Source organism: Sorangium sp. So ce363, assembly GCF_051520435.1.
Lineage (GTDB): Bacteria > Myxococcota_A > Polyangia > Polyangiales > Polyangiaceae > Sorangium > Sorangium cellulosum_B.
The window spans coordinates 12147081-12906217 of the sequence record NZ_CP150333.1 but is presented as its reverse complement, the minus strand read 5'-3'; the positions used below and the strand labels follow the sequence as shown (position 1 = coordinate 12906217).

Sequence of the window (759137 nt, the reverse complement as noted above, 5' to 3'; positions counted from 1 at the left end):
CGCTGCTCTGAAGTCCGCTCCACGAAAATAGGTTTCGGGGGCGACCGAAAGAACCGTCGCCCCCAACTTATCCACAGGTCTCACAGCGAGGACTCGCCTCTAACTCCTGGAGATCTCTATGTTATTCTGAATGTAATCGAAGGGCGTGTCGACTTTTCAACAGTCCGCCCACGGCCGCTTCGTCCTCGGGGAATCGTCCGCATGCTCCCGCCAACTGCGGGTGAACAGTACAGCCCTCCTGTACCAGGGCCCGGCCCGGCTGCAGCCGAGCACGCCGATCGAGGTGGGGGTACAGCCGTCGCGTCGAGGTCCATCGCATTGAAAGACAGATCGGCACAGCCGTCCCCCATACCGCCTCACAGAGCTCGGTAACCCGCAGCGCCCCTTTCGAGGCCACCCTTTGGAGGACCCGGTGCGGCACGGAACCGCCCCGAGGACGAATCGGAGGTAGCACCGGGTGAGTCCGGGCGTCTATCCCCAACTGCGAAACTTGGCTCAAGTATCCGATAATATTGTTATAAATTCAGTCCCTGACACACTGCGAAGCCGGCTTCGCGTCGACCGAGCTCTGGCTGCCGGACACGAGGCGCCAAAACTCCCGACGCGGGGCGGTGATTTTTACGACGCGCTCACGATTGCAGAGCAAAACCCGCTCATCTCGTCGTCAAGAGCCTCGACGTGGCGGGTTTTCCAGCTTTTTGAGGAAGACGGAGTTCGTCCAGCACAGAGCGACCGAGGTTCGCCGGTTTTCAGGAGCCGAGAATTTGCCCCCGGGGTCCAGGTGTGCGGTATGGCGAGGCGATGTCGTCAGGGATCCGGTTGACAAGGGGGGCACTCCTGGCGCAGCGGCCGGAGGGGGCGTCGCGCCGGGCGGCGGCCGCCTGGCGGGCCGGGGCCTTCTCGGTGGCAGGCGCGCTCCTGACGGCGTCGGCCGCGGGGCCGGCGGCGGCCGACGAGCTGCCGCCCCAGCTCGCCTACGCCTACGGAGAGAATGAGACGCCCCGCGCCGCGGCCTTCGGGGGCGCGCTGCGCGCCCTCGGGAACGGGACGTCGGCCGTCTTCCTCAACCCGTCCGCCATGGTGGAGACCCGCGTCTACCACCTCCAGGCGCTCTTCCAGGGGAGCCCCGAGGCCGGCCGGCACGCTTACGGCGGCGTCGTCGTCGACTCGGTCACCGGCAAGCTCGCCGGGGCGCTCTCCTTCGTGGGTGGCTTCGTCGACATGGACGACGGCGGCATCAAGCGCTCCTACCTCGACGCGCGCGCAGGCCTCGCCTACCCCCTCACCGAGCGCGTCTTCGTCGGGCTCACCGGCCGCTACGCCAAGATCACGCAGGACGGGACCCTGCTCGAGGGCGGCCTCGGCGACAGCTCCGTCTCGGGCGGGCTCCGCGAGTGGGAGAACGGGAAGCTCGTCGGCCGGCACTCCTTCGTCGACGAGTTCACGTTCGACGCCGCGCTCACCGTCAAGGCGACCGACAGCCTGTACATCGCGGTCGTCGGACAGAACCTCACCTACCCGGACCACGGGCTGCTCCCCACGACGGTCGGCGGCGGCATGGGGCTCGGCACCGCTGACTTCTCGATCGAGGTCGACGGGCTCGCCGACTTCAACTCTTACCGCGACACCACCTTCCGCTTCATGGCCGGCGGCGAGTACCTCGTCGCCGATCACTTCCCGCTCCGCGCCGGCTACCGCTTCGACCAGGGCGCCGACCAGCACGCGCTGTCGCTCGGGCTCGCCTATGTGGGGACCCAGTTCGCTGTCGAGGGCACCGTGCGGCGAGCCCTCGCCGGCGGAGGACCCACCACGTTCGTGGTCGGGCTCGCGTACCACCTCGAGTCGAGCGGGCTGACCCGCGGGTCGTCCGACAGCTTCTAATCGACGGACGCTCCAGAGCGACACCGCGCCGCGGCGCGGCGTCGGCGATCCGTCGTCGCGCCCGCGCCGACCTCGAAGCCCGCCTCCCCCTTCTCGCCGCGCCGCGCCTGCTCTAGGTCGGCCCTACGTGCTGTGCCTGACCCTACCGACCGACCCACGCTGGGCTGACGTGGCGCTCGCCGATCTGCCGGCGCTCCTGACCGATCACGCGCACTGCGAGATGAAGGCGGCGTCGAACGCCCTGTCCCTCGCCGCGCGCTGGCCGTCGCTCCCGCGCCTCGCGCGGGCGCTCGTCGACCTCGCCGAGGAGGAGCTCCGGCACTTCCGCGCGCTGCTCGACGTGATCGAGCAGCGCGGCCTCGCGCTCGGCAAGCCGGAGACCGACGTCTACGCGAGCGAGCTGCGCAAGGCGGCCTCGAGCACCTGCGCGCGCAACGCGAAGGCCGCGCTCATCGATCGGCTGCTCGTCGGCGCGATCATCGAGGCCCGCTCCTGCGAGCGCTTCAGGCTGCTCGCCGACGGGCTCGCGGCGCGCGAGCACGAGCTCGCGCCGCTGTACGAGGAGCTCTTCGCGTCGGAGGCCCGGCACTATCGGACCCTCGTCGACCTCGCCGTCGAGGTCGCCGGCGACGAGGGCGCCACCCGAGTGCGGCTGGCCGAGCTCGCGCGCGCCGAGGGCGAGATCGCCGGGCGGCTCGGGACGGCACCCGCGGTGCACGGATAGGTGACATGGAGATCGATCTGATACGCCTCGACCGGGACGTCGCCCGCGCGGAGCGCGCGTGGCGCGCGGCGCACAGCGACCTCGCCCGGCGCGGTCCGGCCCCTCCCGCTGCAGACGAGGACGGCCCGAGCGCCGCCGAGGCGAGGGCCAGGCTCGAGAACCCGCTCGATCCCTTCCGGCGCGTCAGCTCGCGGACGACCTACCTCGAGCTCACCGGCAAGACCCCGGGCCTCGGCGCGGAGCTCGGGCTCGCGAGCCCGACGTCGCCCGCCGCGCCGGATCCGACCGGCCTCGCGGCCCCCCTCGCCGACTGGGTCTACGCGCTCACGCTGGAGCGCGTCGTCTGGGCCGACCGCGTCCGGCTCGCCGCGGCCTGGCACGCGCCGCTGGTCACGATCGACCTGCCCGAGCCGGCGCGGATGTCGCCCCACGAGGCGCGGCTCAGGCTGCTCGCCGACCCGACGAGCGCCGGACGGCAGATCTTCGCCGAGGCGCTCGCCCGAGGCTCCGGCGCGGTCGCCGACGCCGCCCGCGTCCTCGTCGAGCGGAGGCACGAGGCGGCGCGGCAGCTCGCGGAGGAGGGCCTCCGCGCGATCGAGATCCCCTGCGACCCTCCCGGCGCGGCGATCGGCGCCGCGGAGGCGCTGCTGCGCCGGACCGAGTCGGTGGTCGAGCTCGATCCGACCTGGCACGCCGCGCTCGGGCGCGCCGTCGGCCGCGACGCGTCGTCGGGGTGGCCAGCGCGGCTCGGCCCGCGGTGGATCGAGGAGCTGTTCCGCGCGACGAAGCTGACCGAGGGCGTCGCGATCGATCTCGGACCGTTGCCGCGGCCGCTCGGCGCGGCGTCGTTCGCGCGCGCGCTCGCCCGCTTCGGCGCGGCGCTCGCGCGTGGTGATGGAGCGCGCGGGCCGTTCGCGCTCTCCCACGCGCCGTTCGATCTCCGGCAGGCGCGCCGCGCCGCGCTCTTCGGCGGCCTCGTCGCCGATCCCGTCTTCTGCGCCCGCGCGCTCGGGCTCGGCCGGGGCCGCGCGCTCGATCAGGCGCGTGCCACCGCGCGCAGCCTCCTCCTCTCGCTGCGCCTCGAAGCCGCGACCGTGGCGCTCGTGTTCGGCGCCGGCCAGGACGGAGGCGGGCACGTGCTGCTCCGGGCCTCGCGCGATCGGAGCGACCGCTTCGAGGAGACCACCGCGCGCGCGCTCGGCGCGCCGATCCCGGGCGCGCTCGCCGGGGTCGTCCCGGCGCTCGATCCCGGTGCGGCGGTCCGGCTCGCCGGGGCGCTCCTCGCCGCGCGCGATCGGCGCGGCCTGATCGAGCGCTTCGACGAGGACTGGTTCCGCAATCCGCGCGCCGCCGAGGCCATCCGCGACGAGGACGGCGCGCGCGCGCAGGCGCCGCGCGCCACCGAGGGCGATCTCGAGGCCGGCCTCGGCGAGATGATGCGCGCGCTCGCGAGCCTGTAGCGCGGGCGCGTCGTCAGGAGACGTGATGTTAAAGAGGGGCTCGTCCGCTCTGCGAGAACCCTTCCAGCTTTGACTGACACGTGCTAGTGCCGGCTCGCGAAATCGCCCCCTCGGGGGGCGTGGGGCAGCGAGCGGCTCGCGCTGCGCCGCCCTCGTCGCCGAACAAGCACCCGTGAACCCGAACGCAATGCACCCTCTCCTCGCGTCCGGCGCCAGCGCCATCGCCGTCGACTTCGATCTGACGTTCCTGGCGCAGGTCGTCCTGTTCTCGACGTTCGTCGTCGTGCTCAAGCCGCTCCTGTTCGATCCGCTGCTCCGCGTCTTCGAAGAGCGCGAGCGGCGCACCGACGGCGCCAAGCGGGAAGCGCGCGAGATGGACGAGCGCGCCGGCGAGCTGCTCACCCGCTACGAGGCCGAGATCGAGAAGGTCCGGCGCGAGGCCGGGATCGAGCGAGAGCGGCTCCGCGCCGAGACGGCGAAGATCGAGGCGCAGATCATGGCCGAGGCCCGGGCCGAGACGGCGCGCATCCTCGAGGACAGCAAGGCGAAGATCGCGGCCGAGGTCGCCCGCATGCGCGGCGAGCTCTCCGCCGCCCAGCCCGCGCTCGCCGCGGAGATCGCCGCCAGCATGCTCGGCCGCGAGGTGCGCCAGTGAAGAAGCCGCTCCGCCGCTCCTCGCTCGCGCTCGGCCTGGCCGCGGCGCTCGCCGCCGGCACGGCGCTGGCTCAGACGCAGCCGCCGGGCTCCGAGCCGGCGCTGCCCCCCGGGCACCCGCCCATCCCGTCGCCTGCCCAGGCGCAGCCGGGCTCGCCGCCAATGCCGCAGCGCCCGCGCGACGCGCAGCCCGGCCGGCCGCTCGGGCCGGGCGGCCGCCAGCTCCCGCCGGGCCATGGGCTCCGGCCGCCGGGCATGCAGCCCGGCCGCGCGCGCCCCACGCCGCCGCCCGCGCAGCCCGAGCACGCCTCCCACGGGGAGGGGCACTGCCCCGGGCACGGCCCGACGGATCCGCCGCCGCACGTCAACTGGTGGCACGGCCTCATCGGCGTGAACAACGAGGCGGCCGCGAAGGGCGGGATCAACGCGCTGCTCTGGCGCTACCACAACGAGCAGAACCCCTGCGATCCGAAGAACGAGCCGCCGCCGTTCCTCGCGTCGGTCCTGAACTTCGGGCTGCTCGCGCTCATCGTCGTCCGCTTCGGGAGGAAGCCCATCGCGGAGGCGCTCAAGAAGCGCAAGCAGACGATCACGCAGGAGCTCGACAACGCGTCGCGCCTCAAGCAGGAGGCCGAGCAGCGGCTCGAGGAGTACGAGGACAAGCTCACGCGGCTCGAGGAGACGCTCGCCGAGCTCAAGGCCGAGCACGCGGCGCAGGCGGAGGTCGAGAAGGCCCACGTGCTCGCCGAGGCGGAGCAGCGGCGCGTCCGGATGCGGCGCGACGCCGAGTTCCGCGCCGAGCAGGAGCTCAAGGCGGCGCGCGCCATGCTCCTCCAGGAGGCGGTGCAGAACGCCGTCGCCGCGGCCGAGGAGCTGCTCCGGCAGCGCATCGGCCAGCAGGACCTCGACCGGGTCAACGAAGAGTACCTGAAGGCCATCCCCGCGGCCGTCTCCGCCGGCGCGCGCCGCGGAGCCCAGACCACCGGAGCAGCGACATGAGCTACGAGTCCGTCGCCCGACGCTACGGGCGCGCGATCTTCGAGATCGGCAAGGAGACCGGGACCCTCGCGGCCCTCGCCAGGGAGATCGGGGACGCCAGCGCGATGTACTCGGCGAGCGAGGAGCTCCGCCTCGTCCTCGACAACCCGCTCATCCCGGAGGCCTCGCGCGAGGAGCTGCTCCGCGAGCTCGGCGGCCGCGCCGCCTTCTCGGACGTGACGAAGAACACCCTCCTCCTGCTGGCGCGGCGCCGGCGGCTCGCGGCGCTGCCCGAGATCGCGCGGCAGCTCGCGCTCCTCGTCGATCAGGACCAGAACGTCGCCCGGGCCGTGGTGACGAGCGCGGGCCCGCTGAGCGACGGCTACCTCGACCGGCTCCGGGCCGAGCTCGAGAAGGCGACCGGCAGGAAGATCTCGGTCACCCACAGGCAGGATCCCTCGCTCATCGCGGGCGTGGTCACCCAGATCGACGATCAAGTGATCGACGGCAGCCTCCGGACCCGGCTGTCGAGCTTCCGTGACAACCTGCTCAGGACCTGAGGGGACGCGAGCAAGCCCCCGTGTTTCATGATGGGTCGTGGCCCGGCGCTCAGCGCCCCCTCGACCTTGACGACGTTGACTCCGCAGCCCAAGCGTCTCCCGACAGAGGACTCCGCATGCAGCTCCGCGCCGAAGAGATCTCCCAGATCATCAAGAAGCAAATCCAGAATATCGACAAGGCCGCTCAGGTCACCGAGACGGGCACCGTGCTCACGGTGGGCGACGGCATCGCCCGCGTGCACGGCCTGAGCCGCGCGATGGCCGGCGAGCTCGTCGAGTTCACCGGCTCGGAGGGCGGCAGCCTGATGGGGCTCGTGCTGAACCTCGAGCAGGACAACGTGGGCGCCGCCATCTTCGGCGACACGAGCGCCATCAAGGAGGGCGACGCCGTCAAGCGGACCGGGCGCATCATGGAGGTGCCCGTCGGCGAGGCGACCCTCGGGCGCGTCGTCAACGCGCTCGGCATGCCGATCGACGGCAAGGGGCCGATCGACACGAAGGAGCGCCGCCGCGTCGAGGTGAAGGCCCCCGGCATCATCCAGCGCCAGCCGGTCACCGAGCCGATGCAGACCGGCATCAAGGCGATCGACGCGATGATCCCGGTCGGCCGCGGGCAGCGCGAGCTCATCATCGGCGACCGGCAGACGGGCAAGACCGCCGTCGCCGTCGACGCGATCCTCAACCAGAAGGGCAAGGGCGTCATCTGCGTCTACGTCGCGATCGGCCAGAAGCTGTCGACGGTGCGCCAGGTCGTTGACCGGCTCGATGCGCACGGCGCGCTGGAGTACACGATCATCGTCGCCGCGACCGCGAGCGAGACCGCGCCGCTCCAGTTCATCGCGCCGTACACCGGCGTGACGATCGGCGAGTACTTCCGTGACAGCGGGCGCCACGCGCTGTGCATCTACGACGATCTGTCGAAGCAGGCGGTCGCGTACCGCCAGCTCTCGCTCCTGCTCCGCCGCCCGCCGGGCCGCGAGGCGTACCCGGGCGACGTCTTCTACCTCCACTCACGGCTCCTCGAGCGCGCCGCGAAGATGGCCGACATCTTCTACGTCGTCTCGAAGGGGACGAAGATCGAGGGCGGCGACGCCTCGTACCGCGGCGTCGACGGCAAGGCGCACGTCGGGGCGCACGGGATGCACTCGGCGAAGGACTCGCTCTGGAAGACGATCGACGGGGCCCTCTTCGAGAAGCTCGAGCAGGCCCGCAAGGACGAGAAGAAGGACGAGATCAAGAAGCTCGAGCAGCAGCTCTCGGACAAGGCGAAGGCGAGCGACTACGAGATCGTCCGCGATCCGAAGTCGGGCGGCTCGCTCACGGCGCTGCCGGTCATCGAGACGCAGGCGGGTGACGTGTCGGCGTACATCCCGACGAACGTCATCAGCATCACGGACGGGCAGATCTTCCTCGAGGCCGACCTCTTCTACTCCGGCGTCCGCCCGGCCATCAACGTCGGCATCTCGGTCAGCCGGGTCGGCGGCAACGCGCAGATCAAGGCGATGAAGTCGATCGCCGGCACGCTCCGCCTCGACCTCGCGCAGTACCGCGCCATGGCGGCGTTCTCCCAGTTCGCCTCGGACCTGGACGCGAAGACCCGCGCGCAGCTCGAGCGCGGCGCGCGCCTCACCGAGATCCTGAAGCAGGGCCAGTACGTGCCGCTGGCGGTCGAGAAGCAGATCCTCATCATCTACGCCGGCACGCAGGGCCTGCTCGACAGCCTGCCGGTGAGCTCGCTCTCGCGCTTCGAGGAAGAGCTCTACAAGTTCATCGAGGCGAAGCACCCCCAGATCTTCGTGGACATCCGCGAGAAGAAGGTCCTCGACGACGACCTCAAGTCCCGGATGACGAAGGCGATCGACACCTTCAAGAAGCGGTTCGCGGTGGAAGCGAGCGGCGCCTCGACCGCGGCCGACGAGGACGGTGCGGGCGACGAGGAGGAGGAGGCGCCGGCGCCGAAGGCCAAGTCGAAGAACGGGAAGAGCGCCTCGAAGGCAAAGGAAAAGTAGGCAGCCGTGCCCAGCCTCAAGTCCATTCGCAAGCGGATCTCCAGCGTCAAGTCGACGCAGAAGATCACCCGCGCCATGAAGATGGTCGCGGGCGCCAAGCTCAACAAGGCGCAGCAGCGCATCACCGAGCTGCGCCCCTACGCCGTGAAGGTGCAGGAGGTGCTCTCGGCGATCACGCGCGACGCGGCTCCCGCGGCCGAGGCGCTCGCGGCGGAGGGGCACGGGGCGGAGGGCGAGGCGGGCGCGCCCGCCGGGGGCGAGCAGGCGCTGCACCCGCTGCTCGTGACCCGCCCGGAGCGGCGCGTGCTGCTTGTGGTGCTCACGAGCGACCGCGGACTTTGCGGCGCCTTCAACACCAACATCAACAAGCGCGCCGAGCGCGAGTGGAAGAGCCGGACGGAGGCGGGCCAGGAGGTCCAGCTCGCGATCATCGGCCGCAAGGGTCGGGACTACTTCAACCGCCGCGGCGCGCCGATCCTCGAGTACCTGGCCGGGGTCTGGGACAAGCTCAACCTCGAGACGGCCCAGGCCGTCGGCGCGAAGCTCCTGGCCCCGTTCAACAAGGGCGAGATCGACGCGATCTACCTCGTCTACAACGAGTTCAAGAGCGCCATCACGCAGACGGTCGTCGTCGAGCGGCTCCTGCCGCCCGCCGGCGGTCCGGCGAAGGAGCAGGAGCAGGGGGACGAGGGCGGCCACGGCGCGCCTTCGGCGGCGTCGGAGTTCCTCTACGAGCCGGACAAGGGCGCGCTCCTGGAGCGGCTCGTGCCGATGTACGTGGACATCTCGATCCTGCGCGCGCTCTACGAGTCGATGGCGAGCGAGCTCGGCGCGAAGCTCACGGCGATGGACGCCGCGAACAAGAACGCCAAGGAAGTGATCGACAACCTGACGCTCGAGTACAACAAGGCGCGTCAGGCGGCGATCACCAAGGAGCTCATGGAGATCATCGGCGGCAGCGAGGCGCTCAAGGAGTAGCCAGCAGCGCTGCACGCCGGGATCTTCGATCTCCGCCTTAAGCCGGTCGCGCGTGCGACCGGCTTGCGTCTCGGGGCTTCGCCCCGCCTCTCTTCACCCGCAGCGCCCGCACCCGGCTGCCCGTCGCTGGTCGTACATCCAGGCAGCCAGCACTGGCGGAACCGACCGGGCGGCCCCATGGTTGCGTTCCCGTGCTCCAGCCCATCAACCCCGATCACCCGGAACCCCGCAAGATCGCGCGAGCGATCGATCTCATTCAGAAGGGGGAGGTCATCGGCTACCCGACCGATACCGTGTACGGGTTCGGGTGCGACCTGATGAACAAGGCGGCTATCGAGCGGGTGTATCAGATCAAGGGGATGCGCCAGAACAAGAACCTGGCGTTCATCTGCCCGGATCTGAGCGACATCGCGCGCTATGCGATCGTCGAGAACCAGGCGTACCGCATCCTGAAGCGCTACCTGCCCGGGCCGTACACCTTCATCCTCCCCGCGACGCGCGAGGTGCCGAAGTATGTGCACCTCAAGCAGAAGACGGTCGGCATCCGCGTGCCGAACCACCCGGTCGCGCTCGCGCTGGTCCGCGCGCTCGGGCGGCCGCTCATCAGCACGACCGCGGCGCCTCCCGGGGAGGATCCGATCATCGATCCGGGGGAGATCGACGACCGGTTTCCGGGGCTCGCCCTCGTCCTCGACGCTGGGACCGGCGGGTCGGTACCGACGACCGTGATCGACCTGAGCCAGGGCGAGGTGCAGATCGTCCGCGAGGGCGCGGGGCCGATCGACGAGCTCGTCTGAGCCGGGGTGAGAGGAGGAGAGGGGCATCCGAGCTGCCCAGCCCGAGGAGAGGGAGCTCGCCAGGGTCCAGTCAGGGGCGCTCCGGCTCGCTCTCCGCGGCTGGAACGGACTCGTACGCCGTGTACACGATCCCCTCGCGGTCGAGCCGCTCCCGCGCCGTCGCGAACGCGAGCGGGCTCCGGTCGCCGCCGACGAAGCGGCGGCCGAGGCGCGCGGCCGCGACGAGCGTGGTGCCGCTGCCGCACATGAGGTCGGCGACGGTCGCGCCGGGCGCGGAGGACGCGCGGACGATGCGCTCCAGCAGCCGCTCCGGCTTCTGCGTGGGGTAGCCGGTGGCCTCGCGGCGCAGCGGGGTGTTGGCGACCATCCCGGGAATGTCGCTCCACACGCTCCCGAGCCGGCGGCCCTCGTCGGCGTAGTACCGGTACGCCTTGCCGCCGAGGATCCGCTCGCGGTACAGGCGGCCGTCCTCGTCGCGGTGCTTGAAATGCATCGCCAGGCTGGTCTCGGCGTACGGCTCGCGGAGCGTCGGATCCGCGGCGTTGTAGACCACCTGGCCGCGCTCGCTCGCGGCGCGCGCGTAAAGGAGGATCGTCTGGTGCGTGACGGAGAAGCCGCGCGCGCCCCGGCCGCCGTTGCCGGGCGCCCAGATGATCTCGCCGAGGAAGGCGCCGCGGCCGAACAGGCGATCACACGCGACCTTCGCGTCGTGGACCGCGCGGTGATCGAGGTGCAGGTACAGCGTCGCGCCCTCGGTCATGCGATCGCGGATGGCCGCGAGGCGCGGCGCGAGCATCGCCACGAGCGCGTCGGCGCTCGCGCGATCGTCGTACGCGTCGGGCCCGCTCTCCGGCCTGCGCCGGCCGCGCGCCTGGCCGCGCGCCGCCCGCGCGGTCATCGTCGTCCCGACGCCGAAGGGAGGATCGAGGTAGACGAGATCGAACCGCACGTCCGCGGGGAGCGCCGCGCAGACGTCGGCCGCGTCGCCGTGCGCCAGGAGGTGGCTCACAGCGCGCTGTCGGGAGCCGCCACGCGAGATCCCGCGGCGGCGCTTCCAGGCAGGAGGTCGTCGAGCAACGCAGCGGCGAGGTCGCCGTCCGACGGCGCGATGAGCTGCGGCACCGCCGGGAGCCACGGCCACTGCGGGCCGCCGCCGAGGCAGCCGGAGAGGGTTTCGTCCGGCGTACACGCGACGCGGAGGTGGATGTGATCAGCGTGCGCCGTGCTGTCGCCCGGCTGGAGCAGCACGCTCTCGGCATACCAGATGAGCTCCGGGTCCTCGCCGAGCGCGCGCGCGTACTCGATGAGCAGCGCCTCGAGCCAGCGGGCCAGGAAGAGCCACTGGACGTGCGCGTCGGGCGAGCGGACGAGCGACTTCACGAGCAGCCATTCCCGCTCGACGTCGAAGCGGACGTACTGCGGCGCGCCGGCGCGCGGCGACGCGGGCTCCTCGGCGCCATCGCTGATCCGCCCGAGCCCGTCCGGCCCGAAGGCGACGAAGCCCGGTGATCGCACAGGGCGGCCGTCCGGGGTCAGGGAGTAAAGCAAGAGGTCGGCGTCGCGCCCGGTGCGGTGGGACCGGTGCCCCCGCGTCGCGCCGCCGTAGCGCGCGGAGAGGTCGCCGACGACGAGCGGCTCGCCGCCCGGCCGCGCCAGCGCCACCTCCGCCGCGGCGCGCTGGACCGCGGCGACCAGGCGCGCCGTCCCCCACCGGATGCCGTTGCTGCGAAGCAGCCGGTAGCCCGGGCCCTGCCTCGGGAGCTCGACGGCGTCGGTGATGACGCCGTGGTGCGGGACGCCGATCGAGCCGCGGAGCGCAGGGGCGAGCGGCGTGGGCGAGGAGCCGACGCAGGCCGCGCAGCAGAGCGTGACGAGCCCGAGGAGGAAGGTGGCGAGGAGAGGACGGCTGGGCATCACGACGAAAGAGAGGAGGGCCGCGGCGCCAGGCACCGGACGGACGAAGCTGACAGCCGCTCGTTAGCCTCGCCGGCGGCGGAGGGGAAGTTCTCGGCTCACCCGGGTGCCCGGAGCGCGGCGCGCGCCGCGAACGTGGGTCCAGCCGGCAATGCAGATGAGCTCGCCTGCGCGCGTGCGCTCCCCATGGTTGTTCAGGTCGTTGATGATCCATGGAGGGGCCGTGTCGGGAGGCCCGTCGTGGACAAGATCGGCCTGGTTCAAACGCACACCGGGATCGGGAACAAGATGGCTGTTTCGGTGATCGCTCGTCCTCCTGGCGGAGGTGATATCGCAGGGTCCTGCGTCCCGAAATGGTCGCTCGATGGCTTATATCGAGCATCGATGGATATCCGCACGACTCAACGCGTGCGGACCGGCGTCGCGCCACGCAGAGGCGGCCAAACTGCCACATAGATCTGGCGCCGCGACAAGGCCCCTGGAAAGGGCGCCACCGGACACACGTGAGAGGGGACAGGCCGCGGGGATGCGTTCCGGCACGTCCAGCGCGCACGGCACCGTTCGACGCGGGCACCTCCATCGTCCCACGGTGCCGCCACGCAACATGCCTGTGCGCGCGCCCCAGCGATTCCACCCGACGAGGTCGCGTCCCATCGCGAGCTCGCGCGCAGCGGCCGCGCTCGCGGCGCTGCGGGGCTTACGCTCCCCCTGCCCTCGCGGAGCGATCAGCGCTAACACCCACGCCCCATGGATCCCGAGCAGCGCGCCACCCAGCGGAGCACCAGCCAGGGGAGCACGGGCGCAGATCGACAGCCGCCGCCAGCGGACGAGCCCGAGGGTGTCGCCTGGAAGGGCGCGCTGGCCGTCGCCCTCGTCGTCGGCGGCCTCGTGGTGTGGCGCGCCTGCTCCACACCGGGAGGCGCCACGAGCGACGCGCCCGCGCCGCCCAGCGCGACCCCCGCGGCGTCCGCGCCGAGCGACGCCGACGATGCCGGCGCGGCGCCGCAGCCGACGCCCCCGCGCTGCACTCCGGCGAGCCCGCCGCCGTTCGTCATCGGCGACGCACCGCCGGCCGCGCGCGGGGCCGAGGAAGGCGCGGGGGGCGGCGACGCGGACAGCGCCGAGGACATCGCGCCGTTCGCCGTCAAGGTCGGCCGCGGGACGACGTTCTCCGGCGGGTTCGCCGTGGGCGCCCAGCGAGAAGCCGAGGGCGGGACCGTCGCGATGGTGGCCACGCTCTCGGCCGACGGCGCCCAGGGGAAGCTCGTCCGCCTCGCGCGATCGCGCGGGGACATGGATCCTCCGGTCGTCGCAGGCGCCGGGGGCGCGATCCTCGCCGCGATGCTCGAGCCGAACGCAGGCGGGCGCGCGATCAAGGTCGCCAGGGTCGAAGGGGACCACGTGACGTGGGGGGCCGAGCTCGCCGAGGGGCGCGACGAGTCGCTCGCGCTCGACATCGCCGCGTCCGGCGAGCGCGCGGTCATCGTCTGGGACGACGTGACCCGCGACGGCAAGCGATCGCGGATCATGCTCGCCTCCGCCGACGTGGGCACGCTGCGCTCCGTGACGTCGGCCCGCCCGGTCTCCCAGCCGAGCACCGACGCCGAGATGCCGCGCGTGCTCGGCCGGCCGGGCGGCTACTGGCTCGCGTACATCGCGCGCGCCGAGGAGCCGGCGCGAAAGGCCGCAGCGAAGAAGGACGACGGCGACGAGGACACCGCCGCGGCAGGCGAGACGATCACCCACCAGTGGATCGAGGTGGTCCCCCTCGACGAGGCGGGCGCGCTCACCGCGACGCCCCGCGCGGTCACCCCCAAGAACGGACACGTGCTGGCGTATGACCTGACGCTCGGCGACGACGACGGGCTCATCCTCGCCTTCCGGGACGACGACACCCCGAGCGGCTCGATCGGAGGGCGCATCAGCGCCGTGCTGGTGCGGCTCGGCGGCGCCGGCGAGCCGCGCGTGCTCGTCGGCGGCGATCTCGAGCAGGACGCCCCGCCCGAGGCCGGCCTGGGCCTGGGCGCCGGGGTGCCGGCGCTCCTCCCCGGCGCTCGAGGCCCGGGCGGGCAGGACCCGGCGAAGGCCGCAGGCGCAGCGGCATGGCTCGCGATCGCGAACGCGTCCGGCCCGACGCAGCTCGCGGCGCTCACCGCGAGAGGCGAGCTCGAAGGCGGGCTGCAAGCCGAGCCGGCCCTCGGGCGCGGCGAGCCGATCGCCGCCTCCGCAGAGGCGCTGCTCGTGGCACACCCGGCCGGAAAAGCGATGAAGCTCGCCTTGCTGCGCTGCGCATCGACAGCACCGTTCAACAAGTAGGTCGCCCCTGTATCGGTAAGCGCGCGACGCCAGCGAGCAGACGCATCGACTGTAGATTGAAGGCGCGTGGATGTGTAGCATCCGCGGCGGTGGCCCACGGGGACGATCCGCAACACGAAGCGTCGCGCCGGCCTGGTTTGCCGAGCCTGTCCGGATCGCCGGACGAAGGTGGCTGGGAAGCCAACGCCGACAACGCTCAAATGACGCGCGCGAGCGCGCAACCTCAGCCCGGCGCGAAGACGCTGCTCGTCGGCACGAGCACGTCGATGCCCGGCGCGCCGTCGAGCGCGAGCGCGCCGACAGGCGGCGAACCGCTGCCGGCGGCCGCGAGCGCGCCGACAGGCGGCGAACCGCTGCCGGCGGCCGCGAGCGCGCCGACAGGCGACGAACCGCCGCCGGCGGCTGCTAGCACGCCGACAGACGGTGAACCGCTGCCGGCGACCGCAAGCCCGCTGCCACCGCTGAACCCGCCGCCGCTGCCGAGCGCGCCGCTGGCCTCGAGCCCGCCGCTGCCGCCGAGCGCGCCGCCGCCAGGGCCGAACAAGACGCCGGCCCCGAGCGTACCGCCGCCAGTACCGAGCAGGCCACCGCCGCTGATCCGCCGCAAAGACGGCAGCGTCGCGAGCGGGCCGCCACCGGCGCCGCCGTCGCTTGCGCCGCCGTCGAGGCCACCGCCGCCGATGCCTCCGGGAGGCGCGTCCAAGACGACGGCAGCGCCCCCTGGACCCAGCCCCGCCCGCCCTCCGGCGCGCGGCCCAGGCCAGCGCCCGCAGATCCCGAACCGCGCCGCAACGCAGCCCGCTCCAGGCTCCGCCGCGAGCGCGGGCAAGCCGGCGCCTGGCTCCCAGCCGGGCGGCGCGGCCCAGGCGATCGCCGCCTTCGACGCAAGCACGACGCCGATGCCCATCTCGGTCGAGCCGACCGCGACGCCGCTGCCCATCTCGGTCGAGCCGACCGCGACGCCGCTGCCCATCTCGGTCGAGCCGAGCTCGTCGCCGACGCCCATCTCGGTCGACTCGCTCGAACCGGCGCCCGCGCAGAGCGCCACGCCGGCGCCCGCGCAGAGCGCCACGCCGGCGCCCGCGCAGAGCGCCACGCCGGCGCCCGCGCAGAGCTCCGCGCCAACCGCGACGCGCACGCCGTTGCCGGGCGGCGCGCACGCACCGAGCGCCACGCGCACGCCGATGCCGGGCGGCGCGCCCACGCCAGGCGCCCCACGCGCGCCGCTGCCGGGCGGCGCGCCCACGCCGAGCGCCACGCGCACGCCGATACCGGGCGTCACGCCGAACGCCGCGCATGCGCCGGGCGCCACGCCCGCGCCGAGCACGGCGGCGCCCGCGCAGAGCGCCGCGCATGCGGCGACCGTCCTGCACGCGCCGAACGCCGCGCATGCGGCGACCGTTCTGCATGCGCCCGCGCCGAGCGCCGCGCACGCGCCCGCCCAGCCACCTCCGGCGCCCCGCTCGCAGCCGAACGCGCCCGAGGCGCCCGCGCAGAGCCCGCAGCTCGCCGCTCCGGACCTCGCCACCGAGCTCCAGCAGCGCGCCGAGCGGCTCAAGGGCAGCGATCCGGTCGGCGCGGCGCGCGCCCTCGTCGAGCTCGGCATCCATGAAGAGCGGGTGCTCAAGAACCCCGCCGCCGCGCGCCGCTCGTACGAGCGCGCTCGACAGCTGTCCCGCACGCTCGAGCCGGCGCTCTCGCGGGTCCACCGCGTGCTCGACGCGCGCACCGAGCTCGCCCTCGCGCTCGAGGTCGTCGAGGACAAGCTCCGCGTCGCCGAGACCGACGCGCTCCGGGCCGACCTCCTCGCCGAGCGGGCGCGCCTGCTCCAGGCGCTCGGGCGGACGCCCGAGAGCTGCGAGGCCTTCACCGAGGCGCTGCGGCTCGTCCCGCTCCACGCCGCGTCGCTGCGCGGGCTCGAGATCGCCCTCCGGCGCGAGAGCGCCCGCGGCGCCGAGCAGGCGGCCAAGGACCTCGCCGCTCACCTCGACCGGCTCTCCGCCGCCTACGCCCCAGGGCGCGGGCGGCCGGACGGCGACGGCCAGCTCACCGCCTGGGTCCACGTCGAGCGCGCCGCCGTGCTCGATCGGAAGCTCTACAAGCCGGAGCTCGCCCTCGCGTCCCTCGAGGGCGCGATCGCGTTCGATCCAGGGCCTGGGCCCGTGCGGGAGGCGCTCCGCCGCCACCTCGTGCACCACGACGGCATCGTCGGCCTCGTCAGCGCGCTCTCCCTGGAGGCCGATCACGAGAGCGACGACGACCGCGCGGCGCGGCTGCTCTACACGGCGGCGCGGCTGCTCATCGACAAGATCCGCTCCCCGGCGGACGCGGTGCCCCTCCTCCGGCGCGCGTCGACGCGGGCCCCGGCCGGCTCGCCGACCGCGCGGCGCGTGGTCGGCGAGCTGATCCGCCTGCTCGAGGCGAACGGCATGCTCGAGCTCGCCGCCAACGTGCGCCAGAAGGAGCTCGCGCTCCTCACCGACAGAGAGGCGATCATCCACGAGCACGTCCGCCTCGCGGAGATCTACGACACCCTCGGGGACGCAGAGCAGGCCGCGCTCCACGCGACGCGCGCGCTCGACCTCGATCCCGAGGACAGCTCGACGCGGGAGCGGCTCGACCGCGCCCTCCAGCGCCTCGGCCACCACGCCGAGCGCGTGGAGGTGTGGACCGCCGTCGCCAACGCCGACCGGCCCGCGCCCGTCCGGGTCGCGGCGCTCCTCCGCGCCGCGGACATCTCCGAGCGCCACCTGAAGCGGCGCGACGAGGCGCTCGCCATCCTGCGCGCCGCGTGGGCGATCGAGCCGGGCAACAGCTCGGTCTTCGACGCGCTCTCCGCCCTGCTCACGCCGGACGCCCTGGCCGTCGAGGAAGATCCGCGCGGCGTGCAGGCGCGGCTCGACCTGTACACGCAGGCCGCGAGCGCGACGGAGGACCCCACGCGCAAGATCGGGCTGCTCGAGAAGCTCGTCTCCATCTGGGAGGACGAGCTCGCCCAGCCCGCCCGCGCCGTGGAGGAGATCGAGAAGATCCTCGCGATCGACCCGGAGCGGCGCGCCGCGATCCTCGCGCTCCAGCGCAACGCCGCGCGCGCGGGCGACGCGCAGCGGCTCGCGCGCGCGCTCTGCGCCGAGGCCGAGCTCACGAGCAGCCCGCGCGAGCAGCGCAGGCTCCTCCTGCGCGCCGCCGACGTCACCGAGCTCCGGCTCGGCGATCGCGACCGGGCCTCGTCGCTGGTCGATCGCGCGCTCGCGATCGATCCGGCCGACCCCGACGCGCTGCGCGCGCGCGTCCGCCTCGACGAGCGCGCCGGCCGGTACGAGGAGGCGCGGCGCGCGCTGCTCAAGCTCATCCAGCGCGACCCCGCGGGAGACGCGGCGTTCAGCCTCTGGATCGAGGTCGCGGGGCTCGACGAGCGGCGCCTCAAGCGGCCGCACAGCGCGGTGGAGTCGTACCGCGAGGCGGCGCGGAAGAAGCCCGCTCACCCGCTGCCCCGGATCGAGATCGCGCGGCTCCTCCGCGAGACCGGCAACTACGAGAAGCTCGTCGAGGTGCTCAGCTCGCTCGCCGACGAGGCGCAGCGGCCCGACGACCACGCGCGGCTGCTCTTCCAGGCGGCCGAGGTGCAGGAGCTCGCCCTCGGGCGCGATCAGGACGCCCTCCGCCTCCTCGCCCGCGCCGACGCGGCGCTCGCCTCGGGCCAGCACGATCCGGCGATCCTCGACGCGATGGAGCGCATCTACGTCCGCGCCGGCGGCGCAGGCGTCGGCGTCGGCCTCGGCGCGCCCGTCGCGCAGCGGCCCGCGACCGGCGCCCGCGCGTCCAGCCTGCCGGGGATGTCCGCCTCCATGATCGCCAGCGAGCTCGCGGGGCTGTACGCGCGCTGGCTCGAGCGCAAGCCGCCGGCGCTCGTCGATCACGCGCTCCGGATCTCCCTTGCGCTGGTCCTCGCGGACAGCAGCCCGCGCCAGGCCGTCGAGATCCTGGAGGGGCTCGTCGGGGTGGTGCCGAACCACGTCCCGGCGCTCCGCATGCTGGAGCAGCTCTACCGGCACCTCGAGGCGCCGACGTCGCTCGCGACCGTCCTGCGCGCGGAGGCCGACGTGTTCACCTCCGCCACCGCGCGCGGCGGCGCCCTCTGGGAGATCGCGTCGCTCGAGGAGCAGCTCGGGCCGGGCGCCGCGCTCGAGGCGCTCGCGCGCATCGTGAAGGAGGCGCCCGACGACGCGGCCGCCCACATGGCGATCCTCCGCATCGCCGCCAAGGCGAGCCCCGCGGATCCGATCGCGCCGCGGGCGCAGGCCCTCTTCGCCAGCGCCATCCGCGACAGCCGGGAGCTGACGCCCGATCCCATCGCGCGCGCCCTCTACAGCGTCGAGGAGGCGCTCCTCGCGGAGGCGCAGGCCGACGCGGACCCCGCCGCCGCCCGCGCGGCGCTCGCCGGCTTCCGCAACGCGCTCGGGCTGTGGCCGGAGAGCGTCATCGCGGCGCGCGGGCTCGATCGGCTCGCGCAGCGCCTCGGCGACCGCGCGAGCGTGATCGCGGCCCAGCTGGCGCTCGCCGACCTCGTCCTCGGAGCGCCCGCGCGCGCCATGCACCTCGTGCGCGCGGCGGAGCTCACCGCCGAGGACGCGTCCCCCGAGGGCCGCGCGCGCGCGCTCGAGCTGTACGAGAGCGCGCTCCGCGCGGATCCGGGCTGCGTGGCCGCGGCGCGCGCGCTCGCCCGGGAGCTCGCGGGCGATCCCCAGCGGCTCACCGACCGGCTCGGCGAGGCGCTCGGCAAGGCCGCGAGCCGCGAGGCGATCTCGCTGCTCGGCACGGAGATCGCCCGGTCGGTGCTGCAGCACCACGGGCGCCCGGGCGCGATAGACGCCGGCGTGGGCATCGCGGCCGTCCGGCGGGTCATCGAGACGCTCCCGAACGACGCGGCCGCGCTGCTCCTGCTCGCGCGGCTGCTCACCGCGCAGCGCGTCTGGCTCGAGGCGCGCGACGCCCTGAAGCGCGCCGTGGCCGCGGCGACGGACGCCGAGACCAAGATCGCGGCGCAGTTCCTGATGGCCGACCTGTACGAGGGGCCGCTCGCGAACCCGGCGCTCGCCCAGGACGCGCTCCAGGCGGTCCTGTCGCTCGACGCGCAGAACCGTCCCGCGCTCGAGCGGCTGCACAAGCTCGGCGTCACGCGCGGCGACCACGCGCTCGCGCTGCGCGCGCTGGGGCGCCTGGTCGAGCTGTCGCCCGACCCGGGCTCCCGCGTCGAGGCCGCCCTGCGCCTCGCGGACGCCTACCGCGACGCCGGCGACACGGCCGGCATGGTCCGCACGCTGTGCGACGCGATCGTGAGCGCGCCCGGCGGCGACACGCGCGGGTGGGTGGCGCTCGCCCGCCTGTACCGCGTCGACACGAGCGAGGGCGCCGCGGCCTACGCCAAGGCGCTCGCGCAGCTGCTCGAGGTCGCCGAGTCGCGCCGCATCCCGGCCGATCCGCGCTGGCTGACCACGCTCGGCCTGCTCGAGTCGACCCTGCTCGTGCGGCCTCGCGACGGGCTCGCGCGCCTCCAGCAGGCCGTCGCGCTCCCGGGCGCGCCGCCCGAGTCGCGCACCGCGCTCGGCCGCGGGCTCGAGGCCGCGGGGCGCAACGCGGAGGCGGTCCAGGTGCTGCGGGACGTCCTGACGCCCGATCCGGAGGTCTTCACGCGGCTCCCGGACCTCGGCCCGGCGCTCGCCGCGCTCGAGGCCGCGCTCGCCAAGGACGGGCGCGCGGAGGAGCGGATCACCGTGGAGGAGGTCCGCGCCTGCCTCGGCGAGGTGTCGCTGGACCGCATGGCCCGGCTCAGGGGCCGGCGCGTCCCGTCGGAGGCGCCGTACGCCGGGGCCTTCGCGGGCCCCGAGATGGGCCGGCTGCTCCTCCCGGAGGCCCGGAGCCCGTGGATCGACGTGGCGCTGGCGATCGCGCCGATCGCCGCGAAGGCGATCCGCTTCGAGCTGAGCAACTTCGGCATCAGCTCGCGCGAGCGGATCAGCCCGCGCGACAACCACCCGACGCGGCAGCTCGCCGAGCGGGTGGGCCGCGCGCTCGGCATCGAGGCGTTCGAGCTCTACCTCGTCCCCTCGTGGCAGGGAGCCGCCCGCGTCTTCCCGGGTGATCCCCCTGCCCTCGTCGCGCCGACGTCGTTCATGGAGCTCCCGGAGCTCGAGCAGACGTTCGCGCTCGCCCGCCTCTTCGCCCGCGTCGCGGTCGGCTTCACGTTCCTCGACGAGATCCCGGCCGAGGCCACCGACGGCCTGCTGCTGGCGTCGATCCGCACGATCGATCCCGGCTTCGGGTCGGGCGCCATCTCGCCCCCGCGCGAGCACGCCACGCAGCAGATGCTCCCCGGCGTGCAGCGGGCGATCGGGCGCCGCCAGCGCAAGATGCTCGAGGAGCTCGCGCCGACCGTCGCGGTGTCGTACGACGCGCGCGCCTTCGTCCTCGGCCTGCGCCGGAGCGAGCACCGCACTGGCTACCTGCTCTGCGGCGACGCGCTCGCCGCGATCGACTACCTCCGCCGGTACGATCGCGACATGGCCCGCTCGACCGAGGAGCCCCGCCTGCTCCTTCAACATCCGGTGTCGAACGAGCTCCTGCGCTACGCGCTCTCGGCCGAGGCCTACGCCGAGCGCCGGCGCGCCGGCTCCATCTGGCCCGCCGTTTGAGCGGCACGCGCCCGCTGCGGATACGGGCCCATCTCGACGTTTTCGGTGCTCGGCGTACGTGAGTACGCCTGCGCGCCGAAAACGCCGATCTGGGCCCGTCTCCTGTGCGGGCGCGCGCCGCTCGGCGGGGCGCGGTCCGGGGCGGATGAGCTCGGTGGCGAGGGTGCTTCACCAAGGATGAGCTCGGTGGGGGGCGCCACGATGAATGAGCGGTGGTGACGCGGCTTGGCATGGTGTGTTTCATGACCGGTGAAGTTCGATGTCGAGAAGATATCGGTGCTTCTGCGGTAACAGGGACGTACAGGGGGCCGGTGATGTTATGTGGCTACCGGGGTCGCGGTGGGCAGCCGAACATCGTGTTGAAAAGATCACTGCGCTTTTGCGGCGACAGGGACGTACACACGAGCACCTATGTCGTATGGCGCGCCGGGGTGCGCGGTGCTGCGTCGAACACGTAATTGTCCGACCGGAGCGGTGTTTGAGCGTCTGAGGCGCGCGGAGAAGGTCGGGAGGACGGCGCGTGGTATCCTGATCTCCGCGTGAGCAATCCGCTGATCCCGGGCGCCCTGGTGGCAAGTCGCTATCGGGTCGATCGCCAGCTGGCCGAGGGAGGCATGGGGGTCATCTGGGCCGCCACCCACCTCGCGAACGGCGAACGTGTGGCGCTGAAGCTGCTGCGCCCCGGCACGGCGGAGGACGCGTCGACTCGGCGGCGCCTTGTCCGGGAAGCGCGCGCGGCGGCGGCGGTCGATCACCCGAACGTGCCATCCATCCACGACGTGCTCGAGCTCGACAACGGGACGCCGTTCCTCGTCATGGATCTGCTCGAGGGGGAGTCGCTCCGCGACAAGCTGCTGCGCGAGGCGCAGATCCCGCTCCCCGAGCTGTCGCGCATCCTGCTGCCGGTCATCTCGGCCGTCGGCACCGCGCACGCGCTGGGGATCGTCCACCGCGACCTCAAGCCCGACAACATCTTCCTGCTCACGCCCGCCGCGGCCGCGCCACGTGGTTCGCCCGGCGCAGCCGCTCACGCCGCCGCGGTGCCCCCGAGCGGCGCGCCGGCGCCCGGCTCCGCGGACTCCGCGGATGCGCCGGAGGCCGCGCAGCACGACGCCCGCGTCAGGGTGCTCGATTTTGGCATCGCCAAGGTCACCGCGGCGCCCGGCGAGACCAGCTGGTCCTGGGGACGCACCGGGAGCGGCGAGATGCTCGGGACCCCGTACTACATGTCGCCCGAGCAGATCCTCGGCGAGCACGACGTGGATCACCGCGCCGACATCTGGTCGCTCGGCGTCATCCTCTACGAGTGCCTCACCTCGGTGCGGCCCACCGAGGCCGAGAACATGGGCAAGGTGATGAAGCGCATCCTGACCGGCTCCATCCAGCCGATCGGGGAGAGCGCGCCGACGCTGCCCGCCGACGTCGCGGCCATGATCGATCGCATGCTCAGCCCGGACCGCGCGCAGCGCCCGGCCGATCTCCGCGAGGTCGGCGCGCTCCTCGAGCGCTACGCGGCCGTCGCCCTCCGCCCCTTCGGCCCCCCGGCGGCGCCCAGGGTTCCGGAGAGCGACTCGCTCGTGCCCAGCGCCCGCGCCAGCGACCCGCTCGTGCCCAGCGCCCGCGTGAGCGGCTCGCTCGCGCCCGACGCCCGCATCAGCGACGCGTTCCCGGCCAGCGCCGCCGATCTGGACGGCGAAGCGTCGACCGCGACGCTGCGCGCAGGCAGCCTCCTGCCAGCGCCCCCCTCGAGCAACCGGCCGCGCGCGCGCGGCGCCGGAGCGGCCTCCCTGGAGGCGCCGCCCGACGCCGCGGCGCTCTCCTCGCCGGAGACGGCCGACGCCACCGCCGCGCTCGCCGAAGAGGGAGCGGTCGCCTCGTCGGCAGGGGCGCGCCGCGCGAAGCGCGCAGGGATCAAGCTCGTCGCCGCCGGCGTGCTCATCGCCGCCGGCGCAGGCTTCTCCCTGCTTCGCTGCTCCGCCTCGTCAGCGCAAGAGTCGCCCCGCCACCCCGTCATCGCGCCAGCGACGCGCGCTCCATCGAACGAGGAGTGATCTGGTCGACTCCGGATCTGCCGGAGAGCCATTGAGGGAGCTGCCTGAACGAGCCAGTGTCGAGCTCGCCCTGATCCGGTTGTGACGCGATACGCCGGCGTTCTGCCGGGTCGGATTCCTGTTGCGCCGGGATCTTGAACGCGGCGACGCTCCCTCACCTCAGGAGAGCGTCATGCCCAGCGATGTCATCGTCCGGATCCGTTCGCCCCGAGGGTTCGTCGACCTGCCTGGCACCGTGGATGCCGTCGGGCCAGCCGCGTCGTCCGCCTTCGAACAGCGAAAGTCCGCGCCAGGCATTCACCTGCTCGCGGTCGCGGTGAGCGACAGCGATTATGCCATCTCGCTCTCGGCGCCTGTCCCCGGGGACAGCCTTGCGGCGCTCCGGGAGGGCGAGGGCAAGGCAGTGCTCATCGTGTTTCCCGGCCACTCGCCCGTGCGCCGACGGCTGCGCGCCGTCGCCGTCTCCAACGTCGAGGTCGTACCGGATCCGGGCGTGGCGTCGCAGGCGGCGCCGATCGACCTGAACGCGGGGCGCGAGGGCGCCGCGCCGCTCTGGCTCCTGCCCGCCGGGGTGTTCAGCGCGAGCCCGACGCTCGGCCCCGACGGGCCCGCCGCCCGCGATGCCCTCGTCACCGCGGCCCGGTGGATCTCGTCGCGCCGGACGAGCACCCTCACGCAGCTCTTCCCGCCGAGCGCGTTCCACCCGGAGGAGCCGGTGCGCAAGGAGCGGCTCTCGGCGCGCCGGGGCGCGGCGCTGCTGGATCAGGCGCGCGCGGCGCTCGAGATCGCGGCCGTGGGCGGCGAGGAGGCGAGGCGCGATCCGACCGCCGCCGCGACCCTCCGCTCGGCGGCGACGACCATCCTCTCGCACCTCATCGCGACGTCGCTGGACGACCGCGGCTTCGCGCCGGTCGCGGAGCGCGCCGCCGAGGAGATCCTCGCGCTCATCGAGAGGGAGGCGGGCGACGAGACGGCCCGGCCGGCGCTGCGCGCGCACGCGATCCACCTGCTCCAGCTGCGCGCCCCGGGGCTCACGGCGGCCCAGCAGGAGCGAGCGCGGGGGCTCGTCCGCGGGCTGCTCCGCGAGGCGCCGCCGTACGACGAGCTCACGGGACCGTGGAACCTCGCGATGTGCGGCGCCTCGGAGTTCCACGAGGGCGAGTGCAACATCCTCGTGTCGACCCACGGCTTCAAGGAGATCGCCCTCCCGCCCGAGGCGCCCCCGTCGCCGAACGGCTGGAGCCCTTACCGCGCCTTCGAGGCCCCCTTCAAGACGCCCGCCGGCGAGCCCATCCGCGTCTTCGCCCGCGCCGCGACCCCGCGCGACGAGAACCTCGAGATGGGGATGGCGTTCTTCATCGGGGTGCTCATCAACCGGCACGCCCAGCTCGGCGCCTTCGACCTCCGTGCGGCCGCGGTGCAGGTGAAACAGGAAGGGTACAAGCTGATGATGAACTCGCAGTGCGCGGGGCTCACCACGCGCTTTGCCGTCTCCCAGATGTTCCCGGACGCGGACATCTACTCTTCGTGGGACTCGACGTATTTCAGGACCGGATCGGACGGGGTGGTCACCGCGTCCGAGGGGGTCGACTGCTTCGTCGCCGCGCTGCGCGGGATGAGCAAGCGCGCGTCGCACGCCGAGCTCGACGCGCGCCTCCGGAAGGCGCAGTGGCCCCACCCGCAGGCGCAGATCGCCGGGTTCTCGCAGTTCGTCGGGCCCTCGCACCCGCTCGTCGTCGCCCGCTACTCCGACGTGAACCGGGACGGGCGCGCGGATTACTACGACGGCTTCCTCGACTTCCAGCTCGCGGACATCGCCGAGGACATCGAGGCCTCGATGACGCCGCGCGACCCGGGGGTGAGCGCGTCGCAGATCGGCGGCGACGGCGCGGCGGGCCTCAACTGGGCGGCGGGCAGCCTCAATCGCGTCGCGCAGTACTCGGACATCTGGGCGGGGCTCGCGGGCCAGAGCGAGCTCTACTATGCCTTCCAGTCGGGGGGCTTCTTCAGCCACCGCGAGCCGCCCCACGACGTGCCCACGGGCGGCGCCGTGCAGCAGGATCTCGGGCGGCTCCCGGCCGTCACCCGCTTTCAGCAGAGCAACGAGACGCTCGGCGGCCTCTCGGTCGAGGTCATGTTCCACAGCCACCTGAGCCACGCGGCAAAGGAGCTGAAGCGCCTGCTCTGCGCGGCCGACGCCATGCGCCGCGCCCTCGATCTCGGCCACCTCTCCGGCGGCGATGCGCTGTCCACGCCGAGGGGGCAGCGCTGCGCCATGCTCCTCACGATGGCCGGCCTGCTGGAGTTCCCCGCGGACCAGAACCGCATCGACGGCCTGTGGTCGATGGCGCTCAAGGCGCTGCGGCTCCCGCAGATCTCCCGCAGCGCAGTGCGCGCCTGCATCACGGACGAGGATCACGAGATGTCGAACTACTACGGGTCGCGGCGCGGGCTGGCGCAGCTCTTGGCGGCGCTCGAGAGGAGCGATCCGGGCGCGTTTCAGCAGCTCGGGAGCGAGGATCCATTCGTGGGGAGGCTGGCGGAGATCGACCTTTCGGCCGAGGGGAAGCCGGAGGACTGAGCTCGAGAGGGCAGGTCGGGGGCTGAGGCGGTCGTCGCGCGCGTCGTGCTGGCGCAGCTCGTGACCGCCGGACGGAGACAGGGCGAGGGCAGCACACGCCGGAGCGACCGCGCCCTGTCAGTGAGCCCACATCTACACCTCGACTACATCGCGCCCCCCCGAGCGCTTGACCGCGGCTTGAGGCCACCCTGCTCAACGTCGTACAATCGACAAGAATGAAGTTTTTCCAGGCCATCTCTCGGATAGGGCTGAAGTCGGGCGACGATCCGAAGGTGCGCCAGCACAAGAAGATCCTCACGCTCACCGCGGCGCTCAAGGCGTGCGCGTGCCCCGTCTGGGTGATCGCCTATGGGGCAGCCGGGGACCACCGCTCGGCGGCGATCCCGCTCGGCTACATGGTGTGTACCGGCCTGAGCCTCGCCCACTTCGCCAGGACGAAGGAGTTTGCCGGGTTCCGCTTCCGTCAGGCGCTGCTCATCTTCGCCCTGCCGTTTCTCATGCACGCGAGCCGGGGAGGGTTCGTCGGATCGAGCGGCGTCGTCCTGTGGGCGCTCCTCGCGCCGCTGACGTTGCTGCTGTTCCACGGATCGCGGGCGTCCATCCCCTGGTTCATCGCGTATACGCTGCTCGTGATGGCCGCCGGCGTTGCCGACCCGCTCCTCTCCGGCGTCGCGCCGGAGGCGCCTCCGAGCCTCCTCGCCGGCTTCTTCGCGATGAACCTCCTCACGGTGTCGGCCATCGCGTACGCAGCGGTGCATTATTTCGCGCGCCAGCTCGCGGAGGAGCAGGAGAAGCTCGCGGAGCTCGTCGTCTCCTCGGCGCAGGCGCTCGACGACATCGCGAGGTGGTCGTCCGCCGCGGCGGCCCAGATCGCGGAGGCGATCGGCGCTCGCGAGGTCGCGGTGTGGAAGGCCGAGGAGCAGGCGATGGTCAGCCTCACCGCGACCACCACCGAGGCGCCGCACGTCGACGCTCTGCGGCACGCCGCGCTGACCCAACACTCCTTTCCGAGATCCGCGGATGTCGTGGTCCCCGTCCTCGGCATGTCGGGCGACGTCCACGGCGCGCTGGTCATCGTCGGCAGCGGCGTCGTGTGGAGCGATACGACCCGACGGCTCGTCCGCTCGTTCGCGCACCACCTCGGCAGCGCGCTCGAGCTCTCGCGGCTGCGCAAGGATCTCGCGAGCGCGGCGGAGCGGCGGGCAGCGACGCTCGAAGACATGGTGCGCCGCGGTATCGATATCCTGCAGATATGCCCGAGCTGCCAGCGCTGTTACGATCAGCGTGTAGAGCGATGCCTCGATGACGGCGCCGCGCTGAAGAGGCCGCGGCCGTTCCCCTATCGCGTGGCGGGGCGGTATCGCCTGACCCGGGCCGTCGCGGAAGGCGGCATGGGCAGGGTGTTCAAGGCCCACGACGAGCGGCTCGGGCGCGAGGTCGCGATCAAGACCATCAGGACAGAGCACTTCAACAACGAGGATGTGCGCGAGCGGTTCGCGAGAGAGGCGCGCCTCGTCGCGCGAATCCGTCATTCGTCCGTCGTCGAGGTGTACGACTCGGGCGAGCTCGAGGACGGGACGCTCTTCATCGTGATGGAGTGGCTGGACGGCTTCACCCTCGCTCATGCCATGAGGTCGCACGGGCCCGGGACGCCAGCCCAGGTGGCGGTGCTGCTGCGCGAGGGTGCCTCGGCGCTCGGCGCTGCGCACGCGGCGGGGCTCGTGCACCGCGACGTCAAGCCGGAGAACATCTTCCTGCTCCCGTCGACGGGGCCGGGCGACTTTCACGTCAAGATCCTCGACTTCGGTATCGCCAAGGAGCTCTCCGCCGACGTGAGCGCGACCTCGACGGGCATCTTCCTGGGGACTCCGCTCTACATGGCCCCGGAACAGGCGCGCGGCAGGTCGGTGGATACGCGCAGCGATCTCTACTCCTTCGCGGCCGTCGCTTACCAGGCGCTCACCGGACGGCGCATCGCCGCCGGAGAGGACCTCGCCACCATCCTGTCGAGCCTCTCGCGCGCCCCTCCGCCGCCCGTCTCGTCGCTGCTCCCGGGGACGCCGCCGGACGTCGACCGCGCCTTCGCGCGGGCGCTCGCGCTGTCGCCCGACGAGCGGCCTCAGGACATCGAGGAGTGGGTGAGCTCGTTCGCCGGCCTGCTCGACAGCCTGCCCAAGCGGAGCCCGGGCTGGCGCATGTCAGGCGACGCGCCCGACATGGAGGAGCTCTCCAGCGCCGAGACGGTCCTGATCCACGAGCCCAGAGCGCGGATGCCGTCGGACATGTCCCGCGCGTCGTGATCGCCCCGCGCGCGCCTTCGCGAGGCGCGATCACGACGCGCACGTCGGGTCTTGCAAAAGGGGCGGGGGAAGGGCTATCCCCGAGAACGGGACCTCATGCTGTGCCCTCGTTGCCACCGGCGGTACGCGGATGACCACCGCTTCTGCCCGCACGACGGAGAGAAGCTGGTCGCGAGCCACGACATCCGGCGGATCCGGTCCCAGCCCACCGAGCACGTGGGCGCGATCGTCGCCGAGCGGTACCGGGTGCGGGGCCTGATCGGCAGCGGCGCCATGGCGCAGGTGTTCCTGGCGGAGGACACGAAGAGCGGCGCGCCCGTCGCGCTGAAGCTCCTGGAGGCGAGGCTCCGCCGCGAGCCCAAGGTGAAGGCGCGGTTCCTCCTGGAGGCCAAGGCCGCGGCCACGGTCGTTCACCCGAACATCGTCGAGGTCCTCGACATCGGCCTCCATGAAGGGTCGCCTTACCTCGTGCTGGAGTTCCTCTTCGGCGAGTCGCTGAGCTCGCTGCTCCTGCGCGAGAAGCGGCTGTCCCCGGAGGCCGGCGTGCCCTTCCTCCTGCAGGCCGCGGCCGGGCTCGGCGCGGCCCACCGCGCGGGGATCGTCCACCGCGACGTGAAGCCCGCCAACGTGTTCCTCGTGGGGGAGAAGGGCGACGCCTGGGCGGCCAAGGTCGTCGATTTCGGGTTCGCGAAGCTGTACGAGCACTCGGGGCTCACGCAGGCCGGGGTGACCGTCGGCACCCTGGAGTACATGGCGCCGGAGCAGACCGTCAGCGACCCTCCCGACGGGCGCACGGACGTCTACGGCTTCGGCATGCTCATGTACCGGATGTTCACCGGCCGGCTCCCCTTCAGCGTCGCGCGGAGCTCGTCCCCCGCCCTGGCGCCCGCCATGGACGAGGCCGTGGTGCTGGCCAACCAGCTCGTCACGCCGCCCCCGCCGCCCAACCTGGGTGAGAGCCCGGCGTCGCGGGCGCTCGAGGCGGTGATCGCGAAGTGCCTGCGCAAGCGGCCGGAGAACCGGTATGCCTCGATGGAGGCGCTCAGCGAGGATCTCGCCCGGCTCGGGCGGCCAGGCGCGCTGGCGGCGCACGCGCCGATCGCCTCGCCCGACGTGTACGCGGCGCAGACGCCCTATGGAGAGCACGCGGCGCGGTTCCTCTACAAGCAGCTCGGCAGGGTGTACGGCGACGCGCCGTAGCCGCGGCATGCCCGGAGCGCGCTCCCTCGCGCGACGACGCGCTCCCGCGCTGGCCGCTTGCGCCGCCGCGCTCGGCTGGCTGCTCTGGCCGCTCGCCGCGGGCGCGTCGCCCGAGGAGCCGCGGCAGGCGGCGCCGGCGGCCGCCGCCACGGAGCCCGACATCCGCCCCACGCTGGCGTGGCTCCTCGTCCAGCTCGTGCCGAGCCCCGAGCTGTGGCTCGAACCGGGCGGGGCGCGCTTCGGGTTCCGCTGGCAGGTGACGCCGCTGCTCTACTCGTTCGGGATCAACCGCAAGCTCTCGCCGTGGCGCGCCTTCATCGCGGAGCCGCTCACGCGTCACGCCGGCTCGATCGAGCTCTTCGGCTCGCCCGGGTACGTCGCCCGTCCGGGCGCGTTCGCCGATCGCTGGCTGATCCGGGGCGGCGTTCGCGCTTATTTCCCGCTCCTCGATGGCGGCGACTACCTGTCCTGCTCGCTCGGCGGATCAGCCCTCTATGCTCGAGGGCAGGTGGCGGCCTCGTACGAGGCGGGGGTCTATATCCTGTTCGGCGCCCTGGGCGCGCAGGTGGCGGCCACGCCGACAGCCGCCTTGCGATCGACCACGATCACGCTCAGCATCCGCTACTTCTGACGCCGCGCATGGCCACGCGCCCCTCCTCGTCGCCAGCTCGCCTGTCCGCCGCGGCGCTCCTCGCGCTCGCGGGCGTGTCGTGCGGCGTGCCCGCGCGCATCCTGGAGAGCAACGTGGCGAGGCTGTTCGCGAGCCCGCTGCCCGTGCCGGACAAGGTGCGCGCGCCGTACCGCCCCGAGGCGAGGCTCGCCGCGCTCTGGGTCGGGCACGCGACCGTGCTCGTGCAGATCGACGACCGATGGATCCTGACCGACCCCGTCTTCACGTCGACGGTGGGCCTCATGGTGAAGCGGCTCGTCGAGCCGGGGCTCGCCCCGGAGGATCTGCCGCCCATCGACGCCGTGTTGATCTCGCACATGCACCTCGACCACCTCTCGCTCGGCTCGCTGTCGATGATCGAGCCGAAGGTCCGCGCGCTGCTCGTGCCTCGGGGCGGGCTCGTCTACGTGCCCAACCATAGCTTCGCGTCGTTCGAGGTCCCGACCTGGACGACATGGCGGCAGGGCGATCTGAAGATCACGGCCGTCCCGGTGCGGCACTCCGGCTATCGCTACGGGCTGGACCGGGACTGGATGACGGAGAGCTTCACGGGTTATGTCGTCGAGTACCATGGAATCACGGTCTACTTCGGCGGCGATACAGCCTACGACCGCGATGACTTCGTGAAGACGCGCGCGCGATTCCCCTCGATCGATCTGGCCCTCTTGCCGATCGCGCCGGTGGGGCCGCGCGAGTTCATGGAGAGCAAGCACCTCGATCCGGCGGAGGCGGTGCAGGCCTTCCTCGACCTCGGGGCGCGGCGGATGATGGCTATCCATTTCGACACCTTCATCAACAGCACCGATACGTTCGGAGAGGCGCCCCGCGAGCTCCGGCGCGTCATGGCCGCGCGCGGGCTGGGGCCGGATCGCGTGATCCTGCCCAGGCACGGAGAGCAGCGGATCCTCATCACGAGGGGCGAGCCCGGGGGCGCGGCGGCGACGAGCGCGCCGGCGGCGCGCGGCGAATAGGCCGGGTCAGTCGAGCTCGCGGAGCGCCGCCGCGTAGTCCTCGGGCGTGTTCAGGTTGCGCAGCGATCGCAGCGCCGGATCCGCGGCGCGGAGCCGCGGATCCGCGAGCAGGAGCTCCGGCTCCGCGACAAGGGTGCGCGCCCGCTCGAACAGGGTGGAGAGCCGCAGCCTGCCCTCGGCGAGCAACGCCGCCACCTCGCCGCGCACGGAGCACGCGTACACCGCGGCGAGCGGGTGATGGTGCCCCTCCGCCCGCGGCACCGCGATGGCGTGGCCGCCCGCCTGGAGATCCGCGAGGCGCCGCGCGAAGGCGGGGTGCAGGAAGGGCGCGTCGGTCGAGGCGACGTAGGCCCGCTCGGCGAGCGGCGCGATCGCATCGAGCCCGGCCGCGATGCCCTGCAGCGGCCCGCGGCCCTCCACCGGATCGCGCACGAGCAGCACCCCCTCCGGCAGCGGCGGCAGCTCCTGCCCCGGCGCCGCGACCACCACGATCGGCCAGGCCGCCTCGCCGAGGCGCCGCACCACCCGCTGGAGCAGCGCCTCGCCCCCGAACGGCAGCCATGCCTTGGGGCGCCCCATCCGGCGGCTCTGCCCGCCGCACAGCACGACGCCCGCGAGGCCGGCCACGCGGCCCGCCCCGTCGCCGTCCTCCGAGGGCGCCGTCATGAGCTGCACGCCGTCCTGCATACCACCCCCGCCAGGAACATGCGCCCGCGGCGCGCGCCGAGCGCCGCCGCCGGTGCGCTCGTGCCAAGCCTCAAGGCGCCGGCAGGAGGACCCGCGCGCCGCGGGCGAGCGTCACGCCGTCCACGTGGCCCATCAGCGGTCGCTCCGGCAGGACGACGTGAAAGTGCGTGTTCGACCCCATGTGCGTGAAGACGCCGTGGTGGCGCTTCGAGAAGAAGCCCACCAGCACCCCCTCGGCGGCGGGGAGCGCTCCGTTCACCGACGCCCGGACATGGTCCGCGTGACCGCCGCCGGGGGCGAGCTTTCTCCCGTCGATGACGTGCCAGCGGAGATCGCGGAAGCCGCCGCGCACCTGGACCGGGACAGCGCCCTCCGCGTCGAGCCCGCGCTCCCGCAGCAAGGCCTCGATGCGCGCGTCGATCTGCCCGTCAGGCACGTCGGCGTCGAGCGTCGCCTCCTGCCACCGCGCGACGTTCGCCACCACGAAGAGCGTCGCCTGCTCCTCCGCCCCGGCGGGGCGCACGTCGAGGGTCCCGTCGTCGCGCGCGTAGGAGGTCCAGATCGCGTCGTCGACGACCGTCACCTCCCCGCGCAGCTCGCTGAGCGCCCCGATCCCGAACGCGCGCGGGCCCGGCACCACATCGCCGATGCGCACGGCGGGCCCCGTCTGCCCCTCGTGCATGATCGCGCGCAGCGCGCCGAACGAGCGGACCTGCACCGCCGCCGGCGCGCCCGGCGCGGGTCCCGCAGCGGTCTCGCTGGAAGGCGTGCAGGAGGCGATCGGAGGCATCAGGAGAGCTCCGAGGAGCCCGAGAAGAACGCTAGGGAGAGTCGCTCGCATCGCTCGCATGGGGTTGCTCCTCTGTCGCGCGCGTCACGCGCGAGAGCGCGCGATTCAGGACGTGCAGCGCGCGCACCACCGCGGCGCGCTCCTCGCAGGGGATGGCGTCCACGATCGACTGGAACCGCAGCAGGCTTTGCCCCTCGAGTCGCCCCGCCATGCGGCGCCCGGTCGAGGTGAGCCGCAGGCGGCGGACCCGCCCGTCTTCCCCGCTGACGTCCTGCTCCACCCGGCCATCCTCGCGAAGGCGCTGTATCAGCCGGGTGACATTGCTCTTGTCGATGCCGAGCGCCCGCCGCAGGTCGCTCTGGGAGAGCTGCTCGCCCGCCCGCTCGGCGTCCGCCAGGACCGTCAGGGCGTGCGCCTCGCGCGGCGCCACCCGGACACCGCACGGCGTGCGCTCCTCGTCCAGGAGACCGAAACCGCGCACGAAGGCGCGGACCTCCGAGCGGAGCTCTCTCGTGGTCACCCTTCGAGGAGACCACGGATGGTTGCGCTGCGCAACCAATCTGGGGCAGGGGCGTTCCGCGCCGCGGCTACCTCCGGCAACACGGCCGGCGACTGCCGAGTTGTTATGTTTCTGCGGCATGAGGCCGCGCCGCTCGGCGGCTCTAGATAGCCGACGAGGCGGTCAACCACGAGGATCGACGCCATGGTGCTGCCCTCGACGGGGAGCACGACGTAGGGATCTCAGCGGCTGGCGCGGCGCTTCCAGCAGCGCCGCGCCCCGCCGGCGGCCGCGCCGCCCAGGTCAAGGCGAGGGCGCTCGCCCCTGCTCCTCCGCGCTCGTGAGCGCGACCTCGCCGAGCACGCCGTGGTTCGCCGCGCCGAACAGGTTGTCCGGATCGACGGCCTGCTTCACCTGCTGCATGAAGGCGCGCGCGCCGTCCGAGTAGATGTCCTTCACGAAGTCCTGCCGGATCTTGCCGATTCCATGATGGTGGGACAGCGACCCTCCGGCGGCGAGGATCTCCTCTCGCGCGGCGTGCTCCATCTCGGCGTAATGGCGCACGGGATCGTCGACGCCCTTCGCGTAGAAGCCGAGATAGAAATAGATGCAGACGCCCGTGGGGTAGACCTGGGTGATGCGGCCGGTGAAGAACGGCTTGCCAGGCAGGCGCCGCTGCTCGTGCTCACGCAGGATGCGCTGGCGCACCCGGTCGTAGAGCTCGAGCGCCCGGCTCCACGGGACGCTCGTCTCGAAGCTCTCCGCGATCGCCCAGTGCTCGAACGTGAGATCGCGGATGTACGCGATGCCGAAGGTGAGCTGATAGCCGCGCTCGCCGTTCGCCGCGCCCGCCTTCATCCCGCCGTGCTGCGCCGCGATGCGGTAGAGCGTCTTCTCCTGGAAGTCGACCTCCTCCTTCGTCCCCTCGAACACGAGGGTGGCGACGGCGAGCTGGTGCGGATCGAAGCCCTTGATCCGGGTCACCACGAGCTTCTCCGCCTGGCTCTTCACCCGGGCGAGCAGCCCGGACTTCCTCGGCTTGAGCGCCTGACCGAAATGGAACTGCGTGTTGTCCATGACGCGCACGCTCGCGGGCAGCGCGCCGGCGCCCTGCAGGTCGTAGAGGAACGCGAGCCCGCGCGCGAGGTCGGGGAAGATGACGCTGCCGTAGCGCTGGACCTCGGGCAGGGGGAACAGCTTGACGACAGCGCTGGTGACGATTCCATAGTTGCCCTCGCTGCCGAACATGCAGTTCTTCGGGTTGGCGCCGACGCTCTCGCGCGGGGCCACGTGCGGCCGCTCGACCACGCCGCGCGCGGTCACGACCTGCATGTCGAGGACGAGATCCTCGATGTTGCCATAACGGTTCTTCTTCATCCCGCTCGCGTTCGTCGCGATCCACCCCCCGAGCGTCGAGAACTCGAGGCTGTCGGGCTCGTGCCCCATGGTGAGCCCGTGCTTCTCGAGCTCCGCGACGATGTGCCGCCCTGTCGCGCCCGCCTCGATGCAGGCCATGCGGTTCACGGGATCGAGCCAGAGGATCCTGTTCATGCGCCGCATGTCGACAGCGATCACCGTCCGCTCCTCGTGGATCGACAGGCGCAGGGCGTCCGTGACGTTGGTGCCGCCGCCGAACGGGACGAGGCACGCGCCGTGCTGCTTGGCGACCTCGGTGAGGCGCACGACGTCGTCGTGCGACGCGGGGAACACGACGAGATCCGGGACGCGCTCCAGGCGCTCGTAGCGGATCGCCCAGATCTCGGCGCCGGTGTGGCCGTGGCCGCGCCTGAGGCGCACGAGCGGGTCCTGCGAGATCTGATCGTCCGCCAGGAAGCCGCGGAGCGCGGCGAGCAGCTCGCTCGCGACCCTGGCGTCGGGGATCTTAGGCGGGTAGTGCGGCTCGTTGCGGTTCTCGTAGGAGAGCGGCGCGGAGAGCGTGGCCGACATCCACGGGAGCAGCGACGGCAGCTCGACGTTGCTGATGCTGTACCGCGTGCCGGTCAGCACGACGCTGCCGCTCGGCTTGACGACGAACCGGGTGTCGGCAAAGCCCCAGCCGTCCTTGCGCTCCTCGTCGCGCGCCTCGTCGCGCGCCGCGGGGCCCGGCACGATGCGCGTGCTCGACGGCGTCGCGCCGCGCGAAGAGAGCAGCGTCGAGCCCGAGGGAGTCTCACGTCTTCGATTCACCATGGAGATAAGGCCTTCCAAGCAACCCGCGCACGAGCGCGCGTCCAATCCCGAGTAGGTCGCGCTGGAGCGGGCCGGACGTCCATCGAGAGCGCGCGGCGGCCGATCGGCGCCGCGGCTCCTCTGGGCCTGCTCAACGCGCGGCGATGGTGGCACGAACGTCGGCGGGCGTACCACCGGATACTTGGGCGCGGCCGCGGGCCCGTGGATAATGCGCGCCGAGACGCCGCTCGCGATGCGCCCTGCCCCTTTCTTTCTCGCGATGTGCGCAGCGGCCGCGCAGATCGGCTGCGAGCGGTCCGCCAACGTGGGCGCCGGGCTCGCGCCGCCGCCCGTCGTCGCGCCGGCCGCGCCCCGCGACGTCGCGGAAGCGACCCGGGAAGCCCGCGCCGCGCCGGCTGCCGCCACCGCCGCGCCCAACGCTGCCCCCGCCGCGCCGGCGGCCACCGCCGCGCCGGCAGACGCGATCACGTTCCTCGCCGGCGGCGACGTCTGCCTCGGCAAGGCGCTCGGCCAGGAGCTGCTCCGCGATCCGGCGTACGATCCGTTCGCCTCCGTCGCGGCGCTGTTCGCGTCCGCCGACGTGCGCTTCGTCAACCTCGAGAACCAGCTCAGCGACCAGGGCGGAGAGACCCAGCACGCGCGCCAGCCGCTCGTGTTCACGGGCCCCCCGGCCGGCGCGGACGCGCTCGCGCGCGCCGGCATCGGCGTGGTGTCGCTCGCGAACAACCACATGTGGGACTACGGCAAGGGCGCGTTCCTCGAGACGCTCGGCCACCTGGAGCGCGCGGGTGTCGCCTACGTGGGCGCCGGCCGGACGCGGCTCGAGGCATACGCGCCGGCCGTCATCGAGCACCGCGGCTTCCGCGTGGCGCTGCTCGCCGTGACCGGCATCTGGAACCAGGGCTCGCTCTGGCAGCACCCGGCGCGGGAGTTCGTCGCGGGCGCGGAGCGGGACGGGCTCGCCGCCGCGGTGCGCGCCGCGCGCAAGCGGCCCGGCGTGGACGCGGTCGTCGTGAGCTACCACGGCGGCACCGAGTACCTGGACACCCCGCTGCCCCAGGCGCGCGCGCTCGCCGGCGCCGCCATCGACGCGGGCGCCGACGCCTTCCTCGGCCACCACCCGCACGTGCTCCAGGGCATCGAGCTCCGCCGCGGCCGGCCCATCTTCTACAGCCTGGGCAACTTCCTCATGAAGGTGAAGAGGACCGGCCCCGCGGCCGAGCTCGCGATGCTCGCGCGCCTGCGCCTGCGGCGGGGCGCGCCGCCCCTCGCCGAGATCTGCCCGGTGCGCAGCGAGGGCCTCGGGACCGTCCCGCTCGCGGCCGACCCGCGGCGGGCCGAGACCGAGGCGGCGTTCGCCGAGCGGATGCGCCGCGTCTCGGCGTTCGTCAAGGGCGAGCCGGCGATCGGCCCCTTCGCCGCCGACGGCTGCGCGCCGCTCGATCCCGCCGCGGAGGCGGCCCCCGCCTCGCCGCCGAGGGTCGCCGGCCCGATCCGCTGAGCGACGCTTCGCGGCCTCGCGGCGGGCACGCGCGCGAATCGCTCGGCACCGTCGATCGGCGCCGGCTGTTGGGCGGAGGCCGCCCGAAAGGGCGCCCGCGAAGCGGATCGGAGCGAAGCGGGGAGCCTCGATGGCGTCGAGCACGGCGCCATCGAGGCATTCGACGGGCGTTCGCGCCGTACACCCACGAAGCGCTCAGGAGCGCCACATTTTCTTTGGATCAGGGCGTCGCGTTCCAGACGCGACCAGCGGCAGTTCCATTGCTACCGGGGTTGAACACCTCGACGGCCAGGACCTGATAGGTGGGGTCGTCGCTCGCATCCAGGTTGTTCATGTTCGGGACAATCCAGCCGGTGTCGGCCCATGCCTTCACGTGATCGGCGAATATGATCTTGTGGTCCTGCCCGAGGGCCTGCGGCCGAGCAGGCTTGCTCCAGTATTGGTAGAAGGTGGAGCGACCATTGATAGAGGGCTGCTGCTGCCGCGTCGAGCGGTAAGTGGAATACTCAACCCCATCGCTCACGAAGGTCTTGCCAGCGGTAGCACCCTGGCTGGGATCATAACTCCATCGTTGCAGGATGTAATACTCCACCAGGTGTGCCGCGTTTGAAGTGGGCATGCTCTTGTCGTACCCCCAGCCGTACAGAGCGATGTAGCTCGCGCCGCTGTCGTTATTGAGGCGGTAGCCGATCACCCTCTTCTCATCTCCGTAATGCCATCCGGGACCACCGACATAGTTATAGCCACCGCCCTGCCAGGTCACGCTGAACTCACCATTCGGGTCCACAGTCAAAGATGTCGAACCGCCATCTTTCCAGTGAGTGAAGAAGAAATCACCGACGTGACCCGTCGCGTGATTCGAATTGATCACAGTCTTCTCAGTGTATCTCTGAGTGTAGGCTGAGTACTTGGAGAAATCGGGGAGGGGCGTGACCGTTGTATCCAGCTCTCCATCGTTGGAGAAAATAGCAAATCCTGCGATGGTGGGGTTATCTACACCCTTGATCAGCTCAATGGTGACGCTGCCGTCATTCACCGCAATATCCGCGAAGGTCTCCGTGTGGCCCACGTCATGACCAACTTCGGTATAGATATCCAGATCACTGATAACGGTGTTACCTTCGATCGCAACGCCAAAACTGCGCGAGCCAGCGCTGGTCTTATCGATTTCCGCAAAATGCAACTTCACGGTGTATTTGCCGTTGGCGGTGACCGGAATTTCATAACTGAATGAGCCATACCGCTCTGTTTGGTAAAGCTGCCCACCGACGACAGCGTCTTGCGTGCTGTTGGGCGTACCACCGCTAGCGTATTTGTCCGCCTGGTACTCCACGCCGTCGACCATTGCGCTCGAAGTACCACCGGAGTTGATGGCGACCACCAATGCGAGATCGCCACCAGACGAACTGGAGCTGCTCGAAGATGAGCTGGAGCTGCTCGAAGACGAGCTGGAGCTGCTCGAAGACGAGCTAGAGCTGCTCGAAGATGAGCTAGAGCTGGAGCTGGAGGATGAAGAGCTGCTAGAAGACGATGAGCTGCTCGAGGGCCCTGTGGTATCGTCATCACCGCCACAGCCTGCCAGCGCGACTGACGCGAACGCCAGTATGAACCAACGAGAGAACTGATTCTGCTTTAAATTTTTCATAGATGTTTCCAATGTTTCCCGAAGATGCACACGAAGCGACTCGCCTGTCAGGGACTCTCTGTCGCGCATCGAGACCAGGGGAGACAACGACATTCGCATATGATCACACAGGATCATGTAGTGCCATTCGCAGAGTCCGAAACCTTATCCGGACACCCATGCTCTCTCTGGAAGATCATGTGGTCCTTCGACTGGATTTATACGCCATGGAGCGACCGCGACACAACGCCATTTTGCGCGGTTTCATTGCTCGTGTTTCTCACCTAACGTTGGCACAGAGGGGGCGGAAAATGCCAACAGGATTGAGACAGGCCGGACGAGAATCCTATGAGTGGCTCGCGCAGAGAGGCGCGTTCCGGCTCCAGTCAACGGTCATGCGACTCAACAGGTCGAGGACGACGTACAGGCAGTAGAAGACCCCAGGCAGCGGCCCGCGCAGCTTGGTGATGTCCCACGTCCAGATCTGGTTGGGGCCGTGGCGGTGAGCGTCGGCTTGGCGTGCTTCATCGGCGCACGCTGGGCGCGCCGCTCGCCGCGCTCGCCGGAGGCGCGAGCAGCCGGTACATCGCGCGGATGGAGGCGAGATGGACGCCGCGCGACAGCAGCGTCGCGCAGACCTCCGGCGGGGGCTGGTCGACCTCAGGCCCGCCCGCGCCGCGCGCCGTCCACCTCGTCGACCGCCTCGAGCGCGCTCTCGATCTCGCGGACGAGCTCGTCCGCCGCCTGCTGCTCCCTGTCGGCGCGCGCCTCCACGACCGACGCGTCGAGGCGCAGCTCCACCCGCCGCAGCACCTCCGCGACCCGCTTGCCCTCCGTTGAGGCGGCGTCCACACGCCGCCGCTTCAGCGCGCCTAGCGCGGCCTCCACGGCCGGCGCGAGCGGCGCGGCCACGACGGGGTCGGCGGCCTTCAGCTTGGCCCGCGCGCGGTTCGCCAGCCCGATCAGCTGGCCGAACGGCGATCGGGCGCGCCGGCGCTGCACCGCCCACCCGACCGAGGCGAGTACGCCGAGGCCGAGGAGCACCGCGGCGCCCTGCACATACGGCGCGACCGACGGCGGCACGGGGGGCACCAGCGCGTCCGGCACCTCGACCGTGATGCCCCCGTGAAGGCAGCTGCCCAGCTCCTGCGCCGTCTGGAGCCGCGAGCGCGCGAGCGGCAGGAGCCGGAGCGGGAGGCACGGGGCTTCCACGCCCGCGAGCGCGCACGCGGGGGCCGGATCCCCTGTCGCGATGGCGTGGACCTCGTGGGTCGCGGGGTCGCGGCTCGTCATGTGAAAGCCGCCCTGCTCGAGGTCGACGAGCCCGCCGCTGTCGACCGACGCGCCGCCCGGCGCGCCCGCGGGCCAGGTCGTCGTCGCCGCGTCGATGACCGAGGCGTCGGTCGAGCAGACCAGCTTGCCGCGGAGGACGATCTCGCCGCCCGGCGCGACGTCGACGTGCTGCGCCGCCACATCGCGCCGGAGTGTGAATGTCTGGGTCATGTCCGCCCCTCGGCTCCGCCGGTGCATCGCCCCTGCGCCATCGTGCCCCGAGCCCCGCCCTCAGTGAAGGTGCGTCCGCGAGGCCGTCTCGAGCAGCATCGCCAGCACGAGCGGATCACCCAGGCCGCCCGCGGCCCCGGCGTGGCCGCGGAGGCGCGCGAGGCGGGCCGCGTCCTTCAGGAAGAGCGGCTCCCCGAGCGCCTCGGCCGCGGCATGCAGGATCCCCTCCCGCTCGGAGAGCAGCGCGGCGGCGCGGGCGCGATCGCCGAGCGCGATCTGGCGGGCGGCCTCGGCCAGCGTCTCGCCGGCGGCGAAGCCCTGGATCGTGCGGGCGACCGACGGGTCGGCGCTCGCCGCGCTGTCCGCGTCGCCGGTCGCGTACGCGACCCGGAGCGGCGCCTCGTCCACGACGTTCTTCTTGGCGACGCGGTCCTTGTACTTGAGCTCGATCGCCGCGATCGCCCGCGTGTCCGCGCCCGCCGGGAGGCCCAGCTTGAAGAGCATCGCGTGGCTGTCGTCGCGCGAGAACGCCGGGATGAAGAACCGCATCCCGCCCTCGGCGTCGTCCTGCCGGTCCCGCTCGATGCCGTCGCGCCGCGCGGACTGCGCGTCCGCCGCGGCCTCGATCGTCCGCACGCGCGCCGCCTCCACGTCGTTCAGCCGGCGCGACCCGTAGACCTGGAGCAGCTTCACGTCCGGCTTCAGCCGCACCCGCAGCTCGACCGCGGTCGCGACCGGATCGAGCCGCCTGTCGAGCTCCGTCGCGAGGGCCGGGGCGATCTGATCCGGATCGCGCAGGTAGTAGTATCCGCCCGCGCCGTCGCTCGCGATGGCGCTCATCAGCGCGCCGTCGTAGTCGGCGCCGAGCCCGAACGTGCTCGTCTGGACGCCGCCCTGGAAGGCGTCGAGCGCGAGGCGCGAGAGCCGCTCCGAGCTCGTGATCCCGGAGTTCGCGCGCCCGTCGGAGAGCAGCAGCACGACCTTCACCGCGCCCTCCGGGATGCCCGGCCGGGCGGCCTGCGCGTAGCCGAGCGCGAGGCCCTGGCCGATGTTGGTGCCGCCGCCCTCGCGGATGCCGTCGATCGTCGCCTTGATCGCCGCCCGCCGCGGCCCGACGGGCCCATCGTCGATCCTGACGTCGGCGCCGCTCGAGAAGGTGACGAGGGAGAAGTCGTCGTTCGCGTCGAGCTTGTCGACGAGCGCCCGCGCCGCGTCGCGCGCGCGCGCCATGGGCTCGCCCTGCATCGATCCGCTCACGTCGAGCACGAGGTGCACCGACAGGTGCGGCCGCGCCGCGGGCGCCTGCGCCGTCGAGCGTAGCGCGACGCGCACGTGCACCGGGCCGCCGCCGGGCGGGACCCGCGTGCGCTCGAGGTCCGTGCGCAGGGCGAGCGCCGAGCCCTTCGGGACGTCGATCGACGGGGCGTAGCGGGCGCCGACGTCGCTGACGAGCTCGCGCCCGTCGGGCGGGACGATGCCGCGCGCGACCGCGGACTCGAACGCGGCGAGGTGGCCGCCGCCGGGGCGGTACGTGGTGGCGAAGCGGCCGTTCGGGTCGAGGCCCGCGGCCTCGGGCGCCGCGGCGCGGGCCGCGCCCTCGCCCGGCGCCGCGGTGGCCGCCGGGGCGGGGACCACCAGACCGCCGGCGCCTGCGCGCCCCTTCCCGCCCGCCATGTCGAGCCTGGGGGCGGCGGGCTCACGCGCCACCAGGAGGGGTTCGGCGGCCGACGCCACGGCCTCGCGCTTCGCCTCGGCGGCGTTCCCGAGCGGCATCGACGCCGGGGACGCCTCCGACGTCGCTGGGGCTTCCTTCGTGCTGCACGCGATCCCCGCCCCCGAGAGCCCCAGCGCGAGCGATCCGCCGAGGAGCGCTCGCTTCACCCACACGATTCCGAGTTCGTTCATGGTCTTCCCCTCCCGCGGACAGAGCGGGTGCTCGGTCTGACGGGTGAGCGCCGCATCTGTTCTGTCGCTCCGCTCCGGAGCGACGGCGCCGGCTGCCGCCGGGCGCTCCAGCCAGAGAGACAGCGGCGATCGCGCATTGTTCGGCAGGAGTCGCCCGTGCGCCGGCGGAAGGCCTCCGCGTCGGCCGCCGCCCGGCCGCCGCCGCCCGCGGGTGCGACAAGGCCGGGGGCGCCCGGCGTCCTGCGCGGAGCGCGGCTGCCGGCCGGGCCCGCCTCCTCGCCTCAGCGGATGTTGACCCTGAGCCTCGTCGGGCGGCCGTCGCGCTCGACGACGACGGAAAGGCTCTTGTCGGAGCGCATGCGCGAGTAGGCCAGCATGGCCTTCTGTGGGTCCGTCAGGTCGATGCCGTTGATTGACTTCACGATATCGCCGCTCTGCACCCCGAACGACTCGAGCACCGAGCCTGGCTTGACCATCATCTTCAGCCCGACCACCTTGTTGTCCCGCATCTCCGGTATCGCGGCCGAGGTCTGCGTCACGAGCTCGGGCTGCGCGAAGATCTTCTCGGCCGCCGAGCGGTCGATGTCGATCTCCGTGTCGCTCACCCGCTGCATCCGCGAGGCGATCTCGGGCGGGACATCGCTCCTGCTGCTCGGACGGTACGTGGCGCGGGGCGGCGCCGGCGCTGCCGCCTGCGGCTCGGGCTCCTTCTTGCCGCCCTCTCCGCCCTTCTTGCCGAGCTGCATCTGGCAGCGCGCGCCCCCCGAGGTCGAGGTCATCCACACCCGATCCCAGGCGATGTCCTCGACCTTGCGGCCGGCGATCTCTCCGCCTCGCCGCCCGAGCGCCGTGTGTCCGCCGTCGCTCTCGACGGCGGCGAACGACCATTCGGGGTCCTCGGACATCGCGATCAGCACGACGCGGCCCGTGTCGCAGGGTGGAGCGAGGTAGGGGTCGAGCTGCGAGAGGTCCGCCGGGCCGGCGGGCGCGGCGCTCGGCGGGGGTACGAGCGGCCCTGTCGTCGAGTCGAACGGATTGCGCTCCAGGATCGGCGCCGCGCTCGGCGGGGGATCGTCGGAGGGCGGCACGTCGACCGGATCCATGACGAGGGGGGCGGAGGCCTCGCCGTCCCGCGTGATCTGGTGAGCGACGAGCTGAGATACCCCGGAGGCCTGAAAATACGCGGAGACCGCGACCATTCCTCCCAGGATGAATGCGAATCGGCGCTTGACGAACGCGTCCGGGTTCATGAGTAACGCTCCTCCTGGCCGGAGCGCGCCGGGGCTCGCTGCGCGAGTGTCCCTTGCCGCCGCGGCGTTCGCGGCAGTGCACGCCCTCGCCACCGGCGAGACCGCGCCTCAGGGCGAGCACCGAGCGTGCCTGCGCGAGAGCGAGCGCGACGCGCGTCCGCATGGAGCAGGGACTGCCGCTCTGACTGGACCGCTCAGCGCCGGTCGTGGCTCGTCCGATACGGACGCGGAGCGCGCCCCGCGCGCATCACGCGCGTCGCCCGGTGGAACAACCGGAAGATCCGTCGATCAGGGGAGAGCTGGCGGGCAACGGGGACGGCGCCACGAACGAGCTCGCGCGCTCGCCCTGGGGAACGGGGCCGTGAAGGGCGCGCTCGGGGATTGAGGAGCGCCCTTCGCGCGGCTCAGCGGAGCGTGTACTCCAGGCCCCAGATGTCCACGGAGCTCCGCGCTGGGTAGTACACGGTGAGCTCGTCCGAGGTCTCGAGTCGGGCGGCGTCGATCAGAGGATCGGAGAAGAACCGGCCCGAGTCGGCGGCGTCGAGGAGCGTCCAGGTCGCGTAACCGTCGCTCGGGGAGGCGCCGGCGATGCGGAGATCGGGGAGGATCGCATAGACGTTCTCGGTGGAGGAGATCGCGAGCTTGCCCCGGAAGTTCTGGACCACCCTCAGGCCGATGCCGTGGCGCGCCCAGGTCCCGTCGGTGTCGCGGAGATAATGGAAGAACTCGCTGCGCGTCCGGGCGCTGGTGAAGTTCGAATTGTCGGTCTCGGCGTCGGGGAGGTGCGAGAGCAGCACATGGACGCGGCCGCTCGCGTCGACCGTCATGTGTTCCTGGTTGATGAGCCCTCGGTTCTGGCCGATGGGCCACACGGAGAGGCCCGTCGTGCTCCGTGTCACGAAGGAGGCTCCGGTCGTCGCGACCGTGGCGCCTGCGTTGTTCTTCCATGTGCGCCCGTGATCGTCGCTGTAGACGTACAGGAGATCGTGGTTGGTCGTCGCGTCGGGCGTGTCCCGCCAGCACCACGCCGCGTGCAGGCGCGAGCCGCCGCGCGTGTACGACAGGCCGTGCAGGTAGGCGTTCATGCTGGCGTCGGTGCCCTCGATGTACTCGCCGAGCGCGCTCCAGGCGTGCGTCGTGGCGTCGTACTCCCACAGGTGCTCGTCGCCGCTCCCGCTCTCGCCGATCCGGGCGCTCAGGAGCATCTTGTCCCCGCCGGGCTCGGTGACGAACCGCGGGTACGTCACGAGGGACACGCGGGTCGATCCGACGAGCGCGCTCGAGACGGCGCCGAAGCTCGAGGCGGCCCAGGCCGCGCCTTCCGGGTCCGTCAGGAGACCCGTGGCCGAGCGGCGGTAGTGCAGGTTGCTGCCGTGGTGATCGAACGCGAGGTGCAGCGTGCCGTCGCCTGGCGCGATCCCGAGAGAGATCGTGTTGTGGGCGTCGTCGGCGCTCAGCCGATAATCCTTGAAGTCGAACTTCTCCCAGGCGCCTGCCGCTCCGCCGGGGCTCGCCGGCAGCCGGCGGCGCGCGAGGACGACGTTGCGGTTGGTGTTCCAGAAGGCGGTGTACTGGAAGCCGCCGAACGACACGATCGCGTCCTGCTGGAACGACTCGCCGTTCAGGTAGCCGCCGTAGGACACCACGGTGAGCCCCGACTCCGCGAGCTTTCCCTCGCCGAGCTTGACGATCCCCGGCGCGACGGGCTCCGCCCCTCCGCCGCCGGTCGTCGTGCTGCTGACGGTCGTGCTGCCGATCGTCGCGCCGCTGGTCGTCGTCGTGCCGCCCCCCGCGCCGGTGGCCTCGGAGGTCGTCGCCACCGCGCCGCCGCCGCCCGGGTTCGCGCCGCCTGAGCCTGAGGACGTCGACGATTCGGGCGTCGAGGGGCGCTCGCCGTCGCTGCAGCTCGTCAGCCAGGCGACCGGCGCAAGGACGGGCAGGAGGGAGAAGATAAGTCGGAGCGTCATGCGTTTGCCCGAGGATACTGCCGTACCGCGGCGGTACCAAGCGAGGCAAGCGGTGGTCGTTGAAGGATTCGCGGCAAACAGCGCTCCAGCAATCGCATTGCGCTGTCATCGCCCACCGACCAGAGCGGTCCGAAGTGGACGCTCCACAGGAAGACCTGGCAGCGCAACGTGCTGTTCGAGCCGGTGAGGGGAAAGTGAGCGGTCGTTCGGCGTAGATCATGGCAGAAGCTGGCGGTCGTCCTCCGGAACACCCCGATCCGACGAGAGCGATCCGATCGACCGGTTCCCCGGGAAGCCCATCAAGACGCCGGCGCGAGCGCCGCTTACACAAAAAACTCACATGATTTCGATCACTTTGCAGACGCGCTCTGCGGCGCATCGCCCCGCGCTGGCCCTCGCTGAGCGGCCCCTCCGCGGCGCGGCGATGCGCTTCCTCCGGCGATCCACGGCAGCCGCAGCGCTGCTCGCGAGCGCGCTCGCGCCGTGCCTCGCCGCCGCCGCGCCCGACACGCCGCTGCCCCATGCAAAGCCGCCTGCGGAGCCGTCCGGCGATGCGCCGCCTGCAAAGCCGTCCGGCGATGCGCCGCCTGCAAAGCCGTCCGGCGATGCGCCGCCCCCCGATGCGCCGCCGGCAGCCCTCGTACCACCATCGCCGCTCACGCCGCTCGGCGCCGACTACCCTGCTGGGGCGCATGGTGACGCGACGGTCCACCTCGTCCTCACGGTCAACGCGGAGGGGACCGTCCGCTCCGCGGTTGCCGAGGATGGCGTGGAGCCGTTCGCATCGGCCGCCGTGGCCGCCGCAACGTCGTTCCGCTTTGCGCCGGCCACCAGGAACGGCGCGCCGGTCGCCGCCAGGATCCGCGTCGAGGTCCGCTTCACCGAAGCCGCGTCGCCCGCGCCGCCCGGCGCCTCCGCAGCCGCGCCGCCCGGCGCCTCCGCGCCCGCGCCGGAGCGCCCGGCGACGGCAGCCGGGCCGGCGCCGAGCGCGCCGCGCGCGATCGAGGTCACCGTGCGCGGCGAGCAACCGGCGCCCGGCGTCTCCAGCTTGAGCCGCGGCGAGGTCAGGATCGTCCCTGGCGCGTTCGGCGACCCCTTCCGCGCCCTCGAGGTGCTCCCCGGGGTGACCCCCATCGTCTCGGGGCTGCCGTTCTTCTACGTTCGCGGCTCACCGCCGGGCAACGTCGGCTATTTCCTCGATGGCATCCGCGTCCCCTACCTCTATCACCTCGGGCTCGGGCCCTCCGTGGTCCATCCCGGCATCGTCGATCGCGTCGACCTCTACCCTGGCGGCTACCCCGCGCGTCACGGTCGGTACGCCGGCGGCATCGTCGCGGGCGAGACGACGCCGCCGCTCCCGTACTGGCACGGTGAGGGCATGCTGCGGCTCGTCGACGTGGGCGGGCTCGTCGAGGGCCCCTTCGCCGGAAACCGAGGGGTCGCGCTCGTGGGCGGCCGCTACTCGTACACGGCGTTGCTCCTCTCGCTCGCCGCCCCCGAGGTCGCGCTCGATTACTGGGATTACCAGGCCCGGCTGTCCTACGAGGTCGTCCCGGAAGGCCGGGTGAGCCTCTTCGCGTTCGGCGCCCACGACTTCCTCGGGAGCGAGGAAGACGGCGAGGAGACGACCCTCTTCGACACGACATTTCACCGGCTCGATCTCCGGTACGACCAGGCCTATGGCCAGGGCAGCGCGCTGCGCGGCGCGCTGACGCTCGGCCACGACGAGACGGGGATCGGGGACGGCCAGAAAGCGCTGACTCGGAGCCTCGGCGCGCGCCTCTCGCTCGCTCACCGGCTGCGCGACGAGACGATGATCCGCGCCGGCATCGACGCCGTGGTCGACGACAACGAGCTCGATCTCGCGACCGGCGCCGACGACCCGGGCGACGTCGCGCCGGACGATGACGACGACGTCCCCGTCGACGATCTCCTCTTGAGCCGCGTCGACCTCACGGTGGGCGGCTACATCGAGTCGGACATCGCGATCACCCCGCGCCTGCGCATCACCCCCGGGCTCCGGCTCGATCTCTACCACTCCGACGGCACGGTCGCGCTCGCCGTCGATCCGCGGCTCTCGGCTCGGCTCTCGCTCGGGCGCGGGGTGACGTTCGTGCAGGCGCACGGCATCGCCTCCCAGCTGCCGAGCTTCGTCGTCCCGATCCCCGGCTTCCGCCCGCGCCTCGAGGACGGCCTCCAGCGGAGCTTCCAGTCGAGCGCCGGCGTCGAGCTCGCGCTGCCGGCGGACATCACGGCCACGGTCTCGGTGTTCCACAACGCGTTCTTCAACATGACCGACGCGCTCGGCTCGCTGGGCCTCGAGTCGGTCGAGGACGCCTTCACGCTCCGCGCGCTCGGCGCCGCGACCGGCGTGGAGCTGTCGGCCCACCGGCGGCTCACGCGGCGCGTCGGCGGGTTCGCGTCGTACACGCTGTCGCGCTCCACGCGGAGCATCGGCCGAAGCCGGCAAGTGAGCTCGTTCGACCGGACCCACGTGGCGAACGTCGCGCTGACCTACGACCTCGGTCGCGGGTACAGGGCTGGCGGGCGCTTCGTGTTCTACTCCGGGCTCCCCCAGAGGATCGGCGGCGCGACGCTCCCGCCGATCAGCGGCGTCCCCGGAGGCTCCGGATCCCTCGCCGGCGGAGCGCCGCGGTGGGAGCGGCTGCCGCCGTTCTTCCGCCTCGATGTCCGCCTGGAGAAGCGCTGGTCGATCGGGAAGGCGGGCTGGCTGGCGGTCGTCCTCGACGTGCTCAACACCACGTTATCGAAGGAGACCATGCCGGGGATGTGCGATGCGTTCTCGTCGTGCGAGCCGACGACGTTCGGGCCTGTCACCGTCCCGAACTTCGGCTTGGAGGGCGGGTTCTGACGCCCCGGAGGCGCGGCGCCCCAGGCTGGCGACGGCCCGCGCCCGCTCCGGCGGGAGAAGAGGATGCTTCAGGGTCAACCGACCACGGCAGGCGCAGTCACCGCAGTTCTCCTCGGCGAGGTAAAAATGCGGGGATGCCTCAGGTTACCACTTCAAGGCTTCGATCATCTTCTCACCATAACGCGTGCCCATGAGAACGACGGACGCATGATCGAAGTGGTACTGATCCATGACCTTGGTCCCATCCTGAGAGACCCAGTATCCATCAGGCAACATATCGGCCGCTTGGTGCACGAGGCTGTTGTGACCGCTGCAACACCCGCCCGCGGGGAGCTCTCCAAGGATGAAGGGAACGTCGTAGTCGACACCCCAGGCCTCTTTCACCTCGTTGTAGAGCTGAACGACCTTGCCGGGCCATGAGCTCTGGCCGCTGTCGGACTCACCCTGGTGGAAGATGATGCCCGCGAAGCGCGCATTCTCAGCCGTCTTCGCCTTGGCGATCTTGTTCAAGATCATCTGGTGATGCGAGCCGCCAGAGATGAACGTGTTGATCGATTCACCGCTCTCGGCCGTGGCGACCAACCCGATCGTGTCCCCCTCGCGCAGCTTTCCGAGAAGGGTCTTGCCGAACCAGATGCCTGGGTCGACCGCCGTCGACAGGTTCCATCCCTTTTCACCAGGGCAATCGCTGAGCGGCGGATTGGCCACGTTCCACTGTCCGGCCGGCTGGTTGCATCCGCCGAGGACCTTGAGCCGCTGGTCAGAGTTCTGGTCACTGGCCTGTTTGTCCGCGACGCCAGCCATGTTCGACTGACCCATGAGCATGAAGACGTGGAACGTCGGACCTGAGTTCGGCGCGCCGCCGGTGCCTGCCCCGCTGCTATCCGATCCGGTCCCTACCGTGGCGCCGCCTCCGGTCCCCGCGGTCGTGCTGCCCGTGGCGCCGCCTCCGGTCCCCGCGGTCGTGCTGCCCGTGGCGCCGCCTCCGGTCCCCGCGGTCGTGCTGCCTGTGGCGCCGCCTCCGGTTCCCGGACCGGCCCCTCCGGTGTTGTCGACCTCACCGGTCGCGCCGGGCGAAGAGGACTCGCCACAACCCGACGCGGCGATGATGGCGAGAAATGGGAGGAGTAGGAATCTGGCAGTGCCTCGGAGTGTGCGGTTCATCTGGGTCATGGTCGTTACCTCGTCGCGCCGAGGCGCGAGCAGAACGGAAGGGCCGAATTGGTGGGCCAGCCGTGCGATGTCGGCAGGACGAACCTCGCCCGCAAAGAGCTCAGCGCCGAGGCCCAATCTATCGCAACTTGGGAGCCTGGCATCCAGGATTCGGCTTGGGACGACGCGAGGAGAAGGCCACCATCGATGGATTCTTCCATCATCGGCGGAGTTCGTCCTTCGGTGCGCCTCGAGCGCCGACCGGTCCTTTCGAAGCGAAGCGGTTTCACGGTCCGGGACCGCGGAAATTTGAAACGGACGCGCCGCGTCCCAGGTTGGGTCCCGCGGCGCGCCGCCGCGCGGACGCCACCGGCCGAGCCGCTTCGCTTCAGCCACCCGCCTGATTTGCGAGCAGGACCAAGGCGAGGCCGATGGCCGACGGGACGGTCTGCACGAACAGGATGGAGCGCTTTGCCGTCGCGGCGCCGTAGACACCGGCGACGGCCACGCAGAGGAGGAAGAAGGTCTGGATTTGCCACGCAAAGGCCCTGTTCGGATGGATGACGCCCCAGAGCAGGCCCGCGGCGAGGAATCCGTTGTAGAGCCCCTGGTTGGCCGCCAGCGGCGCGGTGATCGCGGCGACCTCGGGGGTCGTACCGAACGCTTTGTACGCTCGTTCCGAGCGCCACAAGAACATCTCCAGGATGAGAATGTAGATGTGAAGGACTCCGATCAACGTGACGACGATCCGAGAAGCGATCAGCATGCGGCGCACCTTACCACGCGTGCCGTGGCGCCACCGGATGCGCCCGAAGCGTGCTCCAAGCGCGGCGCCCCTCCTCCGCCTCACGCGTCGTAGAGCAGCACCTCGACCTCGGCGCCCTCGCCGATCACCGCCTCCTCGGCCTGCACGATGACCACGCCGTCCGCGCGCGTCGTCGACGACAGGATGGACGCGCCGCTCGTCGCGATCGGAAACACCCGATCTCCCTCGACACGCACCCTCACGTAATCGACGCGCCCGGGCTGGGAGGCGATCTCGCTCGCCACCACGCACCGCCGCCGCCGGTGCGGCCACGCGCGCGGCAGCCCGCCGAGGGCGCGGATCGACGGGCCGGCGAAGAACTCGTAGGCGCAGAGGCACGACACCGGGTTGCCCGGCAGCAGGAACACCGCCCGCCCCCCGGGCAAGAAGCCGAACCCGGCGGGCTTCGCGGGGCGCATCGCGACGCCGTGGACCACGACCTCACCCAGCTCCGCGAGCACGAGCGGCGCATGGTCCTCCGAGCCGACCGACGACCCGCCGGAGACCAGCACCACGTCCCCGCCCGCTGCCTCGAGGGCAGCCCGCACCGCCTCGCGCCGGTCGGGGACGTACGCGACGGCCACGTCCTCCGCGCCGTCACGGCGCGCGAGCGCCGAGAGCACCAGGCTGTTCGTGTCGACGATGCACGCCCCGCTCGGCGCGCTCCCCGGTGGCAGGAGCTCGTCGCCCGTGATCAGGATCCGCACCGACGGCCTGCGCACCACGCGCACCTCGGCGACCCCGGTCGAGGCGAGCACGCCGACGTCCTGCGGGCGCAGCCGGCGCCCCGCCGGCACGACCTCCGCGCCCTCCAGCACGTCCTCGCCGATCGCCGCGACGTGCTTGCCGGACGGCACCGGCTCGCGCGCCCGCACGACCGCCGCCCCGTCGCGGCCCGCGCCCTCTTCCGCGCGCTCCGCCACCAGCACCGCGTCCGCCCCCTCCGGCACCGGCGCCCCGGTCGTGATCCGCACCGCCTCGCCCCGGCGGATCGCGCCCGCGTGCGGGCGCCCGGGGAACGACGCGCCCACGAGCGCGAGCTCCACCGGCGCGAGAGCAGCCGCGCCGGCGGTCGCCTCGCCGAGCAGCGCATAACCGTCCATCGCCGCGCGGACGAAGTGGGGCACGCTGATCCGCGCGCGCACGGGCTCCGCCGCCACCCGCCCGACCGCCTCGCCGATCGGGACCAGCTCGTCACCGAGCCGCTGGATCCGCCGCTCCAGGACCTCGAGCGCGCGCTCGACCGCCGCGTGCTCGCGAAAACCCCGCATCCGGACGTCGCGCATCGGCTCTCCGTGGAACGACGGCCGCTCAGACCGCCGCGGAGGCCTCGAGCGCGCCCCGGTACACCTCGTCCACATCGAGCAGGGCGTCGATCGACGCGAGCCGCGCGCGCTCGCCGGGCCCGGCCTCGTAGAGCGTCCACGTGCCGTCCTCGTTGCGCCGGAAGACCTCGATCCTCCGGTGCGCCAGGGAGACCAGGACGTACTCCCTCAGCGAGGGGATCCGGCGGTAATGCGCGAATTTCTCTCCCCGATCGTAGGCCTCCGAGGAGTCCGACAGCACCTCGACCAGCACCAGCGGGTTGACCACCGCGTCCTTGTCCTCGGGATCGCGCGCGATCTGGCCGCAGACGACGCTCACGTCGGGGTAGGTGACGAGGCCCGTCGCGAGCACGCGCACGCGGAGGTCGGACGAGAACACCTCGCAGGGGCGCCGGCCGAGCTGCGCGCCGAGCGCCACGGTCACCCGCGCAGCGAGCCGCGCGTGCTCCGGCGTGCCGCCGGCCATGTCGAAGATCTCGCCCCCGAGGAACTCGTGTTTGGTCGGGCTCGCCCGCTCCTGCTCGAGGTACTCGGCGTAGGTGAAGGAGAGCCGGCGGGCGGGCGCGTTCACGTCATGACCTCACCCGGGAGTATGCCACGGGAACCGCCCCGCCGGTGCGCCCCCCTCCCGGAACGCCGCCGCGCGGCCTACCGCCCGCCGCGCCCGCCGCTCCTCCGGGGCCGGCTCGCGCGCCGGAGGGGCGCGATCAGCGCAAACATCCCGAGCGCCATCACCGACAGCTTCGGCCCCCGCTTCTTCCGGGCGCTCGACTGCCGCTCGCCCGCGATCGAGCAGTCCTCCGACTCAGCAGAGTCGTCGGTGTCCCCGCTGCAGCCATCGTCCTCCGCGTAGTACTCGTCCTCGGACTCACTCGTATCGCCGCTGCAGCCGTCGTCCTCCGCGTAGTACTCGTCCTCGGACTCGCTCGTGTCCCCGCTGCAGCCGTCGTCCTCCGCGTAGTACTCGTCCTCGGGCGCCGGCTCGCTCGTATCGCCGCTGCAGCCGTCGTCCTCCGCGTAGTACTCGTCGTCTTCGACGTCCTGCGGATCGACGTCGTCCACGACCACCGTATCGGCGGTGCCGGAGCAGCCGCAGCCCACGTCGGCGGCCGGCTCGTCGTAGTAATCGTCCGGCGGCGGGTTCCCGGCGCCCGACGAGCCGCTGGTCGGGCTCGATCCGCCGCTGCCCGGCCCGCCGCCCAGGCCGTCGGGCCCGCCCACGCCCGACGAGCCGCCCGCGCCGCCAGCGCCGGCCTCGCCGGAACACTCGTCCACGAGGACGCGCCCGGCCCTCACGACGGGCGAGATCGCGGAGCCCTCCCCGAAGGTCAGCGGCCAGTCCGCGCCGGGCTGCCCGGCCGCGAGCCGGAGCGAGACGCGGGTCAGCCACACGGACGAGGGCGCGAGCCCGGAGAGCCCCACCGCGAGATCGTCGGCGGCCGGACCGCAGCGCAGGAGGTCGGGATCGGTCTCGTCCCTCCGGGGCGACTCCGCGCAGTCCAGCGCGCCGTCGACAACGCCGTGCGCGGCGCGCGGGCAGCTCGCGGCGACCTTGAGGCTCGACTCCAGCGCGGCCGCGGCGACCGCGGCGCACGTGCCCGGCGCATCGCCGATGTCGCCGTACGCGCTCGCGCGCGCGAAATAGGCCTCGATCACGCTGTCCACGCTGTCGCTGCCGAGGGAGATGCGGCGGCTCAGCGCCTCGTGGCCCGCGCCCTCGACGAGCGCCCCGTGGAGCCCCGCCTGGCCGAGGGCCCCGGCGCGGAGCTCCGCATAATCGCTGCGCTGCGCGCTCGCGTCCCAGCGCAGCGAGGCCGGCGGGAGCGTCACCGGCGCCGCGCCCGAGAGCGCGCCCCGGCCGTCGCCGAGCAGCCACGCCGTCACCTGCACGTCGCCTGCGCCCGCCCCGGCCAGCGACAGCGGCAGGATCGGCTCGCCGCCGCCCATGGCGATGCGCAGCGTCCTCGTGACCGCCGCGCCACCGGGAGCGTCGAAGCGGGCCGCCGCGAACCGCATCCCTTGCAGACCCCCGAGCTGCGCGGCCGCCTCGGAGGACAGCGCGAGCCCGGCCGACGCCGCCCAGCGCGCGACCGCGTCGGCGTCCTCGAGCACCGTCACCTCGACCGGCTCGAGCGTGGCCTCGTGGGCGAGCCGCCCGACCGTCTCGAAGGGGTTCGGCGCGCCCGCCTCCCCCGGGCAGTACGGGTCGACGCCCTGGGGCGGGAGCACCCGGGGCGCCGTCGCCGCCTCGAGCGCCTCGAACCACGCGTCCGAGCTCGTGTCGAGCGCGGCGAGCGGCGGCACCGGAACGACGAGGGCCACGGGCCCGCTCGCGCCCTGGAACCGCAGGCTCGTCCAGAGCGTCGTGCGCTCCGGCCCGGCCGCGACGGCGACGCGCTGCTCGACCGACGCCTGTCCGGCGCCGGGCAGCCACGCCCCCGTGGCGAGGGCGTCGCCGGAGAGCGAGAGAAGGACCGATGAAGAAAGAGCGACCGCAAGCGACCGTCGGGGCATGCGAGGCCGATTGGCAAGCAGCATGCCCTGCAGAGTACGCCTTGTTCGAGGCCAACTTCGACGCGGCCGCGTCCGGCTGAGAACGGCGGTTCACGACGCCCCGGCGCCACACGGGCGCGACGGCCGACCGGCGAGGATCACCCCTCGTGGACGATCACGATGTCGTCGGGGTGGAGGTGGCAGAACACCCGGTCTCCGACGTGCAGCGCCGCCTGGCCGGAGCTCTCGTTGGCGACCACCGCCGTGAGCACGAGGCCGGCGTCGGTCCGGAGGCGCAGCTGGTCGGTGGCGCCCTTGAACAGCTCGTCCTCGACGCGCGCCTCGAAGCGGTTCTCCGGCGCGCCCTGCGGCTCCCTGCGGAGCGCGATCTTCTCCGGCCGGATGGAGACAAGGGTGCTCCCGGCCCCGCCCGCCAGGTGCTCGGCGTTGACGAGGAGCTCGAGCCCCCCGTCGAGCTGGACCCGCGCCCGCTCGCCGCTCCGCGAGAGGACGGTCGCGCGGAGGATGTTGGCCTGGCCGATGAAGCTCGCGACGAACGTCGTCTTGGGGCGGTGGTAGATCTGCGATGCGTCGCCGAGCTGCTCGATCCGGCCCTTGTTGATCACCGCGATGCGGTCGCTCATGGTGAGCGCCTCTTCCTGGTCGTGGGTCACGAACACGAAGGTGATCCCCAGCTTCTTTTGCAGCTCCTTGAGCTCCACCTGCATGGCGTGCCGGAGCTTCGCGTCCAGCGCCGAGAGGGGCTCGTCGAGCAGCAGGACCTTGGGGCGGCACACGATGGCCCGCGCGAGCGCGACCCGCTGCCGCTGCCCGCCGGACAGCTGCGACGGCTTGCGCTGCTCCATGCCCCCGAGCGACACCATCGCGACCGCGGCCCGGACCCGCTCGTCGATCTCCGCCCGGGGCACCTTCTTCATCCGCAGCCCGAAGCCGATGTTCTCCTGCACGGTCATGTGAGGGAACAGCGCGTAGCTCTGGAACACCTGGTTCACGTCCCGGCGGTACGGCGGCTCGTGGGTGACGTCCTTGCCCTCCAGCAAGACGGCGCCGCTCGACGGCGTCTCGAAGCCCGAGATCATCCGGAGCAGCGTCGTCTTGCCGCACCCCGAGGGGCCGAGGAGGGTGATGAACTCGCCCGCCCTGATCTGGAGGTCGACCTCGCTCACGGCGTGGAAGGCGCCGAATCGCTTGGTGACCGCGCGGAGCTCGACCATCACATCCATCGATTCACCTCGGAGGGCCGGCAAAGCGCGCGGGGGAGGCGGAAGAGGCGGAAGAGGCGGAGACGAGCGGCGCTGCGCCACCCCGCGCGACGGCGCCGCATCAGGCCTCCGGCTCCTTGCGCAGGCCGAGCAGGAAGAAGAGCGAGAACAGGAGCAGGAGCGCCATGCCGAGCGCGGCGCCGAAGGGCCAGTCGCGCGCCTGACCGAACTGGTTCTGGATGACGTTGCCGATCATCGGCACGCGCGATCCCCCCATGAGATCCGTGATCGCGAACATCCCGAGCGCCGGGATGAACACGAGCAGGACGCCCGCGAGGATGCCCGGGCGGGTGAGCGGGACGATGACGTGCGAGAACGCGGACACGGGCCCCGCGCCGAGATCGAACGCCGCCTCGATCAGGGCGTTGTCGAGCTTCTCGACGCTCCCGTAAATGGGCAGGATCATGAACGGCAAATACGAGTAGACGAGGCCGATGACCACCGCCGTCGGCGTGTACATGATGTCGAGGGGGGTCGAGATGATCCGCAGGTAGAGAAGGAGCCCGTTGAGGAGCCCCTCCGACTTGAGGATCGACATCCACGCATAGGTCCGGATGAGGAAGCTCGTCCAGAACGGCACCATCACCAGCATGAGCAGCCGGTTCCGGACGCCCTCCCTCGCCCGCCCGATGAAGTACGCCACCGGATAGCCCGCGACGAGGCAGATCGCCGTGGTGATGGCGGCGTACTTGATCGAGCTCAGCAGGATCTTGAGGTAGGTCGGGTCGAAGACCCGGGCGTAGCTCGACAGCGAGAGCTCGAAGACCACCTGCCCGAGCTCGTCCCGCTCGCAGAAGCTGTAGACGAGCATGATCGCGGTGGGCGCCACGACGAAGGCGAAGAGCCAGAGCAGGAGCGGGGCGAGCAGCAGCCACCCGCGGACGCCCGGCCTCCGCCGGGCGCCCTGGAGCTCGACGACCTGCCCGGTGGCCGTGTTCATGACGCCCCGCCGCTCACTGCGACGCCTTGAGGTCGGTCACCAGCTTGTCCACGTCCGCGGCCACCTTGCCGATGTCGTGGAACGTTTCCATCCCCGCGAGCGGCGGGTAGCTCGCCGGGTTCGCGAGCTGCTCCGGCGTGAGCAGCTTGCGCGCCTCCGCGTTGGGGTTCGTGTAAGGGAACTTGTCCGAGATGATCTTGCTGACCTCCGGACGGAGGATGTAGTTCATGAACATCTCCGCGCCGATCTTGTTCTGTGCGCTGTCGGGGATCACCAGGCTGTCGATCGCCTTGTGTGTCCCCTCCAGCGGCAGGACGAACTGGAACTTGTCCTTGTCCTCCTGGTAGAGCAGGGCCGCCTCCCCGCTCCAGACGACGCCGATGTCGACGTCGCCGTTGAGCAGCGCCGTCTTCGGGCTGTCGGAGTCGAACACCTTCACGAGCTTGATCCACTCCGCCAGGGTCGGCTTGATCTTCGCGAGGCTCTCGGGCGTGACGTCGTTGGGGTTCATCCCCATCGTCACCATGACCCAGGAGACCATCTCCCGGTTGTCGTTCAGGGCCACGATGCGCCCCTTGTACTTCGGCTGGAACACGTCCTTGAAGCCCTTCACGGGCTCCTTCACCTTCTGGGTGTTGACGACGATGCCCACGACCGTGCCCATCCACGGGACCGAGTACTTGAGCTCCGGGTCGTGCGGCTGGTTCCTGAACGCGGGCGCGATGTTCTTCAGGTTCGGGATGCGCGATGGATCGAGCAGCTGCAGCTTCTTCTGCCGGATGAGCGCCTCGACCGCGTACTCCGACGGCTGGATGAGGTCGTACCGGGTGCTCCCCGCGAGGAGCTTCGACAGCATCTCCTCGTTCGAGGCGAAGGTCTCGTAGTTGACCTTGATCCCCGTCTCCTTCGTGAAGCCGTCCAGGACCTCCTGCGGGACGTACTCGGACCACCCGAAGAGGTTGAGCTCGTCGCCGGGCTTCGGCTCGGGCGCCGGGGCGCTGCCCGAGGCGGCCGCCTGCTGCGGCGCCGGGCTCTCCTTCTTCCCGCAGCCGAGGAGGCAGAGGAGCGGGACGAACATCAGTATCAAGAGCGCTGAGATGCGTTTCATTGGCCTTTTCCTTGTCTCGCCTGCGCCGGCGCAGGCCCCCGCGTTCGCGCCGCGCGCCGCTCCCCTTCAGCCCTCGTCGGGGAGCCGCCTCGCGGTGCCCTTCAGCGACTCGGCGATCACGACGAGCATCGCGGTCGCTGCGATGAACACCGTCGAGATCGTGTTCAGCATCGGGTTCAGACCGACCTTCGCCATGCCGAACACCTTGATCGGCAAGGTCTCGGACTTGGGCCCACGGGTGAAGTAGGTGACGATGAGCTCGTCCATCGACAGCGTGAACGACATCAGCGCACCGGAGATGATCGCGGGCAGAAGGTAAGGCACCATGATCAGGAAGAACGCCTTGAGCGGCGTCGCCCCGAGGTCCAGGGCGGCCTCCTCGAGCGACGGATCGAGCCCCGCGAGCCGCGCCTGGACGGCGATCAGCACGAACGGGAAACAGAAGGTGACGTGCGAGATGATGACCGTCGTGAAGCCGAGATCGAGCTCCACCGTCTTGAAGAAGATGAGCAGGCTGATCCCCATGATGATCTCCGGGATGATCATGGGAATGAAGATCAGCGTCGTGATCGACCGGAGCGCGGGGAACCTGTACCTGTAGAGCAGGAAGGCGCCCGCCGTGCCGAGGGCGACCGAGAACGCCGTCGTGATCGCGGCGATGATCACGCTGTTGCTCAGCGACTCGATGAGCGGCGACCGCCGCTCGTCGCCCAGGTGGGCGACGAGCTCATCGAAGAGCTGCCGATACCATTTGAAGGTGAACCCCTCCCACACCACGCTCATCCGCGAGTCGTTGAACGAGTAGGCGACGAGGAGCAGGATCGGCAGATACAGGTAGAGGAGGACGAGCCCGCTCCAGCCGCCAAGGAGCCAATTCGACAGCTTGATGCCCGACATCGTCCGGAGTCGCATGCGGCGGCCTCGCGATCCGACAGGATCGCCGCGCGAGCTTATCGCTTGCAGAACGCCGCGCGCAACACATTGCCGAGTGGAGAGGAAGGGCGCGACGCAGGTGATCGCGGCCACGCTGGCTGTCGTTCGCGAGGACGCGCCGGCGCCGGCCGCACGCCCGCACGCAGACCCCACGCCCCACCGAGCGCGCCCTCGCCGCGCGCGCTGCTCGCGCGCTGCATGCGGCGGGCGCGCGCTGCATGCGGCGCGCGCGGCGGCTCCTTCCGTAGAAGCCCTTGACACCGCACTCTCCTCCGCTTACCGGCCCTGCATGACCGGGTCGTCGCGCCGCCCTTCAGGTGAGGTCCCGTGAGCACCTCCCGCATCTGGACGATCGAAGAAGCGAACGCGCTCGTCCCGCGGCTCTCGTCGATGATCGGCCGGCAGCTCGCCCTGGCGAGCGACGTCGAGCGCTGCTGGCAGGAGCTCGTGCAGGCCGTGCAGAGCCCGGCCGCGACGCCGGATCAGCTCATCGAGATGGCGCGCAACGGCAGCGAGCAGGCGCGGGCCCGCGAGCGCGAGCTCTCGGAGAAGATCGCCGCGTACGAGTCCGGGTGGCAGGAGATCGAGGAGCTCGGGGTCGTCGTGAAGGACCAGCGGATCGGCCTCTGCGACTTCTACGGGCGCCTCGACGGCGCCCTCGTCTGGCTCTGCTGGCGCTACGGCGAGCCGGCCGTGGAGCACTACCACGGGCTCGAGGCCGGCTACGCCGGGCGCAAGCCGATCACCGCCGAGAGGCGCCGGCAGCTGCTCAACTGACGAGGCCCCTGGTGATCGATCGGAAGAGAGCGGCGTGGGCGATCGAGGAGTTCCTCCGCGCCCTCGGGCGCGACGTCGAGGGAGACCTCGCGGGCACGGGCGAGCGGGTCGCCGACGCGTGGGCCGACGACCTCATCGAAGGCGAGGCCATCGACGCGGCCGCGGTGCTCCGCGAGGGCGCCATGGAGACAGGCCCCTTCGAGCGCGGCCTCGTCGTCGCTCGCGATCTCGCCGTGACCACGATGTGCCCGCACCACCTGCTGCCGGGGCACGGCACCGGCACCATCGTCTACCTGCCGGGCGCGCGGGTCGCCGGCATCGGCACGCTCGCGCACGTCCTCGACGCGCTCGCGCGGCGGCTGACCCTGCAGGAGCGCATCGGCGGGCAGCTCGTCGAGCTCCTGGTCCGCGAGCTCGGCGCGCGCGGCGCGCTGTGCAAGCTCACGCTGACGCACACGTGCCTCATCGCCCGCGGCGAGCGCAAGGCGGGCGCCCTCATCGAGACCCTCGCCGTCGCCGGTGAGCTCGCCGAGCCAGGCCCCGAGCGCGATCTCGCCCTCGCCGCGCTCTCCGGGGGGAGGGCGTGACCGACGTCGCGGTCGTCACCGGGCCGAGCCGCGGGATCGGCCGGGCGACGGCGCTCGCGCTCGCGCGCCGCGGCCTCTCCATCGCGCTGCTCGGCCCGCCGAGCCCGCGCCTCGACGAGGTCACCGACGAGGTCCGCCGCCTCGACGTCGCCGCGCTCCCGGTCCCCTGCGACGTCGCCTCCGAGGAGCAGGTGGCGCGCGCCTCCGCCGAGGTGGTGGCGTGGCTCGGCGCGCCCCGCGTCGTCGTGAACAACGCCGGCATCGTGAGCCGCGGCGCGAAGGTCCACGAGACCGCGCCCGCCGCCTGGGACGAGGTGATCGCGGTCAACCTCCGCGGCCCCTTCCTCATCTCGCGCGCGTTCCTCCCGGCCATGCTGAAGCAGGGGCGCGGCCGCCTCGTCCACGTCGGCAGCATCTCCTCGACCCTCGCGTGCCCCGGCAACGCCTCGTACGCCGCGTCCAAGTGGGGCCTCATCGGCCTCTCGAAGAGCCTGGCCGAGGAGCTGCGCGGGACAGGGCTCCAGTCCGTCGCCGTGCTCCCCGGCTCGGTCGACACCGACATGCTCGTCGGGAGCGGGTTCCCCCCGCAGATGAGCGCCGACGAGGTGGCGCGGCTCCTCGTATACGCCGCGCTCGACGCCCCCGACGCCGTCACCGGCTCGGCCATCGAGATGTTCGGCTGACGGCGCGCCGCGCTCGCCTCCGCGGAAAGCGCGAAGGGGACGGCGGACCGCCGAGCCCGATGTGCATGTACGTGGCGCCGCCACACCCGACCCCCCGCGTGCTACCCTGCGGCCCGTGGACACGACGCCTCCGCGCCCGGGCAACCTCAGTGCGGCATTGCCCGAGCTGCCGCTGTTCCCGCTGCCGCAGACGGTGCTCTTCCCCGGCGCCCTGCTGCCGCTCCACATCTTCGAACCGCGCTACCGGGCGCTCGTGCGCGACGCCCTCGGGACGCACCGCATCCTCTCCGTCGTCCTCATCACGGACCCCCGCGCGATCGACGCGCACGGCCACCCGGCCATCGCGCAGGTGGCCGGCGCCGGCGAGATCATCGATCACGCCGAGCTGCCCGGGGGCCGCTACAACATCATGCTGCGGGGCCGCGCCCGGGTCCGCCTGGCGGAGCGCCCGTTCGTGCCGCCGTACCGCACGGCCGCGGCGACGGTCCTCGAGGACGAGCCCGGGGAGGTCTCGGCCCAGGATCACGCCGCGCTCATCTCCACCGCGGCCTCGTTCGCGGCGCTCGTCCGGGATCGGGACAGCAATTTCGAGTTCCGGCTGCCGCGCGACGCGGCCACGTCGCTCGTCGCGGATCTCTGCGCCCACCACCTCATCCTCGACGCGCGGGAGCGGCAGACGGTGCTGGAGACCCTCGACGTCGTCGCGCGGGTGCGCCGCGTGACCGAGGCGCTCGCGCTCCAGCAGCTCGCGCTCGCCTCGGCGACGCGCGACGTCAACTGAGACCCGAAGCGCCGGCCTGCCCGCATGGGCCGGCGCGGCGCACCTGAACACGGGTCCAGAAGGGGCTCCGGGGCGGGTGCGGTCGTCCCAAGATCGAGTAGGCTGCGCCGCCTATGGCGACCTCTCGTTCAACGGAACCCTCGGCCCCGATCATCGTCAAGCACCCGGGGTGTCCCCAATGGGGACTCGGATACCTCGTCGAGGAGCGCGACGAAAAGCGCTTCTACGATTTCGAGGATGGCCTCAATCACTCCATCGCCAAGGCTTTCTGGTCGAAGCTCGAGCCGGTGCAGCTCGGCGACGACGAGGCGAGCGCGCTCGAGGCCAGGATCCGCGGTCTCCGTGACCGGCCGTCGGCCGCCGCCAAGAAGCAGCGCGCCCGCGTCGTCGCGCCGCCGGTCACGAGCTTCGACGAGCAGGTCGCGAGCTTCGAGTCGCAGTTCGAGGGTGGGTTCGGGGGTCCGCAGTTCATCGCCGAGGAACGAGGCGCCGCCGGGGGCGAGGGGGCCGAGGGCCCGGCGAGCGGGGCGAAGAAGAAGAGCAAGGCCTTCAAGCAGGGCGCCATCGAGACCGCGCGCGCGCTCCTCGCCAAGGGCGAGCTCGAGGCGCTGCTCGCAGCGGGCAACCTGAACGATTTCATGGAGCGGATCACCAAGGTCCACAAGGCCGCGACCGGCCTCCTGCACCCCCTCGGCGATCTCATCCCCTTCAACAAGATGCCGGCCGAGCACCACCGCGCCTACGCCGAGGCGGTCGTGGATCTCCTCTATGGCGCGGGCGACTACGCCGCGCGCTTCGACCGGCTGGCCGGCGTGCTCGCCGCGGCCAAGGTCGTCACGTGGCCGCTCGTCACGATCCTCGGCGCGCTCGTCTACCCGGGCGAGCACGTCTTCGTGAAGCCCTCCTTTTTCGAGAAGCAGGCCGCCGTGCTCGGCTTCAATCTCGCCTACGATCGCGCGCCGAGCGCCGAGGGGTATGCCCGGATGCAATCGCTGGCGCGCGAGCTCGAGCGGCGCCTGCGCGAGCGCGGCCTCGCCCCGCGCGATCTGATGGACGTCTACGCGTTCCTCTGGCGCACGATCTCCCCGTCCAAGCCGGCCACGAAGTCCTGACATCCCGCGTCAGGCCGCCCTGCGCGACGTCGTGCGACGCCGCGTTGGGCGGTCCCCGGCGCTGCGCGAGGCGGCGCGGGCGCAGCCGGCGGCCCTCGACCCTCGACGCGCGGCGCTGGCCCGCCTATGCGACCTTCCCAAGGAGGGTCTCGCATGAAGGCTGCCGTGCTCGAAGCCGTGAAGAAGATCGCCGTTCGCCATGACGTCGCCCCGCCGCAGATCGGCCCGCGCGACGTCCTCGTCCGCGCGAAGGCGTGCGGCATCTGCGGGACCGACGTGCACATCTGGGAGGGCGATTTCTTCCCGACCTTCCCGCTGATCCCCGGGCACGAGCTCGCCGGCGAGGTGGCGGCGGTGGGCGACGAGGTCGAGGGCCTCCGGCCCGGCGATCGGGTGATGGTCGACCCGACGGTGACCTGCGAAGAGTGCCACTTCTGCATGATCAACCGGCAGAACCACTGCCTGAAGTGGAACGCGGTGGGCGTGACGCGCGACGGCGGCTTCGCCGAGCTCGTCCGGGTCCCCGCGAAGAACTGTTATCGCTTCGAGCGCGTCTCGTTCAGCGAGGCCGCCTTCTGCGAGCCGCTCGCGTGCGTCGTCTTCGGGCAGGATCGCGCGCGCATCGAGATCGGCTCGGAGGTCCTTGTCCTCGGCGCCGGCCCGATCGGCCAGCTCCACCTCCAGGCGAGCCTCGCGAACGGCGCCGCCGCGGTCACCGTGGTCGACGTCGTCGAGTCGAAGCTCGACCTCGCCCGCCAGCACGGCGCCACCGAGGTGGTGCTCGCCGACAACGCGCTCCAGGCGAAGCTCAAGAAGATCGCGCCCTACGGCTTCGACGTCGTGATCGACGCGACGGGCATCGCCCGGGTGCTCGGCGACTCGGTCCAGTACGTCAAGAACGGCGGCCGGTACCTCGTGTTCGGCGTGTGTGGGCCGCAGGACAAGGTCGAGGTCTCGCCGTTCGAGATCTACCGGCGCGATCTCGAGATCATCGGCAGCTTCGCGATCAGGCGGACGTACGACCGGGCATTCAAGCTGATGGAGCGCGGCGCGATCGACGTGAGGAAGCTCCTCTCCGAGGCGATGCCGGTCGAGGAGCTCCCGCGCGGCCTCGAGATGATGAAGAAGGGCACCGCGCCCATGAAGCTCCAGGTCGTGTTCTAGCCGCGCGGCCTTCACGCTTACAAAGCTTACGATTTTCTCAATTAGTTAAGAGTCGTTACGAAGATCACCGAAGTAGACGAAACTGCAAAAAGGACGCTTTCCATGGCCATCGTGATCGGAATCGACGTCGGGACCAGCGGCCTCAAGGCCATCGCAGTCGAAACGGAGCGCGGCGCGGCGGTCGCGTCGGCGCACCGCGAATACCCGCTCTCCACGCCGCACGCCGGGTGGGCCGAGCAGGATCCCGAGGACTTCGCCGCGGCGGCGCTGAGCGCCCTCGGCGAGCTCGCCCGCTCCCTCGGCCCGCGCCGCGACGACGTGCGCGCGATCGGGCTGACGGGGCAGATGCACTCGGCGGTCTTGCTGGACGAGGCGCAGGCGGTCATCCGGCCCGCGATCCTGTGGTGCGACACGCGCACCACGGCCGAGTGTGAGGCCATCCGCGCGAACCCGAAGGTCGGCGACGCGGGGCTCGCGCGCCTGGTCGGCAACCGCGCGCTCGAGGGGTTCACGCTGCCGAAGCTGCTCTGGCTGCGGGCGAACGAGCCCGAGGCGTTCGCCCGCGTCCGCGCGGTGCTCATGCCGAAGGATTTCGTGGGCTTGAAGCTGACGGGCGAGCTCGGGACGGACGACAGCGACGCGAGCGGCACGCTGGCGTTCTCGCCCGGGGATCGCTCCTTCAGCGCCGAGCTCCTCTCGGCGGTCGGCGTCCCGCGCGCGGTGTTCCCGCGGTCGGCGCCCTCGAACGCGCCGCTCGGCCAGCTGAAGGCCGAGGTCGCCGCCGCGACGGGGCTGCCGGCGGGCATCCCCGTCGTGCGGGGCGCCGCGGACAACGCGGCGGGCGCGGTGGGGCTCGGCATCGTGCGCCCCGGCCGGGCGATGGCGTCGGTCGGCACGAGCGGCGTGATCCTGGCGCACACCGACTCGTGGATCGTGGAGCCCGAGATGCGGCTCCACAGCTTCTGTCACGCGGTCCCGGGCCGCTTCTACCTGATGGGGGTGATGCTCGCCGCCGGCGGCGCGCTGCGCTGGTACCGCGACGTCCTCGGCGACGGGGAGCGCATGGCGGCCGAGCTCCGCAAGGTCGATCCGTACGAGATCATCTCGGACACGGCGTCGACGGCGCGCCCGGGCGCGGGCGGCGTCGTCTTCCTGCCGTACCTGATGGGCGAGCGCACGCCGCACAACGACGCGGCGGCGCGCGGCGCGTTCGTGGGGCTGAGCGCCCGCACGACGAAGGCCGATCTCTCGCGCGCGGTGCTGGAGGGCATCACGTTCGGGCTCGCGGACTCGCTGGATCTGATGCGCGGCGTGGGCCAGACGAACGGCGCGTCGGCGGTCTCGATCGACGAGATCCGCCTGACCGGCGGCGGGGCGCGGAGCCCGTTCTGGCGCCAGCTGATGGCCGATGTCTTCGAGGCGCCGGTAGCGATCACGACGTCGACCGAGGGCCCGGCCTACGGCGCGGCGCTGCTCGGCGCGGCGGGCGCGGGGCTGTTCTCGTCGGTCGAGGAGGCCGCGGACGCGTTCGTCCATGTCGTGTCCCGGGTCACGCCGGACGCGGCGCGCTCGGCGCGGTACCGGGAGATCCACGCGGTGTACCGGGGGCTCTACAACGACCTGCGCGGGCGGTTCCGGGAGCTCGGAAGGCTGGCGTGATGGGGTGACAGGATCCGGGCGGCTACGGTAAGGCGAGCGTTGTCCCGGTGGGCGTGAGGTCTTGCCGGGTCGCCCGGCGCCCAGAGAGGGGGTTCTCCGCGCGGGGTGGGGGCCCCGCCGAACTCGCCTGAGCCATCTCTCCTCCGGCTCCGCCGGAGGAGAGATGGCTCAGGCTCAAACATCGGCCCATCCCCCACCCCGCGCGGAGAACCCCCTCTCCGGGCGCCTACCGCTCACTTGACTGATCCACCAGTCAGACATCGGCCCATCCCCCACCCCGCGCGCGGAGAACTCCCTCTCTGGGCGCCTGCCGTGGGCGGTGGGGCCTTGGACGAGCGCGGACGACGCGGCGTTAAGGCGGCTCAGGCAGGTAGCAGAGGTCCATCCACGGCCGTCTCCGACCCGATGGGAGATCGCTGGCGAAGAGCTGGATCTGCTCGCGGTCGTCCGAGCGGAGCAGGATGCCGTAATTCTCCGTCTTGCCGCGAAGCCAATCCAGGACGAGCCCAGTCACGTCGAACGAGAGGACGTTACCATCCTTTACAATGGTCTTCGCGTTGCCGGTGACCGCGATCGGGGTGGGATCAAACCCACCCTTTGCGAAGGAAGTCCAGGACTCGCCCTCGTCCCAGTCCCTCACCACGCGGTGCACGGAGATCGCTCCCGGCCCGCTCGTGCTCGCGACCCGCAGCCCGACGCGAGCCATGAGGAGCATCGCCCGCCGGGGAAAGACCGAGGAGATCTCGAAGCGGAGCAGGGCGCGGCGAGTCGCATCGGTACCACGCGGCGTGCCCACGAGGAGATCGACCCGCTCGCCGAAGCGCTGATCGGGCTGGTCGCTCGCGATGTACGTATCGCGGACCTGGCCGGGGGTAACGCCGCCGCGCATGATCATGCGGCTCTCGAGCGTGGATTTCTCGCCAGCGAGCACCTTCTCCAGGAACTCGTTGAGGACGCCAGCAAAGGCCACGCGCGCGAGCGCACCCGAGGCGTCGCAAAAATCGGATCTGGCGACGAATGAGCTCACGCCCGCGACGACCTCGACGCCATTCTGCAGGATCAGCGCTGGACCGCCGCTGTCGCCGTAGCACACGCCGCCTTGTGCGTTCGCTTGATCGACCACGATCGTGAGCGGCTCGACCTCGCTGACGCGCGCTTCGACCCTCCGGCGAATGGAGTTCTGCGCCGGGGTGCCGCCGTACCCCACGACGGTCACGGCGCTTCCGACCGTGACATCGTCCGGCGCCGACGCAACCGGGATCGGCGTGACATTGAGATCGCCCGCGCCTCTGGCAGTCACGACACAGACATCATAGTCGTTGTTGAACACGTTGTAACATGGGTGAAGCCTGGCCGAATCAACATCGACATCAAGCATCGTCGACGGTTCCAAGAAGTCGGGGCCGACCAGAACCTTCTTGGGAGGGGACGGCAAGCAGCAGTGCGCGGCGGTGAGCACGTAGACCTTGTCGCCATCGGCGCTCCGGCGAACGATGGTGCCGCTGCAGCCTCCGTCGAGGGACACCACCGCCGTGTGCGTGTTGTCCGCCCGGGCGTCGGCGCCGACGATCGCTGACCGCTCCTCCCCGCTCTCCTCGCGCGAACCGTTCTCGGTCGGTTGCGCGCAGGCCGCCGGCAAGAGCGCGGAGATGACCAGCCGGGCCACCGTGAGCGTTCTCATGATTTGACCTCCCCTCAGACCACCAGACACTCGGCCGGCGCGCGCGACGCCATCACGCGTTCTCGACCGCTCCCGATGTTCATCTGTCCGAGAGGAATCTTGCTGGCGGTCCAGGCGCTGTCAATCGATCGTGCAGCGCTCCCGCGCTCGCGCTGCACCCAGCCCAAACGGCGGTCCCGATCAGCTTGAAAAGCTCATTTCCACCCATCTCGCGAAGAACGAGACGACGCGCATTCTCCAGAGATCGCCCATTTCGCATCGTGAGCGCACGGATTGAGTCGGCACCACGCATAACGTGTCTGTCGGATCGCAGCGCGCGTCGTTCTCGTGCGCGACCGCGAGCGGGACGCGCCTGGCGGGTCGCGGGCTACCGGGGCCTCGGGCCCGTGCCGAGGATGTAGCGAATCCAGATCGGGAGCGCGGTGTCAAAGTCCGGCGAGAAGGAGTGCTGTTGCTGCTCCGCGTAGGGCTTGTGGAAGACCTCGGCGCCGAGCGCGCGCAGCCGCGTGGCGTCGCGCTCGGCGAGCCGGACGTTGCCCGGCGACTCGCCGGCGCCGACCACCACGACACAGCGGCGCTGGGCGAGCGCGGGCGAGCGCGGCACGCCGCCGAGCGAGAGCTCGGTGACGGACCCGGGAGACATGACGACGGCACCGGCGTAGTGGCGCGGATCCCGGGCCGCTATCTCGGCGGCCATCTGGCCGCCCTGCGAGAAGCCGATCAGGATCACCTGGCCGGGGGCAATGGTCACCCGGTCGCGCACCTCGGCGAGCGCCTCGTCCAGCCGCGCGCGGTCGCGCGCGGGCGACTCGGACCACACGAACTTGCGTGGTCCGCGCGGCAGGGTGCCGCTCACCGAGACGAAAGCGACCGAGAGCGCGTCGGCGGCGCGCTGGACGCTCCCGTCCATGAAATCCTCCGGCTGCGACCCCAGGCCGTGCATGCCCATCACGACCGGGATCGGCTTGCCGGTGCGATAGCCCTTCGGGAGCACCAGGAGCGTCTTCTTGATCCCGGACTGCCCCCAGTAGCGCCCGGCGCGCGCCAGGTAGGGATAGACCGTCGCCCATCGCGCATCGCTGCGCAGCGCCTCCAGATCGGAGTCCCGGGCCGCCCAGTCCGGGTCGACGCCCTCCTCGACCGCAGCGCGCTCCAGCCAGTGGAAGGAGGCGTCGAGCTGCCCGGTGCGGGCATAATAGCACGCCAGGTCGTATTTCCCGTCCACCCCGCCAGCCACGGCCCAGTGCTGGATCTGCGCCGCGGCCTGGTAATCGCCGTGCGCGGCAGCCCTCCGCGCTTCCATGAAGAGCCGCACGGCCTCGATCTTGCGGAGATCGTGGCCATCGCGCTGCGCGGGCGGCTCGGGCGGAGCCGGGAGCGCGAGGGGGCGCTCGGGGAGCGCGCGCTGGGGAGGCTCGGGCGGCGGCGGCTCGAAGGAGCGAAGCATGGCCTCGAGGTCCGGGCGCACCTTGGCCATCGCCTCCGCGGGGACGATGCCGGCCAGGTGATAGCCGATCTGGTCCTGGACGAAGACGCCCGTCATCAGCTCGACGCGGTGCGCGTCCTTCTGATCGCGCGCGTGGACGACCACCCCGCCCGCGGCGCGGCCAGGGAACGGCTCGCGGCGGGTCTCGTCCAGACCGGACATCCCATCCCGCATCCTCTGCACGAAGGTGTTCGCGACGTCATCCGCGGTGAGCGCCTCGTTGGCGACGGGAAGCACCTTCACCGAGAGCGAGGCGGAGGTAGGCTCGTGAAGGAACGCGAGATCCACGCTCCCGTCCTGCGCGGACGGCCCCCGCTCGAGGTGAATCCTCTTCCACGCAGGGCTCGCCGGCGTGATGCGGTAGCGCGCGGCGATGCCCTCGACGGCCGCGACCGGGCGCGCTCCGGGTTCGACGGCGCCGCTGTGCGCGGTCGGGCTGGGCGGCGAGCCCTCGGGGCCGCCCGCAGGCCGCGCGGTCCACCAGGACGTCAGACCGACTGCTCCCGCGACGACGAGGGCGATCAGCGCGATCCTGGCATTCCCTGGGCGCGGCAGCGCTACGGGCGGCATGCCAGAGCGTTCACGGGACGAGCTCTTCATGCGGGGCGGGGCCAACGTGACCCCATGCTACGCCCACCGCGGCGCGCAGTGCGCGAGATTCCAGCGCGCGGCGCGCCGAGCGGCGTGGCGGCCGCGTTGTCTAGCCTCCTGCGGAAGCTCACGACGGCGAATGGGCCCGTGCCCCCTACGCCGCCCGCACCCAGCCGCGCGACGTCTCCTCGAAATGCTCGGTGCTCGCGACCCCGAAGAGGCCGCCTTCCGGCTGCCAGAAATACCGCTCGATATGGATCTTCTTCCCATCGACGCGGATCACATTGAAGGCGTTCTGCTCGCCCCGGCCACGCGTGGAGGTCGCGGTCCCGGCCTGGACGATCAGCGAGGAGTGGCCGCCGACCTCGAAGCGCTCCGCGGAGTGCCCCGTGTGGCTGAGGTGCAGGTGCCCCGACAAGATGACGTCGACGCCGCAGCCCGCGAGCGCCGCCATCGCCTGCCTCGCGCGCCCGACGATCGCATGCGGCGAGTTCTCCGGCAGATCGAACGGGTGGTGCGTGACCACGATCTTCGTGATCTCGGGCCCGAGCTCGCACATCCTCGCCTTGATCCCCTCGACCTGCCGCGCGTTGATGCGCCCCTCCTTGATGGTCAGCGAGCGCGCGGTGTTGATGCCCAGGATGGCGATCTCCGCGTCGAGGTGGAACGGCGAGAGGTCGTCCGTGATGTGGCTCCGGTACCTGTCGAGCGGGCGGAAGAACCGGTCGAACAGGTTGTAGAGCGGGACATCGTGGTTGCCAGGCACCACGATCTGCGGCGAGGGCAGCGCGTCGAGGAAGGCGCGCGCCTCGGCGAACTCGGCGTCGCGCGCCCGCTGGGTCAGATCGCCGGAGATCACGACCACGTGCGGCTCGAGCCCCCCTATCCTGTCGATCAGCGGGCGGAGGATGGCCTTGTCGACGCGGCCGAAGTGCAGATCCGACAGGTGTACGAGCGTGCGCACGGCGCCTCATCCCCCCAGCGCCGCGACCGGGCGAGGTGGGTCCTCCTGCCGCCGCGAGCCCGCGCGGAGCTCGGACGACAGCGGCACGATGACGCGCAGCGCTGCAGGCCGCACGCGATAGCAGAGCGGCGGCGTCATCCTGAGGACCTCGCCGTCCGCGGCCACATGGAGGCGGCGGTGGGGCGCCTCCACCCGGAGCTCCGTCGTTCGTAGGATACTGAAATCGTTCGATTGATGAATGCGCCCGACGGCCGCGCTGGCGATGAGCTTGATCGTGGAGAGGCGGCTCTCCGCGTGCGCCACGCACACACCGAGCTCACCCGAGCACGGCGGGCGCTGGCGGCCGATGTCCACGTCACCAAGCTTGAAATCGTTGTTCGCGACGAACACGAACGGCGTCTCCAGCTCGACCTCCTGCCCATCCAGGACGAGCCGGAGACGGACGCTCTCGTGCCGCCGGATCCCGGAGATGGTCGACAGCGCCAGGGCTATCCACTTGTTGAGCCCACGCCGCTTCCGGAGCGCCTCGCGGGCGCGCACGATGCCCGGGTAGATGCCCAGCGTCGAGTTGTTCACGAAGACCCGGCCGTTGACCTCGCCGACATCGACCCGGACGCGCCGCCCCTCGACGAGCGTGCGCACGGCGGCCTCGAGGGACAGCGGAACGCCGAGGTGCTTGGCGAAATGGTTCACCGTGCCGAGCGGAAGGACACCCATCGTCTTGTCCGTGCCGGCGATCGCGGCGGCGACGGTGTTCACCGTCCCGTCGCCGCCGCCGGCCACGACGAGGTCGCAAGGCCCCCGCGCCACACGGCGGGCGAGCTCCCCGAGCTGCTGCCCCTTCTCGGCGCACAGCACCTCCGCCGTGAGGCCGCTCTCTTTCAGGAGCTCCCCGAGCCGCGCGCGCTGCGCCGCCGCGCGGTTCGACCGGGAGGAGCAGTTCAGGAGGACCACCATGGATCGATGCTTCACCGTCGCGCTCCCGGCATGGGGCAAGGGCCCATGCCCACCCGACAGCGAGAAAGCAGATCGCGCGCCACCGCCCCGCGGCGAGCGGCCGCGACGCTCCGGCTCCGTCAGGCGGCGCGGAGCGTGGCGGATTGCCACGCTCGCCTCGCGCCGCGCGCGCCGCGCCACAGCCGGCGCTCCTCAGCGCATGCCGAGCCCGCCCTCCGTCTCCATCCGAGGCCAGGTGAAGAAGAACGTGGCGCCGGCGCCCTGCTCGGACTCGACCCACACACGCCCCCCCTTGCTGAGCACGATCTTCTGGACGATCGCGAGCCCGATGCCCGTCCCCTCGATGTTGTCGCGCGCGTGCAGGGTCTGGAAGATCTCCCATACCTTCCCGTGGTATCGCGGGTCGATCCCGGGCCCGTTGTCCTTCACCGAGAACTCCCAGAGATCGCCCAGCGCCCGCCCCCGCACATCGACGCGCGCGTCGGGGCGTTCGGCATACTTCAGCGCATTACCGATCAGGTTCAGGAACACCTGCTCCAGCGGGCTCCGCTCGGCGAGGAGCGTCGGCATGCCCGTCGCGACCTCGATCGACGCGCCCGCAGGGACCGTGAGCAGGGCGACGACGTCCTCGAGGAGCTTCTGGACGTCCACGATCTCGGGCTTGTCGCGGAGGCGTCCAGCGCGCGAGTAGCGCAGGATCCCGTCGATGAGCGCCTCCAGCCGGACCACCCGCGAGCGGAGGAGCTCCATGTACTGGCGCGTCTCCGGCGTCGCCTTGTCCACGAGATCGTCCTCGATCCACTGCGAGAGGTTCGCGATGGCGCGGAGCGGCGCCTTCAGGTCGTGGCTCGCCACGTAGGCGAAGCGGTCGAGCTCGTTGTTGCTCCGCTCGAGCGCCTGGATGAGCTGCTGCGCCTTCCGGAACAGGTGCGCGTTATCCATCGCGATGGCGGCCTGAGCCGCGAGGCCGACCACCAGCTTCTCCGCCCGCTCGGTGAAGACACCCCGCTCGGAGTGCCCGAAGAACAGCCCGCCGATGACATGCCCCGAACGGGAGACCACCGGCACGGCAAGGTAGCTGACGACAGGCAAGTGGCCCTTCGGCATCCCGTGGTAAGGGGCGTTGTTCCCGTAGCGCGGGTCCTTCGTGACATCATCGAGCCGCACCACGCCCTCTCCATTGAAGGTCGGCGCGAACACGGCCGTGTTGCGCGGCATCGGGAACCCGGAGAAGTGCTCTCGGGGCACGCCAGAGATGGTGTAGAGCATGTAGCTCTTCCCCTCGGCGTTCGTGACATTGTAAAAGAACGCGCCGAACTGGGCGCCGCTCAGGCGGGTGGCCGCGTCGGTCACCGCCTGCACGAGCTTCTCCAGATCCAGCTCGGCGGCGAGCTGCTTGCCGGCGCGATTGAGCAGCTCGAGCGTCTCCCCTTCTTCCTGGAGCCTGTCCTCCGTCTGCTTGCGCTCGGTGATGTCGAGGACGATCGTCCCCACACCCATGACGGGCCCGCCCTTCGCCCGCACAGGCGCGTAATTGACCAGCCAGGAGCGCGGTCGCTCCGACGCCCGCGTCGTCCCCATCACCTCGGCGGTGAACGCCTCGCCCGTCTCCAGGACGCGCCGGAGATTGGCAACGATCACGTCGCTCATCTCCGGGAGCAGCTCGGGGATCGTCCTGCCGAGGTGCGCCTCGAGGGGGATCCCGTTGATGTCTGCCAGCGCCTGGTTGAGCCGCACCACGCGGAGATCGCGGTCGATCACCGCTAGCCCCGCGGTCGTGGCCTGGAAGAAGGCGTCGACCAGCGCGCGGTCCGCGGGGGACTCGTGCAGCGCAGGGCGCTCCTGATCGAGCCGCGCAGCCCCCGCCTCGCCGCACTGCAGGGGCGCCGCAGCGGGCTCTGCCGCCGCGGGCGAGGCCGCTTCGGAGAGCTCCGCCATTTCTTGACGCGAATCCGTGTTCTCCATGGACCTCGTGGACACAGGCTGTCCCCACGACCTTAGCGCTCGAGTGCAAACGCGACATCCGCCGTCTGTCGCCGTCTGTCGCCGTCTGATACCAGGCCGTTCCCCGGCGCCAGCGCTGCGATGCGGGCTCAGCAGCCAAACACGGCCGGTCGCCGCGTCCGACCGCATCCCCCTGCGCGCCGGCGACCGCCGGCTACCCGCCAGCGACGACTGGCCGGGCGAGACGGAAGCCCACGGCGCTGAAGCGATCCTCCGGGCGCGCGGCGAAGCGACCTGCCGCGCGGCACACCGCGGGGGGCCCGGAGCTCCACGCGCCCCCGCGGATCGAGCGGAGCCCCGGAGCCGCCGCGTCCGCTGGCTGGAGGCGCGCGATGCGGTCGACCACCGTGGGGCCGTCGGGCATCCACAGCTCGGCGCACCAGTCGCGGATGTTGCCCGCGAGGCCCCGGGCGCCGTGGGGGCCCTCGTCCGTCGGATGGTCGTCCACCGGCGCCGGGCTCGCGGGGCCGGGGCGGCCGCCCACCATGCAAGCCCACGTTGGCTCGGGCTCGTCCCCCCAGGGGAAGAAGCGCCCGTCGACGCCGCGCGCGGCCTTCTCGCGCTCGAGCTCGCCGACGAGGCGCCACGGCGCGCCGGTGCGCGCCTCCAGCCAGGACGCGTAGGCGACGGCGCTGCGCCAGTCCACCGAGGCGACCGGGTGCCGCGCCTGCTCCGCGCGCGCCTGCGGGCCGAGCACGAAGCGCCCGTCCCCGTCGCGCGCGAACAGCGGGATGTCCACGTTGCCGGCGATCGCGCGGGCCGCGCGCGGGCACGCCGCCGCGGCCTCCGCCTCGCGCCCGCGCGCGAGCAGATCGTTCAGGAAGGCGAGGTACTCGGCCTGCGTCACCGGGTGCCGCCGCACCACGAAGCCGTCGACCCAGATCCGGCACGCCGGCAAGCCGTCGCCGGCCTGCGGGTCTCCGCCGGCCGAGAAGAAGCCCGCCGGCACGTAGACGTCCTCTTCGCCGAGCGCCTCCGAGGGCAGGAGGGGCACGACGAACGGCTCCGCGCCGCCCGGACGCACGCCGTCCCAGTGCTCGCCGCGGCCGATCTTCACGGGGTACGACGCCTCGCGGTACCCGGGCGCGCGGATCGAGAGCAGGTAGCTGCCGCGCGCGAGCGGGACCTCGCAGAGCGGCGTGTGACCGAGGAGGCCCTGAGGCTCGGCGCGAAGCCGGCGCTCCTGCTCGACATAGCGGAGCAGCCAGACCTGCGCCCCCTCGGGGTCGGTCCGCAGCGAGAGGGCCCCGGTGCCGCGGAGCAAGACCGCGTGCCGCTCGCGCGCGTGCGCCCTGAGGAACGCCTCGGCGCGCGCCGCGGCCTCGGCGTCGCGGGCCTCCTCGGCGGCCCGCAGATCGGCCAGGTGGGCGTCGGCGAGCGCCGCGTGCGCTTCGTCGAAGTCCGGGGCCTCGTTGAGCGCGGCGCGGAGCTTCTGGTGCCAGGTCGCCTCGTCCAGGGCGGCGGCGCGGTCGAGCGCGCGCGCCTCGTCCTCGAGCGCCCACCCCTGCGCCTTCTCGGCGGCGGGCGCGAACGAGTCGAGGCGCCCGAGCACCGCCTTCGCCTCGGCCCGGAGGGCCCGGGCGCGCGCGCGCAGGCCCTCGATCTGCGGCGCCAGCGCGCGCGACTCCTCGACCAGGGCGCGCGCCCGCTCGCGGCGGCGGGCGCCGTCGAGGAAGCCGCGGATCTCCGCGGCGAGCACCTCGGCGCTCGCGTAACGCGAAGGCGGCTCGCGCGCCATCGCCCGCTCGCAGATCGCGATGAGATCCCGAGGGATCTGGTCAGGGCACCGGACGGCGAGCCGCTCGGGCGACCGCTGGACCACCTGCGCCAGGACGGCCAGCGCCGGCCCCCGGAACGGAGGCTCGCCGCAGAGGAGCTCGTACAGGACGGCCCCGAGGGCGTACACGTCGCTGGGGGGCCCGAGCTGCTCGGCCTCGCCGCGCGCCTGCTCCGGGGGCATGTAGACCGGCGTCCCCAGGACCAGGCCCACGTGCGTGTGGTGGCCGCTGTCCGGGAGCGCGTCCGCCAGCGCGCCGCGCGCGGTCGCACGGGCGATGCCCCAGTCCATCACGAGGACCTCGCCGAACTCGCCGATCATGACGTTGTCCGGCTTGAGATCGCGGTGGAGGACGCCCTGGCCGTGCGCGTACGCGACGGCCTCGCAGACGCGGACGAAGACGTCGAGCACGCGGCGCAGCGCCTCGGGCGAGGGGCCCGCCTCGCCCGAGGCGTGGAGCGCGCGGATCAGCGCGCTCAACGTGCGGCCGCGGACCTCCTTCATCGTGAACCAGAGCTGGCCGTTCGGGAGCATCCCGCAGTCGTGGACGGGGACGATCCCTGGGTGCTGAAGGCACGCCGTGAGGCGCGCCTCGTCGAGGAAGCGCGCCCGGCCGTCCGCGTCGTCTTGCCCCTCGATGCGCAGCAGCTTCATGGCGAGCACGCGGCCCATCACGCGATCGCGCACGCGCCGCACCTCGCCCATGCCCCCGCGGCCGATGAGCCCGAGATCCTCGTAACGGTCCCAGGGCCACGCGGCGACCGGCGCGTGGACCGCCGGAGGCGCGGCGCTCGGGCGGCGCTCGGCCGCCGCCGATGCGTCCCCGGTCAGCCCGGGCGCGCCCCCGGCCGCCGCCGGCGCCTCCCCGTTGGGCCCCGGCGCGCCTCTCGGCGCCGCCGGCGCGTCCCGGACCACGGTCGCCGGCAGCTCTTCCGTGAGGCTGCGCGCGGCGTGCTCGGCGAGCGCCCGCTGGATCTCCGCGCATGCCGAGGGAGACAGGTGCAGCTCACCCGCCAGCTTCCTGAGGAGTGCCGCGGGATCGCTCATGGGGGCCTTGCCTTCGACGCCGTTGATGTGGTCGGCGGCAGCATCTTACGCTGCATCCATGGCGGTCTTGAAGCATGAAGCCCACGGCGTTCGCGTGACGCTCCCGGCGCGCGCGCGGGTCGGCCGAGCGCGCGACTGCGCCGTGCGCCTCCGGGACCGCTGCGCCTCCGGCGAGCACGCCGTCCTGTTCTGGGACGGGGCTCGCTGGTGGATCCGCGACCTCGGCAGCACGAACGGCACGCACGTCAGCGGCCGGCGGCTCACGTCCGCCGAGCGGGTCGCGCTCGACGCGGGGACGGAGCTCGTGTTCGGCGGCGACGCCGAGCGCTGGACCGTGGAGGAGGCCGGAGCGCCCGTCACGAGCGCGCGGGCCGAGCTCACCGGCGAGGTGCGCCCGGCGGAGGAGGGCCTGCTCGCGCTGCCGGACGCCGCCGACCCCCGGGTGACGCTCTTCGAGGATCAGCACGGCGTCTGGCAGATCGAGATCGACGGGAGCACGCGCCCGGCCGTGGATCAGGAGCGCATCGAGGCCGGCGGCGCCTGGGTCCTGCGCGTCCCGCCGCAGGCGCTCGACGCCGTCGTGCCGACGACCGCGTCGAGCGCGGCGAGCCCCAAGCTCCTCGGCCTCACCGTCCTGCGCTTCGAGGTGAGCCACGACGAGGAGCACATCACCGTCGCCCTGGTGCAGGGGGAAAAGGTCATCCAGCTCGCCGCGCGCGCCCACCACGAGCTGCTCCTCATGCTGGCGCGCTCCCGGCTGCGCGACCGGGAGACCGGGCTGCCCCCGGCCGAGCGCGGGTGGCGCTACGTCGATGACCTGCTCGGCAAGCTGCGGCTCGACCTCCATCACCTCAACGTCAACGTCTTCCGCGCCCGCCAGCAGCTCGCGCGCGCGGGCGTGCTCGACGCCGGCTCGCTCGTCGAGCGCCGGACGACGTCGCGGCAGATCCGGCTCGGCACCGAGGCGGTCGAGGTGGTCCGGTACTGAACATCGGGCCGCGGACGGAGCGCGCCGGCCCTCGCGCGTGACCGCCTGTCATCGACGCCGCGGCCGGGAGGATCCAGGTTTCCTTTCGTCGACGCCGGGTGAGGCCGCGCGGGTCGCGCGTCGTGAACACGCACGCGCGACCGCGCCGCCGCCGGAGCGCGGGCTGGGCAGGGCCTGCGCGCTGCGATCGATGCTGTCGTGATCGTCATCCCAGGAGAGAGCGCAACCATGAGCAACGATGCAGACTCAACGTTCGGTGCGCCCGCCGCCGGCGCTTCCATCTCGACGCGCAGCCCGGCGAAGGCCAAACCGGGCTCCGGTGTGACCGACCAGATCCCGCCGGACGTGAGGCTCAGGATCTTTTCGAACGCGGATCTCGTCCGGATCGTGGCCCTCGGGAGCAACGGTGTTTCCAATGGCCAGCTCACCTTCCAGGCGCAGACGGAGTACTGGCGGTGGGCGAACACGCTCACCTTCTCGAACACATTGACCTTCACGTCCGAGGTGATCCCGAGCTTCACGGCGCCGGCGCTCGACGCGTTCCTGGACGTCGTGAGCCCGAGCAACCAGTTCACGGCCCCCCGGAACCCGACCCAGGGCGACTGGACGCAGGGGACGCGCTCCGTCCCGGGGACCCGCACCGGGTACCTTTACCGGTTGCCGAGCCCCGACGACAGCCAGATGAAGATGGGAGTCCTGTTCGAGAAGGACAACCAGACATCGGCCCTGATGGCGGCCGCCTGGTACGTGAATACGCAGGCGCCGAGCAACGGCCTTGCGTTCAACAAGAAGATCTTCACGCGCACGCTGACCCGGGTGAGCGGGACGCACCCGAACGCCATCGAGGTGGGCACCTGGTATTATCTCCTGATGGGCACGCCCTGACCTGGCGCAGGGGCGAGAGGCGGCGCGGCGGGGTCGCCTCCGGGCCCTCTCGAACGCGCGCGCCGCCTCAGAGGAACGGGGTAGAGCGCCGCTCCGGCTCGCGAAGGGGGATATGCAGCTCGCGCTGGGGAATCGGGACGACGATCCCCTCGGCGTCGAGCCGCTCCTTGAAGTGGCGCGTGAGCTCGAGCCGCGCCGGGAAGAAGTCGGCGGGGAGGGTCCAGGCGCGGACGAGCAGGTTGACCTTCTCGTCCGCGAGCTCGACAACGTCGACCGACGGCGCCGGCTCCGGCAGCACGCGCGGCTCGTTCGAGAGGACGTCCCGCAGCGTGGCGATGGCGTGAGCGATGTCGGCGGTGGCGCTGACGCCGATCGTGAGGTCCATGCGCCGGCGCTGCGCCCGGGTGAAGTTCTGGATCTTGGCGGACCGGACCTTGGAGTTCGGCAGCGTGATCGGGACGCCATCGAAGCTCGTCAGCTTGGTCTGGAACACGTCGATGGCGTCGACGACGCCGGAGGTCCCGTCGACCTCGATCGCGTCGCCGACATCGAACGGACGGAGCACGAGCAAGACCAGCCCGGCGGCCACGTCCGACAGCGTGTCCTTGAGGGCGAGGCCGATGGTCAGACCCGCGGCGCCGAGCACGGCGAACAGGCTCTTCGTGTCCACGCCGAAGCGCTCGAGCACGGCCATGGCGGTGACCGTCAAGATGGTGAGTCGACTTACGCTGGCCAGCAGGGGAATGAGGGTCGCGTCGACCTGCGTCCATTTCTTGCCGAGCGACCGCACGCTCCGCGCGGCCCAGGCCGCGGCCGTCCACCCGACGACCGCGATGAACAGCGCGCCCGAGACGCCGGGCCCGTGGCTCTCCAGGAGCTCGATAGGCGTGCCCCACGTCGGAATCCCCTGCTCCACTGCGCATCCTCCTCGGCTTCGACGCAGCGCGCGACGCCGCGCGCGGCCCAGCGCCGGGGTGTCTCCGCGCGCGGCCGGCGGGAGTCAACCCGCGAACGTGACGAGACGGCGGAGCCGCTGCGCCGCGAGCTCCATGCCGTTCACGAGGCCCCGGAGGAGGTGGGCGGCGACGTCGTCCTTCGCCGCCCGCGTCGCGCGCATCGGGCGCGCCGCGAACCACGCGAGCTCGTCGGCGACCGCCTCGACCAGAGGCCTGCGCATCGACAGCCAGCGCGCGCACCACGCGGCGAGGGGCGTGTCGCCCTCCACGGTCGCGACGTACTGGAGCAGCTCGACGAGGTCGACGCCGTGCCGCATCCCGAGGAGCGTGCCGCGGTAGGACCTCTCGGTGCTGAGCAGGTGATCGGCGAGGTGATCGCGCAAGGCCGAGAAGGCCTCTCCCACCATGCTGCCGCCCGCGCTGACGGGCAGCCCGCGCTCGCGGAGGAGCGGGCGGACCTCCGACAGCGCGGCCTCCGCGTGGGTCGAGACCGCCCGCATGGCGTGCGCCGGCGGCACATCGCCGAGGCGCTCCGCCTCGATCCGCGGGTGGATCATCGCCGAGCGCTCCGTCTGAAACAGCTCCCGGACAAGGGTCGTGAGGAACGCGCGCCCTCTCCGGCTCTCTACCTGCGGCCCGGACTCGTCGCCCAGCAGGCCGCCCTCGCCATTCGTCGCTCCGTTGCTCTGAAGTTCCTGCATGGTCGCCCCCTCTCCTCTTCTCGCCGGGGCGTCAGGACCCGCTCGCGGCGCGCCGCGCTCCGGTCTTCGCCCCCGAGGTCGTCTTGCGTGAGGCCCCCACCCCGCCGCGGCGGGCCGTGCCCTGCGCGGCGCGGGAGCGGCCGCTCGTCGACGTGGCCGAGGAGCTGCGCGAGCGAGCGCTGGACGCGGCGCTCTTCCTCGCCCTCGCCGGCGCCTTCTTCGCGGCCGTGGTCCGTCCGGCGCTCGCCGCGGCGTTCCGCTTGCGGGTCGCCGCCGCCTTCTTCGCCGCCGCGCTCCTCGCGGCGGCCGGCCGCGCCCTGGACGCGGCGCCTCCCTTGCGGCCCCCCTTCTTCGCCGGCTCCTTGTTCACTGGCTTGCCCACCCCCGATCCCGACTTCTTCCCCCCGCCGGTCATCTTGTTGACGGTCGCCCAGGCCCGCCGCTCGGCCTCTTCCTCGGAGACCCCGCGCTTCTCGTACCCCTCTTCGATGTGCTCGGCCTGCCGCTTCTGCTTGGTCGTGTAGCTGGATTTGTCGCCTCTAGGCATGGTGCCCTCCTTGCGCCCGCTCCACCTCGCGGGTCGGCAGCTTCGTCGGAAACGCCGGCTCGCCCCGTCGTGAGAGCGTGAGAATCGCGAGATCGTGCGAACGTGCGAACGTGCGGGAACGTGCGGAAACATGCGGGGAAGACAGACCGTGCGTGTGGCCCGGGTCCATCGAGCCGCGATGTCTGTTGCGTTGGTTGCGTCTGTTTCGATGGACGAGCAACGGCTGTGCCGTCGGAGAGCGCGGCGCCAGCCGCTGGCGCGTCCGGGCCGGGCGCCCCGTCACACGCGGTTTCCCCGCTCCGCGGGCGGCCGGGTGATGGGGGCTCGTAGCGTGGCAATCGGCCCCGGATGTCGAGGAACGCCTCGGTCGTACCGCGCGAGGAGCGCGGCGCGCCGGAGGCTCAGAGGGACTCGAGATAGGCGACCAGATCGTCCAGCTGCGCGGGGGTCAGGCCGGAGATGTCGCCGTGATCGTCGCCTCCGCACAGCGGATCGAAGCGATCGTGGAGCGTCGCCGCGCAGCCGTCGTGCATGAACGGGGCGCGCCCGGAGATGCCGAGGAGCGAGGGCACCTGCAACCGCTCGCCCTTGCCCACGTCCTCGTTCCGGTTGTTGGTGAGCATCGGGCCACCGTGGCACTCCGCGCAGCCCACCTGCTTGTCATGGAAGAGCACCTCGCCCCGCGCCACGGCGGCGTCGTCCTCGGGCGGCGACGCCGGGAAGGCGGGCAGGCTGTCGATGTAACGGGCCATCAGGTCGAGCCGCCGGGCGCCGGGCTGCTGGCCGCCCATGCGGGAGACGAACACCTCCCCCATCAGGCCCTCGAGATCCTGCAGATCCCCGCTCCAGTGGAGGGGCGCCGTCTTCAGGATGCCGCCGCCCAGCGCCTGCGTCCGCCGCAGGCCCACCGGATCGAAGTCCCACGTCCGCCCGTCCTCGTGCCCTTCGGGGTGGCACGACGCGCACGCCACGGCGCTCACGCCGTTCGGCGGGCGGTGGAACATCTCGTGGCCGGTGTCTTTCACGCTCGCTCCCGGAAGCGCGATGATGCGCCGGCCGACCAACTCCAGGGCTGCCGGCTCCCGCAGCTGCACGACGATCCCGCCCTGGCCATCGAAGGCCACGGCGACCGGCTGCCCGCTCAGCGCGTTTGCGGTGACCTCCGGGCTGCAGCTGGCCGTCTCGGCGTCGCGCTCCAGATTGTCGACGGTCGCGCTCACGACGGTGCGTCTGCCGGCCGCCACGATGGCCATCCGCGCGCCGTCGGGCGCGACCGCGATGTCGACCGGCAGCGAGACATTCGGGATCGCGGCCGCGGGCAGCGAGGGGATCGATGTGTCAGGAACGTCCGCCGGGTCGATCCTGCTGACCGCGGCGTGCACGATGTTCCCGTCGCAGTCGGCAGACTGGTAATAGCCGCCCGGGCTGAGGGTGACCTTCGACGACATCGCGCGCTGGTGCACCATCAGCGCACCTCCGCCGGCGAGCGGCGCCATGCGCCAGGCCACGGACGGCGCATACTCCGAGTTGGCGAACCCGTTCGAGTAGAAGACGGGGAGCGTGCGGCGCGAGAGCACCGCGCCGTCGGGGCCCACGACCAGCGTCTCCGCGGACCTGAAGCGGCTGACCAGGAGCCGGTCGCCCTCGACCACGACGTCGCGCAGGTCGGGGGCGAGGCGGAGCTTCCGGACGGCGGGGCCGCCGGAGGCCGGGAGCGTCACGAGCTCGCCGCCGGCGCAGGCGACGTGGAGGGCGTCGCGCGAGGCGTCGTAGGCGACCCCGCGCGGCGCGCGGCAGACGTCTCTGCGCGCGATGACCGACCGCGCCTCGACATCGAGGGTCACCACCGCGCCGGCGCGCCGGAGCGCCACGTGAACCCGGCCGCTCGCGTCCTCGACGAGGCGCCCGGGCTCGTCGCCGCGCTCCAGCAGGACCGCCGTCGGCTCGCCGCCCTCGAGATCGACGATCCAGACGCGATCGCGGTCGGCGTCCGCCGCCACCGCCGTGCGACCGTCGCCGGCGACGATCAGCGTTCCGCCGCTGATGGCCGGCGGGGGCACGTCCGCCACCGTGATCTCCTGATCAGGGTCGCCGACAGGGGCCCCGGCCACCGGGGATGGATCCCCCGGGCCGCACGCCGTGAGAGCTGACGAGAAAACGCCCGTGGACAAGAGCCCTGCCACGACAAGAGAACGAGAAAGGCGCAGACGCATGGGTTCCTCCGTTCGCCGCGCGCGCGAGCTCAGCAAGAAGGATTCCAGCCAGATGTCGAGATTTGGACGGCGGCGATCCCCGCGGGCGGCGCGCCGTCCGGAGGTGGGAGCGGGAACGCGTGTTCTCGTGCGAGGCGCGAAGGGCGTCACGCGCCGCGCACGCCGGGGCGGGCGCTCGACCCTGGGGTCGCGACGGCGCCACGGAGGGCGCCGAGCAGCCGGCTGGATGGATGGAGGCCCGAGCTCGCGAGGCCCGAGCTCGGGAGGAAGGCTGTCAGCGATAGGCGCCGTATCCCAGCTCGTGCTCGATCTTGACCAGCTTGTTGTACAGGCCGATCACGAGCAGCGATGGCACCCACTGGCCGATGAAGTTCGCGATCTGCTTCTTGCCGGCCAGCATGAAGCTGGCCGAGAGCGCCATCGAGCCGATCGCCAACCCGAGATAAGCGCCGGACGGAATCCTGCCGGTCCTCTCCTCGATCTTCGTCGTGATCTTGCCCTCTTCCTTCTGGACCATCTGCTTCTGCATCATTGGCTCGGTGGTGGTCATCGTGGCTCTCCTTCCGCAGCGCCTGGCCGGCGCTGCCCTGGCCGGCGCTGCCGCGGCCGGCGGGAGCCGGTGCGACGACCGGGCCAGAAAAAGGGGCGTCCGGACGAGAACAAACCGCGCAGCGCTCTCTTCTGCCGCCGACGCTGCGGCGCGCTGTACCCTCCAGTCGACCCCCGCCGGAGCGAAGCGCAGGGGGCAGCGACAGCGACGATGGCAGGGCTCGATCGCGCCCGACGCTCACTGCCACGTCGATGCACACGCCGGCTGGTAGGCCGCTCGATCGCCGGCCTCCGGCGCCGGGCCTGCCCGGGCGCCCGCGCCGCTCAGATCCGCGCCGTCACCGCGCGCAGGATCTGCCGCTGGGCCGCCGCGAACACGAGGAGCACAGGCAGGCTCAGGATCACGTTGCCGGCCATCACGAGGTGCCAGCGGACCCCTGTCCCCTGCTCCCGGAGGAGGGCGATCGCGAGCGGCAGCGTGCGCACCTGGTCGTCGGTCGTCATGACGAGCGGCCAGAAGTAATCGTTGTAGTGAAAGACGAAGCTGAACAGGAACAGCGCCGAGAGCGTCGGCCGCAGCATCGGGCCGAGGATCAGGTAGACGATCCTGAGCTCGCCAGCTCCATCCATCCTCGCCGCCTCGATGATCTCGTCAGGGACCGAGAGCAGCGCCTGGCGCACGAGGAACGTGCCGAGCGCGCTCACCCCGAAGGGCAGGATCAGCGCCCCGAACGTGTTCACGAGGCCGACCGAGCCGAGCATCGTGAAGACCGGAACGAACGTCACCTGCGCCGGGATGAGGAGGCACGAGAGCACCAGGACGAACGCGGCGCTCCGCCCCACGAACCTCAGCTTCGCGAGCGCATAACCGGCCGGGAGCGCGAGGGCGATCTGCAAGAGCGCGATGGCCGTCGCCATGAGCACGGTGTTGACGAAATACCGCATCACCGGCACCGCCTGGAGCACCTCGCGGTACGCGCCGAGCTGGAGGGCCTGCGGCAAGGGGTAAGCCGGAGCGCGGGTGATCTCGGGCAGCGTCTTCAGCGAGGTGATCGTCATCCACGCATACGGCCCGAGCCACACGATGGCCACCACGACGAGCACGGCGTCCGAGACGAGGCGGCGCGAGCGCGAGTTGAAGAGCCCCGCGCCGGCGCCGCCGCTCTGCCCCGCCGTCACGACGGCCGCCTCGCCTGGCGCGGCGCGCCCGCGCGGAGCGCCCAGAGCTGCAGGACCGTCAACAGGAGCAAAAAGACGAAGAAGATCACGATCATGGCGCTGGCCCGGCCGACCCGCAGGTTCACGAAGACGTGCTCGTAGATCGCGTAGACGAAGAGGGTCGTCGCTTTGACCGGCCCTCCCTGCGTCATCACGCGGATCACGTCGAACGCTTGAAAGGAGAGGATGAGGCTCGTCGTCGCCACGAAGGCGGCGCTCGGACGGAGCAGCGGCCATGTCACGTGGCGGAACCGCCGCCACGGGCCGGCGCCGTCGAGCGCGGCCGCCTCGTGGAGCGCGCGGGGGATGTCCTGGAGGCCGGCCAGGAAGATGACCATGGCATAGCCGGTGATCTTCCAGACGCTCACCGCGGCCAGCGCGAGCAGCGCCGAGCGGGGATCGCCGAGCCAGCTCATCGTCGGCAGGCCGAGCCAGCGGAGCGCGACGGTGAAGAGCCCCTCGGCGTCGAGGATCCACATCCAGAGGAGCGCCACCGCGACCCACGACACGACATAGGCGCTGAACACCGCGCCCCGCACGAAGGCATAGACCGGCCCAGGGCGATCGAGCGCCACCGCCAGCGCGAGCCCCAGGGCGCCGGAGAGCGCCACCACGACGGCGCTGTAGCCGAGCGTGCGGAGCAGGGTGCCGGCGAGCTCGCCGCTCTCGACGAGGACCTCGTAGTTCCGGAGCCCGACGTACCGCGGGGGCGTGAGCAGGTCCCACGCAAAGAAGCTGTTCTTGGCCGCGAGCAGGAGCGGGAACAGGAAGAACACCGCCAGGAAGGCCGCGGTGGGCAGGAGGAGCAGGTAGGGCGAGAGGGGGTGTTTGGGCTTCATCGCTCGCGCGCCGCGCGGACGGCCTCGGAGAGGGTCTCGGCGGCGTCGCGCGGGGCGAGCACCGCCTCTTCGAGCCGGGGCTGCACCGCCTCGCGCTGGACGCGGAACAGGTCCGGAGACCAGGGCCAGGGCGCGGCGTGCGCGAGCTGGTCCACGGCGACGCGGTCGTTCGGGTGCGCGGCGTAGTAGCCGCCCTGCCTGAGCACCTCGAGGCCGCGGCGCGAGACGGGGATGTAGCCCGTCCGCGTCGCGAACGAGTTCGCCTGCTCCGGCTGCATCATCCAGCGCAGGAACGCGAACGCCGCCTCCTGCGCCGCCGGCGCGGCGCCCCGCGGCATCACGAACATCGTCCCGCCCGTGGGCACCGAGGCGCGCACGTCGCGCGGCAGCGGGGCGGCGCCGACCTCGAACTTCCCCGCGCCCGCCTGGCTCGCGTTGTCCTCCAGGTATCGAAGGAACGCGGTCGACGTCCAGATCATCGCGACCCGGCCTGCCAGGAAGTCGGTGTTCGTCACCTGCCACGCGTTGTAATCGCGCCCAGGCGGCGGCTTCATCGTGCGGTCCTCGTGCACGAGGGTCTGCCAGAACCGGAGGGCGCGCACGCCCGCCTCCCCGCCGAGCGTGGGCGTGCCGTCCGGGGCCACGACGTCGCCGCCCGCTTGCCCGACGAGCGCGGCCCAGAACCACCAGTCGACCGGGCACTCGAAGCCCCACCGCCGCGTGCTCTCGCCGTCGCGCACGACGAGCCGCGCGGCCGTCGCGCGGAGCTCCTCCCAGGTCGTCGGCGGCGACAGCCCGAGCTCGCGAAACACATCCCGGTTGTAGTAGGCGATCGGCGTCGATCGGTTGAACGGCAGGCACACGAGCGGGCGCTCGCCGCCGCCCACGAACGTCCCCGACTGGCCGAGGGCCTCGACCACGTCGAGGTCGCCGCCCGGCGCGTCGGCGAGGAATCGATCGAGCGGCTCGAGCACGTCCGCCTCGGCCAGGTAGGGCACCACCTCGCCGACCACGTGCGTCAGGGCGGGCGCCGCGCCCGCCGCGAGCGCGGTCCGCAGCTTGGCGAGCGCCTCGAAGTAGTCGCCCTGGTACACGGCGTCGATGCGGTAGCGGCCCTGCTCGCGGTGGAACTGGTCGACGAGCGACAGGAGCACCTCGCGGTTCTTGCCGCCGTACGCGAACCACAGCGAGGCCTCGGCGCGCGCGTCGACGACGCGCGCGCGCCGCGCGCAGCCGATGGATCCCGCCGCGGCCGCGGCGAGCGACGCGGCGAGCGCCCGGAGCGCGTCGCGCCGCGAGCGCACGGCGCGGCCTTCCCCGTTCATGACGCCGCCCGCGGCGGGGCGATCCGCGCGCCGGAGCCCGCGTCGAACCAGAGCACGTCGCGCGGATCGAGCCGCGCGCGCACCGCCTCGCCCGGCGCGGGCGTCGCGAAGCCGTGCGCCCGCGCCCGCAGCCGCGTCCCGCCCGCGTCGAGGTACAGGAACGTCTCGGCGCCGAGCGGCTCGGCCACGACGACGCGCGCCTCGACCTCCACCTCGCCCTGCGCCCCCGCGTCGCCGTGCGATCCGCGCCCCGGCGCGACGCGCAGGTGCTCGGGCCGCACGCCGGCGATGGCCCGGTCGGGGAGCGCCACCCCCGGCGGAGCGGGCAGCGAGAGCGCCGCGCCCTCGTAGCGCTCGCCGGAGCGCTCGAGCGGGAGGAGGTTGATCGCCGGCGTGCCCAGGAACCCGGCCACGAAGGTGTTCGCCGGCGCCTCGTAGATGGCGCGCGGCGGGCCGACCTGCTGGAGCTCGCCGGCGCGGAGCACGGCGATGCGGTCGCCCATGGTCATGGCCTCGACCTGATCGTGGGTCACGTAGACCGACGTCGTGCCGAGGCGGCGCACGAGCGCCGCGAGCTCGACGCGGAGCTCGGCGCGCAGCGCGGCGTCGAGGTTCGAGAGCGGCTCGTCGAAGAGGAACGCCGCGGGGGCGCGCACGATCGCGCGCCCCATGGCGACGCGCTGGCGCTCGCCTCCGGAGAGCTCGCCGGGGCGCCGCTCTAACAAGTGGCCGATGGCGAGCAGCGCCGCCGCCTCCTCGACGCGGCGCGCCCGCTCCTCCCGCGCGACCCCGCGCATCCTGAGCGGGAAGCCCATGATGTCGCGCGCGGTCATGTGCGGGTAGAGCGCGTAGCCCTGGAAGACCATGGCCACGTCGCGGTCCTCCGGCGCGACGCGGCTCACGTCGCGCCCGCCGATCGAGACCGTGCCGCCGTCGGGGCTGTCGAGGCCCGCGATCAGCCGGAGCGCCGTCGATTTGCCGCAGCCCGAGGGGCCGACGAGGACGAGCAGCTCGCCGTCGTCGACGTCGAGATCCAGGCCGGCGAGCGCGGGGCGCTCGGCGCTCGGGAACCTTCGGGTCAGGCCTCGGAGCGAGAGGGTGGCCATGGCAAGAGCTCAGGTGGCGAGCAGGACGAGCCCGGGGATCGTATCGGCGACCGCGAGCAGCTTGGGGCTCGGGGAGACCGCGACGGGCACCCAGGCCGTCCGGAGCAGGGCGGCGTCGTAGGCGCTGTCGCCGAAGGCCGCGAGCACCGCGAGCTCGGGGAAGATGCGCTCGAGGGCGCGGATCTTCCCCTCGCCGTAGGTCGCGGGCGCGCCGAGCTCGGGGGCGAGCCGGCCCTCGCGGACGGCCGGGGTCATCGCGGCGATGCGCTCGGGCGCGACGCCGAGGCGCGCGACGGCGCGCACGATCACGGCGCGCGGCGACGCCGAGACGACATAGACCGGGACGCCGCGCGAGCGCGCCCAGTCGAGGATCGGCAGCAGCGCGGGCCGGATCCGCCCGGCGTGGCCCCTCTCCTCGAGCACGCGGTCGACGAGCGCCGCGAGCTCGTCCTCGCGCCACCCCGCGAAGGCCCAGGCCATCATCGCGAAGGCCCTGTCCTCCGGGTAGCGCTCGGCGTTGAACGCCGCGTAGAGCGCGCTCGCGATCTCGTGCGCGCCGCCCTCCGCGGCGACGCCGAACGCCTCGGCCTCGCGGCGCAGCGCCGCCTCCGCCTCGGGCCGCGCGCAGCGCCCCGCGAGGAACGCCTCGAAGAGGTCGACGCCCACGTCCCCTTCCCAGAGGGTGCCGTCCGCGTCGAACGCGAGCGCGGGGGGCGTGGCGTACGTGCCGTGCGCGGCCTCGATCCGCCGCAGGATGTCCGTCGTGCTCTCGCGCGGGATCGTCGCGCTGCCGTCGAGGTGTGCCGCCGTCATGGTCTCCCCGGGGCCGGACGCCTGGTCCGACCGAGGCCTACGCCTACTGCGGCGCCCGCGTCGCGTCACGCCTGTCAACGTCGCGTCACCCGGCAGGAACACCGATCACGTCGAGGATCCGGGAGAAAACAACAGGGAGACGGGGAGGCGAGGAGGAAGAGAAAGAAGATAAAAATCTCCCCGTCTCCCCGCCTCCCTGTGAAATCTCTCCTGTTTCTCGAGGTTCAGTCGGTTCGCCGCGCCAGGGGACGTCACCGCGCCTTCTCGAAGAGGGAGTGGTGCAGGACGCCGACCGCGGAGGCGACGTGCGCGTCCTCGATGACCATCGACAGGTTGACGCTGCCCGTGGCGTAGCTGAGCATCTCGACGTTGACGCCGGCCTGGGCCATCGCGTCGAGCACCTGCGCGGCGACGCCCTTCTGCCTGGGCATGCCCTGGCCGACGATCACGAGGGTCGTCCGGTTGGGCAGGACCTCGCAGGCGCCGAACTGCTCGAGCTCGGGGAGCGCGCGGCTGAGCTTCCCGAGGTCGTCGGTGGTCATCGAGATCGAGACCTCGGACGTGGTGATCACGTCGATCACGACCTCGTGCCGGGCCAGCACGGCGAGCACCTGCGCGAGGAAGCCGACCTCGCCGAACATCCGGGTCGAGCTGATCTTGAGCACGACCTGCCGCTCGCGGTAGGCGATGCAGGTCACGGCCGGGGACGCGGCGTCGGTGTCGAAGTCGATGACCGTGCCGGGGTGGTCCGGCCGGTTCGTGTTGAGCACCCGCACCGGGATGCCCCTCTCCATGGCGGGCAGGAGCGTGGAGGGGTGCAGGACGCGGGAGCCGAAGAACGCGAGCTCCGCGGCCTCTTCGAAGCGCATCGTGGGGATGTTCCGGGCCGTCTTCACGACGCTCGGGTCGGCGGTCATCACGCCGTCGGTGTCGCTCCAGATCTGCGCCTCCTCGGCGCCGAGCCCCGCCGCGACCAGCGTGGCCGTGAGGTCGCTCCCGTTGCGGCCGACGGTCGTGATCTCGCCGGCCTCGTTGCGGCCGACGAAGCCGGTGACGATCGGCACGATCCCCTCGGGGACGCGCTCGGCGAACATGGCCTTGATCCGGGCGTCGAAGCCGGGCAGCGGGCGCGCGCGGCCGAAGTTCGCGTCGGTGATGAAGCCGAGGTCCCAGACGTCGTAGGCGCGGGCCGGCACGCCGCTCCTCGCGAAGAAGTCCGCGATGCACCGCACGGCCATGCGCTCCCCGAAGCTCGCGATGTAGTCGAGGCTCCTCGGGCTGAGCTCCTTGACGAGGCTGATGCCGCGCAGGAGATCGGCGATCTCCTCGTAGAAGGGCGCGAGGAGGTCGGGCGCGCAGCCGAGCGACTCGGAGACCGCGCGCTGCTTGTTCACCGGGACGGAGGGATCGAACCGCCCCGTGGCGGCGGCCTTGGCGGCGTTGATCAGCGCGTCGGTCATGCCCTTGTGAGCGGAGCTCACCACGACGGGGCGGCGGGCCAGGCGAGCTCTGACGATGTGAAGAACCTTCTCGATCTGCGCGCGGCTCTCGACCGAGCTGCCGCCGAACTTCATGACGATCATGCGCGTGCCTCCATGGGCCAGCTGGCCCGGTGGGCGCGAGAATAGTCGCGGTCGGCGGTGAAGCGAGCCCGGCCTGACGTTGACGCGAGGTGCTAAGAGCCTGTCTCGGTAGCCGACCCAACCAGGCGGGCGATGGGCCTATGCCTCGGTCGCCAGGAGGGCCCGGAAGCTCTCGCGCTTCGTGAGCAGGAGCCAGCGCAGGTTCTTCATGAGCGTGCCTTGCTCCGAGAGGGCCGCGTGGCTCAGGAGGACGAGCTCGGCGACGCTGATGCCCTCCCGCACGTCCTCCAGGGAGACCTTGACCCTGCCATCCGCCGCGGCGCGGCAGCGGGCGAAGCGGGAGATCACGACGGTGGCCAGCGAGAGGTCGAGCACGGCCGCCAGGAGGTGCCTCGGCGCCGAGAAGATGTGCCGGCGCTGGAGCACGAGGCGCAGGTAGTCCTTCACGGCGGCCCCCTCGTCGCCGGCGAGGAAGCGATCGACCGTGCTCACCCGCTGGAGCTTGAACGGCCTGGGGACGAACATCATATCGACGGTGCCTCTCCCGAGCATCCAGGCGGCCTTGTTCCCGAAGCTGCGCAGCGCCTGGAGCTCCGTCCACGAGGCCTTCTCGACCCGGTGGGGCTCGCGGACCCGCGACGGATAGCAGAGGTTGCCGAGGAGATAGGCGAACAGCACCCGCGCATAGAAAGAGGGCTTCTTGCGGGGCGCGAGCGGCTCGGGCTCCTCCTTGCCGGCCTGCCCGAGGGCGGCGTCGGCCGAGGCGTCCGTCGCGCGCCCTTGGCCCTGGGGGAGAGCGCGCTCGAAGGCCGCCGTCCAGTCGTAGAGCCGCGCCAGCGTCGACGCCGGCGACGCGCCGGTCGCGAGCTGCTCTTCCCAGTGCCTCGCGGCGCGCAGATACAGCGGCTGGGGGAGGATCACGCCGCTCAGCGTCGCCAGCGCCGTCGACATCCGCTCCGTGTCGCCTCGCTGCTGGAGCTTCGCCTTGAGCTGGCGATCCACGGGCTTGCCGTAGTTGTCGCGGATCGACGGGCACAGCTGGGAGAGCTGCGCGACGACGACATCCTTCTCGTCGCGGACGAACCCGAACGGGAACGCCTGGCACGACTTCGGGATGTACTCGTGGCCGAACCGCTTCTGCATGCTGCAGAGCATGTCGTCGTCGAGGAAGACGCACTGGAGCTGGCGATCCCGCTCCCGCACGGGCAACACGCCGCGCCCGATGACGAGGGCCCCCTCTTCCCCGACGCGCTCCCGCACCCAGGGCTCGGCGAGGTACCGCCTGGCTTCGTCGCCGCTGAAGCGGATGTTCCACGGCATCCGGCAGCACCGAGCTGGGCAGTCGCGGCACTCGAACTTCTGATTCGGGGGGTGGCTCGAGGGAGCGATGAGCTTCGTCGCCATGGGGCGGCGGGACCATACAACGCCACGGAGATCGGCGCTCGATCCGGCGCTCGATCACCGCGTGCCGCGTGTCCATCGCGCCCGGCGTGGCGCAGCGAGCCAGTGGGCTCAGGCGTGGCGACGGCGATCGGCGAGACGACGATCGACAAAAAGACAGCGCCGCCGGGGCCTCAGGGGGGCGAAGGCCACGCCGGCGGCGCTGCCTCCCATGAAGCACTGACCGTGCCATCCGGACGACCCCTAGGTAGCACCCCGAATTGCGGCCATGCGTCAGGGACATCCCCTACAGGTTTCGTTTTTGAAACGTCACGGTCTCAGCATTGAACGATTGTAAGGGTTCTTTTCTTACCACCGCATTTCGTTCCGGACGTAACAATTCCAGTCAATCCAGGCTCTTTTTGCTGTTGTCGCAAGTTTTGCTGCGTTCCGTGGTCGAGCGCTGTACCTCTCTTTCAGGAGAACGACATGCGACTTGCTCTTCCCCTGTCAGCGGTCACAGCGATGTCTCTCGCGCTCGCCGCCTGCGGCGACGACGACGAGATCTCTCCGTTGGGAGCGGCGTCCAGCGCAGGCGGCCAGGGCGGCCAGGGCGGTGACGGCGGCGAGGGCATCGCGCCGGACGGGAAGGCGGACGGCGCGGCCTGCGCGGTCAACGAGGACTGCCTCGGCGGGCTCTGCTTGACCGAGGAGGAGTTCGGCTGGGCGGGCGGCTACTGCACAAGGCTCTGCGACACGGCGCTCTTGCCCTGCGGTGAGGGCTCCGAGTGCCTGCCGCAGGGCAGCTTCTCGCTCTGTCTCAAGTCCTGTGAAGAGACGTCCGACTGCGGGAGGGCGGGGCATACGTGCGTCGACGTGACCGACGACGGGTGGACGATGTGCTTTGGCGGCTGCGACGACGACGCGCAGTGCAAGAGCGCCTGCGACGAGGACTCCGCGTTCTGCGTCTCGACGGGTGAGATCTGCGACAGCGCCGAGGACGAGGACAAGGACGGCCTGCAGGACTGCGAGGAGCGCGACTGCTCGACGAAGGCAGCGTGCGTCGAGGGCGTCGCCGCGGCGTGCGCGGAGGCCACCGACGTCTCGGAGGGCGGGAGGTACACCGGCACGACGGAGGCCGGCACCAACCTGTTCGCGGCGCTCTGCCCTGGTATCACCACGTCCGTCACGGGCACGGGCATGCGAGAGCGGGTCTTCCGGTTCGTCGCGCCGGCGAAGGGCGCGGTCCAGATCGCCGCGACGGCGACGGCGCCGGAAGCCGACTTCGACTGGTACATCCGGGAGAGCTGCGACGACGAGGCGACGCTGCTCGGCTGCGTCCCTGCGTTCGCACCGGAAGACGCCCCGCTGGAGCTCCTCACCGAGGCCGGTCAGACCTATTTCATCTTCATCGAGGGCAAGAACGGGATGGACGCGTCGTATACGCTCGACGTGTCCTTCGCGGAGGAGATCTGCGGGGACGGAGCGCGCGTCGGCACGGAGGAGTGCGACGACGGAGACGCCGTGGATGACAACGTGTGCAGCGGCGAGTGCAAGGTGAACCTGGAGCCCCTGTGCGCGGCCGCGGCGACGCTCACGGAGGCAACGACGGTGGGCGACACCTCCGAGGGCACGCAGGGCGTCACGGCGTCGTGCGGCGGCGAAGGCGGGGAGCGCGTGTACCGGTATACCCCGGAGGAGAGCGGCGACCTGACGATCACCGCGACGCCGGAGGGCCACGCCGATGTCGTCCTCTACGCGCGCAGCGACTGCGCAGACCAGGGCAGCGAGCTCGCCTGCGTGGATGATCCCTTCGAGTCCGGGTGGCCCGAGTCGATCACGGTGAAGGCGACGGCAGGCCAGCCGATCGACATCTTCGTCGACAGCTACAACGCCGCCTCCTCGGGGCCGTTCACGCTGACCATCACCCCGGCGGAGTGACCTGAAAACGCGGACCGGCCGTCCAGGAGGCTCCGCCTCCGGACAGCCGGGAGATCGCCGCTGGCGCTGCCCTCGCTACCGCAGCGGGAGATCGGCCTCCTTGCCCTTCATGCTGGGCAGGTCGATCACCTGGAGATCCGCCGTCATGACCTCGCCCGGCTTCACTTGCACGCCGGTCCCGATGCTCGTCGACTCGACGTTGATGATGTAGCCGCCGGTCGGGAGCCCGGACGCGCGGAACGAGCCGTCCTCCGCGGTGACGGGGTAGAACATGCCGATCGCGCCGTCGTCCCCGATCTGGGTGGCCATCATGAGGCGAGCCCCCGGGAGCGGCTTGCCGCCCACCGTGACGCGGCCGCGGATCTCCCCGGTGCCCCGGGGCGCAAAGGAGATGTCATGCTGCGTGGTCTTCCCCTCCTCGATGCCGACCGCCGCGAGCATCACCTCCTCGCCTCGCCGCATCATGATGCGGAGCTCGCCGGGCGGGACCTGGTCGAAATTGAAGCTGCCATCCTCGTCGCTCACCGTGTTCACGAAGCCGATCGGGCGGTGCATGAGCGTGAGCCGGGCGCCGGCGACGGGCTTGCCCTCGGCGTCTCGCGCCACCCCGGAGAGGCTGCCGCCGGGCGACATCACGAGCTTCACCGGCTTCAGGCCGTCGCAGCCCGCGATCTCGATCTCGGTCGAGCTCACGGCGTTGCTGCCGTCATAGCCGCGGACGACGATCGTGCCCTTCGGCACGTGCGGCAGGCTGAAGGAGCCGTCGTCCTCGGTCTGCGCCTGCGCGGCGGCCTCCATGGACAGGCTGCTCAGCTCGCCGACGGCGAAGAGCGACTCGGCGTCCACGTACACCCCGGGCAGCGGAGCGCCGGACGAGTCCACCGCCTGCCCGCTCAAGGTACATCCCTTCGAGAGGGTCAGATCCATCTTCTCGACGTCTCCGGCGCGCACATTGACGTTCGTGGAGAACGCGGGCGCGAACTCCGCCGCCGTCGCCCTGACGACGACGTCCCACGAGGGCAGCTGATCGACGCGGAACGAGCCGTCCGGGCTCTCGAACGTGCGAGAGAACAGGGGCGGCGTCGCCGGCGTCTCCGCCGTCACGGCCGAGAGGATGTCGATCGAGAAGCGGCGCACGGGCTCGCCCCGCTCGTCCAGCACGCGCCCCTCGATGACGCCGCTCTTCGGCAGCACGAGGCTCACCGCCTCGCCGGGGCGCGCCGTGGTCGACGTGGTCCCGTACCCATCGACGCTCGCGCTCAGCTGATAGGTGCCGTCCGGGAGCGTGAGCTCGAACCGCCCTCCATCGTCGCTCTTCACGGAGCCCGCGGTCGAGAGCACGTTGCCGGCGACCTCGAAGGTCATGGCGACGACGGTCGCTCCGGCGAGGGTGTTCCCGTCCGTGCCATAGACGAGGCCGCTGATCGTGGGCCGCGCCTCCTCCTTCGCCGCCGGCGCCGGGCCGCGCACGAGCGCCCTGTTGCGGTAACGGACGTGCTTCTCGGCCCCGGCGGCCGGGCCACTCACCCCGGCGGTCTGCTCGTCCCCGGAGCGGAAGGCGAGGAAGAGGGCGACGCCGGCGAGGGCGGCCAGGAGCAATCCGGCGGCGATCCACAAGGGCCGGCGCGAGGGGTTCCGTTGCGACGAACTCGGTTGCATCATTGTTCCTCCAGACAAGTTGACCTGGCTAGAGCCCCGCGGCCGGGAGCTCGGCAGAGGCGGAGAAGAGAAAGGGGCCGCCGGCGTTCCGCCGGCGCCCCCTCCCCAATCCGCACGACGCGATCGACGAGCGCCTCCCCGACCTGCCCGGGGCCGTTACTATGGGCTTTCTGCAGGGAGGCTCTCGCCGATCGGTCGGACGCCGGGCGCCGTCTCAGAGCCCAGTGAAGACCGGTCTCAAAGGCACGCCGTCAGTAGCAGTGCGGGGCGTACGTGACCGGCACGGGCATCGACAGCGCGGAGTAGAACTGAATCGTGGCCTTGATCGTGCCGGTGAAGTCGTCCTCCATTCCCACGAAGTTGCAGATAGGCGCCTTCTGGAGCCGTGAGGTGATGCCGGTGCTGGGCGGGAACGCCACGGTGCTGGGCGGGATCGGCACAGAGGGCAGGAGCGAGATGCTCCCGTCCGTGAAATAGAAGGAGTTCCAGTCGCAGTCGTTGCTCCCGATCGTCGTCTGCTGGCGAAGGAAGATGTTGGCGGCAACGGCGGCGCCCGGGGCCGCCACGACTCCCCACTTGCACACGTAGCCGCACTCATCGTTGAACGGGGTGCCCGCCTGCTCGGCCAGCTGGCAGACGGTCGTACCGACCGGCACCTTCCTCAGGCCGGTCTTCATCGACACGTTATAGATACAGTCGTTCCGGATGGCCAAGGCGCTGCCCGAGATCGACGTGACGGTTGCGAAAGCGAGCACCCAACGAGCGAAATTCTTCATGAGAAATACCTCCGAGGAATCGAATCTGTGGTGAAGTTTGATGCAGATACCTATCCAGATCGTCACCCAAGGGATGCAATCCCCCGGGGCCAGCGCCAGGAGAGCGGTGCCCCGACGGGAGCGACGCACGTCGTCGTCGTCCCGTCACGGTCACGCTCCCGGAGGAACCCGCCCCGAGGTCATGACGCGAACAACAGGAGACTATTCTCCCCGCGGTCTCACGCAAGCACTTTTGACTGGCATCTTTCCGGTCAAAAACAGGACGGAGTTAGAACCAGGGAGAATACCGGCACTCCTCGACAATAAACTCATGTCCTCTGCCTCGAACGCACCCCGCGGGCTCCTACATCCAGCCGAAGTATCACGCACCCGCGCGATAGAGGCGATGTACGGCGGCGCCGCGAGGCGCGGCCGAGGGCGGGAATCGCCGGGCAACGCCAGGGCGGGCGCGCGGCGCGCGGCGTCGGACGCGCGGGCGAGGCACAAGGCAGCTCCGTGCCGCCCGCGGCGCTCGATCTACCTACCTACCGACGCTTGTGGGTATGGCCCCCCCATGCGGCTCCGATGAGCACCGCGGAGCCACACCGCGCGGCAGCGCGACGGAGCGCGGCAGTCTCGCGATGATGGGATATCGAGACATCGAATCAAATCATCGCGCGGCGGCGGGTGCGTCCCGGCCTCCCGGCGGCGCGCGGCGCGCGGCGGCGGACACGCCCCGTCCCGGCCGGACGGGGCCACCGGTGATCCCGGACGTCCGGCGGCGTCCGCGCTCGTCAGCGGAGCGTGACGGCCAGCCGGTACTCGAAGAGGGCCGCGGTGCCCGAGGCGCCAGACGCGGCGCGGACGCGGAGGAAGTACCGCCCCGCCGGTAGCGCGTGAGCCCCGGGGTGGCGCGGGGCGTCCCCGGCTCCGTCGAGGAGCGAGCAGTTGCCCCGGCCGCCGTCGTCATCGTCCGCGATGAGCGAGCCCGCGGCGTCGAGCAGCGACAGCCGGCTGTCGATCTCGAGCGACTCGCACGCCTCCTCGCCGCCCTCGATGATCTCCGCGCGGATCGACCGGCCCTCCGGGACATCCACGGCGTAAAAGTCGAAATCGTCGGTCGTCCGCGCGCCGGCGATGAACCCGTCGGATCCGACGGATTTGCTCGCGATGGCGATGGTGCCATTCGGCTCTTCCTCGGCGCCCGCCGGCGCGAGGATCTTGGCCTGGAGGAGGTAGAGCGGAAATTCCGCGCCGCCCTCGCGCGCCGCGACCTCGACGTCGTGGTCGCCGGAAGGCAACGCCACGACGAGCGCCGAGCATCCGCCGATGCCGCCCGCGTACGCTGCGTCGGAGAGCCCCTCGTCCGTCGCGACCGTCCCGCCCGCCGCGTCGAGCACGCGGAGCGTCGTGAGGAGGCCTCCCTCGCAGCCCGCCGCGGTGCCGTCGAAGACCTCGAGGCGCACGACCGAGGCGACAGGCAAGCTCAGGCGGAACACGTCCCTGTCGCCGCCCGCTGCGAGGCTCGCCGCGAGGAGCGCGTCGCCCGAGATCACGAGATCGCTCGCCCCGGCCTGCGCGGGGGTGTCGTTCGGCTCGATCTCGGCGGTCACCGCCTCGAGCTGGCAGGCGGGGCTGCACCCGTCGCCGCCCGCGGCATTGCCGTCGTCGCACCCCTCCGGCGCGTCGAGCAGGCCGTCGCCGCAGACCGGGAGCCTCTCGCAGCGGGCGCTGCACCCCGCGCCGCCGTCGCACTCCTCCGCGCCCTCCCTCACGCCGTCGCCGCACGAGGCGTCGAGCGAGATCCGCAGCGTGTAGCGGGCCCCCGGCTGCTCCGGGAAGCCGCTGACCCGGACATGGTATGTCCCGGGATCCAGGCGGCGCGCCGCGGCCCCGCCGGGGCTCCTCGAGTCGATGAGCGAGCAGGCGCCGATCCCGCCGTCGTCGTCGGAGGCGAGCACGGTCGCCCCCTCCGGGGAGAGGAGGGAGAGGACCGTATCGACGCCCTCGGCGCACCGCGCTGGGCCGCTCGAGTCGAAGGTCTCGAGCCGGAGATCGGATACGGTCGTGACCTGCAGGGCGAACAGGTCGACATCGCTGTCCGGCTCGATCGCGCCGGACACGAGCGCTCCCGGCGCAACAGCGCCGTTCGCCTCGGCCTCGGCAGGGGTCGAGTTGGGCTCGATCTCGGCGATCGCCCCCTCGATCCGACATGCGGCGTCGCAGCCATCCCCGCCTCCGGTGTTGCCGTCATCGCAGACCTCGGGCTCGTCGATGAAGCCGTCGCCGCACACCGGGACGCGCTGGCACGTCGCCCCGCACGCGGCGCCGCCGTCGCACTCCTCCAGGCCCTCGACCACGCCGTCGCCGCAGACGGCCGTTGTCCGCGCGCGCACGGTATATCCAGCGATGGAGTCTCCTCCATAGTCCTGGACGCGCACGTAGTAGACGCCCGGCGTGGTGACGGCGGCGCGGATACGGGAGCACCTGGCTTCGCCGCCGTCGTTGTCCTCGGCGATCACGGCGCCGTCGGGCCCGAGGAGCTGCACCGCTGTGTCGATACCGCGGCACGACGTCGGGCCGGTCGCGTCGAAGGTCTCCACCTCCAGCTCGGCCAGGCCGGGGACGTCGACGGCGAAGAAGTCGGCCTCTCCCGGCGGAGAGATCGACGCGGTGAACAGCGCCCCCGCCGCGGTCGCCCGACCCGCGGTGGCCTGGCCTCGCGCGTCGTTCGGCTCGATCTCCGGGACGGTCCCCTCGAGCTGGCACGCGGCGCTGCAGCCATCTCCGCCCTCGGTCCCGCCGTCGTCGCACGCCTCGCCGCCGTCGATGGCTCCGTCGCCGCACACGGGGTTCCGCGCGCACTCCGAGGAACACCGCTCCCCGCCGTCGCACGCCTCGCCTTCCTCGATCACCCCGTTGCCGCAGAGCGAGGTGAAGGCGACGAGGAGGTCGTACCCGGGGATGGAGGCGTCGTTGTTGAACTCCTCGACGGTCACGTAATACGTGCCCGGCTGGAGCCGTGTCGCCCTGTCGTCGACGCTCGAATCGATGAGCGAACAAGCCTCGGGGCCGCTGTCGTCGTCGCTCGCCAGCGCCGTCGCGCCGTCCACGTCGAGCAGCTGGAGGAAGGTGTCGACTCCCTCGACGCACTCGTTCAGCCGCCCGGGGCTGAACGTCGCGAGCTGGACGTCCGCGAGGCCCGGCACCTCGAAGGCGAAGACGTCGATATCGCCGAGGGGCTCGATCGCCGCCGAGACGAGCACGTTCGGCCGGAGCACGGCGCGCCCCTCCGCCTCCGCCGCGGTGTCGTTCGGCTCGACCTCGGGAGAGCGGAGCTCCAGCTCGCACGCCGCGCTGCAACCGTCACCGCCGGTCGTATCGCCGTCGTCGCAGAGCTCCGGATCCTCCAGCACGCCGTCGCCGCACACCGAGGTATCCAGCGTGAGGGAGAGCGTGTAGTCGAACGTCGCGGGCTCCGCTTCAGGGGAGATCTGCACGCGGACGAAATACTCGCCAGGGCTCAGCTTGCGCAGCGCCAGGAAAGAACAGGTATCGTCGTCGGCGACATCGTCGTTGTCCTCGATGCTCGCCAGGCCCGCGTCGAAGATCGTCACATGGGTATCGACGCCGAGCGAGCTGCACGTCGTGCCCAGCGGGCCATCGAGCGTCTCTGCCTTGATGCGCCCTACCGACCCCTCGGGGACGGTCACCGAGAACACGTCCACGTCGAATTCGGGGTCGATGAACGCGCGGATCCGACCGCCGGGCGCGATGGCGAAGGCGTCGTTGGCCGACGCGAATCCGTCGTTCGGCTCGACCTCACAGCCGGACTCGATCTGACACGCGCGCGAGCAGCAATCGCCGTCCTTGTCGCCGCCGTCATCGCAGGTCTCCGCGCCGCCCAGCGCGCCGTCGCCGCACCCGCTCGTACACACGCTCGGCGCCCCGGCGCACGCGAACCCAGGCTCGATCGCGCAACCCGGATCGCACCCGTCGCCGGCCGTCCGATTCCCATCGTCGCACGCCTCGGCAGGAGCGCTGACCGCCCCATCGCCGCACACCGGGCCGGCCGCGCCGCCCTGCCCACCGCTGCCGCCTTCTCCGCCGTTACCGCTCTCTCCACCGCTGCCGCCTTCTCCGCCGCTACCGCTCTCTACACCGCTGCCGCCCTCTCCGCCGTTGCCTCCGGCTGCGGGTGCATCGATCTTGCTGCGGTCCGCTGAGACGAGCAGCTCGCACCCGCTCAGGGCAATCAGCGCCAGACCGAGGAACCATGGGAGAGCGGTCCTGGGGGAGAAAATCATGGTTTATGAGGCCTCTGCTCGGCAGCATCGCGAGGATCACGGCGATCGCGGCATTCGTGGCGATCACCGCGGGCGCGCCGCAGGCTGGCCACGACGGCGGGGGCGGCAGCAGACCGATGCTCCGCGGCTGCGTCAAGAGATGACGACCGCGCCGCGACCTCAGTACGTCACGACGATCGCCTTGCGGAGGTACTCTTCGCTCTCCAGCTGGGAGAGCATGAAATACGCCAGATCCTCGCGCGAGATCGTGGGGCCGCCAAAGAGGTAGCCCTCCGGCGGCGAGGGGTCGACTTCGGCGCGGCACTCCTTGGTGAGCCGCCCGTCGGTGAGCTTGGGGACGCGCACGACGGTCCAGGCCACATCGCTCCGGCGGAGGGCCTCTTCCATGCGCAGCATGTCGGAATACCTGTTGCGGAGCATCGGCTTGACCAGGAGCCGGAACCAGAGCGCAGGCTGCTGCTCCTCGCCGATGCCCGCGGCGGTGACGGCGATCAGGCGGCGGACGCCATGCTCCTTCATCGCGCGCAGGACGTGGACGATGCCGTCCGAGTAGACGCGCGTCGGACCCAGGCCGCGCGACCCCAGGGCCGAGAGGACGGCGTCGTGGCCGGACACGGCGCGCGACACCTGCTCGGCATCCATGATGTCGCCGCGGAGCGCGCGCAGCCGCTCATGGTGCGGGACAGGGATGGTGGCGGGCGTGCGCGCGAATGCCGAGACCTCGTGTCCAGCCTCCAGCGCCTGACGGATCAACGCGGCGCCCGTGCCGCCGGTCGCCCCCAAGATCAGCAGCCTGCTCATGTGCCGCCAGCCTACCCGGTCCGCCGCAGCGGGTACAGTTTGCGCGCGAATGCCTCATCCATCGAGATCTGCTGGAGATCCGGGCGAGCGGGGCCCGCCCTTCAGGCGCCGAGCCGCAGCCACGCGGCCACGCCGTGGTGATCCGAGCCGGAGAACGGCGCCCGCTCGCAGCGCGTGATTGCCCACCCCTCGCCCGGTTGAACGAAGACATAATCGATGCGGCGCAGCGGCAGGCCCGCGGGCCAGGTGCCGCCCGCTTTGCCGGGGTGCGCCTGCGTCCAGGCGTCGAGCCAGGAGCCGTTTCCGGCGCTCGCCTGGAGATAACAGACCGCCTCTTCGCTGGGGAGCGCGTTGAAGTCGCCCATCAGCACGGCGCCGTGGCTCCCCGACTTCTGACGCTCGCGCGCGGCGAAGCTCACGAGCTCGCGCACGGTGCGCGCCCGCGCGCGCTTCGACAGCGAGAGGTGCGTGACGAGCACGTCGACCACCGCGCCGGCGTGCCGGATCGCGGCGCGCAGGACGACGCGCTGGCTGTCGCGCTCGAACGGGTCGTCGCGATCGAGCGTGAGCGCCTCCACGGAGTGATCGAGCACCTCGATGTCCTCCCGGCAGAGCAGCGCGACCCCCTCGCACTCGCCGCTCGCGGCGACCCTGCCCGGCGCGAACCAGGCCCGGTATCCGCCCGCGAGCCGCGAGAGCTCCCCGGCCTGGCCGAGGTCGCCGCTCGCCGCCGGCGCGTGCACCTCCTGGAGCCCGAGGAGGCCAGGGCGCAGATCGCCGATGAGCCTGGCAAGCATCGTCCGGCGCCGCTCCCAGAGGGCGACTCCCCCCCAGATGTTCTGCGTCAGGACGACGAGATCGCGATCGTGGCTCAAATGCCTCCTCCTCGGGCGTCAGTCCGGGGATGTCTTAACCAGCTTGTCGAGGAGGCTCAAGGCCCCGTGAGCGAGCCAGTCCGCGGCCTTGCCCCGGAGCGACCGCGCCGCGAGCGTGCCCCGGGTCACCGGCCGCGAGTCCGCCCTGTCCCGCGAGAACAGGTCCGCCACCTGCGCGACGAACGCCGGATCGAACACGAAGAGATTCACCTCGTTGACGGCGCTCAGGCTGCTCGGGTTCGCGTTGAACGTGCCTATCGTGCACCAGTCGCCGTCGACCAGCGCGAACTTCGAGTGCAGGACATCCCGCTGGTACTCGAAGATCGTGAAGCCGCGATCGAGCCACGCGGCGTGCTCGGCGCGCGCGGCGCGCTTGATGATCGGCAGATCGGTCTCGCCGGGGAGGATGATCTGGACGTCGACGCCGCGCGCGGCCGCGTCGACGAGATCCTTGAGCATCCCGGCGGGCGGGAAGAAATAGGCGTTCTCGATCCAGATGCGCTCCCGCGATCGCCGGATCGCCTCGCGGTAGCGGGCATAGACGCGCGCGTTGTCGTCCGGCGTGTCCGCGACGAGCTCGAGATCCGGGTACTTGCGCCCCGTCGCGTAGTCGCGCACCCCCTCGGATCCGCCGTCGGCCTCGCGCCAGCGCTGCTCGAAGAGGAAGGCGAAGTCTTCGACGCAGGGGCCCTCGAGGCGCATACAGACGTCGTGCCACCCCCTGCCCCCGCGCCGCTCCGGGAGCCACTCGTCTCCCCACGCGGCGCCGCCGGTGTAGGCGTGATCGTCGATCACGATGACGCGCGAGTGATCCCGCGGCAGGAGCCCGCCGTGGCCGAGCCCGGGCGCCATGGGGCGGTAGGCGCGGACCTCGATGTCGCGGCGCCGGAGCTCGTCGAAGAACGGGGCGTCGGTCTCGTGCGAGCCGAGCGGATCGTAGAGGAGCCGCGCGCGCACCCCGCGCGCCGCGGCCCGCCCCATGACGTCGGCGAACGCGCTCCCGAGCAGGTCGTCGCGGTAGATGTACGTCTCGATGTCGACGCGCCGCTCTGCGCGCTCGACGTCGCGGAAGATCGAGCGCAGCACCGCCTCCATGCCGGGCAGGAGGGTGAGCGCGTGCTGCGCCGTCAGAATGGGGCCGATCGGCTTCGACTCGCCGCCGCCGGAGCGGCCCGCGGGCGGATCGCCCGGAACAGGCGAGCTGCGTCCGTCGCCCACGGGGCTCAGCAACCGGCGGTCACGGGAGATCATCGCCGAAGTGTGGAGGATGCGCGGGGGAAGACGAGCGCTACCCGACCCGCCGGCGCTGCGCCGCGCGCGGGCGGGCGCGTTCGCTCACTTGAGGGAGAGCGGGCCCTCGCCGGGCTGGGCGCCGCCCTTCATCTCGTGCGAGTTGGGATCGTACTTCGAGGTGCACTTGGCCATCACGAGGCTCGCCTCGAAGTCGCCGCCCTGCGAGAGCGCGCCCTCGACGGTCACCTGGACGCCGCCGCTCGGGACGTCGCGGAAGGTGTCGGGGATGACGCACTGGGCGTAGCGCACGGGCAGCGCCGCCTGCGTGCCGTGGATCTGGAAGCGGTACTCGCAGGGCGAATCGCGCTTGACCAGCGTGCCGGGCACGAGCTCGCCCTCGACCCGGACCTTGCGGCCGGCGAGCTTGTCCTTCGACGCGAGCAGCTGATCGACGGGCGTCGCGTAGACGGCCGCTTCCTTGAAGCCGACAAGGAACAGGGCGACGAGCGCGCCCACCATGACGAGCAGCGTCGCCAGCAGGCCGAGGCTGCGCGACGGGCGCGGCTTCGGCGCCGGGCTCGCCGCGGCCGGCTTCACCACCGCCGGCGTATCCTGCTGCTCTGCGAGAGACAGCGCCTGGGCCAACTCGTCGTCCAGCTTCTTGCTCATCGGGGATAGGTACAGGCTAGCCCGCGCCCCGCGGACGGTCGAGCACCACCTGCACGGCCTCGGGCCCGGCCGGCGGCGTCCTCGGGCCGCGGCGGACAGCCGTACCGGAGTTCTCCCTCGCGAGCGGACCCGACGAACCCGCGCGCCCGCTCGCGGAGGGCCGAAGCGCGGGCCGAGTCCTCGGACGCGAAAGCAACACCGAGGCCGCGCGGCCCCTCGACGCCCCTGCCGCGCGCGCCCGTGCGGGCCAATGCCTGGGCCCTCATGGGCTGTTGATGGCCGCCTCGATGGCGGGGAGAAACACGGCGTGAGGGAACGCCGCGCGGAGCCGCTCGGCGCGCGCGCGGGCGTCGGCGCGCCGCCCGGCCTGGACGAGGGCCTGGATGGCCAGCGCATCGCGCAGCTGGGCTCTCGGGCTGCGCGGGTAACTCCGCTCGTGCAAAGCCAGCACGTCGAGCGCCTCTGTCGCCTTCCCTTCGCTGAGCGCAATTCCGGCGCTGCTGAGCAACGCGCTCTCCTCGGTCGTGTGGTGCTCGCTGGGCGGAGCCGCCTTGCGGGAGGGGGCGCGTGACGGCCCTGCTGCCGCGATCTCGACAGCCGCCGGGGATCCAGCGCTCCCGACGGTCGCGGCCACGGCGCGCCCGTCCGCGGCGCCCCCGCTGCGCCGGGCCCCGGCGCGCTCTGCTCGCTCGGGCGCGGCGCCGTCGGCCTCGGCGCGGACGGACACCACCGGCGCCGCAGCAGGCGGCGGGAGCATGGCATAGACCAGGCCGGCGCCGGCCCCGGCGCCCCAGACAAACAGCGCCGCCCCGGCCTTGATGAGCCTGGATCGCGCGATCGTGACGACCGGCGGCGTGCGCTTCTCCCCGGTGGCACCGGCGGCCTCCACCGCGTTCCCGGGGCGGCGCCGGTGGGACGACGTAGCGCCTGCGTCGGGCTGTGTTGCAGGGGCGCCGGCGAGGCTGTCCGCGCCGCGGGCCAGCCCTCCTGTCAAAGCGAGCGACCGCTGGAGCCGCGCCCAGAGCGGCCCGGCGAGGTCCTGCGAGAGGCCGAGCCGGACCCCGCCTGCGTCGAGCAGCAGGGGTCTGTCGGCCAGGGCGAACGGCGCCAGGGCGAAGCGCAGGCGGCGAAGGCCGAGCGCGTCCGGGTCCCGCGCGGAGAGTCGTTTGACCGCGGCCGTGAACTCGCTGCGAGCGCGTCTCAGCCGATCCCATGCGGTGTTCACGGGGATCTGGAGGGCCTGCGCGATGTCGCGCATGTCGCTGCCCTCGAGGTCGTAGAGCACGAACACCGCTCGTCGTTCCCTCTCGATGCGCTGGATGAGCTCGCGGACGATACGCTGGGTTTCGACCTGTGCGACCCGGCGCTCGGCGTCGAGCCCGGGGTCTGCGAGCTCGATGGGCTCGCCATCGTCGAGCGCGAGCAGCTCCCGCTGGTTCCGGGCGAGCTCCCGGTGGCGAAGGGCGACATGCGCGCTGATGCCCGCGACCCACGACTTGAGCGACAGGCAAGGATCGTGGTCCTCGAGGCGCCGGTGAACGACGAGAAACACCTCGTGAGCCACGTCGTGAAGATCCCGAGACGCGACGCCGAGCCGCCAGAGCACCGCCAGGACGTATGGAAGCAAGGTCTGATAGACCTCCTCGAACGAGGGCCGCGGGGACGACCCGATGGCGGACGCAGGCTCCCGATCGGGGACGGCGAGCTCGGAGTCGGGCGCCGGCGCCGCCTCCAGGGCGGGTGCAGGCGCCGCCTCCTGGGCGGGTGCAGGCGCCGCCTCCTGGGCGGGTGCAGGCGCTAGCGCCGGGTCGGGCGCAGGAGGGGGCGCTGGGCGTGCTCGGGGCTCTTTCATGGATAGGTAGTCCGGCGACGCCGCCCGGCTCGTTGCGAAATCGTACACGGGCTCGGCGCGGCCGGCCGAGCGGGTGCCGAGCGAAGGCCTCACCCCGGCAGCAGCGTCACCGAACGGCGCCCTCACCGAACGGCGCGCTCACCGAACGGCCACCTCGGTGAGGCGAGCCTTTCAGCCAGCGCCCTCCTGGCGCGACGCAACCGGCTGGCGGCCGAATTGGGGTTCATGCGGCGCGTCCGTGCCCAGGCGACGAGGCTGAGGGGCCCGGCCGCCGCGAGGAGGACCTCGCGATGGCCCGCGGGGAGCGCGGCGACCTCGCGGAGCGCGGCGCGGGCGAGGAGCTCTCCCTCGATGTCGACATGCGCCTGGCCGGCGGGTTCGGGCGGCGCGCCGCACAGGATCTCGCGGCGGACGGAGGCGCGCTCCCGGTAATGGGACACCTGGCGCCAGACGACGCCGTGCAACCATGCGCGCAGCGCGGCGCGCGGGTGCCGCCGTGGGTCCGGGCGGTACCTGCGCGCTCGGATGGCTTCCCAGGCGCCGAGGAGCACCGTTTGGCGGAGATCCTCCAGGTCGCGTGCGGGGACGCGGAGGGCGCGGAGCAGGAGGGCGACGAACGGTCGCTCGGCCCAGAGGACCTCGATCGAGGGCGACACCACCGGGTGGAGCGCCTCGTTCGGCGCGCTGCGCGCGCGGTGGCGCGCCCGGGGTTCCAGCGCATCGGAGGACAGGCGGCGGCCTTCCCGCCGGCGGGGGATCGGCAACGGGATCTTCATGGGAGCGGAGTCCGGGACCGCCCCGCTTCTCGCTGCACAATCGACAGGCCCGCGTATCCGTGGGGCGCCGGAGCGCTCGTTCTGGCGGCAGGCGGGGGACCGGCGCACGACGGGGACAGCTCGGGTCCTCGTGAAGGGCGACTTCCCTTGCGGCGGCCCCGAGGCTCACGCGATCTCGTTCGTTGCCCCTACTGGGTGGGACGGGACATGAACCTCCGTGAATGCCGTCGAGGGGTCGCGGAAATCATCGCCGGCTTCCGTGCTGCGCGGCGAGCTCTTCGCCGATGCACGCCCTCCGAACGATGTTCACTCCTGCGGATTCTCGTCGTCCTCCAACCTCAGAATGGACACCAGATGCCCCTGCCGCATGGCACCGTCCCACTCGGCGGACGCGGGCCCGCTGGTTGCCTCGGTCGCCGGTGCCATGCGAATCGTTCCAACGGTTGCCGCCCTCGTTTCTCTCCATGGAGTCGCTCTATGCGTTGCATCTTGTATCGTGCACCCATCAGAAAATGCCGATGAGAGGGAGACCGACACACCAACCAGCGAGCCAGAAGCTGACAATCTGACACTTGACGACGAAACGGAGGACGTTTCCACGACCGAGCCGGAGGCGATCGGCAGCTTCAAGATCATCCACTGCAAGAGATATGAGCACGGCGCTGACTGCATGATGAAGTGCGCCGATGCAGGAATATCTTGTCAGGCCGGACGAAAACACCCGTACAAATCCAACGTCAAAACTGGACTACTGATGCAATGCAGAGGCCTCGGCGTGGTCACCAGCTGCTGGTACTATTACGAAAACGGAGATATCTGTCGGTTCGTCCTCGGGGTTCCTATTCTGTGCCGCTACGAGGGTGGAACTCCTGATTGAGAGCGCGCGCGTAGAACGCGGCTTTCCGCGCGGCGCGCTGCCAGTCCGGTCCGAACAGAGACTCCATGCACCGGAGAGCGAGCGCGCCGAGCTCGGGCGACCGCTCACCGCCCAAGAGGGCAGCGGAACCTAGTCCGCGGAGTCGCCGCACCCGCTCGACGTCTTCCACGGTGATGGCCGTAGGCCCGTGCAGGCGACCGCGAATGTGCTCCCACATCGCCCCCTCGGCAGCGGTCAGGGTGTTTTCCCACGCCACGGGATCCACCTGGAGATCGGCATCGCCGCGCTCGATCGCGTCGGCGAGGATGCGGATGTAGCCGACGGCGTAGAGCTCGGCCATGGACGCCCAGTCGAGGAGATCCTCTTCGTCTTCGTCGAGCAGAGGCTCTTCGTCGTCGTCGTTGGTGAGGGGCTGATCCGGGTGAGGCATGCCCGGAGTCTAGTGCAGTCTTACGATGCGGAAAGGCGCGGCGGCGTCGCCTCGTCCGAGGACGGTCTGGAGCGCGATAAAAGAAGGTTACCGAGCACCAGACCGCGCCTGGCTCCCCTCGTCTGCTGGTGGGGGCGCACGGCCAGGCGGACTCCTGGCGCCGCACCTCGCTCGGTCCGCTCGCCCCTCGTGCGGGGCAGGCGGAGCAGACACCCTGGTATGACGTTCGCGCTGTAACTCCCGCGCAACGCTCACCGTTGCGCCGGAGGTGGCTCCGCGCAGCAGGCTCGCCCTGGCCGTGGCTGCCCTCCTGGGAGCGCCAGCTTACGGGGCGGCGGACGAAGCGAGTGATGCAGATCGGAGCGACGTGGAAGACGTCGATCGGCGCGCTGCATGTGCGGCGGCGCGTCCGGGATCCGGGCGCATCGGAGGACGGGCGGCAGCCCTCCCGCCTGGGAGGGATCGGCGACGGGGTCTTCATGGGAGCGGCTTCCGGGACTGCCCCGCTTCTCGCTGCACAATCGACGGGCCAGCGTAACCGTAGGGTGCCAGAGCGCTCGTTCTGGCGGCAGGTGGGGGACGGGCGCACGACGGGGACAGTTCGGGCCCTCGTGATGGGCGACGCGGGCTGTCGCCCGGAGAAAGATGAGAAAAGGACCTCGCTCTTCGTAATGCGATCGCACGGGGGTGGTCTACCCCGGGGTTGGTCTGGCGGCGTCCTGGGGTCCCCTGGTAACGTGGCCGCACTTACGGCGGCGCGCCGTCAACGGCGCCGCAGATCATGAGGAGCGGCGATGGCGGCGCGGGCGCGACGTTGGCAGCGTGGAATCGTGGCGGTTTGCTGTGCGAGCGCGCTCGGGCTCGGACTCGGGGTCGCGTCCGGCGGATGCGGGAACCCGACCACGTATCTGTGCCCGTGGGATGAGAACCAAGGACCCAAGGGAACGCCTTGTGAGGTGCTCGAGCCCCCCGACGCCGGCGGAGCTGGCGGATGCGGCGGTGCTGGCGGTGGCGGCGATGGCGGCGATGACTGCGCGGCCGAGGACGACACGGACGTCGCCATCGCGCCCGATTTCGGCGACCTGATCCCGGCGGCAGAGGTCTGCGCAGGCCAGTGCGTACCGAAGGAGCCGCTCGGGTGGTCCGAGCCTGCGCTGCTCTGGATCGGCTCCCCCGACGGCGTGCCGAGCTGCCCTGCGACCGCGCCGATCGTCGGCTACGAGGGCTACGCGGATTTCGCCGCTCCGGCCCCGCACCCGTGCCCCGCCTGCGCGTGCGACCCGCCCGAGGCGACGTGCGAGGTGCCGACGGAATGGAGGGCCTACGCCAGCTTCCCGTGCGGCGGCCCCGAGGCTCCCGCGACCTCGTTCGCTGCCCCGGAGGGGTGGGACGGGACCTGCACCTCGGTGAATGCCGTCGAAACCGGACGGACCTGCGATGGCGCCCCGTGCGTGCAGTCGCTCGCGATCCAGGCGCCTCGCGTCGTGTCCGCAGGTTGCGCACCGAGGGTCGCGGAGGCGCCGGAAAACCCCGACGAGCCCGCGACGGCGGGGAGCTTCGCGATCGTCGCCCGAGCGTGTACTGGAAACGCGTCCCCCCCGTGCGCGGATCCGGGCATGACCTGCACGCCGGCACCGCCGATCGGCGACGCCGCGCCGCCGGAAGGGTTTCTCACGTGCATCCACCGCGAGGGAGAGCATGAATGCCCCTCCACGTACCCGGATCGGCACGTCTTCTACGCCGGCGTGGAGGACACGCGCGGCTGCGCTCCTTGCGGCTGCACCGAGCCCACCGGAGCGACCTGCAGCGTCCTGGCCTCCGCCTTCAGCGACGAAGGGTGCTCGCAGCTCGTTGCGGGCCAGGTGATCACCTCCGACGCCCCCGACTGCGGGACGGTCGCGACCGGCACGGCGCTCGGAAGCAAGTCGGTGAGCGTCGTCAGCCTCGATCCCGGATGGTGCGAACCGTTCGGCGGCGAGCCGGTCGGCAACATCGCGCCGACCGCAGCGGCGACGTTCTGCTGTCACCGCACCAGCGCTGTACCGGCCTGAGTCGGCGGCTCGTTCCGGGCGCAACAGCGGCCTCGCCGGGAGGAGGCAGGCCGCGAGGGGCGCGCTCGCAACCCCCCCGGCCGCACGCGCTCGCAACCGCCTCATGGGAATCGCTCCCGCAGGCGTGTCTGATGCTTCGCGAAACCACACGGAGGTTCAGAAGAAAGCGACCAGGCGGAGAGCCACCGCCTCCGAGACGGGCGCCGCGGACCAGCCTTCGCCATGGAGCGGTCGAACGTGCGGCCGAAGTGTGTTGAGCAAGAGGTCGCCGGTGAGCTGCCCGGCGAGGCGGGCCGAAAGCGGCACCTCCAGCCCCGCACGAAGCCCGAGCGCTGCGTAGGGCAGCGCGTCCTCAATGCCGGTGCTGTCCCTGACGTGCCACACCCCGCCTGCCGTGGCGACGGCGCAGCCGAAGAACCAGTCCGCGTGACCGCAGGGAACGAGCGAGCCGCTCAACCCCGACACGCCGATGGTCCAGCCGCGGTAGGGCTCGGCATCGATCGGAAGATCCCCGCGGGCCTCCAGCGAGAGCGAGAACCTCTCCCAGCGGGCGCCGGCGAACCCCGAGAAACCGACCGCCACCGACGGCACCACGCCGGCGCCGAGCAGCACCCCGGCGCCCACCTGAAGGCGCGGGCGCTCCGGCGGCTGCCCCGGGCGCGGAACGGGTCGGACCGGCGCGGCGACCGGGTTGGGCGGCTTCGAGGCCGGCGCCTTGGGCGGCGCGTCCGGCGAGACGGATGGAGCGGCATCCCCCGGCGTCGACGGGGGCGGCGGCTCTGATGGCGGCGAGGTGGGAGCGCTCCCCGGTACAGGCCGTGATGGCAGCAACGGGCGCATGACGGCGCTGAGGGCGAGGCCGATGTCCCCCACGAGCACGCCACAGATCGGGCTTGAATGCTCCTGGCGCCCGAGCGCCCGGCCATCGCGGTCATGAAGCGCGATCTCTCCCTGGAACGCCGTCCCCTTGCGCCGGATGACCACTTCGATGTGCCACGCGCCGTCGCTCACGAACGGGTCGACCCCGCCGAGCTGGCTCGCGATGATCTGCCGGAGGCTCGGCTCCTCGGGGCACCCCTCGGTGCCAGGCCCCCGCGTGTAGGACAGGCGCGCGCCGCGCGGCGCGACCTGCGCGAGCGCCACGGGCGCCGCCAGGAAGAGCGCCGCGGCGAGCGACAGCGCGGCGCGGTTCATCCTCCGGATCCGGCCGCGGGCGAGGAGCGAGCCGGACATGAGCGGAGCTCCCTCATCCGTCATCCGTCGTCATCCGTCGTCATCCGTACGACTTCCGGAAAGGTCCCCCGGCTTGTTGCGAAATCGTGCTCCGGCGCCGAAAAAGAATGCACGAGGTTTACCGGCGACATTTCCCCCGAACCTGAGAGAGATGTCACCTGGAATTGGGACTGGAGCGGCGCTGCGAGGTGACCGGCGAACGACACCGTCCTCGCGCGATGGGTGGGATGGCCCGTCGCCTGCCGGCGGGCATGCGAGGAGTAGCGCTATGCGATCGGCTCGGGCTCGGCCTCGGTCTTCTTCCTGGCGCTGGCGGCGCGGGCCCGCTGGTCGGCGCGCCGCTCTTCCTCCGCCGCGTCTTCGTATGGCGAGAGCAGCCGGTCGCGCAGGAGCGCGTGAGTCTCGTCCTTGTCGTCATCGTACTCGGCATGGGCCTGGACCAGGAGCGTGCCGTAGGCCTCGTGCCACGCCTCGACCGCCTTGACGGCCGGATCCGCGGTCTTCGCCTCCGTGACGCCGAGCTCCTTGCCGTACAGCTCCGTCCAGCGCTGGAGGCGGCCTACCTCGGCCGAGAGTCCGAGACGCTCGACCGCCGCCTTCACGTCCTTGCCCTCGATCGCCTTGATCATCGCGCTCATGCGCACCCACTGCTGGGAGTAGACGAGGCGGATGAAGTCGGTGCCCGACGACAGCACCTCCGAGCGCACCAGGAGCGCATCGCGACGGCGCGCCGCCTCGTCATCCGTCAGCGGCAGGATGTCGTCGTGATCGAACGCGCGCTCTATGCTGGCGAGCTGGCCGCTGAACGCTCCGATGCACCGGTCGGTGCCGCGATCGATCTCCATCATCGTGGCGTCGATGCTCCCGAGCGCCTCGAGGGCCTCGGTAGACGCGATGACCGCATATGTCGTGGAGGACCAACGACGGAGGAGCGCTGCACTCAATCTTATGAATCGTGCAAGCTTCGGTCCGTCGAGAGGCTCATGTTCCGGAATCAGGGAGGTAGCGCGTCACAAGCGACGCGAACGCGGTTCCCTTTCCTCTTGATGCCCAGGACTCGTATAACGGAGATCTCGGACAGAGCTCACACGTGGGTTCCACCGCAAGGTATCGGAGGGAAGTCCCCGATCTGGATCGCTCGCGAGCTGTACGGATCACCCGTCACCTTGACCTCGATGGGTTTCGAGAGGAGCTCTCCCAGGTGTCTCGAGAGCTCTGTGGCAAGCCCATCAAAGCTGCAATCTTCCGCCTGCCCTTCGAACTCGACGCGCGCTTCTCCTGGCCACTGATGACCGGCCACGGCGGTCAGTCCATGCTGAAGACTTTCCACCAGCCCGGCGATCAGGTGCCCGGACGAATGGTAGACCGAATTCAGCCTCCGCCAGGCGGAGTCGACTGCGAAGCCGTAGGTTCCCCCGACGGACAGGCCCGCGAGCGAGTCCACGAAGTGGTCCACCATGCCGCCATTGTGAGCCACATGCAGCACGCGCGCCGGACCAAGGGTCCCTCGATCGGACCTTTGACCGCCCCCCTGAGGGTGGAACCAGGTCTCGACCACTCGAACGACGGGGCTCTCACCTGCGATGAGCTCTGCCACGACAACGTTCCCTGTCGCATCGGCCCGCTCTAGATAGACCCTCTTTGTACTGGACTCCATCTCCCCTGCACCTCGCCCCCCTTGGCGTCCTCTCTGCCATTTCCGAACCAACCGCGAGCGTGCGGACGGCGCCCGCGCTAGGCTCGGCCGCCGCGCCGGGCAGCCACGCGGACAAGGAGACCCGAGCGCGAGCGAAGGATGCGTCGTCCCCGATCCCCCCTCTCCCCCCGATCCGTGATCCCTGCCCTGCTCGTACCGCTCGCCTGCGGCACGAGCGCGTGCTCCGGCGGCTCCCTGCGGGACGCGCCCGCACAGACCGGCACCGCGGCGCACGCGCCCGGCGCGAGCCCGGCCCCGGCCCCCGCCTCGGAGGGCGCGCCCTCGATCGGCGCTGCCGCGACCTCCCTGGCGAGCGTGGCTCCCCCCGGCCGCACGCCGCTCGGCACCGCGACGGTGCAGCCGCTCCCGTTCACGATCGAGCCGTCGCTCGACCGCCGCTCGGTGCTGCTCCTCTCCAAGCTGTCGTCGGATCGCGCCGGCTGGGTCAGGCGGCTCGACGCTGCCACCGGCGAGCTCGGACCGCCGCACCTGCTCCTCGACGAGGACCTCGCCGGCGCCCACGCCTCCCCGGACGGGACCACCACGCTGCTCACCTCGCAAGGCGGCGAGCTCTGCGTGACGGCCATCCTCCCCGGCGAGGCCTCGGCCGCATCGCGCACGTGCGCCCCGATCCGCGCGCACGCCCTGGCCGCCGTGGGCGAGCGCGTCGCGCTGCTCGAGCTCGCCGAGACCGCGCCGCGCGGCAGCTCCACGACGCCGGCCCAGCGCGCCGCGCGCGAGCGCTCCGCCGCGGCGAAACCCGCGCGCAAGGCCCCCGGCCGCAAGGCGACGGTGGCGAAGCCGAAGCAGCCGGCAAAGACTTCCGGCGTGAGCGGCAAGGCCACGCGGAAGAAGCGCGGCGAGCACCGCGGGCGCGACGGTCGGCCCACGAAGACCGCGCGCCCCGCGCCCCGGCCGAAGCGGCCGGACCCGTTGCCCGAGGTCGAGGTGCGGCTCCGCTGGGTCTCGCCGTCCGAAGGGATCGCGGCCACGTCGTCCCCCACCGGGCTGCGCTTCCGGCCGCCGCTCGACGGCATGGGGCTCATCGACGCAGGCGGGCGGCCAGGCGCGATCGATCTCCTGTTTTACGCGGCGAGCTCGAAGAAGACGAGCACGTCGTGGCTCGGGAGCGCGCAGATCGCCTTCGCCTCGCTCGGCGAGGACGGCAAGCTCGATCCGGGGCGGCGCGCCGTCGTGGTCGAGGGCGATCTCGAGTACGGCGCGCTGCGCGGCCACCAGGATCCGCGCCTCGTGACGGCGACCGCAGGCGCCGTGGTCGTCGACATCACCGGCCGCAACGGGGCCTGCCAGGCGACGCGCGTCGCGCCCTCGCTCCAGCGGCTGGTCGCCGGCGCCGCGCCCAGGGCGGTCTGCGCCGTGGATCCGGCGCGCCTCGCGGACGCGACCCCGGTCACGCCGGCCGAGATCGGCGCGCTCGAGCGCATCGCCGCGAGCGGCGCCCGGCGCGCCCCGGGGCAGCCGGGGTACGATCCGGGGCTCGCCGCGTGGGCGGGAGATCGCGCGTACTTCCAGACGATCTCCGGCGGGCTCTTCTCGGCCTCGCGCGCCGACGGGCAGGCGCGCCGCGAGCCGGACCCATTCCCGGCGCGGCGCGCGCGCATCGCGTGGGGCGCGCTCGCGACGGACGGCGAGGGGCTCGCCTTCGCCGCGGGGCAGCTCCACCGGCTCGACGCGCGCGCCCTGGTCACCGCGGCGGCGGCGCCGGAGAGCCTCGGCGCAGCGCCGGCAGGCGCCGCCGGCGGCGCGCCGGCCACGCCGATCGGCGAGCCGGAGCGCCCCACCGACAGGCGGCGCGCCGCGCGCATCGGGTCGTCCTGGTGGCTCGCGAGGACCGACGTGGCGCGGCTCCTGCCCGAACCGCTCGTGGTGCCCGCGCTGCGGGGGCGCGCGCACGAGGACAGCACGGCGCTCGTCGGCGGGCACGAGCGCGGGCTCTTCCTCGAGGTGCTCGGCGACAGGCTCCAGATCACCGGGATCGACGCCTCGGGCGCGCTCACCGGGCTCGGCGCTCAGGGCGGGCTCGCGCCCGGCGCGCCCGGCGCGCCCGACCGCGACGCCGCACGCCGCGCGCCGCCCGCCCTCGCCATCGCGTCACCGGTGCGCGCGGGGTTCGACGCATGCGAGCGCCGCGGCGGCGGGGCCATCGTCGCCGGCGTGAGCGCCGCGGATCCGCGCAAGGTCGTGGCGCTCTCGATCGACGCGCTCGGCCGGCCCGGCGCGGCGCGCGTGACCTCGCTGCCGATCGCCGAGGGCGACCTCGCGGTGCGGCTCGTCGCCCTGCCCGAGGGGGGCGCGCTGCTCAGCGACGCGGCCCGGCGCCACGTGGTGTGGCTGGACGACGAAGGCGCCGAGCTCGCGTCGCAGCCCTGGCCGGCCGACGACACCGGCGCGCTCTGCGTCGACGGGCAGCCCGCGCGGCGCGCGGTCCCGGCCCCGGCGCCCGGCGCCTTCGTGACCGTCCCGGAGCTCGCGGCGCCCGGCGCCTGCGTGGTGGGCGATGCGGTCTGGGCCTCCGACGGCAGCCTGCGGTGGTTCGGGAGCGCCGTGAGCGGCCTCGACGCGCAGGCCGAAGCCGGCGTCGCGCGCGTCGCTCGCCCCGCGCTGCCCGCGAGCGCGGGCGCGGCGCGCTCGGCCGCAGGAGAGCCCGCGGAGGCGCCCGCCGCCGCGCTGCCGGGCGCGCCCGCGTGTCCGGCGGACATGGTGGCCATCGACGGCGGCCGCTTCTGCGTCGATCGCTTCGAGGCGATGCTCGTCGACGGCGCCACCGGACAGGCGCTCTCGCCCGACTACCCGTCGACCCCGAACCTGCTCGAGCTCACCCTCGCCGACTGGTCGACCGGCCTGCGGCGGATCGGCGACGTCCACGCGCGCGCCTTCCCCCTGCCGCTTCTCGCCGCCTGGCAGCGCGGCCGGGCGATCGCCGCCCTTGCCCGCTCGCGGTCCGGGGTGCGGCCGAGCGGCTACGTGACCGGCCTCGTGGCCGAGAGCGCCTGCGCCGCGGCCGGCAAGCGGCTCTGCTCGGTCGAGGAGTTCGTCACGGCGTGCCGGGGCGAGGACGACACGCTCTACCCGTACGGCGACACGTTCGAGGAGGGCGCGTGCAATGTCTACCGGCCGGCGCACCCCGCCGCGCTGCTCCACGGCAATGCGTCGATTGGCCACCTGGATCCCCGGCTGAACCGCGTGCGCAGCGCCCGGGAGCCGCTGCTCCGGGAGACGGGCGGGAGCCCGCGGTGCAGGAGCCGCTGGGGCAGCGACGCGGTCTACGATCTCGTGGGCAACCTCGACGAGTGGGTGAACGAGCCGGGCGGTGCGTTCGCCGGCGGCTTCTACGCGCGCTCGACCCGCGCAGGCTGCGAGGCGCTCATCACGGCCCACCCGAGGAGCTACCTCGATTACTCGACCGGCGTCCGGTGCTGCCAGGACGGGCCCTCGCCCCCGGCGACAGCGACGGACGCGCCGCCGGGCGCCCCGGCCGCTCCCGCCGGCTCAGAGCCGCGGCCGCCCGGGCATCTGCCGTAACATCCCCGTCACGGCGAAGGCGGCGGAGATCACGAGGAGCGCGGGGGTCCACGGGTGCACGGTCAGCACACCGACCATGGCGAGCAGCCAGGTCAGCAGCGAGACCAGCACCACGCTCCAGAGCACCACATCGGTCCAGCTTCTCATTCGTGCCCCTTTCGATGAGGTCCGTCCGGGGACGAGGCGAACGGCGTGCCACCCCATCGCTGATGCGCGGCCGCGCGTGCTACGTTGGGCCGCGATGAGCGCGTCATCCTCCGCAATGGCAGGCGATCTGGAAAACCCGACGGAAGAGCACCGGATGCTGCGGCAGATGGTGAGGGATTTCGCCCGTGAGGTCGTCGAGCCGCAGGCCGACGAGCACGACCGGAGCGCCACCCTGAACGTCCCCCTGATGCGGCGGCTCGGCGAGCTCGGCCTGCTCGGCGTGACCGTGCCCTCGGAGCACGGGGGCGCGGGCATGGACGCGGTCGCCGCGGTGATCGTCCACCACGAGCTCGCGAAGAGCGATCCCGGGTTCACGCTCGCGTATCTCGCCCACGCGATGTTGTTCGTGAACAACCTCTTCCACGCCGGCAATGACGAGCAGCGCGCGCGGTACCTGCCGAAGGTGCTCTCCGGCGAGTGGATCGGCGCGATGGGCATGACCGAGCCGACGAGCGGGACAGACGTCCTCGGCATGAAGACGTTCGCCCGGCGCGACGGGGATCGGTACATCCTGAAGGGGCGCAAAGCGCTCATCACGAACGCCCCGGAGGCCCAGATCTTCCTGGTCTATGCGACCATCGAGGGCCGGGTCACGACCTTCGTGGTGGAGCGGGGGTTCCCCGGGTTCTCGACCGACGAGAAGACCCCGAAGATGGGAATGCGGGGGAGCACGATGAGCGAGCTCCTCTTCGACGACTGCGTCGTGCCCGCCTGGAACGTCCTGGGCCCGGAGGGGGGCGGCATTCGCAACATGATGAGGAACCTGGAGCTGGAGCGCCTCACGCTCGCGGCCATGAGCCTCGGAATCGCGGACCGCTGTCTGGAGATCATGATCCAGTACGCCGGAGAGCGGAGGAGCTTCGGCAAGCCCATCGCCGAGCACGGGCAGATCCAGCGCTACATCGCGGAGAGCTACGCCAAGACCGAGGCGGCGCGCGCCCTCATCTACGCGGTGGCGCGCAACGTCAGCCCCGAGCGGAGAAACCGGCTCGGGACGGACGCGGCAAAGCTCTTCGCCGCGCCGGTGGGCAAGGAGGTGGCCGACAACGCCATGCAGGTGCTCGGCGGCTGGGGCTACTGCACCGAGTACAAGGTGGAGCGGTTCTTCCGTGACGCCAAGCTGCTCGAGATCGGCGGCGGCACGCTCGAGTCGCACCAGAAGAACATCACGCGCGAGCTGATAGGCCGCATCAGCTGACGCTGCCCGGCCGCGCCGATGGGCTCGCGTGGCCTCGGCGCGCGTGTGTCGGCGACGGATCTCACGTAACACCCCGAGCTCGTACCGGCCATCACGGTGTGTCGTGGGCGATGAGGGGCTGTCACGCCTCGGTTGCGAAAAGTCAGCGCTGGGTTTGCGGTCCGGCCATCGAGACGCCACGCGATTCGATCAGCATGGCCATCCATGGATTGGGGAGATCTGGCGACGGTCGCGCCGACGGCGCTGTCATCCATCATCTACGCGACGATCCAAACCTCCTTCCTCTGGAGGATGGCGCGGCACCGGCTCGTGGCGCCGGTCCAAGCGTCGCGGCCGTGCGGGGCGACCCCGTTCGTCAGCATCCTCAAGCCCGTCGCGGGCGTCGACGACGGGCTCGCCGACAACCTCGAATCCTTCGCCCGGCTCGATTACCCCTGTTACGAGATCGTCTTCGGCGTGGCCTCGCGAGAAGACCGGGCGGTGCCGGTGATCCAGGCCTTCATCGCGGCGCACCCCGAGCTGAAGGCGCGGCTCTGCCTGACGGATCCGAGCGAGGCGTTGAACCCGAAGGTGGCGCAGCTCCTCGAGCTCGAGCGCAGGGCCGAGGGCAGCGTCCTCGTCATCTCGGACGCGAACGTGTGTGTCCGTCCGGACTACCTCCGCTCGCTGCTATCGATCTTGATGCGGCCGGGCGTTGGGCTCGTCTCGAGCGTCGTCGTGGGCACGGGGGAGCGGACGCTCGGCGCGGTGGTCGAGAACGCGCAGCTCGGGGCGTTCATCGCGCCCGGGGTCGTCGCCGCCGCCGAGCTCGCGGGGCGGTCGATCAGCGTGGGCAAATCGATGGCGATGCGGCGGGTCGATCTCGCGCGGGTGGGAGGGTTCGAGAGCGTGGCCCACGTGCTGGCGGAGGACGACATGCTCGGACAGCGCTTCAGCGCATACGGGTTCGTGGTCGATCTCTGCCTGGATCCGATCGAGAACCGCAACACGAGCTGCTCTCTCACGCGCATGCTGGATCGACACACCCGCTGGGCGAAGATGCGGCGCACGCTCGTTCCGCGCTGCTTCGCGGCGGAGCCGTTCAACTCGCCGCTGCTCATCGCGTGGCTCACGTTGCTTCTCAACCCGACGGGCCTCGCGCTGGAGATGTGGCTGTTCGCCTGGACGCTCCAGAGCCTGGGGACGTTCCTGGCCCTGAAGATGCTGCGCCCGGCGCGCTCCAACCTGGCGCTGGTGGCGGTGGAGCCGCTCCGGACGCTGTGCTGGTTCTTCTGCTGGCTGAACGCGTATTCGAACCGGCGGGTCGCCTGGCGGGGCAACGCGTTCCACATCGGGCCCGGGACGGCGCTGGTGGCCGCGGAGGAGCCGTCTTCCTTGCGATCACCCGCCAGGTAGCGGGGGCGAGGGATCCCGGGCTGCTCCCCGGGCGCGGGCACGGCGAGGAGGGGCCGGAGCAGCGAGGAGCGCCGGCTCAGACGTGAAGCGACGCGACGCCGATGACGGCGCCGGCCAGGATGAGCCAGAGCGAGCTCACGCGGTACCGGATGAGCAGGAGCGCTGCCGCGATGGCCAGAGCGCCCGTGAGCCAATCGACCACCGCCGCGCGGGCGAGGCGGAACGAGACGACCGCCATCAGGGCGAGCGACGCCGCGTTCACGCCGTCGAGGAAGGCCGAGGCCACGGGGGAACGGCGGACGCGGGGGATCAGGGGTCCGCTCAGCGCGACGAAGAAGAACGCAGGAAGGAAGATGCCCGCCGTGGCGACCAGCGCACCCGGGACGCGGCCCAGGAGATAACCGATGAAGGTGGCCGCCGTGAAGACGGGGCCGGGCGTCACCTGGCCGACCGCCACCGCGTCGAGCAGCTGCGCCTCCGTCATCCACCGGTATCGCTCGACGAGATCCGCGCGGAGAAACGCGAGGAGCACATACCCACTCCCGAAGAGGACCGAGCCCACCTTGGCGAAGAACAGGAACAGCGGCAGGAGCCCGAACGGCACGCTCACCGCCGCCGCGGCCGTCGCGGCGGCGCCGCTGGCGAGCGGGACGGCGAGCGGGACGGCGACGGCGGCCGCGCCGGGAGGCGGACCCGCGGGGCGCCCGGCCGCCAGCCGGTGCGACACGGCGAGCGCGCCCGCGCCGGCCAGGACCGCGAGCTCGTGGATCCCGAAGAGGCTCGCGCCCGTGCAGAGCGCCGCGAGGCCGAGCGAGCGCCGCGAGCGCAGCCCGGCGCGGCCGAGGCCCCAGAGCGCCTGGGCCACGACCGCGATGATCACCGGCTTCACCCCGTAGAGGAGCGCCGACATCTCCGGCACCGCGCCGAACCGGACATAGGCCCACGCGAACCCGAGCGTGATGAGCGCCGCCGGCACGATGAAGCACCCTCCGGCCACGAGCAGGCCCGCCCAGCCGGCCCGGCGATGCCCGATGTGGATCGCTAGCTCGGTCGAGCTGGGTCCCGGGATGAGGTTCGTGGCACCATAGAGATCGAGGAAGTCCTCGCGCGTCATCCAGCCGCGCCGGCGGACCACCTCGTCCTCCATCATGGCGACATGGGCCGCGGGGCCGCCGAAGGCCGTGGCGCCCAGCCGGAAGAAGAGCCGCGCGAGCTCCCAGAGCGCCGCGCCGCGGGCCTCCCCGGACGTCGGCGCTCCCTCGATGCCAGATTCTTTGCCCATGATATGTGCCGTGTGGAACAGGCCTTGCCGGGCTCCAGGGAGCCGCGAGCGCCGGATGCTCATCAGTCGATGGGGGGCACCGGGATCTCCGGCGGGACGAGGAAGAAGACCTTGCGGGTGCTGAGCGTGGTCACGCTGTCGCCGGTGACGACGATGTTCGCCGTGAACACCTGCGGCTCCGTCGTCGGAGGCACCGAGACGTTGGTCTTCGGAATCACGTCGAAGCAGACCGTGGGCCCGGGGAACACGTTGGTATAGGTATCCGCGACGCCATCGACGTTCTTGTCGATGACCCTGAAGCCGGTGGTGCAGGGCTCAGGAGCGCTGTTGTTCGCGATGATCCTGTCGATGAACGCGCTCGCGGCGTCGACCGCGTCGGTCTCGTCCGCCACCGCCGCCGCCGAGATGTCGAGCGTGACATAGGTCGTGAGCACCTTGATCGCCTGCACGACGGCCAGGTTCAGCCCGGCGCCGCTGCTGGCGACCCGGAACACGAGCGGGCACTTGCCGTTCTCCATCGTCACGCCGCTCCCGTTCTCGCCGACGCAGCACTGTCCCACCGCGCACCGCGGCGGGCGCATGCCCTCCGGTCCCCATGCCGCCGGCGGGACCACCGAGCCCGTCGCCACCGCGCCGGCCGTCAGGTCGGCTTGCGCCTCGGCCGAGCTGGAGGCGACCATGCCGATGAGCCGGCCTCCCACGCCGGTCACCGCCTGCAGCGCCTGCGAATGGGTCGGCGACTCCACCTTGGACCTGGCGTAGTCGTGCTGCACGAACGTCCCGTTGTGGCTCGGCGTGTCGGTGATCATCACCACGATGGGCAGCGAGCCGAAGCGGAAGCCCACGCCGCCGATGGTCCCGACCGTCTCGCCCGCCGGGGTCATGCCCGGCGGAGCGCTCAGCGGATTGAACATGGGCACGTCGGCGCCGCCCTCGTTCGTGCCCGCCCCGGTCGCGATCTGATAAAGAGCCTCCCAGCCGCTCTCCGGGATATCGCCGCCGGCCTCGGCCTTGAGGTAGTTCACCGCGTCCTGCACCGACTCGCGCCCTGCCGGCGTGAGGACGCTCATCACCCGGTGCTCCAGGTAGAACGGCTGGTCTTTGGGGCCCCCGTAGGAGTTGATCGGGAAGTCCTTGTACTGAGTCACCCCGATGCCGATGTTCGGGATCTCCTCGGCGAGCTGATCGATCATCTCCTGGAGCGCGCCCTTCAGATTGTTGATCTGGCCGCCCATGGTCGCGGTGGTATCCATCGCGAACACCACGTCGGCCTGAGAGATGTTGGTCGAGAAATCCAGCGTGTCCTGCGCGGGATCCGGGCGGCTCTGATAAGGCACGATGAACACGAAATCCCCGCTGGCCCGCGGGTTGTCCAGGTCGTCGTTCGGGTCCGTGCCGGCGGCCTGCTCGATGAGATCGTTCACGCCGTCCTCGTCCGTGTCCTCGCTCGCGGTGCTGGACTCGCCCGGGTCGAGCACGCCGTCGCAATTGAGGTCCTCGAGCTCGTCGAGCAGGCTGTCGTTGTCGCTGTCCAGGTCGAGGAAATCGCCCCCGCCGTCCATGTCGCTGTCGCTGGGCGGCTGCTCGGGCTCGCCGTCGCCGCGCTCGTTCGAATCGGGCCGGCAGTCACCGTCCGAGTCGAGATCTCGAAACGCCGGGATCCCGTCGCCGTCGGCGTCGAACTCTCTCTCGAACCGATCCAGGATATCGTCGTCGTCGGAGTCCCTGTCACGGAAATCAGGCCAGCTGTCGCCGTCGGTGTTCACCGGATCGAGCGGGTCCGACCCGAGCTCGACCACATCCAGGAGGCCGTCGCCGTCATCGTCGAGATCCACATAATCGGCGGTTCCATCGCGGTCGCGGTCGCTGTCGCCGTCGTCCTCGTCGGGTAGCCCATTGTTGTCGGAGTCCTCGTCGCGGTAATCCGGCACCCCGTCGCCGTCGCTGTCACGCGGCTCCGCTTCGCCTGGGAAGGGAGCGCCCTCGATCTTGTCGGACAACCCGTCGCCGTCGGAGTCGGTGTCCTCGAAATCCGGCTGACTGTCGCGATCCGTATCGACCGCATCGCCGCGCCCCTCCTCCGCATCGCTGATCCCGTCGCCATCCGTGTCCGCGCTCGGCAGCCCCGCCGGCGTCTCGTCGGGCGGCGGCCTGTTCGCCGACGTGGCGTCGCAGCCGATCGGCACGGAGAGCAGGAGGCAGCAGAGCAGAGGGTGAAGACTGCGACGCATAGGAGCTCCCGCGCGAATGTGGGCGCGAAATCCTAGACGCTCCACGCAATCCGGATCAACCGACATTCCATGGTGCGCCGGGGCTCTCCGCCCGTCATCAACCGCAGACGGATTGCCGCCCGCGGCCACCGCGGAACGCCGGCGCGCGCGTGCGCAGCAGCTTCTGCGATACCGTCACAGCGGCGCGTTGCATGGCGCCGCTCGCCGCGATCCGCCGCGGAGGCTCGACCGCTGCACCGGGGTCAGGGGAGCTTCAGCCGAGGCAGCGCGACGGTGATCGACTCTGCCGGCGCCTTCTCCCGGTAAGGGCAGTGGCGGCACTTGGAATTACAGCAGTATCCCCGTTTCAGGTGATACGCCTCTGTAAAAACCACCCGGCCTCCCTCGAGGTAATAGTCTTCGCCTTCGACGGCCCTGGGAGGCTTCGGCCCGCTCATCTACGCTCGATCAAGCTACGCCGAAAGGCGCACCGGCGCCATCCGGCGCGCGGGCGGTTGGATGGCGCGCCGGCTCCACGACGCCCGCCCGCCGCCCGTGCTACTCCTGCGCCGCCCGCCGCACACCGGTGCGCCGCCGGGTCCGCCCGCGATGCCCGATCGATCCTGCTCGAAGCTCCTCCGCGCCCTGCTCCCGCTCCTCGCCGCCGCCGGCTGCGATGGCTGCCCGAGCTCCAGGCCCTACACGCCCTACACGCTCGGCTCGGCGGCGCCCTCCGGCTCCCCGCCCCCGCTGAGCGGCGTCGGCCCTGGCGCGGCGACCGCCGGCCCCGAGGCCGACGCCGGCGCTCCGGACGCCGCCGCGCCTCGGTTCGCGGTCGTGCCGAGCGTCCCGGCGCCAGAAGGCGGCAAGCGATGGCCCCTCGAGGGCGGCCCCGTGGCCGCGGCGCCGACCGGGCGCACGTTCGAGACCGGGCTCCTCCTCGACGTCGACGGGGACGGCGCGCGCGATCTCGTCGCCTGGGCGCGGTCGCCCGACGGCCTGCGCGGCGAGCTCCTGCTCGCGCCCGCCGCGCGGCCGCAGGCGCTGCGCACGCTCGCCGCGCTCCCCGGCGATCTCGACGCGCAGGGGTGCACTCCGCGCGTCGGCCTCAGCCAGATCGGGCCCTCCGCGCTCGCCTTCGATTTCGCCCCGCAGTGCGGCGGCGCTCACCGCGGCGCCGCGGGTACGGGCCCCACGCGCTGGATCGCCGTGATCCGCCTCCCCGGGCCCGCCGCGGGCGCGGGCGCGCCGCCGGAGCTCGCCCTGGAGCTCCGCCTCCGCGCGCCGCCTGCGGAGGAAGCGCTCTCCGCCTCCCTCGAGGTCGCCGACCGCGACGCGGACGGCCGCGACGATCTCATCGTCTCGGTCGGAATCGAAGGCGCCCTGCGCCCGTTCCCTGCCCCGGCGAGCCCAGCGTCCGAGGTCCGCGCCCCGCTCGTCTTCCTGGATCGCCCCGCCGGCCTCTCGCGCGACGCGGCCCAGCCCGGCGAGGCGCTGCGCGCCCTCGCCGCCTCCCTGCTCCGGGACGCGCGCGGCAAGTCGACGGCGCCGGCCGTGGCCGCCTCCGCCCAGCGGCTGCGCCGGTTCCACGCCGCCCTCTGCGCCGACGCCGAAAGCGGCGCCGGAGCGACCGCCGGCCGCGACGCCGCGCGCGCCGGCGAGGCCCTCGTCTGGACGGGCCCAGGCCCGGTGCGCTGCGGCGAGCCGGGGCTCGCGGCCGCCATCGGCCACGCGGAGGCGGTCGCGGCGTCCACGCGGGGCGCGCCGATCGCGGCCATCGCGGCGCTCGACCGGGGCGGCGCCGAGGCGCGCACCAAGGAGGACGGCAAGCTCCTCGCGAAGCTCGCGCCGCCGGCGACCGCCGCCGCCGTGTACCGCACCGCCGCTGCCCCGCAGCCGACCAGGACCGGCGCCTTCGGCCCGCTCGCGTTCGAGGCGAGCGGCGCCCTGCTCGTCAGGACCGCGCAGGGCGTCGTCCGCGTCGACCCGGCCACGTCCACCGAGTCCGCGACGGACATCCCTCCCTGGCCCGCCGCCGTCCACGCCGGGCCCGCGGAGCTCGTCGCCGTCGAGCGGCGCTGCGACGCGCCCACCTTGCTCGCGCTCTTCCGCAGCTCGCCCGATGCCGTCGGCGAGATGCAGGTCCCGCTCCCGCTGCTCCGCGGCCAGGGGCCTCGCTCCCGGCCCGGCGCGGCCGCGCCCGAGCGCTGCGCCGGGACGGAGCGCCTGCCGTTCGTTCCGCTCGCCGCGTCCGAGCGCGGCTTCGACATCGCCCTCGGCGCCGCGCTGATCTCGATCGACCTGCGGGCGGCCGCGCCGGCCTCGTCCGCGCTGTCGTTCCCGCTCACGACGCCCGCGCCTCAGGGCGCGGCGCGGTCGCCGGACGGCGCCACGCTGGCGATCCCCGCCGCCGGCGGGCTCCTCGTGGCGACCGCGGGCGGCGCCGCGCGCCTCTGGACGGGCGGCGACCTCGCGCAGGCGACGGCGTGCGCGCCGGCCAACGGAGGAGCCCGCGTCGCGTGCGTCGCCGGCGCGGCCGCCGTGATCTTCGAGGCGAAGTGACCCCCGACGGCCCGTGGGCGCGCCCCGCCCCCGGAGGGTCAGCCGAGCGTCAGCCGAGGGTCAGCCGTGGCTCAGCCCTTGTTGACGCGCTCCAGGTACTTGCCGTCGGTCGTGTCGATCTTGATCCACTCGCCCTCCTTCACGAAGAGCGGGACGTTGACGGTCGCGCCGGTCGACACCGTGGCGGGCTTGGTGGCGCCGCTCGCCGTGTCGCCCTTGACGCCCGGCTCGCTGCTCACGATCTGGAGCACCACGTGCGGGGGCATGCTGACGCCGATCGGTAGCCCGTTGAACAGGGTCACGTCGATCGACATCCCGTCGCTCAGCCACTTGGAGTCATCGCCGATCTTGTCGCCGGGGACCGTGAGCTGCTCGCCGGTCGCCGCGTCCATGAACACGAAGTCGGTGCCCTCCGGATAGATGTACTGGAGGCTGCGCTCCTCCACGTCCGCCGGCTCCAGCTTCTCGCCCGATTTGTACGTGCGCTCGAGCACCGCGCCCGTCGCCATGTTCCGGATCTTGACGCGGGTGAACGCCTGCCCCTTTCCCGGCTTGACGAACTGGAAGTCGATGACCGAGTAGGGCTGGCCGTCGACCATAAACTTGAGGCCTTTTCGGATGTCGCTTGTGTCCATGGGGAGAGCTTCCTGGTAGCGTAAGGGCGGCCTGTCGGCGAGGCCGGGGATCCGCGTCCGCGGCACCCTGGCGCGGCTCGGGGGTCCGCGTTCGCGGCCCCCTTAGCACGAGCACGGCCTCCTGCACAGGACACGGTTTCAGGACCTGAAAATGCACGACTTCGACGACGAGCTCAGGGAGATCAAGCGTGAGATCGTGGAATCCCGTGGGCTCATCATCAAGACGAACAACCTCACGAACGCCCTCGCCGCGGATCTGAAGAGCATCTCCAAGCGCCAGATGGCGTACGAGCGGCGCGCCTTCTGGAACAGCGCGAGCGCGAACCTGCTCTTCGTGATCGTGGTGATCGGCGTGGTCAAGCTCGCCTGGGACGCACGCGTGGACGCCGTCCAGGCCGAGACCAAGGGCGCGCGCGACCGCATCGCGAAGCATGAGGCCGATCTCAAGGAGATGCAGCAGCGGAGCGACGCGCGCGCCAAGGCCGAGAGCGACGCCGCGGCGTTCTACGAGCTCATCCGTGCCGAGCGGCGACAGGAGGTGATCGAGGGCTTCGAGGCGCTGCGCAAGGCGCCGCTCACCCGCGCCGAGCTCGCGTTCTTCTCCGACTCGGTCGACAAGTCGCGCTCGGAGCTCTCGATCAAATCGTACCAGACGGGCCTCGATCACATGCGGACGGGCCGCTGGCACGAGGCCGCGGTCGCCTTCGAGGACGCCATCCGGCAGAAGGAGACGGCGTCGCACACCCCGTCGGCCCGCCTCAACCTGGCGCGCGCCTACCGCAGGTTGAACCGGCAGCGCGACGCGATTCCGCTGCTCATGACGCTCTCCGAGGCGTCGCCCGATCGGGAGGTCATGGATGACGCGACCTTCCTCCTCGCCGAGTGCCTCCTCGACATCCAGGCCTGGAACGACGCGAAGACGACGTTGCGGTCGTTCATCCGCCGCTTCCCGGACAGCGCGTACATCAACGACGCGCGCCTCGCGCTGGCCGACGTCTCGCTCCGGCACTGACGCGCGCCGCCACGACCGGCCGGCGCCCCCCACGCGGCGCCGCGGCGGCGGGACGACGTCAGGACCCGCGCCGCACGTCGATCCGGCGCGGCTCGTCCTTCTTCTTGAACCAGCTGGATCGGAGCTGCCGGCGGAGGCCTGACGCGAACAGGCAGTCGCGGAACGCGTTCTGCTCGAAGGTCACCGCGCTGTGCGCGAGCGGGACCTGGATGAAGATGGCGCGGCCGTCCAGGAGCTGCTTGCGCGTGAGCTCGCCCGGGCGCCGCTCGTGAAGGCAGGCGACGCCCTGCGCCTCGAGCGCACGCTCGAGCTCGAGGTTGAGCCGCCGCACGTCGCCCGCGACGAAGTGGCTGATGAGCTTGTGCCTGTCCCGCCCCGTTCGGCCCTTCCGCTCGAGCACCCAGTCGCGGAACGCGTCGACCTCGCCGTACAGCGCGTCGAACAGGTACACCTCGTTCACCTCGCAGCCGCCGTGGCGCAGGCACGCGGCCGCGACGCGGTATCCGCCCGAGTGCGCCGACAGGCAGAGCGTCCCGAGCCTCGCCTGCCGCGGGATGGCACGATCGCCGAGCGCCCGCCGCGCCGAGGGGCTCGCGAGCACCGACGCGAGCTCGCCGCACAGCCGCCGGAGGCCGCCCTTCTGCCCCAGCTTGCCCGGGGGCGACTCCGCCGCGTTCACCGCGCACTGCGGCACCACGAGCACCGCGTTCTGCTTGCTCTCGTGGAGCTGCTCGCGGAGCTTGTGCGCCGCGATGGCCCGCTCCGCGGTCGTGACGTGGCCGTGGAAGTGGATCACGAGGTCGAGCTCATCGCTCTCCGGCGCGCGGTAATGGGCCGGCACGAAGACCATCGCGGTGGCGTCCTGGTAGGGAGCCCCGTCGCAGGGAAACGGCGCGTTCGACAGCTCGATCTTCAGCGTCACGCCGATGTCCGACGCCTCGACGGCCCTCACCCTGGAGGCCGCCCTGGCGAGCGCCGGCGCCGGCGCCCAGAGCCCCGGCGCGGCCAGGGCGCCGCCCGCCGCGCCGAGCGCTCGGAGAAAGGCCCGGCGGCCGAGCGCCGGTGTTGCGATTCGGGACATCCTGGCGACCTCGTCCCGCGCCTATCACCGGCGCTCGACCCCGGCCAAGAAACCGCGGCTCGTCAGGGCTGGCTGACGGCCGCGGAGCTGACCTGCGCGAGCAGATCCTGGATGCGCCGGACGAGCTTCGCCGGCTCCTGCACCACGCCCTCGACGAGGAGGGCCTGGTCGAGGAGGAGCTCGGACCACTGCTTCACCCGCTCCGAGCCGGCCTCGCGCCCCGCCAGGATATTGAGGTTCTTCACCACCGGGTGGCCCGGGTTGAGCTCCAGGATCCGCTTGGATTCCCCGGTATTCTGGTCGATGAGCTTCATGATCCGCTCGAAGTTCGCCCCTGGGTCCCCCTCGGCGGCGACGAGGCAGCTCGCGCTGTCGGTCAGGCGCCGCGAGACGCGCACGTCCTTCACCCGGTCGCCCAGCGCCGCCTTGACCGCCGCCACGGCCGCGTCCACCGACGCCTCCGGCTCGTCCTTCTTCTCCGGTTCGGCGCCGAGGTCGACATCGCCGTGCATCACGCTCTTGAGGCGGCGCTTGTCGAACTCGTTCAGCGACTGCACGAACCACTCGTCGACCGGATCCACGAGGAACAGCACGTCGTAGCCGCGCTTCCGGAACGCCTCGAGGTGCGGGCTCTGCTCGACCGCGTGGCGGCCGAGCCCCGTCACGTAATAGATCTCCTTCTGCGCCTCCGGCATCTTCGCCACGTAGTCGCGGAGCGAGATGACCTTGCCGGCCTCCGTGTTCATCGACTCGAACCGGCAGAGCTCGGCGATCGCGTCCTTGTTCTTCCAGTCGTTGGTGACCCCCTCCTTGATGACCCGGCCGAACTCCTTCCAGAAAGCCGCGTAGCGCTCGGGCTCCGACTCGGAGAGGTCCTTGAGCGACTTGAGCACCTGCTTGACGATCTGCTGCTCGATCTGGGAGAGCGTGCGGTTCTCCTGGAGCATCTCGCGAGAGACGTTCAGCGAGAGGTCCTCGGAGTCGACGACGCCGCGCAGGAAGCGCAGGTACATCGGCGTCAGCTTGTCGCAGTCCTCGACGATGAGGACCCGCTTCGCGTAGAGGCGCACGCCACGGCGGTCCTTGTGGAACATGTCCGCCGGCGCCTTCTCGGGCACGTAGAGCAGGGCGTGGAACTGCACGGGCGCGTCGATCGACAGGTGCACGGTGAGCAGCGGCTTCTCCCCCTCGTAGCCGCCGGTCACGTGCCGGAAGAACTCCGCGTGCTGCTCCTCGGTGATCTGCGACTTGGGCAGCGTCCAGAGCGCGGCCGAGCGGTTCGCGACCTCGTCGTTCACCTTGATGGGGAAATGAACGAAATCCGAGTACTTGCGGATGATCTCCTTGATCCGCCACACCTTCGTGTACTCGCGCGCGTCGTCCTTGAGGTGGAGGACGATCTTCGTGCCCGGGTGCTCGCGATCGCCGGGGGCCACGGTGAAGGAGCCCGCGCCGGACGAGCGCCACAGGACGGGCTCCGCGCCCGGCAGCATCGAGCGGGTCTGCACGTCGACGCGCGAGGCGACCATGAACGCGGCGTAGAAGCCGACGCCGAACTGGCCGATGAGCTGGAGCTTGCCGCCGTCCTTCTTCTGCTTGGCGGCCTCAGCGTTGGCCTTCAGGAATTCCAGCGACCCAGAGCGGGCGATGGTGCCGAGGTTCTGCACCACCTCGTCCCGGGTCATCCCGATGCCGTTGTCCTCGATGGTGAGGGTGTGGGCGGCGTCGTCGAGCGTGATGAGGATCGCGGGCTCGCCGGCTTGTTCAGCGACGCCTTCGCGCGTGAGGGCCAGGAAGCGGGCCTTGTCGAGCGCGTCCGACGCGTTCGAGATGAGCTCGCGGAGGAAGACCTCCTGGTTTGCGTAGAGCGAGTTGATGACCAGCGCGAGGACCTGCTGCACCTCGGCCTGGAAGGGGAGCTCGACCGCGCCGGCGGCCTTGGCCTCCTCGGACGGGGTCGACGCGGGCGTCTCCGGGCCCGGGGCCGCACCCGAAGGCTCGGCAGAGGGCGTGGAACCGCTGGTTTCGGGGTTCGGGCTTTCCGTGTTCATGTCGGCGACCAAATGGATCCGATTTTCGAAAGGGCAATCCCCCGGCGCGCCGCGGGGCGTCCCCAAGACGCGCCGCGGTGTGTCGCCTCGCTCCGAGCGCGCTCCGCGGCCAGCTCGAAGCCTCACCGCCGCGGCGCCCCCCGGCCGAGGTAAGGGGCTCACCAGGCCGCGGGCCAACGCCTGCGTCGAGGTCGGGATCTGCGCGCCGGGTCGTCACGTTCAGGTCGCTGTGCGCGATCCCCGCATCCCTGCCCGGCTTTTCCGGTGGGTAAGGGTTTCTTCATCAGGTCGCCGGAGCTAGATTCACCGGCGTTGCACCCTCGCCGTCGTGGAGATCTGTTGTGGTAGCACTTCTCCGTGCAGTCCTCCGTGTTCTCCCGGCAATCGGCGTGCTGGCCGGGGTGCTGGCGCTCGCGGGGTGCGGCGATCGGGGAAAGACGGCCGATCGGGACGTGAAGCGTCCGCCCGCTGTGCTCCAGTTCGACGGCTATGTCTACGTCCCGACCGGGACGAGCGATTTCAAGATCCTCGAGCGCGTGCGGACGCAGACGCGATCGGTGTTCACGGGGCTGCGGAAGTCCCGGGTGATGGTGAGCCGGCGCGAGGTCCAGGGCGCGACCACGGACAGCTTCGCCAAGGAGGCCGTGACCGTCGTCGACGCCGCGGGGCACCGCACCCTCGCGCTCCGCGTGCGGTACCGCTTCGTGGCCCGGCCGGAGGTCGCGAACGGCATCGACGATCGCAAGGAGCTCCCGCTCGGCCTCCTGCACCGGGAGGATGACGAAGTCGCGGAGCGCATCCACGAGGAGTGCACGCCGCCCCAGGAGCGGAGGAAGGGGGGCGCCAGCGCCGTCGGCCTCGACTTCGATCCGTCCCTTCCGAGCTGCAAGGCCGCGATGGCCGCGGAGCAGGCGGCGATCGACGCGGCGCGCGCGAAGGTGCCCGAGCTCGCGGGCGGGCCGCCGGCCTCCGTTAAGGACACCGTGGTCCCGATCGAGGAGGCGCGGCGCCTGTACATCCCGACCCAGGTGACCGTCGAGCTCCGCGATCGGCAGCCGGGCGAGGTCGCGCCGCGCTTCGTCCCGGTGGATCGACCGGAGAAAGAGGACGCGCGGGTCGCGACCGCGGAGCCGGGCGGCGCCGAGCACCCCGAGGGGCTCGAGCCGGCGGCGGTGATCATCGACCCGGATCTCAGGACGGAGCGGACGCCCGAGGAGAAGGCGATCGCCGAGGGGACCCTGCTGCCGAAGATGCCCGCGGCCGGCGGCACGGGCGCCGTGAGCGGCGCGAGCGGCGCGAGGCGAATCGAGGTCGTGAGCCCCGCGGTGGCGCAGGCGCAGCAGCGCAAGGCGGAGGCCGCGACCGCGAACGAGCGCTTCGAGATCCCGTTCGAGACGCTGACCGACCCGAAGTTCCTGGTGGTCTGGTTCAGCCTGCTGATGGCGTACCCGATCCTCCGGGGCGATCCGCGGAAGAAGCGCTGACGCGCGCCGCAACGCGCGCCTCGCCGAGAGGAGCGACGGCGCGGCGCTCGGACCGGCGCGGGCACAGGACGCCGCGATCGCGGGAGGCGTCCGCTACGATGCCCGCCACGCGCCGGAGCACCGCTACCCCGCGCAGCTCGAGGACGCGCTCGCGGCCTTCGATGCGCTGGTCGAGCGCGGCCATGCGCCGGGGGAGATCGCGCTCGCCGGCGACTCCGCCGGCGGCAACCTCGCGCTCGTCACGCAGCTCGCGCTGCGCGACCGCGGCGCGCAGGCGCGCTGCGCCGCGCTCATCTCTCCCTGGCTCGACCTCACCTCGAGCAGCGCCTCGGCGCGCGCGAACGACGCGACCGATTACGGTACCCGGGAGGGTCTCTTGCGCCAGGCGCGCGATTTCGCGGGCGCGACCCCGCTGGACGATCCCCGGCTGTCGCCGCTCCACGCAGGTCTGGAGGGGCTAGCCTCGCTGTTCATCCAGGTCGGCGACGCCGAGCGCCTCCACGACGAGGGCCAGGAGCTCGCGCGGCGCGCCCGCGAGGCGGGCGTCGACTTCACGCTCGACGTGCTGCGGGACATGCCCCACAACGGGCCGGTGCTGGCCGACTTCCACCCGGAAGGGGTGCGGGGCACGGGCACGCTGGGCTCGTATCTCCGAGCGAGCCTGTCGTCGAGCGCCCCGGGGGCGACGCGACCTCATGCGGCCTGATGCGGAGCTCGCTCCGGGGCGCTGCGAGGCGAGGTGGTTGCCGTGAGCGGGCGGCGCGCGTAGGGGATCGCGCCGTGAGGCTCGCGTCGAGGGCCCACGGAGGAGACGATGACCCCTTCCCAGGACCTGGTCGAGCTGGCAGAGCGGCTCGCGGACGCCAGCGGCGCCGTGATCCAGCGCTATTTCCGCAAGGGCATCGAGGCCGACGACAAGGCGGACGCGAGCCCTGTCACGATCGCCGACCGCGAGGCCGAGGCGGCGATACGCGAGCTCCTCGCCGCGCACGCCCCGGGCCACGGGATCGTGGGAGAGGAGTTCGGCCTCCAGAACGAGGGGGCGGAGCTCGTGTGGGTGCTCGATCCCATCGACGGGACGAAGGCGTTCATCACGGGCAAGCCGCTCTTCGGCACGCTCATCGCGCTGCTGCACCGGGGCCGGCCGGTGCTCGGCGTCATCGATCAGCCTGTCCTCGGCGATCGCTGGCTCGGCGTCCTGGGCCGGCAGACGCTCTGGAACGGCGCGCCGGCGCGCGTCCGCGCGTGCGCGGGGCTTTCGCTCGCGCGCCTCTCCACCACGGGCCCGCAGTACTTCCCCCCGGCGAAGGCCCGCGCCTTCGGTGAGGTCGCGTCCCGGGCCAAGCTCGTGAGCTACGGCGGCGATTGTTACCAGTATGGCCTCGTGGCGAGCGGCAGCATCGACGTGGTCGTCGAGTACGGCCTCAAGCTCCACGATTTCGCGGCGCTCGTCCCGGTGATCACCGGCGCCGGAGGGGTCATGACGGACTGGGAAGGGCGCCCGCTCGACGCCGCGAGCGCCGGTGACGTGGTGGCCGCCGGCGACCCGCGTACCCACGCCGAGGTGCTCGCCGCGCTCCGCGCCGGCGATCCTCGGCGCGGCGCGCGCTGACGCGCGCCGACGTTGGAGCGCCGGCGCCTCACGCCCTGAGCCCTCGGAACTGGAGGGCGAGGGAGCTCTTCAGCACGGGATCCAGCGCGGCGCCGAGCGTCACGAAGCCGCTGAGCCAGGACAGGAGCGCCGCGAAGTAGAGGGCGAACACGTTGTGCGCCGCGGCGAGCGGGTCGATGTCGCCCGCGACCTCGCCGCGCGCCTGTGCGTCGCGCACGAGGCCCGCGACGCGGTGCAGGAACGCGAACGTGAGCGCGTTCAGCCGCTCTCCGTTCGGGCCCGACGCGGCGGGGAAGGCCTTCACGAACGCCTGCGACACGAGCGGCTGTTCGCCGTACATCGCGAACAGCCGCTGGAACACGTGGAGCAGCTGAGCGAGCAGGGGCTCTTTGCGCGGCAGCGCCTCGAACGCCGCGTCGACAGCGGCCGCGAGCCGGTCGTGCATCACCATCATGAGCAGGTCGGGCTTGTCGCGCGCGTGCACGAACACCGTCCCCGTCGCGACCTCCGCGCGCTCCGCCACCGCCTTGGTCGTCGTGCCGTCGTACCCGAGCTCGGTGAAGAGCGCCCACGCGGCGTCCCGGATCCGCCGGCGGGTGTCGAGCTTCTGCTGGGCGCGCCCGCCGCGCTCGGGCGCCGGCGCGATCGGCGCGGACGCGACCGGCGCCGGCGCGACCGGAGCTCGCGGCGCCGCGGCTCGCTTCCGGCGTTTCGTCGCGCCTGGAATGACCTTGCTCATCGACCGGGCAATCTGTTGCCGCGGATGCCTCCACGTCAAGCGGAGATCTCCTTGACAGAACGAGCGCGAAGAATGACCATGGTCAGTGACTGAAGTCATCGAACGAGGGTGGTGCCATGGCTCTGGTGCATTACGACGAACGCCTCACGATGCGGGAGGCGCGGGCGCTCTACTTCGAGGTGAACCGCTTCGGCGCGGACGGCGGGTACGGCGACGCGTGGGTCGACTTCAAGCTCGGCCCGCTCCCCGTCCCGTTCCCGAACACCCGGGCGCGCGTGCGCGCCGTGCGTTACCACGACCTTCACCACGTGCTGACGGGCTACGACACGAACGCGATCGGCGAGTTCGAGATCGCGGCCTGGGAGCTCGGCGCCGGCTGCAAGGGCTTCGTGGCGGCCTGGCAGCTCAACCTGGGCGGCCTCTTCGCGGGGCTGCTCTCGGCCCCGCGCCGGACGATTCGCGCGTTCTTCCGCGGCCGCCGCAGCGAGAGCCTGTATGGCCGGCCGTTCGAGGCGCTGCTCGATCGAGAGGTCGGGGAGCTGCGCAGGGAGATGCGCGTCGATGAGCGCTCTTCGTCCGGTTCCAACCCGGCGGCGCTCGACGTGCTCTGGCTCGCGCTCGCGAGCCTCGCGGGGATGGTGGTCGGCGTCCTCGGGTTCGCGACGGCGCTCGTCGTAGCGCCGATCGGGATCGTGAACCTCGCGCGGCGCCGGCACCGCGCGCGCACCGCCGCAGAAGCCGGGGCCTGAGGCGAGGAGCCTGCCGGCGTTCACCCCCCGAGCAGGTTACGAGGGTTCAACGAACCCCCAGCACCTTCTCGCATACTCCACGACCACCTTTGCGACACCATGCTCAATCGATGACACCTCCGCACGAACAAAGTCGCCCTTGAGAGGCCCACCGGAAGCAAGGACAGTATACGGGCCGTTATCGGACGGACCTCTACCACCATCAAGCTTTATGAGGACGATCGCCCCGTCGCTGCGCATGCGCTCCAGGATCGGGAGGACCGCATCGATTCCTCTCCACTGCGCTGAAACTGGGCTCAAACCAAGGTAGCTTGCTACCATTGGAATGAGTCTATAATCACCTGTAGCCATGAAAACCCCTGGGGTGTGACACAGTAGCCTCGTGTCAAACGCAGTCTCGATAACCTTTACGAATGGGGTTCCGAAGAAGTCTGAACCGCCAAGATCGTCGACAACCTCCGAGTACGGTACGCCACCGGGCCCAAGAATGCCTCGCGCACAGCATCTGTGCGCCCGTCCGGCCGCCGACCCGCCCCCTGGCGAAGCTCGACGCGCGCCCCCGGCGCATCCCGCCCTACCTCTCCCCAGCTTGACCTGGCCCCCGCGACGCACGAGGATCCGCCTCGTGCCCCAGCGAAAGCGCTACCTCTTCGTCTGCGTCAACCGCCGCCCCGACGGCGTTCCCAAGGGCTCCTGCGCTCAGCGCGGCGCCGAGGGCATCCACGTGCAGCTCAAGGCCGCGCTCGCCGAGCGGGGCCTCGCGAAGGTCGAGGCGCGCGCCTGCTCCGCGAGCTGCCTCGACGTCTGCTGGGCGGGCCCCGTCATCGCGGTGGAGCCGGACGGCTACTTCTACGGCCGCGTGACCCCCGCCGACGTCCCGGAGATCGTCGACGCCCTCGCGTCGGGCCGCCGCGTCGAGCGGCTCGTGCTCCCGCCCGAGGACTTCACGGAGGCGACGGCCGCCCCGCCGCTGCCGGCGCCTCCCCGGGGCGCGCCCCCGCAGGCGTGATGGGCGGAGGCGTGATGCGCGGCTTCGAGTTCTGCGAGACCATGGCCGGGAGCTTCCACCTGGTCGACTCGCCCTCCGACGAGCGGCCCATGTCGTTCACGATCCGCGCGCGCTCGCGCGGCCTCCTCGACTTCCTGCGCAAGCCCGAGGTCGAGATCGAGGGCGAGATCGACGCCGAGGGCTTCGCCGACCACCGCTACCTCTCCGGGCGGCTCGGCCTCGACGTCGCGCGCACCGGGACCCTGCCCTACTCCTTCGAGTTCACCGCCAATGACGGCCGCCGCTGCGCGTTCGCCGGCCGGAAGACCGTGCGCCCCGGCGATCTCATGACGTCGATGACCGTCCTGCCCGGCGTCCTCGTCGGAGACGGCGGCGCCCTGATCGGCGAGGCGCTCCTCCGCTTCGACCTGCGGAGCGACCTGCTCCGGTTCCTGAGGAGCTTCCGGGCCACGAGGTAGCCACCATGCAAAGGATCGAGCCCGCAGACAGCGCGGTCATCGTCATCGACGTCCAGGAGAAGCTCGCCGGCGCGATGCCGGCGCCCCAGATGGACGCGCTGACCCGCGCGGCCACGGTGCTGATCGAGGCGGCGCGGCGGCTCGGCGCGGCGGTCATCGCCACCGAGCAGTACCCCGCAGGCCTCGGCCCGACCGTCGCGCCCATCGCCGAGCGGCTCGCCCAGGCGGGCGCGCCCGTCATCCCCAAGATGGAGTTCTCCGCCTGCGGCTCCCCCGAGTTCGAGCGCGCCTTGCGCACGTCGACCGGGCGCGCGCCCCGCGCCGCCATCGTCGTCGGCGTGGAGGCGCACGTCTGCGTCTTCCAGACCGTGCGCGACCTCGCCGCGCGCGGCGTCCTCGTCCAGGTGCCGCTCGACGGCGTCGCCTCCCGCCGCGACGACCACCGGCTCGCCGGCCTCGATCTCTGCCGCGCCGCAGGCGCCACCATCACCACCGCGGAGACCGTCGTCTTCGACTGGCTCAGGATCGCCGGCACGGACGACTTCAAGCAGCTGTCGAAGCTCATCCGCTGACCTATCCCGCGATCTTCGCGGGCGGCGCGCGGGGACCAGGTCGGCGTGTCAGTTTGTCAGGCGCCGGATCGGACTTTGTCAGACCCGTGCTCTCCTGGACACGCCGCTGACGTCTGTGACACAGTGGCGCATGGCTGACGATCTGGCACAAGTCCCCTCGAGCGCGCCGCCTGCTGGCCCCGCTGCGCCGCCGCCCGGCGCGCCGACGGTCCTCGTGGTCGATGACGAGCCGTCGAACGTCGCCTCCATCGAGAAGATCTTCCAGCGCGACGGCATGCGCGTCATCACGGCGGACAGCGCGAAGGCGGCCCTGGAGATCGTGCGCAGCCGCCGCGTCGAGGTCGTCCTGACCGACCTGATGATGCCGGGCGTCAGCGGCCTCGAGCTGCTCCGCGCGCTGAAGCAGCTCGCGCCCGACACCGAGGTCGTGATGATGACCGCCTACGGGACCGTCGAGACCGCGGTCCAGGCCATGCGCGAGGGCGCCTACGACTTCGTGGAGAAGCCGCTCAAGCGGATGACGATCATCAAGAGCGTGCGCAAGGCGGCCGAGCGCCAGTCGCTCGTCGCCGAGAACCGCTCGCTCCGGCAGGAGATCAAGCTGCTCACGAAGCGCGAGATCGTCGGATCGAGCCCGACGCTCCGCCGCGTGCTCGACATCGCGACCCAGGCGGCGCCCTCGAGCGCCACGGTGCTCGTGCTCGGCGAGAGCGGCACCGGCAAGGAGCTGCTCGCGCGCTTCATCCACGAGCGCAGCGCGCGATCGCGAGGGCCGTTCGTCGCGGTCAACTGCGCGGCCATCCCGGAGACCATCCTCGAGGCCGAGCTCTTCGGCCACGAGCGCGGCGCGTTCACCGGCGCCCTCGCGAAGCGCGACGGCCGCTTCGCCAAGGCGGCCGGCGGCACGCTGTTCCTCGACGAGATCGGCGAGCTCTCGCCCGCCGTGCAGGTGAAGCTCCTCCGCGTGCTGCAGGAGGGCGAGTACGAGCCCGTCGGCGGCGACACGGTGCGCGCCGACGTGCGGGTGGTCGCGGCCACCAACAAGGACCTGCGCGCCGAGGTCGCCGCCGGCCGCTTCCGCGAGGACCTGTTCTACCGGCTCAACGTGATCGCGATCACGGCGCCCCCGCTCCGGACCCGCCGCGAGGACATCCCGCTCCTCGTCGACCACTTCCTCGGCGTCTACTGCACGAAGAACAACCGCCCCCGCCTGGAGGCGCCGCGCGACGTGCTCGCGCGCCTGACCGACTACACGTGGCCGGGCAACGTCCGCGAGCTCGAGAACGTGATCGAGCGCGCCGTGGTCCTCTGCCGCGGCGACCAGCTCTCCGTCGACGACCTGCCCGACTTCATCCGCGAGGCCGCCCCCGCCGAGCCGAGCTCGCTCACCTTCTCGGTCGGCACGCCCCTCGACGAGGTCGAGCGAAGGCTCATCCGCGAGACGCTCCGCCACGCCCGCGGGGACAAATCCGTCGCCGCGCAGTTGCTCGGCATCTCCACGCGCACCATCTACCGAAAGCTCGGCGAGCTGGAGTGACGCCGCGCGCGCCGTCCCGCGGACACGGCGCGCTCCCGTGCGCCGGCACCCCGCGAAAATCCATTTGTCACTTTGGCAACGAAGGCCGTCCGACGCGGCTGGGGTGCGTCACCTTGGCGGGACAGCTCCCGAAATTTCGTGAAGACGCGGGAAACCACCGGCGATTGACCGCTGGCATGAAACTCGCCTAGAGGAGGATGGGCGCATGGGCATCGACGCGATCCTGAAGCGGTATTTTCCCTGGGTGCTGGGCGCGCTGATCGCGCTCGCCGCCTACTTCCAGGCGTCGGGCATGGGTCAGCTGGTGGTCTCCAGCGTCGCCATCGACGCCCCGCCGGCGCCGCCGAGCCCTCCGACGCGCCCGGCGTCGTTCGGGTCGACCGCGAGCAACACGGACCACACGACGAGCGCCGCGGCGATCCTCTCGCGCAACCCGTTCGACTCGGTGACGGGGCCGCTCGACGGCAAGCCGGTCGAGATCCCGAGCGTCCCGCACGAGCTGCCCAACAAGGACCCGTACGCGGACCCCTCCTGCGACGGCGCCCGCGTCCTGCTCATCACGCAGGCCGACGATCCCGCGTGGTCGTTCGCGGCCATGGCCGGCTCGGACGGCAAGGCGATCTTGCGCCGGCAAGGGGATGAGATCAGCGGGCAGACCGTTTACTACGTGGGGTGGGATCGGGTCTGGCTGACGTCCGGCAGCTCGCGGTGCCAGGCCGTCGTGGGCAGCAACCACGCCGTCGCCCGCGCCAGCGCCACGCCGGCGCCGGCGCCCGCGACGACGTCGACGAGCGCGGCGTCGAAGCCCGCCGCCCGCGGCGGCAAGAAGATCCCGCCGGAGATCGCCTCGAAGATCCAGCGCGTGAGCGAGAACGAGTTCAACGTGGAGCGCAGCGCCGTCGACCACATCCTGGAGAACCAGGGCGAGCTGATGCGCTCCGCGCGTATCGTCCCCGAGAAGGAGGGAGACAAGGTGGTGGGCATCCGTCTCTTCGGGATTCGTCCGGACTCTCTGCTAGGGACGCTCGGGCTGGAGAACGGAGATCGGCTGTCCAGCATCAACGGGTTTGAGATGAGCGATCCGCAGAAGGCCCTCGAGGCCTACGCGCGGCTCCGGACGGCGGACCGGCTCACGGTGAGCATCAACCGCAAGGGCAAGCCGATGAACATCGACTTCAACATCAAGTGAGCGCTCCGGACTGAATCCAGGGACGAAAGCAGGGTAGCGGCATGGCGCGATGGATAGGGACGCTGAACGAGGGGAGCCTGCTCCGGCGGACGCTGATGGTGATCGGCACGTTCGTCCTCGGCTCGCTCACGTTCGTCGGGGTCATGAGCCTCGTCCTCGTGTCGGTCGCCAAGGCCGTCCTGCCGCCCCACGACAATGAGTCCGCGACGGACGCGACGGAGGAGGCCGACAGCGAGGCCTCCGCCGGCGCGAGCAAGACCGCCCTGGGCAAGACCTCTCGCTCGAAGCGGCCGCGGCCCCCCTCGCCGGCCGCGCGCGAAAGCGCGCCGAGCGCGCCGAACGCGCCGAACGCGCCGAACGCCGACTGAGCGGCGCCGCCTCCCCCTACCAACCAACGCAGAGAATATCGAGTCGACTGATGGTGATGACGACCCTCGAGCGATCCTGCTGCCTCCGGAGGAGGCTCCTCGCCGCGCCGGTGGCGGCGCTCGTGCTCGCCGCCGCGGCGCCGCCCGCCGCAGCGCAGCCCGCGAACCGCGGCGTCCCCGTGCTGCGGACCCCCGGCCAGGTCCCGCCGCCGCCCGCCCGCCCCGCGCCGGGCGCGCCGGGCGCCCCGGCCGCAGGCGCTCCGCCTGCTGGCGCGCCGGGCGCAGCCGCGCCCGCGCCAGGCGCGCCTGGCGCCCCGGCCGACGCCGGGGACGACCCGCTCGCCGCGGTCAAGCAGGGGGTCCAGGAGATCGAGTTCAAGCCGAAGCCCGGCGGCTACAAGGTCAGCTTCAACCTCGACGAGGCCGACCTCCCCGAGCTCGTGAAGGCCATCAGCAACATCACCGGGCGCCGCTTCATCTACGGCGGCAAGCTCCGGCAGATCAAGGCCACGGTGTACGCGCCGGAGAAGGTGACCGTCGCCGAGGCGTACAGCGCGTTCCTCTCGATCCTCGCCTCGAACGATCTCACCGTCATCCCCCACGGCCGCTTCCTCAAGATCGTGGAGACGCCGGGCGCGGTGTCCGAGACGACCCCCGTGTTCGGGGCCGCCGCGCCCGTGCCCGCGGAGGACCGGTTCGTCACCCGCATGTACCGGCTGTCCCATATCGACGCCAACGACGCGGGCGGCGTCCTGAGCAAGTTCAAATCGAAGGACGGCGACGTCACCGTCTACCCGCCCGGCAACCTGCTCATCATCACGGACACCGGGTCCAACATCCAGCGCATGCTCCGGATCGTCGAGGAGATCGACGTCGGCGGCGCCGGCGATCAGCTCTGGGTGCAGCCCGTTCATTACGGCTCCGCGGCGGAGGTCGCGACCAAGCTGAACGAGATCGTCGACCCGAGCAGGGGCGCGGCGGGCGGCGGCAGGCCCGGCAGGGGCGGCGCCGGCGGCACCGGCGCCCGCATCATCGCGGACGACAGGACCAACTCCCTCATCATCACCGCCACCGAGCCGGACTACCTGCGCGTCCTCGGCATCCTGAAGCGCCTCGACGTGGCGCAGACGGGCGAGGGGCAGGTCCACGTGCTCTCGCTCCAGCACGCCGGCTGCAAGGAGCTGTCGGCGACGCTGAACCAGGTCCTCGGCGGCGGGAGCGGCGGCGGCGCGCCCGTGGGCGGCAGGCCGGGCGCGCGCGCCGCCCCCGCGGTGCCCGGCTCGACCGACGACATCTTCGAGGGGCAGGTCAAGGTCACCTGCGACGAGGCGAGCAACAAGCTCCTCATCACGTCGTCGCCCCACGATTACGCCCAGCTGCGCACCGTGATCGACCAGCTCGACGAGCCCCGGCGGCAGGTGTTCATCGAGGCCGTGATCATGGACGTGAACGTCAGCCGCTCGCTCGATTTCGGCATCGGCTACCACGCCGGCGCGCCGTTCGACGGCCTCGACCCGAACGACAGCGTCGTCTACGGCGGCAACAACATCCGCCAGTCCGTCATCGGCCTGCCGGCGCAGCTCGGCGCGCTCGCGCTCGGCATCAAGGGCCCCGCGATCACGGGCTCGAACAACATCCTCGGGACGGGCATCTCGATCCCCGCGTTCGGCGTCGTCCTGCACGCGCTGGCCCAGGACGGCGACTCCAACGTCCTCGCCACGCCGCACATCCTCGCGACCGACAACGTGGCGGCCGAGATCTCGATCGGCCAGAACATCCCGCTCCAGACCAACGTGGGCGGCGGCGGGCTCAACCAGCTCGCGAGCCTGGCCGGCGGCGCGGGCGCCGCGGCGGGCGGGCTCGGCGGGCTCGCCGGCCTGCTCGGCGGCCTCGGCGGCGCCGGCGGCACCGCCGCGCGCCAGGACGTCGGCACGAAGATCAAGGTCGTCCCCCACGTCAACGACTCGGACCAGGTTCGGCTGGAGCTCTCCGAGGAGATCTCCGACGCCGGCGCCCCCCTCGAGGGCGCGCTCGGCGCGATCCCCATCAACAAGCGCACCGCGAGCACCACGCTCGTCGTCCGGGACCAGCAGACCGTCGTGATCGGCGGCCTCATGCGCGACGGCATGACCACCTCGGAGACGAAGATCCCCGTGCTGGGCGACATCCCGGTGCTCGGGTTCCTCTTCCGGCAGCGGGTCAAGACCAAGACGAAGACGAACCTCCTCCTCGTGCTGACGCCCTACGTGATCCGCGACCAGGACGATCTCCGGACCATCTTCGAGCGCAAGATGCAGGAGCGGCAGGAGTTCATCGACCGCTACTTCGTCTTCAGCGAGAGCGCCGCGTGGGAGCCGCCGCGCGACTTCGGCCGCGCGAACGGGCTCGTCGAGGACATCCGCCAGTCGATGCTGGCCGAGGAGGAGCGGGCGCGCCTCGAGGAGGAGGCGCGCCCGAAGGGGCCGCGCGAGCACGCGCCGGTGGATCCGGTCGGCCTGCCGACGTTCGGCGGCAAGGCCACCGGCGCCGCGCAGATGCAGCCCGGCGCGGTCGACATGGAGGGCGAGCCGGCCCAGCTGCCGCCGCCCCCGAACGGCGCCCCGCCGCCGCGGCCCACGCGGCGGCCGCCGGGCGGCGGACGGCAGATGGAGCGCGTGGAATGAGCCTGCAGCAGCAGCAGTACCTCGGCGAGATCCTGGTCCGGCGGGGCGTCGTCCCCGCGGAGCGGCTCGTGCCGCTCTACGACACCGTCCGCGAGCGCGGTCAGCAGCTCGCGGAGCTCATCGTCTCGTCCAACATCGCCGACGAGGCGAGCATCGCCAAGGCGCTCGCGGAGGAGTGCGAGGTCGGCCTCCTCCCGCGCATCGACATCGACGCGGTGCCGCTCGAGCTCGCGAGCCGGGTGCCGATCACCTACGCCAAGCAGCACAAGATCCTGCCGCTCGCCGAGCACGACGGGGTCGTCTACTGCGCCGTCGCCGACCCCCTCGACACGACGGCGATCGACGACGTGCGGGCGCTGTTCGGCAAGCCGGTCGAGATCGCGGTCGCCACGAGCGACGCGGTGCTGAACGCGATCAACCGCATCTGGGAGCGCAAGGAGGACGGCGGCGCGAAGCTCGAGGGCGACACGGCGCTCGAGGAGGACAACCTCGTCGACATCATCGACTCGGACGACGACGCCCCGATCATCGCCTGGGTCAACGGCCTCTTCGCGCAGGCGGTCCGCGAGCGGGCGAGCGACATCCACATCGAGCCCGAGGAGCGCGACGTCGTCGTCCGCTACCGGATCGACGGCGAGCTCTACGTCGCGAAGCGCGCCTCGAAGCAGTTCATGGCGCCGATCATCGCCCGCGTGAAGATCATGGCGGCGCTCAACATCGCCGAGAAGCGGCTCCCGCAGGACGGCCGCATCACGCTGAAGATCGCGGGCAAGAGCGTCGACATCCGCGTCTCGACCGTACCGACGAGCCGCGGCTTCGAGCGGATCGTGATGCGCATCCTGCACAAGGCGTCGGTCCTGCTCGGGCTCGACGACCTCGGCTTCGCGCCGCGCGAGTACGCCATCATGGACGCGCTCATCCAGCGGCCGGACGGCATCATCCTCGTCACCGGCCCGACCGGCAGCGGCAAGACGACGACGCTCTACGCCTGCCTCAACCGGATCAACGAGCCCAGCCGGAACATCCTCACGGCCGAGGACCCGGTCGAGTACGAGATCGGCGGCATCCACCAGATCCACGTCCACCCCGGGATCGGGCTCACCTTCGCCTCGGCGCTCCGCGCGTTCCTCCGCCAGGATCCGGACGTCATCATGGTCGGCGAGATCCGCGACAAGGAGACCGCCGAGATCGCCATCCACGCGTCGCTGACCGGCCACCTGGTGCTCTCGACCCTCCACACGAACGACGCGGCCGCCGCCGTGACCCGCCTCGTCGAGATGGAGATCGAGCCGTTCCTCGTGCGGAGCAGCGTGATCGGCATCCTCGCCCAGCGCCTCGTGCGCCTGCTCTGCCCGGCGTGCAAGGTCGCCTACCGCCCCTCCGATTACGAGCTGCAGCAGCTCGGCCTCGACGAGGACCGGCTCGCCTGGAAGGCGCGGCGGAAGCTCTCGAACCGCTACAGCGTGCACGGACAGAAGTACGATTACATCGGTCAGGACATCGACCGGGCCGTGTTCTACAAGCCCGGGGGCTGCGACGCCTGCAACCAGAAGGGCTTCATCGGCCGGCGGGGCATCTATGAGCTGATGGTCGTCGATGACGCCGTGGGTCCGCACATCCTGAAGAGCGCGGACGCGCAGACCATCAAGCGGGTCGCCATCTCCCAGGGGATGGATACGCTCCGGGATGACGGGGCGCGCAAGGTGCTCAAGGGCATCACCACCGTCGAGGAGGTGCTCGCGGCGACGCAGGAAGACGTCATCGTCGACGAGTAGGGAAGGCCGTGGCGGTATTCGAATACAAAGGCATCCTCGTCGGCACCGGCAAGCCGGTCAAAGGGGTCCGCGACGCGGAGAACGCGAAGGCCCTCCGGGCCGCCCTGCGCAAGGACGGCATCATGCTCACCGGCGCGACCGAGGAGCAGGCCGCGAAGGCGAAGGCGAAGCGCGATCTCAAGATCTTCGCCTTCGCGGGCCGCCCCTCGACGTCGGACGTCGCCGTGATGACCCGCCAGCTCGCGACGCTCATCGGCGCCGGCATCCCGCTCTTCGAGTCGCTCAACGCGCTCATCGAGCAGGTCGAGAAGGAGTCGCTGAAGAGGGTGCTCACGCAGGTGCGCGAGCAGGTGCGCGAAGGCACGAGCTTCGCCAAGGCCCTCGAGGCGCACCCCTCGGTCTTCCCGCCGCTCTACGTGAGCATGGTGCGCGCCGGCGAGGCGTCCGGCACGCTCGAGGGCGTGCTGACCCGCCTGACCCTGTTCATGGAGAACCAAGCGAAGCTCGTGGGCAAGGTGACCGCCGCCCTCGCCTACCCCGCGCTGATGGCGCTCATCGGTATCGGGCTCATCTCGGTCCTCATGGTCGCGGTCGTGCCGAACGTGACCGGCATCTTCGCTTCCATGGACCAGGCGCTGCCCTGGTACACGGCGGCGCTCATCGGCACGTCGGCGTTCGCCTCGAGCTACTGGTGGCTCGTCCTTCTCGCGCTCGTGGGTGCGGTGTACGGGTTCCGCCGCTGGGTGCGGACGCCGAAGGGCCGCCTCGCGTGGGACACGTTCGTGCTGCGGGCGCCCATCTTCGGCAAGCTCATCCAGATGCTGTCCATCGCGCGCTTCGCGCGGACCCTCGCGACCCTGCTGTCGTCGGGCGTCGCGCTCCTCAGCGCGATGGATATCGTGCGGAGCGTGCTCGGCAACGCGGCCCTGGAGAAGGTCATCGTCGACGCCATCGCGTCGATCCGCGAGGGCCAGAGCATCGCCGATCCGCTGAAGCGGAGCGGCCGGTTCCCGCCGATCGTCACCCACATGATCGCCATCGGCGAGAGGAGCGGGCAGCTGGAGGCGATGCTGGAGAACGTCGCCAATGCCTACGACTCCGCCGTGGAGACCCGCGTCCAGGTGCTCACGAGCCTGCTCGAGCCGCTCATGATCGTCATCATGGGCGGCGCGGTCGCGTTCATCGCGATATCCATCCTCATGCCGCTCATCCAGATGTCGAGCTTCGTCGGGTAGGTGGCTATGGGGCGGCGCAGGCAGCGAGAGAGCACGATCTTCTTCCCCTGGGAGCGCGGCGGCGGGCTCTTCCGGCGGACCGGCGTGGCGCGGGCGAGGCCCTTCGCCGCGGGCCTCGCGATGGTGGTCCTCCTGCTGCTCCTCGGCGCGCGCGAGCGGCGGCTCGTGGGAATTCGATCGACCCGCGCCACGTTGTCCGTCGTCCACGGGGCGATCACCCTGTACCGCGCGGATCACGAGCGGCGGTGCCCGGGTTCCCTGGAAGAGCTGAAGCGCGAGGGATACCTCGCGATCGACCCGGTCGACGCGTGGGGCAGGCCGCTCCGGCTCACCTGTCCCGGAAGGAAGGATCCGGACGGATACGATCTCATGAGCGACGGACCGGACGGCGAAATAGGCGGCCTTGACAGGGTGGAGTGAGAGATGGAGACGAACAGAGCAAGCAGCGCAAGAAGGATTCGACGGCTGAGCCGGAAGCTCTCGCGGGGCGTGACCCTCGTCGAGGTGCTCATCGTCGTGACGATCATGGCGATCATCGCCGGCGGCGCCACGCTCGTGGTGTGGCCGAAGCTCAAGCAGTCGCGCGTCAAGAGCGCCTATACCGGGGCGACGATCATCAAGAGCGCCGCCGAGCAGTACCAGCAGCTCGGGGCGGGCAGCGAGGGGTGCCCGACGATCCAGGCGCTGGTCAGCGCGAAGCAGATCGACGGCAACAAGACGGACGATCCCTGGGGCCAGCCCTACAAGATCAAGTGTGACGAGAACAACGACGTCCATGTCGTCTCGTCCGGCGACGACAGGAAAGAGAACACGCCGGACGACATCCGGGACGACATGAAGCAATCGGATCTCAACAAGATCGCGGAGATGTAGCGCCGCGCGGGAGCAGGAGCGCCCATGACACGCCGTCGCACGAGGGGACTCACGCTGGTCGAGGTGCTGATCACCGTCACGGTGATCGCGCTCATCAGCGGCTCGGTCATGCTCGGCATGGGCGCGGTCACGAGCGCGCGGCTGAAGCGCAGCGCGGCGCTGCTCGCGGGCGCCGTCCGGGTCGCGTACGCCCACGCGAACGCGAAGTCGAAGCCGGTGCGGCTGGTGTTCGATTTCGAGGAGCGGATGATCGTGCTCGAGGAGTCCGCGGGTGATCTGCTCGTCGAGCGGAACGACCGGGCCGGCGGCGCCGCCGCGGCGACGGAGGCCGAGAAGGCGGCCACGGCGGAGGCCGAGGCGATCCTGAAGGGGCCGCGCGCGCCGCGGCCCTCGTTCGAGCCGGCGAAGGTGTTCGGCTTCAACCCCGAGAAGGACAGGCCCGGCAAGGAGCTGTCGAGCGGCGTGCGCTTCCTCCAGGTGGAGACCGGACACCAGGACGAGCCCGTGACAGAGGGGCGGGCGTATCTCTACTTCTGGCCCGGAGGCCAGACCGAGCACGCCGCGATCCAGCTCAGCCTGGGCGGCGGAGAGACCGAGGACGCGGTGATGACGGTGCTCGTCTCGCCGCTGACCGGCAAGACGGACATCCGGAAGGGCAAGGCGAGCATGCCCAGGCCGCGCGACGACGCCGAGGCGTCGGAGCGCGAGGACACGGGGCTCTGATGCGCGCCCGCGGCTTCACCCTGCTCGAGGTGATGGTGGCGGTCGCCATCCTCGGCCTCGGGCTGACGGCGATCCTCTCCGCGCAGGCCGGCGCCTTCTCGGCCGCGGCGCACGCGCGGAACCTCAGCCTCGCGAACGGGCTCGCGCGCTGCAAGATGACCGAGCTCGAGGAGCGGCTCGCCAAGGACGGCCTGCCGGCGCTCGACGAGGCCGACAGCGGGCCGTGCTGCGAGGGCGACGAGTCGCCGAACATCAAGTGCAGCTGGCGCATCGAGAAGCCCGAGATGCCCGAGCCCAAGTACGGCGATCTAGACCTCGACACCAACCTCGAGGGGCTCGGGGCGCTCGGCAAGCCGGGCGAGTCGAGCGGCACCGCGGCCCCGAGCGGCGACATCAACGATCTCGCGCAATCGCTGGTCGGCGGCGGCGCGGGAGGCGGCGAGTCGGGCGGCGGGATCTCGGGGCTCCTGCAGCCGTTCGTCGACATGCTCGCGCCGACGCTCCAGCCCATCTTCGAGGCGAGCGCGCGGCGGGTGACGGTCAAGCTGACCTGGAAGCAAGGGTCTCGGGAGCACGCGTTCGAGCTCGTGCAGTGGGTCACGATCCCCCAGATGGGCCAGCCCGACGAGGGCGCGGGCGGTCAGGGAGGAGGGAGTTGACCGTGGCGACGCGAAGGCCAAGCTCTCCTCGCAGGCGCCGCGGCCGCTCGCGCGCGGTGACCCTCCTCGAGGTCCTCGTCTCGGTCGGCATCCTGGCGCTCATCGGGACGCTCATCTACGGCGCGTTCGACGGCATGAGCCGCGCGCGCTCGGGCATCGCGCGGATGGGCGACCGCTACCACCAGGGCCGCGCGGCGATCGCCCGCATCTCGCGCGAGCTCCAGACGGCCTTCCTGTCCAGGCACCAGCCGGCCGACAAGAACATCGTCGTGCGGCTCACCGCCTTCGCGGGGGACGACTCGTCGCCCGCCGACCGCGTCGATTTCACCGCGTTCGCGCACCGGAGGCTCCTCCGGAACGCGCACGAGTCCGATCAGTGCGAGATCGGCTATTTCGGTGCGCGCGACCCGGAGCGCGACAGGCTCGATCTCGTGCGGCGAGAGGCGAGGACCATCGATACCGAGCCGACGAGGGGCGGAGTCGTCAACGTGCTCGCCGAGGACATCGAGAGCTTCAATCTGCAGTACCTCGACCCGATCACCGGGGAGTGGGTCGACTCGTGGGACTCGACGCAGCCGGCGGCGCAGCTCGACCGGCTCCCCTCGCAGGTGTGGGTGACGCTGGTCCTGAACGGCGGGCCCGGCGGGGAGCCGATCAAGTTCGAGTCGAAGGTGCCACTCCCGATGCAGGTCCCCATCGCCTTCGGGGCCAACTGAGCCATGAGCCGCCCGAGGAGCCCCCACGCCGAGGACCGCGCCGCAGAGAGGCCGAATTCTGGGCGCGCGCGCCGCCGCCTCCGGAGGCGGCGCGACCGGCGCGGCGTGGCGCTGGTCATGGTGCTCGGCGCGATCACGGTGCTCACCGTGTTCCTGACCGAGCTCCAGGAGGAGACCTCGACCGAGCTCTCCGCGGCGCTCGCCGATCGCGACGCGCTTCGGGCCGAGTACTACGCGAAGAGCGCCGTGAACCTGTCGCGGATGCTCATCGCCTCCGAGCCGAGCGTCAGCACGACGATCGGGCCGATGCTCGCGATCGTCGGGATCAAGGGGAAGTTCCAGGTGCCGGTCTGGAAGTTCACCGACATGTTCCTCGGCCCCTTCAACGCGCAGCTCGCCGCGGGCGAGGGCAGCGCGGCGCCGCCCCCCGAGGCGGCGGGCGAGGGCAGCGCGACGGGCAAGAACCTGGGGCTCACCGGCGGCGGCCGCTTCGAGCTCAAGATCGTCGACGAGGACTCGAAGATCAACGTCAACCGCGCCGCCGACGACGTGGGCGGCATCTCCGATCAGATCGCGGTAGGGAACCAGCTGCTCAGCCTGATGAGCGACGCGCAGTACAACACGCTCTTCGAGGAGCGCGACGGCGACGGCCAGTTCTCGGACCGCGCGACCATCTGCAGCGCGCTCATCGACTGGGCCGATCCGGGCGACCAGACGTTCGCCTGCGACGCGACGTCGAACGCCCCGAGCTCCACCGGCGCAGAGGACAGCTTCTACCAGACGGTCGGCCTCTCCTATCAGCGCAAGAACGCCCCGTTCGACTCGGTCGACGAGCTGCGGCTGATCCGGGGCATGAACGACGACTTCTGGGCGACGTTCGTCGACCCGGATCCGAGCAACCCGGACAAGCGGGTCCTGACCGTCTGGGGCAGCCGGAAGCAGAAGGTGAACGTCTCGTCGGCGAACGCGCTGACGCTGCTCAGGCTCACGTGCACCGCCGATTTCGTGGATATCGCGACGACGACGCTCTGCACCGACGTGAACCAGCAGTCGGCGTTCCTCACCGTGGCGTCGCTCGTGCAGAGCATGACCGGGGGGCTGCTCTTCCCCACCCCGAAAGATTATGTCGATGCGATGACCCAGAAGGCGGGCAGCTCGCTCGGGGGGATGCTCGGGCAGCAGTTCAAGGCGATGGGCGTCGAACCGGTGAAGTTCAAGCCGAACGTCACCAAGTCCCTCGGCAACAGGACCAACTTCCTGAGCATCTACGCCGATGGCATCGTCCCGGGGAACAAGCGTGAGACGCGCGTGCGCATCCATGCGGTGGTCGATCTCACGGGGGCGACGCCGCTCAGCCAGAGCGGCAGTAGCGTCGACGGCGGCAATGGCGGCAACAGCGGCAGCAGCGGCAGCAGCGGCAGCGGCAGCGCCCCTCCGACGCCGGAAACGTACGAACAGCAGGTACGATCAAACCCTGCCGGGACGATCATCTACTATCGCATCGACTAGGACACCCCTCCGGGAAGAAGCGCGCAAATGCACAGGCTGCTCGGGATAGATGCTGGAAAATCCGTGGTGCGGGCGGCGCTCATCCGCACCACGTACAGGAGGGTCTTCGTCGAGGCCCTCGGCGAGGCGGCCGTCACGGACGGCGTCTCCGAGGCCGAGGCCATCCGCGCCGCCGTGGGGCTCCACCGCCCCGACGCCGCGGCGATCGCGCTCTCCGGGGAGAAATCGTTCTACCGCCGCCTCGACCTGCCGGCGGCCGCGCAGAAGGAGGTCGAGAACGTCCTCGGCTTCGAGCTCGAGGCCACGGTGCCGTTCGAGATGGAAGACGCCGTCTTCGACCACCGCCTGCTGAAGCGGCCGCCCGGCGTGGAGACGCTGCCGGTCTTCGCCGCCGTCGCGCGCGCGGACGACGTGCGCGAGCGCATCGCCGTCGTGAAGGAGGCGCTCGGCTTCGAGCCGGAGCGGGTCGCGCTGGGCGCGGTGGCGCTCGCCAACCTCGAGGCGGTGATGCCGGAGCTCGCCGCGCCGTCGCCCGCCAGCGCGCCGATCGCCCTGCTCGACCTCGACTACCTCACGTCCGAGATCGTGATCGTCTCCGGCGGCGAGCCCGTCTTCGCCCGGACGCTGTCGCGCGGGACGGCCGGCCTCCCCGGCACCGCGCCGGCGCTCGCGCGCGAGCTCCGCCAGACGCTCGCGGCGTGGCGCAACCTCGGCGGCGAGCCGCTCGCGGGGCTCTACCTGGTCGGCGGCGGCGCCACCGCCCAGGGCGCGGAGATGTTCCTGGCGACGCAGCTCGGCCTCACGATCCTGCCGCTGCCGACCCCTCGCATCGAAGGGCTCACGCCCGAGCAGGCCGCGGCGCTGCCCCGCTTCGCCAAGGCGCTCGGGCTCGCGCTCGGGCTGACGCCGAAGACCAAGGGGTTCAACCTCCGGAAGGGCGCGCTCGAGGCCGAGCGCAGCTACCCGTTCCTGCGCGAGAAGATCCCGATCCTCGCCGGACTCGGCACCGTCATCGCGCTGAGCTTCGGGTTCTCCATCGTCGCGGAGCTGCGCACCCTCGACGCGGAGCGGGAGCTGCTCGCCGCCTCGCTCGCGACCGCCTCCCACGACGTGCTCGGCGAGGAGACGAGCGACCCGCAGAAGGCCCGGGAGCTGCTCGAGCAGGGCCCCGGCGCGGCCGACGAGGATCCGATGCCCCGCGTCGACGCCTTCGACGTCATGGTGCAGCTCTCGAAGGCCGTGCCGAAGGAGATCACGCACGACGTGCTCGAGCTCGACGTGAACCGCGGCCACGTGACCCTCCAGGGCGTCGTCCCGTCGGTGTCGGACGCGCAGATCATCGCGGATCACATGAAGGAGCACCGCTGCTTCCGCGACGTGAAGGTCGGCCGGACGAGCCAGTTCACGGAGGGCAAGCACAAGTACGTCCTCGAGCTGGATCTCAAGTGCGAGGACAAGACGAAGAAGAAGAAGACCGGCGCCGCTGACGCGGCGGAGAGCGCCTCGGCCGGCGCGCCGGAGAAGCCGGAGGGATCGCGATGACGCTCCGCGAGCGACTCGACAAGCTGGAGCCGCGCGAGCGCAGGCTCCTCACCATCCTCCTCGGATTCCTGGCGGTGATCGTCCTCTTGCTCGTGCCGATCGGGCTCGCGAGCGTCGCGTCCAGCAAGCGCGCCGAGAACCAGGAGATCCGCGACCTGCTCCAGTCGATCTACGAGGCCTCGGGGAAGGTCAGCGAGCGCAAGGCGCTGAAGGACGCGCTGCTCGCGCGCTATTCGCGGCCGGCGCCCGCGCTCGCCGGCTTCATCGAGGACGCGGCGAAGCAGCAGCAGCTCACCGCCGCCGAGTCGCAGGATCGCCCCGACGTCCCGCACGGCAAGAAGTACACCGAGCGGATCACGGTGGTGAAGATGCACAGGATCGGGATGCTCGGGCTCGCCAAGATGCTCGAGCACATCGAGGGCTCGGGCCACCCGGTCGCGGTGACGAAGCTGAACCTCAAGCCGCGCGCCGGGGAGCCGGACTCCTACGAGGTCGAGCTCGGCATCTCCGCGTTCGACCGGAAGGGCGAGCCCCAGCCGGCGACCCCCGCGCCGTCCGCGCCCCCCGCCGAGGAAGAGGAGCAAGAGCCATGAAGGCGCGGCTCATCAAGATCGCGAGGTGGGCGGCCTACCCGCTCTTTTACCTCTTCTGTCTGGGGCTCTTCGGCTACCTCACGTTCCCCTACGACCGGCTCAAGGACCGGCTGATCGCCGAGTTCGACCGCACGCAGCAGAAGCGGGGCCCGAGCCAGGCGCAGCGCCTCGAGATCGACGAGCTCGACTCGTACTGGTTCACGGGGGTCGAGATGAAGGGCGTGCGGCTCATCCTGCCGCCGGGCGAGCTCGGCACGAGCAGCAGGCCGAGCGGCGCCGCGGCCTTCGCCTCGGGCGACGCCGCCAAGGACAGCGCGCCGAAGCCGAGCGTCATCGAGATCGACGAGGCGCACGCGCGGGTGAAGATCCTGCCCCTCCTGATCGGGCGGATGCGGGTCTCGTTCTGGGCCAGCGTGTTCGGCGGCGAGATCGAGGGCGTGGTCCCGATGGGCCGATCGGGCGGCGACGTCCACGTCGAGGTCTCGGACGTGGAGCTCGCCAAGGTGGGTCCGCTCGGGGACATCCTTGGCCTGCCGATCGCCGGCACGCTGAGCGCGAACCTCGATCTCAGCGCGCCCGAAGGCAAGTTCAACAAGGCGAACGGCGCGCTCGAGGTCTCGGCCAAGGAGGTCTCGGTCGGCGACGGCAAGACGAAGATCCAGGGGCTCATCGCGCTCCCGGAGGCCAAGCTGGGGGAGCTGCTCCTGTCGGCGGAGGCGAAGGACGGGGTCCTCAAGATCACGAAGATGTCCGCGAACGGCCAGGATCTCGAGCTCGACGGCGACGGCAAGGTCAACATGCGCGAGCCGTGGAACAACTCGACAGCGGATCTCTACGTGCGCTTCAAGTTCACCGACGCGTACCGTTCGAAGAGCGATCTAACGAAATCGCTGCTCGGCGCGCCGGGGTCGAGCGTGCCCGGGCTGATCGAGATGCAGCAGCCCAAGATGAAGCGGTCGAAGCGAGCGGACGGCTTCTACGGCTGGCACGTCCACGGCCCGCTGAAGCGGCCCCGGTTCGACCCGCACGCGGCCGAGTCGCCCGCCGCGCGGGGCCGCGGCACGCCGGGCGCGAGCCCGGCCACGACCACGAGGAAGCCCGGCGGCGTCAACATGCCCCTCGGCGCCTCCGAGGCCGCCCCGAGGGAAGGCGAGGAGCACGAGCCCCCTGTGATGCCCCCGCCTCCGCCCCCGCCCTCCACCGAGGACGAGTCCCCCACACGGCCGCCGTCACCTCCGCCCGTAGACGGCGAGGGCACGCCTCCCGTTGAATAGAGCGGGGTGCAGCTTCGTGCGACGAAGACGCGCCTCGCTCTAGGACCCGGACCCACGCTCCAAGGACTCGTTGATGGGGGATCCCAGCTGGCAGCAGAACCGGCGCATTTTACTGATCGACGACGACGAGGCGATCCACGAGGATTTCCGCAGGATCCTCCGATCCGAGGCGGAGGGCTCGACCTTCGCGAGCCTCCAGCCGACGCTGTTCCGCGAGCCGCCCGCCCGGCGGCCGGTGAGGTTCGAGCTCACGTCCGCGACCCGCGGGGAGGAGGGGCTGGCGAAGGTCCGCGAGGCGCTGCAGAGCGGCGCGCCGTACGCGCTCGTGTTCGTGGACGCGCGCATGCCGGGGTGGGACGGCGTCGAGACGCTCTCGCGCATCTGGAAGGAGGACGGCGCCATCCAGGCGGTCCTCTGCGCGGCGGACTCGGGTGACTCGTGGGAGGAGATCGCCGCCCGGTTCGGGCAGACCGACAACCTCCTCATCCTCGCCAAGCCGTTCGACCCGAGCGAGGTCCGCCAGATGGCCTTCGCGCTCACCGAGAAGTGGAACCAGCGCCGCGCCCTCGCCGAGGCCAATTACAAGGTGTCGGCGCAGTACACCGTGACCAGGATCATGGTCGAGTCGACGACGCTCTCCGAGGGCGTCCCGGCGCTCCTCGGCGCGCTCGGGGAGATGCTCGGCTTCCGGTTCGCCGCCCTGTGGCTCGGCGACGACGAGAGCGACGGGCTGCGCTGCGAGCACACCTGGAGCGCCGCGCCCGACGACTCGATCGCGCTCGAGGCGGCGACCCGGGGCGCGCGGTTCGCCCGTGACGCCGGGCTGCCCGGCCGCGCGCTCGCCCAGGGGGAGCCGACCTGGTTCAGCGACCTGGACGCCGAGGCGGACGACCCGCGCGCGCAGGCGGCGCGCGGCGCCGGCCTCCGCTTCGCGGTCGAGCTCCCCATCGCGGTCCGCGCCGACGCGCAGGTCGCGGCCGTGCTGGAGCTCATGGACGCCGAGCCGCGCGCGCCCGATCCGGGGCTGCTCGACGTCCTGCTCGCCATCGCCGCCAAGGCCGGCCACTTCATCGGCAGCAAGCGCGTGGAGGCGGCCCTGCGCCGCAGCGAGGCGAACAACCGCGCGCTGCTCTACGCCATCCCCGATACGATCCTCCGGATCAGCAGCGACGGCATCTGCCTTGATTTCAAGGCCTCGCGGGACCCGAGGCCGTCGCTCCGCGCCGAGGATCTCCTGCACAGGCACGTCGCCAACGTGTTCCCCGCCCACGTCGCCGAGCAGATCACCGGCCTCGTGGCGCGAGCGCTCGCCGACGAGGCGACGCACGTCTTCGAGTACCAGGAGCAGCTGGCGGGCGGCGCGCGCGACTACGAGGTCCGGATCGCCGGCAGCGATCGGGCGGAGGCGGTGGTCATCGTGCGGGACATCACGGAGCGAAAGCGCGCCGAGACGGAGACCGAGGCGCGGCGCGCCCGGGAGGAGTCCCTCCGGGCGCAGAACGAGATCCTCGCGGCGCTGTCGACCCCGCTCATCCCGATCAGCGACGACATCGTCGTGATGCCGCTCGTCGGCGCCCTCGACAGCCAGCGGACGCGCCGCGTGCAGGAGACGCTGGTCCGCGGCGTCGCCTCCCGCCGCGCGCATGTCGCGATCCTCGACATCACCGGGGTGCCGCGGATCGACGGCCCGTGCGCCGACGCGCTCCTTGGCGCCGCGACGGCAGTGCGCCTGCTCGGCTCGGAGGTGATCATCACGGGCCTGAGCCCCGACGTGGCCAGGACGCTCGTCGAGATCGGCGTCGACATGAGCGGCATCGCCACGCACAACACCCTGCAAAACGGCATCGCCTCCGCGATGACCTCCGCGAACGCGCGCGGACGGCGCCGGCGGCGCCGCGCGAGGTCGCGCGGGTAGCGGCCGGCGGCCCGACCTTGCCGGAGCGTCAGCGCTTGCTGGTCTGCGCGGCGTGCTTGTCGAGGGCGGCGAGGACGCGGTCGTAGTCGGGCGGCAGCGCGACCGGCGGGTTGGCGAGCCGGCTCGTCACGTCCGCGAGCGCGCGCTCGTGGTATTTCACCTTGAACTCCGTGAACTTGAGGCCGTTCGCGGTCGAGACCACGACGACCCGCTGGCGCTTCTCCACGAGGCCCTTCTTCACGAGCTTCTCCAGCGCGGCGAGGGCGACCGCCGTGTGCGGGCAGGTGTACATGCCGGTGCGATCGGCGCGGGCCGCCGCGTCGCAGAGCTCGTCCTCGGTGACCTCCTCCGCGACGCCGTCCATCGCCTTGAGGGCCAGCATCGCCCTCGGCGCGCTCACCGGGTTGCCGATCTGGATCGCGCTCGCCAGGGTCTCCCCCGCCTTCATCGGCACGATCTCGCTCCGCCCCTCGGACCACGCCTTGAAGAGCGGGTTGGCCCGCGCCGCCTGCGCCACGCAGAGGCGCGGGAACCGCGTCGTCAGGCCGAGGTCCTTCAGCATCTTGAAGCCCGCGTAGAGGGCGTAGGCGTTGCCGAGGTTGCCGCTCGGGAGGATGACCCAGTCGGGCAGCGTCCAGTCGAACTGCTGCACGATCTCGATGGCCACGGTCTTCTGGCCCTCGAGCCGCAGGGCGTTCATCGAGTTCGCCAGGTAGACGACGCCCTCGGCCGAGAGGCGCTGCACGATGGCCATGCAGCCGTCGAAGTCGGTGTCCAGCGAGAGGACCAGCGCCCCCGACGCGATCGGCTGGACGAGCTGCGCCGTCGACACCTTGCCCCGCGGCAGCAGCACGACCACGGGCAAACCGGCCGCCGCCCCGTACGCCGCGAGCGACGCCGAGGTGTCCCCCGTCGACGCGCACGCGATCGCGCGCACCTCGAGGCCCTCGCGGATCGCCTTGTTCACCACCGAGACGAGCACCGTCATGCCGAGGTCCTTGAACGACCCCGTGTGGCTGTTGCCGCAGAGCTTCACCCAGACGTCATCGAGCCCGAGCGTGCGGCCGTAGCGGTCTGCCCAGAACAGGTTCGAGCCGCCCTCGTCCATCGACACGATGGCCTCGTCCGGGACCTCGGGCGCGACCCACTCCCGCTTGCCCCAGACCCCGGAGCCGTAGGGCCACACCGTGCGCTTGTAGCGCTCGTCGAAGAGCTTCATCCACGTCGCGGGGCTCCGGTCACGGAGCGCGTCGATGTCGTGGGCGACGTCGAGCAGGCCGCCGCAGGTGGGGCAACGGTAGAGGGGCTGCGTCAGCGGGTAGCTGCCGGCACAACCGGTCAGGCATCGGAATGCAGCAGAGTAGGCCATGGCAATCGAATCTCCTGGGTGGCGGGAAGCGCCCGCGGGAGGTGGTGTCGGTTCAGTCGAAGCGTGGGGCTTCCATGCCGAGCCGCCTATAGAAGTAGATCGCCGCGTTCCTGGCAAACGATCCCTGCGGGAGATACACGTCGCTGGGCTCCCGCAGCGGCTCGTCGGCCGAGAGCGGCCCGTCCCGGTCGCCGGCCAGCCGCTCGAGATCCTCGAGGAACGCTTCCATCGAGGGATAGCGGTTGTTCGGGCTCTTCCGGATCGCCTTCAGGATCACGGACTCGAGCAGCGGATCGAGGCTCCGGCGCTTCTCCGAGGGGCGGGGCGGCGGGGTCACGAGCTGCCGGGCGAGGAGCTCCGACTGCTCCGAGCGCGGGAACGGGAGCTCCCCGGTGAAGGCCCGGAACATGACGATGCCGAGCCCGTAGACGTCGGTGCGGGCGTCGGGCAGGTCGCTCACGACCTGCTCGGGCGCCATGTACTCGAGGGTGCCCACGGCGGTGCCGGTCGCCGTGATGAGGTCGGCGGCCTGGATCTTCGCCAGACCGAAATCGAGCACCTTGACCGCGTACGGATCGCCCTGCGGGCCCACGAGGTAGATGTTGTCCGGCTTCACGTCGCGATGGATGATCCCGGCCCGGTGCGCGGCGGCGAGCCCGGACGCGGCCTGGGAGAGCACCGGGATGGCGAGGTCCGCGTCCATGCGGCGCTCGCGCCGGAGCCAGTCGCCGAGCGACTCGCCGAAGAGGTACTCCATCACGAGGTAGGGCGCGCCGTCTTCCGAGCGCGTGCCGGCGTCGAGCACCCGGACGATGTTCGGGTGCCCGATCGTCGCGGCGCTCTGCGCCTCGCGCACGAACCGCTCGCGCGTCCGCTCCGCCCGCGCGGCGAACTCCTCGAGGACCTTGATCGCGACCGGCTGGCCCGTCTCGATCTCGACCGCGAGGTAGACGCGCGCCATCGCCCCTTTGCCGAGGTAGCCGCGCACCTCGTAGCGCTCGCCAAGGACGGTCCCGCGCAGCCGGGTCGGCTTGTACCGGAACAGGTCGACGCGCCGGCCCTCGGTGAGCTCCGCGCCGTCGTAGGGGCAGAACCGATGGCCCGCGTCGTACTCCCGGTGGCAGCGCGCGCAGAACATGGCCCCGCATCGAATAGCGCCCCGCGCTCCGGCCACGCAAGCCCGCTCGGCGGGCGCCCCCGCTCTACGCCGCCTTGCGCGGCGAGCGCCCCGTCAGCTTGGTGTACGCGTGATAGCCGAGCCAGCGGAGCGGCTCGGGCGGGACGCCCCGGAGGGGGGCCATGTAGAACGGCAGATCCCGCCACCGCGCGTCGTCGCCCGCGTAGATGTCGCAGAGCACGCGGCCCGCGAGGTTGGCGAGCGTCACGCCGTGGCCGCTGTAACCGAGGGCGTAGTACACGTTCCGGTGCTCGCCACGCACCCCCATGCTGCAGAGCCGGCTCATCGTGATGCCGAGGGTGCCCGTCCAGCGGTGCGCGATCCGCAGCCGCTCGGCCGCAGGGAAATAGCCGGTGAGCCGGCGCCGGATGGCCTCGAACGCCGGCCCTGCCGACTCGGGTGTGCCCGGGTAGGAGGTCTTGTTCCCATAGAGGTAGGCATACGCGGCGTTGCTGCCCCCGCCGAACACGAGCTCACCGGCCGGCGTCATGCTGGCGTACGCGATCCGGTCGCGGTCGTCGCTGAAGCCGGCGACCTGCCCCCAGCCGAGCGCGGCGCGCGCCTCGGCGTCGAGCGGCTCGGTCGCGATGACGTGCGAGTGCAGCGGGAAGATGCCGGTCTTGAAGTAGCCTAGGCGCGGCGTGTAGCCGTTGGTGGCGAGCACGATGGCCGCGGCCCGGACGACGCCGCCCGGCGTGGTCAGCTCGATCGTGCGCCCCTCCCGGATCCCGAGCACCGGCGTGTCCTCGTGGACGGCGACCCCCCAAGCGAGCAGCAACGGGCGCAGGCAGCGCAGCAGGTCGACCCCGTTCAGCTGCCCCTCGGTCGCGTCCAGCACGGCCCCGGCCGCGCCCTGGATCCCGAGCCGCTTCGAGAGCGCCGCGCTGTCCAGGTACTGTAGCGAAATGCCCCAGCTGGCCAGCTGCTCCACCCGCGCGTGCGCCGCCTCGGCCCGGCGCGCGTCGGTGAGCACCTCCATGCATCCGTCGCGGCGGTGGCGCACCGGGAGGTCGTGCTCCTGGATCATCCCGACGATGCCGTCGATCCCCGCGCGCGTCGTCTCGTACACGCGGCGCGTGAGCTCCGGATCGCGAGAGCCCACCCCGTTGATCCAGTTCAGCATCATCCCCCCGTTGCGCCCGCTCGCGCCGTTCGCGAGGTGGCGCGCCTCGAGGATCATGACGCGGAGGCTCGGAAATCGGCGGATTAGATGGTATGCGGTGGAGATCCCGGTGAAACCTCCTCCGATGATGGCCACGTCGGCCGTCGCGTCCGCGCGCAGCGGAGGGACGGGCTCATAGACCGGACCCGCCTCGCTCCACACGGAGCGCGCGGAATCGATGTGCGTGTGCGTGTACGTGTCAACGAGCGCTGCACGAGCCACGATGATCACCTATCAGAGGGATGCGCCTCTGGCACCATGAACCCCGGGAGCCCTGCTTGAAGCGACGTGTCCGGCTCTGCATGAAGGATCTCTTCCACCAGGACGTGGTGGAGATGATCGAGCGCGAAACCCGCAAATACCAGATCTGGTCCATCGAGGATCCTTCCGACCCAGACTTCGACGCGGCGTATCAGATCCTCTGGGACTGCTTCGGTCCTCATGGAGAGATGGAGCGCAAGGAGGCGATCGAGGCGTTCCTCCGCGACGACCCGTTCACGCCCGAGCCGTCGGGCACGTACATGCGCTACTTCCTGCTCGTGGCGCGAGACGCGGACGGAAAGGTGCGCGGCGTCCGCGACGGCACCGTGCTCATCAATCCGGCGTACGCTCCGGACCTCTGCGTCATCTACCTCGCTCATATCTTCATGATCCCCGAGGCGCGCGGGACGGTGCTGTCGTACTGGCTGCGCATCTCGCCGGTCGAGCTCGCCATGCAGTACCTCACCGACCTCCACGCGATGGGGAAGATCACGCTCCCCGCGCCGTCGGCCCCGGGCAAGTACTTCGGGATGAACGTCGATCTCGCGGCCGAGGTCGAGTACTTCACGCCGGAAGAGCGCCTGTCGTGGCAGCGCATCCTGTTCTACGGCCGAGGCGGGTTCGACGCGATCAACCCGCGCCACTTCCCCTACCGCCAGCCCGACTTCCGCGATCCCGAGGTGATCCGCGCGACCGGCAACCAGCCGTCTCCCTTCATGGTCCTCGTGCGGCGCATGGGCCGCGAGCGGCAGGCGCAGCTGCCGATCGACGAGGCGAGGGCGCTCATGCGGCTTCTGTACGACGATTTCGCGGATCACTGCGCGCCGCACCTGCTCGAGAACAGCCTCCAGCTCGTCCTCGACCGGCTGGAGGAGCGGGCCAAGCGGAAGAGCTTCGTCGAGCTCTTGCCGCTCCCGACCGGGCCCAGGGATCTGCACCGGCTGAAGCCGCTCTTCCGGCACAACGTGTTCACGAAGTACTACCCGGACAGCCCCGACATCCGCGGTTACCTAAACAGCGGCATCCGCGAGAGGCTGCTCGCGAACCCGCGCCACCTCGACGAGGAGCTCGCCCGCATCGCCCGGGAGCTGGAGACCCGTCCGCCGTTCGTCTACGGGAGCCGGGACAAGACCGCGACCTGGGAGGGCAACCCGCTCGCTCCAGGCTCGGAGCCGCTCGCTGACGGGCCCGACGCGGGCGAGATCACCCGCGAGGTGCCGGCGCCGTCGACCCTGCCGCCGCGGTGATCCCCCACAGCGCCGTGATCACCGCGCCTCAGGCGGACCGGCGGCGCCGCCGCTCCCGGGGCCGGCCGTCGCGGCCCGCGCGCGCAGGGCGCCCGCGCGGAGCCTTTGCACCGCCGCGGAGGCGGCCTCGTGGGCGTCGAGCGCGCCGCGCAGCACGAGCGCCCGCCCCTTGGCCGCGGCGGCCTCTCCCAGCGTCCCGTCGAGCACGCCCTCGGCGAGCCGGACGAGCGGGCCGATCTCGGCGAGGTTCCGCGCGAGCGCCCGGGCCTCCGTGGCGAGCCCGGACGCCGCCTCGCAGGGCGAGGCGCTCGCGATGGCCGCGGCCTCCTCGCAGAGCCCCTCCGCGACGGGGCCCATGTCGCGCCAGCACGACACGGCCGCGCGCAGGCTGGCCGGCGTGACGTGCGTCGCGCGCGACGCGTCGATCCCGCGCGCCGCGTCGACCCGCGGCCCCGCCGTCGCCGCCTGCGCCGCGGCGATGACGGGCGAGAGGGCGAGGAGCGCGCGCTCCAGGGCGCGGGTGGCCTGCTCGACGCGGACGAGGCGCTCCTGCACGTCGGCGCTGGCCAGCGGGGCGTCGCTCAGCGTGAGCGCCGAGAGCCGGCCGGAGACGTCGATGGCGAGCTGCTCGAGGGCGCCGACGATGCGCTGGTCGAAGCGGCGCGGGACGACGTCGAGCACGCAGAGCGCTCCGAGCACGTGCCCGTGCGCGCGCACCGGCACGCCCGCGTACGCGCGGATGCCGTAGCTCTCGACGAGCTCCTTCGGGACGCGCTCGTCGCGCAGCGCGTCGTCGACGATGAGCGGCACCTCGTCGAGCACGACGAGCTGGCAGAAGGAGTTGCTCCTCGACGTCGCGCAGCTCACGGCGAGCTCGAGGGGGAGCCCGTGCTGCGCGCGCAGGAGCTGGACATGGCGCACGAGCAGGCTGACCACGGCGATGGGCGACCGGGCCAGCTTGGCGGCCCGCACCACACAGGCGTCAAGGATGGCGTCCGCGTCGGCGCGCAGCACGGCGCCGCGCAGCTCGGCCAGGCGGACGGGGTCGTTCAGGTCGGCCATCGCGCGATGCTACCCTGCCTGGCGGGGCGCGGGTCGGCCGAGGTCACCCCGGGCGCGCCGCCGCTTCCCTCGCCCGCACCGCCGCGATGAAGGTGCGGAGGTGCACCTCGACCACCCGGCTCACGTCGGGCGTGTACCCACCCGCGAGCACCCACGCGATCGGGACGCCCCGCTCGAGCGCGGCCCGGAACACGATCTGGTCGCGCGCGTGGAGATCGTCGTGCGTCAGGTCGAGCGGCGAGTACGGGTCCTCGCGGTACGGGTCCGCGCCGGCCTGGTACAGGATCAGGTCGGGGGCGGCGCGGTCGATCGCCGGGCCGAGGTGCCGCTCCAGGATCTCGAGGTAGGCGGCGCCGCCGCTCCCGTTCGGGACCGGGACGGACCAGCAGTTCTCGGTGTCCGGGGCGCGCTCGCCCTCGACGTCCCGGTGCGCTTTGTTCTGCTTGTACCAGCTGCCGTAGATGGAGAGCTGGAACGCCCAGGGGCGCGACGCGAGCAGCGAGGCGGTGCCGTTGCCGTAGTGGAGGTCCATGTCGACCACCAGGCCGCGGCGGATGCGCCCCTCGGCGCGCGCGCGCTCCAGCGCGACGACGAGGCCGTTGAAGGTGCAGAAGCCCTCGCCGTGGGCCTCGTGCGCGTGGTGGAAGCCGCTCGCGAGGTTGCCCGCGACGCCGTCCTCGAGGGCCGCCGCGGCGGCGGCGACGCAGCCGCCGTTCGTGAAGCGCACCGCCCCGGCGAGCGCCGGCGACCACGGGAGCTTCTGCGACTCGGCCAGCGCCCGGGGCTCGCCGGTCGCGATCGCCTGGACGTACCCGGGCGCGTGGACGCGAAGGAGGTCCTCGTCACAGGCCGCCTCGGGCTCCTCGATGCGCGCGGGCAGGCCGCTCCGCTCGATCGCCTCGCGCACGAGGGCGAACTTGCGCATCGGCATGACGTGCTCGCCGATGTCCGCGAAATAGCGCGGCGTGTGGAACACCCGGATCGGCGGCGAGGCGGCGGCGTCAGAGGTCACTTGCAGACCGACTCGAGGTGGTCGAGCGCCTCGCCGACGTGGCGCGGGGCGAAGATCAGCGCCGGCCGGAAGCGGAGCGTGCGCTCGCCCGAGCCGCCCACCTCGAGGCCGCGGTTGCGGAGCGCGGTGAGCGCCGCGTCGCGCCGGGCGGCGTGGGGGAAGTCGACCGCGGCGAAGGTGCCGCTGCCGCGGGCGCCCGAGAGCACCCCCGGGTAGCGCCGGCAGAGGTCCTCGAGGCCGGCGACCAGGCGCTCGCCGGTCGACCGCGTGTTCTCGAGGAGCCGGTCGCGCTCGATGACCTCGAGGATCACCTCGAGCTGCGCGCCGCGGAGCGGGTCGCCGAGCCAGGTGTTGAAGACGCGCAGCGGCTCGATCGGCGCGAGCTCCTCGCGGCAATAGAAGCCGCCGAGCTGCATCTTCTTGGAGAACGTGACCATGTCCGGCGGCTCGGGCAGGTCCCACGCCTCGTGCGCCCAGAGCGCGCCGGTCCCGCCGCCGCAGGTCTGCACCTCGTCGATGATGAGCGCGACGCCGCGCTCCGCGGTGAGGCGGCGGAGCGCCTGGAAGAAGGCCGGGCTCGCGTGGCGGTCGCCGCCCTCGCCCTGGATCGGCTCGACGATGACCGCGGCGACCTCGTCCGGGTGGGCGTCGAGCGCCGCCTCGACCGCCTCGAGCGAGCGCGCCTCGGCGGCGCGGTTCTGCTCGGCGTGCGCCGCGAGGGGGAAATGGCTCGCGGGGAACGGCGCGACGGGCCAGTCGAACGCGGGGATGTCGAGCTTGTGGATCGGCTTGCTCCGCGTCGCCGAGAGGGCGCCCATGCTGCGGCCGTGGAAGCCGCCATCGAAGGAGAGCACCTTGAAGGCGTTCACGCCGGGCTGCCGGTTGAGCATGGTCGCGGCGAGCTCGCCGTCGCTCGGCTGCGCGCCGCCGCGCCGGCGCCGGGCGAGGCGGATGAACGCGGCCTTGAGCGCGTTCTCGACCGCCTCCGCGCCGGTCGTGAACGTGAAGACGCGCGTGTGCCCCTTCGGCGCGACGCGCATCAGCGTCTTCTCGACGAGGTCGACCCACTCGGGCGCGGGCGCGACGCCGAGCGCGGAGCGGTAGCCGGCGCACCAGTCGAAGCGGCCGTCGCGCCACGCGGCGAGCAGGTCCGGGTGGTTGTAGCCGATGGGCACGGCGGCGATGTGCCCGTACACGTCGAGCAGCACGTTGCCGTCCACGTCGACCATGTAGTTGCCCAGGCTCTTGCGCGCGTCCTGATAGAAGTGGATCGGTCGCGCGTCCTGGTAGCGATGGTGGCGAGCGCGGAGCGCCTCGGACGCAGGCCCCGGGATGGCGGTGCGCATCGAGGCGCGCTCGGGCTCGCCGGGGATGGGCGGGGGGATGTGGGTCGGGGCGTTCATGGTCGGACTCCAATGCAACGGGGGCGGCGGAGCGTCACGCAGATCCGTCGGTCGCGACGGCCGCCCGGACGCGCACCACGATCGATTTCGACGCGGGCGTGTGGCTCTTCTCGGCGATGCTGCCGAGCGGCACGAGCACGTTCGCCTCGGGGAAGTAGGCCGCGACGTTGCCGCGGGGGATCGTGTACAGCACGACGCGGAACGCGCGCGCGAAGCGCTCCCCGTCGGAGAAGCGGCTCGTGACGTCGACGAGGTCCCCCTGGGCGAGCCCGCGCTCGGCCGCGTCCTCGGCGTTCATGAACACGACGCGGCGCCCGCCCCGGACGCCGCGGTACCGGTCGTCGAGCCCGTAGATGGTCGTGTTGTACTGGTCGTGGCTGCGGATCGTCATCATCAGGAGCTCGCCCGGCTCGAGATCGTGCCGCGGGAGCGGGTGGATCACGAAGTTCGCCTTGCCCGTCGCCGTGTGGAACTCGCGCCGCGCCGCGGCGTTCGGCAGGGCGAAGCCGCGCGGGTCCCGGATGCGCGCGTTGAAGTCGTCGAAGCCGTCGATCGTGCGCTCGATGAGATCGCGGATCCTGTCGTAATCGGCGGTGAGCTCCTCCCACGGCACGCGCGAGCGCGCGCCCAGCGCCGCGCGGGCGAGGCCCGCCACGATCGCCACCTCGCTGCGCAGCAGCTCCGAGGCGGGGGGGAGGTTGCCGCGCGAGCTCGAGACGACGCCCATCGAGTTCTCGACGGTCACGAACTGCGGCCCGCCCGCCTGCGCGTCGCGCTCGGTGCGGCCGAGGCAAGGCAGGATGAGCGCGCGCCTTCCCGTCACGAGGTGCGCCCGGTTCAGCTTGGTCGAGACGTGCGCGGTGAGGTCGCACCGGGCGAGGGCGCGGGCGGTCAGCGCCGTGTCCGGCGTGGCCGAGAGGAAGTTGCCGCCCAGCGCGAAGAAGACGCGGGCGCGCCCCTCGGCCATCGCCGCGATCGCGGCGACGGTGTCGAGCCCGTGGCGGCGCGGCGGGGAGAAGCCGAAGTTCTGCTCGATCCGATCGAGGAGCTCCGCGGGCGGGCGCTCCCAGATGCCCATCGTCCGGTCGCCCTGCACGTTGCTGTGCCCGCGCACCGGGCACGCGCCCGCGCCGGGCCGCCCGATGTTGCCGCGGAGGAGCAGGAAGCTCATCACCTGCTGCACGTTGGCCACGCCGTTCTGGTGCTGCGTGAGGCCCATGGCCCAGCACGCGATCGTGCGCTCGGAGCGCATCGCGATCTCGGCCGCCGCCCGTATCCGGTCGCGCGGGACCCCGCTCTGCGCGACGATGTCGTCCCAGGGCGCGCCGCGCACGGCGTCCGCGAACGCCTCGAAGCCGTGGGTGTGGCCCGCGATGAACGCGCGATCGAGCACGGCGCCCGGCCTCCGCTCCTCCTCTTCGAGCATCTCCTTGATGATCCCGGTGAAGAGGGCGACGTCGCCGTTGATGCGCACCTGGAGGAAGAGCGTCGAGAGCGGCACGCCCGAGCCGACGAGATCGAGCGGGTGCTGCGGGTGCTGGAAGCGCTCGTTGCCGGCCTCGGGGAGCGGGTTCACCGTCACGATCTCGCACCCGCGCAGCCGCGCCTCGCGCAGCGCCGAGAGCATGCGCGGGTGGTTCGTCCCCGGGTTCTGCCCGACGACGAAGATGGCGTCGGCCAGCTCGAAATCGTGGAGGGATACCGTCCCTTTGCCCACGCCGATGGCCTCGCGCAGGCCGACGCCGCTCGACTCGTGGCACATGTTCGAGCAGTCGGGCAGGTTGTTCGTCCCGAGCTCGCGCACGAAGAGCTGGTAGAGGAACGCCGCCTCGTTGCTCGTGCGGCCCGACGTGTAGAAGACGGCCTCGTCCGGCGAGCCGAGCGCGCGCAGCGACGAGGCGACGACGTCGAGCGCCTCGTCCCACGACACCGGGCGGTAGTGCGACGCGCCCTCGTCGAGCAGCATCGGGTGGACGAGCCGCCCCTGCTTGCCGAGCCAGTGGTCGGACTGCCGCGAGAGCGCCTCGACGCTGTGCTCCCGGAAGAACTCGGGCGTGACGCGGCGGAGCGTCGCCTCCTCGGCGACCGCCTTGGCGCCGTTCTCGCAAAACTCCGCGAGCGAGCGCTTCTCCTCGGGCTCGGGCCACGCGCAGCCGGGGCAGTCGAAGCCCTCGCCCTGGTTCACGCGGAGGAGCGTGCGCACGGCGCGCGCGACCCCCATCTCGCCGACCGCGTGCCGGAGCGTCGCGCCGACCGCCGGGAGCCCGCCGGCCGCCGCGCTGCGCTCGCCGATCCTGGGCGCCTCGGGCTCCAGAGGCGGCTCCGCCTGCACGTCGCGCACTACGTCGCGGGCCGTCACGACGCGGCCTCCGCCGGGACCGCGACCGGGACCTCGATGCGCTCCCGGCCCGCGTACACGTTGAACCGCCCGTCGCGGGCGAAGCCGACGAGCGTCATCCCGTGCGCCGCCGCGAGCTCGGCGGCCAGGCTCGAGGGCGCGCCCACCGCGACCATCACCGGGATCGAGGCCCGGAGCGCCTTCTGCACGAGCTCGAACCCGGCGCGCCCGCTGACCATGAGCACCGCGCCCGGATCGGGCAGCCGCCCGGCGAGCAAGGCGGCGCCGATCAGCTTGTCGACGGCGTTGTGGCGCCCGACGTCCTCGCGGAGGTCGGCGAGCGCGCCGCCCGCGTCGAAGAGGGCCGCCGCGTGCAGCCCCCCGGTCCGCCCGAACACCGGCTGCGCGCCGCGGAGCCGCGCGGCGAGCCCGTGCACGATCGCCGGCGCGAGCCGGGGGACGCCCCGCGCGAGCGGAGAGGGCGGCGCGAGCGCCGCGACGTCGATCGACGCCTTGCCGCAGACGCCGCAGCTCGCGCTCGCGACAGCGAGGGCGCGCTCGGTGCGCCCGAGATCGACGGCCACGTCATCGCCGAGCGTGACGCGCACGAGGTCGCCCGAGGGGCCGAGGGCCTCCTCGACGGCGACCGCGTCGGCCGCGCGGGAGATGACGCCCTCGGCGAACAGGAGGCCGACCGCGAGCTCGCGGTCGTTGCCGGGCGTGCGCATCGTGATGCCGAGGCGGCGCTCGGCGCGGCGCGCGTCCCCGAGGGCGCGCGCGACGACGACGATCTCGAGCGGCTCCTCGACGGCGAGCAGATCTTCGGCGTCCGAGGCGGCCTCGCCCGTGATCCTGCGGATCGAAACGGTGGTGGTGCTTGACGGCATGGCGGCGTGTCCGGCGCTCTCAATCGTAGCCCGCGGCGACCCGCCGAGCAGGATTCGCGTGGAGCCGCCCGCCTGGCCGGCGCCGGCCGCGCTCCGACGCGCCCCGGGCGGAGCCCTCGCAAGGATCTCCGCCGAACAGCCGGCGCCTACGATGGGGCGCGGAGCCCCGGGGCCTCCTGACCCCGGCTATCCCGAGGACCACGCCGCGCAGAGCCTCTCGAGCTCCCGGTCCGGCACGTCGAGCGGCGCCTTCCCGCGCCACGCCGGCGGGAACAGCGGCATCACCGCGCTCCGGAGCACCGGCGCGAACCCCGCGACCTCCGCCGGCCCCCGCGGGATCCGGATCAGGGGCACGCGCTCACCCGGGAACGCCGCGAGGCGCGCGAGCGCGTTCTCGCGGATCGGCGCGAGCTCGCCCTGGCTCACCTCGCGCGCGTGGACGGCCTGGTAATGGCGCAGAAACGACTCGGCCCGGGCGCGCGGGATCTCGTCGCGCTCCTCCTCGCCGACCTGGCGCACCACCGCGAGCAGCGGCAGCGGCACCGGCGTGACGCCGAGCGCCGCGATATCGCGAAAGTCCGGCTGCGCGTACGGGAGCACGTCCGGCGGGACGATCGCGAACCCCGCGCGCCCGTACGCGATGAGCCGCACCACCGTGTCGCGGTCGTCCGGGTCGACGGCCTCCATCTCGGCGGCGAGCATCACCTCCGCGCCATCGCCGCCGGCCCCCTCGCCCCCTGCGAGCCCCGCGCCCTCGATCGCGCGGCGCGCGAGCGCGACGGGCGCCGCGCGCAGCAGGGCGGCGAGCCCGGTGCGGCGGAAGGCCGGCAGGACGAGCGCGTGCGACAGGAGCGCCACGCAGCGCCGCGCCGCGCGGTCCAGCGTGACGTAGCAATCGCGCACGCCGGCGAGGTGCCCCTCCGCGTCGCGCGCGAGCAGCAGGTGGTACGTCGCCGTGATCGGCGCCCCCGCGTCCGTGTGCGCCCCGGTGAGCCACGCCCAGAGCACCTCGCGGCGCTCGAGCTCCCCCTTCGGCCCGAAGACCGCGTCGAGCGCCCGGTAGCCCTCGTCGAACGCCGCGCCGTCCTGCGCCTCGTCCACGGAGAACTGCGCGAGCGCCCGCGCGACCTTCTCCGGCCCCTCCCCCGGGCAGACGTCGCGCGGATCGACGATCATCCGGCCATCTCGCGCAGCACCGCGTCGAAGACGCCGATCGCCTCGTCGACGTCCGGGACCGTCGTGATGAGGTGCGGCCGCAGCCGCACCGAGCGCGTCCCCGTGTAGCTCGCGAACACCCCGCGGCGGAGCGCGCGCGAGAGGAAATCGTCGCGCGCCGCGGTCGTCGGCAGGTCGAACGCGAGCAGGAAGCCGCGGCCGCGCGGCTCGCTCGCGAGCGCGGGGTAGCGCTCGCAGAGCTCCTCGAGCCGCGAGAGGAAGTGGCGGCCCGTCACGCGCACGTTGCCGAGCAGGTCCTCCGACTCGATCGCGCGGAGCGTCGCCAGCGCGATCGCGGACCGCGCGCGGTCGCCGTTGCGCGTCTGGTACATGCGCCCGAACTGCGCGACGTCGTACGCGCTCGTCGCGAAGAACCCGCCCATCTGCATCTTCTTGCCAAAGCACATGAGATCGGGCGGGCGCGGCAGATCGAGCTGCTCGTGCGCCCAGAGCGCGCCGGTGATCCCCATGCCCGTCTGCACCTCGTCCAGGATGAGCGCCGCGCCCGCCTTCCCGGCGAGCTCCTGCACGCGGCGGAAGAAGGCCGCGCTCGCGTGCCGATCGCCCCCCTCGGACTGCACGGGCTCGACGATCACGGCGGCCACCCGGCCGTCGTGCGCGTCGAGGATCCGCTCGAGCGCGGCGAGCGCCTCCGCCTCGGCGCGGTCGTTCTCGTCGGCGAAGCGCGCCAGCGGGAAGCGGCTCGCGGGGAAGGGCGCCGTCGGCCAGGGGAACGCGGGCAGGTCGGCCTTGTGGATCACCTTCGAGTGCGTGGCGGACATCGGCCCGAGACCCCGGCCGTGGAACGCGCCGGCGAACGACACGACCACCGCGTCGGTGCCCGCGTTGTCGAGGATGCTCTTCTGGAGCTCCTCCGGCAGATCGAGCGGGTTCCTCGGCAGCCCGGCGGCCTCCCGCCGGCGCTCGCCGTGCCGGATGAACGCCGCCTTGATCGCGGACTCGACGCCCTCGCCCCCCGCGTCCACGCAGAAGACGCGCGCCATGCCGCGCGGCGCGAACCGCTGCTCGAGCGCCTCCACGAACTCGAACCAGGCCGGCGTCGTCACGAACGGCGTCGACGTCGGGTTCGCGACGGCGCGGATGAAGGCCTCGCGGTGCGCCACCTCGACCAGCGCGGGGTGGTTGTAGCCGAGCGCCCCGAGCGCGAAGTTCGCGAACAGGTCCAGGAACACGTTGCCGTCCACGTCGACGAGCGAGCACCCGCGGCTCGCGATGTCATCCATCACGACCGCGCGGTACCTCGACTGCATGTCGAAGCCGCCGCGCGCCATCCAGGCGCGCGCCTTCGGCCCGGGCAGCTCGGTGACGACTCTTCGCGGAGGGACGGACGGGAGCGTGGGGCGATCGGAGAAATCCATAGGCAGCGCGAGTATCCCGCACGCCGGGGCGGGTGTCATCGCCGCTTGCCGCGCCCGGGTGCGCGGGTTTACGACGGGGGCATGGGTGACACGCGCGAGACGGTGAAGAGGCTTTGGATCGACAACGCCGAGCGGGAGGCGCTCTCCGGCGAGACGTTCGAGACCGCGAACCCCGCGACGGGCGGGGCGCTCGCGCGGCTCGCCCGCGGCCGCCGCGAGGACGTGGACGCCGCCGTGGCGTCCGCGCGCGCGGCGTTTCCGCGCTGGGCGGCGATGGATCCGAACGAGCGCGCGCGCATCCTGTGGAAGGCGGGGGAGCTGATCCTCGCGCGGTGCGAGGAGCTGGCGCGGCTCGAGGCGCTCGACACGGGCAAGCCGATCACGGCCGCGCGGACGATCGACGTGCCGCGTACGGCGGACACGTTCTTCTACTTCTCCGGGTGGGCGACGAAGCTCGGCGGCGAGACGATCCCGGTCCGGGGTCCGTTCCTGAACTACACCGTGCGCGAGCCGCTCGGCGTCATCGGCGCGATCATCCCCTGGAACTTCCCGCTCTTGCTCGCGGCGCGGAAGGTGGCGCCCGCGCTCGCGGTGGGCAACGTGGTGGTCGTCAAGCCGCCGGAGGAGGCGAGCCTCACGACGCTGGAGCTGGCGCGCCTCCTCGCGGAGGCGGGGGTGCCGCCGGGCGTCGTCAACGTCGTCACGGGGCACGGCGAGGAGGCGGGGGCTGCGCTGGTCGAGCACCCGGGCGTCGCGAAGATCTCGTTCACGGGCGGCACGGAGACGGGCAGGACGATCATGCGCGCGGCGGCGGGCACGCTGAAGAAGCTGTCGCTGGAGCTGGGCGGCAAGAGCCCCAACATCGTCTTCGCGGACGCGGACGTGGAGAGCGCCGCGAAGGCGGCGGTGACGGCCATCTTCTACAACCAGGGCGAGCTCTGCACGGCGGGGAGCCGGCTCCTCGTGGAGCGGGCGGTGCACGACCGCGTGCTGGAGGTGGTCACGAGCGGCGCGCGCCGGATGGTCCCTGGCGATCCGCTCGATCCGTCGACGCAGATGGGCCCCCTCGTCTCGGAGGCGCACTTCACGAAGGTGCTCGGCTACATCGACCGTGGCGCGGCCGAGGGGGCGCGCCGCGAGACCGGCGGGCGCCGCGAGGGCCCGGGGTTCTTCGTCGAGCCGACGGTGTTCTCGGCGGTCTCCCCGTCGATGAGCCTCGCCCGCGAGGAGATCTTCGGCCCCGTGCTGGCGGTCCTCCCCTTCGACGACGTGGAGGAGGCCGCGCGCGTCGCGAACGCGACCGAGTTCGGCCTCGCGGCGGGCATCTGGACGCGCGACGTCGGCAAGGCGCACGCGCTGGCCACGCGCCTCTCGGCGGGCACGGTCTGGATCAACACGTACAACCGCTTCGACGCGGCGAGCCCGTATGGCGGAACCAAACAGTCCGGCTTCGGGCGGGAGAACGGCCGCGCGGTGCTGGACGAGCTGACGCAGCTGAAGTCGGTCTGGGTCTCCCTCAGCTGAGCGGGGCGCATCGGCGCTGACCGCGCGCCCCGCTCTCGCCTCCCTCTTCCGTCCTCGCCTACGGCCGACTACTTCGGCGGGGGCGCGGCCTCCTTCGTGCCAGGCGCCGGCGGCTGCGCGCCCGCGCCCGCAGGACCGAGCTTCTGCGAGAGCGCCTCCGCGTCCTTCAGGTGCTTCTCGATCGTCGGCCGGAGGTCCTTCTCGACCATCGCCTTCAGATCGGCGTTCTTCGCGTTCGGCAGCGCCTTCCTGTCGAGGAAGTCGAGCGTGTTCTGGTGATCCTTGATCATTGTGGCCACGAACTGCTGATCGAAATCGGCCCCTTGCAGCGCCTTCAGCTGCTCGAGCGCGCTTTGCGTCTCTTCGGTGAGCTGCTTGCTCTTGTCCGAGTCAGCCGCCGTGATACCGAGCTTCTTGACCAGCTTGGCCTGCTTCGCCTTGGCCTCGGTGTGGTGCTGGGCGATGACCTTGGCATAGGCCTTCACGTCCTTGCTCTTGGCCTTCGTCTGCGCGAGCTGGGCCTCGTCGATCTCCTTCTTGTTCGCGGCGTCGAGCACGGCGAGGATCTGCTCGTCGGTCAGCGGGGCCTCGGCCGGGGCGCTCGGCGTCGTGGCCGTCCCCGGCTGCGTCGCCCCCGCCTGCGGCTCGGTGCCGGGCTGTGGAGCCGGCGGCGTCGCGGGAGGCGCCTCCTCCGGCAGCGGCGGGGCGGCGGTCGGGGCCGGCTGCAGTGGTGCTTCGTTCGTGCTGGGGCTGCTCGCCGGGGGCGGGTTGGAGCAGCCGACGCCAACAGCGAGACCGATCGTCAGGACGAGAGCGTTGCGCGATGCAACCATGGGTAAAGACCTCCTCACGTGGATTCGAGTGCCGGCCCCCGTGCAAGATCCGGTGCACGGCACGGGTGCCCCATTTTCTCCCGAATCCACGCGACTGCCCCCCTCCCCGCTGTGGCAAGTTGCTACAGGAGTGGGCGAATCTGCCTCATCAGTCCGCTTGCGTTCAGGAGAATGCCTATGGCGGACTCGACGGTTGCGCGGCGACGCTGTCGCGCGACAGCCCCGGTAAGGCCGCGCGGCACGGCGCGATGACCTCGGCGAGCACCTCGCGGCGCAGCGCCCCGAGCGCGCGCGCCGGGAGCAGGCCGAGCGCCTCGTGCACGGCGGGCCCGGGGGCCGGGTCGACGGCGTAGCGGGCGGCGGCGCGGGAGAACGCCCGCTCCGCCGCGGAGCGCGCCGGCTCGCCGAACGTCGCGAGCATCCACGAGAGCGCCCTCCACGAGAGCGCCGCGTGCCGCTCCTCGTCGGCGGCGATGCGCGCGAGCGTGGCCGCGAGCGCCGGATCCCCCGCGCGCTGCGCGATCTCACGGCCCTCCGCCGCGCCCAGCGCCTCGCCTACGCAGCCCTCCTCGACGAGCGCCTCCACCACCTCGGCGACGCTGGCGCCGAGCGGCGCCGTTGCCGCCTCGAGCAGCGGCCCGGGGCCGATGGCCCGGCCGGCGAGGCGGGAGGCGACGCCGTAGGCGAGGCGCGCGTGCTCCACCTCGTCGAGCGCGGCGCGGTGCGCCTCGCCGACGAGGGCGGCCGGCGCGCCGAGCGCGAGGAGCTGGAGGGAGAAGCGGGCGAAGCTCGCGATGGACGCGTGCTCGAGCGCGGCCACGGCGGCGTAGTGCGCCGCGGCGAGCTCGCGCACCTCGGGCGAGAGGGACGCGACATCGAGCTCGGCGGGAGCGCGCCAGTCGTCGCGCGCGGCGCCCTGCGCGGCGCGCGGCTGGCCGTCGACGACGAACGGGCGGCCGATGGCGCAAGAGATCCCAGCGCACTCCCAGCGCACGCGCTCTCCCTCCGGGTCGGTGACGACGCAGGCGGCGCCGCGGTTCTCGTCAGAAGATCGGCAGTCCGCGTCGCGCAGGCAGGTATCTTCCTCGGTGCGGCAGGCGAGCGTCACCTGCTCCCAGCAGCCGTTGAAGTACGCCGACAGGCCGCAGGTGCTGCCGGGGCAATCGGCGTCGACCGAGCAGAGGGCCTTTGCGCAGACCGAGTGCTGCTCTCGGAGGGCGCCTGTCCCCTTGCACACGCAGGCCTCGGACGCGCCGCACTCCGCGTCGCTCTCGCAGGCGTACTCGCAGCCGCAATACGCGCCTATCTGCCCGAACGAGCTCACGCACTTTCCGCGGGGTCCCTCGTGGCAGTCGGCGTCCGTCCTACACTGGAACGTTCGCTCCGTGCCGCTGCACGCGCGCTGGTCGATGGTCGCGTCGCACCGGACCCGCGTGGCGCGGTGCACGGTGCCGTCCCGCTCCTCTACCCAGCCCACGCCGCGCGGTGGCCGGGGCGCGGCTTGTTCGTCCGGGACGCCGGCGTCGCGGGGCGTGGCCTGCGGCTCGCCGAGCGTGACGACCGCGATCTCGGGGCTCTTCGCGTTGGAGCAGCCGGCGGCGCCAGCGGCGAGGAGGAGGGTCATGCGGAGCGAGCGGTGACGATCCATTCGCGGAAGGGTAGCAGAGGGGCGCGCGACGCCGGACCGGCCGGCTCGCGGCGGCGCCGTCGCGGAGCGAGCGCGCTTCAACCGAGTCGAACGGTTCGGGCCTGGACATCGATGCTCGCCGGACCTGCCGAGAAGCGCGCGCCCTCGGCGGTGCACAGCCCTCTCCGGGATTCCACACCAGAGCGGGCCGCCTCGGCGACCCGTGCCATGTTTTCTGAGGGGTCCAGTCTTCTATTCCTCAGAGTACCTGCTCGGAGCCGAGCGACTCTCCATGATCTATCTTCAGCGGAGCTGCCCCAGCGCGCTCATCCCTCACACCCGTCCGGAGCCGAGCAGCGAGATGAGCTGTTCTGCGGAGACATGGTCGCGAAGCACGGCGCGAGGCCGCGCGCTGCCGCGCCGGCAGGGCAGCTACCTCCTCGCCCTGCGCCCGATCCCGCGCGCGTCGCGCCCGATCGGCTCGCCCAGCTCGAACGCCGGCTCGCCGGTCCTCGCCGGCGGCGCTTGCGGCTCGCCCGCCTCGAGCGGGCCGTGCGCGTGCTCGGCGTCGGCGATGGATGGATAGCGCTCCACGTCGCCGTCGACCTGAAAGCCCCCCTCGCGCGCCGGGCGCACCACGCGGCCGAGGACAAGCCCCTCATCCCAGATGCCGCCGTGTTCGACCGCGATCGCAGCGCCTACGGCCACCTCGGAGAGCCGCGAGAGCGCGCCATCCGGCCGCTTCGGCGTGGGCCGCCAGCGCAGGATCGTGTCCTCGTGAAGCACGACCACCGCGCGCTCGCCGGGCAGCTCGGAGATCCCGAGCGCAAAGCGCACGCGGTGCCCCGGTGCCCCAGAGCCCGCGCCGCGCCCGCCGCGGGCAGCGCTCTCCGCCTCGTCGATCGCGGCGAGCTGCTCCGGTTGCCGATCCTCGAGCGGAGCCATGCGCCGTGTCCTCCTCCGCGGATCTCGGACGAGGTCGCCGCGCCGTCAAGCCCGCTGCGTCGCCCGCCCCCTCGCGCGCGCCAGCTCGGACGGCGCGCGTCCCCCAGCCTCCAGCACGCACAGCGCTCGCCCTCCCGCAGCGCGCGACGCCCACGACGCACAGCGAGGGACGCACGGCGAGGATCGGGATCGCAGGCCGCTCCAGGCGAGCACCGCTCCAGTCGAACGCCGCCCCGGACGGCGGTGGCCAGCGCCGTGTCCGACGCTTGACGTCCGCCGAACCTCCGCCCATCCCCCTCACTCGATGGTGTCGTTCGATCCGTTCCCTGCCCTGATGACGCCGCGCCTCCGCCTCCGCGCGATCGAGCCCGCCGACGCCGCGACCATCCTCCGCATCCACTCCGACCCGGAGGTGACGCGCTACTTCGGCCGCGCGTCCGACAGCTCGCTGGCCGACGCGGAGCAGCGCATCGCTTCCATTCTCGACGGGATCCGCGACGCCACATCCATCCGCTGGGGCATCACCCTTCACGAGAGCGGAGAGATCATCGGGACCACGGGCTTCTGGCGCTGGAACAAGCCCCATCGCTGGGCGGAGATCGGCTACGAGCTGCTGCCCGCGCACTGGAACCGGGGCATCATGACCGAGGCGCTGCGCGCCATGCTCCCCTTCGGGTTCGACGCGATGGACCTCCACCGCGTCGAAGCGCACATCGATCCCGAGAACCGCGCCAGCATGCGCGTTCTGGAGCGGCTCGGCTTCGTGCGGGACGGGCTGCTCCGCGAGAACTGGTATTACAACGGGCGGTACACCGACACCGCGATTTACGGGCTCCTGCGCAGCGACGCCGACAGCGCCGCGAGGTGACCCGAGGTCGCCCGAGCGGCCTGCGCGCGTCCCCCCTCCCGCGCTATCTCGGCGCCGGCGCGCCCTTGCTGCCCGGCGGCGCCGCGGTCCCGGCCTCGCCCTTGCGCGCCAGGTTCAGCTGGATCCGCGCGGGGGACTCCGACGTGATCTGCACCGTCTGCGAGACGCCGTCGCTCGATCGCACGTCGACCGAGAGCGACACCCCCGGCATCGGCCGCGCGATGACCTGGCTGCCCACGCCGAGCACCACGCCGTTCAGCCGCACGACCGCGGCGCTCGGCTCGATCTGCACCGCGATCGGATCCACGAGCGACCGCTGATCCCTCGGCCGGCTCAGCGCGACGAACATGAGCGACGCCACCGCGACGCCTGTGGACACCGAGGCCACGAGCCACGGCAGCGCCACCGGGCGCAGCGCGTCGCCGCCGGCGCGCATCAGCCCGCCGAGCCCCCGCCGCGGCTCCGATCGCACGCTCCGCCGGCCTTCGGAGGGCGGCCCCGCGGACAGCGTCGCGCCCGGCTTCGGCCGCCACCCCGCGCGCTGCTGCGGGGCGACGGCGGCCGCGATGCGCTGCCGCTCCTCCTCCATGCTCTCCCCGCAGCGCTCCAGGAGGAGCTCCGCCACGTGCGCGGGCGTCACCACGCCCGACCTCCGCATGAGGAAGTCCTCCAGCGCGCTCGCCATCTCGCCCGCCGTCTGGAAGCGCTGCCGCGGATCGCGCGCGAGCGCCTTCACGATGATCTCCTCCAGATCACGCGGGCAATGCGGCGCGATCAACGTGGGCCGCGGCGGCTCCGGCACCCCGGTCTGCGGCAGCACGAGGTCGTGCAGCACCTGGAACGGGAGCGCGCCCGTCACCGCCTCGAAGAGCACCACGCCGAGCGAGAAGATGTCCGAGCGGCGATCGACCGGCTGGCCCTGCGCCTGCTCCGGCGACATGTACTCGCCCTTGCCCTTGATCTCGCCCGTCTGCGTCGTGTCGCCCAGGCGCTCGAACGCCTTCACGATCCCGAAATCAGCCACCTTCACCGTGCCGTCGCGATCGATGAGGATGTTCTGCGGGCAGACGTCGCGGTGCACGATGCCGAGCGGCTCCCCGCGGTCGTCGTGGAGGTCGTGCGCCGCGTGCAGCCCGTGCGCCGCGTCGGCCACGATGCGCGAGGCGATCGCCGGGGAGAGCGGCATCGGACGGAGGCCCGGCCGGAGCAGCTGCTGCATCGTCTGCCCGTCGATCCACTCCATCACGAGGAAGAGCACGCCGTCCGTGTCGCCGAGGTCGAGGATCTCGACCACGTTGCGGTGGTGGATCTTCGAGGCGAGGTTCGCCTCGTCGAGGAACATGCGCTGGAACTGCGGATCACGCGCGAGCGCCGGGATGAGCGTCTTCAGCGCGACGACCTTGTGAAAGCCGCGGGAGCCCTCCATGCGCGCGGCCCAGACCTGCGCCATCCCGCCTTCGCCGATGAGGCGCAGAAGCTCATATCGCCCGAGACGCTGCCCCGGAGCGGGGTCCTCGGAGATCCGCATGGCTCACCAGATGCTGGTGCTCGGGGAGCCGCGCCCGCGGTCCCCAGGAGCAGCCCGGCCGCGGGTCGCGGCCCCTCTCTCCAGACGATCACCATAGCCAAGCGCGACCGCGCCGGAAAGGCTCGTGTGGCGCGCCCGCGCCCGCGACGCCTCGATCCCGGCGTCCGCGATGCCCGCGGCGCCCCGCGCGCGCCCTTCTCCGCTTCCCCTCGCCCGCGATCCGCGTCGCTCCCCCGCCTCGCCCCTGCTATGGCCGGAGCACGATGACGAACGCGACAAGCGCTCCGCCCGCCCGCGCGGACCGGGCCCCCGCCTCCAAAGCCCTGTTCGACCGCGCCGCCGCCGTCCTGCCGGGCGGCGTGAACAGCCCCGTGCGCGCCTTCCGCGCCGTCGGCGGCGACCCCCTGTTCATCGCGCGCGCCCAGGGCGCGCGGCTGTTCGACGCCGACGGGGCCGAGTACATCGACTACGTCGGCTCCTGGGGGCCGGCCATCCTCGGCCACGCGGACCCCGCCGTCATCGAGGCCGTCCGCGAGGCAGCGCTCGGCGGCCTCTCGTTCGGCGCGCCGACCGAGCTCGAGGTCCGCTTCGCCGAGAAGATCCGCGAGCTCTACCCGAGCATCGACATGCTGCGCTGCGTCTCGAGCGGCACCGAGGCCACGATGAGCGCCATCCGCGTCGCGCGCGGCTTCACGCGCCGCGACGCCATCATCAAGTTCGAGGGCTGCTACCACGGCCACGCCGATCACCTGCTCGTCAAGGCGGGCAGCGGGCTCGCCACCTTCGGCGCCCCCGACTCCGCCGGCGTCCCCGAGAGCATCGCCCGCACCACGCTGTCCTTGCCCTACAACGACCCGGCCGCCCTCGAGGCCGCCTTCGCCGCGCGCGGCGGCGACATCGCCGCGGTCATCCTCGAGCCCGTGGTCGGCAACATGGGCTGCGTCCCGCCCGAGCCCGGGTTCCTCGCCCTCGTGATCGACCTCTGCCGCAAGCACGGCGCGCTCTCGATCTTCGACGAGGTGATGACCGGCTGCCGCCTCGCCCGCGGCGGCGCGCAGGAGCGCTTCGGCCTCCGGCCGGATCTGACGACGCTCGGCAAGATCGTCGGCGGCGGCATGCCCCTCGCGGCCTACGGCGGCCGCGCCGACGTGATGCGCGTCGTCTCGCCGCTCGGCCCCGTGTACCAGGCGGGCACGCTCAGCGGCAACCCGCTCGCGGTCACGGCGGGGCTCGCGACGCTCGATCGCCTCACGCCCGCTCTCTACGAGCGGCTCGAGAAGCTCGGCGCTTCCCTCGAGGCGGGCCTCCGGGCCGCCGCCGAGGGCGCTGGCGCGGCCGCGTGCGTCCAGCGGGTCGGCTCGATGATCACGCTGTTCTTCACGAAGGGCCCAGTCCGCTCCTGGACCGACGCCGCCACGTCCGACACGAAGCGCTTCAGCGCCTTCCACGCGGCGATGCTCGCGCGAGGCGTCTACTGGCCTCCGTCGCAGTACGAGGCGGCGTTCCTGAGCGGCGCGCACTCGGAAGAGGACATCGAGCGGACGATCGCCGCCTGCCGCGAGGCGCTCGCGGCCTGAGGGCCGCGCCGGCCTCTCCCAGGAGGACACCCGCGACGGCGAGGCCAGGACGGCGAAGGGCCGACCGCCGCGGCGATCGGCCCTCCCCGCGCCGGCGCTCCTTCTTCAGCGCCGGCGCGAACGGTCCTCGGAGCGTGTCAGTCCGCCGCGCGGACCCAGCCGTTTCTGTAGTAGTTGCCGCGCGCGGTCGGCCAGAGCAGGCAGTTCGTCGCCGATCCCGGCACCGTGTACACGTACGTGTTCGGCTCCGGGTCCGCCCCGTCCCACCCGATCTCGCGGAGCGACACGACGATCTCGATCGTCCCGTCGCCGTTCACGTCGGCGAGCGTCGGCACCGGCATCGCGCCGAGCCGCGGCAGCGCGATCTGGTGGAGGATCGTGCCGCCAGCGTCGAGGACGAAGAGGTGGCTCCTGTCCTCCTCGGTCGAGTAGGTGTTGAACACGACCTCGGGGATGCCGTCGCCCGACAGATCCCCGACCACGACGCCGCCCGTGAGCACCTGCGTGTCGTCCGTGTAGGTGACGTCCCAGAACTCGGTCTTGTCGGCGTAGACCGCGTGGATCCGCCCGTCCAGGCCCGCGAAGATCATCTCGGGCCCGGCGTGCGTCGCGTCGAGATCGGCCACGGTCACCTGCTGCGTCATGGCCACGATGTTGCCGTCGAAATCCTCGCCGCCGGACAGGTAGTCCGGCGCGTAGAACGGGCTCTCCCACCCCTCGATGCGGCTCGCGTCGTTGCGGACCGCCCACAGGCCGACGCCCTGGGACTGGTCATTCATGGCGACGTCCTCGGCCGCCGCGAGCATGATGATCTCCGGCGTGCCGTCGCCGTCGAGGTCCGCGATCGCAGGGGCCGAGTTCTTGAAATAGGCCTGCAGGTCGCTGCTGTCGCCGAAGCCCTGCTGCGCGAGCTCGAGATCGTGCATGTACCGCACGCCCGGCGTCTTCGGGCGGCCCTCGAACATGGGATTCGCGTCGAAGGCCTCTCCCGTGCCGTGGTAGAACCCGGCATAGGAGTTATCCATCGGCGAGACGATGTCCTGCGATCCATCGCCGTCGAGATCACCGATGGCCAGGTTCTGGTCGTAGGCGCCCACGATCCAGCACTCGGCGTCGTCGCTGCGGCGCGCGTCGCAGCCGATCGTCTGGCTCTCGATCGGCGGGAAGCCAGCGACCGCCGACCCGCTCGCGTGGAAGGCCATCAGGATGTCGGAGTAGTCGGGGGACCTGTCGGTGCTCGCGGCGACGACGTCGAGCTGACCGTCGCCGTCGATGTCGCCCGCGGCGAGGGAGCGGATCTCGTCGTTCCAGGTGACGGGCCAGCCGCTCACCAGCTGGCCGCTCGCGTCGAGCATGTAGATCGTGGTGCGCGCCGCGAAGACCACCTCGAGCTGCCCGTCGCCGCGGAAGTCCGCGACGATCGGGCTCGCCCAGATGCGGCCGTTCTGACGCGACTCGTCGTAGCGCCACTTCTGCTCGCCGTCGGGGCCCCAGACGACGACGTTGCCGTTGTGCGTCACCAGGATCTCCTGCTCGCCGTCGCCGTCAAGATCGGCGACCACCGGCGACCCGAGCCACGCGCTCTCGTCGTCGTCGGACAGCTGGAGGAGGAGCTGGGGCTCCGCGACGTCGGAGGAGCCGCTCGACGCCGGAGCGCACGACGCGGCGGCCGGCAGCGGCTTGGAGCCCCCACCGACGGGGGGGCGGTAGCCACCGGAGCCAGAGGAGCCACTGCCGCTGCCGCTGCCGGTGGTGGGAGAGGTGCCGTCGAGGTTGCCGAGCTGCCCTTCGCAGGCCGCGAGGGCGAGGACGCTGGTGAAGAGAGCGATTCTACCGGGAATTACAAAACCTCGGTTGGAGACAAGGGAGTTCATCATGCCAGGGAGCTTACCAGCGCTCCGGGCCCTACAAGGAGGTGGAAGCGGAAAATTGACGCAGTCGCGCACACGCCGAACGGTACGTTACGCTCCTCCTTCTGGCGCGCAGGTGGCACACCTCATTGCAGGAGGGAGGCAAGTACACGTTCGTGACGTAGCGCGCACGCTCCCACCCCCGTTCCCCACCTCCGCTCGCGCCCCCGCGCGACGTCGGAGACGCATGGCGGGGGTATGGGTGCGGGTAGGTGCTGTGCTAGGCTCCGCCGCCATGAACGTATCGCGACGGCTTTGGATTGCTGGCGCCGCATGTGCCCTCCTGATGGGGACGACGGCGCTTGGCTGCAGCTCGAATCCCGCGCCCAAGACGGCCAAGGTGCAAGCCGGTGACATGCCCGAAGGCGGCGACTGGACGGGGGTCTATTACAGCGAGCTCTACGGCTACCTGCACCTCGTGCAGGACAACGACGCCATCGAGGGGCGCTGGATCCGTCCGGTCAAGGATCGCTGGGGCGTGCTGCACGGGACGGTGACAGGCGACCTCATCAAATTCACGTGGACCGAGCACACCATCGGCGCGATCGGGCAGAGCGCGACCAAGGAAGGCCGGGGGTACTTCAAGTACACGCGGCCGGAGGGCGAGAACGTCGACGACCGGCTGGCGGGCGAGATCGGCCGCAACAAGGACGAGGTCGGCGAGCCCTGGGAAGCGGTCAAGCAGCGCAACATGCTCCCGGATCTGAAGTCGATCGGGGGCTCCGGCGCCTCTGACATGGGCGGCGGCGACTGGGACAGCGCGAACCAGGAGGAAGGCGCGCCCGAGCCGCCCGCCGCTCCCTCTGACGAAGCACCTGCCGAGCCCCCCGGCCTCTGACATAACAGCCCCCGATGACCCAACCGCAGCCTCGAGGCATTCAGTTCCGCGAACCCCCCATCTTCGAGCGTGGCACGCCGGGCAGGACCGGCGCGTCGCTCCCCCCGCTCGACGTGCCCGAGGTCGAGCCCGCCGCCCACTACGGCGCGCTCGCCCGCAAGGAGCCAGCCGGCCTGCCGGAGGTGAGCGAGCCGGAGGCCTTCCGGCACTTCATCCGGCTTTCGCAGTGGAACTTCTGCATCGACGGGCAGATGTACCCGCTCGGGTCGTGCACGATGAAGTACAACCCGAAGATCAACGAGTGGGCCGCGCGCATCCCCGGATTCGCGAAGCTGCACCCGATGACGCCCGACGAGCTCAGCCAGGGCTCGCTCGAGGTGATGTGGCGCCTGCAGGAGGCGCTCTGCGAGGTCAGCGGGATGGACGGCTGCTCGCTGCAGCCCTCCGCGGGCGCGCAGGGCGAGCTCGCCGGGCTGATGATGATGCGGGCGTTCCACGAGTCGAAGGGGCGCTCGCCGAGGAAGGTGTTCATCCCGGAGAGCGCCCACGGCACGAACCCGGCGAGCTGCGCGCTCAACGGGCTCGTGGCCGTCCGGATCGAGAAGACCGCCGACGGCATCACCCACCCCGAGCAGGTCCTCGCCGCGATCGAGCGCGAGGGGTCGGACGGCGACGTCTGCGGGCTGATGATCACGAACCCGAACACCCTCGGGGCCTACGAGACGCACCTGCCGGCGATCATCAAGCTCATCCACGACAAGGGCGGGCTCGTGTACGGGGACGGCGCGAACACGAACGCGATCATGGGGCACGCGCGCCCGGGCGACGTCGGCATGGACGTCATCCACATCAACCTGCACAAGACGTTCACGACCCCGCACGGCGGCGGCGGCCCCGGCTCCGGGCCGGTCTGCTTCAAGAAGCACCTGGAGCCGTTCCAGCCCTCGCCCGTCCTCGTGCGGCGCGGCGACGCCTTCGCGTGGGACCGCGACCGGCCCCAGAGCGTCGGGCGGCTCCGGGCCTTCACGGGCAACTTCGGGATGTTCATCCGGGCGTACACGTACATCCGCGAGATGGGCGGCGACGGCCTCACGGCGGCGAGCAGCCTCGCCGTGCTCAACGCGCGCTACCTGTGGGCCAAGCTGAAGGACCACTACCTCGCGCCGGTGCCGCAGCCGTGCATGCACGAGGTGGTGCTCTCCGACAGCCAGCTGGAGAAGGAGACCGGGGTCAAGACGCTCGACGTCGCCAAGCGGCTGCTCGACTACGGCTTTCACGCGCCCACGGTCTACTTCCCGCTGGTCGTGCCCGGCGCCCTGATGATCGAGCCGACGGAGACGGAGACCCGCGAGACCCTCGACGAGTTCGTGGCCGCGATGCTCAGCATCCTCAAGGAGGCGCAGGAGACGCCGGAGGTCGTGAAGCAGGCGCCCCACGGCACGGTGGTCGGCCGCCTCGACGAGGCCCGCGCCGCGCGCCAGCCGCGCCTGCGATGGTCGAAGGGCTGAGCTCCCCGGAGGAGGCGGCCCGCGGTCGGCCTCCTCCGGCGGGCGGCGCCAGCCGGCCGCGCGCTCCAAATTCGCGAATCTCCGCCAGACGCGACTACAATGAGCGCCGAGGGACCGCAGTGAGGCACCTCACGGGACGAGCGACGCGTGGCCGATACCGTTGAGAACGAAGGCGACATCGAGACGATCAGCCAGACCACCCCGGTCTCGGTCGGAGACAGCGTGCGCCTCGTGTTCCGTGCCTACGACGAGGCGACCCCGCCGTTCAACATCAAGATCCGCTCCCCGTCCGGGAAGATCATCATCGAGCGCGTGCTGCGCGATCTGCCCACCGGCAAGCCGCAGAGCGCCTCCCCCGTCGAGTTCAGCGCATCGTCCCCCGGCGAGTACAAGATCGAGATCAAGCAGCTCTACGGCAAGGCGAAGGGCACGGCCGTCCTGCGCGTGAAGCCCTGAGGCGCGCCCGCCGGCTCCCCCTCCCCTTCCCTTCCCCCGACCGTCGCCGGAGCTCACCCGCACAGGAGACGGGTCCAGCTCGGTGTTTTCGGCGCGGAAGCGTACTCTTGTACGCTGAGCACCGAAAACGCCGAGATGGGCCCGTATCCGAAGCGGGTGAGCCCGCTAGAAGCCGGGGAGGAGCATGGTGGTCATGCGGTCCGGGCTCACGATGCCCTGCTCGTGCATCCAGCCGTTCGCCGCCTCGACGGCGGCGCGGCCCTCGTCGCCCTTCAGCAGCTCGCCGTGGCGGCGCCGCGCCGCCGCGGCGTAGAGGGCCATGCCGGCGGCCTCGAAGCCGCGCACCGCGTCGGCGAGCTGCTGGACGGCCGCCTCTCCCTCGCCGCGGGCCGCGGCGATCGCGGCGCGCACCGCGGCCGCGAGCGGGTCGGCCCAGGGCATGTGCTCCGCGTCGATCTTGCGGGCGGCGCGCGTCGCCTCCTCGTACAGCGGCTCCGCGTCGGCCGGCGTGGACGCGGCGGCGGCGGCCAGCGCGGCGCAGGCCCGGAGGTGGGTGATGATGATGCGCACGGCCTGGATGCGCAGGACGAGCGAGCTCTCGAGGCCCGCCCGCTGCTCCGCGAAGAGGCGGTACGTCGCCTCGCCCTCGCCCCGGTACAGGCCGATGTGCGCGCGGGCGACGAGATCGAAGTAGCTCTGCAGCTGGAAGCCCGCCTTGGACCAGCTCCGGATGGCGTCCTGCGCCTGGCGCAGCGCGGAGTCGGGGTCGTCGCCGACGAGCCAGTAGGCGTTGCTCTGCGAGGAGCGGAGGCTCGTGGCGAGGTAGCGATCGCCGCGCTCGTCGGCCGCCTGCAGGTACATCGGGACCCGGCGCATGAACTCGCGCGTCTCGCCGCCGTACCAGAGCGCCCAGACCGAGAAGGTGTGCGCCCAGCTCCGCTCCCACGTGACGCCGGTGCAGCGCTCACGAAAGATGGTGTCCGCCCGGTCGAGATCGGCCACGCCCTGCTGCCAGCGGCCGAACAGCGTCGCGGTGACGCCGCCGACGAAGCCGACGAGGCCGAGCGCGTGAGGCCTGCCGATGCGCGCCGCGATCGCGCTCGCCGTCGAGAGCAGGTCGGCGACGCGGGACGCGGACGGGCCGCCGTCGATCGCGAGGTAGGTCGCCTCGAAGGCGAGCGCGCGCGTCACGCGGTACGGCTCGCCCGCCTTGAGCGACAGGAGGAGGTTGCGCGCCTGGAAGTCGGCGCCGCGCGTGGGATCGACGATGGCGAGCCCCATCGCCGCCGACCAGCAGACGTCGATGCGCATGAGGTCCTCGGGCGAGACCTCGTCGGCGGGGCGCTCGACGAAGTTGAGCCCGCGCAGGCGCACCTGCGCGCGCCGCAGCATCAGCGACGCGACCGCGAGCTCCGGCGTCTTCGGCACCTGCATGCCGACCGCGCCGAGCACCGAGCGCAGGCCCGCCATCCCGGCGTCGACGTAGCCGGCGCGGAGCAGGTTCTCCGCGGCCCGGCGGCCGAGATCGATCGCCTCGGACTCCGGGGCGCCGTCGCTCGCGGCCATGTAGGCCTCCGCTGCCTTGGCGCCGCGCCCCGCGCTGCTCAGGGCGTCGCCGAGCTTGGCGAGCACGACCCGCCGCTCCGCCGCGCCAGGCAGGTGGAGGTCGATCGCCATGCGGTAGAGGCGCGCCGCGTGGTCGAACGCGAACGCGGCCTCGGCGTGCTCGCCGGCGCGCACGGCGTAGCCGGCGGCGCGCTCGGGGTCCCCGGCGGCGCGCCAGTGCTCGGCCAGCGCCTCGAGCTCCGCGCGCCCCGAGGCCTCCAGCGCCAGCGCGAGCCGGCCGTGCCAGCTGCGCGCCGTCTGCTCGTCGAGCCGGCTCGCCACCGTCTCCCGGATGCGGTTGTGGAACGGCTCGAGGAACTCGTCCTGACCCGAGCCGCCGGTCCGCACGAGGTTCGCCGCGCGCAGGGCCGAGAGCACCCGCGTGAGCTCCCCGAAATCCGCCGCCATGGCGTGCGCGGCCACCGACGTCAGCACCGGCGCGCCGGCGCACACGACGAGCTCGAGCAGCTGGCGCGCCCGCGGGTCGAGCCGGCTGATCCGCGCCCAGAGGACGTCGTCGAGGCGCACCGGGCCGCCGTCGGCGTCCGGGGACATCATCCGGTGGCGCAGGAGCGCGTCGATGAACAGCGGGTGGCCGCCGGCCTCCTGCGCGATCGCCTCGATGCTGAGCGGGTGGCCGACCTGGGCGCCCCGGAGGAGGAGCGCGCAGAGCTCCTGCGCCTCCGCGAGCGACAGGCGGTGGAGGATGATGTGCCCGAGCGAGTCGATCGGCACCCCGAGCTGCCGCGAGACGGGCGGCGCGGTCTCCGAGGCGGTCCGCACCGTCGCCACGAGCATCATCGCGCGCGGGCGCGAGGGGTCGACCAGCGCGCCCGAGGACACGGGCCCATCGAGGCCGGCGAACGAGCCAGGCCTGGTCGCGGCGTGGAGATCGGCCTCGGTCCACGGGCGCATCACCTCCGAGAGCAGCGCGACGCTGTCGGCGTCAGCCCACTGGAGATCGTCGATCGCGAGCACCAGCGGCCGCTCGGCCGCGAGCCGGCCCAACAGCTCCCGAAGCGCGGCGAAGACGAGGGCGCGGATCTCGGGCGGGTCGATCGCCTTGCGCCGAGCGCGCGCCTCCGTGATCGCCGGGACCGTCCGGAACACCGGGAACACCGTGCCGAGCAGGCCCGCGTTGGGCGGCAGCAGCGCCTTGACCTGCTCGGGGGGGCGGCGCACGAGGTGCCGGCTCAGCCCGTCGATGAGCTCGTCCACCGCCTTGTAGGGGACCGCCTCGCGCTCGTAGCAGCGCCCCGCGAGGACGAGCGCCTCCTTGTCGATGCGCTCCAGGAACCGGCGCAGGAGCGCGCTCTTGCCGACGCCCGACTCGCCCTCGATGAACCGCGTGACCGCGCGCCCGAGCTTCGCCTCCGCGAACGCGCCCTCGAGCGCGGCGAGCTCGCTGCGCCTGCCGACGAAGCCGATGCGCTGCGAGAGGACGGGCGGCTCCTCGATAAGCTCCTGCACCTGCAGCCGGCGCAGCACGTCGCGCGCCGTCGGCCGGGCGGCCGGGTCGATGCGGAGCATGTCCACGCAGAGCTCGTCGATGTCGGGGGGCATGTCCTCGACGAGCCGGCTCGGCGGCGGAGGCTCCGCTCGCCGCATCATGTCGAGCGCCGCCTTGGGCGCCGTCTGGAACGGGTAGACGCCGGTCAGCGCGAGGTAAAGCATGACCCCGACACTGTAGATGTCCGCCTCGGGCCCGGCCGCCTTGGCCTCGGCCTGCTCGGGCGCCATGTAATGGAGCGTTCCGACGACGGCCTGCTCGCGCCCTGTGCCGCTCGCGTCGGCGACGAAGCCGAAGTCGAGGAGGACCACCCGCTCTTCCGCGGTGACGAGGACGTTGGAAGGCTTGATATCGCGGTGAACCTTGTAAGCCGCATGCACCGCCGCGAGCCCCTGGGCGAGCTGCGCCAGGGCCGAGCGGAGGCGGGCCTCGTGGAAGGGGCGATTGATCCGGGGCTGTGGCTCCGAGGCAGGGCCCTGCACAGCAGACCACATGGGGCTTGACGGCAGGGTCGAGCGGCGCCCGACGCCCGCGGGCTCGCCCCTCGGCCCGGCGTCGCCCTCCTCGTGGACCCGCACGTGGACCACGAAGTCGACGCCGCGGATGAGCTCCATCGTGAAGAAGAGCTGCCCTTCTTCCTCGTGAAGCTCGCCGAGGCTGACCAGGTTCGGGTGCTGGATGTCCTGGAGCGCGCGGAACTCGTTCTTGAACCGGAGGCGCGCGTCGGCGCTCAGATTCCGGAGGATCTTGAGCGCGACCCGCCCCTTCCGCTCGCGGTCGAAGGCCTCGTAGACAACCCCCATCCCGCCGCGGCCCACGACGCGAACGACCTGGAAGCGACGCGTGCCTCCAAACTCGGGTCTCGCGTTCCTCAGGCCCATGCGTGGGACCAAGAAATCACCGGCGCCGAGCGGTGGCAAGCAGCGCGTGGGGAACGCGCGGCGAACGCGCAGCGAAGCGCGCCCGGACGCGCACGGGAAGCGCGCTCCGAACGCATTGGGCGCGCTCCAGCGACGCGCGAGCCCTGCGCGGCGCTGGAGCGCGCCGCGAGCAGGATCGGCAGAAAGGTGGCACGCCCAGGGGAAGGGCGGTAGCGTACGCCGCCTGCGAGCGAAAAGAGCCCGGCCGGGCGCGCGCCGCTCAGCCGGTCAGCCCGGCGCGCGCCCAGTTGACAACGGGAGGGCATCATGGTCTGCGTAGTACGCTCCGAGGCTTCGGAAGCGGTTCGGAAAGCGCCACGCGCAAAGGGTTTGCTGGGGTGATCCAGAGGTTGAGAGACTTCTTCTCGTCGTCGGGGCAGCGCAGCATGGCGCCCCTGACCGAGAGCGCGGCCGACCGCAACCCGGGATGCAGCCTCGTTGTAGAGAACGTCAGCAAGAGCTTCGGTAAGACACAGATACTGAACGACGTGTCGTTCACGGCGGAGGCCGGCGAGTTCGTCACGCTCCTCGGGCCTTCCGGCTGCGGCAAGACGACGCTGCTCCGCATCATCGCGGGGCTCGATCGCGCCGATCGGGGGCAGATCCTGCTCGCGGGCAGGGCTGTTGACCACCTGCCGGCGAACCGCAGGCCGGTGAACACCGTGTTCCAGAACTACGCGCTGTTCCCGCATCTGACCGTGTTCGAGAACGTGGCCTTCGGCCTGAGGTCGCGCAGCTTCCCTGATCCCGAGGTGCGCGAGCGCGTGCGTTCGAGCCTCTCGATGCTGAAGCTCGATGACCTCGCGGAGCGGTATCCGCACCAGATCTCGGGCGGTCAGAAGCAGCGAGTCGCGCTCGCGCGCGCGGTCGTCAACGAGCCTGAGGTGCTGCTGCTCGACGAGCCGATGTCGGCGCTCGACGCGAAGCTGCGCGCCGAGGTGCAGCTCGACCTGCGCCGGCTCCAGCGCGCGCTCGGGAAGACGTTCGTGCTCGTCACGCACGATCAGGACGAGGCGATGACCGTCTCGGACCGCATCGTGCTGATGAACAAGGGCCGCATCGAGCAGCAAGGGGCGACGGCCGAGGTGTACGAGCGGCCGCAGAGCCGCTTCGCCGCCGAGTTCTTCGGCGCGGCCAACCTCATCTCCGCGCAGCGCGTCGGCGCCACGCTCGTCTTCACGACGGTGGGCGCGCTGAGGGTGCAGACCAAGCCTCAGTGGGAGTACGGCACGCTCGCGATCCACCCCGAGTGGATCGAGCTCTGCGAGAACGAGCCGGCGGAGAACGGCGTGCGCGGCGTGGTGAAGGAGAGCTTCTACCGCGGCGATCACGTGGAGCTCATCATCGAGCCCGGGCCGCTGCGCGTGCAGCTCAGCCCCCGCTCGCGGCTCAAGCCCGGCTCCTCGGTCTGGCTCGCCCTGCCCGCCGAGCGGCTCGAGGTGCTCAGTGACTGAGCCGACGGTCTGGTATGGCCAGCTCACGACGCGGCGCAGGCTCCTCGCGCGGGGGTCCCTGCTCATCGCGGGCGGCGTCTCCTGGCTGTCCGTGTTCCTCCTCTTGCCGAGCTTGGCGCTCCTCGTCGTGTCGTTCCTCAAGCGCGACGCGGACGGCGCCCTGCTCTGGGAGCTGTCGTTCGAGTCGTTCGAGCGCATCTTCGGCTCCGCGTCCGGCGAGAACGCGCGCATCCTCATCAGGAGCATCGTCCTCGCGCTGGTCGTGACGACCGCCTCCGTGATGCTCGCCTATCCGATGGCCTTCTTCATCGCGCGCGGCTCGCGTCGCCGGCGCTTCTTCTGGCTCGCGCTCATCATCGTCCCGCTCTGCACGAACCTCGTGATCCGCACGTTCAGCTGGAAGCTCCTCCTGTCGGCGCAGCTCCTGCCTGCCAAGCTCGCCGCCTGGCTCGGGTGGATCGACCCGGGCCGCGACGTCTATCCCAGCTGGACGGCGGTCACGATCGGCCTCGTCGCGGCCTCCCTCCCGTTCGCCGTGGTCCCCCTCTACACGAGCATCGATCGTCTCGACTGGTCGCTCGTCGAGGCCGCGCAGGACCTCTATGCGTCGCGGCTGCGCATCTTCCTCGCGGCGATCCTGCCGCAGACCCTCCCCGGCCTCAGCGTCGCAGTCCTCCTCACGTACGTCCCTGCGATGAGCGTCTTCGTGGTGAGCGACATGCTCGGCGGCGCGAAGCACTGGCTGATAGGGAACCTCATCCAGCACCAGTTCGGCCCGGGGAGGAACATCCCTTACGGCGCGGCGCTCAGCCTGGTGCTCATCGTTCTGACGCTGGGCGGCGTGTCCCTTTACCGCCGGAATGGGCGCTCCGTGGAGATCCTGTGAAGCTCGGCCGGGGCCTCTGGCGCGCGCTGACGACGATCGCCGCCTTCCTCGGCTTCGCGCTCCTCTACCTGCCGCTCTTCGCGGTCGCCGTCTACTCGTTCAACGCCGCGGAGCGGGGCCTGCTCTGGACCGGCTTCTCGGTTCGCTGGTACCTCGATCTCTTCGCCGATCCCGAGACCAACCGGCGTGCCATGGAGATCCGCGAGGTCGCCGTGAACACCCTGATGCTCGGCGGCGCCTCCACGCTCATCGCGACGGTCCTCGGGACGCTGCTCGCCCTGGGGATGCACTTTCCGTGGCCAAGCTCCGTGAGTCGCGTGCTCGAGTCGATCGTGGACATCCCGGCGGTCGCTCCCGACATCACGTTCGCGGCGGTGCTGGTCATGGCGTTCAACGTGCTCCGCCGCGTGGTGGACCATTGGTTCGAGCCCAGCATGACGACGATGATCATCGGTCATGTGACGTTCGAGATCGCGTTCGTGACGCTCATCGTCCGCAGTCGGCTCGTCGCCATCGGGCCGACGCTGAGCGAGGCCGCGATGGACCTCTATGCGTCGCCGTGGATCCACTTCCGGAGGGTCACGCTCCCCCTCCTGTGGCCGGCGATCGTGGGGGGCGCCATGCTGGCGTTCACGCTGTCGCTCAACGACTTCGTGATCAGCTTCTTCACGTCCGGCCCGCGCTCGGTCACGCTCCCGCTCTACGTCTACCAATCTCAGATGCGAGGCGTGCGGACCGACCTGTTCGCGATTTCAACGCTCCTCCTGATCGGCGTGGCGGTGTCCATCATGATCCTGGAGCGGCTCACCCGCTGGAGGCACAATTGAGCCGCCGGCCCGGGCTCGCGGCGGAGGCGGCGGAGTTCTGCGCGCCGGGCGCCGGTCGGCCAAGGGGCTCGCGCGCGCCGCGCGGAGCCCGGCGGACTCCTGCGCGTCAGCGCAGCGATGCACCGCCCTTGTTCACCTTGGCGCTGGGCCTGACCAGCGCTCCACCTCGCTCTGGCTCGCGCGGCCCAGCCCTGGGGCGCCGAGCTCGAGCGCTTGCCTGACGGCGCCTCCTGCGGGGCGCCGGGCCCGGACCGCGCGCCGCCCCGGGTTCCGCTCACTCTGTCATGCGCTCCGCGCACGGCGCCTACACAGCGGCGTCCACGCCGGCGTGAGGTCCCCGGCCGCCTGTGCGAACAGGTTGGATCAGCTGACGGCTTACGGTAAGCTGACCCGGCAATGCGGCTGTTTCGTCCCAAGCTCGCCGGGTTTTTGCGTAACGGCTGGACCCGGCGGACGGCGCTTTGCGCTCCACTTCGACCGTTGGGAATCGAGATCGAAAGATGAGCTTTCGTCGCTCCGCACTCCTACTCATACTCGTAGCACTCCTCACATTCTCCGGTCGGCCTGCCTGGGCGGATGATCTGGCCGATGAGGCCGATCTGCACTTCAGGATCGCCACGGAGCGCTATTCGGCGCGTGACTACCGGGGCGCCCTGGAGCACTTCCTGGTGTCGAACCGGCTTGTCCCGAACCGAAACGTCATCTTCAACATCGCCCGAACTTACGAGGCTCTCCAGGAGTATCCAGACGCATTTCGCTACTACGTTCAGGCGCTCGATCTCGAGCCCAACGCCGCGCGCAGGCCGGCTATCGAGGAGGCGCTCGCGCGCATCCGGCCCAACGTCGCCGTCATCAACGTGACGACGGACCCGCCCGGAGCGACGGTGTACATCAACCGCCGCGATCTCGGCGGCCGCGGCAACACGCCCCGCCTCCTCGGCTTCCAGCCCGGCAAGCACAAGATCATCGTCGATCTCGAGGGGTACGAGCCGGCGGAGGTCGAGAACGTCGAGGCGAAGATCGGCGAGCAAACGAACGTCGCGGTCAAGCTGAAGCGCATCGTCGGGACGGTGCGCGTGGTCGGTGAGATGGCGGGCACGACGGTGCGGGTCAACGACGCGAGCGGCCCCCCGGCGTGCACCGCGCCGTGCGATCTCACGCTGCCTCCTGGCCGGCACCGCCTCTACCTTTCGCAGGAGGGGTATCAGCCGTCGGAGCAGGACGTGAACGTGGCGGCCGCGAGCACGGTGACCGCGCGTTACCGGCTCAACCCGCTCACCGGCAGCCTCGTCGTCAACGCGGATGAGCGCGACGCGCTCGTCGAGGTCGACGGAAAGCCGATGGGCTTCACGCCCGCGGTCCTCAACGTGCAGAGCGGCCAGCGCCGCGTGCGCGTCTCGCTGCGCGGCTTCCGCCCGGTGGAGCAGACAGCGAACGTGGTGGCCGCACAGCAGACCAGAATCGACATCTCCCTCCGGCAGCTCGAGGAGGTCGAGGCCGCGTCGCGTACGGCGGAGGCCGTCGAGGACGCGCCCGGCTCGGTCACGATCATCTCGGGCCAGGAGCTCCGCGCGATGGGGTATCCGACGGTCGCCGAGGCCTTGAGGGGCATGCGCGGCGTCTACACGACGTACGACGGCACCTACTCCTGGGTTGGCATCCGCGGGATCAGCATCCCTGGTGACTACAGCAACCGCGTGCTCGTGCTGCTCAACGGGCACTCGATCAACGACACGTGGGACGGCCTCGCCTTCGCCGATCAATCCGCGCGCACCGACCTGGAGGACGTCGAGCGGATCGAGGTCGTCCGTGGCCCGGGCTCGCTGCTCTACGGTACGGGCGCGTTCGTCGGCGTCATCAACATCGTGACCAAGGGCCGCCCGACGTCGTTCGGCGCGGGCGTCGGCGTGGGCGCGGCGCAGCACGGCTTCATCCGGGGCCGCGCCCAGGTGCAGGTGCCCTTCGGGCGCGACTCCGGCATGTGGCTGTCGGTCGCCGGAGGCCACGGTCAAGGGCGAGACTACTTCCTGCCGATCCCGACAGGACTCGAGAACAAGTGGAAGGGCGGCGATGCCAACGCCCGCGGCGCGGACCACTTCAATGTCGGGACGGTCCAGGGGCGGCTCTGGTACAAGTCCCTCTCGGCGCAGGTGTCCTACAACGAGCGCAAGAAGGCGCTCCCGACCGGCGCCAACTTCACCATGGTCGGCGACGACAGGACGTTTTACCGCGACAGGCGCGGGTTCGCCGAGCTCACGTTCTCGCCGCGGTTCTCGGATAGCTTCTCGATGACGACCCGCGTGGCCGTCGACATGCAGCTCTACAATGACAGGCTGTGGCTGTCCGAGGCCTCCTCCGAGGCCGAGACCGACACGGTTTATGACGTCGAGCAGTACCAGGACACGTGGCTGCTCGCGGATCAGCGCTTCGAAGTCTCACCGCTCCGCGAGCTGAAGGTCACCGTCGGCGCCGAAGGCCAGGTACACCTGCTCGGCAGGCAGCGCATCGAGGAGAGGGTTTGCGGTATTCTTCCGTGCACCGACACGCTCGTGCTGCCCCTCGGCGGCGGCGACCCCGACAACGAGGATCTGTTCGACTCGCACCCTTACCAGATCCTCGCCGGCTACGGCGTTGTCGACTTCGTCCCGTCCGATCGCGTCCGCATCTCCGCGGGTGCTCGTATCGACTATTACAACTATAGCAGTGACGAGCCTGAGAAGAAGCTCAGCTTCAACTCCGGGATCAGCCCGCGTATCGCGCTCGTCGTCAAGCCCTACGAAGGGGGCAACCTGAAGGTCACCGGCGGCCGCGCGTTCCGCGCTCCGCCCATCTACGAGCTCTTCCTGACGGTGCCGTCGAGCTACTTTGACCCGGGGTTCAATCCGGCGGAGACGGATGAAGAGCGGATCGGTCCCGAGAGCGTGCTCTCGGGAGAGGTCGAGTTCACGCACCGGCTCTCGTCCACGCTCTCCTTGCTCGGCGCGGGATACGTGAACTACATGACCGACATGATCGCGCAGACCGGCTCGTTCACGGCAGATGAGCACGGGAGGTACGACAACACCAAGGAGCCGATCCTCGTGCTGGGCGCGGAGGCCGAGCTGCGCCGCGAGTGGCGCCAGGGCTGGATGGCCTCTCTCTCCTACTCCTATTCACGGGCGCGGTACCTCGATAAAGGAGACGTCGACGAGGTGCTCACGAAGGTGCCCAACTCGCCGGAGCACATGGCCGCCGTCAAGGGGACCGTGCCGCTGTTCGGGAAGGCGCTGATGCTGTCGACGCGCCTCACCGTCGAGTCGCCGCGCATCGACAAGACCCTGACGGAGACCGACCCCGCGGTGATCTGGGACGTCGTCCTCTCCGGTCAGACGGAAGTGGCCGGCCTCCGCTACAACATGGGCGTCTACAACGTCGCCGACTGGGAGTACGAGGCCCCCATCTCGCCCCAGTTCACGGCGACCAGGATGCCGCAGGCAGGCCGCACCTTCCTCCTCTCTGCCAACCTGAATTTCTGATCATCGCGCGGCCGTCCTGGCCGCGCGCTCTCATCTCACGCCCATCACCTCTCGGCGCTCCGCTCCCGCGCCGCCCGGCTCGGCCGCGGCGCAGGGCGGCCAGCGCAGCACGTGGCCTCGCGCCTCGCGGCCATTGAGCGGCGTCGCCCTGGCGGCCTCATCCATTCCAGGCGCGGCGCAAGCCACACCTGCGGTACCGTTCCGCTCTGGCAGGAGCTCCACCGCTGCACGCGGTTCGCACCACGCTCGAATTCAGCGTCTCGCGTGAACTCAGCGCCTGGACCGGCCTCGCGTGTCATGCAGCGCTCTCGTGTGCTTCTTTGCCCGACGCAAATCGTGCGCCTGGACGCAAATCACGCACGTTCCTCCGCAATCCACGTTCGAGGCGCGGTGGTGTGGAGCGGTGCGTTCGCTTCATGGCCGTCGCCGGAAACGCTGCGATCTGACGACGTGCGGCCGCGTGCCGCGTGCCACGTAACCAGGTGACCACATCATCGGACGCCCGCACACTCTTGTGGCAATCCGCGCGGTCATGATTTTGCTTGAAAGCAAAACATCGCTTGTCCATCATGGTCACTCGTGAATATCTGCTCCTCGACCTCGGATCACGCGGCACACGGCGCGCGCGGTCCGGAGCGACGGCGGAACAACGGGCGCGCCGCTCGGCGGATCGCGCCGCGACCAGGAGCGACCAGGGGAGCGATGGGCGCCGATCTTCGCGCCGAACCCTAGGTCACGAGAGGAGCGCGCGTCGGGTATGCCGCCCGCGGCGCGCCATCTTGACGGCAATTTTGCCAACCTGACGATCGTCAGCCAGCCCGAGCAAGAGGTCCATGTTGCCCGACCGCCCGATCGATGTCCCCGAGCAGCCGTTCGCTTCCGTCTACGACCGGCGTCGCCTCGCGGCCGCAGGGGAGATGTTGCCACAGATGTGGGACACCCTACCTGAGTGGCCGAGCGTCGGCGGCGGACGCCGTGTCATCGTGCTCGGCGGCGGGATTTCAGGGCTGTGCACCGCATGGTCGCTGCGGAAGGCCGGGTTCGACCCGATCATCCTCGAGCGGAATGACCGTGTGGGCGGCCGCTTCTACACGCTCCGGAACCACTTCGGCGACCAGTACGCCGAGCTCGGCGTCACCCGGATCGCCGACACCCACGTCCTCACGCTCGCCTATGCGCGCCACTTCGGGCTGGAGATCCTCGAGTATCCGCTCGACGCGACGCAGCTGTACTACGTCATGGGCCATCGCTTCCTGAGCACCTCGCGGGGCAAAGCGCACTATCCTGCCGACTTTCCGCTCTCTCCGGAAGAGCGGGACATCGACGCGGAGTCCCTCAACCTGCAGCTCGCGGCGAAGGCGTTCTCGGTGATCGGCGACCCGCGGGACACGCAGTGGCCACCGGCCACCGTCCGCAAGGACTTCTCGGGCGAGACGTTCTACCGCAGCCTGGATCGGACCGGGGCCTCGCACGCCGCGAGGGAGATCTGCCGCGCGTACGAGGGGACGGAGATCGAGATGTTCAGCGGCCTCGCCTGGTCGGCGAACCAGCGGCTCGACGCCAAGTGGTTCCACACCTACGCGATCGCCGGCGGGAACGACCGGCTGACCACCGCGTTCGCCGACGATCTCGGCGATCGCATCCTCAAGGGGGCCCATGTGCAGCGGGTGATCTCCCGCGAGGACGGCGTGACCGTCGAGTTCCTCAGGAACGGGGACCCCGAGACGATCGAGGGCGACTTCGTGGTGTGCGCGCTCCCCCACCGCATCCTGCTCGAGGTCGCGTTCGACCCGCCGCTCTCCGGCCCCAAGCACCGCGCCGCGTCGGAGATCCCGATGTTCACCGTCACGCGCCTCAACTTCCAGTTCTCGCACCGGTTCTGGGCGGATGAGGGCATCATCGGGCTGCTCGCGGCCTGCACGACCACGCCCATCGAGCGCCTGTGGGACCTGACCTCGCTCCAGCCCGGCTCCTCGGGCATCCTCACGGCGTACGTGCAGGACCGCAACGCCGCGGCGCTCGACGAGCTGCCCACCGCGGCCGATCGCATCGAGTTCGGGCTCAAGACGATGGAGTCGTTCTTCCCGAACGCGCGGCAGTACTTCCAGAAGGGGCTGTCGTTCTCGTGGCACCACCAGCCGTACACGCGAGGCGGCTGGCCCGCGTACCGGCCCGATCAGACCGACCTGATCGCGGATCTCCAGCGCGGCGAGGGGCGCGTCGTCTTCGCCGGCGATCACACGTGTCTCTACACGGGCTGGGCGCAGGGTGCCCTCGAGTCGGCGCACTTCGCCACGGCCGAGGTGATCGCGGCGGCTCGCGGGTCGATCGAGCCGACCACCTGAGCGAGCTCGCCAGGCGCCCCCCGGCGCGACGTTCACGACGCCCCTCGAACGTATGCCGCAGAGGGGGTGTATAACGTCGCTTGTATGGCTCGCCTCCTCCACGTCATCGGAGTCCAGTCCCGGCCCGTGCCCGGCGACCCTGCTGCGACGCTCGAGAAGCTCGAGCGCGAGGTGCAGACGCTGGGGGTCTCGTTCCCCGAGGCGCAGCTCTACCTCTTTCCCGAGCTGTGGCTCACAGGGGATCACCCGTTCCGCCACACCTCCCCGTCGCACGAGCTCGCCCAGCCGATCCCGGGGCCGCTCACCAGGCGGCTCGGCGCGATCGCGCGCAGGGCTGGGAGGTGGCTCTGCGCCGGGTCGATCTACGAGCGCGCGGGGGACAAGCTGCACAATACCGCGCTCGTCTTCTCGCCGAGCGGCAAGCTCGTCACCCGGTACCGCAAGCTCTATCCCTGGATGCCCTTCGAGACCTGTGCGCCGGGCGATGAGCCCGCGCCCGTGTTCGACATCCCGCGCGTCGGCCGGCTGGGGCTCATGATCTGCTACGATGGCTGGTATCCCGAGGTCGCGCGCGGGCTGGCGCTGCGCGGCGCCGAGGTGATCCTGCACCCGACGCTCACCACGACGCCGGATCGCGAGGAGGAGCTCGTGCTCGCCCGCGCCCGCGCGATCGAGAACCAGTGTTATGTGGTGAACGTCAATGCCGCGGTGGAGATCGGCGGCGGGCGCTCCATCGCGGTCGATCCCGAGGGCCGCGTCCTCTTCCTGGGGGGCTCCGGCGAGGAGTACCTCGGGGAGGTGCTCGATCTCGACCGCGTCCAGACGGTCCGCGCCCACGGCACGCGCGGGCTGAACCGGGTGCTCCGCCAGTTCACCGAAGACTCGCCAGAAGCGGTCTTCGCGCCGTACCGAGCGCGATCTCCGCGCCGCCGGACACGCTCGTAGAGCCGCCGCTCTAACGCCGCTCTCCCTCGGCCGGCTCCCTTGCTCTGGGCGCCCCTGGCCGGCACGCGATGAGCCCGAGCCCCTCCTGCGCGATCGTCGCGCCAGCCAGCGCCGTGATTTCACCCACGTCGTACGCGGGCGCGACCTCCACGACGTCCATGCCGACGAGCGCGATGCCCTGGAGCCCCCGCAGGATCTCCAGCGCGACCGCGGTGGACATCCCCCCGCAGACCGGCGTGCCGGTGCCGGGCGCGAAGCTCGGGTCGAGGAAGTCGATGTCGAACGTCAGGTAAACCTCGTGGTCCCCGACGATATTACGAACGTGCTCGATCACCGCCCTCGCGCCATGGCGATGAACCCAGGGCGCGTCGAGCACCTGGAAGCCGAGCGTATCGGCGTTGTAAGTGCGGAGCCCGATCTGCGCCGAGCGGCTGGGCTCCACGAGGCCCTCCCGCGCCGCGTGGAAGAACATGGTGCCGTGATCGACCCGACCCGATCCGACCTCGTCGCTCCACGTGTCGGAGTGAGCGTCGAAATGGATCAGCGAGAGCTTCCCGCGGCGCTTGGACACGGCGCGCAGGATCGGGTAACTCACAAAGTGATCCCCCCCGATCGAGAGGGGCGTCACCCCGGCGTCGAGGATCCGGCCGATGTGCTCCTCGATGGCGACAGGGCTCTCCTCCGGACGCCCGTAATCCCAGACGCAGTCGCCATAGTCCACCACGGCGAGCCGGTCGAGCGGATCGAACTCGTAGCCGTAAGGGCGGTTCCACGCGAGGTGCGCCGAGGCCTCCCGCACCGCGCGCGGGCCGAAGCGCGTCCCTGGGCGGTTGCTGGTCGCCGTGTCGAGCGGGATGCCGGTGACCGCCACATCGACGCCAGTCAGGTCGCGCGTGTACTTGCGGCGCAGGAAGGAGAGCGCGCCGCTGTAGGTCGGCTCGCGCCGAACGCCATAGACGCTATCGGCCGTGAACGCGTTGTCTACGACCATGCCTCTCGCGCGAGCCGTGGTCTTGGAGCGATGATCTTCCATAGAGGTCCTTACGTTCAGATCGACGCACTCCACCTCGTCGCGCCGGGCGCCCCGGGCGCGGTGCGCTCCGGTGGCAGCGAGTTACGCCGTGCGCTCCAGCCGGGCTCGTCGCGCACGCGTCGGGGACGCGCCGGCGAGACGAGCGCCGCGCCAGCGGGACACGTCGGTGGCAACGAAGCATTCAGTCTTGCCAGGGGCTCCACGCAGCGGCCCTGATTCCAGCTCGGGCGTGCGCTCGACACCGGCGCGTCGCGCAGGATGGGCATCGGCGTGATCGGTGGCTGAGCACCTCGTTGGCGCCATCGCCTCGCGGTCAGTTCGATTTCACGGCCGCCCAGACCTCGTCGTAGAGCTTGGCCGCCTCGCCGAGATCGCGATGGTGCTCCAGGCGGCTCGCCTGGTCACCCGTCGGATAGATGAGCTGGTTCGTGCGGTCTTCCACCGGCAGCTTGGCCTGCGCGGCGCTGTTCGGGGTCGCGTACTTCGTCATCATCGAGAGCTGCGCGCCGCCGTCGGGGGTCAGCATGTGATTGATGAACTTGTGAGCCAGCTCGGGGTGGGGCGACTTGGTGGGCACGGTCATCACGTCGACCCAGATCACGGAACCTTCCTTCGGAATGACGAGGGCGAGGCGATCCTTGTCCTCCCAGACCACCTTCTGCGCGTCCCCGTTCCAGACGACCGCCATGTCGACGGAGCCGCCCTTCACGTCCTGCGTCGCGCCGATGCCGCCCTTGAAGCCGAGGCACTTCGGATTGCTCTTGGCCTCCTTGAGGATGCGCCCGGCCTCCCGGATCTCTTCAGGCTTCGACGTGTTGCTGGAAAATCCCTTGTACTTAAGCGCCGCGCCGACCATGTCGCGCATCTCGTCGATCAGCACGAACGTGCCCGGCGTCTTCTGGGCGTCGAAGAGCACGCCCCACGTCGGATCCATGTTGGGGATCTTCTTCTTGTTGTAGATGATCGCGACAGTGCCCCACTGGTAAGGGATAGAATACTTGTTGCCCTCGTCGAAGTTCGGGCCCGAGAACCGCGACTCGAGGTTCTTCAGGTTGGGGAGCTGGGCGTGATCCAGGGGGCGGATGAGCCCGCGCCGCGCGAGCCGCCCGCTGGCGTGCGCCGCCATCACGACGACATCGTACTGCGCGTCGGCGCCCGCATAGGCGAGCTTGCTCTCCATCTCCTCGGTGGAGTCGTAGATCGTGAGCCGCAGACGGGCGTTGTTCTGCGTCTCGAAGTCCTTGATGCTCTTGTCGTCCAGGTAGTTCGGGAAGATGAGGACGCTGAGCTCGGAGGGCTGAGCCGCAGTTTCCTTGGTGCCCGACTCTGCACGTCCTTCAGCAGGAGCCTTATCTTTGCCGCAGGCGGCGACCGATAGGACACCCAACAGAATGGCTAGTACCATCAGGGGTCGACGTTGAGTTTTCATAAGTTGTCCTTTCTCCAGCTGCTCAAGGCGGACAGGCCTGCGGGTGTTCGCTGGCGCGATGCTGGCCTCGGTGATCTCCGGAAGCGCCAACCAGTGGAGCGCGTCTGCGGACCGAGGCCCCCATCGGCCGGTAGGACGCGCGCGGGATGCCGGGCAGCCCCGGCCACGACCCTATGGACCGTGGATTGCAAGCGCGCGTCCCCTTGTCAAGGAAAATGTGTTGCGCGGTAAGCAACACGACTGGCCTTCTCATTCGGAGCGAAACCACGACTGTTCGCAAGCTTAGGCGAATCGTACATTCCGTGGCTCTGAATCCGAAAGAGATCGTCGAAATTGCATTCAAATGTGTGTTCGCCGCGCATCCACGCGCATCCGGGATAGCGTCTACACGAGATTGTTCTCCCCCAGGTGAAATGGCGCGCGGCACGGCAATGCGTGTTTCGACGCTACCGGAACACAGGACCGCAATGCTCGCGGGCTGCGCTCGATGGTCGTGCGCGTCGTGCGCGATCGGATCTGCGGGAGCCAGGTGCTCGCGCGTGCAGCATTGAAGAGCGGGCACGCCGGCTCCCCGGCGCGCGGCGCGCACCGGCGGGAGGCGTACTGCCGTCGCACCATGCTGCAAGCGAGTCTCCACGGGAACGCAACGCTCCAGGCCGAACCGATCGACTCTAGTTGAACAGCGATTTCACGGGCCCCGTCGAGTGCACGATCCTCCGGGCCAGCAGCGTGACCACGAAGTGATGGAAGGCCGCGGCCAGCTCGGGCGCCTCCTCCGTCATTCGCTGCAGCGCCTCCTCCGTGAGCCGGTAGAGCGTGGACTGCCGGCTGGCGGTGACCGTCGCCGACCGCTTCTCGCCCATGTAGAGCCCGGACTCGCCAACGACCGACCCCGGCCCCATCGTGCGGAGCCGCTTCACCTTCTTCCCGTCGATCTCGAGCCAGGCCGTGAGCTCTCCGCTCTCGATGAGGTAGAGGTCCTTCGACACATCTCCGGCCCGGAACAGATCGAACCCATCCGGAAGCTCCACGCGCTCGAGGTAGTCCTTGAAACGTAGCATTCCCGGGCGACCGCCGAATACATCCTGGAGATCGTAGAACAGCATCGGAGGCGGCAGCATGCTGGGCGGCGCATCTGCGATGATCTCCTTCTCACACGCCTCGAGGCCTCGATCCAGATCCGGGTAGATCCGGCAGACCTCGTCCTCATCGCCGACGAAGACCTCGCCCCGCTCGAGGTGATTGCGGATGTCCACACGCACCTCCGTGAAGATGAGCTTGACGCCGTGCGCCTTGGCGAGCCTGCGGAGCCGGAGGAAGCTCGCGATGGCGGACGAGTCGATGCCGTTCACGTGGCGGAAGTCGAGCAGCAGATAGCGCACCTCACCTTCCTCGCTCTGGATGCGCTGCTGGGCGGTCGAGAGGAGGTTGTACGCCGTCCCGAAGAAGATATAGCCCTGGAGCTGGAGCACGTTGAGCTGCTTGGCGCGCTCCGTCAGGGTCATCTCCTCGCCGTCGCTGCGAGCGACGTTGCTGCGCAGGTAGACCCCGGAGATGGCGTTGCGCACCACCTCGATGCGGCTGTAGCTGAGCGCGAAGAGGATGAACGAGACGCCGAGCCCAACCCCGATGCCGACAAGGAAGCCCCGGACGGCGACGACAAGGAGGATCACCACGATGACGAAGTACTCGATGCGCCGCAGCCGGAACCAGCCCTCGTAGAGCGTGTTGATGAGGAAGTGGAATCCGAGATAGGCGATCAGGCCCCCGAGGACGGGGCGCGGGAAGTACAGGATGGCGTCGGCGCCGACGAAGAGCACGACGCAGCTGATCGCCGCCGCGACCAGCCCCGAGACGCGGCTGTTCGAGCCGGCCTTGTAGCTCATCGACGACTCGGCCAGCGACAGGTAGCCGACCATGCCGCCAAAGAGGCCCGTGACGATGTTCGCGACGCCCGTGGCCCGCAGCTCGCGGTCGAGATCGATCTCCTGCTCCGTCGCGAGCTCCACGCCCGACGCGCTGAGCAGCACGGTGATGGCGGCCATGATCGTGACGGCGGCCATGTTGCCGGCGCTGCCGAACAGGACCGACCAGTCCACCTGCCCGAAATCCGAAGCGCCGATCGGAGGCCAGAGCGACGCGGTCGGGAACGGACCGAGGAGCCAGCCGCTGTCGAGCACCTGCTGCACGCTGACGCCGGCGAGGCCCAGCGAGACGTAGAACACCACGATCGAGCCCCCGAGCAGCACGGGGAGGAGCAGGAGCGACGAGAACCGCCGCAGCACCAGGAGGAGCAGGACGCCGAACACGAGGCCCGGGAGGACCCGCTTCAGGAGCTCCGGATCCATCACCACGCTCGGGAAAATGTCGAGCGTCGATGGCTGGCCGGACATCACCGAGATCGAGCCCTGGAGGAGGAGCCAGCCGGCGCCTGCGATGAAGCCGCCGGCGACGGGGTACGGGATGAAGCGGACCAGGATGCCGAGCCGTAAGAGGCCGAGCAGCAGGAAGAAGCCGCCTGCGACCACGGAGGTGATCGCGATGGCGGCCACGACCGTCGGGAACGGGCTCGCCGTCGGGTCCTTCTGCGCGATGCCCGTCGTGATCGCCGCCGCCATCGAGGCGAGAATGACGGCAGCGTCCTCCTGCGGCGCGGCGATCACCGGCTTGTAGGAGCTGAGGAGAGACACGATCACGCCGACGATGACGGAGCTGATCAGGATGATGCCGATCCCTCTCGAGAGGTATTCGGCGAGCCCGTGGTTGAAGATCAGCGCGCCAAGAGAGATATCGAACGAGACGACCAGCGTCCCCGAGACCATTCCGGCGATCACGGCGGGCATGAGCTTGGAAGGCTTCGCCTTCTCAAGGAGCTCCTCGTTCAACAGCGCAGGTGACTCCTTTGTTGCCTGTCGTGTCATGCTCTTGGGAGACCTCGTGATCGATTGTCAGCGGAATTCGCAGGGCGGCGAGGGCCGGGGCGCGCCGGCGCCGCGCGGGCCGGCGGGGCCTCTGCACCGCGATCTAGGGAACGTGCGACGACGTCGGACGACGGGGTCGCCTTCGCGTGGGCGGAACGCACGGCAGCGTCCCCCACCGGCTCAAGAGGCCCCCAGCTCACGCTCGATGGCAGCGGCCTGCTCCTGCAGAGCCTCCGCCTCGCCGAGGTGGCCGCTCAGCCGGTGCAGCTTCGCGAACTCCCCGAGGAGCCTCGCCTCCTCGCGCCGGTTCCCGATCTGCCGCTCGACCGTGATCGCGCGCGAGTAGAGCGTGCGAGCGGCGTCGTACCGGCCCTGGACGGCGTAGGCCATCCCGAGGCTCGCGAGCGTGAGCCCCTCGGCCGGCAGGTTGCCCGCCTCGCGCGCGGCGCGCAGCCCCTCCTCCCAGTAGGTGCGCGCGTCGTCCGGCTGCTGCATCGCCCAGTGCGTGCGGCCGAGGCCGAGGAAGCCGAGCGCCTCGGACCCGCGGTCGCCGAGCTTCTGGGCGTCGGTGAGCACGCGGATGTGCTCCTGCCGCGCCTCCTGGTACCGCCCCCTCGCCTCGAGGACGTCGCGGGCGAACTCGTAGCGCACGACGACGCTCTCGGGCGTCGGCTCCGGCGAGAGCTTGAAGTAGACGCGGTAGAGGCGTGTCGCCTCCTCGTGGGCGTAGCGCGCCGCCGCCTTGCGGGCGCCCGCGAGGAAGTAGCGGCGCGCGTGGTCCACCTTGCCCGCGCGGCGCCAGTGGCGGCCGAGCGCGACGAGCTGGTCCTCGAGGTCATCGCCGTAGAGGCTCTCGATCGCCTCGGCCGCGAGCCGGTGGAGCTCCTGGAGCCGCGCGCGGGACTGCATCTCGTAGGCCGCGTTGCGGAGGAGCGCGTTGCTGAACTGGAAGCGCCGCTCCGTCATCTGCGACCAGATGCACTGCGCCTCGCCGATGCGCACGTGCTCCTCGAGCACGGAGGCGTCGGGGAGCATCAGCGCGAGCACGCGCAGGTCGAACTCGCGCCCGAGGACGGCCGCGGCGACGATCGTCTGCTTCACCTTCGCGTCGAGCCGGTCGAGGCGCGAGATGAGCAGGCTGTTCACGTTCTTCGGCGGCATGAACGTGTTCGAGATCGAGATGGAGCTCGAGCTCGATCCGTAGCGCCCGTCCTCGAGCCAGTAGGCGAGGATCTCCTGCGCGAAGAACGGGTTGCCGCCGGCCGTCTCGCAGAGGAGCGTCGCGAGCATGTCCGGCATCGGGCCGCCGAAGAACGGGACCGCGAGCGCGAGGAGCTGCTCGCGCGGCAGCGGCTTCAGCTCGATCACGTTCTCGGAGATGCCCGGGTCGAGCGGGATGCGGACGGGGGTGCCGTCGTCCTTGCGCCGCGTCGTACAGATGATCGCGATGGGCAGCCCCCGGCATGCGCGCGCGATCACGCGCACCGCCTCGAGCGAGTCCTCGTCGGCCCAGTGCGCGTCCTCGAGGTGCAGGATCACCGGCTGGAGCGACGCCTCGGCGAGGAAGACGAAGCTCAGCGCCGAGAGCGTGCTCGTGTACCGGAGCTTCGGGTGCAGGCGCTCGTACGGCGAGTCCTCCCAGCGGATGCCGATGAGCGCCGCGAACACCGAGCGCGCGCGATCGAGCTCGCGCTTCAGCGCGGCCTGGCTCTCGGGCAGGCGCTCGAGGAGGTACTCGAACGCGTCGTCGAAGTTCGTGAGCTTCTCTTCCTTGCCGAGCGCGGAGGACTCCCAGAAGTACTCCTTCAGCGCGAACTCGAACGCGTTGAGCGAGCTCTGGAGCGTCTGGTCGCAGCGCGCGTCGATCCACAGGAAGGGCCGGTCGCTCTGGTGCTCCTCGCACCGGTGGCGGAAGCGCTGCACGAGGTAGCTCTTCCCGAGCCCCGGCTCGCCGTCGATGTACGTGATCCCGGCCGGCTTGCCCTCGAAGATCGGCCCGACGTAGCGCACGAGCTGCTCGATCTCCGCCTCGCGGCCGATGAGGCCGAGGTCGTAGAACTCCTTCTGGACCGAGATGCGGCGGCGCTCCAGCGAGTAGACGAGGATGGGCAGATCGAAGCCCTTGAACCGGAAGATGTTCTCCGTCGTCCACTGGTAGCTCGTCTCACCGGCGCGGAAGACCTGCTCGTCGGCCCAGATCGCCGACCAGGGGGCCTTCGCGACGAGGCGCGCGGCGAGGTTCGTCGCGCGGCCGATGCACGCGAACTCGTGGCGCTCGGTGCCGCCGTTGAAGCCGGCGTACCGGACGTCGCGCGTGATCCCCGCGCGGAGGCGCATCTGCCGGAGGCCGCGCTTCTTCAGCTCCAGCGCGAAGTCGAGCGCGCGATCGTTGTCGTTCTCGTGGGTGATCGGGGCGCCGAAGTGGATCAGCGCGGCGATGCCGAGATCGCCTGCGTCGATGCCCGTGAAGGTGCCGCCGTAGAGCTCGGAGAGCTCGTGCAGGAGGCGCGTGAGCTCCGCGAAGCTCGGGATCTGCTCGAACGAGAGGAAGACGCTCGTGACGTTCCGGAACTCGCCCTCCGGGGGCATGTCCGCGACGCCCCTCGCCACGAACGCGGTGCCCTCGCCGCGCGGCGGGTTCCTCGGGACCTGCGGCATCCTGGGCGCCGGCACGTCGCCGAGCTTGTAGACGCCCTCGCCGTGGTACTTCGCGCTCGCGGGCGGGATGCGATCGCAGAGCGCGCGGTCGAGGAGGATGTCGCCCTTCAGCGCTTGCCGCTCGATCGCGACGCACGCGGCGAGCGCCTGCCCGTGGAAGTGGTAGTACGCGCGCTCCGGGGAGATGCGGACGATACCCCACTCGACCGAGCCCCACGCGAGCCCCATCCGGAACGAGAACGGGAAGCTGCCGAAGGGCGTGTCGCGCTCGGGGTGCTCCGCGAACAGGTCGCGCATCGCGAGCGCCGCGCCGAGCACGTACTCCGCGACCTTGCGGTCCGGCGTGTCCTGGAACAGCGCCGTGAACGCGTCGCCCGCGAAGTTCGTGATGAAGCCCCCGGCGTGGTGGACCGCGGCGATGAGCGGGTCGAAGTAGTACCGGAGCGTGCCGGCGAGCGTCTCCGCGCCCGCGCGGCCGTGCTGCATCAGCTTCTCCGTGAGCTCGGTGAAGCCGGGGATGTCGATCATCAGCACCGCCCCCGTGAAGCTGCCCTCGGTGTTGCCGAGAGCGTCTTGCTGGATGATGAAGTCGGGGACGAGCGGGTTCATTTCCTTGCTCCTCAGCAACGGATCCCGCTTGGAATCGGCCTGGGAAGCGCGTCTGCGGGACGCAGAGCCTGGAGTCTACTGCCGGCGGGAACGGATGAATACCGGGATCTTCGATCGATCGTTCGGGCGGTCAGCGCGGCCTGGGTTCGCCGCTGGATTTGACGTTCGCCGCGCTGCACGGGCTGAGCGTACGCGTGTTCGTGCGCGCGTTCGTGCGCGTACATTTGCGCATGTTCCGGAGAATGCGGCACATCGTCTCCTTCACCGTCACCGTGCGCGCCGCGCGGGGGGTGCCCGCCGACGGAAAGCCTGGAACAAGGTGCCTCCACGTCGGCGCGGACATCCGCCCAGAGCGGCCGCGCGGTGAAGACAGACGTGGAGACGACGATGTGGTGTGTGGGGCGCTGGAGGGTCATCGTTCGATCTGGATATCCAGCGGCCGAGGAGAAGGAGGCGGGGGCGGCGCGTCGGGGGCGGGCGCGGGCCTGGGGGCCGGCCGGCCAGAGTACGGGCGAGGCGCCGGGGCGGCCGGGGGCGGCGTCGGCGCTGCAGGCGTGCTCGTCGGCGCGGCGGCCTGCTTTGTGAGCGTGGCAACCAGGCGCACGGACTGATCGGAGGGGCCCTGGACGATCGAGTACGGCTCGTACCCCTCGTGGCGCACGGTCAGCCGGCGTGGGTTGGCGCGCACGGAGCTGTTCGAGAGCGACAGCTGGAGCGGCGTGTTCCCGAGCGGCTTGCCGTCTTCCAGCACCTCGGCGCCGGACGGCATGGACTCGACCATCAGCACGAACGACCCGACGTCGGCTGGCGGCGGCGCGATCTGCGGCTTCTCCGGTTGCGCGGCGGCCGGCGCCGGCGGCGGCTCGCCGGAGCGCATCTGCGACATCGCGACCCCGATGCCCGCGACGGCGAGGACGCCCACCGCGACGAGCACGATGCCCTTTCGGCCCTGCGGCGCGGCGTCGGCCGGGCGCGAGGCGGCGCCGAGCGAGGCGTCGTCCACCTGCGAGGTCGTGGCGCCGGACGTCGACGTGGGCGACGACGAGCTGGCGGGGATCGCCGTCATCACGCGCACGGGCGGCATCGGCGTCGGCATCCTGCCGGTGCCGGTGGAGTCCATGGTCACGAGGCCCGTCGAGCCGAACGCCGGGGACAGGCCCATCGCCTGCGCGCACTCGCCGAGCCCGCGGATGAGGGCCTCCATGTTGGCCGGTCGGCCGTCCGGATCCTTCGACAGGCAGCGCAGCACGAACGCCTCGAGCGGCTCGGGTACGTCGGCCTCGGGGTTGCGCTCCTTCATCCGCGGGACGGGCTGCTGCAGGTGGGCGATCAGGATCTGAACCGAGTTCTGCGCCTCGAACGGGACCTTCCCGCAGAGCATCTGGTAGAGGATCACGCCCAGCGAGTACACGTCCGTCCGCAGATCGACCTTGCCGTGCGAGATCTGCTCCGGCGACATGAAGCGCGGGGAGCCGAGGAACGAGCCCTGCTGCGTGAGCTCCTCCGAGTCGTCCGCGAGCACCTTCACGAGGCCGAAATCGAGGATCTTGACGAGCTCTCCGGTGTCCTCGCCGGGGACGAGCATGACGTTCGACGGCTTCAGATCGCGGTGCACCACGCCGTGCTTGTGCGCCTCGCGCAGCCCGCGGGCGATCTGCCGGGCGATGCCCATCGAGTCGGGCGCCGAGAGGCGGCCGGCCTTGCGCAGCCGCCGGAAGAGCGTCTCGCCCTCGAGGAACTCCATGGCCATGAAGTACCGCTCGGGCTCCATGTTCTCGACTCGGCCGTAGTCGAAGACCGTGACGATGTTCGGATGCTGGAGCCTGGCGAGGATGCTCGCCTCGAGGAAGAAGCGCTTATGAAAGTTGGGGTCAATCTGATTCGATGAGTTCGTGGGCGTCAGGACCTTGATCGCGACCTGGCGCTCGAGGGCGATCTGCTCGCCGCGATAGATGACGCCCATGCCGCCCGTCGCGAGGAGGGAGTGGATCTTGAACTTCTGATTCAAGACCTTTCCCAGCAGCGGATCGGACTCACCGCTGGCCGAGGCACCGTCCGAAAGCTTCTCCGCCGTGCTCATGGCCTCTGTCTCTTTCCCCTTCCCATCCCGCTGGCCCCCACTGCTGGCAGTCGGGGAAAGCGTACCCCGAGCCCGTCACGCGCTGCCCAACGCTCGACTTACGTTCGATTTACGTACTGGTTTACGTACTGGCTTACGTGCTGGTCAACGTTCAGGTCGACGTACCGTCTTACGTTCCGGATTACGTTTCGTCTTACGTTTCGTCTTACGTTTCGTCTTACGTTCGGATGCAAATTCTGGTACCCGCCCCGCTGCGGTACCTCTCGCGCTCGTCGGGTTGGTTTTCGGACCGGCTGCGGCACGTTTGAGCTCAGCCTACCGTAAGCCGCGAGCCGATCCAACCCAGCTGCTGAAGATGACATGGGTTGGCTACCCAACCACACGCTGTGGGCGTGCCCCCCCAGCCGGGACGCTCGCTCCCTGAACGAGCTTGCTGCATGGGCGGATGTACCCGTACTCTGACCGGGTCCCCGATGCCGCCGCAGCACTTCATCCGATGCCAGGCGTGCGGGTTGCCGCACCCGTCGGACACCGAGAGGTGCCCGGTGCACGGCACGGCGCTCACGCCGAGCGTCGCCCCGCCCTCCTCGACGCGGGTACCGCCGACGAGCAGGGGCGAGTCGGGGTGGCCGGTGGACGGGCCGCTGCCGCCCGATATCGATCCCGATCAGCCGCGGCCGACGAAGGAGGCGCCGCTCGTCGGCCGCCTGCTGCACGACCGCTACCGCATCCTCGGCGTCATCGCCAAGGGCGGGATGGGGATGGTCTACGACGCGATCCACATCGGCCTGCGGCGCCGGGTCGCGATCAAGACGCTCCGCGGCCAGTACGCTCAGAGCAAGACGGCCATCGCGCGCTTTCACAACGAGGCCGCCGTCGCCGGCCGCTTCGGCCATCCGAACATCGTCGAGGTCTACGATCTTGGCGTGCTCGACGACGGCACGCCCTACCTCGTGATGGAGCGTCTCGAGGGGGAGACCATCACCGAGCGGCTCGCGCGCGAGCGCCCCATGCCCATTCCCGTCGTGCTGGACGTGGCCGTCCAGGTGCTCAGCGCGCTCGTCGTCACGCACACCGAGGGCATCCTCCACCGCGATCTCAAGCCGGACAACATCTGCCTCGTCGGCGGCGACCGCGGCCCGCTCACCGTGAAGGTGCTCGATTTCGGCGTCGCCGAGGCGTTCAACACGGGGGTGGCGCCGTCGATCCTCGTGTCGATGGCCGCCGCGGGGAGCCACGCCATCGCCGGCACGCCCGCGTTCATGGCCCCGGAGCAGGCGCAGGGCGTCCGCGATCTCGACGCGCGCGCGGACCTCTACTCGGTGGGCATGCTGCTCTACGTGATGCTCACCGGGCAGCTGCCGTTCAAGGCGCCGACGGCCGCCGCCCTGCTCGCGGAGATCCAGCGCGTGAAGCCGATCCGCCCGCGCATGCTGCGGCCCGAGGTGCCCCACTCGCTCGACGTCGCGACGATGCGCGCGCTCGCGCTCGACCGCGAGGAGCGCTTCCCGAGCGCGGCCTCGATGATGGACGCCCTCGAGCAGGTGCAGATCGAGGCGGCGATCGGCGGCAACGCGCCGGCCGAGCCGGAGAAGGAGCCGGCCGATCCGGACTCCGAGAAGGTGGAGTACTTCTACCGGAAGAGCGTGCTCCCGCCGCCCATGGAAGAATGAACGGGGCGTGAGCGGCACATTGAAGATGCGCGCCGTCGTCATTCGCGAGCCGGGCGGGCCGGAGGTCCTCGAGGTGCGCGAGGTCGATGCGCCCGAGGTGCCCGACGGGCACGTGCGCGTCGCCGTCCGCTTCGCCGGGGTGAACCGCGCCGATCTGCTCCAGCGGCTGGGCTTTTACCCGGCGCCGCCCGGCGCCCCGCAGGACGTGCCGGGGCTCGAGTACTCCGGCGTGGTCGAGGCCACGGGGAAGGGCGCGCGCCGCTTCGCGCCGGGCGATCGCGTCTTCGGCCTCCTCGCGGGCGGCGCCTACGCCGAGCGGGTCGTCGCGCACGAGCGCGAGGTCGCACCGGTGCCGGACGGGCTCACGGACGAGGAGGCGGCGGCGGTCCCCGAGGCGTTCGTCACCGCCTACGACGCGCTCGTGACGCGCGCCCGGCTCGCGCCCGGCGAGCGCGCGCTGGTGCACGCGGTCGGCAGCGGCGTGGGCACGGCCGGCCTCCAGATCGCCCGCGCGCTCGGGTGCTTCGTCGTCGGGACGTCGCGCACGCAGGACAAGCTGGATCGCTGCCGCGAGCTCGGGCTGCACGCCGGGATCGCGACGTCGGGCGCGACGTTCGCGGACGAGGTGCTGAAGGCGACCGGAGGCGCGGGGGTCGACGTGGTCCTCGAGCTCGTCGGAGGCGCGTACGTCGGCGAGGACCTCAAGGCGTGCGCGCTGAAGGCCCGGATCGCGCTCGTCGGGCTGACGGCCGGCGCGTCCACGGAGCTCGATCTGCGCGAGCTCCTGCGGAAGCGCGTCGAGCTCTTCGGCACCGTGCTCCGCTCGCGCCCGCTCGAGGAGAAGATCGCGGCGGCGCAGGTGCTCGAGCGGAACATCTCCCCCTGGCTCGCGAGCCACGCGGTGCGGCCGGTCGTGGACCGGGTCTTCCCGATCGGCGATGCCGCTGCAGCGCATATTTACGTCGCCAGCAACGCGTCGTTCGGGAAGGTGCTGCTCCAGCTCGGCGGGTGAGCGAGCGTCGCGGTCAGGCGCCGCGGCCGGTGAGCCGCGCGAGCGCGCCAGCCTCCGCGTCGTGCGCCTCGGCCTCTTGCGCCGGCGTCCACGACATGTCGACCTCGAGGCGGTACGAGCCCTCGAACGCGTGCGGCGGCGAGCCGCCCCACTCCTCCGGCGAGAGCATCGAGAGGTAAGGGACGCCGTCGCCGCGCCGGTACAGGTGGTAGACGTGGCCGGGCCGCTTCTTGAAGTTGCACGCCGCCCGGTGGAGCTCGCCGTCGCGCTGCGCCGCCTCGAGGACCCGCCGCGCCTCCTCCTGGAGCGACCGGATCTGCCGCGCGATCTGCGCGAGCTTGCCGCCGGTGACCGCGCCGAGCAGCGCGTCCGCCTGCTGGATCTCCCGCGCCACGTCGACGAGCTCGTGCGGCGCGGAGAGCCGGCTCAGGGGATACGGCGAGGTGCGGGAGGGCCCCTCGTGGCGGCCGCCGCCGTGCTTCGTGTAGCCGTCGTCGCTCATGCGGTCCACGTCGTCATGGATCGTCCACGGCCCGGCGTCACGGGTCAGGGCACCCGTCTTCATCCGCGACGCCGTCCTCGTCTTCCTTCTGCGTGGGGCAGCGGTCCTCGTCGTCGAAGACGCCGTCTTCGTCGTTGTCCCCTTCGGGGCACCCGTCGTCGTCCTGGAAGCCGTCGCGGTCCTCCGCGAGCTCGCCGCACTGGTCGACGTCGTCCGGAACGCCGTCCTCGTCGGCGTCGTGGACGCGCGGGGTCCAGGCCACCGAGAGGACGGCGCGCAGCGGCGTGGTGCCGACGCCGCCGGCCAGCGCCGTCTCGACGCCGGCCAGGAACGAGACATCGCCCAGCGCGTAGCGCGCGGCGAGGCCGAGCTCGAGCGCGGCCGCCTCCTGGCTCGCGAACGGCGCGATCGGCGAGAGCGGGAGGTGCCCGTGCGCCTCCAGGAAGAACGTGGCGCGCCCTTCCGGGTCGATGCCCAGGATCTGCGGCCGGAACGAGAGGCCGAGGCCGAAGGGGAGCTCGTGGCCGAACACCGTGGGGCACGGATCGTCGCCCGCGGCGGGGGCCGGGGTCGCCTGGCACCCGAAGCGGGCCTCGCCGGCGCGGAGCTTGACCCCCGCCGCGAGGTGCGCGCCGAACGCGATCAGGCGGTACTCGGCGAGGAGCCTGAGCTCGTTCGTGACGCCCCCCTCGCCCACGAACGACGCCTCGTCCCCCGTGGGCAGCGTGAAGCGCTCGTGCAGCGCGAGCGCGAGCCCGCCGAGATCGCCGCCGGTGGGCTGCACGAGCGTGAGCTTGCCGACGAGGCCGAGATCGCCGAGCGCCTGCGCCGGGAGCCACGTGTCGCCGAGCACCCGCGTGGCGTCGGACATGGGCGCGTCGCCGGTCTGGTGGAGGACCACGGGCAGCGTGAGCCCGACGAGCAAGCGCCGCGCGATGCCCACGCCGGCCGCGAAATCCGCGCTGACCTGGTGGCGGATGACGTCGAAGCGGACCTCGCCCGAGGCGGGATCGCGGAGCACGATGGGGCGGTAGGCGTACGAGGCCCAGAGGCTCGCGCTCCACTCGCCCGTGTCCGGGGTCGCGGCGGGCTCGAGGTAGACGCCGGCCCCGGGGTCAATCGAGGCGCGGAACCCGCGGAGATCGGCCGACGGCTGCGCGGCTGCGAGCGGGGCCACAGACGCGGCGAGCAGCGAGGACAGGGCGATGGCGCTCGGTCGCATGGCCGGTGGAGACTAGACGAGCGCACGGGAAGCGCACGGGAAAGTGGGCCCCGTCGCCCGCCGGCCCCGCGCGGTGAGCCGGCGGCGATCGCGACGGCCGGCGCCGAGCACGGGGCGAAACACGGCGCGCGGCGCGCGGCCCCCGAAACATCGCGTTCCGCCGCGGGTTGTGCGATAGCGGGGGCATGGACTCCATCCGGATCCGGGGCGGGAAGCCGCTCTCCGGCAAGATCCGCATCAGCGGCGCGAAGAACGCCGCGCTGCCGATCCTCTGCGCGACGCTGCTCTCCGACGGGGAGAGCTTGCTCCGCAACGTGCCAGCGCTGCGCGACATCGAGACGACCTCGGCGCTGCTCCGGTTCCTCGGGCGCAACGTCGAGACCGCGCCGCCGCTCGTGAAGGTCGGCGCCGGCGACAACGTGCGGCCCGAGGCGCCTTACGAGCTCGTCAAGCAGATGCGCGCGAGCGTCATGGTCCTCGGCCCGCTGCTCGCGCGCTTCGGCCGCGCCAAGGTGTCGCTCCCCGGCGGCTGCCAGATCGGGACGCGCCCGGTGGATCAGCACCTCAAGGGCCTCGAGGCGCTCGGCGCGACGATCCGGCTGTCGCGCGGCTACATCGTCGCGGAGTGCAAGCGGCTGCGCGGCGCGGAGGTCGTGTTCGATCTGCCGACGGTGACCGGCACCGAGAACCTGATGATGGCCGCGGCGCTCGCGAAGGGGCGGACCACGCTGGTCAACTGCGCGCGCGAGCCCGAGGTCGAGGAGCTCGGCCGAGTGCTCAACAAGATGGGCGCGCGCGTGAGCGGCGCGGGCACGGACGTCATCCACATCGAGGGCGCGGACGAGCTGGAGCCGTTCGACCACGCGATCATCTCCGACCGGATCGAGGCCGGCACGTACATGGTCGCGGCGGCCGCGGCCGGCGGCGACGTGCTGATCGAGAACGCGCCGCTCGAGGACCTCGAGGCGGTCGCGGCCAAGCTCCGCCAGGCGGGCGTCGAGGTGGGCCGCGAGGGCGACTGCGTGCGCGTCCGCCGCGAGGGGCGGCCGCTGCGCGCCGTCGACGTCACGACGGCGCCGCACCCGGGCTTCCCGACCGACATGCAGGCGCAGTTCATGGTCCTGATGTGCCTCGCGCAGGGCACGTCGCGCATCGTCGAGACCATCTTCGAGAACCGCTTCATGCACGTCCCCGAGCTCTCGCGGATGGGGGCGCACATCGACGTGGACGGCCACACGGCGCACGTGCACGGCGGCGCGCCGCTGTCGGGCGCGACCGTGATGGCCACCGATCTGCGCGCGAGCGCGTCGCTCGTCATCGCCGGGCTCGTGGCGACCGAGGGCGAGACCGAGGTGCTGCGCGTCTACCACCTGGATCGCGGCTACGAGTTCATGGAGCGCAAGCTCGCGCAGCTAGGCGCCGACACGGTGCGCGTCGAGGGGCGGGCCGGATGACGAAGCCCCTCACCATCGCCGTCCCCAAGGGGCGGATCCTGAAGGACCTCATCCCGCTCGTGCGGCGCGCGGGCCTCGACAGCACGCCCCTCGAAGAGAACGATCGCCGCCTGGTCCGGCCGACGGCGGACGGCGCGTTCCGGTACGTGTTCCTGAAGCCGGACGACGTCCCGACCTACGTCGAGTACGGCGCCGCCGATCTCGGGGTCTCCGGCCGTGACACGCTCCTCGAGCGCCGCCACGATCTCTACACGCCGCTCGATCTCGGCATCGGCCGCTGCCGCCTCGTCGTGGCCGGGCCGGAGGACACGGAGGTGCCCGATCTGCCGCGCGTCGCCACGAAGTACCCGCGGATCGCCGGGGATCACTTCGCGAGAAAGGGCGTGGTGGCGGAGATCATCCCCGTCCACGGCTCGGTGGAGCTCGCGCCGCTCGTCGGGCTCTCCCACCTGATCGTCGATATCGTCGAGACGGGCTCGACGCTGCGCGAGAACCGCCTCGAGGTGCTCGAGACGGTCACCGAGGTGAGCACCCAGCTCATCGCGAACCGCGCGTCCTACAAGCTGCGGAGCGACGTCATCCGCCCGCTGGTCGAGCGCCTGCGGGCCGCGACGGCCGGCGAGGGGCGGTGATCCCCGCGGGGGCGCTCGTCGCCGCTCGCTGATCGAGGACAGCCGCCGTCCGGAGACCCAGAGAGAGAGGAGGCCCAGCTGCTACCGCACCTCGCCGCGCTCCCGGCCGACATCGACACCTGGGTGGGAGGGGGGACCAGCGTCGTCGCGGGCGTGCACCGCGAGCAGCCCGCGGCCCTTCGCTTCGACGCGCTCGCGCAGGCCGAGGTCGGGCTCCGGCTCGCGAGCGGCTCGCTGTACTTCCGGCTCGATCTCGACGTGCAGGCGACCACGGCGCCGCTCGGGCTGCCGGCGTTCGGGCTGCCGGCGTTCGTCTACCCCACGTGGTCCTTGCTGACGCCGGGGATCAAGATCGGCCCGCCCGAGTGGGCGATGCTCCAGATTGGCCGCGAGGATCACCACCTCCGGCTGGGCATCATCACGCACCCGATTGGCATCGAGGACTGGGACGGCTGGATCAACTATTTCCCGACGACCTCGACCATGATCAGCACCGTCCCGGGCCGGATGCTCGGCGTCGAGCCCGGGCTCGTCCTCGGCGAGGGATACGAGATCAACCTCTTCGGCGGCTTCGATCTCGACGTCGACGCGCCGACGTTCGGCGCCGGTCTCACCACGATGCAGCCGCTCTGGTCGACCTGGTCGGGCGTCGCGCTGTATCCGTCGATCGATTTCTACTCGGCGGTCGTCGCCCTGGAGCTCTACCCGGCCGAGGCGCTGTCCGTGTCGATCGACGGCAGCGTCGGGCTGGTCGGCGCGGCGGACGAGGCGGGAGCGATCGCGCTGAATCCCTGGGTGGGAGGCGAGATCATCGCCAATGTCCTCCCGAAGGTGGCAATCCATCCGGTCTTTAGAGTCCAGGCTCTCTACGAACCGGACGGCGCCCTCTCTGCCTTTCTGTTCGCGCCTCAGCCGAGCGTCTCCGCGAGCGCCGGGCTCACCTACACGCCGTTCGATGAGCTCAAGATCAGCCTCGAAGGCAAGGTCTCCAGGGTCGAGGACGACATCCTGCCCGGCCTGTTCGCCCTCGTGGCGCTCCGCCGGCCTGAGCCGCCGCCCTACGCCGCCAAGTGAGGCGACGGAAGCGGCGCTGTGGCCCCGCGCCGGACGCGCCAGGGCGCAGCGCCGCGGGCGCCGACGTCATGCACCACCAAGGCAGACGACGTCGAGCGCTGCGCCGCCGCACTTTTCCATGGATGGGTGAGCCGGCGCGAAACACTCGAAACGTAACGTGCCGGAGCGTAACAAAACGTAACACGTGACTCACGCGCGCGGGCAGGCAAGGCAAGGCACCGGGCACACTGACGTCCGTCGACCCTGTTTTTCGAGTCTCGCGCGGGCGCGGCCTTGTGATAGGGTGGCGGCCCCTCTCATGAAAATCCACGAGTATCAAGGCAAGCAGCTCTTCGCTCGCTACGGAGTGCCGGTACCGAAAGGGGAGCCCGCTTTCCAGGCAAGTGAGGTGGCGCCGATCGCCGATCGGCTGATCGCCCAGACAGGCAACCCGGTCGTCGTCGTGAAGGCGCAGATCCACGCGGGCGGCCGCGGCAAGGGCGGCGGCGTCAAGGTCGCGAAGGGTGGCAGCGCGGAGGCGACCGCCCTCGCCGAGAAGATCCTCGGCATGCAGCTCGTCACCAAGCAGACGGGCCCCGAGGGGCAGAAGGTCCGGCGGCTCTACATCGAGCAGGGCCTCGACATCGCGCGCGAGCTCTACTTCGCGATGCTCGTCGATCGCGAGCGCCGCCGCGTCGCGGTGATCGCCTCGACCGAGGGCGGCATGGACATCGAGGAGGTGGCCCACAGCACGCCGGAGAAGATCTACAAGCTCTTCATCGATCCGGTGCTCGGCCTCGCCCCGTACCAGGCGCGGCAGCTCGCGATCGCGCTCGGGCTCACCGCGAAGGAGACGCAGCGCCAGTTCCTGAAGCTCGTGGCCTCGCTCTATGCGTGCTTCACCGCGGAGGACTGCTCGCTGCTCGAGATCAACCCGCTCGTCGTGACCGGCGCCGGCGACGTCTTCGCGCTCGACGCGAAGGTGAGCTTCGACGACAACGCCGAGTTCCGGCACGCCGACTGGAACGGGATGCGCGACGTCGACGAGGAGGATCCGGTCGAGCTGCAGGCGAAGCGGGCCGGGCTGTCCTACGTGTCGCTCGACGGCGACATCGGCTGCCTCGTGAACGGCGCCGGGCTCGCGATGGCGACGATGGATATCATCCTGCATTACGGCGGAAAGCCGGCGAACTTCCTGGACGTCGGCGGCGGCGCCTCGCAGGAGCAGGTGAAGACCGCGTTCCAGATCATCCTCCGGAGCGAGCGGGTCCGCGGCATCTTCGTGAACATCTTCGGCGGCATCATGCGCTGCGACGTCGTCGCGGCCGGGGTCATCGCCGCGGCGAAGGAGCTCGGGCTCAAGGTGCCTCTCGTGGTGCGCCTCGAGGGGACGAACGTCGAGGCCGGCCGCAAGCTGCTCGACGAGAGCGGCCTGACCATCCAGTCGGCGAGCTCCATGGCCGACGGCGCGCAGAAGATCGTGGCCGCCACGCGCGGCGGCAAGGCCGGCGCCTAGGGCGCCCGCGAGCACCGAGCCTCGAACCCAGTTGAGCAGCGAGCCAGCGGCGATGGCCGAGCTCCTGTCCACGTTGAAGGTAGAGTAATCAAGCGATGAGCATCCTCGTCAACAAGGACACGCGGGTCGTCTTCCAGGGCATCACGGGCGCCTACGGGTCGCAGCACGCCCGCGCCTGCATCGAGTACGGGACGAAGGTCGTCGCCGGCGTGACGCCGGGCCGCGGCGGCCAGCGATTCGAAGACAAGGTGCCGATCTTCGACACGGTCGAGCAGGCCGTGCGCAACGAGGGCGCCGATGTCTCGTGCATCTTCGTGCCGCCGGTCGGCGCGGCCGACGCGATCACCGAGGCCGTCGATGCGGGCTGCAAGCTCGTCATCTGCATCACCGACGGCGTGCCGGTGCTCGACATGATCCGCGTCCGTCGCTTCCTCGAGGGGAAGCCGACGCGGCTCATCGGGCCGAACTGTCCCGGCGTGATCACCCCGGGAGAGTGCAAGATCGGGATCATGCCGGGCCACATCCACAAGAAGGGCCACATCGGCGTCCTCTCCCGCTCGGGCACGCTGACCTACGAGGCGGTCGGCCAGCTGAGCGCCCTCGGCATCGGCCAGTCGAGCTGCGTGGGTATCGGCGGCGATCCGGTCGGCGGCATGGACTTCATCGACGTGCTCGAGCTCTTCAACCAGGATCCCGACACCCACGGCGTGGTGCTGATCGGCGAGATCGGTGGGACGGCCGAGCAGCGCGCGGCGGCGTGGATCAAGAAGAACATGAAGAAGCCGGTGGCCGCGTTCATCGCCGGCCGCGCGGCGCCTCCGGGCAAGCGCATGGGCCACGCCGGCGCGATCATCGCGGGCGGCGAGGGCACGGCGGCCGAGAAGATCGCGGCGCTCGAGGCGGCGGGGGCCAAGGTGGCCGCCACGCCGGCCGAGATGGGCATCGCGATGCAGGCCGCGATGGCGGCGGCGCGCTGATCTCCTGGCCCGAGAGGGCGCCGAGCGTGCAGCGGCCTTGCTGTGCGCGATCTTCCGAATTGCCCGGCCCGCGGCGAGGGTGCTCGTTGGGCGGGGCGGGGGCCCCGCCGAACTCGCCCGAGGCATCTCTCCTCCAGCTTCGCCGGAGGAGAGATGCCTCGGGCTCAGACATCGGCCCATCCCCCACCCCGCCCAACGAGCACCCTCGCCGCGGGCCTACCGCTGTCCCTTTTTAACCCACCTCAGACATCGGCCCATCCCCCGGGACTACCGCTGTCGTTGGTGACGCACCTCGGATATCGGCGCATTCCCACCGATCGATAAGCACCCTCGGTAGGAGGCGACGGAGGTCGCGTGAGCATGCGCTCTTCAACCGCTTCTCAACGCAAGCAGCGGTTTTCCTGCGCAGCGTCGATCACGCCCCCAGCGATATCGTCCGCCGCTCGGCGGCGCTCTTCATCGCGGCCTCGATGACGCGGATCACGTCGCGCGCCTCCTCGGCGCGCACCGGCGGCGGGGCGCCGTCGAGGATCGCCGTCGCGATGCCCTCGTAATAGGCCTCGTAGGCGCCGGGCAGGCTCTCGATTACGCGGCGCTCGCCGCTTACCGTGACGAGCGTGCCGAACCAGCGCGGGTCCTCCCGCCCCCACTCCGGTACACCCGGGCGCGTGCCTGCCTTGAGGGCGTCCTCCTGGCCGTCGATCCCGTGCTTGAGGAAGCTCCCGCCGTCGCCATGGACCGCGAAGCGCGGCCCCGGCTCGGGCACCAGCGTCGAGGAGCGCACGATCACCCGGCGCTTGCCGTAGTCGAGCGTCAGGTGGAAATAGTCCACCGTGCGCGCCCCGGATCGCTGCGCGAGGACGTCGGCGGTCACCGCGCGCGGCAAGCCGAAGAGCACGAGCGCCTGATCGATCAGGTGCGCGCCGAGGTCGTACAGGATCCCCGAGCCAGGCGCCTCCTGCTCTCGCCAGCCCTGCTTGATGGCGGGGCGGAAGCGATCGAAATGCGCCTCGTACGAGGCCACCTCGCCGAGCAGGCCCTGCTCGATGCAGCTGCGCACGGTGCGGAAGTCCGCGTCCCAGCGGCGGTTCTGGAAGACCGAGAGGAGCCGGCCCCGGCGCGCGGCCAGCGCGATGAGCTCGTCGGCCTCGGCGCTCGTGATCGTGAACGGCTTGTCGACGACCACGTGCTTGCCCGCCTCGAGCGCAGCGCGCGCGAGCGGGAAGTGGGTCTCGTTGGGCGAGGCGATGACCACGAGGTCGATCCCTGGCTCGGCGATCAGCACCTCGGGCGTCGGATGCACGGCGACGCCCGAGTGGTCGGCCATGACCTGGCCCTCCCGGCGGGTCGCAATGGCGGCGAGGCGCAGCCGTGGGACAGACCGGATCAGCGGGGCGTGGAAAACGGCGCCGGCGAGGCCGTAGCCGACGAGGCCGACATAGACGCGCTGGGACATGGCAGGACGGGCTCGTCCGGGACGCTAGCCCGAAGAGGCGCTGGGGGGAAGCCCAGGCGCGAAAACGCCGAGGAGCCTCCAGAGGCGCGTGACGGCGGCTGGCGAACCGCCACAGGCGTCCGCAACACCACGCACGCTCGCGCCTGGCGTGAGGGCGGCTGGCGAACCGCCACATCCGCAACACCACGCACGCGCGCGCCTGGTGAGCCGCCCCGAAGCATCTGGCACGCCGCGATTGCGCCTGCCGAGCTGCCACAGGCACCCGCCGCGTTCGCCATCGCGCTCGGCGATATGCCCAGAGCATCCACATCGCTCGTCATCCCACGAGGCACTCCGCACAAGGCTTCTTCGAACCCTACGAGCTCACGCCGGAGGCACGCGCGAGCGACGATCACGGGCGAAGTGGTCACCGCGCATCCAATGTCGTCGCCCGTGCCCCTCATCGACGTGGAACGAGGCGGTTCGTGCAGACGCGGCGCGGCGGTTGCGATACCCTCCTGCGCTTGGAGGCTTTGATGCAAGCCAAGAGCATCCTTTCCGTGGTGGCCCTGACCACCTTGATCGCCGGTAGCCCCTTCGCGACAGGGTGCAAGACCACCGCCGAGGCCAGCGTGACCGAGGAGTCGGTCCAGGCGGTCCCCGTGGCGATCGAAGATCCGTTGACCGAGGAGCACGACGGCGGCTCGGTCGGGTGGGATTTCGCGCCCGACGGCGCCGTGAAGGCGATCGTGAAGGCGCCTGACGGCAAGCCCATCGACAAGGACGTGAGCGGCACACTCACCTGGAAAGGGCCGAACGGCGACGCGCAGGCCCCACTCGCGCTCGACGCGAAGACAGGGCTCCTCGTCGCGACCGGGCCCAAGCTCGAGGCCGATCTCACCGAGGTGAAGTACAACATCAGCGTCTCCGGGAAGCCGTGGAATGGCACGCTCCACGTGCCCTCAGGCGGCACGAAGGTCATCGTCGAGGGCGCGAGAAAGGCCGAGAAGAGGCCCATCCCCCCCGGCAAGACGGGCCCGAACGGCGGGGTGATCCAGGTGGTCGGCGACGACACGATCGAGGTCGTCGCGGACAAGGCCTCCGGTCAGGTCAGGGTCTACGTCCTCGACGCGGACCTGAAGCCGGTCCCCGTCGGCGACCGCAAGATCAAGCTCGGCTTCGTGGGACAGGGCTCCGAGCTCGTCGTGCTCACCCCCGGCCCGGGCGGCCTTTACTGCGTCGGCAAGGTCGGGGCGAAGGTCAACCCGGTGAAGCTCACCGTCGTCGTGGCGCACCCGACGCACGCCGACGTGGTGCTCGTCGGCTACCGCCCCGGCGTGCACGTCATCGTCGGCCCGAGCGCGCCTGCCCTCAACGTCGTGGTGGCGACGGCGTGGAACGTGGATGTGAAGGTCAACAGGGCTCCTGGCGTGGTGGTGGTCCACGATGACGACGACGACGATGACGACGGCCGACCGGTCCACATCCACGTTCACGGCAAGCACAAGCACAAGCACAAGCACGGGCACGCGCACGGGCACTGGAAGTGACCTCGCGCGGCGCTGGGCGGCCTACCTCACCGCCGAGGTCGACGCCGCCTCGCTCGCCGTCTTCCGCGCCGGCTATGGCGCCCTGATCGCGTGGGAGGTCGTCCGGTACGCCCTCCACGATCGGATCTACCGCTATTACATCGAGCCAGGCTTCTTCTTCAGCTTCGTCCCCTTCGTCCGCCCGTGGGGCGGGACTGGGATGTACTGGCACTTCGGCGCCCTCTTCGTCCTCGCGCTGCTCTGCGCCGTCGGGCTCTTCTACCGGGTGAGCGCCGCGCTCCTCTGCGCCGCGCTCACCTATGTCTTCCTCCTCGACAAGGCACAATACCTCAACCACCTCTATCTCCTTTGCCTCCTCGGCCTGCTGCTCGCCGCCGCCCCGGCGCACCGCGCGCTCTCGCTGGATCGTTTCCGCGCGCGGCGCGCCTCGCCCGCCGGGGCGGCGCCCGGCGCGCCGGCGGAGACCGTGCCGCGCTTCTATCTCTTCGCCCTGAAGGCCCAGATCGCCGTCGTCTACTTCTACGGCGGCGTCGCGAAGCTGAACGGCGACTGGCTCCGGGGGCAGCCGCTCACCATGTGGCTCGCCGCGCACGGCGACGCGCCCCTCGTCGGGCCGCTCCTTGCCTCACAGGCAGCGGGGCTCGCGCTCTCGTATGCGGGGCTCTTCATCGACCTCTCGATGGGCTTCCTGCTCTTCTCCCGGCGCACCTTCCCCTTCGGCGCGGCGCTCGCCGTGGCGTTCAACCTGTCCAACGCCCTCCTGTTCAAGATCGGTATCTTCCCCTACGCGATGATCGCCTCGCTCGCGCTGTTCGGCGATCCCTCGTGGCCGAGGCGGCGGCTGCCCTTCCTGTTCAAGGGCGCGGACTCCCCCGGCGACGTCGCCCGCGCCCCCTCGCCCGCCGCGCCGCGCCGGAGCGCGCTGCCGCTCGCGCTGCTCCACGGGTATCTCCTGTTCCACCTCGTGGTGCCGCTCCGGCACTGGGTCTATCCGGGCGACGTCGCCTGGAACGAGGCCGGACACCGCTTCTCGTGGCGCATGAAGCTGCGCGACAAGAATGTGAGCGAGCTCGGGATTCACGTGCTGGATCCGAGGACCGGCGTGCGCGAGCCGCTCGACGTCGAGGCGTGGCTCACGAGCCGCCAGCTCGGGGAGATGTGCGCGCGGCCCGACATGCTCGTCGACTTCGCGCACCACGTGGCCGATCGCTTGCAAAAGGACTCCGGGGTGCGGCCCATCGTCACGGCCAGGGTCGTCGCGTCGCTGAACGGAGGTCCCCTCCGCGACCTCGTCGATCCGACCCTCGATCTCGCGTCGCAGCCGCGCGGCCTCCTCGACCACCCGAGCTGCGCGTCGCCAGAGGGGTCCTTGATCGCACGCTCACGGTAGGCCCTCGGGGCATAGGCGTTAACCAAGCTCGTTCGGTCACCCTCAGGGCGCGAAGCTTGGTTAACGCCTGCGAGGCGCTCCGCCACGAGGGCCGGGCGGCACGGAAATGCCTCACCCGCGCCCAGGAACGAACCTGGGCGCTTCGCGTCGAGTACTCCGCATCACACACAACGACAAGGAACGCGGCGTTGCAGCGTGACACAGCACACGTCGAGCCCCCTTCTTTGCACTCCCTGGGTGAATCCGCAGAAGACCGCCCTATACTGGTCCTTCCCGGACGTAATCGGCCGCACGGTACGTGTGGACGAAGCCATCACGAGGTGGAGCGCAAGCACGTCATGACCACCACAGCACCGTTCGATCTGCCAGGACACGTCGTCGAGCAGCTGATCCATGAGGGCGGCAAGACGCACGTTTACCGCGGCCGCCGCGCCGCGGATCAGCGGCCGGTCGTCATCAAGACGCTGAAGGGGGAGCACCCGAGCGTCCGCGATCTCGCCCTGCTGCGGCACGAGTTCAGCCTCCTGCGCGATCTGGATCTCGAGTCCGTGGTGAGGGTGTGCTCGCTCGAGAGGACGCGCGGCGGCCTCGCCCTCGTCACGGAGGCGGTCGAGGGCACGACCCTGAGGGCGATCCTCGACGATCGCCGGCTGGATCTCCGCGCGGCGCTGGCGCTCTCGGCGGCCATCGCCGACGCCATCGGCGCGGTGCACCGCTGTCACGTCACGCACAAGGACATCAATCCCAGCAACATCATCGTCAGCTCGGACCTGCGCCGCGCCACGCTCATCGACTTCGGCGCCTCGTCGCGGCTCAAGCAGGAGTTTCAACAGTCGACCTCGGCGTCCACCCTGCAAGGCACGCTCGCGTACATGTCGCCCGAGCAGACAGGGCGCATGAACAGGGGCATCGATTACCGCGCCGACCTCTACTCGTTCGGTGTCACGCTGTATGAAATGCTGACCGGAGCCCTGCCGTTCCCGGACGGCGATCCGGTGGACGTCCTCTACAGCCACATCGCGCGGCAGCCCGCCCCGCCGCACGAGCGCAGCGGGGACGTCCCCCGGCCGGTCTCCGAGATCGTCATGAAGCTCCTCGCCAAGGCGCCGGAGGACCGCTACCAGAGCGCGTACGGCGTCAAGGCAGACCTCGCGGAGTGCCTGCGGTCCCTCGAGCAGACAGGCCGGGTCCACCCCTTCCCCGTCGGTCAGCGCGATCGCAGCCACGAGCTGCGCGTCCCGCAGAAGATCTACGGCCGAGACGAGGAGCGGGACTGGCTCCTGGCCGCCTTCGAGCGGGCCCGCGCGGGCGCCGCGGAGCTCGTGCTCGTCTCCGGCTACTCCGGCGTCGGCAAGAGCGCGTTGGTCCACGAGACCTACAAGGCCATCGCCAGGGTCGGCGGCCACTTCGCGCACGGCAAGTTCGATCAGCTGAACCGCGGCGTGCCCTGCGCCTCGGTCGTCCAGGCGTTCAGGGGGCTCGTGCAGCAGCTCCTCTCCGAGCGGACAGACGCGCTGGCCCACTGGCGAGCGGAGCTCGGCGCGGCGCTCGGCCCGAACGCCGGGCTCCTCGTCGACCTCATCCCCGAGCTCGCGCTCATCGTCGGCGAGGCGCCCGCGGTCGCGGCGCTCGGCCCCTCCGAGTCGCAGAACCGCTTCGACATGGTGTTCCGGAGCTTCCTTGGCGTATTCGCCGCTCCGGCGCACCCGCTGGTCCTGTTCCTCGACGACCTCCAGTGGGCGGACCCGGCGTCGCTCAGGCTGCTGCGGCTCCTGCTCACCGACGCCGATACACGCCATCTCCTGGTCGTCGGGGCGTACCGCGACAACGAGGTGAGCCCGGCGCACCCGCTCGTCATCACCCTCGACGCCGTCCGCGCCGCGAGCGCGGCCGTGACCGACATCCCCCTCGCCCCGCTCTCGCAGGACGACGTGACGGCGCTCGCCTCGGACGCCCTCGGCCGCGCGGCGCAGGACGTCGCCCAGCTCTCCGAGCTCATCCACGACAAGACGCTGGGCAACCCGTTCTTCATCGGGCAGTTCCTGCGAATGCTGAGCGACGACGGGCTCCTCCGGTGCGACCCGGAGACCGGCAGATGGACATGGGATCTCGCAGCCATCGAGTCGCGGGCCGTGACGGACAACGTCGTCGACTTCATGATCGCCAAGCTGCAGAGGCTCGCGCCGCCCACCCAGCGCGCCCTGACGCTCGCCGCGTGCATCGGGCACCGGTTCGACCTGCGCACGCTCGCGACGATCTCCGAGCTGCCGGCCGCGCAGGCGGCGCAGGATCTCTGGGCGGCCATGCAGGAAGGGGTCCTGCTCCCCATCGACGCCGACTACCGGCTCGTGCACCCGGAAGACCCGTCCCACGGCGAGCCCGCGACCGACGCGTCGTTCGCCGTCTCCTACCAGTTCTTGCACGATCGCGTCCAGCAGGCGGCCTATGCCCTCATCGCGGACGAGCACAGATGTGCCGCCCACCTGCGCGTAGGCCGCCTGATGCTGGCCAGCCAGCGCGGCGAGCCGCAGGAAGAGCAGCTGTTCGACACGGTAAACCATCTTAACTATGGTGCCGCCCTCATCGCCGATCCCGGCGAGCGCGATCTGCTCGCGCGCCTGAACCTGCGCGCCGGGAGGAAGGCCAAGAGCTCGACCGCGTACGGGGCCGCGGCGGAGTACTTCAGCGCCGGGCGGAGCGCGCTCGGAGACGACGGCGCCTCGCGGGATCAGGCGCTGCGCTGGGCGCTCACGCTGGAGGCGGCCGAGTGCGAGTACCTGTGCGGCCGCTTCACCGAGGCCGAGGCGCTGTTCCAGCGGCTGCTCGAGGTGGCGGCGTCGAACCTCGATCGGGCGCGGGTCCAGAGCCTGCGGATGAAGCTCTACCAGGTCGCCGGCCGCTACGACGAGGGCGTCACCGTCGGACAGGAGGCGCTGCGCCTGTTCGGCGTCGAGATCCCCGGGGCGAGCGAGGAGATCGGCGCCGCCGTCTCCGCCGAGGTCGCGCAGATCCCGGAGAGCATGGCGGGCAGGAGCATCGAGGACATCCTGCACGCGCCGCTGCTCGCCGACGAGCAGATCCGCGCGGTCATCAACCTGCTCGCCGACTGCGCTCCCTGCGCGTACATCGGGCGGCCGGGCGTGTTCCCGCTCATCGCGCTGAAGATGCTGAACCTGTCGCTGCGGCACGGCAACACCGAGGCGTCGTGCTTCGCCTACAGCGTTTACGGGCTCATGCTGGTCGCGGCGTTTGGCGATATCCCGTCGGGATTCCGCTTCTCGGAGATGTCGATCCGGCTGAACGAGAAGCTCGGGGACGTCTCGCTGCGGGGGACGCTGCTGCACCTCCACGGCGATCACATCAACTTCTGGGTCCAGCACATCCGGAACGATCTCCCCATCCTGGAGCGGGCGTTCCTCGCGTGCATCGAGGCCGGCGACCTGGTGTACGCGAGCTACCTGGCCTTCGAGACCGTCTGGCAGGTCTACGAGAAGGGCGATCCGCTGGCGGAGGTCGACCGCGTCGCCGAGCGCTTCGCGTCGTTCGCGCGCAAGACAGGCAATCACGCCGTCCTCGAGACGATCCGGCTGGAGCAGCAGTTCCTGCGCAGCCTGAAGGGGCTCACGGCGGCCGACGCCTCGCTGAGCGAGGAGGGCTTTGCAGAATTCTCGGAAGAAGCGTGCCTGGCCGCGCTCACCCGGGCGAGCTTCGGGTGCGGGATCGCCTTTTACCACATCATCCGGCTCATCCTCCTCTATTCCCACGGCCGCCCCGAGGAGGCGCTCGCCGCCGCGGAGGCGGCGCGCCCGGTGCTCGGGGCCGTCATGGCGATGCCGATCGAGGCGACCTACCACTTCTATCTCGCGCTCACGCTGGTCGCGCTCGGCGAGCATGACGAGCGCGAGCGCGAGCGGCACGCCGGGGCGCTCTCCGCGTCGCTCGAGAAGCTCGAGCTCTGGGCCCGCCATTGCCCCGACAACTTCCGCGTGAAGCACGTCCTCGTCCTGGCCGAGGCGGCGCGCGCCTCCGGCCGCGACGTCGAGGCGATGGGGCTCTACGACGACGCCATCGACGCCGCCCGCCAGAGCGAGTTCGTGCAGTACGAGGCGCTCGCGTCGGAGCTGGCCGGCCTGTACTACGCTCGCAAGGGCCGGCGGCGCATCGCGACGCTCTACCTGGACGCGGCGATGCACGCCTACCGGCAGTGGGGGGCAGAGCGGAAGGCCACGGAGCTGATCCGGCAGCACGGGCTCGACCCGCTCCCCATCGCCCGGGGGCCCGCGGCGGAGCACGAGAAGGCCGCCGCGAGGACGAGCTCCATGTCGGTGAGCCACTCGCTCCTCCACAAGCTCGCCGACGTCGCGGCGGTGCTTCAGACGACGCACGCGATCTCCAGCGAGCTCGTGCTCGGGAAGGCGCTCGACCGCGTGATGCGCGCCGTCCTCGCGAGCGCCGGCGGCCAGCGCGGCTTCCTGGTGCTCGCGCGCGAAGAGCGGTTGTTCATCGAGGCGTCCGTCACCATCGATCCTGCGTCGATCGAGGTGGAGCTCCGGCGTCCACTGGAGGAGTCCTCGGCCCTGCCGGTCAGCGTGGTCCACTACGTGGCGCGGACGCGGGAGCTGCTCATCCTGGACGACGCCGCGGCGAGCCCTCGCTTCGCGGCGGATCCCTACCTCGCCGCGCACCGGCCAAAGTCGGTGATGGGCCTCCCGCTCGTCCACCAGAACCGGCTCACGGGCGTGCTGTACGTGGAGAACACGCTCGCGAGCGGCGCCTTCACCCCGGAGCAGACCGAGCTGCTCCGCCTCCTGGGCGCGCAGGTCGCGGCGGCGCTCGAGAACGCGCTGCTCTACGGCCGGCTGCAGGAGGTCTCCGAGAGGCACCGCGCCATGAACGATCGGCTCGAGAGCGAGGTGCAGCGGCGCACCGAGGAGCTGTTCTCGGTCAACGAGCGCCTGTCGCAGAAGGCAGATGAGCTGAACCGGGCCAACGAGCTGCTGCTCGAGGAGCTCCGCGAGCGCGAGCGCGCCGAGCAGGCCCGGGCAGCGCTCCAGGAGGAGATCATCGGGGTGCAGCGGCTGCGCCTCTCGGAGATGGCGACGCCCATCATCCCGATCACCGATCGCGTGCTGGTCATGCCGCTCATCGGGACGATGGACGCGGCGCGCGCCGCGCAGGTGCTGGAGGCGACCCTCGCCGGGGTGGAGCGCCACAACCCGTCCATCGTGATCATCGACATCACCGGACTGAAGCGCGTCGACGCCGGGGTCGCCGACTCGCTGATCCGCACCGCCTCGGCGCTGCGGCTGCTCGGCGCGCAGGCGATCTTGACCGGGATGCAGCCGGAGGTCGCCCGTGCGCTCACGCAGGGCGGGATCGACCTCCGCGGCATCATCACCCGCTCGACGCTCCAGAGCGCCATCGCCCACGCGATCACGCCGTCCCCTGCCGCACGGCCCCGCTGAGCGCGCGGCGCGCTCGGCCGTCGCTCCTGCCCGTTGGTGAGGTCTGCGCGGGCCGCGCGCGCGCGCCCACCTTTCGGGCGCTAGGGCGACGCCTGCTTGTCCTCGCAGCGGCCGAGCACGAAGATCCCGCAGACGCGCTCGTTCACCAGGCACTGCTGCCCTTCCGGGCACTGCGACGGATCGAGCACGGCCGGGTCGCACGGCCTCGCGCAGAACGGGGGCGGGCCGCGCGGGGCGTCGTAGACGCCGTTGCCGTCGCGATCCAGGAAGATGGGGTTCGTGACCGCGTAGGGCGCCACCGGGTACCAGTCGGGGACCGGCGGCGACGCCGTGAAGAACCGGGAGAGCGCCTCGACCTGCGTGAACGCGAGGCTCGCGACCCGAGGCAGCTGGAGCTCGCCGAACGACACCGGCAGCGCGACCGGCGTGAGGAGGTTCTCGTCGCGCAGGCCCATCGCCACCACCACGACCCAGCCGTCCGACGGCGGCGCCGGCAACACGAGCCGCTCGTCGACGTCCACGATCGCCGACGGCCCCGAAGGCGGCTCGAGCACCCGGACCAGGCGGCCGCTCACGTAGACCTCGACGCGATCCACGCCGAACCAGCTCGCCGTCTCGATCCGCAGGTCGAGCGGCACCGTGTCGCCCTCGACGCGCGCCACGCCGCCGAACGTCGCGCCGCCCACGCTCGCGCGAACGAATGGCCCATACGTGGCGAACGCGCTGCCCGCGCGGAGCGCCCCGGTCGCCTCCTCGAGATCGAGCGCCGCCGGCTGGTCGGTCGGCGAGCGGAAATAGGTGCGCGGGAAGCCCGGCTCCAGCGAGGCGCCGTGGCTGTCGCTGCTCCCCACCTGCGTCGGCGAGAAGCCGTGGTCGAGGTAGCGGAACAGGTCGTCGACCTGGCCCGCGTGGAAGGTGCACGGCCGATCCGCGTCCTCCGGCGGGACCACGCCGCCCTCGCCTCCCAGGCAGAGCGCCTCCCCGTCGGCCGCGGTCGTGTCGAAGTCCCAGACGGCGTCCTGCTCCTCGGACGTCCTCGTCAGGATCCGCTTGGTCACGCTCCAGGCGAGCGCCGAGCGGGCGCGCTGCTGGCACGCCGCATACCGCTCGCCGGGCTTGCACGCCGGGAGGCCGCCAGGAAGCTCGGCGCACGCCGCGCGGAGCGACGCCTCGTCCGTCGCGGCGTCGATCCGGGACAGGCACCGGTTGAAATCGACGACCTCCTGCACGGTGGGGGTCCGGAGCAGATCGAGCCGCTTCCCGTTGAAGACCTCCATCGCGTCGAAATCGCAGCTGCCCGCCTGGAACAGCGGGTTGCTCGCCTCGAGCGTCGGGATCGACCGGCGCAGCGTGAAGGGGTCGACGCCGAGCTGGTCGATGTACCCGATGAACCCGTCGCGCGGGTGAGCGACGATCACGAGCGCGTCGTCGCCCTCCGCCGCCGTGCCGCGCACCCCGTCGATCACGTCCCCGCCCGCGCGGCAGACCCAGTCGAAGACGCCGTGATCCGGCGCGTCGAGCTCGTCGTAGCGGAGCGGGAAGCCGATGAAGTGCCCGAGCTCGAGCGTCGAGACCTCGGCGCCGACCGCCGTCTTCAGGTGCGGCTCGAGCCCCAGCTGCCTCACCGCGGGCGCGAGATCCGTGTGCACGTCGTGGTCGGTGGTCACCGCGACGTCGAGCCCCTCGACGACCGCCGAGGTCACCCGCTCCTCGAGCGGCAGGCCGCTGTCGAAGCTCGGGCGCTGGTGCAGGTGCATGTCGATCGACATCCAGCCCGTCGAGTCGACCTCGCGCGGCACGACCGCCTCGATCCGCCGGACCTCCCCGGCGCGCACCTCGAGGTCGGGGATCTCGAACCGGCCGAACTCGGGCCCGCGCGTGGCGAGGACGCGGTAGCGCCCGGGCTCGATCTCGACCGCGCCTTCGCCCGTCGCCGATCGCTCGATCTGCCGGACGCCGCTGCCGAGGCGGCCGTGGCCGAGGTAGACCCGCCTCGTGCCGTCGCCCTCGAGCGGCTGGCCCGCGGCGTCGAGCGCGACGAACGTCAGCTTGGCGGGCGCGAGCCGGCCTCCCTCGTCGACCACCCGGTACGCGATCCGCGCGGGGCTCGGCAGCTCCGCCGCCACCGAGATCGTGTCCCCGGCGCCGAGCGCCACGCGGATCGGCGCCGACACGGCGGTGCCCTCGGGGTTCTCGGCGACGAGCAGGTAGCCGCCGGGCGCGAGCCGCGCGTGGAAGTCGCCGTCCTCCACCGGATCGAGCCCGAGGTCGGCGTCGACGGAGCTGAGCAGCCCCACGTCCCCCGAGCGCGCGAGGTTCGCCTCGACGAGCGCGTCGACGCTCGCGAAGGCGGCGCCCGGGTCGGGGTCGCGGAAGACGTGGACCCGCGCGTTCGGCACGGGCGCGCCCGTCGACCGCCACCGCACGGCGCCCTCGAGCGCGCCCGTCGGCGTGCCCCGGGCGCCGTACACCACCTCGGCGACGCTCGCGATGTCGCCCTCGCCCACGGCGAAGTAGCGCTCGTAGGTGAACGACCGCTTCCGGTCGCACGCGTCGTCGTCGGAGTCCGCGGCGAGGCAGCTCCGGCCGGCGCTCAGGAAGGCCGTCGCCGCGCTCGTGAAGACGGGGACGTTGACCGTGGAGGGCGGGCCGCCCTCCGGCGCCTTCGTGAAATAGCCGTAGCTGACGTCGCCGCCGGCCGCGGCGACGAAATCGAAGCTGAGCGGCTGCTGGAACGTGTCCCGGCCGGAGAAGAGGGCGTCGAACACCGCCTTCTCCTCGTCGAAGCCCATGCCGGGGCCGAAGATGTCGTTCTGGTTGCCGAAGAAGACGAAATCGCCGGCGACGATCCCGCCCTTCCGCTCGGGATCTCCGTTCCGCTCGTCGCCAAGGATGCCCCTGAAGATGTCGGAGGGGCCCGCGTAGTTGTCGAGCGAGAGCGGCTCCCCGCAGGCGCACGCGGGGCAGCCGTCGTCGCCCGCCGCGAGGCCGTCCGCGCACTCGAGCGCGCACGAGGCGACGCTCGGGCACCCGAGCACCTCGTCCGGCAGGAGGAGCGTCGTGCGGATCGTGACGAACCGCTCGCCCGGGCGCAGGACGTAGTCGGTGCGGAAGCGCATCGCCGGCTTGAGGCCGTCGAACAGGAGGCCGAGCAGGTCCTCCTGGGTCTTCAGCACGCCGAGCGCGTGGAAGAGGAAGCCGCCGTCGCCCTCGACCCGGACGATCGCCTCCTGCCCGTCGGAGCCGTCGTCGACCACGAAGACCTCGGTGGCGCCCGGATCGGGCACGAGCAGGTTGGCGACCGGGAACGACTCGGCGAAGCGGTCGCGGCCCGACGCGCTCGCGAAGCGCGGATCGGGGCGGCGCAGGTCGGCGTCGACCAGCGAGCCGCCGTAGACGCCCGGCCCCGGCGAGTGGCGCGGGCCGAGGATCGCGACCCGGATCTCATCGTTCTCCAACAGGAAATCGCCGACATCGGCCATCGCCACCGGGCCGCCGACCAGCTCGAACCGGTTCTCGATCGGCTTGGCGCGCAGGAGGTTCGGCTCGTCGCAACCGACCAGGCCGACCAGGCCGAGGAGAGCGAGGAGGCCGAGGGCGCCGCGCGGCGCGGGCAGGGCGAGGGCGGAGCGGCGTTTTCGCATGGCGGGCCGCTAGAGGTTGAGCTGGAGCTGCAGCGCGACGGCGTCGTTGTCGAGCGCGACGCCGTGGCGCTCCTGCCGGTGGGTGAAGTCGGCCTGCGCCTTGAGCGTGTTGTCGATGAAGTGGTAACTCGCGCCGGCGGTGAGGGCCCAGCTGTCCGTCTCGTCCGAGAGGTCGAGGTTGGGATCGAGCCACTCGAACCGCGCGCTCACCCCGAGCTTGATGCGCCTCACGAAATAACCCACCTCGCCGACGAGCCCTATCGACGTGACCGGGGCGAGCTGGCCGAGCGGCTGCGTCGGGGTGCTCTCGGGGTCGCTCTGGTTCCAGAGGAGCTCGGCCAGCGCGTGCGCACCCGCGGCCTGGACCAGGACGTCGGCGCCGATGCCGTGGATGTCGCGCGTCCCGCCGTCGCTGAAGAAGTAGCTCGCGCCTGCGCCGACGCGGAGGCGCGAGGCGGCGAGGTCCTGCACCGAGCGAGGGAGGGGGCCGAGCGGCTCGGTGGCGAGCCGTGCGACGTAGGCGATGTGGTCGAAGCGGTTGCCGAAGCTCGCGGCGTTCTCGACATAGCCGGCGAAGAACTGATCCGAGCGCTGGAAGCCGTTGAACATGCCGGCGAAGTAGCTGAACGCCCTGCCCCGGAAGTGCCCCTCGACGTGGAGGCCGACCTGGCGTGAGGGCGCCATGGCGCGCACGGCGAGGGGCCGCTCGATGAGCGCGCCCTCGCCGGCGCCGGCCATCGCGGAGCGGCTGAACGGCACGTCGTGCGCGCCGAAGTAGAGGTTCGCGAAGGGGAAGTGGGCGTAGCCGATCCACGCCTCGGAGAGCCGCGCCGAGGCGTCCGCGCCCCCGGCGAGCTCGCCCGAGACCGCGAACGGCACGTACCCGGCGAGCCTCCCCGCGAAGCCGACGCGGGCGCGCCGCAGGCGGAACCCCTGCCCCTCGGCGACGTCGCCCGCCTGGAGGAAGGCGTCCTCGCCCACGTAGGGGACGGCCTGCGCCTGCACGAGCACGAGGGGAGAGAGCACGAGGCGGCCGATCGCGAGCTGGAACGGCGGTCCGCCAGCGGCCGGCGCAGCGGCCGACCCGGCAGGAGACGGTGCGGCCGCGATCGCGGCGGGCGGCGCAGCGCTGGACGGCGCGGCGCCTGCCGGCGACGTGCTGGCGGCGGCTGCTCCGGGTGCGGCGACAGCGGACGGCGCAACGGTGGCGGGCGGTGCGTCCGGCGTGGCCGCGGGGGTGCCGGGAGGTGGCGTGGCCGGCGCGCCGCTGGGCGGCGCAGCTCCGGAAGGTGGCGTGGCCGGCGCACCGCCGGGGGGAACCGCGCCGGGCGGCGGCGCGACCGGGATGGCCGGCGCGACCGGGATGGTCGGCGCGGCGGGCGGGGGAACCGGGAGCGCGTCGGCGGCCGGAGGCTGGGCTGGCTGCCGCTGGGCGGGTTGCGCGCTGGCCTGCGGACACCAGAGCGCCACCGCTGCCAGGAGGATTGGGGCGATCGCAGCGCCGTCCGGCGCCGCGCTGCCCCCGCGGCGCCGCGGCCGCGCACATCGAGGATCCGCACCGCGACGAGTCCATGCGCAAGGTGTCATTGGCGTCCGTGCTGGCCGGCGGGCGAGAGGGTATCGCAGCGAACTCGGCAACAGCGCCGCTGGCAGGCGCCTTTCGTCTATCCCACGTGTCGACAGGGTGTCAACGCGCCGCCTCGCACCCGCGCGCACCAGGCGTGTTGCCCTTTCCGGGCACCTGCGATGGGCGTACACTGGTTGCTCCCGAACCCCGCGGCGATCGACGTCGATCGCCGCCCGTTCCCGGAGGCGGGCTCGCCCCGCCGCCGCGCGGAAGGCCGGAATAACCGGCGCTCCGCGTGGTCGACCTCTCGCTGGATGTCCGTCAGCCGCGCGAAGGCGCGCAAAGGAGGTGGTGAATGAGGGTGTGCAGGAGAGCGCACGAAGCTACCGTGGCGCTGCTCGCGGTGCTGGCTGCGCCTGGCCTGGCGCAGGCGCAGGAGGTCGGGCCGCCGCCCCGGTCGCCCGCAGAGCGGACCGCGACGGTGCTGTCCGACGCACAGTTCAAGGCGCGGTTGGAGGCGCTCGCAGCGGAGCTTCCGTCCGCGCAGATGGGACGTAACTGGAAGCGTGTGGTCGAAGAGGCGCTACAGCGGGTGACCGACCTGCCGCAGGCGAGCGCGCCGGAGCTTCCGTCCTCGGACATTCTTGCGGATCCTGAGGCGCTGGTGGGGCTCGACGATCCGACGCAGGGGTTTCCGGAGGCGGGCGCGACATTCGAGCTGGGCCGCTATGAGGTCACGCTTGCGCCGGTGGTGCTGCCCGTGTCGCCGGTGGTCTGGAACCTGCCTGGCGAGCAGGGGATCCTTCCCGGCGCCCTGGTGCGGCTGCCGTGGGCCGTTCCTTGATCCGGCGCCGCATCGAAGAGAATTCAGCCTGGAGGCTCTCGACAGCTCCCCCGCGCCGCGCGGGGGACGGGGTCTCCTCGACCGCCCGCTACATCGAGGACGGGTGGACTGCGTGCTACCGCGTCGCGGGGGCGAAGAAGGTCGCGAGGGAGCAGGTCACGTTTCGGCTCGACGCCGCCGGGACCAAGATGACCGAGAGCGGCCGCAAGCCGACGCGCCATGTGCAGGGTTGCGACGAGCTCGCGGCGTGCCCCTACGTCGACGTGCTCGACGCCGGCAGGTCACGCAGGGTCGGCGAGATCTTCCGTAACGTGCGCGGCGCGCGCGCTCGGTGACGGTGCGGTCGCTCGATCTCGTGGACCACGGCGCCGGGCCGATCACGATCCGGATCTCCGAGGAGAAGGCCGAGGTGACGCTCCTCGACGAGGTGTTCGTCGAGTCAGGCGGCGCGCGGATCCACCCCCGCGGCTGCGACGTCACGCCGAGCCCTGCGTACTGCGCCGCGGGCGGGCGTCCTCACGTCCTGCGCCAGGGCGATGCGCTCGATCTGGTGTTCGACGCGGGAGGACACGTCGTGTTGTTCGCCCGTGGCTACTACGTCCCGACGCCCACGGCGGCGACACGCGAGGTGCGCTGAGCGAGCCTCCGCCTCGTCGCGCCGCTCCGTCAAGGGCCACGGTATTGATTCTTATTAAATTTCACCAAGTACTCCGAAAAGACGTCGTTCTGCTTTTTTGCTCTGAACTGCGAATTGATATATTTTATCGACGCCTTCTCGAACAACACAAGAAGATCATCGGGCTCCATGGCCGTATCCACGAACTCCACCTCTTCTAGACCCTGAGCCTCTTCCAGCACCGAAACGTCCGAAAATCTCTTACACCCCCAAACACGAAATGTCTTTAGCGAATCAAGCCCCTTGAGGCTGGGGAGCGCCAATTCACCCTTCAGGTTCAACAGATACAGCTCCTCAATTTGACTCAGACCTGACAAGAACCCGAACCCTGAGCTCACCTTCACGCCATTCAGAAACAATCTCTTGAGTGTGGTCAGGCATGAAAGCGCGGAAGGATCTTCGATTTTGGCATTTATCAAGCTCAGATCTTCAATATCGCTCAGCCCTGTCAGAAACGACAAAGACACATGATTGGTCCTCCAAAACTCAAACACCCTCTTACTCCCATACTTGGCCTTGATAACCTCCTCTTCCAACGACGCAAACTTATCCTCGACGACAACCTTACCTTTCACAAGACGTACATTTTTTGTCATAGAGATTACGCCCAACGGCCAGATCTTCGTTCTCTTTTACAGAACCTCGGCGCTTATCTATCGAGCTTTAGCACAAGCTCTATTCTTCGAAAATTGAACGTTATCCGATGCCGGGGACACCTTGAGCTCCGCCAAGCTGCGCGAGCCCTCCAGCACCCGAGCCGCAGTAGAGTGCGCCTCCGCGGGAGCCGCCCCCGCCACCTTCAGGCGGCCGCCCGTCATCGACATCGACCGGTGCCGCACCTCGTCGATGGGTCGCGATGAGCTCATGGGGCCGTGCAGAAAATGCTGTGCCACTGCGAGCGCACGGCATGTCACGCTCGGCCTGGGGTCGCGGGCCTCTCGTGCATGACAACGGAGTCGCGCTGGGCGCTCCGCGCGCGCCCCGTGCCACGACCCGATGAGGGTCACCCGGCGGCTCTCGGGCCGGGAAGCCCGGCGCTACCCCGTCTTCGCCCCAGCCCCGCCCGCCCCCTCCGCCGAGGGCCCGATCATCCTCTCCGGCCGCACGATCGCGTCGAACGCCTCGCCATCGAGGATCCCCAGCGCGAGCGCCGCGTCGCGCAGCGTGGTGCCCTCGGCGTGCGCCTTCTTGGCGATCTTCGCTGCGTTGTCGTAGCCCACGTGCGGGTTCAGCGCGGTCACCAGCATCAGGCTCTCGCGCAGGTTCCGCTCGATGCGCTCGCGGTTCGGCTCGATGCCCCGCGCGCAGTGCTCCTCGAACGACGCGCAGCCGTCGGCGAGCAGCCGGATCGACTGCAGCACGTTGTGCACGATGAGCGGCTTGTACACGTTGAGCTCGAAGTTGCCGCTCGCCCCGCCGATGCCGACCGCGACGTCGTTGCCGAGCACCTGAGCGCACAGCATCGTCATCGCCTCGGCCTGGGTGGGGTTCACCTTTCCCGGCATGATCGAGCTGCCCGGCTCGTTCTCCGGGATCGCGATCTCGCCGATCCCGCAGCGCGGCCCGCTCGCGAGCCAGCGGACGTCGTTCGCTATCTTGGTCAGGCTGCAGGCGAGCACCTTCAGCGCGCCGTGCGCCGCGACGAGGGCGTCGTGCGACGCGAGCGCCTGGAACTTGTTCGGCGCGGTGACGAAGGGCGCCCCCGTAAGCTCGGCGATCTTGGCGGCGACCTTCGCCGGAAACTCCGGGTGGGCGTTGAGCCCCGTCCCGACCGCCGTGCCCCCGAGCGCCAGCTCGCGCAGCGGCGGGAGCGCGCGCTCTACCGCGGCGATGCCGGCGTCGAGCTGCGCCACGTAGCCGGAGAACTCCTGCCCGAGCGTGAGCGGCGTCGCGTCCTGCAGGTGCGTGCGGCCGATCTTGACGATGTCCACGAACGCCGCGCTCTTCTGCGCCAGGGTCTCACGCAGCCGGCGGACCTCCGGGAGCAGGCGGCGCTCGATCTGGAGCGCGGCCACGACGTGCATGGCCGTCGGGAACACGTCGTTCGAGCTCTGCGACCTGTTCACGTCGTCGTTCGGGTGGACCGGCGATTTCGAGCCCATCACGCCGCCGCTCATCTCGATCGCGCGGTTCCCGATGACCTCGTTCACGTTCATGTTGGTCTGGGTGCCGCTGCCCGTCTGCCAGACGACGAGCGGGAAGTGGTCGTCGAGCTTGCCGTCGATGACCTCGTCGGCCGCTGCGATGATGAGCGCGCACCTGTCCGCCGGCAGGAGCCCCAGATCGCGGTTCACGAGCGCCGCCGCCTTTTTCACGGTGGCGAGCGCGGCGATCATCTCCCGCGGGAAGCGCTCGCCCCCGATCCGGAAGTTCTCGAGGGAACGCTGCGTCTGCGCCCCCCAGTAGCGGTCGTCCTGCACCGCGATCGGCCCGAAGCTGTCTTTCTCGATGCGCGTCCCCATGGCCGCGTCTTAGCGGCGGCGAACGCGCCCCTCAAGCGGCGCGAAGCCCTGTCGCCGGCCCCTGCGCAGGCGCGTAGGGGCATTCGCGCCGCGGGGGTAAAAAGCGGGCGTGCTCTTGTTTTCCCGCCTGTTTTTTGCGAAGTTCCGGGCCGCGCACGCGCGAGAAACACGGAGATCAGCATGGCCGGCATGGACACAGTACCGCGGGAGCTGCTGCAGGCTGCCTACAGGCGCAACCCGATTCACCTGCTCAAGATCCCGCTTCATTTCGGCATCTGGGCCGCGGTCACGTGGGTGCTGTACGCGACGCAGCACCACCCGCTCGCCATCCCGATCGGGGTCGCCTGCTCGTGGTTGATCGCCAACCTCGTCCGCGGCCTCGGCGCCGTGGCGCACGACGCCGTCCACGGCAGCTGCTCGCGCTCGAAGCTCACCTCGTACGTCATCGCCCTGCTCTGCTGGGCGCCCACCGGCATGAGCGTGACGCTGTACACGAACTACCACCTTCATCATCACAAGATCGCGAACACGTACCCTGACGTCGACAACTTCGTCGTCACGGATTACACGCGGAACCCCGTCCTCGCGAGGCTCCTGCTCCTCGCCGTCTACACGTTCGCCTATCCGCTCTACTTCCTCGGCTGCATGGCGCGGTACGTGAAGCGGCTGTCGCCGCTCCAGCGCGTCAAGATGAACGTGGAGCTCCTCGGCTTCTACGGCCTCATGGCCTTCTTCTTCTGGGTCATGCCGCTCCAGGTGTTCTTCTTCTTCTATGTCCTGCCGTTCGTCTTCGGCGCCATCCTCGCCAGCGTGACCTCGATGATCGAGCACTACGAGATGCTCCCGGGGGAGGACGCCTACAGCTCTCGCACCTACGGGACGAGCGCGCGCGTCACGAACTTCCTCTGGAACAACGTCACGTACCACAACGAGCACCACAAGTTCCCGGGCATCCCGTTCTACAACCTGCGCAGCTTCCACGAGGCGGCGTATCCCTACTACGACGAGCGGGTGAAGTCCGCCTGCCACCCGTCGATCGTCGGCCTCGCCCTCTCGCTGTACGGCCGTATCCTGAAGCTCGATATCGCGAAGCTCGACGAGCGGTACCGCGGCCTCAACAAGGACGACGAGCGGCGGAAGATGATGGCGCTGAACGGCATCCAGCCCGGCGCGACCGCCTGAGCTTCGCCCCGCTCGCGACCGAGGTTCGGTCGGCGAACGCCAGACTCCGGCCATCCGCAGGCCGCGCGATAAACTATCCACCAGTTCGATTCTCCCGTGGCCGGCGCCGCCCTATGCCGATGCCGCGGTGAACCCGACGAGGATGGGGTTGCCCGACGGAGATGTGCTGTCCGGGGCAGCGTCACCGAGATCGTCTTGCTCCTCCCTGTCGCATCCACGATGCTCGCATCATGGGAGGTGCGTCCGTGCGACTCATCAGGTCTCTGGTTGCCAGCGTTGTATGGTTGAGCGCCGCGGGTTGCGGTGATGGCATACACCCGTTCGACGGTTGAGCGGCGGCGCCCTCGCGAAGGCCGCCGGCGCTGCCGCGGCCTCGACGAGGGCGTCGATCAAGCAGGACGTGATTGCGCTGAACGGCATCCAGCCCGGCGTGACCGCCTGAGCCGGGCGAAGGCTCAATCCGCGGCGAAGCAGTAGATACGGCCCGCGCCGCCCACCGCCGCGAGCTGCTGCTGGCTGCAACCGGCGGGGGCGTGCACGGAGTTCCACGAGTTGTAGGGCGCTTGCCCGTTCATGTTCGGACCGAGGCCGTCGGAGTGCCCCACCTGCGGCCCTGGCGTGGCGGTGGACGACGTCCAGTCGTTGCACGTGGCGGCCAGGGCCGTGCCGTCCGCCGCCGAGCCCGTGAGGATGTCATGCTCGATCGGCGAGGGAGAGCCCTGCCACTGGCCGTTGATGGGGTTGCCTTTGTGATCGACGAAGAGCTCCGGGTTGCCTCCGGGCAGCGCGTGCAGCGCCTCGACAGTGGCGGCCACCGTGACGCCCTTGGCGTTGACCCAGGGCCCCTTGCCGATGCGATCGCGGGCATCCTCCGTGCTCGTGCTCAGGTACGCGCGCCACGTGCGACCGCCGGCGCCCACCTCGGCCGCCAGCGCCTGGCAGGTCGCGTCCGCGCCGGCGATCCCTCCGAGATCGCCGCCGCTGTCGCTCGGGGTGGACACGAAGAAACCCAGCGATGAGGTGCCCGGGTCCCCGCCGGCCCCGGTAGCGGGCCCGCCAGCGGTCCCCGCGCCGCCCTCGCCTGCACCGCCCTCGCCTGCGCCGCCCGATCCGCTCGTCGCACCAGCGCCGCCTCCTCCGACGCCCGTGCTCCCTGACCCGCCGCTGCCTCCGGTACCGCTGCCCGAGGCGCTGCTGGTCGAAGTGCTGCTGCTGGACTGATCATTACTCGTACCGCTTGGATTGGATTCATCCGAGCAGGCCGTAGAGGTGACGAGGAATGCTGCGGAAAGGGCGAGGTAGATCTTGTGCACGGCAGAGCTCCTGAGTGGGCGAATGGCGCGCACGATACCGACAGCTCACTCCTTGCCGCAACCCTCGATCGCGGAAATGCTGATAGGTTGGAGACAGGTCGAACGAGAAGACAGCGCGGTAGACCTTGCGGCTGACCGATCGGGTCGACGTGCTCTCCAGTGCGATCGTGGCGAGAAGAGGCGCCTTTCAGGTGCTGTGCCCCCCCTGTTACGCTCGATCCAATGGCGCGCACGGCCCCTGTCCCGAATATCCCGGCGATCCCCGGTATGAACCCCGGCGTCTTCATCATGGGCGGCGGCGGAAGCAACGGCGGCGGCAGCGGCAAGGGCGGCAAGGGGAGCGGCAAGGACCAGGGCGCCGACGGCTCCAACGGGGGCAACGGCGCCAACGGAGGGGGGAAGTCGGCCTGCGGCGGCGCGGGCGGCGACGCCGCAGTCCGCGCGTGGATCCAGCGCCTCGGCTTCGATCCTGCGCGCACGCGGATCCATCCACTGCCGGCGCGGCCCTGGCCCGCGCCGGGCGATCCCGCAAAGCTTCTCGCGACCGCGGGCGCCGCAGCAGCCAAGCTCCTCGGCCTGCTCTCCGTCGCCTACGGCCGGCTTCGTGACGACGAGATCACCGCCGCCCTCGGAGCCCCGATCGACGGCGCCCTCGCCGGGATCGAGCCGCTCGTCGCAGCCTTCGAGGGCACGTACGCGTTCCGCTCGAACGCGGCCCGCCGTGAGGTGGAGGAGCGCCTCGACCGCGGCGCGCGGGACGCGTCGATCCGCCGCCTGCTGTCGCTCCCGCCGGACGGCTATCCGTGCGCCTACGCGCGCGCCCACCTCGAGCAGGCCGCCGCGCCGCTCCAGGCATTCGCCGCGCTGGTCACCGAAGAGCACCTCGCCCGCTGGATGGCTCGGCCCGAGGCCTATCTCGGCTTCGTCGCCGACCTCGAGCGCGTGCGCCGCCGCGCCGTCGAGCCGCTTCCAATGGGTCACGAGGCAACGGCCCTCGCGGTGCGCGCGGCCCTTGTCGAGGCGAGCATAAACTGGTGCGCCCGCCGCGAGGACCACGATGCTCCCGTCGGCGTCGAGCCCATCGATCGGGAGAAGCGGATCGCGGACGAGCGAGATCAGGCCAGGGCGCTCACCGCGCTCGGCGCGGCGATGACGGCCGGCCCGGCGCGCGCCGAGGTGCTCGCGTGGGCCACGGACGCCGCACGGCGCACCCCGGAGACCGTGTTCCGCGGGGATGGCCTCCTGAGCCTCGCCGAAATCGTGGGGGCCGAGGCGGGATACGCGTTCGCGCGGGAAGCGCTCGCCGTGTTTCGGACCACGGAGAAGGCGGAGGATCGAGCGCACCAGATGCTCTTCGTGGCGAAGGGGTTGCCTCCGGAGGAAGGGATCGCCGTCGTGCGCGAGGCGCTCGCCAGCCTCCGCGACGGCGGCGGCGATCCTGGCGATGTCGAGCTCTTCGCCAGCGATTTCCCGCGTGCTGTCGCCGAGGCGCTCTGGCCCGACGCGGAGGCGCTGCCTGGGCCCGCGCGGGCGCGAGCGCTCGCCGCGCTCGCGCGGGTCCTCGGCGATCCCGAGCGCGTACGCGCCGCGTTCGTCGCGGTAGAGCAGCACATCGAGCCGTACGACCTGGCCGAGCACAGGACGCTCGCGCGGCTCGTGCCGCACCTCGACGTCCCGGAGGCCCGCCGTGCCGCGGCGCTCGCGCCCGGCTTCGGCGAGCACGCCGTCGAGCTCCTCGAGGGGCTGATCCCGCGCCTCAGGGCGCAGGGCGATCCCGCCGACGACCTGATCGAGGCGCTGCCGGCAGCGCCTCGCGTGCGGGCGCTGGCCCGCAGCCTCCCCTTCGCCGCGGAGCCGGCGCGGCTGCGGGCGCGCATCGACGAGGCCATTCGGAAGGCCGAGCCGCTCGAGCGCTACGGGCTGCTCTTCGACGTGGGCCCCTGGTTCGCAGCGACGGGCGACAGCGACGCGGTGCTCGCCTGGATCGCGCCGCTCGGGGACGCCCACCACCAGGTCGCCCTCGGCTTCCTGGCGCGCCACGATCCCGCGCACGCCCCCGAGTTCACGCGTCAGGCCCTCCCACTGGCCCTGCGCTTCGGCGCCGACGAGCCGAGCCGCCTGCTCGACCTGGTCCCGCTGGCCCGCCATTTCCCGCCCGAGGGCGCCGCCGCGGCGCTCGGCATCCTGCTCGACGCGGTGGCCAGCGACGATCGCCATGCCGCGCTCGCGGGCGACGGCGTGAGCCTCGACAAGCTCGCGCCGCTCATCGCGGCGCTCGCGGGCGACGAAGGCCTGGCCGGCGCGGCGCGCGAGGTGGTGCAGGTCGCCGCGTGGTTCCCCTGAGCACCGCGGTGCTCGCGGGCTGCCGTCATGGACTGCCGCCCGCCTGCTTTGGCAGCGCGCCGGCGGCATCCTCGGCGACAAATCACGCCGAGGCCCGGCACGGACCAGCTACCGCTTCTTCGTCGCCATCGCCTTCACGACCGCGTCGGCCGCCGTGACCAGCGAGCGCCTGAAGGCGTGCAGCCGCTGCTCCGCCGCCGATCCCTTCGCGGCCGGCTGGTTTGGCGCGACGCTGAACCAGGACATCGACAGCCCGAGGAGGATGACGAACAGGTCCTCGGCGCACGGCTTCGGTGTCGCCCCGAGGTCGTAGGCCGCGGCGAGCTCCTGCACCTTGGCGGTCGCGACGTCGTGCTGCGCCTCGTCGGGGAGCTCGAGCTGCCTCCACATCATCATCCGCACGCTCTTCGGATTCTCGACCAGGTGATCGAAGACGCCTGCGACGAAGGCCGGCAGGTCCGACGGGTCGAAGGGCACGGCGTCGAACGCGATCTGGCACCGCTCCTCGAGCACGCTGCGGAACAGACCCTCCTTGGAGCCGAAATAGGCGTAGATGGCCTGCTTGTTCGCCGAGGCCCGCTCCGCGATGCGGTCCACGCGCGCCCCAGCCAGCCCTCGCTCGGCGAACTCGTCGAGCGCAGCGTCGAGGAGCCTCTTCTTGGTCGCCGCCGAATCGTAGCGCATGGGTGGATCCTTCCTGGAGCACACGCCGTGGCGCGCGGCAAGGAGAGCGCACCGCCGCCTCGCCCAGTTGACACGGCCAAGGCCGCTCCCTAGGTTTAAACCATCCAGTTGGTTTAACACCGAGGCGCGCGCCGACGATGACGATGGCGCCGCGAGGTGTCGAGATTGCAGGCGCAGGCGTTGCCGGAGCGCCAGGGCGCTGCCGGCCGCGGCGCCGTGGCGAGGACGACGCCCAGAGAACCGGAGAAGGGACCGAGCGATGGCGGATCCGCAATCGAACAAGAACGACGACGTCAGCGCGCTCTTCAAGCCATTCGAGCTGAAGGGGCTGAAGCTCGAGAATCGGTTCGTCATGGCGCCCATGACGCGCCAGCGATCGCCGGGCAACGCGCCGGGCGAGCCGAACGTCGATTACTACACCCGGCGCGCTGCCGCGGACGTCGGGCTGATCCTGTCGGAAGGAACGGTCGTCGAGCGGCCGGGCAAGCTTCACCTCCGCGACGTACCCCACTTCTATGGCGAGCGGGCGCTGGACGGCTGGCGAAAGGTCATCGACAGCGTGCACAGGGCGGGAGGGAAGATGGCGCCCCAGCTATGGCACGTCGGGCTCGCCAAGCAGGATCCGAACGGCCACGAGGAGCCCGCGGCCCTGGAAGGCCCGGCGACCATGTCGCGCGACGACGTGCACGCCACCGTGCGGGCCTTCGGCAAGGCGGCGGCCGACGCGAAGCGCCTCGGCTTCGATGCCATCGAGATCCATGGCGCCCACGGGTACCTCATCGATCAGTTCTTCTACGAGGTGACGAACCAGCGCACCGACGAGTATGGAGGAAAGACCATCGGCGAGAGGAATCGCTTCGCCGTGGAGGTCCTCGAGGCCGTTCGAGAGGCCGTCGGGCCGGAGATGGTTGTGATCCTCCGCGTCTCGCAGTGGAAGATGGGCGCGTACGATCACAAGATCGCGAAGACGCCGAAGGAGATGGAGCAGTGGTTATTGCCGCTCGCCGAGGCGGGCGCCGATGTGCTCCACCTCTCCCAGCGACGCTACTGGGAGCCCGAGTTCGCCGGCTCCGATCTGAACGCCGCGGGATGGGCGAAGAAGATCACCGGCAAACCCACGATCACCGTGGGGTCGGTCGGCCTGTCCGGCGACCTCTTCGGGAACTTCGCGGGCGAGCCCTCCGCTCCCCAGGGGCTCGGCGAGCTCGTCCGCCGCTTCGAGCGCGGCGATTTCGATCTCGTCGCCGTCGGGCGCCCCTTGCTCAACGACCCGGCCTGGGTGGAGAAGATCAAGACCGGCAGGACCTCGGAGCTGACGGAGTTCACCAAGGAGAGCCTGGGCCGGTACTTCTGAATCGGCCCGTTATCCATGAGATCTTCCCACAGGAGCTACGGTGTAACGCATGAAGATTGCCATTGTCGGCGCCGGTAGGATTGGAAGCACCTTTGCCTTTCAGCTCGCGCGCGCGGGGCACGAGGTGACGGTGATCGCCCGTGGAGAGCGGCTGGAGCAGCTGCGGCGGGACGAGGCGATCGTGAGCGCCGCGGGCGAGCGCGCGGCGGTGCGCGTGAGCGCCGCGCTCGACGCGACGGCGCCGTGGGATCTGGTGCTCGTGACGGTGCTCGCGTTCCAGGTGGACGCCGTGCTCCCTGCGCTGGCCGGGAGCGCGGCGAGGTCCGTGATGTTCATGTTCAACACATTCGAGCCGCTGGGCCGCCTCCGAGAGGCGGTGGGCCCGGCGCGCTTCGCCTTCGGCTTCCCTGCGATCCTGGCGACCCTTGAGGACGGCAAGCTGACGTCGAAGGTCGTCACCCGAGGGATGGTCACCACGGTGACGGACGCGGCGTGGGCAAAGGTCTTCACGGACGCCGGCATTCCCGCCGTCGTGCACTCCGACATGGAGAGCTGGCTGCGCACGCACGCGGCGCTCGCCGCGCCGGCGATGGTCGCCATCGTCACGGCCCACGCGCGGCAAGCAGGCGTGTCGTGGGCAGAGGCGATGAACCTCGCGCGCGCCATGGAGGAAGGGCTCCGCGTGGTGCGCCACCTTGGAAACACCATCACGCCGGAGCCGATGGTGACGCTGAGCCGCCTGCCCACGCCGGCGGCGGCCGCGCTCCTGTGGGGGCTCAGCAGGGTCGACGCCGTCCGCAAGACGGGCGCCGTCGGGCCTGGCGAGCCGCGCGCGCTGATCGACGCGATGGCCGCCGCGGCGCCGGGTCAAACGCCGACGCTGCTCGCGATCAGACCCTGATGTCGATGCTCCTCGGAAACAGCGTGAATTTGGACAGGCCCCCCTGGGTCGCCGGACCGCCGGTGATGCGAGCCGGCGAGACCTCGTCGGTCGCGGGGGCGTAAGTCCGCCGCCCCGGCGTAGACGTCGGCAAAACTCGTCGAGCCAGGTAGACATCGCGTTCGTTCCGGGACGATGCAGGCGCACCTCAGCGGTTACATCGGCGCCTGCGCGTGGCGCAGCGCGATCAGGGCGCCTCTCATCACCCAGTCAGTACGCAACCCCCTCAGCTAGCTTGGGCGGCAACACCTGCGAAGCCACAACAGTCCGTGAAGGCGAACGACGAACTCGCTCCCAGACGCAAGCGGGTGGCTACCGGCCGTGGGCCGAGCTTCTGCGCCGCACGTTGGCGATCGAATTGCTACATCCACCGCCGCGGCGGCCTCCGCGCCACGGGCGTCCCGTCCGCTCCCGCTGCCCACCGTGAAGCGGTCAGTACCCGTGACCTGCGCGGTCCCTCCGCCGTCCGTTGCGGTTGGGCGTATACTTCGGTTGTTCGGATGGCGTGGGCGGAGAGGAGATAGACAAAGCGAACACCTCTTTGCTTGCTGAGAAGACGTGTCGTATCCGGCCTCGGTCCCAGAGCGCCTATGCGATCCTGCTCGCGCGATAGGATTTCAACAATTCAACAGGTCAATAGGCCAACTCGACTAGCCAGAGTTCCCCTTACCAGCCTTCGTTCCGGCGCCCCAGAACGCAGCATCCGCCGTGCGACGAAGGGCGCAATGTAGGCAAATGGGAGAGATCCAAGAACGCGCGTGAACAGCTCTGGATTATTTGGATATTGCAGAATTTATGTATACATGCTAACCATTCCCGTGCGGTCGCTCTCGGACCGCATCGACTGAACAAGCCGGAGATTCTCCTCATGCGATATGCGCAGATTCGGATGATTACGATTGTGGGATTTCTCGCACTTCCCGTCAGCGGTTGCGCGATCGACGCGACGTCGGAGGTCGAAGAGACCGAGCCCGTTCAAGCGACCGAGCAGGCGCTCACGGACTTGCCCGACCTCGTCGTGGAGAGCCTCACGTTGGCCGATGTGACCGGAGGTGTATTGATGACAGCGGTCATCAAGAACCAGGGAACTGCGGCTTCCAGTAGCACGGGTGTTGCGTTCCTGAACTATCGACAATACGTGACCCCGTACCAACCGTCCGGTTGTAGCGGATTCTTTGCAACCTGGGGGCCGAACCTCGTCCCGCTTGCCGCAGGCGCATCGCACACATATACATCTACAAAATATGGATGGACGGTCAGTGCTTTGGAGTCTTGCACTGGAACCTGGTACACCAAAGTAGATCCGAGCAACTTGGTGGCTGAGTCGGACGAGACCAACAACGAGAAGTACGGGAGAGACTGAGCGATACCCCTGGGCAACGGGCGAGCGTCCTGTAGTTCGACCGCCGCGCGGTGAGCGCCGCGACGCAGATCGTGCTGGCGCGGCCTGGCTGGTCTTGACCACCCCGTCCCAGATTGGCGAGCTGCTCTGACGCCAAGCGCCTGGTCGTGGCTTCACGGCCCCCAGGCGAAGGGCGGCGCGACCGTCACGTCGGTGGCCGACAAGACTCCGTTCCAGTCGTCGGGAACGAATTCGTAGAACGTGCTGTTCGACTTCGATGACGCGACGAACTCGACGTCCCGAGCAGGCGCGCTGGTCCGGAGATGGACTGACGATTACCGAACCAGGCGAGCGGATAAACATGGTCTGCACGACCGCCGAGCCGCTTACGTTGAACGCGCGCGCCTGAGCGCCCGAGCCGTCTTGCCCGACTATGCTCAGCGAGCCGATTCGGCCGCCAGAGATCATACCGTTGACGATGGTCGCATGATCCTCGACGCGGACATCGCCGCTCACGTATCTTGGCGTAGGGGCCGACTTTGACGCTCGCCGGCGTGCCCGTGGCCGCGCCGCCGCCACGGTGACGCCTGGGATGTCGTCTGGCCAGGGCTAGGTCGGGCTCTCGTCGACAGAGCCCGGCGCGTCGTCGGGCTCGCCGGCGCCCGTCGATGCCCCGAGGCCGTGCCGCTCGATGAGCCGGCGAAGCTGCGTCCGGTGCATGCCGAGCGCCCGCGCCGCGGCCCGCACGTTGCCGCCTTGTTCGCGCAGCGCCGCCTCGATGCGGGCGCGCTCGCCGGCGTCGAGCGGGGGGGCGCGCGAGGGCAGCGCGCGGCGCGCCCGGGGCGCGGCAGGCGCGCTGTCTCGGCCTTCGGCGGGCGGGGCGCCGGAGGGCGGGTCGGGCTCGAAGAGGGCGCCGGCGCTCGGGCTGAGGTGCGCGGCCTCGACGCGCGAGGCCCCCTGCATGAGCGCGCACTGGGCGGCGGCGCGCGCCTCGACCAGGAGCTCGCGCACGTTGCCCGGCCAGGGCCGCAGCAGGCACGCCTCGACCAGCGAGACGTGGAGCCCCAGCTCGGGCGCGAGCTGCCGCACTTGCTGCTCGATCAAGAGGGCCATCTCTTCGAGGCGCCGCCGCAGGGGCGGCAGCTCGACAGCGGGGCGCCCCAGGCGAAAGTAGAGGTCTTCGCGCAGCCGCCCGTTCGCGACCTGCGCGCGCAGATCGCGGTGGCTGGCCGAGCAGAAGGCAAAGTCGACCTTCTTCGGCCTGGACGCGCCGAGCGCGAGCACCTCGCGCGTCTCGAGCGCGCGCAAGAGCTTGGCCTGCACCTCGAGGTCGAGCTCGCCGATCTCGTCGAGAAAAAGGGTGCCCCCCTCGGCCGCCTGGAGATACCCCTGCGCGTCGGCGTTGGCGCTCGAGTAGGTGCCGCGCTGCACGCCGAAGAGCAGGCGCTCGGCGATGCCCTGCGGGATGGAGGCGCAGTTGACCGGCACGAAAGGCCCGGCGGCGCGCGGGCCTTCTTCGTGAAAGGCACGGGCGACACCCTCTTTGCCGGTGCCGCTCTCGCCGCGAATGTGCAGAGAGAGCCCGAGCTCGGCGGCGCGCGCCGCCTCGGCGAGCCGCCGCTGCATCGCCGGGCCTCGCACGAACCCCTGGCGCGCCACGACGCCCTGGCGCGCCAGGGGGCCGACGTCGATCGAGGGCACGAAGAGCGAGTCGCCGAGGCGCACGACGCACGTCGCCTCGCGCGGCGCCCCCGCCGGCAGCGGCTCCCCGTCGACGACGGTGCCGTTCTGGCTGCCGAGGTCTTCGACCCAGAAGCGCCGCCCATCGAAGCGGAAGCGGGCATGGCGCCGCGACATGCGCGGGTCCTTCGCCTCGCCGAGCGCCGCCGAGCCGCGACCCAGCTCGAGCGCCTCGCCCTCGAAGGGCAGCGCGCTGGCCAGGGTCACCCCGGCGCCGAAGACGCGGACGAGGCCCGGCACGGCGGCGGGCCCGCCGCTGCTCGAGGCGCGATGCCCGCTCGGCTGCAGGGTCGACCCGTCGTCCGTCATCCCACGGTCAGTATAGGTGCCTGGCGCCGACGGGTGTGCCCATAGGGGTGTCCACAGCGGTGCCCGAGCCGGTGCCCGGGGCGGGGGCTCCGAGGGGCGACACGAGGCGCAGCGTCCCGCGGCGGCGCCCGCGGGCCTGCGCTGGATCCGGGCCGGAGGCAGAGCGGCTGGCACGCGCCTCGCTAAACACCTTCGCGAAAGGCCATCGCGAAAGGCCGTCGCGTCCGCGGAGCATGCCGCGCGCGGCGGCACCGACTTCCGCGGTGGCCGGGTCGACGCCACGACGCCGCGCCCCCTGCGCCGGGGGGCGCGAGGCCATCCGTCGACGACGCCGCGCCGCGCGCCGCGCGCAGGCGTCGCGAACCAGCTCAGGAGGAAATCATGTCGAATCATGTCCACACGCGCGCCCGCCGCAGCTCGGTCCTGTCTCCCGTCGTCCTGGGTGCGCTCGGCGCGCTCGCGGCCGGGTGCCTCGCCGACGCGGAGCCCGCGCCGGAAGCGCCGGACGACACCGGTGCCGGCGAGCAGCCGATCGTCAGCGTGGGTTCGCCGGTCGCCGGCCCCGCCACCGCGAGCGCGACCTTGCCCGCGGCCGGCATGAGCGCGGTGCCGGCGAGCACGCCGATCAGCGACACGACCACGAGCGCCATCCGCCTGGCGAGCTTCTCGAACGGAGCGAACCTCGCGGCCGGGCCGACGAGCGATCGCGCAGCCTGGCGCAACGCGGCCACGGCCGACCCCTTCTCGGCGCCTCCGGCGCTCAGGACGCACCTCGACGAGGCGCTCGCGAGCGCGGACGCGAAGGTCGCCGCCGCGCTCGACGAGGCCGACGCCAGCGCGGTGCTGGCCGATTTCGAGGCGATGTTCCCCGGGGGACTCTCGGCCAGCGTGACGCAGGACTTCGACGGCTTCGCCGCCGCGCGCGCCCGCTGGCTGAAGCGCTCGATCGAGAAGACAGGCACGTTCAATTACCCCGACCCGCGCCTGTTCGGCGAGGCGCGCCTGCGAGGCGCGCGCCTGTACTGCGCGGCCCGCGAGGTGCAGCGCCAGCAGAGCGCGCGCGGCAAGCGGTCGATGGGCCGGAGGGCGCTCGCCGAGCTCAGGCTCTTCGGCCGCACGGTGGACCTGCTCGTCATGGAGCCGACGGTGGTGCTCGACGGGCCGGAGCGCTTCACCGGCTCGGGCGTCAACGACGGCGCGCAGGCGTTCGTCGTGCCCATCCTCGCGGGGGGCAAGCTGACGCCGATCGGCAACATGGGTCTGCCTGGCTTCGGCGAGATGCGCGCGCCGCTCGCCTTCGTCAGCGCGGACGGCGAGGTGGTGAACGACGCGTCGCTCGATCCGACGACGGGCGCCTTCCGCCGGCGCTTTCAGACCGTGACGCACGCCGACGCGGTGGTCTCGCGCCGGGCGGTCGTGCGGCCCGACCCCGTCAGGTTCCCGCTGTTCGATATCGGCGTCGTGCACGTGAACCTCGAGCTCAACGCGCGCGCCGACATCGGCACGCTGAGCACGCCGAACGAACGGCTGCTCGGCCACACCTCGGGCACGCTGCCCTTCGGCCTGACGCCGCGGCCGATGGGCCCCATCGGCTCGATCGTCGTGCCTTTCCCGGTGTCGTGGGGCGACATGCCGATGATGCTCGGCTCGGGCACGGCCGCCACGCCGACGCCGGTCGCGCCGGCGTCGGGCCTGCGCTGGTTCTTGCTGTCGCCCTCGGGCGCGGGCGACATGGGCCTGATGCCGGTGACGAACCCGATGCTCGCGCGCATGATCCAGGACGACGATCACACCTTCACGGTGCGGCACAGCGCCGGCATGGAGTCGGTATTGACGGCGGGCGCCGGGTTCGACATCGGCATCTTCGCCATGTGGCTCGACGTCTCCGGCGGGCTCGGGGTCAACGGCGGCCAGGAGCAGGTGCTGCGCGATGCGGTCGCGCTCGAGAACCAGCAGCCCGTCACGGTGCTCTCGGTGACCCCCCGCGGCTTCGTGAACGCGACGTACTCGGCGGCCATCAAGCTGCACCTGCGCTTCGGGCCCTTCGGCTTCGACGTGCCCATCGTCAACACCCGCGGGACGCTGGCCGAGACGACGACGGGCGACTGGCCCGAGGCCAACCGCTTCCGCATGGGCACCGGCTCCGGCACGGGCGCGCCCTTGACGCAGCCGAACGTCCAGTCGCACCTGCCGCTCGACGGCGCCTTCTCGAGCTTCCCGGTCGACGTCAACACCTGCCTCGCCGACACGGCGCCGAACCCGCCGACGCCGCCGCCTTGCGAGGCCGATCCGCCGAGCGGCGCGCGCCCGGCCGTGAACATCTGCCTGACGGGCCGGGCGGTCTCCGGCTTCCCCTACCCGTCGAACGTCTGCGCCGACCCGGCTTCGTACTCGAACACCCTGCGCGCCAGCGGGTTCAGCGCGGCGCAGGCGAAGTGCGTCGAGGCCCAGCTCGGCCTCGTGTGCGCCCCTGTCTCGACGCAGACCAGCCTGACGAGCGTGAACCACGTGACCGACATTCGCTTCAACCCCGACGGCAGCGTCGACACGAGCGCCATCGGCGCCGAGGCCAGGGCGGTGAGCGAGGCGATGCAGCAGTGCGAAGACGCCTTCGGCGCAGGCGCGGCGCGAGCGCTCTTCGGCGTCGAGGCCTGCGACGACCACGCGAAGCCGTTCAGCCCGAATCGACCGCCCTTCAGCGTCACCGCCGGCGGCACGACCATCCGCCCGCCGAGCTGCGAGTGAAGGCGGCGCCCGGGGCCGGAGGGCCGCATCCTGCCTCCCGCCCCGGGGCGTCCCTGCGGGGCTGTCGGAGCGCGGGAGCCTGTGTCCAGCAGAGGCCGCGGTCCCCGGGGTGGTGAGGGCGGCGAACACGACGAGCGCGACGAGGAGGATGACCGATGAGAAACGAAACCTGGCGAGGCGAGCGACGTGGGCGCGGCGTGCGGGCCGCCGGAGGCGTCTCGGCGGCGTGGCGCGCGCGATCGATGCTGGCGCTCCTGGCAGCGGGCGCGTGCGGCGCCTGCGCTCTGCCCGAGCCCGGGGATCCCGAAGACGCAGCGCAGGCGGCGCCGGACGCGCCCCCGTCCGGGATCGAGGCCGGCGGCGCCGGCGAGCCCGCCGGCGCGCTGCCGCCCGGCACGGCGACGGGAGGCGCCGAGGGGGACACGACGTACGAGCTCCCCGATCTCAGGGCGCTGCTGCCTTATGACCCCACGAAGCGCCCTGGCAGCAACGGCCCGGGTATCTACGTGGCGGCGGCCAGCGATAGCACCTACTGCTTTCTCAACGATCAAGGCGTCCCGTCCTTTTGCCCCGAGCGGTTCGTCAACGCCGGGGGGAGCGTCAAGCTCGAGTTCCGCAGCGCGACGAGACCCACCGCGCTGTACTCGTCCGCCGTGAGCGCGTCGCGCATGCTGCCCGGCGAGACGGCCTTTCGGCCGGTCGTGCTGCGAAGCGTGCGCGCCGTCGGGATGGAGCTCGAGATCGAGGTTGCGCTCGACGGCGTTGTGTTCCCGCCCGTCCGGGGAGCGGCGCTCTCCTCGTTCAAGCTCGAGGTGGCCGGCCCCGGGGGCCTGTTCTTCCGCTACGAGCTGATGGTAGAGCCGCCGGGCCCGGCGCCGCTGACGCCTCCGCCGCCGGATCCGGAGCCGCGCCCCTGGCTCCGACGGTACAACGTCAAATACCGGGTGGTCCCCGCCGGGGCCGATCCGAGCGCCTCCCGGTGGCGCCGCCACTGCAGCGTGGCCGGCGTCGATCTCCGGGCGTCGTTCGCGGGGGAGAGCAGGGTCGACGGGCTCTTCGCCACCGTCGCGCGCGACGCGAGCGCGACCACGATGAGCTGTGAGACGGGGGCCATCGACACGTGCCTCTCGTGGGGATATGCCCCCTGGCGGACCGAAACGGCGAGCGCCGACGAGGGCCGCTTCCTGTTCGGCGCCTGCCTGCACGCGAAGCGCGCGGCCTACTTCGCGGGCCCCGCGGGCGGCGCGGAGCGCACGACCAGCTTCACGCGCCCGGGCACCCCGATCGTCGTGCGCGACAAGCTGGGCATCCTTCCGGGCGCCGACCCGACGCACCTCGAAGCGATCTGGAGCCCCGAGGGCGCGAAGTGCTTGAACGTGGAGAACCTCCGCATCTCCGAGTTCCACGACCATGTGGCCTCGCTGTCCTCGCTGCCCCCGTGCACGGCCCACTGGTCCACCATCGGCGCGTTCGCCACGGGGCGCGTCGGGCCGCCCGGCCCTTCGACGTGGTGAGCAGACCGCCTCGCGGGCGGGTCAGGGCCGGGCGGCGCCCGGCTCGAGTTCTGGGCCGACCTGGCCGTCGTCGGGACGAGCTTCGCGCCCCTCATGGCCCGAAGAGCCCACGGACCGGGGCTCGTTGGGCTGCTCGCCCTCGGGCTTCAAGCGGCGCCTCCGGCAGTCGGACCTGCGTGCTCTCTCAGCCGGCGTGAAGGATCCGAATGCGATCGGGTTCCGCCGGATCTCGATCAACGACCTGGACTGGCGGCCAAGCCCACTGCCAAACGCTGATGCCTGGCGCGCGGGAGAACCGGATCTGCCCGCGGGTGCCTTCGACCGCGACGCGCGCCCAGGATTCGGCGGTGCGCGCCCGGTCCGCGCCGTGAGAACGCAGCACATCGGTGAGGACGGCGACCGTGTCGTAGCCCTCGAAGGCGACGAAGGAAGGCGCTTCGGCCAGCCGCTCGCGCAGGGCCGTCTCGACTCGGGCACCGAGTTGGCCGAGGCGCTCGGGCAGGTAGCGCAAGAACGGGATCGCGGCGTTGTCGCCGCCCAGCAACGCCGCCCATTCGGCGAACTCCGGTTGCCCGGCCGGAGCACCGATCATGATCTCGGCGAGGCGCTGGTCGCGGCGGACAGACCTGACGATCGACACCGCCGGCTCCGGGTAGCCGACCAGAAGAAGGAGGGCTGTCGCGCGGTTGCCGGCGAGCTCGTCGCACACGGCCGCGGGGGCGAGCGCGCGCATGTCGAGCTCGATGACGGTGCCGCCGCGTGGAGCGAGGTGGTCCCGCAGAACGCGGGCCCCAGACGCCCAGTAGACGCTCGAATCGGCTGCTACGGCGATGCGCCTGTGGCCCGCGCGGAGGAGGAAGTCCGCGTAGATCCGCCAGCCGTGGGACTGCGCCGGGGCGAGGCGCGCGACCCATTCCGTTGGCTGTTCGGTGAGCGCGTCGAGGACCGCTGACGAGCAGAGGAACGGCAGGCCGAGGGCGTCGGCCCTGGCGGCAGCGGCGCGAGCGACGACGCTGTGATACTCCCCCGCCAAGGCAGCCACGCCCAGGCGAGCCAGCTCATCGACGGCCGCCGCGGCCCTCTGTGGATCGGCCGCGGTGTCTCGGACCACCAGCTCGAGTGGTCTTCCGACGATCCCGCCGGCGTCATTGACCTCGCGAACGGCCAGCTCGAGTCCAGCGAGCAAGTGCCGGCCTGCCTCGACCCAGCCGGGCCGAGTCAGCGGAACGAGAGCGCCGATCTGGACGGATGATCCGTCGGTCCGCACCGCTCCAGGTGGCGACAGTGGCGTATTCATGCGTTGGCGTCACCCGTGTAACGATTCGTTACACCATGCCTGCAACGCAGAGTAGCAAGGCCCGATAGCACGGGTCCATCCATTTCGCCGTGGCGGGCGCACCTGGGTGACCATGCCGGACATTGCATCCGCCCACCATCTCCAGCGGTGGACCACGCCAGACGCCGTGTCCACGAGGGTAGGCCAGCACATCTTGGGGCTCGATCCGCACGGGGCCTACCGAGCGAGGCTCGCGAGAGCGCGCCGTCCTGGCCTCGCGCGGCCGGCGTGGGGGTGATTCGGCGCTCGCCTCGCGACGCGGGGAGCGCTGGCCGCTCCGCGCGCTCGCTCCTACAAGCGCTCGATGAGGAAGCTCCGGGTCTGGTCGTCGAAGCTCTGGGGGGCGAGGTTCGCGTCTGCCGTGAGGACGCGCGACTGGGCCGAGTATTGGAAGAGCCCGTCGTAGAGCGTCACCTTGAAGCCGGGGGGGACGCGGACGGAGCTGGCCCTCCGGTCCCAGGGGGCCCAGGGGCCGCCGAAAAAGACGGCGGAGCCGACGCCGTACATGAACGATTCGCCCGAGAAGTTGGCGTGCTCGTAGAAGGTGACGACGTCCAGCTGCGGGTCCGAGGCGTTCGAGACGACGATGCCCGAGAGCACGTCGTTGAAGCCCGCGGCCACGAGATCCGTGTCCGAGGTGAAGATGCGCACCTCGCCCCCGAAGTTGTGGTGGATGAAGGCCGTGACCCGGAGCCCGGCGGGGACCTTGATGGCGCTCGCGCGGTTGTCGCCGATGATCGTCGTGTTCAGGAGGTTGTGGTGGCCGATCCCGAAGCCCTGCGAGATGCCGGAGAAGTTCGAGAGATCGTGGAGCACGACCTGGTTGCTGGGGTGGACGGTGGGGCCGGCGGCGATCGTGGCGTCGATCCACGCCCGGTGGCGCGCCACGTCGACGCCGGTGACCGTCGCGTGCAGGTTCGTGCCGTTCTGTCCGTTCGTGGCCGAGAACACGGCGACCTGACGCCCGTCGACGAACCACGGGCCGCCGGAGTCGCCGCTCCAGCCCGCGCCCGTCACGCCGGTCCCCAGGAGCTCCTCGTCGGAGCGCCAGCCATTGATGTGGAGGGTCGCCTTTTTGAGCGACGGCGCCATCACCAGCGGCGTGCCCTCGCTCCCCCAGCCGTAGGCCGTCGCGTCCCTGTCGATCCAGGTCGACGTCGCCTCGGCGAGCTGGACGAACGGGCCATCGGCGTCCTCGGTCAGGTGGAGCAGCGCGATGTCGGCCACGGCCGAGGGCACCTCGACGGCGTCGACCTCGATGCGCTGGCCCGCGAGGTACGTGTTGCTGCCGACGCGCACGGCCGACGTCTCGCCCTCGTCCGCGATGCAGTGCTGCGCGGTGAGCACCCAGCGCGCCGCGACGAGGGTGCCTGTGCACTGGTAGAAGTCGCCCGTGCTCCGCACGTCGAAGACCTGCACGGCCCAGGGGCTCGCCTCGGCGAGCTCGCCGCCGATGATCGCGGACGAATGCGACCCCAATGCATCGAGCGTCTCGTCGGACGCGCCTTCAATCGAGCAGCCCGTGGAGAGGCCGAGCGCGGCGCCCGCGCACACCGCGAGACCAAGCTGATGACCAAGTTCTCTCTTCTTCATTCTGCCTCCACATCATGATTCTGTTCAGACGATCGTTCGCGCCGACGGAGTCCGCCTCCGCCAGGAGCCAGTGCTCGTCAGCAAGCCGAGTGACGGGGCCTGTGATTGCGTCGTGCCGGGCTCGGCGACGGCATCTCCAAGCAGACCCATGGGGGCACCAGGCTGAAACCGGTGAAGGGACAGCCGGAGCGGCAGGCCCGGAGGCGGGCGTATGAAATCCGCCCGCGACGGCTCAAGAATCGCGCCCAGAGCATGCTGCGCTACCCGGAGCGCCGCCAGGCGGCGATCTGGAACGGCCGCGTTCAAGGCGTGGAACGAGGCGGCATCCCGCCGCACCTCGCCCGCGCCGGCAGCCTCCAGCGACACCTTGACCCCCTCGGACGTCACCTCCGGCGGACGCGATCGATCAACGATACGGTCCCTGCCGCGGCGCCTCACCATCGAGCGCCGACACGTCCACATGCTCGTCGAGCCCCTCGAGGTCCTTCACGTGCCACTCGACCAGCATGCAGCCCGCGCAGATGTACGCCTCGAGCTTGCCGACCCTCCGGCTGCGCCAGACGCTCGGCTGCGCGATGGCGAGCTCGTTCCGCCCGTCGGCGTCCGCGTCGAGGACCTTGGGCGCGTGGAGGATCTTCCTCGCGCCGCAGGCGGGGCAGCGGAGCTCGTCGCGCATCGACGCGGATCGCCGCTCGAGCAGCGCCTGGACCTCGCGCTCGAGCCGCCCCACCCGCTCCTCGAGGGAGCGCTCCGCCGGCGCGCTCGCGGCGTGGGGCTCGGTGACGGGATCCGCGACGGGCGCGCTCGCGGCGCGGGAAAGCCGGACGCCGCAGCCCGGGCAGAAGACATGGGCCTCCGCGTTCGAGCGGCCGCACGTGGGGCAGTGCATGCCGACAGGATACGGGCGATTTCCCGCGGAGCGAACAGCAGGAAGGCCCGATCTCACGCCACCAGGATCTCCACGGCCACGAGCCGGTCCTCGCGTGTCCCGTCACCGGCCTGCTCGTGCGGGTTCCAGCCCCAGAACCACGCCGTCAGTCGCGGCTGGCTGAAAGCGGGCGATCCAGCGCTCTACACGACCAGCCTGACCCGAGCCTAGGACAGACAACGAGAAAACATGTCTTGGTTCAAGAGAGAGAGGCGTTCGAAAGGCGACCCGCAGGCGAAGGGGAGCGGCACGGAGGCGTTCCGAGAATACCTCGATGAATACAAGCGCGAGCTTCTAACGCTCATTGCTGAACGAGAGTTCTCCAAGCGTGCGGCCGAGCCACTCGCGCCGTGGCTCTGCTACCACTTCCCTCTCCAGTTCGATCGGCGGGAGCTCGACGCGCGGGGCGTCGACTTCCTCGTCTACGCCGAGAAGGACAGCTTCTTCTGGCATACGCTGGACGGGGCTGCGTGCATGAGAGCGTTCCTCGCGCATTTCAGGGCGCTTCCTCTCGATGGTCGAATCGCGTACTTCAAACGCTTTGATCTGGGGCCAAGGTGGGTAGACCGAGAGGCTTGGTTCGATCTGGCCTTCGATGACGAGCGGGTCGGCGATCCGGACTACGACCTGGCGCATGCCGAAATCTTTGAACCGCGCTCGACACGCGGTGAAGCGCCCCGCAGCTAGTGCGACAAACGGGCCGAAACCTCCTGAAAGCGCAGAATTTCGAGCCACCAAGGCGCCATGAGACGCCAAGATGTTTGTCAGGTAGATTGGCAGGCTTCTGATCAACACCGAAGTGCGCCGTCCGTCGCGACAAAGCCCATCGCCGCCTTGAACGTCACCATGACAAGGTCGCAGGTTGTCTTCGGACGCGAATGTGCTATCCTGATGTCTCATCATGGACGTTATCTTTCGACGCACCGGCGAGCGGCGGTACGCCGTCGTCGTGGAGGTCGCCGGCAAACAGCCCCAGGTGATGGATCCGGCGCCTGGGTTCGACGACCACATTCCGCACGACCTCGTCCACTACGTCGTGGAGGCCGAGCTCGGCTTGACGTCGGGCGTCTTCGGTCGTGCCGCGAGCGGCGGCGGCACCTTTATCTCGGCCGCGCTGGGCGACCGGAGCCCGCGCGAACGGGCGCGCGAGCGGCGGAAGCAGCTGCGCCGGGAGACATCGCTTCGCAACGCGGACGAGGGCAGGCAGCACGACATGGTCACGTCGGAGCGCCTCGCCGCCGTCTGCGACCTGATCTGGAGGCGCCGCCAGGGGCAGCGCCCGGATGCCTCGCGGCCCGCGCCGCGCGAGTCGCTCTCGGGCGAAGATGCCCGGCGAGTCGATCGCGTCGTCGTCCGGCTCGAAGAGCTGGCGCCTTTGTGGAACCAGCTGCCGGTGGGCGGTGAGCTCGCCTTCACATGGCCGAGCGTCGTGCCGAGGGCTCCAGGCCGGCGAGACGAGCGCCGCGTCGTGTGATGTCGGCTCCGCGGGAGAGCTTCTCACTGATCCGGGCTTGTCGCTCTACGCGGCTGCTGAGGTGACGGCGGGGTGTTCCTCGGCGCGAGCGAGGTGTAGGATGCCCCCTTGAATCAGCCCACACCATCCGGCCCCGATCTGCTCGACGTCCTCGAGGCGCGGTTCAACTTCCGCGAGCTCCGCCCAGGCCAGCGCGCGGTCATGGATGCCTTGCTCTCGGGCCACAGCGCGCTCGCGGTCTTCCCGACAGGCGGCGGCAAATCGCTCTGCTACCAGCTCCCCGCGCTCCTGCTCGATGGGGTCACGATCGTCATCTCTCCGCTGATCGCGCTGATGAAGGATCAGATCGATTTCCTCAGCGCGCGCGGCATCGCCGCGGTCCGGCTCGACTCGTCGCTGTCAGCCGACGACGCGGCGGAGGCGCACAGGGATCTGCGCTCGGGCAAGACGAAGCTGCTCTATGTCGCCCCCGAGCGGTTCGTGAGCGAGCGGTTCATGGCGCTGCTGAAAGAGCTCAAGATCGCCATCTTCGCGGTGGACGAGGCCCACTGCATATCCGAGTGGGGACACAACTTCCGCCCCGACTACCTGAGGCTCGCGGACACCGCCCGGGCGCTCGGCGTGCCGCGCGTGCTCGCGTTGACGGCCACGGCGACGCCCGGGGTCGTGCGCGACGTCTGCGCCACCTTCGGCATCCGCGAGGAGCACACGGTCATCACCGGCTTCTACCGACCGAACCTCGAGCTCCGCGCGACGGCGGTGAGCGCGACCGCGCGCGACCGGGTCCTGATCGAGCGCCTGCGATCCCGGCCGCCCGGCTCCACCATCGTCTATGTCACGCTCCAGAAGACCGCCGAGCACGTGGCCGAGAAGCTCGCTTCTGCGGGGCTGCCGGCGCGCGCGTACCACGCCGGGATGGAGGCGGCGGAGCGCGCGCGCGTGCAGGACGACTGGATGCAGAGCGACCGCGGCATCGTGGTCGCCACCATTGCGTTCGGGATGGGGATCGACAAGCCCGACGTGCGTTATGTCGACCATTACAATCTCCCGAAGAGCCTCGAGAGTTATAGTCAGGAGATCGGCCGCGCCGGCAGGGATCAGGCGCACTCGGTGGTCGAGGCCTTCGTGTGCGGCGACGATCTGCCGGTCCTCGAGAACTTCGCCTACGGCGACACGCCGACCGAGGACGCGCTCCACGGGGTGGTCGGCGCCGTGCTCGCCGCGCCCCAGGTGGAGCTTGGCCTGCACGCGCTGGGGACGCGCCACGACGTCCGGCCGCTCGTGCTCCGCACCGCGCTGACCTACCTCGAGCTGATGGGCGCGGTCCGGCAGCTCACGCCGTACTACGCCGGCTACGAGGTGCGGCTCCACCGCAGGCTCGAGGAGGTCATCGCGTCGGTGAAGGGCGAGCCGGCGCGGTTCCTCGAGGCGCTCTTCGGCCATGCGAAGAAGGGGCGAGTCCTGTACACGGTCGACCCGGCCGCCGCCGCCGCCGCGCTGGAGCAGCCGCGCGAGCGGGTGGTGCGCGCGCTCGAGTACCTCGAGCGGCAGGGGCTCGCGGAGCTCAAGGTGTCGGACATCCGGCACCGCTTCGTGCGCGTCGCCTCGACGGACGACGCGGGCGCCCTCGTCGGCGAGCTCCTCGCGCGCTTCGCGAAGCGCGAGGACGCCGAGATCGGGCGCGTGCGGCAGGTGATCGAGCTGCTCACCTCGGAGCGCTGTCACGCCGCCGCGCTCGCCGCGTACTTCGGCGAACGCCTCGACGCCGCGTGCGGGCGCTGCACCTTCTGCCGCGCCGGCGTCGCCGTGACGCTGCCGGAGCCGGCGCACGCGCCGCCGATGCCGGTGGGGCTCGACGTCGCCGCGTTCACGGCGCTGCGCGCGGCGCACGGGGGCGCCCTGGGCCATCCTCGCCAGGCGGCGCGTTTCCTCTGCGGCCTCTCGAGCCCGGCGACCACCCAGGCCAAGCTCGCGCGCGATCCGCTCTTCGGCGTGCTCATCACGCGCCGGTTCGCCGAGGTGCTCGACTGGTGCGCCGGGCTCCCCCGCCTCGCCGGCGCCGCAGCGGCGACCTGACCAAGGCCGGCGCCGCCCCCCTCCCGCAGCGCCGCCCTTCGGTCAGCCGCACCATCGGCAAGGTGACGAGGGCGGCTGCGATGTACTGGACGACGGCATTGACCCGCAGGTCGACCCCGCCGCCCGTGCGCTTTTGCCAGAGGATATCGAACGGCTGGCACACGCCGCTCAAGCACACGTCGCTGTCCGAGCAGCAATCCGCGTTGATCGTGCGCGCCCCACCGGACTCCCTGCATTCCCTGTCTCCGCCCGGATCTCCTCTACAGGTGTTGTATGTCAACCAGCGCGCGCAGCGTGGCTGTACTGTGGGACCCGTGATGCCGCGGGCCCCTCACCGCGGGCGATGCCGCCGCGGAGGGCGCTCCGCTGGGCCACACCGCCAGCTCCCTGAGCCGCGCCGTCGCCCTCGGGGATGAGGTGGCGGCCCGGGTCGTTCACGAGGCGATCGGCCGGCTGCTCGGGCTGCCGGTGGCACCGGAGGCGTGAGCAAGCCTGGACCGAACGTCGAGCCCGCCGCTCGCGTGGACTCCGCCGCCGGAGCCTTGCCGCTCGCCAGCAACCGCGGGCTCTGCTGAGATCGCCCGCGCGAAGTGGTTGTGTGCCGATAAGCAGTCACCGGTCGGACTGGCTGATCCAAAGCATTACCCTGGAGTGTGCGTGCTGGAGGAGCGATGCGAGAGCGCGCTCGACGCCGTCCCTCTCGATCGGATCTCCCGGTCTTCTTCGCGGGCGTCTTCGACCACTTGGCCGAGAATCCGAGGAGCATGCGGTTGATGATGTGGCGGCAGCTCGAGCTCCCCGATGAGGCCGAGCACGACGCGGTGACCGCCAAGGTGAATGCCATCGCCGCGGCCTACGATCTCGGCGCGACACCGAAGCAGGGCACCGAGGACCTGTATCCCGTCGCCGACACGTGGACCACCGGCGGAGCGTTGCCCCGTGCCCTGTACCCCGTGGGCGCCGCGCCCCTGCAGGACGGCAGGGTGCTCTTCAGCCCAGGCGGGCTGGTCTACGATCCGAGCACCGGCACGACGACGAGCGTCCCCCTCACCCCCGGCGAGGAGGTTCATGGGTGGGAGTTCGCCCAGACGGCGCTGACCCCGCTGCTGAGCGGGCTCGTGCTGCGCACGGGCGGCAGCGACGATGACCGCGTGCTCAGGGAGGCCGTGCTCTACCATCCCGCGACGAACACGTGGTCCAGCGCGGGCACGATGCCCGTGCCCCGCCACCTGCACACCGCGACGCTGCTTCAGGACGGCCGGGTAGCGTGGAGCGTTACGGAAGCTGCAAGAAAAAAGCTCCTCATGGACGTTTGCACAAGATCTATTGATAATCTCTCTCGCTCCACGGGAATGCATCGTGTCCTGTCGCGCTCGTTGGCCAGATGAAGCGAGGCGCAATGTCCCGTGAGCACTCACCCCACGAGGCAGTCTGCCCCGCGGCGAGCCCGCCCGTGACGGCTCGCTTCGGCAGAGCGCGGCGCGCGGCGATGTCCCCTTGACGGCGCCTCGTCGAGCGCCGCCCGCGCGTGAACGATGTGTGGTTTCCCATCGAACGCCGCGCTCCCCTCATCACTCCATCACCGCCGTCGGCGTGGTCCCCTGGGATCGATTGCCCTCCTTCGTCGGGTCCGCGGGTGACAGCCGCGCTCTCGGGCTCCGCTCTGGCACCTCCGTTGCAGTGCCCCCGTCGTGAACCCGCCGGCATCGCCGGCGTGGAACAAACAAGATGCAGCAGAGACTGCGTCGCAAGAAGCTCACTGGAGGTGTAACATGGCACAGAATCAGGGTAACAACCGTGGGTTTGCTGCAATGGATGACGACCGCCAGCGCGAGATCGCGAGCACGGGCGGCAAGGCCGCGCACGAGAAGGGCACTGCCCACGAGTTCAGCTCTGAGGAGGCCCGTGAGGCCGGCCGCAAGGGCGGCGAGAGCGTGAGCCAGGACCGCGAGCACATGGCCGAGATCGGCCGCAAGGGCGGCGAGATCGTGAGCCAGGACCGCGAGCATATGGCCGAGATCGGCCGCAAGGGCGGCGAGGCGCGCGGCGATGGCGCGGAGAACGACGACGGGCGCAGCGGGAGCGGACAGGGCCAGCGCGGCGGCAGCCACGAGCAGCACGTGAGGGCCGGGCAGCAGAGCCACAAGAACCGCTGAGAGCGCCTGGCAGTTGGCGCTAGCGCGCAGAGCGCCCTCGATGAGGGAGCTCGATGCTCGGGGGAGCCGTGGCTCCCCCGAGTCTTTTCTTTGCCGGTGCGCTCGAAGGAGCGGAGGCGCATCGCAGCGGATGACGATCAGGGGCGCGAGAGGCTCGTGCGGTACTGCTCCCGTCCGGCCTTCGCACTCGATCGAATCGAGCTCCTGCCCGATGGACGCATTGCGTACTTGCTGAAGACACCTAACAAGACGGATCACCCGCGCGCCTGGGCGCTCTCCCCCGATGTTGTGCGCGCGCTTCGAGATCCCCGAGCTGAACGGCAAGGGCGGCCCTTGAGGTGGAGGTGCTCCCATGTCCGCGGGACTGGAGGCAGGCTCGCCGTCGCCGAGCGATGGCGCGTCCCTCGCCCGCGCGCTGCACGGCCAAGCACCCGGCGCGGTCTATGACCACGCTGGCCAGCCCGCACGGGGGCGACGCGACGGCTACAGGCGGCGCGTCGGGCCCGCGTTGGGCCACGCCAGAGACTCGCTCGGCTGCGAACGAGCTAGAACCATATGAAATAATTGATATTTCGTCCGCCTCCGCCTCGGAGTCGCAGAAATCCTGGCGGGATTTATGAGCCGCGGTACCAGTCTCGACGTGGGCACAGCTGCCCGGTGTCAGGCAGCTGTGCCCACGTCGAGACTAGGGCCGGGCGGCGCCCGGCGCGGCGCCCTCGGCTCCTCGCTCCGCTTCACGCGCCGCCTCGGCGTACTCGCGCCGGAGCAGCGGGTCGAGCTCGAAGGCGCGCCCGAGCGAGGCCTGGGCCTCTCGCGCTTCTTCGCGTCGCGCCTTCGCGTCGGCCGCCCCGCGCGCCCGCGAGAGCAAGAGCCCGCCGCGCACGGCGTGGGCGTGCGCGAGGAGCGGGTCGCGGCGCAGCGCCTGCTCGACGTGCTTCAGCCCCTCGTCGGCGGCGCCGCGGGCCTCGGCCGGCGACGACGCTCGCGCGAGGTGCCAGCAGGCGCGCGCGAGCTCGACGTGGCCTTCGGCGTGGGGGTAGATCTCGATGGCCCGCCGCGCGTCGTCGCGCGCCCGCCGCAGCGCGGGCAGGGGCGAGCGCCCTCGCTGCCGCGCCCATTGCGCCTCGACCGCGCCGAGCTGCGCGCCCGCGAGCAGGCAGCCGAGGCAGCTCGGCTCTGCCCGGTAGGCCTCGGCCAGCGCGGCCCGCCCGGCCTCGAGATCGTCGCTCGGGTCTCCGCCCGAGCGCAGGGCGTGGAGCGCGGCGAGGCGGTGGCCCTCGGCGCGGTAGGACGAGGTCCGCCCCGCGGCGGGGTTGATGGCGCGCGATCGGTCGAGGTGGGCGAAGGCGCGCTCGATCGGCGGGCGCGGGTCCGCGCCGCGCGCGGCGAGGTACTGCGCCAGGGTCAGCTCGGCCACCGCGGCCTGGTTGAGCGCCTGGTAGAACTGGGCGTCGAGCGCGAGGGCCCGGCGCCCGATCTCGAGCGCCCTCTGCACCGTGTCCTGCGGGTCGAACCCGTGCGCGAGGTCGTACGAGGCCCAGTCGTTGTAGAGGTCGCCGAGGTTCCAGTAGGGGAAGAGGTATTTCGGATCGCTCTCGATCGCCTGGCGGTAGGAGCGCGCGGCCTCGGCGTACTCGGGGCGCGGGTCCTGGCCCTGGTCGCGCCGGTGGTTGCCCTTCCAGCGGTGGACGTTCGCGAGATCGTTGAGCGCCCAGGGGTAGTTGGGCTCCAGCTCGAGGGCCCGCGTCAGCCGGGCGCGGGCCTCGTCCCAGGCAGGGCCCGGGTCGAGGCCGGCGCGCGCCTGCTCGAACCCGCGCGTGAAGTGGGCCAGCCCCGCGGCGTCGTGCGCGTACACGTCGCTCGGGTCGAGCTCGATGGCGCGCGCGGCGGTGGCGAGCCACGCATCGAGGATGGGCTCGGGCTCGAGGCCGCCGCCTTCGTCCTTCATGAGCTGATACCAGCTCATCAGGACCTGGGCCCTCCGGGTGTGGCCCGAAGCGCGCCCCGGCGCCGCCCGCACCGCCTTGCCCGAGGCCTCGAGGGCGCGCTCGAGCGCTTCCTTGCGGGGCCTGCCCTGCCGCTCGTCGACCTCGGCCCGCTTCAGCCAGGCCACGGCGAGCGCCTCGTACACCAGCGCGTCGCTGCGCCCCACCTCGAGCGCCTCGTCGTACCGCGCGACCGCCCGCTCGAGATCGGCGCGCGCGCCGTCGTAATCCCCTCGATCGAAGCGATCGACCGCCTGCGCGTGGGCGACGTCGCCGGCGAGCCGGCGGGCCTCGTACGACCAGGGCGCCTCGTGACCGGCGAGCTCGGCGGCGCGCGCGGCGGCGCCGTGGTCGCGGCGATAGAGGGCGATGAGCCCCTCGAGGTGGTGGGGCGACTCGAGCCCGAGCCCGCGGCTCTTCTCGAGCGCGGCGAGCGCGGGCAGGAGGTACTGCTCTTCGAGCGCGCGCCGCCGCCCGGCCACCCACGCGACGCCGCCGCTGCGCCGGGCGTCCTCGAGGGCCCGGCGGTACAGCTCGCCGAGCGCGCGCCCGAGCGCGTAGTGGAGCTCGGGCGAGTCGACCCCGAGCGCACGGGCGCGCTCGAGCTGCTCGCGCGCCTCGTCGAACTCGAGCAGGGCCAGGTGCCCGCGCCCGAGCGCGTAGCGCGCGAGCCCCGCGCCGGCGCCGCCCGCCTCGACGTGGCGGGCCGCGATGCGCGCCATGCGCTCGCGGACGCGGGCCTGCTCGCGGCCGGTGTCGTGCAGCGGCAGGCCGTAGGCGGCGCGCAAGAACCACTCGATCTCCTTGACCTCCTGCCCGATCTCCTCGCCGAGCCTCGCCCGCTCGGCCGCCTCGGCCCGGGCGCGCCGCGCCTCGAGCTGCGAGCGCAGGCCGAGGGCGCCGAGCGCCGCGATGAGCGCGAGCGAGAGGGCCGAGACGGCCACGAGCGCGCGGTGCTTGCGCGCGAGCCGCTTCAGCCGGAAGGACAGGCGGGGGCGCCGGCCGAGGATCGGCTCGCCGTCGAGGAAGCGCCCGAGGTCCTCGCCGAGGGCCCTCGCCGTGGGGTAGCGCTGCTCGGGCTCCTTGTGGAGGCACTTGAGGGTGATGGTCTCGAGGTCGGCGGGCAGCTCGGGCGCGAGCGCGCGCGGCGGTCGGGGCTCTTCGTGCAGCACCTTGAAGAGCGTGGCGGCGGGGGTGGCGCCCTCGAACGGCGCCGCGCCGCAGAGGAGCTGGTAGAGCGTGGCGCCGAGGCCGTAGACGTCCGAGCGCTGGTCGGCGCCGTGCACCTGGCCGCGCGCCTGCTCGGGCGCCATGTACGCGGGCGTGCCCAGGAGCGCCCCGGTCTCGGTGAGGCCCTGCTCGCCGCCGGCCTCGTAGGCGAGGCCGAAGTCGACGACCACCGGGTGGAAGCTGCCGTCCTCGACCCGCTCGATCAGCATGTTCGAGGGCTTCAGATCGCGGTGCACGATGCCGAGCCTGTGCGCCTCGTGCACCGCCTCGGCCACCGCGCGCATCGCCCGTACCTTGGCGGGCAGCGACATCTCGCTCGCCGCCTCGTTGAACCTCCGGCCGCGCACGAGCTGCATCGCGATGTACGCTTTGCCCGCGACCTCACCGACCTCGTAGACCTTGCAGACGTTCGGGTGGTCGATGCGCGCCTGGGCGCGGGCTTCCTGCAAGAGGCGCAGGGCGCGGTCGGGGTCGGCCCCGCGAATGAACTTGAGCGCGACCGCTCGGCCCAGGCGCTTGTCGCGCGCCTCGACCACTTCCCCCATGCCGCCCCGCCCGAGCGGCCGGACGAGCTCGTAACGGCTCCACGCAGCGACGGGAACCCCGGCCGCTCCGGCCGCGGCGCCGCGCATGGGCGCGCCCCCTTCCGCCTCGGCGCAGGCCGCGTGCGCCTCCCCTTCGGCCGGAGGGAGGGGCCGAGTCGGCGCCGACGCGTCTGCCGGCGGCATCGTCGTCGACGCCGGGGCGCTCGTCTGCGCCGGGCCCGCGGCAAGCGGGCCGGGGCGCTCCGGCGGGAGCGTGGGGTCTTCTTCCGGCGCCGGCATGGTTGGAAGCGCTGACAGGGTGGCACAGCCACGCGGGCGGCGAAACGTGTCCATAGAGGCCAGGCCGATGGCGAGCTTCTCCTCGACGCCAACGTCGCGTCGATAACCACGGTCGAGCGTGGCTCCCTTGCAGGTCAGTGGAAGTGGCCTTTGCCTCGCGAAGCTCAAGCCCACGAGCGACGGTTCATGACACAAGCATTGTTCGCAGGCAGACGCAACAAGCGAGCAGCCGCAAAGGATGGTCCCCTCTCGCCTCTTCGCCTTGATTTATATTTATCTTTCCTCCCCGACTCCACGTCTCCCTGTGTGCTGCCAGCTGGTGGTGAGGTACTTACCCCAATCTGCCAGAATGATGGATCCGTCAAGACGCCATGAGACGCCAATATCTTTGTGTTTTCCTTGGCGTCTTTGGGCGTCTATTGGCGGTTCAAAAAACCCACCTTCGGCCAAAGCCCCCCACCACCTGCCAGCTGCTCGCGCACGACCGGATCCGGTTACCGGGGGGCTGCCAGCTGCCTCCGGACAACCGGATCCGGTCCCAGGTAGGCGGCCGAGCTGCCCCCGCACGACTGGATCTGGTTTTGCCGGGAGGCTGCCAGCTGCCTTGAAAGGACCGGATCCGGCCGCCAGGCGGCTGCCATGGCGAGAGCCGAGCCCGGCAGCGGCGCGAGTGGTGGCGCTCCCGTCAGGCCCTCCGAACGTCGCCACACCCGTCGTGCGGCCCGTGCGGCCGGACCCCGGCGCTCCCTACTGCCCGCCGGGCACGCAGATCGCCGTCGCCGAGCCCGCGCCCATGCACGAGAAGCCCGCCGCGCAGTCGGTGTTCGCCGCGCAGGGGAAGGCGCACTTGCCCACGGCCGTGTTGCACTTGTGCGTGCCGCAGACCATGTCGTTCGTACACGGGAGAGCGAGCGGGCCCGGCTGCCCCGTCGTCGCCGGAGCGGTCGTGCCCGGCTGCTGGTACTGCCCGGGCTGCTGATACCCCGGCTGCTGGTACTGCCCAGGCTGCTGGTACTGCCCAGGTTGCTGGTACTGCCCGGGCTGCTGGTACTGCCCAGGCTGCTGGTACTGCCCAGGCTGCTGGTACCCCTGCTGCTGCTGGTTGTAGGCGTTGTACTGCGGATCCGACGGATCCTCGGCGTCTCGGCCCCGGCTGCACGCGGAGGTCAGGAGCCCGAGGCCTCCGAGGGCAAGGACGACCAAGGCGGCCGAGCGCGCGCTGGTGAACCACATGGATCGCTTCATCAAGGTCTCCTCGAAGTGCGGGGCTCTCCCCGCGTGAGCGACGGGCCGGTGACGGCCCGCCGCTGAGATCTGAGCCCCGGCCCCCGGAGGAGGAACCGCAGGCCCTTCGCCGGCGAGCGCCGCGTCGCGGGCCCGCTGGACAGGAGCGTACCCCCGGTCGGCGGCCGCGCGCCCCTCAAAAAGGACGCGCCACCGCGCGCTCACCGCGCCGCAGCATCCTTGCAGCAACGAAAGCCCTGCTCGTAGCCGTAGTCCTCTTCCTTGTGGAACCCCACCGTGGGGCGGCAGCGGCCGCGCATGGGGCCCCACCAGCCGCCCTTCAGCCCGCTCCGCTCCGGCGACTTGCGGCCCGGCCGGACGACCCACTCGTTGATGTTGCCGTTGAGATCGTAGGCGCCGAACGGCGACACACACGCCGGCATCGAGCCCGCTGGAACGCGCTGATCGAGCCGCTCGAGCTCCGCCTTGCACCCGGGGTGCCGCATGCACCGCTCGTAGTGGTAGAGCGTCACCTCGCGCTGGCGAAAGGGCCGGTCGATGTTGCACCTGGTCGCGTCGCGGGCGAAGCCGTACGTGTACGGGAGCATCTCCTCGCCCTCGCAGGCGAAGTTGAACTCGTCCTCCGTGCAGAGGCGCTTGCCGACGCCCTCGCACGCCTTGACGGCCTGGCGCCACGAGACGAGCAGCGCCGGGAGCTCGCCCTTCCTGTTGGGCCACTCGTACCGGTCGACGCAGAACCGCATCGGCGCGCGCTTCTTCGAGAGGCACTCGCTCGGCCGCCTGTACTCGAGGCACCGCTCGCTGACGCTGGTCGGGCCCTCGGCCTCTTTGTAGGGCGTGGCCCGTCGCTCCTGGTCCTTCTCGTACTCCTTGTGGTGCTTCAGGCAGATCTGATCGACCACGGGGCAGTAGTCGCCCTCGACGAGGACCATGTCGTCCGGGCACCCCTCGGAGCTGCCGGGCAGCCCCGCGTCCGGAGCGCCGCCGTCGAGGGCTGCCGCCGCGGCGTCCGGCGCGCCGCCGTCGAGGGCTGCCGCCGCGGCGTCCGGCGCGCCGCCGTCGAGGGCTGCCGCCGCGGCGTACGACATCGCTGCCCCGGCGTCCGGCGGCTCCGCCGGGGTGTACGACAGCTCCGCCGCGGCGTACGGCGGCTCCGCCGGGGTGTACGACAGCTCCGCCGCGGCGTCCGACGGCTTTGCCGCAGCGGCGTCGGGCGGCGCCGGCTCGGCATCCGCAGCTGCGCCGGCGCGCTCGGGCCCTCCGGAGGCCACGGCGCCGGTCCCCGCGGGCGGCGGGCTGTCGCAGGCGAGGATCGCGGCCGTGAGGCCGCAGAGGAAGGCGAGGCTGACCGCGCAGGGCCCGCGTGGAGCCCTGCGCCGTCGAGGTGGCGCGACCGGCGGCGCGGCGCGGCGAGAGCGCCGGCTCATCGGCCGGGGGCGGGGATGACCTTGAGCGGCACCCGGGTCCCGCCGCGATCCACCTCGATCTCGACCTCGCGGCCCGGCTCGAGATCGCCGAGCGCGAACATGAAGTCGTGGATGTTGGTGACGGCGTGGGCGCCGATGCGCACGATCACGTCCCCCGCCTGCATGCCGGCGCGCGATGCCGGCGCGTCGGGTCGCACGCCCGTGAGCTTCACGCCGGGCCCCTGGTACGCGTAGTCCGGCATCGTGCCGAGCGACGCGCGGAAGCCGCCGCGCATGCTGCGGTGCGGGTCGGCGGGCGCGTCGGTGAAGGCGAGGCGCGCGTCGCGCCGCGACAGGGCGAGCGCCATCCGCGCCGCGAGCACCGAGCACCGCGAGACGCCCGCGGCGTTGATCTTGTCCGCCGTGTCGCTCGGCCGGTGGTAGTCCTCGTGGACGCCCGTGAACAGGAAGGCGATCGGGACGCGCGACGCCGTGAACGACGCGTGATCGCTCGCGCCGAAGCCCTCGACGCCGAACTGGAGCGTGAGGCCGAGCCCGCGGGCCGCGTCGTCCACGATCGGCTTCCAGTCGGGCGAGGTCCCCAGGCCGTCGACGAGGAGCTTGTCGTCCCGCATCCGGCCGACCATGTCGGCGTTGATCATGGCCACGATCGGCTTCATGCCCGCGAGCGGCGCCGGCGGGTGATCGACGAAGTGGCGCGAGCCGATGGTGCCGAGCTCCTCGGCGCCGAACGCGATGAACAGGAGGTTCCGGGCCGGCCGCTCGGGGAGCGAGGCGAACCGCCGCGCCACCTCCAGGAGCATCGCGGTCCCCGAGGCGTTGTCGTCGGCGCCCGGGTGGACCGCATGCACGCCGGGCGCGCGCGAGAACGACGTGCCCCCGTAGCCGAGGTGATCGTAGTGCGCGCCGACGACGACGTACTCACCGGCGTGCGGCGAGCCGTCCCGCGCCGAGAGCAGGCCGATCACGTTCGACGCCGGCGCCATCCGCGCGGTGACCTTGGTCGTGATCTCGACGGTGGTGCCGTCGAGCGGCTTCGGCGCGGCGGCCTTGGTCGCGGCCGGCTTCACGGCCACAGGCTTCGCCGCGGCCGGCTTCGCGTCTGCCGGCTTCGCGGGCGGCGCGAGCCCGGCCGCGGGGAAGAGCGCGCGGGCCGCGGAGCGCGTGATCACCACGGCCGGAATGCCCATGCTCGCCGCGTCGTCCGACACCCGCGGGAGCTCGTCGCCCGCCGCGACCAGGATCACCCCGGCGGCCTTGTGCTCGCGGGCGGTGCGGAGCTTGTAGCGGACGCTGCCGAAATCGCGGAGCGCGTCCGCCGGCCGCGGAGCATGATGATGAGGATCGGCGGTCGCAGCGCCGCCGTGCGCGCCGGCGGGAGCTGCACCGGCATGCGCAGCGCCGCCGTGCGGATGGGCGGGCGCAGCGCCGCCGTGCGGACTGGCAGGCGCAGCGCCGCCGTGCGGATTGGCAGGCGCAGCGCCGCCGTGCGGATTGGCAGGCGCAGCGCCGCCGTGCGGATGGGCGGGCGCAGCGCCGCCGTGCGGATGGGCGGGCGCAGCGCCGCCGTGCGGGCCCCCGGGCGCTGCACCGCCGTGCGCGCCGGCCTGCGCCGCTCCACCCGGGCCGGCGTCCAGCGTGGGCACGCCGTCGAGCACGATCGCGATCTTCCCCTCGATATCCCGGCCGGCGTAGTCGTCCCAGGAGAGCGCCGACGCGGTCACTCCATGGCCGACGAGCACCGCGGCCCCCGACACCGTGCCGCTCGCGCTCCCGTCGGCCGTGACCAGCTTGCCGGCCTCGACGCTCTGCTTCCGGCCCGCGCGCTGCACCGCGAGCGCCGCGGGCGCCACGTCGGCGCCGACCCGCGCGTCGAACACCTGCCTGTACGCCTTCGCGTCGCTCCCCGGCCCGCCCAGCGGCGAGAGCTTGAGCTCTGCGAACCGGCGCGCGATGAACTCGGCCGCGAGATCCGCGCCGGGCTCGCCGGTCCCGCGCCCCGCGAGCTCGGGCGACGCGAGGTACGCGACGTCCGCCGCGATCCGCGCCTCCGCGGCAGGATCGACCTCCATCGAGGCCGGCGCGGCGGGCGCCGGCGCGGCAGGCTTCGAGGCCGGCGGCGCGTCAGGCTGGCGGGGCGGCGCGGCCGGCGGAGCGCACGCCGCGACCGCGGCGAGCAGGCCGGCGGCGAGGCCGCGGCGAAGACCCCATGCGCGGGGCGACAGCGGGGCCGCGGCGCGCCCGGCGCTCACCACGGCGACGCCTTCTGCGCCGCGCGGACCAGCTCGAGCGCGCGACGGCCGATGTACTCCTCCACGTCGGCGGGCGCGATGTGGCGGTCCTTCGCGAAGTCGAACTCGCGCGGCTTGCCGTCGCCGAACGTCACCCGGACGATCGCGGACTCCCGCAGGAGCTCCAGAGAGAGGCTGAAATCGCCGAGCGCGAGCCGGTGCTTGTCCTGCTCCTGGGCGAACGCGATGGGCTGCCCCTTCTCCTGCAGCCTCTCGTGCGCGAACTTCAGCGACTCGGCCCCCAGCGACACGGCCGACTCCGCGGCCGCGAGCGCCTCGGCGACCCGCTTCTTGTGCCGCGCGAGCTCTTCAGCCTCGCGCTCCGCCTTCGATTTCACGGCTTCGATGAGCTCATCACGCCAGGTAGGCACAGTGCACCTCGGCGCGAACACTCTTCCGAAACGGGCGTTTTGTCCAGCCCGACACGCGCCGGTCACCCGACCACCCCGGCCAGCCCGACGCGCGCCGGAGACGGAAATGGCCGCGCTGCCAGCACAAAAACAGGAAGCCCGGAAGCTCCGGAGAGGACGACCTCCTCCTCGAGCGCTCCCGGGCTCCCTGCCCCTGGATCGTGCGCCGCGGCTTCGTGCGCGGGCCGATGCGCGCCGCGCGCCGCTACGGCGTGTCGGCGCCCCCGGCCTTCGGCGGGGCGAACTTGCTCAGGTCCTCGGCCACGGTGGCCTTCGGGTTCATGAGCTCGTGGAACGCGCGCTTCGCGAGCGCGCCCGTCTCACCCTGCTCGTGCCGCAGGGCCATGAGCACGCCCTTCTCCTTCATGAACTTGAGCGTCTCGATCGCGCCCTTCTTCTTCGCGCCGTCGCCGCTCTTGGCCTCCTGGAAGAGCCGGTAGCGCAGCACGACGCGGGTCTCCGAGTGCGGGCCGTTGTCGTACTTCAGGTTGTCGAACTGGGCCTGGAGCCGCTGCCGCGCCCACTCCTGCGGCGCGTCGGCGACCTTCACCCGCGTGATCGCCTCGGCGTTCGCGACGTACCGGTAGAGGTTGCCGCGCTTGAAGTCCTCGTCCGACCAGTAGCCGAAGGCGCGGTAGTAGTGGTCCTTCAGGTCGTCGAGCGCCGACTTGTCGAAGTCGGCGTACATCGCGACCGTCCGCGCCGCGGTGTCGCTCGTGCCGCCGAGGATGAGCGCGAGCGCTGCGGCGTTCCGGACCTCGACGTCCTTGAGCTTCTCGAACAGCTGCCCCTGCACCGCCTCGTCGAAGCCGCCGATGCCGATGGCGCGCGCGACGGCCATGCGCACCCCGGGGTCGACGTCGGCCGTGAGGAGCGTGACGAGCTCGGCGGCCGCGCCGGGCACCGGCCGGAGCGCGAGCGACGACGCGTAACAGGCGCCGATGAGCTGCTTGCGCGGCTCCTTCTTGCTCGCGAACTCCTTCGCCTTCTTCGCCACCTCGATCATCGCCTTGTCGTCGGCGCACCAGGCGATCGACTCGCAGGCGGCCTGGCGGGCCTCCTCGTGCCACAGCTCGTCCTCGATGAGCTTCGTCAGCTTCTCCACCGCGCGCGGATCACCCCACTCGGCGAGCCCCTGCGACGCGCCGTAGGCGACCGCGCGGAGCGCCATCCCCAGCATCGAGAGTCCCGCGCCCTGGAGCCCGTCCTGGGTGATGTCCATCTTCGGGTCCTTCTTCCGGCCGAGCTGCTCGAGGAGCCGCGGGTAGGAGGGCTCGTCCTTCATGCGCCCGATGTACCGGAGCGCGCTCTGCGCGGTCTCGAAGGCCGTGGGGAACGGCGGCAGCTGCCCCTCCTTGGGGAGCGGATCCGTCGGGAAGGCCCAGTCGCGCATGTCCTTCAGGATCTTCTCGGAGCGGACCGTGGCGAGGAAGCGCAGGCCGTTCGCGTGCGGCTGCGGGCGATCCTTGAGCCACAGGATGACCGGGGCCTCGGCCGCGGCCTTGAGCTCGGCGGCCTTGTCCGCGTGGATCGTGGCGAGATCGGCGAGCATGCGGGCGCCGACGACGCGCGGCAGATCGGTGCGCGACAGGTGCCCGCCCTCGTCCGCCTCCCAGAACTTCTCGAGCTTGTAGAGCTTGAGCGGGTCGGCCAGCAGCCGCTCGCCGAGGAACTTGGCGGCGCGGATGTCGCCGACCTCGGCGAGCCGCGTCCCCGCCTCCCCCTGCCAGTGCAGCGGCGGCTTCCTGGCCTCGATCCACTTCACGAGCGGGTCGGCCGACCGCGGGTCGGCGAGCTCGCGCAGCATCTCCATGATCTGCTTCGTCTGGAACCAGGTCGTCTCCTCGGGGTCCTGCTTCACGCTGTCGAGGGCGAGGACGAGCCCCTCGCCGCCGATGCCGTCGCGCAGCGCCTCGAGGAAGCGCTGACGGCTGGCCTTGTCGGCGTTCGCGAGGGCCTCGAGGAGCGGGGCGCGCGCCGTCTCGTCGCCGATCCTCCCGAGGCCGTTCGCGGCCTCGCGCGCGACCTCGACGTCCTTGTCCTTCACGAGCGTGATGAGCGCGCTCGTCCATTTGGGCTCGGCGTTGCGCGACAGGACCGTCGCGACCAGCTGCCGCACCGACGAGCTCTCGTCGGTCGCGAGCTTCGAGAGCTCCTCGAGCGACACGAGGCCGGCGAGCTTCTCGGGGTCGAAGGCGATGCCGCCGCCGAGCCGCTCGACCTTCGAGAGGAACCCCTTCCTGTACTGGTCCATCGCGTCCTTGAACGCGGCCGGCTCCTTGAGCTCGACGAGGGCCCACACGAGCTGGGGCCTGTCGCTCTCGTCCGCGACCTTGAGCGCCTCGAGCAGCGCGTGCTTGGCGCCGTCGGCCTTGGGCGAGCCGTAGTACGCGAGCACCTGCGCGGCGACGCCCTTCACGCGGTGGTCCGGGAGCGCGAGCGCGTTCTGCGCGTGCGTGACGCCCTCGGGGTCGTCGGCCCACGCGAGCTGCATGAGGGCCTCCTGCTGGAGCGACAGCTCGGCGCTCGCGGCGGCCCACTTGCGCCACAGGGGCAGCTGGTCCTTCTTGGGCAGGACGAAGATGTTCTTCTTCTCCTTGGAGACGGCGTCGACCGTCATCTTCTGGCTGTCCTGCTTGACGCCGAACCAGATGGCGCCCGCCGCGCCGAGCGCGACGAGGAGGCCGACCACGATCGACACGGGGCTGAACCGCCCGCGCTTGAAGTTGCCGTCGTCCGCGAAGCCGCCGCCCGCGGGCGCCGGCGGGGCGCCGGGCAGATCGTTGTCATCGGGGGGCCACTTGGCCGCCCGCTTGGCCGGAAGGGGCCCCGGCGGCGGGCGCCGTCCGCGCGGCCCCGCGGGATTCTCTCGTGAAAGATTCGGACGATCGAGCATGGTTCCTCCAGCGCGCGGGCGACGACGTGACCCGAACGGCGGTGGCATCGCGCGGCGAGCCGCGCTGCGCCCCCGACCCCTCCCGGCGGCGGCGGCGTCGCGCGGCGAGCCGCGCTGCGCCCCCGCCCCCGGGCCAGGCGGCAAAGCGCCCGGCCGGTCGAGGCGCCGGACCGTACCAGAGCCGCTCGGACGTAGGCCCAAAGATTTGCTATGAAGCCCAGGGCCCGTATGGCCGAACCCCAGCCCGATTCCGGCAAGATTCTCTATCCTGCAGTCGCGTTGCTCATCGCCCTGAGCGCGCTGTTTGGTCTTGTGATCCTGCCGCGCCTTGCGCCGGGGGCCTCGGGCATGGTCGGCGCGGAGGCCCCCGACGTGACGCTGCCGGTCGCCGCCAACGGCGATCCCGGCGCGCGCATGCAGATCGCCGAGCTGAAGGGCCAGGCGGTGATCCTGGACTTCTGGGCGACGTGGTGCGGGCCCTGCGCGGTCCAGGCGCCGATCCTCGACCGGATCGCGCGCCGCTACGAGAAGAAGGGGCTCGTGGTGCTCGGCGTCAACGTGGACGACCCGCCCCAGGTGGCCAGCCAGTACGCGCTCAAGAAGGGCCTCTCGTATCCCATCCTGATCGACGACGCGAAGGAGGCCTCGGCCCACTACGGGGTGGACAAGCTGCCGAGCCTCGTGGTGATCGACCGGCAGGGGAAGGTCGCGGCCTACCTGACGGGCGTCGTCGACGAGGCGAGCCTCTCCGAGATCATCGAGGCGGCCCTCTGATCTCGCTCGACGTGCCCTGCTCGCTCCACGTGCCTCTCTGGCTCGAGGTGCCCCGCTCGCTCCACGTGCCTCTCTAGCTCGACGTGCCTCCTCCCTCCCGTCCCTTGCACCTCGTGCTGGCGGCGCTCGCCGCCGCCGCGCCCGCATGCTCCCGCGGCGACGCCGATCGCGGCCGCGACGCCGGCGCGCCGCCTCCGGCCAGCGCCTCGGCGCCGCCTTCGGGTCCGGCGGCCTCCGCCCCGGAGGCGCCGGCCCCTCGGGCCTCTGGCGGGCCCGGCGCGCCCGACGCGGCCGGCGGCGACGCCGGCGCGCCCGGGGCGGTCGGGGATCCGATGGCGACCCACTACGAAGCGCGCGAGGATCTGGTGCGGCTCTTCTCGCTGAAGGAGTTCTCGGAGCGAGAGCGGAAGTTCAAGAACCCCGAGCTCTTCCTGGAGAAGAACTTCGGCGGCGGCTCGCCTGCCCGGCTCAACCAGGGCAACAAGGAGCTCGCGCGGCACACGCGCTCGAAGGAACAGTGCCTGGAGGGCCTCCGGGGCGTCGTCCTCCAGACGGAGGAGCAGCGCGCCCGCTGCGGCGGCCACGAGAACATGGTGCCCGTGTACAGGCGCGGGAAGCCTGCGTCGGCCGAGTTCTGCATCGACATCTTCGAGTTCCCCAACAACCCGTGCGAGCTGCCGATGGTCTGGGCGAGCCCGACGCAGGCGGCGACCGTGTGCAGCCTCCAGGGCAAGCGCCTCTGCACCGAGGACGAGTGGAGCCTCGCGTGCCGCGGCGACCCAGAGGGCGGCAAGCCGAGGACGTACGCCTACGGCGACGAGCTCGATCTCGCCGCCTGCCACACGCGGACGCCGCACCGCGACATCGACGGCAAGCCGTGCGACGGCGACACCGCGCGCTCTGCCTACCAGACCTGCGCGACCGACACCGAGCCTGCGGGGTCCTTCCCCGCGTGCCGCTCGCGGTTCGGGGTGTTCGATCAGCACGGCAACGTGGCCGAGATCATGACCCGCCGTGACCGCGACGACGGCAAGCTGTACAGCCAGCTCAAGGGGAGCGCCTGGTTCTACGTCGAGGTCGCCCGCGAGCACGACGCCCCGAGGCCGAAGGGCCGCGAGACCTACCCCGATCACTGCGCCTACAGCCCGCGCTGGCACGTCGAGCCGATGGAGGACGCGTGGCACGCGAACTACCACCTCGGGCTGAGGTGCTGCAAGACGATCCGCTGACGCGCCCCGCCCCGCACGCGGCTGGCTCGCGCCCGCGCGCCGCCGCCGCGATCTTCCACCAGGCCATGGTGGAGCTCACCCGCGGGGTCGCGCCCGGCATCGTCGGGGCCGTCGATCTCCGCGGCGCGCGGCAGAGTGTCCGTGCCGTCATCTGCCCGACGCCTTGCCGGCGCAGTGCGGGACCGCCCGCCGTGCGAAGGGTTACACGACCTGCAGGGTCGGCTTTCCTCGCTTGCGCACGGCTTCCGGGACCTGCCCGAACTGCTCACCATCCAGGTGAAGCCACGAAAGCTTCGGTAGAGTCCATATCTCTTTGGGCAGAACCGAAAAGGGGTTGTCGACAACCCAGAGCTCGACGAGCTCCTTCATCTGCCCCACTTCCCGTGGCAAGAGCTTCAGCTGATTGCCGCTCAGCTCCAGCTTGCGCAGCCTCGGGAGGGCAAAGAGCTCCATCGGCAGTCGCTCAAGCTTGTTGAAGCCGATATCGAGCTCCTCGAGCGCGATGAGCGCGGAGATCGAGGCCGGAACGTCCTTGATGGCGTTGTCGCTCGCGTTCAAGCTACGCAGGCTGGTCAGGCCGCACAGCTCCGAGGGGAACCACTTCAGCTGATTCCGGCTCAGATCCAGCTTCGCGAGCTGGCCGAGCCCCGCGAGCGACGGCGTTAGCTGTCTCAACGCGTTGCGGGACAGGTCGAGCTCCTCTAGCGTGGTGACGGTCCCGATCTCCTCGGGCAGATCGTCTAGGCCCAGCGCGCGCAGATTGAGCGTCTTGCTCCCTTGATCCGCGGCGGCGGAGATCCGCTTGAGCGCGTCATTCGCGGCGCCCTCCCGATCCAGGGGACCACCCGAGGATGATGCGCCTCTCGCAGCCCTCTTCATTTTTTCCTCTCGTTCTTCTGTTGCCGATCTCCGCCGAAGACTTCCAGAGACTGGCGCTGTCGCTGCCCGAGGCCGAGGAGCACGATGCCACCTCGGGCTGAGGTGCTGCAAGACGATCCGCTGACACGCCCCGCCCGGCGCGCGCGGCTGGCTCGCGCCCGCGTCGGCGGGTACCCTTCCCCCGCGATGCAAGCGCTGGCGCCTCGCGCTCGGATATCCCGCAGCAACTCCGGTGAGGGCCGCTGGGAGATCGCGACGCGGCCCCCGGCGCCGCGCCTCCGCCCGTACATCCGCGACTACAGCGGCTACACGGAGGAGGCGCCCGGGCCCCTGCGGCGGCGCGAGCTCCCGGCGCCGCAGATCGTCGTGATCATCGAGTTCGGACCGCCGCTGCGCGTGTTCGACGCGGGGAGCGATCGCCGTCATTCCTCGCACCCCGGCGGCTTCGTCGCGGGCCTCGACGCCACCTTCACGATCACCGAGCACGACGGGTTCCAGCGCGGGCTCCAGGTGAACCTCACCCCCATCGGGGCGCGGCTCTTCTTCGGCGTGCCCATGGAGGAGCTGACCGGGCGCGTGATCTCGGCGCGCGATCTGCTGCCCAGGAAGCACGCCCGGCTGGCGGAGCGCCTCGAGGAGCTCCCGACCTGGGACGCGCGCTTCGACCTGATCGAGCGGGCGCTCGGCGAGCGCGTGGACGAGGCGCGGCTCGAGGTCGGCGTGGTCTCATGGGCGTTCCGCCGCATCGAGGAGCGCGGGGGCGCTGTCGATATGCGCGCCCTCGCGCGCGAGCTCGGCTACAGCCAGAAGCACGTGATCGGCCTGTTCCGCGAGCACGTCGGCGTCCCGCCCAAGCTCCTCGCGCGCCTCGTGCGCTTCGACCGGCTGGTGCGGCACCTCAAGACGGGCGCCACGGGGACCTGGGCGGAGCTCGCCCAGCGGTTCGGCTACTACGACCAGGCGCACCTCGCGCGGGACGTGAAGCAGTTCAGCGGGACGACCCCGACCCGGACGCGCGCGGCGCTGATCGACGTCGCCGGCATGAGCCCGTAGCGGGCGAGCGCTCTTCGAGGCTTCGGCGGCGCGCGCGCCGGGTGGGACGTGGGACCCGCGCGACCTCCGATTCGCGGCGCGGGCGGCGCTCGCGTGGGAAAGCTGCGCGCGCCGTTCGCGGAGGAAAGGAATCTTCTCATCGAACGTAGACCGGTCTGAGCAGCGCAGTCGCCCGGAAGGCGCCCGCGCCCAGCGCTTCCAGGCGCTGTGGCGTCGCCTGGAGGGCCGCGCGGGCGTGCTCAAGGTGAACGTTCTGGTTCGTTCAAGGAGATCTCGACATGACACGGATGAAGCTTCTCGGGTTTCTGATGGCTGGTCTCGCGCTCATGGCTTGCGGCGATGATGAGGGTGATGGTGATGGCGGTAGCGGGAGCGACATCGAAGGCAAACAGCTCGACGCGCTGACGGCCGAGGAGGCCGACGGCCTGTGCGACGACCTCCGCGGGCAGGCCGAGACGGTCTCGAAGGAGGACGCGTGCGAGGCCGAGGGGGTGCTCGCCTCGTTGTTCGGAATGGAGTGCGAGACCACCAAGCAGGAATGCATCAGCGCTCCGGAGGAGCCCGAGGAGACGGGCGAGATCGACTCGTGCGGAGCGTCCGAGTTCACCGGCTGCACCGCCACGGTCGCGGAGGTCAGGGCCTGCTTGGACGCCATGGTAGGCACCATCAAGGCGCTGACGTGCGAATCGACGCTCACTGACCTCGCGCAGAAGCCCGCTGCGTGCGCCGCGATCGAAGAGAAGTGCCCGGCGTTCTTCGAGTCAGAGGACGAGGAAGACGAGAGCGAGGGCGAACACTCCTGAGCGCGGCGCCCGCCGCGCGGCTCGGTCTCGCTGGCAGGAGCCCGCGGCGGGGTAAAATCTTTACAAGACCGCCGGCGTCGCCTTCTCCAGGATAGGCTTCGAAGGAGAGCGAACACCATGTCGAGCCGGTCTCCCACGCCTTCCACGCCTCCGCCTCCCGCGCATGTTCCTCCTGCGCTCCGTTCCGAAGAGTTCCAGAGGCTCGCGCTGTCGCTTCCCGAGGCCGAGGAGCAGGACCACTTCGGCAAACCATCGTTCCGCGTGCGAGGGAAGATCTTCGCGACCCACTGGGTGGCGGAGGAGCGCGCGGTCCTCAAGCTGTCCCTCGAGGAGCAGGACAGCCTGGTGCAGGCGCAGCCCGACGTCTTCTCCGTGACGCCGTGGGGACACCAGGGCTGGACCCGGGTGGAGCTCCGCCGCGTCGATCGGACGCTCCTGGAAGAGCTGCTCGTGGGCGCCTGGCGTCGCGTGGCGCCGAAGCGCGTGGTCGCGCAGTGGGACGCCGGCCGCAGCGGGAAGCCGGCGGCGCCCCCGGGCGCACCCTCACGCACGCGGGGACGTCGGCGCGCACCCTGACGTGCGCCGAGACACCCGGCCGGAGAGCGCCTCGACCGCGCGCGGCAAGTCTCGCGCCGAGGCCGCTTTCTATTTTCTCCCCAGCAGGAAGAAAGATTGAACCGTGGTCGTAGTAGGCTCGGCCCGCGCGCCTGCCCGGTCGACGATGCAGCCCGCTCGCTTCCTTCGGCGGAGCCGTCCTCGAGCGCCGCGCGGACACTCAGGTGAACATTCTCGATGAGGGAGCGCTCGATGACACGGATGAAGCTTCTTGGATTGGTGATGGCTGGCCTCGCGCTCGCGGCTTGCGGCGGCGACGACGACGGGGGCAACGGGGACACCGGGAGCCAGAGCGGAGGTGACCTCGACGGCAAGCAGCTCGGCCAGCTGACGGCCGCGGACTCCCAGGCGCTGTGCCAGGATCTCGCCGCGTCGGTCACCGTCACGAAGGAAGACCTGTGCGAGGTCGCCGGCGCGTTCGCCGGCGCGTTCGGTGGTGACTGCGAGGCCACCAAGGCCGAATGCATGAGCGAACCGGAGCAGCCCTCGCAGGGCGGCGGCGAGTGCTCCACCGAGGGCTTCGCGGGCTGTACCGCGACGGTGGCGGAGTACAAGGCCTGCGTGAAGGCTCAGGCCGACGCCGTCAAGGCGATCACGTGTGCAACGCCGCCCGACACCTCCGGGGAGCCCCCGGCAGGTTGCGCCGCCCTCAGCGAGAAGTGCCCGGAGGTCCTCAGCACCGGGGAGACCGACGGCGCGGGCTCCTGAGGTCGCCCAGCGCCCCGCTTCCCGATCGTCCCCGGGCGTCACGACCTCGAAGCGCGCGATGAGCGCCACGAGGTCGGCCAGGAACCGCCCGGGGCTCTTGGCCTCATCGTCCTAGCTAGTTCCCGTCCCGAAAGTCGCATCTCCGCGTGGCCTCGGCGTGGGGGAGACGAGCATCCGTACAGTAGGAACGGCAGGGCGGAACGTTTCCCGGCGCCGGAGCGCGCCGCAGACGCACCACGGCCGGGGAGCAGGCGCACGAGTCCTGACGGCCCGCGCTCGCGGGGCCCAAGATCGGCCAGCGATCGTGAACGCGCGCGCTACCCGGCGGAGGCGCGTGCGACGATCAGCAGGTTGGCAGCGAGAACCGAGCCCAACACATACGCTTTGAAGGATGTGAACGTGCGCCAGTCGCAGCGGTCGAGACCGAACGATCTCTTAAGGAATGAGATGGTGGCCTCGACCCCAGCTCTAAAATTGCGCAGTGCTCGGTAGAGCCGCGGACTCTTGGTCATTTCGTCGACGGCTATTCCTTTGCCCTTGCTGAACGCGACGTCGCGGACGCCGAGACCCTTGACCTGTTCAAGATTTGCTCTCGAGGTGAAGCCGCCATCGAACGCCGCCTGGTGCGTAGGCTTGCCACAGATCTCGATGTGCCGCTCAACCATCCCCACCGCCATCGAGGAGTCCGTAGGGTTGCCCAGCGGCACAACGACGTCGAACACGACGCCTGATTTGCCGGCGGAAAAGAACACTTTGTGACCGTACATGGTCTCGCGGTTGTCCTTGACAATCACGTCGACATGCGGCTCGAAGATCGACACGATCTTCTGCTGCGCTGGAACGACCTCGCCCTCCAGCACACGACGGCGGGTCTGCTCGATCACGTGACGGGCGGCCGCGAGATGGTACTGCATCTGCCTGTTCAGACGGTCAATCTCGTCGCGTTGCGGTGTCTGTACGCGTACCTGCCGCAACGCCTCCACTGCGCGGAGCGCCGCCCTCGTTACTTTCTCTGTGAGCCTGATCAGGTCTCGATACAGCGGCTGACGTTCTTCGGCAGACCTTGCGCGCTTGATCTCCAGAGAGCGCCGCTTGGCTGCTCGGCGGTGGTCCTTCGACTCGACTTTCACCCATCGTCGAGCGCGGCGCAGCAGCCGTGTGAGGACACGAACGCTGTCCTTCAGGAGCGAGGAATCGCTCGGCTCGTGGATCGCGGCACGCACTACCGTGGAGTCGATGCGCGTGCGCTTACCATCATCAACTCCCTCACGAATCGCATACGCCACGATCATCCGATGAATCGCCTCGAGCGTCTGCTCCGAGACCGCCTTGATGTTCCGCTGTAGCGTCGATTTGCTCGGAGCTCGATCGGCCATCCCGAAGCCGCAAAAGGCTCGGTACGTAACCGAATCAGCGAGGTGGAACTCCAGCTCCTCGTAGCTGAGGTCATGCATCTGCTTGAGGAGCAGCACCCGCAGTACCTGCTCGGCGCTCAACCCCTGCCGTCCCCTGTCGCCGTCGATCCCTGCCCCGGTCAAATCCTTGAGCACGACGTCTGCTGCGGCAGGCACTTGCTCCAGGACTGCCGAGATTGTCAGGAGCTCCCTGGCGTGAGGATGCTCGATCGAAGGCGGAACAAGCGGTCGCTGCTGAAAAAAGGCTTTGCGCATCGGAGTGCCGTCCTCCCTGACGGTGCTGGGGGACCACACGGCGGACAGGATCCCTCCGATGGACAAATTCCGCTTGGGGCGCGAGTTTTCTCACCAAATCGATGCGACCTGGACCCGGCCGGCGATGCTGGCGCCTTCAGGGGCCGAGCGCGTCGGCATCCCGCGGTCAGTGAGGGCAGCGGTCCGCTCGCCGCCGATCGAGCTGCGGGTGCGCCCCCAGCGCCACGTGGAACCTACAAAGCAAGCTGTTTTCGCTTTTCGGGACGGGAACTAGCTAGCGGCGAAGCTCCCTGTCCGGAGCCGCGCCCGTTACGCCCCCTCCGCGCCCAGGCCATGACGTAAGGCGCTCTCGTGCGGGTCCGACCTCGACCTCTTGCAGTCTCCTGAGGAGTGCGCGGCCGTCAGCGAGACGTGCCCGTGGCTCCTCCAGGATGCCGTGGGCTTCTGAGGTCGCCGCTCGCCACGCTCACCGGTCGATCTCGGGCGCCACGACGTCGAAGCTCGCGCTCGGCGCGACAAGGTCGGCCGGGGACAGCCCCGCGCCGCCGATGAAGCCATTGCGTGCCCGCGTGTCCCGGGCAATGCAGGCTCCTATCCGAATGCTTGACAAGCATGAATAAAGGGCTATCTCACAAAGCGCAGACACAAGGGGGGTATCATGGAAATCAAAAGCGGGACGGCGCCGAGAGACACGGCGTCTCCAACATATTTCATTGTCACCTGTCTGGCTGGCGTCTCAGCGCAGCGGCGCCGGAGCCGACGCGCAGGAAGCGGGGCATGCGCGGCTGGCCGGCCCTGGCTCGGCGTCGTGTATGCGGCGCTGGCGTTCGCGACACTCCTGCTCTTTCCGACCCGAGCAGCCCACGCGCAGCCCGCGAACGATGCCATCACATCTGCCACCGTGGTTCCACAGCTCCCTTTCACCGACACCATCAGCACCGTCGATGCGACCACGGCGCTCGACGACCCCAACTGCGCCGGAAACGGGCCGACGGTATGGTACTCCTTCACGCCGAGTACGGACGTCGATGTCTTCGTAGAAGCCAATACGTTCGGGAGTGAATACGACACGACTGTCTCGGTGTACACAGGCAGCCCGGGGAACCTGACCCAGCTCGCGTGCAATGACGATGCGGTTGGCTTGCTGTCACGCGTGGTCTTCAACGCCACTGCCGGCACCACCTACTACGTCATGGTGGGGGCGTACGGGAGCGGTCCGGGCGGCAATCTCGTCTTCACGATGGACTTCGCCCCACCTCCGCTCGACATCTCGGTCACGATCGATCCGAAGGCCAGCTTCGATCCGGCGACGGGGGTGGCGGTCGTGTCGGGGACGGTGACGTGCTCGCGCCCCGTCTTCGTGAGCTACTACGCGGAGCTCCGGCAGCGTGTGGGTGGGCACAGCGAGATACTGGGCTCCTTCGGGACAGGTGTCCCCTGCGATGGCGAGACCCCGTGGAGCGCCACCGTCGACCCCTTCCTCGGGTTCTTCAAAGGAGGTCAGGCCGACGTCACTGTCTATGCGTCCGCCTTCGATTTAGGTGAATACGACGAAGACATGCAGCAAAGGAACGTCATTCTGACAGGCAAGTAATCACAGCGCCGCGTTGCTCGCCGCGGGGGAACATCCTCGGAGCGCGCGGCTGCACCCCCGCGACCGACAGCCGCGTTCGGTCCTCGTCGCCAGGCGGCGCCTCCTGGAGCCCGGACGGATCCACGTGGCCGAGCGAGTCGCTCAGCACCTAGCCGCACGCGTCTCAGCTCTGGCCCAAAGCGGCTTCGAGGCGAGCGGCTCCGCGTCGCCGAGCGTCCAATCTCCGATTCAACCATCCACTGCTTCATGCGGACGAGCGCGCTCCGAGTATCGTGTGCGCCAGCGCGCGGTCCGCGCGGCTCGGCAACGCGCCGCGGGAGGCGCCGTGCCTGAGCCACGAAGCGACCCGGGAACCCCGCCCCGTTCACGTCGCGGCAGACATCGAGGTCGGCGCGCTCGTTCCGCCGCTCGAGCGATACGACCCCGGAGACCTCGAGCTGGTCCAAGCCGGCGACGTCGGCGCCAGGCAGGTCCCCGCCGCGTGCGCGCGTTCGTCGATCCTCGGGTGGACGGCCTCGCCGGCGCGCCATTCCTCTGCGCCGCCCAGGCACCCTCGACCTGAGGCGCGGACGCGTGGGCGCTCCGGCGCATCGACGAGCGCGGGGCGCGTGTATCGTCGAGGCGACGGGGCGCCTGCGGGTCCTGAACGGCCAGGAACGCACCTTCCTTGTCAAGGAGAGCTCGAATGAGACGGATGACGCTTCTCAAGGTCCTGGCGGCTGGGCTCGCGCTCGCGGCGTGCGTTGACGATGGGGGCGAGACCGCGATCGCCCTCGACGAGAACCTGCAGCTCGGCGAGCTGACGACCGAAGAGGCCACCCAATTGTGCGATGATGTCAAAGAGCCGATGAAGCTCGCGAAAGCAGACCAGTGCGATCTCGTCGGACTGCTCAACTCCTCTGAGATAGAGGACTGCGTGGCCATCTGGCGGGCATGCCTCATCTCTGCAAATGAACCTCTGACGTCGACCAGGTGCTTCACGTACGACTTCGAGGGGTGCGCCGTCACGGTCGCGGAGGCCAAGACCTGCCTGATCGCCATGGCCGGCACCCTCAAGGCGCTCTCGTGCGGGTCCAGCCTCGACCTCTTGCAGCCTCCTGCGGAGTGCGCGGGCGTCCGCGCGATCTGCCCGTCGATCCTCGAAAACGGCGAAGGCTTCTGAGGCCGCCCCTCGCCCTGCTTACCGGCCGCTCTCGATCTGGCTGCACAGCCGAAGCCGATGTCAGCCGGGTCACCGCATCCCCTCGCGCCCATGCCTTCGGTCGTCGAGCGCGAGCATCAAGCTGTCGCGGCTCCTCGCATCCTACATCCGAACACCTGCAGCGGCCCGCGCCCGGACCCGCGCCGGCCGGGCATCCCGGACCTTGACAGGTGACCATTTGGTAACATATCAAGGAGGTGACGGACGACGATCGCGTCTTCAAGGCGCTGGCCGATCCCACCCGGCGCTCCCTCCTCGACCGGCTCTTCGCGCGTGACGGCCTCACGCTCACGGAGCTCGAGTCCGAGCTCGAGATGTCGCGGTTCGGCGTGATGAAGCACCTTCGGGTGCTCGAAGCCGCGGGGCTCGTCGTCACGGTTCGATCGGGCCGGAAGAAGCTTCACTACCTGAACCCGGTCCCCATTCGCCAGATCCACGATCGTTGGATCGACAAGTACACCGAGGGGCGCATTTCGGCGCTCGTTGATCTGAAGAGACAACTGGAGAAGAACAATGACGACGAAGAGTGAGAAGCCGGTCCACATCTACCGAGTCCACATCAAGGCGACGCCCGAGGCCGTCTGGGATGCGATCACGAAGCCCGAGTGGATCGAGAGGTACGGTTACTGCGCCCGCGCGGAGTACGATCTGCGCCCCGGCGGCAAATACCAGGCGTTCGCGAACGCGGAGATGGCCCAGCACGGCGGCTCCAACGTGATCATCGATGGAGAGGTCATCGAGGCCGATCCCCCGCGAAAGCTCGTTCAGACGTGGCGCATCCTCTGGGATCCCGAGATGAAGGAGGAAGGCTTCAGGCGACTTACGTGGGAGATCGAGGTGAGCCCCTACGGCATCACGTCGCTGACCGTGACCCACGAGGTCGGCGACGCGCCCAAGACAGCCGCCATCACCTCGGGCGTGATCAAGGAAGCCGGCGGTGGCTGGAGCTATATCCTGAGCGATCTGAAGACGCTGCTCGAGACAGGCAAGACGCTGTCGGCGGCTTGAAAGCGCTGCACTGCGCGTCCGGAAAGCCGCTCGCGCCGTCGGCCCGCGTCACCTGGCGCGGGCCCAGCGCCAGAGCTCGCGGAGGGTCGGCGTCGATCCATGGGAGAGGACGCCTGTCCGGAAGATCCTTGCAGCGACCCAGACGAAGAGCAGCACGGTCGCGCCGGTGCCGCCGATGGCGACGAGGATCTGCCAGAGCGGCGGGTCGGAGACGAGGACCCGGACGAACATCACCATCGGGGCGTAGATCGGGATCATCGAGAGCACGACGGCGAGCGTCGAGCCGGGGTGACCGGCGATGACCACGAGGAAGAACGGCGGCGCGGAGAGCGCCATCGAGATCGGGCTCATCAGCTGCTGCGCGGCCTTCTCGGAGCTCGCGGCCGCGCCCCCGACGGCATAGACGGCCACGTTCACGAGATATCCCAGCAGAAAGAACACGACGAAGTACACGGCGACCATGGGACGAAGCAGGGTCTCGGCGTCGATGAGGCGCGGCCCTCCCAGCGCGCCTATCGCGACGCCCGCGACAGCCGCCATCCCGAGCCACACGAGGATCTGCGTGAGGCCGGCGGCGGCGAGGCCGAGGATCCTCCCGGACAGGAGCTCGAACGGCGTCACCGAGGAGAGGAGGATCTCCATGATCCTGTCCGACTTCTCCTGCACGATGCGGCGCAAGATCTCGCGACCATTCAAGAGGATCGCGACGAAGAGCAGGCCGCCGAAGCCGAAGGCGACGAGCAGGTCGAGGTCGCCGCCGGGGCCCCCAGGGCCGCTCGAGGAGAGAGGCGCCGGATCGAACGCAGGGGGCGACAGGAGGCCCTCGATCTCGGCGGCGTCGCGGCCGCGCGCCGTCCACCGCGCCACGGCGACGCCGCGCGCCACCACCGCCGCGGCGTGCTCGACGGCTTCGAGGTCGGCGCCCCTCGCGTACAGCGCGCCCCGCGCGCCGGGGTCCTCGAGCATCGCGGGCGGGAGCACCACCACGCCGTCCACGCCGTGCCCTCCCGTCTCGACGCCCGCCCTCGCGCCGTCGAGCAGCGCCGCGACGGCCGCGCTCGTGGCAGCGGCGTCCCCGGGGGCCACGTAGGTGAGCCGCAGCCGGGCGGCCCTCGGGAGCACAGCGCTGCCCATCGCGGCGCCGAGCGACCTCGCGGAGGAGCGCGCCGACGCCTCCTCGGCGAGGCCCGCGGAGGCGGCCTCCACGACCCCGCGGAGCCGGCCTGTCCCGTCGACCACGACGACCGAGCGGTCGCCGGCGCCGACGGTGACGATGAGCGCAGGGAGCAGGCCCACCGCCGCGAAGAGGACCGGCAGGAGGAGCGTCGTGAGGACGAAGGACGCGGTCTTCACCGAGGCGACGTACTCACGCTTCAGCACGACGAGGATGCGGCTCACGACGCCTCCAGCGCCGCGCCCCGGCCCGCGCGCGGCCTGTGGGCGAGCGGCGGCGGGGCGCCCTCGCCGACGACGCGAGAGAAGATCTCGCCGAGCGACGGCGACGAGACCTCGAACCGCCGCACCTGGAGGCGCGAGAGCGCCGCCGAGAGCGCCCGCTGCGCGTCGCCGGCGTCGCGCAGCACGAGCTCCGCCACGCCCGGCTCGATCCGCGCGCTCACCACGCCGTCGACGCCGAGGAGGAAGGTCCCGTCGCCGTCGAACTCGATCCGCGCTGTGTTGCCGGCGAAGGACGCCTTCACCTCGCCGACGGGCCCTTCCAGGACGACGCACCCCCGATCGACGACGACCACGTGGTCGGCCAGGCTCTCGGCGAGCGGCATGACGTGGGTCGAGAGCAAGAGGGTCTTTCCGGCGGCGCGGAGCTCCCCGAAGAGCCGCTTCACGAGCACGGCGTTGACGGGATCGAGGCCCGACATCGGCTCGTCGAGGACGAGGATCTCCGGGTCGTGGACGAGCGCGCCGCAGAGCTGCACCTTCTGCTGGTTGCCCTTCGACAGCGTCTCGATCCGCGCGCGCGCGACGTGCCCGAGCTCGAGCGACCGGAGGAGCCGCGCGGCGCTCTCGCGCGCGCGGCGCGGGCGGACGCCCTTGAGCTCGCCGAGGAAGGCCAGGTGCTCGGCGACCGGCATCTGCTTGTACAGGCCTCGCTCCTCCGGGAGGTAGCCGACGCGGTCGCGGATCGCGACGCTGTCGCTCCTGCCTCCGAGGACCTCGACCGCGCCCTCGTCGGGGAGGAGGATGCCTGTCACGAGGCGCATCGTCGTCGTCTTCCCAGCGCCGTTCCGGCCGAGGAGGGCGGTGGCGCCGCCGCGCCGCACCTCGAACGACACGGCGTCGACGGCCCGGCGCGACGCGAAGACCTTCGTCGCCCCGCGGAGCGAGATCGCGGGCGTCATCGGCGCTCCGGGGCCGAGGCGCCCGCGGCCCGGTCGCCGTGCGCGGCGCGGCGATAACACACCTCGCGCAGCGCCACGCGCTTGAACTCGTCCGCGTCGGCGAAGCCGGCGGAGCGCAGCGCGCTCGCCGGATCGGGCGGCACGGGCGCGCCCAGGCATCGCTCGAAATACCACCGGATCAGGTCGCCTTCGGTCATCCCGGCGTCGGAGAAGGCGGGGTTCGACAGGCCGAGATCGGCGAGGCGCTGCTGCTTGTCGCGGGCCCGAGAGAGCAGCTCCGCGTACTCGCCGGAGACCGAGAGGTGGTCGCGGACGTGGCCTTGCGCCACCTCGTCGGTCGCCTTCTCGACCCAGCCGATGAGCGCCTCGTCGCGGAGCAGCCGCGTCAGCTCGCCCCAGCCGACGCTGAACCGACCCATCCACGCCTTCACGTCGTCCGGCTCGTAGAGCCGCCGCTCGCGGCGGAAGGCGTCGGACGTCCGCTCCAGCGCGGCGTTGTCCACGGTGAGGCCGCGCCGCTCGGCCTCCTGCAGCGCGAGGTACCGGAGCATGGCCCCGCGCTTCGCCCGGCCGTAAGCCGCCGCGTCGAGCCGGAGCTCGTCCAGGATGCTGTCGAGGGCGACTGTCTCATACGGCGACGGGTCGCCGGCGCTCGGGCGCTCCGCGGCGACCATCTCGCCGGCGGCCTGCTCGGCGCGGCACCAGAACTCGGTGACCTCGAACCTGTACGTGACGGTCTTCAGCGAGAAGCCCGCCTCGGCGCGCGCGCGGAGGTGCCGGAGCAGCGCGATCGCGTCGTCGCGCTTCTGGTGGACGCGCCCCTTCGGGAGGAAGTCGCGCAGCGACGCGAGCTCGCTTTGCGGGACGCCGTGGCGGGACGCGGCGTCGAGGATCACGGGATAGACGCGGTCGGGATAGTAAAGAGACTTTGCGACCGCCGTGAGCGCGTCGCGCGTGGCCGCGGTGATCACGCCCGCGGCCGCCGCGGCGTCGAACGTCCTGCGGATATTGACCATCGCCTCGGAGCCGGCGCGAAAGCCGCTGTCCGCGGGGCCGTGGACGACGGCCACCTCGTCGTCATCCTCGATGAGGCCGTCGCGGTACGCCTCGAAGATGGCGCCCACGCCTTCCATGCCGAAGGCCGAGAGCTCGGCGGCGCGCAGCGCCCCCATGCTGGAGCTCCCGAAGACGTGGATGCCCTGCGCCATCGCGAAGAGGATCTCCTTGTGCCAGACCGCCGGGACCCGCTCGAAGTAGCCGTCGATGATCGCGATGGCGCTCGGGCGCTTCGCGCATGCCCGGTAGACGTCGCCCTGCGAGACCGGCGGCAGATAGAGGGCGTCGAGCTCCGCCCGCGCGGCCTCGAGCGAGAGGGTCGGACCGACAAAGACGATGATGCTCATACGATCTCCTTCAGGCCCGCCGCGCTCCGGCGCTCGAGCGCTCGGCGGAACCGGCGGCCAGGGATGTAGTTGGGGAACGAGTGGATCCCTTCGAGCCCGGGAATCACGATCTTGACGACGGGGATGCCGAACTCCGGCTTCGTGAGATCGAAGGCGACGACGCTGTCGATCCCGACCGCGCGCAGCCGCTCGAGCTGCCAGGCGACGTCGTCCTCGAACGTGTCGCCCGCGAACGTCGGCCCCGCGGAGAACGGGCGCTCTCCGCGCGCCGTCAGCAGCCGGCGGACGTGCCGGACCTGATCGGGGCTCCGGTGGCGGTCGTACTCGCTCCGGAGGAGGTCGTCGCGCGCGCCCGAGATGACCGTGAGCCGGGTCTGCGCGGCCTCGGTGAGGGCGCGCAGCAGGGCGACGGCGCGGGACGGATGGCAGCCTTGCCCGCCGGAGCCGTGGAGCGCCCGGACGGCGTCCTCCGTCCGCTCGGCGATCAGACACTCGTACGAGGGGATACCGACGTCGGAGGTGGTCTCCCACGCGCCGACGGCGACCCCGGCGGCCGAGAATTTCGCGAGCACCTCGCGGCAGCCGGGATCATCGATGCTGTCGAGATCGAGCCGCCTCGCGTCCCGCTCCTCGTCGGTGAGGGCCCCCCACACGGCCGTGGCGTCGCGCTCGACCACCTCGCAGATACCGTAGCTCACCGCCTCGAGGAGCCCGTTCCCCGACGAGAGCCCGTTGGTCGAGCAGCAGAAGATACCCGCGTTGACGCGGCCCGTCGCGGTGGCGTTGACGTGCACGAGCTCGTAGGGGACCCACACGGGGGCGCCGCGCATGAGGTCGTAGCCCTCGGCCCACAGGAGCGGGGTGTCCTCGTCGAGCGGCACGCTCGAGGTCCGCGGCAGCGCGGAGACGTCGGCTATCGCGTGGGAGCGCCGGAGCTCGCGAGAGGAGCCGAGGAGCAGCGGCCGGACGATGTTCTCGCCGTGATAGGCCTCGATCGACTCCATCAGCCCCGAGACCTTCGCCGCCGCGAGCGTCAGCCCCTTTCCCTGGCTGACCGAGAGAGAGCGCGAGTTGGGGCGGCAGACGACGACGACCGGTATCCCGATCGCGTCGAGCCCCGTGACGTTGGCGATCCGCGTGATCCCCATCGCCGGCATGAAGCCCTTGATCCGATCCAAGGTCTCCTCGGGCGAGGCCGTGCGGTGGGTGCCGTTCATGAAGCGCTTCTTCTCGGGGCCCGAGAGCCCCGGCATGGGCGGAAGCTTGGTCTGAGTCTCCACGATGCTTCTCCTTCGCTCTGCGCCCATGGCGGGCGCGGCTCGAGTTCGTTCAGGTGCTTTGCAAACCGAGGACCACCGGCCTGTCGCGGCGGCCGTCGCCGCGGCAGGCGTCGCGCCGCGCGCGGGCGATGGCCGTGACGAGCCGCCGCTCCTCCGGCGGCACGCCCGGGGTGAGCTCCGCGGCGCGCGCGAGCGCGGCCGCCCTGCCGGCGTCGTCCCCCGCCGAGGCGGCGACGTCGGCCTCGAGGTGCGCCGCGGCGAGCGCGAGCAGGGGCGCGCTCCGCGGGGCGGCCCCCCCGAGCGCGGCGAGGCGCGCGCGCAGCCGATCGAGGTGCGCCCCCGCCGCCCCGGCCTCCCCCCGCGCGAGGGCCGACTCGGCGCGCGCGTAGAGCACGGCGAGCTCGCCGTAGGGCGAGCGCCACACGCGGGCGCGCGCGGGCCGCGCGCCGTCGAGCCACGCGCGGACCGGGGCCGCGTCGCGGCGCGCGAGGCCGAGCGAGATCGCGTTCTGCGCGGCGAGCGACGCGAGGTCGAAGAGGCCGATCCACGCCGCGTGGCAGGCCGCGATCTCGAAGAGCGCCGCCGCTTCGGCGAGCTCGCCCGCGGCCGCGACGCTGCTCGCGAGGCGCACGCGCACCATGAGGGCGCGGCGAAAATCGGCGAGCTCCTCGGCGAAGGCGAGCGCCCGGCGCTGGTGCGCGAGGCCGCGCTCGTGCTCGCTGCTGGCCGCGTGCGCGGCGCCGCGCCACGCGTGCGCGGCGGCGAGGCACTGCAGCGGTGCGTCGCCGCGCGGCGCGGCGAGCAGGGCGTCGAGCCGCGCCTCGTGCTCGGCGCGGCGCTCGTCGGTCGCGCACGCGAGCGCGGCGTCGAGCTCCGCCCAGCAGCGCTCCGCGGCGGACGCGCCGGGCGCAAAGCGCCGCTGAGCGACCTCGTCCCGGAGCGCGTCGAGCGCGGCGGTCTCGCCCAGGTTGTGGAGCGCGGCGAGGAGGACGCGCCGCGCGAGCGCGCGGCGGCGCTCCGGGAGGCCGAGGCGGAGCGCCGCCTCCGCCGCCTGCCGCGCGAGGGCGGGGCGCGACATGCGGAGCATCGTCCTCGCGAGCGCCACGAGCGCGTCGGCCCGCGCCGCGGGCGAGAGGCCGGGCGACGCCAGGGCGTCGCCGAGGATCGCGGCGGCCTCGTGCAGCGCGCCGGCGCGGCAGAACGCTTCGCCCCGCGCGACCGTCGCGGGCCCCGGCGTCGCCGCGGGGGCAGCTGCTTCGCCTTCGGGCGCGGGCGCGGTCGCGGGCGCGACGCGGAGGAGCCCCGGCCCCTCCTCGATCTCGGCGACGATCGCGGCCCACCCGGGGCTCGGGCGCCCGCTCGCGGTGAAGACGAGGGCGAGCGGCTCCGTCTCCAGGGCGCGCGCGAGGAACGCGACGGCGTGCTGCGTGTCGGCGTCGGCGCCGTCGACGTCGCGAAGGACGAGCACCGTGGGCTCGAGCGTGTGCTCCGCGAGGAAGACCCGGAGCGCCTCGGCCACGGAAGCCGGGTCGGGCGGCAGCGGGCACTCCGGCTCGTCGTGCGCGGCCTCGATGCGGCCGAGGGCAGCGAGGAGCGCGCCGCCCGCCGGGTGGGCGCCCGCGAGGGCGCGCAGCAGCGCGAAGGGCGCGGACATCCCGCCGGCGGGCGCGGCGGGCGCGATGAACCGGAGGCCGTCGCGGCGGGCTGCGTCGCGGAGCGCGTCGAGCGCGGCGCCTTCGCAGGGGTCGAGGAGCGCGGTGACGGGCCGGCGCTGCTCGGCCGCGCGGGCGAGGCGCTGCCACGCCTCGCCCGGCGAGACGCTCGGCGGGCGAGCCCGCGGCGGCTCGTGCGGGGCGCCTGCCTCGGCGAGCGCGTCGGCCACCCACACCTCGAAGGCGAGCGTGAGCCCGAGGCGGTTATGGAACGTGTGAGCGATGTTGAGCACGACCGTCGCCAGCGGCACGCCGAGGGCTCCGCGCCGCGACGCCTCGGCGAGCTCGGGTAGATCGGCGTCGAACGCGGCGAGGAGCGCGCGCTCGCCGTCGACGAGCTCGCCGAGCGCGGCGAGCCCCTCTCCCCGCACGAGCGCGCGCACCAGCGCGACCGACTCGTCGTCCGGCGCTGCGCAGACGAGCTCCATGCCCGAGATCGCGCGGGCGAACGTGCGCCAGTGCCGCGCGTACCCCGCGAGGAACGACCGCCGCGCGTCGCCCGCGACGCCCGCGCGCGCGAGCAGCGCGTCGAGCGCGCACGCCGCGACGAGGGCGCGCGCCCGCGGTCGCCCCGCCGTCTTCCGGATGCAGCCGAGCGCGAACCTGCTCGACGCGAAGAACTGCCGCTCCGCGATCTCCATCCCCGCGGGCCCTCCGTGCTTCTCGAGCTCCGGCTCGTACGCGGCGGCCTCCGTGCGCGACACGGCGGTGCAGCACGCCGCCGCGGCGTCCACGCGCGCCGCCACGTCGACGGGGTCGTGCCCGGGCGCCACGCGCACGCGCAGCCGCAGGTGGTCGCCTCCCTCGGCGTACCGGAGAAAGAAGAAGCGATCGATCGCGCCGCGCTGCTCGAGCTCGGACACGAGCGGATCGATCAGCCCGAGGAGGAGCGCGTCCGTCCCCTCGCCCTCGAGGCCCCGATCGTGGAACAGCCTCCGGTAGATCCAGCTCATCGCGCGCTCCTCTCGCCGTCGATCTCGACAAGCAGCTCGGCCGCGTGCGGCCTCCCGTCGAGGCGCAGCCACGACGCCTCGGGCTCCGGCAGGAGCTCGGTGAAGACGAGGTACCCGCTCCTCACGTCGCCGGGACCGCCGAGCAGGCGAGCCAGCCCGATCAGGGTGAACGGGCTCTCCCAGTCGACGTACATGTTCGTCTCGGTGAAGCCGTAGCCGGCCACCTCCCGCCCGACGTACCGGGCGAACCCCCGGCTCGGGAGATCGAGCTCGCGCCGCAGGCGCGCGATCGCGCGGAAATACGACGCGTACGGCTGCTTCGGCTCCTTGCGCGGGATCGCGCTCACCGGGATCGCCCACCGCGCGCGCTCCACCACGACGCGACCGACCGTGAGGCGCGGGCGCCGCGGGGCCAGCGCGACGCCACGGGCCAGATCGAGGCGATCGAGCACGTTGTAGAGATCCGCCCGCTCCGCCACCGTGTCGTCGCGGAGCCGCGGCGAGAGCGCGCGGAGCAGGAAGTGCGGATCGGGGAGCGCGGCGTCCCGCAGGAAGCCGAGGTGGATCGGCTCGATCTCGCGGCCGAGGCGCCGCGATCGGAGCCGGAGCTCGACCGCCGCCGCGTCGAAGCGGAGGGAGAGATCGCGGAGCGGCAGGACCTTGTCGCCGGGCGCGCTCGGCTCCCACGGGAGCTCGAGCGCCCACTCCGTGAGGCGCGGGTGCACCTGGAAGTTGAGGCCGAGCGTGGGCGAAAGCTCGACGGGGAGCGGACCGTCCTCCTGCGCCAGGCGGCGGCGGATCGCCTCGAGGGCCTCGGGGGCGCGCCCCTCGGCGTCCGCGAGGTAGCGCGACAGGTACTTCGCGCGCCCGGCCTGCGCGCCGTTGAGCACGACGCGCGGCTCTCCGCCGTCTCGCGGGCAGGGAGGCGCGATCTGGAGGAAGAGCGCCATCGACGACGGCGCGTCCGGGGCGGCGAGCCCCTCGAAGAGGCCTGGATCGAGGCGCACGACGTCGCCCGTCGCCGCGGCGGCGACGCGGCCGAGCTCCGCGTCGATCCAGCGGATCGGCTCGGACGCGCCGCGGATGACCGCGACGCGCCGCGGGTCCTCGAGGATCTCGGTCACGAAGCCGCCGACGTCGTCGCACACGCCGTCACGACCGAACCGCTCGACGAACGCCGCGCAGAGCCGGCGGTGCGCGGCCCCGCAGGCGCTCGCGCGCACGAGGCGCACGACCGGATCGAGCGCCTCCGCGAGCGCCCCGCGTGCGGCAGGGAGCTCCGCGCCGAAGGCGCCATCCACCATGACATCCTCGAGCATGGACGAGCGCCCAGGGCCGCGGCCGAGCTCGGCGGCGAGGCGCGCGCGCGCCTCGACGCCGGCGGTCGCGTAGTCCTCGAGGCGCCGCGCGACCGAGCGGAGCTCGTCCGGCGCGCCCGCGCACCCGATCTCGCCCAGGGCGTCCGCCGCGGCGCGCAGCGCCGCAGGGGTCGGCCCCATCGGGACGCTCGCCGGCTCGAGCATGCCCGCCTCGACGAGCTGCTCGAGGACGTCGCGGCACGCTCGCTCGTCGGCGTCGTCCGACGCGAGCGCCCGGGCGGCGTCCTCGAGCGTGCGCCCCTCGGCGCCCTCGACGAGGCGGGCGACGGCGGGGGTCCACCCGAGCGACATCAGCTCGCCCGACCCGGCGCGCGAGAACACGACCGACGGCGCGGCGCCCGCCGCGAAGCGCCGGAGCGGGTTCATCCGGAGCGGCAGGCGCGCGCGTGCGTGGGCGTGAGCCGACGGCTGAGAAGACATCGCGCGCGCGACGAGCTCCACAGCGTGCGCGAGCGCGAGCTGCGGGAGGCTGCGCCACCGCGCCTCCTCGGGCGCGCGCGGCGCGCGCGGCGCGTCGCAGACACGTGGGGGCAACGCGGAGAGGTCGAGCAGCGCGACGCCAGCGAACCCCGCGAACGGCGTCGTCCGCGCCGTCGCGCGGAAGACGTAACGCGCGATCGTGGCCTCGCGGATCTGCTGCGCCGAGGTGAGCGGCGCGCCGCTCGGGATCTCCGCGAGCTTCTGCGCCGTGGTATAATGGTCGGCGCTCGAGAGCAGGATCCCCCCGAGCAGGCGCGAGCTCCCGAGCGTCTTCCGGAAGCGCTCCGACGCGGCGATCCACTCCGCGGTGAACGTCGCCTCGTAGCGCTCCTCCAGCGCGGCGCACCGGGCCGCGCGCGCGTCGACGAGCGCGAGCGCGGCGCGCGCCCCTTCCGGCGGCGCGGTCCTCGCGCCCTCGAGCGCGCCGGCCGCCACGGCCTTCCCGTTGAACAGCCGCCGCTTCACCTCGAGCGCCGCGCGGCGCAGCGCCTCGTCCTCGCAGCCGCGCACGACGTCGAACATGCGCGCCGCCGCGTCCGCCCGCGCGGCCGCGAGCTCGAGCTCGGCCACGGCGAGCTCGCGCTCGACCGCGGGGCTCTCGCGGAGGCGGAGCCCGGCGAGCGCGTCGGCCGGCATCCCCGCGACGCGCAGCGCGCCCCACGGCGCGATCTGGAGCCCGCGGCTCATCGCGGCTGCCCTCCGCGAGGCGCATCTCGGGAGGTCGGCTGGCGGTGTCCTCCGACGGCGAACGCGAAGAACGCCGTATGATCGCGGCCGTCGAGCCCGAGGACCTCGTCGACGACCGCGGGGGCGAAGCCGCCGGTCGCCGTGTAGGTGAGCCCGAGCGTCTCCGCGACGAGGTAAAGGCGGTCGGTGAGCCACCCCGCCGCGAACGCCGCGCCCCGGTAGCCGCGATCGCCGAACGCCACGAGCCACCGCCCGATCGGGACCACCAGGAAGAGCACCGCCGCGCCCATGGCGTGCTCGCGCTGCAGGATCGCGGTCTCGGCCATCCGCGCGCGCGGCGCCGGGCCGATCGGCGCGAGGCGGTGCTCGCCGCGGTCGTACCGGTGCGCGCCGGGCGGGACACCGTCGACGTCGAAGACGACCGGAAACAGCAGCGGATCGAGCGTCGCGTCCGCGAGCCCTGCCGGCCGCGCCGCGGCGGCCGCGAGCAGCGTCCCGAGCGTCGCCGCGTCGAGGGCTCCCGCCGAAAGCCTTCCGCTCCGCCGCGCAGCGATGACCGACGCGAGCGAGCGCTGGACCGGCTCGAGCGCGCGCGGCGCGGGCAGCGAGAGGGCGCGCTCCGCGTTCCCGGGCAGCGGCGACGGCGCGGGGAGCGCCGGCTCCAGCGACGGCCGCGCCTCGGGGTAGCGGCTCGCGACGACGAGCTCGGCGACCCCCCGCAGGGGCTGGGTCGCCGCGGCGAGCGTGGACGAGATCCTGTGATCAGCGAGAGACATCGCGGGCCTCCGTGGCTGCGCCCGTGAGCGCGATGAGGAGATGCGGTGCGAGATCGATGCCATCGACGCCGACCACGCGCGCGACGACCTCGTCATCGAACGTCCAGACCGTCGTCGCCGCGAGGCCGAGCTCCTGGGCGAGGAGCTCCACGCGGTGGGCCATCAACCCGGCGTCGAGCAGCGCGTAGGTGTACCCGCGCGCGTAGTACTTGGAGCACGCCCGCGCGACCGAGCCGACGACGACGATCACGGCGCCCGCGGACTCCACGGCCGCGGCGTGCTCGGCGCTCCCGCCCGCGAGCACGGCGCGCGCGAGGGCGCCCGCGGCCACGCCGGCGCGGAGCGGCGTGAGCGCTCGCGCGGCGAGCTCGAACCGGTGGACGCCGGCCGCGATCCCGGGGACCCGCGCGGCGGCGACGTACGCCTCCGCCGAGCCGAGGTTCCCGGCCGACGCGGTGGTGCGACGCACGTGCGCCTCGCCCTCGGCGCGGCGCTCGACGCGCCCGCCGAAGCTCAGCTCGAGCAGCGCGCCGAGCGCGCCCGCGTCGAGCGTCCCCGTCGCGTCGCGCCGGCGCGACAGCGCGGCCCCCACCGGCGCGCCGAACGCCCCGCCGAGCGGCGCGGCGACCTGCGTACCGGCGCCCTCCGGAGGCCGCCGCGGCGACGGCGCGGCCGGCGTGCTCTGCAGCTTCCGCACCTCCGGGCTGATGTGCGCCTGCATCCCCGCGTGCTGGCCGATGTGCCACGGCTGGACGACCGTCGTGTTGTGGAACATCCGCGCGAGGCTCTCCGCGTGGCCGGACGGGAGCGTCGCCGTCCGCGGCGGCGCGTCGCCGCCGCAGAGCGGGCAGCTGGGCAGCCTGGTCATGAAGGGGTGGAGCGCCGTCTCGCCGGCGCCGGGCCGCCACACCTCGACGTGCTCCAGCGGGGCCACCGCGAGCAGGCCGCTCGCGTGGAAGATCACGTGCTGCGCGACCCGGCTCACGAGCGCGCGCCCCCAGAGCGCGCGAAGAGCGCCGTCGTCGAGCGCCGGATCCGCCGCGGCGGCGCCGATCTGGAGCCGGACGCACGCCGGGCACGCGGACGCCCCGGGGATCGTGAGCGGCCCGATCGTCCACGTGCCGGGGTTCGCCGCGAGCATCGGGACGCGCGCCGCAATGCACGCGCGCGCCGCCGCCTCGAGCGCCTCCTGGTCGCCGATCACCACCGCCAGATCGACCTCGCCCTGCGCGAGCTCCCCGGCGCTCGCGGCGAGGCGGACGTCGGCGACGCCCGCCTCGCGGAGCATCGTCACGAGCATCCCCGCGAGCTTCGCGTCGCCGTCCCCCAGCGCGCGCACGCGCGCGCCTTCGAGCGCCCGCTGCGCTTCCCCCCGGCTGCGGTTGCGCCCGGTCCGGCGGAGGTACCTGCTGAAGAACGCGCGCTGCGCCCGGCGCGGCTCCTCGGCCTCGTCGGCCGCGGCGCCCTCGCCCTCCTCGAGCATGCCGTGCATGTGCATCAGGTGGATCGCGTCCCGCAGGTCGGAGGCGACGACGCCCGGAAACGCGGCCTCGACGTCGCCGACGGTGCGCGTCCCGTCGAGCAGCGGCACGAGGTTCTCCATCACCCACGGGAGCGACGCTCCCTGGATGATCTGCGCCTCGCCGCCGAGGACGTGGAGCTCTCCGCCCGGGAGCGTCACGCGGAGGAGATCCTCGACGAAGCGCGGGCGCTCCGGGCAGCGGAGCTCCCAGTAAAGCTCGGCGAAGCGGCTGAGATCGCGGGCCTCGTAGGCATCATCGGACGGGCTCATCGGTCACCTCCCACGCCGGACGATCCGGCGATCGCGAGCGGGTGCTCGGCGAAGTACCCCGCGAGCGACGCCCCGCGCCCCGCCGCGTGCTCGCCGGCGGCGCACCGCCCGCACAGCCCGACCCGGGCGAAGCGCCGCGCGCGGAGCGCGCCCGACGTGACGTCGCACTCCCAGAAGCGCCCCATGCGCGCGGCTCCGGCGCGGGGCGGCTCCGGCGCGCCGCGCTCCTTGGAGAGCGCGAGCGCCTCCGCGGCGAGCAGCGCCGCGGCCTGCTCGGTGACGGCCGCGAGCTCGCCCTGGAACCAGGGGCCAAGGTCGCCCGAGGCCCCGAGCGCCTCGAGGGCGTCGTGCGCCTCGAGATCCAGCGCGACCGAGCGCACGCGCCGCGAGAAGCAGGCGAAGCACGGCGTGCGGCCGGGGACGATCGACGGCCCGATGCGGAGCTCGTGCGCGAGCAGCGTGCCCGACGTCCAGGCGACGCGCGCCGCGAACGCCGCCGCGTCGAGCGCGAGCGCCGCCGCGGGCCGGGGGCGATCGGTCGCGAGGACGATCACCGCGTCGGGCAGCGCCTCCGGCGCGCCCGTGCCCAGCGCCGACGTCGTGACCCGCGCCCCCGCGCCGATCAGGAGCTCCGCGCAGCGGGCGCCGAGCTCTCCGTCACGGAGGACGTGCACCGCGGGCGCGCCGGCGGCGCGCTCCGAGGCCGGGCTCTCCTCAGGCGAACGGGATCGGATCATCGGTGATCGACTCCTCTTTGCGAGCGCCGTACCCGAGCCTCTCCGGCGCGTCGTACAGGCGAGGGTGCGCGAGGTACCGCGCGTGGTGGGTGAAGCTGATGGGCAGGAGCTCGGGCACGATCACCTTCACGACGACGATCCCGAAGTCGCGGACCTCGGGCATCGTCACGTCGACGGCGACCACCTCCATGCCGAGCGCGGCGAGCCGCGCGACGATGGCCGCGAGCGGGTCGTCGCCCTCGATGGGGCGGGGGAAGGCGGTCGCGACCGGCGCCTCGCGCGTGGCGAACGCGAACCGCGCCGGGCCGTCGGGTCCCGCGTAGAGGCGCCCGAACGACTCGGGTGTCTGATCGGCGTCGGTGAAGAACGACGCCCGGGTGACCGGCGGAGCGGGCTCGCTCAGCGCCACCCGCAGGCTCCCCACCTCTTCGAGGACGCGCGCCGCCGCGGCCTCGCCGTCGGGGCGGCAGGCCGCCATCGCGATCGCGTGCGGCGCGCTGTGCGCGCACGTCTGCACGGCGCCGATCACGGGGACGCCGACGTCGGTCGTGAGATCGAGCAGCGCCGTCTCCGTGCCCGCGGCCTCGGCGCTGCGGAGGAGCGCCGCGACGAGTGGGCTCCGCGCGCTCCCGGGCGCGATGCGCGGCATCCGGAGCTGGTGCAGCCAGAACAGCGCGAGGCTGTCGCGCTCGATCACCTCGCACAGGCCGGAGAGGATCGCCTGCCGGAAGCTCGCGCCCGCCGCGAACCCCGTCGAGAGCGGGAAGAGCGCGTGCTCGCGGATCGGCAGCGGCAACCCCATGTACGTCGCCGTGAGCGGCACCCAGATCGGGCGCTCGTGGGTGAGCGAGAAGCCGCGCACCCAGAGCTCGTCGCGATCCGGATCGGGCTCGCGCAGGCGGAAGGCCGACGGCGCGCGGGCCCGCTCGCGCGCAGAGCAGCGCGGCAGCCGCGCGGGGTCGAGCGCGCGATCGCCGAGCGAGCGCGGCGTCGCGCGCAGCACCCCCTCGGTCGGGTACATGACGCCGCAGTAGCGCTCGAGGGCCTCGCAGACGGCCCGGATCTGGGCCGTGGTCTCGTCGACGGCCGTGCCGGAGCCGGTGAGCGACCCGAGCTTCGAGCCCACGCTGGACGGCCCCGGGTGGAGCGCCGCGGGCCTGCCGAGGAACGCGGTGAAGCCGTGCATCTGCCCCTCGAAGCCGGGGGGAAAAATGAACCGCCGGACACGGCGGATGATCCCGCAGCGCTCGTCGATGAGCGGCGCGAGGCGATCGATGAGCGAGATCTCCGACATGGCGGCGGCTCCTCGAGCGGGGCGGGCGGCGCCCCAGGCGCCCGGACGCGCGACGCGCGTCCGGGCCGCCCAGGGTGCGCCTACGGGTTCACTTCGTGTCGGCGCCGAGCTCGACGCCCTTGGCGATCGCGGCCGAGACGAGGGCGTCCTGGCCCATGACGTCGAGCGCCTTGTCGTGCATGCGGATGACGCTCTCGAGCTGCCCCTCGTCGAGGCTGTCGAAGGACGAGTTCGACGAGACGCTGATCGAGCTGATCGACGAGAAGCACCCGCTCGTACAGGCGGAGCTCAGCGGGGCGGCCTGAAGCGTCTCGTTGCTCTTCTCGCCGATCTTCTTGAGGGTGAGCTCGAGACGCTGCACGCCGGCCTTCGTGTCGACGACGTCGGTCGCGCCGGCGGTCGTCTGCGTCTCGAACATCGACTCGGTATTCTGGATGGTGAGCATGGCAATCTCCTTACAGACGTTGACTACGTATCGACGCGCGCGGTCGCTCGCGAGGATTCGCGAACGACCGCGCGCGCCCTCTCGGATGCGCTCCGAAGAGTCCTTGAGGTCCAAGGCGGCATGTCGCCTGTGACACCCCGTGATCGTCGCGTCGGACAGCGAGCGTGCCTTCCGGCGCCGCGCCAGCCCCGAAGCTCGCGATCCTTCAAGCAACGCGCATGCCGCGGGGCCCGAGCTCACGCCCGCAGCCCGGGACCGGCGGAGCGCCGGCCAGGGCGCGGGCGGCATCCCCAGGATGCGGCCCTCGATGCGCAACTACGCGCGCAAGTGAGCGAGGTTTCGCTCAACATGCGCACGCAGGTCTCCGAGGGCGCTTCGAGGACGAGGAGCGCGTATCGTTCCCGCGAGGCACCGAAGCACCATGCGAAAAGACCGGCTCGCCCTCTCTCTCCTGCAGATCGCGCTGCTCGCGGCGTGCGTGCAGCGCCTTGACCCGGGCGACGGCGCAGGGACGGACGCCGGGCCCGCATTCCCGTGCCCACCGGGCGCGGTGGAGACCGGCGCGGGCTGCGTGCCGGCGGGGGTCCCGCCCGGGCGGTGCGGGAGCGGCTTCACGCCCGATGGAGCGCAGGGCTGCGTGCCCGTCCTGCCGGCGGAGGCGGGCTCGCCAGGTCAGATGGCCGTCCCCGGCGAGGCGGCGTGGCGTGAGGTCGCTCCGTGCGGGACGGGCCCGTGGGGCGGCGCGCCGATCGATGAGACGACCGAGTTCGTCGACGCGGCCTACGCCGGGGCGGACAGCGACGGCACGGAGGCCAAACCGTGGACGACGATCCAGGACGCGATCGACCACGCGGCCGAGGGCGCCCTGATCGCGATCGCGGAGGGCAGCTACGTCGAAGAGCTGCTGATCTCAGGGCAGCCCGTGCGGCTCTGGGGCCGGTGCCCCGCGCGCGTCGAGATCGTCGGGCCGCCAGCGGCGATCGCCGTCCAGGTCGACAGGGGCGCGAGCGCCACGGAGATCCACGACCTCGCTGTCCGCGGGCAGGGCATGGGCCTCGGTGTGGCGAACGCGCGCGATGTCCTGGTCGAGCGGGTCTGGATCCACGACACCAGCGATGTCGGCGTCCTCGCCGCAGGCCTGGAGTCCGAAACGAGCCTGACCGTGCGCGGGGCGCTCGTGGAGCACACCACGGGCGCGGGCATGGTCGTGGCGGACGCCGCCGTGACGCTGGAGGGCACCGTCCTGCGCGATATCGATCTCGCCACCGGGGACCCGGGGCACCCGTTCGACGGCCATGCGATAGCGATGCAGGTCGAGTCGTTCGAGCGCCGCGCGAGCGTGACGGCGCGATCCGTCGTTATCGAGCGCGTCGGGGGGCTCGGGTTCAGGTTCTCCGGGGCGGACGGCGTCGTCGAGGACAGCGTCGTCCGCGACGTCGCCTGGCTCGCGGCGGAGCTGCCGGGCACCGGGCTCACGGCGACCCATATCCCGGGGTTCGATCCGGGGACCCTCACGGTCCGGGGCAGCGTCCTGGAGCGGAACCACACCGCCGCCATCGCGATGATCGGCGCAGAGGCGACCATCGAGGCGACGGTCGTGCGCGACACGGGCCTGGCGCCGACGGAGGGCGATCCGGGCCACGGCATGGGCCTCTACACCGAGCCGAGCCGCGTCGACGGCCGCCCCGCCCGCGTGGCGCTGCGGCACGTCCTTGTCGAGCGGAGCCGCGAGAGGGGGGTCGTCATCAACGGCTCCGACGTCGAGATCGACGGCCTCCTCGTGCGGGAGATCCTCCCCGGCGCGCCCGACTACGGCGCCGGGATCGAGATCACGCACGATCAGCGGCGCGCGAGCGCCCAGGTGCGCGGCAGCGCGGTGGAAGGCAGTTACGGGATGGGGATCGCCGTCTTCGGCGCTGACGCGACCCTGGACTCGACCGTGGTGCGCGACACGAGGCCGCTGCCGTCGAACGAGGAAGTCGGCCGGGGCGTCAATGTCCAGTCGCTGCCCGACCTCGGCGAGCGCGCGAGCGCGCACCTGCGCAACGTCCTTATCGAGTCGAGCAGGGACGGCGGCCTCTTCCTCAGCGACTCGGACGCGACCGTCGACTCGACAACGATCACGGACACCCTGGGGCGCACGCTCGACGGCGGGAACGGCTACGGCTACGGCATCATCGCCTACAACAACGAGACGGGTCAGGCGGACGCCCTCGTCCGGGACAGCGTGATCGAGCGGAGCACCGCGGCCGGCATCTACAACGTCGGCGCGACGGTGCGGCTCGCGTCGACGACCTTCACGTGCGAGCCGCTCGACCTCGTGAGGTACGTCGATGAGCGCTCCCCGGCGGTCTACGAGGATCTGGGCGGGAACGTCTGTGGCTGCGATGGCCGCACCATCGACTGCAAGGCGGAGCCGACGCGCCTCGAGCCCCCCCGCGCGCTGCCGCCGCCTCCGCCTCTACCCGCAAGCGAGGACTGAGACAGCCATTCGCCGGGTACCATCTCAAGCCCCTCGCCCGCCTATCGGTCGATCTCGGGCGCCACGACGTCGAAGCTCGCGATGAGCGCCACGAGGTCGGCCAGGAACAGCCCTGGGCTCTTGGCCTCGATCATCGCCATCGCGGTGAAGCTCCCTGTCCGGAAGCGCGCCCGATACGCCTCCTCCGCGCCACGCCCGATGACGTAACAGCCCATGTCGCCGCGGGCGCTCTCGATGCGAGCGTACGCCTCCCCGTCGGGCCGCATCTTCTTCGGCAGCTTGCCCAGGATGTCGTCCTCCGGGTGCTCGTCGATCTTGTCGAGCGCCTGGCGGAGGATCTTCGCCGACTCGCGGCACTCCTCGACACGGACGTAGAACCGGTCCCAGCAGTCTCCCACGGTCCCGTAGCGCCCGCGGCCCACGGGGACATCGAACTCGAGCTCGGGGTAGACCGAATAGGCGTCCTCCTTGCGGAGATCCCATTTCACGCCGGACCCGCGCAGGTTGGGGCCGACGAGCCCCCAGTCCTTCGCCTCCTCGGCCGTGACCACGGCGACGTTGGCGAGGCGCTTGATGAAGATGTCGTTCAGGCTGATGAGCCGGTCGAACTCGACCATGATCGGCTCGAAGCGGTCGAGCCAGTGCCTCACCTTGTCGGCCCACCCCTTCGGCATGTCGAACGACACGCCGCCGATGCGGTGGTAATTGAAGGTGAGCCGCGCGCCGCACAGCTCCTCGATGAAGTCGTTGATGTACTCCCGCTCTCGCAGCGCCCACGGGAAGGGAGTGACCGCGCCGACGTCCATCGCCATCGCGCCGAGCGCGATCATGTGGCTCCCGATCCGGTTGAGCTCGCAGGAGATGACGCGGAGGTACTGCGCCCGCTTCGGCACCTCGATGCCCATCAGCTTCTCGCAGGCGCTCGCCCAGGCCTCGTTGGCGAACATCGCAGCGATGTAGTCGACGCGATCCGTGTACGGCATGAAGCCGCTGTACGTGCAGCGCTCGCCGATCTTCTCGATGCTCCGGTGCAGGTAGCCGACGTCCGGCACCGCCTTCCGGATGATCTCGCCGTCCGTCGAGATGACGAAGCGGAGCACGCCGTGGGTCGACGGGTGATGAGGCCCCATGTTGAGGGTCATCTCGTCTTCCATCTCGGCGCCCGGCTCCGCGCCCCCGCGGTCGACGCTGAAGATGACCTGGCTCATGACGCCTCCGCGTCCTTCTTCGGGAGCTTGATCTTGAAGAGCTCGACGGGGTTCGGCCGCTGCGTCGGGATGCCGCGGTACTCGGCCTTCTCCTGCCAGTCCTTGCGGAGCGGGTGCCCCTCCCAGTCGTCGGGCAGGAGCAGGCGGCGGAGATCCGGGTGCCCCTCGAAGCGCACGCCGAGCAGGTCGAAGCACTCCCGCTCCTGCCAGTTCGCCGCCGACCACACGTCGACGAGCGTCGACACCGCCGGGCTCTCCCGGTCGAGGAACACCTTGAGGACGACCCGGTGCTTCTTCGCGTACGAGTAGATGTGATAGACGACGACGATCTTCTTGAGATCGGGATAGTCGACCCCGGTGATGCACTCCAGGTAATCGAAATCGAGCTCCGGCGCCTCGCGCAGGAGCCGGCACACGGGCTCGATCTTCGCGGGCGCGACCTTTAGCCAGGCGTCGCGATCCTTCGGGGACACGGGGTGGAAGTCGAAGACCGCGTCTTCGCCGAGCTTCGCCTGGAGCGCCTGGAAGATAGCTTCGGGTGACATGGGAGATCCGGGAGGTGTCGAGAGGAGAGGGCTCAGCCGCCCGTCGCGCCGCGGCGGCCGAGGGCCCGCTCGCTCTTGATCTTCTCCTGGATCTTGAGGAGCCCTTCGAGCAGCGCCTCGGGGCGCGGGGGGCAGCCGGGCACGTAGACGTCGACCGGGATGATCTGATCCACGCCCTTGCAGACCGAGTAGGCGTACTGGAAGAGGCCCCCGCAGTTCGAGCAGCTGCCCATCGAGATGACGAAGCGCGGCTCCGACATCTGGTCATAGAGGCGCTTCACGCGGGTCGCCATCTTGTAGGTCAGCGTCCCCGCGATGATGAACAGGTCGCTCGACCGGGGGCTCGGCCGCGGCGCGGCCCCGAAGCGCTCGAGATCGCCGCGGGGGCCGCCGGTCTGCATGAGCTCGATGGCGCAGCAGGCCAGGCCGAAGAGCATGTACCAGACGCTGTTCGAGCGGCCCCAGTTGAGCAGCCAGTTGACGGTCTGATCGACGCTCGTCGTGATGACGCCGCCGCCGTCGCTCTCGTACTTCGCTTCCCACCCGCGGGGCGGGGCCATCAGGTTCAGGTTCGATGTCATGACTCCGCACCTCCCTCGGCGACCGCCGCCTGACCCGGGAGGCCCGCCGGCGCGCCTTCGCCCGCGCCCGCGAGCGGCGCGTGCGGTGCGCGCGGCTGGCCCCGGCTGCTCACGTTCTGAGCCCCGCGCGGATCCCCCTTGATGGAGCGGATCCAGTTGAAATCGCCCTTCACCCAGACATAGGCGAAGCCGAGCATCAGGATGGCCACGAAGAGGAAGATCTCGATCAGCGCGAAGAGCCCGTTGCCCTGGTCCACCCAGCGCTTGAACACGGCCGCGACCGGGTAGATGAACGCTATCTCGACGTCGAAGATGATGTAGACGAGCGCGATGATGTAAAAACGCGGGTTGAAGTTGAACCACGCGGGCCCGACAGGCGCTTCGCCGCACTCGTACGTCTCGACCTTCTCGGCGTACATGTTGTTGGGTCGCAGCAGCTTCCCGAACAGCAGAGAGCCGAGCATGAAGCCGATCGCCACCAGAAAGAACGCGGCAACGCTGGCGTAGGCCATCAACATCGGGCGGAACCTCGCTCGGCTCGCCCCCCTCGTTTCCGGCGAGAGGGGTCGGATCCAGGGGGTTATGTAGGTGAAAAGCTGAACCGCGGCAAGCCAGCAGACCCTGGCCTCGCCGGCGCTGCTGCTCGGGATCGACAGGACGCGCCGGGCTGGGATATCGCTCGAGCGTGGGTCTCGTTGACGTGACGGTGCTCGCGGCCGTGCAGGGGGCGGCGCAGGCGCTGCCCATCTCGGCGACCGGGCATGGCGCGGCGGCCCGGCTCTGGCTCCGCGCGGCCGACGGCGACGCCTGGGTCATTGCCGCGCAGGCGCTCGCGGCGGCGGCGGCGCTCGCGCTCGCCGTGCGGCAGCGGCTCCTCCACGCGCTCGGCGAGGGCGCCCGGGCGCTCGCGACGCCGTCGCTCTTCAGGGCGTCGCCGCCGGCGCGCGACGCGGCGGGGCTCGCGCTGGGCGCCGCCGTGAGCCTGATCGTCGCGGCGGCGCTCGGTCCGTACCTCGCGCCGTGGCGGGACGCGCCGCTCGCGGTGGGGCTCGGCCTGCTCGCCACCGGCGCGGCGCTCGCCAGCACCGCGCTCGCGCCGCGGCGGGACGGCCGCGACGAGACCGACGCGCCGTCGATCGCCGGGGCGCTCGCGGCCGGCGCGGCGCACGGGGTCGCGGCGCTGCCTGGCGCGTCGCGGGTCGGGGCGGCGCTCGTCGTGCTGCTCTGGCTCGGCGTCCGGCCCGCGCGCGCCGTCGAGCTCGCGCTCGCGCTGAGCCTCCCCGCGCTGCTCGTCTCTGCGCTCGCCGAGGCGCGCGCGTTCCACGGCCCGGCGCCAGGGGCGGGCGCCGTGGCGCTCAGCCTCCTCGCCGCCTTCGTGAGCGCGGCCGCGGCGGCCTCCGCGCTCCGCGCCCTCGCCGAGCGGCGGCGCGTCGGCGCGCTCTCGTTATGGGTCGTCCCCCTCGGCCTCGCGATGGTGGCCTACGCGCGCGCGCTGCCCGGGCTCGCCTGAGCGACCCTCGGCGGCCGCACCGCAACCGTGCGACCCTCTTCGCCGTCCAGACCGCACGTCCAACCGCGGAGAAGCGCCGATGACCCCGACCGACCCCTCCATCCATGTCCTGATCCTCGCCGGCGGCGCGGGCACCCGCTTCTGGCCGGCGTCGCGCGCCGCGCGCCCGAAGCAGCTCCTGCCGCTGCTCGGCGGCGAGCCGCTCCTCGCCGCGACGGCGCGCCGCGTGCTCCCGCTGTGCGCCCGCGGCGGGCGCGCGGGCTGGGAGCGCGTCTGGATCGCGACCGGCCAGCACCTGGTCGCGCCCACCCGCGCGGCGCTGCCCGAGGTGTCCGAGCGGCGCCTGCTGGTCGAGCCAGCGCCGCGCAACACGGCCCCGTGCATCGGCTGGGCGGCCGCCACCATCGCGCGCGACGACCCCGAGGCGGTCGTCGTCGTGCTCCCGAGCGACCACCACATCGCCGACGTGCCGCGGTTCCTCGAGGCGCTGGGGGCCGCCGTCGCCTCGGCCCAGGGCGGCGCGATCACGACGATCGGCGTCCGCCCGACGCACCCGGAGACGGGCTTCGGCTACATCGAGGTGGACGAGGCCGCCGGGGCGGAGGGCGCGGCGCCCGCGGAGCCCCGCCGCGTGCGACGCTTCGTCGAGAAGCCGAGCCGCGAGCGCGCCGCGGAGTTCGTGGCGAGCGGCCGCTTCCTCTGGAACGCGGGGATGTTCATCTTTCGCGCGGGCGACATGCTGGCCGCGATCCGCGCCCACCTGCCGGCGCTCGCCGCGGGCCTCGACGAGATCGACCGCGCCGCCGCGCTGGGCCCGGGCGCCGAGGCGGAGGCCGTCCTGCGGGTGTTCCCGAGCCTACCGGCCGTCAGCATCGATCACGGCGTGATGGAGCACGTCGCCGGGCTCGCCGTGGTGCCCGGCGACTTCGGCTGGAGCGACGTGGGCAGCTGGCAGAGCGCCTGGGAGCTCGCCGACAAGGACGAGCGAGGCAACAGCGCGCCCGCGGGGTCGGTGCTGATCGACGCGCACGGCAACCACGTGGTCGATCTTCGCGCGCGCGCCGCGCCCGACGATCGCCGGGTGATCGCGCTCGTCGGCGTGGAGGGCCTCGTGGTGGTCGAGACCGACGACGCGCTGCTCATCGTGCCGCGCGATCGGGCCCAGGAGGTGAAGCACGCGGTCGACGAGCTGAAGGCGCGAGGGCAGGGCCGGCACACGTGAGCGCTCTACCCGCGCGGCTCCCCCCGCCGCGCCACCGCCCGCGCGTAGATCTCGCGCCGCGGTAGCCCGAGCTCCACCGACAGCTCCTCGGCGATGTGCTTGGCCCGCCTCCCCTGGGCGAGCTCCCGATCGATGCGCGCGTCGAGCTCCTCGTCGCTCGGGCGCGCGCCCTCCGCGGCCGGCGCCGCGGGCGCGAGCACGAGCGTGATCTCCCCGAGCCACTCCCGCTCGATCGCCGCGAGCTCCTCCACGCTGCCGCTCAGGATCTCCTCGTGCACCTTCGTCAGCTCGCGCGCGACGACGGCGCGCCGCCCGGGCATCCGCTCGGCGAGGTCGGCGAGCGTCTCGCGGAAGCGCCGCGGCGACTCGAACAGCACCACCGCCTCCGGCGTCGACGTGACGAGGGCCAGCGCCTCGCGCCGCTCGCGCCCGCCGCGGGGCAGGAACCCGACGAAGCGGAAGCCCCCCGTCACGAGCCCCGACGCGCTCACCGCCACCATCACCGCGCTCGGCCCGGGGATCGCCACGACGCGCGCCCCCGCCTCCGTGGCCGCGCGCACGAGCGCCGTCCCCGGATCGCTCACGACAGGCGTGCCGGCGTCGGTCATGAAGGCGATCGACTCGCCCGCCGCGAGCCGCGCGGCCGCGCGCGCCGCGTCCGCCTCCGAGGCGTGCGCGTCGAACCGGTCGACCGGCTTGCCCGAGACGCCGAGGTGGCCGAGGAGCGCCCGGGCCCGCCGCGTGTCCTCCGCGAGGATCCGGTCCGCCCCGCGCAGCGTCTCGACCGCGCGCAGCGTGATGTCGCCGAGGTTGCCGATCGGCGTCGCCACGACGTAGAGGCACCCGCGATCGCTCGACCCGCCCTGCTCGCCGCCGCTCGACACGGCCTAGTCCATCTCGACGGCGTCGCCGAGCTCCTCCTGGAGGTACGTCCGCAGCTTGGACTGGAGCCGCGCCTCGAGCTGGCGCACGCGCTCGCGCGAGATGCCGAACTCGTTGCCGAGCTCCTGGAGCGTGAGCGGATCCTCGGCGGCCATGCGCTTGTCGAAGATGATCACGTCCTTGCCCTTCAGCGTCTCGCGGAACTTCGAGAGCCGATCGTGGACGAGCCTGCCCATCTCGCTCGCCTCGTACGCGGTGTCCGGGCTCGCCCCCGACGACACGAGCAGCTCGACGCGCGGGATCGTCCGGCCCTCGAGGTCGCCGACCGGGGCGTCGAGCGAGGCCTCGCCGCTCGCGAGGCGGCGGTCCATGTCGACAACCTCCTTCTCCTCGACCGACAGGCGCTTCGCGATCTCCGCCGCCGTGGGCTCGATGCCCATCGCCGAGAGCTTCGCCTTCTCCTTGTTGAGGTTGAAGAAGAGCTTCCGCTGCGCCTGCGTCGTGCCGAGCTTCACGAGGCGCCAGTTGTTGAGGATGAAGCGGAGGATGTACGCGCGGATCCACCAGGCCGCGTAGGAGGAGAGCTTCACGCCGCGGTACGGGTCGTAGCGCTTCACGGCCTGCATCAGGCCGATGTTCCCCTCCTGGATGAGGTCCATGATGTTCTTGTAGGCGCGCCGGTACTCGTACGCGAGCTTGACCACGAGCCGCAGGTTCGCCGTCACGAGCCGCGCGGCGGTCGCGACGTCCTGCGTCTTCGTGTACTTGATCGTCAGCTCCTTCTCCTCGTCCGGCGTGAGCAGCGCGTGGCGCTGCACCTCGCGCAGGTAAGCCTGCAGCGGGTCCGTGCGCGACAGCGCGGCGTCGCCGCCGCCGCGGCCCTCGCCGCCGCTGGCCCGCGCGGAGCGCGGCAGCTCGATGTCGTTCAGATCGACGCTCGCGTCGTCGATCACCTCGCCGACGACCTCCACGACATCGCCCTCGTCGACGTCGCCCGCCCTCGCGGCGCCGCTCTCGGGCGCGCCGTCCGCCTCGTCGTCATCCTCGCGCGGGCCCTCGTCGTCGCTCGCCGCGGGCTGCGCCTCGCCGCCCGCGCGCCCGCCGTCCTTCGCGGTGGAGCGCGCGCGGCGCTTTGCGGCAGGCCGGGGGGCCGCGTCCGAGTCGGGCCGGAGGTCCGCGCCTTCATCGTCCGCTCCGGCCTCGGGCCCCGCCTTCGCCACCCCGTCGGGCTGGGGCGCTCCGGTCCCCTTCGTTCGCTTCGTTCGCGGCTCGCTCTTGCTCTTCGCCACCCGGACCTCGTCCTCGAAGTTCTAGTACAGCCCCGCCGCACCGCGCCACCTGTGCCGGCGCGCAGGCGCGCGGGCGCTTCGCGATCCGGAGGCTACCCGCTCCGCGATCCGCAGGTAAGGAAGAGAGCGCGCGAGATCGGAGAACGTGCTACACGCCAGCCTCCTCCACGTGGACTCGCACCGCCCTCCGCGCCCGCGCTCGCTGCGCCCCTGGTACCTGGTGGCCACCATGCTGCTCACCTGGCTCATCGGCGTGCGCGGCTTCATGGCCGGGTGCGGGACGGCCATGTACCTGCGCGCCGGCATGGCCCCCGACGTCATGGCCGTGGCCGAGCAAGCGCGCGACCAGGGGGATCCGTTCCAGTTCACGTTCCTCGTGCTCGAGGCCGCGCAGGCGCGCGCGCTGAGCCTGTACCAGGACGTCTCCTTCCCCCTCAGCATCGGGAAGCTGCTCCTCGGCGGGCTGCTCGTCGTCGCGAGCGGGCTGGCGCTCGGCGGGCGGCCCGGCACGCGCGGCTTCGTCCTCCAGGTCCTCGTCGCCAACCTGGCCTTCGCCGCGGTCGAGTACGCGCTCACGCGGGGCGTCCGCGGCGCCTGGATCGACATGGTGGCGCAGGCGGGGGCGCTCCTTCCGCCGGACATCCCCGAGCGCGCGGGCCTCACGAACACCGGCCTCTGGTGGACCGCCGAGCGGGTGCGCTTCGTGATCTTCGAGCTGGCCGTCCTCGGCTCCGCCGCGGTGGCGCTGACGCGGGAGCGCACCAAGATGTACTTCCAGGCGATCGCCCGGACGGTCGACCCCGGCGACGAGCCATGAGCTCCGCGGAGAGGATCGCCGGCGCGGATCCTCGATCGACGCTCACGCAGGCCGAGGAGCGGAGAGTCGCCATCCTCCCGGACGACCTCGCCAACCAGATCGCGGCGGGCGAGGTGGTCGAGCGGCCGGCGAGCGTCGTGAAGGAGCTCGTCGAGAACGCGCTCGACGCGGGCGCGCGCCGCATCCGCGTCGACATCGAGGGGGGCGGGGTCGGCCTGGTGCGCGTCGCGGACGACGGGCGCGGGATGAGCCGCGAGGACGCCTCCCTCGCGGTGCTCCGCCACGCCACGAGCAAGATCGCCCGGCTCGACGACCTCCGCAGCATCCAGAGCTTCGGCTTCCGCGGCGAGGCGCTCCCGAGCATCGCCTCGGTGAGCCGCTTCTCGCTGCGGACGCGGCGCGACGGCGAGTCCGAGGGGACGGAGATCCGGATCGAGGGCGGCGGCGCGGCGCAGGCCATCCCCTGCGGGTGCGCCGCCGGCACCGTGGTCGAGGTGCGCGATCTCTTCTTCAACGTCCCCGCGCGGCGCAAGTTCCTGCGCGCCGTCGGCACCGAGTCGGCGCACGTGTCCGAGATCGCGCAGGCGGTCGCGCTCGGCGAGCCGGGCGTGACGCTGATCCTCTCGCGCGACGGGCGCGTCGCGCGGGAGTGGCTGCGCACCTCGAGCCGCGCGGAGCGGGCGCGCGCGATGCTCGCGGGCGAGGAGCTCGCGACGTGCGCTGGCCAGCGCGGGCCGCTCACGGTCGAGGCGTTCGTGTCGCGGCCCGAGCGCGCCCGCTCGGGCGCCAGCTGGCTGTGGATGTTCGTGAACGGCCGGCACGTGCGCGACCGCTCGCTGGCGCGCTCGATCGCGCTCGCCTACGGCAGCGTCCTCGAGCCGGGCCGGTACCCCATCGGCGCGGTGTTCATCGATCTGCCCGCCGAGCTCGTGGACGTGAACGTCCACCCCCAGAAGGCCGAGGTCCGCTTCGCCGACGGCCGCGCCGTCGCCGACGCGCTCTACAAGATCGTCGCCGCGCAGGTGGCCGCGGCGTTCGGCCTGCCCGCGCCGGCCCCCGGCGGCTTCCAGGGCCGCAAGGGCAAGCTCTTCGAGGACGCGGCGCCCCCGCCCGGAGACGCCTGGGTCTGGTCGAGCGGCCCCGCGGCGGAGGCGCCCGCGGCGGGCGCGTCGACGCCCACGGCGGGCGCATCGGGCGAGCCGCAGGCGCCGCCGGGCGATCCATGGGGCCTCGGCGGCGACCTCGGCGGGGTCCCGCCGGCACGTCCTCACGCTGCGCCAGCCGGGCCGGCGGCGCCGGCGCAGCTCGGGGCGTGGGCCGACATCGCGGCGCTCGATTTCCCGGCGCGCGGCGGGCCGGGCGAGCCGCCGGTGCCCGCGCCGGGGTCGCCGCCCGTCCCCTACCCGGATCTACCGGCGCGCGGTGCGCCGGTGCTCGCCGCGGCCGAGCGCGTGGTCGCCTGGGGGTCGCTGCGCTTCCTCGCCCAGGTGCGCAACACCTTCTTCGTGTGCGAGGGGCCGGACGGCATCTACTTCCTCGATCAGCACGCGGCGGCGGAGCGCGTGACGTTCCACCGCCTGCGCGCGTCGTACGACGGGCGCGACGTCGCGACGCAGAAGCTGCTCTTCCCGGTGATCGTCCAGGCGGCCCCCGCGGAGGTGTCGCTCGTCGAGGAGGCGCAGGAGGCGATCGCGCGGCTCGGGCTCGACGTGCGCCCGGCGGGCGCGGCGCAGCTCGCGGTGCACGCGGTGCCGACGCTGCTCCGCCGCGCGGCGCCCGAGCGCCTCGTGCGCGACCTCGTGGACGAGCTCAGCCACTCGGGCGAGCGCGCCTTCTCGGGCGCGGTGGACCTCGCGCTGGCGACGATGGCCTGCCACGGCTCGCTGCGCGCGGGCGACCCGGTGGCGCCGGAGGAGGCGCGGGCGCTGCTCACGGCGCTCGACGAGGTCGACTTCGCCGGCCACTGCCCGCACGGTCGGCCCATCGTGATGCGCGTCGGCTGGCCGGAGCTGGAGCACCGCGTGGGGAGGCGGTGAGCGAGGCGGCGCTCGACCTCGCCCCGGACGCCGGCGCGGCCGCGCCGCCGTCGTGGGAGACGATCGCGCCGCCGGCGCCGGGTGAGCTGCTCGTCGTGGTCGGCCCGACCGCGAGCGGCAAGACCGAGCTCGCCATCCGGATCGCGGAGCGGTTCGGCGGCGAGGTGGTGAGCGCCGACAGCGTGCAGATCTACCGGGAGTTCGACCTCGGCTCCGGGAAGCCGACGCCCACCGAGCGGGCGCGCGCGCCGCACCACCTGGTCGACGCGGTCGATCCGCTCCAGGCGATCGACGCCCAGCGCTTCGCGGAGCTCGCGGAGGCGGCGATCGACGACATCCGCGGCCGCGGCCGGGTCCCCGTCGTCTGCGGCGGCACGTTCCTCTGGGTGAAGGCGCTCGTGCTCGGCCTGTCGCCCGCGCCGCCCGCCGATCCCGAGGTGCGCGCGCGCCACCGCGCGATCGCCGACGCCGAGGGGCGCGCCGCGCTCCACGCGCGCCTCGCCGCCGTGGATCCGGAGAGCGCGGCCCGCCTCGCGCCCAACGACCTCGTGCGGGTCAGCCGGGCGCTGGAGATCTACGAGCGCTCGGGCCGGACGCAGAGCGCGTGGCACGCGGAGCACGGCTTCCGGGAGCGCCGGCACGCCGCGCGCCTGCTCGCGGTGCACCGGGACCGCGCCGAGCTCGACCGCCGCATCGACGCCCGCGTCGCCGGGTGGCTGGAGCAGGGCTGGGTGGACGAGGTCCGCTCGCTCCTCTCCCGCGGCTACGGCGACGCGCGGGCGATGGGCTCCGTCGGCTACCGGCAGGTGCGGGAGCACCTGGAAGGGCGCCTGCCGGCCGACGAGCTCGCGCCGGCGATCGTGCGCGCCACACGCACCTTCGTGCGCCGGCAACGCACGTGGTTGAGGGACCAGGCAATCGCGTACGTCGCGCTGCCATGAGCCATAAACCATAATAATTCCAATATTTTACACCAGGACCACCCACCGGCGAGGCGCCGCGGGCGCCGCTCATGCGCGCTCTTCGCCGGTCCCACCGCCGCCGCGGCGCCGGCCCGCTCCGGCCAGGGGAACGCGCCACCGGACCTCGCCGTCGCAGCGCGGGCAGGCCGCGGTGGACGGCCGCGCCTCCTGGGCAAACGCGACGCGCCCGCAGTGCGAGCAGACGGTCATGTGGCGCTGATAGATGTCCGGGCCCGAGAGGATCGCCGCGGCGAAGAGGCTGAGCACGACGTCGCTCAGGAAGTCGCTCTCGCACGGCGCCGGCAGCCAGCCTGATCGGTCGCCCACCACGGTCCAGCGGACGCGCGCGCTGTACAGCGCTGCACGGAGAAACTTCCCCTCGGGGTCCGGTGCCACGAAGTCGAGCAGCGCGCTCCCCACGCGCCGGCGCGCGCGCGCGGTGAGCGCCGCGACCGCCTCGGGCCGCTCGTCCAGCTCGCCGAGCGCCACGGTCTCCGCGCCCGGCTCGCGCACCGCGCGCGGGGGCCTCATCCACCCCGGAGCGATCACGTGCTCGCCGAGCCACGCCCTGAGCTCATGCGGCTCCCAGGGGCGGGTCGTCACCTGCATGAACTGGAGCGCCCCGGCCAGGCTCGGGCTCGCGAGCATGCGCCCGCGCAGGGCGACGAACGACCGGGCCCTCCCGGCATCGGCGCGCGCGCTCCACCCGAGCCTCCTGCTCCGGCTCGCGAGGTCCGTCGGCGCGGCGCCGGCCATTGGGATCTTCAGGGAATTGCTCATGAGTTCCATGGAGTCTTCCGCCCCGCTGTGCGCCGCGGGGAGCGGCCGGCGAACCGGCGATGTGCGGCGCGGTAAGCGCCCGGCGTGCCAGCCGCCGCGGAGGCCCGGATCTCCTCGCGCGCGCGGGCGGCGCGCGCAGATACGGCATGTTCGCGCGCGCCGGCGGCGCCGCTGAGGCCTCGAAACCGCCGTCCGCCGAGCGCGGTTGCGGGGTCCAAGCATCAGGGGGCCACCAGCGCGTCATCGACACCGCAGCTCGCTGGGCTTCATGGGCTCACCCCGGCGGCGCGGGCGCGCGCGCGCCCAACGCCGCGCCGCGCCGCGCCGCTCCGGGTCGGCAGCCTCCCTCGGACGATGTCGAACCCCAGAGGGCGAGAGGGCGGGGCCCTTCTCGCCTTTTTACGTCCATGCTAACCGCATCTCTCCTCCGACAAGGAACGGCTCGAGAGAGCTCACCACGGAGCACGGCGTCTCCTGCTCCACGCGAAGAAAGGACGGCCATGACGCGAGAGTTGAATGACGTGCAGGCGATCCAGAATGTCGTTGTCCGGATCGCCCACCACATCGATAAGCGGCGCTGGACCGAGCTCCGCGGCCTCTATGCGGACGTCGTGGTGGCCGATTTCACGTCGGTCTTCGGGGGCGAGCCGCAGGAGCAGAAGACGGACGATCTGCTCGCGGGCTGGAGCAAGTTTCACGACGCGATCGACGCATCACAACATTTCCTCGGCCCCCTCGATATCGAGGTGAAAGGAGAGCACGCCTCCGTGGAATGCCATGTCCGCGCCCACCATCGGTTCGCGCGCGCGCCGGGCGGCGAGGACTGGCTGGTCGCGGGCCACTACCGCTATGAGCTCGCCAGGCACGCCGGCGGCTGGAAGATCTCCAAGGTCAGGTTCGAGATGTCGTACCAGACCGGCAACACGAACATGTTCGAGGAAGCGCTCAGGTGAGCCCGCCGCGGGTCACCGCGGGTGTTGCGGCGCGATCGCCAGGCCGAGCGCGTGCGCCGCGCGCAGGGCCGCGACGCGGAGGTGGCCGTCCGGCAGGCGCTCTCGCCCCGCGACGAGCTCGATAAGCGGCACCCACGAGAGCCGCCGAGCGGCATCGGACCCCGGCGCGAGGTCGGGCACGGCGGCAGCCGGGGCGGGCGCGCCGGCCGAGGCAGGCGCCGCGGTGACCACGAAGGCGAGCGGCTGGACCAGCTCCGGGGTCAGCCCTGCCGAAGGGCGGTAGGCCCCGCCGAGCTCGACGGCCGCCCCCACCCGAACGCCGTACTCGGCCTGCAGCCGCTCGCGCACGAACGCCTCGGCGGCCGCCAGCGCGCTCACGCTCCGCGGCAGCCGCCACGCCGGCGCGACCAGGATGCCGCTGTCGCCCGAGAAGCTCTGGGCGGCCGGCAGATCGTGGTCGTCCACGCCGAGCACGACCTCCCCCGACGGCGCCCGCGCGAGCAGCGCCGTCGAGACCGTGAGCACCCCGAGCGGCCGAGGCACCACGTACTCCAGCTCCCGCGCGGCCACCACGCCGCCGTCTGCGGTCAGCTCCTCGAAGCGCGCCCGCCGTACCTCGAGGAACCCCGCGCTGGCGCTCGGGTCCACCCGCGAGAACCTCCGGCGGCCCGGGCGCCCGAGCAGCGCGGCGAGCGACGTCGGCTGCACGGCGGCCACGCCGCCGTCGTCGTCGCCGGCGCCGGCACCGCCAGCGACGCCCGCAGCGCCCGCGCCGGCCGCCGCGAGCGGGATCTCGTCGCCGATCCACGGCCCGAACGGCAGGCCGAAGCGCGCCAGGAGGTCGTAGACGTTCAGCTCGAGCCGCGCGTCGGGCAGGCCGCCGACCTGCGCGGCGCGGAGGAGCTGGCGCGCCTCGATGGCGCGGATGCGCCCCGAGGTGCCGAACCCCGACACGTTCTCCGAGGGCGCGTTCACATACGTGGGCTCGACCTCCACCAGCATCGAGCGCACCTCTTCGAGGATGCCGCCCGGCGACGGATAGTACGTCGTGCCCGGGATCATGCGCTGGATCGCCGCCGCCCGCACCCCGGCCGCCCGCTCCAGCGCATGCTCGACCGTGTGCCCGACCGGGAACTCGGTCTGCACGACCGCGATCGGCTCGGCCAGATAGTCCGCCGGCCCGCTGCCGTCGAGGGGAGGCGTCTCCTCGCGGCAGGCGCGCGCGATCGGCCGCGGATAGCTGGTCCGCGCCAGCACATACGCCGTCTCCCCCGCGAAGAAGAACGGCACGATGTCCAGCGTGGGGTGCGGCCGCGCCGCCAGGTCGAACACCTGCCCTGTCGCCCGATCCTGGTGGTGCTCGATCCGCAAGAACTGCCGGGCGCCCTCCGCGGGCGCGAGCCGGAACGCGACCCCTTGACCGGCCTTCACCTTCTCTCCGACGATCAGGTAGTTGGTGGGCGGATAAGGCAGGCAGGCGCCCGTGGTGTCCCGGAGCTCGAAGCGACCGACGAATCGGTTCCGCACGATCCAGGGGTTGCGCAGCGGCGTCGACGACAGCACGCGCAGGCCGAGCCGGGCAAAGAGCGCCTCGAACTGCGCTTGAGAAAAATAGGTATACTCCTCCTTGACCTCGGCTTCCCAGTCAGCGCGGTAATCCTTCCTCAACACGAACTCGACAGCATGCTTGTGGGCGAGCCGGTACCGGCGCCACCCCGGGCGCGGCGCGGGGAGCGCGCCGGAGGGCTCGCGCGGGGCGCGCGCCAGCGGGAACCCCGGCTCCGGCGAGAGCGAGCGAAACTCGCCCGCGAACCGCTCAAGCAGCGCCGCCGTCGAGGCGCTGCGGGGATCGCGGCCGTCGTCGCCGTCCTCGGCCGGCACGTCCAGAAACACCGCCTCCGGCCCGGGATCGACGAAGTCCCTCACCACGAGCACCCCGCCCGGCGAGAGCTGCTCCACCTGCGCCGCCAGCGCTTCCGCGGCGTTCGCGTGGCGGTAACCGCCGTAGGAGGTGACGTGGTGGAGCACCGACGAGTCGAAGACGCCGTCGAGGCTCTCGGGCGGGAATACCGTCGTGGCGATGTCGCCCAGCTGAAAGCCCAGGTTCGGCTGCTGATGAGCTCGGCGCGCGAGCTCGACGACCGTCGGATCGATGTCGACGCCGATCACCTCGAGGCGCGGGTAGAGCTGGGCCAGCGCGGCGCTGCCCTGCCCCGAGCCCATGCCCATGTCGGCGACGCGGCCCTCGCACAGGAGGTGCGCTGCCGTGAGCGCGACCTTCTGGCGCATCGACGCGTCCATCGCGGACAGGTACCGCGCGTACGCGGACAGGTCGTCTCGCCGTTGATCTGCCTCGTATCCCGCCGGCGCGCGCGTCGTCATGGTGACGAGTGTACGCCGGGCACAGGACGGGGGTCGACGGCGGCGTGCGCCCGGGAGCGCGCAGGCGCCCGGGCGCGACGCGGCGGTCGCGGGGAACCGGAGCGCGCGCGCCGGGAAGCGGCGCGCCGGCCGCCTCAGCTGGCCGAAAGGCCCGGGAGCGGCGACTTGGACCGCAGGTTCGGATCGCCGAAGCCGGCGAAGTCCGTGACGCCCATCGCGTCGCACAGGCTGAGCAGCACGCGCTCGTGCCGCTCGCCGCTCTTGATGTACCGGCCGCCAGGGGCCGTCTTCAGATAGCCGCCTTCGCCGCTCGCCAGGACGAACTTCATCTCGTTCTGGTTGTGGTTCGGCGAGTCGCCCATGTCGCGGCACCACGCGATCAGCGTGTTGTCGAAGAGCGTCCCGGAGCCGTCGGCCTCTGGGATCGCCTTCAGCTTGTTGATGAGGTCGACGAACCGCTGCGACAGCCACTTCTCCAGCTTGATCAGGTCGAGGTGCGCCGGTGCGCCGGTGTGGATCATGGCGCCGTGCTCGTCGCCCTTCAGCCCGATGTCCGGGAGATCGACGTTCATGGCCTGATCCGAGCCCCACTGGATCGCGCCGACGCGGGTGATGTCGCACGCGAACGCGCCGACGAGGAGATCCATGTGGAGCAGGTTGGCCTGGAGCGGGTTGGCCGGATCGGTGGAGGGCTTGGTCGGCACGCTGCAGCCGCCGGTCTGGCCGGACGACGCGTTGGACAGCCGCTCCTCGATCTGCCGGATCGAGTCGATGTGCAGCTCCAGCTTGTACTTCTGCTCGGAGCCGAGGTTCCCCTCGAGCGCCTTGATCTCGTTCTTGAGGTGGTCGAGGACGCTCTTGCGACGGCGCAAGAGATCGTCTGACGACGTGTTCGACGGGATCGCCGAGCCGAACAGGGTGGAGTAGGCGGACGTCGGAGAGGCGATGCCCGGCAGGTTGTCCTTGCGATAATACGGCGATCTCCCGCCGTTCACCGTGCTCTCGGCCCCCAGCAAGAGCGAGGGGATCTGCGTCTTCGTGCCGGCGGCGATCAGCTTGTCCGCGATGAACTGGTCGACGGAGATCAGCTTGGCGGGGTCGCTGAAGCCGAGCCCCGTCAGGGCGTCGGGCGCGCCGTGGTTGTTCCCCGGATTCCCGCTGGGGAGGCCGTCCACGAGCACGACGTGCTGCTTCACGTCCGCGAGCGGCGACGTCGACTCGCTGAACGTGGGGGCCTCGCCCGAGACGCTCGTGGGCTTCCAGATCGATGGCGCGGTCCCCATCGTGCAGAACAAAAGGAGCCGCTTGGGCTTCCGCCCGGGCGCCGCCTCGGCGATGGAGTCGAGGAATGGGTTGAACAAGAAGCCGGCACCAACGCTGGCCCCCAGCCCCTTGAGGAAATCTCTACGACGACTGCTGCGCATGAACGACCCTTTCACGCTACCGATCTCGCGCCAACGGAGCTCGCCGCGACAGGTGCGTGGGGGCGCACCTGTCGCGGCGAGCGGCCTCGCGCCCTCGGTGTCAGGTCGCGGCGATGCCGGGGAGCGGCGTCTTGTTGCCCAGAGCCGGATCCCCGAAGCCGGAGAAGTCCGTGACGCCCATCGCGTCGCACAGGCTGAGCAGCACGCGCTCGTGCCGCTCGCCGCTCTTGATGAACCGGCCGCCAGGGGCCGTCTTCAGATAGCCGCCGTTGCCGCTCGCCAGGACGAACTTCATCTCGTTCTGGGTGTGGTTCGGCGCGTCGCCCATGTCACGGCACCAGGCGACCAGCGTGTTGTCGAGGAGCGTCCCGGAGCCGTCGGCCTCGGGCGTCGCCTTCAGCTTCTTGATGACGCCGACGAACTGCTGGTGCAGCCACTTCTCGAGCTTGATCAGGTCGAGGTGCGCAGGGGCGCCGGTGTGGATCATGCCGTTATGCTCCTCACCGCTGAGCCCGATCTCGCTCAGGTTCGCGTTCATCATCTGATCCGAGCCCCACTGGATCGCGGCGATGCGGGTGATATCGCACGCGAACGCGCCGACGATGATATCCAGATGGAGCTGGTTGGCCTTCAAGCCATTGGTCATGTCGCCGCTCGGCGTTCCCGGGACGGAGCAGGCGCCCGTCCCTCCTCCGCCTCCCGGGGTCATGGTGTTCGAGAGCCGCTGCTCGAGCTGGCGGATCGACTCGAGGTGCAGATCCAGCTTGTACTGCTGCTCCTTCCCCAGGTTTCCCTTGAGCGACGTGAGCTCTTTCGTGAGGTTGTCGAGGACGCTCTTGCGCCGCTTCAGCAGGGCCTCGGCGGCGCTGTTGTCGGTGCTGCCTTGGTTGTTGGACGGCGTGAAGCCCGTGAACACGGTCGAGTAGGCGGACGTGGGGGAGCCGATGGGCGACAGGTTGGTCCCCTTGTAGAACCCCGTCTTGCCGCCCTCGACGGCGGCGCCGAGCAGGAGCGAGGGGATGGGCGTCGACAGCCCGCTGCCCTTCAGCTTCTCGACGATGTACTGGTCGACCGAGATCAGCCCGTACGGGCCGTTGCTGTAATAGCCCATCCCGGTGAGGCCGTCGGCGGACCCGTGGTTGTTGCTGGGGCTCCCGCTGGGGAGGCCGTCCAGCATCACGATGTGCTCCTTCACCTCCTCGAGCGGCGAGGTGGACTCGCTGAACGTGGGGGTCTCGCCGGAGACGCTCTTGGGCTTCCAGATCGAGGGGGCCGTCCCCATGGTGAAGAAGATCAGGAGCCGCTTCGGCTTCTTCCCGGGAGCCGCGTTGGCGATGGAATCATAGAAGGGAGAGAACAGAAGGCTGGCCCCCAGGCTGGCCCCGACACCCTTGAGAAACTTCCTACGACTGTGGCTGCGCATGACCGATCCTTTCACTCGCTACCGATCTGTTCTTGGGTTGCAGCCGTGGGGTCACGGACCTTGAACTCTGCGGGTGAAGTGCGGCGCGCGCGTCAGCGCGAGCCACACGCTCTTGAGACGGAACTCGTCCGCCGCGGCCTCCTCCTGGACCTTCTCGTACGTGCAGCCGTCCTGCTCCCAGGTGCCGCCGAACGCGTAGTACGACCAGTAACGGACCATGCACGCCTTGACGTCCTCGCTCGCCGCGAGGTAGTCGGCCAGCTCGGTGACGCCGCTGAAATTGACGTCTTCGCCGGTGGGCGGCTCGACGACCGTGCCGGTCACGTCGACGGGGATCCCGTTCTCATCGTTCCGCCAGCGGCCGAACGTGTCGTAGTGCTCGAAGCCGACGCCGATCTTGTCGGTCAACTTGTGGCAGCCCGCGCAATATTCGGCCTTCGTGTGCTGCTCGACCATCTCGCGCGTGGTCGCCGGCGTCTCCAGGGGCTTGACGTTCGGATCCACGCCGGGCGGCGGGGGCTCGAGCGGCTGGCAGAGGAGCCGCGTGCGGACCATCTTGCCGCGCTGGGTCGGCGAGGACAGCTTCGCGCTGCCATGCCCCGTCAGGAAGCTGCCGTGGGCCAGGATGCCCCCGTCGCGCTGCCCTGGGGTGAGCGTCACCTTCGTCAGCTCGGTGCCCCCGGCGCCGTTGATGCCGTAGTGCGAACCGAGGCTGGAGTTGATGAACGTGTAGTCCGCCTGCAGGAGGTTGGCGAACGTGCCGTTCTGGTTGAACGCGGTGTCCACGACGAGCGCCTGCGTCTCGGCCATCATGTCCTTGCGCAGGGCGTCCGTGAGATCGAAGACCGTGTTGTCCTTCACCGCGGTGACGAGGCGGTTCAGCTGGAGCCAGCCGCGCATGAACCGCATCATCTCCTTCTCGGCGAGCGGCCTTGTCGCCGAGTCCTCCAGCAGGCGCAGCGCGTGCTGGGCGATCTGCTCGCTGGTCAGGTTGGCGCCCTGGGCGGCGGCCGCGTCGGCGGCCTGCAGCAGCGCCTCGTCCGGCATGGTCCCGGTCAGCAAGTACGAGAGGTTGCTCGCGATCTCGTGCGGGGTGAGCTCGTAGACGCCCGAGCCGCTCGCCTCGGTCCCGATCTCGTGGCGATAGAGGAAGTACGGCGACTGCAGCATGGCGCCCACGACCACCTTGGCGCCGTCCTCGAACGACGTCTCCGCCCCGAACAGCGCGTCGTAGGACGCGACGCGCTCGTCCGTGAGCTTGTCGCGAAACGCGCGGCGGCCGAAGTCGCGGATGAACTCGGTCCGGCAGCTCGCGTCCAGGGTCCTGCACGTCGTCGTGGTGATGCTGGCGAGCTTGTTCGTCACCGCCCAGTCGGCGGTCGTCTCGGCCCAATCCATGATCTGCTGGGCCGTCAGGTCGCGAATCACCAGCGCGTTCGCGTCGGCCGAGAACCCGAGCACCTGCGGATCGTTGAAGATGCTCGGAAGCGCGACGGACTGGTCCTTGAACAGATCGCGGACAGTGGCTTCAAATTGATCCACCGTCAGGCGACGCACCACGCGCGGGCCCGGAGTGCTCTTGTCCGCAACCTCGCATTCCGACACCTCCGGGATCTCCGGGGGCACGTCCGGCGGGTCGCCGATCGGCGGGCCGCCGCCGTCGCCGCCGCTGCTGCTACTGCCGTTGCCGGTGCCGTCGCCGCTGCTACTGGTCTCGGAGGGCGTCCCGTCGGGATTTCCGAGGTTGCCCAGGCAACCGAGCGGGCCGGCGAGGAGAAGCGCCACTGCGGAGTAGCGGCGACACGCTTTCGCCGAAACTAAGCTATTAAGCGTGCTCATCATTGCTTGAGAAAAGCTGATGTCTCTCATGTTGTCAAGCCCCGATCAAGCGGTGTCGCCTCGATAATCCATGCGCATACCCGCGCGCTTCAATGGCCTGTCACCGAATCGTCCGCGTCATTTGTGTTGTTTGCGTTGATTGCGTTCGCCGCGTTCGAATCGTTTTCAGCGTCGTTTTCAGCGTCTTTGCCCTGCCCGCTCGCCCGCATGCGTCATGGTGGGCCCTTGGCGGCTCTCCCCGGAGCGAAGTCGAGTTCGACGCTCCGCGTTGAGCCGACTCACGGTGTCACCCGCCACGCCAGAGAGCTCGACCTCCCACCGGATCCGAGGTCGAACCGGAGCCGCTGGATCGCCAGGCGCGTTTCGACCTCAGGGCTCTGGGCGAGCCGCTGGGCAAGGCCTTCGTCGTCCATGAGCGTCGAGAAGCGATCCACGGCGGGCGGTAAAGCAACCCTCGTGCCGAGTGTTCTCGCAGGGTTACCTCGCGCCGCTATGCCCGGTTTCTGGATTTTTTCGAAGGTTGCGAGGGGTGGACGCCGAGGGGTCCAGGAAGGGCGATCCACCGCTTCCGCGATCCATCCGTGCGCCGCTGCAACCGGGCCCCCAGGGCCAGCCGCGTCAGCCCTTGGACCAGGCGCTGATCGAGCGATAGCTCGCGACGGACTCCTCGATGACCTCCAGGGCGCGGTTCCTGTCGTACATCGTATCTACCTCTGCGAGCTTGTTCTCGAGCGTCTTGTAGTCGATGAAGAACCGCATGAGCTCCTTGGTCACGTGCGGCGGCAGCTCCTCGTGGGTCAGGTAATGGGCCACGGAGGGGTCGTCGACGGCGACCGCGATGATCTTGTCGTCGACGCCCTTGTCGTCGCGCATGAAGAAGCCGCCGATGGCGCGCGCCCTCACGATCGTGAGCGGCACGACCGGCTCCTGCATGATGACGAGGACGTCGAGCGGGTCGCCGTCGCCCGCGTGCGTCTGAGGGATGAAGCCGTAATTGGCCGGGTAGTGCACTGACGAGTAGAGCACGCGGTCGAGCATCAAGAGCCCCGTCTTCTTGTCGAGCTCATACTTGCACTTCGATCCTTTCGGGATCTCGATCACCACGGGGAAGAAGTCGTGTCGGCTGTCGGGGAGCAAGATGTCGTGAAGCGGATGGGTCATTGAATCGTCCTGGGCTTTCGCCCCCGCCCGGGAGGCGGGCGAGGGGCGCACACGATACCAGGAGTTCGATCCGGTGAGATCGGGGTCCAGACACCCCCGTATTCCCGCTCTGGGACGAGATGAGCCACGCCGCCGCCGGGGCCCTCCCGGCGCGGGCCGGCGGGGGGCGCAGGACCGACGTTGGCGAGCATGGGCAAGGGCGGTCGCTCGTGCGATGAGCTAGCGCGAAGCCGCCGGGTCAGACTCGCCGGCGGATCTCCGGATACCAAGTGCGCTCCCCATGAGACCGTTCCCCACACGTGCCCCAGCCGCGCGACCAGAGCGAGCGCCCGCGCTGCGACGCACGGCGCCCAGGGCGCTGGTGGTCCTCGCCCTGGGCGCGGCCCTCGGCGGCCCCCCCGCGGCAGCGGCGCGCGCGCCGGACGCGACGTCGGCCAAGCCGCCCTCGCCCGTCGCGAGCGCGCAGGCCGGGGCGCCCTCCGACGACGGCGCCTCAGCGGCCGCCGCTCCGCCGGCCGAGGGCCGACCCGTGGTCTCGCCGGTGCAGCGCCCGGACGAGCGCGACCTCCGCGATGTCCGCGACGTCCAACAACGCGCTTGCTCCTTCACGCTGCCCGTCTGCGTGCACGCGCCCGCGGACGTCCCCGGCGCCGCCCTCCTCGAGAGCCTCACCCACCTGGAGGCCGCGATGCGGGCTTACGACGCGCTCGGTCTGCCGCGCCCGCTCCCCGATGGCGCGCGGGGCGGCGGCCCAGCGTACGATCTCTACCTGGAGCGCGGCCCGCGCCGCGGCCCGACGCGCGTGGGGCACGACCTGCGGGCGCTTGGGGAGCGGTTCGACGCCGCGAGCGCGTTCGCCATCATCGCAGCGCCGGGGCGCGGCGGGTGCGCGAGCGCGTCCGACGCGGCCTACGCGCTCGGAGCCGCCGTCGCCATGCGCCTCGACGCCGGGGCGGAGGAGGGCGCGATCGCCATGACGGCGAGCTACCTCGCCGCCATCGCGGCGCCCTGCGCGGCCGAGGAGCTCGCCGCGGTCGACGCCTTCCAGCGGGCGCCCGAGCGGGCGCTCACCGGCGCGGCGCTCGGCGCGCTCGACGGCGGCCTGCTCTTTCCGTGGTACCTCGACGACGCGTACGGCACCGGGACGCCGGCGCAGGTCGCGACGTCGCTGCTCGCCATCGCGGCGCAGTCCACGCCCGCGGGCGCGGCGCGCTTCCACGCCGAGCCCGACACGTTCGATGCGCTCCGGGCGTCCCTGCGATCGCGCGGCGAGGATCTCGACGACCTGCTCCTCGAGTTCGCCATCGCGCGAGCGTTCCTGGGCAGCCGCAGCGACGGCGCGCACCTCTCCGACGCCGAGCGCTTCGGCGATTTCGGGCGGGTTCGCTTCGAGTGGTCGCTGCCCTACGCCACGCTCCCGCGGCGGGTCGCGCCCCTGCGCCCGATCGAGCCGACCGGCGCGACGTATCTCTGGCTCGATCTCTCGGCGGAGAACGCGGCCGCTCGGCCGGATCTCAGGACGGCCGAGATCACCTTCGTGGCCGACTGGGAGCTGCCCGCGCTGTTCCGCTGGGCGATCGTGAAGGTCGACGCGCACGGCGCCGAGGCCGGCCGCGTCGACGTGGCCGGCGTCTTCGGCAGCAGCCGCGCGCAGCGCACGGTGGTGGGGCTCGACGGGCTCGCGGGGCTGCTCGTCGTGGGCGTCAACGCGGGCAGCATGATCCGCAGCCTCCCCTTCGATCCCGACGACGCGCCGTTCATGCCGCACGCGTACACGGTCTGGCTCTCCAGGTAGGCGCCGCGCCGGCCAGCGCTCGCGCCGGGCGCCGGCCGGCGGCGCTCTCGCCTCGGCCAGCGCTCGCGCCGGGCGCCGGCGCGTCACGCCCTCGCCTCGGCTCCTCGCGCGATCAGGTGCTGCGCGAACCACTCGCCGGCGAGCCGGGCGACCGCCGCGAGCGCGCCCGGCTCCTCGAACAGGTGCGTCGCGGAAGGCACGACGGCGAGGCGGCGCGGGCCCGCGAGGTCGTCGAGGGCAGCCTGGTTCAGCGCCAGCACCTCGGTGTCCGCGCTGCCCACGATGAGCAGCGTCGGCGCGCGCACCATCGCCAGGGCCGCGCCCGCGAGGTCGGGCCTGCCGCCGCGCGACACGACGGCGCCCACGACGCGCGGCCGCGCCGCCGCGGCGATGAGCGCGGCCGCCGCGCCGGTGCTCGCGCCGAAGTAGCCGACCGCGAGGTGACGGAGCTCGGGGCGCGCGAGCGCCCAGTCCGTCGCCCCGAGCAGCCGCCGCGCGAGCAGATCGACATCGAAGCGGAGGTGGGCGCTCCGGCGATCCTCCGCCTCCTCCTCGTCGGTGAGCAGGTCGAAGAGCAGCGTGGCCAGCCCCCACCGCCAGAGCGCCTCCGCGACCGAGCGGTTGCGAGGGCTCCTGCGGCTGCTGCCGCTGCCGTGCGCGAAGATCACGAGGCCGCCCGCCCTCTCCGGGATCGCGAGGTCCCCGGGCAGCGCCGCCGTCCCTGCCTCGACGAAGAGGGGCCGCTCCGCCCCTTCCGGCCTCGGGACCTCGCGCCGCGCCTCGGCGAGCAGCGTGGCGACGGCGTCGTCCGACGTCTGCGAGAAATCCTCGTAGTAGGCGCCGATCGCCTGGAGGCCCGGGTCCTCCTCGATGCAAGCGATGCCGTCGACCTCGCGGCTGAGCGACGACAGGCTTGACGGCGCGGCGACCGGCGCGGCGAGCACGAGCCGCCTCGGCGAGCGCTTGCGCAGGTCGCGCAGCGCGGCCCGCACGGTCCCGCCGGTCGCGATGCCGTCGTCCACGACGATCACCGTCCGCCCCTCGACGCGGGGCATCGGCCTGTCGCCCCGGTACCGGCGCACCCCGCGCTCCACCTCGGCGGCCTGCCGCTCCGCGATCTCGGCGAGCTCCGCCTCGGAGATCCCCAGCATCGCGACGAGGCCCCGATCGATGTACACCTCGCCCCCCTCGGCGATCGCGCCCAGGCCGAGCTCCGGCTGCCCGGGTGCGCCGAGCTTGCGCACGATCCACACATCGAGCGGCGCGCCCAGCGCGCGCGCCACCTCGTAGCCCACCTCGACGCCGCCGCGCGGCAGGGCGAGCACGAGCGGCGCCTCGCTCCTGTACCCCGAGAGCAGCTGCGCGAGCCTGCGCCCCGCGTCCCTGCGATCCTCGAACAGCTTCGCTCGCCCCATCGCCCCCTCCCCTCACGTCCGCTCCTGCGACCCCTTCAAGAGCGGTGCCGCGCGGCGCGGGCTCGGCCGCGCGCGACGCGACGAGGGGCGGGGGGTTGACCGCGATACGGGCTCGACCGCGCCCGTCAGCGCCCCATCAACCGAACAGGCTCCACTCGTCCTCGATGAGCGAGAGCGCGTTGATCAGCTCGACCGCGAGCTCGCGCTCGAGCCACTCGTCGATGCGCTGGCCCGCGGCGATCGCGCTGAAGCCCGCGCGTGGGATGCGCTTCGCGAGGTGCGAGAGGCACGAGCCGGTCCGATCGAGGCGCGCGACCCAATCGGTGTCGCGATAGGCATATCTGGCCTGGTGGAACAGCGAGTCGCTGAGCGCCGAGATCCTGTCGCGGACGACGTCGGCGGGCTCGGCGCGGGACGCGATCGCCTCGCGCACCTCGCCGATGGCGCGCAGCACGAGGCAGACCGGCGCGCCCGGATGGAACGAAGTGCGCTTCGGTGAGAACGTCAGCCCGTCGAGCGCAAGGAAGTACCAGGCCTGCGGCGAGGACACGCGATAGAGGTATGCGGCGTTGCAGGCGTCGGCCGCCCTCATCGCGATCTGCCAGGCGCCTTGCTCGTCGATGCCGTCCTGCTCCGCGGGCATCCCGTCGATGCGCTCGATCCCGGCGCCGCTGGCGAGCGGGTCGGCCCACGCCATGACCAGGACCGAGGTCGCGCACGACCAGCTGCACAGGAGGCGCGCGCTCGCCTCGGCGGACACGCGCCCGCTCGGCGCGATCCAGACGAAGCGCCCCTCCTTGAGATCGGCGCGGTACTCGTGGAGCGCGGCGCCGTGGCCTTCGAGCTGCTGGAAGAGCTCCTCCCCCCGCGCCGCCCAGCGCTGGGCGAGGACCTCCTCGGCGCTTTCAGAGGGCGTGTCGTCCCAGTCGAGCTCAGGCGGCCGGGGCGGCGAGAACTCCGCGTCATCCGCTCCGCTCTTCGCCTTCGCGTTCCGGGGTCGGCGCTTCGGCGGCGCGGCGCTGGCCTGCTCGCCAGCGCGCGCTCTCGGGGGGCGCATCCTCGGCGCCGCCGGTGGCTCGGCCGCCGCGCGCTTCCCCGGCGCTGCCGGTCGCTTCGCGACGGCGGCCTCCACGAGAGAGGTCGCGCCCTTCGCCTTCCTGGGCCTGGCGCGCGAGCTTGCGGGCGCCCCCCGCTCCTGCCCGTCGCGCAGCGCGGCCGGCGGGCCCGCCTTCGCGCCCCCGCGCTCGACCGCCTTGCCATGACGCCGCGCGCGCGCGGATCCGCTCGATGCCTTGACGGTGCGCCTGGGTTCGGCCGATGTCCCTCGACCGCGCGGTTTGGGCATTGCGACAGGCTATCACGAGCTCGAAGCGCAATATCGATGGAGGCGCCCCGGGAAACGCACATGGTGAGCCGAGCGCCAGATCGCTCGGAGCGCAGGTCCTGGAGCCCGGAGCCGGAGCGCGCGCCGCCGGGACGCGCGTGTCGCGCGTGTTCAGGTCGTGTTCAGTTCGCTTCGCCGAGGGCGCGCCGAACTACCTTCTTGAATTTCGCGAGCGGCTGGGCTCCGCTGACCAGGTAACCGTTGATCACGAACCCGGGAGTCCCGGTGATGCCGGCGCTCCGCGCGGCCTGCGCGTCGGCCTCGACGGCGGCGCGATGGGTGTGCTCGTCGAGCGCCTTTGCGAAGCGCGCCGCGTCGAGCCCGAGGCTCGCGGCGTGCTGCTCCAGGGCCGCGCGGTCGAGGTTCGATGCGTCGTGAGCCTTGAAGAGCAGGTCGTGCATCTTCCAGAAGCCGGCCGGCCCTTTCTGCGCGAGCGCTTCCATGGCCGCTTCGGCGGCCAGCTGCGCCTCCGGGTGGAAGGGGAGCGGCAGGTGGCGGTAGACGACACGGACCTTGCCCGGGAACGCCTTGATGAGCTCGTCCATCGTGGCGGCGGCGCGCGCGCAAAAAGGGCACTGGAAGTCGGAGAACACCTGGATGACCACCTTGCCCGTAGCCGCGCCCTTGCTGGGGTGGCCCTTGGGCGCCGGCGGCACGGACACCTTCGGCGGCGGCGCCGGCGGGACCGCCTGCTTCTGGATGGCCTCGTACACCTTCGCGCGCGGCGTCCCGGCCACGACCATCGCCTCCGCCTTGGCGATCTCCTCGTCGATGATCGCCTGGAACTTCTCGATCGGCTGCGCGCCGACGAGGCTGCGGCCATTGATGAAGAAGTGCGGGGTCCCCTGGGCGCCGAGATCGTCGGCGAGATCCACGTCGGCCTCGATCTTGGCGGCGTGCTTGTGCGAGGCGACGGCGCGCTTCACCGCGTTGACGTTCAGCCGGAGGTCCGCGGCGACGGCCTCGAGGGCGGCGTCGTCGAGGGCGGCCTCGCCGGCGAGGAGGCGATCGTTGGCCTGCCAGAAGGCGTCGTTTCCCTTCTGGGCGCGGGCCTCGCGCGCGAGCTCTGCAGCGGGCTCGGCCCGGGGGTGGAACGGGAGCGGGTGGTCCTTCCAGACGACGCGCAGCTTGTCGCCGTACTGCGCCCTGAGCTTCTCGACCGTCGGCGTGACCCGCCTGCAGAACGGACACTGATAGTCGCTGAACAGCACCATCGTGACGAGCGCCGTATCCGCGCCGCGCACGGGCGAGTCCCCGACGGGCACGAGGTGCACCACGCCGCCGTCGCCTTCCTCTTCGGCGTCGTCGGGCTCCTCGGCAGGAGGAGCGAAGTTCTTCTTCGCGAGCGCCGCGTAGATCTTCTCCGGCAGCGTCCCCTCGGCGCGGAGCGCCTGCGCCGCGGCGAGCTGCGCGTCGATGATCTCCGCGAACCGCTCCGCCGGCTGCGCGCCGACGAGGAGGACGCCGTTGATGAACGCCGCCGGCGTGCCGTTCACGCCGAGCCGCCCGGCGAGCGCCATGTCCGCGTCGACCTTCTGCGCCGCCCTGCTCTGCTGGACGAGCTGCGGGATCTGGCCGGGGGTCACGCCGGCCCGCCGGAGCGCGGTGGCCTGGACCTCCGGCGAGAGCCGCTCGTCGGCCGTGAAGATGGCGTCGTGAAACGCCCAGAAGGCCTTGGGACCCGCGTGCGCGAACACCGCCATCGCGGCCTCGGCCGTCGGCCGAGCCTGCTTGTGGAAGGCGAGCGGGAAGTTCTTCCACACGACCCGCAGCCGCTCCGCGCCGTACCGCTGCTCCAGCTGCCTCAGCGTGCCGCCCAGGTGCTTGCAGAAGGGGCACTCGAAATCGGAGAACACGACGATCGTCACGGGCGCGAGCCGGCTGCCGCGCGCCGGATCCGCGCGGGTCACCGGCACCGGACCGGGGTCGCCGTCCGCGACCATCACCTCGTCATCGAACGTCGCTCCCGGATCAGCGGCTGGGCCCGGCTGCCGCGCGGGGGCGCCGCTGCTCTTCGCCTGCGAAGCGTCTGGAGGGGGCGGCGGCAGCGCGGAGCTGCAAGCCAGGGCGAACAGCAACGAGAGCCAGGCGACGGCGGCGATGGCGCGGCGAGACATCGCGCGAGTGTACTCCGGTTCCGCGATGACGCCTTCGCCGCGCGGGCGTCGCTGTGCCCAGCGCGGAACGCCTCGCCGCGCCGCCAGGCGCGATTGACGCCCTCGCCGCCTTCGGCCATGACGGGCGCGGCGCGCCGCTCTGCCGCGCCAGGAGAGCGCACCGGAAAGCCATGGAGAAGGTCTACAGCGCCGCCCGCGTCCAGCCGGAAGAGCACAGGGACGTCCTCGCGCAGCTCTGGAAAGAGAACCTCGCCCACGGCGAGGTATCGCAGGAGCTCGTGGAGCGGCGGATGCGCTGGTTCCAGGAGCAGAACCCGGCCGGCCCCCCGCGGACCTGGATGGGCTTTCACGGACCGGAGCGGGAGATCATCGGGAGCGGCTCGTTCTATCCGCGCGACCTGGTTGTCGACGGGCGCAAGCTCAAGGCCGGCGTGCTCGGCGACTTCGGCGTGACCAAGGCGCACCGCATCGCGGGGGCCGCCATGAGCATCCAGCGAGAGCTCGCGAGGGGCTGCCGTGACGCCGGGGTCGATTTCGTGTTCGGCTTCCCCAACAAGGCCTCATTCCCGATCTTCCAGCGCGCCGGCTACAAGAAGATCGCCGATTCCATCATCTGGGTCCGGCCCCTGATGGCCGCGTACAAGCTGAACGAGCTCGCTGCCTCGTCGGCAGGCGAGCAGCGGAACACCGTGAGCGCGGTGGTGCAGCGGATCGCCGAGCGGGCCGCGTCGGCGGTCCCCCACCCTCGCTGGCGCGCGCTCTGGGAGGCGGCGGAGCCGGGCGCCCCGCCCGCCCCGCTCGCGCAGGCGCTGTCGACCGCGGCGGAGCGCGCCGTCCAGCGGGCGACGGTGAAGCCGGACAACCTCCTGGTCCGGGCCGCGGGCAGCGCCCTCGATGCCTCGATGGCGCTCCGGGACACCGCCGCGTTGCTCGCGAAGGGGAGCCGCGTGCGCACCGAGCTCGTGGACGCCGCCGATCACCGCTTCGACGCGCTGTGGTCGCGGGCGAAGCCCTGGCCGGTCGTCGGCGAGCGGAGCGCCCAGTTCCTGAACTGGCGCTATGCGCAGCTCGGCAACGTCCGATACCGGTTCTTCTGCATGCTCGACAGGCATGACGGGCGGCTGCTCGGCTACGCCGTCTACTCGGTGCGGAACAACAAGGTCGAGATCAGCGACCTGTTCTGCGAGGACAACGGCCCCACGTTCGACGCCCTGCTGCTCGAGCTCTGCCAGGCGATGCGGCGAGAGGGGCACGTCTCCGTGGGCATGCTCCTCGTGACGCCCCCTTCGTTCAGCGCCCGCCTGCGGGCGCTCGGGTTCTTCTCCCGCCCCCACCCGCCTAACGTCGGCTCGCGGTGGCTCATCGTCCACCTTGATCCCGCCTTCCCCGACGAGCTGCGGCGCGTGCTGCTCGACGCGGAGAGCTGGTTCATGACCGACGGCGAGCTCGACGTCTGATCGCCCGGGCTCCCGCCTCCCGGGGGATCCCACCGATCCGCTGGACCACCTCCTCCCGCCGGTTACCCTTGCTTCTTCATGGATAACGAGGCGCCGGCCCTGTCCATCGCGCGGCTGCGCTCCGTCTGGGATGCGGAGGTAGGCCCCTCCGCGCGCCGCGCGCTCACCGCGGCCGCTTGCGCAGGGCTATTCGGCGCGGCGCACGTGGCGCGCGTGGGGTCGCCGCTCGCCCGCGGGCTCGCCGGCGCCGGGCTCGCGCTGCTGCTCGCGGCGATCGCCGCGCGGGCCATCCTCGTGCGCCGGCGGCGCGGCGACGCCCGGCGCACGGTGCGCGAGATCATCGGTCGCACGGACGAGGCGCTCGGCGCCGCCACCCTTCGGGCGCTCACGCTCGCGGATCGCGCCGCGGCCGACGATCGCGTCGGCTCGCCGGAGCTCGCCGGCCTGCACCTCCGGCGGCTGCTCGGCCGCGCCTCGCAGGCGCGCGTCGTCGAGCGCGCGCGCCAGGCGGCGACGCGGTGGGCGAGCGCGGGCCTCGTCCTCGGCGCGGCGGCGCTCGCGGCGGCGGCGATCGAGCCGTCGCGCGTCGTCGAGGGGCTGGACGTTCTCGCCGCCCGCGGCGGCGAGGCTCCCCTCGATCTGCCGTGGATCGAGGAGGTCGAGATGACGGCGGCGCCGCCCGAGTACCTGCACCAGGGCGCGGAGGAGCTCCTGCCGTTCGCCCCGACGATGCAGCCCCGAGGGACCGTGATCACGGTGCGCGGCCGCCCCGTCCGCGCGGGGCGCGCGCTCGTGCTGACGGACGGCGGCGCCGAGGTGCCGTTCGTCGACGACGGCAAGGGCAGCGTCGTCGCCCGCTGGACGCTCGGCGAGTCGACGACCCTCCAGGCGGCCGCGCGCTTCGGGCAGGTGCGCGTCCGGCAGGCCGACGCGCAGCGCGTCGTGTCGATCCCGGACGACGCGCCGCGCGTCACGCTCGAGGGCGCGCCGCGCACGGTGAAGCTCCTCAACGAGCCCAGCATCCCGCTCCGCTACGAGATCACCGACGATCACGGCCTGCGCGAGGTCGATCTCGTCCTGCGCGCCGGAGCGAAGGAGGAGCGGCGGGTGCTCTCGCGGCCGGCGGCGGACGCGAAGGTCGATCGCGGAGGCTACGAGCTCCGGGCGCGCGATCCCTTCTTCCGCAGGACGTACGTGCCCGTCGAGGTGCGGATCGAGGCGCGGGACAACGATCCGATCGAGGGCCCGAAGTGGGGCAGGAGCGAGGCGATCCTGGTCGTCCCGCCGCAGGTGGGCGAGCCCGAGGCGCGGCGCTACGCCGCGCTCGTGAAGGCGCGCGACGCCCTCACGGATCTGCTCGCCGACCGCATCGGCCAGAGGACGCCGGAGGCGGGCGGCGCCAAGGCGCACGCGGCGCACGAGGCCGAGGTGCAGGCGACGGCCAAGGCGGCGGTCGAGGCGGCGCTCTCCGCGGATCACGGCGGGCTGCGGGTGCGGGGGCGCGTCGCGTCGCTCGCCCGAGGTCAGCTGGCCCGGCTCGACACGGCGCTCGCCGCCGAGCGGAAGTCGACGACCCGCGCGGCGCACCAGGAGCTGCTCGACGAGACCGAGGGCGCGCTGCTCGCGTTCGACGCCGGCCTGCGCGGCCTGGGCCACCGCGACGCCCGGGCCGTCGCGCAGCGGCTCGCCGACGTCGCGGACGAGGCGGCGGCGGCGGCCGAGCTCCTGGGCAGCGGCGACCGCGAGGGCGGCGAGGTCCGCCTGGAGGCGGCCGTCACGGTGCTGGGCGGCGGGGGGGTCGAGCTCGGCAAGCTCGGCGAGCTCGGCCTCGACCTCGGCGAGATCGTCGCGAACGACCTGCGCCGGATCGCGCGCGCCCGCGGCGCCAGCGACTGGCTGCACGCCGAGCTTTCGGCGCGCGACCTCGCGGCGCGGCTCAGGCGGCCGGAGCCTTCGTTCGGCGGCGGCGGCCGCGGCGGGGTGGAGTCGGGCGCGCCGCGCGGGCCCGACCCCGGGGACGCGTCGAACGCCGACGAGAGCGTCGCCCAGAGCGAGCGGGATCTCGAGGAGCTCGCGCGCGATCACGCCGCCGAGACGAACGCGGTCGCCGAGGAGCTCTCGCGCGCGTCGCGGCCCGAGGACGTCGCGGCGCTCCGGGAGGAGGCGAAGAAGCACGCGGAGGCGATCCGAGAGGCCGTGCGGGACCTGCCGCAGCCGGGCGCGGCGCCGGGCTCGGCCGAGTCCGCCGCGGCGGCTGGCAGGGAGCAGGCCGAGGCGATGGCGGGCGCGCTGGAGCAGGGCCGCCCCGAGGAAGCGGTGACGAGCGGCCGGGGCGCGATGCGCTCGCTGGGCGACGCGAAGCGGCTCGGCGCGCAGGCCGGCGGCTTCTTCCCCGAGGAGCGCGCCGCTCGCGAGGCCGGCGAGGCGCAGCAGGCGCTCGCCGAGGAGCTGGCCTGGACCGAGGAGGCGCTGCGCAAGCTGCGGCAGGCGGCGGCAGAGCGGGCGCGGGACGGCCTTGGAAAGTCGAGCCAGCGCGAGGGGTCGCTCGCTGACCGCGCGCGCGATCTCCGCAAGCGGGGCGAGCGCGGCGACGGCCGCATGCCCGAGGAGATGCTCGATCGCCTCGACGAGGCCGAGCAGGCGATGCGCGACGCCCAGCGCGCCCTCGCCGAGGGGGACGGCGAGGGCGGCAACGAGCGCCAGCGCGACGCGCAGCGGCTGCTCGAGATGTCGCGCAGCGAGGACCAGGGTCAGGACGGCGACGCCGAGTCGGAAGGGGATCGAAACATGGCGAGGAAGGCCGACATCCCGGACAAGGACAAGCACAAGGGCCCCGAGGAGTTCCGCCGTCGCGTGCTCGAGGGGCTCGGGGGGACCTCGGAGCCGCGGCTGCGAGAGGCGGTCAAGCGTTACGCGGAGGGGCTCCTGAAATGACGCGCACAGGCGGTGGGGCGGCCACGGCTCGGCGCGGGGCGACGGCGATCGCGAGGCGCGGCCTCCGGGCGGCGATCCTCGCCGGGCTCGCGACGGCGTCGGCGACCGCGTCCGGACGCCTCACGGTCGGCGATCTCGATCGCGCGGCGCGGGCCCGGGCCGCGATCCTGGAGATCGACGTCCCCGCGGCGCGGGACGCCCTGAAGGACGCGGATCCGGCGGACCTCGCGCTCGCGCTCGAGCGCGGCCGCCTCGCCATCTACGAGGGCGACTGCGACGCCGCCTCGGCGATCCTCGCGCGCCCCGATCTCGCGGCGACGGCCGAGGGCGCGGCGCTCGGGGACATCGCGCGCGGCTGCGCCCGGGCCACCGCGGCGACGGTCGTCGTGAACGACGAGGAGCGCGGCGTCTGGGTGCGGCTCCAGGACGACGACGATCGCGCGCTCGTGCCGCTCCTCGTCGACGTCGCGGCGAGGACGCGCGACGTGCTCGCGAAGGACCTCGGCGTCGAGCTCCTCCGGCCGCTGCGGATCGATCTCGTCCGCGATCAGTTCACGCTCTCCGCGATGACGGGGCTGCCCGAGGACGCGGCGCGGACGACGGGCACGGTCGCCATCGCCAAGTGGGGGCGGGTGACGATGCTCTCGCCGCGCGCCACGCCGAGCGGCTACCCCTGGCTGGACACGCTCGCACACGAGATAACCCACCTCGCCCTGTCGCGCGGGACGCGCGACAACGCCCCGCTGTGGCTGCAGGAGGGCGTGGCCAAGCGCGAGGAGGTCCGCTGGCGCGAGCCCGACCCGCTGGACGACGTACCGTCCGCGGACGCGATCGCCTTCCTGGGCATCCAGAGGGGCCTCGGGCGTCCGCTCGACAAGATCGGCCCCTCGATCGCGATGCTCCCGAGCGCGGAGGAGGCGGCGGTCGTGTTCGCCGAGGTCGCGAGCTTCATCCGTTACTGGACGAGGGAGGCGGGCGACACGGCGCTGCCGCAGCTCCTGCGCCGGCTCAAGGACGCGAGCAGCGACGCGGACCTCGAGCGGGCGATCGCCGAGATCTCCGGCGCGGATCTCGCGGCCTGGGACAAGCGCTGGCGCGCCTACCTCGCCAGCGTGCCGGCCGACGTGCCGCCCGACCTCGCCCCCGGCGCGGACATGCCGCACCGGCAGGAGGTGAGCAAGCGGGTGCGGCTCGGCCAGCTGCTCCACGACCGCGGCCACCACGCCGCCGCCGCGGTCCAGCACGCGCGCGCGCAGGCGCTCGCGCCGCACGAGCCGGCGGTGCGCTGCTTCCTCGCCGCCGCCTTGCTGGCGTCGGGCGAGCGCGCGAGCGCCTCGCCCCTCGTCGAGCGGGTGGAGGACGTGCACAGCCGCTACGGCCGGTGGTGGTCGCTGCACGGGCTGCTCCACGGAGGCCCCGACGGGGACCGCGCCTTCTCGGCGGGCACGGCGCTCGATCCGCTGAACCCCGACGTGGCCTGCGAGGAGAAGCTGCCGCCCGATCTCCCCGGCGATCCCCTCCGTTCGGCCCTCTGCGAGGCCGCGCGCCGCAGGGCGCGCTAGCCCGTCGCGTCCGAGATCCAAAAAAAGACGGCGAGCCGAGGAAATAGCGCCGCTCGACGCAATGGCGCGCGAGCGGCGGTTTGTTCGCGAGGGCGCCCGCTCCGGATTCCGTCGCGCCGGAGCGCGCTCCTACGGTGCGCGGGATGCCGAACCCTGGTCGCATCCCCTTGATGATCGCGCTGGGCCTCGCCCTGCCGGCCCCGGCCTACGCCCACGGCACGCAGCGCGCGCCGCAGCCGCGCGTGCACAGCGAGTTCAGCGCGTCCTCCGTGCTGGCATTTGGCCTGACACCGACGGCGGGCCTCGGCCTCTCGCCCGCTGCCGCTCTCCGCTGGTCCGACCTGTCCGTGTCGCTCGAGGCGCGGGCGCTCGTCGCGCTGGGCGGCCCTCCGAGCGATCTGCCGAGCGCCGGGCCGCGGCGCATCAGCGTCGGGCTTGGGGTCATGTCGCTCTGCAGGCACCGGGACGACGTCTTCCTGTGCAACGTCTTCCAGCTCGGCGCTGTCCGCGCGCCCGTCTCAGAGAGCGTCACCCAGGCGGAAGGCGACGTCCTCTGGCTGCTCACCTCCGGCGCGCGCGGCGGCGCCGAGTGGCGCATCGCGCGGTACCTCCAGCTGCGCAGCTTCCTCGAGCTGCACGTCGTCCTGGCGCGCCCTCTGCTCACGGCCGGCGCGGCCGCGCGGTGGAAGACATCGGCCGTCGCGGCGATCGCCGGGATCGGCCTGACGTTCCCGGTGGACCCGGGGTGAGGAGGGTCGCGCCTGCGCCCCGCGGCCCGCGTCTCCGCGGGCCTCGCGCGGCGCGGGCGTCGGGCCGGAGGAGGTCGCGCGCACAGCGCGGCCTCAGTGCTTCGCGCGGAGCGCGCGCGCCAGGGTGTTCCTGCCGACGCCCAGCCGCTTCGCCGCTTCCGTCTTGTTCCCCTCGCACGCCCGGACCATCGCCTCGACGTAGCGCCGCGTCACCTCGTCGAGGGTGAGCCCCAGCGGCAGCGCCACCCGCGCGTCGCCCTCGGGCGCCGCGGCGGCGTGCGGCGGGGCGCCTTCGCCCCGGCGCGTCGGGAGGTGCCCCGCGGAGATGCGGCCGTCCGGCGCGAGGGCGATGGCGCTCTCGACCCAGTGCTCGAGCTCGCGCACGTTGCCTGGCCACGTATGAGCGCGGAGGTGGCGGAGCGCGTCCGGATCGAAGCGCGGCGACGGCCTGCCGTACCTCGTCGCGTAGACGTCCGCGAAGTGCCGCGCCAGCGTCTCGACGTCGTCGGGGCCGCGCTCGCGCAGGGCCGGCAGATCGATCTCGACGACGCGCGCGCGGTAGTAGAGGTCCTTCCGGAAGCGCCCCTCGGCGACCGCGCGCTCGAGGTCGCAGTGCGTGGCGCACACGACGCGGACGTCGGCGCGGAGCGACTGGCGACCGCCGACGCGCTCGAAGGAGCGGTCCTGCAGGAAGCGAAGGAGCTTGCCCTGGATGTCGAGCGGCAGGTCCCCGAGCTCGTCGAGGAACAGCGTGCCTCCCTCGGCGAGCTCGACCTTGCCCGGCACGCGCCGGTCCGCGCCGGTGAACGCCCCCCGCTCGTGGCCGAAGAGCTCGCTCTCGACGAGCTGCGCCGGCAGCGTCGTGCAGTCGACGGTGACGAAGGGCTTCGTCTGGCGCCGCGAGTTGACGTGGATCGCCCGGGCGAACAGGCTCTTGCCGGTGCCTGTCTCCCCGCGGAGCAGCACGGTCGCGTCGGTCTGGGCCGCCAGCTGGACCTTCTCGTACACGGCGGTCAGCCGCTCGCTCCGGCCGACGATCCGGTTGAACGGCCCCTGCAGCACGACCCCCGGGCCGCCGCCCTCGGCAGCGCGGAGCGTCGTCAGCGAGAGGGCGCGGGCGAGCTGCGTCGCGAGGGCGACGAGGTAGCGCTGGTCCTCCTCGTCGAAGGGCGCGCCAGCGCGGTTCAGCAGCTGGACGACGCCGCGGACCGGCGCGGCGCCGTCCTCGCGGATGGGCGCGACGAGCATCGAGCGCGTCGTGTAGCCCGTCGCCCGGTCCGCCGACGGATCGAAGCGCGGGTCGCGCGAGGCGTCGTCGACGCGCACGACCTGTCCGGTCGTGGCCACGTGCCCGGCGATGCCGCGCTCGAGCGGCTGCCTGAGCGAGGGGAGCTCGGGCAGCAGGGCGACGCGCGTCACGAGATCGCCGCGCTCGGCGTCGACGAGCCAGATCGTCGCGCGGTCGGCGCGGAGCGCCTTCGCGAGCCGCTCGCACGCCGTGCCGAGGAGGGCGTCGAAGTCGACCTCCCGGGCGAGGAGGGAGGCGAGATCGACGAGCAGCGAGAGGCGCGACATGGATAGCGGAGCAGCGTCCAGCATAGAGGGCGCCGCGCTTGTCGTCATCCGCGTCATCACGCGGCCCGCGCGAGGGCCTCGACGTGGATGCAGAGCCCCTCGCGCGCGGCGACCGAGCCAGGGAAGAGCTCGCGGGAGAGGCGCTCGATCTCCGCGACGCCGGCGTCCGTCCGCTGCGGGTCGTGATGGAACAGGACGAGCTTCCGCGCGCCGCACGCCCGCGCGATCTCCGCGCCCGCGACGTACGTCGAGTGCCCCCAGCCGACCTTCGAGCGCCCGCCGTCGCCGCGGTACTCCTCCGGGGTGTACTGCGCGTCATAGATGAGCACGTCGGCGCCGTCCGCGAGCGCGCGCAGCGCCGGATCGACGCAGGCGTAGTGCTCCGTGTCGGTCGCGTAGACGACGCTGCGGCCCTCGTGCTCGACGCGGTAGGCGAGGACGCCGCCCGGGTGGTTGAGCTTGGCGATCCGCACGTGCACCTCGCCCACATCGAACGCCTCGCCCGGCCGCGCCTCCCGCACGGCGATCTGCGCGCAGAGCTCGTCCATGCGGACGGGGAAGCTCGGCGCGGCCATCTGCGTCGAGAGCACCTCGCGGAGGCTCCCGACCCCGTGCGCGCTGCCCACGAACGACAGCCGCGAGCTCGGCAGGTACGCCGGCACGAAGAACGGCAGACCCTGGATGTGGTCCCAGTGCAGGTGCGACAGCAGCACCGTTGCCTCGACCGGTCCCTCCCGGAGCAGGGCATCTCCGAGCTTGCGTACGCCCGTCCCTGCATCGAGGATGATCCGCGACGATCCGCAGCGAACCTCCACGCAGCTTGTGTTTCCGCCCACCGCAGCCGTCTCCGGCCCAGGCGAAGCGATGCTCCCGCGAACTCCCCAGAACTTGATCTCCATCGTTGTTGCGAGCCTCCTCGGCCCTCTTCAGCGAGCGGCGTGCCAGGAGGCAGGCCCTTGAAATCGCTCCGCTTTTCTGCTGCGCCCGCGGAGGTCGATCGAAGTTGCAGCGCGAGGTCCGGATCGCCGCTTCAGAATGGAGCGCGTCGAGCGGACGGCCTGCGGGCCCTCGCGCCCCCATTTGCGCGGAGCGGCGCTTCGCGATTGACGCGCTCGCAGCGACGTGGAGAAACGTGGGGCGCGGGGGACGGGCCTGGCGTCGCGCCTCGGATCGCGCTGTGCGTCGCGTCAAGGCTGAGCTCCCTCGCTGGTTGGGGACCGCGCCGACGCTGGAAGGTTCGTCTGACCCGAGCGTTGACCAAGGTCCTTCCTGAGGCCTAGCATTCCTGCACCGCTCTCTTTCCCGCATCGTTACCGCTGCTCCGCACAATGACCGTTGCCACCTACGCCGCCGCACAGCTGTTGCGGGTGCTTCCGCGAGAGCGCATTACCCGGGCCGTTGGCCGCCTCTGCGACGCCAGAGCACCCGCCGCCGTCTTGAGCACGGTGGTGAAGCTCTACGCGCGCGCGTACCGCGTCGACATGGACGCCGCCGAGGTGCTGACGAGCCCTTACGAGAGCTTCGACGCGTTCTTCACGCGCAAGCTCCGCGAGGGGATGCGCCCTGTCTGCTCCGATCCCGGAGCCATCACCAGCCCTGCCGACGGACGGGTCGAAGCGATCGGCCCCGTGACCGAGGGCGGGCGGCTGACCATCAAAGGGCAGCCCTACCGCGTGGAAGACCTCGTGGGCGACCCCGCAGAAGCCACGCGCTATGACGGCGGGCAGTTCGCGATCGTCTACCTGTCGCCCCGCGACTACCACCGGGTCCATTCGCCCGTCGCCGGGCGGGTGAGCCTCATCCGCTCGATGCCGGGGGAGCTGTTCCCGGTGAACGCGATCGGCGAACGCCACGTCCCGGGCCTCTTCGCGCGCAACCGGCGCGTCGCGATCGTGATCGACACGGAGCGCCAGGGGCGCGTTACGGTGGTGATGGTGGGCGCGATGATCGTCGGACGGATCACGGTGAGCGCCGTCGACGCGCGCGACGTGCCGCTCGGCCTGCACACGATCTCGCCGGCACTTCCGGTCGCGTGCGGCGAGGAGATCGGCAAGTTCCACCTCGGATCCACCGCGGTCATGTTCGTGGAGCGCGGGGTGGCGCCCCCCTGGAGCAGGGCTCCTGGGCCGATCCTCTACGGCGAGCCGCTGGACGGAGGGGGCCAGCGATGACGAGCGAGCGGCCGCGCAACCCCCTGGCTACGCCCGCCCAGGAAGGCGGCGCCTCCGGAGAGCCCGGCGCGCCGCTGCCGGGCGAGGCAGGGAACGCGGCCGCACCGGCGCCGCAGGGAGAGCAGGGCTCGCTCCTCGCGCGAGCGTCCGCTCCACGGCCCGAGCGCTCGCCCAGCGCGCGCCCGCAGCTCGCGACGACGACGCCGCTGCCGCGCCTCGATGTCATCGCGGGCATCGCGGACGGGAGCTCCAGCGGGCAGATCGCGGAGATCCCGGACCTCGATCTCGACCCGCGGATCGCCGGACCGCCCACGGAGCGCTCGCGGCACGGCGCTCCCCTGCCGACGAACCCCAGCTCCAGGCGGTCCTGGCAGTCGCTCGCGACGGAGGTGGAGCGGGCGGCGGAGGTGGAGCGCGGCGAGGGCGCGAAGACCGGGCGACGGCGCTCGCGGCGGCTCGTGAACGTGTCTGGAGACGCAGCGCAGCAGGGCGACGATCAGGTCGCCACGCACGACCGCGCCACCGTGCCCGAGGATGCCGCGGCGCAGCGCTCGCGCGACGAGGCGGACGACGACGGGTGGCCTAGCGCCTCCGAGAGGCGGCCCAGCTACCCGACGCTCGATGCGCCCAGGCATCCCAGCGAGCCAGCGCTGGATGGATCCAGGCCCCCCAGCAAGCCGGCGGCGGCGACGGCGGCGGCGGCGAACCTGGCCGAGCTGGTCGCGCCCCGTGCGGTCCCGCGCCCGTCACCGAAATCCTCGAGCATGCCGCCGACGCCGGCGCCGAGCGGGCTCATCATCGATCCCGATTCGGTCGCGGTGATCCGGCCGCTGCAGATTGTCAGCATCGAGTCGGACCTGCCGCCGGTGCCGCCGGTCACCTTGGCCATCGAGCCCGCCAGACCGCCGCTCTTGACCGATCCGGCGGAGCACGAGTGGCCGCCGCTCCAGTTCAGGATCCGGCCGGACGATGTCCCGACCGGGATGGGCCTCGAGTCGTTCCCGGAAGGCCTCTCCGAGGGCCCGCCGACGGCGCGCGACGCCGCCTTCGACGCCCTCCAGCCGCAGCCTCGAAGGCGGCCCAGGAGGCAGGCCTCTGCGCCGGAGATCGACGCGCACCCCTTGGACTGGCCGCTGGGGGCGGGCGCGGACGAGGTCGCGGAGCTCGAGCCCGAGTCCGAGCCCGTCGCCGAGGCGAAGGCCGAGCTGTCGGGCGCTTCTCCCGCGGGCGGCGAAGGCCAGCAGGCGCAGGGCGACGCGACGCGCATCACCGTGCCGCCGAGGAGCACCGAGGTCGAGCTCGAGGAGGTCGAGCCCGAGCGCGACGCCGAGCTCGCCGACCCGGGCTCGGCCGCGCAGGCCGATCCGCACGCCACGCACCCCAAGAAGCCACCGCCGCCTCCCTTGCCGCCGCGGCGCCCGCGCGCGCAGGCGCTAGCATCGCCGGATCTCGCGACGTTCACGAGCTCGGTGCCGCCGCCGCCCGCGTCGGCGCCGCCCGTGTCGGCGCCTTCGTCGCACGGCGAGCCGTCCGCGTCCGCGCGGCCCGCGGCGCCCGCCGCGGCGCCCGCGGCGAAGCAGGTCGAGCACGATTCCGGCCCCTCGACCGAGCCCGCCGCGCGCCGGAAGCGCCCGTGGTGGGAGGAGCTCTTCGGCGACGACTTCCTGCGCACGCTCGACAAGATCGACAGCAAGGTGGTTCGCCGCGAGGTCGATTTCATCGAGGAGCGGCTCGGCGTCGAGAAGGGCGCGGTGATCCTCGATCTCGCGTGCGGCGCAGGCGGCCACGCGATCGAGATCGCCAGCCGCGGCTACAGCGTTGTCGGCTACGACCTGTCGCTCGCCATGCTCGCCCGCGCCGCCGACGAAGCGCAGGACCGCGGCCAGAAGCTGAACTTCCTCCAGGGCGACATGCGCGAGATGACGTTCGAGGAGACCTTCGACGGCGTCTACTGCTGGTCGACGAGCTTCGGCTACTTCGACGACGAGAAGAACGCGGATGTCCTCGCGCGCATCCGCCGCGCCCTCCGCCCGGGCGGGATGCTCCTGCTCGACATCGTCAACCGCGACTATGTGGCGTCCCGCCAGCCGAGCCTTGTCTGGTTCGAGGGGGACGGCTGCGTCTGCATGGATGAAATGCATGTGGATTTCTTCACGAGCAGGCTCAAGGTGAAGCGCACCGTCATGTTCGAGGACGGCCGCTCGCGCGAGCTCGACTACTCGCTCCGCCTCTACGGGCTGCACGAGCTCGGCAAGGTGCTCCACGAAGCGGGCTTCAAGGTCACCGAGGTGACCGGACACCCTGCGCACCCCGGCGTCTTCTTCGGCTCCGAGTCGCCGCGGCTCATCGTCCTTGCCGAGCGGAGCTGAGGCGCTAGGGCTCCCCGCGAATGAGCTTCGAGGCCGCGATCGCGCGCGCGCTGCCGGGGATCCCGCGCAGCGCCTCCCCCGTCGATCAGATCGCCTACGCCCGCGATCTCTGGCCGCGGCATCACCTCGCGGTGACGGAGGGCCGCATCGCCGAGCACCGGCCCGGGATGATCGTCTGGCCGTCCTCCGCGGGGGAGGTCGCCCAGGTGGTGCGCTTCTGCGCGGACGAGGGGCTCCCCTTGGTGCCTTTCGGGGCGGGCTCGGGCGTGTGCGGCGGCGTCTTGCCGGACGAGCGCACGGTCGTGCTCGACCTCAAGCGGCTCTCCCGCCGCCGCTCGCTCGATCGTCAGGCCCCGTCGGTCGAGGTCGAGGCCGGCGCGCTCGGCATCCGCTTCGAGGAGGAGCTCAACGCCGAGGGCTTCACGCTCGGCCATTTCCCGTCGTCCATCCTCTGCTCGACCGTGGGGGGCTGGGTCGCGGCGCGCAGCGCCGGCCAGTGCTCCGGGCTCTACGGCAAGATCGAGGACATGGTCGCGTCGCTCGAGTGCGTCGTCGGCCGCGGCGAGATCGTCCGCTTCGATCGGCGCGCGCGAGGCCCGGATCTCACGCCGCTCCTCATCGGCAGCGAGGGCGTGCTCGGCGTGGTCACCGCCGCGACGCTCCGGCTGCACCCGGCGCCGCCGGCGCGCGCGTTCGCCGCGTTCTCGTTCCCCGGCGTCGAGGCCGGATGGGACGCGATGCGGGCGATGTTCCAGGCCGGCCTCCGCCCGGCGGTCTCGCGGCTCTACGACCCGTTCGACTCCTTCATGGCCCGGCTGGGCGCTGTGCGCCGGCAGCGCGCCCACGCCGGCGCAGTCGATGAATCCTCCGAGGGGGCGGCCGCTCGGGGGCACGGCGCGCGCGGCCCTGGGGCCGGCGCCGCGGTGCTGCGCGGCCTGCTGCGCGCGCCGGGGCTCCTCAACCAGATCGTCGACGGCGTCGGGTCGCGCGTGCTCCGCGGCGCGACGCTCATCCTCATCTTCGAGGGCACGGCGCGCGCGAGCGCGGACGACCTCGCCCGCGCCGCGGCGATCGCGGAGCGCGGCGGGGCCAGGCCGCTCGGCGAGGAGCCCGCGCGCCACTGGCTCGCGCACCGCTACAGCGTGAGCTACCGCCAGGCGCCCGTGTTCATGGCGGGCGCGTTCAGCGACACCATGGAGGTCGCCGCGCCCTGGTCGCGCCTCGACGGGCTCTACCGCGCGGTGCGCGGCGCGCTCGGGCGCCACGTGTTCGTGATGGCTCACCTGTCCCACGCGTACCCGGACGGCTGCAGCATCTACTTCACCTTCGCTGGCAGCGCGCCGAGCGTCGCGGCGGCCGAGGCGAAGTACGACGCGGCCTGGCGAGCGGCCCTCGACGCCGCGATCGACGCCGGCGGGACGCTCTCGCATCACCACGGGGTCGGCCGCAGCAAGGCGCCGCGGCTCGGCGCCGAGCTCGGCCTCGGCGTCGACGTCATCCATGCGCTCCGCGGCGTCTTCGACCCCGCCGGCGTCATGAACCCTGGCAACCTGCTCCCGCGCGAGGCGTCCCCCGCCGCGCGCCGCCCGCTGCCGCCGCCGCCCGCGGCGCCTGTGCTCGATGGCGACTCCATGCTCGTGCACGCCGCCGGTACCGATCGCCTCGGCGACATCGAGCGCGCCCTCGAGCAGCGCGGCCTCACGCTGGCGATCGACTTCAGCGCGACCTCGCCCGAGCTGACGCTCGACGCGTGGATCGCGGCGGGCGCCCCCGGCGCCCCGGATCCGTGGAGCGATCCGGTCGATCACCTCGTCGCCGGGTTCACCGCGCGGCTCGCGTCCGGCGCCGAGCTCGCGGTGCGGCCCGCCCCGCGGCGCGCGGTGGGCCCCGATCTCTTCGCGCTGTTCCTCGGCGTGGGTGGGCGCGTCGGCGCCATCACGTCCGCGCACCTCCGCGCCCACGGCGCGTCGCGGTCCCGCGCCCTGCCGACCGCGCTGCCGAGGCAGCCGTCGCTCCGTGACGACGAGGCGGCGTGGCTCGACGCGGCGGTGAGCGCCGCCCGCGGCGTCCGCTGAGCGCGGTCGGCGCGGCGCTCACTCGGAGCGCGGACGGCGTTCAGCCGGGAGGCCAGGCCATCGGCCTTCCACCCATCACGTGGACGTGGATGTGGAAGACCGTCTGGCCGGCGTTCGCGCCGCTGTTCACCACGGTCCTGAAGCCGCTCTCCGTGATGCCGGTGAGCTCTGCGACCCGCCGCGCGGCGAGGAGCAGCCGGCCGAGGACGGCCTCGTCCTCGGCCGTGGCCTGGGCGATGCCCGCGATGTGGCGCTTCGGGATGACGAGCGCGTGCGTGGGCGCCTGCGGGTTCACGTCGTGGAAGGCGATGACGTGCTCGTCCTCGAACACGACCTTCGACGGGATCTCCTTGTTCGCGATCTTGCAGAAGATGCACATGGCCGCCTCCTACTCCCAGGGTGCTTGCGAGTCACGCCGCGCCCGGTCACGCGGCAGCGCCCTGGTCCCGGGGTCCGGCTCTCCCGGCTCCCCCTCGCCAGGAGACTCCAGCGCTCCGCCGGCCTTCCCCTCGGGCAGCAGCCGGGCGAGCGCGCGCTCGATCCGCGACGTGTCCGCCGGCTCGGGGAGGAGCTCATGCGGCAACGCGGCGCCTGTCGCCGAGCTCGGCGCGGCGCCCCCGCCGCCCGGCTGCTCGACCCGCGGGACCGCCCCGCGCGCGACCGCGATGCGGAGCACCGCGAGCTCCAGGGCGTCGAGCGCGGCGGTGCGCTTCAACCCGAGCGACGGCACGTCGTAGGTGAGCAGCGCGCCGCCGCTCGCGGCGGGCGCGAGCCCGGCGCGGTCCGCGCCCGCGACCAGCTGCCGCACGATGCTCCTGAGCAGCGCCGCCCGCCGCCGCACCCGGCGCGCCTCCGGGTCGGCGTACAGCGAGAAGAAGCGGTTTCGCGAGAAGGTCGACGGCGCCAGCACGAGCGCGACGAGCAGCGCCTCCAGATCGACGGGCGGCGCCCCTCTCTCGATGGACGGCGCCCCCATCACGTGGCGGGCTCCAGCGCGGGCCCCGAGAGCCCGCCGCGCCGCAGGAGCTCTGCCTGGCGGTGCGTGCGCAGCGCGCCGATGAGCTCGTCGAGGTCCCCTTCGATGATCTTGTCGAGCTTGTGCAGCGTGAGGCCGATCCGGTGATCCGTCACTCGGTTCTGCGGGAAGTTGTAGGTCCGCACCTTCTGCGCCCGCTCCCCCGTGCCGACCATGGTCCTTCGCTCGGCGCTCTGGGCCTCTTCCTGCCGGCGCTGCTCGAGCTCGAGCAGCCGGCTCCGGAGCACCTTCATCGCCTTCGCCTTGTTCTTCAGCTGGGAGCGCTCGTCCTGGCACTTCACGATCATGCCCGTCGGCAGGTGCTTGATCTGCACGGCGCTGTTCGTCGTATTGACGCCCTGGCCGCCGGGGCCGCCCGACGCGGCGATCGAGATCTCCAGGTCCTTGTCGTCGATGTGCACGTCGACCTCGTCGGCCTCGGGCAGCACGGCCACCGTCGCGGTCGAGGTGTGGATCCGCCCCTGCGTCTCCGTCGAGGGGACCCGCTGAACGCGGTGGACGCCGCCCTCGTACCGGAGGTGGGAGTAGACGTCCTGCCCCGTGATCAGCGCCGCGACCTCCTTGTAGCCGCCGGCGGAGGCCTCGCTCAGGTTGAGCACCTCGACCTTCCACCGCTTCGTCTCCGCGTAGCGGCAGAGCATGCGGAAGAGATCGGCGGCGAAGAGCGCCGCCTCCTCGCCGCCCTCGCCGCTGCGGATCTCGATCACGGTGTTTCGCGTGTCGTTGGGGTCCTTCGGGAGGAGGAGCACCTCGAGCTCGGCGGCGAGCCGCTCGCGCTCGATCTCGAGCTCGGGAAGCTCCGCCTGCGCGAGCTCGGACAGGTCGGGATCGCTCAGCGCCTCGCGATCCTCGGCGATGCGCCGCTCGACGTCCCGCAGCCGGGCGAAGGCGACGACGACGGGCTCGATCTCGGTCCGCTCGCGGTTGAGCCGCTGGAGCTCGGCCGGCGCGGAGAGCACCGCCGGGCTGCACATGAGGTGCTCGAGTTCCTGAAAGCGGCGCTGAACCGCCTCGAGTTTCGCGATAGGTAGCATCTGCAATCCGAAGACGACGCGGGGTTGGACGGCGGCGAGGGGCCCGGCGGAGCCGGCGCGCTAGCCGTGGGCGCCTGCGTAGCCGGGGTCGGCCAGCAGCTTGGAGTAGTCGGCGAACACCCGATCGGGCTGGACTGGAGCGGCCACCGAGGCCTCGCGCCAGAGCGTCGCACGGAGCGACGCGAGGGCGATCTCCAGCTGCGCATCCTCGGGCTCCGCCGTCGTGATCTTCTGGACCAGGAACCCCGGCCAGAGCAGCGCGCGGAGCGGGCCGGTGGTGCAATAACGCGCGAAGATCCGCTGGATCTCGAAGGTCACCGCGGCGATCAGCGGGAGGAACGGCAGCTTCATCAGGAAGAACGTGACGCTCTCGACGAGCCGGCCACCAGGCAGCTTGGGCAGGAGCGCGCCCAGGGACGCCCCGGCCACCGAGAACACCACGATCGACACGAGCGCCACCATGACCAGGAACGTCGTCCCGCAGCGGGGGTGCATGGCCGTCTTCCGGCGCGCGTTCTCGACCTCGAGGACCTCGTGCGCCTCGTAGGTGGAGATCGCCTTGTGCTCGGCGCCGTGGTACTGGAAAACGCGTCGAACCTCGGGGATCTGGCGGATCAGCAGGAGGTAGCCGACGACGATGGCGAGCTTCGCCACGCCGGTGATCGCCTGGAACGCCGGCGACGTGACCTCGAGACCGAGGCCCAGGAGCTTGTTGACCAGCTCGGCGCCGGCCTGGGGCGCCGCCACGAAGAGCAGGACCGCGAAGAGGATCGGGATCATGCCCATCCCTCCTCCCCGCTTCTTCCCCTCTGCGCCGCCGCCCGGCGCGGGGCTGCCCGTGACCTGCGCGGGCTCCACGTCCTGCGCCGCGATCGCCGCCATGCTGAGCGCCAGGGAGGTGAGGTTCACCCCGCCCGCCTGCCCTGCGCTCGGGCGCTTCGACTCCGGCGCCTTGGCCGAGCCCGCCTCCTCGGCCGAGAGATCTTGCTCGTAGAGGTCCGCGGACCAGCGGAGCGCCTGGGATCCCAGGCGGAGCGACTCGACGAGGGTCGCGACCCCCCGCACGAACGGCCAGGTGCGCGGCCCCTTCGAGACGGCGGTCATCGGCTGCTCGCGCACGACGAGCTCTCCCGAGCGGCGCCGGCAGACGATCGCGACCGAGCTCGGCGACCGCATCATGACCCCTTCGATGACCGCTTGGCCACCGATATACGGACGTGCAGGCTGATCGCTCATACGCGTTCCAATCTAGCGCATAACACGGCCAGCGCATCGGCCCGACCGACCAGCGCCGCACAGGTGGATGTGCCGACGTTGTCATGTTCGCGTCCGCGTCCGCGTCCGCCGCGCGCGACGTCTCGGCCGCTCACGCTCCGCGCAGGGCTAGCGGGCGCTAGGCGAACGAACCCATCCGCCACGCCCCGGGCGGGCGCGGCGTGACGGGCGAATCCGGTGAAAGAAGGGAGTTCGGGCGTAGAGGGACGATCGGCCCGGCTACTTGCCTGCGGTCGCGTACTTCTTGCGGAAGCGGTCGACGCGGCCGGCGACGTCCATGATCTTGTGCTTGCCCGTGTAGAACGGGTGGCAGGCGGAGCAGACGTCGGTGGTGAAGCTGCCGCGGGTGGAGCGGGTCTCGACGACGGCGCCGCACGCGCAGGTGATCGTGGAGGCCTTGTACTCGGGGTGGATGCCGGGCTTCATGGTGAGTCCTTCGGGTGTTGCGAGGGAGGGCGCCTATAGCTCAGCGCGTCTTGGACCGCAAGAAGCCCCTCAGACGCGCCCGCTCTTCTATCTCTCGTCTCGTCCGGTTCTCGTCCGGCCCGCTCGACATCGTTTGCGCGGGTTTGCGCGGGTTTGCGCGGGTTTGCGCGAGTTCTGCGCGAGTTCGCGCGGGTTTGCGCGAAGCCGCGCAGCGAGGCGGCCCTGGCGTTGCCGGCCGAGCCCGCCGCGCTTCCCCCAGGAGCTAGGCCCCCGGCTCGAGACGCTGGCGGTGCGAAGCGCGGACACCTTAGGTGCGGCGCGACCGGGCTCCGGTCAAGGTGCGGGCAGCCCCAGCCCGCGCGCACGGCAATTGCTAGGGGCGGCGTTGACGCTCGGGCGCACATGGTTAGCTTCGCGGTCGCGAGCCAGCGAGCTCGCGAAAACTCGGCGAAAGTATCCGGATTCCCAGCGGTTTTTGACGGCTCTGGAGCGGTGGCTCGCGGCAGCTGTCAGCTGAGCCCTGCTGGCCGGTCGGGTCTTCTCGCCCCCCGTGGTCATCAGGCCGTCGCGCAAACAGTTCTCGGAGGGTTCAACGTCATGGGCAAGATCATCGGCATCGATCTCGGCACGACCAACAGCGTCGTCGCGGTGATGGAGGGCAAAGAGCCCAAGGTCATCGTGAATGAGGAGGGCTCGCGCCTCACGCCGTCCGTCGTGGCCTGGGACGACAAGGGCGAGGTGCTCGTCGGGCAGATCGCCAAGCGCCAAGCGGTCACGAACCCCACCAACACCATCTACTCGGCCAAGCGCTTCATGGGTCGCCGCTACGAGGAGGTGCAGGAAGAGGCGAAGCGCGTCCCGTACACGGTCAGCAAGGGCAAGAACAACGACGCCTCGATCGCGGTGCGCGGCAAGCAGATGTCGCCCCCCGAGGTCTCCGCGAAGGTCCTCCAGAAGCTGAAGAAGGCCGCGGAGGACTACCTCGGCGAGAAGGTCACCGAGGCCGTCATCACCGTGCCGGCGTACTTCAACGACTCGCAGCGCCAGGCGACCAAGGACGCGGGCCGCATCGCCGGGCTCGACGTGAAGCGCATCGTCAACGAGCCCACGGCCGCCGCGCTCGCGTACGGGCTCGACAAGAAGAACGAGCAGGTCATCGCCGTCTACGACTTCGGCGGCGGCACGTTCGACATCTCGATCCTCGAGGTCGGCGACAACGTCGTGCAGGTCATCTCGACCAACGGCGACACCCACCTCGGCGGCGACGACGTCGACCACCTCGTGATGGACTGGCTCGCGGCCGAGTTCAAGAAGGACACCGGCATCGACGTCTCGAACGACAAGATGGTCGTGCAGCGGCTCAAGGACGCCGCGGAGCAGGCGAAGATCGAGCTGTCGAACGTGCAGGAGACGACGATCAACCTGCCGTTCTTGACCGCGGACGCCTCGGGGCCGAAGCACCTCCAGAAGCAGCTCACCCGGGCGAAGCTCGAGCAGATGATCCGGCCGCTCATCGACCGCACGCTCGAGCCGACCCGCAAGGCGCTCGCCGACGCGAAGAAGTCGCCGCAGCAGATCGACGAGATCGTCCTCGTCGGCGGCTCGACCCGCATCCCGCTCGTCCAGGAGACGGTCAAGAAGTTCTTCGGCAAGGAGCCCCACAAGGGCGTGAACCCGGACGAGGTCGTGGCCGTCGGCGCCGCGGTCCAGGCGGGCGTGCTCTCGGGCGACGTGAAGGACCTCGTGCTGCTCGACGTCACGCCGCTCTCGCTCGGCGTCGAGACGCTCGGCGGCGTGATGACCGTGATGATCTCGAGGAACACCACGATCCCGACCCAGAAGAAGGAGATCTTCTCGACCGCGACCGACAGCCAGCCCAGCGTCGAGGTCCACGTGCTCCAGGGCGAGCGCACCGAGGCCCGCTACAACCGGACCCTGGGCCGCTTCCACCTCGAAGGGATCATGCCGGCGCCCCGCGGCGTGCCGAAGATCGAGGTGACGTTCGACATCGACGCGAACGGCATCCTCTCGGTCCACGCCAAGGACACGGCCACCGGCAAGGATCAGCGCATCACGATCACCGCGTCGGGCGGCCTGAAGGAGGACGAGATCAACCGGATGGTCAACGAGGCGGCGACGCACGAGGCCGAGGACAAGCGCCGGCGCGAGGAGATCGAGCGGCGCAACAAGCTCGATAACCTCTGCTACACGCTGGAGAAGACGATCAGCGAGAACAAGGACAAGCTGCCGGAGGGCGACGTCTCGGCGCTGAACGGGATCATCGCCGAGGGGCGGTCGGCCATCGAGAAGCAGGACGACGCGGCCGTGAGCGCGGCGCTGGAGAAGCTCGAGAAGGAAGCGCACCGCATCGCGAGCGTCATGTACGAGAAGGCCGGCCCGCCGCAGGACGGCGGCGGCGCCGCGCCCGGCGGCGCTCCGGGAGGCCAGCCGCCGCCCCCCGCCGGCGGCAAGGGGAAGGATTCGGTCATCGACGCGGAGTTCGAAGAGTCGAACTGATCGCCGCGAGGAGCCCGCTCCTCGACGGTGTGCGACGAGCGCGGATTCCTCCGCGCGCGTTCGGCAAGTGCCAAGCGCCAAGCGCAACGAGCGCGGATTCGTCCGCGCTCGTTCGCATTTGGAGCGGCCGCCGCGCGGGAGGCGGCGCATGCAACCGTCGCCTGCGCGGCGCGCTCCTTGGGCGTCGACTCGGATGTCCGGGAGCCGTATAACCGGCGCTCATGCGAACTCTCCTGCCGATCGCCCCCCTGGTCCTGATGGCCGGTTCCCTCGCCTGCGGGCCGTCCCCCGCGCCTGTCGCGCCGACCGCAGGACAAGGCGAGGTCAAGGCCGGGCCTGCCCAGGTCGCCGCCAGCCCGGCGTTCGATCTATCCCCGGTCGCCGAGCCGGCCGACATCGTCGGCGTGCTCCGCTGGAGCAACCCCGCCGCCACGCTGTCGAGCATCGCGACGTGCGCGGGGCTGCCTCCGGCGCTCGCGGAGACGGGCGCGCAGGCGTTCTCCTCGGGTGTGCTGGGCGAGCTCGTGAGCCCTTCCATCGACACGGACCAGCTCGCCACGGTGCTCGCGCTCGACGCGCCGGTGCACCTGATCGTCGCGCTCGATGACAGCTCGAAGCGGGGCAAGCCCGTGGCGGCCGTGTCGTTCGGGCTCACGTCGCTCGAGCGGGCGAGGGGCGCTCTCGAGGCGGGCGCCGCCCTCACCGAGGTGAAGCCCGGCATGTGGAAGATCGGCGGCAAGGAGCCCTCGTCATCGAGCTGCTTCCTCGCCGCGTCCGCCGGCTCGGCGCCCGCGCGGCTCCTCTGCGGCGATCGGGACCGCGACGTGACGACGCTCGGGCCGTACCTCGCGCGCACGCTGCCGACGCTCGCGCCCGAGGCGCGCGATCTCCACGGCGAGGTCCGCTTCGTCCCGCTCAGCACGAAGTTCGGCGGCATGGCGAAGCAGCAGCTCGGCGGGCTCCCGATCCTCGCGCAGAGCCAGCTCTCGATCGGGCAGCCCCAGTTCGACCGGGCGCTCACCGACGCGGCGACCTCCGTTCAGCAGGAGCTCGAGGCGCTCATCAACGACGCGAGCAAGGCGGTCGTCGATCTCCAGGTCGACAACCAGTCCTGCGTGAACCTCACCGCTGCCCTGGAGCTCCGGGGCCAGTCGTCGTGGCTCGCCAAGACGATGGCCGACAGGGCGAACCGCGCCGCGGCCGCGCCGGCGCTGTACTGGCGCGCGCCGAAGGACAGCGCCGGCGCGTTCTTCGACCACGGCTACGACCCGGCGCACTACGGCGGCATCCTGAAGACGCTGCGCGAGATGCTCGAAGGGTGGCTGGAGAAGGAGAAGATCGGCAAGCCCGCCGATCGCAAGGCGCTCGCCGACCTCCTCGCGCTGCCGATCGACCAGGGGCCGAGCGTGTCCGCCCACGGGTACCCGGACGCGCCTCCTGCCGCTGCCCAGGCCGGAAAGCCGACGCCGAACGAGGCGCTCGACAAGATGATGGGGGGCTTCGTCGGCTGGAACCTGTTCGGGTTCGAGGAGGCGCCCGACGCGCTCATCAAGTACGTGAAGAACGCCGTCACCGCCTACAACACGCCCGGGCTGCGCAAGCGGCTCCCGGAGATCGACATCGATCCGAAGGATCTGCCGACGGTCAAGACGGTTCAGGCGCCGAAGGAGCTCGGGAAGTCGTCGCTCGCCGTCGAGATCCAGATCGTCCGCGATCTACCGCCGCTCGACGGCGACGCGGGCTCGACCCCCGCCGCCAAGGGCAAGCAGAAGCCCAAGCTGACGATGACGCTCCACCTCCTCGTCATGGGTGAGGAGAAGACGACGTGGGTCGCCTTCGGACACGACAAGGGCGACCTGCTGAGGCGGCTCGCCACGGTGAAAGCGGGCGCGCCCGCCGCAGCGACGCTCGCGTCACGTCCGGGGCTCGAGAAGCTGAAGACCGGGAAGTTCGCCTGGGGTGGATTCTCGACGCTCGCCCCGATCACCCGCACGTTCCAGAGCGTGCTCTCGACGCTGGATCAGCCCGGCGCGGCGCCGGTGGCGCTGCCTCAGGAAGCTCGAATCTTCGGCGAAGCGCTGGCAAAGCTCCCCCACAAAGGGGAAGGGCTGATGTTCGTCACGACCCAGCAGCAGGGCGGCGCGGCGCCGCGGGCCGAGATCTCTATCAACGTGTCGAAGCCCGTGCTCGAGGACATCGGCGCGCTCGTCGCGGCAGGGCTTCGAATGGCCGGCATCACGAAGCCATAGGCTCGTGGATGCGCTATCACCACAGCCAGTAAGCTGGCGCGGCTGCTCCTGCTCGTTCGTGTTCCCTGGTCACCACGCCGCGCGCGTGCTTCGTCCGCCCACGTTCAAGATCGGTACGCGAATTGCCACCGAAAATATGAGAGGAAACAATGAACAACCGTGAAGGTGCGAGTCGCGACGGAATGAGCCCGGCGCGGCCAGAGACGTCCGCCACGACGGCAGCCGCCATGCCGAGGCCGCCCGTGCGCCGCGCGGCGCCCGAAACGGACGACTCCGATCTGCCGGATCTGACGCCGGAGCAGCTCGACGAGCTCAGGCAGGCGCTCGAGGAGCGCCGGGCGAGCCTCGTCGCCAACATCGATGAGCGGCAGCACGCAGAGCGCGACATCTCGCGCGAGGTGGGCGACGAGATGGACGAGGCCAACGCCGAGGGCGCGACGTCGCTGACGTCGAAGCTCCTGGAGCGCGATGTCCGCGTGCTCGCCGAGATCGACCGTGCTCTCGCGAAGATGAAGGAGGGGAGCTACGGGATGTGCGAGGGCACCGGCGAGCCCATCGGTTACCGCCGCCTCAAGCTCCGTCCCTGGGCGCGCTACAGCGTCGCCTACCAGGAGCAGATCGAGCGCGAAGAACGGACCGGCGGCGGCGCCTGATCGCTCCCCGCCAGCAGGCACCGCACGTCCCTCCCCGCCAGCGCGGGCGAGAGGCGTGCGGCCTGCGTTAGCGGAGGCGCATGTCCGCGGGAGCGCTCGAGCTCGTGCCGAGCGCTCTGGTCCGCGCAGCGGTCACACGCACGAGCAGGACCCGCGCGACGAGGCACCTCATCCGCCCATCCGCTGGATGAACGGGACGATGCGCTCGACGAAGGGCTGCTTGTGATAGCGGTCGAACTCCGCCCAGGTGCAGAGCGTCCGCGGATCCTTCACGCGATCGACGAAGAGCACGCCGTCGACGTGATCCTTCTCGTGCTGGAAGGTGCCCGCCGACAGCCCGCGCACGATGCGGTCGATCGGCCTCCCGTCGCGATCCAGGCCGGTGAGCCGGATCTCGGTGGTGCGGTCGACAACACCCCTCAGGTTCGGGACGCTCAGGCACCCTTCGTAGTTCTCGAACGTCTCCTGCGTGAGCGGCTCGATCACCGGATTGACCACGACAGTGAGCGGGATGTTCGGCTTGTACGGATAACGGGGGTTGTTCTGCACCTCGACCGCGAAGATGCGCACCGGCACATGGACCTGGGTGGCGGCGATGCCCGCGCCGTTCGCGTCGCGCATCGTCTCCACCAGATCGTCGATGAACGCCTGCATCGCAGGGGAGGAGAGCTCTTCTGGCGTGACCTCACGCGCTCGCTGCCTGAGGACAGGGTTGCCGATGTGGGCGATTTTCAGGAGCGTCACGCGGCGATCGTACCATGGACGCGCGCCGTCGGCCTGGCCGGCCATGGCGGCGCCCAGGCGCTGGTCCATGCGGCGCGCGGCGGCGTCAGCTATGGAGACGGGGCATGCACTACTTCCCTGACGAGCCTTGCGTCCCCGAGCAGCAGCAGGCGACCGCCGCCATGCACCTCCGCTTCGAAGACGTCAGCCAGAACGGGCGGGTGATGCTGGACGCGCTGCCGCACGGCCTCGGGCCCGCGGTCTGGGTGAAGCTCCTGCGGGCGAGCCCCGTCGAGGCGCTCATGCTCACGCAAGGGATCATCCCGATCCTCACCCGCCTCATCATCGAGGGCGGAGAGGGGCCGATCGCGACGCGGGAGCCGCTAGAGCTGCAGGGCCGCTACCAGCTGGCGCACACGGAGGACGCCACCTCCCAGGTGAACCGGCTGATCCTGGCCATGTGGCTCTCGGCCAGCGGGCGCCGCAGCCGGACCTACGGCCCGCCGCCGCCCGGCGCGGGCGAGCCGATCCAGGTCGGTCGCGTGTTCGCGGAGCACGTCTTCACGCGGCCCTTCGCGGCGCCCGAGGCGCGCAAGGTGCTGCGCTTCGAGTCCCCGGATCTGCCGGCGGTGCCGCCCGAGCGCTACGACTTTCGCTCGCCGGAGGCGTTGATGGGCCTGCCCGAGGGCGCGGAGCCGCTCGACGCGAAGCCGACCCTGGATCCGATCCCGGTGGCGTTCGGCCTGGATCACACGGACGGGAACCAGCACGTGAACTCGCTCGTGTACCCGCGGCTCTTCGCGGAGGCCGCGCTGCGACGTCTCTCGGCGCAGGGCCACAGCACGGCGGTGCTCGCCCGGAGGGTGGAGGTCGCCTACCGCAAGCCGTGCTTCGCGGGCACGCAGGCGAGGATCATGCTGCGCACGTTCACCCTCGGCGGCGCGCTCGGCGCGCTCGGCGCGTTCGTGCCGGACGCGCCGGAAGACCCCGCCGGCGCAGCCCCCGGGGCGCGCGCAACCTGCTACATCCGCACGCTGTTCCAGGGCTGAGCCGGCGCGAACGCGAAGACGGCGCGCCCTCTGGAAGGACCGGCGTTCCGGGTCGACGCCGCGCGCAGCGGCGCGCGCGATGACCGGCCCGCTACGCGCTCACCGCGCGGGGAAGGCCGGCGCGATCGGCGATCTCGTCGTGGAAGGCGCGGAACGTCGACTCCTGGGGCCATGAGGGCGCGTCGGCGAGGAGCTCCTCGACGCGGGTGAGCTCGCCCTCGTCGATGGCGACGACGGCCGCGGCGTAGCGCATGGCCCAGAAGACGAGCGGGCTGGCCTCGCTCGCGCGTTCCAGCAGCGCGCGGTCGCCCGGCACGCTCGTGTGAGCGAAGGCGCGGGCGAGCGCGCCGGCTGCCGATCGCAGGGTGACCACCCGGCTGCGAAAGGGCGAGCTGATGTCCGGGAGAGGGAGGCGCGCCAGGCGACCCGCCTGCGCGAGCGCCGTGTCGCGATCGCCCTCGAAGGTGCAGAGGAGCGTGTCGAGGAAGAGGCGGTGCTCGAGGGCCGCTTCCCACGCGGGCCCCCGCTCGGCGGCGGCCATGGCCGCGCGCGCCTTCTCGACCCAACCATAGGCCGCGAACGCCGTCGCCGTCATGAGCGGTGCCATCGTGGCGGGGTGCGGGACGCGGTGAAGCGACGACGACCAGCGCCGCAGCACCGAGCCCACATCGCCCGAGCGCAGCAGCCGGCGCAGCTTGCGGCGCGCGAGCCAGCGGGCCGCGGCGAACACGAGAACCACGCTGAGCACCGCCGCCATGATCACCGGCTGCTGCCAGGCGAACCGGAGCGCGGCCGCTGCCAGCGCTGCGGAGCCGATGAAGAGAAGCACCGGAATCAGCCGGCTGCCCCGTCCCTCGTCCTCGGAATCGAACGGATTCACGACACCTCCAAGCGTACGGGGCTTCCTGAACGAGGCAAGCCCTGGCCGATGCCGCTCCAGGTCGATCGCTCGGCGCACACCTCCACCCTTTGCACACCCCGATCGCAGCTCACGCTCACACCTCACTGGCACCGCGCTCACCCCCGATGGCTCCGAGGAGGGAACCCGACGTGGGCGACGTGGGCGACGTGGGCGACGCTGCATTCGCGGGGGAGTCGAGACGCCATGGCCCACGAATCGCCGCCGCGCGCGCCGTGGGGCTCGACATGGGGACGAGGTTCGACTACGAAGTCCCTGCGTCAGGCAACAGCGCCTGGACCTCATGGGTCCGCCGACAGCGCGCCGTGAACCCCGCCAGGCCCGGAAGGGAGCAACGGTAGCGGAAAGCGAGTGTGGCGGGCCCACTTACTTTTTGTCGGTCCAGTTGTGGGCCCGACGCGCTCCCGCGCTCACCTCGGGACGCGGTCCCAGAGCCGGGCCGTCGCCGCGCTGATGCAGGCCTCAAGGGGCGTCGAGCGCCGCCGGCGCGATGGGCGCGACGGGCACGGAGAACAGCGCCTCCGGGCTCGTCTCGATGCGCGGGACATCCGCGTCGCGCAGCGGGCTTAGGCCGTCAGCGGGCAGACGCTGCTGCACGATGCCCGCCGCTTCGTCGCCGCCCTCCAGCGTCACGGCGGAGAGGCGGCTGTCCAGACCGACGCCGCCGTCGATGAGCACGCTCGCGCGGCGTGACGGGCTGATGGAGGGGTTGAGGGACTCGAGCCCGTTGCCGCTCAGCACGAGCCCGAAGATCGCGGCCTGCGCGCGCTCCTGCCAGCTCACGCCGTCGCCGACGACCTCCTGGGCGAGCCCGCCGTCCGCGCTCACCACCGCCGAGTCGGCGAAGGTCCCGGCGATGCGCATGCCGTCGATGATGATGCCGCGCGCGTCGCCGCTCATCCCCAGGCCGATGGCCCGGTTCTTTTCGAGGAGGCCTCCCGTGAGCTGGACGGTCTGCTCCGGCGTCGTGTGCTGGATCCAGATCCCGGGCTGGTTGCCGCTCACCTCGAAGCCCTCGCCGCTCTCGCCGAGGGCTGCGTTCGCTCGATCGATCAGGAGACCGAACCCGGTGTTGTCGGCGACTTTGAGGGCCGCCGCGTCGAGGGTCGAGCAGCCGGACACGGAGATGCCGCCGCTCGGATCGAACCCGCTCAGGCCATTGCCGCTGACCTCGACGCCAGACATCGAGGCGCGCGCCCCGACGAGCGACACGCCGACCACCTTGCTGTCGCGGATGAGCGTGTCCTCGACGTGGAGCTCCACCGGCGCCTCGCAGTCACAGCCGCCGGTGCACTGCGCCCACAGCCCCGGCCCCTGCGAGCCCGAGACGACGGACCGCACGACGGAGACGCGGCCGGCGTCGAACGCGCTCAGGCCGTACCGCGCCGAGCCCTCGATCGCCGACGCGACGAGGTCGAGCGACGCGCCGAGGCCGAGCGTCACGCCGTCGGACGCGCTGCCGACGACGCGCACCGCCTCGATCCGCGCCCGGGCGCCGGCCGCGATCCGCACGCCGCCCTCGCCCACGGTCAACGCCCGGAGGACGGCGCCGTCGCCGGCCGCGAGCGAGACCGCCGCGACGCTCACGGAGCCAGCGCCGCGGCCGAGCAGGCTCACGCCGGGGGGCAGATCGATCGGGCCGTAGGCGCCAGGGCCGAGCGCGATGCACGCCCCAGGTCGAGCGGCGTCGGTGGCCTGCGAGAGCGCGGCGGCGCTCGAGACCTCGATCACCTCGGCGCAATCGACCGACGCGGCGCAGAAGTCCCCGTCGCAGAGCGCTCCCGCGGGGACACCGATGCACGCGCCAGACGCCGCGCGCGCGCCAGGGCACCCGCCCGGCGGTGGGGGATCCGACGCGCACCCGAGCGCCGCCGAGCCGAGCGCGGCCGCGGCGGTCAGAACGATAGCTGCCTGATTCCAAGACTTGATCATGACGAACGTCTCCCGCGCGGCACGTCGCGCTACCTGACGAGAAAGGGTCAGCGCCTCAGGGATCCGAGAGCAGCGCGCGGCACTCGGCCGCCCGCGCCGCGAGCTCGCCGTCCCGGAAATGCGCCGCCAGCGAGGCGGAGAGCTGCGCCACGGCCGCCTCGGCGCGAGGGCGGGTCGAGGCGTCGCGGAGGGCCGCGCGGCAGATCCGCGCGAGGCCGAGCGCGACGTCCGCGAGGTACACGCGCCCGCCGCCCACCTCGGCGAGTCGCAGCGCCGCGCAGCCGGACTCGAGCGCCTCCCCGACGTGGCCGGCCGCGAGCAGCGCGGCGGCGAGGTTGCGGTACGCGTCCGGGAGATCGGCGCCAGCGCCGGCCTGCTCGCCCAGCCTCACGGCGCGCCGCGCGTGCTCCAGCGCGGCGTGCGGGCGCGCGAGACGGAGCTCGACCTCCGCGAGGTTGTTGTGGCCCGACGCGATCGCCTGGAGATCGCCGAGCCGCTCCTTCAGCGCGAGCGCTCGGGCGAACACCTCCCGCGCGCCGCCGAGATCGCCCTTCGCGAACAGCACGGCCGCGACGCCGTTCAGCGCGAAGCCCAGCGCCTCTGGGTACGCGCGCTCGTCGACGGCCCGCGCGGCCTGGCGGTAGCAGCGCTCCGCCTGCACCACCCGACCGCGCGAGTAGAACACCGTCCCGAGCGCGAGGAGCAGCTGCGACGCCGCCACGCGGCGGCGGTCGTCGCCTCGATGCAGCGTCCGGCAGATGCGCAGGCTCCGAAGCGCGACCGCGCGACACGCGTCGAGGTCGCCGGCGCGCCGGTGGAGCGCCGCGAGCAGCCCGTACATGGGGAGCGTCTCCGGGGCGGCGCCGCCGCGCTCCGCGAGCGCGATCGCGCGCTCGATCAGCGCGCGCGCGTCGGCCGTCGCGCCGCGCACCTTGAGCACGAGGGCGAGGCGGAAATCCACGCGCGCATCCCAGAACAGCGCGGCCTCCGCGCCTTGCGCGGGCGGCGCGGAGGCGCGCCGCTCGACGCGGAGAATCCGCGTCCGCGCCTCGAGGTACGCGCGCTCCGCCTTGTCGAGTCGGCCCGCCCTGCGGAGGGCGTCGCCGACGTCGAGCAACAGCGCCGCGCGCTCGTGCCAGGCGAACAGCCGGCGCTCGTCGCCCCCCGGCGCGGCGGCCGACGGGGCGCGCGCCGCGGAGCCCTTCGCCGGGGCGCCGTCCGCCGCGCTCGCGTGGATCTCCCGGGCCCGCTCGAAGTGCCGCAGCGCCTCGGCGTTCTGCCCGAGCGACGACGCGCTCGCCGCCGCGCGCGTGTAGGCGAGCGCCGCGCTCCGCGCGTCGCCGCCGCGATCATGGTGGAGCGCCGCGAGCGCCTCCCCGAGCCCCCGCGGCGCGCGCGCAGGCGAGCGCCCCGCCGAGACGCCGTCGACCCAGGCGGCGACCGCGCGGTGCATGGCCCGGCGCACCTTGAGGCTGAGCGTCTCGTAGGCGATCTCCTGGGTCGCCGCCTCGGCGAAGACGTACTCGCAGTCCTCGGGGAACGTCGACGCGTCACGCGCCTGGATGATCTGCTGATCCCGGAGCCGCCGCAGCACGTCCGCGGTGCTCGATCCGCCGCCGTCGAGCGGCGCGGCGCCGCGGAGGTGGTCGATCGCGCCCTTCCAGAACGTCCTGCCGACCACGGCCGCCTGCGCCAGGACCGCGCGCGCCTCGCCGTCGAGCCGATCGAGCCGCGCCTGGACGATGCCCTGGATCGTCGCCGGCAACGAGAGCCGGGCGAGCTGCTCCTCGTGCAGGATCCAGGGCTCGCCGAGGCGCCGCTCGAGCGCGCCGGCGTCGATGAGCAGGTACAGCGTCTCGGTCAGCGTGAGCGGGTTGCCCTCGGCGCGCTCCGCCAGGGCGCGGATGGCCTCGGCGGAGCAGCGCGCGACGAGGCGGAGGCGCTCGCGCGCCATGTCCTCGATGTGCCGCCGCGGCAGCGGGCCGAGATCGAGGCGCGCGTGGCTCGCCTTCCCTTCGCCCCAGTGCGGCCGCCGCTCGTAGAGCTCGGGCCGGGCCGCGCCGACGAGCAGCAGGGGCGCGTCCGACAGGCGCACGGCGAGATCGTCGAAGAGGTCGAGGCTGGCGTCGTCCGCCCAGTGGATGTCGTCGAGCAGCACGACGACGGCTCCGCGCGCGGCCATCGCTCGCAGCAGCATCGCGACGGCCGCGGCCACCCGCTTCGCCACCTCGGCGCCGCCCTCGTCGGGGACGATCGCCGTCGCGGGCGCGGCTTGCGCCGCCGGGCACGGGCAGAGCACGGTCGCGACCTCCGCCAGCGCGTCCTCCAGGGCGAGCGGGTGCGGCGCGCCGCCGGCCTCGCCTCCGGCGTCGACGCCGAGGACGCCGCTCGCGAGCTTGCGCAGCACGACGTCGCGCGCGTCGCCGTCCTGGACGCGAAAATGAGCGCGGAGGAGCGACGCGGCGAGGTGGTAGCTCGCATCCATCGACAGCGACGAGCACGCCGCGCCGAGCACGATGCACGGCTCCGCCTGCGACAGCGCCCTCGTCCGGACCTCGGCGAGGAGACGGCTGCGGCCGATGCCGCCCGCGCCGATCAACGAGACGAACATCGCGCGCCGCTCCGCGATGACCGTCTCCAGCGCCTCCGAGAGGCGCTGCACCTCCCCCGCCCGCCCGATGAAGCGGGTGCCGAGGCCGAGGAAATCGGATCCCGCGCCCGATCCGCTCGCGAGCGTCAGCACACGGAAGCCCGGCGCGCCGTCGCCTTGCGGCTCGACCTGGAAGAGCCCGGCCACCTGCCGGAACGTGGGCTGCGCGATCATCACCGCGCCGGGCACGGCGGCCTGCTGGAGCTGCGCGGCCGCCTTCAAGGCCTCGCCGGAGGCGTCGACCGGGGCGCCCCGCCCGGTCGCGCCGCTCACGAACAGCCTCCCTGTGCTGATGCCCACGCGCAACCTCGGCCGGGAGCGCGGCGGCAGCTGGACAGGGAGCGACCCGGCGTCGAGCGACGCGAGCTCCAGCCCGGCGCGGACAGCGCGCTCGGCGTCGTTGTCGCTCGCGCGCGGCGCGCCGAACAGCGCGGTGACGACGCCCTCGCTCCTGCCCTGCACGACGCCCCCGAGCGCCTCGACGCGCTCGCGGACGAGCTCGCGGCACGCCTCGCGGAGCTCCAGCTCCTGCTCGGGATCGAGCGGCTCCTGCCCGTCGTCGCCGGCGACGACGATCTCCGCGGAGAGCACGGTGCAGACACGGTACTCACCCGCGGGCGCCGCGACCTTCGCCCCGCCCGCGGGCGCCGCGACCTTCGTGGCGTCCGCGGGCGCCGGGGCGGCCGGGAGCGCCGCGCTCGGACCCCGCGGAGACGCCTGGTCGGCCCTCGGCGAGATCGCGGAGAGCGGGGCAGCCGGCGGCCGGAGCGCGGAGCCGGCGCGCGCGGACGCGAGCGCTTCTCCGAGCTCGCGCGCGTCCCGGAAGCGCGCTGCGGGCTCGACCGCGACGGCCCGCGCGACGACCGCCTCGAGCGCGGGGCTCGCCTCGACGCCGAGCCCCGCGAACGACGGCCGCCTGCGCGGGTCCACGGCGGCGAGGTAGAGCTCGGCCCAATCGCGCCCGTCGATCGGCTGCTTCCCCGAGGCCAGCTGCAGCAGCACGAGCCCGAGCGCGAACACGTCCGTCCAGGGCCCCGTCGCGCCGAGCTTCGGCTCGAACTGCTCCGGAGCGCCGTAGAGCGGCGTGAACACGTGCAACGTCGGCGACGTCGCGAGCACCTGCGTCGTGTCGCTGGGGCTCACGCCCCGCGCCGCGGCCACGGCTCGCCTCGTCTCCGCGAGCGCCTTCGACAGCGGCATCGACGCGTCGATCACCTTGGCGATGCCGAAATCGACGACCTTGATCGTCGTCGCGCCGGGAATCTCGACGAGGAACAGGTTCGCCGGCTTGACGTCGCGGTGAGAGACCCGCTCGTCGTGCGCCATCGCGAGCGCGCCCACCGCGGGCGCCAGGAGCTCGATCGCCTCGTCGACGGAGTACGGCGCGCGCCCGGAGGCGCGCCGCGCCTCGATGTGCTGCGCGAGCGTCTCTCCCTCGAGCCACTCCATGACGATGTACGGCGTCCAGCAGCCCTCCGGCGAGGTCGCGGCAGAGACGTCGAGCGCCTGGACGATGCCCGTCGTCCGGCGCGAGAGCCGGTGCAGCAGCCGGGCCTCGCGCTCGAACGTGTCGAGCAGCGACTGCCGCTCTTCCGGCAGGAGATCTGCGGGGATCTTCAGGCACTTGACCGCCACCTGCTCCTGGAATCCCAGGTGGGTCGCCCGGTAGACCACGCCGAACGTCCCCTCGCCGGCCACGGCGTCCACCAGCAGCTTGCCGCCGATGGTGCTGCCCACCCAGCCGAACGGGTCCCGCGCGATCATCCGCGGAAATTCTACTGCCCGCGCCGCGGCACCGGGAGCGCGCCGCCTCGCAGCGATGACGATCGCTGCCCCGCGCGCGCTGGACCACCGCGACCGCCACGGCTGGGGAGCCCCGCGAGCCCCGCGGGCGCGAGGTGAGCGCGACGGCAGTCGCCCTGCGCGCGCGTCCGTGCTACGCAGCCGGCTGCTGGGCGTGCCCTCGGTCCTGGCGACCGTCCCGCGAACGCTGCCGCAACGGTCCCCGGAACGGATCGCACGCGCGCAGCGGCAGGGCGTCGCTCGTCGTCCGGCGCGACTCTGGGGTGCGATGTGGCTGAGCCGGAGATCCTTTCCCGCGATGGTGGCTCGCTCGAGCTCCTGATCATCACCCAGAGCTCGATGAGCACCCGACAGCTGCCGGGCTCGGGCAGCGTCGTCCTGGGCAGGGACGAGGACGCCGACATCTGCGTCCCCGACTCCTCGGTGTCGCGCCGGCACGCGGTGCTGCACCTCGGCCCGCCGCTCCGGATCGAGGACCTCGGCAGCAGCAACGGGACCCGCGTGCGCGCCCGGCACTGCAGCGCGGCGACCGAGCGCCTGATCGATGTGGGCAAGAGCACGCCCGCGCGGGGCGCTGCGGTCGAGCTCTCGCCCGGCGACGTCATCTACCTCGGCGCCGCGCGCGTCGTCCTCCGCCAGAAGGGCGGCGAGCGGGACGCGGGCAAGGACGTCATCGTCAAGGACGACGCGATGCGCGCCGTCTACGAGCTCGCCGAGCGTGTCGCGAACGGCCCGATCAACATCCTCCTGCTCGGCGAGACGGGCGCCGGCAAGGAGGTGCTGGCCGAGGCGATCCACAGGGCCTCGCCGCGCGCGAGCCGCCCGCTCCTGCGCCTGAGCTGCGTCGCGCTGTCCGAGTCGCTGCTCGAGAGCGAGCTGTTCGGCCACGAGCGCGGCGCCTTCACCGGCGCCGTCCGGGCGAAGCCGGGGCTGCTCGAGACGGCCGAAGGGGGCACCGTGTTCCTCGACGAGATCGGCGAGCTGCCGCCCTCGATCCAGGCCAAGCTGCTCCGGGTCATCGAGGAGCGGAAGGTGATGCGGGTCGGCGGGCTGACCCCCATCAAGATCGACGTCCGCTTCGTCTCGGCCACGCACCGGGACCTCGAGGCCGAGGTGAGCCGCGGCGCGTTCCGGCAAGACCTGTATTTCCGGCTGAACGGCGTGACCCTCTCCATCCCGCCGCTGCGCGAGCGGCCCGGGGAGGTCGCGGCGCTGGCGCAGCTCTTCGCGGAGCGCACGGCGAAGGAGCTCTTCCCCGGCGAGGCGAGCGCCGCGTCCGTTCCGATCTCGCCAGCGGCCCTTGCCGGGCTCCAGCGCCACAGCTGGCCAGGCAATATCCGGGAGCTGCGCAACGTGCTCGAGCGCGCGGTGATCCTCGCCAACGGGGCGCCCATCGGGCCGGAGCACCTGCTCCTCTCCCCGCTGGCCGATCCCACCCGTCCATCGCATGCCATGCCCCTTCCGGCGCGCCCGCCGCAGGCGCCCTCGAACGCGCGTGCGCCGGCGCCAGCGTCTACGATTGCGAGGAGCGTGCCCGACGGCGCGAAGAGCGCGCCGGACGGCGTGGACCCGGGCCCCACCCGGCTGCGCGACGCCATGGAGGCCCACGAGCGCGAGCGCATCGTCCAGGCGCTCGAGCAGTGCATGGGGAACCAGACGCGCGCCGCGGCGCTGCTCGGGATCTCACGGCGCACGCTGGTCGAGCGGATCCGCGTGTACGGGCTGCCGCGGCCGCGCAAGGCCTGAGCGTTGCGCAGATCGCCGCGCAACCTGGCGTCGACTGCGCGAGGGCTCGCTCAACCGAGCGCCCGCCCGCGCAACACCTCAGGCGGGCGTCTCGCGCCGTTCCAGCGGGGCGAGCTCGATCCCGAGCTCCGTGGCGAACCGGAAGATGCGCTCGTCGCGGTAGAACTCGCCGAAGACGACGCGCGAGAGCCCCGCGTTCGCGATCATCTTGAAGCACCCCCAGCAAGGCGAGGCCGTGACGTAGACCGTCGCGCCGTCGATCCGCACCCCGTTCCGCGCGGCCTGGATGATGGCGTTGGCCTCCGCGTGGATCGTGCGCACGCAGTGGCCGTCCTCGATCAGGTGCCCCTCCTCATCGCAGTGAGGCAGCCCCCGGATCGAGCCGTTGTACCCGGTCGCGAGGATGCTCTTGTCGCGCACGATCACCGCGCCGACGTGCTTCCGATCGCAGGTCGCCCGCGACGCGACGACCTCGGCGATGCGCATGAAATATTCATCCCACGAAGCCCGATGCGTCATCGCTCACCTCCACGACGGGGGATCCGCGCCCGCCGCCCCCTCGACGTCCCTTCGACGCCAAGCGACCCGCGCTCGCCGATCCCTCCAGAATGTTCAGGGATCCGCCCTCCGGTCCCCCTCGCGAAGGGCCCGGCGTCGCGCGCCCGCGGCCCCGGCTGAGCCGCGCCGCGCGCCCAGCGGGCGCTTCTATCACGACGCCGGGCGCCGCGGAGCCCCCCGCGGGCACGGGACCGCGCGAGGCGCCTCGACAGCGAGGCCCGGCGCGTGGTAGCGCGCGGGGGTGAGCTCCGCCGCCCCCCGAAGGTCAGATCGCCGCATCCTCGTGCTCGGCTCCGGGGGGCGCGAGCACGCCCTCGCGCGTGCGTTCGCCCGATCGCCCTCGGTCGCCGAGGTGATCGTGGCGCCCGGGAACGCCGGGACCCACGCGCCAGCGGGCGCCGGCCGCGCCCCGATCCGCCGCGTCGACCTCCCGTCCCTGTCGCCTGCCGAGGCGACCCGGCTCGCCGTCCGCGAGCGCGCCGACCTGGTCGTCGTCGGCCCCGAGGCGCCGCTCTGCGCCGGCGTCGCCGACGCGCTCGCCGCCGAGGGCGTCGCCGTCTTCGGGCCGAGCCGCGAGGCGGCGCGCCTCGAGGGGTCGAAGGCGTTCCTCAAGGAGTTCGCCGCCCGCCACGGGATCCCGACCGCGCCGTTCCGGATCGTGCGCTCCTTCGACGAGGCGGCCCGCGTCATCCGCGAGCGCGGCGCGCCCATCGTCGTGAAGGCCGACGGGCTCTGCGCCGGCAAGGGCGTCGTCGTCGCGACGACCGTCGACGAGGCGCTCGCGGCCGCCAAGGACATGCTCGTGGATCGCCGCTTCGGCGACGCCGGCGCGACCGTGATCCTCGAGGACGCGATCCAGGGCGAGGAGGCCAGCCTGCACGCCATCAGCGACGGCGAGGCGATCTTCGTCCTGCCGGCGGCGCGCGATCACAAGCGCGTCGGCGAGGGCGACACCGGGCCGAACACGGGCGGCATGGGCGCGTTCGCGCCGAGCGCCCGCGTCACCCCGGCCCTGACCGCGCGCGTCGAGCGCGAGATCCTCCGGCCGACGATCGACGGCATGCGGGCGGAAGGGAGGCCCTTCCGCGGGGTGCTGTTCGCGGGCCTGATGATCACGCCCGCCGGGGACCCCATCCTGCTCGAGCACAACGTCCGCTTCGGCGATCCCGAGTGCGAGGCGCTGATGGAGCTGCTCGAGGGCGACGTCGCCGAGCTCTGCGCGTCTGCCGCGGCGGGCGCGCTCGCTCCCGGGGCGGCGCGCGTCGCCCCCGGCCGCCACGCGCTCACCGTCGTGCTCGCGGCGCGCGGCTACCCCACGGCGCCGGTGACCGGCGACGTCATCCGCGGCCTCGACGCTGCGGCCACGGTGGAGGGCGCCTTCGTGAACCACGCGGGCACGGCCGAGCGGGACGGCGCGGTCGTGACCGCGGGGGGCCGCGTGCTCGCCGTCACCGCCGCGGGCGACTCGCTCGCCGAGGCGCGGGAGCGCGCCTTCCGCGCCGCGAGCGCCATCGACTTCGACGGCAAGGTGCTCCGCCGCGACATCGGGGTGGACGGAGCGCGCGCGGCCGGGTGAGGCGGCACCATGGAACCCATCGTCGATCTCGCCCCAGGCGCTGAGGAGAACTCGCTCGCGGCCTACCTCGGTCACCTCATCCGCGAGCACCTCGCGCGCGACCCGAAGCGCGCCTCCGATTTCCGGGCGCTGCGCGGGTCGGTGCTCGTCGTCGCGCAGGACGCCGATACGTCCATGACGATGCGCTTCGACCACGGGCGGCTCACCATCCACGACGGCGCCATCGGCATCCCGTCCGTCACGTTCTGCGGCGACGAGTCGGCGCTCCGCCGGCTCCCCGATGTCGCGTTCCACCGCTGGCTGCGCCTCCCGAAGCTGGGGGTGCTGCACCGCCGACAGAGCGGCCCCCTGCGCGACCTCGCGCGCCTCGTGGCCCGCGGGGAGCTCAAGATCTACGGCCTCGTCGCCCACCCAAGGCTCCTCCTCAGACTGCTCCGGGTCCTCTCTCGCCTCCCCTGAGAGCCTCGCCCAAGCCGGTAGCAACGCCGCGCGACGACACGCGGCACCATGCGACGACGATGCGGCGACGATGCGGCGACAGTAACTGGTGTGATACTGTAAGACGAAAGCGGACGTCCCGTCCGCATTGCACGGCCGTTCTTGTGGGCTTGCAAACCAATGCTACACGGCCCGAAAGCTGTCTTTTGACGGCCTGTTGGGCTGTTGGTATGGCTCGATCATGGGCATCCGATTGCGCTACCTCGCCCACGATCTCGAGGTGCCGCTCGGCGAGTTCTTCATCGGACGGAGCGCGGACTGCCAGCTGTCGCTGGACGACCCGCTGGTGTCGCGCAGGCACGCGCTGCTGACCGTCGGTGAGGGCGGCGTCGCGATCGAGGATCTCGGCAGCCGCAATGGCGTGCTCATCAACGGGGCTCGGATCGCGGGGCGCCAGATCCTGTCGGACGGCGACAAGATCGCGATCGGGGGGCAGGAGATGTTCCTGCTCGGGGCCATCGAGCCGAGCTCGGCGCACTCGCCGCGGAGCGCGCCGCTCTGGACGAGGCAGCAGAACGCGCGCACGGTCGACATGAGCGAGATGCCCGCAGGCGAGGACGACGGCGCGACGGCCATCGCCTCCCGGAGGTCGCTCCCCGGGCTCGTCCCCCAGCACCCGGACAAGCGCGTGCACGCGCTCAGCCTCATCGGCAGCGTCGCCGACAAGGCGCTCGCCCTGGGGCGCGTCGACGAGGCCGAGCGCATCCTCCAGCGCTCGCTCAGCGACATCCTCACGAAGGCGCGGGACGGGGGCGTCGGCGCCGTGCAGCCCGAGCTGGTCGAGAAGGCAAGCATGTATGCGGCCCGCCTCGCCGCGGCGACGGGTCGGGGCTCGTGGATCAACTATATTTTCGAGCTGAATACCCGGCTCGAGCTCCTCCTCCCCGCCTACCTCGTCGATGAGCTGTATAGTGTCCTGCGCAAGGTGAAGGCCGTCGACATGTCCATTCTCCGTGGCTATGCGAAGCGGCTCCGCGAGCGCGCAGGCGAGCGTACGCCGGCGGAGCGGTTCATCCTCCAGCGCATTGAAGGGCTCGAGCGCCTCGGCGCACTGAAATAGACCATGCCTTTCCGCCTCCGGTACTTGGCGCACGATTTCGAGCTCCCCGAAGGGCCCTTCGTGATTGGCCGGAGCGGCGACTGCCAGCTCTCGCTCGATGACCCGCTGGTGTCGCGGCGCCACGCGACGCTGCAGGTGCGCAACGACGGCGTGGCCTTGCACGATCTCGAGAGCAGGAACGGCGTGTACGTCAACGGCACGCGCATCTCCGGCCAGCGCGAGCTGACCGACGGCGACCGCATCATCATCGGCAGCCAGGAGATGCTGCTCTACGGCGGGGAGGAGTCGCGCCCCCACGACGCCTACGGGGTCGAGTTCCGCCGCGCGACGGCGACGCTCGGCGCGATGGCGCTGACCGAGATGCGCAAGATGTCGGACGACCCGACGGAGCTCACGAGCCCGACGGGAGACGGCGGATCCAAGGGCTTCCAGTCGCTGCGCCTGCTCGCGAGCCTCGCCGACAAGGCGCTGGCGATGGGCCGCAGCGAGGAGGCAGAGCGCATCCTGCAGACGGTGCTGATCGACATCCTGAGCCGCGCGCGGACGAACGTGCCGCTGGAGATGCCGGCCGCGGAGCTCGCCGCGCGCTACGCGGCTCGCCTCGCCGGCGCCACGACCAAGGGGACGTGGGTCAACTACGCGTTCGAGCTCTTCACGATCGCGCGCCGCCCGCTGCCCGGCCCCGTCGTCGACGAGCTCTACACCGTCGTCCGGCGCGTCAAGACGCTCGATATCCAGCCGCTCAGGATCTACCTCGACGACCTCCGCCGGATGGCTCCGTCGTTCGGTCCGACCGAGCGGTTCTTGATGCAGCGGATCGAGGGTCTCGAGCGCCTCGTCGCGGCGAAGTAGCCTCCGCATCGCCGCCGGGCGTCGCGGGAGCGGCGGCCTCTGGCGGCACGCGCGACACGCGCGAGGCCGGCGGCTGCGCCGCGCGAGCGGCCCCGTGTGGGGCAGGCGGCGGCGACACACGTGGGGCCGGCGCCGCGGAGGGCTGGAACGGCGGCGACACACGTGGGGCCGGCGCCGCGGAGGGCTGGAGCGGCGGCGGTGCGTTGCGGGGACGCGCGCTCGCCTCGGCTTCCTGCCAGCCGAGGTTCCTCGCGGCGGCCTTCGCGATCGCCTCGCGCAGCTCGGTATCGGCGACCTTCCCGAGCTCTCGACGCACCTCGACCGGGAGCGGCGCCTCCTTCGGGGTCGGGCGGACCTCCTCGCGCCACGGCGGCCGCGCGACCGGCTCCACCTTGCCCACGCGGAACCGGAGGGACTGCACCGGGAGGCCGCGCGACCGGAGCTGCGCGGTGATGGCGTCGCCGAGCAGCGAGAGCTCCTGCGCCCACATCGAGCTCGCCGCGCGGACGTGGAGCACGCCGCGCTCCAGCTTGAGCGGCCGCGCACGCGCGGCGATCCGGGACCCCACGGCCGCTTCCCACTCGCGGAACGGCATCGGCGAGGTGTCGACCTCCGCCGGCGCCGAGAGCGAGGACCCGCGCTGGATCAGCGCACCCAGCCGTTCGATCCCACCTCCGCTCCGACGCGACATGCGCGCCGAGCGTAGCAGCCTGACAGCGCTGTGCGCCGGCAGAGCGCGCCGTCCAGGCTCGCCCAGCGTCACGAACGGTCAGCCCCTACGGCGCCGCCTTGTGACCAAGACGGCCGCCCGCCAGAGCGAACCACCCGCCCTCGGCTGCCTGGCGACGAACGATCGTGAGGGGCGCTCTCGGTACCGAAGGTGGGACTCGAACCCACAAGCCCTTGCGGACAGCGGATTTTGAATCCGCCGCGTTTGCCATTCCGCCACTTCGGCTCAGCGCTGCGATGTCAGCGAGCTCCTGGAACCGTAGATCACCGGGCACGATCCTGGCAACGGTTTGAGAGCCTGAGAGGCTGCGAGCTTGCGAGCCCGAGAGCGGTCGCGCGGGCAGGAGGCGCGGCGGAGCCAGGAGCAGCGCCGCCGCGCCGCCGCCACGCATCGAGGCGCGGCCTGCGATCGCGGCGCGGCGAGAGGTCACACCACGAAATCCAGCATCTGGAGGCGCGTCAGGTAGTCCTGGAGCGCAGAGGCGTACTCGTCGATCAGGAGATCGAGCTTCACCAGCGCGCCGTGATCGTCGACCGCGTCGATGGCCCCGCTCACCGGGATCTCGCGCGCGGGCAGGACGAGCACGCCGCTCCAGTGCGCGCCCTTCGCGACGTCGCGCAGACCGGCGAGGCGCAGCCAGCCGTCCGAGAGCTCGACGACGGGGACGAGGGCGCCGCTGTCCAGACGGACCGAGCTCTTCAGCGTGTGAGCCGGCTCGACCATGTAGTGGGAGCGCCGGTTCTTCTCGATGAGCTCCTCGAGGGTCGCGCAGATGACCTTGCTCAGCGGCGTCTCCTCGCTGTCGAGCACGAGATCGAGGAGCCGCTTCATCGCCTTCTGCGTGCGGATCAGGTTCGCGCGGGTCTCCTCGAGGCGGCGCGCGTCGCGCCGGATCTTGCCGGCCACGACGTTGAGCAGGTTGTTGTAGAAGGGGTACGCGACGTCCCCGTGGTCCTCGAAGAAGTCCTGGAGCTCGGCGACGCCGATGCGCCAGATCTCCGAAGGCTGCGTCGTCACCGCCGTCGTCGTCCGCCGGAAGCCGGTCAGCGCGCCGAGCTCGCCGATGGGCGAGATGGGGCTCAGGCGGAAGCGCGTCTCGCCCGCGTCGAGCAGCGCGACCTCGCCCCGGACCAGGAGGAACAGGTGCGCCGGGGCGCTCCGGGCCTCGAAGAGCACGTGGCCGGACGGGACCTCCTGGCGCTGGAACGCCTTCATCAGGTCATCGAGGTGATCCTCCGTGATTCTCTCGAACAGCGGGATCGCGTGCAGGTCGGATGGGCGGACCGCCATGGGATGACACTCCTCTTCAACATGGGTCGGGCTCCGCGTCCGCGGCGTCGCGGGACACGGAGCCTTGCGGCGCGCACGAGCTCTGCGTGGACCGCGGGAGCGGCATCCTACTCCAGGTCCCGAGCCGAGGAAGAGGGATGGCCTCGCCGCAGCGAGGTGCGCGCGCAGGACCGCGAGCCCGCGCACCTTCTCGCATCGTCGCCGCGCAGCGCGTCGTCGCGTCGGCGAGCGGCGAGCGGCGAGCGGCGAGCGACGAGCGCGCGGTCGGTCGGTCGACGGTCGGTCGGTCGACGGGCGCCGACGCGCGCCCGGGCGCCGTGGAGGTTTGCCCCGCTGGCAGGATCGGGTAGGTGCCGGTAACGTCGCCCGGGTGATGCCGTCCGTTCGCCAAGGGCTCCCCGCCGCGATGCGCGTCTCGCCGCTGCGCCGCTCGCTGCTGCGGCTCGCCGCCATCGGCCTCGCCCTCCTCGCCGCCTCGTGCGGCTCCGCGTCGTCCGGAGCGCCGGTCAGCGCGGAGGCGGCGCCGCCGCCGAAGCCGCGCAACGCGGCCGCGATCGCGCAGTCGATCGCCGGGGGGAAGGTCTCGGTGCTCGTCTACGGAGACAGGACCCGGGGACACCCCATCATGGCGCGGCTCGCGGGGCTCGATCTGTGGGGCCCCGTGCTCACCGGCACGGGGCTCGATCCGGAGCGGGACGTCGAGCGCGCCTTCGTCACCGCGCCGCGCGCGGACGCGGCCCACGAGGCGGTGGTCGTCGTCCAGCACAGCGTGCCGCCGGACAGGCTGGCGTCCGGCCTCGACGCGCTCCTCTCGCGCAGCCAGCCGCCAGGGACCCGGGAGAGCGGGCTCGGCGTGCCGGCGGTGCGCGTGACCATCAAGGGGCACACGCGCGTCGTGGCGACCGTGGAGCCCGACTTCCTCGTGGTCTTGCCGGTCGCGCGGGCGCGCGAGGCGCGGCGCTTCCTGGGCACGGGCGGCTTCCCCGATCCGACAGGCGACGAGGCCGCGATCGCCGCGGCGATCGACCCGGCGCGGACGCTGAAGGGACCGCGGGAGGCGCCCCGGGTGCCGCCCACCCTGAGATCGCTCGAGGCCACCGTGACGCTGACCAAGGACGGCGGCGCCACGGTCGCGCTCGACGGCGCGAGCGAGAGCCCCGAGCTCGCCGCCCGCGACGCGGCCTTCCTCAACGAGGAGATCGAGCGCGCGACCTCGTTCCGCATCGCCATCGTGACGGTCCGCGTCGTCGACCCGATCGTCTTCTTCGCCGAGGGGGACCGCGTGAAGTCGAACCGGCGCGTGACGCCCGGGGAGCTCGACAAGCTCTTCGGCCTGCTCAGCGCCGTGCTGCCGCGGTAGGCTGCCGCCCGATGCGACTCGTCAAGATCGGAATCGCCAACGTCAACGCGACCGTCGGCGCCGTCCGCTCGAACACCGACCGGTGCCTCTCGCTCGCCCGCGCGATGGCGCGCGACGACGTCACCCTGGCGGTCTTCCCGGAGCAGGTGATCGGCGGCTACGCGGCCGAGGACCTCGTGCAGTGGCCGGCGTTCGTCGCGAGCCAGCAGCGCGAGCTCCGCCGGTTCGCCGAGGAGACCGCGCAGCTCCGCACCGTGTTCGTCATCGGCGTGACCGTCGGCGTTGGAGGCGACCTCTTCAACGCCGGCGCCATCGTCCACGCCGGCCGGGTGCTCGCCTTCTCCCCCAAGGAGAAGCTGCCGACCTACAACATCTTCTACGAGGCGCGGACGTTCTCGCGCGGCATGCCGCTCATGGAGCTCGACGCCGACGGCGTGCTCTGCGGCGATCGCGTCTACGCCTTCGATTTCGGGACGATCGCCGTCGAGGTGTGCGAGGACATCTGGTCGCCCGACGGCCCGATGCGGCGCCGCTGCTACGCCGGCGCCGAGATCGTCTGCAACATCTCGGCGTCGCCGTTCCGCGCCGGGGTGACGGGCACCCGGCGCGAGATGATCGCGACCCGCGCCTCGGACAACCAGTGCACGATCGCCTACGCGAACCTGGTCGGCGGCAACGACGGGCTCGTCTTCGACGGCGGCGGGTTCATCAACCAGAACGGCCGGCCGATGCTGGAGGCGCCGCGGTTCCGCGAGGGGTTCTCCGCGGCCGTCGTCGACCTCGACCGGACCACCCGCTGCCGCCGCGAGGCGAGCACCTGGCGCAGCGATCTCGAGGAGTTCCGCCGCGCCTCCGCGCGCATGGTGCAGGTCCTCCGGATCGACGGGGAGACCGCGGGCCGCGCGCGCCTCGCCTACCCCGCCCCGCCGGCCGGCACGACGCCGTTCCTGCCCTCGGCGGCGCTGCCCGCGATCTCCGCGCGCGACGAGCTGCTCGACGATTTCTACGAGGCGCTCGCGCTCGGCGTCGCCGACTACTACCGCAAGATCGGCGCCTTCAAGAGCATCGGCCTCGCGCTCTCGGGCGGCCGCGACTCGCTCCTCACGCTGCTCGTCGCCTGGCGCGCGGTGCAGCTCATCCACCCGGGCCTCGAGGGCGCGGCCCTGCGCGAGCGGATGGGGGCGTCGCTGCACGCGTTCTTCATGCCCTCCCGCTACTCCAGCGACGCCACGCACCGCGCCGCCGCGCAGATCGCCGACGATCTCGGGGTGTCGTTCGCGGTCATCCCGATCGAGGACGCGTTCCCCCGGGAGCTCGAGGCCGCCCAGGCGATGGTCGGCGAGGGCGGGCAGCTCACCGAGCTCACGAAGCAGAACGTGCAGGCGCGCATCCGCGGCGGGCGCATGTGGAACTGGGCGAACACGAGCGGCGCGCTGTTCCTGCAGACGGGGAACATGAGCGAGAAGGCGCTCGGCTACACCACGGTGGGCGGCGACCTCGAAGGAGCGTTCAGCGTCATCGCCAACCTGCCGAAGACGGTGGTCATCGCGCTGCTCGAGCGCCTCTCGCAGCGCTTCCGCTTCCAGGGCATCCAGCAGACGCTCGCCACCACCGCCGGGCCGGAGCTCGCCGAGAACCAGTCGGGCGAGGCCGAGCTCATGCCGTTCGAGGTCCTCGACGCGTGCCTCCACCTCTACGGCGCCGAGAAGCTCGCCGCCGACGAGGTCGCGGCGGCGCTCCCGAGCCTGTTCCCCGACAAGGACCCCGCCGCGCTGCGGGCCTGGGCCGAGAAGTTCGCGACGCTGTTCTCGAGATCGATCTTCAAGTGGGTGCAGTCGCCCATCGCGATCCACCTCGGCTCGCTCGATCTCGACCGCGAGCGCGCGCTGCAGCTGCCCGTGGTGCAGCGGACCGAGTGGAAGGGCGGCTGAGCCCGACGCCAGGGCGCGGCCGCCGCCCTGCGCCGCGCGATCGGCGCTTCGATCCGCGGCGCGCGGCGCGTCGGCGGGCAGCGCGTCAGTTGGCGGCCTTCTCGACGGAGGCCGGGGGCCCCTGCCTGCCGTCCTTCCCGTCCCTCGAGGCGATCTCGATCCCGTCGTGGCCAGCGGCCATGCCTGGAGCCACGGCCGTCACGGCGGGGCGGATCGAGCCGTCCGCTGAGAAGCGCTCGAGATCCTCGGTGACGCGGCGGAGATAGGCCTGCTTGATGTGGAACGGCAGGAAGGCGCTCTTGAAGCCGGCCACGATGGTCGCCTTGATCTCCTTCAGCCCGAACCCCATCTTCGTGTGGCAGTGCCAGAGCTCGTGGGACACCGTCGTGTCGGTGACGAGCCGGTTGTCGGTGTTGACGGTCACGCGCAGGCCGAGGCTCTGGTAGAGCTTGAGCGGGTGCGAGGCGAGGTCGCGCACGGCGCCGGTCTGCACGTTCGACGACGGGCAGCACTCGAGCGGGATGCGGTGATCGTTGATGTAGTGGAGCAGGTCGCCGTCCTCGCGCAGGCGGCAGCCGTGGCCGATCCGGTGCGCGCCGCAGACGTGGAGCGCCTGCGCGATCGACTCGGGGCCGTACGCCTCGCCGGCGTGGATGGTGCAGTTGATGTTGTTCTGCCGCACGAGCTGGAACGCGGCCTTGTGGTGCTTCGCCGGGTGGTCGTACTCGGCGCCGGCCAGGTCGAACCCGACGACGCCGCGGCCCTTGTACGCCACCGCGAGCTCCGCCATCTCCAGCGACGACTCCGGCGAGATGTTGCGGATGCCGCAGACGATGACGTTGCTCTCGATGCCCAGCGCGTCGCGCGCCGTCCTGAGCCCGGAGAGCACCGCCTCGACCACGCTCGTGAGCCGCAGGCCGAGGCGGGTGTGCAGCATCGGCGAGTAGCGGACCTCCATGTAGCGCACGTTCTCGCGCGCGGCGTCCTCCGCGAGCTCGTAGGCGACGCGGTGGAGGGCCTCCTCGGTCTGCAGGACGCGCAGCGTGATGTCGAACGCCTTGAGGTACTCGACGAGCGAGCCGCAGTTCTGGCCCAGGTTCATCACCCTGCGCAGCTCCGCCGGCTCGTACGTGGGGAGCTCGACGTGGTGGGTGCGGGCGAGCTCGATGATCGTCTCGAGGCGCAGCGAGCCGTCGAGATGGACGTGCAGATCGGTCTTGGGTAGTTGCCGGAAGAACTCCAGGGGGAGCTTGCCGGCTAGCTCGGGATGATCACTCATGAGCTATTCTGTCACCCGGCGACCAGCCGCGAAAGGCAGCGCAGGGCGCGACGTCGCTCACGATCGCTCTGGCGAGGACGAGGAGGGCGCGGCGCCGCCTTCGCCCGCCGCGCCGCGCGAGCGATCCCTTCCGCCCACGAGCACGGCGACAGCGGCCGCGCCGAAGAGGGCGACGAAGAGCCACGGGAGCGGCAAGCTCATGTCGTCCCCGGCGGCCTCACGGCGCAGCGCATCGCGGATCCGCTCGGGGTTGTACGCCACAACGAGCCGCCGGCCGACGTAGGTCGTCGGGAGCCCGCGCGCCTCCATCCGCCCATACAGCGCGACGTCCGCGTCGATGGCGGCCTGGGTCTCGGGCGCGGCGAGGCAAGCCGCGAGCTCCGCGGCGGAGAGGCCGAGCGGCGAGAGGACGGACGCGACGCGCTCGTCCGTGAGCTTGCTGGGCGACGCGCTGTAGAGCAGCGCCGCGGCCTGCTCGCGCTTGTCCTCGGGCGTGCAGACGTAGGCCTTCGCGGCGGGGAGCGCGCCGGGGTGGATCGGGAGCGGCACCATCTTGCGCACGTGGCGCACCCTGTCGCCGTAGGGTTCCTCGATCTTGCTCAGCTCGGGGTGCAGCCTGCGACAGAAGGGACACTCGAAGTCGGTGAAGGCCACGATCGTGATCTTGCCCGGCTCCTGCAGCGCCGCGAGCTCCGGCGGGAGCGGCGGAATGACCGGGTGGCTGCCCCAGAGGAACGGCAAGCCGATCGCGGCCGCGGCGGCCGCGCCCCACACCGTGACGCCCAGCGGCCCGCCCTGGGCAGCGCGCTCGAACGCCCTGGCCGGCATGCGCCGCGCCTGCCGCGCGACGAGGGCAGACGTGATCGCCGCGGCGAAGGCCGCGAGATCGACCGCGATGCACCACGCGCAGAACGCGCCGATCACGAAGCTCTGGAGCCCGAGGAGCACCGCGGCGGCGAGGCCGCCGACGGCCGAGGCGGCCGCGATCGCGGCGTGGTGCCAGCGCGCCCGCGCGAGCAGCGAGGCGGTGAGGAGCGTCGTGAAGGCGGTGAGGCCGAGGTTCGGCAGCGGGACGCCGAGGAAGCGGCTGTACGGCGAGATCCTGACGGCGAAGCACCCCGACGTGACGCCGCAGAACGCGGGATCGCCCGCGTTCTGGTACTCGACGACGAGCGCCGCGCTCGCCGCGATGGCGACGAAGAGCGCGAGCCGGAAGAGCGTGACGAGGAACCGGGCGCGCCCAGCCTGCCGCTCGTCGCTCGAGGACAGCGACGCGGGCGCCTCGGGGCTCGCCTGAGGCGCCTCCGCGCGCCCAGGCCGTCCGTCGCGTCCTTCACGTCCTTCACGCCGGTCGCCGGCCGGACGCACCGCGAAGACGTTGCCCCTGCCGGCGAGGGCGACGAGGAGCACCAGCGCGAGGAGCAGGGCGATCGAGTTCAGCAGCATCGGTCGTTGCGGGTGCGTTGCAGGTGGAGGAGGGGTGGGTTCGAGGCATACCGGACCCGGGCGGAGACAGCCAGCGCGAGGAGACTCGTGCTAGTCGAGTTTCATGCGTTCTTCATCTCGCGGAGATCCCCCGACGACCGGCTCCGGCGCGCGCCGCCGGGAGGCCGTGGTCGACCTGCTGTCCTCGTTCAAGCGCGCCCTGCACGCGAACGAGATCGCCGAGCGCCTCGGGGTCGAGCCGAGCCGCTACGCGAAGCTGCAGCGGCTGCTCGAGGAGCTGTCGCTGGAGGGCAGCATCGTGGCGCTCCCCGGGCAGCGCTTCCGCACGAGCCAGAAGCAGGTCGAGGCGCGCGGCGCCGAGCGCGAGGGGACGCTGACGGTGCACCCGCGCGGCTTCGGCTTCGTGGCGCTCGGAGGGGCGGCCGAGGACGTCTACATCTCGCCCGAGGCGATGGGCGGCGCGCTCCACGGCGACACCGTCGTCGTGCGCGTCTCGACCCGCTCGCGGCGCGGCGTGGAGGGGGAGATCGTCCGGGTCGTCAAGCGGCGCCACGCGCGCGTGGCGGGCGTGCTGCGGCGGCGTGGCAGGAGCGCGTGGCTCGAGCCGGACGACGGGCGCGTCCGCGGGCCCATCGTGATCGTGCCGCGCGAGCCGGGCGGGCCGCTCGTTCCGCCCGACGCGGAGGACGGCGCCGCGGCGGTCGTGTCGATCGCCCGCTTCCCGGACCTGGCCGAGGAGAACCCGGAGGGCGTGCTCGAGGCCGTGCTGGGGACGCCCGGCGACCCGAACGTGGAGGTCGCCAAGATCCTGGTGCGCGAGGGGATCGAGGAGGAGCACGCGCCCGAGGCGATCGCCGAGGCCGAGGCGTTCGGGGGCGAGGTGCCGGCCGAGGCGCTCGAGGGGCGCACGGACCTCACCCACCTGCCCATGCCGACGATCGACCCCGAGGACGCGCGCGACCACGACGACGCGGTGTGGGTGATCCGCGAGGAGGACGGCTCGTACCGCGCCTGGATCGCGATCGCCGACGTCTCGCACTACGTGCGGCCGGGCACCGCGCTCGACCAGGCGGCGCTCGCGCGGGGCAACTCGGTCTACCTGCCCGATCGCGCGATCCCGATGCTGCCGCGGGCGCTGTCGTCGAACCTGTGCTCGCTGCTGCCGGGCGTGATCCGCCTGTGCCTGTGCGTCGAGGTCGAGCTCGACGCGACGGCGACGGTGCGGCGGGCCCGCGTCATCGAGGGGTACATCCGCTCGATCGCGAAGCTCACCTACCCCGGCGTGGCGCGCGCGCTCGGCTTCACCCCCGAGCCACCGCGCAGCCCCGAGGCCGAGGCGCTCAGGAACGACCTTCAGGTGATGTGGGACCTCGCCCGGCTGCTCCGCGGCAGGCGGATGCGGCGGGGCGCGCTCGACCTCGACCTGCCCGAGGCGAAGGTGGTGCTCGACCCGAAGACGGGCGCGCCCGTCGACGTGCAGAAGCGCAGCCACGACCCCGGCGTGGCGAAGGCCTACCAGCTCATCGAGGAGATGATGCTCCTCGCGAACGAGACGTGCGCGCAGTTCGTCGTCGACCAGGGCATCCCCACGGTCTTCCGGTACCACGCGCCCCCGGACCAGGCGAAGCTCGAGCGCTTCGCGACGATGTGCGGCGAGCTCGGGCTCGCGTTCGACCCGGAGGACGCGGCCGACCCCAAGCGGCTGTCGGTGTTCCTGAAGAAGCTCGACGCGCACCCGCAGAAGCAGGTGCTGCACATGCTGCTGCTCCGCGCGATGAAGCAGGCGGTGTACGACATCGCGAACGTGGGCCACTTCGGGCTCGCCTCGAGCGCGTACCTGCACTTCACCTCGCCCATCCGGCGGTACCCGGACATCACGGCGCACCGGGCCATCCGCGCGGTGCTGCGCGGCGAGCGCGTCGACAGGAGCGAGGCGGCCACCGAGCGGCTGCGCGAGGCGGCCATCACGGCGTCGGAGCGCGAGCGAAAGGCGATGGAGGTGGAGCGCGAGGTGGTCGACCTGCACCGCGCGCTCCTCATGCGCTCCCGGCTCGGCGACACCTTCGAGGGCACCGTCACGGGCATCGTGGGAGGGGGCGTTTACGTCAACATCGAGGATCCCTTCGTCGACGTGCTCGTCCGCATGGAGTCGCTCGGCCCAGATCAGTACGAGATCGACGACGAGGGGCTGCGCGTCATCGGCCGCCGCTCGGGGGACCGGATCGCGATCGGCGACGCGATGCTCGTGCAGATCGAGGACGTGGCCATCCTCCGGCGCGCCGTCTATGGCCGGCGCCTCGCCGGCGAGCCGGCGGCGGACGAGCCGAAGCCGCGCCGGCAGCGGCGCGACGCGGCGGACGCACGGCCCCCCCGTCGTGTCAAGATCAGCAAGAGCACCAAGCCCCTGAAGGGCATTAAGACCAGCAAGCGCACCAAGGGCGGCAAGAGCGCCAAGGTGCGAAAGAAGCAGCGGTAGCAGCCCGCCCGAGGGCTCGATTCCCTGCAGGCTTTGCCGCTCGAACGCACGAGCGCACAGCACCTCCCCAGCCACGCTCGCTCTCGCGGACAAGCGCGCGAAACCTCGTCGAAATCGTTGAGACGAACCGGCGAAACAGAACCGGTCGAACCAGTCGAAATCGTCGAAACGGCCGAGACAGCCGAGGCAAACGGCCGACCGCGGCGCTGCGAGGCGCGCATCGCCGACGCCAGATCCAAAGTCACACCCCCTCCGTGCCCCTCTGCGATTGACACCCGCTCAAAAGAGAGAGTGCTCCAGCATTTCCCTTGCGTTCAGAGAACCACTATGTTCTCAACTAACTCATTCTAGGAGAGAGGTAACCAATGCCCAAGCCGACGTATCCCGCTTACAACGCTGGTGACTTCCTGGTCGATTACGAGGAGAAGGTCTTCGAAGACGTCAAGGCGAAGCCGGGAGAGAAGGCGCTGGTTACCTTTCACACGGTGGCCTTCGAAGGGTCGATCGGCCTCGTCAACGTGCTGACGGCGATCCGCCTGCAACGTAAGGGGTTTGAGACATCCATCCTGCTCTATGGGCCGGGCGTCACCCTGGGGCTCCAGCGCGGCTTCCCCAAGCTCGGCAGCGAGGCGTTCTCCGGGCACCTCGCGGTGAACCAGCAGATCGGCCGGTTCATGGAGGAGGGCGGCAAGGTGTACGCCTGCCGGTTCGCGCTGCAGGCGCTCTACGGCCACGGCGAGCACGCGCTGATCCCGGGCATCAAGCCCATCAGCCCGCTCGACGTGCTCGACATCCAGCTGATCCACCGCCGGGACAACGCGTTCATGGTCCACTCCTGGACGCTCTGATCCGAGCGCGGTCCATGGAGTTCAACCGCAAAGTCCGGGCGGCTGCGGTGCAGGCCAGTCCCGTCCTCGGCAGCCGGGACGGGACGACCGAGCGAGTCGTCGCCGCGATCGCCAGGGCCGCGAAGGAAGGCGCCGAGCTGTGCGTCTTCCCCGAGGCGTTCGTCCCGTATTACCCGTACTTCTCCTTCGTGCTCCCGCCGCCCGCCATGGGGAAGGAGCACATGCGCCTTTACGACGAGGCGGTCACCGTCCCCGGCCCGGTGACGCGAGCCGTGGCGGCCGCCGCGCGCGCGCACGGGGTGGTCGTGGTGCTCGGCGTGAACGAGCGCGATCACGGGACGCTCTACAACGCGCAGCTCGTCTTCGACAGCGACGGCTCCCTGGTGCTCCACCGGCGCAAGATCACGCCGACCTATCATGAGCGCATGATCTGGGGGCAGGGCGACGGCTCGGGGCTCAGGACCGTGGACACCGCGGCCGGGAGGCTCGGGGCGCTCGCCTGCTGGGAGCACTACAACCCGCTCGCGCGGTTCGCGCTCATCGCGCAGCACGAGCAGATCCATTGCAGCCAGTTCCCCGGCTCCCTGGTCGGGCCCATCTTCGCCGAGCAGATGGAGGTGACGATCCGGCACCACGCGCTGGAGTCGGGCTGCTTCGTGGTGAACGCCACGGCCTTCCTGACGCCGGAGCAGGTCCGGGAGGTCGCTCCGAACGAGCAGATCCAGGGCGTGCTGCGCGGCGGGTGCATGACGGCGATCGTGACGCCCGAGGGCGTGCACGCGTGCCCGCCCGTGACCGACGGCGAGGGGATGGCCGTCGCTGAGCTCGATTTCGCCCTGATCACGAAGCGAAAGCGGATGATGGATGCGGCGGGGCACTACGCCCGGCCCGACTTGCTGCGGCTTTGGATGGATACGGCGGAGCGCTCGATAACGCTCGGCGCGGGCAGCCCCAAGGCCTCCTCCCTTGCCCCTGCGGCGGTGGACCATGGATACCCAGACGCTGATCACCGAGCTCCAGTCGTTCGGCCTGAGGCTGGCTGAAGCCCCCGAGGGCGCCCCTGAAGCGGGCGCCGCGCCCCCGCCGGAGCCCGCCTCCGGCGAGGCCTCCGGCGAGGGCGACGGCCGCCGCGCGGCGTGGACCTCGCGGCGCGGCGGCGCGGGGCCGACCCAGCACGTCGCGGCGACGCTGCGCGGGGCCACGGTGATGATCCCGATCCACACCGACCAGGCGGCGGCGTCGCCGTTCGTCGCGCGGCTCGGGCGCGACGGCGCGGGGACCGTGGAGCGGGACGGCCAGGAGCTCGCGCCCATCGCCCTCGTGAAGACGCCGCGCTTCTACGCCCTCTCGACGAAGGACGGCATCCCCTACCCCAAGATCGCGCTGCTGCACGGGGCGGACGTCCTCGCCTCGACGGTGCTCCAGACGTGCATCCGGTACACGGAGCGCGAGAAGGCCTGCACGTTCTGCGCGATCGGGCAGTCGCTCGCGGCGGGGCGCACCACCGCGAAGAAGACGCCGGAGCAGCTCGGCGAGGTCGCCGAGGCGGCGGCGCGGCTCGACGGGGTGCGGCACGTGACGCTGACCACGGGCACGCCGCGGTCGGCGGATCGCGGCGCGGCGCACCTCGCCGACTGCGCGCGCGGCATCAAGGCGCGCGTCGATCTGCCGGTGCAGGCGCAGTGCGAGCCGCCCGACGATTTCGCCTGGTTCGAGCGGATGCGCGCCGCCGGCGTCGACAGCCTGGGCATGCACCTCGAGGCGGTCGAGGACGAGGTGCGCGCGGCCGCGATGCCGGGCAAGGCCGAGGTGAGCGTGGCCCGCTACTTCGAGGCGTTCGAGGCGGCCGTGCGCGTGTTCGGGCGCGGCCAGGTGTCCACGTACCTCATCGCGGGGCTCGGCGACTCCCTGGCGTCGCTGCTCGACGCGAGCGAGCGGCTCATCGCGCTGGGGGTCTATCCGTTCCTCGTCCCGCTCGTGCCCATCCCCGGGACGCCCGGGGCCGATCGCGCGCCGCCCTCGGGGGACTTCATGCGGGCGCTCTACGAGCACATCGGCCCGCTGCTCGCGCGGGCGGGGCTGCGCTCGACCGACGTGAAGGCGGGCTGCGCCCGCTGCGGCGCCTGCTCGGGGCTCTCGGGCTTCGAGGCAGAAGGCCGGGCCGCGGTGCGGTCGGGATCCGGCGCGGCATGGACATCAACCTCGGAGAGCTCCGATGACGCCACGTTACAGCTTCGAGCTTGTGCAGAGCAGGGACACGTACCTCGAGTACCTCCGCTTGCGCCGGGCCATCTTCTGCGACGAGCAAGGGCTGTTTAAGACCACCGACGAGGACGACTGGGACGCCTCCGCGTTCCCCATCGCCGCCCTGGAGCACGGGGCGCCCGGGGGCCCGCGGCTCGTCGGCACCGTGCGCATCTACGAGGCGGAGCCCGGCCTCTGGTACGGCGGCCGGCTCGGCGTCGAGCGCGCCCACCGCAAGCAGGGCGTCGTCGGCCGCGGCCTCGTCCACAAGGCGGTCACCACCGCCCACGGCTGGGGGTGCCACCGGTTCCTCGCGCTCGTCCAGGCGGCCAACGTCCCGTTCTTCGAGGGCATCCACTGGCGCTCCCTCGAGGAGCGATCGCACCGCGAGCGGCCGCACCACCTGATGGAGGCCGACCTCGACAGCTACCCGCCGAGCGACGAGCCCCGCCCGCCGCCCGGGCAGAGGTTCCGCTGATGCTCGGCGGCGTCGCGGCCGAGCTGCGCGGCGCGATCGGCGTCCTCGCGAAGCGGGACGTGCAGATCCCGGCGCGGTACCTGTCCGGCGCGCCGGGCGCGGCCGGCGCGGCGCTCGCGGCCAGCGCGGGCGACGCGGCGGGCGCGGCCGGCTCCGTCGAGCGACCCGCGGCGCTCGGCGACGACTGCGCGGCCATCCCCGACGGAGACGGCTACCTGCTCCTCGCCGCCGAGGGGATCTGGCCCGCGTTCCTCGAAGGGGACCCGCGGTTCGCCGGCTACAGCGCCGTGATGGTCAACGTCAGCGACGTCTACGCGATGGGCGGCCGCCCCATCGCCGTGGTCGACGTCGTCTGGGGGACCTCGGCCGGCGCGCTGGAGCCGGTCTGGGAGGGCATGGTCGCCGCGTCGCGCGCCTATGGCGTGCCGATCGTTGGAGGGCATACGAGCGCGCGCAGCCCGTACAACGCCCTCGCCGTGGCCATCGCGGGCCGGGCGCGGCGGCTCATCACGAGCTTCGCGGCGCGCCCCGGCGACGTGCTCGTCGCGGCGATCGATCTGCGCGGCGAGATGCACGCGGAGCACCCGTTCTGGAACGCCTCGACGGGCGCGGATCCGGCGCGGCTCCGCGGCGACCTCGAGGTCCTGCCCGCCCTCGCCGAGGCGGGCCTGTGCGACGCGGGCAAGGACATCAGCATGGGCGGCGTCGCGGGGACGCTGCTCATGCTCCTGGAGACGTCCGGCGCCGGCGCGGTGCTCGATCTGGAGGCCGTCCCGCGGCCGCGCGACGTCCCGCTCGCGCGCTGGCTGCTCGCGTTCCCGAGCTACGGCTTCCTGCTCAGCGTGCGCCCCGGGGTCGCCGGCGAGGTGCTCTCGGCGTTCGCGCGGCGGGGCATCGCGAGCGCGGCGGTCGGCGCCGTCGACGGCTCGCGGCGGCTCACCCTCCAGGCCGCCGGCGAGCGGCAGACGCTCTGGGACCTCTCCGCGGAGCCGCTCACCGGGCTCGCGCGCGAGGGCGCGCGATGAGCGCCCGCGCTGCCTCGGGCGCGCCGCTCTCGGTCGCGCTCCTCACCTACTCGACCAAGCCGCGCGGCGGCGTCGTGCACACGGTCGAGCTCGCGGAGGCGCTCCACGACCTCGGCGTCTCGGTCTGCATCTACGCGCTGAACAAGGACCAGGGCGGCTTCTACCGCGCGCCGCGCTGCCCCTCGGTCCTCGTGCCCGCCGCGCCCCCGCCGGCGGGGATCGACGCGGTCGTGAAGCAGCGCATCGCGGAGTTCGAGGACGGGCTGCGCCGCCTCGGGGCGCGGCACGACGTCTGGCACTCCCAGGATTGCATCAGCGCGAACGCGCTCGCGGCGCTGCGCGCCGAGGGGCGCGTCCCCCACTTCCTCCGGACGGTGCACCACCTCGACGACTACGACAGCCCGTACCTGCGCGCCTGCCAGGACCGCTCCGTGCGCGAGGCCGACGCGTGCCTCGTGGTCAGCGAGGCGTGGAGGGAGGCGCTCCGGGCCGAGCACGGCGTCGACGCGGCGATCGTCCCGAACGGCGTGAGCCTGCGCCGCTACACGGCCACGCCCGACGAGCGGGACGCGGCGCTGCGCGCGCGCCTCGACGCCACCGGATCGCCGCTCTTCGTGACCGTGGGCGGCGTCGAGCCGCGCAAGAACTCGATCGGCCTGCTCAAGGCGTTCCTGTCGGTGCGGAAGCGGCTGCCCGGAGCCCAGCTCATCATCGCCGGCGGAGAGACGCTGTTCGACTACGAACCTTACCAGCGCGAGTTCGAGGCGATCGCGCGCGAAGGCGGCGTATGGCCCTCGCCTTCGGGCGCGTCGCCGCCGCCGCTCGTCCTCGCGGGCGTGCTCCCCGACGCGCTGATCCCGCCGCTCTACCGGCTGGCCGACGCGTTCGTCTTTCCGTCCGTCCGCGAGGGGTTCGGGCTCGTCCTGCTGGAGGCGATGGCCTCGGGGGCGCCGGTGGTGAGCTCTGCGCAACCTCCCTTCACCGAGTTCCTCGCCGACGGCGAGAGCGCGCTGCTCGTCGATCCCTCGAGAACAGACGATCTCGCCGGCGCAATGGAGGCTATCCTGGACGAGGGCGTGAGGCGGCGCCTCCGCGCCGCGGGGCTCGAGACCGCGGCCCGGTACACGTGGGATCGTTCGGCCCGCATCGCGGCCGGCGTGTACCGCGAGTTCCTTGGATCCCGCCAAACCTAGAGCGAGCGACGTATGCCGGAGATGCGCTTCGTTATCGAGTGGCCGAGCGGCGAGCAGCAGGTCTGTTACTCTCCGTCGCTCGTCGTGAAGGAGCACCTCGACGTCGGGGAGAGCTACGATCTCGACGACTTCGTGTCGCGTTGCCGGACGGCGCTCGATATCGCGAGCGAGCGGGTCTTCAAGAAGTATGGGTTCCCCTGCAGCCTGGCGCGGGCCGAGGCGGCGCGCATCGCGAGCGCGGCCGCGCGGTTCCACGGCCGGAGCGGGGCCAAGGTCCGGGTCCTCAGGTTCGTCGAGTGACGGAGTCCTCAGGTTCGTCGAGTGACGGAAGGAGCAGGAGATGGTGACGAAGTCGAAGATGGAGCGCCTCCTCAGCGAGCGCCAGTTCCTCGTTTCCGCCGAGCTGACGCCCCCGCGTCACTACGATCTGGAGAAGTTGCTGAAGCACGCCCGAAATATGGCGGGTTGTGTGGATGTGGTGCAGATCAACGATCACCTGCTCTCGCAGGCGCGCTGCGCCAACATGGCAGTCGGCCATTTCGTGAAGCAGGAGGGGCTCGAGCCGGTGCTCCAGTTCTCGCTCCGCCACAAGAACAAGATCGCCCTCCAGGGCGACCTCCTCGGGATGGCGGCGCTCGGGCTCTCGAACATCATCGTCCTCGGCGGCTACCCGTGCGCCATCGGCTCCGATCCCGACGCGAAGGAGGTGAGCGACGTCGACAGCTACGCGGCGATCGAGCTGACCCGCCGGCTGACGCGCGAGGGGAAGCTCTTCAACGGAGACGTCGTCTCGCCGGCGCCCTACTTCCACGTCGGGACCATCGATTTCCCGTGCGCGGAGCAGGCGATCGCCGGGGCGATGGACCGGCTCGCCGCGAAGATCGACGCGGGCGCGAGCTTCATCCAGGTGCAGGCGGTGTTCGAGCTCGCGTCGATGCGCCGCTGGATGGCCGCGGTGGTGGAGCGCGGGCTGCACGAGCGGGCGCACTTCATCGCGGCGATCTTCCCGTTCGCGGGCGTGGATCGGCTGAGCTTCCTGCAGAAGGTGCCGGGCCTCGTGGTCCCCGAGCACCTGATCGAGCGCGTCCGCCTGAGCGGCGACGCGGAGGGGGAGAGCTACCGGATCACGCTGGAGCTCATCCGCGGGCTCCGCGACATCCCCGGGCTCTCGGGCATCCACATGCGGTCCATCGGCGCGGAGGACTGGGTGCCCCGGCTGGTCGACGAGGCAGGCCTCCGGCGGTCGGCATGAGCCTCTCTAGCGCGGGGCTCCGCGCGCCGGACGAGGCCCGGGGGGCCGGTGCCTGGTGCCTGGTGACGGGCGCTTCGAGCAGCGCGCTCAGGCCTTGCGGGCGATCCAGAGCAGCGCGAGGCCGTTCATCCGGCGCTCGCGGCGGTCGACCTGGAGCCCTGCGCCGCCCAGCTCGCCGCCGAGCTTGTCCTCGGTGTGACGGTAGGTGACCTCCGCCGCGTCGGCCCACGCCAGCATCGCGTGGGCCGTCGACGGGTTGTACCGGTGGCCGCGCAGGTAGCCGGCCATCGCGGCGCGGCTCATCGTGGCCGCGGGCTCGAGCAGCGCCAGGCGGCCGCCCGGGCGGAGGACGCGCGCCGCCTCGGCCAGCACCGGGCCCGGCTCGGGCAGGTGCAGGAGCAGGTTCGACGCGGTCACCACGTCGAACGAGGCGTCGGGGAACGGCAGCCGCGTCGCCAGCGCCTCCCGGAACGTCACGTTGTCCAGGCCGAGCGCCTTCGCCCGCTGCGCGGCGCGCTCCACCATCGCCGCCGTCGCGTCGATCCCGATCGACTCGTGGCAGCGGCGACCCATCTCGCGGGTCAGGCGGCCCGTGCCACAGCCGAGGTCGAGGCACCGCTCCTCGACGCCCGGATCGACCAGCGTGACGAGCTCGTCGATGAGCGTCGCATAAGGGCCCTCCGCCTGCATGCGATCGAAGAAGTCGACGAGCTCGTGGAACGGGGTCGCCTGCTCTCGCGCCGCGTAGCGATCGCGCCACCGCCAGACGTCGTCGAGGGCCTGGTACGTGCCCCGGTAATACAGGAGCGGCGCGCCCGCCTCCCCCCGGCCCGACGCGAGCACGCGACCGACGTAGATGATGTGATCACCCCCGTCGTACGTGTGCTCCACCTTGCAGTCGAGGAAGGCCAGCACGTCCTTGAGGATCGGGCTGCCCGACTCGGCCACATGAGCCTCGGTGAGCACCGCCTGCCGATCGATGTCCGTGCCCTTGCCGGCGAACAGGTCCGAGAACTCCCGCTGCTGCTCCCGCAGGATGTTCACCGCGAAGACCCCGGACGCCGCGATGGCGGCGCTCGTGCGCGACCGCCTGTCCGCGCAGAACAGCACGAGCGGCGGGTCGAGCGAGACCGCGCTGAACGAGTTCACCGTCATCGCCTGCGGCGTGCCGTCCTGCACCGTGGTCACGAGCGTGACCCCGGTCGCAAACTGGCCCAGCACCTTCCGGAACTCCGCGGGATCGAAGAGCATGGGGCATAGTACGCGCTCGGCGCCCACCAGGGATCCAGGATCTGCGCGGCGCGCGCGCTGGCGCCGCGCACCGCGATGCGCGCATCCTGCGGCGCCGCCGCGCAGATCACGCGCCGGCGCCGCGCAGCGCGCGCACTGCGGAGCTCACTCGGCGTCGCGCCGCGCCAGGTCCGGCGCGAAGGCCGGTATGCAGAGCGCGAAGTACTCGCTCTCCTCATCGAACGGGTTGCTGTAGCGGACGCGCTGATCGGGCTCCGTCCAGAGGGCCTGGCCGGCCGAGACGTCGACCGCCTCGCCCGCGATCTCGGCGCGCACACGGCCGCGGATCACGAGCGTCAGCTCGCCGAACGAAGGCGTCTGCGCCGGCTCGCTCCAGCCCGGCGGGGCCACCATGTGCGCCAGGCTGAACCCCTCCGTGCCGGTGTTCACGCGGCCGAAGATCTCCTCGATGAGCTTGCCGCCAGGGACGGGGATCCGGGCCCTGGAGGTGACGAGACGGTAGGGATGCGCCATGGGGTACCTCGCGATCACATCGCGCGCGTCCGATCATCGGACACGCGGTAGAGCTGCATGAGCAGGTGACGGCCGCCGTACGGCTGCAGGTAGCGGATCGCGCCCGCCTTGCTCGCCATGAAGCGATGGTAGCGCCGCGCCGGCACGGCGATGAGATCGCCCGCGCCGACCCAGATCCGCAGCCAATCGTCGTTCGTGCAACGGATGTCGTAACAGCCCTGTCCCTCCACGAAGAGCCGCACCTCGTCGCCCAGGTGACAGTGCTCATCCGCCTCTCTCGCGCTCTCCGCCTCGTCGCGCGGCTTGCTCCCGTCGCGGCGGACATCCTCGTGCTCCGTCCATCCGCGGTCCGCGACCACGCGCTGCAAGGTGAGCGCAGCTGCGCCCGGGTCGAACGCGCCGCACTGGATCCCTTCCGCCTGAAGCTCCGCCTCGGTGGCCTCGCCCTCGCCGTCAGCTCTCATTCGGATCGCACGCATGCGCACCCCTCCGGGACTGCGCTCTTCGAACCCTGCGCGCGCGCGACGTCAAGACGCTAAGAGCGCCCCAGCAGCCACAACAGGCCAGCAATGCTGAGCGCCAGCACACCAAGCGCCAGCAGCGCAATGAGCGCCTCTGTGAAGCCCCATCCACTCCCCTGCGCCGCGCGAGACGCCGGAGCCGCTTCAGCGGGCTGCGCGAGCGGCGAACTCGTGCTCACCGAGGCAGGCGGAGGCGTCGGCGTGGAATGCGCTGCCTTCGGCTCCTCGAGCGAAGGCGGCTCGAACACCGCGTCTGGACGGAGCGGCTCACACGGGCTGCGCTCGATCTCCGCGAGCGCCTCGGCGGCCGGGTGCTCGAAGATGAGCCGATCACCCGAGATCGCGAGCACCTGTCCAGGACGCCAGATCGTATCGAACTGAGGCACTGGAACGCCGTCGAGCGAAGCGCCCGAGCGCGATCCGAGATCTTGAACCGAGAATTGATCGCCCCTGCGGGTAATGGCCAGATGACGGCGAGAGACGTCCGGGTCGTCGAGGACGAGATCGGTGTCCTTGGCGCGCCCGAGGATGTAGGGCCGCGCCGCCTCCTCGATCCGCAACGCGCGGCCGCTGTCGGGGCCCTCGACCACGACCACGCGCGGCGCCGGATCCTCCCCTTGTGCGGCGAGGCCGCGCGCGACGAGCTCGAGGGCGAGCTCCTTGGCGGCGGCCGCCGGGGCGGCCTTCGCGACCGCCGGCTCGATCCGGAGCACGAGCCACACGCGCCCGATGCGGATGCGGTCGCCGGTCTTCAGGGGCATCGCCGTGCGCAGGGCGATGCGTGTCTTGCCGAGGAACGTGCCGTTCTCGCTGCCCTCGTCGAGGAGCAGGTACGTGGCGCCCCGCTGCCGGATCGACGCGTGCCGGGGGCTCACGCTCGTGTCGGGGAGGCGCACCTCGCAGCCCTCCGCGCGGCCGATGATGACGCGGGGCGCGTCCAGCGTCAGGGAGAGCTCGCCGCCGTCCGCCTTCTCCGCCCCGCCGGGCGCGAGCACCACGATCGTCAACGCCATCGATGCTGCCTGCGCGCGAGGGGGCGGCTCGGCCTCAAATCGCCGCCGTACGACGCATCCGCTCGGAGGCGCTGAGGAGCTGGCGCACCGCCTGGTCCTGCTGCCGCGCCGCCTCCTCGATGCGCTTGCCGGCCTCGACGAGCTGCTCGCCGCCGCGCGTCTGGCTGCGGTGCGAGGTGTTGAGGCTGTTGACCATGTGCGAGATCTGCTCGATCGCGCTCGTGATCTGGCGACCGCCGCGCGCCTGCTCCTGGCTCGACCGCTCCACGTGCTGCGTGATGGTCCGCATCTTCTCGGCGCTCTTCATGATGAGCTCCGAGCCGCGCGCCTGCTCCGCCGTGGCGGCGGCGATCTGCTGCACCGTCTCGGCGATGCGCCCGATCGCGTCCGTGACCTGCTTCGACCCCTTGGCCTGCTCGACCGTGGCGCGGGCGATCGCGCGCACCATGTTGGTCGACTTCTGCGAGCTCTCGAGGATCTTCTTGAGGGCCCGCTCGGCCTCGTTCGAGACCTCGACGCCGCGGTCGACGTTGTGAGCGCCGCGCTCGACGGCGGCGATCGCGTTCTTCGACTCGGACTGGATGGTCTTGATGAGCTCGGCGATCTCCTTCGTGCTGCCGCCGGCGCGCTCGGCGAGGTCCTTGATCTCGTCGGCGACGACGGCGAAGCCCTTGCCGTGCTCGCCGGCCTGGGCGGCGATGATCGCGGCGTTCAGCGCGAGGAGGTTCGTCTGCTCGGCGACGTCGTCGATGACGGCGAGGATCTGCCCGATCGCCTCGATGCGGAAGCCGAGGTTCGAGATGACCGCCACGGCCTCCTGGCTCGACTCCTTGATGCGGTAGATCTCGCCGATCGTCTTCAGGATCGCCTCGGCGCCCTTCTCGGCGTCGGTCGCCACCTCCTCCGAGAGCCGGGCCGTCTCGTTCGCGTTCGACTGGACCTGGTCGATCGAGACGTCCATCTGGTTCATCGAGGAGCTCGTCTCCTCGGCCGTCAGCGCCAGGGCGTCGACGTTCTTCGCGACCTCGCGGATGGAGTAGGCCATCTCCTCGATCGAGGAGACCGTCTCGCGCACGCTCGACCCGAGCTCGCCGACGTTCTCGGCGACCTCCTCGTTCGTGGCCGTCATCTCGAGGATGCTCGAGCTCGACTCCTCCGCGCTCGACGCGAGCGACTCGACCGACTGCGCGATGTTGGCGAGGGCGGTCGTCATCTCGCGGATGTACACGGTCGCCTGCTCGCTCGCGTGCATGACGCTGCTCACGCCGTCGCTGAGCTTGGGCAGCAGCTCGTCGAGGAGCACGGTGGCCTGCGCCAGCTCCGAGCGGCGCTGCTTGTCGCGCAGCTCCGCCTGGGTGATCCGCTCCGCGATGCCGCTGAGCTCGGAGTAGAGGCGCGAGAGCTCGGGCGACGAGCCCGGCGGGACGCGCACCCGCTCGCCGGCGGTGGCGCGGAGCACGGCGTCCACGAGCGCGTCGACGTCGATGTCGGGGCCGCGCTGCGCGAGCTCGTTCACCTTGCGGGTGAGCGTCGAGCACTCTCGCTCGAGGGTGTCGCGCTCCTTCGCGATGCCGTCGCGGTCCCGGCTCAGGTTGTCCCGCTCCCGCTCGAGGGTGTCGCGCTCCTTCGCGATGCCGTCGCGCTCCCGGCTCAAGCCGTCGCGCTCCCTCGCGAGCTTGTCGCGCTCCTCGGCGAGCGCGTGGCGCTCCTCCGCGAGCTCGAGCTGGCGGCCGGCGATCTCGGCGATCTGCTCGTAGGTCTCGGCGACGTCGGCGGGGGCGCCCTCGGGGAGCTTGGGCCGCTTGCCCCGGGCGGCGCCGCGGAGCGCGTCGCGCAGGCCTCCCAGGGGGACGCCGCCCTTGGCCCCGAGGCTCGCGTACAGCACCGCCACCGCCGCGGAGAAGCCGAAGACCATGAACAGCTGGCCCGAGAACTCCGCCAGCCACTTCGACGCGAAACTCAGCCCGAAGCCGATGAGCGCGAGGACGGCGGCGATGGGGATGGAGAGCTGCTTGGAGTTCATTTCGTGCGTTCCAGCGCGGTCGAGCTGCGGCGCGCGCGTTGGCCGGCGCGCCAAGGGCGACCCCGAAGGACGACCGAGCGTAAGAGGCGAGTGCCCCCCGGTGCAAGGAGAGCGCGCGGCAGAAGCGCGGCGAGCTCCGGCAAGCTGCCGCGGGCAGGCGAGCCGCGAACCGAGATCTCCTGGGCAGAGGCGCAGGGGGCGGGCCCGCGCGGTTGGGGGAAACGCGATGAACTTGGACGATCTCGACCCGATGGCGTATGCACGGAGGTTGCGGCGGAGAAGGAGCCCGCCGCGGGGGCTCGGCGCGGGCGCCGATTCCTCTAGGTTCGACCGCACCGACCCTGAACACCGCCGCGGACCGCGGCGGCCGCCCGGCCGTACCGGCGGCCGCGCGGCCGGGCGGGCGTGGCCGTCCCGCCATGTCCCTCGCCGCTCGCCTCCTGCTCGCCTTCGGGCTCGTCGCGATCATCGCGACGGCGTTCGTCGGGCTGACCCTCCGCGAGGCGTCGCGCGAGATCATCGAGGGCGGCTTCGCCGAGCGGATCGACGCGGCGCATGCAGGCGTCCGGCAGCAGCTCGCGTGGGAGGCCGACGCGCTGCGCGACCTCCTGCCGCCGCTCTGCCGGCACGACACGTTCGTCGACAAGGCCCACGTCGAGCTGGAGCGCGCCAAGGGCGACCCGGACGCGATGGAGCCGGGGAGCCGCATCGCCCTCGGGCGGCTGGTCCCGAGCCAGGCCAAGGCGCTGCGCCTCGACGAGCTGTCGCTCGTCGCGGGCGACGGGAGCGTCCTGGGGGCCGAGGACGCCGCGCGCATCGGCGCGCGCGACAAGCGGCTCGCGGAGCTGATCCAGGCCCCCGGGGGCGCGCCGCGGCTCCGGCCGGCGAAGGCGGGCGGCGAGCCGTCGCTGGAGGTCCACTGCGCCCTGTCGAGCCACGGGGTGACCATCGGCCTGGTGGGGGCGCGGCGGATCGGCCCGGTCCTCGCGCGGATCGGCGAGGCGTACCATGTGCGCCTCACGGCGGCGCGGGAGGGGGAGCTCGCCCCTCGGAGCAGCGAGGCGGAGGTCGTGCGCGTCCTCCATTTCGCGGAGATCCCGGGCCTTGACGTTGTCGCGTCTGTTCCGCGCGATCCGCTGAAGCAGGCGCTCGCGCGGCTGGATCGCGCGATCGCGCTGACGGGCGCCACGGTGCTGGCGATCGCCGTCGCGATGGCCGTCGTGCTGGCGCGCAGCCTGTCGCGGCCGCTCGTGGCGCTGGCCCGCGAGACGCGCGAGGTGATGAGCGGCGCGCCGCGGCGCGTGGAGGGGCGCGGGGGGCGGGAGATCGCGGATCTCGCGGCGGCGTTCAACGCGACCATCGACGAGCTCGCGGCGATGCGCAAGCGCCTGGCCGCGACCGAGCGCATCGCCGCGCGGCGCGAGGTCGCGCGCCAGATCGCCCACGAGATCAAGAACCCGCTGGCGCCCATCCGTGCGGCGGTCGAGACGCTGCGCCGGCTCCGTCAGCGCGACGACCCGGCGTTCGACGACTACTTCGCGGAGGCGACGTCGACGGTCCTGAACGAGGTGCACCGGATCGCGAACATCGTGACCGAGTTCACCCAGTTCGCGCGCCTGCCGCCGCCGAACCTCACGCCCATCGACCTCGTCGCGGTCGCGCGCGGGGTGGTCACGCTGCACGCCGCCCCGGCGTCGGGCGAGGCGACCTCCGGCGCGGGCGCGACCTCCGGCGCGCCGTCGCCGCGCGTGGAGCTCGTGGCGGATCCGATCCCCGAGGTCTCGGCCGATCGCGATCAGCTGATCCAGGTGCTCACGAACCTGGTCCAGAACGGGCTGGACGCCGCGAGCGCCATCCGGCGCGACCCGCGCGTCTCGGTGACGATCGGCCCGCTGCCGAACGACCGCGTGCGGATCGTGGTGCGCGACAACGGCCCGGGCGTGGCTGAGGAAATGGTGCCGCGCCTGTTCGAGCCCTACGCGACCAGCAAGGACAAGGGGACGGGGTTAGGCCTCGCGATCGCGCAGCGGATCGTGTTCGAGCACGGCGGTGAGATCACCTACCGCAAGGCCAAGAAGGGGGGCGCTGTCTTCGAGATCTGGCTGCCCATCGCGGGCCCTCCTCTCCTGGAGAAGCCGCTGGGCGACACCACGGTGCGACCGCGGCCGGAGGCGCCGCGGTCGGGGGCGTGAGGGGCGGCTAGAGAGGCTGGTTGTCGTATTCGCAGGCCGAGCTGCAGCCGTCGCCGCTCGTGTTGTTCGCGTCGTCGCACTCCTCGTACAGGCTCTGCCGCACGCCGTCGCCGCAGTACGGCCCGTAGATGCACCCCGGCGCGCACTTGCCGTAGCCGCCGGTGTTGTTGCCGTCCCCGTCGTCGCACTGCTCGGGGCCGTTGACCACGCCGTCGCCGCAGCGCGGGCCGTAGACGCAGCTCGGGCCGCACTCGCCGTAGCCGCCGTCGTTCACGCCGTCGTCGCACTTCTCGCCGAGGTCGGCCTGCACCACCGAATCGCCGCACTGGGCACCCTTGCGGCAGTTCTCGCTGCAGCCGGTCGCCTCGTTCGGGGGATCGCACTGCTCGCCCCACTCCTCGTCGATGTGGCTGTCGCCGCACTGGGCCGCCGGCGTGCAGTCGGGGAAGCAGCTGCCGTAGAAGCCGTCGTTCACGCCGTCGTCGCAGGTCTCAGCGCCGTTGACGGCCGCATCGCCGCAGTACGGCCCGTACGAGCAGTGCTGCGTGCACCCGTTGTAAGCGCCGTTGTTGTCGGCCTCGCCGAGGTCGCAGTCCTCCTCGTCGGGCTGCACCACGCCGTCGCCGCAGCGCGGGCCGTAGAGGCACATCAGCGCGCACTCGCCGTAGCCGCCGTCGTTCACGCCGTCGTCGCACTCCTCGCCGTAGCTCGCCTGCACCACCGCGTCGCCGCAGAGCGCCCCGAGCTGGCAGCCCACGCAGTTCGGGTCGGCCGGGTCGTCGCACTCCTCACCCCACTCCTCGTCGACGTTGCCGTCGCCGCACCGCGGGGCGGGCGTGCAGTTCGGGTTGCACGTGCCGTAGAAGCCGTCGTTGCTGCCGTTGTCGCACTGCTCGGGGCCGTTCGTCGCGCCGTCGCCGCAGTACGGCCCGATCTCGCACTCGCGCGTGCAGCCGCCGTAGCCGTTCACCGTGTTGCCGGAGCCGAGGTCGCACGCCTCGTACGGCGCGTTGACCGCGCCGTCGCCGCACCGTGGCGGGGCCACGCACCCCGGCGCGCAGGCGTTCGAGGCGTTGGCGTACGCGCTGTTGTTGACCCCGTTGTCGCACGTCTCCGGGCCGTTCCTCTGGCCGTCGCCGCAGTACGGCCCGAGCTGGCAGTTGTTGCACTGGCCGTAGCCCGTCCCGTTCTCGCTGCCGTCGTCGCACTCCTCGCCCGGCGTCACGACCGGCTCGTCGACCCCGCACTGCGGCGAGCACACCGACGTGCCGGCGCTGAAGCCCGACAGCGTGAGCTGGTAGTTCGACCCGACGACGTGGCGCTCGGCCTGGAACACCGCGATCTCGTAGACCTTGCCCGGCTCGAGGTTCAGGTCGACCTCGTAGGGGGTGCGGGCGTCCGCCGGGCAGGCGTTCTGGGTGCACGGGGTCACGCGGGCGTCGCCGTTGTCCAGGATGGTCACGCTCTCCTGGAGCTGCCCGTGAATGCCGCCGATGTCCGCGGTCAGCGTGTTCTTGATGAACACCCAGACGTCGTCGTCACCGAAGAAGGTGAGCACCGGATCGGCCGCGGCGCCGTTCGGCGTGAACTGGAACCAGTACCGGACCTCGCTCGTGAAGTAGTAGTTGTGCGAGGGGTTGCTCTGCTGCGCCTTCTCCAGCCCGGCGGAGACCAGGTTGCTGAGCACGGGATCGCCATTCGGCGGGGTGGGGTCCACCGGCCAGAACGGGCTCCGCTGGTACACGTACCTGCCGGCCTGCGGGGTCAGCTCGATGGTGGTGACGAGCGTCCTATTGTACGTCGGGTTGTCCCGGTACCACCACTGGAAGTTGTTCTGCCCCGTGGTCCAGCCGTTCGCGTCGCTCGGCGTGACGAAGGCGGGGCCGAACCTGCTGACGGGCTTGCCGGCGGCGTCGAGCGTCGGCTGGACCATCTTGTCGATCTGATTGCCGCTGGGATCGATCTCGAAATCGAAGTGCCCGACGAGGGTGTCCGTCAGGTTGTTGTCGCACGCGGTGTTGCTGACGTTGCGGTCGTACGAGGTCGGGCACCAGCCGATGAAGTCGCGGATGACCATCGGCAGCCGCATCTCGGTGGGCTGAACGGTGCAGGCGTAGCCCGGCTCGATCGTGCACGTGGCGGAGCAGCCGTCGCCGCTCGCGGTGTTGCCGTCGTCGCACGCCTCGGTGGCGTCGCCGGGCAGGAGGATGCCGTCGCCGCACTTCGAGATGCACGCGCCGCCGCTGCAGTCCGGCTCGCCCTTGCAGTCCGGCGTGCAGAGGTCGCGCCAGTTGCCGTTGCCGTCGTCGCAGGCCTCGGTGCCCTCGCGGACGCCGTTGCCGCAGACGGAGTAGCCCGTGCAGTCCTGGGGCACGCCGCTCGTGCACACCCGCCCGGGCTCGATGCGGCACGTATCGTCGCAGCCGTCGCCCGAGACGAGATCGCCGTCGTCGCACTGCTCGGCGCCGCGCTTGCGCCCGTCGCCGCAGATGGTCTTGCAGGGGAACCCGACGCGCGAGCAGTCCCAGCCCACCTCGATCGTCTGGCAATCGGCGCTGCAGCCGTCGCCGCTCGCCGGGGGCTGCTTCCCGTCGTCGCACACCTCGGTGCCGCCGATCTTGCCGTCGCCGCACACGGGCGGCGGCGGCGGGGTGCAGCGCCCGCCCGCCGGCGGGCACGTCCAGCCGACCTCGATCTTGCACTGCGCGGTGCAGCCGTCGCCGCCCTCAGGGGACGTCCCCCCGCCGTCGTCGCACTGCTCGCCGAGCTGCACAACGCCGTCGCCGCAATAGGTCCTCACGGTGCAGGCCTGGCCGGGCTTGCAGACCCAGCCCTCCTCGAGCCGGCAGTCCGCGGTGCAGCCGTCGCCGCTCGCTGGCGGGTCGTCGCCGTCGTCGCACTGCTCGTTGCCGCTCACGCGGCCGTCGCCGCACAGGTAGAGCGGGATGCACGGCTCGCCCGGCTCGAGGCACACGTACGCCGGGTCCTTCACCTGGCAGTCGGCGGAGCAACCGTCGCCATCCGCGGCGTTGCCGTCGTCACAGAGCTCGCCCGGCTGCACCTTGCCGTCGCCGCACTCGATCAGCCGCACGCAGGGCGATCCGGGGGTCGGGCAGTTGTAATAGGGCTCCTGCCGGCACAGGCTCGAGCAGCCGTCGCCGCTCGCGGTGTTGCCGTCGTCGCACCCCTCGCCTGTCTCCTTGGCGCCGTTGCCGCAGACCGGCAGCCGTGTACACGGCTGATCGGGCCGGCTGCACTGGTAGCCCGCCTCGCGCTTGCAGTCCGCGCTGCAGCCGTCGCCGGACGCGGGCGGGTCGTCGCCGTCCTCGCACTCCTCCGAGCCGTTCACGCGGCCGTCGCCGCAGTCGTAGAGCAGGATGCACGGCTCGCCCGGCTTCGGGCACACGTACGAGGGGTCGACGTAGTAACAGTCGGCGCTGCAGCCGTCGCCGTCGACGTTGTTGCCATCGTCGCAGAACTCGCCGGGGTCGACGACGCCGTCGCCGCACGCGATGGTCAGCTCGCAAGGCTGACCGGCCGTCGGACACTCCCAGTAAGGCTCGACCTGGCACTGCCCAGAACAGCCGTCGCCCGGCAGCGTATTGCCGTCGTCGCAGGCCTCGGACGCCTGGTTCAGCGCCGCGTCCCCGCAGGCGGGGTCGGGAGGCAGGAAGCACTCGGGGGGCGGATCGTCGACCTCGCACGGGTCCGGCTCGCCGCCGCCGTTGCCGCCGAGGCCGATGCCGCTGCCCACCGTGAACTCGGGCTCACCGCCGGTGCCGCCGGCGCCGCCGACGCCAGGCGCGCCGCCGCCGGAGTTCGCGCCGCTCCCGGAGCCGGTCGCATCGCTCGTGGTCGCGCCGCCCCCGCCGCAAGCGACCGTGATCTGAAGCAATCCCACCGCCAAAGCCAGATAAGAAGTCCTTAAACCCACGGCCACCTCGATAACGCACGTTGCGCTCTTCCCGAGCAAACGGCGCTAGACACACTTTATCGTAAAAGTGCACCCCCGCTCCAGGCGAAATCGGCGGCGCTGCTGTGCTCGGCGCAGCGCTTCATCCTGCTCACCGCCGGTAGCCGACGTGGTTCTGCGCCTTGGTTCCGCGCCCAGGCGTCCACCTCGGTTCTGCACCTTGGTCTCGGCGCAAATTTCGATAATAATGTCTATTTCCACCGTGGCTTAACTCGGCTTCTGCCGACGAGCTCGCGGCTTGATGTCGAATCGAGCACGGCCGGAGTTCGATCTTGACATCGCCGGGCGCGCTGCGGATCAGGGCGGCGGCGAGGTTTACGCGGGCCAGCCGCCGCTCACCCGGCGATCACCATGATCTCGGTCGCCTTGATGAGCGCCTGCACCTGCTTGCCGACGGAGAGGCCGAGCTCCTTCGCCGCGTCGCTCGTGATGACCGCGACGAGCTCCGTGCCCCCCGGCCCCTCCATCACGACCTTGGCCATCACGTCGCCCACCACGAGCTCCGTGATCTTCCCGGGGATCTTGTTCCTGCCGCTGATCTGCATCTCCTGCCTCCTCCCGCGCGATCCTACCGCGGAGCGGCCGGGGCGCCGGCCCGCGCCGCGGCCCGGCGGGCGCCGCGGCAGCTCAGGCCGCCTGCGACTGCCCACCTCGGGGCGGACGCGACTGGCCGTCTCAGGCAGGCAGCGACTGCCCGTCGATCCGACCCGGCCTGCGCCGCGCGACCTCGATCCCCGAGATGCAGACGGCCAGCCACACGGTGCCTGCGGCGAACCCCGCGAGCACGTCGCTCAGGTAGTGCACGCCGAGGTACATGCGGCTGAAGCCCATCGCCACGGTCCAGCCGAGCGCGAGCGCGACGAGCACGAGGCGAGCGCGCAGCGTCCGGAGGAGCAGGAGGCCCAGGTACGAGAGCATGCCAAAGGCGACGAACGTGCCCATCGAGTGTCCGCTCGGGAAGCTCCACCCCGCGGCCACCGCGAGCGGATCGGCGAACGTCGGCCGCGGCCGGGCGAACAGGGCCTTGAGCGCGAAGTTGAGGAGACCTCCGCCGGCGAGCGCGAAGAGCCACCCGACCGCGAGGACCCGCCGGCCCCGCCTCAGCAGCGCCGCGGCCACGACGACCGCGAGCAGCGCGAGCGCCCAGAAGCTGCCGAGGAGGGTGAACGCGCGGAGCGCCGCCACGCCGGCGCGGCTCGACGACGCGTGGAGCGCGCGCGCGAGCGCGAGATCGACGTCCACGATCGGCTCGCCCTCGCGCACCCCCTCCGCGAGCGCGACGAACACGAGCGCGGCCATGCTGAGCACCAGCCCGAGGCCGAGGTGGATCACGAGGTACTCGGCCGCGGAGAGCTCGCGCAGCACCCTCGCGACCGCGGGGAACCGGGCCGAGAGGCGCTGCGTGGCCGGGTGCGCGGCCGCCGCGGCGTAGGCCCGGACGGCCCACGCCCACAGCGCCCGCGCGTGGCGGTCGGAGAAGCGCGCGACGGCGACGAGCCCGAGGAGCACCCCCACCGTTCCGATCAAGAGCAGCGCGAGCAGCAGCAAGGGCCGCGCGCCGACCGCCGAGGCCAGCTGCTCGGCGGGGAGGTCCAGCGCTTCCATGCCGGAGCTCTATAGCGGGGCGCATCTTCGTGCGCCACGGGCTCATCCCCGTCGTCCGGCTCGGTGCGGCGTACGTTCGATCTCGCTCAGGGGACGAGCGGCACGACGGCTTCCGGCGTCGCGAGATCGCTGATGTTGGCGACCCGGATCTCGTCCTCGGAGACGGAGTAGACGTAATCCTCCATGAAGACGCTCCGCTTCACGAACGACGTCGCGTTGCTCCACCAGCTCCCGCAGCTCGGGCCGTTTCCGTCCGCGCTCGCGTCGGGCAGCGGGTGGGGCACGCCGCCGACGGACGTGAAGCCCGCGCCGGTATCCACCTTGTAGACGAGCAGCCCGCTGAACGTCATCGTGTCGCCGAAGTCGCCGCCGCTCCCGCCCTCGCAGATGACCATGGGGATCCCGAGCAGCCCCCGCTGGGTGAAGTAGTTGAACGCGAGGTGGTTGGTCGCGGCGTCGCTCGCGGAGCCGCGCGTCCCGATCACCTCCTTGTGCGTGAGCGTCGGCGCGTCGAGGTCCGTCACGTCGAAGATCTGGAGCAGGATCCCCTGGAACCACGCGAAGTCGCCCTGGTCGTCGGCGTCGTAGCCGATGCTCATCACGTGCCCCTCGTCGATCATGTGCATGTAGGTCGAGAAGCCGGGGATCTTCAGCTCGCCGCGCACCCTCGGCGCCTCGGGATCCGAGAAGTCGATGGTGTAGAGCGGGTCGGTCTTCTTGAAGGTCACGACGAACCCGACGTCGCCGTAGAAGCGGGCGGATCGGATGTCCTCGCCGGGAGCGAGCTGGTCCACCATCCCCTTGACCACGAGCGCGCCGCCCTCCTGCTTCAGCGACGCGACGGTGTTGTGCGTGTCCGGATCGGGCAGGTGCCCGGTGGTGGTCGCGATGCGGAGATACCCCTCGTGCTCGCTGAGGGCGAACTGGTTGAGCACGCGCCCCTTCACGACGCCGCTCCCCAGGTACGCGCTCGGCGCCGCGCGCTCGCTCAGCGCGAACTTGTGGATGGTCGTCGCGTCCGGCGTCGTCTCGCCGTCGTCGTAGAACCAGCCGTACGTCTCGCCGTACTGGTGCCGGCTCGCCACGTAGAGCGAGTCCGCGGTCGCGTAGACGGCGCCGGGCCTGCCCACGATCGTCGTCTGGCCGAGCGCCTCGGTGCCGAGCTCGGTCGAGACGACCGAGAGGAAGCTCTGCCCGTCGCCCGTGTTCGACAGGTAGAAGTTCTCGCAGCTCGCGAACGGGGCGTCGCTCCTCGGGTGCGCCACGCCGTCCCGGTACAGCGTGTCCTCCACGGTGGGCAGCTGGATGTCGAGCGGGGCCGCGTCGATCACGGCGAGGTTCTTCTCCACGAGCTTGTCGTACGCGCTGTTCACGGCGGCCACCGTGGACGGGTTGACCCCCTGCTCGGACAGGGTGCAGACATCGATGCCCTCTGGCCAGGTAGAGAGTCCCTCCACCACCGGCTCGGGGGAGGCCACGACCGTGTGCACCGCGCTCCCAATGCGCCGGGCGTTGAGGAACGATCCGGAGAACTTCAGCGTCCGCACGACGGTCGGCGCCGTGAGATCGCTGATGTCGAGCTCGGTGACCAGGAGCGGCGTGCCGTCGCCCGTGAACTCGCAATCGTATCCGTACGTGCACTCACCGCCGTAATAAGGGAGCTCGCCGTCAGGCGACGAGGACGGGGACAGCGACGAGTACACGAGGGCGCGCTTCTCGTGGACGAAGAGCTTCTTCGGATCCCCCTCGATCGCGACCGACGCGACGCGGTGCGTGTCGGCGGCGGGCCACGCGTCGAAGATCTGGAATTGCCCGTGGGCCAGGATGTAGACGTGCTCTCCGTCGTTCTTGATGAAGTCGGCCTCGTCGACGTCCGCTTCCTGCGTGTTGGTCGTCGAATACTCCGTGGCAGCCCCGTCGTCGTCCCCCCCTGCCTCCTCGCCCGGCGCCGAGACGGGCCCTCCCGTGGAGGAGGAGGAGCCGGAGGAGGCGGATGCGACGACCCCGCCGTCCGCTCCGGACCAGTAGCACCCCTCCTCGAGCTGCTGCAGGGCGGACTTCCGCGCCACGTCGACCGACTTGATCATGTTCTGCTTCAGCCGTTCGCGAAGCAGCGCCTCGACATCATCACAGCTCGTCGCGGGCGTGAGGGCACTCTGTGCCAGGCCCGTCTCCGCGGGCCCGCCAGATCCGCCCGATCCGCTCGAGCAGGCAGCGAAGCCGGCGCCGAGCGCAAGCAGAGAAACAAGCGTACAACCCCTGTAGAATGATCGCATGTGAGTCTCCGTGTCCGTCTGTCGTTCGGATCGATGGACTCAGGAGAAGCACTCGACATGCCGAGACATTTTATTAGCAATTACCGGTAGATACAATCGACACCAGCTGGCACACGCCGGCACACACTGCGCCTGCGGCCTCATCGCGTCGAGTCGGCGCGCGGGCGCCGGAGGGCTCAGAGGAGGAAGAGGAACGCCGCGGTGACCAGGGGTGCGTAGACGACGAACGCGAGAAGCAGGAACCCGAGCAGCTCCTTGAACTCCACGCGTGCCACGGCGAGCAGCGGCAGCGCCCAGAACGGCTGCACGAGGTCGGTGGCCATATCGCCCCACGCGTAGGCCAGGACGACCTTGCGCGGCTCGACGCCGAGGTCGGAGGCTGCCTTGAGCAGGTAGGGCGCCTCGATGGCCCACTTCGAGCCGCCGGAGGGGACGAAGTAGTTCACGATGCCGCTGTACCAGTAGACGATCGCGGGGAACGTCTCCCGCGAGCTCAGGGCGACGAACGCCTCGCCGATGCGGTCGGTGAGGCCGGTGGCCTTGAAGATGCCGTAGATGCCCGCGTAGAGCGGGAACTGCAGGACGATGCCGTGAAGGACGCTGGCGGCCTCCTCGGAAGCCTTGATGAGGCGCGCCGGCGTGCCGTGCAGGAGGACGGCCAGGGTGAGGAAGATGAAGTTGACCGTGTTGATGTTGATGTTCCGCCAGCCGCTCCACAGCACGGTTGTCGCGTAGACAAGCCCCGCGGCGCCGAAGAGGAGGTTCAGCACGGGAGAAAAGTCGAGGAGGGACGCGAGCGACGGCGCGGCCGGCGGCGCGGGCGGGTCGAAGCGGCCAAAGCCCTCCACCACCTTCGGGTCGACTCTGACGGTGCGGTCGGGCGTCGGGTGGAGGAGCCCCGCGAGCAGCGTCATCACGGCGACGACCGAGAGGAGGAGCGCCAGGTTGAAGGCGGAGAGCAGCGTCTCGTCGATGGGGATGATACCGGTGGTCTTCTCGAGGAAGTGGCCCGGCGTGGCGACGAGGAGCGGCGCGGAGGCGGAGAACCCGGAGTGCCATGTCGCGCCCATGCCGAAGTACGCGCAGGCGACGAGGAGGCGGTAGTCCACGTCGGGCTGCCGGCGCACCACGAAGCGCACCAGCATGGCGGACGCCACGAGCGACAGGCCCCAGTTCAGGTACGACAGCGCCATGGAGACGAACGCCATCAGCATGACCGCGCGCCGCGGCGTGGCCGCGAGCGCGGCGATCTTCTCGAGCGCGGCGCGGACAGGGGCGGTGAGCGCCAGGAGATAGCCGCTGAACATCACGAGCGCCATCTGCATGGAGAACGAGAGCAGCTCCCAGAAGCCGCCGCCCCAGCCCTTCACGACCTCCATCGGTGCCGCGCCCGCCCACGTGAGCCCGAGCGCGAACGCGAGCAGCGTGAGCAGCACCGCGATGGCGAAGGCCGAGGGCACGTACCGCGCGCTGAATCGCCCCAGCGCGTCCGCGATGCGAACGAGGGTTTCCATGGGATCCTCCCCAGCCGGTCCGGTTTCCCTGCGGCGTAGCACGGGCGAGTGATGCTGTGGAAGCCCCCGCGCGCGGGGTCGGCTTGCGATGGGCCCGACGAGGGACCGGGCACGGGAGTGATGGAGTGCCTCCCAAGCTATGCGGATTCGACCTAATGCCGTTCCGGGACTTTCACCCTATAAATCATGGACACCTCCAGGCATCACATGACTTCTCTGGCACCGCGCGGTCAGAGCGCGCCGGCGTCGCAACCAGGGTCAGAGCGCCCCGACGGTCAGGCCGGCCCGCCGCGCCCAACCACGGTCATGCCGGCGCCGTCCCGGTCACCCCTCATCCGGTCACCCCTGATGTCGAGCACTGATGTCTCCGACGCATGCAGGGATGTTAGAATTATACCAAATAGCGACACAGTTGCAAAAACGCCACACCCTGCTAACCACACAGAGTCTGCATTTGCCGAAGTCCTCGCCTCTCCGCCCTCGGAGGCGCGGAGCCGGCAAGCTGGCGCTCGCTCGCGGCGAGAAAGGGGCACTCATGGGCTTTATACGACAGACGATCAAGCAACTCGCGACGCAGACGGTCCCCCGTCGCATGCTCCTGGAATGCGGGCCTTCCTCCCGCAGGCGCGCCCTCATCGCTGGACGTTACGGCCGGGGCGCCGCCGAGATAGCGCTGACGTTCGATGACGGCCCCCACCCCGAGCGCACCCCCCGACTCCTCGACTTGCTCGCCGAGCACGGGGTGCGCGCAACGTTCTTCGTCCTCGGCACCATGGCCCGGAGCCGCCCCGATCTTGTACGCCGGATGGTTGCAGACGGACACGAAATAGGCAACCACACCTACACGCACGTCTCGCTGGAGCATGCGTCTCCTCAGCTGCTGCGCGCGGAGGTGGGGACGACACGGGCGTTCCTCGAGGATCTCACCGGCCGCGCGTGCCCGCTGTTCCGTCCGCCCTGGGGGAAGGTCTCGGCGCGCGCGCTCTTCCAGCTCTGGAGCGATGGGCACACCGTGGTTCTCTGGAACGCCGACCCTCGCGACTACGCCATGAAATCTCCCGAAACCGCAGTTGCATGGGGTGCTCGATACAGGCCTCGCAGCGGGGACATCATCCTCCTTCACGACACATCAAGCGTCACCGGCGCGCTCGTCCACGAGCTCGTAAAGCATGCGAACGGGCGAAGCATCGAGTTCTCGTGGATCTCTCAGTACATCGCATGAATGTCTCATCATCAGGGGGGGAAACCATGCTCTTCGACAACAGCGTTCATTTTGATGTCACAGGACAGCACAGGCCAGCCAGCGACGCCGATGACGGGGCCGTTCTCCGTCGAGCAGCTGGGTACCGGCGGCTCTTGCTCATCAGCTACCACTTTCCGCCGGTCGGCGGAGCCGGGGTGCAGCGTCCGGTCAAGTTCGTGAAGTACCTGCGTCGCTTCGGCTGGGAGGCGAGCGTGCTCGTCGCGGCGAACCCATCAGCGCCGCTCTCCGACGAGAGCCTGCTGGGCGACATCCCGGCGGAGACGCACATCGAGCGAGCGAGGACGTGGGAGCCGAGCTACAGCATGAAGGCCAAGGTCGCGTCCGACACGACGAGTACGACGACCGCGAAAGGACCGCGCCGGCGCCTCGCCAGGGCGCTACGCGGAGCGGCCATGCTCGCGCTGCAGCCCGATCCGCAGGTGCTCTGGCTCCCCTCGGCGCTGCGCGCAGGCAGCCACCTCCTGCGCGGGATCCATCACGACGCCATCCTCGCGACCGCCCCGTCGTACTCGAACCTCGTCCTTGGAGCCCTGTTGAAGAAGCGCTTCGGGCTGCCGCTCGTCCTCGATTTCCGCGATGAATGGGACATCAGCCAACGTTACCTCGAGAACGCGCGCCAGAATGCCTTCTCCTTTGCCGTCCAGAGCAGGATGCAGCGCTATATCCTGCAGCAGGCCGACGCCCTCATCTGCACGACAAAGTCGAGCGCCCGGCGCCTTCAGGACCGCGCTCGCGAGGCGGGCAGCCACGCCGCGTCGACGTGCATCTACAACGGCTTCGACGAGGACGACTTCGCTCCTGGGCAGGCCGCGGCCGACATCGTCAAATCAGAGCCGAACACCTTCCGGCTCGTCTATACGGGCACGCTCTGGAATCTGACGAGCATCGAGCCGCTGATCGCAGCGATTGAGGTGCTCGACGCATCCGCGCCGGAACGGCTCGCGCAGCTGGAGCTCGTCATCGTGGGCAGGAGAACCGAGCAGCAGGAGAGGCTGCTCGACCGCGTCAAGAAGACGCGATGTCGCCTGCGCCTCGAGCCCTACTGCGACCACTCGCGCTCGATCGCCTGGATGAGATCCGCCGACGCGCTTTGCATGCTCCTGAGCGACGTCGAGAACGCACACCGCGTCGTGCCGGCGAAGATGTTCGAGTATCTCTCGCTCGGGAAGGGGATCCTCGCGATCGCCCCCGACGGCGAGGCGACCGACATCATCAAAGAGCATAAAGCGGGCTACCACTTCCAACCGTGCGACGTGCTCGGGATCGCGCGCTGGCTGCTCGATCGCATGCAGGGCGGGTGGCGCACGCTCCCGAACGACAACGCCGTCAAGATCGCGCAGTTCAGCAGGGCACGGCTCTGCGAGCAGCTCGTGCGCATCCTGGATCAGCTCCCGATGGCGCTGTGAGCCGCGCCGCTACGCGCGGCCCGGCGAGCGCCCGCAGATAGCCGCTGAACATCACGAGCGCCAGCTGCATGGAGCCATCTGCATGGGGAGCGAGAGCAGCTCCCAGAAGCCGCCGCCCCAGCCCTTCACAGCATCCATCGGCGCCGCGCCCGCCCACGTGAGCCTGAGCGCGAACGCGAGCAGCGTGAGCAGCACCGCGACGGCGAAGGCCGAGGGCACGTACCGCGCGCTGAATCGCCCCAGCGCATCCGCGATGCGAACGAGGGTTTCCATGGGATCCCCCGCAGCCGGTCCGGTCTCCCTGCGGCGCAGCACGGGCGAGCTATGCTGGGGAAGGCCTCGGACAAGGGAAGCCGGATCGAGTTGAGCCTGAGGAAGGAGCGATGGAGGAGCGATGAAGAAGCTGGAGCTCGCGTCGTATGCTGCGCAGGCCGCCCGCTGGCCCTCGGCGGGACGCCACATCCTCGCGCAGTTCGACGCCGAGACCATCGTGGTCTACCAGGCGTACCGTCCGTCGATCGCGCGCCACGCGGCCCTGCACCAGCGGCTCGGAGGGCCGGAGTTCAGCTTCGGCCGCATGAGCTGGATCAAGCCGAATTTCCTCTGGATGATGTTCCGCTCGGGCTGGGGCACGAAGCCCGACCAGGAGGCGGTGCTGGCCATCCGCATCCAGCGCGCGGGGTTCGACGCGATCCTGGCGGCCGCGGTGCCGTCGAGCTTCGTGCCCGAGCTGCACCCGAGCGAGGAGGCGTGGAAGAGCGATCTCCAGCGCTCGGACGTGCGGCTCCAGTGGGATCCGGACCACCATCCGTCGGGCGCGCCGGTCGCACGGAGGGCGATCCAGCTCGGTCTGCGGGGCGCGACGCTGCGGCGGTTCGCCGAGGAGTGGACGGTGGGCGCGGAGGACATCTCGGCGCTCGTGGCGGAGCAGAGGGAGGTGCTGCGCGGCCGGGGTGCCGGGCAGATCGAGATCCCGCGGGAAGAGGTGTATTGGCCGACAGCGGCGGAGGCAGCGAGGCGGGTTGGGATAGAGCGCTGGGGGGCGTAGCGGGACGACGAGCCCTGGCCATGGTAGCGGCGCTTCCCTACCTTCCTCGCCAATGGCTTCCAGCTCTCTCGGCTTCGCCGAGTCCCGCCAGCAGCGCATCGCCCACGTCCTGCTGTTCGTCACCCCGGCGCTGTTCACCACCAACATGCTGCTGGCGCGCGCCACGGCGGATTTCATCCCGCCCGTGGCGCTGGCGGAGCTTCGATGGATGGGCGTCGCGCTGGTGCTGCTCCCCTTCTGCGGCCGTGAATTGTGGCGCAACCGCGCCGCGCTACGGCGCAACTGGGCCCGATATGCCCTGCTCGGGCTGCTGGGCATGGGCATCTGCGGCGCCGGCGTCTATTACGGCGCCGCCACCACCACGGCCACCAATATCGGCCTGATTTACGCCGTCTCGCCGGTGATCATCATCCTGTTGTCGCGGGCCATGTTCGGAGAGCGGCTCAGCCGGCGCCAGGGCCTGGGCGCCGCGCTGGCGCTGACCGGCGTGCTGGTCATCGTGCTGCGCGGCGACCCGGCGGCGCTGCTGGCGCTCAGCTTCAGCACCGGTGACCTGATGATCCTTGGCGCCGCGATCTCCTGGGCGCTTTACACGGTGCTGCTGAAGCGATGGCCCGATCCGCTGGGGGTCCAGGCGCGGCTCACCGCGATCGCGCTGGCCGGGGCGATCCTCCTTTTGCCGCCGCTCGGCTGGGAGCTGGCCAGCCGCGGCGCGCCGCATTTCGACCTGCGCACCATCGCCACCGCGGTGACCCTGGTCCTGGTGCCAGGCGTCGGCGCCTATGCCACGTACAGCTATATCACCGAGCATCTCGGCCCCAGCCGCACTGGCCTGCTGCTCTACCTGTCGCCGGTCTATACCGCCGTGCTGGCGTGGCTGCTCCTCGGCGAGGCGTTTGCCCTCTACCATTGGCTCGGCGCGGCGCTCGTCTTGCCGGGCCTCTTCTTCGCCACCCACAAGCCGAAGGCGACCTGAATACCCCGCGCTTGGCGACCCGACCCCTGCCCGAGCGGCTGCGCTCGGCCGAGCTGCCGCCGCCCGGCGGCCCCGGGGGCCGCTCCCGCCGGCGCGCGCCCTGACGCGTCGCGCTCTCCATGATCTTGCCGTGCCCTCCATGATCTCGCGGATCTTGCGCGGCGCCCCCTCGTGCGCAGGTTCTCTCCCGGCGCCTGCGGGCTTCCGGTGCTGGGCTCGGCGCCTGCTTGACAGAATCCTCCAACAGCACCAGACAGATCCCTCCACATGATGACGAAGACCACCCTGCCCGTCGTGCTCATGACAGCCCTCGCCGTCGCGGCCGCCGGCTGCGATTCCAGCGGCAGCGGCGGGCGGTCCAGGGAGCGCTGGGCGACCACCGAGAACACCAGCGTCGAGCTCGACTTCGACAAGGTCAACGAAGCCTTCAAGGCGGCCGAGGGGCCCGAGGACTTCGAGCGGCGCGTCAACGAGATCTACCAGGGGAGCGAGGTCATCAGCGTCGCCGTACAGGACCTGGACGCCAAGACGCAGGTCGTCACCGGGTTCTTCGACAAGAACAGCGACGGCGGCGTGCAGGACCCCGAGAAGGTGTTCACGATCCGCCGTGACGTCTCGGGCGAAGGCGCCGCGCAGATCCAGACGTCCGGGTTCGGCCCCTACGGGTACTACCACTCGCCGGTGATGAGCCTGGCGTCGGGCATGCTCCTCGGCGCCATGGTGTCGTCGGCGCTGCGCCCGAATTACGTGCCGGTGTACACGCAGCCGTACACCACACCGCCCGGCCGCGCGCCCGATCTGCGATCCCACCGCGAGGCGTACCGCGCCTCGAACCCGTCCAGCGTCGACAGCAGCAAGTCGTCGCAGACCGGGCGGCGCTACAACAACGCCGGCGGCAGCCGCTTCGGGAGCGGCAAGTCCGGCGCCGGCTCGCGCTTCGGCGTCCGCCGCAGCGAGCGAGGCCGCAGGCCCGAGCGCCTGGTCGCGTAGCCGCGCGCCAGCCGCCGCGATGCAGCCCCTGCGAAGCATCTCCGAGCTCCCGTTCCGTTGCCGTCCCGCGCTGGAGCTGCTGAACCTCGAACAGCACCGCGACGAGCCGGACGTGGAGTCCACGCAGTTCGGCTGGTGCCGGGTGGACGCGCTCTGGCTGGATGGCCGCGCGGATCGAGGGCCGCTCCGGCTGACCGACGCGCTCGTCGTGGCGGTGCACGCCGCGGACGAGCCGGAGGTGCTGCCCGATGACGTGGAGCTCGAGTTCTTCGTCGAGGAGGTCGCCGAGGACTATTCGGTGACCGTGCTCCTGTCGGCGTTCCTCGAGCGCTGGCTGCCGGCCGCGCTCTCCGGCGAGCGCGCCATCGTGCTCGCCATGTGCAACCCCCACGCCGCGCGCATCCGGCGGCCGGAGGCGGCGGGGCGCACCCCCGTGTATTATGCCGACGGCGACGTCGACGCGTGGCTCGACACCGACGCAGACGGTCGCCGGCATATCCGCCTCGAGGCAGAGGCCTGGCGCATCGCGGAGTGAGACGATGTTCGAAGGACGCAGACAGCCGATCGTGTCGCGCGAGCAGAAGCTGGTCTATGCCGGCATCTACGTGCTGAAGAAGATGGACCTGAAGCCCGCCGACGGAGGCATGGAGATGCCCCTCGTGCTCCCGTCCGAGCTGAGCCCGCTGGAGGACGTCCTGCAGGAGCTCGTGAACGCGGACCTCGTCGAGGTCAACCGCCGCAAGGCGCGGTTCGAGCTCACCAAGAAGGGGCTGGCCTACCTCGGCGAGATCATCGACGAGGCGGAGGCGCTGGTCGACGAGTTCGACGACGAGTCGCTCGAGGACGCGGTGGCCGAGCTCCGCAGGCGAAACGTGGACGTGCTGCGGGCCCGGTTTCTGTGGGGCTGGTACGACGGCGAGCTGGACGATCTGGTGCTCTTCCAGCAGCGCCGGGGCGCGACGCCGGTCGAGCAGTGGTGGGCGGACTACCTCATGAGCGACGCGTTCTACGAAGCGCTGAGGGGCGACTACGAGTGAGCGCGAGGGCGGCCGTCAGCGCGGGCGGGCGCGCTCCCCCGTCAGCCGCGTGAGGAGCCGCGCCAGCTCGGCGCGCTCACCTGCCGAGATCCGCGCGAGCCTTCGCCCGAAGGCGTCGTCGAGGATCGCCCGCGCCGCCTCCATCGCCTTGCGCCCCGAGCGGGTGAGCGTCAGCCGAAAGCGCCGCAGATCGCCCGCCTCCGTCTCACGCTGGACGAAGCCGGCCGCCTCCATCCGCTTCACCATGAAGGTGATCGAAGGCTTGGGCGTGATCAGCGCGCGCGCCAGCTCGGCAGGGTAAGGGTGGTCGTCGAGCTTGCCGAGGAGGAAGAACTCCTTCATCTCGAGCCCCAGCGCGCGCACCTCGGGCTCCACCTCGGCCATGACCGCCATGCTGAACTCGAAGTTCAGCGTCCAGAGCTCCCAGGGCGAAGGCTTGTCCATGTTCTCTCTGCTCGCGCTTGACGATGAAGCGGTGCGGCGCTACTAGTTCAATATTGAACTGTTCGAAACGGAACAAGTTCCAGAGGTGATGCGATGCCGCTCGATCATTATGTCACGCTCGGTCGCTCAGGTCTGCGGGTGAGCCCCTTTTGCCTCGGCGCCATGACGTTCGGCGAAGACCTGGGCTGGGGGAGCAGCGTCAAGGACTCCGAAGCCATCCTCGACCGCTTCATCGAGCTCGGGGGGAACTTCATCGATACGGCGAACCTCTACACCAAAGGACACTCGGAGAAGATCATCGGCGACCACCTCGGCCACGACCGGCAGAAGCGCGACCGGCTGGTGATCGCCACGAAGTTCAGCGGAAACCTGTACGTCGGTGATCCCAACGGCGGCGGCTCGAACCGCAAATCGATCCTCGCCGCCTGCGAGCAGTCGCTCCGCCGGCTGCGCACCGACTACATCGATCTCTACTGGCTGCACAACTGGGACAAGTTCACGCCGATCGAGGAGACCATGGCGGCGCTCCACGATCTCGTCCAGTCGGGGAAGGTGCGTTATATCGGCGTGTCCGACACCCCTGCGTGGAAGGTGACGCAAGGGCAGCTGATCGCTCAGTTCCGCGGATGGGCGCCGTTCATCGGGCTGCAGATCGAGTATTCGCTCCTCGAGCGGACGGTCGAAGGGGAGCTGATCCCCATGGCCCAGGAGCTCGGGCTGGGGGTGACGCCGTGGTCGCCCTTGCGGAGCGGGATCCTGAGCGGCAAGTACACGCGGAGGAACGCCGCGACGGTCAAGCCGGAAGGGCGGCAGTGGGCCGCGGGCTACCTCGACGAGAGGAGCTACACGGTGATCGACGAGCTCGAGCGGATCGCCAAGCAGCTCGAGACCACCGTCGCGCGCGTCGCCCTCAGCTGGGTGCAGGCGCGCCCGACGGTGTCGTCCACGATCATCGGGGCGCGCACGCTGGCGCAGCTCGACGACAACGTGAGGGCGCTCGAGGTGAAGCTCACGCCGGAGCAGACGGCGGCGCTCGACGCGCTCACCGCTCCGAAGCTGAACTTCCCGGCCGAGTTCCTCGATCTGGCGCACATGATCCAGGCCGGGGGGACGACGATCAACGGTCAACCGTCGCAGCTCATCCCCTTCGGCGTCACGAAGAAGGGCGATCATTACTGACGAGTAACCTCGACCACGGCGCGATCCGCGTGACGCGAGCGCGCGGCAGGGGAGGCGCCGCCCGGGCGTTTTGATAGTCTCGCCCCTCGCCTCGTGGACACGCCCGCCCGTCGCCCGCTCTTCCCACACCTGCCCGCGCTCGACGGGCTGCGCGGGCTCGCCCTGCTCGGCGTCCTCTTCTTCCACGCGAACGGGATGCTGCGCGGCGGCTTCCTCGGCGTCGATCTCTTCTTCGTCCTCTCGGGCTACCTCATCACGTCGCTCCTCCTCGCGGAGCACGAGGCGCGCGGCGCGATCTCGCTCAAGGACTTCTGGATCCGCCGCGCGCGCCGGCTCCTCCCGGCGCTCCTCGCGCTCGTCCCGGTGGTCGTGCTCCACGGGCGCCTCTTCGGGCCGCCGAGCGCGCTCGCCGGCCTCCGCGCCGACGTGCTCGCGACGCTCGGCTACGTCGCGAACTGGCGCGCCATCTACGCGCACAAGAGCTACTGGGAGATCTTCACGTCGCGCTCGCCGCTCGAGCACACGTGGAGCCTGGCGATCGAGGAGCAGTTCTACGTCGTCTGGCCGCTCGTCATCGTCTTCGTGCTCTCGCGGTGGTCGCGCCGCGGCGTGCTCGTCCTCACGCTGACGCTGGCCGCGCTCTCCGCGATCGCGATGCTCGTCCTCTTCGCGCCAGAGAGCACGACGCGCGTGTACATGGGCACGGACACGCGCGCCTCCGGCATCCTCCTCGGCGCCGCGCTCGCGACGGTGCTCACGCCGCGCGCCGAGCTCTCCGCGGGCGCGGTGCGCCTCCTCGACGGCGCCGGCGTCGCCTCGGCGATCGGCCTCGCGATCGCGTGGTCCGTGTTCGACGGCCAGTCGTGGCTCCTCTACCACGGCGGGTTCTGGCTCACGGAGCTCGGGGCCCTCGTCCTCATCGCGTGCGCGGTGCAGGGCTCGCGGAGCCTCGTCGCGCGCGCGCTCGCGTGGCGCCCGCTCGCGTGGGTCGGCACCATCAGCTACGGCGTCTACCTCTGGCACTGGCCGGTGCACGTGTTCGTGTCGAGCGATCGCCTGCACGGCCCCGCCCTCACCGCGCTCCGCTTCGCGATCACCTTCGCGGTCGCGCTCGTCTCCTACCGCTTCCTCGAGAAGCCGATCCGCGAGCGCGGGCTGCCGAAGGGGCGCTCGTTCTGGGCGGTGCCGGCCGGCGTCACGCTCGGTCTGCTCATCGCCGTCCGCGCGACCCACGCGCAGGACGGCGAGGCGCCGAAGGGCTCCGCGATGTTCAACGCGCTCGTCACCGCGGTCGTGAAGGACGACGTCACGTTCCGCGTCGTCGTCGTCGGCGACTCGACAGCGAACACGCTCGGCTGGGCGCTCCGCGGTCTGCAGGAGCGCGGGCTCGCGGTGGACCTCCACGGGCGGGACGGCTGCACCATCATGGCGGACCTCTGCGGCATGACGGAGTGGCCCGCGCTCCTCGCGCAGGCGAAGCCCGACGCCGCGGTCCTCTACCTCGGCGGCGCCTTCATGCACGGCATCACGGCGAACGACGAGTGGACGAAGGCGTGCAAGCCGGCGTGGCACGAGCGCTTCGAGGCGAACCTCGTCACGAACCTCGACAAGCTCCGGAACCCGCACGGGCGCGTCTGGATGGCGACCGTCCCCTACGCGCTCGGCGACTGGGAGACGAAGGACGTCCGCGAGCAGGTCACGTGCATCAACCGCTCGATCCGGAAGGTCGTCGCGACGCTGCCCGACGTCGCGCTCCTCGACCTCCAGGAGAACATCTGCCCCGGCGGCGAGTGCCGGCGCATGTACGAGGACGGCGCGATCCGGCCCGACGGCGTGCATTTCACGATCGACGGGGCGCGCGGCGTGGCGCAGTGGACGCTCGCGGAGCTCCGCGCGAAGCCGCGTGCGGCGGCCCCCGGGCCGCCCCGCTGAGCGGGCACGCCTCCTGGATGAGCCGCCGGGCGGCCTCGAGAGTCGTAATCGCTGCTGCGGTGAAGTGAAGCACTGCCCACATCGATCGGCACAGCCCCACGCGCTCTGCCCTGCTGGCCATGCGCTCGTTCGCCCGCCTGTTCCGCCGCGCGGCACCGAATTCTCGCACCACACAGGCGAAGAAATCCGCTAGGCGTCAACAAGGAGGGCACGGACAATATGACGGATACGCCTACCTCGAACGGCTCGATGGCCGCGCGGGCAAAGGGGCCGGAGGGCACGCTGGTCGAGCAGATATTTGACCTGGCGCCGACCATCCTCTGTGTCCTCGATGTCAGGGACAGGCGGATCGTCGCCCGCAATCGCGCCTTCGTCCGGGCGCTCGGGATCAACGACCAGGAGACGCCAGAGCGCACCTGGGAGGCCCTCATCTCTCGCATCCACCCCGAGGACCTCGATGCGTCAGCGGGGCATGTGCGGCAGCTCACGGCTTCACTGGACGGCCAGCCCTTCGAACGCGCGCTGCGCGCGCGGTGCACCGGAGACGTGGAGCGCTCCTTTGCCCTGTGCTGCCTGGTCCTCACGCGCGGCGACGACGGGGCGGCGCATCAGATCCTCGTCTCGGCCGAGGATGTCACCGAGAGAGCGCGCCGCGAGGTGGAGCTGCAGAAGAGCGAAGCGCTGTTCCACGCATTCCTTGAGTACATGCCTGCCATGATGTTCGCCAAGGATCCGGACAGCAGGTATGTCGTGATCAACGCTCAATTCGAACGGTTCATGGGCATGAAGCCGGGGAGCGGCGCTGGCATGCGCGACCACGACATGCTCCCGGACGACATCGTCGCGCAGGTGAAGGCCGCGGATGACGCGGTGAGGAACACCGGCGTCGCGACGGCGTTCGAGGAGAGCGTCCCTCACCCGACAGAAGGGATAAAGCAGTTCCATTCCGTCAAGTTTCCCGTCCGGGGTCCTGGCATCCCGGAGGGGACGGTCGGGGGCGCGGCCATCGATATCACGGCCATCAAGCGGGCGGAGGCCGAACGCCAGGAGGCGCAGCTGGCGGTCATCGCGGCGCAACAGGCGATCATCCGGGAGCTCGCGACGCCGCTCCTGCCGATCGCCGACGGGGTGCTCGTCATGCCGCTCATCGGCACGCTCGATCCCGAGCGGGCGAGCCGGATCATCGAGACCTTGCTCTCCGGGGTCGGCGCGCACCAGGCGACCATCGCCATCATCGACATCACAGGGGTGAGATCGGTCGACGCCCAGGTGGCGGGGGTGCTCCTGCAAGCCGCTCGCGCGGTGGGGCTGCTCGGGGCGAGGGTCGTGCTCACGGGCATTCAGCCAGCCATCGCGCGGATGCTCATCGACCTCGGCGTGGATTGGCAGGGCCTGGTGACAGAGGCCACGCTGCGCAGCGGCATCGATTACGCGCTGCGGACCAGGGAGCGCAGGGGGGGAGCCATCCCCAGCTGAACGGCCACCTCGCCGCGTGAGCGACGTCGGCCTGACCGACGTGTGCGAACGAGACGTCGCCGGGAGGGCGAGAGGACCGCACGGGCGCGCCGTCGCCGGGTCGTCCAGGGCAACCGCAGCCGACGAATCGACCGCTCGCCTGTCACCTTCTGGCGCCTCTGCCGTAGAGGAGGGTGAGCCCCGCGATGAGCTTCCTCTGGCCCTCCCGCGATGACCATCTCTGCGAGCTGATCGAGGCGTCCCGGCGCGGCGATCGCGGCGCGTTCCGGGCGCTCTACCAGGAGCTGTACGACCCGGTGGCGCGCTTCGTTTCGCGACGCGTGGGCCGGCGGGAGGACGCGGAGGATCTCGTCGCGCGGGTCTTCCACAGGCTGCTGGAGCGGCTGGGAGAGTTCGATCGGCGCAAGGGGACGCCGCGGATGTTCGTGCTGGCCATGGCCAGGAACCTGGTCATCGACCACGCGCGGGCGGCGCGGCACGAGGCGCCGATCGACGATCTCGCGGGCGTGCTCGCGGACGAGGCGGGGACGCCGCTCGACGCGCTCGTGCGGGGCGAGGAGCTCCGCGCGGTCAGGGACGCGCTGGAGGAGCTCGGGGCGGAGGCGAGGGAGGTGCTGGCGCTGCGGTACGGCGACGGGCTGAAACACCAGGAGATCGCGGAGCTCCTCGGGCTCCGTGCGGACGCGGTGAAGCAGCGGGCGTCGCGGGCGCTGCGCGAGCTGAAGGCGCGGCTCGAGGCGCGCGCCGAGCAGGACGCGGGCGAGCCCCGCGGAGAGGGTGTTTCCAATGCTGGGCTTTGAGGTGCGACGAAAGCTGCGCCGGCTGTTCGGGGAGCCGGCGCCGCTCAGGCCAGAGCACGCGCGCGAGCTCGAAGGCGAGCTGATGGCGGCGTTCGGCCAGCTCTACCCCGAGCAGGAGGTGGTCCCGATGAAGCGGCTCTGGTTGCGCAAGGCGCTGATGGTGGCGGCGGCGGCAGCGGTGTGCGGGGCGGCGGCGTGCGTGGCGCCGGCGGACGTGGAGGTGCCCGTGGGACGGAGCATCCGCATCCAGGTGGCGGACGGCGCGGAGCTGCCCGAGCCCGAGGCGCTCATGGCGGCCGTGCGCGGCGAGGGAAAGACGGAGCGGAGGGCGCGGGGCCTGGTGCGGGGGCGGCGCGGGGACGGGGCGACGACGCTGACGCTCGACGTGTGGGGCGACGAGGTGCCGGAGGGCGACGTGGCCGAGCGGATCCGGGCGGCGTTCCCGGCGCTCGCCGGCGCGGAGATCCGGGAGGACGTGCTGGCGGGGACCGTGCGCGGGACGCTGGGAGCAAAGCTCGGGCACGAGCTGCTCGATCTGGACGTGCTCGACAAGGACGACGTGGAGGCGGCGCGGCGGCAGGTGATGGAGCAGCTCGCGGCGCAAGGGGTCGAGGGGAAGGTCGACGTGCAGATCGAGGGGGACGGAGAGAAGCGGAAGGTGAAGGTGCAGATCAAGCTGGAGGGCCCCCCGCAGGACGACGCGGAGATGGGGCCTCCGCCGTAGCCGCACGAGGCGGAAGGAGCGCCCGCGGAGCTCAGCAGCGCGCGAGGCGACGCGCTCGTCGCCCAAGGAAGGCGGAGAAGACAGCGCCGCCTCACGCTTGCTCGGGCACGCCCCCCGGGACGCGCGCGGGCAGCGGAAGCTCGACGCCCTCGGACAGGTTGCCCTTGCCGGGGACGTGGTTGATCTCGAGCCGGATGCCGTCCGGATCCTCGAACACGATAGAGTAGTAACCTGCCGCCCACGCACCGTCCTGCGGCGCCTGCACGAGCTTGCCGCCGAGCGCGGCCAGCGTGCTCTCGAAGAACTCGTGGAATGCGTCGATATCCTCGCGGCTGCGGGCGCGGAAGCACAGGTGGTGCAGGCCGGGCTTGTACTGGTGAAAGCGGGCGCCGGCGTGCTCCGGGTTCACGGGGCGAATCAACAGGCCGGTCTTGCCGCCGATGTAATAGAGCATGGGCCGTTCGTCCTCGCTGCCCGGATCGTCGTACTGGCACTGCATCTCGAAGTGCTCGCACAGCGCGCGGTAGAACGCGCGGCTGCGCGGGAAGTCCGTGACCGAGAGCTGGATGTGGGCGATTCCGGCGAGGTTCATGGCGAGCACGGTAGCCCAGCTCCGGCCGGTGGAGCGCTCTTCGTGATCGGATAGCGCGTCTGGTCGTCCATTGTGTCGAGGCAGGCGAGGTCGACCTGGAGCTCCGGGACATTTCGTCCGAGGCGGGGAGCCGCCGAGGCTCAGCGCGCGCAGCACCACCGCATCGATCGATGTCCACTCCCGATGGGGCGCGCTGGCCTGCGATCGGTCATCTGGTCCAGACCGCCGCCAGATCGAGCTCCACCGCATCGAACGGCTCAGCCCTCACCTTGGCGTCCTCCTCGTAGGTCTCGAGCAGCACCCACCGTCCGCCCTCGAGTCGGTACACCTCGAGCGTCCGCAGCAAGGGGCTGAGCAGCCACACGTGCCCGACACCTTCGCGCCGGTAAATCCGCATCTTCTTCCCCCGGTCGACGCGCTCTGTACGCGGCGAGATCACCTCGCACACCCAGTCCGGAGGGACGTCGTAGTGCGCCGGCGTGTCCTCGTCCCCGAGGGCGTCCGGCATGCGCTCCCGCTTCCACCCTGCGAGATCGGGCACCACCTTGTCGGGCCGCGGCCCAAGGTGGAGCTCCGGCTCATCCAGGAGCACCCAGCCGCCGGGCCCTCCATCGCCGAGGTCGAAGGCGCTGCCGAGCTTCATCGTCAGGCGCGACGCGCTGCGCGTGTGGGGGCGGCCGGGCCGCGGAAAGGTGAAGAGCTCCCCGTCGAGGATCTCTGCCACCTGCTCGGGCGGCACCGCCGCGAATGCTGCCTCGACCTCGGGTGCGTTGCGGGCGGGATCCAGGTGGTGCGGCAGCACGCCGGTGCTCATGGCCGACCCTACCACGAGAGCGCGGTTGCGGCCGGGGCGAGCGCCTGCTCCAGCGCCGTCCGAGCTCGGGCGCCTGGCTCACGATGCCGGGGCCCAGGTGAGGGCGAGGACGCCGGCGCGCAGGCGGTCGCCGGAGGCGGGCCCGCGTCCACCCTACCGGCCCCGCGGCGTTCCGGCGCTTCGGGCACAACGAATCCTTGGAAGCACGCTTCGGCAACTTCGCAGCTGTTGCCCCTGCTCCCCGCGATCGGCCTTGTTCGTCTTATCCCCTCCGCGCGCCTGATCCAGTCGCGCAGCGCCGTCTCGGTCAGGTCGAGGTCCGTCGCCACCTGGCCGATGCTCCGGTCGCCCACCTTCGCCAGCCGTAACACCTCCGCCTTCGACTCGGGCATGAACGCCCTCCTCTTTCACCGTCCCATTCCTGCTTCCTGGTGTCGTCCGGGGTGTCCGCGGAAGCGGGGAGGACCAATCCAGTTGCGGCGCCCCAGGGGGTGTGGCTAAAAGGCTGCGAACGATCCCCGGCGGAGAAGCAAGAACGAGATGCGAATTCCCAGCAGCCTGATGTCTCTGGCCGACGAAGGGCTCATCGAGGAGGTCGTGCGCCCGCTGATGAGCGGCAAGGAAGCGGAGGTCTTCCTGGTGCGCTCCGGCGGCGAGCTTCGGGTGGCCAAGGTCTACAAAGAGGCGCAGGACCGGACCTTCAAGAACCGGGCGGAGTACACGGAGGGGCGCAAGGTGCGCAACAGCCGCGATCAGCGCGCGATCAACAAGCGCTCGCGCCACGGTCGTGCGCAGGACGAAGCCGCCTGGAGATCGACCGAGGTGGACATGATCTTCCGCCTGCGCGACGCGGGGGTGCGCGTCCCGATACCCCACCATTTCATCGACGGTGTGCTGATCATGGAGCTCATCACCGACGCCGACGGCAGCCCGGCCCCGCGGCTCGCCGAGGTGCGCCTGAACCCCGACGACGCGGTGAGGGTCTTCGACCGATTGCTGGCAGAAGCGGTCCGGATGCTGAGCGCCGGGGTCGTGCACGGCGATCTGTCCGACTTCAACGTGCTGATGGGGGCGGACGGGCCGGTCATCATCGATTTCCCGCAGGCAGTGGACGCTTCCAGCAATCAGAACGCGCGAAAGCTGCTGCTGCGCGACGTCGACAACCTCCAGCGCTTCCTCTCTCGGTTCGCTCCCAATCGACAGCCCCGCCCTTACGCGCAGGAGATGTGGGAGCTCTACGCGTGCAGCCAGCTCACGCCCGAGACACGGCTGAGCGGCCGTTTCCGGGCGTCTTCGGGGCGGGTCGATACCGAAGCGGTCCTGGGGCTCATCAGCGATGCCAACCACGACGAGCGCCGCCGCCGTGAGACGCAGGGGCTGAGCATGCGGGGCGTATCGTCCCCGCCTCGCAAGGTCGAGGTGGTGATTCTACCGAGCGGCCCGCGAGACCGCGCGCGCCGGAACGCTCAGGGAGCACAGGCGGGCGGCGCGGCGAACACTCGCCCAGCACAGGCGGGCGGCGCGGCGAACACGCGCCCAGCACAGGCGGGCGGCGCGGCGAACACGCGCCCAGCACAGGCGGGCGGCGCGGCGAACGCTCGCCGGGCTTGACGTCTCCGAGCCGCCTGCGGGTGTTCATGGCGAAAGCTCCCAGCCCAGGTTCAATGTAAAGAACAGCTGCACCGGCATGATCTCGGCAAGCCGCGGGAATTGGGTGAAGTTCGCCGGCGACATCCGCGTCCGATGCCGGGCTCAAATCACCTTGTCGTCCGAGCTCCCGGAGGGCGCGTCCGGCGTGGCACCCGCGCTGCCGGCCGGCGCCTCCCCCGGCCGTGCCTTCTGCTCCACGAGAAAGAGGACCACATCCACCGCGCCCCCCACGGCGCGGTTGACGAGGCGGATCGCCCCGTGGACGCCGGACAGCGTCGTATCGTGGATGAGCCGGATCCCCCTCACCGGCGCCTTGATCGGGGGAATCTGCTCCAGCAGGTCGAAGGGCAGCTTCGCCGCGTGCTTCTGGAGGCGCTCCACGCGCCGGGAGCCGTGGTCGACCGCGTCCTGCACGAGGTCCTTCAAGCCGCGCCACCGGTCCATCACACCGCCTCCTCGCACCACGCGCGGATCTGCGCGTAGACGTCCGGGTCGTGAGCCAGGCGCAGGTGTCCGAGCGACGGCATGATCCGCGCGTGCTCCTGAGGGAAGGGCGAGCACCGGTCCTCGACGACCGCCCGCCCCGTGGCGCTCCGCAGCGAAACCATCGCGTCCCCGAACAGGAGGGAGAGCCTCGGGTCGGCCGTGAGCGCGCCGGCGATGAGATGATGGCGAATGTGGGGGAGCAGGGGCACGGGATGGCGGCGATTCTGGAGCAGGGCGTTCGCGCTGGCGCCCTCCCAGTCCTCGCGGCGGAGATTGGCATACGCCAGGTCTTTCATCCCGCCGCTGCGGAGGTCGACGATGTCGGCGATGAGCTTCGTGTACGGATTGTCGATGCTCGCGAGCGCCCACGTGACCACGTTGCCAAAGCGCTCCAGCGGGGCGCCGAGGTGCGGTGTGCCGAGATAGAAGGCCCGCTTGACGAGGGGCAGCCACCGTCGATCCTTGTCGCTGGCCGCGTGCGCGGCGCTGCGCGCGACGAGGCCGCCCATGCTGTGGCCGATGAGGGCCAGCTCCTCCACGGCAACAGGATAGGCGCAGACCAGCTGTTCGAGGAGGACATCCAGGGCTTCGCCGTTCTCGGAGACACGGAGGCCGCTGTTGTACCGCACATAAAGCGGCGTGTAGCCGAGGTCGCGCGCAAGGAGCGATCCGTAGGTCTCGCCGTCCGGCATCGTCCAGACTTCCTCGGTGCTCATCAGCCCGTGCACGAGCACGACGATGCGGGGCATGGCCTGGGCAGAGACGGCCGCGGGAAATGCCCTGGCAAGCGGCACGGGGTGCCCGTCGCGGACGAGCTGCATCGTGGTCGCGAGGCCGTTGCTTGTCCGCTTCAGGTAGTCGCCGAGGACGCCGTTGAGCACCCCGACGACCCGCTCCAGGTGGTTTCCCATGCGACGACCCGGCCGCATCCTGGCACGGTTCGGCGCCGGGGGCGACGCCGGGCCCCGCTGCGCCGGACGGTGGCCCTCGGTGGCCGAATCTGCCGGCCCGCTGGAAGCTGCTGCTCGACTTCCTCGGGACCTTCCGCCAGGGCGGCGCTCGCAGGCCGAAGTCCGCCGAGCCGGTCGCAACCGAGCCGGGCGCCGTCGCGTAGCGCGACCAGAGCGGACAGCAACCGACCCGGGTCGGGGCGACCCGGGTCGGAGTAGCCGCCGCCTTCGCCACGTCCAGCGACCCGGGCTGCGCCCGCACGACGCCGTGGGAATACCCGAGCGCCCGAACCCCACCGACGGATCCGCGACGCGAACAGGCGGCGCAACGAGGCGAAGCCGCGTGGCGTCCAGGTCGCGAACCGTTCAAGATGCCACGAAAGGTGCGACCGACGGAGCGCTGGTGCCGACCCCGCCTGCGGCGCGGCAGCGCACCACCGAGCCGTTGGGCGGACCGACCTCATTGACAGGTTTTCATCATGGGGATGTTCGACTGGTATACGCCGGTGCCGCAGCTCGCTTGCCCCAGGTGCGGGACTACGGTCGACGGCTGGCAGGGAAAGGACGGTCCCTGCGGCCTGTTCGAATGGGTGCAGGGGATGCGTTCACCGCCTCGGCAACACGTCGACGAGGAATGTGCCATACCGGCGTCCGACCGGGAGCGCTTCCGACTGCCCGCGCACTTCGAGATCTATACCGAGTGTGAGCTCTGCCGCGCCTGGATCGAAGCCGAGGGCTCGTGTGAGGGCGACGTGTGGAGCCGCATCGAGCTCGTCGGAGCGACCCGACCGAGGTCGGGGTAGTGTCGGAAGAGTATCTCGCTGAGCTCAGGAGCGGTCTTCACTGAAACACCCGCGCAGGGATCGCGCGACGAGCTCGGGGCTCCCTCCCCGATCGGCGTTCCAGGGAGCCTCGTGACGGAGCCTGCGGCGGGGGCTCCGGGCACCGGATGGCCATCAACCAGCGCGAGCGAAAAAAGGTGCAGGACCACCATCTAACCAGTTCGGTAACAGCACTGCGCCCGGCGATGGGCCTACTCGTGGACGGCGGCGTAGCGGCCGCTCGGCGGTAACCACCCGGCCATCGCCATGGGCACGGCCTCTTGCGGCTCTCGCCAGAGTCGACGATCCTGGGCGCGGGCGCGCCGGGCACCACGAAATCGGCGCGTGGCCGTGTCGCCGGCCGCTCGACGGCTTCCTGACGCTGTGCGCGCTCAGGAGCCGGTCGTCGCGAGCAGCTCGCCGGCGTCGCCGACGGACGCAGCGCGGCGGATCCAGCGGTCCAGCTCGGCGATATCCGTGCTCGCGAGGACGCGCCCCCGGACCTCGGCAGGGACCTCCAGCCCGCGGGCCTCCAGGACAGCGAGCACGGCCTGCGCCTTAGCTTCGAGGAGCCCCTGCTGCCGCCCCTTCTCCACGCCCTTGGCCACGTAGCTGCGCGCGAATTCGCTCTGAAATTCGTATCCGCTCTTCATCATCGCCTCCAACGTCCGCCTCGCCGCTGCGTTCAGCGAGGATAGCACCAGGTCCCCGTAGACGGCGCGGCGCTCCTCATCGAGCCCGCCTGCCGCCGCCAGGAACGCCACGCCGATCGCCTCTGCCGCTTCACCCTGCCCGTGCGCCATCGCCGAGAGCACGACCACCTCGGGCGCCGCCCTCGCCTGGTCGGCATCGGTGACGACCGGGACGCCCTCGGGCCCCAGCACCAGCGGGGTCAGCGTCAAGCCGGGGTGGCCCGTGTCGATCGGCCGCGAGCACCACCTCGCGATCTCGGCATCGATCGTCACGACCAGCAGCTGGGTCGGGCAGCGGTGCCGGGCCCTCGTCTGCACGACGTACACCGGCCAGACGTACGGCTTCTCCGGATCCACGCCGAGCTGGACCTCGACCACGATCGCCGTCGCGGGCCGCTGCTGTTCGCCGACCAGCAGCACGAGGATGACATCCGCGCGCCGGTCCGAGGGCAGGATCTCGGTGAGGTCGGAGGACACGACGCGCGCCTCCGTGAAGGCCGGTACAGGCTGGCCGAGCGCGTCGTGCAGCATCTCGGCAGCCAGCGTCGGCCGGTTTTTGAACAGCTCCACCAGGGCTTCATGGGTCACGGAGGGCATCGGGGCGTCTCTCGGGTGGTTACAGCCACGCTGGATATGCTGGCTCTCCAGGCGGTATGCCAAGCTCATGCGTGGGGCCCGCAGGAGCCGGAGCAGCCGTGTCCTGCTCTTCAATTCCGGGCACCTCCCTCGAGTTGTCACGCCATGTGACCTGCGTGCGCCCCGAACCCAGGGCACGGGCTCGACGAGAGCGGCGCTCGGGGTTGCGCGATCCTCCGCGAGCCTTGAAGCGATCTCCGGCGGCGACCCGACCCACCTAGAGAGATGTGTGAAGCTCGCCCTCTGGGCGCCGGGGCACACGCAGCGTGTTGTTCGTGGCTATCTGCCCGACAGCGCCCCTGCCAGCCGCTCCGCCAGGTCGCCCCTCGGCTCCACCCGCACGCGCTCCAGCCCCAGCCACGCGGCCATGGTCCGCAGCTCGCCCGCCAGCCGCTCCGGTGTCTGCGCGCCCGCCAACGGCTCGGCGTGGCTTGCCTGCACGATCAGCACGCCCGCCTTGCGATCGGCCTTCAGGTCCACCCGCGCGGTGATCGCGTCGCCCTCGAGGAACGGCAGCACGTAGTAGCCGTGGGTCCGCTTCGCCGCGGGGGTGTAGATCTCGAGCCGCACCCGCACGCCGAACATCCGCTCGGTGCGCTCGCGGAACCAGATCAGGTTGTCGAAGGGCGAGAGGAGGGCGCAGGCCTCGATCCGCCGCGGCCGCCGGGCGGCGGGATCGAGGAAGGCCGGCTCCCGCCAGCCCTTCACGCCCACGGGGATCAGCTCACCGGCCTCGGCGAGCTCGGTGACCCGCGCCTTCGTCTCGGCGACCCCCATGCGGAAATGGTCCCGCAGGTCCCGCTCGGTCGCCACGCCCAGGGCCCGGGCGGCGATGCGGATCAGCGCGCGCTGGGCGTCCTCGCGCGCGGGCGTCGGCGCCTCGATCACCGCGCTGGGCAGCACGCTCTCCGGCAGGCCATACACCCTCTCGAAGGTCCCCCGCCGGGTGGCGGTCGTCAGCTCGCCGATCCAGAACAGGCACTCGGCCGCCCGCTTGGCGTCGCTCCAGCCCCACCAGCCGCCGGGCCCCTTCTTGCCAATCTCGAGCTCGGAGGCGGCCAGCGGCCCGCGCTCGCGGATCTGTTCCAGCGCCCGGTTCACCACCTGCCGGTGCTCGCGCAGGAAGCGCGCCACACCCTTCCAGACGCCCACCCCGTCGTGCGCGTCGGCCATCCGCCAGCGCAGCAGCGGCTGGGTGGTGAGCGGCAGCAGCGAGGCCTCGTGCGCCCAGTACTCGAACAGCGGCCGCTTCCTCGCCCACGCGAGCTCCTCCAGCATCGGCCGCGGATAGGCCCCCAGCCGCGAGAAGGCCGGCAGGTAATGGGTGCGCGAGACGACGTTGACGCTGTCGATCTGCACCACGCCCAGCCGCTCGATCAGCCGGGTGAGCTGCTGCTTCGTCGTCGCCGGTCCGGGTCGCTCCGCCCGGAAGCCCTGCGCCGCCAGCGCGATGCGCCGGGCCTCCGCCGCCGACAGGGTGTCCTTCATCCGCGCCTTCCGTCCATTGGGGCCCGCACCCTAGCTGGCCGTGCTCACTTGGCAACAGATCATGGCCAGCCCCACCCCGCTGGAGCTCACGCCGATCGTCGCCGACGAGCCGCGCTGGTCACCCTCGACGTTCTGCCGGCACACCCGCACGAGCCCATTATCGACTACGCTGCCGGAGCCATGGCGATCGGCGGCGTCAACCACGTGACCCTCGCGGTTCGAGACGTCGACCGCGCCGCGCATTTCTACGTCCAGGTGCTCGGCGGCAAGCGGCGAGCACAGTGGGCCAGGGGCGCATATCTCGAGCTGGGGACGCTCTGGCTCTGTCTGGAGCTGGACGCGCGCGCCGCGCGGCAGGTCGACGACTCACACCTCGCGTTCTCGGTCGACGCACAGGGCTTCGCCTCCCTGGAGGAGGCCATTCGCCTGAGCGGCGCCCGGATCTGGAAAGAGAACCGCTCCGAAGGGGCGTCGCTCTATTTCGAAGACCCGGACGGACACAAGCTCGAGATCCACGTCGGCGACCTCCGGACGCGCCTCGCGTCCTGCCGCGACAAGCCCTACGAAGGGATGGAGTTCTTCGACGACGGCGAGAGCGAGACGCCGGCGCTGTGAAGGTGCGCAGCTGCGCGGCGGCTCCGTGCGCGTCAAAGCGTCGGCGCTGCGCACCTCGACGTCGAGATTCGACGCACGGCCTTGGCCGGGCGCTGGACGCTGGCGCGAGATCGGGTCGATCGCGCGCCAGCGTGCCGTGGCCGGGAGCTCGCGCCGACGTCCGGCGCCCGCTCAGCAGCGCCAGCAGATGACCCCGTAGTCCCCCGCCGTTCCGCAGCACAGCTTCACGCCGGGGGCATTGGGACGATCGGAGCGCGCGGCGGTGCTCATCAGAGAGGCGTCGTCGGCGTCGGTCACGTCACCACTCGCATCGTCCGCAGCGCCGCCGAGCTCCGCCAGCGCGTCCACGGCCGTGGACTCGAGCTGCACGGCGCTCGTGGCAGAGGTCGGGTCGGTCTCGGCCGCCGAGATCGCGGGGACAGCGAAGGCGGCGAGCATGAGGGGGAGAGAGCAGAGCGCGAATCGGATCGTCTTCATGGTCATTGTCTCCTTCGGGCCTCGTGGCCCACGTGAAGGCGCCAGGGGCGCCGGCCAAACACAGCCCGCTGCGGGCAGAAGCGTCCACAGCCAGGCGTCTCCCCGCGCCGCAGCGGCGAGCGGTACGCCTGCGAGCGACCCGTACGGTGCTGCGTTCGGCGTTGGCGGCGCGGAGATGCCACCTCTACGCGGCGGCCGGCGCGTGGTTTCACGAAAGCTCATCCTCCCGTCGTTCGTGCTCTCTTTCGCGCTGGGGCGGCGTGTCGCCGACAAAACCACCTCGGCGCGGAGCTGCCCGATCCGCCGCGTCGCATGCTGACGAAGCGCAGCAACCCGACCCGGGTTGGGGCGACCCCGGCCATCGCATGGCGCTGGAGCGTCTCTGGCGACCCGGCGCGAAACGGCTCCGCATGGCACACCGTTACTCCCGAGCGCTCCGGAATCTTCCTCTCTCCAGCCTCAACCCCCCCATCGGCCGCTGCGCTCTCGGGACGGATGGAACCGCCTTTCTCCGCCGGGATTCATCGCTCGCCGGCCACCCGTATGCTGGGTGACGAGCCAGGGTCGCCCGAGGTACACTGCGCCCCATGAAGCTCGCCATCGACCTGTCGCCCGCGCAAGCCGACCGCCTCCAGGAACGCGCAAAGAGCCTCGGCTTGCAGCCGGAAGAGCTGGCGCGGGCCGCCGTGGCGGATCTGCTGACGACGCCGGACGACGAGTTTCGCGCTGCAGCCGAGGCTGTCCTCGTGAAGAACGCAGAGCTGTACAGGCGGCTCGCGTGAGCGTGCGCTACTTGACCTTGGCGGAGGTCTTCTTCCTCCACGAGCGGGTTCTTGCGGCGAGCGGTGGCGCCGCAGGCGTTCGCGACCTCCGCGCCGTCGAGGCTGCTGTGGCCCAGCCGAAGGCGACCTTCGGAGGTGAAGAGCTCTATCCTACCGTGATCGCCAAGGCAGCAACTCTCTGCTTCTCGCTCGTGCAAGGCCACCCATTCATCGACGGTAACAAGCGTGTCGGTCATGCGGCGATGGAAGTCTTCCTGATGCTGAACGGCTACTCCCTTGATGCCCACGTCGATGTTCAAGAGCGCATCATGCTCTCGCTTGCTTCCGGCGCGCTCTCACGACACGAGCTCCTCGCTTGGCTCGAACAGCATGTCCGTCGACGGGAGCCCTCCGTCTAGCAGGAGTTTACGCACGCCGGTTATCAGACGCCCTCGCGCGCCGCGGCGCCCCTCGGGAATTCCGTCGTCGCGCCCCTGGAAAATTTCGCCCCCAATACAACAATTTCCCCATTTCTGCCATTGCGGTCCTGGGGCACGTTCTGTCGTACACCGCGCAGCGAGGGCGTTACGCTCCCCGGAAGAGGAGAACAGGACATGCGACCTGGCACTTCCCTGTCCGCGGTGACAACCATGTGGCTGGCGCTCGCCGCGTGCGGCGATGACGATGAAAAGCTGTCGCCGCTGGGAGCGGCGTCCGGCGCAGAGGGTGAAGGCGGCGCGGCGGGTGAAGGCGGCGAAGGCGGCGAAGGCGGCGCCCCGGAGGCGGGGAGAGCGGACGGCGAGCCGTGCACCGCCGACGAGGATTGCAGCGGGGGACTCTGCTTGATCGAGGCGGACCTGGGCTGGGCGGGGGGTTACTGTACGGCGCTCTGCGCGGAGCCGCTCGCCCCGTGCAAGTCTGGCTCGATCTGTGTAGCGACTGGCGGCAACTTCTCGCTCTGCTTCAGATCCTGTGAAGAGGCGGCCGACTGTCCGGGCGCGGGGCGGAGCTGCCGCGCGGTGGGCCCTAACGGCGCGACGGCGGCGTGCGTGGGCGGCTGCGACAGCGACGATCAGTGCCAGGTCGCCTGCAACAGCGAGACGCAGCGCTGCTCCCTCGACGAGGCGTGCGACAACGACGAGGACGACGACGGGGACGTCCTGCAGGACTGCGAGGAGCTCGACTGTTCCAAGCACGACGTGTGCGTGGACGGCATTGCCGCGGCGTGCGCGGGGGCGATCGACGTGTCGGCGGGCGGCGCGTTCACGGGCAGCACCAAGGACGGCACGAACGTGTTCGCCACGATCTGCTCTGCCTCCAACGGCACCTATGCGGTCGGCGTGGGTGTGAAGGAGAAGGTCTTCCGGTTCGTGGCGCCGGCCAAGGGGGCGGTCGTCTTCGCCCCGAGGTCCGCCGCGGGCGGCGGCTACGACTGGTACGTCCGGACGGGCTGCGACGACTCGTCGACGCTGCTCGGCTGCTCGGTCGCGCTCGGCCCGGATGAGCTTGCGGTCGAGCTCCTTGTCGAGGCCGGGGAGACGCGCTTCCTCTTCATCGATGACACCGGTGAAAGGGACCCGGAGTATGCGCTCGAGGTGACCTTCGCGGAGCAGGCCTGCGGCGATGGGGTGAGGGTGGGCACGGAGGAGTGCGACGACGGCAATGCCGCGGACGGCGACACGTGCTCAAGCGCGTGTGTGCTCGACCCGGAGGCGGCGTGCGCGGGCGCGGCGCCGGTGACGGCCGCGGCGGTGACGGGCGACACGTCCGAGGGCACGCGCGGCTTCACGGCGACATGCGCGGGCGACGGCCCGGAGCTCGTGTACCGCTATTCCCCCGAGGCGGACGGCAGCGCGACGATCACCGTGACGCCGACCGGATCCGCCGATCTCGTTCTCCACGTGCGGACGGACTGCGGCGAGAGCGCGACCGAGATCAACTGCCTGGACGCCGGCTACGCCGGAGACCCCGAGTCGGTCACGCTCGATGTGGCCGCGGGGACTCCGCTCGACATCTTCGTCGACAGCTACAACAATGTCTCTGCCGGCTCGTTCGAGCTGAGCATCACGCCGGGTCGACCTGCTGACACGGCCGGACGAACGCGGCCATCACCCGAGCTTCACATGGAAGCCCGCTCGATGAGGTCGGCGGCGACGGCCGTTCCATTCACCGCCACGGCGCCCGCGCTCGCGGCCGCGCGGGCAGCGACCCCGTGGTCGAGGGCGCCCTCCAGCGCGGCCAGAAGGGACTCCGCGCTCAGCGCTCCATGGGCCACGGACGTCCCGAGCCCGAGCGCCCGGACGCGCGAGGCCCAGTAGGGCTGATCGGCGAACATCGGGACGATCACCTGCGGGACGCCCGCGCGCGCCGCCGTCGTTGTCGTACCCGCCCCGCCGTGGTGCACCACCGCGGCGACCCTCGGGAACAGCGCCTGCTGGTTGACGTCGCCGATCGCGATACCGTCGGGAGCGTCGTCGACGAGACCGAGCTCGGCCCACCCCTGCGACAGCACGACCCGGCGTCCCGCAGCCCGCACGGCCTCGATGACCATGCGGCCGGTCTGCTGGTCGACAGGCATGCTGCCGAAGCCGATGTAGACGGGCGGCTCGCCGGCGGCGAGGAACGCTTCCAGCTCGGGTACGAGCGGCGCCTGGTCGGCAAGGAGCCAGGCTCCCGTCTGCGTGACCTGCAGGCCGGGCGTCGCCGGCAGCGGCCCAAGGACCGAGTCCGTCGCGAGCCACGGCGCCTTGCCCAGGATGTGGCTGAGGACATCGCTCAGCGGACCCAGGCCAAGGCGCTCTCGATTGGCGTTGAGTCGCTCGAGGAGGCGCTCGTTCCAGCTCCGCGATTCGTCCTGCCAGCGTCGGAGGTTCGATTCCGGGTCGCCCCCGGGCTCACCGCCGGGCGCATGGTCCGGCGACGGCAGGACCACCGGCGCGTACACGGCGACCACGGACGGGACGCCCAGCCGTTCCCCGATGGACCGCGCGGCGTACTGGTGCGCTCCGCCGGCCACGATCACGTCGCATCCCTCGGCGGCCGACGCGGTCGCGTCGAACTGGTCTCTCGCGAGGTGCTCCACCAACGCGCGGACCTGCTCCGGCGTCGGCGGGGCGGCCGGCGCGGCGGCCCCGCTCGGTTGCCGCATCGCGATGCCTATCGGGGTCGCCGTGAAGCCCAGGCCGCCCACCCAGTCGATGAAGTTCGGCGGAACGCACAGCCTCACATCGTGCCCCCGACGCCGCATCTCGACGGCCAAGGCCACCACGGGTTGCACGTCACCGCGAGTCCCCACTCCCGTCAGCAATACTCGCATCGTCTCTCTCCCTTCCACCACGCGGGCCGCGTGGATGACGGAGGCGACGATGGCACCGCAGACGCGTTTTTTCATCGTATCAACGCCTGAGTTCCGGTATACATGCTGAGACGGGAGGCAGGGCGAGGACGCCCATACCACGGATCATCCGTTCAGGCCCAGACGGCCGGGGCCTCCTGGAGCTGAGTTGGCTCGTCGAGCCGTGTGAGCGGAAGGTGCTCTCCTGCTCGGTGAGGGAGCAGGTGAATCCTTATCGGCCCGACCAAGGCGATGGCCGATCTCGGCAGGGCTGCGAACGGGCTCGGCCTCGGCGCCCGCGGGGCGCGGAATGCATCTTGAACCGCCCTGATCCATGGGCGACGAGGCTGCGCATCCTGGTGACGCAGCGGGGGCCGCGGCGCTCCCGCTGAGCGAGGCGACGAGCGAAGCAGGCGTGCGCGGGCGCCCTGTCGATGCATGGCTCGAGGAGCTCTTGTCCCGCGCGGTGCGCCGCTACAACCGGCGGCCTTGCCCCGCGATCATCGCGGCGTCGACCGGCGTGACGGAGCCGACCGACGCGCGCGCGGTCATCCGGCGCGCCTGCATCCGCTCGGCGCTCGCGGGCGGCGCCACCGGGGCGCTCTCGACCGGCGCGGCCGTGGCCACGGCCGAGACCAACGGGCTCGGCGGGCTCGTGGCGATCCCTGCGGCCATGCTCGCGATCGGTGGTGAGACGGTGCTCCGGCTGCTCCTGCACGTGCAGATGCTCTGCGAGCTCGCGGATCTCTTCGGGCTACGGTTCGATCCGGACGAGCCGGCCGACGTGTGGGCGCTGCTCGCCCTCGCGTTCGGCGTCATGGAGCACCCCCAGGACACAGACGATCCAGCGGGCGTGCTCGTGCGCTCGGCGCGCAGGCGCGGCTCGGATGTGGCGAAGCAGCTCGCGGCGCGGCTCGCCGGCGAGAGCGTGGCGCGCAACCTGGTGCCCGTGCTCTCGGTCGCCTCGTCGTCGATCACGAGCTGGGTAGTCACCCGGCGCCTCGGGGATACCGCGCGTCGATACCTGCGTTACCGGTGCGCGCTCGACGAGGCGCTCTGCGACGAGACGCTGCGCCCGCACCTCGATCGGCTGTTCGACGGGCTCTGGTTCATCTTCACCGCCGACGGCCGCCTCACGCCGGAGGAGTCCGCGCTGCTCGCGGCCGTGCTGCGGCGGCTGCCGGCCCCGGCGCGCGCTGGCCTGAACGAGCGCCTCGCCGACGACATCACCTGGATCGAGCGCCTCCGCGACGTGCCGGAGGGCGCGCGCGCCCCGCTGCTGCGCGCGCTCGAGATCGCGGCGGCCGTGGACAAGGTCGCGTCGCTGCGGGAGCGGAAGCTCCTCGTCCACGCCGCGGCGGCGCTCGGCCTCCGCGTCGACGAGGGCGGGCTCGATCGGATGATCCGCGAGTTCGAGGAGATCGGCACCCTCGGCGTGGCCGCGTAGCGCGGCCGCAGCGCGCCGGCCAGGGAATCACGAAATGGTCGAGGGCGGCGGCCTCTCTGCCGCCCTTGGGGAGCCCGTGGACCTCGACGGCGAGGCCCTCCGGGGCGGGCGCGATCAGCAGAAAATGAAACGGGCGGAGCGCCGCGCCGCGAGCGAGATCGTCGGGGTGACGGCGGGTCGCGCCCTGGGCGAGCGCGGCCCGTGGGCCGCCGCCGCCGCCAGCCACGATGAAGAGCTTTCCGCCGCGCTGGAAGCGCTCGTGGTTGTGCACGTGGCCGCTGATCAGCGCCAGCGCCTTCCGGGAGCGGAGGAGGGGCGGGACGATGTGGCGCTGCACGTGCGGCTCGTCGCCCGTCACCGTGCTGTTCGTGTAGGGCGGATGGTGCGCGAGCACCAGCGCCGCGCGCGCTGAAGGATCGGCGTCGAGGCGGCGGAGCGCGCCCTCGTACCAGCGGATCTGGGCGTCCCACTCCGCGGGGGTGAGCTCGTCGATGTTGCTGTCGAGGACCACGACGCGGATGGGGCCATAGGCGACCTCGTACCAGCGGCGCCCGCCGAGGTGCGGGAAGCGCGCGAAGAGGTGGCGCGCACCGTCGCGGCCGCCCCAGTACTCATGGTTGCCGAACGCCGCGAACACCGGGATCCCGGCGTCGCGCACCGGCGCCATCAGGGCGTCGAGATCGGCCCAGTGCCGCGCCGAGCCGCCGTCGAACACCAGGTCGCCGATCACGAACACGGCGTCGGGGCGAGCGGCGGCGAGCGCCTGCACCAGCGCAGCGCGCTCGGGATCATTCGACTCGCGCCAGAACTCCAGGTACGAGGTGCGCTGCAGATCGGCGATGACGGCGATGCGGCCGCTCGTGGTCGGAAGCGGCACATCGAGGCTCCCCGCGAAGCGGCGCGGCGCGGGGAGCGGCGCGCACGCGGCGAGCAGCGCGCTCGCGGCGGCGAGCAGCGCGGCCGGGAGGACCCGCCTGCTCACGGCCCTGGCGCTCGGCGGAGGGCGGGTCGGCCCTCCAGAAAGACGCCGACGAGGACGCCGAGGTACGCGCCGGCATGGATCCCCCAGCAGACAAGGTATCTCGTGGCGGCGCCGCGGGACCACACACCGAGGCTCGCCTCGCGCACGCCGAACGGGTCGAGCGCCGCCATGACGGCCGGGCAGAGCGCGAACGCGGCGGCGAGCGCCGCCATCATCCTGACCAGCCAGGCGCGCCACGAGAACCGGTCGCTGCGCGCGGCGCGGAGGAGGCCCACGCCCGTGACGAGGGCGCCGAGCGGCAGACCTCCCCGGAACCCCGTCCAGGCGACCGCGAGCCGGAACGGCAAGCTCGACGCGGCGAGGCCCTTTCCGTCGAGGAAATACTCGGGAGAGATCGTGGCGGTGACCTGATCGAAGAGCGCGCCACAGGCGCCCGCGGCCAGCGCGCCAGCGAGGATGGCCAGGTACTCGCGAAGACGGGAGGGCGAGGCGGGTGGGCTAGGCCGCACGACGCCCACGATACGACAAACGGAGGTGATCGCGGCAAGCATGCCGGGCGATTGATCTCGGCCGACAGAGCACTTCCCGCTCGGAAGCGCACGGTGGGCAGGCGACAAACGAGCAGAGTTATTCCAACGCATTGGCGTGAGATCCGACATACAGGAGGCTCCGTTGCACGCTGCTCTTCGGACGCGGCCCGCCGACGAGGCGAGCGCGGTGCGCCATGGAAGGTGAACGCGATGAAAGGGAGCGGCAGATGATCCTGGTGACCGGAGCGACAGGGAATGTGGGCGGTGCGGTGCTCGAGCAGCTCGTCGAGGCGGGCCAGCCGGTCCGCGCGCTCGTGCGCGATCCGGCGAGGCTGGGAGCGCTCGGCGGCGACATCGCCGTCGTGAAGGGCGATCTCTCGAAGCCCGAGACGCTCGACGCCGCGTTCGCGGGCGCGGACAGGGCGTTCCTGGTCTGCGCGGGCGGCGACCTGCCGAACCTCGCCGGCAACGCGGCCGACGCGGCGAAGAGGGCGGGCGTGAAGCACATCGTGCTGCTCTCGTCGTCGAGCGTCGCCCGCGCGCCCGACGTCCAGATCGCCCGCTGGCACAGCGAGGCCGAGGCGAGGGTCAAGGCGTCGGGCGTCGCCTGGACGATGCTCCGGCCGGGAGGGTTCGCCTCGAACACGCTCCGGTGGGCCGCGTCCATCAAGGCGCAGGGCGCGGTGTTCCAGCCCCTGGGCGACGCCAGGACGAGACCCATCGACGAGCGCGACATCGCGGCGGTCGCGGTGAAGGCGCTGACCTCGTCGGGGCACGAAGGCAAGGAGTACGAGCTCACCGGGCCGGAGGCGCTGAGCGCAGCGGAGCAGGTGGCGAAGATCGGCGCCGCGATCGGCAGGCCGCTCAGGTACGTCGACGTGAGCGAGGACGCCGCCCGCGAGGCGATGGTGAAGGCGAGGCTCCCCGAGGGCTTCATCCGCGCCTTGCTCGAGGCGTTCGCGTTGATCAGGTCCGGGAAGGGAGAGGAGCCGTCGTCCGCCGTCGAGCAGCTCCTCGGGCGCAGGGCGCGGACGTTCGACGAATGGCTGGAACGCCACGTGAAAGCGTTCCAGTAGGGCGCGGCGGCAGATCGCCAAGGAGGAGAGCGCATGGCATCGAGAGCGATCAGGATCCTCGTCATCGGCAAGAGGGCCGATATCCTCGAGCGGAGCGTGGCAGCGCTGAACAAGCAGGGGCACTCGGCTGTCGGCACGTTGAGCGCGTCGCCGGACACGGAGTTCCACGCCGGCGACTTCGACCTCATCACGCTCGGCGGCGGCGTGGACGCCGCCACCCGGGCGCGCCTCCACGCGCGCTTCAAGGAGCAGAACAAGGACGTGATGGTGCTGGACGTGTACGCCCCGATCGCCAGCCAGCAGATCGCCTGGGCGCTCAGGAGATCTTCCGTCGAGGGCGAGCTCGGGAGCGCCTTCTCGGTGACGGAGGCCAATGACACCTTCGTCGCGCGCGCGACGATCGAGCGCGCCTGCACGCTGCGCCTCGACATCTACAGCTACCCCGGCGGCGCCCTGGAGCCGGAGGTCGCGCGCATCGTCGACACCTCCGTCCCCCAGGGAACACACGAGTTCAGGATCGAGAAGCAGCTCGCGCGTGACGGGTTCATGGCGGTGCTGACCTTGAACGGCGAGGAGCACCACCTGCACCGCCTGCAGCAGCACCCGGGTTGAGCCGCGCGGCGCGCGACCATCTACAAACCACCTTATGCCAGCCGACATGACGTCGACATCTCGACGAGATTCGCACGATGCCGGCGCTCGCATCATCTGGAGGGGCAGGAAACCCGAGGACTTTTCCACCGTGTCAAGCCCCTCGCAAGGCGTTCCGAGTGTCCCCTCGGGCACACGCTTGCCCCGCGTCTTCGCCAACCGCTCCGGATCGTCATCAGCCCCGAGCGCTCAACCTGCCGGACGTCACCCCGAGGCGCTGCTCGTGGCGCAGGCCGAGCAGGAGTACCTTGGCGCGCAGGAGGCCCACCGGAGCCCGTTCGAGCAGCGGATGCAGGTCGACGATCGCGCGATGAAGATGCGCGTGGAGATCGCCCGGCGGCCAACGCCCTGAAGAAGAACGACCGAGATCTTCCACGTTTCGGCTCGGAGGGGCAGGGAGTCGGAGGCCCGCTCACGCCGTCGTCCGCTGTCTAGCCGGCACGCGCCCGCCCCGGTCACCTTGACAAGGCGGGGTAGCCGCAGGGTACGCTATCTTTCCGCAATGAGTGGAGCGGGACGACGCGCTGGGTCGGAGTTCAAGACGCTCCACGTCGGGGCGGCGGTCGGCTGTCGGGCGGGCGGATGCCGCCGAGGGGGCCGCGGTCGATGACGCGGGTACGTCGGCACATCCTTGTGGCCGAGCAGGGTATGAATCATTCGGACCGTAGCGCGGCGCCGCTAGGCAGATGTACAGCTGCATGAACAGCAACATTTAACAGCTGAGCACTGCGTCGGCGATGCAGGTCGCAGAGGGTTTGTGGATCCTTTTGTCACGAGGTGACGCGCATGGTGGCACGCAAGACCGTGAAGGCTCAGAAGAAGGATCGTCTGGTCGAAGCCGCGGCCGAGGCCGAGTCCAAACCGCGGGAGCAGCCGACATCTCAACCCGCGTCGAAATCCCGTGGGAAGAGCACTGTCCTGATCGCCGCAATCGGTGCTTTACCAGCCTGTCTAACGGCGGTACTGGGGTATCTCCAGGGATCCAAGAGCACCGATGCCGCGAAGGCCGAGGCGGAGCTAAGCGCGAAGAATATCACGCTACAATTCTCCGAGAACCCTAATTTCAAACGACTGAGCTACCCCAACTATGGGCTCTCTCTGTTTGCTCCAGTGTCCTGGACGATGGAGGACAGCCCTGCACGTCTCGCGGGAGGCGAGTTCAACCTCGTTCAGCGATACGAAGACACCAAGGGCGCCGTTGGAATGAACTTCAGGCTCCGCCCTGTACAACCCAACTACATCAACGACCCTGCTTCCCAGGTCAAGAACCAATTAGATGTTCTTGAAAAGATCTCAGCCGTTCAAGTTGGCGACGTCAGCATATCTGGAATGACCGGAAAGCTCTTCGACTATGAAACACCGACGGGCGCGAGAAAGATGCGAATCAAATTATACTGGGTTCGCCTGGTCCCGGACGTTCAATTGCAAATTATATGCGCCGAGTACACCGACTCCAAGGGAGCAACCGAGTTCTGGCGGGATGTAGATCAGGTCTTGTCCAGCATTGTCATCGCGCAGGATTCCTGGCAAGTCCGCTACAAGAACGGGTTTGCCAAGTAGCCGCGCATGCTGCATCGACCACCGAAATCAACGCTGAGCTTAGAGAGGCTAACAGGCTTTCGCAACCTCGCCGCCGACGTTGACGGAGCCGCCGCGGTTCCTGCCGGTGGCGGTGATGGCCGACGTCTCGCCGATCGTCGCGGAGCCGACCGCGTGATCTCGAGCGGCATGTTTTTCGTGAGCTTCCGGAGCAACATCCGCCGGAGTGAGCCCGCGGAGACCTCCATCGCGGCGCACGCGGTGGATCGGCCATGGCCCTCGCCGATCCGCACAGCACGTGCCCTGAGGCCGCGCCGCGATCGCTATGCCCTGGCGCGGCGATCGATCGCCTCGATCGCCATCCGGGCCGCGCGGCGTCCTGGCGCATGAACGGATCGGCGTGCCGCGTGAGCTCGGTCAGCGCGTCGAAGCCCGCGGCGCGATCCTGCCGGACGAGCGCGTCACGGAGGCGCGGCAGGAACTCGGCCAGCGTCCTCACCTTCGCGGCATCCCGGGCGCGGAGGGCCGCCGCAGCGATCGAGCCGTCGGCGTCGTCGAGCATGGCGCGGGCATCGGCGGCCCAGCGCGCCACATCGTCACCCGCGCGCGGGCGCTGTCGTGCGCCGCCGGATCTCGGCGCCGCGCGCTCGTTCAGGTAGCTGTCCGACCGCGACGTCGCTCCGAGCGTACAGCGGTCGGGGCGCACCAGGCCGTCGTGAAACCCGGCCATCGTGGGGACGCAGGACCTTCCTCGGCAGCGGAGAACCACTTTCATGCCTTCTTGCGCCCTTGCGTCTTTGCGCCTTTGCGTTGAGATTCTCCTTCTCACCGCGAGCTAGATCCCCGGCGGGATCCCTGGCGCGCGGCACCACCCCTCCGCGCTCGCAAGGAGCTCCTCATGACACGAACGCGCGTTCTCCTGGATCACGACGGCGGCGTCGATGACTACCTCGCGATGCTCCTCCTGCTGACGATGGACCACGTCGATGTCCTCGGCGTCGTCGTCACCCCTGCCGACTGCTACATCGAGCCCGCCGTCAGCGCCACGCGCAAGATCCTCGATCTGGTGGGCCGCCACGACGTGCCCGTCGCCGAGAGCACCGTCCGCGGGCTCAACCCCTTTCCGCCCATCTTCCGGCGCGACGCCTTCTGCATCGACAAGATTCCCGTCCTGAACGAGCGCGAGGAGATCCTCACCCGGCGTGTCCACGAGACCGGGCAAGCCTTCATGGCGAGCGCCCTGCGCGCCGTCCCCGAGCCCGTGACGCTCCTCGTGACCGGGCCGCTCACCACCGTCGCCGCGGCGCTCGACATCGATCCTCGCATCGAGAGGAACATCCGCGAGATCGTCTGGATGGGCGGCGCGCTCAACGTGCAGGGGAACGTGCAGACGGCCTTCGAGAGCGGACAGGACGGCTCCGCCGAGTGGAACGTCTACTGGGACCCGATCGCCGCCGACCGCATCTGGAAGACCGCCATCCCTATCACCCTCTGTCCGCTGGACATCACGAACCTCGTCCCCATCACCCAGGCGTTCCTCCGCCGCCTGTCCCGCCAGCGCCGCTACCCCCTCTCCGACCTCGCGGGCACCTGCTACGCGCTCGCCGGCCACCAGGATTACTTCGCGTGGGACGTGCTGACGACCTCGTACCTCGGCAAGCCGGAGATGTTCACCCTCCGCGCCTGGGAGACGGAGATCGTCACCGCGGGCCCCTCGCAAGGGCGCACCAGGGTCGCGCCCGGCGGTCGCCCGGTGCAGGCGCTCGACCATGTGGATCTCGAGCAATTCTACGGATATCTCTTCTCCCAATGGTCGAGGTGACACAGGGCGGCCGGCACAGGTTGACACCACGGTCATGCGCGACACGCGCTGGGACCCACAAGGACCTCGCGGTGCTCGGGCGAGTCGCGGTCGGCACGGCGTCTGCATACCGGCGCGGTCCCTGCAAATGCCCGCGCGGAGCTGACCGCGTCGGGTCGCTCGAGGAGGAACTTCGATGCCTTATTCTCGTTTCACCGCGTTGACTCTCGCCGTCATGGGAGGCCTGGCCGCTCTCGGTATCTCCCGTCCGAGCTCTGCCTGCACGCCTGTGCCGGACGGGCGCTATTTGTCCGGGGTGTTTGGCGTCGTGCCGATCGACGGGGTCATCGTGGCCCGGGCCAGCTGCTACTCCAACTGTCCGGAGAGCGCCCCCGTGCTTCTGGTGAAGGACAAGGACACGGGCGAGGCCATCAGCGGCACCCAGGAGGAGGTCGCCGACGTCGCCGTCGCCGAGCGCGAGAGCGTGCTCGCCTTTCGCCCCACGGCCCCGCTCGTCGACGGCCACACCTACCAGGTCGAGATCGAGGGTCAGGACCTCAGCGCCGGCATCTCGGAGATCTACGCCAGCACCGCTGTCGACATGGACGTGGGCGCCATCCCTGTCCAGAGCCACGTCATCGTGCAAGAGCGCTGGCACGGCAAGATGAGCTGCTGCACCGTCGATCAGCTCCCGGGGACCTGCGGTCCGGAAGAGCGCTGCGTGGCGGAGGAAATGGAGCGTTACGTCACCGTCTTCCTCACTGTGAGCGGGGGAGTCGACGCCGGCGAGAGCCAGTACGTGCAAGTCGTCACCTTCTCGAGCCCGGACGGGGAGGAGCTCGGCAAGAAAACGGTCTGGAATGAGTCCCCGAGCCAGACGTACGACGTCGCGGCCACGGAGTACTGCTACCAGCTCACGTACAGGAGCCTCATCGACGGCACGACCGTCGAGAAAGAGCGCGCCTGCGTTCCGCACGGCGACGCGGGCGAGACGGCCGTCTTCCCGGCCGACGCGACGGAGATCGCCGCGGCCATCGCGGCTTGCTCTTCTCCGCCCGGGGGCTTCGAGGAGGCCTGGTGCAGCGCGAGGGCTGCGTACTGCGAGGTGAGCCCCAGCCTCTGCGCCGACGATGACGTGAGCTCCTGCGAGGACTCCGGTACGGGCGCCGGCGGCTCGGGGGGCTCCGGGGCGGGCGGTGGCGGTACCTCTCCGGAAAACCCGGATGCCGAACACGACAGCGGCGGCTGCTCGGTCAGCGCGGGCAGCGGCGCCTCGTCCGGCTGGGCGCTGCCCGCGATCGGGCTCGCGCTGTCCCTCGCGAGCCGCGCGCGGCGGCGTCGCGACCGCCGCTGAACGGACCAACCGCGCCGTCGCAATCGGCCCGGCGCGGCGCGAAGCCACCCGATCCGGCGGCGTTACCTGGCCAGATCCGCGCGCAGCGCGTCCGGGCGCTCGCGGATGGTGTCGAGCAAGCTCTGGAAGCCCCGCTCGAACTCTCTCTGGGAGTATTCCTTGCGCGGGTCGGCGGCGACCTGCTCGCTGATCTGCTCGTAGTAGCTGTTGGCGAGCCCTTCGAGGTCGGCGCTCTCGTACGCCTCGATGATGCTCTCCACCGCGCCGCGATAGGCGGTCACGCAGCTTGGGCTCTCCAGGCAGCGCCGGAAGATGAGCCCCGTCGAGATCGCGCCGTTCGCGAGGTCCCCCTGGCGCGCGAGCTCGAACAGGGCGATGTGGGGCTTGCCCGAGTCGCGGAAGGGCTTCATCGAGAGGTCCATCCCCCACGGCAAGAAGACGAACTTCCCGGAGGCGGGGTCGTTGTAGATACGAAAATTGTTCGGATAAAAGACCGTGTAGGCGTACATGTCCCACTGGTTCACCGCGGCCTCGGCCGCGGTGAAGCGCAGGAAGTGATCGGTGTCGAGCGAGCCGCCGATGTCCTCGAGGAACGTCGCGCGCTTCGCCGTGTCCACGGCGGCGATCAGCGCAGCGAGGTCCGTGCGGTCGTTCGCGGTCTCGTTGGTCTCGAGATCGAACTCCGCTTCGGCGCCCGGCACGAAGTCGACCTGCCCTTCCTCGTACAGGTTTCCGTCGTTGCTCGCGAACCAGCGCGAGAGAAAGGTCGTGTCCTCGGCTTCGACGTTCGCATACACGCCGTAGAACTCACCGTTGACAACCACGAGCGCGCTGTTGCAGCGCGGGGCGGGCAAGCCGGCGTGCCGGAAGAGGTCGTACGCCAGGCGCTCCGCGAGGAAAGACGGATCTTCGACCATGTTGTTGAGCGTCATGCGCTCGAGGCCGAGGAAGGTCTGGTCGTTCACGAACTCGTCGAACTTGAGCTTGAACGGCGCCTTCTCGTCGAGGCCGCGGAAGCTGCCTTCGCCCTTGATGCGCAGCCCGATGTTCGAAACGGTGACCGCCCCGTAGCGCAGCGTGGCCGAGACGTACTCGTCCTGGAGCGGATCGTCCGGGCCCGACACCTGCTGCAGGGCTTGAACCGACTCCGGGGGTAATTCGATGTCGAAGCGCGGCAGGTTGGTGCGGTCGTAGATCTCGGCGCTGAGATCAGGACCGCCGCCTGCTCCGCCCGACCCGTGCCCACCCGACCCCGTCTGGCCCGTCCCGACGCCGGCCCCTCCGCTCGAGCCCGCCTGGCCCCCGCTGCCGCCCGTCGTCCCGCTGTCGCTGGCGCCAGCGCCGGCTCCGCTGCTCCCCTCTCCCGCTCCGGCCGCTCCGGGTCCCGCGGGCTCGGAGCAAGCGACGACAAGGCCGCACAGGGCCGAGGCTAGCAGTGCTGTCGACACACAGCCGACGAAGGTCTCGATGCGCATGACGACACATCCAGGGCGAAGACAAAGGAAACCGTTCGTGAAATGTGTTCGCTCACATGGTCGATGTCAATTCCAATCGGCCCGGCCGCGGAGCTCCTCGGGGGCGCCGCGTCGAGAGGAGGTTCCCTCGTTGCATGGCGTGCGGGAGCTGCCGATCGCCGAAGAGCACGGACAGGGGTTCCGGGCTATGGTGCGCGACGCCCGCGCGAGCGCTCATGACGACCACCACCACCACCGCCTCAGCACCGATGAGCCCCGGCGCGCCCGCCCTTCGCCCTTACCAGCGCGCCGCCGTCGACGCCGTCCTCGCGGCCCGCAGGCGCGGCGTCCGGCGCATGGTCGTGTGCCTCCCCACCGGCGCTGGCAAGACGGTCATCTTCTCCCATCTCGCCCGCCTCGCCAGGCGGCAGGTCCTCGTCCTCGCCCACCGCGAAGAGCTCCTCTTCCAGGCCAAGGACAAGATCGAGCGCGCCCTCGCCGGACAGGCCATGGTCGCCGTCGAGCAGGGCGAGCTCCGCGCCCCGGCGGACGCGCGCGTCATCGTCTGTTCCATACGCTCCCTCCACGAGAAGCGGCTCGAGCAGGTCACCGGCGGCCGCGATATCGGCCTCGTGATCTACGACGAATGCCACCACGCCCCCGCCGACGACAACCGCCGCGTCCTCCGCCAGCTCGGCGCCTTCGACCCCGCGTGGACAGGCACCCTGCTCGGGTTCACCGCCACGACGGCCCGCGGCGACGGCAAAGGGCTCGACGATGTCTTCGAGGCGATCGTCTACAGCCGCTCCCTCACCGAGATGATCGCGGACGGCTACCTCGCCCCCCTCACCGGCTACCGCGTCGCCACCGCCACCGACCTCTCCCCCCTCGACGCCGGCGGGCTCGACTTCGCCACGGAGGAGCTCGAGGAGGCCGTGGACCTGGAGGAGCGCAACGCGCTCGTCGCCCGATCCATTCAAGAGCTCGCCCGCGACCGCCGCACCATCGCCTTCTGCGTCACGGTCGCGCACGCCAGGAACCTCTCGAAGGCGCTCAACCACCTCGGCGTCCGATCCGCCTATGTCCACGGCGACATGCCCTCCGACCTCCGCGGCCGGATCCTCGCCGATTTCCGGGAAGAGCGCGTCCAGGTCCTCACCAACGTCGCTGTCCTCACCGAGGGCTTCGACGACCCTGGCGTCTCTTGCATCGCGATGGCCCGCCCCACCCGCTCGGATGGGCTTTATGCCCAGTGCGTCGGGCGCGGCACGCGCCTCCATCCAGGCAAGAAGGATTGCCTCATCCTCGATTTCGTCGACCTCTCCTCGCTCCAGCTGTGCACGCTGCCCTCGCTCTTCGGCATGCCCCGCGACCTCGATCTCGAGGGCAGGGACGCTTCGGAGGCGAGCCGCTTCTTTCGGCAGGTGACCTTCGACTACCCCGGGTTCGAGGTCGAGGCGGGCCGCATCACGCTGCGCGAGATCCAGGAGCGCGCCGCGCACTTCGATCCGCTGAGCCTCCGCGTCGACCCCGAGGTGATGGCCATCTCGCGCAATGCGTGGGCCTCTCTCGGCCGCTTCGGCCTCGCGCTCCATTACGAGAGGAAGCCCGGCGCGATCAGCGAGGTCGTCGTCCTCGCCCGCGGCGGTCGGGGAAAGCGGTGGCACGTCCTGCTGGATGGCAAGCTGGTCGAGCGCTTCTCCACCCTCGAAGAGGCGGTGGCCGCGGTCGATTACGAGGTCGCGCGCCGCGGCCCCGCGGCCGGGGCTTCGGCGCGCCACGACGCGGCATGGCGCAGGGCAAAGGCCCCTGTGCCCCTGCCGGCCGAGCCCCCGAGGGGTTATCCCCCGCCGAGCACCATGGAACAGGCGATGATCCTCGCGGTGTGGGCGAGGGTCACCGCGCCGCGCGAGGAGCGATGAGTCGCTCACCCGGCGGCTCGCGGCCTGCAGTGATGAGCACGGCCCACTCGATGTAGCGCCAGCCTACGACCCGGCTGAATACACCGATTGGCTTACAAGGCACTGTGATCCGCTCACCCTTCCGGGACGACCCTGAACAACAAGTTCGTCTCGCACGGTGCTCTCCCTCGCTCTACAACGTGAGGAACCTTCGTACTGGCGCAGACAGGCTTTCCAGGCGATCATGACCTCTCGGGATCGGGAGACCGGCGAGGTTTACGCCGATGGCGTACGCCGTGTCACCGCGCCAGTACGGAACATAGTGCTCGAGGGACAGGTCGAACGAGATGCATCTCCAAGCTGAGCAAGGGAGCCTGAACCATCAGGCATGGCAGACCTTTTGTGAGCTGGTTCGCCAGGGCGCCGGCGTCTCGGACGCGGCGCAGGCCGACAGCAGCGGCGTCCCGCCGCCTAGCCCCGCAGACGCTGCGTACCTGACGGACCTCGTGAATCACCACCGGACCAATATCGTTCCTTTTCTGGTCGAGCGCTGCGGTATCGTAGGCAAATCGATACTCGAGTTCGGCTCCGGCACGGGCGGACTGTCGATAGCGATGATCGAGGCCGGCGCCGCCGCCGTCACGGGCGTCGAGCCGAACCGGCTCAATTGCGAGGCCAGCAACTGGCGCAGGCGTGCCCATGGCATGGCCGACCGAGTTCGCTTCCGTTATGTACCGGACACCTCCCACCTCCCCTTCCCGGACGACAGCATCGACATGTGCGTCTGCAACTCCGTCCTGCAATACGTACCCGATCGCCGTCTGCGGCGTACGTTGCTCACCGAGATGTACCGCGTGGTGAAGCCTGGCGGCATCCTCATCGTCTCGGGCTCCGGCAATGGCGTCTTTCCCTGCGGCCCCCACACCAGCCGCTGGTGGTCCAACCTCGCGCCGGACCGCGCCGCGCGGCTCGGCGACAATCGCGGTGTCACCTACTGGGAGGTTCAACGCGCCCTCGCCCCACTGGGCGCCTCGCTCCTCCCACCTGCCGGCCGCGACGACCACGCGCTTGCCCGCTGGCGCCGGCGCCTGGGCACGCGAGGCATCACGGGCCCGCGTGCTGGCGCTTATCAGCTCGTCTTTGCGGCGTATTCGTTATGCGAGGCTACCCTGTGCCGCTGGCTGGACGCGCCCATCGAGGCCTTCATGCCCTACGTCGAGCTCGCCTTCCGCAAGCATCCCCCTCGCGGCGCCAGGGCGACCTGTTCTCGGTGAAAGAGGCGGGCAAGTACGGGAGAGCTGCGAGCGGTTCATGACGGATGCCCGTCGCATTCGCGCACGGATCATCACCAAGTCCATGCGTGATTATGTCCGCCGGTCGAGCCGCCGAGGGGCTATCCCCCGCCGAGCAGCATGGAACAGGCTTTGATCCTCGCGGTGTGGGCGAGGGTCACCGCGCCCCGCGAGGAGCGCTGACCAGGACCTTCATCGCAACGCGAAAATTTGCCCTTCGCCGTCGCGTTCCCGGCCCTCGTCGCCGGCGCCTTCCTCGCCGCCGCCCGCTTCACCGGCGCCTCGCCCCGCTCCCGCCTCGGCCTTTCAACGCCCGACGGCATGACGTAGAATGCGGTCATGTCATTCGGCATGAACGTCCTCCGGAAGCTCATCGAGCTCGCCCACGAGCGCGTCAGCAAGGACGAATCCGTCATAAGAAAGAAGCTTCGCGATCACTTCGCGCTGGACCCCGCAGCGCTTCCCATCGTGGAGGCGAGCTTTCCGGAGTACGACCGTCCGAACGTCCAGGTCGCGCTCGACGCGATGCTGGGAGAGGGGGGACGATCGCACGCGCTCCTCGGGCTCACTGGACGCAACTCCTACGACAGCATCCGGCTCGGGCAGCTCGCCACCGCGACGGAGTCGGGCCTGTTCGAGGGAGGTCCCACCCTCGGCCCCGTCGAATACAAGACCGTCGATCTCGATGCAGGCCAGAAGGTCTCATGCCTGCGATGCGGCCTTCTCCTCGTACACACCCCCGAACGCCTCGCCGTGCTCGTCAGCGGCAGCGAAAGACCATGGGACGGCGGCCTCACGGTGAGCGTCATGGCGCCGGAGCGCGAAGCGGGAGAGCGCTTCCTCGCAATGCTCCGCCGGACGATGCTCGAACGCAACGTCTACCGCGGCAAGGTGGTGTCGCTCGACCAGGTGGACCGCAGCACCATCGGGGTGAGCTTCCGTCCATTGCGACAGGTCGGAGAGGGGGACCTCATCCTGCCGGGAGACCTGCTCCAGCGCATCGAGCGCTGTACGATTCGCATTTCAGAGCACGCGCGCTCCCTCCTCTCCGCGGGCCGGCACCTGAAGCGCGGCGTTCTGCTGCACGGGCCTCCGGGAACCGGGAAGACGCTCACAGCCATGTATCTTGCGAGCCGCATGGAGGGGCGGACGGTCATCTTGCTGACGGGCCGTTCCCAGGGCCTCATCCGGCAATCGTGCGCCATGGCGCGCTTCCTCCAACCCGCCACCGTGGTGCTCGAGGACGTGGATCTCGTCGCGGAAGATCGCACGCGGCCGGACCAGTCGTGCAATGGGGTGCTCTTCGAGCTCCTGAACGAGATGGGTGGCCTCGGGGAAGACGCTGACGTCCTGTTCCTCCTGACCACGAACCGTCCGGATATCCTGGAGCCTGCGCTTGCATCTCGACCCGGCCGCGTCGATCTCGCCATCGAGGTGCCGCTGCCGGATGGCGAAGGCCGCCGCAGGATGTTCGAGCTCTACGGACGCGGGCTGACGCTCAAGGGGGTCGATCTGCCCCGGTGGATTGCGCGCACCGAGGGGGCGAGCGGCGCCTTCATCCGCGAGCTGCTTCGCAAGGCGGCGGTCTTCGCCGCCGAAGAGGGGCAGGAGATCGTGGTGGACGATCGGCACCTCGACGACGCGATCCGGGAGCTCGTGCTGTGCGGAGGCGGCCTCACGAAGAGCCTGCTCGCGGCACAGAAGATGATCGAATAAAGGTGATCGCCCAGCCATCGCCATGGGCACGGCCGCTCGCGGCTCGCGATGATGCGCGATGATGATCGACAGCTACCTGGCGAAGGAACTCGGGCCGCGGACGCTCAAGATCCCCTCTTCGCGGTCGCCTTCCCCGCCTTCTTCGCCGGCGCCTTCTTCACCGCCTTCTTCGCCGGTGCCTTCTTCGCCGGCGCCTTCTTCACCGCCTTCTTCGCCGGTGCCTTCTTCGCCGCCGCCCTCTTCGCCGGCGCCTCGCCCCGCTTCCGCCGCTCTCCCGGCACCTTCCCGATGCGCGGATCGCCCGCCTCGATGAGCGCGCAGGCCCGCAGCGCGGCTTCCTCGAAATCGGGCGCCTCCGCCGGGAGCACCTGCCAGCCCGTCACCCCGCTCCCGAGCACCTCGATGCTTCGCATGCTCGGAAACTCAGGGCGCAGGGCCGCGTGGTGCTCCTCCGTCGTGGCGAGCCAGACGCCGTTGTCCTGCGCGGGCGCGGGCTTGTCGCGCAGGATGAGGACGATCTTGTCCTCCACATAGACCGCCAGGCAGCCGAACATCGGCCGCGTCTCGGGCCCGAGCGGGGCGAGCGCGTCGAGCACGAACTCGTGCGGTACCGGCTTGCGCTTCCTCGCGGCGAACACGTCGTCCGCCGGCGCGACTCGGCTGCTCCCGCTGCGCTTGATCATGGCGACCAGGATAGACGAAGCGGCGGCCGAACGCACCGCCAGGCCGGCGCCCGCACGACGCCCCGAGGATACCCGAGGGCTCGAGCCCCGCCGAGCGGACCGCGACGCGACAGCCCGGCGATGATCCAGCCGCGGTGAGGATCCGGCCGGACCGGACGGGGTTGACTCCTGCCCCCGCCCGGTGACACTCCACCGGTGGAACATCGGACGGTCCTGATCTCGGGTGCGAGCATCGCCGGTCCCGCGCTCGCCTTCTGGCTTGCGCGCTACGGATTCCGACCCGTCGTCGTGGAGCGCGCCGACGCGCTCCGGCTCGGCGGGCAGAACATCGATGTCCAGGGCGCGGCGCGGGAGGTCGTGCGCCGCATGGGGATCGAAGGTGACATCCGAGCCGCCACGACGGGAGAGCAGGGACTCCGCTTCGTCGACGAACACGACGTGACCAGGGCCGAGTTCCCCGCGGAGACCTCGGACACCGGTGGGTTCACCAAGGAGCTCGAGATCCTCCGCGGTGACCTCGCCAGGATCCTCTACGACCGCACCCGAGACACGACGGAGTATGTTTTTGGCGACCAGATCACGGGCCTCCGGGACCACGGCGACGGGGTGACGGTCTCCTTCGATCATGGCGCCGCGCGCGAGTTCGACCTCGTGGTCGCTGCCGACGGCATCCGCTCGCGAACCCGCACGCTCATCGTCGGCGATGAGCCCAGGATTCGCCCGCTCGACCTGTATGCCAGCTACTTCACGATTCCCCGCCGAGCATCCGACAGCGCCTGGGCTCGCTGGTATCACGCCCCCGGCGGGCGCTCGATACTCCTGCGTCCAGACAATACGGGTACCACCCGGGCGTCGCTCTGGTTCCTGTCGCCCCCGCGCGGCTATGAGGCGTTGAGCGTCGCCGAGCAGAAGGCGGTCATCGCGCGCGTCTATGCCGGCGCCGGCTGGGAGTCGCCGCGGGTGCTCGCGGCGCTGGCAGACTCCGAGGACGTCTATTTCGACGCGGTCAGCCAGGTCATTGCGCCACGCTGGTCAAACGGTCGCGCCGCGCTCGTGGGTGACGCTGCGTACTGCCCGTCGCCGGTCAGCGGGATGGGCGCGAGCCTCTCTCTCGTCGGCGCTTACGTGCTCGCGGGAGAGCTGTCGCGGCACGCCGACCACCGAGACGCCTTCGTGGCCTATGACAAGCTCATGCGCCCCTATGTCGACCTGGCCCAGAAGCTCCCGCCAGGCGTCCCCTGGATCGCGCACCCGAAGTCGAGGCTCGGCGTTTCGCTCCTCCACCGGGTCCTCTGGCTCGCTTCCACTCCCCTGTTGCAGCGCCGCGAGGGGTGGTTCGGCTCCTCCGCGGCCGACAAGATCGAGCTCCCCGATTACTCGAATGGAGGCTGACAGCCGCATGACCCTGGCAGCCGATCTCGCCGCGACTCACGGAGCGAGCGCCGTCCTGTCGAGGTGACCGACGTCCCAGACGACGGAGGAGCCTGGGCCGTAGTAGACCGTCACCGGCTCCTGCGGTGTGATAAGAAAAGAGATGCGACCTCTGCGGTGAGGTTCCGGTCCAGCGAGCGGCCGGCGCTCGCTCAGGCCGCGCCGGCTGCGCGCCGGGCGAATCGGTTCTCGGGGCGCGGCAGCCCCAGGTTCTCGCGCAGCGTGCGGCCCTCGTACTCGGTGCGGAAGAGGCCGCGGCGGCGCAGCTCGGGGACCACCAGGGTGATGAAGTCGGTGAGCCCGCCGGGCAGGTGGGGCGGCATCACGTTGAAGCCGTCGGCGGCGTCGTTCAACAGCCACTCTTCCATCAGGTCGGCGATCGTTTCCGGGGTGCCCACGAGCTGCTTGTGGCCGCGTGCCCCGGCGATCCGGAGGTAGAGCTGCCGGATGGTGAGGTCCTCGCGCCGGGCGAGATCCAGGAGCAGAGCCAGACGGCTCTTGCCGCCGTTGCTGGCGGGGAGCTCCGGTATCGGTCCGTCGACAGGGTACCCCTCCTCAGACGGAGGCGCTACGGAGTTTCATGAAATCTCACTCCCCGCCTCCCCGCCTCCCTGTGAATTTTTCTCTGAAATTCGAGGGGATGCATCAGGGGCAACACCCCATGGCCATCACGATGGCAAGACGACCGCATCGACGCCGGAGCTGTCTCTCGATCGAATGCGGCGCCGACGGCTTCTCGCTGCGAGGCAGGCGGCGCGCCCCGGCTGGTCCTCGATGCAGGCCAGGGCGCGCCGTCGTCGGCTCACGGAGCGAGCGCTGTCTTGTCGAGGTGCCCGAAGTCCCAGGCCACGGAGGAGCCAGGACCGTAGTCGACCCTCACCGGCTCCTGCGCGCCGAGGCGGTCGAAGGCGGCGCGCGGGAGCAGGAATTGAACGGTGTGGAGATCGCCGTTCGGATGGCGAGCCGCGGTGCTTCGCTCGGCGCCGACGGTGAGCACCAGGTTGGTGGCGCGGAGGTCGAAGAACTCGGCGCTGGTGAGCGTGAGCTCGACGGCGTCGGACCCGCTGCGCCTCACGCTCTGGATGGCATTGCCCGCCGTGATCCGCCGCTGCTCGGGGAGGGTCGCGCCGGCGGCGCGCGCACGGGCGCTTGGCGGCGCCGCGCTCGACGCGAGGGAGGCGAGCTGCCCCGAAGCCGCCAGGGCCTCGGTGGTGGCACGGGTGGCGCGGATGTTCGCCAGGTACAGGCTGCTTCCGTTGAGCGGGGTGGTGAAGGTCAGACGAACCCCGCGCACCGACGCGAGCGTGGCGCCGCTGAACGAGGACAGCGGAATGCGCGCGGTCGGCAGCGTGGTGCCGGCGCGCGGCGGTGGACCGAGCTCCAGGAACTCATCGATGGCGACGGCGCTCGACCGGGTATCGTCGGCGTTCACGAGCTCCACAAGGAACGATGCCTCGGTCGGGTCGGAGCCCCAGCCGCGGTCGGCGCGAAGATCGAGGTAATCGTACCCCGTGAGATCGAAGCCCGTGCCGGCGGCGGACCAGTTCGACTGGAAGAACGTCGCGCTGCCCGCGGCCACGTCGTGGATCCAGGCGCCCGAGAGCGAAGGGTCGTGCCCGCTCAGGGCCGTGTGCTCCACCGAGAGGGTGCCGCCGGTGGTGTTCGGCAGGCCGTAGGAGCTCGTGCCCGTCGGATTGATGAAATCCTCGAGCAGCAGGCTGTCGGCGGCGTCTCCTCCCGGATGGTAGCCGCGGCGGACGCGGTACGGGACGTCCGGAAAGGGGAAGGCGGGGTCGAACAGGGCGTTCGCGGCCTCGTCGCGATCCGCGCCCACGTTGGCGGTGAAGAACTGAACGGCCGCCAGGCGACCCGTCTCGCGCTGCGCCGGCGAGCCGTACTCCAGCGGATCGAAGAGCTCCTCATGGTCGATGCAGCCCTGGATCCCGCCGCTGTTCCCGTCCGCGATCTGCCACTCGCTGTTGTAGTAATTGTGATTGGCGCCCCACACATGATAGAAGGACTTGAAGAGGGGCTCCGGCTCGGCGATGCTCATCATGCGATCGAACGGGCGCATCCCGGGCAGATCGCTCAGGTCCCAGTCGCAGGCCGGCAGGATCACGTTCCAGGCCGTCTGGTCAGCGTTCAGGCGCTGGCCGTTCTGGCCCTGATCGGTCGGACCGATCTCGAAGATCCCGCGGATGCCCACCGGGCTGTCTATCAGCGCAGGCCAGGGGCTGCCGCTCCGGCGGTACTCGTTGTAGGCGAACCGCACGGCCTCGCCGCCGCGCGAGTGCCCCAGCAAGCCCACCTGGTCGAAATCGATGCGATCGAGGAGATCCACGCCGAGCTCCGGGGGCGTCGGCTCGGCGCCGCTATCCCAGCGGCTCAGCCGCTCCAGGTGGCGGAGCAGCAGGCGTCCGCGTGGCCCGATGACGAACTCGTCGCTGGGCGAGCCCGATGCGGCATGGATACCCCGGTTCGTGTTGATGGACACCACGAAATAGCCGCGCGCGGCGAGGTCCTCGGCCATGTAGTCATAGCCGCGATGGTTGGGGACGACGACGTAGCTCGCCGGGCACGTCCCCGTCGTGGCATACTGGTTGTTGTTGTCCGTACGAGGATTCACGCCCGTGCCGCACGTGGGGTGGTTCCCGTGCATGAACACGAGCAGCGGATACTGCCGGCCGGCCTCCAGGTTCGTCGGGCGGTAGAAGGACGCCCACAGCTCGGTCGCGTAGTCAGGGCTGACCATCGCGTCGATCGCGGCCGGGAACTTGTACTCCGCGATCGCCACGCCGCTGCCCATCGGCGGCAGGTCGCTGCTCACCGACAGCACGACCGGCTCGATCCCCTGGCTCGGGATGCTGGCGCAGAACCCGAACTGGCGGCTCTCCGACGGGGGGATCGCCGCATTGCTGCCTTGAGGCGTGACCGTGATCTGACCCGTGCTCCCGCTGAACGTGCCATCCCATGACGAGAAGATGGCGCCCGGGCCGACGTCGAGCGCGACGCTCCACGTCCCCGTCGTGGCGCTCGGGTGCTGGTTGCTCACGACGATGTGCGCGCAGTACCCCTGAGCCCACTGCGAATCCATCACGCGATCCGCGCTGATCCCGTTCGCGCCCTGCAGCGCGGCCTGCGATGTGCCGATCGACTCCGTCGAGCCGTCGCTGCATGCCGGCAGCAGCGCCAGCGCTGCTGCCGCCACCCACGTGTCCCATCTGCTCTGGAAGCTGAAGTTGTGCATGGTTCTTACCCAAGTTGGTGATGAAGCGTCCGATCGTCGCGCCTCGTTCGGCAGGGCGACGAACCACCCCGTGCGTCACGATGATCTGCTGACACTCGAACCGATCTAGCGTCCGGATTCATGGCCTGGCAAGCGCTGGGGATGCCCCGATGCGCCTGCGCGATGCCGTGATTCGGCGGTGATGCCGGGGCTCACACCTGACGACACACGCCGCGCGCTCGTAGCGGCGCGGCGGGCGGTCGCTCTCGGTGTGACGAACGCTATTGGCAAACAAAGTAGCCTTGTCAAGCTCAGCAGTGCAAAATCATCTATCCATCGCCGGACGACCGATGACGGCGCATTGCATAGTCGCTTTTCGACGCCTGCGCCAGTAGGGTTCTTCCGGACTTCAGCACGGTTCCTCATGCGCCTGGCGTACCACCCACCATCGGCGACATGGCTCCACGCGCAAGGAGCGATTTCGTGGTTTAATTTCGAAAACTATCGTGTGAAGTAATGTAAAAAATCATGAAGTTCATTGCGTCCGGGCGCATGAAGCCGCGCGGCCCCGCTCCCGCGGCGCGGGGTCAGGGCGACATGGCTGGACCGGTACCCATGATCGCCTGTGACAGCGCGAGTTTGCCTCCGGTCAGCGGCTGCGGCAGAAGCTGCCCCGAGCTGCCGAGCACGAACTTGATCTCGGCCGAATGGAAGGACCCCAGATCTGGGACGTCAACTCGTGATCCCTGACCCGTGATCGACATCATGGCCGTCAGCTCAGGTGAGCCGTCACGCGCGCGGCGGCGTGCGCGTCGCCGGCCAGAGTCGGACGAGGAGCGCGCTGGCCGCCGCCGACGAGGCGAGGGCCGTCACCGCCAGCCAGCCCCACCGGGCGAAGAGCACGCTGCCCAGCGCGGCGCCGGAGGCCATACCGACGAACATGCCGACGACGAGCACGGCATTGACACGGCTGCGCGCGCCGGGCTCGATGCCATAAACGATGGTCTGATGCGCCACCAGCGCGGCCTGGATGCCGAGGTCGAAGGCGACGGCGCTGGCGCCGAGCAGCCACAGCCGTCCATGCGCCGACAGCATGGGTGACAGCGCCATGGCGGCGAAGGCCACGAACGAAAGGGCGGCGCCCATGCGCGTCACCCGTTCGGGCCCGCTGCGGTCGGCGATGCGGCCGGCCAGGGGCGCCGCCACCGCGCCGGCCGCCCCGGCCAGGCCGAAGGCGCCCGCCACCGCGCTGCCGAGGTGGAACGGCGCGCCGTGCAGCATCACGGCGAGCGTGGACCAGAACGCGCTGAACCCCACCGACAGCAGCCCCTGGGCCAGCGTCGCGCGGCGCAGGGCGCCGTGGCGCTTCCACAGCGCGGCCAGGGAGCCGAGCAGCGCGGCGTAGCTCAGCTGCGTGGTCGGCTCGAAGCGCGGCAGGCTGCGCCACATCGCCGCGCCGAGCAGGGCGATGCTGGCCGCGGCGGCGAAGAACACCGCGCGCCAGCCGAAATTCTCCGCCACGAAGCCGCTGATCACGCGGGACAGCAGGATGCCCAGCAAGAGGCCGGTCATCACGGTGCCGACCACCTTGCCCCGATGCGCCTCCGGGGCCAGCGTCGCGGCGGCGGGCACGATGTCCTGCGCCAGGGTCGCGGCCAGGCCGGTGACCAGGCTGGCGACCAGCAGCGTGCCGATCGCGTGCGCGGCGCCGCCGAGCAGCAGCGCGGCCGCCAGCAGGGCAGCCTTGGCCAGGATGATGCGCCGCCGGTCGTAGCGGTCGCCGAGCGGCGCGAGCAGCAGGATGCCCAGCGCATAGCCCAGCTGCGTGAGCGTGGGCACGAGGCCGAGCGCGCGGTCGGAGGCGCCGATCTCGGCCCCCAGCACGCCGAGCATGGGCTGGCTGTAGTAGATCGAGGCGACGGCCAGGCCCGCGCCGGTGGCCAGCAGCAGCACCAGGGCGGCGGGCAGGGGCGGCGCGGACGCGGCGGGCAGCGGCTGGGTGGCGGGGGGTGTATGCGTCAACGGAATGGCGTGCATGGTACACCGAGGTTAGGAAGCATCGCTCTAGCGCTGTAGTGGCATGGAGCGCACGATGGTTATACCGTCGACGTATGACCAGGCCGGCACCCCCCTCGCCCTCGCCGCTGGACGACATCGGCTTGCTGCAGACCTTCGTGAAGATCGTCGAGGCCGGCAGCCTGTCGGCGGCGGCCACCCTGCTGGGGACGACGCAGCCCACCGTGAGCCGGCGCTTGCAGGCGCTGGAGCGCTCGCTGGGCCTGCCATTGCTGCAGCGCTCCACACACACGATGAAGCTGACCGAGGACGGCGAACGGTGCTTCGAGCGCGCCAAGGCGCTGCTGGCCAGCCTGGAGGCGTTCGCGTCGGACATGCGAGGCGACCGCGACCAGCCCGACGGGACGCTCCGCGTGGTCGTGCCGCACGCGTTCGGGCAGCACCAGCTGGTCAAGCCGCTGGCCGACTACCTGCGCCGCTACCCGCGCGTCTCGGTCGAGTGGCTGCTGCACGACAGGCAGCCGAACTTCATCGCCGACGGCATCGACTGCGCGATCCTGGTCGGCGCGGTCGCCGATCCGGCCGTGGTGGCGATCCGCCTGACCGAGGTGCCGCGCATCGTGGCCGCCGCGCCCTCGGTGCTGGGCCGGGCCGCGCGGCCGGCTCATCCATCGGACCTGGCCGACATGCCCTGGCTGGCGTTGCGCACCTATTACCGCGACACGATCACGCTGACCCACGCGTCGGGCGGCGAGCGGGTCGAGCTCGCGATCCGCCCGCGCATGAGCACCGACAGCCTGGTTGCCCTGCGCAGCGCCGCGCTGATGGGGCTGGGCGTCTGCGTGGCCTCGTCCTGGCTTCTGACCGACGACCTGGCGCAGCGGCGGCTGCTGCACCTCGCGCCGTCGTGGCAGGCGGATCCGCTGCCGGTCCACCTGGTCTATCCTCATGCCCGCTTCTATCCGGCCCGGCTGCGTCGCTTCATCGAGGTGATGCGAGAGTCCGTGCCGGCGGTGGTCGACGGCGCGGCGGCGCGGCGCGGCTGATCGATCGGTGCGTGCCCAGGCCCGAGCGTCGAGCAGGCTGCCCTCGCGCGTCGATCAGTCGCGGGTCTCTGCACGCGGCGACCTTGGAGCGACGGGTTGGCCATGGCCTCCGAGCAAAAGTCACCACCGGTGTATTCACCTGACACCGCCGAACAAGCCGATGAAACTGCCCCGAACGAAGTAGAAGACACGCGGGAAGCCGGAGATAGGCCATGCGCCACGCTCGATCGCGACGCTCGGCCGACGAGCACGGATGCGATCTTGCCGTGCCGCACGGGCAGAGGTAACAGGTCCACCACGTCCTCTCCTTCGTCCCCGTCGAGCCCTGTCGTCGAGACACTCCTTTATGCCCTCATTGATCTCACTCTGGAGTCGCGTTCTTGCCGCTTTCGGCATTTACACGAGCACGGGAGACGTCGCGTTCGAGGAGGACCGAGTTATCCTGCGAAATCTCCATCGTGCGAAGGCGTTTCCGCAGGAGCCGAGAGAGCCAGGCCGCAGGGAGATAGCGGCATGCGAGCGGTGCGACAGGCCGCTCCGTCAGGTGGTGTTCACGACCGCGGGTCGTGGTGCTCAGGCCGAGATCTGGCGAAAGTACCCGCTGGCTATCGATGGGTGGATGTGCCGAGGGTGCGGGTGGTCGGCGATGCCGCGGTTCCTCAGCGCCGAAGAGTCAGTCCAGTATGGGCGAGAGGCGGCAGCCCACGCGTCGAACGGGCAGTTCGACGACGCGGAGTTCTGGCTCCGGCGAATCATCGGCTCATGGCCAGGCTGCGCGCCAGGCTACGCAGAGCTGGGTCAACTCTCGTCCGCGCGCGCCGAGGCGGCTACAGGTCCGGAAGCAAAGGAACGCCATCGGTCTGAGGCCGAAACCTGGTTTCGGCGCGCGGTGCTTGCCGACCCCGACCGCAAGCTCGCAGGAGTGCGCGTTCCTCTGGCGCGGACCCTCGCTCTCAACGGCAAGGAGCGCGACGCGTTCGAGGTGCTGGACGGGCTCCTGTGCGACGCGGCGCTTCCAGCGTCGGTCCGCACCGAAGCGGAGACGCTCGCGACCGATCTCCGCGACGGAAAGGCGCTCTTCTCCCGGGCTGCCGAGATGAGTCGATGCCTCGTGCTCGAACCGCCGTCGAAACCCCTGACAACGGCGGATCGAGACGCTCTGGAGCGAGCCCGGGCGCTGCTCCGGCAGGCGGTCGAGCGAAAAAGCACGTTTCCGACGCTCTGGTTTCTCGGGAAGGTCGAGATGCGACTGGGCGATATGGACGCCACGCTTGCCGCCTTTCAGCGCGCGCACGCGATCGATCCCGAGCAGCCGGACGGATGTCGCGAGCTCGGCGCCGTCTACCTGGAGCTCGATCGCGCGCACGACGCCCTGCCGGTCGCCCGACGCGCGATCGAGCTTCGGCCCGATGATGCCGGACTGCACTGCAACCTCGCCCTGATCCTCCTGCTGACAGGAGACGTCGAGGGCGCGCTCGCCAAAGCGACCTCCGCACTGTCGCTCGATCCCACCGACGCCATCACGCGTGACCTGCTGAAGCTGATCGACGACGTCGTCACGGGTCGCCGCCAGCGACCGCGCTCCCTCGCAGAAGCAGAAGGCCGAAAGCGGTGAACAGCTCATCCGTGACGCGAAAGCCCGGCGGTGATCCAGCCGCGGAGAGGATGCGGGCGGGACCAGCCGGGGTTGACACCCGCCCTCCCCGGCGACACTCGATCTGACCTACGACAACAACCCGAGTACCGCCTCACACGACCGAACCGTCAGGGAGGAATCCAGAACGTGGGTAGCTGGAGCGTCGTGGGTGTTCTAGGATGTTCCGCGCCTCCGAGAGGTTCGCTCTATGTCCAAGCTTCGCCTTGTAGCGCACGTTGGTCCCCTGCGGGGTGAGCCTGGCACTTGCCACGCCATGGGCACGCTCGGAGGCGCAGGCCACCTCATGCCACCGGCTGAAGTCGTCTTGATGGAGGTCCTCGACGACGGACCAGCGCTCCTCTACCGCTTCACACGGGACGGCGTCTTCGCTGGCGACACATGGCACGAATGCCGCGAGAACGCTGAAGACCAGCTAGCGTTCGAGGTTGGCGGTGCCGTCGGCGCCTGGACTGCTGTGCCTTTGAACGTGGAGGATGCCCAGGCATACGCGGTCAACTGGGCACAGCGCACGCATCCAGAGCGCTGAACGTACACCTCTGACGCGGAGCGCTCGATCGAGGTCGTCGAGGTCCTGTTCGGGCGAACCAGCACGATGCCGCCGAACCGCCGGGCCGCAGTGAGCGTCCGCGCCGCCGTCTCCGGCGCTATCCTTCCCGCATGACGCCCCGACCCGTCTTCGTCGATCAGGCCCTGTCCGCCCGGCTCGAGGCCACCGAGGCCGCGAAAATCGAGGCGCTTGCGCGCGAGGTCGCCACGCGGGTCCCGGCCCGGCGCGCCGCCGTCGCCGCCATCGCCGGCGGTCGCGCCGCGTTCGTGGCGCCGCACGCCCGGCTCTCGCGCGCGGTCGGCCTCGGGTTGAGCGGCCCGGTCGAGGCGCGCGACGTCGAGGCCCTCGAGGACTTCTTCGCCTCGCGAGGCACCGCCGCGCGCATCCTGGTCTCTCCCTTTGCCCACCCTTCGCTGCTCGCGCGGCTCGGGGAGCGCGGCTTCCGCCTGGACTCGCTCGACACCGTGCTCGTGCGCCACCTCGCCCCCGCCGTCGACGTCCACGCGCCTGAGCCGGCCGCGCACGGCGGCGTGGTCGTGCGGCGCGCCGAGCGCGAGGAGGCCTCGGCGTGGGTCGCGGCCTCGCTCTCCGCCTTCGCCACACCGGGTGAGCCTCCGTCCGATCGGGCCGACATCTTCGAGGCGGGCTTCCACGTGCCGGGGGCGGCGTACTTCCTGGCAGCGTCAACCGCCGGCGCCGTCGCCGGCGTCGGCGCGGTCTACGTGCACGAGCGAGTCGCCCTCCTGTTCGCGGGCGGCACACTCGCGGCCCACCGCGGCCGGGGCGTGCAGCGCGCCCTCATCGACGCCCGCCTCCCGTACGCCCGCGACGCGGGGTGCGACCTCGCCTACTCGGTGGCCGAGGCAGGGAGCACCTCGCAGCGTAACCTGGAGCGCGCGGGCCTCGTGGCCATCTACTCGCAGGCGACGCTCATCAAGTCCTTCGCCTGAGCGCCGTCTTCGGGGGTAGCCTCCCGTCAGATCCTACCGATCGCGAAGAGTGGACCGCATGCCGAAGCTTCACGAGATCCGAGCGGACTACGACGCGGAGACCATCGTCATGTACCAGGCCTACGCGCCGGCCATCGCCGAGCCGGCGCTCGCGGCCCAGCGCTTCGTCGCCCCGTTCTCGTTCGGTCGCATGACCTGGATCAAGCCGTCCTTTCTCTGGCTCATGCACCGCAGCAACTGGGGGCGCAAGGTCGGGCAGGAGCGGATCCTCGCCGTCCGCATCCGGCGGACAGGCTGGGAGCAGGCGCTCTCCCTCGCCGTCCTCACCTCGCCGGAAGCGACGGTGTTTCGCTCGCCGGACGAGTGGAGCAAGGCGTTTGCCGAAGCCAAGGTCCACATTCAATGGGATACCGAGCGGAACCTGCGAGGCGGCCCGCTGCCTTGTTACAGCATCCAGGTCGGCGTCGGCCGCGATCTCATTCGCGAGTACGCAGAGAGCTGGGTCGTCGCCATCGAGGATCGAACTCCCCTGGTCCGGAAGATGTACCAGCAGATTCAGGCCGGCCACGCGGACAGCGCGGCCAAGTTGCTGCCTCGCGAGAGGCCCTACGCCGTTGACGAGAGGATTGCCAGGCGGCTGCTCATCGACCCATGACGACACACGCCGCCGAGCAAGGCAACGCAGCCGACGCGTGCTATGCCAAGCGAACCAGGACTGCGCACGCGCCATGGATGAACTGGATCATCGAGCGAACGGGAGAGCCGGATGGATTGGCGAGCGGAGCACCAGATCTTGATCGACGCGGGTGTCACGATTGCCCCCGGTCTGACGGAACCCGAGATCGACCGAGCCGAGTCCGTCATCGGCGCCAGGTTTCCGCCTGATCTGTGCTCCTTTCTCTCGGAAGGGCTCCCGGTGGGCGAGCGCTTTCCCGACTGGCGGGAGCCAGACTCGACGGAGGTTCGTCGGCGGCTCGACTGGCCCTTCGAAGGCATCGCGTTCGACATCGAGCACAACGTGTTCTGGTTGGACGCGTGGGGCGCTCGTCCTTCAGAGCTACCAGAAGCGTTACAGGTCGCTAGGACCGCGGTCGCAGAGGCGCCCCGCCTGATTCCAGTCGCGGGCCACCGCTACATTCCAGCGGAGCCGGCGCTCGCCGGAAACCCCGTCTTCTCGGTCTACCAGACCGACATCATTTACTACGGCGACGATCTCGCGACCTACCTGCGCCGCGAATTTCGCCGACCGCCTCGCGTCGACGCTGTCAGCGGAGGAGCGCGCAGGATCCGGTTCTGGAGCGAGCTCGTCGATGCCAACGGATAGCGGGCCGCCAACGCCGGGCGGCGTGGCGTTCCAGCAGCGGGATGTACTGGCTGTTCATCCACGAACACGGGTCCCTCGGGCAAGCGAGCCCTGGACCTTCCGGACACCGAGAAACATGCTCGCATTTCTTCATACAGCCCACGTCCACGTCGAGACGTTCAGCCGTCTTGTCCAGGACGTAGACCACGCGATTCCGGTCCGGCATGAGGTTCAGGAGAGCCTCCTTGCTGATGCGCTGGCGGCCGGTGGGATCACGGACGGCATCCGCTCGGCCACCGCCACGGTCGTTCAGGCGCTCGCGAACGAGGGCGCGAGGGTCATCGTGTGCACCTGCTCGACTCTCGGCGGCGTCGCGGAGGCGGTCCCTGTCTCGGACTGTCTCGTGATGCGGATCGATCGCCCGATGGCCGAGCAAGCCGTCGCGAGCGGCCGCCGGATCCTCGTCGTGGCCGCGCTCCAGAGCACCTTTCAGCCCACCGGGGCGCTGCTGCGTCAGATAGCGTCCGACGCGGGTCGCTCGATCGATGTCGTCGAAGTCCTGTGCGGGCGAGCATGGCGGCTCTTCGAGAGGGGTGACTCTCCTGGCTATGCCGGCGAGATCGCCAGGACGATCGAGGCGACGGCGCTCCCGGGCGATCTCGTGCTTCTGGCCCAGGCGTCGATGGCCCCCGCGGCCGAGCTGGTCCGCCACCTCGGAATCCCCGTTCTGAGCAGCTCGAGATCAGGCGTGGAGGCCGCCGTGTCGAGGTATCGATCGAGAACGCAACACGATGCCGCCCAGCTCCGCGGAGAGCCATGAGCGACATCTCCGTGAAGGTCTTCCAGGCCGTCGTCGCCGGCGCGGCGGCCGACGGCGTGGCGCCCGCGGAGCTGCTCGCCGCCGCCGGGGTCGATCCGGGGGACCTCGCCGATCCGGACATGCGCTTTCCGCGGGCGATCGAGGCCCGGCTCTGGAGCGAAGCCGCCCGGCTCGTCCGCGACGACGGCTTCGGCCTGCGCCTCGCGCAGAGGCTGCCGGTGGGCAGCCTCGGAGCGCTCGGGTTCGCGGTGCGGAGCAGCGCCACCATCGGCGAAGCCTACGCGCGCGCGGCTCGCTACCTCCGCGTCGTGGCCATCGGCCCCTCGCTCGAGATCCAGATCGACGGCGATGTCGCCCGCCTCCGCCACGAGCCGCCCCGGAGCAGCCCGGCGCCCTCACGCCACGCCGTCGAGTTCTTCCTTGGCAACCTCGTCGTCCTCGCGAGGCGGGGCGCGGACCCGGCGTTCACCCCGCGCGCCGCGCGGTTTCGCCACGCCGCGCCCGCGCGCGTCGACGAGCACCGCCGCCTCTTCGGCGCCGGCCTGCGCTTCGGGGAGGCCCATGACGAGCTGGTGATCGATCGCGCTTTCCTCGCGAGGCCCCAGGCGCACGCCGAGCCCCTGCTCTGCGAGGTGCTCGACCAGCACCTCGCCTCGCTCGCCGCCGCGCTGCCGGCCGAGGCGAGCTTCCTCGAGCGCGCGCGCGCCGCGATCGCGGCCGAGCTCGCCCACGGCGAGCCGGCGCTGCCGGCGATCGCGGCGCGCCTGCGCATGAGCCCGCGCAGCCTCCAGCGGCGGCTCAAGGAGGAGGGCACATCGCTCTCGTCGGTGCTCGACGGGCTGCGCGCCGATCTCGCCGTGCGCTACCTGAGCGAGTCGCGCGACGCGATCTCGGAGATCGCGTTCCTCCTCGGGTTCTCCGAGGTGAGCACGTTCCACCGCGCCTTCAAGCGCTGGACCGGCGTGACGCCGGCCGCCTACCGTCGCGGCGCGGGGCGCCCAGCGCGAGAGCTCCCCCGCGCGGCGGCGCGTCACCCGTCGAACAGCACATCGTAAACGTACGGCAGCGCGTCGTGCGCGGTGAGATCGTCGAGCGTGTACGTCTTTCCGCCGCCGTACCAGGCGCCCTCGCTCGCGGTGAGCGGGTTGAAGCTCCGGTCGTCGCCCTGGAGCGGCGGCTCGTCCGCGTGCGTCTTCTCCCATGTATACCAGTACCGATCGAGCTCGCCGTGGAGCATCCAGAACACGGGGTCGACCGTCAGCTCATTGAAATACGTCACGGTGCCGCGCACGTCCGCGTTCACCGGATCGAGCCCGCCCGCCCACAGGTGCATCCGGACGTGGGGCATGAAGTTGAAGAGGCCATAGACATCCTTGACGGCGCCGACGAGCTCGGTGTCGGGCGCCGCCTTCTGCGCCTCGACGGCTCCGATCCAGCCGATCTCGAAGAGGGCGTTGGTCGTCTCCGCGCCCTGCTGCGAGCTGCTCGGGGGTCCGCCGAAAGCGTCGACGAGCGTCTGCACGGCCGCGCTGTCCGGCAGCTTCACCTCCAGCACTTCCAGCGCCGACAGCGCCTTTGGATAGTTCTCGATGCGGAGCTCGGGGGTTACGTCGAGCGCATCGTAGAAATCGGCGAACGTGCCCTCCGCAAGGATGCGCTCGACGTGATCGGGCGCCTGCAGCGTATCGAAGACCAGGTTCTTGCCCGGCCAGCGCCGGAAGACGATGTCGTAGCGCTCGCCCACCTCTTTGCCGTACCCGGCGTGCCCCTCGGGCAAGCCGGGAGGCACGACGGCCGTCCCGCCCTTGGGCTCGAAGCCGTGGACCCAGTGCGGCAGGTCCTGATCGTGCGCCGCGTCCCAGTACGGAATGAACAGGAGATCGGCTTCGCTCGGGTCGACGCCCTCTTCCTGGTCTCGCTGGCGGAGGGCGGCGCGGAGCATCTGCTCCGCTTCGAGGAGGAAGGCGCGGTGCCACGGCAGGAGCCGGTGTCCCGACGCTTCGTCCATGACCATGATGGTCATCGGCGAGGTGGCCTGGAGGTCGGCGCCGTGGTGGCGATGCCGGTGGTGGTCGTAGTGCTCGTCGTTGAAGACGTCGAAGAAGCCGTTCGCGACGGCGTACTCGTAGGCTCGCTTGAACCTGTCGATCTCTTCGCTGGTCATCGCCGACGCGCTCTTGCGGGCGATCCGCTGGGCTTCCGGGCTCGCGTCGCCTGCGTCCACCGGGGCGTCGGCGCCGCAGCCGAGCGAGAGCCCGAGCCACGCCGCCGACGCCGCCGCGATGATCCCACGCACGAACGCTCGTCGATGCAACTCACGTGTCATGACCTGCCTCCTTCGGACGGGAGCTCCGTCGTTCATGAGGCTTTTATAAAGACGCGAGCGCGCCCCAGCATTGGCCGAGCGCGACGAAAGCGTTGGCCTACCGCGCCAGCGGGCGGTCACGTCGCCGCGTGGGCGCGTCGTGCTCTCTCGAACGGGCAAATCGGATGGATATACGGTCGCCGACGGCCAGCGCCGGACGGCCCCAGTCCAGGCATTCGTCCGTGCGGGCGTCTCACCCATGGACCGAGAACCAGAGATGGCTGGGGGCCGGCGCCCTCTGGCGCTTGCGGCTGAACCCCGGTACGCTGGTGAAGACCGATGGTCAGGATCGGCGTCGCCCGGTTTGCACGGTACAAGGGGTGGCCGGCCTTCGCGCAGGTCCGTCTGACGGTCCACGACGTCCCGGCCGAGATCGCCGCCGTGTCGTTCAGCTGCAGCGGGTCGGGGTTCACCGCTCAGGGGCACGTCGAGGAAGCTCCAGCGTCGGGATACGACGACTGGAAACGAGGCGCGGCAGCGGGCGTGCGCTTCGCCTTCCGCCTTCTCGGCAGCGCGCCACGTCCGGTCACCGTGACCAAGATCGAAGGGCTGAGCACCGACACCAGCCCCGCAGCGGTCGGCGCGGCGGCGGCTCTCGCCGTGCTCAACGCCCTCGGGGCGGCCACGCCGCCTTCGTTCTACGCGCTGGTGGAGGAGATCGTCTTCACGCCCGCGGGGACCAGCGCAGAGTTCTCGCTCTGAAGCCACCACGCCGAGAGAGATCTCGGCCAGGAGGCGCGGGCCCTACTCGGGATCGTCGAAGTCGGCGATCTTCGCCATGTCCCGCCGCAGCTGGAGATCACGCTCCACGAGGAGCTGGTCGAGCTCCTCTTCGGAAGCGTACGCCAACCGTCGATGGCGCTCCGCGACCCGGCTGTCGATCGCCCGGATCATCCGCACCGCGAGCCACGCGGCGGCGATCGACGCCGCGTCGGACGCAATGAACGCAACCCGGGACCGGATGAACTCCGCCACGGTCAGATCCGGCATGGTAGAGGCCAGCCACCCGAGGCCGCGGCTCGCGACATAACACCCCCACCACGCGCCGAGCGCGGCATGGTGCACCGCGCCCGCCCGCGGGGCGTGCGCCATCTCGACGCGCCGGTAACCACCCCCGCCGTCCAGGAGAGGGCGCGGCGCAGGCTCGGGCACGCCCTCCGGGGCAAAGCCGTCATGGAGATCGCGCAACACCCTGTACGGCTGCACCAGGTTCACGACGGGAATGAAGAATCCCAGGACCGCCTCGGACGGCGTCCTGGAAAACCCCCGCACGGGATCCAGCTCACCCGCCAGCGCGACAGCCCGGGCGAGCCAGCGAAGGAACACCACGCCAGCAACGAGCCCGAGCCCCAGCTCGATCAACCCCCCGACCTCACGGAGCGTGTTGGCAAGCCGCCACGTCGATGCCGAGACGTCCGTCGAGCCGAGCAACACAATGTGCCAGGCGCCGGTCAGCGCCGTGAACGCCGCCACCGCCCCCATCGCGATCAGCCCGGCAATCGCCACGCGAGCGCGCCGGCGCACGACGCGGACGTCGCGGCTCCACCCCTCCCGAGCTTCGGCCCAACCGCTCACGACGAGCGAGGCTATCAGCGTAACACGCGGCATCGCAAGCGACGTGGCCGAGGAGCACACGTGGCAATCGTGCGCTTCGAGGCGCCCGCTCCGCCCCCGACAGCGCGATCGCAGGGCGGCAATCCGTCAGCTCGCCATCGCCGGCTCCCCTCGCCGCGCGCATTCGTCGAGCCCCGCCAGCGCGCGCCGGAAGCTCTGGATCGTCGCATAGAGCCCCTTCCGGAGCGGCACCCGCGGCTCGAACCCCAGCGCCCGCCGCGCCAGATCGATCGCCGGGCGCCGCCGCATCGGATCACCCTCCGGCAGCGGGCGGTACGCGATCCGGCTCGCGCTCCCCGTGAGCCGCACGATCTCCTGCGCCAGCTCGAGCACCGTCACCTCCACCGGATTCCCCAGGTTGACGGGCCCCACCTCCGACGGGTGCTCCATCAGCCGCAAACACCCCTCCACCAGGTCGTCGACGTGACAGAAGCTCCGCGCCTGCGACCCATTCCCGTAGACCGTCAGCTCCTCTCCCCGGAGCGCCTGGGCGATGAAATTGCTCACCACGCGCCCGTCGTCGATCGCCATCCGCGGCCCGTACGTGTTGAAGATCCGCGCGATCCGCCCCGACGCCCGCCCCTGGCGGTGAAAGGCCATCACCAGCGACTCTGCGCAGCGCTTGCCCTCGTCGTAACAGGCGCGCACCCCGACCGGGTCCACCCGCCCGAGGTAGCTCTCCGGCTGCGGGTCGACCTCGGGATCGCCATACACGTCGCTCGACGACGCCAGCAAGAGCCGCGCGCCGTGCCGCTCGGCGCACAGGAGCGCGTGCAGCGTGCCCATCACGTTGGTGATCGTGGAGCGCACCGGATCGCCCCGCCAGCGCGCAGGGCTCGCCGGCGACGCCAGGTGGTAGACCCTGTCGACCTCGTAATCGAACGGCAGGGCCACGTCGTGCTCGACCAGCCAGAAGCGGCTGCTGCGCATCAAGTGAGCCACGTTGGCCGGCGAGCCCGTCGAGAAATCGTCGAGCGCAATGACCTCGTGGCCGTCCGCGAGGAGCCGCTCGCACAGGTGCGAGCCGATGAAGCCGGCGCCCCCCGCCACCAGGACGCGCATGCCGCTCCCCACCGTCCTCCCGTTCGCGTCACCCATCGGAACACCTCCGTCGTCGCAACTCCGCCCCTCGTGAACCGCCGAGCCCCCCCGCGCCGCGCAGCACCTCACGCGAGCGGGCTCCGGTAGCGGCCCGGGTCGCGGCGGCGAACGCCGGACGCAGGGCCGCTCCGCTCCACGTCGTCCTCCGCCGCCTCGCCGAGCCGGTAGCACGGCCGCAAGAGCAGCTCGTCGATCAGGTCGAGGAGCGTGTCCACGCGGTGCGCGCACGTGTGGCGCGCGAGCACCGTCCGGCGCCCGTGCTCGGCGACGCCGCGCGCGAACTCCGGGTCCGAGAGGAGCGCGCGGAGGTGCTCCGTCATCTCCGCGCCCGTGCGCGCGACGAGGTAGTCCCGGCCAGGCGAGAAGAGGCGCTCGACGTCGGTCCACGGCGCGCTCACGAGCGGGATCCCGCACGCGAGCGCCTCGAACGGCCGGATCGTGGGGATGCCGGGGAGCCACGCGGCGTACGGCCGCCGCGGGACGTGCACCGTGATCCGGGCGCGCGCATAGGCGTCCGGGACGCGGTGGTTGGGGAGCCAGCCGGCGTACTCGATGCCGGCGTCCGCGAGCGCCGAGAGCGCGCGATCGGGGTAACGCACGCCGTGGACCCGCGCGCGGAGCCCGAGCGCCCTCACGGGCTCGACGAGGAACTCGTGGAGCTCCGCCGTCCGCTCGCCGTCCCCCCAGTTGCCGATCCACACGAGATCACGCTCCTTCTCGACCTCGGGCAGCGGCCGGAACAGGCGCGCGTCCGCGGCCTCGTGCCACACCACCGCGCGCCGCGCGAGGCCGCGGCTCAGGTAGAGATCGCAAACGCTCTTTCCAAAGCCGAGCACGCAGTCGTACCCCGAGAGATCGCGCCGCACGATCGCGGCCGGATCGGTGATGAGCCCGTGGTGCGTGTCGTGGAAGAAGAGGCGATAACGATCCGCGCGCGCGCGGTGCTCGCCGAGCCGCCGCACGAGCTCCGGGTCGCTCCGCTCGTGGACGAGCACGACGTCGACCCCCGCGAGCGCGGCGTCGAGGTCCAGCGTGGAGAGCGCGTAACGGCGCGGGCGGAGGCGCGGATAGACGGCGGCGGCCTCGCGCAGCGCGTCCGGGCCGTACGCGGCGACGAGGCCCAGGGCGCTCCAGGCGTCCTCGGGCTCGAAGGCGAGGACGTCGTGGCCGCGCGCGTCGAGCTCGGCCGCGATCCCGCGGAGGAAGTGCGCGTCCGCGTGATCCCAGTCGGAGAGCAAGGAGTGGCAGAAGAGGGCTATTCGCATGGTGTCCCGCAGGGTGAAGGCGACGAAGGAGGGCAGACCCGCCGGGGAGCCGGCGGGCGGGCGGCGAGCGCGAGGGCGTAGACGTCGAGGTAGCGGCGGGCCATGGCGCGCGGGCTGAAGCGCACCGCGCGCCGGCGGGCGAGCGCGCCGAGCGCCTCGCGGCGCGCGACGTCCCGGATGAGGTGGTCGAGCGCGGCGTGGAGCGCGCGCGGATCGTCCGCGGGGACGTAGAGGGCGGCGTCGCGCCAGACCTCGCGCAGGCTCGGCAGATCGCCGAGCACGAGCGCGCAGCCGGAGAGGGCGGCCTCCAGGGTGGCCATGCCGAACGGCGCGTACCGCGCCGGGGAGGCGTAGATCGCGGCGCGCGACATCCACCACGTGAGCTCCGGCTCGTCCACCCACCCGAGGGAGCAGAGGCTCTCCCCGGCGCGGCGGCCGACGCCGCCGGGCGCGACGTCGCTCCCGGCCACGAGCACGGGCCACGCGAGGTGGGGCGCGACCTTCTCGAGCGCCGCGAGGTTCTTGGCCTCGTCCCAGAGCCGGCCGGCCGCGAAGACGAACGGCTCCTTCGGCGCCGGCGCGAACCGCCTGCGGTCGCGCGCGTGCGGGATGACATGGCCGCGGCCGAGGCCGAGCGCGCCATACTCGCCCGCGAGGGCGCTCAGCATCGCCGCGCTCGGCGCGATCACAGCGTCCGCGGCCCGGAGCCCCTCGGCGACCCGCGCGCGGTAGCGCTCGTAGCGGACCGGCGCCGGCCGGCGGTGCACCGCGCGCCACCACGACAGCACGCAGGAGTGGGCCACGACGACGCGGGGCGCCCGGAACGGCAGGGCCGCGTGGCAGTAGCCGTTCAGGTGGACGAGATCCGGCCGCGCCCGCTCCTCGAGGTCGAGCAGCCAGTCGCCGGCGGCCGCGACGTCGTCCCACGGGTCATCCATCCATTCGAGCCGGTAGGCGCTCTCGACGAGCTCGAGGCCCGGTACCGCGGCGGCCGCCGCGCGCGCCGCGGGCGACAGGGGCCCGCCCATGATCGCGAGCACCGTGGCCACGCCGGCGCGGGAGAGCGCGCCTGCGAGCTCGAGCGCGACCGTCCACACGCCGCCCTGCGTGTCGGCCGTCATCAGCACCCGGCCGGGCCGCGGCGCCGCGGCGCCCGGGGATCCGCGGTCAACGCGCGCCATGCTCGAGCTCCGTGAGCGGCAGCGGCCGGCTGTCTGGCAGATCGCCGAACGTCCGGTGCTCGGCGATATAATGGGCGTGCGCCCGCTCCCAGGCGCCGTCGTCCGGCGCCCCCCACCGCCGGGTGTACGCGGGGGAGCCAGGGTACGGGAACGCCGGGACAGGCTCGTTGGCCCACACGCCGAGCCCGAGGAGGCGCTGCCGCCACGACGCCGCCTCGGCCGGATCGCCGGAGCCCGCGTCGCTCAGGTTGGCCTGCACGAAGGGCACGCTGCGCCGGGCGTGGACGAGCAGCGCGGTGAGCTCCTCGGTCGACGCGCTGCACCGCCTGCCGAGCGCGTCCATCCCCTCGATCGACGGGCGCTCGACGCTGGCCTCGATCGAGACGCAGCCAGCGCGGCCGAGGAGATCGAGCATCTCGCGCGACCAGCTGTCGATCCTGAGCTGGACGCCGAACACCACGTCCCGCGCCCAGAGCTCCTCGAGCAGGGCCCGGTCGGGCAGGAAGCGCTCGTCGATGAAGTAGACGTGGCGCACGCCCTCGGCGAGGAGCGCGTCGAGCTCCTCGAGCACCGTCGCGAGCGGGCGCTTCCGGAGCCTGTCGCGCGCGCCGTCCCTGGCGCAGGAGGCGCAGCGGCAGGGGCTGCCGCGCGAGGTCTCCATCTCGGCGCTCGGCCCCTCGGGCACGGCGTCGAAGCGGTGGTGGTGGTGGACGTGCCGCGCGATCGTCGCGCCCTCCCACCGCAGGGCCGGCAGCGTCCTCAGGCAGGCGGCGTAAGGGCCTCCTTGCACGTGGTCGATGCCGTTCCTGCGGTAGGCGATCGACGGGATCTGCCAGAAGCGCGACTCGGTCGCGCCGGCGAGCATGACGAGGATCTCCTCGCACTCGCCGAGGACGACGACGTCCACGCCGAGCTTGCGGAGCGCCGCGCGCGGGGTCGCGGAGCCGTGGGGCCCGACGGCGACGAGGAGGCCGCCGTGGCCCCGCAGCGCAGCGACCGCCGCCATGGGCACGCGCAGCTCGGGCGGGGGGCTGCGCCAGGAGAGGTAGCTCGGCGCCGTGGCGATCACCGTCATGGCCGGGCGGAGCGCCGCGACCTCGTCGCGCAGCGCGATGAGGTCGATCCCGCGCGCCTGGGCGTCGATGAGGGCGGCCTCGTGGCCCGCGCGCTCGAGCAGCGCCCTCGCATACCCGAGCTCGATCGGCAGGTGCGGCTCGCGGCAGCCGAGATAGACGCTGCCGTGGAAGGTCCAGGGCGGGTTGACAAGCGCGACCTTCACGAGGCGGCCTCCAGCCGGTCCATCCGGACAGACGAGGGGATGTCGGCGTAGACGGCCCCGAGGCGCGCCTCGACGCCGAGGCGCCATTGATAGAGCGCGCGCAGCCCGTCGCGCAGGGCGACCTGCGGCGCCCAGCCGGTGAGCGCCTGGAAGGCGCGGCAGTCGGAGACGTAGTACCGCGGATCGCCCCGCCTCCACGCGGCGAGCGAGACGACCGGGCGGCGCCCGTCGAGCTCCTCGAGCAGATCGAGCAGCTCGACGAGGCTCACCGCCGTGTCCGGGCCGCCCCCGATGTTGAAGGCGCGGCCCGAGGTGAGCTTGAGCGCGCGCCGCGCGCGCAGGAGGGCGTCGACGAGGTCCTCGATGAACAGCGCGTCGCGGACCTGCAGCCCGTCGCCGTAGAGGGTGATCGGGTCGCGGCGGATGGCGCGCGCGACGAAGTGGGCGATCCACCCCTGGTCCTCGTTGCCGAACTGCGGGGGGCCGTAGACGCAGCTCACCCGGAGCACCACGGCGTGGAGGCCGAAGGTGCGGGCGTAATCGAGGACGTACTGGTCGGCGGCGCCCCGCGAGCACCCGTAGGGGCCCCGGAGATCGAGCGGCTGACTCTCGGAGATGCCGTGCTCGCGCGCGCTCTCGCACAGGGGTCGATACCGCTCCTCGCCGCGCTCGATCGGCAGATCGGGCAGCGCGCCATAGACCTTGCTGGTGGAGGCGAAGAGGAGCGGCGGAGGGCGGTCGAGCCTCCGGAGCGCCTCGAGCACGTTCAGCGTGCCGCGCGCGTTCACCTCGAAGTCGAGCGCCGGGTCGGCGACGCTCCTCGCGATGGCGACCTGCGCGGCGAGGTGGAAGACGAACGAGGCGCGCCGCACGGCGTCGCTCACGGCCTGCTCGTCCCGGACGTCGCACACCCGGACCTCCACGCCAGCGCCGTGACGCCCCTTGAGGCGCTCGACGTTGCGCTCGACGAACCCGCGCGAGAGGTTGTCGAGGACGAGGACCGGCTCCCCCTTTCGGAGCAGCTCGTCGGCCAGGTGAGAGCCGATGAACCCGGCTCCCCCCGTGATCAGGACATGGTCAGGCATAGGATGCTCCGTTCCGGTCTGGACGAGCGGCGGGCGAGCGGGTGATGAGAGAGAGCGCCTCGCGAGCGGACGGCGCACGACGGCGCAGCGCGGCAGGCAGACCGAACGCCCGCCCGCCGCGCGATGTCCCCCCCGGCTCCGCGCCTCGCTGCGCGGGAGTCCCTGAGGAGACACCGATTAACATGCGATCTGGAGAGCCGCAATCGATCGAAGGAGCTTTGTTTGACGATCGGTATCGCGCCTTCCGCGCCTCCTGGAGAGGGTACGGCGCCGCCGGATGGCAGCGGAGACTCGATGTGTCGCAAAGGGGGTTTGTGGCGAGAAACGCCCCTCGGACCGGCGATGAGAGCGGACGGGGACGGGGGTGAGAAGGGAGGAGCGCGCTCGGCGCGGGGCGGAAACGGAGGCGGAGAGGGAGGTCTGAAGCTTCTCCTCGAATTCTTCGGAGAAATTCACAGGGAGGCGTGGAGACGGGGAGGAAAATCCCACCAATCTCCCCGCCTCCACGCCTCCCTGTTCAATCTCCCGCTAAAATGAGGGGATCTGCCAGGCGGGAGATGCGAGGCGGCGCGACGATGGCGCGCGGGAGGGGCTCGGCTTGCAGGGAGGAGGGCAGCGCGGGAGCGAGCCCTCGGGAGGCTCAGCTCGCGGTCGGCTGGCCCGTCAGACGCAGGTAGATGAACGCAAGCCCGATGGCGGCGACCGGCGCGGCCACGAGCGTGCCGAGGCAGCAGGCGAGCACGCCCGCCAGCACGAGCGCGCAGGCGAGCAGGGCATAGACGAGGAGGCCCCCCTTGTGGCCGGTCGTGATTCGCCAGCTCTCCTTCATGGCGTCGATGGCGCCCAGGTTCTTATCGACGATGCACAGCGTCGTCATGCTCAGGCCGAGCGCGACGATGACGCCGGGGACGATCAAGAGGAGCATGCCGGCGCCGACAGCGAGACCGGTCAGGAGCTGGGCGCCCAGGATGGACAGGAACCACCGCCCGCCGCCAAGGACGTCGCTGAACGAGTACGGCTCGCCGCGCGCGACCTTCAGGAGGAGGTTGTTCATGCCTCCGGCGAAGTAGGCGCCGACCACGAGCGCGACAGCCTGCATCAGCAACTGGATGGCCGCCCCCGCGGTGGGCGCATCCCTCGCGAGCGCCGCCTGGATGCCTCCGCCGATGCCGTTGGGGACGCTCGACGCAAGCCCGACGACGACCATGGCGCCGATGAGGACAGCCGGGTCGCGCTTCAGGCGCTCCCAGCCGAAGGACGCCGCATCTCCCGCTCCCCACGGCGCCGCGACGCCCGTGCCCGGGGGTGAGCCATAGCCCGCGCCGCCGCCCGGGGGCTGGTAGGGGTTGGCCCCACCCCAGCCGGCGCCGCCACCCGGAGGCGGGCCGTAGCCGCCGCCACCGCCCGGAGGCTGACCCCAGCCGCCGCCTCCTCCCGGGGGCGGACCGTAGCCGCCGCCGCCCGGAGGCTGCCCCGGAGGCTGGCCCCAGCCGCCACCGCCCGGAGGCTGCCCCGGCGGCTGGCCGTAGCTGCCGCCCGGCGGCTGCCCCGGCGGCTGGCCGTAGCTGCCGCCCGGAGGCTGCCCCGGCGGCTGGCCATAGCCGCCGCCCGGCGGCTGCCCCGGCGGCTGGCCATAGCCGCCGCCCGGCGGCTGCCCCGGCGGCTGACCGTAGCTGCCGCCCGGCGGCTGCCCCGGCGGCTGACCGTAGCTGCCGCCCGGAGGCTGACCGTAACCGCCGCCCGGAGGCTGCCCGTAACCACCGCCCGGCGGCTGTCCCGGAGGCTGGCCGTAACCACCACCCGGCGGCTGTCCCGGAGGCTGGCCGTAACCACCACCCGGCGGTTGACCAGGGCCAGCGCCCCCGGGTGGCTGTCCGTAGCCGCCGCCCGGCGGCGGGCCGTAGCCACCCCCCGGCGGTTGCCCGTAACCACCACCGCCCTGACCGCCCCCTGATCCCCCGCCCCAGCCACCTTGGCTCATCTTGTCTCCACTGGGTGTGAATACCGACTACCCCCAACCAACTACCCCCCACTATACGTGGAGGGCGCCGGCACGGAACAACTAACTTCCGGCGCGCGGCGCCCCCGTGCGCGCCCGCACCGCGCGCGGCGCAGAGGAGCGACGGCCGAACGCCGCGCGCGCTCCGCGATTGCGGACAGCGCAGCAATCGCGGAGCCCGCGCGGAATGCGGCGATCAACAGCGATTGAGCGCTCGACGTCAATTGCCGGACGCGGGCGCGAAACACGCGCAGATCACCTCGGCGGCGGGCCGCTCAGGCACAGGCCGGCGATGCTGCTCGTGAACGACGTCCCCTCCTCGCGCCGGACCTCGACGGAGTTGCCCGTGAGCGGCGACGAGAACACCCCCTGAACGACGCCTTCCCCCTGCTTCGCCGTCACGGAGCGGCCGACGAGGGACCCGGGCGACACGGCCTCGATCGGCGCTCCCGGCGCGATCGCCTGCTCCTCGGGCAGCTCCGCGCGCCGGAACCCGCCGAACCGCACCGCCGTGCCGCCGCCCTTTCCCGGCATGATCTTTCCGATGCACTGCCCGAGCGGCGTGCCGACGACCGCGTACGTCACGGCGGCGTCCACCGGCGACCGCCTCGATTCGCCCACCAGGGTGACGGCGACGGCGAGGACGAACGAGGCGACCGGGACCGCGAGCGCGGTCGCCACGACGACCGCGGCGGCGCCGGACGTCGCCCGGCCGAACGAGGCGAGCTCGGCGCTCACGGCCTGCTCGAACGACCGCAGGATCACGACCTGGCGCGCGCGCACCCGCTCGAGGACGGCCGCGGCGACCAGGTTGTCGGCGGCGCAGAAGCCGCACCGCGCGATCGCGCCGTCACCCGCGCCGAGCGGCGCGCCGCACACGTGGCACGCCGCCGGCTCGCCCGGGGCCGCCGGGGGGCGCGCGGCGCACGCCTCCTCGAGCCGCCGCTGCCTGCTGCGCATGACCGCGAGCACGGCCGCGCCGGTCCCGACGGTGCCGAGCCACGCCGCCACCGTCATGCCGCCGGTGATGACGTTCCCCTCGGTGTCGGGGCTGACCCAGACCCCCAGCACGATGAGCGCGCCGAGCAGGGTGATCGGCACCGACGCGAGCGCGAACACGACAAGCAGCCGCGCGTGCCGCTGGGACGCCGTGACCAGCCTCCGCCGCAGCGCCTCCGAGAGCTGGCGGCGGCGCACGTCGGTCTGGAAGACCACGTGCGCCGCGGCGCGCAGGCCCTGCGCCGCCTCCCCGGGCAGCGGGCCGCGGTACTGGCACGCCGCGCAGGCCATGAGATCCGGGCTGGCGAGGGACACAGGCGCGGGTCGCCCGCAGCGCGGGCAATGCACGGCGAGCATGGACCGATTCTACGCCAGCCGCGTCTCGACAGGTCAAGGCGCCTCGCCGCGCGCCACTTCTTCCACACCGGCGCGAACGACAGGCGCCCGTGCTTACGAGGCAGCCTCGTCGCGGCTCACCGCGCCCCCCGCCTCGCCTTGCGCGCGCGCCGCCCCGCCGGCGCGAGCTCGTGGAGCGCCGCCGACAGCGAGGAGAACGTGCTCAGGACGCCGAGGTCGACGCCGACCAGGCTCATCGCGATCTCGGGGCGCACGCCGACCAGATAGACCCGCGCCCCGAGCAGCGCGGACGCGCGGCTGGTCATGCCCACCGTCTCGGCGACCCGGGCGTCCACGAACGGCACGCCCGTGAGATCGAGCAGCACGGAAGATGCCCTGTGCCGGCTCACCCCCTCAGACACCTTCTCGAGCACCTGCCTGGCACGGCCACCGTCGATCATCCCGATCAGCGGCACGAGCAGCACGCCGGGCAGGAGCGGGATGAGCGGACAGCCCAGCTCGCGCACCGTCTCCGAGAGCGCGCGCTCGATCTCGTACGCCTTCTGAAGGTCGGCGTGCTGCGACGACAGCGACTCCACCAGCGCGTCGCGCTCCAGGGCCGCACCGAGCAGCGTCCCCCAGATCGCGACCGTCCCCTCGTCTCCGGCCATGGCAACGAGGGTCGGGCCGACGAGCACCAGGATCCCCCAGTCGCGCCGGGCAGAGCGTATCGGCAAGAGCAGCACCATGTGCGTGCCGTCCTCGGCCGACGGCGGCAGCGTCGCCGCCGGCAGAAACGCCTCCGGCCGACAGCGGCGGCCGATCGGTGGGGTCGGGCTGCCGTCGCGGCTGTAGGCGCCGGCGACGACGAGGCGGGAGCGCGCCTGCGGGTCATCCCACAGCGCGAGGCAGCCCCAGACCACCGTGGTCGTCTCGAGCCACGAGAGCGACCGCGTCGCCTGCTGGGTGCCGCCGAGCAGGGCAAAGCTCACATCGTAATTCGTCCTCGCGAGCACCCCGAGCTGGCGGACATACTGGCTCTCGGCCTCGAGCCGGGCCCGCGCGATCGCGAGGCGCACGAGCTCCAGGAACGCGTCCACCCGCCGCCTGGCCGTGTCGTCCAGGGACGCGCCGCGGCGCTCGTGAAACTGGCCCAGCAGGCGGATCGTCGCCAGCAACGTCCCCACATCCATCGTGATGTCGACCGCCTGCCGGCAGGCGCCCCCGAGCTCGGTCGCCGAAGGCAGCGCGGTGCCCCGAAGCGCCGCGAAATAGCCGTCGATCAACGACGTGACCGCCGGCCATACCTCGGTCGGCGGGAGGCCGGGCGGGAGCGGCTGGGGCAGGAGCAGGAGCTCGACCATCTGCCGGGCCAGGGCGCCGCCGGCGTCCTCCTCGGGCACCGCGTCCTCCCTGTCGAGGAACTCCTGGATCGTGTTGCACCCGCACGAGCTCCGCACGGCGAGGGAGTTGGCCGTGCGCACGCCCTCGGCCGGGAAGGCCTCGCCGGCGATCATCGACGCAAGGAGATCGCACGCGGCGCTCCCCATCATCTCGAACCGCTGGCGCACCGTGGTCAGCGGCGGATCGGCGCCCTCCGCGTCCGCGATGTCGTCGAAGCCGATGATGGCGAGATCCTCGGGGATGCGGACGCCCGCCGCCTTCAGCAGGGGCATCATCCCGAGCGCGTTCTTGTCGGTCCCGAAGACCGCCGCCGTGCACCCAGGCAGCTGCGCGAGGAGCGCCGGCGCGGCGCCCTGGCCGCCGCTGTACCAGTTGTTGTCGCTCCGGATGACCAGATCGGGGTCGAAGGGGATGCCCGCCTCGGCGAGCGTGTCCTTGTAGGACGCGAAGCGCTCGCGCACGTCGTACGCGTCGAAGTAGCCGACGAACGCGATGCGCCGGTGCCCGTGCTCGATCAGGTGGCGCACCGCGCTCCGCATCCCGCCGTGGTTGTCCGGGATCACGGCTGGACAGGCGACATCGGCGGCGCGCGTGCCGACGGTGATGAACGGGACCCGGCCGCGCGCGAGCGCCTCGATGCCATGCAGCTCGATCAGGACGAGCCACCCATCCACCTGCTCCCCGGCGAGCGACGGCGCGTGGACCTCGAACGGCGTACCGCGCAGCACCAGCGTGCGAAACCCGCGCTGCTGGGCCGAGTCATGGATGCCGAGCAGGACAGGGTTCCAGAACGAGCCGTCGAGAAAGGGGGAGATCACCCCGAGGGTGCGAGGGCGGGCCGCGGCGCCGGCTGCCGGGACATGGAGCGGCGGGGCGTCGGTGCGGCGCGCCGGAGGGAGAGAAGAGCGGCGCCCCGGAGGGAAAGATGAGCGGCGCCCCGGAGGGAAAGAAGAGCCGGTGCTGCGCCCCGAGCCCGCCGCCTGCCCCGGTGCGCCGGAAAGCTCGCCCCACTGCTCCGGCACCACGATGCCGCTGTCCCGGCGCCCCTGACCCATCCTCGCGCTCCCTCCCGCCCTGCTCGCCCACGTCCGGCCGAGCCTCGCCACTTCCGTGGCCAGCGCCATCCTTAATCGATTTCGGGCCGGAGGTGAGGAAAGCGACAGTGCCCTGGCGCGCCCATCACCTCGCCCTGTGCGCGCCTCCCGCCGCCGGCGCGAGCTCGAGGAGCGCCATCGCGAGCGACGAGAACGTGGCCAGCTCGCCGAGATCGACGTCGACGAGGCTCTCCGCGATCTCGGGGCGCACGCCGACCAGGTAGACCCGCGCGCCGAGCAGGGCAGCCGCGCGGCTGGTCATGCCCAGGAAATGGGCGACCTGGATGTCCACGAACGGAACGCCCGTGAGATCGAGCAGCACGGACAGCGCCTCGTGCCGGCTCACCCCCTCGGCCACCTTCTCGAGCACCTGCTGGGCGCGGCCGCCGTCGAGCATCCCGATCAGCGGCACGAGCAGCACGCCGGAGAGGAGCGGGATGATCGGGCAGCCCAGCTCCCGCACCGTCTGCGACAGCGCGCGCTCGCTCGCGAACGCCTGCTGCAGATCGGCGTGCCGCGCCGACAGCGACGCCAGCAGCGCGTCGCGCTCGAGGGCCGCCCCGAGCAGCGTCCCCCAGATCGCGACCGTGCCCTCGTCCCCGGTCATCGCGACGACGGCCGGGCCGATGAGCACGAGGATCCCCCAGTCGCGCTCCACGGAGCGTATCGGCAGGAGCAGCACCATGTACGTGCCGTCCGCGGCCGAGGGCGGCAGCATCTCCGCCGGCGGGAACGCCTCCAGCCGATGGCGGCTCCCGTTCGGGGGGACCGGGCTGCCGTCGCGGCTGTAGGCGCCGGCGACGACGAGGCCCGCGCGCTCCGCCGGGTCATCCCATAACGCGAGGCAACCCCAGACCATCGTGGTCGTCTCGAGCCACGAGAGCGACCGGTACTCCTGCTGGGTGCCGCCGAGCAGGGCGAAGCTCACATCGTAGTTGGTCCTCGCGAGCACCCCGAGCTGGTGGACGGAGCGGGTCTCGGCGTCGAGCCGCGCCCGCGCGCTCGCGAGGCGCGCCAGCTCCACGAAGTCCTGGACCCGCCGCCTGGACGCGGCGTCCAGGGACATGCGGCGCCGCTCGGGGAGCTGATCCATCAGGCGGGCCGTCGACAGCAGGGCCCCCAGATCGGGCGTGATGGCGACGGCCTGGCGGTAGGCTCGCTCGAGCTCGGCCGCCGGGGCGGACGCGGAGCCCCGGAGCGCCGCGAAATACATGTCGACCACCCGCGTGACCGCCGGCCAGACCGCGGCCGGCGGGGTATCCGGCGGGAGCGGGCGCGGCAGGAGCAGCTGCTCGACCATCTGCCGGGCCAGGGTGTCGCCGGCGTCCTCCTCGGACGCCGCGTCCTCCGTGTCGAGGAAGTTCTGGACCACATTGCAGCCACACGAGCTCCGCAGGACGAGCGCGTTGGCCGTGCGCACGCCCTCGGGCGGGAAGGGCTCGCCGGCGATCATCGACGCGAGCAGCTCGCACGCCGCGCTCCCCATCATCTCGAACCGCTGGCGCACCGTGGTCAGCGGCGGGTCGGCGCTCTGCGCCTCCACGACATCGTCGAAGCCGATGATCGCGAAATCCTCGGGGATACGGACGCCCGCCGCCTTCAGCTCGGACATCGTCCCGAGCGCGTTCTTGTCGGTCCCGAAGACCGCCGCCGTGCACGCGGGCAGCTGCGCGAGGAGCAGCGGCGCGGCGGCCCGGCCTCCGCTGTACATGTTGTTGTCGCACGGGATGACCAGATCGGGGTCGAAGGGGATCCCGGCCTCGGCGAGCGTGCTGATGTAGGCGTCGCGGCGCTCGCGCACGTCGTACGCGGCGAAGTTGCCGACGAACGCGATGCGCCGGTGCCCGTGCTCGATCAGGTGGAGCACCGCGTTCCGGATGCCGCCATGGTTGTCCGGGACCACCGCGGGACAGCGGACGCCGGCGGGGCGGGCGCCGAGCGTGATGAACGGGACCCCCGCATCGGCGAGCGCCTCGAGGCCGCCGAACTCGATGATGACGAGCCACCCGTCCACCTGCTCTCTGGCGAGCGAGGGGGCCAGGACCTCGGATGGCGTGCCGCGCAGCACCAGCGTGCGGATCCCGCGCCGCTGGGCCGACTCGTGAATGCCGAGCAGGACAGGGCCCCAGAACGCGCCGGAGAGAAACGGGGCGACGACGCCGAGGGTGGGAGGGCGGGCCGCCGCGTGCGCGCCCTCGGACCGGCGCGCATCAGGGCCGGAGACGCCGGCGCTTTCCCTGGCCTTCGACCGCGCGGCGCCCGGCAGCTCGCCCCACTGCTCCGGCAACGGTACTGCACTGCCCTGGCGACCCTGACCCATTCCCGACGGCCTCCTGCTCCACAACTGACCGCCTTTCCCACGGCCGCTGCGGACCGGCTACATCGTACACGCTGCGCCGCCGGCCCGGGCCAGAAGTCTGGGGTTCTGCCGCTGAATCCGGAGCGAATCGTCAGGCGGCGGACATGGCCTCCACACGCCGTCAGCGCCGAGGCCGCCGGCCCTGCGCCATGCTCGTGGTCGGGAGCTATGTGCTGATGCGGCCGGCGCGAGAGCCCCGGGTCGGCCGAGGCATCAACCTTGTGCAAATTCAAGGCGCCAACGGTCGGCCGAGGCGCCAGCCTTGTGCAAATTCAAGGGCCCCTGGGTCGGCCGAGGCTCCAACCTTGTACAAATTCAAGGCTCTCTGGGTCGGCCGAGGCTCCAACCTGCAAGATCCAGCTGCGCCACGAGCGGGTGGATGTCGCGGCCTCGGCGCGGGACACGGCGCTCCGGTTCCGCGACCAGCTCACCCGCGCCGGCTGCGAGCTGCGCCTCGAGGCCGGCCAGCCGGTCGCCGGGTGGTGGGACCGGACCCGCGTCGATCAGATCCTCAACAACCTGCTCTCGAACGCCATCAAGTATGGAGCCGGCAAGCCCATCGATCTGATCGTGGAGGAAGGCGACGACGCGGCGCGGATCGTGGTGCGCGACCAGGGGATCGGCATCGCGCCCGAACAGCAGGCCCGCATCTTCGGGCGCTTCGAGCGCGCCGTGTCCGAGCGCCATTACGGGGGGTTCGGGCTCGGGCTGTGGATCGTGAAGCAGATCCTCGACGCGCTCGGCGGCACCATCCGGGTCGAGAGCGCGCCGGGCCGAGGCTCGACGTTCACCGTCGGGCTGCCGCGCCGCGCGCATGAGCACGGCGTGGAGCGGCCTGAGTTTCAGGTGCAATGATCGCGGATCCGATGGTGTGCCAGCAGCGGATCTCCCGTGCTTCAGCGCATCAGAAACGGAAGGCCAGCGAACGTACTCCGGCCAGGAACTCCGGCGCTGCACTCGCGATAGCCAGCCTCGGCAACACGTCATGATCGGACCACGACGAAGCCCCCTGCCTCGACGCGCCGATTCGAGCGAGCGTCAGGCTGCCCGGCGGTGGCGACCCCAGAGATCCTTCAGATCGCCCGGGAGCTGCCCTTCGACTGCCGTCACCTCGTCCATCGGCATCTCCGCCTCGACGGCGGAGAAGACGGCGCGCGCCAGCGCTTCGGCCTGCTCGCTCGACGTCTGGAGGTGCTGCGCCAACACCTGCACGAACTCGCCGCGGCCGAAGGTGTCCGGCAGCTCGGCCCGGTGCAGCGCGCACGGCTCGACGATCTCCCTGAGCGTCGGCGGCAGGGCGCCCGCCATGTCCCGCGCCTCGCCACCGCTCACCCGCAGCGACAGCACGCACAGCACGGCGCCGACCGCCTCCGGGGCGCGCAGATCCTTCGGCAGCGCCCCGCTCTGCTCGATCCGCCGGAAGACACGCTCGGACTTCACGTCGATCGGCCTCGCTTCGCGCGCCGGCTCGGCCCCCGGCGCCGCCGGGGCTTCCCGCGTGGCCGTCGCGCGCAGCGTTCCCGCGACCCTGTCGTCGGGCTCGCTCCGGGCGATGTCGGAGAGGCTGATCACGCCGACCAGGCGTCCCAGCGCGTCGGTGCACATGATGCGCGACTTCTGGGCCTGCCGCATCCGTTCCTCCGCCTGCTGGATGTCCTCGTCCGCCCGGCAAGCGACCACCTCGCACGTCATCACGTCGGCGACCCGGCTCGTGGCGGGGAGAGCCTTCGCCACGACGCGGATGGCAATGTCCCGGTCCGTCAGCGCACCGAGCACCTTGCCCGAGGCGTCGCAGACGGGGAGAAATCCGATGTTCTCGTCGACCATGCGCTGCGCCGCCGTCTGCACGGTGGTGTCTGGCAGCACGCAAACGGGCTCACTCTTCATCAGCTGGCTACAGAGCATGTGGCGCCTCCGTTGCTTTACGTTGGGTCGGATTTCCCCATGGCAATGGGCGGCGCATCGAGAGTCCACCGGCCTCCGTTCGGCTGCTCATCCGCATGCCGTCGTTCTTGGGCTCTTGACACGGGGCCCACGGTCCGCGGCGCGGGACCGACGAACCACGCGCGATCACGCCTCGGCGTGCACCGCCTCGGCTGGCTCGAGCTGTTCGACCAGGACCTCGGAGATCCGCCGGCCGTGGACGCGCTCGGCGGTGAACCTCAGGCTCTCGATCTCCACCTGCTCGCCCTGCGCCGGCAAGTGGCCGAGGACCCCGAGCACGAGGCCGCCCACGGTGTCCCACTCGGTGCTCGGCAGCTTCACGTCGAGCACCTCGCTCAGCCGGTCGACGGGCGTGCGTCCCTTCACTCGGTAGGCCTTCGCGCCGACGGGCTTCACGTTCGGCTCCTCGCGGTCGTACTCGTCGGCGATCTCGCCGACGATCTCCTCGAGCACGTCCTCCAGCGTCACGAGACCGCTCACCGTCCCGTGCTCGTCCACGACGATCGCCATGTGGAACTTGCCCTTCTGCATGTCCTTGAGCAGCTCGGCGACCCTCTTCGATTCAGGCACGAGGCGAGGTTTCTGGCCGATCTCGGAGAGGGGTCGCTTGGTGTGGCCGGCGTGGAGCTCGCGCATGACGTCCTTCGCGTACAGGACGCTGACGACGTCGTCGAGCGTGGCGTCGTATACCGGGATGCGCGAGTGGCCGTGCTTGATGAAGACGCTCATCGCCTCGGGGAGGGGCGTCATCACCGGGACGGCCACGATGTCGGGCCGGGGCGTCATCACTTCGCGGACGACGGTGTCGCCGAACTCGAAGATGGAGTGGATGAGCCTCTTCTCCTCTTCTTCGATGGTCGCCTCCTTCGATGCCATGTCGGCCATCGCCCGGATCTCCGCCTCCGTGACGAAGGGCCCTTCCTTGAGCCCCCTGCCGGGCAGGATGACATTGGTGACACCGATGAGGAGACGCGCGATCGGCCCGAGGATCCTGCCCAGAGCGAGAACCAGCGGCGCGAGAAGCAGCGCGGTCCGGTCCGTGTGCTGCACGGCGAACGTCTTGGGGCTCGCCTCGGCGAGCACGAACAAGAGCACCGTCATGACCAGCGTGGCGATCACCTCGCCGAGCCCGCCGAGGACCCGTACCGCGACTGCGACGGCGATCGTCGTGCCCGTCAGATGAAAGAGCAGGGTCAGCAGCAGGACAACGTTGAGGTAAGGCGCCGGGTTCTCGACCACCCTCACGAGCGACGCCGCCCCTGGGCGCTCGTCCTCCCGCAGCCGGTAGGCGTGGATACGGCTCGTGCGCGTGATCACGACCTCGGCCGCCGCCATCAGAGCCGCCAGGGAGATCAGGACCACCACCGCCCCGAGGCCCAGCCATTCGGCGCTCGTCATGGGCAACTCGCTCCAGATCGTGACATCACGCCTCACCCCCGACCTTCTTGACGATGGTGCGGGCGGTTCGCAACTCAAGCGCGATGGACCGGACTCGGCACAGAGGGAACGTGCGGCCGCGTGTGGCGCCGTGCATCGCGGATCGGCTGGTCCCCAAGCTGCACGAGACGCGAACTCTGCCATTATCCACTAAAATTCTACTATTTACCGGTAGGGGACTGACGCTTTCGAGAACGCTCCCGTACATTTCGAGTGAACAAGAGGTCCGTCCCCGTGGCCGGGTAGGAGGGCTCATGTTGTTCCATGACCGTTCGGATGCAGGCGAGCGCCTTGGAGCGCAGCTCGACCATTACGCGCGTCGAGCAGACGTTGTGGTGCTGGGGCTACCGCGGGGAGGCGTCCCGGTGGCGTTCGAAGTTGCCCGCCGGTTGGGGGCGCTGTGCGACGTCTTCGTCGTGCGCAAGCTCGGCGTTCCCGGGCAGGAAGAGCTTGCGATGGGGGCGATCGCTTCGGGCGGCGTGCGCGTGCTCAACGAGGAGGTCGTCGACGCGCTCGGGTTCACGGAAAGGGAGATCGCCGATGCCGAGCTGCTGGAGCGGGAGGAGCTGGAACGTCGCGAGCGCGAATATCGCGGCGGCCGGCCTCCGCTCGACATCCACGGTCGCGTGGTCATCCTCGTGGACGACGGCCTGGCGACGGGCGCGACCATGCGGGCGGCAGTGAAGGCTCTGCGGCGCCTGTCGCCCGCTCGAATCGTCGTGGCCGTCCCCGTCGCGGCCCCCTCGACATGCGAGGCCCTTCAGGGGGAGGCGGACGAGGTCGTCTGCGCCGTCACGCCGGAGCCCTTCGTGGCCGTCGGGCTCTGGTACCAGGACTTCTCGCAGACCACGGATGAGGAGGTCCGGGCCCTTTTGGAGCGCGCCGCGAGGCCGACGTCGCGTAACGCGCAAGAGGCCGCTTGACGGGTCGGCGCAATGGCGCTCCGGCTCATCCCTCTCAGGCAACCGGGGCCGATATCGGACGCCCGCTGGTGGGGCCCCGCGTGGGCACGCGGCGCCGCACACTCCCGGTGCCGGATCGCCCGACGCAAGCTGCGCTCATGGAGACGGCCAAGAAGACCCTGACGTGGGCCAAGGAGCGGGTCGATCGTATCGTCCGGCGCCTCGCCGGGCTGCGGTGGATCCGACGTTCACGCGTGCTCCGCGGTGTCCGGAGCCTGCGCGATCGCGTTCGACGCGAGATCGCACCCCCGCAGCGCAGGCCCCCAGAGCACGCCGACGAGCGCACGATGCGCAGGACGGCCGAGCGGGACGCCGGCGGAACGAGCTCGGCCGAGAGCGCGGCGCGCTATGCCGGCGGCGTCCACGTGGGCGGCACGCACGGTGGCAAGGCCGTGCCCCGCGAAGGCCCCGAGCACCAGCGGCCCGAGCTGGAGGAGCCGCAGGCACGAATAGAGCGGACGTCGGGCGGCGAGGACCACATCCCGGAGAAGCGGAGCGGCGCGTAGCCACATATCGACCGGAACGGTCCGCGGCGCGATCGAGGTCTCGGCGAAGGATGCGTGGGTCACGCTTGGCGGCTCGGTGCCGAGCCTCGCCCACAAGCGCCTCGCCGGGCTGCTCGCGTGGTGGCTGCCGGGCCGAGGCCGAGGCGGTGAGCCTGCGGTCCCACGATCGAGCGGCGCATGTCGCGCGACGGCGAGCCGATCTCGACGAGCGAAGCCGCTCCCGGGATCTGGACGCGCCATGGAGAATGTCCCCGTGCCCGAGGGCGAGCGCCGGCGCTTCTGCGTGGTGGATGGCGAGGTCCTCGACCTTGCCCGGCAGGCCCTGCGGATCGAGGAGCACTACGCGCGCAAGGCGGGCGAAGAGCGTCCGATGGACATCGAGTGGGCGAAGGATGGCCTCACGGGCGAGCTCTTCATCGTCCAGGCGCGACCGGAGACCGTGCACGCCCGGCGGGCCGCCGACGTGCTGGAGACGTACGTGCTCGAGGAGCACCCAGAGCCCATCGTGAGCGGGCTCAGCATCGGGCAGAAGATCGGGAGCGGACCGGCACGCGTGATCGAGGACGTCGCCCGCCTCGGGGAGTTCGCGGACGGTGAGGTCCTCGTCGCCGACGCCACCACGCCTGACTGGGAGCCCGTGCTCAAGCGGGCCGCCGCGGTCGTGACCAACCGCGGCGGGCGCACCTGTCACGCGGCGATCGTGGCCCGCGAGCTCGACATCCCCGCCGTCGTGGGCGCCGAAGGAGCCACGGCACGCGTGCGCTCCGGGCAGGAGCTCACCGTCTCGTGCACTGAGGGCGAGGTGGGCCGCGTCTACAGCGGACGGCTCCGCTCTCGGATCGACCGCACCGCGCTCTCGGGGATCCGAAGGCCGCGCACGAAGATCATGATGAACCTCGGCACCCCGGAGCAAGCCTTCGCGCTCTCGTTCGTGCCGAACGACGGCGTGGGGCTCGCGCGGATCGAGTTCATCATCAGCAGCGAGGTCAAGATCCACCCGATGGCGCTCCTCCATCCCGAGCGCGTCGAGGACGCCGAGGCGCAGAGCGCGATCGCCGAGCTCACACGGGGCTACCCGGATCGCGCCGAATATTTCGTCGCCACGCTCGCGCAGGGCGTGGCCACCATTGCGGCGGCGTTCTACCCGAAGCCGGTCGTGGTCCGGTTCTCGGATTTCAAGACCAACGAGTACGCGCAGCTCATCGGCGGCGCGGCGTTCGAGCCGCACGAGGAGAACCCGATGATCGGCTTCCGCGGCGCCTCGCGCTACGCCCACCCCTCGTACGCCGAGGCGTTCGCGCTCGAGTGCCGCGCGCTACGCCGCGTGCGCGAGCACATGGGCCTCGTCAACGTGCGGGTCATGATCCCCTTCTGCCGGCGCGTGGAGGAGGGCCGGCGCGTCCTCGCAGAGATGTCGAAGCACGGCCTCGTGCAAGGCGAGAACGGGCTCGAGGTCCACGTGATGTGCGAGATCCCGAACAACGTCGTGAGCATCAATGCGTTCTGCTGGATCTTCGATGGCATCTCGATCGGCTCGAACGATCTGACGCAGCTGGTGCTCGGCGTCGACCGGGACTCGGCGATCGTGGCCTTCGACTTCGACGAGCGCGATCCGGGCGTCGTGGAGATGATCCGCCAGGCGATCGTGGGAGCGCACCGCAACGGACGACACGCGGGCATCTGCGGGCAGGCGCCCAGCGACCATCCCGACCTCGCACAGGATCTGGTCCGCCTCGGGATCGACTCCATCTCGCTCAACCCGGACACGGTGCTGCGGACTACGCTCGCCGTGCTGGAGCTCGAGGAGCGCCTCTCGAGCGAGTCGTCCGCTGCGCCGTCGAGCACGCCGGCCGGCGCGGGCTCGTCTGCTGGGCCGCCGTGATGGGTCCGGCCGTGGCATCGAGCTCGCCGTACGGCGACCGCCCTCGGCTTCCGTGATCCCAGGCGTCCCCAGGTCGCGAGGACCGTTGCGGCGGCACCGGCCTCACCCGCCGCATCCGCACCACTCGAAAGGCGTCGTGCGGCGCGCCCGGGGCTTCTCGGGGCGATCTTCGGCACCAGGGTAAAGCCATACGGGAGAATACCGTGGTCACCGTGGGCGAGTTCTGTAATCGCAGCGTAGTCACCGTCGGCAAGACGGACACAATGCTCGAGGCCGCACGCCGTATGCGGGTGCATCACGTCGGCTGCCTCGTCATCGCGACGAAGGCGGACGGCCGGGTCACGCCCGTCGGCATCATCACCGATCGCGACATCGTCGTCGGCGTGCTGGCGACGGCAAGGGAGTACCTGGACACCATCCAGGTCGCGGACCTCGCGACCGAGCCGCTCGTCACCGCGAGGGAGAACGAGAGCCTGGCGGACGCGCTGGCGCGGATGCGCGGTCACGGCATCCGGCGCATGCCCGTGGTCGACGAGAAGGGGGCCCTCGTCGGGCTCGTCGCCTTCGACGACATCCTCGAGTTCCTCTCGGGCGAGCTCGCCGATCTCGCGGCGCTCGTGGATCGCGAGCGGCGTCGCGAGGTCGAGCGCCGGATCTGAGCGGGGGGCCTGAGCGGGGAAGCACTTCAGGGGGTGCCGCTTGATCCTGTTCCTCTGCGGGGACGTGATGACCGGCCGAGGCATCGACCAGGTCCTGCCGCATCCGAGCGATTCGTTGCTCTACGAACCCTGGGCCAACGACGCTCGCGCCTATGTCGAGCTCGCCGAGGCGGCGAACGGGCCGATTCCGCGCCCGGTCGACTTCTCGTACGTGTGGGGAGACGCGCTCGCCGAGCTCGAAAGGGTCGCGCCCGACGCGCGGATCGTCAACCTCGAGACCAGCGTCACGCGGAGCGACGACGCCTGGATGGGCAAGGGCATCCACTACCGGATGCACCCGGAGAACGTCCCTTGCCTCACGGCCGCGCTGATCGACGTCTGCACCCTCGCGAACAACCACGTGCTCGATTGGGGCCGCGCTGGGCTCATCGAGACCATCGAGGTGCTGAGGAACGCCGGCGTGCGGACCGCAGGTGCCGGCCGCGACCGCGATGAAGCGCGCGCTCCGGCGGTGATCGATCTGCGGGGGAACGGGCGCGTCCTCGTGTTCGCGTTCGGGGTGGAGACCAGCGGTATCCCCCTGGGCTGGGCCGCAACTGAGGCTCGCACTGGGATCGACCTCCTACCGGAGCTCTCGGAGTCGGTCGCGCTCGCGATTGGCGAGCGCGTGCAGCGCGTAAAGCGTGCGAACGACGTCGTCGTCGCCTCGATCCATTGGGGAGGCAACTGGGGCTACACGATCCCCGACGAGTATATACGCTTCGCGCACTGGCTCATCGAGGGCGGCGTGGACGTCGTCCACGGCCACTCGTCGCATCACCCGCAGGCGATCGAGGTGCACGACGGCAAGCTCGTGCTCTATGGCTGCGGGGACTTTATCAACGACTACGAGGGAATCCACGGTCACGAGGAGTTCCGGGGCGATCTCGCGCTCATGTACTTCGCCAGCGTGGAGCCGGCCACCGGGAAGCTCAAGGACCTGACGATGACGCCGATGCAGCTCCGGAGGCTCCGGGCGACCCGCGCGCAGGTCGCCGATGCGCGGTGGCTCGCCGAGACGATCGCGCGCGAGAGCCGGGCGTTCGGTGCGGAGACCGCGCTCGGGGAGGACGGGCGCATCACCCTGCGCTGGCGTGCCGCGACGAGCACGTGGAGCCCGCGTCGTTGTTGAGCGCCGCCTCTGCCGCTTTTCCCAGCCGCGCCCGGAACGCGCAGTACAGGCAGCACCTGTCGACGGCGATCCTCGGTGATCTGGCGCGCACCCGCAGGCCGGAATGGGAGCGATTCCATATTCCATCCTGCACAACACCACCGCTGCGCTGCTCACGTGGCTGCTGAAGCTGCACAGAGGAGAGGGCATCGCGGTCCACAGCCCGCCATGGTGCTTGGACGAGCAGGCGCGCTCGGGCCAACCGAGGAAGCGTGCAGCGCCAGCCGCAGTGAACCTCCACGTGCGCGCGCTTGCGTTCGCGGGACACGGTCCCAGGGAACGATAACAGGGGATGGAGGAGACCATGCGGACGAGCTCGGAGGGTGGCGCGAGCGATCACGGCGAGGCGGTCGAGAGAGAGGTCGCCATCCCGGTCGAGGCGGCGACCCTCACGGGGAGTTGGAGCGTCCCTTCCGACGCACGCGGTGCCGTGCTGTTCGCGCATGGCAGCGGGAGCAGCCGGTTCAGTCCGCGCAACCGCTTCGTTGCCGAGGTGCTGCGCGCGGGCGGGCTGGCGACGCTGCTTCTCGACCTGTTCACCCCGGCGGAGGAAGAGGTCGACGAGGAGACGGCGCACCTGCGCTTCGACATTGGCTTCCTCGCGAAGCGCCTACTCGGCGCGGCCAGGTGGCTCCGTCAGGACGCCGACGCGAGCCGTCTACCGTGCGGCTACTTCGGCGCCAGCACCGGGGCCGCGGCCGCGTTGGTCGCGGCGGCCGAGGGGCCCGATCTCGTGCAGGCCATCGTCTCCCGCGGCGGCCGGCCCGACCTGGCCGGCCCGGCGCTGGCGAGCATCCGCGCGCCGACGCTGCTGATCGTCGGCGGGCGTGACGACCTCGTGATCGAGCTGAACCGCCGAGCCCTCGCCGAGCTCGCGTGCGAGAAGCGGATCGAGATCGTGCCCGGCGCCACCCACCTCTTCGAGGAGCCGGGCGCGCTCGATCGGGTCGCCAAGCTCGCGCGCGACTGGTTCAGGCACCACTTGGCGCAGGACCGGATGGGGCCTCGGCACCACACGGGGGCGACATGAGGTGAGCGGCGCACGGCACGCTCCACAGCGCGATGACACCGCCCGCCGAGTCCGCCTCCACGACGTGACGTCTCCAGACAGCGTTGCCATGCAATGCATGAGAACGACCGTGCCGTGCCGGCGCTCTTACGAATCGGAGGCAGGCCGCTGAATCGACGCCGCCGCGTCGAGATCTCCAGCGATGGCACTCTCCCTCGCGCGCTTCCACGCGGTCGGCGGTTGAGACGCGTCGTTCGGGACGATCGCGAACATGAGGAGCAGTAGCCCCGTCAGGATGTCATTCTGAGCGGCAGCGGGTGGCGGGGAGCCGCACCGGAAGTAGCCGAACGCCATGAGCCACATGGCGACCACAGCGATTCCAACATGTGCGTAGCGCATCGGATGCCAAAACGAGGCGAGCGCGAGGGTCATCACGAGCGCGGCGCATCCGAGATCGCTGACCCAAAACTCTGTTCGGCTTCCGTGACGAAAGATGAAGGGGCTCACTGCCAGCCAGCACGCGAGCATCACCTCGACGACGCGCGCCCACATCATGCCCTCCCGCCGATCAGCGCCGCGTCGTCCCCCCCAGGCGACGGACGCCCCCAGAACATGCGGGAGACGGCGCGACGCTGGTGCGTATGACGCCAGACCCTCACGAGATAGGAAAGACTGGACCAGACCTCGTCGTACGCGAGGAGGATGAGTACCAGCGAGACGATGGCGGTGGCGATACAGAGCGAGCACCACGCTCCAACGACCGTCCCTTGGAGCACGACGAGGACGACGCTGACCGCGCCGAGCGGGATGACGTCGAGCCCGAAGAGCACGACCAGCCACGGCCGGTACTGCCACCGACGCGTGCAGCCCGCTAGACCGAATATCGCGTCGCCCAGATAGGCGATCGCGCCGAGCGCGGCGTCGGGAACACCGAACCAGCGACGCATCTGGTGGGACACGCCTGAATCGAGCACGCGCAGCGTCTGTTCACCGAAGAACGGATCCCACACGCTCGAGATGAGGCGCCATTGGTAGAGCGCCATGTACGACGAGAGGACGAAGCCCACGGCCGCGAGGAGACAAATCGGCACGCGCTGCCCCCAGGAGGACGGGTTGTAATGCCACGGCGGCGCGGGGACGTTCAGGCTCGTCGGATCGGAAGCGAGGTGGGTGCGAGGCGTCATGCGGCGCTCGCCTTCCCCTCGGGGAACGGGAGCTTGTTTTTCGCATACCAGCCCTTCGGGTCGTCCTTCAGCCTGCGAACCATCTCGCCCAGCGTGTCGCGCAGTCTCCGCACGGGATTCCAGCCGAGCCGGCCCTGAGCATGCTTGATATCGACGGCGTACTGAGCATCCGCGAGATCGATCATCCACGGCTTGATGAATGCGCCCTTGCCGCCCTTGAGCTTGACCTGAACCCATGCACCGGCCTTGGCAATCGGCTTCGGGACGACGATGGTGGGCCACTCCTTGCCGTGGATCAGCGCCCCCAACACGTCCTGCAGCTCCGCGTAGCTCATGACGTCCGGCTCGGCGATCAGGAACACCTCGTCGCGAGCGAGCTGGTCGCGAAGCTGGACCACCCTGCGGAAGCACGCCACGAGATCATCCATGTGCACGAAGGCCTGGCCGTGGGACGGATCCCCCGGGAAGAAGTAGCTCTCGAAGCTCTTCTCGTAGATGCGTCGAATCTGCTGGGCGATCGGAATCGACTCGCAGTCTTCCGTGTAGACGCCGGCGATGCGCAGCAGCACCGCGGGAATGTCTCGATGCTGCTCACGAATGAGCTCTTCCGCCTCGAGCTTCGAGCGGGGATAGTCCCACGATGCTTCTGTAGCCGATGATTCTTCGATTCGCTCTCCCTCTTCCGCCGGCTTCATCACGAGGAGGCTGCCCGAGAAGACGAGCTGCTCGACCCGAAAGTCCCGGAGAGCATCGAGAAGGTGCTCGGTTCCCCCGAGCGTGAGGTCGTGGTACAGCGGGCTCGGCTCGCCAGCGAAGTCGTAGTACGCCGCGAGATGGAGGACACTGGCGAGCTCGCTCCCTTCTCGCTCTCGCACGGCGCTGAGCGACTCCTGCACGCTCGCCCGGTCTGTCAGGTCGCATTCCAAGAACCGGGTCCCGGCCGGGACTTGGGTCGGCGTCTTCTGATCCATGCCGATGACGGCGTAGTCGGAGGCGAATGCCTCGACGAGCTTGGATCCGATGAGCCCGCTACTGCCTGTGATGAGAACGACCGGTTTTTGCGTCTCGTTTCCCATGGAGCACCGCGGTTGAGTGCAGCAAAGGGCACGCCACGCCGGGTGCACCGCACCCATTGCGGAGGAGCGAGCACAGCGCTGTTCTTCTTCTTCAATGCTCGGTGCAGCGCGTGCGCCAGTGCGTGCGCATGCGACGGCGCGACGAACTTGCGCCTCGGTCCTCGGCGTCCCAGGTTCATGCGCATGGCGGTAGAAGTTCGGCTGGTAGAGAAGGGTCGCAAAGAGCCACGGCACGGCCTTGTCGAACAGGGGCGCGTACACATGGATCTCGCGCGGCGGTTCTCGGCAGAGCTGGCTGACAATGGTTGGACGCGAGACAAGACGCTCGCGCTCGAGCAGACGGTCGCGGAGCTATCCGCGTCGCCCGGGCCAGCCATTTCGCAAGGAGAGGCGCGCGACGCCGACGCCGCGGAGTGGAGCGCCATCGGCCGGGCGAAGGCCTTCCTGCGGCGATTGCGAAACGCGGTGCCAATGGCGCTGCGCGAGACAGCGGCCACCTGGCCGTCCTCTGTGCCGCTGCACACGGGACCGCTCGGTCGATCTGCCGCGGGGCTGTCGGCCCACTTGAGCCAGCTCCGCCCAGGCGTTATCGCTCTGGACGGGGCGCTCCGAAAGTACTTCAAGAGCCGGAGCGCCGCAGAAGAGCTCGATGCCGTGCAGCGCGAGCTCGACGCCGCCAGCGCCCGCGAGCAGGCACAATTGGGCGATCTGTCTGAAGACGCGCTCTTCGTGAGCGAGGCAAAGGGGCGACTGCTCGAGCTGATCGAGGACCTGAACCGTGTGGGGCGGATCGCGTTCGACGGGCACGCCGAGATCATGTGGCAGTTCAACAAGGATGTTCTCCTGAGGGCGAGAGCCGTGGGAGGGCCCGGCTGAAGCATCACCGGACGGGTCATCTTGATCTTCGGCATTCTGCGCGCAACCGAGGACGGGGCGACGGCTCCGCCGCCCTCGGCGGTCATCGCGGTCGCACCGTTGGGTTCGGTCGAGCCGGGGGCGATCGCCAGGCTGATACCGCTGCTGGGGGGCGCATTTCGGTCGGAGGTGGTCGTGGTGTCGCCCCTGCCGCTCCCCGACCGTGGCTGGAACACGCGCCGCCGGCAGCACCTGTCGACCGCGATCCTCGATGAGCTGGCGCCCGCCCGCCGGCCGGAATGGGAACGGCTGCTCGGCGTCTGCGACGTGGACCTCTACGTCCCGGACCTGAACTTCGTCTTCGGCCAGGCCGACGCCGCTCGCCAGGTCGCCGTGTTCTCGCTGCGGCGGCTCCATCCCGCCGGAGCTGGCACCGAGGCGCAACAGCTCTTCGAACGTCGAGCGGCCACCGAGGCGATCCATGAGCTGGGACATACGTACGGCCTCGGCCACTGCGACGACCCGCGCTGCGTGATGTGGTTCTCGAACACGCTCGCCGAGAGCGACCGTAAGGGAACCGGCTTCTGCTCGCGGCATGCCGTGGCGCTGGCTCGCGCCCGAGGCCCATGACGCCGCTGCGCCCCTTCGGTTCGCGGAGACCAGTGTACGACCCGCGGGGCACGCGCGTAGCCTCGCGGATCGATGGAGCCTTCGATACCGCTCATCCGCAAGGTCCTCGTTCCGATGCACTCATCGGCCTGTTCGATCGCCGCGCTCGAGTGCAAGAGCAGGCTCGACAGACCGGCCCGCCTGGCACAGCCCGGACGATGACGATGGGGCGATCAAGGTCATGATGACCGGCTCCGCGTCCGCCCCGTCGCACTGGCAGCTTCACATCCCCTGACCGCTCTGCGTGCCCGCTCGCCTCCGCGCGCGAAAGCGCAGCTATTGAGTGGCTTGGCAGAGGTCGCTCGAGCGGCAAGCGACGATCCGGCCGAGGGTGTCGAACGGATTGTTGCAGTCGTCATTGCGGATTTCCTGGAGGCACTCGGTCAGCTCCTTGGAATCGATGCCGCCGGGGCACTCGGCGAAGTTGAGGTCGTCACGCCATTCGGCTCGAATCCTGGTGGCGCAGGCCTCCTGGCTCGCATATTCCCGGTCGGCGCCGATATTGTTGCACCGTGCCTCGCGGTCGCACCGCGCCGCCACGATGCTGTCAACCGCGCTGACGGTCATCACCCGCGGTTCGACCTGAGGGGCGCCCGGCGGGGGCGCCGTCCCGAGCGCCTTCTCTTCTCGCGTGCACGCCGCCACGAGCAGGGGCACCCCCGCCGCGAGGAGGAGGCCCATCACCGATCTCCCATGGTTCGTTCGCATCATCTCTTCCTCCCGATCAGCCCGATCCTGCAGATCGGGCGCCATCGAACGCGCCCAGGTCGCGCGATGGGCGTCGCCCTCGACCGTCTCGCCGTCGGCTGCGTCGAACACCGACCGGCCCGGCACGCGGTTCGGAACGTCCGCGTGCTGTTTTCTCGCAAGTTGCCCCAACACCCTTGCGATTAACGTGCCTCTGCCAGCGCCGTGCTCGGCTGTCATCGCGCCAGACACCGCGGTGCGATCTGCGGGGCAGGGATCGACCGGCAGGGGCGCCGGACCGCGGACGCCGCCACAGCCTCGAACTGCGATGAGGTATGTGCCTCCCTTGCCGCCATGCAAGCCGGGCGTGACGAGCGACGGAGCGAAGCTGCAAGCGGGAGATGCTCCCGGACAGGCACGGGGCACAGCCGCTCGCGCTCGGCCGCGCCGTGCACGGCGGAGCGCCATCACCATCGTGCGCACTCGTGGGCGGGACTGACGGTTCCGGCCGCTCTCCAATGGGTTTCTGCGGGACAGGGAGCGGCCGGTGTTGCCCGGCAGAGCACGCGCGCGGCCTCGCGCAGACGCTGCTCGCCTCGGGCCAGCGTGCCGTCCGGCGCGACGAGAAAGGGTTCCTCGTGGAGGGTTTCGCTCCACAGATGGCGGGTGACGAATTGGCTTCCGGACGACAATGGTGGGCCACTCCTTGCCGTGGATCAGCGCTCCCAGCACGTCCTGCAGCTCGGCGTAGCTCATGACATCCGGCTCAGCGATGAGGAACACCTCCTCCGGAGCAGCTGGCCTCGACGCTGGCAAGCTTGCCGCCGGCGCGCCCTCGCATCGCGCTGACCGACTGCTGCACGCTCGCCCGGTCTGTCAAGTCGCACTCCAGGAGCTCCGTTCCAGGCGGGGTGTGTACGGGCTTCTTCCGATCCATGCCGAGGACGGCGTAGTCAGAGGCAAGCGCCTCGACGATCTTGGATCCGATGAGCCCGCTGCTACCCGTGACGAGAACGACCGGCTTTTCTGCCTCGAGCTTCGCTTCGTCTCCCATGGCGCACCGCGCCCGCGTGAGGCAAGGGACACGCCGCGCGTAGGCGAGCACTCCGCCGGAGCAAGCTCTCGGCACCGGCCTGAGCTCGTCGTGGCCCTGCTCCACCCGCTATCGCGGCACGCATGGTGCGGCGTGATGTGTCTGGAGTTCGGCTATGCCTTCTAGAGCAGGCGCACACATCCTGGAGCAGGGGGACATCTTCTTCTACCGGCCGCGCGTGGGGGCTGAAGAAGTGCGGGGCCGCGGCGACGTCCAGCGCTTCTACAGCGTCGCTACACGAACATGGCAGATGTCGAAATGGAGGTCGGGAAGATCCTGTAGCGCCACCCAAGCGCCGCGGGGCGCTCCGGCCTGGTCGGCGCCTCCCGCCTGCAGCGATCACCGCCCCGCGTGGTACATAGCGGCATGTCGAGCGAGAATTACCACGAGCCATTGGAGCTCTTGTCGGAGGCGACCAAGGAGCGGCACCGTGCGATCGTGTCGCTCATCGAGGAGCTCGAGGCGATCGACTGGTATCAGCAACGCGCCGAGACGTGCGTGGGCGCGGAGCTCCGCGTGGGACCTCATCGATCGCAAGGCCACGCGGGTGCTCAAGCTGCACCTCGCCGGCCGCAAGCTCGTCGACGTCCGCCGTCCGTTCGGCTGGGAGTTCGCCGCGGTCAACACGGGCCGCGTGCCGCCAGATCGTCGACGGGCCGATCGTGTGGGCGCCCGCGCTCGAAGGCGGCGTGCTCCTGAGCACGCGGGGTAGCGATTTCGAGTTGACCGTCGGGGAGGACTTGTCCATCGGCTACGATCGGCACGATAAAGACATCATCGAGCTCTTCCTCACGGAGAGCTTCACCTTCCGCGTGCTCGAGCCCGCCGCGGCTGTCGCGCTGCGGCGGGGCTGAGGCGCGAGCTACGCGATCGTGGCGAGCAGGTCGCTCACTCCTTCTGTGGAGCTCATGCCCGATCCTTCGCGGCCTGCACGCCCTTCTGGCGCGCGCAGTGCGCGCAGCAGTACATGTGGCCCCCGCTCTCGACCCCGTGGCCCACGATCCGAACGGAGCAGTTCTCGCAACCGGGGGCGAGCGCCTGGATGGCACACTCGAAACTATCGAACGTGTGCGAGCTGCCCGCCCCTATGGTCACCTGGAATGTCTTGTCGTACTCGTTACCGCAGACATCGCATCGCTGAACCATTATCCACCTCGATCGGATGCCGAGCCGTCCATGCCGGAGTGGTTCGGGTGTGGGCACGGGGAACGGACACGACGGAGGAACATCGGAAGCGTGGCCGGAAAATCCCCTGGGCGGCGCTCCAGCCGCTCAGCCGGACCGGAGCGCCACGATGACCAGCCCGAGCTTCTGCTCCAAACCCATCAGGCACTCGATCTGGCTCGGCGTGAGCTTGGTCGGGGTCACGTCGCGCCGCTCGAAAGCGAGGAGCACCCCGCTGTTCAGCGCGCCCTCCGCCTCCTTGAGCAGCCGTTCCTGTTCAGGAGTCAGGCTTGCCAGGGTCCAGATCGCCTGTTGCATCGGAATCTCCTTCGCACCAAGCTCTCATGTCGAGCATCCGCCGTGCCAGATCCGACCTCGTCGAGAGTGGCTCGGCGACGCTCCAAGGACGGGAGCATCGACCGGCGCGCCGCCGGCGCAGGAGCGGGCTCGAGCGGCGCCGGACAGGCGGACGGCCGCGGCGCCGCCCGATCCGTCTCTCTCGCTGCCGAGGTCTCCAGCCAGGCATAGCGCCCCTCGAGCACGCCGAGCCGGTGGAGGAGGTGCTCGCCGCGGCGCTCGGCCTCACCACGCCGGCCGAGCGCAAGGGAGCGGAACAAGTGCGGCAACGTGCAGCGGTCTCATGCACGCTCCTCCCGAGGCGGACGGAGCCTACCACAAGGTGCATCCGCGCAGATGCTCGCGGGCGCCGTCTCCGTGGCTGACCGTCGCGAACGGACCGCGAACGGTGGAGCGCCTGCGTACTTCGAAGGGCGTCGTCGGGCGGCACCGAGGCTCAGCGACGCGAGCGCGAACCCGTCGAAGGCAGGGAGCAGCTCCGCCATCCTCGAGACCTCCGGGATCGAGGAGGACACTCCACCCGTCCACCTCCTCCCTGGCGGACGAGGGCGCCTGGACCTCGGACGGTGTCCCGCGCAGGTGGCGCGCAGCACCATCCGGCAGCGCGAGCATCGGGCGAGCCTTCCGGGATATGCTCTCGTGCAATGCACTACCGCGACGAACGAGACGCGCTGCGAGGGCGGGTGGACAGCCTCGAGGAGCAGCTCGCGGCGGCCAGGAAGGAGCTCGAGGAGCACCGCGACGTCGATCGGGCAGCGCGCGTCGAGCAGATCGAGCGCCAGATGGCGGAGGCCCGCCGCGTGCTCGACCAGCTCGGCCGGGAGCTCGACGCGGTGCGCGGCCGGCCGAAGCGGTCGTCGGCGGTGCCGCTCCTGGTGACGATGGCGGGCGTGGGGCTCTGCGCGATGATCGCGAGCTACCTGCTGGCGCGGCCCGCGCGCGAGACGATGGCGATCGTCCAGCAGCCGGCCCTGCCCCCGCCTGCCCCTCCCCTCCCGGAGCTGCCGGCGCCGGTCCCCGAGCCAGCGCAGGCGCCGCCGGAGCCGGCCGCGCCGGCGCGCGAGGCGCCGTCGCGGACCGCGACCGCGACCTGGAGGGCGACCGTCACGCGCGCCACGGGGCTCCCCCTCGCGGCCGGCGCGGCGTGCACGGTCGAGGCGGAGCTCGCGAGCTCGGGCGACGACATCCGCGTGCCCGCGCTCCGGGTCCTCTGCGGCGGCAAGCCCATCTACCGGTCGAGCGATCCGCTGAACGGCATGTCGATGTTCAGCAGCGGCGTGGAGGAGGACTCCGGTCCTGAGCCTGGCACCTATGCTTATGCCCTCTCGTACCAGGACAAGGGCTCGCGCGCCGGCGAGCGGGCCGAGGTCTCGCTCGACAGCATCCGCAAGGCCGGCGCCGTCTGGCGCGACTCGGCGCCCGCGTACCGCGTCGAGCTCATGCTGGCGTACCAGAGCCTGCCCGTCGCGGGGGAGGCGCTCCTCGACGCGACCCGGAAAGCGCTGCGCCGGTCCGCGCGCGTCACCGAGTCCACGGGACCGAGCCCGGTGAAGGTGGGCCAGAGGTGCGCGCTGCTCGTCTCGCCGCTCCCGCGCGGCGGCAAGTGCCTCACGCGCCTCGCGTGCGCCGGCCGCATGCTCTACGGCGCGGGCACGACCGGCGTCTCCGAGTGCACGGTGGAGGGCGACAAGGTCGTCCGCGTCCACGACGGGAACACGACCCCGAACGGCGGCGACCCGGCGTTCGAGCTCGACGCCGCGACGGGACGCATCACCGTGAAGGACGACGTGGGCGGCGCCGCGTGGACCGTCGGCGTGCAGCTCGATCCGAGCGGCTAAGAACTTATCCCAGTAGGGAACCTCTGGGATCTCGCAAGACCATGATCAGAAACGTGCGGATGTTCTCGTGAGACAGCTTGACATCGGCGTGTGACGCGGCAGCCGCCGGCGGATAAAGCAGTTCGAGGATGATGGCTGGAGGATCCCCGATGCGATCTGGGTAGAGATGGAACCATTGCTGCCGCTGCGCAAGGCACACCCGCTCGGGTGCCACAAGCCGCGCGTGCCCGATCGCGTGGCCATGGACGCCATCTTCTTCGTTCTGCGGACGGGCTGCCAGTGGGGGAGCTCGATGCGACCGGCATTTGCAGCCAGTCCTCAGCGCACCGGCGATTCATCGAATGGACCGAAGCGGGCGTGTTTCGGGAGTTCTGGCGCCGCGGGCTGCTGGCTTACGAGGAGTTCATTGGCATCGACTGGAGCTGGCTGGCGATGGTCGGGGCGATGACCAAGGCCCCGCTGGGGAAAAAACCGGGCCCAACGCCACCGACCGCGCCAAGAGGGGCGCCAAGCGAAGCCTACTGACCGAGGCATCGGGCGTCGCCGTGGGCGTCGCCGTCGACGGAGCCAACCGCAACGACTTCAAGATGACGCGCGAGACCATCGAGAGCATCCCGGTCGAACGCCCGCGTCCGAGCGGGCGCAAGCCACAGGGCATGTGCCTGGACAAGGTCTACGACTACGCTGAGATTCCGGTTTTGCTGAAGCAGTTCGGGTTCACTGCACACATCCGCCCGCGCAGCGAAGAGGCGCAGGAGCTCAAAAAAAACAGAGCGCAGGGCCCGGCGGTGGGTCGTCGAGCGTTCCCATAGCTGGATGAATCGCCTTCGGGGGATCCTCATCCGATGGTCGAAGCGCGCGGACACCTACCTCGCCCTTCCGCACTTCGCTTGCGGGGTCATCACCTGGCGCGCGGCCGGCCTACTGGGATAGGCTCTTACGTCCACTCGGCAGGACCTCGCCGGATCTATCAGCCCGCGGGAGGCAGGGTACTCATCTGGGAGCACCTCACGTAATTGAGCGGGGAATGATCGGTCCACGAGAGAATGAGAAGTCGCATGAAAGGGAAATTTTTTGCGACGAACGAGAGCACCGGGGGGACCCATCTCGTGAACGAAAAGACCTTAAGCGCAAAATGGGAAAGACCGAGAACGTTTGCCGCGATTGCAGTGTAGGTCTGGGTGAGGGGCTTTCCATGCACCCACCCATCGGTCGCGCTGTGGTACACTTTCCCAAAGTGCTGAAATTTCCCCATCGAACGCGACGGCATGTGCGGTACGATATCGTTCTCGTAGACATGCAGGAACGTGATGTCCGCGAGGTTGCGCGGGCACTGGTCCACGAAGGTGGCGTCGCCGACCGCCGGTGCGCCGAACGTATATAAGCCGCAGAACCTTTTCCGGAACTCGTCGGAGTATGTCCCATCGGTGCGATCGGTCCAGAGTATCATCGTCATGAGGGCGGCCATGGCGCCTCCGAGGCTATGCCCGGTGACAAAGACCGCGTCGAGGTGAGCCAACTCGGTGATTTTGAGTTTGTTGCGAATCTCATCTCCGAGCCACAAGACGTTTCGTAGAAAGCCTCCGTGAACGTGTCCATAGTCCCCGAACTGCATCGTCTCGACGCTCGCGTTGACCATCCAGTCGAGAGCCTTCTGCCAGGATGTCCCCCGGAAGATGAGGACGCCGATCCTCTTGATTTTATCTTCGAACTGGACGTCGATTTTGACGATGTATGCATGCGCGTTTACGACGAGCGCATCGTTGGTCAGGGAAATTGCGGAACACTCGGTGGCGACTTGGGAAGGATCGAACATCCGCTTCAGCACAAGCTTGAAATCGTCTAACTCAGCATACGCCCACGCTGCAAGCTGCGCGAGCAAGTATGATGCGTCGGCAAAATGTTCTAACTCGCGGGGCTTGCCCGGCGCCCCGACATCACCGAGCGTTAGCGCTAGCGACTTGACTAGATCGGTGAACACCGCCGGCCTTTGTATCGCTTGATCAGCCATACGCGTCGCTCCTCGTGGTTTCCGAATATTGCCGACCTATCGGATCCTCTCCAATGGGATGAGTTAGGAGCGAGATATACTCAAGCCCCCCACACGATCTCGTGGTGCTGAGAAGGACCGGCTGCAAGGCGGGCGGGTACGACCCGCCTGGCCAATCGAGGGCGCCTGCGACGCTAGTACTACTGCGTCACGCGGCGCGGGCGCGGTCACACGACCTGCAGCGCCGGCTTCCCTCGCACTCGCACGGCCTCCGGGACTTGCGCAGACTGCTCACCATCCAGGTGAAGCCACTTCAGCTTCGGCAGAGTCCAGGTTTCTTTGGGTAGAACCGAAAACGGATTGTCGACGATCCAGAGCTCGACGAGCTCCTTCATCAGCCCCACTTCCTCCGGCAGGATCTTCAACTGGTTACCGCTCAGCTCCAGCTTGCGCAGCCTCGGGAGAGCAAAGAGCTCCCTGGGCAATCGCTCCAGTTTGTTGAAGCCGAGATCGAGCTCTTCGAGCTCGGCGAGCGCGGAGATCGAGGCCGGAACATCTTTGATAGCATTGTCGCTCACGTTCAAGCTGCGCAGACCGGTCAGTCCGCACAGGTCCGAGGGGAACCACTTCAGTTGATTCCGGCTCAAATCTAGCTTCGAGAGCTGGCCAAGCCCCGCGAGCGACGGCGGCAGCTGTCTCAACGCGTTGCGCGACAGGTCGAGCTCCTCCAGCGGAGTGAGGGTCCCGATCTCCTCAGGCAGATCGTCGAGGCCCAGCGCGTGAAGATCAAGCGCCTTCCTTCCTTGGCCCGCGGCGACGGAGATCTTCTTGAGCGCGTCCTTCACGGCTCTCTGAACATCCAAGGGACCACCCGAGGATGACGCGGATCTCGCACCCCTCTTCATTTTTCCTCTCGTTCTTCTGTTGCTGCCTCAACTTCTCGTAGGCGGCGTCTACCACTGAATGCGAGACCATCCTATCCCTAGATCGTCGTCGTCTTTGCCAGGTCCTGTCCCTCCTCGGCCCCGAGCCCCACGGCGACCTATCAGCCCCCGCTTCGCGCGCCCTCAACACCACTGCTCGCATCGAGCGAGCGCGTGATACACCGGGTTGCCGAACCACACCTCGCCCGAGGGTGGCAGCCTCGCGATCTGGCCACGCACCGACGCGTCCGTGAGCGCGCCCTGCGGGAGCTCCAGCCGGACGAGCCTCGAGAGCGCGCTCAGGTCCGCCGGCAGCTTCTCGAGCGGGTTGCCCGTCAGATCGAGCCGCTCGAGCCTCGTCAGCGCGTTCACGCCCGCGGGCAGCTCGGAGATCCGGTTGTCCATCAAGAACAGCCTGCGCAGCGAGGTCATCGCGAACACCGCGGAAGGCACGTGGTCGAAGGCGTTGCTCTCCAGGCGCAGCTCCTCCATGCCCGTGAGCTCGGCCATCTCCGACGGCAGCGACGCGAGCGCGTTCTTCTCGAGCTCGAGCAGCGTCAGGCGCGTGAGCCCGCCGAGCCAGGAGGGGACCTCGGTGAGCTTCGCGCCCCACAGGTACAGCGATCGAAGGCTCGTGAGCGGGCGGATCGCCTCCGGCACCCGCGGAAACGGGTTGTTCCCGACGGCGAGCACCTCGAGCGAGCCGAGCTTCGCGAGGCTCGCGGGCAGGTCGGCGAGCTTGCAGCTGCGCAGGCCGAGGATGCGCAGCGCGGGGAGCTCGCCCGCTGGCGCTGCGTCGACGCGCGCGTTCTTATCGAGCTCCAGCGCGTCGAGCGCGGCGAGGCGGCCGAGCTCGCGAGGCAGCGCGGTCAGCCGGTTCGTCGCAAGCGACAGATCACGCAGCTTCGGCAAGCGGGTCATCTCGTCGGGGAGAGCACCGAGCTGGTTGTTGCCGACGGACAGCGTCTCCAGCGAGGCGAGCTCGGAGATCTCGGCGGGGAGCGAGGTGAGCGCGTTGCCGTCGACGTACAGCGACTCGAGGCGCGAGAGCTTGCCTATCTCGCGCGGCAGCGCCGTGATGCGGTGACCACGGACGTTGAGCTTCTTCAGCCCCGAGCAATTCCCGATCTCGGGCGGCAGGCCGGTGGTCGAGCGGCCGCCCACGGTCAGGTGCGTGAGCCCGGGGATCCGGAAGACCTCGGGCGGGATCTCCTCGCCGGTGACGGAGATCTCGAGTTTACGAGGTCCGGCAGGCGCGAGATCCCCGCGACGTCGGCGTCGCCCGAGACCCCGGTGAGCTTGAGGCTCCGGACCCCGGAGGGGCTCTTCAACGCCGCGCGCAGCGACTTCACGATGCCTGCCATCGGCCCCGAGGGTACAGCGGACCGTGCCGCTGGAGATCGACCGCGCTGACGAAACCGCTGCACGAAGGTCGGAGGCACCTCGTGCGCGTCCTCCCTCTCCCTGCGCCGTCCCCGTCAGGGGTGTGCCATGGTCCCGGCCACCCGCTCCAGCCACTCCTTCACGGCCGCCTCGAACAGCGCCGGCTGCTCGGTCTGCAGGTTGTGGCCGGCCCGGTCGAGCAGCACGAACGACGCCCGCGGGTACGTCTCGAGGATCCCCCAGAGATCGCGGTAGCCGGTCACGCAGTCCTGGCGCCCCACCAGCATCAGGGTCGGCCCGGGGAACGGCACCTCCAGACGGTCGACCGCGAAGCTGAAGGGGATCTTCCGGCTGAGGTGCTGCTCCAGGAAGACCGTGTCGGCCGCGCGCAGGCCGGGGAGGATCTCGTCCTGGAACCGCTCCCAGACGGCGTGCACCTGGCGCACGTGGATCGCCTCGAACGCGCGACGGTCCTCGCCGGACAGGGTCCCGAGGAACGCCTCGTCGCGCTCCAGCACCCGCAGCGGGGGCGCGTTGGCCTCCCGCGTCTCCTGTACGGCCACCGGGCACACGAGCAGCAGGCCCGCGACGCTCCGCGGCCGCTCGTGGACCACGCCCCGGGCCAGGTAGCCGCCGTACGACTCGCCGGCGACAAGGAACCGCTCGCCGGGGAGCACCTGATCGACGATCCCGAGCACCACGTCCAGCATGCGGTCCGACCCGTCGATCCACGGTCGCCCCGGGGTCCTTCCCATGCCCGGCAGGTCGAAATAGATGCGCCTCCATCTCCCCGGCGCCGACCGGAACACCGGCTCCATGCACCCCTTCATCAGCCTGTGGTCGGGCCCCCAGCCGTGGAGCATCAGGATGGGCGTCCCGGAGCCGATCGCCTCGACCTCGATCTCGAGGTCCTTCACCTTGCATCGCATGGGCGCACTCTAGCCACGCCACCCCGCGCCCTCCACGTCGGCCTGCGCGGGAGCGGCCGGCGCCGATCGCTCGGTCTGGGCGCTTTCAATTCGACCCCCACCCGAGCCGTCCAGTCCGCCCCTCTGGGCGTGACGTCTCGCACCGAGGCATAGGCGAGTATGCCTATGCCTCACGCCCGAGGCATAGGCGAGTATGCCCATGCCTCGGGCGTGAGGCATAGCGTACGACGTCGTCGCAGATCACCTGCATCGGGTGATGCGAGGACGGACGGCGATCTTGGAATAGAGAGGCGGGGACGAATGAAAACGCTTCGCAATTTCGGCGCGATCGCTCCAGGGCTCGTTGCGCTCGCGGCGTTCGCGGCGCTGGGCTGCTCCAGCCAGGGAGAAGCGACGACCGAGGCATCATCCGGCAGCAGCGCCGGAGGGCCCGCTGGGCCCGGATCCAGCGCCTCCGGCGCCACGGGGAGCACGTCGGCAACCGGCGGCTCGTCGGCAAACGGTGGCTCGTCGGCAAACGGTAGCTCGTCGGGGGCGGTCGCCGGCGCCGGCGGCAGCGGCGGGCGCCCGGACTCGGGGGAAACTGGCGCGGGCGGCGGCGCTGTCGGCTCCGGCTCGAGCGGCGCTGGAGGAGCGGCGCAGAGCGCCGGCTGCGGCAGCGCGACCGCGCCGAAGAGCGGCCGTTTCAGCGTCGATGTCGGGGGCACGACGCGCGAGTACATCCTCGCCGTGCCGGACAACTACGATTCGAAACACCCTTACCGGCTGATCTTCACCTGGCATCCCCGCGGCGGCTCGGCCGAGCAGGTCGCGACCGGGTTCGGCGGCGGCTACTACGGGCTCCAGAGCCGCGCCAACGGCTCGGCGATCTTCGTCTCGCCCGAGGGCCTCGAGCAGGGCTGGGCGAACACGGGGGGCCGCGACATCGCGTTCCTCCGCGCCATGCTCGACCGCTTCCGCGCCGAGCTCTGCATCGACGAGAGCAGGATCTTTTCGACGGGGTTCAGCTACGGCGGCATGATGTCCTACGCGATCGGCTGTGCGATGGGCGACGACTTCCGCGCCATCGCCTCCATGTCCGGCGCGCTCTACAGCGGCTGCGAGGACGGCGACAGCCCTGTGGCCATGTGGGGCGCCCACGGCAAGAGCGACAACGTGGTTCCGCTCGAGAACGGTCAGAGCGCTCGCGATGTCTTCCTCGAGCGAAACCACTGCGGTCAGCAGACCACACCGGTCGAGCCGAGTCCCTGCGTCAGCTACGAGGGCTGCGACGCGGGCTATCCCGTCGTCTGGTGCGAGTTCGACGGGGGCCACGCCCCGCAGAACAACTCCGGCGAGTCGATCTGGAGCTTCTTCTCGCAGTTCTGAAGCGGGAGTCGCTCGAACCAGCGCCACGTTTCAGGGTGCATCGAATCGCAGCGTGGATTGAATGGATGGGTCCGGCGATGGTGATCAAAAATCTGCCAGCGAAGCTCTTGATAACTGGAATCCTGGGCATCTGCTCCGGAGGGTGTGGTTCGTCGACCGACGATACCAGCGGAGCGACGACGAGCAGCAGCTCCGGCGGCGCGGCGTCGAGCGGTCCCGGCGGAGCGACCGGCACGGGCGGCGACGCCGGCACGGGCGGCGCGGGCAGCGGAACCACCGCGGGCAGCGGAACCACGGGAGCCGGCGGCGCTGAGGAGACGGGCAGCGGCGGCGGCGGCGGCGCTGGCGGGATGCCTGGCGCTGGCGGGGGCAACAACGGCAGCGGTGAGGCGACGATCGTCCCCGATCCGTCGTGGACCTGCGGGATGCCGGATGGCATTCCGCTCCCCACGCGCGGCGAGCTCGTCTTTCGGGCGACGCTCCAGCTCGGCGAGACCCACGATGTCGGGACCACCCAGTTCGGACACCGCCGCCTCCTCGACGTGAAGGGGGGCACGCTCACGGGCGACAAGATCCAGGCCACGTTCCTCACGGGCGGCATGGACCTCGAGCTCACGCTGTCGAACGGATCCGTCGAGCTCGAGGAGATCAACATCCTGAAGGCGAGCGACGGCAGCTCCATCTTGCTGCGGACCTGCGGCGTCGCCGCCGCCGGCGATGACGTCGTCCGGATCGTCCCGGACTTCGAGGTCGCCAACTCGAGCTCGCTCGCGTGGCTCAACACCGGGAAGTTCGCGGGCACCCGTGTCGTCGACGCCGCGGCGGGCACGATCCAGCTCGACATCTACGACATCAGCGAGGTGGCCGCCGGAGAGCCGAAGATCCAGCTCAAGGATCCAGAGGGCGTCCCGAACCAATCGTGGGAGTGCTCGAAGGTGACCGGGACGAGGGGCTCGAGCGTGTTCACCGAGTCCGTCACGCTCGGCGCATCCGTGTCTGTCGGCGCGAGCAAGCGCGGCACGCGCAACATCATTCCCATCACCGGGGGCACGGTCACCGGCGGAATGCTGCTGAGCGGCCTGTCGGGCTCGGTGCTCCCCGGAGGCGCGGATTACCAGCTCATCGGATCGACCACGGTGCTGGACGCCCGGTACGCGCTGTCCTCGAAGGACGGCGAGGTCATCGTGGTGAGGAACTGCGGACCGTTCGGCGCGCTCATTCCTGTCTTCGAGACGCGCGCGGACGGCCCCTATGCGATCCTCAACACGAAGCAGTATGTGAGCTCCGACCCGGGTGGCGCGGCGGGGGGCGGGGTGAGCCTCACCTTCTACGAACGCAAATAGAACAGCAGCACCGCGGTGACACCGGCGCCCCCGGGTGGCAGGAGCCTACCGCCCGGTGCCTTCGGCGCTTCAAAAGGAAAGCCGAGCTGACAGCCCGGCCATCGCGCCCGACGCCGCGGGCACGATCCGGAGCTCCACGCCGCCTTGATCCTCGCTGCGGTACGTCCGCGGCATGTTGAGGAACACCAGGGCCGCGCCTGCCGCCAGGGTCGCGCCGCCGGCGATGAACAGGCCGGTGGCGACTCGGCTCTCCGTCGCAGCCCGGCTCGTCGTGTCCGTCGTCGTTGGAGCGCAACCCGACGTGCAGGTCTCTTCAAATTGCCGCTCCGCCTCCTCCAGATGCTCGTCGGCCTGCAAGCGTAACATTGCACCAGCCAGCCCGAGGCCCGCGCCGGCCCCGACCACGGCCCAGGGTTTCCAGGCGGACCACCTGCGCACCGTGACGATGCCGTCGGCGCTCAGCTTGAGCACCCCCGAGGCCTGGACCCCGGCGAGCACGACGACGGGCTCGACCAGGGGGAAATACCCCTCCTTCCTCGCGCTGACGACGTGCTCTCCGGGCGTCACGAACCGGCGCGCCGAGCTCGGACCGACGAACCACGGCCTCCCGTCGAGCAGCACCGCGGCGCCGGGCTCGTCGCAGCGCATCTCGACGACGGCCAGCTCGCGCTCGACGAGCTCCTTCATCAGCGCGCGCGCCGCTTCATGGTCCCCGGGCTCGAGCGACGCCGGCCCCCACCGGAGCGAGAGGCGCAGGTTCTCGTAGGCGAGCAGCGGCATCCCCATCATCTTGAGCACCCTGCCCAGATAGAACCGGAGATCCGGGTGCTCCCACAGGGCGAGCGCCTCCTCGTACTTCTTCCTGGCATCGCCCAGCGCCATCCTTCTGTGCAGGTCCCGCCCCTGCATGAAGAGCTCCAGCGCCGCCTGCTTGCGCTCCTCCGCGACGCCCGCGTGCCAGGGGGGCAACGCCGGCTCGGCCTGAGCCCACGCGGGCACGGCCCGGCACGCGACGATCGCGATCGAGAGCCATGAACAGATCGCAGCTCGGGTGCTCGTCGGCGTCCTCTGCACGGGGAATGGTTCGATGATCTCCCGGAGCGCCTTTTACCTCAAGCGGTCCCGGACCCGCCCTACCGAGCGCTGGATGAGCTGCTCCAGCGCCTCCTTGCTCCGGCGCTCGTCGTCTGCCGCTTGCTTGGCCCTCCGCTCCTCGACGCCGGCCCTGGCCCGCTCGTCATCGGCCTGGGCTTCGGCGCGGCGCGCCTCGGCCTCGGACGCCCGCGCGTCGTCGCGCGCCGCCCGAGCCTCCTCGGCCGCGGCGCGCGCCCTCTCGGCCTCGATCTCGGCCCTGTCCCTGGCCTCCTCGGCCTCCTTCTGCAGCCGCTCGGCCCGGTTCCGCTGCTCTTCCGTGCTCATCCTCGCCTGCTCGGCGGCCTGTCGAGACGCTGTCTCCCTCGCGAGCGCCTCCTCGAGGCTGTCCTCGGTCCGGCGGATGTCCGCGAGCTGCGCGCTGATGACCCGGTTCTGGCGGACCACCGTGACGATCCCCGCGGCGGCGCCGACGACCAGGAGGGCCAGGCCCGCGATGGTCCCGACGATGAGGTTGCGCTTCCTGCGCTGCGCCTGGCCGGCAAGCCTCACCACGGCGTCGAGGTAGTGCTGCTCTCGCTCGGGCAGCCGGCGCTCGGAGCGCTCCCGGAAGCGGCGCGCCTCCTCGGCAAGCTTGCCGCGCCACAGGAGGTCGTCGGCGCAGCCGCTCGACTCCCACTGCCGCGCCGCCGCGCGCAGCTTGTCGAGGAACACCGAGTCTCCCTGGTTCTCGTCGAGCCAGCGCAGCAACGTCGGCCAGCGCGCGATGAGCGACTCGTGCACGATCTCCACCTTGCTGCCGGCGACGTCGCGCCCCGTCTCGATGGCGAGGAGCCGCGCGTCGGCCAGCAGGTGGACGACGCGCTCGATCTCGTCCGGATCCCCGTCCCCGGGCAGCTCGCGGAGCTCTTCCAGGCTGGCCATGGCCCGCGTGCGCTCGGGCGTGACCAGGCGCTCGAAGATGGCTCGGCAGAGCTTCGCCTGACGGCCGCTGAGCCCAGCCAGCACCGCGTCGGCGTGGCTCGCCAGCGCTCCCGCCACGCCGCCGATGGCCTCGTAGCTCGCCCGCGTGAGGAGCCGCCGCTCGCGGTCGCGCATGTCCCACAGCCTGGCCGCAGTGAACTGCAGGATGGGGAGGGCGCCTGGGGTCGTCTCCAGCACATCGAGGGTGCCCTCGACCATCGCCGGGTCCTCGATCTCGTATCGCGCCGCCTGGACCGGCTTCAAGAGCGCCTCGCGCAGCCCTTCCCGGCCGATGGGCGAGAGGAACACGAGGCCGCGGGTCACCCCCGCCATGAAGCGCCTGTCCTCGGCCACCCGCTCGATGAAGTCCGAGCGGGTGGAGAGGATGACGCGGAGGGGCGAGGAGGCGTCGTCGGCGACGCCTTCGAGGCACGAGAAGAAGGCGGCGCGCTCTCGGGCGCCGCACGAGAGGGTATAGAGCTCCTCGAACTGGTCGACGAACAGCACGACGCGCCGCTGGGTCCGGGCGGACCACGCGCGCAGCGCGGCGCCCAGGTGGCCGGGCTCGGCGCGCAGCCGCTCGATCACCTGCCCGCGCTCGGCCTCACGGCCGCGCGCCGCCGGCGAGCCGACCTCGCCCTGCTCCAGGAGGGATGGATGGTCGAGCAGATCGGCCAGCGCCGCCATGGGCTCGCGCCCGGGCCGCATGACGAGCGACTCCCACCCGGCCCCCGAGCGCTTGAGCGCCGGGATGATCCCCGCCCTCACCAGCGATGATTTCCCTACCCCCGACGCGCCGACGATCGCGAGGAGCGGCTGGCTCTTCAGGCGCGAGACCATGCCGGCGATGTCGTCGTCGCGGCCGAAGAAGCGGTCCGCGTCGACCTCCTGGAACGCCGAGAGGCCGGCGAATGGGCTCTCGTCGGCGCCGAGGACGACCTCGCGGCGCCCCGGCAGGAGCGGCATGAGCTCGGCCAGGAGCTGCCGCGCCGAGGCGATGCGCTCGGATGTCCGCCTGCGCAGGCACCGCTCGATGATCGGCCCGAGCGCGCCCAGCTCGGCGCGCATCCCGCCAATCTTCCGGACGGACGCGTCGAGCGCGCCGACCGTCATCGCCCCGTCGAACGGGCGCGCGCCGGTCACGAGCTCATAAAGCATGATCCCCACGGCCCAGATGTCCGTCGCCTGGTCGATCTCCTCTCCGGCCTGCTGCTCGGGGGACATGTAGGCCAGCGTCCCCATGACGGCCCCTTCGTGCGTCAGGGTCAGCTCGCTCCTGGGAGCAGGGCGCTCGCACGTGACGGAGGCGTCGATGTCGAGCAGCTTGGCGATGCCGAAATCGAGCACCTTGATCGCTCCGGACGGCTCCAACATGATGTTTTCCGGCTTGAGATCGCGGTGCACGATGCCGAGCTGATGGGCGCACACGAGGGCGCGCACCACGGGCACCATCAGCTCCACCGCGGCGCTCGTCGACACCGAGGTGGCCGCGACGCCCGCTGGCGCGCCCGCCGGCCTCCGCTGCGCCATCCACGCGCGGAGACTCTGGCCCTCGATGTATTCGAGCACCATGTAAGGATACCCGTTGTGCTCGTTCACATCGTGGATGGTCACGATGTTCTCGTGCTTGCAGAGCGCGGTGGCGCGGGCCTCGACAAGGAATCGGTCGAGCCGGGAGCCGGTCAGCGTGGTGACGAGCTTGATCGCCACCAGGCGGCCCAACCGGACGTCGCGGGCCAGAAAGACCGTGCCCATGCCCCCGCGGCCGAGCTCGCGGATGAGCTCGTAGTGACCGAGGGACGTCCCGGCGTCGATGGGCAGGTCGCGCGGCGCTCGCCGCGCAGGGCCGGTCCTGGGCGCGGTGAGCTGCACCGCATGGAGATCGTGGTCGGTGCTCCAGGTCGCCGACGGGTACATCCCCTCTTCTGACTCCGGACGTCCCCTCCGGCTCGGCGGCGTGGCGGCCGCCTCCTCGTCGACAGCAGGGGCGCCGGAGTCGCCCACAGAAGCGAAGCGTATTTCCTTCATCGGGCTCATGACAATCTCACCGCACGCACCCGACAGGCTTACGCCTGTGGGCCGGAAGCCTGGCCGTCGCGTCCGCCGTACGCCGGTCCCCGGCGCCGCGGCGCGCAGAGAGGCTCCGGGGCGTTCATCGCAGCGCGAAGCCAACCGAAACCAAGCATCCGTCCTCCTCCTTCAGCGGCTGAGCGCTGTCCGGCGGAGTCGATGGCTGCGTTGGCCGAGGCCCTGATCGCTGTAAAAAAACACATTACCCAAAGAATCACCCCATACCGCCCGCGGGAACCCAAGTTCTTCGGAACGCATGGGCAGCCAAGAACCACCGTCGAAGTGCAGCACGGCGCCGTCGACGGCGAAGACATCGTTGGGCCCGCTGCCCCACAGGTCGGTAAACGCAACATTGCGCACCGATGTCGTCGCCGTCCAAGAGCTGCCGTCGAAGTGCAGGATGGCGCCCTGTTCTCCGACGACGAAGACGTCGCTCGGTCCGCTCCCCCACACGTGGAAGAGGCCCACATCGACCGGCGATACCATCGTCGTCCAGGAGCGGCCGTCGAAATGCAGCACGGTGCCAAAATCCCCGACGGCGAACACATCGCTCGGCCCGCTCCCCCATACGCCGTAGAGCGCATGATCGATGCCCTCTACAGACATTGGTGTCCAGGAGCGACCGTCATAGTGCAGCACCGTTGACGACGCCCCGACGACGAAGACGTCGCTCGCTCCGCTTCCCCACACGCCGCGGAGATTCACATCGACCGGCGATGGCATCGCCGTCCATGAGCTGCCGTCGAAATGCAGCACGGTGCCCCGCTCTCCGACGGCGAAGACGTCGCTCGCTCCGCTCCCCCACACGCCGCGGAGATTCACATCGACCGGCGATGGCATCGCCGTCCATGAGCTGCCGTCGAAATGCAGCACGGTGCCCCGCTCTCCGACGGCGAAGACGTCGCTCGCTCCGCTTCCCCATAGATCCAAAACGTAAATCGACTCGTCATCGGCCGCGAAAGGCAGCTCTGTCAGGGTGATGCCATCGAAATGCAGCACGCCGCCGATGGCGGCGGCGAAGACGTCGCTCGGACCGCTGCCCCACACACCGGTCAAATACTGCTCGATCGAATAAGTCACCTCCGTCCACGCGCGGCCGTCGAAGCGCGCCAGGGTCGAGCCTCCGACGGCGAAGACGTCGCTCGCGCTGCTGCCCCACACGCTGCCAACAACCAAATTGGACGTCGAAGGCATCAGTGCCCAGGAATTTCCGTCAAAATGCAGCACGCCCCCATCTCCGACGGCGAAGACGTCGCTCGCGCTGCTGCCCCACACGCCGCGCAGCGGCTCATCGACCGGCGAGAGCATCTGTGTCCAGGAATTTCCGTCAAAATGCAGCACGGTGCCAAAATCCCCGACGGCGAAGACGTCGCTCGGACCGCTGCCCCACACGCCGCGCAGCGGCACATCGACTGGCGAAAGCATCTTCGTCCAGGAGCGGCCGTCGAAGCGGGCCAAGGTGCCCCGATCGCCGACGGCGAAGACGTCATTCGGGCCGCTGCCCCACACGTCGCTAAGACCCCCCTCGTAGGGCCATGGCATCTGAGTCCATGAGTCTCCGTCATAGTGCAGCACGAGGCCGGTGGCTCCGGCGGCGGGGCCCTCGACTCCGACGACGAAGACGTCGCTCGGACCGCTGCCCCACACGCCGCGCATATCTGCGCTCGCAACGACCGGTAACGAGATCAATGTCCAGACGGTGCCGTCGTAATGAACCACGGTGCCCCCGTCCCCGACGGCGTAGACGTCGCGCGCTCCGCTTCCCCACACGTCCGAGAGGTACGCCGTTGTCGGCGCATTCGTTAAGCGCCAATTGAAGTCGCCGCAGCCCACGACGTCCAGCGAGTCGCAGGCGCGCGAGCAGGCAGGGCGGCCGAAATCGTAACGGAGATCCACGCAGGAGGCGGCCAAAGGAGCGGCGGGGTCACACGTCTCCTCCTCCGCGACCTCGCCGTCGCCGCAATGAAGCCGGCAGTCCAGGCGGCACACCCCGCCCGCCGACGCGTTCTGGCGATCGCTGCACACCGGCTCCCGGGGCGCGACGGCATCGGCGCCGCAGTCACACGCCTCGCCTGGGTCGCGGATCGCGTTGCCGCACACCTCCTGCTGGCAGGTCGCGCCGCACCCGTCGCCCGCCGCGACATCGCCCTCGTCGCACTCCTCGCCGGGATCGACGATCCCGTTGCCGCACACCTCCCGCCGGCAGGTCGCGCCGCACCCGTCGCCCGCCGCGACGTCGCCCTCGTCGCACTCCTCGCCGGGATCGACGATCCCGTTGCCGCACACCTCCCGCCGGCAGGTCGCGCCGCACCCGTCGCCCGCCGCGACATCGCCCTCGTCGCACTCCTCGCCGGGATCGACGATCCCGTTGCCGCACACCTCCCGCCGGCAGGTCGCGCCGCACCCGTCGCCCGCCGCGACGTCGCCCTCGTCGCACTCCTCGCCGGGATCGACGATCCCGTTGCCGCAGACGTTCAGCGGCGTATCGGGCGGCACGCACCGCCGCGCACCATCCCTCGAATCGACGCACTGGTAAGCCGCCAGGCAGTAGCCGTCCCCGCAGGGAGTGGACACGTCGCTCGCGCACGCGGCCGCGACGAGGAGGAGGCTCGACATCAAGAACACATGTTGATTCATGACGAGGAACTCTCCTGTCGCCATCGACAGCAACCCATTTGCCATGGATGCCCGCCTGGAAGCTAGCCTCCCATCGGCGCGTCCCGCGCGCCCTCATGTCGTATGGCTGGCACACGCGCCAGGCGCAGGGCGTCCTGAGCGCGCCCCTCGCCGCGGAGCGGCGGCGCTGAGCTCCGTCTACCGCGGCGGGTGCCCCCTGCACAGGGCATACGAGCCGCGTTACACTCCGCGGTGATCGTGGCGCCCCTTGCACCGAACACGACCCTGGACGACGCACCCGGCCCCCCGTCGGAGCACCGCGGCCTCCGGAAGCCAAGGCCCGGGCTGGTCCTGATCTTCTCGGTGGACGGCCCCCGCTGCGATGTGCTCCCGCTGGAGGACGGCGAGATCGAGCTCGGGCGATGCGAGGTAGCGGGCGTGCTCCTGGACGACAAGCGGATGTCGCGCAAGCACGCGCGCGTGCGCTGGAGCGAGGGCAAGTGGCACGTCGAGGATCTCGACAGCCGGAACGGCACCTGGCTCGATGGCGTCCCGCTGATCGGCACGCGCGCCGGCGCCGAGCTCCGGATCGTGCGCACAGGCTGGTCGGTGTTCTTGCTCCAGGCCGACGTGGAGCCATTCCGCGCGGGGATCTCGCGCGCCGAGGGCACGATCCTCGGCCCGACCCTCGCCCGCACGTGGGATGCGATCGGTCGGGCGGCGAGCCTCGAGACGACGCTGCACATCACCGGCGAGAGCGGAACGGGTAAGGAGCACGCGGCGCGGGCCTTCCACGTCCTCGGCCCGCGCCGCGATGGGCCCTTCGTCGCCGTGAACTGCGCCGCCATCCCCGAGGAGCTGGCCGAGCGGCTGCTCTTCGGCGCGCGCAAAGGGGCGTACTCGGGCGCCGCGGCGGACGCCGAGGGCTACGTGCAGGCAGCGCACGGCGGGGTGCTCTTTCTCGACGAGGTAGCCGAGCTCGACCTCGGGGTGCAGGCGAAGCTCCTGCGGGCGCTGGAAGCGAAGGAGGTGATCCCCCTCGGGGCCTCGCGGCCGGTGAGCGTGGATTTCGCGCTGGTCTCGGCGACCCACAAGGATTTGCGAGCCCAGGTGGCCGCGGGGAAGCTGCGCGACGATCTCTTCTTCCGCATCGCGCGGCCTTCGGTCCGCATACCGCCGCTGAGCGAGCGATCGGAGGACATCCCGTGGCTCGTCGATGCGGCCCTGCGACATGCGACGTCGGCTGGCGCGCACGCCGAGACGACCGCGCCCGCTCGGGCGCATGCGTCGCTGATCGAGGCGTGCCTCCTGCGGGCGTGGCCAGGAAACATTCGAGAGCTCACCGCGGAGATCCGGGCAGCAGCGCAGGAGGCGCACCTTGCGGGTAGCTCGGTGGTGCACGAGCGGCACCTCTCCCCGTCGGCGGGGCGGCTGAGCGTCCCCGAGCCACCAGCGGGCATGTCTGGCGGGGTCCTGGGCGAGACCGTGAAGGACGCCACGCGGGCGCAGCGGCCGGCGGCGGAGAAGGGGCCCTTGCGGCGGGCAGCGGCGTGGCCCGCCGCGGCGGAGATCGAGGCGGTGCTGCGCCGTGAAAACGGCAACGTGATGCGCGCGGCCCGGGCGCTCGGCATGCACCGGACCCAGCTCTACCGCTGGCTCGCGCAACGCGGGGCGGGCGGGGACGCAGAAGGGTGAGGCTGCGGGCCCGCGTGCGGCGCTCGCTCGGCCAATCGGCAGAGCCGCCTTGGCTCACCCACAAGTTCTACGGAGAGTGTCCAGCAGACGTTCGTCCCGCCCACGGCGATCCGCCATGGAGAGCTCGGGGAGTGCGCTCCCTCAGACTGGCTGTGGCGTGAAGGCGGCCGTCCACGGATTGAAACACCACCCGTCGGCCGAAGCGGCAACCTTGTACAGGTTCGAGGTCCCACCGGTCGGGCGAGGGGAGCAACCTTGTACAAACTGAAGGGGATCGGGGTCGGACGAGGGGGCAACCGCTACCAGGGCCTGGGGATATGGTCGGCCATCGCCGCCGACGTCTCCCGCGCGGCGCGGACCGCCGCGAGCCAGTGGACCTGGGCCGGGTCGCCGTCCCACGGCGGCGCCTCGCGCCAGCGCGCGTCCCAGTACTCGCGCGCGGCCGCCTCTGCCGTCGCGAGCTCGCTCTCGTCCTCGGGCGCGTCCTCGACGCGATCCGCGAAGAACCGCCACGGTTCCGAGTCGCGGTCGCTCCGCTTCGCCCGAGGGGGCGCAGCCTCCCCGTCGAGGATTCCGTCGCTGCTCCGAAGATAGGCCTCGTAGGCGCTCTGCGCCACCGCGTCGCGCCGGTGGACGGTGACCCAGTGCGCGCACGTCTCGCGGTACGCCTCGGCCCACGCGCGATCCTCCTCAGGCACATCATCGCGCCAGGCGCTCGCGTGGAGCTCGCGCAGGGCCTGCTGGCTCGCCTCCACGTCCTCGCGGCTCGCGCCGCTCGCACGCCACGCGGCCACGAGGGCTCGCTCACGAGCTGCGCTCGGCCCCGGCAAGTTCGCCTCCGCCTGCTGGCGGTACCAGTGATAGGGAGGATCCACCATCCGGGGGATGTTCCTCTTCGTGGAGAAGGGTCTCTCGCTTCGTCCCAGCCGGAAGCCCCGCTGGAAGGCGCGGAGCGCCTCGGGGCCGTGGCCCTGGGCCACATCCTCGGCCGTCAGCAGCTTCCAGAGATAGGTCCTGTCCAGGCGCGCGAGCGCCTCGGCCTCTGTGACGGGCTTTCGCTCGAGAGCCCCATAGCCGGCAACGAACGCCCGCTTCACGGCGGCGATCAGCATCGGCCACGGCGGGGCGGCTCTGCCGTCGACCCAGTGGTTGAACTCTTTCCGGTGCGCCTCGGCCCACGCGCGCTCCTCCTCCTCTGACAGATCGTCTCGCCATGCCGCGCCGCACACCTCGCCCAGTTTCTGGAGGTAGGACTTCCATTTTCGTGGATCCTTGGTCATGAACATGACCGACCCATTGCCTGCCTCGCGCGCGACGAGATAACGTTTCACGGTTGATCCCCGCCAGGAGGGTCTGTGGGCTCTCCGCCCGTAGGAAACGAGTCGGACGGTCTGGGAGGGCATCCCCAGCCCTCCCCTGCGCCGAGCGGGCAGAGAAGCGGCGCGAACCGAGGAATAGCCCACCCTGGAGGCGGCCCCGGAAGGGTGATCATGGCTTGGATGATATCGTCCGACTCGATCGCATCTATATCGACCATTTTCGGATCCACATTCTCGGGATCGTAGCGAAAATCCCACACATACTTGCACTCGATGTCGGTGTACGCGGGCAGCAACTTCTCGATCTCATTCTTCGCGTCAGGGACGACCCACGACGCAAAGTCTTCAGCGCAAAAGATATAGTTCGGAAGATTGGGCTTCTTCGTGAGACAGGAGAGCATATCCTCCACGGTGATGTACTTATTCGGGCGGTCGTACCAACCGCTCCATAGCCCGCCCTCGTTGTCGCGGCAGATTACCTTGCCCACCTGGTCATTCTTGTCCCTTGTCAGCAACCATTCCTTCGCCAGCTCGTGCATGGTCCAGCGCTTCATCTCCATCAGATTGTCGTGCGGCATCGCCGCAATCTGACGTCTCAGCTCCGCGCGATCTTCTGGGTCCACGATCGAGCAGCCGACGACGAGCGGAACGAGCACGGCGACACACAGACGTCTCATACGCCCCCTCCTGCGTGTGACGCACCCTACACCGCGCCGCATCGCCGGACAAGACGTCCCGGGGGCCGTACAGCGAGCGGCAAGACTCCCCTTGTGAGCACGGCGCCCGCAACGTCGGCCTTCGTGGTCCCATCACCTGCGGCGACGACGGAAATCACCAGGCTCAGCGGCGGGTCATCCCAGCGCACCACAGCCACTGCTTATCGCAGGGACGAAATCGAAATTCGAGCGTTCACCTGGCCTAGCGCGGAGAGATCCCCGCAATACCGCAGGCGAGCTCCGAGAGCACGGTCACGGCCGCGCCGTACCCGCCGGCGTCCTCGGAGCTCGCGTTGCCCTGCAGGCTCCGCCGGTAGACACCCTGAGCGATCGCGGCGAGACGAAAGACGCCGAAGGCCATGAAGTACGGCCACGCATCGATGCCGCTGCGACCGGAGAGCTCGCAGTAGGAGGCGACCATCTCGTCCTCGGTCGGGATCCCGAGCGACGCGACATCGACCCCGGCAAGGCCGCCACGGCCAGGGAGGTTGATGCGGTAACCCATGCAAGCGTACGCGAGATCGCTCACCGGATGTCCGAGCGTCGAGAGCTCCCAGTCGATCGTCGCGATCGCCTCGGGCGCAGCGCCGGTCGAAAAGATGATGTTGTCGATGCGGTAGTCGCCATGGACGAGCGTCGTCTCGTCGTTCGCCGGGACATTCGCGGAGAGCCAGCGCATGAGCGCCTCCATCGCCGGCACCTCGCCCGTGCGCGACGCCTCGTATTGCTTCGACCAGCGGTCGACCTGTCGCGCGACGAAGCCGCCCACCTTGCCGTAGTCCGCGAGCCCCACGGCGGCGTAGTCGACGCGATGGAGCGCCGCGAGGACACGGATGTACGCTGCATAGATCGCGCGGCGCTCTTCGGAGGTCCCGAACTCAGGCAACGTCGGATCCCAGAAGATCCGTCCGGCGGCGTACCGCATGACGAAGAACGGCGCGCCGAGCACGGAGCCGTCCTCGCAGAGGGCGAGCGCGTCCGGGACGGGCACCTCGGTGTCGCGGAGAGCGCGCATGACCCGGTACTCGCGCTCGACGGCGTGCGCGGAGGGAAGGAGCTTGCCGGGCGGCTTCTTCCGCAAGACGAGCTCGAGATCTCCGCCGGCTCCGCCGTCGACGCCCACCCAGTATGTCGGGTTCGACTGACCGCCCTTGAACTGGGCGACGGTCACGGCGCCTCCCGCGCAGCCTTCGACGTGCGCGGTGAGCCAGCGGCCGAGGGCCGCTTCGTCGATCCGGTGCGCCTCGCGGGGCGCGCGTGTGTTGGTCGGCGGCGTGAGGGCCATCGCAGGTCAGACGCTATCACGCAGCCCTTCGGCCTCCTATACTGCCGCTGTGACGATCTCCTTCGATCTGCCCCCCGATCTGGCCGATCTCCGCGGCCGCGTGCGCGCGTTCGTCGACGCGCATGTCATTCCGAACGAGACGTCGATCCTCGACGAGGATCGCGCGGGACGGAGGGATACGCTCACGGCGCTCCGCGAGCGCGCGCGGGCCGAGGGGCTGTTCGTCCCGCACCTGCCCGCGGAGCACGGCGGGCTGGGGCTCGGCGTCATGGGCATGTGCGCGCTCTTTCGCGAGATGGGCCGCTCTCCGCTCGGCGCGGCCTGCTTCAACTGCGACGCGCCGGACCAGGGCAACATGGACCTCCTGCACAAGGCGGCGTCGCCCGCGATCCGCGCGAAATACCTCGCGCCGCTCGCCCGGGCCGAGATCTCGAGCGCCTTCTCGATGACCGAGCCCGCCCCCGGCGCCGGCGCGGATCCATCGAATCTGCGCACGAGGGCGGCCAGGGTCGGCGGCGGCTGGATGATCGATGGCCACAAGTGGTATACGACCGGCGGCGGTGAGGCGGCGTTCCTCATCGTGATGGCGCGGACGTCCGACGATCCTCGCACCGGCGCGACGTTGTTCGTCGTCGATCGTCACGCCGAAGGCGTCGAGCACGTGCGCGACATCCCCGTGATGAGCCCGCCAATGCTCCAGCACCGCGAGGCCGAGCTCCGCTTCCACGCCGTGCGCGTCGGCGACGACGCGGTCCTCGGCGGCGTCGGCGAGGGGTTCCTCCTCGCGCAGCGGCGCCTCGTGCCGGCGCGCCTCACGCACTGCATGCGCTGGCTCGGCTGGGCCGACCGCGCGCTCGGGATGTGCCGCGACTACGTCCTCACGCGGGAGAGCTTCGGCAAGACGCTCGCTCACCACCAGATGATCCAGAAGAAGATCGCCGACGCAGCGTCGGGCATCCACGCCGGCAACCTGATGACGCTGCACTGCGCGGCGATGCTCGAGCAAGGCAAGGAGAAGGAGGCGCGCCCCTACTCCTCGATGGCGAAGAACCACGTCGCCCGGCTCCTCTGCCAGGTGCTCGACGACGCGATCCAGATGCACGGCTCGCTCGGATACAGCGAAGACATGCCGTTCTCGCTCTGGTACCGATTCGCCAGGTCCGCTCGCATCGCCGATGGTCCGGACGAGGTGCACGACGTCGTTGTCGCGCGCGACTTCTTGCGAGGGGCGCTGACGACGCTGATCTGAGCGGGCGCCCGCTGAGAGGCATCCGAGCGGCCTCAAGCGAGCCCTCCGCCCTCGCCCTGCTCACGACCCCTCGACTCCTCCGCCGGGCTGCCGGCCTGAGGAGGCGACAGCTCCTCTGACACGGGGGGCGACTTACTCGCGGCGGACGCGGGCGCGCATGTGCTCGGTGCCCGCGAGGCGTGCGAAGAACTCGAGCAGGCCGATCTGCCCGCTCATCAGGCTCTGCTGGACCTCCTCGATGGCGCACTCGGCCCCGAGCGCCCCGCCGTACGTATACGTCGAGCCGAGCTTGCTCACGCACTCGGTCACCTCGGGCGCGCTGGCGAGCGCCTCGGCCAGGCCCTTCGCGCCGGTGACAGGCCGCTTCTCGCCCGCGACGGCGATGTAGCCCGAGTCGTCGATGGGGAGGCCCCCCTCGTCGGCGCGGTAGCGCCCCATCTCGTCGAAGTGCTCCAGCGCGAAGCCCGTGGGATCGAAGCTCGCGTGGCACGTGTTGCAGCCGTCGGCCGAGATGTGGATCTGCTCGTAGCGCGCGCGTGTGGTCGTCTGCCCCGGATCGGGCTTGGTGATCGCCGGAATGTTCGCCGGCGGCGGGGGGATATAGCCGCAGAGGAGCCGCTCGAAGACGAGCAGGCCACGGTGGGTCGGCGACGAGCTGTCCATGCGCGAGTTCCCGGCGAGGACGGAGCCCTGGGCGAGCAGCCCGACGCCCCAGTCCAGAGGCCGCTCCACGCGCTGGAAGCCCTGTCCGGTGACGCCGCCGTATCCGTAGAACGTCGAGAGCTGGGCGTTCAGGAAGGTGGTTGGCGCGGTCAAGAGCTCGGTGACGCCGGCGCCGCGCGTGTAGATGACCTCCTCGAGGAAGAGGCGCGTCTCCTCCTGCATGAGGGCGCCATACGTGCTGAAGTCGGGGATCTTCTCCTTGGCGATCCCGTTCACCTTCCCGTAGCGGAGCCACTGCTGCAAGAAGCGGCTCATCGCCTCGTGGCCGCGCGGCGTGCTCAGGAGCGCGCGCGCCTCCTCGACGAGCGCCTCCGGCGAGCTGAGCTCCCCGCGCGCCGCCTTGTCGAGCAGCTCGGGCGTGGGCGTCGAGCCCGTGGTGTTGTAGGCCAGCGCCGTCGCGATCTCGTGCTGGGTCAGCTCGTAGCGCCCGGCGCTCGGCGCGCCGATCTCCGAGCGGTAGAACGCCTGGGGCGACTGGATCATCGACACCAGCGTCCACTTGAGCCCGACGCGGAAGTCGGACTTTCCGCTCACCGAGGTGTGGAGCGCCAGGAGCTCGCCTTTCTCCTCCTCGGTCACCGGGCGGCGGAACAGCCGCAGCCCGTGCCGCGTGACGAACTCGGCAGCGCACTCGGGGCCGGGCTGGGCCGCTGCGCACGGGAGCGAGGCGGCCAGCGCGGCGTCGGCGGTCACGATGTCAGCGACCTCCTCCGCCGTGCTCAGGAGCTCCTTCGCGGTCTGGGCGCCGACCTGCAGCGCCTGCGCGTCGTTGGTGAAGCCGAGCTCCGATGTCGGGTCCGTGCCCAGCCGGACCCCGGACCAGGCCGCCGTGCCGAGCTCGGGGAAGACGTCGCGGAGGCTGTTTTCCAGCTCCAGGGCGGAGAGCCGCCGCAGCACCGGAGCGCCGACCTGAGCCTGCTCGCACGAGCTGCCGTCGATGACCGGACCTTTCACGGGGTCGTCCTCACCGCCGATGCTGCCCGCGCCGCACGCGAGGAGCGAGGACGAGAGCCCGGCGAGCGCCCACGTTTGCCAGCGCTTCATGACTTCAGCTCCTGGATCGGCTGCGCGCTTTGCGCGCCGAACTTGTTGATCGAGACGCCCATGGCGTCGCCGAGCGTGGCCAGCATGTTGACGTGGTCGGTGTCGACGTCGACGACGCCGCGGCTCGCGATGCGGCCGCCGGCGTTGCCGATCAGGATCGCCGGGAGGTACGAGTGGACGATCTGGCTCCCGAGATAGACGTCGTGGACGTTGGAGTTGTGATCCGCGCCGTCGCCGATCTCGCTGCACACATAGATGAGCGAGTTGTGGAGGACGGTGTTGCCGGGATCGAGCGGATCCGGCTGGTCGAGGAGGGTGAGCAGCTTCTCCGCGAGCCGCGCGAAGAACCAGCTCTGGACGGTCGCGAACTCCATGCGACCCGGCGGCTCGCGGGAGTGGGACGTGGCCCCGTGGTAGGGGCTCGCGCTCCCAGGGCCATCGGTGAAGTCCATGGGGAGATCGCAGTTGACCCACAGGTTCTGCATCGTGACGACGCGCGCCGTGCCGCACACCATGGCGTTCGCGGCGACCTCGAGGTGCGCGTCGACGACGCGCCGCAGGTTCTCTTGCTCGAACACGCTCTTGCCCGCCAGCGCGTCGAGCGCCGGCAGCGCCGGCTTGCTGCTGCAGCCGTTCATGACCGGCCTGTCGGCCGCGGCCTTGATCGAGCGCACCGACTCGAGGTGTACGGCGAGCTTGTTCTGCTCCTTCGTGAGGCCCGAGAGCGAGCGCTGCATCCTCTCCAGCTGGCGCTCGGTGAGCCCCAGCGCCTCGTTGCGGAACGCAGCCTCGTCGGCCTCTGGCCCGCTCCCGCCGCCCTGCTGCCCGCCGCCGACGGCCCCGAGCATGGCCGCCGCCGCGGCCGCGGGGTCCTCCGTGGGGCGCACCCACACGCCCCCGTGCTGGATCAGGTACGAGTTCTTGTCGAACCCGGTCCCGTCCTGGTTCCTCGGATAGGGGTTGGCGCCAAGGTTGTAGGCCTCGACACCCAGCGCCTGCGCGATGGTGTGATCCACCGAGTCGACCCCGGCGCCGTCCTTGACGCCGGTGAGCACGCCGGAGACCGCCTCGTGGTTGTTGAAGCCATTGATGCCGAGCCCGCGGCAGACATTGATGTACTTGCCGAAGGGCGCGAGCGGCGAGAGGACCGTGGAGCCTTTCAGGAAGTCCGCTCCCGATCCGTAGGGCTCGGCATACTCCATGGGCATGCCATGGGGGACGAAGTAGATGAACAGCCGGACCGGCGCGGAGCTCGGCTCGGCCAGCGCCAGGTTGCTCATCCGGAAGGCCAGCGGCGCCGCGATGCCGGCGCCGAGCGCCTTCAAGAAGATGCGCCGTCCCAGCGCGAGCTCTCTCTTTTTGTACCCAGTCTCAAGAAAACGCATCTCGTCCCTCCATTCGGGTAAGCAAGCACGCCCCGTGGATGACCGTCGTAGTCTTGCTATGTTGTTGCTTCGTCAAGCAAGCAAGCGTGGTATCCCGAATTATCTCACAGCTGGCATACGAAGCAACCCACGACGAGCGGGCGCGATACACCAGCCGCTGCTCGTCGCGGGGACGAAATCGAAGACCGAGCCTTCACATGGGGAACCGACGTTCGCTGTCGTGCGCCGCGGGGGCTACCGCCCGAGCACCTCGTCATAGAGGTCCTCGTACGCGCGCGCCATGCGGTCGATCCCGAACCGCTCGAGCACCCGTGCCCGCCCGCGCATTCCCATCTCCGCGCGATCATCCCGCACGGCCACCGCCTCGAGCGCGGCCGCCAGGGTCTCCGGCGCTCCAGGCGGCACCAGCAGCCCTGTCTCGCCCTCCAGCACGATCTCCGGATTGCCCCCCACCCGCGTCGCGACGATCGGCAACCCCGCCGCCGCCGCCTCGATGAGCGTCAGCGAGATCCCCTCCGTCAACGACGCGAGCGCGAACACATCGAACGCCGGCAAGAGCTCCGCCACGTCCCCGCGCGTCCCCGTGAACGTCACCGCCCCGCCGAGCCCGAGCCGCGCCGCCTGCGCCTCGAGCGCAGGCCGCCGGGGGCCGTCGCCGATCAGCGTCAGATGCGCGTCGGGCCGCGTCGCGCGGAGCCGCGCGAAGGCGTCGAGCAGCGTCGCGTGATCCTTCTCCGGAGACAGCCGCGCGACACACCCCACGTGGTAGCCCGTCGCGGGCACCCCGAGCCGCGCGCGCGCCGCGCCGGCGTCGCCCGGCCGGAACACGTCCGTGTCCACGCCGTTCAAGATCGTCACGACCTTGGCCGGGTCGACATGCTCCACCTCGAGCGCGACCGCCCGCGTGTCGTCGCTCACCGCCACCACCCGGTCCGTGAGCGCCGCGGCCAGCCGGTTGACCAGCACCTTCCGCTTCTGCTTCGGGTAGTTGCGCCCGTGCTTCGTGTGGATGACGCGCGGCCCGCCTCCGCCAGGGAGCGCCGCCGCCCGCAGGAGGCCCGCCGCGAGCGCGCCATAGAGGTGCGGCCCCGGGTTGTGCGTGTGCACAAGCCCGATCCCCTCGCGCCGCAGCCACGCCGAGAGCCGCAACGGCAGGCCCGGGTCGAGGCCGGGCTTCCGCGAGAGCACCACGAGCGGCACGCCGAGCCGCGCCAGCTCCTCGGCCAGCGCGCCGGGCTCCTGGAGCGCGCACACCACCGGCGCGAACCGGTCGCGCGCCATCCTGTCGAGCAGCCGGAGCACCACCCGCTCGAGCCCACCCACGTTGAGCGAGAGCACGACGTGGGCGACCTTCACGGGCCGGCCCGGCGCGGCGGACGGCGCCGGCCGGACCCCGGGCGCTCCGATCATGCCGCGGCCCCGCGGCCGAACTCGATCGGCACCTCGGTCATGGTGAAGCGGAACTTCCCCCCCGAGGTGACCGGGATGTCGCTGACGAGCTGCACGCGGATGTCCGCCCGCTCCCCGAGGAACCGGCGCAGATCGCGCTCGATGGCCTGCGACGTCTCCGGCCCGTACCCCTCGCCAGGGATGATCTTGATCGTGATCGCCCGCGTCTTGTCCTGGTGGACCTGATACCGCTCCACCGTCGGGTTGTCCTTGAAGAAGTAGGGGAAGAACACGGACGAGAGGAGCTGGCCGTCCGTCCCGACGATCATGTCGAGCACCCGCCCCTCGACCGAGGCGAGCAGCGGCAACCCGCGGCCGCACGAGCAGGCCTTGTCGGCCGCGACCACCACATCCTCGTTCTTGTAACGCAGCAGCGGCATCGACCGGCACACGAGATCGCTCAGGATCACCTCGCCCGGCTCGCCGGGCCGCGCATGCCGGCCGCCGCGCACCACCTCGAGGAAGACGTTCTCGATGTTGAGGTGCTTGCCCTCGTGGCGCTCACACTCCGCGCCGATCAGCATCATCTCCCTGCACCCATAGCGGTCGTAGACCGGCGCCTGGAACGCCCGCTCGATCACCTCGCGCTGGTGAGGGAAGAGCCGCTCCGCCGTCGCGATGATCCCCCTCGGCGTGGGCAGCCGGTGCCCCGTCTCGAGCGCGTAGCGCGCCGTGTAGTAGAGAGGGCTCGTGTACCCCACGACGAGGTTCGGCTGGTAGCGCCGGATCTCGTCCACCACCCCCGCGAGCCGCTCCTCCGCCAGGTTCCACGCGCTGACCGTCTTCTTCCGGATCAGCGCCTCGTGCAGCGTGCGCTTCGCCTTCTTCCAGCGGGGCTCCAGGGTCGGAATCCCCCAGATGTACAGCTCCTTGTCCCCGATCCGGCCGCCGGCCCACGCGTCGGAGCGCAGGGCCGCGGCGCTTCTACACTCGTACGTCGCGTGATCGTAAAAGAAGCGCGCCGGCTCTCCGGTCGATCCGCCCGTACCGCTCCTGAAGAGCTTGCCGCGCCACCCATCCGCGATGAGCTCGCTGCCGTGCGCGCGGAGATCGGCTTTGGTCAACACCGGAAAGCGCGCGAGATCCTCGGGCGCGTGCACGTCCTTGACCCGCACCCCGTATTCGGCGAAGCGGCGCCGGTAGAAGGGCACGCTCTGCTCGGCAAAGCGGAGGGCCGCCAGCATCTTTCTCCAGTTGAGCTCCCTGAGCTCGCGCTCCGGACGCCACTGGGACCGCTCCAGCTCCCCCAGGTAGGCCAGCGTGGCTCTCCCTCGGAGTTTCGTCTCGTAGAACGGAAAGAGCACGTTCCGAAAGAGGGCTGAATACATGGCTGCTGAGGATTCTTTCGAACCTCGGCCACACAGTCAAGCAGCCGCGGCCGGTCGCCGCTTCCCCACGCACGCGCCACCCACGCCCCCCATGTTGCGCACGCCCCGCCACCCGCGGCCACGATTGGTTACCGCGGAGATGGCGTGAGTGAACTCCTCATGACAGCGGCGCGGCTCAGCTCGATCCGCTCACCGCGGCGCGGTGACACGCGCGCTGCGCATCCCCCTCGCCCTCGCCCGCCGGCGCAGCCGGGCGAGCCAGCACACATGAGCTCTTCCGTCCGCAGCGCGGCCGCGACTCGGCGCCTCACTGCAGCGTCGGCTCCGCTTCTTGCTGCCAGAGCGCCGCCAGCGCGAACGTCTTGGCGTTCTCCGGCACGGCCTGGCAAAAGCTCTGCCGCCGCGCCGGGTCCTGAATCCATTGCGCCCGCGCGACGAGCCGCTGCATCGCCACCGTGATCGCCTCGCGCGCCGCCTCGTGGTGGCCGCAGGCGCGGAGCGACTCGGCATACACGAGCCGGATCTGCGCCTCGCCCTCCTCGGTCCCGCCGACCGACACGAGCAGCCCGAGCCCGCGCCGGGCCGCCTCGAGCGCCCCCTCTGCCCGGCCCTGCTCGAGCAGCACCCGCGCGCGCACCGAGAGCGCGTGCGCCTGGAGCGTCGGCACGTGCGCCAGCATCGCCACGGCCGCGCCCGCCTCGTTGTCCGCCGCGTCGAGGTCGCCGAGCCGCGTCAGGATCGCGGCGAGGTACGCCCGCGACCGCGCCTCCTGCCGCCGGTTCGCCTGCGCCACGAAGGCGTCGATCGCCTCGGCCGTGGCCGCGCGCGCCGCGCCGAGATCGCCCTGCTGGATCCAGAGCAGGCCCTGGTTCTGCTTGGCGAACGCCGCCACGTTGTAGAGCCCGAGCCGCCCCGCCTCCGCGAGCGCGTCGCGCAGCTCGGCCTCGGCGCGACCGTAGACCCCGAGCTGGAGCAGGCAGTGCGCCGCGTTCACGCGGCTCAGGCACGCGTTCCTGAGATCGCCGGTCTGGAGGTAGGCGGGGATGCTCTGCTCCGTGCACGCGAGCGACGCCGCAGGGTCGCCGTAGCAGAGCGCCCGCGACGCCCGGAGCGCGTGGATGCGCGCGGCCACCGCCGCGTCGCGCTCGGCGAGCGGCATCGCCACCCGGGAGAGCTCCTGCACGATCTCCTCCGCCGCGGCGTACTGGCCCCCGTGCAGGAGCGACCCGGCGATGCGCGCCAGCGCGCTCACGGAGGCGCCGGTCGCCTCCGCGACGTCGACCCACGAGCCGCGGTCCCCGCTGCCCGGGCCGGCCCCCCGGAGCTCCTCGACGAGATCCGCGAGCCGGTCGCCCATGCCGAGGCGCACGCGCATCGACGCGGCCTCCCCGGCCGCCGCGTACCAGAGCGCGCTCTTCCGGGGGAAGCCCCGCATCGCCATGACGGCGCACCGCTCGGCCTGGGAGGCCTCGCCGAGCCACTTGTGCGCCTCGGCCTGGACGAGGCGCAGCGCCGCGAAGAACTCCCCGTCCACGTCGGCGCTCGCGGCCCCCTGCTCGGCCCGCTGGATCGCGGCGCGGAAGTCGTTCGCCCCGAGCGCCTGCTCCGCCGCGCGCCGGAACCAGACGACCGCGCGCTCCGCGTCGCCGCCGCGCTCGAAGTGGTCCGCCAGCAGCGCCGCGTCGCGCTCGCCGGCGGCGTCCAGCCACTCGCCGGCGAGCAGGTGGCCGAGCGCGCGATCCTCGTCCGTGAGCGTCGCGTACGCCGCCTCGCGCACGAGCGCGTGCCGGAACGCGTACTCGTGCTCGCTCCGGAACTTGCCCTCGCCCCGCCGCGCGATGAGCTCGCGATCGACCAGCACCGCGAGCCACCCGTCCACCTGGGGGGCGCGGCGCTCGCCGCCGAGCAGCGCCATCAGCCCGCCGCGCCAGAACTTCTGGCCGAACACGCTCGCGGCCCGGAGCACCCGCCGCGCCTCGCCGTCGAGCGACTCGAGGCGGGCCTGCACCATCGACAGCACCGTCTCGGGGAGCGCCTCGGTCCGGCCCGAGGCGGCGGCGCGGATGAGCTCTTCCAGGTAGAACGCGTTGCCCCCGGCCCGCTCGCACAGGCGCGCGCAGAGGTCGGGCGTCACGGCGTCGCCGAGCACCTCGCGGACGAGCCGCTCGCTCCCCCGCCGCCCGATCTCGCGCAGCCGGAGCTCCTGGACGCCGCGCGAGACCCACACCTTCGGGAAGATGGTCTCGACCTCCGGCCGCGCCAGCGCGAGCACCATGAGCGGCTGGTCGCGGAGCGCGAGGGCCGCGTCGATGAGCTTCACCGTGGGCACGTCGCCCCACTGGAGATCCTCCAGCACGAGGAGCACCGGCTCGGCCCGGCACTCGGCGAGCACGAAGTCCTCGAAGGCGCGGCGGATCTGGTCGCCCATGAGCATCGGGTCGCTCCGCGCGGCGCGCAGCTCCACCCGGCCCTCGTCGGAGAAGCGGATCCGCGCCACCTCGCCGAGGAACTCGGTCACGCGGTCGAGGTCGGCGCCGTTCAGGTACCGGCCCACGCGGGCGCGGAGGCGCTGCTCGCGGACCTCCTGCGGCTCGCCGCCCGAGAGCCCGGCCTCGCGGCGGAGCATCTGGCGCAGCATCCCGAAGGGCGACCCGGCGCTCATCGGGTCGGCGTGGCCGAGCCAGACCTGCACCCGCTCCTTGCGCTCCTCGACGCGGCGCAGAAACTCGTAGCGCAGCCGGCTCTTGCCGAGCCCCGCGGGCGCCGTGATGAGCACCGCGCGCGCCGTCGGCTCCGAGAGGCACTCGTCGAGCACGGCGTCGAGGATGGCGAGCTCGTGGTCGCGCCCCACGAACGGCGTCGTGCGCCCGAGCAGCGTCCGCGCGGCCTCGACGAGGTCGCGCTCGGCGCGGAGCACGAGGCCTGTCGCGTCGCCGCCGACCTCGAAGCGGGCGTCGAGCAGGCCGGCCATCACCTCGTCGAGGCGGATCGACCCGCCGTCGGCGCGGTCGAGCAGCCGCACGGCGCGGTCGATGGTGGGCCCCATCGGGAGCTGGTCGTCGGCGGAGCCGCGGCCGGCGACCAGCGCCATCTGCACGCCGGGCAGGAGATCCCGCACCTCGAGCGCGCACCGCGCCGCGCGGGCGGCCTGGTCCGTGATGAGGCCGCGCCCCTCGAGGGTGATGAGCAGGAGCCCGTCCGCGAGCGTCTGCAAGGCCCCGCCGAAGCGCGACGCCACGCGCTTCACCTCGTCCTCCGGGACGGTGCGCGCGAGGGGCATCGTCATCGGGAGCGTCATCGGCATGGTGGGCCCCTGCCACGAGGGGGCCTCCGGCGCGCCCATGCGCGCGAGCATCAGGCACAGCGTGCGCCGCTCGCCGGTCGTGAGCGCGCTCGCGCGCCGGCTCGCGGGCGCGGGGGGGGTGCTCTTGATCTCGCCGACGCGGAGCAGCTCGAGGGCCACGGCGGCGCCGTTCGCGGGCCGGTCCGCCGGGGCCTTGGCGAGCATGCGCGCCACGGCGATGTCGACGTTCTCGGGGACGTCGGCGCGCAGGTCGCGGAGGCGCGGCGCCTCGTCGAGCACGACGCGGAGGAGGGCGGTGTGGATGTCGTCGCCGACGAACGGCGGGCGGCCGGTGAGGCAGTGGAACAGGACGCAGCCGAGCGCGAACACGTCGGCCTGGGCGCCGACGTCGCGCTCGCCGCGCGCCTGCTCCGGCGCCATGTAGAACGGCGTGCCCATGACGACGCCCGTCATCGTGAGGGGCGCGAGCGACGTGAGGCGGGCGATGCCGAAGTCGAGGAGCTTGACCTGCTCGGCCGACTTGTCGACGAGGTACAGGTTGCTCGGCTTGAGGTCGCGGTGGACGACGTTGTGGCGGTGCGCCTCGGCGAGCGCCTCGGCGACCCGGAGGCCGAGCGTGACGCTCTCGGCGATGGTGAGCCCGCGCCGGCGCAGCCGGTCGCCGAGGCTCTCGCCCTCGAGCCACTCGAGCGCGAGCCAGGGCTCGCCGCTCTCCGTGGCGCCCTGCGCGATGTACCGGACGATGCCGGGGTGCCGCAGCTCGGCGAGCACCTGCGCCTCGCGCGCGAAGCGCTCGCCGTGCTCGAGGCCGCGGCCCGACATGACCTTGAGCGCCGCCGTCTCGCCCGTGTGCCGGTCGAGGGCGCGGTAGACGGAGCCCATCCCGCCCGACCCGGCGAGGCGCTCGATCAAGAAGCGGTCGGCGACGATGTCCCCGGGTTTCATCGGGACGGCGAGTATCACACGGAGCCCCGTGGGAGAGGCCAGATCCCGGCAATCCCGGCGACGAACCGCGGCAGGGCGCCGGCGAGCCGGCTCACTCCCCACGGCCAAGGTGTGATAGGGTGCGCGCTATGTCCGCGCTAGTTCTGCCCTCCGTCGAGCTGCTTTCGCCGTACGAGACGGGGAAGCCGCTCGATGAGCTCGCGCGCGAGCTCGGCGTGACGGACGCCGTGAAGCTCGCCTCGAACGAGAACCCGCTCGGCCCGAGCCCGCGCGCCCTCGAGGCGGCGCGCCAGGCGCTCGCGAACGTGCACCTCTACCCGGACGGGGCGGCGTACCGGCTCCGCGAGCGGCTCGCGGCGGTCCATGGCGTCACGATGGAGGAGATCGTCCAGGGAAACGGCTCGAACGAGCTCCTCGACCTGATCGTGCACACGTTCGCGACGCCCGGGTCGCACATCGTGTTCGCCGACCCGGCCTTCGTGGTCTACAAGCTCGCCGCGCTCGCCTACGGCGTCCCGTTCACGGCCGTGCCGCTGCGCGACCTGCGGCACGACCTCGAGGCCATGGCCGCGGCCGTCACGCCGAAGACGCGCCTCCTGTTCATCGCGAACCCGAACAACCCGACGGGCACGCACGTGGGCCGCGCCGCGGTCGAGCGCCTGCTCAAGGAGGTCCCGCCCGAGGTCATCGTGGTCATGGACGAGGCGTACATCCAGTACGCGGACGCGGCGGACTTCCCGGACTCCATGCGCCTCCGCGGCCTCCGCGAGCGGCTGCTCGTGCTCCGCACCTTCTCGAAGATCTACGGCCTGGCGGGCTTCCGCGTCGGCTACGCCGTGGGCCCGACCCAGCTCATCGACTACCTGAACCGGGTGCGCGCGCCGTTCAACGTGAGCGCGCTGGCGCAGGCGGCCGCCGTCGCGGCGCTCGACGACGCCGAGCACGTCGAGAAGAGCCGCGCGCTGAACCTCCGCGAGCGCGACCGGCTCACGCGCGAGCTCACGCGGCTCGGGCTCTCGGTGGCGCCGAGCCAGGCGAACTTCGTGCTCGTGGACGTCGGGCGGCCGGCGCGCCCGGTGTACGACGCCTTGCTCCGGAAGGGCGTCATCGTGCGGCCCTTCGGCAACCTGCCGACCAGCCTTCGGGTCACCATCGGCACCGAGCGCGAGAACCAGCGATTCCTCGACAGCCTGTCCGAAGTGCTGGCCTGACCCGGCGAGCGGCGCGCTACCGGCGCCTCGCCTCCGGCGGTGCGCAGCGCACTGCGGCGCGCAGCATGCCGCCGAGGCGCAGCGGCACGAGCGTGATGAGCTCGCGCTCCTCCGCAGCGCCGGGGCGCGCCGATGGGTTCTCGTAGACGTGCAGGAAGTCGCAGCCGCCCGCCGGCTCGGCCGCCATCTGCCCGACCTCGAAGACGAACGGGCTACCTCGATCGTTCACCTCCGGGTCGAACGAGGAGGCGAGCCTGGACATGAGCTCGTCCGCCCCCTCCGGCGGGCTCGTGCGCGCGATGTCAACGAAGCGCGAGAACAGCGCATAGCTCGACGGGTGAGCCACCGAGCACAGGCAAAACACGGGTCGACCCGGGTGGGCGAGCATGTACCGGATCAGGCGCAAAAGGACGTGGCGGAGGACGACATCGTCGCCGACGTGCTCGCCGAGCGCCCCGGACTCGCCGCGGAAGATCGCGATCTGCGCGCCGGAAGGCTCCGGATCCATGATCTGAGCCGCGAAATAGCCGGTGATCTGGCCGCCAGCGCCCCTGTGGACCACGACGGCGCCGTGCTCCGCGCCAGCGTCGATGACGTGGGTGGCGAAGCTCTTCTCCCTCTGCGCGCCCTCGAAGATCACGCGGCGTAAGCCATAGAGCTCGTCGATGAGGCGCTGTCTCTGATCCGGCGACATCTCACGTGGAACAAGAACCTCGACGGAGGTCTGGTCATTCATCGAATCCTCCATGCCTGCCCATCCCGATCGCCCACCAGGGCCGCGGGACGGCGGTCCGCTGGGCGCCGTCAGCGTCGTTCATGCGGTCGGCGCCGGCGCCATCAGCGCCATCCCATTCAGCAATGGTGGTGCCACCGGTGCGAGGAGCGGCGATGACGCCACGGTCCTCCCCTCACCGCCGGCCGTGCGCCACGCGCGACGCGCCAGCCCGGCCCGGACGGGCTCGTCGGCGCGGCGCCGCCGCGAACCTGACGGCCGATCGCGGCGCGTCCGCTGGCTTCGCCGGACCGCACAGCGGGACGGGTGAGGCAGGCGGGCATCAGTCCCGCAGGCATCACGAACGCCGGATGACCGCGCGACCGAGCGATCCATGCCACGAGACGCTCGCGGCGCGCGCCGCCCTCAGCGCCTCGTGCCACGCGGCCGCGAGCGCGATTGCCCGCTGGCAAACGGTGCTTTACGGTCGCGCTCCATGCGCCGCATGCGTCGAGCCCGCCTCTCCCGCCTTCCCTCCGCGCTCGCGCTTGCCTGCGGAGCCCTCCTCGCCTGCGCCGCGTGCTCCGGCAGCGGCGGCGCGCCGGTCAAGGCGCCAGCCAGAGCGCAGGGCGAGGCGCCCGCGCCGCAGCGCGAGGCGCCCATCGCGCCGACCCAGGCCTCGCCGGGGCCCGCAGCGCCCTCGCCCGACTTTCTGGGCAAGCGGCCGGCCACCTCGCTGCTCTCGGGTCGCCTCGCGGTGCGGCTGCCCGAGGGGGCGCGGATCGAGGCGCGCGCGCGCTCTATCATGGCCGCGGCGGAGCCGGACGAAGAGGAGACCCGCGTGGTGCTCGACGCCGGCGACGAGCGCTTCGTGATGATGGCCTCCGAGCTCTTCGCGCTTGGCGGCAAGGACCCCGAGGGCGGCGTGCGCGCCGCGATGGCCGCGGACTTCCCCGGGGGCAGCGCCACGGCGGAGCCGCTCCGCCTGTCCGACGAGCAGCTCAGGGCCTGGGCCGTGTTCCCTGGGAGCACGAATCGCGGCAGCGTCGCGATCCCGGTGCTCGGCCTGTACGTCCTGCATCCGGACGGCTTCGTTCAGAGGCTCGCCTTCTACGTGAATCCTCCGGCCGCGAAGGACGCGGCGGGCTGCAGCGCGCTCGCGGCCGGCGCGGGCGATCTGCCGGAGGCTCCCGGCGAGCTGCCCCGCTGCACGGCCTTCGCGCGCGCGATCGCCGCCACCGTGAGCGCGGGACCGCGGCGCATCGACGCGGGCGGAGGAGAGCGCGCCATCAAGGGACAGGGCAGCGAGGACAGCTTCCTCGTGAAGGTCCCGGCAGGCGCGAGCACCGCCCTGCAGCGCGGCCCGGACTTCACGGTGCACCGCGTGCGATTGCCCGCGGAGCTCGGCGCGCCGCAGTCCGCGATAGGCATCTATGTCGGTGACCACCCGTCGTTCCAGTACAACCAGAACGAGGCGAAGGTGACCCCCACGCTCAGGCCAGGCAAGGTGTTCGGAAAGGCGATGAGCTGGCAAGTCTGGCCCATGAGCCCCACGCGCGTCATGGCGGAGGCGATCCTGCCGCACCCGAAGATCAAGGGCCTGATGGTTCACCTCTTCGCCGGCGCCGCGGACGACAAGGCGCTCGCGCCGCTGCTCGACGTCGCCGCCTCGCTGCGGGCGCCCTGACGGCCCGGGGCGCCGCCGAGGCGCGGCCCAGGCGTGAAGCGGATCGGCAGGCGGGTCGGGCCGTGCACGTGGATCGCCCGGCGCGGCTCCCACGGCGCGTCGCTCGCGAGCTCGAGGCCGCCGAGCCGCGCGACGAGATCCGCCAGCGCTACCCTGGCCTCGAGGCGCGAGAGCGGCGCCCCGATACAGAAGTGAATGCCGTGCCCGAACGCGATGTGCGGGTTGGGATCGCGCGCGATGTCGAAGCGGTCGGGGTCGCAGAATTGCTGCGAATCTCGGTTGGCTGAGCCGATCATCGCCAGCACCGCCTTGCCGGCCGGGATCACCTGGCCGTGCATCGGGACATCGCGCCTCGTCACGCGGAACATCGCCTGGACTGGCGAGCGGTAGCGCAGGACCTCCTCGATCGCGGAGGGCAGCAGATCGGGCGCGGCCCGGAGGCGAGCGAGCTCGTCCGGGTTCTCGAGGAAACACAGCATCGCATTGCCGATCAGGTTCGTTGTCGTCTCGTGGCCGGCCACGAGGAGGAGCTGGAAGAAGCCCAGGATCTCGTCCTCGTTCAGCCGCTCTCCGTCCACCTCGGCCTCGACGAGCCTGGTCAGGAGGTCATCCTCGGGCGCCGCCCGCCGCTGCTCGATGAGGCCTCTCAGGTAGGCCTGCATCTCGGCCGTCACCGCGGTGAACTCGTCGAGCGTCCGGGCCGCCTCCTCGCTGCCGGAGACCGTGGTGCTGAGGTCCAGGATCGCGTCGCTCCAGCGCTTGAACCGCGGCTGGTCCGCGATCGGGGCGCCGAGCATCTCGGCGATCACCAGGAGGGGGAGCGGGACCGTGTAGTCCTCGGCGAGGTCCATCTGGCCGCTCTCGATCGTCCGGTCCAGGAGCTCGCGCGACAGCCGGCGGATGCGCGGCTCGAGCCCCGCGACCGCGCGCGGGGTGAAGGCCCGCATGACGATTGCGCGCAGCTTGGTGTGGCGCGGAGGGTCCGAGAAGATGAGCCACTCGGCGGTCCTGGTGCCCGGCGGCGACACGACCGAGCTGAACGCCTCGTGATCGTGGAGCGCCCGCTTCACGCCGTCGTAATCGAAGATCATCCACGAGTCGGACGGCGGGTAGTGGAGCACGGGAGAGCGGCTCCGGAGCTGGTCGTACACGGGGTAAGGGTTGCGGCGCATCTCTTCCGAGAACAGGTTCATCGCTCACGACCTCCAGCGGAGGCCAGGGTAGGATCAGGGCACGTGGGCCGCTTGAACGAATCCCGGATCGGCGCCGTGATCGCGGACGCCTTCGCGGTGCGCGCCTCGACGGCGATGAGGTCGACCCTCCACGCCGAGCACGGCGCGGCGCTCCTGGTGGGGATCGAGCGCGAGGTGACCGTGACCGAGCCGGGCGGCGCGGTCGTGCGCGGGCGCGCGGTCGTGGTGCCCCCCGACCTGTGGCACGCCGCCGCGAGCCCCGGACCGACGCTCGGGTTCCTGTACGACCCCCAGGAGATGCCGCACGTGGCGGCTCAGGCGCGCTTGCGCGGCGGCCCCTGTCCGCTCGAAGGCCGGCTCCTCTCGCGCCTCGACGGGGCCGTGGCGGCGCACCGCGCGTCCCTGTCGCGCCCCGACGTGCTCGGCGGCCTCGCGCGCGAGGTCGCGTCCTGGCTCGCGAGGGAGTCGCCGCGCATCGCCCTGGATGGGCGGGTCGCCCGCGTCCTCGAGGCCCTGCGCGATCCGGCCGCGGACCGGCGCCTCGCGGTCTCGCGCGCCGGGGTCTCCGAGGCGCACCTGCAGGCGCTGTTCGTGCGCGACGTGGGGCTGCCCATCCGCACCTTCCAGCTATGGCGCCGGCTGCTCGTCGCGCTCGGGGCGTTCGCGCGCCTCGACGCGACCGGCGCCGCCCACGCCGCGGGCTTCGCCGACCTCGCGCACTTCTCGCGGACCTGCCGCCGCATGCTCGGCTACTCCCCGAGCGAGCTGCGCAGCGGGCTGATGGAATAGCCCTCACCGCGCTTCACCGGCGAGCTGCCGCCGGCGGCCGCCGCGATTGACGTGGAGCTGCCCAGCCGGCAGCGTGTCGGCCTCTCGAGGAGACGACGTCATGACGATGGATATCGCCGCGCTGCGCCGCGACACCCCGGCCTGCGCCAGCGTCCTTCACTTCAACAACGCGGGTTCCTCGCTGCCTCCGGCCGTGGTGGTCGACACGGTGGTCGAGCACCTGCGCCGCGAGGCGACCCTCGGCGGCTACGAGGCCGAGGCGGAGGCGGGCGAGCGGCTCGAGGCGGTCTACGGCACGATCGCCCGGCTGATCGGCGCGGCGCCCGGCGAGATCGCGCTGGTCGAGAACGCCACGCGCGCCTGGGACATGGCGTTCTACTCGCTCCGCTTCGGCCCTGGCGATCGCATCCTGACCGCGCGGACCGAGTACGCCTCGAACTACATCGCGTTCCTGCAGGTCGCGCGGCGCACCGGCGCGGAGATCGTCCCTGTCCCGAGCGACGAGCGCGGCGCGGTATCGCTGCCCGCGCTCGATCGCCTGCTCGACGAGCGGGTCAAGCTGATCGCCATCACCCACGTCCCCACGAACGGCGGGCTGGTCAATCCGGCGGAGGAGATCGGCCGCCGCGCCCGGTCGGCGGGCGTGCCCTTCCTGCTCGATGCTTGCCAGTCGGTGGGGCAGCTGCCGATCGACGTCGAGGCGATCGGCTGCGATCTCCTGTCGGCGACCGGGCGCAAGTACCTGCGCGGGCCGCGCGGCACCGGCTTTCTCTATGTCCGGCGCGCGCTGCTCGATCGGCTGGAGCCGCCGTTCCTCGATCTCCACGCGGCGCGCTGGACGGCGCCGGATCGCTACGAGCTGCGGCCCGACGCCCGGCGCTTCGAGAACTGGGAGAGTTATGTCGCCGGCCGGCTCGGGCTCGGCGCGGCCGCGGAGTATGCGCTCCGGCTGGGCCTGCCCGCGATCCGCGACCGGGTGGGTGCGCTGGCCGAGCGCCTGCGCGCGCGGCTCTCCGAGATCCCCGGGGTCACCGTGCGCGACCTCGGCGAGCAGCGCTGCGGCATCGTGACCTTCACCCGGGCCTGCGAGGACGCCACGGCCATCAAGGAGCGGCTCGGCGCGCAGGCGATCCATGTCAGCGTATCGACCGCCGCGGGGACGCTGCTCGATTTCGAGGATCGCGGGATTCCCGATCTGGTGCGCGCCTCGGTCCATTATTACAACGACGAATCCGAGATCGACCGCTTCGTCGCCGCGCTCGCCGCGGCCTGAGCGAGGGGGAGGCTCGGGGCGGTCCTTCGCACGGCCTCCGCGAAGGCGACGCGGCCCGGGATCAGCCAGCCTGCGACGCGCCGCCGCCGAGCGCCTTCGCCAGGGCCGCGAGGACGCCCTCCAGCCGCGGGGCCGCGCCGCGGATCGCGCGAAAGAAGGTCACCACATCGCGCGCGAGCAAGAGCGGAGGGGAGCCATAGGCCTCGTCCGTCAGGTAGATCTCCGCCGTTCCGACGCGGAACGCGAGATACAGGTTCACGGTGAACTCGACGCCGCGCTCGGACTCCCTGGGCAACATGCGCTCTGGCAGCCGGGCAAGCACGAGGAGCTGCATCTCGCCCATCGCGCTCGATGAGCTCGATTTGCGGACGGCGCTCGCCCACGCGAGCGGCGACACGAGGACAAGCGCCCCCGGCGGGAGAGCGGCGGGCCACGGCACCCGGGACGGCGGAGAGGCCGAATCAAGGAGCGCCAGGCCGTCGATGGCGGCGTAGAGCGCCTCGATCTGCGGGTGAAATGCCCCGTGGCGCGCCTCGACCTCGGCCACGTCGCGAAGGCGATCCGGAGAGGGGGTCTTCACCGCGACGGAGCGGCCGGCGCACGGCGAGGAGGCGTCGCGCAGCGCCATGGCGCCACGGAGCGTGTCGCCGAGCCGGTCGTCCGCGGGCGCCGCGCCCGGCCCGTCGGCGCGCGGCGCGGCGTGGCGCGGGTCGAGGCAGGCGTCGATGAGCCCCGCGAGCGCCTCGTCGACGCCCGCGTCGGCGCGGAGGGGGCCGCGGTCGAGGAACGGCGTGTAGCGGAGTGCGGCGGCGATGCGGGCGACCTCCTGGCGCCCGCGCGCGCCATGACGTCGCTCGAAGTACGCGCGCCAGGCCAGCGCCGCGTCCGTGAGCGCCGGGAGCGCAGCGCGCACGACCGCATCGGCGTGCTCGCCGGAGAGCACCCACCCGAACACCATCCCGCCGCCGCGCTCCACTGCGATGAGGCCCTTCAGCACCGAAGTGAAGTTCGCCTGTGCTTCTGTGAACGAGAGCGCGTCGTCCGGCTGATGGCGCGCCATGGCCTCGAAGAACCACGCAAGCAGACGTCCCTCGCCGCCCATGATGCCCGTCAGTCTACCATTTCGAGGCCCGGGCGGCTCTCGGCGCGGCTAGCCTGATATCCTCTGCTCCTTCACGGCTGTCCTGTCCGCAGCGAAGGCGGCAGCGCCTCGTTCAGCCGCGCGACGTCGCGCGCCATCTCGAGGCGGCGCGGCTCCTGGTCCGCGTGCGACGGGAACGGGATCGCGGCGAGCGCCGCGAGCGTGGCCTCGGCCACGCGCGCCGCGCCCTCGGGGCCGACGAGGCCGAGCTCGAGGGCCACGAGCGCGGCGCCGATGTACGTATCGAACAGGTGAACGCCGGAGGTCGCGAGCTCCCTCCGCGCGAGATCGGGTGTCGCGACCACGTCGTGGATGAAGATCGCCCTGACCACTTCCGGCGCGAGCTCGAGCATGCGCTGGCCGAAGTGGATATCGCCCTGCCCGCTGTCGCCGACGAAGACGAAATCGTACTCCGGGTACAGCCGCCGGTACTCGAGGAAGTTCTCGAGCTTCTTCTCCGCGATCGTGCGGTTGCCGATGAGGCGGGTGAACGAGCCCGCGAGCACGGTCGCGGTGAGCTGACCGCGCTCGGCGAGCGCCTTGATCGTCGCGTCCTCCACGAGGCCGAGGCGGTCGCCCGGCCGGGCGGTGACGAAGGTCAGATCGCCGGCTCGCCCGGGCACGGGGCCAGGGCCGCGGTCGAGCTCCGCATAGAACTGCAGGACGCCGGGATAGACGGTCTTCTTCGGGTACCGGGCGTCCTTCCAGTTCGCGTAGAACGTATCGTCGATATCGGACAGGACCTTCACCTCGCGCACCGAGACGGAACCTGAACCCGAAAGGGAGTCAGACGCCGAGACCGCCTCTCGCGCGAAGTGCGCGAGGAGCTCCTCGCGCAGGGAGTCGTCGTCGATATCGTGGTAGAAGAGCTGGTGAAGGTCGCGGTAGCCGCCGCGGCCGTCGAGCGCGTTCTTGAGCCGCGTGACGTCCGCGCCGCGCGTGCCGAGCCAGAGGCGGCGCAGCGCCTGCTCGTCGAGGCTACCCGTCCGGCCGCGCTGCAGCGCCGAGATGAGCGCCGCGCGCGCCGGGATCCCGAGGTCGCCGAGGCGCTCGGCGGTCAGGAGATCGAGCAGCGCCGTACGGTTGTCGGGGCCGATGAGGCGATCGTCGATGTCTCCGAGCAGCGCGGGCAGATCGAGCTGGAGAAGCAGCTGGCCGAGCTCGACGGCGGTCGAGCCCGCGAGGATCTCCAGGACCCGCCGCTCGTCGTCCCGATCGGTGTGGGAGGCCATGCGCTGCCGGATCTCGTCGAGCTTCGACAGCACCGACGGGATGGGCGCGTCGGGAGAGGTGTCGATCGTCATGGGGTCCTGACAACGTAACCGATCCGGCGGGCGCTGGTAGCCTCCCGGCCAGCTCCCGCCGACCGACCACGCGCCTTGCCGCCCGCCCCTCCGGCGGCGTGCGCGCAGCAGCCTACATCGCACTGCGCGTTCACCTCGACGGTCGCACCATGGCTCCAGACGACGCGCACGGCTGCCAGGCGGTCCGAGCTTCTGCTCTTTCCGACGGACTCAACCCGCTGACCGCTGGCGCCCCGGGTCGCGGAGGGCGTGCGCGATGCCGCTTTGCAGGGTGCCCAGGGTGGTGATACCGGACAGATCCACGCCGAGGGTGACCAGCGTCTGCGCCACCTCCGAGCGCACGCCGGTGAGCACAACGCGCGTGCCGAGCAGCTGGGCGGCGCGCGCGGTCCGCGTCAGCGCATCGGCGACGTGCGCGTCGACCGCGCGCACGCCGGTGACGTCCAGGATCGCGGTGTGTGCGCTCTGACTGCTGATGCCGGACAGCAGCGTCTCCATGATCTGCGCTGCGCGCGCGCTGTCGATCGTCCCCACGAGCGGCATCGCCACCACCCGGTCGGCGATCGGGATGAGCGGCGTGGACAGCTCCCGGAGGGCCGCCTGCTGGGCGACGATGATCTTCTCCTGCAGCGTGGCCCGCTCGGCCTCCGCGTGCCTCAGCGAGGTGGTGTTGGTGACGACGCCGCCGAGGCCGATCGGCTCGCCACGCCCGTCGAGGATCGGGAACTTGACGGTGGAGAAATGAATACTCGTGTCGCCGAGCAGCAGGACCTCTTCGTACTGCATCGCCTTTCCCCCGGCCATCACGTCGTGCTCTCTCGCCACGACCTGCTCGATGGCCTCGGGGGCCAGGGGGCTCAACTCGTATTCATCCTTGCCGATGACCTCGAAGACGTGCCTCTGGAGGACCTCCGCGTGAGCTCGGTTGACGAAGACGTAGCGCCCGCCTGTGTCCTTGACGAAGATGGAATTGCGCGAGTGGTCCAGCAGCTGAAGGAGCAGCTGAAGCCGCCCGAGCAGCACGTGCTCCCTCCACGGGGGGTCGCCGGCGTCCTCGACGATCGCCGCGATCTCACGCGCGCCGCCGCGGTCGTCGCGCAGCACCGCGTGGGTCCACCGGCAGAGGCGCGCCTGCCCGTCTTTCGTCCTGCCCTCGCTCGTGGCCGAGGCGAACCGGTTCTCCGTCCAGTCGAGCATGAGCGCACGCACCGCGTCCGGGGACACGGGATCTGCGCCCACGAGCTCGGAGAGCCTGCGGCCGACGGCCTCGCCCTCGCTCCAGCCGAAGATACGTTCGGCGCCATCGTTCCAGCGCGTCACCGTGCCATCGGGACGCCAGTGGATCAGCGCCGGCGCCGGTGTGAGCAGCCACGCGAGCGCGCCGCAGGCGGCGTGAGCGTCCGCGCTCACCGCGTCGGGCCGCGCTGCTCCCCCGGCCGCGCCGCCGCTCGACCGCTCCGCCAGCGCGCTCTCCAGCTCCTCGACGCGCGCGTGCAGCGCCGCGATCTCTGCCCTGAGACGCCCGATCTCCCCTAATCCCTCATCTGCCATTCGCTAGGTGCTGGACTGTATCCGGAGCGCGCCCGGGGTGGCAAGGTCGACATCCCCGAAGACGTACGCGAGATCCGTACGCCGGCACACGACGACGCTGCGAATAGCGACACTCCCCAACCACCCGACGGGATGGGCGCGGGGCTGCACGGTTCCGATGGTGGATGGGGCCGTGCCGTCTCCTTCAGCGCCAGGTCATTCCCAGTTCTTGCGCTGGGGATTCACCCAGGGGGAGGTGCACATCACGCACTCATCACCGTAGAAGTAGTGCTTCCCACCGGTGTCCTTGTAGATCCAGTAACGGAGCCAGGCCACGATCGCCGGCCGCTGGACGCCTCCCACGTCGCGCGTGATGTACCCATGATCCGCGCCCATCACCGTCGCCAGGAAGGTCTGGTCTGGGACATGTCGTACGTGTCTTGCTGCATCGGAAGCCCGATGTTGTCCTGCGTTCCGCTGGTCTGCAGCATGGGCCCGTGCAGGGCCGCCGTCGCGACGTGGCCGTGGATGGAGACGACGGTGGCCACGGCCTCGTGGCCGTCACGCCAGCGCGAAGCGGGGCAAGGCAAAGCAGGCCCTGGAGCGTCGGATGTGAACGCTCACATTGCCGGCGTCAATCCCAAACTGGCGCGCGGCGGTCCCGCGGACGGCGCTACTTGGCCAGCTCTTCGATGGCCGCGGCGAGCTCCGCGGGGGGCAGCTCGTCGGCGGCGCGCCACGGCGGCATGCGCAGCGGCGACGTCGCGGGCTCCTGCAAGCGAAAGATGGCCTTGTCCTTCGTCTCTCGCGACATGCCGTCCAGGTTCTTCACGTTGAATTCGGCGCGGTTCAGCGCCGGGTTCCCGCGACCGTCGTGACAGCGCGAGCAGAGCTGCGTGAGCACGGCGCGCCCGCTCGCCCCCGGCGGCGGCACCAGGCCGAGCTTCACCTTGGCGTCTGCGGAGAAGAGGTCGCGCAGATCGAGCAGGGATTGTCGCGGGGCCGCGCCCGTCACCACGTCGAGGTAGGACCGGGCCCGCTCCGCGCGGAGCGCGGGATCCGTCACGTCCACGAGCGGGTAAGGCACCGGGATCGAATCACCCGCCTGTGACACGGCGAACTGCTCCTCCCAGATCGGGCTCGACGAGCCGGCCTTGGCCTCGGCCTCGATGCGCGGGTCGAACGCGTTCGGCTGCGCCGCCTGGCCTTCGGCGACGAGCAATGCCTCGAGCTGCGCGCCGCTGCCCTCGTCGATGGCATTCTGGATGACCGCAATGGGGATACCGCCGTACTGCGCGTCCGCTGCGTGGGCTTCCAGGAACTGCGCCGTGAGCACCCGATCGGACTCCGTCCGCTGCACGAAGCGCTGCGGGAACCAGTGCATCCAGGGGAACTCCAGCTCCTGCATGCGCAAGATCTTCTTCGTGCCATAACCGCCGGGCTGGTGGCACGAGCGACAGTCGAACGACGTGTTCTCGACGTCTTCCTCGCTGTAGATGCTGAACGCGGTCCAGCCGTGCTCTATCTCTTCGGTGAGCAGGCTCGCCAGATCGCAGCTGCCGTCGTAATCACACTGCCGCTCGAACGTGAACAGGTAGAAATTGTAGTCACCGGTCGAGAGGTCGCGGCTCACGATCTCGACGAAGGGCTCGCCGCGAACGAAGCCGAGCGCGGTCATTTCCGCCGGCCTCTCGCGCATCTCGGTCACGCGCGGAAAGACGATGAGGCGCGGATTGACCGCAGAGACGGCGCCCTTCACGAGCGAGGTGGAGTTGCCGGTGAGCGCGAAGGCGCGATCCTCGTCGAGCTTCGCGACGCGGAGCAAGCTGGCGAAGTCGGTGATGTCCGGGCGGGGCGCTTCGCACACCGCCCGCCAGAAGCTGTCGCCTCGCGGCGTCGCGCACAGCGCGCGGTGCTGCGCCTCGCGCCTGGGCAGGCCCGACAGCTCCGGGTCGGGAGCGTTCACGGACGGCAGCGTGTCCCAGTCGGTCGTCGCCTCGTCCGTGGCAGCGCCCCCGCCGATCTCGCCGACGCACGCCGCCAGCAGCAGCGAAACCAGGCACAGGCTCTGCAGGCGCCTCACGCGGGCCTCCCTCGGCGGACGCCGAACGCCATCAACCCCGCCACGAGCGCGAAGGAAAGGAGCGGCGCGTGGCGGTCGCCGCGCCCGCCCGCCGCGCTGCAGCCAAAGAGGCCCTTTTCGCTCGGCTCCTCACCCGCGCCGTCACCCTCGCTCGGCTCCAGGTCGACGGTGCCGTCCAGCTGCTGCACGTAGGCGATGAGCTGCCCGAGCTCGGCCTCGCTGAGCGCGCTGGTGAAGGCGTGGCGATCTTCGGGGTTGGCCGTGACGAGGACATCGCGCAGCGTCGGCGCGGAGCCGTCGTGCAGGTACGGCGCCGTCTCCCAGACGCCGTTCAAGGTCGGCGTGTCGATGCCGAACAGCGGCTCACCCGCGCGCATACCAGACGACGCCTTCACGGTGCCGACGTCGTGCAGCTTGCCGCCCGCGCTGTCGGTCCCGTCGGGACCCGTGTGGCAGAAGCCGCAACCCAGGCGCTTGAAGATGGCGCGACCCGCGACGCCGTCCTCGGTGAGCGAGCCGTCGGGGTTGCGAAAGGGGCTCGGCCGGTACGTGTCGAGCGAGCCGAGGAACGCCGCCAGCGCGTCGAGCTCGGGGCTCAGGCCGGCCTTCTTGTCTCCGCGCGGCGTGCCGACCGTCCCCACAGCGAGCTGCTCGGCGGTCAGGAAGCCCTTCCCGCCGAACAGGTGGCGGATGTTGTCGTCCGAGTCCTGGATCTCGTCGAAGCTGCCGCTCCAGTTGACGTTGCCGTGGCCCGTGCCGCGCCGCCCCAGCAGCGAGACGGTGTTGCGGAGCCCCTCCCCCGCGCTGCCGAAGTCCCAGACTCGCCCGTCCTCCGCGCCGTCGAAGTGGCACGACGCGCAGCTGATGTAGCCCTGGTCGCTCATGCGGATATCGGCCGAGTTGAAGAACAGCTGCTTGCCGCGCAAGACCTGCGGGTCGAGCTTCTCGACGGCGACCGTCGGGATCTCGGCCAGCTTCTTGGTGATGAGGTCGTGCGAGCTGACGATGTCGGCGACGTCGTAGACCGTCACCGTGCGGCTGAGCGACGCGTGCACGAACAGCTTGTCGGTCTCGGTCAGCGCCAGGCCGCGCGGCGCGAAGCCCGCCTCTTTCAGCGCGGTCACGAACTCGCCCGTGTAGGCGTCGCGGACCTCCACCAGGGCCGAGCCGGCGACGCTGATGAACGCGTAGTCGCCGAGCGGCGTGAACACGACCTGGTTCGGCAGGTTGCGATCGTCCAGATCGATGCGCCGCGCGACGTCCTCAGCGCCCTCCGCGAGGTTCAGCAGCGCCACGAGCGGACGTACCGTGTTGTCGTCGGTGAGGTCGAGCCCATCGCGAAATGGACCACGAAAGATGTTGTCCTTCTTGCCCGGCACCCACGCGAACGAGCCGTCGGGCGAGAGCCCCACCGAGAACAGGTAGTTCGGCAGGCCGCGCCCTTGTTGGTCCGTGTCCTCCGTCGTGGTGTCCGCGGCGAGCGCGAAGCGCGTGCTCACCTGGAAGGTCGCCGCGTCGATGCGCGCCACCTCGCCGTGGCTGTCCTCGGAGAGGAAGCGCGTGACGTAGATCTGCGAGCCGTCGTGCGACACCGAGACGCCCCGCGGCGTACCGCCGAGCGAAAGCTCGGCCACGACGGCGCCGCTCGCCACGTCCAGCTTCAGCACCTTGCCGACCGCCATCAGCGTCACGTACGCGGCGTCCCCGGTCGGGCTGATCGCGAGGCCCATCGGTTGCGACGCGTACGGCAGCGCGATCTCGCGCTCCACCGAGAGCGACGCGGTGTCGAGGATGGAGACTGAGTGCGCATCGCGGTGCAGCACCCACAGCGTGCCTTGCGCCGTGAGCGCGAGCCCGACCGGGCCGCGCGCCACCGGCACCTCCGCGACCTTGGTCAGCGCGCTCGCGTCGAGCACGCTCACGCTGTCGTTCTCGTAGTTGGCCGTGTAGACCTTCGCGTTCGGCGGGTCGTACACGAGGTCGGTCGAGCCCGCCGCGCTGCCCGTGACGAGCGGCCGGTGCGCCGTGTGCACGAAGGCGACGCTGGTGAACCCGACATCGTCTTTCACCGTCACGAGCACCGGGTAGTGGCCGGGAGCGGCGTAGGTGTGGACCTGCTGCACGTCGTCGACCATGAACTCGGTGCGCGTCTCGTCTCCCATGTCCCAGCGCACCTGAACGGGGCCGACCGCGTCGCCGATCGTCAGGTCGAACGTGACGGCCTCGCCGGCGAGCGAGGGCGCGCGCACGGGGACGCTGGCCGTGACGGCGCGCGCCTCGGCCGGCCAGGCCGCCGCCGCGCAGATGCCTCCGAGCAGGCCGAGGAGCTTCGGGAGCGAGCGCATGGCTCAGGGACCGGTCGTGAACGTCGACTTGAACTCAGCCGCGATGCCGTTGCCGACGAGATCCTTCATGCCGTCCTTCGGCAGGACGATCTCGTAGGTCGTGTTCGGCATCAGGTCCTCGTCGGGATCGAAGCTGACGATGCCCATGTACAGGCCGAAGCTCCCCTTCAACGGCTGCCCGCCCATCGGCCTTACGATGAAGCTGCCGTTGTGAACCGTGGCGATCTCGACGTTGTCGGTGAGGCTGAGGCCGATGCGCGACTTCCTGGACAGCCCCGTCGCCCCGTTCTTCGGCAGCACCGTGTCGACCGCCGGGGGCGTGGTGTCCGGCTCGGTCGAGTGCGCGGCGATGACCATGCCGCGGTAGGGCAGCTCGTCGTCGGCCAGCACCAGCAGGCTGCCGACCGGGATCGAGAACTGGTCGTCGCCGTTCGTGAACTCGAGCCGCCCCCAGACCCGGCTCTTGATCGACATCTTGTGGATGTCGCGCACGTCGATCTTGGAGACGCCGGCGTCCGGCCGCAGGTGACCGAGGAACAGGGTGCCGTCGGAGAAGCTCATGTACTCGGACCCGGCGGGGTAGCCCATGGCCCTGAACGCCGAGTCGGGCAGCGTGGCGATGGGTGAATTGGCCGAGCCGATGTCGGTGGGGTCGGTCAGCACGTCCCACACGCGCAGCGGCGACTGCACGTAGATGTGCTTGCCGTACAGACCGCAGATGTAGCTCTTGCTCGGGGTGATGAAGTCGAGCGCGACCGGGTTCATCGGATCGCTGATGTCCATCGTCGCGATGCCGCCGTTGTCCTTGGGCGTCGTGATGACCAGCGTATTGCCCACGGCCCACAGCGGACCGGCGCTCACGCCGCCGAACTGCGAGATCGGGATCTTCTTGACGAACTTCACGTCCTCGGGATCCGCGGCGTCCAGGATGTGCAGGCCCGTGTTGGTGCCGCCGACGTAGATGACGCTGCCCTGCCAGTACATGCCCCAGACGGAGTCGGTGAAGTCCCCGTAGTTGATGCCGTCGAGCTTGACGAGCCTCACGTGACGAGGCGCGCGGGCGTCGGTGACGTCCCAGATATCGACGCCGGTGCCCGAGGTGGTGACCTGGTAGAACTTGTCGCCATAGCGGCCGAGCGACGTCTGGTGCGACTCCGCCTCGCCGACGCCCTTGGGCCCTCCCCTGGGATCGAAGCCAGGGCTCTGGATGCGCGAGAGCATCTTCGGGTTGGCCGGATCGGCGATGTCGTAGAAGACGATCTCGGCGTTGCCGGCGCCCTGAACGTATCCGTTGATGACGATCGGCTGGTTCTGGTGATGGCCCGCCTCGAGCGTCGGCGACACCAGGCCGTCTCGCCAGCTGTTGCGCGGCAAGTTGATCTTGTTCGCCGGCATGGGCATGTTCGGGATCTTGCCTTCCGGGGCGGTGATCGTGTCCGGGTCGATTCCGCCCGCGCCGCCGCTCCCGGTCGTGGCGCCTCCACCCGAGCCGCTCGTGGCGCCGCTGCTCGTGGCGCTGCTGCTCGTGGCCCCGCTGCTCGTGGCGCCGCTGCTCGTGGCTCCTGCCGCCGGCGTTGGGGCTGCGCCGCCGCTGCCCACCACCACGGAGGTGGTGTCACCGGAGCTGCCGCCGTCATTTCCTTCCGGTGAGTTGAGGTCCCCGCCGGAACACGCCGCGAGCACGGCGGCCAACGAAGGAAAGCCGAGCCAACGTAGTCCCATCCTCGTCGAACGCATGCCTGACCTCTTCTGTAGCGTGTGAATCATGATAGGTGGCCATCCCAACGGAAGGTGGAGCCGACAGCCCCCACCGCGATCGCGCCGGCACACGGGCACACGGGCACACGGGCACACGGGCACACGAACGCGCCCCCTAAAATGAATCGGTTAAGATGAAGCCAAATGTGAGCGTTCACATTCGGAATGTCAAGCGCGATCGGCCGCACGCATTTTGACGCGATCCGGCGGCTTGACGCTGCAGGCCAATGAACGCCGGTTTTCGATTGACGCTATAAATGTGAACGCTCACATTCGGTGCCCGGGTACTGGACGTCCGAACGGCGCAGCTTGGCGTGGTGGTGCTCACCGTCGCCATGGTCGTCGTGTTCGATAGGCTGATGAGGAGGTGCTCGACATGGACTACGCTCGTTCGAAGCGGATTGCTGGTCTTCTACTTTCGGCATGGCTCGGGGCCTGCGACGGTGGTGAGGCGAAGCCGGACACGGCGGCCTCTGGCCCAGGAACGTCGTCATCGAGTTCCAGCAATAGCTCGAGCAGCAGCGGCGCAGGCGGCAGCGGCGGTGAGGGCGTCAGCAGTGGCACGGTGGGCAGCGGCGGCGCGACGGGCAGCGGCGGCGCAGGCGGCAGCGGCGGCGCAGGCGGCAGCGGCGGCGCGGAAAACGGCGGGGGCGGCGCAGGCAGCACGCCGCCCCCGACAGAGTTCGACAATCCCATCATCAAGTACGATGCGCCAGATCCGACCAGCGGCCCCGGAGACTACGTCTTTACAGCGGACGGCGCGGCCATGGCCTGGAACAACAAGGTCTACCTCTATACCGGCCATGACGAGCAGGCCGAGGGTGCAGAGGGCTACCGCATGTTCGACTGGCGGCTCTGGACATCGTCCGACATGATCCACTGGGAGAACAAGGGCGCGGTGATGCGCTACAATGTGTTCTCCTGGGCTCGCGGCGGCGACTCGACGGGCAACGCCAATGCGGGTCAGGTGGTCGAACGCGACGACGAGGACGGCAACCCGAAGTTCTACTTCTACGCGCCGGTGGAGGGCGGCCAGTCCGGCTACGGGATCTCGATCGGTGTCGCGGTCGCGGACAAGCCGGAAGGGCCGTTCAAGGACGCACGGGGGATCCCGCTCATCTTCCTGGCCGACACCGACGGCACGGCGGACCATTCGTGGCGAAACCTCGATCCGACGGTGCTCGTCGACGACGACGGCCGGGCCTACATGTACTGGGGGAATGGGGTCTTGTACTGGGTCGAGCTCGAGGACGACATGATCCACCTGAAGGGTGAGACCTACACGACCGACGGCAGCGGGAAGATGCAGAACCGCAGCATCAGCAGCGTCCAGATCCACGTGCTCAAGAACATCCCCAGCTACACCGAGGCGCCTTATCTGTCCAGGCACGGCGGCCTCTATTACTTGACCTACGCTTCGGGGTTCCCGGAGAGCATCTCCTACGCGACCAGCACGTCACCGGAGGGGCCGTGGCAGCATCGAGGCGTCATCCTGGATCCGGTGCCGAACAGCAGCACCATTCACCAGTCGCTCTTCGAGTTCAAAGGGGCCAGCTACCTCACGTACCACAACGCCGCGCTGCCGACCGGCGGTAGCTATCGGCGATCCACGTGCGTCGATCGCGCCTACTACAACGACGACGGAACGATCCGGAAGATCGTCCCGACACACAGGTGATCTGCACAGCGCATGAAGCGCTGACTCCAGAGCAGCTGCTCGTCGCCAGCATCGAGCTGCCGGATCCGCTCGCTGGATAGGAGCTCGCGGTGGCCGCGGAGCGGCCGCGCACGGTCACGGGGACAGGCGTCGATGCCGTGATCCTCGCGAGGCGCGTGTCGTAATCGGTCGTGATCGGTCGTGATCGGTCGTGATCGGTCGTGATCGGTCGTGATCGGCCGTCCGACGATCTCACTTCTCCTGCGCGAGGGTCTCTGATATGAAGTCATCATGAGATATTTGCGCCAGTTCTTCGCATGTTCCGTCCTCGCGGCTCTTGCGATGCAGGTGGGTTGTGGAGCGGAGGCGCCGGACGGCGTCGAGCAGGCGTCGGAGGTCGGCTCGATCAGCCTCGCCCTCGTCGGGACCAGCGTCACGGGCGCGACGTACCGCCTGTCGAACGCCTGGTTCAGCATCCACGGTCCGACGAACCGGCGCGTCGATGGCTCGACCGAGACGCCCGTGATCACGGAGGTGCTTCCGGTCGGCCACTATGACGTCTACCTCGAGCCCTCCTGGGTCCTCGAGCGGTGGACCGGCGCCGGTTACCAGCCCGTTCAGGCGGTCCTGACGTCGCCGAATCCGCTGCAGGTCCTCATCGACGAAGGCACGACATCGACGGTCGTGTTCCAGTTCCGCGCCGACGACGACATCGTCTCCGTCGGCCAGGGGAGCATCGACATCGTCATCGGCGTCGACGACACGGCGGCCCCGCGCGAGGACACCGACGCGGCCTGCGGCAACGGCTACGATGACGATGAGGACGGGCTCGCGGATTGCGCCGATCCGGAGTGTCAGGGGCTGCCCCTCTGCGCGCCGCCGAGCATCGCGGCGCAGTTCACCGACACGCTCGGCGATGACATCCCCGCCATGTGGCCTGCTGTCGTGCTCGCGGATGCGACAGACGCGGACGACATCGTGCTGGAATGCAGAGAATGTGCAGACTGCGGGACGTCGCGGTGGAGCCTCGCGAGCGTGGGCTTCAGCCAAGAGCAGATCAGCGAGATGACCTATTACTTCACGACCAAGGAAGAGGTCGTGGATGGGGCAGAGGACATCATGCAGTGGTCAGCTGGCTGCGTAGACTGCTTCGGGGCTTCGTGTTACCCGCAATATAACTTCTTGTACTGGAGCGCGGGCAGCGGCCTGGCGCACTTCCATCTGACCGAGACCGCAGCGGACTGCAGCTCCTCGGTGTGGAACGTCATGGGACCGCGGGATACGAGCGGCGCCGAAGGAAACCTGTGCGGGCCCGGTGTCGTCGGAGGCATATCCCAGTATTCCGGCAAGGTGGGCGAGTGGTTCCAGATTTCGATCGTGAACCCGCGGTAGGGGACCAACCAAGGTCGGGTGCCCTCATGGGCGCAGAACGCCAGCGCTGAGGACCACCCCACCGCGAGCCCTGGGTGACGCCTGGTCGCACGTGGCCGCGGTCTTCCGCCGCGCCATGGCGATGCCTCTTTTCGTATCAATCTGCAGGTCCGTTCCTCCGCTGCACGGCACCTTTGCTCGTGTCGAGCCCGGCGGCCGACTCGACGCGATCGGCGTGAGGGCTGCCCGGGTGTGCCTCGAGGAAGCGCCGCGCCGCCGCGTGTGCGCCCGCGCGATCCCCCTTGCTCGCCAGCGCCTCGACGCGGATCGCGGCGGCCTCGTCGGAGAGCTGAGCGCTCGGGAACTCGCGCGCGTGGCGAGCCAGGAGCGCGAGGGCGGCCGCCGGATCACCGCGTCGCAGCGCGCGCCGCGCGGTGTCGAGCAGCGCCAGCTCGGAGGCCAGCGTCGGCGCGTTCCTTTCGCGTGCGCGCGGGCTGATCGCCGCCGTGGCGGCAGGAGCCGTTGCGGCGGGCGCGGCCATGAGCGGAGCGTCGTCCGTTCGCTCCTCCGAGACGCGCTCGTGCAGCTCCGCCTCGGCCGCGCCAGGTGCGCGCGGCGCGGCGAGCGCAGCCGGCGCGCTGGACGCCTCCTGAGCGCGCCTCGCGGGCATCGGCGCGTCGACGTGCGTCCATTCGGCGACCCCAAGCGTGAGGACCCCCGCGAGCGCCCCGATCCCGAGCGCGCTCAAGATCCCGCTCCCGCCCGCCACGCCCGCCACTTTCAGCGCGACGCTCGCCCCCGCCGCGGCCGCGCCCCCCGCCCCCGCGGTCGCGCCCCCTGCCACGACCGCGCCCCCCGTCCCCGCGGCCGCGCCCCCCGTCCCCGCGGCCGCGCCCCCCGTCCCCGCGGCCGCGCCCCCTGCCGCGACCGCGCCCCCCGTCCCCGCGGTCGCGCCCCCTGCCACGACCGCGCCCCCTGCCGCGGCCGCGCCCCCTGCCACGCCCGCGCTCCCCGTCCCCGCCACGGCCGCGCCCCCCGTCCCCGCCACGGCGGCGCCGACGCCGACCGCGACGAGCATTCGCCGGGTCAAGCCGCTCGGCGGACTCTCGTCGAGCGCCGCGCGGAGGAGCGTCGTTCGCAGAGCACTCCCCTTCTGGTCCAGAAGGCGCTCGGGATCGGTCATGGCGATTCACCTCGGAAATGGGCCCGCGCCTCTATCCGCCTCACGGCGGCCTGGAAGTGCTCGCGCGCCCGGCGGAGGCGAGACGCGACCGTGCCTGCCGGAAGATCGAGCAGCGCCGCGATGTTCGCCGTCGTCATCTGCTCCAGCTCGAACAGCACGAAGACAGCGCGCTGCTCGAGGGGCATCGTGTCGAGGATGGCATCGAGCGTCGCGCGGGCGCGAGCGCGATCCATCATCTCCTCGGGGTCCGGCGCCGGGTCGACGCGCTCGCAGGGCGCTTCCTCCAGCACCTCCCGGCGCCGCTGCTGGGTTCTCCGCGCGCGCGAGGCGATCCGCAGCGCCGTGCTGAACAGGAACGCGGCCTCCCGGCCCGATTCGATGTCCCCGAGCCGCCGGGCCGCCACGAGGAAGACCTGCTGCGCCGCGTCCTCCGCGTCGGCGCGCGGCACGCCGAGCCGCACCAGCGAGCGCCAGACGAACGCCGAATGCTCCATCACGAGCCCGGTGAGGCGCCCGGCCGCCGCCCGGCTGTCGGGCGGAACTGCGGCGGGGAGCTGCATCAGGGTCAGCGCTTCACCACGGCTCACGCCTTGTGCAATCTCCGGATCGAGACAACTCGATCACAAAATCGACAAGCCAGCACGGAGCAGCAGCATCTGGTGACCGCGGGCACTTCGTGGATGAGCTGCGCCGAGCGTTCGAACAAGCATGAACGCCGCACCAGCGGAAATTGCGGTCCTTATTGCACGTCGACGCGCACAAGCGCGCTGGGCGTGGGCTCCCCGTACTGCATCCGCGTCGCCTCACGCATCGAGCACGACCGCGCGCGCAGCGCCTTCGTCGTCGCCGGCGCTCGCGGTCACGACGACGCTTCCTTTCTTGTGCCCTTGTTCGACACGGGCAAGCACCGTTGTTCTCAACCCCGCTCGCCCGACGCGTCACCTTTCCACTGAAAGACGTGCTCGAGCGGCGCGCCGAAGGCCGCCGCGATGCGGAAGGCGACCTCGAGGGAGGGCGAGTAACGGCCCTGCTCGATGGCGACGATGGTTTGACGGGTGACGCCGACCTTCTCGGCCAGCTCCGCCTGTGTCATCTCGCCCGCCTGAAACCTCAGCGTGCGGATGACGTTCGTGATCCGAGGTTGCCCCTTGCCCATGCGGCGTTCCATTCCTTGAACGTCATCTCGCCCTCCGAGGCAGCGCGTCCTTCCCCATCCGCAGGAGGCGAGCTCCGCCTGCCACACATCCGGCCGCGGATGGCCGGACGTCTGCGCCGCTTCACGCGCGCGGCCACGGCTCTGTTTCCTCGCGGTTTCGCCCCGCTCCGCGCCCCGGCGCCCGCTCCGCGGCCGCGCTGGTTCGAGGTGTCAGCGATCCCTGGAGGGATCGCTGACACCTCGAACCAGGTAACTGACCGGCGAACCAATGTCAATTATTTGATACATGGAGTCGAAATTAATGGACACAGAGTCCAGTTTCTACGACATCAGGGTGCTCGCCGTACCTTCCGTCAGCGAGGGCGCCAGCGTAGGCTCTCTGGCGATGCTCACTCCCACGGTGGTCGTGTTCGACCTGGACGGTACGTTGATCGACAGTCGGGGCGACATCGTTGCGGCGGTGAACCATGCGCTGGTGGCGACGGGCCGGGCCCCGCTGCCAGGGCAGGTGATCGTCCGGTACGTGGGCGACGGCGCGCGCGCGCTGTGTGCGCGCGCGGCCAGGCTCCCCGAGACATCCGAGAGCGTCGAGGACGTCCTCCGCCACTTCCTCGACTACTACGCGCGGCACCCGCTCGACTTCACCCGCTGGATGCCCGGCGCGCAGGAGATGCTCGAGAGGCTCTCGGACCTCGGCGATCTCGCGCTCTGCGTCTGCACGAACAAGCCGCGCTCGACCACCGACGCGGTGCTCGCTGCGCTCGGGGTCGGCGCGCGCTTCCGCGCGGTGGTCGCGGGCGGCGACGTCGCCGCCAAGAAGCCGGATCCGGCGCCGCTGCTCCACCTCGCGGCGCGCGTCGGCGTCCAGCCGCACAAGATGGTGATGGTCGGCGACGGCCCCCAGGACATCGAGTGCGCTCGCCGCGCAGGCGCGCGGTCGATCGCCGTCCTCGGCGGCTTCGCATCGCAAGACGAGCTCCTCGACGCCCACCCCGACGTGCTCCTCCGTACCATGGGAGAGCTCTGGGACGTCCTCCGCCGCTGGCGCGACGCGACGGTCAGGCTCTCCACCGTTCGTTAGCTGCACACCCGCGCGCGTCGGATCTGCGCGCGCGGCCGGCCTGCACGCGCGGCCAGCCTCCCTCCCCGCACGCGCAGGACGTCGCCGCCTGCGCGCCCCTCAGGCCGCGACGCCCTCGGCGATCTCGCGCCCGAACGCTGTCGCGTTGAGGATCGCGCGCAGGCGCACGCGCGCCCGGTGGAGCCGCGAGCGGACGGCGCTCTCGCTCACGGCGAGCTTCTGCGCGATCTCCTGGAGGCCGAGGTCCTCGTGGTAGTGCGCGAGCACCACGTCGCGGTAATCCTCCGGCAGCTCGCAGAGCGCCTCGCGGACGTACGCCTCCCGCTCCGCCGCGGACGCGGCGTCGTCCTCGCCGATCGTGCTGCGCATCGTCGGCAAGAGGCCGAGCTCCTCGAAGTCGAGCCCCTCGACGATGCGCGCGCGCTGCCGCCGCTGCGACCGCATCAGCATGAGCGCCTCGTTCGCCGTCACGCGGAAGAGCCACGTCGTGAAGCTCGAGTCGCCGCGGAACGAGCGGATCGTCCGCACCACCTGCAGCAGCGTCGACTGCACGAGGTCGAGCCGATCCTCGTCGGACACGGGGTAGCGCGCGAGCTGCCGCTCCACGTGCGGGCGGATGAGCCGCGTGAGCTCGTCGAGCGACTCCCGATCGCCGTCCTTCGCCCGGCAGATGACCTCGGCTAACGGGCCCGCGCTCGCGGCGCGGGGCGAGGGGCGCGACCCGACCACGCCGGGCGGGGTGAGACCGCTGGGCGCCAGAGGAGTCTCAGGCCTCGTGCTGGCGCTCGGTACATCGGTCGGAACGGCGGTCAGAGCCATGAGCCATCTCTCCGTCGAGGGCGCCGCGTGCGCTTCCGGCCCACGGGCCCGGTGGTGCGCACCGATCAGCAAAGGCCTTGCCACGGCAAGCTCAACGGACGTGCGCGCCGCGTGCGCACCGCGTGCTCAGCCGGTATAAGCGGGGCCACGATGTCCAGCGACGCTCCGCGATGGGAAGCCCCCCGAGGGCGAAACAGCCAAGTTCCGACGCCCGGGGTGGAGCGGCCAGCGCCGTCCGTCTCCGCACCGCAGCGCGAGTACGGGCACCCGCTGCCCGCCGGTATGCGCGATCTCCTCCCCGAGGAGGCGCGGCGCCGGCGCGCCCTCGCCAAGCGTGTGCTCGATCACTTCGTTCTGTACGGCTACCAGCCGGTCTCGCTGCCCGCGTTCGAGTTCGCCGAGGTGCTCGAGCGCGGGCTCGGCACGCTCGACGCCGCGGACGTGCTGCGCTTCATCGAGCCCGAGTCGGGCGAGGTGGCGGCGCTCCGCCCGGACATGACCCCGCAGATCGCGCGGCTCGTGGCCACGCGGCTCGCGGACGCGCCCCGCCCCATCCGCCTCTGCTACGAGGGCACGGTCCTCCGCCGCCGCCAGGGGCGGGCGCGGCGCGATCGGCAGATCCCGCAGGCCGGCGTCGAGCTCTACGGCGTCGGCACGCTCGCGGGCGACCTCGAGATCCTCCGCCTCGCCGCCTCCGCGGTGCGGGAGGCTGGCCTCGATCACTTCGTTGTGGACCTCGGCCACGGGATGATCGCGCGCGCGCTGCTCGACGCCGTCCCGGCGGCGCTCGCGTACGAGCTCTCGGAGGTGATCGAGCTGAAGGACGCCTCCCGCCTCGCCGCGGTGCTCGCGAGCCCGAAGGCCGCCGACGTCCCGCGCCGCATCGTCGCGGCCATCGCCGCGCTGCCGGACCTCGCGGGCGGCGGCGCGGCTGACCCGGACGGCGCCGCGGTCTTCGACCGCGCCACGCGCCTGCTCACCGGCACGCCCGCCGAGGCGCCGCTCGCCGAGCTCCGCGCGCTCTGGGACGCGGCGAGGGCAAGCCCCGAGCTCGGCCCGGCGCTCCGGGTCGACCTCGGCGAGCTCCGCGGTCTGGCGTACTATACGGGTGCAATTTTCCACGTGCTGGCCGATGGCCCCGGGGAGGCGATCGCGGCGGGCGGGCGCTACGACATGCTGCTGTCCCGCTTCGGCCTGCCGATGCCGGCCGTCGGCTTCGCGCTGAACCTCGACGCGATTGCCTGGGCGCGCGACGTCGCGGGCGCGGCGGACGAGCCGGCGCTGCGGGTGCTCGTCGCTGTGCGGCCTGAGCGCGCCGCGTCGCTCGCGGCGGCGCTGCGGGGGCTGGGCCTCCCGGCCGTGACGCACGCGCCGGACCAGGATCCGGAGGGGTACGCGCTTTCCTGGCGGTTCTCTCACCTGGTGCGGGAGCGGGACGGGGCGCTTGTGGTCGAGGCGACATCCGGCGGCGGCGAGGCCGCGACGAGCGCGAGCGCCGTTCCGGCGGCCCTCGACGACGCCGCGGCGGCCCAGGCGATCGTGCTGAAGACGGGGGCAGGACGTCCGGGCGGCAAGTAGACGCTCGCTCGGCAAGCGAGCCTGGGGTAAAGGCGAACCTGGACCCGGACGGAGCCGCTCGGAGTGACGAGCGGGCCGAGGCCGGGCCACGTGATCCAAGAGGAGCTTCGGAATGACCGCGATCGTGATCGTCGGCGCACAGTGGGGCGACGAGGGCAAGGGCAAGGTCGTCGACCTTTATACGGAGAGCGCCGACCTCGTGGTGCGCTACGCCGGCGGGCCCAACGCCGGCCACACGCTGGTGGTGGGCGGGGAGAAGCTCATCGTTCGGCTCATCCCGAGCGGCATCCTCCGCTCGAACGCCCGCTGCGTGATGGCGCAGGGCATGGTGGTCGATCCCGGGGTGCTCGTCTCCGAGATCGACGCGGTGGAGGCGCGGGGCTGCTCGACGCAGGGGCGGCTGTTCGTGTCGGATCGCGCGCACCTGATCTTGCCGTTCCACCCGCTCGTCGACTCGCTCCGCGAGGCGGCGGCGGCGGACGGCGTGCGGCTCGGGACGACCAAGCGCGGCATCGGCCCCTGCTACGAGGACAAGGCGTCGCGGCGCGGGGCGCGGCTCGGCGATCTGCGCGACATGAAGCGGCTCGCGCAGCTGGTGTCGCGCTCGCTCGAGGCGTGGACGCCGACGCTGCGCGCGCTGGGCGGCGAGCCGCCGTCGCTCGACGCGATCCTCGACGAGCTCACGCCGCTGGCGAAGCGCATCACGCCGCTGCTCGCCGACACGTCGCAGCTCATCGACGGCGCGCTCCGCCGCGGCGAGCGCGTGCTCCTCGAGGGGGCGCAGGGGACGTTGCTCGACATCGATCACGGCACGTTCCCGTTCGTGACGTCGTCGTCGGCGATCGCGGGGGGCGCGTGCGTCGGCGCCGGGGTCGGCCCGACGCGCATCCGCCGCGTGCTCGGCCTGGCGAAGGCGTACTGCACGCGCGTGGGCGAGGGGCCGTTCCCGACCGAGCTCGACGGCCCGCTCGGCGAGCGGCTCCGCTCGGTGGGCGGCGAGTACGGCTCGGTGACGGGCCGGCCGCGGCGGACCGGGTGGCTGGATCTGCCGGCGCTGCGCTACGCGGCGCGGGTGAACGGCCTCGACGGGATCGCGCTCACCAAGCTCGACGTGCTGACCGGCATGCCGGAGCTCAAGGTGTGCGTCGCCTACGACACGCCGTCGGGCCGCACGCGGGAGTTCCCGATCGACGACATCGCGACGGCCAAGCCGGTGCTCGAGACGGTGGCCGAGTGGAGCGAGCCGATCGACGCCGCCCGCTCCATGACCGAGCTGCCCGCGGCGGCGCGGCACTACGTGGAGATGGTCGAGAAGGAGACCGGCGTGCCGGTCGACGTCGTCTCGGTCGGCGCGGACCGCGAGGCGACCATCGTCCGGCGCAACGCGTTCGCGTGAGCGGCGGCACCTCGGCTCACCGCAGCGGGCGATGAGCCGCCGTCTCGTCCAGCGGGACGGTCGTCCGGACGTGCAGCTTCGATAATTACTGGCCCGAGCCGCCGTTCTTGCCACCGCCGCCGGGCGTGCCGCCCCGCTGGCCGCTGCCGCCGCCCGGCGTGGTGGTCCCGCCCGGCGCGCCGGTTCCGCCGCTCGGCGGCGCAAGAGACCCGCCGCCCGGCGTACCGCCGGTCCCGCCGCCCGGCGTACCGCCGGTGCCCGGCGTGCCGCCCGGCGTGCCGCCCGGCGTACCGCCAGTGCCCGGCGTGCCGCCCGGCGTGCCGCCCGTGCCGCTGCCCGGTTTGCGCTGGGTGCCGCTGCCCCACTCCTGCGTGCCGCCCTGGGTGCCTGGCTCGCCCTGGGCGCCTGCGCCCGGCTCTCCCAGCTCTCCTCCAGGTCCAGGCATCGTACCCGCGCCGGGCGTTCCGCTCTCGGGCGCTCCTGGGGCTCCAGGCGCGCCGGGGGTCTCTCCGGTCGGTGCGGGCGCCGGCGAGGCCGCCTCTCCGCCTCGATTGCCCCCACAGGCCATGAGCGGCAGCGCGGTCAGGACTACCAGAAACATGCTTCGCATGATGTGTCTCCCAGGTCGTTTGCGTTTGCGGCTCGTGCCGAGCCGCCGGCGATGCGGACGCGCCCGTGCGCGCGAAGGCCGCCTCCGGAGCCTGGCGGCGTAGCGTCCCGCGCTCGACATGCTGGGGCCGGATCCGGCCCTCGGGATCGAGACGACGCCGGAACGGCGCATCGGGCCGCGCCCGATCGAAGGCCGTTAACCCCTCAGGACACGAACAACGCCTGACGCCGGCCGGCGCGCGCTCGACGACAGGCGCTCAGCCGGTCACGGAGCGAGCGAATCGATCCACACGCGCCACACGCGGCGCGCAAACCGCCCTCGCGCGGCTCGCCCGGCGATTGCATGGCGAAAGGACCACCTGTGACCGCGGAGCACGCCGCGCCCGCGCGCGGCCGCTCGCAGCGCGGCGCACGTCGGAGGGGTGAGGCATGCGCGAGAAGTTCATGGAACCAGTCGTCGTGATCACGGGCGCCTCGAGCGGCATCGGCCGTGCGACAGCGCTGGAGTTCGCCAGGCGCGGAGCCGCCGTGACGCTGGCGGCCAGGCGAGAGCAGCCGCTGCGCGAGCTCGCCACCGCGTGCGAGCAGGCCGGCGGCAAGGCCCTCGTCGTGCCCGCCGACGTCACGAACGAGGCGGCCGTCATGGAGGTCGCGCGGCGCGCCACGGAGGCCTTTGGCCGGATCGACGTGTGGGTCAACAACGCGGCGGTGACGCTCTTCGGGCTGTTCGAACAGACGCCCTCCGAGCCTTACCGGCGCGTCATCGAGACCAACCTGTTCGGCACCATCCACGGCGCCCGGGCCGCGCTGGCCCAGTTCCGGCGGCAGGGCAGCGGAGTGCTCATCAACGTCGCCTCGATGGCGGCCAGGCTCCCCGAGCCCTATGTCAGCGCCTACGTCGCCTCGAAGCACGCGATTCGCGGGCTCTCCCAGAGCCTGAGGCAGGAGCTCAGGCTGCTGCGGGCCCGCGACATCCATGTCTCCACCGTCCTGCCGGCGACGGTCGACACCCCGCTCTTTCAGCACGCAGGCAACTACGCGGGGCGCACGCCCAGGGCCATGCCCCCGATCGTCTCACCTGAACGCGTGGCGCGCGCCATCGTTCGCCTGGCACGGAAGCCTCGGCGAGAGATCTTCGTGGGCAGCGCGGGCCCACAGCTCGCCTTGCTGTCTCTCCTCGCGCCGGGCCTCGCCGAACGCCTGCTCGCGCGGAGCGTCGACAGGCTGCATCTCCTGAACGACCGGACCGCCTACGCGACGAACGGCAACCTGTTCGCGCCCCTGCCGGAAGGAACCACCGTGACCGGCGGATGGAAGCAGAAGCCGCGCGGGAACAGGCGCCTCCTGCGCGCCGCGGTCCTCGGGCTCGCGGCCCTCGCGCCCGCCGCGCTAGGCCTCTTGTGGCTCCGCCCAAGGCTGCTCGCGTAGACGCGCGGCGGTGACGGCGCGCTCCCTCGAAGGCGTCTGGACATATCGTCGGCACAAGCACGCTTTACAGCCCGGGCCGAACAGCTCACCCGCTGTGCGCCGCTCGACAGATCGATGCCGCTGGAAGAAGGTCGGGCGAAGTCAGCAGGGAGAAGTTCGCTTTTCCTCCAGGGGATCGACTATTCTGTCCATTCCTATGGCCGAGAACAGCTACGTGTTTGCGGGTTCGGAGCGTGCGCGAGAGCTGGAGCGCCTGCGGCGGATCGAGGGCTTCTTCGACCCCGGCAGCCGGCGCCTTCTCAAGGCGTCCGGGATGGGGCCCGGCTGGAGCTGCCTCGAGGTCGGGGCCGGCGCCGGGTCGATCGCCTGCTGGATGGCAGAGCGCGTGGGCCTCGAGGGCGAGGTGGTCGCGGTCGACCTCGATGTCGGGTTCATGGACGCTTCTCCGCCGCCGGGCGTCCGGATCATCGAGGGCGACATCCGCCAGCTCAATTTCCACGCGGCGCGCTTCGATCTGGTGCACGCCCGCTACGTGCTCGTCCACAACGCGGATTTCCAGCATCTCCTCGACGCCATGCTCGCAGCGCTGAAGCCCGGCGGCCACCTGGTGCTCGAGGAGCCGGACTTCACCGCGGCGAGGGGCGCCTCCGGTCCGGATATCGAGGCTTTCGATCGGGTCAATCGGTCGATCCTCGCGATGTTCGAGGCCGACGGCAAGGACCCCGGCCTCGGCCTGCGCCTTCCCGCGATCCTGACGTCGCGAGGGCTCGCCATCGAGGCCGTCGAGAACGAGGTGCCGCTGTGCCCGGGCGGTCACCCGCTGTCCGAGATCATGAGCCTCTCAGCCACCCAGCTCCAGCACAGGCACCTCGCGACAGGGCGGGTCAGCGCGGAAGATCTCGCCGGCTACGCCCGGTTCGCGGCCGATCCGTCGGCGTGGGGTGTCTACTATGGCACCGTCGGCGTCCTGGCCCGCAAACCGGCCAGTATCTCCGACTGACGTCCTTCTCCCGCCCGGGCGGCCAGGTGACGGTGCCAGGTGACGGAGACCGAGAGCCCGACTCCGGGCCCATCCTCCAGCAAAGCGGCAAACTCCGTCCTGCGCTCTCCGTCGAGCCCGGACATGGCACCACGCTGATCCTCCGACAGCGCCGCTCCCGGCCCCCGCCCGCCCTCGCGCAGGGATTCCAGCGCCGCCGCCCGGGCAGGTGCCCGCGTCCGTTCATCGACGTCGAGAGGTGGCATCTCTGCGCCGGTCCGTCGCGCGGCACGGACGATTCAGCCGATCCTGCGCGCTGGTGAGAATTGCCTATTTGATGTTCTCGCGGCTTGCGTCTCCCAACAACAGTTCAAGATACGTGACGGGGCGGGCCAGGCATCACCGCCGAGCGCTCCAGCGCCGGCCCCGCTTCCGTCAATGACATGGGGGAATTATGAACATTCGAGTCGACTCTCTTCGTTTTGCATGGATGGCAGCCCTCGCGCTCGCGGGGACCAGCGCTTGCTCCGTCGCGGCGGGAGACGGTGTTCTGGTGGCGGCGGACGAGGACAGCTCGGAGGAGGCGGTCGAGTCCACCTCACAGGCCTTCTCGCTCACCATGCCGCAGCTCGCCGCGGTGCTCGCCGCCTTCAACGCGCTCGAGCTCAGCGACGCGCAGATGGCCCGAGCCAAGGCGTCGGACGCGCACGTCTTGGAGCTCGCCCAGACGCTGTTCGATCATCACACCGCCGCGAGCCAGCAGCTCGCGCTCGCGCTCACGCAGATGGGCATGGCGCCGGTGGACAACGAGATCAGCCTGGCGCTGATCGAGCAGGGCGCGGCGGATCAGCAGCAGCTCACGGGGCTCGCGGGGCCCAGCTTCGACTGGACGTTCGTCAATGTTCAGATCTATCGACACCGGGAGTTCCTCGCCCATCTCCAGGAGCAGATGGCCATCGTGGGGCCCGAGCTGCACCCGGGGCTCTCTCACCTCGTCCCGGAGGTCCTGAGCGCCACGAAGCGGAACCTCTCGTTCGCCACGTCGCTCCTCGCGCTCATCGGCAGCCCGTACATTCCGGAGGGCGGCTATCCGCCTGGCGTCCCCTATTTCGGCAATTACGGCACCTACGGCAGCTACATCGACTACGGCAATTACGGTAACTACGGCAATTACGGTAACTACGGCGGCGGCTTCGCCAACAACGGGCCTTCCTACGGCCCCGTCTACTTCGGCGCCAACGGGCCCTACTCGCCCGCCGTCTCCCCCTACTACGGGGTTTACGGCCGCAGCGCGGCGTCTGGCTTCGGCGCGCCCAGCCCGTACCCCCGCCCGTGAGCCGAGGGGCGCGGCGCGCTACAGGCGGCGCCGTGCCCGGCCGCGATCCGGGATGACCGCGTGGATCTCCGCCTCGCTGAAGCCAGCCGCCCTGTAGAGACGCTTCAGGTGCACCAGCTCGATGTGCGCGCTCTTCGCCACCGAGGCGCGGATGCGGTCGAGCACGCTCAGCCGCTCCAGCGGCAGCCGGGTCGCCTCGACCGTCGAGCGCACCGCCGCCGCCGCCGACTTCACCTCGGCCGCCGCGGCCTGCGCCTTGTCCAGGCTGAGCTTCGGGTGGATCCCCGAGCCGAGCAGCTGCGCGAGCACCTCCAGCCGATCCGGCTGCCCCGTGAGATCGCCGTCCTCGTCGTCGGCGAAGTAGGCCACGCCGCCCGGGAACAGGATCGACAGCGCAGGATCCGCGGAGGGGCGCCCCACGGCGTTCCAGACGTCGTCGGCGACCTTGCCGAGCGCGTCGTCGGCGCGCGCGGACTCCGCCTCGACCTTGGCGAGCAGCGGCTCCGCCTCGGAGCGCGCGGCGTTGCGCTGGGCCTCCACCCCGTCGAAGAGCGTCAGCACGGGCACGAGCCGCTGCTCGGCGAGCTCCCGGAGGGGCCCGCCCTTCGCGGAAGCGCTGTGGAGCGTCGCGCGCACGTCACCGATGATGTCGTCCGCTGGCGCATCCTTGCGAATCACCTCGCCCATGATGTCGATCCTCCTCAGGCTCCAAGGCTGCGGAGTCCAGCGAAACACGACCCGCGAACGCCCCCCGTCGACGCTGTCACCTCGGGCACCATAACGGACCAACGCCCACCCGATCAACCGGATCGCAGCCCTGCGCCGTCGGCCCCGGCGTGAGCCTCCAGCGCGCCTCCCTGGTACACTCTCGCCGTGCACCTCGGCCCGCTTCTGCTCACGGCCCTGCTCGTCCTCCCGCTCGCCGCGCACGCCGGACAGGCTGGCGATCTGGTCGCCGCCGCGGCGGCCGCGGGGCGTCCGCCCGAGTGCTCGGCGCGATCCGGCCGGGCCATCGCGCGGGGGCCCACGGTCTGGGAGCGCGCGCGGGCGCCTGAGCTCCCGCGCTACTGCGACCTGCTCGCGCGCGGCCAGGCGCAGCTCGGCGGCGACGCCGAGGCGGCGCGCGAGTCGGCGCGCCTCGCCGACCAGCTCCTCCCGGGGCACGCCGCGCCGCAGGTCCTGCTCGCCCGCGCGGCCCTCGCGCTCGGCTCGCCCGAGGACGCCGCGCGCGCCTTCGAGCGGGCGCGGAGCGTCGATCCCCGCAGCGTCGAGGATCCGCAGACGATGCACGACCTCGCGCGCTCGCTCGCCCGCACCGGCAAGCGCGGCGAGGCGATCGCGATCTACCGCGCGCTCGTCCCGCGGATCGATCTGCTCGGGACCGCGGACCAGCGCGCGCTCGTGCTGCTCGAGGCGGCGCACCTGTCGATGGCCACCGCGGGCGCGGCGTCCGTCGCCGACGCGAGCGCGAGGCCGCCCGCCGGCGCGCACGGAGAGGCGGCCGCCCGCGGGGACCTCGACGAGGCGATCGCCTACCTGCGCGAGGCGCGCCTGCGCGCGCAGACGCAGCTCGCCCGCGACGTCACGCTGTCGCTCGCGCTCGCGCTGGACCGCGCCGGCGACAAGGCCCAGGCGGACGCCGCGCTCGAAGGCGACGCGACCGCGCTGGAGGCCGCGCGCCCGCGCGGGGAGGGTCCGCGCGGCCGCGCGGAAGACCGGAGCGCCGGCGCGGCCGCGCGCGAGCGGACCGCGGACGACCTCGCCAGCGCGGCGGCGCGCCTGCGCACCGTCGAGTACCTCGCGGTCCCGGAGGACAGGCTCGCCCTCGAGGCGCTCGCGCTGGAGCGGGCCATGACGGCGGCCGCGATCGCGCGCTGGGAGGCGTACCTGTCGGGCGCCGGCGGCCAGGGGCCATGGGCCCCGGCGGCGCGCGCGCGCCTCGACGCGCTCCGGCGAGGCGCCGGCGGCGGGGCGCGCGCGCCCGCGCGCCCGCGCGCCCCGCAGGAGCGGAGCGCGGCGCCGCGGCCAAGCGCGGGAGGAGCGCGGTGACGCGGTCATCGCTCCCGCCCCGGCGGTCGCCCCTGCCGTGGCGCTCGCGCCTGCCGGGCGTCGCGGCGCTCCTTGCGTTCGCGCTCGCGGCGGGGCCCCTCCACGCAGCGCCGACCGTCTGGTCCCGCGCGCTCGATCCGGCGGCCGGCGAGCGAGAGGAGCTCATCTCCCAGGCAGACGCGCTCCTCGCGCGGTACGACCAGCTCCGGCGCTCGCCGCTCCTGGAGCGGGTCGAGGAGATCGGCCCGCTCTGGCTGCGCGAGGCGCGCGCCCTGTACGAGCGCGCCGGCGCGGCGACGTCGCGCACCCCTTCGGTGCGGCTGCGCTACGCCGACATCCTGGAGCACCTCGGCGACGTGCAGGGCGCCGTCGCGACGCTCGAGGGGCTCCTGCGGCTCCAGCCTCCGGCGCCTTTCCGGGCCGACGCGTGGCACGCGCTGGCGGTCTGCTACGCGCGGCTCGGCAGGTACACGGACGAGATCGAGGCGTACGACGAGGCGCTGGTGCTCGAGCCGCACGCGGTCTCGCGGGCGCTGCTGCTGGCCAACCAGGCCGAGGCCTACATGGCCCTCGGCGACATCACGTCGGCGGTCGAGGGGTACCGCGCCTCGCTCTCGACCCTCGGGTCGCTCGATATGGTCCGTTACGGCGTGACCACGCTCTGGGGGCTCGCGGTGGCGCTCGACCGGTCCGGCGACCTGGAGGGAGGCATCGAGAACATCCGGCTCGCGAGGACCTACGACCGGGCCGATCAGCAGATCAACGGCGCCGGCTGGTTCTACGTGCCTGCCCACGACGAGGCCTGGTACGCGGCGCTCGGCCACTGGGCCGCGGCGCGGAGCGCCGAGCTCGGCGCCGCGCGCGCGGAGGCCTACCTGCAGGCCGTCACCGCGTGGGAGTCCTACATCGCCCGGGCTCCGGGGAACGATCACTGGCTGCCGCTGGCGAAGGCGCGGCGGGCGCAGTGCGAAAGGGAATCGGAACAGACCCTGAAGCGCCTGCGCAAGCTCGCGGCGCCACAGCGGCGCTGAGCCGAGGCGGCGCGCGCTTCAGCGTCTGGACGGCCGCGCGCCGCTTCCGCCCGCTCCGGCGACGCACGGCGAAGGACGGCCGCGCGTGCGCGTGGTTACCGATGGCGCTCTGGTCGTACAGCGCACAGCGTGCGATGGCGAGAGCCCCCTTTACGACCCCGGCCGGCGGGTTCACCTTAACGTGGTCGCCCTCGCGCGCGGGGGCGGCGCCGGCCAGCTCACCCCGGACGGAGGATCCATCGAGATGCGTGACTCGGTGTTCGATGAGCATGTGCTCTGGTCCGGACGTCCCAAGGTCGTCGCGACGCCGATGCTCTACCTCGTGGGCGCGGCGGTCTGCGGCGTGACCTCCGCGATCAGCACCGCGTCCGCCATCGTCGTGAGCAAGGCGCTCGACGCGTCGCCGAACCAGCTGCTCGCCTTCGCGGCCTGGATGGCGAGCCTCGCGGTGGCGTTCAGCTACCTGCCGCGCTGGTGGCGCTCGGAGCTGGAGTACATGCTCACCGATCGGCACATCGTCGTGCAGCGCGGGAAGCTCCGGCGCTCCATCGAGCGGCGGTCGATCAGCTACGCGCGCATCCACTGGAACCCGAAGCACCCCGGCGTCGGCGACCTCGAGCTCGTCAGGGCGGTGCCGACCGGCGCCCTCCGGCGGCGGCTGTCGATCGTGCTGACCGGGGTCGTGGCCCCGGATCGCGTCTGGGCGATCCTCCGGGGCGTGGTCCCGTCGGCGCCCGCGGGCGACGGTCACCGCCTGCTCTCGCAGCGCCTCGACGAGGGCGAGCGGGTGCTCTGGTCGGCGCACCCGGCCGACGGCTGGCACAAGTGGCTCCCGAACGGCCTGCGCGGCGTCGGCTCGGTGCTGCTCGGCGTGCTCCTCGGCGGCTTCGCGGTGGTCACGGCGATGCACGCCGTGCGCAGCATCCGCATCGTGACCGCGGCGGGCATGGATCCGGAGAGCGTCTCCTTCGTGGCGCTCGTCGCGTCCCTCTCGCTCACGATCGTGCTGCTCGTCGCCGCGGGCGCGGCGATGCTCTACATGTCGGTGGTGCGCCCCGCGCGGCTCTCGGCGCGGACGCGGTACCTCATCACCGACCGGCGCGTGCTCATCCAGCGGGGCGACGAGGAGCTGCACCTCGATCGCTCGCGCATCGTCGACGTGATCGACGCGCCGGGCGCCGGGGGCCTGAGGGACGTGTTCCTCGTGCTCGACGGCCCGCGCGCCCGCGCCGTCGCCGCGAGCGGCGCCTTCGGTGAGGCCCCGGGCGCCGGGCTCCAGCCGGTGCTGCACCGGGTCACGGACGTGGACTCGGTACGGCAGATCCTGCGGCCGGCGTAGTCCGCTGCGCGGTGCCGTTCAGACTGGATCTCGAGGGCTGCCTCACACGCGAGCCCCGATCCTGCGCCTCCGAGCTCAGCAGTGTACCCCGCGCACGCTGGATCAGGGTAAGGAGCCCCCATGCCGATCGTTCAGATCTCCGATCCGCAGCAGCCGGCGCCGACGAGCTGCGGCGTCATCGTCTTCCGCCTCGATCTCCAGACGGGTGATGTCGACGGCACCTTCGCCCTCGCCCTCTACGAGGGTGAGCTCGCGCGCGAGACCGGAGTCAAAATCAGCGGCCCGCCGGGAGATTTCGCGGGCGAGTACTCGGTCACCACCCTGCGCCCCGACGGGACCACGTTCGCCCGAGGCCGCATGATCGCTCAGCGGCTCGGCACGCAGGGCGTCTACCTGGTCCGCTGGGACCTCGAGCCGGTCCCGGAGGCGCTCCAGGAGCTCGGCTATGTCCCGGGGACGCGGCTCATCTACGAGGCGATAGGGATGAAGCTCAACGGCACGGAGATCGCGGTCGCCTGGGACAACAACGTCTTCGCGCGGCGCTGGCCCCAGGGATCCGCCCCGCAATAGAGCGGTTTTCAGCTGAGCCTGGTACGAGCGTCGCAGAGCGGCGGTCACCCGCACAGGAGACGGGTCCAGATCGGCGTTTTCGGCGCGGAAGCGCACTCCAGTGCGCTGAGCACCGAAAACGTCGAGATGGGCCCGTATCCGAAGCGGGTGACCGCCGCTCTAGAGAGCCCCGGTCTCAGCCGGGCAACGCGACGATGAACGTCGCGCCCTCGCCTTCCTTTCCATCGACCCGGATCGTGCCCCGGTGGGCCTGGACGATGTCGTAGCTCAGCGACAGCCCGAGCCCCGTGCCCTGGCCCGTGGGCTTCGTCGTGAAGAACGGGTGGAAGATCTTGTCCCGCAGCGCCTCGGGGACGCCGACCCCGTTGTCGCGCACCCGGATCTCGACCTCGCGCCCGAGCCGCCGCGTGCTCACCATCAGCGTCGGCACGTACGGCCCGGCCGCCGAGCGCTGCTTCTCTCGCAGCGCGTGGAAGGCGTTCGTCAGGAGGTTCACGAACACCCGCCCGATCTCCTGCGGCACCAGCTCGATCGCGCCCACCGTCCCGTCGTAATCGCGCTCGATGATCACGTTCAGATCGAGCTTCTGCGCCCGCATCCCGTGGTAAGCGAGGCTCACGTACTGATCGAGCAGCCCGTTCAGCCCGACGCTCTGGCGCTCCCCCGTGCCGCCGCTCGCGTGCTGCATCATCCCCCGCACGATCCCGTCGGTGCGCCGCCCGTTCTCGGCGATCTTCTCGGCGCTCTGCTTCAGGCTCACCACCAGATCCTCGATCTCGGCGACCCGGAGATCCCGGTTCGACGCGAGCCCGTCCAGGATCTCGGCGGCGATATCGACGTTCGCCTCGGCGAAGTTGTTGATGAAGTTGAGCGGGTTCTTGATCTCGTGCGCGATGCCCGCGGTGAGCTGCCCGAGCGAGGCCATCTTCTCCGATTGCACGAGCTGGAACTGCGTCGCCTTGAGGTGATGCAGCGCCTCCTCGAGGTCGGCGTTCTTCTTCCGCAGCTCCGCCGTCCGCTCCCCGACCCGCTGCTCGAGCTGCCCGTAGAGCACCGCGTTCTCGATGGACACGGCCATCTGGGCCGAGAGCAGCCGCAAGACCTCCAGCCGCTCCTGCGTGAACGCGCCCGTGGCCAGGTTGTTCTCGAGATAGAGCACGCCGATGAGCTTGCCCTGGTTGAGGAGCGGCATGCACAGGACCGACCGCGTCTGGTTCCGGGTGATGTAGGGGCTCTGGGTGAAATCGCCCTCGTGCGCCGCGTCGCCGAGCAGCACGCTCTCGCGGGTCCGCTCCACGTAGACCGCGATGCTCTCCGCGAACTGCCCCCCCTCCACGGACGACACCAGATCCAGCTCCGTGACCGCAGGGGCGGCCCGCGGGTCGGCCGGATCCACGCGCGCCTCCACGCTGGGGATGAGCTCCTCGCCCTGCGCGAGCAGCAAGACGCCGCGCTCGGCCCCCGCGTTCTCGATGACGATGGTCATCAGCTTGGTGAGCAGCCGCTCGAGCACGAGCTCGCTGGCGATCGCCTGCGACGCCTTGAGCACGCTGCCCAGATCGAGCACCCGCGACGTCTGCTGCCGGGTGCTCGTGGTGGTGAGCGTCGTCCGATCGAGGGGCGCCTCGGCCAGCGGCTGCGGCGGGTTGAGCTCCGCGTCGAGCAGCGCCACCTTGCGCCGCGCGCCCCAGAGCTCGAAGCCATAACGCGCGTCGGCAAGGTAATCCCTGCCGAGCCGCTCCTTCCCGCGCCGGAGCCAGAACCTGCCGTAGAGCTCGCTCGCGAGCGCCTCGTCCTGGAGGAACCCGTGCGCCCTCGCCGCGGTGATGGCGCGCTCGTACAGCTCGATGGCCTCCCCGGTCTCGCCCGCGAGCCGCCCGAGCTCGGCCCCGACCAGCGCGTGCATGTGCGAGAACGTCTCCGGGCAGACCTCCGCCCAGCGCCCCAGTTGATCCCGCCTCGCCGCGGCGGCCTCCTGGAAGGCCCGCCGCTCGTCCGCCCCGGCGCCGTCGGCCAGCGCCGCGAGGCACAGCGCATGATGAAACTGGTGCTCCGCCGACGCCACGTTGCCGGTGACGGCCGAGATGAGCGCCTCGGCCCTCGTCGCCGCGGCGCGCGCCCCCGCCAGATCGCCGTGCAGGTACAGCGTCTGCGTCTTCAGGATGTGATGATAACAGAGCGCCATCACGCTCTGGTTCGCCTCGCATGCGGCCAGGTAGTCGGCCTCGGCGGCGGGATCCGGCGCGGCGCCCCCGGCCCTGTCCGAGAGGTCCGCGAGCGCGAGCTCCAGCCCGCGGATGATGTCGATCGCGATCTGGTTCTTGCTCTTCTGGTTGAAGTGCAAAAACTCCGGCAGATCCGCGAGCACCTGGGCGAGGGGCCTGCCCTCGTACAGCTGGTTGAACAGCTTGTAGATGAGGATATAACCCGCGTACCGCAGCTCCCCGGCCTCGAGCCCCGCCTTGTACCCAGCGTCGTTGACCGCCTGGGCCGCCGGCAGGTGCTTCACCCACGGTAGAAGGAAATTGCCGAGGGCGAAGCAGCTGTTGCAGACGTCGCCGGGGCTGTTGAACCGCTCGCCGAGCCGCACCGCGAGCACCCCCATCTCGTAGCCCGCGAGCTGCTGGCCCCGGAACCCCGAGAGCACGATCCCGTAGAACGCGAAGATCGAGCAGGCGCCGGGGGCGAGCCCGTACTGGAGGCTCAGGCCGACCGACTTCGTGACGGTGAACGCGTAGAGCTGCCGGTCCACGTAGAACGTCGCCGAGAGCACGTTCGAGAGCAGCTTGAGCGCGGCCTTGCCGGCGGGGTCCTCCACGGCGGGCGCCTCCAGCAGCGACTCGAGGGGGCGATCGCCGAGCCGGCGGTCGACGTCCGCGAGCTCCGCCTCGAGCGCCGCGCCGAGATCCCGCTCGGGCAGGTCGATGCCGAGCAGGGCGAGCCCGCGCCGGGCCACGTCGATGGCCTCCGCGTACCGCCCGACCATGGTGCAATGGCTGACCAGCGCGTCGTAGACGCTGGCCTGCTCGAGCGGCGTCCGCGCGTGATCGAGCAGCGCCCGGGCGAGCGTCTCGGCGCGCGCGTGGTTGCCGTTGAGCCCCTCGGCCTCCGCGAGCGCGCGGTGGAGATCCGCGGTGAGATCGTGGTGCTCTCCCCAGGAGCCCTCGGGCAGGAGCGCGAGCCCCACGGCGAGGTACTCCCGCGCCGCGGCATAGGCGGTGGAGCTCTTCGCCCGCTTCCCGGCCTCCAGGTTCAGCCGGGCGATCTCGAGCCGCTCGACCGGATCCGTGACGAGGCCCCGCCCCTGGTTCAGGTGCGTCGCGAGCTGGAAGATCCGCTCGGCCCGCTCCGGCCCGCTGATCTTCGAGAGGAGCAGCCGCCCGATCCTGAGGTGCACCGCGGGCCGCTCCGCCTCCTCGACGAGCGCATACGCCGCCTGCTGCACCCGGTCGTGCAAGAACCGGTAATGCCGCACGAGCAGCGAGGGATTTGTCGAGTCCTGGACCACCTCGAGCTCGGAGGCCGGGAGCAGGAGCCCCTCCAGCGCCGCCGCGAACAGCGCCTGGGACAGCGCCTCCTCGGACCTGCCCGCCACCAGCGAGAGCGCGCGCCCGTCGATCTCGCTGCCCATGCAGGCGCCGAGGCTGAGCGCCTGCTGGGTCGCGGCCGGCAGGCTGCGGATCTTGCCGATCATGAGATCGATGATGCCGTCGGTGACGCCCTTCGCCTCGATCCGGCCGAGGTCCCATTGCCACCGCCCCCGCTGCCGGTCGAAGGCGATGAAGCCTTCCTTGTGCACCGCCTTCAGCAGCTCGCTCACGAACAGCGGGTTGCCCTCGGTCTTGCGCACGATGAGCTCCGCCAGCGGGCGGACCCGCTCCGGCTCCGCGTGCATGGCCTGGCCGAGCAGCTCCTCCACGTGCTCGCGCGCGAGCGGCCCGAGGTGGATCTCGCGCACCGCCGTCCCGTACGCGCGGATGGCCGCGAGCGTCATCGTGAGCGGGTGAGCCGGCCCGACCTCGTTGTCCCTGTAGGCCCCGATCAGGAAGAGGTGCGCCAGTCGCTCCTCCCCGAGCACCCGCTCGAGCAGCCGCAGGCTGGCCGCGTCGGCCCATTGCAGGTCGTCGAGGAAGATCACGAGCGGGTGCTCCCGCTTCGCGAAGACGCGCAGGAAGCGCTCGAGCACCAGGTTGAAGCGGTTCTGCGTCTCCGTCGGCCCGAGCTCGGGCACCGGCGGCTGAGGCCCGAGGATCGCCTCCACCTCGGGGATCACGTCGAGGATGACCTGCCCGTTCTGGCCGAGCGCGCCGCGCAGCGCCTCCTGCCACCCCGCGAGCCGCGCCTGGCTCTCCCCGAGGATCTGCCGCACCAGCGACCGGAACGCCGCCACCACGGCCGCGTAGGGCGTCGCCCGCTGGAGCTGGTCGTATTTCCCGCCGATGAAGTACCCCCGCCGCCGCGTGATCGGCTCGTACAGCTCGCGCACGAGCGCGCTCTTGCCGATGCCCGAGGAGCCGGTCACGAGGAGCAGCTCGGCCGCCCCGCGCGCCCCCTCGACGGCGCTCCGCGCGCCCTGCGCGACCCGCTCGAAGGTCGAGAGCAGCGCCTCCACCTCGCGCTCCCTGCCGTAGAGCCGCTGGGGGATCTGGAACCGCTCCGGCACGTCGCGCGCCCCGAGGTCGATCGCCCCCACCGCGCCCGTCTCGCGGAGCGCCGCGATGCACGCCGCGAGATCCGCCTTGATGCCATACGTGCTCTGGTATCTCGCCTCGGGCGCCTTCTCCAGGAGCCGCATCACGACGTCCGACACCGCCCTCGGCACGCCTTTCGCCCGCGCGTGAGGCGGCGCCGGGAGCCTCGCCAGGTGGCAGTGCACGAGCTCCATCGCGTCCTGCGCCGGGAAGGGGAGCGCCCCGGTGAAGAGCTCGTAGAGGGTGACGCCGAGCGAGTAGAAGTCGGTGCGGTAATCGATCGCCCGGTTGGTCCGGCCGGTCTGCTCGGGGGCGATGTACATGAGCGTCCCGTCGAGCACGTCCGGGCTCTTGAGGACGGGGTTCTCCCGCGAGAGCACGGTGGAGATGCCAAAGTCGATGATGGCGAGCCGCTCCCGCTCCGCGCTCCAGACGATGTTCGAGGGGTTGATGTCCTTGTGGATGATGCGCTGCTCGTGGAGCTGCCCGAGCGCGTCCACGACACGGACGGCGATGTCCAGCGCCTCGGCGAGCGGCGGCGTCCCCCGGCGCAGCAGCCTGTCCAGCGACTCCCCGCCGAAGTCCTCGATAGCCATGGTCCAGCCCTGCAGCTCGAGCCCGAGGCCATAGGCCCGGGGGACGCAGGGCAGCTCGATCCCGCGCTGCATATCGTATTCGCGCTGGAACCAGGCGAGCCGCTCGGGAGACGGGCGGAGCGGCTTCAGGATCTTGAGGATGAGCGGCTCCCCGTCCGCCTTGCGCAGGGCGCGGCAGACGCGGGTGTTGGTGCTGTCGTAGACCTGAGCCTGTATCTCGTACCCGGGCAGGACCATGCTGGATCTAGCCTCGAAGCGCCGCGGGGCAGCGGGGCGAGTGGCGGAGGGCGGCGCTCATGGGAGCGGATTGGACCACGGTCCGCGGGACAAATCCATGTCCCCGCCGGGCCGGCGCTCCTTCGACGCGCCTTCGACGCTCCTTTGACCGAACGCGCGCGCGGCGCCTCCTCCCGCCGGAGGTGGCCGCGAGGCGGCCCACATTGACGCCCGCATTGCGGTGCTGATAACAAGACCCCTGATGCTCCGCTCAATGGGGGGAAAGGTCCTCGCGCCGTGGATCCTGCTGGTGGGCCTCGGAGGTTGTTCCAAGCCGCCCCCGTGCGCCCCTGTCCAGATCCACGAGCGGAAGCACCCGTTCATCGCCTTCGATCGCCAGGAGATCCCCGCCCTGCGCCAGCGGGTCACCCAGGACCCTTACAAGACCTGGATGGACGATGTCCGCCGCGGCCCGCCGGGGCAGGGCCACCCGTGCGGGGCCCCCTCCACGAATACGGACGTCAAAGAATTCCAGCTCTCCAACTGCGCGCTGTACGGGGCCCTCTCCTGGGTGATCGAGCAGCGCGGCGACGCGTTGAAGGCGGCGCGCGACGCGCTGCTGAAGGCGGGCGACACCGCCACCGGCTGGAACCAGACGCCTGGCGCCTGGTACTGGGGCGGAACCCTGCTCAACTACGCCTACACCTACGACCTCGTGCAGCCGGCGCTGAGCGCGGACGACGACGCGGCCATCCGCGACAAGCTCGAGGACGCGCTCGGGAAGACGATGGATGTGTACGAAGAGTTCAACACAACGTACGTCACCAACTTCCGCTATCGCGTGGGCAGCGGCGCGGCCACGCTGAGCTACACCCTGGGCGAGCACGATCACGCCTGCACCGTCGAGCGCGATCTCTTCGGCGACGCGCCGCTGGAGTCGCTCTTCGCCCTCCGCTCCTACGGCCCTTACGTGCAAGCCTGCCTCACCCAGGACGGCACCTACGTCGAGGGCCCGAGCTACCAGGACGACGTGTTCTCGGTGATGCTGCCCTACCTCCAGGCCATGAAGCGGCTCTCCGGGGGGGCGCACGACGGCCGGGATTACATCAACGCGGTGAACACGCCCGCTGCCTGGGGCAATGACACCCGCATCGCCCGCATGCTCCGCTACGGGGCCGCCCTCTCCATGCCGGACGGCAACGCGGCCACCATCGAGACCGGATGGCGCGAGCCCCTGCAGCTGAGCAGCATCGCCGCCAGCATGCTCAGCGAGAAAGAGGGGCGCCGCGACGCGAAGGGCTTCTATGGCTGGCTCAGCGCGAAGGGCAAGGCCGCCGTCAACAACCCGGTCTACAGCATCCTCTATACCGATCCCGACATCGCCAAGGCCGCCGCCGGGGGCCAGGAGCCCTCGTACACCTCGATCGTCACCTCGGACATGACCTCGCTGCGCTCCGGCTGGAGCGCGGACGCGGTTCACCTGCTGATGACCACCGAGCACGAGTACCGGCCGTCCTCGCACAGCCAGCCCGACCAGACGAGCTTCCTCCTGCACGCGAAGGGGCAATACCTGATCATCGATCCGGGCGACGGCCGCAACTACGATCCCGCGGGCAGCTCCCACACCTCGCTGTTCTACTGGGTCAACTTCAGCCCGGAGTCGCACAACCTGGTCACCGTCGACAGCTTCAAGGGGATCCGGGACACTTACCAGACGCCCGCGTGGCGCCAGCTCGGTGTCTTCAGCGATCTGACCCGGCCCGTGGACGATCCGGCGATCCTGCGGGCCTCGTTCCTGACCGGGGAGCTCGACTCCTCGACGGTCACGATCGACGACTACGTCAACGTGCCCGACGTGTCCACGCGGCGGACGGCGGCGCTCGCGCGGAGGAGCTACGTGGTCGTCTTCGATCACATGATCTCCTCGGGCGTCGGCTCGGCCCAACCGATGCTCCACTATTACGACACCCACCTCCATTACAGCGGTTGGCTGGGCTGCCGGCCGGGCGCGCCCGCCATCTGCACCGACTACGCCACCGCGAGGCCCACCTCGTCCAGCACCCAGGTGGACTGCGGCGACGTCTGCGGCGAGGTCCGGATGGCCAGCGACCTGGCGGCGGAGGCAGCGACCGGGCTCGCCCCGAGCGCGCCGATCCCGCCGGACGCTGCCGGCCGCGCTCCGTCCGCTCCCACGGCGGGCCGGCTGGTGTGGGCAACGCGGACCGACGACGGCAAGCGCGAGCTCGAGCTCGACGTGGTCTACGTCCCCCGACCTGACGCCTTCTCGGTCGATCGAAGCGGCTTCACCAACTTCTTCCCGAACATGACCTTCCGGCACCCGTTCTCGGTGGCGCGCTACATCGCCTCCAGCACGCAATGGCTGACCGTGCTCTACCCGCGCGACCTCACCGCGGGCGAGCCGAAGCCGGCGGTCGAGGCGCTCAAGGTGAGCGGCGGGAGCGGCTCGGCCGCGCTGGTCTCCATCGCGGAGCAAGACACGCAGGATCTCGCGCTGGTCTCCGACGGCGCGCAGCCGGTGGAGGTCGGCGACGGTCCGCGCGTGCCCTCCGCGAAGCTGCAGGGTCGCAGCGCGCTGCTGCTCCTGCGCCACAGGGCGCTCGAGCGCGCCCAGGTCGACGCCGGCACCTCGCTGAGCGTCGGCGGCCGCGCCCTGCTGCTCGCCACGTCGCCCGTGTCTGCGTCGCTCCGGCCCGAGGGCGCCGGCGTCGCCGCGGAGCTGGTGCTCTCGAGCGCGGCGCAGGTCGGCATCGCCGTCTCCCAGAAGGACGCGCAGCTCACCCTCGACGGCAAGCCCGCGCCGACGCGCTACGACGCTGCCAGCGGCACGGCCTCGACGAGCGTGCCCCAGGGCCGCCACCGCCTCGCGGCGCGCTGAGGCGCTTCGAGCCAGCGCCTTCGCGACCTCATCGCATGGTGGTCGTCGAGTGGACTCCGACGGTCGGCTCGCACCCTGCGATGACGTCGACCGGAACGCGCTTGACCAGGTTGAAGACGCTCACGGGAGAGGCCCCCGGCAGCAGGCTCCTCGCGCCGACCTCTTCGAAATCGAAGAGCTGCTGCGCGGCCTCGCGGACCGTCGCTTCGACGAGGATCTCCCCGGGCCGCGACGCCCTGGCGAGGTGCGCGGCGGCGTTGACCACCTCGCCGAGCACGGTGTAGTCGAGCCGGCCGTACGCCTGAGATCCGACGCTGCCGGAGAGGACCTGCCCCGTGGAGAGCCCGATGCAGATCCCCTGCGTATACGGCGAGCCCTCGCCGGCGCGGCGCGCCACCGCCGCCATCTGCGCGCGGACGGCCACGCACGCGCTGAGCGCCCGCGACAGGTGATCCGGCCCCTGGAACACCGTCATCACCGCGTCGCCGAGGAACTTGTCGACGACCCCCCCCTTGGCGACGAGCTCCGGGACGATCACCTCGAAGTTGGCCCTGAGCAGCCTCATGGCCTCGCCGGGCAGCCTCTCCCTGGTCACGGGCGTGAACTGGAAGATGTCGATGAACGCCACCGTGGCCATGACCGCCTCGCTCGCGAGCGCGATCGCGGGGCCCATCTCCCGGATCCGCTCGATCAACGCCGCGCTCGTGAACTGCCGGAGGATCTTGTTCTCCTCGTCCGAGCGGGCGTTCCTCCGCAGCTCCGCGACGTGCTTGATGGTCTTGTCGATGGTCGCCTCGAGATCGCCGCGCTGGATCGGCTTGAGCAGGAAATCGAACGCGCCCTGGTTCATCGCGCTCCGGATGTTCCCCATGTCGCCGTAGGCGGACATCATCACCGTCCTCGCAAAGGGGCTCACCTCGGGGACGCGTCCGAGGAACGTGAGGCCATCCATCACAGGCATGTTGATATCGGTGACGACGACGTCGATGTCGGGGTGGCGCCGGAGCTCGTCGAGGGCGTTCTCGCCGTTGTCAGCGAAGATGAACTCGTAGACCCGGTCGCGGATCTTCTGCCGGAAGAGCAGCTTCATCATGAGCGCCACGTCGGGCTCATCGTCGGCGATGAGGATCTTGGCGGGGCCCCCGCTGGCATCGATCACCGCCGCGAACGCCGCCACGAAATCGGCTGCGGACTGGAACCGCTGCGCCGGGTCCTTCGCCAGCGCGCGCTCGAAGAAGCGGTCGAAGCCGGGCAGCAGGCCGGGCACGAGGCTCGACGGCGCCGGGAACGGATCGGTACAGATGCTGATGAGCAGCTCCCCGATCCCGCTCGCCGCGAAGGGGAGCCGGCCCGTGAGGGCCCTGTAGGTGATGACGCCGAGCGACCAGAGATCGCTCAGGTGATCCGGCACGACGGCGCGCACCTGCTCGGGGCTTATGTACGACGGCGTGCCGACGACCCTGCCGAACGAGCCCTGCTGTTCCTCGTCCGACTCGAAGACCGTCCACACCACGCCGAAATCGAGGAGCTTCACGCACTCGCCTGGCTCCTTCCGCGCCAGGAAGACGTTCGCCGGCTTGAGATCGCGGTGGATGATCCCCGCGGAGCTCGCCACCTGCAGGCCAATGGCGATCTGCCGGAGCAGGGCGAGCGTCGCCGACGGCGAGAGCTGCCGCTCCCGGGTGAGCCTGGCCTCGAGGTCCTCCCCTTCGAGCAGCTCCATGACGATGTACGGGCAATCTTCGTCGATGCCGTAGTCGTGTATCTGGATGATGTGCTCGTTCTGGAGCCGCGCGATCGCCATCGCCTCTCGCTCGAATCGGCGTCGCGCCGAGTCCGAGCTGACATGCTCGGGCGTCATCACCTTGAGCGCCACGGGGCGCCGGAGCACCTGATCGAACGCCTCCCAGATGACGCCCATCCCGCCGCGTCCGATCTCTCGTCTCAGCGCGTACTTCCGCGCGATCGTGCGATTCAGCATGGTCAGCGCAGTGTAGCGAGCTCCCAGCGCGCTTGCTCAGGTTCGAGACGCGGGCGCTCGTCGACGACGGCTGCGCATCATCGAGGAGACGGCCGCTTCACCCCGAGGACCTTCATGCGGTAGGACAGCGTGCGCACCGGGATCCCCAGCCGGCGCGCGGCCTCGGTCCGGTTCCAGCCCGCGGTTTCGAGCATGTCCTGGAGCAGCTTGGCCTCGTACTGCTGCACCTTCCCCCGGACCTGCCCGCCCTCGGGGGGCGCCTCCTTCGGGGCGGACGGCGTGGGGCAGAACACGGCCACGTCCGGCGGAGCGCGGCCGAGCTCCGCGTCCGTCCCCCGGTCCGCGGGGCGCTCCGACTCGCCGCGCGCCGCCGCCGCGCGCACCCTCGGGGGCAGATCCTCGAGGCCGACGAGCGCGCCGGGCGTCACCACCACCGCGCGCTCGATCACGTTGCGCAGCTCGCGCACGTTGCCAGGCCACGCGTACGCGCAGAGCAGGGCGAGCGCCTCGGGGGTGATGCCCTCGACATGGCGCCCGTTGGCCGCGCTGGCCGCGCGCAAGAAATGCCGCGCGAGCGGCTCGATCTCGTCCGTTCGAGCGCGCAGCGGCGGGATGTCGATCACGACGCCGCCGAGCCGATAATACAGGTCGGCCCGGAACGCGCCCGACGCGGCCATCGCCTCGAGATCCCGGTGCGTCGCCGCGACGACGCGCACGTCGACCTCGATCTCGCGGCTCGAGCCGACGCGGCTGAACGACCCCGACTCGAGCACGCGGAGCAGCGCGGCCTGGGCCGGCGGCGGCAGCTCGCCGATCTCGTCCAGGAACACCGTGCCGCCGTCGGCCTCCTCGAACACGCCCTTCTGCTGCTGCAGCGCGCCCGTGAACGCCCCGCGCTCGTGGCCGAACAGGGTGCTCTCCACGAGGTCCTTCGGGATCGCGCCGCAGTTGACGCGCACCACGCGCCGCCCCTTGCGCGGGCCGCCCTCGTGGATCATCCGCGCGACGACCTCCTTGCCGGTCCCCGTCTCGCCGTGAAGGATGACCGGGATGCGCGAGGCGCCCACGCGCCTCACCGTCTCGATCACCTCGCGCATCTGCTGGCCGGCGATGATCCCCCCTTCCTCCGGCTCCTCGCGCGCGAGCACCGAGGTCGCGGCGGGGCCGCACGCCACCGGGCGCTCGGGCGAGGCGTGGCGGGCCGCCTCGCGGGCGGCCGCGAAGACCTCGTCCGCGGTGCTGCCGGCGTCCGGGTAGAGGGCGAGGCCGACGAGGAGCCGGGCGTCGCTGCCCACGAAGGAGGCCGCGATGGCCTGCGCGGTGCGGCTCGCCTCCTCGGCGCCGGCCTCGGGCAGCAGCACCTGGGCGGCGCAGGTGCCGTAGAGCGCCACGCGATGCACGGGCTGAAGGCAGGCGCGCACGGCGTTGATCCAGCCCTCCGCCGTCACCGCCGCGCTCATGCGCACGTGGAGCAGGGCGAAGGGGCGGCGAAAATGCCGGGCGCGCGTGAGCTCGTCCTCCACGCGGCGCAAGAGCTTCTCCTCTCCCTCGAGATCGAGGGACTCGCCCCCGGCGCCGAACGCCTGCACCCGCAGCGCGACGCTGCCGAGCACGACCTCATCCCCTACCGCGATCCCGGCGCGGGAGACGCGGCGGCCGTCGAGGAACGTGCCGTTCTTGGATCCCAGGTCATCGACCCACACCCGCCCGCGCGAGAGGAGGAAGCGGGCGTGCTCCCGCGACAGGGTACGATCGTCGATGCAGAGCGCGGCAGGCGCGGCGCGCCCCACGACAAGCGGCGTGTCGGGCGAGAGCAAACGTCTCTCCGTCTTTCCGGCGTATTGCCAGACGAGCGCGATGCCCAGCGCCGCGGTCTGCTGAATGGCAGAGATCGACCTCCCCTCCAAGGTCCAGGTCTTCGCCGCGTCGTCCTGCACCGACTTGCCTGTCCGCATGCACTCCGCCTCGCTGGTCTCTATATCAGGCTCCTCCGGGAGGTCCAAGCGCCACCACGGACCTCGCCGCGCATGAGTCTCCGCCGCGCCGCTGCTGTTGGTGCCGCCAGGTCGACGCAGGCGGTCGATCCATTTCCACGTCCATTGCGCGCAAGCATTCGCCGACGCGCCCGGCGCGCCCGGCGCGCCCGGTCATGCACGGTGGGCCAGGGGCCGAGGGCTCTGGCCGGCTCATGTGCCGGCCGGAGCCACGATCTGGACGAAGGCAGCGATCGCCGGAAGGACACCGCTGTTACGTTCGGCCCATCCTTGCCGGCAACCTCTTGCCGGGCAACTCGCGACGGCGATCTCTCGCGGGCAAGGTCTTGCCGAGGCGGCCGTCGGCGGGCGCGCCGCGCCCCCGGAAACGCGCGGGCGCCGCTCGCGTTCTGCCCGCTGACATAGAGGGCCTGGCGCTTCCGAGGAGAGCGCGCCCTGGTGGCACGCACGCTGCAAACAACCGAAACCAGAAGCTGACGGGCGGCGAACATCGCGACCCAAGACATCCACCGGACCGACCACTCCAGGAGCCGACCATGAACACGAAACACATTCTCTCCGGACTCTTCACCTCCAGCGCGCTCGGCATCATGCTCATCGCGGGTTGCAGCGTACCGATGGTGGAAGGCGACTCCGAGCAGGCGTTTGCGGACGAGGAGACCGTCGAGGAGGCGTCGCAGGCGCTCGGCCCTGCGTGCGTCGCCAAGAACCTCGCGCTGGAGGCCGGGCCCATCTGGAACACCAGCGATGCCCAGACCAAATGCCCGAACGTCTGCAACGCCCAGAACATGAACTGGAACGGGCAGTGGTGGACCACCGTTCCGGGCGCGATGTCGGTCTGCGAATGCAGCCCGCGCCCTGCCGCCGTCGTGCAGGCCGGCCCCATCTGGAGCAACACCCACGCTCAGACGCAGTGTCCGAACACCTGCGCCGCGTACAGCAGCGCGACGAAGTGGAACGGGCAATGGTGGACGACCGTCCCGGGCCAGATGTCCGTCTGCGAGTGCGCATTCACCCCGCCGGCCACGGTGTCGCTCGAGGCCGGGCCCATCTGGAGCAACGCCGACGCCCCGAGCAAGTGCCCGGCCGCCTGCGGCACGAGCCGCGCCTGGAATGGGCAGTGGAGCACGAGCGTCTCGGGCCAGATGTCCGTCTGCGGATGCGCTTGCACGCCCTGACGTCACGACGACCCGCTCGGCGGCTGCGCACCCATCCACCGGCGCACCGCGCTCACCTCCGGGTCACGCGGGCCTCCAGGTCGCGCACCCGCGCCTCGAGCTCGCGGACCCGCGCCTCGGCGGCGGCGCGGGCGCGCTGCTCCGCGACGCGGGCGCGCTGCTCCAGGGCGCGCGCCTCGCCCTCGGCGCGGAGGGCCTCCTCCTCGGCCGGCACGAGATCCGTCGCGCGGGAGCTCCGCGCGACGCGCAACGTCGGGTGCGGGCCGTCCTTCAACACGACGAGGTGCGCGTCGAGCGCCTCGATCCAGACGGGATCGCCGCTCCCGTGGACCCGCAGGTAGGTGCCGTCCGCGTCCCGCCGGTACAGCTGGAGAGGCACCCGCTCCTCCGCGAGCGGCGCGAGGGCGGCAGCCGCCTCGGGATCGAAGAGCAGGAGCTCGGGACAGCCGAGCTGCCAGTACTTCGCCGGCGCGTCGTCGTAAGCACGGCGCCAGTCGCCCGCGACCACCTCCAGCGCGAACCGCGGCGGACGATGGCCCGGCAGCCAGGTCTGCCACTGCCGCGGGATGGGCGGCAACGGGCGATGATCGAGGACGTAGAGGTCCGGCAGGACGCGCACGAACGGCTCGCACCGCACCCACGCGAAGAGATGCCCGGTACCAGCGTACAAGTCGGCCCAGCCACGCTCGCGCGCGAGCTGCGCGATCACCGACAGCAGCAGGCGGACGACCTCGGACCGCTCGGCCTTGTCAGGGCGCTCCGCGTCATCGGGCAGATACCAGCCGGACCAGTCGATCGCGGCGCCGGCCTCCTCCGGCGACAGATCGCGGAGCACGAGCGCGCGGGGAGAACGCCGAGGGGTAAGGGGGAACCCGATGCGATTCGGCGATGCCACGCGAGGAAACTAGCACCCCGACAGGCCCCGCGGGGCAGCAGAGACAACGGACACAACCGACGCAACCGCGGCAACAAAGCCACGCGACGTGCCCCTGCCGGACGCTTGACAGGGACATGGGGCCATGCCCTCCTACCCGCTCGAACCTTTCTTCACATCGGCAACGGCGGCAGCCTCGCGCAGAGCGATCTCGCGATCCGCTGCTGGTGCACCCCGAGGCCCGGCGCGAGGATCGTCCTTGCCCAGGGTTCGTCCGGCGGCTCGGACACCATGAACCATGGTCTGGCTCGGGCCACCCAAGATGTCACCCGCGCATTTCTCCGACGGAGACCGGATCTTCGTCACCTCCTGTGGCCGAGACGAGGGCAGCGTCTGAGATGGCCAGTCGCACGGATCCACGACAGCTGACCTCAATGGTCACCCGAGGCCACCACCGTCGACGGCAAGACCTCGTCTTATTGGCATCGATAGCGGGGATTTGAACAGGGAGACGGGGAGACAGGGAGATCAGTGGATTGTTCTCCCCGTCTCCTCGCCTCCCTGTTCCATTTTCTCGGAATTCAAGGGACGTTTCAGAGAGCACACCCCACAAGGTGTGCTTCCGGGTCCCATGAACGTCGGCATCATCCCGCACTGACGGAAACCAACAGTCCTGCCATCCGTCTGGCACACGTGTGCCAAGCGGCCTGCGGCCAGTGCTTGCATGTCGTGCTCTCCGCGGCGCGACAGGCGCGGCGCGCGAGCGAAGCGCGGTGAATCGAGCGAGCGGGCGGCTGGCGCGGGCCTTGCGAACGCAGCAGACACCATGCGAACCCACCGCACCCATTCCTCCCTCTGGCTCCTCCTGGCAACAGGCCTCCTCGCCGTCGGATGCGAGACGGCATCAACGCCTGGCGAGCCTGTCGACTCTCAGCGGGCGGCGCTCCACCGGGCTCAGTCCTGCGACGACCTCGAAGCGCTGCTGAAGCAGGACGCGCTCGCCAAGATGAACGCCCAGATCGACGCCACGATCGCGAGCTACTCGGCGTACGGCTACCCCCGCGGCGCCGCCGTTGGCGGCGTCGACAACGGCAGCGTCGGCGTCCCCGGAGGGGCCGAGGATCCCACGGACACGCCCGCCCCGGTGCCGCCCACAGCAGACGACGGGGGAACCAGCCAGGAGACCTCAGGGGAGGACAGCGGCAGCGGCGCCGACCCTGCCCACTCCGAGACGAACACCCAGGTCGCCGGCGTCGATGAGGCGGATATCATCAAGACCGACGGCAACAACATCTACGTGCTCCACGGCCAGAGCTTCTACACCCTGACGGCGTGGCCGGCGTCGTCGCTCGCGGTGGGCAGCTCGCTCGCGATCGAGGGCTCGCCCCTCGAGATGTTCGTGGCAGGCGACAAGGTCGTCGTCTATTCGTCGGTCAACGGGGCCGCGATCTACGAGCAGGCAGGCGTCACGCCGCGGCCGGGGTACTACGACTACCTGCTCATCGACACCATGATCGGCGGCGGCGGCGTCGCGCCGACGCCAGGAGACCCCAGCGCGCCGAGCGGCGCGCCGGGGACCCCCGCCGACGGCGGAGACGCGAAGCCGCTGCCGCCGGACAACACCGAGCCGCCGTCCGGCGGTGATACGCCGTCGGAGGACGACACGCCCTCCGACGCCGAGGCGCCGTCCGGCGGCGAAGCGCCGGCGCCCCCGCCTCCGGACGGCGACGGGGCCAATGAGCCGGCGCCCGACGAGCCGAGCATCGACGTGCCGGGCTCGGGCGGCGTCTGGGAGCCGCTCACGAAGATCACCGTCCTGAGCCTCGCCGGCGGCGCCCCCAGCGTGGTCAAGGAGGTCTACTTCGAGGGAGGCTACAGCTCGGCGCGGCGCACCGGCCCGAACGTGCGCACGGTGCTGACCGGCGGCGCCCACGGCCCCGCGCTCCGCTACTGGCCGTCAGGCCTGACCGAGTACCCCGAGACCGCCGAGGCGTGGACCGCGGCGTTCGAGCAGCTCCGCACCGAGAACGCGGCGATCATCGAGGACGCGCCGCTCTCGACGTGGCTGCCGTACCGCTTCGAGAAGCAGGGAGAGGCGGTCACGCTGCTCGACGCGAGCTGCTCGGACTTCTATGTTCCGGACGCCGGCACGACGTCGTACGGCCTGACGCAGATCGAGTCGCTCGACCTCGCCGACCTCGCCGCGGCGCCGGAGTCGACCTCGATCGTCGGCGCGACCGACACCGTGTACGCGAGCCACGACGCGCTCTACGTCGCCGCGCGCTCCTGGCAGGAGCAGGCGGCGCCCGGCGAGATGTTCGTCGGCACGAACCTCACCCATCTGCACAAGTTCGATCTGATCGCCGACCCGAGCCAGCCCGGGTACGTGGCGTCAGGCTCGGTGCCCGGCCACATCATCAACCAGTTCTCGCTCGATGAGCACAACGGCAAGCTCCGCGTCTCGACGACCTCGCAAGTGCCGGCGGAGCCCAGGTGGACGACCAGCAACAACGTGTTCGTCCTCGAGGCGCAAGGGACCGATCTCGAGAAGATCGGCGCCGTCACCGACCTGGCCCCCGGCGAGACCATCCAGTCCACCCGGTTCGTCGGGGATCGCGGCTATGTCGTGACGTTCCGCCGGGTCGATCCGCTGTTCGTGATCGATCTCGCGGACCCGGCGTCCCCCTCCGTCGCGGGTGAGCTCAAGATCCCCGGCTTCAGCGAGTACATGCACCCGCTCGACGACGGGCACCTCCTGACGATCGGCAGGGACGGCGAGGAGGACGGCACGGTGACCGGCCTTGCTCTCCAGATCTTCGACGTCACGAACGCGTCGGCGCCCGCGCTCCTGCACAAGGAGGCGCTCGACGGGGCGGAGTACATGCACTCCGAGGCCGAGTACAACCACAAGGCGTTCACGTACTACGGCGAGCTCGGCGTGCTCGCCTTCCCGCTCGTGAGCTTCGACGGGCAGACCGGCGCGATGTCGAGCACGCTGGAGCTGTTCAACGTCGATATCGAGGACGGGTTCAGCCGGCTCGGCGCTGTCGACCACAGCGGCTTCTTCAGCAGCGTGCCGTCGGGGTGCACCTACGGCGGGGCCGCCGTGCAGCGCGGCCTGTTCATCGAGGACTACGTCTACTCGTACTCCCAGGGCGGCGTGCTCGTGAACGCGCTCGACGACCTCGCGACGCCGGTGGCGTCGCTGCCCCTGCCCACCCCGGACTCGGTCGGGTACGCGTGCGCCGGCGTCGACGGCGGCGTCGCGGAGCCCGCGCCGGCGCCCGAGCCGGCGCCCACCCCCGAGGAGTAGCGCCAAACAGGCCGCGATCGGCCGCAGCGCCGCCGCCCCGTCCGGGCCGGCGGCGCTGCGCCGCTCAGGCGCCCGGCCGCGCCGCCTCCCACGGGTGATCCGGGTAAAACTCCTTCATGAGCCGCGCGGTGTACGCGGTGAGGTTCGCGAACCCCTCGGCCCTGCGCCGCAGCGGCGAGTCGAAGAACGGCGTGAGGAGGCCCGCCAGCACCGCGAACGCCGTCGCGTCGACGCCCGCCGGGCGCGCTCCGAAGAGGTACGGCTTGTCCCCGAGCAGCACGGAGAGCGCGGAGAGCGAGCGCGCGCCGAGCTCGACGATCTCCTCGTCCGAGTGCCGCCCGATGCCCATCGCGCGGAAGTTCTCGCGGACGCGCGCGAGGAGCTCCTCGCGCAGCTTCGGTCGCACCTCCTCCGGCGCGCCGTTGACGAAATTCGCCGGGCCCTTCGCGAAGTTCTCCGGGATGAGCCAGCGCGCGCAGCCCGAGGCCGCGGCGAGCTGGTTCTCGATCATGCGCTCGATGGCCCACGCCTCGGCGCGCTGCCGGGCGTCGAGGCCGGCGTCGAGATCCTTGCCGTGCTTCTTCTCGAGGTGCTCGCGGATGAAGTGCGAGTCGGCGATGCGCGCGCCACCCTCGTCGATGAAGGGGAGCTGCCCCTTCGGCGACTGATCGGGCCGCGCGCGCTCCTTCGTGTAGGGCAGGCCCAGCAGCTTGAGCTGGACCTCGGTCTTGGTGACGTAGGGGCTGGCCTCCGGCAAGCCGAACATGGGGCCGAAGCTGTGGAGCGTGATCATGTGCAATCTCCGAGCGGTTGTGGGTGCGCCGTGGACAGCGCTTGATGTAGCCCCGCCCTGCTGACAACCTGGTGTCAGCATCCCCGTGCGACGCGCCGATCGCCTGTTCCAGATCCTGCAGATCCTGCGCCGGCAGCGGGCGCCGATCACGGCGGCGGCGCTCGCCGAGGAGCTCGAGACGTCGAAGCGCACCGTGTACCGCGACGTCGCGGACCTCCTGGCCCAGCGCGTCCCGATCCGCGGCGAGGCCGGCACGGGGTACGTGCTCGATCGCGGCTTCGACATGCCGCCGCTGATGCTGACGCCCGACGAGATCGAGGTCGCGGTCCTCGGCGCGCAGTGGGTCGCCCAGCGCGGGGACGTCGCCCTGCAGCGGGCGGCGAAGGACCTCATCGCGAAGATCGCCGCGGCGGTCCCCGAGCGGCTGCGGCCCTTCGTGTTCGAGCCGGCGACGGGCGCGCCGGTCGGGGGGGTCCAGGCGCCCGACACGCTCAACCTGGCCGAGGTGCGGGCGTCGATCCGCGCCGGCACGAAGATCGCGCTTCGCTACCGCGACGAGACGGGGAGCGAGAGCGAGCGCGTCGTATGGCCCGTGATCGTGGGCTATCTCGAGTCGACGCGGCTCCTCGCGGCGTGGTGCGAGCTCCGCCAGGACTTCCGCCACTTCCGCACGGACCGCGTGACAGGCGCCAGGTTCCTCGACGAGCGCTACGCCGAGAAGCCGAGCGCCCTCCGCGCGCGGTGGCGCGCGACGATGCGCGCGCGTAAGGAGCTGCGAGAGCGCGCGGGCGCGACGTCGACCAGGGATCGCTAGATCGGCGTGTCAGCAATCCCGCCAGAGAAACCGGTCGATAGCGAGTGGTCGCTGGAAACAGCAGCGATTCTCATCGCTTCCGCCTGCTTCGCCGCCGAGGGCGGCTCCGGTGTGGCCCAACGGGGCGCTCTGCGCCGCCGCGTCGCCCGCGGTGAAGGGCTCGCGGCATCACCGGTCCCACCGTACAGCAACCCATAGATGGGCGTTTTGCGGCACCTTGTGAGCCGACTTCTTGCTGCCATCCGGAGCCTGGAACCCCCTCCGGTGGCATCCGTATGCCCATCACCCGGGGCGCGACCCAGCGCGCGCACGCAGGGCGGACCAAGGGCGCGTAGCGGCGACCGGCAGGTAGCGCACCCTTGACGCGCCCGAGTACGCCCGCCCCATCGCGTCCGTGGTGGGCGTGCAGCCGCGCAATGATGGCGATCATCCAAGCGGTCTTCATGGCCATCAATGAGCTGGCTCGGCAACACCGCGCTCACCAGTGCGGCCACACCTCCACCGGGACCCCGACGGACGATCCTACATCGTGGTAGCCGAGCTGCCCGCTGTCGTTGTCGCCCCAGGCCCAGCGGGTCCCGTCGGCGCGCAGCGCCAGCGCGTACATGTCGCCCGCGGCGATGGCGGTGATCTGGTCGAGGAGCACGGGCACCGGGGTGGGATGCGGCTGCGACCACGAATAGCCCGGGTTGCCGAGCTGCCCGCTGCCGTTGCTCCCCCAGGCCCGGGCGGTGCCGTCCGACCGCAGCGCCAGCGAGTGCCCCATCCCCGCGGCGATCGCGGTCACCGCGTCGAGCCCCGCGACGGGCACCGGCACCGCGTTGTCGGCCGCCACGCCCTGCCCGAGCTGGCCCTCGGACCCCTCGCCCCAGGCCCGCACGGTGCCGTCCGAGCGCAGCGCCAGCGAGTGCCAGGTCCCCGCGGCCACCGCGATCGCCCCGTCGAGCCCCGAGACCTGCACCGGGACCGCGCTGTCGGCCGACGCGCCGTCGCCGAGCTGCCCCTGCGATCCCTCGCCCCAGGCCCACACCGTGCCGTCGGCGAGCACGGCCAGCGCGTGGATGTCGCCCGCCGCGATGGCGACGACGTTGCTCAGGCCGGGCACGGGCGCCGGGGTCGCGCGCCAGCCGACGGTGCCGTCCCCGAGCTGGCCGGAGGAGCTATCGCCCCAGGTCCAGACCGTGCCGTCCGACCGCAGCGCCATCGAGTGATATCGCCCCGCCGCCACGTCGATCACCTGGTCGAGGCCGGGCACCACGACGAGATCGGGGATGGTCGTGGTGGTCCCGAGCTGGCCGCCGTAGTTGGTGCCCCAGGCCCGGACGGTGCCGTCCGCGAGCAGGGCCAGCGAGTGCCCGTAACCCGCGGCGACGTCGGTCACGCCGCTCAGCTCCTGGACGAAGAACGGATCTCCATAGACCCCGGCGTTCTGGTAGACGCTGACCTGGTAATCGCCGTTGTCGCCCCAGCCCCAGATCGTGCCGTCGGAGCGCACCGCGAGCGAGTGCGCGCTCCCCGCCGCCAGCGTCACCGGCGCGCAGGCGGGGTTCACCAGCCCGTCGCAGTTCTCGTCCTGGGGGCTCGCGCACCACTCCACCTCGTCGGGCACCCTCTGGCCGGTGCACCAGCCATAGCCCGTGCCCTGCGCGTTGCAGGTGCGCACGCCCGCGTGGCAGACGCCCACGCCCTCGGTCCCCGCGGGGCCCTGGTAGCACGGCACGGTCGACCCCGGGACGCAGACGCACCCCGCGCCCTCCTCGTTGGCCTGCCCGTCGCAATCGTCGTCCGCGGCGCTCGTGCACGTCTCGACCGAGGGCAGCACCTCGCCCGTGCAGGCCTCGTAGCCCGTCCCCAGCGCGTTGCAGGTCTGCGTGCCCGCGTGGCAGGCGCCCACGCCCTCGGTGCCCGCGGGGCCGCCATAACAAGGCTGCGCCGATCCCGGGACGCAGGCGCACCCCGCGTCCTCCTCGTTGACCTGCCCGTCGCAATCGTCGTCGGTGATCGTGCCGCACGCCTCGGCCGAGGGCAGGACCTCGCCGGTGCACGGGCCATAGCCCGAGCCCAGCGCGTCGCAGATCATGAAGCCCGCCGCGCAGGCGCCCACGCCCTGGGTGCCGGCCGGGCCGGTGTAGCAAGACGCCAGGGCGCCGGGCTGGCAGAACGTGCTGGGCTCTCCCCCGCCATGCCCGCCGGCCCCATCGCCGCCCTGCCCCCCCGCGCCGCCCTGCCCGCCGGCGCCGTCGCCGCCCTGCCCGCCGTCGCCGCCCTGCCCGCCGTCGCCGCCCTGCCCCGCGCCCCCGGCGCCGTCGCCGCCCTGGCCGCCCTCGCCGCCCTGGCCCTCGCCGCCGTGACCGCCGCTGCTCGTCGTGGTGCTGGAGCCCGTGGGCCCCGGCTTCGGCTCCTCGGCGCTGTTCTCGCAACCCGCGCTGGCCGCGGCCAGCCAGGTGCCGAGCATCACCGCCGGGATCTTCAGCGTTCGCATGAATTTCCGCTCTCCGTTCAGGTGGGCGCGGACAGAGCAAGACGGGAGCCAGCGCTCGAGGCCTCCTGGACAGGCGTGAGATCCCGGGGAAAATGCCCGGCAAGCAAGGTGTTGCTTGCGCCGAGTCTGCTCAACTTGAGCAGACTCGGACCAATCCGCCATCTCCCCGAGGAGGTGCAACCATCCCTCCGAGGAGGTGCGGCTATCTCTCCGAGGACGTGCAGCCATCTCCCCGAGGAGGTCCGGCCATCTCTCCGAGGAGGTGCAGCCATCTCTCCGAGGAGGTCCGCCATCTCTCCACCTCCTCGAGGAGGTTCGACCACCTCCCCGATCCCTTCTACGATTGAGCCGAACATGATGGTGAGCATCGATCTGTCCCCCGAGGCCGCCCGCCTCTCGCCGCCGCTCGGGTCATGAGCACCGAGGTCTCCAGGCTCTACGTCCTGCTCTGCGGCTACGAGATCCTCGAGAAGAGGGTCTCGACGCGCGACCGGGCGCGGTCCGATGCGCTTGCGCGCCAACGTGGGCGACTCGCCGACGCGAGCACGCCCGCGTACTTGACGGTCTGAAAGCGCGGCGGCGGGACGCTGGCCGCGAGGCGGCACAAGAGCGAGAGCGGATCCATGTCCACCGCGACAGTCCCGTCAGCGAAGGCGCCCTTGAGCGACAGCCGCACCAGGCCGTCCTGCTGCGGCTCGACGCGCTCGTTTGCGATCGGGGGTCGCAGCACGTAACGCAGCAGCGCCTCCCTCGCCGCGGCATGGTGCGCACCCGCGCGCGTCGCTGCGTGCAAGGTAAAGCCATCGAGCGCAGCGCACAGCGGCTTGTCGTACGCGAGCGCGCTCGGAGAAGACGGCGAGAGCCCGCGGAGCCATTGCGGGCCGGCGGGCGGCTCTCGTCCCGAGACGGCGGAGGCACAGAGCACGGCCTCGGGCTCGTCGTCCTCCTCGACGTCGTGCTCGATCTCGAGATGCCCGTGCCGCCGGAGGTAACGGAGCATCCGCCCGACGGCGTGCTCTAGGACCTGACCGACCTCGCGCGTTCGCAGGTGACCGAGCTCGTTCCACACGAGCTCGGTGCCGTCTTCGTGATAAGCCCCGTCGAGGAAGACCACGTGCAGATGCGGATTGAGCCGCATGTCGCCGGACGTGCGTTGCACGACGGGCACCGCGCAGCTCTTGACCGCGCCGCACGCGCCTCGGCGCGCGGTGCTACCGGCAGCCCAAGCAGCCGACCGATCGCTTCGTGAACGACCCGGGCCGCTACCTCATCCCCGAGGGCGACGGCGCGGCTCAGGGTGCTGGCGAGCGAGGCGACCACGGCCGCCCGACGCGATGGATCGGTCACGGCGAGCTCCCCAGGCCCGGGGCTTGACAATTGGGCCCGGGTTGGGCCCACGCCTTCCGAGGGGCTGCGATCCGTCGTCGCGCCCTCCCAAAATCCCCGCGGATGCGACTGTTCGCGACGGTTCGCCCCCGCGGAATTGTCCCGCCAGAAAAACCGGTCGATGACGAGCGGTCGCCGGAAACAGTGGCGGTTTTTCATGGTTTCCACCTGTTTCGCCGCCGAGGGCGGCTCCGGTGTGGCCCAACGGGGCGCCCTCCGCCACCGCGTCGCCCGCGGTGAAGGGCTCGCGGCATCACCGATCGGGGTCGGCGCCTGGCCCGGCGGCGCAGCGCCGAACGATTCTCCTTCGCTCGCCGCCCCGTTGCCGGGCCCTTCGATGCGCTGCCGCCTGTGTCGGGATCGTGCCTGCGTGCCCGCACTCTGCCGGCCCAACGGCCCAACGACTGGCGTTAAGCTGCGTGGTCCCGAGCGCAGCGAGGGCCACGTCAGCTTCAACGGCCGAGTTAGACCGCTCGTTCGATTGCCTCAAGCGCTCGTCGAGCTGCTTGCGCACGTGCCCATCGGGATCCACTGCAAGGCATGCGATGCACTTGTGAAACTGCTGCTGCGGGAACTCCGCCACGATTTCGCAAGCCTTCCGCGCAGGGCGAGTAAGCTCTTCCGCCGTCCGAGCGGCGCGTCAGATTAGCCCACCTCGAGCTGCGGTGTCGCGCAGCCCGGCAGCCCAGGGCATCCGAGCGATCTCAACTGAAGCCGCTTCGTGTAGGGCGAGTTGACCGATCATCCGAACGACTTTGGCACCGCGGTGCTCGGAGCCGCTTGACGAAGATGGAGGCTCTCGCGCGCGGTCTGGCGCTGGAACTCGCGCCGCCGTCCGCGGCATAGCAGGCTCCGGAGTGGGCCGGTGGATCCGGCCACCGATCGGAGGACGACATGATCACGCTCTATGGCTTCGGAAGTATCTTTCCCGAGGGGGTCGGCGAGACGAAAGACCTCCGGGCGCAGTGGGCGCTCGAGGAGACCGGGCTGCCGTATCGAGTCCACGCGCTCGACCACACCGCCGGCGAGCTCGACAGCGACGCCTACGGCCGCATCAGCCCCTTCCACCAGGCGCCGGTCATCGACGACGACGGCTTCGTGGTGGCCGAATCTGCCGCGGTGGTGCTCTACCTGGCGGAGAAGGCCGGCAAGCTGATCCCGGGCGACGTCCAGGGCCGCACCCGCGTCGTCCAGTGGTGCTTCGCCGCGGTCAGCACCGTCGAGCCGACCCTGGTGTGCATCGACCTGATCGGGATATTCGACAGCGGCAAGGCCGCACACAAGCTCCACGCGGAGGTGCCCAAGCTCGCCCGCCGCTGGCTCGGCGACGTCGAGCGCCGCCTTGAGGACCGCGAGTGGATCGCCTGCGCCGATTTCACGGCGGCCGACATCATGATGGCCGGCGTCCTGCGCAGCATCCGCAAGACCGACCTGATGGAGCCCTTCCCGAGGCTCAAGGCCTACTACGAGCGCTGTCAGGCCCGCCCGGCGTGGCAGCGCACCCTTGGCCTCTACGCCGAGCGACTCGGCGTGAGCGTCGACGACATCCGCGAGAGCGTAAGTTCTCGTCACGACAGGGCAGCGCAGGCAGCGCGAGGAGTTAAGAACAACGCGCACCAGCCGCCGCGATTCCTGGACAGGGCGGCCACCAGTCGGTCTAACGTAGCAGTGTGCCGCGGGCGCGCAGCGCCCGTCAGCACCAGCGCCAAGTTCGGCGGCTCTTCCCATCAGATAGCGCGCAAGATCCCATTGGGGGATCATCCAGCCACTCTCGGCAGGGAGAGCGGCGCTCCTCTTCGATTCTTCCGCGTCAGTCGCCTGCGCATCGGTCAGGCCGCTATCGAGCACCGGCCGGTGCGGGGCGCGCCCGCCGGTGACGGTCGTAAAGCGCGTCGCGCCAGGCCACGAGATCAGCGTAGCGTTCCGCAAGCGCTGCGTGCCGCCATGGCGCGCGCGCCGCCGGGCTCAGAGCGATGTACCGGGTATCGACCGGCGCGACGAACTGCAACGTCACGGCCATCGCCATGTCGGCGTACGTCAGGCCCTCGCCGAGCAGGTACGCGCGGTCACCGGCGAGGGCTTCCCGCAGCCCGTCGAGCTCGCGCGCGAGCGTCGCGTCCGCGACGGCGAGGGCGGCGGCGTCGATCCCGTACTTCCGCCGGAGAAACACGATCGCCAGGTCCGCTGCCGGAACCGACGCGCGTCGCACGGGTGCGGGAAGAAACGGCGGCTGCATCTCGACCTTGGCGGCGCGGTCGTGCGTGAGCCGCTCGAGGTAGAGCGCGCGGCCAGCCGCGAGCGCCGTCTCGCTACGGGCGTTCCACGCGGTGATCGCCGCGTCGTGGTCGGGCGGAAAGAGCGTCGGTCCGCGGCCGATCTGGTCCGCATGCCGCGCGATGGCGAACGAATCGGTCAGCACGCCGTGCGGCGTGACCAGCGCCGGGGTGCTGACCCTGCCGGTCGGTCGTCGCGTGCGCAGTCGCAGCAGCAGCTCACCGAGCAGCGGCACGTGCTCGCGGTAGCTGTACGCGAGGCCATGGTGGTCCAGCGCCCAGCGAGCTTTCTCGGACCAGGGAGCGAAGTGTTCGGCGATCAGCGTTCGCATGGTCCCTCAGGGAACAGAAAAAGCCCGTGCCCGTCCAGCAACCTCACGGGCCCGTGTCGTCGGGAGCGAGCTTCGCGACGTCTCGCCCGTCGGAGAGGGCGAATCGGCTGAAGAAGCTCCGCCAGTGACCCCCTCCGACGACGTCACGTTCCCGTCGAGGACGGGCGTTACGAAGAGGTAAGCGTACATGGAGGCTCGATCCTCTGGAGGGCGGCTCACAGAGTCCACGTCTCCCATGTCCACCGAACTATCAGTCGATTGGTCAACTGAAGCCGCCGGACCAGGTCTGTCTAGCTCGTCGCCTTTTGTGACCTCCCCCACGGAGAGTCTCACGGATCGGCTCTGCGCCGCGAGGCCCCAATGCTGTCCAGCGCCGTAGGGTAGATCCGTCTAACCCGGCGGCAATCGCCGCCTTTCCGGGGGTCGGGGGCGCGTGGAGCGGGCGCGGCGGACGCGCCGCGCCGCGTCGCGCCTGGGTGACACGGCACGGCCGCCTCATCGGGATGTTGCCGGACACAACCCGGTCCGCTCACAACCTCGGACCGAAGGGGCCGTCGAGGGGGCTGCGGACGGCCAGGCCGCCGCGGTTCAGCACGTGGGTGTAGATCATCGTCGTGCTCACGTCGCGGTGGCCGAGGAGCTCCTGGATGGTGCGGATATCGTAGCCGGCTTCCAGCAGGTGCGTGGCGAAGGAGTGACGCAGGGTGTGGCAGCTCGCGCGCCTCGATAGACCGGCGGCGAGGGCGGCCTCTCGCACCGCGCGCTGGAGCACCGTCTCGTGCAGATGATGCCGCCTGAGCTGACCTGTCTCCCTGTCGCGATAGGGCCGCGTCGCGGGGAAGACCCTGTTGGGGATCGGCGGCGGCCTCCGGTTTTGCGGGCGCCAATTCCGCCATGGCGGCCGTCAGGGGTTCGGGCGAACCCACCCCGCCCAGGCTGCGTGAGCGCGAACTCATGCGAGCAAGCAAACATGTTCCGTTGTAATGCTCTGGATCAACCAGCCCGACCGGTGAATGCCTACCGGCACGCAACCACCACGCGCGGGCGTTCTCAGCAGAGCCTGCGGGCGCTGGCGAGGGGCAAGGCTCCGGCAGCGAGTTGACGCGAGCGGCGGGCTCGACGTTCGGTCCAAGCTTGCTCACGCCTCCGGTGCCACCGGCAGCCCGAGCAGCCGACCGATCGCCCCGTGAACGACCCGGGCCGCCACCTCATCCCCGAGGGCGACGGCGCGGCTCAGGGTGCTGGCAAGCGAGGCGACCACCGCAGCCCGAGGCGACGGCCCGGTCACGGCGAGCTCCCCAGGCCCGAGGCTTGACGCTTGGGCCCGGGTTGGGCCCACGCCTTCCGAGGGGCTGCGATCCGTCGATTGCGGTAGGGACGGCCCTTCACCTTGTGGGCTCGGGCCGCCCCCCGCGCGGATCCCAGCGAGCGGCACTACCGCACTGGGCTCTTGCCTCGGGTTCTGACGCGGAAGCGCTCTTCTGGCCAGGGATGCAGAATGCGTACAGGGGGGATCCAGCGCTGCTCGAGTCGCTGCATTCGTGCCCAGGTGGTGCGGTCACGCTGACTTCGGCGGCGGAGCGCACGATGCCAGTGACGGGTCACCTGGGTACGGAACCACTGCAACGATTGACCGTTGGACGGAACGACGTAATACAAGAAATGTCCTTGCACTACACTTCGCAGCCACTTCCCCTGCTCGGGGATGAGGTGATGTCGGCGCCGCTGCAACTCGGCCTTGACCTCGTGCAGCTTCTTCCGCATCCGCTCCCGCATGGTTCGCCGTACGATGAGAAACTTCCCCATCCAAGTCTTTCCGCAAATGTGCGTAAAACCCAGAAAATTGAAGCTCTCCGGCTTTCCCTGACCTTTCTCCTGTCGATTGGAGGCCGCGTAGCGCCCAAACTCGAGGATGCGGGTCTTGTCGGGGTGCAACTCCAGCGCGAACTTCCGCAATCTCTCGCGGAGATCTTGCAGGAACTGCTCGGCGTCCATGCGGGACTGGAAGCCAACGACGAAGTCGTCCGCAAAACGCGTGATGATGACGCTCCCGCGCGCATGCCGACTCCTCCATTGCTGGACCCATAGGTCGAGGACATAGTGGAGATAGATGTTCGCCAGCAATGGTGAAACCGTTGCTCCTTGCGGAGTACCCTCCTCCCCTCTCGTCCACTCCTCACCCTCTATCACTCCTGCGTTCAACCATTTCTGGAGGAGACGCAGCATCCTCTTGTCCGCGATTCGGTGCTCGAGGCGGCCGAAGGAACTCCCGTCACCGTAACGGACGCCACGCTCCCGATGGCCCTCGAAGCCATGAGCGTGACGACGTTCGTGAGTCAGTGAAGCCTAGCCAGATCGGCCCCGTCGCTCAGGGGACCTTCATCAGGGCGTTCTGCTCTGCTTGCACGCGGCCATCGGTGCAGAACTTGCAGTTGTCGCCGTAGAAGAAGTTCCTGTTCGCTGTGTCATCCATCAGATGAACGCGGAACCAGGCCGCGGCCGACGACAGGGACACGCCATTTGCGCCCTGATAGACCCAGCTACCGTGATCCGCGTTGAGCTCGTTGAGGAAAAACGCGGGCTGATCGGTGACCGTCTTGAAGACATCGTGGACCCTGCTGCATTTCACCGTGGAGTCGTTCCCCCCGCAGAAGAACAACATGGGGGTGTGCACTCCCTCGAGGGCACTGGTGCCGCAAATCGTGCCGAGGGCCGAGAAACGGGGATCGGAGGCCGTCTTGCAAGTCGACATGCCCCCATAGGAATGGCCAAGCTGGCCGATCTTCGTGGTGTCGAGGGCGTGATAGTACGGGCTGCTCGCATCCTCGGCTTGTTCCAAGATCCAATCGAGGCCCGCGGTCGTGGGAAGAGGATCGCCTTCGGCGGTCGCGGTGCTGAGAGAAGCCACCACGACGAAACCGTGGGACGCGAGATGGTTGACGATCGGTCCGTATTGTCCGCACCACTGATTGCTGCCGGCGTTGACGACGCATTTCGGCGGGTTCTGCTCCGGATTGTCCCGGTAGCCATTGGCCCAGATCAGGATCGGATGGCAGTGGCCGCTGGTTGCGATATTGCTCGGGCGGTACACGTGGAAGCGCTGTTGCTCGTCCCCATAGATTGGATCGGGAACGACGCCGGCGAGGGGGCCGACGTTCTTGTCTGCGGTGACCGAGAAGGGGCCCGTCTTGGTAGGATCGGCCGTGGGGAACGGGTCGCCGACGCAGCTACTGACCGAGCCGCCGCTACCGGTCGTGCCGCCGCTTCCGGCATTTCCTTGGCCGCCGCTGCCCGGTTGCCCGCCCGAAGCCGCGCCACCCGTGGCCCCACTCGAGCCGCCCGACGCCGAGCCGCCAGCCCCACCACTGGATGCGCCGCCGCTGGATGCGCCGCCGCTTTCGGCCGTTCCCCCAGAGCCCGTCGCACCACCGGAGGCCGTGCCCCCGCTGCCCGTCCCACCGCTGTCCGTGCCAACCGCGCCCCCGCTCGCGGCAGCGTCCCCATTCGATCCGTTACCACACGCCGCGGTGGAAACGCACACGCCCAAAGCCAGTAGCCAACGCCTCATGGTGACTCTGTCCTCGCCCAGCCGCTCAGCGTCGTCAAGCGCTTTGGCGGATAGGACAAGCAAACGCGTTCCGCAAAGTCAAGATTCTCGGAGCCGTTCCTGGCTCGTGCAGTCCGACTGTACGAGCTTATCGACAGAACGGGCCTTATGCGATCAGACAGGCCTTCCACTCGTGAAACGCCTGCGATTACCGCGACGTCGCACCAAGCGGAAGGCATCCTACCGTATAGCTGTACACTACTGGCACCAAGCGGAAGGCATCCTACCGTATAGCTGTACACTACTGAGCTCGTCCAAACGGCCGCCCCGTCACGCGCGGCCAGCACGCCGCCCTCGTCGTCACGCCGCATTCGCTCGCCACCTACGACGCCCTGAAGAAGGACCCGACGCCATGACCGATCTAACGCCCACCGAGACGAAGGCCCGCCTGAAGGGCCTCGGCCTGTTTGGTCTGCTCGCGTGCTGGGAGGAGCTCGCCGACAAGCCCTGGCTTCGCGAGGTGCTCGCCATCGAGGAGCGCGAGCGCCACAAGCGCAGCCTTGAACGCCGCATCAAAAACTCCCGCGTAGCCGCCTTCAAGCCCATGGCCGACTTCGACTGGTCCTGGCCCAAGAAAATCGACCGCGAGGCCGTCGACGACCTCTTCGCTCCCGGCTTCATCACCGCCGGCCACAACGCCGTGCTCGTCGGCCCCAACGGCGTCGGCAAGACCATGATCTTGAAGAACGTCGCCCACCAGGCCGTCATCCGCGGTCACACGGTCCGCTTCTCGACCGCGAGCGACATGCTCGCCGACCTCGCCGCGCAGGAGTCCTCGGCCGCGCTCGCGCGCCGGCTGCACCGCTACACGGTTCCCGCCCTTCTTTGCATCGACGAAGTCGGCTATCTCTCCTACGACGGCCGCTACGCCGACCTGCTGTTCGAGGTCGTCACTCGTCGCTACGACGCGCAGAAGCCGATCCTGCTCAGCACGAACAAGGCCTTCTCCGACTGGGGCCAGGTCTTCCCGCACGCCGCCTGCGTCGTCACGCTCGTCGACCGGCTCGTGCACCGGGCCGAGGTGATCGAGATCGAGGCCGAGAGCTACCGGCTCAAGGAAGCCAAGGAGCTGAGCGCCTCCCGCATCAAGCAGCGCCGCGCCAAGAAGCACTGAGCCGCCTCTTCACCGGTGAACTTCACCGACACCGGGCGCGGATTTCACCGGTGAACTTCACCGAACCCCCGCGGATTGCCGCGATCATCAACACCGCGCCTTCGAGCCGCACCAGCTGCTTGCCGATGTTCTTGCCCTCGAAGAGTCGCAGCAGGCAGGCGAGCGGCGACGTCTTCGTTCCTGTAATCGATGGTGTCCGCGACGCGGAGCTCCTCTTCCAGCCAGCGGCACTTCTCGGGCCCTCCTGCGATGGCCACCACATGCGCCCCGAGGATCCTCGCGATCTGGACCGCGGCCGAGCCTGTCGCGCCCGCGGCGGTCGAGACCACCACGGTGTCATTTTCGCGCATCGCAGCCGTCTCGACCAGGCCGAGGTGAGCGGTCACTCCGTTGATGCCGGCCACACCCAGCCGACAGCCGAGCGGGATGTCGTCCGGCACCTTGCGAAGAGGCAGGATGCCCTCTCCATCAGAGAGCGCGTAATCCTGCCATCCAAGGGTCCCCCACACGCGATCGCCTGGCCGAAAGCGAGGGTGGCGCGACTCCACCACATGGCCCGCACACCACGCCCTCATGACCTGACCGGCAGCAATACGAGGCGCGCACGAGCATCCGCCGAACAGCCAGGCGACCTGCGTGTGATCACAGGACATGATCGGATTCCGGACCAGCACCTCCCCCTGGCGCGGACGCGGTATGGGCGCGCTGCGCAGCTCGAACAGCTCGGGACCGAACGGTTGATCCGCGCGGGGCGCCAAGACCAGCTCGCGGCTGACCGCGCTCATGACCGCCGCGCCGCAAGGCTCAGGTCGCGTGCGAGAGAAACCATGTGCTCCTCCTTGGGTGGGCCGCTTCCCGCTCCGTCGGGCCCGGAGAATCACGATGGCGTGGACGCGTGACGAGTCGCAGCAGGGTGACGGCGTCTTTTGGCGGAAGAGGCGTCCCTGCACGCCTCCCGGCAGGGACTCGCACTCGATCGGTGGGGTGATGTGCTAAACCATGTTCCGCGGCTCACACGCCTGCGCGATGGGGACGTGCATGTCATCGAGCGCTTCGATGATGTCCATCAGCGCTCGTCGTCGGTCGTGAGGTTGGATGTTGGCACAGAGGGAAGGGGGCCGCCCTCAGTCCACAGCCTGCGGGGCTCGGTCAAGGGATTGGGAACCCGCGAAGCGGCACGGCACTGCCGTTGCCGCGCCGCGATCGGCCGCCAGCTATGCGATGAGCGGACCTCGACACCAGTTAGCGCGGCCGACAGACGTCACGTCCATGCCGATCGCCCGAGCAATGCTGACATAAACGTCGTTGTGATTGCGCCCGCCGGCGTCGAGCAGGCGCCCGGTCGTCCAAGCACCTCCACAGCTGCCGGCAACCACGAAAGGAGCGTGTTGGGGCGGGTGGTCGGTCTCGGCGAAGTTCTGGGCGGAGCCCAACTGGCTGCTGCCGTTCTGGGTGCAAAGAACCGCTGCGGTGTTGTCGAGCAGCGAGAACTCGCCGTCGGAAATGCCTTTCAGCTTTTCGACGAAATAGCGGAACTCTCCCGCAAAATAGGCCTGGAGCCGAGTGATTTGTTGTCCCGGAGCGCCGTCCGGATCGCCGTGTGAGACGGAGTGCCAGGCTGAGATATCGATGTCACCGAATTTGACGGCTTCGTTGTTTTCACCGCCGCCCCACATCATGGTCGCCACGCGAGTGATGTTGCAGGCGAAAGCCATCGCCATGATGTCGAGATACAGCCGGCTGTGCTCCGGCATGTCGTTCATCATGGTGTCCTTGCTGAGCAGCGGCGACTCGATCTCCTTGCACGAGCTCTCTCTGGGGATGCTGCCGCCTACACCGCGTTCGAGCGTGCGCAGCGACTCGAGGTAGAAGTCCATTTTGACGGCTTCCTCCGGCCCGAGCCGCCCGCGAAAGGACCGGACATCGTCCTTGATGAAGTCGAGCACGCTCTGACGGCGGAGCAGTGCCTGCTCGGCAGCGCTCGGCGTGCTCATGGACATGCCGCCCCCGCTGATGCGGTCGGCGATGCGCTGATACGCAGCCAGCGGGTTTCTCACGCTGGGGATGAACCTGCCATCGACCTGAGACAGTCCGGGGATGACGCCGCCGTCGCCGGACGTCTGACCGACCGCGATCTCCAGCGATGCCAGCGGGGTCGTGTCCTTGAGGAACTTGGCGAATTCCTGATCGATGCTGGTCGGCGCGCCGAGGCCGAACACCGAATACGACGCCGAGCGGTGCGCGTTACCGGGGTCGCGTGCGAGCGTCAGGTTCTTGAACACAAGGATGTCGTCGCGCACGGCTTCGAGCGGCGCCATGTGCGGCTTGAGCACGAAGTTTCTTTCGCCCCCGGTTGGCTCCGATTGATACTGAGAGCCATTCGCGTAACCGAACATGGCGACGCGCGTGATTCGCGGAACGGTTTGGGCGTAGAGGTTGTCGGCCAGCCCAGAACAAAAGATCGTTCCGTAGCCGAGGCCACGAAGCATCGCACGCCGGGAAAATTTCACGTTGCGCATGGCGAACTCCTAGTTCCTCCGGTCGATGAAGCTCGGCGATGCGATCACGCTCAGCACCAGCTGATCGATCGCGTGCTGTGAGCGTGCAAAGTCGTCCGCGAGGCGCTCCTTCTCACAGGCGTCGAGCTCCGGCAAGTCGTATCCTGAAGCGTAGGCGGCGAACTGCTGGGTGAAGCAGCCGTAGACATCCGGCTTTTGCGCCAACTCGTCCACCATCTCCACGAAGTTGGAAAACACGATTCCGGGAAGCGCATTCCCCTCGCTCGGCAGCGGCAGACTGCCGCTCGCATCGATCACCTGCCCCTGATCCATCGTTCTGTAGCGACCGATAGCATCGTAGCTTTCGAGCGCAAACCCGATGCCGTCGAACAGGTTGTGACAGACGGCGCAGCCCGGACTCGCATGAATGCCGAGTCTTTGCCGACCCGTGGCGCCCGGCTCGGCAAATTGGCCAGCATTTGGAACACCGCCGGGCGGCAGCGGCACGCGGTGGCATAGGACCTCTGCGCGGACGTAGGCGCCGCGCCCGACGAGGTTCGTATCTTCGCTGTGCGCGTGGCCCCAGAGAAACGGTAGCGAGGTGAAGATGCCTCGGCGTTCCGTCGGATTGAGCTCGCGACGCACCATGGCGTTGCCGGTCACCCCGCTCAAACCGTAGAGCGGAGCGGTGCGCTCGTTCACGAACGCGTACGTGCTCGTGAACAGCGAGTCGAAGCGACGATCCGCTCCCGCGTCGAAGAGTACGCTGTTCGTGAACAGGCGCAGCTCTTCTTTCAAATCGGCGGTGAGCTCGGGCGTTGCCATCGGAAAGATGCTGGCCTCTTTCACCGAATTCGAGAGATTCTCGAGCTCCAGCCACTGCTCGAAGAAGTGGTTCATGGCCGGCGCCGCCTTATCGCGCGCCTCGAACAGGCGCTTGGCCTGGGCCAAGAGCACTGTACGGTCGCGCAGCTCCCCCTGATCTGCGAGCGCGGTGAGCTCAGCATCCGGCGCGCTGTCCCAAAGCAGGTACGAGAGCGCCGAAGCGATCTCGTGGTCCGTCAACGGTGTCACCGCTCGTGAATCCTTCACCGTGCCGAGCTCCGTGCGGTGCAGGCTGTTCGGCGACATGAACAGCGCCTGCACGACGCTCTTGACACCTCCGGCAGGACCTTCGCCCTGCGCGGCGGTCTTGGCGAAGAGCGCGCTGAAGGAGGTGACTTCAGTCGCCGAGAGCGGGCGGCGCCAGAGCTTTTGCCCCGTTTTGGTGACGAAACCGTCCAGGCAAGGGCCAGGCGCCAAGCTGGCGACGTCGCAAGCGATCCCAAACTTGTCGGGGTTCTGCAGCGCGTGCGCCCCGAGCTCCTCGCCGACGGCGAAATATACGTCCGCGAGGAGCGGCGCGATTCGCAGGTCTGAGGCCTGGTTGGCGAAGCCGTCGAGCCTGGCCTCGTTCGGCAAGTTCGCAAGCGCTGCCGGCTGGATGTCGAACTCGTCGCGCAAGGTGTTGGCAAGCTGGGTGTTGGTCAACCGCCAGATGCGCGGTTTGGCCAGCGCAGGGGTGGCGCCACACTCGGCCGCCGGCACCGTCTCGGCCGCCGGCGCCGCGTCGCCCTCGGGTCCCAAGACGCCCGTGCACCCGCTGGCCACGACGACCGCGAGCGGCGCCGCGAGGCGAGACGAGCGGCTCATGAGTGAACCTAGTACACCGATTCGTTCTGCGATTGGCATGGAACGCTCTTGCTAGGATGAGATGTTGGAGGGAAGCTGGGTGAGGCTAGGGAATCCAAGCGCGATCCGAATATCGAGATCCTTGTAGTTCCGTCTCCGTTTATTGTTACAATGGCGGCGTTCGTGATCAAAATCGATGTCGCCCCCGGCGTTCAGCGCGGGTAACCGCGCCACAGCCAGAGCAGCGTCTCGGGGAGCGTCTGCGGCTCTGGATCCGACGAGCCGCATCCCACCAGGCTCAATCCAGCGAGAGCGACGATTTGCCGCTATATATGAACGCACGGCAGCCTCGACGATGTTGGTTGTGTACGGCTGAAAGCTGAGTGAACCGGTGCGTGTGCGGATCGCAGGTGAGGCCTCGCGCTCAGAGCGCGGCATGGCGCGAGCGATGCGCCCGCGAACGCGCCGCTGCACGCGTGCTCGACGACCGAACGAACGTACCCGGTGCCGAGATCGATCCCGATCCCGGGGACGAAGGGCCGGCGCGCACGACGGCCTGTCCAGGGCAAAGCAGAACGACACCCCGACAAGGGATTGTGAGCGTTCACATTGTCGGTGTCAACCAGAAATGGAGCGGCGTGCCTCGGGCTCAAGAAAGCGAACGGCATCACGACGGTTGCCCACGAAGGCTGCCATCGTCATCGGCCTGACCATGAACAGAAATCGGTGCACCACGGCACAGGAGCTCACGATGACCACTCCGTTTGGCGGACCCGCTCGAACGGAGCTGCCGTCGATATCGCCCTTCTTGGCCTTTTCCGCGCCATCCTTCGAGATCGCGACCCACTTGCGCATCCCGGGCGACGGCTTCGGCGCCACGTATTCCAGCGCCGACGCGATCTTCGCGCCGTCGCCTCTCGTGGTCGCCGACTGCATCACCGCCTTCATCCAGCCCTGCATCGGACAGGCCTTCTGTCCTTTTGCACCGCAGCCAAAATTCCTCCCCTCGGCAACAGAACCGGGGACCTCCGCGGTCCCGCTCGCGGCCCATGCTGCGCCCGCAAAGCCAATGCCGACGCTCATCAACACCGCACTCATCAGCTTCATGCTCGTCGACATCCCAGGCGCCGGCGGGCTCGCAGCGTCGAGCGCCAACCGTCGATGCGCTGCTCGGCTTCGAGCGCGTCGGGCGGGCCGGCGATCAACGCGGTCCGGCGTCCGCCCATGTTGACGCGGCGCGCCGGAGGAGCCCCGCCAGCCTTGCCCTCCCTCGGGCTCGGGGATACGCCCGCGGGCCTATCAATTGGCGTTGACATCGACCATGTGAACGTTCACATTCCGCTCGACAGGCATCCATTTGCTTCGCCTCGGGTGGGCCGTCATGCGCACCGAGACCTTCGTCATCTGATCGGTCTCGGCACCGATTCCGTTCGGTCGGGCACCGCGGAAGCGATCGCCGATCGATGGTGCTTGGGTCTTGCCAATTTCAATGCACTGGAGACCACGACAACCCTCGCTTCGGCTGTCGTGAGTTCCATAGTATTTCCCATCGGAATTCTCTGAGGTCCGGCAAGGCGGCCGGATGGCAACTTCGGGTGCTGCGTGACTTATGTTGCGGCGGGCTCTGCTCAGCCCCTCTTCGGGCGCACGGTGTCATCACATCGGCCCCGTCCGGGATCAGGTGCTCCAGGTTCCATCACACTGCGGGACCTGCTCTGGGTTGACAGACAAATTCTCTATACGATCCACCCCTGGAAAGCGACGCTATGCCAGCAACTTATCCATGCATCGAAGGGGCCGCCTGAACGAAGCAGCCTGCGGGAGCTCGTCCAGGTCCCCTGCAGGCTCACGCGCGTGCAAGCCCCGGTTGACGTCTCTGCCGCTAGCGAGAGGCCCGTGCGCAAACCCACCAGAACCACAACACTGTTCCTTTCCATGAGCCTCTGCGGGCGGATCCTGCTCGGGCTCTCCGCCGCGACCGCCGCGACGTTCGCACTCGCGCCGGCCACGCTCGCCGCCCCCAAGGCGTCGAAGTCGATCGCGGTGCGCATCGAAGGCCCCAACGCGGATGACATCCGCGAGGACATCCTCGCCATCGTACCGGAGACGCTGGGGGTCGTGGACCCTGACGCGTTCTTGAAGTCGCTGAAGAGCGCCGGCCAGACCAAGCCCGTCGGGGACACGCTCGTGTCGAAGGCCCAGCGCAAGAAGGCCATCGACCGCATCCGCAAGGCGGGCAAGGCCGCGAAGGCGGAAGGGGTCATCTACGGCGTCTCGCGGACGAACAAGAAGAAGAAGAAAGAGGTCCACCTCGTCTACGTCGACGAGAACGCCGGCGACCTCGCCGTGGACAGCGCGGTGCCGGTGACCGGCTCGCGCGACGACCGCAAGAAGGCGCTGGAAGAGCTGCTCGGCCCGACGCTGGCGCAGATCGCGCCGCCGCCCGCCGAGGAGGACGAGGCGAAGGGCGACCGGGAAGGCGAAGGCGAGGATGACGACGGGGGGGACGAGGAGAAGGACGAAGGCGGCGAGGAGAGGGACGCCGACGAGGGCGGGAAGGGCGGCAAGCGCGAGCCGCACGAGGCCGGGTCGGCGCTCTTCTCGGTCGAGCTCGGCGTCGAGTTCATCGGCCGCTGGTTCGACTACTCCGATCCGCGCACGCAGAACCTCCGGCCCTACAGCGTCTTCGGGCAGCCCGCGCTGTCGATCGCGGGCGAGGTGTACCCGCTCGCGTCGACGGACATCGCGGTGCTCAAGGGCCTCGGGATCACCGCGAGCTACGCGCGGGCGCTCGGCCTCAACTCGGCGGTGGGCGACGGCGACCCGATCAGCACCACCTACCAGCGCATCAACCTGGGCCTCCGGGAGCGGCTGTCGATCGGCGACGCGTCCCAGCTCGGGATCTCCGCCGGGCTCCGGTTCCTGACCTTCGATATCGAGGCGCCGGCGGATCTCGCCAGGACGGTGCCCAATGTCTCCTACACCCTGTTCCGGGCCGGCCTCGACGGCCGCTTCCCGGTCGGCCCGGTCGCGCTGACGCTGGGCGCCGAGTACCTCCTGCCGCTCTCGTCAGGCGCCGTCTACGAGCGGTTCAAGGGGCCGAGCGTGCAGGGCATCGGCGCGATGGCCGGGGTGATGGTCCCCATCGCGACCGGCATCGAGGCGCGCGTGCTCGCCGAGTACGCCCGGTTCTTCTCGTCGTTCCAGCCCGAGCAGGGCGACGCCTACATCGCGGGCGGGGCCATCGACCAATACCTGGGACTGCGGCTCGCCGGAGCCTACGTCTATTGAGAGAGAGGTAGCACGTGACGTTCATGACTTCCCTTTACGGGCGCGCCGCGCCCTCGCGCCAACGGGCCGCGACCGAAGATCGACGGGCAAGCGCTGGATGACCTGAGGTCGCTCGTGGCGACGTCCTCCGACGCGACCCTGGACGATTTGGCTGTCCAGCTCGCGCGCCGTGATCACATCGTAGCCAGCCGCCATACCGTCGGCCGGGCGTTGCGGCGGCTGAACATCACCCGGAAAAAAAAGCGCTCCACGCAGCCGAGCGCGACACGGAAGATGTGACAGCGGCTCGCCAGGCCTTCGCGAAGAAGCTCGCTCGACTCAATCCACAAGAATTGGTTTTTATTGACGAATTTGGGACCAATCTGGGCATGACGCGGAGGCATGCATGGGCGCCACGGGGAGTCCGTGCCCACGGTGCGGTGCCGATCAACACTGACCCCACGATCACGCTCACGATCGGGCTGGGCCTCGACGGTGTCGTCGCTCCCTTCGCGTTCGAGGGCACGATGGACGGCGTAGCCTTCCGCCCGTACGTCGAGGGGCAGCTCGTGCCCGCGCTGAGGCCAGGCCAGGTCGTCATCGCGGACAACCTCGGGTCACACCGCACGCGGGGCGTTCGCGAAGCGATCGAAGGCGCTGGCGCGAAGCTGATGTACCTGCCGCCCTACTCCCCGGACTTTTCACCGGTCGAGAATTGTGGTTCCAAGATCAAAGAGTCGATCCGAGCGGATGCACCTCGAACGCCCTCAGCCGTCTACAAGTCGATGGGCCACGCGATCGGAGCGATCACTCCGACGGACGCACGCGGCTGGTTCAACCACTGCGGGTACTGTATCCCTCGGACCTGCTCCCCGCTCTAGATCATAGAAGACGTGCAACTGCTTGTGCTCGTCGGTCTCGTACCCGATGAGGAAGAACCGCCGGCTAGGCGCGACCTGCAGAGCCTCGTCGTAGCACCAGAGCACCCGCTGCGCGGAGAAGTCGAGGCTCGGGTACGCCATCGGGCCCATGCTCCGGCCCGTCTTGCCGAGGAACCAGCGGTAGAAGGCGGGCAGCGGCCCGGGCGCGAGCTGCTCGATCCGCTCGATCTCGTCCGGCGACGCGCCCTGCCACTGATCGGCGAGCCCAGGGACGATGCGGACGAGCAGGGCCTCGGTGGCAGATTCTAGTGACTGCATTCTTCCTTCTCGTTGCGTCCTCCCGGAGGGAGCGCTGTGAAGCGGGGTTCCGCTTCAGATTGTCCGCGATGTATGGATTCCGCGCGCGTGGGGCCGGGATAGAAAACTCCCAGCCGACGGTCGGGGAGCTCCAGTACGACCATTTCTGCGCCCCATTCATCCGCTGTCGGCCCCGCACAGCGCCGCGAGGCGGCGCTCGTCCTCGGGCCCTCCCGCCGCGCGCGCCGTGTAGTAGACGAGCTGCTGGCGGCTCGACGTCGTCGAGGCGAGCGTGTGCCACTCGAGCACGAGCGGCCCGGCGCCGCCGGCGTCACGGCCACCCGCGCCCTCGGCCTCGACGCGGAAGGCCTTCGTGCCGCTCACCTTGGCGCGGACCTCGTGGCGCGCCCAGATCGCCCGGAACGCCTCGCTCGTCTCGAGCAGCTCGGCGACGAGCGCGTCGAACTCCGGATCTCCGACGTAGGAGCTCGCGCTGAAGCGGAACGCGGCCACGACCTCCCGCTCGATCACGCCGATCTCCGCGTAGCGCGCGCGGTAGGCCGCATGGCGGAAGGTCATCCAGAGCAGGTTGCGCCTTCGCGGGGAGACGTCGCCGAAGTCCACCAGCAGGCGGCGCGCGGCGCCGTTCGACGCGAGCACGTCGAACCGGGGGCTGAAGACGAGCGCCGGGACGCGCATCGCGTCGAGCGCGCGCGCCATCGCCGGCTCAGCCCTCTCCTGGCGCGCCGCGGCCCGCGCGGGCTCGGGCCGCGCCAGGTAGAACAGGTGACCTCGCTCGTCGTCGTCGAGCTTCAGCACGCGCGCGATCGCCTCGAGCGTCTCGCGCGACGGGTTCACGTCACGCCCTTGCTCGAGCCGGGTGTACCAGTCGACGCTGAGCCCGGCGAGCTGCGCGATCTCCTCGCGCCTGAGGCCCGGCGTGCGCCGCCGCTTCCCCGCGAACGCGCCGCCCGCGATCGGCGCCGCGCGCATCCGCCTCCCTCGGAGGAAATCCGCCAGCTCGCTCCGCCTGTCGCTCACGATCGCGCGCGCCCCGGGCACGCATCGAAAGATGCACTGTTCGCGCTCCTCTATCCAGGGATTGCGAATCCTAGGTTCCCGGCACGTCTGCCTAACCTCGACGCGGAGCTCCAGATTGCGGGCACCCCCGAGCGGGGACCCAACCAGGAGCTGGCACCATGTCTCAACATCTTCCTCTCGCAGGTCGCATCGCCGTCGTCACCGGGGCCTCCAGCGGCATCGGTGAGGCCACCGCGCGCAAGCTCGCCGCGCAGGGCGCCGCCGTCGCGCTCGTCGCGCGTCGCAAGGACCGCCTCGATTCACTGGCCGAGGGCATCCGCGCCGCGGGCGGGCGCGCGCTCGCGCTCTCCGCCGACGCCAGGGACAGGACCGCCGTCGCCGGCGCCGCGCGGTCGATCGCGGCCGAGCTCGGCCCCGTCGACCTCGTGATCAACAACGCCGGCGTCATGTTGCCGTCCGGCGTCGAGGAGCACCGGATCGCCGATTTCGAGCAGATGATCGAGGTCAACCTCACCGGCGCGATGCGGGTCGTCGACGCGTTCATCGATCCGCTGGTCGCGGCCGCGAAGCGGGGCGGCCCGTCGGACCTCATCAACATCTCGTCGATCGGCGCGCACGGCGTCTTTCCGACGTTCGCCGTGTACTGCGCCACCAAGGCCGCTGTCACCCACCTCTCGCGCAACCTGCGCGCCGAGCTCGGACCGAAGCACGTCCGCGTCTCGGTCATCGAGCCTGGGTTCGTCAACACGGAGCTCCAGAGCCACATGACCGACGAGGCCGCCAAGGCGTGGATCGCCAAGGCGAGGCAGCAGATCACGTGGCTCACGGCGGACGACCTGGCGAGCACCATCGCCTTCACGGCCGCCCTCCCGCGGCACGTCAACCTGGCGCACGTCACCATGATGCCGACCCAGCAGGTGTGACCGGCGCCTCCTCGCGACCGGAAACGCTCGCGGCGCCGTGACACGCGCCATGTGTTACCCGTGATCCAGCTGCTCCAGCTCGCGCACGCGCGCCTCCAGCTCGCGCACGCGCGCCTCGGCCGCCTCCCTCGCGCGGGCCTCGATCGCCGCGGCTTCCTCCTGGGTGGGCACGAGCTCGCCCTTGCCGCCGGGGCGCGTGAGGCGGAGCCGGGACTCGGCCCCGCCGCCGATCACGCAGAGCCAGCTGTCGAGCGCGGGGCTCCACACGCGCCCTGCGCCGGCGTACACGCGGACATACGCGCCGTCGGGGTCGCGCCGGTAGGCCTGGAGCGCCACGCGCCCCGCCGGCGGCCGGTGCGTGGCGGCCAGCGGATCGAAGATCGCGAGCTCCGGGCAGCCGAGCTGGCAGTACTTGAGCGGGACGTCCTCGTAGGCCTTCTGCCAGTCGGTCGCCACGATCTCCAGGGCGAAGCGCGGGGGCCGGTGTCCGGGCAGCCAGGTCTGCCACTGCTTGGGCAGCGGCGGCGCGGGGCGGTGATCGAGGAGGTAGACGTCCGGCGAGACGCGCACGAGCGGCTCCTCGCGCACCCAGGCGAAGAACCGATCCGTGCCGGCGTGGTGGTCTGTCCAGCCGCGCTCGCGCGCGAGCTGCGCGATCGACGAGAGGAGCAGGCGGGAGATCTCGTCGTGCTCGCCCCACGCGCCGATGCCGTCCGCGTCGTCCAGGTACCAGTCCGACCAGTCGATGGTCGCGCGGAGCTCCTCGGGCTCCGGGTCGCGGACGACGAGCGCGCGCGGCAGGCGCGTCGCAGGGGGAGCGGCTCCGGAACGGGCAGGCAGCACGAGCCCACACGGTAGCACCCCGAGCGGAGCGGCGGGAGCCACAGGCGGGCGCGACCGCGCGCGGCAGTCGACCGTGGCGTGCCGTCGGACGGAGCCGGAGGGAGGCACGACGCTGCGCCGCGGGCGGCTGTCGCCAGCGCGCTCCAGCGGACTGCGCGCCGCGTCGCCGTGGCGCCGTGGGGCTCCCGATCCGGCGCGCCGGCGCCATGTCGGCGGCATGCGTTCTCTCGGGGGAGTGCTCTTCGACGTGGATGGGGTGGTTGTCGACTCGCCGCATGAGCGCGCCTGGCAGGAGGCGCTGGAGGCGCTGATGGCGACCGAGTGGCGCGCGATCGCGCCCGAGACACGCTACGCGCCCGAGCGGTTCACGACGGCCGTCTACCAGAGCGAGGTCGCCGGCAAGGCGCGCGAGAGCGGCGCGCGCGCGGCGCTCGACTACTTCGGCGTGCCCGACGCGGCGGAGCGCGCCGGGGTCTACGCCGAGCGCAAGCAGGCGGTGCTGCTCCGGAAGATCGCGGCGGGGAAGTTCGTCGTGTTCCCTGACGCGACGCGGCTGATCCTGGAGCTCAAGGCGCGCGGCGTGCTCCTCGCGGCGGCGTCGTCGTCCAGGAACGCCAGCGAGCTCCTCCGCAGGATCCGCGTCGACGCCTTCGTCGAGCACCAGAACCCCCGCCGCGCGCCGGTCTCCCTGGGCGCGACGCTGCTCGATCTGTTCGACGCCGACCTCTGCGGCGCCGCGATGGCGCGCGGAAAACCGGCGCCGGACCTGTTCCTGGCCGCCGCGCGCGCGCTCGGTGTCCCGCCGCCGCGCTGCCTCGTGATCGAGGACGCCCCCTCCGGGGTGCAGGCCGCGAAGGCGGCCGGGATGACCGCGATCGGCGTGGCGCGGCTCGCCGACGAGGCGCTGCTGGCGGCCGCGGGGGCGGATCGCGTCGTGACGACGCTCGACCAGCTCGATCCGGACGCGCTGGTCGACGGGCGGATCGCGGCGCGCGCGGCGTGAGCCGCGGTGAGGGCGGCGTCACGACGCGCGAGCACGGAGGCGAGCAAGCACCTCGTCGGCGTCGATCGTACCTGCTGCGTCGTCCTGCACGATGGCCTCGGCTAGCGCGGCGTGGAGGGCCCCCCGCTCCTCGTCGTCGAGCTCATCGAGCGTGTCTCCCCCCACGACGACGAGATCCACGATGGCCCCCTCTGGCAATTCGGTGGGCTCGTCGAGCACGATGTGGCCGTTCCGCACGGTGGCTTTCAGCGAGAGCACCGTAGGGTCATAGCACCGTGCGGCGCCCCCTCAGCCGCCCTGCTTGCGGACGATCGCCAGGCTCCAGATCTCCCCGGCGCTCGTCCCGACCCACAGGGTCGGCGCCCCCTTGCCCGCGACCGCGAGCACGGCCGGCTCGCCGCGGGCGCCGAGCGTGACGCTCGCCGTCGGCGCGAGCGGCGCGCCGGACGCGGCCTCGATGGCGGCGCCGTCGAACAGCGCGACGCGGCCGTCCGCGAAGGCCGCGAAGAGGCTCGACTCGAGGACGGCGACGTCGGCGACGGGATCGGCGAACGCGAGCATCTTGGCCGCGAGCTTGCCGGACGACCTCACGACCGCGCAGACCGCGCTCGCGCCGCGCTTGTACACCGCCGTCAGCTTGGGGCCGCCGCGCACGCGATCGAGGTTCTGGGCCGCGCGCGGCAGCGAGGCGCGGAGCGTCGGGCCCGGCTCGGGCGTCGCGCCGGGGTGGACGCGGAGCTCGCCGCCCTCCCCCGCGCCGTCCATCACCACGTGCGCCTCGGTCTCGGTCAGATCGAACGCCCGCGCGGAGCCGCGCACCGCGAAGGTGCGGCCGTTCACCTCGGTCTTGTCGAGCTTGAGCTCCGTCGCGCTGCCGTCCCAGCCGAGCGCGAGCGCCGTCTCGCCCGACGGCCGCGTGGCGAGCTGCCGCGCGTCCCGGCCGACCTGATCGAGCTTCGGGCCGTGCGTGATGCCGAGCAGCGCCCACACCGCGTCGTCGCCGCTCCGCACCACGGCGACGTCCTTCGACAGGAGCGCCACGTCGTGCGCCGAAGGCAGCGACAGGTTCGTCGTCTTCGCGCCGGAGCCGCCGACCGGACAGACGCCGAGGCGCACCGGATCGGTCGAGACCATCGCGACGAGCCCGGGGCTCGCGAGGACCGCGGCGCCTCGGATCTCCGCGTCCAGGCCGTGCACCTTGCGGGGGGAGCTCAGATTGCTGAAGGGCATGGCCCGCGAGGATACCGGTTCTCGCGCGGCGCGGTCAGCCCTTGATGAGCGAGCGGACGTCGATGTCGAGGTTCTCGGACTCCGCGACCGCATCCATCGCCTTGCGGAGCTGGGTGACGGTCACCCCGGCGGGGACGTCGACGCGGGCCTCCATCCGGAAGAGCTGCGAGCCGGTGACAGGCGCCTCGTAGGCCGAGGTCTCGAGCGAGACGATGTTGACGCCGACGCCGTGGAGCGCGCGCGACACCGCGCGCACGATGCCCTCGTGATCCAGCGCGTCGACGGAGATGACGCAAGGGATGGTCGCCGCGCGCCGGTGCGACTCGGGGCTCTTGGTCCTGCGGCTCTGCACCGTGAGCCCCGTCGCCCGGGTGAGCGACTCCGTCTCGCGCTCGACCGCCTCGATCGCGCCGGAGGGCCCCGACGCGAGCAGGAGGATGCCGAACTCGCCGCCGAGCACCGCCATCCGGCTGTCCTCCACGTTGGCGCCGCGCTCCGTCAGGTAGTGGGTCACCTCCGCGACGATGCCCGTCCGATCAGGGCCGAGGCAGGAGAGGACCAGGAAGACTTCAGGCTCGGACGTCGTCGTCATGCGGCGCATCTTAGTCCGATCCGCGCAGCCAGCGCACCTCGCCGCGGGCGCGCGGGCCGCGCGTCCCGGACGACGAGCGCCCGGGCAACGCCGTCCGTGTCCTCCGGCCGAGCTCCCCCGAGAGCGGCCGGATCGAGCGCCGCGCGCGCGTCCGCGCGCGCCATACCGACGACGAGGCGCTTGTCTCCGGCGGGCCAGTGGGCGAGAGACGGCCATCCCCATGCTGTACGAACGCGACAACATCCATCGACTCACGCCCTACACGCCAGGTGAGCAGCCGCAGCGGGCCGACGTGGTCAAGCTCAACACGAACGAGAACCCGTACCCGCCGCCGGCCGCCGTGCTCGAGGCGATCCGGGACGTCTCGGCCGATCAGCTCCGCCGGTACCCGCCGCCCCGGGCGCAGCAGTTCCGCGAGACCGCGGCGCGGCTCCATGGCCTGTCGCCCGAGCAGGTGATCGCCACGAACGGCGGCGACGAGCTGCTTCGCATGGCCATGACGGTGTTCTGCGAGCCCGGCGGCCGCGGCATCGGCGAGACGTACCCGACCTACTCGCTCTACGACGTGCTCGCGGAGATCCACGGCACGACGATCACCCAGGTCCCCCTGGCCGAGGACTGGTCGGTCCCGGAGGATTTCGCGCAGCGCCTGAACGAGCACGGCTGCCGGCTCGCGCTCCTCGTCAACCCGCACGCGCCGTCGGGGCGGCAGGAGCCGCTCGACAAGCTCGAGCGCGTCGCGCGGGCGTTCCGCGGCGTGCTCCTCATCGACGAGGCGTACGTCGACTTCGCGGAGTTCGACGCGACGCCGCTGCTCGACCCGGCGCGAGGGCTCGACAACGTTCTTCTGCTGCGGACCCTGAGCAAGGGATACTCGCTCGCGGGGCTCAGGTTCGGGTATGGGCTCGGGCACCCGCGGCTCATCGAGACGCTCGACAAGGCCCGCGACAGCTACAACACCGATATCCTCTCGCAGGCCGCGGCCACCGCGGCGCTCTCCGCGCGGGACGAGGCGAGGAAGAGCTGGGAGAAGGTGATCGCCGAGCGCGCCCGGCTCACCGGGGCGCTCCGGCAAAAGGGGTTCACGGTGGCGCCGAGCCAGAGCAACTTCGTCCTGGCGAGTCCGCCGGGAGGAGGGCTGTCGGCGCAGGCGATGTACCGGGCGCTCTACGACCGCGCCATCTTCGTGCGCTACTGGGACGCGCCGCGCATCCAGGACAGGCTGCGGATCACGGTGGGCACGCCGGAGCAAAACGACGCGCTGCTTGGCGCGATCGACGAGCTGTCGCGCGCCGCCGGGGGCGCGAGCGCATCATGAGCTGAGCCGCCGTGGCGGCCGGGGCGCCATGCGCCGTCGCGCGCCGTCCGCTTCGTGCGCACGTGTACGATCCTTGCGCAGCCCCTGGCCTCAGCGCTTCGCGCGGCGGCGGGCCGCGCCGGTGGCATCGGCCCTGCAATCCCCTCGACCATTCACTGCACAGCGTGCCCCACAGGTCGGGTCCTAACGCCTCGTCGATCCACGGCGGGAGAGGAGATTGCTTATGCGTCACCAGCGTCACCAGCATCACCAGAGCAGCCGGTCATCGTCCCATGTCCTGTCGCGCCTGTTTCGCAGCGGCGGCGTCCCCTGTCTTTCCCTGGCGCTCGCGACGGCATGCGGTGCTGGCTCCGGCGGCAGCCCAGTCGACTCGCTGACGTCCAGCGCGACCGCGGAGGGCTCCGGCAGCGGCGGCAGTGATGGCAATGGCGGCAGCGGCACCGGCAGCGGTGCCAGCGGCGGCAGCTCCGGCAGCGGCACCGGCGGCAGCTCCGGCAGCGGCGGCGGCGCGGTCGCCCCGCCCGGCAGCTGCGGCGCGAGCGGCGCCACCGTGAGGCGCACCTACGCGCCGAGGCTGTTCACGGCGGGCGCGGATCCCTCCGGCGATGCCGAGTGCCAGGGCGTGCTCAACCCCGAGCGCGGCGTCTTCCATTTCAGGGATCTTCGAAGCCTGGGATCTGTCGCTGGCCTTCGAGACGAGGGGTACACGCTGATCTACGGTCAGGCGCTCATCGACGACTACCGTGCGCGGGACATCGATCAGCCCCTCATCGACCGGCTCGACGAGAGCTTCGCCGCCGTGCGCTCGGCGGGGCTCAAGGTGCTCCCCCGCTTCTACTACGCGACGGACATCGGCGAGGACGACGCGCCGCTCGGCCGCGTGCTGTCCCACATCGACCAGCTCAAGCCCGTCCTGGAGGCGAACGCCGACGTCATCGCCGTGCTGCACCCTGGCTTCGTCGGCGCCTGGGGCGAGTGGCACGCCTCGACGAACGATCTCACCCGTCCAGATAGCCGCAAGCAGATCTTCGACGCGCTGCTTCAGGCGCTGCCCGCGAGCCGGATGACGCTCGCGCGCCGCCCCTCGCACAAGCTCGAGGCGTACGGCGGCCCGCTGACCGAGGAGACGGCGTTCTCCGGAGCGCCGCTCTCGCGCGTCGGCCACCTGAACGACTGCTTCCTCGCGAGCGAAGACGACGTCGGCACCTACCAGCTCCCCGGCGAGAAGGCCTATGCCGCCGCGGACTCGGCGTTCACGCCCGTCGGAGGCGAGACCTGCGGCCGCAACCCGCCACGCAGCGAGTGCGCCTCGGCGCTCGCCGAGCTGTCGGCGCACCACTTCAGCTTCATCAACACCGACTATCATCCTGACGTGCTCGATGACTGGCGATCCGGGGGCTGCTTCGAGACGATCGCCTGCCGCCTCGGATACCGCTTCGTCGTGATGGAGCACGAGTCACCCGAGCAGATCGCGCGCGGGCAGCCCCTGTCCCTCCGGCTGCGCGTGTTCAACGACGGGTACGCCCGGGCCTATAACCCGCGACCGGTCTACCTCGTGCTCCAGCAGGGCGAGGCGCGGCGCGTGGCCGAGGTCGACGCCGATCCGCGCCGCTGGGCTCCTGGCGAGGAGAGCGAGATGTGCCTCGAGGCGCAGATTCCGGCCGATCTCCCGCCGGGCGACTACCAGCTCGGCCTGTGGCTGCCCGACGCATCCGAGCGCCTGCGCGACGACCCGCGCTACGCGATCCGGCTATCGAGCGGCGCGGCGTGGGACGGCGCCAGCGGCGTCAACCTGCTCGACGCTGCGGTCCGGGTGGTCGAGTGACCGGCCAGGTGGCCCCGCCGCGCGCGAGCGGCCGCACCCACGGCCCACGCTGATCCGGCGGCCGTCAGGCGCTGAGCTTCGTCGTGCTAGATCACAGCGAGGGAGACGCACAGATGAGCCAAGAATCCGAGCGAGACAAGATGATGAAGAAGACGGCCGTCCTCGAGATCCCCGGCATGGATGCCGTCATCCTCCGCAGGGATATCGCGTACCAGGCGACCGATGCACGCGCCCTGACCTTCGACCTCTACGCTCCACCAACCTCGGTGGCCGTGGCGCGGGCGCCTGCCGTCGTCTTCGTGTCCGGCTATCCGGATCCGGGGTTCGAGTCGGTGTTCGGCTGTAAACGCAAGGAGATAGGGCAGTCCACGTCGTGGGGACGGCTGGTGGCCGCATCCGGTTTCGTGGGCATCAATTACACGAACCGGGAGCCGTCCGATCTCCACGCGCTGCTCGAGCACCTCCGGCAGAACGCCGCCTCGCTCGGGATCGACGAGCGCCGGATCGGCCTGTGGGCCTGCTCCGGCAACGTCCCCATGGCCCTGTCGGCGCTGATGCGGGGAGCGAGCGGCTCGCTCCGGTGCGCCGCCCTCTGCTACGGCTTCATGCTCGATCTCGGTGCGTCCACCCGCGTCGCGGAGGCGGCGGCGCAGTTCCGGTTCGTCAACCCGTGCGCCGGGAAGTCGATCGACGACCTCCCTCCGGACCTGCCCCTGTTCATCGCCAGGGCAGGACAGGACAGGATGCCTCACCTCAACGAGACGATCGATGACTTCATTGCCGGGGCGCTGGCCCGCAACCTGCCAGTGACGCTCGTGAACCACGCCACGGCGCCGCACGCGTTCGATCTGCTCGACGACAGCGAGGCTTCGCGAGAGACGATCAGGAGCCTCCTCGGGTTCCTGCGGTTCCATCTCCTGGGGTAACGCGATCCGGCCTGCGCGCTCGGCTCGCCGGGCGCCGCCGGCGGGCGACGCCGCGAGCCCTCGCTCGGCGTCACGCTCTGACGGACGTCGGCTCGGCCGCGCCGCGCACCGCGTCGCGGAACCACTGCTGCGCCGGATCGCGGTGGTGGCGCTCGTGCCAGTACATGCGCACCTCGAAGCCGGGGAGCTTCACCGGCGGATCGACAACGCGCAAGGGGAGGATCTCCGCGAAGGCCTCGGCCACGCGCGCGCCGACGGTGACGACCAGGTCGGAGCCGGCGACCACGTGCGGCGCGAGGAGGAAGTGCGGCACCGCCAGCGCCACGCGACGGCGCTTCCCGAGCTGCGCCAGCGTCTCGTCGACGACGCCGCCGGGCGTGCCGCGCGGGGCGATGAAGACGTGGCGCATCGACGTCCAGGAGGCGAGGTCGATGCCCTTCTTCACCAGCGGGTGCCCCTTGCGCACGAGGCAGGCGAAGCGCTCGCGGTAGAGCGGGCGCGACCGGATGCCAGCGGGGAGCCCGTCGCTGCGCGCCGGGGCCACCACCACGTCGGCGTCGCCGCGGGCGAGCTGCTCCTCGAAGGAGGCGTCGAGCGCGCGGAGCCAGAGATCGACGTTCGGCGCCTCACGCCCGAGGCGATCGAGGAGCTTCGGCGCGAGGACGAAGGAGCCGTAGTCGGCGGTGGCGACGCTGAAGCTGCGGGCGGCGCTCGCGGCGACGAACGGCTCCTCGGCGCGGAAGCAGCGATCGAGAGCGCGCATCGCCTCGCGCACCGGCTCCGCCAGCTCCTGCGCGCGCGCCGTCGGGGCGAGGCCGCGCGAGGTGCGGACGAAGAGCGGATCGCCGAAGAGGCGCCGGAGCCGGCCGAGCGCATGGCTCGTCGCCGACTGGGTGAGGCCGAGCCGCTTGCCCGCGCGCGTGAGGTGCCGCTCGTCGAGGAGCGCGCCGAGCACCCGCACGAGGTTGAGATCGACCGTGGCCACGTCATGAAGGGCAGGCATGATGAGTATGTCTATCATGCAGTGGATCGATGCGCCGAGCGGGCGCATCTTCTCCCTGTCGACGGCGCGTTCGCCGTGAAAACAAGGAGCACGCACATGGACCACGCCATCGCGGGGGTTCGGGGGACACGGGCTCGGTCGTCGCCGACACGGCGCCAACGCAACAATCGCCTGGAGGTTTCAGCATGAAGGCCGCAGTCGTACATGCGCTCGGTGTCCCGCCGTCCTATGGCGATTTCCGTGAGCCGGAGCCCGGCGACGGTGAGACCGTGGTGACCGTACACGCCGCTCCGCTCAGCCCCATCGTCAAAGGCCTGGCCTCGGGCAGGCACTATGCGAGCGGAAAGAGCGGCGGCTTCGTCCCGGGCGTCGATGGCGTCGGCACGGACGCTGCGGGGAGGCGCGTCTATTTCCTGTTCCCGAAGGCGCCCTTCGGCTCGATGGCCGAGAGGTCGCTCGCCATGGACAGCATGATTGTGCCGGTGCCCGACGCGCTATCCGATGAGCAGGCCGCAGCGATCGCGACCGCGGGGCTCGCCTCCTGGATTGCGCTGTCACGCCGGGCGCTCCTCCAGAAGGGCGACACGGTGCTCGTGAACGGCGCGACGGGCGCGGCGGGGGGCATGGCGATTCAAACCGCCCGTCACTTCGGAGCGAGCAGAGTGATCGCTGTCGGTCGTGACAAGGTGAAGCTCGACCGGCTCGACGCCGACGTGAAAATTGCCTTTGACGATGACGCGGATCGATCATTGCGGGATCAATTCGATCGAGGCGTCGACGTCGTGCTCGACTTCGTGTGGGGCGAGCCGGCCGTCCGCGTTCTCCGGGCAGCGACGAAGGACCGTGGATCCAGGGCCGGCGAGCCGCGCCTGCGCTTTGTTCAGCTGGGTACCGTGGCTGGCGACGAGATCCCGATCCGAGGTGACATCCTGCGCAGCACGGGGCTCGAGCTCATCGGTAGCGGTATCGGAAGCGTTCCGGTGAAGGAGCTGCTGGCCGGGGCCGGCGAGCTCTTGGCAGCGGCCCCGGCGGCCGGCTTTCGTGCACCGTTCAAGAGTCTGCCGCTCAGCGCTGTGACCGATGCCTGGAACGAGGAGCCGGATGTGCGGTGCCTTCTCCTGCCGAACGCAAAGGCCTGAGGTCGATCATCCGCCTGCACGCAAGGAGGACTCCGATGGGCATCAACGGTGCGGTCGTTCTAGCTTGAGCGGCGAACATGTTGAAAATCGTCCAATTCTAGAGCGGGGTGCAGATTCGTGTGATACGGGCTCAGCCGCTAGGCAGGCGAGTGAGGCGTACGAAAGTACGCCGCAGCGAGCCGAACGACGCGGATGAGCCCGTAGCGCACGAAGATGCGCCCCGCTCTAATAGGTGCAGCCTCAGCCGAACAGTGCTCTCACACGGGTCAACCGATTCATGAGCGCCTGTTCCTGCCGCGACAGGGGTGCCCCTGCAGCGTCCCTCTGGCTTCGAGATGTCGGTCAGGTAGGCCCCAGATCCCGTCGCTGCGCTCCGAGCGCGGCCGGGCGCTCCTGAACGGGTGGCCGAGTCGACCGGAATACGCATTCAGCAGCAAATGAGCGTGGCTTGCGCGCAGTGTTTGTTGTACAATAAGTGAGTATGAATCAGCTTGCGAAATCAGGGGGGACAAAGGGAGCTGCCCGTCAATCAGTCCGAGGGACCCCCGCCGCGGGCGGTGGGCCTGCTCCGCGCGCAACGAGCAGCGCGATGTCGCGCATCATCGGGGGCATCGCGATCGTCGGTGCGCTCCCTCTGGCGTATTGGCTCGGCACCCGTACGGCGACGGCCGATCGTCCGGCGCTCACGGCGCGGGAGTCCGGCGCGCCGGATCGCAGCGTCTCCGCACCTATCAGGAAACCGCCCGTGATCCCAGCTGTGCGCGAGGGATCCCCCGCCGAGCCCGAGTCGGCTGTCAGCGCGCCGCCCTCCGAGCCTCTAGAACCACCGCAACAGGAGCCGTCGGCGCTCGAGCATCGCGATCGGGTTGTGGCTGAGTTGCGCGCCTCTGGCGTGGACCGCCGCCTGGGCGCGCCGGCATCGACGGTGGTCAACGGGTGGTCGAGCAAGCTCGCGCGGTTCGCGGTCGGCGGGTCGTTCGAGCAGGAGGAGTGCTACGCGAAGGGCTGCTTTGTGACCATCGTTCACCCGTCGCTGCAGGAAGCGGAGAAAGCCACCGATATCATCACCCGCACCGGCGAATTCAATGGCTGGCAAGCGGGCAAGATGCGCAGCGGTCCGATCGCTCACGACGATGGTCGCGTGGAACTTACATGGGTGATGTATCCACCACCGCCCGACGGCCATGTGCTCCCCGAGACGCTACCCCCGGACAACTTCGAGGAGCTGATGCGGCGCGGCTCCCCCCAGTGAGGAGCGCTCACGTCTGCATGATCGTGAGCGTCGGGCGCCTGTCTGGAGGTACGAAGTCTGTCGCGGGCCCGGGCTCCGACCAGACGCGCTGACCGCGCCTGCTTGTCTCGGCCCTGCTTGTCCAACCCTCCCGCGGCTACATGCCGTTGTCGTCTACTGGAGACACGCTCACGGTGGAAGTGATCCCTTCGAGCGTCACGTTCGACGGCAGCTTGCACATGACACCGACCTGCACCTCGGGACCGATCAGCGTCTTGTAGGCGTCGAGACGCACTCGACGGGTGACGCCGGCTACCTTTGTAAATGGTGCGGTTTCGGACGTGGTCCCATCCCGGGTGACCCAGGTGAGCTTGCAGTCCGGGCAGGTGCCGCCGGCGACGCAGCCCGGCAAGGCGGTGCCTCCCGCGTATTGAACCTCGGTGAACGAGATGAACCGGTTGTGCTCGGCGGAGTCGTCCGCGGGCGGAGTGATGGGACAGAACACGTCTAACTCTAAAGGCGACGAGTTGGTGATCCCGGACTCACTGCGCGTGATCCCCGAGACCCCGCTCGCGGTGGTGGCCGCCGAACACTCGATGCCGCTGACCTGGACGTTGTTCCAAGCCGGCGTGAGATCCCAGGGATCGGGGACCGTCGACGGCAGCGCGTCGGGATTGTGAAGGGAGTCGCAGTTGTCAGCAAGCTGGCACAGCATGACCTTGTAGCCGAGTATCGCCGTGAAGGTCGGCAAGACGCAGTTATAGTCCAGGCTGGCCGCAGTCAAGCCCTCGTTGGCTTCCAGCGTGTGCGTCGCATCGCTTCCCCAGAAGCTGCCAAAGGAATTGGGGTTGGAGTAGCTTGACGCATCCGCGAGCTTGATCTTGCCACTCCCGATACCACCGGTGTTGCTCACCGTTGTGCTGTAGTACTTTGATCCATTATTGGCTTGCATTCCGGCGTAGCAGCTGACGGTGCGAGAAGGAGCAAAGGACTGTCGCTGAAAATTCACGACCGCCAACATGGCTTCCGCCCATTTATAGGCATCGAAGGTGTAGCCGCCAGGACCATTCGAGCCCCACCGACTGGCCAGGGAAATCGGACAGATGACCGTCCGATTCGACTCGGTAGTGTTGAGGAGGGCGCCGCTGCTGTAGACTACGCGATCGTCCGAGAGCGGTGTCGCGAAGTGACATGCCGCCCCACCGTCCTTCAGCAGCCAATTCTTGTGCGTGGCCGACGCTACCCCGGCGAACAGAGAGCAAGCACCAAACAACGCTATCACTGCGAGCTTTTTCATGATGTTCACCTGTCAGTTCGGGATGACCGCGCTCGCGTAGTAGTTGATGGTGGTCAAATTGGGGGCATTGCAGGTCAGGCCCCAGTTCATCGTGGATTGGGAGCCGAATTCATTGAAGAAATACATGCTGCCGCTCCCTGTCCACGAGCTCGGCCCCGGGGTGGAGCAGCCCTGATTCGGGTCCGCCGAGCACGCGTAACGCGTGACTCCATAAGAGATGGATCCGTTGGTTGCCTTCTCGAACTGACGGCAGCTCACCGAAGCAGTGCTGGCAGCATCATACACATTTACCACGGTTGCCACAGGGTCCACGTAGGTCGGATCATCGCTGGCCACTCCGTAGTAAGCCGTTGACCGCCGCGTGATGGGACAGAACACCGTGACCCCTCCAGGGGCCAAGGTCAAGATTCCCCCTGTGCTGCGCTGGAGATACACCTCGTCACTCGATGTTCCAGCGACGCATCGACTCCCACTCATGTTCACGTTGTTGTCCCCCCGGGTGTAGATGAAGTTGACCGGCGCCGCGTCCACCCCAACCGCCAGAGAGCTGACCACACCGAGCGTCAGCGCCTGCATTTGTAATTTCATCATGTCCTCCTTAGGATTCCCTTCCCACGTGCGAACCCCGAGAAACAACCGGGCCCCGCCTCACGTAGCCGCATGGTTTCGCATCCGGCGCACAGGTTCTTCGTGAGACCTCGGAGAGGCGCTTCCGACGTTGCGTGTCGCCCGTTGCTGCACCTGATGCGCTTGCCCGCTGGTGTCCATTGAAGAATAGCGAGCAACACGCGCCAGAGGGCGTGGCCGCGGGGAGCTCCAGCACCCCGCGTGCCAGAGGCCGAGGAGAGCTGAGCCCTGGGGCGCCCGCCTCCGCCACCGCGGCGTCGGCAGCGCGTGAGGGGCTGGCAGTGCAGCTGCGGCCTGGGGACAGCTCCGGCCAGGCGACAGGCGTAGTGAATATTGCCGTCGCTGATCACGGAGCATGTCACGGTGCGGGCGTGACATGTCACGGTACAGGCGTGACATGTCACGGTACAGGCGTGACATGTCACGGTGTAGCGCGTCAGTAAAAAGTTACTGTCGCTCGACAGAGTCTGCCGCTCAGCGCTGTGACCGATGCCTGGAACGAGGAGCCGGAGGTGCGGTGCCTTCTCCTGCCGAACGCAGAGGCCTAAGGTCGATCATCCGCCTGCATGCAAGGAGAACTGGTCATCCGGCCGCCCGCGCGTTTGAAGAACGCGCCCGGTGTGAGCCCGACGAGCTGACGGAAGTCGGCGATGAGGTGGGCCTGGTCATAATAACCCGCGTCTGCGGCGATGCGTGCCCAGTCGCACGAGGTCGCAGCCATTCGCACCGCGCGTTGCAGGCGGACGGTCCGCGCGAACTCCTTCGGGCCGATGCCGACGTTCTCGGTGAACGCACGGCGAAGATGCCGCGCCGTGACGCCGAGCCGACCGGCAACACGCTCCACGCGGAGTTCGCCCCCTTCGAGCAAGCGAACCGCACGACGAGCGAGCTGCCCCGATGCCGTGTCGAGTGGTTGGCCGGCACGAAGGGCGAGCGCCCGGGCGACGCGGTCCATCACGTCCACGCGGCTCCTCGCGGCGAGTAGCTCACCGCAGAGCTCGCACGCCGCGCGGCCCCACACGTCCTCCAGCGGAACGATCCGGTCCGTGAGCTCGCTCGCTGCTACACCGAGCAGCGGAACCGACCACCCTGGCTTGAACCGAAGAGTGACCGTCCGCGCGAGGCCTGTCTTGCTCTTGAATACCGCGCGTGTTCGGGGGCCTGCGACCCACACGTCCCCCTCGCGCCCACCCTCGAGCGCTCGAAAAAAGAGGCCTGTTCTGCCGTCGGGAAGCCACTCGACGTCGAGCACCTGCCCGGGGGGTGGCGCGACCTCACGGATGTCCTCGACGAAGCGCGGGAGCGCGAGGGTGGGGAGATCGATCGCTGCGGCCACGTTCGTCACTCTTACGCCTCTCGTGCGGCCGTTCAAGCCGACGCGGGTGGCCGCGTCGATCGGCTACCGCTCGCTGTCGAGAGCCTTCATGTGCTGGGCGGGGTAGCGCGTGCCGCCGATCGCGTCCGCTGGCACGATGCTCTCGAGCGCCGCGACGTCGCTCGCCGACAGCGGCTTGTCGAGGGCCACGAGGGCATCGTCGAGCTGGGCTCGCGTACGGGCCCCGACGATCGGCACCAGCGCGGGCTGCTTCGCCAGCACCCACGCGAGCGCGACCTGAGCCGGCGTCATCCCTCGCTCGCCGGCGAAGGCGCGCAGCCTCTCGACGACGCTCGCGTTCTTTGCCCCCTGTTCGCCCGCGAAGCGTGGCATGTACTGTCGGAAGTCCCCGCTCCCCGAGGGCTTGCTGCCGGTGAGCAGCCCCCGCGAAAAGACCCCGTAGAGCGTCGCGCTCGTCCCGAGCTCTGCGAGCGCAGGGAAGATGGACGCCTCGGGCCCGCGCGTTGCGATCGCGTACTCGATCTGCAGGTCCACGATCGGGTGCACCTTGCTCGCGCGCCGGATCGTCTCGACCCCCACCTCGGACAGCCCGATATGCCGGACGAAGCCGGCCTTGATGAGGTCGGCGATGGCCCCGACGGTGTCCTCGATGGGCACCTGCGGGTCGAGACGCGCGGGGCGGTACACATCGATGACCTCCACGCCCAGCCGGTGCAGGCTGTACGCCGCGAAGTTCTTCACGGCCGCCGGGCGGGTGTCGATGCCCAGCGCGGCGCCGTCCGGGCCGCGCATCGCGCCGAACTTCACCGACAGCTGGACCTTGTCGCGCACCCCCTCGATCGCGCGCCGGAGGAGGAGCTCGTTGTGCCCGTTGCCGTAGAAGTCTCCGGTGTCGATCAGGGTGATCCCTCGCTCGATGGCGTGGCGGATCGTCGCCACGCTCTCGGCGTCCTCGGCCGGGCCGTAGGCGCCGGACATCGCCATGCAGCCGAGGCCGACGGGAAAGACGCTGGGCCCGGTCTTGCCCAGCGGAGTCGATCGGAGCGGGGAGCGGCGCATCGTGGCGTCGAGGTGGGTCATGTGGTGTTCATGCCACGCGCCCGAGGCTTCCGATTGGAAAAACCGGACATTCGGGGACCCCGGCACCTCGTTCCAACCGGGCACCAGACCCGTGGATCAAACCCGCGGCGGACGGCCCCCTCGGTCATGGAGTGGCCCCGAGCAACGGCGTCATGTCCGGATCCGCCTTCTGCATCGCGCGCCGATACGCGGGGCGCGCGCCGATCCGCTGCAGATAAGCCAGGATGTTCGGCCACGGCGAGAGATCGTACGGCTTGAACAGCCGCATGGTGGTCAGCGAGAACACCGTCATGATGTCCGCCGCCGTCAGCTCCGGACCGGCGAGATAAGGCGCCTCACCCAGACGCTCCTCCACCGTGGAGAAGATCAGGTTGAACCGATCCTTCGCCGCCTGCAGCGCCGCATTCTTCTCGGACGCATCGACGCGCTCCAGAGACCACACCCGCAAGACGGCCGGCTGCAAGGTCTCGTTGGCGAAATGGAACCAATAGAGATAATCGGCGAACCCGGGCCGGCCGTGCTTCACGGCGAGCCGCCCCTCGCCATGGGTCGCGATCAGATACTCGGCGATCGCCCCGGATTCGCCGAGCACCAGTTGCCCGTCGGTGAGGATCGGCGCCGTCCCCATCGGGTGCAGCGCCTTGTATTCCGGCGGCGCCATCCTGTTGTCCTTTCGGCGCTCGTACCGTTTCAGCTCATAGTCGAGCCCAAGCTCCTCGCAGAGCCAGACAATCCGCTCCGACTGGGAACGCCCGAGGTGATGCACGGTCAGCACGTTGTTCGCCATGAGCTCAATGTACGACCGCACGTCGCGGGGTGCTTGCCGGTAGCTCTCTGCTTCTTGCTCGATCCTCTCGCCGGAGACACAAAAGCGCGATGGTGCTACGCTCGCCACATGAACCTGGCGGCGCTCGCCGAGCTCGCTGCAAGCCAGCTCCCTCGCCCGAAGGACCGCGCTAGCCAGTACGTGCGACCGCTGAAGAACCTCGGCATCCTCCGGCACCACCAGCCGACATCGTTCGAAGCCGCGGTCTACGAGCCGGTCATGGGCCTTGTGCTCCAGGGGCGAAAAGAGACGGTGCTGGGAGCCGATTCGTTTCCGATGAGCGTTGGCGAGTGTCTGCTCATCAGCCACGACCTTCCGGTGATCGCGCGCGTCACGAAGGCCCCGTACCTCGTGCTGCTCTTCGATGTCGAGCTGGATACGCTGCGCGACCTGTACGAAGCGATGGCCGACTCGCTTCCCTCTGCCGCACAGCCTCGCTCGCTCGCGGTCCACACCTGCGATGCCAGGCTCGTCGACGCGCTCCATCGCTATCTCGCGCTCGCGGGCGCGCGGACGGATGCAGCGGTGCTTGGTCCGCTCGTCTCGCGCGAGATCCACTACCGGCTCGCGACAGCGCCGTTTGGCGGCATGTTGCGCGACCTGATCCGCCATGACAGCCACGCCAGCGCCATCGCGCGCGCGATCGCACAGCTGCGGCGTGACTTTCGATCGCCCGTCGAGATCCCCAGGCTCGCGCGCAGCGTCGGGATGAGCGCGTCTTCATTTCACAAGCACTTCAAGGCGATCACGGCGTCGTCACCGCTCCAGTATCGAAAGAGCCTGCAGCTCCTCGAGGCCCGCCGCCTGTTGCGCGCCGGCGCGATCTCGGTCTCCGCGGCGGCATTCGACGTCGGCTACGAGAGCGCGGCGCAGTTCAGCCGCGATTACACGCGCAAGTTCGGCGTATCGCCGAAGCACGACATCCCGGCATGATTGCTGGCCCGCGGCGCTAGCCGGTGAGCGAGGCCTCCAGCCGGTTACCTGCCGCGCGGTGGCCGAGCACCGCCAGGGCCTTCTCGACGATCACGCCCCCCGCCTCCGCGGCGGGCAGCCCGCCGGCGTGGATGCTGGAGATCACCGTGTATTCGAAGCCGATCGCAGGGTTGCCGCTGAAGGCGGCGGCCGCCTCCTGGTCCGCGCCGGGCGTGAGGCGGTAGGCGAGGTAGGCCGAGAGGCTGCTCGACGCCTGCTCGCCGCTCCCAGGGCGCTCGCCGAGCAGCACGATGACCAGCCGCGCCGCGAGCCGCTCGGCGACGGCCTCCGCGAGCTTCACCCGGCCGTAACGCGCGAGCAGCGGCTGGCCGACGGTCACGCCGCGCGCCCCCAGGCCGTCCAGCAGGACCGGGAGCAGGTCAGGGATGTTGCGGTGGACGGCCTCGGCGCTCAGGCCGTCCGACACCACGATCTGCACCTCGGCCTCCTCCGGCGCGAGCCGGGCGGCGCTCTCCGGGGAGAGGCGCGCCCCCGCGTCGCCGGAGCCGAGGTGCTCTCCCTTGCTGGCCGCCGTCGTGGCGATGAGGCGGAACGCGGCGACGCGGGCCAGCTCGTCCTCGCGCAGCTCGGTGGCGAGCGCCGCCCGCGCGATGGCCTCGTCGCGGCGACCGCGCCGGCTCACCGCGTTGGCCGGGCGCGGGCCGGCGGTGGCAAAGCCATAGGCGGCGGGCGTGGCCGCGAGCAGCTCGGCGAGCTCGGCCTCGTCCGGGCAGAACTGCCGCACGTCGCCGAAGCGCGGCCCGCGGGAGATCGCGCCCGCCTCGCCCTGCCCCTCCCCCGCGCGCGCCAGGATGCCCCGCGCGAGGGCCCACTCCAGGAACTCGCCGCCGGGCGCGCGGCCATGGATCTCCCGCAACGTCTGCACGTCATGCCCGCTCGTGTCGAAATAGGCGAGCATGCGATCGGTGTTGAGACAGACATCCATGTAGTAGTTGGCGCCCGCGGCGGTGAGGAGCTGCGTCGCCATCTGCTGGCCCTCCAGCGTGACGTGGGCGTGGAGGGTGTAACAAGGAGCCATGCCCATGGGCACGCCGAGGAGCTTGCCCATGAAATGGTCCTGGAGGTTCGCGAGGATCATCTCGCGGTCGTCGAGGTGCGTCTCCGGGCCGATGAAGCCGGTGACGTTGTTGAGCATGAACGGGTCCCAGCGGCGGGCGAGGCCGTAACAGAGCGCCTCGGCCGTGGCCATGTCGATGCCGTCGTGCTTGCCGTACGTGAGCTCGCTGCCCTGGCCGGTCTCGAAATACATGAACTGCTCGGCCTGGCCCGCGAGCGGGCCGCGCGCGGCCATGCGGCGATAGCCCTCGTCGAGGAGATCCACGGTGACGTCGAACTCGGTGACACAGCAGGACTCGGTGCCGGCCAGGCTCTGAAAGAGGATCTCCACGGGCGCGCCCTGGTCGAGCGCGGCGAGCTGCACCTTGAGGTGCGACAGGCAGCAGATCTGCGTGGGGACGCCGGTCGCGCGGCGGATGCGGTCGAGGTGGCGGAGGATCGCGGCGGTGGTCTCCACCGTGCCGGACGCGGGGTTGACGCCGAGCAGCGCGTCGCCGGCGCCGAGGGAAAGGCCCCAGTAGAGCAGCAGGGTGATGCCCCGGAGATCGTCGGTGGGGTGGTTCGGCTGGAGGCGCGAGGCGAGCGTGCCCGGGGCGCCGAGGAGCGTGCGGGCGCGGGTCGGGCGGCTGATCTTGCGGGCGAGGTACACGAGCTCGTGCACGTCGCAGAGCTTGGCGAGCGCCGCGGCCATGACCCCGGTCAGGGCGCGGCCGAGGCGCGCCACCTCCGGGCCGGGCGCGCGGAGCAGGTGGTCCTTGAGCTCGCCGAGGCGCAGCGAGGCGATCCGGGCGAACGCGTCTCGGTCGATGTCGTAATTGACGCGCATCACCGCGTCGATCTCGCCCCGCGCGTCGGTGAGCGGGTGATCGTGGAGGTGCTCCAGGGTCAGCTCGCTGAGCAGCTCCCGCGCGGCTTCCCGCGCCGCGTCGTCGCTCGCCGCGAGGCCTGCCTGGCGATCGCCGGCCTTGCTGCAGTCGGCGGCGCCGAGGAGCCGCTTCAAGCCGCGGAACGAGCCGCCGTGGCCAGGCAGGCGGGCCGCATAGACAACGTCGGTCCGGGGGCGAGGGACCTCGATCCGATCGAGCGGGGTCGGTTCCTTCACGGCGCGCTCCTCCCTTCACGGAAGGTTCGCCGAGCGACGTCATGGCGTCATCCCGTAGAACGAGACGGGCAGGACCTGATCGCACAGGCGGCCGACCTGGACGAACCGAGCGCCGTGCGCCTGCACCTCGTCGATGACGAGGAGGTCGATCGGCAGCGCGCCCCAGCCGGTCACGTAGCCCCCGAGCGTCTTGCCCGCGTTCTGCGCGGTGAGCAGCACGAGGGGGTGCTCGGGGATCGGTCCGGCCCGGCGCAGCGCGCCGGCGATGCGCGCACCGAGGCGCTTGAGGGTGGTCGCCGAGACGTCGTCGAGGGCGATCTCCAGAGAGCCGCCGCGGGTGCTCCGGCGGAAGAAGTCGACGGCGTGATCGAGCTCGGCGTCGGAAGAGGCGGGCGAGAGACGCGCCAGGATGGGCAGGTCGCGCAGGGGCAAGCGCTCGGGGCGCGGGAGGAACAGCGTCGCGCCGGAGAGCTGGGTGGCGTGGCGCAGCAGGCCGTACGCCGTGGCCCGGCCCATGCTGGCCGGCGTCGCCACCCGCGCGCTCAGCCGGGGGGAGGCGAGGATCGCGCGGGCGAGGTCCACGCCGAGATCGCCGTGGTGAGCCGGCTCGGGCAGGGGGCGCCCGGCCAGGCCGGCGTAGATCAGCTCGCCCACGCCCCCGGAGAACGTGAGGGTGGGCGCCGCGATCCCCTCCGGCAGCGCGAAGGGCACCTGCACGTGGCGCGCGGCCGCGGGCGTGTCGAAGGCGCCGGCGCGCCCCGCGATCGCCGCCTCGAGCAGATCCACGTAGAAGGCGACAACGGCCTCGGCCTCGGCCTGCGGGAGCACCTCGCCCGGGCCGCGGCGTAGCCCGAGGTGGTCGAAGGCGGCGCGGGCCTCGGGCGAGAGCGCGCGGAGGCGGCGCGAGCGCGGGTCGAGCGCGACGTGGCGCGCGCCCACGAGGAGGCAGCCGGTGCGCTGGACCTCGCCGGCCAGGCCGAGCGCGAGGTTCGTGGTGCCGCCGCCGATGTCGAGGTTGACGACGGGCTCGCCGGGGCGCGCGCGCGACAGGGGAGCGGCGCTGCCCATGAAGGCCACCCAGGACTCGAGGCAGGGGTCCTCGGCGACGGCGAGCAGCGCCTCGCCGACGCGCGCGCGGATCAGCGCGGCGAGCGCGTCGGCGTTGCTCCGGCGCGCGGCGAGGCCGGTGATGATCGCGCCGCCGCCGAAGAGGGCCCCGGGCGCCACGCCCGCCTCGGCGAGCCAGCGATCGAGGAGCGCCGCCGCGGCGTCGAGATCGAGGGCGTCGCCGGCGAGGGGCGTCAGCGCCATCTCCGATCGGTACCGCTCCTCCAGCGCGCCGAGCTCCACCCGGCCGCTGCCCGCGGCGCGCGTGAGCGTCGCCGAGGCGGCCACGGCGCAGCTCGTGGTGGAGCCGAAATCCAGGCCGAGCAGGGTGACCTGGGCGCCCATCACCGGACCTTCCTGATCTTCATGGCCAGGCCCCAGTCCTACCGCACCGGCGCCCGCGCGCCGCTCCACGTCAGGGACGTCAGAGCACCCGCTCGAACGCGCCCTGCAGCGCAGCCCGACCGCCGCGCTCGACGACGTCGCCGTGCGCCACCACGATGCGCTCCGGCGCCCACGCGAGCATCCGCTCCACCGAGGCGCGCACCGCCGCGCGATCGCGCATCATCGAGCGCGCGATGCGCGACGGGCCGAACCTCCCGTAGGCGCCGTTCAGGCGCATGAAGAGGCGCGTCGGGAGGTGCTCGCTCTGCGCGATGTGAAAGCAGAGATCCCAGACGAAGAGGGTCCTGCTCGGCCGGTGGAAGAAGACCGTCTCCTCGAGCTTCGGCATCCCGCCGACCGCCACCTGGTCGATCTCGGCCGACCAGAGCGGGTCCGGCGCGCCGTCGAGCGCGCCGGTGAACGTCACGTCAGGGCGCTTCTCGCGGAGCCCCCGCGCGCCGACCAGCCGCGCCCCCGGGAACAGCCGCGCCGCCGGCGAGAGGCCGAGGTGGTGCAGCAGGTTCGGCGCCACGATCGCCCGCACCTCGCCGAGCGCGCGGATCTCGTCCGCCTCCCGCTCCACGCTCGGGAGCGGCGAGAACAGCAGCAGCCCGCCGCCCTCGAGGCGCACGATCGGAGATCGCACCGGAAACCGGAGAAACCCCACCTTCAACGTGTCTTCCGCAACCCAGAGGGATTGATCGAGCCGTCGCAGCATGCTCCAATTGGTAAATCAGCTTGACCATTTGGTCAAGCAAATTGACTATCATGAACAAACACGACCTCGATCCATGCGACGTCGCCGAGCTCGAGCGGCGCAAGCGCGCGAGCCTCGGGCAGCTCCTGCTCCGCTCGGCGCGGCTGCTCGACGAGCGGGCGGTGGCGCGCGTCGCCCGGCGCGGCGCGACCGGGGTGCGCCGGGCGCACACGGCGCTCATGCCGTACATCGATCTCGAGGGCACGCGGCAGATCGACCTGGCGGAGCGCGCCGGCGTGACGAAGCAGGCGGTGGGTCAGCTCGTGGAGGAGCTCGAGGCGGCGGGCGTGGTGGAGCGGACGCCCGATCCGGACGACCGGCGGGCGAAGCGGGTGCGGTTCACGCCGCACGGGCTGAAGATGCTCCTTTACGGGCTCGGGGTGCTGCAGGAGCTGGAGGAGGAGCTCACGCGAGCCCTGGGGGAGAAGCAGATGGCCTCGCTGAAGAAGGGGCTCACCGCGCTCCTCGCGGCGCTGGAGGCGCCGGAGGCCCCGGAGACGCCGCCGGAGGGCCGGTGAGCGCGGGCGCGGCGGGGCTCCCGGGAGCGCCGGCGGGGTGGGGCTCGCGGCCCAGCGCGTGCGGCAGGAGCCGCGCGATGTTGCGCGCGTCGTCGATGGCGCGGTGCTGCGTCCCCTGAAACGAGAGGCCGACCCGGCGCAGGGCCTGCCCCACGCCGAGCTCGCGCTCGGCGCCGAGGCGGCGGGCAAAGGCCCGCTTGAGGTTGAGGTGATCGCCGCCGAAGGGCAGCGCCACCCCGTGGCGGCGGGCGTCGCGCTCGATCTGCCGCTTGTCGTAGCCGCCCCAGGAGCAGAAGAGCGCCTGTTCTCCGCGCACCAGCTCTCTCAGCCGCGCCGCCGCCGCGGGGAAGCGCGGGGCGGCGTCGACGTCGGCCTGGCGGATGCTCGTCAGCCGCATGCAGAACGCCGAGAGGCGCGGGTGTCGGATCGGGCGCACGAAGCACTGCAGCTCCGCGGCGGGTCGCAGGGTGCCGGCATCGACGAGCACGGCGCCGACCTCGATGATCTCCATCTCGTCGCGGGGGAAGGCGGGGTCGTCGCTGCAGGTCGCCTCGAGATCGATGACCAGGTAGTGAGTGAGGGAAGACATCGGCGTTCTCCTTGAATTCGTTGCGGGTAGTCTGCGGTCGCGATGACCGGAGGACCCGGACACGATTCCGGACACGCCGAGGGCTTCCCCTGGCGCCGCCGCCGCGATAGGACAGCGCCGTGACACGCCCCATCGCACGGTGGATACCTCTCCTCGCAGCGCTCGCCGCCGGGTGCGCCCCGGCGCCGCCCCCCGCGGCCCCGACGGCCGAAGAGGTCACGGCGAAGAAGGCCGCCAGCGTGGCGCTCACCGCGCTGTTGAACCGCAAGTTCGACGTCCAGGGCTGCGACGCCTCCGAGGCGCGCGTGGTCCAGGAGGTTGAAGCGCGCTCGGGCACGCCCCAGGGCGAGCGCTGCGCCATCCTCGTCGCGCGCAGGAGCGACCGGACATGGCTCGTCGCCGTCCGCTCCTCGCTCTCGTCAGCCTCCGTCGGGGCGCAGGCGCTCGTGACCGTGCTCCCCGAGGCCGAAGGCGTCGGCGCCATCGAGTACACGCCCTGATCCGCGCGGCGGCGGCGCTCACCGCGCCGTGGCGACGAGGAACAACCGCCGGAACGGAAACGGCGTCTTCCCGTCCGCCGCCTTCGGATACGCCGCCGCCACCCGCCCGCCGTACTCCTCCAGGAACTCGGCCCGCTCGTGCTCATCGAGCGCCGCGAGCAGCGGCCGCAGCGCCGTCCCCTTGGTCCACTCGACGACCGGATTCGCGCCCTCGAGGACGTGCAGATACTCCGTCTCCCAGATGTCGAGCCGCGCCGCGTGCGGCGCCAGCATCCCGTAATACGCCGCCGGCGCCGCGACCGGGCTCTCCCTCACCACCGCCGCCAGCTTGTCGCGGAAGCGAGGCAACCGGCTCGCCTCCACCATCGCCGCGTGCGACGGCGCGCCGTGGTTCCTCGGCATCTGCACCGCCAGCACGCCGCCGGCCGCGAGCCGCCCGAGCAGCGCCGGGAACAGCGCCTGGTGGTCGTCGAGCCAGTGCAGCGCGGCGTTGCTGAAGATCAGCGCGGGCGGCGCGGACGACGCGAAGCGCGCGATATCGCCCTCGACGAACCGCGCCCCGGGCAGCGCGGCGCGCGCCTGCGCCAGCATCTCCGGAGAGCTGTCGACCCCGAGGATCCCCCGGCCCGGGAAGCGCTGCGCCACGAGGCGGGTGATGTTGCCGGCCCCGCACCCGAGATCGACGATGTCGCCCGGCGCGGTGAGGTCGACCCGGCCGAGCAGGTCAATCGCAGGACGCGCCCTCTGGTCCTCGAACTTCAGGTACTGCGCAGGATCCCAGTCCGCCATTGCGCCCTCCACCGATCCAGCGCGGCAGAGCGTGAGCCCACCCGCCGCCGTTTCCTTTCCCTAGTTCCAGCAGATCCGGGCGCGCCTGTCGACGCAGAAACCGAGGACGACCCCGGCGGCGACAGCGCAGGAGCCGCCGAGGCCGCCGCGCTGGACATCCCCGCACGGGAGCGGCACCCTCGCGCCGGTGGATGCTCCGGAGATCTCCGATCTCCTCGTCGACTACGATCCCGACACCCTCGCGCGCCTGCCCGTGCGCCGGAGCGCGGTGGTCGAGCGCCTCCGCGCCGCAGGCCGCCCCGGCGCAGCCCGGCTCGCCGCGCGGCTCCCGGCGCGGGACGATCTCCTCGACGAGGCCGCCATCGACGCGCTCCTGCTCCGCGTCCACGCCGAGCTGCAGCGCCTGTCCGAGGAGTTCGACCAGGGAGCGCGCGTCCGCTTCGTGCTCGCGCCGCTGCTCGACGCGCTTCGCGCCGCCGGCGCGCCCCGCCCCCTGCGCGTCGTCGACGTGGGCTGCGGGCTCGGCTACGTCGTCCGCTGGCTCGCCGCCCGCGGGGCGCTGGGCGCCGACGTCGAGCTCGTGGGCTGCGATTACAACCGCGCGCTGATCGACAATGCGCGCGCGGCGGCCACCGACGAGGGCCTCCCGTGCCGCTTCCACGTGGCCAACGCGTTCACGCTGCGCGAGCCCGCCACCGTCTTCCTGTCCACCGGCGTCGTCCACCATTTCCGCGGCGACGCCCTCGTGTCGTTCTTCCGCGAGCAGGCCAGGGCCGGCGCACTCGCGTTCCTCCACTTCGACATCAAGCCGAGCCACCTGTCTCCCCTCGGCGCCTGGATCTTCCACCAGGCCCGCATGCGCGAGCCGCTCTCCCGCCACGACGGCGTCCTCTCCGCCCTCCGCGCCCACGCCGGCGACGCGCTCCTCGCCGCGGCGCGCGCGGGCGCCGAGGGCCTCTCCTCCGCGCTGTTCGACGGCCACGTCGGGCCCTTTCCCGTCCTGCGCATCATGCACGCGGTGATCGGCCTCCGCCCCGACCTGCGCGCGCCCTTCGCCGAGCAGCTCGGCCCGCGCGGCGGCCGCCGGCTCGGGGCGTTCTCGTGATCCCCGCGCTGCTCGCCGCGCTCGCCCTGGTCGACGCCGCGTTCTGCGGCTTTCGCGACGCCGCCGGCCGCAACCCGCGCATCGAGAAGCGCGCCTATTTCCTCCGCGCCGTCCGCCGCGGCGCCCTCGCCGGGCTCCTCGCCGTCGCCGCCCTCGCGGCCCTCACCTTCGCCGTGCTCGGGCTCGCGCCCGACCCCGCGGGCCTCTGGATCGATCTGCTCGCGGCCGGACGGCGCCTGATCCTCGTCTACGGCGCCTACGCCGCCCTCGTCTGCGCCGCCCTGCTCGCCTACGCGCTGCCCATCCACGAGGCGCGCGTGCTCGCCAGCGTGACGATCCTGGGCCCGCTCACCATGGTGCGCCCCTGGGTCCTCGCCGCGGGCGCGCTCCTCGCCGCGCTGGCCGCCGCGCGCGCGGAGACGGCCGCCCTGACGCTCGCCTCGGCGCTGGCGATCGGGCTCATCGAGCGGCTGCTCGGGCGCGGCTGGCGCCGCGGTCGGCCCATCCCCTTCGAGCCTTCGTAAACGGTCCTCCTCAAGCGGCTCCGGCCGCTACCGCTCGCCGCGCGCGAGGTGCGCGAGCAGCACGTCGGGAGCGATCGGCTTGACCAGGTGGGCGTCGCACCCGGCCTCCCTCGATCGGCGCAGATCGTCCTGCTGGCCGTAACCGGTGAACGCGATGATCTTCAGCTCCCTCGCGCCCGGCCAGCGCCGCATCCTCCGGGCGACCTCGTAGCCGTCCATCTCCGGCAGGCCGATGTCGAGCAGGACCACGTCGGGCGCGAAGCTGCGCGCCATCTCCAGCGCCGAGGCCCCGTCGTGCGCCAGCCCGATCGCGTGGCCAGCCTGCTCCAGGAGCAGCGCCAGGGCGAACGCGTGGTCGCGGTTGTCGTCCACGACGAGGACCCGCCGCGGGCGCGCGCTCGGGGCCGGCTCGACGGCCTCCCCGGGCTCGGCCGCCGCCTCGACGGCGGGCAGGCGGACCGTGAACTCGCTGCCGCGGTCGTCGCCGTCGCTCGCGGCCGACACCGAGCCCCGGTGCATCTCGACGAGCCGCTTCACGAGCGTGAGCCCGAGCCCGAGCCCGCCGCGCGCGCGGTCGAGCGTCGGGTGCGCCTGCTCGAACAGGCCGAAGATCCGCGGCAGCATCTCCGCCGGGATGCCGACCCCGGTGTCCTTCACCCGGACCACGATCTCCGCCTCCTCCTGGCCCGCGGAGAGCCAGATGCGCCCGCCCTCGTGGGTGTACTTCGCGGCGTTCGTGAGGAGGTTGACGATCACCTGCTCCAGGCGCGCGGAGTCTCCGAACACCGGGAGCGGCCGCGGGCTGACGTCGAGCGAGAGCTCGTGCTTCGAGGCGTCGATCAGCGGCGCGGCCGCCGCCACCGCCTGGCGGACGACGTCGCGGAGATCGAGCGGCGCCTGCTGCAGCGCGATCTTGCCGCGCGTGATCCGCGAGACGTCGAGCAGATCGTCGACCATGCGGCCGAGCTGGCACAGCTGCCGCTGCATGACCGACCGCGCCCACGCACGCCGCGGCTCGGGGACCGAGGGCATCTGCGAGACGCTGAGCGAGAACTGGATGGCCGACAGCGGGTTCCGGAGCTCGTGCGCCAGCATCGCGAGGAACTCGTCCTTGCGGCGATCGGCCTCCAGGAGCGCCTGCTCGGCCTGCTTGCGCGCGGTGATGTCATGGCACGACACGGCCACGCCGTCGCCGACCTTCACGGCCATGTTGCGCACCCACACGCGGTGCCCGCCGGCGGTGAGCTCGACCTCCGTGTCGTACGGCTCGCCGGTCTCGACGGCGCGCGCGTAGAGCGGGAACATCTCCGCCCGAAGGTCGGGCATCACGTCGAGGAGCCTCCGGCCGACGAGCGCATCCAGCGGCACGCAGTAGAGCCGCCCGGCCGCCGGGTTCGCGAAATCGAACAGGAAATCGACGATCTGACCCCCGGCGTCGCGCACCGCCTGGAGCACGACGAACGCGTCGAGCGAGAGCTCCTGGGCCGCGCGGAAGCGCTCCTCGGTCTGGCGCCGGTCGGTGATGTCGATGTTCATCCCAACCCACTCGCGCACGCGCCCCTCCGCATCGAGCAGGGGCACCGCCCGGACCTGCGTCCGCCGGTAGCTGCCGTCGGCGGCCCGGATCCGGTACTCCGTCTCGTAGCGCGACCTCGTATCGACCGCGTGCGTCCAGACCTGCATCGTCCGCTCCCGGTCGTCCGGGTGAACGACGGCCAGCCATCCGTGGCCGAGCATGTCCTCGGGCCTCCGACCGGTGACGGAGCACCAGTGCGGCGAGTGCTGCTGCATGAGCCCGTCCGAGCTCGTCGTCCAGACGAACTCCGCGGCAGCCTCGATGAGGCCGCGGTAACGGTCCTCGCTCCAGCGCTGCGCCTCTTCAGCTTGCTTGCGCTCGGTGATGTCCTTGATCACGCCGATCGTCCGCACCGCCTTGCCGCGCGCGTCCCTGATCACGGTGCCGCGCACCACCGCCCAGCGGACACGGCCGTCCTTGCGGACGTAGCGCTTCTCGCTGCGCCACTCGCGGTGCCCGCCGTTCATGGCCTGCACGCAGGTGGCGGTGTCCCGCGGTCGATCGTCAGGGTGCGTGAGGTCGGCGTAGGGGCGATCGAGCAGCTCCGCCTCGGAGTAGCCCGTCAGCTCGCAGAACGCCCGGTTGCACCCCAGGATCCGCGCCGTCACCGGATCTCCCATGACGAGGGGCACGCCGGCGAGCTCGATCGCCTGGAGCAGGTCGCGCACGCTCACGAGGTCCGCGCAGATCCCGCTCGCGTCCAGGCGCGTCCCCCCCGACCCAGCGCTCGGCCCCTCGGAGAGCGCTGCGCTCGCCGCGCCCTCCAGCTCTTCTTGAGTCGATATCACCCGCCCCCCGCGACGCCCCCCGAGATCGCCGGCCTGCGTACCGGCCACCAGGCACGCGGCGTCGCGGGCATCGTAAAGCAACGGCGCGCCCCCCGGCAGCTCGCGAATCGAGCCGGCTCGGCCCTTCACAGCGGCTCCGGCGCGACAGCGCCATGTGGACATGGAGTCGCCTCTCGCGCCCCCCTCGATACGAGGCCTCTCACCGGGGCGCCTCTCGCGGGGCAGCGCGGGGCCGACGGTCACCCGCGCCGACGAACCCCTCGACCCGCCGCGCGAGCGCGCGGTAGCATCGCGCCGCAATCCACCGATCATCGAGGAGCGCCGCGCGATCCGTCGCCGGCCGCACGCAAGACCCTATGAAGCTCGCTGTCATCTCAGGCAGTCACCGCAACGGCTCCGAATCGGGGAAGATCGCCCGCCACGTGCAGCAACAGCTGTCGTCGTCGACGGACGTCTCCTCCACGTACACGCTCGATCTCGCCGACAACCCGCTTCCGCTCTGGGACCCGGAGGTATGGCAGCCGTCCGAGAAATGGGAGCGCGTCTGGGCCCCCATCTCCGCCGAGCTCAAGACGTCCGACGCCTTCGTGATCATCGCGCCGGAGTGGGGCGGCATGGTCCCCGCCGGACTGAAGAACTTCTTCCTCCTCTGCTCCCGGGGCGAGCTCGCGCACAAGCCCGCGCTCATCGTCGGGGTCTCCGCGAGCGCGGGCGGCGCCTACCCGATCGCGGAGCTGCGCATGAGCAGCTACAAGAACACGTACCTTTGCTACATCCCGGACCACGTGATCGTGCGCAACGTCCGCGGCCTCCTCAACGACCCGGAGGCGCCGCAGTCCCCCGACGACGAGCGGATTCGCGAGCGGCTCCGCTACGCGCTGGGCATGCTCCTCCAGTACGGGAGAGCCCTGCAGCAGGTCCGCGCGAGCGGCGTGATCGACCTGGCCAAGTACCCTTACGGGATGTGACGGGCCCCCGGGGGCGAACACGCTAGTCTCGCCGGGTGCCGAAGATCCTCGTCATCGACGATCAGCCCGCCGTCTGCGTCGCGCTGACGACGCTGTTCGAGCTGCACGGGCACGAGGTCCGCGTCGCCGCCACGCCCGACGAGGCGATGGCGGCGGTGCTCGGCGACGAGCTCGGCGCCGTGGTCCAGGACATGAACTTCCGGCAGAGCGCCACCTCGGGCGAAGAGGGGATGGAGCTGCTCCGCCGGATCAAGGCCGTCGACCCCGAGCTGCCCGTCGTGGCCATGACCGCGTTCACGTCGATCGCGGGCGCGGTCGAGCTGATCAAGGCCGGGGCGAGCGACTACGTGCCCAAGCCGTGGGACGACCAGAAGCTCGTCGCCATCGTGGGCAACCTCGCGCGGCTGCGGGCGCTCGAGCAGGAGAACGCGCGCCTCCTGGCCCAGCGCGGGCGCGCGCGGCACCGGCTCGCCGAGCGCCACGACCTGGCCGGGCTCGTGTACGCGAGCGACGCGATGCACGAGGTCGTGAGCCTCGCCGTCAAGGTCGCGCCCGCCGACGTGCCCGTCCTCATCACCGGGCCGAACGGCACCGGGAAGGAGCTCCTCGCCGCCATCGTCCAGGCCAACTCGCGGCGGCGGGGCCGGCCGTTCGTCAAGGTGAACGCCGGGGCCCTCCCCGACGAGCTCGTCGAGGCGGAGCTGTTCGGCGCGGAGCCAGGCGCGTTCACCGGCGCGACCCGCCTCCGCGCCGGCCGCTTCGAGGAGGCCGACGGCGGCACCCTCTTCCTCGACGAGATCGGCACGTTGTCGCTGAACGGCCAGAAGAAGCTGCTGCGCGTCCTCCAGACCGGCGAGTACCAGCGGCTCGGGAGCAGCGTCACCCGCAAGGCCGACGTGCGCGTGCTGAGCGCGACCAACCGCGATCTCCCGCGGGCGATCGCCGAGGGATCCTTCCGCGAAGACCTGTACTTCAGGCTCAACGTCATCGAGTTGACGATCCCCGCGCTGCGCGATCGCCCCGAGGACATCGTGCCGATCGCGAGCCACCTGCTCGATCGCCTCGCCGCGCGCGCGGCGGGCGGCGAGCGGGTGACGCTCGGCCCGCGCGCGCGCCACGCGCTCGCCGAGCACGACTGGCCGGGCAACGTCCGCGAGCTCGAGAACCGGCTCACGCGCGCGGCGCTGGTGCGCAAGGGCGAGACGATCGAGCCGCACGACCTGGGGCTCGACGCGGTCGCGCGCGTGCCGCCGGCGCCCATCGCGACCGGCGCCGCGCCCGCGGCGCACGCCGCGTCGTCCGCGCCTTCCGCGACCTCCTCCGAGCGCCTCGAGATCGAGCGCGCGCTCGTCGAGGCGCGGGGCGTCGTCGCCAAGGCCGCGGCGTCGCTCGGCCTGAGCCGGCAGGGGCTCTACCGGCGCATGGACCGGCTCGGGATCCAGATCGAGCGGAAGCTCAAGTAGCGCGCTCGTCCGGCGGCGGCGGCAAGCGGCACTCCGCCTCGGCCCCGCCCCCCTCGCGGCGCCGCAGCGCGAGCGCGCCGCCGTGCGCGGTCGCGATCTCGCGGCAGAGCGCGAGGCCGAGCCCGCGGCCCTGCTGCTTCGTCGAGTAGAAGGGCAGGAGCGCCTTGCCCGGGGCGTCGTCCGGCAGCCCGTGGCCGCGGTCGGCCACCGTGAGCGCGAGCTCGCCCGTCGAGAGGCGCCGCACCGAGACCTCGATCTGGTCGGGCGGGCTCCCGGCCTCGACCGCGTTCTTGAGCAGGTTCAGGAGGAGCTGCTGGATCTGCGCTGGATCGAAGAAGCCTGGCTCGTCCGGCGCGTCGCCCAGCGTGAAGGGCGCGAGCCCGCGCAGCCGCTCGAGGAAGGGGCGCCACGGGACCCGCTCGGGGGCGGGCGGCGGGAGGCGCGCGAGCTCGGCGTACGCGGCGAGGAAGCGGGCGAGGTGCGCGCTCCGCTCCTCGATGGTGTCGAAGACCACGCCGAGGCGCTCCCGCTGCTCCGGGCGATCGAGCAGGAGGCGGCCCGAGTGGAGGAGCGAGGAGATCGGCGCGAGGGAGTTGTTGAGCTCGTGGCTGATCAACCGGATCGCGTTCCTGTGGAGCTCCGCCTCCCGGCGCGAGATCTCGCGCGTGAGCGACCGGACCGAGACGAGGACGTGCGCCTGGGTGTTCAGGCGGAACGCGCGGCGGGCGACGTACAGCGTCTCGATCTCGCCCCGGCGCTCGACGGACACGAGGGCGTCTCGCCCGGCGACCATCGCGGCGCGGAGCTCCTCGGGCTCCCCCGCGAGCAGCGCGGAGAGCGTCCTCTGGCCGACGCGCTCGCCCGCGGCGAAGAGGGCGCGCGCGGCGCCGTTGCCGTACACGATCCGGCCCGCCTCGTCGTGGAGCACCATCGCGACGGGCGTGGCGTCGAGCGCCGTCTCGAGCAGGAGCTCCTTCTGGTAGAGGTCGTCGCGCTGCGCCCGCAGGGCGTCGCCGAGGCGGTTGTGGCGCTCGACGAGATCCCCGAGCTCGTCCCGGCGGTCGTGCCGGACGCGCTGCGTGTAGTCGGACTCGGCGAAGCTCGAGAGGCCATCGGTCACCGCGCGGAGCAGGCCGACCGCGCGCCCGAGCAGCGCGCGGGAGGCGAGCGCGCCGGCGACCAGGGCGAGCCCGAGCCCCGCAAGGGCGGACACCGGCAGGGACGCCTGCGCCTGCGCCGCGGCCAGGCTCCCGGCGCAGGCGGCGGCGGCGGTCAGGGCGACCACGGCGGCGAGGCGGACCTGGAGGGGCACGCGGAGAGGCGCGCGGGGCCACGCGTGGAAGGAGGTCATGAGCGCGACGCCTCCGCGGGGGAGACCGCGCTCGCTCGGAGCGCGGGCACGAGCGCCGCGGCCATGCCCGCGAGCCAGAAGGCCACGGCGACCAGGAGGGCCGTCGGCGGCTCGAGGGGCACGTCGAGCTCGGGGGCGGCGGCGCGCGCCGCGGCCCGGAGCCCGGCGAGGGCGACGGCGCCGGCGGCGAGGCCGGCCGTCGTGAGCAGCGCGTTCTCCGCGAGCACGAGGCGCGCGACGTCGGCGCGGGTCGCGCCCAGGGCGCGGCGGATGCCGAGGGCCTGGCGGCGCTCGGCCACGAGCAGCGAGGCCATCCCGATGCGCCCCAGGAACACGACGACGAAGATCGCCCCGAGGAGCGCGAGGGCCAGGCCGCCCGCGCCGCGGCTCGTGCCAGCGTCGAGGTCGACGCCCTCGTCGAGCCGGCGCACGAGCACGGCGCGGCGCGGATCGGCGCGCTCGAGGGCCTCGCGCACGCGCGCGCCGGCGCGGTCGTCAGCGCCCGGAGCGACACGGACGAGGTACGTCAGCGAGCGGCCGAGGGCGGGCCCCTCGGCCGCGAAGAGGGCGCGCTGGGCGTCGTCGGGATCGCGGCCCATGGAGACGCGGAACGACGGGACGACGCCGACGACGACGAGGGGCCTCTGCCGGGCGCTCCGGCGCACGATCTGCCCGACCGCACGGCCGTCCGGGAAGAGGCGCGCCGCGAGCGCCTGCGTGACGACGGCGGGCGTCGCCTCCGCGCCCGCGGCGTCCCCTGCGGCGAGCAGGCGCCCCGCGAGGGGAGCGAGGCCGAGGACCTCGGCGACGCCGCCGCGATCGTCGAGCATCCAGGCGACCGCGCGCGAGCCGCCCGGGAGGGTCGTCTCGACGACCTCCCTGTGCGTGAGGTTGAACGGCGCCGCGGCCGCCTCGGCGGCGGCGAGGACGCCGGCGACGCGCGCGAGGGCCGCGGCGTCGCGGCGGACCGCGGCCGCGCGCTCGTCGAGGGACGCGAAGCTCGGGCCGTCGCGCTCGGTCGCGGCGAGGAGCAGCGACCGCGTCTCGATGCCGCGCGGCGCGGACGCGCCGCGGGCATAGTGGACGGCGAGCCCCGAGGCGTGCACGGCCACGGCGAAGCCGAAGGCGGTCTCGAGCACCATGAGGAGCGCGGGCGTCTTCCGGCGAGAGAGCGCCCTGACGAGGGGGCCTAGCACGATCGCCGGAGCCCTTCGGCCGGAGGGATCCTCGCCGCGCGCAGGGCCGGGTACGCGCCGGCGAGGAGGCCGGCGGTCATCGCGGCCACGAGCGCCGCGCCGGCGGAGCGCGCCTCGAGGTGGTAGTCGACCGGCCGGAGGTGGATGACGCGGTTGACGATCTCGAGCGCCGCCGCGGCAACGCCGACGGCGAGCGCGGCGGCGCTCGCGGCCACGAGCGCCACCTCGGTCAGGAGCCCAAGGAAGACGCCGCGGGCGCTCGCGCCGAACGCGCGGTAGACGGCGATCTCGGCGCGCTTCGCGCGGAGCTTCCCCTCGAGCAGCCGCGCGACGCTGAGCGTGCAGGCGCCGAGGAGGACGTCGGCGAGCAGGACGAACAGGGTCGTGCCGGGGTCGTCCGCGCGGAGCGCGTGCAGGCGCTCGCGCGGCACGAGCTCGGCCCCGAGGACGCGCCGGCCGCGCGCGCGCTCGCCGCGGGCGTAGGCGTCGAGCTCGGCCTGGAACGCGGCCCGGCTGGGCTCGTCGCGCAGCTCGACCACGAGATCCAGCCAGCCGTTGTCGGTGGCGGCGAGCGCGTCGAAGCTGCCGCCCGGGTCCTCGACCTCGCGGACCAGCGCCGGCCGGACGCCGAGCGCGAGGCCGGCGGCGCTCGGCGCGAAGACCACGGCCGTGCGCGGGGCGCGCGTGCGCGGGGCGGCCGGGAGCGCGACGACGCCGACCACCCGGAACGGCTCGCCGAAGAGCCGCAGCGTGCGCCCGATCCCGCTCGCTCCGGAGAACAGCGCGCGCTCCGCCGCGTCGGAGAGCACGACGGGGCGCTCCTGGCCGACGCCCTCCGCCGCCGGCCAGATCGCGCCGCGCCGGACCGTTGCGCCCACCATCCCGAAGAGATCGCTGGTGCAAAAAATCACCTGGACAGGGACGAGCGGGCCCTCGTCCGGGCTCCCGGCGGCCACGGCGGCGAAGAGATCCGACGCGCGCGAAGGGTGGGGGCTCTCGAGGAGGACGCGATCGCGGTAGCTCGGGGGATCGATCGCCCTGGGATCGGTGACGGCGCCGCCCTCCCGCGGGAGGGAGACGAAGTAGAGCCCGCGCGCCGACGCGAACGGATCGGACGCGCGCTCGTGGAGGACCGCGCGCGCGGCGGTCCATGCCGCGAGGCCGAGCGTGAACGCCAGCAGCATGATGGCGGTGTGCCCAGGCTGCCGGCCGAGGCTCCTGAGGGCCATCCGGAGCGCGTCGCCGGCCGTCACGGGAGGCCCTCCGGCGGAGCTTCCGAGGGCGGCGCCGGCGGCGCGGTGGCCCAGGGATCGATGAGCTTGCCGTCGAGCACGTGGACCCTGCGGCGCGCCCGCGCCGCCAGCTCGGGGTCGTGCGTGGTCATGACGATCGTCGTGCCGCCGGCGTGGATGCGCTCGAGCAGATCGAGGATCTGCCGCGCCGAGCGGGAGTCGAGGTTGCCGGTAGGCTCGTCGGCCAGGAGGAGCGAGGGCTCGCCGACCAGCGCGCGCGCGATCGCGACGCGCTGCTGCTGGCCGCCCGAGAGCTCGCTGGGCCGGTGGTGGAGCCGCGCGCTCAGGCCGACGCCCTCGAGCGCGCGCAGGGCGCGCTCGCGCCTTGCGCGCGCGCCCATGCCGCGGACCCGCAGCGGCACGTCCACGTTGTCGAGCACGTCGAGGTCGGCGATGAGCTGAAAGCTCTGGAACACGAAGCCGATCTTCCGGTTCCGGATCGCGCTCGCAGGGGCATCCGAGAGGCCCTGCATCGGCTCCCCGTCGAGCAGGTACTCGCCCTCGTCGAAGGGATCGAGCAACCCGGCGACATTGAGGAACGTCGTCTTTCCGGAGCCGGAGGGGCCCATCACGGCGAGGAACTCGCCGCGCGCGACGTGCAGCGTGAACCCGGCGAGCGCGTGGGTCTCGAACAGGCCGCGCCGGTAGACCTTGGTGACGTTCGTCATCCATATCATGTCGGTCTCTTTGGCAGGAAATGCAGGTACTTTATCTTCACGGCCACCGGCCAGCCAGCTACCGTCGTCGCGTGAAGCGGCTGTCTGCATCGAAATCCGCTCCCTCTGCCGCGCCGCGCGCGCATCGCCATGGACCGACGCGCAGGGTCGTGGCCGTGGCCTACGACGGCGCGAGCGCCATCGACGTGGTGGGGCCCACCGACGTATTCGCCCTGGCCTCGGACATCGCGAGAGCGAAGGTGCCCGGCGCTCCCCCCGCCTATGCGGTCGAGATCGCGGCCGCGAACGGCGGCGTGATCCGGACGCTGTCGGGGGTGCAGATCGTCGCCCACAAGGCGCTCGCGGATCTGGCGCCCGGCATCGATACGGTGCTTGTCGCCGGGGGCGAGACCCGTGAAGCGACGCGGGATGCCCGGCTGCTCGCCTGGCTGCGCGCGACGACGCCCGAGGTGCGGCGCATGGGCGCCGTCTGCACCGGCGCCTTCCTCCTCGCCGCCGCGGGGCTGCTCGCGGGGTGCCGGGCGGCCACCCACTGGCATTCCGCGGCAGCGCTCGCGCGCGAGTTTCCCGGCGTCGAGGTCGACCCCGACGCCATCTTCGTGAGGTCCGGGAAGATCTACACGTCGGCGGGCATGACAGCGGGCATCGACCTCGCGCTCTCGATGGTGGAGGAAGATCTCGGATACGACATGGCGCTCCAGGTGGCGCGGGGGCTCGTGGTGTTCCTCAAGCGCCCGGGTGGACAGTCCCAGTTCAGCCGCCCGCTCCTCGCGCAGACGGTCGCCGCGGGCCCGCTGCAGGGCGTGATCGACTGGGTGCTCCGGCACCTCGACGCCGACCTGCGCGTCGAGGCGCTGGCGGAGAGGGCCGGGATGAGCCCGCGCAACTTCGCGCGGACGTTCACCCGGGCCATGCGGATGACCCCCGCGAAGTTCGTCGAGTCGGCCAGGCTGGAGCAGGCGCGCTCCTGCCTCGAGGGAGGCCGAGCCTCGATGAAGCAGCTCGCGCGCGACTGCGGCTTCGGCACGGACGAGCGGATGCGGCGCGCGTTCCAGCGCACCCTGCAGGTCACGCCGGAGGACTACCGGAGGCGCTTCGGTCGAGCGTGAGCGGACGCAGGGCGCTCGGCCGAGCGCCGTCGTCGCTCGCCGGATCCTTCGCGCGCGGTCGCGCGCGACGAGGCGCGCGGGGCCCTGCGCCCGCGTGTCCTGAAAGCAGGGGACGATGTCCTTTCCGCCGCGGCCGACGCCGCTCAAAGTCAGGCCTGCGAAGCGCGCTCAGCCGCGCTCGGGAGCGCCAGGCGCGGGGCCGCGTCGAGACGAAGCCCCGCCATCGAGGCGATCATCGGCAGATGACGAAACGAAACGAAACGAAACGAAAGGGTTCAGGGACGAACGATGACGGACACCTATGACATCAAGCTGCCAGATCCTCAGCCGCCGCTCCGGGTCGGCATGGTGCTCTACCCGGGCCTCACGGCGCTGGATCTGATCGGCCCTCAAAGCGTGCTGACCGCTCACGCGACGACGTATCTGCTCTGGAAGACGCGCGACCTGGTCATGTCTGACTCGGGGGTTCCTATCCAGCCGACGGCGACCTTCAGCGACTGTCCGGACGACCTGGACATCCTGTTCGTCCCGGGCGGCATGGGCACCCCCGACGCCATGGTGGATCAGGAGATCCTTCGGTTCTTGAGGGATCGGGGCGCCCGCTCCAGGTACGTGACCTCCGTGTGCACAGGGTCGCTCATCCTGGCCGCGGCAGGTTTGCTGCAAGGATACAAGGCCACGACACACTGGTCCACGCGCCACATCCTGGAGGCGTTCGGCGTGGAGTGTGTCCGGGCGCGCGTCGTGGTCGATCGCAACCGGATCTCGGGCGGCGGGGTGACCGCAGGCATCGATTTCGGGCTGACGCTGCTGGCGCTGCTGCGCGGAGACGATGCCGCGAAGCTGACGCAGCTCATGCTGGAATACGACCCCGCCCCGCCGTTCAACGCCGGGGTGCCCGAAGCTGCGGGACCCGAGCTGACGCAGCGCATATTGAGCGTCCTCGACCCGTACGATCAGCGGATGCGGAAGATCGCCGCCGAGAGGAGCAACAGAGCGAGCTGAGGCGCGCCGGACGCGCAGCCGCGATGGCCCGCAGGATCATGCCAGCGTTCGTCGCCGCATCCCTCGTCGATCGTGAGCGCGCCATCCACGCCGCGGCCTCCCGGGGCTGGTCGTCACGTGGATCGCGGGATACCTCTTGACCGCGCTGCGACAACTCCCCATGACAGAGCGGCGATCACCCCGTCGCTGGCTTCGCAGCTCGCCCTCGTCCACGGCGTCGCGCGCGGCCGAAGGACGGTCGGCGCGTTCGTAACGACCTTTACCCCTCTCTTCGTGGTGCTGCTGATGATGGTCTTTCCCCCCACCTGGTCTGGTGTCGAACGATGAGCGCGCTCCGCGCCCTGCGCCTCGTCGGCTTCCTGGAAGGGCTGTCCTTCCTGGTCCTCCTCGGCGTCGCGATGCCGCTCAAGTACCTCTTTGAGCTGCCGATCGCCGTGCGGATCGTCGGCAGCGCCCACGGGCTCCTCTTCCTGCTGTTCGTCGGCGCGCTGATTCGCGTGGCCAGCGAGCGCGACTGGCCGCATCGCCGCTCCCTCGCGGCGCTCGTCGCGTCGCTCGTCCCCTTCGGGACGTTCGTGCTGGATCGCGCCCTGAAGCGCGAGATCGAGGGCGACACGCAGGCGGCCGTCGATGGCTGACGCTGGCGCGTCGCGTCCACGTCACGCGCGCCGGCGCTGCGCGCGCCGCGCGCGGATGCGGCTCAAGGACACGGGCGTGATGCCCAGGTACGACGCGATCTGGTACTGCGGGACGCGCTCGACGAGCGCGGGACTGCGCGCGAGCAGCGCCTCGTAGCGCTGCTCGGCGCTGAGCGTGAGCAGCTCCGCGGCGCGCTGCTCGCGCTCGACGAAGAGGGCCTCGGCGACCCGCCGCCCCAGCGTGTTCCAGCTCGGGTGCCGGTCGTAGAGGCGCTCGAAGGCCTCGAATTCGACGACGAGCACGCGCGAGTCCTCGAGCGCTTGCACGCTGAGCTGCGACGCGCACCGGCCGAGCAAGGCGGCATACGCGCCAACGAGCTCGCCCTCCATGGCGAAGCCGCGCGTCACGTCGCGTCCCCGCGGGGTGACGTAGAACTTTCGAACCAGGCCGCTCAGCACCAGGCCGAAGTCGCGCGGGCGCTCCCCGGCGCGGGTCATGAGCTCGCCGCGATCGAGGCGCACGCGCCGCGTCAGGCCCAGAAAATAGCGGATCTCCTCCTCGGGGACGCGCGCGTAGCCAGCCAGGAGCTCGCGGACCGCTGCGAAGGAGCCCTCCACGGGCGACGGGCGTATCAGCGCGAGGCCAGCCCGACAAGCGCCGGCGCGATCTTATCCGAAGTGAATGCGCGCCGCGGGCGGCGGGCATTACGGTGCGCGCATGTCGAGCCGCCGCCACCCGCTGCTCTCGGAGGGATTCAGGATCATCGCGTACCGCGGCGGCGCCGCCGAGCAGCCCGAGAACACCCTCGAGGCGTTCCAGCACGCCGCGTCGCTCGCGAGCGACGTCGTGATCGAGCTCGACGTTCAGCGGACGGCCGACGGCGTGCTCGTCGCGCACCACGACGAGGACACCTGGCGCACGACGGGCGCGCGCGGGCGCGTCGCCGAGCTGCCATATCCGGAGCTCGCCCGGCTCGACGCGGGCTTCGCGTTCGAGGCGGGCGGGCGGCACCCGCAGCGCGGGCGCGGCGTGCGCATCCCCACGGTCGACGACGCGCTCGCCAGCTTCCCGCGGCACCCGTTCGTGCTCGACGTCCACGCGACGCACCCGCAGATCGCGGCGGACGTGGCGGCGCTGGTCGCGCGCCACGACGCGGCGTCACGCGTGGTGATCGCGAGCGAGGCGCCGCGCGTGGTGGCCGCGATCCGGAGCGCGCGGCCGGGCTGGCTGTTCGCCGGCACGTCGCGCGAGGTGCTGCTGCGCGTCCTCCTGGAGCGCGCGCGGCTCGACGCGCTCGCGCCGCGCACCGGCGGCGTCTTGATGATCCCGGAGCGCCACGGCGCGCTCCAGGTGCTGAGTCGGCGTGGGCTGCGGCAGGCGCACGCGCGCGGAGAACGGGTGTGGGTCTGGGTCGTGGAGCGCGTGGAGGACCTGGCGCGCCTGCGCGACCTCGGGGTGGACGGCGTCTTCACGCCGCGCCCCGCGGCGTTCGCCGCGGCGCACGCCGCTCTCGCGGATCGCCCGCGCTGACCGCGACGTGCCGTGTCGAGGCTCCCCCGAGACCGCATGAGTCTGGACAGGCCAGGACTGGCTGAACTTGCGAGGCGGTTGCATTCGAATCGCCCCGGCACGCTTGCCTGCTTTCGAAGCCGCTCGCCCGCCTCGAGGTCGCGACGCGCCGACGGCGCCTATCGCGCCGGTGCGCTATAGGGTGTCGTCGCGGATGAAGCAGCAGCAAGAGCAGCTGTGGCTCGAGGACTTCATCGGAGGTCTCCCCCTCCCCGTCCTCGTGCTGAGCCCGGCTGGGGTCGCGACCCACGAGAACCCGGCGTATCAAGCGAGGTTCGGCCCGAGCGCCGACGATCGCCGCGAGATCGCGTCCGCGCTGCGGGGCGGGCACTCCTCGGCGCTTCGCGCGGCGCTCGACGGCGTCTCGCGCGCCGTGCCGCTCGGCTCGATCAGCGGCGCGCCGTTCACCGGGCACTATTTCCCGATCCGCGACGCTTCAGGCGCCGTGGCGTTCGTCGGGATCCTGTTCGTCGAGGAGCGCGCCGCCCCGGTGCCGGCCGCTCCAGCGCTGACCTCGGAGACCCACGACATCCCGGAGGTCGAGCGCAGCCTTCGCCGCATCCTCGACATGATGCCGCAGCTCGTCTGGTCGACGCGGCCCGACGGTTATCACGATTTCTACAACCGCCGCTGGTACGACTACACCGGCGAGACGCCCGACGCCACGCGCGGCGCCGGCTGGAACGACCAGCTGCACCCGGACGATCAGCAGCGCGCCTGGGAGCGGTGGAAACTCTCCCTCGAGACGGGGGAAGACTACCAGATCGAGTACCGCTTCCGGCGCGCCGACGGCGCATACCGCTGGTTCCTGGGCCGCGCGCTGCCGATGCGTGACGACGCAGGGCGCATCCTCCGCTGGTTTGGCACCTGCACCGACGTCGACGATCAGAAGCGCCTCGAGCAGCAGCGGGCCGAGGTCCTGGCGCAGGCCGAGGAGACCAGCCGGCTGAAGGACGAGTTCCTCGCGATCGTCTCGCACGAGCTCCGCACGCCCCTGACCGCGATCCTCGGGTGGGCGCGCATGCAGCGTTCGCGGCCGGAGCTCGCGCCCAAGGCGATGGAGGTCATCGAACGCAACGCCGAGGCGCAGGCCAGGCTCATCGAGGAGATCCTCGAGAGCTCGCGCATCGTGACCGGGAAGATCCGCCTCTACGCCAGGAACGCGAGCGTGAACGAGCTCGTCCGCACCGCGGTCGACGCCATCCGGCCGGCCGCTGACGCGAAGGCCATCGGCCTCGACGTCAGGCTCGATCCCGGTGTTGGGGAGATCGTCTGCGATCCCGATCGCCTCCAGCAGGTGGTCACGAATCTGCTGGTCAACGCCGTGAAGTTCACGCCGGGCGGCGGGCAGGTCGGACTCCAGACGGCGCTCCATCCGGGCGGCGTCGAGGTGACGGTGACGGATAGCGGGAAAGGCATTTCGCCCACCTTTCTTCCGCACGTGTTCGAGCGGTTCCGCCAGGCGGAGGCGGCCACCACACGGCAGCACGGCGGACTCGGTCTCGGGCTGGCGATCGTCAAATACCTCGTCGAGCTCCATGGCGGCACCGTCCGCGCGCGGAGCGACGGCGAGGGGAAAGGGGCGTCCTTCAGCGTGCGCTTGCCGGTGCGGGCCGTGGCCCTGGCGCAGAGCGAGAGCTCCGAGGTCTCGTCCGAGATCGAGCATCCCTCGGCCGGGACGATCCCCCGGCTCGACGGGCTACGCGTGCTCGTCGTCGACGACGAGCCGGACGCGCGGGAGCTCGTCACCATGGTGCTGCGCGAGGCAGGCGCCCAGGCGGACGAGACGGGCTCGGCCTCGGCCGCGCTGGAGATGATGAGTCACGCTCGGCCCGACGTGCTCGTCAGCGACATCGCCATGCCGGAGCAGGACGGCTACGCCCTCCTTCGCGAGCTCCGAGCCCGCGCTCCGGACCTCGGTGGCTCCGTGCCGGCGCTGGCGCTCACCGCCTTCGCCCGGCGCGAGGACATCGTTCAGGCCCGGGACGCCGGGTTCCAGCTCCACCTCGCCAAGCCGGTCCAGCCGGGCGAGCTCGTGGCGGCGGTCCATCGGCTCGCGCGCAAAGGCGCCTGATACGAACCAGGCGCAGAAGCGGGGAGAATTTCACAGGGAGGCGGGGAGACGGGGAGTATTTTGAAGATTTCCCTCCTCGTCTCCCCGCTTCCTGTGAATTGTCCCCGCTGAAAAGGGCTGCAAATGCAGGGATTCCTCGGAGGTCAGGCGGGAGGGTTCCAGTCGGCATAGTAGCGTTGCCGCATGCGCTCACAGTAGGCAACGAGGTTGGGCTGGGCCTCGGCGTGGCGCTTCAGCGGGGAATCGACGGGGAAGCGGAGCACGCTGGCGAGGAGGGCGTACACGGTCGCGTCCACCGAGCTCGGCTCGGTCCCGAGCATGAAGGGCTGGTCGCCGAGCAGGGTGGCGATGGCGCCGAGGTCCGCCTTGCCCTGGGCATAGATCTCCTCGCGGCTGTGGCGCCCCGTGCCCTGCGCGCGGAGCATGCCGGTCATCCTTTTGCGCAGGAGCTCGACGATCACGCCGCCGACGACCCGCGGCATGAGCGGAAGGAAGATGGGGCGGTAGGCGGCCCACCCCTCGGGCTCGCTCCAGCGGACGAACACCACCATCCAGTAGAACGCCTCTTCGAGCATGCGCCGGATCACATGGCCTCGAGCGCGCGCCTCCCCCGCAAGAAACCGGCGCCGGACCTCGGGCGCACGACACCTGTCCGCCTCCCCCGCGGACACCTGTCCGGACGCGGACACGCGCCCTCGCGCGCCGCCCGCCGATTGCGGCCAATCCTCTCGGGCACGCCCGCTGCTTGGGCGCCTCGCATGCGTCTTCTCATCCACTTCGTTTTGCCCTCCGCCACGGCGCTCCTCCTCGGTTGTTCTGCCGAGGCAGCGCCGGGCGCGAGCACCCCGACATTCCACAGGGACATCGAGCCGCTGCTCCAGAAGAGCTGCCTCGGCTGCCACGCGCAGGGCGGCACCGCGCCGGTGAGCCTGGCCTCGTACGAGAGCGCGAAGGCGCTCGCGCCGGTCATCGCCGACGAGACCGAGGCGCGGCGGATGCCGCCGTGGGGCGCCCTGCCGACCGACGAGTGCGCGCCCCCTCGCCCGTTCCGGGGGGACCTGCACCTCTCCCTCGACGAGATCGCCCTGCTCCGCGCCTGGAGCGACGCCGGCGCCCCCGAGGGTGATCCCGCGGACGCCCCGGCCCCCACCACCCCCGTCGCGGCGGGCCTGTCGCGCACGGACCTCGAGCTCTCGCCCAAGGCCCCCTTCGCCGCGGCGGAGGGCTCCGACAGCTTCCGCTGCTTCGTCCTCGATCCGGGGCTCACGGAGCAGGCGTGGGTCCAGGGCTACGACGTGCTGCCGGGCAACCGCGCCGTGGTGCACCACGCGCTGCTCTTCATCGACGCGAACCGCGAGGGCGAGGCGCTCGGCGGCGAGAGCGGCAGCTACGAGTGCTTCGGCGACGCGCGCCTCTCCGAGACGTCGCTGCTCGGCGCCTGGGCGCCCGGCACGCAGGCGTTCGAGCTGCCGCCGGACATCGGCATCTCGGTGCCAGCGAACGCGCTGCTCGTGATGCAGGTCCACTACCACCCGAAGCCGGGCGAGGCGCCCTCGCCCGACGCGACCCGGGTCGCGCTCCGCCTCGCGGACGAGAAGCCGAGCCGCGCGCTCTCGAACCTCGCGCTCGGCAACGCGGAGGCGCCGTTCCGGGACGGCACCGGGCTCCTGCCCGGGCCGGGCGATCGCGGGAGCGTCGAGTTCCGGATCCCCGCCGGCGCCCGGGGGCACGTGGAGCGGATGCGGTACGTCATCGACTTCCCGATCCCCGAGATCTCGATCTACGGCGCCGGCGTCCACATGCACCGGGCCGGCGTCGACCTCAAGGTCGACCAGATCCGCGCCGAGCCGCGGGGCGACGAGGCCGACCGCGCGTGCCTCGTCCAGACGCCGGCGTGGGACTACAACTGGCAGCGGCTCTACAGCTACGACGCGCCGATCGACGAGCTGCCCACGCTGCGGTCGGGCGACACGATCGAGCTGCGCTGCACGTACGACAACACAACGGAGAACCCGGCGCTCGCGGCGCAGCTCATCGAGGAGCGCCTGCCCGCGCCGCAGGACATCGTCCTCGGCGAGTCGACGCTCGACGAGATGTGCGTGGCGTTCCTGCCTGTCGTCCACCCGAACCTCTGAGGAGACGCCGATGCCTTCGAACCCCTGTCACGCACTGTTCGGTCTCGGCGCGCTCCTGCTCGCCGCCTGCTCTTCACCGCCGAGCACCGCGCCGCCCGGGCCCACGGCGCCGCGCGAGGACCTCTGCCCGGAAGGCTTCGCCGATTGCGACGGCGACAGCGACAACGGCTGCGAGGCCGCCCTGCTGACGAGCGTCGAGAGCTGCGGCGCGTGCGGCGCGCGCTGCGCGGGCGGCGACGGCGCGACGGCGCTCTGCGCGGCGGGCGCCTGCACCCTCGCGTGCGACGCCGGACGGGCCGACTGCGACGGCGACGGCGGCAACGGCTGCGAGGTCCTCGTCGCGGAGGACCCGCGCCATTGCGGGGCCTGCGGCGTGACCTGCGCCGACGCTTGCTGGAACGGCACCTGCGACGCCGCCGTGCTCGCCGGCGAGCTCCGGCTGCCCACGTTCCTCAGGATGGACGCGACCGGGCTCTACTGGACGAACCAGGGCTCGGGCGACGCGCCGGACGGCAGCGTCATGCGGCTCGATCCGGGCGGCGGGACGCCGGCGGCGCTCGCGCCGGAGCAGGAGCTCCCGGGCCCGCTCGCGCTCGGCGAGGCCGCTGTGTACTTCGCGCACGCGCGCGGCCTCGCGGCCGTCCCGAAGGCCGGCGGCGAGGTGACCGAGATCGCGCCCGACGCCCGCGGCGTCACGGCGCTCGCGGTCGACCAGGGCGCGCTCTACTGGGTCGAGGCCGGGACGCCGCCGGCGTTCGAGGACGGCGGGCTGTTCACGCTGCCGCTCGGCGCCGAGCCCGGCGCGGCGAAGGTGATGCTCGCGGCCATCCCGGGCGCCGCCAGCGGGGTGGCGCTCGACGCCGGCCATGTGTACGTGACCGCGCGGGGCACCGGCGCGGCCGACGGCGCGATCTACCGGGTGGCGCGCGACGCGGCGCCGCCGAGCGCGCCGGAGAGGCTGCACGAGGCGCTGGTCGCCCCGCGCGCGCTCGTGGCGCGCGGCGGCGCGCTGTGGCTCATCGAGGGGCGCGGGATCGCCGCGTTCTCGCCCGGGAGCCCGCTTCGCAGGGTCGTCCCGGATCTGCCGCAGATCCCCGCGCAGCTCGCGTTCGACGACGCGCGCGTCTTCTGGACGACCGCGCGGGAGGCCGACGGCCAGGTGCAGAGCGCGCGGCTCGACGGGAGCGATCTCGCGACGCACGCGCGCAACCTGAGCTACCCGTGGGGCGTCGCCGTGGACGGGACCAACGTCTACTTCAGCCTCGCGTGGGACGGCGGGCCCGCGACGGGGGCGCTGGTGCGCGGGCCGAAGGGCCCGTGACCGGGCTCTACGCCGGGGGAGCCCGGCCTCAACGCCGGCCGACCTTCGCGCTCGCCGCGGCGTGACCGCGCTGGATCGCGCGGGTCCAGAGGTCGGGGCGCCCCGGGCCGTGGTCGCCGGCGCGGGCGATCTCGGCGCAGATCGCGGCGGTGAACGCGTCGCCCGCGCCGGCCGCGCGGGTCTCGGCCACGACGGGCGGCGCGAGCGCGATCTCGCCGAAGGGGCCGGCGGCGCGCGCTGCGCCTGCGCCCTGGGTGAGCACCAGGGTCGCGCTCGGCCGCATGGCGGCGCGCACCTGGGCGTCGTCGAGGCCGAGCCCGGCGAGGTCCGCCGCGCTGCACCGCACCACGTCGGCCTCGCGGAGCAGGGCGTGGAGCACGCGCGGATCGCGCCCGGCCCAGAGGCGCCATCGCGCGTTGAGGTCGACGACGACGACGGTGCCTGTGCGGCGCGCGGCCCGCGCGGCCCGGCAGAGCGCGGCGATCGGCGCGAGCGCCGGAGAGATCCCCGAGAGCAGCAGCACCGGCGCCGCCCACCCCTCGGGCACCGAGAGGGGCAGATCGTCCTCTGCGCGGTGGGCGACCATGTGCCGCGCCCCGCCGGTGTCCTCCAGCACGATGAGCCCCTGGCGGGTCGGGATCAGCGCCACACCCGCGACGTCGACGCCGGCCGCCGCAACCCTCGCCAGGAGCGCCCTACCCGGGGCGTCGTCGCCGAGCGCGGCCGCGAGCCCGACGCGCAGCCCGCTCCGCGCGAGCGCGACCGCGGCGTTCACCGCGCCGCCGCCCGGACGGAACCGCAGCGAGGCCCCGCCCGGAGCCGCGAGATCCCAGAGGGCCTCACCGGCGCAGATGACGTCCAGGGTCAACCCCCGCGACGGCGCGACCCGCGCCGCGGTAACCCGCCCAGCGCTCGCAAACATCGATGCCATGGGGATCCCCATCTTACACCACGGGGCTCGCAGCAGCGCGCCGTAACTTGGCCGTCCCCACAGACGTCGAGCTGCTCCTGCTGCACTCGTGGACCTTCGGCGGACGGAGGGTCGCGCTCTTCGACGCGCGCGCGAACCACGGACGCCGGAGGGGGGACCGTCGCAGCGCTCCCCGCTGTCCGGGACTTCGAGGCAGAGGCGCGCGGCGCGGCTCAGCACGACCTGCACCGCAGGCGCACGTGTTGCGCCGCAGAGGACAGGCTCTCCGGCCTGCGCCGCGCCTGCGTCGGCCGGCACGAGCCGTGCAATCGTCGATCATCGTCGATCGTCGTCGATCGTCGGTCGTGACGAGCGCACAAGCGAAGCGCGGGAGGCCCCAATGCGGAACAGGATGGAAGACGTCAATGAATTCCTCTCCCACCGGCGGGTGGCCCTGGTGGGCGCATCGCATGACGACAAGGACTTCAGCCGGATGGTGATGCGGGAGCTCATCGATCGGGGTTACGACGTCGTTCCGGTGAACCCGGGGGGCGGCGTGATCGAAGGCCGCGTAGCGTACGCCGAGGTCGGCGAGATCGATCCCCCCGTCGAGGGGGCGATCGTGATGACCCCGCCCCAGGTCACCGAGCAGATCGTGCGGGCGTGCGCCGCTGCCGGCATCCAGCGCGTGTGGCTGCACCGGGGGGTCGGTCAGGGTGCAGTGAGCGCGCCTGCCGTGCAAGCCTGTCAGGAGCTCGGGATCCGCGTGGTCGCGGGCGAGTGCCCGCTGATGTTCCTCCCGAACGCGGGCTTCGTCCACCGGCTCCATCGATTCACCAAGAAGATCGCGGGGAGTTACCCGGCGCGCGCGTGAAGCGCCATGAACCTGGGAGATCTCGAGATGACATCGTATCCTGTCACCTTCACCGTCACGCGCCCCTGGAAGCTCGATCGCGTCCAGCTCCTCGCGCGTGTCCTCCTGCTCGCGGCGCTCTCGATTGCCGGCGTCACGGTGGGGTTCGTCATGATGCTTGTCTATTTGGCCCTGCCCGCCGTGGCGGCCGCGCTGGTGGCTCAGAAGGGATCGGCCCGGTTCCTGGCCGAGGACGGCCCGAGGCTGACGCGCGCGCTCGTGTGGCTACAGGCCGCGTTCGCTTATCTCTTCCTGCTCACCGACAGGCTCCCGCTCGATCGCCCCGCCGAGACCGCGCGCCTCGACATCGATCCGACCGGCGCGCCGACAGCGAAGGGCGCGCTCCTGCGCCTCTTCACGAGCCTCCCCTCGGCCATCGTCCTCGCGCTGCTCTCCTGCGTCGCCTATCTGGCGTGGCTCGTCTCGGCGGTCGCGGTCCTCTTCACCGAGCGCGTCCCGACGGCCATCTACGATTTCCAGTGCGGCGTGCTCCGGTGGCAGGCGCGGCTCCTCGCCCATCATGCGTCGCTGGTCGACCAGTACCCGCCGTTCGCGTTCGATCCGGGTCCCGTGGACGGCACCCCGCGCGATCACGCGGGCACGTTCGCCTGAGGCGTCCTCTCGGCGCCGAGGAAGGAGGCCGTTCGCCGGTCCTTGCCGCCGGAGGGAGCCGTCACAGGTCGACGACGCAGACGACGCTCGTTGTCGTGTCCTCGCCATACTCCGTGACCTCGATCTGGATCTTCGAGGTTGCCTCGTCCGCTCCGGTGCCGAAGCGAGCCGTGAAGTCCAGCTCGTACCAGGTCTCGATCGAGATCGGATCGGACACCTTCCACGCGAGCTGCTCGAAGCCGCCGATCGACGTGTGATCGAAGACGAAGATCGTGTCGTCGGGAGCGGTGTGCGAGACGGAGAGCGAGGGGCTCGTGAACTCGTAGGCGCCGGCCTCGCCGAGCTCGAGGCTGCAGGCCTCGCCCGAAGGCGTGGTCCCCTCGTAGGTGCCGACCAGGCAGGCGCTCGCGCTGGGATCGCTCGTCAGGGAGAGGTCGGGACAGGCGGCGAGGCGCTCTTCGAGCGCCGAGAGGCTCGGGCTCGATCCGCCCGAGCCTGAGCTCGAGTCGCCCGACCCGTCGTCGTCGCCTCCGCAGGCCACCACCAGCCCGAGGGTGAGCACGGGAACGAAAGCCAGGTAAGAGCGCCGTCGAGCGGGGTTCATGCCATGGGAGGATGAGGTCATCTGACAGAGGCTAGTGGAGACGCCAGCGCTCGACCAGCTGTCAGATCTGACAGGGGGCTCCGCAAGAGCCCGAGCAGCATCGCTTTCGCGACGGCGCGATGCGCGCCGCCGTGCCCCGCCCAGCGCTCGCCAGCATGGATGCCATGGGGTTCCCCATCTTGCACCACGGGGCTCGCAGCGGCGCGCCGGCTGCGCCGCTGGCCGTCGCAACCACCCTGGTAGGAGCGGCAGCCCTGCTGCCCTGGCACACGCCAGGCAGCCTTCACGCTTTTTCACGCAGCGGCGCGGTCGCCCTGACTACGCTGACCCCCATGGCATCCGGAAAAGGTCGCTTGCTCGGGCTCCTCGGCGGGCTGGTGCTGACCGAGGCGAAGGTGCAGGCCGTGGGCACGCCCCACCCGCTCTACCGGCGCGTGGTGCTCGAGGGCGAGGGGCTGCGCACGAGCAGCTGGCAGCCCGGCGACAAGATCCAGGTGCTCCTCCCCTCGAACGACGTGCGGACGTACACCCCGATCGACTGGGCGGAGGGTCGGACCACGCTGCTCCTCCACACGCACGGGAGCGCGCCGGGCGCGCGGTGGACGGAGGCCGTCCGCCCGGGCGACGTCGTGCGGTTCGTCGGCCCGCAACGCTCCCTCCGTCTGGGAGGCGTGGGCCTCCTGACCGGCGACGAGACCTCGCTCGGCGTGGCGGCCTCGGCGCGCCGCCTCGGCACCCACGCCGTCCTCCGGGTGACGAACGTCCCCGCGGCGGAGGCGGCGGCGCGATCGCTCGACGTCTCCGTGGACCTCGCGGGGTCCGACGAGGAGGCCGCCGCATTGCTCCGCGAGCGCGCGGCGGGCGTCGCCACGGCGGTGGCCTGCGGCGGCGGCGCCTGGATCCAGCGGGCCCGGGAGGTGCTCCGGGCGGCCGGGGTGCGGGAGGTGCGCGCCAAGGCCTACTGGATCGCGGGCAAGACCGGGATCGACTGACCCTCTCTGCACACCGGCGAGCGCTGGAAGGGCGGTTTGTTGGCCATCCTCGCGCGTCCTGATAGCCCCTCTGATCGAGGTGGTCGGGATCGATGATGCAGATCGGACGCTGGGCGCTCGCCATCGCGCTACTCACGCTCTCCGCTGACGCCCGTCCGGACCCGCGGAGCGGCGTCGCCGAGGCGCCGCGCGCCCGCGCCGGCGTCACGCTCGCCGAGGCGCGGAGCCGCGTGCATCCCGCCGCCACGCGGCTCGGTGACGTGGTCCCTCTCCTGCGGCAGGACGCGTCCGCCGAGATCTCGGCGATCGACTGGAGCCCGCTCCGGCTCACCCGCCGCTATGGGGTCGCCGCCACCGTGGTGCGCCTGGACACGAAGCGCACCGGGGAGCGAACCCTGACGGCGGCCTGCGTGGTGTCGGCGGCCGTGCGCGAGCTCGACACGGGCAACATCCTCTTCGTGGTCGAGGGCCGCGCGCGGGTCGAGGACAGCGCGGCGGCCGGCGAGCGCGCCCAGCGCGACGCCCTCCGGGCCGCCATCCAGAGCGCGGTGCGCGCGGTGCCGGACGGCCTGCGCCGCTCGCGGTGAGCGTGGGGGCACCCGACGGGTGGACGAGAGCCTGCGCAAAGCCGCTCCGACCTGTCGAGGATGTCCCGCGGCAAGAGCGTCATCGACGTCGCGCGAGACGACAGCAGGCCCCTCGCGCGCCCTGCGGCGCGTCGTGTCGCCGCGCCGCAGGGCTACAGGGCTGTGTGGCCCCTTGACGGTCGGGCGAGCGGGGGACGAATCTGGCCATACCATGTTGGTGATTCGGCGGGCGCAGTGGGACCGGCTGGCGGACGTGGCCGACGAGGCGTTGGCGGACCGGCTGGCGGAGATCGCGCGCCTGCACTGGCCGGCGGCCGCGGCGTTGACGCCGGAGGCCCGGCGCGAGCGGGTGAAGGGCGCGCTGGCACGCGGTCGCCGGGCCGGGTTCGTCGCCGATCGCGACGCGGGGTGCTTCGTCATGCTCGACTTCGCGTTCGGCGCTGGCTTCGAGCAGGAGCGGGACTGGGCGCGCGCCATCCTCGGCGAAGCAGGAACGAGGCCCGCCCAGCGCCTGCAGCGCCTGCTCACCCGGGCGCGCGGGGAGCTGGGGTGACCGGCGCGCTCGCGGGTGTGGCGGTCGGTCTTGCGGCAGGGCTGCCCGCGCCGCCGCCGTCGCGAGGCGAGCCGTCCCTTCCTCCCGCCGTCCGCCTCGAGCGCCTGGGGTTCGAGCACGCCGACGCGCTTCAGGCGCTGCTGTCGTCGGCGGCCGTGGCCGGGCCCCTCGGGCTGCGCCGCCCGCTGCGGCCCGATCACGCCGTGGGCGACGTGGCGGCGCTGCGCCACTTCGAGCGCGAGGGGACCCGCGTCGGATTCGCCGTGGTGGTCGCGGGCGCGGGGGGCGCCGCCGTCATCGCCGGTGGATGCGACCTCTGCGCCATCGATCGTCTCCGCGGCGAGGCCACGCTCCGCTTCTGGCTGGGCGAGCCGTTCTGGGGGCGCGGGATCGGGCGCGCCGCCGTGGGCGCGCTGCTCGACGAGGCGCGCGCCCGGAGCTTGCGGACGGCCAGGGCAGTGATAGCCGCCGACAACACCCGCTCCCGGCGCCTCGTCGAGGCGCTGGGCTTCGCCGTCGGCGGCGACGGGCAGCAAAGCCCGGCCACGGAGGGGAGGGCGCCGGCCCTCGTCTACCTCCGCGCCATCTGACTGCCACGGTCGAACGAATCAGCGCTCGAGCTACGAATGGACAATCCTGATCACCTTCCCGCCAAGCGGCTGTCTTCAAAGAACTGGGAGCAGGAGCGCGCCGGGTTCTTCCGGTCACCCACGCTGCAGGAGCTCGGCCTCGCCGGTCTCTACCCGTTCCTGCTATCGGAGGAGGAGGGGAGCTGGCCCGATTGCCACACCGTGATCGATCTACTCGAGACCCTTCGTTTGCGGACCCGCTACTACCGCAAGCGGTTCATCACCCTCGAGCAGTGCGGGCTCGACCTCTCCACCGCCGCAGTCCAAATCGAGATCCTGGACAAGAGCGGACCGACGACGAGCTGCTCGTCCCTGGCGGAGGGGGCCAGTCGTGAGGAGAAGGAAGGGGAGGAACCGCCCGAAAAGCTGTTCAACGACCCCGGCTCCCCCGCGACGCTCGCAACCGAGCGGTTGCTGGCCTGTATCCACGACGGCAACGTCGAAGGGGCGAAGAACGCCATCCTGGCAGGCGCCGATCTCTACCTGCCCTGTGGGTACAAGCCGTTCATGTTCGACCAATTCCTGTATCACTACTCGGGAGCCATCGATTTCTCCTGCTCGCCCCGGCAGGCAGCGTACGTCGAGTATTGCTGCTCCCTGGTGGCCAACAGCAAGCTCTCGTGGGCGTGCGAATCGACGCAGCGCGACACGAAGGCGCGCCTCGCGATGCTGCAGCTGCTCCTCGACCATGACCAGACCGACGTCCACCCGGACGCGCTCCTGACCAGCAAGTTGAAGTTCGACCTGGGGCACCTCGAATGTCTCCTTGACGGGCCGCACTGGCAGCATCGGGGCAAGCAGAATGCCTCCACCGACGTGCGCGACTTCATGCTCCTGCTGCTCTGCTGTCTGGTCGGCCTGTGCACCGAGCTCAACGACGCGAACCGCCGGCGCTCGTGTGGAATCGAGGATCTCTGGCAACGACTCCTGGCGATCGACTCGCTCTGCGAGTTCTGTGTCGGGATCCTCTACGGCCAGGGGATGACAAACACCATCGGGCTGCCACCGTTGAAGGCACCGCTGGCCTTCTCGGTCGAGCTCGTCACCGAGGTCTTCAAGCTGCAGGCCACCGTCGCCGATTGCGCCGGGGAGCTGGACCTGCGGCTGCGAAAAGAGCTGAACATCGCCGCCCCCGTCGTTCCGGGGGGACGCGAGGACCTGTGGGGAGCCGCGAAGCGAAACCTCTGGAACTACCTGCTGGAGATGCAGGACGCATTGCAAGGTTCGGACCTCATCTGGTCCGCCATCTTCACGCCGACGAACCCCGCCGCGCACGCCGAGCTCTTGAAGAATCCGACGGCCGTGTTCCTTGGTTTCTGCGACGCGCTGGAGAAGAGGGCATTGAGGCACCCGGACAAGGCGGAGAGGTGCAAGCGACAGCGGGAGACCCTGCGCGAGTACGACACGATCGCGCGAGCGATCGTGAGCCGGTCGCTGAAACAGCGAGGTTGCATCGATCTCCAGACCATGCTCACGCTCCGCCGCGAGCTGCCGGTCGCGGTGAAGGTCGAGGCGCTCATCGCTGGCGCGCTGGGCCTGGAGCAGAGCCTGCAGCAGCACGTCGAGGAAGCCCTGGCGGCTGTTCACGCCTCGATGACACACCCCGAGGAGTTCGGGGTCGCCAAGGAGCTCAAGAACAAGAAGGACCCCAGCGTCTGCGGGAGCTGCCCCGATGTCGAGTTCTACGGCCAGGGAGGCCTGGCGTGGGACGCCAAGCGCCTGGGCGGCAACCGCAAGGAATGGGACGTCACACAGCGCAAGGGGTTCAAGACCACGAGCGCGATCCCGTGCGCGCTGCTGCTCGACGCCACCTACGGCAACCGGCGCCGCTACCAGCGGGCCTGGGCCGAGATCTTCGCGGAGGTCGCCCGCGCCAAGCTGCGGCTGTTCCGCGTCGTGAAGGGGGTCCGCCGCCCGGCGCTGCTCGAGATCTCGGTGACCATGGTCTGCAAGGCGCGGAGCCCGCAGATCCTCATGCCGGGCGAGCCCGACCTGAACCCGCTCTACTCGTACGGGGCCCTCGTCGTCGCCCGCTGGCTCCGCGACAGGAAGCTCGTGAATAACGCCATCCAGCTGGCAACCACCAAGAGCTCAGATCCGTGGCTGCACGAGGCCCTGAGCATGATCAGCGGGGGGCAGCTCACCTGGTATGACTTCTTCAAGGACCACACCGGGGAGCTGGGACTGACAGGTGGCCGCCACGTGTGCGTCGAGATCGCCCTCACCGCCGTCCCTTTCCTGACGTCCCCGGCGCCCCCGAGCGAGGAGGTCGGCGAGGAGATCAAGAGCCTGTGGCGAATCATCTGGGTGATCGACGCCCATCGGTTCTTCATCACCTTCACGCACTACGAACGCTGGTCCCTGGCCAACGACGCGCAGATCGTGCAGCTGCCGGCGTTCTTCGAGATCCTCGGGGTGCCGCCGCTGAACCTGGCCCAACCGCCCACGGGCCAGACCGTTGCGACAGCGTTCGGGGGCTTCGCGGGGGCGCTGAAGTGAGAGGGAGGAAGCCGTCAAAGGTCGACGACGCAGACGACGCTCGTCGTCGTGTCCTCGGCGTACTCCGTGACCTCGATCTGGATCTTCGAGGTTGCCTCGTCCGCTCCGGTGCCGAAGCGAGCCGCGAAGTCCAGCTCGTACCAGGTCTCGCTCGAGATCGGATCGGACACCTTCCACGCGAGTTGCTCATAGCCGCCGATCGACGTGTGATCGAAGACGAAGATCGTGTCGTCGGGAGCGGTGTGCGAGACGGAGAGCGAGGGGCTCACGAACTCGTAGGCGCCGGCCTCGCCGAGCTCGAGGCTGCAGGCCGAGCTTGGCGCTCGCGTTCTGGAGGTGGAAGTTCACCGTGCGCTCGCTCGTCGCGAGGATCACGCCGATCTCCCAGGAGGTCTTGCCCTCCGCCACCCAGAGCAGGCACTCCCTCTCGCGCGCCGAGAGCGGCCGCCTCATCTTCGCGCCCTCCGTCACGAGCACGCGCCGGAGCGCCTCGTGCACGTACCCCGCGAGCAGGTGCACGTAGGGGAGCGCGCGCCGCGTCCGCCTCCTCGCCGAGCGGAGCTCCGCTCCCGTCGCGAAGCTCAGCACGCCGAGGTCGCCGCGAGGCCCGTGGAGCGGCGCGCTCAACCCCTCCGAGAGCCCGAAGTCCGCCGCTTCGAGCACGACGCGGCTCTCGAGCGCCGCCGGCCCGAGCGAGCTCCACTCGGTCGGTATGATGTGCCCCCGGCAGTAGGTCATCACCGGATCCTGACCGAGCAAGCCCTCGCGAAAATAGTGCTCGATCCAGGCTTCGGGGTAGCCGTTCGCGAGCGCGAGCCGGGAGCTCGGCGTGCCATCTTGCAGCTCGAGCGCGTAGACGAACCACTCGAAGCCGAGCTCGGAGGCGTGGCGCCGCAGCAGCTCGGTCACGCCGTGCAGCGAGTCGGCGGTAGAAAAGCCCTGGAGCTCCTCGTGAAAGCGGCCAATCTGCACTGGTTGGAGGTTACTCGCCCCGGTCGAGCCGCGCTCACGGATCGGATCGATCGCGCGCCCCCGCGCCCGCGGGCGGCGGGGAGGACAGCGCGTCGACCTCGCCGCGCGTCACGAGCCTGTCGCCGTCGCGGTCGAGCGCCTTCATCATCTCGCCGACGACCACCTCGGACGGCGTCTCGGAGCTCGCCCTCGACGCGGCGGCCCTGAGCTCCTCGGCCGAGACGCGGCCGTCCCCGTCGGCGTCGATCGCCTCGAACGCCCCGAGCTGGCGGACGAGGTCCGCGGCGAACGACTCCACAAGGACGAGCTTCGGATCGCGCCCGCTGTCCGCCGGCGGCACCTTCTCCGGGCGCTCCTGAGCGAAGCGGACCAGCGGCGCGATGTCATCCATGCCGCCGAGGAGCCCGCGCGGGAGGGCGATCCGGTACTCGCGCTCGTCGACCAGCGGGAGGCCGTCCATCGCGCTCAGGACGCCTCGCGCGTCCGTCGCCATCCGGTCGTCGATCTGGAGGTAACCGCCGTGCTGGGCGGGGGCGCGCGACCGCGACGCGGCGACGGCCTCGCGGACGACGCGGCCAGGCAGGAGGGTCACGACCACCTCGTTGCTGAAGGGCACCTCGGCCTTGAGATCCCCGTAGGTGAAGCGCTCCCGGTACGCGCGACCGCCGCGGATGCCGCCGCCGTTGAAGAGGCACCCGTCCGCCCCGAAGGCGTCGCGGATCCGCGAGCAGAGCAGCGCGCCGAGCGACGTCTGCTGGACCCGCGTCCCGACGGACGAGAGCTCGCTCCCCGGCGGGAGCCGGAGGAGGGTGGCCGCGTCGAGGTCGCGCACGATCTGCATGTGGCGGTCGACGCGCGCGCGCATCGCCGGATCCTCGGGGTGGGCGCCGACCTCCTCGATCCGGACGGTGACCGCGGGCAGGTCGGGCGCCCCGGCCGGCGGCGCCATGGCCGGCCACACGAGGTCGATGATGGCGGCGCTCTCCGCGTCCGTGCCGGCCTTCACGACCCAGCAGCCGTCCACGTCGTCGAGGATCACCTCGTGCTCGTGGCCGCCGAGGATCACGGGAAAGCGCGGATCGCGCTGCGCCCGCGCGAGCTCGAGGTCCTGGTCGCGGCTCTGGTGCGTGATCGGGATCACGCAGGCGCACCCCTCGTCGCGGAGGAGCCGGCGGGTCCAGCGGAGGGCCGCCTCGTTCGCCGGCTCGATGTCGATCCCCCCGAACGCATCCCGCCGGTACAGGCCCTTCACGTGCACGAGCAGGCCGAGGAGGCCGATCCGGACAGTCCGCCCGCCGGGGCTCGAGACGTCGAGGATCTCGTGCGTCGGCAGCGCCGGGGCGAACGAGGGCATGTTGGTGTTGAGCCACGTGCCCTGGAACTCCTGCACCCGCGCCCTGAGCTCCGGCAGCTCGACGTCGGCCTCGTGGTTGCCGAAGATGGTGTGGGTGATCGGCAGCGCGTTCATGCAGTCGACCATGCCCCTGCCGTGATCGAGGCTCGACAGCAGGCTCGGCGCGAGGAAGTCGCCGGCCATCACCACAAGGAAGCGATCCGCGGGCGCGGCGGCGTGGCGCCGCACGAGCGTCGCGAGGCGCGGAAGGTTGTCGAGCAGGTACACGTCGTTCACGCAGACGATCCGCAGAGAGGGGCCTCTGGGCAGGGCGTGTGCGGCGGCGGTCATCGCCATCGAACATAGCCCAGCCCGCGGGCGCGCGACGCCGTCAGCGCCGAGCGCCCCTCGCCTTCGGCGGGCGCCACGCGCGCAGGCTCTCCGCAAGCGGCTCGAGCACCGCGCGCACCCGCGGAATGGCGCGGGCGCTGCGCGGGCAGAGCAGCACGAGCGAGCGTCGCGCGGGCGGCAGGTCCACCTTCAGCTCCACGAGCGGCGGGTCCCTCCGGAAGTGCGGGTGCTCGCGCGCGAGCATCATCGCGCCGAGCCCCAGCTCGCACGCGCGGATCTGAACGAGGTAGTCGTCGGACGCGAACGACGGGCGCCACCCCGGGATCAGGCGGCCGAGCGCGCTGTTCGGTGAGAGGTCGTCGAGCGGCGGCGCCCAGCCGATCCACGCGAGCTCCGCGGGATCGGCCTTGCCCGCCGCCCGCGCCGCGTACGGCTCCGACGCGAAGGCGCGCAGCTCGATGTCGACCGAGGCGACGCTGTCCTCGTCGGCGGGGACGCCCAGCCGCAGCGCCAGATCCGCCTCCCGCCTCGTCAGGTCGAGCGGGCGCACCGTGGACACGACGTGCAGCTCGATCGCCGGCGCGCGCCGCGAGAAGGCCGCCGCGAACGGGACGAGGAAGCCGTGCGCGATGCCGGGGGGCGCCGTCACCCGGACCACGCCCGTGGGCGCGTGCCGCCGCTCCGCCGCGCGGGTCAGCTCGGCCGCCCAGTCGGCCATCCGCTGCGCGGGCTCGACGAGGCCGGCCCCGTACGCCGTCAGCGCCGTGCCGGCCACGCCGCGGTCGAAGAGGGGCTCGCCGAGGAGCGCCTCCAGCTCCGCCAGCCGCCGGCTCACCGTGGGCTGGGTCATCTGCAGCTTGCGCGCGGCGGCGCTCAGGCTGCCTGCCTCCGCCACCGCGAGGAACAGCCGCGCGTCGTCCCACGAGATATCCATCTGCGTATGACTACATGCGACTTTCGCCAGTTACCCATTCATTTTTCGGAGAACACACTGGCGGCATGTCCAGACACACCTTTCGCTTCGTATCCCGCGCTCTCCTCGCCTCCGCGCTCCTGCTCGGCGCGTGCGCCGAGCCGCTCCCCGCGCCCAAGGACCCACCGGCGTCGACGCACGGCGCGAAGAGGGCCGCACTCGGCACGCCGATCCGGCTGCAGGTGATGGAGGCGCTCCTCGAAGAGGCGGGCCCCATCACCGTCGAGACCGTCGTCAGCGCGCGGTGGGAGACCAGCCGCGCCGGGCTCATCAACCTCGCCCACGAGCGCGCCGCCGGCCTCACCGACGGCCTCGAGCCGGTCGACATCACCTTTCACGCGCTCGCGCACCCGGCCCGGGGCCTGTACCTCATCGACACCGGCGCGTCGCAGGCGCTCGCGGCGAGCGACCATCCCCTCCGCACCGGCCCCGTCGGACAGGCGCTCAACTTCGGCGCCTTGCGGGTGGAGGCCAGCCTCGGCGCCTTTCGCGGCGAGCGGGCGCTGGCCGGCGTGCTCCTCACGCACCTGCACATCGACCACGTGCTCGGCCTGCCCGACGTCGCGCGCGACGTCCCGATCTTCGTCGGCCCCGGCGAGTCCACGTTCGAGAGCCCGTTCCATGCGCTCACCCAGTCCACCGTGGACCAGCTCCTCGAGGGCCGCGCGCCCCTCGAGGAGTGGGCCTTCGGCGGCGAGGGCGTGATCGACGTGCTCGGCGACGCCTCGCTCTTCGCGCTCTCGGCGCCGGGGCATACGCCGGGCTCGGTCGCCTACGTCGCGCGGACGCCCGAGGGCCCGGTGCTCTTCACCGGCGATGTGTGCCACACGGCCTGGGGCTGGCGGAACGACGTCGAGCCCGGGAATTTCTCGTCCGACCCCGCCGGGAGCGCCGAGAGCCTCGCCTTCCTCCGCGCCCTCGCCGCCCGCCACCCGTCGATGCAGGTGCGCCTCGGGCACCAGTCGCTGTGAGCGTCGACCCTTCCCGGCGGGCGCTCATCCGTCGGAGGTGAGCTCCTTCTGGAGGTGCCGCTCCAGCCGCTCCAGCACCTGGCGCGCCACGCGCCGGAGCCGCCGGGGGTAGACGACGACGAGGGGCGGGCTCGGCAGCGGGAGCCTGGGCAGGAGCCGGATCAAGCGCCCCTCCTGGACCCGGCGCGCGACCAGCCAGCGCGGGAGCACGCTCACGCCGAGCCCTGCCTCCACCGCCCTGAGGTTCGTCTCGATGTCGTCGGTCGTGAGCCTGACGGTGAGCCCCAGCTTCTCGAGCTCGCGCACCCCGCCGCTCGCCACGACCCGCACCGCGGCGAGCTCCGACATGGATGTCGGCGCCGGCTTGCCCGCGAACAGGCCGGCGCTCCCGACGAGCCACTGGGGCGAGGTCCCCAGCGTTCGCTCGATGAACGACGGCTCGCTGCGGACGCCGACGCGAAGCGCGAAATCGAACGCGCCTGCCACGAGGTCGACCCGCTGATCGGTGAGCGCGGCGTCCACGACGAGCCCCGGCGATTCATGCATGATCCGCACGAGCTCCGGCAAGAGGAGGCGGCGGCCGAGCGCCCCGGGCGCCGAGAGCTTCACGCGGCCCGCGAGGTCCCCGAAGCCGGCGGCGGCGCGGAGCTCCGCGTCCTCGAGCGCGCGCACGTGCTCCTCGATCTGCTCGTAGTACGCGCGCCCCTCCAGGGTGAGCGCGACGCGCCGGGTGGTGCGCTCGAACAGCCGCAGCCCCAGCCGCGACTCCAGATCGGCGATCCCGCGGCTCGCGGCCGATTGCGTCATGGAGAGCTCGCGCGCCGCCCGCGAGAAGCTGCCGCTGTCCGCCACCTTGCAGAACACGCGCAGCGCGAGGAACCGATCCATGGCTCAATTTATTCTGAATTGAAATAACTGTAAGCCGTATTCTATCGCTACCGGCATGAGCTGGCGCTGACCATCCTGCGTGCATGCTCGTACGCCACACGTTCGATGGGCCGAGGCGGGGCCGTCTGCTCCGCCTCCTCGCGTTCTTGAGCGCGCTGCTGCCGCCTCTGGGCGCCCGCGCAGCCGAGGCCACGGGGGCATCCCCGCCGCCGGAGGTCGCGCCCCGCGACGCCGATTCCGCGGGTCCGGGGCCCGCGGAGGCTCGCCTCGTCCTTGGATCACGCCTCGTGGGCAGGGACACGGGCGGCGGCCTGGAGCTCGACGGCCGCGTGCGCCTCGCGGGTGGGGCGCAGCTCGGAGCCGCTGCCTCCTTCTGGGCCCTCGAGCGAGCGTACATGGGGGGGCGAACGGTGACAGGCGCGAGCGGCGCCTCGGGCGCTGCGGTCTTCCTGATGCCGCTCGTGACGCACGGCCCGCTCGAGCTCGATCTGCGCCTCAAGACGGGGTTCCTGGCGCTCCGGGATGTCGGAGGCGGCAACGGGGGAGGCAGCTCCGGGGGAGGCGGCGACGCGCCCGCTTCGGCGCTCCGGCACGTCGACGAGCTATCGATGGTCGCGCACGTCGCGCTCGGCGAGGCGTGGCTGCTCCGCGCCGGGGCCACCGTCGGCTTCGAGCTGGAGCTCGATCCGACCACGGAGCTGGCCGACCTGGCGCAGGTCCTGACGGCGGGCGCCGGCTACGCCGTGTCCGAGCACGTTCTCCTCACCCTCGACGCCAGCGCGGGAGGCAGCTTTGGATTCAACGGAGACAACGGCAAGTTCCTGCTCGAGGGCTCCTTCGGCGCGCGCTTCGCTTTCGGACAAGGAGGCTCGCGTGTCGCTCACTGACCGCCGCAGCCACCGCCTTCACCTCATGACGCTCGCGTCGAGCGCGTGCCTCGCGCTCCTGCTCGGGGCCGCGCGGGCCGACGCGCAGGCTCCGGACGCCGGGTCCGGGGCCGCCGAGCGCGCCGGCGCGGGCGCCTTCGATGCCGGGCCGCCCGGGGCTGCGGATGCGCGCAGCGCGCGCCGGCCCGCGCCGGACGTCCCGGTAGGCGGCTTCGTCGACCTCGAGTGGCGCGTGATGGGCCTGGGAGGACACGTGTCGCACGGGCCGGCGTTCGCCGCCGGCGTGACCTTCGCCAACGGCCTGGTGCGCCTCGGCCTGGGTGGGCTCGGGCGGCCAGGGCCCATGAATCCGGCCACCTTCGAGGTCGCGCTGCCCGGAGGGCAGACCTACAAGGGGCAACGCACGCTCGAGCTCAAGTCCGACGGATCCATGCTGGGCGCGCACGTGGGGCTCTCGTTCCGGCTGCCCTTCGCGGAAGCGCTGGCGGTCCAGATCCCGATCACGGTCGGCTACGGCGGGTTCGGCTTCTACTTGCAAGGGAACGATCGCAAGACGCCCGACGGACGCCGCGTGAGCGCGTGGGAGGACGAGCTCTTCGCGGGCAAGGACTCCTTCCTCGGCCTGGTCGTCGACACGGGGCTGCGCCTCGGGTACCAGCCGGACGACGCGCCGTGGTTCAGGCCCTACGTGGGCGCGAGCTTCACGGCGGTCCCCGGCTTCGACACGGTGGTGCGAGACGATTACCTCGGGTTCAGCGGGGTCCTCGGCGTGGAGCTCGGCCACGGCATCTGAGCGGGCGCCTTCGCCGGTGTCGTCGGCCGGTCAACGCGGCCCCGACGCGGGATCGCGCTCGAAGAGATTCGGCTGCTGCACGTCGCGACGGCAGAACGGCGATCGCGCGCCAAGCGTTCCATGCTCTTGCGGGGACTCACGAGCTCCGCACCGGCTCCGCGAGCCAGCGAACCAGCGCCTCGCTCTCTAGATCGAGCAAAGCATCCTCGACCTCGCCCGGACCGATCGCGCGGGCTCGCTCGATGATCGAGCGCTCTTCCTCCGCCGTCGGCCGTCGGCCGATCCGCCGCGCGAAGAGGCGACCGAGCAGCTCCGCGATCGCCTTCTCCTCCCCGCGCTGCTCACCCCTTCGCTCGCCTCGTTGCTCGCCTCGTTGCTCGCCCCGTTGCTCGCCTCGCTGCTCCCCTCGCCGCTCGGCCTCGATGATCAGCTCCCCGATGATCGGTGTGCGCCGGAGCAGCCCCTCTTCCTTGTCCTCCACCATGTCGACGAGCTCCTTCATCAGATTATGGCCCCAGGGATCGATGGCCGCCATCACCAGCAGCGCCGTGTACAGCTCGGCCCGCTCCGCGGACGTCGCCGCCCCCGCGTGGATCTCCGCGACGACCTCCCGCAGCGCCGCCGCGGTCGCGTTCCGCGCGAGGGGGGCGAACACCAGCCAGAGCACGCTGCCGCGGGCACGGAGCTCGCCGATCGTGTGCTGGTAGACGGCGTCGATCCTGAAATGCGCGCCGCTGAACGGCCGCCCCGGCCAGGCGGTAGAGCGCTGGCCCGTCGCGGGCAGGCGCCGCCTTCTGCCCGAGAGGACCACGACGACGCTCTCGATCGGCGGCACCGGCTCGCCGGGGGCGTCGAGGCGGAGCGCGGTGAAGAGGAAGCCGAGGTATTCGAAGATGCGATCCGGTACGTCGTCACGGAGCGCGAAGCAGAACTCGATGTGCAGCACCCGCGGCTCGCCGTCGATCCGTAGGCGCAGGGCCTTGTCGACGCGGCGCTCGATGGTCGTGACCTGGCTGTCGATCCAGCCGAGGACCTCGGTGCAATGGCCCTCGGGGACGAAGGCGCGCACCAGGTCCCCGGGCCTCCTCCGGGCGAGGTGGCGCAAGGTGATGTCGGCGTCTCCCATGCGTGGCGTCCCCGGCAGATCGCATGCCAGGGAGGAGGAGGCCGAAATCACGGGCTTCCCGCATGAGGTATGCGCGTCGGTCGGGTGGCGGCGCCATGGCGGGCTGCGCTCAGGGGTCGAACCGGTAGGTGGTCTCGCCGGCGGACGCCCGCGCCGCGAACTCTCGACAGAAGCCGTTCAGCGCCGGATAGGGCTCTGTCGGCAGGACGCGCCGGAACTCCAGATGTGTGACGAGGCAGAACAGCGCGACCTCCAGGTAGCTCAGATCCCGGTCCGACGGGAGCGCGGCGAGCGCGTGCCCCGCGTTGTCCTCCAGCCATGACATGGTGTTGACAAGGCTCGTTCGCTGCTTGGCCTGGTGCGCGCTGCCGTCGCCGGCCCCGGCCATGATCAGCCCGACCTCCGTCGCCATCGCATGAACGACGAGCTCCTGGGCGTTCGCGAGGAGGGGTTGGTCGAGGTCCTCCGGCCATACCGTGCGTACCGCGCGCTTCGACTGCCGCGACAGCTCGCGGCAGATATTGAGCGCGCCGAACCACACGCCGCGGGGTGTCCGGAGAGCCGGCATCTTGAGCGCGGGGTTGCCCCCGTAGTCCGCCGCGTTGGACGACATGAGGTCCCGCACGACCTCGAGCGAACAGTCGACCCCCATCTCCACGGCGAAGATCCGCGTGACGCGCGTGAAGTGCGAGCTGGAACGGCCGACGATCACGGGCTTGGCGAGCTCTCCTAGAGCATCTGACATGCTTGCTCCTCCGATCCAGGAACCATTCAGCGTCGATGCGGGTCCGACCCGTGGATCGCCTCGAGCTCCGAGCCGGCCCCGTCGTGCGGCTCCCACGCCTCGTGGAGCGGTAGCATAGCTGGCGTCCGACCCGCGCTGTCAAGCATCCCATGGGGAGAGGAAAAGGCGCTCCGCCAGGCCCGCGCTGGTCCCACCGCACGGACGCAGCTCCAGCCGTTCACCAGAAAATCGCCCTCGATCCAGCGACTTCGCTCTCCCGCTCACCCCGATCGGGAAATCCTCAAGCTGAGCTTGGCGCCCAGGAGCGTCGTGAAGGGCGTGCTGATCGAGAGCCGCAAGAGAGGGATCTATTCAACCAGAGATACTATTGCAATTTTATTGCAAATAACCCGGAGGTCGGCTACGCGGACGCCATGCACCCGCACATGGAAGCTTCGCCGCGCGTCGGCCGCGGCGCGGTCCCCAGGGCGTCCTCGGACGCCGCCGAGCTTCACCTCAAGGCGGCGCGTCGCGCGCACCGCGCCGGAGGGCGGCCGTGACTGGCGTGTCAGCGCTGCTCCTCGGGCTCGGGCTCGGCCTGCGCCACGCCGCGGACGCCGACCACCTCGTCGTCATCGCCACGTTGCTCCAGCGCGAGCGCGGTCCGCGCCGCGCCGCGCTCATCGCGGCGCTCTGGGGGCTCGGCCACTCCGCCGCCTTCCTCGGCGTAGGGCTGATCGTCGTCCTCCTCGGCCTGCGCATCCCCGCGCCCTTCGAGAGGGCGGCCGAGCTCCTCGTCGCGTTCATGCTGATCGCGCTCGGCGCATGGCACCTCGTCCGCCCACAGCGACGAGCGCCGGCGCCCGGTCACGGCGGCGCCGCACACGCGAGGTCCATCGCCATCGGCCTCGTTCACGGCCTGGCGGGCTCCGCGGGCATCGCCTTGCTCGCGACGGCGAGCATCCCCTCACGGCTCTGGGCCGCGGCGTACCTCGCGCTCTTCGGCCTGGGCACCGTCGCCGGCATGATCGCGCTGACGGTGATCCTGTCATGGCCCATCGGGTGGACGCTGACGCGAGGAGGGGCGCCGCGCCGCTTCTCGATCGTCACTGCGGCGCTGCTCGGCATCGCGACCGGCGTGGCGGTCGGAGCCGATGCCCTCTTCGGCGCGGGGGCGCAATGATCCCCTCGCCCCCGTCACGAACGAACCCCGGAACTCGAAGGGCCCCATGAATCAAGGCAAGATCCCCGTCACCGTGCTCACCGGCTTCCTCGGAGCAGGCAAGACCACGCTCCTCAACCGCATCCTGACGGAGAACCACGGCAAGCGCATCGCCGTCATCGAGAACGAGTTCGGAGAGATCGGCATCGACCAGGCCCTCGTCATCAACGCGGACGAGGAGGTCTTCGAGATGAATAACGGCTGCATCTGCTGCACCGTGCGTGGCGACCTCATCCGCATTCTCGGCAGCCTCATGAAGCGGAAGGACAGATTCGACCATGTGCTCGTGGAGACCACGGGCCTGGCCGACCCGGGGCCGGTGGCCCAGACGTTCTTCGTCGATGACGACGTCCGCGAGCTGTTCGCGCTCGACGCCATCGTCACCCTCGTCGACGCGAAGCACATCCATCTGCACATCGAGGACTCGAGCGAGTGCAAAGAGCAGGTCGCCTTCGCTGACGTGCTCGTGCTCAACAAGGCCGACCTCGTCACCGAGCGCGAGCTCGACACCCTCGAGAGGCGGCTGCGCGGCATGAACACGCTGGCCCGCGTGCTACGCGCGACGAACGCCGATGTGCCGATCGCCGATGTGCTCGGCGTGGGTGGCTTCGATCTCGACCGCGCGCTCGCCCAGAAACCGGCCTTCCTGGAGCCCGAGTACCCGTTCGAGTGGGCAGGCGCGTTCGACCTCGAGGAGGGCGGCTGCGAGCTCGTCCTGGAGCCAGGCCCCGACGAGTGCATGGACGTCGTGGTCCTGCCGCTCGAGCCGGCGGTCGATCCGGGCGCGCGCGAGGCCGCTGAGCGCGCCCTGCGGGTCTGGGCGGAGCCGGCGGTGCGCGTCGCGCCGGGAGGTAGCCTGGTGATCGGCGACCACCCATCCAGGCTCGCCCTGCGCGATCCTGGGACGATGCGGTTCCGGCTCAACGCGCCGAAGCGCGGGCGTTACGGCCTGTATCTGCAGCACACCCCGAGCGAGTTCCGGGCGCGGCTGGAGTCGCGCGGCGCCGTGGAGCCGGCGGTGGCGCGCGAGTTCGCGGCTGGGCACAGCCACGATGAGCAGGTGAGCTCGGTCGGCATCCACCTCGAGGGCGCCGTCGACCGCGAGCGGCTGACCCGGTGGGTCTCGGAGCTCTTGCGCGAGAAGGGCGCGGATATCTTCCGGATGAAGGGCATCCTGAACCTCCGCGGCTCCGAGAACCGCTTCGTGTTTCAGGGCGTGCACATGCTCTTCGACGGCCGCGAGGATCGGCCCTGGGGAGACGAGCGCCGCGCCAGCGATCTCGTGTTCATCGGCCGCGACCTGGATCGCGAGCAGCTGACCCGGGGCTTCCAGCGATGCCTGGCGTGACGGGGCGGGCGCCGCGTGGCAAGACCGAGCTCCCGCCGCGCTGGCGGCTCTCCGCGGGAGACTACGTCGTCGCGATGAGCGTGACGCGCGACGGCAGCCTGTGCGCGATCGGGACCGGCGCGGGGACGGTGCTCGCCATCGAGTTGCAGACCGGCGCGGTGCGCTGGTGCGCCGAGGCGCACCCGAATGGGGTCCTCGCGCTCGGGTTCTCCCCCTCCGGAGCGCGCCTGGCGACGTGCGGCCAGGATGAGAAAGCGCGCCTCTTCGACCTCACCGGCGCCCTCGTGGCCGAGCTCCCCGGCGGGGCGGCGTGGGTCGAGCACGTGGCGTGGGCGCCCGGCGGCGAGCACCTGGCCACCGGCTCGGGGCGGACGGTGCGCGTCTGGACCGAGCGCGGCGAGCCGATCGTCGAGACGGAGCCGCTGCCCAGCACGGTCGCCGCGCTCGCCTGGCGGGACGGCCGCGCCGAGCTCGCCGCGGCGTGTTACGGAGGCGTCTATCTCTGGTCGATTGACGCCGGTGCGACCTCGCGCCACCTCGCTTGGCAGGGCTCGCTCGTGTCGATGGCGTGGAGCCCCGACGGGAAGGTCATCGCCTGCGGCAGCCAGGACCGGTCGGTGCACTTCTGGCGCCTCTCGACCGGGCAGGACTCCGAGATGCGCGGGTATCCCGCGAAGCCGAAGGCGCTCGCGTGGGACGCGCAGTCGCGACTGCTCGCGACCGGCGGCGCCCCGGCCGTCACGGTCTGGGACTTCTCGGGCAAAGGCCCCGAGGGCACCCGTCCAATCGAGCTCGAGGGTCATCAAGACACGTGCCTCCAGCTCGCGTTCAGCCCGCGCAAGGGGGTGCTCGCGAGCGGCGCACAGGACCACGGCGTGCTGCTCTGGGAGCCGCGGCGGCTCGCCAAGCCGGTGCGCTACGCGTTCCTGGAGGACGAGGTCACCGCGCTCGCCTGGCACCCCGCACACGCGGGACTCCTCGGCGCGGACGCCTCCGGCACGGTCGTGCTCTGGCAGGTCGAGTAGCGGCAAGGCTGGCCGGGAGGCGAGCTTGTCAGGCGACTGCCGTCCCAGAAGAAAATTTCAATGCCCGAGGCGTGCCGTGCGGGTAGGCTTGTTCACTTGGAGCCCAATTTCTCGTGTCTGCCAGCCGAGAAGTCTGCTTCAGGGGGCTGATGCAATCAGCCTCTTCACCTTTCAGAGCTGTGCGTTTTCCCACGCTCGACAAGGAGACCAGGATGAAGGACCACGCGACGCACGACCAGCATGCGCACGATCACGGCCAGGCGTGCGGACACCAGGCGATACGTCACGGTGACCACGTCGACTACCTGCACGATGGCCACTTGCACCACCGGCATGGCGACCATGTCGACGAGCACGTCCTCTCGGTGAACGAGGAGAACCCTGCACAGTGCACCCCGAACCACGCGTGCTCAGGGCACGACGTGAAGCACGCGCACGGAGACAACTGCGGGCACGCCGCAGTTCCTCATGGAGATCACGTGGACTTCCTCGTCGACGGCCACTTGCACCACCCGCACGGCGGGCACTGCGACCATCACGGCGACGTACAGCTGACGGCGTAGCGCCGCGGATTCAGGCCAGGGCGTCGAGTGTCACGACGACACGTGGCGACGTTCCGGGCGGCGACCGGTGCACCGCACCGCGGTCCTGGTTGCCCGGCCACGCCTCTCCCTTGAGCAGCCCGACGTCGAACGGCTCCATCCGGCGGAGGCGCGTGCCGGCGCGCAGCACCCCCGAGACCTCGTCGGGGACACCGTTCGCTCGGTGTCCGAGCCGGTCCCGCCGGACGGCCGCGTGCTCTGCCCACTCCGTCCCAGGCCCGACATAGGTGGTCACCAGGCGGACGGTCACCATGTCCGCGTGGAGACGAGGGCACATGGGCTTCGCGAGCCGCGCGAGCCGTAGGCCGACCCGCGGGCAGCCCGTGAGATCCGCGAAGAGCGATATCAGCCCACGCACGTCCTCGAGGAAGGCTTCACGACCGGGCGAGGGGGGCGCTCCAGCAGCCAGCGCCGCGAGGTCGGGCGCGATCGGATCGACGCTCAGCGTCTCGGCGAGCGGCCGTGGCAGCAGCCATTCGCGCACGAAGCCGTCCACGTCGGGGTCGACGCCTCGCCGCAGGACGCAGACGCTCACCTCGGGCGCCGCGAGCTCGGCCAGGTCGACGAGCTCCGTCACGACGCGCGTCGAGCTGGCTGGCGCCGCGCGCGGCGATGCGAAATCCTCGTGTTCCTCAGCGGTCGTTGTCGTCATCACGTCTTGTCTGGCCTTCCGTGTAGGCGCCGCGACATGAGCCACCATGCCGCGACGAAGCCTCGCGAACCATGATGCCATGGGGTACGGCGCTGATGCAACCAAGTTGCATCAGCGGGCAACCGGTGGATGGATCGCTCGACGTGGGCTACCGCTGCGGAGACAACGACCTGAACGACTCGCCTCCTGACTGGGAACGCGTGATCTATCACGCGGATTGAGCCGCCGGGGTCCGAGCAGGCCGGCTCACCCCCGCCTGTCCGGCGCTCCAGCCCGGCCAGGCCAGGCCAGGCGAGCGACGACCCCGCGGCGACGCCTCTGTCACACTCTCGCCCGCCGGGCCGATGGTCCGGGCATGAGAGCCGCCGCTCCGACCGCCCTCGCCCTCCTCGCCCTCGCCTGCACCCCCTCCCCGCGCGACCCGGCCCCGGCGCCGCCGACCAGCCGTCCCGCCGCGGCGGAGGCGCCGCCGCCGCCCCTCTGCGCCCGGCGCGCGGTGGGCACCGCGCCCACGCCCCTCGACGCGACCCACGCCGGCTCCGGCGTCGCCCTCGCGGAGCTCGGTGGGCGCACCCTCGCCTTCGTCGCCGACGAGGACGACGCTGTCCTCCACACCGTCGACATCGACGCCCGCGCCGCGCTCGCGCGCACGCCGCTCGCGGGCCGGCCCGCCCAGGTGATCGTGCTGGGCGACGGCCGCGTCGTGGCCTCGCTGCGCGACCGCGCCCTGCTCGAGGTGCTGGAGCCGGTAGGGCCTGCCGCCCCCCTCGAGCGAAGGTGCCTGGTGCCCGTGGCGAGCGAGCCGGTGGGCCTCGCGATGACGCCGGACCGCGCCACGCTGCTCGTCGCGAGCCGCTGGGGCCACGCGCTCACCAGCCTCGCGACCGCCGACCTCCGGCGCACCGGGGAGCTCCCGCTCGCCCGGGATCCCAGCGCGGTCGTCGCGTCGAGCGACGGCCGGCGCGCGTTCGTCTCCCACGCGGTCGGCGGCCGCATCAGCGTCGTGACGCTCGGCGAAGGCGGCGCGCCGACCGGCGCGCGGGAGCTGTCGACCGACGGGGTGGAGCGGCGCGCCCCGAGATCGACGTCGAAGCTCGCCAAGCCTTTCCCCCGCAGCTCGAGCGGGCCCTCGCGGAAAGTGCCCTTCGATTTCGAGGACGGGACGCCGTTCCAGGTGCGCCGCCCGACGGTGGACGTGGATCGCCGCGGCTCCCAGGGCTTCGCGCTGGCGCGGGCGGCGAGCGGCGCGGTCTTCGCGCCCATCGCGCTCGTCGATCCGGGGCCCGCGACGGGCGGCGGCGGTTACGGCAGCGCGCTGGTCGCTACCGTGATCGAGCACATCGCGGTCGTCGACGCGATGGGCGAACGAGCGGACGTCCCGCCGGTCTCGGCCCACCTCGGGCTCCGCGGCTGCCGGCTCCCGCGGGCGGCAGCGATCGAGCCCGGGGACGAGGTCCTGCTCGTCGCGTGCCTCGGCCACGACGAGGTGATCGCCTACGACGCCCGCGCCCAGATCCCCGGCAAGCCGCCGCGGCCCGGATCGGTGCGGGATCGCGAGCTCTTCCGCGCCCGCGTGGGCGCCGGGCCCACCGCCATCGCCGTCGACGGAGCGCGCCGGCGCGCCGTGGTCTTCTCCCGGTTCGACGGCGCGCTGACGATCCTTCCCGCCGCGCGCGACCCGGGGCCGGCCGCGATCGGCGCCGTCGGCAAGGAGCTCGGGGGCGAGCTGCCGGTCATCACCCTGCCCCGCGCGTCGCGCCTCGACGAGCAGCGCGCGGAGGGCCAGCGGCTGTTCCACGCGGCCGGCGGCCGTCGCGTCGCGTTCGACGGCCGCGCCTGCGCCAGCTGCCACCCCGACGGCCGCGACGACGCGCTCACCTGGTCGACGCCGGAGGGCCCGCGCCAGACGCCGATGCTCATGGGGCGGCTCGACGGCACCGCGCCGTACGGCTGGGAGGGCGGCAAGAAAGACCTGGCGAGCCACTTCGCCCGCACCATGTCCCGGCTCGCGGGCACCGGCCTGAGCGCGAAGGAGCGCGACGCCATCTTCGCGTACCTCCGCGGCATGGATCCGCCCGCCGAGGCGACGGTCCTCACGGCCGAGGAGCGCGCCGCGCTCGTGGCGGCGCCGGCCGGCGCCGCAGAAGCGGCGGCCGCAGAGCCGGCAACCGCGGTGGCCGGCGCCGGCGCGGCCCTCGCCGCGCGCGGCGAGGAGGTCTTCCACGCCCGCGAGGCGGGCTGCTCGAGCTGCCATGTCGGCGACGAGCTGACCACCGACGGCGCGCGGCACGACGTGCGGAGCGCGACGCGCGTCGAGACGGAGCGCTCCTTCGAGACTCCCTCGCTGCGCTTCGTCGGCCGGTCCGCGCCGTACTACCACGACGGCCGCTACCCGACGCTGCTCGCGCTGGTCGAGGGGGTGGACGGCTCCATGGGCCACACGGCCCACCTGTCGGCCGGGGATAGGCGCGCCCTGGTCGCTTACCTGGAGTCGCTCTGAGGGTGGCGCGGCCGGCCTGATACGCACTCGACGGCACCGCGCCGTACCTCCCTGGAGTCGCCCTGATGGCCGCGCGACCGGCGCCCAGCGCGCGCCGCGCGGCCCCCTCAGGCCGTGAACCCGCCGTCGATGGTGATCGTCGCTCCGGTGATGAAGCGCCCGCCTTCGCCGGCAAGGTGAGCGACCGTGGCGGCGATGTCGTCGGTGCTGCCGTAGTGACCGAGCGCGAGCATGCTCCGCTGCATGTCCGCTCCAGCGCCGTTGGCCGGGTTCATGTCCGTGTCGATCGGGCCGGGCTGGATGAGGTTGGCGGTGATGCCGCGCGGCCCGAGATCGCGGGCGAGGCCCTTCGTGAGGCCGACCAGCGCGGTCTTGCTCATGGAGTACAGCGTGATTCCCGGCCCCGGCACCCGGTCGGCGAGGCAGCTGCCGATGCTGACGATGCGCCCGCCAGCGCCCATGTGCCGCGCCGCGGCCTGCGAGGCGAGGAAGACGCCCCGCACATGGATCCCCAGCGTCTTGTCCAGGTCCGCGAGCGTCACAGCCTCGATCGGCGCCATGATGGCGACACCGGCGTTGTTGACGAGGATGTCCAGCCTGCCGAACTCGGCCACCGTCCGCTCGACCGCGCCGACGATCGCAGCCGGATCCGCGGTGTCCGCCGCGATCGCCATCCCCCGCCGACCCGCCGCCTCGACGTCGGCGATGACCGAGCGCCCCTTGTCCGCGGCGCTCACGTACGTCAGCGCCACATCCGCCCCGCCCCGCGCCAGCCGCTTGACGATCGCCGCGCCAATCCCACGGCTGCCCCCGGTCACCAGCGCCACCTTGCCTGCGAACTCCGCCATGTGTACCTCTTTTCTGTACAGATCGATACAGAATGTATACGCTCTCCCGTGACCGGTGGTCAATCAGTTTTTTATCGATCGTCACAGAAATACAGAAAGGTCTCGATGATGGTCGGACGGGGTCGCCCTCGCAGCTTCGATCGGGGCGCCGCCCTGCGGCGGGCGATGGAGGTGTTCTGGGAGCGGGGCTACGAGGGCACCTCGCTCAGCGATCTCACGGCCGCGATGGGCATCAACTCGCCGAGCCTCTACGCCGCGTTCGGCTGCAAGGAGGCGCTGTTTCGCGAGGCCGTGGCGCTCTACAGCGAGGTCGAGGGCGCGGCGACGAACCGGGCCATGAGCGACGAGCCGACGGCGCGCAGGGCGGTCGAGGCGATGCTGCGCGGCAACGTGGAGGGGTACGCGACGCCGGGCAAGCCGAGCGGCTGCATGATCGTGCTCGCCGCGACGCTCGGCACGCCGGAGAACGAGCGCGTGCGCGCCTACCTCGCCGGGTGCCGGCGGGCGGCGCTCGACGCGCTCCGGCGCCGGCTGGATCGCGGCGTCGTCGAGGGCGACGTGCCGGCGGGCACCGACACGAGGGCGCTCGCCGCCTTCTACACCACCGTGCTCCAGGGCCTCTCCCTCCAGGCCCGCGACGGCGCCTCGCGCGAGGCGCTCCAGGCGATCGTCGACTGCGCGATGGCAGCATGGGAGACGCTGGCGAGGCCGCGCGCCGCGGTCTGAGCGCGCGAGGCGGCGCGCGAGGCGAGCCCGCGCGCTACGTGGCTTCGTTCATCGGCCGCATGACGATCTGCACGATGCGCGAGCGGTCCCGCGGCAGCGCGGCGAGCACCACGGCCTCGGCCACGTCCTCCGGCGTGGAGAAGCCGCGCATGCGCTCCGAGCCGGCGGTTCGCCCGTCGCCGAGGGCGAAGTGCGTCTCGACGCCGCCCGGACAGACGGCGCTCACCTTGATGTTGTCCTGCCAGAACTCGCGATCGAGCGCCTGGGTCAGGCCCATCTGCGCGAACTTGGAGGCGCAGTAGATGGCCTCGCTCGGATAGCCCTGCAGGCCGGCGACGCTGGCGACGTTGATGATGTGGCCGCCGCCCTGGCGGCGCATGTGGGGGATCACCTCGCGGCAGAACAGCCATGTCCCCTTCACGTTCGTCGCCATGATGCGGTCGTAGTCGTCCTCCGACCACTCGAGGAAGGGCCGGTATCCGCCGATGCCCGCGTTGTTGACGAGGATGTCGACCCTCTCGAGCTCGCGGACCGCCCGCTCCACGCACGCGGCGACGGACGCGGCGCGGGTGACGTCGGCCTCGATCATCAGCCCGCGGCCGCCCGCCTCGCGGAGCTCCCGCTCGAGCGCCGCCAGATCGGCCGCGGTGCGCGCCACGCCGACCACGACGGCCCCCTCCCGGCTCAGCGCGAGCGCGCTGGCCTTCCCGATTCCCCTGCTCGCCCCGGTGATGAGCGCGATCTTGTCCTTCAGCCGCACGGTGTCCCCCTCTCTCTCCGCCGCGCGCAGAGGAACGGAGCGTCGCCCCCCGCGCCGGCGGGAGGCACGTTATCACGGGCGCGCCCCGCCGGCGCGAAGCCGGTGCCCGGCCTCAGGCAGAGCGCCGGCCTCGAGGCTGGTCTCGGGGGCGGTGGTCGCGGCCCTCGCGCTCCGCGGCGCGCCGCCGGGAAGCACGGCCGGGCTGAAGGGGTGATATAGGACCTGCCATGACCACGCCCGCGCTCCCATCGAAGCTGCCGTCGACCGGCGTCAGCATCTTCACGGTGATGACGCGGCTCGCGAACGAGCACGGCGCCATCAACCTTTCGCAGGGCTTCCCGGATTTCGACTGCGCGCCGGATCTGGTGGAGGCCGTCGCCCGCCACATGCGCGCGGGCCACAACCAGTATGCCCCCATGCAGGGCGTGCTGGCCTTGCGCGAGGCGCTCGCGATGAAGATCGAGCGGCTCTATGGCCGCCGCTACGACCCGGCGACCGAGATCACGATCACCTCGGGCGCCACCGAGGGCATCTTCAGCACGATCACGGCGTTCGTCCGCCCCGGGGACGAGGTCATCCTGTTCCAGCCCTGCTATGACTCGTACGCGCCGGCCGTGCAGCTGAACGGCGGAACGCCCGTGTTCGTCACGCTCCGCTTTCCGGAGTACCGCGTCGACTGGGACGAGGTGCGGCGCGCGATCACCCCGCGCACGCGGCTCCTGCTCATCAACTCACCGCACAACCCGACCGGAACGATGCTGTCGGCCGACGACATGCGCGAGCTCGGGCGGGTGCTGGAAGGGACCGACGCCCTCGTCGTCGGTGACGAGGTGTACGAGCACATCCTCTTCGACGGGCGCCGGCACGAGAGCCTCGCGCGGTATCCGGAGCTCTCGGATCGCTCCGTCGTCATCAGCTCCTTCGGCAAGACGTACCACACGACCGGCTGGAAGGTGGGCTATTGCGCGGCGCCGCAGGCGCTCTCGGCCGAGATCCAGCGGGTGCACCAGTTCGTGACGTTCGCGGTGAACGGCGCCATCCAGCACGCGTATGCCGAGGTCGTGACGCGCGACCCGCTCGCCGCCGATCTCGCGCCCTTCTACCAGGCGAAGCGGGATCTCTTCCTGCGGCTCATCGATGGCTCGCGGTTCCGCCCGCTGCCGTGCGAGGGCACGTATTTCCAGCTGCTCGACACCTCCGCGATCACGTCCGAGCGAGACGCCGACTTCGCGCTGCGCCTCCTCCGCGAGCACGGCGTCGCCTCGATCCCGATCTCCCCTTTCCTCTCCGGCGTGGAGCCCGGGCCCGTCCTGCGGTTCTGCTTCGCCAAGCGGGACGAGACGCTGGAGCGCGCGGCCGAGAGGCTGCGCCGGGTCTGAGGGCCCGCCGCGGCGGACCTCCGGGGCGCCACCTTCCGTCCACCCGGCTTCGTCGACAGCCGGGCGAACTCAATGCCTCGCAGCCACAGAGGAACGACCTCATGAATGCAGAGAAGAACGACGCAACTCAGGCCCACGAGCTCCTCGCCGAGGCCGAGCGGATCTCGGCGCTCCTCGCCGAGCACGCGGCCCGACACGACCGGGACGCCACCTTCCCGATCGAGGGGCTGACCGCCACGATCCGCTCACCGATCAACACAGCGCTGCTCGGCGGGGCCGCCGGCGACGACGCCGCCCGCGCGCCCTGCTCGTGGCTCACCTTCGGCCGCATCGTCGCCATCCTCGCGCGGGGCGACGCGTCGTTCGCCACGGCGTGGCTCATGCACCAGGGCGCCATGTCGGTGTACCGCGCCCTCGTCGACCCCGGCGAGCGGTCCCGCTTCGAGCAGGCGATCCGCCGCGGCGCGTGGGTCGGCAACGCGCTCTCCGAGCCCACCAGCGGCAACATGTTCCTCGTGCCGCGCCAGGTGGCCCAGAAGGCCGAGGGCGGCTATCGCCTGACCGGCGAGAAGCGCTTCGTCACCGGGTGCGAGCACGCGGACTTCTTCTTCACGGCCGCGGTCTGCGACGGCCAGCCCGCGTTCTTCCTCCTCGAGAGGGACGACTCGATCGCCATCGAGCCCGTCTGGGACACGCTCGGCATGCGGGCCACGCGCAGCCAGATCGTCCGCTTCCAGGGCACGCTCCTGCGCGAGTCGCGGCGGCTCGCGGTCGATCCCACGGCGCCCAACCCCATCCCCAACGGCCTCGGCTGGCTCTCCGTTGGCATCGCCGAGGCCGCCATGGCCGCGGCCGTGGCCTACGCCAAGGAGCGGGTCCTGCCGCCGGGCGACCGGCCCATCGCCGAGCTGCAATGGGTGCAGTTCGCCGTGGCCGACATGAGCCTGCGCCTCGAGGCCGCGCGCGCCCTCGCCATGCGCACCGCCGCCGCCCTGGACGCGGGCGACCCGAGCTACGGCCTCCTGCAGCTGCAGTCCAAGGTGGTGGCCAACGAGGCCGCGGTGGCCATCGCCACCTCGGCCCTGGAGATCGCCGGCGGCGCCGGGTACATGCGCAGCCGCCCCATCGAGCGCCACCTGCGCGACGCGATGAGCGGCCCCATCATGGCCCTGTCCGGCCCCGCGATCCGCGACATCGTGGGCAAGGCCCTGCTCGGCGTCGCCTGACGCCGCGCGTGCGGCCATCTGCGCGAGCCCGCGCGGCGTCGGAGCGCACGGCGTCGGAGCGCGCGGCGCCGGCGCGCGTCAGCCGAGCAGCTGCCGGATCCGATCGAGCAGATCCGGAAAGCCGATCCCCTTCGAGAGCACCGCGTCCGGCGGGGGCGCGTCGCCGAGGGCCTCGTCGCCGCTGCCGCTGATCAGCACCGCCTTCGCGCGCGGCAGGCGCGCCCGCAGCACCGCCACGAGATCGGTGCCGTGGCCGTCGCCGAGGTTCTGATCGAGCAGCGCGAGGTCGTACCGCGCGCCCTCCGCCGCGATCTTCCGCCCGGCCTCGGCGAACGAGCCGGCCTCCTCCACCTGGAAGCCCTCGTCCTCCAGGAGCGTCGCGAGCACGAACCGGGACGACGCGTCGTCGTCGACGAGGAGCACGGTCACGCTCACGCCGCCCTCCTCCGCCCGCGCGGCCGGCGCGGTCGCGGCCAGGCAGGGCGCAGCGCCCGCCCCTCCCCCGCGCCATGTCCCGCGGCCCTCAGCACGTCCCCGGGTCGCTCCGGGCGCGCGCGATCGTGTGCATCAGCTCGCGCACCTCGAACGGTTTGTGGAGGCAGGCGTACCCGCCCTGGCTCGTGAACGCGTGGATCATCTCCGGCGTCGCGTGGCCGGTCATCGCGATCACCGTGATCCGGCGGCTCAGCCGCCGGATCTGCTCGTGGGTCCTCACGCCGTCCAGCGACGGCATCCGGAGGTCGATCACGCATACGTCGACCGCCGCGTCCCGCGCGCGCTGGATGGCCGTGTGCCCGTCGTACACGGCCTCCGCGCGCAGCCCGGCCGCGTTGAGCCCCGCCACGATCGACTCCGCGACCGCGGGGAGATCGTCCACCACGAGCACGCCGCGCGACGAGAGGGCCCGCGCGATGATCCGGATGAGGTGCTCCATCGAGAAGGGCTTGTAGATGACCGCATAGACGCCCTCGCCGATGCCCTGCTCGATGAGCTGCTCGCGCGCGAAGCCGGTCATCAGCACCACCGTGAGCTCCGGCTGGAGCCGCTTGATCTCCCGGAACGTCGCGACGCCGTCGAGGCCGGGCATCCTCACGTCGCTCAGCACGAGCGCGAAGCGCCGCTGCCTCACGAGCTCGAGCGCGTGCGCCCCGTCCCGCGCCTCGACGACCTCATACCCCTCGAGCTCGAGGTTCGCAGCGAGCGTGGCGCGCATCCCTTCCTCGTCGTCCACCACGAGCACCGGTCCGGTCCCTTGCATCGACGGCCGTCTCCCTCCGCTGTCACGCTGTCACGCTGTCACGCGGGCTGCACGGAGGAGTGTACCTCCGGCGCCGCGGCGCGCGGTAACCGGATGGTGAACGTCGTCCCCGCGCCGGGCGCGCTCTCCACCGCGATCGTGCCGCCGTGCAGGCGGACGATCCCGGCGGTGATGGCGAGCCCGAGGCCCGTCCCCTTCAGCTTCGTGCTGAAGAGCGGCTCGAAGATCTTCGCGAGGTGCTCCTCCTCGATCCCCTCCCCGTTGTCGGCCACCACGAGGCTCACGGCCTCGTCACATACACGTCCAACCACACGCACCCACCCTTCGCGTTCGACCGGGATCGCCTCGGCCGCGTTCTGGATCAGGTTCACGAGCACCTGCCGGAACTGGTCCTTGTCGAGGCTCGGCACCGGCAGCGCCGCCGGCACGAGGTTCTCCAGGCGCACGTGCGCGGGCGGCGCGACGACCGACATGGCGTCGTCCACCAGGGGCGCGAGCGGGCAGGCGGTGCAGCGGAGCCTGCGCTCACGCGCGAAGTCCAGGAGATCGCCGATGATCCGGTTGCACGAGAGCAGCTCCTTCTCCATCAGGCCGAGGAACTGGGCGACGCGCGGCTCCGCGCCGACCTCGGTCCGGGCGAGGCGCTTCTTGAGGTAGTGCGTCGCGTTCCGGATGGCGCCGAGCGGGTTGCGCAGCTCGTGCCCGACGCTCGCCGCGAGCTGCCCGATCGCCGCGAGCCGCTCGACGCGCACGCTCGACGCCTGGGCCTCGCGCAGGCTCTCGGCCATGTGGCGGAGCGCCGTGCCCATGCGCCCGAACTCGTGCTTTCCCAGGTCGGGCAGCGGGTAATCGAGGTCGCCTCCGGCGATGCGCCGCGAGCACTCCGCGAGCGCGCCGAACCCGCGCGCCATCGAGCGCAGGAGCCCGCCGAGGAGGACGACGAGGAGCACGAGCGCCGCCGTCATCAGGGCGATGCTCGCGATCCTGATCCTGGCGCCTGCGCGGCCCGCCTCCTCCGCGTTCCGCGCGACGTCGCGCCGCGCGTCGGCGATGGCCGCGTCGATCTGGGGCACGAACCCGTCCTCGTACTCGGCCTCGGGACGCTCCACGAACCTCCGGTAGGCCGCCAGATCCCCGGCGCTCGCCATGCGGGACACGTGGTCGACACCCCCGGAGATCGCCGCGAAGCTCGCGCGCATCCGGCGCAGGCGCTCGTCGCCCTCCTGCGCCTCGCGCAGCGCCTCGGGGGCGCGCTCACCCTCGATCAGCGCCCGCTCGAGCGGCTCCCACGCCCACTCGAGCGGCTCCCGCGCCCGCTCGAGCGGCTCCCGCGCCCGCTCGAGCGCCTCCGCCGCGGCCAGGTCCCGCGCGACGAGCCCGGCCAGGTAATGGAGCTCCTCGGTGTCGCCGCCGCCGAGGGAGATCTCCGCGGCTTCCCGCATGTAGCGGCCGGCGTGGTTGGCGAGCGTGACGTGGCGGGTGAGATCCTCGTACGACAGCTCGGCGCGCCGCTGGAGCCGCGACATGCTGGCGGACGTGACGTGGAGCGCGCCGGTCGCGAGCAGCACGACGGCCGCGGCCACGGCGAAGATCAGCGAGAGGGCGGCCCGGATGCTCATCGCGGCGCCTCGGCCGCACGCGCCGTCACAGCCGCTCCTCGGCGCCCGCGCCGGGCGGCTCGGGCGCCAGAGCGAGGGGCAGCTCGATGCAGGCCAGCGTGCCCGAGGGTGCGCTGCGGCCGAGGGTGAGCGCCCCGAAATAGCGGCGCGCCACGCGCCCGGCGATGTTGAGCCCGAGGCCGAGGCGGCCCGGCTTGGTGGTGTAGAACGGGCGCGTGACCGCCTCCCGCTCCTCCTCGGGCACGCCCGTCCCCGTGTCGCCGACCTCGATGCGGTAACGCGCGCCCACCACGCTCCCGCGCAGCGTGACCACCCCGCCCCCGGGCATCGACTCCGCCGCGTTCTCGACGAGGCACCGGACCGCCAGGGCGAGCTCGGCCGGATCGAGCTCGACCACGCCCTCCGCCGCGTCGACGTCGACGCGGATCCCCGGCTCGGCGATGCGCGCGCAGGCCGCCGCCGTGAGGACGCACTCGCGGGCGCTCGCGCTCACCGGCCGCCGCCTGAGGCTCGGGTTCGCGTCGACGGCGCCGTCGACGAGCGCGCTCGCCGCGATCGCCTCCTCGTCGATGACGTCGAGGAATTGCTCCACCCGCGGGTCGTCCCGAAAGGCCTGCTCCCGGGCGACCTTGCGCCGGATGAAGAACGCCGCATTGCGGATCGTCCCGAAGCAATTGCGCAGATCGTGGCGCAGCGTGGCCACGATCTCCTCGGCCGTCGCGGTCTGCTCCACCGCGCCGAGCGGATCTCGGCTCGTCATCGTGGGGGATGGCCTCCTCGGGCGCCGCGTTCGCCGCCGCGGTCGATCACTTGAGGGTCCGGGCCGGGAGCCCAGCGTCTCCGACCCGCACCGTGTCCAGGTAGCTCGACGCCGCGCGGGAGGACGGGGGCGGGTACGAGCTCACCCGCTCGCGCTGCGAGGACGCCGGCGCGTCCTGGGCCTCCCGCGGCCTGAGCGACGGCGCGGCCCTCCTCGTCTTCGAGGCGGGCGCGGCGGCCTCGCGCGCCGAGGCGGCACCCGCGCCGGCGTCCGCGGCCCGCCGCGCGTGGGCGAGGCGCGCGAGCTCCAGGACGATCCGGGTGACCCGGGCGGGCTCGAACGGCTTGAGGATGACGTAGTGGCGGCCCGCCTCGCCGGAGCGGATGTACTCCTCGTCGCCGGTGATCAGCAGGCAGCTCGTGTAGAACGGCAGGCCGGCGACCCGCTTGAGGAGCTCGTCTCCGTTCATCCCGGGCATCTTGTAGTCGGAGCAGACCACGTGGAACTGGCCTGTCTGCAGCAGCTCGAGCGCCCGGTGGGCGGACGTGCAGGTCTCGACATCGACGTCGTCGTCGAGGATGGCCGCGATGCTGTCCAGCATCCTCCGCTCGTCGTCGACGACGAGCACGCGCAGCCGCTCCTGGGCATACAGGCTCACGATTCTCCTCTTGTGTGCTCGTGCAGTGATCTGGACGCAGCCCGGGCGAGCGGCGGCAGGACGCCTCGCGTCATGTCGCGCGCGCTCGGCCCGCGCGCTCCAGGCTGTGCGGTGGCGCCGCACGACACCCATGCTCTCGTGTCGATACGTTCCAGCCCGGAGCAGCGGCGCAGCAGATTAGGAATCTACACTACTCACCCTTCCCCGGCAACGAAGATTCCTGAACGATTCCTGAGCGGTTCTCCGGCTCGCCGTTGTGGGGCGTCTTCGCGCGTCTTCGCGCGTCTTCGCGCGTCTTCGCGCGTCTTCGCGCGTCTTTGCGGGTCTTTGCGCGTCATCGCCCGTCTTCGTGCTTCCAAGTCACCGTCTTGAAACATTCGATTCACACGAACGATAAGCGCGTCGGCAGTCCGCCGCGCTCGACGCGCATGGATTGCACATCTGCAAGGAGCGGGGAGATCTCGACGCGAAAAGGCGCCATGAGCTGCGACTCTGTGCGAGAGGCATCCATTACAGAGCTGCAATCAGCGCAGGTGTGCGCTCGGCGCCGCTCGCCGGCGGGCAGGCGCGCGGCGCGCGGCCTTCCCGGAGGAGCCGGGCCGCCTCCCGTCTCCTCCTCTGCGACCGGCGGAGACGGACGCGCGCCGGGCGGTGCCGAGGACGGCTGCGCCGCTCGGCTGTCTTCAGCGCCGCGCGGCGCCTGACGACCGTGGAGTGACCGCCGCGATCCCATCTGGTAAGATGTGCGTGTCCATGCCACCGGCCATCGACAAACGCGCGTTGCTCGCGGCCCTGAAGGATCAGCTCGCCCGTGAGCTCGAGCGCTTCACCGAGCGGGCGCGCGACGCCGCGAGCGCCGTGACGCACGAGGAGAACCGCGCCGAGGGCGACAAGGACATGCGCGCCACCGAGGCGTCCTACGTGGCGCGAGGTCACAGCGAGCGCGTGCTCCAGATCGAGCAGGCGCTCGCCAGGCTGGGCGCCGTCACGGTGCGCGAGTTCGGCCCTGGCGCGGGCATCGAGAGCTCGGCGCTCGTGGAGCTGGAGAGCGGAAAGCGGCGCGCTCTCTACTTCCTCCTGCCGGCCGCGGGCGGCGAGCGCATCCAGTTCCAGGGGGTCGAGCTGCAGACCCTCGCCACGACGAGCCCCCTCGGCGCGTCCCTGCTGGGCCTGTCGGAGGGCGACGAGGCTGAGGTCGCCACACCGCAGGGGACGCGCACCCACCTGATCGCCAGCGTGCGGTAAGGCCGGCCCGGACGGGCCTAAGCCGGCCTCCGGGCCGCCTGCGGAGCTTGCCCGAGGGGCCTGAGTCCAGAAAAAGACGCTCGTCCTCGTAGGGTCCCCCTCCCCGCCGGCGTCACAGGGATGAACGACCCGCTCGGCACGACGCGGGCGACCCAGGAGAAGAGTCCATGACGCAGTCTCGTTGGTGGAGGCTTGGTGGGATATTGCCGCTCGTCGGCGCGCTCGTCGGCGCGGCCGGTTGCACGGCGGAGCCGGGGCAGGGCGACACGTCCCCGAGCGAGGAGGCCGCCGAGGCGGCGCTCGCTCAGGGGCCGTCGAAGGGGGACCGCCCCGGCGGCCACCGGAAGGGCTTCGGCGGCCACCACGGCCCGGAGCACCTCCTGCGCGCAGCGCTCCACGCGCTCGACCTCTCGGACGCGCAGAAGGCGACGATTAAGGGTGCCCTCGAGGGCCTGCACGACGGCGCGAAGGAGCACCCGGACCACGGGGCCGTCCTCGCGGCGCTCGCCGAGGGCGTGCGCGCAGGCAAGATCGATCGGGCCGCGATCGAGGCGAAGCTCCCGGACGCCGGCCCAGTGCCCGAGGAGCACCGTGCGCGCGTCGCCGGGGCGCTGAGCACCCTGCACGCCACGCTCACGAAGGAGCAGCGCCGAAAGCTCGTCGACGCGATCGCCGCGAGGATGGATGAGCGAGGAGAGAGGGGCGACCGCGGCCCGCGCGGCGAGCGCGCCGGGATGCACGGCCCCGGCATGATGCACGGCCCCGGCATGAGGGGCGGTCCGCTGGGCCACCTCCTCCACGGCCTCAACCTCAGCGACCAGCAGCGCGCGCAGATCGACAAGGCCCTCGAGAGCCTGCGACCGAGCGACGCTGACGTGGACGCGAGGCATGCGGCGAAGCGCGCCGAGATGCGCGCGCGGCTCGAGACGTTCGCCGCGGACCGCTTCGACGCGAACGCGTTCCTGCCGGCCGCGGACGCGGAGATGGGCCCACGGGCGCACCTGGGCCACATGATCGACATGCTGGGCGCGATCGTCCCGATCCTCGACGTCGCGCAGCGCAACGCCCTAGCCGCTCGCCTCGGGAGGGGCCCGACCGCGGGCAGGCCGGACCACGGCCCCGGGCACGGCGACCACGGCCCCGGGCACGGCGACCACGGCCCCGAGCACGGCGACCACGGCCCCGGGCACGGCGACCACGGCCCCGAGCACGGCGACCACGGCCCCGGGCACGGCGATCACGACCCCGGGCACGGCGACCACGGCCCCGAGCGCCGCTGAGCGCTGGTCCCGGTGGCACGCGCGGTGCGATGGGCGCAGAATCGCGAGGGCTCGTGATCGTCGACCTCAGGCTCGTCGCAGCGCGCGTCGCCGGGGGCGATGACGCGGCCTTCCGGCAGATCGTCGAGCACACGCGCGCGCCGATGTACCGCCTCGCCGCGCGCCTCGTCGGCGACCTCGCGGAGGCCGAGGACGCCCTTCAGGAGGCGTTCGTCGACGCCTACCGCGCCCTGCGCGAGGGGCGCTACGACGGGAGATCGAAGGTGGAGACCTGGCTGTACCGCATCGTGACGAACGCCTCCCTCGACGCCCTCCGGCGCCGCCGCGACACCCCGCGCGAGGCGCCCGCCGAGCCGCGCTTCGACGGCCTCGTCTCCGCCGAGGCGCGCGTCGCGCTGCGCGAGCTCGACGCCCTGCTCGCCGCGCTGCCGCCCCAGGAGCGCGCCGCGCTCGTCCTCGTCGCCGTCGAGGGGCTGCCCGCGAAGGAGGCCGCGGCCGCGCTCGGTTGCTCCGAGGGCGCCGTTGAGCAACGTTTGGTCCGCGCCCGCGCGGCGCTCCGCGCGCGGCAGACCGAGAAGGAGGCGCCTCATGCCTGACCGCGACGACGACCGGACAGAGCTCGATCGGGATCTCGCGCGCCTCGCGGCCGCGACCGACCGCCTCGACGCCGACGACCGCTTCACCGCGGCCGTGCTGCGCGCCGCGGCGGCGCCCGACGACCCGCTCGCCCGCATCGCCCGCGCCACCGAGGCCATCGCGCCGGACGCCGCCTTCACCGAGGCTGTGCTCCGCGCCGCGACGGCCGCTCCCCTGCCCGCGCGCGTCGCGGTGGCTGACGGCATCGTCCGTTCGGGTCGCGCCGCGATCGTCGTCACCGCCCTCGCGGCGGCCGCGAGCGTCCTCTTCTTCCTGCACACGCAGCGCGACGTCGACAGCGCGATCATGGCCTCCGTCGAGACCGTCGAGGCGAGCGAATGACCCTGCGCCCCGCGCCCCCGCCTGCCCCGGCGCGCTGGAAGCCCCTGGCCGTGCTCGCCGCCGTCTTCCTCTTCGGCCACGTCGCAGGCGTGGCCTTCGGTCACGTCACGGCCCTGCACGAGCTCGAGGCCACCTTCCGGGGCCCTCCGACCGAGGCGCGCGCCCAGTTCCGCCTCAAGGCGATGCGCCGCCACCTCGACCTCACCGACCGCCAGGTGCGCGAGCTCAGGGCGACCCTCGCCGAGGCCGAGGCCGAGCGGGACCGGCTCCTCTCCGAGTGCCGCCCCGCGCTCGACGCCCTCCGCGATCGCACCGACGCGCGCGTGAAGGGCGTGCTCACGCCCGAGCAGCTCACCCGCTACGAGGAGCTCGAGGCCGAGCGGCGGCGGCGCCCGGGCCCGCCGCCGTTCGGGCCGGGGCCTGGCCGCGGGCGCGGGCCGGGCGGTCGGGGCGACTGAGCGCCTGTCCGGGCAGCGCCGACGAGGGCGCGCTGCCCCGCTACGCGAGCTCCTCGTCTTGCAGCGCGCAGTTGATCCCGAACGCCGCGGCGGCTCCCTCCGCGGCGGCCACGATGGCGAGCAGCACCTCCTTCGAGGCGTCCCCGGCGACGAAGACCCCTTCGCAGGTCGTCTCCTCGTGCTCGGCGACCGTCTCGACGCCCCGCTCCTCCGTGACCGTGCAGCGGAGCCGCTCGGCCAGATCCGACCCCTGCTCCTGCTTCGCCTTGAGGAAGAGCGAGCGGCGCTCCACCGCGCTGCCGTCCTCGAGCACCACGCGCTCCAGCATCCCGTCCCTGCCCTCGAGCCGGACGACACGCTCCTCGCGCACGCCGATCCGGTGGCGCGCGAGCCGATCCGCGTCCGATCTCGACAGGGACGCTGGCCCGTCCGTGAACAGGACCACGTCATCGCTCCACGTCTTCATGTTCACGGCGAGCGAGACCCCGGTGCTGCCCTGTCCGTAGACGCCGATCGCCTGATCGCGCGCCTCCCATCCATCGCAGTAGGGGCAGTGGTGCGCGCTCTTGCCGTACATCGCGGGGAGCCCCGGCAGCTCCGGCAGCCGGTCGACGAGCCCGGTGGCGAGCAGCAGCTTGCGGCAGCGCAGGCGCTCGCCGCCTTCCAGCGTCACCTCGAAGCGCCTCGCTCCGCGGCGGACGTCGGTGACGGCGGCCTCGCGGATCTCGACGCCGTACGGCGCCAGCTGTTCGCGCGCTATCCGCCGGAGCTCGGGCGGCGCGATCCCGTCGCGCGACAGGAAGCCGTGCATTTCGGGCGCCGCGTGGTTGCGGTACTGCCCCGAGTCGCACACGAGGACGCGCCTCCGGCAGCGCCCCAGGATGAGCGCCGCGCTGAGGCCGGCCGGCCCTCCGCCGACGATGATCGCGTCGTATCCCGGGATGTCCTCTTCGCGTGTCGACATGGTCGGCGCCCGCCTCGCAACGGGCGGGCCCGCCACCGGCGCGCACGGCGTGTCCGCGTCCTCGTCCGAGGTGGGCTCGCGGGCGCCGCTCGCGGGCGTTCGCTCGAGCCGCTATGGTCACCTCATGCGCTCCTGCATGAGGCTGCCTGCCGTGCTGCTCCTGGCGGTGACGCTGACGAGCGCCTGCGCCAGAGGGGACCATTCCGGGTCGGCCCCGCCCGCGCAGGCCGCGGCGCTGGATCAGCGAGCGCCGGGGCCATTACCCGCGGCGCCGCCGCTCGCCGGGAGGGCGATGCGGATCACCGTCGAGACCGCGATCCTTGTCGACGCCTTCGAGCCGGCGATGCAGCGGCTGCGGACCGCGGTCGAGGAGCACGGCGGCTACGTGAGCGAGGCCCGGGTGCACGGCGGCCCGCACCGGAGCGCGTCGCTCGAGGCGCGGGTCCCCTCGGCGAAGGTCGGCGCGTTCCGCGCCGCGGTGGCGTCGGTCGGTGAGGTGGTCGACGACGCGGAGAAGGCCGAGGACGTGACCGAGCAGCGCGCGGACATCGGCGCGCGGCTGCGGAACGCCCGCGCCCAGGAGAAGCGGCTGCTCGACCTGCTCTCCGACAGGACGGGGAGCCTCGCGGACGTGGTCGCCGTCGAGAAGCAGCTCGGGAGCGTGCGTGAGACGATCGAGCAGATCGAGGCGCAGGAGCGGTTGCTGGAGGGGCAGATCGCCTATGCGACCGTGAAGATGTCGATCACGGCGCGCGGCGAGGAGCAGACATTGGGCGCCGGCGGCAAGATCGCCCGCGCGGCCAGCGAGGGAATCGAGAACGCGGGGGTCGTCGCCGTGAAAACCGCGGTCCTCGCCGCCTCGATCGGCCCCACGTTGCTGCTCCTGGCGGCGTTCTTCGCGGCGCTCTACTACGCCCTTCGCGCGATCGTCCGGCGGCAGCGGCGCACGACAGCCAGCTTCCGTCCGCCCTTCCAGGCGGGCCCGATGCACGCTTACCCGAGCGGCGCGCCGCCGGTGCAGGGTGCGCAGCCTTACCCGATCGCCGCGCCGCCGGCGCAGGGCGCGCAGCCTTCCCCGGAACCGACCTCGCCGCCTCCGGCGCAGGGCCCGCGCGGCGACGGCGAGATCGGCCCCGGGTGAGCCGGATCGCAGACCCGAGCAGCTCGATCACCACCCGCTCGGCCCCCGCGCACGAGATCCCCTGACAGCGCTTGCCGGGGCGCTCGGCGGCGCGCTCGTCAGCGAGCTCGTCAGCGAGCGGCGTGCCTCGCGCCATTGCCCCCGGCCCCGCGCACGCTCCTATCGCCACACTGCACATCGCAACGACACACAGACCGCTCGTTGCCCTTCTGTCGAGCCTTCATGCAATGTGAGATTTCGATCATCCACGCTCCTTGCTGGGTGTCAGACGGCGCGCGACGAACACGACACGCGGTCTCGCGCTCGCCCGGCACGCCGTGGACAGAGCACCCCTGACTCCAACGACTTCAGATTTCTACACAAATCGCCTGTTGAGTACTGGACATGATGGCTAGTCATCGGTACACCCCATGTGACCTTCGACGAGGGCACGAAGGGACGAACCCGGGGGGGGAACGACGATGTACCGGATCAGCATCGCTGATTTCGCAGCGCTTTTGCTCGTGTCTTTGGTCGGCTGCGTCGCAGTTCAGGAAGAGGAGGAGGACTCCTTAGGAGTTGCCCTTAGCGCGCTCGAGTTCGTCAACGCCCTCAACCCCAACGCCCTCAACCCCAACGCCCTCAACCCCAACGCCCTCAACCCCAACGCCCTCAACCCCAACGCATTGAGCCCGGCGGCCCTGAGCGCGATCCGGGATCCGGGCGCGGCCGGCGATCTCTCGCGCCAGCTCCTCAGCTATGTGGTCGGCTGTGCGTTCCTCCCGGCGCAGTCGTTCAGCTTCTCGTGGACCGACGGCTCGGGCACGGTGCACAACGAGGAGTACAGGGGGATCATCGGCCTCGTGCCGGACTGGAGCACCAAGCCGCTCGGCCTGATGGACCAGCAGTGGATCTCGGCGTGCCTCGCGTCGCGGACGAACTGGTACGGCGTCTCCGTGACGATCTCCTCGCGGGGCACCCCCTCGGCCATCGACAAGACCGGTACCCTCGAGCTCACGACCTACACGCATCTGGAAGGCGCCTTCTGGGGCAATCTGTTTGCCCCCTCTCCGTACCTGAACGCCTGCTACGATGAGGCGAATCGCGGCCATTCACGGTCGCTCTTGCGGGACTGCGCCGCCGGTCACCTCACCAGCGGCGGGGCCGTCCAGCAGTGCGGGATGCTCAGCATCCGCGGGTCGTGCGCCGCCTACTGCCAGCAGCTCAACACGAACGGCATGTACTACCCGAGCTGCGTCAACAACCTCACCGGCATCCCGGAGTCGACCACCCGTGTGATCACCGTCTTTCTTCCCTAGCCACGGACGGCGAGCCCGAGCCGCGGAACCTGCCCCTGGTCGACAGGACATTCTCCGGGAACAGGAGCCACGCAAACACGAAGCGGCGTCCGTCCGGATCGAAGGTGTCTTTCGCCGTGTCGATAGCGCCTCCGAGATGCTCCGATGTACGAGGCGGCGAGCACGAAGGGCAGGTCCCGGTCGGTGGTGCGCGGGGCTGCGATGAGGGCGAGTCGGTCGTGCGTGGGAGTACCGCTGTCGACGCGCCAGCCCGCGAGAACGAGCCAGCCCCGGCCGATTCAGTACTTCACGGGGCCGGCCTGATGGTGCACCATTTCAGCGCAGAAGAACTCCGGGGCGGCCGCGGGCGGAGAGCGGCGCGCAGGGCTCAGGGGGGCTGAGCGCGCTCTCCTCGGCGGCGAGCGGCCGCACGTGAGGTCGCAGATCAGGCAGGGCTCAGGGGGGACGATGGAGATCGACCGGCAGAGCGACGAGCGAATCAAGGCAGAGAACGCGCGGCTCCGGGCTCGCGTGGAGGAGCTGGAGCGAAGGCTCAGCTCGGGCGCGGCGCCGCGCGACGCGCAGCGCGAGCTCGCGGACAGCGTGCCTTACCGCGCGCTCTTCGATGCGGTGACCGTACCGCTGGTGGTCCACCGCGCGGACGGGCTCCTCGTCGCGATCAACCGGGCCGACTGCGCGCGGTGGCGCATCAGCCCCGAGCAGATCATCGGCAAGTACAACGCGCTGGAGGATCCGCAGGCGGTGACGACGGGCCACGCCGAGGCCTTCCGCCGAGCGCTCGCCGGGGAGGTGGTCACGCTGCCCCCGGTCCCCTACGACACCGAGCCGGGCGAGCTCTACAAGGATCGGCGCCGGCTCTGGACCGAGCCGAGCTACGTTGCGTTCGAGGACGCGAGCGGGAACCGCTTCGTGGCGGTGGTGACCATCGACGTCACCGCGCGCGTGGAGTCCGAGGCGCAGAGGCGCCGGGGCGCCGCGCTGCTGGAGGCCTTCATTCAGAACGCGCCGATGCTCATGTTCGCGCGGGACAGCGAGGGCCGCCACACGCTGCTGAACCCGCCGGTCGAGGCGCTCCTCGGCAAGCCCCGCCAGGAGCTGATGGGGAAGACCCAGCACGACCTGTTCCCCGCGGAGATCGCCGACCGGTTCGCGACGCAGGACCGGGCGGCGATGGCGTCGTCCGAGCCCATCACCTCCGAGGACGAGATGGAGCTGGCCGACGGGACGCACGTGTACATGAGCACCAGGTTCGCGCTCCGCGACGAGGAGGGCAGGGTCTCCGGATGCGGGGCAATCGCGGTGGACATCACCGAGCGGGTGCGGGCCGAGGCGAGGACCCGGCACCTGCAAGAGAAGATGCTGCTCGTGCAGCAGGAGACGATACGGGCGATCTCAACGCCGCTATTGCCCATTGCGGACGGGGTGCTGGTGGCGCCGCTGGTCGGCGAGCTGACCCGCGAGCGGGGCGCGCAGTTCACCGAGACGCTGCTGGACGGGATCTCCCGCCAGCACGCCCGGATCACCATCCTCGACGTGACGGGGGTTCCGCAGGCGGGGCCGGAGGTGACGGACGCGCTGATCCGGGCGGCGCGGAGCGCGCGGCTGCTCGGGGCCGAGGTGGTACTCACCGGGATCCGGCCGAGCGTGGCGCAGGCGCTCGTGGAGCTGGGGGCCGATCTGGGGGGGATCGTGACGCGGGGGACGCTGGAGCGCGGGGTGACCTATGCGCTCTCCGGCCGCGAGGGGGCGCGGCCGCCAGCGCGAACCCGGAGCGGGCGCGGCGCGCACTAGCTCACATCCCGGGGCCATCGTCGCTCTTCGCCAGCGTCGCGGCGTTGGCCTTCACCTGCCCGGGGGTCAACGGCTCGCCGTACACCGCGGCATACTGGATCGAGCCGCGAAGAGCGCGCCCGGCCTTCCGCGTGTTTCCGAGCACGAGATACCACGTCGGCTCCGCCCACGTGAAAACATAGTCGGCGGGCGGCCGCTCCAGGATCTCGTTCGTTCGCACATCGCCGTTCACGTAGAGATCGACGACGCCCTCGGCGGCGTTCAGCACGAGGTGCAGGACGCACGGCCGCTCCATCTCCTCGAGGGGAATGAACCACTGACCCACGAACAGCGTCTGGGAGCTGGCGTAGATGTGGAACTGCAGCTCTCGGTTTCCCATCCCGTCGGGGTCGCCCGCGCTCAGCGAGTACTTCCCGAACTCTCCTGTATCGGTCCCGAGGTACAGGATGCGAGCCGGCACGCCCTCGACCGCCGCGTCCGTCACGCTCACCACGGTCTCGAGCGTGAGCGCCGCCTTCGACACGAGGAGCTTGCTCGGGGGCGTGGCGGTCGAAGAAAACGCGGCCTCCACGCGCGCGTTGCCGCCCAGGGTCGTCCAGCGGAGGCCCACGCGCCCCGCCTCGCCTTCCAGCGTCAGCCTCTCTCCGTCAGGCACCACGTCGAGCGAGAGCCCCGGCTCCGGTCCCGAGTCGACGAGCTTGCCATCGGCGTCATACGCGTCGAGGAAATACCGCGCGAGCAAGCCGTCATCGACAAGGCAAGTCGAGACATGGCTCCCCGGCCCATCGCAGCCCTCCGGGGGCGCCCCGCCGCAGCCGCCACCCCCTTGCCCACAAGGCTCCACGGTGCCACCGGCGCTGGCGCTCGTTCCGTCTGTTCCGCCTGTTCCGCCCGTGCCGGGGACGACATCCTCGTAGCTGTAAAAGACGCAGCTACCCCCGGTGAGCGCGACCAGCGGGACGATCGTCGAGAGCGCCCGGCCCATCCACGTCCAAGATTCGATGCGCACCATCGGGACGATCCCTCTCTTCGGAAACCTCACCAGCGCTTGCTGATCACGAGCCCGCCCGGCATGGGGCTCACCGAAAGGCCGGTCGCCGTCGCGTCCCGCGCGTCGGGCTGCCCTGTCAGGAGGACGTACGCCGCCGTGCCGAGCCCCGCCGCGCCCGCGGCCAGGAAGCTCCAGACCGCCGCGTTCGCGAGGTCCGCCTTGGCGTGTCCCAGGTCGTTGTACTCGCGCAGGTCGAGCCCGGGGCAGCGCGCAGGGTCCGTGCAGGCCGGCTCCAGGAGGCGCTGCTGCGAGCTCGCCTTCCCGTTCGAGAGGAACACGAAAGCGACGCCGAGCCCCGTCCCCGCGGCCGTCGCGGCGAGCCCCGTGAACACGACCGCGGTGCTGCGCGGGCTCGGACGTCCATCCGCCGCGTCACCGCCCTCCTGGGCGCTGCCGTCGGCCGCACCCTGCCCAGGGCCGAGCGGCCCGCCGCCCTCCTGGGCGCTGCCGTCGGCCGCACCCTGCCCAGGGCCGAGCGGCTGCGGCTCGCCGCCCGGGTCGCGCCCGGTCCTGTCGCTCTCGATCCGCACCTTACCGGCCGCGAGATCGACCTCGACCTTGGCCCTCATCCCCTCCTTGAGGACGATCTCCTTCGTCAGCCCGCGTCGTCCAGGCGCCCCCACGGCGAGCGTGTGGCTGCCCGGATCGCGCGCGACGGGCGTCGACGGCGGCACGTCCAGCCCGCCGAGCGCCACCTGCGCGCCCCCCGAGCCCGCGCCCGTCACGGTGATCTCCACGGTCGGGATGCGCGACGAGACGGCCTCGAGCTCCGTCCTCGCCTCGGCCTGCGCCTGCCGGAACGCCTGCGAGGCGTCGGCCGGGAGCTGTTCGTCGACGATGACCTGGTAGACCGAGCGCGCCTCGGTCAGGCGGCCGAGCTTGTGGCAGGAGCGCGCGACCATGATCAGGAAGGTCGGCGCATGCACCGTGGCCTCGGCTCGGCGGAAGGCCTGGAGCGCGTCCCGGTACCGGCGCGCTCGGTAGGCCGTCCACCCCTGGTTGGCGTACGCGACGGCCGCCTGCCGCGCCTTCGCCGACGGGGGCGGCGCCTGCGCGGACGCCTCCGCGCCGGCGAGCGTGACAAGGAGGAACGCACCCATCACCGCCGCTCGGAAGCGCATTCCTGCTCTCTGGGGACGCGGAGCCACCCGGCTAGAGCCCCCAGTCCGGCCTGCTGCCGGACTTCTTGCGAGGACCCGGTAGTGCCTTGCGCGGCGCCGCTGTCGACGCGGTCCGAGCGGTGGCCGGAGACGCGGGGCGCGCGGGCGCGGCGCTTCGCGCCGCCGCCGCGGAGGGGACGGCGGATGCCTGTGCCGGCGCCAGGGAGGCCGCGCCCGGCGCGCCCGCGCCCGGGTCGAGCGGCAGCGGGGCCGGCACCACCGCGGGAGTCGCCGCGGCGCGCGCCTCGGGAGCGCTCGCGATGGCGGGGACCGCGGCGAGCCCGGCCGGCGCGCCGCTCGACGGCGCGGCGGGCGCGGGCGCTGCGGCGGCCGCGGACGCCTGGGTCGTGGTCTGATCGCCGTCGGTCGATGCGCCCCTGAGCGTGGCGATGAACAGGCCGCCCCCCACGGCGACGATCGTCGCCCCGATGGCGACCCGCCCCGCGACCCGCGCGATGGCACCGCGCGCCGTGTGCGGCGTCGACAGGTTGATCGCGCCGGTCAAGGTGCCCGGCAGCGATTGCGGGTTCGGCGTCGAGGCGCGGACGTCGTTCGGGTCCGAGCGCCGCTGGATGGGCATCGTCGTCAGCTGCGCCACCGGCGGCGTGCCGGGGTCGGCGAGCCCGGGCTCCCCGCCGGGGCCCCGCGATGACCACCCGGCGCCCAGCGAGGTGTCCCCCCCGAGCGAGAAGAACGGCGGCGCGCCCGCGACGCGCGCGAGCTCGTTGACCATGTCGCGCACGTTCTGGAACCGCTTGTCCCGATCACGCGCCAGCGCCCGCGCGAAGAACGCGTCGATGCCGCTGGGCAGATCGGGGGCGATCTCGCGCGCCGACGGCACCGTGCCGAGGATCACCTTCGTGACCACGCGGCCGATCGCGTCGCCCGGGAACGGCAGCTGCCCCGTGAGCATCTTGAACAGGATGACCCCGAGCGACCAGAGATCGCTGCGCGCGTCCACGTCCCGCTCGCCATAGAACTGCTCCGGGCTCATGTAGTTGGGCGAGCCCATCACCTCGCCCGTGGCCGAGATATCGGCCGCGAGCACCGCCGAGACGTCCTTCGCGATCCCGAAGTCGAGCAGCTTCACGATCTCGCCGTCCTCGCCGTCGACGCGCGCCAGGAAGAAGTTGGCGGGCTTGAGGTCGCGGTGCACGAACCCCGCTTCATGGACGCTGCGGAGCGCCTTCCCGGCCTGGACGATGATGTGCAGCGTCTCCGGGAGCGAGAGGCGGCCGCACCGCTGGAGGCGCTTGCTGAGATCCTCGCCTTGCAGGAGCTCCATGACGAGGTAGGGCACCTCGTCCTCCTCCTCGAAGCCGAAATCGTGGACCTGCACGATATGAGGGCTCTTGAGCTGCGCGGCGGCGCGCGCCTCCCGCTCGAAGCGCGCCCGGAGCACCGGCAGCCGCGAAAACGAGTCGCGCATGAACTTGACCGCGACGAGCGTGCCGAGCTGTACGTGCTGCGCCACCCAGATCGAGCCCATCCCGCCGTGCGATAGCTCTCGCTCCAGGCGGAATTTGCCGGCCAGAAGGACGTCTTTTTCAAACTTCATACGCCCGGACACCTCCCGAGGGGGGAGTCGAGAGGATACCGAATCCCAGGCAAGACGCGAAGCTCCGTGTGGTCGCTCCGGCGCGGGGAGCAGCACCTCGTACGACCGTCGCGGGGGGCGGTATGCAAACAGGCGACACGGCGCCAGAGCAGGGCGACGAGGCCAGGACGACGCCGAGCTGCGCCCGCAGGCGTGCCTGCGCCGATCCGTACCCTGGGCGGAAGGTGACGCGACGCGTGCGGCAGGTCAGGAAGCAGCCAGGGGTGCTGGCGCGCTGCAATGCGCAACGCCACAGCCGCCGCCCGATCCTGCCCGGGGATGCGCGCCGCGCTAGCTCGCCGGGCCGCCGGAGGCCGGCACCAGCGCCAGCACCCGGGCCGGCGCGCCGCTGCCGCGCGCGAGCGGGAGCGGCGCGACCACCACGATCGCCCCGGCCTCCGGCAGCTGCTCCAGATTGGCCAGGTTCTCGATGTGGTAGCCGCCGGCGCCCAGGAAGGCCCTGTGCTGCTCGAATGTCTCGCTCTGCCCCGGGTCGGTCGACAGCGTATCGATACCGATGCAGCGCACGCCGCGCTCGCGCAGGTAGCGGCTCGCCTCCACGGACACCCCGGGAAAGTGCATGACGCCCTGCGGGTCCTGGTTCAGGTACCTCGCCGGATCGGACCAGCGAGCCCCCCAGCCCGTCCGGATCAGCACGATATGCCTCGCGCCGAGCGCGCCGTGCCGCGCCTCCCAGCTCCGGAGATCGCCCACGGTGACCCGGTGGTCCGGGCTCGCCGCCACGGCCGCCGTCACGTCCACGACCGCCGCTGCCCCGACGAGCTGCTCCGGCGCGATCTGCTCGACGGTCGCCGCCCCGGCCGTGAAGTGCGCCGGCGCGTCCACGTGGGTGCCCGCGTGCTCGGCCATCGAGAACCGATTGGAGCAATACGCGTCCTTCTCGATGGTGCTGAGCGTCTCCGGCGCATAGGGCTCGTCGCCGGGAAACAGCGGCATCTCCGGGGTGATCGGGTGCGTCAGATCGACCACCCGCGCCGTGGCGAGGTCGATCACGAAAGCTCCGTGCGCCTCCTGCATGGCGCACAGCTCACCACGAGCCCGCTGACCGCACAAGGCACGCCGACGGGCGCTCGCGCCGCGCCGCGCCGCGAGCGGCGCGCCCGCCCGACGCGACGACCGAGGCGGGTATCGCTGCGCGCGGGCCCGTGCCCGCGCGCGCGGCTCACACCTTTGACGCGCGAGAGGTCGAGGACACGCTTGATCCTCGGCGCACTGGGCGTGTGGGGCGGGTGATCAGCCCTGTCATGTCCGTGGCGCTGTGATCCGGCGGAGCGCGCCCTCTTCTCCTGCCGTTGCGATCTCCAGATCGGACAGGAGCTCGGGTGAGGCGAAGACGCCCTCTCCGGCTTGGTCTGGCACCCACGCCGCGACCTCCAGCAGCTCGCCGGCGGCGGGCGAGCCCTTGCCGGTATCCATGAGCTCTCCCGCGTGGAGGCACAGTCGCACATCGACCCTGGGATCGCGCCCGGAGCGGGCCTCGAGCCGCTGGTAGATCGCGAGCGCCGTGCGCACCACCTGGCGGCGCGCCTCCCTGTCCCCAGCCGGGTCGTCGGGACAATCCGCCGTGAGAAGCACGCTGCTGCCGGTCTGCGCCATGATCGTGAGACCGGCGCTGACGAGCTCGGCGGCGATGAAGGGGAGGATGACCTCTAGATCCGCGAGCAATCCATCCTCCGGCTCCTCGAGGGCGCTCGGCTCGACGTGCACTTCGGCGTAGAGCGCGAGCGCCTGCCGCACCCGCGCGTGCGGGTGCTCGCGCGCGGCAGCAGCAGACAGCGCGCCTGTCCCGCCGCTCGCCTCCACCGTGGCCCTCAGCTCGCCCAGAAAGGCCGTGATCGTCGGGGGGCGCTCCCTGCGATCCTTGCTCATCGCACGGAGGATCACCTCATCCAAGGCGGGATGGACGCGCGCCCGGGTGCTCGGGCGCGGCGGGTCCACGTAGAGGTGCAGCTGGCGCAGCATCGGATAGGAGCGCTCGACGAAGGGCGGCTCGCCGACGAGCATCCGGTACGTCAGCACTCCGAGCGCGTAGACGTCAGCGCGGGAGTCGATCGACTCGCCGAGGATCTGCTCCGGGCTGATGCACGTCGGGGTCCCGACGATGTGCCGCGACGACGTGAGCGCAGGCCCCGGCGCATCGAGCAGCTTGGCCACGCCGAAGTCGAGCAGCACCACCCTCCGCCGCCCGCCCTGCTCGGCGAGAAAGACGTTCGATGCCTTGATATCCCGGTGCACGATCCCCCAGCGGTGCGCCGCGTCGAGCGCGCTGCAAAGCGGCTCCAGGAGCGCGAGCACGTCCGTGGCGGGCAGGCGCCCGCGGGCGCGGAGGTGCTCGTCGAGACTACAGCCCTCGAGCAGCTCCATGACATAGTAGGGGGCACCACGGCTGCTGAGCCGCCCGTGATCGAGGATCGCGACCACGTTCGGATGATTCAGGCGCTGTATCGCCTCAATCTCCCGCGCGAAGCGGACGACCGCATCGAGATCCGAGGCGAGGTCGGCGTGAAGGACCTTGAGCGCCGCGGCGGTGCCGCGCTCGGCGTGCGTGGCGCGATAGACGAAGCTGAAGCCACCCCGGGCGAGGGGGCGATCGAGGATGTAGTCGCCGACGCGAGCCCCCCGCGGCAGGGTGCGGGGCAGCGGATCGGGCGACGGGTCCTCCTGCGTGCGCGTGGCCTCGGCCTCCCGTATCCGAAGTGTGGCGTCGTCGAGGGCGCTCGGCTGATGAGCCACGGCCGCCATCGCCAGCGCGGAAGGGGTATGTGAGCTGGGGAGCGTGTCGTCTTCCGTTTCCGTGGTTCGTGCCATGCGCCGGGCAACAACGATATCATGAGCGCCGCTCACGGCCCCGGTCCGCGCCCGGCGCGAAGGGAAAACCGATTTGCATCGCTGTCCATCGTGCCACAGGCGGATCGCAGAGGCGGCCTCGTGCCCCCGGCACGGCGGGCCGCCGCCTGGGCCTGCGCCCGCAGAGGCCCGCGGCTCAGCGCCGCGCGTCGAGGGCTTCCGTCTGACCGAACTCCTCGGTCTGGGCGGCTTCGCTGCCGTCTGGGCAGGCTGGCGCGAGCGCGACGAGGTGCCGGTCGCCGTCAAGGTCGGCCTGATCGACGCGGAGCAGAGCGAGCCGCGCTTCCAGCGCGAGGCCGGCGCTCTCGAGCGGATCGGCCCCCCGCACGTGCCGCGCCTGTATGGGCAGGGGAGGCTCGACGATGGCCGGCCGTGGATCGCCATGGAGCGGCTGCGAGGGCGCACGCTCGCGGCCGACCTCGCGGCGCTGCCCGGGCCGCCGGACCCGGGCTGGGCGCTCGGGCGAGCCGATGCGCTGCTCGTCGCGCTCGAGGCGGCGCATGCCCGGGAGGTGATCCACCGCGACGTGAAGCCGGAGAACGTCTTCCTCGTGCCAGCGAGCGGCAGCGGAGCGCGCGCCGGCGCCGCGGGGCGAGGCCTTCCCGGCGCGGAGGAGCGCGTGGTCCTGCTCGATTTCGGCCTCGCCAAGCGGGGCGCCGGCGCCGAGGCGACCGGCGCCGAGCTCACGCGCGCCGGGACCGTCGTTGGGACGCCCGTCTACATGTCGCCCGAGCAAGCGCGCGGGGACCTCGCGATCGACGCGCGCGCCGACATCTACGCGTTCGGCGTGATCCTGTTCGAGCTCCTGACGCTGCGACCGCCGTTCGTCGGCGACGCGGGCGCCATCGAGCACGGCCACCTCGCGCTGCGTCCGCCGCGCCCGACCGAGCTGGCCGCCGTCCCGGCCGCGCTCGAGGACGTCGTGCTCGCATGCCTCGCCAAGGATCCAGACCGCCGGCCCGCGAGCGTGTCGCTGCTCCGGCGCGCCCTCGCCGCGGCGGGCGCTGGCCGCGCCAGCGGCGCTGTCGTGGGGGCTGGCCTCGCCAGCGGCGCTGTCGCCGTGGAGGCGGCCCCGGCCGAGCTGCCCGAGAGCGCGGGGAGCGCCCGGCTCATCGCGGACGGGCGCGAGCCGGTCGTGGTGCTTGTCGCGGACGTCAGCGGCGCCGTGCCGTCGGCCGTCGCCGCGCTGGCGAGCCGCAAGGGGCTCGTCGTCCGCCAGCGCGGACGCCGCCTCGTGGCGCTGTTCTCGGGCCGCGACATCGAGCATCCGGCGCAGGCGGCGCTCGCCGCCGCGCGGGAGCTCGTCGGCCGGTGCGACGCGCGCGCGGGGCTCCACCTCGCGGGCGTCAGCGTGCGCCGGAAGGGCAGGTGCGCGCCCCTCGCCTACGGCACGGCGGTCGATCGCCCGGAAGGCTGGCTGCCGCCCGAACCCTGGTCCGGGGTCGCGCTCAGCGCGGACATCGAGCGCGTGCTGGTGGAGACCGAACCCACGCCACCCTCGACAGGCGCCGCGGCCGCGATGGGCGCGTCGACCGCGACGGGCGCGGTCGACGGCGAGGTGCCCCTGCTCGGGCAGAGCGAGGTCGTCGAGGCGCTGGCGGCGAGCGCCGCCGCGGCCTTTGACGGCACGTGTCCCGGCCTGATGACGCTGCTCGGCGACGCCGGCCTCGGCAAGACGCGCCTCGCGAACGAGGCGGCTGCCGTGGCGCGATCGCTCCATCCGGAGGCGCTGGTGCTCTCGATGCGCGCGGCGCAGCCGCTCTCGTGCGAGGTCGCGCGAGAGGTGGAGGAGATCCTGCGCGCCGCGCTGGGCGCGCAGGAGAGGCCGCCGGCCGACGTCGAGGCGTTCTGCGTGGAGCGGCTCGGCCAGGAGATCGGGCGCGCGGCGTGGCCGTCCGTGGCGGCGGCGCTCGGGTGGGGCGCCCCGTCCGGCAGCGCGTCGCGCGACCACGAGCTCCTGCGGGCGATCGCGGAAGGGCTCCGCCGGCGCGCGCGCCGCGGGCCGGTGGCCGTGATCCTCGACGACGCGCACTGGGCGGACGACGCGCTGCTCGATGCGCTCGAGGTCGCGACGCTCGACGGCGCCGGCGTGGCGCTCTGGGTCGTGGTCGCCGCGCATCCGCGGTTCGAGCAGCTCCGCCCCGGGTGGGGTACCCGCACGCAACGCTTCGAAAAGAGGGCGCTTTTGCCGCTCGACGAGGGCGCCGGGATGCGGCTCGCGGCGGAGCTTCTCCTGCCGGCGGAGTACCCGCCGGCGGACACGCTGAGGCGGCTCGCCGCGTGGGCCGGCGGCAATCCGGCGTGCCTTGTGGCGATCGTCCGGGAGCTGAAGCGGGCCGGGATCGTGCGCCAGCGGTCGAACACAGGCAGCTACTACGCGGCGACCGCGGCGCCCGAAGGCCTGGCGCCCTCGCCTGGGTGGCAGTGGCTGGCCCTGCGGAGGCTCGAAGCGCTGCCGCCGGAGCTCGCGGCGTGCGCGCGGCTCTGCGCGGTGCTCGGGGCCTCGTTCACCAGGGCGGAGCTGGAGTGGGTCCAGGACGCCGCCGATCGGGCCGGTGGGGCCGGGTCGCCGGTAGACGCGGGCTTCGGCCTGAGCGCGCTGGTCGAGCGGGGCATCCTGGAGCGCGCGTCGCGCGCGTCGCGCACGCTAGGCGAGCGGTACGCGTTCCAGAGCGGCGTCTTCCGGGACTCGGTGGTCGAGCCGCTCCATCCGGAGCACCGCAGGGACACCCACCGGTACGCGCTGGCCTTCTGGCGAGCGCGGGTCTCCGCCGGGGATGCGACCCCGGAGACCCTTGCCTCGCTGGCGCGGCACGCGAGCGCGTGCGGAGCGAGCGAGGAGGCGGCGGAAGCCTACGTGAAGCTCGGGGACATCGCGCTCTCGGCTCACCGACACGTCGAGGCCGACCAGCACTACAGTGCGGCCCTCGAGCACATCTCTGCGGCGGACCTGCGCCGGCGCGCGCTCGCGCTCGCGGGCCGGGGCAGGATACGCTACCGAGCGCACCGGACGCGGGAAGCCATCGAGGATCTGACCGCGGCGCGCGAGCTCGGCGAGCGCCTCGCCGACGAGGTGCTCGTCGGCGAGATCCTCCTGGAAGAGGCCATCCTGCTCGACTGGACCGGGGATTACGAGGGGTCGGCGCGGCGCGTGGAGCAGGCGCGCCCCCTCGTCGCGCGGTCGGGCTCACCGCGGCTCGCGGTCCGGCTCGTGGTGGCCGATGGACGCAGGTGCGTGCGGACGGCGCAGGTGGCGCAGGCAATCGCGCTCCTGGAGAAGGGCGCCGTCGAGGCGGAGGCGCTCGGCGATCACGACAGCCGGATCGTCGCGCTGCTGCTCCTGCCGGTCGAGCTGGCGCACGCGGGCTCGTTCAGCGAGGCAGAGGAGCGCGCGCGCGAGGCGATCGACCTCTGTGCAAGGGTCCACGATCTGCCGCACCTGTGCGTCGCGTACATGAACCGCGTCGTGCTCTGGACGCTGAAGAAGTCGCCGTCCCGGGCCACGGAGGATCTCCGGCGCGTCATCTCGCTCGCGCGCGAGATCGGCAACCCATGGCTGGAGCGCGTGGCGACCTACAACGTCGCCGAGCTGCTCTACTGGAGCGACCGGCGCGAGGACGCGCTCGTGCTCGCCCGCCGGGCCCATGTCCTGGAGCGGCGGTTCATCGAGCGCCCGGTGCCCGAGTGCTCCCTGCTGCTCGCGCGGCTCCTGGCCACGGCGGGGCAGCACGACGAGGCGCGCGAGCTCATCGCCTGGGTAGCGGGCGCCTGCCCGCCAGAGCCCGGGGCGCACGCTGCGTTTGCGTGCTTCCGGATGCTCCAGGCGCTGCTGATCGACGAGGTGGAGGGCGCCGTCGGTCCCCAGGAGGGGATGGCCCATGAGACGGTGGCCCATGAGACGGTGGCCCATGAGACGGTGGCCCATGAGACGGTGGATGAAGCGATGGGCGCAGCCAGCAGCGCGGGGAACGTGCTGTTCGCCGATGAGCTCCTGGAGATCCTGTACTGGCGGGCTCGCCTCGCCCTGCGGGACCGGCGAGATGCCGATGCTTCTGCGGTCGTGCACAAGGCGCAGGCCATGCTGGGGGAGCACCCGGCGTGGCGGGCTCGCTTCGACGGCCTCGCGCGCGCCCTCGAGAAGGTGCTGGCTGGGCCATGCAGCACCTGAGGGCTTCAACATGCAGGCACCGCCGGATCTCGGCCGCATGGGTGTTGTACGACTCACGTGCTTCGCGCGGCGGCGCGGCCATTTCTCATGCAGGGCCTGCTCCTGCCGGGGCGGGCCGCTGAAGCAGAGGGCCGGCCTGCGCCTTGCACAGCTTGCTCGCCGAGCACATGCGGTCGGCGCCGCGCGCGCACCGGGGGGATCATGTCCATTTCACGAGCGTTCAGCGCTGTCATAACGGGGTTTTCTCTCTTCATCGCCGGATGTGGAGCAGAGCGGCACAGCGGCATGAGCTCGCGCACCGCGGAGCAGGACGCGATCATCGTCATGAACGGAGACGATCCTGCGTTCTTCTGGCGATCCGCGACGCAGCAAGCCTTGCGCGCCCTGGCTGAGATGCCGCTCGAGGGATCGAGCGGCGAGCTCACCGACACCCCGCTGCTCGCGAGCGCAGAGGGGCGGCGGCTCCTCTCCTACATGGTCCTCTGCGCGCTCCCTGAAGGCGAGGCGCTGCGCGGTGGGGCCGCGGGGGTCTCCTTCGAGGGCACGGTCGGCCTCGCGCCACGGTGGAGTTCGTCGCCTCTCGACGACGTCGAGACACAGCGGTGGATGACGGCGTGCCTGCTTCAGACGCTCAACGGCCTCAGCATGGAAGTGGAGGTCCGGATGACGGGGAGCCACCAGGCGCTTGCCGGGCGCCCGGGGGCCGCGCCGTCCGAGTTCACCACCCCGGATGCCACGATGTTCGGCAACCTCTTCCATCCGGACAGCCCGGCTGCGTTCGCCTGCGTCGACAACACGGATGTGGCGGCGTGCGGCGTCGACTGGAGCGGACATTCGGTCCAGCGGATCTGCGGCGTCTCGCCCACGTGCGGCGTCACCCTCCTTGGCCCGTGCTCCGTCGCCTGCGCTCGCGACGCGGACGGCCACTCCACGTGTGACGCGCCGGGAGGCGGCCGCTACGTGGAGGCCATCACCACGAGCCTGCATAGCAGCATCTCTCTCGACTCGTTCGCGCCCTGCAGCAGCCTGTGACGCGCCGGGCAGGCTCGGCGCTTGCCTGCCTCGGCGTACGACGACGCGCTCCGGGAGCGCGGGTCGGTCGCTCGTGTGGTAGCTTGAGATCGATGGCCTCGGAGCGACCCCCCTGCCAGGATGTCGGCGCGACGGCGGTGCTGGAGGCGCGCCCCCGCGAGGTGGCGTTCAGCCGGTTCCACGTCCAGGTGCAGCTCGGCCCAGATCAGGGCGCCTCGCAGGTGGCAGATGCGCCGGAGCTCGTGATCGGCTCCGCCCGCGGCAACCAGCTTGTCCTGACCGACCAGGCCGTGTCGCGGCACCACTGCGTCATCAACGTCACGCCACAGGGGTTTCTGCTCCGGGACCTCGGCAGCACCAACGGCACGAGGGTCTCGGGGATCCGCGTCGAGGCCGCGTACCTCGATCCGGGGGCGCTGATTGGCGTGGGCCAGTCCACGCTCCGCTTCGACGTCCTTCCGGACGAGATCCGCGAGCCGCTCGGCGACGAGGACCTCTCCGGGCGCGTCCTCGGGCAGAGCACCGCGATGCGGCGAATCTTTGCCATGCTGCCGCGGGTCGCGGCATCCGACTCGACGGTGCTCCTCGAAGGGGAGACCGGCACCGGCAAGGGGCTCTTCGCCGAGCTCATCCATCAGCAGAGCCGCCGCGCCTCGGGGCCGTTCGTCGTGATCGACTGCGGCGCCATCCCACCCACGCTCATCGAGTCCGAGCTGTTCGGGCACGCCAAGGGGGCCTTCACGGGCGCGCAGCAGGCGCGGGCGGGCGCCTTCGAGGCGGCGCGCGGGGGGACGGTGCTGCTCGACGAGCTCGGCGAGCTACGGCTCGACCTGCAGCCCAAGCTGCTTCGCGCCCTGGAGGAGCGGACGATACGGCGCGTCGGCAGCCTCGACCCGATCCGCCTGGACGTGCGGGTGATCGCCGCCACGAACCGCGATCTGCGCCAGGAGGTGAACCGGGGCAACTTCCGCTCCGATCTCTTCTATCGGCTGAACGTGGTCCGGATACGCGTCCCGTCGCTGCGGGAGCGCCGCGAGGACATTCCGCTGCTCGTCGCGCACTTCTACCGGCAGTTCGCCGACGGGGCCAAACCGCCCCTGGGGCTCGTGGAGGCGATGGCGCGCCACGACTGGCCGGGCAACGTCCGCGAGCTGCGCGGCGCGGTCGAGCGGGCCGTGCTGCTAGGGGATCCGGTCCTCTGGCGGGAGGGCGCGGCGACCGAGGGCGAGGCGGCGCAGGGGGAAGCTCGCGAGAACGTCTTCAGGGAGGACGATCTGTCGCTGTCGTTTCGTGAGGCGAAAGAGCGAGTCATCACGCTCTGGGAACGCGCTTATGTCCACGCGTTGATCCGCACCAACGGCAGCAATGTCTCGCGCGCGGCGCGGGCGGCGCGGATGGATCGCAATTACCTGCGGGAGCTGCTTCGCCGGCATGGCGTCCTGGCGACCGACGTCTGAGCGTCGGTGGACCATCCCTGGCACCGACGTGCCAGGCGGCCCGGCAAGGGTTCATGACACCGCATCGAACCGGGAGGAGGGCGGGGAGGAGTTCCCCGGTTCGCCCTCCCATGTTCGCTGTCGAACCCGGCCGCAGCGACCTCGGATCACATCGGCGTGCGGAACATGGTCTGTGCGGAGCAGAGGACCTGGGTCACCGCCTCCGCCTGCGCGTCGCTGGCGGCCGCCGCGGTGAGCGTCGGCGCGAGCGCCTCGACCCCCGCCGCGAACTTCGTGTAGGCCTCGACGATGCCGTCCAGCTCGGCGTCGAGGCTAGCCGACGCGCTCGCGCCGGCGTCCGCCTCGGCGTCGAGGTAGGCCGAGAGCGCGGCCTTCAGGTCGGCGTCGAGCTGCGCGTTGAGGTCGACCGTGGCATCAAGGACCGTCCGCAGCGCCGCCTCGGCGTCGGCCGTGGCGCCCACCAGGAGGCCGAGCGCACCGTCGGCCTCGGCCTGCGCCTCGCCCGAGAGGCTCGCGACGAAGTCGGCGCGCGCGGTCGTGATCGCGTCCACGCTGGCTGCTGCGGCCACGTCCGCCTTCAGCTTGGCGCCGGCGTCCGCGATCGCGTCGATGGTGGCCTGCGCGGCGCCGCTCAGCTTGGCGATCTCCGTGGTCGCCTGCGCGGTCGCGCGCGCCTCCAGCTGTGCGGCGGCGTGGGCGCAGGCGAAGAGGACCACCTCTGCATCCGCGGACGCGTCGAGCGCAGCGCTGAGCGCGGCGCGGAAGGTCATGCTGGCCGCGGCCTGCGCCTGGGCGCGCACGTCGGCGGTGGCTCCTGCGGCGTCCAGCGCGGCGTCGACCTCCGCGAGGAACTGAGCGGTCGCCTCACCGGCGGGGACCTCGCCGTCCAGCGCCGCGTTCAGGGTCTGGGCGGCCTCCAGCTCCGCGCTGGCGAGCGCGTCCGCGTCGATGTCCGCGCCCGCGGCTGCGAGCGCGCGCAGCTCCGCGTGGTGCGCCCCCAGGGTCGCCCCCGCGATCGCCTTCACGACCGCCTTGGTCTCGGCGCCGGCCGACGCCGCGGCCGCGACCGCGGCGGCGAGCTCCGCGTCGACGAGCGCGCGCACGTCCGTCGCCACGGTGGCGTCCACCGCGACGCTGGCGGCGAGATCGATGAGCACGAGCGCCTCGACCGAGCTCTCGGTCGAGATCGGCGCCGCGACGGCGATCTCGCCCGCGGCGCTCCCTGCCGCATCGAGGAACGCGGAGCCGATCACCTGGCCCGAGCCGTCGAGGGCCTGCACGATGAGCGGCTTCGCGTCCACCGGGACCTCCGCGGAGAAGGCCCCCTCCGCGTCGATCGTGGTCTCTGCCAGCGACTCGAGTGCTCCGCTCTCGAGCAGATGAGAGACGCGGACCGTCTTCGTGCTCGCGACGGTGCTCTCGCCGGCGAGGCTGTGGTCGTGAGACCCGGCGCCCTCGTCGGTCACGTGTCCGTTGACGATCGCGAGCGCGCCGTCTCCGGTCTGCGGATCGCCGTCCGAGGACGAGCCACCGGAACCGGAAGAACATCCCAAGGCCATCGAGACGCCAATCACCAAGGCCAACACGCTGCACTTCGAAGAGATCGTTCTCATGCTCACTCCTGTGTTTGCGGTGTACGCTCCGCGCCGCTGGCGCCATGTCGTTCGGACGAGCCGACGAACCCCTGCGACGCGATCACGACGTGATCACGACGCGATTTGCGGAGGTGGTCGCCGGCCAGTGCCGACAGGAAGCAGGCTTCGCGCTGCGCGCCTGCTGTCCTGACCTACTAGCAGGCTGCGTGCCGTCGGCGCTGCGCGTCTGGCCCGCGGGGAACGCACTGCAGGCCCGCGCGTCTTCGGCGTGGAATCAACGGTTCTGAAGGTGCGAATCGACCGGGTGTCACGAGCGCGAAGGGGGGTCGGTTGCTGGGGACAGCCAGCAGTGCTGCAGGCTGTCGCAAGCAGCGGCCGTCAACTTCCGTTCCGGATTGGACGTCCATGTAAGTGCGTTGATGTCGACCTGCGCATGCTCGGATGAACTCGGCCACGTCCTCCGCGCTGACGCAACGCGGTGCTGGTGCCGTGCTATCTCGCCGGCTCGCCGGAGGCCGGCACCAGCGCCAGCACCCGGACGGTCGCGCCGCTGCCGCGCGCGAGCGGCAGCGGCGCGACCACCACGACGGCCCCGGCCTCCGCGCCGCCGGCGCAGGGCGCGCAGCCTTCCCCGGAACCAACCTCGCCGCCTCCGGCGCAGGGCCCGCGCGGCGAGGGCGAGATCGGCCCCGGGTGATCCCGGCCGCAGACCCGAGCAGCTCGACCACCGCCCGCTCGGCCCCCCCCCGTGCACGCCCTCCCCTGACAACGCCGATCGAAGCGCTCGGCGACGCGGTCGTCATCGGTGTGCCCCACGCCATTGCCCCCGGCTCCGAGCACGCAACCATCACCACACTGCAAATGGGAACGACTCATAGGCCGCTCGCCGTCGTTCTGTCGAGCCTTCATGCCGTGTGAGATTTCGATCATCCACCGCTCCTCACTGGGTCTCAGACGGAGCGCGACGAACGCGACACGCGGCCATGCGCTCATCCTGCACGCCGTGGACAGAGCAGCCCTGACCCCAACGACTTGAGAATTCTTCACAAATCGCCTGTTGAGCACTGGACATGATGGCTAGTCATCGGTACACCCAGGCCGCTCTTCGCCAAGGCCACGAAGGGACGAACCCGGGGGCCGACGATGTACCGGATCGGCATCGCTGCGTTCGCAGCGCTCTCGCTCGCGTCCTTGGTAGGCTGCATCGCAGTTCAGGAAGAGGACGAGAGCGTCGTAGGAGTTGCCCCTAGCGCGCTCGAGTTCGTCAACGCGCTCAACCCCAATGCCCTCAACCCCAATGCTCTCAACCCTTACCTGAACACCTGCTACAACGAGGTCAACCGTGACCATGCGCGATCGCTGTGCCGGGACTGCGCTGCCGGTCATCTCAGCAGCAGCGGGACCGCCCAGCCGTGCGGGATGATCAACATCGTCGGATCGTGCGACAGCGCCTGCGAGCCGCTCAAGCAGCGCGGCATGTACTACCCGAGCTGCGCCACCGACCTCGACAGCAATGTGGACTCGACCACCAAGGTGATCACCGTCTTCCTTCCCTAGAGCGACAAACGGGTTGAAACCACGAGAGAAAGCAGGAGTTTCACAGGGAGGCGGGGAGGCGGGGAGCGAGAGACGGCAAGAGCGAGAGATTCATTTTTCGTAACCGTTCACGGGTCGGATCGCGTTCCTGAGCAATTTCGGGCACTTGCGAGCCCGTCAACCATTGGCCTCATAAGCCCGCTCGGCCTTGCAAGTGTACGGAATCGTTGCGTTTGTTGATCCGACCCGTGAACGCTTACCATTTTTCTTCCTCCCCGCCTGCGCGCCAAGATCCCTGCGGCGATCGCCGAAAACCGGGGCCCGGCCTCGCGGGAACGCCTCGTCCCCCCGATCAACACGGGTACGCAGCAAGAGGCCGCGGCGACGGCTCTCGTCCTCGCTGCGGTCAGCTGGTCCAAGCTGCCCGCGGCGCTCGCAGTTCTGCCCACATGGAAGAGCCGCATCGTGGCCGACGCCAACAATCCACTCGTCCCTCACGCCGTGGACAGAGCAACACGAATTCTCGATTTACGAACTTTACACAAATCAATCACTTCGCACTGGACATGATGCCTATTCATCGGTACACCTGAATTCGATCTTCGACGAGGGCACGAAGGGACGAACCCCGGGGGGGGAACGACGATGTACCGGATCAGCATCGCTGGTTTCGTAGCGCTTTCGCTCGCCCTTTTGGTGGGCTGCATCTCAGCGCAGGAAGAGGAGGAGGGCTCCGTAGGAGTTGCCCCTAGCGCCCTCGAGTTCGTCAACGCCCTCAACCCCAATGCTCTCAACCCCAATGCCCTCAACCCCAACGCCCTCAACCCCAGCGCCCTCAGCGCCAACGCCCTCAACCCCAACGCATTGAGCTCGGCGGCCCTGAGCGCGATCCGGGATCCGGGGGCGGCGGGTGATCTCTCGCGCCAGCTCCTCAACTATGTGGTCGGCTGTGCGTTCCTCCCGTCGCAGTCGTTCAGCTTCTCGTGGATCGATGGCTCGGGCAAGGTGCACAACGAGGTATACTGGGGAATCATCGGCCTCGTTCCGGACTGGAGCACCAAGGCGCTCGACCTATACAACCAGCAGTGGATCTCGGCGTGCCTCGCGTCGCGGACGAACTGGTACGGCGTCTCCGTGACGATCTCCTCGCGGGGCACTCCCTCGGCCCTCGACAAGGCCGGTACCCCCGAGCTCACGGCCTACACGCGTCTGGAAGGCGCCTTCTGGGGCAATCTGTTTGTCCCCTCTCCTTACCTGAACGCCTGCTACGACGAGGCCAATCGCAGCTATGTACGGTCGCTTATGCGGGAGTGCGCCGCCGGTCACCTCACCAGCGGCGGGGCCGTCCAGCAATGCGGGATGATCAGCATCCGCGGGTCGTGCGCCTCCTACTGCGAGGCGCTCAACACGAACGGCATGTACTACCCGAGCTGCGTCAACAACCTCACCGGCAGCCAGGAGTCGACCTCCCGTGTGATCACCGTCTTTCTTCGCTAGCGCGCCGCGGCTCCAGCTCGTGCGCCGTTCAGTCCCTGGTTCAGCGTCCATGGGGACCGGGCAGCTCAGCACTCCCTAACACGCGATCAGCGACGAACCAGAGCGACGCGGCTCCAGCACCGCGCTACCTCGACGGCTTGCCGGCGGCCGGCACCAGCGCCAGCACCCGGGCGGGCGCGCCGCTGCCGCGCGAGAGCGGGAGCGGCGCCACCACCACGACCGCCCCGGCCTCGGGGAGCTGCTCCAGGTTGGCCAGGTTCTCGATGTGGTAGCCGCCCGCGCCGAGGAACGCCTTGTGCTGATCGAACGTCTGGCTCGGCCCCGGATCGGTCGACAGCGTGTCGATGCCCACGCACCGCACGCCGCGCTCGCTCAGGTAGCGGCTCGCCTCCACGGAGACCCCGGGAAAGTGCATCACGCCCTTCGCGTCCTGGTTCAGGAACTTCGCCGGCTCGGACCAGCGGGCCCCCCACCCCGTCCGGATCAGCACGATGTGCCTCGCGCCGAGCGCCCCGTGCCGCGCCTCCCAGCCCCGGAGATCGTCCACGGTGACCTGGTGGTCGGGGCTCGCCGCGACCTTCGCCGTCACGTCCACGACCGCCGCCGGCCCCACGAGCTGCTCCGGCGCGATCTGCTCGACCGTCGGCGTTCCGGCCTTGAAGTGCGCCGGCGCGTCCACGTGCGTGCCCGCGTGCTCGTCCATCGAGAACCGGTTGAGGTAGTACGAGTCCTTCTCGACGGTGCGGACCGTCTCCGATGCATACGGCTTGCTGCCAGGATACAGCGGCATCTCCGGCGTGATCGGGTGCGTCAGATCGACCACCCGCGCCGCGGCGATGTCGAGGACCGCGGGCGCGGCCTGCGGCGCGGACGGCGGCGCCGCGGCGGGCGGCGACGCCGCAGCGGGCGCGCACGCCGAGAGGGCGAACGCCGCCGAGCACAGCGTGTACGCCGCGGCCCCCCTGACGCCCGCATGAAAGAAGCTGACCACGCCGGTTCCCTGCACCTTTTGCATGGCGCACATGTCACCACAAGCCCACTGCCGCCACAAGGTGGAGGCCGGGCCCTCGCGCCGGGCCGGCTCACACCTCGTGCAGCTTCACCCGGCGTCGCAGGTAGTTGATCAGGTCGATGCGGGTGACCAGCCCGACGAACTCGTCACCATCGGTCACGATCGGCACGAGCCCGGCGTCGAACATCGGAAGGAGCTCCCGGATCGGCGTCCGCACGTCGACCGTCCGGAGCCGCGTCGTCATCGCGGCCTCGACCGACTGGCGGAAGCGCGTCACGTCGTCGACGGCCGCGAGGAGGAGGTCGGACTCGTCCAGGATGCCGATGATCTTGCCGTCCTCCAGGACGGGCAGCTGCGACACGTCGTAGAGCTTCATCCTCGCATAGGCCACGAGGAGCGCGTCCGACCGCTGCACCGTGACCACCGCCCTGTCGGCGTGGCGGCGCGTGATCACGTCGCGCAGATCCCCTGTCGGCGCGCGGTCGGTGAAGCCCTGATCGGCCATCCAGAAATCGTTGTACATCTTCGACAGGTACTTGTTGCCGCTGTCGCAGACGAGGGTGCAGACGCGCTTCGGCGACGACTGCTCGCGGCAATAACGCAGGGCCGCCGCGAGCAGCGTCCCGGACGACGAGCCGGCGAGGATGCCCGTCCTGGAGAGCAGCAGCCGCGCCGTCTCCAGGCTCTCCCGGTCGGAGATCGTATAAGCGAGCTTGACGCGGGAGAGGTCGAGGATCGAGGGGAGGAAGTCCTCGCCGATGCCCTCCACGAGCCATGAGCCCGCCTTGCCGAGCTTGCCGGTCTTGACGTAGCCCGCCAGCACCGAGCCCTCCGGATCGGCGAGCACCATCTCGCAGCGCGGCTGCGCCTTGGCGAAGTAGCGCGAGAGCCCTGTCATGGTGCCGCCGGAGCCGACGCCGCACACCATCGCGTCGATCCTTCGATCGAGCTGCGCGTCGATCTCGGGGCCGGTCCCGGTCTCGTGGGCGAGCGCGTTCGCCGGGTTCTCGAACTGGTTCACGTAGAACGCGCCCTCCTCGCGCGCGATGCGGGCGGCCAGGTCCTGGTAATAGCTCGGGTGGCCCTTCTCGACGTCGGAGCGCGTCATCACCACCTGCGCGCCGAGCGCCTTCAGGTGGAACACCTTCTCCTGGCTCATCTTGTCCGGGATCACGAGCGTGAGCCGGTAGCCCTTCTGCGCCGCGACGAGCGCCAGGCCGAGCCCGGTGTTGCCCGCCGTCGCCTCGACCACGTGGCGCCGCTCGCCCCCGAGCTGGCCGGCGCGCTCGGCCGCCTCGATCATCGACAGGCCGATGCGATCCTTGATGCTGCCGCCCGGGTTCTGGCTCTCCATCTTGAGGAAGAGCTCGCACGGGCCGGCGTCGAGCTGAGTCACCTGGATCATCGGGGTGTGCCCGATGAGAGCGACGATGTTCTCTGCGGGCGCAGGGGTCGGCAGGGGCATTGGCATGACAGCTCAACGGTCACACGACGCGCACCGTCTGTCGAGGTGCTGCCAGCGATGACGCGCGCGTCACGCGCGTCGCGTGGGTGGCGTGGGCCGCGCGGGGTTGCCGCGGACGGCCGACCTCTGGACCGAAGCGGCCTTTGCGGCGTCCGGGCCGCACGCTGCCACGCTCAGAGGCGCGATCAGGGACGCGATCAGGCGGGCCGGACCGCCTTCTGGAACGCGGCCGGGCCGAGCGCGTTCAGCACCTCGCCCCGGCGGAGGCCGCCTCGCCGCGCGGTCCCCACGCCGAACCGCAGGTTGTGGAGCGCGCTCGTCGAGTGTGCGTCCGTCGAGATCACGAAGCGGATACCGCGCTTGCGCGCCTCCTTGATCCACCGGGGCTCCATGTCGAGGCGGTACGGGTCCCCGTTCACCTCGACGGCCGCCCTCGACTCGGCCACGGCGTCGAGTACCTCCTCGACGCGGCACGCGAACGGCTCGCGCCGCTGGATGAGCCGGCCGAGCGCGTGCCCCCAGATCTTGAAGACCGGCAGCCGCATGGCGCTGACGAGCCTGCGCGTCATCTGGTCCGCGTCCATCTTCATGCGCGAGTGGATGCTCGCGATGACCACGTCGAGCTGCTCCAGGATCGCGTCCGGATAATCGAGCCTCCCCGACTCGAGGATATCCGACTCGGTGCCTCGGAGGAGCTTCACGCTCACGCGCTCCTGGACGCGGGCGATCTCGTCCCACTGCTGCTTCAGCCGGTCGAGGCCGACGCCGTTCGCGTAATGGGCGGCGGGCGAGTGATCGGTGATGGTGATGTATTTCATCCCCATCGCCTCGGCCTCCAGGGCCATCTCCTCGATCGTGTTCTTGCCGTCCGAGTACACCGTGTGGCAGTGCACCATCCCCTGGATATCGCCCTCCTCGACGAGCTCGCCCGCGCGGCCCGCCCGCGCGGCGCGCTCCACGGCAGCGACGATGTCCTCCGCGCTCTCGCGGAGCTCGGGCGCGATGTACGGGACGCCGAGGTGCTCGTAGAGATCCTCTTCCGTCTTCACGGAGAGGCGTTTCTTGCCCCGCGAGAGCCCTCTCTCGTCGAGCGTGAGCCCCAGCTCGCGCGCGAGCGCGCCGAGCGCCGAGAGGTAGTCGGGCGCCCCCGTCCGGTGGTGAAGCGCGGCCGCGTAGTCCCGGGGCGGCACGCAGAGGAGCTCGCCGCGCAGGCCGCCCGAGAGCCTCACCCTGCAACGCGCGTCGCCGCGCTCCTCGACCTCGGCGACCTGCGGGGACCGGACGAAGCAGTCGATCACCTGCGCGGCGTCGTCCGCCGCGGCCACGAGGTCGATGGCCGTCACCGTCTCTTCCCAGCGCCGGATCGAGCCCGCGAGATCGGCCTGCTCGGTCGCCTCGCAGCCGCGCACGTGGGCGAGGAGCGGCTCGGCCGCCTCGAGCGCGTCGACGAGCAGGACGCGCTCGTCGCGCGCCTCGTAGCGGGCTATCCCCTCGAGCAGGCTCGCCTCGGTCTTTGCCCCGAAGCCCTTCACCGCCCGGACCTTCCCGGCGAGACAGGCCCGCTTCAGCTCCTCCACGCTGCCGATGCCGAGCGCCTCGTGGAGCGCCTTCATCCGCTTGAGGCTCATGCCCGGCACCTGGGCGAGCTCCAGCACGCCGCTGGGGAGCTCGGCGCGGAGCTCCTCGAGCTGCCCGGAGCGCCCCGTCTGGTAGAGCTCGGCAATCTGGGCGGCGAGCGCCGGGCCGATGCCCTTGATGCCGGTGAGCTTCTTGCCCCGGACGAGCGCGCCGAGGTCGTCCGTGAGCTGCTCCAGCGCCTCGGCCCCCGTCTCGTAAGCGCGCGCTCTGAACGGGTTCTCCCCCTTGATCAGGAGGAGCGTGCCCGTCTCGCGGAGGGCGCGGGCGATGTCGAGCTTGTCGAGCATGGATGGCGCAACTCTAGCACTCGCGGGCCGCCGGAGTTCATGCCGCAAGGCCCCGTGCAGCGGGGCAGTTTGCCACAGCGCCACCGGCGGCCGCTCCCGGCCGGGAGCACCGAAGTACATGTATTTGCAATAAAATTTTCAAGCAGCTGTCGCGTCGCCAGCGATCGCCTCGGGCACTGTGGGCGGCTTCAGCAAGGAGAACGTGACGTGATGCTGCGCAGTCTTACCTGGATCGGCCTCGGCGCCGCGGCGCTGGCGCTTTCGGGGTGTTCCGACGATGGAAGCGAGGTACCGGGCGGTGGCCAGAGGGGCGGCGCCATCCTGGGCTTCAGCGACGAGCCGGCCGGCGATCGCTGCGAGAACGGCGGCACCCGGGTCGACTCCGGCCGCGACCTCAACGACAACGGCCAGATCGATGAGGGAGAGGTCGAGGCGACCACCTACGTGTGCAACGGGCTCGACGGCAAGGCGGGAGCGGATGGTCCCAAGGGCGAGCCTGGCGACGACGGCGCCAATGGCGCCAACGGCACTGACGGCGAGGACGGCGCTGACGGCGAGGACGGCGCTGACGGCGCTGACGGCGCCGATGGCAACGACGGCGCTGATGGCGACGACGCCCAGCAGGTGCTCATCGACATCGCGCCCGAGCCGAGCGGACCGAACTGCGCGAATGGCGGGCAGAAGGTGACCAGCGGGCTCGACGCCGACGACGATGGCGTGCTCGATGAAGGCGAGATCTCCGACACCGCCTATGTCTGCCACGGCGAGGACGGCGGGCGCGGCGTCGCGGGGTTCCAGCTCGTGGCCAAATACACGGCCCCCGGCGGGCCAATCGCCGAGATCGTGGCCGCCTCTCCGGACGGCAACGTGCTGGCTTACACGAGCAGCGTCACGCACACCGTGGGGTTCGTGGACATCTCCGACCCGAGGAGCCCCGCGCTCCTCGGCACGGTCGACATCGCCGGCGCGGTGAGCAATGGCAACGGTGAGGCCACCACGGTCGCGATCACGCCGGATGGCCGGTATGCGATCGCGGCGGTGAAGGACACGACGGATCCGATCCACAACGCCGATCCCGGCGCCCTGGTCTTCATCGACCTGGCGACCCGGGCGATCGCCGGCTCGGTGGCGGTCGGCGTCGGCCCGGACAGCCTCAAGATCACGCCGGACGGCGCCCGGGTGGTGGTCGCCATCGAGGACGAGGAGAACGCCGATGACAACGCGGTCGCCCAGGCGCGCCCCGGAAGCGTCCAGATCGTCACCATCGATGAGGGCAACCCCTCGGCGTCGACCGTGGCCACGATCGCGCTCGCGCCCGGAGTCGGCAACATCCCGGGCGATCCGCAGCCGGAGTACGTCGACATCACCAAAGACAGCAAGACAGCGATCGTGTCGCTTCAGGAGAACAACCTCATCGCGGTCATCGACATCGCCTCCGCGACGGTCACCCGTTATATCGAGGCCGGCACGTCCACGCACGCTCGCGCCGATCTCGCGTCGAACGGCGAGATCGAGCTCGCGAGCTCGGGCTTCACCGGGCTGCTCGAGCCGGACTCGGTGTGTCTGCTCGCGGATGGCCGGCACTTCGTGACGGCCAACGAGGGAGACACACCGAACGAGGCGACAGCCGCCGGCCTGTGGTCGGGCGGCCGGGGATTCTCGGTCTTCGACCTCGACGGCGCCCGCGTCTATGACAGCGGCGACGCCGTCGAGCGGCTCGCGGCGCGCGCCGGCGCCTACCCGGAAGGGCGCTCGGGCGACCGGGGCATCGAGCTCGAGGGCTGCGCGACCGGGGTGTTCGGCGGCACCGACTACGCCTTCTTGCTGGGCGAGCGCAACGCGACGCTGCTCGTCGTCGACGTGAGCGCCCCCGCGGCGCCGGTGCTGAAGCAGCTGCTCGGCGCCCCGATGCGGCCCGAGGGCGCGGTCGCGATCCCGTCGCGCAACCTCGTGGCGGTCAGCGGCGAGGGCGACGACGGCGTGGGCGGCGGCATCTGGCTGTATCGCTCGGTCACGGATCCGGCCGAGGTCGGCCACGGCCCCGACGTCTACGATGCCCGCTCGGGAGGCCTGGGCTTTGGCGCGCTCGGCGCCCTCGCGTACGAGCCGGCCACCGGCTTCCTGCTCGCGACGCCCGACAACGCCTTCGCGCGCCAGCGCATCTGGTCGTTCTGGCCCGATCACGGGGAGCGGCGGATGCAGCTCGTCCGGGAGCTGATCCTGAAGGACAGCGCCGGCGCCGAGCTCCTGGGCTACGATCCCGAGGGCATCTCGGTGAACCCCGAGGGCGGTTATGTCCTCGCCAGCGAGGGGTTCGCCGGCAACGGCGGCAGCGCGAGCTGCGTGGGCTCGGTGCTCAGCAATCGACTCCTGTTTTTCAACGAGCGCGGCCAGCTCGACCCCGGCTACGGCGACGGAGGCATCGTTGACCTCCCGTGCGGCGGCGACGCGAACGCGATCGACTGGTCGACGGTGCGCGCCAACGGCTTCGAGGGCATCGCCGTGGTCGACGGCGCGCCGTCTGCTTCAGGCGGCCTCAAGGTCTATGTGGCCATGCAGCGCGGGCTCACGACGGAGGGCCAGAACACCCGCATCGGCGAGTACGACGTCGATACAGGAGCCTGGAGCTGGTATTTCTACCCGCTCGACGCGAACCCCGGCGGACCCCGTGGCAACACGTTCCTGAGCGAGCTCATTCACGTGGGCGGCGACACGTTCGCGGTGGTCGAGCGCGATCAGGGCTGGGCAGGCGAGGCGGGGAACAAGACGATCCGCACCTTCGCGCTGTCGAGCGGCACACCGAACGACATCGTGGATCCGGTGGACAAGGCGCTCGCCTGCGATCTCCTGGAGCACCCGTTCCGCTTCGATCAGGAGAAGATCGAGGGGCTGGCGCTCGGCGCCGGCGGCCTGTGGGTCACGAACGACAACGACGGCGGCGAGGCGATGAGCTTCTTCGTCCGTCTCGACGCGTCGATGCTGGGCGTCCAGGGCGGAGACGGGGAGCCGGAGGAGCCAGGCGATCCCGAGGAGCCGGGCGATCCAGGTGGAGAGACCCTGGTCATCAACGAGGTGCGCTCGGCCGGCGAGGACTTCGTCGAGCTCCACAACCGTGGCGCATCGAATGTCGATGTCGGCGGCTATCGGCTCACGGACAGCGATCCATCGCACGAGCTCGTGCTGCCCGCGGGCACGGTGGTGCCTGCGGGGGGATACCTGCTGATCCGCGGAGAGAGCAGCGGGGAGCCGCTCAGGCTCACCTTCGGGCTCGGCTCAGGGGACTCGGCCATCCTGTACACGCCTGGCGGCGTCGTGATCGACGAGCACAGCTGGACAGGCCACGTCGATACGGCGAGCCGCTGCCCCAACGGGACGGGCGCGTTCATCGCGCCCGCGCCGGCGACCCCGGGCGCGGCCAACGGCTGCCCCTGAGGGCGGATCGCGGCGCCGGCGCTGCTCAGGGCTGTCCCCGCATTTCCTCTCCTATTTATTTTGCTGGTTTCTTGGCGTCATTGCCGCTCGCTCTCCGGCCCGACCTCCCGCAGTCGCGATAGGCATCGACCGGGAACGCCGAGATGGCCCGACCCGAGCTCAGCTCGCGGAGGATCGCGACGGTCTTCGTCCGCTCGGCGCGCTGGTACAGGTCGAGACGGCTCTTGCGCGCCTCGTCGAGGATCGGTCCTTGGACAGAAGCTCCGACACCCCCGACGCTCTACCGCAGGGGCCGCCCTTGACAGGGAGTATCCCATCGAGTTTGCTCCTCGCTCGCCTCCGAGGCGGCCCGCGGGGGGACACGTCGGGGGGCGAGAACGACGCGAGGAGGGAATCGCGATGGTCTACGTGCCGCCCAACCAAGAGGGCTCCAAGGTCTCGTTCAAGTCGCGCTACGGCAACTACATCGGCGGTGAGTGGGTCGCCCCGGTGAAGGGGGAGCATTTCGAGGACATCTCCCCCGTGACCGGCCGGCCCTTCTGCGAGATCCCGCGCTCCTTCGCCGAGGACATCGACAAGGCGCTCGACGCCGCGCACGCCGCGCGCGCCGCCTGGGGTCGAACCTCGCCGGCCGAGCGCGCGAGCATCCTGAACAAGATCGCCGACCGGATGGAGCAGAACGTAGAGAAGCTCGCAGTCGCCGAGACCTGGGAGAACGGCAAACCCGTGCGCGAGACGCTCGCCGCCGACCTGCCGCTCGCCATCGATCATTTCCGCTATTTCGCGAGCTGCATCCGTGGCGCCGAGGGCACGCTCGGCCAGCTCGACGACACCACCGTCGCCTACCATTTCTCCGAGCCGCTCGGCGTCGTCGGGCAGATCATCCCCTGGAACTTCCCGCTGCTCATGGCCGCATGGAAGCTCGCGCCCGCGCTCGCCGCCGGCAACTGTGTGGTCCTCAAGCCCGCCGAGCAGACGCCGGCCACGATCCTGCTCTGGGCCGAGCTCGTCGGCGATCTCCTCCCGCCGGGCGTGGTGAACATCGTGAACGGCTTCGGCTTCGAGGCCGGCAAACCCCTCGCGTCGAGCCCGCGCATCGCGAAGGTCGCCTTCACCGGCGAGACCACGACGGGCCGGCTCATCATGCAATATGCCTCCGAGAACCTGATCCCGGTCACGCTGGAGCTCGGCGGCAAGTCGCCGAACGTCTTCTTCGAGGACGTCTTTGCGGAGAACGACGATTTCGCCGACAAGGTGCTCGAAGGGTTCGCCATGTTCGCCCTGAACCAGGGCGAGGTCTGCACCTGCCCCTCGCGCGCGCTCGTGAGCGAGAAGATCTACGGCCAGTTCCTCGAGCGCGCCGTGGAGCGGACGAGGAGGATCAAGCAGGGCGACCCGCTCGATCCGGCGACGATGATCGGCGCGCAGGCCTCGAATGATCAGCTCGAGAAGATCCTTTCCTACATCGACATCGGCAAGAAGGAGGGAGCGAAGTGTCTGATCGGCGGCGAGCGCGTCCGGCTCGGCGGTGATCTCGACCACGGGTATTACGTCGCGCCGACGATCTTCGAGGGCACGAACCGGATGCGCGTCTTCCAGGAGGAGATCTTCGGTCCGGTCGTGAGCGTGACGAAGTTCAAGGACGAGGAGGAGGCGCTGTCGATCGCGAACGACACGCTGTACGGCCTCGGCGCGGGCGTGTGGACCCGCGACATCAACCGGGCGTATCGCATGGGCCGCGCGATCCAGGCGGGCCGCGTGTGGACGAACTGCTACCATCTCTATCCGGCCCACGCGGCGTTCGGCGGGTACAAGCAGTCGGGCATCGGGCGCGAGACGCACAAGATGATGCTCTCGCATTACCAGCAGACGAAGAGCCTGCTCGTCAGCTACAGCCCGAAGGCGCTGGGGTTCTTCTGATGGAAGCCCCGGCCCCGCCGCGCGTCGTGGCCACGGAGGCGGCCGCTGCCCTCATCCGGCGGCTCGCCGCGCGCCACGGCCCGCTGATGTTCCACCAGTCGGGGGGCTGCTGCGACGGCAGCGCCCCGATGTGTTATCCGCGTGGCGAGTTCAAGGTCGGCGAGCGGGACGTGCTGCTCGGCGAGATCGAGGGCTGCCCCGTGTACATCGGCGGCGCGCAGTTCGAGCTGTGGAGACACACGCAGCTCGTGATCGACGCCGTCCCGGGCCGCGGGGCCGGCTTCTCGATCGAGTCGCCGGAGGGGATGCGCTTCCTCACGCGCTCCAACGTCTTCGGCGGAGACGAACTCTGCGCGCTCGACGCCGTCGGCGTCAAGCGCGGTCCACAAGGCTGAGCGCGGCATCACGCACGAACAGCGCACAGAGCCGCCCCGCGAGAGGCGAAGGCACTCTCTCTATCGCCAAGGGCTGTACTGGTACCACTGCATCCCCACGTCAGCGCGCGCTGGCCGCCACCTTTGCCGGCGTCACGCCGAGGACGCGGCGCATGCACCTCGCCATGTGGCTCTGGTGCGCGAACCCGGCTTCGATCGCCACCTGGCTGGCGGGCAGGTCGCCGCGCAGGAGCAGCGCCTTCGCGCGCTCCACCCGGCGCTGGATCACGTACTCGTGCACCGGCACGCCGGTCGACCGCTTGAACAGCGTCTTGAGGTGGGACGCGCTGACCCCGGCGACGCCGGCCAGCCGATCGAGCGACAGGTCGTGATCGAGGTGCTCCTCGATGTACGCCGTCACGCGCCGTAGCTGCGGCGCAGACAACCCTCGCCGCAGGCGGCCCGGCGCCTTGTAACGGCCGAGCAGGTGCGCGGCGAGCGCGACGCCGAGGCTCTCCCTGTAGAGAAGCCCGGTCGGATCGCCGGCCCTGCGCTCGGCGTCGAGCGCCCAGGCGATGTGCTCGATCTGCGGGTCCTTGATCTGGTGGCGCGGCTCCAGGCCGGCTTTGTCGGGATCGAGCCCTATGTCCGCTGCGACCCGGCGCAGCAGCGAAGGGGACAGCGACAGGATGAGCGAGGTGCCCGCGTCGTCCTCCTGCCAGACGTCCGAGGCTCCGGCGGGGATCAGGTCCACGTCGCCGCGCGTGTAGACGAACCGATCGGCGCGGCAGGCCCCGCGTACCGGCGCGCCCGCATGGATCTTCACCCGATGATCCTGCGAGGCCTCGAGCGCGATCACGCCAGGCTGGGTCGAGTGAACGCCGACATGTACCCCGACGTATGGGCGCGGCGCGCCCGCGGGCGGCTCCAGTCGGATGGGAGCTCGGGTCTGTCCGATGACCTGCATCCCCGCCAGTATCCACCGCCGCCGAGCGGCGCGCCACGGGGCGGCTCCGCGCTCGCCGCCGTCCGAACGTGCTCTCCGGGCGTCCGATCGTGCGCGACGGCCCGGGTCGCAGGCCCCCACCTTGGCGGGCACGAAGGGGCGCCCGTCATCGGCAGACGGGCCGCAAACGAAGGAGCTCACATGCGTGAAGTCACGGTCATCGGTCTGGGTCTCATGGGCACCGCGCTCGCTCGGGAATTGCTCCGCAGCGGCTCTCGCGTCACCGTCTGGAACCGCTCGATCGCGAAGGCCGCGCCGCTCGTCGCGGAGGGAGCGGTGCTGGCCCCGAGCGCGGCCGCAGCGGCGCAGGCGAGCGAGATCGTGATCACCTGCATCACCGACTACCGCGCGACGTACGGCGTGCTGGAGGGGCGCGACGTGGTCTCCTCCCTCGCCGGCAAGGTGCTCGTCCAGCTCAGCACGGGCAGCCCCGAGGACGCGCGTACCCTCGAAGCGTGGGCGAAGCAGCGCGGCATCGACTACCTCGACGGCGCCATCCTGGCCACCCCGAGCCAGATGGGGAAGCCGGAGAGCAGCATCCTCGTCTCGGGCTCGGGCTCGGCTTACGAGAAGAGCAAGCCGCTGCTCGAGAGCACGGCCGGGGCCGTGAGCTACCTCGGGGAGAAGGTCGGCTGGGCAGCGGCCATGGACCTGGCGTTCCTGTCGCACCTGTTCGCGGGGCTCCTCGGCTTCTACCACGGCGCCCGCATCTGCGAGGCCGAAGGGATCCGCGTGGCCGACTTCGGGGCCATGGCCGCCGTCGTCGCTCCGGCCATCGGTGGGATGGTCAAGCACGACGCGGACTCCATCCAGTCCGGAGCGTACGAGGCAGAGGAGGCCACGCTGGAGATCTGCGCGCAGGCCGTCGAGCTCATCCAGCGGCACGCGCGGGAAGCGCGGATCAACGCCGAGCTCCCGGCGTTCGCCGCGGCGCTCTTCAGGAAGGGAGTTGCCGCGGGCCACGGGGCGGAGTCGTCAGCCGCGCTCATCAAGGTGTTTCGCGAGAGCGCTTGAAGGTGGCGAGCCGCGCGCACGCGGGCAGAGGAGCGAGCTCCGGATCCATCTCAAGCACCATTGCAGCTTCATCGGCAACTTGGGCATCGTCTGCCGCCATACCCCCCTGAACAGATCGAGCTGCTCACCAGCAGCCTCGAATGCATCGCCTCGATCTTTGCTAGCACTGCCTTGAAATAGGAACGTAAGCCCTCCGCGACGCTGCCGGCGAGGGCCGCGCGGAGGCTCACGGCCCTGGCAGGTCGCGCGCGCACATCGCCGAACCATAGTAGTGGCGACCACTGGTCTCGTAGGGTGCGCGGTAGGTCGTCGTCTGCCGGTATCCGGCGGCGACGAAGCTCCCGCCGTGCGTGACGCGCAGGGCAGCGTGGTTGTCTAGCCGGGAGCAATCGGCGCACGGCACTGGGTCGGCAGGCGCCCGCCGTCCCACGCGCAAAACGCGAACAGCTCGAGCCATGTCGCGCACACGATGGGTTTGTCCTCGTTCGCGGCCGCAGCGGTCGAGGCGGTCGCGTGGCCATTTGAGCCCTTAGGTGCGAGCGCCGCCGCTCTGGTTGTGCGACATGGCGTCGCGGAACGGGCGCTCCCCCGGCGCGAGCGCCGGAGGTCGGCCAGCACCTCCGGGCGATGGACGGGGCACCGTCCACGAAGGCGACGATCGAGCGCTGCCGCGCGCTGCTGCACGAGAGATCGGTCGGGCGGTGGACGGCGACGGCGTTCGCGAGCCAGCGTGTGGAGCAGGTCCTGCCATGATGTCATCAACAGGATGGCCCCCGGGCGGGGCGCAGCGCGCGCTGGGGGTTCGCGGAGGAGGACGGTTGATGTCCGGCGCCTCGCCGCTCAAAGCGGTGGCCATGCGCGCCGATCATGGCAGCATGCGTCGCACATTCCCGTAGCAGGCTCCTGTGGACACCACCATTCCCATCTGCTCCGATCCCGGGGCGTCGTCCCGTTACGCCATCATCGAGGTCCTCTGCGAGGGGTCAGACACCCTTCTTTACCGAGGTGTACGCGAGCGCGACGGCCATCCCGTGGTGCTCAAGGTCCTCCGGCGCGATCACGCGAGCCCCCATGCCCGCGAGCGACTGCGTCACGAATACGAGATCGCCCGGGCGCTCGAGGCCGCGGCCGTCGTCAAGCCCTATGCGCTCGAGGTGCTCGGCGATCAGCCGGCGCTGGTGCTGGAGGATTTCGGCGGCGTGTCGCTCGATCGGCTCATCGATGGGCCGATATCGCTCGAGCGCTTCTTCCCCCTCGCCGTCCGCCTGGTCGAGGCGATCGCCGGGCTGCATCGACACGGCGTCGTCCACAAGGACATCAAGCCCCAGAACCTGCTCCTCCACCCCGCCACCGGCCAGGTGAAGATCACCGACCTGGGGATTGCGTCCTGGATACCCCGCGAGCTCCAGCACCTCGAGCACGTCGGGCTCATCGAGGGGACGCTCGCGTACATGGCCCCGGAGCAGACGGGCCGGATGAACCGCTGGATCGACCAGCGGACCGATCTCTACTCCCTGGGCGTCGTCCTCTACGAGATGCTGACGGGCACCCTGCCGTTCCAGGCCAGCGATCCTGTTGAGTGGGTCTATTGCCATATCGCGCAGAAGCCGGTCCCGCCGCACGCGCTCGTCCCTTCGATTCCTCCGCTCGTGTCGCAGGCCGTGCTCAAGCTGCTCTCCAAGGCCGCCGAGGAGCGTTACCAGAGCGCGGCCGGCCTGTGGCACGATCTGGACGAGGCCTTCGCGAGGTGGCGGACGAGCGGCGCCATTCCGCCCTTCGCGCTCGGTGCGCGCGACGTCTCGGACCGGTTCCAGATCCCGCAGCGGCTGTACGGGCGGGAGCGCGAGGTGGCGGCGCTCCTCGCCGTGTTCGAGCGGGTGGTGGCAGAGGGCCGGCCAGAGCTCGTCCTCGTGTCGGGGTACTCGGGCATCGGCAAGTCGTCGCTCGTCGCCGAGCTGCACCGGCCGATCGTGAGGGAGCGGGGGTTCTTCCTCTCCGGCAAGTTCGATCAAACCGCGAGGGACCTCCCCTACCGTGCTTTCCTTCAGGCGTTCCGGGCGCTTTTGCAGGAGATCCTGGGCGCGAGCGAGGAGCAGGTCGAGCGCTGGAGACAGCGCTTCCGGGAGGCCCTCGGCCCAAATGGGAGGCTGCTCGCCGACGTGCTCCCCGAGCTCGAGCTGCTCCTCGGCCCCCAGCCGCCCGTGCCCGAGCTCCCGCCCGCCGAGGCCCAGGGCCGGCTGCTCGCGACGCTCCAGCGCTTCGTCGCGGCGTGCGCCCGGAAGGAACACCCCGTGGCGCTCTTCCTCGACGATCTGCAGTGGGCCGACGCGGCCAGCCTCCTCCTGCTCGAACAGCTCGCCACCTACGCCGGGTCCGAGCACCTGCTGCTGATCGGCGCCTACCGCGACAACGAGGTCGGCCCTGCGCACCCGCTGCGGCTCACGCTGGCCGAGGCGCGGAAGCGCGGCGCCGTCGTCTCCGAGCTCGCGCTCGATCCGCTCTCGGCCGCCCACGTCGGGGCGCTCGTCGCCGAGGCGATCCACGCGCCCGAAGAGCAGGTCGAGCCGCTCTCGCGGCTCGTCTACGAGATGACCGGCGGCAACCCGTTCTTCGTGTTCCAGCTCCTGATCGCGCTGCACCAGGAGGGGATTATCGCCTTTGACGCAGACGAGAGGGCATGGCGGTGGGACATCGCCGCGATCCGCGACAAGGGGTTCGCCGACAACGTCGTCGAGCTCATGGCGGCCAAGCTGAAGCGGCTCTCGGTCCCAACGCGGGACGCGCTCACGCTCGCCGCTTGCCTCGGCAGCAGCCTGGACCTCGACGCCCTCGCGATCGTCGCGAGCCGTCCAGCGGCGGAGCTCCGCGACGCGCTCGAGGAGGCCGTGGGCGAGGGGCTGCTGCTCCGCCGGGGCTCGGCCTATCGATTCCTCCATGACCGGGTGCAGCAGGCCGCTTATTCGCTCATCCCGGAGGGACGGCTCACCGAGATGCACCTCCGGATCGGGCGGCTGCTCCTCAGGGCGCAGCGCGCGGACGAGCGCGACGAGGCGCTCTTCGACGTCGTCGGCCACCTCGACCGCGGCGCCGCGCTCATCCACTCCCAGGCGGAGCGGGACGAGGTCGCCGCGCTGAACCTCCGCGCCGGCAGGAAGGCCAAGGCCGCCGCGGCCTTCCAGTCCGCCGCCGCGCTCTTCGCCGCGGGCCTCGCCCTGCTCGCGCCGGACTCTTGGGAGACGCAGCACGAGCTGACCTACGACCTGACGCTCGAGCGCGCGCGCGCCGCGTACATCACCGGCGGCATCGACGAGGCCGAGCGGCTCCTGCAAGAGCTCATGGAGCGCGCGCGGACCCGGCGCGAGACGGCCGCCGCCGTCGAGCTCGCCCTCGCCTTCTACCAGACCCGCGGGCGATGCAACCGCGCGCTGGAGATCGGGCTCGCGTGGCTCCGCGCCTGCGACATCGAGCTGCCGCTCCAGCCCACCGACGCACAGATCGACGAGGAGACCGAGGGCGTCTGGCAGGCCCTGGGCGATCGGGCGATCGAGGACCTGATCCATCTGCCCCCCATGACGCACCCGGAGATGAAGCTCACGATGGGCGTGCTGCAGGGGCTGTCCCTCCCTGCGCTCTTCGTGAACCCGAACCTGCACTTTCTCATCGTCCTGCGCATGGTCCAGCTCAGCCTGCGCCACGGCAAAACCGAGAGCTCCGCGTACGCGCTCGCCGCCTTCGCGAGGGTGATCGGCCCGAGGTTCGGGCGATACCAGGAGGCCTATCGGTTCGGCAAGCTCGGCTGCGACCTGGCAGACAGGAGCGGTCTCCTCACCACGAAATCGGTGGTGTTCACGGCCTTCGGACAGCATGTCGTGTTCTGGACACGCCACTACCGAGAGGCAGCTCCGTACGCGCGCGCCGGCTTCAGCGCCGCGGTCGAGGCCGGTGATCTGAACATGGCGTGCTTCAATTGCCTCTGGTCCGCGCTGTTCCCGCTGCTCGCCGGCGAGCCGCTGGAGGACGTGCTCCGCGAGGTCGAAGAGCGCCTCGGCGTCGCGCGCAGGGCCGGTCACGCGTTGGTGCACAGCGCCCTCCTCGGCGCCCACGCCATGATCCAGACGCTGCGGGGGAGGCCGATCCTCTTCTCGATGCTGGACGGGTCCGAGCTGGATCCGCCAGCCTTCGAGGCGCGGCTGGAGGAGGGGAGTCTGCAGCGCATTCGCAGCGTCTATTATGGCTTGAAGGCCCAGGTGCTCTTCGTGCTCGGCTCTCCCAGGGAGGCGTCCGCGGCGGCGACCTGCGTGATGGTCGAGAACCCCTTCAGGAGCGAGCCCTACGCGCTCATCGCCGAGGACTTCTACTATCTCGCGCTCTCGCTCGCGGCGCTCGCCGACGCGCCGCACGCGGAGCGGGATTCCCCGCTGCGTGCGCTCCCCGAGCAGCTCCTCGAGTGCGAGCGACAGCTCGGCGAGTGGGCCAGGAACGGCCCCGACAACTTCCTCCACAAGCACGCCCTGGTCCGCGCCGAGATCGCCCGGCTCCGCGGCCAGGACCTGGAGGCCATCGGGCTCTACGAGCAGGCCATCGCGGCGGCGCGGGAGGGCGGCTTCGTCCAGCACGAGGCCATCGCCTGCGAGCTCGCCGCGGCGTTCTACCGCGCGCGCGGCCTCGCGACGCCCGCCGACAGCTACCTGCAAAAGGCCCGGGCCGGCTACTTCACGTGGGGCGCTCACGCCAAGGTGGAGCAGCTCGATCAGCGCTATCCCCACCTCGCCCCGCGCAAGCCGATCGCCCCCACCGTCACCTTCGCCGTGCGAGCCGAGCAGTTCGACGTCCTGCCGGTGGTGAAGGCCTCGCAGAGCATCTCCGGCGAGCTCAAGCTCCCTCGCCTGCTCGAGATGCTGCTTCGCATCGTGGTCGAGCACGCGGGCGCCGAGAAGGGGTGCGTCCTGCTGGTCCGGGAGGATCGCCCGTGGGCTGCGGCGATCGAGACGCCGGAGGGCGCGGTGCGGCTGCTCGGCGCGGACGAGGCGCCTTCCGCCGCGCTGCCAGAGGCCGTCCTCAACTACGTCCGCCGGAGCCACGAGCGCGTGCTGCTCGACGACGCCGCCGCCCGGCACCCCTTCATGGAGGACGAGTATTTCCGGCGCAAGCGCCCGAGATCGGTGCTGTGCGTCCCGATCATGCGCGAGGCCCAGCTCATCGGCCTGCTCTACCTGGAGAACAACCTCGTCACTGGCGCCTTCACCCCCGGCCGGCTCAGCGTCATCGAGCTGCTCGCCTCGCAGTCGGCGATCTCGCTGGAAAACGCCACGCTCTATTCCGAGCTGGAGCAGGAGAACGCCGAGCGGCGGCGAGCGGAGCAGGCGCTCAAGGCCACCGAACAGGCCGAGCGCTTCCTGGCCGGGGCGAGCCGCAAGCTGATGGCCCTCGGCTACAACGCGACCCTCGAGAGCGTGGCAGAGCTCGCGGTGCCCGAGCTGGCCGACCAGTGCGTCATCGACGTGGACCTCGCCCGCGGCGCCCCGGGACACGCCGTCTCCGCAGGCGTGCCCGCCGAGCGGGCCGACGCCGTGATGGACGCGCTGCGGCCCCTGGCGGCGGCGTCGCCGGAACGGCCCGTGGTGGGCGACATCCGCGCCGCGCCCCTGCTCGGGCAGCTCGGCATTCACGCCTTCCTCCGGGTTCCTCTCCTCGCGCGCGACCGGTGCTTCGGAGCCATGACCCTGCTGGCGACCGTGCCCGGGCGCCGTTACGACCCTGCCGACCTGCGGCTGGCCGAGGAGCTCGGGTACCGTGCGGCGCTCGCCCTCGACAACGCCCGCCTGTTCGCCGAGGCCCAGGAGGCCATCGCGCGGAGGGATGAGTTCCTCGTCGTCGCCTCCCACGAGCTCAAGACCCCGCTGACCTCGCTGCAGCTGCAGGCGCAGCGCGCCGAGCGGCTCTTGCGTCGCTACCAGCACGCGGAGCTCGCCTCCGAGCGGATCCATGCCGCGCTTCAGGTCCTCAATCGCCAGATCGCGCGGCTCGTGCACCTGGTCGACGAGCTGCTCGACGTCACGCGGCTGAACGCCGGGCGGCTGACGCTCGCGCGCGCGCCGGTCGATCTGGCGGCCCTGGCGCGCGAGGTCGTCGAGCGGATGAGCCAGCAGCTCGCCGACGCCCGCTGCAGCGTCCAGCTCGAGCTGGGCGAGCCTGTGATCGGGCGCTGGGATCCGTCTCGCATGGAGCAGGTGCTCATCAACCTCCTGTCGAACGCGATGAAGTACGGCGCAGGCAGGGCGATTCTCGTCGGCGTGCGGAGGCAGGCCGATCGCGCGCTGCTGGTCGTCCGGGATCAGGGGATCGGGATCGCGGAGGCCGATCAGAGCAGGATCTTCGAGCGCTTCGAGCGCGCGGTGTCGGTGCGCAACTTCGGCGGCCTCGGCCTGGGGCTCTTCATTGCACGCTCGATCGTGGCGTCGCACGGCGGATCCATCCGGGTGGAGAGCAAGCCGGGCGCGGGCGCGACGTTCGTGGTGGAGCTCCCGCTGAGCCCGCCGGAGGCGGAGGAGCGCGGCGCCGCGCCGGCCTAGCCCACCGTTCAGTTTGGAAGGGCCGCCAGCGCGCTCGCCCCACGTCGGTCCTGAGCGCTCCGACCTCTGTCCCGATGGGGTTGAGCGCAGCGCCGCGCTTCATGCTGATCCCGGCCATGGAGGTGCCGCCCGCAGCGGTGCTCGACCACCCAGCGCCAGGCGTTCGCTGAAGGCAGGAGGGAGCCCGACGCCATCCTGGCCCCCCGCCCGGGGCGGGCGACACGCCGTGAACTCGTCCGGATGCGCTGGCGCCTCCACACAGGAGCTGGGTGGTCCCCGCCTCCGATGCACGCGCCTCCGACAAAAAGATGGGTCGCACCCATCTCCGCGCTGGACGCGCGCCCGCTCGCCGTGGGTCACTCCGAGAGCTCTCCTCGCGACCGCGCCAGCATCGCGGCTGTTCGCAGCGCCGCGCGGAGGCTCACGGCCCTGGCAGGTCGCGCGCGCACATCGCCGATACATAGTAGTGGCGGCCATTGGTCTCGTAGGGTGCGCGATAGGTCGTCGTCTGCCGATATCCGGCGGCGACGAAGCTCCCGCCGTGCGTGACGCGCAGGGCAGCGTGGTTGTCCAGCCGGGAGCAATCGGCGCACGGCACGAGCGGGCGGTCGTCGTCGGCTGCGTCGCGCGTGACCTTGTAGGCCTCGCCGGCGAGATCGAGCTGGCCCCAGCGCCCCGCTCCCCTGGGAAAGGAGCCCACGGGCGCGAGATCGTCCGTGGTGCAGTGGATGAGGCTCCACGGGGGAAACGCGTCCTCGCAGGGCAGCGACGTCGAGCCTTCGCCCTGGCAGCAGTAAGCCGCGTCGTCGGAGGTGATGGGGGAAGAGCCCCATGGATACAGCCGTTGCTCATCGCCGCCGGCGGCGGCGTAGTTCATCTCGGCCTGGGTCGGCAGGCGCCCGCCGTCCCACGCGCAGAACGCGAACAGCTCGATCCATGTCGCGCACACGATGGGTTTGTCCTCGTTCGCGGCCGGAGCGTCGGTCCACGTCGGCCAGCCGTAAGGATCGCAGACGAGCGCCCGCTTCATCTCGGCCGTGGTCGCCTGGAGCATCGTGTTCCAGGCCGGGTCCCACCCGCTGTCCGGGATCTTGGGGTGCGCCCCGGCGCCGGCCGGCGGCGGGCTCGCCTGCGTCGGGCCGCCGGTCTCTTCCAGGTAGCGGCGAAACCGCCCGACCGTGACCATGTACTTGTCGAGGTGGAAGCTGCTCACGCTCGCGGGATACCGCGGATCGTTGAGCCGGTTGAACGTCCCGCCAGGCACGAGCAGGCTGGCGCAGCAGTCGTCGTCGTGACCGAGGCCGCAGCGGTCGTCGGCGCCGGGCGTGACGCCGGCGCAGCTCGGCGGAGGCGCCTGCGCGCGGTCGCGCCCGGCGTGAACGGAAGCATCCGCGTCCTGCTCCGCAGCGCCGCCGCTGTACGCGTGGCTCGATCCCAGGATCGCCGCGAGCGAGCAGAGGGCGAGGAGGGCCGCGAGCGGCTGTCGAGGCTGTCGCCTGGCCATTGGAGCGATTAGGTGCGAGCGCCGCCGCTCTGGTTGTGCGACACGGCGTCGCGGCGCGGGCGCTCCCCCGGCGGGAGCGCCGGAGCTCGGCCAGCACCTCCGGGCGATGAACGGGGCACCGCCCACGAAGGCGACGATCGAGCGCTGCCGCGCGCTGCTGCACGAGAGCTCGGTCGAGCGGTGGAAGGCGACGGCGTTCGCGAGCCAGCGCGTGGCGCAGGTCCTGCCATGATGTCATCGACAGGATAACCCTCGGGTGCGGCGCAGCGCGCGCTGGGGGTTCGCGGAGGAGGTCGGTTGATGTCCGGCGCCTCGCCGCTCAAAGCGATGGCGAGGCGCGCCGACCATGGCAGCATGCGTCGCACATTAGGGTCGTACGGCTCATGTGAACACCATTCCCGCCTGCTCCGATCACGGGGCGTCGTCCCGTTACGCCATCGTGGAGGTCCTCTCCGAGGGTTCAGACACCCTTCTTTGCCGAGGTGTACGCGAAGACGACGGCCTTCCCGTGGTGCTCAAGGTCCTCCGGCGCGATCACGCGAGCCCCCGCGCCGTCGAGCGGCTGCGTCACGAGTACGAGATCGCCCGGGCGCTCGATACAACGGCCGTCGTCAAGCCTTATGCGCTCGATCTGCTCGGCGGCCAGCCGGCGCTGGTCCTGGAGGATTTCGGCGGGGTCTCGCTCGATCGGCTCCTGGAAGGGCCGATGCCGCTCGAGCGCTTCTTCCCCCTCGCCGTCCGACTGGTCGAGGCGCTCGCCGGGCTGCATCGATACGGCGTCGTCCACAAGGACATCAAGCCTCAGAACGTGCTCGTCCACCCCATCACCGGCGAGGTGAAGATCACCGATCTGGGGATTGCGTCCCGGATACCCCGCGAGCTCCAGCACCTCGAGCACATCGGGCTCATCGAGGGGACCCTGGCGTACATGGCCCCGGAGCAGACAGGCCGGATGAACCGCTGGATCGACGAGCGGACCGATCTCTACTCCCTGGGCGTCGTCTTCTACGAGATGCTGACGGGCACCCTGCCATTCCAGGCCAGCGATCCCGTCGCGTGGGTCTATTGCCATATCGCGCAGAAGCCGGTCCCGCCGCACGCGCTCGTCCCTTCGATTCCCCCGCTCGTGTCGCAGGCCGTGCTCAAGCTGCTCTGCAAGGCCGCCGAGGAGCGTTACCAGAGCGCGGCCGGCCTGCGGCACGACCTCGACGAGTGCTTCGCGAGGTGGCGGGCGAGCGGCGACATTCCGCCCTTCGCGCTCGGTCAGCGCGACCTCTCGGACCGGTTCCAGGTGCCGCAGCGGCTGTACGGGCGCGAGCGCGAGGTGGAGGCGCTGCTCGCCGTGTTCGAGCGGGTGGTGGCGCAGGGCCGGCCAGAGCTCGTGCTCGTGTCAGGCTACGCGGGCATCGGCAAGTCGTCGCTCGTCGCCGAGCTGCACCGGCCGATCGTGAGGGAGCGGGGCTTCTTCCTCTCCGGCAAGTTCGATCGAACCGCGAGGGACGTCCCCTACTGCGCCTTCCATCAGGCGTTCCGGGCGCTCTTTCAGGAGATCCTCTGCGCGAGCGAGGAGCAGGTCGAGCGCTGGAGACAGCGTTTCCGGGAGGCCCTCGGCCCGAACGGCAGGCTGCTCGCCGACGTGCTCCCCGAGCTCACGCTGCTCCTCGGCCCCCAGCCGCCCGTGCCCGAGCTGCCGCCCGCCGAGGCGCAGAGCCGGCTGCACGCGACCCTCCAGCGCGTCGTCGCGGCATGCGCCCAGAAGGAGCACCCCGTGGCGCTCTTCCTCGACGATCTGCAGTGGGCCGACGCGGGGAGCCTCCAGCTGCTCGAGCAGCTCGCGACCTACGCCGGGTCCGAGCACCTCCTCTTGATCGGCGCCTACCGCGACAACGAGGTCGGCCCCGCGCACCCGCTGCGGCTCACGCTGGCCGAGGCGCGGAAGCGCGGCGCCGCTGTCTCCGAGCTCGTCCTCGAGCCGCTCTCGGCCGGCCATGTCGGGGCGATCGTCGCCGAGGCGGTCCACGCGCCGCACGCGCCCGCAGAGCAGGCCGAGCCGCTCTCGCGGCTGGTGTACGAGAAGACCGGCGGCAACCCGTTCTTCGTGCTCCAGTTCCTGATCGCGCTGCACCACGAGGGGCTCATCACCTTCGACGCGGACGAGGGCAGGTGGCGGTGGGACATCGCCGCGATCCGGGACAAGGCGTTCACCGACAACGTCGTCGAGCTGATGGCGGGCAAGCTGAAGCGGCTCTCGGTCCCAACGCGGGAAGCGCTCACGCTCGCCGCGTGCCTCGGCGGCAGCCTGGAGCTCGACACGCTCGCGGTGGTCGCGGGCCGTCCGGCGGCCGAGCTCGGCGACGCGCTCGAGGAGGCCGTGCGGGAGGGGCTGCTCCTCCGCCGAGGCGGCGCCTATCGATTCCTCCATGACCGGGTGCAGCAAGCCGCTTACTCGCTCATCCCGGCGGGACAGCTCGCCGAGATGCACCTCCGGATCGGGCGGCTGCTCCTCGGGGCACAACGCGCCGAGGAGCGCGACGACGCGCTCTTCGACGTCGTCGGCCACCTCAACCGCGGCGCCCCGCTCCTGCGCTCCCAGGCGGAGCGGGACGAGATCGCGGCGCTGAACCTCCGCGCCGGCAGGAAGGCCAAGGCCGCCGCGGCCTTCCAGTCCGCCGCCGCGCTCTTCGCGGCTGGCCTCTCCCTGCTTTCGCCGGACTCGTGGGAGACGTGTCACGAGCTGACCTACGGCCTGGCCTTCGAGCGCGCGCACATCGCGTACATCACCGGCAGCTACGAGGAAGCCGAGCGGCGCCTGGAAGAGCTCATGGATCGCGCGAGGACCCGGCAGGAGACGGCCGCCGTCGTCGAGCTCGTCGCCGCGCTGAACGCGACCCGCGGGCACTACGCACGCGCGGTGGAGATCGGGCTCTCGTGCCTCCGCGCGTGCGACGTCGATCTGCCGCTCCACCCCACCGACGCACAGATCGAGAAGGAGATCGAGAGCGTCTGGCAGGCCCTGGGCGATCGGGCCATCGAGGACTTGATCCACCTGCCCCCCATGACGCACCCGGAGATCAAGATCACGATGGGCGTGCTGCAGAGCGTGTCCCTCCCTTCGTTCTTCGTGGACCCGAACCTGTACCACCTCGGCGTCATGCGCATGGTCCAGCTCAGTCTGCGCCACGGCAACACCGAGCACTCCGCTGTCGCGTACGCCGCCTTCGCGATGGTGATGAGCTCGAGGTTCGGGCGATATCGGGAGGCTTACCTGTTCGGCAGGCTCGGCCACGACCTGGCGGACAGGAGCGGCCTCCTCACCACGAAATCGTTGGTGGTCATCCTCTTCGGACACTATGTCGTCTTCTGGACACGCCACTACCGAGAGACGTATCCGTACACGCGCGACGGCTTCAGCGCCGCGGTCGAGTCCGGTGATGTGAACGACGCGTGCCTCAACTGCATCTGGGCCGCGCTGTTCCCGCTGCTCGCTGGCGAGCCGCTGGACGACGTGCTTCACGAGGTCGAAGAGCGCCTCGGCTTCGTGCGCAGGGTCGGCCACGCGTTCGCGCACAACGCCCTCCTCGGCGGCCAGGCCATGATCCAGACGCTGCGCGGGAGGCCGGTCCGCCTCTCGATGCCGGACGGGTCCGAGCTGGATCCGCCGGCCTTCGAGGCGCGGCTGGAAGGGGGGGAGCTGGAGACCGCTCGCGACTTCTATCACAGCTTGAAGGCGCAGGCGCTCTTCGTGCTCGGCTCTCCCCGAGAGGCGCTCGCGGCGGCGACCCGCGCGATCGCCGAGCACCCCCCCAGGGTCGGGCCGCACGCGCTCATCGCCGAGAGCTTCTATTATCGCGCGCTCGCGCTCGCGGCCCTCTTCGACGAGGCGCACGGCGCGCACGAGGAGCAGCCATCCCCGCTGCGGGCGCTCCCCGAGGAGCTCCTCGAGTGCGAGCGGCAGCTCGGCGAGTGGGCCAGGAGCGGCCCCGACAACTTCCTCCACAAGCACGCCTTGGTCCGCGCCGAGATCGCCCGGCTCCTGGGGCGCGAGCCGGAGGCCAGCCGGCTCTACGAGCAGGCCATCGCGGCGGCGCGCGAGGGTGGCTTCGTCCAGCACGAGGCCATCGCCTGCGAGCTCGCCGCGGAGTTCTATCGCGCGCGCGGCCTCGCGACGCCCGCCGACAGCTACCTGCGAAACGCCCGCGCCGGTTATTTCCGCTGGGGCGCCCACGCCAAGGTGGAGCAGCTCGATCAGCGCTACCCTCACCTCGTCGAGCGCAAGCCGCTCGCCCCCACCGTCACCTTCGCCGTACGGGCCGAGCAGTTCGACGTCCTGTCGGTGGTGAAGGCCGCGCAAAGCATCTCCGGCGAGCTCAAGCTCTCGCGGCTGCTCGAGACGCTGCTTCGCATCGTGGTCGAGCACGCGGGCGCCGAGGAGGGCTGTGTCCTCCTGGTCCGGGATGAGCAGCTCTGGATCGCGGCGATCGAGGACCCAGGGGGCGCAGTACGGCTGTTCGATGCGGGCGAGGCGCCTTCGGCTGCGCTGCCAGAGGCCGTCCTCAACTATGTTCGCCGGAGCCACGAGCGCGTGCTGCTCGACGACGCCGCCGCGCGGCACCGCTTCATGGAGGACGAGTATTTCGGGCGCAAGCGCCCGAGATCGGTGCTGTGCCTCCCGATCGTGCGCCAGACCCGGCTGATCGGGCTATTGTATCTGGAGAACAGCCTCGTCACCGGCGCCTTCACCCCCGGCCGGCTCAGCGTCATCGAGCTGCTCGCCTCGCAGTCGGCCATCTCGCTGGAGAACGCCCTGCTCTATGCCGAGCTGGAGCAGGAGAACGCCGAGCGGCGGCGGGCGGAACAGGCGCTCAAGGCTTCCGAGCAGGCCGAGCGCTTCCTGGCCGAGGCGAGCCGCAACCTGATGGCGCTCGGCTACAACGCCACCCTCGACAGCGTGGCGCAGCTCGCGCTGCCCGAGCTGGCCGACCAGTGCGTCATCGACGTGGACCTCGATCACGGCGCCCCGGGACACACGATCTCCGCAGGCGTGCCGGCCGAGCTGGCCGACGCGGTGAAGGGCGCGCTGCGGCCCCTGGCAGCGGCGTCGCCGCTCCGGCCCGAGGTGGGCGACGTCGGCCCCGTGCCGCTCCTGCGGCACCTCGGCGTCCACGCGTTCGTCCGGGTTCCGCTCCTCGCGCGCGACCGGTGCTTCGGGGTCATGACCCTGCTGGCGACCACGCCCCGGCGCCGTTACGGCGCTGCCGACCTGCGGCTCGCCGAGGAGCTGGGGTTCCGCGCGGCGCTCGCGCTCGACAATGCCCGCCTGTTCGCCGAGGCCCAGGGGGCGATCGCGCGGAGGGATGAGTTCCTCGTCGTCGCCTCCCACGAGCTCAACACCCCGCTGACCTCGCTGGCGATGCAGGCGCACCTCCTCGAGCGGCTGCTGCCCCGCTACCGGCGTGCGGAGGTCGCCCCGGAGCGGATCGACGCCGCGCTCCGGGTGCTCCATCGCCAGATCGCGCGGCTCGGGCGCCTGGTCGACGAGCTGCTCGACGTCACGCGGCTGAACGCCGGGCCGCTGGCGCTCGCGCGCGCGCCGGTCGATCTGGCAGCCCTGGCGCGCGAGGTCGTCGAGCGGATGAGCCAGCAGCTCGCCGATGCCCGCTGCAGCGTCCAGCTCGAGCTGGATGAGCCTGTGATCGGGCGCTGGGATCCGTCTCGCATGGAGCAGGTCCTCATCAACCTGCTGTCGAACGCGATGAAGTACGGCGCAGGCAAGCCTGTTCACGTCGGCGTACGGAGGCAGGCCGATCGCGCGCTGCTGGTCGTCCGGGATCAGGGGATCGGGATCGCGGAGGCCGATCAGAGCAGGATCCTCGAGCGCTTCGAGCGCGCGGTGTCGGTGCGCAACTTCGGCGGCCTGGGCCTGGGGCTCTACATCGCGCGCTCGATCGTGGCGTCGCACGGCGGATCCATCCGGGTGGAGAGCGCGCCGGGCGCGGGCGCGACGTTCGTGGTGGAGCTCCCGCTGAACCCGCCGGAGGTGGAGGAGTGCGGTTCAGGCCTGGATCCGGGCCCTTCCGGGCAGCTACGCTGAAGTGCCCTCATGCCTCCGCCCCGACCGCCTCGCGACCCCGGCCATCGCTACCCTTCATTGCCCTCGTCCGTGGTGTCCGCGTTCATCCGCCCCGCGAGGCTCGACGCGCTGCTCGCCCCCTGGATGCCCGACGCGGAGGAGCGCGCCTTCGTCGTCCGGTGCATCGTCGGGGAGGGCCCGGTCCATCACCGCGGCGCGAGCTACACGCTGGTCTGCCTGCTCGGTCTGCTGCTCGAGGAGCTCGGCCCGCCGGAGGGCGGCGCGCCGAACGGCGAGTCGCTGCCCGTCCCGATCCGCCTGCCGCCGCACCTCGCGCGCGGCAGCGAGCACGACTACCCGCTGGCCATCCCGCTCGCGCCGCTGACGCGCCTCGCCCCGAAGGGCTCGCCGGAGCTCGCGGCGCTCGTCGACTGCCTCACCGACGGCCCGCCGCACCACGCGCTCGCCAACGCCGCGATGGTCTGCCTGCTCGACGCCCTCTTCGCGCGCGCCGAGCGCGCCCGCGCCGGGGCGGAGCCGGCCTGATGGCGCTGCCGCCGGCGCTCGGACAGGCGTTCCGGATGGTGGCCGCCGAGCTGGGCATGCGCTCGGCGGCGCGGCTGTTCCTGCGCGAGCTGATGGGCGCAGGCGGCGCCCCGCTCGCGCGCGAGGCCCGCGACCAGCTCGGGCGCGAGTTCCCCGTCCTCGACTTCGTCGCCGAGCAGTGGCTCTCCGGCGGCGCCGAGGCGCCGCTCGACGTCGCGGGCGTCCTCGACGCGCTCCGCGGCGTGACCCGGCTGCTCGTCGTGGGGCTGGAGGCCGACTGCCTCGACGCGCTCGTACCGCGGCTCTCCGGCGTCGAGGCGGGCCTCGTCACCGACGCGGGCGGGCTCGACACGGACTTCGGCCGTGTGCTCGCGAACTACGACGGGCTCATCGAGCCGGTGGGTCTGTCCGAGCTCCACCGCTGGGCCGGGCGGAGGAGCGCGCTGCTCACGTTCGTCTACGGCACCGACGGGCACGCGGCGCACGTGAGCCCCTCGTGGCTGCGCGTCTCGGGCCCCGACGTGCGGACCCAGTTCCGCTCGCTGATCGGCTGGGACATCCTCGGCCGGCCCATGACGGTGTACCCGCGCTGGATGGTCGAGACGAGCTCGTCCGATTTCTCATCCCTCGTCGGGCCGGCCCCGCGCGGCCTCGCGCCCGAGGTCGCCGCCGCCGGCGCGGACGACCCGCGCGCGCTCGCGCCGACGATCGAGGCGACGTGACGGCCCCCCAGGCCGCGCTCTTCGCCGTCCTGCTCGGCACGCTGCTGCTCCAGGCGCTCCTGCCGTCGCGCCGCGTGCTCATCGTGACGGGCGGCGCGGGCCTCGCCTGCCTCGCGTCGACGCTGCTCGGGGTCGCGACCACGCCGCGCCTGCTCGCCGAGGTGCCGTGGGACGTGCTCGTCATCCTCGTGACGCTGGGGCTCCTGTCCCAGCTCTTCGCCGCCTCGCGGCTCTTCGATCGGCTCGCCGTCGCGGCGACGCGGCTGAGCGGCGCCGAGCCCTTCCGCGTCCTCCTGGTGTTCTCGATCGCGATGTACGTCGTGAGCGGCGTCGTCAACAACCTCACGGCGCTCGTGCTCGTCCTTCCGGTGCTGCACGTGCTGCTCAAGCTGATGGGCACGCGCCAGCGGTACGTCTCCTGGCTGCTCGGCCTGCTGCTCGTCGCGTGCAACCTCGGCGGGGCCGCCACGCCGATCGGCGATTTCCCGGCCATCCTGCTGCTCGGCCGGGGCAGCATGACGTTCGGGGGCTACCTCTCGCGCGCCGCCCCGGCGACGCTCTGCGCGCTCGCCGTGCTGCTCCTCGTCGTGCGCGCGGTGGTGCGCCCGGCCGCGGGCATGCCGCGCGATCCGGTCTCGGCGCGGCTCACGCGCGCGGCCATGGAGGCGCTGCACCGGCGGGTGCGGGCCGACCGGCGCCTCCTCGTGCCGGCGGCGGCGTCGCTCGGCGCGATGGTGGTCGCGTGGCTGTTCCTGCCCGCGGAGCTCGGCGTCGGCCCCGAACTCGTGTGCTGGCTCGGCACCGGCGCGGCGCTGCTCGCGTCGCGCAGGCTCGGCGAGCGGCTCGCGCGGACGGGGCTCGACATCGAGGCGGTGCTCTTCCTGCTCTCGCTCTTCGTGATGGTCGCGGCGGTGCGGCGCACCGGCCTGTTCGAGGAGGTCTCGCGCTCGCTGGCGCGGCTCCCGGTCGCCCCGTCGCTGCAGCTCGTCGCGTTCCTCGTCCTCGCCGGCGTGCTCACCGGGCTGTTCTCGGCGGGCCCCAGCATGGCGGCGCTGCTCGACGTGGCCGAGTCGCTCGCCGAGCGGCTGCCCGCGCCCGCCGTGTATGTCGGCCTCGCCCTGTCCGTCTGCGCGGGCAGCTCGCTCTTCCTGACCGCCGCGACGTCGGGCCCGCTCGCGCAGGCGCTCACCGAGCGAGCCGACCTGCGGGACGTCGACGGCAGGCCCATCCGGTTCGGCTTCTTCGATTTCCTGCCGACCGGGCTCCTGAGCTTCGCGATCATCCAGGCCGTGGCGATCGCGTACGCGCTCCTCGCCATCTGGGCGGCGTGATGAGGGCGCCCGCCGGGGGCAGGAGCTGGCTCGCCCATGCGGGAGATGGGTGGCACCCACGTCCGGGTGGATGCGCCTCGTGCATGAAGACGGGTCGCAGCCGTCTCCGGCTGGCCCCCCCTCCAGCATGAAGACGGGTCGCACCCGTCTCCCGCTGGCTCCCCCTCCAGCATGAAGTCGGGTCGCACCCGTCTCCCGCTGGACGTGCCTCCACAAAAAGATGAGTCGCACTCGTCTCCCGCGGTGGTGTCCTAATTAGGACAGACGGGCCTGGTCGACCTTGACCGCGAACGCGTCCGATGCCCGGCGCGCTGCGCAGGAGCATGCTCCTGGCAACGAGCGTCGGCTTACATCGTCTTCAGGAGGCCACGCTGCCGACCTGGCCGGAATCCTCCGGCCAGGTCGGCAGGCGCCAGCGCGGCTACCTAGCGCCCCGTGGCAGCTGAGGCGGGCTCCCAGAAGAACCGCCAGCGGATCCATACGATCGCGCCAGCCAGAGGCCGACCAGCACGCCCAACAAGAAGAGCGCGTCGCCGCTCAGCATGGGCGCCACCTGTGGCTTGATGTTTTCAGCGATTGAGGGCAGATCTCGACCGAGAGAGGTCCACATAGAGGGGATCCCTTTCCAGGCCAACCCGGAGCTTAGCGGGCACGGGTTGGCTTGTTTTTTTGCAGTTACCTGGCCATCCGTGCGATGGCTTCATGGATCCATCGCACGCCGGGGAGTCTAGTGGCGGCAGGCTTCCGAGCGCAACGAGGGGGGGTCACGGTGCGGTGGTGCCCTGGTTGGGCAGCAGGTCTGCCGGTCGCTTGACGGCCCGACGCCTCAGTTCAGCTCAACCGGCTCGTCCTCGTTCTGCCGGTTGATCCGCTGCGTGAGCCACACGCGTAGCTCCTCCTCGTCCTCGACGTCCCACCCGTCCCGCTTCATCAGCTCGACGAAGGCGAGGTGCACCTCGGGGGTGATCTGCATCAGCAGGTCGTCGGCGTCCTCGCAGAGGTAGACGTCCACCTCGCTGCGTCCAGCGTCGGTCTTCAGGAGCACCACGCGCCGCTCGCGGTCAACCCGGATCGTCGATCCGATAGCGGGCACCCGCGGGAGCTCCACGACCTTCGACAGCGTGTGCCCGCCGCTCTCCAGGATGAGGCGCACGCGCATGCGGCGACCCTACCACGGGCTCGGCGCGCTCCGACGACGCCCGCGCGCCATCACGCGAAAGACCCTTCAAACAGGCTGGAAACGCGCACACGGGCTAGGACATGCGCTGTCCCAACGGAGCCGAAAGGCCGGGAAACATAGGCTTTCGGTGCTACCTTGGTGGGACAGGCAAAGCGCCCCGCCTCGGCTGGTACCCGAGACGGGGCTGCGGAACGCCGGATGGTGGCCCACCCGTCGCACGTCGCGCTGCGATCATGGGCACGCGTCCGGAGAGGTGCAAGCCCATGGCGAACGTGCTCCCAGCGGAGCGGCGGCTAGAGGTGCTCGCCGCGCTCGTGAACGGCACCAGCATCCGAGCGACGGAGCGCATGACCGGCGTCCATCGCGACACCATCGGCCGCTTCGCGCAGGCCATCGGCGAGGGCTGCGCGCGGCTCCATGACCGGCTGGTGCGCGACCTGACGTGCGCGCTCGTAGACCTCGACGAGCAGCACAGCTGGTGCCGCAAGCGCCAGAACAAGGTGGATGCCGCGAAGGACGACGCGGGGAGCGTGGGCGAGCAGTGGACGTGGGCGGCCATCTGCCGCACCAGCAAGCTCATCGTCGCCTGGCACGTCGGGAAGCGCGACCAGGAGAGCGCCGACGCTCTCGTCGAAGACGTGCGAGCGCGGCTCGTGGTGATGCCGCAGATCACCACCGACGGGCTCGGCCTCTACGCGCAGCCGATCGCGGCGAACTTCGGGCGCGCCGTTCCGTACGGGCAGATGATCAAGAACTTCACGGCGCGCCCTGGCAAGCCGGGGACGTCGGAGAAGTTCGCCGTCGAGCGCGGCGTGGACTTCATCAAGAAGCGCACGATCTACGGCACGCCGGACCACGAGAAGACCACGACCTACGCGATCGAGCGGAGCAACCTCACCGCGCGGCAGTGGAACGCGCGGCTCCGGCGCCGCACGCTCGCCTTCAGCAAGAAGCTCACGCGGCACTGCGCCGCCGTCGCGCTGCACTACACGTACACGAACCTCTGCCACATCCCGCGGAACATGCGGGTCACCCCGGCGATGGCGGCGGGCGTCACCGACCACGTGTGGACGGTGCAGGAGCTCATGGACGCCGCGCTGGCCGAGCCCGCGGGCGAGAAGCCGGAGCCTCAGCCGCTCGCTATCCCCAAGCCGGAGGGCACCGCCAGGGCGCTCCCCGGCGGGCGCGGATGGCTTCGGGTGCTGCCGGGCGGGTCCGCTCCGTCGGCGCCATCTGCTCCGGAGCCGCCGCCCGTGGTGCCCGCCGCGGCCCCTCCCGAACCTGAGCCGCCGCCCGCGCCATGGCCCCGTCGGATGGTGCAGTTGAGCTTGTTCAGCGAGTCAGATGAAGATTAACTTAACAACCACCCACGTTCCGCTTGCGCATCCACCATAACTGTGCTAGGCGGGCCAGTTGCCGTGCCCCGACGGGCGGAACGGCGGATCCGCGCACGGCGGGCTCAGTCCTAATTGTCCAACGATTTCGGCTAGATTCACGCTTAGCAATGGCCATGCCATGTTCATGCGTCAAGGGATGGCTTGCGAATATAGGTAATAATGGTTAATACTTAGTATTGCCTGATTGTAGTAACGCTTACGTTGCGCCTTGGCCGGACAAGGCGCGCTAAAACAGTTTGCAGTATCAGCTTGCCGCTGACACTGCAAACGTGAAGTAGCCGCGTAGTCGGCTAACATGGATCCTACCATGACAATAAGCTCGCTACCCAAGGGTGCAGTTGCATTCCCGCTGGACAAGGCGCGCGCAAGTGACCCGCGCATGGACGAGTTTGCTCGCAATGTGGCCGTGCTGCAAGCGCGCGGCAACGTAGCGCTCCAGTTCGGCAGCTTCGAGACGCAGGAAGAGCTCGACGCGCGTCGGAAGGCCCTCGCAACGTACCAGTTCTAAGCCGTGGGCTGCCAACTGGACGAATCAGCGCTCCGCGCACTGACCGAACTCTGGGAGACGGCCGAGGACCGGATCAAGAGAACGGAGCAGACGCACACCAAATTGCCCATCCCGGCCGTGAATGAACTCCGCTACGCGGGGTACCACATCGTCCAAGCTATTCTTGCCACTGATGCGGGCGCGGCGTCTGGGGAAACCCAAAAGGCACTGAACCACTGCAAGCGCTCGACGTACGACGCGGCCGAAGCCGAAGCCTTGTACCACCTGGAACGTATCAAACTGTTCCAGGAAGACTATAGAACTGTCTTCATTGATATACCAGGTCTGAGGTACCAAGACATACGTCGTCGCGCTCGTGAGGCGAAGGATTTTCTGCTAGAAACGCAGAAAAATCGCGACTCTAGAGATGCTCACTATGAGCGCGTTATAGAGATTTGCGATGAGCTCAAGGGAGCGCTCGTCGAACTCGACGAAGCCAGGGACGAACTGAACAAGCAGCTCGCTGCTAAGACTGCGGAGCAAGAGGCAGAGACCAAGAGGGCCGAGGAGGCCGAGCGTAAAGAGCGCGCGAAGAACGCTATGGAGGCACGGCGGTGGCGGATAGGGACCGCGGTCGCTTTCGCGGCGTTTCTTGTGTCGTGTGCTGCGCTGGTGAAAGAGCGGCTGTCAGCCCCGGCGAATGCATCAACACAGACTCCAGCCGCCACTGCTAGTCCTCAGCCATCTTCGCCGTAGCGGCGTTCTCGCGCAGCCTCGCGCAACGCCCAGCCGGTAGGGATCGCGCTTCAGCGCCGCCACCTCTTCAGCTTCAGCGCCAGCGCTTCCCGTGCGATGCGGAGCCTCGACGCCGCCGTGTGCGGGTTCATCCGGCGCCGCTTGGCGTAGGCGACGAGGCTCTCCGGATCGTCGACGGAGAGCAGCGCGTCGACCTGCCAGTCCGGGAGCTCCGTCATGGCGTCGAGCACCTCACGCGCCTCGATCTGGGCGTGCATGTCGATGCCGACGGGCTCACGGAGCAGGCCGAGCGGCGACGGATGGAGCACGGCGCGCCGCACGTACGCGCTGTGCACGTAGTGCGAGGCGAGGCGCCATGCGATGCCGTGGAGCCACTTCCGGAGCGCGTCCCTGGGCTTGTCCCGCGGGTCAGGTCTGTAGAGCCCGCGGCGGACGGCGTTCCAGGCGTTGAGCAACACCTCGGCCTCCACGTCGCGGCGGTCGCGCTTCGGGATGCCGGCGAGCGTCGCCAGGACGATGCCGCGCTCGGCAAGGATCGCCTCCATCGTCGGTCGCTTCCGGGGGTGTCGTGCGGCAGGCGGGCGTCCGGCCCCCTTCCGCCGGCGCTTCATGGGGCACCCCGCCGGGCGCCGCACGTGGGGCAGCGGTCCGCTGCGGCGAGCCCGCCGAGCAGTCGCTCGACGGTGACGCCGGCCAGCTTCGCGGCACGCACGGCGACGCCGTACGATGGGCGCCGGCCGCAGATGATGTTCTGTAGGTGCCCCTCGCCCATGCCCAGCATCTCGGCGAGGCAACGGGTCGAGCCGGCCATGGATCGGAGCGAACGGAGCGCGGCACGGAGGCGCTGCGCCTCCTCGCCTCCCATGGACAGGGTGGGGCGCGGGCGGGCAGAGGGCGGATCTCCGCCTTGCCTTCCGCCTCCGCGGATAGGTACAACCTTCATGTCGGACCTCGGGGAACGGGGTTCGGCCACGCAGCCCGGGCGACGGCAATCGCCGCGGGCTGCACTTACTTCCGGCCGAACTTAGCCGCTCATCGAAGGTCCTGGGTCAAACTAGGACAAGAGTCCTCAAATTAGGACACCACCTCTCCCGCTGGACGTGCCTCCACAAAAAGATGAGTCGCACTCGTCTCCCGCTGGACGTGCCTCCACAAAAAGATGAGTCGCACTCGTCTCCCGCTGGACGTGCCTCCACAAAAAGATGAGTCGCACTCGTCTCCCGCTGGACGTGCCTCCACAAAAAGATGGATCGGGCCTTATGCGATCAGGCAGGTTTTCCACGCCTGAAACGCCTGGGATTACCGCGACGTAGCACCAGGCGGAAGGCATCCTACCGTATAGCTGTACCCTACTGGCGCGCGAGAACACCTCTGGCGCGCGAGAACACCTCCTCGCCTCGCTCCTCGCGGTCGATTCGCACCTCCGGTAGATCGTGGCCCATCTACGCCGGTGGACTACCAGGGCTCCACCCTCGACCAGGGGCGCCGCGGCTTCGCTTTCGGCGTGCGCCCATCGACCGATGCGCGATGCACGCGTGGGTCATGTCACGCTGCGATTCGTGACATGTCACGCTGCGATCCGTGACATGCGACGTTGCAGTCCGTGACATGTCACAGAGAAATGGGCCACATTTCACGGCGGGCGGCTGAGCCTGCCGGCGCGTGGAACACGACATCTCGAGACATCGAGCGCCCTCTGCCCCTGGCACACGGCGTGCGTTGACCGCTCCAAGCGGACCTAGCAGCGTCGAGCTCTCGGGCTCGGCATCACGATGCGCCTGACCGCGAATCGACGCGGGTGGGCCTCTTTGTCTCGGAGAGAAGAAAATGCGATTGAGAAGCACTTGGATGATGATGCCGCTCATGCTCATGAGCGGGGCCTGCATCGGCGTGAACGAGGACGACCAGCCCGCGCTCGATCCCGCGATCGAGACCAAGAGCGCCGGGCAGGCGCTCATGTCGTCCCTCGATCGACGGCGGATCCCGATTCGCGCCATTGCCCAGGCCGACAGCGATTGCGATACGAGGCCGGCCCCGCTCTGCGGCACGACGTGCTCCGGGCATAACGGCGAACTGAATGATACGCGCTTGCAGCAGGGCATCGCGATCGCCAACGAGATCTACGCCGCGGCCGGCGTGGAGTTCTACCTGCGGAGCTTCACGCGCGTGGAAGCCCCGGCCCTCTGGTGCGCCGAGACCTCGGCGCAGACGTGGGCGGATGTGAAGAGCACGATCATGGCCGCCTTCCCGGAGGTCCCGGCGAACGCCTGGCCCGACACGACCGTGAAAGGCACGCAGCCGGCCGGGGCCTCGTTCAAGAACGACTGGTGGCACGCGACAGCCGCGACCTACGCGCCCGATGACGAGATCGTCGTGGTCATCAACGGAAGGCACCCCAGCAACCTGAACGCGGCCGACTTCCCGCACGTCGGGAGGATCGCCTTGATGCTTCCGTGGAGCCTGGACGACGCGTCTCTGGCGCACGAGCTCGGGCATTATGTGGGGCTGGCCCACGTGTTCCAGGCGGCGAACGGCCAGGATCCCGACACGGGCCTCACCTGGAAGAAGGCCGATCGCTACGATCTCATGTTCAGGTCCACGACGAGTGGTCCGGTCTTCTTCGGCAGCAAGGCCGCGGCGACGCCTTTCGAGAGCAGCCTCGCGTTGATCAGTCCATCCTGCACCTACGAGGACACCACGGTCTGCGACGTGAGCTGTACGCTCGCAGGAGATACCTTCGTCCCAGGTGACCCGGAGATCGACGGCGTGGCGCGCCTGTATCCGGACGGCGTCGTCGGGTTGAACGTCATGGATTACCAGTCGGTCAACGTATGCAGTCGGCGGCACATCTCCGATTCCCAGGCCCACATGATCTGGTCGTTCCTGAACCGCGAGCCGCCCATCACGACGCAGTTCATCGAGCGCGTGGGCACGCTGCCGACCGGATACACGAAGCCGCTCATCACCGCCCGCCCCCGCCTCGGCCTCGTCCGTGGCACCTGGTCGACCGCGCGTAACTTCTGCCGCGCCGCGGACGAGCACCTCTACTCGGGCGACTTCAACGGCGATGGCCGCATGGATCTGCTCTGCAACCAGGACGACGGCGATATGTTCGTCGATCTCGCCAACACGAACGGCGAGTTTTGGACCTCCGACTGGTCCCTCTCGGCTCGCAACTTCTGCCGCGCCGCGGACGAGCACCTGTACGTCGGCGATTTCAACGGCGATGGCCGCGACGATCTGCTCTGCAACCAGGACGACGGCGACATGTTCGTCGATCTCGCCAACACGAGCGGCGAGTTTTGGACCTCCGACTGGTCCCTCTCGGCTCGCAACTTCTGCCGCGCCGCGGACGAGCACCTGTACGTCGGCGATTTCAACGGCGATGGCCGCGACGATCTGCTCTGCAACCAGGACGACGGCGACATGTTCGTCGATCTCGCCAACACGAGCGGCGAGTTCTTGGGCTCCGACTGGTCCCTCTCGGGTCGCAACTTCTGCAACGGGACCGGCAAGAAGCTCTACGTGGGCGACTTCAACGGCGATGGCCGTGATGATGCGCTCTGCAACCAGACGAGCGGCGCCATGGCCGTCGACCTGGCGAACACGAGCGGCCAGTTCTGGAGCAGCGATTGGAGCCTCGCCACGCGCAACTTCTGCACGGGCTCGAACGCCACGCTCCACGTCGGCGACTTCAACGACGACGGCCGGAGCGACCTCATGTGCCGCGATGGTGTGTCGGGAAAGACCGAGATCGATCTCTCGGACGCCATCGGCCAGTTCTTGACGGCCGAGTGGCGCGGCGACCTCGACGGCTGGTGCACCGGCGCCACGATCAAGGACGTTCACGTCGGCAATGCCGACGGGCAGTTCGGCTCGGATATCGTGTGCAACGAAACCAACGGCACGCTGAACGTGGCGAAGGTGCGGATGGAGTGATCGCTCGATCCCCTGTCCGGCTAGGACGACAAACCGTCCATCTCGTGCGGTCGAGTCGGTGCGCCGGCGGTGGCGCGAGTTCTGCGCCGTCGCCGAGCGATGTGGAGAGGTTCCAACGCGTTTCTCAGGAGGGATGACATGAAGAAGATGACGGATGATCCGTTCACGCTCGTCGTGATCAACGGCAAGGGAGATGGCTACTACGTGATCGACAGCAGAGATCTCGGGCCGCCGAAGCGGCCGCTCGAGCCGATCTGCAAGGAGCTCGTCGAGCAGCGCGTCGCGACCCAGCACGTGCCGTACGCGGATGTGCCGCCGGCCCGCCGTCTCGTCGAGCAGGAGCTGGCGCGCGGCGGCGCCGCCGAGGAGGTCGGGCCCGCCGAGTTCTGCGGCACGTTCTACTTCAACCTGAACGCGTTCAAGCCGCAGGACTAGCGCCGTGCCCTGCACCGAGAAGGCGTACTGGCGCGGCACGCAGCGCCGGATCAGTCCGGCCGACACGCTCGCCCGGGTCCGGCCGCTGCTGCGGCGACTCGGCATCACGCGGATCGCGGATGTCACCGGGCTCGACTCGATCGGCATCCCGGTCGTGATGGTGTGCCGGCCGAACGCGCGCTCGATCTCGGTCTCGCAGGGCAAGGGGCTCGACCTCGAGGCGGCGCGCGCGTCGGGCGTGATGGAGTCGATCGAGCAGTGGCATGCCGAGCACATCCTGCGACCGATGGTGTTCGGCACCGCTGCCGAGCTCGCCGCGACGCGCCGTCTCGTCGATCTCGCCGGGCTGCCGCGGCTCGCGATCGGGGCGTTCCAGCCTCATCGCAAGCTGCTGTGGCTCGACGGTGTCGACCTGTTCGACGGCGCGCCGCGCGCGGTGCCGCTCGAGGTGGTCACCACCGACTACACCTCGCCGCGCCCGCCGGGCAGCGGCTGCTTCTTGACCACGTCGACCGGGCTCGCGTCGGGCAACGACGCGCTCGAGGCGACGCTGCACGGCCTGTACGAGGTGATCGAGCGCGACGCGGTCGCGATCTGGCGCGCCGGCGGCGCCGAGGTCCGGCGGCGCACCCGGATCGCGCTCGACACCGTCGACGACCTCGACTGCCGCGCGCTGCTCCGGCGGTTCGAGCGCGCCGGCGTCGCGGTCGGTGCGTGGGACGCGACCAGCGACCTCGGGCTGCCGGTCGTGGTCGCCGAGATCGCGGATCGCGATCCGGACCCGTTCCACGCGCTGTGCGTGAGCGGCGGCCAGGGCTGTCACCGATCGCGCGCGATCGCGCTCGCCCGCGCGCTCACCGAGGCCGCGCAGAGCCGGCTGACCGCGATCTCCGGCGCGCGCGACGACATCGTGGAGCCGTCGTTCCAGCGCGTCCGCGCGGCGGACCGGATCGCGGCGGCGCTCGTCGAGCTCGAGGCGCCCGCCGCGCGCTCGTTCGCAGAGCTGCCCGATGCGGCGAGCGACTCGTTCGACGACGACCTCGCCGCGGTGCTCGGCGCGCTGCGCGGCGCGGGGCTCGCCCAGGCCGTCGCGGTCGATCTGTCCCGGCCCGAGCTCGGCGTCGCGGTGGTCCGCGTCGTCGTGCCGGGGCTCGAGAGCATGTGGAACGCACCCGGCTACGCGCCCGGTCCGCGGGCGCAGCGAGCGAGGCCATCGTGATCGTGCTGTTCACCGGACCGAGCCTGCCGCCGGCCGACGTGCCGGCGGTGCCCGACCTGCGCGTGCTGCCACCGGCGGCCCAGGGCGACGTCTACCGGGCCGCGCGCGAGCGGCCGTGGGGCATCGGCCTCGTCGACGGGTTCTTCGAGCACGTGCCGGCGGTGTGGCACAAGGAGATCCTGTGGGCGATGGCCGAGGGCGTGCACGTGTTCGGAGCATCGAGCATGGGCGCGCTGCGCGCGGCCGAGCTCGCCGACTTCGGCATGGTCGGCGTCGGATGGGTGTTCGAGCAGTTTCGCGCGGGCGCGCTCGACGCCGACGACGAGGTCGCGCTGACCCACCTCGCGGCCGACCACGGCTATCGCCATGTCTCGGAGGCGCTGGTCGACATCCGCGCCACGCTCGACGCGGCGGTCGCCGCCGGCGCGTGCACCCGCGCGGCGGCCGATCGGCTGGTCGCGCTCGCGAAGCAGCGGTTCTATCCCGACCGCCGGTGGCCCGAGCTGCTCGCCGAGGCGCACGCCACCGGCTGCGACGTCGCCGCGCTCGAGCGCTGGCTGCCCGGCGGCCGCGTCGACCAGAAGCGCCGCGATGCGCTCGCGCTCGTCGACGCGATGCAGGCCGCGCGCGCCGCCGGCGCCGCACCGAAGCGCGTCGACTACGCGTTCGAGCGCACCGACGCGTGGGACCATGCGCTGCCGCGGATGCGCGCGGCGCGCGGCGCGACCGCGGCGCCGCTGCTCGACGCGCTGCGCGCGCTCGGCGACGCGTCGCTGTACGCGAGCGCGGTCCAGGGCGCGCTCGCCCGCGCGCTCGCCGAGGACGCGGCGGCGCGCCAGGGCCTGTCGGTCAGCGCCGAGCTCGTCGAGCGCACCGCGCAGCAGTTCCGCCGCGAGCACGGCCTGTACACCGCCGCCGAGACCCGGGCGTGGCTCGCCGAGCAAGAGCTCGACCCGGCCGCGTTCCTCGAGCTGATGCGCCGCGAGGCGGTCGTGCGCTGCGCGCAGGCCGCGACCGAGCCCGAGCTCGATCACCACCTCGCCGATCAGCTGCGCGCGATGAGCTGCTACGGGCGCGTGCGCCGGAGGCGCGGTGCGGAGTGAGCCGGTCGAGCACTGCCCGCCGCCGCTGCGCACGTTCGCGGCCGCGCACGAGGGTGCGGTCGGCCAGCTGCGCTGGAACGCCGACCTCGCACGCCGCTACGCCCGGCCCGGCACCGCGAGCGGCGTCGCGTGGGGCTCGGGCACGCTGATCGCGCGCGACCTGTTCCTCACCGCGGGGCACTGCTTCGACCGCACCGGCGGCCGCTGGCTGCGCCCGCTCGACGACCGCACCGGCGACGTGATCGGCTCCGCGGAGATCGCCACGAACATGCACGTCGCGTTCAACTACCAGCTCGATCCCGCGGGCGAGCTGCGGCCGACGCGCTGCTACCGGATCGTCGAGCTCGTCGAGCACCGCGCGGGCGAGCTCGATTTCGCGATCGTGCGGCTCGCTGGCGCGCCCGGCGCCGCGTGGGGCGTCGCCGAGCTCGCGCCGACCGGCGCGCGCCCGGGCGAGGCGGTGTGCCTGATCGGCCACCCGCTCGGCTTCACGAAGCACCTGGTCGCGGGCCGGTGCGTGGCCGCGGGCGGCACCGCGCTCCGCTACCTCGGCGCGGCGACGTTCGAGGGCAGCTCGGGCTCGGGCGTGCTGCGGATCGCCGACGGCCGCCTGGTCGGCGTCCACACGAACGGCCAGAGCAGCGCGGGTACGAGCTCCGGCGTGTGCGTGAGCGCGCTGCTCGCGCGATCGCCGACGCTCCAGCTGGTTAGCCGGGCGGCGGCAGCAGGCGGAGCAGCAGCGCGTCCTTGTTCTGCGCCGCGGTCGCGACGCAGCCCTTGAGGTCGGCGAGCGCGCGGATCGCGGTCTCGGCGAGCATGCGGCCGTCGTCGCGGCGGCGCGGCGCCTCGGGGATCGAGCCGACGTACTTCACGAACTCGTCGTACTTCTCGTCAAGCGGCGGCACCGCCTCCGGTTGTCCGGTCCGGTCATCACGCGCGAGACATCGCGGCGCCGTATCGCCGCTGCAATGCGCGGCTCTCCTCCTCCGTCGATGCGGTGATGAGCTCGATGTAGGGCTCGAAGGCGAGAGGCATGGGGAGATCGAAGAGCAGGTGCTTCTCCGGATCGACGCTCTTCCCCGCGCCATGACAGAGGAACAGCCGCTCCTGGAGGAGCGGGAAGACGGCGAGTGAGGTGAGCTCGTGCCGCTCGATCGTCTCGATGTCGGCGATCGACGGCTCGAGGATCTCGTCGAACACGCCGCTCGGATGCTTGAAGGGACCTCCGGCGTGATGGTTCACGTCCTTGCGCACGAGCGCCCCGCCGCGACCGATCGTGATGAACGAGCGCTCATGAGGCGTGCCCTCCCAGACAGTCACCCGCCGGCTCGTCGCGTCGGGGTGGATCCACACGGTCGGGAGGTCGACGTTCAACGGCTCCACGCCCTTGACCCGGCCAATCACGCTCGACGTGAGGAGCTGCCGGGTGACGGACGTGCAGAAGAGGACGTCCACCGGAGCGAGCCGTGTCCCCCGCCAATCGCGATCGCGGCGGAAGTGACGGAAGAAGACCAGGTAGGGAGACCTGCTCATCTGCGCGAGGACGAAGAGCCCCCGGCGGGTCTCGAGGTCGATCACGTTGCCAACGCCCCAGGTGACGCGCCCCATCGAGACACCACGGCGCATCGAATTCATGTTCATGGTCATTCTCCTCCAACATGGTTTGAGCGTGGGCTCCCGCCCGCGCGGCGGCCGGCGCGCCATGCGCCCTCGATCACGACACCTGCGGCGTGTTCGCAGGACACCCCGCAGGGCGGTCGATTCGTCAGCGCGTCGCGCCGGCCTTCGCCACGGGACATGGCGTGCGTGAACGCCACCGATGTGCAGGGTCTCGGACCACGCTGCCAGACGCGACTCGCCCGAGCGTAATTTTCCACGTCGCGATTGCCGCGCACGCAGGGCCGATGATAGCGTCTCCTGATTGCCTGGGGGTGCCATGCCTGTACGACATGTCCTGTTCAATGCGCTGCCCGATCCCGTCCGCGATCGGCTCGTTCGGTGCCTCGATGGTCAGGGCCCGCCCAGGCCGATCCTCTCCGCGCCGACGAACGCAGGCGCGGGGATCCTCGGATGGAGCTTCCTCGCGCTGGCCGCCGCCGCCGTGACCCTGGTGCTCGTCTGCAATCATTTTGGATCGCTTTGGTCAGGCGTTCAGGGCACGGGGCACCTTCTCGGCTACGCCGGCAGCATCTTCCTGCTCTTCGTGTCGACCCTGATGGCCATCAAGCGGCTCAGGTTCAAGTCGACCCTCCCGTTCAGGGCGGGCCGGTATCTCTTGCCGGCGGACTACGTCGACGCGACAGGGCCCAAGCTAACGATGATCCCGATGTCGGATCTCGTGAACGTCGGCGCGGTACACCACCACACGAATGGGGTCTACTCCCACTCGCTCATCACCTTCAGCTTCCAGGGGAACGTCAGCCAGTCGTTCGTCGTCCGTTCGCAGGCAGAGGTCGAGGCCAAGGTCGGCGAGCTCGAGTGGTCCCGGCAGGCGCTCCGGGCCGCGTTCGCGTCGAGGGACGTGCAGCAGCTCATCGCGCTGGATCCGTTCTTCGAGGTCCGGCGCGACGACGCCTGGGACAGGCTCGTGGCCGTCGCTCCACCGCACGCAGCGGGCGGCCACGCGCCGCGTGTGGGCACGATGCCGTCGTTCCTCCGCCCCGGCTTCATCGCGGGCGCCTCGACGCTGGTGGCCGTGATCCTCGCGCTGCCCTTGTGGTACGTGCGCAACCTCCTGAGCGACGAGGCGATGTTCCGTAGCGCCAAGGAGGTAGGGAGCGAGTTCGCCTACGAGGGCTATGTCCATTCAGGCCGCAGGCACCTCGATGAAGTGAAGAACAGCTTGCTCCCCCGGGCCGCGCTCACGGAAGCAAAGCGCGAGGGCAGCGTCACCGCGCTGCGCGCCGTCCTCAAGAAGTACCCGGGATCGGTGGTGGAGGGAGAGACGCGCGCCGCGGTCCATGCGCTCTTCTCGAAGACGCTGGCCGACTTTCGAGCGCAAGCCTCGACATCGGACCCGGTCATGCTGAGCTTCATGGAGAAGCTGATCTCGTATCTGGAGAAGAGCGAGCGGTCGACCGTCGAGGTCCGCTTCGACCCGCCTGCCACCGACATGCTCGCGAAGCTGGATGCGGTCTTGCAGCAGAAGGCGCAGGCCCTCCGCCCGCGGGGCGCGGGCGTGGCGCCCGTCGCGAAGCATTTCGATGTCGAGCACTCCCTTCCTCGCGAGGCGGCCATCGTGAACAACCTGGCGGCCGGCTTCAAGCGGGTCTTCCCGACGGACATCCTCGAGCTCAAGCAGGGAGAGCGCCTGACCGACAACGCCGGCGCAGCCAGGGTCGCTCCGAGCGTTCCGACGATCTACATCCATTACGATGTCGGCTGGTCCGGCACCATGTACTCGGGCGAGCGCAGCGAACGAGCGTTCGTCGGCATCCTGGTCGATTTCGACGGGACCATGCGGATCCCCGGAGAGCGCGACGCGTTCGACTTCAAGCTGAAGGTGATGCCCCCGGACGAGTTCACCGTGGAGTACACGAGCACGGCAGGGCTGGGGGCCAACCTCGCGAGCGCGCCTCCCGATGACCGGGTCTACGAGGTGATGGCGCTCCGCGCCTTCGACCAGCTCGCGGGCAAGCTCAGGAGCATCTTCTTCAAGCCTGGGAGCATGGCGCTCCAGGGGGCGGACGAGAGCGGCCCGGCGCAGGGGGGCTCGTCCCCCGACGCGCGCCCGCTCGGGCGCTCCCCGCGCCAGTGACCGGCTGAGCACGCGCGGGCGGTCGCCCTCGAGGTGGCGGAGACTCCGCGACACGCGGCCGTAGCGCTAGTTGCACCCCAGCCGGCACACCATGGCCGCCGTGTAGGAGCACCCGTGGTCACCCCACAAGGACGAGCTCGGCCCCGTGCACCGGAACGCGCACCCCCGCCCGTCCGCGGTCGCCTCGGCCGTCAGCCGGTATCCCTCGGCGTTGCAGCTCCCCGTCGATGACAGGCAGCTCGCCAGCTGCGGCTCGCACTGCTCGACCACGTAGCCGGCCGGGCACGTCCAGTCCACGCTCGCCCGGCCGTAGTCCGGCGACCGCCCCGTCTCGGTCGCGATCGGCTCGTGCTTCGAGAAGGTCGGCATCCCCGTCGTGACCTGGAGCGGCACCACGACGGCCCGCTCGCGCGGCACCACCGGGGCGGACGCGTCCTTCGGCTGCACGACGAACGTGTCCCGCCGCGTCTGCCGCTCGCAGCCGGCCGTCGCGCCCTCCGGCGTCCACGAGAACGTGAGCTCCGCGCTCCCGTGCGCGGGCACCTCGACCGTGCGCTCGCCGTGGGTCACCCGGACGTCGACCTGCGCCCGGTTCGTGATGAGCGCCTGCGCCGTCCCCGCGGCGCCGTACGGCACCACGCCGAGGTCGACGGGCAGCGGCGCGATCTCCGGCTCGGCGAGCGAGAAGCGGCACACGTCCGCCACCGGGTAGATCGCGTACGCCAGCGGCACCGCCTTCTTGACCTCCATCCGCAGCGCGCCGAACGCCTGCCCGCCTCCCTTGGCGCCCGCGACCGGCGCGCCCTCGACGCCCTCGATGGCCAGCTCCCCGACCGAGGTCATCGTCACCCGGCGGTCCCCCGCCTCGAGCCGGGCCTTGAACAGGCCGAGCGCCGTGCCGTGCGCCTCGCCGGCCGTCACGTCCGTCTCGTAGGCGACCATCGCGCCGCGCTTCACGGCCCCGATGAAGTGCGTCGCGCGGCCGCAGGCGCAGCCGCCGCCCGCCGCCGGCACCACGCTCTCGGTCGGCTCGAAGAACTGCGGATCCTCGTCCGCGACCAGCGCCATCGCGACCAGCCGCAGCCGGCGCCGGTCGAGCGTCCCTCCGGCGCTGAAGTACGCCGGCAGATCGACGTCGGCGCCGACGAGGACCGAGTCGACGGCGATGCCGACGTAGCGGAAGTCGATCGCGCGCTCGCCCGGCGCCGGCGCGGGTGCGCCCGGCGCCGCCGTCGCCGCGGGCGCCGCCGTGATCGCGACCACCGTCTGCGCCGCGGGCGCAGCCGTCGCCGCGGGCGCTGCCGGCTCCGCCTTCGGACGGGCGCAAGCAAGGCCGACCGGCGAGAACGCGCCCGCCGCGCTCCTCGACAGCCCGCGGCCCGGCACCATCGCGCTCGATGTGTCGAGGAGGTAGTCGTGCCGCACGTCGCTGAACGCCCGCGCGGCCGCGAGCAGCGCCCCGGCCTGAGAGCAGCCGCTCTCCTTGCAGGCCGGCAACGCCGCCGCGCCGGCCGGCTTGCGCGGCGGCGGGACCGGCACCTCCGGCGGCCCAGGGCAGCCGAGCGCGGAGGCCAGCGCTCCGAGGAGGAGCCAGCCCGCGCGCAGCGGCGCGGCGCGCCGCCGGCGAGCGCGATCTGCGCCGCTCACGGCCATGCGATCGTCATCCACCGGACGCGCCCCGAGCCGCTCACCGAGTCGTCCGCAAAGAACAGCGAGGCGCCGGACCGCCCCGCGAACGCCGGCGACACGTCCTGCGACGCGCCCCCGGTCAGCCACGCCAGCGGCTTCAGGGAGGGCGCCGACACGTCGCCGGGCGCCAGCGTGAAGGCGTTCAGCTCCACCGAGTCCCCCGGGGCCGACGCGAGCACGCCGCGGCAGACCTTGTCGCACGCGAGCGCGAGCGACGACACCGTCGCGCCGTCCGGGCCGCTCACCACGACGGGCGGGCCCTGCACCGCGCCGTTGCCGTCGACCCGCACGAGACGCGCGCGCCCGCCGGCCCCCGCGCCCCCGCCGGCCTCGTCGGCCGGCTCGTCGACCCAGCCGACGAAGAGCCCGCTTTCGAGCGGCGCGAGCACCGGGCTGCGCGAGTGCTCCGAGGATGCATGGAGGCGCGACTCGTCGCCGATCCGCTGCAGCGTCTTCGCGTCGAGCCGCGCGAGGAAGATGTCGCCGCCGGGCTCATCGCCCTGGCCAGCCGCGCCGCCCGCAGCCGCGCCGCCGCTCGCAACCGCGCCGCCCTGGCCAGCCGCTCCGGCTCCCGCAGCCGCGCCGCCGCCCGCGGCCGCGCCGCCCGCAGCCCCGCCGCCGCCCGCGGCCGCGCCGCCGGTCGTGCGCGCGTCGGACCACACGAGCCACACCTCCTGGCCGCGCACCGCGATCTGCACCTCGGCCGCGTCGAGCGGCGCGTTCGTGATGCGGCGGTCCGGCGCCGTCCGGTTCAGCGCGCGGTCCACCCGCGCCGCGTACACCTCGGCGTTGCCGTCGCGCGTGTCGATCCACGCGACGATGAAGCCCCCCGCGCCGTCGTAGGCGATCGCCACGTCGGACGCCTCGCTCGCGGCGCCGCCCTGCTTCTTCCGCGGCGCCGTGGTGAGCTTCTTCTGCGCGACCTTCGCGCCCGTCGCGTCGACCTTGGTCAGGTACACCTGCGTCTCGCCCCGCTCGCGCGCGACCCACGCGATCACGCTCTCGCCCTGCGCCGCGCCCTTGCCCTTCGCGTCGGCCGGGAGCGGCGGCGCCGCCGCGATCGCGACGCCGCCGAGCGACGACGCCTTCTGCGAGAGGACGCTCAGCTTGCCGAGGCCGCCCGGGGACACGGCGCGCACCGCGAGCGTCGCGGAGACCTCCTGCCCGCGGGGCGCGGCGTCCGACGCGCCCTCGACGAAGTACGTGACCCACGCCGAGAGCGCCGCGCCGCCGTCGAGCTCGACCGCCGCGACCTTGGCGATGGGGTCGCCCTCGGCGAGGGCGCGCACCGCGGTCGCGCGCGGCGGCGGGTCCTTGTCCTCCCGGAACGCGGGCGCGCGCCACGCGCTCTCGCGCACCGGGAGCGACACCAGCGCGAGCGGCGCCCGCGCGCCCGCCGCGCCCGCCGCGCCCGCCGCGCCCGCCGTGCCCGCCGCGCCCGCCGCGCCGCCAGGCTGCGGGCCGGGCGCGGCGCTCGCCAGCGTCGCGCACGCGCCCGCGTGGCACGTCAGCCCGCGCACGAGGTACGGCACGCCGTCCGTCGCCGCGAACGGCGCGGCGCGCACCGGCTCTGCCGCCCGCACCGAGAGATCCGGGCCGAAGCGCACGAACGTCGGCCACACCGGCGGCGCGGCCGCCCCGTCGCGCGCCATCTTGAGCGTGGCGGGCGCGAGCGTCACCGCGGCGAAGCCGTCGCCGTCGGCCGCGATGTCGGGCGGCCCGCTCGCGCTGAAGACGAGCGCCGCCCGCTCCGCGCCGAGCGTCCCGTCCGGGCCGACCGACGCGAGGTGGATGAGGCGCCCCGGCTCACGCGCGCCCGCGCCGCCGGCCTCGCCGCCGCGGGCGCGCAGCAGGTCCTCCCACGCGAGCAGCGCCCGTCCGCCTCCGCCCTGGGAGGGCGCGACGAGCGACACGAGCGCCTGCTCGCCGGACGGCGGCGTCGCCTGCCGAGGCGCCACCACCACCTTGCCGCCCGGCTCGACCGCCGCGAGGTAGACGGCGCCGTCGATGTCCCGCTCGTCGGTCCAGGTGAGCAGGTAACGCCCACCGAGGGAGGCGATCTCGAGATCGATCTGCGCGGTCGGCTCGGGGCTGACGACCACCGGCGCCGACACCTTCCCGGCCGCGTCGATCTCCAGGAGCGCGATGGATCCGAGCTTCCCGTCCTCTGCGGCGTCCTCCGCCTCCGCCTTGCGCGCGGGCTTGCCCTCGCCTCGGCCGCGCGGCGCGGCCGGCGGGAGCACGAGGGCGACCGCCGCGCCCCGCTCGGTGGCGACCGCGTGCCACCCGAGCACCTCGCGCGCGACCGACGCGGGCGCCGTCGGCTTGATCGCGGCGCCCTTGCCCTGCGCCACGACCGTCATGACCACGTCGACGCGGTCGACGCCGGGATGGGCAACGCCGGGGTGGGCGACGCCGGCGCGGGCCGCGTCGCCCTGGGCCTCGCGCGGCATCTCCCACAGCACGAGCGCGCCCTGCGCGTTCGGGAGCACGTCGAGCCATGAGATCTCCTCGGCCGTCTGCGCGACGAGGCTCGCCGGGGCGCTCGGCTTGCCGGCGGGGTCGAGCGCCAGCACGCGCACCGCGCGGCTCCCCTCGATCTGCTCGATCCAGGCGGCGAGGTAGCCCTGCGGCGTGGCGCGCAGCGCGGCGACGGGCACGTCGGCGGCGACGGGCCCCGCGTCCACGGTGTCCCCGCGCGGCGCGCCGTCCGCGCCGAGGAGGCGCGTCCTCCAGCGCCCTCCCGCGGCGTGGAGCAGCAGCGCCTCGTCGCCGCGCCGGGCGAAGTAGGGCGTCGCGTCCTCGTCGAGCTCCGCGATCACGCGGGCCGGCAGGAGCGGCGGCCCTTCCGGCGCCTTCGGCTGCGCGGGCGGCGTCTTCACGACCGGCGCCGGGCGCGCGACGGGGGCCGGCGCTGCGCCGGAGCACCCGAGCGAGAGGGCGAGCGCGGCGCCGAGCAGCGCTGGCGCGCGGCGCCCGAGCGCGGGGCCGGTCAGGCGGCGTGCGTCGCGCCGCGGACCGCGTGGAACCCAGGAGAGAGCGCTGCGGACGAGCATGGCGGCGACCATGCCAGAAGCGAAGAGCCCCCGCTACAGGGCGCCGCGCAAGCGGAGCGCTCGCCCCGGTCGTACCCGCGCGCGGGCCATCCTGGCCGGACCCCTGGCGGGTGGAACTAGAACGCGAGCAGGCGCCCGAGCAGCGATCTATACCTGCGCAGCGCGAGCCGGAGCTCCTCCGTCGACGCCTCCGCTCGCCCGGGCTCGCCGTCGACGAGGC

General features: G+C 71.3%; 591 protein-coding genes, 1 tRNA gene, 1 other RNA gene and 12 pseudogenes (1 of these 605 only partly in view). 302 read left to right on the top strand and 303 right to left on the bottom strand.

Annotated features, from left to right (window positions below; all coding sequences use genetic code 11):
- Nucleotides 1–819: 819 nt before the first annotated feature.
- The 9 genes from WMF12_RS48645 to WMF12_RS48605 all read left to right on the top strand — a co-directional run bounded on the left by WMF12_RS48645 (nucleotide 820) and on the right by WMF12_RS48605 (nucleotide 10041).
- Nucleotides 820–1881: a hypothetical protein gene (locus tag WMF12_RS48645; protein ID WP_437858763.1), complete on the top strand. Its 1062-nt coding sequence runs from the start codon at nucleotides 820–822 to the stop codon at nucleotides 1879–1881.
- 127 nt (nucleotides 1882–2008) lie between these two features.
- Nucleotides 2009–2605: a tRNA isopentenyl-2-thiomethyl-A-37 hydroxylase MiaE gene (gene miaE, locus WMF12_RS48640; protein WP_437743510.1), complete on the top strand. Its 597-nt coding sequence runs from the start codon at nucleotides 2009–2011 to the stop codon at nucleotides 2603–2605.
- A gap of 5 nt (nucleotides 2606–2610) precedes the next feature.
- Nucleotides 2611–4065 carry a hypothetical protein gene (locus WMF12_RS48635; protein WP_437858748.1) on the top strand — a complete coding sequence of 485 codons (1455 nt, stop codon included), beginning with the start codon at nucleotides 2611–2613 and terminating at the stop codon, nucleotides 4063–4065.
- Between the two features lie 172 nt (nucleotides 4066–4237).
- Nucleotides 4238–4720, top strand: coding sequence for an ATP synthase F0 subunit B (locus WMF12_RS48630; RefSeq protein ID WP_231864629.1), 483 nt, complete (start codon nucleotides 4238–4240; stop codon nucleotides 4718–4720).
- Nucleotides 4717–5718 carry a F0F1 ATP synthase subunit B family protein gene (locus WMF12_RS48625; protein WP_437858739.1) on the top strand — a complete coding sequence of 334 codons (1002 nt, stop codon included), beginning with the start codon at nucleotides 4717–4719 and terminating at the stop codon, nucleotides 5716–5718. The genes WMF12_RS48630 and WMF12_RS48625 overlap by 4 nt, the downstream gene beginning before the upstream one ends.
- Nucleotides 5715–6257 carry an ATP synthase F1 subunit delta gene (gene atpH / locus WMF12_RS48620; RefSeq protein ID WP_012241970.1) on the top strand — a complete coding sequence of 181 codons (543 nt, stop codon included), beginning with the start codon at nucleotides 5715–5717 and terminating at the stop codon, nucleotides 6255–6257. The genes WMF12_RS48625 and atpH overlap by 4 nt, the downstream gene beginning before the upstream one ends.
- Nucleotides 6258–6373: 116 nt before the next feature.
- On the top strand, nucleotides 6374–8266 hold the full coding sequence (gene atpA / locus WMF12_RS48615; protein WP_437858719.1) for a F0F1 ATP synthase subunit alpha: 1893 nt from the start codon (nucleotides 6374–6376) through the stop codon (nucleotides 8264–8266).
- A gap of 6 nt (nucleotides 8267–8272) precedes the next feature.
- The gene (gene atpG / locus WMF12_RS48610) at nucleotides 8273–9244 is read left to right on the top strand and encodes an ATP synthase F1 subunit gamma (protein ID WP_437858708.1); all 972 of its coding nucleotides are present in this window, start codon (nucleotides 8273–8275) and stop codon (nucleotides 9242–9244) included.
- Between the two features lie 191 nt (nucleotides 9245–9435).
- Complete coding sequence (locus WMF12_RS48605; RefSeq protein WP_437548379.1) at nucleotides 9436–10041, top strand: L-threonylcarbamoyladenylate synthase; 606 nt, start codon at nucleotides 9436–9438, stop codon at nucleotides 10039–10041.
- A 70-nt stretch (nucleotides 10042–10111) separates the two neighbouring features.
- Here WMF12_RS48605 and WMF12_RS48600 read toward each other — a convergent pair whose 3' ends face one another.
- A complete protein-coding gene (locus tag WMF12_RS48600; RefSeq protein ID WP_437743504.1) occupies nucleotides 10112–11050 on the bottom strand; it encodes a DNA-methyltransferase in 939 nt (312 codons plus the stop codon).
- Nucleotides 11047–11955 (bottom strand): penicillin-insensitive murein endopeptidase, encoded by a 909-nt coding sequence (locus tag WMF12_RS48595; RefSeq protein WP_437858683.1) that lies wholly within the window; start codon nucleotides 11953–11955, stop codon nucleotides 11047–11049. Before WMF12_RS48595 ends, WMF12_RS48600 begins: the two co-directional genes overlap by 4 nt.
- A gap of 747 nt (nucleotides 11956–12702) precedes the next feature.
- Between WMF12_RS48595 and WMF12_RS48590 the strand changes: the two genes are divergently transcribed.
- A complete protein-coding gene (locus tag WMF12_RS48590) occupies nucleotides 12703–14271 on the top strand; it encodes a hypothetical protein (protein ID WP_437858677.1) in 1569 nt (522 codons plus the stop codon).
- Between the two features lie 223 nt (nucleotides 14272–14494).
- Here the strand turns inward: WMF12_RS48590 and WMF12_RS48585 are convergent, their stop codons facing one another.
- Complete coding sequence (locus WMF12_RS48585) at nucleotides 14495–15475, bottom strand: hypothetical protein (protein ID WP_437858670.1); 981 nt, start codon at nucleotides 15473–15475, stop codon at nucleotides 14495–14497.
- On the opposite strand from WMF12_RS48585, the gene WMF12_RS48580 reads away from it, so the two are divergent.
- From WMF12_RS48580 to WMF12_RS48550, 7 genes are all read left to right on the top strand, one after another.
- Nucleotides 15456–20963, top strand: a complete 5508-nt coding sequence (locus WMF12_RS48580; RefSeq protein ID WP_437858664.1) for a cellulose synthase — start codon at nucleotides 15456–15458, stop codon at nucleotides 20961–20963. The genes WMF12_RS48585 and WMF12_RS48580 overlap by 20 nt on opposite strands.
- Before the next feature lie 539 nt (nucleotides 20964–21502).
- Nucleotides 21503–23014, top strand: a complete 1512-nt coding sequence (locus WMF12_RS48575; protein ID WP_437858660.1) for a protein kinase domain-containing protein — start codon at nucleotides 21503–21505, stop codon at nucleotides 23012–23014.
- Nucleotides 23015–23186: 172 nt separating this feature from the next.
- Nucleotides 23187–25595: a hypothetical protein gene (locus WMF12_RS48570; RefSeq protein WP_437858649.1), complete on the top strand. Its 2409-nt coding sequence runs from the start codon at nucleotides 23187–23189 to the stop codon at nucleotides 25593–25595.
- 215 nt (nucleotides 25596–25810) lie between these two features.
- Nucleotides 25811–27895: a serine/threonine-protein kinase gene (locus WMF12_RS48565; RefSeq protein ID WP_437858644.1), complete on the top strand. Its 2085-nt coding sequence runs from the start codon at nucleotides 25811–25813 to the stop codon at nucleotides 27893–27895.
- Nucleotides 27896–27991: 96 nt separating this feature from the next.
- Nucleotides 27992–29095 (top strand): serine/threonine-protein kinase, encoded by a 1104-nt coding sequence (locus WMF12_RS48560; RefSeq protein WP_437858633.1) that lies wholly within the window; start codon nucleotides 27992–27994, stop codon nucleotides 29093–29095.
- Between the two features lie 7 nt (nucleotides 29096–29102).
- Nucleotides 29103–29726, top strand: coding sequence for a hypothetical protein (locus WMF12_RS48555; RefSeq protein ID WP_437858625.1), 624 nt, complete (start codon nucleotides 29103–29105; stop codon nucleotides 29724–29726).
- 8 nt (nucleotides 29727–29734) lie between these two features.
- On the top strand, nucleotides 29735–30736 hold the full coding sequence (locus WMF12_RS48550; protein ID WP_437858619.1) for an MBL fold metallo-hydrolase: 1002 nt from the start codon (nucleotides 29735–29737) through the stop codon (nucleotides 30734–30736).
- Between the two features lie 6 nt (nucleotides 30737–30742).
- On the opposite strand, the gene mobA is transcribed toward WMF12_RS48550, so the two are convergent.
- The 4 genes from mobA to WMF12_RS48530 all read right to left on the bottom strand — a co-directional run bounded on the left by mobA (nucleotide 30743) and on the right by WMF12_RS48530 (nucleotide 34902).
- On the bottom strand, nucleotides 30743–31402 hold the full coding sequence (gene mobA, locus WMF12_RS48545) for a molybdenum cofactor guanylyltransferase (RefSeq protein WP_437748136.1): 660 nt from the start codon (nucleotides 31400–31402) through the stop codon (nucleotides 30743–30745).
- Nucleotides 31403–31493: 91 nt separating this feature from the next.
- Nucleotides 31494–32213 (bottom strand): acetolactate decarboxylase, encoded by a 720-nt coding sequence (locus WMF12_RS48540; RefSeq protein ID WP_437858610.1) that lies wholly within the window; start codon nucleotides 32211–32213, stop codon nucleotides 31494–31496.
- 31 nt (nucleotides 32214–32244) lie between these two features.
- The gene (locus WMF12_RS48535) at nucleotides 32245–32733 is read right to left on the bottom strand and encodes a MarR family winged helix-turn-helix transcriptional regulator (RefSeq protein ID WP_437743491.1); all 489 of its coding nucleotides are present in this window, start codon (nucleotides 32731–32733) and stop codon (nucleotides 32245–32247) included.
- Nucleotides 32734–33015: 282 nt separating this feature from the next.
- Nucleotides 33016–34902, bottom strand: coding sequence for an FAD-binding oxidoreductase (locus WMF12_RS48530; RefSeq protein ID WP_437858586.1), 1887 nt, complete (start codon nucleotides 34900–34902; stop codon nucleotides 33016–33018).
- Nucleotides 34903–35134: 232 nt separating this feature from the next.
- Here WMF12_RS48530 and WMF12_RS48525 point away from each other — a divergent pair, with 232 nt between their 5' ends.
- Nucleotides 35135–36403, top strand: a complete 1269-nt coding sequence (locus WMF12_RS48525) for a CapA family protein (RefSeq protein ID WP_437858579.1) — start codon at nucleotides 35135–35137, stop codon at nucleotides 36401–36403.
- Between the two features lie 220 nt (nucleotides 36404–36623).
- Here the strand turns inward: WMF12_RS48525 and WMF12_RS48520 are convergent, their stop codons facing one another.
- Nucleotides 36624–37748: a glycoside hydrolase family 11 protein gene (locus WMF12_RS48520; protein WP_437858564.1), complete on the bottom strand. Its 1125-nt coding sequence runs from the start codon at nucleotides 37746–37748 to the stop codon at nucleotides 36624–36626.
- Nucleotides 37749–37773: 25 nt separating this feature from the next.
- Between WMF12_RS48520 and WMF12_RS48515 the strand changes: the two genes are divergently transcribed.
- A complete protein-coding gene (locus WMF12_RS48515) occupies nucleotides 37774–38028 on the top strand; it encodes a hypothetical protein (RefSeq protein ID WP_437858555.1) in 255 nt (84 codons plus the stop codon).
- A 659-nt stretch (nucleotides 38029–38687) separates the two neighbouring features.
- Here the strand turns inward: WMF12_RS48515 and WMF12_RS48510 are convergent.
- From WMF12_RS48510 to WMF12_RS48495, 4 genes are all read right to left on the bottom strand, one after another.
- A complete protein-coding gene (locus WMF12_RS48510; RefSeq protein ID WP_437858551.1) occupies nucleotides 38688–39530 on the bottom strand; it encodes a hypothetical protein in 843 nt (280 codons plus the stop codon).
- 60 nt (nucleotides 39531–39590) lie between these two features.
- Nucleotides 39591–41435 carry a vWA domain-containing protein gene (locus WMF12_RS48505; protein WP_437858545.1) on the bottom strand — a complete coding sequence of 615 codons (1845 nt, stop codon included), beginning with the start codon at nucleotides 41433–41435 and terminating at the stop codon, nucleotides 39591–39593.
- Nucleotides 41436–41716: 281 nt separating this feature from the next.
- The gene (gene gspC, locus WMF12_RS48500) at nucleotides 41717–42685 is read right to left on the bottom strand and encodes a type II secretion system protein GspC (RefSeq protein ID WP_437858535.1); all 969 of its coding nucleotides are present in this window, start codon (nucleotides 42683–42685) and stop codon (nucleotides 41717–41719) included.
- Nucleotides 42686–43089: 404 nt separating this feature from the next.
- Nucleotides 43090–44652: a BNR repeat-containing protein gene (locus tag WMF12_RS48495; RefSeq protein ID WP_437858530.1), complete on the bottom strand. Its 1563-nt coding sequence runs from the start codon at nucleotides 44650–44652 to the stop codon at nucleotides 43090–43092.
- A 340-nt stretch (nucleotides 44653–44992) separates the two neighbouring features.
- On the opposite strand from WMF12_RS48495, the gene WMF12_RS48490 reads away from it, so the two are divergent.
- Nucleotides 44993–47524, top strand: a complete 2532-nt coding sequence (locus WMF12_RS48490; RefSeq protein ID WP_437858522.1) for a TonB-dependent receptor domain-containing protein — start codon at nucleotides 44993–44995, stop codon at nucleotides 47522–47524.
- Nucleotides 47525–47668: 144 nt separating this feature from the next.
- Here WMF12_RS48490 and WMF12_RS48485 read toward each other — a convergent pair whose 3' ends face one another.
- From WMF12_RS48485 to WMF12_RS48445, 9 genes are all read right to left on the bottom strand, one after another.
- The gene (locus WMF12_RS48485; protein WP_437858517.1) at nucleotides 47669–48697 is read right to left on the bottom strand and encodes a sialate O-acetylesterase; all 1029 of its coding nucleotides are present in this window, start codon (nucleotides 48695–48697) and stop codon (nucleotides 47669–47671) included.
- Nucleotides 48698–49064: 367 nt separating this feature from the next.
- Entirely contained in the window at nucleotides 49065–49442 is a 378-nt protein-coding gene (locus WMF12_RS48480; protein ID WP_437743480.1) for a DUF1304 domain-containing protein, read from the bottom strand.
- Nucleotides 49443–49522: 80 nt separating this feature from the next.
- On the bottom strand, nucleotides 49523–50767 hold the full coding sequence (locus tag WMF12_RS48475; protein ID WP_437858494.1) for a molybdopterin molybdotransferase MoeA: 1245 nt from the start codon (nucleotides 50765–50767) through the stop codon (nucleotides 49523–49525).
- Between the two features lie 25 nt (nucleotides 50768–50792).
- Nucleotides 50793–51377, bottom strand: coding sequence for a Uma2 family endonuclease (locus WMF12_RS48470; protein ID WP_437858485.1), 585 nt, complete (start codon nucleotides 51375–51377; stop codon nucleotides 50793–50795).
- Between the two features lie 77 nt (nucleotides 51378–51454).
- A complete protein-coding gene (locus WMF12_RS48465) occupies nucleotides 51455–53320 on the bottom strand; it encodes a DUF2330 domain-containing protein (protein WP_437858474.1) in 1866 nt (621 codons plus the stop codon).
- Between the two features lie 137 nt (nucleotides 53321–53457).
- On the bottom strand, nucleotides 53458–54543 hold the full coding sequence (locus WMF12_RS48460; RefSeq protein ID WP_437743476.1) for an ABC transporter ATP-binding protein: 1086 nt from the start codon (nucleotides 54541–54543) through the stop codon (nucleotides 53458–53460).
- Nucleotides 54544–54643: 100 nt separating this feature from the next.
- Nucleotides 54644–55522 carry an ABC transporter permease gene (locus tag WMF12_RS48455; protein ID WP_437297024.1) on the bottom strand — a complete coding sequence of 293 codons (879 nt, stop codon included), beginning with the start codon at nucleotides 55520–55522 and terminating at the stop codon, nucleotides 54644–54646.
- A 13-nt stretch (nucleotides 55523–55535) separates the two neighbouring features.
- Nucleotides 55536–56630, bottom strand: coding sequence for a polyamine ABC transporter substrate-binding protein (locus WMF12_RS48450; RefSeq protein ID WP_437858427.1), 1095 nt, complete (start codon nucleotides 56628–56630; stop codon nucleotides 55536–55538).
- A 66-nt stretch (nucleotides 56631–56696) separates the two neighbouring features.
- Entirely contained in the window at nucleotides 56697–57542 is an 846-nt protein-coding gene (locus WMF12_RS48445) for an ABC transporter permease (RefSeq protein WP_437858407.1), read from the bottom strand.
- A gap of 348 nt (nucleotides 57543–57890) precedes the next feature.
- Between WMF12_RS48445 and WMF12_RS48440 the strand changes: the two genes are divergently transcribed.
- The 7 genes from WMF12_RS48440 to xylB all read left to right on the top strand — a co-directional run bounded on the left by WMF12_RS48440 (nucleotide 57891) and on the right by xylB (nucleotide 64326).
- A complete protein-coding gene (locus WMF12_RS48440) occupies nucleotides 57891–58340 on the top strand; it encodes a DUF2203 domain-containing protein (protein WP_437858385.1) in 450 nt (149 codons plus the stop codon).
- An 11-nt stretch (nucleotides 58341–58351) separates the two neighbouring features.
- Complete coding sequence (gene folE / locus WMF12_RS48435) at nucleotides 58352–58927, top strand: GTP cyclohydrolase I (RefSeq protein WP_437743471.1); 576 nt, start codon at nucleotides 58352–58354, stop codon at nucleotides 58925–58927.
- On the top strand, nucleotides 58924–59610 hold the full coding sequence (locus tag WMF12_RS48430; RefSeq protein WP_012241908.1) for an SDR family NAD(P)-dependent oxidoreductase: 687 nt from the start codon (nucleotides 58924–58926) through the stop codon (nucleotides 59608–59610). Before folE ends, WMF12_RS48430 begins: the two co-directional genes overlap by 4 nt.
- Nucleotides 59611–59725: 115 nt before the next feature.
- Entirely contained in the window at nucleotides 59726–60391 is a 666-nt protein-coding gene (locus WMF12_RS48425; protein ID WP_437858350.1) for an LON peptidase substrate-binding domain-containing protein, read from the top strand.
- A gap of 113 nt (nucleotides 60392–60504) precedes the next feature.
- Complete coding sequence (locus WMF12_RS48420) at nucleotides 60505–61503, top strand: hypothetical protein (protein WP_437858342.1); 999 nt, start codon at nucleotides 60505–60507, stop codon at nucleotides 61501–61503.
- Between the two features lie 153 nt (nucleotides 61504–61656).
- Entirely contained in the window at nucleotides 61657–62667 is a 1011-nt protein-coding gene (locus WMF12_RS48415; protein ID WP_437858336.1) for a zinc-dependent alcohol dehydrogenase family protein, read from the top strand.
- Nucleotides 62668–62769: 102 nt separating this feature from the next.
- Nucleotides 62770–64326, top strand: a complete 1557-nt coding sequence (xylB, locus tag WMF12_RS48410) for a xylulokinase (RefSeq protein WP_437858326.1) — start codon at nucleotides 62770–62772, stop codon at nucleotides 64324–64326.
- A 352-nt stretch (nucleotides 64327–64678) separates the two neighbouring features.
- Here xylB and WMF12_RS48405 read toward each other — a convergent pair whose 3' ends face one another.
- The 6 genes from WMF12_RS48405 to WMF12_RS48380 form a co-directional block, all read right to left on the bottom strand.
- Nucleotides 64679–66007, bottom strand: coding sequence for a DNRLRE domain-containing protein (locus WMF12_RS48405; RefSeq protein ID WP_437858314.1), 1329 nt, complete (start codon nucleotides 66005–66007; stop codon nucleotides 64679–64681).
- Nucleotides 66008–66374: 367 nt separating this feature from the next.
- Nucleotides 66375–68063: an alpha/beta hydrolase gene (locus tag WMF12_RS48400; RefSeq protein ID WP_437858300.1), complete on the bottom strand. Its 1689-nt coding sequence runs from the start codon at nucleotides 68061–68063 to the stop codon at nucleotides 66375–66377.
- 175 nt (nucleotides 68064–68238) lie between these two features.
- Entirely contained in the window at nucleotides 68239–69048 is an 810-nt protein-coding gene (locus tag WMF12_RS48395) for a metallophosphoesterase family protein (protein ID WP_437858287.1), read from the bottom strand.
- 6 nt (nucleotides 69049–69054) lie between these two features.
- A complete protein-coding gene (locus tag WMF12_RS48390) occupies nucleotides 69055–70020 on the bottom strand; it encodes a diacylglycerol/lipid kinase family protein (protein ID WP_437858277.1) in 966 nt (321 codons plus the stop codon).
- A gap of 177 nt (nucleotides 70021–70197) precedes the next feature.
- Nucleotides 70198–71943 carry a sensor histidine kinase gene (locus WMF12_RS48385; protein WP_437858265.1) on the bottom strand — a complete coding sequence of 582 codons (1746 nt, stop codon included), beginning with the start codon at nucleotides 71941–71943 and terminating at the stop codon, nucleotides 70198–70200.
- Nucleotides 71944–72163: 220 nt separating this feature from the next.
- Nucleotides 72164–74833 carry a protein kinase domain-containing protein gene (locus tag WMF12_RS48380; RefSeq protein ID WP_437858241.1) on the bottom strand — a complete coding sequence of 890 codons (2670 nt, stop codon included), beginning with the start codon at nucleotides 74831–74833 and terminating at the stop codon, nucleotides 72164–72166.
- A gap of 58 nt (nucleotides 74834–74891) precedes the next feature.
- Here WMF12_RS48380 and WMF12_RS48375 point away from each other — a divergent pair, with 58 nt between their 5' ends.
- Together WMF12_RS48375 and WMF12_RS48370 are read left to right on the top strand one after the other, a co-directional pair.
- Complete coding sequence (locus WMF12_RS48375; protein ID WP_437743462.1) at nucleotides 74892–75821, top strand: FHA domain-containing protein; 930 nt, start codon at nucleotides 74892–74894, stop codon at nucleotides 75819–75821.
- A gap of 228 nt (nucleotides 75822–76049) precedes the next feature.
- Complete coding sequence (locus WMF12_RS48370; RefSeq protein WP_437858228.1) at nucleotides 76050–76706, top strand: hypothetical protein; 657 nt, start codon at nucleotides 76050–76052, stop codon at nucleotides 76704–76706.
- Between the two features lie 67 nt (nucleotides 76707–76773).
- Here the strand turns inward: WMF12_RS48370 and WMF12_RS48365 are convergent, their stop codons facing one another.
- The 12 genes and pseudogenes from WMF12_RS48365 to WMF12_RS48310 all read right to left on the bottom strand — a co-directional run bounded on the left by WMF12_RS48365 (nucleotide 76774) and on the right by WMF12_RS48310 (nucleotide 89960).
- Nucleotides 76774–77622: a mechanosensitive ion channel family protein gene (locus tag WMF12_RS48365; protein WP_437858223.1), complete on the bottom strand. Its 849-nt coding sequence runs from the start codon at nucleotides 77620–77622 to the stop codon at nucleotides 76774–76776.
- A gap of 84 nt (nucleotides 77623–77706) precedes the next feature.
- Nucleotides 77707–78363, bottom strand: a complete 657-nt coding sequence (locus WMF12_RS48360; protein ID WP_437858213.1) for a hypothetical protein — start codon at nucleotides 78361–78363, stop codon at nucleotides 77707–77709.
- Between the two features lie 244 nt (nucleotides 78364–78607).
- Nucleotides 78608–78910, bottom strand: a pseudogene (locus WMF12_RS48355) (hypothetical protein); the annotation flags it as partial.
- A gap of 401 nt (nucleotides 78911–79311) precedes the next feature.
- On the bottom strand, nucleotides 79312–81021 hold the full coding sequence (locus WMF12_RS48350; protein ID WP_437858206.1) for a cytochrome-c peroxidase: 1710 nt from the start codon (nucleotides 81019–81021) through the stop codon (nucleotides 79312–79314).
- A gap of 376 nt (nucleotides 81022–81397) precedes the next feature.
- Nucleotides 81398–81673, bottom strand: coding sequence for a hypothetical protein (locus tag WMF12_RS48345; protein WP_437858196.1), 276 nt, complete (start codon nucleotides 81671–81673; stop codon nucleotides 81398–81400).
- 323 nt (nucleotides 81674–81996) lie between these two features.
- Nucleotides 81997–82851: a carbohydrate ABC transporter permease gene (locus WMF12_RS48340; protein WP_437743456.1), complete on the bottom strand. Its 855-nt coding sequence runs from the start codon at nucleotides 82849–82851 to the stop codon at nucleotides 81997–81999.
- A complete protein-coding gene (locus WMF12_RS48335; RefSeq protein ID WP_437858180.1) occupies nucleotides 82848–83729 on the bottom strand; it encodes a carbohydrate ABC transporter permease in 882 nt (293 codons plus the stop codon). The genes WMF12_RS48340 and WMF12_RS48335 overlap by 4 nt, the downstream gene beginning before the upstream one ends.
- Nucleotides 83726–85054: an ABC transporter substrate-binding protein gene (locus WMF12_RS48330; RefSeq protein WP_437858165.1), complete on the bottom strand. Its 1329-nt coding sequence runs from the start codon at nucleotides 85052–85054 to the stop codon at nucleotides 83726–83728. The genes WMF12_RS48335 and WMF12_RS48330 overlap by 4 nt, the downstream gene beginning before the upstream one ends.
- The gene (locus tag WMF12_RS48325; protein WP_437743453.1) at nucleotides 85051–86160 is read right to left on the bottom strand and encodes an ABC transporter ATP-binding protein; all 1110 of its coding nucleotides are present in this window, start codon (nucleotides 86158–86160) and stop codon (nucleotides 85051–85053) included. The genes WMF12_RS48330 and WMF12_RS48325 overlap by 4 nt, the downstream gene beginning before the upstream one ends.
- A gap of 9 nt (nucleotides 86161–86169) precedes the next feature.
- Entirely contained in the window at nucleotides 86170–86973 is an 804-nt protein-coding gene (locus tag WMF12_RS48320) for an HAD family hydrolase (RefSeq protein ID WP_437858144.1), read from the bottom strand.
- Nucleotides 86974–87224: 251 nt separating this feature from the next.
- A complete protein-coding gene (locus tag WMF12_RS48315) occupies nucleotides 87225–88556 on the bottom strand; it encodes an aspartate kinase (protein WP_437743451.1) in 1332 nt (443 codons plus the stop codon).
- Nucleotides 88557–88694: 138 nt separating this feature from the next.
- Nucleotides 88695–89960 carry a YkgJ family cysteine cluster protein gene (locus tag WMF12_RS48310; RefSeq protein ID WP_437858123.1) on the bottom strand — a complete coding sequence of 422 codons (1266 nt, stop codon included), beginning with the start codon at nucleotides 89958–89960 and terminating at the stop codon, nucleotides 88695–88697.
- A 465-nt stretch (nucleotides 89961–90425) separates the two neighbouring features.
- Here WMF12_RS48310 and WMF12_RS48305 point away from each other — a divergent pair, with 465 nt between their 5' ends.
- Nucleotides 90426–91877: a hypothetical protein gene (locus WMF12_RS48305; RefSeq protein ID WP_437858115.1), complete on the top strand. Its 1452-nt coding sequence runs from the start codon at nucleotides 90426–90428 to the stop codon at nucleotides 91875–91877.
- A gap of 75 nt (nucleotides 91878–91952) precedes the next feature.
- On the opposite strand, the gene WMF12_RS48300 is transcribed toward WMF12_RS48305, so the two are convergent.
- From WMF12_RS48300 to WMF12_RS48290, 3 genes are all read right to left on the bottom strand, one after another.
- Entirely contained in the window at nucleotides 91953–93536 is a 1584-nt protein-coding gene (locus WMF12_RS48300; RefSeq protein WP_437858104.1) for an MSCRAMM family protein, read from the bottom strand.
- A 251-nt stretch (nucleotides 93537–93787) separates the two neighbouring features.
- The gene (locus WMF12_RS48295) at nucleotides 93788–94213 is read right to left on the bottom strand and encodes a hypothetical protein (RefSeq protein ID WP_437743447.1); all 426 of its coding nucleotides are present in this window, start codon (nucleotides 94211–94213) and stop codon (nucleotides 93788–93790) included.
- A gap of 872 nt (nucleotides 94214–95085) precedes the next feature.
- A complete protein-coding gene (locus WMF12_RS48290; RefSeq protein ID WP_437858071.1) occupies nucleotides 95086–98598 on the bottom strand; it encodes a DVUA0089 family protein in 3513 nt (1170 codons plus the stop codon).
- A gap of 5 nt (nucleotides 98599–98603) precedes the next feature.
- Here WMF12_RS48290 and WMF12_RS48285 point away from each other — a divergent pair, with 5 nt between their 5' ends.
- Complete coding sequence (locus WMF12_RS48285) at nucleotides 98604–98741, top strand: hypothetical protein (protein WP_437858059.1); 138 nt, start codon at nucleotides 98604–98606, stop codon at nucleotides 98739–98741.
- Nucleotides 98742–98757: 16 nt separating this feature from the next.
- Here the strand turns inward: WMF12_RS48285 and WMF12_RS48280 are convergent, their stop codons facing one another.
- The 6 genes from WMF12_RS48280 to WMF12_RS48255 form a co-directional block, all read right to left on the bottom strand.
- Entirely contained in the window at nucleotides 98758–99399 is a 642-nt protein-coding gene (locus WMF12_RS48280; RefSeq protein ID WP_437548267.1) for an NAD(P)-dependent oxidoreductase, read from the bottom strand.
- A gap of 101 nt (nucleotides 99400–99500) precedes the next feature.
- The gene (locus WMF12_RS48275) at nucleotides 99501–100274 is read right to left on the bottom strand and encodes an endonuclease/exonuclease/phosphatase family protein (RefSeq protein ID WP_437858038.1); all 774 of its coding nucleotides are present in this window, start codon (nucleotides 100272–100274) and stop codon (nucleotides 99501–99503) included.
- Between the two features lie 18 nt (nucleotides 100275–100292).
- Nucleotides 100293–101525 (bottom strand): phospholipase D-like domain-containing protein, encoded by a 1233-nt coding sequence (locus WMF12_RS48270; protein ID WP_437858025.1) that lies wholly within the window; start codon nucleotides 101523–101525, stop codon nucleotides 100293–100295.
- A gap of 84 nt (nucleotides 101526–101609) precedes the next feature.
- Nucleotides 101610–102176, bottom strand: a complete 567-nt coding sequence (locus tag WMF12_RS48265) for a cytochrome c maturation protein CcmE (protein WP_437858013.1) — start codon at nucleotides 102174–102176, stop codon at nucleotides 101610–101612.
- A gap of 262 nt (nucleotides 102177–102438) precedes the next feature.
- Nucleotides 102439–104028 (bottom strand): RNA polymerase sigma factor, encoded by a 1590-nt coding sequence (locus WMF12_RS48260; protein WP_437858007.1) that lies wholly within the window; start codon nucleotides 104026–104028, stop codon nucleotides 102439–102441.
- 122 nt (nucleotides 104029–104150) lie between these two features.
- Entirely contained in the window at nucleotides 104151–104804 is a 654-nt protein-coding gene (locus WMF12_RS48255; protein ID WP_437857999.1) for a sigma-70 family RNA polymerase sigma factor, read from the bottom strand.
- Nucleotides 104805–105300: 496 nt separating this feature from the next.
- On the opposite strand from WMF12_RS48255, the gene WMF12_RS48250 reads away from it, so the two are divergent.
- Entirely contained in the window at nucleotides 105301–105681 is a 381-nt protein-coding gene (locus WMF12_RS48250) for a hypothetical protein (protein WP_437857990.1), read from the top strand.
- Here the strand turns inward: WMF12_RS48250 and WMF12_RS48245 are convergent.
- Complete coding sequence (locus tag WMF12_RS48245; RefSeq protein WP_437857982.1) at nucleotides 105644–106111, bottom strand: hypothetical protein; 468 nt, start codon at nucleotides 106109–106111, stop codon at nucleotides 105644–105646. The two genes, WMF12_RS48250 and WMF12_RS48245, sit on opposite strands and share 38 nt — an antisense overlap.
- A 956-nt stretch (nucleotides 106112–107067) precedes the next feature.
- On the opposite strand from WMF12_RS48245, the gene WMF12_RS48240 reads away from it, so the two are divergent.
- Nucleotides 107068–108162 carry a hypothetical protein gene (locus WMF12_RS48240; protein ID WP_437857974.1) on the top strand — a complete coding sequence of 365 codons (1095 nt, stop codon included), beginning with the start codon at nucleotides 107068–107070 and terminating at the stop codon, nucleotides 108160–108162.
- 156 nt (nucleotides 108163–108318) lie between these two features.
- Here WMF12_RS48240 and WMF12_RS48235 read toward each other — a convergent pair whose 3' ends face one another.
- The 3 genes from WMF12_RS48235 to WMF12_RS48225 all read right to left on the bottom strand — a co-directional run bounded on the left by WMF12_RS48235 (nucleotide 108319) and on the right by WMF12_RS48225 (nucleotide 110854).
- Nucleotides 108319–109395 carry a hypothetical protein gene (locus tag WMF12_RS48235; RefSeq protein ID WP_437857968.1) on the bottom strand — a complete coding sequence of 359 codons (1077 nt, stop codon included), beginning with the start codon at nucleotides 109393–109395 and terminating at the stop codon, nucleotides 108319–108321.
- A gap of 266 nt (nucleotides 109396–109661) precedes the next feature.
- Nucleotides 109662–110339, bottom strand: coding sequence for a phosphoenolpyruvate--protein phosphotransferase (locus WMF12_RS48230; protein WP_437857963.1), 678 nt, complete (start codon nucleotides 110337–110339; stop codon nucleotides 109662–109664).
- Nucleotides 110340–110479: 140 nt separating this feature from the next.
- Nucleotides 110480–110854: a hypothetical protein gene (locus tag WMF12_RS48225; RefSeq protein ID WP_437857955.1), complete on the bottom strand. Its 375-nt coding sequence runs from the start codon at nucleotides 110852–110854 to the stop codon at nucleotides 110480–110482.
- Between the two features lie 372 nt (nucleotides 110855–111226).
- On the opposite strand from WMF12_RS48225, the gene WMF12_RS48220 reads away from it, so the two are divergent.
- Complete coding sequence (locus WMF12_RS48220) at nucleotides 111227–114634, top strand: hypothetical protein (RefSeq protein WP_437857947.1); 3408 nt, start codon at nucleotides 111227–111229, stop codon at nucleotides 114632–114634.
- Here WMF12_RS48220 and WMF12_RS48215 read toward each other — a convergent pair.
- Nucleotides 114602–114781 carry a hypothetical protein gene (locus WMF12_RS48215; protein ID WP_437857940.1) on the bottom strand — a complete coding sequence of 60 codons (180 nt, stop codon included), beginning with the start codon at nucleotides 114779–114781 and terminating at the stop codon, nucleotides 114602–114604. The genes WMF12_RS48220 and WMF12_RS48215 overlap by 33 nt on opposite strands.
- A gap of 94 nt (nucleotides 114782–114875) precedes the next feature.
- Here WMF12_RS48215 and WMF12_RS48210 point away from each other — a divergent pair, with 94 nt between their 5' ends.
- Both WMF12_RS48210 and WMF12_RS48205 read left to right on the top strand, forming a co-directional pair.
- The gene (locus WMF12_RS48210) at nucleotides 114876–116039 is read left to right on the top strand and encodes an acyl-CoA dehydrogenase family protein (protein ID WP_437743431.1); all 1164 of its coding nucleotides are present in this window, start codon (nucleotides 114876–114878) and stop codon (nucleotides 116037–116039) included.
- A gap of 204 nt (nucleotides 116040–116243) precedes the next feature.
- A complete protein-coding gene (locus tag WMF12_RS48205) occupies nucleotides 116244–117434 on the top strand; it encodes a glycosyltransferase (protein WP_437857923.1) in 1191 nt (396 codons plus the stop codon).
- 76 nt (nucleotides 117435–117510) lie between these two features.
- Here the strand turns inward: WMF12_RS48205 and chrA are convergent, their stop codons facing one another.
- The 3 genes from chrA to WMF12_RS48190 form a co-directional block, all read right to left on the bottom strand.
- Nucleotides 117511–118716, bottom strand: a complete 1206-nt coding sequence (chrA, locus tag WMF12_RS48200) for a chromate efflux transporter (protein ID WP_437857911.1) — start codon at nucleotides 118714–118716, stop codon at nucleotides 117511–117513.
- A 62-nt stretch (nucleotides 118717–118778) separates the two neighbouring features.
- The gene (locus tag WMF12_RS48195; RefSeq protein WP_437857902.1) at nucleotides 118779–120947 is read right to left on the bottom strand and encodes a VWA domain-containing protein; all 2169 of its coding nucleotides are present in this window, start codon (nucleotides 120945–120947) and stop codon (nucleotides 118779–118781) included.
- A 242-nt stretch (nucleotides 120948–121189) separates the two neighbouring features.
- Nucleotides 121190–121384: a DUF5522 domain-containing protein gene (locus WMF12_RS48190; protein WP_437530338.1), complete on the bottom strand. Its 195-nt coding sequence runs from the start codon at nucleotides 121382–121384 to the stop codon at nucleotides 121190–121192.
- Between the two features lie 151 nt (nucleotides 121385–121535).
- Between WMF12_RS48190 and WMF12_RS48185 the strand changes: the two genes are divergently transcribed.
- On the top strand, nucleotides 121536–123488 hold the full coding sequence (locus WMF12_RS48185) for a hypothetical protein (RefSeq protein ID WP_437857883.1): 1953 nt from the start codon (nucleotides 121536–121538) through the stop codon (nucleotides 123486–123488).
- Between the two features lie 71 nt (nucleotides 123489–123559).
- Here the strand turns inward: WMF12_RS48185 and efp are convergent, their stop codons facing one another.
- Nucleotides 123560–124123 carry an elongation factor P gene (gene efp, locus WMF12_RS48180; RefSeq protein WP_437296963.1) on the bottom strand — a complete coding sequence of 188 codons (564 nt, stop codon included), beginning with the start codon at nucleotides 124121–124123 and terminating at the stop codon, nucleotides 123560–123562.
- Nucleotides 124124–124274: 151 nt separating this feature from the next.
- On the opposite strand from efp, the gene WMF12_RS48175 reads away from it, so the two are divergent.
- Nucleotides 124275–125135 (top strand): tetratricopeptide repeat protein, encoded by an 861-nt coding sequence (locus WMF12_RS48175; RefSeq protein WP_012241841.1) that lies wholly within the window; start codon nucleotides 124275–124277, stop codon nucleotides 125133–125135.
- 58 nt (nucleotides 125136–125193) lie between these two features.
- Here WMF12_RS48175 and WMF12_RS48170 read toward each other — a convergent pair whose 3' ends face one another.
- Both WMF12_RS48170 and htpG read right to left on the bottom strand, forming a co-directional pair.
- Nucleotides 125194–126216 carry a hypothetical protein gene (locus tag WMF12_RS48170; RefSeq protein ID WP_437743426.1) on the bottom strand — a complete coding sequence of 341 codons (1023 nt, stop codon included), beginning with the start codon at nucleotides 126214–126216 and terminating at the stop codon, nucleotides 125194–125196.
- Nucleotides 126217–126278: 62 nt separating this feature from the next.
- Complete coding sequence (gene htpG / locus WMF12_RS48165) at nucleotides 126279–128267, bottom strand: molecular chaperone HtpG (protein ID WP_437743425.1); 1989 nt, start codon at nucleotides 128265–128267, stop codon at nucleotides 126279–126281.
- A gap of 389 nt (nucleotides 128268–128656) precedes the next feature.
- Between htpG and WMF12_RS48160 the strand changes: the two genes are divergently transcribed.
- The 3 genes from WMF12_RS48160 (at nucleotide 128657) to hisN (ending at nucleotide 131363) form a co-directional block, all read left to right on the top strand.
- Nucleotides 128657–129751, top strand: coding sequence for a hypothetical protein (locus tag WMF12_RS48160; RefSeq protein WP_437857849.1), 1095 nt, complete (start codon nucleotides 128657–128659; stop codon nucleotides 129749–129751).
- Nucleotides 129732–130457, top strand: coding sequence for an alpha/beta hydrolase fold domain-containing protein (locus WMF12_RS48155; protein WP_437873970.1), 726 nt, complete (start codon nucleotides 129732–129734; stop codon nucleotides 130455–130457). The genes WMF12_RS48160 and WMF12_RS48155 overlap by 20 nt, the downstream gene beginning before the upstream one ends.
- A gap of 108 nt (nucleotides 130458–130565) precedes the next feature.
- Nucleotides 130566–131363: a histidinol-phosphatase gene (gene hisN / locus WMF12_RS48150; protein WP_437857843.1), complete on the top strand. Its 798-nt coding sequence runs from the start codon at nucleotides 130566–130568 to the stop codon at nucleotides 131361–131363.
- Between the two features lie 28 nt (nucleotides 131364–131391).
- Here the strand turns inward: hisN and WMF12_RS48145 are convergent, their stop codons facing one another.
- Entirely contained in the window at nucleotides 131392–132102 is a 711-nt protein-coding gene (locus tag WMF12_RS48145; RefSeq protein WP_437857832.1) for a TetR/AcrR family transcriptional regulator, read from the bottom strand.
- Between the two features lie 116 nt (nucleotides 132103–132218).
- Between WMF12_RS48145 and WMF12_RS48140 the strand changes: the two genes are divergently transcribed.
- From WMF12_RS48140 to WMF12_RS48045, 20 genes are all read left to right on the top strand, one after another.
- The gene (locus tag WMF12_RS48140; RefSeq protein ID WP_437857822.1) at nucleotides 132219–132851 is read left to right on the top strand and encodes a hypothetical protein; all 633 of its coding nucleotides are present in this window, start codon (nucleotides 132219–132221) and stop codon (nucleotides 132849–132851) included.
- A 625-nt stretch (nucleotides 132852–133476) separates the two neighbouring features.
- Complete coding sequence (locus tag WMF12_RS48135) at nucleotides 133477–133860, top strand: (2Fe-2S) ferredoxin domain-containing protein (RefSeq protein ID WP_012241833.1); 384 nt, start codon at nucleotides 133477–133479, stop codon at nucleotides 133858–133860.
- A gap of 14 nt (nucleotides 133861–133874) precedes the next feature.
- Nucleotides 133875–134318, top strand: a complete 444-nt coding sequence (locus WMF12_RS48130; RefSeq protein ID WP_272096930.1) for a hypothetical protein — start codon at nucleotides 133875–133877, stop codon at nucleotides 134316–134318.
- Nucleotides 134319–134323: 5 nt separating this feature from the next.
- A complete protein-coding gene (locus WMF12_RS48125; RefSeq protein ID WP_437743420.1) occupies nucleotides 134324–134890 on the top strand; it encodes an isochorismatase family protein in 567 nt (188 codons plus the stop codon).
- A gap of 130 nt (nucleotides 134891–135020) precedes the next feature.
- On the top strand, nucleotides 135021–136427 hold the full coding sequence (locus WMF12_RS48120; RefSeq protein ID WP_437857788.1) for a sigma-54-dependent transcriptional regulator: 1407 nt from the start codon (nucleotides 135021–135023) through the stop codon (nucleotides 136425–136427).
- Between the two features lie 205 nt (nucleotides 136428–136632).
- Nucleotides 136633–137616, top strand: a complete 984-nt coding sequence (gspC, locus tag WMF12_RS48115) for a type II secretion system protein GspC (protein ID WP_437857771.1) — start codon at nucleotides 136633–136635, stop codon at nucleotides 137614–137616.
- Between the two features lie 41 nt (nucleotides 137617–137657).
- Nucleotides 137658–137984 carry a hypothetical protein gene (locus WMF12_RS48110; protein WP_437857764.1) on the top strand — a complete coding sequence of 109 codons (327 nt, stop codon included), beginning with the start codon at nucleotides 137658–137660 and terminating at the stop codon, nucleotides 137982–137984.
- A 56-nt stretch (nucleotides 137985–138040) separates the two neighbouring features.
- Complete coding sequence (gene gspD, locus WMF12_RS48105; protein ID WP_437857758.1) at nucleotides 138041–140647, top strand: type II secretion system secretin GspD; 2607 nt, start codon at nucleotides 138041–138043, stop codon at nucleotides 140645–140647.
- Nucleotides 140644–142422, top strand: a complete 1779-nt coding sequence (gspE, locus tag WMF12_RS48100) for a type II secretion system ATPase GspE (RefSeq protein WP_437857738.1) — start codon at nucleotides 140644–140646, stop codon at nucleotides 142420–142422. The genes gspD and gspE overlap by 4 nt, the downstream gene beginning before the upstream one ends.
- A gap of 8 nt (nucleotides 142423–142430) precedes the next feature.
- Nucleotides 142431–143657 carry a type II secretion system inner membrane protein GspF gene (gene gspF, locus WMF12_RS48095; protein WP_437857729.1) on the top strand — a complete coding sequence of 409 codons (1227 nt, stop codon included), beginning with the start codon at nucleotides 142431–142433 and terminating at the stop codon, nucleotides 143655–143657.
- A gap of 6 nt (nucleotides 143658–143663) precedes the next feature.
- Nucleotides 143664–144077, top strand: a complete 414-nt coding sequence (locus WMF12_RS48090; RefSeq protein ID WP_437857717.1) for a type II secretion system protein GspG — start codon at nucleotides 143664–143666, stop codon at nucleotides 144075–144077.
- A gap of 3 nt (nucleotides 144078–144080) precedes the next feature.
- Nucleotides 144081–144530 carry a type II secretion system protein gene (locus WMF12_RS48085; RefSeq protein WP_437743413.1) on the top strand — a complete coding sequence of 150 codons (450 nt, stop codon included), beginning with the start codon at nucleotides 144081–144083 and terminating at the stop codon, nucleotides 144528–144530.
- Nucleotides 144531–144554: 24 nt separating this feature from the next.
- Nucleotides 144555–145253 (top strand): pilus assembly FimT family protein, encoded by a 699-nt coding sequence (locus WMF12_RS48080; RefSeq protein WP_437857685.1) that lies wholly within the window; start codon nucleotides 144555–144557, stop codon nucleotides 145251–145253.
- Nucleotides 145253–145912 (top strand): type IV pilus modification PilV family protein, encoded by a 660-nt coding sequence (locus tag WMF12_RS48075; protein WP_437743411.1) that lies wholly within the window; start codon nucleotides 145253–145255, stop codon nucleotides 145910–145912. The genes WMF12_RS48080 and WMF12_RS48075 overlap by 1 nt, the downstream gene beginning before the upstream one ends.
- A 2-nt stretch (nucleotides 145913–145914) precedes the next feature.
- Nucleotides 145915–146628, top strand: coding sequence for a type II secretion system protein GspJ (locus WMF12_RS48070; protein ID WP_437743410.1), 714 nt, complete (start codon nucleotides 145915–145917; stop codon nucleotides 146626–146628).
- Between the two features lie 3 nt (nucleotides 146629–146631).
- Nucleotides 146632–148137, top strand: a complete 1506-nt coding sequence (locus WMF12_RS48065; RefSeq protein WP_437857644.1) for a general secretion pathway protein GspK — start codon at nucleotides 146632–146634, stop codon at nucleotides 148135–148137.
- 27 nt (nucleotides 148138–148164) lie between these two features.
- Entirely contained in the window at nucleotides 148165–149679 is a 1515-nt protein-coding gene (pilM, locus tag WMF12_RS48060) for a type IV pilus biogenesis protein PilM (RefSeq protein ID WP_437857635.1), read from the top strand.
- Nucleotides 149676–150272: a hypothetical protein gene (locus tag WMF12_RS48055; RefSeq protein ID WP_437743407.1), complete on the top strand. Its 597-nt coding sequence runs from the start codon at nucleotides 149676–149678 to the stop codon at nucleotides 150270–150272. The genes pilM and WMF12_RS48055 overlap by 4 nt, the downstream gene beginning before the upstream one ends.
- Nucleotides 150269–151546: a type II secretion system protein GspN gene (gspN, locus tag WMF12_RS48050; protein ID WP_437857618.1), complete on the top strand. Its 1278-nt coding sequence runs from the start codon at nucleotides 150269–150271 to the stop codon at nucleotides 151544–151546. The genes WMF12_RS48055 and gspN overlap by 4 nt, the downstream gene beginning before the upstream one ends.
- 73 nt (nucleotides 151547–151619) lie before the next feature.
- Nucleotides 151620–153461: an STAS domain-containing protein gene (locus WMF12_RS48045; RefSeq protein WP_437857608.1), complete on the top strand. Its 1842-nt coding sequence runs from the start codon at nucleotides 151620–151622 to the stop codon at nucleotides 153459–153461.
- A 28-nt stretch (nucleotides 153462–153489) separates the two neighbouring features.
- Here WMF12_RS48045 and thrC read toward each other — a convergent pair whose 3' ends face one another.
- The 3 genes from thrC to WMF12_RS48030 form a co-directional block, all read right to left on the bottom strand.
- The gene (gene thrC, locus WMF12_RS48040; RefSeq protein WP_437857597.1) at nucleotides 153490–154830 is read right to left on the bottom strand and encodes a threonine synthase; all 1341 of its coding nucleotides are present in this window, start codon (nucleotides 154828–154830) and stop codon (nucleotides 153490–153492) included.
- Between the two features lie 52 nt (nucleotides 154831–154882).
- Nucleotides 154883–155968: a serine/threonine-protein kinase gene (locus WMF12_RS48035; protein ID WP_437857584.1), complete on the bottom strand. Its 1086-nt coding sequence runs from the start codon at nucleotides 155966–155968 to the stop codon at nucleotides 154883–154885.
- A 64-nt stretch (nucleotides 155969–156032) separates the two neighbouring features.
- Nucleotides 156033–157331: an NAD(P)/FAD-dependent oxidoreductase gene (locus WMF12_RS48030; protein WP_437873969.1), complete on the bottom strand. Its 1299-nt coding sequence runs from the start codon at nucleotides 157329–157331 to the stop codon at nucleotides 156033–156035.
- A 116-nt stretch (nucleotides 157332–157447) separates the two neighbouring features.
- On the opposite strand from WMF12_RS48030, the gene WMF12_RS48025 reads away from it, so the two are divergent.
- On the top strand, nucleotides 157448–158677 hold the full coding sequence (locus tag WMF12_RS48025) for a hypothetical protein (protein ID WP_437857574.1): 1230 nt from the start codon (nucleotides 157448–157450) through the stop codon (nucleotides 158675–158677).
- 18 nt (nucleotides 158678–158695) lie between these two features.
- Here WMF12_RS48025 and WMF12_RS48020 read toward each other — a convergent pair whose 3' ends face one another.
- The 7 genes from WMF12_RS48020 to WMF12_RS47990 all read right to left on the bottom strand — a co-directional run bounded on the left by WMF12_RS48020 (nucleotide 158696) and on the right by WMF12_RS47990 (nucleotide 167973).
- On the bottom strand, nucleotides 158696–159739 hold the full coding sequence (locus WMF12_RS48020; RefSeq protein WP_437857568.1) for a GAF domain-containing protein: 1044 nt from the start codon (nucleotides 159737–159739) through the stop codon (nucleotides 158696–158698).
- A gap of 43 nt (nucleotides 159740–159782) precedes the next feature.
- Nucleotides 159783–160751, bottom strand: a complete 969-nt coding sequence (locus tag WMF12_RS48015) for a histone deacetylase family protein (RefSeq protein WP_437743399.1) — start codon at nucleotides 160749–160751, stop codon at nucleotides 159783–159785.
- Complete coding sequence (locus WMF12_RS48010) at nucleotides 160748–162154, bottom strand: aminotransferase class III-fold pyridoxal phosphate-dependent enzyme (protein ID WP_437857537.1); 1407 nt, start codon at nucleotides 162152–162154, stop codon at nucleotides 160748–160750. Before WMF12_RS48010 ends, WMF12_RS48015 begins: the two co-directional genes overlap by 4 nt.
- Nucleotides 162155–162188: 34 nt before the next feature.
- The gene (locus WMF12_RS48005; RefSeq protein WP_437857526.1) at nucleotides 162189–164513 is read right to left on the bottom strand and encodes an FdhF/YdeP family oxidoreductase; all 2325 of its coding nucleotides are present in this window, start codon (nucleotides 164511–164513) and stop codon (nucleotides 162189–162191) included.
- A complete protein-coding gene (locus tag WMF12_RS48000) occupies nucleotides 164510–165379 on the bottom strand; it encodes a formate dehydrogenase accessory sulfurtransferase FdhD (protein WP_437857507.1) in 870 nt (289 codons plus the stop codon). The genes WMF12_RS48005 and WMF12_RS48000 overlap by 4 nt, the downstream gene beginning before the upstream one ends.
- 186 nt (nucleotides 165380–165565) lie before the next feature.
- A complete protein-coding gene (locus WMF12_RS47995; RefSeq protein ID WP_437857500.1) occupies nucleotides 165566–166555 on the bottom strand; it encodes a hypothetical protein in 990 nt (329 codons plus the stop codon).
- Nucleotides 166552–167973 (bottom strand): aminotransferase class III-fold pyridoxal phosphate-dependent enzyme, encoded by a 1422-nt coding sequence (locus tag WMF12_RS47990; RefSeq protein WP_437857492.1) that lies wholly within the window; start codon nucleotides 167971–167973, stop codon nucleotides 166552–166554. Before WMF12_RS47990 ends, WMF12_RS47995 begins: the two co-directional genes overlap by 4 nt.
- An 81-nt stretch (nucleotides 167974–168054) precedes the next feature.
- On the opposite strand from WMF12_RS47990, the gene WMF12_RS47985 reads away from it, so the two are divergent.
- Nucleotides 168055–169497: an aldehyde dehydrogenase family protein gene (locus WMF12_RS47985; protein ID WP_437857481.1), complete on the top strand. Its 1443-nt coding sequence runs from the start codon at nucleotides 168055–168057 to the stop codon at nucleotides 169495–169497.
- A gap of 68 nt (nucleotides 169498–169565) precedes the next feature.
- On the opposite strand, the gene WMF12_RS47980 is transcribed toward WMF12_RS47985, so the two are convergent.
- From WMF12_RS47980 to WMF12_RS47970, 3 genes are all read right to left on the bottom strand, one after another.
- Nucleotides 169566–170330 carry a DUF4142 domain-containing protein gene (locus WMF12_RS47980; RefSeq protein WP_437857471.1) on the bottom strand — a complete coding sequence of 255 codons (765 nt, stop codon included), beginning with the start codon at nucleotides 170328–170330 and terminating at the stop codon, nucleotides 169566–169568.
- Nucleotides 170331–170505: 175 nt separating this feature from the next.
- Nucleotides 170506–171978: a ferritin-like domain-containing protein gene (locus tag WMF12_RS47975; RefSeq protein WP_437857464.1), complete on the bottom strand. Its 1473-nt coding sequence runs from the start codon at nucleotides 171976–171978 to the stop codon at nucleotides 170506–170508.
- A 411-nt stretch (nucleotides 171979–172389) separates the two neighbouring features.
- Entirely contained in the window at nucleotides 172390–172902 is a 513-nt protein-coding gene (locus WMF12_RS47970; RefSeq protein WP_437857456.1) for a hypothetical protein, read from the bottom strand.
- Between the two features lie 304 nt (nucleotides 172903–173206).
- Here WMF12_RS47970 and WMF12_RS47965 point away from each other — a divergent pair, with 304 nt between their 5' ends.
- Nucleotides 173207–173770, top strand: coding sequence for a GNAT family N-acetyltransferase (locus tag WMF12_RS47965; protein WP_437857449.1), 564 nt, complete (start codon nucleotides 173207–173209; stop codon nucleotides 173768–173770).
- Nucleotides 173771–173813: 43 nt separating this feature from the next.
- Here the strand turns inward: WMF12_RS47965 and WMF12_RS47960 are convergent, their stop codons facing one another.
- Nucleotides 173814–175298: a serine/threonine-protein kinase gene (locus tag WMF12_RS47960; protein ID WP_437857428.1), complete on the bottom strand. Its 1485-nt coding sequence runs from the start codon at nucleotides 175296–175298 to the stop codon at nucleotides 173814–173816.
- A 263-nt stretch (nucleotides 175299–175561) separates the two neighbouring features.
- Here WMF12_RS47960 and hemL point away from each other — a divergent pair, with 263 nt between their 5' ends.
- Nucleotides 175562–176875, top strand: a complete 1314-nt coding sequence (gene hemL, locus WMF12_RS47955; RefSeq protein WP_437857417.1) for a glutamate-1-semialdehyde 2,1-aminomutase — start codon at nucleotides 175562–175564, stop codon at nucleotides 176873–176875.
- A gap of 137 nt (nucleotides 176876–177012) precedes the next feature.
- Here the strand turns inward: hemL and WMF12_RS47950 are convergent, their stop codons facing one another.
- Nucleotides 177013–178752 carry an FG-GAP repeat domain-containing protein gene (locus tag WMF12_RS47950; protein ID WP_437857405.1) on the bottom strand — a complete coding sequence of 580 codons (1740 nt, stop codon included), beginning with the start codon at nucleotides 178750–178752 and terminating at the stop codon, nucleotides 177013–177015.
- Nucleotides 178753–179020: 268 nt separating this feature from the next.
- Here WMF12_RS47950 and WMF12_RS47945 point away from each other — a divergent pair, with 268 nt between their 5' ends.
- From WMF12_RS47945 to WMF12_RS47935, 3 genes are all read left to right on the top strand, one after another.
- The gene (locus WMF12_RS47945) at nucleotides 179021–179623 is read left to right on the top strand and encodes a hypothetical protein (RefSeq protein ID WP_437857394.1); all 603 of its coding nucleotides are present in this window, start codon (nucleotides 179021–179023) and stop codon (nucleotides 179621–179623) included.
- A gap of 14 nt (nucleotides 179624–179637) precedes the next feature.
- Complete coding sequence (gene gcvPB, locus WMF12_RS47940; protein ID WP_437857386.1) at nucleotides 179638–181131, top strand: aminomethyl-transferring glycine dehydrogenase subunit GcvPB; 1494 nt, start codon at nucleotides 179638–179640, stop codon at nucleotides 181129–181131.
- Between the two features lie 147 nt (nucleotides 181132–181278).
- Nucleotides 181279–181587, top strand: coding sequence for a hypothetical protein (locus WMF12_RS47935; RefSeq protein WP_437743383.1), 309 nt, complete (start codon nucleotides 181279–181281; stop codon nucleotides 181585–181587).
- A gap of 165 nt (nucleotides 181588–181752) precedes the next feature.
- Here the strand turns inward: WMF12_RS47935 and WMF12_RS47930 are convergent, their stop codons facing one another.
- Nucleotides 181753–185583 carry a serine/threonine-protein kinase gene (locus tag WMF12_RS47930; protein ID WP_437857371.1) on the bottom strand — a complete coding sequence of 1277 codons (3831 nt, stop codon included), beginning with the start codon at nucleotides 185581–185583 and terminating at the stop codon, nucleotides 181753–181755.
- Between the two features lie 377 nt (nucleotides 185584–185960).
- On the opposite strand from WMF12_RS47930, the gene WMF12_RS47925 reads away from it, so the two are divergent.
- From WMF12_RS47925 to WMF12_RS47910, 4 genes are all read left to right on the top strand, one after another.
- Complete coding sequence (locus tag WMF12_RS47925; RefSeq protein ID WP_437743381.1) at nucleotides 185961–187076, top strand: ABC transporter ATP-binding protein; 1116 nt, start codon at nucleotides 185961–185963, stop codon at nucleotides 187074–187076.
- Nucleotides 187069–187962, top strand: a complete 894-nt coding sequence (locus WMF12_RS47920; RefSeq protein WP_012241768.1) for an ABC transporter permease — start codon at nucleotides 187069–187071, stop codon at nucleotides 187960–187962. The genes WMF12_RS47925 and WMF12_RS47920 overlap by 8 nt, the downstream gene beginning before the upstream one ends.
- The gene (locus WMF12_RS47915; protein WP_437857322.1) at nucleotides 187959–188789 is read left to right on the top strand and encodes an ABC transporter permease; all 831 of its coding nucleotides are present in this window, start codon (nucleotides 187959–187961) and stop codon (nucleotides 188787–188789) included. Before WMF12_RS47920 ends, WMF12_RS47915 begins: the two co-directional genes overlap by 4 nt.
- 668 nt (nucleotides 188790–189457) lie before the next feature.
- Nucleotides 189458–192304 carry a TonB-dependent receptor domain-containing protein gene (locus WMF12_RS47910; RefSeq protein ID WP_437857312.1) on the top strand — a complete coding sequence of 949 codons (2847 nt, stop codon included), beginning with the start codon at nucleotides 189458–189460 and terminating at the stop codon, nucleotides 192302–192304.
- A gap of 295 nt (nucleotides 192305–192599) precedes the next feature.
- Here the strand turns inward: WMF12_RS47910 and WMF12_RS47905 are convergent, their stop codons facing one another.
- Entirely contained in the window at nucleotides 192600–192875 is a 276-nt protein-coding gene (locus WMF12_RS47905; protein WP_437857305.1) for a hypothetical protein, read from the bottom strand.
- Nucleotides 192876–193137: 262 nt separating this feature from the next.
- Between WMF12_RS47905 and WMF12_RS47900 the strand changes: the two genes are divergently transcribed.
- Entirely contained in the window at nucleotides 193138–194649 is a 1512-nt protein-coding gene (locus WMF12_RS47900) for a flavin monoamine oxidase family protein (RefSeq protein ID WP_437857299.1), read from the top strand.
- An 84-nt stretch (nucleotides 194650–194733) separates the two neighbouring features.
- Nucleotides 194734–195594 (top strand): carbon-nitrogen hydrolase family protein, encoded by an 861-nt coding sequence (locus tag WMF12_RS47895; RefSeq protein ID WP_437857294.1) that lies wholly within the window; start codon nucleotides 194734–194736, stop codon nucleotides 195592–195594.
- A gap of 10 nt (nucleotides 195595–195604) precedes the next feature.
- Here the strand turns inward: WMF12_RS47895 and speB are convergent, their stop codons facing one another.
- The 5 genes from speB to WMF12_RS47870 all read right to left on the bottom strand — a co-directional run bounded on the left by speB (nucleotide 195605) and on the right by WMF12_RS47870 (nucleotide 206324).
- The gene (gene speB / locus WMF12_RS47890; protein WP_437857287.1) at nucleotides 195605–196585 is read right to left on the bottom strand and encodes an agmatinase; all 981 of its coding nucleotides are present in this window, start codon (nucleotides 196583–196585) and stop codon (nucleotides 195605–195607) included.
- A gap of 355 nt (nucleotides 196586–196940) precedes the next feature.
- Nucleotides 196941–198014 carry a polyamine ABC transporter substrate-binding protein gene (locus tag WMF12_RS47885; protein WP_437857281.1) on the bottom strand — a complete coding sequence of 358 codons (1074 nt, stop codon included), beginning with the start codon at nucleotides 198012–198014 and terminating at the stop codon, nucleotides 196941–196943.
- A 713-nt stretch (nucleotides 198015–198727) separates the two neighbouring features.
- Nucleotides 198728–200941 (bottom strand): SulP family inorganic anion transporter, encoded by a 2214-nt coding sequence (locus WMF12_RS47880; RefSeq protein ID WP_437857271.1) that lies wholly within the window; start codon nucleotides 200939–200941, stop codon nucleotides 198728–198730.
- Nucleotides 200942–201157: 216 nt separating this feature from the next.
- Entirely contained in the window at nucleotides 201158–204244 is a 3087-nt protein-coding gene (locus WMF12_RS47875; protein WP_437743373.1) for an AAA family ATPase, read from the bottom strand.
- 412 nt (nucleotides 204245–204656) lie between these two features.
- Nucleotides 204657–206324 (bottom strand): protein kinase domain-containing protein, encoded by a 1668-nt coding sequence (locus tag WMF12_RS47870; protein ID WP_437857264.1) that lies wholly within the window; start codon nucleotides 206322–206324, stop codon nucleotides 204657–204659.
- A gap of 545 nt (nucleotides 206325–206869) precedes the next feature.
- Here WMF12_RS47870 and WMF12_RS47865 point away from each other — a divergent pair.
- Both WMF12_RS47865 and WMF12_RS47860 read left to right on the top strand, forming a co-directional pair.
- Complete coding sequence (locus WMF12_RS47865; RefSeq protein WP_437296884.1) at nucleotides 206870–207997, top strand: serine/threonine-protein kinase; 1128 nt, start codon at nucleotides 206870–206872, stop codon at nucleotides 207995–207997.
- 25 nt (nucleotides 207998–208022) lie between these two features.
- Entirely contained in the window at nucleotides 208023–209009 is a 987-nt protein-coding gene (locus WMF12_RS47860; protein WP_437873968.1) for an NAD(P)H-quinone oxidoreductase, read from the top strand.
- 13 nt (nucleotides 209010–209022) lie between these two features.
- On the opposite strand, the gene WMF12_RS47855 is transcribed toward WMF12_RS47860, so the two are convergent.
- Nucleotides 209023–209574, bottom strand: a complete 552-nt coding sequence (locus WMF12_RS47855) for a DUF2452 domain-containing protein (protein ID WP_437743371.1) — start codon at nucleotides 209572–209574, stop codon at nucleotides 209023–209025.
- Complete coding sequence (locus WMF12_RS47850; protein ID WP_437857250.1) at nucleotides 209549–210733, bottom strand: hypothetical protein; 1185 nt, start codon at nucleotides 210731–210733, stop codon at nucleotides 209549–209551. Before WMF12_RS47850 ends, WMF12_RS47855 begins: the two co-directional genes overlap by 26 nt.
- Nucleotides 210734–210918: 185 nt before the next feature.
- On the opposite strand from WMF12_RS47850, the gene murA reads away from it, so the two are divergent.
- From murA to sucD, 5 genes are all read left to right on the top strand, one after another.
- A complete protein-coding gene (murA, locus tag WMF12_RS47845; protein WP_437743369.1) occupies nucleotides 210919–212187 on the top strand; it encodes a UDP-N-acetylglucosamine 1-carboxyvinyltransferase in 1269 nt (422 codons plus the stop codon).
- The gene (gene hisG, locus WMF12_RS47840) at nucleotides 212184–212819 is read left to right on the top strand and encodes an ATP phosphoribosyltransferase (RefSeq protein WP_437857242.1); all 636 of its coding nucleotides are present in this window, start codon (nucleotides 212184–212186) and stop codon (nucleotides 212817–212819) included. The genes murA and hisG overlap by 4 nt, the downstream gene beginning before the upstream one ends.
- A gap of 153 nt (nucleotides 212820–212972) precedes the next feature.
- Nucleotides 212973–213893, top strand: a complete 921-nt coding sequence (locus WMF12_RS47835; protein WP_437857234.1) for a hypothetical protein — start codon at nucleotides 212973–212975, stop codon at nucleotides 213891–213893.
- Between the two features lie 298 nt (nucleotides 213894–214191).
- The gene (sucC, locus tag WMF12_RS47830; RefSeq protein WP_437857230.1) at nucleotides 214192–215388 is read left to right on the top strand and encodes an ADP-forming succinate--CoA ligase subunit beta; all 1197 of its coding nucleotides are present in this window, start codon (nucleotides 214192–214194) and stop codon (nucleotides 215386–215388) included.
- Nucleotides 215389–215483: 95 nt separating this feature from the next.
- Entirely contained in the window at nucleotides 215484–216365 is an 882-nt protein-coding gene (sucD, locus tag WMF12_RS47825) for a succinate--CoA ligase subunit alpha (RefSeq protein WP_437743365.1), read from the top strand.
- A gap of 415 nt (nucleotides 216366–216780) precedes the next feature.
- Here the strand turns inward: sucD and WMF12_RS47820 are convergent, their stop codons facing one another.
- Nucleotides 216781–217821, bottom strand: coding sequence for an oxidoreductase (locus WMF12_RS47820; protein ID WP_437857221.1), 1041 nt, complete (start codon nucleotides 217819–217821; stop codon nucleotides 216781–216783).
- Nucleotides 217822–218336: 515 nt separating this feature from the next.
- Here WMF12_RS47820 and WMF12_RS47815 point away from each other — a divergent pair.
- The 3 genes from WMF12_RS47815 to WMF12_RS47805 all read left to right on the top strand — a co-directional run bounded on the left by WMF12_RS47815 (nucleotide 218337) and on the right by WMF12_RS47805 (nucleotide 226205).
- Nucleotides 218337–219350: a hypothetical protein gene (locus WMF12_RS47815; RefSeq protein ID WP_437857216.1), complete on the top strand. Its 1014-nt coding sequence runs from the start codon at nucleotides 218337–218339 to the stop codon at nucleotides 219348–219350.
- Nucleotides 219247–220740: an HTTM domain-containing protein gene (locus tag WMF12_RS47810; RefSeq protein WP_437857213.1), complete on the top strand. Its 1494-nt coding sequence runs from the start codon at nucleotides 219247–219249 to the stop codon at nucleotides 220738–220740. Before WMF12_RS47815 ends, WMF12_RS47810 begins: the two co-directional genes overlap by 104 nt.
- A gap of 338 nt (nucleotides 220741–221078) precedes the next feature.
- Nucleotides 221079–226205, top strand: a complete 5127-nt coding sequence (locus tag WMF12_RS47805) for an AAA family ATPase (RefSeq protein WP_437857207.1) — start codon at nucleotides 221079–221081, stop codon at nucleotides 226203–226205.
- 80 nt (nucleotides 226206–226285) lie between these two features.
- Here WMF12_RS47805 and WMF12_RS47800 read toward each other — a convergent pair whose 3' ends face one another.
- Nucleotides 226286–229849 (bottom strand): PHP domain-containing protein, encoded by a 3564-nt coding sequence (locus WMF12_RS47800; RefSeq protein ID WP_437857202.1) that lies wholly within the window; start codon nucleotides 229847–229849, stop codon nucleotides 226286–226288.
- 9 nt (nucleotides 229850–229858) lie between these two features.
- Nucleotides 229859–231319 carry a porin gene (locus tag WMF12_RS47795; protein ID WP_437857196.1) on the bottom strand — a complete coding sequence of 487 codons (1461 nt, stop codon included), beginning with the start codon at nucleotides 231317–231319 and terminating at the stop codon, nucleotides 229859–229861.
- Between the two features lie 485 nt (nucleotides 231320–231804).
- Between WMF12_RS47795 and WMF12_RS47790 the strand changes: the two genes are divergently transcribed.
- Genes WMF12_RS47790 through WMF12_RS47780 form a run of 3 tightly spaced genes read left to right on the top strand, consistent with a single transcriptional unit; the run spans nucleotide 231805 to nucleotide 232897 of the window.
- The gene (locus WMF12_RS47790; RefSeq protein ID WP_437857189.1) at nucleotides 231805–232260 is read left to right on the top strand and encodes a hypothetical protein; all 456 of its coding nucleotides are present in this window, start codon (nucleotides 231805–231807) and stop codon (nucleotides 232258–232260) included.
- Nucleotides 232245–232595, top strand: coding sequence for a hypothetical protein (locus WMF12_RS47785; protein WP_437857186.1), 351 nt, complete (start codon nucleotides 232245–232247; stop codon nucleotides 232593–232595). The genes WMF12_RS47790 and WMF12_RS47785 overlap by 16 nt, the downstream gene beginning before the upstream one ends.
- The gene (locus tag WMF12_RS47780; RefSeq protein ID WP_437857182.1) at nucleotides 232592–232897 is read left to right on the top strand and encodes a hypothetical protein; all 306 of its coding nucleotides are present in this window, start codon (nucleotides 232592–232594) and stop codon (nucleotides 232895–232897) included. Before WMF12_RS47785 ends, WMF12_RS47780 begins: the two co-directional genes overlap by 4 nt.
- 29 nt (nucleotides 232898–232926) lie before the next feature.
- Here the strand turns inward: WMF12_RS47780 and WMF12_RS47775 are convergent, their stop codons facing one another.
- Both WMF12_RS47775 and fumC read right to left on the bottom strand, forming a co-directional pair.
- Entirely contained in the window at nucleotides 232927–233511 is a 585-nt protein-coding gene (locus WMF12_RS47775; RefSeq protein WP_437857178.1) for a hypothetical protein, read from the bottom strand.
- A gap of 462 nt (nucleotides 233512–233973) precedes the next feature.
- A complete protein-coding gene (fumC, locus tag WMF12_RS47770; RefSeq protein ID WP_437857174.1) occupies nucleotides 233974–235398 on the bottom strand; it encodes a class II fumarate hydratase in 1425 nt (474 codons plus the stop codon).
- Between the two features lie 189 nt (nucleotides 235399–235587).
- On the opposite strand from fumC, the gene WMF12_RS47765 reads away from it, so the two are divergent.
- Nucleotides 235588–236580, top strand: a complete 993-nt coding sequence (locus tag WMF12_RS47765) for a fatty acid desaturase family protein (protein ID WP_437857169.1) — start codon at nucleotides 235588–235590, stop codon at nucleotides 236578–236580.
- A gap of 455 nt (nucleotides 236581–237035) precedes the next feature.
- Here WMF12_RS47765 and WMF12_RS47760 read toward each other — a convergent pair whose 3' ends face one another.
- Nucleotides 237036–237581: a hypothetical protein gene (locus tag WMF12_RS47760; protein ID WP_437857165.1), complete on the bottom strand. Its 546-nt coding sequence runs from the start codon at nucleotides 237579–237581 to the stop codon at nucleotides 237036–237038.
- 534 nt (nucleotides 237582–238115) lie between these two features.
- Here WMF12_RS47760 and WMF12_RS47755 point away from each other — a divergent pair.
- Entirely contained in the window at nucleotides 238116–240236 is a 2121-nt protein-coding gene (locus WMF12_RS47755) for a hypothetical protein (protein WP_437857163.1), read from the top strand.
- Between the two features lie 108 nt (nucleotides 240237–240344).
- On the opposite strand, the gene WMF12_RS47750 is transcribed toward WMF12_RS47755, so the two are convergent.
- Nucleotides 240345–240920, bottom strand: coding sequence for a TetR family transcriptional regulator (locus tag WMF12_RS47750; RefSeq protein WP_437857162.1), 576 nt, complete (start codon nucleotides 240918–240920; stop codon nucleotides 240345–240347).
- A gap of 259 nt (nucleotides 240921–241179) precedes the next feature.
- Here WMF12_RS47750 and WMF12_RS47745 point away from each other — a divergent pair, with 259 nt between their 5' ends.
- The 3 genes from WMF12_RS47745 (at nucleotide 241180) to WMF12_RS47735 (ending at nucleotide 244577) form a co-directional block, all read left to right on the top strand.
- Nucleotides 241180–242274: an NADH:flavin oxidoreductase gene (locus WMF12_RS47745; protein ID WP_437857161.1), complete on the top strand. Its 1095-nt coding sequence runs from the start codon at nucleotides 241180–241182 to the stop codon at nucleotides 242272–242274.
- 49 nt (nucleotides 242275–242323) lie between these two features.
- Nucleotides 242324–243175, top strand: coding sequence for a ketopantoate reductase family protein (locus WMF12_RS47740; protein ID WP_437857160.1), 852 nt, complete (start codon nucleotides 242324–242326; stop codon nucleotides 243173–243175).
- Nucleotides 243176–244082: 907 nt separating this feature from the next.
- Complete coding sequence (locus tag WMF12_RS47735; RefSeq protein WP_437857159.1) at nucleotides 244083–244577, top strand: CARDB domain-containing protein; 495 nt, start codon at nucleotides 244083–244085, stop codon at nucleotides 244575–244577.
- Between the two features lie 588 nt (nucleotides 244578–245165).
- Here the strand turns inward: WMF12_RS47735 and WMF12_RS47730 are convergent.
- Entirely contained in the window at nucleotides 245166–246605 is a 1440-nt protein-coding gene (locus WMF12_RS47730; protein WP_437857158.1) for a sigma 54-interacting transcriptional regulator, read from the bottom strand.
- 381 nt (nucleotides 246606–246986) lie between these two features.
- Between WMF12_RS47730 and WMF12_RS47725 the strand changes: the two genes are divergently transcribed.
- Together WMF12_RS47725 and WMF12_RS47720 are read left to right on the top strand one after the other, a co-directional pair.
- Nucleotides 246987–249350 (top strand): hypothetical protein, encoded by a 2364-nt coding sequence (locus WMF12_RS47725; protein WP_437857157.1) that lies wholly within the window; start codon nucleotides 246987–246989, stop codon nucleotides 249348–249350.
- A gap of 155 nt (nucleotides 249351–249505) precedes the next feature.
- Nucleotides 249506–250864 (top strand): ADYC domain-containing protein, encoded by a 1359-nt coding sequence (locus WMF12_RS47720; protein WP_437857156.1) that lies wholly within the window; start codon nucleotides 249506–249508, stop codon nucleotides 250862–250864.
- Nucleotides 250865–251048: 184 nt separating this feature from the next.
- Here the strand turns inward: WMF12_RS47720 and WMF12_RS47715 are convergent, their stop codons facing one another.
- The 3 genes from WMF12_RS47715 to WMF12_RS47705 form a co-directional block, all read right to left on the bottom strand.
- The gene (locus WMF12_RS47715; protein ID WP_437857155.1) at nucleotides 251049–252161 is read right to left on the bottom strand and encodes an ABC transporter substrate-binding protein; all 1113 of its coding nucleotides are present in this window, start codon (nucleotides 252159–252161) and stop codon (nucleotides 251049–251051) included.
- Between the two features lie 330 nt (nucleotides 252162–252491).
- Nucleotides 252492–253793 carry a trypsin-like serine protease gene (locus WMF12_RS47710; protein WP_437857153.1) on the bottom strand — a complete coding sequence of 434 codons (1302 nt, stop codon included), beginning with the start codon at nucleotides 253791–253793 and terminating at the stop codon, nucleotides 252492–252494.
- A 406-nt stretch (nucleotides 253794–254199) separates the two neighbouring features.
- Nucleotides 254200–254682: a hypothetical protein gene (locus tag WMF12_RS47705; protein WP_437857145.1), complete on the bottom strand. Its 483-nt coding sequence runs from the start codon at nucleotides 254680–254682 to the stop codon at nucleotides 254200–254202.
- 228 nt (nucleotides 254683–254910) lie between these two features.
- Here WMF12_RS47705 and WMF12_RS47700 point away from each other — a divergent pair, with 228 nt between their 5' ends.
- The 5 genes from WMF12_RS47700 (at nucleotide 254911) to WMF12_RS47680 (ending at nucleotide 260427) form a co-directional block, all read left to right on the top strand.
- The gene (locus WMF12_RS47700; protein WP_437857141.1) at nucleotides 254911–255408 is read left to right on the top strand and encodes a hypothetical protein; all 498 of its coding nucleotides are present in this window, start codon (nucleotides 254911–254913) and stop codon (nucleotides 255406–255408) included.
- A gap of 214 nt (nucleotides 255409–255622) precedes the next feature.
- The gene (locus tag WMF12_RS47695; RefSeq protein WP_437743341.1) at nucleotides 255623–256195 is read left to right on the top strand and encodes a hypothetical protein; all 573 of its coding nucleotides are present in this window, start codon (nucleotides 255623–255625) and stop codon (nucleotides 256193–256195) included.
- 108 nt (nucleotides 256196–256303) lie between these two features.
- A complete protein-coding gene (locus tag WMF12_RS47690; protein ID WP_437857133.1) occupies nucleotides 256304–258271 on the top strand; it encodes a RecQ family ATP-dependent DNA helicase in 1968 nt (655 codons plus the stop codon).
- Between the two features lie 764 nt (nucleotides 258272–259035).
- Entirely contained in the window at nucleotides 259036–259659 is a 624-nt protein-coding gene (locus WMF12_RS47685; protein WP_437857121.1) for a kelch repeat-containing protein, read from the top strand.
- A gap of 423 nt (nucleotides 259660–260082) precedes the next feature.
- The gene (locus WMF12_RS47680) at nucleotides 260083–260427 is read left to right on the top strand and encodes a KGG domain-containing protein (protein WP_437857115.1); all 345 of its coding nucleotides are present in this window, start codon (nucleotides 260083–260085) and stop codon (nucleotides 260425–260427) included.
- A 685-nt stretch (nucleotides 260428–261112) separates the two neighbouring features.
- Here the strand turns inward: WMF12_RS47680 and WMF12_RS47675 are convergent.
- The 7 genes and pseudogenes from WMF12_RS47675 to WMF12_RS47645 form a co-directional block, all read right to left on the bottom strand.
- Nucleotides 261113–264466, bottom strand: coding sequence for a protein kinase domain-containing protein (locus tag WMF12_RS47675; protein ID WP_437857107.1), 3354 nt, complete (start codon nucleotides 264464–264466; stop codon nucleotides 261113–261115).
- Nucleotides 264467–264520: 54 nt separating this feature from the next.
- Nucleotides 264521–264706 (bottom strand): annotated as a pseudogene (locus WMF12_RS47670) (GxxExxY protein); the annotation flags it as partial.
- 507 nt (nucleotides 264707–265213) lie between these two features.
- Nucleotides 265214–265711, bottom strand: a complete 498-nt coding sequence (locus WMF12_RS47665; protein WP_437857099.1) for a hypothetical protein — start codon at nucleotides 265709–265711, stop codon at nucleotides 265214–265216.
- Nucleotides 265712–265911: 200 nt separating this feature from the next.
- Entirely contained in the window at nucleotides 265912–267138 is a 1227-nt protein-coding gene (locus WMF12_RS47660) for a formylglycine-generating enzyme family protein (RefSeq protein WP_437857091.1), read from the bottom strand.
- Nucleotides 267135–269390, bottom strand: coding sequence for a M20/M25/M40 family metallo-hydrolase (locus tag WMF12_RS47655; protein WP_437857081.1), 2256 nt, complete (start codon nucleotides 269388–269390; stop codon nucleotides 267135–267137). Before WMF12_RS47655 ends, WMF12_RS47660 begins: the two co-directional genes overlap by 4 nt.
- The gene (locus WMF12_RS47650) at nucleotides 269387–269767 is read right to left on the bottom strand and encodes a hypothetical protein (protein WP_437548004.1); all 381 of its coding nucleotides are present in this window, start codon (nucleotides 269765–269767) and stop codon (nucleotides 269387–269389) included. Before WMF12_RS47650 ends, WMF12_RS47655 begins: the two co-directional genes overlap by 4 nt.
- A gap of 277 nt (nucleotides 269768–270044) precedes the next feature.
- Nucleotides 270045–272735: a HEAT repeat domain-containing protein gene (locus WMF12_RS47645; RefSeq protein ID WP_437857073.1), complete on the bottom strand. Its 2691-nt coding sequence runs from the start codon at nucleotides 272733–272735 to the stop codon at nucleotides 270045–270047.
- A gap of 228 nt (nucleotides 272736–272963) precedes the next feature.
- On the opposite strand from WMF12_RS47645, the gene WMF12_RS47640 reads away from it, so the two are divergent.
- Nucleotides 272964–273509 carry a TlpA family protein disulfide reductase gene (locus WMF12_RS47640; RefSeq protein WP_437743330.1) on the top strand — a complete coding sequence of 182 codons (546 nt, stop codon included), beginning with the start codon at nucleotides 272964–272966 and terminating at the stop codon, nucleotides 273507–273509.
- Between the two features lie 113 nt (nucleotides 273510–273622).
- Nucleotides 273623–274738, top strand: coding sequence for an SUMF1/EgtB/PvdO family nonheme iron enzyme (locus WMF12_RS47635; RefSeq protein ID WP_437873967.1), 1116 nt, complete (start codon nucleotides 273623–273625; stop codon nucleotides 274736–274738).
- 201 nt (nucleotides 274739–274939) lie between these two features.
- On the opposite strand, the gene WMF12_RS47630 is transcribed toward WMF12_RS47635, so the two are convergent.
- Nucleotides 274940–275617, bottom strand: coding sequence for a leucine-rich repeat domain-containing protein (locus tag WMF12_RS47630; RefSeq protein WP_437857059.1), 678 nt, complete (start codon nucleotides 275615–275617; stop codon nucleotides 274940–274942).
- Between the two features lie 186 nt (nucleotides 275618–275803).
- Between WMF12_RS47630 and WMF12_RS47625 the strand changes: the two genes are divergently transcribed.
- From WMF12_RS47625 to WMF12_RS47610, 4 genes are all read left to right on the top strand, one after another.
- Nucleotides 275804–276670: a helix-turn-helix domain-containing protein gene (locus WMF12_RS47625; RefSeq protein ID WP_437857051.1), complete on the top strand. Its 867-nt coding sequence runs from the start codon at nucleotides 275804–275806 to the stop codon at nucleotides 276668–276670.
- Between the two features lie 278 nt (nucleotides 276671–276948).
- Complete coding sequence (locus tag WMF12_RS47620; RefSeq protein WP_437857043.1) at nucleotides 276949–277473, top strand: hypothetical protein; 525 nt, start codon at nucleotides 276949–276951, stop codon at nucleotides 277471–277473.
- Nucleotides 277474–277590: 117 nt separating this feature from the next.
- Nucleotides 277591–278049, top strand: a complete 459-nt coding sequence (locus tag WMF12_RS47615; RefSeq protein ID WP_437857040.1) for an MmcQ/YjbR family DNA-binding protein — start codon at nucleotides 277591–277593, stop codon at nucleotides 278047–278049.
- A gap of 231 nt (nucleotides 278050–278280) precedes the next feature.
- Nucleotides 278281–278796, top strand: coding sequence for a hypothetical protein (locus WMF12_RS47610; protein WP_437857035.1), 516 nt, complete (start codon nucleotides 278281–278283; stop codon nucleotides 278794–278796).
- A gap of 317 nt (nucleotides 278797–279113) precedes the next feature.
- Here the strand turns inward: WMF12_RS47610 and WMF12_RS47605 are convergent, their stop codons facing one another.
- Nucleotides 279114–280466 (bottom strand): ISNCY family transposase, encoded by a 1353-nt coding sequence (locus WMF12_RS47605; protein ID WP_437857030.1) that lies wholly within the window; start codon nucleotides 280464–280466, stop codon nucleotides 279114–279116.
- A gap of 658 nt (nucleotides 280467–281124) precedes the next feature.
- Here WMF12_RS47605 and WMF12_RS47600 point away from each other — a divergent pair.
- From WMF12_RS47600 to WMF12_RS47585, 4 genes are all read left to right on the top strand, one after another.
- A complete protein-coding gene (locus tag WMF12_RS47600; RefSeq protein ID WP_437857025.1) occupies nucleotides 281125–282060 on the top strand; it encodes a hypothetical protein in 936 nt (311 codons plus the stop codon).
- A 685-nt stretch (nucleotides 282061–282745) separates the two neighbouring features.
- Nucleotides 282746–283222, top strand: a complete 477-nt coding sequence (locus WMF12_RS47595; RefSeq protein ID WP_437857021.1) for a hypothetical protein — start codon at nucleotides 282746–282748, stop codon at nucleotides 283220–283222.
- A 236-nt stretch (nucleotides 283223–283458) separates the two neighbouring features.
- Nucleotides 283459–283791, top strand: coding sequence for an ArsR/SmtB family transcription factor (locus WMF12_RS47590; RefSeq protein ID WP_437743323.1), 333 nt, complete (start codon nucleotides 283459–283461; stop codon nucleotides 283789–283791).
- The gene (locus WMF12_RS47585; RefSeq protein ID WP_437857006.1) at nucleotides 283775–284269 is read left to right on the top strand and encodes an SRPBCC family protein; all 495 of its coding nucleotides are present in this window, start codon (nucleotides 283775–283777) and stop codon (nucleotides 284267–284269) included. The genes WMF12_RS47590 and WMF12_RS47585 overlap by 17 nt, the downstream gene beginning before the upstream one ends.
- A gap of 48 nt (nucleotides 284270–284317) precedes the next feature.
- Here WMF12_RS47585 and WMF12_RS47580 read toward each other — a convergent pair whose 3' ends face one another.
- The 11 genes from WMF12_RS47580 to WMF12_RS47530 form a co-directional block, all read right to left on the bottom strand.
- The gene (locus WMF12_RS47580; RefSeq protein WP_437857000.1) at nucleotides 284318–285667 is read right to left on the bottom strand and encodes an ABC transporter permease; all 1350 of its coding nucleotides are present in this window, start codon (nucleotides 285665–285667) and stop codon (nucleotides 284318–284320) included.
- Nucleotides 285664–286626: an ABC transporter ATP-binding protein gene (locus tag WMF12_RS47575; protein WP_437856987.1), complete on the bottom strand. Its 963-nt coding sequence runs from the start codon at nucleotides 286624–286626 to the stop codon at nucleotides 285664–285666. The genes WMF12_RS47580 and WMF12_RS47575 overlap by 4 nt, the downstream gene beginning before the upstream one ends.
- Nucleotides 286623–288029 (bottom strand): TfuA-like protein, encoded by a 1407-nt coding sequence (locus tag WMF12_RS47570; RefSeq protein ID WP_437856977.1) that lies wholly within the window; start codon nucleotides 288027–288029, stop codon nucleotides 286623–286625. The genes WMF12_RS47575 and WMF12_RS47570 overlap by 4 nt, the downstream gene beginning before the upstream one ends.
- Entirely contained in the window at nucleotides 288026–289309 is a 1284-nt protein-coding gene (locus tag WMF12_RS47565; protein WP_437856969.1) for a YcaO-like family protein, read from the bottom strand. Before WMF12_RS47565 ends, WMF12_RS47570 begins: the two co-directional genes overlap by 4 nt.
- A gap of 49 nt (nucleotides 289310–289358) precedes the next feature.
- Nucleotides 289359–291974 carry a thiopeptide-type bacteriocin biosynthesis protein gene (locus tag WMF12_RS47560; protein ID WP_437856967.1) on the bottom strand — a complete coding sequence of 872 codons (2616 nt, stop codon included), beginning with the start codon at nucleotides 291972–291974 and terminating at the stop codon, nucleotides 289359–289361.
- Entirely contained in the window at nucleotides 291971–294520 is a 2550-nt protein-coding gene (locus WMF12_RS47555; RefSeq protein ID WP_437856957.1) for a lantibiotic dehydratase, read from the bottom strand. The genes WMF12_RS47560 and WMF12_RS47555 overlap by 4 nt, the downstream gene beginning before the upstream one ends.
- Nucleotides 294517–295296, bottom strand: a complete 780-nt coding sequence (locus WMF12_RS47550) for a nitroreductase family protein (protein ID WP_437856947.1) — start codon at nucleotides 295294–295296, stop codon at nucleotides 294517–294519. Before WMF12_RS47550 ends, WMF12_RS47555 begins: the two co-directional genes overlap by 4 nt.
- Nucleotides 295283–297088 (bottom strand): SagB family peptide dehydrogenase, encoded by a 1806-nt coding sequence (locus WMF12_RS47545; protein WP_437856937.1) that lies wholly within the window; start codon nucleotides 297086–297088, stop codon nucleotides 295283–295285. The genes WMF12_RS47550 and WMF12_RS47545 overlap by 14 nt, the downstream gene beginning before the upstream one ends.
- Entirely contained in the window at nucleotides 297085–297825 is a 741-nt protein-coding gene (locus tag WMF12_RS47540; RefSeq protein WP_437856927.1) for a hypothetical protein, read from the bottom strand. Before WMF12_RS47540 ends, WMF12_RS47545 begins: the two co-directional genes overlap by 4 nt.
- Entirely contained in the window at nucleotides 297803–299119 is a 1317-nt protein-coding gene (locus WMF12_RS47535; RefSeq protein ID WP_437856922.1) for a YcaO-like family protein, read from the bottom strand. Before WMF12_RS47535 ends, WMF12_RS47540 begins: the two co-directional genes overlap by 23 nt.
- Nucleotides 299120–299207: 88 nt before the next feature.
- Nucleotides 299208–299564, bottom strand: coding sequence for a hypothetical protein (locus tag WMF12_RS47530; RefSeq protein ID WP_437856915.1), 357 nt, complete (start codon nucleotides 299562–299564; stop codon nucleotides 299208–299210).
- Between the two features lie 421 nt (nucleotides 299565–299985).
- Between WMF12_RS47530 and WMF12_RS47525 the strand changes: the two genes are divergently transcribed.
- On the top strand, nucleotides 299986–302046 hold the full coding sequence (locus WMF12_RS47525; RefSeq protein WP_437856910.1) for a hypothetical protein: 2061 nt from the start codon (nucleotides 299986–299988) through the stop codon (nucleotides 302044–302046).
- 41 nt (nucleotides 302047–302087) lie between these two features.
- On the opposite strand, the gene WMF12_RS47520 is transcribed toward WMF12_RS47525, so the two are convergent.
- The 4 genes from WMF12_RS47520 to WMF12_RS47505 are packed head-to-tail and all read right to left on the bottom strand — an operon-like array spanning nucleotide 302088 to nucleotide 304898.
- Complete coding sequence (locus tag WMF12_RS47520) at nucleotides 302088–303254, bottom strand: NADH-quinone oxidoreductase subunit D (protein ID WP_437856905.1); 1167 nt, start codon at nucleotides 303252–303254, stop codon at nucleotides 302088–302090.
- Nucleotides 303251–303799 (bottom strand): NADH-quinone oxidoreductase subunit C, encoded by a 549-nt coding sequence (locus tag WMF12_RS47515; RefSeq protein WP_437856899.1) that lies wholly within the window; start codon nucleotides 303797–303799, stop codon nucleotides 303251–303253. The genes WMF12_RS47520 and WMF12_RS47515 overlap by 4 nt, the downstream gene beginning before the upstream one ends.
- Nucleotides 303800–303831: 32 nt before the next feature.
- The gene (gene nuoB / locus WMF12_RS47510; RefSeq protein WP_012241670.1) at nucleotides 303832–304380 is read right to left on the bottom strand and encodes an NADH-quinone oxidoreductase subunit NuoB; all 549 of its coding nucleotides are present in this window, start codon (nucleotides 304378–304380) and stop codon (nucleotides 303832–303834) included.
- The gene (locus WMF12_RS47505) at nucleotides 304377–304898 is read right to left on the bottom strand and encodes an NADH-quinone oxidoreductase subunit A (protein ID WP_437856889.1); all 522 of its coding nucleotides are present in this window, start codon (nucleotides 304896–304898) and stop codon (nucleotides 304377–304379) included. The genes nuoB and WMF12_RS47505 overlap by 4 nt, the downstream gene beginning before the upstream one ends.
- Nucleotides 304899–305065: 167 nt before the next feature.
- Between WMF12_RS47505 and WMF12_RS47500 the strand changes: the two genes are divergently transcribed.
- Together WMF12_RS47500 and WMF12_RS47495 are read left to right on the top strand one after the other, a co-directional pair.
- Nucleotides 305066–305890, top strand: coding sequence for an undecaprenyl-diphosphate phosphatase (locus tag WMF12_RS47500; RefSeq protein ID WP_437856877.1), 825 nt, complete (start codon nucleotides 305066–305068; stop codon nucleotides 305888–305890).
- Between the two features lie 79 nt (nucleotides 305891–305969).
- Complete coding sequence (locus WMF12_RS47495) at nucleotides 305970–307112, top strand: mannose-1-phosphate guanylyltransferase (protein ID WP_437856866.1); 1143 nt, start codon at nucleotides 305970–305972, stop codon at nucleotides 307110–307112.
- A gap of 5 nt (nucleotides 307113–307117) precedes the next feature.
- On the opposite strand, the gene rsmI is transcribed toward WMF12_RS47495, so the two are convergent.
- Nucleotides 307118–307996, bottom strand: coding sequence for a 16S rRNA (cytidine(1402)-2'-O)-methyltransferase (gene rsmI / locus WMF12_RS47490; protein ID WP_437743304.1), 879 nt, complete (start codon nucleotides 307994–307996; stop codon nucleotides 307118–307120).
- A gap of 3 nt (nucleotides 307997–307999) precedes the next feature.
- Nucleotides 308000–309283 (bottom strand): RNA polymerase factor sigma-32, encoded by a 1284-nt coding sequence (locus WMF12_RS47485; protein ID WP_437856848.1) that lies wholly within the window; start codon nucleotides 309281–309283, stop codon nucleotides 308000–308002.
- Nucleotides 309284–309428: 145 nt separating this feature from the next.
- On the opposite strand from WMF12_RS47485, the gene WMF12_RS47480 reads away from it, so the two are divergent.
- The 3 genes from WMF12_RS47480 (at nucleotide 309429) to miaA (ending at nucleotide 313077) form a co-directional block, all read left to right on the top strand.
- The gene (locus tag WMF12_RS47480) at nucleotides 309429–310100 is read left to right on the top strand and encodes a hypothetical protein (RefSeq protein WP_437856841.1); all 672 of its coding nucleotides are present in this window, start codon (nucleotides 309429–309431) and stop codon (nucleotides 310098–310100) included.
- On the top strand, nucleotides 310097–312136 hold the full coding sequence (gene mutL / locus WMF12_RS47475; protein ID WP_437856834.1) for a DNA mismatch repair endonuclease MutL: 2040 nt from the start codon (nucleotides 310097–310099) through the stop codon (nucleotides 312134–312136). Before WMF12_RS47480 ends, mutL begins: the two co-directional genes overlap by 4 nt.
- A gap of 62 nt (nucleotides 312137–312198) precedes the next feature.
- A complete protein-coding gene (gene miaA, locus WMF12_RS47470; RefSeq protein WP_437873966.1) occupies nucleotides 312199–313077 on the top strand; it encodes a tRNA (adenosine(37)-N6)-dimethylallyltransferase MiaA in 879 nt (292 codons plus the stop codon).
- A 69-nt stretch (nucleotides 313078–313146) separates the two neighbouring features.
- Here miaA and WMF12_RS47465 read toward each other — a convergent pair whose 3' ends face one another.
- The gene (locus WMF12_RS47465; RefSeq protein WP_437856827.1) at nucleotides 313147–313878 is read right to left on the bottom strand and encodes a hypothetical protein; all 732 of its coding nucleotides are present in this window, start codon (nucleotides 313876–313878) and stop codon (nucleotides 313147–313149) included.
- A gap of 500 nt (nucleotides 313879–314378) precedes the next feature.
- Here WMF12_RS47465 and WMF12_RS47460 point away from each other — a divergent pair, with 500 nt between their 5' ends.
- On the top strand, nucleotides 314379–314831 hold the full coding sequence (locus WMF12_RS47460) for a nuclear transport factor 2 family protein (RefSeq protein WP_437743299.1): 453 nt from the start codon (nucleotides 314379–314381) through the stop codon (nucleotides 314829–314831).
- A gap of 12 nt (nucleotides 314832–314843) precedes the next feature.
- Here the strand turns inward: WMF12_RS47460 and WMF12_RS47455 are convergent, their stop codons facing one another.
- The 5 genes from WMF12_RS47455 to WMF12_RS47435 all read right to left on the bottom strand — a co-directional run bounded on the left by WMF12_RS47455 (nucleotide 314844) and on the right by WMF12_RS47435 (nucleotide 323060).
- Nucleotides 314844–317213: a methyltransferase domain-containing protein gene (locus WMF12_RS47455; RefSeq protein ID WP_437856821.1), complete on the bottom strand. Its 2370-nt coding sequence runs from the start codon at nucleotides 317211–317213 to the stop codon at nucleotides 314844–314846.
- A 134-nt stretch (nucleotides 317214–317347) separates the two neighbouring features.
- Complete coding sequence (locus WMF12_RS47450; protein WP_437743297.1) at nucleotides 317348–318637, bottom strand: DUF1552 domain-containing protein; 1290 nt, start codon at nucleotides 318635–318637, stop codon at nucleotides 317348–317350.
- 100 nt (nucleotides 318638–318737) lie between these two features.
- Nucleotides 318738–320060 carry a DUF1552 domain-containing protein gene (locus tag WMF12_RS47445; RefSeq protein WP_437856811.1) on the bottom strand — a complete coding sequence of 441 codons (1323 nt, stop codon included), beginning with the start codon at nucleotides 320058–320060 and terminating at the stop codon, nucleotides 318738–318740.
- Nucleotides 320061–320111: 51 nt separating this feature from the next.
- A complete protein-coding gene (locus WMF12_RS47440) occupies nucleotides 320112–321845 on the bottom strand; it encodes a DUF1592 domain-containing protein (RefSeq protein WP_437856807.1) in 1734 nt (577 codons plus the stop codon).
- A 672-nt stretch (nucleotides 321846–322517) separates the two neighbouring features.
- Nucleotides 322518–323060 (bottom strand): inorganic diphosphatase, encoded by a 543-nt coding sequence (locus WMF12_RS47435; RefSeq protein WP_272096779.1) that lies wholly within the window; start codon nucleotides 323058–323060, stop codon nucleotides 322518–322520.
- A 280-nt stretch (nucleotides 323061–323340) separates the two neighbouring features.
- Between WMF12_RS47435 and WMF12_RS47430 the strand changes: the two genes are divergently transcribed.
- Nucleotides 323341–324855: a hypothetical protein gene (locus WMF12_RS47430; RefSeq protein ID WP_437856792.1), complete on the top strand. Its 1515-nt coding sequence runs from the start codon at nucleotides 323341–323343 to the stop codon at nucleotides 324853–324855.
- A gap of 83 nt (nucleotides 324856–324938) precedes the next feature.
- Here WMF12_RS47430 and WMF12_RS47425 read toward each other — a convergent pair whose 3' ends face one another.
- The 3 genes from WMF12_RS47425 to WMF12_RS47415 form a co-directional block, all read right to left on the bottom strand.
- Entirely contained in the window at nucleotides 324939–326270 is a 1332-nt protein-coding gene (locus WMF12_RS47425) for a phosphoribosyltransferase family protein (protein WP_437856788.1), read from the bottom strand.
- A 136-nt stretch (nucleotides 326271–326406) separates the two neighbouring features.
- On the bottom strand, nucleotides 326407–327615 hold the full coding sequence (locus WMF12_RS47420) for a hypothetical protein (protein WP_437856780.1): 1209 nt from the start codon (nucleotides 327613–327615) through the stop codon (nucleotides 326407–326409).
- A 161-nt stretch (nucleotides 327616–327776) separates the two neighbouring features.
- A complete protein-coding gene (locus WMF12_RS47415) occupies nucleotides 327777–329771 on the bottom strand; it encodes a DsbA family protein (RefSeq protein WP_437856775.1) in 1995 nt (664 codons plus the stop codon).
- A gap of 170 nt (nucleotides 329772–329941) precedes the next feature.
- Here WMF12_RS47415 and WMF12_RS47410 point away from each other — a divergent pair, with 170 nt between their 5' ends.
- The 4 genes from WMF12_RS47410 to WMF12_RS47395 all read left to right on the top strand — a co-directional run bounded on the left by WMF12_RS47410 (nucleotide 329942) and on the right by WMF12_RS47395 (nucleotide 336473).
- A complete protein-coding gene (locus WMF12_RS47410) occupies nucleotides 329942–331228 on the top strand; it encodes a GNAT family N-acetyltransferase (RefSeq protein ID WP_437856761.1) in 1287 nt (428 codons plus the stop codon).
- 78 nt (nucleotides 331229–331306) lie between these two features.
- On the top strand, nucleotides 331307–334162 hold the full coding sequence (locus WMF12_RS47405) for a DUF4175 family protein (protein WP_437856758.1): 2856 nt from the start codon (nucleotides 331307–331309) through the stop codon (nucleotides 334160–334162).
- Entirely contained in the window at nucleotides 334159–335724 is a 1566-nt protein-coding gene (locus WMF12_RS47400) for a hypothetical protein (protein WP_437856752.1), read from the top strand. The genes WMF12_RS47405 and WMF12_RS47400 overlap by 4 nt, the downstream gene beginning before the upstream one ends.
- 143 nt (nucleotides 335725–335867) lie before the next feature.
- Complete coding sequence (locus WMF12_RS47395) at nucleotides 335868–336473, top strand: hypothetical protein (protein ID WP_437856748.1); 606 nt, start codon at nucleotides 335868–335870, stop codon at nucleotides 336471–336473.
- Between the two features lie 93 nt (nucleotides 336474–336566).
- On the opposite strand, the gene WMF12_RS47390 is transcribed toward WMF12_RS47395, so the two are convergent.
- Both WMF12_RS47390 and WMF12_RS47385 read right to left on the bottom strand, forming a co-directional pair.
- Nucleotides 336567–338048: a sigma-54-dependent Fis family transcriptional regulator gene (locus WMF12_RS47390; RefSeq protein ID WP_437856741.1), complete on the bottom strand. Its 1482-nt coding sequence runs from the start codon at nucleotides 338046–338048 to the stop codon at nucleotides 336567–336569.
- A 56-nt stretch (nucleotides 338049–338104) separates the two neighbouring features.
- Nucleotides 338105–338947, bottom strand: a complete 843-nt coding sequence (locus WMF12_RS47385; RefSeq protein WP_437743285.1) for an MBL fold metallo-hydrolase — start codon at nucleotides 338945–338947, stop codon at nucleotides 338105–338107.
- A 546-nt stretch (nucleotides 338948–339493) separates the two neighbouring features.
- On the opposite strand from WMF12_RS47385, the gene asd reads away from it, so the two are divergent.
- From asd to WMF12_RS47370, 3 genes are read left to right on the top strand one after another with little or no spacing between them, the layout of a single operon-like run.
- On the top strand, nucleotides 339494–340219 hold the full coding sequence (gene asd / locus WMF12_RS47380) for an archaetidylserine decarboxylase (RefSeq protein WP_437873965.1): 726 nt from the start codon (nucleotides 339494–339496) through the stop codon (nucleotides 340217–340219).
- Nucleotides 340216–342588, top strand: a complete 2373-nt coding sequence (locus WMF12_RS47375; protein WP_437856712.1) for a methyltransferase domain-containing protein — start codon at nucleotides 340216–340218, stop codon at nucleotides 342586–342588. The genes asd and WMF12_RS47375 overlap by 4 nt, the downstream gene beginning before the upstream one ends.
- Nucleotides 342589–342608: 20 nt before the next feature.
- Entirely contained in the window at nucleotides 342609–344663 is a 2055-nt protein-coding gene (locus WMF12_RS47370) for an FAD-binding protein (RefSeq protein WP_437856705.1), read from the top strand.
- A gap of 40 nt (nucleotides 344664–344703) precedes the next feature.
- Here the strand turns inward: WMF12_RS47370 and WMF12_RS47365 are convergent, their stop codons facing one another.
- The 5 genes from WMF12_RS47365 to rpmE all read right to left on the bottom strand — a co-directional run bounded on the left by WMF12_RS47365 (nucleotide 344704) and on the right by rpmE (nucleotide 348434).
- Complete coding sequence (locus WMF12_RS47365; RefSeq protein ID WP_437856695.1) at nucleotides 344704–345042, bottom strand: histidine triad nucleotide-binding protein; 339 nt, start codon at nucleotides 345040–345042, stop codon at nucleotides 344704–344706.
- A 9-nt stretch (nucleotides 345043–345051) separates the two neighbouring features.
- The gene (locus WMF12_RS47360; RefSeq protein WP_437856687.1) at nucleotides 345052–345639 is read right to left on the bottom strand and encodes a hypothetical protein; all 588 of its coding nucleotides are present in this window, start codon (nucleotides 345637–345639) and stop codon (nucleotides 345052–345054) included.
- A complete protein-coding gene (prfA, locus tag WMF12_RS47355; RefSeq protein WP_437856681.1) occupies nucleotides 345639–346733 on the bottom strand; it encodes a peptide chain release factor 1 in 1095 nt (364 codons plus the stop codon). The genes WMF12_RS47360 and prfA overlap by 1 nt, the downstream gene beginning before the upstream one ends.
- Before the next feature lie 60 nt (nucleotides 346734–346793).
- Nucleotides 346794–347912, bottom strand: a complete 1119-nt coding sequence (locus tag WMF12_RS47350) for a DUF1385 domain-containing protein (RefSeq protein ID WP_437856671.1) — start codon at nucleotides 347910–347912, stop codon at nucleotides 346794–346796.
- A gap of 315 nt (nucleotides 347913–348227) precedes the next feature.
- Entirely contained in the window at nucleotides 348228–348434 is a 207-nt protein-coding gene (gene rpmE, locus WMF12_RS47345; RefSeq protein ID WP_012241637.1) for a 50S ribosomal protein L31, read from the bottom strand.
- Nucleotides 348435–349031: 597 nt separating this feature from the next.
- Here rpmE and dnaK point away from each other — a divergent pair.
- The 3 genes from dnaK to WMF12_RS47330 all read left to right on the top strand — a co-directional run bounded on the left by dnaK (nucleotide 349032) and on the right by WMF12_RS47330 (nucleotide 353853).
- On the top strand, nucleotides 349032–350951 hold the full coding sequence (gene dnaK, locus WMF12_RS47340; RefSeq protein ID WP_437743277.1) for a molecular chaperone DnaK: 1920 nt from the start codon (nucleotides 349032–349034) through the stop codon (nucleotides 350949–350951).
- 221 nt (nucleotides 350952–351172) lie between these two features.
- The gene (locus tag WMF12_RS47335) at nucleotides 351173–353200 is read left to right on the top strand and encodes a hypothetical protein (protein WP_437856640.1); all 2028 of its coding nucleotides are present in this window, start codon (nucleotides 351173–351175) and stop codon (nucleotides 353198–353200) included.
- Nucleotides 353201–353427: 227 nt separating this feature from the next.
- On the top strand, nucleotides 353428–353853 hold the full coding sequence (locus WMF12_RS47330) for a TraR/DksA family transcriptional regulator (protein ID WP_437856636.1): 426 nt from the start codon (nucleotides 353428–353430) through the stop codon (nucleotides 353851–353853).
- A 168-nt stretch (nucleotides 353854–354021) separates the two neighbouring features.
- On the opposite strand, the gene def is transcribed toward WMF12_RS47330, so the two are convergent.
- Nucleotides 354022–354597 (bottom strand): peptide deformylase, encoded by a 576-nt coding sequence (gene def / locus WMF12_RS47325; protein WP_437743274.1) that lies wholly within the window; start codon nucleotides 354595–354597, stop codon nucleotides 354022–354024.
- 104 nt (nucleotides 354598–354701) lie between these two features.
- On the opposite strand from def, the gene WMF12_RS47320 reads away from it, so the two are divergent.
- On the top strand, nucleotides 354702–355625 hold the full coding sequence (locus WMF12_RS47320) for a hypothetical protein (protein ID WP_437856617.1): 924 nt from the start codon (nucleotides 354702–354704) through the stop codon (nucleotides 355623–355625).
- 91 nt (nucleotides 355626–355716) lie between these two features.
- Here WMF12_RS47320 and WMF12_RS47315 read toward each other — a convergent pair whose 3' ends face one another.
- A complete protein-coding gene (locus WMF12_RS47315; protein ID WP_437856613.1) occupies nucleotides 355717–356505 on the bottom strand; it encodes a hypothetical protein in 789 nt (262 codons plus the stop codon).
- Between the two features lie 320 nt (nucleotides 356506–356825).
- Here WMF12_RS47315 and ffs point away from each other — a divergent pair.
- Nucleotides 356826–356915, top strand: an RNA gene (ffs, locus tag WMF12_RS47310) — signal recognition particle sRNA small type.
- Between the two features lie 91 nt (nucleotides 356916–357006).
- Here ffs and WMF12_RS47305 read toward each other — a convergent pair.
- Both WMF12_RS47305 and WMF12_RS47300 read right to left on the bottom strand, forming a co-directional pair.
- Nucleotides 357007–358476, bottom strand: coding sequence for a hypothetical protein (locus WMF12_RS47305; protein WP_437856608.1), 1470 nt, complete (start codon nucleotides 358474–358476; stop codon nucleotides 357007–357009).
- A 55-nt stretch (nucleotides 358477–358531) separates the two neighbouring features.
- Entirely contained in the window at nucleotides 358532–362890 is a 4359-nt protein-coding gene (locus WMF12_RS47300) for a protein kinase domain-containing protein (RefSeq protein ID WP_437856604.1), read from the bottom strand.
- A 309-nt stretch (nucleotides 362891–363199) separates the two neighbouring features.
- Between WMF12_RS47300 and WMF12_RS47295 the strand changes: the two genes are divergently transcribed.
- Nucleotides 363200–364675 carry a sigma 54-interacting transcriptional regulator gene (locus WMF12_RS47295; RefSeq protein ID WP_437856593.1) on the top strand — a complete coding sequence of 492 codons (1476 nt, stop codon included), beginning with the start codon at nucleotides 363200–363202 and terminating at the stop codon, nucleotides 364673–364675.
- A gap of 78 nt (nucleotides 364676–364753) precedes the next feature.
- Here the strand turns inward: WMF12_RS47295 and WMF12_RS47290 are convergent, their stop codons facing one another.
- On the bottom strand, nucleotides 364754–365194 hold the full coding sequence (locus WMF12_RS47290; protein WP_272096750.1) for a deoxycytidylate deaminase: 441 nt from the start codon (nucleotides 365192–365194) through the stop codon (nucleotides 364754–364756).
- Nucleotides 365195–365474: 280 nt separating this feature from the next.
- On the opposite strand from WMF12_RS47290, the gene purD reads away from it, so the two are divergent.
- From purD to WMF12_RS47270, 4 genes are all read left to right on the top strand, one after another.
- The gene (gene purD / locus WMF12_RS47285) at nucleotides 365475–366809 is read left to right on the top strand and encodes a phosphoribosylamine--glycine ligase (protein WP_437856579.1); all 1335 of its coding nucleotides are present in this window, start codon (nucleotides 365475–365477) and stop codon (nucleotides 366807–366809) included.
- A 9-nt stretch (nucleotides 366810–366818) separates the two neighbouring features.
- Complete coding sequence (locus WMF12_RS47280) at nucleotides 366819–367268, top strand: hypothetical protein (protein WP_437856571.1); 450 nt, start codon at nucleotides 366819–366821, stop codon at nucleotides 367266–367268.
- 220 nt (nucleotides 367269–367488) lie between these two features.
- Nucleotides 367489–368367: an FHA domain-containing protein gene (locus tag WMF12_RS47275; RefSeq protein ID WP_437296770.1), complete on the top strand. Its 879-nt coding sequence runs from the start codon at nucleotides 367489–367491 to the stop codon at nucleotides 368365–368367.
- Between the two features lie 3 nt (nucleotides 368368–368370).
- Entirely contained in the window at nucleotides 368371–369219 is an 849-nt protein-coding gene (locus WMF12_RS47270; RefSeq protein WP_012241622.1) for an FHA domain-containing protein, read from the top strand.
- Here the strand turns inward: WMF12_RS47270 and WMF12_RS47265 are convergent.
- From WMF12_RS47265 to WMF12_RS47255, 3 genes are all read right to left on the bottom strand, one after another.
- Nucleotides 369110–369814: a DciA family protein gene (locus WMF12_RS47265; RefSeq protein WP_437873964.1), complete on the bottom strand. Its 705-nt coding sequence runs from the start codon at nucleotides 369812–369814 to the stop codon at nucleotides 369110–369112. The two genes, WMF12_RS47270 and WMF12_RS47265, sit on opposite strands and share 110 nt — an antisense overlap.
- Nucleotides 369815–370091: 277 nt before the next feature.
- A tRNA-Leu gene (locus WMF12_RS47260) sits at nucleotides 370092–370174 on the bottom strand.
- Nucleotides 370175–370375: 201 nt separating this feature from the next.
- Nucleotides 370376–371239, bottom strand: coding sequence for a Crp/Fnr family transcriptional regulator (locus WMF12_RS47255; RefSeq protein WP_437856552.1), 864 nt, complete (start codon nucleotides 371237–371239; stop codon nucleotides 370376–370378).
- 373 nt (nucleotides 371240–371612) lie between these two features.
- Here WMF12_RS47255 and WMF12_RS47250 point away from each other — a divergent pair, with 373 nt between their 5' ends.
- Entirely contained in the window at nucleotides 371613–372599 is a 987-nt protein-coding gene (locus WMF12_RS47250) for a hypothetical protein (protein WP_437856543.1), read from the top strand.
- Nucleotides 372600–372610: 11 nt separating this feature from the next.
- A complete protein-coding gene (gene nadE / locus WMF12_RS47245) occupies nucleotides 372611–374530 on the top strand; it encodes an NAD(+) synthase (RefSeq protein ID WP_437856538.1) in 1920 nt (639 codons plus the stop codon).
- An 85-nt stretch (nucleotides 374531–374615) separates the two neighbouring features.
- On the opposite strand, the gene add is transcribed toward nadE, so the two are convergent.
- Complete coding sequence (add, locus tag WMF12_RS47240) at nucleotides 374616–375809, bottom strand: adenosine deaminase (protein ID WP_437856530.1); 1194 nt, start codon at nucleotides 375807–375809, stop codon at nucleotides 374616–374618.
- A gap of 57 nt (nucleotides 375810–375866) precedes the next feature.
- Nucleotides 375867–377255: a vitamin K epoxide reductase family protein gene (locus WMF12_RS47235; RefSeq protein WP_437856522.1), complete on the bottom strand. Its 1389-nt coding sequence runs from the start codon at nucleotides 377253–377255 to the stop codon at nucleotides 375867–375869.
- Nucleotides 377256–377358: 103 nt separating this feature from the next.
- Between WMF12_RS47235 and rnr the strand changes: the two genes are divergently transcribed.
- The 9 genes from rnr (at nucleotide 377359) to WMF12_RS47190 (ending at nucleotide 386771) form a co-directional block, all read left to right on the top strand.
- Complete coding sequence (rnr, locus tag WMF12_RS47230; RefSeq protein ID WP_437856513.1) at nucleotides 377359–379731, top strand: ribonuclease R; 2373 nt, start codon at nucleotides 377359–377361, stop codon at nucleotides 379729–379731.
- Between the two features lie 365 nt (nucleotides 379732–380096).
- Entirely contained in the window at nucleotides 380097–380579 is a 483-nt protein-coding gene (locus WMF12_RS47225) for an MSMEG_0572/Sll0783 family nitrogen starvation response protein (RefSeq protein WP_012241614.1), read from the top strand.
- Nucleotides 380580–380593: 14 nt separating this feature from the next.
- Nucleotides 380594–381622 carry a Nit6803 family nitrilase gene (locus tag WMF12_RS47220; protein ID WP_012241613.1) on the top strand — a complete coding sequence of 343 codons (1029 nt, stop codon included), beginning with the start codon at nucleotides 380594–380596 and terminating at the stop codon, nucleotides 381620–381622.
- Nucleotides 381567–382898 carry an MSMEG_0568 family radical SAM protein gene (locus tag WMF12_RS47215; protein ID WP_437856485.1) on the top strand — a complete coding sequence of 444 codons (1332 nt, stop codon included), beginning with the start codon at nucleotides 381567–381569 and terminating at the stop codon, nucleotides 382896–382898. The genes WMF12_RS47220 and WMF12_RS47215 overlap by 56 nt, the downstream gene beginning before the upstream one ends.
- Entirely contained in the window at nucleotides 382795–383301 is a 507-nt protein-coding gene (locus tag WMF12_RS47210) for an MSMEG_0567/Sll0786 family nitrogen starvation N-acetyltransferase (protein ID WP_437743260.1), read from the top strand. The genes WMF12_RS47215 and WMF12_RS47210 overlap by 104 nt, the downstream gene beginning before the upstream one ends.
- Nucleotides 383301–384326 carry a sll0787 family AIR synthase-like protein gene (locus tag WMF12_RS47205; RefSeq protein ID WP_437856475.1) on the top strand — a complete coding sequence of 342 codons (1026 nt, stop codon included), beginning with the start codon at nucleotides 383301–383303 and terminating at the stop codon, nucleotides 384324–384326. Before WMF12_RS47210 ends, WMF12_RS47205 begins: the two co-directional genes overlap by 1 nt.
- The gene (locus WMF12_RS47200) at nucleotides 384323–385519 is read left to right on the top strand and encodes an MSMEG_0565 family glycosyltransferase (RefSeq protein ID WP_437856466.1); all 1197 of its coding nucleotides are present in this window, start codon (nucleotides 384323–384325) and stop codon (nucleotides 385517–385519) included. Before WMF12_RS47205 ends, WMF12_RS47200 begins: the two co-directional genes overlap by 4 nt.
- A gap of 12 nt (nucleotides 385520–385531) precedes the next feature.
- Nucleotides 385532–385819, top strand: coding sequence for an MSMEG_0570 family nitrogen starvation response protein (locus tag WMF12_RS47195; protein ID WP_012241608.1), 288 nt, complete (start codon nucleotides 385532–385534; stop codon nucleotides 385817–385819).
- Between the two features lie 40 nt (nucleotides 385820–385859).
- Nucleotides 385860–386771 carry a methylenetetrahydrofolate reductase gene (locus WMF12_RS47190; RefSeq protein WP_437856457.1) on the top strand — a complete coding sequence of 304 codons (912 nt, stop codon included), beginning with the start codon at nucleotides 385860–385862 and terminating at the stop codon, nucleotides 386769–386771.
- A gap of 87 nt (nucleotides 386772–386858) precedes the next feature.
- On the opposite strand, the gene WMF12_RS47185 is transcribed toward WMF12_RS47190, so the two are convergent.
- The 5 genes from WMF12_RS47185 to WMF12_RS47165 form a co-directional block, all read right to left on the bottom strand.
- Nucleotides 386859–388022: a flavin reductase gene (locus tag WMF12_RS47185; protein WP_437743256.1), complete on the bottom strand. Its 1164-nt coding sequence runs from the start codon at nucleotides 388020–388022 to the stop codon at nucleotides 386859–386861.
- 144 nt (nucleotides 388023–388166) lie between these two features.
- Nucleotides 388167–388535, bottom strand: coding sequence for a cupin domain-containing protein (locus WMF12_RS47180; protein WP_437547860.1), 369 nt, complete (start codon nucleotides 388533–388535; stop codon nucleotides 388167–388169).
- Between the two features lie 14 nt (nucleotides 388536–388549).
- Nucleotides 388550–389014 carry a 1,2-dihydroxy-3-keto-5-methylthiopentene dioxygenase gene (locus WMF12_RS47175; protein WP_437856435.1) on the bottom strand — a complete coding sequence of 155 codons (465 nt, stop codon included), beginning with the start codon at nucleotides 389012–389014 and terminating at the stop codon, nucleotides 388550–388552.
- A 56-nt stretch (nucleotides 389015–389070) separates the two neighbouring features.
- Nucleotides 389071–390069, bottom strand: a complete 999-nt coding sequence (locus WMF12_RS47170) for an FHA domain-containing protein (RefSeq protein ID WP_437856422.1) — start codon at nucleotides 390067–390069, stop codon at nucleotides 389071–389073.
- A 34-nt stretch (nucleotides 390070–390103) separates the two neighbouring features.
- On the bottom strand, nucleotides 390104–392092 hold the full coding sequence (locus tag WMF12_RS47165) for a methyl-accepting chemotaxis protein (protein ID WP_437856410.1): 1989 nt from the start codon (nucleotides 392090–392092) through the stop codon (nucleotides 390104–390106).
- A gap of 419 nt (nucleotides 392093–392511) precedes the next feature.
- On the opposite strand from WMF12_RS47165, the gene WMF12_RS47160 reads away from it, so the two are divergent.
- Nucleotides 392512–394284, top strand: coding sequence for an ATP-binding protein (locus tag WMF12_RS47160; RefSeq protein ID WP_437856402.1), 1773 nt, complete (start codon nucleotides 392512–392514; stop codon nucleotides 394282–394284).
- Nucleotides 394285–394291: 7 nt separating this feature from the next.
- On the opposite strand, the gene WMF12_RS47155 is transcribed toward WMF12_RS47160, so the two are convergent.
- From WMF12_RS47155 to WMF12_RS47135, 5 genes are all read right to left on the bottom strand, one after another.
- The gene (locus WMF12_RS47155) at nucleotides 394292–398179 is read right to left on the bottom strand and encodes a DUF4215 domain-containing protein (RefSeq protein WP_437873963.1); all 3888 of its coding nucleotides are present in this window, start codon (nucleotides 398177–398179) and stop codon (nucleotides 394292–394294) included.
- Nucleotides 398180–398592: 413 nt separating this feature from the next.
- Complete coding sequence (locus WMF12_RS47150) at nucleotides 398593–398802, bottom strand: TOBE domain-containing protein (protein WP_437743251.1); 210 nt, start codon at nucleotides 398800–398802, stop codon at nucleotides 398593–398595.
- 130 nt (nucleotides 398803–398932) lie between these two features.
- Entirely contained in the window at nucleotides 398933–399862 is a 930-nt protein-coding gene (locus WMF12_RS47145; RefSeq protein WP_437743250.1) for a phosphatase PAP2 family protein, read from the bottom strand.
- An 86-nt stretch (nucleotides 399863–399948) separates the two neighbouring features.
- Nucleotides 399949–401949, bottom strand: a complete 2001-nt coding sequence (locus WMF12_RS47140; RefSeq protein ID WP_437856377.1) for a beta-propeller domain-containing protein — start codon at nucleotides 401947–401949, stop codon at nucleotides 399949–399951.
- A 365-nt stretch (nucleotides 401950–402314) separates the two neighbouring features.
- Nucleotides 402315–403652: a short-chain fatty acid transporter gene (locus tag WMF12_RS47135; protein ID WP_437856363.1), complete on the bottom strand. Its 1338-nt coding sequence runs from the start codon at nucleotides 403650–403652 to the stop codon at nucleotides 402315–402317.
- A 454-nt stretch (nucleotides 403653–404106) separates the two neighbouring features.
- On the opposite strand from WMF12_RS47135, the gene WMF12_RS47130 reads away from it, so the two are divergent.
- Entirely contained in the window at nucleotides 404107–404874 is a 768-nt protein-coding gene (locus tag WMF12_RS47130) for a polysaccharide deacetylase family protein (RefSeq protein WP_437856358.1), read from the top strand.
- A 134-nt stretch (nucleotides 404875–405008) separates the two neighbouring features.
- On the top strand, nucleotides 405009–406322 hold the full coding sequence (locus WMF12_RS47125; RefSeq protein WP_437856348.1) for a glycosyltransferase: 1314 nt from the start codon (nucleotides 405009–405011) through the stop codon (nucleotides 406320–406322).
- A 51-nt stretch (nucleotides 406323–406373) separates the two neighbouring features.
- Here the strand turns inward: WMF12_RS47125 and WMF12_RS47120 are convergent, their stop codons facing one another.
- Entirely contained in the window at nucleotides 406374–406595 is a 222-nt protein-coding gene (locus WMF12_RS47120) for a TIGR00366 family protein (RefSeq protein ID WP_437856341.1), read from the bottom strand.
- A 121-nt stretch (nucleotides 406596–406716) separates the two neighbouring features.
- Between WMF12_RS47120 and WMF12_RS47115 the strand changes: the two genes are divergently transcribed.
- The 5 genes from WMF12_RS47115 (at nucleotide 406717) to WMF12_RS47095 (ending at nucleotide 410373) form a co-directional block, all read left to right on the top strand.
- Nucleotides 406717–407370 carry a DUF4291 domain-containing protein gene (locus tag WMF12_RS47115; RefSeq protein WP_437856333.1) on the top strand — a complete coding sequence of 218 codons (654 nt, stop codon included), beginning with the start codon at nucleotides 406717–406719 and terminating at the stop codon, nucleotides 407368–407370.
- Between the two features lie 52 nt (nucleotides 407371–407422).
- Nucleotides 407423–408346: a DMT family transporter gene (locus WMF12_RS47110; RefSeq protein ID WP_437856328.1), complete on the top strand. Its 924-nt coding sequence runs from the start codon at nucleotides 407423–407425 to the stop codon at nucleotides 408344–408346.
- A gap of 267 nt (nucleotides 408347–408613) precedes the next feature.
- Complete coding sequence (locus WMF12_RS47105; protein ID WP_437856316.1) at nucleotides 408614–409336, top strand: hypothetical protein; 723 nt, start codon at nucleotides 408614–408616, stop codon at nucleotides 409334–409336.
- Between the two features lie 19 nt (nucleotides 409337–409355).
- Nucleotides 409356–409871: a hypothetical protein gene (locus WMF12_RS47100; RefSeq protein ID WP_437856312.1), complete on the top strand. Its 516-nt coding sequence runs from the start codon at nucleotides 409356–409358 to the stop codon at nucleotides 409869–409871.
- 4 nt (nucleotides 409872–409875) lie between these two features.
- Nucleotides 409876–410373, top strand: a complete 498-nt coding sequence (locus tag WMF12_RS47095; RefSeq protein ID WP_437743242.1) for a hypothetical protein — start codon at nucleotides 409876–409878, stop codon at nucleotides 410371–410373.
- 15 nt (nucleotides 410374–410388) lie between these two features.
- Here the strand turns inward: WMF12_RS47095 and WMF12_RS47090 are convergent, their stop codons facing one another.
- Complete coding sequence (locus WMF12_RS47090) at nucleotides 410389–410817, bottom strand: MarR family winged helix-turn-helix transcriptional regulator (protein ID WP_437743241.1); 429 nt, start codon at nucleotides 410815–410817, stop codon at nucleotides 410389–410391.
- A gap of 93 nt (nucleotides 410818–410910) precedes the next feature.
- Between WMF12_RS47090 and WMF12_RS47085 the strand changes: the two genes are divergently transcribed.
- The 5 genes from WMF12_RS47085 (at nucleotide 410911) to WMF12_RS47065 (ending at nucleotide 416928) form a co-directional block, all read left to right on the top strand.
- Nucleotides 410911–411996 carry an aldo/keto reductase gene (locus tag WMF12_RS47085; RefSeq protein ID WP_437743240.1) on the top strand — a complete coding sequence of 362 codons (1086 nt, stop codon included), beginning with the start codon at nucleotides 410911–410913 and terminating at the stop codon, nucleotides 411994–411996.
- A 93-nt stretch (nucleotides 411997–412089) separates the two neighbouring features.
- Complete coding sequence (locus tag WMF12_RS47080) at nucleotides 412090–413928, top strand: DUF459 domain-containing protein (RefSeq protein WP_437856293.1); 1839 nt, start codon at nucleotides 412090–412092, stop codon at nucleotides 413926–413928.
- Between the two features lie 219 nt (nucleotides 413929–414147).
- Complete coding sequence (locus WMF12_RS47075) at nucleotides 414148–415404, top strand: PAS domain-containing protein (RefSeq protein WP_437856283.1); 1257 nt, start codon at nucleotides 414148–414150, stop codon at nucleotides 415402–415404.
- A 185-nt stretch (nucleotides 415405–415589) separates the two neighbouring features.
- On the top strand, nucleotides 415590–416204 hold the full coding sequence (locus tag WMF12_RS47070) for an RNA polymerase sigma factor (RefSeq protein WP_437856273.1): 615 nt from the start codon (nucleotides 415590–415592) through the stop codon (nucleotides 416202–416204).
- Nucleotides 416191–416928 (top strand): hypothetical protein, encoded by a 738-nt coding sequence (locus WMF12_RS47065; RefSeq protein WP_437856266.1) that lies wholly within the window; start codon nucleotides 416191–416193, stop codon nucleotides 416926–416928. The genes WMF12_RS47070 and WMF12_RS47065 overlap by 14 nt, the downstream gene beginning before the upstream one ends.
- Before the next feature lie 91 nt (nucleotides 416929–417019).
- On the opposite strand, the gene WMF12_RS47060 is transcribed toward WMF12_RS47065, so the two are convergent.
- From WMF12_RS47060 to WMF12_RS47050, 3 genes and pseudogenes are all read right to left on the bottom strand, one after another.
- Complete coding sequence (locus WMF12_RS47060; RefSeq protein WP_437856260.1) at nucleotides 417020–417520, bottom strand: VOC family protein; 501 nt, start codon at nucleotides 417518–417520, stop codon at nucleotides 417020–417022.
- A 208-nt stretch (nucleotides 417521–417728) separates the two neighbouring features.
- Complete coding sequence (locus tag WMF12_RS47055) at nucleotides 417729–418334, bottom strand: Uma2 family endonuclease (protein WP_437856252.1); 606 nt, start codon at nucleotides 418332–418334, stop codon at nucleotides 417729–417731.
- A gap of 8 nt (nucleotides 418335–418342) precedes the next feature.
- Nucleotides 418343–418729: pseudogene (locus tag WMF12_RS47050) on the bottom strand (hypothetical protein); the annotation flags it as partial.
- 145 nt (nucleotides 418730–418874) lie between these two features.
- Here WMF12_RS47050 and WMF12_RS47045 point away from each other — a divergent pair.
- Nucleotides 418875–419768: pseudogene (locus WMF12_RS47045) on the top strand (PA4780 family RIO1-like protein kinase); the annotation flags it as partial.
- Between the two features lie 318 nt (nucleotides 419769–420086).
- Here the strand turns inward: WMF12_RS47045 and WMF12_RS47040 are convergent.
- Complete coding sequence (locus WMF12_RS47040; protein ID WP_437856243.1) at nucleotides 420087–420428, bottom strand: hypothetical protein; 342 nt, start codon at nucleotides 420426–420428, stop codon at nucleotides 420087–420089.
- Complete coding sequence (locus tag WMF12_RS47035; protein WP_437856238.1) at nucleotides 420428–421381, bottom strand: esterase/lipase family protein; 954 nt, start codon at nucleotides 421379–421381, stop codon at nucleotides 420428–420430. Before WMF12_RS47035 ends, WMF12_RS47040 begins: the two co-directional genes overlap by 1 nt.
- Before the next feature lie 518 nt (nucleotides 421382–421899).
- Here WMF12_RS47035 and WMF12_RS47030 point away from each other — a divergent pair.
- Entirely contained in the window at nucleotides 421900–422223 is a 324-nt protein-coding gene (locus tag WMF12_RS47030; RefSeq protein WP_437856228.1) for a hypothetical protein, read from the top strand.
- A 410-nt stretch (nucleotides 422224–422633) separates the two neighbouring features.
- Here the strand turns inward: WMF12_RS47030 and WMF12_RS47025 are convergent, their stop codons facing one another.
- On the bottom strand, nucleotides 422634–423530 hold the full coding sequence (locus WMF12_RS47025; RefSeq protein WP_437856223.1) for a hypothetical protein: 897 nt from the start codon (nucleotides 423528–423530) through the stop codon (nucleotides 422634–422636).
- A gap of 318 nt (nucleotides 423531–423848) precedes the next feature.
- Entirely contained in the window at nucleotides 423849–425057 is a 1209-nt protein-coding gene (locus WMF12_RS47020; protein WP_437856217.1) for a winged helix-turn-helix domain-containing protein, read from the bottom strand.
- Nucleotides 425058–425237: 180 nt separating this feature from the next.
- Between WMF12_RS47020 and WMF12_RS47015 the strand changes: the two genes are divergently transcribed.
- The gene (locus WMF12_RS47015; protein ID WP_437856206.1) at nucleotides 425238–425672 is read left to right on the top strand and encodes a fosfomycin resistance glutathione transferase; all 435 of its coding nucleotides are present in this window, start codon (nucleotides 425238–425240) and stop codon (nucleotides 425670–425672) included.
- Nucleotides 425673–425843: 171 nt separating this feature from the next.
- Here WMF12_RS47015 and WMF12_RS47010 read toward each other — a convergent pair whose 3' ends face one another.
- Nucleotides 425844–426149, bottom strand: coding sequence for a hypothetical protein (locus WMF12_RS47010; protein ID WP_437856202.1), 306 nt, complete (start codon nucleotides 426147–426149; stop codon nucleotides 425844–425846).
- A 587-nt stretch (nucleotides 426150–426736) separates the two neighbouring features.
- Here WMF12_RS47010 and WMF12_RS47005 point away from each other — a divergent pair.
- The 3 genes and pseudogenes from WMF12_RS47005 to WMF12_RS46995 all read left to right on the top strand — a co-directional run.
- Complete coding sequence (locus tag WMF12_RS47005; protein WP_437743226.1) at nucleotides 426737–426931, top strand: DNA-binding protein; 195 nt, start codon at nucleotides 426737–426739, stop codon at nucleotides 426929–426931.
- 2 nt (nucleotides 426932–426933) lie between these two features.
- Nucleotides 426934–427329: a type II toxin-antitoxin system death-on-curing family toxin gene (locus WMF12_RS47000; RefSeq protein WP_437743225.1), complete on the top strand. Its 396-nt coding sequence runs from the start codon at nucleotides 426934–426936 to the stop codon at nucleotides 427327–427329.
- 195 nt (nucleotides 427330–427524) lie between these two features.
- Nucleotides 427525–428607: pseudogene (locus WMF12_RS46995) on the top strand (DUF4215 domain-containing protein); the annotation flags it as partial.
- A 422-nt stretch (nucleotides 428608–429029) separates the two neighbouring features.
- Here the strand turns inward: WMF12_RS46995 and WMF12_RS46990 are convergent.
- Nucleotides 429030–430226, bottom strand: coding sequence for a glycosyltransferase (locus WMF12_RS46990; RefSeq protein WP_437856196.1), 1197 nt, complete (start codon nucleotides 430224–430226; stop codon nucleotides 429030–429032).
- 352 nt (nucleotides 430227–430578) lie between these two features.
- Here WMF12_RS46990 and WMF12_RS46985 point away from each other — a divergent pair, with 352 nt between their 5' ends.
- Both WMF12_RS46985 and WMF12_RS46980 read left to right on the top strand, forming a co-directional pair.
- Nucleotides 430579–431691 (top strand): hypothetical protein, encoded by a 1113-nt coding sequence (locus WMF12_RS46985; protein ID WP_437856183.1) that lies wholly within the window; start codon nucleotides 430579–430581, stop codon nucleotides 431689–431691.
- Nucleotides 431692–431725: 34 nt separating this feature from the next.
- Nucleotides 431726–432103: a hypothetical protein gene (locus WMF12_RS46980; protein ID WP_437873981.1), complete on the top strand. Its 378-nt coding sequence runs from the start codon at nucleotides 431726–431728 to the stop codon at nucleotides 432101–432103.
- Here the strand turns inward: WMF12_RS46980 and WMF12_RS46975 are convergent.
- Nucleotides 432014–432568, bottom strand: a pseudogene (locus WMF12_RS46975) (metallophosphoesterase family protein); the annotation flags it as partial. The gene WMF12_RS46980 and the pseudogene WMF12_RS46975 sit on opposite strands and share 90 nt — an antisense overlap.
- A gap of 101 nt (nucleotides 432569–432669) precedes the next feature.
- Nucleotides 432670–433182 (bottom strand): hypothetical protein, encoded by a 513-nt coding sequence (locus WMF12_RS46970; RefSeq protein ID WP_437856178.1) that lies wholly within the window; start codon nucleotides 433180–433182, stop codon nucleotides 432670–432672.
- Between the two features lie 248 nt (nucleotides 433183–433430).
- Here WMF12_RS46970 and WMF12_RS46965 point away from each other — a divergent pair, with 248 nt between their 5' ends.
- From WMF12_RS46965 to WMF12_RS46935, 7 genes are all read left to right on the top strand, one after another.
- Nucleotides 433431–434279, top strand: a complete 849-nt coding sequence (locus WMF12_RS46965) for an SDR family oxidoreductase (protein WP_437856173.1) — start codon at nucleotides 433431–433433, stop codon at nucleotides 434277–434279.
- A gap of 33 nt (nucleotides 434280–434312) precedes the next feature.
- Nucleotides 434313–434891 (top strand): hypothetical protein, encoded by a 579-nt coding sequence (locus WMF12_RS46960; RefSeq protein WP_437856165.1) that lies wholly within the window; start codon nucleotides 434313–434315, stop codon nucleotides 434889–434891.
- Nucleotides 434892–435153: 262 nt separating this feature from the next.
- The gene (locus WMF12_RS46955; RefSeq protein WP_437856159.1) at nucleotides 435154–435282 is read left to right on the top strand and encodes a hypothetical protein; all 129 of its coding nucleotides are present in this window, start codon (nucleotides 435154–435156) and stop codon (nucleotides 435280–435282) included.
- A 434-nt stretch (nucleotides 435283–435716) separates the two neighbouring features.
- Nucleotides 435717–436490 (top strand): hypothetical protein, encoded by a 774-nt coding sequence (locus WMF12_RS46950; RefSeq protein WP_437856153.1) that lies wholly within the window; start codon nucleotides 435717–435719, stop codon nucleotides 436488–436490.
- A gap of 6 nt (nucleotides 436491–436496) precedes the next feature.
- Nucleotides 436497–436859, top strand: a complete 363-nt coding sequence (locus WMF12_RS46945) for a hypothetical protein (protein ID WP_437856146.1) — start codon at nucleotides 436497–436499, stop codon at nucleotides 436857–436859.
- A gap of 508 nt (nucleotides 436860–437367) precedes the next feature.
- Nucleotides 437368–438291 (top strand): nucleoside hydrolase, encoded by a 924-nt coding sequence (locus WMF12_RS46940; RefSeq protein ID WP_437856142.1) that lies wholly within the window; start codon nucleotides 437368–437370, stop codon nucleotides 438289–438291.
- Nucleotides 438292–438466: 175 nt separating this feature from the next.
- Complete coding sequence (locus tag WMF12_RS46935) at nucleotides 438467–439624, top strand: hypothetical protein (RefSeq protein WP_437856136.1); 1158 nt, start codon at nucleotides 438467–438469, stop codon at nucleotides 439622–439624.
- A gap of 62 nt (nucleotides 439625–439686) precedes the next feature.
- Here WMF12_RS46935 and WMF12_RS46930 read toward each other — a convergent pair whose 3' ends face one another.
- Nucleotides 439687–441099, bottom strand: coding sequence for a CotH kinase family protein (locus WMF12_RS46930; RefSeq protein ID WP_437856131.1), 1413 nt, complete (start codon nucleotides 441097–441099; stop codon nucleotides 439687–439689).
- Nucleotides 441100–441314: 215 nt separating this feature from the next.
- Between WMF12_RS46930 and WMF12_RS46925 the strand changes: the two genes are divergently transcribed.
- The 3 genes from WMF12_RS46925 to WMF12_RS46915 all read left to right on the top strand — a co-directional run bounded on the left by WMF12_RS46925 (nucleotide 441315) and on the right by WMF12_RS46915 (nucleotide 445987).
- Nucleotides 441315–443000, top strand: coding sequence for a DEAD/DEAH box helicase (locus WMF12_RS46925; protein ID WP_437856126.1), 1686 nt, complete (start codon nucleotides 441315–441317; stop codon nucleotides 442998–443000).
- Between the two features lie 326 nt (nucleotides 443001–443326).
- Entirely contained in the window at nucleotides 443327–444253 is a 927-nt protein-coding gene (locus WMF12_RS46920; RefSeq protein ID WP_437856116.1) for a class I SAM-dependent methyltransferase, read from the top strand.
- A 357-nt stretch (nucleotides 444254–444610) separates the two neighbouring features.
- Complete coding sequence (locus tag WMF12_RS46915) at nucleotides 444611–445987, top strand: AAA family ATPase (protein ID WP_437856108.1); 1377 nt, start codon at nucleotides 444611–444613, stop codon at nucleotides 445985–445987.
- A 104-nt stretch (nucleotides 445988–446091) separates the two neighbouring features.
- Here the strand turns inward: WMF12_RS46915 and WMF12_RS46910 are convergent, their stop codons facing one another.
- The gene (locus WMF12_RS46910) at nucleotides 446092–446670 is read right to left on the bottom strand and encodes a hypothetical protein (protein ID WP_437856099.1); all 579 of its coding nucleotides are present in this window, start codon (nucleotides 446668–446670) and stop codon (nucleotides 446092–446094) included.
- 195 nt (nucleotides 446671–446865) lie between these two features.
- Between WMF12_RS46910 and WMF12_RS46905 the strand changes: the two genes are divergently transcribed.
- A complete protein-coding gene (locus WMF12_RS46905) occupies nucleotides 446866–448062 on the top strand; it encodes an FAD-dependent monooxygenase (protein WP_437856094.1) in 1197 nt (398 codons plus the stop codon).
- Nucleotides 448063–448253: 191 nt separating this feature from the next.
- Here the strand turns inward: WMF12_RS46905 and WMF12_RS46900 are convergent.
- The 4 genes and pseudogenes from WMF12_RS46900 to WMF12_RS46885 form a co-directional block, all read right to left on the bottom strand.
- Nucleotides 448254–448649 (bottom strand): annotated as a pseudogene (locus WMF12_RS46900) (nitrilotriacetate monooxygenase); the annotation flags it as partial.
- A 254-nt stretch (nucleotides 448650–448903) separates the two neighbouring features.
- Nucleotides 448904–451348 carry a cellulose binding domain-containing protein gene (locus WMF12_RS46895; RefSeq protein ID WP_437856086.1) on the bottom strand — a complete coding sequence of 815 codons (2445 nt, stop codon included), beginning with the start codon at nucleotides 451346–451348 and terminating at the stop codon, nucleotides 448904–448906.
- Nucleotides 451349–451914: 566 nt separating this feature from the next.
- On the bottom strand, nucleotides 451915–452094 hold the full coding sequence (locus tag WMF12_RS46890) for a hypothetical protein (protein ID WP_437856075.1): 180 nt from the start codon (nucleotides 452092–452094) through the stop codon (nucleotides 451915–451917).
- A gap of 22 nt (nucleotides 452095–452116) precedes the next feature.
- On the bottom strand, nucleotides 452117–453364 hold the full coding sequence (locus WMF12_RS46885) for an MFS transporter (protein ID WP_437856069.1): 1248 nt from the start codon (nucleotides 453362–453364) through the stop codon (nucleotides 452117–452119).
- Between WMF12_RS46885 and WMF12_RS46880 the strand changes: the two genes are divergently transcribed.
- From WMF12_RS46880 to WMF12_RS46845, 8 genes are all read left to right on the top strand, one after another.
- Nucleotides 453337–454389: a LysR family transcriptional regulator gene (locus WMF12_RS46880; protein WP_437856058.1), complete on the top strand. Its 1053-nt coding sequence runs from the start codon at nucleotides 453337–453339 to the stop codon at nucleotides 454387–454389. The genes WMF12_RS46885 and WMF12_RS46880 overlap by 28 nt on opposite strands.
- Before the next feature lie 646 nt (nucleotides 454390–455035).
- Nucleotides 455036–456004 carry a tetratricopeptide repeat protein gene (locus tag WMF12_RS46875; protein ID WP_437743207.1) on the top strand — a complete coding sequence of 323 codons (969 nt, stop codon included), beginning with the start codon at nucleotides 455036–455038 and terminating at the stop codon, nucleotides 456002–456004.
- Nucleotides 456005–456353: 349 nt separating this feature from the next.
- A complete protein-coding gene (locus WMF12_RS46870; protein WP_437856042.1) occupies nucleotides 456354–456572 on the top strand; it encodes a hypothetical protein in 219 nt (72 codons plus the stop codon).
- A gap of 131 nt (nucleotides 456573–456703) precedes the next feature.
- Nucleotides 456704–457543: a GNAT family N-acetyltransferase gene (locus WMF12_RS46865; protein WP_437856036.1), complete on the top strand. Its 840-nt coding sequence runs from the start codon at nucleotides 456704–456706 to the stop codon at nucleotides 457541–457543.
- Nucleotides 457544–457601: 58 nt separating this feature from the next.
- On the top strand, nucleotides 457602–458198 hold the full coding sequence (locus WMF12_RS46860; protein WP_437856024.1) for a DUF4291 domain-containing protein: 597 nt from the start codon (nucleotides 457602–457604) through the stop codon (nucleotides 458196–458198).
- Between the two features lie 111 nt (nucleotides 458199–458309).
- Complete coding sequence (locus WMF12_RS46855) at nucleotides 458310–458867, top strand: SMI1/KNR4 family protein (RefSeq protein WP_437856017.1); 558 nt, start codon at nucleotides 458310–458312, stop codon at nucleotides 458865–458867.
- A gap of 22 nt (nucleotides 458868–458889) precedes the next feature.
- Nucleotides 458890–459666 carry an aspartate/glutamate racemase family protein gene (locus tag WMF12_RS46850; protein ID WP_437856009.1) on the top strand — a complete coding sequence of 259 codons (777 nt, stop codon included), beginning with the start codon at nucleotides 458890–458892 and terminating at the stop codon, nucleotides 459664–459666.
- Nucleotides 459663–460721 carry an AraC family transcriptional regulator gene (locus tag WMF12_RS46845; protein WP_437855993.1) on the top strand — a complete coding sequence of 353 codons (1059 nt, stop codon included), beginning with the start codon at nucleotides 459663–459665 and terminating at the stop codon, nucleotides 460719–460721. Before WMF12_RS46850 ends, WMF12_RS46845 begins: the two co-directional genes overlap by 4 nt.
- Here the strand turns inward: WMF12_RS46845 and WMF12_RS46840 are convergent.
- Nucleotides 460697–461992 carry a tyrosinase family protein gene (locus WMF12_RS46840; RefSeq protein WP_437855979.1) on the bottom strand — a complete coding sequence of 432 codons (1296 nt, stop codon included), beginning with the start codon at nucleotides 461990–461992 and terminating at the stop codon, nucleotides 460697–460699. The genes WMF12_RS46845 and WMF12_RS46840 overlap by 25 nt on opposite strands.
- Nucleotides 461993–462310: 318 nt before the next feature.
- Between WMF12_RS46840 and WMF12_RS46835 the strand changes: the two genes are divergently transcribed.
- Nucleotides 462311–462733 carry a hypothetical protein gene (locus WMF12_RS46835; protein WP_437855970.1) on the top strand — a complete coding sequence of 141 codons (423 nt, stop codon included), beginning with the start codon at nucleotides 462311–462313 and terminating at the stop codon, nucleotides 462731–462733.
- 42 nt (nucleotides 462734–462775) lie between these two features.
- Here the strand turns inward: WMF12_RS46835 and WMF12_RS46830 are convergent, their stop codons facing one another.
- The 10 genes from WMF12_RS46830 to WMF12_RS46785 all read right to left on the bottom strand — a co-directional run bounded on the left by WMF12_RS46830 (nucleotide 462776) and on the right by WMF12_RS46785 (nucleotide 477708).
- Nucleotides 462776–463606 carry a DUF4328 domain-containing protein gene (locus tag WMF12_RS46830; protein WP_437855964.1) on the bottom strand — a complete coding sequence of 277 codons (831 nt, stop codon included), beginning with the start codon at nucleotides 463604–463606 and terminating at the stop codon, nucleotides 462776–462778.
- A gap of 126 nt (nucleotides 463607–463732) precedes the next feature.
- Nucleotides 463733–464743 carry a UDP-glucuronic acid decarboxylase family protein gene (locus WMF12_RS46825; protein ID WP_437855962.1) on the bottom strand — a complete coding sequence of 337 codons (1011 nt, stop codon included), beginning with the start codon at nucleotides 464741–464743 and terminating at the stop codon, nucleotides 463733–463735.
- 68 nt (nucleotides 464744–464811) lie between these two features.
- On the bottom strand, nucleotides 464812–466011 hold the full coding sequence (locus WMF12_RS46820; protein ID WP_437855961.1) for a CgeB family protein: 1200 nt from the start codon (nucleotides 466009–466011) through the stop codon (nucleotides 464812–464814).
- A complete protein-coding gene (locus WMF12_RS46815) occupies nucleotides 466002–467192 on the bottom strand; it encodes a glycosyltransferase family 4 protein (RefSeq protein ID WP_437855960.1) in 1191 nt (396 codons plus the stop codon). The genes WMF12_RS46820 and WMF12_RS46815 overlap by 10 nt, the downstream gene beginning before the upstream one ends.
- Nucleotides 467179–468471, bottom strand: coding sequence for a TIGR04295 family B12-binding domain-containing radical SAM protein (locus WMF12_RS46810; RefSeq protein ID WP_437855956.1), 1293 nt, complete (start codon nucleotides 468469–468471; stop codon nucleotides 467179–467181). The genes WMF12_RS46815 and WMF12_RS46810 overlap by 14 nt, the downstream gene beginning before the upstream one ends.
- Nucleotides 468468–469556: an SDR family NAD(P)-dependent oxidoreductase gene (locus WMF12_RS46805; RefSeq protein ID WP_437855955.1), complete on the bottom strand. Its 1089-nt coding sequence runs from the start codon at nucleotides 469554–469556 to the stop codon at nucleotides 468468–468470. The genes WMF12_RS46810 and WMF12_RS46805 overlap by 4 nt, the downstream gene beginning before the upstream one ends.
- Nucleotides 469557–470196: 640 nt before the next feature.
- Nucleotides 470197–471537, bottom strand: a complete 1341-nt coding sequence (locus WMF12_RS46800) for a hypothetical protein (RefSeq protein ID WP_437855953.1) — start codon at nucleotides 471535–471537, stop codon at nucleotides 470197–470199.
- Nucleotides 471538–471810: 273 nt separating this feature from the next.
- Complete coding sequence (locus WMF12_RS46795; RefSeq protein ID WP_437743192.1) at nucleotides 471811–472911, bottom strand: hypothetical protein; 1101 nt, start codon at nucleotides 472909–472911, stop codon at nucleotides 471811–471813.
- Nucleotides 472912–473027: 116 nt separating this feature from the next.
- The gene (locus WMF12_RS46790) at nucleotides 473028–475349 is read right to left on the bottom strand and encodes a substrate-binding domain-containing protein (protein WP_437855951.1); all 2322 of its coding nucleotides are present in this window, start codon (nucleotides 475347–475349) and stop codon (nucleotides 473028–473030) included.
- A gap of 124 nt (nucleotides 475350–475473) precedes the next feature.
- On the bottom strand, nucleotides 475474–477708 hold the full coding sequence (locus tag WMF12_RS46785; protein WP_437855946.1) for a substrate-binding domain-containing protein: 2235 nt from the start codon (nucleotides 477706–477708) through the stop codon (nucleotides 475474–475476).
- A 414-nt stretch (nucleotides 477709–478122) separates the two neighbouring features.
- Between WMF12_RS46785 and WMF12_RS46780 the strand changes: the two genes are divergently transcribed.
- Nucleotides 478123–478602, top strand: a complete 480-nt coding sequence (locus WMF12_RS46780) for a sensor histidine kinase (protein WP_437855945.1) — start codon at nucleotides 478123–478125, stop codon at nucleotides 478600–478602.
- A 183-nt stretch (nucleotides 478603–478785) separates the two neighbouring features.
- Here WMF12_RS46780 and WMF12_RS46775 read toward each other — a convergent pair whose 3' ends face one another.
- Both WMF12_RS46775 and WMF12_RS46770 read right to left on the bottom strand, forming a co-directional pair.
- Nucleotides 478786–479652: a CBS domain-containing protein gene (locus WMF12_RS46775; RefSeq protein ID WP_437855940.1), complete on the bottom strand. Its 867-nt coding sequence runs from the start codon at nucleotides 479650–479652 to the stop codon at nucleotides 478786–478788.
- A gap of 165 nt (nucleotides 479653–479817) precedes the next feature.
- A complete protein-coding gene (locus tag WMF12_RS46770; RefSeq protein WP_437855937.1) occupies nucleotides 479818–481089 on the bottom strand; it encodes a hemolysin family protein in 1272 nt (423 codons plus the stop codon).
- Nucleotides 481090–481382: 293 nt separating this feature from the next.
- On the opposite strand from WMF12_RS46770, the gene WMF12_RS46765 reads away from it, so the two are divergent.
- The 6 genes and pseudogenes from WMF12_RS46765 (at nucleotide 481383) to WMF12_RS46740 (ending at nucleotide 487377) form a co-directional block, all read left to right on the top strand.
- Nucleotides 481383–482051, top strand: a complete 669-nt coding sequence (locus tag WMF12_RS46765; protein WP_437855935.1) for a phosphoribosyltransferase — start codon at nucleotides 481383–481385, stop codon at nucleotides 482049–482051.
- 137 nt (nucleotides 482052–482188) lie between these two features.
- Entirely contained in the window at nucleotides 482189–482596 is a 408-nt protein-coding gene (locus WMF12_RS46760; RefSeq protein WP_437855933.1) for a hypothetical protein, read from the top strand.
- Between the two features lie 127 nt (nucleotides 482597–482723).
- A pseudogene (gene ppsA / locus WMF12_RS46755) lies at nucleotides 482724–484478 on the top strand (phosphoenolpyruvate synthase); the annotation flags it as partial.
- A gap of 203 nt (nucleotides 484479–484681) precedes the next feature.
- Nucleotides 484682–485137: a CBS domain-containing protein gene (locus tag WMF12_RS46750; protein ID WP_437855931.1), complete on the top strand. Its 456-nt coding sequence runs from the start codon at nucleotides 484682–484684 to the stop codon at nucleotides 485135–485137.
- Between the two features lie 40 nt (nucleotides 485138–485177).
- Entirely contained in the window at nucleotides 485178–486308 is a 1131-nt protein-coding gene (locus tag WMF12_RS46745; protein ID WP_437855930.1) for a CapA family protein, read from the top strand.
- A 343-nt stretch (nucleotides 486309–486651) separates the two neighbouring features.
- Complete coding sequence (locus tag WMF12_RS46740) at nucleotides 486652–487377, top strand: dienelactone hydrolase family protein (RefSeq protein WP_437855928.1); 726 nt, start codon at nucleotides 486652–486654, stop codon at nucleotides 487375–487377.
- Nucleotides 487378–487503: 126 nt separating this feature from the next.
- On the opposite strand, the gene WMF12_RS46735 is transcribed toward WMF12_RS46740, so the two are convergent.
- Genes WMF12_RS46735 through WMF12_RS46725 form a run of 3 tightly spaced genes read right to left on the bottom strand, consistent with a single transcriptional unit; the run spans nucleotide 487504 to nucleotide 489616 of the window.
- Nucleotides 487504–487908 (bottom strand): SPW repeat domain-containing protein, encoded by a 405-nt coding sequence (locus WMF12_RS46735; protein ID WP_437855926.1) that lies wholly within the window; start codon nucleotides 487906–487908, stop codon nucleotides 487504–487506.
- On the bottom strand, nucleotides 487908–488540 hold the full coding sequence (locus tag WMF12_RS46730; RefSeq protein ID WP_437855924.1) for a vitamin K epoxide reductase family protein: 633 nt from the start codon (nucleotides 488538–488540) through the stop codon (nucleotides 487908–487910). The genes WMF12_RS46735 and WMF12_RS46730 overlap by 1 nt, the downstream gene beginning before the upstream one ends.
- Nucleotides 488537–489616 carry an NAD-dependent epimerase/dehydratase family protein gene (locus tag WMF12_RS46725; RefSeq protein ID WP_437855921.1) on the bottom strand — a complete coding sequence of 360 codons (1080 nt, stop codon included), beginning with the start codon at nucleotides 489614–489616 and terminating at the stop codon, nucleotides 488537–488539. Before WMF12_RS46725 ends, WMF12_RS46730 begins: the two co-directional genes overlap by 4 nt.
- Nucleotides 489617–489799: 183 nt before the next feature.
- Here WMF12_RS46725 and WMF12_RS46720 point away from each other — a divergent pair, with 183 nt between their 5' ends.
- A complete protein-coding gene (locus WMF12_RS46720) occupies nucleotides 489800–490492 on the top strand; it encodes a hypothetical protein (protein WP_437855920.1) in 693 nt (230 codons plus the stop codon).
- A 21-nt stretch (nucleotides 490493–490513) separates the two neighbouring features.
- Nucleotides 490514–491101 (top strand): archaemetzincin family Zn-dependent metalloprotease, encoded by a 588-nt coding sequence (locus WMF12_RS46715; protein ID WP_437855919.1) that lies wholly within the window; start codon nucleotides 490514–490516, stop codon nucleotides 491099–491101.
- Nucleotides 491102–491416: 315 nt separating this feature from the next.
- Here WMF12_RS46715 and WMF12_RS46710 read toward each other — a convergent pair whose 3' ends face one another.
- Both WMF12_RS46710 and WMF12_RS46705 read right to left on the bottom strand, forming a co-directional pair.
- Nucleotides 491417–492067 (bottom strand): DUF6184 family natural product biosynthesis lipoprotein, encoded by a 651-nt coding sequence (locus WMF12_RS46710; RefSeq protein ID WP_437855918.1) that lies wholly within the window; start codon nucleotides 492065–492067, stop codon nucleotides 491417–491419.
- A gap of 526 nt (nucleotides 492068–492593) precedes the next feature.
- The gene (locus WMF12_RS46705) at nucleotides 492594–492881 is read right to left on the bottom strand and encodes an NAD-dependent epimerase/dehydratase family protein (protein ID WP_437855917.1); all 288 of its coding nucleotides are present in this window, start codon (nucleotides 492879–492881) and stop codon (nucleotides 492594–492596) included.
- A 405-nt stretch (nucleotides 492882–493286) separates the two neighbouring features.
- Here WMF12_RS46705 and WMF12_RS46700 point away from each other — a divergent pair.
- The 3 genes and pseudogenes from WMF12_RS46700 to WMF12_RS46690 all read left to right on the top strand — a co-directional run.
- Nucleotides 493287–493433, top strand: a pseudogene (locus WMF12_RS46700) (ferritin family protein); the annotation flags it as partial.
- Between the two features lie 34 nt (nucleotides 493434–493467).
- Nucleotides 493468–493632 carry an encapsulin gene (locus tag WMF12_RS46695; protein ID WP_437855916.1) on the top strand — a complete coding sequence of 55 codons (165 nt, stop codon included), beginning with the start codon at nucleotides 493468–493470 and terminating at the stop codon, nucleotides 493630–493632.
- Nucleotides 493583–493774 (top strand): encapsulin, encoded by a 192-nt coding sequence (locus WMF12_RS46690; protein WP_437855915.1) that lies wholly within the window; start codon nucleotides 493583–493585, stop codon nucleotides 493772–493774. Before WMF12_RS46695 ends, WMF12_RS46690 begins: the two co-directional genes overlap by 50 nt.
- A gap of 52 nt (nucleotides 493775–493826) precedes the next feature.
- Here WMF12_RS46690 and WMF12_RS46685 read toward each other — a convergent pair whose 3' ends face one another.
- On the bottom strand, nucleotides 493827–494066 hold the full coding sequence (locus WMF12_RS46685; RefSeq protein ID WP_437855914.1) for a hypothetical protein: 240 nt from the start codon (nucleotides 494064–494066) through the stop codon (nucleotides 493827–493829).
- Between the two features lie 126 nt (nucleotides 494067–494192).
- Nucleotides 494193–494402, bottom strand: coding sequence for a hypothetical protein (locus tag WMF12_RS46680; protein WP_437855913.1), 210 nt, complete (start codon nucleotides 494400–494402; stop codon nucleotides 494193–494195).
- 683 nt (nucleotides 494403–495085) lie between these two features.
- Here WMF12_RS46680 and WMF12_RS46675 point away from each other — a divergent pair.
- Both WMF12_RS46675 and WMF12_RS46670 read left to right on the top strand, forming a co-directional pair.
- Nucleotides 495086–496279: a hypothetical protein gene (locus WMF12_RS46675; protein WP_437855912.1), complete on the top strand. Its 1194-nt coding sequence runs from the start codon at nucleotides 495086–495088 to the stop codon at nucleotides 496277–496279.
- Nucleotides 496280–496445: 166 nt separating this feature from the next.
- A pseudogene (locus tag WMF12_RS46670) lies at nucleotides 496446–497212 on the top strand (IS5 family transposase).
- A gap of 37 nt (nucleotides 497213–497249) precedes the next feature.
- On the opposite strand, the gene WMF12_RS46665 reads toward WMF12_RS46670, so the two are convergent.
- From WMF12_RS46665 to WMF12_RS46650, 4 genes are all read right to left on the bottom strand, one after another.
- The gene (locus tag WMF12_RS46665; RefSeq protein WP_437855911.1) at nucleotides 497250–498290 is read right to left on the bottom strand and encodes a lipase family protein; all 1041 of its coding nucleotides are present in this window, start codon (nucleotides 498288–498290) and stop codon (nucleotides 497250–497252) included.
- A 206-nt stretch (nucleotides 498291–498496) separates the two neighbouring features.
- Nucleotides 498497–499114 carry a leucine-rich repeat domain-containing protein gene (locus WMF12_RS46660; RefSeq protein ID WP_437855910.1) on the bottom strand — a complete coding sequence of 206 codons (618 nt, stop codon included), beginning with the start codon at nucleotides 499112–499114 and terminating at the stop codon, nucleotides 498497–498499.
- Between the two features lie 222 nt (nucleotides 499115–499336).
- A complete protein-coding gene (locus tag WMF12_RS46655; protein ID WP_437855909.1) occupies nucleotides 499337–500710 on the bottom strand; it encodes a leucine-rich repeat domain-containing protein in 1374 nt (457 codons plus the stop codon).
- A complete protein-coding gene (locus WMF12_RS46650) occupies nucleotides 500671–501504 on the bottom strand; it encodes an alpha/beta fold hydrolase (RefSeq protein ID WP_437855894.1) in 834 nt (277 codons plus the stop codon). The genes WMF12_RS46655 and WMF12_RS46650 overlap by 40 nt, the downstream gene beginning before the upstream one ends.
- Before the next feature lie 300 nt (nucleotides 501505–501804).
- Here WMF12_RS46650 and WMF12_RS46645 point away from each other — a divergent pair, with 300 nt between their 5' ends.
- Together WMF12_RS46645 and WMF12_RS46640 are read left to right on the top strand one after the other, a co-directional pair.
- The gene (locus tag WMF12_RS46645; protein ID WP_437855880.1) at nucleotides 501805–502872 is read left to right on the top strand and encodes an alpha/beta hydrolase family esterase; all 1068 of its coding nucleotides are present in this window, start codon (nucleotides 501805–501807) and stop codon (nucleotides 502870–502872) included.
- Between the two features lie 77 nt (nucleotides 502873–502949).
- Nucleotides 502950–504215, top strand: a complete 1266-nt coding sequence (locus WMF12_RS46640) for a DUF3237 domain-containing protein (RefSeq protein ID WP_437855867.1) — start codon at nucleotides 502950–502952, stop codon at nucleotides 504213–504215.
- Nucleotides 504216–504284: 69 nt separating this feature from the next.
- On the opposite strand, the gene WMF12_RS46635 is transcribed toward WMF12_RS46640, so the two are convergent.
- From WMF12_RS46635 to WMF12_RS46625, 3 genes are all read right to left on the bottom strand, one after another.
- Complete coding sequence (locus WMF12_RS46635; RefSeq protein WP_437855855.1) at nucleotides 504285–505289, bottom strand: tetratricopeptide repeat protein; 1005 nt, start codon at nucleotides 505287–505289, stop codon at nucleotides 504285–504287.
- 33 nt (nucleotides 505290–505322) lie between these two features.
- The gene (locus WMF12_RS46630; RefSeq protein ID WP_437855844.1) at nucleotides 505323–508307 is read right to left on the bottom strand and encodes an nSTAND1 domain-containing NTPase; all 2985 of its coding nucleotides are present in this window, start codon (nucleotides 508305–508307) and stop codon (nucleotides 505323–505325) included.
- Between the two features lie 162 nt (nucleotides 508308–508469).
- Complete coding sequence (locus WMF12_RS46625) at nucleotides 508470–511022, bottom strand: glucosyltransferase-I (RefSeq protein WP_437855835.1); 2553 nt, start codon at nucleotides 511020–511022, stop codon at nucleotides 508470–508472.
- A 192-nt stretch (nucleotides 511023–511214) separates the two neighbouring features.
- Here WMF12_RS46625 and WMF12_RS46620 point away from each other — a divergent pair, with 192 nt between their 5' ends.
- A complete protein-coding gene (locus WMF12_RS46620; RefSeq protein WP_437855824.1) occupies nucleotides 511215–512651 on the top strand; it encodes a sigma 54-interacting transcriptional regulator in 1437 nt (478 codons plus the stop codon).
- A gap of 299 nt (nucleotides 512652–512950) precedes the next feature.
- Here WMF12_RS46620 and WMF12_RS46615 read toward each other — a convergent pair whose 3' ends face one another.
- The 3 genes from WMF12_RS46615 to WMF12_RS46605 all read right to left on the bottom strand — a co-directional run bounded on the left by WMF12_RS46615 (nucleotide 512951) and on the right by WMF12_RS46605 (nucleotide 515971).
- Complete coding sequence (locus tag WMF12_RS46615) at nucleotides 512951–513982, bottom strand: hypothetical protein (RefSeq protein ID WP_437855806.1); 1032 nt, start codon at nucleotides 513980–513982, stop codon at nucleotides 512951–512953.
- Nucleotides 513979–514647 (bottom strand): hypothetical protein, encoded by a 669-nt coding sequence (locus WMF12_RS46610; RefSeq protein ID WP_437855800.1) that lies wholly within the window; start codon nucleotides 514645–514647, stop codon nucleotides 513979–513981. The genes WMF12_RS46615 and WMF12_RS46610 overlap by 4 nt, the downstream gene beginning before the upstream one ends.
- A 241-nt stretch (nucleotides 514648–514888) precedes the next feature.
- Entirely contained in the window at nucleotides 514889–515971 is a 1083-nt protein-coding gene (locus WMF12_RS46605) for a phosphotransferase family protein (protein WP_437855791.1), read from the bottom strand.
- 49 nt (nucleotides 515972–516020) lie between these two features.
- Here WMF12_RS46605 and WMF12_RS46600 point away from each other — a divergent pair, with 49 nt between their 5' ends.
- Nucleotides 516021–517220: an acyl-CoA dehydrogenase family protein gene (locus tag WMF12_RS46600; RefSeq protein WP_437743158.1), complete on the top strand. Its 1200-nt coding sequence runs from the start codon at nucleotides 516021–516023 to the stop codon at nucleotides 517218–517220.
- Between the two features lie 132 nt (nucleotides 517221–517352).
- On the opposite strand, the gene WMF12_RS46595 is transcribed toward WMF12_RS46600, so the two are convergent.
- From WMF12_RS46595 to WMF12_RS46575, 5 genes are all read right to left on the bottom strand, one after another.
- Nucleotides 517353–518987, bottom strand: coding sequence for a DUF1592 domain-containing protein (locus tag WMF12_RS46595; RefSeq protein ID WP_437743157.1), 1635 nt, complete (start codon nucleotides 518985–518987; stop codon nucleotides 517353–517355).
- Nucleotides 518984–520372, bottom strand: coding sequence for a DUF1552 domain-containing protein (locus WMF12_RS46590; RefSeq protein ID WP_437855736.1), 1389 nt, complete (start codon nucleotides 520370–520372; stop codon nucleotides 518984–518986). The genes WMF12_RS46595 and WMF12_RS46590 overlap by 4 nt, the downstream gene beginning before the upstream one ends.
- A 234-nt stretch (nucleotides 520373–520606) precedes the next feature.
- Nucleotides 520607–521782: a glycosyltransferase family 4 protein gene (locus WMF12_RS46585; RefSeq protein WP_437855733.1), complete on the bottom strand. Its 1176-nt coding sequence runs from the start codon at nucleotides 521780–521782 to the stop codon at nucleotides 520607–520609.
- Nucleotides 521779–523149: a phenylacetate--CoA ligase family protein gene (locus WMF12_RS46580; protein ID WP_437743154.1), complete on the bottom strand. Its 1371-nt coding sequence runs from the start codon at nucleotides 523147–523149 to the stop codon at nucleotides 521779–521781. The genes WMF12_RS46585 and WMF12_RS46580 overlap by 4 nt, the downstream gene beginning before the upstream one ends.
- A gap of 307 nt (nucleotides 523150–523456) precedes the next feature.
- Nucleotides 523457–527398, bottom strand: a complete 3942-nt coding sequence (locus tag WMF12_RS46575; protein ID WP_437855726.1) for a protein kinase domain-containing protein — start codon at nucleotides 527396–527398, stop codon at nucleotides 523457–523459.
- Between the two features lie 128 nt (nucleotides 527399–527526).
- Between WMF12_RS46575 and hisC (WMF12_RS46570) the strand changes: the two genes are divergently transcribed.
- Nucleotides 527527–528609 (top strand): histidinol-phosphate transaminase, encoded by a 1083-nt coding sequence (gene hisC, locus WMF12_RS46570; RefSeq protein WP_437855720.1) that lies wholly within the window; start codon nucleotides 527527–527529, stop codon nucleotides 528607–528609.
- A 16-nt stretch (nucleotides 528610–528625) separates the two neighbouring features.
- On the opposite strand, the gene WMF12_RS46565 is transcribed toward hisC (WMF12_RS46570), so the two are convergent.
- Nucleotides 528626–529345, bottom strand: a complete 720-nt coding sequence (locus tag WMF12_RS46565) for a hypothetical protein (RefSeq protein WP_437855717.1) — start codon at nucleotides 529343–529345, stop codon at nucleotides 528626–528628.
- Between the two features lie 481 nt (nucleotides 529346–529826).
- Here WMF12_RS46565 and WMF12_RS46560 point away from each other — a divergent pair, with 481 nt between their 5' ends.
- A complete protein-coding gene (locus tag WMF12_RS46560) occupies nucleotides 529827–531008 on the top strand; it encodes a hypothetical protein (RefSeq protein ID WP_437855714.1) in 1182 nt (393 codons plus the stop codon).
- On the opposite strand, the gene WMF12_RS46555 is transcribed toward WMF12_RS46560, so the two are convergent.
- Nucleotides 530930–532201, bottom strand: coding sequence for a cytochrome P450 (locus WMF12_RS46555; RefSeq protein ID WP_437855709.1), 1272 nt, complete (start codon nucleotides 532199–532201; stop codon nucleotides 530930–530932). The genes WMF12_RS46560 and WMF12_RS46555 overlap by 79 nt on opposite strands.
- A 42-nt stretch (nucleotides 532202–532243) precedes the next feature.
- Here WMF12_RS46555 and WMF12_RS46550 point away from each other — a divergent pair, with 42 nt between their 5' ends.
- Together WMF12_RS46550 and WMF12_RS46545 are read left to right on the top strand one after the other, a co-directional pair.
- The gene (locus tag WMF12_RS46550) at nucleotides 532244–532990 is read left to right on the top strand and encodes a helix-turn-helix domain-containing protein (protein WP_437855700.1); all 747 of its coding nucleotides are present in this window, start codon (nucleotides 532244–532246) and stop codon (nucleotides 532988–532990) included.
- 100 nt (nucleotides 532991–533090) lie between these two features.
- Nucleotides 533091–534263, top strand: coding sequence for an aminotransferase class V-fold PLP-dependent enzyme (locus WMF12_RS46545; RefSeq protein ID WP_437855694.1), 1173 nt, complete (start codon nucleotides 533091–533093; stop codon nucleotides 534261–534263).
- 61 nt (nucleotides 534264–534324) lie between these two features.
- Here WMF12_RS46545 and WMF12_RS46540 read toward each other — a convergent pair whose 3' ends face one another.
- From WMF12_RS46540 to WMF12_RS46510, 7 genes are all read right to left on the bottom strand, one after another.
- A complete protein-coding gene (locus WMF12_RS46540; protein WP_437743146.1) occupies nucleotides 534325–535365 on the bottom strand; it encodes a hypothetical protein in 1041 nt (346 codons plus the stop codon).
- A gap of 71 nt (nucleotides 535366–535436) precedes the next feature.
- The gene (locus tag WMF12_RS46535; protein WP_437855687.1) at nucleotides 535437–536708 is read right to left on the bottom strand and encodes a phosphatase domain-containing protein; all 1272 of its coding nucleotides are present in this window, start codon (nucleotides 536706–536708) and stop codon (nucleotides 535437–535439) included.
- 210 nt (nucleotides 536709–536918) lie between these two features.
- Complete coding sequence (locus tag WMF12_RS46530) at nucleotides 536919–538259, bottom strand: PAS domain-containing protein (RefSeq protein ID WP_437855679.1); 1341 nt, start codon at nucleotides 538257–538259, stop codon at nucleotides 536919–536921.
- A 195-nt stretch (nucleotides 538260–538454) separates the two neighbouring features.
- Nucleotides 538455–538634 carry a hypothetical protein gene (locus WMF12_RS46525; protein WP_437855674.1) on the bottom strand — a complete coding sequence of 60 codons (180 nt, stop codon included), beginning with the start codon at nucleotides 538632–538634 and terminating at the stop codon, nucleotides 538455–538457.
- Between the two features lie 277 nt (nucleotides 538635–538911).
- Nucleotides 538912–540321 carry a c-type cytochrome gene (locus WMF12_RS46520; RefSeq protein WP_437855671.1) on the bottom strand — a complete coding sequence of 470 codons (1410 nt, stop codon included), beginning with the start codon at nucleotides 540319–540321 and terminating at the stop codon, nucleotides 538912–538914.
- Nucleotides 540318–542666 (bottom strand): PKD domain-containing protein, encoded by a 2349-nt coding sequence (locus tag WMF12_RS46515; protein ID WP_437855660.1) that lies wholly within the window; start codon nucleotides 542664–542666, stop codon nucleotides 540318–540320. The genes WMF12_RS46520 and WMF12_RS46515 overlap by 4 nt, the downstream gene beginning before the upstream one ends.
- Nucleotides 542667–542669: 3 nt before the next feature.
- Entirely contained in the window at nucleotides 542670–544403 is a 1734-nt protein-coding gene (locus WMF12_RS46510; RefSeq protein WP_437855654.1) for an Ig-like domain-containing protein, read from the bottom strand.
- Between the two features lie 397 nt (nucleotides 544404–544800).
- On the opposite strand from WMF12_RS46510, the gene WMF12_RS46505 reads away from it, so the two are divergent.
- Nucleotides 544801–546102 (top strand): glycoside hydrolase family 43 protein, encoded by a 1302-nt coding sequence (locus WMF12_RS46505; RefSeq protein WP_437855650.1) that lies wholly within the window; start codon nucleotides 544801–544803, stop codon nucleotides 546100–546102.
- Nucleotides 546103–546372: 270 nt separating this feature from the next.
- The gene (locus WMF12_RS46500; RefSeq protein WP_437855643.1) at nucleotides 546373–547473 is read left to right on the top strand and encodes a hypothetical protein; all 1101 of its coding nucleotides are present in this window, start codon (nucleotides 546373–546375) and stop codon (nucleotides 547471–547473) included.
- A gap of 136 nt (nucleotides 547474–547609) precedes the next feature.
- Here the strand turns inward: WMF12_RS46500 and WMF12_RS46495 are convergent, their stop codons facing one another.
- From WMF12_RS46495 to WMF12_RS46485, 3 genes are all read right to left on the bottom strand, one after another.
- Nucleotides 547610–548635: a hypothetical protein gene (locus WMF12_RS46495; RefSeq protein ID WP_437855640.1), complete on the bottom strand. Its 1026-nt coding sequence runs from the start codon at nucleotides 548633–548635 to the stop codon at nucleotides 547610–547612.
- Nucleotides 548632–549222 (bottom strand): RNA polymerase sigma factor, encoded by a 591-nt coding sequence (locus WMF12_RS46490; protein WP_437743137.1) that lies wholly within the window; start codon nucleotides 549220–549222, stop codon nucleotides 548632–548634. Before WMF12_RS46490 ends, WMF12_RS46495 begins: the two co-directional genes overlap by 4 nt.
- Before the next feature lie 329 nt (nucleotides 549223–549551).
- On the bottom strand, nucleotides 549552–549791 hold the full coding sequence (locus WMF12_RS46485; RefSeq protein WP_437743136.1) for a helix-turn-helix transcriptional regulator: 240 nt from the start codon (nucleotides 549789–549791) through the stop codon (nucleotides 549552–549554).
- 385 nt (nucleotides 549792–550176) lie between these two features.
- Between WMF12_RS46485 and WMF12_RS46480 the strand changes: the two genes are divergently transcribed.
- Nucleotides 550177–550872 carry an HAD family hydrolase gene (locus WMF12_RS46480; RefSeq protein WP_437855632.1) on the top strand — a complete coding sequence of 232 codons (696 nt, stop codon included), beginning with the start codon at nucleotides 550177–550179 and terminating at the stop codon, nucleotides 550870–550872.
- 99 nt (nucleotides 550873–550971) lie between these two features.
- Here WMF12_RS46480 and WMF12_RS46475 read toward each other — a convergent pair whose 3' ends face one another.
- The gene (locus tag WMF12_RS46475; RefSeq protein ID WP_437855626.1) at nucleotides 550972–551691 is read right to left on the bottom strand and encodes an RNA polymerase sigma factor; all 720 of its coding nucleotides are present in this window, start codon (nucleotides 551689–551691) and stop codon (nucleotides 550972–550974) included.
- A 282-nt stretch (nucleotides 551692–551973) separates the two neighbouring features.
- Between WMF12_RS46475 and WMF12_RS46470 the strand changes: the two genes are divergently transcribed.
- Both WMF12_RS46470 and WMF12_RS46465 read left to right on the top strand, forming a co-directional pair.
- Complete coding sequence (locus WMF12_RS46470; protein WP_437855622.1) at nucleotides 551974–553269, top strand: ATP phosphoribosyltransferase regulatory subunit; 1296 nt, start codon at nucleotides 551974–551976, stop codon at nucleotides 553267–553269.
- A 112-nt stretch (nucleotides 553270–553381) separates the two neighbouring features.
- A complete protein-coding gene (locus WMF12_RS46465) occupies nucleotides 553382–554665 on the top strand; it encodes an adenylosuccinate synthase (protein WP_012241506.1) in 1284 nt (427 codons plus the stop codon).
- Between the two features lie 85 nt (nucleotides 554666–554750).
- On the opposite strand, the gene WMF12_RS46460 is transcribed toward WMF12_RS46465, so the two are convergent.
- Entirely contained in the window at nucleotides 554751–555275 is a 525-nt protein-coding gene (locus WMF12_RS46460; protein WP_437855618.1) for a hypothetical protein, read from the bottom strand.
- 428 nt (nucleotides 555276–555703) lie between these two features.
- Between WMF12_RS46460 and WMF12_RS46455 the strand changes: the two genes are divergently transcribed.
- The 3 genes from WMF12_RS46455 (at nucleotide 555704) to WMF12_RS46445 (ending at nucleotide 559017) form a co-directional block, all read left to right on the top strand.
- On the top strand, nucleotides 555704–556702 hold the full coding sequence (locus WMF12_RS46455) for an SDR family oxidoreductase (protein ID WP_437855616.1): 999 nt from the start codon (nucleotides 555704–555706) through the stop codon (nucleotides 556700–556702).
- Between the two features lie 10 nt (nucleotides 556703–556712).
- Nucleotides 556713–557702 carry a class I SAM-dependent methyltransferase gene (locus WMF12_RS46450; protein ID WP_437855610.1) on the top strand — a complete coding sequence of 330 codons (990 nt, stop codon included), beginning with the start codon at nucleotides 556713–556715 and terminating at the stop codon, nucleotides 557700–557702.
- A gap of 469 nt (nucleotides 557703–558171) precedes the next feature.
- Nucleotides 558172–559017 (top strand): DUF4142 domain-containing protein, encoded by an 846-nt coding sequence (locus WMF12_RS46445; protein ID WP_437855605.1) that lies wholly within the window; start codon nucleotides 558172–558174, stop codon nucleotides 559015–559017.
- Nucleotides 559018–559035: 18 nt separating this feature from the next.
- On the opposite strand, the gene WMF12_RS46440 is transcribed toward WMF12_RS46445, so the two are convergent.
- A complete protein-coding gene (locus tag WMF12_RS46440; RefSeq protein WP_044967360.1) occupies nucleotides 559036–559704 on the bottom strand; it encodes a hypothetical protein in 669 nt (222 codons plus the stop codon).
- A 186-nt stretch (nucleotides 559705–559890) separates the two neighbouring features.
- Between WMF12_RS46440 and WMF12_RS46435 the strand changes: the two genes are divergently transcribed.
- From WMF12_RS46435 to WMF12_RS46420, 4 genes are all read left to right on the top strand, one after another.
- Nucleotides 559891–561066, top strand: coding sequence for a hypothetical protein (locus WMF12_RS46435; protein WP_437855598.1), 1176 nt, complete (start codon nucleotides 559891–559893; stop codon nucleotides 561064–561066).
- Nucleotides 561063–562097: a tetratricopeptide repeat protein gene (locus WMF12_RS46430; RefSeq protein ID WP_437855595.1), complete on the top strand. Its 1035-nt coding sequence runs from the start codon at nucleotides 561063–561065 to the stop codon at nucleotides 562095–562097. The genes WMF12_RS46435 and WMF12_RS46430 overlap by 4 nt, the downstream gene beginning before the upstream one ends.
- A 244-nt stretch (nucleotides 562098–562341) precedes the next feature.
- Nucleotides 562342–563436, top strand: a complete 1095-nt coding sequence (locus WMF12_RS46425) for a hypothetical protein (RefSeq protein WP_437855592.1) — start codon at nucleotides 562342–562344, stop codon at nucleotides 563434–563436.
- Between the two features lie 120 nt (nucleotides 563437–563556).
- Nucleotides 563557–564006: a hypothetical protein gene (locus WMF12_RS46420; protein WP_437855589.1), complete on the top strand. Its 450-nt coding sequence runs from the start codon at nucleotides 563557–563559 to the stop codon at nucleotides 564004–564006.
- A gap of 175 nt (nucleotides 564007–564181) precedes the next feature.
- Here WMF12_RS46420 and WMF12_RS46415 read toward each other — a convergent pair whose 3' ends face one another.
- Complete coding sequence (locus tag WMF12_RS46415) at nucleotides 564182–569530, bottom strand: AAA family ATPase (RefSeq protein WP_437855585.1); 5349 nt, start codon at nucleotides 569528–569530, stop codon at nucleotides 564182–564184.
- A 241-nt stretch (nucleotides 569531–569771) separates the two neighbouring features.
- On the opposite strand from WMF12_RS46415, the gene WMF12_RS46410 reads away from it, so the two are divergent.
- The gene (locus tag WMF12_RS46410; protein WP_437855574.1) at nucleotides 569772–572405 is read left to right on the top strand and encodes a hypothetical protein; all 2634 of its coding nucleotides are present in this window, start codon (nucleotides 569772–569774) and stop codon (nucleotides 572403–572405) included.
- 28 nt (nucleotides 572406–572433) lie between these two features.
- Here WMF12_RS46410 and WMF12_RS46405 read toward each other — a convergent pair whose 3' ends face one another.
- Together WMF12_RS46405 and WMF12_RS46400 are read right to left on the bottom strand one after the other, a co-directional pair.
- Complete coding sequence (locus tag WMF12_RS46405; RefSeq protein WP_437855568.1) at nucleotides 572434–574386, bottom strand: protein kinase domain-containing protein; 1953 nt, start codon at nucleotides 574384–574386, stop codon at nucleotides 572434–572436.
- A 77-nt stretch (nucleotides 574387–574463) separates the two neighbouring features.
- Complete coding sequence (locus WMF12_RS46400; protein ID WP_437855563.1) at nucleotides 574464–576341, bottom strand: sigma 54-interacting transcriptional regulator; 1878 nt, start codon at nucleotides 576339–576341, stop codon at nucleotides 574464–574466.
- A 575-nt stretch (nucleotides 576342–576916) separates the two neighbouring features.
- On the opposite strand from WMF12_RS46400, the gene WMF12_RS46395 reads away from it, so the two are divergent.
- On the top strand, nucleotides 576917–577558 hold the full coding sequence (locus WMF12_RS46395) for a mannan-binding protein (RefSeq protein WP_437855558.1): 642 nt from the start codon (nucleotides 576917–576919) through the stop codon (nucleotides 577556–577558).
- A gap of 52 nt (nucleotides 577559–577610) precedes the next feature.
- Here WMF12_RS46395 and WMF12_RS46390 read toward each other — a convergent pair whose 3' ends face one another.
- Complete coding sequence (locus tag WMF12_RS46390; protein ID WP_437855555.1) at nucleotides 577611–578453, bottom strand: Uma2 family endonuclease; 843 nt, start codon at nucleotides 578451–578453, stop codon at nucleotides 577611–577613.
- A gap of 805 nt (nucleotides 578454–579258) precedes the next feature.
- On the opposite strand from WMF12_RS46390, the gene WMF12_RS46385 reads away from it, so the two are divergent.
- Nucleotides 579259–581745, top strand: a complete 2487-nt coding sequence (locus WMF12_RS46385; RefSeq protein ID WP_437855551.1) for a beta-propeller domain-containing protein — start codon at nucleotides 579259–579261, stop codon at nucleotides 581743–581745.
- Between the two features lie 64 nt (nucleotides 581746–581809).
- Here WMF12_RS46385 and WMF12_RS46380 read toward each other — a convergent pair whose 3' ends face one another.
- Nucleotides 581810–582538, bottom strand: coding sequence for a glutathione S-transferase C-terminal domain-containing protein (locus WMF12_RS46380; RefSeq protein ID WP_437743116.1), 729 nt, complete (start codon nucleotides 582536–582538; stop codon nucleotides 581810–581812).
- An 85-nt stretch (nucleotides 582539–582623) separates the two neighbouring features.
- Here WMF12_RS46380 and WMF12_RS46375 point away from each other — a divergent pair, with 85 nt between their 5' ends.
- Nucleotides 582624–583352, top strand: a complete 729-nt coding sequence (locus tag WMF12_RS46375) for a helix-turn-helix transcriptional regulator (RefSeq protein WP_437855545.1) — start codon at nucleotides 582624–582626, stop codon at nucleotides 583350–583352.
- Nucleotides 583353–583830: 478 nt separating this feature from the next.
- Here WMF12_RS46375 and WMF12_RS46370 read toward each other — a convergent pair whose 3' ends face one another.
- Nucleotides 583831–585834, bottom strand: a complete 2004-nt coding sequence (locus WMF12_RS46370; RefSeq protein ID WP_437855541.1) for an RCC1 domain-containing protein — start codon at nucleotides 585832–585834, stop codon at nucleotides 583831–583833.
- A 454-nt stretch (nucleotides 585835–586288) separates the two neighbouring features.
- A complete protein-coding gene (locus WMF12_RS46365; RefSeq protein WP_437855532.1) occupies nucleotides 586289–586993 on the bottom strand; it encodes a transposase in 705 nt (234 codons plus the stop codon).
- A 1121-nt stretch (nucleotides 586994–588114) separates the two neighbouring features.
- Here WMF12_RS46365 and WMF12_RS46360 point away from each other — a divergent pair.
- Nucleotides 588115–588648: pseudogene (locus WMF12_RS46360) on the top strand (glutathione S-transferase family protein); the annotation flags it as partial.
- Between the two features lie 409 nt (nucleotides 588649–589057).
- Here WMF12_RS46360 and WMF12_RS46355 read toward each other — a convergent pair.
- The 5 genes and pseudogenes from WMF12_RS46355 to WMF12_RS46335 form a co-directional block, all read right to left on the bottom strand.
- Nucleotides 589058–589825, bottom strand: a complete 768-nt coding sequence (locus WMF12_RS46355; protein ID WP_437855528.1) for a glutathione S-transferase family protein — start codon at nucleotides 589823–589825, stop codon at nucleotides 589058–589060.
- Between the two features lie 529 nt (nucleotides 589826–590354).
- Nucleotides 590355–590669: pseudogene (locus tag WMF12_RS46350) on the bottom strand (tyrosine-type recombinase/integrase); the annotation flags it as partial.
- Between the two features lie 294 nt (nucleotides 590670–590963).
- A complete protein-coding gene (locus WMF12_RS46345; protein WP_437855525.1) occupies nucleotides 590964–591113 on the bottom strand; it encodes a hypothetical protein in 150 nt (49 codons plus the stop codon).
- A 146-nt stretch (nucleotides 591114–591259) separates the two neighbouring features.
- Nucleotides 591260–592051, bottom strand: coding sequence for a reverse transcriptase domain-containing protein (locus WMF12_RS46340; protein WP_437855522.1), 792 nt, complete (start codon nucleotides 592049–592051; stop codon nucleotides 591260–591262).
- Nucleotides 592052–592193: 142 nt separating this feature from the next.
- Nucleotides 592194–593393, bottom strand: coding sequence for a poly(ethylene terephthalate) hydrolase family protein (locus tag WMF12_RS46335; RefSeq protein WP_437855519.1), 1200 nt, complete (start codon nucleotides 593391–593393; stop codon nucleotides 592194–592196).
- Nucleotides 593394–593784: 391 nt separating this feature from the next.
- Here WMF12_RS46335 and WMF12_RS46330 point away from each other — a divergent pair, with 391 nt between their 5' ends.
- Nucleotides 593785–594546: an ATP-binding protein gene (locus WMF12_RS46330; protein WP_437854729.1), complete on the top strand. Its 762-nt coding sequence runs from the start codon at nucleotides 593785–593787 to the stop codon at nucleotides 594544–594546.
- Nucleotides 594547–594590: 44 nt separating this feature from the next.
- Here WMF12_RS46330 and WMF12_RS46325 read toward each other — a convergent pair whose 3' ends face one another.
- The 4 genes from WMF12_RS46325 to WMF12_RS46310 form a co-directional block, all read right to left on the bottom strand.
- On the bottom strand, nucleotides 594591–595331 hold the full coding sequence (locus WMF12_RS46325) for a hypothetical protein (protein ID WP_437855512.1): 741 nt from the start codon (nucleotides 595329–595331) through the stop codon (nucleotides 594591–594593).
- 429 nt (nucleotides 595332–595760) lie between these two features.
- Nucleotides 595761–597065 carry a DUF1552 domain-containing protein gene (locus tag WMF12_RS46320; RefSeq protein ID WP_437855509.1) on the bottom strand — a complete coding sequence of 435 codons (1305 nt, stop codon included), beginning with the start codon at nucleotides 597063–597065 and terminating at the stop codon, nucleotides 595761–595763.
- Between the two features lie 9 nt (nucleotides 597066–597074).
- Nucleotides 597075–598736, bottom strand: coding sequence for a DUF1592 domain-containing protein (locus tag WMF12_RS46315; RefSeq protein ID WP_437855507.1), 1662 nt, complete (start codon nucleotides 598734–598736; stop codon nucleotides 597075–597077).
- Nucleotides 598737–599333: 597 nt separating this feature from the next.
- Nucleotides 599334–599822: a hypothetical protein gene (locus WMF12_RS46310; protein ID WP_437855505.1), complete on the bottom strand. Its 489-nt coding sequence runs from the start codon at nucleotides 599820–599822 to the stop codon at nucleotides 599334–599336.
- An 828-nt stretch (nucleotides 599823–600650) separates the two neighbouring features.
- Between WMF12_RS46310 and WMF12_RS46305 the strand changes: the two genes are divergently transcribed.
- From WMF12_RS46305 to WMF12_RS46295, 3 genes are all read left to right on the top strand, one after another.
- Nucleotides 600651–602006: a hypothetical protein gene (locus WMF12_RS46305; RefSeq protein WP_437743110.1), complete on the top strand. Its 1356-nt coding sequence runs from the start codon at nucleotides 600651–600653 to the stop codon at nucleotides 602004–602006.
- Between the two features lie 114 nt (nucleotides 602007–602120).
- Nucleotides 602121–602285, top strand: coding sequence for a hypothetical protein (locus WMF12_RS46300; protein ID WP_437855502.1), 165 nt, complete (start codon nucleotides 602121–602123; stop codon nucleotides 602283–602285).
- Nucleotides 602282–602866, top strand: coding sequence for a transposase (locus WMF12_RS46295; RefSeq protein WP_437855499.1), 585 nt, complete (start codon nucleotides 602282–602284; stop codon nucleotides 602864–602866). Before WMF12_RS46300 ends, WMF12_RS46295 begins: the two co-directional genes overlap by 4 nt.
- Here WMF12_RS46295 and WMF12_RS46290 read toward each other — a convergent pair.
- Both WMF12_RS46290 and WMF12_RS46285 read right to left on the bottom strand, forming a co-directional pair.
- Nucleotides 602753–603184, bottom strand: coding sequence for a hypothetical protein (locus tag WMF12_RS46290; RefSeq protein WP_437855494.1), 432 nt, complete (start codon nucleotides 603182–603184; stop codon nucleotides 602753–602755). The genes WMF12_RS46295 and WMF12_RS46290 overlap by 114 nt on opposite strands.
- Nucleotides 603185–603340: 156 nt before the next feature.
- Entirely contained in the window at nucleotides 603341–604204 is an 864-nt protein-coding gene (locus tag WMF12_RS46285; RefSeq protein WP_437855491.1) for a helix-turn-helix transcriptional regulator, read from the bottom strand.
- A 158-nt stretch (nucleotides 604205–604362) separates the two neighbouring features.
- Here WMF12_RS46285 and WMF12_RS46280 point away from each other — a divergent pair, with 158 nt between their 5' ends.
- The gene (locus WMF12_RS46280; RefSeq protein ID WP_437855487.1) at nucleotides 604363–605127 is read left to right on the top strand and encodes an SDR family oxidoreductase; all 765 of its coding nucleotides are present in this window, start codon (nucleotides 604363–604365) and stop codon (nucleotides 605125–605127) included.
- Between the two features lie 54 nt (nucleotides 605128–605181).
- Here WMF12_RS46280 and WMF12_RS46275 read toward each other — a convergent pair whose 3' ends face one another.
- Nucleotides 605182–605970 carry a Uma2 family endonuclease gene (locus WMF12_RS46275; RefSeq protein WP_437743105.1) on the bottom strand — a complete coding sequence of 263 codons (789 nt, stop codon included), beginning with the start codon at nucleotides 605968–605970 and terminating at the stop codon, nucleotides 605182–605184.
- Nucleotides 605971–606187: 217 nt separating this feature from the next.
- Here WMF12_RS46275 and WMF12_RS46270 point away from each other — a divergent pair, with 217 nt between their 5' ends.
- Nucleotides 606188–606973 (top strand): HAD family hydrolase, encoded by a 786-nt coding sequence (locus WMF12_RS46270; protein ID WP_437855477.1) that lies wholly within the window; start codon nucleotides 606188–606190, stop codon nucleotides 606971–606973.
- Nucleotides 606974–606991: 18 nt separating this feature from the next.
- Here the strand turns inward: WMF12_RS46270 and WMF12_RS46265 are convergent, their stop codons facing one another.
- Genes WMF12_RS46265 through WMF12_RS46255 form a run of 3 tightly spaced genes read right to left on the bottom strand, consistent with a single transcriptional unit; the run spans nucleotide 606992 to nucleotide 608795 of the window.
- Nucleotides 606992–607231, bottom strand: coding sequence for a hypothetical protein (locus tag WMF12_RS46265; protein ID WP_437855473.1), 240 nt, complete (start codon nucleotides 607229–607231; stop codon nucleotides 606992–606994).
- Between the two features lie 30 nt (nucleotides 607232–607261).
- The gene (locus WMF12_RS46260) at nucleotides 607262–608203 is read right to left on the bottom strand and encodes a hypothetical protein (RefSeq protein WP_437855471.1); all 942 of its coding nucleotides are present in this window, start codon (nucleotides 608201–608203) and stop codon (nucleotides 607262–607264) included.
- 34 nt (nucleotides 608204–608237) lie between these two features.
- On the bottom strand, nucleotides 608238–608795 hold the full coding sequence (locus WMF12_RS46255) for a glycine cleavage system protein R (protein WP_437855468.1): 558 nt from the start codon (nucleotides 608793–608795) through the stop codon (nucleotides 608238–608240).
- Between the two features lie 220 nt (nucleotides 608796–609015).
- Here WMF12_RS46255 and hisC (WMF12_RS46250) point away from each other — a divergent pair, with 220 nt between their 5' ends.
- The 3 genes from hisC (WMF12_RS46250) to WMF12_RS46240 all read left to right on the top strand — a co-directional run bounded on the left by hisC (WMF12_RS46250) (nucleotide 609016) and on the right by WMF12_RS46240 (nucleotide 612864).
- On the top strand, nucleotides 609016–610113 hold the full coding sequence (gene hisC / locus WMF12_RS46250) for a histidinol-phosphate transaminase (RefSeq protein ID WP_437855466.1): 1098 nt from the start codon (nucleotides 609016–609018) through the stop codon (nucleotides 610111–610113).
- 223 nt (nucleotides 610114–610336) lie between these two features.
- Nucleotides 610337–611938 (top strand): DUF4832 domain-containing protein, encoded by a 1602-nt coding sequence (locus tag WMF12_RS46245; RefSeq protein WP_437855462.1) that lies wholly within the window; start codon nucleotides 610337–610339, stop codon nucleotides 611936–611938.
- Between the two features lie 113 nt (nucleotides 611939–612051).
- On the top strand, nucleotides 612052–612864 hold the full coding sequence (locus tag WMF12_RS46240) for an alpha/beta hydrolase (RefSeq protein ID WP_437855459.1): 813 nt from the start codon (nucleotides 612052–612054) through the stop codon (nucleotides 612862–612864).
- A gap of 70 nt (nucleotides 612865–612934) precedes the next feature.
- Here WMF12_RS46240 and WMF12_RS46235 read toward each other — a convergent pair whose 3' ends face one another.
- A complete protein-coding gene (locus WMF12_RS46235; RefSeq protein WP_437855455.1) occupies nucleotides 612935–613867 on the bottom strand; it encodes a LysR family transcriptional regulator in 933 nt (310 codons plus the stop codon).
- 185 nt (nucleotides 613868–614052) lie between these two features.
- Here WMF12_RS46235 and WMF12_RS46230 point away from each other — a divergent pair, with 185 nt between their 5' ends.
- Together WMF12_RS46230 and WMF12_RS46225 are read left to right on the top strand one after the other, a co-directional pair.
- A complete protein-coding gene (locus WMF12_RS46230; protein WP_437873962.1) occupies nucleotides 614053–615006 on the top strand; it encodes a zinc-binding dehydrogenase in 954 nt (317 codons plus the stop codon).
- A gap of 589 nt (nucleotides 615007–615595) precedes the next feature.
- The gene (locus WMF12_RS46225) at nucleotides 615596–616258 is read left to right on the top strand and encodes a hypothetical protein (RefSeq protein WP_437855450.1); all 663 of its coding nucleotides are present in this window, start codon (nucleotides 615596–615598) and stop codon (nucleotides 616256–616258) included.
- Nucleotides 616259–616394: 136 nt separating this feature from the next.
- Here the strand turns inward: WMF12_RS46225 and WMF12_RS46220 are convergent, their stop codons facing one another.
- From WMF12_RS46220 to WMF12_RS46200, 5 genes are all read right to left on the bottom strand, one after another.
- Nucleotides 616395–617534 (bottom strand): hypothetical protein, encoded by a 1140-nt coding sequence (locus WMF12_RS46220; RefSeq protein ID WP_437855446.1) that lies wholly within the window; start codon nucleotides 617532–617534, stop codon nucleotides 616395–616397.
- A gap of 12 nt (nucleotides 617535–617546) precedes the next feature.
- Nucleotides 617547–618122: a hypothetical protein gene (locus WMF12_RS46215; protein ID WP_437855444.1), complete on the bottom strand. Its 576-nt coding sequence runs from the start codon at nucleotides 618120–618122 to the stop codon at nucleotides 617547–617549.
- A 583-nt stretch (nucleotides 618123–618705) separates the two neighbouring features.
- On the bottom strand, nucleotides 618706–619533 hold the full coding sequence (locus WMF12_RS46210) for a helix-turn-helix domain-containing protein (protein ID WP_437855442.1): 828 nt from the start codon (nucleotides 619531–619533) through the stop codon (nucleotides 618706–618708).
- A 27-nt stretch (nucleotides 619534–619560) separates the two neighbouring features.
- Nucleotides 619561–620577 (bottom strand): aldo/keto reductase, encoded by a 1017-nt coding sequence (locus WMF12_RS46205; protein WP_437855437.1) that lies wholly within the window; start codon nucleotides 620575–620577, stop codon nucleotides 619561–619563.
- Nucleotides 620578–620701: 124 nt separating this feature from the next.
- On the bottom strand, nucleotides 620702–621352 hold the full coding sequence (locus tag WMF12_RS46200; RefSeq protein ID WP_437873961.1) for a glutathione S-transferase family protein: 651 nt from the start codon (nucleotides 621350–621352) through the stop codon (nucleotides 620702–620704).
- A gap of 120 nt (nucleotides 621353–621472) precedes the next feature.
- On the opposite strand from WMF12_RS46200, the gene WMF12_RS46195 reads away from it, so the two are divergent.
- A complete protein-coding gene (locus WMF12_RS46195; RefSeq protein WP_437855433.1) occupies nucleotides 621473–622336 on the top strand; it encodes an AraC family transcriptional regulator in 864 nt (287 codons plus the stop codon).
- Between the two features lie 16 nt (nucleotides 622337–622352).
- Here WMF12_RS46195 and eutB read toward each other — a convergent pair whose 3' ends face one another.
- From eutB to WMF12_RS46180, 3 genes are all read right to left on the bottom strand, one after another.
- On the bottom strand, nucleotides 622353–624554 hold the full coding sequence (gene eutB, locus WMF12_RS46190; protein WP_437855425.1) for an ethanolamine ammonia-lyase subunit EutB: 2202 nt from the start codon (nucleotides 624552–624554) through the stop codon (nucleotides 622353–622355).
- Between the two features lie 39 nt (nucleotides 624555–624593).
- Nucleotides 624594–626006: an ethanolamine ammonia-lyase reactivating factor EutA gene (locus WMF12_RS46185; protein WP_437855411.1), complete on the bottom strand. Its 1413-nt coding sequence runs from the start codon at nucleotides 626004–626006 to the stop codon at nucleotides 624594–624596.
- A gap of 79 nt (nucleotides 626007–626085) precedes the next feature.
- Nucleotides 626086–626763: a DUF4336 domain-containing protein gene (locus WMF12_RS46180; RefSeq protein ID WP_437855395.1), complete on the bottom strand. Its 678-nt coding sequence runs from the start codon at nucleotides 626761–626763 to the stop codon at nucleotides 626086–626088.
- A 50-nt stretch (nucleotides 626764–626813) separates the two neighbouring features.
- On the opposite strand from WMF12_RS46180, the gene WMF12_RS46175 reads away from it, so the two are divergent.
- Nucleotides 626814–627320 (top strand): MarR family winged helix-turn-helix transcriptional regulator, encoded by a 507-nt coding sequence (locus WMF12_RS46175; RefSeq protein ID WP_437743091.1) that lies wholly within the window; start codon nucleotides 626814–626816, stop codon nucleotides 627318–627320.
- Here the strand turns inward: WMF12_RS46175 and WMF12_RS46170 are convergent.
- The gene (locus WMF12_RS46170) at nucleotides 627256–627909 is read right to left on the bottom strand and encodes an exonuclease domain-containing protein (RefSeq protein WP_437855327.1); all 654 of its coding nucleotides are present in this window, start codon (nucleotides 627907–627909) and stop codon (nucleotides 627256–627258) included. The genes WMF12_RS46175 and WMF12_RS46170 overlap by 65 nt on opposite strands.
- Nucleotides 627910–628028: 119 nt before the next feature.
- Here WMF12_RS46170 and WMF12_RS46165 point away from each other — a divergent pair, with 119 nt between their 5' ends.
- A complete protein-coding gene (locus WMF12_RS46165; protein WP_437855316.1) occupies nucleotides 628029–628409 on the top strand; it encodes a hypothetical protein in 381 nt (126 codons plus the stop codon).
- 18 nt (nucleotides 628410–628427) lie between these two features.
- Here WMF12_RS46165 and tam read toward each other — a convergent pair whose 3' ends face one another.
- On the bottom strand, nucleotides 628428–629198 hold the full coding sequence (gene tam, locus WMF12_RS46160; protein WP_437855313.1) for a trans-aconitate 2-methyltransferase: 771 nt from the start codon (nucleotides 629196–629198) through the stop codon (nucleotides 628428–628430).
- Between the two features lie 187 nt (nucleotides 629199–629385).
- Between tam and WMF12_RS46155 the strand changes: the two genes are divergently transcribed.
- Both WMF12_RS46155 and WMF12_RS46150 read left to right on the top strand, forming a co-directional pair.
- Complete coding sequence (locus tag WMF12_RS46155; protein WP_437855311.1) at nucleotides 629386–630303, top strand: class I SAM-dependent methyltransferase; 918 nt, start codon at nucleotides 629386–629388, stop codon at nucleotides 630301–630303.
- Complete coding sequence (locus WMF12_RS46150) at nucleotides 630300–630827, top strand: oxidoreductase (RefSeq protein WP_437855308.1); 528 nt, start codon at nucleotides 630300–630302, stop codon at nucleotides 630825–630827. The genes WMF12_RS46155 and WMF12_RS46150 overlap by 4 nt, the downstream gene beginning before the upstream one ends.
- A 27-nt stretch (nucleotides 630828–630854) precedes the next feature.
- Here the strand turns inward: WMF12_RS46150 and WMF12_RS46145 are convergent, their stop codons facing one another.
- Complete coding sequence (locus WMF12_RS46145) at nucleotides 630855–633320, bottom strand: PAS domain S-box protein (RefSeq protein ID WP_437855306.1); 2466 nt, start codon at nucleotides 633318–633320, stop codon at nucleotides 630855–630857.
- 227 nt (nucleotides 633321–633547) lie between these two features.
- Here WMF12_RS46145 and WMF12_RS46140 point away from each other — a divergent pair, with 227 nt between their 5' ends.
- Together WMF12_RS46140 and WMF12_RS46135 are read left to right on the top strand one after the other, a co-directional pair.
- A complete protein-coding gene (locus WMF12_RS46140) occupies nucleotides 633548–634159 on the top strand; it encodes an NADPH-dependent FMN reductase (RefSeq protein ID WP_437743083.1) in 612 nt (203 codons plus the stop codon).
- A 35-nt stretch (nucleotides 634160–634194) separates the two neighbouring features.
- On the top strand, nucleotides 634195–635622 hold the full coding sequence (locus tag WMF12_RS46135; RefSeq protein ID WP_437855303.1) for a sigma-54-dependent transcriptional regulator: 1428 nt from the start codon (nucleotides 634195–634197) through the stop codon (nucleotides 635620–635622).
- Here the strand turns inward: WMF12_RS46135 and WMF12_RS46130 are convergent.
- Genes WMF12_RS46130 through WMF12_RS46115 form a run of 4 tightly spaced genes read right to left on the bottom strand, consistent with a single transcriptional unit; the run spans nucleotide 635615 to nucleotide 640138 of the window.
- A complete protein-coding gene (locus WMF12_RS46130; RefSeq protein ID WP_437855301.1) occupies nucleotides 635615–636973 on the bottom strand; it encodes a sensor histidine kinase in 1359 nt (452 codons plus the stop codon). The genes WMF12_RS46135 and WMF12_RS46130 overlap by 8 nt on opposite strands.
- Nucleotides 636970–638169 (bottom strand): FtsX-like permease family protein, encoded by a 1200-nt coding sequence (locus WMF12_RS46125; RefSeq protein WP_437855299.1) that lies wholly within the window; start codon nucleotides 638167–638169, stop codon nucleotides 636970–636972. Before WMF12_RS46125 ends, WMF12_RS46130 begins: the two co-directional genes overlap by 4 nt.
- Nucleotides 638163–639422 carry an ABC transporter permease gene (locus tag WMF12_RS46120; RefSeq protein ID WP_437855296.1) on the bottom strand — a complete coding sequence of 420 codons (1260 nt, stop codon included), beginning with the start codon at nucleotides 639420–639422 and terminating at the stop codon, nucleotides 638163–638165. Before WMF12_RS46120 ends, WMF12_RS46125 begins: the two co-directional genes overlap by 7 nt.
- Entirely contained in the window at nucleotides 639419–640138 is a 720-nt protein-coding gene (locus WMF12_RS46115) for an ABC transporter ATP-binding protein (RefSeq protein WP_437855293.1), read from the bottom strand. The genes WMF12_RS46120 and WMF12_RS46115 overlap by 4 nt, the downstream gene beginning before the upstream one ends.
- A 149-nt stretch (nucleotides 640139–640287) precedes the next feature.
- On the opposite strand from WMF12_RS46115, the gene WMF12_RS46110 reads away from it, so the two are divergent.
- From WMF12_RS46110 to WMF12_RS46100, 3 genes are all read left to right on the top strand, one after another.
- A complete protein-coding gene (locus tag WMF12_RS46110; protein ID WP_437855291.1) occupies nucleotides 640288–641247 on the top strand; it encodes a GlxA family transcriptional regulator in 960 nt (319 codons plus the stop codon).
- Between the two features lie 288 nt (nucleotides 641248–641535).
- A complete protein-coding gene (locus tag WMF12_RS46105; protein WP_437855288.1) occupies nucleotides 641536–642252 on the top strand; it encodes a DJ-1/PfpI family protein in 717 nt (238 codons plus the stop codon).
- Nucleotides 642253–642575: 323 nt separating this feature from the next.
- On the top strand, nucleotides 642576–642890 hold the full coding sequence (locus WMF12_RS46100) for a DUF3817 domain-containing protein (RefSeq protein ID WP_437855287.1): 315 nt from the start codon (nucleotides 642576–642578) through the stop codon (nucleotides 642888–642890).
- Nucleotides 642891–642911: 21 nt separating this feature from the next.
- Here WMF12_RS46100 and WMF12_RS46095 read toward each other — a convergent pair whose 3' ends face one another.
- Nucleotides 642912–643508, bottom strand: coding sequence for a Crp/Fnr family transcriptional regulator (locus WMF12_RS46095; protein ID WP_437855285.1), 597 nt, complete (start codon nucleotides 643506–643508; stop codon nucleotides 642912–642914).
- A gap of 100 nt (nucleotides 643509–643608) precedes the next feature.
- Here WMF12_RS46095 and WMF12_RS46090 point away from each other — a divergent pair, with 100 nt between their 5' ends.
- Together WMF12_RS46090 and WMF12_RS46085 are read left to right on the top strand one after the other, a co-directional pair.
- Nucleotides 643609–644421: a glycerophosphodiester phosphodiesterase family protein gene (locus WMF12_RS46090; RefSeq protein ID WP_437855282.1), complete on the top strand. Its 813-nt coding sequence runs from the start codon at nucleotides 643609–643611 to the stop codon at nucleotides 644419–644421.
- A gap of 193 nt (nucleotides 644422–644614) precedes the next feature.
- Nucleotides 644615–646534 carry an ATP-binding protein gene (locus WMF12_RS46085; RefSeq protein ID WP_437855280.1) on the top strand — a complete coding sequence of 640 codons (1920 nt, stop codon included), beginning with the start codon at nucleotides 644615–644617 and terminating at the stop codon, nucleotides 646532–646534.
- A 143-nt stretch (nucleotides 646535–646677) separates the two neighbouring features.
- On the opposite strand, the gene WMF12_RS46080 is transcribed toward WMF12_RS46085, so the two are convergent.
- The gene (locus WMF12_RS46080; protein ID WP_437855277.1) at nucleotides 646678–647109 is read right to left on the bottom strand and encodes a glutathione S-transferase C-terminal domain-containing protein; all 432 of its coding nucleotides are present in this window, start codon (nucleotides 647107–647109) and stop codon (nucleotides 646678–646680) included.
- 183 nt (nucleotides 647110–647292) lie between these two features.
- Between WMF12_RS46080 and WMF12_RS46075 the strand changes: the two genes are divergently transcribed.
- Complete coding sequence (locus tag WMF12_RS46075) at nucleotides 647293–648669, top strand: hypothetical protein (RefSeq protein ID WP_437855276.1); 1377 nt, start codon at nucleotides 647293–647295, stop codon at nucleotides 648667–648669.
- Nucleotides 648670–648679: 10 nt separating this feature from the next.
- A complete protein-coding gene (locus WMF12_RS46070) occupies nucleotides 648680–649990 on the top strand; it encodes a hypothetical protein (protein WP_437855274.1) in 1311 nt (436 codons plus the stop codon).
- 28 nt (nucleotides 649991–650018) lie between these two features.
- Here WMF12_RS46070 and WMF12_RS46065 read toward each other — a convergent pair whose 3' ends face one another.
- Nucleotides 650019–650921, bottom strand: coding sequence for a PfkB family carbohydrate kinase (locus tag WMF12_RS46065; RefSeq protein ID WP_437855272.1), 903 nt, complete (start codon nucleotides 650919–650921; stop codon nucleotides 650019–650021).
- A gap of 391 nt (nucleotides 650922–651312) precedes the next feature.
- On the opposite strand from WMF12_RS46065, the gene WMF12_RS46060 reads away from it, so the two are divergent.
- Nucleotides 651313–651774: a CoA-binding protein gene (locus WMF12_RS46060; RefSeq protein ID WP_437855270.1), complete on the top strand. Its 462-nt coding sequence runs from the start codon at nucleotides 651313–651315 to the stop codon at nucleotides 651772–651774.
- 27 nt (nucleotides 651775–651801) lie between these two features.
- Nucleotides 651802–652425: a DUF4389 domain-containing protein gene (locus WMF12_RS46055; RefSeq protein ID WP_437855268.1), complete on the top strand. Its 624-nt coding sequence runs from the start codon at nucleotides 651802–651804 to the stop codon at nucleotides 652423–652425.
- 61 nt (nucleotides 652426–652486) lie between these two features.
- Here the strand turns inward: WMF12_RS46055 and WMF12_RS46050 are convergent, their stop codons facing one another.
- On the bottom strand, nucleotides 652487–653050 hold the full coding sequence (locus WMF12_RS46050; RefSeq protein WP_437743068.1) for a hypothetical protein: 564 nt from the start codon (nucleotides 653048–653050) through the stop codon (nucleotides 652487–652489).
- A 311-nt stretch (nucleotides 653051–653361) separates the two neighbouring features.
- Between WMF12_RS46050 and WMF12_RS46045 the strand changes: the two genes are divergently transcribed.
- The 5 genes from WMF12_RS46045 to WMF12_RS46025 all read left to right on the top strand — a co-directional run bounded on the left by WMF12_RS46045 (nucleotide 653362) and on the right by WMF12_RS46025 (nucleotide 658289).
- A complete protein-coding gene (locus tag WMF12_RS46045) occupies nucleotides 653362–654021 on the top strand; it encodes a siderophore-interacting protein (protein ID WP_437855265.1) in 660 nt (219 codons plus the stop codon).
- Between the two features lie 92 nt (nucleotides 654022–654113).
- A complete protein-coding gene (locus WMF12_RS46040; RefSeq protein WP_437855263.1) occupies nucleotides 654114–654608 on the top strand; it encodes a hypothetical protein in 495 nt (164 codons plus the stop codon).
- A gap of 211 nt (nucleotides 654609–654819) precedes the next feature.
- Nucleotides 654820–655161: a hypothetical protein gene (locus WMF12_RS46035; RefSeq protein ID WP_437855262.1), complete on the top strand. Its 342-nt coding sequence runs from the start codon at nucleotides 654820–654822 to the stop codon at nucleotides 655159–655161.
- Complete coding sequence (locus WMF12_RS46030; protein ID WP_437855261.1) at nucleotides 655158–655751, top strand: GNAT family N-acetyltransferase; 594 nt, start codon at nucleotides 655158–655160, stop codon at nucleotides 655749–655751. Before WMF12_RS46035 ends, WMF12_RS46030 begins: the two co-directional genes overlap by 4 nt.
- 36 nt (nucleotides 655752–655787) lie before the next feature.
- Nucleotides 655788–658289 (top strand): hypothetical protein, encoded by a 2502-nt coding sequence (locus WMF12_RS46025; protein WP_437855258.1) that lies wholly within the window; start codon nucleotides 655788–655790, stop codon nucleotides 658287–658289.
- 14 nt (nucleotides 658290–658303) lie between these two features.
- Here WMF12_RS46025 and WMF12_RS46020 read toward each other — a convergent pair whose 3' ends face one another.
- The 4 genes from WMF12_RS46020 to WMF12_RS46005 are packed head-to-tail and all read right to left on the bottom strand — an operon-like array spanning nucleotide 658304 to nucleotide 661879.
- Nucleotides 658304–658459, bottom strand: a complete 156-nt coding sequence (locus tag WMF12_RS46020) for a hypothetical protein (RefSeq protein ID WP_437855256.1) — start codon at nucleotides 658457–658459, stop codon at nucleotides 658304–658306.
- A 16-nt stretch (nucleotides 658460–658475) separates the two neighbouring features.
- Nucleotides 658476–659261, bottom strand: coding sequence for a LuxR family transcriptional regulator (locus WMF12_RS46015; protein ID WP_437855254.1), 786 nt, complete (start codon nucleotides 659259–659261; stop codon nucleotides 658476–658478).
- A 34-nt stretch (nucleotides 659262–659295) separates the two neighbouring features.
- Complete coding sequence (locus tag WMF12_RS46010; RefSeq protein ID WP_437855252.1) at nucleotides 659296–660945, bottom strand: 5'-nucleotidase C-terminal domain-containing protein; 1650 nt, start codon at nucleotides 660943–660945, stop codon at nucleotides 659296–659298.
- Between the two features lie 40 nt (nucleotides 660946–660985).
- Nucleotides 660986–661879 (bottom strand): LysR family transcriptional regulator, encoded by an 894-nt coding sequence (locus tag WMF12_RS46005; RefSeq protein ID WP_437855249.1) that lies wholly within the window; start codon nucleotides 661877–661879, stop codon nucleotides 660986–660988.
- A gap of 65 nt (nucleotides 661880–661944) precedes the next feature.
- On the opposite strand from WMF12_RS46005, the gene WMF12_RS46000 reads away from it, so the two are divergent.
- Nucleotides 661945–662889, top strand: coding sequence for an MBL fold metallo-hydrolase (locus WMF12_RS46000; protein ID WP_437855245.1), 945 nt, complete (start codon nucleotides 661945–661947; stop codon nucleotides 662887–662889).
- Between the two features lie 24 nt (nucleotides 662890–662913).
- On the opposite strand, the gene WMF12_RS45995 is transcribed toward WMF12_RS46000, so the two are convergent.
- The gene (locus tag WMF12_RS45995; RefSeq protein WP_437855243.1) at nucleotides 662914–663777 is read right to left on the bottom strand and encodes a LysR family transcriptional regulator; all 864 of its coding nucleotides are present in this window, start codon (nucleotides 663775–663777) and stop codon (nucleotides 662914–662916) included.
- Nucleotides 663778–663860: 83 nt separating this feature from the next.
- Here WMF12_RS45995 and WMF12_RS45990 point away from each other — a divergent pair, with 83 nt between their 5' ends.
- Together WMF12_RS45990 and WMF12_RS45985 are read left to right on the top strand one after the other, a co-directional pair.
- Nucleotides 663861–664664, top strand: coding sequence for a hypothetical protein (locus WMF12_RS45990; RefSeq protein ID WP_437855240.1), 804 nt, complete (start codon nucleotides 663861–663863; stop codon nucleotides 664662–664664).
- On the top strand, nucleotides 664651–665457 hold the full coding sequence (locus WMF12_RS45985) for a hypothetical protein (RefSeq protein ID WP_437855238.1): 807 nt from the start codon (nucleotides 664651–664653) through the stop codon (nucleotides 665455–665457). Before WMF12_RS45990 ends, WMF12_RS45985 begins: the two co-directional genes overlap by 14 nt.
- A gap of 136 nt (nucleotides 665458–665593) precedes the next feature.
- Here WMF12_RS45985 and WMF12_RS45980 read toward each other — a convergent pair whose 3' ends face one another.
- Together WMF12_RS45980 and WMF12_RS45975 are read right to left on the bottom strand one after the other, a co-directional pair.
- Complete coding sequence (locus WMF12_RS45980; protein ID WP_437855236.1) at nucleotides 665594–666583, bottom strand: hypothetical protein; 990 nt, start codon at nucleotides 666581–666583, stop codon at nucleotides 665594–665596.
- Nucleotides 666584–666692: 109 nt separating this feature from the next.
- Nucleotides 666693–667328: a glutathione S-transferase N-terminal domain-containing protein gene (locus tag WMF12_RS45975; protein ID WP_437855234.1), complete on the bottom strand. Its 636-nt coding sequence runs from the start codon at nucleotides 667326–667328 to the stop codon at nucleotides 666693–666695.
- A 535-nt stretch (nucleotides 667329–667863) separates the two neighbouring features.
- Here WMF12_RS45975 and WMF12_RS45970 point away from each other — a divergent pair.
- From WMF12_RS45970 to WMF12_RS45955, 4 genes are all read left to right on the top strand, one after another.
- Nucleotides 667864–668490 (top strand): high-affinity nickel-transport family protein, encoded by a 627-nt coding sequence (locus tag WMF12_RS45970; protein ID WP_437855231.1) that lies wholly within the window; start codon nucleotides 667864–667866, stop codon nucleotides 668488–668490.
- Nucleotides 668491–668536: 46 nt separating this feature from the next.
- Nucleotides 668537–669877 carry a CobW family GTP-binding protein gene (locus tag WMF12_RS45965; protein ID WP_437855230.1) on the top strand — a complete coding sequence of 447 codons (1341 nt, stop codon included), beginning with the start codon at nucleotides 668537–668539 and terminating at the stop codon, nucleotides 669875–669877.
- The gene (locus WMF12_RS45960; protein ID WP_437855226.1) at nucleotides 669865–670902 is read left to right on the top strand and encodes a WD40 repeat domain-containing protein; all 1038 of its coding nucleotides are present in this window, start codon (nucleotides 669865–669867) and stop codon (nucleotides 670900–670902) included. Before WMF12_RS45965 ends, WMF12_RS45960 begins: the two co-directional genes overlap by 13 nt.
- Nucleotides 670903–671114: 212 nt before the next feature.
- Entirely contained in the window at nucleotides 671115–671465 is a 351-nt protein-coding gene (locus tag WMF12_RS45955; RefSeq protein WP_437855225.1) for a hypothetical protein, read from the top strand.
- A 10-nt stretch (nucleotides 671466–671475) separates the two neighbouring features.
- Here WMF12_RS45955 and WMF12_RS45950 read toward each other — a convergent pair whose 3' ends face one another.
- Entirely contained in the window at nucleotides 671476–672156 is a 681-nt protein-coding gene (locus WMF12_RS45950) for a DUF1826 domain-containing protein (protein ID WP_437855223.1), read from the bottom strand.
- A gap of 95 nt (nucleotides 672157–672251) precedes the next feature.
- Between WMF12_RS45950 and WMF12_RS45945 the strand changes: the two genes are divergently transcribed.
- Nucleotides 672252–672377, top strand: coding sequence for a hypothetical protein (locus tag WMF12_RS45945; protein WP_437855221.1), 126 nt, complete (start codon nucleotides 672252–672254; stop codon nucleotides 672375–672377).
- 134 nt (nucleotides 672378–672511) lie between these two features.
- Complete coding sequence (locus WMF12_RS45940) at nucleotides 672512–674656, top strand: cytochrome C peroxidase (protein WP_437855219.1); 2145 nt, start codon at nucleotides 672512–672514, stop codon at nucleotides 674654–674656.
- 107 nt (nucleotides 674657–674763) lie between these two features.
- Here the strand turns inward: WMF12_RS45940 and WMF12_RS45935 are convergent, their stop codons facing one another.
- Nucleotides 674764–675504, bottom strand: a complete 741-nt coding sequence (locus WMF12_RS45935; RefSeq protein ID WP_437855214.1) for an SDR family NAD(P)-dependent oxidoreductase — start codon at nucleotides 675502–675504, stop codon at nucleotides 674764–674766.
- Between the two features lie 108 nt (nucleotides 675505–675612).
- Between WMF12_RS45935 and WMF12_RS45930 the strand changes: the two genes are divergently transcribed.
- A complete protein-coding gene (locus tag WMF12_RS45930; protein WP_437873960.1) occupies nucleotides 675613–676230 on the top strand; it encodes a TetR/AcrR family transcriptional regulator in 618 nt (205 codons plus the stop codon).
- A 34-nt stretch (nucleotides 676231–676264) separates the two neighbouring features.
- Here WMF12_RS45930 and WMF12_RS45925 read toward each other — a convergent pair whose 3' ends face one another.
- Nucleotides 676265–676990: an SDR family oxidoreductase gene (locus WMF12_RS45925; RefSeq protein WP_437855211.1), complete on the bottom strand. Its 726-nt coding sequence runs from the start codon at nucleotides 676988–676990 to the stop codon at nucleotides 676265–676267.
- 227 nt (nucleotides 676991–677217) lie between these two features.
- On the opposite strand from WMF12_RS45925, the gene WMF12_RS45920 reads away from it, so the two are divergent.
- Both WMF12_RS45920 and WMF12_RS45915 read left to right on the top strand, forming a co-directional pair.
- Nucleotides 677218–678369, top strand: coding sequence for a methionine aminotransferase (locus WMF12_RS45920; protein ID WP_437855208.1), 1152 nt, complete (start codon nucleotides 677218–677220; stop codon nucleotides 678367–678369).
- Between the two features lie 101 nt (nucleotides 678370–678470).
- Nucleotides 678471–679595, top strand: coding sequence for an acyl-CoA dehydrogenase family protein (locus WMF12_RS45915; protein ID WP_437855206.1), 1125 nt, complete (start codon nucleotides 678471–678473; stop codon nucleotides 679593–679595).
- 78 nt (nucleotides 679596–679673) lie between these two features.
- Here WMF12_RS45915 and WMF12_RS45910 read toward each other — a convergent pair whose 3' ends face one another.
- The 5 genes from WMF12_RS45910 to WMF12_RS45890 all read right to left on the bottom strand — a co-directional run bounded on the left by WMF12_RS45910 (nucleotide 679674) and on the right by WMF12_RS45890 (nucleotide 683890).
- Nucleotides 679674–680030, bottom strand: a complete 357-nt coding sequence (locus WMF12_RS45910; RefSeq protein WP_437743048.1) for a response regulator — start codon at nucleotides 680028–680030, stop codon at nucleotides 679674–679676.
- An 88-nt stretch (nucleotides 680031–680118) separates the two neighbouring features.
- Nucleotides 680119–680853 carry a response regulator gene (locus WMF12_RS45905; protein WP_437855203.1) on the bottom strand — a complete coding sequence of 245 codons (735 nt, stop codon included), beginning with the start codon at nucleotides 680851–680853 and terminating at the stop codon, nucleotides 680119–680121.
- Nucleotides 680854–680891: 38 nt separating this feature from the next.
- The gene (locus WMF12_RS45900; protein ID WP_437855202.1) at nucleotides 680892–682472 is read right to left on the bottom strand and encodes a sensor histidine kinase; all 1581 of its coding nucleotides are present in this window, start codon (nucleotides 682470–682472) and stop codon (nucleotides 680892–680894) included.
- 25 nt (nucleotides 682473–682497) lie between these two features.
- Nucleotides 682498–683232, bottom strand: a complete 735-nt coding sequence (locus WMF12_RS45895; RefSeq protein ID WP_437855198.1) for a sensor histidine kinase — start codon at nucleotides 683230–683232, stop codon at nucleotides 682498–682500.
- 46 nt (nucleotides 683233–683278) lie between these two features.
- Entirely contained in the window at nucleotides 683279–683890 is a 612-nt protein-coding gene (locus WMF12_RS45890) for a response regulator transcription factor (protein ID WP_437855196.1), read from the bottom strand.
- Between the two features lie 753 nt (nucleotides 683891–684643).
- Here WMF12_RS45890 and WMF12_RS45885 point away from each other — a divergent pair.
- The 5 genes from WMF12_RS45885 (at nucleotide 684644) to WMF12_RS45865 (ending at nucleotide 687851) form a co-directional block, all read left to right on the top strand.
- Nucleotides 684644–685135, top strand: coding sequence for a GreA/GreB family elongation factor (locus tag WMF12_RS45885; RefSeq protein WP_437855194.1), 492 nt, complete (start codon nucleotides 684644–684646; stop codon nucleotides 685133–685135).
- A gap of 167 nt (nucleotides 685136–685302) precedes the next feature.
- Nucleotides 685303–686415: a Spy/CpxP family protein refolding chaperone gene (locus WMF12_RS45880; protein WP_437855191.1), complete on the top strand. Its 1113-nt coding sequence runs from the start codon at nucleotides 685303–685305 to the stop codon at nucleotides 686413–686415.
- A gap of 29 nt (nucleotides 686416–686444) precedes the next feature.
- Nucleotides 686445–687011 (top strand): RNA polymerase sigma factor, encoded by a 567-nt coding sequence (locus tag WMF12_RS45875; RefSeq protein WP_437743041.1) that lies wholly within the window; start codon nucleotides 686445–686447, stop codon nucleotides 687009–687011.
- Nucleotides 687004–687393 (top strand): hypothetical protein, encoded by a 390-nt coding sequence (locus WMF12_RS45870; protein WP_437743040.1) that lies wholly within the window; start codon nucleotides 687004–687006, stop codon nucleotides 687391–687393. Before WMF12_RS45875 ends, WMF12_RS45870 begins: the two co-directional genes overlap by 8 nt.
- Complete coding sequence (locus WMF12_RS45865) at nucleotides 687390–687851, top strand: hypothetical protein (protein ID WP_437743039.1); 462 nt, start codon at nucleotides 687390–687392, stop codon at nucleotides 687849–687851. Before WMF12_RS45870 ends, WMF12_RS45865 begins: the two co-directional genes overlap by 4 nt.
- A 40-nt stretch (nucleotides 687852–687891) precedes the next feature.
- On the opposite strand, the gene WMF12_RS45860 is transcribed toward WMF12_RS45865, so the two are convergent.
- Nucleotides 687892–688815, bottom strand: a complete 924-nt coding sequence (locus tag WMF12_RS45860; RefSeq protein ID WP_437855188.1) for an NAD(P)/FAD-dependent oxidoreductase — start codon at nucleotides 688813–688815, stop codon at nucleotides 687892–687894.
- 292 nt (nucleotides 688816–689107) lie between these two features.
- Between WMF12_RS45860 and WMF12_RS45855 the strand changes: the two genes are divergently transcribed.
- The 3 genes from WMF12_RS45855 to WMF12_RS45845 all read left to right on the top strand — a co-directional run bounded on the left by WMF12_RS45855 (nucleotide 689108) and on the right by WMF12_RS45845 (nucleotide 693045).
- Nucleotides 689108–689956, top strand: coding sequence for a DUF4349 domain-containing protein (locus tag WMF12_RS45855; RefSeq protein WP_437855187.1), 849 nt, complete (start codon nucleotides 689108–689110; stop codon nucleotides 689954–689956).
- Between the two features lie 461 nt (nucleotides 689957–690417).
- Entirely contained in the window at nucleotides 690418–691254 is an 837-nt protein-coding gene (locus tag WMF12_RS45850; protein ID WP_437855185.1) for a hypothetical protein, read from the top strand.
- A gap of 411 nt (nucleotides 691255–691665) precedes the next feature.
- Complete coding sequence (locus WMF12_RS45845; RefSeq protein ID WP_437855183.1) at nucleotides 691666–693045, top strand: PAS domain-containing protein; 1380 nt, start codon at nucleotides 691666–691668, stop codon at nucleotides 693043–693045.
- A gap of 1 nt (nucleotide 693046) precedes the next feature.
- On the opposite strand, the gene WMF12_RS45840 is transcribed toward WMF12_RS45845, so the two are convergent.
- From WMF12_RS45840 to WMF12_RS45820, 5 genes are all read right to left on the bottom strand, one after another.
- Nucleotides 693047–694057: a hypothetical protein gene (locus tag WMF12_RS45840; RefSeq protein ID WP_437855181.1), complete on the bottom strand. Its 1011-nt coding sequence runs from the start codon at nucleotides 694055–694057 to the stop codon at nucleotides 693047–693049.
- Nucleotides 694058–694083: 26 nt separating this feature from the next.
- Nucleotides 694084–695217 carry a tetratricopeptide repeat protein gene (locus WMF12_RS45835; RefSeq protein ID WP_437855179.1) on the bottom strand — a complete coding sequence of 378 codons (1134 nt, stop codon included), beginning with the start codon at nucleotides 695215–695217 and terminating at the stop codon, nucleotides 694084–694086.
- Between the two features lie 31 nt (nucleotides 695218–695248).
- Nucleotides 695249–696814 carry a serine/threonine-protein kinase gene (locus tag WMF12_RS45830; RefSeq protein WP_437855177.1) on the bottom strand — a complete coding sequence of 522 codons (1566 nt, stop codon included), beginning with the start codon at nucleotides 696812–696814 and terminating at the stop codon, nucleotides 695249–695251.
- Nucleotides 696815–697144: 330 nt separating this feature from the next.
- On the bottom strand, nucleotides 697145–697891 hold the full coding sequence (locus WMF12_RS45825; protein ID WP_437855175.1) for a cyclase family protein: 747 nt from the start codon (nucleotides 697889–697891) through the stop codon (nucleotides 697145–697147).
- A 225-nt stretch (nucleotides 697892–698116) separates the two neighbouring features.
- A complete protein-coding gene (locus WMF12_RS45820) occupies nucleotides 698117–699607 on the bottom strand; it encodes a serine/threonine-protein kinase (protein WP_437855173.1) in 1491 nt (496 codons plus the stop codon).
- 148 nt (nucleotides 699608–699755) lie between these two features.
- Here WMF12_RS45820 and WMF12_RS45815 point away from each other — a divergent pair, with 148 nt between their 5' ends.
- The 3 genes from WMF12_RS45815 (at nucleotide 699756) to WMF12_RS45805 (ending at nucleotide 706378) form a co-directional block, all read left to right on the top strand.
- Nucleotides 699756–703889, top strand: coding sequence for a protein kinase domain-containing protein (locus tag WMF12_RS45815; protein ID WP_437855170.1), 4134 nt, complete (start codon nucleotides 699756–699758; stop codon nucleotides 703887–703889).
- 285 nt (nucleotides 703890–704174) lie between these two features.
- Nucleotides 704175–704921 carry a hypothetical protein gene (locus WMF12_RS45810; protein ID WP_437855168.1) on the top strand — a complete coding sequence of 249 codons (747 nt, stop codon included), beginning with the start codon at nucleotides 704175–704177 and terminating at the stop codon, nucleotides 704919–704921.
- Nucleotides 704922–705013: 92 nt separating this feature from the next.
- Nucleotides 705014–706378: a sigma 54-interacting transcriptional regulator gene (locus WMF12_RS45805; protein WP_437855166.1), complete on the top strand. Its 1365-nt coding sequence runs from the start codon at nucleotides 705014–705016 to the stop codon at nucleotides 706376–706378.
- Nucleotides 706379–706524: 146 nt separating this feature from the next.
- Here the strand turns inward: WMF12_RS45805 and WMF12_RS45800 are convergent, their stop codons facing one another.
- Nucleotides 706525–707991 (bottom strand): hypothetical protein, encoded by a 1467-nt coding sequence (locus WMF12_RS45800; protein ID WP_437855164.1) that lies wholly within the window; start codon nucleotides 707989–707991, stop codon nucleotides 706525–706527.
- A 466-nt stretch (nucleotides 707992–708457) separates the two neighbouring features.
- Here WMF12_RS45800 and WMF12_RS45795 point away from each other — a divergent pair, with 466 nt between their 5' ends.
- The 3 genes from WMF12_RS45795 to WMF12_RS45785 all read left to right on the top strand — a co-directional run bounded on the left by WMF12_RS45795 (nucleotide 708458) and on the right by WMF12_RS45785 (nucleotide 711006).
- Nucleotides 708458–708670 carry a hypothetical protein gene (locus WMF12_RS45795; RefSeq protein WP_437855162.1) on the top strand — a complete coding sequence of 71 codons (213 nt, stop codon included), beginning with the start codon at nucleotides 708458–708460 and terminating at the stop codon, nucleotides 708668–708670.
- A 446-nt stretch (nucleotides 708671–709116) separates the two neighbouring features.
- Nucleotides 709117–709530 carry a hypothetical protein gene (locus WMF12_RS45790; RefSeq protein WP_437855160.1) on the top strand — a complete coding sequence of 138 codons (414 nt, stop codon included), beginning with the start codon at nucleotides 709117–709119 and terminating at the stop codon, nucleotides 709528–709530.
- A gap of 624 nt (nucleotides 709531–710154) precedes the next feature.
- Complete coding sequence (locus tag WMF12_RS45785) at nucleotides 710155–711006, top strand: hypothetical protein (RefSeq protein ID WP_437855158.1); 852 nt, start codon at nucleotides 710155–710157, stop codon at nucleotides 711004–711006.
- 124 nt (nucleotides 711007–711130) lie between these two features.
- Here the strand turns inward: WMF12_RS45785 and WMF12_RS45780 are convergent, their stop codons facing one another.
- The 3 genes from WMF12_RS45780 to WMF12_RS45770 all read right to left on the bottom strand — a co-directional run bounded on the left by WMF12_RS45780 (nucleotide 711131) and on the right by WMF12_RS45770 (nucleotide 715408).
- Complete coding sequence (locus WMF12_RS45780; protein WP_437855155.1) at nucleotides 711131–712021, bottom strand: cyclase family protein; 891 nt, start codon at nucleotides 712019–712021, stop codon at nucleotides 711131–711133.
- Between the two features lie 67 nt (nucleotides 712022–712088).
- Complete coding sequence (locus tag WMF12_RS45775) at nucleotides 712089–713483, bottom strand: pyridoxal-phosphate dependent enzyme (RefSeq protein WP_437873959.1); 1395 nt, start codon at nucleotides 713481–713483, stop codon at nucleotides 712089–712091.
- A gap of 197 nt (nucleotides 713484–713680) precedes the next feature.
- Entirely contained in the window at nucleotides 713681–715408 is a 1728-nt protein-coding gene (locus tag WMF12_RS45770; protein ID WP_437855153.1) for a helix-hairpin-helix domain-containing protein, read from the bottom strand.
- Between the two features lie 210 nt (nucleotides 715409–715618).
- On the opposite strand from WMF12_RS45770, the gene WMF12_RS45765 reads away from it, so the two are divergent.
- The 3 genes from WMF12_RS45765 to WMF12_RS45755 all read left to right on the top strand — a co-directional run bounded on the left by WMF12_RS45765 (nucleotide 715619) and on the right by WMF12_RS45755 (nucleotide 721155).
- Nucleotides 715619–718840, top strand: a complete 3222-nt coding sequence (locus WMF12_RS45765; protein ID WP_437855150.1) for an esterase-like activity of phytase family protein — start codon at nucleotides 715619–715621, stop codon at nucleotides 718838–718840.
- 399 nt (nucleotides 718841–719239) lie between these two features.
- Complete coding sequence (gene adh / locus WMF12_RS45760) at nucleotides 719240–720760, top strand: aldehyde dehydrogenase (protein ID WP_437855148.1); 1521 nt, start codon at nucleotides 719240–719242, stop codon at nucleotides 720758–720760.
- Nucleotides 720760–721155 (top strand): DUF779 domain-containing protein, encoded by a 396-nt coding sequence (locus WMF12_RS45755; protein WP_437855146.1) that lies wholly within the window; start codon nucleotides 720760–720762, stop codon nucleotides 721153–721155. Before adh ends, WMF12_RS45755 begins: the two co-directional genes overlap by 1 nt.
- A gap of 100 nt (nucleotides 721156–721255) precedes the next feature.
- On the opposite strand, the gene WMF12_RS45750 is transcribed toward WMF12_RS45755, so the two are convergent.
- Nucleotides 721256–721960, bottom strand: a complete 705-nt coding sequence (locus WMF12_RS45750) for a helix-turn-helix domain-containing protein (protein WP_437855144.1) — start codon at nucleotides 721958–721960, stop codon at nucleotides 721256–721258.
- A gap of 321 nt (nucleotides 721961–722281) precedes the next feature.
- Here WMF12_RS45750 and WMF12_RS45745 point away from each other — a divergent pair, with 321 nt between their 5' ends.
- A complete protein-coding gene (locus WMF12_RS45745; RefSeq protein ID WP_437855141.1) occupies nucleotides 722282–723154 on the top strand; it encodes an NAD(P)-dependent oxidoreductase in 873 nt (290 codons plus the stop codon).
- Nucleotides 723155–724059: 905 nt separating this feature from the next.
- A complete protein-coding gene (locus WMF12_RS45740) occupies nucleotides 724060–729726 on the top strand; it encodes an AAA family ATPase (protein ID WP_437855138.1) in 5667 nt (1888 codons plus the stop codon).
- 421 nt (nucleotides 729727–730147) lie between these two features.
- Here the strand turns inward: WMF12_RS45740 and WMF12_RS45735 are convergent, their stop codons facing one another.
- Nucleotides 730148–731230, bottom strand: a complete 1083-nt coding sequence (locus WMF12_RS45735) for a formylglycine-generating enzyme family protein (protein WP_437855136.1) — start codon at nucleotides 731228–731230, stop codon at nucleotides 730148–730150.
- Between the two features lie 106 nt (nucleotides 731231–731336).
- On the opposite strand from WMF12_RS45735, the gene WMF12_RS45730 reads away from it, so the two are divergent.
- The 5 genes from WMF12_RS45730 to WMF12_RS45710 all read left to right on the top strand — a co-directional run bounded on the left by WMF12_RS45730 (nucleotide 731337) and on the right by WMF12_RS45710 (nucleotide 739899).
- Nucleotides 731337–731462 carry a hypothetical protein gene (locus WMF12_RS45730; protein WP_437855133.1) on the top strand — a complete coding sequence of 42 codons (126 nt, stop codon included), beginning with the start codon at nucleotides 731337–731339 and terminating at the stop codon, nucleotides 731460–731462.
- Nucleotides 731463–731615: 153 nt separating this feature from the next.
- The gene (locus WMF12_RS45725; protein WP_437855131.1) at nucleotides 731616–737321 is read left to right on the top strand and encodes a sensor histidine kinase; all 5706 of its coding nucleotides are present in this window, start codon (nucleotides 731616–731618) and stop codon (nucleotides 737319–737321) included.
- A 9-nt stretch (nucleotides 737322–737330) separates the two neighbouring features.
- Nucleotides 737331–737846, top strand: a complete 516-nt coding sequence (locus tag WMF12_RS45720; protein WP_437855129.1) for a hypothetical protein — start codon at nucleotides 737331–737333, stop codon at nucleotides 737844–737846.
- The gene (locus WMF12_RS45715) at nucleotides 737846–738568 is read left to right on the top strand and encodes a hypothetical protein (protein WP_437855127.1); all 723 of its coding nucleotides are present in this window, start codon (nucleotides 737846–737848) and stop codon (nucleotides 738566–738568) included. Before WMF12_RS45720 ends, WMF12_RS45715 begins: the two co-directional genes overlap by 1 nt.
- Complete coding sequence (locus WMF12_RS45710) at nucleotides 738565–739899, top strand: SLC13 family permease (protein WP_437855124.1); 1335 nt, start codon at nucleotides 738565–738567, stop codon at nucleotides 739897–739899. Before WMF12_RS45715 ends, WMF12_RS45710 begins: the two co-directional genes overlap by 4 nt.
- 826 nt (nucleotides 739900–740725) lie before the next feature.
- Here the strand turns inward: WMF12_RS45710 and WMF12_RS45705 are convergent.
- A complete protein-coding gene (locus tag WMF12_RS45705; protein WP_437855122.1) occupies nucleotides 740726–741058 on the bottom strand; it encodes a hypothetical protein in 333 nt (110 codons plus the stop codon).
- A gap of 284 nt (nucleotides 741059–741342) precedes the next feature.
- Between WMF12_RS45705 and WMF12_RS45700 the strand changes: the two genes are divergently transcribed.
- The 3 genes from WMF12_RS45700 to WMF12_RS45690 all read left to right on the top strand — a co-directional run bounded on the left by WMF12_RS45700 (nucleotide 741343) and on the right by WMF12_RS45690 (nucleotide 743719).
- On the top strand, nucleotides 741343–742434 hold the full coding sequence (locus WMF12_RS45700; RefSeq protein WP_437855121.1) for an IS1 family transposase: 1092 nt from the start codon (nucleotides 741343–741345) through the stop codon (nucleotides 742432–742434).
- A gap of 421 nt (nucleotides 742435–742855) precedes the next feature.
- Entirely contained in the window at nucleotides 742856–742984 is a 129-nt protein-coding gene (locus tag WMF12_RS45695; RefSeq protein ID WP_437855120.1) for a hypothetical protein, read from the top strand.
- Between the two features lie 3 nt (nucleotides 742985–742987).
- Complete coding sequence (locus WMF12_RS45690) at nucleotides 742988–743719, top strand: hypothetical protein (protein ID WP_437855119.1); 732 nt, start codon at nucleotides 742988–742990, stop codon at nucleotides 743717–743719.
- A gap of 50 nt (nucleotides 743720–743769) precedes the next feature.
- Here WMF12_RS45690 and WMF12_RS45685 read toward each other — a convergent pair whose 3' ends face one another.
- Both WMF12_RS45685 and WMF12_RS45680 read right to left on the bottom strand, forming a co-directional pair.
- The gene (locus tag WMF12_RS45685) at nucleotides 743770–744330 is read right to left on the bottom strand and encodes a sigma-70 family RNA polymerase sigma factor (RefSeq protein WP_437855117.1); all 561 of its coding nucleotides are present in this window, start codon (nucleotides 744328–744330) and stop codon (nucleotides 743770–743772) included.
- Nucleotides 744327–744662, bottom strand: a complete 336-nt coding sequence (locus WMF12_RS45680) for a helix-turn-helix domain-containing protein (RefSeq protein ID WP_437855115.1) — start codon at nucleotides 744660–744662, stop codon at nucleotides 744327–744329. The genes WMF12_RS45685 and WMF12_RS45680 overlap by 4 nt, the downstream gene beginning before the upstream one ends.
- Before the next feature lie 884 nt (nucleotides 744663–745546).
- Between WMF12_RS45680 and WMF12_RS45675 the strand changes: the two genes are divergently transcribed.
- From WMF12_RS45675 to WMF12_RS45655, 5 genes are all read left to right on the top strand, one after another.
- Nucleotides 745547–747658, top strand: coding sequence for an FG-GAP-like repeat-containing protein (locus WMF12_RS45675; RefSeq protein WP_437855111.1), 2112 nt, complete (start codon nucleotides 745547–745549; stop codon nucleotides 747656–747658).
- A 138-nt stretch (nucleotides 747659–747796) separates the two neighbouring features.
- Complete coding sequence (locus tag WMF12_RS45670) at nucleotides 747797–748093, top strand: hypothetical protein (RefSeq protein WP_437855109.1); 297 nt, start codon at nucleotides 747797–747799, stop codon at nucleotides 748091–748093.
- 4 nt (nucleotides 748094–748097) lie between these two features.
- Nucleotides 748098–749312: a YcaO-like family protein gene (locus tag WMF12_RS45665; RefSeq protein ID WP_437855107.1), complete on the top strand. Its 1215-nt coding sequence runs from the start codon at nucleotides 748098–748100 to the stop codon at nucleotides 749310–749312.
- Nucleotides 749309–750415, top strand: a complete 1107-nt coding sequence (locus tag WMF12_RS45660) for a TfuA-like protein (protein WP_437855105.1) — start codon at nucleotides 749309–749311, stop codon at nucleotides 750413–750415. Before WMF12_RS45665 ends, WMF12_RS45660 begins: the two co-directional genes overlap by 4 nt.
- Nucleotides 750405–751196, top strand: a complete 792-nt coding sequence (locus WMF12_RS45655) for a trypsin-like serine peptidase (protein WP_437855102.1) — start codon at nucleotides 750405–750407, stop codon at nucleotides 751194–751196. The genes WMF12_RS45660 and WMF12_RS45655 overlap by 11 nt, the downstream gene beginning before the upstream one ends.
- Here the strand turns inward: WMF12_RS45655 and WMF12_RS45650 are convergent.
- Together WMF12_RS45650 and WMF12_RS45645 are read right to left on the bottom strand one after the other, a co-directional pair.
- Entirely contained in the window at nucleotides 751123–751320 is a 198-nt protein-coding gene (locus WMF12_RS45650; protein ID WP_437855099.1) for a hypothetical protein, read from the bottom strand. The genes WMF12_RS45655 and WMF12_RS45650 overlap by 74 nt on opposite strands.
- A gap of 25 nt (nucleotides 751321–751345) precedes the next feature.
- Entirely contained in the window at nucleotides 751346–752056 is a 711-nt protein-coding gene (locus WMF12_RS45645) for a hypothetical protein (protein WP_437855097.1), read from the bottom strand.
- 295 nt (nucleotides 752057–752351) lie between these two features.
- Here WMF12_RS45645 and WMF12_RS45640 point away from each other — a divergent pair, with 295 nt between their 5' ends.
- A complete protein-coding gene (locus tag WMF12_RS45640; RefSeq protein WP_437855095.1) occupies nucleotides 752352–754172 on the top strand; it encodes a hypothetical protein in 1821 nt (606 codons plus the stop codon).
- A 66-nt stretch (nucleotides 754173–754238) separates the two neighbouring features.
- Here the strand turns inward: WMF12_RS45640 and WMF12_RS45635 are convergent, their stop codons facing one another.
- From WMF12_RS45635 to WMF12_RS45625, 3 genes are all read right to left on the bottom strand, one after another.
- The gene (locus tag WMF12_RS45635) at nucleotides 754239–755819 is read right to left on the bottom strand and encodes a hypothetical protein (protein ID WP_437855093.1); all 1581 of its coding nucleotides are present in this window, start codon (nucleotides 755817–755819) and stop codon (nucleotides 754239–754241) included.
- On the bottom strand, nucleotides 755816–758917 hold the full coding sequence (locus WMF12_RS45630; RefSeq protein WP_437855091.1) for a hypothetical protein: 3102 nt from the start codon (nucleotides 758915–758917) through the stop codon (nucleotides 755816–755818). Before WMF12_RS45630 ends, WMF12_RS45635 begins: the two co-directional genes overlap by 4 nt.
- 116 nt (nucleotides 758918–759033) lie before the next feature.
- Nucleotides 759034–759137 carry the 3' portion of a hypothetical protein gene (locus tag WMF12_RS45625; RefSeq protein ID WP_437855089.1) on the bottom strand. 328 nt of this gene lie beyond the right edge of the window, so the window shows 104 of its 432 coding nt (coding positions 329–432); the start codon falls outside the window, past its right edge; the stop codon is at nucleotides 759034–759036.

Excerpts from the sequence above, each read along its gene's own strand:
- WMF12_RS46175 (WP_437743091.1), top strand. The coding sequence starts at position 626,814 with ATGAACAAACACGACCTCGATCCATGCGACGTCGCCGAGCTCGAGCGG.
- WMF12_RS45995 (WP_437855243.1), bottom strand. The coding sequence starts at position 663,777 with ATGGATCGGTTCCTCGCGCTGCGCGTGTTCTGCAAGGTGGCGGACAGC.
- WMF12_RS47975 (WP_437857464.1), bottom strand. The coding sequence starts at position 171,978 with ATGGATCGTCACCGCTCGCTCCGCATGACCCTCCTCCTCGCCGCTGGC.
- WMF12_RS48485 (WP_437858517.1), bottom strand. The coding sequence starts at position 48,697 with ATGACCCAGATGAACCGCACACTCCGAGGCACTGCCAGATTCCTACTC.
- hisC (WP_437855466.1), top strand. The coding sequence starts at position 609,016 with ATGCTGTACGAACGCGACAACATCCATCGACTCACGCCCTACACGCCA.
- WMF12_RS48065 (WP_437857644.1), top strand. The coding sequence starts at position 146,632 with ATGAGCCGCCCGAGGAGCCCCCACGCCGAGGACCGCGCCGCAGAGAGG.
- WMF12_RS46775 (WP_437855940.1), bottom strand. The coding sequence starts at position 479,652 with ATGCTCTGTAGCCAGCTGATGAAGAGTGAGCCCGTTTGCGTGCTGCCA.
- WMF12_RS47275 (WP_437296770.1), top strand. The coding sequence starts at position 367,489 with ATGGGCATCCGATTGCGCTACCTCGCCCACGATCTCGAGGTGCCGCTC.
- WMF12_RS48375 (WP_437743462.1), top strand. The coding sequence starts at position 74,892 with ATGGCGGTCTTGAAGCATGAAGCCCACGGCGTTCGCGTGACGCTCCCG.
- WMF12_RS47040 (WP_437856243.1), bottom strand. The coding sequence starts at position 420,428 with ATGGACCGGTGGCGCGGCTTGAAGGACCTCGTGCAGGACGCGGTCGAC.
- WMF12_RS45945 (WP_437855221.1), top strand. The coding sequence starts at position 672,252 with ATGCAACCAAGTTGCATCAGCGGGCAACCGGTGGATGGATCGCTCGAC.
- WMF12_RS47540 (WP_437856927.1), bottom strand. The coding sequence starts at position 297,825 with ATGATCCGATCCCGTTCGCCTGAGGAGAGCCCGGCCTCGGAGCGCGCC.
- WMF12_RS46195 (WP_437855433.1), top strand. The coding sequence starts at position 621,473 with ATGAACCTGGCGGCGCTCGCCGAGCTCGCTGCAAGCCAGCTCCCTCGC.
- WMF12_RS47150 (WP_437743251.1), bottom strand. The coding sequence starts at position 398,802 with ATGCAGATCAGCGGCAGGAACAAGATCCCCGGGAAGATCACGGAGCTC.
- WMF12_RS48130 (WP_272096930.1), top strand. The coding sequence starts at position 133,875 with ATGCGCGGCTTCGAGTTCTGCGAGACCATGGCCGGGAGCTTCCACCTG.
- WMF12_RS48420 (WP_437858342.1), top strand. The coding sequence starts at position 60,505 with ATGGCGACCTCTCGTTCAACGGAACCCTCGGCCCCGATCATCGTCAAG.
- WMF12_RS46225 (WP_437855450.1), top strand. The coding sequence starts at position 615,596 with ATGTCGCGCATCATCGGGGGCATCGCGATCGTCGGTGCGCTCCCTCTG.
- WMF12_RS46625 (WP_437855835.1), bottom strand. The coding sequence starts at position 511,022 with ATGGCAAATGGGTTGCTGTCGATGGCGACAGGAGAGTTCCTCGTCATG.
- WMF12_RS47515 (WP_437856899.1), bottom strand. The coding sequence starts at position 303,799 with ATGTCACCCGAAGCTATCTTCCAGGCGCTCCAGGCGAAGCTCGGCGAA.
- atpA (WP_437858719.1), top strand. The coding sequence starts at position 6,374 with ATGCAGCTCCGCGCCGAAGAGATCTCCCAGATCATCAAGAAGCAAATC.
- WMF12_RS46385 (WP_437855551.1), top strand. The coding sequence starts at position 579,259 with ATGCGAACCCACCGCACCCATTCCTCCCTCTGGCTCCTCCTGGCAACA.
- WMF12_RS46025 (WP_437855258.1), top strand. The coding sequence starts at position 655,788 with ATGGACAATCCTGATCACCTTCCCGCCAAGCGGCTGTCTTCAAAGAAC.
- WMF12_RS46115 (WP_437855293.1), bottom strand. The coding sequence starts at position 640,138 with ATGATATGGATGACGAACGTCACCAAGGTCTACCGGCGCGGCCTGTTC.
- WMF12_RS46805 (WP_437855955.1), bottom strand. The coding sequence starts at position 469,556 with ATGCCTGACCATGTCCTGATCACGGGGGGAGCCGGGTTCATCGGCTCT.
- WMF12_RS47895 (WP_437857294.1), top strand. The coding sequence starts at position 194,734 with ATGGCTCGCCTCCTCCACGTCATCGGAGTCCAGTCCCGGCCCGTGCCC.
- WMF12_RS45965 (WP_437855230.1), top strand. The coding sequence starts at position 668,537 with ATGAATCAAGGCAAGATCCCCGTCACCGTGCTCACCGGCTTCCTCGGA.
- WMF12_RS47100 (WP_437856312.1), top strand. The coding sequence starts at position 409,356 with ATGCAGCCCCTGCGAAGCATCTCCGAGCTCCCGTTCCGTTGCCGTCCC.
- WMF12_RS46735 (WP_437855926.1), bottom strand. The coding sequence starts at position 487,908 with ATGTGGGCGCGCGTCGTCGAGGTGATGCTCGCGTGCTGGCTGGCAGTG.
- murA (WP_437743369.1), top strand. The coding sequence starts at position 210,919 with ATGGACTCCATCCGGATCCGGGGCGGGAAGCCGCTCTCCGGCAAGATC.
- WMF12_RS47945 (WP_437857394.1), top strand. The coding sequence starts at position 179,021 with ATGAACGTATCGCGACGGCTTTGGATTGCTGGCGCCGCATGTGCCCTC.
- WMF12_RS46440 (WP_044967360.1), bottom strand. The coding sequence starts at position 559,704 with ATGGGCGAGGTGATTCGCAAGGATGCGCCAGCGGACGACATCATCGGT.
- WMF12_RS46315 (WP_437855507.1), bottom strand. The coding sequence starts at position 598,736 with ATGAGCCGCTCGTCTCGCCTCGCGGCGCCGCTCGCGGTCGTCGTGGCC.
- WMF12_RS47905 (WP_437857305.1), bottom strand. The coding sequence starts at position 192,875 with ATGATGGACAAGCGATGTTTTGCTTTCAAGCAAAATCATGACCGCGCG.
- WMF12_RS48460 (WP_437743476.1), bottom strand. The coding sequence starts at position 54,543 with ATGGATGTGATGGTCGAGCTCCGCGCGGTCACCAAGCGATTCGGCGCC.
- WMF12_RS48635 (WP_437858748.1), top strand. The coding sequence starts at position 2,611 with ATGGAGATCGATCTGATACGCCTCGACCGGGACGTCGCCCGCGCGGAG.
- WMF12_RS48490 (WP_437858522.1), top strand. The coding sequence starts at position 44,993 with ATGATTTCGATCACTTTGCAGACGCGCTCTGCGGCGCATCGCCCCGCG.
- WMF12_RS46310 (WP_437855505.1), bottom strand. The coding sequence starts at position 599,822 with ATGAAGCTGATGAGTGCGGTGTTGATGAGCGTCGGCATTGGCTTTGCG.
- WMF12_RS48055 (WP_437743407.1), top strand. The coding sequence starts at position 149,676 with ATGACGCTCCGCGAGCGACTCGACAAGCTGGAGCCGCGCGAGCGCAGG.
- WMF12_RS46595 (WP_437743157.1), bottom strand. The coding sequence starts at position 518,987 with ATGAAGCGCTGGCAAACGTGGGCGCTCGCCGGGCTCTCGTCCTCGCTC.
- WMF12_RS48245 (WP_437857982.1), bottom strand. The coding sequence starts at position 106,111 with ATGCCTCACCCGGATCAGCCCCTCACCAACGACGACGACGAAGAGCCT.
- WMF12_RS46910 (WP_437856099.1), bottom strand. The coding sequence starts at position 446,670 with ATGATCAAGCGCAGCGGGAGCAGCCGAGTCGCGCCGGCGGACGACGTG.
- WMF12_RS47270 (WP_012241622.1), top strand. The coding sequence starts at position 368,371 with ATGCCTTTCCGCCTCCGGTACTTGGCGCACGATTTCGAGCTCCCCGAA.
- chrA (WP_437857911.1), bottom strand. The coding sequence starts at position 118,716 with ATGGGCAAAGAATCTGGCATCGAGGGAGCGCCGACGTCCGGGGAGGCC.
- WMF12_RS47360 (WP_437856687.1), bottom strand. The coding sequence starts at position 345,639 with ATGGGGGCGCCGTCCATCGAGAGAGGGGCGCCGCCCGTCGATCTGGAG.
- hisC (WP_437855720.1), top strand. The coding sequence starts at position 527,527 with ATGTCCGCGCTAGTTCTGCCCTCCGTCGAGCTGCTTTCGCCGTACGAG.
- WMF12_RS48190 (WP_437530338.1), bottom strand. The coding sequence starts at position 121,384 with ATGAGCGGGCCGAAGCCTCCCAGGGCCGTCGAAGGCGAAGACTATTAC.
- WMF12_RS45675 (WP_437855111.1), top strand. The coding sequence starts at position 745,547 with ATGCGATTGAGAAGCACTTGGATGATGATGCCGCTCATGCTCATGAGC.
- WMF12_RS47195 (WP_012241608.1), top strand. The coding sequence starts at position 385,532 with ATGCCGGAGATGCGCTTCGTTATCGAGTGGCCGAGCGGCGAGCAGCAG.
- WMF12_RS46260 (WP_437855471.1), bottom strand. The coding sequence starts at position 608,203 with ATGCCCTTCAGCAATCTGAGCTCCCCCCGCAAGGTGCACGGCCTGGAC.
- gspE (WP_437857738.1), top strand. The coding sequence starts at position 140,644 with ATGAGCCTGCAGCAGCAGCAGTACCTCGGCGAGATCCTGGTCCGGCGG.
- WMF12_RS46420 (WP_437855589.1), top strand. The coding sequence starts at position 563,557 with ATGCCGATCGTTCAGATCTCCGATCCGCAGCAGCCGGCGCCGACGAGC.
- WMF12_RS46945 (WP_437856146.1), top strand. The coding sequence starts at position 436,497 with ATGCTGCATCGACCACCGAAATCAACGCTGAGCTTAGAGAGGCTAACA.
- WMF12_RS46875 (WP_437743207.1), top strand. The coding sequence starts at position 455,036 with ATGCCGCGGTTCCTCAGCGCCGAAGAGTCAGTCCAGTATGGGCGAGAG.
- WMF12_RS46240 (WP_437855459.1), top strand. The coding sequence starts at position 612,052 with ATGAGCCAAGAATCCGAGCGAGACAAGATGATGAAGAAGACGGCCGTC.
- WMF12_RS47625 (WP_437857051.1), top strand. The coding sequence starts at position 275,804 with ATGCAAGCGCTGGCGCCTCGCGCTCGGATATCCCGCAGCAACTCCGGT.
- WMF12_RS48385 (WP_437858265.1), bottom strand. The coding sequence starts at position 71,943 with ATGGCGGAGCTCTCCGAAGCGGCCTCGCCCGCGGCGGCAGAGCCCGCT.
- WMF12_RS47445 (WP_437856811.1), bottom strand. The coding sequence starts at position 320,060 with ATGCGCAGCCACAGTCGTAGGAAGTTTCTCAAGGGTGTCGGGGCCAGC.
- WMF12_RS48265 (WP_437858013.1), bottom strand. The coding sequence starts at position 102,176 with ATGAGCAAGAAGCTGGACGACGAGTTGGCCCAGGCGCTGTCTCTCGCA.
- WMF12_RS47980 (WP_437857471.1), bottom strand. The coding sequence starts at position 170,330 with ATGGTTGCATCGCGCAACGCTCTCGTCCTGACGATCGGTCTCGCTGTT.
- WMF12_RS45800 (WP_437855164.1), bottom strand. The coding sequence starts at position 707,991 with ATGAGAACGATCTCTTCGAAGTGCAGCGTGTTGGCCTTGGTGATTGGC.
- WMF12_RS46415 (WP_437855585.1), bottom strand. The coding sequence starts at position 569,530 with ATGGTCCTGCCCGGGTACGAGATACAGGCTCAGGTCTACGACAGCACC.
- WMF12_RS47115 (WP_437856333.1), top strand. The coding sequence starts at position 406,717 with ATGAAGAAGCTGGAGCTCGCGTCGTATGCTGCGCAGGCCGCCCGCTGG.
- WMF12_RS46325 (WP_437855512.1), bottom strand. The coding sequence starts at position 595,331 with ATGAGCGCGGTCAGCCGCGAGCTGGTCTTGGCGCCCCGCGCGGATCAA.
- WMF12_RS45935 (WP_437855214.1), bottom strand. The coding sequence starts at position 675,504 with ATGGCGGAGTTCGCAGGCAAGGTGGCGCTGGTGACCGGGGGCAGCCGT.
- WMF12_RS46925 (WP_437856126.1), top strand. The coding sequence starts at position 441,315 with ATGACGACCACCACCACCACCGCCTCAGCACCGATGAGCCCCGGCGCG.
- WMF12_RS46055 (WP_437855268.1), top strand. The coding sequence starts at position 651,802 with ATGACATCGTATCCTGTCACCTTCACCGTCACGCGCCCCTGGAAGCTC.
- WMF12_RS45900 (WP_437855202.1), bottom strand. The coding sequence starts at position 682,472 with ATGAGCATCCGGGCCGCCCTCTCGCTGATCTTCGCCGTGGCCGCGGCC.
- WMF12_RS46740 (WP_437855928.1), top strand. The coding sequence starts at position 486,652 with ATGCGGACGAGCTCGGAGGGTGGCGCGAGCGATCACGGCGAGGCGGTC.
- hisG (WP_437857242.1), top strand. The coding sequence starts at position 212,184 with ATGACGAAGCCCCTCACCATCGCCGTCCCCAAGGGGCGGATCCTGAAG.
- WMF12_RS45825 (WP_437855175.1), bottom strand. The coding sequence starts at position 697,891 with ATGCAGGAGGCGCACGGAGCTTTCGTGATCGACCTCGCCACGGCGCGG.
- WMF12_RS47715 (WP_437857155.1), bottom strand. The coding sequence starts at position 252,161 with ATGAATACGCCACTGTCGCCACCTGGAGCGGTGCGGACCGACGGATCA.
- WMF12_RS48335 (WP_437858180.1), bottom strand. The coding sequence starts at position 83,729 with ATGAAGCCCAAACACCCCCTCTCGCCCTACCTGCTCCTCCTGCCCACC.
- WMF12_RS46085 (WP_437855280.1), top strand. The coding sequence starts at position 644,615 with ATGAAGCAGCAGCAAGAGCAGCTGTGGCTCGAGGACTTCATCGGAGGT.
- WMF12_RS46045 (WP_437855265.1), top strand. The coding sequence starts at position 653,362 with ATGGCATCCGGAAAAGGTCGCTTGCTCGGGCTCCTCGGCGGGCTGGTG.
- WMF12_RS48285 (WP_437858059.1), top strand. The coding sequence starts at position 98,604 with ATGAGGCCTCTGCTCGGCAGCATCGCGAGGATCACGGCGATCGCGGCA.
- WMF12_RS46815 (WP_437855960.1), bottom strand. The coding sequence starts at position 467,192 with ATGGCGCGCGTTGACCGCGGATCCCCGGGCGCCGCGGCGCCGCGGCCC.
- WMF12_RS46720 (WP_437855920.1), top strand. The coding sequence starts at position 489,800 with ATGGCGGTAGAAGTTCGGCTGGTAGAGAAGGGTCGCAAAGAGCCACGG.
- WMF12_RS47215 (WP_437856485.1), top strand. The coding sequence starts at position 381,567 with ATGGATACCCAGACGCTGATCACCGAGCTCCAGTCGTTCGGCCTGAGG.
- WMF12_RS47435 (WP_272096779.1), bottom strand. The coding sequence starts at position 323,060 with ATGACCCATCCGCTTCACGACATCTTGCTCCCCGACAGCCGACACGAC.
- WMF12_RS47700 (WP_437857141.1), top strand. The coding sequence starts at position 254,911 with ATGTCTTGGTTCAAGAGAGAGAGGCGTTCGAAAGGCGACCCGCAGGCG.
- WMF12_RS46215 (WP_437855444.1), bottom strand. The coding sequence starts at position 618,122 with ATGAAATTACAAATGCAGGCGCTGACGCTCGGTGTGGTCAGCTCTCTG.
- WMF12_RS47860 (WP_437873968.1), top strand. The coding sequence starts at position 208,023 with ATGCGCGCCGTCGTCATTCGCGAGCCGGGCGGGCCGGAGGTCCTCGAG.
- WMF12_RS47305 (WP_437856608.1), bottom strand. The coding sequence starts at position 358,476 with ATGATCAAGTCTTGGAATCAGGCAGCTATCGTTCTGACCGCCGCGGCC.
- WMF12_RS48550 (WP_437858619.1), top strand. The coding sequence starts at position 29,735 with ATGGCCACGCGCCCCTCCTCGTCGCCAGCTCGCCTGTCCGCCGCGGCG.
- WMF12_RS48305 (WP_437858115.1), top strand. The coding sequence starts at position 90,426 with ATGCGACTTGCTCTTCCCCTGTCAGCGGTCACAGCGATGTCTCTCGCG.
- WMF12_RS47725 (WP_437857157.1), top strand. The coding sequence starts at position 246,987 with ATGTCGAATCATGTCCACACGCGCGCCCGCCGCAGCTCGGTCCTGTCT.
- WMF12_RS45790 (WP_437855160.1), top strand. The coding sequence starts at position 709,117 with ATGTACCGGATCGGCATCGCTGCGTTCGCAGCGCTCTCGCTCGCGTCC.
- gspC (WP_437857771.1), top strand. The coding sequence starts at position 136,633 with ATGGGCATCGACGCGATCCTGAAGCGGTATTTTCCCTGGGTGCTGGGC.
- WMF12_RS45975 (WP_437855234.1), bottom strand. The coding sequence starts at position 667,328 with ATGTCAGATGCTCTAGGAGAGCTCGCCAAGCCCGTGATCGTCGGCCGT.
- WMF12_RS46790 (WP_437855951.1), bottom strand. The coding sequence starts at position 475,349 with ATGGGTCAGGGGCGCCGGGACAGCGGCATCGTGGTGCCGGAGCAGTGG.
- WMF12_RS48445 (WP_437858407.1), bottom strand. The coding sequence starts at position 57,542 with ATGCGACTCCGGACGATGTCGGGCATCAAGCTGTCGAATTGGCTCCTT.
- WMF12_RS48315 (WP_437743451.1), bottom strand. The coding sequence starts at position 88,556 with ATGATCGTCATGAAGTTCGGCGGCAGCTCGGTCGAGAGCCGCGCGCAG.
- WMF12_RS46565 (WP_437855717.1), bottom strand. The coding sequence starts at position 529,345 with ATGAATGACCAGACCTCCGTCGAGGTTCTTGTTCCACGTGAGATGTCG.
- sucD (WP_437743365.1), top strand. The coding sequence starts at position 215,484 with ATGAGCATCCTCGTCAACAAGGACACGCGGGTCGTCTTCCAGGGCATC.
- WMF12_RS47120 (WP_437856341.1), bottom strand. The coding sequence starts at position 406,595 with ATGGAAACCCTCGTTCGCATCGCGGATGCGCTGGGGCGATTCAGCGCG.
- WMF12_RS45680 (WP_437855115.1), bottom strand. The coding sequence starts at position 744,662 with ATGAAGGTTGTACCTATCCGCGGAGGCGGAAGGCAAGGCGGAGATCCG.
- WMF12_RS47350 (WP_437856671.1), bottom strand. The coding sequence starts at position 347,912 with ATGATGCGGTCGCCGAGCTCGGTCGCGATCGTCTGCCGGCGCCGCTCG.
- WMF12_RS46465 (WP_012241506.1), top strand. The coding sequence starts at position 553,382 with ATGACCGCGATCGTGATCGTCGGCGCACAGTGGGGCGACGAGGGCAAG.
- WMF12_RS47850 (WP_437857250.1), bottom strand. The coding sequence starts at position 210,733 with ATGCGACCGAGCGCCATCGCCCTGTCCTCGCTGCTCGCCGCGTCTGTG.
- WMF12_RS46340 (WP_437855522.1), bottom strand. The coding sequence starts at position 592,051 with ATGCTGCGTCTCCTCCAGAAATGGTTGAACGCAGGAGTGATAGAGGGT.
- WMF12_RS45785 (WP_437855158.1), top strand. The coding sequence starts at position 710,155 with ATGTACCGGATCAGCATCGCTGGTTTCGTAGCGCTTTCGCTCGCCCTT.
- WMF12_RS47190 (WP_437856457.1), top strand. The coding sequence starts at position 385,860 with ATGGTGACGAAGTCGAAGATGGAGCGCCTCCTCAGCGAGCGCCAGTTC.
- WMF12_RS47160 (WP_437856402.1), top strand. The coding sequence starts at position 392,512 with ATGTCCCTCGCCGCTCGCCTCCTGCTCGCCTTCGGGCTCGTCGCGATC.
- WMF12_RS48075 (WP_437743411.1), top strand. The coding sequence starts at position 145,253 with ATGCGCGCCCGCGGCTTCACCCTGCTCGAGGTGATGGTGGCGGTCGCC.
- WMF12_RS47300 (WP_437856604.1), bottom strand. The coding sequence starts at position 362,890 with ATGATCGCGCGGGACCCGTTCGGCTGGGTGGGCAGCACCATCGGCGGC.
- WMF12_RS46035 (WP_437855262.1), top strand. The coding sequence starts at position 654,820 with ATGTTGGTGATTCGGCGGGCGCAGTGGGACCGGCTGGCGGACGTGGCC.
- WMF12_RS48255 (WP_437857999.1), bottom strand. The coding sequence starts at position 104,804 with ATGAAGATCCCGTTGCCGATCCCCCGCCGGCGGGAAGGCCGCCGCCTG.
- WMF12_RS47410 (WP_437856761.1), top strand. The coding sequence starts at position 329,942 with ATGGAGAAGGTCTACAGCGCCGCCCGCGTCCAGCCGGAAGAGCACAGG.
- WMF12_RS48380 (WP_437858241.1), bottom strand. The coding sequence starts at position 74,833 with ATGAGCGATCCCGCGGCACTCCTCAGGAAGCTGGCGGGTGAGCTGCAC.
- WMF12_RS45895 (WP_437855198.1), bottom strand. The coding sequence starts at position 683,232 with ATGACGAGCCGAGATCCGCTCGGCGCGGTGGAGCAGACCGCGACGGCC.
- gspD (WP_437857758.1), top strand. The coding sequence starts at position 138,041 with ATGACGACCCTCGAGCGATCCTGCTGCCTCCGGAGGAGGCTCCTCGCC.
- WMF12_RS47550 (WP_437856947.1), bottom strand. The coding sequence starts at position 295,296 with ATGTCTCTCGCTGATCACAGGATCTCGTCCACGCTCGCCGCGGCGACC.
- WMF12_RS47615 (WP_437857040.1), top strand. The coding sequence starts at position 277,591 with ATGTCGAGCCGGTCTCCCACGCCTTCCACGCCTCCGCCTCCCGCGCAT.
- WMF12_RS45885 (WP_437855194.1), top strand. The coding sequence starts at position 684,644 with ATGCCACCGGCCATCGACAAACGCGCGTTGCTCGCGGCCCTGAAGGAT.
- htpG (WP_437743425.1), bottom strand. The coding sequence starts at position 128,267 with ATGAACACGGAAAGCCCGAACCCCGAAACCAGCGGTTCCACGCCCTCT.
- WMF12_RS47010 (WP_437856202.1), bottom strand. The coding sequence starts at position 426,149 with ATGAAGACGATCCGATTCGCGCTCTGCTCTCTCCCCCTCATGCTCGCC.
- WMF12_RS46990 (WP_437856196.1), bottom strand. The coding sequence starts at position 430,226 with ATGCGAGTATTGCTGACGGGAGTGGGGACTCGCGGTGACGTGCAACCC.
- WMF12_RS47750 (WP_437857162.1), bottom strand. The coding sequence starts at position 240,920 with ATGCGCTACGATTCGGCGGCGACCAAGAAGAGGCTCCTCGACGCTGCG.
- WMF12_RS46765 (WP_437855935.1), top strand. The coding sequence starts at position 481,383 with ATGTTGTTCCATGACCGTTCGGATGCAGGCGAGCGCCTTGGAGCGCAG.
- WMF12_RS46605 (WP_437855791.1), bottom strand. The coding sequence starts at position 515,971 with ATGGCCCTCACGCCGCCGACCAACACACGCGCGCCCCGCGAGGCGCAC.
- WMF12_RS46835 (WP_437855970.1), top strand. The coding sequence starts at position 462,311 with ATGGTCAGGATCGGCGTCGCCCGGTTTGCACGGTACAAGGGGTGGCCG.
- WMF12_RS45840 (WP_437855181.1), bottom strand. The coding sequence starts at position 694,057 with ATGGTGCGCATCGAATCTTGGACGTGGATGGGCCGGGCGCTCTCGACG.
- WMF12_RS46480 (WP_437855632.1), top strand. The coding sequence starts at position 550,177 with ATGCTCACTCCCACGGTGGTCGTGTTCGACCTGGACGGTACGTTGATC.
- WMF12_RS46410 (WP_437855574.1), top strand. The coding sequence starts at position 569,772 with ATGCTCCGCTCAATGGGGGGAAAGGTCCTCGCGCCGTGGATCCTGCTG.
- WMF12_RS48520 (WP_437858564.1), bottom strand. The coding sequence starts at position 37,748 with ATGGTCGACGGCGTGGAGTACCAGGCGGACAAATACGCTAGCGGTGGT.
- WMF12_RS47525 (WP_437856910.1), top strand. The coding sequence starts at position 299,986 with ATGCGAAAAGACCGGCTCGCCCTCTCTCTCCTGCAGATCGCGCTGCTC.
- WMF12_RS48360 (WP_437858213.1), bottom strand. The coding sequence starts at position 78,363 with ATGCAGGAACTTCAGAGCAACGGAGCGACGAATGGCGAGGGCGGCCTG.
- WMF12_RS46380 (WP_437743116.1), bottom strand. The coding sequence starts at position 582,538 with ATGATCACGCTCCACAGCTTCGGCCCCATGTTCGGCTTGCCGGAGGCC.
- WMF12_RS45695 (WP_437855120.1), top strand. The coding sequence starts at position 742,856 with ATGGACGAGTTTGCTCGCAATGTGGCCGTGCTGCAAGCGCGCGGCAAC.
- WMF12_RS47870 (WP_437857264.1), bottom strand. The coding sequence starts at position 206,324 with ATGAGCACGGCGGAGAAGCTTTCGGACGGTGCCTCGGCCAGCGGTGAG.
- WMF12_RS47800 (WP_437857202.1), bottom strand. The coding sequence starts at position 229,849 with ATGCGAAAACGCCGCTCCGCCCTCGCCCTGCCCGCGCCGCGCGGCGCC.
- WMF12_RS48195 (WP_437857902.1), bottom strand. The coding sequence starts at position 120,947 with ATGCGTCGCAGTCTTCACCCTCTGCTCTGCTGCCTCCTGCTCTCCGTG.
- WMF12_RS46585 (WP_437855733.1), bottom strand. The coding sequence starts at position 521,782 with ATGATCGGAGCGCCCGGGGTCCGGCCGGCGCCGTCCGCCGCGCCGGGC.
- WMF12_RS45915 (WP_437855206.1), top strand. The coding sequence starts at position 678,471 with ATGAATGCAGAGAAGAACGACGCAACTCAGGCCCACGAGCTCCTCGCC.
- WMF12_RS48080 (WP_437857685.1), top strand. The coding sequence starts at position 144,555 with ATGACACGCCGTCGCACGAGGGGACTCACGCTGGTCGAGGTGCTGATC.
- adh (WP_437855148.1), top strand. The coding sequence starts at position 719,240 with ATGGTCTACGTGCCGCCCAACCAAGAGGGCTCCAAGGTCTCGTTCAAG.
- WMF12_RS46510 (WP_437855654.1), bottom strand. The coding sequence starts at position 544,403 with ATGCGTTCGACGAGGATGGGACTACGTTGGCTCGGCTTTCCTTCGTTG.
- WMF12_RS48510 (WP_437858551.1), bottom strand. The coding sequence starts at position 39,530 with ATGACCCAGACATTCACACTCCGGCGCGATGTGGCGGCGCAGCACGTC.
- WMF12_RS45685 (WP_437855117.1), bottom strand. The coding sequence starts at position 744,330 with ATGAAGCGCCGGCGGAAGGGGGCCGGACGCCCGCCTGCCGCACGACAC.
- WMF12_RS47290 (WP_272096750.1), bottom strand. The coding sequence starts at position 365,194 with ATGACGCATCGGGCTTCGTGGGATGAATATTTCATGCGCATCGCCGAG.
- WMF12_RS47820 (WP_437857221.1), bottom strand. The coding sequence starts at position 217,821 with ATGTCCCAGCGCGTCTATGTCGGCCTCGTCGGCTACGGCCTCGCCGGC.
- prfA (WP_437856681.1), bottom strand. The coding sequence starts at position 346,733 with ATGCTACCTATCGCGAAACTCGAGGCGGTTCAGCGCCGCTTTCAGGAA.
- WMF12_RS48320 (WP_437858144.1), bottom strand. The coding sequence starts at position 86,973 with ATGACGGCGGCACACCTCGACGGCAGCGCGACGATCCCGCGCGAGAGC.
- WMF12_RS45905 (WP_437855203.1), bottom strand. The coding sequence starts at position 680,853 with ATGCAAGGGACCGGACCGGTGCTCGTGGTGGACGACGAGGAAGGGATG.
- WMF12_RS48480 (WP_437743480.1), bottom strand. The coding sequence starts at position 49,442 with ATGCTGATCGCTTCTCGGATCGTCGTCACGTTGATCGGAGTCCTTCAC.
- WMF12_RS47205 (WP_437856475.1), top strand. The coding sequence starts at position 383,301 with ATGCTCGGCGGCGTCGCGGCCGAGCTGCGCGGCGCGATCGGCGTCCTC.
- WMF12_RS47730 (WP_437857158.1), bottom strand. The coding sequence starts at position 246,605 with ATGACGGACGACGGGTCGACCCTGCAGCCGAGCGGGCATCGCGCCTCG.
- WMF12_RS47575 (WP_437856987.1), bottom strand. The coding sequence starts at position 286,626 with ATGACGCCCGCGATCTCGCTCCGCGGGGCGACGAAGGTCTTCGCGTCG.
- WMF12_RS47235 (WP_437856522.1), bottom strand. The coding sequence starts at position 377,255 with ATGCTGCTGAACTCGATCGCCCTGCTCCTCGCGCTGGTGCTCCTCGTC.
- WMF12_RS47250 (WP_437856543.1), top strand. The coding sequence starts at position 371,613 with ATGCCGTCCGTTCGCCAAGGGCTCCCCGCCGCGATGCGCGTCTCGCCG.
- WMF12_RS48125 (WP_437743420.1), top strand. The coding sequence starts at position 134,324 with ATGCAAAGGATCGAGCCCGCAGACAGCGCGGTCATCGTCATCGACGTC.
- WMF12_RS47805 (WP_437857207.1), top strand. The coding sequence starts at position 221,079 with ATGACCACCACAGCACCGTTCGATCTGCCAGGACACGTCGTCGAGCAG.
- WMF12_RS47200 (WP_437856466.1), top strand. The coding sequence starts at position 384,323 with ATGAGCGCCCGCGCTGCCTCGGGCGCGCCGCTCTCGGTCGCGCTCCTC.
- WMF12_RS48175 (WP_012241841.1), top strand. The coding sequence starts at position 124,275 with ATGCACGACTTCGACGACGAGCTCAGGGAGATCAAGCGTGAGATCGTG.
- WMF12_RS47025 (WP_437856223.1), bottom strand. The coding sequence starts at position 423,530 with ATGCCCTCCGTGACCCATGAAGCCCTGGTGGAGCTGTTCAAAAACCGG.
- WMF12_RS48330 (WP_437858165.1), bottom strand. The coding sequence starts at position 85,054 with ATGAACGGGGAAGGCCGCGCCGTGCGCTCGCGGCGCGACGCGCTCCGG.
- WMF12_RS48145 (WP_437857832.1), bottom strand. The coding sequence starts at position 132,102 with ATGAGCAAGGTCATTCCAGGCGCGACGAAACGCCGGAAGCGAGCCGCG.
- WMF12_RS48505 (WP_437858545.1), bottom strand. The coding sequence starts at position 41,435 with ATGAACGAACTCGGAATCGTGTGGGTGAAGCGAGCGCTCCTCGGCGGA.
- WMF12_RS47180 (WP_437547860.1), bottom strand. The coding sequence starts at position 388,535 with ATGGCGCATCCCTACCGTCTCGTCACCTCCAGGGCCCGGATCCCCGTC.
- WMF12_RS45875 (WP_437743041.1), top strand. The coding sequence starts at position 686,445 with ATGGGCGCAGAATCGCGAGGGCTCGTGATCGTCGACCTCAGGCTCGTC.
- WMF12_RS46610 (WP_437855800.1), bottom strand. The coding sequence starts at position 514,647 with ATGAGACGTCTGTGTGTCGCCGTGCTCGTTCCGCTCGTCGTCGGCTGC.
- WMF12_RS47385 (WP_437743285.1), bottom strand. The coding sequence starts at position 338,947 with ATGGAGATCAAGTTCTGGGGAGTTCGCGGGAGCATCGCTTCGCCTGGG.
- WMF12_RS45805 (WP_437855166.1), top strand. The coding sequence starts at position 705,014 with ATGGCCTCGGAGCGACCCCCCTGCCAGGATGTCGGCGCGACGGCGGTG.
- WMF12_RS46915 (WP_437856108.1), top strand. The coding sequence starts at position 444,611 with ATGTCATTCGGCATGAACGTCCTCCGGAAGCTCATCGAGCTCGCCCAC.
- WMF12_RS47170 (WP_437856422.1), bottom strand. The coding sequence starts at position 390,069 with ATGGCGTTGACGATCGTGGTGCTCGCGCCCGGCGGGGCGGAGAAGGCG.
- WMF12_RS46675 (WP_437855912.1), top strand. The coding sequence starts at position 495,086 with ATGCACTACCGCGACGAACGAGACGCGCTGCGAGGGCGGGTGGACAGC.
- WMF12_RS46140 (WP_437743083.1), top strand. The coding sequence starts at position 633,548 with ATGAAGCTCGCTGTCATCTCAGGCAGTCACCGCAACGGCTCCGAATCG.
- WMF12_RS46090 (WP_437855282.1), top strand. The coding sequence starts at position 643,609 with ATGTCGAGCCGCCGCCACCCGCTGCTCTCGGAGGGATTCAGGATCATC.
- WMF12_RS45855 (WP_437855187.1), top strand. The coding sequence starts at position 689,108 with ATGCGGATCACCGTCGAGACCGCGATCCTTGTCGACGCCTTCGAGCCG.
- WMF12_RS46575 (WP_437855726.1), bottom strand. The coding sequence starts at position 527,398 with ATGAAACCCGGGGACATCGTCGCCGACCGCTTCTTGATCGAGCGCCTC.
- WMF12_RS47455 (WP_437856821.1), bottom strand. The coding sequence starts at position 317,213 with ATGACGACGCGCGCGCCGGCGGGATACGAGGCAGATCAACGGCGAGAC.
- WMF12_RS47675 (WP_437857107.1), bottom strand. The coding sequence starts at position 264,466 with ATGCCGGCGCCGGAAGAAGACCCCACGCTCCCGCCGGAGCGCCCCGGC.
- WMF12_RS48325 (WP_437743453.1), bottom strand. The coding sequence starts at position 86,160 with ATGGCCACCCTCTCGCTCCGAGGCCTGACCCGAAGGTTCCCGAGCGCC.
- WMF12_RS46545 (WP_437855694.1), top strand. The coding sequence starts at position 533,091 with ATGACGATGGATATCGCCGCGCTGCGCCGCGACACCCCGGCCTGCGCC.
- WMF12_RS47175 (WP_437856435.1), bottom strand. The coding sequence starts at position 389,014 with ATGCGTGCGATCCGAATGAGAGCTGACGGCGAGGGCGAGGCCACCGAG.
- WMF12_RS46230 (WP_437873962.1), top strand. The coding sequence starts at position 614,053 with ATGAAGGCCGCAGTCGTACATGCGCTCGGTGTCCCGCCGTCCTATGGC.
- WMF12_RS48450 (WP_437858427.1), bottom strand. The coding sequence starts at position 56,630 with ATGAAACGCATCTCAGCGCTCTTGATACTGATGTTCGTCCCGCTCCTC.
- efp (WP_437296963.1), bottom strand. The coding sequence starts at position 124,123 with ATGGACACAAGCGACATCCGAAAAGGCCTCAAGTTTATGGTCGACGGC.
- WMF12_RS47530 (WP_437856915.1), bottom strand. The coding sequence starts at position 299,564 with ATGCTCACCATCCAGAATACCGAGTCGATGTTCGAGACGCAGACGACC.
- WMF12_RS48295 (WP_437743447.1), bottom strand. The coding sequence starts at position 94,213 with ATGAAGACCGGCCTGAGGAAGGTGCCGGTCGGTACGACCGTCTGCCAG.
- WMF12_RS46335 (WP_437855519.1), bottom strand. The coding sequence starts at position 593,393 with ATGAGGCGTTGGCTACTGGCTTTGGGCGTGTGCGTTTCCACCGCGGCG.
- WMF12_RS48260 (WP_437858007.1), bottom strand. The coding sequence starts at position 104,028 with ATGAAAGAGCCCCGAGCACGCCCAGCGCCCCCTCCTGCGCCCGACCCG.
- WMF12_RS46485 (WP_437743136.1), bottom strand. The coding sequence starts at position 549,791 with ATGGGCAAGGGGCAACCTCGGATCACGAACGTCATCCGCACGCTGAGG.
- WMF12_RS47065 (WP_437856266.1), top strand. The coding sequence starts at position 416,191 with ATGCTGGGCTTTGAGGTGCGACGAAAGCTGCGCCGGCTGTTCGGGGAG.
- WMF12_RS46725 (WP_437855921.1), bottom strand. The coding sequence starts at position 489,616 with ATGGGAAACGAGACGCAAAAACCGGTCGTTCTCATCACAGGCAGTAGC.
- WMF12_RS46040 (WP_437855263.1), top strand. The coding sequence starts at position 654,114 with ATGATGCAGATCGGACGCTGGGCGCTCGCCATCGCGCTACTCACGCTC.
- WMF12_RS45775 (WP_437873959.1), bottom strand. The coding sequence starts at position 713,483 with ATGCCCCTGCCGACCCCTGCGCCCGCAGAGAACATCGTCGCTCTCATC.
- WMF12_RS46525 (WP_437855674.1), bottom strand. The coding sequence starts at position 538,634 with ATGGGCGCGGATCATGGGTACATCACGCGCGACGTGGGAGGCGTCCAG.
- WMF12_RS46560 (WP_437855714.1), top strand. The coding sequence starts at position 529,827 with ATGCGTCGAGCCCGCCTCTCCCGCCTTCCCTCCGCGCTCGCGCTTGCC.
- WMF12_RS48495 (WP_437858530.1), bottom strand. The coding sequence starts at position 44,652 with ATGACGCTCCGACTTATCTTCTCCCTCCTGCCCGTCCTTGCGCCGGTC.
- thrC (WP_437857597.1), bottom strand. The coding sequence starts at position 154,830 with ATGGCCTACTCTGCTGCATTCCGATGCCTGACCGGTTGTGCCGGCAGC.
- WMF12_RS47005 (WP_437743226.1), top strand. The coding sequence starts at position 426,737 with ATGAAGCTCGCCATCGACCTGTCGCCCGCGCAAGCCGACCGCCTCCAG.
- WMF12_RS45990 (WP_437855240.1), top strand. The coding sequence starts at position 663,861 with ATGCTCGTACGCCACACGTTCGATGGGCCGAGGCGGGGCCGTCTGCTC.
- WMF12_RS47705 (WP_437857145.1), bottom strand. The coding sequence starts at position 254,682 with ATGCACTGCCCCACGTGCGGCCGCTCGAACGCGGAGGCCCATGTCTTC.
- WMF12_RS46845 (WP_437855993.1), top strand. The coding sequence starts at position 459,663 with ATGAGCGACATCTCCGTGAAGGTCTTCCAGGCCGTCGTCGCCGGCGCG.
- WMF12_RS47595 (WP_437857021.1), top strand. The coding sequence starts at position 282,746 with ATGAGACGGATGACGCTTCTCAAGGTCCTGGCGGCTGGGCTCGCGCTC.
- WMF12_RS46645 (WP_437855880.1), top strand. The coding sequence starts at position 501,805 with ATGAAAACGCTTCGCAATTTCGGCGCGATCGCTCCAGGGCTCGTTGCG.
- WMF12_RS46255 (WP_437855468.1), bottom strand. The coding sequence starts at position 608,795 with ATGACGACGACGTCCGAGCCTGAAGTCTTCCTGGTCCTCTCCTGCCTC.
- WMF12_RS47765 (WP_437857169.1), top strand. The coding sequence starts at position 235,588 with ATGGACACAGTACCGCGGGAGCTGCTGCAGGCTGCCTACAGGCGCAAC.
- WMF12_RS48415 (WP_437858336.1), top strand. The coding sequence starts at position 61,657 with ATGAAGGCTGCCGTGCTCGAAGCCGTGAAGAAGATCGCCGTTCGCCAT.
- WMF12_RS46445 (WP_437855605.1), top strand. The coding sequence starts at position 558,172 with ATGGCAGCCCTCGCGCTCGCGGGGACCAGCGCTTGCTCCGTCGCGGCG.
- WMF12_RS47710 (WP_437857153.1), bottom strand. The coding sequence starts at position 253,793 with ATGAAGAAGAGAGAACTTGGTCATCAGCTTGGTCTCGCGGTGTGCGCG.
- WMF12_RS46470 (WP_437855622.1), top strand. The coding sequence starts at position 551,974 with ATGCGCGATCTCCTCCCCGAGGAGGCGCGGCGCCGGCGCGCCCTCGCC.
- WMF12_RS46705 (WP_437855917.1), bottom strand. The coding sequence starts at position 492,881 with ATGGGAGACGAAGCGAAGCTCGAGGCAGAAAAGCCGGTCGTTCTCGTC.
- WMF12_RS48405 (WP_437858314.1), bottom strand. The coding sequence starts at position 66,007 with ATGAGAACGCTCACGGTGGCCCGGCTGGTCATCTCCGCGCTCTTGCCG.
- WMF12_RS46180 (WP_437855395.1), bottom strand. The coding sequence starts at position 626,763 with ATGCTGCGACGGCTCGATCAATCCCTCTGGGTTGCGGAAGACACGTTG.
- WMF12_RS46640 (WP_437855867.1), top strand. The coding sequence starts at position 502,950 with ATGGTGATCAAAAATCTGCCAGCGAAGCTCTTGATAACTGGAATCCTG.
- WMF12_RS48090 (WP_437857717.1), top strand. The coding sequence starts at position 143,664 with ATGGGGCGGCGCAGGCAGCGAGAGAGCACGATCTTCTTCCCCTGGGAG.
- WMF12_RS46760 (WP_437855933.1), top strand. The coding sequence starts at position 482,189 with ATGGAGACGGCCAAGAAGACCCTGACGTGGGCCAAGGAGCGGGTCGAT.
- WMF12_RS47450 (WP_437743297.1), bottom strand. The coding sequence starts at position 318,637 with ATGCGCAGCAGTCGTCGTAGAGATTTCCTCAAGGGGCTGGGGGCCAGC.
- WMF12_RS47085 (WP_437743240.1), top strand. The coding sequence starts at position 410,911 with ATGCCGCTCGATCATTATGTCACGCTCGGTCGCTCAGGTCTGCGGGTG.
- WMF12_RS46865 (WP_437856036.1), top strand. The coding sequence starts at position 456,704 with ATGACGCCCCGACCCGTCTTCGTCGATCAGGCCCTGTCCGCCCGGCTC.
- WMF12_RS46730 (WP_437855924.1), bottom strand. The coding sequence starts at position 488,540 with ATGACGCCTCGCACCCACCTCGCTTCCGATCCGACGAGCCTGAACGTC.
- WMF12_RS46630 (WP_437855844.1), bottom strand. The coding sequence starts at position 508,307 with ATGAGCCCGATGAAGGAAATACGCTTCGCTTCTGTGGGCGACTCCGGC.
- WMF12_RS47740 (WP_437857160.1), top strand. The coding sequence starts at position 242,324 with ATGAAGATTGCCATTGTCGGCGCCGGTAGGATTGGAAGCACCTTTGCC.
- WMF12_RS47365 (WP_437856695.1), bottom strand. The coding sequence starts at position 345,042 with ATGTGCATCTTCTGCAAGATCGCGAACAAGGAGATCCCGTCGAAGGTC.
- WMF12_RS48370 (WP_437858228.1), top strand. The coding sequence starts at position 76,050 with ATGAGCAACGATGCAGACTCAACGTTCGGTGCGCCCGCCGCCGGCGCT.
- WMF12_RS45830 (WP_437855177.1), bottom strand. The coding sequence starts at position 696,814 with ATGAAGTTTGAAAAAGACGTCCTTCTGGCCGGCAAATTCCGCCTGGAG.
- WMF12_RS47185 (WP_437743256.1), bottom strand. The coding sequence starts at position 388,022 with ATGCTCTTCGATCCCGCGGAGTTCCGGAAGGTGCTGGGCCAGTTTGCG.
- WMF12_RS47035 (WP_437856238.1), bottom strand. The coding sequence starts at position 421,381 with ATGGGAAACCACCTGGAGCGGGTCGTCGGGGTGCTCAACGGCGTCCTC.
- WMF12_RS46000 (WP_437855245.1), top strand. The coding sequence starts at position 661,945 with ATGTCCAGACACACCTTTCGCTTCGTATCCCGCGCTCTCCTCGCCTCC.
- WMF12_RS45640 (WP_437855095.1), top strand. The coding sequence starts at position 752,352 with ATGCCTGTACGACATGTCCTGTTCAATGCGCTGCCCGATCCCGTCCGC.
- WMF12_RS47605 (WP_437857030.1), bottom strand. The coding sequence starts at position 280,466 with ATGCGCAAAGCCTTTTTTCAGCAGCGACCGCTTGTTCCGCCTTCGATC.
- WMF12_RS45730 (WP_437855133.1), top strand. The coding sequence starts at position 731,337 with ATGAACGGGGCACCGCCCACGAAGGCGACGATCGAGCGCTGCCGCGCG.
- WMF12_RS47960 (WP_437857428.1), bottom strand. The coding sequence starts at position 175,298 with ATGCGGATCTCCGAGGACCCCGCTCCGGGGCAGCGTCTCGGGCGATAT.
- WMF12_RS45720 (WP_437855129.1), top strand. The coding sequence starts at position 737,331 with ATGCCTCCGCCCCGACCGCCTCGCGACCCCGGCCATCGCTACCCTTCA.
- WMF12_RS47145 (WP_437743250.1), bottom strand. The coding sequence starts at position 399,862 with ATGGAAGCGCTGGACCTCCCCGCCGAGCAGCTGGCCTCGGCGGTCGGC.
- WMF12_RS48515 (WP_437858555.1), top strand. The coding sequence starts at position 37,774 with ATGGCGACCACCAATGCGAGATCGCCACCAGACGAACTGGAGCTGCTC.
- mobA (WP_437748136.1), bottom strand. The coding sequence starts at position 31,402 with ATGACGGCGCCCTCGGAGGACGGCGACGGGGCGGGCCGCGTGGCCGGC.
- WMF12_RS47265 (WP_437873964.1), bottom strand. The coding sequence starts at position 369,814 with ATGCCGTTCCGCGAGTGGGAAGCGGCCGTGGGGTCCCGGATCGCCGCG.
- WMF12_RS46105 (WP_437855288.1), top strand. The coding sequence starts at position 641,536 with ATGACGGACACCTATGACATCAAGCTGCCAGATCCTCAGCCGCCGCTC.
- WMF12_RS48120 (WP_437857788.1), top strand. The coding sequence starts at position 135,021 with ATGGCTGACGATCTGGCACAAGTCCCCTCGAGCGCGCCGCCTGCTGGC.
- WMF12_RS47495 (WP_437856866.1), top strand. The coding sequence starts at position 305,970 with ATGACCCCGACCGACCCCTCCATCCATGTCCTGATCCTCGCCGGCGGC.
- WMF12_RS45955 (WP_437855225.1), top strand. The coding sequence starts at position 671,115 with ATGAAGGACCACGCGACGCACGACCAGCATGCGCACGATCACGGCCAG.
- WMF12_RS46535 (WP_437855687.1), bottom strand. The coding sequence starts at position 536,708 with ATGACGATCGACACCTCTCCCGACGCGCCCATCCCGTCGGTGCTGTCG.
- WMF12_RS46075 (WP_437855276.1), top strand. The coding sequence starts at position 647,293 with ATGCGTCTTCTCATCCACTTCGTTTTGCCCTCCGCCACGGCGCTCCTC.
- WMF12_RS46370 (WP_437855541.1), bottom strand. The coding sequence starts at position 585,834 with ATGCGAACGCTGAAGATCCCGGCGGTGATGCTCGGCACCTGGCTGGCC.
- WMF12_RS46425 (WP_437855592.1), top strand. The coding sequence starts at position 562,342 with ATGCGTGACTCGGTGTTCGATGAGCATGTGCTCTGGTCCGGACGTCCC.
- WMF12_RS47665 (WP_437857099.1), bottom strand. The coding sequence starts at position 265,711 with ATGAAGCGATCCATGTGGTTCACCAGCGCGCGCTCGGCCGCCTTGGTC.
- WMF12_RS46395 (WP_437855558.1), top strand. The coding sequence starts at position 576,917 with ATGAACACGAAACACATTCTCTCCGGACTCTTCACCTCCAGCGCGCTC.
- WMF12_RS48570 (WP_437858649.1), top strand. The coding sequence starts at position 23,187 with ATGCCCAGCGATGTCATCGTCCGGATCCGTTCGCCCCGAGGGTTCGTC.
- WMF12_RS48010 (WP_437857537.1), bottom strand. The coding sequence starts at position 162,154 with ATGAACGCCCCGACCCACATCCCCCCGCCCATCCCCGGCGAGCCCGAG.
- WMF12_RS48525 (WP_437858579.1), top strand. The coding sequence starts at position 35,135 with ATGCGCCCTGCCCCTTTCTTTCTCGCGATGTGCGCAGCGGCCGCGCAG.
- WMF12_RS47600 (WP_437857025.1), top strand. The coding sequence starts at position 281,125 with ATGGAAATCAAAAGCGGGACGGCGCCGAGAGACACGGCGTCTCCAACA.
- WMF12_RS47995 (WP_437857500.1), bottom strand. The coding sequence starts at position 166,555 with ATGATCGTCGATCCGCGCGACGTCTGCCCGGGGGAGGGGCCGGAGAAG.
- WMF12_RS46540 (WP_437743146.1), bottom strand. The coding sequence starts at position 535,365 with ATGGGCGGCGAGGGACGTCTGCTTGCGTGGTTCTTCGAGGCCATGGCG.
- gspC (WP_437858535.1), bottom strand. The coding sequence starts at position 42,685 with ATGAACCCGGACGCGTTCGTCAAGCGCCGATTCGCATTCATCCTGGGA.
- WMF12_RS48270 (WP_437858025.1), bottom strand. The coding sequence starts at position 101,525 with ATGATCTCCCGTGACCGCCGGTTGCTGAGCCCCGTGGGCGACGGACGC.
- WMF12_RS47520 (WP_437856905.1), bottom strand. The coding sequence starts at position 303,254 with ATGAGCCAGGTCATCTTCAGCGTCGACCGCGGGGGCGCGGAGCCGGGC.
- WMF12_RS47545 (WP_437856937.1), bottom strand. The coding sequence starts at position 297,088 with ATGAGCCCGTCCGATGATGCCTACGAGGCCCGCGATCTCAGCCGCTTC.
- WMF12_RS47950 (WP_437857405.1), bottom strand. The coding sequence starts at position 178,752 with ATGATGAACTCCCTTGTCTCCAACCGAGGTTTTGTAATTCCCGGTAGA.
- WMF12_RS45980 (WP_437855236.1), bottom strand. The coding sequence starts at position 666,583 with ATGGGAGACGCCGACATCACCTTGCGCCACCTCGCCCGGAGGAGGCCC.
- WMF12_RS46770 (WP_437855937.1), bottom strand. The coding sequence starts at position 481,089 with ATGACGAGCGCCGAATGGCTGGGCCTCGGGGCGGTGGTGGTCCTGATC.
- WMF12_RS45780 (WP_437855155.1), bottom strand. The coding sequence starts at position 712,021 with ATGCAAAAGGTGCAGGGAACCGGCGTGGTCAGCTTCTTTCATGCGGGC.
- WMF12_RS47395 (WP_437856748.1), top strand. The coding sequence starts at position 335,868 with ATGCCGAACCCTGGTCGCATCCCCTTGATGATCGCGCTGGGCCTCGCC.
- WMF12_RS46205 (WP_437855437.1), bottom strand. The coding sequence starts at position 620,577 with ATGACCCACCTCGACGCCACGATGCGCCGCTCCCCGCTCCGATCGACT.
- WMF12_RS47090 (WP_437743241.1), bottom strand. The coding sequence starts at position 410,817 with ATGGACAAGCCTTCGCCCTGGGAGCTCTGGACGCTGAACTTCGAGTTC.
- WMF12_RS47755 (WP_437857163.1), top strand. The coding sequence starts at position 238,116 with ATGGCGCGCACGGCCCCTGTCCCGAATATCCCGGCGATCCCCGGTATG.
- rnr (WP_437856513.1), top strand. The coding sequence starts at position 377,359 with ATGCGTTCTTCATCTCGCGGAGATCCCCCGACGACCGGCTCCGGCGCG.
- WMF12_RS47695 (WP_437743341.1), top strand. The coding sequence starts at position 255,623 with ATGGACGTTATCTTTCGACGCACCGGCGAGCGGCGGTACGCCGTCGTC.
- WMF12_RS48475 (WP_437858494.1), bottom strand. The coding sequence starts at position 50,767 with ATGCGCGACGTCCGGATGCGGGGTTTTCGCGAGCACGCGGCGGTCGAG.
- WMF12_RS45770 (WP_437855153.1), bottom strand. The coding sequence starts at position 715,408 with ATGCTCGACAAGCTCGACATCGCCCGCGCCCTCCGCGAGACGGGCACG.
- WMF12_RS48400 (WP_437858300.1), bottom strand. The coding sequence starts at position 68,063 with ATGCCGCCCGTAGCGCTGCCGCGCCCAGGGAATGCCAGGATCGCGCTG.
- WMF12_RS48215 (WP_437857940.1), bottom strand. The coding sequence starts at position 114,781 with ATGAGAAGCTGGACCGATGTGGTGCTCTGGAGCGTGGTGCTGGTCTCG.
- WMF12_RS46580 (WP_437743154.1), bottom strand. The coding sequence starts at position 523,149 with ATGTATTCAGCCCTCTTTCGGAACGTGCTCTTTCCGTTCTACGAGACG.
- WMF12_RS47060 (WP_437856260.1), bottom strand. The coding sequence starts at position 417,520 with ATGAACCTCGCCGGAATCGCCCACATCCAGCTCTCGGTCACGGACTTC.
- WMF12_RS46785 (WP_437855946.1), bottom strand. The coding sequence starts at position 477,708 with ATGGGTCAGGGTCGCCAGGGCAGTGCAGTACCGTTGCCGGAGCAGTGG.
- WMF12_RS46860 (WP_437856024.1), top strand. The coding sequence starts at position 457,602 with ATGCCGAAGCTTCACGAGATCCGAGCGGACTACGACGCGGAGACCATC.
- WMF12_RS46920 (WP_437856116.1), top strand. The coding sequence starts at position 443,327 with ATGCATCTCCAAGCTGAGCAAGGGAGCCTGAACCATCAGGCATGGCAG.
- WMF12_RS47620 (WP_437857043.1), top strand. The coding sequence starts at position 276,949 with ATGACACGGATGAAGCTTCTCGGGTTTCTGATGGCTGGTCTCGCGCTC.
- WMF12_RS47640 (WP_437743330.1), top strand. The coding sequence starts at position 272,964 with ATGGCCGAACCCCAGCCCGATTCCGGCAAGATTCTCTATCCTGCAGTC.
- WMF12_RS46500 (WP_437855643.1), top strand. The coding sequence starts at position 546,373 with ATGAGATATTTGCGCCAGTTCTTCGCATGTTCCGTCCTCGCGGCTCTT.
- WMF12_RS47220 (WP_012241613.1), top strand. The coding sequence starts at position 380,594 with ATGGAGTTCAACCGCAAAGTCCGGGCGGCTGCGGTGCAGGCCAGTCCC.
- WMF12_RS47370 (WP_437856705.1), top strand. The coding sequence starts at position 342,609 with ATGAGCTTCGAGGCCGCGATCGCGCGCGCGCTGCCGGGGATCCCGCGC.
- sucC (WP_437857230.1), top strand. The coding sequence starts at position 214,192 with ATGAAAATCCACGAGTATCAAGGCAAGCAGCTCTTCGCTCGCTACGGA.
- WMF12_RS46885 (WP_437856069.1), bottom strand. The coding sequence starts at position 453,364 with ATGCACGCCATTCCGTTGACGCATACACCCCCCGCCACCCAGCCGCTG.
- WMF12_RS45930 (WP_437873960.1), top strand. The coding sequence starts at position 675,613 with ATGGTCGGACGGGGTCGCCCTCGCAGCTTCGATCGGGGCGCCGCCCTG.
- WMF12_RS46985 (WP_437856183.1), top strand. The coding sequence starts at position 430,579 with ATGGGCGACGAGGCTGCGCATCCTGGTGACGCAGCGGGGGCCGCGGCG.
- WMF12_RS47465 (WP_437856827.1), bottom strand. The coding sequence starts at position 313,878 with ATGAGCAATTCCCTGAAGATCCCAATGGCCGGCGCCGCGCCGACGGAC.
- WMF12_RS47095 (WP_437743242.1), top strand. The coding sequence starts at position 409,876 with ATGTTCGAAGGACGCAGACAGCCGATCGTGTCGCGCGAGCAGAAGCTG.
- WMF12_RS47875 (WP_437743373.1), bottom strand. The coding sequence starts at position 204,244 with ATGAACCCGCTCGTCCCCGACTTCATCATCCAGCAAGACGCTCTCGGC.
- WMF12_RS47570 (WP_437856977.1), bottom strand. The coding sequence starts at position 288,029 with ATGAGCATCATCGTCTTTGTCGGTCCGACCCTCTCGCTCGAGGCCGCG.
- WMF12_RS46050 (WP_437743068.1), bottom strand. The coding sequence starts at position 653,050 with ATGACCTCATCCTCCCATGGCATGAACCCCGCTCGACGGCGCTCTTAC.
- WMF12_RS45630 (WP_437855091.1), bottom strand. The coding sequence starts at position 758,917 with ATGCTCGTCCGCAGCGCTCTCTCCTGGGTTCCACGCGGTCCGCGGCGC.
- WMF12_RS47020 (WP_437856217.1), bottom strand. The coding sequence starts at position 425,057 with ATGAAGGACACCCTGTCGGCGGCGGAGGCCCGGCGCATCGCGCTGGCG.
- WMF12_RS46460 (WP_437855618.1), bottom strand. The coding sequence starts at position 555,275 with ATGCGAAGCATGTTTCTGGTAGTCCTGACCGCGCTGCCGCTCATGGCC.
- WMF12_RS46060 (WP_437855270.1), top strand. The coding sequence starts at position 651,313 with ATGGAAGACGTCAATGAATTCCTCTCCCACCGGCGGGTGGCCCTGGTG.
- WMF12_RS46710 (WP_437855918.1), bottom strand. The coding sequence starts at position 492,067 with ATGACAGCCGAGCACGGCGCTGGCAGAGGCACGTTAATCGCAAGGGTG.
- WMF12_RS46940 (WP_437856142.1), top strand. The coding sequence starts at position 437,368 with ATGACACGAACGCGCGTTCTCCTGGATCACGACGGCGGCGTCGATGAC.
- WMF12_RS48035 (WP_437857584.1), bottom strand. The coding sequence starts at position 155,968 with ATGTTCTGCGCGCGCTGCCACCGGGAGTACGACGCGGGCCATCGGTTC.
- WMF12_RS46980 (WP_437873981.1), top strand. The coding sequence starts at position 431,726 with ATGGTCGAGGGCGGCGGCCTCTCTGCCGCCCTTGGGGAGCCCGTGGAC.
- WMF12_RS46870 (WP_437856042.1), top strand. The coding sequence starts at position 456,354 with ATGGAGGTCCTCGACGACGGACCAGCGCTCCTCTACCGCTTCACACGG.
- WMF12_RS46010 (WP_437855252.1), bottom strand. The coding sequence starts at position 660,945 with ATGACCGCCGCCGCACACGCCCTGCCCAGAGGCCCCTCTCTGCGGATC.
- hemL (WP_437857417.1), top strand. The coding sequence starts at position 175,562 with ATGACGAACGCGACAAGCGCTCCGCCCGCCCGCGCGGACCGGGCCCCC.
- WMF12_RS47745 (WP_437857161.1), top strand. The coding sequence starts at position 241,180 with ATGGCGGATCCGCAATCGAACAAGAACGACGACGTCAGCGCGCTCTTC.
- WMF12_RS48140 (WP_437857822.1), top strand. The coding sequence starts at position 132,219 with ATGGCTCTGGTGCATTACGACGAACGCCTCACGATGCGGGAGGCGCGG.
- WMF12_RS46650 (WP_437855894.1), bottom strand. The coding sequence starts at position 501,504 with ATGCGATGCAAGGTGAAGGACCTCGAGATCGAGGTCGAGGCGATCGGC.
- WMF12_RS47505 (WP_437856889.1), bottom strand. The coding sequence starts at position 304,898 with ATGTTGATGGCCTACGCCAGCGTTGCCGCGTTCTTTCTGGTGGCGATC.
- WMF12_RS47335 (WP_437856640.1), top strand. The coding sequence starts at position 351,173 with ATGCGAACTCTCCTGCCGATCGCCCCCCTGGTCCTGATGGCCGGTTCC.
- WMF12_RS45850 (WP_437855185.1), top strand. The coding sequence starts at position 690,418 with ATGTACCGGATCAGCATCGCTGATTTCGCAGCGCTTTTGCTCGTGTCT.
- WMF12_RS46795 (WP_437743192.1), bottom strand. The coding sequence starts at position 472,911 with ATGCTCGCCGTGCATTGCCCGCGCTGCGGGCGACCCGCGCCTGTGTCC.
- WMF12_RS45745 (WP_437855141.1), top strand. The coding sequence starts at position 722,282 with ATGCGTGAAGTCACGGTCATCGGTCTGGGTCTCATGGGCACCGCGCTC.
- WMF12_RS46220 (WP_437855446.1), bottom strand. The coding sequence starts at position 617,534 with ATGAAAAAGCTCGCAGTGATAGCGTTGTTTGGTGCTTGCTCTCTGTTC.
- WMF12_RS47815 (WP_437857216.1), top strand. The coding sequence starts at position 218,337 with ATGCAAGCCAAGAGCATCCTTTCCGTGGTGGCCCTGACCACCTTGATC.
- WMF12_RS47680 (WP_437857115.1), top strand. The coding sequence starts at position 260,083 with ATGGATGACGACCGCCAGCGCGAGATCGCGAGCACGGGCGGCAAGGCC.
- WMF12_RS46505 (WP_437855650.1), top strand. The coding sequence starts at position 544,801 with ATGGACTACGCTCGTTCGAAGCGGATTGCTGGTCTTCTACTTTCGGCA.
- WMF12_RS45950 (WP_437855223.1), bottom strand. The coding sequence starts at position 672,156 with ATGACGACAACGACCGCTGAGGAACACGAGGATTTCGCATCGCCGCGC.
- hisN (WP_437857843.1), top strand. The coding sequence starts at position 130,566 with ATGACCCCTTCCCAGGACCTGGTCGAGCTGGCAGAGCGGCTCGCGGAC.
- WMF12_RS48310 (WP_437858123.1), bottom strand. The coding sequence starts at position 89,960 with ATGGCGACGAAGCTCATCGCTCCCTCGAGCCACCCCCCGAATCAGAAG.
- WMF12_RS47140 (WP_437856377.1), bottom strand. The coding sequence starts at position 401,949 with ATGATCAAGTCGGTCGACGTGGCGCGGAAGTCCGCCCTGCAGCAGCTC.
- WMF12_RS46495 (WP_437855640.1), bottom strand. The coding sequence starts at position 548,635 with ATGACCGATCCCGAGCGCCTTCTGGACCAGAAGGGGAGTGCTCTGCGA.
- WMF12_RS45765 (WP_437855150.1), top strand. The coding sequence starts at position 715,619 with ATGCTGCGCAGTCTTACCTGGATCGGCCTCGGCGCCGCGGCGCTGGCG.
- pilM (WP_437857635.1), top strand. The coding sequence starts at position 148,165 with ATGCACAGGCTGCTCGGGATAGATGCTGGAAAATCCGTGGTGCGGGCG.
- WMF12_RS48455 (WP_437297024.1), bottom strand. The coding sequence starts at position 55,522 with ATGAACACGGCCACCGGGCAGGTCGTCGAGCTCCAGGGCGCCCGGCGG.
- WMF12_RS47555 (WP_437856957.1), bottom strand. The coding sequence starts at position 294,520 with ATGAGCCGCGGGCTCCAGATCGCGCCGTGGGGCGCGCTGCGCGTCGCG.
- WMF12_RS45715 (WP_437855127.1), top strand. The coding sequence starts at position 737,846 with ATGGCGCTGCCGCCGGCGCTCGGACAGGCGTTCCGGATGGTGGCCGCC.
- WMF12_RS46555 (WP_437855709.1), bottom strand. The coding sequence starts at position 532,201 with ATGAACCTGTTCTCGGAAGAGATGCGCCGCAACCCTTACCCCGTGTAC.
- WMF12_RS46935 (WP_437856136.1), top strand. The coding sequence starts at position 438,467 with ATGCCTTATTCTCGTTTCACCGCGTTGACTCTCGCCGTCATGGGAGGC.
- WMF12_RS46080 (WP_437855277.1), bottom strand. The coding sequence starts at position 647,109 with ATGCTCGAAGAGGCGTTCTACTGGATGGTGGTGTTCGTCCGCTGGAGC.
- WMF12_RS46515 (WP_437855660.1), bottom strand. The coding sequence starts at position 542,666 with ATGCGCTCGCTCCCGAAGCTCCTCGGCCTGCTCGGAGGCATCTGCGCG.
- WMF12_RS48590 (WP_437858677.1), top strand. The coding sequence starts at position 12,703 with ATGGATCCCGAGCAGCGCGCCACCCAGCGGAGCACCAGCCAGGGGAGC.
- WMF12_RS47070 (WP_437856273.1), top strand. The coding sequence starts at position 415,590 with ATGAGCTTCCTCTGGCCCTCCCGCGATGACCATCTCTGCGAGCTGATC.
- WMF12_RS47685 (WP_437857121.1), top strand. The coding sequence starts at position 259,036 with ATGCGGTTGATGATGTGGCGGCAGCTCGAGCTCCCCGATGAGGCCGAG.
- WMF12_RS45920 (WP_437855208.1), top strand. The coding sequence starts at position 677,218 with ATGACCACGCCCGCGCTCCCATCGAAGCTGCCGTCGACCGGCGTCAGC.
- rpmE (WP_012241637.1), bottom strand. The coding sequence starts at position 348,434 with ATGAAGCCCGGCATCCACCCCGAGTACAAGGCCTCCACGATCACCTGC.
- WMF12_RS47075 (WP_437856283.1), top strand. The coding sequence starts at position 414,148 with ATGACGGATACGCCTACCTCGAACGGCTCGATGGCCGCGCGGGCAAAG.
- WMF12_RS46355 (WP_437855528.1), bottom strand. The coding sequence starts at position 589,825 with ATGCGAACGCTGATCGCCGAACACTTCGCTCCCTGGTCCGAGAAAGCT.
- WMF12_RS46400 (WP_437855563.1), bottom strand. The coding sequence starts at position 576,341 with ATGCGGACAGGCAAGTCGGTGCAGGACGACGCGGCGAAGACCTGGACC.
- WMF12_RS46065 (WP_437855272.1), bottom strand. The coding sequence starts at position 650,921 with ATGGCATCGATGTTTGCGAGCGCTGGGCGGGTTACCGCGGCGCGGGTC.
- WMF12_RS47030 (WP_437856228.1), top strand. The coding sequence starts at position 421,900 with ATGGGGATGTTCGACTGGTATACGCCGGTGCCGCAGCTCGCTTGCCCC.
- WMF12_RS48595 (WP_437858683.1), bottom strand. The coding sequence starts at position 11,955 with ATGCCCAGCCGTCCTCTCCTCGCCACCTTCCTCCTCGGGCTCGTCACG.
- WMF12_RS46530 (WP_437855679.1), bottom strand. The coding sequence starts at position 538,259 with ATGGCAGATGAGGGATTAGGGGAGATCGGGCGTCTCAGGGCAGAGATC.
- WMF12_RS48000 (WP_437857507.1), bottom strand. The coding sequence starts at position 165,379 with ATGCCGTCAAGCACCACCACCGTTTCGATCCGCAGGATCACGGGCGAG.
- WMF12_RS46820 (WP_437855961.1), bottom strand. The coding sequence starts at position 466,011 with ATGCGAATAGCCCTCTTCTGCCACTCCTTGCTCTCCGACTGGGATCAC.
- WMF12_RS45705 (WP_437855122.1), bottom strand. The coding sequence starts at position 741,058 with ATGCGCGTGCGCCTCATCCTGGAGAGCGGCGGGCACACGCTGTCGAAG.
- WMF12_RS47405 (WP_437856758.1), top strand. The coding sequence starts at position 331,307 with ATGGATAACGAGGCGCCGGCCCTGTCCATCGCGCGGCTGCGCTCCGTC.
- WMF12_RS47280 (WP_437856571.1), top strand. The coding sequence starts at position 366,819 with ATGGAACCCATCGTCGATCTCGCCCCAGGCGCTGAGGAGAACTCGCTC.
- WMF12_RS48540 (WP_437858610.1), bottom strand. The coding sequence starts at position 32,213 with ATGCCTCCGATCGCCTCCTGCACGCCTTCCAGCGAGACCGCTGCGGGA.
- WMF12_RS45940 (WP_437855219.1), top strand. The coding sequence starts at position 672,512 with ATGAGAGCCGCCGCTCCGACCGCCCTCGCCCTCCTCGCCCTCGCCTGC.
- WMF12_RS45700 (WP_437855121.1), top strand. The coding sequence starts at position 741,343 with ATGGCGAACGTGCTCCCAGCGGAGCGGCGGCTAGAGGTGCTCGCCGCG.
- WMF12_RS46685 (WP_437855914.1), bottom strand. The coding sequence starts at position 494,066 with ATGGTTCAGCGATGCGATGTCTGCGGTAACGAGTACGACAAGACATTC.
- WMF12_RS46960 (WP_437856165.1), top strand. The coding sequence starts at position 434,313 with ATGGCATCGAGAGCGATCAGGATCCTCGTCATCGGCAAGAGGGCCGAT.
- WMF12_RS47210 (WP_437743260.1), top strand. The coding sequence starts at position 382,795 with ATGACGCCACGTTACAGCTTCGAGCTTGTGCAGAGCAGGGACACGTAC.
- add (WP_437856530.1), bottom strand. The coding sequence starts at position 375,809 with ATGAGTGATCATCCCGAGCTAGCCGGCAAGCTCCCCCTGGAGTTCTTC.
- WMF12_RS47735 (WP_437857159.1), top strand. The coding sequence starts at position 244,083 with ATGCGATATGCGCAGATTCGGATGATTACGATTGTGGGATTTCTCGCA.
- dnaK (WP_437743277.1), top strand. The coding sequence starts at position 349,032 with ATGGGCAAGATCATCGGCATCGATCTCGGCACGACCAACAGCGTCGTC.
- WMF12_RS47225 (WP_012241614.1), top strand. The coding sequence starts at position 380,097 with ATGCCCAAGCCGACGTATCCCGCTTACAACGCTGGTGACTTCCTGGTC.
- WMF12_RS45870 (WP_437743040.1), top strand. The coding sequence starts at position 687,004 with ATGCCTGACCGCGACGACGACCGGACAGAGCTCGATCGGGATCTCGCG.
- WMF12_RS47165 (WP_437856410.1), bottom strand. The coding sequence starts at position 392,092 with ATGAACTCCAAGCAGCTCTCCATCCCCATCGCCGCCGTCCTCGCGCTC.
- fumC (WP_437857174.1), bottom strand. The coding sequence starts at position 235,398 with ATGGGGACGCGCATCGAGAAAGACAGCTTCGGGCCGATCGCGGTGCAG.
- WMF12_RS46130 (WP_437855301.1), bottom strand. The coding sequence starts at position 636,973 with ATGACCTCCTTCCACGCGTGGCCCCGCGCGCCTCTCCGCGTGCCCCTC.
- WMF12_RS47660 (WP_437857091.1), bottom strand. The coding sequence starts at position 267,138 with ATGAGCCGGCGCTCTCGCCGCGCCGCGCCGCCGGTCGCGCCACCTCGA.
- WMF12_RS47460 (WP_437743299.1), top strand. The coding sequence starts at position 314,379 with ATGACGCGAGAGTTGAATGACGTGCAGGCGATCCAGAATGTCGTTGTC.
- WMF12_RS47055 (WP_437856252.1), bottom strand. The coding sequence starts at position 418,334 with ATGAGCACCGGCGTGCTGCCGCACCACCTGGATCCCGCCCGCAACGCA.
- WMF12_RS46100 (WP_437855287.1), top strand. The coding sequence starts at position 642,576 with ATGAGCGCGCTCCGCGCCCTGCGCCTCGTCGGCTTCCTGGAAGGGCTG.
- WMF12_RS46320 (WP_437855509.1), bottom strand. The coding sequence starts at position 597,065 with ATGCGCAACGTGAAATTTTCCCGGCGTGCGATGCTTCGTGGCCTCGGC.
- WMF12_RS48565 (WP_437858644.1), top strand. The coding sequence starts at position 25,811 with ATGAAGTTTTTCCAGGCCATCTCTCGGATAGGGCTGAAGTCGGGCGAC.
- WMF12_RS46665 (WP_437855911.1), bottom strand. The coding sequence starts at position 498,290 with ATGGCTGATCAAGCGATACAAAGGCCGGCGGTGTTCACCGATCTAGTC.
- WMF12_RS46305 (WP_437743110.1), top strand. The coding sequence starts at position 600,651 with ATGAGCCTCTGCGGGCGGATCCTGCTCGGGCTCTCCGCCGCGACCGCC.
- nadE (WP_437856538.1), top strand. The coding sequence starts at position 372,611 with ATGCGACTCGTCAAGATCGGAATCGCCAACGTCAACGCGACCGTCGGC.
- WMF12_RS46855 (WP_437856017.1), top strand. The coding sequence starts at position 458,310 with ATGGATTGGCGAGCGGAGCACCAGATCTTGATCGACGCGGGTGTCACG.
- WMF12_RS48170 (WP_437743426.1), bottom strand. The coding sequence starts at position 126,216 with ATGTCCCGAATCGCAACACCGGCGCTCGGCCGCCGGGCCTTTCTCCGA.
- WMF12_RS48020 (WP_437857568.1), bottom strand. The coding sequence starts at position 159,739 with ATGGCCGACCTGAACGACCCCGTCCGCCTGGCCGAGCTGCGCGGCGCC.
- WMF12_RS48300 (WP_437858104.1), bottom strand. The coding sequence starts at position 93,536 with ATGCAACCGAGTTCGTCGCAACGGAACCCCTCGCGCCGGCCCTTGTGG.
- gspN (WP_437857618.1), top strand. The coding sequence starts at position 150,269 with ATGAAGGCGCGGCTCATCAAGATCGCGAGGTGGGCGGCCTACCCGCTC.
- WMF12_RS45860 (WP_437855188.1), bottom strand. The coding sequence starts at position 688,815 with ATGTCGACACGCGAAGAGGACATCCCGGGATACGACGCGATCATCGTC.
- WMF12_RS48045 (WP_437857608.1), top strand. The coding sequence starts at position 151,620 with ATGGGGGATCCCAGCTGGCAGCAGAACCGGCGCATTTTACTGATCGAC.
- WMF12_RS45670 (WP_437855109.1), top strand. The coding sequence starts at position 747,797 with ATGAAGAAGATGACGGATGATCCGTTCACGCTCGTCGTGATCAACGGC.
- WMF12_RS47110 (WP_437856328.1), top strand. The coding sequence starts at position 407,423 with ATGGCTTCCAGCTCTCTCGGCTTCGCCGAGTCCCGCCAGCAGCGCATC.
- WMF12_RS48555 (WP_437858625.1), top strand. The coding sequence starts at position 29,103 with ATGCCCGGAGCGCGCTCCCTCGCGCGACGACGCGCTCCCGCGCTGGCC.
- WMF12_RS47015 (WP_437856206.1), top strand. The coding sequence starts at position 425,238 with ATGGCGATCGGCGGCGTCAACCACGTGACCCTCGCGGTTCGAGACGTC.
- WMF12_RS45865 (WP_437743039.1), top strand. The coding sequence starts at position 687,390 with ATGACCCTGCGCCCCGCGCCCCCGCCTGCCCCGGCGCGCTGGAAGCCC.
- WMF12_RS46890 (WP_437856075.1), bottom strand. The coding sequence starts at position 452,094 with ATGATGTCGATCACGGGTCAGGGATCACGAGTTGACGTCCCAGATCTG.
- WMF12_RS46330 (WP_437854729.1), top strand. The coding sequence starts at position 593,785 with ATGACCGATCTAACGCCCACCGAGACGAAGGCCCGCCTGAAGGGCCTC.
- speB (WP_437857287.1), bottom strand. The coding sequence starts at position 196,585 with ATGGTCGTAGACAACGCGTTCACGGCCGATAGCGTCTATGGCGTTCGG.
- WMF12_RS48185 (WP_437857883.1), top strand. The coding sequence starts at position 121,536 with ATGCCCGATCGATCCTGCTCGAAGCTCCTCCGCGCCCTGCTCCCGCTC.
- WMF12_RS47610 (WP_437857035.1), top strand. The coding sequence starts at position 278,281 with ATGACACGGATGAAGCTTCTTGGATTGGTGATGGCTGGCCTCGCGCTC.
- WMF12_RS46680 (WP_437855913.1), bottom strand. The coding sequence starts at position 494,402 with ATGCAACAGGCGATCTGGACCCTGGCAAGCCTGACTCCTGAACAGGAA.
- WMF12_RS46185 (WP_437855411.1), bottom strand. The coding sequence starts at position 626,006 with ATGGGCGCCCAGGTCACCCTGCTCGGCCTGGATTTCGGCTCCACCACG.
- WMF12_RS48560 (WP_437858633.1), top strand. The coding sequence starts at position 27,992 with ATGCTGTGCCCTCGTTGCCACCGGCGGTACGCGGATGACCACCGCTTC.
- WMF12_RS48290 (WP_437858071.1), bottom strand. The coding sequence starts at position 98,598 with ATGATTTTCTCCCCCAGGACCGCTCTCCCATGGTTCCTCGGTCTGGCG.
- WMF12_RS47400 (WP_437856752.1), top strand. The coding sequence starts at position 334,159 with ATGACGCGCACAGGCGGTGGGGCGGCCACGGCTCGGCGCGGGGCGACG.
- gcvPB (WP_437857386.1), top strand. The coding sequence starts at position 179,638 with ATGACCCAACCGCAGCCTCGAGGCATTCAGTTCCGCGAACCCCCCATC.
- WMF12_RS47420 (WP_437856780.1), bottom strand. The coding sequence starts at position 327,615 with ATGCCCAAACCGCGCGGTCGAGGGACATCGGCCGAACCCAGGCGCACC.
- WMF12_RS47720 (WP_437857156.1), top strand. The coding sequence starts at position 249,506 with ATGAGAAACGAAACCTGGCGAGGCGAGCGACGTGGGCGCGGCGTGCGG.
- mutL (WP_437856834.1), top strand. The coding sequence starts at position 310,097 with ATGAGCTCCGCGGAGAGGATCGCCGGCGCGGATCCTCGATCGACGCTC.
- WMF12_RS48580 (WP_437858664.1), top strand. The coding sequence starts at position 15,456 with ATGCCGGGCGGCGCGCCCACGCCAGGCGCCCCACGCGCGCCGCTGCCG.
- WMF12_RS47430 (WP_437856792.1), top strand. The coding sequence starts at position 323,341 with ATGAGACCGTTCCCCACACGTGCCCCAGCCGCGCGACCAGAGCGAGCG.
- WMF12_RS46270 (WP_437855477.1), top strand. The coding sequence starts at position 606,188 with ATGCGTTCTCTCGGGGGAGTGCTCTTCGACGTGGATGGGGTGGTTGTC.
- WMF12_RS47990 (WP_437857492.1), bottom strand. The coding sequence starts at position 167,973 with ATGGATTTCTCCGATCGCCCCACGCTCCCGTCCGTCCCTCCGCGAAGA.
- WMF12_RS47630 (WP_437857059.1), bottom strand. The coding sequence starts at position 275,617 with ATGAAGAGGGCTGCGAGAGGCGCATCATCCTCGGGTGGTCCCCTGGAT.
- WMF12_RS47105 (WP_437856316.1), top strand. The coding sequence starts at position 408,614 with ATGATGACGAAGACCACCCTGCCCGTCGTGCTCATGACAGCCCTCGCC.
- WMF12_RS48205 (WP_437857923.1), top strand. The coding sequence starts at position 116,244 with ATGGATTGGGGAGATCTGGCGACGGTCGCGCCGACGGCGCTGTCATCC.
- WMF12_RS48345 (WP_437858196.1), bottom strand. The coding sequence starts at position 81,673 with ATGACCACCACCGAGCCAATGATGCAGAAGCAGATGGTCCAGAAGGAA.
- WMF12_RS46280 (WP_437855487.1), top strand. The coding sequence starts at position 604,363 with ATGTCTCAACATCTTCCTCTCGCAGGTCGCATCGCCGTCGTCACCGGG.
- WMF12_RS46070 (WP_437855274.1), top strand. The coding sequence starts at position 648,680 with ATGCCTTCGAACCCCTGTCACGCACTGTTCGGTCTCGGCGCGCTCCTG.
- WMF12_RS47970 (WP_437857456.1), bottom strand. The coding sequence starts at position 172,902 with ATGGCTCCGCTCGAGGATCGGCAACCGGAGCAGCTCGCCGCGATCGAC.
- WMF12_RS47425 (WP_437856788.1), bottom strand. The coding sequence starts at position 326,270 with ATGGGGCGAGCGAAGCTGTTCGAGGATCGCAGGGACGCGGGGCGCAGG.
- WMF12_RS46475 (WP_437855626.1), bottom strand. The coding sequence starts at position 551,691 with ATGGCTCTGACCGCCGTTCCGACCGATGTACCGAGCGCCAGCACGAGG.
- WMF12_RS48225 (WP_437857955.1), bottom strand. The coding sequence starts at position 110,854 with ATGGTGGACCACTTCGTGGACTCGCTCGCGGGCCTGTCCGTCGGGGGA.
- WMF12_RS45755 (WP_437855146.1), top strand. The coding sequence starts at position 720,760 with ATGGAAGCCCCGGCCCCGCCGCGCGTCGTGGCCACGGAGGCGGCCGCT.
- WMF12_RS47330 (WP_437856636.1), top strand. The coding sequence starts at position 353,428 with ATGCCGAGGCCGCCCGTGCGCCGCGCGGCGCCCGAAACGGACGACTCC.
- WMF12_RS46455 (WP_437855616.1), top strand. The coding sequence starts at position 555,704 with ATGCGCGAGAAGTTCATGGAACCAGTCGTCGTGATCACGGGCGCCTCG.
- WMF12_RS47930 (WP_437857371.1), bottom strand. The coding sequence starts at position 185,583 with ATGGGCCTGAGGAACGCGAGACCCGAGTTTGGAGGCACGCGTCGCTTC.
- WMF12_RS47135 (WP_437856363.1), bottom strand. The coding sequence starts at position 403,652 with ATGGAAACCCTCGTTCGCATCGCGGACGCGCTGGGGCGATTCAGCGCG.
- WMF12_RS47645 (WP_437857073.1), bottom strand. The coding sequence starts at position 272,735 with ATGCTCGATCGTCCGAATCTTTCACGAGAGAATCCCGCGGGGCCGCGC.
- WMF12_RS45645 (WP_437855097.1), bottom strand. The coding sequence starts at position 752,056 with ATGAACATGAATTCGATGCGCCGTGGTGTCTCGATGGGGCGCGTCACC.
- WMF12_RS46800 (WP_437855953.1), bottom strand. The coding sequence starts at position 471,537 with ATGAGCCAAGGTGGCTGGGGCGGGGGATCAGGGGGCGGTCAGGGCGGT.
- WMF12_RS48235 (WP_437857968.1), bottom strand. The coding sequence starts at position 109,395 with ATGTCCGGCTCGCTCCTCGCCCGCGGCCGGATCCGGAGGATGAACCGC.
- WMF12_RS46895 (WP_437856086.1), bottom strand. The coding sequence starts at position 451,348 with ATGCACAACTTCAGCTTCCAGAGCAGATGGGACACGTGGGTGGCGGCA.
- WMF12_RS47985 (WP_437857481.1), top strand. The coding sequence starts at position 168,055 with ATGGGTGACACGCGCGAGACGGTGAAGAGGCTTTGGATCGACAACGCC.
- WMF12_RS47375 (WP_437856712.1), top strand. The coding sequence starts at position 340,216 with ATGACGAGCGAGCGGCCGCGCAACCCCCTGGCTACGCCCGCCCAGGAA.
- WMF12_RS45835 (WP_437855179.1), bottom strand. The coding sequence starts at position 695,217 with ATGCGCTTCCGAGCGGCGGTGATGGGTGCGTTCCTCCTTGTCACGCTC.
- WMF12_RS46965 (WP_437856173.1), top strand. The coding sequence starts at position 433,431 with ATGATCCTGGTGACCGGAGCGACAGGGAATGTGGGCGGTGCGGTGCTC.
- WMF12_RS47965 (WP_437857449.1), top strand. The coding sequence starts at position 173,207 with ATGGTGTCGTTCGATCCGTTCCCTGCCCTGATGACGCCGCGCCTCCGC.
- WMF12_RS46590 (WP_437855736.1), bottom strand. The coding sequence starts at position 520,372 with ATGCGTTTTCTTGAGACTGGGTACAAAAAGAGAGAGCTCGCGCTGGGA.
- WMF12_RS47415 (WP_437856775.1), bottom strand. The coding sequence starts at position 329,771 with ATGTCTCGCCGCGCCATCGCCGCCGTCGCCTGGCTCTCGTTGCTGTTC.
- WMF12_RS46005 (WP_437855249.1), bottom strand. The coding sequence starts at position 661,879 with ATGGATATCTCGTGGGACGACGCGCGGCTGTTCCTCGCGGTGGCGGAG.
- WMF12_RS48210 (WP_437743431.1), top strand. The coding sequence starts at position 114,876 with ATGAGCGCGTCATCCTCCGCAATGGCAGGCGATCTGGAAAACCCGACG.
- WMF12_RS48085 (WP_437743413.1), top strand. The coding sequence starts at position 144,081 with ATGGAGACGAACAGAGCAAGCAGCGCAAGAAGGATTCGACGGCTGAGC.
- WMF12_RS47900 (WP_437857299.1), top strand. The coding sequence starts at position 193,138 with ATGTTGCCCGACCGCCCGATCGATGTCCCCGAGCAGCCGTTCGCTTCC.
- xylB (WP_437858326.1), top strand. The coding sequence starts at position 62,770 with ATGGCCATCGTGATCGGAATCGACGTCGGGACCAGCGGCCTCAAGGCC.
- WMF12_RS45735 (WP_437855136.1), bottom strand. The coding sequence starts at position 731,230 with ATGGCCAGGCGACAGCCTCGACAGCCGCTCGCGGCCCTCCTCGCCCTC.
- WMF12_RS46245 (WP_437855462.1), top strand. The coding sequence starts at position 610,337 with ATGCGTCACCAGCGTCACCAGCATCACCAGAGCAGCCGGTCATCGTCC.
- WMF12_RS47585 (WP_437857006.1), top strand. The coding sequence starts at position 283,775 with ATGACGACGAAGAGTGAGAAGCCGGTCCACATCTACCGAGTCCACATC.
- tam (WP_437855313.1), bottom strand. The coding sequence starts at position 629,198 with ATGGCGGACTGGGATCCTGCGCAGTACCTGAAGTTCGAGGACCAGAGG.
- nuoB (WP_012241670.1), bottom strand. The coding sequence starts at position 304,380 with ATGACATCGAACCTGAACCTGATGGCCCCGCCCCGCGGGTGGGAAGCG.
- WMF12_RS47255 (WP_437856552.1), bottom strand. The coding sequence starts at position 371,239 with ATGGCGGTCCGCCCATCCGACCTGCACGCGATCCCGCTGTTCGAGAGA.
- WMF12_RS46170 (WP_437855327.1), bottom strand. The coding sequence starts at position 627,909 with ATGTCTTCCCTCACTCACTACCTGGTCATCGATCTCGAGGCGACCTGC.
- WMF12_RS47390 (WP_437856741.1), bottom strand. The coding sequence starts at position 338,048 with ATGTCGCGCCTCTCGCTGCTCGTCGATCTCGCCTCCCTCCTCGCCCGG.
- WMF12_RS46930 (WP_437856131.1), bottom strand. The coding sequence starts at position 441,099 with ATGCGCATCGAGACCTTCGTCGGCTGTGTGTCGACAGCACTGCTAGCC.
- WMF12_RS48465 (WP_437858474.1), bottom strand. The coding sequence starts at position 53,320 with ATGCCCCGACGGTCGCTTGCGGTCGCTCTTTCTTCATCGGTCCTTCTC.
- WMF12_RS48280 (WP_437548267.1), bottom strand. The coding sequence starts at position 99,399 with ATGAGCAGGCTGCTGATCTTGGGGGCGACCGGCGGCACGGGCGCCGCG.
- WMF12_RS47320 (WP_437856617.1), top strand. The coding sequence starts at position 354,702 with ATGCACTACTTCCCTGACGAGCCTTGCGTCCCCGAGCAGCAGCAGGCG.
- WMF12_RS47855 (WP_437743371.1), bottom strand. The coding sequence starts at position 209,574 with ATGAAGACGGGTGCCCTGACCCGTGACGCCGGGCCGTGGACGATCCAT.
- WMF12_RS47535 (WP_437856922.1), bottom strand. The coding sequence starts at position 299,119 with ATGTCGGAGATCTCGCTCATCGATCGCCTCGCGCCGCTCATCGACGAG.
- WMF12_RS45960 (WP_437855226.1), top strand. The coding sequence starts at position 669,865 with ATGCCTGGCGTGACGGGGCGGGCGCCGCGTGGCAAGACCGAGCTCCCG.
- WMF12_RS46840 (WP_437855979.1), bottom strand. The coding sequence starts at position 461,992 with ATGACACGTGAGTTGCATCGACGAGCGTTCGTGCGTGGGATCATCGCG.
- WMF12_RS46405 (WP_437855568.1), bottom strand. The coding sequence starts at position 574,386 with ATGCTGAATCGCACGATCGCGCGGAAGTACGCGCTGAGACGAGAGATC.
- WMF12_RS47560 (WP_437856967.1), bottom strand. The coding sequence starts at position 291,974 with ATGAGCTGGATCTACCGGAGGCTGTTCCACGATCGGGGCCTCGAGGGC.
- WMF12_RS45810 (WP_437855168.1), top strand. The coding sequence starts at position 704,175 with ATGAGCTCGCGCACCGCGGAGCAGGACGCGATCATCGTCATGAACGGA.
- WMF12_RS46290 (WP_437855494.1), bottom strand. The coding sequence starts at position 603,184 with ATGCAGTCACTAGAATCTGCCACCGAGGCCCTGCTCGTCCGCATCGTC.
- WMF12_RS47810 (WP_437857213.1), top strand. The coding sequence starts at position 219,247 with ATGACGACGACGACGATGACGACGGCCGACCGGTCCACATCCACGTTC.
- WMF12_RS48530 (WP_437858586.1), bottom strand. The coding sequence starts at position 34,902 with ATGGTGAATCGAAGACGTGAGACTCCCTCGGGCTCGACGCTGCTCTCT.
- WMF12_RS46950 (WP_437856153.1), top strand. The coding sequence starts at position 435,717 with ATGGTGGCACGCAAGACCGTGAAGGCTCAGAAGAAGGATCGTCTGGTC.
- WMF12_RS48110 (WP_437857764.1), top strand. The coding sequence starts at position 137,658 with ATGGCGCGATGGATAGGGACGCTGAACGAGGGGAGCCTGCTCCGGCGG.
- atpH (WP_012241970.1), top strand. The coding sequence starts at position 5,715 with ATGAGCTACGAGTCCGTCGCCCGACGCTACGGGCGCGCGATCTTCGAG.
- WMF12_RS46825 (WP_437855962.1), bottom strand. The coding sequence starts at position 464,743 with ATGGGTGACGCGAACGGGAGGACGGTGGGGAGCGGCATGCGCGTCCTG.
- WMF12_RS45880 (WP_437855191.1), top strand. The coding sequence starts at position 685,303 with ATGACGCAGTCTCGTTGGTGGAGGCTTGGTGGGATATTGCCGCTCGTC.
- WMF12_RS46235 (WP_437855455.1), bottom strand. The coding sequence starts at position 613,867 with ATGCCTGCCCTTCATGACGTGGCCACGGTCGATCTCAACCTCGTGCGG.